The sequence below is a fragment of the Pseudonocardia sp. UM4_GMWB1 genome, from assembly GCF_017312155.1.
Taxonomy (GTDB): domain Bacteria; phylum Actinomycetota; class Actinomycetes; order Mycobacteriales; family Pseudonocardiaceae; genus Pseudonocardia; species Pseudonocardia alni.
Map to the genome: position 1 here is coordinate 5,068,111 of NZ_QJPN01000001.1, position 801,201 is coordinate 5,869,311.

Annotated in this window: 785 protein-coding genes, 14 tRNA genes, 1 other RNA gene and 14 pseudogenes (1 of these 814 only partly in view); 377 read left to right on the plus strand and 437 right to left on the minus strand. The window is 74.1% G+C overall.

All coding sequences use genetic code 11. From position 1 onward, the window contains the following. A protein-coding gene (locus tag DMP15_RS23680) for a DUF5703 family protein (RefSeq protein WP_062400830.1) crosses the window boundary here: on the plus strand, positions 1-218 show its 3' portion. The gene continues 67 nt to the left of window position 1, outside the view; 218 of the gene's 285 nt are visible here — the last part of the coding sequence; the start codon falls outside the window, past its left edge; the stop codon is at positions 216-218. 13 nt (positions 219-231) lie between these two features. On the opposite strand, the gene DMP15_RS23685 is transcribed toward DMP15_RS23680, so the two are convergent. The 3 genes from DMP15_RS23685 to DMP15_RS23695 all read right to left on the minus strand — a co-directional run bounded on the left by DMP15_RS23685 (position 232) and on the right by DMP15_RS23695 (position 2,832). Then, on the minus strand, positions 232-609 hold the full coding sequence (locus tag DMP15_RS23685) for a VOC family protein (RefSeq protein ID WP_073575461.1): 378 nt from the start codon (positions 607-609) through the stop codon (positions 232-234). A 45-nt stretch (positions 610-654) separates the two neighbouring features. Beyond that, positions 655-1,425 carry an SDR family oxidoreductase gene (locus DMP15_RS23690; protein ID WP_073575525.1) on the minus strand — a complete coding sequence of 257 codons (771 nt, stop codon included), beginning with the start codon at positions 1,423-1,425 and terminating at the stop codon, positions 655-657. 75 nt (positions 1,426-1,500) lie between these two features. Continuing rightward, positions 1,501-2,832: a M20/M25/M40 family metallo-hydrolase gene (locus DMP15_RS23695; protein ID WP_161152115.1), complete on the minus strand. Its 1,332-nt coding sequence runs from the start codon at positions 2,830-2,832 to the stop codon at positions 1,501-1,503. A 99-nt stretch (positions 2,833-2,931) separates the two neighbouring features. On the opposite strand from DMP15_RS23695, the gene DMP15_RS23700 reads away from it, so the two are divergent. Beyond that, a tRNA-Leu gene (locus DMP15_RS23700) sits at positions 2,932-3,016 on the plus strand. 175 nt (positions 3,017-3,191) lie between these two features. On the opposite strand, the gene DMP15_RS23705 is transcribed toward DMP15_RS23700, so the two are convergent. After that, positions 3,192-4,385 (minus strand): MFS transporter, encoded by a 1,194-nt coding sequence (locus DMP15_RS23705; protein WP_073575463.1) that lies wholly within the window; start codon positions 4,383-4,385, stop codon positions 3,192-3,194. 125 nt (positions 4,386-4,510) lie between these two features. Here DMP15_RS23705 and DMP15_RS23710 point away from each other — a divergent pair, with 125 nt between their 5' ends. From DMP15_RS23710 to DMP15_RS23720, 3 genes are read left to right on the plus strand one after another with little or no spacing between them, the layout of a single operon-like run. Further along, positions 4,511-5,704, plus strand: a complete 1,194-nt coding sequence (locus tag DMP15_RS23710) for an aminotransferase (protein WP_100879885.1) — start codon at positions 4,511-4,513, stop codon at positions 5,702-5,704. 51 nt (positions 5,705-5,755) lie between these two features. Beyond that, a complete protein-coding gene (locus DMP15_RS23715; protein WP_100879884.1) occupies positions 5,756-7,192 on the plus strand; it encodes an MFS transporter in 1,437 nt (478 codons plus the stop codon). 56 nt (positions 7,193-7,248) lie between these two features. Continuing rightward, entirely contained in the window at positions 7,249-8,376 is a 1,128-nt protein-coding gene (locus tag DMP15_RS23720) for a sensor domain-containing diguanylate cyclase (protein ID WP_157818491.1), read from the plus strand. Between the two features lie 10 nt (positions 8,377-8,386). Here the strand turns inward: DMP15_RS23720 and DMP15_RS23725 are convergent, their stop codons facing one another. Further along, the gene (locus tag DMP15_RS23725; protein WP_100879882.1) at positions 8,387-10,042 is read right to left on the minus strand and encodes an FAD-dependent oxidoreductase; all 1,656 of its coding nucleotides are present in this window, start codon (positions 10,040-10,042) and stop codon (positions 8,387-8,389) included. A 165-nt stretch (positions 10,043-10,207) separates the two neighbouring features. On the opposite strand from DMP15_RS23725, the gene DMP15_RS23730 reads away from it, so the two are divergent. Continuing rightward, positions 10,208-11,362, plus strand: a complete 1,155-nt coding sequence (locus tag DMP15_RS23730) for a DegT/DnrJ/EryC1/StrS family aminotransferase (RefSeq protein ID WP_301549137.1) — start codon at positions 10,208-10,210, stop codon at positions 11,360-11,362. A 25-nt stretch (positions 11,363-11,387) separates the two neighbouring features. Here DMP15_RS23730 and DMP15_RS23735 read toward each other — a convergent pair whose 3' ends face one another. Beyond that, positions 11,388-12,047 carry a hypothetical protein gene (locus DMP15_RS23735; RefSeq protein ID WP_073575527.1) on the minus strand — a complete coding sequence of 220 codons (660 nt, stop codon included), beginning with the start codon at positions 12,045-12,047 and terminating at the stop codon, positions 11,388-11,390. A 124-nt stretch (positions 12,048-12,171) separates the two neighbouring features. Between DMP15_RS23735 and DMP15_RS23740 the strand changes: the two genes are divergently transcribed. The 4 genes from DMP15_RS23740 to DMP15_RS23755 all read left to right on the plus strand — a co-directional run bounded on the left by DMP15_RS23740 (position 12,172) and on the right by DMP15_RS23755 (position 16,327). Next, positions 12,172-12,768: a sigma-70 family RNA polymerase sigma factor gene (locus DMP15_RS23740; RefSeq protein ID WP_217266888.1), complete on the plus strand. Its 597-nt coding sequence runs from the start codon at positions 12,172-12,174 to the stop codon at positions 12,766-12,768. A gap of 340 nt (positions 12,769-13,108) precedes the next feature. Next, complete coding sequence (locus tag DMP15_RS23745) at positions 13,109-13,951, plus strand: DUF5134 domain-containing protein (protein WP_337826463.1); 843 nt, start codon at positions 13,109-13,111, stop codon at positions 13,949-13,951. Continuing rightward, positions 13,948-15,354 (plus strand): PepSY-associated TM helix domain-containing protein, encoded by a 1,407-nt coding sequence (locus DMP15_RS23750; RefSeq protein WP_083658560.1) that lies wholly within the window; start codon positions 13,948-13,950, stop codon positions 15,352-15,354. The genes DMP15_RS23745 and DMP15_RS23750 overlap by 4 nt, the downstream gene beginning before the upstream one ends. A gap of 79 nt (positions 15,355-15,433) precedes the next feature. Beyond that, entirely contained in the window at positions 15,434-16,327 is an 894-nt protein-coding gene (locus tag DMP15_RS23755) for an oxidoreductase (RefSeq protein ID WP_100879880.1), read from the plus strand. Positions 16,328-16,381: 54 nt separating this feature from the next. Here the strand turns inward: DMP15_RS23755 and mftD are convergent, their stop codons facing one another. Beyond that, entirely contained in the window at positions 16,382-17,599 is a 1,218-nt protein-coding gene (gene mftD, locus DMP15_RS23760; protein WP_062400817.1) for a pre-mycofactocin synthase MftD, read from the minus strand. 585 nt (positions 17,600-18,184) lie between these two features. Between mftD and DMP15_RS23765 the strand changes: the two genes are divergently transcribed. The 3 genes from DMP15_RS23765 to DMP15_RS23775 all read left to right on the plus strand — a co-directional run bounded on the left by DMP15_RS23765 (position 18,185) and on the right by DMP15_RS23775 (position 23,361). Then, positions 18,185-19,066, plus strand: a complete 882-nt coding sequence (locus tag DMP15_RS23765; protein WP_208623195.1) for a LytR/AlgR family response regulator transcription factor — start codon at positions 18,185-18,187, stop codon at positions 19,064-19,066. 104 nt (positions 19,067-19,170) lie between these two features. Beyond that, the gene (locus tag DMP15_RS23770; protein WP_246352668.1) at positions 19,171-20,175 is read left to right on the plus strand and encodes a hypothetical protein; all 1,005 of its coding nucleotides are present in this window, start codon (positions 19,171-19,173) and stop codon (positions 20,173-20,175) included. Between the two features lie 1,620 nt (positions 20,176-21,795). Next, positions 21,796-23,361 carry an LCP family protein gene (locus DMP15_RS23775; RefSeq protein WP_157818490.1) on the plus strand — a complete coding sequence of 522 codons (1,566 nt, stop codon included), beginning with the start codon at positions 21,796-21,798 and terminating at the stop codon, positions 23,359-23,361. Between the two features lie 53 nt (positions 23,362-23,414). On the opposite strand, the gene DMP15_RS23780 is transcribed toward DMP15_RS23775, so the two are convergent. Then, positions 23,415-25,055, minus strand: a complete 1,641-nt coding sequence (locus tag DMP15_RS23780) for an asparagine synthase-related protein (protein WP_308292881.1) — start codon at positions 25,053-25,055, stop codon at positions 23,415-23,417. A 253-nt stretch (positions 25,056-25,308) separates the two neighbouring features. On the opposite strand from DMP15_RS23780, the gene DMP15_RS23785 reads away from it, so the two are divergent. The 3 genes from DMP15_RS23785 (at position 25,309) to mihF (ending at position 27,830) form a co-directional block, all read left to right on the plus strand. After that, positions 25,309-26,736 carry an NAD(P)/FAD-dependent oxidoreductase gene (locus tag DMP15_RS23785; protein WP_100879877.1) on the plus strand — a complete coding sequence of 476 codons (1,428 nt, stop codon included), beginning with the start codon at positions 25,309-25,311 and terminating at the stop codon, positions 26,734-26,736. 91 nt (positions 26,737-26,827) lie between these two features. Then, a complete protein-coding gene (locus DMP15_RS23790) occupies positions 26,828-27,271 on the plus strand; it encodes a nuclear transport factor 2 family protein (protein WP_073575472.1) in 444 nt (147 codons plus the stop codon). Positions 27,272-27,518: 247 nt separating this feature from the next. Next, on the plus strand, positions 27,519-27,830 hold the full coding sequence (gene mihF, locus DMP15_RS23795) for an integration host factor, actinobacterial type (RefSeq protein ID WP_020621796.1): 312 nt from the start codon (positions 27,519-27,521) through the stop codon (positions 27,828-27,830). Positions 27,831-27,900: 70 nt separating this feature from the next. Here mihF and DMP15_RS23800 read toward each other — a convergent pair whose 3' ends face one another. The 4 genes from DMP15_RS23800 to DMP15_RS23815 are packed head-to-tail and all read right to left on the minus strand — an operon-like array spanning position 27,901 to position 31,468. After that, positions 27,901-28,887, minus strand: a complete 987-nt coding sequence (locus DMP15_RS23800; RefSeq protein WP_073575473.1) for a glycine betaine ABC transporter substrate-binding protein — start codon at positions 28,885-28,887, stop codon at positions 27,901-27,903. A gap of 1 nt (position 28,888) precedes the next feature. Next, positions 28,889-29,683: an ABC transporter permease gene (locus tag DMP15_RS23805; protein ID WP_073575474.1), complete on the minus strand. Its 795-nt coding sequence runs from the start codon at positions 29,681-29,683 to the stop codon at positions 28,889-28,891. After that, positions 29,680-30,816 carry an ABC transporter ATP-binding protein gene (locus DMP15_RS23810; RefSeq protein WP_100879875.1) on the minus strand — a complete coding sequence of 379 codons (1,137 nt, stop codon included), beginning with the start codon at positions 30,814-30,816 and terminating at the stop codon, positions 29,680-29,682. Before DMP15_RS23810 ends, DMP15_RS23805 begins: the two co-directional genes overlap by 4 nt. Before the next feature lie 4 nt (positions 30,817-30,820). Next, positions 30,821-31,468, minus strand: coding sequence for an ABC transporter permease (locus DMP15_RS23815; RefSeq protein WP_100880874.1), 648 nt, complete (start codon positions 31,466-31,468; stop codon positions 30,821-30,823). Between the two features lie 83 nt (positions 31,469-31,551). Here DMP15_RS23815 and DMP15_RS23820 point away from each other — a divergent pair, with 83 nt between their 5' ends. Further along, positions 31,552-32,544 (plus strand): alpha/beta fold hydrolase, encoded by a 993-nt coding sequence (locus DMP15_RS23820; protein WP_301549135.1) that lies wholly within the window; start codon positions 31,552-31,554, stop codon positions 32,542-32,544. Here DMP15_RS23820 and DMP15_RS23825 read toward each other — a convergent pair. Together DMP15_RS23825 and DMP15_RS23830 are read right to left on the minus strand one after the other, a co-directional pair. Next, positions 32,526-33,224 carry a response regulator gene (locus tag DMP15_RS23825; RefSeq protein ID WP_073575477.1) on the minus strand — a complete coding sequence of 233 codons (699 nt, stop codon included), beginning with the start codon at positions 33,222-33,224 and terminating at the stop codon, positions 32,526-32,528. The two genes, DMP15_RS23820 and DMP15_RS23825, sit on opposite strands and share 19 nt — an antisense overlap. Continuing rightward, positions 33,221-34,849: a sensor histidine kinase gene (locus DMP15_RS23830; RefSeq protein ID WP_073575478.1), complete on the minus strand. Its 1,629-nt coding sequence runs from the start codon at positions 34,847-34,849 to the stop codon at positions 33,221-33,223. The genes DMP15_RS23825 and DMP15_RS23830 overlap by 4 nt, the downstream gene beginning before the upstream one ends. Positions 34,850-35,004: 155 nt before the next feature. Between DMP15_RS23830 and DMP15_RS23835 the strand changes: the two genes are divergently transcribed. The 5 genes from DMP15_RS23835 to DMP15_RS23855 all read left to right on the plus strand — a co-directional run bounded on the left by DMP15_RS23835 (position 35,005) and on the right by DMP15_RS23855 (position 39,795). After that, on the plus strand, positions 35,005-36,039 hold the full coding sequence (locus DMP15_RS23835) for a Bug family tripartite tricarboxylate transporter substrate binding protein (protein ID WP_083658596.1): 1,035 nt from the start codon (positions 35,005-35,007) through the stop codon (positions 36,037-36,039). A 233-nt stretch (positions 36,040-36,272) separates the two neighbouring features. Then, a complete protein-coding gene (locus DMP15_RS23840; RefSeq protein WP_443217672.1) occupies positions 36,273-37,226 on the plus strand; it encodes a Bug family tripartite tricarboxylate transporter substrate binding protein in 954 nt (317 codons plus the stop codon). Further along, positions 37,223-37,756, plus strand: coding sequence for a tripartite tricarboxylate transporter TctB family protein (locus tag DMP15_RS23845; protein ID WP_073575480.1), 534 nt, complete (start codon positions 37,223-37,225; stop codon positions 37,754-37,756). Before DMP15_RS23840 ends, DMP15_RS23845 begins: the two co-directional genes overlap by 4 nt. Beyond that, positions 37,756-39,264 (plus strand): tripartite tricarboxylate transporter permease, encoded by a 1,509-nt coding sequence (locus DMP15_RS23850; RefSeq protein WP_100879871.1) that lies wholly within the window; start codon positions 37,756-37,758, stop codon positions 39,262-39,264. Before DMP15_RS23845 ends, DMP15_RS23850 begins: the two co-directional genes overlap by 1 nt. 156 nt (positions 39,265-39,420) lie before the next feature. Beyond that, on the plus strand, positions 39,421-39,795 hold the full coding sequence (locus DMP15_RS23855) for an HD domain-containing protein (RefSeq protein ID WP_337826464.1): 375 nt from the start codon (positions 39,421-39,423) through the stop codon (positions 39,793-39,795). 241 nt (positions 39,796-40,036) lie between these two features. Here DMP15_RS23855 and DMP15_RS23860 read toward each other — a convergent pair whose 3' ends face one another. Together DMP15_RS23860 and DMP15_RS23865 are read right to left on the minus strand one after the other, a co-directional pair. Further along, entirely contained in the window at positions 40,037-41,623 is a 1,587-nt protein-coding gene (locus DMP15_RS23860) for an AMP-binding protein (RefSeq protein ID WP_337826465.1), read from the minus strand. Further along, entirely contained in the window at positions 41,623-42,774 is a 1,152-nt protein-coding gene (locus DMP15_RS23865) for an acyl-CoA dehydrogenase family protein (protein WP_100879867.1), read from the minus strand. The genes DMP15_RS23860 and DMP15_RS23865 overlap by 1 nt, the downstream gene beginning before the upstream one ends. A 67-nt stretch (positions 42,775-42,841) precedes the next feature. Here DMP15_RS23865 and DMP15_RS23870 point away from each other — a divergent pair, with 67 nt between their 5' ends. The 4 genes from DMP15_RS23870 (at position 42,842) to DMP15_RS23880 (ending at position 46,496) form a co-directional block, all read left to right on the plus strand. Next, entirely contained in the window at positions 42,842-43,456 is a 615-nt protein-coding gene (locus DMP15_RS23870; protein ID WP_073575485.1) for a TetR/AcrR family transcriptional regulator, read from the plus strand. 269 nt (positions 43,457-43,725) lie between these two features. Continuing rightward, the gene (sfnG, locus tag DMP15_RS23875; RefSeq protein WP_217266893.1) at positions 43,726-44,844 is read left to right on the plus strand and encodes a dimethylsulfone monooxygenase SfnG; all 1,119 of its coding nucleotides are present in this window, start codon (positions 43,726-43,728) and stop codon (positions 44,842-44,844) included. 147 nt (positions 44,845-44,991) lie between these two features. Further along, positions 44,992-45,063: a putative leader peptide gene (locus tag DMP15_RS30380; RefSeq protein ID WP_350590274.1), complete on the plus strand. Its 72-nt coding sequence runs from the start codon at positions 44,992-44,994 to the stop codon at positions 45,061-45,063. A gap of 194 nt (positions 45,064-45,257) precedes the next feature. Next, positions 45,258-46,496, plus strand: a complete 1,239-nt coding sequence (locus DMP15_RS23880) for an acyl-CoA dehydrogenase family protein (protein WP_083658572.1) — start codon at positions 45,258-45,260, stop codon at positions 46,494-46,496. A 96-nt stretch (positions 46,497-46,592) separates the two neighbouring features. Here DMP15_RS23880 and DMP15_RS23885 read toward each other — a convergent pair whose 3' ends face one another. Further along, positions 46,593-47,906 carry a TMEM165/GDT1 family protein gene (locus DMP15_RS23885; protein ID WP_073575536.1) on the minus strand — a complete coding sequence of 438 codons (1,314 nt, stop codon included), beginning with the start codon at positions 47,904-47,906 and terminating at the stop codon, positions 46,593-46,595. 316 nt (positions 47,907-48,222) lie between these two features. Between DMP15_RS23885 and DMP15_RS23890 the strand changes: the two genes are divergently transcribed. From DMP15_RS23890 to DMP15_RS23900, 3 genes are all read left to right on the plus strand, one after another. Beyond that, the gene (locus DMP15_RS23890) at positions 48,223-49,392 is read left to right on the plus strand and encodes a thiolase family protein (RefSeq protein ID WP_073575537.1); all 1,170 of its coding nucleotides are present in this window, start codon (positions 48,223-48,225) and stop codon (positions 49,390-49,392) included. Between the two features lie 17 nt (positions 49,393-49,409). Next, complete coding sequence (locus DMP15_RS23895) at positions 49,410-50,153, plus strand: E3 ubiquitin ligase family protein (RefSeq protein WP_337826466.1); 744 nt, start codon at positions 49,410-49,412, stop codon at positions 50,151-50,153. Positions 50,154-50,264: 111 nt separating this feature from the next. Continuing rightward, on the plus strand, positions 50,265-51,788 hold the full coding sequence (locus DMP15_RS23900) for a S1C family serine protease (RefSeq protein WP_073575487.1): 1,524 nt from the start codon (positions 50,265-50,267) through the stop codon (positions 51,786-51,788). A gap of 226 nt (positions 51,789-52,014) precedes the next feature. Here the strand turns inward: DMP15_RS23900 and DMP15_RS23905 are convergent, their stop codons facing one another. The 3 genes from DMP15_RS23905 to DMP15_RS23915 are packed head-to-tail and all read right to left on the minus strand — an operon-like array spanning position 52,015 to position 53,919. Next, entirely contained in the window at positions 52,015-52,671 is a 657-nt protein-coding gene (locus DMP15_RS23905; protein WP_337826467.1) for a DedA family protein, read from the minus strand. Then, complete coding sequence (locus DMP15_RS23910; RefSeq protein ID WP_337826468.1) at positions 52,668-53,468, minus strand: MBL fold metallo-hydrolase; 801 nt, start codon at positions 53,466-53,468, stop codon at positions 52,668-52,670. The genes DMP15_RS23905 and DMP15_RS23910 overlap by 4 nt, the downstream gene beginning before the upstream one ends. A gap of 16 nt (positions 53,469-53,484) precedes the next feature. Next, the gene (locus DMP15_RS23915) at positions 53,485-53,919 is read right to left on the minus strand and encodes a pyridoxamine 5'-phosphate oxidase family protein (protein ID WP_304580113.1); all 435 of its coding nucleotides are present in this window, start codon (positions 53,917-53,919) and stop codon (positions 53,485-53,487) included. 211 nt (positions 53,920-54,130) lie between these two features. Between DMP15_RS23915 and DMP15_RS23920 the strand changes: the two genes are divergently transcribed. Together DMP15_RS23920 and DMP15_RS23925 are read left to right on the plus strand one after the other, a co-directional pair. Beyond that, on the plus strand, positions 54,131-54,826 hold the full coding sequence (locus DMP15_RS23920) for a hypothetical protein (protein WP_337826469.1): 696 nt from the start codon (positions 54,131-54,133) through the stop codon (positions 54,824-54,826). Positions 54,827-54,981: 155 nt separating this feature from the next. Further along, positions 54,982-55,557 (plus strand): class F sortase, encoded by a 576-nt coding sequence (locus tag DMP15_RS23925; protein WP_337826470.1) that lies wholly within the window; start codon positions 54,982-54,984, stop codon positions 55,555-55,557. On the opposite strand, the gene DMP15_RS23930 is transcribed toward DMP15_RS23925, so the two are convergent. After that, complete coding sequence (locus tag DMP15_RS23930; protein ID WP_337826471.1) at positions 55,497-56,744, minus strand: citrate synthase; 1,248 nt, start codon at positions 56,742-56,744, stop codon at positions 55,497-55,499. The two genes, DMP15_RS23925 and DMP15_RS23930, sit on opposite strands and share 61 nt — an antisense overlap. A gap of 69 nt (positions 56,745-56,813) precedes the next feature. On the opposite strand from DMP15_RS23930, the gene DMP15_RS23935 reads away from it, so the two are divergent. The 5 genes from DMP15_RS23935 to DMP15_RS23955 all read left to right on the plus strand — a co-directional run bounded on the left by DMP15_RS23935 (position 56,814) and on the right by DMP15_RS23955 (position 68,623). Next, a complete protein-coding gene (locus DMP15_RS23935; protein WP_337826472.1) occupies positions 56,814-57,986 on the plus strand; it encodes a citrate/2-methylcitrate synthase in 1,173 nt (390 codons plus the stop codon). Positions 57,987-58,088: 102 nt separating this feature from the next. Further along, a complete protein-coding gene (locus DMP15_RS23940) occupies positions 58,089-59,561 on the plus strand; it encodes an MFS transporter (protein WP_337826473.1) in 1,473 nt (490 codons plus the stop codon). A gap of 542 nt (positions 59,562-60,103) precedes the next feature. Beyond that, a complete protein-coding gene (locus DMP15_RS23945) occupies positions 60,104-62,053 on the plus strand; it encodes a 3-oxoacyl-ACP synthase III family protein (protein ID WP_161151215.1) in 1,950 nt (649 codons plus the stop codon). 184 nt (positions 62,054-62,237) lie between these two features. Continuing rightward, entirely contained in the window at positions 62,238-67,859 is a 5,622-nt protein-coding gene (locus tag DMP15_RS23950; RefSeq protein WP_337826474.1) for an ATP-binding protein, read from the plus strand. After that, positions 67,856-68,623: a beta-ketoacyl-ACP reductase gene (locus DMP15_RS23955; protein ID WP_161151213.1), complete on the plus strand. Its 768-nt coding sequence runs from the start codon at positions 67,856-67,858 to the stop codon at positions 68,621-68,623. The genes DMP15_RS23950 and DMP15_RS23955 overlap by 4 nt, the downstream gene beginning before the upstream one ends. 58 nt (positions 68,624-68,681) lie before the next feature. Here the strand turns inward: DMP15_RS23955 and DMP15_RS23960 are convergent, their stop codons facing one another. After that, entirely contained in the window at positions 68,682-69,641 is a 960-nt protein-coding gene (locus DMP15_RS23960; RefSeq protein ID WP_337826475.1) for a helix-turn-helix transcriptional regulator, read from the minus strand. Between the two features lie 66 nt (positions 69,642-69,707). On the opposite strand from DMP15_RS23960, the gene DMP15_RS23965 reads away from it, so the two are divergent. Then, entirely contained in the window at positions 69,708-70,817 is a 1,110-nt protein-coding gene (locus DMP15_RS23965) for an epoxide hydrolase family protein (RefSeq protein WP_337826476.1), read from the plus strand. A 7-nt stretch (positions 70,818-70,824) separates the two neighbouring features. On the opposite strand, the gene DMP15_RS23970 is transcribed toward DMP15_RS23965, so the two are convergent. Then, on the minus strand, positions 70,825-72,006 hold the full coding sequence (locus tag DMP15_RS23970; RefSeq protein ID WP_379672685.1) for a glycoside hydrolase family 3 N-terminal domain-containing protein: 1,182 nt from the start codon (positions 72,004-72,006) through the stop codon (positions 70,825-70,827). A 125-nt stretch (positions 72,007-72,131) separates the two neighbouring features. Next, entirely contained in the window at positions 72,132-73,121 is a 990-nt protein-coding gene (locus DMP15_RS23975; RefSeq protein ID WP_073575496.1) for a glutathione S-transferase family protein, read from the minus strand. A gap of 34 nt (positions 73,122-73,155) precedes the next feature. Between DMP15_RS23975 and DMP15_RS23980 the strand changes: the two genes are divergently transcribed. The 3 genes from DMP15_RS23980 to DMP15_RS23990 all read left to right on the plus strand — a co-directional run bounded on the left by DMP15_RS23980 (position 73,156) and on the right by DMP15_RS23990 (position 76,386). After that, entirely contained in the window at positions 73,156-74,361 is a 1,206-nt protein-coding gene (locus DMP15_RS23980) for an acetyl-CoA hydrolase/transferase C-terminal domain-containing protein (RefSeq protein ID WP_337826478.1), read from the plus strand. A gap of 340 nt (positions 74,362-74,701) precedes the next feature. After that, positions 74,702-75,553, plus strand: a complete 852-nt coding sequence (locus DMP15_RS23985; protein WP_100879853.1) for a glycine/sarcosine N-methyltransferase — start codon at positions 74,702-74,704, stop codon at positions 75,551-75,553. Continuing rightward, the gene (locus tag DMP15_RS23990) at positions 75,550-76,386 is read left to right on the plus strand and encodes a methyltransferase domain-containing protein (RefSeq protein WP_337826479.1); all 837 of its coding nucleotides are present in this window, start codon (positions 75,550-75,552) and stop codon (positions 76,384-76,386) included. The genes DMP15_RS23985 and DMP15_RS23990 overlap by 4 nt, the downstream gene beginning before the upstream one ends. A gap of 47 nt (positions 76,387-76,433) precedes the next feature. Here DMP15_RS23990 and DMP15_RS23995 read toward each other — a convergent pair whose 3' ends face one another. The 6 genes from DMP15_RS23995 to DMP15_RS24020 form a co-directional block, all read right to left on the minus strand. Continuing rightward, positions 76,434-76,658, minus strand: coding sequence for a hypothetical protein (locus DMP15_RS23995; RefSeq protein ID WP_337826480.1), 225 nt, complete (start codon positions 76,656-76,658; stop codon positions 76,434-76,436). A 26-nt stretch (positions 76,659-76,684) separates the two neighbouring features. Next, positions 76,685-77,596, minus strand: coding sequence for an alpha/beta fold hydrolase (locus DMP15_RS24000; RefSeq protein WP_139282799.1), 912 nt, complete (start codon positions 77,594-77,596; stop codon positions 76,685-76,687). Further along, positions 77,560-78,138 (minus strand): GtrA family protein, encoded by a 579-nt coding sequence (locus DMP15_RS24005; RefSeq protein WP_157818489.1) that lies wholly within the window; start codon positions 78,136-78,138, stop codon positions 77,560-77,562. The genes DMP15_RS24000 and DMP15_RS24005 overlap by 37 nt, the downstream gene beginning before the upstream one ends. 128 nt (positions 78,139-78,266) lie before the next feature. Beyond that, complete coding sequence (pcaG, locus tag DMP15_RS24010; protein ID WP_073575500.1) at positions 78,267-78,821, minus strand: protocatechuate 3,4-dioxygenase subunit alpha; 555 nt, start codon at positions 78,819-78,821, stop codon at positions 78,267-78,269. Continuing rightward, entirely contained in the window at positions 78,818-79,516 is a 699-nt protein-coding gene (gene pcaH / locus DMP15_RS24015) for a protocatechuate 3,4-dioxygenase subunit beta (protein WP_062400788.1), read from the minus strand. Before pcaH ends, pcaG begins: the two co-directional genes overlap by 4 nt. Positions 79,517-79,545: 29 nt before the next feature. Beyond that, positions 79,546-80,769 (minus strand): 4-hydroxybenzoate 3-monooxygenase, encoded by a 1,224-nt coding sequence (locus tag DMP15_RS24020; RefSeq protein WP_337826481.1) that lies wholly within the window; start codon positions 80,767-80,769, stop codon positions 79,546-79,548. A 69-nt stretch (positions 80,770-80,838) separates the two neighbouring features. Between DMP15_RS24020 and DMP15_RS24025 the strand changes: the two genes are divergently transcribed. Together DMP15_RS24025 and DMP15_RS24030 are read left to right on the plus strand one after the other, a co-directional pair. Then, positions 80,839-81,597, plus strand: coding sequence for an IclR family transcriptional regulator (locus tag DMP15_RS24025; protein WP_073575502.1), 759 nt, complete (start codon positions 80,839-80,841; stop codon positions 81,595-81,597). A 56-nt stretch (positions 81,598-81,653) separates the two neighbouring features. Further along, complete coding sequence (locus tag DMP15_RS24030; RefSeq protein ID WP_073575503.1) at positions 81,654-82,781, plus strand: epoxide hydrolase family protein; 1,128 nt, start codon at positions 81,654-81,656, stop codon at positions 82,779-82,781. A 4-nt stretch (positions 82,782-82,785) separates the two neighbouring features. On the opposite strand, the gene DMP15_RS24035 is transcribed toward DMP15_RS24030, so the two are convergent. Next, the gene (locus DMP15_RS24035) at positions 82,786-84,015 is read right to left on the minus strand and encodes an FIST signal transduction protein (protein WP_208623052.1); all 1,230 of its coding nucleotides are present in this window, start codon (positions 84,013-84,015) and stop codon (positions 82,786-82,788) included. 96 nt (positions 84,016-84,111) lie between these two features. After that, positions 84,112-84,579, minus strand: coding sequence for a S24 family peptidase (locus tag DMP15_RS24040; protein ID WP_301549128.1), 468 nt, complete (start codon positions 84,577-84,579; stop codon positions 84,112-84,114). Between DMP15_RS24040 and sodN the strand changes: the two genes are divergently transcribed. The 5 genes from sodN to DMP15_RS24065 all read left to right on the plus strand — a co-directional run bounded on the left by sodN (position 84,532) and on the right by DMP15_RS24065 (position 87,448). Then, entirely contained in the window at positions 84,532-84,939 is a 408-nt protein-coding gene (gene sodN, locus DMP15_RS24045) for a superoxide dismutase, Ni (protein ID WP_062400785.1), read from the plus strand. The genes DMP15_RS24040 and sodN overlap by 48 nt on opposite strands. Positions 84,940-85,063: 124 nt before the next feature. Further along, positions 85,064-85,396: an ArsR/SmtB family transcription factor gene (locus DMP15_RS24050; protein ID WP_073575505.1), complete on the plus strand. Its 333-nt coding sequence runs from the start codon at positions 85,064-85,066 to the stop codon at positions 85,394-85,396. Beyond that, positions 85,393-85,869 (plus strand): SRPBCC family protein, encoded by a 477-nt coding sequence (locus DMP15_RS24055; protein WP_073575506.1) that lies wholly within the window; start codon positions 85,393-85,395, stop codon positions 85,867-85,869. The genes DMP15_RS24050 and DMP15_RS24055 overlap by 4 nt, the downstream gene beginning before the upstream one ends. A gap of 169 nt (positions 85,870-86,038) precedes the next feature. After that, on the plus strand, positions 86,039-86,593 hold the full coding sequence (locus DMP15_RS24060) for a DUF1697 domain-containing protein (protein ID WP_073575507.1): 555 nt from the start codon (positions 86,039-86,041) through the stop codon (positions 86,591-86,593). A 255-nt stretch (positions 86,594-86,848) separates the two neighbouring features. After that, positions 86,849-87,448 (plus strand): superoxide dismutase, encoded by a 600-nt coding sequence (locus tag DMP15_RS24065; RefSeq protein WP_073575508.1) that lies wholly within the window; start codon positions 86,849-86,851, stop codon positions 87,446-87,448. 57 nt (positions 87,449-87,505) lie between these two features. Here the strand turns inward: DMP15_RS24065 and DMP15_RS24070 are convergent, their stop codons facing one another. Further along, on the minus strand, positions 87,506-88,798 hold the full coding sequence (locus tag DMP15_RS24070; RefSeq protein ID WP_073575509.1) for a competence/damage-inducible protein A: 1,293 nt from the start codon (positions 88,796-88,798) through the stop codon (positions 87,506-87,508). A 405-nt stretch (positions 88,799-89,203) separates the two neighbouring features. Between DMP15_RS24070 and DMP15_RS24075 the strand changes: the two genes are divergently transcribed. After that, positions 89,204-90,688: a glycosyltransferase family 2 protein gene (locus DMP15_RS24075; RefSeq protein WP_167410035.1), complete on the plus strand. Its 1,485-nt coding sequence runs from the start codon at positions 89,204-89,206 to the stop codon at positions 90,686-90,688. A 43-nt stretch (positions 90,689-90,731) separates the two neighbouring features. Here DMP15_RS24075 and DMP15_RS24080 read toward each other — a convergent pair whose 3' ends face one another. Then, positions 90,732-91,208 carry an acyl-CoA thioesterase gene (locus tag DMP15_RS24080; protein ID WP_073577814.1) on the minus strand — a complete coding sequence of 159 codons (477 nt, stop codon included), beginning with the start codon at positions 91,206-91,208 and terminating at the stop codon, positions 90,732-90,734. A gap of 264 nt (positions 91,209-91,472) precedes the next feature. Between DMP15_RS24080 and DMP15_RS24085 the strand changes: the two genes are divergently transcribed. From DMP15_RS24085 to DMP15_RS24095, 3 genes are all read left to right on the plus strand, one after another. Beyond that, on the plus strand, positions 91,473-91,865 hold the full coding sequence (locus DMP15_RS24085; RefSeq protein ID WP_043280132.1) for an STAS domain-containing protein: 393 nt from the start codon (positions 91,473-91,475) through the stop codon (positions 91,863-91,865). 6 nt (positions 91,866-91,871) lie between these two features. After that, positions 91,872-91,964 (plus strand) — tRNA-Sec (locus DMP15_RS24090). Positions 91,965-92,007: 43 nt separating this feature from the next. Continuing rightward, complete coding sequence (locus tag DMP15_RS24095; RefSeq protein ID WP_073577815.1) at positions 92,008-93,261, plus strand: amidase family protein; 1,254 nt, start codon at positions 92,008-92,010, stop codon at positions 93,259-93,261. Positions 93,262-93,274: 13 nt separating this feature from the next. Here DMP15_RS24095 and DMP15_RS24100 read toward each other — a convergent pair whose 3' ends face one another. Together DMP15_RS24100 and selD are read right to left on the minus strand one after the other, a co-directional pair. Then, positions 93,275-94,321, minus strand: a complete 1,047-nt coding sequence (locus DMP15_RS24100; protein WP_202417774.1) for a PLP-dependent cysteine synthase family protein — start codon at positions 94,319-94,321, stop codon at positions 93,275-93,277. A gap of 71 nt (positions 94,322-94,392) precedes the next feature. After that, entirely contained in the window at positions 94,393-95,427 is a 1,035-nt protein-coding gene (selD, locus tag DMP15_RS24105; RefSeq protein WP_073577816.1) for a selenide, water dikinase SelD, read from the minus strand. Positions 95,428-95,611: 184 nt separating this feature from the next. On the opposite strand from selD, the gene DMP15_RS24110 reads away from it, so the two are divergent. The 5 genes from DMP15_RS24110 to DMP15_RS24130 all read left to right on the plus strand — a co-directional run bounded on the left by DMP15_RS24110 (position 95,612) and on the right by DMP15_RS24130 (position 100,742). Next, positions 95,612-96,469 carry a DivIVA domain-containing protein gene (locus DMP15_RS24110; protein WP_337826482.1) on the plus strand — a complete coding sequence of 286 codons (858 nt, stop codon included), beginning with the start codon at positions 95,612-95,614 and terminating at the stop codon, positions 96,467-96,469. A 69-nt stretch (positions 96,470-96,538) separates the two neighbouring features. Next, positions 96,539-97,870 carry an L-seryl-tRNA(Sec) selenium transferase gene (gene selA, locus DMP15_RS24115; protein ID WP_073577818.1) on the plus strand — a complete coding sequence of 444 codons (1,332 nt, stop codon included), beginning with the start codon at positions 96,539-96,541 and terminating at the stop codon, positions 97,868-97,870. A 3-nt stretch (positions 97,871-97,873) separates the two neighbouring features. After that, positions 97,874-99,694, plus strand: a complete 1,821-nt coding sequence (locus DMP15_RS24120; RefSeq protein WP_337826483.1) for a SelB domain-containing protein — start codon at positions 97,874-97,876, stop codon at positions 99,692-99,694. Positions 99,695-99,742: 48 nt separating this feature from the next. After that, the gene (locus DMP15_RS24125; RefSeq protein WP_062400770.1) at positions 99,743-100,156 is read left to right on the plus strand and encodes an STAS domain-containing protein; all 414 of its coding nucleotides are present in this window, start codon (positions 99,743-99,745) and stop codon (positions 100,154-100,156) included. Positions 100,157-100,415: 259 nt separating this feature from the next. Then, positions 100,416-100,742, plus strand: a complete 327-nt coding sequence (locus DMP15_RS24130; protein WP_060710891.1) for a WhiB family transcriptional regulator — start codon at positions 100,416-100,418, stop codon at positions 100,740-100,742. Positions 100,743-100,837: 95 nt separating this feature from the next. On the opposite strand, the gene DMP15_RS24135 is transcribed toward DMP15_RS24130, so the two are convergent. Then, the gene (locus DMP15_RS24135) at positions 100,838-101,323 is read right to left on the minus strand and encodes a hypothetical protein (protein ID WP_073577820.1); all 486 of its coding nucleotides are present in this window, start codon (positions 101,321-101,323) and stop codon (positions 100,838-100,840) included. 466 nt (positions 101,324-101,789) lie between these two features. Beyond that, entirely contained in the window at positions 101,790-104,087 is a 2,298-nt protein-coding gene (locus DMP15_RS24140) for a GAF domain-containing SpoIIE family protein phosphatase (RefSeq protein WP_139282987.1), read from the minus strand. 215 nt (positions 104,088-104,302) lie between these two features. On the opposite strand from DMP15_RS24140, the gene DMP15_RS24145 reads away from it, so the two are divergent. The 4 genes from DMP15_RS24145 (at position 104,303) to DMP15_RS24160 (ending at position 107,330) form a co-directional block, all read left to right on the plus strand. Then, positions 104,303-104,731, plus strand: coding sequence for an STAS domain-containing protein (locus tag DMP15_RS24145; protein ID WP_202416284.1), 429 nt, complete (start codon positions 104,303-104,305; stop codon positions 104,729-104,731). An 81-nt stretch (positions 104,732-104,812) separates the two neighbouring features. Then, positions 104,813-105,244: an ATP-binding protein gene (locus DMP15_RS24150; protein WP_062400766.1), complete on the plus strand. Its 432-nt coding sequence runs from the start codon at positions 104,813-104,815 to the stop codon at positions 105,242-105,244. A gap of 1 nt (position 105,245) precedes the next feature. After that, positions 105,246-106,022 carry a SigB/SigF/SigG family RNA polymerase sigma factor gene (locus tag DMP15_RS24155; RefSeq protein ID WP_073577821.1) on the plus strand — a complete coding sequence of 259 codons (777 nt, stop codon included), beginning with the start codon at positions 105,246-105,248 and terminating at the stop codon, positions 106,020-106,022. A gap of 90 nt (positions 106,023-106,112) precedes the next feature. Next, positions 106,113-107,330 carry an NAD(P)/FAD-dependent oxidoreductase gene (locus DMP15_RS24160; RefSeq protein ID WP_161151329.1) on the plus strand — a complete coding sequence of 406 codons (1,218 nt, stop codon included), beginning with the start codon at positions 106,113-106,115 and terminating at the stop codon, positions 107,328-107,330. A 53-nt stretch (positions 107,331-107,383) separates the two neighbouring features. Here DMP15_RS24160 and DMP15_RS24165 read toward each other — a convergent pair whose 3' ends face one another. After that, positions 107,384-107,605: a DUF3618 domain-containing protein gene (locus DMP15_RS24165; protein WP_062404273.1), complete on the minus strand. Its 222-nt coding sequence runs from the start codon at positions 107,603-107,605 to the stop codon at positions 107,384-107,386. 276 nt (positions 107,606-107,881) lie between these two features. On the opposite strand from DMP15_RS24165, the gene bcp reads away from it, so the two are divergent. The 3 genes from bcp to DMP15_RS24180 all read left to right on the plus strand — a co-directional run bounded on the left by bcp (position 107,882) and on the right by DMP15_RS24180 (position 109,108). Then, a complete protein-coding gene (bcp, locus tag DMP15_RS24170) occupies positions 107,882-108,349 on the plus strand; it encodes a thioredoxin-dependent thiol peroxidase (RefSeq protein WP_073576290.1) in 468 nt (155 codons plus the stop codon). 35 nt (positions 108,350-108,384) lie between these two features. After that, positions 108,385-109,035 carry an HNH endonuclease gene (locus DMP15_RS24175; RefSeq protein ID WP_073576162.1) on the plus strand — a complete coding sequence of 217 codons (651 nt, stop codon included), beginning with the start codon at positions 108,385-108,387 and terminating at the stop codon, positions 109,033-109,035. After that, positions 109,035-109,108, plus strand: a tRNA-Leu gene (locus DMP15_RS24180). Before DMP15_RS24175 ends, DMP15_RS24180 begins: the two co-directional genes overlap by 1 nt. 18 nt (positions 109,109-109,126) lie before the next feature. Here the strand turns inward: DMP15_RS24180 and DMP15_RS24185 are convergent. Continuing rightward, positions 109,127-109,840: a VTT domain-containing protein gene (locus DMP15_RS24185; protein WP_073576291.1), complete on the minus strand. Its 714-nt coding sequence runs from the start codon at positions 109,838-109,840 to the stop codon at positions 109,127-109,129. 178 nt (positions 109,841-110,018) lie between these two features. Between DMP15_RS24185 and DMP15_RS24190 the strand changes: the two genes are divergently transcribed. Further along, positions 110,019-110,417, plus strand: coding sequence for a carboxymuconolactone decarboxylase family protein (locus tag DMP15_RS24190; RefSeq protein ID WP_073576292.1), 399 nt, complete (start codon positions 110,019-110,021; stop codon positions 110,415-110,417). A gap of 3 nt (positions 110,418-110,420) precedes the next feature. On the opposite strand, the gene DMP15_RS24195 is transcribed toward DMP15_RS24190, so the two are convergent. The 10 genes from DMP15_RS24195 to DMP15_RS24240 form a co-directional block, all read right to left on the minus strand. Continuing rightward, positions 110,421-111,110 (minus strand): non-canonical purine NTP pyrophosphatase, encoded by a 690-nt coding sequence (locus DMP15_RS24195; RefSeq protein ID WP_073576163.1) that lies wholly within the window; start codon positions 111,108-111,110, stop codon positions 110,421-110,423. Beyond that, positions 111,107-111,904, minus strand: coding sequence for a ribonuclease PH (gene rph / locus DMP15_RS24200; protein ID WP_304580142.1), 798 nt, complete (start codon positions 111,902-111,904; stop codon positions 111,107-111,109). The genes DMP15_RS24195 and rph overlap by 4 nt, the downstream gene beginning before the upstream one ends. Before the next feature lie 22 nt (positions 111,905-111,926). After that, positions 111,927-112,712: an MBL fold metallo-hydrolase gene (locus tag DMP15_RS24205; protein ID WP_073576165.1), complete on the minus strand. Its 786-nt coding sequence runs from the start codon at positions 112,710-112,712 to the stop codon at positions 111,927-111,929. 8 nt (positions 112,713-112,720) lie between these two features. Continuing rightward, a complete protein-coding gene (locus DMP15_RS24210) occupies positions 112,721-113,122 on the minus strand; it encodes a hypothetical protein (protein ID WP_073576166.1) in 402 nt (133 codons plus the stop codon). Continuing rightward, entirely contained in the window at positions 113,115-113,489 is a 375-nt protein-coding gene (locus DMP15_RS24215; RefSeq protein WP_073576167.1) for a hypothetical protein, read from the minus strand. The genes DMP15_RS24210 and DMP15_RS24215 overlap by 8 nt, the downstream gene beginning before the upstream one ends. Positions 113,490-113,620: 131 nt before the next feature. Further along, positions 113,621-114,451 (minus strand): glutamate racemase, encoded by an 831-nt coding sequence (gene murI / locus DMP15_RS24220; protein WP_062400757.1) that lies wholly within the window; start codon positions 114,449-114,451, stop codon positions 113,621-113,623. Positions 114,452-114,454: 3 nt separating this feature from the next. Further along, positions 114,455-115,051 (minus strand): rhomboid family intramembrane serine protease, encoded by a 597-nt coding sequence (locus DMP15_RS24225; protein WP_073576168.1) that lies wholly within the window; start codon positions 115,049-115,051, stop codon positions 114,455-114,457. A gap of 59 nt (positions 115,052-115,110) precedes the next feature. After that, a complete protein-coding gene (locus DMP15_RS24230; RefSeq protein ID WP_073576169.1) occupies positions 115,111-116,058 on the minus strand; it encodes a PLP-dependent cysteine synthase family protein in 948 nt (315 codons plus the stop codon). Positions 116,059-116,120: 62 nt separating this feature from the next. Next, on the minus strand, positions 116,121-116,396 hold the full coding sequence (locus DMP15_RS24235; RefSeq protein ID WP_073576170.1) for a MoaD/ThiS family protein: 276 nt from the start codon (positions 116,394-116,396) through the stop codon (positions 116,121-116,123). A 115-nt stretch (positions 116,397-116,511) separates the two neighbouring features. Next, positions 116,512-117,006 carry a Mov34/MPN/PAD-1 family protein gene (locus DMP15_RS24240; protein WP_073576293.1) on the minus strand — a complete coding sequence of 165 codons (495 nt, stop codon included), beginning with the start codon at positions 117,004-117,006 and terminating at the stop codon, positions 116,512-116,514. Positions 117,007-117,140: 134 nt separating this feature from the next. Between DMP15_RS24240 and DMP15_RS24245 the strand changes: the two genes are divergently transcribed. Further along, complete coding sequence (locus DMP15_RS24245) at positions 117,141-118,826, plus strand: 5'-nucleotidase C-terminal domain-containing protein (protein WP_083658728.1); 1,686 nt, start codon at positions 117,141-117,143, stop codon at positions 118,824-118,826. A gap of 16 nt (positions 118,827-118,842) precedes the next feature. On the opposite strand, the gene DMP15_RS24250 is transcribed toward DMP15_RS24245, so the two are convergent. Together DMP15_RS24250 and clpS are read right to left on the minus strand one after the other, a co-directional pair. Next, positions 118,843-119,394, minus strand: coding sequence for a DUF2017 domain-containing protein (locus DMP15_RS24250; RefSeq protein ID WP_073576171.1), 552 nt, complete (start codon positions 119,392-119,394; stop codon positions 118,843-118,845). Between the two features lie 2 nt (positions 119,395-119,396). Then, positions 119,397-119,705, minus strand: coding sequence for an ATP-dependent Clp protease adapter ClpS (gene clpS / locus DMP15_RS24255; RefSeq protein WP_060710877.1), 309 nt, complete (start codon positions 119,703-119,705; stop codon positions 119,397-119,399). Between the two features lie 38 nt (positions 119,706-119,743). On the opposite strand from clpS, the gene DMP15_RS24260 reads away from it, so the two are divergent. Both DMP15_RS24260 and DMP15_RS24265 read left to right on the plus strand, forming a co-directional pair. Then, on the plus strand, positions 119,744-121,030 hold the full coding sequence (locus tag DMP15_RS24260; RefSeq protein ID WP_337826484.1) for a nicotinate phosphoribosyltransferase: 1,287 nt from the start codon (positions 119,744-119,746) through the stop codon (positions 121,028-121,030). A gap of 3 nt (positions 121,031-121,033) precedes the next feature. Continuing rightward, on the plus strand, positions 121,034-121,609 hold the full coding sequence (locus DMP15_RS24265; RefSeq protein WP_179760894.1) for an isochorismatase family protein: 576 nt from the start codon (positions 121,034-121,036) through the stop codon (positions 121,607-121,609). A 61-nt stretch (positions 121,610-121,670) separates the two neighbouring features. On the opposite strand, the pseudogene DMP15_RS24270 reads toward DMP15_RS24265, so the two are convergent. After that, positions 121,671-121,965 (minus strand): annotated as a pseudogene (locus DMP15_RS24270) (BCCT family transporter); the annotation flags it as partial. An 845-nt stretch (positions 121,966-122,810) separates the two neighbouring features. Here DMP15_RS24270 and DMP15_RS24275 point away from each other — a divergent pair. After that, positions 122,811-123,959: an aromatic ring-hydroxylating oxygenase subunit alpha gene (locus DMP15_RS24275; RefSeq protein WP_100879827.1), complete on the plus strand. Its 1,149-nt coding sequence runs from the start codon at positions 122,811-122,813 to the stop codon at positions 123,957-123,959. A gap of 291 nt (positions 123,960-124,250) precedes the next feature. Here DMP15_RS24275 and purU (DMP15_RS24280) read toward each other — a convergent pair whose 3' ends face one another. Beyond that, a complete protein-coding gene (gene purU / locus DMP15_RS24280) occupies positions 124,251-125,099 on the minus strand; it encodes a formyltetrahydrofolate deformylase (RefSeq protein ID WP_100879826.1) in 849 nt (282 codons plus the stop codon). A 138-nt stretch (positions 125,100-125,237) separates the two neighbouring features. Between purU (DMP15_RS24280) and DMP15_RS24285 the strand changes: the two genes are divergently transcribed. Next, a complete protein-coding gene (locus DMP15_RS24285) occupies positions 125,238-125,903 on the plus strand; it encodes a GntR family transcriptional regulator (protein ID WP_100879825.1) in 666 nt (221 codons plus the stop codon). 107 nt (positions 125,904-126,010) lie between these two features. On the opposite strand, the gene DMP15_RS24290 is transcribed toward DMP15_RS24285, so the two are convergent. The 10 genes and pseudogenes from DMP15_RS24290 to DMP15_RS24335 all read right to left on the minus strand — a co-directional run bounded on the left by DMP15_RS24290 (position 126,011) and on the right by DMP15_RS24335 (position 137,137). After that, a complete protein-coding gene (locus DMP15_RS24290) occupies positions 126,011-126,247 on the minus strand; it encodes a cyclodeaminase/cyclohydrolase family protein (RefSeq protein ID WP_337826716.1) in 237 nt (78 codons plus the stop codon). Between the two features lie 64 nt (positions 126,248-126,311). Then, positions 126,312-126,548: pseudogene (locus DMP15_RS24295) on the minus strand (cyclodeaminase/cyclohydrolase family protein); the annotation flags it as partial. Positions 126,549-126,630: 82 nt separating this feature from the next. Next, the gene (locus tag DMP15_RS24300) at positions 126,631-129,102 is read right to left on the minus strand and encodes a GcvT family protein (protein ID WP_100879824.1); all 2,472 of its coding nucleotides are present in this window, start codon (positions 129,100-129,102) and stop codon (positions 126,631-126,633) included. A gap of 32 nt (positions 129,103-129,134) precedes the next feature. Next, positions 129,135-129,791 (minus strand): sarcosine oxidase subunit gamma, encoded by a 657-nt coding sequence (locus tag DMP15_RS24305; protein WP_100879823.1) that lies wholly within the window; start codon positions 129,789-129,791, stop codon positions 129,135-129,137. After that, a complete protein-coding gene (locus DMP15_RS24310; RefSeq protein ID WP_100879822.1) occupies positions 129,781-132,567 on the minus strand; it encodes a 2Fe-2S iron-sulfur cluster-binding protein in 2,787 nt (928 codons plus the stop codon). Before DMP15_RS24310 ends, DMP15_RS24305 begins: the two co-directional genes overlap by 11 nt. After that, positions 132,564-132,854 carry a sarcosine oxidase subunit delta gene (locus tag DMP15_RS24315; RefSeq protein ID WP_100879821.1) on the minus strand — a complete coding sequence of 97 codons (291 nt, stop codon included), beginning with the start codon at positions 132,852-132,854 and terminating at the stop codon, positions 132,564-132,566. The genes DMP15_RS24310 and DMP15_RS24315 overlap by 4 nt, the downstream gene beginning before the upstream one ends. A 17-nt stretch (positions 132,855-132,871) precedes the next feature. Further along, complete coding sequence (locus tag DMP15_RS24320) at positions 132,872-134,143, minus strand: sarcosine oxidase subunit beta family protein (RefSeq protein ID WP_337826485.1); 1,272 nt, start codon at positions 134,141-134,143, stop codon at positions 132,872-132,874. After that, positions 134,140-135,444, minus strand: a complete 1,305-nt coding sequence (gene glyA, locus DMP15_RS24325; protein WP_100879819.1) for a serine hydroxymethyltransferase — start codon at positions 135,442-135,444, stop codon at positions 134,140-134,142. The genes DMP15_RS24320 and glyA overlap by 4 nt, the downstream gene beginning before the upstream one ends. A 170-nt stretch (positions 135,445-135,614) precedes the next feature. Next, positions 135,615-136,784: an NAD(P)/FAD-dependent oxidoreductase gene (locus DMP15_RS24330; protein ID WP_100879818.1), complete on the minus strand. Its 1,170-nt coding sequence runs from the start codon at positions 136,782-136,784 to the stop codon at positions 135,615-135,617. Next, positions 136,784-137,137 carry a bifunctional 3-phenylpropionate/cinnamic acid dioxygenase ferredoxin subunit gene (locus tag DMP15_RS24335; RefSeq protein WP_100879817.1) on the minus strand — a complete coding sequence of 118 codons (354 nt, stop codon included), beginning with the start codon at positions 137,135-137,137 and terminating at the stop codon, positions 136,784-136,786. The genes DMP15_RS24330 and DMP15_RS24335 overlap by 1 nt, the downstream gene beginning before the upstream one ends. 323 nt (positions 137,138-137,460) lie before the next feature. Here DMP15_RS24335 and DMP15_RS24340 point away from each other — a divergent pair, with 323 nt between their 5' ends. From DMP15_RS24340 to DMP15_RS24355, 4 genes are all read left to right on the plus strand, one after another. Then, entirely contained in the window at positions 137,461-138,900 is a 1,440-nt protein-coding gene (locus DMP15_RS24340; protein WP_337826486.1) for an MFS transporter, read from the plus strand. A 97-nt stretch (positions 138,901-138,997) separates the two neighbouring features. Next, positions 138,998-140,371, plus strand: a complete 1,374-nt coding sequence (locus DMP15_RS24345) for an L-serine ammonia-lyase (RefSeq protein ID WP_100879815.1) — start codon at positions 138,998-139,000, stop codon at positions 140,369-140,371. Positions 140,372-140,374: 3 nt separating this feature from the next. After that, positions 140,375-140,923 carry a hypothetical protein gene (locus DMP15_RS24350; RefSeq protein ID WP_100879814.1) on the plus strand — a complete coding sequence of 183 codons (549 nt, stop codon included), beginning with the start codon at positions 140,375-140,377 and terminating at the stop codon, positions 140,921-140,923. Next, positions 140,920-141,591, plus strand: coding sequence for a GntR family transcriptional regulator (locus DMP15_RS24355; RefSeq protein ID WP_073576188.1), 672 nt, complete (start codon positions 140,920-140,922; stop codon positions 141,589-141,591). The genes DMP15_RS24350 and DMP15_RS24355 overlap by 4 nt, the downstream gene beginning before the upstream one ends. Before the next feature lie 88 nt (positions 141,592-141,679). Here the strand turns inward: DMP15_RS24355 and DMP15_RS24360 are convergent, their stop codons facing one another. Further along, positions 141,680-142,570, minus strand: coding sequence for a thioesterase family protein (locus DMP15_RS24360; RefSeq protein WP_139282851.1), 891 nt, complete (start codon positions 142,568-142,570; stop codon positions 141,680-141,682). Positions 142,571-142,724: 154 nt separating this feature from the next. Between DMP15_RS24360 and DMP15_RS24365 the strand changes: the two genes are divergently transcribed. After that, positions 142,725-144,806, plus strand: a complete 2,082-nt coding sequence (locus DMP15_RS24365; RefSeq protein WP_073576295.1) for an ATP-dependent DNA helicase — start codon at positions 142,725-142,727, stop codon at positions 144,804-144,806. 73 nt (positions 144,807-144,879) lie between these two features. Then, positions 144,880-145,296 carry an organic hydroperoxide resistance protein gene (locus DMP15_RS24370; RefSeq protein WP_073576190.1) on the plus strand — a complete coding sequence of 139 codons (417 nt, stop codon included), beginning with the start codon at positions 144,880-144,882 and terminating at the stop codon, positions 145,294-145,296. Positions 145,297-145,313: 17 nt separating this feature from the next. Here the strand turns inward: DMP15_RS24370 and DMP15_RS24375 are convergent, their stop codons facing one another. From DMP15_RS24375 to ctaD, 4 genes are read right to left on the minus strand one after another with little or no spacing between them, the layout of a single operon-like run. Further along, the gene (locus tag DMP15_RS24375) at positions 145,314-145,934 is read right to left on the minus strand and encodes a carboxymuconolactone decarboxylase family protein (RefSeq protein WP_157818486.1); all 621 of its coding nucleotides are present in this window, start codon (positions 145,932-145,934) and stop codon (positions 145,314-145,316) included. A gap of 10 nt (positions 145,935-145,944) precedes the next feature. Beyond that, positions 145,945-146,700: a peptidyl-tRNA hydrolase gene (locus DMP15_RS24380; protein ID WP_073576191.1), complete on the minus strand. Its 756-nt coding sequence runs from the start codon at positions 146,698-146,700 to the stop codon at positions 145,945-145,947. Beyond that, complete coding sequence (gene serB / locus DMP15_RS24385) at positions 146,697-147,920, minus strand: phosphoserine phosphatase SerB (protein ID WP_208623051.1); 1,224 nt, start codon at positions 147,918-147,920, stop codon at positions 146,697-146,699. Before serB ends, DMP15_RS24380 begins: the two co-directional genes overlap by 4 nt. Positions 147,921-147,966: 46 nt before the next feature. Beyond that, entirely contained in the window at positions 147,967-149,721 is a 1,755-nt protein-coding gene (ctaD, locus tag DMP15_RS24390; RefSeq protein ID WP_073576297.1) for an aa3-type cytochrome oxidase subunit I, read from the minus strand. 240 nt (positions 149,722-149,961) lie between these two features. On the opposite strand from ctaD, the gene DMP15_RS24395 reads away from it, so the two are divergent. After that, positions 149,962-151,080, plus strand: a complete 1,119-nt coding sequence (locus DMP15_RS24395) for an acyltransferase family protein (protein WP_337826487.1) — start codon at positions 149,962-149,964, stop codon at positions 151,078-151,080. Here the strand turns inward: DMP15_RS24395 and DMP15_RS24400 are convergent. After that, a complete protein-coding gene (locus DMP15_RS24400) occupies positions 151,073-151,876 on the minus strand; it encodes a PIG-L family deacetylase (protein WP_073576194.1) in 804 nt (267 codons plus the stop codon). The two genes, DMP15_RS24395 and DMP15_RS24400, sit on opposite strands and share 8 nt — an antisense overlap. A gap of 127 nt (positions 151,877-152,003) precedes the next feature. Between DMP15_RS24400 and DMP15_RS24405 the strand changes: the two genes are divergently transcribed. The 5 genes from DMP15_RS24405 to DMP15_RS24425 all read left to right on the plus strand — a co-directional run bounded on the left by DMP15_RS24405 (position 152,004) and on the right by DMP15_RS24425 (position 158,118). Then, positions 152,004-153,671 carry a benzoate-CoA ligase family protein gene (locus tag DMP15_RS24405; RefSeq protein ID WP_100879812.1) on the plus strand — a complete coding sequence of 556 codons (1,668 nt, stop codon included), beginning with the start codon at positions 152,004-152,006 and terminating at the stop codon, positions 153,669-153,671. Positions 153,672-153,767: 96 nt separating this feature from the next. Continuing rightward, positions 153,768-154,211, plus strand: coding sequence for a GNAT family N-acetyltransferase (locus DMP15_RS24410; protein WP_073576195.1), 444 nt, complete (start codon positions 153,768-153,770; stop codon positions 154,209-154,211). 99 nt (positions 154,212-154,310) lie between these two features. Continuing rightward, on the plus strand, positions 154,311-156,023 hold the full coding sequence (gene boxC / locus DMP15_RS24415) for a 2,3-epoxybenzoyl-CoA dihydrolase (RefSeq protein WP_167410034.1): 1,713 nt from the start codon (positions 154,311-154,313) through the stop codon (positions 156,021-156,023). A gap of 3 nt (positions 156,024-156,026) precedes the next feature. Continuing rightward, entirely contained in the window at positions 156,027-157,439 is a 1,413-nt protein-coding gene (gene boxB / locus DMP15_RS24420) for a benzoyl-CoA 2,3-epoxidase subunit BoxB (protein ID WP_073576197.1), read from the plus strand. A gap of 109 nt (positions 157,440-157,548) precedes the next feature. Next, a complete protein-coding gene (locus DMP15_RS24425) occupies positions 157,549-158,118 on the plus strand; it encodes a hypothetical protein (RefSeq protein WP_073576198.1) in 570 nt (189 codons plus the stop codon). Between the two features lie 73 nt (positions 158,119-158,191). Here DMP15_RS24425 and DMP15_RS24430 read toward each other — a convergent pair whose 3' ends face one another. After that, entirely contained in the window at positions 158,192-159,616 is a 1,425-nt protein-coding gene (locus DMP15_RS24430; protein ID WP_208623050.1) for a ferredoxin reductase family protein, read from the minus strand. Positions 159,617-159,759: 143 nt separating this feature from the next. Here DMP15_RS24430 and DMP15_RS24435 point away from each other — a divergent pair, with 143 nt between their 5' ends. Then, complete coding sequence (locus DMP15_RS24435; protein ID WP_083658732.1) at positions 159,760-160,782, plus strand: YdcF family protein; 1,023 nt, start codon at positions 159,760-159,762, stop codon at positions 160,780-160,782. Positions 160,783-160,798: 16 nt separating this feature from the next. Here the strand turns inward: DMP15_RS24435 and DMP15_RS24440 are convergent, their stop codons facing one another. Further along, a complete protein-coding gene (locus DMP15_RS24440) occupies positions 160,799-162,310 on the minus strand; it encodes an alpha/beta hydrolase (protein ID WP_301549125.1) in 1,512 nt (503 codons plus the stop codon). Between the two features lie 129 nt (positions 162,311-162,439). Next, on the minus strand, positions 162,440-163,651 hold the full coding sequence (locus DMP15_RS24445) for a macrolide family glycosyltransferase (protein ID WP_301549124.1): 1,212 nt from the start codon (positions 163,649-163,651) through the stop codon (positions 162,440-162,442). Positions 163,652-163,702: 51 nt separating this feature from the next. On the opposite strand from DMP15_RS24445, the gene DMP15_RS24450 reads away from it, so the two are divergent. Next, on the plus strand, positions 163,703-164,479 hold the full coding sequence (locus DMP15_RS24450) for an alpha/beta hydrolase (protein WP_073576200.1): 777 nt from the start codon (positions 163,703-163,705) through the stop codon (positions 164,477-164,479). Between the two features lie 124 nt (positions 164,480-164,603). On the opposite strand, the gene DMP15_RS24455 is transcribed toward DMP15_RS24450, so the two are convergent. The 3 genes from DMP15_RS24455 to DMP15_RS24465 all read right to left on the minus strand — a co-directional run bounded on the left by DMP15_RS24455 (position 164,604) and on the right by DMP15_RS24465 (position 165,736). After that, the gene (locus DMP15_RS24455; protein ID WP_157818485.1) at positions 164,604-165,026 is read right to left on the minus strand and encodes an META domain-containing protein; all 423 of its coding nucleotides are present in this window, start codon (positions 165,024-165,026) and stop codon (positions 164,604-164,606) included. A 99-nt stretch (positions 165,027-165,125) separates the two neighbouring features. Next, positions 165,126-165,500, minus strand: coding sequence for a cupin domain-containing protein (locus tag DMP15_RS24460; RefSeq protein ID WP_073576201.1), 375 nt, complete (start codon positions 165,498-165,500; stop codon positions 165,126-165,128). 17 nt (positions 165,501-165,517) lie between these two features. Then, positions 165,518-165,736 (minus strand): hypothetical protein, encoded by a 219-nt coding sequence (locus DMP15_RS24465; protein WP_139282853.1) that lies wholly within the window; start codon positions 165,734-165,736, stop codon positions 165,518-165,520. Positions 165,737-165,862: 126 nt separating this feature from the next. On the opposite strand from DMP15_RS24465, the gene DMP15_RS24470 reads away from it, so the two are divergent. Continuing rightward, the gene (locus tag DMP15_RS24470; protein WP_337826488.1) at positions 165,863-167,917 is read left to right on the plus strand and encodes a copper-translocating P-type ATPase; all 2,055 of its coding nucleotides are present in this window, start codon (positions 165,863-165,865) and stop codon (positions 167,915-167,917) included. On the opposite strand, the gene DMP15_RS24475 is transcribed toward DMP15_RS24470, so the two are convergent. Further along, positions 167,910-168,914: a LacI family DNA-binding transcriptional regulator gene (locus DMP15_RS24475; RefSeq protein WP_217266904.1), complete on the minus strand. Its 1,005-nt coding sequence runs from the start codon at positions 168,912-168,914 to the stop codon at positions 167,910-167,912. The two genes, DMP15_RS24470 and DMP15_RS24475, sit on opposite strands and share 8 nt — an antisense overlap. 93 nt (positions 168,915-169,007) lie before the next feature. On the opposite strand from DMP15_RS24475, the gene DMP15_RS24480 reads away from it, so the two are divergent. Continuing rightward, on the plus strand, positions 169,008-170,660 hold the full coding sequence (locus DMP15_RS24480) for a glycoside hydrolase family 13 protein (protein ID WP_337826489.1): 1,653 nt from the start codon (positions 169,008-169,010) through the stop codon (positions 170,658-170,660). An 85-nt stretch (positions 170,661-170,745) separates the two neighbouring features. Here the strand turns inward: DMP15_RS24480 and DMP15_RS24485 are convergent, their stop codons facing one another. Further along, on the minus strand, positions 170,746-171,687 hold the full coding sequence (locus tag DMP15_RS24485) for an SDR family NAD(P)-dependent oxidoreductase (RefSeq protein WP_100879806.1): 942 nt from the start codon (positions 171,685-171,687) through the stop codon (positions 170,746-170,748). Between the two features lie 175 nt (positions 171,688-171,862). Here DMP15_RS24485 and DMP15_RS24490 point away from each other — a divergent pair, with 175 nt between their 5' ends. The 10 genes from DMP15_RS24490 to DMP15_RS24535 all read left to right on the plus strand — a co-directional run bounded on the left by DMP15_RS24490 (position 171,863) and on the right by DMP15_RS24535 (position 181,675). Next, entirely contained in the window at positions 171,863-172,441 is a 579-nt protein-coding gene (locus tag DMP15_RS24490; protein ID WP_073576207.1) for a TetR/AcrR family transcriptional regulator, read from the plus strand. A gap of 88 nt (positions 172,442-172,529) precedes the next feature. Then, on the plus strand, positions 172,530-173,030 hold the full coding sequence (locus DMP15_RS24495; protein WP_073576208.1) for a MarR family winged helix-turn-helix transcriptional regulator: 501 nt from the start codon (positions 172,530-172,532) through the stop codon (positions 173,028-173,030). A gap of 136 nt (positions 173,031-173,166) precedes the next feature. Beyond that, on the plus strand, positions 173,167-174,435 hold the full coding sequence (locus tag DMP15_RS24500; protein WP_073576209.1) for an FAD-dependent monooxygenase: 1,269 nt from the start codon (positions 173,167-173,169) through the stop codon (positions 174,433-174,435). A gap of 12 nt (positions 174,436-174,447) precedes the next feature. Then, on the plus strand, positions 174,448-175,854 hold the full coding sequence (locus DMP15_RS24505; protein ID WP_100879804.1) for an MFS transporter: 1,407 nt from the start codon (positions 174,448-174,450) through the stop codon (positions 175,852-175,854). Beyond that, positions 175,851-176,636 carry an FAD binding domain-containing protein gene (locus DMP15_RS24510; RefSeq protein ID WP_100879803.1) on the plus strand — a complete coding sequence of 262 codons (786 nt, stop codon included), beginning with the start codon at positions 175,851-175,853 and terminating at the stop codon, positions 176,634-176,636. The genes DMP15_RS24505 and DMP15_RS24510 overlap by 4 nt, the downstream gene beginning before the upstream one ends. Beyond that, positions 176,629-178,983, plus strand: a complete 2,355-nt coding sequence (locus DMP15_RS24515) for a xanthine dehydrogenase family protein molybdopterin-binding subunit (RefSeq protein WP_100879802.1) — start codon at positions 176,629-176,631, stop codon at positions 178,981-178,983. Before DMP15_RS24510 ends, DMP15_RS24515 begins: the two co-directional genes overlap by 8 nt. Next, positions 178,980-179,540 (plus strand): (2Fe-2S)-binding protein, encoded by a 561-nt coding sequence (locus DMP15_RS24520; RefSeq protein ID WP_062400706.1) that lies wholly within the window; start codon positions 178,980-178,982, stop codon positions 179,538-179,540. Before DMP15_RS24515 ends, DMP15_RS24520 begins: the two co-directional genes overlap by 4 nt. Beyond that, a complete protein-coding gene (locus DMP15_RS24525; protein WP_337826490.1) occupies positions 179,537-180,190 on the plus strand; it encodes an isochorismatase family protein in 654 nt (217 codons plus the stop codon). The genes DMP15_RS24520 and DMP15_RS24525 overlap by 4 nt, the downstream gene beginning before the upstream one ends. After that, entirely contained in the window at positions 180,187-181,044 is an 858-nt protein-coding gene (locus DMP15_RS24530) for an alpha/beta fold hydrolase (protein ID WP_337826491.1), read from the plus strand. Before DMP15_RS24525 ends, DMP15_RS24530 begins: the two co-directional genes overlap by 4 nt. Positions 181,045-181,189: 145 nt before the next feature. Further along, entirely contained in the window at positions 181,190-181,675 is a 486-nt protein-coding gene (locus tag DMP15_RS24535) for a hypothetical protein (RefSeq protein ID WP_337826492.1), read from the plus strand. 100 nt (positions 181,676-181,775) lie between these two features. Here DMP15_RS24535 and DMP15_RS24540 read toward each other — a convergent pair whose 3' ends face one another. The 7 genes from DMP15_RS24540 to aroQ all read right to left on the minus strand — a co-directional run bounded on the left by DMP15_RS24540 (position 181,776) and on the right by aroQ (position 188,538). Beyond that, positions 181,776-182,693, minus strand: coding sequence for a PfkB family carbohydrate kinase (locus DMP15_RS24540; protein ID WP_337826493.1), 918 nt, complete (start codon positions 182,691-182,693; stop codon positions 181,776-181,778). Beyond that, positions 182,690-184,132 (minus strand): purine-cytosine permease family protein, encoded by a 1,443-nt coding sequence (locus DMP15_RS24545; protein WP_073576217.1) that lies wholly within the window; start codon positions 184,130-184,132, stop codon positions 182,690-182,692. The genes DMP15_RS24540 and DMP15_RS24545 overlap by 4 nt, the downstream gene beginning before the upstream one ends. A gap of 12 nt (positions 184,133-184,144) precedes the next feature. After that, positions 184,145-185,146 carry an ADP-ribosylglycohydrolase family protein gene (locus DMP15_RS24550; RefSeq protein WP_337826494.1) on the minus strand — a complete coding sequence of 334 codons (1,002 nt, stop codon included), beginning with the start codon at positions 185,144-185,146 and terminating at the stop codon, positions 184,145-184,147. Then, positions 185,143-185,847 carry a GntR family transcriptional regulator gene (locus DMP15_RS24555; protein ID WP_073576219.1) on the minus strand — a complete coding sequence of 235 codons (705 nt, stop codon included), beginning with the start codon at positions 185,845-185,847 and terminating at the stop codon, positions 185,143-185,145. Before DMP15_RS24555 ends, DMP15_RS24550 begins: the two co-directional genes overlap by 4 nt. 200 nt (positions 185,848-186,047) lie before the next feature. Next, positions 186,048-186,797: a maleate cis-trans isomerase family protein gene (locus DMP15_RS24560; RefSeq protein ID WP_073576220.1), complete on the minus strand. Its 750-nt coding sequence runs from the start codon at positions 186,795-186,797 to the stop codon at positions 186,048-186,050. Then, complete coding sequence (locus DMP15_RS24565) at positions 186,794-187,840, minus strand: leucyl aminopeptidase (protein ID WP_161152227.1); 1,047 nt, start codon at positions 187,838-187,840, stop codon at positions 186,794-186,796. Before DMP15_RS24565 ends, DMP15_RS24560 begins: the two co-directional genes overlap by 4 nt. Before the next feature lie 98 nt (positions 187,841-187,938). Continuing rightward, positions 187,939-188,538 (minus strand): gamma subclass chorismate mutase AroQ, encoded by a 600-nt coding sequence (aroQ, locus tag DMP15_RS24570; protein WP_161152228.1) that lies wholly within the window; start codon positions 188,536-188,538, stop codon positions 187,939-187,941. A 62-nt stretch (positions 188,539-188,600) separates the two neighbouring features. Here aroQ and DMP15_RS24575 point away from each other — a divergent pair, with 62 nt between their 5' ends. Next, complete coding sequence (locus tag DMP15_RS24575) at positions 188,601-189,488, plus strand: 3-keto-5-aminohexanoate cleavage protein (protein ID WP_337826495.1); 888 nt, start codon at positions 188,601-188,603, stop codon at positions 189,486-189,488. Positions 189,489-189,616: 128 nt separating this feature from the next. On the opposite strand, the gene DMP15_RS24580 is transcribed toward DMP15_RS24575, so the two are convergent. Then, positions 189,617-189,772, minus strand: a complete 156-nt coding sequence (locus DMP15_RS24580) for a hypothetical protein (RefSeq protein ID WP_167410033.1) — start codon at positions 189,770-189,772, stop codon at positions 189,617-189,619. 197 nt (positions 189,773-189,969) lie between these two features. On the opposite strand from DMP15_RS24580, the gene DMP15_RS24585 reads away from it, so the two are divergent. Continuing rightward, on the plus strand, positions 189,970-191,706 hold the full coding sequence (locus DMP15_RS24585) for a pyruvate dehydrogenase (RefSeq protein WP_073576223.1): 1,737 nt from the start codon (positions 189,970-189,972) through the stop codon (positions 191,704-191,706). A 10-nt stretch (positions 191,707-191,716) separates the two neighbouring features. Here the strand turns inward: DMP15_RS24585 and DMP15_RS24590 are convergent, their stop codons facing one another. Further along, on the minus strand, positions 191,717-192,922 hold the full coding sequence (locus DMP15_RS24590) for an ROK family transcriptional regulator (RefSeq protein WP_337826496.1): 1,206 nt from the start codon (positions 192,920-192,922) through the stop codon (positions 191,717-191,719). Positions 192,923-192,967: 45 nt separating this feature from the next. Here DMP15_RS24590 and DMP15_RS24595 point away from each other — a divergent pair, with 45 nt between their 5' ends. Beyond that, complete coding sequence (locus DMP15_RS24595; RefSeq protein WP_337826497.1) at positions 192,968-194,176, plus strand: MFS transporter; 1,209 nt, start codon at positions 192,968-192,970, stop codon at positions 194,174-194,176. Between the two features lie 113 nt (positions 194,177-194,289). Then, a complete protein-coding gene (locus DMP15_RS24600; protein ID WP_337826498.1) occupies positions 194,290-195,876 on the plus strand; it encodes an AMP-binding protein in 1,587 nt (528 codons plus the stop codon). Here the strand turns inward: DMP15_RS24600 and DMP15_RS24605 are convergent. Together DMP15_RS24605 and DMP15_RS24610 are read right to left on the minus strand one after the other, a co-directional pair. Beyond that, positions 195,864-196,652 (minus strand): TrmH family RNA methyltransferase, encoded by a 789-nt coding sequence (locus DMP15_RS24605; protein WP_161152886.1) that lies wholly within the window; start codon positions 196,650-196,652, stop codon positions 195,864-195,866. The genes DMP15_RS24600 and DMP15_RS24605 overlap by 13 nt on opposite strands. A gap of 9 nt (positions 196,653-196,661) precedes the next feature. Next, positions 196,662-197,891, minus strand: a complete 1,230-nt coding sequence (locus tag DMP15_RS24610; protein WP_337826499.1) for an MFS transporter — start codon at positions 197,889-197,891, stop codon at positions 196,662-196,664. A gap of 79 nt (positions 197,892-197,970) precedes the next feature. On the opposite strand from DMP15_RS24610, the gene DMP15_RS24615 reads away from it, so the two are divergent. Next, a complete protein-coding gene (locus DMP15_RS24615; protein ID WP_337826500.1) occupies positions 197,971-198,786 on the plus strand; it encodes a crotonase/enoyl-CoA hydratase family protein in 816 nt (271 codons plus the stop codon). A 6-nt stretch (positions 198,787-198,792) separates the two neighbouring features. Here DMP15_RS24615 and DMP15_RS24620 read toward each other — a convergent pair whose 3' ends face one another. The 7 genes from DMP15_RS24620 to DMP15_RS24650 all read right to left on the minus strand — a co-directional run bounded on the left by DMP15_RS24620 (position 198,793) and on the right by DMP15_RS24650 (position 204,303). After that, the gene (locus DMP15_RS24620; protein ID WP_161151727.1) at positions 198,793-199,626 is read right to left on the minus strand and encodes an SAM-dependent methyltransferase; all 834 of its coding nucleotides are present in this window, start codon (positions 199,624-199,626) and stop codon (positions 198,793-198,795) included. Between the two features lie 5 nt (positions 199,627-199,631). Beyond that, the gene (locus DMP15_RS24625) at positions 199,632-200,480 is read right to left on the minus strand and encodes an energy-coupling factor ABC transporter ATP-binding protein (protein WP_337826501.1); all 849 of its coding nucleotides are present in this window, start codon (positions 200,478-200,480) and stop codon (positions 199,632-199,634) included. Continuing rightward, a complete protein-coding gene (gene cbiQ / locus DMP15_RS24630; RefSeq protein WP_161151313.1) occupies positions 200,477-201,208 on the minus strand; it encodes a cobalt ECF transporter T component CbiQ in 732 nt (243 codons plus the stop codon). The genes DMP15_RS24625 and cbiQ overlap by 4 nt, the downstream gene beginning before the upstream one ends. After that, positions 201,208-201,498, minus strand: a complete 291-nt coding sequence (locus DMP15_RS24635) for an energy-coupling factor ABC transporter substrate-binding protein (RefSeq protein ID WP_073576229.1) — start codon at positions 201,496-201,498, stop codon at positions 201,208-201,210. The genes cbiQ and DMP15_RS24635 overlap by 1 nt, the downstream gene beginning before the upstream one ends. Further along, positions 201,495-202,229 carry an energy-coupling factor ABC transporter permease gene (locus tag DMP15_RS24640; RefSeq protein WP_337826502.1) on the minus strand — a complete coding sequence of 245 codons (735 nt, stop codon included), beginning with the start codon at positions 202,227-202,229 and terminating at the stop codon, positions 201,495-201,497. Before DMP15_RS24640 ends, DMP15_RS24635 begins: the two co-directional genes overlap by 4 nt. A gap of 128 nt (positions 202,230-202,357) precedes the next feature. Beyond that, positions 202,358-203,062: a hypothetical protein gene (locus DMP15_RS24645; RefSeq protein WP_337826503.1), complete on the minus strand. Its 705-nt coding sequence runs from the start codon at positions 203,060-203,062 to the stop codon at positions 202,358-202,360. A 290-nt stretch (positions 203,063-203,352) separates the two neighbouring features. Next, positions 203,353-204,303, minus strand: coding sequence for an RNA polymerase sigma factor SigF (locus DMP15_RS24650; RefSeq protein ID WP_337826504.1), 951 nt, complete (start codon positions 204,301-204,303; stop codon positions 203,353-203,355). A 156-nt stretch (positions 204,304-204,459) separates the two neighbouring features. Between DMP15_RS24650 and DMP15_RS24655 the strand changes: the two genes are divergently transcribed. After that, a complete protein-coding gene (locus DMP15_RS24655) occupies positions 204,460-204,891 on the plus strand; it encodes an ATP-binding protein (RefSeq protein ID WP_161151900.1) in 432 nt (143 codons plus the stop codon). 126 nt (positions 204,892-205,017) lie between these two features. Here DMP15_RS24655 and DMP15_RS24660 read toward each other — a convergent pair whose 3' ends face one another. The 3 genes from DMP15_RS24660 to DMP15_RS24670 all read right to left on the minus strand — a co-directional run bounded on the left by DMP15_RS24660 (position 205,018) and on the right by DMP15_RS24670 (position 208,234). Continuing rightward, positions 205,018-205,167, minus strand: a complete 150-nt coding sequence (locus DMP15_RS24660) for a hypothetical protein (RefSeq protein ID WP_161151901.1) — start codon at positions 205,165-205,167, stop codon at positions 205,018-205,020. Between the two features lie 94 nt (positions 205,168-205,261). Next, positions 205,262-206,671, minus strand: coding sequence for a Re/Si-specific NAD(P)(+) transhydrogenase subunit beta (gene pntB, locus DMP15_RS24665; RefSeq protein ID WP_208819884.1), 1,410 nt, complete (start codon positions 206,669-206,671; stop codon positions 205,262-205,264). A gap of 3 nt (positions 206,672-206,674) precedes the next feature. Further along, positions 206,675-208,234: a Re/Si-specific NAD(P)(+) transhydrogenase subunit alpha gene (locus DMP15_RS24670; RefSeq protein WP_337826505.1), complete on the minus strand. Its 1,560-nt coding sequence runs from the start codon at positions 208,232-208,234 to the stop codon at positions 206,675-206,677. A gap of 279 nt (positions 208,235-208,513) precedes the next feature. Between DMP15_RS24670 and DMP15_RS24675 the strand changes: the two genes are divergently transcribed. Then, positions 208,514-208,669: a hypothetical protein gene (locus DMP15_RS24675; RefSeq protein ID WP_161151902.1), complete on the plus strand. Its 156-nt coding sequence runs from the start codon at positions 208,514-208,516 to the stop codon at positions 208,667-208,669. Positions 208,670-208,753: 84 nt separating this feature from the next. Here DMP15_RS24675 and DMP15_RS24680 read toward each other — a convergent pair. Beyond that, a tRNA-Ala gene (locus DMP15_RS24680) sits at positions 208,754-208,826 on the minus strand. A gap of 86 nt (positions 208,827-208,912) precedes the next feature. On the opposite strand from DMP15_RS24680, the gene DMP15_RS24685 reads away from it, so the two are divergent. Beyond that, on the plus strand, positions 208,913-210,922 hold the full coding sequence (locus DMP15_RS24685; protein WP_337826506.1) for a S9 family peptidase: 2,010 nt from the start codon (positions 208,913-208,915) through the stop codon (positions 210,920-210,922). A gap of 10 nt (positions 210,923-210,932) precedes the next feature. On the opposite strand, the gene DMP15_RS24690 is transcribed toward DMP15_RS24685, so the two are convergent. Both DMP15_RS24690 and DMP15_RS24695 read right to left on the minus strand, forming a co-directional pair. Then, positions 210,933-211,844 (minus strand): TrmB family transcriptional regulator, encoded by a 912-nt coding sequence (locus DMP15_RS24690; protein ID WP_337826507.1) that lies wholly within the window; start codon positions 211,842-211,844, stop codon positions 210,933-210,935. A gap of 138 nt (positions 211,845-211,982) precedes the next feature. Further along, positions 211,983-212,705 carry a FadR/GntR family transcriptional regulator gene (locus DMP15_RS24695; protein WP_161151905.1) on the minus strand — a complete coding sequence of 241 codons (723 nt, stop codon included), beginning with the start codon at positions 212,703-212,705 and terminating at the stop codon, positions 211,983-211,985. A 217-nt stretch (positions 212,706-212,922) separates the two neighbouring features. Here DMP15_RS24695 and DMP15_RS24700 point away from each other — a divergent pair, with 217 nt between their 5' ends. Both DMP15_RS24700 and DMP15_RS24705 read left to right on the plus strand, forming a co-directional pair. Continuing rightward, positions 212,923-213,417 (plus strand): gluconokinase, encoded by a 495-nt coding sequence (locus tag DMP15_RS24700; RefSeq protein WP_161151908.1) that lies wholly within the window; start codon positions 212,923-212,925, stop codon positions 213,415-213,417. Beyond that, positions 213,414-214,916, plus strand: coding sequence for a GntT/GntP/DsdX family permease (locus tag DMP15_RS24705; protein WP_161151906.1), 1,503 nt, complete (start codon positions 213,414-213,416; stop codon positions 214,914-214,916). Before DMP15_RS24700 ends, DMP15_RS24705 begins: the two co-directional genes overlap by 4 nt. A gap of 6 nt (positions 214,917-214,922) precedes the next feature. Here the strand turns inward: DMP15_RS24705 and yczR are convergent, their stop codons facing one another. Then, positions 214,923-216,383 (minus strand): MocR-like transcription factor YczR, encoded by a 1,461-nt coding sequence (yczR, locus tag DMP15_RS24710; protein ID WP_337826509.1) that lies wholly within the window; start codon positions 216,381-216,383, stop codon positions 214,923-214,925. A 100-nt stretch (positions 216,384-216,483) separates the two neighbouring features. Between yczR and yczE the strand changes: the two genes are divergently transcribed. After that, positions 216,484-217,116, plus strand: coding sequence for a membrane protein YczE (yczE, locus tag DMP15_RS24715; protein WP_073578397.1), 633 nt, complete (start codon positions 216,484-216,486; stop codon positions 217,114-217,116). Here the strand turns inward: yczE and DMP15_RS24720 are convergent. The 3 genes from DMP15_RS24720 to DMP15_RS24730 are packed head-to-tail and all read right to left on the minus strand — an operon-like array spanning position 217,067 to position 219,841. Then, entirely contained in the window at positions 217,067-217,804 is a 738-nt protein-coding gene (locus DMP15_RS24720; RefSeq protein ID WP_161151918.1) for a DsbA family protein, read from the minus strand. The two genes, yczE and DMP15_RS24720, sit on opposite strands and share 50 nt — an antisense overlap. Continuing rightward, positions 217,804-218,322 (minus strand): MauE/DoxX family redox-associated membrane protein, encoded by a 519-nt coding sequence (locus tag DMP15_RS24725; protein ID WP_073578371.1) that lies wholly within the window; start codon positions 218,320-218,322, stop codon positions 217,804-217,806. The genes DMP15_RS24720 and DMP15_RS24725 overlap by 1 nt, the downstream gene beginning before the upstream one ends. Positions 218,323-218,350: 28 nt before the next feature. Next, the gene (locus DMP15_RS24730) at positions 218,351-219,841 is read right to left on the minus strand and encodes a cryptochrome/photolyase family protein (RefSeq protein WP_337826510.1); all 1,491 of its coding nucleotides are present in this window, start codon (positions 219,839-219,841) and stop codon (positions 218,351-218,353) included. A gap of 65 nt (positions 219,842-219,906) precedes the next feature. Between DMP15_RS24730 and DMP15_RS24735 the strand changes: the two genes are divergently transcribed. After that, positions 219,907-220,635, plus strand: a complete 729-nt coding sequence (locus DMP15_RS24735) for a VIT1/CCC1 transporter family protein (RefSeq protein ID WP_073578369.1) — start codon at positions 219,907-219,909, stop codon at positions 220,633-220,635. Between the two features lie 3 nt (positions 220,636-220,638). On the opposite strand, the gene DMP15_RS24740 is transcribed toward DMP15_RS24735, so the two are convergent. The 9 genes from DMP15_RS24740 to DMP15_RS24780 all read right to left on the minus strand — a co-directional run bounded on the left by DMP15_RS24740 (position 220,639) and on the right by DMP15_RS24780 (position 227,687). Beyond that, a complete protein-coding gene (locus DMP15_RS24740; protein ID WP_073578396.1) occupies positions 220,639-220,830 on the minus strand; it encodes a ferredoxin in 192 nt (63 codons plus the stop codon). A 5-nt stretch (positions 220,831-220,835) separates the two neighbouring features. Further along, the gene (locus DMP15_RS24745) at positions 220,836-222,059 is read right to left on the minus strand and encodes a cytochrome P450 (RefSeq protein WP_337826511.1); all 1,224 of its coding nucleotides are present in this window, start codon (positions 222,057-222,059) and stop codon (positions 220,836-220,838) included. Between the two features lie 113 nt (positions 222,060-222,172). Further along, positions 222,173-222,554, minus strand: a transfer-messenger RNA (tmRNA) gene (ssrA, locus tag DMP15_RS24750). Positions 222,555-222,667: 113 nt separating this feature from the next. After that, positions 222,668-223,918, minus strand: a complete 1,251-nt coding sequence (locus DMP15_RS24755) for a saccharopine dehydrogenase family protein (protein WP_337826512.1) — start codon at positions 223,916-223,918, stop codon at positions 222,668-222,670. A gap of 2 nt (positions 223,919-223,920) precedes the next feature. After that, the gene (locus DMP15_RS24760) at positions 223,921-224,880 is read right to left on the minus strand and encodes an amidohydrolase family protein (RefSeq protein ID WP_073578367.1); all 960 of its coding nucleotides are present in this window, start codon (positions 224,878-224,880) and stop codon (positions 223,921-223,923) included. A 25-nt stretch (positions 224,881-224,905) separates the two neighbouring features. Next, positions 224,906-225,394 carry an SsrA-binding protein SmpB gene (smpB, locus tag DMP15_RS24765; RefSeq protein ID WP_073578366.1) on the minus strand — a complete coding sequence of 163 codons (489 nt, stop codon included), beginning with the start codon at positions 225,392-225,394 and terminating at the stop codon, positions 224,906-224,908. Between the two features lie 168 nt (positions 225,395-225,562). Continuing rightward, positions 225,563-226,465, minus strand: coding sequence for a permease-like cell division protein FtsX (gene ftsX / locus DMP15_RS24770; protein WP_161151716.1), 903 nt, complete (start codon positions 226,463-226,465; stop codon positions 225,563-225,565). Next, entirely contained in the window at positions 226,466-227,155 is a 690-nt protein-coding gene (gene ftsE / locus DMP15_RS24775; RefSeq protein WP_073578394.1) for a cell division ATP-binding protein FtsE, read from the minus strand. It abuts the gene before it with no gap. A gap of 52 nt (positions 227,156-227,207) precedes the next feature. Next, the gene (locus tag DMP15_RS24780; protein WP_337826513.1) at positions 227,208-227,687 is read right to left on the minus strand and encodes a MarR family winged helix-turn-helix transcriptional regulator; all 480 of its coding nucleotides are present in this window, start codon (positions 227,685-227,687) and stop codon (positions 227,208-227,210) included. 67 nt (positions 227,688-227,754) lie between these two features. On the opposite strand from DMP15_RS24780, the gene DMP15_RS24785 reads away from it, so the two are divergent. Next, positions 227,755-228,975, plus strand: a complete 1,221-nt coding sequence (locus DMP15_RS24785) for a multidrug effflux MFS transporter (RefSeq protein ID WP_073578364.1) — start codon at positions 227,755-227,757, stop codon at positions 228,973-228,975. A gap of 196 nt (positions 228,976-229,171) precedes the next feature. Here DMP15_RS24785 and DMP15_RS24790 read toward each other — a convergent pair whose 3' ends face one another. From DMP15_RS24790 to DMP15_RS24810, 5 genes are all read right to left on the minus strand, one after another. Next, entirely contained in the window at positions 229,172-229,930 is a 759-nt protein-coding gene (locus tag DMP15_RS24790; protein WP_337826514.1) for a hypothetical protein, read from the minus strand. Beyond that, on the minus strand, positions 229,927-231,033 hold the full coding sequence (prfB, locus tag DMP15_RS24795; protein ID WP_073578362.1) for a peptide chain release factor 2: 1,107 nt from the start codon (positions 231,031-231,033) through the stop codon (positions 229,927-229,929). The genes DMP15_RS24790 and prfB overlap by 4 nt, the downstream gene beginning before the upstream one ends. Positions 231,034-231,066: 33 nt before the next feature. After that, positions 231,067-231,576, minus strand: coding sequence for a helix-turn-helix transcriptional regulator (locus tag DMP15_RS24800; RefSeq protein ID WP_020621783.1), 510 nt, complete (start codon positions 231,574-231,576; stop codon positions 231,067-231,069). Positions 231,577-231,677: 101 nt separating this feature from the next. After that, positions 231,678-232,706, minus strand: a complete 1,029-nt coding sequence (locus tag DMP15_RS24805; RefSeq protein ID WP_337826515.1) for an acyl-CoA dehydrogenase family protein — start codon at positions 232,704-232,706, stop codon at positions 231,678-231,680. 13 nt (positions 232,707-232,719) lie between these two features. Further along, a complete protein-coding gene (locus DMP15_RS24810) occupies positions 232,720-233,892 on the minus strand; it encodes an acyl-CoA dehydrogenase family protein (RefSeq protein WP_179760954.1) in 1,173 nt (390 codons plus the stop codon). Between the two features lie 126 nt (positions 233,893-234,018). Here DMP15_RS24810 and DMP15_RS24815 point away from each other — a divergent pair, with 126 nt between their 5' ends. Both DMP15_RS24815 and DMP15_RS24820 read left to right on the plus strand, forming a co-directional pair. Next, entirely contained in the window at positions 234,019-234,261 is a 243-nt protein-coding gene (locus tag DMP15_RS24815; RefSeq protein WP_062400609.1) for a hypothetical protein, read from the plus strand. 7 nt (positions 234,262-234,268) lie between these two features. Further along, a complete protein-coding gene (locus DMP15_RS24820; RefSeq protein WP_073578360.1) occupies positions 234,269-234,661 on the plus strand; it encodes a hypothetical protein in 393 nt (130 codons plus the stop codon). Positions 234,662-234,667: 6 nt separating this feature from the next. On the opposite strand, the gene DMP15_RS24825 is transcribed toward DMP15_RS24820, so the two are convergent. Together DMP15_RS24825 and soxR are read right to left on the minus strand one after the other, a co-directional pair. Further along, positions 234,668-235,426 carry a tyrosine-protein phosphatase gene (locus tag DMP15_RS24825; RefSeq protein ID WP_337826516.1) on the minus strand — a complete coding sequence of 253 codons (759 nt, stop codon included), beginning with the start codon at positions 235,424-235,426 and terminating at the stop codon, positions 234,668-234,670. 52 nt (positions 235,427-235,478) lie between these two features. Further along, on the minus strand, positions 235,479-235,949 hold the full coding sequence (gene soxR / locus DMP15_RS24830; RefSeq protein WP_073578358.1) for a redox-sensitive transcriptional activator SoxR: 471 nt from the start codon (positions 235,947-235,949) through the stop codon (positions 235,479-235,481). A 439-nt stretch (positions 235,950-236,388) separates the two neighbouring features. Here soxR and DMP15_RS24835 point away from each other — a divergent pair, with 439 nt between their 5' ends. Further along, positions 236,389-237,225: a transglycosylase SLT domain-containing protein gene (locus tag DMP15_RS24835; RefSeq protein ID WP_337826517.1), complete on the plus strand. Its 837-nt coding sequence runs from the start codon at positions 236,389-236,391 to the stop codon at positions 237,223-237,225. Positions 237,226-237,348: 123 nt separating this feature from the next. After that, the gene (locus DMP15_RS24840) at positions 237,349-239,403 is read left to right on the plus strand and encodes an acyltransferase family protein (protein WP_337826518.1); all 2,055 of its coding nucleotides are present in this window, start codon (positions 237,349-237,351) and stop codon (positions 239,401-239,403) included. Positions 239,404-239,406: 3 nt separating this feature from the next. Here DMP15_RS24840 and DMP15_RS24845 read toward each other — a convergent pair whose 3' ends face one another. Further along, a complete protein-coding gene (locus DMP15_RS24845; protein ID WP_073578357.1) occupies positions 239,407-239,631 on the minus strand; it encodes an RNA-binding S4 domain-containing protein in 225 nt (74 codons plus the stop codon). A 33-nt stretch (positions 239,632-239,664) separates the two neighbouring features. Here DMP15_RS24845 and DMP15_RS24850 point away from each other — a divergent pair, with 33 nt between their 5' ends. Beyond that, a complete protein-coding gene (locus DMP15_RS24850; protein ID WP_073578356.1) occupies positions 239,665-240,267 on the plus strand; it encodes a class I SAM-dependent methyltransferase in 603 nt (200 codons plus the stop codon). On the opposite strand, the gene DMP15_RS24855 is transcribed toward DMP15_RS24850, so the two are convergent. Then, positions 240,234-240,836 carry a TetR/AcrR family transcriptional regulator gene (locus DMP15_RS24855; protein WP_337826519.1) on the minus strand — a complete coding sequence of 201 codons (603 nt, stop codon included), beginning with the start codon at positions 240,834-240,836 and terminating at the stop codon, positions 240,234-240,236. The genes DMP15_RS24850 and DMP15_RS24855 overlap by 34 nt on opposite strands. 87 nt (positions 240,837-240,923) lie before the next feature. Between DMP15_RS24855 and DMP15_RS24860 the strand changes: the two genes are divergently transcribed. Continuing rightward, a complete protein-coding gene (locus tag DMP15_RS24860) occupies positions 240,924-241,502 on the plus strand; it encodes a dihydrofolate reductase family protein (protein ID WP_337826520.1) in 579 nt (192 codons plus the stop codon). A gap of 43 nt (positions 241,503-241,545) precedes the next feature. On the opposite strand, the gene DMP15_RS24865 is transcribed toward DMP15_RS24860, so the two are convergent. The 3 genes from DMP15_RS24865 to DMP15_RS24875 all read right to left on the minus strand — a co-directional run bounded on the left by DMP15_RS24865 (position 241,546) and on the right by DMP15_RS24875 (position 244,864). After that, positions 241,546-241,622 (minus strand) — tRNA-Met (locus DMP15_RS24865). Between the two features lie 149 nt (positions 241,623-241,771). Then, a tRNA-Met gene (locus DMP15_RS24870) sits at positions 241,772-241,848 on the minus strand. Between the two features lie 94 nt (positions 241,849-241,942). Then, positions 241,943-244,864, minus strand: a complete 2,922-nt coding sequence (locus DMP15_RS24875; protein WP_073578391.1) for a UPF0182 family protein — start codon at positions 244,862-244,864, stop codon at positions 241,943-241,945. A 267-nt stretch (positions 244,865-245,131) separates the two neighbouring features. On the opposite strand from DMP15_RS24875, the gene DMP15_RS24880 reads away from it, so the two are divergent. Continuing rightward, complete coding sequence (locus tag DMP15_RS24880; RefSeq protein WP_083659145.1) at positions 245,132-246,136, plus strand: YlbL family protein; 1,005 nt, start codon at positions 245,132-245,134, stop codon at positions 246,134-246,136. A gap of 97 nt (positions 246,137-246,233) precedes the next feature. Next, positions 246,234-247,823: a zinc-dependent metalloprotease gene (locus DMP15_RS24885; protein ID WP_337826521.1), complete on the plus strand. Its 1,590-nt coding sequence runs from the start codon at positions 246,234-246,236 to the stop codon at positions 247,821-247,823. A gap of 7 nt (positions 247,824-247,830) precedes the next feature. On the opposite strand, the gene DMP15_RS24890 is transcribed toward DMP15_RS24885, so the two are convergent. Next, positions 247,831-248,472 (minus strand): M48 metallopeptidase family protein, encoded by a 642-nt coding sequence (locus DMP15_RS24890; RefSeq protein ID WP_083659144.1) that lies wholly within the window; start codon positions 248,470-248,472, stop codon positions 247,831-247,833. A gap of 91 nt (positions 248,473-248,563) precedes the next feature. On the opposite strand from DMP15_RS24890, the gene DMP15_RS24895 reads away from it, so the two are divergent. Then, a complete protein-coding gene (locus DMP15_RS24895) occupies positions 248,564-249,514 on the plus strand; it encodes a hypothetical protein (protein ID WP_139283037.1) in 951 nt (316 codons plus the stop codon). Beyond that, complete coding sequence (locus DMP15_RS24900) at positions 249,511-250,842, plus strand: ABC1 kinase family protein (protein WP_073578350.1); 1,332 nt, start codon at positions 249,511-249,513, stop codon at positions 250,840-250,842. Before DMP15_RS24895 ends, DMP15_RS24900 begins: the two co-directional genes overlap by 4 nt. A gap of 10 nt (positions 250,843-250,852) precedes the next feature. Here DMP15_RS24900 and DMP15_RS30385 read toward each other — a convergent pair whose 3' ends face one another. Further along, a complete protein-coding gene (locus DMP15_RS30385) occupies positions 250,853-251,641 on the minus strand; it encodes a helix-turn-helix domain-containing protein (protein WP_139283041.1) in 789 nt (262 codons plus the stop codon). Between the two features lie 117 nt (positions 251,642-251,758). On the opposite strand from DMP15_RS30385, the gene DMP15_RS24905 reads away from it, so the two are divergent. Continuing rightward, entirely contained in the window at positions 251,759-252,175 is a 417-nt protein-coding gene (locus tag DMP15_RS24905; RefSeq protein ID WP_073578348.1) for a VOC family protein, read from the plus strand. A 146-nt stretch (positions 252,176-252,321) separates the two neighbouring features. Here the strand turns inward: DMP15_RS24905 and DMP15_RS24910 are convergent, their stop codons facing one another. The 4 genes from DMP15_RS24910 to DMP15_RS24925 form a co-directional block, all read right to left on the minus strand. Next, positions 252,322-252,570 carry a hypothetical protein gene (locus DMP15_RS24910; protein ID WP_073578347.1) on the minus strand — a complete coding sequence of 83 codons (249 nt, stop codon included), beginning with the start codon at positions 252,568-252,570 and terminating at the stop codon, positions 252,322-252,324. Between the two features lie 67 nt (positions 252,571-252,637). Further along, positions 252,638-252,976: a WhiB family transcriptional regulator gene (locus DMP15_RS24915; RefSeq protein ID WP_083474559.1), complete on the minus strand. Its 339-nt coding sequence runs from the start codon at positions 252,974-252,976 to the stop codon at positions 252,638-252,640. 190 nt (positions 252,977-253,166) lie between these two features. Beyond that, complete coding sequence (locus tag DMP15_RS24920) at positions 253,167-253,460, minus strand: hypothetical protein (RefSeq protein WP_073578346.1); 294 nt, start codon at positions 253,458-253,460, stop codon at positions 253,167-253,169. 152 nt (positions 253,461-253,612) lie between these two features. Next, on the minus strand, positions 253,613-255,709 hold the full coding sequence (locus DMP15_RS24925) for a UvrD-helicase domain-containing protein (protein WP_073578390.1): 2,097 nt from the start codon (positions 255,707-255,709) through the stop codon (positions 253,613-253,615). 177 nt (positions 255,710-255,886) lie between these two features. Between DMP15_RS24925 and DMP15_RS24930 the strand changes: the two genes are divergently transcribed. After that, entirely contained in the window at positions 255,887-256,111 is a 225-nt protein-coding gene (locus DMP15_RS24930; protein ID WP_280118320.1) for a glutaredoxin domain-containing protein, read from the plus strand. Between the two features lie 85 nt (positions 256,112-256,196). On the opposite strand, the gene nudC is transcribed toward DMP15_RS24930, so the two are convergent. The 10 genes from nudC to DMP15_RS24980 all read right to left on the minus strand — a co-directional run bounded on the left by nudC (position 256,197) and on the right by DMP15_RS24980 (position 266,870). After that, positions 256,197-257,222, minus strand: coding sequence for an NAD(+) diphosphatase (gene nudC, locus DMP15_RS24935; protein ID WP_073578345.1), 1,026 nt, complete (start codon positions 257,220-257,222; stop codon positions 256,197-256,199). After that, positions 257,219-258,613 carry a M16 family metallopeptidase gene (locus tag DMP15_RS24940; protein ID WP_073578344.1) on the minus strand — a complete coding sequence of 465 codons (1,395 nt, stop codon included), beginning with the start codon at positions 258,611-258,613 and terminating at the stop codon, positions 257,219-257,221. Before DMP15_RS24940 ends, nudC begins: the two co-directional genes overlap by 4 nt. Positions 258,614-258,662: 49 nt before the next feature. Beyond that, entirely contained in the window at positions 258,663-260,003 is a 1,341-nt protein-coding gene (locus tag DMP15_RS24945) for an insulinase family protein (protein ID WP_174565923.1), read from the minus strand. A gap of 39 nt (positions 260,004-260,042) precedes the next feature. Then, the gene (locus DMP15_RS24950; RefSeq protein ID WP_179760967.1) at positions 260,043-261,320 is read right to left on the minus strand and encodes an aldehyde dehydrogenase family protein; all 1,278 of its coding nucleotides are present in this window, start codon (positions 261,318-261,320) and stop codon (positions 260,043-260,045) included. A 58-nt stretch (positions 261,321-261,378) separates the two neighbouring features. After that, the gene (locus DMP15_RS24955) at positions 261,379-262,314 is read right to left on the minus strand and encodes a class F sortase (RefSeq protein ID WP_337826522.1); all 936 of its coding nucleotides are present in this window, start codon (positions 262,312-262,314) and stop codon (positions 261,379-261,381) included. Then, the gene (locus DMP15_RS24960; RefSeq protein ID WP_337826523.1) at positions 262,311-263,216 is read right to left on the minus strand and encodes a DUF4142 domain-containing protein; all 906 of its coding nucleotides are present in this window, start codon (positions 263,214-263,216) and stop codon (positions 262,311-262,313) included. Before DMP15_RS24960 ends, DMP15_RS24955 begins: the two co-directional genes overlap by 4 nt. 105 nt (positions 263,217-263,321) lie before the next feature. After that, positions 263,322-264,185 (minus strand): exodeoxyribonuclease III, encoded by an 864-nt coding sequence (locus tag DMP15_RS24965; protein WP_179760970.1) that lies wholly within the window; start codon positions 264,183-264,185, stop codon positions 263,322-263,324. Positions 264,186-264,194: 9 nt separating this feature from the next. Further along, on the minus strand, positions 264,195-265,136 hold the full coding sequence (locus DMP15_RS24970) for a transketolase family protein (protein ID WP_179760971.1): 942 nt from the start codon (positions 265,134-265,136) through the stop codon (positions 264,195-264,197). Then, entirely contained in the window at positions 265,133-265,825 is a 693-nt protein-coding gene (locus tag DMP15_RS24975) for a transketolase (RefSeq protein ID WP_100879740.1), read from the minus strand. The genes DMP15_RS24970 and DMP15_RS24975 overlap by 4 nt, the downstream gene beginning before the upstream one ends. A gap of 46 nt (positions 265,826-265,871) precedes the next feature. Then, the gene (locus DMP15_RS24980; protein WP_202416755.1) at positions 265,872-266,870 is read right to left on the minus strand and encodes a potassium channel family protein; all 999 of its coding nucleotides are present in this window, start codon (positions 266,868-266,870) and stop codon (positions 265,872-265,874) included. Between the two features lie 117 nt (positions 266,871-266,987). Between DMP15_RS24980 and DMP15_RS24985 the strand changes: the two genes are divergently transcribed. The 6 genes from DMP15_RS24985 to DMP15_RS25010 all read left to right on the plus strand — a co-directional run bounded on the left by DMP15_RS24985 (position 266,988) and on the right by DMP15_RS25010 (position 273,102). Further along, a complete protein-coding gene (locus tag DMP15_RS24985; protein WP_301549119.1) occupies positions 266,988-268,079 on the plus strand; it encodes a sensor histidine kinase in 1,092 nt (363 codons plus the stop codon). 1 nt (position 268,080) lies between these two features. Then, complete coding sequence (locus tag DMP15_RS24990; protein WP_073578339.1) at positions 268,081-268,941, plus strand: LytR/AlgR family response regulator transcription factor; 861 nt, start codon at positions 268,081-268,083, stop codon at positions 268,939-268,941. Next, positions 268,938-269,276 carry a hypothetical protein gene (locus tag DMP15_RS24995; RefSeq protein ID WP_073578338.1) on the plus strand — a complete coding sequence of 113 codons (339 nt, stop codon included), beginning with the start codon at positions 268,938-268,940 and terminating at the stop codon, positions 269,274-269,276. Before DMP15_RS24990 ends, DMP15_RS24995 begins: the two co-directional genes overlap by 4 nt. After that, positions 269,273-270,940 (plus strand): sodium/solute symporter, encoded by a 1,668-nt coding sequence (locus DMP15_RS25000; protein ID WP_073578337.1) that lies wholly within the window; start codon positions 269,273-269,275, stop codon positions 270,938-270,940. The genes DMP15_RS24995 and DMP15_RS25000 overlap by 4 nt, the downstream gene beginning before the upstream one ends. Before the next feature lie 189 nt (positions 270,941-271,129). Continuing rightward, positions 271,130-271,483 (plus strand): DUF485 domain-containing protein, encoded by a 354-nt coding sequence (locus DMP15_RS25005; protein WP_073578336.1) that lies wholly within the window; start codon positions 271,130-271,132, stop codon positions 271,481-271,483. Continuing rightward, a complete protein-coding gene (locus DMP15_RS25010; protein ID WP_073578335.1) occupies positions 271,480-273,102 on the plus strand; it encodes a solute symporter family protein in 1,623 nt (540 codons plus the stop codon). Before DMP15_RS25005 ends, DMP15_RS25010 begins: the two co-directional genes overlap by 4 nt. A 69-nt stretch (positions 273,103-273,171) precedes the next feature. Here DMP15_RS25010 and DMP15_RS25015 read toward each other — a convergent pair whose 3' ends face one another. The 3 genes from DMP15_RS25015 to serS all read right to left on the minus strand — a co-directional run bounded on the left by DMP15_RS25015 (position 273,172) and on the right by serS (position 279,409). Beyond that, positions 273,172-276,552, minus strand: a complete 3,381-nt coding sequence (locus DMP15_RS25015) for an ATP-dependent helicase (protein WP_337826524.1) — start codon at positions 276,550-276,552, stop codon at positions 273,172-273,174. A gap of 72 nt (positions 276,553-276,624) precedes the next feature. After that, positions 276,625-277,635 carry a family 16 glycosylhydrolase gene (locus DMP15_RS25020; RefSeq protein WP_167379128.1) on the minus strand — a complete coding sequence of 337 codons (1,011 nt, stop codon included), beginning with the start codon at positions 277,633-277,635 and terminating at the stop codon, positions 276,625-276,627. 523 nt (positions 277,636-278,158) lie between these two features. Then, a complete protein-coding gene (gene serS / locus DMP15_RS25025) occupies positions 278,159-279,409 on the minus strand; it encodes a serine--tRNA ligase (RefSeq protein ID WP_073578332.1) in 1,251 nt (416 codons plus the stop codon). A gap of 80 nt (positions 279,410-279,489) precedes the next feature. Between serS and DMP15_RS25030 the strand changes: the two genes are divergently transcribed. Next, positions 279,490-280,338 (plus strand): LLM class F420-dependent oxidoreductase, encoded by an 849-nt coding sequence (locus DMP15_RS25030; protein WP_073578331.1) that lies wholly within the window; start codon positions 279,490-279,492, stop codon positions 280,336-280,338. A gap of 296 nt (positions 280,339-280,634) precedes the next feature. On the opposite strand, the gene DMP15_RS25035 is transcribed toward DMP15_RS25030, so the two are convergent. Continuing rightward, on the minus strand, positions 280,635-284,192 hold the full coding sequence (locus tag DMP15_RS25035) for an ATP-dependent helicase (protein ID WP_337826525.1): 3,558 nt from the start codon (positions 284,190-284,192) through the stop codon (positions 280,635-280,637). Between the two features lie 44 nt (positions 284,193-284,236). Here DMP15_RS25035 and DMP15_RS25040 point away from each other — a divergent pair, with 44 nt between their 5' ends. Continuing rightward, positions 284,237-284,518, plus strand: a complete 282-nt coding sequence (locus DMP15_RS25040; protein ID WP_073578330.1) for an MGMT family protein — start codon at positions 284,237-284,239, stop codon at positions 284,516-284,518. Between the two features lie 323 nt (positions 284,519-284,841). Here DMP15_RS25040 and DMP15_RS25045 read toward each other — a convergent pair whose 3' ends face one another. The 13 genes from DMP15_RS25045 to DMP15_RS25105 form a co-directional block, all read right to left on the minus strand. Beyond that, positions 284,842-285,624 (minus strand): putative protein N(5)-glutamine methyltransferase, encoded by a 783-nt coding sequence (locus DMP15_RS25045; protein ID WP_337826526.1) that lies wholly within the window; start codon positions 285,622-285,624, stop codon positions 284,842-284,844. Positions 285,625-285,626: 2 nt separating this feature from the next. Further along, positions 285,627-286,334 carry a sirohydrochlorin chelatase gene (locus DMP15_RS25050; protein WP_253068078.1) on the minus strand — a complete coding sequence of 236 codons (708 nt, stop codon included), beginning with the start codon at positions 286,332-286,334 and terminating at the stop codon, positions 285,627-285,629. Then, entirely contained in the window at positions 286,331-287,521 is a 1,191-nt protein-coding gene (locus DMP15_RS25055) for a uroporphyrinogen-III synthase (protein WP_161151271.1), read from the minus strand. The genes DMP15_RS25050 and DMP15_RS25055 overlap by 4 nt, the downstream gene beginning before the upstream one ends. Positions 287,522-287,627: 106 nt before the next feature. Beyond that, on the minus strand, positions 287,628-288,023 hold the full coding sequence (gene nirD / locus DMP15_RS25060; protein WP_161151270.1) for a nitrite reductase small subunit NirD: 396 nt from the start codon (positions 288,021-288,023) through the stop codon (positions 287,628-287,630). Continuing rightward, positions 288,020-290,563 (minus strand): nitrite reductase large subunit NirB, encoded by a 2,544-nt coding sequence (gene nirB, locus DMP15_RS25065; RefSeq protein WP_161151272.1) that lies wholly within the window; start codon positions 290,561-290,563, stop codon positions 288,020-288,022. Before nirB ends, nirD begins: the two co-directional genes overlap by 4 nt. An 11-nt stretch (positions 290,564-290,574) precedes the next feature. Continuing rightward, a complete protein-coding gene (locus tag DMP15_RS25070) occupies positions 290,575-292,014 on the minus strand; it encodes an FAD-dependent oxidoreductase (protein ID WP_337826527.1) in 1,440 nt (479 codons plus the stop codon). 271 nt (positions 292,015-292,285) lie between these two features. Continuing rightward, positions 292,286-294,433 carry a molybdopterin oxidoreductase family protein gene (locus DMP15_RS25075; RefSeq protein WP_337826528.1) on the minus strand — a complete coding sequence of 716 codons (2,148 nt, stop codon included), beginning with the start codon at positions 294,431-294,433 and terminating at the stop codon, positions 292,286-292,288. Between the two features lie 3 nt (positions 294,434-294,436). After that, positions 294,437-295,810, minus strand: coding sequence for a nitrate/nitrite transporter (locus DMP15_RS25080; protein ID WP_073578324.1), 1,374 nt, complete (start codon positions 295,808-295,810; stop codon positions 294,437-294,439). Positions 295,811-295,941: 131 nt separating this feature from the next. Continuing rightward, positions 295,942-296,751: an NAD-dependent epimerase/dehydratase family protein gene (locus tag DMP15_RS25085; RefSeq protein WP_337826529.1), complete on the minus strand. Its 810-nt coding sequence runs from the start codon at positions 296,749-296,751 to the stop codon at positions 295,942-295,944. A 1-nt stretch (position 296,752) separates the two neighbouring features. Next, positions 296,753-297,580, minus strand: a complete 828-nt coding sequence (locus DMP15_RS25090) for a TIGR02569 family protein (RefSeq protein WP_083474553.1) — start codon at positions 297,578-297,580, stop codon at positions 296,753-296,755. 190 nt (positions 297,581-297,770) lie between these two features. Next, complete coding sequence (locus tag DMP15_RS25095) at positions 297,771-299,945, minus strand: hypothetical protein (protein WP_337826530.1); 2,175 nt, start codon at positions 299,943-299,945, stop codon at positions 297,771-297,773. Positions 299,946-300,174: 229 nt separating this feature from the next. After that, positions 300,175-301,347, minus strand: a complete 1,173-nt coding sequence (gene moeZ / locus DMP15_RS25100) for an adenylyltransferase/sulfurtransferase MoeZ (protein ID WP_073578322.1) — start codon at positions 301,345-301,347, stop codon at positions 300,175-300,177. A 61-nt stretch (positions 301,348-301,408) separates the two neighbouring features. After that, entirely contained in the window at positions 301,409-302,431 is a 1,023-nt protein-coding gene (locus DMP15_RS25105; RefSeq protein WP_073578321.1) for an alpha/beta fold hydrolase, read from the minus strand. A gap of 125 nt (positions 302,432-302,556) precedes the next feature. Here DMP15_RS25105 and DMP15_RS25110 point away from each other — a divergent pair, with 125 nt between their 5' ends. The 3 genes from DMP15_RS25110 to DMP15_RS25120 all read left to right on the plus strand — a co-directional run bounded on the left by DMP15_RS25110 (position 302,557) and on the right by DMP15_RS25120 (position 306,066). Further along, positions 302,557-303,531 carry a hypothetical protein gene (locus DMP15_RS25110; RefSeq protein ID WP_337826531.1) on the plus strand — a complete coding sequence of 325 codons (975 nt, stop codon included), beginning with the start codon at positions 302,557-302,559 and terminating at the stop codon, positions 303,529-303,531. A 6-nt stretch (positions 303,532-303,537) separates the two neighbouring features. Continuing rightward, the gene (locus DMP15_RS25115) at positions 303,538-305,337 is read left to right on the plus strand and encodes an HAD family hydrolase (protein ID WP_073578320.1); all 1,800 of its coding nucleotides are present in this window, start codon (positions 303,538-303,540) and stop codon (positions 305,335-305,337) included. Between the two features lie 102 nt (positions 305,338-305,439). Then, complete coding sequence (locus DMP15_RS25120; RefSeq protein ID WP_062400521.1) at positions 305,440-306,066, plus strand: TetR/AcrR family transcriptional regulator; 627 nt, start codon at positions 305,440-305,442, stop codon at positions 306,064-306,066. 30 nt (positions 306,067-306,096) lie between these two features. Here DMP15_RS25120 and DMP15_RS25125 read toward each other — a convergent pair whose 3' ends face one another. Together DMP15_RS25125 and DMP15_RS25130 are read right to left on the minus strand one after the other, a co-directional pair. After that, complete coding sequence (locus tag DMP15_RS25125) at positions 306,097-307,008, minus strand: alpha/beta fold hydrolase (protein ID WP_073578319.1); 912 nt, start codon at positions 307,006-307,008, stop codon at positions 306,097-306,099. A 14-nt stretch (positions 307,009-307,022) separates the two neighbouring features. Next, positions 307,023-307,937, minus strand: a complete 915-nt coding sequence (locus tag DMP15_RS25130) for an AurF N-oxygenase family protein (RefSeq protein WP_179760983.1) — start codon at positions 307,935-307,937, stop codon at positions 307,023-307,025. Between the two features lie 162 nt (positions 307,938-308,099). Here DMP15_RS25130 and DMP15_RS25135 point away from each other — a divergent pair, with 162 nt between their 5' ends. Together DMP15_RS25135 and DMP15_RS25140 are read left to right on the plus strand one after the other, a co-directional pair. Continuing rightward, positions 308,100-308,729 carry a TetR family transcriptional regulator gene (locus DMP15_RS25135; RefSeq protein WP_083659134.1) on the plus strand — a complete coding sequence of 210 codons (630 nt, stop codon included), beginning with the start codon at positions 308,100-308,102 and terminating at the stop codon, positions 308,727-308,729. Continuing rightward, entirely contained in the window at positions 308,726-309,043 is a 318-nt protein-coding gene (locus tag DMP15_RS25140) for a DUF4873 domain-containing protein (RefSeq protein WP_073578316.1), read from the plus strand. Before DMP15_RS25135 ends, DMP15_RS25140 begins: the two co-directional genes overlap by 4 nt. Positions 309,044-309,121: 78 nt before the next feature. Here DMP15_RS25140 and DMP15_RS25145 read toward each other — a convergent pair whose 3' ends face one another. Together DMP15_RS25145 and DMP15_RS25150 are read right to left on the minus strand one after the other, a co-directional pair. Continuing rightward, positions 309,122-309,352, minus strand: coding sequence for a DUF3107 domain-containing protein (locus tag DMP15_RS25145; protein WP_073578315.1), 231 nt, complete (start codon positions 309,350-309,352; stop codon positions 309,122-309,124). A gap of 105 nt (positions 309,353-309,457) precedes the next feature. Beyond that, entirely contained in the window at positions 309,458-310,114 is a 657-nt protein-coding gene (locus tag DMP15_RS25150) for a ferritin-like fold-containing protein (RefSeq protein WP_020625914.1), read from the minus strand. 455 nt (positions 310,115-310,569) lie between these two features. Here DMP15_RS25150 and DMP15_RS25155 point away from each other — a divergent pair, with 455 nt between their 5' ends. Together DMP15_RS25155 and DMP15_RS25160 are read left to right on the plus strand one after the other, a co-directional pair. Next, positions 310,570-312,234: a DEAD/DEAH box helicase gene (locus DMP15_RS25155; RefSeq protein ID WP_435827712.1), complete on the plus strand. Its 1,665-nt coding sequence runs from the start codon at positions 310,570-310,572 to the stop codon at positions 312,232-312,234. 11 nt (positions 312,235-312,245) lie between these two features. After that, entirely contained in the window at positions 312,246-313,496 is a 1,251-nt protein-coding gene (locus DMP15_RS25160; protein WP_139283031.1) for an Rv3212 family protein, read from the plus strand. 21 nt (positions 313,497-313,517) lie between these two features. On the opposite strand, the gene DMP15_RS25165 is transcribed toward DMP15_RS25160, so the two are convergent. Genes DMP15_RS25165 through DMP15_RS25185 form a run of 5 tightly spaced genes read right to left on the minus strand, consistent with a single transcriptional unit; the run spans position 313,518 to position 316,801 of the window. After that, positions 313,518-314,207 carry a hypothetical protein gene (locus DMP15_RS25165; protein ID WP_179760985.1) on the minus strand — a complete coding sequence of 230 codons (690 nt, stop codon included), beginning with the start codon at positions 314,205-314,207 and terminating at the stop codon, positions 313,518-313,520. Continuing rightward, on the minus strand, positions 314,204-315,085 hold the full coding sequence (locus DMP15_RS25170; protein WP_083659010.1) for a RecB family exonuclease: 882 nt from the start codon (positions 315,083-315,085) through the stop codon (positions 314,204-314,206). The genes DMP15_RS25165 and DMP15_RS25170 overlap by 4 nt, the downstream gene beginning before the upstream one ends. 58 nt (positions 315,086-315,143) lie before the next feature. Continuing rightward, the gene (locus tag DMP15_RS25175; RefSeq protein ID WP_073577764.1) at positions 315,144-316,031 is read right to left on the minus strand and encodes a PHP domain-containing protein; all 888 of its coding nucleotides are present in this window, start codon (positions 316,029-316,031) and stop codon (positions 315,144-315,146) included. Positions 316,032-316,086: 55 nt separating this feature from the next. Further along, the gene (locus DMP15_RS25180; RefSeq protein ID WP_073577763.1) at positions 316,087-316,644 is read right to left on the minus strand and encodes a PH domain-containing protein; all 558 of its coding nucleotides are present in this window, start codon (positions 316,642-316,644) and stop codon (positions 316,087-316,089) included. 4 nt (positions 316,645-316,648) lie between these two features. Continuing rightward, positions 316,649-316,801 carry a hypothetical protein gene (locus DMP15_RS25185; protein WP_167379107.1) on the minus strand — a complete coding sequence of 51 codons (153 nt, stop codon included), beginning with the start codon at positions 316,799-316,801 and terminating at the stop codon, positions 316,649-316,651. Positions 316,802-316,910: 109 nt separating this feature from the next. Here DMP15_RS25185 and DMP15_RS25190 point away from each other — a divergent pair, with 109 nt between their 5' ends. Further along, positions 316,911-317,315 (plus strand): NUDIX hydrolase, encoded by a 405-nt coding sequence (locus DMP15_RS25190; RefSeq protein WP_337826532.1) that lies wholly within the window; start codon positions 316,911-316,913, stop codon positions 317,313-317,315. Between the two features lie 109 nt (positions 317,316-317,424). Here DMP15_RS25190 and DMP15_RS25195 read toward each other — a convergent pair whose 3' ends face one another. Beyond that, positions 317,425-317,928, minus strand: a complete 504-nt coding sequence (locus tag DMP15_RS25195; protein ID WP_020623563.1) for a MaoC family dehydratase — start codon at positions 317,926-317,928, stop codon at positions 317,425-317,427. A gap of 365 nt (positions 317,929-318,293) precedes the next feature. On the opposite strand from DMP15_RS25195, the gene corA reads away from it, so the two are divergent. After that, the gene (corA, locus tag DMP15_RS25200) at positions 318,294-319,400 is read left to right on the plus strand and encodes a magnesium/cobalt transporter CorA (protein ID WP_337826533.1); all 1,107 of its coding nucleotides are present in this window, start codon (positions 318,294-318,296) and stop codon (positions 319,398-319,400) included. A gap of 18 nt (positions 319,401-319,418) precedes the next feature. On the opposite strand, the gene DMP15_RS25205 is transcribed toward corA, so the two are convergent. The 7 genes from DMP15_RS25205 to DMP15_RS25235 form a co-directional block, all read right to left on the minus strand. After that, a complete protein-coding gene (locus DMP15_RS25205) occupies positions 319,419-320,801 on the minus strand; it encodes a methyltransferase domain-containing protein (protein WP_337826534.1) in 1,383 nt (460 codons plus the stop codon). Positions 320,802-320,954: 153 nt separating this feature from the next. Continuing rightward, entirely contained in the window at positions 320,955-321,209 is a 255-nt protein-coding gene (locus tag DMP15_RS25210; protein ID WP_073577759.1) for a YbdD/YjiX family protein, read from the minus strand. Next, positions 321,167-323,413: a carbon starvation CstA family protein gene (locus tag DMP15_RS25215; RefSeq protein ID WP_337826535.1), complete on the minus strand. Its 2,247-nt coding sequence runs from the start codon at positions 323,411-323,413 to the stop codon at positions 321,167-321,169. Before DMP15_RS25215 ends, DMP15_RS25210 begins: the two co-directional genes overlap by 43 nt. A gap of 146 nt (positions 323,414-323,559) precedes the next feature. After that, positions 323,560-324,081, minus strand: a complete 522-nt coding sequence (locus tag DMP15_RS25220) for a general stress protein (protein ID WP_062400497.1) — start codon at positions 324,079-324,081, stop codon at positions 323,560-323,562. 166 nt (positions 324,082-324,247) lie between these two features. After that, positions 324,248-325,441, minus strand: coding sequence for an acyl-CoA dehydrogenase family protein (locus tag DMP15_RS25225; protein ID WP_062400495.1), 1,194 nt, complete (start codon positions 325,439-325,441; stop codon positions 324,248-324,250). Positions 325,442-325,520: 79 nt separating this feature from the next. Then, positions 325,521-326,480: an HpcH/HpaI aldolase/citrate lyase family protein gene (locus tag DMP15_RS25230; RefSeq protein WP_062400493.1), complete on the minus strand. Its 960-nt coding sequence runs from the start codon at positions 326,478-326,480 to the stop codon at positions 325,521-325,523. Positions 326,481-326,645: 165 nt separating this feature from the next. Further along, on the minus strand, positions 326,646-327,572 hold the full coding sequence (locus tag DMP15_RS25235) for a PhzF family phenazine biosynthesis protein (RefSeq protein ID WP_073577757.1): 927 nt from the start codon (positions 327,570-327,572) through the stop codon (positions 326,646-326,648). A 66-nt stretch (positions 327,573-327,638) separates the two neighbouring features. Between DMP15_RS25235 and DMP15_RS25240 the strand changes: the two genes are divergently transcribed. Together DMP15_RS25240 and DMP15_RS25245 are read left to right on the plus strand one after the other, a co-directional pair. Continuing rightward, positions 327,639-328,955 (plus strand): magnesium transporter MgtE N-terminal domain-containing protein, encoded by a 1,317-nt coding sequence (locus DMP15_RS25240; RefSeq protein WP_073577756.1) that lies wholly within the window; start codon positions 327,639-327,641, stop codon positions 328,953-328,955. Continuing rightward, a complete protein-coding gene (locus tag DMP15_RS25245) occupies positions 328,948-329,487 on the plus strand; it encodes a DUF1003 domain-containing protein (RefSeq protein WP_073577755.1) in 540 nt (179 codons plus the stop codon). Before DMP15_RS25240 ends, DMP15_RS25245 begins: the two co-directional genes overlap by 8 nt. A 4-nt stretch (positions 329,488-329,491) precedes the next feature. Here the strand turns inward: DMP15_RS25245 and DMP15_RS25250 are convergent, their stop codons facing one another. Next, the gene (locus tag DMP15_RS25250; protein ID WP_073577754.1) at positions 329,492-329,983 is read right to left on the minus strand and encodes a MarR family winged helix-turn-helix transcriptional regulator; all 492 of its coding nucleotides are present in this window, start codon (positions 329,981-329,983) and stop codon (positions 329,492-329,494) included. 133 nt (positions 329,984-330,116) lie between these two features. On the opposite strand from DMP15_RS25250, the gene DMP15_RS25255 reads away from it, so the two are divergent. Next, positions 330,117-331,265 carry an Mrp/NBP35 family ATP-binding protein gene (locus tag DMP15_RS25255; protein ID WP_062400483.1) on the plus strand — a complete coding sequence of 383 codons (1,149 nt, stop codon included), beginning with the start codon at positions 330,117-330,119 and terminating at the stop codon, positions 331,263-331,265. A 74-nt stretch (positions 331,266-331,339) separates the two neighbouring features. Here the strand turns inward: DMP15_RS25255 and DMP15_RS25260 are convergent, their stop codons facing one another. The 5 genes from DMP15_RS25260 to DMP15_RS25280 form a co-directional block, all read right to left on the minus strand. Next, complete coding sequence (locus tag DMP15_RS25260) at positions 331,340-332,596, minus strand: aspartate aminotransferase family protein (protein WP_073577753.1); 1,257 nt, start codon at positions 332,594-332,596, stop codon at positions 331,340-331,342. A gap of 406 nt (positions 332,597-333,002) precedes the next feature. Continuing rightward, a complete protein-coding gene (locus DMP15_RS25265; protein WP_161151402.1) occupies positions 333,003-333,932 on the minus strand; it encodes an AEC family transporter in 930 nt (309 codons plus the stop codon). A gap of 63 nt (positions 333,933-333,995) precedes the next feature. Further along, positions 333,996-334,667 (minus strand): GntR family transcriptional regulator, encoded by a 672-nt coding sequence (locus DMP15_RS25270; protein WP_202416334.1) that lies wholly within the window; start codon positions 334,665-334,667, stop codon positions 333,996-333,998. A gap of 9 nt (positions 334,668-334,676) precedes the next feature. Then, positions 334,677-335,405: a maleate cis-trans isomerase family protein gene (locus DMP15_RS25275; protein ID WP_073577751.1), complete on the minus strand. Its 729-nt coding sequence runs from the start codon at positions 335,403-335,405 to the stop codon at positions 334,677-334,679. A gap of 40 nt (positions 335,406-335,445) precedes the next feature. Beyond that, positions 335,446-335,943: a DUF3830 family protein gene (locus tag DMP15_RS25280; RefSeq protein ID WP_161151401.1), complete on the minus strand. Its 498-nt coding sequence runs from the start codon at positions 335,941-335,943 to the stop codon at positions 335,446-335,448. Positions 335,944-336,039: 96 nt separating this feature from the next. On the opposite strand from DMP15_RS25280, the gene DMP15_RS25285 reads away from it, so the two are divergent. Together DMP15_RS25285 and DMP15_RS25290 are read left to right on the plus strand one after the other, a co-directional pair. Next, positions 336,040-337,026, plus strand: a complete 987-nt coding sequence (locus DMP15_RS25285) for a D-2-hydroxyacid dehydrogenase (protein ID WP_337826536.1) — start codon at positions 336,040-336,042, stop codon at positions 337,024-337,026. A 5-nt stretch (positions 337,027-337,031) separates the two neighbouring features. Beyond that, complete coding sequence (locus DMP15_RS25290) at positions 337,032-338,435, plus strand: amidase (RefSeq protein ID WP_337826537.1); 1,404 nt, start codon at positions 337,032-337,034, stop codon at positions 338,433-338,435. A 72-nt stretch (positions 338,436-338,507) separates the two neighbouring features. Here the strand turns inward: DMP15_RS25290 and tatB are convergent, their stop codons facing one another. From tatB to sigE, 4 genes are all read right to left on the minus strand, one after another. After that, entirely contained in the window at positions 338,508-338,954 is a 447-nt protein-coding gene (gene tatB / locus DMP15_RS25295) for a Sec-independent protein translocase protein TatB (RefSeq protein ID WP_073577747.1), read from the minus strand. A gap of 18 nt (positions 338,955-338,972) precedes the next feature. Next, complete coding sequence (locus DMP15_RS25300) at positions 338,973-340,550, minus strand: S1C family serine protease (RefSeq protein WP_312888529.1); 1,578 nt, start codon at positions 340,548-340,550, stop codon at positions 338,973-338,975. A 119-nt stretch (positions 340,551-340,669) separates the two neighbouring features. Continuing rightward, positions 340,670-341,320, minus strand: a complete 651-nt coding sequence (locus tag DMP15_RS25305) for an anti-sigma factor family protein (protein ID WP_073577746.1) — start codon at positions 341,318-341,320, stop codon at positions 340,670-340,672. Next, entirely contained in the window at positions 341,317-341,958 is a 642-nt protein-coding gene (gene sigE, locus DMP15_RS25310; protein ID WP_062400471.1) for an RNA polymerase sigma factor SigE, read from the minus strand. Before sigE ends, DMP15_RS25305 begins: the two co-directional genes overlap by 4 nt. A 167-nt stretch (positions 341,959-342,125) precedes the next feature. Between sigE and DMP15_RS25315 the strand changes: the two genes are divergently transcribed. After that, positions 342,126-342,758: an O-methyltransferase gene (locus DMP15_RS25315; protein WP_100879700.1), complete on the plus strand. Its 633-nt coding sequence runs from the start codon at positions 342,126-342,128 to the stop codon at positions 342,756-342,758. A 54-nt stretch (positions 342,759-342,812) separates the two neighbouring features. On the opposite strand, the gene glgC is transcribed toward DMP15_RS25315, so the two are convergent. Next, on the minus strand, positions 342,813-344,048 hold the full coding sequence (gene glgC, locus DMP15_RS25320; protein WP_073577744.1) for a glucose-1-phosphate adenylyltransferase: 1,236 nt from the start codon (positions 344,046-344,048) through the stop codon (positions 342,813-342,815). Positions 344,049-344,185: 137 nt separating this feature from the next. On the opposite strand from glgC, the gene glgA reads away from it, so the two are divergent. Further along, positions 344,186-345,349 carry a glycogen synthase gene (glgA, locus tag DMP15_RS25325; protein ID WP_100879699.1) on the plus strand — a complete coding sequence of 388 codons (1,164 nt, stop codon included), beginning with the start codon at positions 344,186-344,188 and terminating at the stop codon, positions 345,347-345,349. Positions 345,350-345,429: 80 nt separating this feature from the next. Here glgA and DMP15_RS25330 read toward each other — a convergent pair whose 3' ends face one another. The 8 genes from DMP15_RS25330 to dapE all read right to left on the minus strand — a co-directional run bounded on the left by DMP15_RS25330 (position 345,430) and on the right by dapE (position 350,894). Beyond that, entirely contained in the window at positions 345,430-345,597 is a 168-nt protein-coding gene (locus DMP15_RS25330; RefSeq protein ID WP_010241564.1) for a DUF3117 domain-containing protein, read from the minus strand. A 171-nt stretch (positions 345,598-345,768) separates the two neighbouring features. Continuing rightward, positions 345,769-346,395, minus strand: coding sequence for a DNA-3-methyladenine glycosylase I (locus tag DMP15_RS25335; protein WP_073577742.1), 627 nt, complete (start codon positions 346,393-346,395; stop codon positions 345,769-345,771). Next, positions 346,392-346,979, minus strand: a complete 588-nt coding sequence (locus DMP15_RS25340) for an SRPBCC family protein (protein ID WP_443217679.1) — start codon at positions 346,977-346,979, stop codon at positions 346,392-346,394. Before DMP15_RS25340 ends, DMP15_RS25335 begins: the two co-directional genes overlap by 4 nt. Then, positions 346,954-347,316, minus strand: coding sequence for a DivIVA domain-containing protein (locus DMP15_RS25345; protein ID WP_073577741.1), 363 nt, complete (start codon positions 347,314-347,316; stop codon positions 346,954-346,956). Before DMP15_RS25345 ends, DMP15_RS25340 begins: the two co-directional genes overlap by 26 nt. Positions 347,317-347,351: 35 nt before the next feature. Continuing rightward, on the minus strand, positions 347,352-348,362 hold the full coding sequence (locus DMP15_RS25350) for a glucosyl-3-phosphoglycerate synthase (protein ID WP_253068299.1): 1,011 nt from the start codon (positions 348,360-348,362) through the stop codon (positions 347,352-347,354). A gap of 4 nt (positions 348,363-348,366) precedes the next feature. Continuing rightward, on the minus strand, positions 348,367-348,963 hold the full coding sequence (locus DMP15_RS25355) for a TIGR00730 family Rossman fold protein (RefSeq protein ID WP_073577739.1): 597 nt from the start codon (positions 348,961-348,963) through the stop codon (positions 348,367-348,369). Continuing rightward, positions 348,963-349,745, minus strand: coding sequence for a TIGR00730 family Rossman fold protein (locus DMP15_RS25360; RefSeq protein ID WP_100880847.1), 783 nt, complete (start codon positions 349,743-349,745; stop codon positions 348,963-348,965). Before DMP15_RS25360 ends, DMP15_RS25355 begins: the two co-directional genes overlap by 1 nt. Positions 349,746-349,820: 75 nt before the next feature. Beyond that, positions 349,821-350,894 carry a succinyl-diaminopimelate desuccinylase gene (dapE, locus tag DMP15_RS25365; RefSeq protein WP_237453954.1) on the minus strand — a complete coding sequence of 358 codons (1,074 nt, stop codon included), beginning with the start codon at positions 350,892-350,894 and terminating at the stop codon, positions 349,821-349,823. 475 nt (positions 350,895-351,369) lie between these two features. On the opposite strand from dapE, the gene DMP15_RS25370 reads away from it, so the two are divergent. The 3 genes from DMP15_RS25370 to DMP15_RS25380 all read left to right on the plus strand — a co-directional run bounded on the left by DMP15_RS25370 (position 351,370) and on the right by DMP15_RS25380 (position 354,053). Continuing rightward, positions 351,370-352,074: a helix-turn-helix domain-containing protein gene (locus tag DMP15_RS25370; RefSeq protein ID WP_073577737.1), complete on the plus strand. Its 705-nt coding sequence runs from the start codon at positions 351,370-351,372 to the stop codon at positions 352,072-352,074. Between the two features lie 11 nt (positions 352,075-352,085). Beyond that, entirely contained in the window at positions 352,086-353,021 is a 936-nt protein-coding gene (gene dapD, locus DMP15_RS25375) for a 2,3,4,5-tetrahydropyridine-2,6-dicarboxylate N-succinyltransferase (RefSeq protein WP_139282980.1), read from the plus strand. 63 nt (positions 353,022-353,084) lie between these two features. After that, on the plus strand, positions 353,085-354,053 hold the full coding sequence (locus tag DMP15_RS25380) for a CHAD domain-containing protein (RefSeq protein WP_073577735.1): 969 nt from the start codon (positions 353,085-353,087) through the stop codon (positions 354,051-354,053). 12 nt (positions 354,054-354,065) lie between these two features. Here the strand turns inward: DMP15_RS25380 and DMP15_RS25385 are convergent, their stop codons facing one another. The 3 genes from DMP15_RS25385 to fdxA (DMP15_RS25395) all read right to left on the minus strand — a co-directional run bounded on the left by DMP15_RS25385 (position 354,066) and on the right by fdxA (DMP15_RS25395) (position 356,858). Further along, entirely contained in the window at positions 354,066-355,274 is a 1,209-nt protein-coding gene (locus DMP15_RS25385) for an MFS transporter (RefSeq protein ID WP_073577734.1), read from the minus strand. Positions 355,275-355,431: 157 nt separating this feature from the next. Beyond that, positions 355,432-356,535: a succinyldiaminopimelate transaminase gene (gene dapC, locus DMP15_RS25390; protein ID WP_337826538.1), complete on the minus strand. Its 1,104-nt coding sequence runs from the start codon at positions 356,533-356,535 to the stop codon at positions 355,432-355,434. After that, positions 356,532-356,858 carry a ferredoxin gene (gene fdxA, locus DMP15_RS25395; RefSeq protein WP_020626080.1) on the minus strand — a complete coding sequence of 109 codons (327 nt, stop codon included), beginning with the start codon at positions 356,856-356,858 and terminating at the stop codon, positions 356,532-356,534. The genes dapC and fdxA (DMP15_RS25395) overlap by 4 nt, the downstream gene beginning before the upstream one ends. A 128-nt stretch (positions 356,859-356,986) precedes the next feature. On the opposite strand from fdxA (DMP15_RS25395), the gene DMP15_RS25400 reads away from it, so the two are divergent. Further along, on the plus strand, positions 356,987-357,973 hold the full coding sequence (locus DMP15_RS25400) for a GNAT family N-acetyltransferase (protein WP_337826539.1): 987 nt from the start codon (positions 356,987-356,989) through the stop codon (positions 357,971-357,973). A 16-nt stretch (positions 357,974-357,989) separates the two neighbouring features. On the opposite strand, the gene DMP15_RS25405 is transcribed toward DMP15_RS25400, so the two are convergent. The 10 genes from DMP15_RS25405 to typA form a co-directional block, all read right to left on the minus strand. Further along, positions 357,990-358,769 (minus strand): hypothetical protein, encoded by a 780-nt coding sequence (locus DMP15_RS25405; RefSeq protein ID WP_337826540.1) that lies wholly within the window; start codon positions 358,767-358,769, stop codon positions 357,990-357,992. Then, on the minus strand, positions 358,766-359,158 hold the full coding sequence (locus tag DMP15_RS25410) for a hypothetical protein (protein ID WP_337826541.1): 393 nt from the start codon (positions 359,156-359,158) through the stop codon (positions 358,766-358,768). Before DMP15_RS25410 ends, DMP15_RS25405 begins: the two co-directional genes overlap by 4 nt. After that, positions 359,155-360,042 (minus strand): N-acetyl-1-D-myo-inositol-2-amino-2-deoxy-alpha-D-glucopyranoside deacetylase, encoded by an 888-nt coding sequence (gene mshB / locus DMP15_RS25415; protein ID WP_073577731.1) that lies wholly within the window; start codon positions 360,040-360,042, stop codon positions 359,155-359,157. The genes DMP15_RS25410 and mshB overlap by 4 nt, the downstream gene beginning before the upstream one ends. 9 nt (positions 360,043-360,051) lie before the next feature. After that, positions 360,052-361,167 carry a tRNA (adenosine(37)-N6)-threonylcarbamoyltransferase complex transferase subunit TsaD gene (gene tsaD / locus DMP15_RS25420; protein WP_100879687.1) on the minus strand — a complete coding sequence of 372 codons (1,116 nt, stop codon included), beginning with the start codon at positions 361,165-361,167 and terminating at the stop codon, positions 360,052-360,054. Between the two features lie 67 nt (positions 361,168-361,234). Then, positions 361,235-363,301 (minus strand): ABC transporter ATP-binding protein, encoded by a 2,067-nt coding sequence (locus tag DMP15_RS25425; RefSeq protein ID WP_073577729.1) that lies wholly within the window; start codon positions 363,299-363,301, stop codon positions 361,235-361,237. A 1-nt stretch (position 363,302) separates the two neighbouring features. Next, a complete protein-coding gene (locus tag DMP15_RS25430) occupies positions 363,303-364,292 on the minus strand; it encodes an ABC transporter permease (RefSeq protein WP_337826542.1) in 990 nt (329 codons plus the stop codon). Between the two features lie 54 nt (positions 364,293-364,346). Further along, positions 364,347-365,279 carry an ABC transporter permease gene (locus tag DMP15_RS25435; RefSeq protein WP_073577727.1) on the minus strand — a complete coding sequence of 311 codons (933 nt, stop codon included), beginning with the start codon at positions 365,277-365,279 and terminating at the stop codon, positions 364,347-364,349. Positions 365,280-365,358: 79 nt separating this feature from the next. Further along, entirely contained in the window at positions 365,359-367,065 is a 1,707-nt protein-coding gene (locus DMP15_RS25440) for a peptide ABC transporter substrate-binding protein (RefSeq protein ID WP_337826543.1), read from the minus strand. 319 nt (positions 367,066-367,384) lie between these two features. Beyond that, complete coding sequence (locus tag DMP15_RS25445) at positions 367,385-369,244, minus strand: ABC transporter family substrate-binding protein (RefSeq protein ID WP_073577725.1); 1,860 nt, start codon at positions 369,242-369,244, stop codon at positions 367,385-367,387. 152 nt (positions 369,245-369,396) lie between these two features. After that, on the minus strand, positions 369,397-371,292 hold the full coding sequence (typA, locus tag DMP15_RS25450; RefSeq protein WP_073577807.1) for a translational GTPase TypA: 1,896 nt from the start codon (positions 371,290-371,292) through the stop codon (positions 369,397-369,399). 124 nt (positions 371,293-371,416) lie between these two features. Here typA and DMP15_RS25455 point away from each other — a divergent pair, with 124 nt between their 5' ends. Further along, complete coding sequence (locus DMP15_RS25455) at positions 371,417-371,566, plus strand: hypothetical protein (RefSeq protein WP_020626377.1); 150 nt, start codon at positions 371,417-371,419, stop codon at positions 371,564-371,566. A gap of 255 nt (positions 371,567-371,821) precedes the next feature. Here the strand turns inward: DMP15_RS25455 and DMP15_RS25460 are convergent, their stop codons facing one another. Then, complete coding sequence (locus DMP15_RS25460) at positions 371,822-372,814, minus strand: type IV toxin-antitoxin system AbiEi family antitoxin domain-containing protein (protein ID WP_073577724.1); 993 nt, start codon at positions 372,812-372,814, stop codon at positions 371,822-371,824. A gap of 78 nt (positions 372,815-372,892) precedes the next feature. After that, positions 372,893-373,720, minus strand: a complete 828-nt coding sequence (locus tag DMP15_RS25465) for an NUDIX domain-containing protein (protein ID WP_301549114.1) — start codon at positions 373,718-373,720, stop codon at positions 372,893-372,895. Positions 373,721-373,815: 95 nt separating this feature from the next. On the opposite strand from DMP15_RS25465, the gene DMP15_RS25470 reads away from it, so the two are divergent. The 3 genes from DMP15_RS25470 to DMP15_RS25480 all read left to right on the plus strand — a co-directional run bounded on the left by DMP15_RS25470 (position 373,816) and on the right by DMP15_RS25480 (position 376,138). Then, a complete protein-coding gene (locus tag DMP15_RS25470; protein ID WP_379672675.1) occupies positions 373,816-374,811 on the plus strand; it encodes an ABC transporter ATP-binding protein in 996 nt (331 codons plus the stop codon). Continuing rightward, positions 374,808-375,734, plus strand: coding sequence for an ABC transporter permease (locus DMP15_RS25475; protein WP_100879681.1), 927 nt, complete (start codon positions 374,808-374,810; stop codon positions 375,732-375,734). Before DMP15_RS25470 ends, DMP15_RS25475 begins: the two co-directional genes overlap by 4 nt. 104 nt (positions 375,735-375,838) lie before the next feature. Next, positions 375,839-376,138 (plus strand): 4a-hydroxytetrahydrobiopterin dehydratase, encoded by a 300-nt coding sequence (locus tag DMP15_RS25480; RefSeq protein ID WP_062400425.1) that lies wholly within the window; start codon positions 375,839-375,841, stop codon positions 376,136-376,138. 43 nt (positions 376,139-376,181) lie between these two features. Here DMP15_RS25480 and DMP15_RS25485 read toward each other — a convergent pair whose 3' ends face one another. After that, positions 376,182-376,979 (minus strand): carbon-nitrogen hydrolase family protein, encoded by a 798-nt coding sequence (locus tag DMP15_RS25485; RefSeq protein WP_100879680.1) that lies wholly within the window; start codon positions 376,977-376,979, stop codon positions 376,182-376,184. A gap of 200 nt (positions 376,980-377,179) precedes the next feature. On the opposite strand from DMP15_RS25485, the gene DMP15_RS25490 reads away from it, so the two are divergent. After that, a complete protein-coding gene (locus DMP15_RS25490) occupies positions 377,180-378,250 on the plus strand; it encodes a 3-deoxy-7-phosphoheptulonate synthase (protein ID WP_100879679.1) in 1,071 nt (356 codons plus the stop codon). Between the two features lie 12 nt (positions 378,251-378,262). Here DMP15_RS25490 and DMP15_RS25495 read toward each other — a convergent pair whose 3' ends face one another. The 3 genes from DMP15_RS25495 to DMP15_RS25505 are packed head-to-tail and all read right to left on the minus strand — an operon-like array spanning position 378,263 to position 379,703. Next, positions 378,263-378,682, minus strand: a complete 420-nt coding sequence (locus DMP15_RS25495; RefSeq protein ID WP_208623043.1) for a YunG family protein — start codon at positions 378,680-378,682, stop codon at positions 378,263-378,265. Between the two features lie 47 nt (positions 378,683-378,729). Next, on the minus strand, positions 378,730-379,218 hold the full coding sequence (locus DMP15_RS25500) for a GNAT family N-acetyltransferase (protein ID WP_073577718.1): 489 nt from the start codon (positions 379,216-379,218) through the stop codon (positions 378,730-378,732). Further along, positions 379,212-379,703 carry a GNAT family N-acetyltransferase gene (locus DMP15_RS25505; RefSeq protein WP_073577717.1) on the minus strand — a complete coding sequence of 164 codons (492 nt, stop codon included), beginning with the start codon at positions 379,701-379,703 and terminating at the stop codon, positions 379,212-379,214. Before DMP15_RS25505 ends, DMP15_RS25500 begins: the two co-directional genes overlap by 7 nt. Positions 379,704-379,843: 140 nt before the next feature. On the opposite strand from DMP15_RS25505, the gene DMP15_RS25510 reads away from it, so the two are divergent. From DMP15_RS25510 to DMP15_RS25520, 3 genes are all read left to right on the plus strand, one after another. Next, positions 379,844-379,999: a hypothetical protein gene (locus DMP15_RS25510; RefSeq protein WP_157818474.1), complete on the plus strand. Its 156-nt coding sequence runs from the start codon at positions 379,844-379,846 to the stop codon at positions 379,997-379,999. A gap of 48 nt (positions 380,000-380,047) precedes the next feature. Beyond that, on the plus strand, positions 380,048-380,647 hold the full coding sequence (locus tag DMP15_RS25515) for a thermonuclease family protein (protein WP_100879677.1): 600 nt from the start codon (positions 380,048-380,050) through the stop codon (positions 380,645-380,647). 61 nt (positions 380,648-380,708) lie between these two features. Beyond that, positions 380,709-381,266 (plus strand): TetR/AcrR family transcriptional regulator, encoded by a 558-nt coding sequence (locus DMP15_RS25520; protein ID WP_157818473.1) that lies wholly within the window; start codon positions 380,709-380,711, stop codon positions 381,264-381,266. Positions 381,267-381,354: 88 nt separating this feature from the next. On the opposite strand, the gene DMP15_RS25525 is transcribed toward DMP15_RS25520, so the two are convergent. After that, positions 381,355-381,984: a hypothetical protein gene (locus DMP15_RS25525; RefSeq protein ID WP_179761018.1), complete on the minus strand. Its 630-nt coding sequence runs from the start codon at positions 381,982-381,984 to the stop codon at positions 381,355-381,357. 657 nt (positions 381,985-382,641) lie between these two features. Here DMP15_RS25525 and DMP15_RS25530 point away from each other — a divergent pair. The 3 genes from DMP15_RS25530 (at position 382,642) to DMP15_RS25540 (ending at position 384,903) form a co-directional block, all read left to right on the plus strand. Further along, a complete protein-coding gene (locus DMP15_RS25530) occupies positions 382,642-383,100 on the plus strand; it encodes a GNAT family N-acetyltransferase (protein ID WP_337826544.1) in 459 nt (152 codons plus the stop codon). Between the two features lie 22 nt (positions 383,101-383,122). Beyond that, positions 383,123-383,974 (plus strand): RCC1 domain-containing protein, encoded by an 852-nt coding sequence (locus DMP15_RS25535; RefSeq protein ID WP_337826545.1) that lies wholly within the window; start codon positions 383,123-383,125, stop codon positions 383,972-383,974. Between the two features lie 95 nt (positions 383,975-384,069). Further along, positions 384,070-384,903, plus strand: a complete 834-nt coding sequence (locus tag DMP15_RS25540; RefSeq protein ID WP_337826546.1) for an SCO6745 family protein — start codon at positions 384,070-384,072, stop codon at positions 384,901-384,903. A gap of 7 nt (positions 384,904-384,910) precedes the next feature. On the opposite strand, the gene DMP15_RS25545 is transcribed toward DMP15_RS25540, so the two are convergent. Next, positions 384,911-385,471 carry a TetR/AcrR family transcriptional regulator gene (locus DMP15_RS25545; RefSeq protein WP_337826547.1) on the minus strand — a complete coding sequence of 187 codons (561 nt, stop codon included), beginning with the start codon at positions 385,469-385,471 and terminating at the stop codon, positions 384,911-384,913. A 90-nt stretch (positions 385,472-385,561) separates the two neighbouring features. On the opposite strand from DMP15_RS25545, the gene DMP15_RS25550 reads away from it, so the two are divergent. Further along, entirely contained in the window at positions 385,562-386,023 is a 462-nt protein-coding gene (locus DMP15_RS25550) for a nuclear transport factor 2 family protein (protein ID WP_073577711.1), read from the plus strand. Positions 386,024-386,029: 6 nt separating this feature from the next. On the opposite strand, the gene DMP15_RS25555 is transcribed toward DMP15_RS25550, so the two are convergent. Together DMP15_RS25555 and DMP15_RS25560 are read right to left on the minus strand one after the other, a co-directional pair. Then, positions 386,030-386,467: a BLUF domain-containing protein gene (locus DMP15_RS25555; protein ID WP_100879672.1), complete on the minus strand. Its 438-nt coding sequence runs from the start codon at positions 386,465-386,467 to the stop codon at positions 386,030-386,032. 229 nt (positions 386,468-386,696) lie between these two features. After that, positions 386,697-387,131 carry a hypothetical protein gene (locus DMP15_RS25560; RefSeq protein WP_179761020.1) on the minus strand — a complete coding sequence of 145 codons (435 nt, stop codon included), beginning with the start codon at positions 387,129-387,131 and terminating at the stop codon, positions 386,697-386,699. Positions 387,132-387,543: 412 nt separating this feature from the next. On the opposite strand from DMP15_RS25560, the pseudogene DMP15_RS25565 reads away from it, so the two are divergent. Beyond that, positions 387,544-388,060, plus strand: a pseudogene (locus DMP15_RS25565) (transposase); the annotation flags it as partial. Positions 388,061-388,271: 211 nt separating this feature from the next. Here DMP15_RS25565 and DMP15_RS25570 read toward each other — a convergent pair. Further along, positions 388,272-389,612 (minus strand): MFS transporter, encoded by a 1,341-nt coding sequence (locus tag DMP15_RS25570; protein WP_337826548.1) that lies wholly within the window; start codon positions 389,610-389,612, stop codon positions 388,272-388,274. Positions 389,613-389,837: 225 nt separating this feature from the next. Then, positions 389,838-390,746: an FAD-binding oxidoreductase gene (locus DMP15_RS25575; RefSeq protein ID WP_337826549.1), complete on the minus strand. Its 909-nt coding sequence runs from the start codon at positions 390,744-390,746 to the stop codon at positions 389,838-389,840. 127 nt (positions 390,747-390,873) lie between these two features. Here DMP15_RS25575 and DMP15_RS25580 point away from each other — a divergent pair. Then, positions 390,874-391,807, plus strand: a pseudogene (locus DMP15_RS25580) (IS5 family transposase). On the opposite strand, the gene DMP15_RS25585 reads toward DMP15_RS25580, so the two are convergent. From DMP15_RS25585 to DMP15_RS25595, 3 genes are all read right to left on the minus strand, one after another. After that, complete coding sequence (locus DMP15_RS25585) at positions 391,736-392,383, minus strand: FAD-binding oxidoreductase (RefSeq protein ID WP_337826550.1); 648 nt, start codon at positions 392,381-392,383, stop codon at positions 391,736-391,738. The pseudogene DMP15_RS25580 and the gene DMP15_RS25585 sit on opposite strands and share 72 nt — an antisense overlap. Then, on the minus strand, positions 392,376-393,950 hold the full coding sequence (locus DMP15_RS25590) for a long-chain-fatty-acid--CoA ligase (RefSeq protein WP_337826551.1): 1,575 nt from the start codon (positions 393,948-393,950) through the stop codon (positions 392,376-392,378). Before DMP15_RS25590 ends, DMP15_RS25585 begins: the two co-directional genes overlap by 8 nt. Before the next feature lie 84 nt (positions 393,951-394,034). Then, on the minus strand, positions 394,035-395,384 hold the full coding sequence (locus DMP15_RS25595) for a PucR family transcriptional regulator (protein WP_337826552.1): 1,350 nt from the start codon (positions 395,382-395,384) through the stop codon (positions 394,035-394,037). A 321-nt stretch (positions 395,385-395,705) separates the two neighbouring features. Between DMP15_RS25595 and DMP15_RS30390 the strand changes: the two are divergent. Continuing rightward, positions 395,706-396,650 (plus strand): annotated as a pseudogene (locus DMP15_RS30390) (IS481 family transposase); the annotation flags it as partial. 1,167 nt (positions 396,651-397,817) lie between these two features. On the opposite strand, the gene DMP15_RS25605 reads toward DMP15_RS30390, so the two are convergent. Further along, positions 397,818-398,405 carry a TetR/AcrR family transcriptional regulator gene (locus DMP15_RS25605; RefSeq protein WP_337826553.1) on the minus strand — a complete coding sequence of 196 codons (588 nt, stop codon included), beginning with the start codon at positions 398,403-398,405 and terminating at the stop codon, positions 397,818-397,820. A 62-nt stretch (positions 398,406-398,467) separates the two neighbouring features. Here DMP15_RS25605 and DMP15_RS25610 point away from each other — a divergent pair, with 62 nt between their 5' ends. Both DMP15_RS25610 and DMP15_RS25615 read left to right on the plus strand, forming a co-directional pair. Continuing rightward, positions 398,468-399,415 (plus strand): alpha/beta hydrolase, encoded by a 948-nt coding sequence (locus DMP15_RS25610; protein WP_337826554.1) that lies wholly within the window; start codon positions 398,468-398,470, stop codon positions 399,413-399,415. Further along, positions 399,412-400,512, plus strand: coding sequence for a saccharopine dehydrogenase family protein (locus DMP15_RS25615; RefSeq protein WP_337826555.1), 1,101 nt, complete (start codon positions 399,412-399,414; stop codon positions 400,510-400,512). Before DMP15_RS25610 ends, DMP15_RS25615 begins: the two co-directional genes overlap by 4 nt. Before the next feature lie 109 nt (positions 400,513-400,621). Here DMP15_RS25615 and DMP15_RS25620 read toward each other — a convergent pair whose 3' ends face one another. Both DMP15_RS25620 and DMP15_RS25625 read right to left on the minus strand, forming a co-directional pair. Further along, entirely contained in the window at positions 400,622-401,428 is an 807-nt protein-coding gene (locus DMP15_RS25620) for a hypothetical protein (RefSeq protein ID WP_337826556.1), read from the minus strand. Continuing rightward, positions 401,425-402,264: a hypothetical protein gene (locus DMP15_RS25625; RefSeq protein WP_337826557.1), complete on the minus strand. Its 840-nt coding sequence runs from the start codon at positions 402,262-402,264 to the stop codon at positions 401,425-401,427. Before DMP15_RS25625 ends, DMP15_RS25620 begins: the two co-directional genes overlap by 4 nt. A 118-nt stretch (positions 402,265-402,382) precedes the next feature. Between DMP15_RS25625 and DMP15_RS25630 the strand changes: the two genes are divergently transcribed. The 13 genes from DMP15_RS25630 to DMP15_RS25690 all read left to right on the plus strand — a co-directional run bounded on the left by DMP15_RS25630 (position 402,383) and on the right by DMP15_RS25690 (position 410,920). Further along, complete coding sequence (locus tag DMP15_RS25630; protein WP_337826558.1) at positions 402,383-402,787, plus strand: hypothetical protein; 405 nt, start codon at positions 402,383-402,385, stop codon at positions 402,785-402,787. Further along, on the plus strand, positions 402,784-403,044 hold the full coding sequence (locus tag DMP15_RS25635) for a hypothetical protein (protein WP_337826559.1): 261 nt from the start codon (positions 402,784-402,786) through the stop codon (positions 403,042-403,044). Before DMP15_RS25630 ends, DMP15_RS25635 begins: the two co-directional genes overlap by 4 nt. A gap of 270 nt (positions 403,045-403,314) precedes the next feature. Continuing rightward, positions 403,315-403,503, plus strand: coding sequence for a hypothetical protein (locus DMP15_RS25640; RefSeq protein WP_337826560.1), 189 nt, complete (start codon positions 403,315-403,317; stop codon positions 403,501-403,503). Between the two features lie 3 nt (positions 403,504-403,506). Next, a complete protein-coding gene (locus DMP15_RS25645; RefSeq protein WP_337826561.1) occupies positions 403,507-403,848 on the plus strand; it encodes a hypothetical protein in 342 nt (113 codons plus the stop codon). Between the two features lies 1 nt (position 403,849). After that, entirely contained in the window at positions 403,850-404,038 is a 189-nt protein-coding gene (locus DMP15_RS25650) for a hypothetical protein (protein ID WP_161152823.1), read from the plus strand. A gap of 227 nt (positions 404,039-404,265) precedes the next feature. Then, positions 404,266-405,597, plus strand: coding sequence for an FtsK/SpoIIIE domain-containing protein (locus DMP15_RS25655; RefSeq protein WP_337826562.1), 1,332 nt, complete (start codon positions 404,266-404,268; stop codon positions 405,595-405,597). After that, positions 405,597-405,812 carry a hypothetical protein gene (locus tag DMP15_RS25660; RefSeq protein WP_337826563.1) on the plus strand — a complete coding sequence of 72 codons (216 nt, stop codon included), beginning with the start codon at positions 405,597-405,599 and terminating at the stop codon, positions 405,810-405,812. Before DMP15_RS25655 ends, DMP15_RS25660 begins: the two co-directional genes overlap by 1 nt. Then, positions 405,809-406,486 carry a hypothetical protein gene (locus DMP15_RS25665; protein WP_337826564.1) on the plus strand — a complete coding sequence of 226 codons (678 nt, stop codon included), beginning with the start codon at positions 405,809-405,811 and terminating at the stop codon, positions 406,484-406,486. The genes DMP15_RS25660 and DMP15_RS25665 overlap by 4 nt, the downstream gene beginning before the upstream one ends. 99 nt (positions 406,487-406,585) lie before the next feature. After that, a complete protein-coding gene (locus tag DMP15_RS25670) occupies positions 406,586-407,938 on the plus strand; it encodes a replication initiator (protein WP_337826565.1) in 1,353 nt (450 codons plus the stop codon). Next, a complete protein-coding gene (locus DMP15_RS25675; protein ID WP_337826566.1) occupies positions 407,935-408,123 on the plus strand; it encodes a helix-turn-helix transcriptional regulator in 189 nt (62 codons plus the stop codon). The genes DMP15_RS25670 and DMP15_RS25675 overlap by 4 nt, the downstream gene beginning before the upstream one ends. Then, complete coding sequence (locus DMP15_RS25680; RefSeq protein WP_337826567.1) at positions 408,123-409,259, plus strand: tyrosine-type recombinase/integrase; 1,137 nt, start codon at positions 408,123-408,125, stop codon at positions 409,257-409,259. Before DMP15_RS25675 ends, DMP15_RS25680 begins: the two co-directional genes overlap by 1 nt. Positions 409,260-409,755: 496 nt before the next feature. Further along, the gene (locus DMP15_RS25685; RefSeq protein ID WP_337826568.1) at positions 409,756-410,304 is read left to right on the plus strand and encodes a hypothetical protein; all 549 of its coding nucleotides are present in this window, start codon (positions 409,756-409,758) and stop codon (positions 410,302-410,304) included. Between the two features lie 241 nt (positions 410,305-410,545). Then, positions 410,546-410,920, plus strand: a complete 375-nt coding sequence (locus DMP15_RS25690; protein ID WP_337826569.1) for a hypothetical protein — start codon at positions 410,546-410,548, stop codon at positions 410,918-410,920. On the opposite strand, the gene DMP15_RS25695 is transcribed toward DMP15_RS25690, so the two are convergent. From DMP15_RS25695 to DMP15_RS25710, 4 genes and pseudogenes are all read right to left on the minus strand, one after another. Further along, positions 410,921-411,211 carry a phage terminase small subunit gene (locus DMP15_RS25695; protein WP_443217681.1) on the minus strand — a complete coding sequence of 97 codons (291 nt, stop codon included), beginning with the start codon at positions 411,209-411,211 and terminating at the stop codon, positions 410,921-410,923. It abuts the gene before it with no gap. 125 nt (positions 411,212-411,336) lie between these two features. Further along, a pseudogene (locus tag DMP15_RS25700) lies at positions 411,337-412,592 on the minus strand (IS256 family transposase). Positions 412,593-413,146: 554 nt separating this feature from the next. Next, positions 413,147-413,854 carry a hypothetical protein gene (locus DMP15_RS25705; protein WP_179761024.1) on the minus strand — a complete coding sequence of 236 codons (708 nt, stop codon included), beginning with the start codon at positions 413,852-413,854 and terminating at the stop codon, positions 413,147-413,149. Further along, entirely contained in the window at positions 413,851-414,039 is a 189-nt protein-coding gene (locus DMP15_RS25710) for a hypothetical protein (RefSeq protein ID WP_179761025.1), read from the minus strand. Before DMP15_RS25710 ends, DMP15_RS25705 begins: the two co-directional genes overlap by 4 nt. 776 nt (positions 414,040-414,815) lie before the next feature. On the opposite strand from DMP15_RS25710, the gene DMP15_RS25715 reads away from it, so the two are divergent. Beyond that, positions 414,816-414,992, plus strand: a complete 177-nt coding sequence (locus DMP15_RS25715; protein ID WP_179761026.1) for a hypothetical protein — start codon at positions 414,816-414,818, stop codon at positions 414,990-414,992. Positions 414,993-415,011: 19 nt separating this feature from the next. Here the strand turns inward: DMP15_RS25715 and ychF are convergent, their stop codons facing one another. From ychF to DMP15_RS25730, 3 genes are read right to left on the minus strand one after another with little or no spacing between them, the layout of a single operon-like run. Then, positions 415,012-416,085: a redox-regulated ATPase YchF gene (gene ychF / locus DMP15_RS25720; protein ID WP_073577708.1), complete on the minus strand. Its 1,074-nt coding sequence runs from the start codon at positions 416,083-416,085 to the stop codon at positions 415,012-415,014. A 25-nt stretch (positions 416,086-416,110) separates the two neighbouring features. Beyond that, positions 416,111-416,782 (minus strand): response regulator transcription factor, encoded by a 672-nt coding sequence (locus tag DMP15_RS25725; protein ID WP_073577707.1) that lies wholly within the window; start codon positions 416,780-416,782, stop codon positions 416,111-416,113. After that, a complete protein-coding gene (locus DMP15_RS25730; protein WP_100879669.1) occupies positions 416,779-418,263 on the minus strand; it encodes a sensor histidine kinase in 1,485 nt (494 codons plus the stop codon). Before DMP15_RS25730 ends, DMP15_RS25725 begins: the two co-directional genes overlap by 4 nt. A gap of 210 nt (positions 418,264-418,473) precedes the next feature. Here DMP15_RS25730 and DMP15_RS25735 point away from each other — a divergent pair, with 210 nt between their 5' ends. From DMP15_RS25735 to DMP15_RS25745, 3 genes are all read left to right on the plus strand, one after another. Next, the gene (locus DMP15_RS25735; RefSeq protein ID WP_167379105.1) at positions 418,474-418,911 is read left to right on the plus strand and encodes a hypothetical protein; all 438 of its coding nucleotides are present in this window, start codon (positions 418,474-418,476) and stop codon (positions 418,909-418,911) included. 69 nt (positions 418,912-418,980) lie between these two features. After that, positions 418,981-420,474 (plus strand): DNA-3-methyladenine glycosylase 2 family protein, encoded by a 1,494-nt coding sequence (locus DMP15_RS25740; RefSeq protein ID WP_337826570.1) that lies wholly within the window; start codon positions 418,981-418,983, stop codon positions 420,472-420,474. After that, the gene (locus DMP15_RS25745; protein ID WP_073577704.1) at positions 420,471-420,968 is read left to right on the plus strand and encodes a methylated-DNA--[protein]-cysteine S-methyltransferase; all 498 of its coding nucleotides are present in this window, start codon (positions 420,471-420,473) and stop codon (positions 420,966-420,968) included. Before DMP15_RS25740 ends, DMP15_RS25745 begins: the two co-directional genes overlap by 4 nt. Positions 420,969-421,039: 71 nt before the next feature. Here DMP15_RS25745 and DMP15_RS25750 read toward each other — a convergent pair whose 3' ends face one another. Continuing rightward, positions 421,040-421,576, minus strand: coding sequence for a hypothetical protein (locus tag DMP15_RS25750; protein ID WP_073577703.1), 537 nt, complete (start codon positions 421,574-421,576; stop codon positions 421,040-421,042). Between the two features lie 241 nt (positions 421,577-421,817). Here DMP15_RS25750 and DMP15_RS25755 point away from each other — a divergent pair, with 241 nt between their 5' ends. The 3 genes from DMP15_RS25755 to DMP15_RS25765 all read left to right on the plus strand — a co-directional run bounded on the left by DMP15_RS25755 (position 421,818) and on the right by DMP15_RS25765 (position 425,036). Further along, the gene (locus DMP15_RS25755) at positions 421,818-423,413 is read left to right on the plus strand and encodes a DNA recombination protein RmuC (protein WP_073577702.1); all 1,596 of its coding nucleotides are present in this window, start codon (positions 421,818-421,820) and stop codon (positions 423,411-423,413) included. 76 nt (positions 423,414-423,489) lie between these two features. After that, the gene (locus tag DMP15_RS25760) at positions 423,490-424,293 is read left to right on the plus strand and encodes a DUF6542 domain-containing protein (protein ID WP_179761029.1); all 804 of its coding nucleotides are present in this window, start codon (positions 423,490-423,492) and stop codon (positions 424,291-424,293) included. A gap of 194 nt (positions 424,294-424,487) precedes the next feature. Beyond that, entirely contained in the window at positions 424,488-425,036 is a 549-nt protein-coding gene (locus DMP15_RS25765) for a L,D-transpeptidase (protein ID WP_337826571.1), read from the plus strand. 69 nt (positions 425,037-425,105) lie between these two features. On the opposite strand, the gene DMP15_RS25770 is transcribed toward DMP15_RS25765, so the two are convergent. After that, positions 425,106-426,083, minus strand: a complete 978-nt coding sequence (locus tag DMP15_RS25770; RefSeq protein WP_073577699.1) for a 4-hydroxy-3-methylbut-2-enyl diphosphate reductase — start codon at positions 426,081-426,083, stop codon at positions 425,106-425,108. Positions 426,084-426,196: 113 nt separating this feature from the next. Between DMP15_RS25770 and DMP15_RS25775 the strand changes: the two genes are divergently transcribed. The 3 genes from DMP15_RS25775 to DMP15_RS25785 are packed head-to-tail and all read left to right on the plus strand — an operon-like array spanning position 426,197 to position 428,270. Beyond that, positions 426,197-426,811: a lipid droplet-associated protein gene (locus tag DMP15_RS25775; RefSeq protein WP_179761030.1), complete on the plus strand. Its 615-nt coding sequence runs from the start codon at positions 426,197-426,199 to the stop codon at positions 426,809-426,811. Next, the gene (xseA, locus tag DMP15_RS25780) at positions 426,808-428,046 is read left to right on the plus strand and encodes an exodeoxyribonuclease VII large subunit (protein WP_073577697.1); all 1,239 of its coding nucleotides are present in this window, start codon (positions 426,808-426,810) and stop codon (positions 428,044-428,046) included. Before DMP15_RS25775 ends, xseA begins: the two co-directional genes overlap by 4 nt. Continuing rightward, positions 428,046-428,270 (plus strand): exodeoxyribonuclease VII small subunit, encoded by a 225-nt coding sequence (locus DMP15_RS25785; RefSeq protein ID WP_073577696.1) that lies wholly within the window; start codon positions 428,046-428,048, stop codon positions 428,268-428,270. Before xseA ends, DMP15_RS25785 begins: the two co-directional genes overlap by 1 nt. A gap of 93 nt (positions 428,271-428,363) precedes the next feature. On the opposite strand, the gene DMP15_RS25790 is transcribed toward DMP15_RS25785, so the two are convergent. Continuing rightward, complete coding sequence (locus DMP15_RS25790; RefSeq protein ID WP_337826572.1) at positions 428,364-429,200, minus strand: DUF4245 domain-containing protein; 837 nt, start codon at positions 429,198-429,200, stop codon at positions 428,364-428,366. Positions 429,201-429,417: 217 nt separating this feature from the next. Here DMP15_RS25790 and glpX point away from each other — a divergent pair, with 217 nt between their 5' ends. The 4 genes from glpX (at position 429,418) to DMP15_RS25810 (ending at position 434,862) form a co-directional block, all read left to right on the plus strand. Beyond that, positions 429,418-430,404, plus strand: a complete 987-nt coding sequence (gene glpX, locus DMP15_RS25795) for a class II fructose-bisphosphatase (protein WP_174565913.1) — start codon at positions 429,418-429,420, stop codon at positions 430,402-430,404. A 54-nt stretch (positions 430,405-430,458) separates the two neighbouring features. Beyond that, a complete protein-coding gene (locus DMP15_RS25800) occupies positions 430,459-431,859 on the plus strand; it encodes a class II fumarate hydratase (protein ID WP_161152361.1) in 1,401 nt (466 codons plus the stop codon). A 138-nt stretch (positions 431,860-431,997) separates the two neighbouring features. Further along, a complete protein-coding gene (locus DMP15_RS25805) occupies positions 431,998-433,287 on the plus strand; it encodes an EAL domain-containing protein (RefSeq protein ID WP_179761032.1) in 1,290 nt (429 codons plus the stop codon). A 45-nt stretch (positions 433,288-433,332) separates the two neighbouring features. Beyond that, the gene (locus DMP15_RS25810) at positions 433,333-434,862 is read left to right on the plus strand and encodes an ATP-dependent DNA ligase (protein ID WP_337826573.1); all 1,530 of its coding nucleotides are present in this window, start codon (positions 433,333-433,335) and stop codon (positions 434,860-434,862) included. Here DMP15_RS25810 and DMP15_RS25815 read toward each other — a convergent pair. Further along, a complete protein-coding gene (locus DMP15_RS25815; RefSeq protein ID WP_073577690.1) occupies positions 434,793-435,569 on the minus strand; it encodes a UTRA domain-containing protein in 777 nt (258 codons plus the stop codon). The genes DMP15_RS25810 and DMP15_RS25815 overlap by 70 nt on opposite strands. Positions 435,570-435,659: 90 nt before the next feature. Here DMP15_RS25815 and DMP15_RS25820 point away from each other — a divergent pair, with 90 nt between their 5' ends. Beyond that, positions 435,660-437,105 (plus strand): GuaB1 family IMP dehydrogenase-related protein, encoded by a 1,446-nt coding sequence (locus DMP15_RS25820; RefSeq protein ID WP_073577689.1) that lies wholly within the window; start codon positions 435,660-435,662, stop codon positions 437,103-437,105. 43 nt (positions 437,106-437,148) lie between these two features. Then, on the plus strand, positions 437,149-437,976 hold the full coding sequence (locus tag DMP15_RS25825; RefSeq protein ID WP_161151958.1) for a class II aldolase/adducin family protein: 828 nt from the start codon (positions 437,149-437,151) through the stop codon (positions 437,974-437,976). Between the two features lie 48 nt (positions 437,977-438,024). Here the strand turns inward: DMP15_RS25825 and DMP15_RS25830 are convergent, their stop codons facing one another. Continuing rightward, positions 438,025-439,305, minus strand: a complete 1,281-nt coding sequence (locus DMP15_RS25830; protein WP_062400360.1) for a PhoH family protein — start codon at positions 439,303-439,305, stop codon at positions 438,025-438,027. Positions 439,306-439,759: 454 nt separating this feature from the next. Then, positions 439,760-441,013: a DUF885 domain-containing protein gene (locus DMP15_RS25835; RefSeq protein WP_337826574.1), complete on the minus strand. Its 1,254-nt coding sequence runs from the start codon at positions 441,011-441,013 to the stop codon at positions 439,760-439,762. A 309-nt stretch (positions 441,014-441,322) separates the two neighbouring features. Between DMP15_RS25835 and DMP15_RS25840 the strand changes: the two genes are divergently transcribed. Both DMP15_RS25840 and DMP15_RS25845 read left to right on the plus strand, forming a co-directional pair. After that, positions 441,323-441,712 carry a hypothetical protein gene (locus tag DMP15_RS25840; protein ID WP_073577686.1) on the plus strand — a complete coding sequence of 130 codons (390 nt, stop codon included), beginning with the start codon at positions 441,323-441,325 and terminating at the stop codon, positions 441,710-441,712. Positions 441,713-442,846: 1,134 nt separating this feature from the next. Further along, positions 442,847-443,278, plus strand: a complete 432-nt coding sequence (locus DMP15_RS25845; RefSeq protein ID WP_073577685.1) for a hypothetical protein — start codon at positions 442,847-442,849, stop codon at positions 443,276-443,278. A gap of 134 nt (positions 443,279-443,412) precedes the next feature. On the opposite strand, the gene DMP15_RS25850 is transcribed toward DMP15_RS25845, so the two are convergent. Further along, positions 443,413-444,183 (minus strand): isoprenyl transferase, encoded by a 771-nt coding sequence (locus tag DMP15_RS25850; protein WP_073577684.1) that lies wholly within the window; start codon positions 444,181-444,183, stop codon positions 443,413-443,415. 116 nt (positions 444,184-444,299) lie between these two features. On the opposite strand from DMP15_RS25850, the gene trhA reads away from it, so the two are divergent. Next, complete coding sequence (trhA, locus tag DMP15_RS25855) at positions 444,300-444,926, plus strand: PAQR family membrane homeostasis protein TrhA (protein ID WP_073577802.1); 627 nt, start codon at positions 444,300-444,302, stop codon at positions 444,924-444,926. Between the two features lie 25 nt (positions 444,927-444,951). Here trhA and DMP15_RS25860 read toward each other — a convergent pair whose 3' ends face one another. Both DMP15_RS25860 and mca read right to left on the minus strand, forming a co-directional pair. Continuing rightward, entirely contained in the window at positions 444,952-445,263 is a 312-nt protein-coding gene (locus DMP15_RS25860) for a hypothetical protein (RefSeq protein ID WP_083658998.1), read from the minus strand. Between the two features lie 92 nt (positions 445,264-445,355). Beyond that, positions 445,356-446,306, minus strand: coding sequence for a mycothiol conjugate amidase Mca (mca, locus tag DMP15_RS25865; protein ID WP_373324079.1), 951 nt, complete (start codon positions 446,304-446,306; stop codon positions 445,356-445,358). A gap of 473 nt (positions 446,307-446,779) precedes the next feature. On the opposite strand from mca, the gene greA reads away from it, so the two are divergent. Continuing rightward, positions 446,780-447,268, plus strand: a complete 489-nt coding sequence (gene greA, locus DMP15_RS25870) for a transcription elongation factor GreA (RefSeq protein WP_174565910.1) — start codon at positions 446,780-446,782, stop codon at positions 447,266-447,268. Between the two features lie 83 nt (positions 447,269-447,351). Here the strand turns inward: greA and ilvA are convergent, their stop codons facing one another. Beyond that, positions 447,352-448,575, minus strand: a complete 1,224-nt coding sequence (gene ilvA, locus DMP15_RS25875) for a threonine ammonia-lyase (protein ID WP_073577682.1) — start codon at positions 448,573-448,575, stop codon at positions 447,352-447,354. A 91-nt stretch (positions 448,576-448,666) separates the two neighbouring features. Here ilvA and DMP15_RS25880 point away from each other — a divergent pair, with 91 nt between their 5' ends. Further along, positions 448,667-448,894: a hypothetical protein gene (locus DMP15_RS25880; RefSeq protein ID WP_073577681.1), complete on the plus strand. Its 228-nt coding sequence runs from the start codon at positions 448,667-448,669 to the stop codon at positions 448,892-448,894. A 15-nt stretch (positions 448,895-448,909) separates the two neighbouring features. Here DMP15_RS25880 and DMP15_RS25885 read toward each other — a convergent pair whose 3' ends face one another. Genes DMP15_RS25885 through DMP15_RS25895 form a run of 3 tightly spaced genes read right to left on the minus strand, consistent with a single transcriptional unit; the run spans position 448,910 to position 451,945 of the window. Next, positions 448,910-450,055: a cystathionine gamma-synthase gene (locus DMP15_RS25885; RefSeq protein WP_073577680.1), complete on the minus strand. Its 1,146-nt coding sequence runs from the start codon at positions 450,053-450,055 to the stop codon at positions 448,910-448,912. Positions 450,056-450,093: 38 nt separating this feature from the next. Continuing rightward, complete coding sequence (locus DMP15_RS25890) at positions 450,094-451,464, minus strand: cystathionine beta-synthase (RefSeq protein WP_073577679.1); 1,371 nt, start codon at positions 451,462-451,464, stop codon at positions 450,094-450,096. Between the two features lie 19 nt (positions 451,465-451,483). Then, on the minus strand, positions 451,484-451,945 hold the full coding sequence (locus DMP15_RS25895) for a pyridoxamine 5'-phosphate oxidase family protein (RefSeq protein ID WP_073577678.1): 462 nt from the start codon (positions 451,943-451,945) through the stop codon (positions 451,484-451,486). Between the two features lie 112 nt (positions 451,946-452,057). Between DMP15_RS25895 and DMP15_RS25900 the strand changes: the two genes are divergently transcribed. Continuing rightward, complete coding sequence (locus DMP15_RS25900) at positions 452,058-453,278, plus strand: acetyl-CoA C-acetyltransferase (protein WP_073577677.1); 1,221 nt, start codon at positions 452,058-452,060, stop codon at positions 453,276-453,278. A gap of 63 nt (positions 453,279-453,341) precedes the next feature. On the opposite strand, the gene DMP15_RS25905 is transcribed toward DMP15_RS25900, so the two are convergent. The 3 genes from DMP15_RS25905 to DMP15_RS25915 form a co-directional block, all read right to left on the minus strand. Further along, positions 453,342-453,785, minus strand: coding sequence for a hypothetical protein (locus DMP15_RS25905; protein WP_073577676.1), 444 nt, complete (start codon positions 453,783-453,785; stop codon positions 453,342-453,344). 146 nt (positions 453,786-453,931) lie between these two features. After that, the gene (locus tag DMP15_RS25910; protein WP_073577675.1) at positions 453,932-454,753 is read right to left on the minus strand and encodes a Bax inhibitor-1/YccA family protein; all 822 of its coding nucleotides are present in this window, start codon (positions 454,751-454,753) and stop codon (positions 453,932-453,934) included. Positions 454,754-454,909: 156 nt separating this feature from the next. After that, positions 454,910-455,203 carry a hypothetical protein gene (locus tag DMP15_RS25915; RefSeq protein ID WP_100879646.1) on the minus strand — a complete coding sequence of 98 codons (294 nt, stop codon included), beginning with the start codon at positions 455,201-455,203 and terminating at the stop codon, positions 454,910-454,912. A gap of 191 nt (positions 455,204-455,394) precedes the next feature. Here DMP15_RS25915 and DMP15_RS25920 point away from each other — a divergent pair, with 191 nt between their 5' ends. After that, complete coding sequence (locus tag DMP15_RS25920) at positions 455,395-455,619, plus strand: hypothetical protein (protein WP_062400338.1); 225 nt, start codon at positions 455,395-455,397, stop codon at positions 455,617-455,619. 26 nt (positions 455,620-455,645) lie between these two features. On the opposite strand, the gene DMP15_RS25925 is transcribed toward DMP15_RS25920, so the two are convergent. After that, complete coding sequence (locus tag DMP15_RS25925; protein WP_139282976.1) at positions 455,646-455,861, minus strand: hypothetical protein; 216 nt, start codon at positions 455,859-455,861, stop codon at positions 455,646-455,648. Between the two features lie 254 nt (positions 455,862-456,115). On the opposite strand from DMP15_RS25925, the gene DMP15_RS25930 reads away from it, so the two are divergent. Beyond that, positions 456,116-456,361 carry a DUF397 domain-containing protein gene (locus tag DMP15_RS25930; protein WP_179761041.1) on the plus strand — a complete coding sequence of 82 codons (246 nt, stop codon included), beginning with the start codon at positions 456,116-456,118 and terminating at the stop codon, positions 456,359-456,361. Positions 456,362-456,368: 7 nt separating this feature from the next. On the opposite strand, the gene DMP15_RS25935 is transcribed toward DMP15_RS25930, so the two are convergent. Next, positions 456,369-457,418 carry an NAD(P)H-dependent flavin oxidoreductase gene (locus DMP15_RS25935; RefSeq protein WP_337826575.1) on the minus strand — a complete coding sequence of 350 codons (1,050 nt, stop codon included), beginning with the start codon at positions 457,416-457,418 and terminating at the stop codon, positions 456,369-456,371. A gap of 102 nt (positions 457,419-457,520) precedes the next feature. Between DMP15_RS25935 and prcB the strand changes: the two genes are divergently transcribed. Further along, entirely contained in the window at positions 457,521-458,312 is a 792-nt protein-coding gene (gene prcB, locus DMP15_RS25940; protein WP_337826576.1) for a proteasome subunit beta, read from the plus strand. A gap of 9 nt (positions 458,313-458,321) precedes the next feature. Here the strand turns inward: prcB and DMP15_RS25945 are convergent, their stop codons facing one another. Both DMP15_RS25945 and DMP15_RS25950 read right to left on the minus strand, forming a co-directional pair. Then, positions 458,322-458,567, minus strand: coding sequence for a GrpB family protein (locus DMP15_RS25945; protein WP_337826577.1), 246 nt, complete (start codon positions 458,565-458,567; stop codon positions 458,322-458,324). A 142-nt stretch (positions 458,568-458,709) separates the two neighbouring features. Beyond that, positions 458,710-458,916, minus strand: coding sequence for a hypothetical protein (locus tag DMP15_RS25950; RefSeq protein WP_179761045.1), 207 nt, complete (start codon positions 458,914-458,916; stop codon positions 458,710-458,712). A gap of 85 nt (positions 458,917-459,001) precedes the next feature. On the opposite strand from DMP15_RS25950, the gene DMP15_RS25955 reads away from it, so the two are divergent. The 3 genes from DMP15_RS25955 to DMP15_RS25965 all read left to right on the plus strand — a co-directional run bounded on the left by DMP15_RS25955 (position 459,002) and on the right by DMP15_RS25965 (position 460,871). Beyond that, on the plus strand, positions 459,002-459,601 hold the full coding sequence (locus tag DMP15_RS25955; protein ID WP_301549111.1) for a TetR/AcrR family transcriptional regulator: 600 nt from the start codon (positions 459,002-459,004) through the stop codon (positions 459,599-459,601). Positions 459,602-459,609: 8 nt separating this feature from the next. Next, positions 459,610-460,104, plus strand: coding sequence for a DUF1648 domain-containing protein (locus DMP15_RS25960; RefSeq protein WP_337826578.1), 495 nt, complete (start codon positions 459,610-459,612; stop codon positions 460,102-460,104). A gap of 239 nt (positions 460,105-460,343) precedes the next feature. Next, on the plus strand, positions 460,344-460,871 hold the full coding sequence (locus tag DMP15_RS25965) for a putative immunity protein (protein ID WP_337826579.1): 528 nt from the start codon (positions 460,344-460,346) through the stop codon (positions 460,869-460,871). A gap of 123 nt (positions 460,872-460,994) precedes the next feature. On the opposite strand, the gene DMP15_RS25970 is transcribed toward DMP15_RS25965, so the two are convergent. The 6 genes and pseudogenes from DMP15_RS25970 to istA form a co-directional block, all read right to left on the minus strand. Continuing rightward, entirely contained in the window at positions 460,995-461,549 is a 555-nt protein-coding gene (locus DMP15_RS25970) for a dihydrofolate reductase family protein (RefSeq protein ID WP_337826719.1), read from the minus strand. Positions 461,550-461,554: 5 nt separating this feature from the next. Next, on the minus strand, positions 461,555-462,193 hold the full coding sequence (locus DMP15_RS25975; protein ID WP_337826580.1) for a dihydrofolate reductase family protein: 639 nt from the start codon (positions 462,191-462,193) through the stop codon (positions 461,555-461,557). A 469-nt stretch (positions 462,194-462,662) separates the two neighbouring features. Then, positions 462,663-462,920 (minus strand): annotated as a pseudogene (locus DMP15_RS25980) (DUF1905 domain-containing protein); the annotation flags it as partial. A gap of 330 nt (positions 462,921-463,250) precedes the next feature. Continuing rightward, entirely contained in the window at positions 463,251-463,400 is a 150-nt protein-coding gene (locus tag DMP15_RS25985; protein WP_337826581.1) for a hypothetical protein, read from the minus strand. 235 nt (positions 463,401-463,635) lie between these two features. Next, entirely contained in the window at positions 463,636-464,472 is an 837-nt protein-coding gene (gene istB / locus DMP15_RS25990; RefSeq protein WP_245350810.1) for an IS21-like element helper ATPase IstB, read from the minus strand. Further along, positions 464,473-465,744 carry an IS21 family transposase gene (gene istA / locus DMP15_RS25995; protein ID WP_210026967.1) on the minus strand — a complete coding sequence of 424 codons (1,272 nt, stop codon included), beginning with the start codon at positions 465,742-465,744 and terminating at the stop codon, positions 464,473-464,475. It abuts the gene before it with no gap. Between the two features lie 188 nt (positions 465,745-465,932). On the opposite strand from istA, the gene DMP15_RS26000 reads away from it, so the two are divergent. The 3 genes from DMP15_RS26000 (at position 465,933) to DMP15_RS26010 (ending at position 468,990) form a co-directional block, all read left to right on the plus strand. After that, complete coding sequence (locus tag DMP15_RS26000) at positions 465,933-466,685, plus strand: GAF and ANTAR domain-containing protein (protein ID WP_337826582.1); 753 nt, start codon at positions 465,933-465,935, stop codon at positions 466,683-466,685. 117 nt (positions 466,686-466,802) lie between these two features. After that, positions 466,803-467,474 carry a tyrosine-type recombinase/integrase gene (locus DMP15_RS26005; RefSeq protein WP_337826583.1) on the plus strand — a complete coding sequence of 224 codons (672 nt, stop codon included), beginning with the start codon at positions 466,803-466,805 and terminating at the stop codon, positions 467,472-467,474. Positions 467,475-467,733: 259 nt separating this feature from the next. Next, complete coding sequence (locus DMP15_RS26010; RefSeq protein WP_308820250.1) at positions 467,734-468,990, plus strand: IS256 family transposase; 1,257 nt, start codon at positions 467,734-467,736, stop codon at positions 468,988-468,990. Between the two features lie 56 nt (positions 468,991-469,046). On the opposite strand, the gene DMP15_RS26015 is transcribed toward DMP15_RS26010, so the two are convergent. Both DMP15_RS26015 and DMP15_RS26020 read right to left on the minus strand, forming a co-directional pair. Then, positions 469,047-469,117: transfer RNA gene (locus DMP15_RS26015), tRNA-Leu, on the minus strand. Positions 469,118-469,209: 92 nt separating this feature from the next. Continuing rightward, positions 469,210-469,578, minus strand: a complete 369-nt coding sequence (locus DMP15_RS26020; protein ID WP_130288647.1) for a hypothetical protein — start codon at positions 469,576-469,578, stop codon at positions 469,210-469,212. 328 nt (positions 469,579-469,906) lie between these two features. On the opposite strand from DMP15_RS26020, the gene DMP15_RS26025 reads away from it, so the two are divergent. The 3 genes from DMP15_RS26025 to DMP15_RS26035 all read left to right on the plus strand — a co-directional run bounded on the left by DMP15_RS26025 (position 469,907) and on the right by DMP15_RS26035 (position 471,386). Then, positions 469,907-470,392, plus strand: coding sequence for a VOC family protein (locus DMP15_RS26025; protein WP_130288646.1), 486 nt, complete (start codon positions 469,907-469,909; stop codon positions 470,390-470,392). A gap of 50 nt (positions 470,393-470,442) precedes the next feature. Next, positions 470,443-470,748: a hypothetical protein gene (locus DMP15_RS26030; protein ID WP_130288645.1), complete on the plus strand. Its 306-nt coding sequence runs from the start codon at positions 470,443-470,445 to the stop codon at positions 470,746-470,748. A gap of 275 nt (positions 470,749-471,023) precedes the next feature. After that, the gene (locus DMP15_RS26035; RefSeq protein ID WP_161152558.1) at positions 471,024-471,386 is read left to right on the plus strand and encodes a DUF6932 family protein; all 363 of its coding nucleotides are present in this window, start codon (positions 471,024-471,026) and stop codon (positions 471,384-471,386) included. Here DMP15_RS26035 and DMP15_RS26040 read toward each other — a convergent pair whose 3' ends face one another. Further along, entirely contained in the window at positions 471,387-472,184 is a 798-nt protein-coding gene (locus tag DMP15_RS26040; protein ID WP_073574106.1) for an IS5/IS1182 family transposase, read from the minus strand. 467 nt (positions 472,185-472,651) lie between these two features. On the opposite strand from DMP15_RS26040, the gene DMP15_RS26045 reads away from it, so the two are divergent. The 3 genes from DMP15_RS26045 to DMP15_RS26055 all read left to right on the plus strand — a co-directional run bounded on the left by DMP15_RS26045 (position 472,652) and on the right by DMP15_RS26055 (position 474,768). Continuing rightward, positions 472,652-473,707, plus strand: coding sequence for an HPP family protein (locus DMP15_RS26045; RefSeq protein ID WP_337826584.1), 1,056 nt, complete (start codon positions 472,652-472,654; stop codon positions 473,705-473,707). A gap of 333 nt (positions 473,708-474,040) precedes the next feature. Continuing rightward, positions 474,041-474,361 carry a hypothetical protein gene (locus tag DMP15_RS26050; RefSeq protein WP_161152560.1) on the plus strand — a complete coding sequence of 107 codons (321 nt, stop codon included), beginning with the start codon at positions 474,041-474,043 and terminating at the stop codon, positions 474,359-474,361. Between the two features lie 29 nt (positions 474,362-474,390). Next, positions 474,391-474,768: a hypothetical protein gene (locus tag DMP15_RS26055; RefSeq protein ID WP_161152561.1), complete on the plus strand. Its 378-nt coding sequence runs from the start codon at positions 474,391-474,393 to the stop codon at positions 474,766-474,768. 252 nt (positions 474,769-475,020) lie between these two features. Here the strand turns inward: DMP15_RS26055 and DMP15_RS26060 are convergent, their stop codons facing one another. From DMP15_RS26060 to DMP15_RS26065, 3 genes are all read right to left on the minus strand, one after another. After that, entirely contained in the window at positions 475,021-475,614 is a 594-nt protein-coding gene (locus DMP15_RS26060) for a flavodoxin family protein (protein WP_435829223.1), read from the minus strand. 198 nt (positions 475,615-475,812) lie between these two features. Next, positions 475,813-476,151: a divalent-cation tolerance protein CutA gene (gene cutA / locus DMP15_RS30395; RefSeq protein ID WP_130288642.1), complete on the minus strand. Its 339-nt coding sequence runs from the start codon at positions 476,149-476,151 to the stop codon at positions 475,813-475,815. Beyond that, the gene (locus DMP15_RS26065) at positions 476,148-476,768 is read right to left on the minus strand and encodes a helix-turn-helix transcriptional regulator (RefSeq protein WP_202417616.1); all 621 of its coding nucleotides are present in this window, start codon (positions 476,766-476,768) and stop codon (positions 476,148-476,150) included. The genes cutA and DMP15_RS26065 overlap by 4 nt, the downstream gene beginning before the upstream one ends. 151 nt (positions 476,769-476,919) lie before the next feature. Here DMP15_RS26065 and DMP15_RS26070 point away from each other — a divergent pair, with 151 nt between their 5' ends. The 8 genes from DMP15_RS26070 to DMP15_RS26105 all read left to right on the plus strand — a co-directional run bounded on the left by DMP15_RS26070 (position 476,920) and on the right by DMP15_RS26105 (position 483,255). Further along, on the plus strand, positions 476,920-477,342 hold the full coding sequence (locus tag DMP15_RS26070; protein WP_130288641.1) for a plasmid replication, integration and excision activator: 423 nt from the start codon (positions 476,920-476,922) through the stop codon (positions 477,340-477,342). A 120-nt stretch (positions 477,343-477,462) separates the two neighbouring features. Further along, positions 477,463-477,918 (plus strand): hypothetical protein, encoded by a 456-nt coding sequence (locus DMP15_RS26075; protein WP_130288640.1) that lies wholly within the window; start codon positions 477,463-477,465, stop codon positions 477,916-477,918. After that, a complete protein-coding gene (locus DMP15_RS26080; protein WP_130288639.1) occupies positions 477,915-478,259 on the plus strand; it encodes a WhiB family transcriptional regulator in 345 nt (114 codons plus the stop codon). Before DMP15_RS26075 ends, DMP15_RS26080 begins: the two co-directional genes overlap by 4 nt. After that, positions 478,256-478,423 (plus strand): hypothetical protein, encoded by a 168-nt coding sequence (locus DMP15_RS26085; protein ID WP_161152563.1) that lies wholly within the window; start codon positions 478,256-478,258, stop codon positions 478,421-478,423. Before DMP15_RS26080 ends, DMP15_RS26085 begins: the two co-directional genes overlap by 4 nt. Then, positions 478,420-480,048, plus strand: a complete 1,629-nt coding sequence (locus DMP15_RS26090) for an FtsK/SpoIIIE domain-containing protein (RefSeq protein ID WP_423213627.1) — start codon at positions 478,420-478,422, stop codon at positions 480,046-480,048. The genes DMP15_RS26085 and DMP15_RS26090 overlap by 4 nt, the downstream gene beginning before the upstream one ends. 59 nt (positions 480,049-480,107) lie before the next feature. Next, a complete protein-coding gene (locus tag DMP15_RS26095; protein WP_161152567.1) occupies positions 480,108-481,703 on the plus strand; it encodes a replication initiator in 1,596 nt (531 codons plus the stop codon). Further along, complete coding sequence (locus DMP15_RS26100) at positions 481,700-481,888, plus strand: helix-turn-helix transcriptional regulator (RefSeq protein ID WP_130288638.1); 189 nt, start codon at positions 481,700-481,702, stop codon at positions 481,886-481,888. Before DMP15_RS26095 ends, DMP15_RS26100 begins: the two co-directional genes overlap by 4 nt. Next, the gene (locus DMP15_RS26105; RefSeq protein WP_337826585.1) at positions 481,888-483,255 is read left to right on the plus strand and encodes a tyrosine-type recombinase/integrase; all 1,368 of its coding nucleotides are present in this window, start codon (positions 481,888-481,890) and stop codon (positions 483,253-483,255) included. Before DMP15_RS26100 ends, DMP15_RS26105 begins: the two co-directional genes overlap by 1 nt. Before the next feature lie 137 nt (positions 483,256-483,392). On the opposite strand, the gene DMP15_RS26110 is transcribed toward DMP15_RS26105, so the two are convergent. Continuing rightward, positions 483,393-483,465: transfer RNA gene (locus tag DMP15_RS26110), tRNA-Leu, on the minus strand. Between the two features lie 33 nt (positions 483,466-483,498). On the opposite strand from DMP15_RS26110, the gene DMP15_RS26115 reads away from it, so the two are divergent. Further along, on the plus strand, positions 483,499-484,317 hold the full coding sequence (locus DMP15_RS26115; RefSeq protein WP_337826586.1) for a class I SAM-dependent methyltransferase: 819 nt from the start codon (positions 483,499-483,501) through the stop codon (positions 484,315-484,317). A gap of 205 nt (positions 484,318-484,522) precedes the next feature. On the opposite strand, the gene DMP15_RS26120 is transcribed toward DMP15_RS26115, so the two are convergent. Both DMP15_RS26120 and DMP15_RS26125 read right to left on the minus strand, forming a co-directional pair. Then, positions 484,523-485,239 (minus strand): uracil-DNA glycosylase, encoded by a 717-nt coding sequence (locus tag DMP15_RS26120; RefSeq protein ID WP_337826587.1) that lies wholly within the window; start codon positions 485,237-485,239, stop codon positions 484,523-484,525. Continuing rightward, positions 485,236-486,189, minus strand: coding sequence for a Ppx/GppA phosphatase family protein (locus DMP15_RS26125; protein WP_073577800.1), 954 nt, complete (start codon positions 486,187-486,189; stop codon positions 485,236-485,238). Before DMP15_RS26125 ends, DMP15_RS26120 begins: the two co-directional genes overlap by 4 nt. 86 nt (positions 486,190-486,275) lie before the next feature. On the opposite strand from DMP15_RS26125, the gene DMP15_RS26130 reads away from it, so the two are divergent. Further along, on the plus strand, positions 486,276-487,919 hold the full coding sequence (locus DMP15_RS26130; protein ID WP_073577654.1) for an acyl-CoA dehydrogenase family protein: 1,644 nt from the start codon (positions 486,276-486,278) through the stop codon (positions 487,917-487,919). Here DMP15_RS26130 and DMP15_RS26135 read toward each other — a convergent pair. The 3 genes from DMP15_RS26135 to eno all read right to left on the minus strand — a co-directional run bounded on the left by DMP15_RS26135 (position 487,916) and on the right by eno (position 490,510). Next, positions 487,916-488,440: a DUF501 domain-containing protein gene (locus DMP15_RS26135; protein WP_073577653.1), complete on the minus strand. Its 525-nt coding sequence runs from the start codon at positions 488,438-488,440 to the stop codon at positions 487,916-487,918. The genes DMP15_RS26130 and DMP15_RS26135 overlap by 4 nt on opposite strands. A 4-nt stretch (positions 488,441-488,444) precedes the next feature. After that, entirely contained in the window at positions 488,445-489,044 is a 600-nt protein-coding gene (locus DMP15_RS26140; RefSeq protein WP_073577652.1) for an FtsB family cell division protein, read from the minus strand. 170 nt (positions 489,045-489,214) lie between these two features. Further along, positions 489,215-490,510, minus strand: coding sequence for a phosphopyruvate hydratase (gene eno / locus DMP15_RS26145; RefSeq protein WP_337826588.1), 1,296 nt, complete (start codon positions 490,508-490,510; stop codon positions 489,215-489,217). Positions 490,511-490,663: 153 nt separating this feature from the next. Between eno and DMP15_RS26150 the strand changes: the two genes are divergently transcribed. The 4 genes from DMP15_RS26150 to efeB all read left to right on the plus strand — a co-directional run bounded on the left by DMP15_RS26150 (position 490,664) and on the right by efeB (position 494,451). Beyond that, a complete protein-coding gene (locus DMP15_RS26150; protein WP_100879622.1) occupies positions 490,664-491,074 on the plus strand; it encodes a tetratricopeptide repeat protein in 411 nt (136 codons plus the stop codon). 133 nt (positions 491,075-491,207) lie between these two features. Beyond that, positions 491,208-492,032, plus strand: a complete 825-nt coding sequence (efeU, locus tag DMP15_RS26155; protein ID WP_337826589.1) for an iron uptake transporter permease EfeU — start codon at positions 491,208-491,210, stop codon at positions 492,030-492,032. 44 nt (positions 492,033-492,076) lie between these two features. Continuing rightward, positions 492,077-493,225: an iron uptake system protein EfeO gene (efeO, locus tag DMP15_RS26160; RefSeq protein WP_073577648.1), complete on the plus strand. Its 1,149-nt coding sequence runs from the start codon at positions 492,077-492,079 to the stop codon at positions 493,223-493,225. Further along, on the plus strand, positions 493,222-494,451 hold the full coding sequence (gene efeB, locus DMP15_RS26165) for an iron uptake transporter deferrochelatase/peroxidase subunit (protein WP_337826590.1): 1,230 nt from the start codon (positions 493,222-493,224) through the stop codon (positions 494,449-494,451). The genes efeO and efeB overlap by 4 nt, the downstream gene beginning before the upstream one ends. 87 nt (positions 494,452-494,538) lie before the next feature. Here efeB and DMP15_RS26170 read toward each other — a convergent pair whose 3' ends face one another. The 7 genes from DMP15_RS26170 to DMP15_RS26200 all read right to left on the minus strand — a co-directional run bounded on the left by DMP15_RS26170 (position 494,539) and on the right by DMP15_RS26200 (position 506,877). Then, positions 494,539-495,276 (minus strand): lytic transglycosylase domain-containing protein, encoded by a 738-nt coding sequence (locus tag DMP15_RS26170; protein ID WP_337826591.1) that lies wholly within the window; start codon positions 495,274-495,276, stop codon positions 494,539-494,541. Positions 495,277-495,318: 42 nt separating this feature from the next. Continuing rightward, a complete protein-coding gene (locus DMP15_RS26175; RefSeq protein ID WP_337826592.1) occupies positions 495,319-496,245 on the minus strand; it encodes a MazG family protein in 927 nt (308 codons plus the stop codon). Beyond that, positions 496,245-497,168 carry a SurA N-terminal domain-containing protein gene (locus DMP15_RS26180; RefSeq protein WP_337826593.1) on the minus strand — a complete coding sequence of 308 codons (924 nt, stop codon included), beginning with the start codon at positions 497,166-497,168 and terminating at the stop codon, positions 496,245-496,247. Before DMP15_RS26180 ends, DMP15_RS26175 begins: the two co-directional genes overlap by 1 nt. A 13-nt stretch (positions 497,169-497,181) precedes the next feature. Further along, positions 497,182-500,763: a S41 family peptidase gene (locus tag DMP15_RS26185; protein ID WP_337826594.1), complete on the minus strand. Its 3,582-nt coding sequence runs from the start codon at positions 500,761-500,763 to the stop codon at positions 497,182-497,184. Next, entirely contained in the window at positions 500,760-501,947 is a 1,188-nt protein-coding gene (locus tag DMP15_RS26190) for a type III PLP-dependent enzyme (protein ID WP_337826595.1), read from the minus strand. The genes DMP15_RS26185 and DMP15_RS26190 overlap by 4 nt, the downstream gene beginning before the upstream one ends. A 284-nt stretch (positions 501,948-502,231) precedes the next feature. Further along, positions 502,232-505,855, minus strand: coding sequence for a transcription-repair coupling factor (gene mfd, locus DMP15_RS26195; protein WP_337826721.1), 3,624 nt, complete (start codon positions 505,853-505,855; stop codon positions 502,232-502,234). A 197-nt stretch (positions 505,856-506,052) separates the two neighbouring features. Next, complete coding sequence (locus DMP15_RS26200; protein ID WP_337826596.1) at positions 506,053-506,877, minus strand: siderophore-interacting protein; 825 nt, start codon at positions 506,875-506,877, stop codon at positions 506,053-506,055. 189 nt (positions 506,878-507,066) lie between these two features. On the opposite strand from DMP15_RS26200, the gene DMP15_RS26205 reads away from it, so the two are divergent. The 4 genes from DMP15_RS26205 (at position 507,067) to DMP15_RS26220 (ending at position 509,567) form a co-directional block, all read left to right on the plus strand. Next, a complete protein-coding gene (locus DMP15_RS26205; protein WP_062400283.1) occupies positions 507,067-507,948 on the plus strand; it encodes a hypothetical protein in 882 nt (293 codons plus the stop codon). 89 nt (positions 507,949-508,037) lie between these two features. Further along, complete coding sequence (gene nthA, locus DMP15_RS26210; protein WP_073577641.1) at positions 508,038-508,619, plus strand: nitrile hydratase subunit alpha; 582 nt, start codon at positions 508,038-508,040, stop codon at positions 508,617-508,619. Next, positions 508,616-509,275, plus strand: a complete 660-nt coding sequence (gene nthB / locus DMP15_RS26215; protein ID WP_179761071.1) for a nitrile hydratase subunit beta — start codon at positions 508,616-508,618, stop codon at positions 509,273-509,275. Before nthA ends, nthB begins: the two co-directional genes overlap by 4 nt. Further along, the gene (locus DMP15_RS26220; protein WP_073577639.1) at positions 509,262-509,567 is read left to right on the plus strand and encodes a nitrile hydratase accessory protein; all 306 of its coding nucleotides are present in this window, start codon (positions 509,262-509,264) and stop codon (positions 509,565-509,567) included. Before nthB ends, DMP15_RS26220 begins: the two co-directional genes overlap by 14 nt. Here the strand turns inward: DMP15_RS26220 and DMP15_RS26225 are convergent. From DMP15_RS26225 to DMP15_RS26235, 3 genes are read right to left on the minus strand one after another with little or no spacing between them, the layout of a single operon-like run. Beyond that, complete coding sequence (locus tag DMP15_RS26225) at positions 509,564-511,075, minus strand: GntP family permease (RefSeq protein WP_337826597.1); 1,512 nt, start codon at positions 511,073-511,075, stop codon at positions 509,564-509,566. The genes DMP15_RS26220 and DMP15_RS26225 overlap by 4 nt on opposite strands. Continuing rightward, a complete protein-coding gene (locus DMP15_RS26230; protein WP_337826598.1) occupies positions 511,072-512,703 on the minus strand; it encodes an N-acyl-D-amino-acid deacylase family protein in 1,632 nt (543 codons plus the stop codon). The genes DMP15_RS26225 and DMP15_RS26230 overlap by 4 nt, the downstream gene beginning before the upstream one ends. After that, a complete protein-coding gene (locus DMP15_RS26235; RefSeq protein WP_337826599.1) occupies positions 512,703-513,950 on the minus strand; it encodes an amino acid deaminase in 1,248 nt (415 codons plus the stop codon). The genes DMP15_RS26230 and DMP15_RS26235 overlap by 1 nt, the downstream gene beginning before the upstream one ends. Positions 513,951-514,070: 120 nt before the next feature. Here DMP15_RS26235 and DMP15_RS26240 point away from each other — a divergent pair, with 120 nt between their 5' ends. The 3 genes from DMP15_RS26240 to DMP15_RS26250 are packed head-to-tail and all read left to right on the plus strand — an operon-like array spanning position 514,071 to position 516,219. Next, on the plus strand, positions 514,071-515,045 hold the full coding sequence (locus tag DMP15_RS26240) for a sugar kinase (protein WP_337826600.1): 975 nt from the start codon (positions 514,071-514,073) through the stop codon (positions 515,043-515,045). Next, the gene (locus tag DMP15_RS26245; protein ID WP_337826601.1) at positions 515,042-515,806 is read left to right on the plus strand and encodes an IclR family transcriptional regulator; all 765 of its coding nucleotides are present in this window, start codon (positions 515,042-515,044) and stop codon (positions 515,804-515,806) included. Before DMP15_RS26240 ends, DMP15_RS26245 begins: the two co-directional genes overlap by 4 nt. After that, positions 515,803-516,219, plus strand: a complete 417-nt coding sequence (locus tag DMP15_RS26250; protein ID WP_167379109.1) for a RidA family protein — start codon at positions 515,803-515,805, stop codon at positions 516,217-516,219. The genes DMP15_RS26245 and DMP15_RS26250 overlap by 4 nt, the downstream gene beginning before the upstream one ends. Positions 516,220-516,380: 161 nt before the next feature. Here DMP15_RS26250 and DMP15_RS26255 read toward each other — a convergent pair whose 3' ends face one another. From DMP15_RS26255 to DMP15_RS26275, 5 genes are all read right to left on the minus strand, one after another. Further along, positions 516,381-516,650 (minus strand): DUF2277 domain-containing protein, encoded by a 270-nt coding sequence (locus tag DMP15_RS26255; RefSeq protein ID WP_178374489.1) that lies wholly within the window; start codon positions 516,648-516,650, stop codon positions 516,381-516,383. 72 nt (positions 516,651-516,722) lie between these two features. After that, positions 516,723-517,748 carry an NAD-dependent epimerase/dehydratase family protein gene (locus tag DMP15_RS26260; RefSeq protein ID WP_073577633.1) on the minus strand — a complete coding sequence of 342 codons (1,026 nt, stop codon included), beginning with the start codon at positions 517,746-517,748 and terminating at the stop codon, positions 516,723-516,725. Between the two features lie 31 nt (positions 517,749-517,779). After that, entirely contained in the window at positions 517,780-518,454 is a 675-nt protein-coding gene (locus DMP15_RS26265; protein ID WP_073577632.1) for a PIG-L deacetylase family protein, read from the minus strand. Positions 518,455-518,482: 28 nt separating this feature from the next. Beyond that, positions 518,483-519,322, minus strand: a complete 840-nt coding sequence (locus DMP15_RS26270; RefSeq protein WP_073577631.1) for a sugar phosphate nucleotidyltransferase — start codon at positions 519,320-519,322, stop codon at positions 518,483-518,485. A gap of 1 nt (position 519,323) precedes the next feature. Beyond that, positions 519,324-520,598 (minus strand): class I SAM-dependent methyltransferase, encoded by a 1,275-nt coding sequence (locus DMP15_RS26275; protein ID WP_337826602.1) that lies wholly within the window; start codon positions 520,596-520,598, stop codon positions 519,324-519,326. A gap of 162 nt (positions 520,599-520,760) precedes the next feature. Between DMP15_RS26275 and DMP15_RS26280 the strand changes: the two genes are divergently transcribed. Both DMP15_RS26280 and DMP15_RS26285 read left to right on the plus strand, forming a co-directional pair. Next, a tRNA-Gln gene (locus DMP15_RS26280) sits at positions 520,761-520,831 on the plus strand. A 333-nt stretch (positions 520,832-521,164) separates the two neighbouring features. Then, complete coding sequence (locus DMP15_RS26285; RefSeq protein ID WP_337826603.1) at positions 521,165-522,124, plus strand: Dyp-type peroxidase; 960 nt, start codon at positions 521,165-521,167, stop codon at positions 522,122-522,124. A gap of 57 nt (positions 522,125-522,181) precedes the next feature. Here the strand turns inward: DMP15_RS26285 and DMP15_RS26290 are convergent, their stop codons facing one another. Further along, a complete protein-coding gene (locus tag DMP15_RS26290) occupies positions 522,182-522,625 on the minus strand; it encodes an OsmC family peroxiredoxin (protein WP_073577628.1) in 444 nt (147 codons plus the stop codon). 102 nt (positions 522,626-522,727) lie between these two features. After that, on the minus strand, positions 522,728-523,249 hold the full coding sequence (locus DMP15_RS26295; RefSeq protein WP_100879598.1) for a L,D-transpeptidase: 522 nt from the start codon (positions 523,247-523,249) through the stop codon (positions 522,728-522,730). Between the two features lie 341 nt (positions 523,250-523,590). Here DMP15_RS26295 and glmU point away from each other — a divergent pair, with 341 nt between their 5' ends. Next, positions 523,591-525,075, plus strand: a complete 1,485-nt coding sequence (glmU, locus tag DMP15_RS26300) for a bifunctional UDP-N-acetylglucosamine diphosphorylase/glucosamine-1-phosphate N-acetyltransferase GlmU (protein WP_246353145.1) — start codon at positions 523,591-523,593, stop codon at positions 525,073-525,075. Further along, positions 525,072-526,052, plus strand: coding sequence for a ribose-phosphate diphosphokinase (locus DMP15_RS26305; protein WP_073577627.1), 981 nt, complete (start codon positions 525,072-525,074; stop codon positions 526,050-526,052). The genes glmU and DMP15_RS26305 overlap by 4 nt, the downstream gene beginning before the upstream one ends. A gap of 62 nt (positions 526,053-526,114) precedes the next feature. Here the strand turns inward: DMP15_RS26305 and DMP15_RS26310 are convergent, their stop codons facing one another. Then, positions 526,115-526,597 carry a MarR family winged helix-turn-helix transcriptional regulator gene (locus tag DMP15_RS26310; protein ID WP_337826604.1) on the minus strand — a complete coding sequence of 161 codons (483 nt, stop codon included), beginning with the start codon at positions 526,595-526,597 and terminating at the stop codon, positions 526,115-526,117. A gap of 72 nt (positions 526,598-526,669) precedes the next feature. On the opposite strand from DMP15_RS26310, the gene DMP15_RS26315 reads away from it, so the two are divergent. From DMP15_RS26315 to pth, 5 genes are all read left to right on the plus strand, one after another. Continuing rightward, on the plus strand, positions 526,670-527,767 hold the full coding sequence (locus DMP15_RS26315; RefSeq protein WP_337826605.1) for a substrate-binding domain-containing protein: 1,098 nt from the start codon (positions 526,670-526,672) through the stop codon (positions 527,765-527,767). Positions 527,768-527,864: 97 nt separating this feature from the next. Then, entirely contained in the window at positions 527,865-528,149 is a 285-nt protein-coding gene (locus tag DMP15_RS26320; RefSeq protein WP_083658990.1) for a zinc ribbon domain-containing protein, read from the plus strand. A gap of 76 nt (positions 528,150-528,225) precedes the next feature. Then, positions 528,226-529,479, plus strand: coding sequence for a formamidase (gene fmdA, locus DMP15_RS26325; RefSeq protein WP_073577624.1), 1,254 nt, complete (start codon positions 528,226-528,228; stop codon positions 529,477-529,479). Between the two features lie 186 nt (positions 529,480-529,665). Then, entirely contained in the window at positions 529,666-530,364 is a 699-nt protein-coding gene (locus tag DMP15_RS26330) for a 50S ribosomal protein L25/general stress protein Ctc (protein WP_073577623.1), read from the plus strand. Next, complete coding sequence (pth, locus tag DMP15_RS26335; RefSeq protein WP_073577622.1) at positions 530,361-530,954, plus strand: aminoacyl-tRNA hydrolase; 594 nt, start codon at positions 530,361-530,363, stop codon at positions 530,952-530,954. The genes DMP15_RS26330 and pth overlap by 4 nt, the downstream gene beginning before the upstream one ends. A gap of 60 nt (positions 530,955-531,014) precedes the next feature. Here pth and DMP15_RS26340 read toward each other — a convergent pair whose 3' ends face one another. Continuing rightward, positions 531,015-532,697 carry a fatty acyl-AMP ligase gene (locus DMP15_RS26340; RefSeq protein WP_337826606.1) on the minus strand — a complete coding sequence of 561 codons (1,683 nt, stop codon included), beginning with the start codon at positions 532,695-532,697 and terminating at the stop codon, positions 531,015-531,017. A 90-nt stretch (positions 532,698-532,787) separates the two neighbouring features. On the opposite strand from DMP15_RS26340, the gene DMP15_RS26345 reads away from it, so the two are divergent. Further along, positions 532,788-534,155, plus strand: coding sequence for a dipeptidase (locus DMP15_RS26345; protein WP_337826607.1), 1,368 nt, complete (start codon positions 532,788-532,790; stop codon positions 534,153-534,155). Positions 534,156-534,184: 29 nt separating this feature from the next. Next, positions 534,185-535,009, plus strand: a complete 825-nt coding sequence (locus DMP15_RS26350) for an LLM class F420-dependent oxidoreductase (protein ID WP_073577794.1) — start codon at positions 534,185-534,187, stop codon at positions 535,007-535,009. Here DMP15_RS26350 and DMP15_RS26355 read toward each other — a convergent pair. The 8 genes from DMP15_RS26355 to metG form a co-directional block, all read right to left on the minus strand. Then, a complete protein-coding gene (locus DMP15_RS26355; RefSeq protein WP_073577793.1) occupies positions 534,993-535,808 on the minus strand; it encodes an alpha/beta fold hydrolase in 816 nt (271 codons plus the stop codon). The two genes, DMP15_RS26350 and DMP15_RS26355, sit on opposite strands and share 17 nt — an antisense overlap. A 304-nt stretch (positions 535,809-536,112) precedes the next feature. Then, positions 536,113-537,915 carry an ABC-F family ATP-binding cassette domain-containing protein gene (locus DMP15_RS26360; RefSeq protein ID WP_073577620.1) on the minus strand — a complete coding sequence of 601 codons (1,803 nt, stop codon included), beginning with the start codon at positions 537,913-537,915 and terminating at the stop codon, positions 536,113-536,115. 23 nt (positions 537,916-537,938) lie between these two features. After that, positions 537,939-538,928 (minus strand): 4-(cytidine 5'-diphospho)-2-C-methyl-D-erythritol kinase, encoded by a 990-nt coding sequence (locus tag DMP15_RS26365; protein ID WP_337826608.1) that lies wholly within the window; start codon positions 538,926-538,928, stop codon positions 537,939-537,941. A 522-nt stretch (positions 538,929-539,450) separates the two neighbouring features. Further along, the gene (locus DMP15_RS26370; RefSeq protein WP_304580198.1) at positions 539,451-540,971 is read right to left on the minus strand and encodes a DHA2 family efflux MFS transporter permease subunit; all 1,521 of its coding nucleotides are present in this window, start codon (positions 540,969-540,971) and stop codon (positions 539,451-539,453) included. A gap of 34 nt (positions 540,972-541,005) precedes the next feature. Continuing rightward, positions 541,006-541,878 carry a 16S rRNA (adenine(1518)-N(6)/adenine(1519)-N(6))-dimethyltransferase RsmA gene (gene rsmA, locus DMP15_RS26375; RefSeq protein WP_217266935.1) on the minus strand — a complete coding sequence of 291 codons (873 nt, stop codon included), beginning with the start codon at positions 541,876-541,878 and terminating at the stop codon, positions 541,006-541,008. Between the two features lie 127 nt (positions 541,879-542,005). Next, entirely contained in the window at positions 542,006-542,917 is a 912-nt protein-coding gene (locus tag DMP15_RS26380) for a resuscitation-promoting factor (RefSeq protein ID WP_073577617.1), read from the minus strand. 265 nt (positions 542,918-543,182) lie between these two features. Beyond that, on the minus strand, positions 543,183-544,016 hold the full coding sequence (locus DMP15_RS26385; RefSeq protein ID WP_073577616.1) for a TatD family hydrolase: 834 nt from the start codon (positions 544,014-544,016) through the stop codon (positions 543,183-543,185). Next, the gene (gene metG, locus DMP15_RS26390) at positions 544,013-545,803 is read right to left on the minus strand and encodes a methionine--tRNA ligase (protein ID WP_073577615.1); all 1,791 of its coding nucleotides are present in this window, start codon (positions 545,801-545,803) and stop codon (positions 544,013-544,015) included. The genes DMP15_RS26385 and metG overlap by 4 nt, the downstream gene beginning before the upstream one ends. 113 nt (positions 545,804-545,916) lie before the next feature. On the opposite strand from metG, the gene DMP15_RS26395 reads away from it, so the two are divergent. Beyond that, positions 545,917-546,480 (plus strand): TetR/AcrR family transcriptional regulator, encoded by a 564-nt coding sequence (locus DMP15_RS26395; protein WP_073577614.1) that lies wholly within the window; start codon positions 545,917-545,919, stop codon positions 546,478-546,480. Between the two features lie 10 nt (positions 546,481-546,490). Here the strand turns inward: DMP15_RS26395 and DMP15_RS26400 are convergent, their stop codons facing one another. Both DMP15_RS26400 and zwf read right to left on the minus strand, forming a co-directional pair. After that, complete coding sequence (locus tag DMP15_RS26400; protein ID WP_179761087.1) at positions 546,491-548,320, minus strand: glycoside hydrolase family 15 protein; 1,830 nt, start codon at positions 548,318-548,320, stop codon at positions 546,491-546,493. Continuing rightward, positions 548,317-549,726, minus strand: coding sequence for a glucose-6-phosphate dehydrogenase (gene zwf / locus DMP15_RS26405; RefSeq protein WP_179761088.1), 1,410 nt, complete (start codon positions 549,724-549,726; stop codon positions 548,317-548,319). The genes DMP15_RS26400 and zwf overlap by 4 nt, the downstream gene beginning before the upstream one ends. 95 nt (positions 549,727-549,821) lie before the next feature. Here zwf and DMP15_RS26410 point away from each other — a divergent pair, with 95 nt between their 5' ends. Continuing rightward, entirely contained in the window at positions 549,822-550,304 is a 483-nt protein-coding gene (locus DMP15_RS26410) for a cation:proton antiporter regulatory subunit (RefSeq protein WP_073577611.1), read from the plus strand. Positions 550,305-550,320: 16 nt separating this feature from the next. Continuing rightward, positions 550,321-551,496: a cation:proton antiporter domain-containing protein gene (locus DMP15_RS26415; protein WP_161152873.1), complete on the plus strand. Its 1,176-nt coding sequence runs from the start codon at positions 550,321-550,323 to the stop codon at positions 551,494-551,496. Positions 551,497-551,509: 13 nt separating this feature from the next. On the opposite strand, the gene rsmI is transcribed toward DMP15_RS26415, so the two are convergent. After that, positions 551,510-552,385: a 16S rRNA (cytidine(1402)-2'-O)-methyltransferase gene (rsmI, locus tag DMP15_RS26420; protein ID WP_337826609.1), complete on the minus strand. Its 876-nt coding sequence runs from the start codon at positions 552,383-552,385 to the stop codon at positions 551,510-551,512. Between the two features lie 25 nt (positions 552,386-552,410). On the opposite strand from rsmI, the gene DMP15_RS26425 reads away from it, so the two are divergent. The 3 genes from DMP15_RS26425 (at position 552,411) to DMP15_RS26435 (ending at position 555,608) form a co-directional block, all read left to right on the plus strand. After that, positions 552,411-554,006 carry a dolichyl-phosphate-mannose--protein mannosyltransferase gene (locus tag DMP15_RS26425; protein ID WP_083659017.1) on the plus strand — a complete coding sequence of 532 codons (1,596 nt, stop codon included), beginning with the start codon at positions 552,411-552,413 and terminating at the stop codon, positions 554,004-554,006. A gap of 61 nt (positions 554,007-554,067) precedes the next feature. Further along, positions 554,068-554,634: a copper resistance CopC family protein gene (locus tag DMP15_RS26430; protein ID WP_073577606.1), complete on the plus strand. Its 567-nt coding sequence runs from the start codon at positions 554,068-554,070 to the stop codon at positions 554,632-554,634. Continuing rightward, positions 554,565-555,608 carry a CopD family protein gene (locus DMP15_RS26435; RefSeq protein ID WP_073577605.1) on the plus strand — a complete coding sequence of 348 codons (1,044 nt, stop codon included), beginning with the start codon at positions 554,565-554,567 and terminating at the stop codon, positions 555,606-555,608. Before DMP15_RS26430 ends, DMP15_RS26435 begins: the two co-directional genes overlap by 70 nt. Before the next feature lie 107 nt (positions 555,609-555,715). Here DMP15_RS26435 and DMP15_RS26440 read toward each other — a convergent pair whose 3' ends face one another. Beyond that, positions 555,716-556,675, minus strand: a complete 960-nt coding sequence (locus tag DMP15_RS26440; RefSeq protein ID WP_073577604.1) for a helix-turn-helix domain-containing protein — start codon at positions 556,673-556,675, stop codon at positions 555,716-555,718. Between the two features lie 163 nt (positions 556,676-556,838). On the opposite strand from DMP15_RS26440, the gene DMP15_RS26445 reads away from it, so the two are divergent. Next, positions 556,839-557,105, plus strand: coding sequence for a hypothetical protein (locus DMP15_RS26445; RefSeq protein ID WP_337826610.1), 267 nt, complete (start codon positions 556,839-556,841; stop codon positions 557,103-557,105). 4 nt (positions 557,106-557,109) lie between these two features. Here DMP15_RS26445 and DMP15_RS26450 read toward each other — a convergent pair whose 3' ends face one another. The 3 genes from DMP15_RS26450 to DMP15_RS26460 are packed head-to-tail and all read right to left on the minus strand — an operon-like array spanning position 557,110 to position 560,182. Next, a complete protein-coding gene (locus tag DMP15_RS26450) occupies positions 557,110-557,412 on the minus strand; it encodes an AtuA-related protein (RefSeq protein ID WP_073577602.1) in 303 nt (100 codons plus the stop codon). Continuing rightward, positions 557,412-558,746: an acyclic terpene utilization AtuA family protein gene (locus DMP15_RS26455; protein ID WP_073577601.1), complete on the minus strand. Its 1,335-nt coding sequence runs from the start codon at positions 558,744-558,746 to the stop codon at positions 557,412-557,414. Before DMP15_RS26455 ends, DMP15_RS26450 begins: the two co-directional genes overlap by 1 nt. After that, positions 558,743-560,182, minus strand: a complete 1,440-nt coding sequence (locus DMP15_RS26460) for a CitMHS family transporter (RefSeq protein WP_073577600.1) — start codon at positions 560,180-560,182, stop codon at positions 558,743-558,745. The genes DMP15_RS26455 and DMP15_RS26460 overlap by 4 nt, the downstream gene beginning before the upstream one ends. A gap of 83 nt (positions 560,183-560,265) precedes the next feature. Here DMP15_RS26460 and DMP15_RS26465 point away from each other — a divergent pair, with 83 nt between their 5' ends. Then, a complete protein-coding gene (locus tag DMP15_RS26465; RefSeq protein WP_253068819.1) occupies positions 560,266-561,201 on the plus strand; it encodes a LysR family transcriptional regulator in 936 nt (311 codons plus the stop codon). Between the two features lie 62 nt (positions 561,202-561,263). Here the strand turns inward: DMP15_RS26465 and DMP15_RS26470 are convergent. The 5 genes from DMP15_RS26470 to DMP15_RS26490 all read right to left on the minus strand — a co-directional run bounded on the left by DMP15_RS26470 (position 561,264) and on the right by DMP15_RS26490 (position 565,573). After that, a tRNA-Ala gene (locus DMP15_RS26470) sits at positions 561,264-561,339 on the minus strand. A gap of 52 nt (positions 561,340-561,391) precedes the next feature. Continuing rightward, entirely contained in the window at positions 561,392-562,573 is a 1,182-nt protein-coding gene (gene sepX / locus DMP15_RS26475) for a divisome protein SepX/GlpR (RefSeq protein ID WP_357458742.1), read from the minus strand. 203 nt (positions 562,574-562,776) lie between these two features. Then, positions 562,777-563,442, minus strand: coding sequence for a GNAT family N-acetyltransferase (locus DMP15_RS26480; protein WP_301549105.1), 666 nt, complete (start codon positions 563,440-563,442; stop codon positions 562,777-562,779). 5 nt (positions 563,443-563,447) lie between these two features. Next, positions 563,448-564,668: a molybdotransferase-like divisome protein Glp gene (gene glp, locus DMP15_RS26485; protein ID WP_337826612.1), complete on the minus strand. Its 1,221-nt coding sequence runs from the start codon at positions 564,666-564,668 to the stop codon at positions 563,448-563,450. A 2-nt stretch (positions 564,669-564,670) separates the two neighbouring features. Continuing rightward, on the minus strand, positions 564,671-565,573 hold the full coding sequence (locus tag DMP15_RS26490) for a UTP--glucose-1-phosphate uridylyltransferase (protein WP_100879580.1): 903 nt from the start codon (positions 565,571-565,573) through the stop codon (positions 564,671-564,673). Between the two features lie 36 nt (positions 565,574-565,609). On the opposite strand from DMP15_RS26490, the gene DMP15_RS26495 reads away from it, so the two are divergent. Continuing rightward, positions 565,610-566,257 carry a 5-formyltetrahydrofolate cyclo-ligase gene (locus DMP15_RS26495; protein ID WP_337826613.1) on the plus strand — a complete coding sequence of 216 codons (648 nt, stop codon included), beginning with the start codon at positions 565,610-565,612 and terminating at the stop codon, positions 566,255-566,257. A gap of 107 nt (positions 566,258-566,364) precedes the next feature. Further along, positions 566,365-566,505 (plus strand): annotated as a pseudogene (locus tag DMP15_RS30400) (FmdB family zinc ribbon protein); the annotation flags it as partial. 14 nt (positions 566,506-566,519) lie between these two features. Here the strand turns inward: DMP15_RS30400 and DMP15_RS30405 are convergent. Next, complete coding sequence (locus DMP15_RS30405; RefSeq protein ID WP_443217707.1) at positions 566,520-566,735, minus strand: hypothetical protein; 216 nt, start codon at positions 566,733-566,735, stop codon at positions 566,520-566,522. A gap of 89 nt (positions 566,736-566,824) precedes the next feature. Here DMP15_RS30405 and DMP15_RS26505 point away from each other — a divergent pair, with 89 nt between their 5' ends. Then, positions 566,825-567,475 (plus strand): SAF domain-containing protein, encoded by a 651-nt coding sequence (locus tag DMP15_RS26505; RefSeq protein ID WP_073577593.1) that lies wholly within the window; start codon positions 566,825-566,827, stop codon positions 567,473-567,475. Between the two features lie 58 nt (positions 567,476-567,533). On the opposite strand, the gene DMP15_RS26510 is transcribed toward DMP15_RS26505, so the two are convergent. Beyond that, the gene (locus DMP15_RS26510) at positions 567,534-567,701 is read right to left on the minus strand and encodes a hypothetical protein (RefSeq protein WP_167379102.1); all 168 of its coding nucleotides are present in this window, start codon (positions 567,699-567,701) and stop codon (positions 567,534-567,536) included. A gap of 166 nt (positions 567,702-567,867) precedes the next feature. Between DMP15_RS26510 and DMP15_RS26515 the strand changes: the two genes are divergently transcribed. Then, positions 567,868-568,287: an antitoxin gene (locus DMP15_RS26515; RefSeq protein ID WP_073577592.1), complete on the plus strand. Its 420-nt coding sequence runs from the start codon at positions 567,868-567,870 to the stop codon at positions 568,285-568,287. An 86-nt stretch (positions 568,288-568,373) separates the two neighbouring features. On the opposite strand, the gene DMP15_RS26520 is transcribed toward DMP15_RS26515, so the two are convergent. The 5 genes from DMP15_RS26520 to DMP15_RS26540 all read right to left on the minus strand — a co-directional run bounded on the left by DMP15_RS26520 (position 568,374) and on the right by DMP15_RS26540 (position 573,989). Further along, a complete protein-coding gene (locus DMP15_RS26520; RefSeq protein WP_373324192.1) occupies positions 568,374-568,865 on the minus strand; it encodes a MogA/MoaB family molybdenum cofactor biosynthesis protein in 492 nt (163 codons plus the stop codon). Between the two features lie 224 nt (positions 568,866-569,089). Continuing rightward, a complete protein-coding gene (locus tag DMP15_RS26525) occupies positions 569,090-570,850 on the minus strand; it encodes a trypsin-like peptidase domain-containing protein (RefSeq protein ID WP_337826614.1) in 1,761 nt (586 codons plus the stop codon). Between the two features lie 63 nt (positions 570,851-570,913). Then, positions 570,914-572,362: a sensor histidine kinase gene (locus DMP15_RS26530; RefSeq protein ID WP_237453421.1), complete on the minus strand. Its 1,449-nt coding sequence runs from the start codon at positions 572,360-572,362 to the stop codon at positions 570,914-570,916. Positions 572,363-572,367: 5 nt separating this feature from the next. Then, on the minus strand, positions 572,368-573,063 hold the full coding sequence (locus DMP15_RS26535) for a response regulator transcription factor (protein ID WP_337826615.1): 696 nt from the start codon (positions 573,061-573,063) through the stop codon (positions 572,368-572,370). 77 nt (positions 573,064-573,140) lie between these two features. Continuing rightward, a complete protein-coding gene (locus DMP15_RS26540) occupies positions 573,141-573,989 on the minus strand; it encodes an NAD(P)-dependent oxidoreductase (RefSeq protein ID WP_443217702.1) in 849 nt (282 codons plus the stop codon). A gap of 143 nt (positions 573,990-574,132) precedes the next feature. Here DMP15_RS26540 and DMP15_RS26545 point away from each other — a divergent pair, with 143 nt between their 5' ends. Together DMP15_RS26545 and DMP15_RS26550 are read left to right on the plus strand one after the other, a co-directional pair. After that, complete coding sequence (locus DMP15_RS26545) at positions 574,133-574,837, plus strand: mycothiol-dependent nitroreductase Rv2466c family protein (RefSeq protein WP_073577785.1); 705 nt, start codon at positions 574,133-574,135, stop codon at positions 574,835-574,837. Between the two features lie 22 nt (positions 574,838-574,859). Next, positions 574,860-575,546 (plus strand): SGNH/GDSL hydrolase family protein, encoded by a 687-nt coding sequence (locus DMP15_RS26550; protein ID WP_073577589.1) that lies wholly within the window; start codon positions 574,860-574,862, stop codon positions 575,544-575,546. 6 nt (positions 575,547-575,552) lie between these two features. On the opposite strand, the gene DMP15_RS26555 is transcribed toward DMP15_RS26550, so the two are convergent. Then, positions 575,553-576,752, minus strand: coding sequence for an MFS transporter (locus DMP15_RS26555; RefSeq protein ID WP_073577588.1), 1,200 nt, complete (start codon positions 576,750-576,752; stop codon positions 575,553-575,555). A 139-nt stretch (positions 576,753-576,891) separates the two neighbouring features. Here DMP15_RS26555 and ppk2 point away from each other — a divergent pair, with 139 nt between their 5' ends. The 5 genes from ppk2 to DMP15_RS26580 all read left to right on the plus strand — a co-directional run bounded on the left by ppk2 (position 576,892) and on the right by DMP15_RS26580 (position 582,635). Further along, positions 576,892-577,689: a polyphosphate kinase 2 gene (gene ppk2, locus DMP15_RS26560; protein WP_073577784.1), complete on the plus strand. Its 798-nt coding sequence runs from the start codon at positions 576,892-576,894 to the stop codon at positions 577,687-577,689. A gap of 91 nt (positions 577,690-577,780) precedes the next feature. After that, positions 577,781-578,875 (plus strand): SDR family oxidoreductase, encoded by a 1,095-nt coding sequence (locus DMP15_RS26565; protein WP_301549103.1) that lies wholly within the window; start codon positions 577,781-577,783, stop codon positions 578,873-578,875. A 25-nt stretch (positions 578,876-578,900) separates the two neighbouring features. Next, the gene (locus DMP15_RS26570; RefSeq protein ID WP_073577586.1) at positions 578,901-579,458 is read left to right on the plus strand and encodes a TetR/AcrR family transcriptional regulator; all 558 of its coding nucleotides are present in this window, start codon (positions 578,901-578,903) and stop codon (positions 579,456-579,458) included. Positions 579,459-579,502: 44 nt separating this feature from the next. Continuing rightward, positions 579,503-580,255, plus strand: coding sequence for an FkbM family methyltransferase (locus DMP15_RS26575; RefSeq protein WP_073577585.1), 753 nt, complete (start codon positions 579,503-579,505; stop codon positions 580,253-580,255). A gap of 49 nt (positions 580,256-580,304) precedes the next feature. After that, positions 580,305-582,635, plus strand: a complete 2,331-nt coding sequence (locus tag DMP15_RS26580) for a CDP-alcohol phosphatidyltransferase family protein (protein ID WP_337826616.1) — start codon at positions 580,305-580,307, stop codon at positions 582,633-582,635. 4 nt (positions 582,636-582,639) lie between these two features. Here the strand turns inward: DMP15_RS26580 and DMP15_RS26585 are convergent, their stop codons facing one another. Next, positions 582,640-583,308, minus strand: coding sequence for a RibD family protein (locus DMP15_RS26585; RefSeq protein WP_337826617.1), 669 nt, complete (start codon positions 583,306-583,308; stop codon positions 582,640-582,642). 92 nt (positions 583,309-583,400) lie between these two features. On the opposite strand from DMP15_RS26585, the gene DMP15_RS26590 reads away from it, so the two are divergent. Next, positions 583,401-584,381, plus strand: coding sequence for a zinc-dependent alcohol dehydrogenase (locus tag DMP15_RS26590; protein ID WP_073577583.1), 981 nt, complete (start codon positions 583,401-583,403; stop codon positions 584,379-584,381). Here the strand turns inward: DMP15_RS26590 and DMP15_RS26595 are convergent. Continuing rightward, positions 584,375-585,025 carry a GTP cyclohydrolase II gene (locus DMP15_RS26595; RefSeq protein ID WP_100880827.1) on the minus strand — a complete coding sequence of 217 codons (651 nt, stop codon included), beginning with the start codon at positions 585,023-585,025 and terminating at the stop codon, positions 584,375-584,377. The two genes, DMP15_RS26590 and DMP15_RS26595, sit on opposite strands and share 7 nt — an antisense overlap. A gap of 12 nt (positions 585,026-585,037) precedes the next feature. Here DMP15_RS26595 and DMP15_RS26600 point away from each other — a divergent pair, with 12 nt between their 5' ends. Beyond that, the gene (locus DMP15_RS26600; protein WP_337826722.1) at positions 585,038-585,781 is read left to right on the plus strand and encodes a creatininase family protein; all 744 of its coding nucleotides are present in this window, start codon (positions 585,038-585,040) and stop codon (positions 585,779-585,781) included. 60 nt (positions 585,782-585,841) lie between these two features. On the opposite strand, the pseudogene DMP15_RS26605 reads toward DMP15_RS26600, so the two are convergent. From DMP15_RS26605 to DMP15_RS26620, 4 genes and pseudogenes are all read right to left on the minus strand, one after another. Continuing rightward, positions 585,842-586,687, minus strand: a pseudogene (locus tag DMP15_RS26605) (lysylphosphatidylglycerol synthase domain-containing protein); the annotation flags it as partial. Beyond that, entirely contained in the window at positions 586,684-587,508 is an 825-nt protein-coding gene (locus DMP15_RS26610) for an SAM-dependent methyltransferase (protein ID WP_443217703.1), read from the minus strand. The gene DMP15_RS26610 and the pseudogene DMP15_RS26605, both read right to left, overlap by 4 nt. Before the next feature lie 41 nt (positions 587,509-587,549). Next, positions 587,550-588,614, minus strand: a complete 1,065-nt coding sequence (locus tag DMP15_RS26615) for a glycosyltransferase (protein WP_073577582.1) — start codon at positions 588,612-588,614, stop codon at positions 587,550-587,552. Continuing rightward, a complete protein-coding gene (locus DMP15_RS26620; protein ID WP_073577581.1) occupies positions 588,611-589,009 on the minus strand; it encodes a 6-pyruvoyl trahydropterin synthase family protein in 399 nt (132 codons plus the stop codon). The genes DMP15_RS26615 and DMP15_RS26620 overlap by 4 nt, the downstream gene beginning before the upstream one ends. Before the next feature lie 288 nt (positions 589,010-589,297). On the opposite strand from DMP15_RS26620, the gene DMP15_RS26625 reads away from it, so the two are divergent. Continuing rightward, positions 589,298-589,444 (plus strand): hypothetical protein, encoded by a 147-nt coding sequence (locus DMP15_RS26625; protein WP_157818460.1) that lies wholly within the window; start codon positions 589,298-589,300, stop codon positions 589,442-589,444. Here the strand turns inward: DMP15_RS26625 and DMP15_RS26630 are convergent. Further along, positions 589,413-590,660, minus strand: a complete 1,248-nt coding sequence (locus DMP15_RS26630; RefSeq protein ID WP_073577580.1) for a YbfB/YjiJ family MFS transporter — start codon at positions 590,658-590,660, stop codon at positions 589,413-589,415. The two genes, DMP15_RS26625 and DMP15_RS26630, sit on opposite strands and share 32 nt — an antisense overlap. A 115-nt stretch (positions 590,661-590,775) precedes the next feature. On the opposite strand from DMP15_RS26630, the gene DMP15_RS26635 reads away from it, so the two are divergent. Continuing rightward, a complete protein-coding gene (locus tag DMP15_RS26635) occupies positions 590,776-591,345 on the plus strand; it encodes a TetR/AcrR family transcriptional regulator (protein ID WP_073577579.1) in 570 nt (189 codons plus the stop codon). A 4-nt stretch (positions 591,346-591,349) separates the two neighbouring features. Here the strand turns inward: DMP15_RS26635 and DMP15_RS26640 are convergent, their stop codons facing one another. After that, entirely contained in the window at positions 591,350-592,678 is a 1,329-nt protein-coding gene (locus tag DMP15_RS26640) for an MFS transporter (RefSeq protein ID WP_073577578.1), read from the minus strand. Between the two features lie 340 nt (positions 592,679-593,018). Between DMP15_RS26640 and DMP15_RS26645 the strand changes: the two genes are divergently transcribed. The 3 genes from DMP15_RS26645 (at position 593,019) to DMP15_RS26655 (ending at position 594,791) form a co-directional block, all read left to right on the plus strand. Beyond that, a tRNA-Arg gene (locus DMP15_RS26645) sits at positions 593,019-593,091 on the plus strand. Positions 593,092-593,442: 351 nt separating this feature from the next. Next, positions 593,443-594,099, plus strand: coding sequence for a GAF and ANTAR domain-containing protein (locus DMP15_RS26650; RefSeq protein ID WP_161151607.1), 657 nt, complete (start codon positions 593,443-593,445; stop codon positions 594,097-594,099). 308 nt (positions 594,100-594,407) lie between these two features. After that, positions 594,408-594,791, plus strand: a complete 384-nt coding sequence (locus DMP15_RS26655; protein ID WP_073577556.1) for a hypothetical protein — start codon at positions 594,408-594,410, stop codon at positions 594,789-594,791. Positions 594,792-594,879: 88 nt separating this feature from the next. Here the strand turns inward: DMP15_RS26655 and DMP15_RS26660 are convergent, their stop codons facing one another. The 6 genes and pseudogenes from DMP15_RS26660 to DMP15_RS26685 all read right to left on the minus strand — a co-directional run bounded on the left by DMP15_RS26660 (position 594,880) and on the right by DMP15_RS26685 (position 599,666). Beyond that, positions 594,880-595,869, minus strand: a complete 990-nt coding sequence (locus DMP15_RS26660; protein WP_374231837.1) for a ferritin-like domain-containing protein — start codon at positions 595,867-595,869, stop codon at positions 594,880-594,882. 156 nt (positions 595,870-596,025) lie between these two features. Continuing rightward, positions 596,026-596,211 carry a hypothetical protein gene (locus tag DMP15_RS26665; RefSeq protein ID WP_139282967.1) on the minus strand — a complete coding sequence of 62 codons (186 nt, stop codon included), beginning with the start codon at positions 596,209-596,211 and terminating at the stop codon, positions 596,026-596,028. A gap of 570 nt (positions 596,212-596,781) precedes the next feature. Then, positions 596,782-597,252 carry a hypothetical protein gene (locus DMP15_RS26670; RefSeq protein ID WP_073577554.1) on the minus strand — a complete coding sequence of 157 codons (471 nt, stop codon included), beginning with the start codon at positions 597,250-597,252 and terminating at the stop codon, positions 596,782-596,784. A 309-nt stretch (positions 597,253-597,561) separates the two neighbouring features. Then, a pseudogene (locus DMP15_RS26675) lies at positions 597,562-598,178 on the minus strand (response regulator transcription factor). Then, positions 598,165-599,397, minus strand: a complete 1,233-nt coding sequence (locus DMP15_RS26680) for a histidine kinase (RefSeq protein ID WP_161151606.1) — start codon at positions 599,395-599,397, stop codon at positions 598,165-598,167. Before DMP15_RS26680 ends, DMP15_RS26675 begins: the two are co-directional and overlap by 14 nt. Before the next feature lie 23 nt (positions 599,398-599,420). Next, on the minus strand, positions 599,421-599,666 hold the full coding sequence (locus DMP15_RS26685; RefSeq protein ID WP_073577552.1) for a hypothetical protein: 246 nt from the start codon (positions 599,664-599,666) through the stop codon (positions 599,421-599,423). 136 nt (positions 599,667-599,802) lie between these two features. Here DMP15_RS26685 and DMP15_RS26690 point away from each other — a divergent pair, with 136 nt between their 5' ends. Further along, positions 599,803-601,365 carry an alpha/beta hydrolase gene (locus DMP15_RS26690; RefSeq protein ID WP_073577551.1) on the plus strand — a complete coding sequence of 521 codons (1,563 nt, stop codon included), beginning with the start codon at positions 599,803-599,805 and terminating at the stop codon, positions 601,363-601,365. Between the two features lie 322 nt (positions 601,366-601,687). On the opposite strand, the gene DMP15_RS26695 is transcribed toward DMP15_RS26690, so the two are convergent. Beyond that, on the minus strand, positions 601,688-601,990 hold the full coding sequence (locus tag DMP15_RS26695) for a putative quinol monooxygenase (RefSeq protein ID WP_073577549.1): 303 nt from the start codon (positions 601,988-601,990) through the stop codon (positions 601,688-601,690). Positions 601,991-602,207: 217 nt separating this feature from the next. Here DMP15_RS26695 and DMP15_RS26700 point away from each other — a divergent pair, with 217 nt between their 5' ends. The 4 genes from DMP15_RS26700 to DMP15_RS26715 all read left to right on the plus strand — a co-directional run bounded on the left by DMP15_RS26700 (position 602,208) and on the right by DMP15_RS26715 (position 604,123). Next, positions 602,208-602,474 (plus strand): hypothetical protein, encoded by a 267-nt coding sequence (locus DMP15_RS26700; protein WP_073577548.1) that lies wholly within the window; start codon positions 602,208-602,210, stop codon positions 602,472-602,474. 71 nt (positions 602,475-602,545) lie between these two features. After that, entirely contained in the window at positions 602,546-602,938 is a 393-nt protein-coding gene (locus DMP15_RS26705) for an ANTAR domain-containing protein (protein ID WP_073577547.1), read from the plus strand. Continuing rightward, positions 602,935-603,495, plus strand: coding sequence for a type 1 glutamine amidotransferase domain-containing protein (locus tag DMP15_RS26710; RefSeq protein WP_073577546.1), 561 nt, complete (start codon positions 602,935-602,937; stop codon positions 603,493-603,495). The genes DMP15_RS26705 and DMP15_RS26710 overlap by 4 nt, the downstream gene beginning before the upstream one ends. A 193-nt stretch (positions 603,496-603,688) precedes the next feature. Next, the gene (locus tag DMP15_RS26715; RefSeq protein ID WP_073577545.1) at positions 603,689-604,123 is read left to right on the plus strand and encodes a GlcG/HbpS family heme-binding protein; all 435 of its coding nucleotides are present in this window, start codon (positions 603,689-603,691) and stop codon (positions 604,121-604,123) included. Between the two features lie 79 nt (positions 604,124-604,202). Here the strand turns inward: DMP15_RS26715 and DMP15_RS26720 are convergent, their stop codons facing one another. Both DMP15_RS26720 and DMP15_RS26725 read right to left on the minus strand, forming a co-directional pair. After that, entirely contained in the window at positions 604,203-604,946 is a 744-nt protein-coding gene (locus tag DMP15_RS26720; RefSeq protein WP_073577544.1) for a TetR family transcriptional regulator, read from the minus strand. Positions 604,947-605,075: 129 nt separating this feature from the next. Then, on the minus strand, positions 605,076-605,861 hold the full coding sequence (locus DMP15_RS26725; RefSeq protein ID WP_253066884.1) for an IclR family transcriptional regulator: 786 nt from the start codon (positions 605,859-605,861) through the stop codon (positions 605,076-605,078). A gap of 117 nt (positions 605,862-605,978) precedes the next feature. Between DMP15_RS26725 and DMP15_RS26730 the strand changes: the two genes are divergently transcribed. Together DMP15_RS26730 and DMP15_RS26735 are read left to right on the plus strand one after the other, a co-directional pair. Beyond that, the gene (locus DMP15_RS26730; RefSeq protein WP_073577542.1) at positions 605,979-606,764 is read left to right on the plus strand and encodes a maleate cis-trans isomerase family protein; all 786 of its coding nucleotides are present in this window, start codon (positions 605,979-605,981) and stop codon (positions 606,762-606,764) included. Between the two features lie 7 nt (positions 606,765-606,771). Then, the gene (locus DMP15_RS26735; protein ID WP_073577541.1) at positions 606,772-608,112 is read left to right on the plus strand and encodes an SLC13 family permease; all 1,341 of its coding nucleotides are present in this window, start codon (positions 606,772-606,774) and stop codon (positions 608,110-608,112) included. Between the two features lie 79 nt (positions 608,113-608,191). Here DMP15_RS26735 and DMP15_RS26740 read toward each other — a convergent pair whose 3' ends face one another. Genes DMP15_RS26740 through DMP15_RS26750 form a run of 3 tightly spaced genes read right to left on the minus strand, consistent with a single transcriptional unit; the run spans position 608,192 to position 611,271 of the window. After that, the gene (locus DMP15_RS26740) at positions 608,192-609,538 is read right to left on the minus strand and encodes a DUF1932 domain-containing protein (protein WP_337826619.1); all 1,347 of its coding nucleotides are present in this window, start codon (positions 609,536-609,538) and stop codon (positions 608,192-608,194) included. Positions 609,539-609,592: 54 nt separating this feature from the next. Then, positions 609,593-609,880: a hypothetical protein gene (locus DMP15_RS26745; RefSeq protein WP_073577539.1), complete on the minus strand. Its 288-nt coding sequence runs from the start codon at positions 609,878-609,880 to the stop codon at positions 609,593-609,595. Positions 609,881-609,927: 47 nt separating this feature from the next. Further along, positions 609,928-611,271, minus strand: coding sequence for a TRAP transporter large permease subunit (locus tag DMP15_RS26750; protein WP_073577538.1), 1,344 nt, complete (start codon positions 611,269-611,271; stop codon positions 609,928-609,930). A 190-nt stretch (positions 611,272-611,461) separates the two neighbouring features. Here DMP15_RS26750 and DMP15_RS26755 point away from each other — a divergent pair, with 190 nt between their 5' ends. Beyond that, positions 611,462-612,208 (plus strand): IclR family transcriptional regulator, encoded by a 747-nt coding sequence (locus DMP15_RS26755; RefSeq protein WP_179761138.1) that lies wholly within the window; start codon positions 611,462-611,464, stop codon positions 612,206-612,208. A gap of 28 nt (positions 612,209-612,236) precedes the next feature. Here DMP15_RS26755 and DMP15_RS26760 read toward each other — a convergent pair whose 3' ends face one another. The 4 genes and pseudogenes from DMP15_RS26760 to DMP15_RS26775 all read right to left on the minus strand — a co-directional run bounded on the left by DMP15_RS26760 (position 612,237) and on the right by DMP15_RS26775 (position 616,619). Further along, complete coding sequence (locus DMP15_RS26760; protein WP_337826723.1) at positions 612,237-612,746, minus strand: Ldh family oxidoreductase; 510 nt, start codon at positions 612,744-612,746, stop codon at positions 612,237-612,239. Then, positions 612,707-613,345 (minus strand): annotated as a pseudogene (locus DMP15_RS30410) (Ldh family oxidoreductase); the annotation flags it as partial. The pseudogene DMP15_RS30410 and the gene DMP15_RS26760, both read right to left, overlap by 40 nt. A gap of 197 nt (positions 613,346-613,542) precedes the next feature. Next, the gene (locus DMP15_RS26770) at positions 613,543-615,237 is read right to left on the minus strand and encodes an AMP-binding protein (RefSeq protein ID WP_100879538.1); all 1,695 of its coding nucleotides are present in this window, start codon (positions 615,235-615,237) and stop codon (positions 613,543-613,545) included. Between the two features lie 32 nt (positions 615,238-615,269). Further along, positions 615,270-616,619, minus strand: coding sequence for an MFS transporter (locus tag DMP15_RS26775; RefSeq protein WP_100880822.1), 1,350 nt, complete (start codon positions 616,617-616,619; stop codon positions 615,270-615,272). A 313-nt stretch (positions 616,620-616,932) separates the two neighbouring features. On the opposite strand from DMP15_RS26775, the gene DMP15_RS26780 reads away from it, so the two are divergent. From DMP15_RS26780 to DMP15_RS26800, 5 genes are all read left to right on the plus strand, one after another. Next, positions 616,933-617,781, plus strand: coding sequence for a helix-turn-helix transcriptional regulator (locus DMP15_RS26780; protein ID WP_083658980.1), 849 nt, complete (start codon positions 616,933-616,935; stop codon positions 617,779-617,781). 238 nt (positions 617,782-618,019) lie between these two features. Then, complete coding sequence (locus DMP15_RS26785; protein ID WP_073577534.1) at positions 618,020-618,265, plus strand: hypothetical protein; 246 nt, start codon at positions 618,020-618,022, stop codon at positions 618,263-618,265. 176 nt (positions 618,266-618,441) lie between these two features. Further along, on the plus strand, positions 618,442-619,242 hold the full coding sequence (locus tag DMP15_RS26790) for a hypothetical protein (protein WP_073577533.1): 801 nt from the start codon (positions 618,442-618,444) through the stop codon (positions 619,240-619,242). Between the two features lie 105 nt (positions 619,243-619,347). Beyond that, complete coding sequence (locus DMP15_RS26795; protein ID WP_073577532.1) at positions 619,348-620,022, plus strand: class F sortase; 675 nt, start codon at positions 619,348-619,350, stop codon at positions 620,020-620,022. Between the two features lie 114 nt (positions 620,023-620,136). After that, positions 620,137-620,355: a 2-oxoglutarate and iron-dependent oxygenase domain-containing protein gene (locus DMP15_RS26800; RefSeq protein WP_083658979.1), complete on the plus strand. Its 219-nt coding sequence runs from the start codon at positions 620,137-620,139 to the stop codon at positions 620,353-620,355. Between the two features lie 96 nt (positions 620,356-620,451). Here DMP15_RS26800 and DMP15_RS26805 read toward each other — a convergent pair whose 3' ends face one another. Continuing rightward, positions 620,452-620,817, minus strand: a complete 366-nt coding sequence (locus DMP15_RS26805; protein WP_073577771.1) for a hypothetical protein — start codon at positions 620,815-620,817, stop codon at positions 620,452-620,454. Between the two features lie 84 nt (positions 620,818-620,901). Beyond that, a complete protein-coding gene (locus DMP15_RS26810; RefSeq protein WP_337826620.1) occupies positions 620,902-621,864 on the minus strand; it encodes a helix-turn-helix transcriptional regulator in 963 nt (320 codons plus the stop codon). A 91-nt stretch (positions 621,865-621,955) separates the two neighbouring features. Here DMP15_RS26810 and DMP15_RS26815 point away from each other — a divergent pair, with 91 nt between their 5' ends. Together DMP15_RS26815 and DMP15_RS26820 are read left to right on the plus strand one after the other, a co-directional pair. Further along, a complete protein-coding gene (locus tag DMP15_RS26815) occupies positions 621,956-622,537 on the plus strand; it encodes a GyrI-like domain-containing protein (protein ID WP_073577530.1) in 582 nt (193 codons plus the stop codon). A 302-nt stretch (positions 622,538-622,839) separates the two neighbouring features. Further along, positions 622,840-623,118 carry a hypothetical protein gene (locus tag DMP15_RS26820; RefSeq protein ID WP_179761144.1) on the plus strand — a complete coding sequence of 93 codons (279 nt, stop codon included), beginning with the start codon at positions 622,840-622,842 and terminating at the stop codon, positions 623,116-623,118. Between the two features lie 640 nt (positions 623,119-623,758). Here DMP15_RS26820 and DMP15_RS26825 read toward each other — a convergent pair. After that, entirely contained in the window at positions 623,759-624,586 is an 828-nt protein-coding gene (locus DMP15_RS26825) for a MerR family transcriptional regulator (RefSeq protein ID WP_337826621.1), read from the minus strand. Between the two features lie 134 nt (positions 624,587-624,720). Between DMP15_RS26825 and DMP15_RS26830 the strand changes: the two genes are divergently transcribed. Both DMP15_RS26830 and DMP15_RS26835 read left to right on the plus strand, forming a co-directional pair. Next, positions 624,721-625,062 carry a nuclear transport factor 2 family protein gene (locus tag DMP15_RS26830; protein ID WP_337826622.1) on the plus strand — a complete coding sequence of 114 codons (342 nt, stop codon included), beginning with the start codon at positions 624,721-624,723 and terminating at the stop codon, positions 625,060-625,062. Continuing rightward, complete coding sequence (locus DMP15_RS26835; protein ID WP_337826623.1) at positions 625,059-625,898, plus strand: SDR family NAD(P)-dependent oxidoreductase; 840 nt, start codon at positions 625,059-625,061, stop codon at positions 625,896-625,898. The genes DMP15_RS26830 and DMP15_RS26835 overlap by 4 nt, the downstream gene beginning before the upstream one ends. Before the next feature lie 149 nt (positions 625,899-626,047). Here DMP15_RS26835 and DMP15_RS26840 read toward each other — a convergent pair whose 3' ends face one another. Then, positions 626,048-626,509, minus strand: coding sequence for a DUF5994 family protein (locus DMP15_RS26840; protein ID WP_337826624.1), 462 nt, complete (start codon positions 626,507-626,509; stop codon positions 626,048-626,050). Between the two features lie 331 nt (positions 626,510-626,840). Here DMP15_RS26840 and DMP15_RS26845 point away from each other — a divergent pair, with 331 nt between their 5' ends. Both DMP15_RS26845 and DMP15_RS26850 read left to right on the plus strand, forming a co-directional pair. Next, positions 626,841-628,718, plus strand: coding sequence for a helix-turn-helix domain-containing protein (locus tag DMP15_RS26845; protein WP_337826625.1), 1,878 nt, complete (start codon positions 626,841-626,843; stop codon positions 628,716-628,718). Positions 628,719-628,867: 149 nt separating this feature from the next. Beyond that, positions 628,868-629,914 carry an alcohol dehydrogenase catalytic domain-containing protein gene (locus DMP15_RS26850; RefSeq protein WP_337826626.1) on the plus strand — a complete coding sequence of 349 codons (1,047 nt, stop codon included), beginning with the start codon at positions 628,868-628,870 and terminating at the stop codon, positions 629,912-629,914. A gap of 60 nt (positions 629,915-629,974) precedes the next feature. Here DMP15_RS26850 and DMP15_RS26855 read toward each other — a convergent pair whose 3' ends face one another. Further along, a complete protein-coding gene (locus DMP15_RS26855; RefSeq protein WP_174565909.1) occupies positions 629,975-630,517 on the minus strand; it encodes a CGNR zinc finger domain-containing protein in 543 nt (180 codons plus the stop codon). Positions 630,518-630,610: 93 nt separating this feature from the next. On the opposite strand from DMP15_RS26855, the gene DMP15_RS26860 reads away from it, so the two are divergent. From DMP15_RS26860 to DMP15_RS26885, 6 genes are read left to right on the plus strand one after another with little or no spacing between them, the layout of a single operon-like run. Continuing rightward, positions 630,611-631,306 (plus strand): haloacid dehalogenase type II, encoded by a 696-nt coding sequence (locus tag DMP15_RS26860; RefSeq protein WP_083659012.1) that lies wholly within the window; start codon positions 630,611-630,613, stop codon positions 631,304-631,306. Beyond that, positions 631,300-631,884, plus strand: a complete 585-nt coding sequence (locus DMP15_RS26865; RefSeq protein ID WP_073577524.1) for a hypothetical protein — start codon at positions 631,300-631,302, stop codon at positions 631,882-631,884. The genes DMP15_RS26860 and DMP15_RS26865 overlap by 7 nt, the downstream gene beginning before the upstream one ends. 53 nt (positions 631,885-631,937) lie before the next feature. Further along, positions 631,938-632,597: a HEAT repeat domain-containing protein gene (locus DMP15_RS26870; protein ID WP_073577523.1), complete on the plus strand. Its 660-nt coding sequence runs from the start codon at positions 631,938-631,940 to the stop codon at positions 632,595-632,597. Then, positions 632,591-633,670, plus strand: a complete 1,080-nt coding sequence (locus tag DMP15_RS26875) for a MerR family transcriptional regulator (RefSeq protein WP_073577522.1) — start codon at positions 632,591-632,593, stop codon at positions 633,668-633,670. The genes DMP15_RS26870 and DMP15_RS26875 overlap by 7 nt, the downstream gene beginning before the upstream one ends. A 9-nt stretch (positions 633,671-633,679) precedes the next feature. Beyond that, a complete protein-coding gene (locus DMP15_RS26880; protein WP_337826627.1) occupies positions 633,680-634,555 on the plus strand; it encodes a CHASE3 domain-containing protein in 876 nt (291 codons plus the stop codon). A gap of 44 nt (positions 634,556-634,599) precedes the next feature. Further along, complete coding sequence (locus tag DMP15_RS26885) at positions 634,600-635,688, plus strand: alpha/beta hydrolase fold domain-containing protein (protein ID WP_337826628.1); 1,089 nt, start codon at positions 634,600-634,602, stop codon at positions 635,686-635,688. Between the two features lie 10 nt (positions 635,689-635,698). On the opposite strand, the gene DMP15_RS26890 is transcribed toward DMP15_RS26885, so the two are convergent. From DMP15_RS26890 to DMP15_RS26900, 3 genes are all read right to left on the minus strand, one after another. Continuing rightward, on the minus strand, positions 635,699-635,980 hold the full coding sequence (locus DMP15_RS26890) for a hypothetical protein (protein ID WP_337826629.1): 282 nt from the start codon (positions 635,978-635,980) through the stop codon (positions 635,699-635,701). A 122-nt stretch (positions 635,981-636,102) separates the two neighbouring features. Further along, positions 636,103-637,353, minus strand: a complete 1,251-nt coding sequence (locus DMP15_RS26895) for a PQQ-dependent sugar dehydrogenase (protein ID WP_337826630.1) — start codon at positions 637,351-637,353, stop codon at positions 636,103-636,105. Between the two features lie 55 nt (positions 637,354-637,408). Then, positions 637,409-638,608 (minus strand): cytochrome P450 family protein, encoded by a 1,200-nt coding sequence (locus tag DMP15_RS26900; protein WP_337826631.1) that lies wholly within the window; start codon positions 638,606-638,608, stop codon positions 637,409-637,411. Between the two features lie 139 nt (positions 638,609-638,747). Between DMP15_RS26900 and DMP15_RS26905 the strand changes: the two genes are divergently transcribed. The 4 genes from DMP15_RS26905 (at position 638,748) to DMP15_RS26920 (ending at position 641,999) form a co-directional block, all read left to right on the plus strand. Further along, positions 638,748-639,263, plus strand: coding sequence for a hypothetical protein (locus tag DMP15_RS26905; RefSeq protein WP_073577517.1), 516 nt, complete (start codon positions 638,748-638,750; stop codon positions 639,261-639,263). Positions 639,264-639,330: 67 nt separating this feature from the next. After that, positions 639,331-640,176 carry a DUF4097 family beta strand repeat-containing protein gene (locus DMP15_RS26910; RefSeq protein WP_073577516.1) on the plus strand — a complete coding sequence of 282 codons (846 nt, stop codon included), beginning with the start codon at positions 639,331-639,333 and terminating at the stop codon, positions 640,174-640,176. 51 nt (positions 640,177-640,227) lie between these two features. After that, positions 640,228-641,178, plus strand: coding sequence for an ATP-binding cassette domain-containing protein (locus DMP15_RS26915; RefSeq protein WP_337826632.1), 951 nt, complete (start codon positions 640,228-640,230; stop codon positions 641,176-641,178). Next, positions 641,175-641,999, plus strand: a complete 825-nt coding sequence (locus tag DMP15_RS26920) for an ABC transporter permease (RefSeq protein WP_237453603.1) — start codon at positions 641,175-641,177, stop codon at positions 641,997-641,999. The genes DMP15_RS26915 and DMP15_RS26920 overlap by 4 nt, the downstream gene beginning before the upstream one ends. Positions 642,000-642,002: 3 nt before the next feature. Here the strand turns inward: DMP15_RS26920 and DMP15_RS26925 are convergent, their stop codons facing one another. Continuing rightward, positions 642,003-643,283: a cytochrome P450 family protein gene (locus DMP15_RS26925; RefSeq protein WP_073577514.1), complete on the minus strand. Its 1,281-nt coding sequence runs from the start codon at positions 643,281-643,283 to the stop codon at positions 642,003-642,005. Between the two features lie 133 nt (positions 643,284-643,416). On the opposite strand from DMP15_RS26925, the gene DMP15_RS26930 reads away from it, so the two are divergent. Genes DMP15_RS26930 through DMP15_RS26940 form a run of 3 tightly spaced genes read left to right on the plus strand, consistent with a single transcriptional unit; the run spans position 643,417 to position 645,597 of the window. Beyond that, positions 643,417-644,403: a DUF808 domain-containing protein gene (locus DMP15_RS26930; protein WP_073577513.1), complete on the plus strand. Its 987-nt coding sequence runs from the start codon at positions 643,417-643,419 to the stop codon at positions 644,401-644,403. Between the two features lie 14 nt (positions 644,404-644,417). Then, entirely contained in the window at positions 644,418-644,885 is a 468-nt protein-coding gene (locus tag DMP15_RS26935) for a cupin domain-containing protein (protein ID WP_073577512.1), read from the plus strand. Between the two features lie 7 nt (positions 644,886-644,892). Continuing rightward, on the plus strand, positions 644,893-645,597 hold the full coding sequence (locus DMP15_RS26940; RefSeq protein WP_100879512.1) for a YwaF family protein: 705 nt from the start codon (positions 644,893-644,895) through the stop codon (positions 645,595-645,597). Here DMP15_RS26940 and DMP15_RS26945 read toward each other — a convergent pair. Then, positions 645,554-646,492: a LysR family transcriptional regulator gene (locus DMP15_RS26945; protein WP_179761162.1), complete on the minus strand. Its 939-nt coding sequence runs from the start codon at positions 646,490-646,492 to the stop codon at positions 645,554-645,556. The genes DMP15_RS26940 and DMP15_RS26945 overlap by 44 nt on opposite strands. 104 nt (positions 646,493-646,596) lie before the next feature. On the opposite strand from DMP15_RS26945, the gene DMP15_RS26950 reads away from it, so the two are divergent. Further along, positions 646,597-647,670: a tartrate dehydrogenase gene (locus DMP15_RS26950; protein ID WP_337826633.1), complete on the plus strand. Its 1,074-nt coding sequence runs from the start codon at positions 646,597-646,599 to the stop codon at positions 647,668-647,670. Between the two features lie 47 nt (positions 647,671-647,717). Here DMP15_RS26950 and DMP15_RS26955 read toward each other — a convergent pair whose 3' ends face one another. After that, a complete protein-coding gene (locus DMP15_RS26955; RefSeq protein ID WP_337826634.1) occupies positions 647,718-648,134 on the minus strand; it encodes a hypothetical protein in 417 nt (138 codons plus the stop codon). 38 nt (positions 648,135-648,172) lie between these two features. On the opposite strand from DMP15_RS26955, the gene DMP15_RS26960 reads away from it, so the two are divergent. Then, entirely contained in the window at positions 648,173-649,063 is an 891-nt protein-coding gene (locus DMP15_RS26960; RefSeq protein ID WP_337826635.1) for an alpha/beta fold hydrolase, read from the plus strand. Between the two features lie 10 nt (positions 649,064-649,073). On the opposite strand, the gene DMP15_RS26965 is transcribed toward DMP15_RS26960, so the two are convergent. After that, on the minus strand, positions 649,074-650,795 hold the full coding sequence (locus tag DMP15_RS26965; protein WP_337826636.1) for a sigma-54-dependent Fis family transcriptional regulator: 1,722 nt from the start codon (positions 650,793-650,795) through the stop codon (positions 649,074-649,076). 141 nt (positions 650,796-650,936) lie between these two features. Between DMP15_RS26965 and DMP15_RS26970 the strand changes: the two genes are divergently transcribed. Together DMP15_RS26970 and DMP15_RS26975 are read left to right on the plus strand one after the other, a co-directional pair. Then, positions 650,937-652,409 (plus strand): flavin-containing monooxygenase, encoded by a 1,473-nt coding sequence (locus DMP15_RS26970; protein WP_179761167.1) that lies wholly within the window; start codon positions 650,937-650,939, stop codon positions 652,407-652,409. Positions 652,410-652,442: 33 nt separating this feature from the next. After that, on the plus strand, positions 652,443-653,252 hold the full coding sequence (locus DMP15_RS26975; RefSeq protein ID WP_179761168.1) for an alpha/beta fold hydrolase: 810 nt from the start codon (positions 652,443-652,445) through the stop codon (positions 653,250-653,252). A gap of 39 nt (positions 653,253-653,291) precedes the next feature. On the opposite strand, the gene DMP15_RS26980 is transcribed toward DMP15_RS26975, so the two are convergent. The 8 genes from DMP15_RS26980 to DMP15_RS27015 all read right to left on the minus strand — a co-directional run bounded on the left by DMP15_RS26980 (position 653,292) and on the right by DMP15_RS27015 (position 662,429). After that, a complete protein-coding gene (locus tag DMP15_RS26980) occupies positions 653,292-654,227 on the minus strand; it encodes a helix-turn-helix domain-containing protein (protein WP_073577503.1) in 936 nt (311 codons plus the stop codon). A 22-nt stretch (positions 654,228-654,249) separates the two neighbouring features. Further along, the gene (locus DMP15_RS26985) at positions 654,250-654,720 is read right to left on the minus strand and encodes a CBS domain-containing protein (protein WP_073577502.1); all 471 of its coding nucleotides are present in this window, start codon (positions 654,718-654,720) and stop codon (positions 654,250-654,252) included. Continuing rightward, entirely contained in the window at positions 654,717-655,691 is a 975-nt protein-coding gene (locus DMP15_RS26990) for an NAD(P)/FAD-dependent oxidoreductase (protein WP_073577501.1), read from the minus strand. The genes DMP15_RS26985 and DMP15_RS26990 overlap by 4 nt, the downstream gene beginning before the upstream one ends. Then, positions 655,688-656,002, minus strand: a complete 315-nt coding sequence (gene fdxA / locus DMP15_RS26995) for a ferredoxin (RefSeq protein WP_073577500.1) — start codon at positions 656,000-656,002, stop codon at positions 655,688-655,690. The genes DMP15_RS26990 and fdxA (DMP15_RS26995) overlap by 4 nt, the downstream gene beginning before the upstream one ends. Before the next feature lie 85 nt (positions 656,003-656,087). Further along, positions 656,088-658,247 carry a molybdopterin-containing oxidoreductase family protein gene (locus DMP15_RS27000; RefSeq protein WP_073577499.1) on the minus strand — a complete coding sequence of 720 codons (2,160 nt, stop codon included), beginning with the start codon at positions 658,245-658,247 and terminating at the stop codon, positions 656,088-656,090. Between the two features lie 125 nt (positions 658,248-658,372). Continuing rightward, on the minus strand, positions 658,373-659,218 hold the full coding sequence (locus tag DMP15_RS27005) for a 3-hydroxybutyryl-CoA dehydrogenase (protein WP_073577498.1): 846 nt from the start codon (positions 659,216-659,218) through the stop codon (positions 658,373-658,375). 198 nt (positions 659,219-659,416) lie between these two features. Beyond that, positions 659,417-661,186 carry a lipopolysaccharide biosynthesis protein gene (locus DMP15_RS27010; RefSeq protein ID WP_073577497.1) on the minus strand — a complete coding sequence of 590 codons (1,770 nt, stop codon included), beginning with the start codon at positions 661,184-661,186 and terminating at the stop codon, positions 659,417-659,419. Positions 661,187-661,235: 49 nt separating this feature from the next. Continuing rightward, positions 661,236-662,429 (minus strand): hypothetical protein, encoded by a 1,194-nt coding sequence (locus DMP15_RS27015; RefSeq protein WP_073577496.1) that lies wholly within the window; start codon positions 662,427-662,429, stop codon positions 661,236-661,238. Between the two features lie 177 nt (positions 662,430-662,606). Here DMP15_RS27015 and DMP15_RS27020 point away from each other — a divergent pair, with 177 nt between their 5' ends. Next, complete coding sequence (locus DMP15_RS27020; protein WP_073577495.1) at positions 662,607-663,836, plus strand: amidohydrolase; 1,230 nt, start codon at positions 662,607-662,609, stop codon at positions 663,834-663,836. Positions 663,837-663,842: 6 nt separating this feature from the next. Here the strand turns inward: DMP15_RS27020 and DMP15_RS27025 are convergent, their stop codons facing one another. Further along, positions 663,843-664,742, minus strand: a complete 900-nt coding sequence (locus DMP15_RS27025) for a serine hydrolase (RefSeq protein ID WP_073577494.1) — start codon at positions 664,740-664,742, stop codon at positions 663,843-663,845. Continuing rightward, positions 664,739-665,608, minus strand: coding sequence for a LysR family transcriptional regulator (locus tag DMP15_RS27030; RefSeq protein ID WP_073577493.1), 870 nt, complete (start codon positions 665,606-665,608; stop codon positions 664,739-664,741). The genes DMP15_RS27025 and DMP15_RS27030 overlap by 4 nt, the downstream gene beginning before the upstream one ends. Before the next feature lie 83 nt (positions 665,609-665,691). Between DMP15_RS27030 and bla the strand changes: the two genes are divergently transcribed. Then, entirely contained in the window at positions 665,692-666,606 is a 915-nt protein-coding gene (gene bla, locus DMP15_RS27035) for a class A beta-lactamase (protein WP_073577492.1), read from the plus strand. 10 nt (positions 666,607-666,616) lie between these two features. Here the strand turns inward: bla and DMP15_RS27040 are convergent, their stop codons facing one another. Continuing rightward, the gene (locus tag DMP15_RS27040) at positions 666,617-667,423 is read right to left on the minus strand and encodes an SGNH/GDSL hydrolase family protein (protein WP_337826637.1); all 807 of its coding nucleotides are present in this window, start codon (positions 667,421-667,423) and stop codon (positions 666,617-666,619) included. A gap of 342 nt (positions 667,424-667,765) precedes the next feature. Here DMP15_RS27040 and DMP15_RS27045 point away from each other — a divergent pair, with 342 nt between their 5' ends. Then, positions 667,766-668,053: a DUF1540 domain-containing protein gene (locus DMP15_RS27045; protein WP_073577490.1), complete on the plus strand. Its 288-nt coding sequence runs from the start codon at positions 667,766-667,768 to the stop codon at positions 668,051-668,053. On the opposite strand, the gene DMP15_RS27050 is transcribed toward DMP15_RS27045, so the two are convergent. Continuing rightward, positions 668,038-668,454, minus strand: coding sequence for a hypothetical protein (locus tag DMP15_RS27050; RefSeq protein WP_073577489.1), 417 nt, complete (start codon positions 668,452-668,454; stop codon positions 668,038-668,040). The genes DMP15_RS27045 and DMP15_RS27050 overlap by 16 nt on opposite strands. A 49-nt stretch (positions 668,455-668,503) precedes the next feature. Next, a complete protein-coding gene (locus DMP15_RS27055; protein ID WP_073577488.1) occupies positions 668,504-670,042 on the minus strand; it encodes a long-chain-fatty-acid--CoA ligase in 1,539 nt (512 codons plus the stop codon). A gap of 58 nt (positions 670,043-670,100) precedes the next feature. On the opposite strand from DMP15_RS27055, the gene DMP15_RS27060 reads away from it, so the two are divergent. Together DMP15_RS27060 and DMP15_RS27065 are read left to right on the plus strand one after the other, a co-directional pair. Next, a complete protein-coding gene (locus tag DMP15_RS27060; RefSeq protein WP_161152060.1) occupies positions 670,101-670,826 on the plus strand; it encodes a GntR family transcriptional regulator in 726 nt (241 codons plus the stop codon). Next, the gene (locus DMP15_RS27065; protein WP_073577486.1) at positions 670,826-671,971 is read left to right on the plus strand and encodes an acyl-CoA dehydrogenase family protein; all 1,146 of its coding nucleotides are present in this window, start codon (positions 670,826-670,828) and stop codon (positions 671,969-671,971) included. Before DMP15_RS27060 ends, DMP15_RS27065 begins: the two co-directional genes overlap by 1 nt. Positions 671,972-671,975: 4 nt before the next feature. On the opposite strand, the gene DMP15_RS27070 is transcribed toward DMP15_RS27065, so the two are convergent. Then, complete coding sequence (locus DMP15_RS27070; RefSeq protein WP_337826638.1) at positions 671,976-673,367, minus strand: glycosyltransferase; 1,392 nt, start codon at positions 673,365-673,367, stop codon at positions 671,976-671,978. A 207-nt stretch (positions 673,368-673,574) separates the two neighbouring features. Between DMP15_RS27070 and DMP15_RS27075 the strand changes: the two genes are divergently transcribed. Then, on the plus strand, positions 673,575-675,062 hold the full coding sequence (locus DMP15_RS27075) for a SulP family inorganic anion transporter (protein ID WP_174565914.1): 1,488 nt from the start codon (positions 673,575-673,577) through the stop codon (positions 675,060-675,062). 10 nt (positions 675,063-675,072) lie between these two features. Here the strand turns inward: DMP15_RS27075 and DMP15_RS27080 are convergent, their stop codons facing one another. Further along, a complete protein-coding gene (locus DMP15_RS27080; RefSeq protein ID WP_337826639.1) occupies positions 675,073-675,450 on the minus strand; it encodes a winged helix-turn-helix transcriptional regulator in 378 nt (125 codons plus the stop codon). Positions 675,451-675,545: 95 nt separating this feature from the next. Here DMP15_RS27080 and DMP15_RS27085 point away from each other — a divergent pair, with 95 nt between their 5' ends. Beyond that, positions 675,546-676,373, plus strand: a complete 828-nt coding sequence (locus DMP15_RS27085) for an NmrA family NAD(P)-binding protein (protein WP_073577828.1) — start codon at positions 675,546-675,548, stop codon at positions 676,371-676,373. A 74-nt stretch (positions 676,374-676,447) separates the two neighbouring features. After that, positions 676,448-676,804: a tetratricopeptide repeat protein gene (locus DMP15_RS27090; protein ID WP_237453800.1), complete on the plus strand. Its 357-nt coding sequence runs from the start codon at positions 676,448-676,450 to the stop codon at positions 676,802-676,804. On the opposite strand, the gene DMP15_RS27095 is transcribed toward DMP15_RS27090, so the two are convergent. The 4 genes from DMP15_RS27095 to DMP15_RS27110 all read right to left on the minus strand — a co-directional run bounded on the left by DMP15_RS27095 (position 676,791) and on the right by DMP15_RS27110 (position 681,181). After that, entirely contained in the window at positions 676,791-677,651 is an 861-nt protein-coding gene (locus tag DMP15_RS27095; protein WP_337826640.1) for an HTTM domain-containing protein, read from the minus strand. The two genes, DMP15_RS27090 and DMP15_RS27095, sit on opposite strands and share 14 nt — an antisense overlap. After that, positions 677,645-677,974: a hypothetical protein gene (locus DMP15_RS27100; protein WP_157818447.1), complete on the minus strand. Its 330-nt coding sequence runs from the start codon at positions 677,972-677,974 to the stop codon at positions 677,645-677,647. Before DMP15_RS27100 ends, DMP15_RS27095 begins: the two co-directional genes overlap by 7 nt. Before the next feature lie 38 nt (positions 677,975-678,012). Then, positions 678,013-679,659, minus strand: a complete 1,647-nt coding sequence (locus tag DMP15_RS27105; RefSeq protein WP_337826641.1) for a family 16 glycosylhydrolase — start codon at positions 679,657-679,659, stop codon at positions 678,013-678,015. 280 nt (positions 679,660-679,939) lie between these two features. Then, on the minus strand, positions 679,940-681,181 hold the full coding sequence (locus DMP15_RS27110) for an MFS transporter (protein WP_337826642.1): 1,242 nt from the start codon (positions 681,179-681,181) through the stop codon (positions 679,940-679,942). A gap of 114 nt (positions 681,182-681,295) precedes the next feature. Between DMP15_RS27110 and DMP15_RS27115 the strand changes: the two genes are divergently transcribed. Next, positions 681,296-682,495: a class I SAM-dependent methyltransferase gene (locus DMP15_RS27115; RefSeq protein WP_253068962.1), complete on the plus strand. Its 1,200-nt coding sequence runs from the start codon at positions 681,296-681,298 to the stop codon at positions 682,493-682,495. Here the strand turns inward: DMP15_RS27115 and DMP15_RS27120 are convergent. Next, on the minus strand, positions 682,492-682,932 hold the full coding sequence (locus tag DMP15_RS27120) for a VOC family protein (protein WP_337826643.1): 441 nt from the start codon (positions 682,930-682,932) through the stop codon (positions 682,492-682,494). The genes DMP15_RS27115 and DMP15_RS27120 overlap by 4 nt on opposite strands. 193 nt (positions 682,933-683,125) lie before the next feature. On the opposite strand from DMP15_RS27120, the gene DMP15_RS27125 reads away from it, so the two are divergent. Beyond that, a complete protein-coding gene (locus DMP15_RS27125) occupies positions 683,126-684,139 on the plus strand; it encodes an NAD(P)-dependent alcohol dehydrogenase (RefSeq protein ID WP_304580202.1) in 1,014 nt (337 codons plus the stop codon). Continuing rightward, complete coding sequence (locus DMP15_RS27130) at positions 684,136-684,693, plus strand: hypothetical protein (RefSeq protein WP_337826644.1); 558 nt, start codon at positions 684,136-684,138, stop codon at positions 684,691-684,693. The genes DMP15_RS27125 and DMP15_RS27130 overlap by 4 nt, the downstream gene beginning before the upstream one ends. Positions 684,694-684,743: 50 nt before the next feature. On the opposite strand, the gene DMP15_RS27135 is transcribed toward DMP15_RS27130, so the two are convergent. From DMP15_RS27135 to DMP15_RS27145, 3 genes are read right to left on the minus strand one after another with little or no spacing between them, the layout of a single operon-like run. Next, the gene (locus DMP15_RS27135; protein WP_073577833.1) at positions 684,744-685,487 is read right to left on the minus strand and encodes a hypothetical protein; all 744 of its coding nucleotides are present in this window, start codon (positions 685,485-685,487) and stop codon (positions 684,744-684,746) included. Then, positions 685,484-686,389 carry an ABC transporter ATP-binding protein gene (locus DMP15_RS27140; RefSeq protein ID WP_073577834.1) on the minus strand — a complete coding sequence of 302 codons (906 nt, stop codon included), beginning with the start codon at positions 686,387-686,389 and terminating at the stop codon, positions 685,484-685,486. The genes DMP15_RS27135 and DMP15_RS27140 overlap by 4 nt, the downstream gene beginning before the upstream one ends. Beyond that, positions 686,386-686,745 carry a GntR family transcriptional regulator gene (locus DMP15_RS27145; protein WP_062404114.1) on the minus strand — a complete coding sequence of 120 codons (360 nt, stop codon included), beginning with the start codon at positions 686,743-686,745 and terminating at the stop codon, positions 686,386-686,388. Before DMP15_RS27145 ends, DMP15_RS27140 begins: the two co-directional genes overlap by 4 nt. Before the next feature lie 122 nt (positions 686,746-686,867). On the opposite strand from DMP15_RS27145, the gene DMP15_RS27150 reads away from it, so the two are divergent. From DMP15_RS27150 to DMP15_RS27170, 5 genes are all read left to right on the plus strand, one after another. Continuing rightward, positions 686,868-687,194 (plus strand): ArsR/SmtB family transcription factor, encoded by a 327-nt coding sequence (locus DMP15_RS27150; protein WP_073577835.1) that lies wholly within the window; start codon positions 686,868-686,870, stop codon positions 687,192-687,194. Continuing rightward, on the plus strand, positions 687,191-687,694 hold the full coding sequence (locus DMP15_RS27155; RefSeq protein ID WP_083659028.1) for an SRPBCC family protein: 504 nt from the start codon (positions 687,191-687,193) through the stop codon (positions 687,692-687,694). Before DMP15_RS27150 ends, DMP15_RS27155 begins: the two co-directional genes overlap by 4 nt. 42 nt (positions 687,695-687,736) lie before the next feature. Then, positions 687,737-688,684, plus strand: a complete 948-nt coding sequence (locus DMP15_RS27160; RefSeq protein WP_304580203.1) for a DMT family transporter — start codon at positions 687,737-687,739, stop codon at positions 688,682-688,684. A gap of 289 nt (positions 688,685-688,973) precedes the next feature. Then, positions 688,974-689,162: a hypothetical protein gene (locus DMP15_RS27165; protein WP_073577837.1), complete on the plus strand. Its 189-nt coding sequence runs from the start codon at positions 688,974-688,976 to the stop codon at positions 689,160-689,162. Between the two features lie 100 nt (positions 689,163-689,262). After that, complete coding sequence (locus tag DMP15_RS27170) at positions 689,263-689,946, plus strand: TetR/AcrR family transcriptional regulator (protein WP_312888584.1); 684 nt, start codon at positions 689,263-689,265, stop codon at positions 689,944-689,946. Positions 689,947-689,983: 37 nt separating this feature from the next. Here the strand turns inward: DMP15_RS27170 and DMP15_RS27175 are convergent, their stop codons facing one another. From DMP15_RS27175 to DMP15_RS27190, 4 genes are all read right to left on the minus strand, one after another. Continuing rightward, complete coding sequence (locus tag DMP15_RS27175; protein WP_337826645.1) at positions 689,984-690,700, minus strand: hypothetical protein; 717 nt, start codon at positions 690,698-690,700, stop codon at positions 689,984-689,986. Continuing rightward, the gene (locus tag DMP15_RS27180; protein ID WP_073577840.1) at positions 690,697-691,557 is read right to left on the minus strand and encodes an ATP-binding cassette domain-containing protein; all 861 of its coding nucleotides are present in this window, start codon (positions 691,555-691,557) and stop codon (positions 690,697-690,699) included. Before DMP15_RS27180 ends, DMP15_RS27175 begins: the two co-directional genes overlap by 4 nt. 166 nt (positions 691,558-691,723) lie before the next feature. Beyond that, positions 691,724-692,356, minus strand: coding sequence for a DedA family protein (locus DMP15_RS27185; protein WP_253068314.1), 633 nt, complete (start codon positions 692,354-692,356; stop codon positions 691,724-691,726). A gap of 52 nt (positions 692,357-692,408) precedes the next feature. Further along, positions 692,409-692,702 carry a Dabb family protein gene (locus DMP15_RS27190; protein ID WP_073577842.1) on the minus strand — a complete coding sequence of 98 codons (294 nt, stop codon included), beginning with the start codon at positions 692,700-692,702 and terminating at the stop codon, positions 692,409-692,411. A 62-nt stretch (positions 692,703-692,764) separates the two neighbouring features. Here DMP15_RS27190 and DMP15_RS27195 point away from each other — a divergent pair, with 62 nt between their 5' ends. Beyond that, a complete protein-coding gene (locus tag DMP15_RS27195; RefSeq protein ID WP_073577843.1) occupies positions 692,765-693,124 on the plus strand; it encodes a DUF1330 domain-containing protein in 360 nt (119 codons plus the stop codon). 64 nt (positions 693,125-693,188) lie between these two features. On the opposite strand, the gene DMP15_RS27200 is transcribed toward DMP15_RS27195, so the two are convergent. Further along, complete coding sequence (locus DMP15_RS27200; protein WP_337826646.1) at positions 693,189-695,366, minus strand: 3-hydroxyacyl-CoA dehydrogenase NAD-binding domain-containing protein; 2,178 nt, start codon at positions 695,364-695,366, stop codon at positions 693,189-693,191. A 14-nt stretch (positions 695,367-695,380) separates the two neighbouring features. Continuing rightward, on the minus strand, positions 695,381-696,601 hold the full coding sequence (locus DMP15_RS27205) for an acetyl-CoA C-acetyltransferase (RefSeq protein ID WP_202417748.1): 1,221 nt from the start codon (positions 696,599-696,601) through the stop codon (positions 695,381-695,383). A 179-nt stretch (positions 696,602-696,780) separates the two neighbouring features. On the opposite strand from DMP15_RS27205, the gene DMP15_RS27210 reads away from it, so the two are divergent. Together DMP15_RS27210 and DMP15_RS27215 are read left to right on the plus strand one after the other, a co-directional pair. Beyond that, positions 696,781-697,569: a MerR family transcriptional regulator gene (locus tag DMP15_RS27210; protein WP_337826647.1), complete on the plus strand. Its 789-nt coding sequence runs from the start codon at positions 696,781-696,783 to the stop codon at positions 697,567-697,569. 30 nt (positions 697,570-697,599) lie between these two features. Then, positions 697,600-698,037: an acyl-CoA thioesterase gene (locus DMP15_RS27215; protein WP_073577845.1), complete on the plus strand. Its 438-nt coding sequence runs from the start codon at positions 697,600-697,602 to the stop codon at positions 698,035-698,037. 39 nt (positions 698,038-698,076) lie between these two features. Here the strand turns inward: DMP15_RS27215 and DMP15_RS27220 are convergent, their stop codons facing one another. Further along, on the minus strand, positions 698,077-699,252 hold the full coding sequence (locus DMP15_RS27220) for a fumarylacetoacetate hydrolase family protein (protein WP_337826648.1): 1,176 nt from the start codon (positions 699,250-699,252) through the stop codon (positions 698,077-698,079). 149 nt (positions 699,253-699,401) lie between these two features. Here DMP15_RS27220 and DMP15_RS27225 point away from each other — a divergent pair, with 149 nt between their 5' ends. The 4 genes from DMP15_RS27225 to DMP15_RS27240 all read left to right on the plus strand — a co-directional run bounded on the left by DMP15_RS27225 (position 699,402) and on the right by DMP15_RS27240 (position 703,075). Further along, on the plus strand, positions 699,402-699,968 hold the full coding sequence (locus DMP15_RS27225) for a hypothetical protein (RefSeq protein WP_337826649.1): 567 nt from the start codon (positions 699,402-699,404) through the stop codon (positions 699,966-699,968). Positions 699,969-700,131: 163 nt separating this feature from the next. Further along, positions 700,132-701,220, plus strand: a complete 1,089-nt coding sequence (locus DMP15_RS27230) for an S-(hydroxymethyl)mycothiol dehydrogenase (protein WP_073577848.1) — start codon at positions 700,132-700,134, stop codon at positions 701,218-701,220. Continuing rightward, complete coding sequence (locus DMP15_RS27235; protein WP_174565916.1) at positions 701,220-701,846, plus strand: MBL fold metallo-hydrolase; 627 nt, start codon at positions 701,220-701,222, stop codon at positions 701,844-701,846. Before DMP15_RS27230 ends, DMP15_RS27235 begins: the two co-directional genes overlap by 1 nt. 83 nt (positions 701,847-701,929) lie before the next feature. Then, positions 701,930-703,075, plus strand: a complete 1,146-nt coding sequence (locus DMP15_RS27240) for an MFS transporter (RefSeq protein WP_073577850.1) — start codon at positions 701,930-701,932, stop codon at positions 703,073-703,075. A 97-nt stretch (positions 703,076-703,172) separates the two neighbouring features. Here the strand turns inward: DMP15_RS27240 and DMP15_RS27245 are convergent, their stop codons facing one another. The 7 genes from DMP15_RS27245 to DMP15_RS27275 form a co-directional block, all read right to left on the minus strand. Further along, complete coding sequence (locus DMP15_RS27245) at positions 703,173-704,186, minus strand: ABC transporter substrate-binding protein (RefSeq protein ID WP_073577851.1); 1,014 nt, start codon at positions 704,184-704,186, stop codon at positions 703,173-703,175. A gap of 65 nt (positions 704,187-704,251) precedes the next feature. Next, positions 704,252-705,409 (minus strand): amidohydrolase family protein, encoded by a 1,158-nt coding sequence (locus tag DMP15_RS27250; protein ID WP_073577852.1) that lies wholly within the window; start codon positions 705,407-705,409, stop codon positions 704,252-704,254. A gap of 84 nt (positions 705,410-705,493) precedes the next feature. Beyond that, positions 705,494-707,182, minus strand: a complete 1,689-nt coding sequence (gene groL / locus DMP15_RS27255; RefSeq protein ID WP_073577853.1) for a chaperonin GroEL — start codon at positions 707,180-707,182, stop codon at positions 705,494-705,496. 180 nt (positions 707,183-707,362) lie between these two features. Beyond that, positions 707,363-707,719 carry a propane 2-monooxygenase effector subunit MimD gene (gene mimD, locus DMP15_RS27260; protein ID WP_350589363.1) on the minus strand — a complete coding sequence of 119 codons (357 nt, stop codon included), beginning with the start codon at positions 707,717-707,719 and terminating at the stop codon, positions 707,363-707,365. Further along, positions 707,716-708,924 carry a toluene hydroxylase gene (locus DMP15_RS27265; RefSeq protein WP_073577854.1) on the minus strand — a complete coding sequence of 403 codons (1,209 nt, stop codon included), beginning with the start codon at positions 708,922-708,924 and terminating at the stop codon, positions 707,716-707,718. Before DMP15_RS27265 ends, mimD begins: the two co-directional genes overlap by 4 nt. Continuing rightward, positions 708,921-709,976, minus strand: coding sequence for an FAD-binding oxidoreductase (locus tag DMP15_RS27270; protein ID WP_073577855.1), 1,056 nt, complete (start codon positions 709,974-709,976; stop codon positions 708,921-708,923). Before DMP15_RS27270 ends, DMP15_RS27265 begins: the two co-directional genes overlap by 4 nt. Before the next feature lie 206 nt (positions 709,977-710,182). Further along, the gene (locus DMP15_RS27275) at positions 710,183-711,820 is read right to left on the minus strand and encodes a methane monooxygenase (RefSeq protein WP_073577856.1); all 1,638 of its coding nucleotides are present in this window, start codon (positions 711,818-711,820) and stop codon (positions 710,183-710,185) included. 345 nt (positions 711,821-712,165) lie between these two features. On the opposite strand from DMP15_RS27275, the gene DMP15_RS27280 reads away from it, so the two are divergent. From DMP15_RS27280 to DMP15_RS27295, 4 genes are read left to right on the plus strand one after another with little or no spacing between them, the layout of a single operon-like run. Next, a complete protein-coding gene (locus DMP15_RS27280) occupies positions 712,166-714,094 on the plus strand; it encodes a sigma-54-dependent Fis family transcriptional regulator (RefSeq protein WP_337826650.1) in 1,929 nt (642 codons plus the stop codon). A gap of 10 nt (positions 714,095-714,104) precedes the next feature. Further along, positions 714,105-714,353 (plus strand): hypothetical protein, encoded by a 249-nt coding sequence (locus DMP15_RS27285; RefSeq protein WP_073577857.1) that lies wholly within the window; start codon positions 714,105-714,107, stop codon positions 714,351-714,353. A gap of 48 nt (positions 714,354-714,401) precedes the next feature. Then, complete coding sequence (locus DMP15_RS27290; protein ID WP_073577858.1) at positions 714,402-714,629, plus strand: hypothetical protein; 228 nt, start codon at positions 714,402-714,404, stop codon at positions 714,627-714,629. Between the two features lie 30 nt (positions 714,630-714,659). Beyond that, the gene (locus DMP15_RS27295) at positions 714,660-715,760 is read left to right on the plus strand and encodes a gamma-glutamylcyclotransferase family protein (protein ID WP_073577859.1); all 1,101 of its coding nucleotides are present in this window, start codon (positions 714,660-714,662) and stop codon (positions 715,758-715,760) included. Positions 715,761-715,812: 52 nt separating this feature from the next. Here DMP15_RS27295 and DMP15_RS27300 read toward each other — a convergent pair whose 3' ends face one another. Next, positions 715,813-717,138 carry an MFS transporter gene (locus DMP15_RS27300; protein ID WP_301549093.1) on the minus strand — a complete coding sequence of 442 codons (1,326 nt, stop codon included), beginning with the start codon at positions 717,136-717,138 and terminating at the stop codon, positions 715,813-715,815. 227 nt (positions 717,139-717,365) lie between these two features. On the opposite strand from DMP15_RS27300, the gene DMP15_RS27305 reads away from it, so the two are divergent. Together DMP15_RS27305 and DMP15_RS27310 are read left to right on the plus strand one after the other, a co-directional pair. Beyond that, positions 717,366-718,277 carry an ATP-binding cassette domain-containing protein gene (locus DMP15_RS27305; protein WP_073577932.1) on the plus strand — a complete coding sequence of 304 codons (912 nt, stop codon included), beginning with the start codon at positions 717,366-717,368 and terminating at the stop codon, positions 718,275-718,277. Further along, on the plus strand, positions 718,274-719,446 hold the full coding sequence (locus tag DMP15_RS27310; RefSeq protein WP_073577861.1) for an ABC transporter permease: 1,173 nt from the start codon (positions 718,274-718,276) through the stop codon (positions 719,444-719,446). Before DMP15_RS27305 ends, DMP15_RS27310 begins: the two co-directional genes overlap by 4 nt. On the opposite strand, the gene DMP15_RS27315 is transcribed toward DMP15_RS27310, so the two are convergent. The 4 genes from DMP15_RS27315 to pdxH form a co-directional block, all read right to left on the minus strand. After that, the gene (locus DMP15_RS27315) at positions 719,427-720,818 is read right to left on the minus strand and encodes a cryptochrome/photolyase family protein (protein WP_073577862.1); all 1,392 of its coding nucleotides are present in this window, start codon (positions 720,816-720,818) and stop codon (positions 719,427-719,429) included. The genes DMP15_RS27310 and DMP15_RS27315 overlap by 20 nt on opposite strands. A gap of 221 nt (positions 720,819-721,039) precedes the next feature. Continuing rightward, entirely contained in the window at positions 721,040-722,350 is a 1,311-nt protein-coding gene (locus DMP15_RS27320) for a citrate synthase (RefSeq protein WP_100879456.1), read from the minus strand. A gap of 89 nt (positions 722,351-722,439) precedes the next feature. After that, entirely contained in the window at positions 722,440-723,834 is a 1,395-nt protein-coding gene (locus tag DMP15_RS27325) for an MFS transporter (protein ID WP_304580206.1), read from the minus strand. A 50-nt stretch (positions 723,835-723,884) separates the two neighbouring features. Continuing rightward, positions 723,885-724,538 carry a pyridoxamine 5'-phosphate oxidase gene (gene pdxH, locus DMP15_RS27330; RefSeq protein WP_073577864.1) on the minus strand — a complete coding sequence of 218 codons (654 nt, stop codon included), beginning with the start codon at positions 724,536-724,538 and terminating at the stop codon, positions 723,885-723,887. Between the two features lie 200 nt (positions 724,539-724,738). On the opposite strand from pdxH, the gene DMP15_RS27335 reads away from it, so the two are divergent. Then, entirely contained in the window at positions 724,739-725,878 is a 1,140-nt protein-coding gene (locus DMP15_RS27335; RefSeq protein ID WP_073577865.1) for a citrate synthase 2, read from the plus strand. A gap of 46 nt (positions 725,879-725,924) precedes the next feature. On the opposite strand, the gene DMP15_RS27340 is transcribed toward DMP15_RS27335, so the two are convergent. Further along, positions 725,925-727,232, minus strand: a complete 1,308-nt coding sequence (locus tag DMP15_RS27340) for an MFS transporter (protein ID WP_073577866.1) — start codon at positions 727,230-727,232, stop codon at positions 725,925-725,927. A gap of 70 nt (positions 727,233-727,302) precedes the next feature. Between DMP15_RS27340 and DMP15_RS27345 the strand changes: the two genes are divergently transcribed. The 4 genes from DMP15_RS27345 to sepH all read left to right on the plus strand — a co-directional run bounded on the left by DMP15_RS27345 (position 727,303) and on the right by sepH (position 732,346). Further along, the gene (locus tag DMP15_RS27345) at positions 727,303-728,268 is read left to right on the plus strand and encodes a GlxA family transcriptional regulator (protein WP_202417378.1); all 966 of its coding nucleotides are present in this window, start codon (positions 727,303-727,305) and stop codon (positions 728,266-728,268) included. A gap of 63 nt (positions 728,269-728,331) precedes the next feature. After that, positions 728,332-729,465 carry a phosphoserine transaminase gene (gene serC, locus DMP15_RS27350; RefSeq protein WP_073577868.1) on the plus strand — a complete coding sequence of 378 codons (1,134 nt, stop codon included), beginning with the start codon at positions 728,332-728,334 and terminating at the stop codon, positions 729,463-729,465. A gap of 244 nt (positions 729,466-729,709) precedes the next feature. Next, positions 729,710-729,997 carry a hypothetical protein gene (locus DMP15_RS27355; RefSeq protein WP_337826651.1) on the plus strand — a complete coding sequence of 96 codons (288 nt, stop codon included), beginning with the start codon at positions 729,710-729,712 and terminating at the stop codon, positions 729,995-729,997. Between the two features lie 495 nt (positions 729,998-730,492). Beyond that, positions 730,493-732,346 (plus strand): septation protein SepH, encoded by a 1,854-nt coding sequence (sepH, locus tag DMP15_RS27360; RefSeq protein WP_217266937.1) that lies wholly within the window; start codon positions 730,493-730,495, stop codon positions 732,344-732,346. A gap of 87 nt (positions 732,347-732,433) precedes the next feature. On the opposite strand, the gene DMP15_RS27365 is transcribed toward sepH, so the two are convergent. Beyond that, the gene (locus DMP15_RS27365) at positions 732,434-733,243 is read right to left on the minus strand and encodes a TrmH family RNA methyltransferase (RefSeq protein WP_073577870.1); all 810 of its coding nucleotides are present in this window, start codon (positions 733,241-733,243) and stop codon (positions 732,434-732,436) included. A gap of 168 nt (positions 733,244-733,411) precedes the next feature. On the opposite strand from DMP15_RS27365, the gene DMP15_RS27370 reads away from it, so the two are divergent. From DMP15_RS27370 to DMP15_RS27400, 7 genes are all read left to right on the plus strand, one after another. Further along, on the plus strand, positions 733,412-734,899 hold the full coding sequence (locus DMP15_RS27370; protein ID WP_073577871.1) for a glutamate--cysteine ligase: 1,488 nt from the start codon (positions 733,412-733,414) through the stop codon (positions 734,897-734,899). A gap of 144 nt (positions 734,900-735,043) precedes the next feature. After that, positions 735,044-736,213, plus strand: a complete 1,170-nt coding sequence (locus tag DMP15_RS27375) for a hypothetical protein (RefSeq protein WP_073577872.1) — start codon at positions 735,044-735,046, stop codon at positions 736,211-736,213. After that, positions 736,210-736,725: a hypothetical protein gene (locus DMP15_RS27380; protein WP_073577873.1), complete on the plus strand. Its 516-nt coding sequence runs from the start codon at positions 736,210-736,212 to the stop codon at positions 736,723-736,725. Before DMP15_RS27375 ends, DMP15_RS27380 begins: the two co-directional genes overlap by 4 nt. 3 nt (positions 736,726-736,728) lie before the next feature. After that, on the plus strand, positions 736,729-737,868 hold the full coding sequence (locus tag DMP15_RS27385) for a hypothetical protein (protein ID WP_073577874.1): 1,140 nt from the start codon (positions 736,729-736,731) through the stop codon (positions 737,866-737,868). Between the two features lie 4 nt (positions 737,869-737,872). After that, positions 737,873-738,439: a hypothetical protein gene (locus DMP15_RS27390; RefSeq protein ID WP_073577875.1), complete on the plus strand. Its 567-nt coding sequence runs from the start codon at positions 737,873-737,875 to the stop codon at positions 738,437-738,439. A gap of 24 nt (positions 738,440-738,463) precedes the next feature. Continuing rightward, positions 738,464-740,095, plus strand: a complete 1,632-nt coding sequence (locus DMP15_RS27395; RefSeq protein WP_073577876.1) for a glycoside hydrolase family 16 protein — start codon at positions 738,464-738,466, stop codon at positions 740,093-740,095. A gap of 185 nt (positions 740,096-740,280) precedes the next feature. Beyond that, positions 740,281-741,195 (plus strand): glycoside hydrolase family 16 protein, encoded by a 915-nt coding sequence (locus tag DMP15_RS27400; RefSeq protein ID WP_073577877.1) that lies wholly within the window; start codon positions 740,281-740,283, stop codon positions 741,193-741,195. Between the two features lie 160 nt (positions 741,196-741,355). On the opposite strand, the gene DMP15_RS27405 is transcribed toward DMP15_RS27400, so the two are convergent. After that, the gene (locus tag DMP15_RS27405; protein ID WP_073577878.1) at positions 741,356-742,789 is read right to left on the minus strand and encodes an NCS2 family permease; all 1,434 of its coding nucleotides are present in this window, start codon (positions 742,787-742,789) and stop codon (positions 741,356-741,358) included. Between the two features lie 65 nt (positions 742,790-742,854). Between DMP15_RS27405 and DMP15_RS27410 the strand changes: the two genes are divergently transcribed. Together DMP15_RS27410 and DMP15_RS27415 are read left to right on the plus strand one after the other, a co-directional pair. Beyond that, positions 742,855-743,163, plus strand: coding sequence for a DUF2530 domain-containing protein (locus DMP15_RS27410; RefSeq protein WP_083659035.1), 309 nt, complete (start codon positions 742,855-742,857; stop codon positions 743,161-743,163). A 17-nt stretch (positions 743,164-743,180) separates the two neighbouring features. Continuing rightward, a complete protein-coding gene (locus tag DMP15_RS27415) occupies positions 743,181-743,918 on the plus strand; it encodes an SDR family NAD(P)-dependent oxidoreductase (protein WP_073577879.1) in 738 nt (245 codons plus the stop codon). Here DMP15_RS27415 and DMP15_RS27420 read toward each other — a convergent pair. The 3 genes from DMP15_RS27420 to DMP15_RS27430 all read right to left on the minus strand — a co-directional run bounded on the left by DMP15_RS27420 (position 743,915) and on the right by DMP15_RS27430 (position 746,432). Continuing rightward, positions 743,915-744,094: a hypothetical protein gene (locus tag DMP15_RS27420; protein WP_073577880.1), complete on the minus strand. Its 180-nt coding sequence runs from the start codon at positions 744,092-744,094 to the stop codon at positions 743,915-743,917. The genes DMP15_RS27415 and DMP15_RS27420 overlap by 4 nt on opposite strands. A 16-nt stretch (positions 744,095-744,110) precedes the next feature. After that, a complete protein-coding gene (locus DMP15_RS27425; RefSeq protein ID WP_337826652.1) occupies positions 744,111-745,283 on the minus strand; it encodes a L,D-transpeptidase in 1,173 nt (390 codons plus the stop codon). 132 nt (positions 745,284-745,415) lie between these two features. Then, positions 745,416-746,432, minus strand: coding sequence for a UDP-N-acetylmuramate dehydrogenase (locus DMP15_RS27430; RefSeq protein ID WP_202416344.1), 1,017 nt, complete (start codon positions 746,430-746,432; stop codon positions 745,416-745,418). 56 nt (positions 746,433-746,488) lie between these two features. Between DMP15_RS27430 and DMP15_RS27435 the strand changes: the two genes are divergently transcribed. From DMP15_RS27435 to DMP15_RS27445, 3 genes are all read left to right on the plus strand, one after another. Beyond that, positions 746,489-746,986 (plus strand): DUF2505 domain-containing protein, encoded by a 498-nt coding sequence (locus tag DMP15_RS27435; RefSeq protein WP_073577882.1) that lies wholly within the window; start codon positions 746,489-746,491, stop codon positions 746,984-746,986. Then, entirely contained in the window at positions 746,986-747,858 is an 873-nt protein-coding gene (gene purU / locus DMP15_RS27440) for a formyltetrahydrofolate deformylase (protein WP_073577883.1), read from the plus strand. The genes DMP15_RS27435 and purU (DMP15_RS27440) overlap by 1 nt, the downstream gene beginning before the upstream one ends. Positions 747,859-748,057: 199 nt before the next feature. Continuing rightward, a complete protein-coding gene (locus tag DMP15_RS27445) occupies positions 748,058-748,975 on the plus strand; it encodes a DUF559 domain-containing protein (protein WP_083659036.1) in 918 nt (305 codons plus the stop codon). 163 nt (positions 748,976-749,138) lie between these two features. Here DMP15_RS27445 and lon read toward each other — a convergent pair whose 3' ends face one another. Then, positions 749,139-751,481 (minus strand): endopeptidase La, encoded by a 2,343-nt coding sequence (gene lon, locus DMP15_RS27450; RefSeq protein ID WP_202416343.1) that lies wholly within the window; start codon positions 751,479-751,481, stop codon positions 749,139-749,141. A gap of 123 nt (positions 751,482-751,604) precedes the next feature. Here lon and DMP15_RS27455 point away from each other — a divergent pair, with 123 nt between their 5' ends. After that, positions 751,605-752,201 (plus strand): hypothetical protein, encoded by a 597-nt coding sequence (locus DMP15_RS27455; protein ID WP_337826653.1) that lies wholly within the window; start codon positions 751,605-751,607, stop codon positions 752,199-752,201. Here DMP15_RS27455 and DMP15_RS27460 read toward each other — a convergent pair. The 5 genes from DMP15_RS27460 to DMP15_RS27480 all read right to left on the minus strand — a co-directional run bounded on the left by DMP15_RS27460 (position 752,155) and on the right by DMP15_RS27480 (position 756,292). After that, complete coding sequence (locus DMP15_RS27460; protein WP_062404096.1) at positions 752,155-752,409, minus strand: DUF2516 family protein; 255 nt, start codon at positions 752,407-752,409, stop codon at positions 752,155-752,157. The genes DMP15_RS27455 and DMP15_RS27460 overlap by 47 nt on opposite strands. Positions 752,410-752,616: 207 nt before the next feature. Next, entirely contained in the window at positions 752,617-753,345 is a 729-nt protein-coding gene (locus DMP15_RS27465; protein ID WP_073577939.1) for a hypothetical protein, read from the minus strand. Positions 753,346-753,350: 5 nt separating this feature from the next. Beyond that, entirely contained in the window at positions 753,351-753,815 is a 465-nt protein-coding gene (locus DMP15_RS27470; protein ID WP_062399838.1) for a helix-turn-helix domain-containing protein, read from the minus strand. 159 nt (positions 753,816-753,974) lie between these two features. Beyond that, positions 753,975-755,318 carry a DUF445 domain-containing protein gene (locus tag DMP15_RS27475; protein ID WP_139282992.1) on the minus strand — a complete coding sequence of 448 codons (1,344 nt, stop codon included), beginning with the start codon at positions 755,316-755,318 and terminating at the stop codon, positions 753,975-753,977. A 281-nt stretch (positions 755,319-755,599) separates the two neighbouring features. Continuing rightward, positions 755,600-756,292: a bifunctional DNA primase/polymerase gene (locus DMP15_RS27480; RefSeq protein ID WP_337826654.1), complete on the minus strand. Its 693-nt coding sequence runs from the start codon at positions 756,290-756,292 to the stop codon at positions 755,600-755,602. Between the two features lie 153 nt (positions 756,293-756,445). Between DMP15_RS27480 and DMP15_RS27485 the strand changes: the two genes are divergently transcribed. Next, entirely contained in the window at positions 756,446-757,246 is an 801-nt protein-coding gene (locus DMP15_RS27485) for a tryptophan-rich sensory protein (RefSeq protein WP_073577885.1), read from the plus strand. A 78-nt stretch (positions 757,247-757,324) separates the two neighbouring features. Here the strand turns inward: DMP15_RS27485 and DMP15_RS27490 are convergent, their stop codons facing one another. Then, positions 757,325-757,528 carry a cold-shock protein gene (locus DMP15_RS27490; RefSeq protein WP_020627638.1) on the minus strand — a complete coding sequence of 68 codons (204 nt, stop codon included), beginning with the start codon at positions 757,526-757,528 and terminating at the stop codon, positions 757,325-757,327. A gap of 644 nt (positions 757,529-758,172) precedes the next feature. Here DMP15_RS27490 and DMP15_RS27495 point away from each other — a divergent pair. Further along, a complete protein-coding gene (locus DMP15_RS27495; protein WP_083659038.1) occupies positions 758,173-759,150 on the plus strand; it encodes a hypothetical protein in 978 nt (325 codons plus the stop codon). A gap of 61 nt (positions 759,151-759,211) precedes the next feature. Here DMP15_RS27495 and mftR read toward each other — a convergent pair whose 3' ends face one another. Next, positions 759,212-759,850, minus strand: coding sequence for a mycofactocin system transcriptional regulator (mftR, locus tag DMP15_RS27500; protein ID WP_073577887.1), 639 nt, complete (start codon positions 759,848-759,850; stop codon positions 759,212-759,214). Positions 759,851-760,085: 235 nt separating this feature from the next. Between mftR and DMP15_RS27505 the strand changes: the two genes are divergently transcribed. Continuing rightward, positions 760,086-761,126 (plus strand): sigma-70 family RNA polymerase sigma factor, encoded by a 1,041-nt coding sequence (locus tag DMP15_RS27505; protein ID WP_073577888.1) that lies wholly within the window; start codon positions 760,086-760,088, stop codon positions 761,124-761,126. After that, on the plus strand, positions 761,105-761,836 hold the full coding sequence (locus DMP15_RS27510; RefSeq protein WP_083659039.1) for a phosphotransferase enzyme family protein: 732 nt from the start codon (positions 761,105-761,107) through the stop codon (positions 761,834-761,836). The genes DMP15_RS27505 and DMP15_RS27510 overlap by 22 nt, the downstream gene beginning before the upstream one ends. Positions 761,837-761,843: 7 nt before the next feature. Here the strand turns inward: DMP15_RS27510 and DMP15_RS27515 are convergent, their stop codons facing one another. Then, a complete protein-coding gene (locus DMP15_RS27515) occupies positions 761,844-762,494 on the minus strand; it encodes an FMN-dependent NADH-azoreductase (RefSeq protein WP_337826655.1) in 651 nt (216 codons plus the stop codon). A 91-nt stretch (positions 762,495-762,585) separates the two neighbouring features. Between DMP15_RS27515 and DMP15_RS27520 the strand changes: the two genes are divergently transcribed. From DMP15_RS27520 to DMP15_RS27530, 3 genes are all read left to right on the plus strand, one after another. Beyond that, the gene (locus DMP15_RS27520; RefSeq protein ID WP_073577942.1) at positions 762,586-763,068 is read left to right on the plus strand and encodes a MarR family winged helix-turn-helix transcriptional regulator; all 483 of its coding nucleotides are present in this window, start codon (positions 762,586-762,588) and stop codon (positions 763,066-763,068) included. A gap of 62 nt (positions 763,069-763,130) precedes the next feature. After that, a complete protein-coding gene (locus tag DMP15_RS27525) occupies positions 763,131-763,685 on the plus strand; it encodes an ATP-dependent Clp protease proteolytic subunit (RefSeq protein WP_073577890.1) in 555 nt (184 codons plus the stop codon). A 10-nt stretch (positions 763,686-763,695) separates the two neighbouring features. Continuing rightward, the gene (locus DMP15_RS27530; RefSeq protein WP_073577891.1) at positions 763,696-764,322 is read left to right on the plus strand and encodes a MerR family transcriptional regulator; all 627 of its coding nucleotides are present in this window, start codon (positions 763,696-763,698) and stop codon (positions 764,320-764,322) included. Here the strand turns inward: DMP15_RS27530 and DMP15_RS27535 are convergent. Continuing rightward, the gene (locus DMP15_RS27535) at positions 764,304-765,245 is read right to left on the minus strand and encodes an endonuclease/exonuclease/phosphatase family protein (protein ID WP_167379116.1); all 942 of its coding nucleotides are present in this window, start codon (positions 765,243-765,245) and stop codon (positions 764,304-764,306) included. The genes DMP15_RS27530 and DMP15_RS27535 overlap by 19 nt on opposite strands. Before the next feature lie 88 nt (positions 765,246-765,333). Between DMP15_RS27535 and DMP15_RS27540 the strand changes: the two genes are divergently transcribed. After that, positions 765,334-765,873 (plus strand): hypothetical protein, encoded by a 540-nt coding sequence (locus tag DMP15_RS27540; RefSeq protein WP_337826656.1) that lies wholly within the window; start codon positions 765,334-765,336, stop codon positions 765,871-765,873. On the opposite strand, the gene DMP15_RS27545 is transcribed toward DMP15_RS27540, so the two are convergent. The 6 genes from DMP15_RS27545 to DMP15_RS27570 form a co-directional block, all read right to left on the minus strand. After that, the gene (locus tag DMP15_RS27545; protein ID WP_073577894.1) at positions 765,857-766,801 is read right to left on the minus strand and encodes an MBL fold metallo-hydrolase; all 945 of its coding nucleotides are present in this window, start codon (positions 766,799-766,801) and stop codon (positions 765,857-765,859) included. The two genes, DMP15_RS27540 and DMP15_RS27545, sit on opposite strands and share 17 nt — an antisense overlap. Positions 766,802-766,884: 83 nt before the next feature. Then, a tRNA-Phe gene (locus tag DMP15_RS27550) sits at positions 766,885-766,958 on the minus strand. Positions 766,959-766,994: 36 nt separating this feature from the next. After that, positions 766,995-767,068, minus strand: a tRNA-Asp gene (locus tag DMP15_RS27555). A 40-nt stretch (positions 767,069-767,108) separates the two neighbouring features. Further along, positions 767,109-767,181 (minus strand) — tRNA-Glu (locus DMP15_RS27560). Positions 767,182-767,301: 120 nt separating this feature from the next. Further along, entirely contained in the window at positions 767,302-767,520 is a 219-nt protein-coding gene (locus DMP15_RS27565) for a hypothetical protein (RefSeq protein WP_062399816.1), read from the minus strand. Positions 767,521-767,705: 185 nt separating this feature from the next. Further along, positions 767,706-769,001 carry a GDSL-type esterase/lipase family protein gene (locus DMP15_RS27570; RefSeq protein WP_073577895.1) on the minus strand — a complete coding sequence of 432 codons (1,296 nt, stop codon included), beginning with the start codon at positions 768,999-769,001 and terminating at the stop codon, positions 767,706-767,708. Between the two features lie 256 nt (positions 769,002-769,257). Between DMP15_RS27570 and DMP15_RS27575 the strand changes: the two genes are divergently transcribed. From DMP15_RS27575 to DMP15_RS27605, 7 genes are all read left to right on the plus strand, one after another. Continuing rightward, on the plus strand, positions 769,258-771,147 hold the full coding sequence (locus tag DMP15_RS27575; RefSeq protein ID WP_337826657.1) for a propionyl-CoA synthetase: 1,890 nt from the start codon (positions 769,258-769,260) through the stop codon (positions 771,145-771,147). A gap of 148 nt (positions 771,148-771,295) precedes the next feature. Then, entirely contained in the window at positions 771,296-771,553 is a 258-nt protein-coding gene (locus tag DMP15_RS27580) for a hypothetical protein (RefSeq protein ID WP_073577897.1), read from the plus strand. Between the two features lie 95 nt (positions 771,554-771,648). Further along, positions 771,649-771,840 carry a ferredoxin gene (locus tag DMP15_RS27585; RefSeq protein ID WP_062399810.1) on the plus strand — a complete coding sequence of 64 codons (192 nt, stop codon included), beginning with the start codon at positions 771,649-771,651 and terminating at the stop codon, positions 771,838-771,840. A 110-nt stretch (positions 771,841-771,950) separates the two neighbouring features. Beyond that, entirely contained in the window at positions 771,951-773,576 is a 1,626-nt protein-coding gene (locus tag DMP15_RS27590) for an acyl--CoA ligase family protein (protein ID WP_073577898.1), read from the plus strand. 25 nt (positions 773,577-773,601) lie between these two features. Continuing rightward, a complete protein-coding gene (locus DMP15_RS27595; protein ID WP_304580207.1) occupies positions 773,602-774,819 on the plus strand; it encodes an MFS transporter in 1,218 nt (405 codons plus the stop codon). 43 nt (positions 774,820-774,862) lie between these two features. Beyond that, complete coding sequence (locus DMP15_RS27600) at positions 774,863-775,834, plus strand: ATP-binding cassette domain-containing protein (protein ID WP_073577899.1); 972 nt, start codon at positions 774,863-774,865, stop codon at positions 775,832-775,834. Next, the gene (locus DMP15_RS27605; RefSeq protein ID WP_374203828.1) at positions 775,831-776,649 is read left to right on the plus strand and encodes an ABC transporter permease; all 819 of its coding nucleotides are present in this window, start codon (positions 775,831-775,833) and stop codon (positions 776,647-776,649) included. Before DMP15_RS27600 ends, DMP15_RS27605 begins: the two co-directional genes overlap by 4 nt. Before the next feature lie 320 nt (positions 776,650-776,969). Here the strand turns inward: DMP15_RS27605 and DMP15_RS27610 are convergent, their stop codons facing one another. The 3 genes from DMP15_RS27610 to DMP15_RS27620 form a co-directional block, all read right to left on the minus strand. Continuing rightward, positions 776,970-778,106 carry a DUF4190 domain-containing protein gene (locus DMP15_RS27610; RefSeq protein ID WP_073577900.1) on the minus strand — a complete coding sequence of 379 codons (1,137 nt, stop codon included), beginning with the start codon at positions 778,104-778,106 and terminating at the stop codon, positions 776,970-776,972. Between the two features lie 105 nt (positions 778,107-778,211). Then, complete coding sequence (locus DMP15_RS27615) at positions 778,212-779,051, minus strand: DUF72 domain-containing protein (RefSeq protein ID WP_073577901.1); 840 nt, start codon at positions 779,049-779,051, stop codon at positions 778,212-778,214. Continuing rightward, positions 779,048-779,809, minus strand: a complete 762-nt coding sequence (locus tag DMP15_RS27620; RefSeq protein ID WP_253067621.1) for an alpha/beta fold hydrolase — start codon at positions 779,807-779,809, stop codon at positions 779,048-779,050. The genes DMP15_RS27615 and DMP15_RS27620 overlap by 4 nt, the downstream gene beginning before the upstream one ends. Positions 779,810-779,944: 135 nt before the next feature. On the opposite strand from DMP15_RS27620, the gene DMP15_RS27625 reads away from it, so the two are divergent. Then, positions 779,945-780,775, plus strand: a complete 831-nt coding sequence (locus DMP15_RS27625) for a serine hydrolase domain-containing protein (RefSeq protein ID WP_073577902.1) — start codon at positions 779,945-779,947, stop codon at positions 780,773-780,775. A 7-nt stretch (positions 780,776-780,782) separates the two neighbouring features. Here DMP15_RS27625 and DMP15_RS27630 read toward each other — a convergent pair whose 3' ends face one another. From DMP15_RS27630 to DMP15_RS27645, 4 genes are read right to left on the minus strand one after another with little or no spacing between them, the layout of a single operon-like run. After that, positions 780,783-781,031 carry a hypothetical protein gene (locus DMP15_RS27630; RefSeq protein WP_161152510.1) on the minus strand — a complete coding sequence of 83 codons (249 nt, stop codon included), beginning with the start codon at positions 781,029-781,031 and terminating at the stop codon, positions 780,783-780,785. After that, positions 781,028-781,252: a non-oxidative hydroxyarylic acid decarboxylases subunit D gene (locus tag DMP15_RS27635; RefSeq protein WP_073577904.1), complete on the minus strand. Its 225-nt coding sequence runs from the start codon at positions 781,250-781,252 to the stop codon at positions 781,028-781,030. Before DMP15_RS27635 ends, DMP15_RS27630 begins: the two co-directional genes overlap by 4 nt. Beyond that, positions 781,252-782,685 carry a non-oxidative hydroxyarylic acid decarboxylases subunit C gene (locus DMP15_RS27640; RefSeq protein WP_073577905.1) on the minus strand — a complete coding sequence of 478 codons (1,434 nt, stop codon included), beginning with the start codon at positions 782,683-782,685 and terminating at the stop codon, positions 781,252-781,254. The genes DMP15_RS27635 and DMP15_RS27640 overlap by 1 nt, the downstream gene beginning before the upstream one ends. Further along, positions 782,685-783,266 carry a UbiX family flavin prenyltransferase gene (locus DMP15_RS27645; RefSeq protein ID WP_073577906.1) on the minus strand — a complete coding sequence of 194 codons (582 nt, stop codon included), beginning with the start codon at positions 783,264-783,266 and terminating at the stop codon, positions 782,685-782,687. Before DMP15_RS27645 ends, DMP15_RS27640 begins: the two co-directional genes overlap by 1 nt. 59 nt (positions 783,267-783,325) lie before the next feature. On the opposite strand from DMP15_RS27645, the gene DMP15_RS27650 reads away from it, so the two are divergent. From DMP15_RS27650 to DMP15_RS27665, 4 genes are all read left to right on the plus strand, one after another. Next, positions 783,326-783,781: a MarR family winged helix-turn-helix transcriptional regulator gene (locus tag DMP15_RS27650; RefSeq protein ID WP_073577907.1), complete on the plus strand. Its 456-nt coding sequence runs from the start codon at positions 783,326-783,328 to the stop codon at positions 783,779-783,781. Positions 783,782-784,060: 279 nt separating this feature from the next. Then, positions 784,061-788,479, plus strand: a complete 4,419-nt coding sequence (hrpA, locus tag DMP15_RS27655; protein WP_083659043.1) for an ATP-dependent RNA helicase HrpA — start codon at positions 784,061-784,063, stop codon at positions 788,477-788,479. Positions 788,480-788,515: 36 nt separating this feature from the next. Beyond that, on the plus strand, positions 788,516-788,905 hold the full coding sequence (locus DMP15_RS27660) for a VOC family protein (protein ID WP_073577908.1): 390 nt from the start codon (positions 788,516-788,518) through the stop codon (positions 788,903-788,905). Between the two features lie 70 nt (positions 788,906-788,975). Further along, positions 788,976-790,178: an acyl-CoA dehydrogenase family protein gene (locus DMP15_RS27665; protein ID WP_073577909.1), complete on the plus strand. Its 1,203-nt coding sequence runs from the start codon at positions 788,976-788,978 to the stop codon at positions 790,176-790,178. A 15-nt stretch (positions 790,179-790,193) separates the two neighbouring features. Here DMP15_RS27665 and DMP15_RS27670 read toward each other — a convergent pair whose 3' ends face one another. Continuing rightward, positions 790,194-791,429: an oxygenase MpaB family protein gene (locus tag DMP15_RS27670; protein ID WP_337826658.1), complete on the minus strand. Its 1,236-nt coding sequence runs from the start codon at positions 791,427-791,429 to the stop codon at positions 790,194-790,196. 56 nt (positions 791,430-791,485) lie between these two features. On the opposite strand from DMP15_RS27670, the gene DMP15_RS27675 reads away from it, so the two are divergent. After that, positions 791,486-792,142, plus strand: a complete 657-nt coding sequence (locus DMP15_RS27675; RefSeq protein WP_202416194.1) for a TetR/AcrR family transcriptional regulator — start codon at positions 791,486-791,488, stop codon at positions 792,140-792,142. Here the strand turns inward: DMP15_RS27675 and DMP15_RS27680 are convergent. The 10 genes and pseudogenes from DMP15_RS27680 to DMP15_RS27720 all read right to left on the minus strand — a co-directional run. Continuing rightward, positions 792,088-792,522, minus strand: coding sequence for a rhodanese-like domain-containing protein (locus DMP15_RS27680; RefSeq protein WP_073577912.1), 435 nt, complete (start codon positions 792,520-792,522; stop codon positions 792,088-792,090). The two genes, DMP15_RS27675 and DMP15_RS27680, sit on opposite strands and share 55 nt — an antisense overlap. Then, complete coding sequence (locus tag DMP15_RS27685) at positions 792,519-793,082, minus strand: cysteine dioxygenase (RefSeq protein WP_337826659.1); 564 nt, start codon at positions 793,080-793,082, stop codon at positions 792,519-792,521. Before DMP15_RS27685 ends, DMP15_RS27680 begins: the two co-directional genes overlap by 4 nt. A 214-nt stretch (positions 793,083-793,296) precedes the next feature. After that, positions 793,297-796,398: a SpoIIE family protein phosphatase gene (locus tag DMP15_RS27690; protein ID WP_337826660.1), complete on the minus strand. Its 3,102-nt coding sequence runs from the start codon at positions 796,396-796,398 to the stop codon at positions 793,297-793,299. Further along, entirely contained in the window at positions 796,310-796,747 is a 438-nt protein-coding gene (locus DMP15_RS27695) for a PAS domain-containing protein (protein WP_443217705.1), read from the minus strand. Before DMP15_RS27695 ends, DMP15_RS27690 begins: the two co-directional genes overlap by 89 nt. 82 nt (positions 796,748-796,829) lie before the next feature. Beyond that, a pseudogene (locus DMP15_RS30415) lies at positions 796,830-797,012 on the minus strand (response regulator); the annotation flags it as partial. A gap of 316 nt (positions 797,013-797,328) precedes the next feature. Next, positions 797,329-797,613 (minus strand): annotated as a pseudogene (locus DMP15_RS30420) (ATP-binding protein); the annotation flags it as partial. 1,362 nt (positions 797,614-798,975) lie between these two features. Next, positions 798,976-799,257 (minus strand): serine aminopeptidase domain-containing protein, encoded by a 282-nt coding sequence (locus DMP15_RS27705; RefSeq protein ID WP_337826724.1) that lies wholly within the window; start codon positions 799,255-799,257, stop codon positions 798,976-798,978. Positions 799,258-799,384: 127 nt separating this feature from the next. Beyond that, positions 799,385-799,831, minus strand: a pseudogene (locus tag DMP15_RS27710) (alpha/beta fold hydrolase); the annotation flags it as partial. Continuing rightward, positions 799,828-800,913 carry a carboxypeptidase-like regulatory domain-containing protein gene (locus DMP15_RS27715; protein ID WP_337826662.1) on the minus strand — a complete coding sequence of 362 codons (1,086 nt, stop codon included), beginning with the start codon at positions 800,911-800,913 and terminating at the stop codon, positions 799,828-799,830. The gene DMP15_RS27715 and the pseudogene DMP15_RS27710, both read right to left, overlap by 4 nt. Continuing rightward, on the minus strand, positions 800,910-801,201 hold a 292-nt coding region (locus DMP15_RS27720; RefSeq protein ID WP_337826663.1), incomplete at its 5' end, for a hypothetical protein. The genes DMP15_RS27720 and DMP15_RS27715, both read right to left, overlap by 4 nt.

An 801,201-nucleotide genomic window follows, 5' to 3' on the forward strand; every position in this document is an offset into this window, starting at 1 on the left:
ACGGCGACGGCTGGACCGACGACCGGTACGAGTACCGCCCGGTCCGCATCGAGGGGGACGTCTCCCGGCTGACGGCGTCGGTGCGGCTGGCGATCCAGGCCGAGTTCTCCGGCTGGGAGCTGTCCCGGCTGCGCCTCTACCCCGGCGGCGTGCGCAAGATCGTGCTGCGACGACGGCTCGGCGCCCAGCAGGGCCTGCTGCCCGAGCCCACCTTCTGACGGTCCCCGCCCGTCAGCCGCCGTAGGGCACCGTGATGAGCTCCAGGCGGTGCCCGGACGGGTCGTCGAAGTACACGCCCCGGCCGCCGTCGTGGGTGTTGATCTCGCCGGGACGGCTCCCGCCGGGGTCTGCCCAGTACTGCCGGCCGCGGGCGGTGATCCGGGCGAACGCGGCGTCGAACTCGTCGTCGGAGACCAGGAACGCGTAGTGCTGCGGGACGATCGTCGCCGGGTCGGCGTCCATGAAGTCCAGGTCGACGCCGTTGGCGACACGCACGACCCGGAACGGCCCGAACGACGTCGGCTCGGGCAGTCCCAGGATCTCGGCGAGGTACGCCGCCCCGGCGCGCTTGTCACGGGAGTGGACGATGGTGTGGTTCAGCTCGGCCATGCGCCCAGGATGTGACCTGCACCGCGGTTCAGGTCAAGACCCCTCTCAGGCGTCCTGCCAGCCGACGTCCGGCGGCGTGCCCGCCCCGCGCGGGCTGGGCACCCCCCGGAAGCCGTAGGGCGCGGGCTCGCGGCCGGGCTGCACGTACCAGCATTCCCCCGGCTCGCCCCGCTCCAGGATCTGCTCGACGGCCGCGGCGACGTCGTCGGCACCCAGCAGCGGGAAGTCGCCGAACTGGGCGCGGACGTTGCCGATCAGCGGGGTGTCGGCGAACCCGGGACACACGGCGGTGACCCGGATACCCTCCCCCGCCAGCGCCGGGCCCGCGGCCCGGACGTAGCCGACGACGGCGTGCTTGGTCGCGGTGTAGAGCGCGTCGCCGGGCAGGCCGATCAGCCCGGCCAGCGACGCGGTCGCCACCACGTGCCCGCCCCCGGCGCGGCGCAGCGCCGGGACGGCGGCGTTGAGCCCGAACACCACGTGGTCGAGGTTCACGCCGAGGATGCGCCGGTAGCCGTCCAGGTCGAGGTCGGTGACGCCGGACTGGCCCGCCGTGATGCCGGCGTTGAGCAGCACGATGTCGAGCCGCCCGAAACGCTCCTCGGCCGCGGCCACCGCGGCGGCCATCGCCGCGGGGTCGGTGACGTCGGCCGCGTGGGCGAGCCCACCGGCCCTCTCCGCGACGGCCGCGGCGCCGTCGGCGTCCCGGTCGACGACCACGACCTGCGCACCTGCCGCCACCAGCCGGTCGACCGCGGCCGCGCCGATGCCCGACGCGCCTCCGGTGACCAGGGCGACCTTGCCCGAGAGATCCATGCCGCCACCCTGCCACCCGGCGGCCGGTGCCGTCACGGAGCGGGGTGCCGGACCCGGCCGGGCCCGGCGTCCCCGTCACACCGTGCGTAGGAAGCGGTCGAGCACCCGGGTGCCGAACCTCAGCGCGTCCACCGGCACCCGCTCGTCGATGCCGTGGAACAGCGACGCGAAGTCCAGCTCCGGGGGGAGCCGCAGCGGCGCGAAGCCGTAGCACTTCATGCCCAGCGTCGAGAACGCCTTCGCGTCGGTCCCCCCGGACAGCATGTACGGGACGATCTCGGCGGTCGGGTCCTCGGTGCGCAGCGCGGCCTGCATCGCGTCGGTCAGTGCACCCTCGAACGGCGTCTCGACGGCGGGCAGGTCGGTGACCCACTCGCGCTCGACGTCCGGGCCGAGCAGCTCGTCGACCTCGCGCAGGAACGCCTCCTCGCGGCCCGGCAGCACCCGGCAGTCGACGACCGCCTCGGCCGTCGACGGGATGACGTTGGCCTTGTACCCGGCGTCGAGCATCGTCGGGTTCGCGGTGTCCCGGACGGTCGCGCCGATGATCCGCGAGATCGGGCCGAGCTTGGCCAGTGCGCCCTCGAGGTCGTCCTCCGGGTACTCGACGCCGGTCAGCTCGGTCATCCGGTCCAGGAACGCCTGCACCGTGTCGGTGATCGTGAGCGGGAACGTGTGGTTCCCGAGCCGGGCGACGGCCTCGGCCAGGATGGTGACGGCGTTGTCGTCGTGCAGGAACGAGCCGTGGCCGGGCTTGCCCCTGGCCCGCAGCCGCATCCAGGCGATGCCCTTCTCCGCGGCCTCGATCAGGTACGCCCGCTGGTCCTCACCGAGGGTCAGCGAGAACCCGCCGACCTCTCCGACGGCCTCCGTGCACCCCTCGAAGAGATCGGGCCGGTGCTCGACCAGCCACTGCGCGCCCCACTTCCCGCCGGCCTCCTCGTCGGCGACGAAGGCCCACACGATGTCCCGCGGCGGGACGACGCCCTCACGCTTGAAGCGGCGGGCGACCGCCAGCATCATCGCGTCCATGTCCTTCATGTCGACGGCGCCGCGGCCCCAGACGTAGCCGTCCTGCACGGCCCCGGAGAACGGGTGCACCGACCACTCGCGCGCGTCCGCGGGGACGACGTCGAGGTGGCCGTGCATCAGCAGTGCACCGCGGGAGCGGTCGGCGCCCTCGAGCCGGGCGATCACGTTCATCCGCCCGGGCATACCGGACTCGACCAGCTCGACCTCGTAGCCGACCTCGCGCAGCTTGTCCGCGACGTAGTCGGCCGCCTCGGCCTCACCGACGAGGGTCTCCGGGTCGGCGGTGTTGGTCGTGTCGATCCGGATCAGCTCCGAACACAGCTGCACGACCTCGTCCTCGGCGCTGGTCGGGTCGTCGTTCGCTGAAGCGGTCATGGGCGTCGTTCTACCACCGGCGACGCGTGCCGACCCCGCCGCAACCCGGCCGTGGGCCTCGGCTATGCTTCCCTCACGACGCGATCGAGAGATCGCGACGTCCGAGTGGCGGAATGGCAGACGCGCTAGCTTGAGGTGCTAGTCCCCGTATAAGGGGGTGGGGGTTCAAGTCCCCCCTCGGACACACATCCTCCGAAACCGGTCACGGTCCTCCGTGGCCGGTTTCGTGCGTTCCGGGCCCGTCGCCCACCCGTGAGGGTGGATCGGCGCGCCGGGCCCGTCGCCGGGCGGGCGGGACAGACACGGCGCGCCACCACCGGCGGCAGGTCCCGGGGGACGGGCACGGCCCCACAACCGGGTCAGCGCGGATCACGGACCCGGGTGCCGACGGCCAGCACCGCCCCCACCGCCGCGGCCCCGGCGAGCACCGCGAACAACTGCGGGTAGCCCCCGAGCGGCCCGGCCAGCGCCGCGCCGGCCCACGGCGAGACCGCCACCGCCACCGTCGCGGGCGCCGACAGCAGCCCGCCGAGCCGCCCGTAGAACCGCGACGGCCACCGGTCCGACACCGCTGTGGCCTGCAGCAGCGTCGTGATCCCGCGGGCCGCGCCGGTCAGCACCGCCGCGCCGACCAGCAGCCACGCCGGGCCGGGCAGCAGTCCCAGCAGCGCGGTCGACGCGGCCAGCGCCGCCAGGACGAGCACCGCCCGTGCCGGTGGGGCCAGCCGTCCCACGACGCGGGTGTAGAGGGCCCGCCCGGCGACCTGCCCGACCCCGCCGAGCCCGAGCGCCCAGGCCGCCGTCTGTACGTCGAGTCCCCGCTCGATGAGCAGCGGCACCTGGTTCACCGCGACCGCGAACCCGCAGAACGTGCCGAGGAACACCGCGGCCACGGTCAGCAGGAACGGGCGGCTGCGCGCGATCGCGCCCGGGTCGGCGTGCTCGGGCGGGGCGGGGGCCCCCGGCCACGGGCCGCGCAGCCCGAGCAGGTGCGCAGGGACCGTCACAACCAGCAGGACGGCGGCGAGCACCAGGTAGGTGCCGCGCCAGCCGAACCCGCCGAGCAGCGCCGCCGACAGCGGCGCGAACACCGTGCTGGCCAGGCCGCCGGCCAGGGTGAGCCCGGTCAGCGCGCGCACCCGGTCGCTTCCCCACCAGCGGGTCAGCGCCGCGAACGCGGGCGGGTACAGCGTCGCGGACTGCGCGAGCCCCGCGACCAGCCACGCGGCGAGGAACCACGGCCAGGACGGTGCGACGGCGATCCCGACGACGGCGGGCACCCCCAGCAGCGACCCGGCCGTCATCACCCAGCGCGGGCCCCACCGGTCCAACAGCCGTCCGACGACGATCCCGGCCGGCGCGGACACCCCGAGGCCCGCGGAGAACGCGCCGGTCACCGCGCTCACCGACCAGCCGGTGTCCGCCGAGATCGACGGGGCGAGCACCGGGAACGCGTAGTAGAGGACGCCCCAGCTGGTGATCTCGGTGAGGCACAGGACGAGCAGGACCCGGCGGCGGAACCCCGCGCCGGGCGCCGTCCGGACCTCGACCACCGTGCCACCTCGCAACGCCTGCTGCGGCGACCGTATCCCGAGGGTCGCTGGACCGCCCCGGGCCGCGTCGGCGACGATCGGACCGCAGGACCGACGCAGGACGACCCGGAAGGCGGCATCCGACGGTGCGACTCGACCCCACGACGGCGGCCGGCAGCGACTCCCCCATCGGTGCGGCCCTCGCGCTGGCCGGCGAGCGGGACCCGGCACGGAACGCGACGCACCCGTTGCTGGACCTGTCGCAGGCCGCGCCGCCGTACCCGCCGGCACCCGAGGTCGTCGAGCGCGTCGTCGAGGTCGCACGGGACCCCGGCCTGTCCGGCTACGCGCCGGTGCCGGGCATCCCGCCGCTGCGGCGGGCGATCGCCGACGAGCTGGCCCGCGAGCACGGCGGCGACCTCACCCCCGACGACGTCGTGGTCACCGCGGGCTGCAACCAGGCGTTCGCCGTGGTCGCCGACGCGCTCGCCGGTCCGGGCGACGAGGTGATCTCGCCGCTGCCCTACTACTTCAACCACGACATGTGGCTGCGGATGCGCGGCGTCACGCCGGTGTACCTGGAGCCCGACGCCGACCTGGTCCCGCGCGCCGCCGACGCCGAGGCGCTCCTCACCCCGCGCACCCGGGCGATCGTGCTGGTCACGCCGGGGAACCCGAGCGGGGTGACGGTCCCGCCCGAGGAGATCACCGCGTTCGCCGAGCTGGCCCGACGCCACGACATCGCGCTCGTCCTCGACGAGACCTACCGCTCGTTCCGCCCGGACACGACCGAGCCGTCGCACACGCTGTTCGCCGACCCGGCGTGGCGTTCGACCGTGGTCGGTCTGCACTCCTACTCCAAGGACCTGGCGATCCCGGCGTACCGGGTCGGGTCGGTCGTCGCCGGCCCGGAGCTGCGACGCCAGGTGCTCAAGCTGCTCGACTGCATCGCCATCTGCGCACCGCGGACCGGGCAGGAGGCCGCGGTGGCCGGGCTCACCCGCGCCGGGGTGTGGCGGGCCGACCGGGTCGCGGAGATCGCCCGGCGGCGGGAGTGGGTCGGTGCCGCACTCGCCGACCGCCCGGGCGGGTTCGAGGTCGCCGCGCTCGGCGGGTTCTTCGCCTGGGTGCGCCACCCGTTCCCGGACCGCCCGACCCTCGACGTCGTCCGGACGCTGCTGCTCGACCACGACACCCTGACCATCCCGGGCACCGCGTTCCTGCCCGACGACCGGCAGATGCTGCGGCTGTCGGTGGGGCGGGTGGACGAGGCGGGCGCGGCGCTGCTGGCCGAGCGGCTCACCGAGGCCGGGCGGCGGGCGGGGGTGGTCACCGGCTGACCCCGAGGCCCGGCGACGGAAGAGACCAGGACGTCCCGGTGTTCGCCGACCATGGACACCGGACTGCGCACCGGCACCGCGGCCGGCCGTTGGGTCATCACGGCCTGCGTGCTCGGCTCGGGCATGGCGATGCTCGACAACACCGTCGTCACGATCGCCCTGCCCCGCATCGCCGAGGACCTCGGCGCCGGATTCGCCGGTCTCCAGTGGACGGTCAACGGCTACACCCTGACCCTGGCCGGGCTGATCCTGCTCGGCGGCTCGCTGGGCGACCGGTTCGGCAGGCGGCGGATCTTCGTGACCGGGGCGGTCTGGTTCGCGCTGGCCTCACTGCTGTGCGGGCTGGCGCCGAGCGTCGAGGTGCTCGCCGCGGCCCGGGCCCTGCAGGGGGTGGGCGGGGCGTTGCTGACCCCGGGCAGCCTGGCACTGATCTCGGCGTCGTTCCACGGGGCGGACCGGGCGGCGGCCATCGGGGCCTGGTCCGGGCTCGGCGGGGTCGCGGGGGCGCTGGGCCCGTTCGTCGGCGGGACGCTCGTGGAGTGGTCGTGGCGGGCGGTGTTCCTGATCAACCTGCCGCTCGCGGCGGTCGTCGTCGCGGTGGCGGTGCGGCACGTGCCCGAGTCGCGTGACCCCGACGCCGCGCACCGGCTCGACGTCCCGGGCAGCGTGCTCGCGGTCGCCGGGCTGGCGTTGCTGACCTGGGCCGGGACGGCGGCCGGCGCCGGTGCATCGCCCGGACTGCAGGTGTGGGGCGCGGGCCTCGCCGGAGTGGCGGCACTCGTGGCGTTCGCACTGGTCGAACGGCGCAGCCGGTCCCCGCTGGTGCCACCGGAGCTGTTCACCGGCACCGGCGACGCCGGGGACGGGCGCCGGTTCACCGGCGCGAACGTCGTGACCGTCGCCGTCTATGCGGCGCTGGGGCTGCTGTTCGTGCTGCTCGCCGTGCAGCTGCAGATCGTGGCCGGGTTCTCCCCGTTGCTGGCGGGGACCGCGACCCTGCCGGTCACCGTGCTCATGCTGCTGCTGTCGGCCCGCGCCGGGCGGCTCGCGACGCGCACGGGCCCGGCACCGCTGGTCACCGGCGGGCTGCTGCTGGCCGCGGCCGGGATGCTGCTGGCGTCGCGGATCGGGCCCGGCGCGACCTGGCTCACCGACGTGCTCCCGGCGACGGCGCTGGTCGGGCTGGGGCTGTCCGCGGCCGTCGCGCCGCTGACCACGGCGGTGCTCGACGCGGCGGCGGACCGGCACGCGGGCGTCGCGTCGGGGGTCAACAACGCGATCGCGCGGGCCGCGGGCCTGCTCGCGGTCGCGGCCGTACCCGCGATCGCGGGGATCCGCGGGGACGCCCCCGCCGACCCGGCGTCGTTCGGGCCGGGGTTCACGAGCGCCATGTGGATCGGATCATCACTCCTCGTGATCGGTGCGGTACTTGCCGCCGCACTGTTACGGGGAGGGACCGAGACTCGCATCACACAGGCAACCGCTTAACCGTTCACACACGTATAACTCTGTGACAAGCGTTACTGCAAATGAGTGAGGCGTGAGTGATCAGTGCCGGGGACTCCACACTCATGCCCGGCGTCGCGCACCGCCCCTCACGGACCGTCACGAAGCCGCTGCTCGACGCGCTCGCCCTGGCGATCGAGGAGTTCGCCCTCGCCCCGTCCCGGGACCGGCCGATGGCGGTCGTCGGGCTCGTCCAGCGGTCGGAGTACCTCCGGCCGGCACTCGGCGTCTGGGACCGGCTCGCCGCCGTCTGCGGGGACGGCGCCGTCGTCGCCACCGTCGGCGACGCCCCCGACGGGTTCCCCGACGGCCTCGGGCACGTCCGTCTCACCGACGGCGAGGACGCGGCCCGCGAGTGGAGCGTCACCGTCCTGACGCCGCGGTCCGGGGCGACCGTCGTCGCCCACGACCTGGAGGCCGTCGACGGGGCGGCGCGCTCGCTGGAGCGGGGCAGGCTGTTCTCCGCCCGCTGGTCGTTCCGGCACGCCGACGCCCACTCCGAGCTGCTGCGGCTGCGTCACCAGCTCGGCGCGCGGCTCGGCTCGCGGCACACCGGCGGCCTCGACGAGGTGCTCTCCCGGGTCGTCCCCATCCCCGGCACGGCCACCGACCACCGTTACGACGCCGCCGCGGACGCCCTCGCCCGTGAGCTGTCGCTGGAACGCCGCCGCGCCGACGCCGCGCAGACCCGGCTCGACGAGCTCGAACCCGGCGCCGAGCGCGACCCGCGCAGCGGGCTGCCGACCCGGGCGTTCCTGGACCGCTGGCTCGACGGGTCCGCCCCGGGCACCCTGCCCCTGGGCCTGGTGCTGTTGCGGGTGCACGGGCTGGGGTCGATGACCCGGCGACACGGGTTCCGTGCCGAGACCGCGGTGCTCCGCGGGATCGCCCGGCTGCTCACCGGGCAGGTCGGGTCCGCCGGGCGGCCGGTGCGCGTCGGGCGCGAGGAATTCCTCCTCCTGCTGCCCGGCGCCGACGTCCGGTCCCTGGCCGCGGCCGCCCAGCGGCTCTGCGAGACCGTCGCCGGGCTGGCGGCGGTGTTCCCGTTCGTCCCGACGCCGTCGCACGCGGTGATCACCCGGACCCGGCACCGCCCACTTCCCCTCGAGGAGATGTGGGCGGCGCTCGACGACGCCGGGACCGGGGTCACGCTGCTGCGCGGCTGACCGCGCGGGCTCAGCCCCGGACGTCGGCCGCGATCAGCTCCGCGGTCCGGCAGGCCAGCGCGACCAGCGCCAGCGTCGGCCCGACCGCGCCGGCCGACGGGAACACCGCGCTGGAGGCGATGTGCACGTTCGGCGTGCCGTGCACCCGGCACTCCGGGTCCACGACGCCGGTGCGCGGCGACTCCGACATGCGCAGCAGCCCCATCTGGTGGGTGCCGTCGGTCATGTCCATGTCGTGCACGTGCTCCACGTCGGACAGGTCGACGTGGGCGAGCCCGGTCCGCTCCAGCTCCTTGCCGATCAGGGACAGCGACGTCACGATCGCCTCCCGGTCAGCGGCGGAGACCCGGTAGTCGACCCGCAGCCGGTGCTGGCCCAGCGCGTCGCGCTCGCGGTCGAGCGTGACCCGGTTCCCCGGGTCGGGGGTCTGCTCGGCGTCGAACCGCAGCCGGCAGTGCGCGGAGTCCAGCGGCATGAACGACGGCACCCGCCGCTCCCCGGTGATCCGCGGCCGGGCCCACCCACGGGCGAAGCGTGCCACCCGCAGCGGGTCGGCGGCGACGTTGCGCACGTGGTGGCCGATGTCGGTGGTGTGGCTGTACTGGGCGTGCGTCCCGGCGGCCTTGAACCCGGTGCGGAGCTTGCCCAGGCCCCAGTAGGTCAGCGCGAACGTCGACAGCAGCGCGTCGCCGTGCTCGGCGTCCTTCGGGTCGGCGAACCACAGCGCTGCCTTCAGGTTGCCCAGACGGTGGTCGGCCTGGACCTGCGGGGACAGCGAGAGCATCCGGCGGGCGTAGACGCCGTCGTCGGTGGGCAGGTAGCCCAGGCCCAGCGTGCGCCCGGCCGTGGTCAGCCGCAGCCGCCCGACCTCGCCCACCGGGTGGGTCATGTAGTGCCGCCCGACCTGGCCGTACTCGTCGCCGATCCCGGCTCCGGTCCCGGTGCCGCCGTAGCCGTCGGAGGCGAGCAGGATCCGGACCGACTCCAGGCCCCCCGCCGCGACGACGAAGTGCCGCGCCCGGATCCGGATGTCGCATCCCGGCCGCGGGACGACGACGGCCTCGGTCGCGGTGCCCGACACCGGGTCGCGCTCCAGACGGGCGACGGTGGCGTGCAGGAACAGCCGGATCCGCCCCGCCTTCGCCATGTTCTCCACGGTCGGTGCGAACGACGTCGGCGGGCTCCAGCGCCACAGGTCGTCCCAGCGCAGGGTGTCGCTGTGGATCCCGGCTGGGGCAGCCGGGAAGCCCGACTCCGGGGCCGAGTACTCGCAGGCGCCGGCGTCGAGGTGCCGCTGGGCGGCCGGGTACCAGGCGCGCAGCTCCTCGTGCCGGATCGGCCACGCGGCACCGGGCATCCACTCGCGGTCGGAGAAGTCGACGTCGTCGAGCGGGGCGCAGCGCCCGCCCCACACCAGGGAGGTGCCGCCGAGGCGTTTCTGCCGGACGGCGTCGACCGGGTCGTGCTTGCCCCGCCCGGTGATGCCCCGGTAGGTGTCGCGGGCGGTGCGGCTCAGACCCGGGCCGCCACCCTCCAGGACGACGACGCGCAGGCCGCGGTCGGCCAGCTCGGTCGCGGCCGCGGCCCCGGCCGGACCGCTGCCGATCACGCAGACCTCGGCCTCGAAGATGGAGCCGGGGAGCGCGCGCCGGGTGTCGATGAGCATGGAGGGCGGTTCCTTCCGAACGTGGTGCGGTACTGCCACCGATGGTGCCCCGGCTCGGCTGTGAGGACGCTGTGGCTGCTCCCGGCCTCCCGTCGCCGGGGGCGTGCCGACCCGCCCGGTACCGTCGTGTCCGGTTCACACGGTTCGCATCCGGAGGAGCACGGTATGGGACTCGCCGCCATGGCGACGACCGCACGGGGGATGGCCGCGACGGTCCGGGTCCTCGGGCGCGGGGAGCTGGGCCGCTTCACCGGCGGCGACCGCTCGGAGGTCGCACGGTTCGAGTCCGAGCTCGGCGGGTTCCTCGGGACCTCGCACGCACTGGCCGTCAACAGCGGGACCAGCGCCCTGGTCGCGGCACTCGTCGGCGCCGGGGTCGGCCCCGGCGACGAGGTGCTCGTCCCCGCCTACACCTGGGTGTCGACGGCCGCCGCGGCACTCGCCGTCGGCGCCGTGCCGGTCCTGGTCGAGGTCGACGCCTCGCTCACGATGGACCCGGCCGACCTCAAGGACCGGATCACCCCGCGCAGCCGGGCGGTGCTGCCGGTGCACATGCTCAACCATGTCGCCGACATGGACGCGATCATGGACGTCGCGGCCGCCCACGACCTCGTGGTGATCGAGGACGCCTGCCAGGCCATCGGCGTCACGTACCGGGGGCGCCCGGCCGGGTCGATCGGCCACGCCGGCGCCTTCAGCTTCAATCAGCACAAGAACATCCGCTCCGGCGAGGGCGGCGCCCTGGTCACCCGGGACCCGAAGCTGTTCGAGCGGGCGTCGATGTACCACGACGTCGGCAGCTACGAACGCGCCGGATTCGCCGGGGCCGACGCGGACCTGATCGTCGGGGTCAACCTGCGGATGCCCGAGCTGTCCGCGGCGGTGCTGCGTCCGCAGCTGGCCGGCCTGCGTGCGCAGCTCGCCCGGCGCGGGCGGCACCGCGACATCATGCTGTCGGCGCTGTCGGACCGGATCGGGCGCGACCTGGAGCCGGTGCCGCACCACGACCCGGCGCACGCCGCCGGGCTGGCGCTGGCCTTCCCGTCGGCCGAGGCGGCGGCGGAGTTCGGTGCCCGCCGCGGCGTGCACCGGCTCATCGACACCGGCCGGCACGTCTACACGAACTGGCGCTCGCTGCGGGCCCGCAACCCGCTGCACCCCGGGTTCGACCCGTACGCGGCCAACGGCACCGAGATCGACCACGGCCCCGGCGCCTGCCCGCGCACCCTGGAGATTCTGGCCCGGACCTGCGTGGTCGACCTCGCCCCCGAGCTGCCGACGCCGGCGTTCCGGCTGCTCGCCTCCCGCACCGCGGGCTGAGCCGCCCGGCGGGCCCGGCCCGGTCTCAGCCGGCCGGGGCCAGCACGGCCTGCACGTGGCCGTCGCGGGCGACGGTGCCGGTGACCGCGACCGGCACGTCGTGGGCGAACCCCGGCCCGCCGGTGACGAAGGTGTGGAACTCGCCGTTCTCCCCGCACGGGTCGACCCCCGGTGGCAGCGCGGCCAGGAACTCGGCGTCGAACACGGCCCCGGCGAGCCGCGCGGGGACCCGGCCCGGGTCGACGGCGACGACGACCGCCCGCAACCCGGCGTCGAGCATCCCGGCGGCCAGCGCACCGGTCGCCGCGCCCCACAGCGGGAACACCCCGGTGACCCCGGTGCCGACGAGGACCTCCTCGCGGAACGCACGGACGTCGGCCAGCGCCAGGTCGCCGTGCACCAGCCCGGTGACACCGGACGCGGCGGCCGGCGCGAGCGCGGCCCGCAGCCGGGCCCGGTACTCGCCGTCGGGGCACGACGGCGGCAACTCCACCCGGTGCAGCGGCAGGCCCAGCGCGTCGGCCTGGGCGGCGACGAGCGCGGCCCCCACGCCGTGCACCGCGATCTCCGCGCCACCGGGCCCTGCCGTGACGGTGCTGAGCAGCCCGGTCACCCGCGCTCCGGCCCGCCGCGCGGCGGCCAGCGCCGTCGCCGCGTCCTTGCCCCCGGACCAGCTGACCCACATGTCGGACACCCTGCGACGGTAGCGTCCGGACAGCACCGATCCGGTCACACACCGTGCTCCCACCGAGCGGACGGTGACCGGGTCGGGCTTCTGCCCCGCACGGCCGACGGCTACCGTGACCAGCGTGCCCGAACGCCACGACGACGCCACCGTGACGGCGTGGGCGTTGGCCGCGGGTGCCGGTGACACAGCCGCGCTCGCGGAGTTCGTGCGGGCGACCCAGGTCGACGTCCACCGCTTCCTCGTCCACCTCGGCCGCGACGACGCCGAGGACCTCACCCAGGAGACGTTCCTGCGGGCCCTGCGGTCGCTGCCCTCGTTCGCGGGCCGCTCCACCGCGCGCACCTGGCTGCTGTCGGTCGCCCGCCGGGTCGCCGTCGACGCGGTGCGCACCGCGGTCCGCCGGCCCCGCGTGCGGGACCTGGGCGAGGACACCCAGGAGGTGCTGGAGCGCGCGGTGCCCCGCACCGGCGCGCAGGAGGCCGTCCTGCTGCGGACGCTGGTCGACGCGCTGCCCGACGACCGTCGTGAGGCGTTCGTCCTGACCCAGGTCCTGGACCTGGGCTACGCCGAGGCCGCGCAGGTCTGCGGCTGCCCGGTCGGCACCATCCGGTCCCGGGTCGCCCGGGCACGCGAGGACCTGCTGCGCGCGCTCGGCGAGGACGGAACCGGGACCGCCGGGGCGGCCGCGCCCGGCGTCCGGCGCGCCGCCCGCCCCTGAGACCGCGCCGCACCCGACGCGTCCCACCGGGCCGCCGCCCCGACCACAGCGGCATCCGACCACAGCGGCATCCGACCACAGCGGCATCCGACCACAGCGGCATCCGGCCGCATACGCCCCCGGCCGCTGCACCCGACCGCCGCTGCACCCGGGCCGTCGCGGCACCCGACCGTCGCGGCGTCCGGGCCTCCGCGCCACCCGACCACCGCCGTCCGACGATCACGACGGGAGTGACCGGCGTCGCACCCACCGGACCGGTACGGGCGGGAACCGGACAGGCCCCACCGGCGACCACTTCCGGCGTGCGCCCCCGCACCTCCCCCGCCCCCGAGGAGTACCTGTGATCTCGTCGTTGCCGCTGGCCTGGGCCCTGACGGCGGTGTTCGCCGCCACCGGGTTCTACGCGCTGACCCGCTGGGCCACCGCGGTCTCGGAGCGTCGCTCCGCCGCGCACCGCACCGCGGAGCTCGCGCACCTGCTGATGAGCGCGGCGATGGTCGTCATGACCTGGACCTGGTACGGCAGCGCCGGGCTGTGGACCCAGATCGTCCTGTTCTCCGTGCTGGGTGTGTTCTTCCTGGTCACCGCGTCACGCGGGGTGCCCTGCGGACCCTCGGGGCGGGTCGCGGGTGCGGCGCACGCACTGATGGCCGCGGCGATGGTCTGGATGCTCGCCGCGATGCCGCTGATCATGGCCTCACCGGCGGAGGCCGCGGGCGGCGGCGGTGCCCACGCCCACCACGGCGGCGGTGCCGCCATGGACATGTCCGGGACGGCCCGCGCGGCGGGCCCGGCCGGGTGGGCGATCGCGGTGACCGTGACGCTGTGCGCGGTGCTCCTGGCCGCCGCCGGGTACTGGGGTGCCCGCGCGCTGAGCCACGACCGCGACGCCGGGGACCCGCTGACGCCCGACGACGCGTCCACGACCGGTGCCGCGACCGACCCGGCCGCCTGCGACTGCGCCGACCCCGCGGCGGCCCCGCAGGCCCGTTCCGCGCAGCCGGCCCCGGCCGGGACGGCGACCACGGCCGGGACGGCGGGGGCGGCCACGGCGCTCGCCGAGCGGGCCGGGGCCCCTGCGCGGACGGCGGGCCGGCTGGGCGCGCGCTCCGACGCCGCCTGCCACGCAGCCATGAGCGTCGGCATGGTCGTCATGCTCGCGGCGATGGTGGCGGGCTGGTGAGCGCCGGCCTCGACACCCGGCCCGGGGCGCCCGTCCCGCCGCCGGAGCGGCCCCCGCTGTTCCGGGGCCTGAAGGGACTCGTCACCCGGATCCACTTCTACGCGGGCCTGTTCGTCGGCCCGTTCCTGCTGGTCGCGGCGCTGACGGGGCTGCTCTACACGCTGTCGCCACCGATCGAGCGCTGGATGTACGCGGACGCGCTGACCGCCCCGGTCAGTGGCCCGGAGCTCCCGCTGTCCCGGCAGGTCGAGGCGGCCGTCGCGACCCAGCCCGGCCTGCCCGTCACCGAGATCCGGCCGTCGCGCGAGCCCGGCGCGACGACCCGGGTGTCGTTCGACGCCGACCTGCCCGAGAGCTACAGCCGCACCGTGTTCGTCGATCCGTACACCGCGCAGGTGCGGGCCACCCTCGACACCTACGCCGAGTGGCTCCCGGCCCGCGGCGTGATCGACAATCTGCACCGCTCACTGCTGCTGGGCGCCCCCGGACAGGTCTACACCGAGCTCGCGGCGTCCTGGCTGGCCGTGCTCACCCTGTCCGGCCTCGTGGTGCAGGTGACCCGCCGGGTACGACGACGCCGGGAGCGGCTGCTGCCGCGGACCGGCGGGTCGTCGCGGTCGCGACTGCGGTCCTGGCACGGCGCGGTGGGCGTCTGGGCCTCGGTCGGGTTCCTGTTCCTCGCCGCGACCGGCCTGACCTGGTCGCAGTTCGCCGGGGCCAACGTGGGCGCGCTGCGCACCGCCCTGGACTGGACGACGCCGTCGGTCAGCAGCACGCTGCCCGCCGCCGGTGGTGACGCGGCCGCGCCCGTGACGGGTGCCGCGACGGCACCGGTGGCCCCGCGGGCGGTCCCGGCCGTCGCCCAGCGGGTCCTGGACGCCGCGCGCGCCGACGGCCTCTCCGGACCGGTCGAGCTCACCCCGGGCGAGCCCGGCGAGGCCTGGACGGTCCAGCAGACGGTGCGCAGCTGGCCGTCGCAGCAGGACTCGGTCGCCGTGGCCCCGGCGACCGGGACGATCACCGACCGGCTCGCCTTCGCGGACTGGCCGGTCGCGGCGAAGCTCGCCCGCTGGGGTATCGACGCGCACATGGGCCTGCTGTTCGGCACCGTCAACCTGGTCGCGCTCGCCGCACTCGCGTCGGCCGTGGTCGTGCTGGTCGTGTGGGGCTACCGGATGTGGTGGCTGCGCAGGCCGACCCGGCCGGACGGGTCGCGCGGACTCGCCGGGCCGCCCGGGTCCCGGGAACGGCCCTCCCCCGCCGCGGTGGCGCTGGTCGGGCTGGCCGCGGTGGCGGCCGGGCTGGTGCTGCCGGTGCTGGGGGTCTCGCTGATCCTGTTCCTGCTCGTCGACGCCCTGGTCGCGGCCCGGCGGGACCGGCAGACCGGCGAGCCGGCGGGCTGACCCGTCCGGGGCGCGGGCGCGCAAGGCCCCGCGCGAGCGGGTAGACCTGGGGTCCCGTTCCCCGCGAAGGAGTCCTCCCGTGTTCCGGACCTCACCCGCCCCCTGGACGACGGCGGACATCCCGCCCCAGCAGGGCAGGACCGTGATCGTCACCGGCGCCACCAGTGGCCTCGGGCTGGAGACCACCCGGGCCCTGGTGCACGCCGGTGCGCGTGTCGTGCTGGCCGTACGGGACACCCTCCGCGGCGAGGAGATCGCCTCCGAGCTCGGTGGCGCGGTGTCGGTACGCCGGCTCGACCTGGCCGACCTCACCTCGGTCCGCGAGTTCGCCGCCGGGTTCGAGGGCACCGCCGACGTGCTGATCAACAACGCCGGCCTGATGGCGGTGCCGTTCTCCCGCACCGCGGACGGATTCGAGACCCAGCTCGGGGTCAACTTCCTCGGCCACTTCGCGCTGACCGGTCTGCTGGCCGACCGGATCACCGACCGCGTGGTGACGCTGTCCAGCGTGGCCCACCGGATGGGCCGGATCGGCATCGACGACCTGAATTTCGAGCGCCGCCGCTACGAGCGCTGGACTGCCTACGGCCAGTCCAAGCTCGCCTGCCTGATGTTCGCCTACGAGCTGGAACACCGGTTCGTGGCGGCCGGGTCGCGGCTGCGGTCGATGGCCGCGCACCCCGGGTACGCGGCGACGAACCTGCAGTCGCGCACCGAGTCCGTCCAGGACGCGCTGATGGGCGTGCTCAACAAGGTGGTCGCCCAGTCCGCGGCGGCCGGGGCGCTGCCGACGCTGTTCGCCGCAACCGTCCCGGACCTGCCCGGCGGGGCCTACATCGGACCGGACGGCATCGGCGAGGCCCGTGGCAACCCGCGTCCGGTCGGGTCCACGGCGGCCTCGCACGACCGACGGATGCAGCGGGCGCTCTGGGAGCGCGCCGAGGAGCTGACCCGGGTCACGTACCCGCTGTGAGCGGACGGTGGTGCCGGGGCCCGGTCGCGCCGGGCCCCCGCACCACCGGGTGTCTCAGAGCTTCGAGACGCGGGTGAAGTTCTCCGGGACGATCAGGTCGTCGCGGGAGAGCTCGTGGATCGACTTCTTGCCCAGGCCCAGCAGCGCCTCGTCGATCCCCTTGTAGAGGATCGACAGGACGTTGGTGACCCCGCGCTCGCCCTGCGCGGCCATCCCCCACAGATACGCGCGGCCGATCAGGACCGCGCGGGCACCGAGCGCGAGCGCCTTGACGACGTCGGCACCGCGGCGGATGCCGCCGTCCATCACGACCTCGACCTGGTCCCCGACGGCGTCGACGATCGCGGGCAGCGCCCGGATCGCGGCCGGGGTGCCGTCGAGGTTGTTGCCGCCGTGGTTGGACACCGAGACCGCGGTGGCGCCCGCGTCGACGGCGCGACGGGCGTCGTCGGGGTGCATGATGCCCTTGATCATGAACGGGCCGCCCCACTTCTCGCGGAGCCAGGCGATGTCGTCCCAGGTCGGCAGCGGGGTGGTCCACCAGACGCCGTAGGCGCCGAAGAAGGTGGGGGCGTCGCCGCCGCCGGGGGGCGCCATGTTCGGGGCCTTGAGGTCCGGGATCCTCCCGGACTTCGCCCAGTCCAGCACGTAGCGCGGCTTGGTGATCATCTCGGGCGCGAACTGCAGCGCGGCCTTGACGTCGACCTTCTCGGGGATGGGCGGGCTGCCCCAGTCGCGGCGGGTGGCGAAGGTCCAGTCCAGGGTCACGATGAGGCCCTTGGCGCCCGCCCGCTTCGCACGCAGGGCGCGCTCGAGGATGTCCTCCTTCGACCCGGCCCAGTAGACCTGGAAGAAGACCTTGTCGTGGACCGCGCAGACGTCCTCGACCGAGCGGGACGCGAACGACGACAGGCCCATCGCCGTCGACACGGTCTGCTCGGGGTTGAGCGGATTCTGGATGTTGGAGCTGTGCGCGGCGCGCGCGACCGCGACCTCGCCCTCCGGGTCGACGGCCTGCACACCGGTCGGGGAGATCATGACCGGGAAGTCGATGTCGACGCCCATCACCGAGGTCTTCTGCTCCCGCTGCGGCGGCAGCCCCGCGATGTGCGGGCGGAAACCGAGCTCGTCGAAGGCGGCGACGTTGTCCGCCAGCGTGATCCCCTGCTCCGCGCCGGCGACCAGCGCGTAGTAGACCGACTTCGGCAGGCGCTTGCGCGCCCGTCGCTGCGCCTCCGCGACCGTCTCGAACCAGTCCTTCGTGCTCGCCATGCCTGCCCCTTCGCAGTCGGAGGTGTGCGCCCGGCCACCGTCGGTCGCGGCCGGCCCGACACGCCGACCGGGTACGAGACGGTCCCACGTGGCGGGTCTCACGGCACGGTAGCGTTTCGGCACCGAGTGCCACAATGACACCCGCCCGCAGCCCGTCCGATCGGCGGGGGAACGACCCTCCGCCCGACCAGCCACGACGCCGTCCCACGCCCGGAGAACGGACCGCGTCCACGACCGGCTGCCACGACTCGTGACGCTCCGCGGTCAGGCCCACTCCGAAGGCCCACCCCGGATCGTGTGGGACGGGAGGCCGGACCGGCCGTCGGTGACGCTCCGCTGTCTCGATACGGTGTGCCCGCAGTCACCGGTCAGCGGGCGGTGTGCCCGCGGCAAGGAGGAGCCGTGTACAGCCACGCGCGGGGTGGGCACGCTTCGGGCGCGACGCCCGCCGGCCCGGTCGGCCACGTGCTGCAACCCGGGTACGGCGCCGCGAGCAACCACCGGCCCATCGGGGTCCCGGGACAGCTCCGCGCCCCGGAGCCGCCGCAACCACCGCCTGCCGCCCCGGCGGGGACACGGCTCACCGTGCTCGCCGTCGACGACGAGGAACCGGCCCTGCTCGAGCTGGCGCACCTGCTCGGCGAGGACCAGCGGGTCGCGACCGTGCTGACCGCGCCGGACGCCACCGAGGCGCTGCGCATCCTGCACGGCTCGCAGGCCGACGCGAACACCCCGACCGTCGACGTGGTGTTCCTCGACATCCGGATGCCCGGCCTCGACGGCCTGGAGCTCGCCCGGGTGCTGAACGCGATGGCCGACCCGCCGCCGGTGGTGTTCGTGACCGCCCACGACGACCGCGCCGTCGACGCCTACGAGGTCGGCGCCGTCGACTACCTGCTCAAGCCGCTGCGCACCGAGCGCCTGTCCGGCTCGCTGGACCGCACCATGGCGCTGCGCGCGGCCCGCCGGACCGAGAGCGGCCCGCCGCCGGCACCGCCGCGCCACGGCGTCGAGCAGGGCGGCAGGCCCGATCCCGCGGCCGCCCGCCGGGGCGCCCCCGCCGCGACCACCGACGACGAGGTGGTGCCGGTCGAGCTGGCCGGCACCACGAAACTCGTCCCCCGCTCCTCGATCCGGTTCGTCGAGGCCCAGGGCGACTACGCCCGGCTGCACACCAGCGAGGGCAGCCACCTGGTCCGGATCCCGGTCTCGGTGCTGGAGGACCGCTGGGGCGAGGCCGGGTTCGTGCGGATCCACCGCGCCTACCTGGTGTCGCTGCCGCTCATCACCGAGCTGCGCATGTCCGGGTCGGGGTACGTGGTCCGCCTCGGCAACGGGCCGGGTGCGGTCGAGCTGCCCGTCAGCCGGCGACACACCGCGGGCCTCAAGCGGATCCTGCGCGGACGTCCGCCGCGTCCGCACCGCGGGCCGGAGGACGGCCCGGACGGACCCGTCGTCCCGCGCTGACGCGGGGTCGCCGACCGCGGCGGGTCACGGCTCGTCGCGTGGCCGACACGCCCGGTCACCTTCGGTTCTGCCGTGCGCGATCCTGTCGCCTAGCCTGGTGACCGGTGTCCATCTCGGGTGAGTCCTCGCACGTCCTGTCCGTCACCAACCGTCGTCGCCGCGCGCGTCCGCCTGCGCTGCTCGTGGCGCTCCTGACCGCGTGCGCACTGGTCGCGGGCTGCTCCGCGAGCGCCGCCGCCCCCGCCCCGGCTCCGGCCGCCCCGCCGTCCCCCGCGCAACCGGCGCCCACCTCCGCCGCGCCCGCGGTACCGGAGCTTCCCGGGGGTGGCACCGAGGTCTTCCCGGGCCGCCGGATGGCAGCGCTCTACGGCCACCCGGGCACCCCGTCGATGGGTGTCCTCGGCGAGCAGGACCTGCCGCGCTCGATCGCCCGCGCGAAGGACCTCGCCGCCGACTTCCAGCCGCTCGTGCGCGAGCCCGTCGTGCCGGCGTTCGAGATCATCACGACGGTCGCCGACCGCGCCCCCGGCCCGGACGGCGACTACTCGGCGGAGATGAGCGTCGACGAGCTGCGACCGTGGGTCGAGCAGGCCGGGAAGGCCGGCGTCTACGTGGTGCTGGACCTGCAGCCCGGGACCACCGACTTCCTGACCCAGGCCAAGCGCTACGCCGAGCTGCTCGCGCAGCCGCACGTCGGGCTCGCGCTCGACCCCGAGTGGCGGCTGGAGCCGGGCCGGCGCCACGGCGTGCAGGTCGGCTCGGTGACCGCGGCCGAGATCAACCGGACCTCGGAGTGGCTGGCCGGGCTGGTGCGCGAGAAGAAGCTGCCGCAGAAGGTGTTCCTCATCCACCAGTTCCGGGTCTCGATGATCTCCGACCGGCAGACCGTGGTCACCTCCCACCGCGAGCTCGCGACCGTGCTGCACGCCGACGGCTACGGCACCCGCCAGGAGAAGACCGAGACCTGGAACGCACTGCACGCCGCACCCCGTCCGCCGGGTCTGTGGTGGGGCTGGAAGAACTTCATCGACGAGGACGAGCCGACCTTCACCCCGCGCGAGACCTACGCCGTCCGGCCCGAGTCACCCGTCTTCGTGTCGTACCAGTGACGGGTATGTCCGCCCTGCCCGGCGCCACCCACCGGGGTGGGTGGCCGCTCACCGAGATCGTGATCACGGCAAGTACCCTCACCGGGACCCGAGCGTCGTCGTCGCCGCCGGGTGCGCAGGCACGTGCCGCGGCTCCTCCGCGCGGCACGGCCGCCCCGCCCGTGCCGACCAGTGAAGGGGGTGCCCCGGGTGGACGAACGACCGCAGGAGGGCTCCCGCCCGACCGGTCCGGACCGGCCACGACGACCCGGCCCTCCCGAGCGCGCCCGCCGCGACGACCGCCCGCACCTGCGGGACGAGGCCCGGCGCGGCACCCCGCCCCGGGACCTCGGTGAGACCCCGCCGCCGAACGACCGTCGCGACACCCCGCCGCCCGCCCGTGGCGGTGCCACACCACCGCCCGGCCCCGCCGGGCCCCCGGCCCCGCAGTCCGGCAGGCCCGGTGACCGCAGGTCCCCGCAGTCCGGCAGGCCTCCCCAGGAGCAGCCGTCGGGCCCCCGGCGACGACCCGGTCCGCCCGCCCCCGGTACGCCACGGCCGCCCGCCGGTGACCCGCGCCGCGGAACCGGCCCCGCGGCGCGTCCCGGTGGCAGGCCCCCCGGCCCGCCGGACGGTGCCGGGCGGCCCGCCGAGGACGAGTCCTGGCTCCCCCGACGCGAGCGCGAGGCCCGGGCCGCGGCCCGGCGGGCCGCCGCCTGGTCGTCCCGCCCGACCCGGGAGGAGACCCCGGGCCGTGGTGGGCACAGCGACAGCAGGCCCACCGACATCCGTTCCATCCGCGCGACCCGTCGTGGCATCGGTGACACCGTGAAGGTCCCCGGCCGGCCGGACACCGCCGCGGAGCACCGGCGGCACCGCGCCTCCGAGCCCGACGCCCCGCCGGAGGAGCGTGACCGCGCGGCCCGGCTCAGCGGCGAGCTGCCGATCGTCCCGCGCCGGCCCGGTGGCCCGGTCTCCGGTGACGCAGTGCCCGGCGCCGCCGGTGCGTCCGCGCACACGGGTTCGCGTCCGGACGCACCGTCGCGCCCCGGGGGCCCCGCGGTCCCGAGCGGCCCGGGTCGGTCGGGTCCGGGCCAGGCGGGTCCGGGGCCGTTGCCGCCGGGTGGCCCCCGGCGCCCAGGTGAGACCCGTCCAGGTGCCCCCGACCTTCGGTCCGACGGCCGGCCCGACAGCGGCCCGCAGGCCGTACCGGGCCGTTCCACCGCGACCGGGCAGCCCGGCGGCGCCACCGCGCCCCCCTCCGGTGCGCGGTCGTCCGGCACCGCCCGCCCGGACGGCGCCCCCGGTCGGCCCGACACCGGCAGACCGGACGGACCGCAGGGGCGCCCCGCCGACACACGCCCGGCAGGTCCGGGCGGGTCCGCGCCGGAGGCCCCGCGCGACACCTCGCGTTCCGCTCCTCCTCGGCCACCGCACACCGGTCTCGCCGCCGGTGCCGCGGCAGGCACCGCCGCAGCAGGAACCGCCGCAGCAGGCTCGGCGGCGGGAGGCTCCGCGGCGAAGGCCCGGGGCGGCCGCGGTGAGAGGCGCGACGGGAACAGCACGCTGTCCCCGCCCGCCGGCAGGTCGGCCGCACCCGACCCCGCGCGGCGCACCCTCGCCGCCGCGCTCGGACTCACCGTGGCGTCCACCGTGGTGCCCGGCAGCGGACACCTCGCGCTGCGCCGCCGTCGTACCGGTGGGCTGATCCTCGGCACGGTGGTCGCGATCGTCGTCGGGCTGGCGGCGGTGGTGCTCCTGGCCCGGCGCTCGACGCTGCTCCAGAACCTGCTGTCGACGACCACGCTGACCGTCATCGCGGTGGCGCTGGTGGTCGCCGGGATCGCCTGGATCGCCCAGGTCGCGCGGACCTACGCACTGGCCCGGCCGCGCGGGATGCCGCTCGGCCGGAAGATCCTCGGCACCGGGACCGCGGCCCTGCTGTGCCTCACCGTCGCCGTGCCCTTCGGCTACGGCGTCGAGCTGATGAACTCCCAGCGCGGGCTGCTGAACTCGCTGTTCCAGGGCGGCGGGACCTCGGCGGCCGAGGCGCTGGGCAAGCCCCGGCTGAACGTGCTGCTGCTGGGCAGCGACGCCGGCGACGACCGGACCGGTACCCGTACCGACACCATGATGGTCGCCAGCATCGACACCCGTTCCGGCCGGACGACGCTGTTCAGCCTGCCCCGCAACATCCAGCGGGCCGAGTTCCCGCCGGGCAGCCCGGCCGCGGAGGAGTTCCCGGACGGCTTCCACGACCCGTCGCAGCCGTTGTCGGGCGACTACCTGCTCAACGCCGTCTACGCCTATGCCGAGCAGCACCCGGAGATCGCGCCGTCGGGACCGACGTCGTCGCCGGGCATCAACCTGCTCCAGTCCTCGATCGCGTACATGACCGGCCTGCCGCTGGACTACTACCTCGAGGTCAACATGGCCGGGTTCTCCTCGATGATCGACGCCGTCGGCGGAGTCACCGTGAACGTCGGGCCCGAGCCGATCCCGGTCGGTGGCGTCACCGCGTTCGGCAGGCACGTCACCCCGGACCGCTACATCAGCCCCGGGGTGCAGACCCTGGGCGGCGAGGACGCGCTGTGGTTCGCGCGCTCCCGCCGGGACGGCACCGACTACCAGCGGATGGGCCGCCAGCGCTGCCTGATCCAGGCGGTCATCTCGCAGACGACCGCGACCGAGCTGATCTCCCGGTTCCAGAGCATCGCCGCGGTGACCCGGGACAACGTCGCCACCGACATGCCCCAGCAGGTGCTGCCCGCGCTGGCCGTCCTGGCCGACGAGGGGTTCCGGCTGGAGAGCGTCGCGTTCGACCCGTCGCTGCCGGACCCGAACTCCTCGACGGGCTACTTCGTCACCGCCGACCCCGACGTCTCCTACATGCGCGAGGTCGTCCGCAACGCCATCGCCGACCCGGCCCCGGAGCCGGCGCCCGGGACCGCCCCGGCGCTCGCCGCCCCGACGGCGCAGCCGTCCCCGAGCACGGAGTCGTCGCGGTCGTCCTCGGCGAGCGCGTCGCCGACCCCCGACCCGGCCGCGGCGCTGCCGCAGTCGGTCGAGGAGTCCTGCGCGTCGACGGGCGCGGCCGACGTCCCCGCCGGGGGCGAGCCCGGCACGTCGCAGGACCCGTCCGCGACCGGTTCGAGCGGGGTCTCCGGCTCCGATCAGGTCGACGGCCTCCGTCCCGACCAGAACTAGCCCTCCGCGGCCGAGCCCGCCGCACCGGTCGGGCGACCGGGGCAGAGCGCCGCTCAGGCCGTCGCGAACGCCCCGAGCACGTGGTCCGGCCGGATCCCGTCGAAGTGGGAGCGCCAGATCCCGTGGTAGAGGACCTCCTCCTCGCTGCGCAGCGGCCAGGAGTCGGACGGGTGCTCGGGCACCCCGTCGGTGACCCCGGTGTCGGCCGCGGCGGCGGCCTTGCGGGCGGCCAGCTCGGCGAGCACGGTGCCGGCGCCGGAGCCGTCGCCGAACTGCTCCTTGCCGCGCCACAGCAGGTCCTCGGGCAGCCAGCCCTCGAACGCCTCGCGCAGGATCGCCTTCTCGGGGCGGCCGTCCGGGCACTGCTTCCACTCCGGCGGCAGCGCCAGCGCGGCCCGGACCAGGCCGGAGTCCAGGAACGGCTCGCGGGCCTCCAGGCCGAAGTACATGGTGGTGCGGTCGCAGCGCTGCAGGTTGAGGTGGTGCAGCTGCTCCAGCGAGCGGACCAGCTCGGCCTGCAGGGTGTCCGGGTCGGCGTACTCGGGGCCGTGGATGTAGGAGTAACCGGCGAACAGCTCGTCGGCACCTTCCCCGGTGAGCACGACCTTGACCTTCTTCGCCGCCTCGCGGGCGAGGATCAGGTTGGGCACCGCGCTGCGGACCAGGGCCGGGTCGTAGTGCTCGATGACCTCGACGGCGTGGTCGAGGGCCTCGGCGATGTCCTCGGGGGTCACCAGGATCTCGTGGTGGTCCGACCCGATGTGCGCGGCGACCTTGCGGGCCGCGATCAGGTCACCGGACTCGGCGGTCCCGACGGCGAAGGTGGGCAGCTGCTCGCCTCGGGCCCGGGCCTCCTGCGCGGCGATGGCCGCGACCAGCGCCGAGTCCAGGCCACCGGACAGGAACACGCCGACACCGACGTCGGACATCATCCGGCGACGGACCGCGGACACCACGGCCTCGCGCACCCGGGACAGGTCCGCGTCGTCCCAGCCGGGGCGGATCGCGCGGCGTGCCGGGCGGACCTCGACCGGCACGGCGTCGGCGAACCGCACCAGCCCCGACGACGGGCTCCACAGGCAGCCGGGCGGGAACGAGCGCACGTACGGGCGGTCCTCGGGGTCGAACGCGCGGAGCTCGCTGGCGAACAGCACCGTCTCCGACGGGTCCGGCGCGGTGTACGGGACAGCCCCGGACGCACCGCCGCCGCCGTCACGGAGCTCTGCCGGCGGCACCCAGTACAACGGCTTCACGCCGAACGGATCCCGGGCGACGAGCCCGGCGCCGTCGGTGCGCCCCATGGCGACGGCGAACATGCCGTTCAGCGAGGCGACCGCGGCCTGGCCGTCCCACATCACCGCGTGCAGCGCGGCCTCGGTGTCGGACTTGGTGCGCACCGTGCCGTCCGGGAACGCCTTGGCGATGCGCTCGTGGTTGTAGATCTCGCCGTTGCCGACGATCCACGCGGTGCGGGCGGCGTCGGACATCGGCTGGTGCCCGCCGCTGACGTCCATGATCGACAGGCGTTGGTGCCCGAGCCAGGCGTTCCCCACGACCTGCACGCCGGTGTCGTCGGGGCCGCGGTGCGCCACCCGGGCGAGCATCCGCTCGTACTTCCCGGGGTCGGCGGGCTCACCGCCCGGCCACGCCGTGGGTCCACCGAACGCAGCCACGATCCCACACATGGGCTCCATCGTCGCACGGTCGCGCGAACCCGCATCCCGGCTTCCGCTCCCCCACCGTGTGAGTTCGGACTCTGAAAGGCGTTTCCGGAGCGATCCGAATTGCCCCGGCGGCCGTGGGTTCGTACGGTCGGAGACCGGCCAGGACGGCCGCCGTCCACCGCCGACACCAGGACTCAGGGTCCGGAGGCGGGGACCGACACCGGCCATCGAGCAGGTGCGCGGTGATGCCGCGCCAGGACCGACCGACAAGGGGCGGACTCAGGTGAGCACGGCAGAGCACGACGAGCGGCAGGGCCGGCACAAGGTCGTGATCGTCGGCGGAGGGTTCGGTGGTGTGCAGGCCGCCAAGGCGCTCAAGGGCGCCGATGTCGACGTGACGATCGTCGACCGCACGAACCACCACCTCTTCCAGCCGCTGCTCTACCAGGTCGCGACGGGCATCCTGTCCCCCGGCCTGATCGCCCCGGCCCTGCGCCGGGTGCTGAAGAAGCAGAGCAACGTCCGCACCCTGCTCGCCGAGGTCGGCGACATCGACCTCGAGGCCAAGGTCGTCCACGCGGCCGCGCCGGACGGGCAGCGGATCGTGCTGCCCTACGACACCCTCGTCGTCGCCGCGGGCGCCACGCACGCCTACTTCGGGCACCCGGAGTGGGCCGAGCACGCGCCCGGCATGAAGTCGATCGAGGACGCCCGGCTGCTGCGCTCGCGCATCCTGGGTGCCTACGAGCTCGCCGAGGTCGCGACGACCGAGGAGGAGAAGCAGGCGTGGATGACCTTCGTGGTCGTCGGCGCCGGCCCCACCGGCGTCGAGCTCGCCGGTCAGCTCGCCGAGCTGGCGCAGTACGTGCTGCCGCGTGAGTACCGGTCGATCGACACCCGCTCCGCGCGGATCATCCTGCTCGACGCGGCGCCGGCGGTGCTGCCGCCGTTCGCGAAGAAGCTGCAGAACTACACGCGCAAGACCCTGGAGAAGAAGGGCATCGAGGTCCGCCTGAACACCATGGCGACCGGGATGGACGCCGACTCCATCACGGTGAAGGGCCCGAACGGCGAGGAGCGCATCACCGCCCGCACCAAGGTGTGGGCCGCGGGTGTCCAGGCCTCCCCGCTGGGCGAGCTGCTGGCGAAGGCCTCCGGCGGCGAGGTGGACCGCGCGGGCCGTCTCACCGTGGACCCGGACTGCAGCCTGCCGGACCGCCGCGACGTGTTCGCGATCGGCGACATGGTCTCCACCATCGACCGGCTGCCCGGCGTCGCGCAGGTCGCGATGCAGCAGGGCACCTACGTCGGCAAGCTGATCAAGGCACGGGCGAAGGGCGACGACACCACCCCGGCCCCGTTCAAGTACTTCGACAAGGGCTCGATGGCGACCATCGGCGCCCGCGAGGCCGTCGCCGACGTCCGCGGCATCAAGCTCACCGGCTGGCTCGGGTACTTCATCTGGTGCTACGTGCACGTGATGTTCCTGATCGGCTGGGGCAACCGCTTCGGCACGCTCTACAACTGGCTGCGGTCGCTGCGCTACGCCCGCTTCCGCGGGCACCGGCTGATCAGCGTCACCGCGTCCTACGACAAGGCGGTCGACCCGGAGAAGCCGCTGGGCGAGAAGACCGACGAGCGCGCCGAGCTGGACCCGCGGGTCTCGCCCGGCACGCCGCCCGCGCCCGAGCGCCCGGCCGCCACGGGCTGAGCCGGCCACGCACCACGACCGACGCCCGGGGGCACGTGCCCCCGGGCGTCGTCGCGTGCGCGGGTGGGCCGGGGCGTGGCACCGTGATCGGGTGACCCCGGCGATGCAGGTCCTGATGCGCGACATCGCACGGCTCTGGGACACCGCGGCCGACGCGCTCTACGACGCGGGCGACCCCGGCCCGGCGACGGCCGCGCTGGCCACCGACGTGAGCTGGACCGAACTGCCGACCGGCGCCGGGGGCCACGGCCGGGACGCGGTCGTCGCGCACCTGGCCGCCCTCGCCGCGGCCCGGCCGTCCGGGCTGACCCGGACCCGGGTGTCGCGCACCGTCGACGTCCGCCGGGTGGTCGACGAGGTCCGCGTCGGCTTCACCCACGACCGGGAACTGCCGTGGCTGGTGCCCGGGCTCGCCCCCACCGGACGCGCGGCGGAGGTGCTGGCGGTGCAGCTGGTGCGGGTGCGGCAGGGCCGGATCGACGAGGTCCGCACCCTCTGGGACGTCACGGGACTGCGCTCCGTGCTCGACGGGTGAGCCCATCGTCACCGCTTTCGCGCTTTCATGCCGCTGACCTGCGGCAACAGTCCCGCCCCCGCGCCGTGCGACGGGCGGTCGCCCGGGTGCGGTGAGCAGCGCCACGGACGGCGTCGAACAGGGCCGACACGCCCTGAGGAGGGGGTTCCCGCAGGTCGTGGCGATGTCTCTGCCAGTCTGTACCGCGATCGGAGATGGCAGTCCACCCCGGTGAGCGGGGTGCGTGAACCGAGAGGAGTTGTCAGCGATGGCTCTGCCCACCCTGACCCCGGAGCAGCGCGCCGAGGCGCTCAAGAAGGCGGCTGCGGCCCGTACCGCCCGCAAGGAGCTCCGCGACAAGATCGCCAGCGGCGAGGAGACCATCCCCGCGGTGCTGGGTCGCGCGAAGACCGACCAGATCGTCGGGAAGACCAAGGTCGCGGACCTGCTCAAGAGCGTCCCGGGCTGGGGCCCGGCGAAGGTCTCCAAGGTGATGGAGGAGGCCGGCATCGACGTGTCGCGCCGTGCCGCCGGCCTCGGCGACCGTCAGCGCGCCGCGCTGATCGAGAAGGTCGGCTGACCTTCCCCCAGCTCCTCGCGACGGCCCGGTCCGCACACTGTGCGGACCGGGCCGTCGCGCGTTCCGCGGGTCAGGCCCCGATGAGGCCGTGGCCGGCGAGGAACTGCTGGGCGACCGACGTGGCGCTGCGGCCCTCCAGGTCGACGAGCCCGTTGAGCTCGATCATCACCTCGACGGTGAGCAGCTCGCCCAGCGTCGCGGCCAGGGCCCGCAGCGGCGGGTACCGGTCCACGGTCTCCGCCCGGCAGGTCAGCGCGGCCAGCTGGGTGGTGAAGAAGTCCCGGTCATCGGCCAGCACGACGAGGTCGAGCGAGCGGATCCGCGCGTCGGTGGTGAACACCTCCGCGAGGTCGCACGGGCTGGACCGGGCGACGTTGACGAAGTTCAGCGCGAAGTCGTTCTGGTAGGTCTGCGAGGCCGGGAACGTGATGCCGTAGGCGGCCTGCATGTCGGCGAACTCGCGGTCGAGGAACTCCGCGGCCCCGCAGAACGTCGCCCGCGACTCATCGGCGGCGAAGTAGGGCCCCAGGTCGGACAGCGTCCGGACCTGCGCGAGCGGGCCGTCGGCGTCGCCGCGGCGGGCGACGGCGTACTGGTTGCCGAAGCGGGCGGGCCCGAGCCAGGCGACGTCGTTCCGCTCGAGGTCCTGGGCGGCGACAGCGTCGTAGAGCGCCCGCTCACCGGGGATGGTCGTGTCGTTGCCCAGGAACAACGTCCAGCCGGTGCCGGCGTACTCCCAGTAGACGTCGACGTCGCCCTGCTCCAGGGCCGCACGGACGATCGTGGAGCCGGACAGGCCGGTCCGGTCCACGGTGCGGGCCCCGCAGGCCTGCAGCGCCAGCAGGGTGATCGCGCCGAGCACCCGCTGCTCGGTGAACTCCTTCGAGCCGACGGCCAGCTCGGCGCCGGACAGGTCGACGTCGCGGGCCAGGGACCCGCCGCGCAGCTGCTGCGGCGACGGGCCGGCGACGGCGGCCGCGGCGCCGCAGCCCGAGACGAGTGCCGCGACCCCGGCGAGCAGGCCGGGCAGCGCGCGGCGCGGGAAACGGGTGGTCATCTCAGAGCCCCTTCGGATGCAGGACGTCCTCGGCGAGGCCCGCCAGCCAGTCGATGAGCAGCGCGAGCGCCGCGACCAGCACGCTGCCGGTGACCAGGACGAGGGTGCGGTTGGACGCCAGACCGTTGGAGATGATGTCGCCCAGCCCGCCGGCGCCGATGAACGTCGCGAGCGCGACGGTGCCGGTGGTGATCGTCAGCGTGGTCCGGACGCCGGCCAGGATCACCGGGACCGCGAGCGGCAGCTCGACGGAGAACAGCACACCGCGCCGGGTCATCCCCATCCCGCGGGCCGCCTCGATCACCGAGCGGTCGACCTGCTCCAGCCCGGCGATGGTGTTCCGGACGATCGGCAGGATCCCGTGGAGGACGAAGGCGAGCACCGCGATCACGGTGACCGGCAGGGTCAGGAACGCCACCGCGAACAGCACGATGAGACCGATCGACGGGATCGCCTGGCTGATGTTGGCCACGGTCAGCACCGGCCCGGCGAAGCGGCGGGTGGCCTCGCGGGTCAGCAGCACGCCCAGCGGCACCGCGATCACCAGCACCAGCACGGACACGACGGCGGTCAGCCAGACGTGCTGCCAGGTGCGGCTCGCGATGTAGGCGGCGTCGAGGCTGCGGGCCTCGATCGAGTCGAGCTCGCGGGAGGACACGACCAGGTACAGCGTCGTCAGCGCGACGACGACCACGAGCGGCCGGGCGAGCAGCGCCGCCCACCGCCGGGCCGGGCGGGCGGTCCCGTCCGGCCGCGGCCCGGTCGTCGCGCCCGGGCGGGCGGCGGTGACGGTCATCGGGCGACGCTCGGGGTGTCCTGGCCGGCCGGGGCCGCGCCCGCGGGCCGGTGCACGGTCGCCAGGATCGTGTCGAGGTCGAGCACGCCGCGGTGCACCCCGTCCCGGTCGACGACGGCCACGGCGTTCGCGTTCCCGGCGAGCATCGCGTCGAGCGCGGTGTGCAGGGTGTCCTGCGGCCCGATCCGCGTGACGACGGGCAACCCGTGGTCGAGCACGTCGCCCGCGGCGTCGCGGGGCAGCCAGCCCCGGGGGCGGCGCTCGCCGTCGAGCAGCAGCACGAACTCCCGCTCCCCCGCCCGCAGCGCGGCGACGCGCTCGTCGCGGGTGGCGTCGTGCCCGACCGTCGGCCAGTCGGCGAGGCCGACGTCGGCGACGCGGGTGAGGGTGAGCCGCTTGATCGTGGCCCCGGCCCCGACGAAGTCGGCGACGAAGTCGCTGGCGGGCTCGGTGAGCAGCCGTTCGGGGGTGTCGAACTGCTCCACCCCGGAACCGGCGTTGAACACCGCGATCCGGTCGCCCATCTTGACGGCCTCGTCGATGTCGTGGGTGACGAACACGATCGTCGTGCCGAGCTCGGCCTGGATGCGCAGCAGCTCGTTCTGCAGGGTCTCGCGGGTCAGCGGGTCGATCGCGCCGAACGGCTCGTCCATCAGCATCACCTCGGGGCCCGCGCCGAGCGCGCGGGCCACGCCGACGCGCTGCTGCTGGCCACCGGAGAGTTGCTTGGGGAAGCGGCCGCGGAACTCGCCCGGGTCGAGTCCCACCAGGGTGAGCAGCTCGTCGACGCGCTCGGCGATGCGGCGGCGGTCCCAGCCGAGCATCGTCGGCACGGTCGCGACGTTCTCGGCGACGGTGCGGTGCGGGAACAGTCCGGTCTGCTGGATGGCGTAGCCGATCCGGCGCCGCAGCTGGTCCGGGTCGACGGAGGTGACGTCGTCGCCGTCGAGCAGGATCCGGCCCGAGGTCGGCTCGATCAGCCGGTTGATGAGCTTCATCGTGGTCGTCTTGCCGCAGCCCGACGGGCCGAGGAACACGACGAGCTCGCCGCGCGGCACCTCCAGGTCCAGGCGGTCGACGGCGGGTCGCTCCTGCCCCGGGTAGCGCTTGGTGAGCTGTTCCAGCCGGATCATCGGCTCAGGCACGGATCCCCCTCGAGGTGGTCAGGCGGGTGAGCAGGGCGATCGCGGCGTCGAACAGGACCGCCAGCACGACGATCCCGGCGATGCCCTGCACGGTCAGGTAGATCGCGAACGGGGTGCCCGCGCTGGACAGGCCGGAGAGGATCAGGTTGCCCAGCCCCGGCCCGTTGACGGCCGCGGAGATCGCGGCGATGCCCAGCAGCAGCTGCGCGGCGACCCGGACCCCGGCGAGCACCACCGGCCAGGCCAGCGGCAGCTCGATGCCCAGCAGCAGCCGGGTGCGGTCCATCCCGACGCCGCGAGCGGACTCGGTGACCGCCGGGTCGACCGCGCGGAGCCCGACGATCGCGTTGCGGACCACCGGCAGCAGGCCGTAGAGCATCAGCGCGACGACCGCGGGCCCCCACCCGAGCCCGAGCAGCGGGATCAGCAGCCCGAACAGCGCGTAGGACGGCACCGTCATGATCAGCGACGACCCGTTGACGGCGGCCGCCCGGCCGAGGTCGGTCCGGTAGGTGGCGACGGCGAGCGGCACACCCACCACCACCGCGAGTGCCAGCCCCACCACGACGAGCGCGGCGTGCTCGAGGGTGTGACCGAGCACCTCGCCCCAGTTCGTGGAGAGATACTCCCAGAAACCCATGACCGGCATTCTCTACGCACACCGGACCAATCCCCCACCCGGTCGGCGGAGGCGGGTCGTCACCGGTCTGGCAGCCTGCGCATGTGGAGATCGCCGGCACCGTACGCGAGGTCGAGACCGAGCCGGGCGTGACCCTCTGGGTGCAGGACCTGCCCGCACACCGGCCGACGCCGGCGGCGCCGGTGCTGCTGGTGAACGGGGCGGGCTCGGCCGGGTACGGCTGGCCGGACGCGCTGGTCGAGGGGCTGCGCGAGCGGCACCGGGTGGTCCGCTACGACCATCGCGACACCGGCCGCTCGACCCACGCGTTCGAGGACCGGCCCTACGCCGTCGCCGACCTGGCGACCGACGCACTCGCGGTGCTCGACGGCTGCGGGATCGACCGGGCGCACCTGGTCGGGATGTCGCTGGGCGGGACGCTGGTCCAGCTGCTCGCGCTCGACGCGCCGCACCGCATGGTCAGCGCGACGCTGCTGTGCACCGCGGCGCTCGACACCGGCGACGCCGACCTGCCCGGCCCGACCCGGGACGTGCAGCGGATGTGGCAGGAGCTGGGCGACCCGCGCGACGAGGCCGGCGAGCTGGCCTGGCGGGTCGAGTACTGGCGACGCGTCTCCGGCGGGGTGCTGCCGTTCGACACCGCGGAGTTCGCCGCGCGGGAGCGGCGGATCATGGACCACACCGGGCGGGTCGAGCCGTGCACCGCGCACGCCCAGGCCGATCCCGACGGGCTGGACCGCGGCGCCGAGCTGGGCTCGGTCACGGTGCCGACGCTCGTCGTCGAGGCGCCGGAGGACCCGGTGCACCCGCCGCCGCACGCCGACCACCTGGCGGCGCGGATCGGGGCGGCCGCGCAGCTCGTCACGGTGGATGGGATGGGGCACGCCCTGCCGGACCTGCTGTGCGAGCCGATCGCGGCGGTGCTGCTGGAGCACGCGGCCGAGGCCGAGGAGGCGGAGGCCGGCCCAGTGGCACCGCAGGCGGGGGCCGACCCGGTGGCACCGCAGGCGGAGGCCGAGCCGGTGGCGCCGCGGGCGGAGGGGCTGCGGGAGGCCGGTCAGCCGACCCAGCGGTAGCGGCGCTCCGGGCGGCCGGTGCCGCCGTAGCGCAGCCGTACGGTGACCTGCCCGGTCGACACGAAGTGCTCCAGGTAGCGGCGTGCGCTGACCCGGGACAGCCGGGTGGCCTCGGCGCACTCGGTCGCCGACAGGTCCGCCTCCGCGTCGGTCCCCGAGTGCGCGCGCAGGGTGCCCGCGACGAGCTCCGCGGTCGGGGTGGTCAGCCCCTTCGGCATCCGTTCGGGGCCGCCGGGGGTGCGGGCCGGGGCGGCACCGGTGCCGCCGAAGAGCCGGTCGATGTCGGACTGGTCGCGGACCCGGTCCAGGTCGCGCCGGATCCGCGTCGCGCGGTGCACCTGGGCGGCGAGCGCGGCGGAGTCGAACGGCTTGACGAGATAGTGCAGCGCACCGCCGTGCAGGGCGGCGGCGACCGTGTCGGAGTCGTCGGCGGCGGTCACGACCAGCACGAACGGGTCGTCGGCGGCCCCGGTGCGCAGCCGCGTCAGCACCTCCAGGCCGGACATGTCGGGGAGGTAGACGTCGAGCAGCACCAGCTCCGGACGGAGCCGGGCGGCGGCGTCGAGGGCGTCGGCGCCGTTGTGCGCGACGCCGACCACGGTGCAGCCCTCGATCCGCTCCACGTAGCCGGAGTGGACCTTCGCGACCATGAAGTCGTCGTCGACGACCAGGACCCTCACACCCGCACCCCCGTCGGCGCCACCGGCAGCACCGCCTCGAACACCGCACCGACCCGGCCCGCCGGCGCCGGCCGCACCGCGATGGTGCCACCCCGGCGCAGACACGCCTGCCGGGCCAGGGCCAGGCCGAGCCCGCGGCCGCCGATCTCGGCGGCCTTGGTCGAGTAGCCGGCCCGGAACACCTCCTCGGCCAGCTCGGAGGCGATCCCGGGGCCGGAGTCGCGGACCTCGATCCAGACCTCGTCGCCGTCGGTGTCGCCGCCGCCGGCGAGCCCGATCTCGATCCGGCGCGGGCCGTCCCGCCCGGCGGTCGCGTCGATCGCGTTGTCGATCAGGTTGCCGAGCACGGTCACGAGGTCGGCGGACAGGTCAGGGTCGTGGTCGGGATCGGTCGGGTCGAGCCGGGACTCCGGGTCCAGGGCCAGCTCGACGCCGCGCTCGGCGGCCTGGCTGTTCTTCGCGACGAGCAGGGCGGCCGTCGCCGGGTCTCCGACGCTGGCGGTGACCTCGCGGCGCCATCCCTCCGAGGCGGCGACGATCCCGGCGACGAACCGGCGGACCTCGTCGTGCTCGCCGAGCTCGGTGAGCCCGGCGATGGTGTGCAGCCGGTTGGAGAACTCGTGGGCCTGGGCGCGCAGGGTGTCGGTGACGGTGTGCGAGGCGTCGAGCCGGTGCTGCAGGGTGGTGAGCTCGGTGCGGTCCCGCAGGGTGACCACGGCGCCCACGTCGCGGCCGTCGACGCGGATCGGGCGGCGGTTGAGCACCAGGGCCCGGGTGTCGCGCAGCACGAGCTGGTCCTCGCCGTCGGCGGCACCGGTGAGGACCTCGCGGAGCCGGTCGTCGAGGCCGAGGTCGGCGACGGCGTCGCCCTCGCGGGCGCCGGGCAGCTCCAGGAGCTCGCGGGCGACCGGGTTGAGCAGGGTGATCCGGTCGGCGGTGTCGAGCCCGACCACGCCCTCCTTGATACCGAGCAGCATCGCCTCGCGGCGCTGCACCAGCTCGACGATCTCGTCGGGCTCCAGGCCGAGGGTCTGGCGGCGGACCCGCCGGGCGAGCAGCAGCGACCCGAGGAAGCCGACGACCAGGGCCAGCCCCAGCAGCGCGCCGGTCTCCGCGCGGGCTCCGGCGAGGGACTCCCACAGCGACGGGGCGCGGATCCCGGCCGACACCAGTCCGGCGACGGCGCCGCGGTCGTCGATCACCGGCACCTGGGCGACGACGGTGCGCCCGTCGGGGTTGCCGACCCAGGCCCGGCCCTGCGGCGCGGTGCTGGCGCCGGGGTCGAAGCGCTGCCGGACCCGGGACGGGTCCGGCGAGGTGCGCACGACCAGCCCGGCGTCGACGATCTCGATCTCGTCGGCCCCGGACAGGTTCTCCGCGCTGCGGGCGAACGAGGGCAGCAGGTCGTAGCGGCGGGTCTGCAACGCCTCGCGCACGGTCGGTACGGACGCGACGTCCTCGGCGACCGACAGCATCCGGCGTCCCTGGGTCTCGCGGAACGACTCCGAGGACTGCACGGCAGCCAGCGCCGCGACCGCGCCGAGCAGTACGACCACGACCACCAGCTGCCAGACGAGGAACTGGCGGGCCAGCGGCCCACCCGTCCCCCCGGCGCGCCGTCGCATGCGCCCAGCGTAGGACGTGCGACGACGGCAGCGGCCACGCGAGGCGGTGGGGCCACGACGCGTCGCGCGGCTCACGCTGGGTGGACCGGCCCGGCCGCGGACGCGCAGACTCACCGGCGGCGGCACGGCGGCGGCACGGCGACGGGCGGGTGGACATGGCGGGGACGGCGACGCGGCCCGGCGGGGCACCGATCGCCCGCCGCGCCCGCCGGGGTCCGGTCGTCTCGCTGGTCGTGGTGCTCGTGCTGGCTCTCGCCGCGGTCGTCGTCCCGATCGTGCTGACCGACGGGCCGCGGCCGCTGTCCGACCTGCGCATCCTGGTCCCCAATCCACCCGGCGGGGGCTACGACGTCACCGCCCGCAGCGCGGCCAAGGTGCTGTCCGACACCGGGATCGCCGGCCCGGTCGAGGTGTTCAACCTGTCCGGGGCCGGCGGGATCGCCGGGCTCGGCCGGGTCGAGGGCGAGGCGGGCAACGGCAGGCTCCTGATGAGCATGGGGCTCGGGATCGTCGGGGCGACCGCCTCCCGTGACACCCCGCTCTCGCTCGCCGGCACCACTCCGGTCGCGCGGCTGGTCGAGGAGTCGGAGATCGTCGTCGTGCCCGCGGACTCGCCCTACCGCGACGTCCGCGCGCTGCTCGACGCCTGGCGCGCCGCCCCCGGCGGGCTCACCGCCGGCGGCGGCTCGAGCGTCGGTGGACCGGACCACCTCGCCACGATGCTGCTCGCCGAGGGCACCGGCATCGCGCCCGCCCGGGTCCGCTACGTGTCCTACGAGGGCGGGGGTCCGCTGCTCGCGGCGGTGCTGCGCGGCGAGGTGGGTTTCGCGGTGTCGGGGGTGGGCGAGTTCGCCGACCAGATCGGGTCCGGTGACCTGCGGGTGCTCGCGGTGACCGCGGGCGAGCGGGTGCCCGGCCTCGACGTGCCGACGCTGCGCGAGTCGGGGGTGGACGTCGAGTTCAGCAACTGGCGCGGGCTGGTTGCGCCGCCCGGGCTGCCCGACGCCGACCGCGCCGCGCTGGCCGACGCCGTCTCCGCGATGCGCGACACACCCGAGTGGCGGCAGGTGCTGGCCGCGAACGGGTGGCGCGACGCCTGGCTCCCGGGCGCGGACTTCGCCCGGTTCACCGCCGCCGAGAACGAGCGGGTGGAGCACGTCCTGGGCGAGCTGGGGCTGCGGGCACGCTGACCCGCGCACCCGGTCCGCGGTGACCGCAACGACCACAACGACCGTTGTGGCCGTTACGGAGACATCGGACGGGTGACTCCGCACACTGCAACGCGTTCGCTTCGCAACGGTGAGATCGGACGCAGATGCCTCAGACGGCTCCTCCACGAATGCAGGACCGGCCTCCGCCGGACGCCCCCACGCCGCCCGTGCCGCGGCCCCGGGTCGGACCTCTCCTCGGCACGGTGGTGGCCGTGCTGGCCGCCCTGCTCCTCGTCCCGCCCGCGGTCGGCGCGATCGGGGGCGGCGGCGACGGCACCCAGCTCCGCGGGCTGCGGATGTTGGTCCCGAACGCCCCCGGCGGCGGCTACGACGTCACCGCCCGCAGCGCGGCCAAGGCCATGGAGGACGCCGGGCTGACCGGGTCGGTCGAGGTCTTCAACCTGCCCGGTGCGGGCGGCACGGTCGGGCTCGGCCGAACCGTCAACGAGGCCGGCGACGACCGGCTGGTGATGAGCATGGGCCTGGGCGTGGTCGGGAGCGTGTACTCCAACGACTCGCCGGCCACGCTCGAGCAGACCACACCGATCGCGCGGCTCACCGAGGAGACCGAGATCGTCGTCGTCCCCGGTGACTCGCCCTACCGGGACCTCGGCGACCTGCTGGCCGCCTGGCGGGCGGCCCCCGGGAAGACCCCGGTCGGCGGCGGCTCCTCCCCCGGCGGCCCGGACCATCTGGCCCCGATGCTGATGGCCGAGGGCGCCGGCGTGGACCCGCGCACGGTCAACTACGTCTCCTACGACGGCGGCGGCGAGCTGCTCGCCGCCGTCCTCGGCGGCAAGGTCGCGTTCGGGGTGTCCGGGCTCGGCGAGTTCGCCGACCAGATCGCCTCGGGCGACCTGCGGGTGCTCGCGGTGACCGCGGGCGAGCGGATCCCCGGCCTCGACGCGCCGACGCTGCGCGAGTCCGGCATCGACGTCGAGTTCACCAACTGGCGCGGTGTCGTCGCGCCGCCGGGGCTGGACCCCGAGGGCGTCGCCGAGCTGGAGCGCGCCTACGCCGAGCTGCACACGACGCCGGAGTGGCGCGAGGTGCTGGCACGCAACGGCTGGCAGGACGCGTACCTGCCGGGGCCGGAGTTCGGCCGGTTCCTGGCCGACGAGGACGCCCGCGTCGAGCGGGTACTGACCGGGCTGGGGCTGACGTGACGACCATCGGGGACACCGGGGACACCGGGACCGCTCGCTCCTGGTGGACGGAGCACTCGGAGCTGGGTGTGTCGGTGCTGCTGGCCCTCACCGGCCTGCTGGTGCTCGGCGACACCCTCGCCGAGGGCGGCGGCGGCAGCGCGTCCGACCCGCTCGGACCGCGCACCGTCGCGTTCGTGCTCGGCGCGGCGCTGCTGGTGCTGGCGGCGTTGCTGACCGTCGACGTCCTGCGCGGCGGCCGCGGCGAGGCCGAGGGCGGCGAGGACGTCGACCTCGACACCGCCGTGGACCTGCGCACGGTCGGGATGCTGGCCGGGGTGATCGTCGCGACGGCGGCACTCATCCCGCTCGCCGGCTGGCCGATCGCCGGGACCGTCCTGTTCGCCGGCGCCACCTACGCGCTCGGCTCGCGCGCGGTGCTCCGCGACCTCGGCATCGCCGCCGCGGTCTCGCTGCTGACCTGGGTGCTGTTCGACGCCGTGCTCGGCGTCGACCTGCCGGGCGGCCCGCTGATGGGGGTGTTCGGCTGATGGGCACGTTCGACCTGCTCATGAACGGGTTCGCGCACGCGCTGACCCCGCAGAACCTGCTGTTCGCCGCGTTCGGGGTGCTGCTCGGCACCGCGATCGGTGTGCTGCCGGGCATCGGCCCGGCGATGGCGGTGGCACTGCTGCTGCCGGTGACCTACGCGTTCGACCCGACCGGCGCGTTCATCATGTTCGCCGGCATCTACTTCGGGGCGATGTTCGGCGGGTCGACGACGTCGATCCTGCTGAACACCCCCGGCGAGTCCGCCTCGGTGATGGCGGCCATCGAGGGCAACCCGATGGCGAAGTCCGGGCGCGGCGCCCAGGCGCTCGCCACCGCCGCGATCGGGCACTTCATCGGCGGCATCGTCGGCGTGACCGGGCTGGTCCTGGTCGCCCCGCTGATCGCCTCGGTGGCCGTCGACATCGGCGCCCCGGACTACTTCGCGATCATGGTCCTGGCCTTCGTCGCCGTCAGCGGCGTGCTGGGTGCCTCGCGGGTCCGCGGGTTCGCCGCGCTCGCGCTGGGCCTCACGATCGGCCTGGTCGGGCTCGACCCGATCTCCGGGCAGCCGCGGCTCACCTTCGGGGTGCCGCAGCTGGCCGACGGCATCGACGTCATCATCGTCGCGGTCGGGCTGTTCGCGATCGGCGAGGCGCTGTGGGTGGCCGCCCACCTGCGACGACGCACGCAGGAGGTCATCCCGGTCGGCCGTCCGTGGCTGGGCCGCGAGGACCTCAAGCGGACCTGGAAGCCGTGGCTGCGCGGCCCGTTCATCGGGTTCGGCTTCGGTTCGATCCCGGCCGGCGGCGCCGAGATGTCGACCTTCATGGCGTACGTGACCGAGCGGAAGCTCTCGAAGCACCCGGAGCAGTTCGGGAAGGGCGCCATCGAGGGCGTCGCCGGGCCGGAGTCCGCGGCCAGCGCGTCGTCGGCGGGGACGCTGGCGACGATGCTGACCCTCGGCCTGCCGACGACGGCGATCGCCGCCGTCATGCTCGCCGCGTTCCAGCAGTTCGGCATCCAGCCCGGCCCGCTGCTGTTCCAGAAGGAGCCGGACCTGGTCTGGACGCTCATCGCGAGCCTGTTCATCGGCCTGGTCATGCTGCTGGTGCTGAACCTTCCGCTGGCCCCGGCCTGGGCGAAGCTGCTGCGGATCCCGCGGCCGTACCTCTACGCGGGCATCTTGTTCTTCGCCTGCGTCGGCGCCTACGCGGTGTCCGGCCAGCCGGTCGACCTGCTGGTGCTGCTCGCGATCGGCGGCATCGGGTTCCTGATGCGCCGGTTCGGGCTGCCGGTGCTGCCGGCCATCATCGGCGTCATCCTCGGCCCGGACGCGGAGCTGCAGCTGCGCCGCGCCCTGCAGATCGCCGACGGCGACGTCACCACGCTGGTCTCCACCCCGCTCGCGATCGTCGTGTACTCGCTGATCGCGATCCTGCTGGTCGCCCCGGTCGTGCTCCGCGCGGTCCGCGCCCAGCGGGGCGACCGGGAGTCCGAGACGGTCTGACCCGGTCGGTGCCCCGACACGCCCCGCGGCTGCACCGGCCGCGGGGCGTCGTCGTCCGCGCGGTGATCCGTGCGCCGCGCGCGTCCGGACGCACGCGCGGCACGGATCACCGCGCGCAGCGGATCACGTCACGGCGCGGTGGGGCAGGATCGGGTCATGGGGTTCGACGCCGCCCGCGCGCTCGCCGAGACGCTGCTGGCCCACCAGCGCCCGGAGCTGTGGGAGCGCGCGCAGCGGGCGGCGATCGCGGCCCGCGCCGCCGCCGAGGACGGCGGGCACGACCGGGACCTGCTGATGACGGCCGCGGTGCTGCACCCCATCGGGCACTCGCCGGTCGCCCGCCGGACCGGGGACCCGCAGCGCGACGCCGCCCGGTTCCTCGAGGTCCGCGGCTACGACGCGCGGGTCGTCGAGCTCGTCGCCGGGCACGGCCCGCTCGCCGGTGCGCTGCTCGCCTGCACCGACGCGGCCACCCTCACCCCACCGGATACGGACGATCCGCCCGCACGAGCGGCGCAGACCGTGTCGTAGCGCAATCCTGGGCAGGTGGCGATCACCGAGGCCCCGCGGCGGGTCCGCGACCGGGTGGGCTCCTGGCTCCTGCAGGACGCGCACCGCCCGACCGGCAGGGACCGCACGCCCGGCCCGAACCGGAGCACCCGCGCCACGCCCGGTGCAAGGTCACCGGCGTCGGCGAGGTCGCCCCGATCATCCGGGAGATCCTGCGGGAGGCCGGGCCCGACGTGGCCCGGCGCCCCGTGGTGCACGTCGGCTAGGGCGGCCCGTAGTGGCCGGCGTGGGTCTCGCGGACGACGTTCTTGCGGATCTTCCCGGTCGAGGTGCGCGGCAGCTCGTCGGCGACGATCACCGCCTTCGGGACCTTGTAGGGGTCGAGGTGCCCGCGCAGGGCGGCCAGCAGCGCCTCCGGGTCGACCGTCGCGCCGGGCCGGGGCACGACCACCGCGGTGATCGCCTCGCTCCACCGCTCGTGCGGCAGCCCGACCACGACCGCCTCCGCGACGTCCGGTGCGGCCGCGTAGACGGCCCGCTCGACCTCCAGCGAGGCCACGTTCTCGCCTCCCGTCTTGATCACGTCCTTGACCCGGTCGGCGAACCACAGCACGCCGTCCTCGCCGAGCCGGCCGACGTCGCCGGAGTGGAACCAGCCGTGCCGGAACGCCTCGTCGGTCGCGGCGTCGTCGTCGAGGTAGCCGTTCATGGTGGAGGGGCCGCGGTAGACGATCTCGCCCTCCTCCCCCGGGCCGAGCAGGGTCCCGCCGGAGTCCATGACCGCGACCCGGACCCCGGTGATCGGGGTGCCGACCGCACCGATGTGGGTCAGCTGGTGCTCGGGACGGAACAGGGTGGTGCACGGGCTCATCTCGGTCTGCCCGAACAGCAGCGCGAAGTCGCAGCCGAAGCCGTCCAGGCAGGCCCGGATCAGCGGCTCGGGCATCGGCGCCATCGCGTACACGGCGCGCCGCAGCGACGACAGGTCCCGCCCGGCGAACGACGGGTGCTCCAGCGCCGCCCGGTACATCATCGGCAGTCCGAACACCTGGGTGATCCGCTCGCGCTCGACGGTGTCGAGGAACGCGGCGGGCTCGAACCCCCGGGAGAGGTGGATCGTCGCCCCGACCAGCACCGCCGGGGTGCAGAACGCGTTGAGCTGCGCGGTGTGGAACATCGGCATCATCGCCAGGAAGCGGTCCGCCGCCGACCAGCCCGAGTCCAGCGCCGCGGAGAACGACTCCAGGGTGACCGCCAGGTGCGAGGTGACGACGCCCTTGGGGAACGACGTCGTCCCCGAGGTGTACAGATAGGACAGCGGGTCCCGGTCCTCGACCAGCACCTCGACCGGCCCGGCGCCGTCCCCTCCCCCGGCCTCGACGTCGGCCAGCGGGACCCGGGCGCCGGCCGGCCCGCCGGTTCCGGGCGCGACGAACACCTCGGTCACCGCGGGCACCTGCTCCCAGGCCGGCGCGAGCGCCGCGACCAGCTGCGCCTCGACGACGATCCCGCGGGCCCGGGAGTGGCCCAGGACGTAGGCGACCTCGTCCGGGCGCCAGCCCAGGTTCACCGGCACGCAGACCAGGCCGAGGCGGGCGCAGGCGTAGTAGACGGCGAGGAACTCGGCGCTGTTGCCCGAGGCCAGCGCGAGCGCGTCGCCGCGGGTCCAGCCGCGCGCGGCGAGCCCGCGGGCCAGCCGGTCCACCCAGGCGTCCAGCTCGGCGTAGGTCCAGGACCGCTCCCCGTCGACGACGGCGGTCCGCCCCGGCCGGGCAGCGGCGCTGCGGCCGAGCGCGTCGGCGACGTTGACCCGCCCGATCAGGTTCCGGTCGAGCTCGCCGGCACCCATCAGTACGACCTCGGCAGCCCGAGCCCGTGCTGGGCGACGTGGTTGAGGATCATCTCGCGGTTCACCGGCGCGACCTGCATGAGCCGGGCCATCCCCCAGTACGGGATCAGCCCGTACTCGCCGGCCAGACCGTTGCCGCCGTGGGTCTGCATGGCCGCCTCGACGGCGTGCGTCGCCGCCTCGGCCGCCGCGTACTTGGCCATGTTGGACTCCTCGCCCGCGGGCATCCCGCGGTCGTGCAGCCACGCGGCCTTGCGGGTCATCAGCGCCGCGAGCTCGGTCTCGATCCGGGCCCGCGCCAGCGGGTGCGAGACGCCCTGGTGGGCACCGATCGGGGTGTCCCAGACCTGCCGGGTGCGGGCGTAGTCGGCCGCCTTGGCCAGCGCGAACCGGGCGATGCCGACGCCGAGCGCGGCGCCGGTGATCCGCTCGGGGTTGAGGCCGCGGAAGACCTGGCGGAACCCGTCGCCCTCGGCGCCGACCAGGTTGCCCGCCGGGACGCGGACGTCGTCGAAGTGCAGGACGTGCTGCTTGTCCGGGGCGATGAGGTCCACCGGCAGCGGGGTGCGGGTCAGCCCGGGCGAGTCGACCGGCACGACGAACAGGCTCAGGCGCGCCTTCCCGTCCGGCGCCCTCCCGGTCCGCGCGACGACCAGCACGGCCTCGGCGTCGTCGGTGCCGGAGATGTAGTGCTTGGTGCCGGTGAGCACCCAGTCGTCGCCGTCGCGGTCGGCGCGGGTCGCCATCCGGTGGGTGTTGGACCCCGCCTCCGGCTCGGTGATCGCGAAGACCACCTTGGTGGAGCCGTCGGCGAGCCCGGGCAGCCAGCGACGGCGCAGCTCCTCGGAGCCGAACTCCCCGATCACCTCGGCCGAGATCGCCGCGGATACCAGCACCAGCAGCAGCGGGGCGCCCTGCGCCGCGGCCTCCTCGCAGACGATGGACAGCTCCACGAGCCCGCCGCCACCGCCCCCGTGCTCCTCGGCGACGTTGACGCCCAGGAACCCCGCCTGCCCCATCGCCTTCCACAGCTCGTGGGTGTGCCTGCCCTCCCGGGCGCACCGCAGGTAGTACTCGCTGCCGTAGGAGGCCGCGATGGCGGCGACGGCCGCCCGCAGGTCGCGTTCCTCGTCGGTCTCGGTGAAGTCCACGCCGACTCCCTAGTGATCCGTTGTTCACTTGTGGCGGACCGTACCGCGCGGATGCGATGCTGGAAAGATGCCGACGCGAACCAGCTCCGGAACCGCGGGACCCCCGCGGCGGCGCGACCCGGAACGCGGGGAGCGGATCCTCGAGGCGGCGGCCCGGCTCGCGGCCGGTCGCGGCTTCCACGCCGTCGGGATGGCCGAGATCGGCGCCGAGGCCGGCATCGTCGGGTCCGGGATCTACCGGCACTTCGCCTCCAAGGAGGCGGTCCTGCTCGCCCTGCTCGACCGCGGCATGGCCCGGCTGGAGGCCTCCGCGGCGGCGGCGCTGGCCGCGGGCACCCCCGAGCGCGAGACGCTGACCGTGCTGGTGGCCGACCACATCCGGCTGGTGACCGAGAACCGCACCGAGTTCGCCGTCTACTACGGCGAGGTCCACACCCTGCCCGCCGAGGCCCGCCGCGACCTGCGGCGCCGTCAGCGCCACCACGTCGAGGACTGGGTGCACGTGCTCACCCCGCTGCGTCCGGACCTGTCCGACGGCGAGCTGCGCGTGCTGGTGCACGCCTGCGTCGGCGCGATCCAGTCGACGCTGTTCTTCCGCAGCGGCCTGGACCAGCACCGGCTGGTGGGATTGCTCGGCGGGCTGGCGCACGGTCTGCTCGGCGTCGACCCGGTCCACCGGTGAGGACCCGTGGTGATCTCCCCTGCATACGGTTGACAACCACGGGCTCCGCGGGTTCGGTGGGAACGTGACCGGCTTCCTGCTGACCCGACGCCGTCACGTCGACAACCTCGTCGTCGTGAGCCAGGCCTGTCGCTGATCGCGTCACCGCAGGTCCGTTTCCTTCCTCTTCCGTCTCTTTCCGGCGCCGTCGTGTGCCCGTCTGCCGTGCCCGGCACACCCCCGAGGAGTCTCCCGTGTCCGATGCTCTCGCCACCACGCCCAACACCCGGATCCAGGAGCCGCTGAAGTTCGCGTACTGGGTCCCGAACGTCTCCGGCGGGCTGGTCACCAGCACCATCGAACAGCGCACCGACTGGGGCTTCGAGTACAACAAGAAGCTGGCGCAGACCGCCGAGAACAACGGCTTCGAGTACGCGCTGTCCCAGATCCGCTACATGGCCAGCTACGGCGCCGACCACCAGCACGAGGCCACCGCGTTCTCCCTCGCGCTGGGCCTGGCCACCGAGCGGCTCAAGGTGATCGCCGCCGTCCACCCCGGCCTGTGGGAGCCCTCGGTGCTGGCCAAGTGGGTCGCCACCGCCGACCACCTGACGAACGGCCGGATCGCGGTCAACATCGTCTCCGGCTGGCTGAAGGCCGAGTTCACCGCGATGGGCCAGCCGTGGCTCGAGCACGACGAGCGCTACCGCCGCAGCAACGAGTTCATCCGGGTGCTGCGCGAGATCTGGACCTCCGACGGCGGCGCCGAGTTCGCCGGCGACTTCTACCGGATCCGCGATTTCGACCTCAAGCCCCGCCCGGTCGACGTCCCCGGCCGTCCGCACCCCGAGATCTTCCAGGGCGGCAACTCCACCGCGGCCCGCTACAACGGCGGCGCCGTGTCGGACTGGTACTTCTCCAACGGCAAGGACTACGACGGCTTCTCCGAGCAGGTCGAGGAGGTCCTCGGCCACGCGAAGACCGCCGAGCGGCTGCAGCCCGTCCGGTTCGGCCTCAACGGCTTCATGATCGCCCGGGACGGCGAGAAGGAGGCCCGGGACACCCTGCGCGAGATCATCGAGAAGGCCAACCGGCCCGCCGTCGAGGGCTTCCGCGACGCCGTCCAGCAGGCCGGCAACTCCACCGGCGACAAGCGCGGGATGTGGGCGGACTCCTCGTTCGAGGACCTCGTCCAGTACAACGACGGCTTCAAGACCCAGCTGATCGGCACCCCGGAGCAGATCGCCGACCGCGCCATCGAGTACAAGCGGCGCGGCGCGAACCTGCTGCTGCTCGGTTTCCTGCACTTCCAGGAGGAGGTCGAGTACTTCGGCGCGAAGGTGCTGCCGATCATCCGGGAGAAGGAGGCCGAGCTGGCCGCCCGCGAGCCGCAGCTCACCACCGTCTGAGCGACACCGTCCGCACGGGCCCGGCGACCGTCGTCGCCGGGCCCGTCCGCGTTCCCGGGGCCCGTCCTGACCGGACATCCCGCGCCGCGTCCCATTCCCGGGAACGTCTCGTTGACTTCCACCGTGATCTCCCCGAACACTGGGGTCGTGCTGTTCACCGAGCTCACCCGTCGACGCCACGTCGACCTCTCGCGTGTGACCTCGTCGCTCTGTCGCTGACCGGCATCCCCGCGGAGCAGGCTCCCTGACCTGCGCCGCGGCCGGCGACCCCGGTCGCCGGTGACCGCCCCGACAGTTCCCTCCCGTCCGGGCCCACCGTTCCTCCGCCGATCCGGTGCGCATTCCCGCGCGTATCCGCCGAATCGTGCGCCGCCGCGCCCGGACACCTTTCTCCGACGACGAGGAGACACACCGTGACCACGACCGAGAACCGTTTCGAGCCCACCACCGTCGAGTCGCTCGACTGGTCCACCACGCCCACCGACGCCCCGGGCTGGCTGGCCCGGGCCCGCGACGTCCGCCGTGTCCTGGAGCGTGACGCCGCGGCCCGCGACCGGGCGGGCGCCACCCCGCACGACGAGGTCGCCCTGCTCAAGGACTCCGGCCTGGTCACCATCCTGGGGCCGGTCGAGCACGGGGGCGGCGGACAGGAGTGGCCGCTGGCCTACCGGGTGATCCGCGAGGTCGCCGCGGGCGACGGCTCCATCGGCCAGCTGCTCGGCTACCACCTGCTCTGGTTCTGGGCCGCCCGGCTGGTCGGGACGCCCGAGCAGATCGCGGCGGTCGAGGCCGACGCCACCCGCAACCGCTGGTTCTTCGGAGGCGCGGTCAACCCGCGCGACGCCGAGCTGACCATCCGCGACGAGGGCGACGAGCTCGTCTACTCCGGCCGCAAGTCCTTCTCCACCGGCAGCAGGGTCTCCGACGTCACCGTGCTGGAGGGGGTGATCGAGCGGACCGACACCCACGTCTTCGCCATCGTGCCGAGCCACCAGGAGGGCATCGTCTTCGGCGACGACTGGGACAACATCGGCCAGCGCCTCACCGAGTCCGGCAGCGTCACGATCACCGACGTCCGGGTGCCGTGGGCGGCGGCCGCCGGGTTCACCGACAGGGTGTTCACGCCGCGGGTCTACAACACGCTCAACGTGCCGATCATCCAGCTCGTCTTCGTGGAGTTCTACCTCGGGATCGCCCGCGGGGCGCTCGAGACCGCGGCGCGCTTCACCCGCGAGCGGACCCGGCCGTGGCTCCACGGCGGCCACGAGCGCGCCGTCGACGAGCCCTACCAGCTCGACCTCTACGGCGACCTGCACGCGAAGCTGTGGGCGGTGGAGGCGCTGGCCGACGCCGTCGCGCAGGAGCAGCAGGTGATCCACCGTGACGCCGACGGCGTCACCGCCGAGCAGCGCGGCCGGCACGAGGTGCGGGTCGCCGCGGTGAAGGCGCGTGCCACCGACGTCGCGCTGGAGATCACCTCGGGGATCTTCGAGGGCCTCGGGGCCCGCGCGACGACCACGGAGCTGGGCTTCGACCGGTTCTGGCGCAACGTCCGCACGCACACCCTCCACGACCCGGTCGCCTACAAGCGGCGCGAGGTCGGGGCGTGGGTGCTGCGCGACGAGCTGCCCGAGCCGACCTGGTACTCCTGACCCGCCTGCGGACCCCGGTCCCCGCAGACGACACCGCCCGCCCCGGTCGCGCCGGGGCGGACGGTGTCGTCGCCGCGGTGGCTCGCGGCGGGCCGCTCAGCCGACGGTCGTGCGGTCGCCCTCACCCGCGGGGGTGCGGTCGGCGCGGACCCGCGGGAGGAACCGGCCGGTCCGGGCGCGGTACTCGTCGTACTCGGCGCCCAGTGCGCTGCCCAGGCCGGGCTCGTAGACCGCACGGGCCTGGATCTGCACCGCGACCAGGATCAGCACCCCGGCGAGCACGCCGAGCAGGGTCGGGGCCATGAACAGCATCCCGGCGCACCCGACGATCAGGCCGGTCAGCGCGGGGTTGCGGACGCGGCGGTAGATCCCGCCGGTGGCGAGCACCGGGCGTCGCGCGGCGTCCGGGTCACCGGCCGCGGCCGCCCCGGCCTCGGTGGCCGAGCGGCGCCACACCGTGCCGAGCTGCAGCATCGCGACCGCGACGACGGCGAAGCCGAGCAGCAGCAGCCCCGCCCCGACGACGGCGACCGCCGGCCGGGCCAGCACCGAGATCGGCTGCAGCACGTCGAGGGCGACCAGCAGCGGCGCACCGAACCCGAGCACCGCGGCCAGCACGAACAGCGTGCGGGCCCACCAGGCCGGGCTGCCCGGGGTCCGGGCGACGTCGAGCCTGCGCTCCCCGCGGGCGCGATGCGCACGACCGCGGAACCACAGCCCGGCGCCGACGGCGAGGGCCCCCAGCACCAGCGCGGCCCAGCCGAGCCCGTGGTGCCCGGCGACGTCGACCACGCGGCCCCAGGCGTCCTCGCCCCACACCTGCGGGACGGCCTCGTAGAGCAGCCAGGCGCCGAAGACGAAGAACATCACCGCGGCGCCGACCGAGATGGCCCGCTCCGGGAGCCGCTTGCCGAGCTGACGGCCGACGACGATGGCCAGCCCGTCCGCGGCGACCATGCCGACCGTGGACCCGGCCCAGATGCCGATCGACCCGGCGAGGGTGCCGTGCTGGGCGGCCAGGGTGATCGTCGCGAGCATCGTCTTGTCACCGAGCTCGGCGAGGAAGAACGCGACCGACGCGGCGACGACGGCGGACCCGCCCGCCCGCTTGGCCTTCGCCTCCTCGTCCTCGGAGAGGCTGTCGCCGCGCAGTGTCCAGGCCCCGAACGCCAGGAAGGCGACCGCGGCGACCAGTGCGATCCAGCCGGTCGGGATCGACGCGCCCAGGCCGTAGCCGACGGCGACCGACACGAGGTGGGTCACCGAGGTGGCGATCGTGATCCCGATCAGGACCGGGATCGCGTTGAAGCGGGTCGCGAACGTGAGGGCCATGAGCTGCGACTTGTCGCCCAGCTCGGCCACGAAGATGACGCCGAAGCTGATCGCGAACGCGATCAGGAATCCGTCCATGTCCATCCCTCGATCTCGACCGGACCGAGGTTCGGGTGCCCTCGACCCGGTGTATCCGGATCGAAGGTCTCGCTCGCCTGGTGGTGGTCAGGCCGCTGCGCCCGGGTCGGCCGTCGGAGTGCGAGGCGGACCAGTATGTCGAGCGCAGCGTTGGGAGCTACTCCCCTTCGTGTACGACCGAGACGGTACCTCATCGATCCAGAGCGTCTCGACACCTGATGCGCATCCGGCGCTGTGATCGCCCTCTCAGCGCCGACCCCCTCCGATGGCTTAGCGTCGCGAACGAGTCGTGTCACCGGTGACCGAGGAGGACCCCATGCCCGAGGCCGTCGTCTGTGCCGCCGTCCGCACACCGATCGGGAAGCGGAAGGGGTCCCTGGCCGAGGTCCACCCGGTCGATCTGTCCGCCGCCGTGCTGAGCTCCCTGGCCGAGCGGACCGGGATCGACCCCGCCGTCGTCGACGACGTCGTGTGGGGCTGTGTGAACCAGGTCGGCGACCAGGCCGCGCAGATCGGCCGCTACGCGCTGCTCGCCGCGGGCTGGCCGGAGACGGTGCCCGGGGTGACGGTGAACCGCGCGTGCGGATCGAGCCAGTCCTCGTTCGACTTCGCGGCCGGGATGGTGCTGGCCGGGCAGTACGACGTCGTCGTCGCCGGTGGGGTGGAGTCGATGACCCGGGTGCCGCTGGGCGCGGGCCGCGACCTGGGACGCCCCTACGGGCCGCTGGTGCGCGAGCGCTACCGCGCCGACCTGGAGTCCGGGGAGTTCCCGAACGGGGACTTCAACCAGGGCGTCGGCGCCGAGCGGATCGCCCGGGACTGGGGACTGTCGCGGACCCGGCTCGACGAGTACGCGGCACGCAGCCACGAGCTCGCCGCCGCCGCGATCGACGCCGGCGTGTTCGACGACCAGCTCGTCGACGTGCCCGGAGCGCCCGGGTTCACCGCCGACGAGGGCCTGCGCCGGGGCACCACCGCCGACACCCTGGCCGCGCTGAAGCCGTCGTTCTCCGCGGACGGGGTGATCCACGCCGGGAACAGCTCGCAGATCTCCGACGGCGCGTCGGCGGTGCTCGTGACCACCCCGGAGCGGGCCCGCGAGCTCGGCCTGACCCCGATCGTGCGCTACCACTCCGGGGCCGTCTCCGGCGCGGACCCGCTGCGGATGCTGACCGGGCCCGTCCCGGCGACGCAGAAGGTGCTGAAGCGTTCCGGGCTGTCGATCGGCGAGATCGGCGCGTTCGAGGTCAACGAGGCGTTCGCGCCGGTCCCGCTGGCCTGGCAGGCCGAGCTGGGCGCCGACGACGCCGTGCTGAACCCGCTCGGCGGGGCGATCGCCGTCGGGCACCCGCTGGGGGCCTCGGGCACCGTGCTGCTGACCCGCCTGGTGCACCACATGCGCGACCGCGGGATCCGCTACGGGCTGCAGACCATGTGCGAGGGCGGCGGCACCGCCAACGCCACGATCGTGGAGCTGGTCTCCTGACCTGCTAGGTTCCGCCCGTGCTGTGGGTGGGGATCGTCGCGCTGCTGGCCGGGGCGGCCTGCATCTGGGTCGCGGTCCGCACCCAGCGCCGGGTGCACGCGATGATGGCGGCCGAGACGCTGTCGGTGCCCGAGCTGCTCGACCTCGCGGGCGTCGCGGCGGAGCTCGCCGGGCGGCCGGGCACGTTCCGGAAGGTCTGCGAGGTCGTCGGGCAGACCGCGCCCGCCCCGGTCGGGGTGCTGCGCTCCGACCTCGCGGGCGTCGACTGCGTGTGGCACATGCAGCGGGTCGAGCGCCGGTTCGAGCGCCGTGAGCGCGACGACGAGGGCCGCACCCGGACGCAGACCCACACCGAGACCGTGTCCGAGCGGACGTCCCCGCACGGCTGGGCGCTGCTGCGCGACGGGCACACGATCGGCGTCGACCCGGGCGGGCGGCACCCGGACCCGGTGGAACGGGTGCTGGACCGGTTCGATCCGGCCGACCGGGGCCGGGGCGGGGACCGGACCGTCGGCTACCGCAACCAGGAGTGGGTGCTGCGCCCCGGCGTCGCGATGTACGTCCTCGGCGAGGTCGACGACCGGGACGGGCCACTGGTGATCCGGCCGCCGCAGGACGCCGGCGGGACCTTCGTGCTGTCCACCCGCACCGAGGCCGAGCTGACCGACTCCGACCGGCGCGCGCAGCGGCTGTGGGCCCGCGGCGGGGCCGCCCTCGCGGTGCTGGGACTGGTGCTCACGGTGGCCGGCGCGATCTCCTGACCTGCCCGGACCGCCGGCGAGGACCCGCGTGCCGGGCACTCTCACCCGATGCCCGAGCGATTCCCAGCGCGGTCACAGGGTCGTCTCAGGGTCACGGCGCACAGTTGCCCCATGACCGAGAACGGGCCGGGAACGGGCGAGTCGTCCGACGGACGGACCTCCACCGGAGGCGGCGCCACCGACCCCGTCCGGCCCGCGCGGCGTCACGAGGGGGCGGTCCCCGCCCACCCGGCCGGCGACGACGGCACCCACGCACAGGAGGCGACCACCGTGACCGACACCGACCACCGGCAGCAGGGCGGCAGCCAGGGAGGCGACCCGGGCGGCGGCCACGGGACCCAGACTCCGCCGCCGTGGGCGACGACGAGCAACCCCACGATCCCGGCCTACGGCGCGGGGAGCCCGCCCACCTCGGTGTACCCGCCGTTCCCGCAGCAGGGTCCGGCACCGAGGCCGCCGCGCCGGTTCGGTGCGGGCCTGGCCGCCGTCGCGCTGACGGCCGCCCTCGTCGGCGGTGCGGCCGGTGTCGGCGGCGCCTACCTGGTGCTCGACGGTTCCTCCACCCCGGCCACGCTGACCAGCGCCGCCGCCCCCGGCACCCCGGCCACCCCGGCCGACGGCTCGATCGCCGGTGCCGCGGCCGCGATCACCCCGAGCACGGTGGACATCCAGGTCCGCACCGCGCAGAGCGTCGCCGAGGGCTCCGGGGTCATCCTGACCTCCGACGGCCAGATCCTCACCAACAACCACGTGGTCGGCAACGCCACCGACGGCGGCCGGATCACCGTGTCCACCGCCGACGGGAAGCAGTACCCCGCGACCGTCGTCGGCACCTCCCCCAGCTACGACCTCGCCGTCATCAAGTTGCAGGGCGCCACGGACCTGAAGCCCGCCACTCTCGGGGAGTCCTCGAGCGTGCAGGTCGGCGAGCAGGTCGTCGCGAACGGCTCGCCGCAGGGCCTGTCCGGTACCGTCACCGCGGGCATCGTCTCGGCGCTCAACCGGACCGTCACCGCGGGCGGCGACGGCCAGGCCCCGGTCGTCTACAACGGCCTGCAGACCGACGCCCCCATCAACCAGGGCAACTCCGGCGGTCCGCTGGTCAACCTGGCCGGGCAGGTCGTCGGCATCAACTCCGCGATCGCCACCGCCGGGCAGAGCTCCGGCTCGATCGGGCTGGGCTTCGCGATCCCGGTCGACACCGCGAAGCGGGTCGCCCAGGAGCTGATGGACTCCGGCGTCGCGACCAAGCCGCAGCTCGGCGTGCAGGGCTCGGTGTCGGCCTCCGGCGGCGCCCCGAGCGGGACCGCGGGCGCCCAGATCACGACGGTGGAGCCGGACTCGCCGGCGGCCGCCGCGGGCATCACGGCGGGCGACGTCGTCACCAAGGTCAACGAGTACCCGGTGTCGAGCTTCGCGGACCTGATCGCCCGGGTCGGCAACTTCACGCCCGGCCAGCAGGTCACGCTGACCGTCGGCAGCGGGTCCGGTGCCCGCGAGGTGCCGGTCACCCTCGGCAGCGTGCGCGACACCGCGGCCGCGACCGCCCAGAACGGGTCGCGCACCGTGCCCGAGGGCGGCGGTTCGACCGGTGAGCTGCCGTTCGGCATCAACCCCTTCGGCGGCGGCAACTGACCCGCCCCCCCCCCCCCCCCCCCCCCCCGGGGCGACGCCACGCCCCGGGCCCTGCTCCGGCCGGGCGCGACATCCCCCCTCCCGTCGCGCCCGGCCGGTTCCGTGTGGCGCTCCGTCGTGGCGCCCGCCGCCGGCGCGGGCGTCGCGGTCCGGCCGGTGCACTCCGAGGTTCCTCCCGACGCTCCGAGCGCGGCACGGCCGGCGGGCTCGGCCCGACCACGCACCCTCAGCCGGTGGGATGCCGGGCCCGCAGCCGGGTCCGCACCCGCCCGGCCAGCGCCGTGACCAGTGCGACGACGGCGACCAGCCCGACCGCGAGCAGCGCGGCCACCAGCGGGGAGTCGGTGAGGTTGCCGGTCAGCACGCCGAGCACGCCGTAGAGCAGCGTCCACAGCACCGCCCCCGCCGCGACCGCCGGCACCAGCTTCGCCCAGGTCATCCCGGAGACCGCAGCCGCGATCAGGGTCGGCACCCGGCCCGCCGGGGCGACCCGTCCGACCAGCACGACCAGCCAGCCGCGCTCGGCGAACGCGCCGCGCATCCGTTCGATCCGGACCGCGGTGCGCTCGCCGCCGAGCCGCCCGCCCGCGACCGCGGCACGGACCGGGTCCCCGGCCAGCCGGGCGACGGCGAAGGTGACCACGTCACCGAGCAGGGCCGCGGCGAAGGACAGCAGCAGCACGACCGGCAGCGACAGCGCGGAGCTGGTCATCGCCGTCGCGGCGGCGGCGCCGACGATCGCGCCGGTCGGCACGACCGGCAGCACCGACCCGAGCAGCACTCCCCCGGCGACGACGAGGTAGGCGATCCGCCCGGCGTCCGGGCTGAGCTCGGCGTCCAACCACTCCTGCGCGGACGCGGCCAGCAGGTGCGGCGCGCTCACGCCGTCGTTCCGACGGCGGCGCCGGGCGGGAGCACGAGGGTGCGGGTGGGCAGCCCGGCCGCGGCGACGGCGTCGGCGAAGTCGTGCGGCGGGCGTACGAGCAGCTCCCGCATCCGGGACCCGGTCCGCCCCGGGACCGAGCACAGCCCGGCGACGGCGAGGGTCCCCCAGTGCACCGGCAGCGCGACGGCCGGTGCGAGCCGACGGACGGCCTCGGCGGCACCGGCCGGGTCGAGGTGGCCGGGGCCGAGGTTCGGGCCCCACCCCCACACCGGCAGCGCGGCGAGGTCGATCGGGCCCTGGGCGGCGACGTCGTCGAGCCCGGGGAACAGGCCGGTGTCACCGGCGACGTAGACCCGCAGCCCGTCGCCCTCCAGCAGGTGTCCCATCGCGTCGGCCTGCGGGCCGTGGGTGAACCGGGGCCCCCACCGGTGCCCGGAGTGGTCGGCCGGTGTGCCGGTGACGCGCAGCCCGTCGAAGACACGGGTCTGCCCCACGGCGAGCTCGGACACCCGGGCGACGCCGCGGCGGCGGAGCCAGTCGCCGGCGCCCGCGGGCACCACGACCTCCACCGCGCGCGGCAGCCGGCGCAGCGAGGCGAGGTGCAGGTGGTCGGCGTGCAGGTGGGAGATCAGGACCAGGTCGGCTCCGGCGGGCCCCTCCGGGTCGACGGCCGGCGCGGTGCGGCGCAGCGGCCCGACCGAGGGCCCCAGCACCGGGTCGGTCAGGACGGTGCGCCCGCCGATCCGCAGCCGCAGGGTGCTGTGGCCGAGGAAGGTCGTCTCCGGCAGGTCCACACCGTCGAGTATCCCCTCAGGCGTTGCCGAGGACCCGATCGACCGCGATCTGCAGCACCACCCGCGCGGGGTTCTCCCGGGGCTGCTTGTACTCGGCGGCGTAGCGGCGCTCGGCGTCGGCGACGACGTCGGGCTCGTCCCGCACGACGGCGCGGCCCTCCAGCGTGGACCAGGTGCGCCCGTCGACGACGGTGACGCTGACCCGGGCCCCGTCCGGCCCGGCCGCGGCGACGTTGCGCGCCTTCTGCGACCCGCCGCCGCAGATCACCCGGGCGGTGCGCCCGGCCACGTCGACGGTCACCCCCACCGGTACCGCGTGCGGGGTCCCGTCGCGGCGCGGGGTCACCAGGATGCACGGGCGGCGCTGGGACCAGAGCTCGACGAACGCGTCGGAGACACCGTCGTCGAGGGACCGGCGGCGGCGCCGGGGCGGTTCGGGGGTGGTCGTCACGGTCGCCATCCTGGACGTCGTGCCGGGTCCCGCGCGCCCCGGCACGCCGAGGCGCCGGTCACTCCGGGCGACGCCACCCGCCCCGGTGATCCCCGTACGGGCGACTTCCCTGGCCCTGTCGACGGGGTGTCGCTTCACTCTCCGCCATCGGACAGGGCGTCCCGTTCGCCCCACCGGTCACCAGGATCACGTTCGTCACAGGGAGTGGATCATGACCGCACGTTCGCTCGTCCGTCGCACCGGCGCCGTCGCCGCGTCCCTCACCCTCGCCGCTCTCGCCGGGGTCCCGCTGGCCGGAGCGGCGTCGGCCGCGGAACCGGCCGTCACCACGGTGGCGGGCGCCGTCACGGCACCGGCCGCCGTCGCCACCGCGGGCCTGGTCGTGACGGCCCCGGCCCAGGAGGACACCGAGGAGCCGCCCGCCGAGGAGCCCGCGGACGACGCGACGCCGGCCGACGAGGACCCCGAGGCCACCGCCCCGGACGCGACCGGTCCCGAGGAGTCGGCGCCCGCGGAGACCGCCGCGGCCCCGGAGGCGACCACCCCCGCGGCCGGGGCCCCCGCCGCCGGGCGCGGCAGCGACCTGGACTGCGTCGATCTCTCCCGGGCACAGGCCCAGGCCGTGCTCGCCGCCGACCCGTCGGACCCGAACAACCTGGACCGCGACGACGACGGCCGGGCCTGCGAGGGCTCGGACCTCGTCGCGGCCGCCGGTACCGGGCAGGTCCGCGCGGTCCCGGGTGGTGGTGTCGAGGCCGGTGACGGCTCCGGCGGCGCCGGGGTCGACCCCACGGTGTTTTTGCTGTTCGGGACGGGCGCGGTCCTCGCCACCGGGGCGGGCGTCGTCGTGTGGAGCGGGCGTCGCACCGGCCGCGCCGCGCTCCCCCTGACCACCCGCCACTCGTGACCCCCGCCCCCGCTCCGGCGGCCCCGAGGGAACACAGCACGCGCGCCGCTCCGGAGAACGCGCTCCCGATCGGGAACGCGTCCTCCGACCCCGCGCGCGTCCGAGGTCCGCGGGGGCCGCTCGGGCCCCGTGCCGTGCGACGGGTGTGGTGGGGGGTGCTCGTCGTGCTGGCGCTGGCCGTCCCGCTCGGGGCGCCGCCGGTGGCGGTCGGCGGGGCGGTGCCGCCGCTGCCCACCACCACGCTCCGTCCGGCGGCGGCCCCGCTGCCGCCGTCGGAGCCGGTGCGGGTGCGGGCGCCCTCGATCGGGCTCGACAGCGGGCTCGTCCCGCTCGGCCTGACCGGCCGCGGAACCCTCGAGGTGCCGCCCGACGGCGCCGACACCGGCTGGTACACCGGCGCCCCCGCCCCGGGCGCCCGGGGACCGGCGGTGCTCGCGGCGCACGTCGACTGGGACCACGAGCCGGGCCCGTTCCACCGGCTGCACGCACTGGCCCCCGGTGACCTGGTGTCGGTCGACCGCGCCGACGGCACCACCGCGACCTTCGAGGTCCAGGCGGTGCGCCGCTACGCCAAGGACCGCTTCCCCACCGCGGCCGTCTACGGCGACCTGCCCGGCGCGGGCCTGCGGATGATCACCTGCGGTGGGACGTTCGACCGGGGTGTGCGCAGCTACACCGACAACGTCGTGGTGCTCGCCTCGCTGGTCGACCCGGGCCGCGGCCCGGTGTAGACGCCGGTCGGCCGGAACCGCAGACCGGGTTCGGCGTACTCCTCCAGGGCGTGCGCCACCCAGCCGACCGTCCGGGCGCAGGCGAACAGCAGCTCGCCGGCGTCGGGGCGCAGGTCGTGGGCGTGCATCAGCGCGGCGAGCGCGAGGTCGACGTTCGCGGCGGGGCCGTCGCCGCCGCGGTCCATCCCCGCGACGACGGCGTCGACGCAGGCCACGACGTCGTCCGCGGCCGGGTCGGCGCGCAGCCGGTCGAGCAGCACCGTGGCCCGCGGGTCGGTGCCCCGGTAGACCGAGTGGCCGAAGCCCGGGACCCGCTCGCCGGCCCGCAGCCGCTGGGCGAGCGCGCCGGGCGGGTCGTCCAGGGCGTCGGCGAGGAAGCGGTGCGCGAGCCCGCTGACCAGTCCGTGCCGGGGCCCGTCGAGGGCGCCGAGCCCGGCCGAGACGACGGCGTGCACGTCGGCCAGGGTGCTCGCGGCGACCCGGGCCGCGACCGTCGACGACGCCAGGCCGTGGTCGGCGAGCAGGACCAGCGCGGCGCGGACGTGTCCGGCCGTTGCCGGCGCGGGTGCCCGGTCCGGGTCACGGACCAGAGCCGGAAGCAGCCGCTCCGCCAGGCCGGCCCCCGAGACACCCGGCCCGCCCGCGGCTCCCGGGTCCCCGGCGAGCGCGGTCACGACCGTCCCCAGCAGCGACGACGCCGTCGCCACCACCGCTCCCGGCCGCGCGTCGGCGCGCAGCGGGTCGGCCGCGGCCACCGCGGCGACGGCGAGCCGGAACCGGTCGGTCGCCCGGGCCCCGGCGGGTGCGGCGGCGAGCACGGCACGCGCCGGGGCGAGCAGGTCCGGGTCGGCGTCGAACGGCACCCGGCCGGGGACCTCCCACAGCAGCGCCGCGACGTGCTCGAGGTCCTCCGACCCCGCGAGCGCGGGCACCGCCCGCCCGCGGAACCACGGCCCGCCGTCGGCGACGAGTGTGATCCGCGTCCTGATGCGCTCGACCGTCCCGGACGGCTCGCCCGACTCGCGGCCGCGCGCGGCGAGGGCCTCCACCTCGTCCTGGGCGAACCGGCTGCCCCGCCGCTGCGCGCCACGCACGCTGGTCAGCAGCCCGCGGCTGGCGTAGGCGTACACGGTCTCCCGCTTCACCCCGAGGCGTTCCGCGGTCTCGGCGACGGTCAGGTACTCCACGACGTGGACCGTATCAACATTGACTGGATCAATATTGACAATGGTTCCCGACGAGCGGACGGTCCGGTCATGACCAGCACCGACAGCATCGGCGCCGCCGCCGGGCAGGTCCCACCGGGCCTGCGCGGCGTCGCCGTCACCAGCACGCGCATCGGGGACGTCCGCGGCGACGAGGGCTTCTACCACTACAGCCGGTACTCCGCGGTCGACCTCGCGCGCACCCGCACCTTCGACGACGTGTGGTTCCTGTTCGTCCACGGCCGTCTCCCGGACGCGGGCGAGGCCGCGGAGTTCGCCGCCGCCACCGCGGAGCGCCGGGCGCTGCCCGACGCCGTCGCCGCGCAGCTGCCCGCGATCGCCGACGCCTGCGGGCCCGACCTGCTCGCCGGGCTGCGCACCGCGCTGTCGCTGCTCGGCCCGCAGCACGGGATGCGCCCGCTCTGGGACGACCCGGCGGCGGGCACCCGCGACGCCGCCACCGTCTGCGCCGCGACACCGACCGTCCTCGCCGCGCTGCACCGGCTGCGGCACGGCCTCGACCCGGTCGGGCCGCGCACCGACCTGTCCTCCGCCGCGAACTGGCTGTGGATGCTGGACGGGGCCGAGCCCGCGCCGGCGCACGTCCGCGCGCTCGACGCCTACCTCGTCGCGACGGTGGACCACGGCTTCAACGCCTCCACCTTCACCGCCCGGGTGGTCGCCTCCACCGGCGCCGACGTCGCGTCCTGCGTGGTCGCCGCGCTCGGGGCGTTCGCCGGGCCGCTGCACGGCGGCGCCCCCGACCGGGCGCTGGAGAGCCTCGACGCGATCGACCGCGACGCCGGCGGCTCGCCGGAGCGCTGGGTGGCCGACCGGCTCGCCGCGGGGATGCGGATCATGGGGTTCGGCCACGCCGTCTACCGCGGGCCGGACCCGCGCTCGGCGCTGCTGCGCGAGGTCGCCGCGGAGCTGGGCGGGCCGCTGCCCGCGCGGGCCGCCGACGTCGAACGGCGGGTGGCCGCCACCCTCGCGGAGCTGCGCCCGGACCACCCACTGTTCGCGAACGTCGAGTTCCACGCGGGCGTGGTGATGGAGGGCTGCGGGATCCCCCGCAGCATGTTCACACCGACGTTCGCGGTCAGCCGGGTCGTCGGCTGGTGCGCGCACGTGCTGGAGCAGGCCGCGCAGCGACGCCTGATCCGGCCCTCCGCGGTCTACGACGGCCCGCCGGCGCCCGAGCCGGTCCCCGCACGCGGGAGGTGACCCGGCTTGCCGGACGGGTGACCGGCGTGCTCATCTGATGGGTGACTCCCGCTTCAGCGGGGTCGTCCGCCGGCACGATCTGTCACCCACCACGGAGGTCGAGTGTTCCGGGCACGCCGTCCGCACCAGCAGCCCGAGAGCACCCACCCCGAGGGATCCGCACCGGTGCCGCCACGCCCCGGCGTCGCGATCGCCGTCCTGGCCTCCTGCGGGCTGCTCGTCTCGCTGGTCCAGACCATGGTCGTCCCGCTGCTCCCGCGGTTCCCGGAGCTGCTCGACGTCAGCGGGTCGACCGCGTCGTGGCTGATCACCGCCAACCTGGTCGCCGGCGCGGTGTCGGCGCCGGTGCTGGGGCGGCTCGGCGACATGTTCGGCAAGCGGCGGATGCTGCTCGTCGCGCTCGGCCTGGTCGGGGTGGGGTCGCTGCTCGGCGCGCTGGCGCCCGGGATCGGGCTGCTGCTCGTCGCCCGGGTGCTGCAGGGCGCCGCGTTCGGGGTGATCGCGCTCGGGATGAGCCTGATGCGCGACGTCCTGCCCGCCGACCGGGTCGGGTCCGGGGTCGGGCTGATGTCGTCCTCGCTCGGCTTCGGCGGGGCCATCGGGCTGCCGATCACCGGCGTCGTCGCCCAGTTCGCGAGCTGGCGCTGGCTGTTCGCCGGGGCCGCGGTGCTCGGTGTCGTGCAGATCCTGCTGGTCCGGTGGCTGGTGACCGAGTCGCGGCTGCGCACCGGCGGCCGGTTCGACGTGCCCGGGGCGCTCGGCGTCGGCGGGGCCCTGGTGTGCCTGCTGCTGGCGATCTCCAAGGGCAACGACTGGGGCTGGGCCTCCCCGACCGTGCTCGGCCTGTTCGCCGGCACCGTGGTGCTGGTGGCCGTGACCGTCCGGTACGAGCTGCGCGTCGCCGCACCGCTGGTGGACCTGCGGGTCTCGGCACGGCCCGCGGTGCTGCTCACCAACCTGGCCTCGGTGCTGGTGGGCTTCGCGATGTTCGCCGGGTTCGTGCTCGCCACCCAGATCCTCCAGGCGCCGGTCACGACCGGCTACGGGTTCGGGCTCTCGCTCGTCGTCGCCGGGCTGGTGCTGCTGCCGATGGGCGGGTCGATGGTGGTGTTCTCCTCGGCCTCGGCGCGGCTGTCGCGGCTGCGCGGCCCGCGCACCACGCTGGTGATCGGCACGCTCCTGCTGGGGGCGGGCAACCTCGCCTTCGCCGCGATGCCCTCGACGGTGCCGCTGCTGATGGCCGCCTCCACCGTGGCCGCGGTCGGCGCCGCGCTCGCCTACTCGGCGATCCCGCTGACGATCATGCGTGCGGTGCCGGAGTCGGAGACCGCCGCGGCGAACAGCCTCAACACCCTGGCCCGCCAGCTCGGCACGAGCTCGTGCACCGCGGTCGTCGCGGCCGTGACGGCGACGTACGTGCTCGGCGACGGCGGACCCCCCTCGGCGACGGCGTACACGATCTCCTTCGTCGCGGCGGGCGCCGCCGGGCTGCTCGCCACGGTGCTGGTGCTGCTCACGCCCGCACCGGCGGCGGAGACCGTCGCGGCCCCGGCCCCGGCCACCGCCCACGGCTGAACACCGGACCACCCGGGAACGGTGACCCGGAAACGGCGACCGCATTCCGCCGACGCATTCCCTCCCGGATGCCGCCCGCCGGTCCGGCCCGCCCGTCGCGACCCCGTGCGGGATCGTCCACATCGGAGGCTCGACACCGTCCTCCCCCGTTCGGACGATGGTGGACCCCACCAGGTGCGGGTGACGATCGCCGCCCGGACTGTGACGCCGACGACCACGCTCCCGCCTGCATGTGCACGCGTCGGGACCGACCGGCCACGCCCGGTGATCATTCCATTGTGGACGACCTCCGCCCGCCAACCTGCGGATCTGCGGAATTCTTTCGGGGAACCGACGAGTAGAACCGACCGGTAACATTCTCGCCGGTAACAGTCCGAGTTGACCGACCATCCGTGAGAGCGCACACTCGGCGGCCGGATCACATTCCGATCGTGACTGTTCATCGATAGCGTTGCAGGCACCGCAACCGATCCGATCGACCAGGCCGCACCGCGTCCCGCCTGGCGATTCCGCCGGTCGACGCCGCTGCTGGAGGTCGTCACATGAAACCGTTCGTGGTCAACAACCACGACCGACTGGTCTTTCCCGCCAATTTTCTCGGAGAACTCGACTTCTCCGTCATCGACGATATGGAGCAGTTCACCGCCATCGTCGGTCGCGATTTCGAGGCAAAGGCGCCCACCGGCACCGACATCCTCGAGCGGGTCACCAGCGGCGCCTACGAGAGCCGCTTCGCACTGCTGCGCGACATGAGCCAGAACCTGTTCTGGGTCAACCGGTACACGCTCACCATGTTCGAGAAGCGTCCGACCCGCTGGCGTGACCTCCCCCGCCACCGGAGCGACGTCTTCCTCCCGCTGCTCACCCCGTGGCGCGACGGTGACAAGAAGGTCCGGGCCGTCGCCGACGCCTTCGCCGCGCTCCCCAGCACCTGGGACGAGGCGACCGAGCGCCGCATCTTCGACCTCCTCTTCGACGTCTACGGCAACCGTCGCCACCACGCGACCGAGCTGCCGGCCGTCAAGCCGACCGTCGAGCAGTTCCTCACCACACCGGGGGCGCAGACCTTCGTCGTGCCGCAGCACGACCCGGACTACCCGGTCTTCTCCTTCACCGAGATCCTCGACGCCCACGCCGAGCGTCCCGAGCTCGAGGCCCTGACCCGCTGGGCCATGGTGCTGCACAACCAGTACCCCTGGGACCGTGCCGCCACCGAGCTGCGGACCGCCGACGAGATCGGCGACGACGAGTACGTCATCGCCTTCCACCCCCGCAACCGCGACGTCGAGCAGTTCCTGGACCGCGCCACCGGCACCCGTCCGGCGCGCCGGGGCCGGATCTCGACCCAGTCCGACCCGGTCGAGCCCGCCACCCCACTGCCGCCGATCCGGGTCCGTGAGGCGTTCGCGGTGCAGCCGAAGGTCGAGGCGCTCGCCGTCGTCCGGGGCGAACACGTCTGCTCCAACGACGACGTCGTCCGCAACTCCGCGTTCTCCTGGTCGCCGATGAGCGCCGACGAGATCTCCGCCAAGACCGGGATCGACCAGCGCCGCTACACCGAGCTGGACATCGAGGACCTGGCCTGGGCCGCCGCGGTACGCGCGCTGGAGCACTCCGGCCGTGACCGCTCCGAGATCGGCGCCGTACTCGTCGCCACCTGCACCAGCGAGCGGCTCATCCCGTCGCTGTCGACGTGGCTGTCCGGGCGGCTCGGGCTGCTCCAGACGCACTGCTCGGCCGACATCATCGCCGCCTGCGCCGGGCTGCCCTACGGCCTGTCCGAGGCCGTGCGCCAGCTGCAGGAGGTGAACCGGCCGGTCCTGCTGGTCTGCGTCGAGAAGTTCTCCGACAAGATTGGCAACGTCCGCACCTCGCGGATGATCTTCGGCGACGGCGCGGCCGCGATGGTGATCGCCCCGGCCGCCGAGGGCGAGCCCGGCGACATCGACCTGCTGCAGACCTACGCGTCGGGCCCGGACACCCAGGTGAACTCGATCATCTGGCCGAACCCCGAGTTCGACAACGACATCACCGTCTACGGCCCCGAGGTCAAGGCGCTCGTCGCCCGCTACCTGTCGCAGATGATCGGCGAGCTCACCGAGCAGGCCGGCCCCGACGGCGAGGGCTCGATGCTCGACGCCGTCGACCTGATCGTCCCGCACCAGGCCAACAAGACGATGATCCTGCAGCTGGCGGGCAAGGCGGGGCTCTCGGCCGACCAGCTGTACTTCAACATCGAGTCGATGGGGAACGTCTCCGCGGCGTCCATCCCGATCGCGCTGTTCGACTCCGTGGCCGACGGCGTCGTGTCCGGCCGGACCCGGGTCTTCGCGCCCGGCTTCGGGGCCGGAGCGGTGGGCGGCTACGCGGTGCTGGAGGTCGACCCGGCCGTGATGGCACCGGAGGTCCACCTGGACCCGACCGCCGCCGCACTGGCCGAGCCGGCCGTCGCACCGACCTCGGACGACGTCCGCATCGCCTTCGGCGAGTAGCCACGACCGGGTGACACGGGCCACAGTGGGCGGGAAGATCCCTGTCCGAGAGGTGAGCCCGCCCGCATTCCGGCACCGACCGGGCCACCGTCCGCACCGATCCGCCGACCGCACGACGACGATGTCGATGCGGCACACCGCCGCCGTCCCGTCGCAGCACCCGTAGGAGCAGTGAAGCCCAGCCATGTTCTCGCGCATCGCCATCGTCAACCGCGGCGAACCCGCCATGCGGCTGATCAACGCCGTCCGTGAGTGGAACGCCCAGAACGGGCCCGACCGCCGCCTGCGCACGATCGCGCTGCACACTGCCGTCGACCGGCGGGCGATGTACGTCCGTGAGGCCGACGAGGCCGTCCTGATCGGGCCGGACGACCCGGACCACATGGGCACCAGCCCCTACCTCGACCACGCCGAGCTGGAGCGCGCGCTGCGCGCCACCCGCGCCGACGCGGTCTGGCCGGGCTGGGGCTTCGTGTCGGAGAAGGCCGACTTCGCCGAGCTGTGCGAGCGGCTGGGGATCACCTTCGTCGGCCCGTCGGCCGAGGTGATGCGCCGGCTCGGGGACAAGATCGCCTCCAAGCAGCTGGCCGAGTCGGTCGGCGTCCCGATGGCGCCGTGGTCCGGCGGTCCGGTGGCCGACGTCGAGACGGCGCGCAAGGCCGCCGAGACCGTCGGCTACCCGCTGATGGTGAAGGCGACCGCGGGCGGCGGGGGACGCGGCATCCGCTACGTGCCGGGCCCCGAGCAGCTCGACGAGGCCTTCGAGCGGGCCGCGTCGGAGGCGTCGAGGACCGCCGGGGACGCGACCGTGTTCCTGGAGCGCGCGGTGTCGGGCGGACGGCACGTCGAGGTGCAGGTCGTCGCCGACGCCACCGGCGACGTCTGGACCCTCGGGGTACGCGACTGCTCGGTGCAGCGGCGCAACCAGAAGGTCATCGAGGAGTCGGCGTCCACCGCACTCGACGCGGAGCAGGAGGCGCTGCTGCGCAGCTCGGCCGCCGAGCTGGCCCGCGCCGCGGGCTACGTCAACGCCGGCACCGTCGAGTTCCTCTACCAGCCCGAGGAGAAGCTCCTCTCCTTCCTCGAGGTCAACACCCGGCTGCAGGTCGAGCACCCGGTCACCGAGGCGTGCACCGGCGTCGACATCGTGAAGCTGCAGCTGCACGTCGCCGCGGGCGGCACCCTCGCCGAGGTCGCACGCGGGGTCCCGGCGGCCCAGGGCTGGGCGATCGAGGCCCGGCTGACCGCCGAGGACCCGGAGCGCGAGTTCGCGCCCGCCCCGGGGCGCATCGAGCACCTGGCGCTGCCGTCCGGTCCGGGCATCCGGGTCGACACCGGCGTCGCCGCGGGTGACGTCATCCCGCCGCAGTTCGACTCCATGATCGCCAAGGTGATCGCGTGGGGCCGCGACCGCGACGAGGCCCGCGCGCGGCTGTCCCGTGCGCTGCGCCAGACCTCCGCGGTGATCGACGGCGGCTCCACGAACAAGGCGTTCCTGCTGGACCTGCTCGACCGCGACGAGTTCCGCTCGGGCGAGCTGCAGACCACCTGGCTCGACACGATGATGGCCGACGGCTACGCGCCGCCGCGCCGCCTCGACGTCGCGCTGCTCGCCACCGCCGTGCAGAGCCACGACGGCCACGTCGCCCGCCAGCAGGAGCGGCTGTTCCGCTCCGCCGAGGCCGGCCGGCCCGAGGTGGGCTACGAGACCTGGCACCAGACCGACGTCACCGTCGCCGGGCAGTCCTACAAGCTGACGGTCGCCCGCACCCGCGCCGGCCGCTACACCGTCGAGCTGGACGGCGTGTCGGTCGACGTCGACGTCGAGCGCAACGGCGCCTACGAGCGCCGGCTCACCGTCGGCGACCTGTCCTGGACCGTGCTGTCGGTCGCGCAGGAGGCGGACTACCTCGTCGAGGTCGACGGCGCCGTGCACCGCATCTCCGGCGGCGAGGCCGGCATCGTCCGCGCCCCCGCCCCGGCGATGGTCGTCGCGCTGCCGGTCACCGCGGGCCAGACCGTGTCCGAGGGCGACACCCTCGCCATCGTCGAGTCGATGAAGCTGGAGACCTCGCTGCGGGCGCCGTTCGACGGCACCGTCGCCGAGATCCTCGTCCCGGCCAACACCCAGGTCGACGGCGGCACCAAGCTCGTGCGGCTGGAGCCGTCGGCCGACGCGGACGCAGCAGGCCCCAGCGGGGAGCGCGCCGACCTGTCCGCGTTCGCCGCGGCCGGCGCCGACACCGACGCCGCCGCGACCGCGGCCGACGCGCTGTCCGCGCTGCGCTTCCAGGTGCTGGGCTTCGACGTCGACGAGCGCCAGGCCCGCCCGCAGCTGCGCCGCCTCACCGCCGCCCGCGACCAGCTGGCCGCCGACGACCCGGCCGTGCTGGCCGGGGAGACCGCCGTCCTGCAGATCTTCGCCGACCTGTGCCAGCTCTCGCGCAACCGGTCCGAGACCGACGACGAGACCGGCGAGACCGAGCGCAACCCGCAGGAGTACCTCTACGCCTACCTGCGCTCCCGCGACGCCGACGACGAGGGCCTGCCCGAGTCGTTCCAGGCCAAGCTGCGCCGGGCGCTGGCCCACTACGGCGTCACCGAGATCGACGGCGGGACCGGCCGTGCCGACGACCTGGGCCCGGCGCTGTACCGCATGTTCCTGGCCCACCGCCGCGCGCCGCAGCAGGTGCCGGTCGTGCTGGACCTGCTGAACTGGCGGCTGCGCCACCCGGAGTCGGTCGCGAACCTCTCCCCCGCGGCGCGCGAGGACTACCTGCGCACCCTCGACGAGGTCGTCGTCGCCACCCAGCTGCGGCACCCCGTCGTCGGGGACACCGCGCGGCTGGCCCGCTACCGGGCGTTCGACGCCCCGGTCGTCGCCGCCGAGCGGGACCGGGCGCTGGCCGAGGTCCGGGAGAGCCTGGACGTGCTCGCCTCGGACCCGGAGACCGCGGACCGGGCCCGCCGGATCGACACCCTCGTCGGGTCCTCGGAGCCGATCCTGGGCGTGTTCGGGGAGCGGCACGACGCCGTGCTGCTCGAGGTCATGACCCGGCGCTACTACCGGGTGCGGGTGCTGCGCGACCTGGAGCTCGTCGAGCACGCGGGCAAGCCGCTGCTGACCGCCCGCTACCAGCACCTGGGCCGGGACCGCACGGTCTTCGCCTCGGTGATCGACAACAACGACCCGGCCGCCGCGCAGGCCGTGTCCGACGAGCTGCGCCGCCGCGTCGGCGAGCTCGACGGGGACCGCACCGCGCTCGTCGACCTCTACGTCACCTCGACCAAGGCCGACGACGGCGGTGACCCCGACGCCCGCGCCGAGCGCGTCCGCGCCGCACTGGGGAAGGTGCCCGCGCACCTGCACCGGGTCGCCGTCGCCGTCCGCCCGAACCCGCGCGCCGCGGGGACGGCGAGCGAGGAGGCCGAGCCGCCGACCTGGTTCACCTTCCGGCCCGACGAGACCGGCGAGCTGGTCGAGGACCGCACGCTGCGGGGCATGCACCCGCTGGTCGCGGACCGGCTGCGGCTGTGGCGTTTCCGCAACTTCGAGCTGCACCGACTGCCCGCCGCCACCGACGTGCACCTGTTCCGGGCCACCGGCCGCGAGGTCACCGCCGACGACCGGCTGGTCGCGATGGCCGATGTCCGCGAGCTGACCGTGCTGCGCGACGAGGAGACCGGGAAGGTCCGCTCGCTGCCGCAGTTCGAGCGCGCGCTCGACGCCTGCATCAACTCGCTGCGTGCCGCACGCGCCGGGGACCGCACCCTCGCCCGGATGTCGTGGAACCGGATCGCGCTCTACGTGTGGCCGGAGGTCGACGTCCCGCTCGCCGAGCTGGACTCGGTGGTCCGCCGGCTCGCGCCGCGCACGGCCAACCTCGGTCTGGAGCAGGTCCTCGTCGAGTTCCGCACCGCCGACCCGCAGGTCACCGGCGGCCAGGGCGGTCCGCGCTCGATGCTGCTGCGCATGTCGCGCCCGCCCGGCGCGGGGCTCACGGTCAAGCTCGACCAGCCCCCGACCGAGCCGATGCGCGAGCTCGACGCCTACGACCAGAAGGTGCTCAAGGCCCGTCGCCGCGGCGCCGTCTACCCCTACGAGATCGTCCCGCTGCTCACCGCCCCGGTCGACGCCGGCCCGGGCACCTGGCAGGAGTACGACCTCGTCGACCCGGCCGACCCGGCGCTGCCGGTGCCGGTCGACCGCGCCCCCGGCGGCAACAGCGCCAACCTGGTGCTCGGCGTCGTCTCGGTGCCGACCCGGCGCTACCCGGACGGGATGAAGCGGGTCGTGCTGCTCGGCGACCCGACCCGGGCGCTCGGCGCGATCGCCGAGCCGGAGTGCCGCCGCGTGATGGCCGCGATCCACCTGGCCCGCGAGCTGGACGTGCCGATCGAGTGGTTCGCCGTCTCGGCGGGCGCGAAGATCGCGATGGACTCCGGCACCGAGAACATGGACTGGATCTCCCGGGTGCTGCGCGGGATCATCGAGTTCACCCAGGACGGCGGGGAGATCAACGTCGTCGTCACCGGCATCAACGTCGGCGCCCAGCCCTACTGGAACGCCGAGGCGACGATGCTCATGCACACCAGGGGCATCCTGGTGATGACGCCGGACTCGGCCATGGTGCTGACCGGCAAGCACTCGCTGGACTTCTCCGGCGGCGTCTCGGCCGAGGACAACTTCGGCATCGGCGGCTACGACCGGATCATGGGCCCGAACGGGCAGGCGCAGTACTGGGCGCCGGACCTGGGCGGCGCCGTGGGCGTTCTGCTGCAGCACTACGCCCACACCTGGACCCAGCCGGGCGAGCGGTTCCCGCGACCCGCGCCGACCACCGACCCGGTCTCCCGCGACGTCACCACGGCGCCGCACTCCGGGCCGAACTGCGACTTCACCACGCTCGGCGAGATCTGGGCGCCGGAGACCAACCGGGAGCGGAAGAAGCCGTTCGACATCCGCTCGGTGCTGCGCGGCGTCGCCGACGCCGACCACCCGACGTCGGAGCGGTGGGCCGACATGCACGACGCCGACTCGGTCGTCGCGCTCGACGCCCACCTCGGCGGCCAGCCGATCGCGATGATCGGCATCGAGTCGCGGCCGCTGCCGCGGCGCGGGCCGCGCCCGGTCGACGGGCCGTCGCAGTTCACCGCCGGGACGCTGTTCCCGCGCTCGTCGCGCAAGTGCGCGCGGGCCATCAACGCCGCGTCGGGCAACCGGCCGCTGGTCGTCCTGGCGAACCTGTCCGGTTTCGACGGCTCGCCGGAGTCGCTGCGCGGCCTGCAGCTGGAGAACGGCGCCGAGATCGGCCGGGCCATCGTCAACTTCGACGGCCCGATCGTGTTCTGCGTGGTCTCCCGCTACCACGGCGGCGCGTTCGTGGTGTTCTCCGGAACGCTGAACGACAACATGGAGGTCGCCGCGATCACCGGCTCCTACGCCTCCGTGCTCGGCGGGGCGCCCGCCGCGGCCGTCGTGTTCGCCGGCGAGGTCAACGACCGCACCGCCAAGGACGAGCGGGTCACCGACCTGGAGACCCGGATCAAGCAGGCCGTCACCGACGGGGACGAGGCGACGGCGGCACGGCTGCGCGGCGACCTCGCCACACTCCGCCCCGACGTCCGCTCCGAGAAGCTCGGCCAGGTCGCGGACGAGTTCGACACCAAGCACTCCATCGAGCGGGCGCAGTCCGTCGGCTCGGTGCACCGGATCGTCTCCCCCGACCAGCTCCGGCCGTACCTGGCCGACGCGGTCCAGCGGGGCATGAAGCGCACTCTCGACACCCTTGGAGGAAACGCATGACCGCGATCACCGATACCCACCCGGAGCAGCGCGTCGCCATCGTGACCGGGGGTGCGCGCGGGATCGGCGCCGCGATCACCACCGCGCTGGCCCGCACCGGGGTGCACGTCGCCGCGGGGTACTCGTCGAACTCCAAGGCCGCCGACGAGCTGAAGGGCAAGCTGGAGGCCGAGGGCGCGTCGATCTCGGTGCACCGGGGCAACGTCGGCTCGCCCGAGGACTGCCAGCGGGTCGTCACCGAGGTCCTGGAGCAGCGGGGCCGCGTCGACTACCTGATCAACAACGCCGGCATCACCGTCGACAAGACCGTCCGCAAGCTGACCGTCGACGACTGGCACGCCGTGCTGCGGATCAACCTGTCCGGGGCGTTCTACATGACCAAGGCCGTGCTGGAGCACATGACCGGCAACGAGTTCGGCCGGATCGTGAACATCTCCTCGGTGATCGGCCAGACCGGCGCGATGGGCCAGGCCAACTACGCCTCGTCGAAGGCCGGCCTGATCGGCTTCTCGAAGTCGCTGGCCCAGGAGGTCGCCCGCAAGGGCGTCACCGTCAACTGCGTCGCGCCGGGCTTCATCGAGACCGAGATGGTCGCCGCCGTGCCGGAGAAGGCGCTCGAGAAGATCGTCTCGAAGATCCCGGTCGGCCGCCTCGGCCAGGCCGACGAGATCGCCCGCGCCGTGCAGTTCCTCGTCGACGACCGCGCCGGCTACGTGACCGGCTCGGTGATCAGCGTGAACGGCGGGCTGGACATGGCGTCCTGACCGTCGTTCTCCCCGGCCGAGGGCCTCGCACAGTGTCGTGCGGGGCCCTCGTGCGTGCTCAGGGGCCCGTGGTCGCCCGGGTGTAGCGGTCGGCCAGTGCGCGCAGCCGCGCCACCAGCTCCGGTGGCTCGGTGACGTGGAAGTCCAGGTCGAGCAGCCCGATGTACACCGCGACGGTCTCGATGCTGTCCGCCCCCGTCACGAGGACGCAGTGCGTGTCGTCGACCTCCTCGACCGCGCCGACGGCCGGGTTGATCCGGGCGAGCACCGTCGCCGCCGATGCGTCGACGGTGATGCGGACGTGCACCTGCCACCCGGTCGACGCGGCCTCCCGCAGGACCAGGGCCGGGTAGTCCCCGCCGGGCAGCGGGTCCGGGACGAACCGGCGGCCGGTCGCCGTGCGCGGGCGGACCAGGTCGACCCGCCACGTCCGCCACCCGCCGTCGAGCCGCCCGACCAGGTACCAGCGGCCCTGCCAGGAGACCATCCGGTACGGCTCGACCGTGACCGGCCACTCCTGCCCGGGCAGGTCGAGCCGCACGCAGGTGTGGTCGCGGATCGCGGTGGCGAGCTCGGTGAGCACCGCCGGGTCGACCTCCGGATCCAGGTCGACGGTGTCGGTGTTGCGCGGCCCCGCGACGGTGCCGTCGTGGATCGCGGCGACGCGGCGGCGCAGCCGGTCCGGGAGCACCTGGTCGAGCTTGGCCAGGACGCGGTCGCCGCTGTCCCCCAGCCGCCCGCCGCTCGCGCTCACGGTGCGCAGCCCGATCGCCACGGCGACGGCCTCGGCGTCGTCGAGCTGCAGCGGGGGCAGCCGCGCGCCGGGCCCGAGCCGGTAGTGCCCGGCGCCGCCACGGACGGCGTGCACCGGGTAGTCGAGTCCGCGGAGCCGGGCGACGTCGTTGCGGATGGTGCGGGTGCTGACGCCGAGCCGCTCCGCCAGCTCCGGCGCGGTCCACTCCGGCCGGCTCTGCAGCAGCCCGAGGAGCGCGAGCATGCGGGCGGCGGTGTCGGCCACGAGAACCTCCGGATCCGGTCGCGAACAGGAAGGGAACGTGCCTGTTCAACCGGCACCGTAGTACCCATGACGCCGTTCACCGTGCAGATCCCGCAGTCCGACCTCGACGACCTCGCCGACCGTCTGTCCCGCACCCGGCTGCCCCGTCCCGCGCCGGGCGACGACGGGACCTACGGCACCCCGGACGCGTGGCTGGCCGCGACCGTCGCGTACTGGCGCGACGGGTTCGACTGGCGGGCCCAGGAGGCCCGGATGAACGCCCACCCGCAGTACCGCACCGAGATCGACGGCCAGGTCCTGCACTACCTGCACGTCCCCTCGGCCGAGCCCGGCGCGACGCCGGTGCTGCTGCTGCACAGCTGGCCCGGCTCGTTCGCGGAGTTCCTCGACGTGATCGGCCCGTTGACCGACCCGGTCGCGCACGGCGGCCGCGCCGAGGACGCCTGCTCGGTGGTGGTGCCCTCGTTGCCCGGGTTCGGCTTCAGCACCCCGCTCGCCGAGGGCGGCTGGACCACCGCCCGGATCGCCGCGACGCTGGACACCCTGATGCGCCGGCTCGGCTACCCCTCCTACGGGGCGCACGGCAGCGACGCCGGGGCGCTCGTCGCGCGGGAGCTGGGCCTGCTCGACCCGCCCGGGTTCCTCGGGCTGCACGTGCTGCAGCTGTTCTCGTTCCCGTCGGGCGACCCGGCCGAGTTCGAGCGGCTGGGACCGGACGACCACGCCGCGCTGGAGTTCATGCAGTGGTTCTCCTCGGTCGGCGGCTACAACGGGATGAACGCCTCCCGCCCGCAGACGATCGGCGCGGCGCTGGCCGACTCACCGGTCGGGCAGCTGGCCTACTCCGAGCTGTTCGCGTCCTTCGGCAACGGCACCGCGCTGGTGACCCGTGACCAGCTGCTGACCCAGGTGTCGCTGTACTGGCTGACCAACACCGCGGCGACCTCGGCCAGGATCTACTTCGAGGACGCACGCGCCGGCGCGGAGCCGCGGGTGAACCACGCCCGGACCGGGGTGGCCGTGTTCGCCTCGGACTTCCGGACCGTCCGGGTGTTCGCCGAGCGCGACAACAGCCGGATCGAGCACTGGAGCACCTTCGACGAGGGCGGGCACTTCGCCGCCCTGGAGCGGCCGGCCGACGTGGCGGCCGACATCCGGGCGTTCTTCGCCGGTTGAGGGGCGCTCAGCCGCGGCTGCAGAGCCCCTTGGCCGCCAGCACCCGCGCGACGGCGGTGTCGTTGGCCTGCGCCGTGATCCGCCCCTCGGCCAGCGCCTTCTCCGCGGCGTCGAGCAGCGGGGCGACCGGGGTGACGTTGGAGAACAGCGCCATGTCCGCGCCGGCGGTCAGGGCCCGGGTGGTGGCCTCGGCGAGCCCGAAGCGATCGGTGATCGCCTTCATCGCACCGAGGTCGTCGGTCATGGCGAGGCCGTCGAACCGGTAGTCCTCGCGCAGCAGCCGGTAGGCGGCCGGGGCGATGCTGGTGGGCACGTCGGTGGTCAGGCCCGGGACGTCGAGGTGGCCGAGCATGACCCCGACCCGCCCGTCGAGCGGCTTCCCCGGTCCGACGAGGTCGGAGTAGGGCCGGAGGTCACCGGCACGCAGCTGGTCCAGCGGCGGAGTGCTCACCGAGCCCTTGTGCGAGTCACCGGAGCTGTGCCCGTGGCCGGGGAAGTGCTTGAGGACCCCGAACACCCCCCCGGCCTGCTGTCCCTCGGCCCAGGCCGCGGCGTAGCGGGTGACGGTGGCCGGGTCGTCGGAGAACGAGCGGTCCCCGATGACGGCGGTGCGCGGCTGGTCGGAGACGTCGACCGACGGCGCGAGGTTCCAGGTGACACCACGTGCCTTCAGCTGTCCGGCGCGCTCGCGGGCGATCTCGGTGACCTCCTCGGGGCTGCCGGACGCGGCCATCTGCCGGGCGCTGGGGACCTCGCCGTCGAGCTCGTCGATGCGCTGGACACGGCCGCCCTCCTCGTCGACGGCGACGGCGAGCGGCGTGCGGGACGCCTTCTGCAGCGCCGCGAGCCGGTCGTCCTGCAGCAGCGCGGTCGCGTTGCCGCCGAGGAACACCCCGCCGACCTGCGACCCCCGCACGATCGCGGTGGCGCCGGCCGGGTCGGCGGCGTCCACCCCGACCATCAGGCGCTGGGCGAGCCGGTCGCGCGGGGACAGCGCCGCCACCATCGGGGCACAGGTGTCCGGGTCCGGCTGTGCCGCCGGCGCCGCCTGCGGCTGTGCACCCGGCGGGGCGGCGGCGGTGCTGTTCGCGGTGAGCTGCGGCCCGGCGACGGCGACGAGCCCCGCCGTCAGCGCGCCCACGACGGCGGCGGTGAGCAGTCCGGTGCTGCGACGGCGTCGCTGCCGGATCACGGGGTGGGGTCGTCCAGGCACTCGCATCGGGACCATCGTGACAGGCCCGTCCCGGCCCGGCGTCCCCGCCGCGCCGCGGTCACCGGCTCCCCCGGCCCGACCCGCTCCGCCGGGTGCGGGGCTCAGCCGACCGCGGGGACCCGCTCGGACTCCGGCGGCGGGCCGGGCGGGGTGCCGTCGCCGAACGGGCGCCCGCCCAGCTCCTCGCGGCCGTGCGCGGTCGTCCAGCCGGCGGTGTCGGGCCCCTTCGGGACGATCCCGGTCGGGTTCACCGACGCGTGCACGCCGTAGTAGTGCTGCTTGACCTGCTCGAAGTCGATGGTGTCGCCGAAGCCGGGGGTCTGGAACAGGTCCCGGGCGTAGGCCCACAGCACGGGGAGCTCGGTGAGCTTGTGCCGGTTGGCCTTGAAGTGGCCGTGGTAGGCGGCGTCGAAGCGGACCAGGGTCACCCACAGCCGGATGTCGGCCTGGGTGATCGAGTCACCGACCAGGTAGCGGCGCGTCGACAGGTGCTCGGACAGCTCGTCCATCCGCGACCACAGGGCGTCGTAGGCGCGGTCGTAGGCGCGCTGGGACGAGGCGAACCCGCACTTGTAGACGCCGTTGTTGACGTCGTGGAAGATCCCCTCCCCGATCTCGTCGATCGCCTCCGGGTCGGTCCACAGGTCCGGGGCGCCGTCGCGGTGGAGCCCCCGCCACTGGGTCGACAGGTCGCGCTCCAGCAGCGCGTACTCGTTGGTGACGACCTTGCCCGAGGCGACCTCGACCATGGCAGGGACGGTGACACCCTCGTCGTAGCCGGGGACGGCCTTCTCGTAGGCCTCGCGCAGGTACTCGATGCCGAGCACGGGGTCGACGTTCCCCGGATCGAGGTGGAAGCGCCAGCTGCGCTCGTCGTGCAGCGGGCCCGCGATGCCCATCGAGATCGCGTCCTCCAGCCCGAGCAGCCGCCGGGTGATGATCACCCGGTTCGCCCACGGGCAGGCGCGCGCGCCGACGAGGCGGTAGCGGCCCGCCTCGACCGGCCACGGCGACGACCCGTCGGCCGTGATCCGCTCGGCCACCCCGAGCGCCTCCCGTACGAACTCACCGCTGTCCTGGTCGGTCCCCATGCCGCCGACGCTAGCCCTGTGGTCGGATGGGCGCATGGGCGTCGACGGTGACCTCGCACGCGGTCTGTCCGAGCTGGTCGCGCCGGGTTCCCGGGTGGCGCTGGCCGACGGTTGCGGGCTCCCCTACGCGCTCGCCCGCCCGCTCTCGGCGGTCGCGGCCCGTGCCGGGGGTGTGCGGCTCGTGCTGGGCTGGGTGCCCGGCCCGGCCCCGGACCTCGAGCCGGACGCGTTCGCCGACATCCGCACCGTCGTCGGGGGGCCGGGAGCGCGGACGCTGATCGAGTCCGGGCGCGCGCACCGGGTCCCGGCCCGGCTCTCGGCGACGCCGGCGCTGCTGGCCGGTCCGCTGCGCCCGGACCTGCTGCTGGCGACCGTCGTCCGCGACGACCGCGGCGACCTGCGGTTCGGCGCGGAGGCGTCCTGGATGCGCGGCCTGTACGACGCCGGGGTCCCGGTCGCGGCGGTCGTGTCCCGCTCCGCGCCGCACGCCGACGCCGGTCCCCCGCTGGCCGGGGTGGCGGTGCTCGGTGAGGTCGACGGCCCGGACGGCGCGCCGCACACCGTCGCCACCCCCGCGCCGGGCGACGCCGACCGGGCGGTGGCCGCCGCGGTCGCGGGCCTCGTCCCGGCCGGGGCGCGGATCCAGTTCGGCCCCGGGCGGCTGGCCGCGGCACTCGTCGAGGCCCTGCACGTGCCGGTCGCGGTGGACTCCGGGCTGCTCGCCGACGCGGTCGTCGACCTGGACGAGCGCGGGCTGCTGCGCGGGACACCGTCGTCGACGGCGCTCTACGGCAGCCCCCGGCTCTACGACTGGGCCGACCGGCTGGGCCGGGCCGGCCGCGGCACGGTCCGCCCGGTCGAGCACACCCACGACGTGTCCCGGCTCAGCACCGGCCCGGGGCCGCTGGTCGCGCTGAACACCGCGCTGGAGATCGACCGGGACGGCCAGGTCAACGTCGAGGGCGTCGCCGGTTCGGCGGCCGGGATGATCGGCGGGCACCCGGACTTCGCGGCCGCCGCGGTCCGCGGGCCGGGGTTGTCGGTGATCGCGCTGCCCGCGGCGCACCGCGGGCGCCCGACGCTGGTCGAGCGGCTCGGCGGACCGGTGACGACGCCGTCGCACGACGTCGACGTGGTCGTCACCGAACGGGGCACGGCGGACCTGCGGGGGCTCGGCCGCGCCGAGCGGCGACGCGCGCTGAGCGCCCTGTGGGGCGGCGCCGTTACGCCAGACGTGTGAACTCCGATCCACGGTGTGACCGGAACCACAGATCACCCGGGGTGAACGGATCACCGACGTCCCGGCCGCGGGCCACCGCCGGCCGGACGGCAGCGGGACGGCGTCCACTCCGGACCCACGATGTGTGACGACCACATGACGTCACTGGTGGGCCCGCACGCCGCCGGTCACCGCCCGGGTCCGCTCGCCGCCGCCCGGAAAATCCCCGAATGACCGGCCGAGTTGCGCATAGCACAACCCCGGCGGCCGTTCCAGTCTCACCCTGGGTGAGGGGACAGGGGCCGCGGGGACACCTACCGTCAGGGCCGTCCCGCACCCGAGCGCCGAGGAGGCGCGCCCCATGACGGCAGACCACCGCAGCGGGCTCCGGGGGCCCGCCAGCACCGTGCAGGAGTTCGGCGACGCCCCCACGGAGGTCCGCGAGTCCACCCATTACAAGCACGAGTACGTGCAGACGTTCGTCGACAAGTGGGACGAGCTGATCGACTGGCGGGCCCGCTACGCCAGCGAGGGCAGCTTCTTCGTCGAGCAGCTCCGCAGGCGCGGTGTCACCAGTGTGCTCGACGTGGCGACCGGCACCGGCTTCCACTCCGTCCGGCTGCTGGAGGAGGGCTTCGAGACCGTCGTCTCCGCCGACGGCAGCGCCGAGATGCTGGCGAAGGCCTTCGACAACGGGATGAAGTTCGGCGGGCACGTGCTGCGCGTCGTGCAGGCCGACTGGCGTTGGCTCAACCGCGACGTCCACGGCGAGTACGACGCGATCATCTGCCTCGGGAACTCGTTCACACACCTGTTCTCCGAGCGTGACCGCCGCCGGGCGCTCGCCGAGTTCTACGCCATGCTCTCCCACGACGGCGTGCTGATCCTCGACCAGCGCAACTACGACGCGATCCTCGACAACGGCTTCAGCTCGAAGCACCAGTACTACTACTGCGGCGACGACGTCGTGGCCGAGCCGGAGTACGTCGACGACGGCCTCGCCCGGTTCCGCTACCGGTTCCCCGACGGGTCCCAGTACCACCTGAACATGTTCCCGCTGCGCAAGGACTACACCCGCCGCCTCATGCACGAGGTCGGGTTCCAGCGGGTCGAGACCTACGGCGACTTCCAGTCGACCTACGCCGACGACGAGCCCGACTTCTTCGTGCACATCGCCGAGAAGGCCTACCTCGACCAGGAGGACGCCGAGTGACACGGACGACCCAGGACGCCGCCGAGCACACCGCCCGGTCCTACTACGACTCCGACGACGCCGACACCTTCTACTCCCGGGTCTGGGGCGGCGAGGACATCCACGTCGGCATCTACAGCGCACCGGACGAGCTGATCTCGGTCGCCAGCGCCCGCACGGTGACCCGGATGGCCGAGGTCGCCGGGGTCGGCCCCGGCACCCGGGTGCTCGACCTCGGGGCGGGGTACGGCGGCGCGGCCCGCCGGCTGGCGGCCGCACACGGGGCCACGGTGCACTGCCTCAACCTCTCCCCGGTGGAGAACGCCCGCAACGAGCGGATGACCCGGGAGCAGGGTCTGGACGGTCGGGTCGAGGTGACCACCGGCAGCTACGAGGACGTGCCGGTCGAGGACTCCTCGATCGACCTGGTGTGGTCACAGGACGCGTTCCTGCACTCCGGTTCCCGCGAGACCGTGCTGGACGAGATCGCCCGGGTCCTGCGCCCCGGCGGGCAGGTGGTGTTCACCGACCCGATGGCCGTCGACGGGCTCGACCAGTCCTCGATCCAGCCCATCCTCGACCGCATCGCACTGTCCACGATGGCCACGCCCGGCTTCTACACCGACGGGCTGGCGCAGCGTGGCTTCAGCGGCGTCCAATTCCTCGACCACGCCGAGCACCTGCCGACCCACTACCGCCGGGTACGCGAGGAGCTCGTGGCGCACGAGGAGGAGCTCTCGTCGTCGATCTCGGGTCCCTACCTGAGCGCCATGAAGGCGGGCCTGCAGCACTGGGTGGACGGCGGGCGGACCGGGAAGCTCACCTGGGGGATCGTGCACGCGGTCCGGACCTGAGGACGGTGTCCGGCCCGGGCCTCGCGCGGGACCCGGGCCGGACGCGCTCAGCCGTCGTCGGCGTCGTTGCCGCCGTCGTCGCCGTCCTGCCGGCCGTCCTGGTCGTCGTCGCCGTCGCGGTCGTCGTCGTCCGTGCCCTGCTGCTGTTGCTGCTGCTGGGGGGCCGGCTCGGGGGTCGCGGACCCGCCGCCGCAGGACGCGGCGGTGGTGAGGACGAGCGCGAGCGCCGCGAGGGTACCGAGCAGCGCCCGGAGAGGGGTGGTTCGTCGCATACGCACGAGTCTTCCCGATCGCCCGGTCAGCCGCAGAGGAAGGCACGCACCGCCGCGGTGGTGGCGGCGGGCTGCTCGTCGACGAGGAAGTGCCCGGCCCCGGTGACCGCCTCCCCGGTGACCAGACCGGGATCGGCGGCCGCGCGGCGCCAGACCTCCAGCGGGCTCTCGCTGTTGGCGCCCACGACGCCGCGCTCGCCCCACAGCACCAGGGTGGGCGCGGCGATCCGCTCGCCCGCCACGTCGGAGGCGGCGTCGTGCTCCAGGTCGATCGAGGCGCCGGCGCGGTAGTCCTCCAGCATCGCGTGCCGGGCCGCCGGGTCGGCGAACGCGCGTTCGTAGGTGGCCAGTGCCTCGGGCGGGTGCGCGTCCAGTCCGGAGCCCCAGCCGCCGAGCAGCGAGTGCAGGTAGCCGATCGGGTCCCCGGCGATGAGTCGCTCGGGCAGGTCGGCGGGCTGGATGAACAGGAACCAGTGGTAGTACGCCGTCGCCAGCGCCCGGTCGGTGTGGGCGTAGACGTAGGCGGTGGGGAGGATGTCGAGCAGCGCGGCCCGCGCGACGCGCTCGGGGTGGTCCAGCAGCATCCGGTGGGTGACACGGGCGCCGCGGTCGTGGCCGACCACGGCGAAGCTGTCGAACCCGAGCCGCGCCATGACGTCGACCTGGTCGGCGGCCATCGCCCGGAACGAGTAGCCGGCGTGGTTCTCGCCGTCGGTGGGGCGGCCGGACTCGCCGTAGCCGCGCAGGTCGGTGGCGACGACGGTGTGGTCACGTGCCAGGTCCGCCGCGAGCGGCCCCCACATGGCGTGGGTCTGTGGGAAGCCGTGCAGCAGCAGGACGGGCGGACCCTCGCCGCCGCGCACCCCGTGGACGACGACCCGCTCCTCGGGCGGGCCGACGGTCAGGTCGAAGGCGTCGAAGTCGACTGTTCCGGGCACGGGTGCCGTCCTCCCTGGTCGGGTCGCGCGCCGGCGGCGGCCGGCCGCGCCACATCGAACACCCAGAACCGCAGCACCGCGAACCGCAGCAGCCCGCCGGCGAGGCTGGCGACCGCGACGACCGCGGCCTCCTCCCCCGGCGTGGTGGCCCCGGCCAGCTGGTGCAGTGCGAGCAGCACCGCGGAGGTGTAGGTCGCGTAGAACGCGACGGTGCCCGCGTCCTGCACCCACTCGCGCAGCCGGTGCGCGGGGGCGCCGTCGAAGGCGAAACGGCGGCTGGCCTCGGTGCTGATCGCGGTGGTGAGGACCAGCGCGACCAGGTTCGCCGGGACGGCCGGGAGCACCGGGCGGCACAGCAGGAACAGCGCGGCGTTCAGCGCCGTCGCCCCACCGCCGACGGCGGCGTAGCGGGCGAGCTGCACGGCCAGCGGGTACCGCCGCGACAACGCGACGACGGCACCGTTCACGCGCCCGGGGACCCGGGCCGCGGAGGTCGCCGGGTCCCCGAACGGCACGTGTGCCGCCGACTGTGCTGCGTCCACCGGTCCTCCCGCCCCCCGCTGGGTAGATCTTCGCAGGAGTACCCCCGACGGATCACCGGGAATCAACCGGACGCGTCACACCTTCACGGGGTGATGCCCCGGGCGGGTGCGCGCGCGGCCGGGCACCGTCACAGTGCGAGGAACACCGTCTCGCCCTCGCCGCGCAGGCGGATGTCGAACCGGTACCGGCCCGGGCCCTCCGCGACGGCGACGAGCGTGTGCCGGCGCGCCTCCGGGACCGCGGCGAGCAGCGGGTCGGTGGCGTGGGCGTCGGCGTGCTCGGGGAAGTAGATGCGGGTGACGACGCGGTCGAGGAGGCCGCGGGCGAACACCGAGACGTCGATGTGGGGTGCCTCGTCGGGCAGCGCACCCGGCAGCACGGTGCGGATCCGCCACCGGCCCTCGTCGTCGGTGGGGCAGCGGCCGAAGCCGCGGAAGCCCTCCACCGTGGACTTCGCCGCGCCGCGCGGGTCGTCGGGATGGTCGAAGCGGCCGTCCGGATCCGCCTGCCAGGTCTCGACCAGCGCGTCGGGCACGAGCGCGCCGGTGCCGTCGACCACGGTCCCGCCGACGAGGACGGCACCCGGGGTGCCGTCGGGCACGACGTCCGGGCCGTCCGGCCAGGGCAGCCCCAGCGACAGGTACGGGCCGACGGTCTGGGTGGGGGTCAGCGGCAGGCTCATGCGTGGGGCTCCTCGAACGGGGTGGCGCCGCGGCCGCGCAGCACGATGTCGAAGCGGAAGGCCAGCGCCCACTCGGGCCGGGTCGCGTCGAGGTCGAAGGTGGACACCAGCCTCCCCCGGGCCTCCTCCGGCGTCGCGTTGTAGATCGGGTCCTGGCCGAACAGCGGGTCGTCCGGGAAGTACATCTGGGTGACCAGCCGCTGGGTGAAGGCACGCCCGAACAGCGAGAAGTGGATGTGGGCGGGGCGCCAGGCGTTGTGGTGGTTGCCCCACGGGTAGGCGCCGGGCTTGATCGTGGTGAACGAGTAGTTGCCCTGCGCGTCGGTGAGGACCCGGCCGCCGCCGGTGAAGTTCGGGTCGAGCGGGGCGGGCCAGTTGTCCCAGCGGTGGGCGTAGCGCCCCGCGGCGTTGGCCTGCCAGACCTCGACGAGGGTGTCCGGCACGGGGCGGCCGTCGGAGTCGAGCACCCGCCCGGCGACGACGATCCGCTGGCCGAGCGCCTCGCCGCCGGCGCCGACGGTGAGGTCGTCGTCGCCCGGGCGGACCGGGCCGGTGAGCAGCGGGCCGGTGATCTCGGTGAGCCGCTGGGGCAGGATCACCGGCTGCTCGGACGGCGCCCGCAGCGCGGTGCTGCGGTAGTCCGGTGAGAGCAGCGGTGCGTGGGTCCCGGCCGGGACGGGGGCGTAGCCCTGCATCGGCGGTCCTTCCTCGTGGTGGGTGGGATCTAGACGGCGCCGTGCGGGAGGCCGACGTAGTTCTCGGCAAGGCTCGTCGCGGCGGCGCGGGAGGTCACGGTGTAGCGCAGCTGGGAGCGCTGCAGGCCGACGCCGAACGCGTCGCCGCCCTCGGTGGCGGGGTCGAAACGGTGGAGCATCGAGGTCATGAACCAGGAGAAGTGCTCGGCCCGCCAGACCCGGCGCAGGCAGGTGTCGGAGTAGGAGTCGAGGCCGCCGGTGTCGCCGTCGCGCAGCGCGCGGACGACCGCCTCGGCGAGCACCCGGACGTCGGCGATCGCGAGGTTCATGCCCTTCGCCCCGGTGGGCGGGACGATGTGCGCGGCGTCGCCGGCGAGGAACAGCCGTCCGCGGCGCATCGGGGAGGCGACCATGCTGCGCATCGGGGTGACCGAGGGCTTCTCGAGGAACTCGCCCTCGTTCATCGTGAAGCCCTCGCAGGCCAGGCGGGTGTGCAGGGCGTCCCAGATGCGGGCGTCGGACCAGTCGGCCGGCCTGGTGTCGTTCGGGACCTGGACGTAGAGCCGGGTCACCTCGGGGCTGCGCATCGAGTAGAGCGCGAAGCCGTTGTCGTGGTGGGCGTAGACGAGCTCGTCGGTGGTGGGAGCGGCCTTCGCGAGCACCCCGAGCCAGGAGAACGGGTAGACCCGCTCGGCGATGTCCGGTGCCACCAGCGGGCGGGAGACGCCGTGGAAGCCGTCGCAGCCGGCGATCACGTCGCAGCGCACGACGTGCTCGGCGCCGTCGGCGTCGGCGTAGGTGACCGACGGGGCGTCGGTGTCGACGTCGTGCAGGGCGACGCCGGAGACGCCGAACTCGACCGGCAGGCCCGCGTCGTCGACGCGGTCGGCGAGCAGGTCCTTCACGACCTCCTGCTGGCCGTAGACGGTGATCCCGGTGCCGACGAGGTCGGCGAAGTCGATCCGGTGGTCGGCGGCGGGGGCGCCGGGGGCCTCGGCGAAGCGCAGCGAGATGCCGGTGTGCGGCATGCCCTCGCGGTCCAGCCGTCCGGCGACGCCCATCCCGCGCAGCAGCTCGACCGTGGGTGCCTCCAGCACCCCGGCGCGGACCCGGGCCTCGACGTAGGCGCGGTCGCGGGCCTCCAGCACGACCGAGTCGACACCGGCCAGCGCCAGCAGCTTCGCCAGCACGAGCCCGGCGGGGCCCGCCCCGACGATGCCGACCTGGGTCCGGGACTCGCGTCGCTGCGTCATGGGAGTCACCTTCCCGTTCCCGGCACGGCCGTTCGACCGGGCTTCCGCTCTACGGAAGAATGCCCGGCCATGACGACGCGTCCGGTCCGCTCGGGGGTCACCGCGCGGGTGCTGGACGTGCTGGGCGCGTTCAGCGCGCAGGACCCGGTGCTCGGGCTGAGCGACATCTCCCGGCGCACCGGGCTCCCGCTGACGACGGTGCACAGGATCGCCGGTGAGCTCGCCGCGGGCGGGGCGCTGGACCGCGGCGACGACGGCCGCTACCGGATCGGGCTGCGGCTCTGGGAGATCGCGCACCTGGCCCCGGCCAGCCACGGGCTGCGGGAGGCGGCGATGCCGTTCCTGGAGGACCTGCACGAGGTCACCCGGCACAACGTGCAGCTCGCCGTGCTCGACCCGGACGACGCCGGCGAGGTCGTCTACGTCGAGCGACTGTCCAGCCGCGACGCCGTCTCGATCGTCACCCGGACCGGGTCGCGGCTGCCGTCGACGGCGACCGGGGTCGGGCTCGTGCTGCTCGCCCACGCCGACCCGGCCGCGGTCGAGGCCGTGCTGGCCCGCCCGATCCGCCGGTTCACCCCGTTCACGGTGTGCCGCGCCGACGGTGTCCGGGCGCTGCTCGCCCAGGCCCGCACCGGCGGGTTCGTCGTGTCCGACCGGCAGATCGAGGAGGTGTCGATGTCGGTGGCCGCCCCGGTGCGCGGCGGGGACGGTCCGGTGGTCGCCGGGCTGTCGATCGTCGTGCCGGCCGCGACGAACCCGCACACCCTGGTGCCCGCGGTGCGCGCGGCGGCCCGCGGGATCAGCCGGGCGCTCGCCGCATCGTGATCGTTCCGTGCCGTGGCCGGTACGCCCGTCGTGGCGTTCCGTGCCACCGTGACGACGTGCGTGACTTCCGGATCGAGATCCCCGACGCCGAGCTGGACGACCTGCGTGAGCGGCTCGCCCGCACCCGCTGGCCGGATCCGGCGACCGTCGAGGGCTGGTCCCAGGGCGTCCCGCTGGACTACGCCCGCGAGCTGTGCGAGTACTGGCGCACGCGCTACGACTGGCGCCGCGTCGAGGCCGAGATCAACGCGTGGCCGCAGTTCCGCACCGGTCTCGACGGCGGCGGCGACGACTCGGTCGAGATCCACGTGCTGCACGCCCGCTCGAAGCACCCGGACGCGATGCCGCTGCTGCTCACCCACGGCTGGCCGGGCTCGCTGGTCGAGTTCCTCGGCGTGCTGCCCGCGCTGACCGATCCCGAGGACCCCGCCGACGCCTTCCACGTCGTCGTGCCGACGCTGCCCGGGTTCGGGTTCTCCGGCAAGCCCACGACGACCGGGTGGGGGGTCGAGCGGATCGCCGTCGCGTGGGCGCAGCTGATGGACCGGCTCGGCTACGAGCGCTTCGCCGCGCAGGGTGGCGACTGGGGCTCGATGATCACCTCGGCGCTGGGGACCGCGGCCCCGGAGATGCTGTACGGCATCCACCTGACGATGGCGCTGGCGCCCAAGCCCGACGACGCCGCCGGGCTCACCACGCAGGAGAAGGCCGACATCCGCTTCTCCAAGGAGTTCTCCCGCTACGGCTCCGGCTACTCCGCCGAGCAGTCCACCCGTCCGCAGACCATCGGCTACGGGCTCGCCGACTCCCCCGCCGCGCAGTGCACGTGGATCGTGGAGAAGTTCTGGGACTGGACCGACTGCGCGGGTCACCCGGAGAACGTGATCAGCCGGGACCGGCTGCTGGACAACGTCATGCAGTACTGGCTGGGCTCGGCCGGAGCGTCGTCGGCGCGGATCTACTGGGAGAGCTTCGCCCGCCGCCGCCTCGACGACGTCGAGGTCCCGACCGGTGTCGCCCAGTTCCCGCACGAGATGGTGAAGCTCCCCCGGTCCTGGCTGGAGCGCCGCTACACCGACCTGCGCTGGTTCTCGCGTCCCGACGTCGGCGGGCACTTCCCGTCGCTGGAGCAGCCCGAGTCCTTCGTCGACGAGGTGCGGGGGTTCTTCCGCACCCTGCGCTGAGGTCTCAGACCACCAGCACGGACGCGGTGAACGCGTGCAGGTGGTTGCCCGGCCCGACCGGTCCGATCTCCCCGGCGGCGAAGAAGCCGGCCACCCGGGGGCCGGGCGCGTCGCCGGACCCGCCCGCGTGCGGGTCGAGGCCGACGCGCACGGCGTGCACGTCGTGGTCGGCGTCGCCGAACATGCCGGCGCCGCGACCGTTGCAGGAGAACAGCAGCGCGCCCGCGGCCGGCGCGGCGCGGCGCACCGGGGCGAGCAGCTCGTGCAGGTCCTGGGCGGCGCCCGCGGCGTCGCGGACCTGGAAGCGCACGGTGGTGCCGATCTCGACGACGTCGCCCGCGATGACGGCGCCGTCGCCGACGTCGACGGCCAGCACCGCGCGGACCAGGAAGTCCCCACGGTCGTGGGACTCGGCGTACTCGTCGACTGCGACGCCCAGGTGCAGCCCGGTCAGCGCCTGTTGCTGCTCCTCGGGCGGCAGCGCGGTGACGATCTCGCGCAGCCGCTCCGCCGCGGGCCGCCCGGCGAGCTCGGCGATCCGGTTCTGCTCGGCGCGGGTGACGACCATCGGCGGCCCGATCGGGCGGCATCCCTGACTGACGACGACCCGCGCGCCGGACGCGCCGCCGAGCAGCACACCGACCGCGCCACCGTGGTGCACGGTGCCGCCGGCGAACAGCCGGTTGGCCCCGGGGCCGCCGGGGCCGCTCGCCAGGCCGCCGATCACCGGGAAGCCCGGGTTCGTCGACGCGAGCCGGTCCAGCACCCCGCTGACCGGGAACGCGAACGGGTCGGCGAGCAGGACGGCGACGCGGTCGTCCTCGGCGGGCGGGACCAGGCCGCGCACGCCGATCGCGTCGCGGCCGTCCGGTCCGGCGCCGGGCCGGCGCTCGGCGACCGGGAAGATCGCCCGGACCCGGGTGCCGGGCAGCGATGCCGCCCAGACGGCGACGGCGGGCTCGCCCTCGACGCCGCGGCCGTCGGCCATCACGCCGTGCGCGGTGGTCCCGATCGTCGCGCCGGGCGCGGCGAGCTCCATCACCCGCAGCCCCGCGGCCTCGACCTCCTCGACCGGCGCGGCAGCTCCCACACCGGGGCAGACGAAGAACACCACGAGGTCGGGGACGACGCCGAGCGCGGCCAGCGCCTGGCCCGTCGCGACCTCCGCGGCGCCGACGAGATCCGGCCCGACGGCCAGCCCGTCCCCGACCTGCACACCCTCACCGGAACCCACGGACGGTGACGCTACGTCAGCACACGGCTCCCGCACCGGTTCGGGCGTCCCGCACGGGGCCCGGAGCGGTGGGGGACGCCGGGTCCCGTGCGGGGCTCAGTGGCGGGGTCCGGGGACCCGGCCGGGCCGGGGCCAGAGGCGGTGGCGGGCGACGGCGTGGACGGAGGCGGGGCCCAGGGTGGCCGAGTCCGTGGAGCCGAACGGGTTGTCGCCGCGGACGTGCCAGCCGTCGGCGTCGGGGTGCACGGCCCGCTTCACCGACAGCTGTCCGGGGCGGGACGCCCAGGTCACGAGGACGGCGTCGCCGGGCCGGACGGGCGCACCGAACCGGACCAGCACGACGTCGCCGTCGGACAGGGCCGGGGACATCGACGGCCCCCGCACCGTCACCCTCCGCAGACGCATCACGGACTCCCTCCAGAGTGGATCTCTCGTGACGTGGTCGTCCTGCCCGACCACCGCCGCGAGGGTAGGGTCGCCGGTGCCAGAACGATCACCCCACCAGGGAGGACACTCATGCGGCTGTCCCGCATTCTCCGTCCGCGACTGGAGGCCACCGCGCACTGCGACCTCCCCTGCGGCGTGTACGACCCGGCCCAGGCCCGGATCGAGGCCGAGTCGGTCAAGGCGATCCAGGAGAAGTACCAGGGTAACGAGGACGTGGACTTCCGGGCCCGCGCCATCGAGATCAAGGAGCAGCGCTCCGACCTGGTCAAGCACCACCTGTGGGTGCTCTGGACCGACTACTTCAAGCCGCCGCACTTCGAGAAGTACCCGGAGCTGCACGAGCTGTTCAACAAGGCCACCAAGGCCGCCGGCGCGTCGGGCACCAAGGGCTCGAACGACCCGGCCACCGGCCAGGAGCTGCTCGACTACATCGCCCAGATCGACAAGATCTTCTGGGAGACCAAGCAGGCTGCCTGATCACAGGCCCCGAGACGGCGCTGACCAGCGGGGATCTTTCCCCGTGGTCAGCGCCGTCGTCGTTTCCGGGTCGTGGCACGTATATGCCTTGACCGGCATATACCTGTCGTGGCATGTTCAGCGGGTGCGTGACTCCTTCGACGTCCTGGCGGACCCGACGAGACGAGCCATCCTGGACCGGCTGCGGACGCCGCAGGGCTGCGTCGTCGGCGAGCTCGTGACCGCGCTCGAGCTGAACCAGACCGCGGTGTCGAAACACCTGCGCGTGCTGCGTCACATGGGCATGGTCGACGTCGTCGTCGAGTCCCAGCGCCGACGCTACGTCCTCCGGGCGGACGCGCTGGCCGAGATCGAGACCTGGCTCGCGCCGCATCGCGCCTTCTGGGAGGAACGACTCGACGCCCTGGGCGCACACCTCGACTCCCTCGACAGCCCCCACGGAGAGGATCCGTCATGAGCATCCAGGTCACCGTCGATCCCGACGGCCCGGTCCTGCGCTTCGCGCGCCGCTACCCGCATCCGATCGAGAAGGTCTGGGCCGCGCTGACCGAACCCGCCCAGATGAGCCGCTGGTTCCCCTGCGAGGTGCAGGCGGAGATGCGCGTCGGGGGAACGATCACGCTGACCTTCGAGGGCGGCGAGCAGGACCACGCCGAGATCACCGAGCTCGAGCCACCGACGGCGTTCGGGTTCACCTGGGCCGACGAGAAGCTGCGCTGGACCCTCGAACCCGACGGCGACGGCTGCGTGCTGCGTCTCAGCAACACCGTGCTCGACCCCCGCTGGTCGGCGAACACCGCCGCCGGGTGGGACCGCTGCTTCGAGACACTCGCCGCACACCTCGGCGGGAGCGACCTCGTCACCACGACGGGCCCCGACGAGGCCCTCATCGCGCACTACCGTGCAGTGCTCGCCGACCGCCCGTCGTGACCCGCGGGGTCGGACCGGCTCGTCGTCGACCTGCGCGGTGCGGTCGGCCACCATCCGCCGAGCAGCCGGGTGCTGCGCGAGCCGGTGGGCCTCACCGGCGACCGCATCCGCGAGGCCGCCTCGCCCTTCACCCTCCCGGCCGCTGCGTGGACACGGCACCATTCCCGGCGTGCGTACCCACGTCGCGCTGTTGCGCGGGATCAACGTCGGCGGCCACGGCACGGTCCCGATGGCCGACCTGCGTCGGGCACTCGGCGGGCGCGGCTGCGCCGACGTCGTCACCCACATCCAGTCCGGCAACGTCGCCCTGACCAGCCCCGCGGGCGACGACGAGGTCGCCGCGACGGTCGCCGCGGCGCTGGTCGAGGAGTTCGGGGTCGAGCGCCCGGTGGTCGTGTTCGGCCGCGACGACTACCTCGCCGCGGTGGCCGCGAACCCGTACCCGGAGGTCACCGCCCCGAAGCAGCTGCACGCCCTGTTCCGGGCCGGCCCGGTGTCCGACGACGACCGCGAGCGGATCGTGGCCGCGCTGGCGGCCGAGCGGGCGAAGGGCGGACGGGGCGACGCCGTCGCCCGCGGGCGGGTGGTCTGGCTGCACCTGCCCGACGGACTGGGACGCAGCGAGCTCGCCACCCGGCTGGCCGCCCGGACGAGGGCCGGCGACCAGGGCGGGACGATGCGGAACCGGGCGACCGTGGTGAAGCTGGCCGAGCTCCTGGGCTGAGCCGGACACGCGACGGCACCGCGGCCGCGTCCGGTCGGACGTGACGCACGGCGCCGTCGACGGCGGACTCGAGCTGCCAGAACGATCCCCACCGTGTCGCCCGCATTTCTGCAAGTGACTTGCAGAAGAGTACATGTGGCGAATCGCTGCGTCCATGCGTGCGCGTCGCCCGTCGCGGGTAGGCGGCAGTTGCTACATAGTGGCAAATGACCGCGCGTGGCATCCCGCCGCGCATCCCCGACGAGGAGAGGCCCCATGGCCGAGTACACGCTTCCGGACCTGCCCTACGACTACTCCGCTCTCGCCCCGCACATCGCGCCCGAGATCATGGAGCTGCACCACTCCAAGCACCACAACACCTACGTCCAGGGCCTCAACACCACCCTCGACAAGCTCGCCGACGCCCGCGACAAGAACGACTTCGGCGCCATCGTCGGACTCGAGAAGACCCTCGCGTTCAACCTCGGCGGCCACGTCAACCACTCCGCCTTCTGGAACAACCTCTCCCCCGACGGCGGCGACAAGCCCACGGGCGACCTCGCCGCCGCCATCGACGCCGACTTCGGCTCCTTCGACGGCTTCCAGGCCCACTTCACCGCCGCCGCCACCACCATCCAGGGCTCCGGCTGGGCCATCCTCGGCCACGACCGGCTCGGCGACCGCCTGCTCATCCACCAGCTCTACGACCAGCAGTCCCAGCTCCCCGCAGGCCAGACCCCCATCGTCCTGCTCGACATGTGGGAGCACGCCTTCTACCTGCAGTACAAGAACGTCAAGCCCGACTACGTCAAGGCCTGGTGGAACGTCGTCAACTGGGCCGACGCCGCCGAGCGGTTCGCCGCCGCGAAGGGCTGAGCCTTCCCCCACCGCGACCACGCCCCGCCCGGGAACCCCGGGCGGGGCGTCGCACCCTCAGCGGTGCGCGCCCGGCCCGGTGACGCCGGTGGCGCGCAGCAGCAGGTGCATCGCCAGGTCGACCGAACGCTCGCGGACGTCGGCGCGCCCGCCGGGCAGCTGCGGGTCGCGCGCGATGACCTGGCCGTCGGCGGTGGTCACGCAGAAGCAGACGTAGCCGACGGGCTTGGCCTCGGTACCGCCGCCGGGTCCCGCGACGCCGGTGACACCGACGCCGACGTCCGCCCCGAACCGCGCCCGCGCACCGTCCGCCAGTGCCCGCGCGACCTCCGGCGACACGGCCCCGTGCGCCTCGATGAGCGCGGCGGGGACGTCGAGCAGCGCGGTCTTGGCCTCGTTCGAGTACGCGACCACGCCCCCGGCGACGTAGGCCGACGACCCGGCCCGGTCGACGAGCCGCCCGGCCAGCAGCCCGCCGGTGCAGGACTCGCCGGTCGCGACCGTCCAGCCCTTCGTGGCCAGCGCCGCGGCGAGCAGCTCGTCGGTGGTGCTGCCGTCGTCGCTGATGAGTGCGCGGCGGTGGCGGTCGACGATGCGGGCGGCCAGCTCGCGGGCCACGGGCTCGGCGCCGGGCAGCGGGTGCAGGTCGACCTCCAGCTCCGAGCGTCGCAGGCAGGTGGTCACCTCCACCCCGGACATGTCGAGCTCGGCCTCCAGGACACGCAGCGTCTCGGCGATCTCGGACTCCGGCAGCCCGGCGAAGCGCAGGAGCGTGGCCTCCGCACGGGGCACCCGGGTCAGCAGCTCCGCCACGGGCGCCGACTCCAGCGCGGCGGGCCACATCCCCTGCAGCTCGCGCGGGGGCCCCGGCAGCACGACGACCAGCGGCCCGCCCGGCCGCGTCACGGCCAGCCCCGGCGCGGTCCCGACCGGCTCGAGGACGCTCGCGCCGCGCGGCACCCTGGCCTGTTTGGCCGTCGCCGCGTCGAGCGCGGGCCCGGCCCAGCCGGCGCGGCTCGCCCAGCCGGCGACCCGGTCGTGGATCCGGCCCTGCAGCGCGGTGTCGACCTCCATCTCCGCGCCCGCGAACCCGGCGACGACCTCGGCGGTCAGGTCGTCGGCGGTCGGCCCGAGCCCGCCCGAGGTGACGACGAGGTCGTCGGAGGCGACGAACTCCAGCGCCGAGCGCAGGTCCTCCGGGCGGTCCCCCACCAGCAGGACCCGCGATACGGCGAAGCCGAGCTCGCCGAGAGAGCGGGCGACGAAGGGACCGTTGGCGTCGGTGACGTGGCCGGTGAGCAGCTCGCTCCCGGTGACCAGGACCGACGCGGTGGGACGGGACTCGCTCATGATCCGAACCTACCCGTGCCGGGACGTCCGCACCCCGTCGTGCGCGGGGCCACCATCGGTGCAGGTCCGGGGCGTCGGGACGCCGTCCGATGTGGATTCTCCACCCGTTCGGGTGATGATGGTGCACGACACGCCGGGAATCGGATCACTGCGGCGTGTCGTCGCTTCGCGCATGCCGCTCGTCGTGCCCCCGGACGGCCGCGGACAACCGCCCTCCGCGGCCGCCGTCGTCACCCGTACGGCGCACGATCGGACGGCACGGCTCCGACCTGCACCGACGCCGTCCGTCGCACCACATCCGGTGAACTCCGCGACCGCGCACACGCACAGTGTCCGTTGTCCGGCAACCGCGCACTCTCAGTGTGACCACAGCGGGCATACCCGACACTGTGTCCCATGTCAGGGATGTCTGCGCCGAACGACGCCGCGACCTGGGTCGGTGAACTGGACCGGCTCGGCCCGCTGCGTGATCTGCGGGTCGACCCGGCCTTCCGCGCCGCCCGTCTGCTCGTCACCGTCGGTGGCACTCCACAGGGCCAGGTGACCGTGCCCTTGCGTGGCGGTCGCGCCACGATCGCGGAGCTGCGGTCCGCACTGATCACCCTGGGGTCGCCCGAGCGGGTGGCCCCGGCTCCGGTCGCGGGTGACCCGGTGACGGTGGTGATCGCGACCCGCGACCGGCCCGAGTCGCTGGCCCGCTGCCTGCGCGCGGTCCTCGCCTCCGACCACCCGGCGCTGTCGGTCGTGGTCGTCGACAACGACCCGCCGGACGAGCTCACCCGCGATGCCGTCGCCGCCGCCGGGTCCCCGCGGGTCCGCTACGTGCGCGAGCCCCGCCGGGGCGCGTCGGTCGGGCGCAACCGGGGCCTGGCCGAGGCCCGCACCGAGATCGTCGCCTTCACCGACGACGACACCGAGGTCGACCCCGCCTGGGCCTCGCGCATCGCCGGCGCCTTCGCCGCGGACCCCGAGCTCGCCTGCGTCTCCGGCCCGGTACTGGCCGCCCGCCTGGGCAGCCCCGAGGAGCGCGCCGCCGACGTCGCCCTGGCCTGGAACAAGGGCTTCACCCCACGCCGGTTCACCCTCGCCGAGCCCCCCGCGGACTCCCCGATCTTCCCGTTCGCACCCGGCCTGTTCGGCATCGGCGCCAACCTCGCAGTGCGGGCCGGGGCCGCCCGCGCCGTCGGCGGCTTCGACGAGGCCATGGGCCCGGGCACCCCCACCCACGGCGGCGAGGACTGCGAGTTCCTCGTCCGCATGATCCTGGCCGGCAACGTCCTCGGCTACGCCCCCGGCGCCTACCTCTGGCACCACCACCGCCCCGACCAGGCCGCGCTGCGCAAGCAGATGGAGGGCTACGCCGTCGGGCTGGGCAGCTTCCTGGCGAAGGTGGCACTGTCGCCGCAGGGCCGGTCGGTCGCGCTGCGCCGGCTCCCGGCGGCGGTCGCCCGGCTGCGCCACATCTCCGACCGCGAGGCAGGCGCCGGCGTGGCGATGCCCGCCGACGCCGACCAGACGCGCAACCGGGGTCTGCTGAACGGCCCCCGGGCCTACCTCCGGTCGCGCCGCGCGGTGCGGCGGGCCGGCGGAGCGGTGCCGCCGCTGGTCGGGCCAGCGCGGGCCGGGACGACCGCCCCGCACAAGATCCTCGCGACCGGCGGCCACCCGGCCGTCACGCCCGCCCTGCCGCACGTCACCGGCGGGTACCCGGCCGCCGTACCGGCCCGGCCCCAGGGCACCGGGCGCCACCCGACCGTCGCGCCGCCCCGGCCCCAGGGCACCGGGGGCCACCCGGCCGCCGCCCCCGGGCCGCAGGACACCGGGGGGTACCGGGCCGTCCCCGCCCGCACCGGTGGCCCGTACGGCGCCGGCCCCGCCCGGCGCGGCTGAGCCGCCCGCAGGTCCGCGGCGACGACCCTCCGCCACGACCGCGCTAGGACGTGCTGACGTCCGGACCCGGCCCCAGCAGGGCCGGGTCCGACGATGCGGCGACGAGCCTGCCGTGCGGGTCGGCGACCAGCCGTCGCGTCGTGGTGTCGAGGACCCCGAGGGTGCACTCCACCTCGGCCGCGAGATCGTCCGTGCGAGCCCCGTCGGCCGCGGCCACCCGGACGATCCGGTGACTCATCGTGAACGGTTTGCGCGCCGTGAACGCGATCACCGAGTCGATCCGCAGTTCGTCGCCGGCGCGCAGCTCGGCCCGGAAGTGCACCGTCGTCGACAGCAGCACGATCGTCAGACCGTGAGCGCCGAGCGCGTGCTGGGACAGCCCGGCGGCACGGAAGTGCTCCATCCGGGCGTGCTCGCCGTACTGGTGGTAGACGGCATGGTTGACGTGCCCGTTCACGTCCATCTCGTAGCTGCGGACACCGATCCGGACCCCGAACGGCGGAGACTGCTCGACGCTCATGCTCCACACCCTGCCAGCCGGGCCGGACCACCCCGGGCAGCGCGCCCGACCGTGTCCCGGGACGTTTGTGCCACCTGCGACCGCGGTCGTAGGGTGGGTGACCGCGCTGACTAGGCTGGTGCGGAGGCAGCACGAGCGGTACGTCAAGCAACGGCGGCCGGTTGTCACTCACGGTGACGTCGATGGCGCGTCCGGGAACGGACCACGAGCACGTCGACGTCGCCGACGGCGCCGACGGCGACGACTCGCGAGGGAGCACGACACATGAGCAGTGAGACGCCCACCGGGGTGGGGGGAGACCAGGGCCCCGACGTCGGCGAGGTCGTCCGCTTCGAGGTGACCGAGCACGGTGACGGCGCCGTCGTCGTCGGAGTGCACGGCGAGATCGACACGATGACCGCGCCCGTGCTGAGCGAACGACTCGCCGAGCGGATCGGCTCCGCGAGCCTGCTGGTGGTGGACCTGACCCGGGTCACGTTCCTCGGGTCGGCCGGGCTGGCGGCGCTCGTCGAGGGCAAGGAGAAGGCGGAGAACGCCGGCAGCCGGCTGCGGCTGGTCTGTGGCTCGCACGCCGTCACCCGCGCGCTCGAGGCGACCAACCTGATGTCCCTGTTCGACGTGGCCGACGGCGTGCCGGAGGCGCTCCGCACGGCCTGACGACCCGGAGGCGTATGGGTGCCTGGTGGCCCCCGCGGTCTTCAACACCGACGTGGCCGAGCATCTCGGCCAGGCGGGTTCGATTCCCGTCCGCCTCCGCCGACCACCGCCCCCGACGACCGGGAGGACGAGCCCCACCGCGATGAGCATCCTGCACCTGGACGAGCTGTCCCCCACCTCGGGTGACGGCCCATCCGGCGTGCCGGAGCTCGCGGCCGCGGTACGCGAGGGGCGGCTGAGCGCGGCCACCGTCGCCGAGCGGCTCCTCGCCACCTCCGACGAGGCGGTCCCCGTGGGCGCCGGGCTGGTGGTGGACCCCGGGCCGCTGCGCGCGGCCGCCGCGGCGCTCGACCGGCGCACCGACCGGTTCGCCCTGCCGCTGGCAGGGGTCCCGGTGGTCGTCGAGGACGGGATCTCCGTGGCCGGGCGCGGCGACGAGATCGTGCGCAGGCTGCGGGCCGCGGGTGCACTCGTCGCAGGGCGGGCGCGGACCGCCGAGCACGAGGTGGGCCTCGACGCCACCCCGGGTGGCCGAGCCACCGCGACCGTGGTCGCCTCCGGCGTCGTCCCGCTCGGGATCGGTGTCGACGGCGACGGCACGCTGCGCTGCGCCGCCGCCGCACACGGGATCGCCGCGCTCAAGCCGGGCCGCCGGGTGCTCCCGCTGCCCGACGCCGCCGAGCGACGCTGGTCCGGGCTTGCCGAGCCCACTCTGCTCGCCGGGCGCGCGGAGGACCTCACCGCGGTGCTCGACGCGCTCTCCCGCGGCACCGGCGGGCCGCCCGCGCCGTCGTCGGTGCTGCGGCTCACCACCCCCGCCGGTGCCGGCAGCGGGCCGGCCGCGGCGCCCGTCTCCTCGCTGGCCGCCTCGCTGCGCACCGGCCGTACCCGGCTCGCCGGGCCGGACTCGGCGTCCGCGGTGCACGCGGCGATCCGGCTGCTGCAGGACGCCGGGCTGGGCCTCGTCGCAGCCGACCCGCCGTACCGGGCCGTGCTGGTCGTGCACTCGGCCCGCCGCCGTCAGGCCGGGCTCGCCCGCCGGGTGGAGGACCTCGGCCTCGACCCCGCCGAGCTGCCGCGCAGCGCCCGCAGCCTGGTCCGGCGTGGCCGCCGCGTCCGGCGCCTGGGCGGGCTGCGTCCCGCGACGCCCGCGTCGTGGCGGCAGCGGATGGTCGCCTGGCTCGACGACGCCGGCGCCGAGGCCGGTCTGCTGCCCGCCCCGCCCGGGGCGTCCGGGGCCGGGTCCACCGGGGTGGCCGCGTGGAACCTGGCCGGGCTGCCGTCGCTGGTCGCGCCGGTGTACCGGCCCGGGGAGCACGGCTGCGTGCAGCTCGTGGGCCGGCCCGGGTCGGAGCGGCGGCTGCTCGCGACCGCCGCCCTGCTCGCCGGGGAATGATCCCCGGCCAGGCTCAGTCCGCGGGCGGCGACCAGACCCCGGTCGCGACGAACCGGTCGAGGGTCCGGGTGTAGGGCGCCAGGTCCATCCCCTGAGCGGCGACCCAGGCGTCGTCGTAGTAGCTGTGGCGGTAGCGCTCCCCGCCGTCGCACAGCAGGGTCACGACACTGCCCGCGCGTCCGGCGCGCAGCATCTCGGCGACGACCTGGTAGACGCCCCAGAGGTTGGTGCCGGTCGACCCGCCCGCCCACCGGCCGGTGCGGTCGCGCAGGTGCCGGGCGGCGGCGACGCTGGCCGCGTCGGGCACCGGGACCATCCGGTCGATCACCGACGGGACGAAGCTCGGCTCCATCCGGGGCCGCCCGATCCCCTCGATGCGCGACGCCGCCCCGGTCGCGTACGACGGGTCCCCCGCCGTCCACCCGGGCAGGAACGCCGACCCCTCCGGGTCGACGACGGCCAGCCGGGTCGCGAGCCGCCGGTAGCGCAGGTAGCGGCCGATCGTGGCCGAGGTGCCCCCGGTCCCGGCCCCGACGACGATCCACTCCGGCACCGGGTGCGGCTCCTCGGCCAGCTGGGCCAGGATCGACTCGGCGATGTTGTTGTTGCCGCGCCAGTCGGTCGCGCGCTCGGCGTAGGTGAACTGGTCGAGGTAGTGCCCGCCGGTGTCCGCGGCGAGCCGCTCGGCCTCGGCGTAGACCTCGCCGCCGTGGTCGACGAAGTGGCAGCGCCCGCCCTCCCGCTCGATCAGCGCGATCTTCTCCGGACTGGTCGAGCGCGGCATGACCGCCACGAACGGCACCCCGAGCAGCCGGGCGAAGTACGCCTCGGAGACCGCCGTCGAGCCGGAGCTGGCCTCGACGACCGTGGTGCCCTCGGTGATCCAGCCCGACGCGAGCGCGTAGAGGAACAGCGACCGGGCCAGCCGGTGCTTGAGGCTGCCGGTGGGGTGCACCGACTCGTCCTTGAGGTAGACCTGCACGCCCCACTCGGCGGGCAGGTCCAGCACGTGCAGGTGGGTGTCGGCGGAACGGTTCGCGTCGGCCTGGACGCGGCGCATCGCCTCGTCGACCCAGGCGCGGGTACGGGCACAGGAACGGTCGACGGGCTGCACGCCCCCGACCCTAGGCCTCAGAGCCGGACCAGCCCGGTCCCCTCGGTCACGGTGCCGATCCGGGCCGCGTCGTGCCCGCGCCCACGCAGCCACGCGACGGCCGAGTCGCCGCGGCCGGGGGCGGCGCCGAACAGCAGCCCGCCGGAGGTCTGGGCGTCGGACAGGACCAGCAGGTCCTCCTCGCCCGCGGAGCCCGCGACGACCCGGTCGTCGATCCAGGCGCGGTTGCGCAGCGTGCCGCCGGGGACGACGCCGTCGGCGACCAGCTCCCGCACCCCGCCGAGAAGCGGCACCGCAGCGACGTCGACGTGGGCGTCCACCCCCGAGGCGACGGTCATCTTCGTGAGGTGCCCGAGCAGGCCGTAGCCGGTGACGTCGGTGCAGCCGGTGGCGTCCGCCTCGCGGGCGGCCGCCGCGGCGTCGGCGTTCGGAGTGGTCATGACGGCGACGGCGGCGTCGACGTCCGCGGGCACCCCGCGTTTCACCGCGGTGGTGGTCACGCCGATCCCGAGCGGCTTGGTCAGCACCAGCTCGTCACCCGGGCGCAGCCCGGCGTTGGTCAGGACCCGGTCCGGGTGGACCTCCCCCACCACGGCGAGGCCGTACTTCGGCTCCGGGTCGTCGATCGTGTGCCCGCCGACGACGGCGAACCCGCACCGCCGCCCCACCCCGGCGCCGCCCTCCAGAACGGCGGCCAGCACGTCCGGCCCGAGCTGCTCGGACGGCCAGCAGACCAGGTTCAGCGCGAACAGCGGGGTGCCGCCCATGGCGTAGACGTCGGAGACGGCGTTGGTGGCGGCGATCGCGCCCCAGGTCCCCGGGTCGTCGACGATCGGGGTGAAGAAGTCGGTGGTCGCGACCAGCGCACGGTCCTCGGACAGCCGCCAGACCGCGGCGTCGTCGCCGGTGTCGGTGCCGACCAGCAGGTCCGGATGGGACGGGGGCGTGACCGCCGCCAGGACCTCCCCCAGCTGGGCCGGTCCGAGCTTGCAGCCGCAGCCCGCGCCGTGGCTGAACTCGGTGAGACGACGGGCGACACCGGTGTCGGACATGTCCCCATCCTGGCAGCGTCGCTCCGTGGTCGCCCGCGTCACACACCGTCGACCGCCGGACTGCCGCCGTCCGCCGAACGGGGGCTGTCGGGCTGCGCCGGGGACACGGAGACTGACGCACCGTGAACAGCTGCACGGGGGGTACGACGAGGTGACCGACGGTGTCACGGATACCGGCGCCGAGGTGACGGCCGAGGACGTACGCGACGACGAGACGACCCGCTCCGGGGACGCGGTCCCCCCGGCCGGGCCCGTTCCCGACGTCGTGCTCCCTCCGACGACGGCCGCCGGACTGCCGCAGCGCGCCCCGCGCGGCGGCGACGGCGCCCGCAGTGTCGGGCACACCGTCGAGGACCTGGTGGGCCGCCTCGCCGCGGCCGAGCACGCCCGCGACGCCGCCGAGCGCCGGGCCGAGGCACTCGCCGCCGCCCTCGAGGACGCCCGGTCCCGGCCCGCGGAGACCTTCGGCATGCGCGCGGACAAGGTGTTGCGGATGGCCGAGCACGAGGCCGCGATGCGGCGGCGCACCGCCGAGACCGAGGCCGCGCAGCTGGTGGACGCCGCCCGCGACGAGGCCGCCCGGATCGTCGACGACGCCCGCGCGGAGGTCGACCGGCTGCGTGCGGCCGGGGTGGCCGCGCGGCGGGACAGCGAGCTCGTCGCGGACACCGCGGCGTCGATGCACGCCCACGTGTCCGCGCTGCGGTCGTCGGTGCGCGAGGAGATCGCCCGGCTGCACGGGATGCTGGGGTCCGAGCTCGGCAGGCTCGATGCGCCCACCCGGGCCGCGCACGGCGCCGACCAGGGCGAGCGTGTCCGGCGCCCGGTGGGCGGCCCGGCGCACGCCCTGCGGACCGGGGAATCCCCCGGGCCCGGCGAGCTCACGGCCGACGACGCCGCCGCGGTCGTGGACCACGAGGAGGCCGTCGACCTGCCGGCTGTGGTGCTGCCCGAGCAGCGGGAGCCGGAGCCGCCGGCCGATGCGGCCCCGGCGACCGGCACCGCCGCCACCGCCGAGGGCAGCGGGCAGCGGACGTCCTGACCCCGGGCCCCGGAGCGCGACGGCCCGGAGCACGGGACAGCACGGTGTGACGGGGGTTACGGTGCACCGGTGACCACCGCCGAGCCCGACCCGCGCCGGCGCGTCCCCCGGACCGACGTCGTCCTGGCCGACCCGGCGCTGGCCGGGGCCACCGCACGGCTGGGCCGGCCGCGGGTCAAGCGCGCCGTCGTCGCGGCGCAGCAGGACGCGCGGGCGGGCCGGATCGCACCCGAGGAGGTCGCCGCCGTCGCCGGGGCGTCGCTGCCCGCCGCCGCGACCGGGATCCGGGCGGTCCTCAACGCGAGCGGCGTGCTGCTGCACACCAACCTGGGCCGGGCGCCGCTCTCGGCCGCCGCCGTCGACGCGCTGGGGGTGGCCGCGGGCACCTGCGACGTCGAGCTGGACCTGGCCACCGGGCGCCGCGGGCCGCGCGGCACGGACGCGCTGGCCGCGCTGCGCGACGCCGTCCCGGGTGCGGGGGCGGCCTGGGTGGCGAACAACGGCGCCGCCGCCCTCGCGCTGGTCTGCGCCGCCCTCGCCGGCACCGGCCGCGAGGTCGTGGTCTCCCGGGGCCAGCTCGTCGAGATCGGCGACGGCTTCCGCATCCCCGAGCTGATCGAGTCCACCGGGGCCCGGCTCCGCCCGGTCGGCACCACCAACCGCACCCACCTGCGCGACTACGCCGGCGCGATCGGCCCGGACACCGCGTTCCTGCTGGTGGTGCACCCGTCGAACTTCGTGGTGACGGGGTTCGTCTCGGCCGTCGGGGTCCGGGAGCTGGCCGGGCTGGGGCCACCGGTCGTCGTCGACATCGGGTCCGGGCTGCTGACCCCGCACCCGCTGCTGCCCGACGAGCCCGACGCCGCGGGCACCCTCGCCGACGGCGCCGACCTCGTCACCGCCTCCGGGGACAAGCTGCTCGGCGGACCGCAGGCCGGTCTGCTCCTCGGCGGCGGGGGCCGCGGCGCCGCCCTGGTCGAGCGGGTGCGGCGCTTCCCGCTGGCCCGGGCGATGCGCGTCGACAAGCTGACCCTCGCGTCGCTGGAGGCGTCGGTGGCCGGTCCGCCGACGCCCGTCCGGGAGTTCCTCGACGCCGACCAGGCCGCGCTGCGGGCGCGGGCCGACACGCTCGCCGCGGCCCTGGCCGCCGACGGGATCGACGCGACCGCGACGGACACCGTCGCCGGGGTCGGCGGGGGCGGCGCACCCGGGGTGGAGCTGCCCAGCGCCGCGGTCGCGCTGCCCGAGCGGTACGCGGCCGCGTTGCGCGCCGGTGACCCGCCGGTGCTGGGCCGGGTCGGCGACGGGCGCTGCCTGCTCGACCTGCGGGCGCTGCCGCCGTCGGCCGACGCGACGCTGGCCGGGGCCGTGCGCGCGGTGCCCGTGCGTCCGGAGACCTGAGCCGTGCACGTGCTCTGCACCGCGGGCCACGTCGACCACGGCAAGTCCACGCTGGTCCGGGCGCTGACCGGGATGGAGCCCGACCGGTACGCCGAGGAACGCCGACGCGGGATGACCATCGACCTGGGCTTCGCGTGGACCGAGGTGCCGGGGGCGGGCACGGTCGCGTTCGTCGACGTCCCCGGGCACGAACGCTTCGTCGCCACGATGCTCGCCGGGGCCGGTCCGGTCCCGGCGGCGCTGTTCGTCGTCGCCGCGGACGAGGGCTGGATGCCGCAGTCCGGGGAGCACGCCGACGCGCTCGCGGCCGCGGGCGTCACCGACGGACTGCTCGTGGTCACCCGCGCCGACCTGCTCGACCCCGAGCTGGCGCTCGACGACGCCCGCGCCGCGCTCGCCGCCCGTGGGCTCGGCGGCTGGCCCTCGGTCGCCGTCTCCGCCCGCACCGGCACCGGTCTCGACGCGCTGCGCGGCGCGCTGGCCGCGCTCACCGCACGGCTGCCCGCACCCGACCCGGACGGGCCGGTGCGGCTGTGGGTGGACCGGGCGTTCACCGTCCGCGGGGCCGGGACGGTCGTCACCGGCACGCTGCGCAGCGGCACCGTGCGCCCCGGCGACACCCTGGAGCTCGACGGCGACACCGGGCGGGCACCGGTGACCGTGCGCGGGGTGCAGGAGCTCGGCGAGCCGGTCGACGCCGCCGCCGCGGTCGCGCGGGTCGCGCTGAACCTGCGGGGCCTCCCCCGTGACCGGGTCGACCGCGGCGACGCGCTGCTCGGCCCGGGGGCGTGGCCGGTGACCGGGGAGGCCGACGTCGCGCTGCACGGGGTCGGCGGGCCGGTGCCGCTGCCGTCGTCGCCGGTCGGGCTGACCCTGCACGTCGGCTCGGCAGCCGTGCCGGTGCGGGTCCGCCCGCTCGGTCCCGGCCCGGCGGGTGGCGACCCGGTCGTGCGGCTGACCCCGGCACGGCCGCTGCCGCTGCGGATCGGGGACCGGGCGGTGCTGCGTGACCCGGGTGCCGGGCGGATCGTGGCCGGGGTGACGGTGCTGGACCCGGCACCGCCGCCGTTGCGCAGGCGCGGCGCGGCCCGCCGTCGGGCCGACGAGCTCGCGGGGGTCGGTGCCGTCCCCGACGCCGACGCCGAGCTCGCCCGGCGCGGCACCGTCCGGGCCGACGACCTGGTGCGCTGGGGTGTGCCTGCCGGCGAGGTGACCGCGCTCGCGGCCCGGGTCCCCGGCGCGGCGGGCCGGTTGCTGCACCCGGCCACCGCCGCGTCGTCGGCCGCCGCACTGGCCGCCGCCGTCGCCGCGCACGACGCCGAGGACCCCCTCGATCCGGGGCTGCCGCTCGCCGCGGCCCGGCGCGCCGCGGGGCTGCCGGACGTCGCGCTATTGGAGGCCGTGCTGTCCGCCGTCGGCGGGGCCGGTCTCGTCCTGCGCGACGGGCGGGTGCGGGCCGCAGCGGACACCGGCCCGCCGGCGGCCCTGCGCGACGCCGCGGCCCGCGTGCGCGCCGACCTCGACGGGGCCCCGTTCGCCGCGCCGGGGGCTGCCCGGCTCGCGGAGCTGGGGCTCGGGCCGCGGGAGCTGGCGGTGCTCGACCGCGCCGGGGAACTGCTGCGGGTGGCCCCGGAGGTCGTGCTCGGCCCCGACGCGCCGGAGCGGGCGGTCGCCGCGCTCGACGGGCTCGACGGCGCGTTCACCGTCTCCGCCGCACGGGAGGTGCTCGGGAGCAGCCGCCGCGTCGTCGTGCCGCTGCTGGAGCTGCTGGCCCGCAGGGGCCTCACGGTGCGGATGCCCGACGGGACACATCGCCTGCGCTGAGCGGGCTCCGAGTGGCGACGCCGTGCCGCGGTGCCTACCGTCGGCCCAATGACCGACCCCCGTCCGCCCGCCGCCGGCACCACCGACGGCTCGGGCGGGACGTCACCCGATGTCACCGACACCTGCGACGGGCTACGGCTGGAGACCTCCCGGCCCGCGGACGGGACGGTCGTCGTCGCCGTGACCGGTGAGCTGGACATGCTGACCGCCCCGGAGCTGCGGCACGCGGTGGCCGAGCAGATCTCCGCGGCCTCGCTGGTCGTGCTGGACCTCGACGGGGTCCGTTTCCTCGGCACCTCCGGGCTGGCGGCGCTGATCGAGCTGCGGGAGCAGGCCCACCGGGCCGGGGTCGAGCTGCGTCTGGCGTGCACCGAGCGGCGTGTCCTGCGCCCGATCGGCATCGCCGGGCTGCACCATCTGTTCGACATCCACGACGACGTGCAGGCCGCACTCGACTCCTGAGAAAGTGACCTGAGTCACATCCTGGCGTGCCCGGATCCACCCGGCGGCCCGGCACAGCGCGCGGCGCGGAGGTGCGTGGCGGTGTCGTGAACAGGGGCGATGCCCGGTCCGTCCGACCGCGCGGCCGGCCCCGCGCACCTCGCACGGCCCGTCGCTAGCACCGATCCCGACGGCGCGCAGGTTTGATCTCGAACCCCCTCGGGAACCGGGGTGAGGAGCCAACCCGGTCCTCCCGGGCCCCGAGCGACGAGGTGAGCACGTGAGCGACGTTTCCCGGCTTCCCGGCCCGATGGACGACGTGTGGCAGTGGCAGCGACTGGGTGCGTGCCGCGGCATGGACAGCGCCGTGTTCTTCCACCCCGACGGGGAGCGCAACCCCTCCCGGTCGCGTCGCACCGAGCGCGCGAAGCAGGTCTGCCGGGGATGTCCCGTGCTGCAGGAGTGCCGCCGCTTCGCGCTGGCCAGCCGTGAGCCGTTCGGCGTGTGGGGCGGGCTGGGCGAGTCCGAGCGCCGCGCCATCATCGAGCGTCGCGACGCCGAGCGCATCGTCGCCGAGCAGGGCCCCGGCCTCGCCGCCGTCGTCTGACGGACCGCGTACGACGGATCACCGATCCGGCACGGCCCGCCCGGGTTCCGGGCGGGCCGTTCTGCTGCGCGGCCGTTCTGCCCACCCGGCCGGCGTCACACCGCCGAGGGCAGGGCCTCCGGCTCCGTGACGTCCTCCGCGACGGGTCCGGCGGGCCGGTAGGGCAGCACCGGCAGGCCGTAGACCCGGGCGACGCGGCGCACCGCGCGACGGACCACCTCGATCTCCGGGTCGTCCACCGGCCCGACGGCGGCCGGGGCCACGCACCAGGTGTCGTCGTCGGGGTCGAACCCGACCAGCTCCGAGAGCGCCGCGACGAGGTCCGCCTCGTCGCCGTCCTGCACCGCCCAGCGCAGCCCGAGCCGGTGCAGCCGCACCCGCTCGACCGGCAGCGCCTCGACCGGCACGTCCTCGGTGTCGTCCTCGGCCGCCAGCAGCTCCCGCGCCTCGGCCGGTGTGAGCGGGCGCCGGGTGGGGGCCGGGTCGTCCCGCACGACCAGCAGGTCGGTCTCCCCCGCCTCACCGGAGAGCGCCGCGAGCGGGCCCCCCGCACGGGCGGACTCCGCCGCGGTCAGTGCCACCGCGACCAGCCTCCGCGGTCGCGTCGTCCCCTGCCTCACGCTCGCCCCCGTCGATCCCACACGTCGTCGTCCGTCGAGTACAACGCCCGGATCCCCGATTCGGGTGCCGATTACCCACCCGGACGGACGAGTGGAGTCACCCGGTCCACGAGCGGACGACGACCCCGCGCACGGAACCCACGGACGGCGTCGACCGCAACACCACCGTGACCTCGGCCCGACCACCGGTAGCGCGGATGGGCCGGACGGTCGAACGGCGCAGGCCCGCCGCCGGGCGGGGCACCGCCGGTGGGCGGCCGCCCCGGACGGTCGACCCCGGACGCCCGACGCGGCCGGTAGCGGTCGACTCGGCCGGCCGGGACCGCCGACACGGCAGACCGGCCGCCGATCGGGTCGGCCGGTGCGGCCGATCGGGTCGCTCCGCGCAGCCGGGTCCGGGCGGATGACGGTCCGGCCGACCGGACCGTCAGGCCGGGTGGTCCAGACGGATCGCGAGCAGGGCGATGTCGTCGTCGAGCCGGTCCGGCAGGCACACCTCGAGCACCCGCTCCACCACCCGCTCGGGGTCGGCGTCGGACGGCAGCTCCTCCAGCGTGCGCTCGATGAGCTCGGTGCGGGCGTCGGCGTCCTCACCGATGATGTCGGTCAGACCGTCGGTGTAGAACACGAGCAGCGACCCGGCGGCACACGGGACCGTGGCGCCGCCGCGGTGCGCCCCGGCGGCCCGCCCGAACTCCGGCACCGCGCCGAGCATCGGCGAGTGGTGCGCGTCGAGCCGGTGCAGCCGGCCCTGGGGGTCGCGCAGCAGCGGCGCCGGGTGCCCGGCGTTGGCGTAGGTCAGCTCGCGTCCGCCGTCGGGGCCCACCGGCCCGAACCGGGCGTACACAGCGGTCGCCATCGCGGCGATGTCCAGGCCCTGCACCAGCTGGTCGCAGCGGTCGAGCACCGGCCCGGGCGCGTCGCCGCCCCAGGCGTAGGAGCGCAGCACACCGCGCAGCTGCCCCATCGCGGCGGCCGCCGACAGGTCGTGGCCGACGACGTCGCCCACCGCGGCACCGACCGAGCCGTCCGGCATCGGCAGCACGTCGTACCAGTCCCCGCCCACCTGGTTGCCGTCCGCGCCCACCAGGTAGCGGGCCGCGACCCGCATCCCGGGGACCTGCGGCAGCGCCGGGAGCAGGCTGTGCTGCAGGGTGGCCGCCGCAGCCCGCTCCACCTCGTAGAGCCGGGCGTTGTCGACGGCCAGCCCGGCACGGCCCGCGAGGTCCGAGGCCAGGTGCAGGTCGCGCTGGGTCCAGCGACGGCCGTAGGGGAACTGGGTGGACAGCGTCACCAGGCCGAGCACCCGGCCGCGGCCGAGCAGCGGGACGACCATCGCCGAGCGCAACCGCAGCCGCTCGTAGGCGTCGGCCGCCTCCGGGTCGTCGGGGTGGACCTCGCGGCCGTCGTCGGGCAGCTCCTGCACCAGGTACGGCTTGCCGGTCCGCACCGCGGTCTCGGCCTGCTGCTCGATCCGCACGGCCCCCAGTGGACCGGACCGCGACAGCAGCGCCTCGTCGTCGGCGTCGCGGGCGGCGACGGCCATCCGTTCGCGGGTCGCCCCGTCGGGGGTGTCGAGCAGGTCCACCGTGCACAGGTCGGCCAGCTCCGGCACCACGATCCGGGAGAAGCGGCGGCAGGCGTCGGCCACGTCGAGCGCCGTCGTCATCTGGGTGGTCGCCTCGGCGAGCAGCCGCAGCTGGGCCCGCGCGGCCTCGGCGTCGGCGAGCGCCGCCCGCCGCTCCTGCTCGACGACGACCCGCTCGGTGACGTCGCTCTGCACACCGACGAAGTTGACCAGCTCGCCGTCGCCGTCGTGCACCGGCGAGATGGACACCTGGTTCCAGAACGCGGTGCCGTCGCGCCGGTAGTTGAGCAGCACCTCGGTGATCGCCCGCCGTTCCCGCAGCGCCTCGCGCACCCGGCGGACCGCGGACCGGTCGGTGTTGGGGCCCTGCAGGAACCGGCAGTTGCGCCCGGCCACCTCGTCGAGGGGGTACCCGGTCAGCCGTTCGAACGACGGGTTCACCCAGGCCAGCGGGTCGTCCTCACGCTGCGGGTCGGAGATGGTGAACGACATCTCGGTGGCGAGCACCGCACGGTCGCGCAGGAACCCCATCCGGTCGCGGTCCTCGCCCTGGCCGGCCTCGGAGTCCGACAGCGGCAGCAGCACGGCCAGCGCCCGGCCGGGCCCGGTGGCCGAGGACTGCGCGTAGGTGCCCTGCCCCTGGGCTCCGGGGTCGGCCAGCGCGAACCCGGTCACCCAGACCAGGGTGCTGCTGGCCGTGGCCCCCTCCCCCGGGACCGGGACGCCGTCGCGGTCGGGCATCAGCCCCGGCCCGTGCAGCGCGACCGGCTCGCCGGACACCGCCTCGCCGGAGGCGATCCGGGCCAGCGGGGACCCCTCGCCGGTGTACGGACGGCCGTCCAGGTCGGTCAGCCGCGCGGCCTCGCTCCACTCGCGGACCCCGATGGGCAGCCGCACCGGGCGGTCACCGGCCAGCTCCAGCGCGGTGGTGTTGGCGTAGACGATCCGGCGCTCGGAGAGGTCGATCATCAGGACGGCCACCTGCGCCCCGCCGCGCACGTGCGGCATGGCCGGGGTGCTCGGCTGCTCCCCGAAGGATTCCACCGAGGTCGCGACCGCCTGGTCGACGGCCCGGTCCACCGCGTCGCCGGGGGGACCGGCCGGGGCGCCGGGGCCGAGATCGGAGTACCGCGTCACCCGGGCGAGCCTAAGGGCAGGCGCCGTGCCGGGCCCGCCGAGCCCGGCCGGTATCGTCGGGCCCGGTCTCCTGTCGTGGGTGGACCGGACCCGGCGCGGGCCAGGACGGCCCCGCCGCGGCCCCGGTGCGTCGTGCGGCGCGAGAAGACACCTGCCCGTCGAGAGCACGGCGGCGCTCCACAACGCTTCCGCGCCGTCCGGCGCCCGACACGGAGGTGATCACCCTGCCCGGATCCGCGCCGGCGCAACCGTCCCGGGGGGACGGGGACGCCGAGCTGGACGGCACCGACTCCGCCCACCTCGGCGTCGGCTTCTCCTCACCGCGCAGCGGCCTGACCGTGCTCACCGTGCGCGGCGAGGTCGACACCCTGACCGCACCGCGACTCGAGACCGCCCTCGACGAGCTGCTGGACCGCGCCCCCGACGGCGACGGCCGCGACCTCGCCGTGGACCTGGAGGGCGTCACGTTCCTCGCCTCCAGCGGCCTCGGTGTGCTCATCCACACCGCCCGGCGGGCCGCCCGGGACGGACGGCGGCTGTTCGTCGTCGCCACCAACCGGGCCGTGCTCCGGCCGCTCGAGGTCACCGGCTCCGCCCAGCTGTTCACCGTCCTGCCCGACCAGGAGGGCATTCCCGGCGCCTGAGCGGGCACCCGGTCCTGCACACCCCCGCCGGAGGCGACATGATCCGGCCCGACACCCCGTCGCACGAAAGGACTCGTCAGCGTGGCCCAGGAGGACGTGGCAGGCACGGCGCACGGCGCCGGCACCGACAACACCGTCGAGATCAGGGTCGCGGCGCGGCCCGCGCTGATCCCCACGGTCCGTGCGGTGGCCTCCGACCTCGCCGCACGCGCGGACTTCGACCTGGACGCGGTCTCCGATCTGCGGATGGCCGTCGACGAGGCGTGCGCGACGCTGGTCGCGATGGCCGCTCCCGGCTCGCCGCTGCGGTGCACCTTCGCCGTCTCCGACGAGCGGATCGAGGTCACCGCCCGGGTCGAGACCGGCACCGGTGCGCAGCTGCCCACCGACTCCTTCGGCTGGCGGGTCCTGCAGACCCTGGCCGATCACGTCGCGGTCGAGTCCGGTGAGGAGGACGGCGGGCGCCCGGCCCTCACCATCCGCCTGCACAAGCTCGCGGGTCACGGGCTGTGACGTGACGTCGGACCCTCAGTACGCCCACCTCACCCCGCTGCTCGAGCAGTACGCGGGTCTCGACGACGGCGACCCCCGTCGGGAACAGCTGCGCGATCAGCTCGTCACCGGCTACCTGCCCGTCGCCCAGCACATCGCCCGCCGGTTCAACCACCGGGGCGAGCCCCTCGACGACCTCGTGCAGGTCGCGACGGTCGGGCTGATCAACGCCATCGACCGGTTCGACCCGGAGAAGGGCGGTGAGTTCTTCTCCTTCGCCGTGCCCACGATCTCCGGTGAGGTACGCCGGCACTTCCGGGACCAGAGCTGGTCGATGCGGGTGCCGCGGCGGCTCAAGGACATGCACGTGTCGATCAACGGCGCGGTGTCCGAGCTGTCCCAGACCCTCGGTCGCGCGCCCCGGCCCTCGGAGCTCGCCGAGTACCTCGACCTGCCCGTCGCCGAGGTCCTGGAGGGCCTGGAGGCCGCCGAGGCCTACCGCAGCTCCTCGCTCGACGAGATGCTGTCGTCGGAGGACGGCAGCGCCACCGTCGGCGAGCTGGTCGGCGACGCCGACGCGGAGCTGGACCGGGTCGACTACCGCGAGTCACTGCGCCCGCTGCTCGCCGAGCTGGCGCCCCGCGAGCGGACCATCGTGATGCTGCGGTTCTTCGGCAACCGCACCCAGACCCAGATCGCCCAGGAGGTCGGCATCTCCCAGATGCACGTCTCCCGGCTGCTCGCGCAGACGCTGTCCCGGCTGCGCAACCGGCTCGACCCGGAGGACCGCACCTTCTGACGCCCGGGCCGCGCGGCGACGCCGTGCCCCGTCCGCGAGGATCGGGGCGGGACCGGCGCACCGTCCGGGCCCGGAGCAGGGAGGTAGGAGATGAGCGTGCCGGAACACGTGCTGGTGGTCGGCGCAGGGCTGGCCGGACTGCGCACGGTGGAGAACCTGCGCCGGGACGGTTACGAGGGCCGGATCAGCCTGGTGGGGGCCGAGGAGCACCTCCCCTACGACCGCCCGCCGCTGTCCAAGCAGTTCCTGGCCGGTGAGTGGGAGCGCACCAAGGTCGACCTGTGCACCGCCGAGGACCTCGACGAGCTCGGCGTACGCACCCACCTCGGCCGCTCCGCGGTCGCCCTGCGGCCCGCCGAGGTCCCGGCCGACGGCTCCGAGGTCGAGCTCGATGACGGCACCGTCCTGCACGCCGACGCCGTCGTCCTCGCCGTGGGGGTCACCTCCCGGGTGCTCGACGACCAGCCCGACTCCGCGCACCTGCTGCGTGCCGTCGACGAGTCCGAGCAACTGCGCGACGCGCTGGCCTCGGCGTCGTCGCTGCTGGTGGTGGGTGCCGGGTTCATCGGGGCCGAGGTCGCGAGCACCGCCCGGGACCGGGGTGTCACGGTGACCGTGGTCGAGACCGGCAGCGTGCCGATGGCACGGCTGCTGGGCGAGCAGGCCGGTGCGGTCGTGGCCCGGCTGATGGGCGACGCCGGGGTCGACCTGCGTACCGGGGTGTCGGTGTCGGAGCTGACGGACTCGGGCGCCACGCTCTCCGACGGGTCGACGGTGACCGCCGACGAGATCGTCGTCGGCGTCGGCGGCATGCTCGACCTGGGCTGGTTGGAGGCCACCGGCGTCGACGTCGCCGACGGCATCCCCTGCGACCACCGCGGCCGGGTCGACGGGCTGCCCGGAGTGTGGGCGGCGGGCGACGCGGCCGCCTGGACCGACCCGGACACCGGCGAGCGCACCCGGCTGGAGCACTGGACCTCGGCGAGCGACCAGGCCGCCGCGGTCGCCGCGGACATCACCGGCACGACCCCGCCGCCCGCCGCGGTGCCGTTCTTCTGGTCCGACCAGTTCGGTATGAAGATCCAGCTCGTCGGGCGGCCGGACCGCGCGGACTCGCTGCTGCCGCTGCACGGCGAAGGTCTCGACGACGGCCCGGTGAAGGGCACGGTGCTCGGCTACCTGCGCGGCGACGACCTCGTCGCCGTCGCCGGGTTCGGCGCGGCCCGGCTCGTCGCCCGCTACCGCCGCCCGCTGGCCGAGGGTGCCGACCGCGCCGCGACGCTGGAGCTGCGCGACTCGCTGTCCTGACACACGAACGCCCGGCCGGTGCGGGCACCGGCCGGGCGTGGCGTGCAGGCGGTCTAGCGGAAGATCGAGCGGACGATCGCCAGCCCGACCAGCGCGCCGACCGCGATCAGCGAGTACTTGACCTTCGGGTCGGCGAGCCGCTCCGCGAGCTGCTCCTTGCCGCCCTCGATGAGGTTCTTCGGGTTCGCCCGGTCCGCCAGGGCGTCCAGACTCTCGGCCAGCGCGTCCCGGGTCTTCTCGATCTCGCGCTGGATGTTCTCGGGGTCGCGGGCCACCACGTCCACCTCCGGTTCGGCCGGTACGCGTCCGCGCCCGGGACTCCTGCTGCTCGCGCCCGACGCTGCCCCGACACCGACGTCCGGGCACCGCGAGCGGCGTGGCACACACCGTAGCCACCGCATGGTCCGGTCCGCGCGCCCGGCCACCGGCGCGCCGCCGATCGGGTCGGCCCGATGGTCGTCCGCGCCGCATCCCGTCCACAACCGGCCGGTACGTCCACAGGCACCGCACTCGGCTCCGCGGCCCGCCCGGCGGGTGGCACGCTGATCGTCATGAGCACACGGCTGCAGGCGGGCGACACCGCCCCCGACTTCACCCTCGACGACGCCGACGGCACCGCCGTCTCCCTGGCGGACTACCGCGGCCGCAAGGTCGTCGTCTACTTCTACCCGGCGGCGAGCACCCCGGGCTGCACGAAGGAGGCCTGCGACTTCCGCGACAACCTCGCCGAGCTGAACGGCGCGGGCATCGACGTACTGGGCATCTCCCCGGACAAGCCCGCCAAGCTCGCAACGTTCCGCGACAACGAGGAGCTGACCTTCCCGCTGCTGTCCGACCCGGACCGCGAGGTCCTCACCGCCTGGGGCGCCTTCGGTGAGAAGAAGCTCTACGGCAAGACGGTCACCGGGGTCATCCGCTCCACCTTCCTGGTCGGCGAGGACGGCACGATCGTCGACGCGCAGTACAACGTGAAGGCGACCGGGCACGTGGCGAAGCTGCGCCGGGACTGGAAGGTCTGATGCCCGTCCGGCCGGCGGGCGCGGGGTGAGCGGACGTGCCCCGCGCCCGCCGGTGGACCGACGAGGAGCTGGTCGCGGCGGTGGCGGTGTCGCGACGGTTGAGCGAGGTGTGTCACCGGCTGGGCATCCGGCCCGGGCGGTACGACCAGCTGCGAGCCCACATCGTCCGGACCGGCGCGGACGCGAGCCACATCCCGGGCGCGCTCGACCCCGGGCACCGCAACCACCGACGGCGCTACACCGACGGCGAGCTGCGGGCGGCCGTCGCGGCCGAGGTCAGCGTGCACGCCGTGCTCCGGCGGCTCGGGTACGAGCCCAGCGGCGGCATGTTCCGGGCGGTGGTCGCGCATATCCGGACGCCCGAGCTCGACACGACACACTTCACGGGGCGTTCCTGGGCCCGGGGCCGGACCTTCCCGGGGCGGCGGGCACGCCCGCTGGCGGACATCCTGGTCCGCGGGTCGAGCTACCGCAGCAGCGCGACCCTGCGCCGGCGGCTCGTCGCGGAGGAGCTGAAGGCCGCGCGGTGCGAGGGGTGTGGCCTGACCGAGTGGCAGGGACGACCCGTCCCGCTCCAGCTCGACCACGTGAACGGCGACCACACCGACAACCGGCTCGAGAACCTTCGTATCCTGTGCGCGAACTGCCACGCCCTCACCGATACCTGGTGCGGCCGAAAGAACTAGCCGGCGTACTCCAACTGGCAGAGAGACACGGTTTAGGTCCGTGCAAGTGCGGGTTCGAATCCCGCCGCCGGCACGCATCGCGTCGCCCGCCTCACCCGGCGGGCGGCGCGGTCCCGGCCGGCTCCGTCCCCCCGGGCGCGACTCCGCCGGCCTCGTCCGGCAGTGGCCGCCGCGCGGCGAGCAGCACCCCGCCGAGACCGAGCACCGCGCAGATCCCGGAGACCAGCAGCAGGGTCGGCGGTACATGCCCGGTCACGGCGTCGCCGAGCGCGACGACGGCGATGGTGCTCGGCGCCGACCCGATCACGGTGCCGACCAGGTAGGGCCAGAACCGCACCTGGGACAGCCCGGACAGGTAGTTGAGCACCGCGAACGGCACCATCGGGATCAGCCGCAGCGACGTCACCGCGAGCACTCCGTGGTGGTCGAGCCTGCGGCGCACCCACACCGCGCGCGGGTGGCCGGCGTAGCGGGCGACGAGCCGCCCACCGGTGACCCGGACGAGCGCGAACGCCACGACTGCGGACAGCGCGGTCGCGAACAGGGTCAGCGCCGCACCGCCGACGGCGCCGAACAGCACCCCGGCGGACACGGTGAACACCGTCCGGGGGAAGGGCGGGACGTTCAGCGCGACCTGGAGCAGCACGAACACGACCGGGCCCCAGATCCCGGCGGACTCCACGGCCCGGCGCAGCTCACCGAACCGGGGGACGGCGGACAGCCCCAGGGACCGGGCCACGAGTACGACGAGTGCGGCCGCGAGCACCAGCCCGAGGCAGCCCAGCAGAAACCGCCACCACCGCACGGAGATCACGGTACCGAGACCCGTGCCGGTGCCGTCGGCCGCGGTCGTCGCACGTGACCGGGCTCCCCCGTGTGCGCCGCCGGCCGCAGCCGTCCGGCGTGGCCGGGCACCTCCGGACGCGCCACCGGCCGCGGTCGGCGCGCGTGCCGTCGCGGTCGGCCGTGAGAGGCTGCCGACCATGAGCGACTCGGGTATCGACCCCGCCGAACTGGACGCCGACGGGCTGGCCGTGCGCCGCGAGGTCCTCGGCTCGGGCTACGTCGACGCGGCGCTGGGCCGCGTCGACGACACGACCGCGGACTTCCAGAAGCTGATCACCCGCTACGCGTGGAACGAGATCTGGACCCGCCCCGGGCTGGAGCGCCGGATGCGCTCGGCGGTGACGCTGACCGCGCTCGTCGCGCACGGGCACTGGGAGGAGTTCGAGCTGCACGTGCGGGCGGCCCGGCGCAACGGCCTGACCCGCGACGAGATCGTCGAGATCATCCTGCAGACCGCGATCTACTGCGGGGTCCCGGCGGCGAACTCGGCGTTCCGGATCGCGCAGCGCGTCCTGGCCGAGCCCGCTCCCGAGTAGTCCTCAGCCGTCGGCGAGCAGCGCCTGCAGGTGCGGGACGAGCGCGCGCAGCGCGGTCCCCCGGTGCGAGGCGGCGTCCTTCTCCTCGGCACTGAGCTCGGCCGAGGAGCGGCCGTCGCCCTCCGGGGCGAAGATCGGGTCGTAGCCGAAGCCGTTCTCCCCCCGCGGGGCGCGCAGCAGGGTGCCCCGCCACGTCCCGTGCACCACGGTGCGCCCGGGCACGGAGGCCTCCGCGTCGGGGCCATCGGTGCCGACGGTGTCGCCGGAGGCGGGGTCGGTGTCGGGGCCTGCGGTGGCCGCGTCGGGCGTCACCAGCGCGGCGGCGCACACGAACGCGGCGCCGCGGCGCTCGTCGGGGACGTCGGTGGTCTGCCCGAGCAGCAGCTGCAGGTTGGCCTCGTCGTCGCCGTGCCGGCCGGCCCAGCGGGCGGAGAAGATGCCCGGCATGCCGTTCAGGGCGTCGACGGTGATGCCGGAGTCGTCGGCGATCGCGGGCAGCCCGGTCGCGGCGGCGGCGTCGCGGGCCTTGGCGAGCGCGTTCGCGGCGAAGGTCGCGCCGGTCTCGGGGGCCTCCGGGAACTCGGGGACGTCGGCGAGCCCGACGATCTCCACCCCGGAGAGCCCGGCGGCCTCGGTGATCCGGCGCAGCTCGACGAGCTTCTTGGCGTTGCGGGTGGCGAGCAGGATCCTCACGCGTCGCCCTCCCCCGCGGCGTCCGGGGCGTCGGCGGCCTGCGCGGCGATCTTCGGGTGCGGCGCGGCGAGCACCTCGACCTGCAGGCGGGCCAGCTCGGCGATCCCGGCGAGCGCGGAGTCCAGCATGGCGTCGAGGGTCGAGCGGGAGAACGTGGCGCCCTCGCCGGTGCCCTGGACCTCGATGAGGGTGCCGGTCTCGGTGGCGACGACGTTCGTGTCGACCTCGGCCCGCGAGTCCTCGGAGTAGGGCAGGTCGAGCCGGACGCGGCCGTCGACGACGCCGACCGACACCGCGGCGACCTGGCAGGAGATCGGCTTGGGGTCCGACAGCTTGCCCTGCTCGCCGAGCCAGGTGACGGCGTCGCACAGGGCCACGTAGGCGCCGGTGATGGCCGCGGTGCGGGTGCCGCCGTCGGCCTGCAGGACGTCGCAGTCGATCGCGATCGTGTTCTCGCCGAGCGCGCGCAGGTCGATGCAGGCGCGCAGGGACCGGCCGATCAGCCGGGAGATCTCGTGGGTGCGGCCGCCGATCCTGCCCTTCACCGACTCCCGCGACGAGCGGGTGTCGGTGGCCGAGGGCAGCATCGCGTACTCGGCGGTGACCCAGCCGAGGCCGGATCCCTTCCGCCAGCGCGGTACCCCGTCGGTGACGCTGGCGGCGCACAGCACCTTCGTGTCACCGAACTCCACCAGCACCGATCCCGCGGGGTGCTTCTGGAAGCCCCGGGTGATGGTCACCGGCCGCATCTCGTCGTCGGTCCGGCCGTCGGCCCTGCCCTCTGTTCGTGTCACCCGGCCATCGTAGGAAGCCGGCTCAGACCTCGAACACCGCGTCGGGCCGGGCGAGCTCAACGGTCCCGCCGAAGGCCGCCTTGGCCTCGGCGCCGAGGGACTCGCGGTCGAACCAGGCCGGGACGTGGGTGACGACCAGCCGCTGTGCCCCGGCGGCCGCGGCGTGCTCGCCCGCCTCCCGTCCGGACAGGTGCACCCCGGGCGGCCCGGCCTCGGCGTGCGGCCAGCTGGCCTCGCAGAGCAGCAGGTCGGCGTCGCGGGCGGCCTCGACGAGCCCGGGGCAGGCGGCGGTGTCCCCGGAGTAGGTCAGGACCCGGCCGCGGTGCTCGAGGCGCAGCGCGTAGGCGGGGCAGACGTGCACGACCTCGTACGCGGTGACGGTGACGGCGTCCTCACCGGTGCCGACGGTGAACGGCTCCCCCACCACGAGGTCGTGGAAGGAGAAGACGTCGGTGAGATCGGTGCGGGCATAGTCGGACTCGGTGACGGCGTCGGCGCGGGCGAAGCGGGTGTGCGCACCGGCCGGGGCGTGCACGACCAGCTTGTGCGCGGTCGCGTCGAACGGGGGCCGGGGGTGGTAGCGACGGTGCACCACCAGCGACGGGAAGTCCGAGCAGTGGTCGGGGTGCAGATGGCTGAACACCGCGGCGTCGAGGGAGAACGGGTCGGCGTGCCGTTGCAGGGCGCCGAGGGTGCCGTTGCCGAGGTCGAGCGTGAGGCGGGTCGCCCCGGCCTCGACGAGGTAGCCCGATGCCGGGGACTCGGGTCCGGGGCCGCTGCCGGAGCACCCGAGAACGATCAGCCGCATGCGCGACCCTAACCCGTTCGTGAGGTACGCCGCAGCCACCAGAGCCCGACGAACGGCAGCACCAGCGGGACGAAGCCGTAGCCGGCGCCGAAGTGCGACCAGACCGTCTCGCGGGGGAAGTCGGCGGGGACGAACGTGGTGAACGCGCCGACGGCGAGCACGCCGACGAGCTCGAAGACCACGGCGGACCAGGCGAGGCGGCGGAAGCCGGGGCCGGTGCCCGCCAGACCGACGGTGGCCAGGATGTAGACGAAGCCGGCGAGCGCGGACAGCGAGTACGCGAGCGGCGCCTCGCCGAACCGTTCGGCGATCTGCACACCGGCCCGCGCCGAGGCCGAGAGCGCGAAGATGCCGTAGACGGCGATGAGGATGCGGCCGGGGCCGGTGGCGGTGGCGCGGGGCTCAGGCACCGGGCACCCCCGGGATCCACAGGCCCTGCAGGCGCAGCACGGCGACGAGCGTCCCGATCGCGCCGACGGCGATCACGGCGCCGCCCCAGCGGCTCGGCTCGGCGGTGGCGAACTGCAGTGCGATCACCGGGACGCAGACCGCGACGGCGAGGTAGATGAGGAAGGTCGACTGCTCGGGCAGGGTGACCCCGCCGAGCAGGACCCGGTACGCCGCGATCGCCGCCTGCACGACGATGAGCGCCACACAGATCCCGACGGCCACGGTGTGCACCCGGCTCGGGGGCCGGTTCAGCGCCGTCGTGACCAGCCCGAACAGCGCGGTGGCCGAGAGCGCCACGGTGATCACCAGGACGAGCGTTCCGATCACGGCGGGAACGCTACCCCCGCCTCCCCCGACCGCCGCGCCGGACCCGCCCGCGCCCGGTCCGCATCCACACCTGTCGACCGGTTCCCACACCTGCCGCGGCAGGTGCGGGTCCGGGGAAGCGGGTGTGGCTGTCAGGCGGACGGGAGCGCGGCGCCCGCGCGGCCCACGACCGAGCCGATCTCGGGGCCCAGGAACCGGCGGCCGAGCCGTGCGAAGGGTTCCGGGTCGCCGGTGGCGAGGAAGCGGTGCGGCGCGGGCGGAGTCGTGTCGTCGCGCAGCAGGTCGTGCGCGTGCAGGGTCCGGACCAGGGTGCGAGCCGTCTCGTCGGCCGAGGACACCAGCGTCACGTCCGGGCCGAGGACGATCTCCAGCACCCCGGACAGCAGCGGGTAGTGGGTGCAGCCGAGGACGACGGTGTCGACCCCGGCCCGCTGCAGCGGTTCCAGGTACCCCTGGGCGACGCCGAGGACCTGGCGTCCGCTGGTGGTGCCGCGCTCCACGAAGTCGACGAACCGGGGGCAGGCCACCGAGGTGATCTCGGTGTCGCGGGCGGCGTCGAAGGCGTCGGCGTAGGCGCCCGAGGCGATGGTCGCGGCGGTGCCGATGACGCCGATCCGGCCGTTGCGGGTGGTGGCGACGGCGCGGCGCACGGCCGGGCGGACGACCTCGACCACCGGGACCGGGTAGCGCTCGCGGAAGTCGGCGAGACAGGCCGCCGAGGCGGAGTTGCAGGCGATGACCAGCGCCTTGACCCCCGAGTCGACGAGCTCGTCGCCGATGGCGAGCGCGAGGCGCCGGATGTCGGCCAGCGGGCGCGGCCCGTAGGGACTGTGCGCGGTGTCGCCGACGTAGACGATCTGCTCGGCGGGCAGCAGGTCGATGACCGAGCGGGCGACGGTGAGTCCCCCGACTCCGGAGTCGAAGATGCCGATCGGGGCGTCGATACCGGGCGCGTCGCTCACACCCTAGGAGGGTAGGCGGTCGGCCTTGGCCACCCAGTAGGCGGCGACGACGCCGCCGACCGCGCCGAACAGATGACCCTGCCAGGACACCGACGGGTCCGACGGCAGCACGCCCCAGAGGATCGAGCCGTAGAACAGGAAGAGCACGAGGGCGAGCAGGATCTGCCTGCCGTTGCGGGCGTAGAACCCGCGCACGAGCAGGAACAGGAACCAGCCGAAGACGATCCCGGACGCGCCGATCACCGGGGCCGGCGACACGAGCCACACCCCCAGCCCGCTCACCAGCCAGATCGTGGCGGTGACCGCGAACCACTGCACCGGCCCGCCGGACATCGCGAGGAACCCGAAGATCAGGAACGGCAGGCTGTTCGCGGCGAGGTGGGCCCAGTCGTCGTGGACCAGCGGCGCGGTGAGGACACCGGTGAGCCCCTCGGTGCTGCGGGGGTAGATCGCGGCGGCGGACTCGACCATGCCACCGGAGGCCTGGTCGACCGCCTCGAACACGTAGAGCGCGGCGGTGAACACCAGCATGATCACCGCGGCGCGCACCGGTGCCGGCGGCAGCACGCGGGCGGGACGGCCGTCCGGGAGCGCGGTCATGTCACCCACGGTACCGGCCCGGCCGCCCGATTCGCCCGTTACGTACCGGTTCGGCCCGGTCAGGCCCAGAGGTGACCGTCGATGCCCTGCGCGGCCGTGCCCAGGTCGCCGGAGTAGGCCCCGGTGGACAGGTACTTCCAGCCGCCGTCGCACACGATCATGACGACGTCGGCGCGCTGCCCGGCGTCGAGCGCCTTGTTCGCGACGCCGAGCGCGGCGTGCAGGATCGCGCCGGAGGAGATCCCGGCGAAGATGCCCTCCTGCTCGACGAGCTGGCGGGTGCGGCGCAGCGCGTCGTAGGAGCCGACCGAGAACCGGCCGGTCAGCACGGTCTCGTCGTAGAGCTCCGGGACGAAGCCCTCCGAGAGGTTCCGCAGGCCGTAGACGAGCTCGCCGTACCGGGGCTCCGCCGCGACGACCTGCACGTCGGGCTTGTGCTCGCGCAGGTAGCGTCCGGCGCCGACGAGGGTCCCGGTGGTGCCGAGCCCGGCGACGAAGTGGGTGATCGACGGCAGGTCGCGCAGGATCTCGGGGCCGGTTCCGCGGTAGTGCGCGTCGGTGTTGGCCGGGTTGCCGTACTGGTAGAGCATCACCCAGTCCGGGTGCTCGGCCGCCAGCTGCTTGGCGACGGCGACGGCCTGGTTCGAGCCGCCCGCCGCCGGCGAGGAGATGATCTGTGCCCCGTACATCGCCAGCAGCTGGCGACGCTCCTCGGAGGTGTTCTCCGGCATTACGCAGATGATCTCGTAGCCCTTGAGCCTCGCGGCCATCGCGAGCGAGATCCCGGTGTTGCCCGAGGTGGGCTCCAGGATCGTGCAGCCGGGCGTGAGCAGCCCCTGCTTCTCGGCGTCGGTGATCATCGCCAGCGCGGGCCGGTCCTTGATCGAGCCGGTGGGGTTGCGGTCCTCCAGCTTCGCCCACAGCCGCACGTCCTCCGACGGCGACAGGGACGGCAGCCCGACCAGCGGGGTGTCGCCGACGGCGTCCAGCAACGAGTCGTAACGCACGGGTTCTCCTCACACGACGGCACCGGGCGGGGACGCCGCCCGGTGCCGGGGTCCGGTGGGGCTCAGCGACCGCCGGCCACGGCCGGGAGGATCGTGAACGTGGAGGACTCGGAGACCGGGGCCTCCAGGCCGCCGGCGAAACGGATGTCCTCGTCGTCGACGTAGATGTTGACGAAGCGGTGCAGCTTGCCGTCGGTGATCAGACGGTCCTTGATGCCGCTGTGCCGCGACTCCAGGTCGTCGATGACCGCCGAGACGGTGTCGCCCTTCGCCTCGACGGTCTTCTCACCGTCGGTGTGCGTGCGAAGGATGGTGGGGATGGAGACGGAGACGGCCATCTCTGTGATCACTCCTGGTGGGTCGCTCTGGCGTGGATTTCTCACGCGCGACAACGCGGCCGGAGTACGGCGACATTCCCGCGCGACCTCCGGCGCGGGTGCGCGAGAGGGTCGATCAGGCCCGGTCGGGCACGTCGTCGGAGCCGGTGTGGGAGAACATGTAGGACTCCACGACCGCCAGCTCGTCCTCCACGACCTCGCCGTCGGCGAGGTGGTAGGAGCGCACCTCGGGCTCGGCGTCGGCGGTGGGGAGGCCCACGATCAGCCAGTGCTGGTCGGGGGTCCACTCCATCTGGGCGACGTCCTTGGGCGACGGGTAGGCCTCGGGCAGGCCGGTGTGCGCCACCGGGCGCCGCGGCAGCCGCGTGTGGGAGTGGACGACGAGCATGCGGCGCTCACCGGCCGCGTCCAGCTCGCGCTCCAGGCGGATGTCCTCGGCCGGGGCGAAGGCGAAGTCGCTCGCCACCTCGTCGGCGTTGGTCATCGGCACGTAGCGCTCGGGGTGCTCGCCGGTCTCGGGACCGACGAGCTGCCCGCACGACTCGACCGGGAAGTCCCGGCGGGCGTGCGCGACGATCGCATCGACGAGGTCGGACCGGAGGACGAGCACGACCCGAGGATACGCGGCCACGGCCACGGGACCGAACACCCGCCGGGCCGGAACCGCCCGTTCACGCACTCGGCACCACGGTCGGTGATCCCGGCCACGGCCTCGCGTACGGGGGTGCGTCCATACTGCCCTGCGTGCCCTCCTCCGGTCGCCGTGTCGGACTCGTCCTCGCCGCCGTGCTCGTCGTCGTCCTCGCGGTGGGGGTCACCGTCGAGGCGGTGACGCTCTCGGGTCGCCCCGCCGCGGGCGCGCCGGGCTCCGGCACGGTGCGGCTCATCGCGCTCAACGACCTGCACGGCAACCTGGAGCCGCCCTCGGGGTCCTCGGGCCGGGTGACCGACGACGCCGGCGCGCAGGTCGAGGCCGGCGGCACCGCGTTCGTCGCCGCGCACGTCGCGGCGCTGCGGGCGCAGGCCCCGGCGAGCGTGGTGCTGTCCACCGGCGACAACGTCGGCGCGTCCCCGCTGGCGTCGGCGCTGTTCCGCGACGAGCCGACCGTCGAGGTCCTGGAGCGGATCGGCGTCGCCGCGTCCGCCGCGGGGAACCACGAGTTCGACGAGGGCATCACCGAGCTGCGCCGGCTGCAGCGCGGCGGCTGCCACCCGGCCGACGGCTGCCGCTTCACCCCGTCCTACGACGGCGCGTCGTTCCCGATCCTGTCGGCGAACGTGACCGAGGGCGGGAAGCCCGCGCTCGCCGCGTCGACGGTGGTGGAGGCGGGCGGCGCCCGGATCGGCGTCATCGGAGCCACCCTGTCCGAGCTGCCCGACCTGGTCTCCCCCGACGGCATCCGCGGCCTGGAGGTCGGCGACGAGGTCGCCGCGGTCGACGCGGCGTCGCGCGAACTGACCGCGCAGGGGGTGCGGGCACAGGTGCTGCTGCTGCACCAGGGCGACGAGGCGACCGGCGACGGCGGCCCGGACGCCTGTGCGATCGAGCCCGGCGGGCCGGGGTCGCGGATCGCGGCCGCGGTGTCCGCCGACGTCGACGCGGTGTTCTCCGCGCACACCCACCAGCAGTACGTGTGCTCGGCGACCGACCCGGCCGGGAACCCGCGGCCGTTCGTGCAGGGCCTGTCGTCCGGCAGGTTGCTGTCGGTGGTCGAGCTCGCCCTGACCGGCGACGGCGACGTGGACCGCGGCGCGACGACGGCCCGCAACGAGGTCGTCACCCGCGACGTCGCGCCCGACCCGGCCGTCGCCGACATCGTCGACCGTGCGGTCGCGCAGTCGCGGCCGCTGGCCGAACGGCCGGTCGGAACGGTGACCGGGCCGCTGCTGCGTGCGGCCGCGCCGACCGGGCTGTCCCCGCTCGGCACGGTCATCGCCGACGCCCAGCTGGCGGCCTCGCGCGGTGACGGCGCACAGCTCGCGCTGACCAACCCCGGCGGGGTGCGCGCGGACCTGGTGCCCGGCCCGGGCGGGCGGGTCACCTACGGGCAGGCCTACACGGTGCAGCCCTTCGGCAACATCCTGCAGACCATGACGCTCACCGGCGCCCAGCTGCGCGCGGTGCTCGACCAGCAGTTCACCGTCGACGACGGTCCGACGGTCCTGCAGAGCTCGTCGAACCTGCGTTACACGGTGGTGGCCGGGAACCGGGTCGGTGACATCTCCATCGGCGGCGTCAAAGTCACCGACGACGGCCGCTACCGGGTCGCGACGAACAACTTCCTGTCCGCGGGCGGCGACGGCTTCGACACCTTCACCGCCGGGACCGAGCTGGTCGGCGGCCCGGTGGACCTCGACGCGTTCGTCGCCTACCTGGGCGCGAACCCGGGCCTGGCCGCGCCGTCGACCGACCGGATCGTGCGCCGCTGAGGGTCGGCCGGGCGGGTCAGAGCCCGCGGACGCGGACCCGGACCAGGGAGTCCTGCACGTAGGTCAGCCAGTGGTAGACGCCCAGGTGCTGGGCCCGCGGGTCGTCGTCGGACAGCTGCTCGGGCATGTCCTCGTTCACGTCGAGGGCGGTGCCGAGCGCGAGCCGCACGTCGTTGAGGGCGGCCAGCCAGGCGTCGACCTGGGCCTCGGTGAGTTCGAGCCGTCCGCCCGCCTCGGGCAGGGTCTCCAGGACGGTCGCCGCGGCGGTGTCCTTGGCCTCGATCAGCGACGGCTCGTGCAGCGAGCGCATCCCGCCGGCGAGGTCGGAGTCCTCGGTGGTGAAGTCCGGCAGCAGCCGGGCCAGCACCCGGTCGGTCGGCCGCGACGTCGGACCGGTGCGGATGCCGGTGAGTTCGGCGAGCTCGTCGGTGGGCGCGAGCTCGGCACGACCGGCGAGCATCTGGCGGATCTCGACGAACAGCCCCCGCAGGACGACGGCCTCCTCACCGGAGAACCCGGACGTGTAGCGGACGCGGTCGCCCCGGCCGCTGCGCTTCCAGCCGTTCACGCTCAGGCCCGCTGCATGGTGGCCCACAGGCCGGCCGCGTGGAGCTGGGCGACGTGGCCCTCCACGGTGTCCTTGTCCCCCGCCGACACCGCGGCGCGTCCCTTGTGGTGCACGTCGAGCATCAGCGCGGTGGCCTTCGCCTCGGGGTAGTGGAACACCTTCTGCAGCACGTAGGTCACGTACGACATGAGGTTGACCGGGTCGTTCCAGACGATGGCCTGCCACGGCGTGTCGGGGCCGGCGGACTCGTCCAGGTCGGGCGTGACCTGCTCGGTGGGCGCCGGGGACGGCGCTGGGGACGGCGCGGACATGCACCCCATGGTGGCACAGGAGCCGTAGGCTCCCGGCCATGACCGGCACGGCCCTGCTGACCGACCGCTACGAGCTGACGATGGTGGCGGCGGCCCTCGCCGACGGCACCGCGGAACGCCACTGCGTCTTCGAGCTGTTCGCGCGGCGCCTGCCCGACGGGCGCCGCTACGGCGTCGTCGCCGGGACGGGGCGGCTGCTGGAGGCGCTGGAGCGCTTCCGGTTCTCCGCCGCCGACCTTGAGTTCCTCGCCCCGGTCGTCGACGCGGCGACCCTGGAGCGCCTGGGCGACTACCGCTTCTCCGGTGACGTCGACGGCTACCCGGAAGGCGAGCTGTACTTCCCCGGCTCCCCCGTCCTCACCGTGACCGGCACCTTCGCCGACGCGGTGATCCTGGAGACCGTCGCCCTGTCGATCTACAACCACGACTGCGCGATCGCCTCGGCGGCGGCCCGGATGGTGACCGCGGCGGCCGGCAGGCCGCTCATCGAGATGGGCTCGCGGCGCACCCACGAGGAGGCCGCCGTGGCCTCGGCCCGGGCCGCGTACCTGGCGGGCTTCGCGACGACGTCGAACCTCGCCGCGGGCGCCCGGCACGGCATCCCGACCGCGGGCACCGCCGCGCACGCCTGGGTCCTGCTGCACGACGACGAGCCGGCCGCCTTCGCCAGCCAGGTCGCCGCGCTGGGCACCGGCACCACGCTGCTCGTCGACACCTACGACATCCGCCGCGGCATCGAGCACGCCGTGGCGGCCGCCGGGCCCGGGCTGGGTGCGGTCCGCATCGACTCGGGTGACCTCGGCGAGCTGGCCCGCCAGGCCCGCGAGCAGCTCGACGCGCTCGGCGCCACCGGCACCCGGATCGTGCTGTCCGGCGACCTCGACGAGTACGCGATCGCCTCGCTGCGCGCCGAGCCGGTCGACTCCTACGGCGTGGGGACCTCGGTGGTCACCGGGTCGGGCTCGCCGACGGCCGGGATGGTCTACAAGCTCGTCGAGGTCGACGGGCGCCCGGTGGCCAAGCGGTCGAGTGCGAAGGAGTCCCGCGGCGGGCGCAAGGCGGCGCTGCGCCGGTTCAAGCCGACCGGGACCGCGGTCGAGGAGGTCGTGTACCCCTACGGCACCGACCCGGTCCTCGGCCCGCACGACCGGGCGCTTCCGGTGCCGCTGGTGCGGGACGGGAAGGTCGTCGCCGACGACGTCGTCACCGGGCTGGAGGCCGCCCGGGAGCGGCTGCGGACGGCGCTGGTCGCCGTACCGTGGGAGGGGCTGAAGCTGTCCCGCGGCGAGCCTGCGATCCCGACCACCTTCCTCACCGGGAGCTGAGCCATGGCACGAGCGTTGATCGTCGTCGACGTCCAGAACGACTTCTGCGAGGGCGGCGCCCTCGCGGTGGCCGGCGGGGCCGCCGTGGCCGCCGGGATCGGGCCGCTCGCGACCGCCGGCCGCGACGGGCGGGTCTACGAGCACGTCGTCGCCACGAGGGACGTGCACGTGGACCCGGGGCCGCACTTCTCCGACACCCCGGACTTCGTCGACTCCTGGCCGCCCCACTGCCGCGCGGGGACGCCGGGCGCGTCGTTCCACCCGGCGCTGGACGTGGCGCCGATCGAGTGCGTCTTCGACAAGGGCGCCTACACCAGCGCCTACTCCGGGTTCGAGGGCGCCAGCGCGAACGAGTCGGGCACCCCGCTGGGCGACTGGCTGACCGAGCGCGGGGTGACCGAGGTCGACGTCGTCGGCCTGGCGACCGACCATTGCGTCCGGGCGACCGCGCTCGACGCGTCCCGGCTCGGGCTGGCGACGACGGTGCTGCTGCACCACTGCGCGGGGGTGGCCCCGGAGACGACGGAACGGGCGCTCGCCGCGCTGACCGAGGCCGGCGTGGAGCTGCGCACCGCCTGACCCCCGGGGTGCCGCGCTGGGACAGCGTGCCCATGACGATAGACGCGGCGTCGGCGCCGGACACGAACAGCGCCAACGCCCCGGCCAGCACCATGGTGGTGTTGGACAGCAGTTGGATGCCCTGGGCGACGCCGGACACCGCGGAGAGGATGAACGCCGCGGTCAGCACGACGATGATCGTCGCGAGCACGCCGGCCCCCGGCACCCCGTCGACCCCAGCCGGCGGTCTGCATGCCGCCGCCGATCTGGAACGCGCCGAGACCGAGGGACGCGGCCGAGCCGAACAGCGTCGCGACGATCGCGAGGATGTCGATCGCCCTGCCGATCGCCCCGTCGGCGGTCTTCTGCCCGATCAAGCGCCAGCGCGGCCCCGATCCCGAAGACCGTTTGGTCCGTGCGGGGGCGTTCCGGGGGTGCTCCGGGGTCCTCGGTACACGACCGGGGATCGACCGGCGTCATGACGTCTCCACCTCTGTCCGGGCGCGGGGGAAGTGCGGTCCGTACGCCGCTCCGTGAGCCGTGCGGTCCCGCGGCCGGGATCGTCGACGCGACGGGTGGACGGGGAACGGGGCCCGCCGGCCGGCCCCGGGGGGCGGCGGACGTGCGGCGATCGGCCGGGATCGACACCCGGCAGCACCTACTCCCCATCAGATACTCGAATAATATATCTGTGCACGATACTCTGAGGCCGAAGCGGTGATCAAGACCCGATCAGCCGCCCGGAGTCGGACGACACCGGAGTCGCCACCGTGCCGTCAGCAGTTCCGTCGCCCCCACCCGCGGCGACCGGTCCACACCCCGGGCCTGCACGAACACCACCGCCACGGCCCCTTGACACCGACCCGGGGGACGCGCTCCCATCGTGGTGCGCATAGAGCGACTCGTTGCTTGTTACGCAACAGTTTCCGATATTTCTCGTGTGTTTCCGCGGCCCCGATCGGCGCCGTCGTCATCGCGTCGGAATCCCACTGCAGGAGTTGATCCGCTGTGCCGCAACGTTTCCACCGTGACCGCACGCCGGTCGCCTCCGGCGCCCGGCCGTCACGCGGGCCCCCGGTCCCGCGGCACCGGCCCCCGTCACACCCGATGCCGTCGCACCGATCCCGCGCTCGGCCCGCCGGGCACACACCCGTCGACGGCACCCGACCTCGCGTCAGACCCGCAGCCGCACGCCCGACCGTCGCCCACGAGGAGTACCGCCATGACGACCGGCGAGTTGTCGATCCCCGCCACCGAGGGGCAGAGCCTCCCGGACAGCCTGCGAGAGACCCTCGCCGGCCACTACTACACCGACCCCGCGATCTTCCGGGCCGAGCAGGACAACATCTTCCACACGACGTGGTTCTGCGCGGTGCTGGCCACGGACCTGGACAAGCCCGGCGCGTTCGAGACCGTCCGGATCGGACGGGAGAGCGTGATCGTCACGCGGGCCAGGGACTACTCCGTGCGGGCCTACCTCAACGTCTGCCGGCACCGCGGCGCGCGGCTGTGCACGGAGGACAAGGGCGAGGTCAAGCGCTCCTTCCAGTGTCCGTACCACGCCTGGACCTACGGCCTGGACGGCAAGCTCGTCGCGGCGCCGAACCTCAGCTCGATGCCCGACGTCGACAAGGTCGAGTACGGCCTGCACACCGTGCACGTCCGCGAGTGGCTGGGCTACGTCTGGCTGAGCCTGGCCGAGGTGCCGCCCTCGTTCACCGAGACGGTGATCGGTGACGTCACCACCCGGCTCGGCTCGCCGGACGCGATCGTCGGCTACGACGTCGAGAACCTGAAGCTCGGCCGGCGCATCTCCTACGACGTCAAGGCGAACTGGAAGCAGATCGTCGAGAACTTCATGGAGTGCTACCACTGCGCGACGATCCACCCCGAGCTCACCGAGGTGCTGCCCGAGTTCGCCGACGGCCTCGCCGCCCAGTACTTCGTCGGGCACGGCGCCGAGTTCGGCGAGGAGATCAAGGGGTTCACCGTCGACGGCTCGGAGGGGCTCGCCCGCATCCCGGGCGTCGCCCAGGAGCAGGACCGCCGCTACTACGCCATCACCGTGCGGCCGTCGGTGTTCATCAACCTGGTCCCCGACCACGTGGTGTTCCATCGCATGTTCCCGCTGACCGCCGAGCGGACCCTGGTCGTCTGCGACTGGCTCTACCTGCCCGAGGTCGTCGACTCCGGCGCCGACATCGACCGCTCGGTGGAGCTGTTCCACCGGGTCAACGTCCAGGACTTCGACGCCTGCGAGCGCTGTCAGGTCGCGATGGACTCGCGCTCCTACGAGAAGGGCGGCGTGCTCGTGCCCAGCGAGCACCACATCGGCGAGTTCCACGACTGGGTGCGCGACCGGGTGGGCTGACCCCCGCTCCGGCCCGCACCACCACGACCGCCCCGCCCGGCCCGCCGGCGCGGGGCGGTCGCGCACCCCCTTCCCCTTCCCCTTCCCCTTCCCGTCACCGGCACCGGCACCGGCAGGAGCGCACGGACGCCGTGGCACCCCACCAGAACGCGTGGCACCCCACGCACCGGGTGCCGCGAGACGCGCGGCGTCGCCGAGCCGGCCGGCGGCAGGCGAGGCACGACGGAGAGAGCGCGGAACGGCCCCGCCCCCGCGGTGCGGGGACGGGGCCGTGGGCTCGCGGAGCGGGCGCTACCGGAAGACGACCGTGCTGCCGCCGGTCAGCAGCACCCGGCGCTCGCAGTGCCAGCGGACCGCGCGGGACAGGGCGAGCGCCTCGGCGTCGCGGCCGACCATCTGCAGGGCCTTCGGATCGTAGGAGTGGTCGATCCGGATCACCTCCTGCTCGATGATCGGGCCCTCGTCCAGGTCCGGGGTCACGTAGTGCGCCGTGGCGCCGACCTGCTTCACACCGCGCGCGTAGGCCTGGTGGTAGGGACGGGCACCCGTGAAGCCGGGCAGGAACGAGTGGTGGATGTTGATCGCCCGGCCCTCGAGGGCCTTGCAGGTCTCGTCGGAGAGCACCTGCATGTAGCGGGCCAGCACGACCAGCTCGGCGTCGTAGGCGTCGACCAGCGACAGCAGCTGCGCCTCGGCCTCGGGCTTGGTCTCGGCGGTGACCGGGACGTGCACGAACGGCAGGCCGGCGGCCTCGGCCATCGGGCGCAGGTCGGGATGGTTGGACACGACCGCGACGATGTCGGCGCCCAGGCTGCCCGCCCGCCACCGGAAGATCAGGTCGTTGAGGCAGTGGCCCAGCTTGGAGACCATGACCAGGATCCGGGCGGGGGCGCCGTCGTGGAAGGTGAACGTCATCCCGAACTCGGCCGCGACCGCCTCGAAGTCCCGGCTGATCGCGTCGAGGTCCACGTCGTGCTCCGCGCCGACCCGGGTGCGCAGGTGGAGCCGGCCGCGCAGCGGGTCGTCGAACTGCTGGTACTCGCCGATGTCGCAGCCGTGCTCGAACAGGAAGGCGCTGACCGCGCGCACGATGCCGGTGCGGTTCGGGCAGCTCAGGGTCAGGATGAAGGAACGGGACACGGCGGCCTCTCCTCGGTCGGACGCGGTCCGCGGAAACCGCGGCACGGCGTAAACAGTGCATTGATATATCAGTCTTGGTCAAGAGGTGTGGGCACGTCCGCTGACTGTTAGGCACGTCCGTCGCGTTAATATGGGACCGTGACCGCTCTTCCCGACGACGCCGAGCCGGAGTACACGTCCCTCGCCGACAAGGCGTACACGGTGATCCGGGATCGGCTGATCATGCTCGACATCCCGCCGATGACGGCCATCGACGACGTCGCCCTCGCGAAGTCCCTCGAGGTCGGTCGCACCCCCGTCCGGGAGGCGCTCAAGCGGCTCGAGATCGACCGGCTGGTCGTCTCCTACCCGCGCCGAGGGACGTTCGCGACCGGCGTGGACATCACCGACCTCGCCTACATCTCCGAGATCCGTGTGCAGCTCGAGCCGCTCGCCGCGCGCCGTGCCGCCGAGTACTCCGGCCCCGCGATCCGGGCCGACCTCGCCGAGCTGGCCGACACGATCGACCGGATCGACGTGCGCACCCTGGACCGCGACGAGCTGATGCGCTGGGACCTGCACGTCCACCGGACGATCTACTCCGCAGCGGCCAACCCGCACCTCGAGGACACCCTGATCCGCTACGACAACCTGGCGACCCGGATCTTCTGCCTGTTCCTGGACCGGATGACGCACTTCGACCAGCACGTCGGCGAGCACTCGGGCCTGCTGCGGGCCATCGCGGGGCAGCAGGCCGACGAGGCCGCCGACCGGGCCCGGGCGCACGTCATCGGGTTCGAGAAGGCCGTCCGCGAGGTCGTCTGAGCCTCCGCGCGCCCGCTCAGACGTGGGGCGGGTGGGTCATCGGCGGATCTGCTCCCGTACGTCGTCGGTCACCGTGTCGGCCCGGCGCAGCAGGTCGTCGACGCCGGTCAGTGCCGCGGACAGCTCGTCGCGCGCCGGCGGGTCGGTGAGGCCGCCAGGTTGATCTCGACGTCGAGCCGGGCGGTGCCGGCCGCGGCCCGGGCGGCGTCGGCCGCGGCTCCCCCGTCGCTGATCACGTGGGGGTTGCCGATCGGCCGCAGCCGCTCGGCGAGGTCGCCCACCTGCTCCGCGGCGCGGATGACCTGCGCCGGGATCCGTCCCGCCTCGACCAGTGCGGCGGCGATCGCCGCGGTGCGGGCCCGACCCGCCTCCTCGGTGTCGCGCGAGCGTGTAGGCCGCGCCGAACGCGCGGGCGTCGTCCTCGGCGAGTCCGAGGCCGGTGATGCGCAGCGCGTCGGCCCGGTTGCGGATGTCGAGCACGGTGTCGGTGTGCCCGGCGTCTCGCTCGCCGTCGGTGTGGCGGGCGACCATGCCGAGCAGGGCGGCGGCCTGCGCGAGGTGCTGGCCCGCCGTCGCGCCGCCGCCCGGGGCGGGGACGCGGGCGGCCAGGTCCCAGAGGAACCGGTCGAGGGTGTCGGAACGCATGGGGTCCTTCCGTGCGGCGGTGCGACGGGGGTGGCACGTCGGGGCCCGGGGCCCCGGGGGGGCCGGCCCCGGGCCGTGCGGGTCAGCGCCGGATGCGGCTCATCTCCGGGTCGAACAGCGGCTCGGCCGCGACCGAGGCGCGGATCCGCCGGTCGAAGTACTGGATCTCGACCCCTCCCCCGACCGGCAGCCCGGCGGGCAGCCAGGCGTAGGCGACCGGGGTCCCCAGGGTGTAGGCGTACGCCGCGGAGGTGACGTAGCCGGCGGGCTCGCCGTCGACGAACACCGCCTCGTGGCCGAGGACGACGCTGCGGCCGTCGTCGATCGTGAGGCAGGTCAGCCTGCGGGTGACGGCGTCGGGGTCGATCTTCTCGACGGCTGCGCGGCCCACGAAGTCGCCCTTGGTGTGCGGGCGGACCGCGAAACCGAGACCGGCCTCGTACGGGTTGTGCTCGGTGGACATGTCCGCGCCCCAGGAGCGGTAGCCCTTCTCCAGCCGCAGGCTGTTGAACGCCGCGCGCCCGGCCGCGACGACGCCGAGCGGGCGCCCGGCCTCGTACAGCACGTCCCACAGCTTCCGGCCGTACTCGGCGCTGGTGTAGATCTCCCAGCCGAGCTCGCCGACGTAGGACAGCCGCATCGCCGTCACCGGGATGCCGGCGATGTGCGCGGACTTCGCGCGGAAGTACTTCAGCCCCTCGTGGGAGAAGTCGTCGCCCGACAGCGGCTGCACCAGGTCGCGGGCCAGCGGGCCCCAGACGCCGATGCAGCAGGTACCGCCGGTGATGTCGCGGACGACCACCGAGTGGTCGTCGGGCAGCGCACGCCGCAGATGGTCGAGGTCGAGGTGGGAGTTCGCGCCGACCTGGAACAGCTGCTCGCCCAGCCGGGCGACGGTGAGGTCGCTGCGGACGCCGCCGGCCTCGTCGAGCATGAGGGTGTAGGTGACGGCGCCGACGGACTTGTCCATCGTGCCGGTGGTCAGGCCCTCCAGGAACGCGCACGCACCCGGCCCGGACACCTCCAGGCGCTTCAGCGGGGTCATGTCGTACATCGCGACCGCGGTGCGGGTCAGCCACGCCTCGACCGCGACGACCGGCGAGTGGAACATCGCCGACCACGCGTCGCGGGACGGGGCACGCCACTCGGCGGGCAGGTCCTTCGCCAGCACCGCGTTGGCCTCGTACCAGTGCGGACGTTCCCAGGCGTGGGACTCCAGGAAGAACGCCCCGAGCTCGCGCTGGCGGTCCACGAACGGGCTGGTCCGCAGGTCGCGCGGGGACAGCTTCGGCTGCAGCGGGTGCAGCACGTCGTAGATCTCGATGAAGTTCTGCTGCGAGGTCTCGTCGACGTAGGCGTCGGTGGTCTCGACCTCGTCGAAGCGGTGCACGTCGCAGCCGTGCAGGTCGAGCTCGCTGCGGCCCTCGACGAGCAGCTGCGCGACCGAGCGGGCGACGCCGGAGGAGTGGGTGACCCACACGGCCTCGGCGATCCAGAAGCCGGCGACGTCGGCGGACTCGCCGATCAGCGGGCCGCCGTCGGGGGTGAAGGAGAAGACCCCGTTGAAGCCGTGCTCGATCGTGGAACGCTGCAGACCGGGCAGCAGCTGCGTGCTCTGCTCCCACTGCAGCGCGAAGTCGTCGGAGGTGAAGGGCAGCATCGAGGGCTGGGTGCGCTCGCCTACCTCGCCGTCGCCGACCTCGGGCAGGTCGGAGATCGACACCGGCATCGGGCGGTGGGCGTAGGAGCCGATGCCGATGCAGTCGTTGTGCTCGCGGTAGTAGAGGTCGGCGTCCTGGTGGCGCAGGATCGGCAGCCGCGCCTCGATCAGCTCGTCGTTGCGGCCGACGAGCTGCTCGACCTGGGTGGTGCGGGCGTACTGGTGGGCCAGGGGCAGCAGCGGCACCCGCATCCCGACGAGCTTTCCGAGCTCGCGGCCCCAGAACCCGGCGCAGGACACGACGATGTCGGCGGGGACGGTCTCGCCGTCGGCGGTCTCGACGCCGGTGACCCGGCCGCCGGACTGCGCGATGCCGGTGACGCGCACCGAGCCGCGGAAGACCGCACCGCGGGACTCGGCACGCCGGGCCAGCGCGACGACCGCGCGGGCCGCCTTGGCCAGGCCGTCGGTGGGGGTGTGCAGGCCGCCGAGGACCTGGTCGGCGTCGAGCAGCGGGTGCAGCCGCGCGCACTCGGCGGCGTCCACGACCGACGCCGGGACCCCGCGGGAGACCGCCCAGCCCCGCTTGCGGTGCAGGTCGGCGAGCCGCTCCGGGGTGGTCGCGACCTCCAGGCCGCCGACCTGGTTGAAGCACCAGCCGCCGTCGACGTCCAGGCTCTTCAGCTTCTCGACGGTGTAGGTCGCGAACGCGGTCATGGTCTTCGACCCGGTGGTCTGGAAGACCAGGCCGGGGGCGTGCGAGGTGGAACCGCCGGTCAGCGGCAGCGGCCCCTGGTCCAGGACGGTGACGTCGGTCCAGCCGCGGGTGGTGAGCTCGTCGGCCAGGTTCGCCCCGACGATCCCGGCTCCGATGATGACGACACGGGGGGTCATGGTGGTCTCCTTCTGCGTGGTCGTCGGGCGGGTCAGCCGGCGAGGGCCGGCGACGCGGCGGGGTCGGCGGCGGGGTCGTCGCGGAACTCCTGGGCGGCGTCGAGCAGCCAGTCGGCGAGGTGGCCGGCGAACGAGCTGCGGACGTGCACGTCGAGGACCGCTCCCCCGTCGGCGTCGGCGGCGGCGTCACGGGCCAGGAGGAGCACCCCCGCCCCGCCGAGCAGCGTCTGGGCGCTGCGCCCGGCCGGGAACGAGCGCGGGTGCAGGTCCAGCGAGCAGCCGAAGGACAGCAGCTCGCGGGCCAGGCGCCCACCGATCCGCAGCACGACCCGCTGGGCGGAGGTGTCGACGGCGGCGCCGCCTGCCTCCCCGGCGACGAGCGCGCGCAGCGCCGCCTCGGAGACCGCGGCGTTCCCGGAGCGGCTGGTGACCAGCCACTCGTCGGGTCCGAGCCAGACGACCTCGCCGTCACCGGCGGCGACCCAGGTGTTCGCACCTGTCGGCAGCGCGGTGCCGAGCGCGGCGTCGACACCGGCGCGGGCCGGGCCCGCCGGGTCGAGACGCAGGGTCACCGACTGCGCGGTCGGCAGGACCTCGACCGAGAGGCCGCCGTCGGTGTCCCGGGCGAGCCCGGTCAGTGCCGTGGCGTGGGTGTCGAGCGGGTGCGTGGTGGCGAGCTCAGCCGTCACGGCGGGCTCCTTCCGGGTCGACGAGGACGGGTCCGGTGATCTCGACCGGGACCAGCGCCCCCTGGTGCGGGACGTGCACGACGTCGCCGATGCGGTCGCGCCCGCCCTCGAGCAGGGCCAGCGCGAACGGCCGCTCCAGCTCCGCGGACAGGTAGCTGGACGTGACGTGGCCGAGCATCGGGACCGGCGGCGGGGGCAGGGTGCCGTCGGGCGAGAACTCCACGATCTGCGCCCCCTCGGGCAGCCGGGTGCCGCGGTCGGTGGGGAGCAGCCCGACCAGGTGCTTGCGCATCGGGTCGGTGTTGGAGGCGCGGGCGAAGGAGCGCTTGCCGACGAAGTCGACCTTCTTCTTCGACACCGCCCAGCTCATCCCCAGGTCGTGCGGGGAGACGGTGCCGTCGGTGTCCTGCCCGATGATCGGGTAGCCCTTCTCGGCGCGCAGCACGTGCATCGTCTCGGTGCCGTAGGGGGTGATGCCGTACGGCTCGCCGGCCGCGACCAGCCGCTCCCACACGGCCAGGCCGTACCGGGAGTCGACGTTGACCTCGAACGCCAGCTCGCCGGAGAAGGAGATCCGGGCCAGCCGGACCGGCACCCCGTCGAGCTCGGTGTCGCGCCAGGTCATGAACTCGAACGCCGCGGCGGAGGCGTCGACACCGGGGAACACTGCGGAGATCACGTCGCGCGAGCGGGGCCCGACGACCGGGAACACCGCCCAGTGCTCGGTGACCGACGTGAGGTTCACCTTCAGGTGCGGGACCTCGGTCTGGCGCCAGTCCTCCAGGTGGCCGAGCACCGAGGCGGCGCCGCCGGTGGTCGTGGTGAGCAGGAACCGGTCCTCGGCGATGCGGAGCACGGTGCCGTCGTCGGTGACCATGCCGTCGTTGCCGCACATGACGCCGTAGCGGACGCGGCCGACCTTCAGGCTGCTCATCAGGTTCGTGTAGACGAGGTCGAGGAACGTGTCCGCGTCCGGGCCCTGGACGTCGATCTTGCCGAGCGTGGAGCCGTCCATGATCGCGACGTCGCGGCGGGCCGCGGCGCACTCGCGCAGCACCGCGGCATCCATGTCCTCACCGGCCCGCGGGAAGTGGCGGGGCCGCTTCCACTGGCCGACGTCCTCGAACACCGCGCCGTGTGCGACGTGCCACGGGTGCACCGCGGTGGTGCGGACCGGGTCGAACAGGTCCCCACGCTCGCGGCCGGCGAGCGCGGCGAACGACACCGGGGTGTAGGGCGGGCGGAACGTGGTGGTCCCGAGGTCGCCCGCCGGGCGGCCCAGCAGCTCCGAGGTGATCCCGGAGGCGATGGTGCCGGAGGTCTTGCCCTGGTCGTGGGCGGTGCCGATGGTGGTGTAGCGCTTCACGTGCTCCACCGAGCGGAGCCCGGCGCCGACGGCCCGCTCGATGTCGGCGACGGTCGCGTCCCGCTGGACGTCGACGAACTGGCGCGCGGAGTCACCCGCGGTGCGCCACAGCACCAGGCCGGGGGTGCGCGCGGGCTCCGGGGCGCAGCTCGGGGCGTCGCCGCCCGCGCCCTCGGCCAGGCAGCCCGCCAGGTCGAGGATACCGTTCGCGGCGCCGACGACCTCGGTGCCCGCGATCGCGGCGCCGGGCCGGAACGCGCCCAGGCCGGCGTCGAAGACGAGCTGTCCGCGCACGTGGCTGAACAGGTGCGCGGTGGGCGTCCAGCCACCGGAGACCAGCAGCAGGTCGCACGCCAGCACCTCGGTGCCGTCGCCGGTCGCGACGTGCGCGGCGGACACCCGGCCCGCGGCGTCGCCGTCGGAGCCGACGACGGTGGCGCCGGCCGTCACGGTCGCCCCGGCCTCGGTGCACTCCCGCGCGCGCTCGGTGGGCGGCGTGGCGCGGGCGTCGACGAGGGTGACGCGCGCCCCGGCCCCGGCCAGGTCGGCGGCGGCGAGGTAGGCGGCGTCGTCGGTGGTGAACACGACGACCTCGCGTCCGGCGAGCACGCCGTAGCGGTGCAGGTACTCCCGCGCCGCGGACGCGAGCATGACACCCGGCCGGTCGTTGTCGGCGAACACCACGGGGCGCTCGATCGCGCCGGTCGCGACGACGACCCGCCCGGCCCGGATCCGGTGCACCCGCTGGCGGGACCGGTGGGTGGGGGCGGCCGCGCCGAGGTGGTCGGTGCGCCGCTCCAGGGCCAGGACGAACCCGTCGTCGTAGTGGCCGAAGGCGGTGGTGCGCTGCAGGTGGCGCACCTCGGGGTTCTCCGCGAGCTCGGCGACGACGTCGGCGACCCAGCGGTGCGCGGCGCGCCCGTCGATCCGGTCGGTCGGGACGAGCGCGCCACCGGCCTCCGGACGGTCGTCGACGAGCACCACGCGGTCGCCGCGGCGGGCCGCGGTGCGCGCGGCGAGCAGCCCGGCCGGGCCGGCGCCGATCACCAGGGTGTCGCAGTGGGCGTGGCGACGGTCGTAGCGCGCGGTGTCGGGCACCGTCGCGAGCCGGCCCTGACCGTTCAGGCCGCGGGCGACCAGGCCCTCGTGGAGCTCGACGGTGGCGGCCTGCAGCATCGGCTCGGGGAACGGCTCCTCGATCTGCACGAGGCCGACGGGGTCCTCGGTCCAGGCCCCGCCGATGCCGCGCGGGCGGCCGAGCTTGACCGACCCGCCGAGCACGCGCACGCCGTGTGCGAGCAGCGCCGAGGCCAGCGTGTCGCCCGGGTGCCCGGAGTAGTTCTCGCCGTCGAAGACGAAGTTCAGGGTGCGGGTCCGGTCGATGCGACCGTAACCGTCGACGCGGGTCATGCTCGGGCCCCCGGGATCTGCGGCCGGACCCCGCCCATCGGGTAGACGGCGAGGAACCGGTAGGTGTGGGTGTCACGGACGGCGTTGAACCAGCGGCGGCAGCCGGCGGAGTGGCTCCAGCGCTCGGCGTGCGGGCCCTTCGGGTTGTCCCGGAAGAACACGTAGTGCGCCCACTGCTCGTCGTCGAGCTCGGCCGGCGCGGCCGGGTACTCGACGTGGGCCTGGCCGCCGTAGTGGAACTCGACCTCCTCGCGGGGGCCGCACCAGGGGCAGTCGATGAGTTGCACGGTGGTGGCTCCTGGGGTCAGTGGGCGACGCCGGCGGCGCCGTGCTCGTCCACGAGCGCGCCGGTGACGAACCGGTCGAGGGAGAACGGGGCGATGTGCGGGTGCAGCTCGTCGGTGGCGATGGTGTGGGCCAGGCACCAGCCCAGCCCGGGCGTCACCTTGAAGCCGCCGGTCCCCCACCCGGAGTTGACCAGCACGTTGGAGTACGGCGTGCGGCCCACGATCGGCGATGCGTCCGGGGTGACGTCGACGATGCCCGCCCAGCTGCGCAACAGGTGCGCCCGCGCGAACACCGGGAACAGCTCGACGGCGGCGGCCATCTGCCGCTCGATGATGTGGAAGGCGCCGCGCTGCCCGTAGCCGTTGTAGGAGTCGACGCCGGCGCCCATCACGAGCTCGCCCTTGTGCGCCTGGGAGACGTAGACGTGCACCGCGTTCGACATGACGATCGTCGGATGCACCGGCTCGAGCAGCTCGGACACCAGCGCCTGCAGTGGGTGCGACTGCAGCGGGGTGTCCACGCCGAGCCGGTCGAGCAGGGTCGAGGTGTGCCCGGCCGCGCAGAGCGCGACCTGCCCGCACGCGATGTCGCCGCGGCTGGTGCGGATCCCGGTGACCCGGGCGTTCCCGTCCTCGACCGAGCCCTCGGTGACGAAGTCCAGCACCTCGCAGTCCTGGATGAGGTCGACCCCGGCGGAGTCGGCGCGACGGGCGAAACCCCAGGCGACGTAGTCGTGCTTGGCGATGCCGGCCCGGGGCTGGTAGGTCGCGCCGAGCACCGGGTAGCGGATGTCGTGCGAGACGTTGACGATCGGACAGATCTTCGCGACGTCGTCGGGGCCGAGGTACTCGGCGTCGATCCCGTTGAGCCGGTTCGCCTCGACCCGGCGGACCGAGTCGCGCACGTCCTGCTCGGTGTGGGCGAGGTTCAGCACGCCGCGCTGGGAGAACAGGATCGGATAGCCGAGGTCCTCCTCCAGCCCCTCCCACAGCTTCAGGGCGTGCTCGTAGATGAAGGCCGACTCGTCCAGGAGGTAGTTGGAGCGGATCAGCGTGGTGTTGCGGGCCATGTTGCCGCCGGCGAGCCACCCCTTCTCCAGCACCGCCACGTTGGTGATCCCGTGGTTCTTGACCAGGTAGTGGGCGGTGGCCAGCCCGTGCCCGCCGCCGCCGACGATGACCACGTCGTAGGAGCGCTTCGGCTCGGGGTTGCGCCACAGGACGTCGGGGTGCTCGGGCAGGTGCGCCCCGGGAGGCGTGTTCCCGGTGCCGGTCTTCTCGGTGCTCATGCCGTCAGCTCCGGGTAGAGGGGGTGGCGGTCGGCGAGGACGGTGACGCGGGCGGCGAGCTCGTCGAGCTCGGCGTCGCCCGCGTCGGGGCGCAGGGCGCGGGCGATGATGTCGGCGACCTCGGTGAAGTCCTCGGCATCGAAGCCGCGGGCGGCCAGCGCGGGGGTCCCGATCCGGACCCCGGAGCTCACCATCGGCGGGCGCGGGTCGAACGGGACGGCGTTGCGGTTGACGGTGATGCCGACCCGGTGCAGCCGGTCCTCGGCCTGCTTGCCATCGAGCTCGGAGTCGCGCAGGTCGACCAGGACCAGGTGGACGTCGGTGCCGCCGGAGACCACGCCGACGCCGGGCTCGGTCACCAGCCGCTCGGCGACGATCCGAGCGCCGGACAGGGTGCGCTGCTGCCGCTCGGCGAACGCGGGCTCACCGGCGAGCTTGAACGCGACGGCCTTGGCCGCGATCACGTGCTCCAGCGGCCCGCCCTGCTGGCCGGGGAAGACCTGCGAGTTGAGCTTCCTGGCGAGCTCGGCGCGGGCCAGGATGATGCCGCCGCGCGGGCCGCCGAGGGTCTTGTGGGTGGTGCTGGTGACGATGTCGGCGTACGGCACGGGCGACGGGTGCAGCCCGGCCGCGACGAGGCCCGCGAAGTGCGCCATGTCGACCATCAGGTACGCACCGACCGCGTCGGCGATCCGCCGGAACTCGGCGAAGTCGAGCTGCCGCGGGTAGGCCGACCAGCCGGCGATGATCAGCTTCGGGCGGCGCTCGTGGGCCAGGCGCTCCACCTCGGCCATGTCGACGCGGTGGTCCTCGGCGCGGACGTGGTAGGCGGCGACGTCGTAGAGGCGGCCCGAGAAGTTGAGCCGCATGCCGTGGGTGAGGTGCCCGCCGTGGGCCAGGTCGAGGCCCAGGATCGTGTCGCCCGGGTCGAGCAGCGCGGCCATGGCGGCCGCGTTGGCCTGGGCGCCGGAGTGCGGCTGGACGTTCGCGTAGTCGGCGCCGAACAGCGCCGTCACGCGGTCGATGGCGAGCTGCTCGATGACGTCGACGTGCTCGCAGCCGCCGTAGTAGCGGCGGCCGGGGTAGCCCTCGGCGTACTTGTTGGTGAGCACCGAGCCCTGCGCCTGCATGACGGCCAGCGGGGCGAAGTTCTCGCTGGCGATCATCTCCAGGGTGCCGCGCTGGCGACCCAGCTCGGCGGCGACGGCCGCGTGCACCTCCGGGTCGGTCTCGGCGAGCGTCCCGTCGAGGACCCCCGTCGCACCGTTCGACGGACCCCGATCCACGGCGAACGTCGTCATGGGCACCTCCAGATATCTTCTCCAGCAGACTGATATATCAACTGTCTGCGGTTAGCCTCGCACGGCACTCCCGGCAGGTCAAGCGCCTGATCGTGGTGCGCGCGAGCGGGTCCGGACACGCCTGCGGCGCAGGTCCTCGTGAGGACCTGCGCCGCAGGTGACGTGCCGGGTCAGGCGAGCCGTTTCGCCAGCTCCCGGCGCATCCGCCCGAAGGGCCGGGGACGGTCGACGCCGAGCACGCCGACGGCCTCCCCCGCGGCGTCGAGGAACACGGCGAGGAACCCGCCGTCGGCCCCGGGGTCGCCGTCGTCGATCCGGACCGAGCCGTCCGCGACCCGGTGTCCCGCGAACTGGATGCTGTGCCCGTACTGGTCGGACCAGAAGTAGGGCACCGCGTGGTGGGTCGGCAGCGAGTGCTCGGTCCCGAGCAGCGCCGCGGCCGCGACGGACGGCTGCTGCAGCGCGTTGGTCCAGTGCTCCAGGCGCAGCCGGGAGCCGGTGTAGTCGCGATGGGTGCTGGCGCAGTCCCCCACTGCGACGACGCCGGGCAGGGTCGTGCGGCCCGCGACGTCGGTGACGACCCCGTCGTCGAGGTCGAGGCCGGAGCCCTCCAGCCACTCGACGTTCGGGATCGCACCGATCCCGACCACGACCACGTCGGCGGGCAGCGCGCGGCCGTCGGTGAGCTCGACCCCGGTGACCCGGGGCGATCCGACGAGCCGGGCCACGCCCGTGCCGAGGTGCAGCGGCACCCCGGCGGCGGCGTGCAGGCGGCCGCAGGCGGTGCCCATCTCGGGCCCGAGGGCCCGCTGCAACGGCACCGGGGCGGCCTCGACGATCGTGACGTCCAGACCGAGGCCGTGGGCGGTCGAGGCGACCTCGGCCCCGACGAACCCGGCGCCGATCACCACCAGCCGCCGGCCCGGGACGAGGTCGGCGCGCAGGGCGCGGGCGTCGTCGAGGGTGCGCAGGGTGTGCACCCCGCCGGGCAGCTCACCCGGCAGGTTCCGGGCGCGGGCGCCCGTGGCGAGCACGACGGCGTCCGCCGAGAGGGTCGAGCCGTCGTCGAGGGTGACGGTCCGGGTCGGACCGTCGAGGGCGAGTGCGGTGCGGCCGAGGCGCCAGACCACGTCGAGCGCGGCGTCGTCGTCCTCGGTCAGGGCGATGGCGTCCTCGTCGGAGATCCCGGCGAGGAACTCCTTGGACAGCGGAGGGCGGTCGTAGGGGACGTGCTTCTCGTCGCCGACGACCGTGATCGTCCCGGTGAAGCCCTGGGCGCGCAGGGCTCGCGCCGTGGCGAGGCCGGCGAGCGAGGCGCCGACGACCGTGACGTCACGCATCAGGTGCCGACCTGTACGCCCGAGCGGACGCCGGTCGCGGCACCGGAGGCGGGGACCGACTCGACGACGTGGACCACACCGTCGGCGATCACCACCTGGTGTGTGCGGACGGGTGTCTTCGCGGGCGTTCCGCTCGGCATCCCGGTCCGCAGGTCGAAGCAGGCCGCGTGCAGCGGGCACTCCACCGCGCAGTCCTCGAGCCATCCGTCGGACAGCGAGGCGTCCTGGTGGGTGCACGTGTCGTCGATGGCGTAGAGATCGCCGTCGACGTTGAAGACGGCGATGGGCACCGTCCCCTGGACACGAACGGACTCCCCGACGGGGAGGTCGGACAGCTCGCCCACGAAGATCATGCTTCCTCCACTGTTGCCTATCGCGAAACTCGCCATGCCATGCGCAACCGTATGGTGAGGCCGCAGGTCGCAGCCGTCAACGAGCGATTTCTCGGCCGGCCCGGACGAGGCATCGGCGTCACGACGTGGAAATGTGAGCGGCTGTCCCCGGTGACCGGAAAGCCCCGAAAACCGGCACCGGCACACTCCGGGCCGCCCGTCGACGAAAGATATATCACTCGTGGACAGGTGACACCACGGCCGCGAGAATGATGGTGTGGCGATCCTGCATCGCCACGTCGGCGCGGCTGCCGCGGCGCGGCCGATCGATCCGAGGAGACCCCATGCCCGACGGACCGCGCAGGCCCCGACGCCGCGGTCCGGTGGCGGTGGAGGAGGAGCGCACGGTCCGGCGGGCGGCCGCGGCGGCCTCGGTCGGCAACGTCGCCGAGTGGTACGACTTCGGCCTCTTCTCCTTCCTCTCCGCGGTGGTGCTCAACCGGGTCCTCTTCCCGGAGGCCGGCGAGTGGTCGCTGGTGCTGACCCTCGCCACGTTCGCGGCCGCGTTCGTCGTCCGGCCGCTCGGCGGGTTCGTGTTCGGCCCGCTCGGGGACCGGATCGGCCGCACCCGGGTGCTCGCGTTCACGGTCCTGCTGATGACCGTCGCGACGCTCGCGCTGGGTTTCGTGCCCTCCTACGAGACGGCCGGGATCGCCGCGCCGCTGCTGGTGCTGCTCATCCGCATGCTGCAGGGCTTCTCCGCGGGCGGGGAGTACACCGGCGCACTGACCCTGGTCGCGGAGTACGCGCCCGACCGGCGTCGCGGGTTCTTCGGCAGCTGGCTGGAGTTCGGCACGATCACCGGCTACACCCTCGGCGCCGGCGTCTGCGGTGTACTCGTCGCGGTGCTGCCCGAACAGGACCTGCTCGCCTGGGGCTGGCGGATCCCGTTCCTACTCGCCCTCCCCCTCGGGATCGCCGGCATCTACCTGCGGATGCGCCTGGAGGACACCCCGGCGTTCCGGCAGCTCATGGAGCGCTCCCCCGCGCTCGCGACGATGCCCTACCGGCGGGCGATGCAGATCCTGGTCCGCCGCTACCGGGCACCGGCCCTGGTGACCGCGGCGCTGGTGGTCGCCTGGAACGTCACCAACTACGTGCTGACCAACTACATGCCCACCTACCTGACCGGGACGCTCCCCCGGCACGGCCGGCACGGCGCCTCCGGGGCCGCCACCGGCGCCATGCTCGTCGCGGTCATGCTGGTCATGCTGTGCGTGATCACCGCGGTGGGCAGGCTCAGCGACCGGGTGGGCCGCAAGCCGGTCCTGATGGTCACGAGCCTGACGCTGGTGGCCGTCGGGCTGCCCGCGGTCCGGCTGATGCGCGACGGCATGATCGGCCAGTTCGTGGGCCTGCTGCTGATGGCCACGGTGCTGGTCGGCTTCGCCGCGGTGCTGCCGTCGACACTCCCCGCGCAGTTCCCGACGCTGGTCCGCTACGGCGGCCTGGGCGTGGTGTTCAACCTGTCGGTGTCGCTGTTCGCCGGCACCGCGCCGACGCTGATCGAGACCGCCGTGACCGCCACCGGCAACCTCGACTGGCCGGGGTACGTCCTCGTCGCCGCGGGCCTGGTCGGCGTGGTCGGCGTGGTGTTCCTGCCCGAGACCGCGGGCCGCCCGCTGGCCGGGGCCGCCCCGCTGACCTCCAGCGCGGACCTGCCCCCGCCGCCGCTGTCGCCCGAGGGCGTGCCGCTCGAGCAGCCCTACGACCACACGCACTGACCCGCCGCGGACCGACCGTCGCACCCCTCTTGGCATGATTGATATATCAGTCTAACATCGTCGCTATGACCAGAGCCCGGCGTGGATCGGAGCGGCCGTGAGCATCTCCGTGTTCGACATGTTCACGGTCGGGATCGGACCCTCGAGCTCGCACACCGTGGGCCCGATGCGGGCCGCGGCCCGCTTCGTCGCGCGGCTCGCCGACTCGGGCGAGCTGCCCCGTACCGCGTCGGTGCGGGTCGAGCTGTTCGGCTCCCTCGGCGCGACCGGGCACGGCCACGGCAGCGTGAAGGCCGTCGTGCTCGGGCTCGCCGGGCACGAGCCGCACCTCGTCGACCCGGTCGGTGCCGACCCGATGGTCGCCGACGTCCGCGCCGGGGGCCGGATCCGCCTCGGCGGGACCCACGCGATCACCTTCGCCCCCGACGACGACGTGGTCCTGCACCGCAACCGCCGGCTCGACTTCCACTCCAACGGCATGCTGCTGCAGGCCTTCGACGCCGACGGCGCCGTCCTGGACAAGCGCGAGTACTACTCGGTGGGCGGCGGCTTCGTGCTCGACTCCGACGAGGCGGGCCGCCCCGTCCTGGTGGAGGACGCGACCCCGGTCGCGTACCCCTTCACCACCGGCGACGAGCTCCTCGGACTCACCCGCACCCACGGGCTGTCGATCTCCGACATCATGCTGGCCAACGAGCTGTCCCGGCGCACCGAGGACGTGGTACGCAGCGAGCTGCTCCACATCTGGTCGGTGATGCAGGAGTGCGTCGAGCGCGGCGCCCGCACCGGCGGCACGCTGCCCGGCGGCCTGAAGGTCCGGCGCCGGGCGATGGCGCTCCGCGAGCGGCTGGAGGCCGCGACCGGCGAGCCGGACGCGCTGCACGCGATGGAGTGGGTGACGCTCTACGCCCTCGCCGTCAACGAGGAGAACGCGGCCGGCGGGCGCGTCGTCACCGCCCCCACCAACGGCGCCGCCGGGATCGTCCCGGCCGTGCTGCACTACGCCGAGCGCTTCCTGCCCGGCTTCGACGACGACTCCGTCGTCCGGTTCCTGCTCACCGCGGGCGCGGTCGGGGTGCTGTTCAAGGAGAACGCCTCGATCTCCGGCGCCGAGGTCGGCTGCCAGGGCGAGGTCGGGTCGGCCTGCGCGATGGCGGCCGCCGGGCTCGCCGAGATCATGGGCGCCACCCCGGAGCAGGTCGAGAACGCCGCCGAGATCGGCATCGAGCACAATCTCGGGCTGACCTGCGACCCGGTCGGCGGGCTCGTGCAGATCCCGTGCATCGAGCGCAACGCGGTCGCCTCGATCAAGGCCATCACCGCGGCGCGGATGTCGGCGCACGGCGACGGGATGCACCACGTCTCGCTGGACACGGCCATCACGACGATGCGGGAGACGGGCGCGGACATGCAGGACAAGTACAAGGAGACCGCCCGCGGTGGTCTCGCGCTGAACATCGTCGAGTGCTGAGCCGTGTTCTCCGGACAGGACGAGCTGGAGCGGTTCCTGCTGTCGCGCCCGGCCACCGGGCGCCGCAACGGCGCCGCACCCGACGCGCCCCGTGAGCGCACCCGCGAGGTGCTGGCCGGGCTGGGTGACCCGCAGGAGGCCGTGCGGACCGTGCACGTCGCGGGGACGGCGGGCAAGGGGTCGGTGTGCGCGTTCGTCGCGTCGCTGCTGACCCGGCACGGGTTCCGGGTCGGCGTGCAGGTCTCGCCGCACGTCCACGGCATCCGCGAGCGGTTCCGCACCGGTGACCTCCCGGTCCGCGCGGACGTGCTCGACGACCGGCTCGCCGCCGTCGCGCGTTCGGTGGCCGCGCTGGCCGCCACGGTGGCCGAGACCCACCCGGGACGCCCGGTGACCTGGGTACTGGCGCCGGCCCGGGACAAGGACCTGGGCGAGGCAGTCCGGGCGGTCGCCGGGGGTGAACCCGTCGTGGTGACCGGGTCGTTCCGGCTGCCCGGCGCGGTCGCGTCGCGTCTGGACCGCCGGGCCGTTCCCGAGGGGCAGCCCGCATGACGACCACCGAGGACGTGTTCGTGGACTTCGACAGCCCGCGGTCGCTGGCCGACCGGGCCTACGTGGCCATCCGGGACCGGCTGATCATGCTGGAGATCCCGCCGCTGGCCCCGATCGACGACGAGGCGCTGTCGACCCGGCTCGGCCTGGGCCGCACCCCGGTGCGCGAGGCGCTCAAGCGGCTGGAGACCGAGCGCCTGGTCGTGTCCTACCCGCGACGGGGGACGTTCGCGACCGCCGTCGACATCTCCGACCTGCGCGACGTGTGCGAGGTCCGGACCGTGCTGGAACCGACCGCCGCGCGGCGGGCCGCCGTCGTCGCCCCGCGGTGGCGGCGCGACGAGCTGCGTGAGCTGGCCGGGCGGGTGGCGTCGCTGGAGGCGCCGCGGATGGGCCGGATCGAGCTCATGCGGTGGGACGTGACGGTCCACCGGTCGGTGTACCGGGCCGCCGGGAACCCGTACCTGGAGGACACGCTCACCCGCTACTACCACCTGGCCACACGGATCCACTGCCTGTTCCTGGACCGCATGGACCAGGTCGGCCGCCACGTGCACGAGCACGCGGCGCTGCTGACCGCGATCGCCGACGGCGACGCCGACCGCGCCGAGGCTGTCAGCCGCGACCACGTCGTCGGCTTCGAGACCGCCGTCCGCGCGGTCCTCTGAATCGGCCCTCCGTCGCCGAGATGCAGCTCAGCGGGGTGTGGAGATCTATAACTCCCGCTGAGCCGCATCTCGGTGGATCGTGGCGGGGTCAGTCCCGGAAGCGGAACGGGGCGAGCTTCTCCGCGAGGAGGACCGGGTCGCCGTCCTCACCCGGGGCGTGGTGGAAGCCCTCGGCCTCGGCCAGGCCGATGAGCTCGCGGTCGTGGAACAGGCCGCAGACGTAGCGGACGGTGTCTTCGCCGATCTCGGTGACCGCGACGCGCATCTGGTAGATGCCCGGGTAGTGCACCTCGGCGAGGTACTGGACCGACAGCGTCGACGGGGAGAGCCCGTCGAGCGGGCCGCCCTCGGGGTAGCCCAGCACGTCGGAGTGCAGCTCGGCGAGGCCGTCGAGGTACCAGGAGGCCAGCGCGACGTTGTTCACGTGGCGGTTGGTGTCCAGGTCGGTGAAGCGGGTGCGGACGTCCCAGCGGAACGGGTAGTTCTCGCGGACGGTGCGGGCGTCGCCGCGCTCGGGACGGACCGGGGCGGGGGCCTCGATGCGCAGGGTGGTCAGCGCGCCGCGGACCTCGTCGGTCAGCGGGGTCGGGGCGTCGCCGTCGGTGTGCACCGAGGTCGACTCGCCGGTGGCGACGCACTCGTCGCCGGCGAAGACCGCGTACCGGTAGGAGAACGACGTGGTACCGACATGGCTGACGCCGACGCCGATCCGGTAGGACCCGGTGACCCGCAGCGGGGCCAGCACGTCCACCCGGATGGCGGCGAGCAGCAGCCGCACGCGGGACTGCAGGCGGGCGACCAGGTCGGCGCCGAAGGTGTCGCGCTCGACGGCGACGCGGGCGTCCTCGAACCAGCGCACCAGGGCGTCGCGGCCGATCCGGCGGCTCGGGTCGAGGTCGGCGTAGCGGGCCTCGTGCTCGATCAGCACCGGGAACATCCCCGGCTCGGGCACGGTCGGCGTCGTGATGGTTGCTGTCACCCCCCCATCGTGACGCTGTGTCGCCGCTCACCGGCAACCGGCCGTCCGGTATCACACCCGGTGAGCGGTCCGGGTACGCCGGGTGCGCGGTCCCGGGTGCCGGGCGGCACGGTCACGGCCGGACCTGTCGGGGGCGCTCGGTAACCTGCCGGACGTGCCTCCCCCCTCGACGGCCCCCGTGCGGACCCAGGACCTGCCCGGTGTGCACGAGCTGCTCGAGGTGGCCGTCACCTCGGTCGGCGGCTCCCGCCGCGAGGGCCAGGACCGGATGGCCGACGCGGTGCGCCGCTCGCTGTCGTCCGGAGAGCACCTGGCCGTGCAGGCGGGCACCGGCACCGGGAAGTCGCTGGCCTACCTCGTGCCCGCGATCCGGCACGCGATCGCCCGCGACACCACGGTCGTCGTCTCGACGGCGACGATCGCGCTCCAGCGCCAGCTCGTGGACCGGGACCTGCCGCGCGTCGCGAAGAGCCTGAAGAAGGTGCTGGGCCGCGAGCCCACCTTCGCCATCCTCAAGGGGCGGCGGAACTACCTGTGCATGAACAAGCTCCACGGCGACATGGACGACGATCCGGGCGACGAGCAACTGTTCGACGCGTTCGCCATCTCGGCGCTCGGGCGGCAGGTGAAGCGGCTGCACGAGTGGTCGTCGGACACCGGGACCGGGGACCGCGACGAGCTGGTCCCCGGCGTCCCGGACTCCGCGTGGCGGCAGGTGTCGGTGACCGCGCGGGAGTGCCTCGGCGCGAGCCGCTGCCCGGTCGGCGAGGACTGCTTCGCCGAGAAGGCGAAGGCCGAGGCGGGGCGGGCCGACATCGTCGTCACCAACCACGCCCTTCTCGCGATCGACGCCATGGGTGAGGCTCAGGTGCTCCCCGAGCACGACGTCGTGATCGTCGACGAGGCGCACGAGCTCGTCGACCGGGTCACCGGCGCGGCCACCGCCGAGCTGACCGCGGGCACCGTCGCGACCGCGGCCCGGCGCTGCGGAAAGCTCGTCGACCAGGACACCGCGGACCGGCTCGCGGAGGCCGGTGAGGGTCTCGCCGCGGTGCTGGAGGACATGCCCCCCGGGCGCTGGGAGTCGCTGACCACCGCCGCCGCGGGCGCACTGAACGCGATCCTGTCGGCCGGGGCGGGCTGCCGGCAGTCGATGGGCGCGAACAAGCGCAGCGACGACGCCGACCCCGAGGGCGCCGCCGCGCGCAAGCTCGCCCAGGCCGTGCTCGACGAGGTCGTCGACACCGCCGCGCGGCTGCTGGAGACGTTCTCCGAGACCGACGCGGCCACGCGCCGCGACGTCGTCTGGCTGGGTGAGCAGGGTCCCGACGGCTCCCGCCACAAGGTGCTGCGGGTCGCGCCGCTGTCGGTGGGCGGGCTGCTGCGCGAGCGGCTGTTCAACACCCGCACCACCGTGCTGACCTCGGCGACCCTGGCCCTGGGCGGGTCGTTCGACGCGCTGGCCCGTCAGTGGGGCCTGCCGGCCTCGCAGCCCAGGGAGGCCGGGGCCACCCCGCCGTCGAGCGTCGACGAGGGGCACGGCCCGGTCCAGGACCCGGAGGCGCCGCGCTGGCAGGGCCTCGACGTCGGGTCCCCGTTCGCGCACGCCAAGTCCGGGATCCTCTACCTCGCCCGGCGGCTACCCAGCCCCGGCCGCGACGGCCTCGCGCCGGAGACCCTCGACGAGATCGAGGGACTCGTCCGCGCCGCCGGGGGCCGCACGCTGGGTCTGTTCTCCTCGACCCGCGCGGCGAAGCAGGCCACCGAGGCACTGCGCGGCAAGCTCGACACGCCCCTGCTGTGCCAGGGCGACGACTCCACGATGCTGCTGGTCAAGCGGTTCGCCGAGGACCCGGAGACCTCGCTGTTCGGCACGCTGTCGCTGTGGCAGGGCGTCGACGTGCCCGGCCCGTCGCTGTCCTGCGTGATCATCGACCGGATCCCGTTCCCGCGCCCGGACGACCCGCTGATCGCGGCCCGGCAGAAGGCCACCGACGCGCGCGGCGGGAACGGCTTCCTGTCGGTGTCGGCGACGCACGCGGCGCTCCTGCTCGCCCAGGGCGCCGGACGGCTGCTGCGCGCCACCGACGACCGCGGCGTCGTCGCGATCCTGGACCCGCGGATCGCGACCGCGCGCTACGGCGGCTTCCTGCGGGCGAGCCTGCCCCCGTTCTGGGAGACCACCGACCGGGAGAAGGTGCACGGCGCACTGCGCCGGCTGCGCGAGTCCTCGTGACCGGCTCCACACGGCGGACGGGCCCCGACCCGATATAGGTTGTGTGCAACCAATCGAATCCGGAGGCGCACCCGTGGCGAACTACACGACCGAGGCCACCTCGACCGGCGGCGGCCGCGACGGCCACGTCCGCAGCGACGACGGCTTCATCGACCAGGACCTGACGATGCCGCCGGAGCTGGGCGGCCCCGGGGGCGCCACCAACCCCGAGCAGCTGTTCGCCGCGGCCTACGCGGCCTGCTTCCACGGCGCGCTGAGGCTGGCCGCCCGCACGGCGAAGACCACCGTCCCCGACGACACGCAGGTCACCGCCACCATCCAGCTGGCGCCCGACGATGTGAGCTTCCACGTGGCCGCCGACATCACCGCGCACCTGCCGGGTCTGGACCAGGCGGCCGCCGACGAGCTCGTCGAGGCAGCCCACCAGGTGTGCCCGTACTCCAAGGCCACCCGCGGCAACGTCGAGGTCACCCTCACCGCGACCGTCTGACCGCGGGGCCCGGGTGCTCACGGTGCCGGGGGGATCTCCGGCGCCGGGATCTCGAAAGCGTTCAGCAGCGCCGACACCGACAGGTACATGCCGGTGAGGTGCACGGTGTCGAGCACCCCGTCGCGGCCGAGCGCGGCCTCGGCCGCGGCGTAGGTCCCGTCGGACACCCGGTGGGTGCGGACCAGCTCGTCGACGAACCGGTGCACGACGAGCTCGTCGCCGGTCAGCACGTCGGCGGCGGCGCCGTCGTGCAGCGCCCGCACCGCGTCCTCGGTCAGCCCGACCGACCGGGCGACGGCGGTGTGGGCGTACAGCTCGTACGCCGCGCCCCAGGCCGCGCCGACGGTGAGGATCACGACCTCGCGCACGGTGGCCGACAGCGACGAGTCCCGCTGGTCGGTGCCGACCCATCGGTTGAAGGCCTTCCCGGGGCCGGGCCGCAGCACGAAGGCGTTGAACGGGCCGATGAGGCCGCCGTCGTCGTCGGTGGCGGCGAAGCCGGACTCCTCGGCCCACCGGACCGAGCCGGAGTGGAGCCGCTCGGCGGTGGCGCGCTGCTCGTCGTCGAGGTCGAGGGACTCGTTGCGGGGCAGCCGGCCGCCCCAGTCGCGGGCACCGGCGGAGGGGTGTGTGGTCACACCCGGTGGATCACCGCCCGGCGGTCCCGGCAAACGCGGCCCGGGCCAGCGCGAGGCAGGTCATGGTGCCCGGGTCGACCTCCGTGAAGCCGGCGTCCCGTACTCCGACCACGCCGTCGGTGCCGTCGTCGGCGACCGGGCACAGCCGGTCCCAGGCGGCCCGGTCCGCGGTCCGCACCGCGCACACCGGTGCCGCACCGACCGGCCAGCCGAGGGCCGCACCGAGCAGCATCGTGGCGTGCCCGACCTGCGCGGCCGCCTTGCCGACCGTCATCTCCGCGTACGGGGACAGCAGCACCAGCGGGGCGCCCGGATCGGGCGGGCCCGGCTCGTCGACGGGCAGCTCGGTGCCCCCGATCTGCAGCCGCGACACCACCTTCGGCGCTTCGTCGACCGGTCCGGGCAACAGCGCGCGGGCCTCGGCGTCGCCGACCTGCACCGTCACGCCGGGCAGCTCCTGGACCGCACGCCAGTGCGCGCCGCGCGCCCGGCGGGCGATCTTGCGGATGCGCCCGTCCACCCAGGGGGCGACGGCGTCGGACCACTCGCCGCCGGGCTGGGCCCGCGGGTCGGTGCAGACGGCGACCGCGGCCGTCGCGGCGGCCTCCAGCAGCGCGGTGCGTCCGGGGAGCGGGTCGCGCTCGATCCGCAGCACGACCGGCATAGCCCGGACGACGCCGTCGGCCTCCGGCGCGATGTCGCGCTCCCGCGCCCCGGACCCGTAGCGGCCCGCGAGCAGATCCAGGATCGGTGCGGGACCGGTCACGCCAGCGGGACCCGGCGGAGCACACCCTCGGCGGCGTCGGCGGCCTCGACCTCGGTGCGGGTGATGCCCAGGACGAACAGCACGACGTCGAGGTAGGGCACCGACACCGAGGTGTCGGCGATCTCGCGCAGCGCCTGCTTGGCGTTGAACGCCACCCCGAGCCCGGCGGTGGAGAGCATGTCGATGTCGTTCGCGCCGTCGCCGACCGCGACGGTCTGGTCGAGCGGGATGCCGTGGGCCTCGGCGAACCGGCGCAGTGCGACGGCCTTCCCGGCCCGGTCGACGACCTCGCCGACGACCCGCCCGGTGAGCTTCCCCCCGGAGATCTCCAGCTCGTTCGCGGCCACGAAGTCGAGCTTGAGCTCGCGGGCGAGACCGGCGATGACCTGGGTGAACCCACCCGAGACGACGCCGCAGCGGAAGCCGAGCCTGCGCAGCGTGCGGATCGTGGTGCGGGCGCCGGGGGTCAGCTCGATCCCGGCGGCCACCTCGTCGACGACGGAGGCGGGCAGCCCCTCCAGCGCGGCGACGCGGCGGGTCAGCGACTCGGTGAAGTCGAGCCTGCCCGCCATGGCCTCCTCGGTGACCCGCCGGACCTCGGCCTCGACGTCGGCCCCCGCGCGGGCGGCCAGCATCTCGATGACCTCGCCCTGGATCAGGGTGGAGTCGACGTCGAACACGATGAGCCGCTTGCTGCGCCGGGCCAGCCCGGCCCGTGTCACCGCGACGTCGACGCCCGCCTGCCGGGCCACCCGGACCAGCCGCCTGCGCAGCGTGCCGGGCGGGTAGTCGTCGGCGTCGCCCTCGGGGACCGGGGAGACGAGCAGCTCCAGCCCGGTCACCGGGTAGTCGGCGACCCGGCGGATGGAGTCGATGTTGGCGCCGACCGCGGCGAGTTCCGCGGCGATCGCGCCGAACGCGCGGGCCGTGATCGGCCTGCCCAGGACCGTGACGACGTGCGTCGACGGCGTCCGGGCGGCCTGACGGCCGTCACGCTGGATCTCGATGTGCACGGTCATGGCGATGGAGTCCATCGCCGCGCCCACCGTCTCCTGCAGGTCCTCCGGATCCCCTGCCGGCACGACGAGCGCGCCCAGGGTGAGCCGGCCGTTCACCACGACCTGTTCCAGGTCGAGCAGCTCGACGCCGGCCGTGGTGAGCGCGGTGAACAGCACGGAGCTGACACCGGGCCGGTCCGGCCCGGTCACCGTGACAAGCACGGTGGGCCGGGCCGGACCGGGAGGGACGGGGTGAGCCGCCGACACCTCAGGTCGACTTGGGGTCGTCGTCCGGCATGGACTCCTTGCCGACCTGCTGCGCGAGGACCTCGGTCGGGTGCGCCCGGTTGCCGACGTGCGCCTCGGCGCGCGCCTTCTCGACCAGGTGCGGGTAGTGCAGGTCGAACGCCGGGCGCTCGGAGCGGATCCGGGGCAGCTCGGTGAAGTTGTGCCGCGGCGGCGGGGACGAGGTGGCCCACTCCAGCGAGTTGCCGAAGCCCCACGGGTCGTCGACGGTGCAGACCCGGCCGAACCGGTAGCTCTTGAACACGTTGTAGAAGAACGGCAGCGTCGAGGCACCGAGGATGAACGCGCCGATCGAGGAGATCGTGTTCAGCGTGGTGAAGCCGTCCGAGGGCAGGTAGTCCGCGTAGCGACGCGGGTAGCCCTCGTTGCCCAGCCAGTGCTGCACCAGGAAGGTCAGGTGGAACCCGAGGAAGGTCAGCCAGAAGTGGATCTTGCCGAGCTTCTCGTCGAGGAAGCGGCCGGTCATCTTCGGGAACCAGAAGTAGATCCCGCCGAAGGTCGCGAACACGATCGTGCCGTAGAGCACGTAGTGGAAGTGCGCGACGACGAAGTAGGTGTCCGACACGTGGAAGTCCACCGGCGGCATCGCGAGCAGGATGCCGGTCAGGCCGCCGAAGAGGAACGTGACGAGGAAGCCGACCGAGAACAGCATCGGCGTCTCGTAGGTGATCTTGCCCTTCCACAGGGTGCCGATCCAGTTGACGAACTTGACGCCCGTCGGGATGGCGATGAGGAACGTGGTGAAGGCGAAGAACGAGAGCATGATCGCGCCGGTGGCGTACATGTGGTGCGCCCACACCGCGACCGACAGCGCCGCGATGGCGATGGTCGCGAAGACCAGGCCCTTGTAGCCGAAGATCGGCTTGCGGGCGAACACCGGGAAGATCTCCGAGACGATGCCGAAGAACGGCAACGCGACGATGTAGACCTCCGGATGGCCGAAGAACCAGAACAGGTGCTGCCAGAGCACCACACCACCGTTGGCCGGGTTGAAGATTTGCGCACCGAGGTGGCGGTCCGCGGCCAGCGCGAGCAGCGCGGCGGTCAGGATCGGGAACGCGATCAGGATCAGCAGCGCGGTGATGAAGATGTTCCAGGTGAAGATCGGCATCCGGAACATCGTCATGCCGGGCGCGCGCATGCAGACGATGGTCGTCACGAAGTTGACGCCACCCAGGATCGTGCCCAGGCCGGAGACGACCAGCCCCATGATCCAGAGGTCACCGCCCGGCCCCGGCGAACGCACCGCGTCCGACAGCGGGGTGTAGGCGAACCAGCCGAAGTCGGCGGCACCACCGGGGGTCAGGAAGCCGGAGACGACGATGAGGCCGCCGAACAGGTACAGCCAGTACGAGAACGAGTTGAGCCGCGGGAACGCGACGTCGGGGGCACCGATCTGCAGCGGCACGATGTAGTTCGCGAAACCGAAGACGATCGGCGTCGCGAACAGCAGCAGCATGATCGTGCCGTGCATGGTGAACAGCTGGTTGTACTGCTCGGTCGACAGGAACTGCAGTTCCGGCCGCGCGAGCTCGGCGCGGATCAGCAGCGCCATGACCCCGCCGACGGCGAAGAAGCCGAACGACGTCGTCAGATAGAGGATCGCGATGTCCTTCGGGTCCGTCGTCCTCAACATCTTGAGGAACGTGGATCCCTTGCCCTCACGCCGCGCCGGATACGGGCGCGTCGAGATCGGCTTGGGCTCGACGGCTGTCACCTGGGCCTCCATGCACTTGCCTGACCTGAGCACGTCCTCGCGGACGGGCAGACTCTACTTCCCGACCGGCGAGCGGCGCCCGTCCGGTCCGGGAGATCCACTCCGTGGGTCCCGGCTCGTCGCACGGCGCGCGCCGATTGTGCTCTACGGAGAGTAGAACCGACAGCCCCCGACCGCGCACTCAGGGCGCCCTTCACCCGGATCAACAGGTCGCCGGCGGTGTGCGACGGTGGAGATGTGGTGGTTCCGACACCCCCGCCGGGGACCCGTCGCCGGGAGCCCGGCTGGGACGTACTGCGCAGCACCTTCGTGCTGCTGGTCGTGCTCTACCACGCCACGCACCTCGGCCCGGTGCTCCACCCGGAGCTGGCGCCGCGCAGCGTCTCCTTCGACCACCAGGTCGGGGCGAGCCTGCTGCTGGTCGTCTCGGCCTACTTCGCCTGCGCGACGCTCGGCCGCCACTCCCCCGGGCGCTACTGGTGGGGGCGGGTCGCGCGGCTGCTGCCGGCGTTCGTCGTCGCGGTGCCGCTGGCCTGGGTGGCCCTGCGCTTCGTGTCCCCGCCGGACTGGGCGTCGCCGCCGGCACGGGAGATGGTCGTCAACTGGCTGATGCTGGGGAACTGGGACACCGAGCGCTACCCGTGGCTCGACCCGGCGTTCTGGACGTTGCCGCTGCAGCTGATGGCGTTCACCGCCGCCGCGGTGCTGAGCGTGACGCGCTGGGGGTACGGGCCGCGGCTGCGGGTGCTGCTGTGGGCGATGGTGGTCGTCCCGCTGCTGCTGTGGCCGCTGCGGGCGCGGCCGGGCGACGTCGCCGACCCGCCGTGGTGGTACCGGACCGTCGTCGACGGGCTGGGGTTCCACCGGTTGCACCTGTTCGTGGCCGGGATCGCGGTGTGGCTGTGGTCAACCCGGCGGATGCGCACCCCGCACGCGATCGCCCTGCTCGCGGTGTGCGGCCTGGCCCAGTTCGTGCACGGCCTCGAGCCGGGGCCCGACGGCGTCGTGCGGATCGACCTCGACCACCTCGACGCGGTCGCCGCCGCGCTGGTCTGCGCCGGGATCGCGCTCGTCGCCGTGGTGGCCCGGCTGCCCCGGCGGGGCTCGCGGATGCCCGCCCCGCTGGCGACGGCGGCGCGCAGGCTCGCCGGCATCTCCTACGGCGTCTACCTGGTGCACCAGACCGTCGGCTACGTGCTGATGCGCCGGCTGCAGGACCTCGGCGCCGGGCCGCTGCTGCAGTCCGCGGCGATGCTGGCGACGGCGGTGCTGCTCGGCTGGGTGCTGACCCGGCTGGTGGAACGCCCGGCCCACGCCGCGCTGATGCGGGCGTGGGACCGGCGCGCGGGCGTCACCTGAGCGGCTCGAAGACCTCGGTCCAGATCTCGGGCGCGGTGGCCGGGTTGGGCTGCGCGTCGACGATGTAGAACTCGGTGCCCAGCCCCATCGCGAACACCGGGTCCGGCATCGTCAGCATGAAGTGGTCGGGGCCCATCTGGCTGGCGTGCGCCCGCATCGAGGCCCGCTTGGTCTCGGCGTACTCGACGGCCTCGACCCGGTGGGTGATCTCGGACTCGGGCTTGCCGAACGACGGGTCGTCGGGGATGTCGAGGGAGAAGTCGGCGCCGCCGTCGGCGCGCAGCCCCTTCATCCCGCGCAGCAGCCAGTCCCGGTTGGTGGTGTTCTGCGCGACGACCGGCACCCCGGCGAGCTCGCCCGCGCGGGCGCCCACCCGGTGCACCTGGATGTGGTCGGGGTGGCCGTAGCCGCCGTTGTCGTCGTAGGTGGTGAGGACGTCGGCCTCCTCCTCCTCGAGGATCAGCGCGAGCCTCTTGGCCGCATGCTCCACCGGGGCCTGCCAGAAGCAGTAGGGGGCGTCGTTGCTGGGCTCGCCCATCATCCCGGAGTCGACGTAGCCGAGGAACTCCACGCGGGCGACGCCGAGGGCGCGGGCCGAGGCGTGGCACTCCGCGGAGCGGCGGACCGGCAGCTGCTCCCCTTCGGCCAGGACGCCGGGTACCGGCTCCCCCAGCTCGCCACGGGTGGCGAAGACGAGGACGACGCGGTGGCCGAGCGCGGCGGCCTTGGCGAGCGTGCCGGCGGTGCCGATCGACTCGTCGTCGGGATGGGCATGGAAGCTGACGAGGGTCCCCACGGACGGTGAGCCTAGGAGCCGGTCCCGGCCGCCCCGCACCGGCCCGTCGTCGATCTACACACCGTTGACGCGCCGTCCGATGTGTGTAGCATCACAGGTCCCCGAACCGGCACAGGAGCCACCCACCATGGCCGATGTCGTCAGCGTCGACAACGTCGATCCCGCCCACACCACCGTGCCCGTCCCCCGCAGCGCGCAGCAGGCGCCGGCGGCGTTCAACGCCGCCGCGCACCTCACCGCCGCGCGGGTCGAGGCCGGGGACGGACACCGCACCGCCGTCCGGTTCCCCGGTGGCTCGCTCACCTACGCCGCACTGACCGACCGGGTACGGCTCGTCGCCGGGGCCCTGCGCCGGGCCGGCGTGCGGCCCGAGCAGCGCGTGCTGCTCGTGATGCCCGACGACGTCGAGCTGTTCACCGCGATCCTCGCGACCCTGTGGGCCGGCGCGGTCGCCGTGCCGTGTTCGACGATGCTGACCGGACGCGAGCTCGCCGTGCTCGTCCGGGACTCGCGGGCGACCACCGTGATCGGCGGCGAGACGTTCGCCGAGCACCTCACCGAGGCCGTCGCGGGGGCGCCCGACCTGGAGCGCGTCGTACTGACCGGGGCCGACCCGCTGGTCGCCGGGGTCACCTCCCTGACCTGGGACGCCCTGCTCGACGGCGCCGACCCGCTGCCCGAGCCGCACCCGACCTGGGGGGAGTCCCAGGCGCTCTGGCTCTACACCTCGGGCACGACCGGCAAGCCCAAGGGCGCCATGCACCGCCACGACGACATCCGGTTCGTCGCCGACACCTACGGCCGCCAGGTCCTCGGAATCCACCGCGACGACGTCTGCCTGTCGGTCGCGAAGCTGTTCTTCGCCTACGGCATCGGCAACTCGATGTTCTTCCCGCTCTCGGTCGGCGCCTGCACCGTCCTGGAACCGTCCCGGCCGAACCCCGAGCACTACTCCCGCCTCGCCGAGCAGCACGGCGCGACGCTGTTCTTCGCCGTCCCCAGCTTCTGGGGCCCGATGATCGCCGCCGAGCTGCCGCGCGAGCGGTTCGCCACCGTGCGCCGCGGCGCGTCGGCGGGCGAGGCGCTGCCCGCGCGGATGTTCCACGGCGTCCTCGGCCGCTACGGCTTCGAGGTCCTGGACGGGATCGGCTCCACCGAGGCACTGCACATCTTCATCTCCAACCGGCCGGGCGAGGTCGTGCCGGGGAGCTCCGGCTTCCCGGTCCCCGGCTACGAGGTGGAGCTGCGACGGCCGGACGGCAGCGTCATCGACGGCCCCGGCGAGCAGGGCATGCTCTACGTCGCGGGCGACTCGGTGTGCACCGGCTACTGGTGCCGTACGGAGATCAACCGCGCGGTGTTCCAGGGCCGCTGGATGCGCACCGGAGACCAGTACGTCCGCGGCGAGGACGGGTCGTGGACCTGCCTGGGCCGGGCCGACGACGTCCTCAAGGTCGGGGGTATCTGGGTCTCCCCCGGCGAGGTCGAGACCCGCCTGCTGGAGCATCCGGGGCTCGCGGAGGCGGTCGTCGTCGGGATCCCGGACGACGACGGGCTGGACAAGCCGGTCGCGTTCGTCGTGCCCCGCGACCCGGCGGCGGCGCCGTCGGAGGCCGAGCTGGTCGCGTTCTGCCGCGAGGGGCTGGCCTCGTTCAAGCGGCCGCGCGCCGTGGTCACCGTCGACGAGCTGCCCAAGACCCCCACCGGGAAGATCCAGCGCTACCGGCTGCGCGCGCACGCCGCCGCGCTGCCGGGGGCCACGGGGCACCCCGGCGATCCGGAGACGGTGGTCTGAGGACCGTCCGGGGTGTCTCGATGTTGGACGTTCGCTCGACCCGGGCCGCTCCGCCGGGGTTCACTCGGCGGACACACCGACGGCGAGGAGGCCGGCGTGGACACGTGGGACTGGATCCCGGAGACCCCCGCGACCTGGGACGACCGGAAGGGCCGGGTGCTCGACGGTCTCGACCCCGCGCTGTTCGGCCTCGGCCGTCCCGGCGACGGCGACCCGCTCGGCGACGAGTGGTGGCGCGTCGAGGACACCGACGGCACGGCCGTCGCCTACGGCCGGCTCGACGGCAGCTGGGGTGACGCCGAGATCCTGGTCCTCGTCGCCCCCGCGGCCCGGCACTCCGGCGTCGGCTCGTTCGTGCTGGAGCGGTTGGAGGCCGAGGCGGGCCGGCGGCGGCTGAACTACCTCTACAACGTCGTGCCGCACGGCCACCCCGACCCCGAGCCGGTGACCGCCTGGCTCACCGCACGCGGCTTCGCCCGCAACGACGTCGGCGAGCTGCGCAAGCAGGTCCCGGCCGCGCTGGTGCAGAACCAGGGCTGAGCCGGCCGGGCCACACCCCGACACTCCACACTCTTCCGTCGCCACGTCATCTGGTTGTAGTCTTTGATGGCCGCAACGACGCGTGGAGGAGCGGAGTCCATGAGCAGTGCAGACCCGTCCGTCGACCCGGACGACGGAGACGTCCCGCCGGTGGACTTCGACCGCGACCCGTCGGGCTACCGGCACTGGCAGCTCGCGCTCGACCCGCACGACCCCAAGGTCGCGTACGTGAAGCTCGACGTCGACGAGGCGGGCGGCCTCGTCCCCGGCTACGAGCTGAAGATGAACTCCTACGACCTCGGCGTCGACATCGAGCTCTACGACATCACCCAGCGGCTGCGGTTCACCCATCCCCGGGTCAGGGCCGTCGTGTTGACCAGCGCCAAGGACCGCAACTTCTGCGCGGGCGCGAACATCCGGATGCTCGCCGGGTCCTCGCACCCGTGGAAGGTGAACTTCTGCAAGTTCACCAACGAGACCCGCAACGGCATCGAGGACGCGACCGCGTACTCCGGCCAGACCTGGATCGCCGCCGTCAACGGCACGGCCGCCGGCGGCGGCTACGAGATGGCGCTGGCCTGCGAGCGGATCCTGCTGATCGACGACAATTCCTCCACCGTCGCACTGCCCGAGGTCCCGCTGCTCGGCGTGCTGCCCGGCACCGGCGGCCTCACCCGCGTCACCGACAAGCGCCGCGTCCGCAAGGACCGCGCCGACGTGTTCGCCACGAGGTCCGAGGGCTTCGGCGGGAAGCAGGCCGTCGAGTGGAAGCTCGTCGACGAGGTGATCCCCAAGCGCCGCTGGGACGAGACCGTGGCCGAGCGGGCCGTCGAGGCCGCGGCGGCGTCGACGCGGCTGCCCGCGGACGACGGGATCGAGCTGCCCCCGCTGGAGCGCACCGAGACCGCCGACGGCATCACCTACCCGCACGTGCGCGCGGAGTTCGACCGTGACCGGGGCCTGGTGGAGATCACCGTCGACGGGCCGGGGGGCGGTGTCCCGGAGAGCATCGAGCGCGTGCACGCCCTCGGCGCGGACTTCTGGCCGCTGGCCATGACCCGCCAGCTCGACGACCTGATCCTGCGGCTGCGCAGCAACGAACCCGAGCTGGGCACCTGGGTGATCCGCACCCGGGGCGACGTCGAGGACGCGCTGGCCTTCGAGCGCGTCATCGAGCAGCACTCGGGCGACGACTGGCTGGTCAACGAGATCCGGCACTATTTCAAGCGCACGCTCAAGCGCCTGGACGTCACCAGCCGCAGCCTGATCGCGCTGGTCGAGCCGGGCTCCTGCTTCGCCGGTGCGCTGCTGGAGCTGGCCCTGGCGTGTGACCGCCAGTACATGCTCGACGGCACGATCGAGGGCGACGAGCAGGGCGACGAGGCCCAGATCATGCTCACGGCGTCGAACTTCGGCACCTTCCCGATGCCCAACGGGCCGTCCCGGCTCGCGAGCCGCTTCCACGGCGACGACGACCACGTCGCCACGCTCCGCAAGGAGGTGGGGCGCCGCCTCACCGCGGGCGAGGCGCTGGAGCTGGGCCTGGTCACCGACGCCCCGGACGACATCGACTGGGACGACGAGGTCCGCATCATGCTCGAGGAGCGGGCCTCGCTCTCGCCGGACGCGCTGACCGGGATGGAGGCCAACCACCGGTTCGTCGGGCCGGAGACGATGGAGAGCCGCATCTTCGGCCGGCTCACCGCCTGGCAGAACTGGATCTTCGTGCGCCCGAACGCCTCCGGGCCGGAGGGCGCACTGCGCAAGTACGGGACGGGCCGCAGGGCCGACTTCGACCGCAAGCGGGTGTGAGCCATGAGCATCGACTACTCCGAGAAGATCCCCAACAACGTCGACCTCGCCGGGGACCGCAAGCTGCAGCGCGCCCTGGAGTCCTGGCAGCCCAACTTCCTCACCTGGTGGAAGACGATGGGCCCGGCCGTGCCGACCCAGGACGTCTACCTGCGCACCGCCGTCGACGTCGGCAAGGAGGGCTGGGCGCAGTTCGGCCACGTCGCGATGGAGGAGTACCGCTGGGGCGTGTTCCTCGCCGAGCGCTCCGACGACCGCCGGATCGCCTTCGGCGAGAACCGCGGCGAGCCGGTCTGGCAGCAGGTGCCCGGCGAGTACCGCGCCGACCTGCAGCGCCTGATCGTCATCCAGGGCGACACCGAGCCGGCCTCGGTCGAGCAGCAGCGCCGCCTCGGCGAGACCGCCCCCAGCCTCTACGACCTGCGCAACCTCTTCCAGGTCAACGTCGAGGAGGGCCGCCACCTCTGGGCGATGGTGTACCTGCTGCACGCCTACTTCGGCCGCAACGGCCGCGAGGAGGCCGAGGCGCTGCTGCAGCGCAACTCCGGCGACCTCGACAGCCCTCGCATCCTCGGTGCGTTCAACGAGGAGACCCCGGACTGGCTGTCGTTCTTCATGTTCACCTACTTCACCGACCGGGACGGCAAGTACCAGCTCGGCACGTTGAAGGAGTCCGCCTTCGACCCGCTCTCGCGCACCTGCGAGTTCATGTTGAAGGAGGAGGCCCACCACATGTTCGTGGGCACCACCGGTATCGACCGGGTGATCCAGCGGACCTGCGAGCTGATGCGCTCCCACGACACCGCCGACATCGCCCCGCACGGCGGCATCCCGCTGGACGTGATCCAGAAGTACATCAACTTCCACTACTCGGTCAGCCTCGACCTGTTCGGCTCCGAGCAGTCGACGAACGCGGCGAACTACTTCACCGCCGGGCTCAAGGGCCGCTGGCAGGAGGAGCGGCGTCGCGACGACCACGTGCTGACCGAGGACGGCTACGGCATGGAGCAGGTCCGCGACGGCGGCGTCGTCACCGACGAGGTCCCGGCCCTGCTGGCGCTGAACCTGGACCTGCGCAACGAGTACGTGAAGGACTGCCAGTCCGGGCTGAAGCGCTGGAACCGCATCCTGGAGAAGAACGGGTTCGACGACCGCGTCTACCTCCCGCACGTCGGGTTCAACCGGCAGGTCGGGCTGTTCTCCTCCCACGAGCTCACCCCGAAGGGCGACCTGATCTCCGCCGATGTGTGGGCGTCCCGGCAGGACGACTGGCTGCCGTCGGAGGCGGACCGGACGTTCGTGCAGAACCTGATGCGCCCGGTCTACGAGCCCGGGAAGATCGCGGGCTGGATCGCGCCGCCGTCGAACGGGATCAACGGCAAGCCCTTCGAGTACGAGTACGTCCACCTCGCCTGATCGTCCACAGCGGACCGTTCACCGAGAGTGGTCACCGTTCGCCGAACGGGTGACCGTTCGCCGCCCGTCGCGCTCGCGCGCCCCCGGATCGGGCCCGTTGACTGAGCCCGTGATCACAGGACGGGGTGCGGCGGGCACACAACGCGACGGCGACACCGCCGACCGGGTCGACGACCGGGTCGGCGGCGCAGGTGTGGCCGCCCGGTTCGGCCGCGACGCCGCCGACGACGCGTCGCCCCCGGTGTTCGGCACCGCCCCGTGGGGCTACCGGCGGGCCGGGGTCGACGCCTGGGCGAGCTGGGTCGCCCGCCTCGTGGAACAGGGCCGCCGGGAGACCGTCCGGGCGGACAGCGCGGAGGCCACCCTGCAGGCGACCCTGCAACGCCTCGACGAGCTGGAACGACGGCACGACCCGGCCCCTGCGTCCCCGATCCCTCCGTCCCCGGAGGCCGCGTCCCCGGAGGCCGCGTTCCCCGAGGTCGCGGGTACGGGTTCACCGGACACGGGATCGAACGCTCCGGGCACCTCGGGCACCGGCGCCCCGGCCGCGCTGCCCCGGCGTCGTCCCGGTGCGGCGGGCGCCCCCGCGGCGCCCGGCGGCGAGGAGGGGCAGCGCCTGCGGGTGGTCGAGACGACCCTCGGCGAGGTCATGGCCCTGCTGCAGCGCCTGGCGCCCTGACCCGTCCGCCCCGCCCGACCGGACGCAGACCGCGCGCCCTGCGGGCCTCCCGACCCGGGCTCCCGACGCGTCGTCAGCCGAAGTTCTCGACGTGCACGCGCCGCTCCGGCACCCCGGCGTCGAGCACGGTGCGCCGGACCATCGCGGTCCACCGGCCGGGCCCGCACACGTACACCTCGCGCACCGCGATGTCCGGGATCCGGGTCCGCAGCGCGGCGAGGTCGTCGGCCCGGCCCGCGTCGGCGCCCCACCACGACCCCGCCCCCCGGCGACGCCCGGGCGAGGCCACCACGTGCAGGTTCCGCTCCCGGGCGAGGCGGGTGAACTCCCGTGCGAACAGCGGCTCGCGGGTGAAGCGGTGCACCACCACGACGTCGGCGGACTCGTTGAGGAACTTCTCCGCCAGCGCCCGCAACGGGGTCATCCCGACGCCCGCGCCGATCAGCGCGACCCGCGGGCTGGTCCGGGTGCGCGGGGTGAGCCTGCCGTAGGGGCCCTCGATGTAGACCCGGGTGCCCTGCCGCAGGTTCGGGACGGCGGCGCTGCCGTCGCCGAGCTGCTTGACGGTGATCCGCAGCGAGCGGGCCGTCGGCGGTGCCGACAGCGAGTACGGGTTGCCCGCGGGCCAGCCACGCCCGGACCGGAACCGCCAGACGAAGAACTGCCCGGCCGAGGCGCCGAGCTCGCGCAGCCGGTCGCCGGTCATGTGCACCGACACGCTGCCGTCGCCCTCGGGCAGCACCGCGGCGACGGTGATCCGGTGGCGGCGCGACCGGAGCACCGGGACCGCGACCCGCCAGACCACGACGGCGAGCACCGCGGCGGACCACAGCCCCCACCAGAACACCGTCCGCGACGGCGAGGTGGTGAACTCCCGCCCCGCCCACAGCTGGTGCGGCAGCGCGAGGAACACCCCGGCGTAGCCCCACAGGTGCAGCAGGTGCCACCACTCGTAGCGCAGCCGGGTGCGGATCCACCGCGCGCTGGTCACGACGACGAGCACCACCAGGACGGTGCCGAGCGAGGCCGCGACCATCCCGGGCCGGGTCCACGTCAGCTGCCAGAACCCGGCGGGGACGCGGCCCGCGCCGGCGGGGCCGTGCGCCCAGCTCGCGCAGCCGACGTGCGCCAGCATCCCGGCGAACGAGGCGATCCCGGTACCGCGGTGCAGTGCGATGAGATGCCGCTGGCCGAACGCGTGCTCCAGCAGTGGGATCCGGGCGGCGAGCAGCACCTGCCCGAGCAGCAGCAGCGACGCCAGCAGCCCGCAGAGCCGTCCGGTCTCGGCGACCGCGCGGGTGCCGCCCTCCAGCAGCCCGGCGGGGCCGCCGCCGTCGACCCACCAGGCGAGGACGAGCAGCACCGCCAGGGCGGCGAGCACCCCCGTCGCGCGGCGGACCCGGCGGTCGGCGCGGGCGACGTCGCGCGCGGGGACCGGTGGGTCCGGCTTGAAACGGCCACCGGGCACGCGCACGGTGGGGGCGAAGAGGGACGACACAGTGCCGTCATCCTCCCCGACGCCGGGCGTCGCCGTCGCCGGACCCGGTCCGGCGCACCGGGCCGACCGCCGGCCGCCACGACCGGGTGGCCGCCCGGGCCGTCCGGGGCCGGTCCGTGGGGCGGGGAGAAGGATCGTCGTCGATGTCCGACTCGTTCCTCACCCTGCTCGTGACCGTCCTCGCGGTCGTGCTGCCCGTCGTGCTCGCGGTCGTCGTCACCGTGTTCACCGTGCGGCGGATCCGGCGCGACCCCCGACGGCTGGGCAACGCCTACTGGCTGCTCGCCGCGGCGGTGAGCCTCGGGTGGGTGCTCGCGCTCGCCGGGTCGGGCGGCAACCCCGTGTTCGGTGCGCTCGTGCTCGCCGTGGTGCTGTCGCCGCTGATCACGGTGGTGTTCGCGGTGTTCTGCGTCCTCAACGGCGCGGTGATGCTGCGCCGGGAGCGTTTCTCACTCGGCAACTCGCTGTCGCTGCTCACCGGCCTGGCGATCATCGGGCTGCTCGTCGCGGTCTGGCCGGTGCTGGCGCTGCACTCGCTCGTGCTGCGCGCGCTGTGGCTGGCCTGCCTGGCGGCGGCGGCGTTCCTGGCGTTCCAGTTCGCCGCCTTCCTCGGCTACGCGCGGCTCTACCGGTGGCTGGTGCGCGACCGGCCCGCGGACTGGGTGGTCGTGCTCGGCTCCGGGCTGCACGGCAGCGAGGTGCCGCCGCTGCTGGCGTCGCGGATCGCGACCGGGATGGACGAGCTGACCCGGCGTGGGGCCGGACGGCTGGTGCTGTCCGGCGGGAAGGGCGACGACGAGCGGCTCGCCGAGGGCGAGGCGATGGCGCGCTGGGCCGCGGCGCACGGCGCCGACCCGGCGGTGCTGACCGCGGAGACCGACTCGCGGACCACCGAGGAGAACCTGCGGTTCAGCTCGGCGCTGGTCGGCGACGGCCCCGGGGTCATCGTGACCAGCAACTACCACGCGTTCCGGGCCGCGCTGCTGGCCCGGCGGCTCGGCGTCGACGCCCAGGCCGTGGGGGCGCCGACCGCCGGCTACTACTGGCCCAGCGCGGTGCTGCGCGAGTTCGTCGCGGTGCTGCGGGAGTACCGGGTGGCGAACGCGGTGCTGCTGGCCCTCGTCGCCGTCCCGGTGCCGCTGGTGCTCGTGCTCGTCGGCAGCTGAGCCGGCTGAGCCCGGCTCACCCGCCCGCGGCCGCCGGGGACGGCGGCGGCAGCGGCGGGCACTGCCGGTCCGACCGGTCCCCGCCGGTGCGCTTCGGCAGCGCGCCGGTGAGCAGGTAGTCGGCGACCGTGTCGTCGGTGCACGCGATCCCCGACAGCGACGACGAGTGGGTGTGCCCGCCGACGCCCTCGACCAGCGACGAGCCGGGGAAGGTCCGCCGGGCCTGGAGTGCGCCCTCGTAGGGGGTGGCGCCGTCGTAGGTCTCGGAGATCAGCAGCGGGCCGGTCCGCAGCGTCCCGGCGACCTTCGGTGCGGGCCCGGGCTTCACCGGCCAGTCCCGGCACGGCGCGTTGTACCAGGCGTTGCCCCAGGTCTCGAACGGCGCCTTCCGGTCGGTGGCCGTGTTGTCGCGCTTCCAGGTGGCCCAGTCGTGCGGGAACGGGGCGTCGGTGCACTGGGTGGCGAGGTAGACGGCGTAGTTGTTGTCGTCGGTGGGCGAGCCCGCCTGGTCGTAGGCGGCCTTGAGCGCGGCCGCGTCCTTCTTCGTGCCGGCGACGAACGCGTCGGCGACGGAGGTGTACTCCCCCACGTTGTAGCCGGCGCGCAGGAAGATGTCGGTCCACTCCGAGGACCCGATCCGCCCGCCCAGCGGGGCCTTCCGGAACTCCGCGGCGAGGTCGTAGAAGCGCTTCTCGACGGCGTCGCCGGTGGTGCCGAGGTGATAGGTGGCGTCGTTCTTGGCGACCCAGTCGAAGAAGGTCTCGATGTTGCGCTGGAACGCGACGTCCTGCTTCAGGTTGGCCCGGTACCACCAGTCACGGGGGTCGACGACGCCGTCGAGAACCATCCGGCGGACCTTGTCCGGGAACATCGTGGCGTAGACCTGGCCGAGCATCGTGCCGTAGGAGAAGCCGTAGTAGTTGATCTGCGGTGCGCCCAGGGCCCGGCGGATCAGGTCCATGTCGCGGACGGTGTCCTCGGTGCGCAGGTGCGCGAGCAGGTCGCCGCCGGCCTTGCCGCACGCCCGGGCGTAGGCCTCGGCCTTCGGCAGCCACGCCTTCTCGGCGCCGTTCTCCGGCCGGTAGTCGGGGCGGGCGTAGCCGCCGTAGTCGGCGTCGCAGGTCAGGGCGGGACGGCTCATGCCCACCCCGCGCGGGTCGAAGCCGATCCAGTCGTAGGCGGCGCCGGCGTTCTTCGGGACGGCGCCGCCGAGCCGGGACAGGCCCAGCCCGGGGCCGCCCGGGCCACCGGGGTTCACCAGCACGACGCCCTGGTACTGCGCCTGCGGCACGGTGTGCCGGATCCGCGACACCGCGATCTCGATCTTCTTGCCGGCGGGCTGCGCGTGGTCCAGCGGGACCTTCAGGAAGCCGCACTCGGCCTTGGCCTGCTGCAGCGACGGGCTCGTGCACGGACCCCACGTGATGCCCTGCCCCGGCGGCGGCGGCGCGGGCGCGGCCAGGGCCGGCCCGGCCGTCCCGAGCGTCACCCCGACGGCGACGAGCAGCGTGATGATCGTCCTGCGCACCGGCTCCACCTCTCCGGGCGCACGCGCCCGCCCCCCGACCGAGAGGCAGACGTTGCCATTGGCAACGCTGTGTCCACAATCGCCACGCCCGACGGTGCCCCGAACGGACCAGCGCGGGTCGGGACGGGCTCAGCGGCGTCCCCCGCAGCCACCGACGAGAGCGCACGCCGCACACAGCGCGGACGGCACCAGACCCTCGACGACGTCCGCGGCGGCCGCGGCCCCGCCGGCCGCGCGGGCGGTCGCCTTCTCCTCGGCGCAGCGGCGCGCGACCTCCTCCGACGAGGACACCCGCAGCACCGCCTCGCGCAGCGTCTCCGGGGTGACCGCGTCGGCGGGCAGGTGCTCGCCCACGCCGAGCGCGGCGATCCGGTCGGCGTTGCCGAACTGGTCCACCGCCTGCGGGACCGCGACCATCGGGACGCCGTGCCACAGCCCCTCGGTGCAGCCGCCCATCCCGGCGTGGGTGACGAACGCCGACGCGTGCGCCAGCACCGCCAGCTGCGGCACCCACTCCCGGACGGTGACGTCGTCGGGGACCGCGCCGAGGTCGGCCGGGGCGACGTGCGGGCCGGTGGCGAGCACGGTCTGCCAGCCGGTGCCGGTCATCGCCTCGACGGCGGCCCGCCAGAACTGCGGCCGGTCGGTGTAGGCCGAGCCGAGCGACACCAGCAGCAGCGGGGCCTTCGGCTTGGGCCACAGCCCCTGGTGCGAGCGGTCGCCGATGACCGGGCCGACGAAGGTGTAGCGGTCGCGGTCGACCCGGTCGAGCTCGGGCTGCATCGCCTCGGGGATCAGCGCCACCGAGCGGTCGGGGCGGCCGAGGAACTCCCGGTTCCCGACGCCGGCGCCGACCTCGTCCAGCCAGGCGTCCAGCTCGCCGCGCCAGGCGAGCCCCTCGGGGGTCTCCAGGAACGCGAAGGCCTCGGCCATGTCGGTCTCGAAGCCGTCCCAGGCCACCATGTGCGGGGACAGCTCCACCCGCGGGATGCCCCGGACCCGGGAGAACGCGTGCCCGGCCCAGCCGCTGCCGTCATAGCAGACGACGTCGGGGTGCTCGTACTGCAGCGCGTCGGCGATCTGGTCGTAGGCGGAGCGGGCCTCGGCGGAGAACAGCCGCATGGCCTCGATCCCGCCGTCGGGCCACTGCTCGCCCTTCGCCGGGTCGGGCAGGTCGGTGCGGATCCGCAGCGGCGTCGCCCCGGTCGCGGCGACGGCCTCGGCGAACCGCTCCGGGACCGGGTAGGTGACGCGGTGGCCGCGGGCGACCAGCTCGGCCATCACCGGCAGGTTCGGGTGGACGTGGCCGTGCGCGGCGGTGGTCGACATGAGGACGTGCACGACCCGAGTGTGCCTTGACCGGCCGGTCGCGCGCCGACGAGGATCACCGGAATGGCCCGGCTGCGCTGCGACGTCGTCGCCGACTCCCTCGGACTGGCCACCTCGGTCACGGTGCTGCTGCCCCAGCCGTCGCGGACCCGGATCGGCGCCGGGGTGCGCGACCTCGACGCCCCGCCACCGGTGCTCTACCTGCTGCACGGCCTGTCCGACGACGACACCGCCTGGACCCGCTACACCGCCGTCGAGCGGTACGCCGACGAGCTGGGGCTCGCCGTCGTCATGCCGCAGGTGCACCGCAGCTTCTACACCGACCAGGCCTACGGCGGCCGCTACCGCACCTGGGTGACCGAGGAGCTCCCGGCGCTGGTGGCGCGGTTCTTCCGGGTGTCGGCCGACCCGGCGGAGACGTTCGTGGCGGGGCTGTCGATGGGCGGCTACGGCGCGCTGTCCTGGGCGCTGGCCGAGCCCGGCCGGTTCGCGGCCGCGGCGTCGCTGTCCGGGGCGCTCGACCTCGCCGCGCTGGCCGCGGGCCCGCCCCGCGAGGAGGACCCCCGGATCTGGGAACGGATCCTCGACGGCGCCCCGGTGGCCGGCACCGAGGCCGACCTGTCCACCCTGCTCGCCCGGCTCGACCCGGCCGCGGCGCCCGCGCTGTACGTGTGCGCCGGCACCGAGGACCCGCTGCACCCGCAGTCGGTGCGCTTCGCCGAGCTGGCCCGGGCCGCCGGGGTGTCCGTGAGCACCGCGTTCGGCCCCGGCGAGCACGAGTGGGGCTACTGGGACGCCCGGATCCGCGACGTCCTGGACTGGCTGCCGCTGCCCCGCTGACCCGTCCCGGACCGGGCGCTGCGCTCCCGTGGTCGGCGGCACGGTTCCGCGACGCTCGACGACCGGCACCCGCGTCGAGGAGCACGTTCGCGCCCTCCGCGGGGCGGGAACGTGCGCCTCGGTGTCAGCGGGGTGCGCGCACCAGGCGCACGGGCTCGCCCGTCGCGGGGTGCAGGAGCAGGGCGTCGCCCTCGGTCTCGACGTGGACGGCCTCGGAGACCCAGCGCGCGACGGGCACGTTCTCGCAGCCGATCATCGTGCTGAGGCCCGCCGTCGCCCGCAGGGCACCGCCGTCGCCGAGGGTCCACTCACCGCTCTGGCCGTTGCAGCCGTCCGAGCCGGTCCAGGTGCCGTCCGGGGCGAACTCGGCGAACGCCCGGCCCTGCGCGGTGCCGTCGGCGGGCAGCCAGCGGACGCCGGTGAGGTCGGCGGCCGTGGCCGCGTGCGGACCGGTGGTGCCCGCACCGGCGGCCGTGGCGCCGCCGGTGCCGCATCCGGCCAGCAGGAGCGCGGCGAGGGCGGTGAGGGCAACCGTCCGGATCGTCACGCCCCAGGTGTACCGGATCGGAGCTCCCGGCCGCTCCCGCGGCGCGGCACCAGGCGCCGTCGTCGACCGCCGGGCCCCGGGCGGCGGCACGGGACCGGATCAGCTCCCGGGCTCGTCGTCACGGTGCGCGGCACCGATCTCGAAGGCGGGCAGGCAGACGGCCACGTACTCCGCGCCGTCGGGGCCGGGTGAGCTGTAGCGCACCCACTCCCCCGGCGCGGTGTGCACGGCCTGCCCGGCGGCGACGTCGAGCTCCCCGCCGTCGAACTCGACCCGCAGTGCGCCGCGCAGGACCAGGGTGTACTCGTCGAACTGCGGGGTCTGGCCGGGCTCGGCCCAGCCCGACGGGCTGCGCATGTGGGCGACCGAGACCCGGCCGTCGCCGGAGTTCACCCGCCCGACGTACTCGTCGATGGTCTTCGGCGGGGTCCCGGCGGCGGTGACCCGGCTGGCGTTCTCGATCAGCTTCGGCACGACACCATCCTGCCGCCTCAGCGCGCGGCGGGCGGCCGGGGTGCGGGCAGCGCCGGTGCGGGGCGCCCGTCCACCGGCTCGGCGGGGAACGGTCCGCCGTGCGCGGACAGGTCGATGCACACCGACCGGGCGGGCGGCAGGACGAGCATCGTCTGGTCGGCACCGGGCCGCATCGGGTGCCGGTGGTGCGCGGCGACCCAGCTGCGGTTGCGCCAGTGCCCCTCGACCCGGACCACGCCGACCACCTCCCGCGGTGTCCCCGCGGGACGACCACGACGGTACCTCGCGCGACCCGGCCGCCGGGAATACCCTGGGGGGGTATAATCGCTGCAGCCGGTGTCCACGACGTCGGGAGGTAGACGATGCACGGCGAGCCACGGGCGGCCTCCGCCCCGCAGGAGCACGGGACGCACCCCGGCGGCGGCCCCGGGGCCCACGGCAGCCACGCGGGACACGGGCACGCGGACCACGCGGCGGTGTTCCGGGACCGGTTCGTCGTCGCGCTGGTGCTCGCCGTCCCCGTCGTCGGGTTCAGCGCGATGACCGGGATGCTGCTCGGGTACTCGCCCCCGGCGTGGTCGGCGTGGATCCCCCCGGTGCTCGGCACCGTGATCCTCTTCTGGCCGGGGTGGCCGTTCCTGTCCGGCGCCGTCGCCGAGATCCGGGCGCACCGGCCCGGGATGATGCTGCTCATCGGCATGGCCGTGGGCGTCGCGTGGGTGGCGAGCCTGCTGAGCTCGCTCGGTGTCGGCGGGCTGGACTTCTGGTGGGAACTGGCGCTGCTGGTCGTGATCATGCTGCTCGGGCACTGGCTCGAGATGCGTGCGCTCGGGCAGGCGTCCGGGGCCCTCGACGCGCTGGCCGCGCTGCTGCCCGACTCCGCCGAGCGGGTCGGCGCCGACGGCACGGTCGGTACGGTCGCACCGGCCGACCTGACCGTCGGCGACGTCGTGCTGGTCCGGTCGGGCGCCCGGGTGCCCGCCGACGGCACGGTCGTCGACGGTGCCGCCGAGGTGGACGAGTCGATGATCACCGGTGAGTCCCGGCCGGTCCCGCGCGGCACCGGCGACCGGGTGGTGGCGGGCACCGTCGCCACCGACTCGGCGCTGCGGGTCCGGGTCGACGCCGTCGGCGAGGACACGGCGCTGTCGGGCATCCGTCGCCTGGTGGAGAACGCGCAGGGTTCGCGCTCCCGGGCCCAGGCACTCGCCGACCGCGCGGCGGCGCTGCTGTTCTGGTTCGCCGCGGGTGCCGGGGTGGCGACCTTCGCCGTGTGGACGCTGCTCGGCGACACCGCGCAGGCGGTCACCCGCACCGTCACCGTGCTCGTGATCGCCTGCCCGCACGCGCTCGGGCTGGCGATCCCGCTGGTCATCGCGATCTCCACGGCCCGCGCGGCACGCTCCGGGGTGCTGGTCACCGACCGGCTCGCGCTGGAGCGCACCCGCACCGTCGACACCGTGCTGTTCGACAAGACCGGCACGCTCACCACCGGCAGCCCGCGGGTCGTCGGGACCGCGGGCGCTGCGGACACCCTGGCCCTGGCCGCCGCCGTCGAGGCCGACAGCGAGCACCCGCTCGCCCGCGCCGTCGTCGCCGCGGCGGACGGGCGTGCCGTCCCGGCCGCACACGGGTTCCGCTCACACACCGGACGCGGGGTGTCCGCCACCGTCGACGGGCGGCCGGTCGCCGTCGGGGGTCCGGCGCTGCTGCGCGAGCGCGGTCTCGACGTGCCCGCCGAGCTGACCGGCGACGTGCACCGGTGGGGCGACGACGGTGCCACCGTGCTGTACGTGGTGGCCGGTGCGGACCCCGGCGAGGTGGTGGGCGCGCTCGCCCTCGCCGACGCGGTCCGCCCGGAGTCCCGGGCCGCGGTCGACGCCCTGCACGCCCGCGGCGTACGGGTCGTGATGCTCACCGGTGACGCGCGCCCGGTGGCCGAGGCGGTCGCCCGCGACCTGGGGGTCGACGAGGTGGTGGCCGAGGTGCTGCCCGAGGGCAAGGACGAGGCGGTGGCCCGGCTCCAGGACCGCGGCGCGGTCGTCGCGATGGTCGGCGACGGCGTGAACGACGCCCCGGCGCTGGCCCGGGCCGACGTCGGGATCGCGATCGGGGCCGGCACCGACGTCGCCGTCGCCTCGGCCGGGGTGGTCCTCGCCTCCTCCGACCCGCGCGGGGTGCTGTCGGTGATCGCACTGTCCCGCGCCGGGTACCGGAAGATGCTGCAGAACCTGTGGTGGGCGGCCGGCTACAACCTGGTCTCGGTGCCGCTCGCGGCCGGGGTGCTCGCCCCGGTCGGGTTCGTGCTCCCGCCCTCGGTCGGCGCGCTGCTGATGAGCTTGTCCACGGTCGTCGTCGCACTCAACGCGCAGCTGCTGCGCCGGGTGGAGCTGCGCCCGGACCGGTTGGTCAGCTGACCCGGGGTGGCGCCGTCGTCGCCCGGACCACCAGCCGGGTCGGGACCTCGACGTCGCCGGGGTGCTCGCCGTCCAGCGCGGCGAGCAGTGCCCGGGCGGCGAGCTCGCCCTGGCGGCGGACCGGCTGGGCGACCGTGGTGAGCTCGGCGACGGCGGCCGAGTCGTGGTCGTCGAACCCGACCACCGACACCTGGCCCGGCACCGCCACGCCGGCACGGCGCAGGGTGCGCAGCACGCCGACGGCGAGCTCGTCGGACATCGCGAACACCGCGGTCGGCATCACCGGGAGGGAGAGCAGCTCGGCGGCCGCGGCGTCGCCGTCGGCCACCCCGGCCCCGGTGGCGACGACCGGGCCGCGGGGCCGCCCGGCCTCGGCGTGCGCGTCGGCCCAGCCGTCGCGCCGGTCGGTCGTCGTGGCGCGGCCGTTGGCCTCGTCGGGGTCGAACGACACCAGCGCGACGCCGCGGTGGCCGAGCCCGAGCAGGTGCCGGACGGCGGTGCGGGCTCCGGCGCGGTCGTCGATGCCGATCCGCGGCCGTCCGGGCATGTCCCCGCCGAGCACGACGACCGGGATGCCCAGCGCGTCCAGCGCCGCGGCCTCGGTGGTGTCGATCGCCGAGGCGACGACGATCAGCCCGTCGGCGCGCCCGCGCACCGGCAGCGTCGCGAAGAAGTGCGCCCGCGCGTCCGGGTCGCCGAGGTTGTGGAGCTGGGTGACGTGCCCGGCCGCGGACAGCACGCCCTCCACCCCGGCGACGGCCTCGGCGAAGAACCAGCGGGTCGGGAAGCGGGCGAGCACGGCGACCGTCAGCGGCCGGACGGGGACGGAGTAGCCGAGGGAGGCCGCCGCCCGGCGGACGCGTTCGCGGGTGTCGTGCGAGACGGGGGTGCCCTCGCGCAGGGCGCGCGACACCGTCGCCGGGGAGACCCCGGCGAGCTCGGCGACCCGCCGGACACCCACCCGGCGTACGACCTCGCGCACCGGCTCGTCCGTCACGGGGGTCATCGTGCCCGCGCCTCGACAGCGGTTGCAACCGGATGAAACACTCTGCAACACCGCCCCGCCCCACGATCCGTACCCGGGAGCATCATGTCCGTGCACGAGCAGGACTGGTGGCGCAACGCCGTCGTCTACCAGGTCTACATCCGCAGCTTCGCCGACGGGAACGGCGACGGGACCGGTGATCTCGCCGGTCTGCGCAGCAGGCTCGACCATCTCGCCCGCCTGGGCGTCGACGCGATCTGGATCAATCCCTGGTACCCGTCGCCGCTGGCCGACGGCGGCTACGACGTGGCCGACTACCGCGCGATCAACCCGATGTTCGGCGACACCGCCCAGGCCGAGGCCCTGATCGCCGAGGCCCACGCGCGCGACATCCGGGTGCTGCTCGACATCGTCCCGAACCACCACTCCGACGAGCACCTGTGGTTCCGGCAGGCGCTGGCCGCGGGCCCCGGCTCGCCCGAGCGCGAGCGCTACCTCTTCCGCGACGGCCGCGGCGAGAACGGTGAGCTCCCGCCGAACAACTGGGAGTCGATGTTCGGCGGGCCCGCGTGGGAGCGGGTCGTGGCCCCCGACGGGACGCCGGAGCAGTGGTACCTGCACCTGTTCGACATCCGTCAGCCGGACGTGAACTGGGAGCACCCGGAGGTCCGCGCCGACTTCGAGGAGACCCTGCGCTTCTGGTTCGACCGGGGCGTGGACGGGTTCCGCGTCGACGTCGCGAACTCGATGGTGAAGGAGCCCGGGCTGCCCGACGTCGTCGAGGGCGTGAACGACGCCCAGGACGGCGGCCACCCCTACCTCGACCGCGACGGCGTCCACGACATCTTCCGGTCGTGGCGCCGGATCGGCGACGCCTACGACCCGCCGCGGGTGTTCGTCGCCGAGGCCTGGGTGCCGGACCCGCAGCGCCTGGCCCGCTACCTGCGCCCGGACGAGCTGCAGACCGCGTTCAGCTTCAACTTCCTGACCGCCGCCTGGCTGGCCGAGGACCTGCGCTACAACATCGACGACGCGATCGCCGAGAACACCCGGGTCGGCGCGCCGGCGACCTGGGTGCTGTCCAACCACGACGTCTGCCGGCACCCGAGCCGGCTGGCCCGCAAGCCTGAGGCCGGGCGCGGCTGGAACCTCGACGACGTGATCGCCCTGCCCGCCGACCCCGAGCTCGGCCTGCGCCGGGCCCGCGCGGCGACGCTGCTCATGCTCGCGCTGCCCGGCACCGCGTACCTCTACCAGGGCGAGGAGCTCGGACTGCCCGAGGTCGAGGACATCCCGACCGACCGGCTCGACGACCCGACCTGGGAGCTGTCCGGCCACACGCTGCGCGGCCGCGACGGCTGCCGCGTCCCGCTGCCCTGGGCCGCGGGCGAGCCCGGCTTCGGGTTCGGCCCGTCCGGGACACCGTGGCTGCCGCAGCCGGAGGTGTTCGCCCGGCACGCGGCCGACGTGCAGGAGGCCGACCCGGAATCGGTGCTGCACCTCTACCGGGACGCCCTGGCGATCCGCCGCGCGCACCCCGCACTCGGCGGCGGCGCGCTGACCTGGCAGGAGTCGCCGGAGGGCACGCTGGCCCTGGCCCGCACCTCGGACTCCGGCGACGGCGGCTTCACCTGCCTGGTGAACGTCTCCTCGGCGCCGGTGTCGCTGCCCGAGGACGCCGAGGTGATGCTGTCCAGCGGCCCGCTCACCGCCCGCGGCGAGGTCCCCGCCGACACCGCGGTGTGGCTGCGCCACTGACCGGCGCGCCCGTCCCGGACGCCCCCAGGGGGACTCTCGTGGCTTTGAGCGCTACGAGGGTTCCCCTCGGGGCAGCCCCCCGGGGTCAGGCCACGATCGGCAGCCCGGCGAACCAGACCTCGCGCAGCGTGCGCTCGGTCCAGCGCCAGACCCGCCGCGCGGCGACCGGGTCCAGTGCGTGCGTGGCGACCCCGCCCGCCACGCCCGGCCCGGCCGGTCCCGCCTCCGCGAGCCCGGCGAAGTAGCGCCCGCTGATCCCCCCGACCAGCGGCGACGCCGCTGCCAGCACGACCGTGGCGGCCCCCCGCTCGGGGTCGGTCCCCGCCGGGCCGGGGTCGGCGGCGTTCACCGCGATCCCGTCGCCCGACCAGCGACGCGCGGCCTCGACCGCGTGCAGCAGCGCCGCGCTGCGGGAACGGGCGTGGGCGAGGTGGCCGTCGTAGCGCTCGTCGGAGAAGTGCGGGTCCTCCGGGTCGAACGCCGCGTCCCGGTGGGCGGCGGAGGTCACGGTGACCACCCGCGCGCCATCGACCGCCGTGAGCGCCCAGTGCAGTCCCGAGGTGAGCGACGCCGGCCCGAGGTGGTTGACGGCCAGGTGCAGCTCCCAGTCGTCGACGGTGCGGGTCAGCGGGGCGCCGGTGACGGCCGCGGCGTGCACGAGCATGTGCAGCGGTCCGTCCCACAGGCGCACGAAGCGGGCGATGGAGCGCTGGTCGGAGAGGTCGAGCTCGCCGACGGCGACGCGCTCGTTGCCGGTGTCGGCGACGATGCCGTCACGGGCGGCGGCACCGGCCTCGGCGTCGCGGACGGCGAGGGTGACCTCGGCCCCGGCGGCGGCCAGTGCGCGGGCGGCCGCGAGGCCGACCCCGGTGGTCGCACCGGTGACGACGGCGCGCCGGCCGGTGAGGTCGACGCCGGCGAGCACGTCGGAGGCGGTGGTCCCGGCCGGTGCGGCCGGCAGGATGACACGGGAGGTGGCGGTGGTGGACAGCGGACGGGATCGGTCGGTCGTGGAGCGGAACAGCATGGCGTGATCCCTTCTGAGCACCGGGTACGCGGTCGGTGACGTCGTCGTTGCGTCGCCGTGTCCCGGGGACAAGTAAACGGAGGATCCTCCGTATGACTCGGGACTCTATCCGGAGCATCCTCCGGATCGCAAGACGTATCGTGGGATCGTCAGTCCCACCCGAGGAGGCACCGTCATGGGCACCAGCACACGTTCCGGCCTGCGTGCGGACGCCGCGCGCAACCGTGAGCTGCTGCTGGCCGCGGCCGTGCGCGCGTTCACCGCGGAGAGCCGTGGCGGCCCCGCCACGACCCTCGACGGCATCGCGAAGGACGCCGGCGTCGGCATCGGCACGCTCTACCGGCACTTCCCGAACCGGGACTCCCTGGTCGAGGCCGTGTACCGCAACGAGCTCGACCGGCTCTGCGCCGCCGCCGAACAGCTGCGCACCGAGCTGCCCGCGGACCGGGCACTGCGGGCCTGGATGGACCGCTTCGTCGACTACGTGATCACCAAGAAGCACCTCGCGGACTCGCTGCACGCACTCGTGGCCTGCGGGCACAACCCGTTCGCGCAGAGCCGCGAGCGGATGGTCGAGGCGGTCCGCCTGCTCCAGAAGGCAGGCATCGCCGACGGCACCCTGCGTGCCGACGTCGACGCCGCGGACGTGCTCGTCGGCACCAGCGGGATCTGCATGGCCGTCGCCGACCCGCAGGGCCGCGAGCAGGCCGGACGCCTGCTGGACCTGCTCGTCGACGGCCTGCGCCCGCGCTGAGCCCCGGCCCGGCCACCCCGCGTGATCGTCCGGACACGTAGGATCTCCCGCGGACGAGGGCCCCGGCCCGGACGAGCACGGAGGCATGATGGGTGAGCTGTTGCGCGGCGGAACAGGCGTCGCACCCGCTCCCCCGGCCGACCTCGTCGCCGCCCCCGGCTACGGGGCGCGCCGGATGTACCAGGCCTACCTCGCCGCCTGGAGCCGTCACGTCGACCCGGTGCTGACCGGCCCGCAGTTCGCGGTGCTCTCGGCGATCCGTGCCTACCCGGAGTCCGACCAGAGCTCGTTGGCCGGCGCCGTCGCCCTCGACACCTCGACGATGGCCGACGTCTGCCGCCGGATGGAGCGCCGCGGACTGATCGAGCGCACCGAGTCCCCCCGCGACGCCCGGCGCAAGATCCTCTCCCTCACCGACGACGGCGCAGCCGCCCTCGTCGAGGTCACCCGCCGGACCCGGCGCCTGGACGCGGAGCTACTGGCCGCGGTGCCCGACGACCGGCGCTCGGAGATCGCCGGTCTGCTCAACACCCTCGGCGCCCACTGGGAGGCGGTCGCGGAGCGGACGTCGTTGCCCGGCAACGACTGAGCCCGGCCGCCCGGGTTACGTCCCGGTTTCCCTTCCGGGTCGTTCGCACGAAAACCTTGCGTATCCGGATAGTACGTGCTCGGATTACTTCTCGTGCGGGCCACGTCACAGGCCCGACGGACGCGAGGAGGTAGTCGTGGCACCCAGCCAGTCCCTGGAGATCACCATCACGGGCGGCGGTCTCGGCGGGCTGACCGCCGCACTGGCCCTGCGCCGTCAGGGCTTCCGGGCCACCGTGCTGGAGGCCGCGCCGCAGCTCGGCGAGGTCGGTGCCGGCATCCAGACCGCCCCCAACGCCAGCCGGATCCTGTTCGGCCTGGGGCTGCGCCGGTCGCTGGAGCGGATCCACACCGCCCCGCAGGACCAGGTGCGGCGCCGCTGGGCCGACGGCTCGATCATCGCCCAGCTCCCGCTCGGGCAGCAGGTCGTCGACACCTACGGCGCCCCGTACTGGCACTACCACCGCGCCGACCTGCACCGGATCCTGCTCGAGGCCTGCCTCGACCCGGACGGCCCCGGCCCCGCGGTCACCGTGCACACCGACGCGAAGGTCGTCGAGCTCGACCGCACCGACCCGGACCGCCCGGTCGCCGTCACCGCGCGCGGGCTGCGCGTCGCGGGCGACGTGCTGGTCGGCGCGGACGGCATCCGGTCCGGTGTCCGCGACCTCGCCGGGTTCGACGACACCCTCGTCTTCTCCGGCGAGATGGCCTACCGCGCCCTGATCCCCGGCGAGCTGATCGCCGCGGACCCGGCGACCCGGTTCCTGCTCGACCGCTACCACTCCACGATCTGGTACGGCCCCGGCAAGCACCTGGTGCACTACATGATCCGCCACGGCGAGTACCTCAACGTCGTCGCGATCGTGCCCTGCACCGAGCAGGTCGAGCGCGACTGGAGCGCCCCGGCGACCGCCGAGGACCTCGTCGCCGACTTCGCCGACTGGGACGACCGCGTCCCGGCGATGCTGTCCAAGGCCAAGGACGACGTCTCGGTGTGGGCGCTCCACCGCCGCCGCCGCGATCCGGTCTGGATCGACGGCCGGGTCGCCCTGCTCGGCGACGCCTGCCACGCCATGCTCCCCTACCAGGCCCAGGGCGCCTCCCAGGCGATGGAGGACGCCGCCGTGCTGGCCGAGGAGCTCGGCGCGGTCGGCCGCGGCGGGATCGACACCGCGCTCGCCCGCTACGTGCAGCGCCGCGCCAAGCACGCGGGCGTCGTGCAGGACGCCTCGCTGCAGAACATGGACTTCTACCACCTGCCCGACGGCCCCGAGCAGCGCGAACGCGACGAGAAGCTGCGCCGCTTCCAGGGCGAGTCCGACGTGTCGTACGACTGGCTGTGGCGGGGCTCCCCGCTGAACGACCCGGACGACGAGTCCGTCACCTACCCCTTCGCCCGATAGAGGAGCACCGACATGCGTACCGGAGACCAGGTCGTCCAGGACCTGCCCTGGCGCTGGGGCGTCCAGGGGAAGATCTTCCTCATCGGCGGCCTCGGCTACATGTTCGACGCCTGGGACGTCGCCCTCAACGGCTTCCTCACCCCGCTGCTCGGCGTCGAGTTCGACCTCTCGACCGGCCAGCGCGGCCTCGTCGCGACGGCCAACCTCATCGGCATGGCCGTCGGCGCCGTCGCGTTCGGCACGATCGCCGACCGGATGGGCCGCAAGCGGGTCTTCAGCATCACCCTGCTGATCTTCGCCCTGTTCTCGGTGCTCGGCGCCTTCTCCCCCAGCTGGGAGATCTTCCTGGCGCTGCGCTTCCTGGCCGGCATCGGGCTCGGCGGCTGCATCCCGGTCGACTACGCGATCGTCAGCGAGTTCTCACCCCGGCGCTACCGGGGCAAGGTGCTCGCCGCGATGGACGGCTGGTGGCCGGTCGGCACCACCCTCGCCGGGCTCTCGGCGACGCTGCTCGTGCCGGTCGAGGGCAACTGGCGCTGGATGCTCGCGCTGATGGTGCTGCCCGCGCTGCTGCTGTTCTGGATCCGCCGCGGTGTCCCGGAGTCCCCGATCTACCTGGCCCGGACCGGCCGCGAGGCCGAGGCCCGCACCGTCATCGACGACATGGTCCGCCGCACCGGCGCCCCGGTGGAGCAGTACGCGATCACCGCCGCCGCACCGGAACCGACCACCTCGCGGCGCCGCGGTCTCGGCGCGCTGGGCGAGCAGCTGAGAATGGTGTGGGCGTTCAACCCGCGCATCACCGGCGTCGCGTGGTCGCTGTTCATCACCGTCATGGTCGTCTACTACGCCGCGCTGTCCTGGATGCCGTCGATCCTGCGCGCCCAGGGCATGGGCGAGGTCGCCGCGTTCGCCTCCACCACCGTCATGAACGCGGTCGGCATCCTCGGTGTCATCACCTCGGTGCTGCTGGTCGAGGTCGTCGGCCGCAAGTGGGTCATCGGCGTCGCCGGTCCGTGCGCCGCGCTGTCGCTGGTCGTGTTCTCGCTGGTCATGGGCTCGCCGACGGCGGCGGTCGCGATGATCGCGGTGTTCGGGTTCTTCGCCCTGGTCGTCATCCCGGTGATGTACGCCTACGTCTCCGAGCTCTACCCGACCGAGCTGCGGGCCTCGGGCTTCGGCTGGGCGTCGTCGTCGAGCCGGGCGGTCACCGGGTTCGTCCCGCTGATCTTCGGCAGCCTGCTGTGGCCGGTGCTCGGCCTGCCGCTGACCTTCACCCTGATGGCGCTGCTCGTGTTCGCCGCCGTGACGTTCATGGCCCTCGGCGCCCCCGAGACCCGCGGCCGCGAGCTGGACCGCATCACCGGCGACGAGCAGACCCTCGACGCACCGGCCGTGGAGCGGGTGGAGAAGGCGTGAAGCCCGCCGCGTTCACCTACCACCGGGCGTCGTCGGTGCGCGGGGCGGTCGACCTGCTGACCGAGCTGGCCGACGACGAGCCCAAGCTGCTCGCCGGCGGGCAGAGCCTGGTCGCGATGATGAACTACCGGATGGCCCGGCCCGGGCACCTGATCGACCTCACCCACGTGCCGGGCCTGGCCGGCATCCACCACGCCGACGGGGCACTCCGGATCGGCGCGCTCACCACCCACCGGGCCGTCGAGCGGGCCGACCTCGGGCCGGACTTCGCGGTCCTGTCGGCCGCGATGCGCTGGGTCGGGCACCTGCCCATCCGCACCCGCGGCACCGTCGGCGGGTCGATCGCGCACGGCGACGCCACCGCCGAGTGGTGCCTGCTGGCCGTGCTGCTCGACGCCGTCGTCGTCGCCGAGGGGCCGGGCGGGCGCCGGGAGGTCCGGGCGCGGGAGTTCTTCCTCGGCCCGTTCACCACCGCCCTGGACCCCGACGAGGTGATCGTGGAGATCGTCTTCCCCCGTCCCGCGCCACGCGCGGCGCTCACCGAGTACGCCGACCGCCGTGGCGACTTCGCCGTCGTCGCGGCGGGGGTGGACCTGGGCACCGGGGAGGTCGTGCTCGGCGGGGTCGGCGCCGTCCCGGTGCGGGTGCCCGACGCCGGCACGCCGGCCGAGGTCGCCGACGGTCTGGAGCTGCGCGACGAGGCCGGGATCCCCGCGGAGTACCGCCGCGGGCTGGTCCGCACCCTCGTCGCCCGGGCCCGCGAGGAGGCCGCCCGTGGCTGAGCCCGGATTCCGCCGCGACGGCAGCTGGGTCGGCGCGTCCGTCCCGCGCCGGGAGGACCCGCGGCTGCTCACCGGCCGCGGCCGCTTCGTCGACGACATCACCCTGCCCCGGATGTTGCACGCGGCGTTCGTGCGCAGCTCCGAGGCGCACGCCCGGGTGGTCGACGTCGACCTGTCCGAGGTCCGGCAGGTGCCCGGCGTCGTCGCCGCGTTCGACGCCGCCGATCTCGCCCTGGGCGACATCACCGCACTCCTCGACCGGCCGCTCGAGGAGTTCGTCCCCACCTCGATGCCCGTGCTGGCCGGCGACAAGGTCCGCTACGTCGGCGAGCCCCTGGCCGTCGTGATCGCCACCGACCCCTACGCCGCCGAGGACGGGGTGGAGGCCGCCGTCGTCGAGCTCGACCCGCTCGACCCGGTGGTGACCGAGGCCGCCGCGCTGGCCGCGGCCGGTCCCCCGGTGCACGACGAGGCCCCCGGCAACGTGCTCGTCGACGTGTCGCTGTTCGCCACCGAGGGTATCGACGGCATCTTCGACGAGGCGCACACGGTGGTCACCGTGGAGGCCCGCACCGGGCGGCAGAACGCGCTGCCGCTGGAGACCCGCGGCGTCGTCGCCGACTGGGACGACCGCGACGAGCAGCTGGTGGTGCGCACCTGCACCCAGGTCCCGCACCAGGTGCGCACGGTCCTGGCCCGCTGCGCCGGGCTCGACGAGAAGCAGGTCCGGGTCGTCGTGCCGGACATGGGCGGCGGGTTCGGGCAGAAGTGCGTCGTCGGCCGGGAGGAGATCGCCGCCGCGGCCGCCGCGCGGCGCCTCCGCCGTCCGGTGAAGTGGATCGAGGACCGGCGCGAGGCGCTGACCGCGAGCTTCCTGGCCCGCGAGCAGCACTACACCGCCCGCGCCGCATTCACCGCCGACGGGGAGATCCTCGCCCTGGAGTCCGACGTCGTCTGCGACATGGGCGCCTACTCCTGCTACCCGTTCACGGCCGGGATCGAGCCGCTGATGGCCTCGGCGGAGATGCCCGGCGTCTACCGGGTCCCCGCCTACCGGGTGCGCGGGCGCGCGGTCACCACGAACAAGGCGCCGACCGCGCCGTACCGCGGGGTGTCCCGGCCGCAGTACGTGATGGTGATGGAGCGGCTGATGGAGCGCGCCGCCCGCGAGCTCGGGCTCGACGCGCTGGAGGTCCGCCGGCGCAACCTGATCACCGAGTTCCCCTACCGCGGGGTCAACGCCATCACCTACGACCCGGGCTCCTACCGGGAGTCCCTCGACCTGTGCGAGCAGGTGCTGCGCGACGAGGGCTGGCCCGGGCGCACCCTGCCCGACGGCCGGGTGCTGGGCATCGGCTACTCCTGCTTCTCGGAGCGCACCGGCTACGGCTCCGGCGCGTTCGCGGCGCGGAGGATGCAGGTCGTCCCCGGGTTCGACCTGTCCCAGATCACGATGGACCTCGACGGCACGGTCACCGTCACCACCGGCACGCTGTCGCACGGCCAGAGCCACGAGACGACCTTCGCCCAGATCGTCGCCGACCGGCTCGGCCTGCCCTACGACAAGGTCAAGATCGTCCAGGGCGACACCGACCGGATCACCTACGGCTGGGGCTCGTTCGCGTCCCGCTCGGTGACGATCGGCGGGTCCGCGGCGGCCGCGGCGGCGGTGAAGCTGGGCGACCAGCTGCGTGCGCTGGCCGCCCACCTGGCCGACGCCGACGTGGACTCGGCCGAGCTCGACGGTCGCGGCGGGGTGCGCGCCGGAGACCGCACGTTCTCCTACGCGGAGCTGGCCGACGTCGCCTACCTGCGCGCGCACCTGCTGCCCAAGGAGGTGGGGCCGGGCCTGACGGCGACGGCGAGCTTCGACGTCGGCGGCGACGGCACGTTCTCCAACGCCACCCACGGCTGCGTCGTCGCGCTCGACCCGGGCACCGGCGGCGTGGAGATCCTGCGCTACGTCTGCGTCGAGGACTGCGGCGTCGCCATCCACCCGCGCGTCGTCGAGGGGCAGGCCCGCGGCGGCATCGCCCAGGGCATCGCCGGGGCGCTGTTCGAGCAGGTCGTCTACGACGAGCTCGGCCAGCCGCTCGCGCCGAGCTTCATGGAGTACAAGGTCCCGACCGCCGCCGAGATCCCCGACGTGCGGATCGAGCACCTCGAGACGCCGTGCGCGTTCACCGCCGACGGCGCGAAGGGTGCGGGTGAGGGCGGCACCATCGGCGCGCCCGCGGCCGTGCTCAACGCCGTCAACGACGCGCTGCGCCCCACCGGCGTCGAGCTGGACTCCACCCCACTGTCGCGCGCGGACCTGTTCGCCGCGCTGAACCGGGAGGCACCGTGACCGACATCCAGCTGGTCGAGCTGACCGTCAACGGGGAGCGTCACGAGCTGGCGATCCCGCCGCGTCGCACGCTGGCCGACGTGCTCCGCCACGACCTGGGGCTGACCGGCACCCACGTCGGCTGCGAGCACGGCATCTGCGGGGCGTGCACCGTGCTCGTCGACGACGCGCCCGCCCGCGCCTGCCTGCTGTTCGCCGTGCAGGTGGAGAACGCCGCGATCCGCACGGTCGAGTCGCTGTCCGGGCCCGACGGCGGGCTGTCGGACCTGCAGCAGTGCTTCGGTGAGCACCACGGGCTGCAGTGCGGGTTCTGCACGCCAGGGTTCCTGATGCTGGCCGAGGGCTACCTCGCCGAGGAGCCCGACGCGAGCCGCGAGGAGATCCGCGAGGTCGTGGCGTCGAACCTGTGCCGGTGCACCGGCTACCAGACCATCGTCGACGCCGTGGAGGACTGCGCGGGCCGCCGCCGCGCCGCGCTGCAGTCCGCACTGGACTCCGCCCCGCAGCACGCGACACAGTCCGCACCGCAGTCCGCACTGGACGGAGCATCCGCATGAGCCCGAACTCCACCGGTCTGCACGGGGCCGGTACCGACGCGACCTACGCGACCGCCGGGTTCGGCGCCGCCGCCCGGCGCGGGACCCGGCCCGCGGTCGTCGTCGTGGACCTGACGGTCGGGTTCACCGACCCCGCGCTGCCCACCGGCAGCGAACTGTCCGAGGTCGTCGCCGCGACCTCGACGCTGGTCGAGGCGGCCCGCACGCTCGGCGCGCCGGTGGTGTGGACGACGATCGCCTACACCCCCGCCGAGCTCGACACCCTGCCCTGGCTGGTGAAGGCGCCCGGGATGCGCTCGCTGGTCGAGGGCTCGGCCGCCGTCGGCTTCGACCCCCGGCTCGACGTCCGCGGCACCGACCACACGCTCACCAAGAAGGGCGCGTCGGCGTTCTTCGACACCGGGCTCGCGACCCTGCTCCGGTCGTCCGGTGTGGACACCGTGCTCGTGTGCGGGGCCACCACCTCGGGCTGCGTCCGCGCGAGCGCCGTCGACGCCGTCCAGTCCGGGTTCGGTGTGCTGGTGCCGCGGGACTGCGTCGGCGACCGCGCGGCCGGGCCGCACGAGGCGAACCTGTTCGACATCCACGCGAAGTACGGCGACGTGGTCGGTCTCGACGACGCGCTCGCCTATCTGAAGGGACTCCTGTGACCGTCACGTCCACCCTGGTCCGGCAGGTCCGCCAGGACGCGCTCGCCGACCTCGCCGACGTCCCAGCCGTGTCCCGCTGGGCCCGGCACGGCGACGTCGCGCTGCACGCCCTCGACTACGGCGGCGACGGCGTCCCCGTCCTGGTCCTGCCCGGCATCACCAGCCCGGCGGTGACGATGGACTTCGTCGCCCGCGAGCTCGTCGACCTGTGCCGCCCGGTGGTGCTCGACGTCCGCGGCCGCGGGCTGTCCGACAGTGGCACCTCGTGGACCCTCGACGACTACGCCGCCGATGTCCTGGCCGTGCTCGACGCGCTGGAGCTCGGCCCCGACACCATCCTGTTCGGGCACTCGATGGGCGCCCGGATCGCCGCCGTCGCCGCGACGCGACGGCCGGTCGGCGGCGCCGTGCTCGTCGACCCGCCGCTGTCCGGCCCCGGCCGCGCGCCGTACCCGACGACGCTGGAGGCGTTCCTGGGCCAGCTGCACGAGGCACAGCGCGGCACCGACGCCGACGGGGTGGCCCGGTCCTGGCCGCGCTGGCCACGCCGCGAGCAGGAGCTGCGCGCGCGCTGGCTGTCCTCCTGCGACGAGGCCGCGATCGCCGCGACGCACGCCGGATTCGAGTCCGAGGACTTCTTCGACGCGTGGCCGCACGTCCCGGCGCCGGTGACCCTGCTCCACGGCGCGGACTCCCCCGTCGTGCCCGCGTCCGGGGTCGCCGAGATCGCCGCCGCCCGGCCCGACGCCCGGCTCGTCGCCGTCCCGGACGCCGGGCACATGGTGTTCTGGGACAACCCGGCCGAGGCGCTGGAGCTGCTGCGCACGATGCTCACCGGGCTCCTCAGGGGCTGACCCCGCCCTGCCCGCCCCGCACCGGCTCCCGGGATCGGTCCCGCCCGGCCGGGGCCGGCCCCCCTCCTCCGGCGCCCGACCGGTCCCGCCCAGCCGGGGCCGGGCCGGCGCGGCACGATGATCGGCGCGGGCCTAACGTCTCGGTGTGCAACCGTGCCCGCGCCCGACCACGTCCCTGCTGCGGGCGGCCACCCTGCTGGTGGCCGCCCTGCTCCTCGTCGGCTGCTCCGCCGGCCGCCCCGCCGCCTCGTCGGCGCAGGACACCGCGCCCTGGCCGGGACAGACCGCCTCGGAGCGCGTCGGCGCCCCGGGGCTGGAGGCGCTGCGGACCAAGTTCCGCTTCTACGCCCAGGACCCCTGCTGGTCGAGCGACCCGGCGACGGTCTTCCCGCGCTGCGGCCGGTTCACCACCGAGATCCGCAACGCCCTGCCCCAGGTCCGCCAGGACGCACCGGCCGCGGCCGCGCAGGCCGACCTCGTCGGGAAGGCGCTCGACGACTTCGCCGCGAAGGGCTGCCAGGCCGACCCGGGCACCCTCGCCGAGGGCGACGCCGCCGTCTGCGGCCCGGCCTTCCACGCGGTCCAGGAGACCGCCCAGGGCATGGCGACGGCCGCCGGCGCCGGGACCTGAGGACCCTGCCCGTCCATGATCACCGGTTGTGGAGTCCGGAGTGCACTCGACGACCTCTGCGCTCCACAACCGGTGATCATGAACCGGTGGAGTCGCAGCGTCACCCCGCGGCGGCCCCGGCGAGGAACGCGTCGAGCTCCGCCCGGGTCGGCGCGGTGGCCGGCCCGTACCGGGTGACCGCGAGCGCCGCGGCCGCACCGGCCCGCGCGACCGCCTCGGACCATGCGGTGCCGCGCAGCAGCTCCGCGGCCAGGACCCCGCAGTGGGCGTCCCCGGCCCCGTTGGTGTCGACGGCGTCGACCACCGGCGCCGGGACGGCCTCCACCGCCCCGTCGCGGACGACCACGCAGCCCGCGGCACCGTCGCGGACGACCACGGCCGCGTCGTCGCGCAACCGCCGGGCCAGGGCCCCGGCGGCACGCGCCGCGGTCGGCTCCCCGGTGAGCAGCCGCGCCTCCCGCGCGTTGGTGCTCAGCACCCCGGTGGCGGCGAGCATCCGCTCCCACAGCGCGTCCGGCACGTCCGTGACCAGGGGCCCCGGATCGAGCAGGACCGTCGCCGAGGACTCCTCGGCCGCGGCGACCAGCGACGCGGCCTTGTCCGGGACGAGCAGGCTGTAGCCGGAGACGTAGAGCACGTCGTCGGCGGTGGTCGCCGGGAGCCCGGCGGGCGGCGCGGTCTCGACCCCGCTGCCGGTCACGAAGGTCCGTTCCCCGGACGGGTCGACCAGGGTCACGCAGACGCCGGTGTCGCCGCCGGGATCGGGCGGCGCGGTCGCCGTGACGCCCTCCGCGGCCAGCGCGGCCCGCACGAGGTCACCGTGCGGACCGGTGCCGTGCCCGCCGGCGTAGAGGACCTCGGCCCCGGCCCGGGCGGCCGCGGCGACGACGTTGAACCCGCCGCCGGGCAGCATCGTGGTGGCGGTGGCGAGCACGTCGCCGCCGGGCGGGGGCAGCGCGGGCACCCGCATGACCAGGTCGACCAGGACCTGTCCGGAGTGGACGAGCCTGCCGGTCACCGCTGCTCCCGGGCCCCGCCCAGCGCGGCGTACACCCCGGCGGCGACGACGAAGGTGATCACCCAGGCCAGCCCGTTCTCGCCGAACCAGGTGCCGGCGAGCGGCCCGGTGAACCACGGCTCGGCCGACGGCCCGACGGTGGCGAACAGGTAGCCGACGACGATCGCCAGCGCCCAGGCCGCCGTCGCCCGCGGCTCGATCCCGCCGCGGTACCAGTAGCCGCTGCCGCGCGAGGTGTCCATCAGGGCCACCGGGTCGTAGTGGCGGCGACGCAGCATGTCGACGGCGAACACCCCGACCCACGCGGTGATCGGGACCGCGAGGGCGCTGATGAAGGCGATGAACGGCGGGTAGAAGCCGTCGGCGATCAGCATGAAGTAGATCGCACCGGCGAAGGTCACCAGCACGTCGACGACGACGGCGTACACCCGCGGCAGCCGCACGCCCAGGGTCAGCGTGGTCAGCCCGGCCGAGTAGACCGACAGGTGGTTGGACAGCAGCAGCCCGCCGAACGCGGCGACCAGGTACGGGATCGCCATCCAGGCCGGGAGCAGGTCGCGGATCGCGGCGACCGGGTCGTCGGCCGTCGCCAGGGTCGGGTCCCCGGCGGCGAGCAGGCTGCCCAGCGAGATGAGCAGGACCAGCGGGATGCCCGCACCGGCCGCGGCCGAGGCGACCAGGGAACCGGCCCGCACCGACGGGGACTGGTAGCGGGACATGTCGGCCGACGCGTTGGCCCAGCCGATCCCGGTGCCGGCGGCGATCACCCCGACCGCGGCGACGACCGCACCCGACGGGGCGGGGGCGGCCGCGGCGACCGCGGCCCAGTCGACGGTGGCGACCAGGAACCCGCCGACGACGATGTTCAGCGCACCGAACACCCAGGTCGCCCAGCGCTGCACCGCCACGAGCACCGCGTGCCCCAGCCCGGCGACGAGCACCGTGCACAGCACGAACACCGCGATGCAGACGATCGTGATCACCGGGTGGTCCTTCGCCGACGGGCTGGTGCCCGCGACGATCGTGACCAGCGACAGCAACGCGAACGCGGCCGTGGTGGTGTTCACCGTCTCCCAGCCCAGCCGCGACAGCAGCGACACCAGGGTCGGTCCGATGTTGCCGCGGGCGCCGAACACCGCGCGCGACAGGGTCAGGCCGGGTGCCCCGCCACGCCGACCGGCGATCGACACCGCGCCGACGATCGCGAACGACCCGACGCTGCCGAGCACCGCGGCGAGCACGGCCTGGGTGATGTTGAGCCCGGACGCGACCAGCGTCGCGCCCAGCGGGAGGCCGAGGATGGAGATGTTGGCGGCGAACCAGACCCAGAAGAGCTGGCCCGGGCGGCCGTGCCGCTCGGCGACCGGGACGGGCTCGATGCCCCGGGTCTCGAGCGTCCCGTTCCCGGCGGTGCCGGTGTCGGTCGTACTGGTGGCCATGGCGGCCTCCTGTCAGGAGGGAAGGCGGAGGCGGAGCAGCCCCTCGACCACGTCGTCGAGGGGGTCGAGCAGGGGCGCGTTGACCCGGCGGACGGTGCCGACGAGGTCGGCGGGCAGTGCGGCGGCGCCGTGCACCGCCCCGAGGACCGCGCCGCAGATCGCGGCGACGGTGTCGGTGTCGCCGCCGAGGGACACGGCGGTGACCAGCGCGGCCCGCGGGTCGTCGCCGAGGGCGGCGGCGAGACCGAGGGCGGCGACGACGGACTCGGTCGCGGTGACCGAGGTGCCGACGACGTCGGTGACGGTGTCGGCGAGCGCGGCCCGGTCGAGACCGGGCAGGACCCGGAACGCGATGTCGAGGCGGGCGGCGACGTCGGCGCCGGCCGCCCAGCCGCCGCGTCGCGCACCGGCCCGGGCGGCGTCGAGCGCGGCGTCCAGCGCGGCAGGGAGCCCCGCGCCGGACACCCCGGCCGACACCGCGGTGGCCACCGCGGCGGCGGCCGCGATCCCGGGCGCGGTGTGGTGGGTGACGACCGCCGACTCGACGACGGCGTCGAGGAGCCGCGGGCCGGTGTGCGCGATGCCGACCGGCGCGACACGCATCGCGGCGCCGTTGGTGACGCCGTCGCGGCCGGCGAGCTCGGGGGGTTCGCCGTCCGCGAGCCGGGTCAGGGCCCGGCGGGTGGAGGGGCCGAGCAGATCCAGCGACCCGCGCCGGATCATGTCCTGCTCCCACGTCTCCAGGGCACCGGCGAACACCCGGGCCGGGACGTGGCCGTCGTGGTCGAGCAGGATGCGGGCGAGCAGCAGCGCCTGCTCGGTGTCGTCGGTGACGGTGCCCGCCGGGAGCTTCGGGGCGATCGGCTGGTCGTCGGCGCCGTCGAGGAGCCGGTCGACGACGCCGTAGCGCTCCGCGATCGCGGACCGGGACAGCGACTGGGTGGGCATGCCGAGCGCGTCGCCGACGGCGAGGCCGAGCAGCGCGCCCAGTGCGCGGTCGTGCGGGTCGCTCACCGGGTCTCCCCGAACGCGAGGTGGAACCGGAAGCGCTGCGGGTCCAGCAGGCTGACGACGTGCTCGACGAGCCCGCCGCGGGCGTCGCGGGTGACCCGGACGGCGTGCAGGAACAGCTCGCCGGGCTCGCGTTCGAGGGTGACGGCGTCGGCCGTGTCGAGCGGGGCCACCGCGATCCACTGCTCCCCCGCGATGCCGAGCAGGCCCGCCGCGGCGAGGGTGGCGGTGATCGAGCCGTCGACGAGCCCGGTCTCCGGGAGCCGCGCGAGGTGACCGGTGGCGGGCAGCGAGGCGGTCTCCAGCGAGACCGGGACGGCCCCGGCGCGCCGCAGCCGGCGCACGGTGACCAGTGGCCCCTCGTACCCGGTGGGACCGGGGTCGCCGCCCGCGGTGATGCCGAGCAGCTCGGTGCCGACGGCCGCGCCGGACGCGGCGAAGGCCTGCGCCCAGCCGAGCCGCTGGTCCAGGGGCGACCCGTCGAAGGTGACGAACGAGCCGACGCCGGTCTCGGTGGTGATGAGGTCGCGCCGGGCGAGCTCGGCCAGCGCGCTGCGGACCGTGCCGCGGGAGACGGCGTAGGTGCGGGCGAGCTGGTTCTCCCCCGGGAGCTGCTCACCGTTCGGCAACCGGCCGGAGCGGATCCGCCCGGCGAGGTCCTCGACGAGGCGCGCCCTCTTGGAACGCCCACCCTGTTCAGACATGTACAAACATGTACAGCACGGGGCAGGCCGCGTCCACCCCCTCCACCGGCCCGCCGACACCGGTGATCCTTCTCCGTGGAGCCGGGAGTGCTCTCCGGGGACGTCGACACTCCCCGGAGAAGGACCATGTGGGCATCCGGCCCGCGGACACGACGAGGACCCGCGTGCCGGCGCGGCACGCGGGTCCCGGTCGTACGGCCTCAGCCGGCGAGCAGCGCCCCCGCCCCGGGCACCCGTGGCTCCAGCCCGAGCCCGGTGAGGATGCGGTGCGTGGTCGCGGTGGCGGCGGACAGCACCGGGATGCCGGCCTCGTCCTGCACCGCCTCGATCGACGGCAGCGACGGCATCTGCACGCATGCGCTGAGCACCAGCGCGTCGGCGCCGGTCAGATCCAGCCTGCGCCAGTGCTCGCGCAGGTCGGCCGGATCGAGCCGGGCGACGGCGAGGTTGTCGGGAACCTGCAGCGACAGCGAGTCGACGACCTCGACCCCTGCGTCCTCGAGGTAGTCCACGACCGCCTTCGTCAGCGGCTCCATGTACGGGGTGATGATCGCGACCCGGGTCGCACCGAGCGCGGCGATCCCCGACAGCAGCGCTCCGGCGCTGGAGACGACGGGGGCGTCGGAGCCCTCCGCCCGCAGTGCGGCGGTGATGTCGTCCTCGGCGGTGCAGTGGTAGCCGGGGCCCTGCGCCATGATCGCGACCAGGCAGGCCGTCGCGACGACGTCCGGCCGGGCGTCGGCCAGCTCGGCCGCGGCCCGCTGGGCCTGGGCGTTCATCGCGCGCAGCTGCTCGGGGGTCACGTGCTGCATCCGGGCCCGCGCCGCGTGGAAGACGAACCGGTCGTCGGGCAGCACGTCCTCCCGGGCGCGCAGCATCCGCGGCAGCTCGGTCTCCATCGTCAGGTTCGAGGACGGGACGATCATGCCGATGTGGTGGTCGCGCGTCATCGGCGCGCCACCGGCTTCATCTCCGGCACGGTCAGCTCACCGGCGTCGACGATCAGCTCGTCGTCGAGGAACAGGGAGTTGCCGCGCATCGGGATGTCGAAGTGGCAGGCGGTGTCGTTCGGGCCGCCGAGCTCGTTGTTCGGGCCGATCGAGAACATGACGTTGCCGTAGAAGCTGCGCAGCTCCATGCCCATGCCGCCGCCGAACTGGGTCAGGCCGTGCCAGTGGGCGCGCTCGTCGAGACCCCAGCCGACGTGGCTCATGCCGTAGCCGCGCGGGTCGTCGAAGGACTCGATGTAGGAGCGGAGCAGGTCCGCGTCGAGACCGGAGGAGCCGGCGCCGCCGCGGATGTCGCGGATGAAGCCCTGCTCGATGGTGATCTCCACCGGGGTCTGCACGTAGGTGTTGAACGGCAGCAGCACGTCCCCGGGGGCGAGGACGATCTTCCCGTCGACGCCGTCGTCGGAGCCGCCGGTGAACACGAACGCCGCGGGCCAGTGGTCCCAGCGACCGGGGGTGTCGGTGTAGCCGTACTCGCTCAGCGTCGGGTACATGCCGAGCTGGTAGGTCACGTCGGTGCCGTGCGGGCTGGTGATCCGCATGGTCGAGGCCTTGGCCAGCAGCTCCGCGCCGGTCTCGACGCGTTCGCGCAGCTCGGTGGTCGGCATCAGCCGGGCGAGCAGCTCGGGCGGCTCGACGGCGGTGAGGATCCGGGTGCCGGCGTCCTGGATCGCGAACTGCTCCTTGCTGAACAGCAGGAACGTGCAGTCCACGACCATGTCCGCGGCCTTGAGGGCCTCCACGGCCAGGGGGATGTTCCCCAGGCCGGAGTCGCCGACCGCCCAGGCACCGCCCGCGCTCGCCGGCGACGGCAGCCGCATGTGATAGCCGGTCGCGCCCAGCTTCTGGATCGCCCAGAGGAACGCGTCGGCGTACTCGGTCCGTTCCGCGCCCCGGGTGAGCACGACGACCGTCTCCCCCTCGTGCACGCCCGACAGCGTCAGCTGCTGCAGGCAGATGTCGTTGAACAGGTTCTGGTCCATCGCGCACCTCCGTGTCTCGTCCTATTAATCCGAGCACGTACTATCCGGATACGCAAGACCTTCGGACGGGCGGAAACGGCACCGTCACACGGGGCGGATCAGCCGGGGGCGCCGTCGCAGACGGACTTCAGCGACCGCCCGAGGGCGTTGCGGTGGACCTCGTCGAGCCCCTGCGCCTGCTCGACCGCGGCCTGGGCCAGGGTCGACGGGCACTCCTCGTTCGCCCGGGCCGGTCCGGCCAGCTTCAGGGCGGCCACGAGCTCGTCGCCGATCCGGTCGAGCTGCGGCCGCACCCGGGCCAGCTCGGGCCGCTGCGCCGGAAGCGTGTCGGGCCGGTCGGTCCACTGCCGGATCAGGTCGTTCTGCACCTGGGTGCTCGCCGCGATCTGGTCGGCGACGACCCGGGCCGTCCAGTCGGGGTCGACGCCGTCGCGGGCCGCGTCCGCCCGCGCCTGCGCGACGACGGCCGCCTCCCGCACCGGGTCGGTGACGGCCGCCCCGGTGCCGAACTTCGCCGCGGCGACCTGGTCGGAGACCTGGGCGCGCTGCGCGGACAGCTGCACGACCCGGACGAGCCCGTCGGCCGGGGACGCGCCGGGCGGCCCCTCGGTCAGCGGGAGGGGCTGGTCGCCGCACCCGGCCAGCAGGCCCAGGACCAGGAGCGCCCCGGCCAGTGCGGTACCGCGTGTGCCGATCACAGCGGCGAGCCTACGACCGCAGCGGTCGCGCCCCACCGCCGCCTGCGGCGATGCTGGCGGGCGTGGACACCGCGGTCATCCTGGAAGTGGCGCTGAACGGCACGACGACGCGGGAGCGCAACCCGCACGTGCCCCGCACCCCGGCGGAGGTGGCCGAGCAGGCCGCCGACGTCCTCGACGCGGGCGCGGCGATCGTGCACCACCACAACGACGAGCCGATGTTCACCGTCGACGGAGTGCACGCCGTCGAGCCGTACCTGGCGGCCTGGGACCCGGTCGTGGCCGCGCACCCCGACGCGCTGCTCTACCCGACGATGGCGGCCGGGGCCCGGGACATCCCGGTGACCCGGCGGTGGGCGCACGTCGAGGAGCTGGGCCGGCGCGGACACATGACACTGGTCGACCCCGGCTCGGTCAACGTCGGCCTGCTCGACGACGGCACCTGCCCGGACGCGGCGGCGCCGGAGCCGTACCAGAACTCCGTCGCCGACACCGAGTACATGTTCGCCCGCACCGCCGAGCTGGGCGCCGCCCCGAGCATCTCGATCTTCGAGCCGGGGTTCCTGCGCACCACGCTGACCCTGCACCGGCATGGGCGGGTCCCGCCGGGCGCGATCGTGAAGCTGTACTTCGCCGACCGGCTGCAGTTCGGGCTGCCGCCGACGCCCGCCGCACTGGAGGCCTACCTGGAGCTGCTGGAGCCCTCGGGCCTGCCGTGGTCGGTGGCCGTGCTGGGCGGTGACGTCGTCGCCTCCGGGCTGGCCGAGCTGGCGGTGCGCCGCGGCGGGCACCTGCGGGTCGGCCTGGAGGACTTCGACGACGGCCGGGGCACGGCGCCGTCCAACCGGGAGCTGCTCGACGGTGCCCTGCGCGTGCTGGACCGGGTGGGCGCGACACCCGCCTCCCCCGCGGCCGCCCGCGACATTCTCGGAATCCGGCCGCACGGGTGATCCTTTCACCGTGACACACCGCGGGGGTGTGTTTCCGGTCGACCCGGACACACATCCCCGCGGGGAATTCGGCGACGCCGACCGTCAGCCGGTCCGCGGATTCCCGCGGCCGGCTCCGGCCGGCCCGGTCAGAACCAGGCTTTCCGCCCACCCACCGGACGTCCGATCGCTCCGAGGATCAACAGGACCACACCGACGATCACCAGCAGACCGCCGATGTAGTAGAGGAGCTGGATGCCGGCGAAATACCCCACCAGCAACAGGATCAGACCAAGAATGATCATTTCGTGTCCCCTCCCAGGAATGTGAGGGGAAAGTACTCACATACGGGTTCCCGTGCAGTGCGGGAATCGATTCCGATGCGCGTGTCGTGACCTGCGGTGCGCCGGACGGTGCGCGAGCGCCGTCACACGACGGAACGGTTCGGGCCGGTGCCGGACCGGGAACACGGCCCTCGCACCCCAGCGCGAGGAGGTACGACATGAGCCGCACCGTGGCCGACCAGATGATCGAGCTGCTGCACCAGGCCGGCGTCGAACGCATCTACGGGCTGGTGGGTGACAGTCTCAACCCGATCGCGGACGCGATCCGCCGCGACGGCCGCATCCGGTGGGTGCACGTCCACAACGAGGAGGCCGCCGCGCTCGCGGCCGCGGCGGAGGCCCAGCTCACCGGGCGGCTCGCGGTCTGCGCCGGCAGCTGCGGCCCGGGCAACACGCACCTGATCCAGGGCCTGATGGACGCCCACCGCACCGGTGCGCCGGTGCTGGCGATCGCCTCGCACATCCCGTCGACCCAGATCGGCACCGGCTACTTCCAGGAGACGCACCCGGAGCGGCTGTTCACCGAGTGCTCGGCGTACTGCGAGCTGATCTCGCGGCCCGAGCAGATGCCCCGGATGCAGCGGATCGCCATGCAGACCGCGCTCGCCGAGTCCGACGTGGCGGTGCTGGTCCTGCCCGGCGACGTCAGCGCGCTCGACGCGCCGAACGACACCGGCACCTCGCACCTGGCCCCGCCCACCGGCGTCGTGCGGCCGTCCGAGGAGCAGGTGGCCGAGCTGGCCCGGCTCGTCGACGCCGCGGACACCGTGACGCTGTTCGTCGGCGCCGGGATCGAGCACGCCCGCGAGCAGGTGCTCGCCCTCGCCGAGAAGGTGAAGGCGCCGATCGGCCACTCGCTGCGCGGCAAGGAGTGGATCCAGTACGACAACGCCCACGACGTCGGCATGTCCGGGCTGCTCGGCTACGGCGCCTGCTACGAAGCGACCCACGAGGCCGACCTGCTGGTCCTGATCGGCACCGACTTCCCCTACGACTCGTTCCTGCCGCAGGCCCGCACCGTGCAGATCGACACCGACCCCGCGCGCCTCGGCCGGCGCACATTGCTGGAGCTGGGTGTGCACGGCGACGCCGCGTCCACCCTGGACGCGCTGCTGCCGCGGATCGCGGAGAAGACCGACCGCTCCTTCCTCGACCGGATGCTGCGCCGCCACGCCGAGGCGCTGGAGAAGGTGGTCGGCGCCTACACCCACAAGGTCTCCGACCTGCGCCCGATCCACCCCGAGCACGTCGCGGCGGTCCTCGACGAGGAGATGGCCGACGACGCGATCGCCACCGTCGACACCGGGATGTGCAACGTGTGGGCGGCGCGCTACCTGTCCCCCAACGGCCGGCGCCGGATCATCGGCTCCTACCGGCACGGGACGATGGCCAACGCCCTGCCGCACGCGATCGGCGCCCAGCTCGCCCACCCGGACCGGCAGGTGGTGTCGCTGTCCGGCGACGGCGGGCTGACCATGCTGCTCGGCGAGCTGCTGACCGCGGCCGAGCACGACCTGCCGCTGACCGTCGTCGCGTTCAACAACGGATCGCTGGGCATGATCCGGCTGGAGATGATGGTGGCGGGCTACCCGTCCTTCCAGACCGACCACGGCCCGGCCGACCTGGCCGGGATCGCCCGCGCCGCCGGCCTGTACGCCGAGGCCGTCGACGACCCGTCCGACGTGCGCGCGGCGCTGCGCCGGGCGCTGGACCACCGCGGTCCGGCGCTGGTCGACGTGCGCACCGACCCGAATGCGCTGTCCATCCCGCCGCACATCACCGCGGCGCAGGTCCGCGGGTTCGCACTCGCCGCGACCCGCACGGTGCTCGACGGCGGCGTCGGGAAGATGGTCGAGCTGGCGCGCAGCAACCTGCGGTCGATCCCCCGCCCCTGAGCAGGGCGCCTCAGCCGGCGCGGGCGGCGAGCCCGGGAGCCGAGACCGCGTGGTCCAGCGCGATCGCGGCGGCCCCCCGGAGCACGCCGTCCTCGCCGTGCGCGTCGTCGTGCACCGGCGGCGCGAGGGCGCGGCGGAAGGCCATCAGACCGTCGTCATAGGCGACGGCGAACGCCTCCGGCGCCGCGGCGCGCAGGGCGGGCCCGAGCCCGGCCAGCACGACGACCTCCGGGTCGTGCGCGTTGACCAGGCCGGCGACGCCGCGGGCCAGCGCCGCCGACGCGCTCGTCACCGCCGCCGACGGGCCGGGCTCACCGGCCGAGGCGCGGTCGAGCACGGTGCGTGCGTAGCTGTACGGAGCGTCCGGCTCGGGCTCGCCCAGCATCCGGGCGAGCGCCCGGCCGTCGACGCCGGTGGTCCAGCAGCCGCGGGCACCGCAGGCACAGCGGGCGGCCGGGTCACCGAAGGGCAGGTGCCCCAGCTCCCCCGCCGCGCCCCGGGCACCGGCCTGGGCACGCCCGTCGAGCAGCAGCGCGCCGCCGATGCCCACCTCGACGGTGAGGAACAACGCCGTGCCCGCACCGGCCGCGGCACCGTCGCGGACCTCGGCGACACCGGCCAGGTTCGCGTCGTTGCCGACCAGCACGGGCAGGCCCAGCCCGGCGCCGATCCGGCGCACGTCGAGCGGGCTCCAGCCCTGCCCGCCGCCCGTCTCGGCCAGGTACTCGTCGACGACGGTCGCCGCGACCCCGATCCCGACCGCCACGACCGCTCCGGGCGCGTCCGCGACCAGCTCGCCGACCACCCCGGCCAGCTCCGCGGCGACGGCGTCGGGGTCGCGACGGCGGTGCCGCCCCGAGCGCACCGCGACCGGGGTCCCGTCGAGTCCGGCGAACCCGGCCCGCCAGCCCTCGAACCGCACGTCGACGGCGACGACGCCCGGCCCGTCCGGGTTGGGCGTCAGGGTCGTGGTCGGTCGCCCGCGCCCGCCGCAGGGGGCGCGCTCCTCGGTGACCCAGCCGAGGTCGCGCAGCCGGGCCGCGATCTCGGTGGCCGAGCCGCTGGCCAGGCGCAGGCGCCGGGCGAGCTCGACGCGGGTGAGGCCGGGTTCGCGGCGGACCTCGTCCAGGACCTCGGCGGTGGCGCGCCAGCGGTCGGTCTCGGCGCGCCCGGGCGCATCCGTGCCGGAACGTGAACCGGCCGACATCGACGTCATCCGGTTTGACACCTCCGGCCTCCCGAGATTTATCCTCGTGTCACGATGAAAAAGGCTCTCACCTCGTCCCAGTCTTCCACCCCCGGGCCCGCGCTCGCCGCGATGGCCCTCGGCGGTCTGGCCATCGGCACCACCGAGTTCGCCTCGATGGGTCTACTGCCGGCCTTCGCCGCCGACCTCGGTGCCACCGTGCCGCAGGCAGGCACGGCCATCAGCGCCTACGCGCTCGGCGTCGTCGTCGGCGCGCCGGTGCTCGCCGTGCTCGGCGCGCGGTGGCCCCGCAAGCACCTCGTCCTGGCCCTGGCGGGCGCGCTGGCGGTGACCAACGTGCTGTCGGCGTTCGCCCCGACGTTCGGCACCTTCGTCGCCACCCGGTTCCTGGCCGGGCTGCCGCACGGCGCCTACTTCGGCACCGCATCGGTGCTCGCCGCCTCCCTGGTCCCCCGCGAGCGGCGGCCACGGGCGATCGCGACGGTGATGAGCGGGCTGATGATCGCCAACATCGTCGGCGTCCCGGGCGCGACCTGGCTCGGGCAGAACGCGGGCTGGCCGGCGGCCTACCTGACCGTCGGCGCCGTCGCGGCGCTCACGATGCTGGCCGTCTGGCGACTGGTCCCCGACGTCCGCGACGAGCGCCGCGGCTCGGTGCTGGGCGAGCTGTCGGCACTGCGCCGCGGCCAGGTCTGGATCACGATGGCGGTCATCGCGACCGGGTTCGGCGGCTCGTTCGCCGTGTACAGCTACATCACCCCGGTGCTCACCGAGGTGTCCGGGCTCGCCACCGCGGCCGTGCCGCTCGCACTGGCCGTGTTCGGGCTCGGTATGACGCTGGGCAACCAGGTCGGCGGCCGGCTCGCCGAGGCTGCGCCGGTCCGCACGATCGCCTCGGGGCTCGCCGCCGCCGCGGTGTCGATGGCCCTGTTCGCACTCACCGCGTCCTCGCCGGTGTTCGCGCTGATCACGCTGTTCGCACTGGCGTTCACCACCACCGCGACCACCCCGGCCCTGGCGACCCGACTGATGGACGCCGGTCGCGAGGGTCCGACCCTGGGCGCGGCACTGCACCACGCCGCGTTCAACGTGTCCAACGCACTCGGGGCCGCGCTGGGCGCCCTGGTGCTGGCCGCCGGATGGGGCTGGACCGCGCCCGCCGCGGTCGCCACCGTGCTGCCGCTGCTGGGGCTGGCCGCGTTGGGTGTGGCGGTCCGGATGGAGCGCTCCGAGCGGCGCGAGGAGCTCGCCCTGGCCGCCTGAGGATCGCCTGGTAGGTCACACAAGCGAGAGGTGTCGATCAGATCACCTCCGGGAAGCCTGCCCTCGAGTTGATCGTTGCGTAAGACAACGATCCCGTCGAGAGGAGCCCGGACATGTCCGCCGATCTGGACAGCGCCACCGCGCCGCGCAACGGTGCCGCCACGCAGAGCGGGGCCGCGCTGCACAGCGACGTCGAGGAGCTCCTCGACGCCCTCGCCGCCGACCGCGGCCGCGAGGCCCTGGTGCACCGCGACCGCAGGATCACCGCGGGCGAGCTCGTGGACTCCGTGCACCGGCTCGCCCACGTCCTCGACGGCCGGGTCGAGCCGGGCCGGGTCGTGGCGCTGCTGGCCGGCAACACGCCCGAGGCGGTCGTCGCGCGGCTCGCGGTGACACTGCTCGGGGCGGGCATCGCCCAGCCGCACGAGGGCCTGTCCGCCGCCGCGCAGGCCCGCATCGTCGACGACGTCGAGGCGCCGCTCGTCCTCGCCGACGCCGACGCCGCGGCGGCCGCCGAGCCCGTCCTCGCGCTGGTCCCCGGCGTCGACGTGCTCTGGCTCGGCCCGCACGGCACCGATACCGACGTGACGGCCGAGGCCGCGACGGCGTCCACCGAGCCGGTCCGGGGCCGCGCCCGGCCGGACGCCATCGAGCAGATCCGGCACACCGGCGGCACCACCGGCCACCCGAAGGGCATCACCTACACCTTCGACCACCACCGTCGCGGTGCCGCGATGCGCCGCGGGACAGGCGGGTTCGGCAGCGGCGACGCCGGCGCGCGCCTGCTCGTCGCCACGCCGGTCGCCCACGTCGGCGGGTCGCTCGCCGACCGCACCCTCACCGACGGCGGCACCGTCGTCCTGCAGGACGGTTTCGAGCCCGGCGCCTACCTCGCCGCCGTCGAGCGGGAGCGCATCACCCACGGCTTCCTGCTGCCGCCGCTGATCTACCGCCTGCTCGACCACCCCGACCTGGACCGGACCGACCTGTCGTCGCTGCGGTCGCTGGTCTACGGCGGTGCCCCCGCCAACCCGCGGCGCATCGCCGAGGCGCTGCGCCGGATCGGCCCGGTGTTCACCCAGTTCTACGGCCAGACCGAGGCCGGCGGGATCAGCGTGCTCACCGCCGAGGAGCACCGGAACCCCGACCTGCTCGGCACCGTCGGGCGGCCGATCCCCACCACCACGATCGCGATCACCGACGCCGACGGCCGCCCCGTCGCCCCGGGCAGGCGCGGTGAGCTGTGGGTGCACACCGGCATGGAGATGGACGGCTACTGGAAGCAGCCGGAGCTGACCGCCGCCACCGTCGTCGACGGGTGGGTGCGGACCGGCGACGTCGCCCGCCAGGACGCCGACGGCTACCTGCACCTGCTCGACCGGGTCAAGGACATGATCGTCGTCGTGGGCGGGCACGTGTACACCTCCGAGCTGGAGGACCTGCTCATGGAGCACCCGGCCGTCCGGCACGCCGCGGTCTTCGGGGTGCCCGACGACGACGGCACCGAGACCGTGCACGCCGCCGTCGTCACCGACTCCCCGGCGCCGAGCCCGGACGAGCTGACCGGCCTGGTCGCCGACCGCGCCGGCGCGATGTACGTGCCGGACACCGTGGAGTTCGTCGAGCGGATCCCGCTGACCGGGATCGGCAAGACCGACAAGAAGCGGCTGCGCGCCGAGCTCGTCGGTCAGCCGCGCTGACGGACCGCCTCGTAGAGCACCACGGCCGCGGCGATCGAGGCGTTGAGCGAGTTGACCCGCCCGCGCATCGGGATGACCACCGTGGCGTCGGCCCGGTCGAGCCACGCGTCGGTCACCCCGGTGGCCTCGGTCCCGATGACCAGCGCGGTCGGCCCGGTCAGGTCGGTGCCGGCGAGCCCGGTCGTCCCGGCCGGGGTGGTGACGAGGGTGGCGATGCCGCGCCGGTCGAGCCAGTCGAGGACCTCGGCGGTGGACGCGGACGCGACCGGCACCGCGAACACCGTCCCCTTCGACGCCCGCACCACGTTGGGGTTGGCGAAGTCGGTGCCACCGCGCTCCGGGGTCGCGATCACCACCGCGTCCACCCCGCACGCCTCGGCGGTGCGCAGCATCGCCCCGACGTTGCCGGGCTTCTCGACACCCTCGGCGACGAGCACGAGCGGGTCCGGGCCGAGGTCCAGCTCGTCGAGCGGGCGGCCGGGGGCCGGGGCCACGGCGAGCCAGCCGTCCGGGGACTCGCGGTAGGCGATCCGGGCGAACACCTCGCGGGTCACCGAGAACACCCGCGCCGACGGCATCCGGGCCAGCAGCGCGTCCGACCGCACGAGGTCCGGCGCCCAGTACACCTCGGTCGGCTCGACGCCGGCGTCGAGCGCGAGCGCCAGCTCGTCGTGCCCCTCGATCACGGTGACGGCCGCCGCGTCGCGGTGGCGGCGGGTGCGCAGCCGGACCAGGTTCTTGACACGCGGGTTGGCGGTACTGGTCAGGTCGGGCACCCGACGAGCCTAGGATGGCGGGGTGTCCGGGGACCGGCCGGGACCGGGTGCCCCGTCCGGGTCTCCGGAGCGGACCGCGAGCCACCCGGCGGTGACCGCGGCCGCGGCGGCGAGCACCGCCAGCGGGGCGGCGAGCGCCGTCGTCGCGACGAATGCGGTGGCCAGCCACGGCGCGGCGAACCCGGAGTAGGCGGCGGTGTAGAACAGCCCGTTCACCGCGCCCCGCCCGGACGCCGGCGCCAGCCGGCCGACGCGGGTGAGCCCGGCGTTGAGGCAGAGCCCGCCGCCCGCGCCGAACAGCACCCCGGCCACCGCGACACCCGCGACCGCGGCCGGTCCGGGCGGCGCGAGCAGCGCGGTGACCGTCGCGGCGGCGGCCCCGAGGGCGCCCAGCCCGGCCCCGGCGGGCCCGGTGCGGCGGCCGAGGCGGTGCGCGAAGGGCTGCACCAGCGTCCCGGTGCCCAGGGTCAGCGCGGCGAGCAGCCCGGTGAACGCGACCGCGCCGGAGATCCCGGGCAGCAGCAGCGGCAGCACGGTCACCGCGACCGACGGGAACGCGTACACGCACACCGCGGTCGGCACGACCACCCGCACGAACACCCGCCGCGCGGCCGGGGTCAGGCCCGGCCGGGGCAGCAGGCCGCGGGACGGCGGCCCGGCCGGGCGGGTCCCCGTCCCGACGGTGGCGAGCACCGCGGCGACCGCCACCACCACCAGGGCCACGTGCACGAGGTAGGGCAGGGCGAGCGGCAGCGGCCCGGAGGTCGCGAGCAGCCCGGAGGTCAGCGGCCCGAGGCAGAAGCCGGCGGTCTGGGCGACCGACGCCGCCCGCGCGGCCCGCGGCGCGCCGTCCGGCCCGGCGAGGTCCTGCAGCCAGGCGCTGCCCACCGAGAACACCGCACCCGACGCCAGCCCCTGCAGGAACCGGGCCGCGAACAGCAGCCACAGCGCCGACGCCCCGCCGAGGAACAGCAGCGACGCCCCGGCGACCCCGGCGGCGACCGGCAGCAGCACCCGCACCCGCCCGAACCGGTCCGACGCCGGCCCGCCCAGCAGCAGCGACGGCGCCAGCCCGAGCGCGTACACCCCGAAGATCGCGGCGAGCGTGCTCGCCGACAGATCGAGCTCGTCCCGGTAGACCAGCAGCAGCGGGGTCGGGACGTTCGTGCCGAAGGCCGTCGCGAACAGCAGCCCGCAGGCCGCGAGCCACGTCCGGTCCCCCCGGCCTCCCTGCCGCACCGTCGCATCCTGCCAGCCGGGGGTTACCTACCGGTAGCCTCCGCAGCGAGGACCGGCGACGAGGACGGAGTGACGCGACATGGGTGAACCGACGGGGATCGCGGTCGAGGTGGCGGACGGGGTCGCGCGGCTGCGCCTGGACCGCCCGAAGGCGGCGAACGCGCTGCACGAGCCGATGTGGTTCGGGCTGCGCGACGCGGTGCGCGAGCTGGACGCCGACCCCGCCGTGCGGGTCGTGGTGATCAGCGGCAACGGGCGGCACTTCTGCTCGGGCATCGACGTGTCGATGCTGGGCGGTCTGCGCGAGACCGCGTCGGACGACTCGGTGGGGCACGGCGCCGACGCGCTGCGCCGCACCATCCTCGACCTGCAGGACTGCCTCACCGCGATCGAGCGCTGCCGGAAGCCGGTCGTCGCCGCGATCCAGGGCGTCTGCCTCGGGGCAGGCCTGGACCTGGCCGTCGCCTGCGACCTGCGCTACGCGACCGCCGACGCGTCGTTCGTGCTGAAGGAGGTCGACATGGGCCTGGCCGCCGACGTCGGCGTGCTGCAGCGGCTGCCGCGGATCGTCGGCGAGGGTGTGGCCCGCGAGATGGCCTACACCTGCCGGCCGGTGTCGGGCACCGAGGCGAAGGAGCTGCGCCTGGTCAACGGCGTGTACGCCGACGCCGAGGCGCTGGAGGCGGGCGTCGCCGAGCTGGCCGCGTCGCTGGCCGCGAAGTCGCCGCTGGCCCTGCGCGGCACCAAGCACGCGATCACCTACGCCCGCGACCACTCGGTCGCGGACGGGCTCGACCAGATCGCCACCTGGAACGGCGGCCAGCTGGTCTCGGCCGACCTGACCGAGGCCGTCAGCGCGTTCATGGAGAAGCGCCAGGGCGTCTACCGGGACTGACCCGCCCTACCGTCGCCCGACGACCTCCCCGACGACCGCGTACATCCCTGCGGGTGGCTGCCCGTCCTCGGCCCGCCAGTCGCTGACGTCGACCAGGCCCGGTTCCAGCAGCTCCAGCCGGTGCCCGGGCCGGTCGACGAACAGCCGGCGCAGCAGGGCGCGGTCGCGGGAGCGCGCCGGCTGCGCGGTGTCCCGGGTGAACCGCTCGATGGTGCGCATCCGCTCGGCGGTGTGCGGGTCGTCGACGTCGGTGCTGCCGTGCGACACGACGAGCATGCTGCCGGGCCCGAACGCCGTCACGTAGCGGTCGAACAGGGCGCCGAGCAGGTCGTCGTCGCGGACGAAGTGCAGCACCGACACCGCGAGCACGGCGACCGGCTCGGCCGGGTCGAGCAGGCCCGCGACACCCGGCGCGGCGAGCACGGCCCCGGCGTCGGTGAGGTCGGCGGCGGTGATCGAGGCACCGTCCACACCGGTCAGGATCTGGCGGCTCATCGCGACCGACACCGGCTCGACGTCGACGTAGGCCACGCGCGCCGCGGGGTCGGCGCGGTGGGCGATCTCGTGTACCGGCTCGGCGGTCGGGATGCCGGACCCGAGGTCGAGGAACTGGCGCACCCCGCGGTCCAGGCAGGCCCGCACGGCCCGGCCGAGGAAGGCCCGGTTGGCGAGCGCGACCTCCCGGGTGTCGGGCAGGGCGGCGAGCACACGCTCGGCGAACTCCCGGTCGGTGGCGAAGTTGTGGGCGCCGCCGAGCATGTAGTCGTAGACGCGGGCCGGGTTGGGGAGCGTCAGGTCGATCTCGTCCACCGGGTCGGGCACGGGCTCCGGGACGGTCATGGGCGTCACCCTCTCGCCGGTGTCTCCCGGGTCGCAAGTCCCGACAGGACATCGTGCAGCTCCGCCGCGGTGCCGGCGGCGACGCCGGGGTGGCCCGCCAGCGCGAGCAGCCGCGCGACCGCGGGCGCCCAGGCCGGACCGAGCCGGGCGTCGGAGAGCAGCGCGGCGTCGCCGAGGACCTCCGCGGCCGGGCCGCGCCGGACGCGCCCGCGCGCGACGACGGCGACGTCGTCGGCCCAGCGGTGGGCGAGGTCGACGTCGTGTGTGGACAGCACGACCGCGGTCCCGGCGCGCTGCAGGTCCGCCAGCACGACGACGAGCTCCTCCACCCCGGCCGGGTCCAGGCCCGCGGTCGGCTCGTCGAGCACCAGCACCCGGGGCCGGACGGCGAGTGCCCCGGCGATCGCGACCCGCTTGCGCTGCCCGAACGACAGCCGGTGCGTCGGCCGGTCGGCGAGGTCGGCGATGCCGACGGCGGACAGCGCGTCGTGCACCCGGGCGTCGACCTCGGTCTCGTCGAGACCGAGGTTGAGCGGGCCGAACGACACGTCCTGCGCGACGTCGGCAGAGAACAGCTGGTCGTCGGGGTCCTGCAGGACGAGCTGGGCGGACTCGCGCAGCCGCACCAGCCCGCGGCGGGTGCGGCGGACCGGCTCGCCGTCGAGCAGGACCTGCCCGGCCGACGGGGCGAGCAGCCCGAGCAGCAGCCGGAACAGGGTGGTCTTGCCGCCGCCGTTGGGGCCGAGCACCGCGAGCCTGCGCCCCGGGTCGACGACGAGGTCCGCCCCGTCGAGCACGACCGGGCCGTCCGGGTAGGCGAAGACCAGCCCGCGGGCCTCCAGGACCGCGGTCACGGGACGACCACCAGGGCCAGTATGGGCACGGCGACGAGCAGCACCGTGCTCGCCGCTACGAAGGCGGGCGAGACGGTGCGGGCGGGTACCCGGACGCGCAGCGAGCCGTCGTAGCCGCGGGAGGCGAGGCCGGCCTCGAGGCGGCGGGCACGGTCGAAGGCGCGGACGAACACGGCAACGCCCTGCCCGGCCAGCGACCGGAAGGTGGTCCGCCGCGTCCGGAATCCCATCCGGAGGGACTGGGCCTCCCGGACCGCGGTCAGCGAGTCCAGCAACAGGAACAGCATCCGGTAGACGAGCAGGGTGATCTCCAGGACGGCCGGCGGCACCCACCGCAGCCGGGGCAGGGTGTCGGCGAGCGGCGTCGTCGCGGCGAAGAGGATCAGGCAGGTCACCGTCGCCAGCGAGCGTCCGACGAGAGCGGCCGCCCGGGCCGGCCCGCCCGGCGCGAGCGCGAGCCACGGATCCCCGCCGACGGTCACCAGCAGGGGCAGCGCCCCCACGATCACGAACCCGAGGGGCAGCGCGAGCAGCCGCAGCGCGGTCCGCCACGGCACCCGGGCCCCGCCCAGCAGCAGCGCCAGCGCCGCGGTACCGGTCAGCACGGCCCCCGGCCACGGTGGGAGCGCGACGGCGAGCAGCAGCAGCCCCAGGGCGAGGAACGCCTTCTCCCCGGGGTGCCGGGATCGCCAGCGGTTGGCGTGGGCGGTCTCGTCGATCAGCAGCATCAGCTCTGCCGCGCGGCCTTCTCCCGGCTGCGGGTGCGGGCGACGCCGATGCAGTAACCGAGCACGCCCGCGCCGGCCGCGGCCTGCATCGCGAAGATGCCGGACTCGATCTCGCCCGACGGCGGCTCCCACACCGGGCTGAACCACGGCCGGTAGCCGGTGGCCTCGATGGCCTCGCCCGCCTGGCCGTCGGACCCGGCGTACTCGCCGGGCACGAACAGCACCGGCACCGCGAACAACGCGACGACGGCGACGACCAGCAGGATGTTCACGACGGTCGAGCGGCTCACGCCGACGCCTCCTTCTCCGGGCCCTGTGCGGTCGCGGCCGGGGCGGGGCCGCCGGTGTCGGTTCCCGCGGCCGGGCGCAGCACGCCGAGGCGGCGCAGCTCGTCCGGGGTGATGCGCACGAGCAGCCGCACGACGAGCACGGTCAGCAGCCCCTCGGCCACGGCCAGCGGGATCTGCGTGATCGAGAAGATCGATGCGAAGGTGACGAACGCTCCGCCGAACCCGGAGGTGGGGTCGGGGAACGCGAGCGCGAGCTGCGCGCTGGTGATCGTGTAGGTACCGAGGTCACCGAGGAAGGCCGCGGCGAACACCGCGGGCCCCAGCGAGCCCCCGATCCTGCGGACCACGATGTAGGCGCCGTAGGCGATCCACGGCCCGGCGATCGCCATCGAGAAGGCGTTGGCGCCGAGCGTGGTGAGCCCGCCGTGGGCGAGCAGGACGGCCTGGAAGAACAGCACCACCGTCCCGAGCAGGGCCATCACCGGTGGTCGGAACAGCACCGCGCCCAGCCCGGTTCCGGTCGGGTGCGACGACGACCCGGTCACCGACGGGATCTTGAGCGCCGAGAGAACGAAGGTGAACGCGCCCGCCGCGGCGAGCAGCAGCTTGGTGTCCGGGTCCTCCCGCACGCGGCGCACCACGGCGCGGGCGCCGTGCACGACGAACGGCGCGGCGACGACGGTCCAGGCCGCCGCGTGCAGCGGCGGCAGATACCCCTCGGCGATGTGCACGGGCGAACGCTACGGCCACGTCGTTCGATCGTGCAAGCCTGAACATCCGGTCAGGTGTGCAGGCTCTGACACACGGCGGCGCCCGGACCCGGCCGGGTCCGGGCGTCGCCGGTGGCTGCGGTGTGCCGTCAGAGGCGCAGGCCGTTGGTGTGGTGCACCTCGGCGGGGCGCTCGGCGGTGGCCTTGTGCTCGGCCGCGGCGGCCAGGCGGCCCGCCTCCTGCTCGGCCTCGCGACGTCGGTTCTCCCGCTCGGCGGGCGTGGTCTCGGGCGTACCGACCCCGCTGCCCGGCCGGCCGGCGACGACCTGCTCCTTCGCCAGCCTGCGGGCCTTCTTCTCCGCCTTCGCGGCGGCGTCGCGCTTGGCGACCTTCTCCAGCCGCGCGGCCTTGGCCTTCCGGGCGGCCTTCTTCTCCGCGGCCGCGGCCTTCTCCTGCTCGGCCCGCTCGGCCTTCGCCTGCTTGCGGGCCTTCTTCTCGGCCTTCTCGGCGGCGCGGACGGCCTTCTCGGCGTCCTTCTCCTCCTTGCGGCGGGCCTTCTTCGTGTCGGCCTTCGCGGCCTCGACGGCCTTCCGGCCGCTCTTCCCGTCCTTCTTGCCCTTCTTCGCGTCGGCCTTCTTCCCGGCCTTCGCGTCCTTCGCCGACGGGCCCGACGTCCCGGCCTCCCGGGCCGAGCCGGCGGCACCGGCCGCGGTCAGCGCGGCCTGCTGCGCTGTCGCGGCGGCCCGCTCCGCCCTGGCGGCCGCCACCTCGGCGCGCCCGGCGGCCGCGGCCGCCGAGCGCTCCGCCTGCTTGCCGTCACGCTCGGTGGCGAACGTCTTCTCCTGCACGGCCATGCCCGGTTCCTCTCCTGTCGTCCCGACCGGCGGCACGGCGCGGGACCGGTCGGTGGGAGCACCGACCGGCCGTGGAAACGCGGGTGACGGGTCGCGGGACGACGGTCTCGCTGATGTCTCGGTATGCGCCACACCGTGGCCCGGTGGACGGACGACGGCGTGCGCGGAACACGACAGGGTGCCCCGGAAGACCGGTGGGGAAACGCGCAGGTGACGGCGAGGTGATCCGGCCCGGTCCGGTTGCCCCGGTCGGACCACCACGGCCACCCGGTCGTCGTAGCGGGCGGGCGTCAGCCGGCCTCGGGGACCCCGTCGTGGTGGGTCTGCTCGTCGGCGAGGTGCCCGCGCAGGGTCACCAGGGTCCGGGCGAGCAGCCGCGACACGTGCATCTGCGAGAGCCCGACCTGGGCGGCGATCTGCGTCTGGGTCTGGTTGCCGAAGAACCGCAGCATGAGGATGGTCCGCTCCCGCTCGGGGAGCTTGCGCAGCGCGGGACGCAGCGACTCGCGGGCCTCGACCGCGTCCATCCCGGCGTCGATGCCCCCGACGATCTCGCCGAGCGGGTTGTCGGTGTCGCCGACGAGCTGGTCGAGCGAGTCCGACCGGTAGGAGTCCTGGGCCTGCAGCCCCTCGATGACCTCCTCGCGGCTGATGCCGAGGTGCTCGGCGAGCTCGGAGACCCGGGGGGCACGGCCGTGCCGCGAGGCCAGCTCCTCCTGGGCGCGGGTCATGCGGCTCTGGATGTCCTTGAGCCGCCGCGGCACGCGCATCGACCAGGTGCGGTCGCGGAAGTACCGGCGGATCTCCCCGGTGATCGTGGGGACGGCGTAGGCCAGGAACGGGGTGCCCTGGCCCGGGTCGAACCGGTCCAGCGCGTTGATCAGCCCGATCGTGCCGACCTGCTCCAGGTCCTCGACGGGCTCGCCGCGGTGCCGGTAGCGCCCGGCGATGTGCCGGACCACCGGGTGGAAGCCCCTCGCCAGCTCCGAGCGCAGCCGCTCCCGCTCCGGGTCGTCGGGTCCGGCGGCGGCGAAGGCGTGCAGGGGCGCGAGGAGGTGGGCGTACTCGTCGGGACGGGCGTCCACGGTCTCGTGGGCGTTCCCGGCGGCCTCGTCCACGGGGTGCCCGGGACCGGTGTGCACGGTCCCGACGTGCCCGCTCGTGCCGTCCACCGGGTCCCCCACCGTGTCGTCGGCCCGCGACGCCTCGGCTCCCGCGGCGTCCGTGCTCGGCTCAGCCATGCCGTCTCCGCGGCCGGCGATGATCGACTGTCATCACCGACCGACGGTAGGCCGGGTGGCGCGGGCCCGCATGTCGAACGTCGCGTGACCTGGTCAACTGTCGATCGACGGTCACTCCGATGAGTTTCACGGCGACGTGGTGGGTACTGCTCTCCCATGTCCCCGACTCTGCGTGTCGAGCTGCCCGTCGAACCCGGGTCGGCAGGCCGCTCCCGCCGGGAGACCGGGAGGTGGCTCGCGTCGCTGTGCGGGACCGACGAACAGTGCCCGACCGTGCAGGATCTCGTCCTCGCGGTGAACGAGGCCGTCTCCAACTGCATCGAGCACGCCTACGGGACCACCGGCCCGGGCGGGGACGCGACGGTCCTGCTGCGCGGTGACGCCGAGGGGTACCGGGTGCGGATGGAGGTCAGCGACCGCGGGCGCTGGCGCGACCCGCCCACCGACCCCGGCCACCGCGGACGGGGCATCGGGATGATCGAGGCGGTCGCGGAGGACGTACGGGTGGTGCCGGGTCCCGACGGGACCACCGTCTCGTTCCAGGGGCGGATCGGCCGCTGTCCGGGGCTCTGCGTCCCGGCGTCCTGACCCGTCCCCGCTCCCGGGGACCCCTGCAACGACAGGGTCGCCGCACCCCACGCCCGAGGGCGGGTGACGGCGACCGGTTCTCATCGGGCCCGATCCGGCTGCGGACCGGGCGTGGTGGTGCGGTGGTCAGTCCCGCATGGAGGCGGACGGGTCGTCGGACCGGTGTCCGCGGTGTCCCGCGCGGGCGACGGGGGTGTAGCGCCCGTCGTGGCGGGCCTGCTCGCTCTCGGGGTGGGGCCAGGTCGTGTTCGCGTGCTGCGTGCTGCTCTCACTCATGGACACAGAGTGCCCACCGGACGTTCCGGGCAAGCGGAGCGCAGGAGTCGGCTCGGTAACACCTGCGCCCCGCCCGGGTGAAGTCGCCCGCCGGTCAGCCCGTCTTCGTGAGGCTCTTGATCGAGGACAGGATGTCCTGCACGCGCTCCTTGGCGTCGCCGAACAGCATCTGGGTGTTGTCGCGGAAGAACAGGGGGTTCTGCACTCCCGCGTAGCCGGTGGCCATCGACCGCTTGAACACGATCACGTCCTTGGCGTCCCACACCCGCAGTACCGGCATCCCGGCGATCGGTGAGCCCGGGTCCTCCGACGCGGCCGGGTTGACCGTGTCGTTGGCGCCGATCACCAGCACGACGTCGGTCTCGGCGAGATCGTCGTTGATCTCGTCCATCTCCAGGACGATGTCGTAGGGCACCTGGGCCTCGGCGAGGAGCACGTTCATGTGCCCGGGGAGCCGCCCCGCGACCGGGTGGACGCCGAAGCGCACGTTCACGCCGGCGTCGCGCAGTGAGCGGGTCAGCTCCGCCACCGGGTACTGGGCCTGGGCGACCGCCATCCCGTAGCCGGGGGTGATCACGACGCTCTCGGCGTTCGCGAGCAGCTCGGCGACGCCGTCGGCGTCGACCTCGCGGTGCTCACCCTCCACCGCGGCGGCCGCCGAGGAGGTGGCGCCGAAGCCACCGGCGATGACCGAGACGAACGACCGGTTCATCGCCTTGCACATGATGTAGGACAGGTAGGCACCGGAGGACCCGACGAGCGCGCCGGTGATGATCAGCAGGTCGTTGCCGAGGAGGAAGCCCGCCGCCGCGGCGGCCCAGCCGGAGTACGAGTTCAGCATCGACACCACGACCGGCATGTCACCGCCGCCGATCGAGGCGACCAGGTGCAGGCCGAGCAGCAGCGCCAGCACCGTGAGCACGGCCAGGATCCACATCTGCGGCGAGAGGACGAAGACGACCGTCAGCACCGCGAACGCCACGAGCGCGCCGAGGTTGAGGACGTTCTTGCCGGGCAGCATCAGCGGCGCCGACTTGATCTTCGCCGACAGCTTCAGGTAGGCGACCACCGAGCCGGTGAAGGTCACCGCGCCGATGAAGACGCCGACGGCGACCTCGGCGTGGTGGATGCCCAGCAGCGAGCCCTCGAGCTGCAGGTGACCGGACTCGACCTCGAGGAAGCCGTTCCAGCCGACCAGCACCGCGGCGAGGCCGACGAAGCTGTGCATGAGCGCGATGAGCTCGGGCATCCCCGTCATCTCGACGACGCGGGCCCGCCAGAGCCCGATCGCCCCGCCGACGACGACGGCGACCAGCAGCAGGGCGACGCCCAGCCCGGACGCCTGGCCGAGCGCGACGACGGCCGTGGCGACCAGCGCGATCGTCATGCCGGCGATGCCGAACAGCACACCGGAGCGCGATGTCTCGTGCCTCGACAGCCCCGCGAGGCTGATCACGAACAGGATCGCGGCGATCAGGTACGCCGCAGTGGTCCACGTCTGCACGGCTCAGCTCCTCGTGAACATCTGCAGCATGCGGCGGGTCACCGCGAAGCCACCGACGATGTTGATGGCGGCGAGCAGCACCGCGACCGCGGCGAGCCCGATGACCAGGGCGTCGCCGCCCGTGCCGATCTGCAGGATCGCGCCGACGACGATGATCCCGGAGATCGCGTTCGTGACCGACATCAGCGGCGTGTGCAGCGCGTGGTGCACGTTGCCGATGACGTAGAAGCCGATGACGATCGCCAGCACGAACACCGTGAGGTGCCCGGCGAGCTCGGCCGGGGCCAGAGCCGTGACCGCGAACAGCGCCAGCGCGCCGACGATCCCGGCGGCGAGACCCGCGTACGGGGAACGCGGCTTCTCCGGCTCCTTCTCCTTCGGCTCCTCGGCCGGCTGGGCGGCGGGCGCCGCGCTCACCGTGACCTCGGGCGGCGGCCAGAGCGTCTCCCCCGCGTGCGCGGTGGTGATGCCGCGGACCACGGTGTCGTCGAGGTCGAGCGCGAGCCGCCCGTCCTTCTCCGGGGTCATGAGCTTGAGCAGGTTGAGCACGTTCGTGCCGTAGAGCTGCGAGGCCTGCGCGGGCAGCCGGGCGGCCAGGTCGGTGTAGCCGACGACCGTCACGCCGTGGTCGGTCACGACGACCTCGCCGGCCACCGAGCCCTCGACGTTGCCGCCCTGCGAGGCCGCCATGTCGACGACCACGCTGCCCGGGCGCATGGACGCCACGTCCGCGGCGGTGATCAGCTTCGGCGCGGGGCGCCCCGGGATCAGCGCGGTGGTGATGATGATGTCGCAGTCCGCGGCCTGCTCGGAGTAGATCTCGGCCGCGCGCTTGTCGTAGTCCGCCGAGGTGGCCTTGGCGTAGCCGTCGGTGGAGGCCTCCTGCTCGACCTCGACCGCCAGGTACTCGCCGCCGAGCGACCGCACCTGGTCGGCGACCTCGGAGCGCGGGTCGGTGGCCCGCACGACCGCGCCCAGGCTGTTGGCCGCGGCGATGGCGGCGAGCCCGGCGACGCCCGCCCCGGCCACGAGCACCTTCGCCGGCGGGACCTTGCCCGCCGCGGTGACCTGACCGGTGAAGAACCGGCCGAACACGTGGGCCGCCTCGATCACCGCCCGGTAGCCCGCGATGTTGGCCATCGACGACAGCACGTCCATCGACTGGGCCCGCGAGATCCGCGGCACCGCGTCCATCGACAGGGCGGTGACGCCCTGGGCGGTGAGCGCCTCGGTCCGCTCGGCCTCGAAGCGCGGCGCGAGCATGGCGATCAGCACGGCCCCCTCGCGCAGCTTGCCGATCTCGTCGGGCTCCGGGGCGTTGATCCGCACCACGATGTCGGTGTCCCAGACGGGACCGTCGACGACGTCGGCACCGGCCTCGGCGTACGCCTCGTCGGTGAACCCGGCACGGGCACCCGCCCCGGACTCGACCGTGACGGCGTAACCGAGGCCGACGACCTTCGCGACCGTCTCGGGGCTCATCGCCACGCGGGTCTCGGGCTCCGCCTCCGCGGCCACACCGATCCGCATCGCCGGTCCCGACGGGTCAGGGCTGTCGCTCATGCACTCTCCTCGATCTCGCGCGCGCTCCGTCGCTCACGCTGGTCGCGGGCCTTTCGGAAGGTAATGCCGGAACCGGGCGTGTGCAGTCACGACTGCGTCACAGGCCGGGATTCCACCCCTTCGACCGGGCAGGCGGTGCCGGGCGGGAGCGTATCGCGACGATCGGGCGTGCGGACCCGTCGTCGGGGGAGGTGGCGGGCCCGCCCCTGATCAGGATGGTCCTCCGGAGCGGAGCCCAGAGCCGCTCCCCGACACGACGCCGACCGATGCGGCCACGTCGTGGTGTTCGCCTGGCTGGTCCCGCTGCTGCCGTCCGCGACGACGCATCCGGCGCCGGTTATGCCGCCGTTCGTCCTGGGCCACGTCGTGGCGCAGGCCGTGGTCGCGGTCGTGCCCACCGTCCGGGACCACCGGGTACGACCGAGCGGGATGTGAGGGGCGTCGATGCCCTCGAGGCAGTACGGTCCCCTTCGGACCGACAAAAAAGCCAGGACCGGAGTCCTGGCTTTTCGTATCGGGTGGAGCTGAGGGGATTCGAACCCCTGACCCCTTGACTGCCAGTCAAGTGCGCTACCAGCTGCGCCACAGCCCCTTGCGACATGAAGAACACTACACGGGCCGGTCTCCGGCCCGGAAAGGGGGGTGCCCCTCCCGGAGCCGACACCTACCGTCGGCCCCGTGCAGCCCTCTGACATCGGACGACTCGTCACCCTCGGCGCCCCCGCGGTGTCCCCGGACGGCACGGTCGTCGCCGTCGCGGTCCGCCGCGTCGACCTCGGCGCCAACCGGTACCGCACTGCGATCTGGCTCACCCCGACCGACGGGAGCAGCCCACCGCGCCGGCTGACCGGCTCCGAGCACGGCGACTCCTCCCCCGCCTGGTCGCCGGACGGGACGAGGCTGGCCGTCGTCACCGGGCGGGAGGGCGGCGGCGCGCAGCTGCGGGTGCTGCCGATCGGCGTCCCGGGCGAGCCGGTGGTGGTCTGCGAGCGTCCGGAGCCGGTGTCCGAGCCGGTGTGGTCGCCGGACGGCACGCGGATCGCGTTCGTGTCCCGGGAGCGGGCGGCCCGCTGGGCCACCGGCGACGACGACCGGGCCCGTGAGCCGCGCCGGATCGACCGGCTGTTCAGCCGGCTGGACGGGGAGGGCTGGATCATCGACCGCCCGTCGACGGTGTTCGTCGTCGACGCCGGGGGCGGCGACCCGGTGGCCGTCGCGGGCGGGCCGTACGAGCACTCGTCGCCCGCCTGGTCGCCGGACGGGCGGACGCTGGCCGTCGTCGCGGACCGCGAGCCGGACTGGGACCTGGACGAGACCGCGCGGATCTACCTGGTCGACGCCACGGGTGGCGGGGGCGGGCCGCGGCGGCTCACCCGCACCGGGCGCCACCACACGCACCCGTCCTGGTCGCCGGACGGCACCCGGCTGGCCACCCTGGCCTCCGACGACCACCTGGCGTCCCCGGCGCACGCGTCGCCGGCGGTGGTCGACGTCGCGACCGGGCGGGAGGACGTCCTCGCGACCGGTGTCGACCGCACCTGGCGGCCGTTCCCCGGCGCCCGCGCCCCGATCTGGGACGACGGGCACCTGCTCGTGTCCTGCGAGGACCGTGGCGGGGTCCACCTGTACCGGGTCGCGGCCGACGGCGCCGGAGCGGGCACCGCGCAGGCGCTGCTGACCGGCGATCGGGCGGTGACCGCCTACGACCGCGCGGGCGGGACCACCGTCGTCCTGGTCACCGACCACGACCACCTCGGCGAGCTGCACGTCACCGACGACGGGTCGCTGCGCCGGCTCACCTCGCTGACCGAGCCCTTCCACGACGCCGTGCCGCGCGGGCGGACCCCGGTGCGGCTGGCCGTGCCGTCCCCGGCCGGGGACGGCGACGTCGACACCTGGGTGCTGCTGCCGGACGAGCCCGCCACCGGCGACGGCGGGCGGATCCCGGTGCTGCTGTCGATCCACGGCGGCCCGATGACCCAGTACGCCGACGCCTGGTTCGACGAGTTCCGGCTGTGGGCGGGCGCCGGCTACGCGGTCGTCTGGTGCAACCCGCACGGCTCGACCGGCTACACCCAGGACCGGGTCCGGTCGATCCGCAGCCCGCTGGCGCAGACCGCGCCCGGGACCGGCTGGGGCGGGATCGACGCCGACGACGTGCTCGCCGCGCTCGACGGCGCCCTTGCCGCCTTCGACCGGCTCGACCGGGACCGGGTGGGCGTCCTCGGCGGGTCCTACGGCGGCTACCTCACCTCGTGGCTGGCCGCCCACCACTCCGCCCGGTTCGCCGCCGCGTGCAGCGAGCGGGCGGTGAACAACCTGGAGTCGCTGGACTGGAGCTCCGACGCCGCCGGGTGGTTCGGCCACGAGCTGGGCCGCTCGCTGCTGGACGCGCCGGAGGAGTACCGGCGGATGTCCCCGCTGCACCACGTCCGCGGCATCGACGTGCCGATGCTGATCCTGCACTCCGAGGACGACCTGCGGTGCCCGGTCGAGCAGGCCGACGCGCTGTTCGTCGCGCTGCGGCTGCTCGGGCGGCCGGTGGAGTACTGGCGGTTCCCGGAGGAGGGCCACGGGATGTCGCGCGACGGGTCGCCGCGCCACCGCGTCCAGCGGGCGCAGATCGTCCTCGACTTCTTCGGCCGGCACCTGGGCGGGCGCAGGCCGGAGGAGGTCCCCGCCGGCTGAGCTGCGACGCTCAGCCGGCCCGGCTGCGCCCGTCCTCGTCGTCGCCCAGGTCCTCGATGTCGACACCCTGGTCGTCGGTCTCCGGGCCGACGGACCGCGGCGCGCCGTCGACGGCCCGGACCGGCTCGCCGACGGGCTCACGCAGCCGTCGCAGGGCGGGGTCGCCGGCCCAGAACTCGTCGAACCCGTGCTCGGCGAACCGGTCGGCGACGCGGTGGATCGCGATGTCGTGACGCACGTAGAGGTGCGCGAGCAGCACCGCGGCCGGGTCGTCGGTGTAGAGGCCCCAGGTGCGGTCGGCGGTGAGCCCCCCGATCACGGCCTGGTCCCGGTCCGCGACGACGATGAGCATCCGCCGGCCGAGGTTGTCCTCGACCGCCGACGGGGCCGAGTAGCGGTGCTCGGTGTGCCAGCCGACCGGGTCGTCGTCGGCGCCGAAGACGACCGTGGCCACGTCGACGCCGTGCTCCTCGGCCCGGCGGATCGTGGGCTTGAGCGCCTCGACGTCCTCCGGCCAGCCGAGCACGTACAGCTCCGAGCGGGCCGCGGCGGCGACGTCCTCGGCCCGTTCGAGAAGCATCCGGCGCTCGGTCAGCGAGTGCACCAGCCGCACCTGCGGTGGCGCGGTCAGCCGCGGGATCTCGTTCTGCAGGATGCCCAGCGTGCGGTCGAAGTCGCGGCGCATCCGCTCCAGCAGCGTCGCGGGCGGCAACGGGACGTAGCCGGTGCCGTCGGCGGCCCGCACCTCGAACGCCGCGCCGCGGCCGACGAGCTTGCCCAGCGTCTCGTAGACGGTGCTGCGCGGCACCCCCGACCGCTTCGCCACCTCGTAGCCGTTCACCGCCTCGCCGGCACCGACCAGGGCGACATAGGCCTTCGCCTCGTACCCCGACATGCCCAGCCGTTGCAGTTCTTCCGTCACCCGCCGCACGGACATTGCGAGATCATCTCACTCATTCGGCACCGTCCCGCGACGTGGTGCCGCGGCCCCGTCGCACACGACGGTCTCCCTATGATCGGTTGCGGACGACGGATTGATACGTCCGGATCCGCACCATCATCACAATCGAGGACCCGGAGCGCGCGCCACACCGGCCCGCATCGCCGCGTCCGCCTCACGCAGGATCTCGCGCATCGCCGCTCCGGCACCCGCCGGGTCACCGGACCGGACGGCGTCGGCGACGTCGCGGTGCAGACGGATCGCGTCGGGCTCCGGCCGGCTGGGCATCAGGTGGTGCCGGGTGCGCCCGGCCAGCACCTCGGCGACGACGTCGCCCAGCGCGGCCACCATCTCGTTGCCCGAGGCCGCGAGCAGCGTGCGGTGGAACACGACATCGGCCTCCAGGTAGGCCAGCAGGTCTCCGGACCGCCCGTGCACGGCCATGTCCATCACCGCGCCGACGAGCACACCGCACTGCTCGGGAGTGGCCCGGTCGGCGGCCAGCTCCGCGGCCAGCGGCTCCACCCCGCAGCGCAGCTCGGACAGCGACCGCAGCTGCTCGTCGCGGCCGGGACCGTCCAGCCGCCAGCGGATCACCCGCGGGTCGTGCACGTTCCACTGCTCCCGCGGGGCGACCGTCGTGCCGACCCGGCGCCTGCTGCGCACCAGGCCCATCGACTCCAGTACGCGCACGGCCTCCCGGACGACGGTGCGTGACACGCCGTAGCGCGCGACCAGCTCCTCGGCCCGCAGGACCTCGCCCGCCCCGATGGTCCCCGCGGCGATCGCAGTACCGAGCCGGTCCAGGACGTCCCCGTGCAGACCCTCCGGTGCGCCACCCACGCCCCGAATCGTGCCACTGCATGGGCCCGGCGACACGATACGACCATACCTGAACCGATTCGGTGTTGAAAAAGTACTACTAATAACCGACGCTGGTCCCACCACGGTCCGGGTAGTCCCGGTCCGCGTGCCGATGCCGCCACACCCGTGAGGAGCCGATGCAGTGACGCACCAGCCGGCGACACAGCAGCCACCACCCCACCCGCTCGTCGTCGTGATGGGGGTGTCCGGCTCCGGGAAGTCCACCGTCGGCGCCGCCCTCGCCGACGCCCTCGGTGTCCCCTTCACCGACTCCGACGGCCTGCACCCGGCCGCGAACGTCGCGAAGATGGCCCAGGGGATCCCGCTCACCGACGCCGACCGCGAGCCCTGGCTCGACGCCGTCGGCGCCCGGCTGGCCGAGCACACCGGCACCGGGCTCGTCGTCGCCTGCTCGGCGCTGCGCCGCGCCTACCGCGACCGGCTGCGCTCGCACGCGCCGTCGACGGTGTTCGTGCACCTGTCCGGCGACGCCGCCGTGCTCGCCGAGCGCATGGGCGGGCGCTCCGGGCACTTCATGCCGACCGCGCTGCTCGACTCCCAGCTGGCCACCCTGGAGCCGCCGGCCGCCGACGAGGCCGCGACGACGCTGGACATCCGCCGGCCGGTCGACGAGATCGTCGCGGGCGCCGTCGCCGTCGCCGTCACCGGGCCGGAGGTGGCCCCGCGATGACACTGCACCCCGCACTCGTCCTGGCCGCGGAGCAGGCCCAGCCGGTCGCCTCCGCCGGTCGCCTGGTGACCGCCGCGCTGGTGGGCATCGTCGCGCTGGTCCTGCTGATCACGCAGTTCTCGCTGCACCCGTTCCTCGCACTGACCATCGGCTCGCTGCTCGTCGCGGGCGTGGCGGGTATGTCGATGGGCGACGCCGTGGAGGCCTTCTCCGACGGCTTCGGCTCCACCGCCGCGAGCGTCGGCACGCTGATCGCGCTGGGCGCGATGTTCGGCAAGCTGCTCGCCGACTCCGGCGGCGCCGACCGGCTGGTCGACACGATCGTCTCCCGCTCCGGCCCGCGGACGCTGCCGTGGTCGATGGCCGCCGTCGGCGCACTGATCGGCCTGCCGATGTTCTTCGAGATCGGCCTGGTCATCCTGATGCCGGTCATCTTCCTGGTCGCGCGCCGCGCCCAGGTCTCGCTGATCGCCGTCGGCATCCCGGCACTGGCCGGGCTCTCCGCCATGCACGGCCTGGTCCCGCCGCACCCCGGCCCGCTCGCCGCGATCGGCATCCTCGACGCCGACCTGGGCATCACCCTGGCCCTCGGCGTGCTCGTGTCGATCCCGGTCGTCGTCCTGGCCGGACCACTGTTCGCGAAGGTCGCGGCCCGCTGGGTCGACGTGTCCCCGCCGGCGCTCTTCGAATCCCGGGTCGCGGCCGGGACCAGCACCCCGTCCGGCGGATCGGCCGGTGCCACCACCGGCACCGACCCGGACACCGGCTCCGGCAGCGGCTCGGGCGGCGACGCCGTCGTCGATCGCGACGCCCCGGACGGCGGGCCCACCCGGCGCCCCGGGTTCGCCGCCACCCTGCTCACCGTGCTGCTGCCGGTCGTGCTGATGATGGGCAAGGCCGTCGGCGACATCGCCGCACCCGAGGGCAACCCGGTACGCGCCGCGCTGGACTTCGTCGGTACCCCGCTGGTCGCGCTGCTGCTCTCGGTGCTGGTCGCGATGGTCACCCTCGGCACCGGATCCGGCATGAACCGTGCCGGGATCATGGGCTCGCTGGAGCGGTCGCTGCCCGCCATCGCCGGGATCGTGCTGATCGTCGCCGCGGGCGGCGGGTTCAAGCAGACCCTGGTCGACACCGGGATCGGCGCGATGATCGCCGGCTGGGCCACCGGCGCCGGCATCTCCGCGCTGCTGCTGGGCTGGCTGGTCGCGGTGGCGATCCGGCTCGCGACCGGGTCGGCGACGGTGGCGACGGTGACCGCCGCGGGCATCCTCGTCCCGCTGCTGCCGACGCTCGACCCGACCCAGACCTCGCTGCTGGTACTGGCGATCGGCGCGGGCTCGCTGTTCTTCTCCCACGTCAACGACGCCGGGTTCTGGCTGGTCAAGGAGTACTTCGGGCTCACCGTCGGCCAGAACATCAGAACCTGGTCGATCATGGAGACCGTCATCTCGGTCTCCGGCCTGGTCCTGGTGCTGGTGATCGACCTGGTGATCTGACCCCGCTCAGACGACGACGCCGGCCCGGGTCGCCGGGTCGGCGCCGGTCGTCCGGCCCGGCCCGGCGACGTCACGGGCGGTGCGGGCCAGGCGCCGTACCGCCTCGGCCGCCACCGGACCGGGGTGGGTGAAGGGCACCCGCAACCGGTCGGTGAACGCGTGCCCGGCCCCGAACCGCGGGCCGGGCGCCAGCACCAGGCCGTGTCGCGGGGCGGCAGCGGTCAGCGCCGTCGAGACGTGCGCACCGAGGTCGCACCACAGCGCCAGCCCGCCGTCGGGGACGGTGAAGCGCCAGTCCGGCAGGGCCGCGGCGAGCTCGGCGACCAGCAGGTCGCGCCGGGTGCGCAGCACCCCGACCCGTTCGGCCCGCAGCACGTCGAGCCGCTCCAGCACCTCGACGGCGACGAGCTGCTCCAGTACCGGCAGCGCCAGCTGGGCGCGGGCCAGCCGTCGTCGCATCCGGGCGGCCCGCTCGCGGCCGGCCCGGATCCAGCCGATCCGCAGCCCGCCCCAGGCGATCTTGCTCAGCCCTCCGACGGTGACGACGTCGTCGGGACCGGCGGCGTGCGCGGCGCACGGCAGCGGCCCCGTGGCGCCCTCGCGCAGGTCCAGCTCGGCGAAGGTCTCGTCGACCAGGGCGACCGTGCCCTGGCGGGCGAGGCGCTGCACGAGCCGGGCGCGGGCGCCGTCGTCGAGGAGGCGGCCGGTGGGGTTCTGGAAGTCCGCCATCAGGTACGCGACCCGCGCCGCGGTCTGCCGGGCGGCCCGCGGCAGCACGGTCTGCGGGGTCGCGTCGGCGCCGTCCCCCGACACCGGGACGGCGACCGCCCCCGCGTCGGAGACGACGTCGAGCGCCGACGGGTAGGTGGGGTGCTCGACGAGCACCCGGTCGCCGGGCCCGGCCAGCTCGGCGACGACGATCCCGATCGCCTGCAGCGCCCCGCCCGTCACGACGACCTGCTCCGGCCCGGTCGGGAGCCCCCGGGCGGTGAACCGGTCGGCGATCGCGGCCCGCAGCGCGGGCAGGCCGTCCGGGCCGTAGCCGTGTCCGGCCAGCTCCGCGGCGCCCCGTTCGACGGCGCGGGCGACCAGGTCGGGCAGCACCGCGGGCGCGGCGGGCGCGGCGTGGGCGAGGTCGATCGTGCCGCAGTCCACCGGCCCGGGCGCCCAGACCCCGTCGACGCCCCCGGTGCGGTCCGGGAGCCGCACCCAGGTGCCCGCCCCGTGCCGGGCGTCGGCCCAGCCGTCGTCGCGCAGGTCGCGGTAGGCGCGGGCGACGGTGACCCGGCTGACCCCCAGCGCCTCGGCCAGCGCCCGCTCCGCCGGCAGCCGGGTGCCCGACGGCAGCTTGCCGTCGCCGGTCAGCACCCGCACCGCGTCGGCCAGCACCCGGTACGCCGGGCCGCGCCCGCCGTGGACGTCACCGCACAGCGCGGCGAGGCGCTCCGCCCCGACCCCCTGCGTCATTCCCGATCCACTTTCGCTCGAGTGGCACGGTGACGACAGGCCACCGATCGAGGCAGCATGCCATCTCGTGACGATCGACAGCTCCCGCTGGTCGCTGCGGATGCCGCGGCGCACCCGGCGGCTCACCCAGCTCGTGGCCGGCCTGGTCGCCTACGCGGTCTCGATGGCGCTGATGATGCGCGCGGCCCTCGGCTCGATGCCGTGGGACGTGTTCCACCAGGGCGTCGCCGGTCGTACGGCCCTGTCGGTGGGCGCGGTGACCGTGGTCGTCGCGGTCGGGGTGCTGCTGCTGTGGATCCCGCTGCGGGAACGACCGGGGCTGGGGACGGTGGCGAACGTCGTCGTCATCGGGGCCACGGTGGACACCGCGCTCGCGGTGCTGCCCGCCCCGGAGGCGCTGTGGCTGCGGATGGCGTACGCCGTCGCCGGGATCGTGCTGAACGCGGCGGCGACGGCGGCCTACATCGGGGTCGGGCTGGGGCCGGGCCCGCGGGACGGGCTGATGACCGGGCTCGCGGCCCGCACCGGCCTGTCGGTGCGGCTGGTGCGGACCGCGATCGAGGTGACGGTCGTGCTCGTCGGGTGGGCGCTCGGCGGTGTCTTCGGCCCGGTGACGGTGGTCTACGCACTCGCCGTCGGGCCGCTGGTGCAGTGGTTCCTGCCGCGCTTCACCGTGGGTGCGGTCAGCCCGTCACCCTCGACAGCCAGTCCCCGTTGCTCAGATCCATCTTGACCCCGTTCACCATCACCGTCGGGGTCCCGAAGCGGCCGCCGGGCGCCACCGCCGGGTCGGCGACGGCCGCCTCGGTCGCGTCGGCGATCGCCTGGGTGTTCGCCTGGCGGGTGACGCAGCCCGCGAAGTCCCCCGTGGCCCCCAGCTCGGTGCCGAGCGCGGTCAGCTCCTGCACCGTCTTGCCGGCACTGCCCTCGGCGGGCTGGTCGGCGTACAGGCGGGAGTGGTAGGCGGGGAAGATCCCGGCGTCGGCGGCGCACAGCGCGGCGTTGCCGGCGCGGGTCGAGTAACCGGGCGGGGTCGAGCGCTCGTCGAGGATCACGATGTGGTGGTAGTTGATCTTCGCCTTGCCCTCGTTCACCGCGGTGGTGAGCTGGTTCCCGACACCGCTCTCCAGCTGTCTGCAGGCTGGGCAGAGGTAGTCCTCGTAGAGGTCGACGGTCACCGGGGCCGCCTGGTTCCCGGCCTTCACGACGACGCCGTCGCGGGTCACCGGGTAGGTCGCGACGGTCGCCTTCTGGTAGTTCTGGTACAGCACGTAGACGCCCGTGGCCAGGGCGATGACCAGCACGAGCGCGCCGATCCCGAGGTTGCGACCGAGCCCGCTCGAGGTGCGTGCGGTGCTGATCCCCGCCGCCTGCAGCCGGGCCTGCGCGGCCTGCCGGCGCTCGCGCTCGCTCTGTCCCATCAGTGCTCCTTCGTCGCGTCCGCCGGCGCCCGCCGGTCGTGGTCGTGTGCCGCGGCCCGGTCCCCGCGCCCGTCGAGGGAGAACAGCGTCCGCGGGCGCACCACCAGGTACACCGCGGCCGTGAGGAAGGCGAGGTCGCGCAGCAGGGCCAGGCCGTAGCCGGTGTCGTCGGGGTCGACCGGCCCGCCACCGCCGAAGCAGCCGCAGTCGATCGCCAGCCCGCGCGCCCACGCCTGCACCAGCCCCGCGACGAACGCGAGCAGCAGCACGGTGCCCACCACCGCGGCGAGCCGGGTGGCGAGGCCCGCGAGCAGCAGCAGGCCGAGTGCGATCTCCAGCGGCGGCAGCAGGGTCGCGACCGGCACGACGAGCGCGTCCGGCAGCACCCGGTAGGCGGCGACGGCGACGGCCGTGGTGAACGGCTCGGACAGCTTCACCGCCCCCGACACCAGCCAGACCGCGGCCAGCCCCAGCCGCAGCACGGTGCCCAGCACGTCGAGCGGGCGGCCTGCGGTCACGACCGGGGAGCCTAGCGATCCCGCCGGTTCAGAACTCCTCGCGGGCGGACTCCTGCTCCAGCAGCGCGTCGAGATCGGTCAGCCGCTTCATCGTGGCGACGGCGCGGGCGGTGCGGTTGTTGCCCGCCAGCATCTCCTCGTGGCGGTGCACGAACTGCCAGTAGCCCGCGGTGAAGGGGCAGGCCTTCTCCCCCACCCGCACCTTCGGGTCGAACGCGCAGCCCGAGCACAGGTCGGTCATCCGGTCGATGTAGGCGCCGCCGGAGGCGTAGGGCTTGGTGGCCATCCGGCCGCCGTCGGCGTGCTGGCTCATCCCGATCACGTTGGCGGGCATCACCCAGGCGAACCCGTCGACGAACGCCGTCGCGAACCAGTCGTTGAGCTCCGCCGGCCGGTAGCCACGCTGCATGGCGTGGTTGCCGAGGATCATCAGGCGCGGGATGTGGTGGGTCCAGCCGCGGTCGCGGACCCCGCCCAGGGCGTGCGACAGGCAGTTCGCGGTGACGGCGTCGGCGTCCAGGTCGGTCCACCAGTCCGGCAGCGGGGTGCGGGCCCGCAGGTGGTTGCGACGCGTGTAGCCACGCCCGAAGCGCCAGTACAGCTGCCAGACGTACTCCCGCCAGCCGAGGATCTGCCGGACGAACCCCTCGACGCTGGACAGCCGGGCGTCCCCGTCGTGGTAGGCCTGCTCGGCGGCGTGCACCGCCTCCAGCGGGTGCAGCGCGCCCAGGTTCATCGGCACCGACAGCAGCGAGTGCGCCATGGCCCAGTCCTGCTCCAGCACCGCGTCCTCGTACGGGCCGAAGGTGTCGAGGCGGTGCCGGACGAAGTGCCGCAGCGCCCGGGTGGCCTCCTCGTGGGTGACGGCGAAGCGGCGCGGCCCGTCGTTACCGACCGTGGGGTACCCGGCCGCGTCGAGGTCGGCGCGGACCTGCTCGTCGATCCCGTCCTCGCGGGGTTTCCAGGGCGCCTTCACCTCCAGGCGCTCGGCGCCCTTCGGCGGGGACTCGCGGTTGTCGTGGTCGTAGTTCCACTTCCCGCCGACGGGCTTCTCACCGTCCATGAGCACGGAGAACCGCTCGCGCTGGGCGCGGTAGAACTCCTCCATCCGGAAGGACTCGCGGTCACCGGCCCAGTAGTCGAACTCGTCCTTGCCCAGCGCGAAGGTCGGGGTGGGCCGGACCTCGGTGACCAGACCCTCCTTCACGAAACGGCGCACCATGTCCGAGGCCGGGAACGACGTCGGCTGGTGCACCACCACCGGGCGGCCGACCTGCTCCAGCGCCTCGCGGTAGGTGTCGGTGCGCAGGTAGGTGGCCCGGTCGCCGAGCTGCTCGGCGAGGTGACGCATCCCGGACAGCACCAGGTGCAGCTTCTGGCGGTGGTGGCGCCGCCGGCCCAGCGCCCGGGTGGACTCGACGATCACGATCTCGCGGCCGGCGAACTCCTCGGTGTCCCACACGTGGGGGCCGAGCTGGTCGGCGAACAGCCAGAGCGGAGCCGTGTCATCGGACGACATCGACCCAGTGTCGGGGTGGTCGCACAGCGCCGCGCGGCGAGCGCGGTCGTCCTATCGTTGCAGACGTGAACGATCCGGAGCTGGAGGCGGAGCTCGCCGACCACAGCCACGACCACTCCCACCGTGACGTCTCCGGCGGCTGGCTGCGCGCGGCCACCTTCGGTGCGATGGACGGCCTGGTCACCACGATCGCACTGATCGCGGGCGTCGGGGGCGGCGGGGCGGGCCGTGACGTCATCGTGCTCAGCGGGCTCGCGGGTGTCGTCGCGGGGGCGTTCTCGATGGCGCTCGGCGAGTTCGCCTCGGTCGGCACCCAGAACGACGCGCTCGACGCCGAGGCGGCCGTCGAGCGCCGTGAGCTGGCCCAGCACCCCCGCGCCGAGCAGCACGAGCTGGCCGCCCGGTTCCGGGAGATGGGCCTGTCCGAGCAGACCGCCGACGCCGTGTCCCGGGAGGTGCACCGCGACCCCGAGCTGGCGCTGCGGATGCACATCAGCCAGGAGCTGGGGGTCAGCCTGGACGACAAGCCGTCGCCGTGGGTGGCGGCGGTGTCGTCGTTCGCCGCGTTCGCGGTCGGCGGGCTGATCCCGCTGATCACGTTCCTGCTCGGCTACGGCTCGCTCGCGCTCGGCCTCGCCGTCGGCGGCGTCGGCCTGCTCGCCGCGGGGGCGCTGACCTCGCGGTTCACCTCCCGGTCGTGGTGGTCGGCGGCGCTGCGCCAGCTGGCGTTCGGCGCCATCGCCGCCGGCGCCACGTACCTGGTCGGCATGCTGATCGGCGTCAGCGCCGCCTGAGGGTCAGTCCTCCACACTGATCACCCGGGCCGGGCACACGTGCTCGGCCTCCTTCACCGCGTCCCGGTCGCCCTCGGCGGGCGAGTCGGTCAGCAGCTCGACGATCCCGTCGTCGTCCTGGTCGAAGACGTCGGGCGCGGTCACGACACACTGGCCGGCCCCGATGCACAGTTCCTTGTCCACGATCACGCGCATGGCCATCAGAATGCCACCGGCAGCGCGTGCACGCCGTAGACGGCCATGTCGTCGCGGAACGGGATCTCCGAGTCCGGCACGGTGACCCGCAGTCCCGGGAAGCGCCGCAGCAGCGCCGGGTAGGCGATCTGCAGCTCGAGGCGGGCCAGTGGCTGCCCCAGGCACTGGTGCACCCCGAACCCGAACGCGACGTGCCGGTTCGTCCCGCGGGTCACGTCGACCTCGTCGGGGTGCGGCCACTGGCGGGGGTCGCGGTTGGCGGCCTCGGCGGCGAGCACGACGCCCTCCCCCGCGCGGATCGTGACCCCGCCGATCTCCAAATCCTCGGTCGCGACCCGGCGGCGGCCGACGTGGGTCACGGTCAGGACCCGCAGCAGCTCCTCGACCGCGGCGCGGACCTGCGCGGCGTCGCCGTCGCGGACGACGGCGAGCTGGTCGGGGTGGTGCAGCAGGGTCAGCGTGCCGAGCGCGATCATGTTCGCCGTCGTCTCGTGCCCGGCGACGAGCAGCAGCAGCGCCGAGGCACTCGCCTCGTCGACGGTGAGGTCCCCGGCCGCGACCCGGGCGGCCATCCCGCCGAGCACGTCGTCGCGCGGCTCGTCCAGCCGCTCCCGGACGAGGCCGGCGAGGTAGTCCTGCAGCGCGTCCGACGCCGCGGCCGACGCCTCCGCGCCCGAGGTCAGGTCGACCATGATCCGGCTCTGCGCCTCGAAGAACGCGTGGTCGGCGTAGGGGACCCCGAGCAGGTGGCAGATCACCAGCGACGGCAGCGGCAGCGCGAACGCCTGCACCAGGTCGGTCGGGTTCTCCCCCGCTTCCATGGCGTCCAGCAGCGCGGTGACGGTCTGCTCGACCAGCGGCCGGAGGCGCTCGATACGGCGCACGGTGAACTCACCGATGAGCATCCGCCGGTGCCGGGCGTGCTCGGGGCCGTCCATCATGATGAAGCTGCGCCGGCGCCCCCGGGAGCGCACGCGGCGCGACCGCGACGCGGCCGGGTAGCCGTCGCGGTCGGCATCGGCGGACAGCCGCTCGTCGGCGAGCGCGGCGCGGACGTCGTCGTAGCGGGTGACGAGCCACGGCGTACTGCCGTCCCAGATCCTGACCCGGGCGACCCCCGGCTCGGCGGGGCACTCGTCGTCCCGGATGCGGGCGAGCTCGGCGGGCGGATCGAAGGGGCACCCGCGCGTCATCGGGTAGGTGGGCACGGGGTCGGTCACGGCGGTCATCGGCATCACTCCCGCCGAGAATGTTAGCAATGCTCAGTTTCATTGCGCAACGATCTGTGCAGAGAGCAGAGACAGGAACGGCCCCGTCCCGGGATCGGGACGGGGCCGCTGGGCGGTGGAGGTGCCGGGAATCGAACCCGGGTCCTCCGTCGGTTCACGAGGGCTTCTCCGTGCGCAGTCCGCTCTGTCTCTACTCGGATCCACCGGTCACGCGAACAAGCCGGTGTGACGATCCCAGCCACTGTTGGATGTTCCCTGCGATTCCGCGGCCGAACCGCAGGGTGAGTCCCCTGAATGATGTCGGGAACCGGAGCGGGGACGCCTCCGGCCCGACAGCCCCTACCTGGTGATCAGGCAGCGAGCGCGTAAGCGCTCTGGGCAGTGCGACTGTTGTCGGCACTTATTTTTTTGCGACGCATGGTTAACGAGATCATCGTCGCCTTCCTCGGCACGCTTCACCTCGATCAACGATCGGAGTCGAAACCGTTCACCCCCTGGTCGGGTCCCGGAGGACCCGCAGTCCACCTGCACTCCGCACGGACGTACCCGGGCGGACGCACAGCATAACGCCCCACGCCCGCCCGATCATCCCGGTTCCCGGTGGCGTGTCATCCCGCCGCGACGTCGTAGGTGTGCCCCGCGGCCCGCAGCCGGTCGACCAGCACGTCACCCAGCGCGGTGGCCGGGGTGAGGCAGCCCGCACGGTCGGGCAGCGCGGACCCGCCCAGGGCCAGTGCGAGGCCCGCCTCGCCGAACATGACCGCGGTGGCCCCGTAGCCGGGGTCGCCGGGGCCGGAGACCCGCACCCGGTAGCGACGTCCGGACTCGGTCTCGGCACGCACGTCCATCCGGAACCAGCCGCGCTCGCGGGTCCGCTCCGACGGCCCGGTCCCGGGCGCGGGCAGCACCCGGTCGAGCAGCGGGCGGATCGGCGGCACCATGAACGCACCGACCAGCGCGCCGAGCCCGCCGGTGACCACACCCGCGGTGACCGCCCCGGACACCCCGCGACCACAGCCCTGGAGCTCGCCGTAGCGCAGTCCGCGGCCGTAGGCGTGGTCGAGCAGCGCGTTGGAACGGCGCACGATCCGGGTGTTGTAGGACGCCATCACGAACGGCGCGGTCCAGGTGCCGTCCGGGAGCCGGGCGGGCGGTCCCGCGTCACCCGGCTGCGACGGCGTCGGCTCGGCCGACGGGTCGGGGCTCAGCGAGTGCGGGCGGGCGGCCAGGCGCCGGGCGTCGCGGTCGGTGCGGACGGTGTCGAGCTGCCCGCGCAACGAGTCCACCGTGCCGCCGGAGACCCCGCCGCGCATCGTCGCGACCGTGCGGACCTCGGTGAGCCCACCCGCGCCGTCGGCCTGTGCGGCCCGGTGCGCGAGGAACACCCCCAGGTCGGAGGGGACGGAGTCGTAGCCGCAGGAGTGCACGATCCGCGCGCCGCTCGCGCGGGCGGTGTCGTGGAAGCGGTCGATCGCCTCGCGGACGAACAGCACCTCGCCGGTGAGGTCGGCGTAGTGGGTGCCGGCCCTCGCGCACGACCCGACCAGTCCCAGTCCGTACTTCGCGTACGGGCCGACCGTGCTCAGCACGACGCGTGCGCCCGCGGCGAGCCGGTCGGTCGCGGCCGGGTCGGCGGCGTCGGCGACGATCAGCGGCCAGTCCCGCGCCGACGCGGGCAGCCCCGCCCGGGTCGCGGCGAGCTTCGCCTCGGAGCGGCCGGCCAGCGCGATGCGCACCCCGGGCGGGGCGTGCTCGGCGAGGTGACGGGCGATGAGGCCGCCGACGAAGCCGGTCGCGCCGTAGAGGGCGATGTCGACCGGGGCGGCCGCGCCGTTCCCGTCGTTCTGCGGGCTGACCATGTCTAGGAGCTCCTCGGGGTCTCGGCCGCGGGGCCGGGGGCGGCGTGTCGGACGGGGTCGACGCCCAGCAGCGCGGCCGGGGCGTCGTACAGGACCGAGCGCAGGAACGCCGCGCCGAGGCGGGGCTCGGCGGCGGCCCAGCCGGCGATCGCGGCGAGCTGCTCGGCGTAGGCGTAGGGGATGTTGGGGAAGTCGGTGCCGAGCACGATCCGCCCCGGGTGCTCGGCCAGGCGTGCCGGCCAGTCCGGCGGCAGCGGCGCGATCCGCTGGGAGAACGCGGTGCCGACCATCGTCGTGTCGAGCACCAGGTTCGGGAACCGGTCCAGCAGCTCCAGCGCGCCCCGGAAGTCCGGCATGCCCGCGTGCGCCAGCACGATCCGCAGATCAGGGTGCGCCGCCAGCACCTCGGCGAAGATCCCGAGCCCCGTGTGCTCGCCGGGGATCGGGCCGTCGCCGCAGTGGACGACGGCGGGCACGCCCGCGTCGGCCAGCAGGCCCCAGGCGTCGCGCAGCAGGGGGTCGCGCGGGTCGAACCCGCCGACCTGGACGTGCACCTTGACCATCCGCGCCCCGTCGGAGACGGCACGGCCGAGGTAGTCCACCACGGACGGTTCCGGGTAGAGCGTCGCGGTGCGCACCGCGCGCGGGTGGGCGTCGGCGAACCCGCCGGCCCAGCCGGTGAGCCACTCCCCCATGCCCGGCTTGTGCGGGTAGGTCAGGGGCGCGAACGCGAGCACTCCGAGGCGTTCGAGGATCGCGTAGCGCTCCTCCTCGGGTAGCCGGTACTGCACCGGCCACGGGGTGCCGTAGTGGGTCTCGGCGTCGTCGAAGTAGGCCCAGACCTTGTCGAGCATCCGCTGGGGCAGGAAGTGCACGTGCACGTCGACCAGGCCGGGCAGGTCCAGCTCGGCGGTCCAGCGGGGCACGTCGGCGTCGTCGACCGGTGGCAGGGGGAGATCCACGGCCCCACCCTAGGCGGGCCGTGGCTCAGCCGCGCAGGTCCCGGGCCCGCCCCTTGGCCGCGCGGCCGACGGCGCGCGCGATCTCCTTCTGCGCGTCCTTCTTGGCCAGGTCGCGGCGCTTGTCGTAGTCCTTCTTGCCCTTGGCGAGCGCGAGCTCGCACTTGACCTTGCCGTCGTTGAAGTACAGCGACAGCGGCACCAGGGTGAGCCCGCCCTCGCGGGTCTTGCCCATCAGTCGGTCGATCTCCCCGCGGTGCAGCAGCAGCTTGCGGGTGCGGCGCGGCTCGTGGTTGGTCCAGCTGCCGCGCACGTACTCCGGGATGTGCAGGTTGCGCAGGAAGATCTCGCCGTCGTCGATGGTGGCGAAGGCGTCGACCAGCGACGCCCGCCCCAGACGCAGGCTCTTCACCTCGGTCCCCTTGAGCGCGACCCCGGCCTCGAACTCCTCCAGGATCGCGTAGTCGTGCCGGGCCCGACGGTTCTGCGCGATCACCTTCCGGCCCTGTTCCTTCACACGACCAGCCTACCCGCGTACCGCCACCGGTATCCGACCACGGCGGCCCCGGAGCAGTGCCCGTGCACGTCGGCGCCACCTCGTGCAGATTCAGCGCAAGAGCAATGCTCGCGTATCAGACCGATGATCACAGAAGCGGACGTGACGACGACGGCGCGGGGTGAGCGCTCAGACCTTCACGTAGGCGCGCAGGGTCACGTAGCCGGTGATCCCGGCGACGAGGGCCCCGGTGGGCACGAGCAGCGCCGAGACCACCAGCACGTCGGTGATCCGGACCGGCGGGATCACGCCGGCCTGACCCATCGCGGCGAACAGGTCGTCGACGACCGCGTACTTGGCGGCGACCAGGCCGATCCCGGCGAGCGCCCCGCCGACGGCCCCGGCGATGGCGGCCTCGACCAGGAACGGCAGCTGGGTGGTCCAGCGCGTCGCCCCGACCAGGCGCATCACGCCGACCTCGGTGCGCCTCATGAACGCCGAGACCTGCACCGTGTTGGAGATCAGCAGGACCGCCGCGAGCGCCTGCACGACGGCGAGCGCGAACGCCACGTTGCGCACGCCGTTGAGGAAGTCGAACAGGGTCCCGACGACGTCGCGCTGGTCGATCACCCCGCGCACCCCCGGCCGGCCCTCGACGGCGGCCCGGGCGGCCGCGGCACCCGCCTGCTGGTCGGTCAGGGTGACCCGCAGCGTGGCGGGCAGCGACTGCGGCCGGGCGACGTCGGCGACCGACTGCCCGGCGAACAGCTCGCGGAAGCGGGTCCAGGCCTGTTGCTGGGACTCGAACGAGACCGAGCCGACGCCCGGGGCGGCCTCCAGCGCGCTCCGCACCGACGCGCACGTCGGCCCGCTGCAGTCCGGGTCGGTCTCCGAGACGTCCGGGGTGAGCGCCACCTGGATCTCGAGCCGGTTCGTGTAGAGCGCGGAGATGTCGTCGATGGTGCGCAGCACGAGCAGGCCCGCACCGACCGACATGAGGGTGACCGCGGTGGTCAGCACCATCGCGACGGTCATCGTGACGTTGCGGCGCAGGCCGGAGGAGACCTCGCGGGTGAGCAGGGCGGGGCGCATCTACCGGCCCGCCCCGTACACCGCGCGGGCCTCGTCGCGCAGCACGCCACCGTCGGCCAGCTCGATCACCCGGCGGCGCATCGCATCCACGATGGACGAGTCGTGGGTGGCCATCAGCACCGTGGTGCCCGCGCGGTTGATGCGCTCCAGGACCTGCATGATCTCCCGTCCGGTCTCGGGGTCGAGGTTGCCGGTCGGCTCGTCGGCGAGCAGCAGCGGTGGGCGGTTCACCGACGCCCTGGCGATCGCGACGCGCTGCTGCTCGCCGCCGGACAGCTCGTGCGGCAGCCGCTCCGCCTTGCCCTGCAGCCCCACCATCTCCAGCAGCTCGGGCACCGCGATCCGGATCTCCGAGGGCGTGCGGCCCAGGACCTCCAGCGCGAACGCGACGTTGCCGGCGACGGTGCGCTTGGGCAGCAGCCGGAAGTCCTGGAAGACGCAGCCGATCCGCTGGCGCAGCTTCGGCACCTTGCGCCGGGGCAGCCCGGCGACGTCGAGGCCGTCGATGAGGATGGATCCCGAGGTGGGGACGTCCTCGCGCAGCAGCAGCCGCAGCAGCGTCGACTTGCCCGACCCGGACGGCCCGATCAGGAACACGAACTCGCCCGCACCGACCGTCGCGGAGACCCGGTCCAGCGCCGGGCGCCCGGACGCCGGGTAGCGCTTGGAGACGTCCCGCAGCTCGATCACGGAGCGGGACGGTACCGCCGCCCGGAGTACACGGGCCGTGACGACACGCCCGTCAGGCCGGTCCGGCGGCGACCGGGTCCCGCGACGGGTCGAGCGCACCGGCGAGCCGGTCCAGGACGGGGACCGCCGCACGCAGCGCGACCGCGTCGGCACCGTCCAGGTCGCCGAGCGCGCGCCGGATCTGCCGCGTCCAGGCGGCGTCGAGGAGCTCGCGGTGCCGGACCGCCCGGGCCGTGGGGTACAGCAGCGCACGACGGCCGTCGGCCGGGTCGGCACGGCGCTCGACGAGGTCGCGCTCGACCAGCGACCGGACGGTGGCGCTGACGTTGCTGGGCTGCAGCCCGAGACCGCGGGCCACCGCCGACACCGGATGCCCGGGCCGCGCCGAGACCCACCGGAGCACCTCGTGCTCGGATCCGGTGATCGCGTCCAGGCCGACCGCGCGTTCGCCCGACGACCGCAGCACCCGCGACAGGTCGTGGACGGCGGCCACCAGCGCCGCCCAGTCCTCGCGCTCCTTGATCTCCGTCACAGACGCGATACTACTCGACCATTCATATATATTTTCATAACTGATCGCCCGTGGGAGAGAGGACGCCATGACCGTGGGTACCGAGCAGGCCGCACCGAGGACCGCGCGCGGCCGCACCGTGCCGGACGGCGTGTGGATCGGCGTTCTCGCGCTGCTGACGGCGGTGGCGCCGCTGGCCACCGACATGTACCTGCCCGTGCTGCCGACCGTGGCGACCGAACTGGGGGCGTCGGCGTCGGCGGCGCAGCTGACCCTGACCGCGTTCCTGGTGGGGCTGGCGGTCGGGCAGCTGGTGATCGGCCCGCTCTCGGACAGCTGGGGGCGGCGACGCCTGGTCCTCGCGGGCACGGTCCTGCTGTTCGTCGCCTGCCTGGCGAGCGCGGTCGCGCCGTCGGTCGCGGTGCTCGTCGTCGCCCGGTTCCTACAGGGCTTCGGCGGGGCGGCCGGCCTGGTACTGAGCCGCGCGATGATCTCCGACCGCACCGCCGGCGCGCGGACCGCGCAGCTGTTCTCGCTGATGATGGCGATCAACGGGATCGCGCCGGTGATCGCGCCGGTGATCGGCAGCTCGCTCGGCGGGGTCGTCGGCTGGCGGGGCATCTTCGTCGTGCTCGCCGGGCTGGCGCTGCTCATGCTGGTGTCGTCGCTGCTCGCGGTGCACGAGACGCTCCCGGCCCCGGCCCGTACCTCCGGCGGTGTGCGCCGGACCTTCGCCGACGTCGGCGCGCTTCTGCGCCGCCGTCGTTACGTCGGCTACGTGCTCGCGTTCGCCACGTCGTTCTCGATGATGTTCGCCTACATCTCCGGATCGCCGTTCGTGCTGCAGCAGACACTCGGCCTCTCCACGACGCAGTACGCCCTGGCCTTCGGGACGAACGCGGCCGGGCTGGTGCTGGGCAACATCGTCAGCAGCCGGCTCGCCGCGCGGGTCGCCCCGCGCCGCCAGCTCGTCGTCGCCGTCGGGGGGCTGGTCGTGCTGTGCGCGGCTCTGCTCGTCGTGGTGCTGCTCGGCGCCGCCCGCTGGCCCGTCCTCGTGCTGCTGTTCGCGACCCTGGCCACGCTCGGGTTCGTGATGGGCAACAGCGCGGCGCTGGCGACCGGCGAGGTCCGCGACCGCGCCGGGACGGGCTCGGCCCTGCTGGGGGCCACCCAGTTCGGCCTCGGCGCCCTGGTCTCGCCGCTGGTCGGGTCGAGCGCGACGGCGATGGCCGTGACCATGCTGACCGCGGCCACGCTCTCCGCCGTGTCGCTCACCGCCCTGACCCGCGGCGCGACCGCGCCGCGCTGAGCCGGCACCGCCGTCCCGCCCGCCCGGCTCGCGACGCCGAGATGCACCTCAGCGGGAGTTGTCGATCTCCGCGGCCCGCTGAGCTGCATCTCGACGCACCGCGGCCGGGTCGGTGCGAGGCGTGACCCGCGAGGCACGACCCGCGCCCTGAGAGCCGCGAGCCGCGAGGCGCGAGCGCGAAATGCGGGGGCCGTCGTCAGGGGGCGGTGATCTCCACCGGTAGCCCGGGGTCGCCGAAGGAGACGGTCACCGCACCCGGGACCGCGGCGCCGGCGTTCTGCATCCCGGCGGCCGGGGCCTGCGGCTCCAGGCGCAGCCGGAGCAGCCGTCCGCGGTCGGCGGGGGCGGCGTCGGGGGCACCGAGCCAGGCGGTGAACCGCGGGGTCGGCGAGACCAGCCCGGCGAGCTCGTCGAGCCGGGCCCCGACCGCGGGGTCCGGGGCGCCGGCCCGTGCGGCGGCGAGATCCACCGACCCGGTGTAGGTCGTCGCGGCGACGCCGTCGACGTCGGCTGCCCCCGGCGCGGCGACGACGTCGCGCAGCCCGGGCGCGGCGTGCAGCATCCCGCCGACGGCACCGACCGGGAGGAGCCCCGTGGACAGCGGCTGCCAGCGGTCGCTGCCGCCGAACCGGGCCCAGGCACGGTCGTCGAGCACCCTGACCTGGGCACCACGGGTGCCGACGGCGACGGTGAGGTCCGCGGCGAACGGGGTGAAGCGGGCGGGGCCGGAGGCGCGCACCGGGCCGGTGACCGAGTCCAGCTCGACGTCGACCCGCGCCGACCCGGCGCCGGCGAGCGCGGTGCCCGCGGCGGCCACGGTGTCCTGCGCCGACGGCGCGGTGGACGCGGCCGGAGCCCCGTCGGCGGCCGGCTCCGGGGACCCCGTCGTGCATCCGGCCAGGGCGAGGACGAGGAGGGCGCCGCAGACGGCGGACGCCCGGCGACCCCGGCTCACGAGGCCGATTCGGTCTGCTTGCGCCAGCGGATGCCGGCCTCGATGAACTCGTCGATCTGGCCGTCGAGCACCTGCGAGGGGTTGCCCTCCTCGTGCTCGGTGCGCAGGTCCTTCACCAGCTGGTACGGGTGCAGCACGTAGTTGCGCATCTGGTTGCCCCAGGAGGACCCGGCCTCCTTGAACGAGTCGCGCAGCTCGCGCTCCTCCTGCCGGCGCCGCTCCAGCAGCTTCGCCTGCAGCACGGCCATCGCCGACGCCTTGTTCTGCAGCTGGGAGCGCTCGTTCTGGCAGGCGACGACGATCCCGGACGGGATGTGGGTCAGCCGGACCGCCGAGTCGGTCGTGTTGACGCCCTGGCCGCCGGGCCCGGACGCGCGGAACACGTCGACCCGCAGGTCCTTCTCGTCGATCTCGATGTGGTCGGAGGTCTCGACGACCGGGGCCACCTCGACACCGGCGAACGACGTCTGGCGCCGCCCCTGGTTGTCGAACGGCGAGATCCGCACCAGGCGGTGGGTGCCGGCCTCGACCGACAGCGTCCCGAACGCGTACGGCGCGTGGACGGCGAAGGTGGCCGACTTGATGCCGGCCTCCTCGGCGTAGGACGTCTCGTAGACGTCGGTGCCGTAGCCGTGGCGCTCGGCCCAGCGCAGGTACATGCGCAGCAGCATCTCGGCGAAGTCGGCGGCGTCGATGCCCCCGGCCTCGGACCGGATGGTCACCAGGGCCTCGCGCTCGTCGTACTCGCCCGAGAGCAGGGTGCGGACCTCCAGCGAGGAGATCTCGCTGCGGAGCTTCGCGCGCTCGGCGTCGGCGTCCGCGACGGCGGACTCGTCGCCCTCGTCCTCGGCGAGCTCGTAGAGCACCGGCACGTCGTCGAGGCGGCGGCGCAGGTCGTCGAGGCGGCGCAGGTCGCCCTGGGCGTAGGCCAGCCGGCTGGTGATCTGCTGGGCGGCGTCGACGTCGTCCCAGAGGTCCGGCCGGCCCGCCTGCTCGGACAGTTCCTCGATCTCCTGGCGCAGCCGGGGCACGTCGGCGACGGCCTCGATGCTGGACAGCGTGGTGTCGAGGTCCTTCAGGTCGGCCTGGACGTCGGAGTTCACAACGGTCGAGGGTACGCGGGGGTGGGACCCGGTTCAGTCCTGGGGGATCGCGTCGATCAGCTTGATCATCGCCCGGGTGTGGGCGACGGCGAAGTCCGCGACCGGACGGCCGTAGGGGTCGTCGGTCGCACGGGCGGCGGCGCGGGCCACCGCGAGCCGCTCGGCGTAGGCCTCGCGGGCAGCCGCGACGAGCTCGGTGCGCTGCTTGACCGTCAGCGTCCCCGCGTGCAGCAGCCGCAGCACCAGCGGGCTGCGGACGGCGTCGGCGTCGCCGCCGGTGGCGAGCCAGTGCTTGAACGACCGCTTGCCGGCGGCGGTGATCACGTACTGCTGGCTGGCCCGCGGGCCCTGCTTGCCCAGGCGCAGCAACGCCTCCTCGGTCAGCGCGGGCAGCTCGCGGTAGACCTGGCTGCGGGTGACCGAGAAGAACAGCCCGAACCGCTCACCGGCCGCCGCCACCAGCTGCCCACCGGTCATCGGCCCGCCGTGGAGCAGACCGAGGAGGGCGGCGGCGGTGGCGTTGACCGGTGTGACGGGTGCCATCGTCCGACGGTCCCACGTCCGCGCCGGGCGCGCGAGTCCACAGCGCACATCCTCCCTGAGCAGACGGGGTGCACTGTGGCCTCACGCGGCCCACGGAGGGGTCAGGCCCCGATGGTCAGGGAGGCGATCCGCTCGCGGGAGACGGCGACGTCGCCGTACTGGCCGGCGAGCCGCTTGGCGCGCTTGTAGAAGAAGTGCGCCTCGTGCTCCCAGGTGTAACCGATGCCGCCGTGGAACTGGATCATCGCCGCGGTCGCCTGGAGCGCCACGTCGCTGCTCTTGGCCTTGGCGACGGCGACGGCGAGCTCGACACCGTCGAGCCCGGCGTCCACCGCGTGCGCGGCGTAGAGCGCCGCGTGCTCGGCCATCGTGACCCCGACGTGCAGGTCGGCCAGCGCGTGCTTGAGCGCCTGGAACGACCCGACGGGCACACCGAACTGGGTGCGCTCGCGGTCGTAGGCGACGGTGCGGGTCAACGCCTCGCGGGCGATGCCGACCAGGTCCGCGGCGACCAGCACGGTCGCCCGGTCGGTCAGCTGCTTCTGCAGCTCGACGGTGGTGCCGGGCAGCGCCTCGGCGGTCCCGCCGTCCAGCGACGCGAGCCGGGTGGTGCCGTCGTAGCTGCCGACCGGCGACGCCGTGGCGCCGGTGATCAGCGCCAGCCCGGGCAGGCCGTCCTCGGCCGGGGCGACGACGACGTCGGCGAGCGCGCCGTACTCCACCACCGACAGACCGGTCGCGGCGCTGCCCCGGGTGGTGAACGCACCGACCGCCTCGCCCGCGGCGAGCTTCGGCAGCCAGGCCGCCTTCTGCTCGTCGGAGCCGGCGAGCCGGATCGCGTCGGCGGCCAGCACGGTGCCGCGCCACGGGCCGGGGGCGACACCCGCCCCGAGCGCCCGGGCGATCACCTGGGCCTCGACCAGGCCGAGACCGAGGCCGTCGTGCTCCTCGTCGACGGTGACCGCGGTCCACCCCTGCTCGCCCGCGGCGCGCCACAACGACGCCGGGTTGCCGTCGTCGGACGGGTTCTCGACGACCGTCCGCACGGCGGCGAGGTCGAAGCGCTCGGCCAGGTAGTCGCGCACCGCGGCGCCGAACTCCTGCTGGTCGGAGGTGAGTGCGAAGAACATGTGTCCGCTCCCCTTACCGCGGCAGGCCGAGCACGCGCTCGGCGGTGACGTTGCGCTGCACCTGCGACGAGCCGCCCCAGATGGTGACCGAGCGCGACCACATGGCCTGGGCGTGCAGCGGGCGCAGGTCGGTGCCGTCGGGCAGCGCGTCGAGCGTGGCGTCCTCGCCGAGGATCCGGTCGTAGACCTCCCAGAGGTCCTGGAACGCCTCGGACCACTGGAGCTTGGTCATCGACGCCTCGAAGCCGAGATCGCGGCCCTGCTCGACCTGGGTGAGCACGTGCATCGAGTGCAGCTTCAGGCACTCCAGCTCGATCAGCACGCGGGCCAGGTCGTCGCGGATCACCGGGTCGGTGTCGCGGCCGAGCCGCCGGGCGACGGCGGCGATCTCGTCGTACTGACGACGGAACTCGGTGTACTGGGAGATGCCGGACGCGCCGCGCTCGAACGAGAGCAGCAGCATCGCGGTGCGCCAGCCGTCGCCGATCTCGCCGAGGCAGTCGGCGGCCGGGACGCGGGCGTCGTCGAAGAAGACCTCGCCGAACTCGCTCGCCCCGCTCATCTGGCGCAACGGGCGCGCGGTGACGCCGGGCTGGTCCATGTCGATGAGCAGCATCGAGATGCCACGGTGCTTCTCCGACCCGGCCTCGGTGCGGACCAGGGTGAAGATCTTGTCGCCGTGCACGGCGTTGGTGGTCCAGACCTTCTGGCCGTTGACGACGAAGTCGTCACCGTCGCGAACGCCCTTGGTGGACAGCGCCGCGAGGTCGGAGCCGGCGCCGGGCTCGGAGAAGCCCTGGCACCACACGACCTCGTTGCGCAGCAGCGGGCCGATGATCTCCTTCTTCTGCGCGTCGGTGCCGATCGCCATGACCGTCGGCGCGAGGAAGGTCAGCCCGAGCGGGTTGACCGTACGGGGCGCCTGGGCGCGGACGGTCTCCTCGTCGTAGATGGCCTTCATGCCGGGTGTGCCGCCGCGGCCGCCGTACTCGACGGGCCACTGGATGCCGGCGAACCCGGCGTCGGCCTTGTCCCGCTCCCAGTCGCGCCGCAGCCGGAAGCTCTCGGAGTCCTCGAGGGACTCCCAGAACCCGGGGCGGGTCCACTCCTGCGGGATGTGGGCGCCGAGCCAGGAGCGCAGTTCCGCGCGGAACTCCTCCTCGGCCGGAGTGAAGGTGAGGTCCATGGATGAGCACCCGTTCTTCGTGTGAGGTCGGCACTGTCCCGCCCCGGAGCCTTCCATACCCGCCGGTAACCTGCTTCCCGCGGCGTGTCCGTGGCCCGGGCGGTATGCAGGGAGTAGCCTTTCGGTATGCGCAGCGAGCGGGTGACGGTCACGCTGCCGGCGGAGCTGGTGGCCGAGGCGAGGGACGCGGTGTCCCGCGGATCGGCGTCGAGCCTGTCCGCCTACGTGGCGGAGGCCGTGCAGGCACGACAGGACCGGGACCGTTCCCTGGCCACCCTGGCCGACCTCTACGGCGGTCCCCCGCCGGCCGACGAGCTGGATGCCGCGCGCCGTTCGCTGCGCCCGGTCCCGCCCGTGGCCGTCGGCTGAGCCCGCGATGATCGGCGGACGCGTACTCGACTCCTCGGCTCTGGCGGCCTTCGCGACCGGTCGCCCCGTCTACATGCGTGCCCTGGTCTGGGCCGCGGTGGAGGAGAACATCGTGCTCGCGGTGCCCAGCGCCGCCCTCGGTCGCGCCTGGTCGATGGTCGACGCCGAGCACCACGCCGCACTGCAGGTTCTGCTGGGTCTGCCGAACACCGTGATCCACGAGCTGTCCCCGGAGAGCGCCCAGGAGGCCGGACTGCTGCTGGCCTCCCAGGGGCTCGACGACATCGTGACCGGCCAGGTCGTCACCGCCGCCCGGCGGCGGGGCTGGCCCGCGGTCACCGGGGACCCGGGGGCGCTGCGCAAGCTCGACCCGATGGTGCCGATCGAGGAGCTGCCCTGAGCGTGCTCAGGCGCTCCCGTCGCGCAGCCGGGTCCGGAGACGCGCCAGCTCGTCGTCGGTGAGGCCGTTCTCGCGCAGCCAGCCGACCGGACCGCCGTGGCGCTCGTCGAGCAGCCGCAGGAACTCGGCCATGACCTCGGCCCGCGGGCGGTGCCGGTCCAGCTCGTCGACACCGGGCATCGGCTCGCCCGAGGCGGTCGTCCACTTCCGGAACAGGGCGTCGATCCGGGTCGCGGACAGCGCGTAGTCGGCGGTGATCTCCTCCCGCGGTACCCCGACCGCGGCGCACACCAGCGCGACGAGCACCCCGGTCCGGTCCTTGCCCGCGGCGCAGTGCACGACGGTCGTCCCGGAGTCCAGGGTCGCGATCCGGCGGACCCCGTCGACGACGTACTCGCCGCGTCCCTCCAGGTAGGCGAGGTAGTGGCCGAGCATCGGATGGGAGTCGCCGAGGTCGACCTCGGGCAGCGCGATCCCGGTCTCGGGGATGAAGCTGAGCCGGTGCACCGGCACCCCGGCTGCGGCGAGCGCACCGAGGCCGTAGGTCGTGCGTTCGTGGTCAGTGCGCAGGTCCAGCACCTGCGCGACACCCAGCTCGTCGGTGAGGTACGCGACGGCGGCCAGCCCCAGCCCCTCCAGGGACTCGGTGCGCAGCAGGACGCCGGTGCGGACGCGGCCCCCGCCGTCGAGCGGGAGGCCGCCGACGTCACGAGCGTTGGCGAGGCCGTCGACGGTCAACCAGCGGTCCGGTACGAGATCGGTCACGACCCCAGGTTAGGCAGCCCGGGGCGCCACGGCAGCGGTCGCAGGGCAGGGTTCACCGGCCGTGCACCGGCGGGCGGCGCAGCGCGGCGGGCAGCACCCGGGCACCGTCGCCGTACGCGGCGGCGGCGTCGTCGGGGTTGACCAGCCGGCAGGTCGTCATCGACAGGCAGCCGCAGCCGATGCAGCCGTCGAGTCCGTCGCGGAGGGCGGTCAGCGCGTCGATCTGCTCGTCGAGCCTGCCGCGCCAGGACCGCGACAGCCGGGCCCAGTCCGACCGGGTCGGCGTCCGGTCCGCGGGCAGCGCGTCGAGGGCGGAGCGGACCTCCTCCAGCCCGACCCCGATGGACCGGGCCGCCCGGACGAAGGCGAGCCGGCGCAGCACGCTGCGCCGGTAGCGGCGCTGGTTGCCCGAGGTCCGGGTCGCGGAGATCAGCCCCTCGCGCTCGTAGTAGCGCAACGCCGAGTGCGGGAACCCGCTGCGCTCGACGATCTCCCCGATGGTCAGCAGGTCGCCCGCGTCCATGCCCGTCCCCGTCCTGTCACCCCGCCGCGGCCGCCCCCACACGCCGGTCCGCGCATCGGGACGGCCCGTGCAAACCTCGAGCCGACTCCAGTATTGCGCCGTTCGTCGCGAGCCCGCCACCTGCGGGGACCGCCGTCCGTCGGCCGAGGCGCACCGTCCACCGGGTTGCGCCCCGCACGCCATCAAGATCACGGAACCGGTGAACGGTGTCTGTCGCGCGGCGACCGACGACCCCGGGGCTGGACCCCCGCGGCGGGGCCCTCTACGGTCGTCCCCAGTCATCACGGCCCGATCACGAGCGGGCTGGAGCCGGACTCCCCGACCGGCTCACCCGGGACCCCCGACCCGGCCGTTCGTGCGCGGCGCCGTCCGTGATCTGAAAGGCGTTTCCTTGCCCGGACACCGCTCCCCCGGTGGCCACCACGGGTTCCCCCGACCCGTGGCGACCACACCTGCAGCGACGGCCGCTGCACCGTCCCTCGGTTCCTCGCGGCACGGCGGCCCCGCGCACGCCGCGCGTCGTGCGGGCACCCGCACGGCCGCCACCGGCGCCGCGTTCGGCGTGCTCGCCTCCGGTGCGTTCGCCGCGATCGTCCCGACCACTCTGGACGGGACCTCGACGCAGGCCGACGCCGAGGAGGGCGGCACCACCGCCGCCACGACGCTGGCCGCGTACTCCGCGAACATCCCCTCGGCCACGAAGGCCACGGACGGATCGACCTCCGGCTTCTTCAGCCCGGTCTCCTTCGCCCAGCCGTCCGCCGCGTCGGGCGCGCTGCAGGCCGCCGCCCCCGCCCAGGACGCCGACCTCGCGTCCATGGGCAAGGCGCACGAGATCGCGACGAAGATCGCCGCCGAGCACGCCAAGGCCGCCGCTGCCGAGAAGGCACGCCAGGCCGAGAAGGCACGGATCGACGCGATCGTCGCCCAGGGCGGGCTGGACGGCTGGATCGCCGAGGCCCTGGACCACATGGGACTGTCCCAGGCCTACGCGAGCGGGCTCAAGCGGATCATCCTCAAGGAGTCCAACGGGAACCCGCACGCCATCAACAACTGGGACTCCAACGCCGCGGCCGGCAACCCGTCCGAGGGCCTCATGCAGGTCATCCCCTCGACGTTCGCGGCCTACGTGCACCCGGACTTCGCGGACCGGTCGATCACCGACCCGATCGCGAACATCACCGCGGGCGTCCGCTACATGATCGACCGCTACGGCATCGACACCCTCGACGCGGGCGGCCGGGTCGGCAGCCACGGCGGATACATCGGATACTGAGCGAGACCCTGACCCCACGAGCGGCGGTCACCGGGGGAACCCGGTGACCGCCGTCGTCGTTGTAGGGGTCGAATCGTAAACTTTCCTTTACCCGATCGTGCCCGCAACGAGGAGCTGCCACTCGTGTCGTCCCCCGGTGGAGCCCCCGCCAGCCGCACCACGACGACGGCCGGGGGCGTCGCGCGCTCCCGGTTCCGTCCGGAGCTGCAGGGTCTGCGCGCCCTGGCGGTGGTGCTGGTGGTCGTCTACCACGTCTGGGTCGGCCGGGTCTCCGGCGGCGTCGACGTGTTCTTCCTGATCACCGGCTTCCTCATCACCGGTGGTCTCCACCGGGCGGCGGCGCGGGGCGGGGTCGACGTACTCGCCACGTGGCGCCGCCAGTTCTCCCGGCTGCTACCGGCGGTCACGGTCGTCCTCGTCGCGGGCGTGGTGGCCGGGTTCTGGCTGCTGCCGGAGAACCGCTGGATGCCGACCGTCCGGGAGACGGTCGCGTCGCTGCTGTTCCTGCAGAACTGGGAACTGGCACACAACTCGGTCGACTACGCGGCCCGCGACAACGCGGCCAGCATCGTCCAGCACTTCTGGTCGCTGTCCATCCAGGGTCAGTTCTACCTGCTCGCGCCGCTGGTCGTGGCCGGTGTCGCGATCGCGACCCGGCGCGACGGGGCCGACCTGCACCGGCGGCTCACCGGCACGCTGCTCGCCGTCGGCGCGGCCTCGTTCGCGTACTCGGTGTACCTGACGCTGGTGAACCAGCCGCTCGCCTACTTCCACTCCGCGACGCGGATCTGGGAGTTCGCGCTCGGCGGGCTGCTCGCGCTGTGGATCTCCCGGATCGAGGACCGGCCGGAGCTGACCCCCGGCACCCGCGCGGTGCTCGGCTGGGGCGGTGTGGCCGCGCTGGTCTCCTGCGGGATCCTGCTCCAGGTCGACCGCGCGTTCCCCGGCTGGGCGGCGCTCTGGCCGACGCTGGCCGCGGCGATGGTGCTGGTCGCCGGGCGGTCCGGGCACCGGTTCGGCGTCGACCGCCTGCTGTCGGGACGGGTGCTGCGCACGATCGGCGACATCTCGTTCCCGCTGTATCTGTGGCACTGGCCGATCCTGACGCTCACGCTGGTGCGCACCGGGCAGGACCGGCTGGACCTCGAGCAGGGCGCCGCCGTGATCGCGGTGTCGTTCGTGCTGGCCTGGCTGACCCACCGGTTCGTCGAGCAGCGGATCGCCGAGCTCGACGTGCGCCACGCGCTGCGGACCGGCGGGGTGCTCGCGCTGACCGTGCTCGTCGCGGCGGGCTCCTGGTACGGGCTGGCCGCCGCGCGGGCGTCGACGCCGGTACTGGCGGGCTCGCCGTCGCACCCGGGCGCGGTGGCGCTGTCCCCGCAGTTCGACCTCGCCTCGCTCGACCCGGCCGACGCCGAGCTGACCCCGTCGCTGGTGCAGGCGCCCGACGACTGGAGCTACCGCGGCACCCACTGGGACTGCGGGCCCTCCGAGCACGGCGCGGAGCTCGAGGTCTGCACCGTGCCCGCGCCGGACCCGGAGACCTCGGAGCGGACGGTCGCCGTGGTCGGCGACTCGCACGCCCAGCAGTACGCCGCCTCGCTCGCGGTGATCGCCGAGCAGCGCAACTGGTCGATGGTGGGCATGTTCCGCGGGGCCTGCCCGATGTCGGTGCGCTCGGAGACCGTCGCCGACGACCAGGGCTGCACCGACTGGAACGCCGCGGTGCACGACCAGCTGGTCGCGATGCACCCCGACGCGGTCCTGACACTGGCCAGCCGCGACGTGCGGCCCGGGCTGCACGAGCAGACCCCCGAGGGGTTCGTCCAGGCCTGGCAGCGGCTCGACGCGGCCGGGATCCCGGTCGTCGCCGTTCGCGACAACCCGCGCTTCGACTTCAACGTGGTCGACTGCGTCGCCACGCAGGGCCGGGGCGCACCGGCCTGCGAGATCGACCGGCACACGCTGTACCAGCCGTACCCGCCGTGGTCGGCGGTCCCGGGCGTCCCGCCGAACGTGGTGTTCGCCGACATGGCCGACGGCATCTGCGATCCGGCGGTCTGCCGCAGCGAGGTGGGCAACGTGCTCGTCTACATGGACGACAACCACCTGACCGCGACCTACGCCGAGACCCTCGCCCCGACGCTCGCGACGGCGTTCGACCACCTCGGCTGGTGAGCCTCAGACCGGGCGGACGCTCCGCCCGGCCACCGAGACGACGTCGCCGCGACGGAGCTGGGCGCCCCGGCGGTGCTCCGGTGCCCCGTTGACCGTGACCTCGCCCGCCTCGAGGATCTCGCGGGCGTGCACGCCGTCCTCGGCGAGCCCGGCGAGCTTCAGGAACTGACCGACCCGGATCGGCTCCTCGCGGATGGGCACGTCCTGCGGGGGCTGTGGCGTCCTCATGTCCCCAGTGTCCCCGCCGTAGCATCACCCGGCGTGGGTGACCACTACTTCAGCGCCACGCCGTCCGTCGCGAGCCACCGCGGGTCGGTCCGCCTGCACACGTCCGACGTGGACCTGTCGCTGGTGACCGACACCGGGGTCTTCTCGCACAGCCGCCTCGACCGCGGGACGAGGGTGCTGCTCGACACCGCACCCATGCCGCCGGTCCGCGGCCCGCTGCTCGACGTCGGCTGCGGCTACGGCCCGATCGCGCTCACCCTGGCCAGCCGGCGCCGCCGGCTTCCGGTGTGGGCGGTGGACCTCAACGAGCGCGCGCTGGGCCTCACCCGGGAGAACGCCGACGCGGCCGGGCTGGGCAACGTGACCGCCTGCCGTCCCGAGGAGGTCCCCGACGACGTCACCTTCGCCGGGATCTACTCCAACCCGCCGATCCGCTCCGGCAAGACCGCGCTGCACGAGCTGCTGCTGCGCTGGCTCCCGCGGCTCCTCCCGGACGGGCGGGCATACCTGGTGGTGGCCAAGAACCTGGGTTCGGACTCGCTGCAACGGTGGCTGAGCGACGAGCAGGGCTTCCCGACGACCCGCCTGGCCTCCGAGCGCGGCTACCGGGTGCTGGAGGTCGCACCGGCGCCCTGAGCGGGCGGGAGCAGCCCGTCGACGAGTGCGTCGACGACGGTGTCGGCCGGGGTGTCCGGGTCGATGGACAGGGTCAGCCGGTCCAGGAGCAGGCCGTCGACCGCGTAGTGGAACAGCGCGATCTCCGCGGGCCCGCCGGGCAGTCCCGCGGCCCGGTTGTAGGCGACGTCGGCGGCGAACCCGGTGCGCAGCCACTCCCCCATGACCTCGGCGACCTCCGGGCGCCGGGCGGCCTCCAGGCGGAGCTCGAACAGCGCCAGCGTCACCTCCCGCTCCGCACCGAGCCGGCGCACGATGTCGCGGACGTGGTCGGCGAACATCGCGGGCCCCGCCTCCCCCGTACGCAGCCCGGCGACGGTGTCCGGGTCCGGCGCCAGCCGCTGCCCGATCCGGTCGGCCAGCGCACGGACGAGCTCGGCACGGGTCCGGAAGTAGTTCGACGCCGTGCCGGTCGGGACGCCGGCCTCCCGGTCCAGCGCGCGGTGGGTCAGCCCCCGGGCGCCCTCGCGGGCCAGGACGGCCAGCCCCGCGTCGGCCAGCCGCTGCCTGCGGTCGTCGTTGCGTGCCATGCGGGCACCCTAGACGAACCACGACGCCTGTTGTACTTTCGACGACCACGACACCCGTCGTGGTTGTCTCGACCCGGAGGTCTGCGCATGCGCGAGCTCGTCTACTACGTCGCGGTCTCGCTCGACGGCCGCGTCGCGGCCCCCGACGACACCTTCGACGCCTTCCCGCAGACCGGCGACCACATCGACATGATCCTGCGGGAGTGGACCGACACGGTCCCGGCCGTCGGGCTGGAGGTGCTCGGGCTGACCGCGGACAACAGCCGGTTCGACACCGTGCTGATGGGCTGGAACACCTACGCCGCGGGCCTGGCGGTCACCGCCGACCCGTACCCGCACCTGGAGCAGTACGTCCTGTCGCGCAGCCGTCCCGCCGACGCGGTGCCCGCCGGGATCACCCTGACCGGGCGCGACCCGGTGGAGCTCGTCCGGGAGCTGAAGCAACGCACCGGCGCCGGCATCTGGCTCTGCGGGGGCGGGCGGCTCGCGGCCGCGCTGGCGGGCGAGATCGACCGGCTGGTGCTCAAGGTGAACCCGGTCGTGCTCGGGGCGGGCAAGCCCCTGTTCGACGACGGCGGCGGGTACCGGCCGCAGTCGTGGGACCTGGTGCGGTCGACGCCGTACCGCTCCGGAGTGATCGTCGCCGAGTACGCGCGGGTCCCCTGACAGGACGAAGGCCCCCGGGGTGCTCCCCGGGGGCCTTCGTGAGTGGTAGCGGGGGCAGGATTCGAACCTGCGACCTCTGGGTTATGAGCCCAGCGAGCTACCGAGCTGCTCCACCCCGCGCCGTCCGGGACCGCGTGCGATCCCGTCTGTGTTGTGTCACCACCGTACACCGGCCGTTCACCGGACCTCCGAGGGGGGTCGCTCCCGGCGACGGGGCCGGACCCCACGAAGAACGAAGGCCCCCAGGAGATCCTGGGGGCCTTCGTGGGTGGTAGCGGGGGCAGGATTCGAACCTGCGACCTCTGGGTTATGAGCCCAGCGAGCTACCGAGCTGCTCCACCCCGCGCCGAACGGAACCACGTGCGTTCCGTCTGTGTTGTAAGAGCAACCCTACACGCCGGGCCGGACCCCACCCGCAGGGGGGTCCGGCCCGACGATGATCAGCCGCCGGCGCCCTGGAACGCCGCGACCGCACGGTCCAGTTCGGCCAGCGCCTCGCCCTGCCTGGCGAAGTCACCGGACTGCTGGGCCGCCTTGAGCTCGTTCAGCGCCGCGCGGATCTGCTGCGCCGCGGTCGCCTGCGCCGCGTTGGGCGCCGCCGGGGTCTGGGCGCCCTGTCCGTTCGGCGTGGCCGGCGTCGTGGGCGTCGTCGGCTGGGCGGGCTGCCCGGTCGTCGGAGCGGCACCGCCCGCGGCGGCACCGGCTCCGGCGCCGAACACCTCGTCGAGGGCCCGGGACAGGCTCGCGTCGTAGCCGAGCCGGTCGCCGTAGAACACCAGGACGCGGGCCAGCTGCGGATAGGTCGAGTTGTCCTGACCGCCCGCCCGCTCGATGTACACCGGCTCGACGTAGAGCAGACCACCGGCCACCGGCAGCGTCAGCAGGTTGCCGTAGTCGATCGTGGTCTGGTTCTGCCGCAGCAGGTTCAGCTCGGAGGAGACCTCGGGCGAGCCGAGGAACCGGGCCTGGACCTGCTGCGGGCCGAGCGTCTGGGTCTCGTTCGGCAGCTGCAGCACGGTCAGCTTCCCGTAGGTGTCCGGGTCCGAGCTGGCCGAGACGTACGAGGCGAGGAACTGCCGCCGCAGGCTCACCAGCGCGCTGGTGAGCTGGAACGACGCGCCCTCCTGCCCCGGAAGACCCGCGTAGATGTAGTACGGCGGCTGCGCGTCCTGGCTGCCGCCGTTGCCGCCCTGCACGGTCGGGTCGGACGGGACGTCCCAGAACGACACGGTGGAGAAGAACTCGTTCGGGTCGTCGACGTGGTAGCGGGTCAGCAGCTCACGCTGGACCTTGAACTGGTCCTCCGGGTAGCGCAGGTGGGCCTGCAGGTCCGGGGTGATCGCCGAGCGCGGCTCGACCGTGCCCGGGAACGCCTTCTCCCAGGTCTGCAGCACCGGGTCGGACTCGTCGAAGGCGAAGAGCTTCACGGTGCCGTCGTAGGCGTCGACCGTGGCCTTCACCGAGTTGCGCAGGTAGCTGATCGTGTCGTTCGGCAGCTGCTGGCCATTGGGCCCGAGCCGGGAGTCCGACGTGGCGTCGCCCAGCTGCACGCGCTCGGCGTAGGGGAAGTTCTGCAGCGTGGTGTAACCGTCGACGATCCACTGCACCCGCCCGTCGACGACGGCCGGGTACGGGTCGTTGTCCAGCGTCAGCCACGGGGCCACCGCCTGCACGCGGTCCCGCGGGTTCCGGACGTACATGATCCTCGAGTCGGCGTTGATGGAGTTGTTGAACAGGATGTTCCGCTCGCCGTAGGCCAGCGCGAACACCGAGCGGTTGAACAGCCCGCCGATCGGGACGCCGCCGGCGCCGGTGTAGGTGTACTGCGCCTCGTCGGAGTCGTACTCCCGCGGCGCGGTACCCGGCTCGGCACCGACGATCGAGTACTGGTTGTCGAGCAGCTCGCCGTAGTAGATGCGGGGCTGCTGGACGGGCACGAAGCCCTGCTGCTGGGTGTCGGAGACCTGGAAGTTCGGCAGGCCGCCGGAGCCGCCCGCATCCTCCAGGGCCTCGTTCACCTGGTTCGCCGGAGCGGCCACGATCCCGTTGCCGTGGGTGTAGACCAGGTGCCGGTTGATCCAGTCCTGCTGGTTGTTCACCAGGCCGTTGGCGTTCATCTCGCGCGCCGCGACGACGTAGTCACGGGTCTCGCCGTCGACGGTGTAGCGGTCGATGTCGAGGTTGGGCGAGAACCCGTAGAAGTTCCGTCGCTGTTGGAGCTGGGTGAACGTGCGATTGAGCTTGCCCGGGTCGAGCAGCCGGATGTTGGGGATGGTGTCGGTGTCGGCCCGGACCTGGGCCGGTGTCGCCTCCGACGTGCCCGCGTAGGGCGCGATGTCGACCTTGTCCGGCCCGATGCCGAAGGCGTCCCGGGTCGCCGCGATGTTGCGTTCGATCGACGGGGCCTCGTTGACGTTCGCGTTGGGCGCGACGACGAACTGCTGCAGCACCAGCGGGAACGCCGTGCCGACCAGGATCGAGGAGACGACCAGCATGACCACGGCGACCGCCGGGATCTGCAGGTTCTGGCGGAACGCGGCGACGAAGAACGCGAGCGCGCAGATCACCGCGATGACCAGCAGGATCAGCTTGGCCGGCAGGACCGCGTTGAGGTCGGTGTAGGTGGCGCCGTAGAACGTCTGCGCATTGCGGTTGGACCACAGCAGGTCGTAGCGGTCGAACCAGTACGCAACGGCCTTGAGCAGCACGAACACCCCGGCGAGCACGGCGAGCTGGGCACGCGCGGCGGTGGAGACGAAGCCGGAGCGGCCGGACAGCCGGATGCCCCCGAAGATGTAGTGGGTCACCAGCGCGAGCACGAAGCAGATCGCGACGGCGACGAACAGCCAGTTCAGGCTCATCCGCAGGAACGGCAGGGTGAAGGCGTAGAACCCGATGTCGTTGCCGAACTCGGGATCGGCGCGGCCGAACGGGGTGCCGTGCAGGAACATCTGCACGGTCTGCCACTGCGTCGGCGCCGCGAGCCCGGCGATCAGACCGATCACGACCGGAACGCCGACGGCGAACAGGCGCAGGCGCTGGATGATCGTGGTCCGGTAGCGCGCGACCGGGTCCTCGGGTCCGGACACCGGCACGAAGACCGGGCGGTAGCGGTAGGCCAGCCACAGCGTCAGCGCGACCAGGCCGCCCACCACCAGGGCCACGACCCCGAAGAGCACGATCTGGGTGAACAGCCGGGTGAGCTGGACGCTCCGGAAACCGACCTCGCCGAACCACAGGTAGTCGACATAGAAGTTCAGCAGCCGCGAGCCACCGAGCAGAAGCACTACGAGGACGCCCGCGGCGACCAGCAGGATCCGGGTTCGGCGGGTCAGCGACGGCGCTCCCACAGGGGGCCGCATGGACGACACGGGCACACTCCACAGTTCGGGTACGACTCGTGGAGAGCGCGGCCGGCTGGGGCGACGGCACGGTTCTCCGAGGGCAACTGTACGGAGGTTCGGTGAAGTCGCGGTCGGGTCCCGGTGTGTCGGGACGAAAACGACACATCGGGCGGCACCCACCGGGCTCTCCGACCGCATCGTCGCAGGACGGGCCGGGGTCGGGCGCGCCGTCGTCGTCGCACGATCGTAGGGTTCCCTCCCGTGGGCGTTCGATCTTCGACGTGGGTGACCGCGGTCCTCGTACTGCTGGCCCTCACGGCGGTCGGGACCGTGGTCCCCGCGCCGGTCGTCGCCCTCGGGCCGGGGCCGACCTTCGACACCCTCGGTGAGGTCGAGGGCACGCCTGTCGTGTCCGCGGAGGGCCTGCCGACCTACCCGACGACCGGGCACCTGAACATGACCACCGTCGGCGTCACCGACGGGATCTCGACGCTGCGGGCGCTGGGCATGTGGGCCTCGGGCACCTACCGGCTCGCGCCGCGCTGGTCGCTGTACCCGCCCGGCGAGTCCACCGAACAGGTCACCCAGGCCAACCAGCAGGAGTTCGACGGCTCGATCGCGAACGCCGAGGCCGCGGCGCTGACCCACCTGCGCCTGCCGACCCGGGTCACGGTCGGCGCGCTGACCGACGGCTCGCCGTCGGCGGGGGTGCTGGAACCCGGCGACGAGATCCGCGCCGTCGGCGCCACCCCGGTGACCTCGGTCCAGGGCCTGCTCGACGCCATGGGGACCGCCCGCCCCAGGCAGCCGGTCACTCTCACCGTCCGCCGCGGGGACGCCGCGCCGCGCCAGGTCGCCGTCACCCCGGCCGCCCACCCGGACGACCCGGCGCGGGCCTTCCTGGGCATCACCCCGGCCACCTCCCCAGCCGAGGGACAGAAGCTGACCATCACCCTGGGCGACGTCGGCGGCCCCTCGGCCGGGCTGATGTTCAGCCTGGCGCTGGTCGACAAGCTGACCCCGGGTCCGCTGACCGGCGGCCGGTTCGTCGCCGGCACCGGCACCATCGACGCCGAGGGCCGGGTCGGGCCGATCAGCGGCATCCGGTTCAAGATGCTGAAGGCCCGCGAGGTCGGTGCGCAGACGTTCCTGGTGCCCGCCGCGAACTGCACCGAGGCCGCCGAGGACGCGCCCGACGGGCTCCGGCTCGTGCGGGTCGGGACCCTCGACGAGGCGGTCGGGGCGCTGACCACCCTCGACACCGGCGGTACGCCGGCCGGCTGCTCGTAGTTCCCCGGTCCGCTCCCGGCGAACACCGCCCCACCAGGCCCGATCCACCGGCTGTCGGGGCGGCGACCACCCCCCGGGCCCGCGTACGGTGGACGCCATGAGCGACGTCCCCTTCGGCTTCGGCCCCGCCGACCGTGACCGCGACCGCGAGCCCGGCGACCAGCCCGACTCGGGTTCCGGCGACGCCTCCGGCAAGGACGGGGGCACGTCGGGCAAGGACGGGAAGGGCGAGCCCGAGGGCCCGAAGGACCCGTTCGGCTTCGGGTCGCACCCCCAGTCCGACGACCCGTCGGGCGCGTCCGGCGGCGCGGGCCAGAACCCGTTCGCGGCGTTCGGCATGGGCGGGATCCCCGGCATGCCGGGTATGCCCGGCGGGGGCCAGTTCGACATGAGCCAGCTCGGGCAGATGCTGTCCCAGCTCGGCCAGATGCTCTCCAGCAGCGGCTCCTCCGACGACGGCCCCGTCGACTACGACCTCGCCGCCCGGATCGCCACCCAGCAGCTCGCGCAGTCGACGTCGTCGCTCACCGACGCCCAGCGCACCGGGGTCGCCGAGGCCGTGAAGCTCGCGGAGCTGTGGCTCGACCCGGCGACGTCGTTCCCCTCCTCCGGCGGCGAGGTGAAGGCCTGGACGCCGTCGGACTGGGTGCGGGCCGGCATGCCGACCTGGAAGCGGCTCTGCGACCCGGTCGCGACGCGGCTGTCGTCGGCCTGGGTCGAGGGTCTGCCCGAGGAGGTCCGCGGCGCGGCGGGCCCGATGCTGGGGATGCTCGGCAAGATGGGCGGGATGGCGTTCGGCAGCCAGCTCGGCCAGGGCCTGGCGCAGCTCGGCAAGGAGGTGCTGACCTCCACCGAGCTCGGCATCCCGGTCGGCCCGGAGCGCACCTCCGCACTGCTGCCCGAAGCCGTCGCCCGGTTCACCGAGGGCCTGGACCGCCCGGCCGGTGAGGTCACGCTGTTCCTCGCCGCGCGCGAGGCCGCCCACCAGCGGCTGTTCACCCACGTGCACTGGCTGCGCGAGCGGCTGCTCGGCGCCGTCGAGGAGTACGCCCGCGGCATCACCGTGGACACCTCGCGGATCGAGGAGCTCGCCCGCGGGATCGACCCGTCGAACCCGGAGTCGATCCAGGAGGCCATGCAGTCCGGCATGTTCGAGCCGGAGGACACACCGCAGCAGAAGGCGGCGCTGGCCCGGCTGGAGACCCTCCTCGCCCTGATCGAGGGCTGGGTGGACACCGTCGTCGCCGAGGCGCTGACCGAGCGGCTGCCCGGGGCCGAGGCGATGCGCGAGACGATGCGCCGCCGCCGTGCCTCGGGCGGGCCCGCGGAGCAGGCGTTCGCGACGATCGTCGGGCTGGAGCTGCGGCCGCGGAAGCTGCGGGCCGCTGCGGACCTCTGGAAGCTGCTGGGCGCCGAGCGCGGCGTCGAGGGCCGCGACGCGGTCTGGGCGCACCCGGACCTGATCCCGTCGGCCGACGACCTGGACGACCCGGCCGCCTTCGTGCGCGGCGGTGCGACCGGCGGGGCGGTCCCGGACGACCCGATCGCCGAGCTGGAGCGCCAGATGGCGGCCGACGCGGAGAAGGGGAAGACCGAGGCGTCCGGGACCCCGGAGGAGCCCGGGACGGAGAAGTCCTCCGCGGAGGACACCGACGGCGAGGACGGGACGGACCGGAAGGACTCCTGAGCCCGGCTCAGGTCCCGGTCGCGCGGACCGGCTCCATCCCGGGGCCGGTCCCGCCGAACCCGCCGACCTCACCGTCGGCGTCGGCGACCCCGTCGGGCTCGTCGGCGGTGGCCGGGTCGCCGTCGACACCGGTGATGCCGAGCTCCGCGGCCGCGTTGAGGCCCTCCAGGTAGCCGATGGCCCGCTCCGTGCGCGGGTAGCGGCGCACCCAGGACCAGAAGACGTCGTCGTGCGCGGCGGACAGCAGGTGGGCCAGCTCGTGCACCAGCACGTAGTCGACGACCCAGCCCGGCGCGTCCCGCAGGCGCTCGCTGATCCGGATCGTGGCGTCGTCGGGGGTGCAGGACGCCCAGCGGGTGCGCATCGTCGGCACCCACCGGATCGACGACGGCCGCGCGCGCCCCTCCAACCATCGCTTCGACAGCTCCAGGCCGCGGCGCGCCAGGGCCTCGTCGTTGTTGCGGCCCGGTGAGCGGCGGCGGGCCTCGCTCGCCTCGACGCGCCGCACCATCTCCGCGACCCAATCGCGTTCCTGTTCGGCGGACATCCAGCCCGGGATGAACACGACGAGCCGTTCCCCCTCCCGCCGGGCACTGACCATGCGCTTCCGGCGGGCGCTGCGTCGGACCTCTACCGGGGGACTCGCCATGGCTCCAGGGTAGGCCGCCCCGGTTCGCGGATGCGAACGGCGCGGACGTGTTCCGGCCCCGTCGCCGCACGGAGCGGGCACCGTGGCACCGGTGACCGGACTGCCCGCACGGCTCGCGCTCGCCGCCCACCTCGCCGTCCTCCCGGCCGGGCCACGAGCCCGCCGGATCGGGTCCGGCCCACCCCGGGCCCGGCTGCTGGAGGAGCTGTCCCCCGCCGCCGTCGACGCACTGGACCGGCTCGCCGACGGCCCGTGCCCGACCGGTGCGCTCACCCGGGGCGACGACGAGGTCGCGGTGCTGCTCGCCGTCCTGTGGCGGGCGGGGCTGCTCGCCGACCCGGACGTCGTGGACCGGGTCCGGCGGCGCCGGGAGGGCACGCTGGTCGAGGTCCGCGGCAACGGCGCGCTCGCCGTGGCGGTCGTCGCCGGACTGGCCCGGGCCGGGATCGGACAGCTGTACCCGCAGGTCGGCGGGGTGACGGGCGCCGACGACGTGCTGGCCGGGCTGCCGGTGGGGCCGGGCCGGGACCGCGGGGAGGAGCTGCGCACGTTCCTGCGCGACGCCGGTGTCGACACCGATCCGCCCCGGCGGGTGCCCGCGGACCTGGTGGTGCTCGCCGACGACGGGCCGATGCCGCCGGAGGCTCCGTCGGAGCACCTGTTCGTGGCCCTGCGCGACGGCCGCGGCGTGGTGGGGCCGCTCGTCCTGCCGGGTCGGGGGCCGTGTCCCGGTTGCGCGGGGGCGCCCGGTGCGGCCGGCGGACCGTCGTCGGCGGCACCGCACGTGCTGGTCGCGACGGCGGCGGTGGCGGTCGGCCAGGTGCTCGCCGCCGTCGACGGGCCGGTGCGTGGCGGCCGGCCGCCCGCGTCGTGGGGAGCGGTGCTGGAGGTCGACGCGGACGCGGCGACGGTCGTCACCCGTCCGGGGTTCCGACGACCCGGTTGTTCCTGCGGCACAGCGGCTGCGGCGGTACCGGACAGCGCACCGGGGCCCACCGCGCCGTGCGGGAATCCCCCGGCCGGGTGGACAATCACCGTGTGAGCGACATTCCCCGAAGAACCGCCTCGCGCACCGCCAAGCTCGCCGGCCTCCCGCTCGGCGTCGCCGGACGTGCCGCAGCAGGGTTCGGGCGCCGTCTCACGGGTGGTGACCGCGACGAGATCGCGGCCCAGCTCGCGACCAAGAGCGCCGAGCAGCTGTTCGAGGTGCTCGGCGAGCTCAAGGGCGGCGCGATGAAGTTCGGGCAGGCGCTCAGCGTGTTCGAGGCGGCCGTGCCCGACGAGTACGCCGAGCCCTACCGCGAGGCGCTCACCAAGCTGCAGTCCGCGGCGCCGCCGATGCCCATGGCAGACGTCGACTACATGCTCACCCAGCAGTTCGGGCGGTCCTGGCGGTCCCGGTTCGCCGACTTCGACGAGACGCCCGCCGCCTCGGCCAGCATCGGCCAGGTGCACCGCGCGGTCTGGAAGCGCGACGGCCGCGAGGTCGCGGTCAAGGTGCAGTACCCCGGCGCCGAGGAGGCGCTGCGCTCGGACCTGCGTCAGCTCGGGCGGATGAGCCGCATCCTGCAGCCGCTGGTCCCCGGTATGGAGATCAAGCCGCTGGTCGCGGAGCTCAAGGACCGCATGGAGGAGGAGCTCGACTACCGCGACGAGGCCGCGTACCAGCGCGAGTTCGCCGCGTTCTACGAGGACGACCCGGACGTGAAGATCCCCCGCGTGGTCGGTTCGGCCCCCAAGGCCGTCATCACGGAGTGGGTACAGGGCCGCCCGCTGGCCTCGATCATCCGCGACGGCACCCGCGAGGAGCGCGACCACGCGGGCAACCAGCTGGCCCGCTTCCACTACTCTGCGCCGGACCGCGCGCACCTGCTGCACGCCGACCCGCACCCCGGCAACTTCGGGATCCTCGACGACGGCCGTCTGCTCGTCCTCGACTTCGGTGCGGTCGCCCGGATGCCCGACGGCATGCCCCCCGAGCTGGTCACGATGACCAAGTACGCGCTCGAGGGGCGCAGCGGCGACCTGATGGCCCTGATGCGCTCGGCCGGGTTCGTCCGCGACGGCGCCCGGATCGAGTCCGAGCAGATCCTCGGCTACCTCGCACCCTTCACCGAGCCGCTGGGGTCCGAGGAGTTCCACTTCAGCCGCCGATGGATCCAGAAGCAGGCCGAGCGGGTCGGTGATCTCCGTAGCCCGGAGGCGGCGATCGGCCGGTCGCTGAACCTGCCCCCGCGGTTCCTGCTGGTGCACCGGGTGACGATGGGGACCGTCGGCATCCTGTGCCAGCTCGACTCCCACGTGCGGCTGCGGGAGATCGTCGCCGAGTGGCAGCCGGAGATGTTCGAGCCGGACGCCCCGACCGGCTGACCTCCCTTCGCTACTCCGGTCCTGCGGGACGGGGGTGTCCTGTCGTCGCTTTGCTCTGCTCACCGATACGCAGCAGCGCAGGTCGGCGCCACTGGCGGGGTCTTCGGGGGCGTCGTGGGGTCAGGGGCGGACGCGGAGCCCGTCGAGTACCCGGTCGAGCGCGGCCCGCGCCGCGCCCCGGTCGCCCGCGCTCCCCGGTCCGGTCGTCCTCCCGCCACCCCGTCGTGGGTCCGACCCGCCGGTCGGCGGTTCCGCGCCGGCCCCGGGTCGCTGGCACCGGGCCGCTCCCGGTCGGCGCCGGCTCCGGGTCTCGCTCCCCATGGGCCGTGCCGGGCTCCGCGAGCCACATGGCGTGCTCGTTCATGGCTCCCGACAGCAGTCGGGCCAGCGGCTCGACCGGCTGCGCACCGGCGCCCCGCGCTCGCCGGGATCGGCCGGCGCCTCGACAAGGTGCCGTCCCGACGACTCGGCGCCCAGCTCGCGCCGGCGCGCCCCAGCCCAGCAGGCCGGGCCCGTCGACGAGCATGATCCGCGCCGCAGACGGCTCCGTGCGGCGCCGAGGAACACCCGGCACCCGGCGACGAGCCGCCCCCACGGGTCGGGGACCGCCTCCCCGCGTCGACCACCCGATCCGCCACCCGGTCCGCCACCGCTCCAGGACCGCGGCGAACAGCGCCGCGCTGCCGTCGAACTGATGGGAGGGCGAGCCCGTCGTCACCCCGGCCCCGGCGACGACGGTCGGCAGCCCGACCGCGCCGTACCCGTTGTGGGCGAACAGGCACTCCGCCTCGTCCAGCAGCGCCTACCGGGTCCGCTCGCGCTGTCCGGACCGAACGCCATGCCCCCTCCCCGATTGACGTACCGAAGGTACGTCACTAGATTTCACATACCGTATGTATGCGAATGGGAGGGTGCCGTGCTCCGCAGCTGCTACCCGGTCCTCGCGACGGCCGATGTCCCGGCCGCCCGCGCGTTCTGGACCGGTCCGATGGGATTCGAGGTCGTCTTCGACACCGACTGGTACGTCAGCCTCCGTCGCGGACGCTTCGAGCTCGCCGTCCTCGACCGGGACCATCCGACGATCCCGGCGGCGTACCGCGGCCGGTCCGCCGCCGGGACGCTGGTGAACCTCGAGGTCGACGACGTCGACGCCGAGTGGGACCGTCTCGTCGTCCGCGGTGGGCTGGAGGCGCTGCTAACGGTACGCGACGAGGACTTCGGGCAGCGGCACTTCGTCGTCGCCGGGCCGGACGGGGTACTGGTCGACGTGATCACCGAGATCGTCCCGTCGGCGGAGTTCGCCGACGCCTTCACGGAGTCGCCAGCGCCCTGAACTGGGGTGTTGCGTATCGGTGAGCAGAGCAAAGCGACGAGGAGGCACCCTCTCCCACCGGCGGACCGGCAGGCCCCGGACACGACGGTGCCCCGCCCGGACGTCGGGTCCGGACGGGGCACCGATCGCATCGGTCGGCGGCGGGATCAGCCGGCGCGCAGCCGCGCCCGCTCGGCGCGGGAGGCGGCCCAGGCCGCGATCCGGGACCAGCCGCGGCCCGCGGTGAGCCGGCGTGCGAGCCGGTGCTCGGCCGCCGCCCGTTGTGCCTCCTGCTGATGGGATCTCGCCAGCGCTTCCTGGATGAGCGTCATCACGTTCTCCTGGTTCACGAGGTGGGACGAACGGTCGGTGCGGGGAATCGGTCGCACGGCCGGTGCCGGCTTCAGGTCGTTCATGTCTCGGTCTCCTCGGGTCTGGTGGGTCGGCGGCGCCGCGGTGCGCGTCGCGCCCGTGCAGCTGTGGTCAGCGGCTCGCGGCCAGGGCCAGGGCCCGGTCGCGCTCCAGGTCGGCCTTGCGGGGACGCCCCCTCGGGCGCTTGCGTGGGATCACCCGACCGTGGTCGAAGATCTCGCCTCCCCACACACCCCACGGCTCGGCGCGCTCCAGCGCACCGTCCAGGCAGGCCTGCCGGAGCGGGCAGCCGCCGCAGCGGGACTTCGCCTCCTCCAGCTCGGCCGGGGCCTCGGCGAACCACAGGTCGGCGTCGCCGTTGCGGCAGGGCAGGGCTGAGCCCACGCTCGGCACGGACCGCAGCCGCACCTCGTCGGGTCCGGCGCCGCCGCCGGACTGCTCGGTGATCATTCCGCCGTCACACGGAACGGATCGCACGTACACGATCGACCTCCTCGATCGAACTTCTCTGTAACTGGTCAGACCGGCCTGGTCGGGATCTGTCATCTCTCGGGACGGAATCGGGGACAAAAAAATCGGGGCCGCGGAACCCGTGTGCGTGGGTTCCGCGGCCCCGATGGGACTCGCTGGGTGCTGAGGGTCAGGTACCCCCTCGGCGCCCGGGAACGAACGCAGCTGTGCACTTGTCATCGAAGATCGGGCCGGTGACCGCGACCGGCATGCCGCCCAGCGGGTACACCTCACCCGTGGCGCGGAGCGTCGACGGCGCGAGCAGCGCCACCCCCTGGTGGCGACGACGGACGCCGGACTCCCCGGTGACCGCGATGCCCGCGTGAGCGACGTCGTGCGCGACGACGGTCTGCTCCGGGACGCACACCGGGGCCGGGACGGACAGGGTCATGCCGATCAGGTCGGTCGTGTCGATCGTGCCCATCTCGTCACCTCCTCCGGTTCCGTCCGCGGTCTCCCGCGCGACGCGTCTGTGTCGGGAGCATGGCGCTCCACCTGGTGCCGACGACAGTAGAAGTGCTGCGCACGGCACGGCAACCGATTATTCGAAGTCTCGCCGGAAGTTCACGCCGATCCCTACCGAAGAGGGGGTCGTGAACCCTCCGCCGCGTGCTCGGCGAGCACCCGCAGCACGTCGTCGCCGTAGCGGTCCAGCTTGGCCGCGCCGATCCCCGGGATGCCCACCAGCGCCGACGGTCCGGCGGGCCGCTGCTCCGCGATCGCGGTGAGCGTCGCGTCGGTGAGCACGACGAAGCCGGGCACGTCCTGCGCCTTCGCCGCCGCCGACCGCCACTGCTTGAGGCGGTCCAGCAATTCCAGGTCCACATCGGACGGGCAGTCGTCGCAGCGCAAGAGCTTGGTGGCGGTGGTCCCGAACAGCGGGGTCCCGCAGACGCGGCACTTGGGCCGGGCACCCCCGGGCCGGCGCTCGCCGGCCACCCGGGACGCCGGGTGCGAGTCCGGGATCAGTCCGTACAGGAACCGCGAGCGGCGTCGCTTCGGACCGCGCCCGGAGGCCCGGGTCAGCGACCACGACATCGACAGCACCCGCCGGGCGCGGGTGACGCCGACGTAGAACAGCCGGCGTTCCTCCTCGACGGCGGCCTCGTCGTCCCCGGCGTGACCGATGGGGAGGGTGCCGTCGGCGAGTCCGACGAGGAACACCGCATCCCACTCCAGGCCCTTCGCTGCGTGCAACGACGCCAGCGTGACGCCGTTGACGACGGGCGCCTGCGCGTGGTCGGCGCGGGTCTCCAGCTCCCCGCACAACCGGCGCAGGTCGGCCTGCGGCTCGACCGCGGCCAGCTCCTCGGCGACGCCGACCAGCGCCAGCAGCGACTCCCACTGCGCGCGCAGCGTCGCGCCCTTCGGCGGCTCGTCGGTCAGCCCGGCGCGGGCGGTGAGCACCGCGCGGGTGACGTCGACGAGATCGGTGCCCGGCCGCTGGTCCGGCGCTGCGGTGCGCAGCGCGAGCATCGCCCGGCGGATCTCGGGCCGGTTGAAGAACCGCTCCCCGCCGCGGATCTGGTAGGGCACGCCGGCGTCGGACAGGGCCTGCTCGAACGCCTCGGACTGGGCGTTGATCCGGAACAGCACCGCGATCTCCGACGGCTCGGTGCCGTCGTTGATCAGGGTCAGGATCCGGCCCGCGACGGCGGCGGCCTCCCCGGCCTCGTCGTCGTGCTCGGAGAAGTCCGGGTCGGGGCCGGGCGGGAGCTGCCCGATGAGCTGCAGCCGGGACCCGGCGGGCCGGTTGCGGGCGGCGCCGATCAGCTGGTTCGCGCAGCCGACGATCTGCGGGGTGGAGCGGTAGTCGCGCTGCAGGCGCACGACCGCGGCGTCGGGGAAACGGCGCGGGAACTCCAGCAGGTACCGGGGGGAGGCGCCGGCGAAAGTGTAGATCGTCTGGTTGGCGTCGCCGACGACGGTGAGGTCGTCGCGGTCGCCGAGCCAGGCGTCGAGCAGGCGCTGCTGCAACGGGGTGACGTCCTGGTACTCGTCGACGACGAAGCACCGGTAACGGGACCGGAACTCCTCGGCGACGCCGCCGTGCTCCTCCAGCGCGATCGCGGTGTGCAGGAGCAGGTCGTCGAAGTCGAGCTGCTCGCTCGCGTTCTTCAGCTCCTCGTACGCGGCGTAGACGGCGGCCACCTGCTCGGCCGGGCCGGGGGTGTCGCGGCGACGGCGGGCGACCTCGCCCGCGTAGTCCGACGGGGCGACCAGGGTCGACTTCGCCCACTCGATCTCGGAGGCGAGGTCGCGCAGCGCGTCGGAGTCGGTGCCGGCCCGGGCGCGGGCGGCCGCCTGGCCGACGAGCCGCAGCTTGCCGTCGAGCAGCGGCCACGGGCTGCCGCCGACCATCTGTGGCCAGAAGTAGCGCAGCTGACGCAGCGCCGCGGCGTGGAAGGTGCGGGCCTGCACCCCGGAGGCGTCGAGGGCGCGCAGCCGGGTGCGCAGCTCCCCCGCGGCGCGGGCGGTGAAGGTGACGGCGAGGACCTGGGTGGCGGCGACGTGGCCCGAGGTCACCAGGTGGGCGATCCGCCGGGTGATCGTGCGGGTCTTACCGGTGCCCGCCCCCGCGAGGACGCAGACCGGGCCGCGCGGCGCGTGCACCGCGGCCCGTTGCTCGGGGTCCAGACCGTCCGCGCCGATCGGGGCCGCCGGGTCCGGCACGGCGCGGGTCGCACGGGCGGGGCGGGTGGTGGATCGGGACGGCACCCACCCATCCTGACACCCACCCCCGACGGTCACGGGTCGCCCGTCCCGCCCGTCCGGGTGCCGGGCAGGTCACAGCGGGGCGGGAAGAATCCCGCGAGCGGGCCCGTTGTACCCGGTATGGCGGACCTGACGATGTACACGACCAGCTGGTGCGGCTTCTGCCGTCGTCTCAAGCTGCAGCTCGACCAGGCCGGCATCGGCTACCGCGAGATCGACATCGAGCGTGAGCCGGACGCCGTGGCGTTCGTCGAGAAGGCCAACGGCGGCAACCGCACGGTGCCGACCGTCGTCTTCCCGGACGAGTCGGTCGCGACGAACCCCAGCTTCTCCGAGGTGAAGACCCGGCTCGGGGTCTGACACCTCCCTCTGATCTCCCACCACGGAGCGCGGCGGCCCGCCACCGGTACCTCACCGGGGGCGGGCCGCCGCTTCGTCTGCGGGGTCAGCCCCCGGCGGCGGCCCAGGACTCCAGCATGGTGCGTGCGATCGAAACCTTCCCCGGCAGCATGACCACCGGTCCGTCGGTGGGTTCGGGCTCGTCCCGGGTGCCCCAGTCGCCGCGGGCCAGTGCCGCCCGCAGCGTGTCCCGGGTGATCCACAGGGCGTCGGCGATCTCGCCGTCCTGCGGCGTCAGCGGGACCTCCGGGTCCCCGATCGCGTGGAAGCCGACCATCAGCGACCGCGGGAACGGCCACGCCTGGCTGCCGAGGTACCGCACGTCGGACACGGCGATGCCGACCTCCTCGGAGATCTCGCGGTGCACACACGCCTCCAGCGACTCGCCGGACTCGACGAACCCGGCGAGCACCGAGTAGCGCCCGGCCGGCCACACCGGCTGGCGGGCGAGCAGGACGCGGTCCGCACCGTCGTGCACCAGGCAGATGATCGCCGGGTCGGTGCGCGGGTACTCCTCGTGGCCGTTGTCGCAGACCCGGGCCCAGCCCGCGTTGTGCGGGCGGGTGCGGGTGCCGTCGATCGCGCAGAACCGGGCCCGGTCGTGCCAGTTCAGCGTGGCGACCGCGCCGGTGAGCAGCCCGGACCCGAGCGGGTCGAGGAACGCGCCCGCGGCGCGCAGGTCCGCCCACTCCCCCTCGCCGGTGAAGATGTCGCTGTCGGCGGTGCGTTCGGTCCCGACGCGCACCGCCCAGTACGGGACGCCCTCGCGCTCGCCGAGCAGCACGGCCTCGGCCGGCGGCTCCGCGGCGACGTCGGTGCCCGCGCGGGTCCGGACGTGCCCGCCACGGCCCGCCGCGTCGTCCCAGGCGGCGGCGTCGACCTCGCGGAACTCGCGGCCCGGTTCGACCTCCCAGTCCACCGGGGTGCGTCCGGACTCGTCGACGACGACCACGCGCGCCGTCGCCCACGTGTCGCGCACGTAGGCCGGGTCCAGGCGCCGGTTCTCGTCGCGGGAGAGCGCGTTGCGCGACAGCACCGGCTCCTCGGTCAGGGAGAAGTCCCCGGGGCTCATCGCCCGCCTCCGCGGACCACGCCGCCGAGCGCGGCGAGCGGTGGCCCGACCACGTCGGCGTCCCCGACGACCACCCCGGTGAACCGGGTCGGCGCGAACAGCGCGGTGGCGGCCGCGGCGACCTCGTCGACGGTGACCGCCTCCAGCCGGCGCGGCCGGTCCCGGAGCCAGTCGACGTCGAGCCCGGCGGCGTGCAGCGCGGACAGGGTGCCGGCCAGCGCGGACTGGCTGTCCAGCGAGATCAGCAGCGAGCCGATCGCGTAGCGACGGGCCGAGGTGACCTCCTGCTCGGTCGGCGGGACCGCGACCATGCGGCCGAGCTCGTAGCGGGTCTCGAGCAGGGCGGCGGCCGTGACGTCGGAGGCGACGTCGGCGTCGAGACCGAGCACCGCGCCACCGGGCACGAACTCCTGCCCGGAGTGCGCGCCGTACGTGTAGCCCTTGTCCTCGCGGATGTTCTCCATCCAGCGCGAGGAGAAGTAACCGCCGAACACGAGGTTCGCGAGCTGGAACGCGGTGTAGCGCTCGTCGGTGCGGTCCAGGCCGGGCGCGGTGAGACGCAGCTGGGACTGCACGGAGCCGGGCCGGTGGACCAGCTCCAGGTCGCCCGCCTGCGGCACCGGCGGGGCGGACAGCCACCGGGCGGGGTGGTCTCCGGTCCACCCCCCGAGCCGGCGGGCGACCTCGGCGATCGCGGCCTCGGGGTCGATGTCCCCGACGAGGACCAGGCTCGCCCCGTCCGGGACGACGACGTCGGCGTGCAGCTCCCGCACGCGCTCGGGGGTGACCGCGGCGACGGCCTCGGCGGTCGGCATCTCCGAGACGATGGGGTGGTCGCCGAAGCGGCGGCGCATCAGCGCCTCGCGGGCGACGGTGCGCGGCTGCGCGCGGGCGACGGCGATCCGCTCGGCCAGCCGGGACCGCTCGCGGGCGACCTCGACGTCGGAGTGGGTGGCGGCGGTGAGGACGTCGGCGAGGACGTCGAGGACCGTCGGCAGACCGGTGGCCAGCGCGGAGCCGCCCGCCTGCAGGTACTCCGGGTCGACGGCGACGCCGAGTTCCCCGCCGACCGAGGCGAGCGCGTCGTCGATGCCGATCCGGTCGCGGCCCGCGGTGCCGGTCAGGATGGTCTCGGCGAGCACCTCGGTGCCCGCGGTGCGGGCGGCGTCGGCGACCGGCTCCGGCGAGGCGGCCGGGATACGCAGGACGGTCTCGACGAGCGGGACCCCGGGGCGGCGCGCGGCCAGGACGGTCAGCCCGTTCGGCAGGGTCTCGGTGAGCACGTCCGGCAGCGGCACCTCCTTGGTGCGGCCGAGCGCGGGCAACGGGCGGGGGCCGCGCTCGGTGCGGCCGATCTCCTCCGCGCTGCGGTGTGTGCGGGCGGCGCTCACGCGGAGCCCCCTTCGGTGTGGTTCACGGTGCCGGGACGGGTCGGAGCGCTCACGCGTCGCCGTCCCCGGACGGTTCGGCGGCCGGCTCGACCAGCAGGACGGCCCGCCCGGAGGAACGCAGCCGGGCGGCCGCGGCGGCGACGTCGGCACCGGTCAGGGCGGCCAGCCTGCCGGGGAGCTCCACGGCGAGCTCGGCGCGGCCGTAGAGCAGTTCGCGGGCGCCGAGCCCGAGCATCCGGTACATGACACGGTCGTCCTCGCGGTGCAGCGCGGCGACCCAGCGGGCGGTCTGGCGCTCCAGCTCCTCGGTGCCGGGGCCCTGCTCGGCGAGGCGGTCCAGCTCCTCGTCGACCGCGGCGGTGACCCGGTCCGCGGACACCTCGGTCGGGTGCACGGCGGTGATCGTGAAGGTGTCGGGGTCGCGGGCGTCGAACGGGCCGCCCATCAGGCCGTTGGACGCCGAGACGTCGGTGACCAGGCCGGCTCCGTCGGCGCCGCCGTGGACCAGGCGGCGCTGCAGCCGCGAGGCCTCGCCGTCGGCCAGGACGGTGGCGAGCATGGCGTGGGCCAGGTAGGCGTCGGGCTCCGCGGCCGGGTCGGGGACGCGGTAGCCGAGCGCCAGGGCGGGCAGCGGGGCGTGGGCGTCGGCCACGGTCTGCCGCCGCTCCGCGCCGGGAGCGGGCTCGGCGAACGACGGCCGCTGCGGGACGGGCCGGGCGGGGATGTCCCCGAAGTGCCGCTCGACCAGGGCGAGGGTGCCGTCGACGCCGTGCTCGGACAGGTCACCGTGCACGGTGACCAGCGCGTTGCCCGGCGCGTAGAAGGTGTCGAAGAACGCGGCCGCGTCGTCCAGGCTCGCCTGCTCCAGCTCGGAGAAGTCGCCGTAGCCGTTGTGCGCGTTCGGGAAGGTGTCGTAGAGGACCGGCGGCAGCAGGATCCACGGGAACCCGCCGTAGGGGCGGTTGTGGACGTTGAGCCGGATCTCCTCCTTCACGACGTCCACCTGGTTGCGCAGGTTCTCGACGGTGAGCTTCGGGGCGCGCAGCCGGTCGGACTCCAGGAACAGCGCCCGCTCCAGCGCCGCACCGGGCAGCACCTGGAAGTAGTCGGTGTAGTCCTGGTGGGTCGAGCCGTTGAAGATCCCGCCCGCGGACTGGACCTGCCGGAAGTGCTCCAGCTTCTCCAGGCTCTCGCTGCCCTGGAACATCAGGTGCTCGAACAGGTGCGCGAAGCCGGTGCGGCCCTCCGGCTCGGAACGGAAGCCCACGTCGACGTGCACCGAGACCCCGACCACCGGGGTGGCCGGGTCCGGGACGACGAGCACGCGCAGCCCGTTGGCCAGCGTGGCCCGGTGCAGCTCGAGAGCGGATTTGTCGGCGATCACGGACACGGGAGCGAGGCTATCCCCCACCCCCGACAACCTGCCCGGTCAGGCGTGCTCGGGCGGCAGGATCACGAACTGGCGCAGCCCGAGGTCGCGGTAGGTGACCGGGCCGCGGGGGCCGGGGGTGTGGTCGACGTTGATGCCGGTCTCGGGCAGGCCCAGCAGCTTGTAGCCGTCGAGCAGCCGCGACGGCGCGTTCCAGAACACCCCGGTGCCGGTGTAGCGGTCGATGAAACGGTGCGCGACCTGCTCGTCGGCGGCGCAGATCGTCGCGGCCAGGCCGGAGGTCTCCCGGGCGGCGGTGTCGGCGGCGTCGTCGGGGCCGTCGACGACGGCGACCGTCACGTGCGCCTCGGCGCCGGAGTCCAGCGCCCACTCGTGACCGAGCGGGTGGTCGTGCGGGGGCAGCGACAGCGCGATGCCGCGGGCGTCGAGGGCGGCCTTCGCGACCGGCAGCAGGGTGTCGTAGACGGGCCGGTCGACGAGCAGCAGGTTGAGCCGGTTGCAGACGCCGAGCCGGTCGGTCGAGTCGGTGACCAGGCGCGTGACGTCGGCCTCGGTGGCGCTGGCGTCGAGGTAGAGGACGCCGCCGCCGTCGGCGTGGGCGAGCACCCGGGTGCCCGCGGTCGCGCCGAGCACGGACAGCTTGCGGGTGACGTCCCCGGACCCGCGGACGACGACCAGCGGCACCAGGTCGGGCAACCCGACGAGGGCCTCGGCGCCGGCGTGGCCGGGCAGCGGGACGAGCTGCACGGCGGCCTCGGGGAGCCCGGCGTCGGCCAGTGCGGGGCGCAGCACCTGCTCGACGAGCGCGGTGGCACTGCCGAGCGCGGCGGACCCGGTGCGCAGGACGGCGGCGCTGCGGGCCTTGAGGACCTGCGAGGCGACGTCGACGGTCACGTTCGGCCGGGCCTCGAACACCGCGCCGATGACGCCGACCGGGATGCGCCGTTCGAACACCCGCTCGCCGGTCTCCAGCGTGCGGACCGGCCACTCGGTGGGCGGCTCGGGGGTCGCGGCGAGCACCTCGAGCTGGGTGGCGATGCCGGCGAGCCGCTCGGGGTCCAGCCGCAGCCGGTCGAGCAGGCCCGCCGCCATGCCGTTCCGCTCGGCGGCGGCGACGTCGGCGGCGTTGACGTCGAGCAGCTCGTGTGCCCGGTCCCGGATCAGCGAGGCGGCGGCGCGCAGGGCGTCGTCGATCCGGCCCTCGCCCGCGGCGCGGACGGCCGGGGCGGCGGCCCGGGCGCGCTGCGCGGCCTCACGGACGGCGGCGAACTCCGGCGCCTCGGTCGTCTCCTGCGGGGTGGTCACGGTGCTGCTCACGCAGGTCAGGTTAGGCGGTCGCCGTCGCGGGCCCGACCGGGTATCCGGTGAGGACGGCTCAGGGCGCAGCGGCCGGCACGGCGTAGACGACGATGTTCGACTCGTAGCTCCCCGCCGCCGGGTCGAACACCCCGCCGCAGGTGACGAGGACGAGCTGCGGGTCGCCGTCGCGGCGGAACACCTCGCGGGGCAGGTCGTGCTTGCCGTACTCGCGACGCGCGACGACCCGGTAGGCCGCGGTGCGGCCGTCGCCGCCACGGACGACGACCGGCTCGCCCGCGACGAGCTGCGGCAGCACCGACAGGAACCCGATGCCCTGCGTGCGCGAGTCGACGTGACCGGCGATCACGGCGCTCCCGGACGCGCCGCCCGGGAGGACACCGGGGGCCCACCAGCCGACCGTGCGCACCTGGTCGGGGACGACCATCCCGCCGTTCGGGGCGGTGCCGACCGCGTCGACGGGGGCGGACAGGCCGCGGGCGGGGAGCTCCAGGACGGACGGGACGACCGGCGGCGACGCGGCGCCGGGCTCGGCCACGGGCAGCGGGTAGACCGCCGAGACGGTCCACGGCTCGCGCGGCGCGATCGGCGCCGGGCCGGTGGAGCGGGGTGGGGGGCCGGTGCGGTCGCCGGGGCCGGGGAGCGGGCCCGCCGGGAGCCCGGCGGACGCGGGCGGGGGCGGGGGCGGGACCGAGGGTGCGGGCGGGCCGGAAGGACCGGGAACAGCCGCCCCCGGCAGCGCCGCGGCGTCGGGCGCCCCGACCACCGGAGCCGGGTCCGGCGGCGCCAGGACCGGCAACGCCCGGGCCACCGGCACCGCACGCGTCGCGGCGGGGGCCGTTCCCGCGGGCACGGCGCCGAGGTCGCTCGCCTCGACGCGGGCGTCGTCACCGAGTGCGAGACCGGCGCCGGCGCCCAGCAGGGCGGCGCCGAGGAGCAGCAGCGCGGCCGCTCCCCGTACGCCCCCGGCCGGGCGCCGGCGCCGCGGTGTCACGCGCGGGCGCGACGCAGCCGGACGGCGCCGGCGACGAGCAGCAGCAGCCCGGCACCGCCGAGCGCGACGGGCAGCGCGGCGTCGGACGCCGACGCGGCCTGACCGCCGGTGCCGGCGTCGACGGCGGGCGCGCCGGAGCCGCCCCGGCCCGCGGCGTCACCGGAACCGGAGGCCGAGCCGTTGCCGGTACCGTTGCCGGTGCCCGCACCGGGCGCGGTCCCGTCGCCGGACCCGGCGGCGTTCCCGTCGGTGCCGTTCCCGTCGGTGCCGTTCCCGTCGGTGCCGTTCCCGGGGTTGTCCGAGCCGGAGCCCGGGGTCGTGGCCCCGGCCTCGGCCGCGGCCTGGTCCAGCTTGGTCTTCAGCTCACCCAGGTTCGTGAGCTGCGCGCGGGCCTGATCGAGCTGCTCCGGCGGCAGGCCGGGGACGTTCAGCAGCTGCTGGGCCTGGTCGCTGAGCTGTCCGACCTGCTCCTGCGCGGCCTGCAGCCAGCCCTGGTCGAACTGCTCACCGGTGCGGGCCTTGAGGTCGTCGACCTGGGACTGGATCTCCGGGGAGACCTGGTCGGGCAGCGAGACGCCGATCGACGACGCCAGCCCCCGCAGCTTGTCGTTGATCTGCTGGCCCTCGCCCTGCACCTGCGGCGCGAGCTCCTTGACCTTGTCCCCGACGCCCTGCTCCAGGCCGATGCCGCCGAGCGCGGCGAGGCCGAGCGCCTTCTGGTGCGCGTCGCCGAACGCCTGGCGCGGGTCGCCGACGCCCGGGACCTGCGGGAGGTTGTCGGGCAGGTTCGGCACCTGCGGCGTCTCGCCACCGCAGGCGGTCAGCCCCACGAGTGCGGCCGCGGCGACGGCGGCACCGACGGTGCGGCTGATCCGGCGCGGGTGGTTCGTGGTCGTCGTCATGCGAGTCATCCCCCGGAGGTAGCGGTGTACGCCTGATGGGCTATCGGCTTACTCCGGACGTTGCAACTCGAACCACACGACAGGTCCCACGCGGGCGGCGAGTGGTTATCGCCGACGGCTGAGCGGTGCCGGGGCCGAGGGCGGCGGGACGACCGGGCCGACGTCGCCGTCGGGCGCCTCGTCGAGGTCCAGGACGACCGGGGCGTGGTCGCTGGGGAGCTTCCCCTTGCGTGCCTTGCGGTCCACCCACACCGCCGCGCGACGGTCGGCCGGGCCCGACCCGGCCAGCACCAGGTCGATCCGCATCCCCTGGTCCTGGTGGAACCGGCCGGCCCGGTAGTCCCAGTAGCTGAACACGCGCTCGTCGGGCCAGCGCTCGCGCAGGACGTCGCGCAGCCCGGTCCCGAGCAGCGCGGCGAGCGCGGCCCGCTCGTCGGGGGTGACGTGGGTGGCGCCGTCGAACAGGGAACGGTCCCAGACGTCGTCGTCGGTGGGGGCGATGTTCACGTCCCCGGCCACCACGGTCGACGCGGGGTCGCCCGTCGCGACCAGCTCGCGCAGTGCACCGAGCCAGCGCAGCTTGTAGGCGTAGTGCGGGTCCTCGGGGCTGCGGCCGTTCGGCACGTACACCGAGGTGACCCGCAGCCCGCCGCAGGTGGCGGTGACGGCGCGCGCGTCCGGGACCTCCAGCCCGCCCTCGGTGAAGACGGGCTCGTCGGGCAGGCCGCGCACGACGTCGTCCAGACCCACCCGCGACAGCAGGGCGACGCCGTTCCACCGGCCCTGGCCGTGGTGCGCGCTCGCGTAGCCGCGCTCGGCCAGTGCCTCGTCGAAGGCCGCGGCGAAGTCGTCGTCGGAGAGCTTGGTCTCCTGGAGGCAGACGACGTCGGGTTCCCGCTCGTCGAGCCACGGCAGCAGCCGCGGCAGCCGGGACTTCGCGGAGTTCACGTTCCAGGTGGCCAGACGCACGCCCCGACCCTACGAGAGGAAGCGCGTCACCGACCGGCGGATGCCCGCGACGTCCAGGCCGTGCGCGGCGTCGTGGTCCTCCGGGCTGCCGTAGCGACGCAGCTCGGCGGCGCCGACCCCGAGCCCGAGGACCCGGTGCCGCAGGTCGGCGAGCGCGTCGGAGACGTGCCGCACCGAGGTCCCGGCGAGGTAGGGCTCCACGAGCACGACGTCCGGCTCGGACAGCGTGGCGCGCAGGCCGGCCGCGTCGAACGGGCGGACGGTCCCGGCGTACAGGACGGTCACGTCCAGGTCGGCGACGGCGGCGAGCGTCCGGTCCGCCAGGGGCCCCACCGCGACGACCGTCCCCCGGCGCCCCCGCCGCAGCACCGTCATCGACGGGCCCGCCCCGTACGGCCGCGCGTTGGACGCGCCCGAGAGCCGGACGTAGACCCGGTCGTCGCCGGGCAGGGCGGCCCACAGCTGCGCCTCCGCCTCGTCGGCGTGCCCGGGCACGTGGACGGTCCAACCGTCGAGGGTGTCGAGCAGCGGCACGTCGCGCGGGCCGAAGTGGGTCTCCCCCGCGCCCGCCATGTCGTAGGACCCGCCGGCCGACACCAGCAGCGCCCCGACGCCCTGGTGCCCGAGGTCGAGCTTGAGCTGCTCGTAGGGCCGTTCGACGAGGAACGGCGCGAAGGTGTGCACGACCGGGCGCATCCCGGTCAGCGCGAGCCCACCGGCGGTGGAGACGAGCAGCTGCTCGCGGATGCCGACGTTGATCACGCGGTCGGCGAGGTCGGGCGGGACGTCGACGTAGCCGGCCCCGATGTCGGCCAGCAGCGCGACGGCCCGCGGGTCGGACGCGATCAGCTCCGGCAGCAGCGCATAGAAGCGTTCCCGCAGGTCGGGCGGGGTCACGGGGTCGGAGGGAGTGGGCTGCTGCGTATCGGTGAGCAGAGCAAAGCCGGTCATCGGTGGCTCCCCTTCGGTTCGACGTGCGCGACGACGGCGAGCGGTCGGTCGGGGTGTGCGGTGCGGAAGGCGCGTTCCAGGTCGTCGTGGTCGCGGCCGTCGGCGTCGACGGCGACCCAGCCCTCCGCGGTGAAGCGGCCGGCGATCCCGCCGGGCCAGCCGTGCGAGGCCGAGCTGTTGTCGACGACGACGGCGCTCAGCCCGGACAGCCCGGCACGGCCCGCGTACTGGATCGCCTCGAAGTTGGAGCCCTCGTCGAGCTCGGCATCGCCGACGAGGACGACGGTGCGCGCGTCGCGGCCCTGCAGCAGCAGCCCCGACGCGGTGCCGACGGCCAGTCCGAGCCCGTGGCCGAGCGAGCCGGAGGAGATCTCCACCCCGGGCACGAGCGTGCGGTCGGGGTGGTGCCCGAGGGTCGAGTCGTACCCGGCGAACCGGTCGAGCAGGTGGTCGTCGAGGAACCCGCGGGCGACGAGGACGGCGTAGAGCGCCATCGGGCCGTGCCCCTTGGAGACCAGGAAGCGGTCGCGGTCGGGGTCGTCGGGGTGCTGCGGGTCGACGCGCAGGATGCGGTCGTAGAGGACCCACAGGACGTCGAGGGTGGAGGTCGCGGCGGGTTCGTGCTTCTCGTCGCCGGTCATCCGGGTCATCAGCCCGGCGAGGTCGGCGTAGCCGGTCGGTGATCGCATGCGACCACTCTGTGACCTGAAGCCGACTTCAGGTCAAGGGGCCGAGCTACTCCTCGTCCGGCGGGGTCGCCTTGCGGACGTAGAGCAGCTGGTCACCCCGCTCCAGCGCGTCGACGGCGGCCGAGTCGACCCGGTGGAGCTGCTCGCCACGCACCACGCCGAGCACGATGTCGGGCAGGTGCCGCGGGGAGCCGCCGACCTCGGTCGGCTCGACCTGGCGCTGGGAGATCGCGAAGCCGGCGTCCGGGGTGAGCAGGTCCTCCACCACCTCGACGACGGCGGGCGAGCGGGTCGCGACGCCCAGCAGCCGCCCGGCCGTCTCGTCGGACACGATCACCGAGCTGGCGCCGGACTGGCGGAGCAGGTGGACGTTCTCCGCCTCGCGCACCGCGGCGACGATCGAGATCGACTTGGACAGCTCGCGGGCGGTCAGGGTGACCAGCACCGCGGTGTCGTCGCGGTCCAGGGCGACGACCAGCGTCGTCGCCAGCTGCACCCCGGCGATGCGGAGCACCGCGGAGCGGGTCGCGTTGCCGGACACGGTGACCAGGCCCAGCCCGGAGGCCACGTCCAGCCGCGCCCGGTCGGTGTCGACGACGACGATCTTCCCGGGGTCCACGTCGTCGCCGAGCAGCGTCTCCACCGCCGCGCGCCCCTTGGTGCCGTAGCCGACGACGACGATGTGCTCGCGCACGCGCGACCTCCAGCGCTGGATCCGGAACGACTGCCGCGAGCGCTCGGTGAGCAGCTCGACGGTCGTACCGACGAGGACGATCAGGAACAGCACCCGCAACGGGGTGATCACCGCGATGTTGATGGAGCGGGCCATCGGGCTGACCGGCACGATGTCGCCGTAGCCGGTCGTCGACAGCGACACCGTCGCGTAGTAGAGGGCGTCGAGCAGCGAGATCTCGCCCGTACCGTTGTTGTCGAGGTAGCCGTCGCGCCCGAAGAAGACGATCAACGTCGTCGCGCCGAGCGCGAACACCGCGATCGCCAGGCGGGTCACCAGCGAGCGCACCGGGCCCGACCGCGGGTCCGGCATCCGCAGCGCACCCTCGACCTGGGGATCGAGTTCGCTGAGCCGGGTGGAGCCGATCACGTGCGAAGGCTAGCGCCCAGGTCGCGCCGCACCGACCGCCCGGGCCCTATCCTCACTCAGGTGTCGGCCGAGGGGGACCACGAACGTGTGACGCCTGCTGCGCGCACGTCGCTGCGGCCGCGGCTGAGCGCGCGCCGGTTCCGCGGCGGTGCCGCACCCGGACCGGACCCGACCGAGGCCCTCGAGACGGGCGTCGCCGTGGCCGCGGGCCTGCGCGAGCCCGCCGGGTCCGCCGCCGCGACCGAGGCGCTGCGCCGGCTCGCCGGGCTCTGCGGCGCCGAGGCGGCGGGCCTGGTCCGGCCCGGCCTGCCCGACTCGTGGTGGGGCCCCGGCCGCGCCGACGGCGTCGCGCTCGCCGGGCGGGCCCGCGGGCGACGGCTCACCGAGGCCGGCCGCACCGCGCTGCCCGTCGGCGACGGGCCGGTGCTCGTCCTGGCCGGTGGGGTCGGGTCGGCCGCCGCCCGCCGGACCGCCGCGTTCGTCGCCGACGCCCTCGAACGCGCCCGCCTGACCGACGGCGAGGCCGAGGCCGAGGCCGCCCGGCTGCGCGCGCTGCGGGCCCAGATCTCGCCGCACTTCGTCTACAACGCGCTCACCACGATCGCCTCGTTCGTCCGCTCGGACCCGGCGCGCGCCCGCGACCTGCTGGAGACCTTCGCCGAGTTCATCCGGCACTCGCTCGCCGCACGCGGCGACTACGTGCCGCTGGCCGGGGAGTTCCGCTCGGTCGAGGCCTACCTGACCCTCGCCCGCGCCGTCCTCGGCGAGCGGCTGCGGGTGCAGGTGCGGGTGGCGCCGGAGGTGCTGCCGGTGCCGGTCCCGGTGCTGGCGCTGCAGCCGCTGGTGGAGAACGCGGTGCAGCACGGCGTCGAGCGCTCCCCCGACGGCGGGCTGGTACAGGTCAGCGGCGAGGCCGAGGGGGACGTCTGCGTGATCACCGTCGACGACGACGGGCCGGGCATGAGCCCCGAGCACGCCCGCGCCGTACTGGCCGGCACCGCCGAGGGCGCCGGGCTGGCGCTGGTGAACGTCGACCGCAGGCTGCGCGCGGTCTACGGCCCCGATCACGGCCTGGTCATCGAGACCGCGCCCGGCGCGGGCACCCGGATCGTGCTGCGGATCCCGCGGTTCCAGCCCGGGGTGGTGATCTGAGGTGACACCCCCCGCCGAGCCACTGCGCGTACTGGCCGTCGACGACGTCGCCCCCGCCCTCGACGAGATCTGCGCGCTGCTGGCCGACGCGCCCGACGTCGGCGAGGTCGCACGGGCCGGCGGCGCGGTGGAGGCGCTGCGCGCGATCCCCACCGGCCGGTTCGACGCCGTCTTCCTCGACATCACCATGCCCGGGATGGACGGCCTGGAGCTCGGCGGTGTGCTGGCCGCGATGGCCACGCCCCCGGAGATCGTCTTCGTGACGGCGTTCGAGGAGCACGCCGTCGCCGCGTACGGCCTCGGCGCCGTCGACTACCTGCTCAAACCGGTCGGCGCGGACCGGCTCGCCGACGCGCTCGGCCGGGTGCACCGGGCCCGGGCGGGCCGCTCGGCCGCCGGGCCGGGCACCGCGGGGGGGACCGCACCGGAACCGGCCGGGCCCGCGCTCCCCCGCGTCGACGAGCTCGCCGTGCTGCCGGTGGAGGCCGCCGGGCGCACCCGCTACGTCCGCCGCGAGGACGTCCGCTTCGTCGAGGCCCACGGCGACTACGTGCGGCTGCACCTGCCCGGGGGCTCACACCTCGTGCGGATCCCGCTGTCCCGGCTGGAGGAGCACTGGGACCCGCACCGCTTCGTCCGCGTGCACCGCAGCTTCCTGCTGCACCTCCCCGCGGTCCGCGAGCTGCGCAGCGACGCCGGCGGCGGCCTGCTCGCCCACACCGATGCCGGTGACGTGCCGGTCAGTCGTCGCCACGCCCGGGACCTGCGCGACCAGCTGCTCGCCGCGGCCACCGCCGGGGCGCTCGACGGCCACCGCGCCCCCGACGGCGACGGCCCGGGAAGCGGCCGGGGGCGGCCGTGACCGCCCGCCCGCGCCGGGTCGCGGTCAGCGCACCGCCCGAGCGGGGTACCGCCGTACCGCGCCCACAGCCGGCCGCGGCGCTCGACCCGGGGCTGACCGAGCGGGCCCGCGGGCTGCGCCGGGCCCAGCTGCGGCGCGCCGTGGTCACCCTGGCCTGCGCCGCGGTGCTGCTGTTCGGGCTGCCGGTGCTGCTGCGGCTCGCGCCGGATCTGGCCCAGTGGCGGGTCGGGGGGCTCCCGCTGGGCTGGATCGCGGTCGCCTGGCTCCCGTACCCGCTGCTCGGCGGGCTGGCGTGGTGGCATCTGCGCCGGGCCGAACGCGCGGAACGCCCGTGACGGCCGCCGCGGTCGTCGCCCTGCTGCTGGTCACGGTGCTGATCGGGGCACGTGGCGTCGCGGCGATGCGCACCACCTCGGACTTCCTCGTCGCGTCCCGGCGGACCTCGCCGATGCTCAACGCAGCCGCGGTCTCCGGGGAGTACCTGTCGGCGGCGTCGTTCCTCGGCGTCGCCGGGCTGGTGATCAAGGAGGGCACGGGGGCGCTCTGGTACCCGGTCGGGTTCGCCGCGGGCTACCTGCTGATGCTCGCGCTGGTCGCCGCGCCGATGCGCCGCTCCGGGGCACTGACCGTGCCCGGGTTCGCCGAGGCCCGCCTCGGGTCGCGGTCGCTGCGCCGGTTCTGCGCGGTGGTCGTCGTGGTGATCGCGGTGCTCTACCTGGTGCCGCAGATCGTCGCGGCCGGGCAGCTGCTCACGCTGGTGTCGGGCGTCGACTACTGGGTCGGGGTCGTGGTGTCCGGGCTCGCCGTCGGCCTGACCCTGGCGCTGGGCGGGATGCGCGCCGCCACCTACGTGCAGGCGTTCCAGTTCGCGCTCAAGCTCCTGCTGTTCGCCGGGCCCGCGATCTGGCTGCTGCTGCTCGCCGGGCCGCAGCTGCGCGCCGACATGGTCGCCCCGCCGGAGTTCACCCGGTTCACCGCCGAGACCCCGGTGGACTTCCGGCTCGACACCGAGCTCGTGCTGACCGAGCCGACCGTCGTGGTCGTCGACGGGATGCCGGTCCCGCTCACCCCCGGCCCGCACCACGCCGCCGCCGACGCCGTCTGGGTCTTCCCCGACGGTGCCGCCGTGCCCGAGCTGGGCGGCGACGGGGCGTCGCTGCCGGTGCCCGGCGGCGCCGAGTGGGCACTGCCGCTGCTCGGCACCGCCGACACCTCGCCGCTGCTGACGACCTGGTCGGTGCTGGTCGCGACAGCGCTGGGGACGATGGGGCTGCCGCACATCATCGTGCGCTTCCACACCAGTCCGGACGGGCGCGGCGCCCGGCGCACCGCGGCGATCACCGTCGCGATGCTCGGCGCGTTCTACCTGTTCCCGATCGTCTACGGGCTGCTCGGGACGGTGCTCACCCCCGAGCTGTACCTGTCGCAGGGCACCGACACCGCGATCGTCACGCTGCCCGGCCGGGTCACCGGCGGCGGCACCGCGGCGGCCCTGACCGCGATGCTCACCGCGGGGGCGTTCGCCGCGTTCCTGGCCACCTCGCTCGGGCTGCTGCTCGCGCTGTCCGGGGCGCTCGCCCACGACCTCATGCCCTCGGGGCTGCGCCGGCTGCGGCTGACCGCGCTGGCCGCGTCGGCGGCCGTCGTACCGGCGGCGCTGCTGATGGTGCGCGTCGACGTCAGCGCGGCGGTGACCTCGGCGTTCACCGTCGCGGCGTCGACGTTCTGCCCGCTGCTGGTGCTCGGCCTGTGGTGGAAGGGGCTGACCGCGCGCGGCGCGTACGCAGGGATGGTCACCGGGCTGCTCGCGACGGTCGGGTCGATGGCGCTGGGCGCCGCGCTCGGGCTCGGCGGGACGGCGGGCATGCTGCTCGCCCAGCCCGCGCTGTGGTCGGTGCCCTGCGCGTTCCTCGTCATGATCGCCGTGTCACTGGGCGATCACGTTCCGTCGGACGCGGAAGCTACGATGCTGCGGCTCCATCTGGCCGATCGGGAGTGAGCGCTTTAGCGTAGCGGCGACATCGGAGTCAAGACCGCTCGTCGTTCGGTGCCGCGCTCGATCGTCCGGTCGTCGGCCGCTTGCATCTTGGGCCGCCCGGAGCGTGCGTGTGGGGTTCCGCACACGGCCCGAAGGCCCTTTCCTGGGTCCGGTCCCGTGGCCGTGCGTGGCTTGTGCAAGGAGGCATACGTGAGTACGACCGAGTCCGACGAGCAGCCCGGCGGTCCGACGCCGGGAACTCCCGACTGGGCCGCCGCACAGGCGAGCCCCGACTTCCAGGAGCTGCGCAGGCGTCTGCGTGGGTTCGTCTTCCCGGTCACCGCCGGGTTCCTGGCCTGGTACCTGCTGTACGTGCTGCTCGCGACGTTCGCGACGGACTTCATGGCGATCCCGGTGCTGGGCAACATCAACCTGGGTCTGGTCCTCGGGTTGCTGCAGTTCGTGTCCACCTTCGCGATCACCGTGGTCTACATCCGCTTCGCCGGCCGTGTGCTCGACCCGCTGTCGTCGAAGCTCCGCGGAGAGATCGAGGGAACCCGATGAGCCCGACCGTCCTGGCGGCGACCGCGGACAGCAACCCGGCGCTGAACATCTCCATCTTCCTGGCGTTCGTGATCGTGACGCTGGGGATCGTCTTCTACGTCAACAGTCGGCAGGCGAGGAAGACCGCCGCCGACTTCTACACCGCGGGCGGGGGTTTCTCCGGCACCCAGAACGGGTTCGCGATCGCCGGTGACTACCTCTCGGCGGCGTCGTTCCTGGGCATCGCCGGCGCCATCGCGATCAACGGCTACGACGGCTTCCTCTACTCGATCGGCTTCCTGGTCGCGTGGCTGGTCGCGCTGCTGCTGGTCGCGGAGCTGCTGCGCAACACCGGCCGTTTCACCATGGGCGACGTCCTGGCGTTCCGGATGAAGCAGCGCCCGATCCGCGCCGCGGCGGCCACCTCCACCCTGGCGGTGTCGTTCTTCTACCTGCTCGCGCAGATGGCCGGTGCCGGTGCACTGGTCTCGCTGCTGCTCGGCATCTCGGGCGGGTTCGCCCAGGGCGTCGTGATCGCCGTCGTCGGCGTCGTGATGATCGCCTACGTCCTCATCGGCGGCATGCGCGGCACCACCTGGGTCCAGATGATCAAGGCGGTGCTGCTCATCGTGGGCGCGCTGGTCATGACGATCTGGGCACTGGCGCTGTTCGGCTTCAACTTCTCGTCGATCATGCAGGCCGCCGCGGACGGCTCCCCCAAGGGCGAGGGCCTGTTCGCCCCCGGCCAGCAGTACGGCGCGTCGCTGACCTCGAAGATCGACTTCATCTCGCTCGGCATCGCCCTGGTGCTCGGCACCGCGGGCCTGCCGCACGTGCTGATGCGCTTCTACACCGTGCCCACGGCCAAGGAGGCCCGCCGCTCGGTCGAGGTCGCGATCTGGCTGATCGGCCTGTTCTACCTGTTCACGCTGGTCATCGGCTTCGCGGCCGGTGCGCTGGTCGGGCCGGAGGCGATCCAGGCCGCGCCGGGCAAGGTGAACTCGGCCGCGCCGCTGCTCGCCGCAGCCCTCGGCGGACCGGTGCTGCTCGGCATCATCGCCGCGATCGCGTTCGCGACGATCCTGGCGGTCGTCGCCGGGCTGACGATCACCGCGTCGGCGTCGTTCGCGCACGACGTCTACATCAACGTGATCAAGCGGGGCGAGGTCGAGGACACCGAGGCCACCCAGGTCCGGGTCGCCCGGCGGACCGCGATCGTGATCGGCGTGGTCGCGATCGTCGGTGGCATCCTCGCGAAGGACCAGAACGTCGCGTTCCTCGTGGCGCTGGCCTTCGCGGTGGCGGCGTCGGCGAACCTGCCGACGATCCTGTACTCGCTGTTCTGGAAGCGGTTCAACACCACCGGCGGCCTGTTCTCGATCTACGGCGGTCTGATCAGCACCCTGGTGCTGATCGTCTTCTCGCCGGTGGTGTCGGGCGCCGAGACGTCGATCTTCTCGGGTGTGGACTTCGCCTGGTTCCCGCTGGCCAACCCCGGCCTGGTCTCGATCCCGCTGTCGTTCCTGCTCGGCGTGGTCGGGACCTACATCGGGCAGAAGCGCCACGACGGCAGCAAGTACGCCGAGATGGAGGTCCGGTCCCTGACCGGTGCCGGCATCGCCAAGGCCGAGGCGCACTGACCGCAGGCCACCCCACGCGGAGAGCCCGCGTCCCCGTCCCCGGGGGCGCGGGCTCTCCGCGTCCTGCGGCTACACCTCGGCGGCGGAGACGGTCGGCACCCCGGCGACGAGGTCGTGCAGCGCGCGGGCGTCGAGCAGGTCCGCCGGGCGCAGGGTGACGCCGTCGCGGACGTAGTGGAACGCCGCCCGCACCCGGTCCGGCTCGACGCCCTGCAGTGCCGCCCATGCCAGCCGGTACGCGGCGAGCTGCACCCCGACCGCCTGCCTGCGGTCCTCGGCGGGCAGGCGACCGGTCTTCCAGTCCACGACCGTCCAGCCGCCGTCGGGGTCGGCGAACACCGCGTCCATCCGGCCGCGCACGGCGACCCCGGCCAGCACCGTCTCGAACGACACCTCGACGTCGACGGGCCGCCGGTCCGCCCACTCCGACGCCTCGAACGCGGCCTGCAGCTCGGCGAGCTCGGTCGCATCGGCCTCCGAGGAGACCGACTCGTCGGCGGCGCCGGGCAGCTCGTCGATGTCCAGCAGGCGTTCCGCGCCGAAGCGCTGTTCCAGCCAGGCGTGGAACGCGGTGCCGCGGCGGGCGTGCTGGTCGGGCGGCATCGGCACCGGACGGCGCAGCCGCACGGCGAGCGCGTCCGGGTCGTCGGCGAGCTCGACGAGCCGGCTCACCGACAGCCGCCCGGGCAGCGACACCGTGGGCCGCTGCGCGGCGGCGGCCCGCTCCGCGAGCAGGACGTCGACGTCGGCGGCCCAGCCCTCGGGATCACCCTCGGCGTCGACCACGCCGGCCCCGGGCTCCGCGTCGGGAGCCGCCGGCAGCTCCAGTGCGAGCTGGTCGGCGGGCGCGGCGCGGCGCGGCCGCTTCGGGCGCCGGGCCCGCAGCGCGGTACGGACCAGGTCGGCCCCGGAGCGCACGTCGTCGGCGCGGTCGCCGAACGGGTCCGGCGGCCACTGCGCGGTCCGTTCGACGCCCAGCGCCGGGTTGCCGGTGTCCAGCTCGGGCGGCGGTGCCCACTGCTCCAGCACACCGACCTCGGAGCCGCCGGGGCCCTCCAGGATCTCGGCGAGCTCGGTCAGGAACACCGACGGTTCCTTCGGCTTCTCCCCCGTCGCGGGCCAGCGGTGCCCGGACACCAGCAGCACCCGTTCGGACCGGGTGAGCGCGACGTAGAACAGCCGGCGTTCCTCGGCGAGGCGGCGCTCGTCGAGGGCGTCGTCGTGGTCGTCGAGCGCGGTCTCGACCTGTTTGCGGTCGGCGCCGGGCGGGGGCAGGTGCAGGCCGGGCAGGTCGTCGGCGTCGCCGCGCAGCGGGACCGGCAGCGCGGCCGGGTCCTTCAGCCAGGAGCCGGACATCTTGCGGCCGGGGAAGACCTGCGCGACCAGGTGCGGGACGGCGACGACCTCCCACTCCAGCCCCTTCGCCGCGTGCACGGTGAGGATCTGCACCCGGTCCGGCGCGACCTCCACCTCGCCGGGGGTCAGCCCCTCCTCGGCCTGCTCGGCGGTCTCCAGATAGTCGAGCAGACCCGGTAGCGACGGCACGTCCGCACCGGCGGCGAAGTCCGCGACGACGTCGGCGAACGCGTCGAGGTGCGCCCGGCCGGTGGGGCCGGGGCGGGCCATCGTCTCGACGTCGAGGAGCAAGGTCCGCTCGACGTCGGCCACCAGGTCGGTCAGCGGGGCCGCGGTGCGGGCGCGCAGCTGGGCGAGCTCACGGCCGATCCGCCGGATCCGGTCGAACCCGGCCGGGGAGTAGCGCTCCGGGCCACCCGGGTCGTCGAGGGCGTCGACGAGACCGGCCTGCTCGGCCTGCTCGCCGGGCAGTGCACCGAGGGCCAGGTCGGCGGCCGACAGCGGCCCGGGGCGGGCCGGGCGGTGCGGGACGAGCTCGCGGGCGCGCTGCCACAGCGCGGCCAGGTCGGCGATCCCGAGCCGCCACCGCGGCCCGGTCAGCAGCCGGACGGCGGCCGGCCCGGCGAGCGGGTCGGACACCACCCGCAGCGCGGAGACGAGGTCGCGGACCTCGGGGGTGGACAGCAACCCACCGAGTCCGACCACCTCCACCGGGACCCGCCGGTCGCGCAGCGCGGCGGCGAGCGCGTCCATGTCGGAGCGGCGCCGGACCAGCACCGCCGCGGTGGGCGGGGTGCCCTCGTCGTGGCCGGCGTGCCAGCGCTCGGCGATGCCGTCGGCGGTCCAGGCCACCTCGGCCGCGACGTCGGGCAGCAGGGCGGCCCGGACGTCGCCGGGGCCGGCGCCGTCGAGCGGGCGCAGCTCCCCCACCCGCACGGTGCCGGGCGCGGTCCGCAGCGGCTCGGAGACCCGGTTGGCCAGGACGAGCACCTCGGCCGGGTTCCGGAAGCTGGTGAGCAGCCCGTGCACGGGCGCGGGGTCACCGCCCGCGGCGGGGAAGTCGGTGCGGAAGCGCGCCAGGTTCCCGGCGCTCGCGCCCCGCCAGCCGTAGATCGACTGGCAGGGGTCGCCGACCGCGGTGACCGAGCGGTGGTCCGGGCCGTCGTCCGGCTCCGGGGCGAGCCCGGGCGGCACGCCGAACAGGGCGCGGAGCAGCACCCGCTGGGCGTGCCCGGTGTCCTGATACTCGTCGAGCAGCACGGCCCGGTACTGGGAACGCTCGATCCGCCCGACCTCCGGGTCGGCCTCGGCGATCCGGGCCGCGAGGGCCATCTGGTCGGCGAAGTCCATGGCCTGCTCGGCCTGCTTGCGTCGGGCGAACTCCTCGACCAGCGGCAGCAGCTCGCAGCGCATCCGCTGCCCGGCGATGCGGGCCTTGTACCCGGCCGAGGGCTCGGCGCGCTGCCGCTTGCCGGGCGGGGCGTGCTCCAGCACCGGCAGCATCCGCTCGGCGAGGCGCCGCACCTGGTCCGGTTCGACGAGGTGCTCCCCCAGCTCCCCGGCCAGGGAGAGCAGGTAGCCGGTGACGGTCGCGGGGACCCGGTCGATCTCCAGGTCCGCGGCCCAGGTGGAGACGACCCGGTGGGCCAGCTGCCAGGCCGCCGTCGGGCCGAGCAGCCGGGCGGCGGGCTCGGCGGGCAGCCGCAGCGCGTGCTCACCGACCAGGCGACCGGCGTAGGCGTGGTAGGTCGCGACGGTGGGCTCGCCGGCCAGCAGCGCGGCGCGCCGGGCACCCGACGGGTCCAGGTCGTCGAGCAGCCGGGCCCCGGCGAGGCGGCGCAGCCGGGACCGGACGCGGGTGCCGAGCTGCTGGGCGGCCTTGCGGGTGAAGGTGAGCCCGAGGACCTGCTCGGGCAGCACCCGGCCGGTCGCGACCAGCCAGACGACGCGGGCCGCCATCGTCTCGGTCTTGCCGGCCCCCGCCCCGGCGACGACGAGCGCCGGCCCGGTGGGCGCGGCGATGACCGCGGCCTGTTCCGCGGTCGGCGGGTGCAGACCGAGCGCGTGTGCCAGCTCGGCGGGGGTGGGGTCCACGCGGACCGTTCTACCCGGCGTCACCGACAGGTCCGCCACCCGGCGCAGTCCCGGCCCGGCCCCGGCGGCGGATCAGCGGCCGGCGTCGTCGACCGGTGCGTAGACGCGGGCCCAGTCGACCTGCAGGCGTACCTCGTCGGGGGTGGTCGCGTCCGGGCCGGGGATCCACCCCGACGCCGGGCCCTGGTCGAGCTGTATGGCCAGGTGCATCGGGGTGGTGGGGATCGCGCGGCGGTCGGTGACCTCCCACTTCTTCACCCCGTCGACGTACCAGGTGATCCGGTCCGGCAGCCACTCCAGGGCGAAGGTGTGCCACTGGGTGAAGTCGCCGGGGGTGTCGGTGGACAGGATGTGGTTCTGCGCGCCGTAGTGGACGAAGGCGGTGGCCGCATGCCGGTCGCCGAACGGGATCTCCATCATGTCGAGCTCCCCGTCGTCGGGGAACCGCTCGGAGTCCGGCCAGAGCAGGATCGCGGGGCTGTAGCCGTTGCCGACGTCGGTGCGGGCGCGGAACTCCCAGCGGCCGTAGAGCTGACCGTCGTGCATCGCGACACCGCCGGAGACGCCCCCGCCCGTGGCCCGGGGGCGCGCGGTCACGGTGAGCAGGCCGTCGCCGACGCCGACCGCGGACGGGCGGCGCAGGCCGTTGCCGAACCCGCCGGGCGAGTTGTAGACGCTCCAGGTGGAGCGGTCGACGCGGGAGCCGTCGAACTCGTCGCCACCGACCTGGCGCCACTGCTGCGGCGGGGGCGGGGGCGGCGGGGGCGGCAGCTGGTTGTCCAGTGCGGAGGTCGCCGGGTCGGCGGCGACGGCCGTGCCGTCCGGCGGGACGAGCACGGTCCAGGTCAGCCCGGCGACGGCGACGAGCACCAGCGCCATCGCGCCGGTGCCGTGCGCGATGCGGCGGCGCAGGCCGGTGACGGCGCGGTCCGGGCGCTCACGACGTTCGGTCCGCCCGGCACGGTCCGCCCGTCCGGCACCGTCCGGGATCTCGGCCCGGACGACCGTGGCACGGGCTCCGCGGTCGGTGGGGCGGATACGGGAGGTCGCGGCGACCGGCTCCGGCGTCGTGGAGACACGCACCACGGGGGTCCTCGCCACCGGGGGCCGGACCGCGGGTGCCTGCGCTGCCGCCGGAGGCCGGGGCGCTCGGCGTGGGCCGGGGACGGGGTCCGGGGCGGTACGCGTCCCCGGGGCGGTACGCGTCCCCGGGGCGGCGTGCGACGGCGCGGGCACCCCGCGTACGGAGCGGCGGGACTCCGGGACTCGGTCGACGGGGGCGCGGTCCGCGGCGGGCAGGGCGACGGTCGACGCCACGATGTCCTCGGGGCGGGCGACGGGTCCGCGGGCGGCACGACGCCCGTCGACGGGCGGCTCGGGCGAGCGGTGCCGACCGGAGTCCGCGGTGTCCGGCCGGTCCTCGGAACGGTGGGAGCCGGGACGGCGGGCGTCGGACCCGGCGGGGGCGGCGTGGCGCGACGGGTCCGGGCGCTCCCCGGCCCGCGACACACCACTCCCCGATTTCTCCACGCAAGCAGGACGCGCGGGCCCCCGTTCGGTTGCCCCGTCAGGAGGTCGCGCGCGTCACCCCGCCTGCGACCCGGGATCAGGCCGGCGGGTTCCCGACGGTCGCGGGGGCACCGTAGGACCGCAGGACCTCCGGCACCGTGACCGTCCCGTTCGCGTCCTGGAAGTTCTCCATGATCGCGAGCATGGCGCGGGCGGTGGCGCCGGTCCCGTTGAGCGTGTGCACGTTCTCGGTCGGCGCTCCGGCCTCGCGACGGAACCGGACGTTCAGGCGTCGTGCCTGGTAGTCGGTGGTGTTGGAGCACGAGGTGATCTCGCGGTAGCGCTCCTGGACCGGGAACCAGGCCTCGATGTCGTACTTCTTCGCCGCCGGGTTGCCGAGGTCGCCGACGGCGATGTTCTGCACCCGGTAGGGCAGCCCCAGCTCCTGCACGATCGACTCCTCGTGGGCGAGCAGCTCCTCGTGCACGTCCTGGGAGTTCTCCGGCAGGCAGTAGACGAACATCTCGACCTTGTCGAACTGGTGCACCCGGAACATGCCCTTGGTGTCCTTGCCGGCCGCGCCGGCCTCGCGGCGGAAGTTCGTGGAGAACGCGACGTAGCGCGCGGGCAGCGTGTCGAGCTCGACGATCTCGTCCATGTGGATCCCGGCGAGCGCGACCTCGGAGGTGCCGGTGAGGTAGAGGCCGTCCTTTTCCAGCTCGTAGAGGTTCGACGCCTCGGTGGGCAGGAAGCCGGTGCCGTACATCGCCCGCTCGTTCGCCAGGACCGGGCCGAGCACCGGGACGAAGCCCTCGCCGGCGAGCTTGTCCATGACGTAACGGAACAGGGCCATCTCGAGCCGCGCGACGTCGCCGAAGCGGTAGGCGAACCGCGACCCGGACAGCCGCGCGCCGCGGGCCATGTCGACCCGGCCCGTCGACGACGCCAGATCCAGGTGGTCGCGCGGGGTGAAGTCGAAGACCGGCGGCTCGCCCCAGGTGCGGACGGTGACCGCGTCCTCCTCGGCCATGCCGTCGGCGGCGGTCGGGTCGGGCAGGTTCGGGATGCGGGCGAGGAGCTCGGAGCGCTCGACGTCGGCGGCGGCGAGGGAGTCCTCGGCGGCGCGCAGCTCCTCCTTCTCCTGCTTGAACTGCTCGACCTGCTCGGGGGTGGGCTTGCCCTTGGGCCGCTGCTTGGCCGCGGCGCGCAGGCTGCCGACGCGGTCGGTGGCCTCCCGCCAGCGGGCGTCGACCTCCAGCAGGGCGTCGAAGTCCGCGGACGCGCCGCGACGGGACAGCGCCGTGCGGAAGGTGTCCGGGTCCTGTCGGGCCGCCTTGAGGTCGATCACTGCTGTTCCAGCCTCTCGCGTAGTGGAGGGGCCATCGTAGGACCGGGAATGATCGGGCCCGCGCGGTGGTACTCACCACCATGAGTGTTTCCCTCGGCAGGTACGGCGTCTGGCGGCACGAGACCGGGTTGTCCCCCGATCTCGCCGTGGAGATCGAGAAGCTCGGGTTCGGTGCGGTGTGGGTCGGCGGCTCCCCGCCCGGGGACCTCGCGCTGACCGAGTCGCTGCTCGACGCGACGACGTCGCTGGCCGTGGCCACCGGCATCGTGAACATCTGGGCCACCCCTGCCGACGAGGTCGCGGAGTCCTTCCACCGCATCGAGGCGCGGCACCCGGGCCGGTTCCTGCTGGGGATCGGCGTCGGGCACCCCGAGGCCACCAGCGACTACACCCGCCCGTACGCAGCGCTCGTCGCCTACGTGAACCGGCTCGACGAGCTCGGCGTCCCCACCGAGGGGCGTGCCCTCGCGGCGCTGGGCCCGAAGATGCTCGACCTGGCCCGTGAGCGGTCCGCCGGGACGCACCCGTACCTGACCACGCCCGAGCACACCCGTTCGACGCGCGAGCGCTACGGCGCCGGAGCGCTGATCGCGCCGGAGCACAAGGTCGTGCTCGACGACGACCCGGCCGCCGCCCGCGCCCTGGGCCGCCCGGCCGTCGAGAAGCCCTACCTGGGCCTGGTCAACTACCGGAACAACCTGAAGCGGCTCGGCTGGGCCGAGTCCGATCTCGACGACGGCGGCAGCGACGCCCTGATCGACGCGCTCGTCGCGCACGGCACCCCCGAGCAGGTCGCGGCCCGGCTCGAGGAGCACCTCGACGCCGGCGCCGACCACGTCTGTGCCCAGGTCATCACGCGCGGGATGGCCGAGCCGGAGGGCGACCTGCGGCGGCTGGCGAGCGCGCTGGGGCTCGGCAGCGCGGGCTAGCCCGGGCCGGGTGCGCCCCACCCCCGACGACCCGTCCCTGCTGGGACCGTTGCGACGGTCGGCGCCACTGATCGTGGCGGCGGCCGTCGCCGTCGTCGCGGTCCTGGCCTGGGCCTACCGCGGCGATGCGACCGCCGGGGCGGAGCGACCGGGGCGCCGACCGCCGGGTCCGGCCCCTCCGCACCACCTGACCGGGGCCCGGCACCGCGGGTGTGGGGCCCGGGCCGGCTGCACGACCTGACCGCGGGTCCGCACGGCCGGGTGTGCGGCCCGTCCGGGTACGGGACCGGACCCGCTCACCCGTCCACCACCGTCCGGCCGGTCTCGACCGCGGGGCAGCTGGTGCGGACCGGGCACCGGTCGCAGTCCGGCCCGGCGCGGGCGACGAACACCGCACCCGCCGAGTCCTCGGCGCAGGTCATCAGCACGTCGCGCCAGTGCCCCATCTCCTCCGGGCGCAGCGCCGCCTGCTGCGGCTCCTTCGCCTCCCCGTTGGCCTTGCGGTCGGCCAGGAACAGCAGCCGCGCCCCGCCCGGCTCCACCCCACCCCCGACGAGCTGGTCGAACGCGCCGAGCGAGGCCGCGAGCTGGTAGACGGCCAGCTGGTGGTGCTCGGCGGTGGCCCGGGCCGAGGTGGCCGTCTTCCCGGTCTTGACGTCGACGACGACCGGGCGCCCCTGGTCATCGCGTTCGAGCCGGTCGACCCGGCCGCGGAGCCGGACCCGCCGGGCCGCCCGCGCGGCCCCGCCGCCGCGCCCGGCCGCGCCGTCGCCGTCGGTGTCGACCGGCAGGAGCGCGGCCCCCGCCGGGTCGTCGTCGCCCGCACCGATGCCGCCGAGGGGCAGGCCCGGGTCGTCGCCCTCGCTGTCGCCCTCGCCGTCGTCCTCGCCGTCCAGGTCCAGCTGCACCGGCTGCTCGACGGCCACCAGCTCCAGCCCCTCGGTACGGCTGCGGCGGACCCAGTCGTCGAAGGCGGCGAGCATCTCCCGCACCCGGACCAGCTCGCGGCGCCCGAACCACGGCGCCCCGGAGTCCAGCCGCCGCCACGCCGAGCGCAGCGCCTCCTCCAGCTCCACCGGGTCGGCCCCGGCGGCGCGGGCCTGCACCAGCGCGTGCACCAGGGACCCGGTGACCGCCGACAGCGCGCCGGTCTCGTCGCCGCCGTGCCGGGACAGCACCCAGCGCAGCGGGCAGCCGGCGATCGTCTCGACGTCGGAGGGCGAGATCGGGACGAGCTCGCCCTCGGCGCGCAGCGGGGCGCCGTCGGACAGGTCGGCGACGCCGTACCAGTCGTCGGGGTGGGCTCCGGGGACGCCGTCCGCGGCGAGCCGGGCCAGCTGGGTCGCCGCCCGGTGACGACGTGCGGCCCGTCCCGGGTCGCCGTGGTCGGGCTCGGTGACGGCGCGCCGCAGCTCCCCGACCAGCTCGGCCGTCACCAGGGAGCGCTCGGGCCGGTGCACCGGGCGGGCCTCGGCGGCGTCGGCGGGGCGGGGGTCGAGCTCGTCGAGGAACCGGGAGGGCTGCTCGTCCTCCCCCTGCACGGCGCTGACCAGCAGCGTCGTCCGGGCACGGGTGCAGGCGACGTAGAACAGCCGCCGCTCCTCGGCGAGCAGTGGCGCCGTGCGGGAGACCGCGTCGTCGGGGGCGGCGACCCCGCCGACGAGGTCGACGAGCCGTTCGTGGCCGAGCAGGCTGCCGCGCAGCCGTACGTCGGGCCACAGCCCCTCCTGCACCCCGGGCACCGCGACGACCGTCCACTCCCGGCCGCGGGCGCCGTGTGCGGTGAGCAGCTCGACCGCGCCGCCCCGGGGCGCCTGCGGGGCCAGCGTCTCCCCCGGCAGCTGCTGGTCGAGCAGGTACTCCAGGAACCCGCCGACGTCGGCGCCGGGCAGCCGGTCGGTGTAGCGGGCGGCCGCGTCGAACAGGGCCAGGACCGCGTCGAGGTCCCGGTCGGCGGCCGCTCCGCCGGGGCCGCCGCGGGCGCTGGCCTCGCTCCAGCGCTTCGCCAGGCCGGTGCGCCGCCACACCTTCCACAACGTCTCCTCGACCTGCTCGCCCGCGCCGATCGAGCGGGCGGCGGTGTCGAGGAGGCGGCCCACGTCGCGCATCGGGGCGGCCTCGGCGGGCGAGAGCATCGGCAGCGGGTCGGGCCGGCCCGCGACGGCGTCGCGCAGCATCCCGACCAGCAACGGGTCGCTGCTCGCCGCGGCCGGGTCGACCTCACCCGCCTCGACGCGCTCGTCGTCGGCGAAGGTCCGCACGTCGTGCCCCGCGGCGGCGTGCATCCGCAGCAGGCCGCGGCGCAGCCGCCGCATCCGCATCGGGTCGCCGCCGCCCAGCGGTGAGGTGAGCAGGGAGGTCGCGAGGTCGGCGTCGACCGCGGACGGCCGCCATGCCGCGCGCAGCACCAGGAGCAGCGGCACGACGGCGGGCTGGCGCGGCAGCGGCACCTCGTCCGGTGGTGCGGCCAGCGGGACCCCGGCCGCGGCCAGCGCCCGGCGCAGCGCGGGCAGGGTGCGCCGCGCGGACCGGGACAGCACCGCCATGTCCGACCACGGCACCCCGTCGACGAGGTGTGCGCGCCGCAGCCGGTCGGCGATCCAGCCGGCCTCCGCGGAGGGCGACCCGAACACCCGGACCTGCAGGGACTCCCCCACCCCGGCGCCCGCCGCATCCGGCACGGCGTCGGGCACCGGTTCCGGTACCGCGTCCGGGATCGGGTCCGGCACCGCGTGGTCCCCCGGGGCGGGCCCGGGACCGCGACGGGTGCGGGTCACCCCGGCACCGGGCAGCTTCTCGGCCACCCGCAGCCCGGCCGCGCGGACCCCCGGCTGCTGGCGGTGGTCGACGGTGAGGACCTCGGTGGGCGCGTCGAGCACCGTCAGGCCCTGCGGGTCCGCACCACGGAAGGTCAGGACCGCCTGGTCGGGGTCGCCCGCGAGCAGCGTGGACCCCGCGTGCTCGGCCAGCGCCGCGACCAGCTCCATCTGCTGCGGGTCGAGGTCCTGCGCGTCGTCCACCAGGAGGTGACGGACCCGGCGCCGCTCCTGCTCCCGCAGGTCCGGGTCCGCGGCCAGGGTGTCCAGCGCGGCGGCGACCAGCTCGGCGGAGTCCAGCGCCGGGGCCGTCGCCTGTGGCGCGCCCCGCCCCGCCGCCCCGCGGAGCAGCGTGACCTCCTCGTAGGTGCGGAAGAACCGGGCCGCGGCGACCCACTCCTCGCGCCCGTGCTCGCGCCCCAGCTCGGCCAGCTCGCGTGGCCCCAGTCCGCGCTCGGCCGCCCGCAGGAGCAGCTCCCGCAGCTCCGCGGCGAACCCGGGCAGCCCGAGGGCCGGGTCGAGCCGCTCCGGCCAGCCCGAGCCGGGGACGGTGCCGCCCCAGCCGTCGATCTCCCCGGCGAGCAGCTCGCGGACCACCACGTCCTGCTCGGCCGAGGCCAGCAGCCGCGGGGGCGGGTCCTCGTAGCGCGCGGCGTGCAGCCGCAACACCCCGAACGCGTAGGAGTGCACCGTCCGCACCAGCAGCTCGCGGGTGGTGCGCACCCCGAAGTCCCCGGCGAGCTCACCCCCTCCCGCGGTCAGCAGCGACGTGAGCCGGCCACGCAGCTCCTCCGCGGCCCGGCGGCTGCCCACCAGCAGCAGCACCGACCCCGGCGGCTCCCCGGCCCGGATGCGGCGGACGACCGCGTCGAGCAGCAGGCTCGTCTTGCCCGTGCCCGGGCCGCCCAGCACCCGCAGCGCGCCGCGCTCGTGCGCGAGCACCCGCGAGGCGGCACCGGTCCACTCCCGCACGGGAGCGGGCCGGGGGTCCGCACGCACCAGGCGCGGCGACGCCTGCTCGGGGGCTGTTCGGCTCATGGGGCGATGAGACCACGGGGCACCGACAGCGTCAGACTGCAGGCGTGGACTCCGAGACCCTGGAACGGGTGCGCGAGGTCGTCCGGTCGATCCCGCCCGGGCAGACCCTCAGCTACGGCGAGGTGGCCGAGCTGGCCGGGATCCGCTCGGCGCGCCTGGTCGGCCGGATCCTCGCCGAGGACGGCCACGACCTGCCGTGGCACCGGGTGCTGCGCTCCGACGGGCGCTCGGCCCCGCACATCGCCGCCGAGCAGGCGGCCCGGCTGCGGGCCGAGGGGATCCTGATGGTCGACGGCCGGCTGCCCCGCGAGCACCGCAGACGCTGAGCCGGTCCTCGGCCTCGCGGAGCTGCCGCGCCTGCTCGACGCCGTCGCGACCGAGGGCTCCGGATCCCGCTGCGGGTGGCGGAGCTGGGCGACGTGGAGCGGGCCTGGACCGCGGACGCTCCCGGACGTCTGGTGGTCACGACAGCCTGAGCGCTCTGCTCACCATGACGCAGCACGTGGCCCGCCGCCCGATCGAGGCGCACGTTCTCGCCCTCGCCGGGGCGGGAACGTGTATCTCGATGCGCCGGGCCGAGCGACGTCATGAGGCTCGACGGGGCGTCGGGGGCTGCTGCGTATCGGTGAGCAGAGCAAAGGGCGGCCGATCAGGGCGCCGCGCGACCTTCCACCCAGGTCGCGTCGCGGTCCTGGTCGTGCCCGATGTGCGCGACGAGACCGTGCCCGCCGAACACCTCCGCCAGCACCGGAGCCTGGGCCGTGCCCGTCTCGATCAGCAGCGCCCCGCCCGGCGCGAGCCACTCCCCCGCCCCCGCGGCCACCCGGCGGGCCGGGTCGAGGCCGTCGCGGCCGCCGTCGAGTGCGGTACGGGGCTCGTGGTCGCGGGCCTCCGGGGGCATCGAGCCGATCGCGCCGCTGGGCACGTAGGGGGTGTTCGCGACGAGCACGTCGACGCGTCCCCGCAGCCCGGTGGGCAGCGCGGCGAACAGATCACCGGTGTGCACCGTCCCCACCCCGGCCAGGTTCTCCGCGGCACAGACGGTCGCGACCGGGTCGGCGTCGGCGGCGTGGAGGTCGACGGCGGCCCGGCGCGCGACGGCGAGCCCGAGCGCCCCGCAGCCGCAGCACAGGTCGACCACGAGCGGGCGCCCGGGATGCGCGGATCCCGGCAGCGCGGCGACGGCCGCGTGCACCAGCGCCTCGCTGCGACGGCGCGGCACGAACACCCCCGGGGTGACCCGCACGGTCAGCCCGTCGAAGTCCACCCGGCCGAGGACGTGCTCGAGCGGCTCCCCGGCGATGCGGCGGCGGACCAGCACCTCCAGCTCCGGCCCGTCGGCCGCCGCGGCGAGCAGCGCGGCCTCGTCCTCGGCGAACACACAGCCCGCCGCCCGGAGCCGGGCGACCAGGTCCGGGTCGGGCCGGGGCACGGTCAGGCGGCGAGCACCGCGGCGGCCCCGGCGGCGTAGCGCTTGAGGACGGCGGTCACCACGTCGTCGTGCACTCCCAGCGGGTCGGCGACGACGTCGCCCCCCGATCCGAGCAGCCGCGTCTGGAAGACCCCGGGGGCCAGGAGCCAGGACGCGACCGCGACCCGCCGCTCCCCGGCGTCGTGCAGCCGGGCGACCAGCTCGGTCACCGACGGGCTGCCGGTGGCGGCGAACCCGACCGGGACCGGACGGCCGACCCGGCGGGCGAGCATTCCGGCGCTCGCGTGCACCTGGGCGACCGCGGACGGGTCCGACGAGCCGGCCGCCGCGAGGACGACGGCGTCGCCGTCGCGGTAGCCGGCCGTGCGCAGCCGGTCCAGGGCCGCGGCGGCGAGCAGCGGGTCGGGACCCATGGAGCGGGTGACCGGGAACCGGGCCGGGTCGGCGCCGACCTCGGCGAGCTGGGCGGGCAGGTCGGTGCGCACGTGGTAGCCGGCGGCGAGGAACGCGGGGACGACGACGGCACCGTCGTGGCCGCGGTCCCGCAGCCCGATCACGGCGTCGACGACCGTGGGACCGCGGACGTCGACGTAGCAGACCTCGACCTGCGGGCCGCGTGCGGCGACGGCCGCGGCGAGCGACCGGATCACCGCGTCGGCGGCGTCGGAGCGCGACCCGTGCGCGACGAGGAGCAGCGGGAGCCCGGTCACCGGGTCACCTCCGGGTCCTCGGCGCAGTGCGCGCCGTGCTCGGGTTCGAGTGCGAGCCGGTAGCCGCGGCGCACCACGGTCTGCACCAGGCCGGGGACACCGAGCGCCGCGCGGAGCCTGCCGATCGCGTTCTCGACGGCGTGCTCGTCGCCCGCCCCACCGGGCTGCGCGGCGAGCAGCTCGGCGCGGGACACGACACGGCCGGGACGTTTGGCGAGCAGCCGCAGCAGCGCCATGGGCGTCGGCGGCAACGGGCACAGCGTGCCGTCGACGAGCACCGCGTGTCCGCGCAGCTCCAGCTGGTGGCCGCCGACCGGGAGCCTGCGGGCGCGGGCCGGGGCGACGGACTCGCAGGTCCGCACCATCGCGCCGAGCCGGGAGCGCTGCGGCTGCACGGTCGGCACGTCGAGCGCCTCCAGCGGCGCCGCGGTGACCGGGCCGACGCACAGCGCCAGCACGGGGCCGCGCAGCGCGGTGAGCAGGTCCTCGCGGAGCCCACGCTCCCCGGCGCGGGCGAGGATCCCGGCCGCGGCGGGAGCGCTGGTGAACGACAGGACGTCGATCCCGCCGGCCAGGGTGGTGTCGATCAGCCGGTCCAGCGGGCCGAGGTCCAGCGGCGGCGCCCACCGGTAGACCGGCACCGTGACGACCTCGGCGCCCGCCATCTCCAGGGCGTCGACGACGTCGGGCAGCGGCTCGCCGTGCAGCTGCACCGCGATGCGGCTGCCCTCGACGCCGCGGTCGAGCAGGTGTTCCAGCACCTCGGCGGTGGACTCCGACTCGGGGGACCAGGCGTCGACCAGGCCCGACGCGCGGATAGCGCCACGCGCCTTGGGGCCGCGGGCGAGCATCTCCGAGCGGCCGAGCGCGGCGAGCAGGTCCTCGCCCAGCCCCCAGCCGTCGGCGGCCTCGATCCAGCCGCGGTAGCCGATCCCGGTGGTCGCGACGGTGATGTCCGGTGGTGCCGCGACGAGCTCGCGGGTGCGGGTCTCGAGGTCGGCGTCGTCGGCGAGGGCCACGATGCGCAGCGCGGGCCCGTGCTGGATGGTTGCCCCGCGGCGCTCCAGCATCGTGGCGAGCTCCTCGGCGCGCCGGGCGGCGGTGATGCCGACGGTGAACCCGGCCAGCGGTGGCACCGCGGCCGCGTCGGGCGCGGCGGCGGTGTCTCGTGCGGCGGATCGGGTCACCGGTTCTCCGTTCCTCCGATACCCCGGCCGGCCGGCGCGGAGGACGCGCGGAGGTCGCCGGGAGCGTCGCGGGTGGTGGTGGGCACGACGGCGTGGGAAGGCCCGTTCACCGTAGCCCGACCTGCAGCGCGTCGCCCATGACCCGCACCGCGAACGCGGGCAGGCTCACAGCGTCGCCGTCGGCACCGTCGAGGCAGCGGCCGTCGCGCAGGGCGAAGACCTGCTTGTGGAGCGGCGAGGCAATGGTCGGTTCGCCGCCGCGGTCGCCGACGATGCCGCGCGAGACGACCGCGGCCCCGGTGAACGGGTCGATGTTGCCCAGGGCGTACACCGAGCCGTCGGCGAGACGGAACAACGCGACCTGGGTGTCGCCGACGAGTGCGGCGGCCCCCCGGCCGGGCTGCAGCCGGTCCACCGGGCAGACGGTGAGCCAGCCGGTGGGCTCGGTCCCGGCCGGGGCGGGCGCGGCGGTCGTGGTGGTCGCGTCGAGCCGGGTGGTCATCGGGAGGACACCTCCGGGAGGCCGATCAGGACGGGCTCGTCGGGACGGCCGGGTGCCGGGACGTTCTGTCCCCGCTCCTCGACGAACCGGACGGTGGGGTCGGGGGTGTCGGGCGCGTTGACGAAGGAGACGAACCGCTCCAGCTTCTGCGGGTCGGCCAGGACGCCGGCCCACTCGTCGGCGTAGGAGTCGACGTGACGGGCCATCGCGGCGTCGAGCTCGCCGCAGATACCGAGCGAGTCCTCGACGATCACGGCGCGCAGGTGGTCCAGCCCGCCCTCCATCGCCTCGATCCACGGCGCGGTGCGCTGCAGCCGCTCGGCGGTGCGGACGTAGAACATCAGGAACCGGTCGATCGTCCGGACCAGCGTCGCGGTGTCCACGTCGGACACGAGCAGCTCGGCGTGGCGCGGGGTGAAGCCGCCGTTGCCGCCGACGTAGAGGTTCCAGCCGTGCTCGGTGGCGATCACGCCGAAGTCCTTGGACCGGGCCTCGGCGCACTCGCGCGCGCAGCCGGAGACGCCGGACTTGAGCTTGTGCGGGCTGCGCAGCCCGCGGTAGCGCAGCTCCAGCTCGACGGCGAGGCCGACCGAGTCCTGCACGCCGTAGCGGCACCAGGTCGTGCCGACGCAGGACTTCACGGTGCGCAGCGACTTGCCGTACGCGTGGCCGGACTCGAACCCGGCGTCGACCAGGCGGCGCCAGATCGCCGGCAGGTCCTCGACGCGGGCGCCGAACATGTCGATCCGCTGTCCACCAGTGATCTTGGTGTAGAGCCCGTAGTCGCGGGCGACCTCGCCGATGACGATCAGGCCCTCGGGGGTCACCTCGCCGCCGGCGATCCGCGGCACCACCGAGTAGGTGCCGTTGCGCTGCATGTTCGCGAGGAAGTGGTCGTTGGTGTCCTGCAGGGTCGCCCGCTCGCCGTCGAGGACGTGCTCGTTGTAGAGCGTCGCGAGGATCGACCCGACGACCGGCTTACAGATGTCGCAGCCCGACCCGCGGCCGTACCGGGAGATCAGCGCGGAGAACGAGGTGATGCCCGCCCCGGCGACGATCTCGAAGAGCTCGGCGCGGGAGTGGTCGAAGTGCTCGCACAGGGCCTTCGAGACCTCGACGCCCTGCTGGGCCAGGATCCGGGCGAGCGCCGGGACGCACGAGCCGCAGGTGGTACCGGCGCGGGTGCACGCCTTCAGCTCCGGCACGGTGTGCGCACCGTCGGCGATCGCCGCGCACAGCGTGCCCTTGGTGACGGCGTTGCACGAGCAGATCTGGGCCGAGTCCGGCAGCGCGGACGCGTCGGGCTCGGCGCCGCCCTTGGAGATGAGGGTGACCGGGTCGTCGGGCAGCCGGGACCCGACCAGCGGGCGCAGCGCGCCGTAGCGCGACGCGTCGCCGACCAGGACACCGCCGAGCAGGGTGGACGCGTCGTCGGACACGACCAGCTTGGAGTAGGTCCCCTCGACCGGGTCGTTGACGACGATCTCCAGCGCGCCCTCGGTGACCGCGTGCGCGTCGCCGAAGCTGGCGACGTCGACGCCGAGCAGCTTGAGCTGGGTGGACATGTCCAGCTCCTCGGGCGTCATCCGGGCCTCACCGCCGAGCAGCCGGTCCGCGACGACCTCGGCCATCGCGTAGCCGGGTGCGACCAGGCCGTAGGTGCGGCCCTCCAGCGCGGCGCACTCGCCGATCGCCCAGACGGCGTCGTCACGGGTGCGGCAGCGGTCGTCGACCCAGACGCCGCCGCGCTCGCCGACCGGCAGGCCGCAGTCGCGGGCGAGCTGGTCGGAGGCCCGGATGCCGGCGGAGAACACGACCAGGTCGGCGTCGAGCTCGACGCCGTCGGACAGCGTCCCGACCAGCCTGCCGCGGTCGGTGGACACCGCGGCCAGCGACACCCCGGTCCGCACGGCGATGCCCTGCGCGGTGACCAGTCGCTCGAGCAGCGCACCGCCGCCCGCGTCGACCTGCACCGGCATCAGCCGCGGCGCGATCTCGACGACCTGCGGGGACAGCCCGAGCAGCCGCATCGCGCGCGCCGCCTCCAGGCCCAGCAGCCCGCCGCCGACGACGATCGCCGACGGCCGCCCCTTGCGGGCCGGGTCGTCGGCGGCGGCCGCGGCGGCGGCCTTGATCGCGTCGAGGTCGTCGAGGGTGCGGTAGACGAAGCAGCCGGGAAGGTCCTTGCCGGGGACCGGCGGGACGAACGGGTACGAGCCGGTGGCGAGCACCAGCGCGTCGTAGGTCAGGGTGCGGCCGGACGCAGTGGTGACCCGGCGGGCGTCGCGGTCGATCGAGGCGACGGCGTCGCCGAGGTGGTAGGTGACCAGCGGGTCGCCGCGCAGGTCGTCGTCGTCGAGGCGCAGCTCCTCCTCGGAGCGTCCGTCCACGTAGGACGACAGGGCGACCCGGTCGTAGGCACGGCGGGTCTCCTCGCCGAGGACGGTGATCTCCCAGTCCCCGGCGGTGTCCCGGTCCCGCATCGCGGCGACGAGGCGGTGGCCCACCATGCCGTTCCCGACGACGACCAGACGGCTCATGCTCTGCTCCTTCATGCCGCGCTCTCCTGCGGCGGGTCGATGTCGGCCAGCCAGTCCCGGATCCCGCAGACGACGTCGCGGCAGCTCCCGCAGCCGGTGGCGGCCCGGGTGCGCCGCGACAGCGCGTCGACGTCGTGGGCGCCCGCGCGCCACGCGGTGACCAGCGCGTTCTTGGTGACGCTGTTGCAGCGGCAGACCACGGCACTTCCCGGCATCCGGACCGGGTCGGTGGCGGGCGACGTCTCGCCGGGCAGGGCGCGGCCGAGCAGCAGCGCGAGCCGGTCGGAGGGAGCGGGGGCGCCGGAGTCGTACAGCTCGGTGATCATGGCTGCGGCGTCGGGGAGTCCCATGAGGACGGCCCCGACGACGCGGTCGTCGCGCAGCGCGAGCACGCCGTAGCGGCCGCGGCGGGGGTCGGAGACGCGCAGCTCCTCGTCGCCCGCGGTGGGGTCGCCGAGGGCGGCGAGGTCGATGCCGCGGGCCTTGAGCCGGGTGACCGGGCGGGTGCCGCGGTAGCGCGCGGCCGGGTCGGTGCCGGTCAGCAGGTCGGCGAGGACGGCGGCCTGCTCCCAGCCGGACTGCACGAGCCCGCCCGGGGCGCCGGCGTGCTGCGCGCAGTCGCCGAGGGCGTGCACCCGGCCGTCGTCGGTGGCGAGGCGGTCGTCGACCAGGATCCCCCGGTCGACCGCGAGCCCGGCGTCGGCGGCCAGCCCGGTGTTCGCACGCACCCCGGCGGCGACGACGACGTGGTCCGCGGCGATCCGGGAACCGTCGTCGCAGTCCAGGCCGGCCTCGGGGTCCCAGGCCTTGGCGCCGACACCGCAGCGGACGTCGACCCCGAGCCCGCGCAGCGCGGTCGCGAGCACCTCGCCGGCGCCCGCGTCGAGCTGGCGCTCCATCAGGTGGGTGCGCGGGTGCACGAGCGTGACGGCGACACCGCGTCCGGCGAGCCCGCGGGCGGCCTCGACCCCTAGCAGCCCGCCCCCGACGACGGCGATCCGCGCGCCCGGCGCGGCCGCGGCGAGGATGCGCCCGCAGTCGTCGAGGTCGCGGAACAGGCTCACGCCGCGGGCCGGGACCTCCGGGGCCCCGGGGTCGGCGAGACCGTCGGCCGGCGGCAGCCAGGCGCGGCAGCCGGTGGCGAGAACCAGCTCGTCGTAGGGGTGGACGGTGCCGTCGTCGGCGTGGACGACGCGCGCGGTCCGGTCGAGCGCCGTCGCCGCGACGCCGGTCTGCAGGTCGACGCCGTCGACGGCGGGCAGCGCGACCATGGCGGGCCGCAGCCCGCCGGCGAGCACGGTGGACAGCAGCACCCGGTTGTACGCGGGGCGGGACTCCGCGCCGAGGACGGTGAGCGTCACCCGCTCGCCGTCCGGGTCGCGCCGGCGGACCTCCTCCACGAAACGGGCACCGACCATGCCGTGCCCGATCACCACCACGCGCCTGCTCATGACACCGACGGTAGGAACGGGGGGTTACGGGCAGAACGCCGGCCGTTGCACGGGCGTTACGAGGTCCTCATTCTCGGCGGGCGGCGTCCGTGAGCCGGGACCTCGCAGCGGTTCCTCCCACCTCGCAGCCTCTGCAGGGTGTGCGAGGTGGGGCGGGACCGTGCGAGGTGCGCCTGTCGCAGCGGGGGCGGCGCCCACCGCCCGCGCGGTGATCCGCAGAGCGCGCGGTGATCCGCTGCTCGCGCGTGTCCCGACGCGCGCGAGCAGCGGATCAGCGCGCGGACCGACCCGCGCCGGTGGGGCTCAGCTCGGCGGCGGTGCCGGTCCCGGATCCGTCGGACGGGTTCCGGCCCGGCGAGGCGGGTTCCAGCCGCACCGCGGCCACCTTGAACTCCGGCATCCGGCTCACCGGGTCCAGGGCCGGGTTGGTGACGTTGTTCGCCGCCCCCGCCCCACCGAAGTGGAAGGGCAGGAACACCGTGTCCGGGCGCAGCGAGGCGACGCAGCGGACGCGCGCCGTCGTCGTCCCGCGACGGGACACGACGTCGGCCAGGTCGCCGTCGGCGAGACCGTGCCGGGCGGCGGTGTCCGGGTGCACCTCGACGAACACCTCGGGCACGACGTCCGCCAGCTCGGCGACCCGCCGGGTCTGCGCGCCGGACTGGTAGTGCACCAGCACCCGCCCGGTCGTCACGGTCAGCGGGAAGCCGCCGCCCGTGCCCTCGTCCGGCTCGGCGTGGTCGACCGGCAGCATCCGGGCACGTCCGTCGGGGTGGCCGAAGCGCTCGGTGAACAGCCGCGGGGTCCCGGGGTGGTCGTCGGCGGGGACCGGCCAGTGCAGGGCCTCGCCCGCGTCGAGCCGGTCGTAGGACACGCCCGCGTAGTCGGCGATCCCACCGGCCGAGGCGCGCCGCAGCTCGTCGAACACGGTCCGCGGGTCGGCGGGGAACTCCCCCGGCGCGTCGAGGGCCGCGGCCAGTGCGGCGATCACCTCGAGGTCGGTGCGCACCCCGGGCGGCGGGGCGAGCGCGCGACGGCGGCGCAGGACCCGTCCCTCCAGGTTCGTCATGGTCCCCTCCTCCTCCGCCCACTGGGCGACGGGGAGCAGGACGTCGGCGCGCAGCGCGGTCTCGCCGGGCAGCACGTCGGCGACGACGAGCAGATCCAGTGCGTCGAGCCGCTCGGCGACGGCGCGGGCGTCGGGCGCGGAGACGAGCACGTTCGAGCCGAACACCAGCAGCGCACGCGGACCGCCGGGGCGGCCGAGGGCGTCGAGGAGCTCGACCGCGCTGCGGCCGGGCCCGGGGATCGAGGGCTCCGGCACCCCCCACACCCGTGCGACGTGCGCGCGGGCGGCCGGGTCGGCGATGTGCCGGTAGCCGGGGAGCTGGTCGGACTTCTGTCCGTGCTCGCGCCCGCCCTGGCCGTTGCCCTGCCCGGTGATCGTCCCGAACCCGGAGCCGGGGCGGCCGGGCAGGCCGAGCGCCAGCGACAGGTTGATCCACGCCGTCACGGTGTCGACGCCGTGCGCGTGCTGCTCGGCACCGCGCGCGGTGAGCACGTAGCGCCGCGTGGACTCCGCGAGCCAGCGCACGACGGTGCGCATGTCGGTGGCGGCGACGCCGCAGACCCGCTCCGCGCGCTCGGGCCACCACTGCGAGGCGATCGCCCAGACGTCGTCGAAACCGGTCGTCCGGTCGTCCACGTAGGACAGGTCGAGGTGCCCGTCGACGACGGCGGCGTGCAGCATCCCCAGCGCCAGTACCAGGTCGGTGCCCGGGCGCGGCGCCAGGTGCAGCCCGCCGGAGGCGAGCGCACGCTCCGCGGTCGGGGTGCGCCGCGGGTCGACGACGACCAGGCGCGCGCCGGTCAGGTGCGACATCAGGGGCGGCATGGTCTCGGCGACGTTCGCGCCGGCGAGGACGACCAGCTCGGCGTCGTCGAGGTCGGTGACGGGGAACGGCAGCCCGCGGTCGACGCCGAAGGCCCGGTTGCCCGCGGCGGCCGCCGAGGACATGCAGAACCGTCCGTTGTAGTCGATCTGGCTGGTGCCCAGCGCGACCCGGGCGAACTTCCCGAGTAGGTAGGCCTTCTCGTTGGTCAGCCCGCCCGCGCCGAACACCGCGACCGAGTCTGGTCCGTACTCGGCACGCAGGGCGGCGAGCCGAGCGGCGACGCCGGTGAGCGCGTCGTCCCAGCCGGTCTCGACGAAACCGGCCGTCCGCGAGGTCCTGACCAGCGGCGACGTCAGGCGTTGCGGATGGGTGAGCAGAGCGCCGGAGGTCCAGCCCTTCTGACACATGCCCCCGGCGTTGGTCGGGAAGTCACGGGCGTCGACCTCGCCGGACGGGCCGACCCACTGCCCGCACTGCAGGGCGCAGTACGGGCAGTGGGTGGCGGTCCGGTCCTCCGGACCCACGGCTCAGACCCGGGCCATCGCGGCGGCCTCGGTGCTCCCGGCCAGTGCCGGGCGCGGCCGCAGGTACACGGCCCAGGTGACACCGATGCAGAGGACGTAGAAGGCCAGGAAGCCCCAGAACGCGGGCGTGCCGGACTGCACCGTCATGAACGACTGACGGAAGGCGAGGTTGATGAACAGCCCGCCCAGCGCGCCGACCGCACCGGCGATGCCGATGACGGCGCCGGACAGCCGTCGCGCGGTGTCGAACGAGGTCCCGCGGTCCGCGCCCCCGGCGATCGCGACGCGCGCCCGCCCGGTGAAGATCGCCGGGATCATCTTGTAGGTCGACCCGTTGCCGACGCCGGACAGCGTGAACAGGGCGATGAAGCCGATCGTGAACAGCGTCAGCGACTCGATCCCCGACGCGAAGATGATCACCAGCGTGGCGACGGCCATGCCGACGAAGTTCCACAGGGTGACCATCGCGCCGCCGAACCGGTCGGCGAGCTTGCCGCCGTAGGGGCGGATCAGCGACCCGATGAGCGGGCCGATGAAGGTGACCGCGGCGGCCTGCAGCGGCGTCCGGTCGAACTGGTTCTGCAGGACCAGGCCGAAGGCGAACGAGTAGCCGATGAACGATCCGAACGTCCCGATGTAGAGGAACGACATGATCCACGTCTGGCGGTCGCGGCAGGCCTCGGTGAAGGCGCCGGTGTCGTTGGACATCGCGGCGATGTTGTCCATCCGCTTCCACGCCAGGAACGCCGAGATCGCGATGAACGGTAGGTAGACCGCCAGCAGCACCCGCGGGGAGCCCGCGCCGAGGGTGGCGATGACGAGCAGGCCGAGCAGCTGTGCGACCGGCACGCCGAGGTTGCCGCCGCCGGCGTTGAGCCCCAGCGCCCAGCCCTTCTCCTTCTCCGGGAAGAACGCGTTGATGTTCGCCATCGACGACGCGAAGTTGCCGCCGCCGACCCCGGCGACCGCGGCGACGACCAGCAGCGTCGTGTACGACACGCCCGGCTCCAGCACGACCATCGCCAGGATCGTGGGCACGATCAGCAACGACGCCGCGAAGATCGTCCAGTTGCGGCCGCCGAAGCGGGCGACGGCGAAGGTGTAGGGCAGCCGCAGGATCGACCCGACCAGCGTGGGTACGGCGACCAGGAAGAACTTCTGCGCCGCGGTGAACCCGTACTCGGGCCCCATGAACAGCACCAGGACCGACCAGATGGTCCAGATCGAGAAGCCGATGTGCTCGGAGAAGATCGACTGCCACAGGTTGCGACGGGCGATCGCCGAGCCTGTGCGCTGCCAGAACCCCTCGTCCTCGGGGTCCCAGTGGTCGATCCAGCGGCCGCCGATGCGGCGCCCCGGGGCAGAGGTGGTGGTCACGGATCGGTCTCCTGATCGCCGGCGGTCACGTCGACGACGACGCTAGGGAGCCCCAGTTTCCGACGGGTGGCCCCGTGTGACACCCCCGCAACGCTTATCTCACACGGGTGTCGCGACGGCTGTGAGCCGCCTCAGCGCATCGGGACGCCGAGCGGGGCGTCGCAGAACGCGCCGCCCACCCGGTGGTGCACCGGGTCGGCCGGGTCCGGCTCCGCGCCGTCGAGGAGCTCCTCGGCGAAGACCTCGGCGTCATCGCGCGGGTGGAAGCCGATCGCGGCGCCCTCCGCCGGCGACCACCAGCGACGGGTGTTGGCCGACACGCCCCACACGACGTGGTGGCCGCGGGTGCCGGGGGCGACGGCCGCCTCGACCAGGCGGGCGGCGTCGTCCGGGGACAGCCAGGTCGCGAGCATCCGGGCGTTCGACGGCCGCGCGAAGCAGCTGCCGATCCGCGCGGAGACCACGGTCAGGCCGAACCGCTCGTGGTAGAGCCTGCCCAGCCCCTCCATCGCATGCTTGGACCAGCCGTAGTAGGTGTCCGGGGCGGGCCCGACGGTCGCCGGCAGCGGGACGCCGTCGTCGCGGGTGCGGAAGCCCGCGGCGTGGTTGCTGGAGGCGAGCACGACGGTCCGCACCCCGGCGGCGACCGCCGCGTCGAGCACGGTGCGGGTCCCCTCGACGTTGACGGCGAGGATGTCGTCCCAGCCCGCCTCACCGCTGATCCCGGCGAGGTGGACGACGGCGTCGGCACCGGCCGTCGCGGCGGCGACCGCGTCCGGGTCGGTCACCGAGCCGGTGCGGACCTGCTCGCCGGGACGGGCCTGCAGCTCCGCGGTGTCGAGCAGGCGCAGGATCCGGCCGTCGCGGGCCAGCCGGGGACGTAACAACGTCCCCATGTTCCCCGCGGCGCCGGTGAGCAGCAGCGTGCTGGGAACGGCCACGTCAGAGCCGGCGGCTGACCAGGCTCGCGACCCGCTCGATCCCGGTGAGCGACTCGGTCGTCGCGTCCGGGTGCTGGGCGTGCAGGGCCAGCCGGTAGAGCACCGCCCGCAGCAGCGACTGCGGCCACTCGGGCAGCTCCGACCAGCGCTCGATCAGCTCCTCGTCGGCACCGCCCCAGGCGACCGCGTCGACGACGACGACCGCCGCCGCCCACTCCGCGGGCCGCCAGAACGGCACGAGGTCGAGCACCGCGGGCCGCCCCGTCGGGTCGAACAGCATGGCGCCGAACAGCTCGCCGTGCACGACCTGCGGGGTGAGCCGGATCGTGCGGCGGTGCGCGGCGAGCTCGGCGAACAGCCGGCCGCCGGTCTCGGGGTGCAGGTCCAGGCGGCGCTCGCCGAACGCAGCGGCCGCGGACCGGGACAGCAGGTCGTCGCGGTCGTCGAGCAGGCGCGGGCGCAGCACGGTCGCGGTGGCGGCGTGCAGCCGCAGCGACGCGGCGACGACCTCGTCGTGCCGCGGCTCGGGGACGCCGGGCACGTGCCGGGACGCGGCCCAGCCGCCCACGACCCACCGGCCGTCCGAGCTGCGGACGGGGCGGGCGAGGCGGACGCCGTCGACCTCGAGGTTCTCCAGGACCGTCGCCGACCAGGCGGCGACGACGTGGTCGGACACCGGCCGCAGCAGCACGTCGCCGCACTGCCAGGCCCGCTGGCCCGCCCACACGACGGGACGGGGGGACGTCTCGCGCACGCCGAAGGCGGTGCGGACGTGCTCGGGCAGGACGCTCGCGGCCGGCGCGGTGGCGAGCGTGCGGGCAGCGGTCACAGCGGGAACGGTACCCGCGTCATCGGCCCGCGATCGTCGCGCCACGCCCGAACCGCGCGACGCGCCACGACCGATCGGGTGAACGGTGGACCGATCGGGGCCGGTGGAGCGGCCACCGGGCCGCGCGCGGGGGCGCTCCCCACGGCCTCCAGGTGGACGGCTCCGTACGAGCCGGCCGCGGGCGGCCCCGTCAGTACCAGGAGCTGCCGCCGCCCTGGTCCGAGTCCGACCCCGACGACCCCGACGACCGCGAGCCGGAGTCCGAGGACGAGGAGCGGGAGCCGTCCGAGCTGCTGCTCCGCGACGACCCCGAGTCCGACGACCCCGAATCCGACGACCCCGAGTCCGAGGAGGACGAGGAGCCCGAGCCGGACGACCGGGACGACGACGAGCCCGAGTCCGACGACCGGGCGGACGAACCGGAGTCCGAGGACCGGGACGACCGCGACCCCGAGGACCCGGAGTCGGAGTCCGATCCGGAGGAGCGGGACCCGGAGGACCGTGAGTCCGATCCCGAGCCGTCGGAGGAGCCGGACGAGCCGCCGGACCGGGCCCCGGAGGACCCGCTGCGCTCGGCCATCTGCTCCGCCGCCTGCCGGTCGGCCTCCGCCAGCACCGGCGCCGCCGCCTCCCGCCCCATGGCGGACTCGACGTAGGACCCGGCCACGGCGCTGACGATGCCGCCGGAGCCGCGGCTCCCGCCGGACCCCTGCGCTCCCGAGCCGGAGCGCTCCGTGCCGGAGCTCTCCGACGGTGCGGTCGACGCGGGCGGGCTCGCAGCGGACGCGGCCGCGCGCGGCGAGGGCTCCTCCCGCGGCGCGGGGTCCTTCCGCGGCGCGGGGGCGGACCGGGCAGGGGCCTCGTCGGACGGACCGGAGGAGCCGGAGGACCCGGCGTCCGAGCCGCCGGAACCCGAGCCGGACTTCTTCCCGGTCAGCCCGCCCGCGACGTCGTCGACGCCCCGGCCCAGCGATTCGGCGGTGTCCCCGACGCCCTGCGCGGCCTCGCCGACGCCGTTTCCGACCTTCTTGACCGGCCCCTCGGACGACGCCGGTACGACCTCGGGCCGATCGGCCTTCTTCGCGGCGCCCGAACCCGCACCCGGACCCGCACCGGAGCCCGCGCCGTCCCCGGGGCCCGGCTCGCCACCGGTCAGGCCGGCGACGCCGTCGGCGGCACCGGACACGGCACCACCCAGCTTCTCCCCCGGGCCTGCGTCACGGCCGGGCGTGCTGCCCGGGCCGCGGGCCGAGGCGCCCTCCGGCCCCTCGGCCCGCGGCCGGGTCTCGTCCAGCGGGCCCCGCGGGTCCGGCGGGCCACTGGTGCCGACGTCGTCGCGCTCGCGGTCCCCGGCGGTCTCCCGGCCCCCGGCCAGTACCTCGGGGTTGCGGCGCACCCCGGACGGCTCCGGGGTGGCGGGGTCCTCGCCGCGGGCGAGGGCCAGCACGTCGTCGGAGACCTTCTCGGTCTCGTCGCCGTCGCCGGGCAGCGGGGCGGTGCGGGCCCGGTCGATGCCGTCGTCGATGGCGGCCAGCCGCTCCGCGCAGGCGTCACGGTTGCGGGCGCGCAGGTCGCGCTGCTCCTCCAGCGACGCGGCCGCGGCCATCTGGTCGGGAGTCCGGCGGGTGGCCGGCGGCAGGTCGGCGACGATCTGGTCCATCTCGGCGAGCTGCTGCTCGGCGGCGGCCAGCGCGTCCACGGCGTCCTGCCGGGACGTGTAGACCTGCAGCTGCGACTGCAGGGCGGCACGCTGCTGGAGCAGGGTGTCGCGCTGCTGCTGCAGCTTCGCGACCGCGGCCGGGGTGCGGTCCGACTCGTGCGCGGACGCCTGCCAGGTCCGTTCGCTCGCGTTGAGCGTCCCGAGCTCGTCGTCGAGCGCCGCCAGCGCGATGCGGGCCTGCCCGGCCCACTGGTCGGCGGTGCGGTCCTGCGGCGCCGGGACCCCGGTCACCGCCGGCGAGGTCGTCAGGGCGTACCCGCCGAGGAGCACGGCCGTCGCCCCGATCAGGGCCAGCGTGCGCCGGTGCCGCAGCGGGCTGCGCGGGGCACGCAGCGGTCCGGGTCGGTCCGGGCCCGCCGACGCGACCGGCCGCGCCACGACGGGACGGCGGGTCGCCGTCCCCCGCCGGGCGGGCTCCACGCGCTCGTCGGCCTCGACGGCCTCGGGCTCACGCAGCCACGGCAGCGTGTCGGCGAGCCGCTGGTCCCCCGCCGCCTGTGCCGCGGCCCGGCGGACCTGGCGGGCCGCCAGCCGGTGGGCGGCGGAGCAGTAGCGCCGCTGTGGACGGTCGCCGGACACGTCCCCCGTGGGCTCCAACGGTGCGTCGCACCCCTGCAGGGCGCATGTGCGCAGCGAGTCCTCCACCGAGCGTCCTCCCGACCTAGTGATCGCGTGCATCCCCATGTCGCGGCGATCGGTCGACATGTTTCGCCCAACGGGCGAAATGCAGGGCTGAACGGACGATGTTCACTCGGACAGTCGCGTGCGATCGATGAGCGGTCACGCTGTGCCACACCAGGAACGGCGACGGCCGCCGTCCCGGGTGTACCGGTGACGGCGGCCGTCGGTGTAGGGCGGAGCGGGTCGGCCCCGGTCAGTAGGTGGGCTGCGACGGGTCGATCTGCTTGACCCAGGACAGCACCCCGCCGCCGACGTGGACGGCGTCGCGGAACCCGGCCTTGTGCAGCGCGGCGAGGGCCTCGGCGGACCGGCCGCCGGACTTGCAGTGCAGCACGACCGGCTTGTCCTGGGCGATCTCCGACAGCGCGGCACCGGACAGGATCCGGTCCTTCGGGATCAGGACCGAGCCCGGGATCCTCACGATCTCGTACTCGTGCGGCTCGCGGACGTCGATGAGCTGGAAGTCCTTGCCCGCGTCGATCATCTGCTTGAGCTCGCCGACGGTGATCGTGCTGCCGGCGGCCGCGTCCTGCGCCTCCTGCGTCACGGTGCCGCAGAACGCCTCGTAGTCGATCAGCTCGGTGATCTTCGGCGTCTCCGGGTCCTTGCGGATCTTCACCTGCCGCCAGGTGGTCTCCAGCGCGTCGTAGATCACCAGGCGGCCGAGCAGCGGTTCACCGATCCCGGTGAGCAGCTTGATCGCCTCGTTGACCATGATCGAGCCGATCGACGCGCAGAGCACGCCCAGCACGCCGCCCTCGGCGCAGGACGGGACCATCCCGGGCGGCGGCGGCTCGGGGTAGAGGTCGCGGTAGTTGAGGCCCTGCCCGTTCGGGGCGTCCTCCCAGAAGACCGACGCCTGGCCCTCGAACCGGAAGATCGAGCCCCAGACGTAGGGCTTGCCGAGCAGCACCGCCGCGTCGTTCACCAGGTAGCGGGTGGCGAAGTTGTCGGTGCCGTCCAGGATCAGGTCGTAGTCCCGGAAGACGTCCAGCACGTTCTCGCTGGTGAGGCGCTCGTTGTGCAGGCGGACGTCGACGAAGGGGTTGACCTCGCGGATCGAGTCGCGGGCCGACTCGGCCTTCGGGCGGCCCACGTCGGACTGCCCGTGGATGACCTGACGCTGCAGGTTCGACTCGTCGACGACGTCGAACTCGACGATGCCCAGGGTGCCGACGCCCGCGGCGGCCAGGTACAGCAGGGCGGGCGAGCCGAGGCCGCCCGCGCCGACGACCAGCACCTTCGCGTTCTTCAGGCGCTTCTGCCCGTCCATCCCGACGTCGGGGATGATGAGGTGGCGGCTGTACCGCTCCACCTCGTCCTTGGTGAGCTCGGCTGCCGGCTCCACCAGTGGCGGTAGCGCCATCTCGTCCACTCCTCGCGGGTTGCGTGCGGGTCTCAGGGCGTCTCAACGCGCCACGTGCGCGTCATCTTCCCGCACCCGCTCCGACCGGCACCGTGTCCCACAGCGCGGCGACGGCGTCGGCCACCGCCGCGGGCCGCTCGATCTGCGCGACGTGCCCGGCCCGGGGCAGCACCAGCAGCCGCGCCCCGGGCAGTGTGGCCGCGGTCCGCGCGGCCAGCCGCGGGGACACGATGCGGTCCTGCTCGCCCCACACCACCAGCGACGGCACCCGCACCCGGGCCATCCGGCGCCAGATCTCGCGCCCGGCCCACAGCCCGAGCAGACCGCGGGTGGCGCCGTCGGTGGCCGCGCCGGCCCAGGGCAGCGTCGCGCGGTGCTCGTGCTCGGAGATCAGCTCCTCGAGCCGGCGGGCGGAGCCGCGCTGCGGGTCGGCGAAGCAGACCTTCACGATCCGCTCGGCGCGGGTCCGCAGCGGCTCCTCGGCCAGCGCCCGCCGCGCGCCGCGCCCGAGCAGCGGCACCATGGCCAGCGCCATCCGCGGGTCCGACAGACGTCGCGGGTCGGGGCGCCGGTCCGGCACCGCGGGCGAGACCAGGGTGAGGCTGCGGACGAGCTCGGGACGGCGGGCCGCCACCGTCGTCGCGATCACGCCGCCGAGGGAGTTGCCGACCAGGTGCACCGGGCGGTCGCGCCCGGCCAGCCAGCACAGCAGCGCGTCCGCCATGCCGTCCGGGCCGAAGTCGGCGACGGCGGTCGGCTCGGACAGCCCGAACCCGGGCAGGTCGACGGACAGGCCGGCCGCCCGTGGGGCGAGGAGCCCGGCGAGGTCGGTCCAGTTCGTGGCCGACCCGGCGAGCCCGTGGACGTAGACGGCGTCGGCGTCGCCGGAGCCGGGGGTCTCGCGCACGTGCAGGGTGACCCCGCCGGAGGTGACCGCGCGGCCCGGCCACGGCGGGCGCTCCGCCGCGGCCCGTTCCGCGTCCGCCGGTCCCGCGGTGCCCGGGGACGTCGCGGCACCCGGCGCCGTCACCGGGGCGGGCACGGTGACGGGCGGGTGAACGGACATCGACGGGGCGGCGACCATCCGACCAGCATGACGTGTCGTGCGCGTCACCCGCCGCGCCGGGTGATCCCCGTCTCGCTGTGATCACCGTCCGCATCCGGCACTCCACGGAGCGCAACGAGATCGCGCCCCGGACGTTGTACCCCGTGGACGACGCGACGGAGGAGGTGGGCATGGGGCGGATCGCGGGATCGGCCGCGGCCCGGCTTGCCGGTTTCGGCGCCGCGTCGGTGCTGGTGTTCACCGCGGCCTGGACGGCGGGCGGTGCGGTGGGCACCCTCTCGGCGACCCCGGCCGCCGACGCGCGGGCCGGCGGCGACCCCGGCGACGAGCGCGGCGACGACGGCGTCCTCGCGGCCGGCCTGGCCACCGGCGACGCGACGACCGGCGCGGGCGGCGTGCTCACCACCGCGGCCGGCTACACCCTGACCCCGGTCGGGACCGTCCACCCCTGGCGCGAGCCCACCGAGGTCGCGTTCACCGTGACCGGTTCCGACGGCGCCCCGGTGACCCGGTTCGACGCCCCCGCCGACGGCTCCGGGGTCATGGACGTCGCCGTGCTGCGACGCGACGTCGCCGGCTACATGCGGCTGCGCGCCACCCAGGGCCCCGACGGCGTGTGGCGGGCACCGGTCCGGTTCCCCGGCCAGGGCGTGTGGCGGCTGTACGCCGGGTTCACCCCGACCGGCGGCCCGCACCTGGACCTCGGGACCGACCTGCACGTCCCCGGCACCTACGGTGCCTTCACCTTCCCGGCCGAGAACCGGGCGGGGCTCTGCGGGGGCAGTGACCAGCAGGTCCGTCTCGACGGCGCCCTGGTCCCCGGCGGGGAGTCCCGGCTGTTCGCGACGGTCGGGCGCGACGGCACCCCGGTCACCGACCTCGAGCCCGTCGACGGCGGCGCGTTCGGCCGGATGACCGCGGTCCGCCAGGGCGACCTGGCCCGGTTCCCGGTCCGTCCCGAGATCACCGGCGCGGCCCCGACCGACCGGTCCGGCCCCGGGGTGGCGTTCGCGGTGTCGCTCCCCGCCCCGGGCAGCTACCGGCTGTTCCTCGACTACCGCTCCGGCGGTGTGCTGCGGTCGTGCGAGTTCACGCTCCCGACCGCCCCGGGGAGCTGACGGCGGTTGCGTCCGGTCCTGCGGGCCGTCGCCCCGCCGGTGGCGGCCCTGTTCGCCCTGCTGCTGCCGCTCGCCGGCCCGGCACTCGCCGGCGCGGCGTGGGCCCCGCCCGGCGCGGCGGCGGCCCTGCTGGTCGCCCTCGCCGTCGTCGCGACGACGGGGCGCCCCGGTCTGCGCGTCGCCGGGCGTGGCCTGCGGGAGGGCACGGTGACCGCCGAGACCGGCGTCGCGGCGGCCGTGCTCGCCGCGCTGGGGTGGTCGGCCGCGGTGCTGGCCGTCGCGGCGGTCTCGCCCGCGGGTCCGCACGCGGTACCGGCGGACCCGCTCGCCGGGCCCGTACTGCTGCCCGGCGTCGCCGCGGTGCTGACCGTCGTCGCGGCCGCGGTGCAGCGCACCGGGCGCCCGGCCGACGGGGACCCCGACCAGGTCCGCGCGGGCCTGCGCACCGTCGCGGACCGGTGGAGCGCCCTGCTCACCCCGCCCGCGGCGCTGGCCGCGGTCGCGGTGACCGCGTTCGCGGCGGGCACCGGCACCCCGTGGCCCGTCGCGGTCCCGGCCGGGATCGCGGTGCTGGTCGGGGCCTGCCCGGTACCGCTGCTGGCCGCGTTGCCGGCGGCGCTGCGGGCCGCGGACCGGGCGGGCGGGGACACGGTGCGGCTGCCGTCGCCACTGCCCGGGCGTCGCGAGCCGGTGGGCTGGACCGGGCCCGCGGGCGGCCCGGGACTCGTGGGCCGGGTGGACACCGTCGCGCTGGCCGGGCCGGACGTGCTGACCGGCACCGGCCCCGGGACGGTCACCGTGCACGCGGGCCGGGGCGAGGACCCGGCGCTGGTGCTGCGGCTGGCCGCGTCGGTCGCGGCGGGCGCGCGACCCGGGTCGGACCTGCGCGTCGCGGAGCGGGCGCTGGCCGGCGCCGTCGACGGCCCGGTGCCCGACGTCGCCGAGGCCGACGAGCAGCCCGGCCTCGGGGTGTCCGGCCTGGTGGCCGAGCTGCGGGAGCCCGGCCCGGGCGACGGCGGCGCCACGGCCACCGTCGTCGCGCACGCGGTCCTGCTCGGCGGCCCGGACTGGTTGGCCGAGCACGGGATCCGGGTGCCCCCTCCGCTGTCGGTGGAGCGGGAGCGGGCGGTGGCCGAGGGCCGCGCCGTGCTCGTCGTCGCCTGGGACGGGTGCGCGCGCGCCGTGCTCGCGCTACCGCGTGCACCGCACCCCGCGGCCCGACCGGGGGTGGCGGAACTGGCCGCGGCCGGGGTCGCGCCGGTCCTGCTCACTCCCGACGACGACGGCGCCGCCCGCGCCCTCGCCGCGGCGTCCGGTCTCGACCCGGCCGACCCCGACGCCGTACGCCCGGGGCTGGACGCGGCGGCGCGGGCCGCGGCCGTCGCCGGGCTGCGGGTACGCGGCCGCACGGTCGCGGTGGCGGCCGACCCGGCCACCGACGAGGCCGCCCTGGCCGCCGCCGACCTGGCCGTGGAGCTGGTCCCCTGGCCCGCCGCCGACGGGGCCGGACCCGGGTCCGCGGACGGCCCGGACGACGTTCCGGACGCGCGGCCGGACCCGGTCGTGGTGCCCGCACCCGGATCGGAGAGGATCTGCGCCCGTGGCGGCCCCGCGGAGGTGGCCGCCGCCCTGCTGATCGCCCGCCGTGCGCGGGCTCAGGTCCGCTCGTACGTCCGTGCGGCCGTGGTGCTCGCCGTGGCCGGCGTGGTCCTCGCCGTACTGGGGACGCCCGCGGTCGTGGTGGCCGCCGTGCCGGTCCTGGGTGCGCTCGGGCTCGCCGCCCGGGGCCCGCACCGCCGATCGTGAGAGGTTGTCACCCTTCTGCGGAGAAGCCCGTTCACGGATCGTTCGTCAACGCGGTTACCTGCTAGTAGGGTATTCCCACGACGGGTGAGAGGTAGGGGGCCCATGACCGGAACCGCCACGCCACGGGGCGCACGACTGTCCCGCGGTGCGCGGCGCGCCCAGCTGCTGCTGGCCGCCCGCGACGTGTTCGCCGACCAGGGCTACCACGCCGCCGCGATGGACGACATCGCCGAGCGGGCAGGCGTCTCCAAGCCCGTGCTGTACCAGCACTTCCCCGGGAAACTGGAGCTGTACCAGGCGCTGCTCACGACCTACGCCGAGGAGCTCGTCGAGCGGGTCTCCAACGCCATCGAGCGGACCGAGCACAACAAGGAGCGCGTGCAGGCCGCCGTCGCGGCGTACTTCGACTTCGTCGCCGGCGAGGGCAAGGCCTACCGCCTGGTGTTCGAGTCCGACCTGCGGGGCGACCCGGAGGCCGCGGCGCTGGTGGAGAGCGCGCTGGACCGCTGCATCGACGCGGTCGCCGGCGCGGTCACCACCGACGCCGGCCTGGACCAGGACCGTGCGCGGCTGCTCGCCGTCGGTCTCGTCGGGCTGAGCCAGGTCGGCGCCCAGTTCTGGCTGGACTCCGACCAGCGGGTCCCGCGCGACGAGGCCGTGGCGCTGATGGCCTCGCTGGCCTGGCGGGGCATCGCCGGGTTCCCGAAGCAGGGCCTCGACCAGATCTGACGACCCGGCCCCGGCGGCGGGGCGAGCGGCTCAGGCCGCCTGCTCCGCCCCGGCGCGGCGCACCAGCGCGGCGATCCGGCCGGTGACCCCGCCGACCCGCTCCACCGGGAGCATGTGCCCGGCGCCGGGGAACACGGTCAGCTCGGCGCGCGGCAGGCTGCGATGGATCCGCCGGGCGAACCGCGGCGGTGTGAGCCGGTCCCGGGTCCCCACGAGGATCTCCACCGGCAGCGACGAGAACGCCGCCAGCGCCTCGTCGCGCTCGTGGCTGGTGAGGGTCGGGGTGAACCCGGAGACCGTCGTCGGGCGGCAGTCGGCAATCGCCTCGCAGGTCGCGCGGACGGCGAGCCGGTCCGGCCGGGTGCCGAGCAGCAACGGCTGCAGCCCGGCCCGCAGCAGCGTGGGGTGGGTCGACAGCGACCGGCGCCCGGTCCACAGCGGGCTGACGGTCACCTTGTCCTTGCCGGCCAGGAACATCTTCGCGGGCCGCCCGGTCATCCCGAGCGTCGCCGCCGCCCCGAGGCCGCCGCTGGCGGTCGCGACGAGCGCGACACCGGTGACCCGGGACGCGACGAGGTCGGGGTGGCGCTGGGCCAGCGCCATCGCCGTCATCCCGCCCATCGAGTGCCCGGCGATCACCAGCGGCCCGGTCGGGGCGAGCCGGGTGATCACCTCGGCCATGTCGTCGGCGAGGACGTCGAGGGTCTTGAGCTCGTCGGGGGTGTCGTCGGAGCGGCCGTGCGCGCGGTGGTCGTAGCGGATCACCCGCGGCGCGGGGCCGCCGCCGGGCGCACCGACGGCGAGGGCGTCGGCGACCGGGGCCCAGCAGCGCTCGTCGAGGGTCCAGCCGTGCGCCAGCAGCACCGTGACCGGCGCCGACTCCGGGCCCGAGACCCGGGCGAACAGGCCGGTCCCGTCACGGGTGACGATCCGTGTACTCATCGCGGGATGCCTCCTCAGATCAGGTGGGCGCGCTTCCACAGGGTCTCCGTCGGGCCGCCGACGATCCCCTGCTCGCGCAGGAACGGCACGAGCTTGCGCGAGGACCAGCGCAGCATCTCGTGGTGGTGCGGGTTGGCCAGCGCCGCCTTCCGCCCGACGGCCGGATCGATCCCGACGCTGCGGTACACCTCGGGGTGGACGAGGTTGCGGGCGACGACGAACGCGATCCGCGCGGTGAGGTAGCGGGCCCAGGCGCGCTCGGCGCGGTTGGTCCTCGGCATGATCCGCTGCAGCTCCTCCCGGGCGTAGCGGACGTGCCGCGCCTCCTCGGTGACGTGAATCTTGTTGATCATGCGGGACAGCGGCTGGACGCGCTCGTCGCGCATGCCCTCCCGCTGGAGCTGGTCGAGGATCTCCTCGACGTAGAGGGTGCCGGCGAACATCGCCGGGCCGGTGCCGATGGTCTTCATCAGCCGGCCCTGCTCGTGGGTGAGCCGGCGCGGGGCGTAGTCCGGCACGCCGTAGCGCTCGGTCGCCTTGGCGAACATCATCGAGTGCCGGCACTCGTCGGCGATCTCGACCAGCGCGTACTGGATGTGTGCGCGACGCGGGTCGCGGTCGTAGGCGTAGCGCAGCAGCATCTGCATGAGGATCATCTCGAACCACAGCCCGATCCGGGCGACGCTGCAGAACTCGTGCACCGACAGCGTGATCCGCTGCTCCTCGGTCAGGCCGTCCCACAGCGGCGTGCCGTAGAGCGACACGCGCTCGGGGACGATGCCGTACCTGCCCTCGACCAGCGGGGCGTCCCAGTCGATGTCGATCGACGGGTCGTAGGAGGTCGTGACCGAGCTCTTGAGCAGCCGTCGGGCGGTGTCCTCGCGGTCGGCGAGGTTGGTCTTGCTGCCGGTGCGGGCGGGAGCGCTCATCGGTCGCGCCTTCCTGCTGGGAGGGGCCTGCGGTGGCGGGTTCCACACCCGGAACCCTTGCTGTTACCGCCGGTAACGGTTACCACTGGTAACGTGCCCCAGGACACGAGGGATGTCAAGCCGGACGCGCGCAGCCGCCGACGGGAGGAACGGCGGACCGAGATGGTCTCCGCCGCAGTCGAGGCGATCCGCGAGCACGGCCCGGGGGTCTCGGTCGCCCAGATCGCGGCCGCGGCCGGCATCACCAAGCCGGTGCTCTACCGGCACTTCGCCGATCGCGCCGACCTGCAGCGGGCCGTCAGCGAGCACGCCGCGGACATGCTGATGCAGCGGATCTACCCGGTGCTGGCGATCGATGCCGAGCCGATCGAGCACGTCGCCGCCGTCATCGACGCCTACCTCGGGATGATCGAGGACGAGCCCCAGCTGTACCGGTTCGTCGTCGCGAACCCGGCCGAGCCGGTGCCGGGCGCCGAGATCGCGCAGGACGTCCGCGGCCAGATCGGCGCCCTGCTCACCACCCTGTTCGGGGAGCGGCTGCGCGCCGAGGGCCGCGACTCCGGCGGCGCCGAGGCGTGGGCGCACGGGATCATCGGGATGGTCCAGACCGCGGGCGAGTGGTGGCTGGAGCGCCGGACGATGAGCCGTGACGCGCTCACCAACTACCTGTCCGCGCTGATCTGGGGCGGGATCGCCGGCGTCGCCGGGATCGACTCCCCCACCGCGAACGCCGACATCCTGCGGCTGGTCCCCGAGCCGCAGGTGCACGACGCCTCGGGGCGCGACCGGTGAGCGGCGATCACGACGAGGGCTACCGCGGGCCCGCCACCCTGGTGCTCGGCGGGGAGACCGTCGACGTCGAGGTGCTCCTCGACGCCCGGCACGAGCCCTTCGACGGCAGGCTCCACTGGTCCGGCCGGGTCGCCGCGCACCCCCGGCTCACCGCGCTGCTCGGCAGCCGCGGCGGCACCGCCGAGGTCCGGACGCCCGGGCACGCCGCCGTCGGCACGCTGTCCGAGCCGGACGTGTGGGACCGGTTCCGGATCACCGGCACCGGCAGGCCGCCGTTCGCGCTGGACGGGCCGCCCCCGCCGGAGACCGACTGACCCGCGCACACCGGCTCCGGACACGCGTCGGGCCCGGTCCCGCGGACGGGTACCGGGCCCGGACGACTCCGTGTGCGTTCAGCCGCTGAGGCCGAACCCGACCCGGCGCTCCTCGGTCGGGCCGATCTCCACGTACGAGATGCGGGCGACCGGGACGACGTAGCGACGGCCCTCGTCGTCGGTGAGGTCCAGCAGCCCGTCGTCGGACTTCATCGCCCCGCTCACGAGCTGGGCCACCTCGTCCGGCGTGCGGTCGCTGGACACCACGAGCTCCCGCGGGGTCTCCGCGATGCCGATCTTGACCTTCACCGGTGGTCCTCCCGATCCGTCACTTCTGATCACCTTGCCCTCGCCAGGCTAGTCCAGATCGGGCCGGAGCATCGGCGAGCCGGGAGCGGACCGCCGGGCCGGGGCTCAGGAGAGTCCGAGCCTGCCCATCCGGCGGCCGTGCGCGGTCTGCACCGTCCGGATGAGCCCGGCCACACCGCCCTTCTCCCCCGAGCCGAGCACGATGAACTCGGCCAGCTCGTCGCGCTCGGCGACGACCCGCTGGGCGTGGGTGACGGCCTCGCCGAGCAGCCGCCTGCCCCACAGGGCCAGCCGGTCGCGCTGCGCCGGGTTGGCGGCGCAGGCGGCCTGCACCTCGCGCTCGGCGAAGGCGGAGTGCCCGGTGTCGGCGAGCACCCGCTGCACCAGGTCGCCGGTGCCGGGGTCCACCCAGCCCGCGACCTCACGGTAGAAGTCGGCGCCGAGACCGTCGCCGAGGTAGGCCTTGACCAGCGATTCCAACCAGCTCCGCGGGGCGGTCGAGGCGTGGTAGCTGTCGATCAGCGCGACGAACGGCGCCATCGCGTCGGCGACGGCGATCCCGCTGCGACCCAGGTGGTCCTCGATGAGGCGGAAGTGGCCGATCTCGGCGGCCGCCATCGTCGACAGCTGCGCGCGGCCGGCCAGCGTCGGCGCGGCCCGGGCATCCTCGGCGAGCCGGTCGAACGCCGACAGCTCGCCGTAGGCCAGCACGCCGAGCAGCTCCACGGTCGCGGCCGTCGGCGCGTCGCCTCCAGTGGTCATGACCGTCACCCTAACCGGGCCGTACGGGCCCGCCGGGCGGCCCGCGGCGGCCGCCCGGGCCACGGGGCGAGACAACTCACCACACCCGGCGACGCCCGCGCCGTCGTGTTCGCGCGCCGCGACGGGTACCATGCGGGCAGCGCGTCACCGGATTTCGGGCTCATGGAACTCCATGCGGACGCGCCCACCGCGCGGGGACCGGGTAACGGGACGAGCGGCCGACACGGCCGAGCACGTCTCACCGGGACCCGCACCCGAACTGGTGCGCGCAGCGCCTCGGCGGCTCTCCCGCCCGGACCGTCCCCGACGGCCCGGGGCCGGTCGACGAGCCACGCCACGGCTCCTGTGCGCGGAGAGAGGCGATCACACTGTCCCGAGTCGACAGCACCGACACCCCCGAGGCCGACCCGGGCTTCCTGCCCACCGGCATCACCCCCAGCGAGACCCCGCTCGGCGTGACCAACCCCGGCGGCGAGAAGCTCCCCCCGACCTTCGCCGAGCTCGGCGTCCGGCCCGAGATCGTCTCCGCGCTCGCGGAGAACGACATCGTGCGCACGTTCGCGATCCAGGAGCTCACCCTCCCGCTGGCGCTCGCCGGGGAGGACGTCATCGGCCAGGCCCGCACCGGCACCGGCAAGACGCTGGGCTTCGGCGTCCCGCTGCTGCAGCGGATCACCCCGCCCGGTGAGCGTGCCGCGGCCACCGCCGAGGGCGAGGCCGCCGACCGCACCAAGGACGTCCCGCAGGCGCTCGTCGTCGTCCCGACCCGCGAGCTGTGCGTGCAGGTCGCCCGGGACATCGCCGCCGCGGGCAAGAACCTGGGCGTGCGCGTCGTCGCCATCTACGGCGGCCGTGCCTACGAGCCGCAGCTGGAGGCCCTGCGCAAGGGCGTCGACGTCATCGTCGGCACCCCGGGCCGGCTGCTCGACCTCGCCGAGCAGCGCCACCTGGTCCTCGGCCGGGTCAAGGCGCTCGTCCTCGACGAGGCCGACGAGATGCTGGACCTGGGCTTCCTGCCCGACGTCGAGCGGATCCTGCGCATGCTCCCCGAGGAGCGGCACACGATGCTGTTCTCGGCCACCATGCCGGGCCCGATCGTGCAGCTCTCGCGCGCCTTCCTGACCCGCCCGACGCACATCCGCGCGGAGGAGGCCGACCAGGGCTCCATCCACGAGCGGACCAAGCAGCTCGTCTACCGCGCGCACGCGATGGACAAGGTCGAGCTGGTCACCCGGGCCCTGCAGGCCAGGGACCGCGGCCTGACAATGATCTTCACCCGGACCAAGCGGACCGCCCAGCGGGTCGCCGACGACCTCGCCGAGCGCGGCTTCGCCGCCGCCGCGGTGCACGGTGACCTCGGCCAGGGCGCCCGTGAGCAGGCGCTGCGCGCGTTCCGCGCGGAGAAGGTCGACGTGCTGGTCGCGACCGACGTCGCGGCCCGCGGCATCGACGTCACCGGCGTCACGCACGTCATCAACTACCAGTGCCCCGAGGACGCCAAGACCTACGTGCACCGGATCGGCCGCACCGGCCGCGCCGGGCGCGAGGGCGTCGCGGTCACGCTGGTGGACTGGGACGAGACCCCCCGCTGGAAGATGATCTCCGACGACCTGTCGCTGGGCATCGACGAGCCGGTCGAGACCTACTCGACCTCGGACCACCTGTTCACCGACCTCGACATCCCGACGACGGCGTCCGGGCGGCTCCCGCTGTCCGCGCGCACCCGCGCCGGGCTCGACGCCGAGTACATCGACTCCGAGGGCGACCACCAGGGCGCCCGCAAGCCGCGCGGCAGCCGTCGTGACGGCGCCGGGCGCGACGGCGGCGGCCGCGAGGGCAGCCGCGACGGCGACGGCGACGAGGGCGGTCGCCGCCCGCGGCGCAACCGGTCCCGTTCCCGGACCCGCGGCGGGGTCGCGGTCGAGGCGGGTGCCTCGGCCCCCGCCGAGGGTGCCGCCTCCGCGGGCTCCGCCGAGGGCGCCCCGCAGAACGGGCCGGACGCCGGCGCGTCGGCCGAGGGCGGGGCGGCCAAGCCGCGCCGCCGTCGTCGCCGCGGCGGGTCGCGGCGCGGACCCGGCGGCGGCGAGTCCGCCGACGGGGCCGACGCGGCCGCCAGCTGACACCACGCGTGGTGCGCGGCCGACCCCTGCGGGACCGGCTCCCGCTCCCGGGCGTCCCCGCCGAACGACGACACCGCGGCGACCGACTGGTCGCCGCGGTGCTCGTGCTGCTGCTGGCCGGGGTCGCGGTGCTCTACGCCGTGCAGAGCCCGGCCGCACACACTGAGTCGGTGACGGCAGCGACCGCGCCCACCCCACCGCCGCCGGTCGGCCCGGTCCCGGCCGGGTTCACCGAGCTGTGGCGGGCGGCCAGCCCGGACACCCCGGTGCCGCTGGCGGTCGGGGACGGCGTCGTCGTCGCCGCGGGGTCGCGGGTCTCCGGGCACGACGCCCGCACGGGCGCCGAGCGCTGGAGCTACTCCCGTGACCTGCCGCTGTGCACCACCGGGTTCGCCGACGGCCGCGTGCTCGCGCTCTACCGCAACGACGAGTACTGCTCCGAGCTGTCCACGCTCCAGCCCGACTCCGGGGCCCGTGGACCGGCCCGGACCCTCGACGCCCGGCCCGGCACCCGGCTGATCGGCCAGGACCCGGTGGTCGCGACCGGCCAGGACTACGTCGAGACCTTCCGCTCCGACCTGGTCCGCACCGCCGAGTACGGCACGGTGCGCGCGCTGGAGGAGCCCGACTCGCAGCCGCGGTCGGGGTGCACGTTCCGCTCCTTCGCCGCCGCCGAGGACCGCGCCGCGATCCTGGAGCGCTGCCCCGGCGAGCCGTCCGAGCGGCTGACGGTGCTGCGCCCCAGCGGGACCGAGGGTGACCGGCCCGCGTTCGACTCGTCGTCGGTCACCGGTACCGACGGCGCCCAGGTGGTCGCCGCGTCGTCCGAGCGCGTCGCCGTCCTGCTCCCGGGCGCACCCCGCCTGGCCCTCTACGACCGGTCCGGGCGCAGCATCGGCGAGTTCCCGGTCGACGCGGGCGCGACGGTCGCCGCCCCCGCCGACGGCGTCGCCCGCACCACGGCCGACGACCGGCACCGCTACTGGTGGACCGGCGGCGCGACGGTCGCGCTGGAGACCCGCAGCCTCCAGCCGCGCTGGAGCCTGACCGGCACGCTGGGCCCCGGGACCCGCTACGGCGACCGGCTGCTCGTGCCCGTCCCCGGCGGGATCGCCGACGTCGACCCGGCCACGGGTGTCGTCGCCCGGACCCTGCCGGTGGACCGCGGCCCGGTCACCGCGCCGGTCCTGCTCGCCACCCAGGGCACCCTGCTGGTCGAGCTGCGCGGCGACGAACTCGTCGTGCTGGGGCCCGCCGGCTGAGCCGGCGTCGGCTCCGCGCGGCTACAGGAACCAGCCGAACCCCAGCACCAGCGACGCCGTCACGACCACCCCGAGCGCGGCGAGCAACCCGGTGCGGTCCCGCCGCCGGTCCGCGACGACCTGGCCGACGACGGCGACGACCGCCGCCCCGACGTGCGCGACGATCGCGCCGGATCCGGGACCGGGGACCCCGCTGTTCCCGGCCGCCCACTCCACGGCGACCAGCCCGAGGGCGAGCACGACCAGCCCGCCGGCGAGCACGCCGGCCAGGCCGCGCACCAGCCGGGCCCCGGCGCCGTCGACGTCGGGTCCGGGTGTGCGGCGCCGCGCCCGCCGCTGGCCCTCCTCGGCGCGGCGGCGGTCGGCCCGTCGGCCGGGCGCGCGGGCGGCGGGGTGCTCGTCGGCGCGCGGTGGCTCGCCCGCGCCGGAGGACAGCCCGCGGCGGGACCCGGCGTCGCCGCGGCGCGGTGCGCGGCGGGACCCGGGCAGGGCCTCGGTGGGGTGCGGACCGGCCGGAGGCCCGACGCCGCCGCGCCGCCCGGGCGGGCCGGACGGCAGGGCCGGCGGGCGGGGGCCGTAGCCGTCGGGGCCGGGGTGCGGGCGTCCGTGCGACGGCCCGGCGCGGTACGGGGCGGGCGGGCCCGGCGGGCGGGGCGGGAGCGGGGGGCGGCCGCGGGGCGGCGGGCCGGGGAACTGCGGGTCGGCGGTCACGGTGCGAGCAGGTCCCACGGTCGCGGCTCCGGGACGGCGGCGCGGCCCGGGGCGCAGTTCCGGCGGACCGCGCAGGTCCCGCAGTGCGCGCCGGTGCGGGCCGGGAAGAGCGCGGCGGCATCGCCGCCGTCGGCCAGCGCGGTCGTCGCCCCGGCGGCGGCGTCGGCGGACTCCGCGGCCGCGGCGACGTGCCGGTCGAGGGAGGCCTGGTCGTGGGTGTGCGCGGCGACGGTCCCGGTCGGCACGTGGTGCAGCTCGACCGTGCGGCAGGGGCGGCGGAACACCGCGGCGGTGGCGACGGCGTAGAGCGCGAGCTGCCGGGAGTCCGCGGCGTCGGCCGCGGTCGGCACCCGGCGCCCGGTCTTGAAGTCGACGACGACGGCCTCGCCGTCGCGCGCGTCGATCCGGTCGACCCGGCCCTCGACCAGCAGCGGCCCGGCGGGGGCCCGCACCCACCGTTCGACGGCGAGCGGCTCGTCCCGCCCGGCCGGGCCGTCGACGGCGGCGGCCAGCCAGTCCCGGGCGCGCTCGCGGTACCGGGCGGCCTGGGCGTCGTCGGCGAACCCCTCGCCGGTCCAGTGCCGGTCCACCAGGGACGCGGCCTGCTCCGGGGTGCGCCGCTCGGCGGGCAGGGCCGCCAGCGACCGCAGCGCCAGGTGCACGACCGCACCGATCGTGGTGTGGGCGAACCCGCCGCCGCGCGGCGGGGCCGGGCGGTCGACGTGCAACATCCGGTAGCGGCGCGGGCAGGCGTCCCAGGTGTCGAGCCGGGCCGGGGTGACCCGGTGCAGCGCGGTCGCACCGAAGCCGGGGTCGAGCAGGTCCAGGCCGAGCTGACCGTCCGGGGTCCCGGTGGCGGGAGCGGTGGTCCGGGCCATGGGCGCCACGGTACTCCGGGACGGTCACCGACCGTCGATCACTCCCGGCGACGCACCGTCACGCGGTGCCGCCGGATCCGCCGTGCAGCACGGGGACGCCGGTGGCCCGTTCGGTCAGTGCCGCGTAGACCTCCGGGTCGGTCGTCTCCTCGGCGAGCGGGGTCGTCTTGTTCGTGCCGTGGTAGTCGCTGGAGCCGGTCGTGAGCAGGCCGTGCTCGACGGTGATCCCGCGCAGCAGCTCGCGGTCGGCCGGGGCGTGGTTCGGGTGGTCGACCTCGATCCCGCCCAGCCCCCAGCCGACGAGGTCGACGAGCACCGACGGCTCCACGACCACACCGCGCTTGCGGGCCAGTGGGTGCGCGAACACCGCGACCCCGCCCGCCGCGACGATCATCTCGACGGCCGTCTCGACCCGGGTGTCGGCCCGCGGCACGTAGTAGGGGCTGTCGTTGTGCAGCAGCTCGGAGAAGGCCTCGTCGACCGACCCGACGACGCCGGCCGCGACGAGCGCCCGGGCCAGGTGCGGCCGGCCCGCGCTGCCGCCCTCGGGCAGGTGTGCGAACACGGTGTCGACGTCGACCGGGTACCCGTCGGCGGCCATCCGCCCGATCATCGTCTCCAGTCGCTGCACGCGCTCGGACCGCAGCCGCTCCTGCTCCGCGACGATCGCGGCGTGCTCCGGGTCGAACAGGTAGCCGAGCAGGTGTACCGAGCAGCGCGGCTCGCCCGTGCGGCCGGTCGGGCTCAGGCAGGAGAACTCCGCGCCGCGCACCAGCGCGAGACCGGCCGGCAGCGCGGCCCCCGCCTCGGCCCACCCGGCGGTGGTGTCGTGGTCGGTGATCGCGACGACGTCGAGCCCCGCGGCGCCGGCCGCCCGGACCAGCCCGGCCGGGGAGTCGGTGCCGTCGGACGCGGTGGAGTGGGCGTGCAGATCGATGACGGACACGTGACCGACACTAGCGCCGCGCGGCGCGCGCGCATCCCGCGACGGGACACACGGGTCAGCGCCGCCAGCGCGGTTTGGCGAGCATGCCGGTCGCGCGGGTCTTGCCCTTCTCCCCGAAGACCAGCTCGGAGAGCGCCTCGTAGATCTCCTCGGGGCGCGGCATGTAGTCGATGCGGTTCAGCGCCTGGATCTGGCCCGCGGACTCGACGACCATCGTCCCGTAGCCGAGCATGCGCCCGGACAGCGAACGCTGGAACGTCAGGTCGGTGACCTTGCCCAGGGGCATCATGCCGACGTTGTGCACGATGATCCCCTGGGCGATCATCACCCGCTTGTCGGTGATCACGATCCGCTCGATCCACCAGAGGATCGACAGCGCCGTGTAGCGCAGGACCGCGACGACGACCAGGTAGAACGCCAGGTTGTCGACCACGACGTCCAGCACCGGGTCGACCCCGGGCCGGTCGAGCAGCTGCTCGACACCGATCACCACGAGGATGAACAGCGCCGTCTGCCAGATGTGTTTGACCATCACCGCCCAGTGCTGGCGCACACGGATGACGCGCCGCTCCGTGGGGAGCAGGTACTCGTCGATCTCCCGGGGCGCGAGCACGGGCTCAGATCAGGTTGGTGACGAAGGTCGAGACGGACTGCGCCGCGTCGTAGAGGATGTTGCCCACGTTCGAGACCGAACCGGCCGCACCATTGGGATTGGTGATCACCAGGAAGATCCCCAGCGCCACCGCTACCAGGATCAGGATCTTCTTCACGTTCCCTGCCCACCCGTTTCTCGGTGTGTCGGACACACAGACATGTCATTGGTACCGGAGGGCCGACTGGCCCCGGTACCGGCACCCGAGCAGCGTACCGTCGTTCCGGATGACCGACAGTAGCCGACACGTCGCCTGCGTGGGTGGAATCGTGTTCGACCCGGACGGACGATTGCTGCTCGTCCGCAGGGCGAACGAGCCTGGTCGGGGGCTCTGGTCGGTCCCCGGCGGCCGGGTCGAGGCGGGCGAGAGCGAGCACGAGGCCGTGGTCCGCGAGCTCGCCGAGGAGACCGGTCTGACGGTCGTCCCCGGGCGCCTGGCCGGGGTGGTCCTCCGCGGCCAGTACCGGATCGCCGACTACCTCTGCACCCTCGCGACCGGCGACGGCATCCCGCGGGCCGGCGACGACGCCACCGACGCCCGGTTCGTCGACCGGGCGGACTACGCGACGCTGGCCGTCGTCGAGGGCCTGACCGAGACCCTCGGCGGCTGGGACTGCCTGCCCCGGACCTGACCGCCACGGCGGGTGCCCGTCCGGCCCCGCGGTATGCGTGTGGGTGACACACGACGGCCCCCGCTCCGGGACGGAGTCGGGGGCCGGTGCCGGCGTGGTGTGCCGCGGGTCAGACCTGCGGCGTGGGGCGGCCGGGTTGCTCCCCGCCGCGGCTGTCGCCGTAGGACCGCTTGGGCACCATGACCTTGCGGCGGAAGGTGCACACGACGGTGCCGTCCTGCTTGTAGCCGCGGGTCTCGACGTACACGACGCCGCGGTCGTCCTTCGACTTCGACGGGGTCTTGTCGAGGACCTCGGTCTCGCCGTAGATCGTGTCGCCGTGGAAGGTCGGCTTCGTGTGCTTGAGCGACTCGACCTCGAGGTTCGCGATCGCCTTGCCCGACACGTCCGGCACGGACATGCCCAGCAGCAGCGAGTAGATGTAGTTGCCGACCACGACGTTCTTGCCGAAGTCGGTCGTCTCCTCCGCGTAGTGCGCATCCATGTGCAGCGGGTGGTGGTTCATGGTGAGGAGGCAGAACAGGTGGTCGTCGTACTCGGTGACCGTCTTGCCGGGCCAGTGCTTGTAGACCGCACCGACCTCGAACTCCTCGTAGTAGCGCCCGAACTGCACCGTTCACGCTCCCATCACGCTGTCGATTCGTTGCGGGAGTAATCTATCCGGTGGCCCGCACGAGGAAGGGCGGTCCGGCTCACACGTGCACGGTCGGGGATGTCACATCACAGTGACATCCGCCGGCGCACGGACGAGACACAGGACGTCCACCGGAACAGCTAGGGAGGTGAGTGCGGTGTCCGCGTCCCAGACACCGGCGAGCAGTAGGTGCCGCCTCCCGCTGCACACGGCCCCGGAGTACGTCACGGGCTGATCCCGGCGGGAGGCGAGTTCCGGCCCGGCGGCCGCCCTGCGCGGTCGCACCGTTCCCCGGTGCCGCTCGCCCCCGAGCCGCACCGGCACGCCCGGAGGTGGTCCTCGTGATGCCCTCGCTCTCCCAGCTCCGCCCCACCATCCGCCCGTCCCGCCGCGCCGAGCGCGCCGCGGCGCGGGCCGCCGCGAGCCCGCCCGTCCGGCTGCGTGTCCCGCTGTCCGCCTACGTCGTCGACTGCGCCGTCTACGTCGACGGCCGCCGGCTCCCCGGCCGCTGGACCCACGACGAGGCGATCGCCGAGGTCCGCGAGCGCGGCGAGGGCTTCGTCTGGATCGGGCTGCACGAGCCGGACTCCGAGCAGATCGCCGGCGTCGCCGAGACCTACGGGCTGCACGAGCTCGCCGTCGAGGACGCGGTGCACGCGCACAACCGCCCCAAGCTCGAGCGCTACGACGACACGCTGTTCATGGTGCTCAAGACCGTCCGCTACGTCGGGCACGCCGACCCGACGACGTCGAACGAGATCGTCGAGACCGGTGAGGTCATGGCCTTCCTCGGGCGCGACTTCGTCGTGACCGTCCGGCACGGCCGCCACACCGGCCTGCGGGAGGTACGGCGGCGGCTCGAGGACGACCCGGCGCAGCTGTCCCTCGGCCCGGCGGCGGTGCTGCACGCCATCGCCGACCACGTCGTCGACTCCTACATCGAGGTCTGCGGGCAGATCGAGGACGACATCGACGCCGTCGAGGCCGAGGTGTTCTCGCCGCGCTCGACGATGAACCCCGAGCAGATCTACGTCATGAAGCGCGAGATCCTCGACCTGCGTCGTGCGGTGATGCCGCTGGTCGGGCCGATGCGCAAGCTCGCCGAGGGCTACAGCGCGCTGGTCCCGCACGACGTGCGGTCCTACTTCCGCGACGTCGACGACCACCTCGGCGGCGTCGCCGAGCAGGTGGCCGGTTTCAACGAGCTGCTGACCACCCTGGTCGACGCGGTCCTCGCGAAGATCAGCATGCGGCAGAACAACGACATGCGGAAGATCACCGCATACGCGGGCCTGATCTCCGTGCCGACGATGATCGCCGGCGTCTACGGCATGAACTTCGACTCGATGCCCGAGCTGCACTGGGACTTCGGGTACCCGATGGTCCTGATCGTCATCGCGACGCTGTGCGGGCTGCTGTACCGCAACTTCCGCCGCAACGGCTGGCTGTAGGCCCGGGACGCCCGCCGGTCAGACCCGGCGGGTGCCCGTCGGCGGGGTCGGCGGCTCGTCGTCCCCGGCGGGCGGGAGCGCGTCCCCGGGGCGTGGCCGCGGGGGGCCGGGGCGCCGGAGCCCGACCGGGCGGCGCGGACGGGGGCCGGGTGTGGGGCGCCGGGGGCCCGTGGTGCCGGGTCCGGCAGGTCCGGGCTCGGCAGCGCCGCGGTCGGGTCCGGCGGCACCGGGGTCGGACTCGGCGGCACCGGACTCGGATTCGGCGGCACCGGGGCCGGGTTCCGCGGCACCGGGGTCGGAGGGCTCGGGACGGTCGGAGGGCTCGGGACGGGGGTCCGGCAGCCCGTACCGCAGCGCCCGGGCCACGGCGTGCCCGCGCGGGCGGGTGTCCGGGTCGTCGTCCTCGGTGGGGGCGGGGTCGTCCGCCGCACCGGACGGGGCCGGGTCCGCGGCGCCGTCGGCGTCACCCTCCCCCACCTCCACCCCGTCGTCCTCGAGCACCTGCTCCGGGAGTGTCTCGGCGTAGCCGGGGTCCTCGGGGCCGCCCTCGTCGACGGGTTCGGTCGTGTCCCCGGGAGCCGGGGCGGGCTCGTCCCGGAGGGGCCGCCACCCCGCGGCGGCGATGGCCGAGCGGCGGGCGCGGCGTTCCTGGCGCTCCCCCACCACGTCGGGCTCGTCGGGGCGCCGTCCCAGGAACGTGTGCACGAGGTGCTGCTGGACCCCGCCGACGGTCTGGACGCGGACGTCGTCGAACCCGGCCCGTTCCATCCGGTGCACCATCTGCTCGGGCCCGCCGGCCGTCGCGATGCGCCTGGCCCGGTAGCGGGCGAGGTCCGCGGCCCCCCAGCGCAGCGAGGCCATCGGGAGCATCCAGGTCCAGTTCGCCGTCGTCCAGCGCATCCGGCTCCGGCCGCCGACGGCGTAGTCGTGCACCGCCAGCGGGGCGCCGGGCGCGAGCAGGCTCAGCAGCCGGCGCAGGCCGTGCTCGGCGTCGGGCAGGTTGGACACCAGGAAGGACGCGAGGATCCCGTCGAACGGGCCCTCGATGCCGGCCTCGGCGAGGGTCTCCAGCCGGGAGTGCACGAACGTCACCCGGGGCGACCAGTTCTTCTTCCGGGCGACGGCGAGCATCTCCGCGGACGCGTCGACCGCGACCACCTCGGCACCTCCGACGCTGGTCAGCAGCGCCTCGGTGGACACCCCGGTGCCGCAGCCGACGTCGAGCAGACGCAGACCGTGGCCGTCGCCCAGGCCCATCCGCGACGCCGACACCCGCAGGTGGGTGCGGTAGCCGGGCAGGGTCGCGACGAAGGCGTCGAAGCCCGCGGCACCCCGCCCGTAGGCACGGTGCACCGTGGCCGGGCGGATCTGGTCGCTCTCCTGCCACGCCTCGCCGCTCACGGGGCCTGATCCTGCCCGCAGCAGCCCGTGTCCGGAACCCGACGCGCCCTCCCCGGTGGGGTGTGACACCCGCCCGGGAGGGCGCGCTGGGCCGAACGTGGAGCTCCGGCCACCCGTGCGGCCCAGCGGGTCGGCCGGAGACGGGGTGCCGCCTCAGCAGCAGCGGCCCTGCGGGTTGCTCTCCTGGTACGCGGTGCGGGCCCGCCAGTACTCCCGCTCGGTCATCGGCGGGTGGTCGTGCCCGCTGCGACGGTGGTGGTCGAGGTAGCGGTCGTACAGGTCCGCCCCGATCACCCCGCGCCACCAGCCGTGCAGCGCCCGCAGCCGGGCCAGCGTCGCGGCCGCCACGGTCGGTCCCGCCACGGTCAGTGCCCCGACCGGGCCGGGGTGCCGGCCGTCTCGGTCCACTCCTTCTCCAGCTCCTTCTCCGCCGGGGTCGCGACCAGGCCGGCCGGGGCGTAGAGCCGCGAGGGAACCGGCTCCTCCTCGTGGTCCGGGCGGCCGCCCGTCGAGATCGACGTCCAGGCGGCCAGGACCGCGGCGACGATCACGACGAGCGCGAGCGTCACGAACAGGATCGACAGCGTGCCCTGGACGAAGGTGTTGCGGACGACGGCCGCCATCGCCTGCGGGGTGCCCGCGGTGCCGAAGCTCGTCTCCCCGGACGCGATGGCCTCCCGGAAGGCGAAGTGCTGCGCCCAGTACCCGATCTTCGGGTTCGAGGAGAAGATCTTGTACATCGATGCCGTGACCGTCACGACGGCGGCGAACGCCAGCGGCACGACGATGATCCACAGGTAACGCACGTGCCCGCGCCGGGCCGCGATCGCCAGGCAGACCGCGAGCGCGATCGCCGCCAGCAGCTGGTTCGCGATGCCGAACAGCGGGAAGAGCGTGTTGATCCCGCCCAGCGGGTCGGTCACGCCCATCAGCAGGATCGCGCCCCAGGCACCGACCATCAGCCCGGTGCAGATCCAGGCGGCCGGCCGCCACGAGGTGTCCTTGAACCTCGGGGCCACGGTGCCGATCGCGTCCTGCAGCATGAAGCGCGCCACCCGGGTGCCGGCGTCGACGGCGGTGAGGATGAACAGCGCCTCGAACATGATCGCGAAGTGGTACCAGAAGCTCATCATCCCGGGCCCGCCGATGAACTGCTGCATGATGTTCGCCAGGCCGACCGCCAGCGTCGGCGCACCCCCGGTGCGGGAGACGATCGACTCCTCGCCGACCAGTGCCGCGGTCGTCGCCAGCTGGTCGGGGGTGACGTTGACGTTCATCAGGCCGAGCGAGTTCACGAACGCGGCCGCGCCCTCGACGGTGCCCTCGGTCAGCGACGCGGGCACGTTCATCGCGAAGTAGAGCCCGCGGTCGATCGACAGCGCCGCGACCAGCGCCATGATCGCCACGAAGGACTCCATGAGCATGCCGCCGTAGCCGATGAAGCGGGTCTGGCGCTCCTTCTCGACCAGCTTGGGCGTGGTGCCCGAGGAGATCAGGGCGTGGAAGCCGGACAGCGCGCCGCAGGCGATCGTCACGAACAGGAACGGGAACAGCGACCCGGCGACGACGGGGCCGTCGTCGCGGCCGGCGAACTCGCTGAACGCAGGTGCCGTGATCTCGGGGCGGACGACGATGATCGCCACCGCGAGCAGCACGATCGTGCCGATCTTCATGAACGTCGACAGGTAGTCGCGCGGGGCGAGCAGCAGCCAGACCGGGAGCACCGCGGCCACGAAGCCGTAGACGATCACGCCCCAGGCGATGGTGGTCCGATCCAGGGTGAACAGCGCCTGGCCCCAGCCGGTCTCGGAGACCCAGCCGCCGGCGACGATCGCGCCGATCAGCAGCACGAAGCCGATCCAGGAGACCTCGGAGACCTTCCCGGGCCGCAGGTACCGCAGGTAGACGCCCATGAACAGGGCGATCGGGATGGTCAGCGCCACCGAGAAGACGCCCCACGGGCTCTCCCCGAGCGCGTTCACCACGACCAGCGTGAGCACCGCGATCAGGATGATCATGATGGCGAGGGTCGCGATGATCGCCGCGATCCCGCCGACCCGGCCGAGCTCCTCGCGGGCCATCTGGCCCAGCGAGCGCCCGCCGCGGCGCATCGAGAAGAACAGCACCAGGTAGTCCTGGACCGCGCCGGCGACGATGACGCCGACGATGATCCAGATCGTGCCGGGCAGGTACCCCATCTGCGCGGCCAGGACCGGTCCGACCAGCGGACCGGCACCGGCGATCGCGGCGAAGTGGTGGCCGTAGAGGACCCGCCGGTCGGTCGGCAGGAAGTCCTGGGCGTTCTCCTTGTACTCGGCCGGGGTGGCGCGCCGGTCGTCCGGACGCAGCAGCTTGTTCTCGATGTAGCGGGAGTAGAACCGGTACGCGATCGCGTAGGTGCTCACCGCGGCGAACACGAACCAGATCGCGTTGACCGTCTCCCCGCGCACCAGCGCGAGCATCACCCACGCCAGCCCGCCCAGCAGGGCGATCCCCGCCCACACCGCGATCTTCCACGGTGTCCACGCCCGCTGTTCGGCGAGGAGCACCTCCTCGTCCACCGCCGCCGGCGGGAGCTCGCGCCCCGCCGGTCCGCCCGACACCTGTGTCATCGCGCCCCTCCGATATGTCCGACGCGCGAACTATAGGAGGCGGTGTGCCCGGTGGGAACCGATGTCCGCTTGCCGGCGCACGACGGCCGCCGCCACCCGGTCGGGTGACGACGGCCGCGGGGTCGTGCGGGCGGGGCGGGGGCCGGTCAGAAGCCCCCGCCGGGGCCGCCCATCGCCAGCTTGGCCAGCATCTCGCGGGCCCGCTCGGCGTTGCGCGGCTCGCACAGGACGTCGTAGCGGCCCGCCACCATCTGGCTGGCGGACTGGAAGTCCCGGCGGCCCTTGCTCGCGCTGTAGCTGACCGCGGCGAAGGCCATGAAGAACACCGCCCCGGACACCAGTCCGACGACGATGGGCAGGAAGTTGCCGTCCGGGGAGAACACGAACAGCAGGACACCGACGAACAGACCCAGCCAGGCACCCTGCGCCGCGCCGGAGGCGAGCACACGGCCCCAGGTCAGGCGGGCGATGACCCGCTCGACGAGCATCAGGTCGACGCCGACGATCGTCACGTCGGCGACCGGGAAGTCGGAGTCGGCGAGGTGGTCGACGGCCCGCTGCGCCTCCTCGTAGGTGGCGTAGGAGCCCACCGGCCACCCGGTCGGCGGAGTGGGCAGCTGCGGCAGGCCCGGAGCCGGACGAGTCTGGCCGCCGAAGGGGTTGGTCATGGCGCGCTCCTCGTGGAAGATGTCCTGTCTCGTCGTCGGTGCAACGTTCGACCCGACCGCGACGTGCCCCGAACACTAGTCGCGGAGCCGCAGGTCACACCCCACCGACCGGACGACACGGCCCCGCACCCCGGGACGGGGTACGGGGCCGTCGACGCGGGCGCGGTCAGCGCAGCTTGTAGTCGCGCAGCAGACCCCGGGAGATGATCGTCTTCTGGATCTCCGAGGTGCCCTCGCCGATGAGCAGGAACGGCGCCTCGCGCATGAGGCGCTCGATCTCGTACTCCTTGGAGTAGCCGTAACCGCCGTGGATGCGGAACGCCTCCTCGGTGACCTCCTTGCAGTACTCCGAGGCGAGCATCTTGGCCATGCCGGCCTCGACGTCGTTGCGCTCGCCGCGGTCCTTGAGGCGCGCGGCGTTGACCATCATCAGGTGCGCGGCCTCGACCTTGGTCGCCATCTCGGCGATCTTGAACGCGATCGCCTGGTGCTGGACGATCGGCTTGCCGAAGGTCGAGCGCTGCTGGGCGTACTCGACGCCCAGCTCGAACGCCCGGATCGCGATGCCGCAGGCACGGGCGGCGACGTTCACGCGGCCGACCTCGACGCCGTCCATCATGTGCGCGAAGCCCTTGCCACGCTCCCCGCCGAGGATCTGCTCGCCGGAGATCCGGTGGTCCTTGAACACCAGCTCGGTGGTGTCGACCCCCTTGTAGCCCATCTTGTCGATCTTGCCCGGGACGATCAGGCCGGGGGCGACCTCTCCGTAGCCGGTGGGCTTCTCCACCAGGAACGTGGTGAGGTTCTGGTGCGGACGCTCGGCGCCCTCGTCGGTCTTCACCAGCACCGCGGTCAGGTTCGACGTGCCACCGTTGGTCAGCCACATCTTGGCGCCGTCGATGACGTAGTCGTCGCCGTCCTGCTTCGCGCGGGTCTTGATCGCCGCGACGTCCGAGCCGAGGTCGGGCTCGGACATCGAGAACGAGCCACGGGTCTCGCCCGTGGCCATCCTCGGCAGGTACTTCTCCTTCTGCGCCTGTGTGCCGTGCTGGCGGAGCATGTACGCCACGATGAAGTGGGTGTTGATGACGCCGGAGACGCTCATCCAGCCGCGGGCGATCTCCTCGACCACCAGGGCGTAGGTGAGCAGCGACTCGCCGAGGCCGCCGTACTCCTCCGGGATCATGAGGCCGAACAGCCCCATCTCCTTCATCCCGTCGACGATGTCCTGCGGGTAGGTGTCCGCGTGCTCCAGCGCCGTCGCGTGCGGGATGATCTCCTTGTCCACGAACGAGCGGACGGTGGACAGGATCTCGGTCTGGATGTCGGTCAGACCGGCGGTCTGGGCGAGCCGGGCCATGCTGGTTACTCCTCGGTGAGCGTCGTCGGTCGGCGGGCGGTCGGGGCCTCAGCGCTGAGGTTCGGTGCGCGAGCTGCGCTCACGCCTCCGGCGGGGTCCACTTGTCGGTGCGGGTCATGCCCGCCGCGCGGCCCTTGCCCGAGATCACCAGCGCCATCTTGCGGCTGGCCTCGTCGATCATCTCGTCGCCGATCATCGCCGCGCCGCGCTTGCCACCGGCCTCGGAGGTGAAGTACTCGTAGGCGTCGAGGATGTTCTCGGCGTGGTCGTAGTCGCTCTGCGCCGGGGAGAAGGTCTCGTTGGCGGCGTCGATCTGGCCGGGGTGCAGCACCCACTTGCCGTCGAAGCCCAGTGCCGCGGACCGGCCGGCGACCCGGCGGAACCCGTCGACGTCCTTGATCTGCAGGTACGGGCCGTCGATGGCCTGCTTGTCGTGCGCGCGGGCCGCCATCAGGATCGACATGAGGATGTGGTGGTAGGCGTCTCCCACGTCGTAGCCGGGGGGCTGCTCGCCGACGACCAGCGACTTCATGTTGATCGAGGCCATGAAGTCGGCCGGGCCGAAGATGATCGTCTCGACCCGCGGCGACGCGGTGGCGATGGCGTTGACGTTGGTCAGGCCCAGCGCGTTCTCGATCTGCGCCTCGATGCCGATCCTCCCGACCTCGAGACCGTTGGTCTTCTCGATCTGGGTCAGCAGCAGGTCCAGCGCGACGACCTGCTCGGGGGTCTGCACCTTCGGCAGCATGATCGCGTCGAGGTTGGCGCCGGCGCCCTCGACGACCTCGACGACGTCGCGGTAGGTCCACTCGGTGGTCCAGTCGTTGACCCGGACGACGCGGATCTTCTCGCCCCAGCCGCCCTCGTTGAGGGCCTCGACGATCGTCGTCCGCGCACCGGGCTTGGCCAGCGGGGCGCAGGCGTCCTCCAGGTCCAGGAAGACCTGGTCGGAGTTCAGCGTGCGAGCCTTGTCGATGAACTTCTGGCTCGATCCGGGCACGGCCAGGCAGGACCGGCGGGCGCGGAGGGTGGTGCTCACAGGCGGGCTCCTCGTCGAGATCGTCCTCGCCCGCGTCGCGGCGACGACGTCGTCACGACACGGGCGCTCGGGCTGGGGACTGATGCTGGCACGACGACGGCCGCGGCGCCCCGTCCAGGTGATTGGTTTCTCACCCGCCGGTGGTCAGGTGGGGTTACCCGTCGGTCACCCCTGTTCGGGAGGTGGGGTCAGGGAGCCCCTGGCCACCGCGACGACGGTCCCGCCGACCCAGCTCCCGACGGCCCGGCCGCCCTCGGTGCGCACGCCGGCGTACAACGTGGACGGACGGCCCATCTCCACTCCCTGGGTCACGACGAAGGAGTGCTCGCCGTCGTCGGTGACCAGGCCGCGGTCGGCGAGGAAGATCCCGAGCGCGACGGCGGCCGAGCCCGTCGCCGGATCCTCGGGAACCCCGATCCCGATGCCGAACATGCGGGCGTGGACCCGCTCGGCGGTGGCGTCGACGGCGGCGACGAGCAGCCCGGTCGCGCCGCTGTCGGCGACCGCGGCGGCCAGCGCCGCGGGGTCGGGCACCGCGCGGGCGACCGCACCGGCGACGACGAGCAGGATGGCGAAGTCGGTCCCGGCACCGGCCACACCCGGCACGGCGGCGCCGTCGACGTCGTCGGGGCCGAGGCCGAGCGCGGCGGCGAGGCGGACGGCGTTCAGCTCGGTGCCGACCGACGGGGCGCCGCCCCACACCCGGGCGCCGGTGTCGTCGACCCGCACGGGCAGCAGCCCGGCCCCGCACTCCTGCACGCGGTCGCCCTCGCCGATGACGCCGTCGCGGGCCAGCACCCAGGCCGTGCCGACGCTGGGGTGCCCGGCGAAGGGCAGCTCGGCGAGCGGGGTGAAGATCCGCACCCGGTAGTCGGCGCCGCTCTCGCCGTCGCCGGTCGGGGCCAGCGGGAACGTCGTCTCCGACAGGTTGAACTCCCGCGCGATCGCCTGCATCCGGGCCGTGGACAGCGCCTCGGCGCCGTGCACGACGGCCAGCGGGTTACCGGCGTACGGACGGTCGGTGAACACGTCGACGATGTCGTAGCGGAGGGGTTCGGGGCCCTGGCCGGGATCGTGCTGCGGCTCGTTCACGGCGGGCGAGCCTAGTCACACGTCCGGGGCGGTCGCGGTACCGCCGGGGGTTCTAGTCTCGGCGCCATGGCCTCGGTACGGGTGTTCGTCGCGCGGATGGCCGGCCTGGCCGTCTACGGCCCGGACGGTGAGCGGATCGGCAAGGTCCGCGACGTCGTGGTGTCACTGCGCGTGGACAGTCATCCACCGCGGGTGCTGGGCCTGGTCGTGGACCTGTCCGCACGCCGCAGCATCTTCGTGCCGATGCTGCGGGTCGCCGACATCGCGCCGACCGCGGTGACGCTGGCCAGCGGCTCGGTGAACCTGCGCTCGTTCGACCAGCGCCCCAACGAGACCCTCGTGCTCGGGCAGCTACTGAACTCCCCCGCGACGGTGCGCGAGGCCGGGACCGAGGGCTCGGTCGTCGACGTCGCGGTCGAGCCGAGCCGGACCCGGGACTGGGTGATCACCAAGGTGGCGCTGCGGTTCCGGCGGACGCGGCTGGCGCGCAGGCCGCGGGTCGAGGTGTACGGCTGGGAGGCCGTGTCCGGGCTCGACGTCGCCGCCGCGCAGGGCGCGGACCGGCTGCTCGCGGTGTTCGACTCGATGCGCCCGGCCGACGTCGCCGCGGCGCTGTCGCGGCTGCCCGACGACCGGCAGCGCCACGTCGTCGACGCCCTGGACGACGAGCGGCTCGCCGACGTGTTCGAGGAGTTGTCCGAGTCCGATCAGCGCGAGCTGCTCGGCTACCTCGACGACGACCGTGCCGCCGATGTGCTGGAGGCGATGAGCCCGGACGACGCGGCGGACCTGCTCGGCGAGCTCGACGACGACGAGGCGGGCCGGCTGCTGGAACTCATGGAGCCCGACGAGTCCGAGCCCGTGCGCCGCCTGCTGCGCTACGAGTGGGACACCGCGGGCGGCCTGATGACCCCGGAGCCGATCACGCTGGGGCCGGACGTGACCGTCGCCGAGGCACTCGCCCGGGTGCGCAACCCGGAGGTGCCCCCGGCGCTGGCGTCGATGGTGTTCGTCGTCCGCCCGCCGACCGCGACCCCGACCGGGCGCTACCTGGGCTGTGTGCACGCCCAGCAGCTGCTGCGGGCGGCACCGTTCGAGCTGGTCGCGGGCATGGTCGACGCCGACCTGCCGCAGCTGGGGCCCGAGGCCGGGCTCGGCGAGGTGACCCGCTACTTCGCCAGCTACAACCTGGTGGCGGGCCCGGTCGTCGACGCCGAGCACCACCTGCTGGGCGCGGTCACCGTCGACGACGTGCTGGACCACCTGCTGCCGCAGGGCTGGCGCGACCGCGACCTCGCCCCGGGCGAGGTGCACGGCGGCGCGGTGCGGGCCGCGAACGGCGCCGGCGACCGTACGCACGACGGGGAGGTGCACGGTGCCTGAGTCCGGGATCGGACGGCGGCTGGACCAGCCGCGCGTCGGGCGTCGGCGGTTCGAGGTGGACCCGGACGGCTTCGCCCGCTTCTCCGAGCGGATCGCCCGGTTCCTCGGGACGGGCCGCTTCCTCGCGATCCAGTCGGTGATCGTCGTCGTGTGGATCGCGCTGAACCTGGTCGCCTGGTCGATCCAGTGGGACCCGTACCCGTTCATCCTGCTCAACCTGGCGTTCTCCACCCAGGCCGCGTACGCCGCACCGCTGATCCTGCTGGCCCAGAACCGGCAGGACGACCGGGACCGGATCGCGCTGGACGAGGACCGGCGGCGCGCCGAGCGGACGAAGGCCGACACCGAGTTCCTCGCCCGGGAGCTGGCGGCGCTGCGCCTGGCCGTCGGGGAGACCGCGAGCCGGGACTACCTGCGCGGCGAGCTGGAGAAGCTGGGTGACCGGCTCGACGACGCCGTGGCCCGCAGCCGCGGCGAGGAGCTCCCGGTCGAGCCGGGTGCCCGGAAGAAGATGCGTAAGAAGGAACGCTGATCGCTCAGGAGCGGTCGGGGACCAGGCGGCGCATGATGCGCTCGAGCGCCGCGAGGTCGTCGGCGTCGAGCCGCTCCACGAAGTGCGCGCGGACCCCGCGCAGATGGGTGAGCGCGGCGGTGCGCAGGCGGTCGTAGCCGGTGTCGGTGAGCCGGGCGGTGACCCCGCGGCCGTCGTCGGCGACCTTGGCCCGGGCGACGAGCCCGACCCGTTCCAGCCGGTCGACGAGCCGGGTGACCCCGGAGCGGGAGAGCAGCACGGCGTCGGCCAGCTCGGTCATCCGCAGCCGGTGGTCGGGCGCCTCGGACAGCTGGACCAGCACGTCGTAGGCGGCCAGGGACAGCTGCTGCTCGCCCTCCAGCTCGGTCTCGAGCTGTTTGGTGATGCCCGCGTGCGCGCGCAGGAAGCTGCGCCACGACGCGAGCTCGGCCGGGGTCGGGACCACGCGGCGGCGCGCCGGGTGCTCGCGCGTCGGGGCGCCGCTCGTGTCGTCCATCGCAGGGATGCTAGAGACACCCGCACCACCTCGTCAGCGCGGACGTGCCGCGCGACACCGCCGGTGACCCGGAGACCTCGGAACCACCCACGTAGCATGGGGTGACGCGAGAGGAAAGAGGTCGTAGGAGCCCATGTCCGTCACCGGCAGCACCAGCACCGTCGTCGAGGCCGTGCGCGCAGCCCTCGGCACCGTCGAGGACCCGGAGATCCACAAGCCGATCACCGAGCTGGGGATGGTCAAGAGCGTCGACGTCTCCGCCGACGGCCTCGCCCACGTCGGGGTCTACCTGACCGTCGCGGGCTGCCCGATGCGCGAGACGATCACCTCTCGCGTCACCGAGGCGGTCTCGAAGGTCCCCGGCGTCGAGCGGGTCGAGGTCGAGCTCGACGTGATGAGCGACGAGCAGCGCACCGAGCTGCGCCGTTCGCTGCGCGGCGACGCCGACGAGCCCGTCATCCCCTTCGCCCAGCCCGGCTCGCTGACCCGCGTGTTCTGTGTGGCGTCCGGCAAGGGCGGCGTCGGCAAGTCCTCGGTCACCGTCAACCTGGCCGCGGCCATGGCCCGGCGCGGGATGAAGGTCGGCGTGGTCGACGCCGACATCTACGGCCACTCGGTCCCGCGCATGATCGGTGCCGCGGACCGGCCCACCAAGATCGAGAACATGATCATGCCGCCGCAGTCGCACGGCGTGAAGGTCATCTCGATCGGCATGTTCACCGACGGCAACACCCCGGTCGTCTGGCGTGGCCCGATGCTGCACCGCGCGCTGCAGCAGTTCCTCGCCGACGTGTTCTGGGGCGACCTGGACGTGCTGCTGCTCGACCTGCCCCCGGGTACCGGCGACGTCGCCATCTCCACCGCCCAGCTCGTGCCGAACGCCGAGCTGCTGGTCGTGACCACCCCGCAGCAGGCCGCCGCCGAGGTCGCCGAGCGGGCCGGGTCGATCTCCACCCAGACCCGCCAGCGCCTGGCCGGGGTCGTGGAGAACATGTCCTGGATGGAGATGCCCGACGGCTCGCGCAACGAGATCTTCGGCTCCGGTGGCGGGCAGATCGTCGCGGACTCGCTGAGCCGCACGGTCGGCACCACGGTGCCGCTGCTGGGCCAGATCCCGCTCGACGTCGCGCTGCGCGAGGGCGGCGACGCCGGCACCCCGATCGTGCTCGGCAAGCCCGAGTCGGCCGCGGCGCAGGCCCTCGACGCCATCGCGGAGAAGCTGACCGTGAAGGCCCGCGGTCTGGCCGGGATGAGCCTGAACATCTCTCCCGTCGGGCGCTGACCCGCACCTCCGACGACGAGGCCCCGCACACCGGCAGGTGTGCGGGGCCTCGTCCGTTCCCCCGGGGGCGGGTCTCAGGACAGCGCGTCGTTCAGCGCCTTGGTCCAGAGCGCCAGGCCCTCGTCGACCTGCTCGGCGGTCACGACGAGCGCCGGGATCATCCGGACGACGTTGCCGTAGACACCGCAGGTCAGCAGGAGCAGGCCCTGCGCGGCGGCCGCGGCGTGCACCTTGGCTGCGGTGGCGCCGTCGGGCTTGCCGTCGGCGTCGACGAACTCGATGCCGACCATCAGCCCCCGTCCGCGGACGTCGCCGATGGCGGCGATGCCCTGCGCGGCGTCCCGGACGCCGGCCAGGAGCTTCTCGCCCTGCACGCGGGCGTTCTCGACGAGGCCCTCGCCCTGTACGACCTCGAGCGTGGCGAGCGCGGCGGCACAGGCGACGGCGTTGCCGCCGTAGGTGCCGCCCTGCGAGCCGGGCCACGCCTTCTCCATGAGGGCCCTCGGCGCGGCGATGGCCGAGAGCGGGAAGCCGGACGCGAGCCCCTTGGCGGTGACGATGATGTCCGGGGTGAGGCCCTCGGCGTGCTGGTGGCCCCAGAACTTCCCGGTGCGGCCGTAGCCGGTCTGGACCTCGTCGGCGATCAGCAGGATGCCGTGCCGGTCGGCGCGCTCGCGCAGGCCGTGCAGGAACGCGGGCGGGGTCGGGACGTAGCCGCCCTCGCCCAGCACCGGCTCGACGATGAACGCGGCGACGTCGGACGCCGGCGCGGTGCTCGCCAGCTGCCGGTCGAGCTCGGACAGGGCGAACGCGACGGCCTGCTCCTCGGACCAGCCGTAGCGGTAGGCGTAGGGGAAGGGCGCGAACGCGACCCCGCCCATCATCGGGGCGATCCCGGCCCGGATCTTCGCCCCGGAGGTGGTGAGCGCCGCGGCACCCATGGTGCGGCCGTGGAAGCCGCCGTCGAACGCGATGATCAGCTGCCGGCCGGTGGCCTGGCGGGCCAGCCGCACCGACGCCTCGACGGCCTCGGAGCCGGAGTTGGTGAAGAACACCGAGTCGATGCCCTCGGGCAGCACGTCGCCCATCCGCTCGACCAGCGTCAGCAACGGCTGGTGCATCACGGTCGTGTACTGGCCGTGGATCAGCGTGGCCACCTGCTCCTGTGCGGCCGCGACGACCGTCGGGTGGCAGTGCCCGGTGGAGGTGACACCGATGCCGGCGGTGAAGTCGAGGTGGCGGCGCCCGTCGGTGTCGTACAGGTAGACGCCCTCACCGCGGGCGGCCTGGACCGGGGTGGCCTGCTTGAGCAGCGGGGACAGCTGTGCCATGGGTTCGCAGCTCCTGATGCGTCGAGGGTGGTGCGTCTCGGGTTGTCGAGTTGTCGACAATCCCAGGGAAGCACGGCCGGGTGGGTCCGGGCAAGGGTCGGTCGGGCCCGCCTTTGCTCTGCTCACAGATACGCAGCACGCGCCCGGAGTGCCCTGGCGCAGCGGCCCCGGACGGGCCCGCGTTGCCGGGCGGACAGCCCTCGGCGGCGTCGAGATGCAGCTCAGCGGGAGTTGTCGATCTCCACCGCCCGCTGGGCTGCATCTCGGCGCACGCGCGACGCGGGTGGCCGGCCCGCCGTGCGGCCGCCCAGCGCCCGCGCGGGGCCGTTGCTGCGTATCGGTGAGCAGAGCAAAGGGACGAGCGAAAAGCCCCCCATCCCGGACGTGGCGACGAGGAAGGTCCTGGTCAGGTCAGTAGCGCGGCGATCACCAGCAGCACCGGGACGGCGACGACGGTCGAGGCCAGTGCCACGTCGCGGGCCAGCGGGACGGCGCGGTCGTAGCGCACGGCGTAACCGAACACGTTCTGCGCGGTGGGCAGGGCGGCCAGTACCACCGCGGCGAGCAGCGCCGGGCCGGTCAGGCCGAGCACGCCCGCGGCGAAGGCCCAGGCGATCAGCGGGTGCAGCACGTTCTTGATCAGGACGGCGGTCCACACCGAGCCCGCGGTCTCCCCCGCCCCGGGGCGGCGGGCGCCGTGCAGGGAGATGCCGAACGCGAGCAGCATGGCGGGCACCGCGAGGTCGGCGAGCAGCTCGACCGGGGCGGTCACCGGCTCCGGCAGCACGACGCCCGTCGCGGAGACGGTCAGCCCGGCGGCGGTGGCGATCGCGATCGGGTTGCGCAGCGGGGCGAGGGCGACCCGGCCCCACCCGGGGCGTTCGCCGCGGCCGTCGCCGGGCAGGACGTCCATCAGGGTCGTGAACAGCGGGGTCAGGATCGCGAGCTGGAACAGCAGCACCGGGGCGACGGCGGCGGAGTCGCCGAGCACGTAGGCCGCAATCGGGATACCGAGATTGCCCGCGTTGACGTAGCCGGACGCCATCGACCCGACGACGACCTCGCCTGCCGGGCGGCGGCGCAGCAGCGCGACGGGCACGAACAGCAGGCAGGCCAGGGTGCTGGTCAGCGCGGTGACGACCAGCCCCGAGGACAGGACGGCGCCGACGTCCGAACGGCTGAGCGTGGTGAACAGCAGCGCGGGTGTCGCGACGAAGAAGGCGGTGCGGGCGAGGACCTTCGAGCCCTGGTCTCCGAGCAGGCCTCCGCGGCCGAGGACGTACCCGACGACCACGACGACGCCGATGACCAGGAAACCTTCGAGGACGCCCACCACGTGCCGACATGTTACGTATGCGAACTAGTCCCCGGGGTGTCCGGCGGTTCGGTTCACAGGCGTTCAGGCCGCCCCGGGCATCGCGGCGAGGATGCGGGTGACGGCGTCGTCCATGTGGGCGGCCAGCCGGTCCAGCAGCAGCTCGGTGCGGCCGTCGCGCAGGGCATCGCGCAGCCGTTCGTGCTCGGCGAGCAGCGCCCGGGCGGGCGGGGCGGTCTGCTGGAACGCGGCGAGACACATCCGGGTCTCGACGAGCAGACCCTCGGTCATCCGGCGCAGCCGCGGGCTCCCCGACGCGGCGACGAGCGCGGCGTGGAAGTCGTGGTCGGCGTCGGCGAGGGCCACGGCGTCGCCCGCCTCGGCCGCGGCGGCCATCACCCCGAGCGGGATCTCCAGCGCGACGACGGCCGCCGCGCGGTCACCCTCCAGCACCTTGAGCGCCGCGGCCCGCTCCACCGCGGTGCGGGCCAGGTAGACGTCACGGACGTCGTCGGGACCGAGCTCGCGCACGAACAGGCCGCGGTGGCGTTCGCTGCGCAGCAACCCCTCGGCGACGAGGCGCTGCATCGCCTCGCGCAGCGGGCCGCGGCTCACCCCCAGCCGGTTCGCGAGGTCCACCTCGCCGAGCTGGGTGCCCGGCGCGAACGTGCCGCGCATGATCGCCGCACGGATCCGGTCGGCGACGATCTCCGCGGTGGAGCGCCGGCTCACCGGCTCGAGCTCCGAGACGTCCAGGCCCACGAGTCACCCTCTCCGGAACAGTGTCCCCAGGCCGGGACGGTCGACGTCGGCCCCGGCCACACGCAGGCCCTGCCAGATGCTCACCTGGTTCGCTGTCAGCACCGGCCTGCCCACGCGTGCGTCCAGCGCGTCGAGCACATCCACGGTGTGCAGCGCGGTGTCGGGCAGCAGCACCGCGTCGGCGCCGGGCGCGTCCGAGGCCACCGCGGCGGCGAACTCCAGCACGGTCTCCGGCGGCAACGTCCCGACCTCGGCGGCGGTGATGATGTCGCGGGCGGACAGCGTGTGCACGGAGATGTCGTGGTGGGTCAGGAAGTGCACGAAGGCGCCGGCGACGTCCGGCGGATAGGTCGCCCCGACCGCCACCGAGCGGATCCCGAGCCGCCGGCAGGCGTCGACGAAGGCGAACGACGTGCTCGACGTCGGCACCCCCGACACCCGTTCCAGCGCCGCGACCTGCCGGGCGGCGCCCTCGGGACCGAAGATGAACGACCCCGAGGTGCAGGCCCAGACGATCGCGTCCAGCGGGCCCGCCTCCGCGGCGACCCGGCGCGCGCCGTCGGCGAGGACCTCGTCGCCGCCGATGGCGAGCAGCGCGTCCTCGCGGTGGGCGTCCTCGGGCATCTCGGTGTGGACGAGGGCGAGCCGACTGCCGTCGGTCAGCAGCTTCTCGGCGCGCGGGTAGTCGTCCTCGGCGGAGAAGCCCGGGTAGAGGAATCCGACCGTGCTCATGTTGTCGACAATCCTACAGAGACCGGGGTCATCGCAAGGGTCACGACGCCCGCGAGTAGACCAGCCGCTCCCCCACACTGCCCGCGCGCCACACGTCGTGGCAGGCGGTCGCCATCCCCTCGAGCCCGTCGACGATGGTGGCGAACACGTTGCCCGGCACCCAGCCGACATCCCCGTTGAGCAGCAGGTTGTTGCGCCCGTAGAAGATCGCGAGGTCGATCCCGCCCTCGGCGGCGTCGATGCCCTGGTCGTCCTTGAACGCGCTGTCGAGCATCCCGCCGTGGAAGTCGAAGTAACAGACGTCGCCCGGGATGGGCGTGACCGTCGGGTTCTCCTGCCCGATCCGCGGGCCGAACCGCGGGACGATCGTGTAGACCTCGTTGCGGGCGTACTTGGCGTGCTGCGCGTCGCCACCCTGCGGGCCGTCGGCCAGCGCCTCCCAGACCGCCGCGGCGGTGCGCGGCGCCTCGGCCTCCAGCAGCCTCGCGGTGCACGCGACGCCACGCTTCGCGAGCTCGATCCTGATCAGCTTCGTCATCCGATCCCCCTGTCCGATACGCGGATTGTTGACAATCGTAGGTGCGCTTCCTAGCGTGTCAACGCCGCCCGACCTCCCTACCGACAGGATCTCCCGTTGCCGGTTTCCGCTGGTCAGGACCCCATCACCGTCACCGTGCTGCACGGCGGGGAGGCCCCGCCCGGGCTCGAGCGGCACGCCGGTGACGCACGTCTCCGCTTCGCCGCCGACGCCGGCGAGCTCGCCGCCGTACTGCCCGGCAGCGACGTGCTGCTCACCTGGGACTTCACCTCCGACGCCGTCAAGGACGTCTGGGAGGCCACCGACACCGCGGCGCTGCGCTGGGTGCACACCGCCAGCGCCGGCGTCGACCGGGTCGCGTTCCCCGCCCTGCTCGCCTCGGGTGCGACGCTGACGAACTCGCGCGGGGTGTTCGACCGCCCGATCGCCGAGTTCGTGCTCGGCGCGGTGATCGCGTTCGCCAAGGACACCGCCCGCTCGCTCGCGCTGCAGCGGGAGCGGACCTGGCGCCACCGCGAGACCGAGACCGTCGCCGGGAAGGTCGCGACGGTCGTCGGGAGCGGGCCGATCGGACGCGCCGTCGCCGACCTGCTGGGCGCGGTCGGGATGCGGGTGCGACTGGTCGGCCGGCGCGCCGCGGACGGCGTGCACGCCTTCGACGAGCTGCCCGGCCTGCTGCCCGACACCGACCACCTGGTGCTCGCCGCCCCGCTGACCGAGGCGACCCGCGGGATGCTGCACGCCGGGACGATCGCCCTGCTGCCCGAGCGGGCGCGGGTCGTCAACGTCGGCCGGGGCGCGCTCGTCGTGCAGGACGACCTGACCGACGCGCTCGCGACCGGGCGGCTCGCCGGCGCCGCCCTGGACGTGTTCGAGGCCGAGCCGCTGCCCGCGACCTCGCCGCTGTGGGCGATGGAGCACGTGCTCCTCTCCCCGCACATGTCCGGTGACGTCGTCGGATGGAAGGACATGCTCGTCGAGCTGTTCGCCGACAACCTCGCGCGCTTCCGGGACGGCCGGGAGCTGCGCAACGTGGTGGACCCCGAACGCGGGTACGTGAGCTCATCCGCAGGAAAGGTGTGACTGCTGTGACGACTGCAGACCTCAGCGCGACCGAGCTGCTGGCGGGCTACCGCAGCGGCGAGATCTCGCCGGTGCAGGCCACCCGCGACGCGCTGGACCGGATCGAGGCGCACGACGGCGCGGTGAACGCATTCTGCCTGGTCGACGCCGACTCGGCGCTGTCGCAGGCGAAGGACTCCGAGGCGCGCTGGCAGGCCGGGGAGCCGGTCGGGCCGCTGGACGGCGTCCCCACCTCGATCAAGGACATGCTCCTGACGATCGGCTGGCCGACCCGCCGCGGCTCGACGACGACGTCCCCGGACGGCCCGTTCGAGGTCGACGGTCCGCCGGTCGCCCGGGTCCGCGCCGCCGGGGCGGTGCTGATCGGGAAGAACACCACCCCCGAGCTGGCCTGGAAGGGCGTGACCGACTCGCCCCTGACGGGGGTCACCACCAACCCGTGGGACCCGACGAGGACGGCCGGCGGCTCGTCCGGCGGATCCGCATCCGCGGTGGGGCTGGGCATGGGCCCCCTGTCGCTGGGCACCGACGCAGGCGGCTCGGTCCGCATCCCGGCCGCGTTCACCGGCACCGTCGCGCACAAGCCGACCTACGGCCGGATCGCCCACTACCCCGGTTCGGCGTTCGGGACGCTCGCCCACGTCGGCCCGATGACCCGCACCGTCGCCGACGCCGCGCTGCTGCACGACGTCGTCGCGCAGCCCGACACCCGCGACCCGTGGGTGTTCGACGTGCCCCGCGAGTCCGCCGTCGAGCGGCTCGCCGGGGGCGCGCAGGGCCTGCGCATCGCGTTCTCCCCCACCCTGGGGTTCGTCGACGTCGACCCGGAGGTGGCGGCGCTGGTCGCCGAGGCGGCCGCGGTGTTCGCCCGTGAGCTCGGCGCGACCGTCGAGAATGCCGACCCCGGTTTCGCCGACCCGATCGAGCCGTTCCACACGCTCTGGTTCGCCGCGGCCGCGAAGTCCCTGGAGCCGGTCGGCGCCGAGGCCAGGAAGGCCATGGATCCGGCGCTGGTGGAGATCGCCGCGCAGGGCGCCGGGGTCTCGGCGCTGGACTACCTGGGCGCGATGGCCGTGCGCAACGAGCTGGGGACGCTGATGGGCGCCTTCCACTCCGAGTACGACCTGCTGCTCACCCCGACACTGCCGATCACCGCGTTCGAGGGCGGCCGGGAGGTCCCCGAGGGCTGGCACGACCCACGCTGGACGTCGTGGACGCCGTTCACGTACCCGTTCAACATGACCCAGCAGCCCGCGACGTCGGTGCCGTGCGGCTTCACCTCCGCCGGCCTGCCGGTGGGGCTGCAGGTCGTCGGGCCGCGGCACGCCGACGCCACGGTGCTGGCCGCCGCGCACGCCTACCAGCAGGCGACGACGCACCACCTGCGCAGGCCCCCGCTGCTGGGCTGACCCCGTCCCGCACGACGCCGGCGCCGCACCCCGGGATCGGGTACGGCGCCGGGGGCGTCGGAACGGGTGGGCTCAGGTGGCGTCCCAGTCGACCGGGGGCTTCTCGCCCGAGGTGAGCGGGGGCTGCGGCTCTCGGACGGGCGGCGGGGTGCTCGCGGCGGCCGCGCCCCCGGCCGCCGCCACGCCACCGGCCGCCGCGGCGGTCCCGGCGCCGGGGGCGAAGCCGTTCGGCTTGACCGGGCCGGCGAACCCGTCGTCGGAGAACAGGCTGCGGGTGATCGCGGTGCGCGGGTTGAGCGAGCGCAGGCTGCGCAGGTCGTTGAGCGGCTGCTGGATCTGGTCGAACTCCGGGCCCAGCTCCTTCTTCAGGTGGTCCTGGGCGCCGGTGGCGAACTCCTTGACCTTGCGCACGGCGCGGCCCAGCCACGCCGCCGCCTCGGGCAGCCGCTCCGGGCCGAGGATGAAGAGCCCCGCCACGACCAGGACGAGGATCTCCGGCATGCCGATGTTCTCGAACACAGCGCCAGCGTACGGGTACTAGCGCTGCCCGAGCGTGACGGTCACGGTGAGCGGTCGTCCCTGGCGGACGAGACCGACCGGGACCTGCTCGCCGGGGGCGTGTTCGCGGACGGCGACGACCAGCTCGTCGGCACTGGCGATGGGGCGCCCGGCGACGTCGACGACGACGTCGCCGTCGGCGATCCCGGCCGCGGCCGCCGGTCCCCCGGCGACGACGTTCTGCACCTGGGCGCCGTCGGTGGCGCCGTCGGTGACCGAGCGGGCGTTGACACCGAGGTCGGCGTGCGCCACGCGGCCGGTGCGGATGAGCTCCTCGGCGATGGCGCGGGCGTCGTCGATCGGGATGGCGAAGCCCAGGCCGATCGAGCCGCCCTGTGCCCCGGACTCGGCGCTGCCCGCGCTGCGGATCGCGGTGTTGATGCCGACGACGGCGCCGGTCGCGTCCACCAGTGGGCCGCCGGAGTTGCCGGGGTTGATCGCGGCGTCGGTCTGCACGGCGTCGATCACCGCGTCGCCCGCACTTCCCTCGGGGTCGAGCCGCACCGGGCGGTCGACGGCCGACACGATCCCCGTCGTCACCGTGCCCGCCAGGCCGAACGGCGACCCGATCGCGATCACCGCGTCACCGACGGCGAGCTCGCCGGAGCGGCCGATCGCGGCGACCGTCGGGTTCGCGACGGGCACCTTGACCACCGCGAGGTCGGTCATCGGGTCCGCACCGACCACGGTGGCCGGGACGCGGGAGCCGTCGGAGAACAGGGCCTCGATGGTTCCCTGGCCGGGTCCGGTCGCCGGCGCGACGACGTGGTCGTTGGTGAGCACGTAGCCAGCGGGGTCGATCACGACGCCGGAGCCGTTGCCCGCCTGGTTGCCGACGGTCACCTCCAGCGAGACGACCGCGGGCAGCACCCGCGAGGCGACCTCCGACACCGAGCCGGGCGGCCGTTCCCGGGCGGGCTCGGTCGCGCTCAGCACGGCTCCGGGGCTGGTCAGTGCGCTCGCAGCGGCGGCGGTCCAGTGCCCGACCAGGCCGCCCGCCGCACCGACGACGAGGGCGAGTACGCCGAGCAGCGCCAGCGCGCGCGGCTGCACCCGCTTGCCGAACAGGACCTCGCGGACGCTGAGCCGGGGGCCGTCGGGCCGGGGACCCTCACCGGGCGCGTCGCCGTCGCCGGGCGGTGGCGCGGCGACGACCGGCGTGCCCGGGTCGCGCCAGGGGTCGCCGGTCGAGCCGCCGGGCCAGAACGGGTCCTGCTCGGCGCTCTGCTCACCACCGCGCAGCGCGTCGCCCGACGCACCGGGCGGACGCTGCAGACCACCGGCGGGGCCGCCGTCCGGTGCGCGGTCCGGGCGGCCGAACGCGCGGGCGACCGCGGCGGTCGGTGGGGGCACCGTCGGCAGCGACCCGTTCGACCCGAGGTGCGACGACGGCGGCGCGAACGAGCTGCCGACGCCGTCCGGGCGGCCGAAAGCGGCCTGCTCGCCGGGGTCGGTCGCGGGACGGTCCAGCGGGCGGGGGCGCAGCCGCGGCGGGGCGGAGCCGTGGGCCTCCGGGTCGGCCGCGCCGTCCGGGCGGGCGCCGCGGTCGTCGCTCACCGGGTCACCCCGGAGCCCGGGGAGACTGCTCCCGACGATCGATCAGCCGGCACGGCGTCCACCCAGTACACCCACTCAGCCTGCCCGGCGGGCGGTGAAGTCGGTGTATCGGTGACGCGTCAGCGCGTCGGCGAGATGTCGGCGTCACCGGTCGGCGTGGCCGAGGTCGTCGGCGACAGCGGCGCACCGGTCGAGTCCACCGTGGTGGCGGCCGGGACGGCCGTCCGCCGCGACGAGGCGGGCACCGGGGTGGCCGCGAACCGGGCGACGGCCGCGGCACCCGGGCCGGGGACGGCCGGCCCGGTCGGGGTGGCGGTCGTGGCGGCGGGCAGGCCGAACGCGAGCGCGCCGAGCGCCAGCCCGGACACGGCGGCACCGGTGCCCAGACGCACCCGTCGCGACCGGCCGGCACGACGGCCGTGGTCGCCCTCGACCGGCGCCGGGCGCAGCACCGACACGAGCTGGCCGTCCGGGGTGAGCGACAGGCCCGCCGGCGGCGGGGGCAGCTCGGTGTCCTGCGGGATCGCGCGCAGCGTCGACATCAGCGACGGCGGCAGCGTGGGGGCGTCGGCACCGCGCAGCGCGGTGCGGGCCCGCCGCTGCTCGGCGACCTCCACCGCGCAGTCGGGGCAGCGCTCGAGGTGGCGGGTGGCGCGGTCGTGCGGGCCGGCGGCCAGCTCGTCGTCCACGAAGGCGACGACCGCCTCGAGCGTCAGGTGGGTCGTCCCCCAGTCCGGGGGGACGACCTGGAAACGCCGTCGCTCGGTCACGGGACCAACTCTGCCACCGGACCGCGGTCGGATGCCACCGCCTGCTCCTCCGCCGCGGCCGCGCGGTGCCGCTCCAGCGACGCCCGCAGCGCGGTCCGGCCCCGGTGGATGCGGCTGCGGACGGTGCCGAGCTTCACCCCGAGGGTGGCGCCGATCTCCTCGTAGGACAGGCCCTCGACGTCGCACAGGACGACGGCGACCCGGAAGTCCGGGGGCAGCTCGTCCAGCGCGGCCTGCAGGTGCGGGTCGAGGTGGTTGATCGCGAACACGGTCTCGGGCTCGGGGCCACCGCCCGGGAGCCGGTCGGTGTCCTCGGGCAGTCCCTCCATCCGCAGCCGGGCGCGGCGGCGGACCATGTCGAGGAACAGGTTCGTGGTGATGCGGTGCAGCCAGCCCTCGAAGGTGCCCGGCTTGTAGGACGCCAGGGACCGGAACACCCGGATGAAGGTCTCCTGGGTGAGGTCCTCCGCGTCGTGCTGGTTGCCGGACAGGCGGTAGGCGAGTCGGTAGACGCGGTCGGCGTGCTCCCGGACGACCTCGTCCCAGGTGGGCGGGGTCCAGTCGGCACCCTCACCGGGGCGGGTACCGGCGGCGGCGTCCCGGAACGGGGCGTCGTCGGTTGCGCGAGGGGCGGACATCGGGGCGGGGCACCTCCGTGGAGTCGCGACCGTGTCGTGGTGTCGATCGGCCGCGAGGCTTCGTTCGTTGCACCACAGACTGCCCGCCACCCATGAGGAGGATGTGAAACCCGTCTGAGAGAAGTCTGTGAAACCGACGACGGATCATGCGGCGATAATCTTGCGCCATGAGCACACCCGCGGGGGCGGCCGCGTACGCCGAGGGCTACCTCGCCGAGGACGATGCGTGCGGCGAGGCCCGCGCACTGGGCACGGCGGCGGGCGCGCACCCCATCTCCGCGGCGGGCGGGGCGGCGCTGTCGGTGCTGGCCGCGACGGTCTCCGCTCGGGCCGTCGTCGAGATCGGGACCGGAGCCGGGGTGAGCGGGCTGTACCTCCTGCGCGGCATGGCCGGCGACGGGACGCTGACCACCATCGACGTCGACCCGGAGCTGCAGCGTTCGGCCCGGCGCACCTTCCTCGCCGCCGGGTACGGGCCCGGGCGCGCGCGGCTGATCAACGGGATGGCACTGGAGGTGCTGCCGCGACTGACCGACGGCGGCTACGACCTCGTCGTCGCCGACGCCGTCCCCGCCGAGTACCCCGGCTACCTGGCCGAGGCGATCCGGCTGCTGCGCCCCGGCGGGGTGCTGGTGCTGGAGGGTGTGCTCGACGGTGGCCGGGTCGCCGAGCCCGGTGCCGTGCACGGTCCGGGTACGGCCGCACTGCGCGAGACCGCCGCGCTGGTCCGCGACGACGAGCGCCTGCTGTCGGCGCTGCTGCCGGTCGCGGACGGGATGCTCTGCGCCGTCCGCAGGTGAGCGGAGCGAACGCGGCATCGACACCGCAGGTGAGCGCGGAGCCGCAGGTCGGCGCTACTGCGCCGTGACGCCCTTGCCGAGGACGACGACGCCGCCGTTGGAGACGGTGTAGCGGCTGCGGTCGAGGTTCAGGTCGACGCCGATCAGCGCGCCGTCGGGGACGACGACGTTCTTGTCGAGGATCGCACGGCGCACGACCGCGCCCCGGCCGATCCGGGCGCCCGGCAGCACGACCGAGTCCGAGACCTCCGCGCCGCCCGACACCGACACGTTCGGGCTGATGACCGACCGGCGCACGATCGCCCCGGAGATGATCGTGCCCGCGCCGACGATCGAGTCCTGCGCGATGCCGCCCTCGACGAACTTCGCCGGCGGCAGCGCGGGCATCGCGGTGCGGATGGGCCAGCGCTGGTTGTAGAGGTTGAAGATCGGGTGCACCGAGACGAGGTCGGTGTGCGCGTCGTAGTACGCGTCGATGGTCCCGACGTCGCGCCAGTAGCCGGCGTCGCGCTCGGTGGCGCCGGGGACGACGTTGTCGGCGAAGTCGTAGACGTGCGCGTCACCCTTGGCGACGAGCGCCGGGATGATGTCCCCGCCCATGTCGTGATCGGAGTCGGCGTTCGCAGCGTCGGCCTTCAGCGCGTCGAGCAGTGCCTCGGTGGTGAACACGTAGTTGCCCATCGAAGCGAAGGTCACCTCGGGGTCGTCCGGCACGTGCGGCGGGTCGGACGGCTTCTCGAGGAACTCGGTGATGCGGCCGGTCTCGTCGGAGGCGATGCAGCCGAACGCCTTGGCCTCGGCCCGCGGCACCCGGATCCCCGCGACGGTGACGCCCGCGCCGGACTCGGCGTGCTGGGCGATCATCTGCGCCGGGTCCATCCGGTAGACGTGGTCGGCGCCGAACACGGCGATGTACTCGGGCTGGTCGTCGTAGACCAGGTTGAGGCTCTGGAAGATCGCGTCCGCCGAGCCGGTGTACCAGCGCCTGCCGAGCCGCTGCTGGGCCGGGACGGTGGTGATGTACTGGTCGAGCACCGACGACAGCCGCCACGTCGTCGAGATGTGCCGGTCCAACGAGTGCGACTTGTACTGGGTCAGCACGCACAGCCGGTCCATCCCGCAGTTCACGAGGTTGGACAGCACGAAGTCGATGAGCCGGTAGTTGCCACCGAACGGGACGGCGGGCTTGGCACGGTCCGCGGTGAGCGGCCAGAGCCGCTTCCCCTCGCCACCGGCCAGCACGATGCCGAGAACCCTTCCGGGAAGACGTCCGGACGCGGTCGGTCGCATGGCGTGAACACTAGTGGGCGCCCGGTGGCGGGGCCATACGTCCGGCCCCGCCGGGCAGGGTCGGACCGGATCGGACGCAGCGATCGCCCGGCGGACTCCTCGCGCCGCGTCCGCCCGCCCCGGTAGCGTCCCGGCCCGTGCGCGTCGGCCTTCTCACCCGTGAATACCCGCCCGCCGTCTACGGCGGCGCCGGAGTCCACGTGGGACATCTCGTCCCCGCCCTGCGGGAGCTCGTCGACGTCGACGTGCACTGCTTCGCCGAACCGGGCAGCAACGCCCCGGCCGACGCGCGCGCACACTCCGCGCCGCCGCTGCCGGACGGGGCGAACGCGGCGCTGACCACGCTCGGGGTGGACCTGTCGATGGCCGCCGAGCTGGAGCGCTGCGACGTACTGCACTCCCACACCTGGTACGCCAACATGGCGGGCCACATCGGCGGTCTGCTGCACGGGCGCCCGCACGTGGTCACGGCCCACTCGCTGGAGCCGCTGCGGCCGTGGAAGGCCGAGCAGCTCGGCGGCGGGTACCGGCTGTCGTCGTGGGTGGAGCGGACCGCCTACGAGGCGGCGGACGCCGTCATCGCGGTCTCCCACGGCATGCGCCGCGACGTGCTGAACGCCTACCCCGCGATCGACCCGGACCTGGTGCACGTGGTGCACAACGGCATCGACACGCAGTTCTACGCGCCCGACCCGGCCCGCGACGCGCTGCTCGCCCACGGCGTCGACCCGGACCGGCCGCTCGTGGTGTTCGTCGGCCGGATCACCCGACAGAAGGGCCTCGGGCACCTGGTCGCGGCGGCACACCGGTTCGACCCGTCGGCGCAGGTCGTGCTCTGCGCGGGCGCCCCGGACACGAAGGAGATCGCGGCCGAGACCGAGCGGGCGGTGGCGGAGCTGTCCGCCTCGCGCGACGGCGTCGTGTGGATCCAGCGGATGCTCGCCACCGCCGAGGTCCGCCAGCTGCTGTCGGCGGCGACGGTGTTCGTGTGCCCCTCGGTCTACGAGCCGCTGGGCATCGTGAACCTGGAGGCGATGGCCTGCGGTACGGCCGTGGTCGCCTCCGACGTCGGCGGGATCCCGGAGGTCGTCGACGACGGCGCGACCGGCCTCCTCGCGCACTACGACCCGGCCGACACCGCCGCGTTCGAAGCGGCACTGGCCGAGGCGGTCAACGCGCTGGTCGCGGACCCGCGGCGGGCCGCGACGATGGGTGAGCGGGGCCGGGAGCGCGCGGTCGCCGAGTTCGCCTGGGCCGAGATGGCCCGGCGGACGCTGGAGGTCTACGAGTCGGTGGCCTGAGGCCCGTCACCGGGCCCCGGGTACGACGACGGCGGGACCGGTTCCCCGGCCCCGCCGCGTCGTGTCCGTTCCGTCGGCCGTCAGCCGACGGTCGACTTCAGCGCCTCACTGAGGTCGGTGGCCTCGTCCGGGGTCATCTCGACGACGAGACGCCCGCCGCCCTCGAGCGGGACGCGCATCACGATGCCCCGGCCCTCCTTGGTGACTTCCATGGGCCCGTCGCCGGTGCGGGGCTTCATCGCGGCCATTCGTCCGTCCTCCGTCAACATCCACAACTGTCGTTCCCCGGTGCGCGCTCGGGGCACGCGCCGACCGTGGGACCACATTGTCCCCCATCACCGGCGCCGAGGTGCAACCGAGGCGATCACGGCTCGGCAGCGATACCCGCGGCGTTCACGCAGCGCAACGGCCCGGCGACGCTACGGCGACCCCGGTCCGGTCCGCCGCGGGCCCTCCGGGGCGGCCCCGGCACGCCAGCAGTACGCGACGTGGTCGTCGACCAGACCGGTCGCCTGCATGAGTGCGTAGCAGGTGGTGGGACCGACGAACCGGAAGCCGCGCTTCTTGAGCGCCGTCGACAACGCCGTCGATGCGGGCGTGGAGCCGGGGACGTCGGACAGCCGTGCCGGGCGCGGGTGGTCGGCCGGGTCGGGTGCGTAGGAAGCGAGGAACGCGCCGAGGTCGTCACCGGCGTCGAGGAGGTCGAGCACGGCGCGGGCGTTGGAGATCGTGGCCTCGATCTTCATCCGGTTGCGCACGATCCGGGCGTCGCCGAGGAGGCGGGTCACGTCGTCGTCGCCGAAGCGGGCGACCGTGTCCGGGTCGAAGTCGGCGAAGACCTCGCGGAACGCCGGGCGCTTGCGCAGCACGACGATCCAGGACAGCCCGGACTGGAACGCCTCCAGGCTCATGCGCTCGAACCAGGCCGCGGTGCCGTGGACGGGGCGGCCCCACTCGTCGTCGTGGTAGGCGACGTAGTCCGGTGCCGAGAGCGCCCAGTCGCAGCGGGGGCGGTCGTCGTGGGCCGCGGGGTCGGGCGATGTCACCGGCCGGCCCGGTAGCGGTCCTCGGTCCGCTCGGCCATCCCGCGCAGCGAGTGCGCGACCCCGGCACGGAACGCGGGGCGCACCAGCGGCCAGCCGAACCGGCCGAGCGCACCGAGCGGCAGGTCGAGCAGCTCGGTCCACAGGAACCGCGACCGCGCCGGGCCCAGCTCCACGACGACGAACACGCCGTCGCCGCGGATCACGGTGCCGGTGTGGGTGACGACGATCCGCCGCTCCCCCGTCGCACCGGCGGGCGGTTCGGTCCACTCGGTGACCCGCATCGAGTCGGCGACGCCGAGCGGCCCGACCCCGGTGACCGCGCGCAGCTCGGTGCCGACCGAGCGGCCGTCGCCCGCGGTGATCTCGACGGTCGTGCCGAGCATCCAGTCCGACTGGCCCTCGAGGTCGGAGACGACCTCCCACAGGACGTCGGCGGGCACGTTGACGTCGACCGGGACCGTCAGCTCCACCCGGCCGTCGCCGGCCGGGCGCACGCCCGGGGTGCGGTCGCCGACCCCGCCGTCGCGGCCGTCCCCGCTCCTGCCTGCGGTACCGCCGTCACCACTGCCGTCGTTGCTCGTCACCCGGGTCCTCCTCGGCGCGCATCCGCGCGATCGTCGCCTCCAACCGGGCCACCCGGTCGGCCAGCTCGTGCCGGTCGGTCCGGACCCGGTCCAGCTCGCCGGCCAACCGGTCGAGTGCCCAGTCCACCTCAGCCATCCGGTATCCGCGCAGCACCTGCTGGAAACGCAGGTCGCGGACGTCGGTTCCGGAAACCTCGCGGGCGGGCAGCCGGGTGGGTGTCGCGTCCGGGGCGAGCGGGGCGAGCTCCTCCCCGCGGCCGAAGACCGCGGCCGCCAACACGAACACCAGCGCGGCGACGCCGGCCAGCACGAGCACGTACGCGAGGGCGGTCCCCATGCCGCCATCTCATCACGCCGGTCCGACGACGGGTCTCACCCCACGCGGGCGGCGGGTGCGACCACCGGCTCGGCGGACCCTCCGTCGCGCACCCGGCCCGGTGGGGGCCGGTCCACCTGGCGCAACGGACGGGTCTCGGTGCGCCATTCCGTCTCCGCGCCGTGGCCGGTGTGCACGTGGCCGGGGAGGACGTCGTCGGGGAGGAACGCGGTGAGTCCGGCGCCGGAGTCCTCGACCCCGCAGCGGGCCAGGGCCGTGGCGAGGACCTCGCGGGAGGTGCGGCCGAGCTCGTGCAGCGGGCGGTTGCGGTGCCGGCGCACGCCGAGGTCGGCCTGCGCGATGGCCGCGGTCCCGCCGACGACGGTGTCGGCGTCGGTGTCGAGCAGCAGGCCGATGTCGACGCCGTAGCCGGTCGCGAACGGGAGCCGGTCGAGCAGCTCGCGGGTGGCGGCGTACTCACCCCCGATGGGCTGGCGGACGTGCCGCAGCCCGGGGCGGAGCGCGGCGAGCAGGGGGCGGGCGAGCAGCTCGGTGACGCGGCCGCCCTCGTGCCCGCTCGCGTCGTCGGGGCCGCAGGCACCACCGGGGCCGCCGGGGCCGGTGAGCGGACGCCGGTGGTAGCCCTTGACCAGCGCGGTCCCGGGCCGGGTGAGCAGCGGCGCGAGGAGCCGTTCGACGAGCTCGGGGTGCGGGTCGACGAGGTCGGCGTCGATGAAGCAGACCAGGTCGGCCGGGCGCGGCCCGTTCCCCAGGGCGACGACGGCGCGCCACATCGCCTCGCCCTTGCCCGGCAGCACGTGGACGCCGGGCACCGCCCGCTCGCGGCCGAGCACCCGTGCCCCGGCCGCCGCGGCGTACTCCGCGGTGCGGTCGGTGCTCCCGGAGTCGAGGACGACAAGGTCGTCGACCAGCGGGACCGGGCCCTCGCACAGCCGGGTCAGCCCGGCGACGAGCGCACCGACCGTCGCCTCCTCGTCCAGGGCGGGCAGGACGACGGCGATGCGACGGCCGTCCTTGCGGGCGGCGAGCCGGGCGGAGAGGGTCACGGGCTCAGGTGAGCGGACGGGCGCACTCGTCGAGCGCCGCGCCGGCCAGCCCGGCGGGGTCGGCCGGAGCGGAGTCGCCGCCGCGGACCTGCCGCAGCCGCTCGATCGGGGCCCGTGAGGCGAACCCGCGGTCGGCGAGGCCGGCGACCCAGTCGACGAGGCCGTCCCAGTGGCCGTCGGGGTCGAGCAGCACGACCGGCTTGCCGTGGAGGCCGAGCGACCCGGCCGTCCAGACCTCGAAGAGCTCTTCACAGGTCCCGATGCCGCCGGGCAGCGCGAGGAACGCGTCGGCACGATCCTCCATCTGCTGCTTGCGCTCGCGCATGCTCTCGACGACGAGCAGCTCGTCGCTGTCGTGGTCGGCCCACTCGCGCTCGACCATGGACCGCGGGATGACCCCGACGGTGCGGCCGCCTGCCTCCCGGGCGCCGGCCGCGACCGCACCCATCATCGATTTGCGGCCCCCGCCGGACACGAGCGTCCAGCCGCGGGCGGCGACGGCACGGCCGACCTCCCGGGCGAGGTCGAGGTAGTGCGGGGCGACGCCGTCGGAGCTGGCGCAGTAGACGCAGACGGCGAACCCGGGCTCCGGACCGGCCATCAGTGCGTCTCCTCCCAGGCGTGGTAGGCCTCGTTGACCACGTCGACGGCGTCGTCGATGTCGTCGGTGACGTGCAGCAGGTCGAGGTCCTTCTCACCGATCTTGCCGTCGGCGAGGACGGTCTTGGCGATCCAGTCGTAGAGGCCGCCCCAGTAGTCGCTGCCGAGCAGGACGACCGGGAACTTCGTGACCTTCTTGGTCTGCACGAGGACGAGCGCCTCGAACAGCTCGTCGAGCGTGCCGAACCCGCCGGGCAGGCAGACGAACGCCTGCGAGTACTTCACGAACATCGTCTTGCGGGCGAAGAAGTAGCGGAAGTTGATCCCGAGGTCGACCCACGGGTTCAGGCCCTGCTCGAACGGCAGCTCGATGCCGAGCCCGACCGAGAGCCCGCCCGCCTCGGAGGCACCGCGGTTCGCGGCCTCCATCGCGCCCGGGCCGCCCCCGGTGATGACGGCGAACCCGGCTCCGGCGAGCCGCGCCCCGAGCTCGCGGCCCAGCTCGTACTCCGGGGAGCCGGCCTGCGTGCGGGCCGAGCCGAACACGGTCGCCGCGCGCGGGAGTTCGGCGAGCATCCCGAACCCCTCGACGAATTCGGCCTGGATCCGCAGCACCCGCCACGGGTCGGTGTGCACCCAGTCGGCCGGGCCCCGGGAGTCGAGCAGCCGCTGGTCGGTGGTGGTCGGCTCGATGCTGCGTTCGCCGCGCAGCACCACCGGGCCACGCTGCTTCTCGGGCTGCTTCTCGTGCAGCGTCCGGGGATCGGCGTTCTCGTCGGCCATGACGATCACGGTATTCGGGCGGCGACGACCCGGCCCCGCCGGTGGGGTCGTCGCCGCGGGCCCGGCCGGCTCCGGTCAGGCGGGGTGGCCCGCGAGGTAGCGGCGCAGCACCGCGGTGCAGGCGGTGATCGCGTCCTCGGCGACGTGCTCCTCGCGGGTGTGGGCGAGGTTCGGGTCGCCGGGCCCGTAGTTGACCGCCGGGATGCCCAGCGCGGCGAAACGGGAGACGTCGGTCCAGCCGTACTTCGCCCGCGGTACCGCCCCGGTCGCGGCGACGAACTCCGCGGCAGCCGGCGCGGACAGGCCCGGCAGCGCTCCCGGCGAGAGGTCGGTGACGACGAGGGGGAACCCGTCGAACACCTCTCGGACGTGCTCGACGGCCTGCTCGGCGGACCGGTCCGGGGCGAACCGGAAGTTCACGGTGACGACGCACTCGTCGGGGACGACGTTGCCCGCGACCCCGCCGCCGATCCGCACGGCCTGCAGACCCTCGCGGTACTCGCAGCCGTCGATGTCCACCCACCGAGGCCGGTACGCCGCCAGCCGCGAGAGGATCTCCCCGGCCCGGTGGATCGCGTTGTCCCCCAGCCAGGACCGCGCCGAGTGCGAGCGTCGTCCCGAGGCCCGCAGCTCGACGCGGAGGGTGCCCTGGCAGCCGGCCTCGAGGGTGCCGTCGGTGGGCTCGCCGAGGATCGCGAGGTCGGCGTCGAGCCAGTCCCGGTGCTCGCGCTCGATGCGGCCGAGCCCGTTGCGTTCCGCCTCGATCTCTTCGCAGTCGTAGAAGACCAGGGTGAGGTCGTGCCTCGGCTCGGCCAGCGTGGTCGCGAGGTGCGCGAAGACGGCATCGCCGGACTTCATGTCCGAGGTGCCGCAGCCGTGCACGATCCCGTCGGCGCGGCGCGACGGCACGTTGTCCGCGATCGGCACGGTGTCGATGTGCCCGGCCAGCAGCACGCGGTGCGGACGCCCCAGATCGGTGCGCGCGAGCACCGCGTCACCGGACCGCAGCACCTCCAGGTGCGGTGCCTGGGTCCGCAGCGCGGCCTCGAGCGCGTCGGCGAGTCGCCGCTCGTCACCGGACACACTGGCGATGTCGACCATTGCGGCCGTCAGGGTCACCGGGTCGGACGTGAGGTCCAGCGCGGGCAGCGTCGTCGTCACCGGCCCGACGCTACCGACCCGCCCGGGCGCCCCTCCCCCGCGACCCGGCCGTGCCCGGGCACTCCGGACCGACCGCCGCGGCGCCGGATCGACGCCCCGGCCCCGTGCCGCGTCGCCGGGGGGTGGGCTCCTTGGTCGTGGCTTTGCTCTGCTCACCGATACGCAGCACGGGCCCACGGGCGCCTCTCGCGCCCCTCCCGTCGGACCCGGATCGGGGCAGGGTCGGGGGCGTGAACGGTCTCCGTCCGCCTCCTGGGGGCCGTCCCCAGCCTGCCCGCTGCGTATCGGTGAGCAGAGCAAAGCGACGCACGGACGGCCACCTCCGGACGACCGATCGGGCCGCGGCCCGCCGCGTCGATCATCGCCGGCACCGGCGACGGCCCGGCTGTCCACAAGTGCGCGAGTTGTCCACAGGTTCGCAGGTCGCCGGCGCATTCCCGGCTCGCGGACGCAGGGTCGGTGCATGGACATCATCGAGGGCGACCGGCTGCCCGCGGAGCCGCCGACGGCGCCGGTCGACATCGTCGTCCCGGATCTGTCCGGCCTGGTCCGGCGGGTGCGGCGCAGCGCGGACCTGTCGCAGCGGGAGCTCGCGGAGCGGACGGGGCTGGCGCCGTCGACGATCGCCCGGATCGAGAGCCGGTCGCTCGCGCCGGCGCTGGACACGCTGGCCGCGATCCTGTCGGTCGCGGGGCTGCGGCTGGTCGTCGTCGACGCGGAGAACCGGCGGGTGCCACCGATGGAGGACCCGCCGGGTGACCTGCGGGACGGGGCGGGGCGCAGGTTCCCGTCGCATCTGGACGTGATCCTCGACCCGCTGCCCGGTGAGTGGTGGGGCGACCGGTACGGCTGCGCCCGACCGCCGGAGACGTTCCACCGGGACCGGCCGCTGCGCGATGCGATGCGGCGGCGCAGCGTGTGGGAGGTGCGGGTCGCGCAGTTCCGCACCGTGCCGCCACCGCCGACCATCGAGCACTGGATGATGATGCAGGCCCGTTGCCGGGCGTGCGGGCGGCTGCCCGACCCGCCACCGCCGCCGTTCGCGCCGACCGCGGTGCTCCGCTATCTGCAGGCCGCGGCCCTGCTGCTCTCGGCACGGGCAGCCGATCATGAGGACGTGTCCCGGCGCACCCACCGCGGCGTGCCGTGGGCGACGGCGGGACGGTAGGTTCGGGGCCCGTGAGCACCGAGTACCGCCGCGAAGGCGCTTCCGGAACCGGCCTGGCCACGGTCACGACCGACGGCACCGTCCTCGACGTCTGGTACCCGGCGCCGGTGCTGGCCGGGGGCTCGTCCGACGACGCCGTCGACCTGGCGCACCTCGTCGGGACCGACGAGCTGCGTGGAGTCCGCACCGAGGTCGTGCGCACCGAGATCGCCTCGCTGGCCGACGCGCCCGCCGATGCCGCCGACGTCTACCTGCGGCTGCACCTGCTCAGCCACCGCCTCGTCCAGCCGCACCAGGTGAACCTCGAGGGCCAGTTCGGGCTGCTCACCAACGTCGTCTGGACCAACCACGGCCCGTGCCCGGTGCCCGGGTTCGAGCTCACCCGGGCGACGCTGCGCGGCCGCGGCCCGGTGACCGTCACCCATGTCGACAAGTTCCCGCGGATGGTCGACTACGTGATCCCTGCCGGCGTCCGCATCGGTGACGCCGACCGCGTCCGGCTCGGCGCGCACCTCGCCGAGGGCACGACCGTCATGCACGAGGGCTTCGTCAACTTCAACGCCGGCACTCTCGGCGCGTCGATGGTCGAGGGCCGGATCTCCGCCGGTGTCGTCGTCGGGGACGGCTCGGACGTCGGCGGCGGTGCCTCGATCATGGGGACGCTGTCCGGTGGCGGCAAGGAGGTCATCTCGATCGGCCGCCGCTGTCTGCTCGGCGCGAACGCGGGCCTGGGCATCTCCCTCGGCGACGACTGCGTGGTCGAGGCCGGTCTCTACCTCACGGCGGGCACCAAGGTCACGCTGCCCGACGGCAGCACCACCGCGGCGCGCGAGCTGTCCGGTCAGAACGGGCTGCTGCTGCGCCGCAACTCGGTGTCCGGCGCGGTCGAGGCGCTGGCCCGTACCGGCGACGGCATCGCCCTCAACGCAGCGCTGCACGCCAACTGACGGCCCGGCAGCGGTTCGCGGCGGAACGACCCACAGAAGCAGGACGGCAGGGACATGGTGGGTATGGACGGGGCTGCACAGCCTCCGGGGAACCTCTACGGCGCTGCGGACCTCGGTGAGCCGCTGACCGCGGGACCGCAGGACCCGCCGGTGGCGCACGTCCGCGCGCTGCTGGACAAGCGGCTGCGCGCGATGCTGCGGCACGAGCCCGGTGTGCGCGACGGATCCGAGATCGAGGACCTGCACCAGATGCGGGTCTCCGTGCGGCGGATGCGGGCGGCGCTCAAGGCTGCCCGCCCCCTGCTCGAGCACACCTGGGCGGACCTGCTGCGCGCCGAGCTCGGCCGGCTCGGCCGGGCGCTCGGCCCGGTGCGCGACCTCGACGTGATGATCGCCCGCCTCCGCGGTGAGGTGGCCACGCTGCCGTCGGCCGAACTGGCCGCCGGTGAGCGACTGATCGCGGTGCTGGAGGCCGAGCGGGTCGGTGCGCGGGCCGAGATGCTCGACGAGCTCGACTCCGACCGGCACGCGGCACTGCGTCGCTCGCTGGTCGAGGCCGTCTCCGCTCCGCTGCCGGAGCCGCCGGACGAGGTCGCCCGCCCCGAACTGATCGAGCTGGTCCGGGCCGAGACCCGCAAGCTCGTCAAGGCGGTGCGCCGGGCCGGGCCGAACCCGCCGGACATGACCCTGCACGACCTGCGGATCCGCACCAAGCGGCTGCGCTACACCGGTGAACTCGTCGAACCGGCGATGCGCGACGCGGACGGGTCCCGCACCGACGACGCCCGTCAGGTCCGCCGGATGTTGAAGGCCGCCGCCGGACTGCAGGAGGTCCTGGGGGACCACCAGGACGCCTGCGTCGCCGAGCACCGCATCCGCGCCCTGCTCGACGAGCTGGGCCCCGGCCCCGACGCCCACGAGGTCTTCGTCGGCGGCCGATTGGTCGAGCGGGAGCGGGCCCGTGCCGAGGCGCTGCGCGAGCAGTGGTGGGCCGCGTGGGAACGTCTGGCCGAGCAGGCCGAGGCGCTCTGAGACGGCGCCCGCTCAGCGCGGACGGTCCCCGATCCTGACCACCGCGCCGCCCTGCAGCGCGGCGCCGATCAGAAGCAACGCGATCGCGGCCGGGAACCCGGCGGAGTCGATGACCAGGCCCATCACCAGCGGTCCCACCCCGGCGGAGAGGTAGCCGATACCGAGGCCGAAGCCGCTGACGGCGGCGCTGCGGGCAGGGGTCGGCGTCCGCCAGGCGATCACGGTCAGTCCCAGCGGGAACCCGGCGCCGACCCCGATCCCGATCAGGATCGCCCACAGCCACGGCAGTGGCGTCCCTTGCGCGGGGGCGAGCAGCACCCCCAGCGTCCCGGCGGCCGAGCTGAGTACGGACAGCGCCGCCCAGAACCGCCACCGGCGTCGTCGCTCGGCCGCGGCCGGGAACAGCAGCGCGGACGGGATCTGAGCAATGCTCCACACGGCGAGGAGGAGCCCGGCCCCCTGGGGCGACCAGCCCTGCGACTCGTAGAACGGCGACAGCCAGGTCAGCCAGCCGTAGAAGATCGTCGACGTCCCGGCCAGGTAGCAGGCGACACGGCGGGCGAACGGGTCGTGCCGGACCCGGACCTCCTCGGCGAGCGAGGGGCCGTCGCCGGTCGCCTCCGGGGCGCCCACGGGCTCCCGCCGGGCGTGACCGATCCGGCTCGCGACCGGGATCCACACCGCGACGGCGAGCACCGCGGGCACCGCCCACACCGCGAGCGACCACGACCAGCCGCCGAGCGCGACGGCCAGCGGCACCGCGACCGCGGACGCGACCGTCGCACCGATCATCATCGAGACGACGTAGGCACCGGTCACCGCACCCGCACGCTCGGCCAGATGCTCCTTGACAACCCCGGTGAGCAGCACCCCGGACACCCCGATGCCGAGCCCGACCAGCACCGAGCCACCGACCAGCGCGGACAGCGCCATCACCGACCGCAGCAGACTGCCCACCGCGATCGTCGCCACGGCGACGCCGAGCAGCCGCTCACGGCCGACCCGGACGGCGACGGCGGCGGCGCCGAACGAGCCCACCGACATCATCAACACCGCGCCGGCCTGCACCAGACCGGCCGCGCCCGCCCCGATCCCGAGGTCGGCCCGCGCGGTCTCCAGCAGCGGCGGGTACCCGGCGAGCCCGGCCCGCAGGTTGACCGCGAGCGCCAGCACCCCGAGCAGGACCAGGGCGGGCCGGATGACCGGCCGGGACCGGGCCACGGGGGCGCCAGGCCCGGCGCCCCCGGGTAGGTTCCGACCACCGGGACGCGGTGCCTGCATTCGACGGCTCCTTCGCCTGCCGGCTCGCTGCACCGGCCTCGTCGCTACCGGGGCGATCCTCTCCCGGGATCCTTGCCTATCGCAACGACGGCGACGGTCAGGCCGCGCCGAGCCGCTCGACCGCGGCGTCGATCCGCTCGTCCGGCGCGGTCAGCCCGACCCGGACGTGCTGGGCACCGGCGGGTCCGTAGAACTCACCGGGTGCGACGAGGATCCCCAGGCCGGCGAGCCGGTCCACGGTCTCGCGGCACGGCTCGTCCGCGCTCGCCCACAGGTAGAGACCGGCCTGCGAGTGCTCGACCGTCAGCCCGGCCTTCTCCAGCCCGGCCCGCAGGCGGGTACGACGGGCGTCGTAGCGGGCGGCCTGCTCAGCGACGTGCGCGTCGTCGGAGACGGCCGCCTCCAGCGCGGCCTGCACCGGACGCGGCACGATCATGCCCGCGTGCTTGCGGACCTCCAGCAGCCCCGACACCAGCGTCGGGTCCCCCGCGACGAACCCGGCGCGGTACCCGGCGAGGTTCGACACCTTCGACAGCGAGTGGACGGCCAGCAGCCCGGTGGTGTCGCCGTCGCAGACGTCGGGGTGCAGCACCGACCGCGGGGCGGGGTCGGAGTCGCCGGGCAGTCCGAGGTAGCACTCGTCGGAGGCGACGACCGCGCCCCGCTCCCGTGCCCAGGTCACGACCTTGCGCAGGTGCTCGACCGGCAGGACCCGGCCGGTGGGGTTCGACGGCGAGTTGAGCCACACCAGCCGGACCCGGGCCGGACCCGCGGCGGTGAGGCCGTCGGAACGGACGTGCCCGGCCCCCGCCAGCCGCGCCCCGACCTCGTAGGTCGGGTACGCGAGCTCCGGGATGACGACGGTGTCGCCCGCGCCGAGGCCCAGCAGCGTCGGCAGCCACGCGACCAGCTCCTTGGAGCCGATCGTGGGCACCACCGCGGCCGGGTCGACCCCGGACACCCCGAAGCGCCGCTGCAGGGAGGCGACGACCGCCTCGCGCAGCGACGCCGGGCCGTGCGTCGTCGGGTAACCGGGCTCGGAGGCGGCCGGCCCGGCCACCGCGTCGCGCAGCACCCCGGGAACCGGGTCCACCGGGGTGCCGACCGACAGGTCGACGATGCCGTCCGGGTGCGCCGCCGCGCGCTCACGCGCACCGGTCAGCGAGTCCCAGGGGAAATCGGGGAGGTCGAGCCTGCTCACTCGTCGTGTTCCTGCGGGGGCAGGCTCTTCGCCGGCTCCACGTCACGGTCGACCTTGCCGAGCTTCGAGGCGCCGCCGGGCGAGCCCAGCTCGTCGAAGAAGTCCACATTGGCCTTGGTGTAGGCGGCCCACTGGTCGGGGACGTCATCCTCGTAGTAGATGGCCTCGACGGGGCAGACCGGCTCGCAGGCCCCGCAGTCGACGCACTCGTCGGGGTGGATGTAGAGCATCCGTCCACCCTCGTAGATGCAGTCCACCGGGCATTCCTCGATACACGCCTTGTCGAGCAGGTCGACGCAGGGTTCGGCGATCACGTAGGTCACTTCGGTGGTCCTCCACTCGGAGCAGCGGGCACCCGGAGATCATGTGGTGGAAGGGTGCCCGGTCAAACTGGGACGCCCGCAGGTTAACCCGCGCCCCCGGGCGGGGCAGGAGTGAGGTGGTCGGGTTCATGCTGGACGAGCTGGCCGGGCGGAGGGTGGCGCTGCGCCACCGCATCGCGCCCGAGGGCGCACCGGGGCCCCGGCTGACCGACGCGGTCGGCGAGCTGACGCCCGACGGGCCGGACGCGGTCGTCGTGCACACCCGGTCGGGACCGGTGCGGATCGCCCGCGACGCCGTCGTCGCCGTCCGCGAGGTGCCGCCCGCCCCGGCCCGGCGCGCGTCCCGGGCGGCGGTGGACCGGCTGGAACGCGTACGGGCGGCGGCCTGGCCGGCGCCGGTCGCCGAAGAGCTGGGCGGCTGGCTGCTGCGCGCGGCCGGCGGCTGGACGCGGCGGGCGAACTCCGCGCTCGCGCTCGGCGACCCGGGGATGCCGGTCGAACGAGCCCTGGAACGCGTGCGGGAGTTCGCCGGGCGGCACGACATCGCCCCGACGGTGCAGGCCCCGGTGGACGCGCCCTGGTCGAACCGGGTGGCCGAGGCGGGCTGGGTGCGGGCCGAGGACCCCGGGACCTGCACCGTGCTCGTCACCCGCGCCGCGTCCGAGGGCCCGGCGCCGCAGTGGCCCGCGACGCCCGGACCGGACTGGTGGGCCGCGCAGGGCGAGCCGGAGCCCGGGCCCGGCGCGCCCGCGTGGGCGGTGCTGACCGGGGTGCTGCGTCCCGGTGAGCAGAGCGGAGCGACGGACACGGACCGCGTCGAGGTCGGGTTCGGCACGCTCGCCGACGCCGCCGGGACGCCGCTCGCGTCGGTGCGGGCCGCCGTCGTCGACTCCCACGTCTACGTGTCACGGCTGTGGGTCGTCCCGGCCGCGCGGCGCGGCGGTCTCGCGGCCCGGCTCACCGGACAGGCGCTGTCCTGGGGCGCGGCGCACGGGGCGCGGCACGGGATGCTCGACGTCGCCGACGACAACACCGCCGCGCTCGCCCTCTACCGCGCCACCGGCTGGACCGACCACCACCGCTACCACTACCTGGTCCCCCCGGATCCGGCCTGACCGGAGGGTCAGGGGCTCAGGCGAACCCGCGGCGGAGCAGCCAGGCGCGGGCCTGCTTGGCGGCGCGCTTGAGCCCCGACCACTCCCCCAGGTACTTCCCGACGACGCCGACGACCGGCAGCAGCCCGAGCCACTGGTGGTAGAAGCGGCCGTGCGGGCGCTTGCCGAGCTCGTCCTCGACGCCCCACAGGGCCCGTCCGAGACGCCACACGGCGCTGCCTACGCGCTTGAGCGTGGCCCGCTTGCCGTCGCCGGCGAGATCACCGGTGAGCTCCTCGGCGCGGGCGTCGGCATCGGCGTCCTCGGCCGCGGTGAGCTCCCGGGCGGCGAGGTCGAGCTCGCGCTGGAACAGCACCGACGCCAGCAGCTCGACGAGCCGGTCCTCCGAGCGGACGCCGTGCTCGCCCGCGATCGCGACGAGCAGCAGCCCCTCGCCCGCCGCGCCGACGGCGTCGGACACCGGCAGGGTGCGGGCCAGTGCCCCGCCCAGGCCGGGGATCGCGGCGATCAGCGTGGTGAACCGGCCGACCCGGTAGACCCACCAGTCGGTGCGGGCGGGGACGTCCATCGCCGCCCAGGCCGAGGTGCCGGGGACCTTCACCGACGCCAGCGCGTCGAGGATCTTGTCGGCGAGCGAGCGTTCCTCGTCGGTCGCGTCCTCCGGACGGTCCGAGCCGGGCGCCACCCGGGCCCGCAGGCCGAACGGGTCGGACTCGCGCAGCCCGTCGAGCACCGGCCGGGTGGCCCGCACGAACGGGCGCAGGACCTGCACCAGGTCGTCGTCGGAGATCGTCATCGGGTCACCCTTCGGTCGTTGCAGCCGTCCGCCAGCCGGTCGAGCACCCTGCGGAACGACACGACGCCGGTCACGGCGCCTGCGACGAGCAGCAGCAGCGACTCCCAGTTCACCGGGAGCAGGAGATCCCCGCCCGGGCCGAAGAAGCCGAGCACGAGCACCGCCGCGAACCAGACGACCAGCGGGGCCGCCGCACCCGCCGGGGTCGGGAGGATCTCGGTGGCCGTGGTGTGGATCAGCCACGGCAGCGAGACGACCACGATCACCGTGCCCAGCGGCACCGGGACCGGGCCGATGTAGAGCATCTGGAACATCAGCTCGAAGGCCACCAGCAGCAGCGAGATCACCAGCAGCACCAGCGCGAGCGGGAGCCTCGTCACGTCGCTCACCCGTCGACCCCCTCGAACAGATCCGTCTCCGTCGTGCCGGGCGGCGCGCCGGCGAGCACGTACTCCTCGACCCCCAGCAGCGGCTGGACGATGCCGTTGCTCATCGCGAACGCGACCCAGCCGTCGCCGCTGCGGACGTCGATCTGGGTGGCGTGCGCCCGCATCGCCGCGACCCGCTCGTCGTCATGGGCGTCGACGTCGACCCGGGTGGTGACGGCGGCGGCGTCGTGGCCGGGGTGCTCGTCGGGCGCCGGCCAGCGCAGCCCGGTGCGGTCCGGGTCCCCGCCGAGCGCGGAGTGCAGCTCGGTGAGCCCGTCGTCGAGCAGCGCGCTCGACCGCACCGCGAAGTACAGCTTGGCGACGACGTCCGGGCGCGCCCCCGCCGCGGCGACGACCAGCTCGTGCGCCCGGACGTGGTCGGGATGGCCGTAGCTGCCGTCGGAGGCGTAGGAGACCAGCACCTGCGGGCGGACCTCGTCGATGATCTCCAGCAGCTGGGCGAGCTGGGTGCCGAACGGCTCCGGGGCGGCGAACGCCCGCGGGTGCAGCTCCGGCGGGAGCGCGGCGCGGGTGCCGTGCCCGGCCAGCACCATGCCGGAGTCGCGCCAGCGCCCGGGGCCGCCGAGCCAGCGGTGCCGGGGCCCGCCGAGGGCGGCCAGCGCGGCGTCGAGCTCGCGGATGCGGTAGCCGCCGAGCTGGTCACCGCGGTCCGGGGCGAGCTCGGCCAGCTCCGGACCGATCACCTCGCCCTCCTCCCCGAGGGTGCAGGTCACCACGGTGACCTCGCAGTCGGGGTCGGCGGTGTAGCGGGCGATGGTTCCGCCGGTGGTCAGGGTCTCGTCGTCCGGGTGGGCGTGGACGAGCAGGAGGCGACGAGCAGGCACGCCGGGAGCCTACGGGGCGATGATCGACCCCGCCGCGGCGTGGGGGACGACGGGCAGCGGGAACTCCGCCGCCTCCCCCGTCGCCGGGGGGAACGTGATCGTCGCGCCGGTCAGCGGCACGGTCGGGACAGCGGTCCCGCCCAGCCCCGCGGGTTCGACGCCGTCGCGGACCAGGAGGTCGCCCAGGGCTGCGATCATCGCGCCGTTGTCGGTGCACAGCCGGGGCACGGGCACCCGCAGGGTGATCCCGGCGCCCGCGCAGGCGCGCTCCATCTCGGTGCGCAGTACCCGGTTCGCCGCGACCCCGCCGACCATGAGCAGGGTGTCCGCGCCGCGCTCGGCACACGCCCGCAGGGCCTTGCGGACCAGGACGTCGACGACGGCCATCTGGAACGACGCGGCGACGTCCGGGACCGGGACGGCGCGGCCCGCGTCCTGGGCGGCCTCGACGTGCCGGGCCACGGCGGTCTTGAGCCCGGAGAAGGAGAAGCCGAACGCGGCGTCGCGTGGACCGGTCATCGGGCGCGGGAACGCGATCGCGGCCGGGTCGCCGTCGAGTGCGGCCCTCGAGACCGACGGGCCGCCCGGGTACGGCAGGCCCAGCAGCCGGGCGACCTTGTCGAAGGCCTCCCCCGCCGCGTCGTCGACGGTGTCGCCGAGGTGCTCGACGGGGTCGCGGGCCAGGTCGCCCAGCGCCAGCAGCGAGGTGTGCCCGCCGGAGACGATCAGGCAGACGCAGCGGTCGGGCAGCGGGCCGTGCTCCAGGACGTCGACGGCGGCGTGCCCGGCCAGGTGGTGCACCCCGTAGAGCGGCACCTCCAGCGCCGCCGCGTACGCCTTGGCCGCCGCGACGCCGACGTGCAGCGCGGGCGAGAGCCCCGGCCCCGCGGTGACGGCGACGGCGTCGATGTCGGACAGCGACACCCCGGCCGCCTCGACCGCCGCGCGCACCATCGGCGTCACCGCGCTCACGTGGGCGCGGGCCGCGACCTCCGGGACCACACCACCGAAACGGGCGTGCTCGTCCGCCGACGACGCCAGCCCCTCGCCGAGCAGCACCCCGTCCCGGACGAGACCGGCACCGGTCTCGTCGCACGACGTCTCGATCCCCAGAACCAGCGACACGCCACCCAGTTTCGCACCGGGTGGCGTGTCGTGGCCGTGGGGTCCTGCTCGGACGGGTCGTGCTCGGTCAGGTCCGCAGGAGCGCGCGCTCCTCGGCGAAGTGACAGGCCACCCGGTGCCCCGGGCCGGACGCGATCTCCAGGACCGGCTTCTCGTCGATGCAGCGCGCCTTGTCGGCGTCGGACAGCTCCAGGTGCTTCCAGCACCGGGTGCGGAACCGGCAGCCCGACGGCGGGTCGGCCGGGTTGGGCACGTCCCCGGTCAGCACGATCCGCTCCCGCACCCGCTCGACCGCCGGGTCCGGGACGGGCACCGCCGAGATCAGCGCCTGGGTGTAGGGGTGCTGCGGCCGGTCGAACAGGTCGTCGCGGTCGGCGACCTCGACGACGTTGCCCAGGTACATCACCGCGACGCGGTCGGAGATGTGGCGCACCACCGACAGGTCGTGGGCGATGAACAGGTAGGTCAGCCCGAAGTCGCGCTGCAGCTGCTCGAGCAGGTTGAGCACCTGGGCCTGGATGGACACGTCCAGGGCCGAGACGGGCTCGTCGAGCACCACGAACTTCGGGTTGAGCGCGATCGCCCGTGCGATGCCGACGCGCTGGCGCTGCCCGCCGGAGAACTCGTGCGGGTAGCGCTCGGCGTACTCGGCCGAGAGCCCCACGGTCTCGAGCAGCTCCGGGATCGTGGAGTCGGTGAGCTCGCCGCCGAGCAGCTCGTACTTCTCCGACAGGATCGATCGGACCGTCATGCGTGGGTTCAGCGACGCGTACGGGTCCTGGAAGACGATCTGCATGTCCTCCCGGGCCGAGCGCAGCTCGGACTGCCCGAGCGCGGTCACGTCGCGGCCGTTGATGTGCACGCTGCCGGCGGTGGGCTCGTGCAGCCTCAGGATCGCCCGGGCCGCGGTCGACTTGCCGCAGCCGGACTCGCCGACCAGCGACAGCGTCTGCCCCTCGGGGATCTCCAGGTCGATGCCGTCGACGGCCTGCACCACACCGACGGTGCGCTGGAACAGCACACCGGAGCGGATCGGGAACGACTTGGTCAGCCCCGCGGTGCGCAGCATCGGCTCGCCGGTCGCCGTCTCCGCGACGTGTGCCTCGGACACCGGCACGACCGGCTCGCGCGGCGTGGCGGCGGCCTCGCCGACCTCGTCGGAGTGCAGGCAGGCGTGCAGGTGACCGGGCCGGTCGGTGAGCTGGACCAGCTCCGGGGTCTTCTCCGCGCAGGACGACGTGGCGAACCGGCAGCGCGGGTGGAACGCGCAGCCCGACGGGACGTGCGCGAGGTTCGGCGGCTGCCCGGGGATCGGCTCCAGCTTCTCCGGCCGGGCCTGGTCCATCCGCGCCAGCGACGACAGCAGCCCGTAGGTGTAGGCGTGCCGCGGCTCGGCGAAGATCTCGTCGTTGGTCCCGGTCTCGACGACCCTGCCCGCGTACATGACCATGATCCGGTCGGCGTGCGCCGCGACCAGGCCCAGGTCGTGGGTGATCAGGACGATCGCCGTCTCGCGCTGCTCCTGGAGCTTCTCGAGCAGGTTCATGATCTGGGCCTGCACCGTGACGTCGAGCGCGGTGGTCGGCTCGTCGGCCAGCAGCACCTTCGGGTCGTTCGCGAGCGCCATCGCGATCATCGCGCGCTGGCGCATCCCGCCGGAGAACTCGTGCGGGTACTGCGACGCCCGCGCGGCCGGGTTCGGGATGCCGACCTCGCCGAGCAGGTCGACGGCGCGGCGGCGGGCGGTGACCTTGCCGGCCTGCCGGTCGTGCGCCCGGATCATCTCGGCGATCTGGTCGCCCACCCTGTAGACCGGGTTCAGCGCGGTCAGCGGGTCCTGGAAGATCATCGCGATGTCCTTGCCGCGCAGCTTGCGCTGCTCGGACTCCGACATCGTCAGCAGCGAGCGGCCCTCCAGCAGCACCTCGCCGCTGGGGAACGTCGCCGGCGGGGTCGGGACGAGGCCCATCAGGCTCATCGCCGACACCGACTTGCCGGAGCCGGACTCGCCGACGATCGCCAGGGTCTCGCCCCGGTCGACGTGCCAGCTGACGCCGTCGACGGCCTTGACCACACCGGCGTCGGTGGCGAAGTGCACCCGCAGGTCGCGGACCTCGAGCATGTGCTCGGTCATCTCAGTTCCCCCCGCGCAGCTTCGGGTCGAGCGCGTCGCGGAGACCGTCGCCCACGAACGCGAACCCGAGCGTCGTCAACATGATCGCCAGGGACGGGAACAGCCACAGGTGCGTGACGCCGTCCGCGGACAGGTAGCGCGCGGCCGAGCTGATCAGCCGGCCCCACTCGGGCACGTCCGGTGGCACCCCCACCCCGAGGTAGGACAGCGACGCCATCGCGACGACCACCACACCGATGCTGGTGAGCGAGTAGACGAGCACCGGGGCCACCGCGTTGGGCAGGATGTGACGGCGCAGGATGCGGCCGGTCCCGGCCCCGATGGAGCGGGCGGCCTCCACATACTCGGCCTCGCGCAGCGCGAGAACCTGGCCGCGCATCAGGCGCGCGGTGGTCATCCAGCCGAGAGCGACCAGCGCGATGATCACCGGGACGATGCCGTTGCCGGTCGCCCGCACGATCACGATCGCACCGACCAGCGCCGGGAAGGCCAGGAAAATGTCGATGACCCGGCCGATGACCGAGTCCCAGGCGCCACCCTTGAAACCGGCCAGCGCGCCGAGCGAGAGCCCCAGCAGCAGGGAGAACAGGACGGTGGAGATACCGACGATCATCGCCAGCCGCGTGCCGTAGATGACACCGGAGTAGAGGTCGCGTCCGAGCACGTCGGTGCCGAAGAAGTGCGACCCCGATGGCGACTGCAAGGTGTTGAGCAGGTTCTGCTCGAACGGGTCGTACGGCGTCGAGAACGGCGAGATGATCGCGACGACGACCAGGAAGGCCACGATGACAAGGCCGACCATGGCCAGCCGGTTACGGCGGAAACGCCGCCAGATCTCGGCGAACTGGCCGGGGCCCTGGGGCCGGCCGACGGGCCCCGCGGACGGGACGGTCGGTAGCGCAGCGGCCGGGCCGGCGTCGCCGGTGTTCGGGGCGCCCCCGGGCGAGGACGAGGTGGTGGCCGCGCCGGAGGTGGGAGGTGGAGGGTTCATGAGGGTTCGCCTCGCGAGGTGTCGGGACGTGGGCCGGGACGAGCGCGGTGCGCGTCAGTTCAGCCGGATCCGCGGGTCGAGGTAGGCGTAGAGGACGTCGACGACCATGCTCAGCAGCACGTAGGCGACAACCGTGTAGATGACCACGGCCGTGATGATCGGCGCGTTGTTCGTCGTGATCGCCCGGGAGAGCAGGTAGCCGACGCCGTTGTACTGGAAGACGGTCTCGGTGATGATGGCGCCGCCGACGTAGGACCCGAGTGTGAGGCCGACGAAGGTGACTACGGGCAGCAGTGAGTTGCGCACCGCGTGGCGGCCGATGACCGTCCGTTCGGGCAGCCCCTTGGCGCGTGCGGTCCGGACGTAGTCCGCGCGCAGCACCTCCAGCATCGATCCGCGCATCAGCCGTGCGACGAACGCCGCCTCGATCACGGCAAGCGTGAACGCGGGCAGCAGCACGTCGAAGTACCAGGGCACCTCGACGGTGAAGCTACGCGGCACCGGCGGGAACGGTCCTACGCCGGACACGTTCGCGACGAGGAAGATCGCCAGCACGAAAACCGGGATGCCGATCATGACCGTGGTGAGGACGGTGACGAAGGCGTCCCAGAACGAGTAGCGGCGGACGGCGGCGAGGATGCCCGCGCTGACCCCGAACAGGATCAGGAAGAGCACCGCGACCAGGCCGAGCACGATCGTGTTCGGCAGGACGTCGAGGATCAGCTCGCTGACCGGCCGTCGCTGGTCGAAGTCGACGCCCATGTCGCCGATCGCGAGGTTGCCGAGGTAGTTGACGAACTGGATCAGCAGCGGCTGGTCCATCCCGAACTTCGCACGATTGAGGGCGGCGATCTCGGGCGGGACCGCCTTCTCCCCGGAAGAGGCGAACGGGTCGCCGAGCGCGAAAGTGGCCAGGAAGATCAGGAATGCGGCGACGACGACGACCAGGAGTCCCTGGAGTACGCGCCGCAGGATGAAGCGGCCCATGTGGTGGCTTTCCCGTCGGGTGCGGACCGCGTCCGCGCACCCGCTCCCGGGTCACGGGAGCAGGTGCGCGGACGGGCGGTCACTTCAGGGTGATGGTGTCCAGCGTCGGGTTCTCGAAGAAGTCCATGCCGACGTTGCCGAACCGGTCGGTCGCCGCCAGCCGGTACTGCTGGCGCTGGAACATCGGAATGATGGCCAGGTCGCGACCGATCGCGATCTGCTCGGCCTGCTTGTACAGGTCGTCGCGCTGGGCCTCGTCCTTGGTGGCCGCGGCACGGGCGAGCAGCTGGTCGAACTCCGGGTTGGAGTAGCGGCCGCGGTTGTTGCCCAATGCAGGTTCGGTCGGCGATGCCGCACCGATGGACGTGGTGTCGAGCAGCGGCCCGAGGAAGTTGGCCGGCGTCGGGTAGTCCGCGCCCCAGGCCGACCGGTAGATGCCTGTCGCGTCCGGCGCCTGCTGGTTGTCCAGCAGGTCGCGGAACGGCACGCCCGAGTAGTTGACCTTGATGCCGAGGTTCTGCTCGATCTGCTGGCGGACCGCCGCGGTCCACTCCTCGTGGCCGCCACCGGTGTTGAACTGGAAGTTCAGCTCGGTACCGGGCTGGAAGCCGGCCTCCTGGGCGAGGCGCTTGGCCTCGTCCGGGTTGAAGGTGCACGCGTCGCAGACACCCTCCTGGTAGGCCTGCGGGAACGACGGCGGCACGATCGCGGTGGCCGGGGCCTGCCCGCCCTGGAAGACGCCTGCGGTGATCGCGGCGCGGTCGATGGCCATCGAGACCGCCTTGCGCGCAGCGACCGAGTTCATCGGCGGCTTGGTGACCTGGACCGACAGGTAGTTGATGCCCGCGGTCTTCTTGGAGATCCACTTGCCCTGCGGGTCGAACTCGTCACGGGCCTGTGACTGGACCGGGGTGGGCATCCGGGCCCAGTCGAACTGGCCGTTACGGAAGCCGTTGTACTCGGCGTCGGCACCGGTGTCGGCCGGGGTGATGGTGATCTCGACGGCGTCGAGGTTCGCTTTCGGGCCCGCCGTGTAGTTGTCGTTGCGGACCAGCTTGATGCCGCGGTCGTGCTGCCACGGGCCGTCCATCCGGAACGGGCCGTTGCCCAGCGGCAGGTCGTTGTAGGTGGTGTTGTCCGCCGCACCGGCCGAGGCCGGGACCGGAGACAGCGCCGGGTGTGCTGTCCGCAGCTCGAACTCGCAGTTCGGCTCGGACAGCGCGACGGCCAACGTGTTCGGGTTCGTGGCGTTCACCCCGGACAGGGTGGTCGCCGTCCCCGCCTGCATCTGCTCGTAGCCCTGCACCTGGTTCAGGTGGTAGGCCACCTCCGATGCGGAGGCCTTCGCCGTGGTCCGCTCCCAGCCGCGCTTGAAGTCAGCGGAGGTCAGCGGGGTGCCGTCGGAGAACTTCTGGCCCGGCTTGAGATTGAACGTCCACTGCGTGCAGTTGTCGTTCGAGGTCCAGGTATCGGCGACACCGGGGTACTCGTCACCGTTGGGCCGGACCTGGACCAGACCGGTGAAGAGCTGCTTGGCGACCAGGGCACCCTCGGACTCCTGGACGTTGTACGGGTCGATCGCCGTCGGCTCGGTGAGCCCCATGCGGAACACCCCGCCGGGCTTGCCCGGGACCTGTTCCGGGTCCGGCGTCTCCGGGAACCCCTGCCCGGCCTGGGCCGCACCCCCCGAGGCCCCCGTGTTGCTCTGCTGGCTGCAGCCGGTGAGGACGAGCCCCACGACCGCGGTCAGGGCGATGGCCGAGGCGGCCGCCCTTCTTCCCCTCATCTGCCGTGCCTCTCGAGATGTCGTGGGTGCACGCCGTTGTCGCACCCGTCCGGGACGCGACGGACCACCGGATGTGTGCCGGGGCCCGTCGGGAGGCACGCTAGGAATCGCGGCTCTCCAGCAGCGAGGTCCGACGCCGGTCGTGGCGAAACGGTGACCAGTGAACGGCGTAACGGGCTCGCAGCCGAACCGGACAGTAACAACGGGACCGTTGCGTCGCACAGCCCTCGATGCATGCCGAAACACAGTTGGTACTTACGTACCACTCGCCGTCACCGTGCAGCAGCGGAGTGCGTCCGAACGGACGCGTCCGACGGTGTCAGTTCGGGTCGTCGTCGCCGGTCGGGCGCTCGCCCGAGCCCTCCGGCTCGGCCCAGGTCCGGGCGCCCGACATCGGGCCGGTCGCGATCGGGCCGGGCGTGACCCGGGTGGCCGCGTCGGTCTGCGGGTTGCTGATGACCAGACCCTGCGCCTGGTACAGCGGCAGCGCGGGCAGCTGGCGCCACAGCACCCGCTCGGCCTCGGCGACGACGGCCGGGTCCGGGCTCTCGGCGACCAGCAGCTCGTCGAGCAGCGGCTGCAGCGCGGGGAAGCAGGCCACGCCCGGCAGCTCGCCGGGCACCGCGTCCGCGGGGCAGCCGTAGTCGGAGTCCAGTCGCGGCCCGACCGCGCCGTAGGCGGCACGGGGTGCGACGAGCACGTCGACGGCGACCGGGGTCCCGGAGTCGGGGGAACCGGACGTCGTCGGGGCGGCGGTCGTCGTGGTCGGGGCCGCCGGGGGCGTAGTGACCGGTGCGGCGCTGCCGCCGGGCACCGGGCCCGCAGCCGGGGCGGGAGTGGTGGTCGGGGTCGGCGTCGTCGGGGCGACGCTCGGCTCGGTCAGCAGGTCCGGTGCCGACGGGGCGACGATCGTGGCGCCGATGCCGCCGGCCTTGAGCTGCTCGGCCACGACGCGGGCGACGTCCACGTCCTCGGTCCGCTCGGCCCCGGCGCCGATGACCACGCCGAGCGGGCGCCCGCCGAGGGTCCACCGGCCGTCCTGACCACGGACGTAGCCCGCCTCGGTGAACGCGGCCGCGGCGGCCGCCGCATCGGGTCGGCCGGGGGCGCCGGCGGGAGCGGTCGGCGCGTAACCGGGGTCCGACGGGGCGGCGCCGAAGGCGTTCACGGCTACGGCGTCGGGGTTGACGCGCTCGCGGATCGCGTCGCGGTCCAGCAGCGCCGCGATGCCCTCGCGGACCCGGGGGTCGGCCAGGGGGCCGTCGGTGGTGCGGAACTCCAGCTGCTCGACGGCCGGGCGCGGCCCGCTCTGCACCGTCGGCGGCTCGGGGCTCCGGGCCAGGACGTCGAGGGCCTGGGTGATCTCCGGCCGGGCGTCGGGCAGGGCGAGGTCGACGCCCTGGCTCTCCAGCGCCGTCGGCAGGGTGTTCGCCGGGATGCGGCGCAGGATGATCTCGTCGACCACCGCGGCGGTCGCCCAGTACGGGTCGTTGCGGGCGAGCAGGACCTCGCCGCGGAGGCGGTCGACCTGCATCAGCCGGAACGGGCCGCCCGAGGCGGGCACCCCACCCGCGAACGGGGCGGTCCAGCCGCCCGGCGCATCCTTGAGCAGGTGCGCGGGCAGCAGGTTGCCGAACAGCTCCCGCCAGTGCGGGTAGGGCTCGCGGAACACGACGTCGACGGCCTTGCCCGCGGCACGCGAGCGCACGTCGGTGATCTCGCGGTAGCCCGCGGCACCGATCGTGTTGGGCCGGCTGCGCATCTGCTGCCAGAGGTAGACGAAGTCCTCGGCGGCGATCGGGGCGCCGGTGGACCACCCGGCGTCGCGGTTGAGCTCGTAGCTGACGGTGAACGGGCTCTGCGAGGTGACCGTCGCGGACGTGGCGACGGTCGTGTCGAGCTGCGGCACACCGCGGTCGTCGGGCCGGAACACCGACGGCAGCGTCATCGACGCGATCGCCGTGGTGACTGCCGACTGGTCCGACCGCAGGTGCGGGTTGAACCCGGGCCCGAGGTCGTCGACGCCGACCACCACCCGGGTGGGGGCGGTGACCGGCTCGGTCGGGCGGTTCGTCTCCGGCGGGGGCGCCGGCTGCGGGTCCGCCGCGCAGCCCGTCAGCGCCAGCAGGGCGACCAGCAGGAGCGCCGGGAGCGCCCGGAAGCGTCGACGTGCTCTCACGTCCGCAGTATCCCCACCGGGGCGGGCACGCCCGCCGGACGGGGTCCGGCGGGCGCCTCCGCTCTGCTCACCGATACGCAGCGGGGCCGGATGTCGGTGAGGCCGTGCTCTGCTCACCGATGCGCACCACCGCAGCGCACGGGCCGTGCGGGTCACTTCGTGGCGTTGGCCGCGGCCTTCGCGCGGGACCGGGCGCGGGCCCGCAGGTTCGGGTCCAGCTCGATCTTGCGGATCCGGACGTTCTCCGGGGTGATCTCGACACACTCGTCGGTCGCGCAGAACTCCAGCGACTGCTCGAGGCTCAGGATCGTCGGCGGGATCAGCTTGACCAGCACGTCGGAGGTCGACGAGCGGATGTTGGTCAGCTTCTTCTCGCGGGTGATGTTGACCTCGAGGTCCTCGTTGCGGGTGTACTCCCCGACGACCATCCCGCCGTAGACCAGCGTGGTCGGCCCGACGAACAGCGTGCCGCGGTCGGCGAGCTGGTCGATCGCGTACGGGGTGACCGGCCCGGAACGGTCCGAGATCAGCGAGCCCTTGTTCCGGGTCCGGATCTCGCCGACCCAGGGGCCGTAGCCGTCGAAGACGTGGCTGGCGATGCCCGCGCCGCGGGTGATCGTCAGGAACTCGGTGCGGAAGCCGATCAGGCCGCGGGACGGGACGCGGAACTCCATCCGGACCCGGCCCTCGCCGTGCACCATGTCGCCCATCTCGCCCTTGCGGGCGGCAAGCAGCTGGGTGACGGCACCGAGGCTGTCCTCGGGCACGTCCACCGACAGCTGCTCGAACGGCTCGTGCAGCGTGCCGTCGACGGTCCTGGTGACCACCTGCGGGCGGCCGACGGTGAGCTCGAAGCCCTCGCGGCGCATGGTCTCGACCAGGATCGCCAGCGCGAGCTCACCGCGGCCCTGGACCTCCCAGGCGTCGGGGCGCTCGGTCGGCAGCACGCGGATGGACACGTTGCCGACCAGCTCGGCGTCGAGCCGGCCCTTCACCAGGCGGGCGGTCAGCTTCTTGCCCGGGTGCGGGTCGCGGCCGGCAAGCGGCGAGGTGTTGGTGCCGATCGTCATCGAGATGGCGGGCTCGTCGACGTGGATGCGCGGCAGCGCGACCGGGGACTCCGGGTCGGCGAGGGTGTCGCCGATGGTGACCTCGGCGATGCCCGCGACGGCGACCAGGTCACCGGCGCGCGCCTCGTCGGCGGGGACGCGGGTCAGCGCCTCGGTACGCAGCAGCTCGGTGATCTTCACCCGCGGCGTGGTCCCGTCCTCGCGGCACCAGGCGACCTGCTGGCCGCGGCGCAGCACGCCGGCACGGACCCGGCACAGCGCGATACGGCCCAGGAAGCTGGACGCGTCGAGGTTCGTGACGTGCGCCTGCAGCGGGGCGTCGACGTCGTCGGCGGGCGGCGGGACGACGTCGAGCAGGGTCTCGATGAGCGGCTCGAGGTCGTCGGAGTCCGGGAGCTCACCGTCGGCCGGACGGATCCGCGAGGCCTTGCCGGCGCGGCCGGACGCGTAGACGACCGGGAGGTCGAGCAGGTGGGCGGTGACCGACTCGTCGAGCTCCAGCTCGTCGGCCAGCTCGAGCAGCAGCTCGAGGGACTCGTCGACGACCTCGGCGATCCGGGCGTCGCCGCGGTCGGTCTTGTTGACCACGAGCATGACGGGCAGGCCGGCGGTCAGGGTCTTGCGGAGCACGAAGCGGGTCTGCGGCAGCGGGCCCTCGGAGGCGTCGACGAGCAGCACCACGCCGTCGACCATGGACAGGCCGCGCTCGACCTCGCCGCCGAAGTCGGCGTGGCCGGGGGTGTCGACGACGTTGATCGTCGTGCCGTGCCAGTTCACCGCCGTGTGCTTGGCGAGGATCGTGATGCCCTTCTCGCGCTCCAGGTCGTTGGAGTCCATGACCCGGTCGACGAGCTCGGCGCGCTCGGCGAAGGCACCGGACTGGCGGAGCATCGCGTCGACGAGCGTGGTCTTGCCGTGGTCGACGTGCGCGACGATCGCGACGTTGCGCAGCTCGGGTCGGCCGGCCCGATCGGGCACGGCGTCGCTCTCGAGCGAGGAACGAGCGTCGAGGGCCGAGGCGGAACGAGGGATGGTCACACCTCAACGGTATCCGCTGCAAGCCCTTCACCCTGCCCCGGGCGCAGGTTAGCCTGACCTCATCATGGGCAAGGTCAAGAAGAAGTGCTGCCGGTCCAAGCCGAAGCGGTGCAAGAGCTGTCCGGTCGTCGCACTGCGGCTGCGCAAGGCGGGTGCGGACGATCTGAGCGGCAAGGCACTCACCCGCGCGATCAAGATCGCGCGCATCTACTGAACGGACGTATGACCCGCTGACCTGCGACGACGTCGCGCTTCGGGTTGCGTGCGCACCGCCTGTCCGGTAGGGCGGCGGCAGGCCGGTCGACGTCGTCCGGCAGGTCCGGGTCGTCGTGCGCCCGGACCCCGGACCGGCCTTCATGATCACCCCGTGCGCTGCGACGACGCGTCCGGTGCGCGGTGCCGGCATGGCCGGAATCACAGTCGTCCGAGTGGTCCGGTGACACCGTGTGTGGTGGCGTTCGCCGATCGTTCACCCCGCGGCCCGCCCCGCGGTACCGCCGGGCCCCGCCGGGTGCCCGGTCACGGCTTCGCGGAGGCGGTCCAGGAGCTCGTCGGGGCACCGGAGCTCCGCCGGTTCGACGACGAGCGTCCGCCATCCGTGCCGACGCAGCACCGCCCGCCGCCACGCGGGGCCGCAGCCGTCGGCGCCGGTCCCGGAGTCGACCGGGTCGTGCACCTCGACCGCCAGCCGGGCCGCGGGGAACGCGAGGTCGAGCAGCACCCCGGCCACGGTGACGTCGGTGCGCCAGGCCCGCACCCCCCTCCGGGCGAGCAGCGCCCGCAGCCCGTGCCGGGCCCGGACGGCGACCCGGCGCGACGCCCCGGCCAGCATCCGGCCGACCGGGGCCGACCCGTGCGCACCGAGGCTGCGGGCGTGTGCCTCGACCAGTTCGGCCGCGCCGACGGAGCCCGTGGTGAGCACGTGGTCGAGCAGCGCCTCCCCGGGTACCGACGGGTCGGCCGCGGCCTCCAGCACCGCCGCCGCGGGCCGGGCGACGACCGCACCGTCGTGGGTGACGACGTCGCGCAGGTCCAGGTCCCGGCGCCGGACGAGGACCCCCGCCCGCGACCGCGGAGCCCGCCGGCGCGGCACGGTGACCGTGACGACCGCGGGTGCGGACGGGAGCAGCCCCCACCACCAGGCCGCGGCGGCCCCGGTCAGCACGGCGTCCTCCCCCGCCCAGAGTGCGGCGGCGCGGACCCGGGACCGCTCGCTCGGCGGGTGGGCGGTGTGCCGGTACACGCGGGGGTGCACGGGGATCCAGCGCCGTGCGGCGAGCCTGCGGTCGACCTGGTCGGTGGACAGGCCGTGGGCCAGCGCCTGAGCCCGGGTGACCAGGCCGTCCTGCGCGGCGACGAGCCGGGCGAGCGGGTCGGTGCCGCGCGACGTGCGGCGGCGGGCCGCCCCGTGCGCGGCGGCCGGGAGGACGGACGGGACGGAGGCGGTGGTGTTCCGGTTCATGCGGCTTGGACGACGCCCGGCCCGGATCGGTTCCGCCGACCCGGCGGTGATCGTCGTTCCGGCACCGGGGACCGCGCGTCAGGTCCGCAGCAGATCCACCAGCTCGGCGACGACGGCCCGGTCGGCGTCGAGCCAGCCCAGGGCCGCCACCTCGTGCGGCCCCACCCAGCGCAGCGCCCGGTGCTCGCGGGCCTCCGGCTCCGGGGAGCCGGCCGCCGCCCGGGCGGTGTGGATCCGCAGCACGCGTCGCCCGATCGGCAGGTCGGTGCCCAGCCGCTCCCCGACCACCACCCGGGCGCCCAGCTCCTCGGCGCACTCCCGGACCAGCGCCTGCTGCTCGCTCTCGCCGTCCTCGACGCCGCCGCCGGGCAGCTCCCAGCGTCCCGCCAGCTCGGCCGGGTAGGAGCGCTGGGCGACGAGCAGCCTGCCGTCGCGGACGATCGCCGCTCCCACGACCACCCCGGCCCGGCCCAGCTCCGCGACCCGCTCGGCGAGCACGTCACGGCGGGCCCGGAGCAGCCGCGCCCCGTAGTGGCGCAGCACCGGGTCGGAGAGGCGGCCGAGCGCACCGAGGGGCGGCTCCCAGGTGAGCTCGTCGTGGACATGACTGCAGCCGCCGTCCGCGGGCGTGACCCGGGTCGAGTGCCGCAGCACCGCCGCCGGACCCGCCGCCAGCTCCGACCACAACCCGTCGGCCCCGGCGCGGGTGATCCGGGTCCGGCAGGCCGGGAACCCGCCGGGCAGCGCGACCCGGATCTCGTCCCCGGCCACGAGCAGCGCCGACGGTGCGGTGAACCGGGCGCCCACCCGCGCGACCGCGCGGGCCGAGGGGGCGGATTCACGCAGCACCCCCGCGACGAGTCGGGGCGGTCCGTCCACATGATGGTCCAGGCTCAGCACCGGCACACCGCTGATCCTCGCAGCCGTACCCGCACCCGGCCGGGCCGACCGATCTCGCCGAAACGGCCCGCTCGCGGCGCTGCACGGTCACGCTGGATCCCGTGTACCGGACGTCCGCCCCCGCCGACTCCCCCGAGCCGACCGCCGCGCCCCGCCCACCGGCCGTGCGCGCGATCGGCCTGTCCCGCGGTTTCGGCGCGGTGCGCGCGGTCGACGGGGTGGACCTCGACGTGCCGATGGGCGCAGTCCTCGGGCTGCTCGGCCCCAACGGCGCGGGCAAGACGACGCTCATGCGGATGCTGCTCGGGCTGCTCGCCCCCACCGACGGCGACGTCGAGCTGCTCGGACGGCGGCTGCCGTACCGCGCGTCGGAGGTGCTGCCGCACGTCGGAGCCCTGGTCGACGCGCCCGCATTGCACCCGCACCGCACCGGCCGGCAGAACCTCCTGCGGGCCGCGGCCGCCGAACCGCTGCTGGACTCGGCACGGATCCCGGCCGCCGTCGACGCCGTGCTGCGCCGGGTCGGGCTCGCCGAGGCGGCCGACCGCCGTGCCGGTGAGTACTCCTCGGGGATGCGGCGGCGCCTCGGTCTGGCCGTGCCGCTGCTGACCCGGCGACGTCTGGTCGTGCTCGACGAGCCGACCGACGGGCTGGACCCGGCGGGGACCCGCGAGGTGCGCAGGCTGATCGCTGAGATGAACGCCGCGGGCGCGACGGTGATCGTCAGCTCGCACCTGCTCGGGGAGATCGAGGCGACCTGCAGCCACGTCGCGGTGCTCCGGGCCGGGCGCCTGCTGTGCGCCGGCCCGCTCGACGAGCTCGTCGACTCCGGCCCGTCGGCGCTGGTGGTGACGACGCCGGACGGCGAGCGCGCCGTCGCGGCCCTGCTGGCCCGGGGCATCGACGCCGAGCCGGGAGCCCGGGACCGGGTGTTCGTGCCGGCCGGGCCCGCCGCGCCGGACGTCGTCGCGACGCTGGTGCACGCGGGTGTCGCCGTGCACGGGGTGACCCGGCCCGCCGCCCGGCTGGAGGAATTCTTCGCCCGGCTCACCGGGGAACCGGCCCCGGCGGGTGCCGGGTACGGAGCGGGACGGTGAGCGCGGGCGTGCGTCCCGAGCACACCCGGGGCACCGCGGCTCCCCGGCCCGACGACGACTGGGCCGCCGCCCCCCTCCCCCGGACCGGGCCGTCTCCCTCGGAGGCACCGGCGCGGGTGCGGTCCGCGGGCTCCACCCGCCCGCGCTCCGGCCCGACGGCACGCCGCCCCACCTCGGCGCCCTTCGGCCGGCTGCTCCGCTCGGAGCTGGAGCTGGCGCTGCTGCGTCCGCGCACCGCGGTCGTCCTCGCGGCGGTCGCACTGGTGCCGCTGCTGGCGACGATCGCGCTCGCCACCGACGCCGGCCGCCTGTCCTTCGCACTCGGGACCCTGACGGTCGCGCTGTCCGAACCCGCGGCGTTCGCGCTCGGGATGCCCGTGGTGCTCGTGGCGGCCGACGCGTTCGCCGCGGAGCGTGCCCGCGGCACCCTCGACGCGTTGCGGTTGTCCCCCGTCGGCCCGGGACGGCTGCTCGGGCTCAAGGCCGCCGCGGTCGCGGTGACCTCGCTGCTCGCCGCGGCGACGACGGTCGTCTCCGCCCTGGTCTGCGGCGGCCTCGCCCTGGGTGCCGGCCCGTTCGGGGTGGGCGCCACCGTGGCCCGGGCCCTGGTGCTCACCGGCTGGGCCGCGGTGCAGCTGTGCGGGCTCGGGATGCTGCTGCTGGCGATGTCGGCGCTGGTCCGGCGACCCGCCGGGGTGGTCGCGACCGGTCTGGCCGCGCTGACCGTCGCGCCGCTGGCGACCGTGCTGTGGGAGCCGATCGCTCCGGTCCTGCCGTCCGGGCACTGGCACGAGGTCCTGGCCGGGATCCTCGCGGTGCCCGCCGACCCGTCGGCCCTGTGGGCGACCACGGCGCGGGCGGCCGGCTTCGCCGTCGCCGGGGCGGGTGCCGTGGTCTTCGCCCTGACCCGCCGCGACGGATGAGCGCTCCCGGCCGGTCGCCGCTCCACCGGAGCGGGCTGCTCCACCGGGAGGATTCGGACACCCTCCACCGCGACGGGGTGCGCCGTCTGCGCCACGATGGGGCGATGCCCACCCCGACGCTCACCGACGCCGAGATCGCCGACGCCCTGCAGAAGCTGCCCGGTTGGGACCGCGACGGCGACTCCATCGTCCGCACCGCCACCCTGCCCGACTTCGAGGCCGCGATCGCGGTGGTGGACCGGGTCGCCGAGGACGCCGAGGCCGCCGACCACCACCCGGACATCGACATCCGCTACGCCACGCTGACGTTCCGGCTGTCCACGCACTCCGAGGGCGGACTGACCGCGAAGGACGTCGACCTCGCCGCGCAGATCTCCGACCGGCTCAGCACCGCGGGCGGCTGAGCCGCCCCGGGCGGCCGCCGCTCCGGGAACGGGCGGACGCCGCTCAGAACCGCCGGTTGGCCAGCACCGGGATCTGCTCGCGCACGGTCGTGGCCGCCGCCGGGTCCACGTCGACCACGAGCAGCCCGGGCTCGGCGCCGAGTGCGTCGACGACCTCGCCGCGCGGGCCGGCGACCAGGCTGTACCCGATCCCGGTCGGCGCCTTGCCGTGCTCGCGGCCGACCGTCGTCGGGTCGGCCTGGTCGCACGCGACGACGAACGAGCCGGTGTCGAGCGCACGGGCCCGCACCAGCAGCTCCCACTGCTCGCGCTTGCCCGGGCCCGCGCCCCAGGAGGCGGGTACCAGCAGCACGGTGGCGCCGCTGTCGGCGAGGCGCTGGTACAGACCGGGGAAGCGCACGTCGTAGCAGGTGGACAGGCCGACCGTGACCGGCTCGTCACCGCCCACCCCGACCACGACCGGCTCGGTGCCGGGCTCGACGGTGTCGGACTCGGCGAAGCCGAACGCGTCGAACATGTGGATCTTGTCGTAGTGGGTGTCCACACCGCCGCCGGTGGCGAGCAGAGTGTTGCGGACCCGGCCGTCCCCGGACGGGGTGAACATCCCCGCGACGACGGTGGTCCCGGCCGCCGCGGCGACCTCGCGGACCCGCGTCGCCCACGGTCCGTCCAGCGGCTGCGCGACCGGGCCGAGCGCGACCCCGAAGCAGCACATGGTGGCCTCGGGGAACAGCACGAGCTGCGCGCCTGCGTCGGCGGCCGCGCGGGTGCGGCGCTCCACCTCGGCGAGGTTCTCCTCGGGATCCGGGGTGGACACGATCTGGGCGAGGGCGATCCGCATGTGCCGGTGGTACCACGCCTGCCGCCGGCGTGGGGTACGGTCGGTGCGTGCTGAACGCGTACTACTGGTTTCGCCGGCCGGCCCGGGATGGGCTGGCAGGTGCCGTAGCGCGCTGACCTCCATCCCCTCGAGCCGGCATTCCAGACCGGCTCGGTCGAGGTGATCCGGGGCGGTCCGCCGGGTAAGGACCACCGTCTCCGATGAGTGCGAGCACCACCCCCCTGCAGGTCGCCCCGACCGACGACCGCCGCATCGAGCGGATCAGCCCGCTGATCTCGCCCGCACTGCTGCGGCACGACCTGCCCTGCGACCCCCGGGTCGCCGAGACCGTCACCCGCGGCCGCGCCGCGGTCACCGACATCCTCGACGGCGACGACGACCGCCTGCTCGTCGTCGTCGGGCCGTGCTCGGTGCACGACCCGGACGCCGCCCTGGACTACGCCCACCGCCTCGCCGCCCGGGCCGAGGAGCTGTCCGGTGAGCTGTGCGTGGTCATGCGTACCTACTTCGAGAAGCCGCGCACGACCGTCGGCTGGAAGGGCCTGATCAACGACCCGGGCCTGGACGGCACCTTCGACGTGAACCGCGGACTGCGCACCGCGCGCACGCTGCTGCTCGACATCTCCGCGCTCGGGCTGCCGGTCGGCTGCGAGTTCCTCGACCCGATCACCCCGCAGTACATCGCCGACGTGGTCACCTGGGGCTCGATCGGCGCCCGCACCGCGGAGAGCCAGGTGCACCGCCAGCTGGTCAGCGGCCTGTCGATGCCGGTCGGGATCAAGAACGCCACCGACGGCGACATCCGCGCCGCGATCGACGGGATGCGCGCGGCCGCGGCGTCGCACGTGTTCATGGGGGTGAACGCCGACGGGCTCGCCGGCCTGGTCACCACCACCGGCAACCCGGACACCCACGTCATCCTGCGCGGCGGGGCCACCCCCAACTACTCGGCCGCCGACGTCGCCGCGACCGCCGACGGGCTGCGTGCGGCGGGCCTGCCGGAGCGGGTCGTCGTCGACGCCAGCCACGGCAACAGCGGCAAGGACCACGTGCGGCAGGCCGGCGTCGTCGCGGAGCTGGCCGAGCGGATCGCGACCGGCGAGCGGGCCGTCACCGGGCTGATGATGGAGAGCTTCCTGGAGGCGGGACGCCAGGAGCTGGGCCCGGACATGGTCCGCGGCCGCTCGGTGACCGACGCCTGCATGTCCTGGGGCACCACCGACGAGCTCCTGGGCACGCTCGCCGACGCCGTGCGCCGCGGCCGCCGCTGAGCCCCGGGCCGCTCACCCCGGGCCGTCCAGCCGATCGAGGACCCGCCGGCGCAGCAGCTCGTACTGCGCGCGGCAGCGCCGCGGCGGGCCCTCCGGGCGCACGACCACCCGGGGCGGGTGGACCGTCTCCCCCGTGGCGAACTGGTCCCGGGTGAGGTCCACCTCGGCGCCGCCGGGCAGCCGGTTCCACCAGTGGTAGCCCTGCAGGCGGCCGTCGGCCTGCCACACCTCGGCCAGCAGCAGGTCACCGCCGAACAGGTCGTGCAGGACCAGTGCCGTCGCCCCGCACTGGCCCCGCGACGGACGGTCCGGGGTCCAGTCGGTGACGTCCGCGACGTCGCAGGTGTCGCGGCTCCAGGAGGCGCGCAGCGCGGCCGCCACCCGGGCCGGGACGGGTGGCGAGGCCGGGGGCGACGGCAGGGCGCTGGTCATGGCTCCGACGCTACGACCGACCCCCGACAGTTCCGCGCCGCCGCAGGTCAGCCGACCGGCGGAGCGAGGTGCCTGGCCATCAGGACGTCGTCGACGGCGACCCCGTCGATCACGAACTCGGCGCGCAGCACCCCCTCCTCGACGAAGCCGCAGCGGCGGTACAGCTCCCGGGCCCGGGTGTTCGGGCCGAGGACCCGCAGCGTGACCTTGCGGCCGCCGCTCTCGCGGGCGCGGGCCACCGCGGCGTCGACCAGCGCGCGGCCGACGCCGCGGCCGGTGTGCCCGGGGTGCACCGCCAGACCTCCGATGCAGCGGACGTGGTCGTGCGCCGTGACCGCGGGCGGAGCGGCCCCGACGATCACATACCCGGCCACGGCGCCGTCGTCGTCGGCGACGAGAACGTCCCCGACCGCTGTCCGGTCGAGGAACGGCTCGGGCCGCGGCGGGGCCGGGCTGACCTCCGCGGTCCAGGTCAGGGCGTCGATCCGGGTCAGCCCGGGGTCGTCCGAGGGTGTGGCGGGCCGGACGGTCAGCACCGCGGGGCCGGACGGCCGACGGGCCGGTCCATCCGCGTCTCGCTGATGCCGTCGGGCCGCTCGACGACGCCGCGGTCGACGAACCCGAGCCGCCGGTAGAACGCCGCGGCGCGGTCGTTGCCGATCACCACGTGCAGTGCCAGCGTCCGCGCGCCCCACCCGGCGGCGCGGTCGAGGACCGCGTCGACGAGTGCGGTCGCGGCGCCGTCCCCGCGTGCGTGCGGGGCGACCCACAGGGCGATGAGGTCGGCGACGCCGTCGCCGTCCGGCGGGACGGCCACGACCTGACCGGCGGGGCGGCCGCCGACCTCGACCACCAGGTACCGGCCGGGCGCGGCCAGCCGGTCACGCCACTCCCGCTCCCCCGCGCCGAGCCAGTCGGTGAGCCGGCTGTGGAACGCGTCGGGCGCCTCGGCCAGGGCGGCGAGGCGCAGGTCGCGCCAGGTCTCCCAGTCGTCGGGCCCCAGCTCCCGGACGGTGATCACGCATGGCCTCCCGGACGGACGGAGGCGCCGAACCTAGCAGCGTCCCGGAGCGGTCCCGCCGCGTGTCCGGCGATCGACAATCCTGATGAGGTTGGTCCGGACGGCGCAACATCGGCCCGCTGTCCGGCGAGACGACCGGCATGACCGCGCCGCGCCGCCGCACCCGCCCCACCGGACCCCGTCTGCTGCTGGCCGGCGCCGTCCTCGCGCTCGCCCTGTCCGGGACCGGGGTCGCCGGGCCCGCCTCCGCGGGCACCGGCTGTTCCGCGGCCTGGACCGCGGCCGGATGTCCCTGATCCCGCCCGGCAGGCAACCGGACGCCCGATTCGGTACGAACTCCAGTCATGCTGCCCGAACCGCGCCACCGCGCCCGGACGCTCCTGTCCGCCTGGTCCACCGGCCCACGCCGCATGATCGCGATGCTGGCCGTGCTGGTACTGGTCGCCCTCGGCATCGTCGGGGGGCTGACGATCGGCCGGATGTCCGACAGCCCGGCCCTGGCCGGCGAGCCGGGGACGGCCGCGCTCGGCCCGCTCACCGGCCCGCCGACGTTGTACGGGCGGGTGCAGCGGGTCGTGGACCCGGCGACGGTCGTGGTGGACGTCGGGGGCCGTCCGGTGACGGTGTCGGTGATCGGCGTGGACACCGCGTCGACGCCGCCGTGCGCGCGGGCCGACGCGCAGCGGTTCGCCCAGGATTTCCTCGACGGTCAGGAGGTCACGCTGGTGCCGGACCCGACGCTGCCCGCTCCGGCGGCGGACGCCCCGACGTGGCCCGCGTACCTCGTGATCGGGACACAGCAGTCCTACACCGACGCTGCGCTCGTCGCGGGCTGGGTGGACCCGGGGCAGGGCCGCTACCGGCCGGGCTTCGAGGCCGGGCAGCGCATCGCGCAGGACCGGCGGGCCGGCATGTGGGGGCCGCCGTGCAACCGGACGTCCTGACCGCACGGCGACGCGGTGGGCCCTCGCAACCGGGTGTCACCCGTTCGGCAGAATGGTGAGCGTGGATCCCCGGGCGGTGCGCACACGACGGCGTCTCCAGGACGCGCTGCTCGCGCTGGCCAGGGAGCGCGCCCTCGAGGCGATCACGATCGCCGACGTCGCGGAGCACGCGTCGGTGAACCGCAGCAGCTTCTACCAGCACTACACCGACAAGGAGATGCTGCTGGCCGACGCGCTCGCCAACCGGGCGGCGGACGCCGGAGCGGACCTGTCGGACCTGTCGATGGACGACATCGGGCCCGAGCCGCCCGCGGCGCTGCTGCGCTGGTTCATCCATCTGGCCGAGCACGCCCCGCTGTACCGGCAGGCGCTCGGCGGTGCCGCGGCGCCGGACGCAGCGGCCGGGATGCGCCGCCGGATGCAGTCGGTCGTCGCCGACACGACGGTGCGGCTGGGTGTCTCCGAGGACGCGTTCGGCATGCCGCTGGACGTGTTCGCCGCCGGCCTGACCTGGACGCTGCTCGGGGTCGCGGCCAGCTGGCTGGAACGGGACCCGCTGCCCCCACCCGACGTCGCGGCCGGGTGGGCGTGGCGGATGCTGGTCCGCCGGGACTTCTGAGCTCCGCTCGGAGGGGCCGGTCGGCCGTACCGCCCGGGCCGGGTCAAGCGGCCCGGGCGGTACGCGCCTCGCGGGTGTCCCGCGGAGCTCAGCCCTGGACGATGCCGGAGTTGCCCTGGTCGACCGTGGTGGTGGACTGCGACACCGGGCCGCTGGACAGCAGGCCGCCGATGTTGATCGACGGGTTGACGGTGGCCGCGACGTCGACCAGGCCGCCACGCTGCGAGGCGTGCCCGCCACCGCCGTGCTTGCCGCCGGACTGCAGGATCCCGCTGTTGGAGTCGTCGACGGTGGTGGTCGACTGCTGCACCGGGCCGGAGTTCAGGATGCCGCCGACGTTGGCCGACGGGCTGACGTCCAGGCCCAGCCCGACCAGGTCGTCGACCTGCACGGCGTCGCCCGCGCCGCAGCCGCTCTGCACGATGCCGGAGTTGGACCGGTCGAGCGTGGTGGTGTCCTGGGAGACCGCACCCTGGTTCAGGATGCCGCCGATGTTCAGCTGCGGGTCGACGGCCGCGTCGAGGCCGAGCAGTCCACCCTTCTGCGAGGCGGACGACGGCGCGCAGTCGCCGCCCTTGTCGTGGTGCTTGCCGCCGTCGCCGTAGTCACCGGCGAAGGCCATTCCGGCCGAGCCCAGGACCAGCGGGACGGACAGGACGCCGGCGGTGGCGATCCGCCGGGCGTTACGACGGGCGGGGGTCGTCTCGGGGGCGTTCATGGCACTCCTTCTGTGGCGATGTGATCCGGCCGTCGTACTGACACTCCGTCACTGGCCGGTGCCGCAGAACGTACGGACGCCCATCACCGAAGCGAGAGCACCCCCTCGTTCGGGCGGCGTTATGCCCGTTTCGGTGCGCCCGAACCGACCGTTCGCCGCTGATCAACTACACACAGTGCTATCCGTCAGGTGTCGTTTAGCTACTCTCCGTGGAAGATCTACAGCTCGCCGATCGTTACAGAAAGGCGCCGAGAAGTGGGGTGGATCACAGCAGCGCAACGACGGGACGGAACGGGCGTCTCTAGCTCCCGGAGTCACCACCGGACCCGCCCGGTAGTTCTCCGACACCCGCCGCCACCTGCGGGAATGGGCCGTCCGGCGCGACGGGACTCGACCGTTCGTCGCGCGGGGTGCGGCCGTCGGGTGTGTATCGATCGCCGAACGGCGGCACCACACGGGACTGGACAGCCTTTCGCACCAGACTGTCGCACGCCGGCGCGGTCGCTCACGATGGTCAACGACGTGGTCCGTCCGGAGTAACGCTGTCGATGCAGATCACTCCTCCGCCGGGTCGACCTGCCGCAGCGCGGGCCACGACGGTGTCCGCGGGCCGCAAACCCGGTGACGCACCGGACGGATGACCGCGATCCTGGGCGGGTGCACATCGGACTGCGACGCCTCGACGAGCCCCTGCTGGCGGCGTTGTGCGACACGGCGGCCGCCGGGGCGGACCCGCTCGAGGTGATGCCGCCGGTGCCCGGCCCACCCGGCTGGACGACGCCGCGGCGCGCGGCGTTCGTCGCGTTCCACCGGGAGCGGTCGGTCGCGGCGCAGGTGCCGGTGGAGCGGACCTGGGCCGTCGTCGTCGACGGGGAGGTGGCCGGGGCGGCGCGGCTGGAACCGGTCGAGGGCGGCGAGGAGGCCGGGATCTGGCTGGCCCGGCCGTGGCGTGCTCGCGGGGTCGGCGGGGCGGTGCTCCGGATGCTCGTGGCACGCGCCGACGGCCCGGTCGTCGCGGAGACGAGCCCGGCCAACGCCGCGGCGGTCGCGGTGCTGCGCGGGCTGGGGGCGGACGTGACCGTCGACGACGACGCCGTGCACGGCCGGCTGGACTGAACCGGCCGTGGATCATGGCGACATGGGCGTCCTCGCCGCCGGCCGGCGGCACTCGGCCGGGCTACGGGCGGACGGGACCGTCGTCGCGGTCGGGGACGGCCGCGCCGGGGAGTGCGCCGTCGACGGCTGGACCGGCGTCGTCGCCGTCGCGGTGGGGAACGTCCACACCGCCCGCAACACCGGCCGCGCGCACACCGTCGGGCTGCACGCCGACGGCACGGTCCTGGCCACCGGTCGCGACGACGACGGCGAGTGCGCCGTCGCCGGCTGGCACGGGGTCGTCGCGGTCGCCGCGGGGTGGCGCCGCACGCTGGGGCTGCGCGCCGACGGCACCGTGCTCGCCGCGGGGCGCGCCGCCGAGGGCGCGTGCGCGGTCGACGGGTGGCGCGGGGTCCGGGCTCTGAGCTGCGGCGACTGGCACTCCGTCGGGCTGTGCGACGACGGCACCGCGGTCGCCACCGGCAACGACCGGTACGGCCAGTGCGCGGTCGGCGGATGGCGCGACCTGGTCGCGGTGTCCGCCGGATACCTGCACACCGTGGGGCTGCGGGCCGACGGCACGGTCGTGACCACCGGGCGGGGCGGCGGCGACGTCGCGGGATGGCACGACGTCGTCGCGGTGTCCGCGGGCAGCGGTCACACGGTGGGGCTGCGTGCGGACGGGACGGCCGTGGCCGCCGGGGACGACGACCTCGGACAGTGCGCCGTCGGGACCTGGCGGGACGTGGTGGCCGTCGCCGCCGGGTCGGCGCACACGATCGGGCTGCGGGCCGACGGGACCGTCGTCGCCGCGGGCGAGGGCTCCGGCGGCCGCTGCGATGTCGACGGCTGGACCCTTGCCGTCACCGCACCGGGCGGATCCTCGGGTGCGTGATCAGCCCGTCGCGGGAGGTGAGGTCGGCCGGCCGGTGTCCACCACCCGGCCCGGGTGACCGATCACTTCCGGACGCCCTCCCGGTCGTACCGGTCATGCCCTCCGCACACACCGCACGCCGCATGTTCGGGCTGACCGAGCCGATCTGCCTGGCCACCTACCTCGCCGACGAGCCGAACGAGGAGCTGGCCGCGCTCGGCCACCGCACCTACTGGGACGGCTACTTCGCGAGCCGGGCCGCGCCGCTCGGCCGGGTCCCGGCCGAGGTCGTGCACGCGGCGTTCTACAGCTTCGCCGACGGCGAGGCCGCCCGGCACATCCCGAGCGCCTGGGCGACGGTCCCGCCGGAGGAGTCCTTCGCCGCGTGGCGACGGGGCAGCGTCGCGGCGCTGCGCCGGATCCTCGGCGCCGAGCTGTCCGGTTCGCCCGGCGTGGCCCGGGCCGCCGACCTGCTCACCACCGCCGCGACGAGCGCCCCCACCGAGGGCCGGGTGATGTACGCGGGGATGCGCACCCTGGAGGTCCCCGGCGACCCGCTGACCCGGCTGTGGCAGTCCGCGACGACGCTGCGCGAGCACCGCGGCGACGGGCACGTCACCGCCCTGCTCACCGAGCGGATCGGTGGCACCGAGGCCCACCTGTTGTCCGCGCTGGACATGGGCGTCCACCCGCCGGAGACGTTCGGGCGCGTGCACCACCTGCCGGCGGCCCGGCTGGCCGATGTCATGTCCGGTCTGCGGCGACGCGGCCTGGTCGACGACGACGGGTGGCTCACCGACGCGGGCCGGGAGGTCACGGCGCGCGTGGAGGCGCTGACCGACGAGCTCGCCGCGCCGCCGTACGCGGCCCTGTCCGACGCGGAGCTCGACGAGCTGGTCGCGGAGCTGGAGCCGCTGTCCACGATGATGACGGCGGCCTGGTCGCAGTGACCGCCGGTCAGGGCAGCAGCACCGCCACCGCCGCCCGCGCCTGCCGCGCCGGATCCGGGCTCCCGCCGATCGCCGCGGTCACCATCGCCCCCTCCGCGAGCAGGCAGACCGGCTCGACGGGATCCACGCCGGCCGCCGACGCCCACTCCCCGAGCTGCCGGTGGAACAGCTCCTTGTGGCTGCGCACCTCGCGCAGCACCGGCTCCGAGGTGCTGCCGAGCTCGCCGTAGGCGTTGATCCACGCGCAGCCGCGGAACCCGGGCCGGGTGAACCACTCCCCCAGCCAGTCGAAGACGGCGAGCAGCCGCTGCCGCGGGCCCCCGACCCGGGTCACGTACGCCGCCAGGTCGCCTCGCCAGCGCTCGTCGCGCCGACGGAGCACCGCGACGACGAGGTCCTCCTTGGACGGGAAGTCCCGGTAGATCCGCGTGAGCGGGAGCCCCGACGCCGACCTGACCTGGTCCATCCCGACGGCCCGGATGCCGCGCTCGTAGAACAGCAGCTCCGCTGCGTCCAGCAGGGCGTCCCGGTCGAGACGGGCCTGCTCCTCGGTGATGGCCGCGGGCACCGATGACCTCCTTGACATCGAGAACGATCGTTCCCTACCTTACCGGAGCAGATCGAGAACGCTCGTTCTCGACTGACCGAGGAGACAGTCGTGACCGATGGCCGTCCGCCCTACCCGCCGTTCACCGCGGAGACCGCGCGCCAGAAGGTGCAGGCCGCCGAGGACGCCTGGAACACCCGGGACCCCGAGCGCGTCGCGGGCGCGTACACACCGGACTCGGTGTGGCGCAACCGCGACACCTTCGCCACCGGCCGGCAGGAGATCGTCGAGCTGCTGACGGCGAAGTGGCAGCGCGAGCAGGACTACGCGCTGCGCAAGAGCCTGTGGGCGTTCGACGACAACCGCATCGCCGTCCGATTCCAGTACGAGTCCCGCGACGCCGACGGCCGATGGTGGCGCAGCTACGGAAACGAGCTGTGGGAGTTCGACGAGCTGGGACTCATGCGGCGGCGCGAGGCCAGCATCAACGACGTCCCGATCACCGAGGCGGAGCGGCGGATCCACGGCCCGCGCCCCGAGTCCGAGCGGGGTGTCGACATCCCGCTGCGGTGAGCGGGGTCAGACGAAGTCGGCGCCGATGGTGTTCCGCATCCGGGTGAGCAGGTCCTGCTGCTCCCGCCCGGGCTGGTCCGGCGCGGCGGGCCGGATGCGGCCCTCGACGTCGTGCAGCGGGATGTCCGAGCGCCCGATCGGGGAGATGCGGGCCATCGACCAGCGGGAGAACACCCGGTCCTCCACCGTCGCCGACTCGACGACCGACACATCGGTGTGCCGGTCGTCCTCCCGGATCTTCTCGAAGAGCTCGGTGACGACCGTCTCGTCGCCCTCCAGGGTCTGGACGAACCAGTTGTCGGAGATCAGCAGCGCCCCGGTGACACCGGCCTTCTTGTTCTTCGACCGGGCCACGTCGAAGATCTCGGCGAGAACCTCGTCGCGGCGCTCGCGCGGCACCGTGCTGTGACTGCGGTAGATCAACCGGTGGACCTGCTCGGCCATGTGGGTTCCCCCGTGTCGGTCGGGCCGCGTCACCGGGTCGGGCGCGGAACCGTCACGAGCCCGGACCCGGGTGATCGTCACGGCGGATCCGACGGTAGTGGCGTGGGACACACTGCGGTGTCGCGATATGAGACAGCGCGTCGGGAGATCGGGCGGCAGCGGGCCCCGTCGAACCGGACCGGCAGCGGAGCGCCCCCGTCGGTGACGTCGCGCCGGGCGCCGCGACGGGTCAGCAGTCGCTCCGGGGCACCAGACCCCGCTCGCACAGGTACTGCATCTGGGTCTCGCCGCTGGTCGGCGCCCGGCCCGCGGACGTGCCCGGGTCGAGATACCCCTGGTATGCCGAGCACGACGGGTCGAACCGCCCGGCGGCCATCGCCCGTGCCGCGCAGTCGTCACCGGACGTCCTCGCCCGGCTCTCCTCCGCCGCCCGCGCCTCGGCGGCCGCAGCCCGGTCCATCGCCCGGCGGGCCGCGACGATCGCGCCGTCCACCGCCGCACCCGGCTCGGCCCGGGACAGCACACCGGCGGCGGGCGCGAACGGGACGGACACCGAAGCGGCCGCGGACTCCGGGGTGGTGACCCGCTCGGCGCCGGACGCGGCGGCGCACGCGCTGGTGGCGAACACGGCGGCGACGACGGCCGCCACGGCGAAGCGGCCCATGCCCATCGTCGTTCCCCCAGCCGGTCACACCGGCCCCGCCCCGGGGCCGGCCCACAGTGTCGTGGGTGGCGCGACGACGGTCAGCGTGTACGCCGGATCGTCACCCCTTCTGATGAGGGATGACGGGCGGGACCGCCGCGGGTCAGACGTTGAACCGGAACGAATCAGCACGATCCACGGACCTGCGGTGTTCGCGATCGCATACGGCGTGACCTGCGTGAACGTGGGTTAACACCTGTCGCTGCCTATCGCCCGTAGTGAATCTGCTGACGAACAACTGACGAACGCCCTCCGGCTCTGCCCGCCCACCGCAGAAGGCGCCTGGTGCCATCCCGTCGACAGTGGCCCCACCCGACCTTGCTGTGCCGTGGGGGCAACCGGCGCTGGTCTCAAGCCCCGTGGCCCGCTGCACGATCCCGGCGCCGCCGTGGTTCTGGCGTTGCGCCGCTTGGCCGTGCGCTACCAGCACCTCACCGATGAGATCCGCGACGCCGACCGCGACCTGCACGGGCTCGTCACCGACGCCGCGCCTGCTCGCGCTGGTGGGGGTCGGCACCGAAGTCGCCGGCCAGTTGCTCACCACCGCCGGGGCCAACCCGCAGCGGATGCGCTCGGAGGCCGCGTTCGCCCATCTTTGCGGCGTCGCTCCGATCCCGGCCAGCAGCGGCAAGACCATCCGCCACCGGCTGAACCGCGGCGGTGACCGCGGCGCGAACAACGCGCTCCACGCCGTGGTGCTGTCCCGGATGCGCTGTGATCCACGCACTCGCGCCTACTTCGACCGGCGCACCGCGGAGGGCCTGTCCAAGAACGACATCATCCGGTGCCTCAAGCGCTACCTGGCGCGAGTTCTACCAGGCGCTGCTCACACCTACCCGTCCTCGTCGTCCCAGCTCACCCAGTGGGGCAGGTGGGCGGGTCAACCCTGAAACGCCGCAGGCGCGCGCAGCGGGGTTGAAGCGCCTGCCTGCCCCACGGACCATCCCAGCGGACGAAGGACACCCCGGTCATCGTTTCTTGACAGGACAAGTCAGGAGCATCCTGCCCGCCCGGCGAGGGCATGCTCGGCTTTAGGTGAACTGAGACCGCCAGGACTGATGCGCGACTGGCGGGCATCCGTACCCCTTCAAACCACCCGAATTACGTGCTTCGACCGACTGATCCCAAACTGCCGAGCGGAAGCCTGGCGGTCTCGGGGATCAAGCTGACGGCGACGAGTGACACGACACCGGCCGCAATGAGTATCAGTGCCGGAGCGACGTCGATACCGGTGATCGCGACTAGCCAAACCGAAATCATGGGCGTTGTGCCCCCGAATAGTGCAATCGATATATTGTAACCGATTGAGAACGCCGTGTAACGGACGCGCGTGGCGAACAGCTCAATCATCGCCGCGAAAGGCGCGCCGGAGAACGTGCCGAAAAGAAGACCCAGCAGTACCTGGGACAAGATCACGCTTCCGGTGTCGCCCGACGACATCAGCACGAAGATCGGGTAGGCAAGAAGAATATAGCCGATACACGCTGCGGCGACGACCGGCCGCCGGCCGATCCGGTCGGACAGCGAGGCTGTGATCGGGATGACGGCGATCGCGATTCCGAGGGCAATCATCATCATGACCAGCGCGCTGCCGCGTTCGAAATTGTGGACCGTCGCCAGATAGGTGGGAATGTATGTCAGGACCATGTAGAAGCCTGCCGCATGCATCGTAGTGAGGGCGAGACAAAGAGTGATGCCACGAACGTTCCCCTTCACAGTCTCGCGCAACGGGGAGCCGGTGTGCTCACCGGCGGCGACCAAGGCCCGGAACTCGGGAGTGTCTTCAACCTTCAGGCGCAGGTAGAGACCGATGAGCCCGAGCGGGAGCGCGAGTAGGAACGGCACGCGCCATCCCCAAGTGACCATCTCCTCCTGCGACAGTGTCGCGCTCAGTACGGTGACGAAGACTGCCCCGGCGAACGCACCAGGCAGTGCCGACATGTTCACCCATCCGACTTGAAACCCGCGGCGGTGCGCCGGGGCGTACTCGGCGAGGAAGACCACCGCACCGCCGACCTCTCCACCGGCTGAGAGGCCCTGGATGATCCGAAGGAGCACCAGAAGGACGGGCGCCGCGACGCCGATGCTCGCGTAGCCGGGTAGAAGTCCGGTCACGAAGGTTGCTACGGAGATCAGTATGACGACCGCGGCCAACGTCTTCTGCCTGCCGATCCGGTCGCCGATGCTGCCAAAGACTATGCCTCCGATCGGTCTGACGATGAAGGCCAGGGCGAATGCGGCGAACGAGGCGAGTATTGACGCAGTCGGGTCGGTAGACGGAAAAAAGATCACTCCGAGTGTCGCCGCGAGGTATCCGTATACCGTGTAGTCGTACCATTCTACGGCGTTCCCGATGGATGCCGCGACTATCGCTCGGCGGCGGGTCGAGGCGGTTACGGGGGCCGGAGCCGCCTCGGCGCTGCCGTTCTCGTAGAGCTCCATTTCTCGGTCCTCCCGGGAAAATGGGGTGATTGACGTGTGGCCGCACGAATGGCCCGAAACTGGGAGTGAACTGGCCAAGGCTCGGACCGTGTAGAAGCAACGGGCTCGTCCATGGCGGGCACCGCTGACGATGTGTTCTCGGTACCGCAACTGACGCGGACACGTGCATCGCGAGCCGGGCGGCCCGTAGCCGCCCGTGCCCCGACTCCTGATCGTCAGGTCGCCTCAGCTGGCGGGCTGCAACAGCACTCCCGGGTTGAGGACACCGGCTGGGTCGAGCGCTCGTTTGGCGCCGGCGAGTGCGCTCGCGAACAGCTCCGGCCGCTGCCGGTCGTACCAGGGTCGATGATCGCGACCGACGGCGTGGTGGTGGGTGATCGTCGCGTGGTGCTTGACGAGAACCTCCGATACTGCCGACTTGATCTCGTCCCATTGGGACAAGACGCTCCCCCATTTGCCAGGGGCGTAGACGCCGTAGTAGGGCGCCGGGCCGTCCGGGTACACATGCGTGAACCGGCAGGTGAGCAGGCCTGAGCCCGTGACGTCTGCGAACGCGTGCTGCGCTGCCTCGGTGACGGCAGCGTGCAACGCGGGGAAGGCATCCCACGTGCAGGAGGTCTCAAAGGTCTCGAGGATCATCGATCGCCTCGCCAGCGCATCCCGGTGGTAGGGCATGCGCAGGAACGACGTCCGCCACGCCTGTGCGGGGCTAGCGCTCCGGTTCTCCACGGGGTCGTGGACCGTGCCGCCGTGCTGTCGGCACAGCTCGGTAGCTCGGGCCAGATGGGTGTCGACCGGGTGATCTGCGGACTCGAACCCGAGCACGAGCACCCCGCCCCCCGTCGTGATCCCGGCGTTGAGCGCGCTTTCAACCGTGTCGAGCAAGCGGCAGTTGGCAGGGTCTAGGCCGCTCTGCGCGACGGCTCGGGTAGCCTCCACAGCTTCCTCGAACGAGTCGAAAATCACCGACGCTCCGGCGCGGTGTACCGGTCGTTCCTGCAGCCGCATCCAGGCCTCGGTGATTAATCCGAGAGTGCCCTCCGATCCAAGGAACATCCGGTCGGGTGATGGGCCGGCGCCCGAGCCGGGTAGCCGCCACGACTCGCCGACCCCGGTCGGGCTGACCACGCGCATGGACTCGACCATGTCATCGATATGGGTCAGCCGGGTCGCATAGTGTCCACCAGCCCTGGTCGCCAGCCAGCCGCCGAGCGTCGAAAACTCGAAGGACTGAGACCGTGTTTGAGAAGGGTCGGCGTGTCTGCGCCGCGCGGGCCGCGCTCTGGTCCATCGTGGACGGGTGGCTCGGCGTCAGCGGCGGTATCCCTCGGACACCAGCGATGAGCAGTGGGCGTTGATCGAACCGCTGTTGCCCGAGGCCGGGGCGGGTGGGCGTCCGGAGAAGCACCCGCGCCGGGACGTGGTCGACGCGATCCTCTACGTCGTGCGGGCGGGGTGCGCTTGGCGGGCTCTACCAGCGGACTTCCCGCCCTGGCAGACCGTCTACTGGTATTTCAACCGGTGGGAACAGCAGAAGGTCACCGAGAAGATCCTCCCGGTCGTGCGCCGTCAGCTACGTGCCGACGAGGGGCGGGACCCGGAACCGAGCGCGGGGATCATCGACTCGCAGTCGGTGAAGGGTGCCGACACCGTCGGGCAGGACTCGCGCGGCTTCGACGCAGGGAAGAAGATCAACGGCCGGAAGCGGTTCATCGTGACCGACACCCTGGGCCTGCTGTTGACCACGGTGGTGTGCTCGGCGTCGGTGCAGGACCGCGACGGGGCGAAGTCGATCCTGCTCGACCTGTACCTGCGCACCAGGGTGCGGTTCGTCTACGCCGACGCCGGGTTCGCCGGACGCCTGCTGGAGTGGGCGAACACGATCCTGCGCACCAGCGTCGAGGTCGTGCGCAAACCGCCTGAGCAGCGCGGGTTCGCCGTCCTCCCGCGCCGCTGGGTGGTCGAGCGGACACTGGCCTGGCTGACCGCACACCGCCGTCTGGCCCGCGACTACGAACGCCACCCCGCCGTCTCCGAGGCCATGATCCGCTGGGCCGCGATCAACACCATCACCCGCCGCATCGCCCGCGGCAAGCCGGCCGCCCGCCAACAGAAATACGTCTTCACACCCGCGACTTGATCTTCTCAAACACGCTCTGAGGAAAGTGGCGCAAAGAGAGTCCGTGGGGGCGTAGCGCATTCTCCAGATCGGGGCCCAGGACGCCGGCCTGGATCCGGGCCGCCCTGCTGGTGTGGTCGATCTCGAGGACCTGATTGAGCCTCCCGAGATCCAGCGTGACCGTAGCCGGGAAATCGGTGAACCGGGGCTCGACGCCCCCGACAACCGAGCTACCGCCACCGTAGGGAATCACGGCGTGGCGGTTCTCGGTGCACCAGTCGAGCACGTCGATGATGTCCTGCTCGTTCTGTGGTCGAATCACAAGGTCCGGTGCGTGGGACATGTCTCCCTGCAGGTTCCGGGCCACGTCGCGAAATCCTTTGCCGTGCGCATGCGATGCACGGTCAAGCAGGTCGTCCGAGCACAAGGAGGCCAGAGAGGAAGGCGGCGTCGCACGTGCCGCTGGAAGGTTCAGCGCCGTGACCTCGGGCGGTTGGTGGTCGGTCAGGTCGGCGTTAGGCAGCAGTGCGGTGATCCGCGCCAGCAAGGCCTCGAGTTCTGGCCCGGTGGCTGCATCTTCGATGGTGCCCCATCCCCACCAGGAACGCGTCCGCGCGGTCTCCGTGGTCGCGTCGTTTCCGCTTTCACGCATGCGTTGTCTCCTTCGTTAGTTCGCGCTTGAGGATCTTTCCGGTGGCCGTCATAGGCAGCGTGTCGCGAAACTCGACGAACCTTGGGTACTTGTAGGCCGCCAGGTTATCCTTGCACCACGCAATCAATTCGTCCTCGCCTATCTCGGCGCCGGATTCGCAAATGACATACGCCTTAACCTCCTCGCCGTATTGCTCGTCGCGCACCCCCACTACGGCCGCGAGGCTCACAGCCGGATGAGTCACGAGCACTTCCTCGACCTCTCTCGGGTACACGTTGAAGCCGCCGCGGATGATCATCTCTTTGCTGCGGTCGACAATATAGACGCAGCCGGCCGCGTCCTGCTTGCCGATGTCCCCGGTCCGAAACCAGCCGTGGGCATCGATGGCATCAGCCGTGGATTGAGGGCGGTTCAAGTAACCCTTGGTCACGTTGTGGCCACGGATACACACCTCTCCGAGTTCTTCGGGGGCCGCCTGGCTCCCGTCCGCTGAACGGATTCTCACCTCCACACCCCATACCGGCCGCCCGACCGATCCGGGACAGCGTGGCTCGTCGAGCCGATTGAATGTGGAAATCGGGCTGGTCTCCGACAGGCCGTACCCTTCGAGGATTGGCACGCCGAAAGTCCGCTCAAGACCAGTAAGCACTTCGATCGGGAGCGGAGCGCCACCAGCGAGGCATACCCGCAACGCATGGTCAACGTCTGACGGGGCGAGTCGTTCCCGCGCGTGCTTAAGCAATTGCCAGAACATGGTCGGCACGCCGGCGAATACCGTAATCTTCTCACGACGCATGATTTGGAATGCTTCGGCGGCGTCGAAGCGCGGCTGGAGGACGATCGTCGCGCCGTTCGCGAAGCCCGCGTTCATCTGGACCGTCTGACCGAACGAGTGGAAGAGCGGCAGCGAGGCCAAGTGTACGTCGTGCGAGTGGCGACCGACCACCCGATCAACGAGAAGCGCATTAAGCACCAGGTTGCTGTGAGTCATCTCCGCGCCTTTTGGCTTTCCGGTTGTTCCGCTCGTATAGAGAACCACCGCCGTGTCAGTTTCGCAAATGGGTGGGGTTGCAGACTCCTGCACTCCCCAGCGCCGCAGGTCGTCGAGCGTCGACACCTCAGTGTGTTCCAGCTGACGGGGCGCACTTGCCCGAATAAGTACGAAATGCACGCAGCCCGCTGCGGACTGGAACGCCGACCACCCGCTCCTTCCAGACGGGAGGTCAGCGGTGCCTTCATAACACAGGTACGTCTTCGCTCCCGAGTCCTCGAGGTGGAAAGCAATCTCGCGCGCGGTCAGCAGCACGTTCAATGGGACGACAACCGCTCCGGCCTTCAGAACGCCGTAGTAGGCGACCGGAAAGGCGGGCACGTTCGGACACGTCAATGCGACGCGGTCACCCGGTCGAACGCCACGAGCCAGCAGCCCTCGCGCCACTTCGTCCGTAGCTCGGTCGAGCTGGGCGTAGCTCAGGCGCTCGTCACCGAGCACCACCGCATCACGATCGGGGAACTCACGCGCGGCATGTTCGAGCAGGACAGCGAGATTGAACATCCGGATCTCCACGGCTCTGTGGGTGAGACACCACACCGTGGCCCGGTGCGGCCGGACACGGATAGTGGCCGGACCACAAGGCTGGCTGAGATCGAGTCACAAGCTGTCGGGTGAGATCCTCTCGGGACGTCGCCCCAACAACAGGCGAATGGCGATCAGCAACTCTTGTATGTCTGCGAGCTTGCGCATGTCTCGTCCGGTACGCGCAGCGATTCGATCGAGTCTGTAGTAAGCAGTGTTGACGTGTACGTGCAGCCGCTCGGCAGCGACCTTGGCGTTGAGGTCGCTAGCGGCGTACTCCAGGAGTGTGGCCACCATATAGCCACCGGCGGACTGATCCTCCTCGACGAATCGTCGCAGTTCAGGGTGGATCAGCCGACGCGCGGTCCCGTCGTCTCGCAGCATCAGGTAGTCCAGGCTTGACAGCATCGGCAAGGCGAGAACCCCGGTCCGCCCGTTGAGGCCATCGCGGGCAACGCATGCCTCGGCGTACGCCTCCGGCGCCTCGGCGAGACCGGAGTACACCGTGCTGACACCTATGGACAGCCGGATGCCCTGCCGCTCAAGCTGCTCCACTGTGCGCTCGTGAACGTCGACCAACGGTCGCACCCCACGGGTCGGTACCGGTGCAATTCCGACGATCTCGTCATGCCGGACGACGGTCAGTCCTTGGAAGCCGGGGCCGGCGGCGAGCTGGACCGCAGCCACCACGTCGCCCAGCGTGCGTTCCCCCGGTAGCTGCTGCACGGGCGCAGCCGACAGGGCTATCAGTCGGGTCGACGGGCCGAGACCGGATGCCCGCAGAATTGACTGGCGTACGCCTGACGAACAGTCTCGCCGTGCGAGCAAGTCTTCGAGCAGGTCGCGGCGGACCCGGTCGTACTCGGCCAGCTGGTACTGCTGCGCAGCGAGATAGGCTTCCGCAGCCACCGAGCTGCCCACCTCGATCACCTGCATGACGTGCGCAACGAGCGACAACGCCGTGTCGCCGGACCCCGGGCGCTGCTTCGAGACCGCCAACAGACCCTGCCAAAGGTTCAGTTGCCCGATCCGGAACGCTTGGAGGAAATCCGACAGCGACACGCCCTGCCCGACACGCCTCCGTGCCTGCTCTGCGCTCGGCGCGAAGTCCGGACGGGACGCCGGACGCCCCTCTGAGATCGTAGCCAGTACCGTACGAAACACCGACCCTACGTGGGCCGTGACATTGTCGCGCAGCTCGCCGTCGTCGCTTCCTGCGTATGCGGGGACCTGCCGCCAGATGTCGTCCACAGCACGGCGAACGACATCGTCGAGCGACGGCTCTAGGGCGACAGCTAGCGACTCGGCACCGATCTCGAGCGCCAAGTCATAGTTTCCGTCCGGCCTGTCGACCATTCGATCACCTGCAAGGAGCGAGAACTGAAGGAAGCGACTGAGGCTACCGCCGCCGCGCAGGTCGGGCACAAGTCGCCGCAACCGCCGGTGGACTAGCTGCGCGCACCGCAGCACGTAGTAGCGCTCTTGCTCGGCGCGCGGCGCTGGGGACCGGCCGAAGGCCGCATGCCCCAGCGCCGCGCGCCGAGCCTGACCACAGCCCGGGACAGCGGCGCGGAGCGCCGCCTTGATAACGAGAGGAAGGTCTAAACACAGCGGGCGACAGGGCGGTGTCGGGTTCCGCTTGATGGGTAACACGCTGGCTCCAGATGAGGGGTAACGCTCCGCTCCTGGTCTCTGCTGTGCACGACGGTCGTCGTGCGGGAGGGGCCAGGACTGATGCTCGTGGAGTTGAGCGTCGTGGAGCAGCGCTATCACGCGGTGATGGAGGTGGTCTCGGCCCGCGCCCCGGTGGTCGAGGTCGCCGCCCGCTACGGGGTCTCGCGCAAGACGGTGCACGCCTGGGTGCGCCGCTACCGCGAAGAGGGCCTGGCCGGGCTGGCCGATCGTTCCCATCGTCCGCACCGCCACCCGTGGCAGCTCGACGAGCAGGTCGAGGCCCTGATCTGCGAGATGCGCCGCAACCACCCCCGGTGGGGCCCACGCCGGCTGGGCCACGAACTCGCCCGCACCGGCCTGACCCCACCGTCACGGTCGTCGATCTACCGGACCCTGGTGCGCAACAATCTGATCGTCCCCACATCGCGGCGCCGGGCACGGGGCGACTACCAGCGCTGGGAACGACCTGAGCCGATGCAGCTCTGGCAGCTCGACATCATGGGCTCGGTCTGGATCACCGACCCCACCGCGCACGGTGGGGCCCGGGAGGTCAAGCTCGTCACCGGCATCGACGACCACTCCCGCTTCGTCGTGATCGCCGCCGTGGTCGAACGCGCCACCTCCCGCGCGGTCTGCCGCGCGTTCTGCGACGCCATGACCCGCTACGGCACCCCCGAGCAGGTTCTGACCGACAACGGACGCCAGTTCACCGGCCGCTTCGCCCGACCCCGCCGGGTCGAGGTGCTCTTCGACCGGATCTGCCGCCGCAACGGCATCGACCACCTACTGACCAAGGTCCGGTCCCCGACCACCACCGGCAAGATCGAACGCTGGCACCACAGCATCCAGGCCGAACTCCTCGACGACCACGGCCCGTTCGACTCCCTCGACGCCGCCCAGGCCGCGATCGAGCACTGGGTCGCCGACTACAACCACCACCGCCCCCACCAGGCCCGGGCCATGACCAGCCCGGCCACCCACTTCCCCACGGCCCAGCAGCGCCCGGACCCCGCACCCCGGATCTGGAGCCCGCCCGAACTCACCGGCCTGCCCGAACCCGACGACCACGACCCGCTCCCGGACGACCCGGACGATCTGTCCGAGACCGCCGCCCCAGTCCCACCCGCCGAACAGCCGGCCCCCGTCCCGGCCCCGGTCCGGTCACCGCCGCCGGCCCTTCCCGTCTCCACGGCCGCGGTCGAGATCGAACGCGTCGTCCCCGCCTCGGGCAACCTCGGAGTCTGCGGTCAACAGTTCTGGCTGGGCACCGCCCTGACCGGGCGGATCGCCACCCTCTGGATCGACACCACCACCGTCCATCTCAGCTTCGACGGCGTCCACCACAAGACCGTGCCCTCGCGAATGACCACCACCCACCTGGCCCGCCTGCGCACCGAGGGCGCCCGCCCTGCCGGACCGGCCCCGGTCCTGCCCGCCGCCGACCGCACCCATCCCGGCCCGCTGCAGATCCACCGCACCGCGAACTACACCGGCGGTGTCTCGGTCGCCGGGACCCACCTCAACGTCGGCGCCCAACACGCCGGCCGCCGCGTCACCATCCACCTCGAACACGGGCTGGCCCACGTCATCGTCGACGGCGTCCGCACCCGCACCACCACCCTGGAACTCACCCCGGCCCAGCGGCGCAAACTCCGCGGCGCTCATGCCGCCGGCCCACTACCGGCCGCCGACGACCGCCCCGCCCGCACCCAACGCCGGGTCTCCTCCCAGGGCGCCACCCAGGTCATCAACCAGCGCGTCCTGGTCGGCCAGCGCTACGCCGGACAGCTCGTCACCATCGAGATCGGCGAGACCACCCTGACCGTCTACGACGAACACGCCCAGCACGTGATCACCCAGATCCCCCGCACCAGCACCCGGCCCCTGACCCGCTTCAAGGCCTACGGTGTCCGAGACCGAACAACTGGCTAGGAGCAGTTACCGATCATCTGAAGCCAACCCGTCCCGCATCATCTGAACCCAGACACGGGCGACAGGGCGGCTGGGCGGATGCCAGGGTTGTCGGGCGCTGGATCGACACGGACGGAGCCCAGACACCGGACCAGGGGAGACGGCGTGAGTTGTCGCCAGCCACGGATCCTCACGCCTACTGCCGTGCACGGGTGATCGCCGTTGACATCCGCGGATACCTCGCAATCCGCCGGGCAGGCGATGGACATCGCGCTACCGCGGGGCTTGCAGGACACCGTCCAGGACGAGGTTCACGAGATGCTGGGCGATGTCGTCGTCGAGTGGGCGGCGCCGGGCGAGGATGCGGAAATGCATGGTCCCGATCAGTGCTTCGTACACAAGTGGCGCAACTGCGGGATCCGGTATCTCGCCGCGCTGGGCGGCGCGGTCGAAGATGACCTGGGCACGCTCGAAGCGATCGGCCCAGAAGGTGTCGCGCAGAACTCGTGAGGTCTCGTCCTCCGAGGTGGCCCCGAGGTAGGCGAGTGCGTAGCCGGCCGGCGTGCGGAGGAACTCCGCGACCGTCCCGATCACGGCTACGAGGTCGCCGCGCAGAGATCCGGTGTCGGGCGCGACGAGCTGTTCCCCGGACAGCGTCATCAGCACGTCGGCCAGCAGTGCCTCCTTGGTGCCCCACTTGCGGTAGACGGTCGTCTCGTTGACGCCGGCACGGGTGGCGATCTGGCCGACGGTGAGGTCGCCGGGAGCTACCTCCAGTAGCAGCGTCGACGCGGCATCGAGGACGGCGGCGCGCGTACGGGCGGTCCGGCCACCCGGTCGCTGCTTCGGGCTCGTGTTCACTACCTCACTATAAACGCAAGTACCACTTGCGTTAAGACGTGGGGGTGTCCATAGTCGGCGACATGACCTACGCGGAGCAGCCGGCCTGGCGGCAGATCCAGGAGTTCCTGCCCGAGTCCTTCCGCCTGACCGAGGCGACCGTCCCGGCCGAGGAGTGGTGGGACCACCACCTCGGCCACCGGATCCATCTCGACACCTACCGCAACGCGGACGCCCCGGTGAAAGTGATCCTCTTCCACGGCGTCGGCACCAACGGCCGTCAGATGTCCACGATCCTCGGCCGCCCCCTCGCCGCGCGCGGCTACGAGACGATCGCCGTGGATATGCCGACCTACGGGGTGACCGAGGTCGCACCCGGCGCCCTCGTGACCTACGACGACTGGGTGCAGATCGGGTCGGACCTCGTTGACGCCGAGCTGGCCAAGGACGACCGCCCGATCGTCCTCTACGGTCTCTCGGCCGGCGGCATGGAGACCTACCACGTCGCCGCGGTGAACAAGAAGGTCGCCGGCATCGTCGGCATGACCTTCCTCGACCAGCGTTCCCTGCGGGTCCGCGTCGAGACCTCCTTCGATCCGATCAGTGGCCTCGTCGGCGCCGGGGTGATGAGGCTCCTGTCCGCCACCCCGCTACGGACGCTGCGTCTGCCCATGCGGCTGGTGAGCAAGATGCGAGCGCTGGTCAACGACCGCGCAGCCGCCCGGGTCTTCTACGCCGACCCGACTTCGGCCGGGAACAAGGCCACCACGACGTTCCTGTCGAGCTACCTCAATTACCAGCCCGCCGTCGAACCGCGTGACTTCGATGTCTGCCCGGTGCTGCTCACCCAGCCCGCCGCCGACCGGTGGACGCCGCTGCACCTGTCCGAACCGTTCCTCGCTCAGATCACCGGGGTTCCGGTCACCACGGTCATGCTCGACAACGGCGGCCACTACCCCATCGAGCAACCCGCACTCGACCAGATGGTCGAGGCGATCGACGCCTTCGTCGCGAAGAGCGCCCGGCCGTGAGCGGCACGATCGTCGTCCTCGGCGCCACCGGATACACCGGCCGGCTCGCCGTCGAGGCACTGCTACGGCGAGGGGTCCGGCCCGTCCTCGCCGGCCGCCGCGCCGACGAGCTCGCCCGGCTCGCCGACGACCTCGGCGGGCTGCAGTGGGCCACCGCCGATGTGACCGACCCGGAGAGCGTGCGAACCCTCGTCGGTCCGGGTGACACCCTGTTGACCACGGTCGGCCCGTTCGAGCGCTTCGGGTACCTCGTCGCCGAGGCCGCAGCGTCCGTCGGCGCCCACTACGTCGACTCCACCGGCGAGGTCGGCTTCGTACGCGAGATCCACCGACGGTACGACGACGTGGCTCGCCGACACGGTGCGACGATGCTGCCCGCGTTCGGATACGACTACGTACCCGGCACCCTGGCCGGCGCCCTCGCCCTCGCCGAGGCACCAACCGCGCAGCGCCTGGAGATCGGCTACTTCGCCACCGGCTCACTGCGCAACGGGCTCAGCCACGGCACCCGCACGACGATGGCTGACGGCCTCACCCTCCCCACGACGGTCTGGCGCGACAAACATCTCACCGACGTCCGCACAGCGAGTGCCGTGAGCACGTTCCGGGTCCGAGGTCGCCGGCGTACGGGCTTCCTCGTGTCCGGGACCGAGGTCCTCGTCCTGCCCGCCGCCCATCCCTCTCTCACATCCGTCGAGGTCTACAACGGCTGGTTTCCCGCTCTGAGCCGGGCCATCACCGTCACCTCCGCGCTCGCCAACCAGCTCACCCGCCGACCTGCCGGTGCCCGACTCGTCGACCGGATCAGCACACTCGCAACCGGGCCCGCCGGCGGCCCGGACGAGGCCGAACGCGCCCGCACCCTCACCCACGCGGTCGCACGAGCCACCGACAGCGCCGACAACACACTCAGCGAGATCCACCTCGAAGGGCCCAGCATCTACTCCCTCACCGGCGAGCTGCTCGCCCTCGCAGCACAGCTCCTCGACACAGGGGCCGCGCACCTGCCGGGCGTCGTCGGACCGATCGAGGCCTTCGACCTGAGCGTGATCGAGAACGAATGCGCCCAGATCGGGCTGCGCCGAACGACCACCTGAACACTCAGAAGCGTCCGACCTTCTAGTCACGGCAAGTTTCTGGGGCGACAACCAGGTCATGCACCTCACCGCGGGCGGGCCGGCTCAAGACCAGGTCGATGTCGGGCGGTCAGCGGGTGTCGGGATGCCAGGTAGCGACGGTCTTGTCGTCATGGCGCTTGGCCCTGGGGAGGTCCCGGCCATCCGGGTCTCGCTCAGCTTCCCAACGGTGTAGGCCGCGAAGGAGGCCGAGTATCTCGTCATCGCTCTTGGCAGCGATGACGGACCAGGCCATGTGTAGGTGGTCGATGGTGCGCTGGGCGCCGTCGGTGGCGAGCACGGCCCAGTGGAGTTCGTCGGCGTCGATGTGGTGGACGGTGGCGTGATGGCCCGCCTCATGGGTGGCTTCGGCGATCCAGTAGCCGTCGTCGGAGTTCCGAGCGCGACGCTCGATGACCTGGAGATCGGCCAGGAGCTGCCGGTGGGTCTCGTCATAGCCACTCCCCCGCCGCAGCCGCTCGCGATAGCTCTGACGCTGAACGGGCGCGACGGACTCCAGCCTCTCGTCACAGAGCCGGACCTCGTGGCCACCGCGGCAGCCCAGGATGATCGTGCTGTCGCCTAGCACAGCAGCGTCGACACCGTGGTCAGTCCACCGCAGCAGAGCGACCGTTGAGGACGGGCCGTCGCCCGGGGTCAGGTCGAGCTCGGAAGACACGCAGTCGATGGCATCGGCGATGACCGTCCGCAGGTCCGACGTGGAGCTGAGGCCCGTACGGAGGGCGTCGAGCAGGGCCCCGACGTACTGCTCTGCTGGCGGGACGCCGGGGGCGATGGCCGTCGCGCCGTCGAGCACGATCAGCCCGTTCGGGGTGGCTGCCCAGCGGTCCTGTCCGGGGCCCGTTGCCCCGGGTAGCGATGCGCCGTGGGTGCTCATCGGGGCCATCGTCGCGGAGGGGCGAGCACTTTCAGCGTGGTGGGGGTCAGCTCGTCAAACTCACCGCTGAGGACCATGCTGAACGACTCCTCCCCCAGCTCCGCCCACAGGTCCACGACGTGCTCGGTGAGGTAGTGCGCGGCCCCCACAGACCCCAAGGCGTGCAGCCCGGCGATGTGGACGACGACCGCACCGGTGGGCATCACGTGGCGCGCGAGGTAGGCGATGTCGGCCCGGCGCGGCTCGGGATCGTCCATCGGGGACACCAGGCGCTCGCCGGTCTCGTCGTCGACGATCCCCCAGCGTGCGCCGTCGCCGATCGTCATCCTGAAGAAGGGATCGCGCTCCATCAGCGCGTTGCCCACGTGTGCGGACGCCGGACCGCAGACCACGACAGCGTCGCCAGTGGGTTCCCACTCCTGTAGCGGGTCGATGATGCGGCGCTCGACGGTGAACATCAGGCGCTCGGCCTCGTCGGTGAGGTGCACGCCGGTGGCGTCGTCCTCGCTGGCAATCACGAGATCGTCGCGGTTGAGCAGTCGGCGCCCGGGCAGCGCCAGTTCCAGGGGGCCGACGCCGAAGAACGCCCGGTGCGCTGGTGGGGCGCTGCTGCGGATCTGAGTGATGCGGCCCTTGGTCAGACCGAATGCCCGGGCAACCTCGGTATAGCTGCCGCCGAGCTGGTCGCGGGCCTCCTCGACCGCGGCGCGGCGGATGCGCGCGAGTTCGACCGAACGCTGCTGGTAGGTCGCCAGCAGGTCGGTTGCACGCCGCCCCCGCCGGACCGGGTCCGGCTCCAGGCGAAGCGCATGGAACTCATCGTCAACAGCAGCCACACCCCGAGTTTAGGCCCCTTGACAAGTTGGGCGAGCGTGCGCATCCTGGTTTAGCCCCCTGAACACGCACTCACTCGATAGCTAAGTTTAGGGGTATCAACGTACGAGAGGTGGAGTCATGAGGGATCTTCCGGTGGTGCTCGACGGCTTCAAGCTCACGGTGGTGGAGCCGCCCGCACCCAAGACACGCCAGGACGCCAACGGCGCCGATGTACCGGTGACCGATCGGGATGGGGTGGCGCAGTTTGTGGTGTCGTTGTTCGCGAAGTTGCAGGTTCAGGCGGGGCAGCGGGCGCCGAAGGGTGAGGAGATCAAGGTGACGCTGACTGCTGATCCTGGGGAGGGGTTCGGGGAGGACACGCGGGTGCAGCTGATCGACGCGAAGATCAACCCGTACTCGATCGAGTCCCCGGACGGGCGGACGGTGTCGGGGATCGCGTTCAAGGCGATGGGGATCAAGCACTCCGCCCCGGCGCCGATGCCGATGCGGCGGGGCAAGGACGGCGGGGAGGGTGAGTCGTGAGCCGCCCGGACTTTTTGCCGTCGTCCACGGTCTCGGTCGGGATCCACGTCTACGCCACCACTGAGTTCGTGACCCGTACCTATCCGGACGAGGACCGGGTCACGATCGACGCGACCGGCTCCGGCGGGTCGGTGACGGTGTTCCTCGACCGTCGCGACATCGCCCGCCTGCGCACCGTGCTGGAGCAGGCCGAGCACGACCTGACAAGCAGACAGCACGACAACGGGGCCCGTTCGATCAGCGGGCCGGCCGCCTGATGTAGCGGCCCACTTCTTTCGGCCGGACCTGATTTTCGGCACTTCCATGCAATTCCGAGACGGGGACACCTGTGTCCCGGATCAGGGGTGATCGCCAGTGGTGTGTGACGACTGCGCCGGTAGCCGCGCCTGCGATGTGTGTGACGGCTACGGCGACTCAATCTCAGGGGTCGAGTGCACGGCCTGTGGCGGTTCCGGGGCCTGCCCGGGCTGCCTCGGAGACGGCGAGACCAGCGGCCCCGCGTCGCTGGCGGAGACGGAGGCACGGCAATGAACGCGACCACGAACAATCGACCCCGGACAACAACGGGTGTCGGGCGGCTGGTGCGGCGGCTGGAGATCGAGCGGCGTCGTTGGTCCCGCAACGACTACCCGGTGGTGCCCACCGAGCAGGCGTGGCGGGCCGGAGTCGCCGAAGGCCTGCGCCTGGCCCAGCTCGCCATCCGCAAGGGCGTGTGAGCGGTGGCGCTCAACCTGGGCCCGCGGGACCGGCTGACGACGCTGCCGAAGGTCAACCGGCGCGCGCTGCGCAAGTACGGCGAGTTCTGGCGGGCCCTGCAGCTGGTCGGCGACGCCCTGGCCGAGGCGGAGAAGGTCGCCGCCAAGTCCACCGACGGCACCAGGTCCAAGCGCGGCGGGAAGGGCGTCTCGGCGAAGGCCGGCGGCGAAGGGCAGCACTGGTCGGTCGCCTCGCCGGATGAGATCTCGGCGTCGGCGAAGAAGGCGCATGGCTCGCTGAAGGTGATGGCCAGTTCGGCGAAGAGGTGGGAGGCCGAGCTGGTCTCCCGGGAGTGGAGGAAGTGACATGTCCAAGGCCGTCGACCGGACCGTGGAAGAGCTGGACGCGGCGATGCGTGAACTCAGGCGCTCGCTGCACGGGATCCCGTATCGGACCGGTGGGTTCAAGAACACCCACGACAACCTCGCCCGCGACGTCGCGCACCTGACCGTCCATCTGGACTCGGCACGCGGCGCATTGCGCGAGCAGAAATGACCACCCGTGGTGGTGGGGTCGCCCGCCGAACTGATTCTTGGCGGAAACACACGGCGGGCGCCCCTGCTACCCGACATCTCGTCTCGTGAGGACTGGTAGCAATGAGCAAGCGTAGTAGCTCGGCAACTCGTATCAACGGTCCGGCCCGCAGCCACGCGGGGCGTGCCACCCGGCCTCCGGGACGGGAGTTCCAGGCTCTCGCGTGGACTGCGCGCCACCCGGGGTTCGTGGCCGTCCCCCTCGTGGTGCTCGGCCTGGCCCTGATCCTCGGCCCGCTGGTCACGACGGCCGCCCTCGGTGGCCTGGTCGTCGGCGCGCTGGTGTGGGGCCGGGCCCACCCGGGGAGTTTCGACCGGTTCGCCGCACCTGCCCTGCGGGCTACGTGGCGGCGCTGGACGGTCTACCGCGGCCACCGCTGGGCACAGCTCATGTCGGACACCGGGCTGACCCGCGAGCACCGCCACACCGGCGCCCACCTCGTCCCCCGCGTACTGCGGGTCCGGTCGTCGTCGGCGTCGATCGACACCGTCTACGTCCACATGGTCCGCGGGCAGGACGTCGCCTACTGGCAGGAACGCGCGTCGGTGCTCTGGGAGGCGTTGATCGCGCACCGGGTCGCGATCACCCGCCACCGCCCCGGCGTGGTCGCCGTGGTGATCGAGTGGGAGCTGCCGTTCACCCGCACCATCCCCGCCCCCGACATCCCCGAACAGACCGACGACGTCGACCTCGGCGCGGTCGAAATCGGCGACAACGAACACGGCGAACCCTTCACCGCCCCCATCACCGGCGGACACCGCCTCGTCGCCGGCGCCTCCGGAGCCGGCAAGGGCTCGATCCTCTGGTCCACGCTGCGCGGGATCGGACCCTGCATCCGCGACGGCATCGTCCGGGTCTGGATGCTCGACCTCAAGGGCGGCGTGGAGACCGAGCAGGGCGCCCCGCTGTTCCACCGCTACGCCACCACCATGGCCCAGGCGCTGGAGCTGCTGACCGAGTTCCGCGACAGCATGCGCGACCGGCAGGACGACATGCGCGAGCAGAACATCCGCGCCGCCACCCCCTCAACCGGAACCCCGGTGGAGCTGCTGGTCATCGACGAGATGGCCATGCTCACCGCCTACGGCGACCGCACCTCAGTCCGCGACGCACTCCGGCTGCTCGCCGAAGTGATGACCCAGGGCCGGGCGTCGCTGTTCGCCGTGCACGGCTACCTGCAGGAGCCCTCCAAAGACGTCCTCGACGTCCGCGAACTGTTCACCCAGCGGATCTGCCTCGGCGTCACCGCCGCGTCCCACGTCGACATGGTCCTCGGCGACGGCGCCCGGGAGCGGGGAGCACTCGCGGATGAGATTCCCGGCGACGCCCGGCACGCCGGGATCGGGTTCGTGATCGACCGCGGGTCCCGGCTGCCGGTCCGGTTCCGGGCCGCCTACGTGTCCGACGACGACATCACCGAGCTCGTCACCCGCTGCGCACCGCCGGTGGCTGAGGTCATCGACCTTCCCCACGACAACACCGACGAGGCCGATGACGGTGACGAGCGGGGGGCGGCGTGATGGGCACGACGACTATCTGGGCGCTGCGCACCTGGGCCAAGCTCACCGTGCTGTTCCTGCTGGTCATCGGCGGCACCTGGCTCTATCTGGGCACCGGTTCGGGCTGGTTCTGGGTCGTGGTCGGCGGCGCGGTCGTGGCCGAGTACTACGTGATTCGCCAGCTCGCCCGTGAGTGGTCCTGGGAGGCCCGCGCCACCTGGTGGTGGTCGGCATGACCGCCCAGATCGGCACGGCACAGGCCGGCACGGTGCAGGGGGCGTTGTTCGGGGACCCGGCGCTGATCGAGTCCCCCGCCGACGACCGCACGGCGGCGACGCAGGATCCGCGGGAGGTCGCCCGGATCGTCGCGCTGGCCCAGGACCCGGGGCTCCTGCTGATCGAGCGGACCGGGCTGGTCCTGCGCTCCGATCCCGCTCGGCCCGGCTGCGCCGACGCCGTCGCCCGCCACGACGGCGACACCGTGGCCCAGCTGCTCGACACCGGCCACTTCAAGCTCGGCGGCGTCCACCACGTCCACCACAACGGTTCCGAGGGCCCGGCCCGCTCGATCCTGGTCCCCCGCGCCACCCGGGACATGGCCACCCGCTGGCAACACCTCCGCCCCATCCCCCAGAGACGGGCCGCGCCGAAGCAGGCGCCGCAGCGCACGACCGGGGTAATCGGCGTCGACGTCGTCGAGCCCGGCAAGGCCCTCGTCACCCTCGGGGGCATCGGCCACGGCGGGACCGTGCTGCGCGACGGCACCCGCTACCGCGTCGAGAACGACCACGGCACCCACATCGGCCACGCCAGCTCCTACCGGGCCGCCGCCCGCCTGCTCGCCCGCTACCACGGCTACACGCCGGGCCCGGTCGAGATCGAGCACGAACACCGCACCTACCGCCGCTGACCCGGTCCGGTGTCTCCGGCCCGGTCCCGCCGCCGTCCGAGTCCAGCTCCCGGCGGGACCGGAGCCACCCACAACCACGCTCCCGGGAGGGATGCCGCCATGACGGCTGCCACCACCCAGCACGAACACGACCTCTCGCACCTGCTGCGCTCACCGGACTTCCAGGACTGGCGCCGTGAGGTCACCGCCCTCGGCGGCTGCGCCGCCCCCATCCATCTGACCGGCTCCTCCCGGATCCAGGACCGCGCCACCGGCGCTGTGCTGGCCGAGCGCGACGGCGAGATCCTCGCCCCCTGCGGCAACCGCAGGGCGAGCGTGTGCCCGGCCTGCTCGGACCGCTACGCCTCCGACGCCTACCACCTCATCCGCTCCGGAATTGCCGGAGGCAAAGGCGTCCCCGACACCGCCGCGCAGCATCCGCGGGTCTTCATTACCCTCACAGCGCCGTCGTTCGGGCCCGTCCACACCCGCCGGGTCACCACCCGCGGCCTGGTCGCCCCGTGCGGCTGCGGCGACAAGCACCACCCCGACGACCCGCGCATCGGCTGTGCGCTCGACCCCGACACCCACGACTACATCGGCGCGGTCCTGTGGCAGGCCCACGCAGGGAAGCTGTGGAACCGCTTCGCCATCCGCCTGCGCCGCATCATCGCGCACATGCTCGGGGTCAAGGTCCGCGAGTTCCGCGACCACGCCCGCCTGTCCTACGCCAAGGTCGCCGAGTACCAACGCCGCGGCCTCGTGCACTTCCACGCCGTCGTCCGTCTCGACGGCCCGGACGGACCGACCACCCCGGCACCGGCCGGGATCACCGCCGAGGCCCTGCACGCCGCGATCCAGGACGCGGCCCGCTCGGTGTCGCTGCTCGTCGACCGCCCGGACGGGACACCACTGCCGCTGGGCTGGGGCCGGCAGGTCGACATCCGCCCGATCACCTCCACCACGGCCGCCGCGCTCGAGGAGGACGACGGCGAGATCACAGACTCGGCACTGGCTGCCTACGTCGCCAAGTACGCCACCAAGGGCACCGGCAAGAGCGAAGCCACCGACCGCCCGATCCGCGACATCGCCCACCTGCGCCACCTCGACCTCACCCCGCACCACCGCCGCCTGATCGAGACCGCGTGGGAGCTCGGCGGCCATGAGCAGTACGAGGAGCTGAACCTGCGCCGCTGGGCCCACATGCTCGGGTTCCGCGGGCACTTCCTCACCAAGTCCCGCAACTACTCGACCACCTTCGGAGCCATCCGCGGCGAACGTCGCACCTACCGCCTCGGCGAAACCCTCGCCGCCCTCGACACCCCCGCCGAACCCGGCTCGGTGCTGGTGGTCAACGACTGGCACGTCGTCCAGTTCGGACACCGCAACGAAGCCGAACGAGAGATCGCCCTCGGCATCGCAGAACGGCGACGCGAGCAACGCCGCACCCGTACCGAGAGGAACGCCCGATGAGCAGTGCTGAGCGGTTGTGGACGATCCAGGACGTCGCGCACTACCTCGGGGTGCCGGTGCAGACCCTCTACCAGTGGCGCAGTCGCGGCTACGGCCCGAGGGGCGTCCGGATCGGCCGGCACGTCCGGTACCGCTCGGACGACGTCCGGCGCTGGGTCGCCGACCAGGTCAAGGCGAGCGCCTGATGGCCAGCGTACGGAAACTGCCCGATGGTCGGTGGCAGGCGCAGTACCGGCCGTTCCCGGGCGGGAAGCAGATCACCCGGACCACCCGGAAGAAGTCGGACGCGCAGCGGTGGTTGGACGAGCAGACCACGTCGCTGGTCAGCGGCAACTACGTCGATCCCCACGCCGGGCGGGTCACCTTCGGGGCCTACTTCGAACGCTGGTCCGCCCGTCAGATCTGGGTGCCGGGGACGGCGCGGGCGATGACCCTGGCTGCTCGCTCGGTGCCGTTCTGGGATGTCCCGCTACAGCGGTTACTGCGGTCGCACATCGAGCTGTGGATCAAGGAGATGCAGACGGCCAATCGCGGCCCTGACCGCGCCGCCGGGCTCGCGCCGGGAACCATCCGGACGCGGGTGAACAACGTCCGGGCCGTTCTACGCGGGGCGGTCAAGGATCGGGTCCTGGCGACCGATCCGAGCGAGGGCGTCAAGCTCCCCCGTGCCCGTCGCACCGACGTGGCGATGGAGCTACCGACCTCGGACGACGTCCGGGTGCTGCTGGAGATGGCCGACCGACGGTTCGTGTGCTTCATCGCGCTGTGTGCCTTCGCCGGGCTGCGGCTCGGGGAGGCTGCCGCGGTCCAGGTCGGTGACTTCGATCTGGCGGCCCGGAGGCTCGTGGTCCGGCGGCAGGTGCAGCGGGCGAACAACCAGGCCGTCGAGATCCGGGCACCCAAGTACGGGAGCGAGCGGACGGTCCACCTCGCCGACGGCCTGGTGGACATCGTGCGGGTGCACCTGGCCGGGCTCTCGGGCCGTGGGTCGGAGCGGTGGCTGTTCCGGGGCGAGAACGGCAACCCGCCGCACCAGAACACAGTCGGCTACTGGTGGCGCAAGACCCGGCGCGACGCCGGGCACCCGACGATCCGCCTGCACGATCTGCGGCACTTCTTCGCCTCGGGGCTGATCGCGGCCGGCTGCGACGTGGTGACCGTGCAGCGGGCGCTCGGGCACTCCAGTGCGACCGTCACCCTGAGCACCTACGCGCACCTGTGGCCGACCGCGGAGGACCGCACACGAGCCGCTGCGGACTCGATGCTGACGGCCGTCCTCGGCGCTACTGACGAACCGGTGACGAATACGCCGGAGCCCTAACGTGCTGACCAGCGGAAACGGGACCCGATTAGACGTTGAAGCGGAACGTCTACGGGCGTTCCGTGTCGTTCCCCTACCCGCGCCCGACCACGTGGCTCTCGTTCGCGTGCGATGCCGACCGCGACCGCCTGGACGACCCGCACCCTCTCACCGGGGACGAGACTCGGGAGCTGGAGTGGCGGGCCGAGCAGGAACGGCGGGGGCGCGCCGGGCTGCCCTACGACCGTCCCGCCCCAAAGCGCGGTGGTCATCGGCGGTAGAGCCGCTCCGCCGGGCTCGGGCGAACTCGTCAGAAGTGATGACCTGGGCGCAAACGCCGCAACGTCGTCCACCAGTTGCACGACAACGAGGCGTGACTACCCACCGGAACCAGCCTCCGCCCTTCCCGCCGCCCCAGCCGTGGGGTCCGCCGCCCTACTGGCAGCCCACCCCGCCCCCGCCACCACCGAAGCGGACCTTGTCGGTGTGGGCGCTGGTACTCGCCTCTCTGGCCGTCGTGCTCGGCCTGCTGCTCGGCTTCAACCCCGTCACCGTCACCCTGTGGCTTGTCGCGCTCGTCGTCGGCGTCATCGCGATGCGGCGCGTGCACACCGGGCGGAGTGCCGGGCAGGTCTTCGCCGTGCTGTCGGTCGTGTTCGTCGGCGTCGCCTTCCTGGGGATGATCATCGGATCGGCCGCCACCAGTACCGGCACGTCGGCCGTCGCCGCGCCGGCCGTGACGCCCCAACCCGCTCGCTCCATCACCGACCGCGAGTGGCAGCAGATCGCCCGTGATCCGGAGGCCCACCGCGGCGAGAGGATCGTGGTGCACGGGGAGGTGTTCCAGGCCGACTCCATGACCGGTACCGAGGCGATCATGGCCGACATCTCCGGGCAGCCGAGCGAGTACCCGGACAGCACCGCGATGGTCACCGGCTCGGTGTCCGAACTCGTCGAGGGGGACAAGTTCACCGCCGAGGTTCAGGTGGCGGGGTCATTCGACTACACGAACCTGATGGGCGGCACTGTCAGCGCTCCCGAGTTGACGCTGATCAGGCTCCGCTAGCCCGACTACCACCCGGTCCCGCCCGGCCGGGCCACTCGGGTAGTCACGCACACGATCCCGGCCGGGCACATCGCGGCCCCGTTCGGACTCCGGTCCGAACGGGGCCGTTGCCGTCCCAGCACACCCGCAAGAGAACCCGGGCGCGCTGTCAGTCGGGCGAACCGTGCGGCGGTCTCGTCAGAACTAATGAGGTAGCGCCGAACGGTGCAACAACCACCACTGACCGGCCGACGTGCCGAGCATGACCGCCCCGCAGCACCACACGCACCGACCCGGCTCGTTCGCTCGCACCACACTGGCAGTCGCCATCGTGGCCGTGATCGGCGCCGGAGCGCTGGCCGGATGCGGAACGAGCGAGACTGATCGACTGGACTACGTCGCCGAGGTCACCGCCGAGTGGACGACAGCCGCCGAGCGAGCCATGGCGGGAACGGGCGTTGACCCGACGTCACTCGGCCCGGACGCACTCGGGTGGACGCCGGATCGTCTCGTGGCGGCCGGGGATCAGGTCTGTGTTGGCACGACATCGGCCGATCTGCTGGCACCCGTCGGAGTGGATCTCGGCCAGACCAGTGCCGACATCATCGTGACCGCGGCGCACCGCCACCTCTGTTGATCACGCTCCCGAGGTCGGCCGCCGATCGCTGATGGACGCCACCGCGGCCAGGCGCGCGCCGTCTACCGGCTCGGGTCGGGCCAGCTCCATGCGCAGGCGTCGGCGCTCCCCCGCGGTGGCCAGCAGCTCCCGGCACCCGGTGAGGAACGCCGCCATGGCGTTGCCGCCGATGGGCTGACGCTCGTACACCAGGTGCCGGGACAGGTCCTCGGCGAGGATCACGGCCAGGGGTCGGTTCGTGGTCGCCTCGCGCGCATCCGCAACCGCACTGTGATGCGCCTCGTGAACCACTCATCACGCAACCATTGATGCTGAGCGCTGACCAACACACGGCGTGAGCTGCTGATACCAACCGCATGATATGGTCAAGTCCGCTGGCGTGGTGTGTGACGACTGCCGCGTGATCTTCTGTTCTGTCAGGCGCTGAGCGCCGGGATCGTGTGGGTGGGGGTCACCTCCTCGGTGCCGGTCGGGGTGTCGGGGACGGGTGTGACGCGGGCGCGGGCCAGGACGTCGAGGCCGAGGTAGCGGCGTCCTTCGGCCCATTCGTCGTGCTGTTCGGCCAGAACGGCGCCGACCAGGCGGATCAGGGAGTCGCGGTCGGGGAAGATCCCGACGACGTCGGTGCGGCGACGGATCTCGCGGTTGAGTCGCTCGCTGGGGTTGTTCGACCAGATCTGGCGCCAGACCTCCTTCGGGAAGCTGGTGAAGGCCAGGACGTCGGCACGCGCGGTGTCGAGGTGCTCGGAGACCTTCGGCAGCTTCTCGCAGAGTGCGTCGAGGACCCGGTCGAACTGTGCGTGGACGCTCGCGGCGTCGGGCTGGTCGTAGACCGAGTGCAGCAGCGCCCGCACCCACGGCCAGGAGGACTTCGGGGTCGCGGCCATCAGGTCGCCGCGTAGTGGGTCCTGCAGCGCTGCCAGGCCGCGCCGGGCAACGTCGCCCCGATCGCGGCGACAAGGCCCTGGTGGGCGTCGCTGGTGACGAGCTTGACCCCGGACATACCGCGGGCGGTCAGGTCGCGGAAGAACCCCAGCCAGCCGGCGCCGTCCTCGGCGGAGGTGACCTGCAGGCCGAGGATCTCCCGGTGCCCGTCACCGTTGACCCCGGTGGCGAGCAGGGCGTGGAGGTTGACCACCCGCCCGTCCTCGCGCACCTTCACGACCAGGGCGTCAGCGGCGACGAAGGTGTAGGGGCCCTGGTCGAGCGGGCGGGTCCGGAACTGCTCGACCTGGTCGTCGAGGTCGGCGGCCATGATCGAGACCTGGGACTTCGACAGCCGGGTGATGCCCAGGGACTCGACGAGCTTCTCCATGCGCCGGGTCGAGACCCCGAGCAGGTAGCAGGTCGCGACCACCGTCGTGAGCGCTCGCTCGGCGCGGCGGCGGCGTTCCAGTAACCAGTCGGGGAAGTAGGAGCCGTTGCGCAGCTTCGGGATTGCCACGTCGATGGTGCCGGCGCGGGTGTCGAAGTCGCGGTGGCGGTAGCCGTTGCGGGTGTTCGTCCGCTGCTCGGAGCGCTGGCCCCAGGCGGCTCCGCACACCGAGTCGGCATCGGCGGACATGAGGGTGTTGATGAACGTGGTCAACATCTGGCGCAGCAGGTCGGGACTCGCCTGGGACAGCTGCTCGTGCAGGAACTCGGTGGGGTCGATACTGGAGGGCGCGGTCATCGCGTGATCCATCTCCTGTTGGCTGTGAGAGGCGTTCAGAAGATCACGCGGTGGCCGCCCTACACGATGCCTCGCCCGTCACCGAGCCGGTCGCACACCACCTTGGTGGACGCCACTCATGATATGGACCCCCCAAAGCGCACATCCGCACGCTGGACGGCACCCGGACAGCAGCACGGAATTACTCAATTAGTTCAGCGCGTGGAACTAATCAAGCAATTCGATCGCTGGTCAACACACATTGTGCGTCCATCATCGAACGCTCGATAGGCTGTCAACCAACACGACATTGACCACACGACAGCCGGCCAGGATCGCCCCGCTCGTGGAGCGAGGGCCAGGTGGTGCCCAGCGGTAGCCCAGGGGCGCGTGGTGGTGCTGGCCAGGTGCCCGAAACAGTTCGAGATAGTTCCCGGCTCCGGGAGGCGCTGAGAACCGCCGTGCCGTGTTCTGCGGCCCCGCACAGCGCCTCGCACGTGCCGACGCGCTGACGTCTCAGGCGCTCGGAACCACCTTCCCGTGCCGGGGTTCGGACACACCGCCAGGGTCGACGGTCACCAGCTCTGGAGCTTCTCCGCGTTCGGCAACTTGGGGCCGTCAGCGGGGGCAGTGATCGCGTAGCCCAGGTCGGTCAGCACGCGGACAGCCTCGTCGGGCGCGTCGCGCACAAGCGTGGCGATCTGGCGTCGGCGCCACCGCTCCCGACCCTCGCGGATAACGTCGTCCGCACCGGAGCAGCGATCCACCTTGAACTCGTTCAGCACAAACGCCAGGAAGTCCTCCAATCCTGGACGCATCCGCGCGCCGCCGACAGGGAAGTGGAGCTTGGAGAATTCCCCAGAGTGCGACGGATTACCGAGCGCAAGCAGACGGGACGCGCTACCACGCTCAGCGTGGACGTTCCAGTGCGACGCCGGGACCTTGTAGGCATCGCGGATGTAGTCCAGCCGGGCGATGGGCGTGCGGTCGCCGAGTTCGCGTAGCTCGAAATCCGAGCGAACGATGGCGAGGTACTGGCCAGGTGTGTCGAGCGTGCACTGAAAGGTGATCCGCAGCTTCGCCACGGGCGCCCCGTCCTTGACCAGGGTGATCAGCCCGTTGGGCGCTGCAACCTGGACCTGGAAGTGGCCGGTACCGGCGACGCTCCCCACGATCACCTGTCGGCGGTCCGGAGCCTCGCCGCCTGCGTACGGCAGAACTCCGTCGAGCAGGCCCTGGAGTTCGTTACCGAACCCCAGGACCGCGGTGGACAGGTCTGTCACGCACCGTGCCCCAGCAGGAAGTCGATGCCCTCCAGCTCCAGCAGCAGGTCTCGTTCCTCGGGCGTGACGGTGCCCTGCTCGGCCCGGTAGCGAACCGTGCGCTCGTCAGGATCCATCCGTCGTACAAGCTCGGCCCGACGGTGTTCTAGATCGGTCCGCTCGTGCCAGACCAACTTGGCGTTCATGTGTCCTCCCCGGGGTTCACGAACGCAGGAAGTGCAGCACCTACCCCTGACATTCTCGGCTGTCGCTCGCACCTGACACTAGCTAGGTCCCCCGAACGACGCCTAAATCGGCCGGGAGGGCCAGCGCGGGGTCGGAGTCCGCTCGGGCACGGCCGAGTGCGCGGCGCACCGGTCGGTGCCCAGCACGAGGAATCCGGCGCAGTGCGCGCCGTCCGGGTGCGTGAACGAGCACCGACCGCCCCGGCCCCGGTGCACGGACGCCGGGGAGACACGGCGCGGCACGGTCCGAGCGGCTCGGTGGGCCGCGTCGCAGGGCGAGCACCGTCCGTCGATCCGGTACGTGCCGTCGCGACCGCAGTCGGCGGACATGGTCATGGACGCCGAGGGCTCCGGCTCGGGCGAGGCAGCCGGTACGGGGGCGATCAACTTCCGGAACGTGTCCGCGCCGAGGCGGGCCGGAACGTCGCGGGCGTCCTCCCCCGGCTCGCCCAGCACGGGGTCGAAGTAAAGATACGCCCGCCCAAGTATGGGTCCGAGCGCACGGTGTACCTGCCCGACGACCTGGTGACCCTGTTGTCCCAGCACGTCGCCGAGCCGGCCGACGGCGGCACCGACCGGGGGCTGTTCCCCGGTGCGGACGGTATCCGGCCTCTGCACCAGAACTCGGCCGGGTACCACTGGCGCCGTGCCCGCGACGCTGCCGGAGTGCCGAGCCTGCGGTTCCACGACCTCCGGCGTTTCTACGCCTCCGGGCTGATCGCCGAGGGGCCGACGTCGTGGCCGTCCAGCGCGCGCTCGGACACGGCTCGGCCACGGTCACGCTCAACACCTACGCGCACCTGTGGCCGACGGCCGAGGACCGCACCCGCAACGCGGCGGCCAAGCTCATGGCCTCCGGCCTGAACCCTCCCGCGGGCATCTCGCGGGCAAACGAGAGGAAGATGGCCCCATGACCAGGGCAAACGCCCCCGGCTACACGTTGAAGCGGAACTCGACCACGTCGCCGTCGTGCATGACGTAGTCCTTCCCCTCCATCCGCACCTTGCCCGCGGACTTCGCGGCGTTCATCGACCCTGCGGCGACCAGGTCGTCGAACGACACGATCTCGGCCTTGATGAAACCCCGCTCGAAGTCGGTGTGGATGACCCCGGCCGCCTGCGGCGCGGTGGCGCCCTGGGGGATGGTCCAGGCGCGCGACTCCTTGGGCCCGGCGGTCAGGTAGGTCTGCAGCCCGAGGGTGGAGAACCCGGCCCGTGCGAGCTGGGCCAGGCCCGGCTCGTCCTGCCCGATGGACTCCAGCAGCTCGGCGGCCGAGGAGTCGTCGAGCTCCAGCAGCTCGGCCTCGACCTTGGCGTCGAGGAACACCGCCTGGGCGGGGGCGACGAGCTCGGTGAGCTCCGTGCGCCGGGCGTCGTCGGTGAGGACGGCCTCGTCGGCGTTGAAGACGTAGAGGAACGGCTTCGTGGTGAGCAGGGTCAGCTCGCGCAGCAGCTCGGTGTCGGCCTTCGCCTGGAACAGCGTCCGGCCCTCGTTGAGGATCGCGACGGCGGCGTTCGCGGCGTCCAGGACCGGCTTGCGGTCCTTCTGGGTGCGGGCCTCCTTCTCCAGCCGCGGGATCGCCTTCTCCAGCGTCTGCAGGTCGGCCAGGACCAGCTCGGTCGCGATCGTCTCGATGTCGCTCGCGGCGTCGATGCGGCCGTCGACGTGCACCACGTCCGGGTCGTCGAAGACACGCACGACCTGGCAGATCGCGTCGGACTCACGGATGTTCGCGAGGAACTTGTTGCCCAGGCCCGCGCCCTCGGACGCGCCCTTGACGATGCCGGCGATGTCGACGAAGGACACCGACGCCGGGATGATCTTCTCCGACGAGAAGATCTCGGCCAGCGTCCCCAGGCGCGCGTCGGGGAGCGGGACGACGCCGACGTTGGGCTCGATCGTCGCGAACGGGTAGTTCGCGGCCAGCACGTCGTTGCGGGTCAGCGCGTTGAACAGGGTCGACTTGCCGACGTTGGGCAGGCCGACGATGCCGAGGGTGAGGGACACGGACGACCAGGGTAGTCGGGTCCGCTCAGCCCGGTTCGAGCCGGTAGCCCGCGCCGCGCACGGTCGCGATCCAGCCGGCGCCGAGCTTGCGGCGCAGGTAGCGGACGTAGACGTCCACGACGTTGGACGACGCCCCCGACTCGGCGGGCCCCCACACCAGCCGGAGCAGCTGGTCGCGGGACAGCACCTGGCCCGGGTGACGCAGGAACGTCTCGGCCAGCGCGCACTCGCGCGCCGACAGCTCGACGGTGCGGCCGTGCACGCTCACGTGCCGGGTACGGGGGTCGAGCTCGAGCCCGTGGAAGGTCAGCACGTCCGGGTCCGGGACGGGACGGGCGCGCTCCAGCCGCAGCCGGATCCGGGCCACCAGCTCCTCGAACCGGAACGGCTTGGCCATGTAGTCGTCGGCGCCGCCGGTCAGCCCGGCGACGGTGTCGTGCACGCTGTCGCGCGCGGTCAGGATGATCACCGGGACGGCGCTGCCCGCCGCCCGCAGCCGGCGCAGGACCTCGAAGCCGTCCATCCCCGGCAACCCGATGTCGAGCACCAGCAGGTCGAACCCACCGGTCACGGCGTGGTCGTGCACACCGGCCCCGTCGGCGACGACCGTGACCTCGAACCCGGCCCCGACCAGGCCCTTCTTCACGAACGACGCGATGCGCGGCTCGTCCTCGGCCACCAGGATCCGGCTGCTCACGTCTCGCTCCTCGGCAGGTCCAGCGTGAAGGTCGCCCCGTGCCCGGGTGTGCTCTCGAGCAGCACGCGGCCGCCGTGTGTCGTCGCGATGGCCTCGACGATGGACAGCCCGAGACCGGCGCCGTCGGAGCGGGGCGCGTCGTCGCCGCGCGCGAAGCGCCGGAACACCCGGTGCCGGTCCTCCGGTGCGACGCCCGGTCCGGAGTCGGCCACCCAGATCCGCACCCGCCCGTCGACCGCCTCCGAGCCGAGCGCGATCCGGTCGCCGTCACCGGTGAACCGGGTCGCGTTGTCGGCCAGCGCGACGACGGCCTGGGTGATCCGCTGCGGGTCCAGCCGGCACCGCACCGCGGCCACCGACTCCAGCCGCCAGTCCCGGTCGGCGAGGCCGGTCAGCTTCTCGAACAGCTCCCGGGTCAGCACGCCGACGTCGACGGTCTCGGTCCGCAGCAGCGACGGCTGCTCGGCCCGGGTCAGCGCGAGCATCTCCGACACCAGCCGGTTCATGCGCTCCAGCTCGTCGTCGACCAGGGCGACGGTCTCGGCGACGTCGTCGGGGTCGCGCGGGTCGAGCACCCCGAGGTGCCCCCGGACGATGGTGATCGGGGTGCGCAGCTCGTGCCCGGCGTCGTCGACGAACCGCCGCTGGGACACCATCCCGCTCTGCACCCGGTCGAGCATCGCGTTCAGCGTGGTGGCCAGCTCGGCGATCTCGTCGCGGGCCCGGGCCCGCTGCGGCACCCTGCGCGACAGGTCCCGCCCGGTGATGGTGCGGGCCGTCGCGGCGACGTCGCGCAGCGGCCGCAGGATGCGCCCGGCCACCAGCCACGCCCCGACCGCCGACAGCAGCGCCGTCCCGAACCCGACCAGCCCCATCAGCCGCGCGGCCTCGTGGGCGAAGCCGTGCTCGCGCTCGGTGAAGTAGCCGATCACGATGACGCCGCGCTGTGGGTCGCCGGCGAGCCCGACCGGCAGTGCCGACCAGCGCACCTCGCCCGCCGAGCTGAGGTAGGAGCCGCGGGTGGGACGGCGGACGTCCGCGACCAGCGCGGCGAACGCCGGGTCCTCGCGCAGCAGCACCCGCGGGCTGGTCCGCCGGGACTCCCAGCGGAAGCGCCCGTCGAGGTAGCCGAGGAACTTCTCGTTCGGCCGCGCGACGTTGGCGGCGATCACCGACCGCAGGATCTCGTCGACCGAGGAGTACGGCTGGCCGGTCGTCGGGTTGACGCCGGTCTCGGTGACGCGGGCGAACTCGGCGATCTCGGAGTTCAGCGCGTCGTCGATCCGGCGGTCGGTCTCGTCGATCAGCAGCATCCAGGTCAGCAGCGTGACGACGCCCAGCGACGCCAGCACGAGCAGCAGGACCCACCCGACGATGCGGGTGCGGGCCGCGGTCGCCCGCCCGGCGCGACGGGGCCCGGGGCCGGTCTCGACGGCCTCGGTCGCGATGATCGCCTCCAGTTCGTCCGTGCCGACGACCATGATCCCGTACCCACCCCGGGACCAGGACACGACACCCACCAGGAACGATCACCCTCAGTCTCCGTCACTGCTCCGATGGGCGTAAGGCATACTCCGTCGCACGACGCACAGGTGACGTACAGCCATCGTCGAACGGCTCCCATCACCCGGACGGCCGCGCACCACATCCGTCCGGGCCGAGCTTCGACGACCGAGACCGAGGGGGACGTCGTGCGCCTGCCCGGAATGCACGCCCTGCTGACCGCGGGGATCGCGGTCCTGACCACCGCCGGGACCGTGTCCGCGGTGTCGCTGACCGCGGCCGGCCGGGAGGAGCCCGCACTGCCCCCGGCACCACCGGTCGCGCCCGCCCCGCCGGCACCCGCTCCCCCGCCGCTCGCCCCGGCCCCGGCACCGGCCCCGTCGCGCGGGAGCGCACCCGTCGTGCGCGACGACACCGGCGGCGTCACCCGGGAGCGGGAGACGGCCGCCCCCGAGCCGGTCGAACCCGCCCCAGTCGCGACCCCGGCCCCGGCCGACCCGCCGCGCACCACCCCGGAGCGGATCCGCGAGCGCCCGTCGGGGGTCCCCGACCGGGACGCCTCGCGCGAGGAGGAGGTCCGCTTCGCCTGCGAGCAGGGGTGGGTGTCGGGCGCGCTCTGCCCGTAGACCGGACCCCGGACACCGGTGACCGATTCCCGCCAGTGACGGCGGTCGCGGAGTGGCATCGTCGGTGCCGTGCTGCTCGACCACGACGCCTGTTACCGCGCCGTCGCCGCCAAGGACGCGCGGTTCGACGGCCAGTTCGTCACGGCCGTGCGCACCACCGGCATCTACTGCCGCCCGTCCTGCCCGGTACCGCCTCCGCGCTCGCGCAACGTCGAGTTCCTGCGCACCGCGGCCGCCGCGCAGACCGCGGGCTACCGGGCCTGCCGGCGGTGCCTGCCCGACGCCGTCCCCGGCTCGCCGGAGTGGAACCTGCGCGCGGACGCCGCCGGGCGGGCCATGCGACTGATCGCCGACGGCGTCGTCGAGCGCGACGGGGTCCCCGGGCTCGCGTCGCGGCTGGGCTACTCGCCCCGCCAGCTCGGCCGGATCCTCACCTCCGAGGTGGGCGCCGGGCCCCTAGCCCTGGCCCGCGCGCAGCGCGCGCACACCGCCCGCATCCTGGTCGAGACCACCCCGCTCGGGCTGGCCGACGTCGCGTTCGCCGCCGGGTTCGGCAGCGTCCGCCAGTTCAACGACACCGTCCGCACCGTCTACGGCGTCCCGCCCTCGCAGCTGCGCGCCGAGGCCGCCCGCCGGTCGCGGACCCGTGAGCCCGGTCCGCCGGGAGCGCTGGTCCTGCGCCTGCCCTACCGATCCCCGTTCGACCCGCACGGCCTGCTCGACCACCTCGCGGCCCGCGCCGTCGACGGCGTCGAGGCCGTCACCGGCGGCACATACCGGCGCACGCTGCGGCTGCCGCACGGACCGGCCGTCGTCGCGCTGGACCTGACCGCGCGGGCCGGGGCCGTGGTCGCGACGCTGCGGGCGTCCGACCCGCGGGACATCGGGCCCGCGGTGTCCCGGCTGCGCCGGCTGCTCGACCTCGACGCCGACCCGCTCGCCGTCGACGCCGTGCTGGGTGCCGACGCCGCACTCGCCCCGCTGGTCGCCGCGACGCCCGGGATCCGGCTGGCGGGCACCGTCGACCCGGCCGAGACGGCGGTGCGCACGGTGCTGGGCCAGCAGGTGTCGGTCGCCGCCGCCCGCACCGCCGCGGCTCGTCTCGCGGCCGTGCACGGGACGCCGCTGCCCGCCGAGCTGCGCGACGACGACGGGCCGCACCTGCTGTTCCCCGGGCCGGGGGCCCTCGCCGACGCCGACATCGCGGGGCCGGCGCGGCGGGCGTCGTCGCTGCGGGGGCTGTGTGCCGCGCTCGCCGACGGCACCCTCGCCCTCGACCCCGGACGCGCCCCGGACGGGCTGCGCGCCGAGCTGTGCGCGCTGCCCGGGATCGGTCCGTGGAGCGCCGGCTACCTGGCCATGCGCGTCCTGGGCGATCCCGACGAGCTGCTCGCCTCCGACCTCGCGGTGCGCCGCGGGGCCGAGGCGCTCGGACTGCCCGGCGACGAGGCGGCGCTCACCGCGCGCGCCCACGCCTGGGCCCCCTGGCGGTCCTACGCCGCCACCCATCTCTGGCGGGCCGCGACGTCCGCCGCCACCACCACTCCTCGGAGGAGCGCATGAGCACAGCGACGTGGTCCACACGGGACACCCCGGCCGGGCCGTTCACCGCCGTCGTCGACGACGACGGACACGTCCTCGCCTCCGGCTGGACCGCCTCGGTCGACGAGCTGCTCGCCCTGGTGCACCGCTCGCTGTCCCCGGCGACCGTGGTCGAGGGCGACCTCGGTGCGGTCGGCGAGGCGGTCGACCGCTACCACGGCGGCGACCTGTCGGTGATCGACGACGTGCCCGTCCGCCAGCGGTCCGGCCCCTACCGGGAGCTGGCGTGGGACGTGCTGCGGACCGTCCCCGCGGGGGCACCGGTCACCTACACCGGCTACGCCGAGAAGACCGGCCGCCCCGCGGCGGTGCGGGCCGCGGCGGGTGCCTGCGCGTTCAATGCGGCGGCGCTGTTCGTCCCGTGCCACCGGGTGCTGCGCACCGACGGGAGCCTGGGCGGGTTCCGCTACGGCCTGGCCGTGAAGCGGTGGCTGCTGGAGCACGAGGCGGTCTGACACCGCCGCGGCGGCCGCGGATCGCGCACCGCGGCCGCCGCGTGACCGGTGGTCCCGGGCGGCGCCCCGGGTCAGCGCTCGGTGACCGGGCCGACCTGGATGCCGGCGTCGACGCCGATCGGTCCCCGGGCCAGGAAGCCGCCCGGGACGTCACCCCCGGGACCGTGCAGCGAGAACTCCAGCTCGTTCGCCCGGGCGGGTCCGGCGGAGCTGCGGACCTGCACGTCGAACTGCACGGGCTCACCCGGCCCGAACTCGACGGCGCGGGTCTGATCGCCGTAGGGCACCGCGACCTCGGAGGCGCGCGGCGAGCCGTTCAGGCTGAACACCAGGTCCGACGGCGATCCGGACAGCAGGCACGGCGACGTGCCCGGGGCCGCGCTGAGCACGACCGTGTAGTGACGGTGGCCGGCGCTGCCCGGGGCCGGGTGGATGGTCGCCTGCTGGTTCGCCGGGCGGCAGGCACTGGGCGCCGGGTCCCCCGCCGGCGTCGCGGGTGCGGCCGAGGCGACCCCGGCCGGGACGAGCACGGCCGCGGCGGCGACCGCCAGGGCGGCGGTGGTCGTGGCGGCCCCACGGCCGATGGTGCGGGCGAGTCGGGTGGTCATCACAGGTACCTCTCTCACTCTCGCGGTGCGCCCGGGCCCCCCGGCCCGGACCGTCGGCCCCCCGAAGGTCCGACACCGGGAAAGACGTGTGCATCGCGAACCGGTTCGCCCGGCGTGGCATCCGCCTCGCCGGGGCAACCCGGCCGGCCGCCGGCCGTCCCCGTGCGAAACATCCGGCTCCGGACACGCCACTGAGCTGCGGCGACACGGAACTGTCGGGGGTGCGGTGCACGCTGCGGGGGTGGACGTCCTCAGCCTGCTCCTCGGATCGCTGCTCGGTGCGGCGGTCGCCGCCGCCGTGGTCTGGTCGGTGGCCGCCGCCCGGTTCCGGGCCGAGGCGGCCGAGGCGGCCCGGGCGGCCGCGAACACCGCCGCCACCACCCGGGCCGACGCGGCGGGCCTGCGCGCCGAGCGCGCCGCGCTGCTCGAACGGGTCGAGGAGCTGCACGAGTCCCTCGACGACGCGACGATCCGCGCCCGGCGGGCCGAGTCCGACGCCGCGGGAGCCACCGCCGCGCTGCGCGCCGAGCGGGAGGCCCGGGCCGGGGCCGAGGCCGCGACGGTGCGCCGCGAGGCCGAGCTGAAGGACTCCTTCGCCGCGCTGTCGCAGGACGCGCTGGCCCGCAACAACGAGGCGTTCGTGGCGCTGGCGGAGAGCAGGCTCAAGGAGGCGACCGCCGCGCTCGCGGCGAAGGCCGACGGCGACCAGGCCGCCCGCGCGAAGGCCGTCGAGCAGCTGCTCGACCCGGTCTCGGCGGCGCTGGGCCGGGTCGAGGGGCAGCTGCGGACGGTGGAGAAGGAGCGCGAGTCCGCCTACGCCGGGCTCCGCGAGCAGGTCAGGGCGATGGCGGCGAGCTCGGACAAGCTCGGTACCGAGACGAAGGCGCTGGTCAACGCGCTGCGGGCGCCGCAGGTACGGGGCCGGTGGGGCGAGATGCAGCTGCAGCGGGTCGCGGAGATGGCCGGCATGCTCGAGCACTGCGACTTCTCCACCCAGGTGTCCGCCGCCGGGGAGGACGGCGGGGTCCGCCCGGACATGCTGGTCCGGCTCGCGGGCGGCAAGCAGGTCGTCGTCGACGCGAAGGTGCCGTTCGCGGCCTACCTGCAGGCGGTCGAGGCCTCGGACCCGGACGTGCACACCGAACGGCTCGCGGCGCACGCCCGGCAGCTGCGCACGCACGTGGACCAGCTCTCGGCCAAGGCCTACTGGGAGTCGTTCGAGCCGACACCGGAGTTCGTGGTGCTGTTCGTGCCGGGCGACCCGTTCCTGGAGGCGGCGCTGCGCTCGGACCCGGGGCTCCTGGAGTACGCCTTCGGCCGCAACGTCGTGCTCTCGACGCCGACCACCCTGGTCGCGCTGCTGCGCACCGTCGCCTACGGCTGGAAGCAGGAGGCCCTGGCCCGCAACGCCGCCCAGGTGCACCGGCTCGGGCGCGAGCTGCACGGGCGCCTCGCGACGATGGGCACGCACGTCGCGAAGCTCGGCCGCAGCCTGGACGCGGTGGTGGACAGCTACAACCGGACCGTCTCCTCGCTGGAGGCGCGGGTCCTGGTGAGCGCCCGGAAGTTCACCGAGCTGCAGGTGTCCGACACCGAGCTGGGGACGCCCGCGACGGTCGACCGGACCCCGCGCGGCGTCTCCGCGCCCGAGCTGGTCGCCTCCGCCGGGGACTCGCTGGTGTCCCTCGAGGACCTCGGGCGGCCCGACCACAACCGGTCGGACGGCACCCGATCCGGCGGTGGCCGACCCGACGGCGCACATCCGGGCACGTTCGGCGACGGCGACACGGCACGCGACGAGGCGACCGGGACACCGTGGCGGGAGGGGTTAGGCTGACCGGGTGACCACGGCCCGATCGAGCTCGGCCCGCCGGCCCGGCCGGGGCCCAGCCCCCGCGCGCGGTGGCTGGCCGGTGCGTGAGCGGTCCCTGCTCCCCCCGGTCCTCGGTGTCCCGCCGCTCGCGGCCACCGGTCTGGCCGTCGGTACCACCGCCCTCGGGGTCCTGGTGGACCTGCTACGGATCGGCACCGTCGGCCGGGTGTTCGAGGTCTGCTACCTGCTCGGCTGCGTGCTCGCGGTGTCCTGGGTCCGCCGGCGCGGGCTGTTCCTGCCGGCCGTGCAGCCGCCGCTGCTGCTCGCCGTCGTCGTGCCGCTGGTCGCGGTGCTGATCGGCGCCCCGTCCGGCGGCGGCACGGCGCAGAGCCTGCTCATGGCGGGCGCCCCGCTGATCAACGCGTTCCCGGCGATGGCGGTGACCACGCTGGTCGTGCTGCTCGTCGCCGGTCTGCGTGTGCTGCGCCAGCGCCTCGGCCCGGACGACGCCGTCGGCCGGCTGCGGCAGCGCCTGGGCCGCGACCCGGGCGGGTACGACCCCGACGGCCCCGGTGGGCGGTCCCGGGCTCCGCGCGGCGCGGGCGGCGCGACCACGGGGACCGCGTCCCGGTCCCGCACGACGGGCACCGCCCGCGCCGGGTCGGCCACCGGGTCGGCACCGACCGGTTCCGCGCGCCGCGACACGGCCCGCACCGGGTCCACCGGCCGTACCGGGTCCACCGGCACCGGGGTCTCACGCACCGGATCCGTCGCACGGTCGGCCGGGGCCGCGCGGCCCGGCTCCTCGCGCGCCGGGTCCTCACGCACCGACCCGTCCCGCTCCGAGCCCTCCCGCGGATCGACACGCGGCGCGACCGGCCGGACACGCCGCGACACCCGCTGACGGCCGTCCGGCGCAGCCACGGTCGTCCGGACGCATCCGCCCAGGTGGACGGCCGGAACGTACCCCGCAGACCGCCCGGGTGGCGACGGATCGGACAATGGGAGCAACCCACTGCACTCCCGAGCGTCTTCCCATCGGGGGGCACGGCGTGACCCCGCCGCTCCCCGACGCACGACGGAACCACTGGAGAGCCATTGTCGACCACCCGCAGCCCCCGCAGGACGCGACCCGCGATCGTCGTCGCGCTGGTCGCCGCGACCGTCGCGCTGATCGGCGTCGGCACCGCGGTCGCCGGGACCCCGGCCGCGCAGGCCTTCCGGGACCAGCCGCTCGTCGCGGGCACCCCGTGCACCGTCACGGCCCGGGCCTGCGTCGATCTCGACACCCAGCGCTCCTGGCTGTTCACCGACGGGAAGATCACCCACGGGCCCGTCCCGGTCGCCATCGGCGGCCCGGGCAAGGAGACCCCGGTCGGCCACTCCTTGCGGGTCTACCGCAAGGAGCAGCTGCACAAGAGCGGCGAGTACACGATGACCAACGGCGAGCCCGCCCCGATGCCGTGGGCGGTGTTCTTCCAGGACGGCGGCATCGCCTTCCACGAGGGCCGCACCGACACCCCGTCGGCGGGCTGCGTCCGGCTCACCCCGGAGAACGCGAAGCTCTGGTTCGACACCCTGCAGGTCGGCGACCAGGTGCAGGTCGTGTCGGCGAAGCAGGTCCAGGCGGACCGCGCCGCGGGCTGACCCCCCGCCCCGTACACACGTGAGGCCCCGGACCGAGTCGGTCCGGGGCCTCCGTCGTGTGTGCCGCGGTCAGTTCACCGGGGTCAGGCCCAGCGACCGGCCGCGCGGCGGGCGCAGCTCGCGGGGCAGCGAGAAGGTCAGCGTCTCCTCGGCGGTGTCGACCTCCTCGACCGAGCCGAAGCCGCGCTCGGCGAGGTACTCGACGACACCCTGCACCAGGATCTCCGGGACCGACGCACCGCTGGTGATCCCGACCGTCGTGACGCCGTCGAGCCAGGACTCGTCGATCTCGCGGGCGTAGTCGATCAGGTACGAGGCACCGGCCCCGGCGCCCAGTGCGACCTCGACCAGACGCACCGAGTTCGACGAGTTCCGCGACCCGACGACCAGCACCAGGTCGCAGCGCGGCGCCATCGTCTTCACCGCGACCTGGCGGTTCTGCGTGGCGTAGCAGATGTCGTCCGACGGCGGGTTCTGCAGCTTCGGGAACCGCTCGCGCAGCGCACGGACGGTGTCCATCGTCTCGTCGACGCTCAGCGTGGTCTGCGACAGCCACACGACCCGCTCCGGGTCGCGGACGGTCACGGAGTCGACGTCGGCGGCGGACTCGACGAGCTGGATGTGCTCGGGCGCCTCACCGGAGGTCCCCTCGACCTCCTCGTGCCCGGCGTGCCCGACGAGCAGGATGTCGTAGTCCTCGCGGGCGAACCGCTTCGCCTCCTGGTGGACCTTGGTCACCAGCGGGCAGGTCGCGTCGATGGTCTGCAGGCTCCGGCCCGCGGCCTCGTCGCGGACCGCGGGCGAGACGCCGTGCGCGGAGAACACCACGTGCGCGCCCTCCGGAACCTCCGACGCCTCGTCGACGAAGATCGCACCGCGCTCGCGCAGCGTCTCCACCACGTGCTTGTTGTGCACGATCTCCTTGCGGACGTACACGGGGGCGCCGTACTGGTCGAGCGCCTGCTCCACCGCCTCGACGGCACGGTCGACGCCCGCGCAGTAGCCGCGGGGCTTGGCGAGCAGGACCTGCTTGGCAGAACCGGACATGGCTCCCAGGGTACGGACCGGCCCGGGAGCGGGCAGCCGTACGTGACCGGCCCGACCGGCGCCCGGTGCGCCCGGCGCGACAGGCGGCCACGGATCAGGGGACAATGGCGTGCATGTCTCCGCTGCCGTTCCCCGTGCGGATCGCCGCCGGCCTCGTCGTGACCGCCGTCGAGCAGGCCCGAGAGCTGCCGCGGCACGCCGTCGAGCTGCCGGTGACCGCGGTCAGCCAGGCGCTGCAGGTGTCCATGCGGCTCCAGCAGCGGATCACCGAGCTGGCCATCAAGGGCGACCGCGCGCTGGGCACCCTGCGTCCCGCCGACGACATCCCCAGCTGGGCGACCTTCGACGACGATCTGGCCGACGGCGCCGACCTGTCGCTGCCCGACCCGGAGCCGATCGCCCCGCCGCTGCCGCCCGCCGCTCCCCCGGCCGGGCGCAACGGCACCGTGTCGTCGCTGCGGCCCGCCCGCACCGGCATCCCGATCGACCGGTCGCCCGCGTCGCCGCGTCCGGCGTCGGCGTCGAACCGGGCCGAGGCGCGTGCGACCGCGCCCGCCGTGCTGCCCGAGTACCCGACGATGACCGTGCCCCAGCTGCGCGGCAAGCTCCGCACGCTGAGCCTCGACGACCTCGCGGACCTCCTCGCCTGGGAGACCGCGCACGAGAACCGGCCGCCGTACGTCACGATGCTGACGAACCGGATCGCGACGGTGTCCGAGAACCGTTGAGCGCCACGACCTCCGAAGAGGACCCGTGGCCGGTCCGCACGGTCGCCCGCAAGATCGCCGAGTGGGTCGACCGGCTCGGCGCGGTGTGGGTCGAGGGCCAGCTCGCCCAGGTCAACGCCCGCTCCGGGACCGCGTTCCTGACCCTGCGTGACCCGGCCGCGGACATCTCCCTGCAGCTGACGGCGCCGTCGTCGCTGGTGCGCGACGCCGGCGGCGCCGTGACCGAGGGCAGCCGGGTGATCGTGCACGGCAAGCCGTCGTTCTACCTGGGGCGCGGCACGCTGTCGCTGCGCGTCGACCGGATCCGCGCGGTCGGGCTCGGCGAGCTGCTGGCCCGCATCGAGCGGCTGCGCAGGCTGCTCGCCGCCGAGGGGCTGTTCGACCCGGCCCTCAAGCGGCGCCCGCCGCTGCTCCCGCACACCATCGGCCTGGTCACCGGGCGCGACTCGGCGGCCGAGCACGACGTCGTCCGCAACGCGACCTCACGCTGGCCCGCGGTGCGGTTCCGGATCGAGAACGTCGCGGTGCAGGGCGGGCTCGCCGTCGAGCAGGTCGTCGGCGCGCTGCGGGCCCTCGACCGGGACCCGGACGTCGAGGTCATCGTGCTCGCCCGCGGTGGCGGCAGCGTCGAGGACCTGCTGCCCTTCTCCGACGAGACGCTGTGCCGCGCCGTCGCCACCTGCCGGACCCCGGTCGTGTCGGCCATCGGGCACGAGCCGGACACCCCGCTGGTCGACCACGTCGCCGACGTGCGCTGTTCCACCCCCACCGAGGCCGGACGCAGTCTGGTGCCCGACCTCGCCGAGGAGACCGCGCGGATCTCCGGGCTGCGCGACCGGGCCCGCCGCGCGCTGCACGGCTGGGTCGACCGCGAGCAGCACCGCCTCGACGACCTGCGACGACGGCCCGTGCTGGCAGACCCGCTGCGCATCGTCACCTCCCGGGAGGGCGAGATCGCCGACGCCCGCACCGCCGCCCACCGCGCGGTGCTGCGCCGGCTGGACCGGTCGTCGTCGGAGCTGGAGCACCTGGGTGCCCGGCTCGCCGCGCTCGGCCCGACCGCGACCCTTGCCCGCGGCTACGCGATCGTGCAGCTCGCCGACCGCACCGACGACGACGTGCCCCCGCTGCTGCGGTCGGTCGCCGACGCGCCCGCCGGCACCGGCCTGCGGATCCGGGTCGCCGACGGCGCCGTCGCCGCCACCGTGACCACCACCCCCGACCCGGAGACCTGATGAGCGACCGTCCGGCAGTGGAGACCCTGGGCTACGAGAAGGCCCGCGACGAGCTCGTGGAGGTCGTGCGCGCGCTGGAGGTCGGCGGCCTCGGCCTGGACGAGTCCGTCGCGCTGTGGGAGCGCGGCGAGGCCCTGGCCAAGCGCTGCGACGCCCAGCTCGCCGGCGCCCGCACCCGCATCGAGGAGAAGCTGGCCGAGGCGGAAGGCGACCAGGACTCCTGACGCCGTCCTCGGCCGCCGAGACAGGCGGCCCCGGTCACCGCCGGACCCGCTGCGGCGCGTCCACCGTGGCCGCGGCGGCGTCAGCGGGACGGGTCAGGATCCTCCCGGCGCGACTGGAGGCGCCGCCACGAGGGCCTCGGCGAGGGTGCGGAACTGCTCGTCCGACGCCGAACCCGTCACGAGTACGCGGACCTCCGGCCGGCCGGGAAGCGTCGCGATCCGGAAGGGCTCGCCGCCCTCGGCGCCGTAGACCTCCCAGGTCAGGCCGCCCGCCTGCACGGTGCCGCGCATCGTCGGCGGGCCGTCGCCGCGTCCCGCGGAACCGGACTCGGTGGCGAGGACACCCTCGACCGAGCCGTCGGTCTGGACCAGGCTCAGGAAGTCCGCGTCGGGGGTGACGAAGCCGATGCGCACGGCGGTGCCGCCGCCCTCCACCGGGCCGCGGTCGGTGGAGTTGACCCGGAACGGGACGTCCGGAAGCCGCAGCGGGAAGGTCGAGCCACGGGCGTACTCGGCGATCCGGGCCGGGGCGTCGACGGTGGGGGCCGACGCGGCGTCCTCGGCCGGGGTGCCGGGCGAGAACGAGCAGGACCCGCTGACCGAGAAGATCAGCAGGGCGACCGGGACGAGGATCAGGCACGCCCAGATCAGGTCGCGCACCGACGCGTCGCCGCGGGCGGGCTTGTGCATCGCCTGCGGACCCGCCTCGGGGATCCGGCGGGTCACCGGCGGCGGCTGCGGCCTCCCGGACCCGGCCGCACCCGCGGGCGCGGCGGCCGGGTCCGCAGCCGGAACCGGCCCCGGGCCGGTGCCACCGGCCGTGGCCCGGTCGGCGGTACCGGAGGTGTCGGCCGGGTCCGGGACAGCCGGGGGCCCGGCGGGCTCCGAGGAGTCCGGCGACGGCGTTCCCGGGTCAGGTCGTGCGCTCACGTGTCCATCGTCCCAGGCATGGCGTCGGTCGCTCATCGCTGCTCCCCCGACGTCGGGCGTGCGAGGATCGCCGGGCGCCTCCCCGTACGCCCGTGGGAACCCGGACGAGGGGACGTCGCCGACGAGCACGCCGCCCGTGAATGGAGACGTATCCGTGAGCCAGCCCGCCAGCCCCGCCACCCCCCGCCGTCGTGAGGCGCCCGACCGCAACCTGGCGATGGAGCTGGTCCGGGTCACCGAGGCCGCCGCGATGGCCGCGGGCCGCTGGGTCGGCAAGGGCGACAAGAACGGCGGGGACGGTGCCGCCGTCGACGCCATGCGCCAGCTCATCTCCTCGGTGTCGATGCGCGGCGTCGTCGTCATCGGCGAGGGTGAGAAGGACGAGGCCCCGATGCTGTTCAACGGCGAGGAGGTCGGGAACGGCGAGGGCCCGTTCTGCGACGTCGCCGTCGACCCCATCGACGGCACCACGCTGATGGCCAAGGGCATGCCCAACGCCCTCGCGGTGCTCGCCGTCGCCGAGCGGGACGCCATGTTCGACCCGTCCGCCGTCTTCTACATGGAGAAGATCGCGGTCGGGCCGGAGGCCGCGGACGCCATCGACATCACCGCACCGGTCGCGGAGAACATCCGCCGCGTCGCCCGGGCCAAGGAGATCGACGTCGCCGACGTCACGGTCTGCGTGCTCGACCGCCCGCGCCACGAGCAGATCGTCACCGAGATCCGCGCGGCCGGGGCCCGGATCGCGTTCATCTCCGACGGCGACGTCGCCGGTGCCATCGCCGCCGCGCGTCCCACCTCGGGCGTGGACATGCTCTACGGCGTCGGCGGGACCCCGGAGGGGATCATCACCGCGGCCGCGCTGAAGTGCATGGGCGGCGAGATCCAGGGCCGGCTGTGGCCCAAGGACGACACCGAGCGCGAGAAGGCCCTCGCCGCGGGCCACGACCTCGACAAGGTCCTGACCACCGCCGAGCTCGTGCGCGGCGAGAACGTCTTCTTCTGCGCCACCGGCATCACCGACGGCCCGCTGCTGCGCGGCGTCCACTACCGGGGTGGCGGGGCGACCACCCAGTCGATCGTGATGCGGTCCAAGTCCGGCACCGTCCGGCTGATCGACGGCTACCACCGTCTCACCAAGCTGCGCGAGTTCTCCTCCGTCGACTTCGACGGCGTCGAGGGCGAGGCCCCGCCGCTGCCGTGAGGTCAGGCTCACGTAACACTGCGGGACGGGTCGCGGAGGAGTAGACCTCAGCCCATGAGCGAGGACTTCCGCATCGAGCACGACACCATGGGCGAGGTCCGGGTCCCCGCCGACGCGTTGTGGCGGGCGCAGACCCAGCGCGCGGTGGAGAACTTCCCGATCTCCGGCCGCGGCCTGGAGCGCGCCCAGATCCGCGCGCTCGGCCTGGTCAAGGCGGCCGCGGCCCGGGTGAACGGCGAGCTGGGCGTACTGGACGACGACCGGGCCCGCGCGATCGCCGCGGCCGCCGACGAGGTGGCGGCGGGCGGGCACGACGACCACTTCCCGGTCGACGTCTTCCAGACGGGCTCGGGCACGTCGTCGAACATGAACGCCAACGAGGTGATCGCCTCGCTGGCCGCCCACGCCGGCACCGACGTGCACCCGAACGACCACGTCAACGCCTCGCAGTCGTCGAACGACGTCTTCCCGACGACCATCCACCTCGCCGCCACCGAGGCGCTGGCGACCGAGGTCGTCCCGGCGCTGCAGCACCTCGAGGCCGCGCTGCGCCGCCGCGCGGCGGACTGGTCGGAGGTCGTGAAGGCCGGCCGCACCCACCTCATGGACGCCGTACCGATCACCCTCGGCCAGGAGGCCGGTGGCTGGGCCAGCCAGGCCGGCTACGGCGCCGCCCGCGTCCGCGACGCGCTCCCCCGCCTCGCCGTCCTGCCGATCGGCGGGACCGCGGTCGGCACCGGGCTCAACGCTCCGGACGGGTTCGGCGCCGCCGTGGTCGCGAAGCTGCGCGAGGCGACCGGCCTGGAGCAGCTCGCCGAGGCCACCGACCACATCGAGGCCCAGGGCTCCCGCGACGGCCTGGTCGAGGCCTCCGGCGCGCTGCGCACCGTCGCCGTGTCGCTCTACAAGATCGCCAACGATCTGCGCTGGCTGTCGTCCGGGCCGCGTACCGGGCTGGCCGAGATCCACCTGCCGGACCTGCAGCCGGGCAGCTCCATCATGCCGGGCAAGGTCAACCCGGTGATCTGCGAGGCCACGATGATGGTGTGCGCGCAGGTCATGGGCAACGACGCGACGGTCGGCTTCTCGGGCAGCCAGGGCAACCTGGAACTGAACGTGATGATGCCGGTGATGGCGCGCAACGTCCTGGAGTCCGCCCGGCTGATCGCGAACGCCGCTCGGCTGCTCGCCGACAAGGTCGTCGACGGCATGGAGGCCGACCTCGAGCGCACCCGCGAGTACGCCGAGTCCTCCCCGTCGATCGTCACCCCGCTGAACTCGAGGATCGGCTACGAGGAGGCGGCGGCCGTCGCGAAGCAGGCGCTGAAGGAGCGGAGGACGATCCGCGAGGTCGTGATCGAGCGCGGCCACGTCGCGAACGGCACCCTCACCGAGGACGAGCTGGACCGTGCCCTGGACGTGCTGGCGATGACCCGCGGCGAGAAGCGCTCCTGATCCCGGCTGCACCCGGTCACCGGCCGGGCGCACCGGGTCAGTCCATCCGCTGTTCACCTCCGCGTCCCCGTTCGGTCCACATCGACGTGACACCGTGTGTGCGTCAGTCGATCACCGTCACCCGAACGGACCTCCACGATGCCCGACCAGCGCTTCGCGTACATCCCTGTGCACGATCTGCGCTCCGGTCGCTGCACCGGGGTCGAGGTCGTGCCGCGCCTGCACCACGACGCGGTGGCCGTCGCGGCCCGCGACCGCGGCTGGGACGCCCGCCGGATCGCCGAGCTCGACGCGGGCACCGCGGTCTCCGCGGTCGCGTCCGCCCGGTCCTGGGGTGCCGCCGTCCCGGTGCAGGTCGACGTCGCCGCGGACACCGTCCTCCACGCCCGCGGCCGGCTGCGCGCCATGCTCGGCGGCACCTCCGACCCGGTCGCTCCCCTGCTGGAGGTCGGCCCGCCGATCGCCGCGGCCGCACCGGCGGAGCACCTCGTCCTGGCACTGGCCGAGCTGCGGCGCTGGGGGTTCCGCATCGGTCTCGACGGGGCCGGGCGCGCGTTCGGTCCGGAGCTCGTGGCCGCCGTTCGGCCGGACGTGGTGAAGCTCGAGCCGGACCTCTGCGACGGAATGCTCGACACGGGGACCGGTGCCGCCGTCCGTGCCGTGGTCGAGGTGTCGCGCGCGGTCGGGGCGCCGGTCGCCGCGACCGGGGTCCGCGACGCGGCCCGGCTGACGGGGCTGTTCGCGATCGGGATCGCGTTCGCCCAGGGCCCGTTGCTGGGTGGGACGCGCGCCGCCCCCGAGGCCGACCCGGCGACCCGCGCGGAGCTGCTCGGCCTGCTGAGCGCGATGCCACAGCCCGCCGCCGGCCGGGCCGCCGCCGTCCGTCCCGTCCCGGGGCGTCCCGGGCCCGGCCACCCGGCGCCGGAGCGCGGCGGGACGCCGGAGCCGGCCGCCACCCCGGTGCCCGTTCCGGCCGGTCCCCCGGTGCGCGGGCTCGCCGTGCCGGCCGTGACCCTGCCCGACGACGCCGTCGGCGACACCGCCCGCGAGGCGTTGCGCGCCCGTCCCGACTCGGGCGGGATCGTCCTGGTCGACCGTGCGCACCGGCCGGTCGGCTACCTCGACCGCAGCCGCGTCCTGCTCCAGCTGGCCGGCAGGTTCGGGCACGCGCTGTGGGCCGAGAAGCCGGCGGCCGAGCTGGCGGACCCGCCGCGGACCGTCGACGAGCGGACCCCGCTGCACCGCGCGATGGAGATCGGTCTGTCCGGCGACCCGGCCCGCGGCTACGACGACCTGGTCGTCGTCGCACCGGACGGCACCTGCCGCGGGGTCGTCCCGGTCGCCGAGCTGTGGCGCCGCGCGATCCTGCCGCCCGCCGCGTCCGGCCCGCGCCCCGTCCCGGTACCGCAGGCGGCGCGCACCGCCTGATCCGACGACGCGCGAACTGTCGGGGGTCGCTGCTTCACTGACCCGGTGCTGTTCACCGACGTCGTCACCACCTCGGCCGCGGTCGGGGCGACCCGCGCGCGCAAGGAGAAGACCGCCGCGCTCGCCGGGCTGCTGCGCACCGCCGCGCCGGCCGAGGTCGTGCCGGTCGTCGCCTGGCTGTCCGGGGTGCCCCGGCAGGGCCGGATCGGGACCGGCTGGCGGACGTTGTCGGGCGTCGACGTGCCGGCCGGGGCGGAGCCTTCGCTGACGGTGGAGCAGGTCGACGCACTGCTCGACGAGCTGGCCGGTACCGCGGGGACCGGCTCGGCGGCCCGGCGCCGCGAGCTGCTCACCGAGCTGTACGGCGCCGCGACCACCGAGGAGCAGCGCTTCCTGCACCGTCTGCTCACCGGCGAGCTGCGCCAGGGCGCACTGGAGGGGCTGATGGTGGACGCCGTCGCCGCCGCCTCCGGGGTGGCCGCGCCCGCGGTGCGCCGCGCGTTCATGCTGTCCGGCCGGCTGCCTGAGACCGCGGCCACCGCGCTGACCGGCGGACAGGACGCGCTCGCCGCGGTCGGGCTGCAGGTGGGCAGGCCGGTCCGGCCGATGCTCGCCGCCCCCGGCGACTCGCTCGACGCCGCGCTGGTCGCGCTCGGCACCGACGTCACCGTCGAACACAAGCTCGACGGCGCCCGCATCCAGGTGCACCGCCGCGGCGACGAGGTGCGGGTGTGGACACGCACCCTGCGCGAGATCACCGACGGCGTGCCCGAGCTGGTCGAGCTGGTGCGCGGACTGCCCTGCGACACCGCGGTGCTCGACGGCGAGACCCTCGCCCTCGACGACGACGGTCGCCCCCGCCCGTTCCAGGACACGATGAGCCGGTTCGGGACCGAGGAGTCCGGCGGCGAGGTGATGCTGTCGCCGTTCTTCTTCGACCTGCTCCACCTCGACGGCCGCGACCTCGTCGACGAGCCCACCGAGACCCGGCTCGACGCGCTCGCCGGGCTGCTCGCCGCGGACACTCACGCCGCGCTGCGGATGCCGGGGGCCCGGCGGCCGTCGCCGGAGCAGGCCGCCGAGGTGCTGGAGGAGGCGCTGTCGGCGGGGCACGAGGGCGTCGTGGTGAAGGACCTGGCCGCGCCGTATGCGGCCGGGCGGCGCGGCAGGGCCTGGCAGAAGGTGAAGCCGGTGCACACCCTGGACCTGGTGGTGCTGGGCGCCGAGTGGGGCTACGGGCGGCGGACCGGGTCGCTGTCGAACATCCACCTCGGCGCCCGCGACCCGGACGGCGGGGAGCCGGTGATGGTCGGCAAGACGTTCAAGGGGATGACCGACGAGCTGCTGGCCTGGCAGACCGCGACCTTCCCGGAGTACGAGACGGCGCGCGAGCCGGGCGTGGTGCACCTGCGGCCCGAGCTCGTCGTCGAGATCGCGCTCGACGGCGCGCAACGCAGCACCCGCTACCCGGGCGGGGTCGCGCTGCGCTTCGCCCGGGTGCTGCGCTACCGCCCGGACAAGACCCCGGCCGAGGCCGACTCGCTCGACGCGGTGCGGGCGCTGCTGTCGGGCTGAGCGGCCGCGGCGCCGTCGCGGGCCACCGGGACCGAGCCCGCCGGGTCGGCGCGCAGCACACTGACGGCGAGGACCCGGCCGTCGTCGCCGGTCAGGGTGCGTTCGGCCCCCAGCAGCGGGGCACCGGCGGCGACGCCGAGCAGGGCCGCCGAGTCGGGGTCGGCGGGCACCGGGCCGGATCGTGTCCCGGCCCGCGCGGGACGCAGCCCGGCGTCGGCGAGCTGCCGGTCGAACGGGCCGGTCCCGGGCACCGCGAGCAGCAGCGCCGCGGCCTCGGTGGCCAGGTAGTGGGTCTCCAGCACCGCGCCGCCACCGGCCGTCTCCGAGACGCACTCGGTGCGCAGGCATGGTGTGCCGACGGGAACGCCGAGCCAGTCGGCGAGCACGTCGGGCGCGGCGATCCCGGTGCGTTCGAGCCAGCGCGGGACCCGGGTGCCCGTGCCCGTGACGGCGGTCCGGCCGGGGTAGTGCGGGCGGGCGACGATCCGGTGCGCGGTCGGCCCGGGCCGCAGCAGCCCCTCCTCGCGGAGCAGCCCCAGCGCGGCACGGACGGCGCTGCGCGGTACACCGTGGCCGACCATCAGCTCGTCCTCGCCGGGAAGCAGGTCCCCGGTCCGTGCGCGCCCGGCGACCGCGATGCGCAGCAGGTCCCGTACCCGGCGCGCGTCGGACGCCCGCACGTGGTGGGACGGCGACGGCACCGGCATGTACCCGACGGTAGGCACGCGGGGTTGCCCGGCGGTTCCCCTCACATGACGGACGCGTGACAACGCCCCGGGGCGTAGCATCCCGACATCGTGCGCTTCCTCGACGACCGCCGGCCCGAGCACGACCTGACCTACGACGACGTCTTCCTCGTCCCGCGCCGTTCCACGGTGACGTCCCGGTTCGACGTGGACCTCACCGCCCCGGACCGCTCCGGGGCCACGGTGCCGGTCGTCGCGGCGAACATGACCGCCGTCGCCGGCCGCCGGATGGCCGAGACCCTCGCCCGCCGCGGCGCCCTGACGGTGCTGCCGCAGGACGTGGCGACCGACGCCGTCGCCGGGATCGTGTCCTGGATCAAGTCCCGGCACCCGGTGTGGGACACCCCGCTGGTGCTGCGCACCTCCGACGCGGTGGCCGACGCGCTGAACCTGCTGCCCAAGCGGGCCCACGACGCCGTCGTGGTCGTCGACGACGGCGGCCGCCCGGTCGGGACCGTGTCCGAGGCGCACTGCGTGGGGGTGGACCGCTTCACCCGGCTCGCCGACGTCCTCGACCCGGACCCCCTGGCGCTGCCGCTGGGCACCGAGCCGCGGGAGGTGTTCGAGCGGCTCGACGCCGGTCGGAAGGCGGTGGCGCTCGGCCTCGACGGCGACGGCCGCCTCGCGGGCCTGCTCACCCCGCTCGGCGCGATCCGGGCCGGGATCTACTCCCCCGCCCTCGACGGCGCGGGCCGGCTGCGCACCGCGGCCGCGATCGGTATCAACGGCGACGTCGCGGTGAAGGCGAAGGCCCTGCTCGACGCCGGTGTGGACGTGCTCGTCGTCGACACCGCGCACGGCCACCAGGAGAAGATGCTCGACGCGCTCGGCGCGGTCCGCCGTGTCGTCGACCAGGCCGGGGCCGCGGTCCCGGTCGCCGCCGGCAACGTGGTCACCGCCGAGGGCGTCGCCGACCTGGTCGACGCGGGCGCCGACATCGTCAAGGTCGGCGTCGGCCCCGGCGCCATGTGCACGACCCGGATGATGACCGGCGTCGGGCGCCCGCAGTTCTCCGCGGTCGCCGAGTGCGCCGCCGCAGCCCGCGAGCGCGGCGCCGTCGTCTGGGCCGACGGCGGGGTGCGCCACCCGCGCGACGTGGCCCTCGCCCTCGCCGCGGGCGCGGCCTCGGTGATGATCGGCTCCTGGCTGGCGGGCACCTACGAGTCCCCCGGCGACCTGCTGCGCGACGAGCACGGCCGGGCGTACAAAGAGTCGTTCGGGATGGCGTCCAAGCGCGCGGTCAGCGCCCGCACCCGCGGGGACAACGCGTTCGACCGTGCCCGCAAGTCGCTGTTCGAGGAGGGCATCTCGTCCTCGCGCCAGCGGCTGGACCCGGACCGGCCGGGCGTGGAGGACGTGCTCGACGAGATCTGCTCGGGCGTCCGCTCCGCGTGCACCTACGCGGGCGCGCGCTCGGTCGACGAGCTGCACGAGCGCTCCGTCGTCGGCGTGCAGACCACCGCCGGGTTCACCGAGGGCACCCCGCACGGCCTCTGACCCACCGCTTGACCCGGTGTGTGATCCGGCGCACGGTCGGGTCATGGCCGCCCCCACGCAGGACACCACCACCAGCAGCAGCTCCGGTACCGCCGCTCTCGGCGGCGGCGGTACCGGCGGTCTGCCCACGCCACCGACGTTCGCCACCTCGGCCGAGGAGCGGCTGCACCGCAAGCAGCAGCTCGCCGGCGCGTTCCGGATCTTCGGCCGGTTCGGCTTCGGCGAGGGCATCGCCGGCCACATCACCGTGCGCGACCCGGAGGACCCGGAGATGTTCTGGGTCAACCCGTTCGGCATGAGCTTCCGGCACATCCGGGTCTCGGACCTGATCATGGTCGACCACCACGGCACGGTCCGGCACGGGAACCGCCCGGTGAACCAGGCCGGATTCGTCATCCACTCGGCCGTGCACGCCGAGCACCCGCACGTCGTCGCGGCCGCCCACGCCCACTCGGTGCACGGCAAGGCGTGGTCGTCGCTGGGCCGCCCGCTGGACCCCATCACCCAGGACGCCTGCGCCCTCTACGAGAACCACGGCGTCGTCCACGAGGGGGCAGGCGCGGTCGTGCTCGACCCGGAGGCGGGCCGGGCGCTGGCCCGCGGCCTGACCGGCCGGAAGATGGTGTTCCACCAGAACCACGGGATCTTCTCCGTCGGCGAGACCGTCGCCGAGGCCGCCTGGTGGTTCATCTCGACCGAGCGCAACTGCCAGGCACAGCTCCTCGCCGAGGCCGCGGGGACGCCGACGCTCGTCGACCACGCCAACGCGCGGTTCACCGCCGAGCAGACCGGTACCCCCTACGCCGGCTGGTTCTCCTACCAGCCGCTGTGGGACGAGGTCGTCCGTACCGACCCGGACCTGTTCGACTGAGCACACGGCCCCCGTCCGCGGCTGCGGACGGGGGCCGGGCCCGGCACCTCAGGAGTTCGGTCCCTCCAGCATCTCCGTGACCAGCGCGGCGATCGGCGAGCGCTCGCTGCGGGTCAGCGTGACGTGCGCGAACAGCGGGTGGCCCTTGAGCTTCTCGATGACGGCGTTGACACCGTCGTGCCGCCCGACGCGCAGGTTGTCGCGCTGCGCGACGTCGTGGGTGAGCACGACGCGCGACGCCGTCCCGAGCCGGGACAGCACGGTGAGCAGCACGTTGCGCTCCAGCGACTGCGCCTCGTCGACGATCACGAAGGTGTCGTGCAGCGACCGGCCGCGGATGTGGGTCAGCGGCAGGACCTCCAGCAGCCCGCGGGCGATGACCTCGTCGATGACGTCCTGGCTGACCATCGCGCCCAGGGTGTCGAAGACGGCCTGCGCCCAGGGCTGCATCTTCTCGACCTCGCTGCCGGGCAGGTAGCCGAGGTCCTGCCCGCCGACGGCGTAGAGCGGCCGGAAGACGACGATCTTGCGGTGCTGGCGCCGTTCCAGCACCGCCTCCAGGCCGGCGCACAGCGCGAGCGCCGACTTGCCCGTCCCGGCGCGGCCGCCGAGGGAGACGATCCCGACCTCGTTGTCCAGCAGGAGGTCCAGCGCGATCCGCTGCTCGGCGGAACGGCCGTGCAGCCCGAACGCCTCCCGGTCCCCGCGCACCAGCTTGACCCGCTTGTCCGCGGTGACCCGTCCGAGCGCGTTCGACGCTCCCACCAGCCGCAACCCCGTGTTGCAGGGCAGGTCGCGGGCCTCGTCGTGGTCGATGACGCCGTCGCGGAACAACGCGTCGACGTCCTCGGGGGTCACCTCCAGGTCGGTCATGCCGGTCCAGCCCGAGAACAGCACGTCCTGGCCGTGGTACTCGTCGGCGTCCAGACCGACCGCGGCGGCCTTGACCCGCAACGGCATGTCCTTGGTGACCAGCGTGACGTCCGCCGGCGCGGCCGGGTCCGCCTTGAGGTTCAGCGCACAGGCCAGGATCCGCGAGTCGTTCGAATCGGTGCGGAACCCGGCCGGCAGGACCGTGGGATCGGAGTGGTTCAGCTCGACGTGCAACGTGCCACCGGACTCGCCGATCGGCACGGGTGCGTCGAGACGGCCGTGCTTGACGCGCAGCTCGTCGAGCTGGCGCAGCGCGGTCCGGGCGAACCAGCCCAGTTCGGGGTGGTGACGCTTGGCCTCCAGCTCACTGATGACGACGAGCGGCAGGACGACCTGGTGCTCGTCGAAGCGCTGCAGCGACCAGGGGTCGGACAGCAGCACGGACGTGTCGAGCACATAGCAGCGGGTGGTACCTGCCGGTGCGTCCCCGACGGACCCCTGCGGTGCGGAGGTCGGGTCGGTGAGGGCGGGACGACGATCGGTCACGGGTGCTCCCTCGCAGGCGCGGCACCGCGCCTGCTCTGCGTCGGGCCGGCCGGCCCCGGTGCGGGCCGCGACGACGCGGAGGGACCATGGCGGTCCTCCGGCCGGCACGCCCGCAAGGGCCGGGTGCCGGCCCTCTCGGGTGCGTGTGACACCACTCCAGGGCCTCCCGAACGGGCCGCATCGGGTACAGCCCGTCGTCATGGACGCTACTAGTGGTCACCCTCGTGCGGTCAATAGCAACTCTCCGTCGGATCCCTACGTTGACCCCTGATGGAATAGTCGTAACGTGCCGTTCATCGTGTGATCGGTACCGTCCGGCGTCGGATCGGGTAACAGCACCTCGTTCGGTGGCGAGCCGTTCGGCTCAGCCGAGGCGCGGCGGACGGAGTACTCCGACCGGAGCGGGAGCCGGTCCCCCGCGTTCCGGACCGTGCGCGGCGCCACCGTCGGTGACCAGATCCGACGGCAGGACCGGGGTGTCGAGCAGCGTCGCCAGCGCGGCGGCCGGGCCCTCCGGGGCGGTGGCGAGCCGGGCGCGCACGAGCGGGCCGCCCTCGGCGTAGGTGACCGGGTAGGTGCGCCACTGGGGATGGTCGAGGAAGTCGAGCATGCGCCGCGCCCGGTCGTCGTCGACCAGCAGCCAGCGTGCGAGGTGGGCGAGCACCGCGTCGGGGCCTGCGCCGTCGACGTGACGCATGAGGGCGGCGTCGAGCCGGACCCGGCCCAGCAGGTCCAGCTCCCGTTCGATCCGCTCGGCCGCCGGGCCGTCGAGGTGCACGCCCGCGCCCGCGAGGACGCGTTCGGCGACCGCGCCCCAGCCGGGGCCGGGCACGACGGCGACGGCGGCCTCCGCCGCCCCTTCCGCGACCAGCCCCTGCGGGCTGTGGACCAGCCGCAGGGCCAGCTCCGGGTACCGCTCCGACGCGACCTCGGCCCGGCAGTACTGCAGGTGGTGGCCGGGATAGACCTCGTGGGCGAGCAGCGGCAGCAGCGACCCGGCCCGCACCCTGCCCGTCGTCGCGACCGAGATCCGACTGCGCAGGCCGCCGCGGTAGCGGGTGAACGCCGTCCAGGGCCGGGCGCCGACGAGGTCGACGTCGGCGCGCTCGCCGTCCGGGAGTCCCAGCATGTCGTGGGTGCGGCGGCGCAGCTCGGCGACGACGGCGGTGACCGCACCGGCCAGCCGTTCCACCGGGACGACGTCGGCGGCCCGGTGGTCCCGCATCCGGGCGGCCAGCGGACCGCGCCCGGGCAGCACCGCCGCCAGCCTGCGGTGCGCCTGGTACAGCTCGTCCGGCTCGCTGCGGCGCGGGAGCACCCCGAACAGGTCGCGGACCTGCTCGACGTAGCCGACGTCCTCACCGGCGAGCAGCCGGGCCCGGCAGCGCAGCGCGACCAGGAGCGCGTCCAGGTGCCGGCGACGACTGTCCGGGAGTCCCGCCGCTGCGACCTCCGCACGCAGCCTCCCTGCTGTGCCGACCAGCGCCACCGGGTCCTGGACCGGCTCCGCGGCCACCCGCCGGGCGATCGACGGGTACGGCGGCGGCCCGTCCAGCACACCCGGCCGCAGCCGGTCCACCCGCGACGCGAGCTCCGCCGTCGCGTGCAGCAGGTCCATCCCCGGAGCGTAGGCGGGCCCGGTGCGGAACGACGGTAAGGGCCGCCGGTGACGCGTCCGTTCGGACGTATCCGACCACGCAGAGTGCACGATCCGTGTCGGTGACAGCTCGGTCGCACGGGACCGGAACAACCTATCTGGGGAGTATCGGAACCGTCAGTGAAAGTGTACCCCGATAGGGTCACGAGATTTGTTTCGCCGGAATAACAGCGGTAGCTTTCTTGCAGTCGGTACGGGCTCCCCCTCGTCAGCGTGCCGGCACGCGTGAGACCGGCTTCGGGCGGACTCGAGACTCAACAGGAGAAAACTGTGCTGAAGAAGGCTGGAATCGTGGTTGCGGCCTCCGCCGCGTCCCTGCTCGCCCTGTCCCCGCTCGCCTTCGCCGGCGACAAGGACGGCGACCACGGCCACAAGGGCGGCCACCACCACGGTGCCGAGAACGTCATCGACAAGGACGCCAAGGGCCTCATCGCCGGCCTGAACGGCAACAACGTCAACGTGCCGGTCCAGGCCTGCAACAACAACGTTCCGGTCAACGTGCTGGGCGTGCAGGTCCCGGTCGAGGACGCCTCTGCCCTCAACGGCCTCACCGGCGCCCTGGGCATCCTGGGCGACGCCAAGGCCAAGTCCGGCGACTCGGTCACCGACCAGTCCGACAACTGCGGCCAGGAGGCCGGCGCCGGCGACTCGATCGGCTGATCTCCTCGCAGATCTGAGAATGCCCCGGAGCTTCCGCTCCGGGGCATTCTTGCGTTCCGATCCGGGCCCACTCCCGGGTGATCGGGAATCCGTCGGGTCACCGTTTTCCGGACCATCGGGGACGTGTTCACCCCGTCGTGTCGACACCGCCGGACGGCACTCCGATCCCTTGAGCGCATGACCACGCTCCGTACACGTAGCTCACCTCCCCTCGTGCCCGGCCGTCCTCGCACCCGCGGCCGTGCTGCGGCTCGGCGACACCCGCGCCCGGCGCGTCTCCTGCCGCCCGACCGCTGTCACGCCCGGCCGGCGTGAGGCCGCTCGACTTCCCAGCGCCCCCGCACGCGCCTGCCGTCCAGCTGCCTCGCGGCCCTCGGTCACAACGTGCCCGTCGCCCGACTTCCCAGCGGCCTCGCACCCGGCTGCCTCCGGTCACCCAGCGGCCCTCGTGGCCGACCGCCCCCGTGCCGACCGCCGACACCCCGGCCGTGCACGCCACGTCCGGCGCTCACGACCTCGCGCGAGATGCCGGACGCCGCCGTGATCACCGGTTGTGGAGCGGAACATCCGCGTCGCGGACGCTCGACTCCACAACCGGTGATCATGTGAGCCCCCACCGCCCGGACCGGGGCCGAACCGGGTCGCCCGCACCGGTCCGGCACCTACGGCACCCCCGGCCGGCCCGCCGACCTCCGCCCCGCACCGGCACGGCCCATCCCCGAGTTCCGCTCCCGAGGCCCGCCCGGTTCGACCGTCCCGGCCGGCGCGGGCCTCGTCGGGGCCCCGGCCGTCGGGGGTGGCCACCCGAGCGGCGGGCCGCACAGCAGGATCCCGGTGCCGCCGACACCAGTCGGACGTCTCCCCCGGACGGCTCCCACCCCGCTGCCCCGTCCGCCGCAGCGCCGACACGCCCGCACGCCACGCCGACCGCGCTGCGATTGCGGCGACGAATCCCCAGGTACACGAATGGTTCGCCGACTCCGCCGAAGAATTACGTAGGGTCAGATTGTCGAGCGCGAAAGCGTCCGTTAGATTGACACGCAGTCGATGCGGGCTCCCCGGTTCGAGCGTCGACAGGTACTGAGAGTTGCGCACCTTGGTCGGGCGCGCTCTCCGACTAACAGGAGACGGACTGTGCTGAAGAAGGCTGGAATCGTTGCCGCGGCCGGCGCCGCGTCGCTCGTCGCGCTGAGCCCGCTCGCGTTCGCGGGTGAGCACGGTGGCGACACCCACATCAAGGACAGCGGTAACACCAAGTCCCACGAGAGCTACTTCAGCGGCAACAAGGCCAAGGCCTCGACCGTCGAGGACTCCGAGGGTGTCGCGCAGAAGAACAGCGCCGGCCTGGTGAACCTGTCCAACAACAACATCAACGTCTCGCCGCAGGCCTGCGGGACCGCCCTCAACGGCAACAGCCTGGTCCAGGGTGCCCTGGGCGGTCTGTTCAGCGAGGCGTACAACAAGTCGGGCGTCGAGTCGGACAACAGCGTCGACTGCACCAACGCCGCCGACAACGGCGACAAGGTCGACATCGACGGTGGCAAGCACCACGGCGGTGGCAAGTAAGACCTCGCGTCACCGACGCGCGGAAGGCCCCGGGAGTCCGCTCCCGGGGCCTTTCCCGTTTCCGGGGATCGCGATCCTTGTTTCTGGGGCTCCTATAACGAGTGAGCCGGCCGGAAGTTACGGTCGATCTGAATTCATCCGCCGAAACGTCGGTGCCGTGCGCCGAAGTCGCGCAACGCCCGTAGGAAATCGACGCGGCGGAACTCGGGCCAGTAGGCCTCGCAGAACCAGAACTCCGAATGGGCCGACTGCCACAGCAGGAACCCCGACAGCCGTTGCTCGCCGCTGGTCCGGATGACGAGGTCCGGGTCGGGCTGTCCGGAGGTGTAGAGGTGCTCCGCGATGTGGTCGACGTCGAGCGATTCCGCGAGCTCCTCGATCGTCCGTCCCGCCTCCGCCTGGGTCAGCAGCATCTTGCGGACGGCGTCGGCGATCTCCTGGCGGCCGCCGTAGCCGACGGCGACGTTCAGCTGGATGCCCCCGCGGTCGCCGGTACGGGCGACCGCCGCGGTCAGCCGGTCGGCCAGGCTGCTCGGCAGCAACTCCATCGCGCCGACGACCCGCAGCCGCCATGGGGTGTCCGGGCCGGAGAGGTCGTCGACGACCCCGGCGATGATCTCCAGGAGGTCCTTGAGCTCCTCCGGGGAGCGGGTGTCCAGGTTGTCGGTGGACAGCAGGAACACCGTGACGACCTCGACGCCGGCCTCGGAGCACCAGCCGAGCATCTCGGCGATCTTCGCTGCGCCGGCACGGTGCCCCTCCGCGGGGTCGGCCAGACCCGCCTCCCGCGCCCAGCGGCGGTTGCCGTCGAGGATGAGCGCCACGTGCCTGGGCTGCTCGGCCCCCGCGATCTGACGCAGGATCCTGCGCTCGTACACCGTGTAGAGCAGGTCTCGGAGGGCCACGTACAGGGAGCCTAGTCCCGGGTGTGGTGTTCGTCCGCCGGACGGGACCCCTGCCGTCGCGACCCGTAACGTCGGGGTGCGTGAGCATCGCCCCGTCCGCCCCGCTCAAGCCCCGTATGCGGGGCTGGCTGCACCTGTGGAGCCTCGTCGGTTCCGTCTTCGCGTGCGCCGCGCTCGTCAGTGTCGCGGGGGCGCTCGTCGGGGCCTCTGCGGCCGCGGCCGCGGCCGTCTACACGCTGACCACGTTCGGCCTGTTCGGGATCAGTGCGCTGTACCACCGGCGCACCTGGGTCGACCCGGCCCGGCGACGACTGATGAAGCGCCTCGACCACTCGATGATCTTCCTGTTCATCGCGGGCACCTACACGCCGGTCTCGGTGCTGGCGCTCCCCGCGGCGACGGCCACCTGGGTGCTCGCCGTCGTCTGGGGCGGGGCGCTCGCCGGGGTCGCGCTCAAGCTCGCCTGGCCGACCGCGCCGGCCTGGGTCGGGGTGCCGATCTATGTCGCGCTCGGCTGGGTCGCGGTGTTCGTGCTGCCCGGACTGCTGGCCGGCGGTGGCGTGGCCGCGCTCGTGCTGCTGCTCGCCGGCGGGGCCCTCTACACCATCGGCGCGGTCATGTACGCGCTACGACGGCCCGACCCGTGGCCCGCGACATTCGGCTACCACGAGTTCTTCCACGCCGCGACGGTGTTGGCCTGGGCCTGCCACCACGTCGCGATCTGGCTGGTCCTGCTGCGCTGAACCGGCGCTTCCACGGGTCGGCGACTCAGGAGCGGGCCGGTCCCGGCTCACCGCGGTCGGTCGCGGTCCCGGATGCGGTGCCGGCCGGGTCGGATCCGCCCTCCGCGGTGTCCTCACCGTCGAAGGACTCCGGGAGCCGGGTGATCCGCTTGCTCATGTTGCGGATGAGGAAGACCGTCGCGAGCAGCAGGAGCAGCACGATCGCCAGCCCGGCGGGGGCCGCGTTGCCGAACTCGGGCAGCTGCCCGGGGGGCGGGGGCCGGTCCTGCATCGGGACGAGCAGGCCCGTCACGACCTGGTTCACCACAGCCGTCACGTTCTCGACCTGCACCGCCACGCGCCTCCGTACTCCGGTTCCCGGATCACCGGCACCACCCCGCAGCTGCGGGAGGGGCCGGTGACCAGGCTACCCGCGGAGCCCGCGTGCCCTCATCCGGCGCGACGGCGCTCCCCGCCGACCTCGACGGGGATGCCGGCGAACAGGTCGTCCTCCGGGACCTCGGTGTCGACCAGGGACTGGACCAGCTCGTAGTCCTCGGTGGGCCACACCCGGGCCTGCACCTCGAGCGGGGTGAAGAAGAATCTGCTGTCCGGGTCGATCTGAGTGGCGTGTGCACGCAGCGCGTCGTCGCGCCGGCCGAACCAGTCCGAGCACGGGACCTTGGTGGTCACCCGGGTGCCGGGGTCGGGCCGGTCGCTCTTCCAGTTCTCCAGCCACTCCGCGTACGGCGACTCCTGGCCGGACTCGACGATCGCGTTGTGGAAGGCCTCCAGCCGGGCCTTGGAGAAGCCGTGGCCGTAGTAGAGCTTCATCGGCTGCCACGGAGCCCCGGCCTCCGGGAAGCGTGCCGGGTCGCCCGCGGCCTCCCAGGCCGCCATCGAGATGACGTGGGTGCGGATGTGGTCCGGGTGCGGGTAACCACCGTTCTCGTCGTAGGTGACGATCACGTGCGGGCGGAACTCGCGGATGACCTTCACCAGGGCCGCGGTCTGCTCCTCGACGTCCCCCAGGGCGAAGCAGCCCTCGGGCAGCGGGGGCTTCGGGTCGCCCTCGGGCAGGCCGGAGTCGACGAAGCCCAGCCAGACGTGCTGCACGCCGAGGATCTCGGCGGCGCGGGCCATCTCGGCGTTGCGGACCGCGGTCATGTTCTCCAGGACGTCCGGCCGGTCCATCGCGGGGTTCAGGATGCTGCCCCGCTCACCACCGGTGCAGGTCACGACCATGACCTCGTGACCCTCGTCGACGTACCGGGCGGTGGTCGCCGCGCCCTTCGACGACTCGTCGTCGGGGTGGGCGTGCACCGTCATCAACCGGGGACGCTCGCCGGGCGCCGGCGGCTGGACCGGGCGCGGGGCGGACGGGGTGTACTGCGTAGCCATCGGGGCGGGTTCCTCCACGGTCACCGGACTCGGGTCCCGCACCGGTCGGCTGCCGGCGGCGGGCGGCGAGGTCGTGCTCAGGGACGATCCTGGCAGAGGGGACCGACAGGAACCGCGCCGAGCACGGGCTCCGGCATCGGCAACGCCGTCACCCGCACCATCTGTTCCCGCCGCGGCACCCGTCTGCGACGGACGGTTGACGCCGACGCGACCGGGGCGGCGGCGCGGCTGCCGACAACCCCGTTACCTGCGAATATTCCTCGACAGGGAACTATCCGGTACGCGCGCCCGTTCACCGAAAGGCTGCGATGAGCGGCACGCTCCGTGGTAAGGTGAGCCCTACACGACCCGCAGGCGGGTCGTGTTTTTCCTTACTCGGGGCGTGCCGCTCGGAGCCGCCACCCCCGTGTGCCCGCCGGGCGCCAGGCGTCCCGGCGGTGACACGTCCTGTTTTCCTGGAGGAGTTGATGACGGTGACGGACACCCAGGCCACCTGGCTGACCCAGGACGCCTACGACCGGCTGAAGGCCGAGCTGGACGGGTTGATCGAGAACCGGCCCGTCATCGCCGCGGAGATCAACGCCCGCCGCGAGGAGGGCGACCTGAAGGAGAACGGCGGCTACCACGCGGCACGCGAGGAGCAGGGTCAGCAGGAGGCCCGGATCCGTCAGCTGCAGGAGCTGCTGCGCACCGCCCAGGTCGGCACCGCGCCGTCCAGCTCTGACGAGGCCTCCCCCGGCACCGTCCTCGAGATCCGCTACGAGGACGACGACGAGGCCGAGAAGGTCCTGCTCGGCTCCCGCGAGGAGGGCAGCCACGGCGACCTGCAGGTCATCTCCCCGAACTCCCCGCTCGGCGCGGCGCTGCTCGGCGCGAAGCCGGGTGACACCCGCGAGTACCAGCTGCCCGACGGCGGAACCATGAAGGTGACGCTGGTGTCGGTGGAGGCCTTCACCGGCTGACCCACGACCACCCGCGGAACGGGCCCGGCCGGTGGGCCGGGCCCGTTCGCGTGTCGGGGCCGGTCGGAGCGTGTCGGAACGGGTCAGGGCGTGGCGACGGCGTGCCCGGCCTCGCGCAGGTCGGCGACGATGGCGTCGCGGTGCTCGGGCCCCCGCGTCTCGACGCTGAGCTCGACGTCGACCTCCCCCACCGCGAGCGCGCCCCTGATCCGCGAGTGCGCGACGTCGGTGACGTTGGCCCCGAGCCGACCGACCCGGGCCAGGAGCTCGGCGAGCGCGCCGGGGCGGTCGGGCATCCGCAGGTGCAGCGTGAGGTAGCGGGACGAGGCGACCAGCCCGTGCCGGATGACCTGCAGCAGCACGAGGGGGTCGACGTTGCCGCCGGACAACACGCACACGACCGGCCCCGGCCAGCGGTCGGGCTGCTCCATCAGCGCGGCGACGGACGCGGCACCGGCCGGCTCGACGAGCATCTTCGCCCGTTCCAGGCAGTGCAGCAGTGCCGCGGACAATGCGTCCTCCGACACCGTGACCATCTCGTCGATCAGGCTGCTGACCTGGGCGAACGTGACATCGCCCGGGCGGCCGACGGCGATCCCGTCCGCCATCGTGCGCATCCCGCCGACCGGCATCGGCTCGCCGGCCGCCAACGACGACGGCCAGGCCGCGGCACCCGCGGCCTGCACCCCGACGATCCGGACGTCCGGGCGGGCGGCGCGCAGGACCGCGGCGGTCCCGCCGAGCAGGCCACCACCGCCCGCGGAGATCAGCACGGTGCCGGCGTCGGGGACCTGATCGAGGATCTCGCAGCCGACGGTGCCCTGCCCGGCGATGATGTCGGGGTGGTCGAAGGGGTGCACGAACACCGCACCCGACCGTTCGGCGGCCGCGGTGGCGGCCGTGACGGCCTCGTCGACGGTGCGGCCGGTGAGCACGACCTCGGCGCCGTAGCCGCGGGTCGCGTCGACCTTGGGCAGGGCCGCCCGCTCGGGCATGTACACGGTGGCGCGCACGCCCAGCAGCCGTGCGGCGAGCGCGACGCCCTGGGCGTGGTTGCCCGCCGACGCCGCGACGACGCCACCTGCACGTTCGTCGTCGGAGAGGCGGGCGATGCGGGTGTAGGCACCGCGGATCTTGAACGAGCCCGTGCGCTGCAGGTTCTCGCACTTCAGACCGACCCGGGAGCCGGTCAGGTCGGACAGGGCGCGGGCACCGGCGACGGGCGTGGTGCGCACGACGCCGGAGAGCAGTTCGCGGGCGCAGAGCACGTCGTCGGCGGTGACCGGGGGGATGACGGGGGCGGCCATCCCGGCAGTCTCGCACCGCCCCGGGTAACCTCGCCGATGTCTCACCGGGCGTGACGTCTCCTGCGCGCCCGGTGTCGGGAGGGACTCGCGAATGACGCGTCTGCGCACGACAGCACCGCTGCTGCTGGCCGCCGGACTGGCCGCGCTCGCGGTGGCGACCGTGCACGACGCGGGCTGTGCCGACCCGGGCCGCTACGAGGCCCGCGGCGACGGCACGTGGTCGCTGGTCGGCGGCTGCGTGGACCCGGGTGACCTGGTCATCCCACCGCCGCCGGTGGTCCAGCCCCCCGCGCCGTCGCCGGAGCAGTCGCGCAGCTGAGCCCGCCCGGCGGCGCTACCGGACCGCGTCCAGCGCGGCCCGCAGGTCGTCGAGAAGGTCGTCGGCGTCCTCGATGCCGACCGACAGCCGGACCAGCGATTCCGGCACCTCGAGCATCGATCCCGCGGTCGAGGCGTGGGTCATCTCGCCCGGGTGCTCGATCAGCGACTCGACCCCGCCGAGGGACTCGGCGAGGGTGAACAGCCGGGTGCCCGCGCAGATCCGCAGGGCCGCGTCGCGCCCGCCCGCGGCGAGGAACGACACCATCCCGCCGAACCGGCGCATCTGCTTGGCCGCGACCTCGTGGCCGGGGTGCCCGGGCAGGCCCGGGTAGAGCACCGAGGCCACCGCGGGGTGCGCGGAGAGCATCTCGGCGACGCGCTCGGCGTTGTCGCAGTGGCGCTCCATGCGCACCGCGAGGGTCTTCGCGCCGCGCAGGGTCAGCCATGCGTCGAACGGGCCGGGCACCGAGCCGGTGGAGTTCTGGACGAACGCGATCTGCTCGGACAGTGCGTCGTCGTCGGTGACCAGTGCACCGCCGACGACGTCGGAGTGGCCGCCGACGTACTTGGTGGTGGAGTGCACGACGACGTCGGCGCCCAGCGCCAGCGGCGTCTGCAGGTACGGGGAGGCGAAGGTGTTGTCGACGACGAGCCGCGCGCCCGCCTCGTGCGCCACCCCGGCCAGCACCGCGATGTCGGCGATGCCGAGCAGCGGGTTGGTCGGGGTCTCGCACCACACGACCCTGGTCGTGGGCCGCAGCGCCGCGCGCAGGGCGTCGTGGTCGGCGAGGTCGACCGGGGTGTGCTCGACGCCGAACCCGGACAGCACCTTGTCCACCAGCCGGAACGTGCCGCCGTAGGCGTCGTGCGGGATGACCAGGTGGTCACCGGGCTTGAGCAGGATCCGCAGCAGCGTGTCCGTCGCCCCCATCCCGGAGCCGAACGCGTGCGCGTGCCGGCCGCCCTCCAGGGCGGCGAGCTGGTCCTGCAGCACGGTCCGGGTCGGGTTGGCGCTGCGGGAGTACTCGTACCCCCCGCGGGTCCCGCCGACGCCGTCCTGGGCGTAGGTCGAGCTGGTGTGGATCGACGTCGTGACCGCGCCGGTCGTCGGGTCCGGGACCTGGCCGGCGTGGATCGCGCGCGTGGAGAAGCCCTGCATGGACGCCGAGGCTACTCCCGGCGCCCGTGCGGGCCGGATCAGGCGTTGCCGCCGAGGAAGGCGATCACGTCGGACCGGGTGACGACGCCCGCGGGCTTGCCGTCCTCCAGCACCAGCGCGGCGTCGGCCTTGGCGAAGGCCTCCATCGCGTCCTGCACCGACTCGCCGGCGCCGAGGGTCGGCAGCGGCTCGGACATGTGGTCCTCGAGCCGGTCCGAGAGCTTGGCCTGCCCGGTGAACAGCGCGTCGAGCAGGTCGCGCTCGCTGACCGACCCGGCGACCTCGGCCGCCATGACCGGCGGCTCCGCCTTGACCACCGGCATCTGGGAGACACCGAACTCGCGCAGGTAGAGCGCGGCGTCGGCGACGGTCTCGTTGGGGTGGGCGTGCACCAGCGCGGGCAGCGCGCCGTCCTTGCGCCGCAGCACGTCGCCGATGGTCGCGCCCTGCGACGGCGGGAGGAAGCCGTAGCTGGCCATCCAGCGGTCGTTGAAGACCTTGCCGAGGTAGCCGCGGCCACCGTCGGGCAGCAGCACGACGACCACCGCGTCCGCGGGCAGCGTCGCGGCCACCCGCAGGGCGGCGACGGTCGCCATCCCACAGGAACCGCCGACGAGCAGCGCCTCCTCGCGGGCGAGGCGGCGGGTCATCTCGAAGGAGTCGGCGTCGGAGACGGCGACGATCTCGTCGCAGATGTCGCGGTCGTAGGTGGTCGGCCAGAAGTCCTCGCCGACGCCCTCGACCAGGTAGGGACGCCCGGTGCCGCCGGAGTAGACCGAGCCCTCCGGGTCGGCGCCGATGATCCGCACGGCGCCGTTCGACTTCTCCTTGAGGTACCGCCCGATGCCCGAGATGGTGCCGCCGGTGCCGATCCCCGCCACGAAGTGGGTGATCCGGCCCTCGGTCTGCTGCCAGATCTCCGGGCCGGTCGAGTGGTAGTGCGACTCGGGGTTGGCCGGGTTCGCGTACTGGTTGGGCTTCCAGGCGCCCTCGATCTCGCGGACCAGCCGGTCGGAGGTCTGGTAGTAGGAGTCGGGGTGCTCGGGGTCGACCGCCGTCGGGCACACCACGACCTCGGCGCCGTAGGCCTTGAGGACGTTGCGCTTGTCCTCCCCGACCTTGTCCGGGCACACGAACACGCACTGGTAGCCCTTGCGCTGGGCGACCATCGCCAGCCCGACCCCGGTGTTGCCCGAGGTCGGCTCGACGATCGTGCCGCCCGGGCGCAGCTCACCGGAGGCCTCGGCGGCCTCGACCATCCGCAGGGCGATGCGGTCCTTCACCGATCCACCGGGGTTCAGGTACTCGACCTTGGCCAGGACCGGCGGGGCGATGCCCTCGGCCGTCGCTCCCAGCCGGACGAGGGGCGTGTTCCCGACCAGATCGACGACGTGCTCGACGTAGCGCATGCACGCATCCTCCCACCGCTCACTCGCGCAAGACCTCGTGCATCCCGCCACCGGGGGTCCACCAGCGCACCACGAGACGGTTCCGCTCGTCGTTGAGCCCGGTCCAGACGACCTCGGTGAGATCGACGCGGAACGCGTCCCCGGTGACCGGCCCGGACAGCGGGCCCTGCAGCACCGCCCGGCCCGACACCTTCAGGTCGCCGTCCCCGAGGTCCCCGCCGGACTGGTCGGCCGGTGCGGCGTGCAGCGCGAACCGCGGGTCCCGCCGCAGGTCGGAGCCCTTCCGGGCGCCCGGCATCGACCCGAAGGAGAGCTCGGTGTCACCGCCGGCGTCGTCCAGCACCACCTCGATCCCGGACACGCGCGGTGCGCCGTCGGCGCGCAGCGTCGCGATCACGAGCGCGATCCCCCGCCGCAGGATCCGCTCGGACAGATCGGCGAACGCGGGCTCGGCCCGCCGGAAGTCTCCCCACGACGTCATGGATCAGAGCATGCCGCGGACCCCTGACGGTTTCGTCACGCCGTCTCCCGAACATCGGTTACCGACAAGTACGGTCTGGTCGAGAGGTACCTGCGATGGAGGAGGACGTCCCATGCCCGAAGCCGTGATCGTCGCCGCGGCCCGGTCCCCGATCGGCCGCGCCAACAAGGGCTCCCTGGCCGGGATGCGCCCGGACGACCTGACCGTGCAGATGGTCCGCGCCGCCCTGGGCCAGGTCCCGCAGCTGGACCCGGCCGAGATCGACGACCTGATGCTCGGCTGCGGCCTGCCCGGTGGGGAGCAGGGCAACAACCTGGCCCGGATCGTCGCGATCCAGCTCGGCTACGACTCGCTACCCGGCACCACCATCACCCGGTACTGCTCGTCGTCGCTGCAGACGACCCGGATGGCGCTGCACGCGATCAAGGCCGGTGAGGGCGACGTGTTCGTCTCCGCCGGTGTCGAGACCGTCTCCCGCTTCTCCCGCGGCACGTCGGACTCCTGGCCGGACACGCACAACCCGCTGTTCGCCGACGCCGAGGCCCGCACCGCCGAGACCGCGGAGAAGGGCGCCGAGACCTGGACCGACCCGCGCGACCAGAGCCTCCTGCCGGACGCCTACATCTCCATGGGACAGACCGCGGAGAACCTGGCGCGGTACAAGGACGTGTCCCGCGACGACATGGACCGCTTCGCGGTGCAGTCGCAGAACCGTGCGGAGAAGGCCATCGCCGACGGCTTCTTCGCGCGCGAGATCACCCCGGTGACGCTGCCCGACGGCACGGTCGTCGACACCGACGACGGCCCCCGCCCCGGCACCACCTACGACAAGATCTCGCAGCTCAAGCCCGTCTTCCGCCCGGACGGCCGGATCACCGCCGGCAACGCGTGCCCGCTCAACGACGGCGCCGCCGCCCTGGTGATCATGTCCGACACGAAGGCCGAGCAGCTCGGCGTCACGCCGCTGGCCCGGGTCGTCTCGACCGGTGTCACCGGGCTGTCGCCGGAGATCATGGGCTACGGCCCGGTCGAGGCCTCCCAGCAGGCGCTGCACCGCGCCGGGCTCACCATCGACGACATCGACCTGGTCGAGATCAACGAGGCCTTCGCCGCGCAGGTGCTGCCCAGCGCCCGCGACCTGGGCATCGACGAGGCCAAGCTGAACGTGCACGGCGGCGCGATCGCGCTGGGCCACCCGTTCGGCATGACCGGCGCCCGCATCACGACGACCCTGATGAACGGCCTGCGCAGCACCGGCGGCCGCTACGGGCTCGAGACGATGTGCGTCGGCGGCGGCCAGGGCATGGCGCTGGTGATCGAGAACCTCGCCTGACCCCACGGCGCCCACGAACGGGCCGGTCCGCCTCGCGCGGGCCGGCCCGTCGGCGTCACGGGGTCAGGCGGCGTGGCCGGGCGGGTCGATGCGCACGCCGGTGGCCTCGATCTCGGCCTCGGTCCGCAGCCGGGCGAACTCCCGGTCCGCGTCGAGCGCGCCCTGGGTCCCGCCCGCCTCGACGTGGGCGCGCAGCGGCGGGTCCTCGACGCCGACGGCCCGGCAGACGTCGAGCAGGACGTCGTCGTAGGCGGCCAGCAGCGCCAGGCGCCGGACCCGGGTGGCCGGCTGCGGCCCGCGGCGCAGCCGGTCGAGGCGGCGCAGATCGGCGACGAGCCGTTCCAGCGGCGGTCCGATCGGGCGCGCCGGAGCCGGGCGGCGGTGCCGCGCGGCGACCCGGCGCACCAGGCGGGGCAGGCGCACCAGCAGCCCCACCAGCACCGCGGGCCCGAACGCGATCCCCAGGAGGATGGCGATCCCGGTGACGACCGGGTCGTTCCCGGGCACGACACCGACGCTACGACTCCCGGCCCCGCCGGGCCACCCCCGGACACGACGACGCCGCGGACACCTGAGGTGTCCGCGGCGCGCGCGACCGGAGGGGGCGATTCCGGCCGCACCCGGCCCTCACGGGCCGGGTCGTGGGTGGCCGGTCAGTCCTGGCGCAGGTAGCTGAGCAGGCGCAGGATCTCGATGTAGAGCCAGACGATCGTGGTCATCAGGCCGAACGCGAGGTACCAGGAGTACTTCGCCGGAACACCGGCCTTGACCGCGTTGTCCGCGGCGTCGAAGTCGAGCAGCAGGCTGAACGCCGCCACGCCGATCACGACGATGCTGAACAGGATGGCCAGCGGGCCGCCGTCACGGAGGCCGAAGCCACCCTCGGTGAAGAAGCTCGCGACCAGGTTCGCCAGCATCAGGACGACGACGCCGATCAGGGCGCCCATCATCCACTTGGTGAACCGCGGGGTGACCCGGACGGCGCCGGTCTTGTAGACGACCAGCATCCCGAAGAAGACACCGGCGGTGCCGATCACGGCCTGGACGCCGATGCCCCGGAGGTTCGGGTCCATCTGCATGAACCCGGTGATGCCGCCGAGCGCGACACCCATCGAGCCGGAGTAGAGCAGCGTCAGGACGGCGCTGGGCTTCTGCCTGAAGATGACGATCAGGGACACGACGAGCCCGACGATGAACGCGGGCAACGCCAGGATGTAGAGACCCGACAGCACGGTCAGGGTGCCCGCGACCAGAGCCAGGGCAGCGCTGATGGCGGTCTTCTGGACGACGTCGTCGACCGTGATCGGCCGGCCCGTGTCCTGCGTGGCCTGGGTCGGGTCGACGTAGGACGACTGGGAGCCGGCCATGGCGGCGCCCCCGCCCATCATGCCGCCACCCGAGCGGTCGAACGTGGCGTAGCCGCCCTGCTTCTGTGTGGGCAGGTTGCGGAACGCCGGGTTGCTCGTGGAGCGCACCTGGATCCTCCTCGACGGACGTGTGCGGGGCCCACCTCTGGCAGGCCCTCACACGTGTGCAACGCCGAGGGAGCGCCGGGGGTTCCCGCTGGTAAAAGAAAATTTACCGCGTCCGGGGCGTCCGGCGTCAGCCCCGTCTCCCACACCGGGCGATGATCACCCTCCCGGGCGTCTCACCTGCGGGAACGTGGACGTCGGCGGCAGCGGTTCGGCACGCACCGCCGGCATCTCGGGCGTGGTGTCGACGCGACGATCGTCGGCGGTGTCGGCGCGACCGTCGGACAGCGGCGCGTCACCGCGCATCTCCGCGCGGATCAGCGCGGGCCAGCGTCCGACCGAGCCGAGCGCGGCCACCGCGGCACGGCGACCCGCGGGACTGGCCAGGGCGGCGACGACGACGAGCAGCGCGACGGCGACGACCACCACGCTGCCGGAACCCGGAGCGAACACGGGCGTACCTCCTCGCAGAAGCGGGCGCCCGGCCGGGGGCAGCCGGACCCACCCTCGCGTCGTACAACGATCCCGTGGCAGGTCGGTCACGGGCCGTCACCTCGCAGCGGGCGCACCCGGGCGGGCCGCACTACTGTCGGCGCCTCCGGCGACGACACCTCCGTCGCCCCCAGTGAAAGGACGGTCCGGACATGTGGGCCCTGCTCTCCCGGCACCTGCGCGTATGGCTGCTCCTGGCGGTCGGTGCACCGCTGCTGGCCTGGCTCCTGGGCAAGATCGGCGACGCCGTCGAGCGCCGCCGCGGCCCCAACACCCTCAGCAAGCTGACCCGCTCGGGCCGCCGCTACCTGGAGCGGCGCACCCGGGGACCGCTGCGCCGCCACGAGCAGACCGACCCGGAGCGGCTCGCCCGCTGACGGGTCCCGCTCCGATACCGGACGACTCAGGCCGGCAGTACCCGGCGCAGGCCCCAGCCGCGCCGGCGGGCGGGGCGCCGCGACGTCACCTCCGCCGGTGGCGTCGGGTCGAGCTGCACGCAGCGGCCGCACGGGGTCCCGGCGACGTCGATCAGCGGGGCCGGGGACACCAGGTGGCCACACAGGGCCGCATACCGGCCGGTCCGCATCGAGTGCGGTGCGCAGAGTTCCGAGTCGGTCACCTTGTGTGCACGACCGTCGAGAACGGACGTCACCGTGAGGACATCGGGTCCGCCGGCCTCGTTCATCCGTCCGGCGGTCACGACGACAGCCACCCGGCGGCAGATCCGTGCGTCGACCGGCGCATTCACGGGCCCCCTCAGCGTGTCGGAGGCTCCATCGTCACGGATGACACGTGCGGATGCAAGATCGCTTGCACAGTCTTTCGACACTCTCCGCAGTCAAACGGACGCAGCGGACACACCCGGAGGTCCCCATGCCCCACCCGAACGGCACGCGCGCAGCGGATCTCGGCCCCGTGACGTGGCGCCGCCCGGCCCGCGGGACCGCCGACGGGCAGAACGTGGAGTTCGCCGTCCTGGACGACGGCCAGGTCGCGGTCCGCAACGCCCGCGACCCCGAGGGCCCGGTGCTCGTCTACACCCCGGCCGAGATCTCCGCGTTCGTCGACGGTGCCAAGAAGGGCGAGTTCGACGACATGGTCGACCCCTTCCGCGACTGAGCCGGGCTCACGGCAGCAGCGGGTCCGCCTCGCGCCACAGCCGGGCGACGACCTCGGCCGCCGGGTCGGTCGTCGCACGTCCGGCGGCCTGCCCGGCCCAGTGGTTGACCCGGTCGACCGCGCCGGGCTCGCCCGCGCGGTAGCGGGCCACCAGGCGTCGCTGATGGGGGTAGGGCGCCGGGGCCGGGGCGCCCGGCACGGTCCAGGCACGGACGTAGTCGGTGGCGATGCCGCGGGCCAGCCGGCCGGTGTAGGCACGGGTCGTCGTCGTGCCGGTGGGGTCGAGGCCGTCGAGCCGGGCGGACCAGCCGTCGTCGATCCCGGCCTCGGGGCAGCGCAGCAGCGCCGTCCCCACCTGCACCGCGCTCGCGCCGAGCGTGAGCGCGGCGGCCAGGGCCCGGCCGTCCCCGATCGCACCGGCGGCGACCACCGGGACACCGACGGCGTCGGCCACCCACGGGACGAGCGCGAGCAGCCCGACCGAGACGGCCTCGGCGTCGGCGGGGTCGGTGGTCCCGCGGTGCCCGCCGGCCTCCATGCCCTGCACGACGACGGCGTCGGCCCCCGCCCGCTCCGCCGCGATGGCCTCGGTGCGGGTCGTGACCGTCGCGAACCAGGCGCAGCCCGCACCGTGCACCGCGGCGACCTGCTCGGCCGTGAACAGCCCCATGATCGTCGAGACGACCGCGGGCCGGGCGGCCAGGACGGCGACGAGCTGGTCGGAGAACGACGGTCCGGGGCCGCCGGCCGGTGCGGGTGTGCCGCCCAGGCTGTCGAGGTAAGCGGTCTGCAGGCCCACGTCGTCGTCGGCGGGCGGGTCGGGGATCCACAGGTTGAGCTGGAACGGCGCGGTCCCGGCGAGCGCGCGGAAGCGGGCGGCCCAGTCGGCGATCGCCTCCGGGGTGTCGTTCACGACGCCCGCGGCACCCATGCCGCCCGCCGCGGCGACCGCGGCCGCCAGCTCCGGTGGGCAGGCCCCGGCCATCGGGGCCTCCAGGACGGGCACCCGCAGTCCGTGGCGTGTGCAGAAGGACTCGGCCCGGCTCCGTGCGCTCACCGCCCTGAGTGTGCCATTCCACCGCGGGTGGACCGGGACGCCGCGGACGGGAAGGATCGGCCCCGTCCCCGCCCCGCAGTGCGAAGGAGCCCGCTCCCCCTCATGACCGGACCCTCGTTCCTCGAGCAGCTGCGTGCGCACGCCCCCGAGTTGCTGCCCTCGCACCTCCCGCGCGACCCCGCACAGCGGGTCCCCGCCGACCTGGACGTCCCGCACGGCACCACGATCATCGCCCTGACCTGGGCCGACGGCGTGCTGCTCGCCGGTGACCGGCGTGCCACGTCCGGCAACCTGATCGCGCAGAAGGACCTGGTGAAGGTCGTCGGCATCGACGACACCTCCGCCGCCGGGTTCGCCGGGTCGGTCGGGCACGCGTTGCAGATGCTGACGATGTTCGCGGCCGAGGTGGAGCAGTACGAGAAGGTCGAGGGCGCGCCGATCAGCCAGGACGGCAAGGTCCGCAGGCTGTCGAGCATCGTGCGGGAGAACCTGGGCGCGGCGATGCAGGGCTTCGTCGCGCTGCCGCTGTTCGTCGGCTACGACCCGACCGACCCCGACCCGGTCCGCATCGTCACCTACGACCCGACCGGCAGCATCAAGCGCGCCCGGTCCGGCTATGTCGGCATCGGATCCGGCTCGCAGTTCGCCGAGGCGTCGCTGAAGAAGCGGCACGATCCGGGCGTCGACCGGGCCGGCGCGATCGCACTTGCGGTCAACGCGCTGTGGGACGCCGCCGACGACGACACCGCTACCGCGGGCCCCGACCTCACCCGGGCGATCTTCCCGAACCTGATCACGGTGACCGCCGACGGCGTCGAGGAGATCGGTGTCGACGAGGTCCGGGCGGCGACCGAGCGGATGCTCGCCGAGCGGGCGGGGCGTCCCGGCGGCTGAGCCGGCGGGTCAGGGCCGGGGCGGGCCGCCGGCCCGGCCGATGACTTCCTCGACGACCGGACCCTCGGCGTCGGCGTAGAGGTTCATGTCGGCCCACTCCCGTCCGGTGAGGCCGCGCTTGTGCCCCTCGTAGCGCGCCCGCTCGTCGTCGTGGGCGCGGAGCCGGTCGCGGAACACCAGGTAGCGCGTGATCTCAGGACTGCCCTGCGCGTAGCGGTGCAGGTTCACCGGCAGGTCCCCGACGGCGCCGAGCATGCGGGCAGACTGCCTCGGTGTCCACGTCGCGCTCGGTCGCCCCGGTCTTCGCCACCGCCGCTCCCGACCGGTGGCTGGACCACTACCGGGCGCTCGGGTTCACCGTCGAGCGCTACGGCTCGCCGCGGCGGGACTGACCGGGTCAGCCCGCCTTCTCCCGCCGGTCGGCCACCACGACCACGACCGCGGTGACCACGAGCAGGACCGCGGGGTAGGCCCACGGCAGTGCCGGCGCGTCGCCGACCACGAAGGACCACAGGCCGATCCGGCCGGTGACCAGGTACTGCAGCAGCGGGATCACGCCGAGGACCACCCCGAGGAACCCGGCGACGTTCTGTGCCGTCTTCACATGCCCTCCCCAGATTGCAATGCACTCGCATTGCAACAGTGGTCGGCACGAGTTGTCAATGCGACCGCATTGCTACGGTGGCGTCGTGCCCCGCTCCGTCGACCACGACACCCGCCGCTCCGAGATCGCCGACGCCGTGCTCGCGCTCGTCGCACGGTCGGGCACCGAGGCGGTCTCGCTGCGCTCGGTCGCAGCCGAGGCCGGCATCTCGATGGGCCGTGTCCAGCACTACTTCGCCAGCAAGGACGCACTGCTGCTGCACGCCCTGGACCGGTCGCACCGGCAGATGGAGGAGCGGATCGAGACCAGGGCCCGGGCTGTCGGCGGCGGCGACCGGACCGTCCTCGCGACGATCCTCGACGAGCTGCTCGGGGAGCACCCGCGGACCCGTGACGCGCTGCGCATCCACGCCGCCTTCGCCACCCGCGAGGTCGACGAGCGCGCGCGGGCGATCCTCACCGACGGCGACGACGAGATCCGCGCCCTCGCCGTCCGGGTCGTCGGCGACGCCGGGTCGGCCGACCCCGACACCGACGCGCACGCCCTGCTCGCCCTGACCGCGGGGCTCAGCACGGAGGTCGCGCTGCACGGCGCCCCCGTCGACCGCGCCCGGCGGACCCTGACCGCGATGCTCGACCGGCTCGCTCCCGCCACGGCGCGCGGACCGGCCGGCGACCCGGAATGATCCGGGCGGTGCGCCCCTGGTTCCCGCTCCTCGCCGGCTCGGTGTTCTACGCGTTCGCCCTGGTGTGGGCGGCCGGTGAGCTCCCCGAGGACCGGGTGCCGCTGCACTTCGACCCCACGGGCGTGCCGACCGCGTTCGGCAGCCGCGCCTGGTTCCTGACGGTCGGCACGCTGTTCGGGCTGCTCGTCGCCGGGATCGGCGCCGGGCTCTACCGCCTGGTCGCGACCGGCTCGCTGGCACGGGTGTCGGTGCCGCACCGCGACTACTGGACGGCGCCGCAGCGGATCGGGCGGCTGCGCCACATGCTCGCCGAGGACATGGGCCGGACCTTCGGCGCGACCCTGTTCCTGCTCACCGTGGTCCCGGTGACGGCGGTGTACGCCACCCGCACCGATCCGCCGAGGCTGCCGGTCGGACCGGTCTGGGTGGTGCTGGCGCTGCTGGTCGCCGGGATCGTCGGGTACTGCGTCTACCTGGCGCGCTACCGGTACCGCCCGGCCTGAGCGCCCGTGATCACCGGGTGTGGAGGGCAGCGACCGCCCCGCGAACGCTCCGCTCCACGACCGGTGATCACGCGTCGGCGACGGGCCGGCGCAGGATGGTGCGCAGCGTCTCCGGGCGGTCCGGCGGGGGCCGCCGAGGCAGCTCTCGTGGTGGCGGCCGGTCATGCGCAGCCCGTTTCCACCGTCGTCGGCACGCGCCCGTCCTGGCGGAGGTGCGCGCGGCACGGGAAGGTGCTGCGATGGCACGACCGGGGGACGTCACCCTCACCATGGCCGACCTGCGGGTCGTGACCCGGTTCGCCGCGGAGTGCGCCGCCGTGGCCCTCCCCCTGTTCGACGCGCCCGACGACGGCCGCCCCCGCGCGGCGCTCGCCGCGGCGTGGGCCTTCGCCGACGGCGCCGAGCGGTCGCGGCTGCAGCGGGTGACCGCCGTCGACGCGGCGCGGGCGGCGAAGGACGCCCACACCCCGGCCGGCAGGCACGCCGCACTGGCCGCCGCCGACGCCGCCGCGTCCGCCTACCTGCACCCACTGGCGAAGGCCACCCAGGTCGGGCACATCCTGCGCGCGGCAGCCCACGCCGCCCACGCCGTCGAGCTGGCCGACGGCGACGCGCCCCGCAGCGGCGACGCGCAGCTCGACCGTGCCCGGCGGCGCGCGACACCGGAGCTGGTCGACGTCCTGTGCCGCTACCCGCGCGCGGCGGCCGGCCGCAGCCGCGTCGCCGCGCTGACCACCGCACTGGACGACGCGCTGCGCGACCGATGAGTGCGGGGCCGCGCGGCGGTGCAGATCGGCGTACCACCCGATGCTCCGCCCGCCGAGCAGGACGGCTACCGCAGGGGCGTCCTCACCGAGCGCCTCTCCCCTGCCTGACGTGTCCGGCGCGGGTCAGCGGACGCGCTGGTAGCGCAGGTGCACGGTCCCGCCGTCGAACACGCGCTGCTCGACCAGGCGCAGCCGCAGGTCCGCCCCGAGCGGCAGGTACCGCTTCCCGCCGCCGAGGACGACCGGCACCACCCGCGGGCGGAACTCGTCGATCAGGTCCAGCAGCGACGCGGCCAGCCCGGGCCCGCCCACGGCCAGCTCGCCGTCGGTCTCCTCCTTCAGCCGGGCCACCTCCTCCGGGGCGTCGGCGCGGCGGACGAGACGGCACCCGGGCGCGACGGAGGTCAGCGAGTCGGAGAACACCACCCGGGGGATCGCGGTGTAGAGGTGCGCGAACTCCGCCTCCACCGGGTGGCCGTCCGCCCGCTCGGGGGCGGTCCAGAAGTCCTCCATGATGTCGTAGAGGTTGCGGCCGAACAGGAACACCGATGTCGCCCGGGTCTGGTCGTTGGACAGGCGGTGCACCTCCTCGTCGGGGTCGCCGAAGGCGATGCTGCCGGTGGGGTCCTCGACGAAGCCGTCGAGGGACATGCTCATGGAGTAGCTGAGGAAACCCACGGGCGTCAGACCTTCCGGTTCCAGAACTGGTGGATGCGCCCACTCGGCGAGGCGACCGACTCGACCGTGAACCGGTCCTCGACTCCGTTCAGCCCCTCCCACGGGGACAGCCCACGCCCCAGCACGATCGGCAGGATCACCACGTGCATGACGTCGACCAGGTCGGCGTCGAGGAACTGCCGGATCGTCGAGGGTCCCCCACCGAGTCGCACGTCCAGGTCGCCCGCGGCCTTCTGCGCGACCGTCAGCACCTCCTGCGCCGACCCGTCGACGAAGTGGAAGCTCGTCCCGTTCGCGAACTCGATCGGCGGCCGCGGGTGGTGGGTCATGACGAACACCGGGGTGTGGAACGGGGGCTCGTCGTCCCACCAGCCCTGCCAGCCGTCGTCGGTCCAGGGGCCGGTCTGCGGGCCGAACTTGCGCCGCCCCATGATCTCGGCGCCGATGCCCTGGGCCCACGTGCTGGTCAGGGCGCGGTCCAGGGTGACGGGGGCGTCCACCCCGCCGATCCCGTGGATGAACCGCCCGTCGAACCCGGCGAAGAGCCGTCCGGCGTCGCCGATCGGGGCGTCGAGGGTCACGTGGTCGCCGGCGGCGTAGCCGTCGAGCGAGATGAACAGGTTGTGCACCCGGGTGCGGGGCATGGGGCCTCCTCGGTGAACGCGCGGACCGCGTCGCGACGGTGGACCGCCGGGGGCGGCGGAACTCATCGGTCGACGCGGGTCCGGCTGCTGGCCGGCGTCGTCCGGGACCGGCTCGTCGTCGAGGCGGGGCGTGGTCCGGCACGGGCCGACGCTCGGATGACCGAGACGGAGAGCATCGTGGACACCGTCGTGGCCGGACCGGCCGGGCAGCACCGCGTCCTCGGACGAGCGGCTCACCCCGTTGACGCCGGACCGGTGGGGCCGGCCGGTCCCGGACCGTCGCGAGTGCAGGCATCGACGAGCCCGCGCAGAGCCCGTGACCCTGCCGGTTGCTCAGGAGCCGATCGCGACGATCCGGGTGACGACGAGCGTCACGAGCCGGTCCCCGGGGTGGATCGCGGCCGGTACGGCTCCGACGGTGGCGCGTACGGAGGTCACCGACGGCCCGGACGCTCGTCGAGGTGGCGGCGTCCCCGGCCTGCTTGCCGATCGTCGTCCGCACCGCCGCGGTCACGGGCAGCTTGTGCCTCCCGTCGCCGAGCGCCATGAAGGAGTTCCGGAACGGATGGCCGTCCATCGCGCCCCGGACCTTGACCGGGCCGCGGGTGGCGAAGAACTCGGCCGACCAGTCGGTGTGCAGGTAGACCCACCCGCCCGGCGCATCGCTCTTCTCGAGCGTGGCGGTGAACGTGTGGTCGAGGGCGTGGGAGGCGACGGGATCGCTCATCGGGTCTCCTTGTCGGGTGGCTGTCCGCGGGTCTGCCCGACCTGGACGACAGCACCACCGCCGCCCGGGATCGTGCGTGTGCCCCTGGCGACCGCAAGCACGGACAGCGTGTTGCGCTCCTCCGCGACATGGTGGGGCGGTTCACGGGTCGCGATGCTCGCCGTTGCTTCTCCTCGCACAGCAGAAGGCCGAGCAGCCGGTTCGCTCCGAGAGCCTGCGGCTCCGGATCCGCGGATCGTGCACCCGTGATCGCGGCTGGACTTCGAACCCGGGAGGTACCGCCGCACCGGTCAGGACCGGCTACGACCGGACGACATCGTCTCGGTTCCGTCAGGAGTCAGCGCTGGCCAGAGGGGTAGTCGGGATCACCGCACAGACGACGTCGAAGGGGCCGATCGTCGAGTAGCCGTGTCTCGTCACAACGGCCGAGACGACGACGATGAGCGGGCCGAGTCCCGCGTCCGCGTCGGTGCGCTGCACCGACGGGGGTGTCTCCCCCACACGCCCGGCCTCCTGGTGATCTCCTCGCGGCGCGGGTCCCCCCTGCCAGGCTCGGCGCGCCGTGAGGAGGTCACTGCCGCACTCCCTTGATCTCCGAGCGGTGTCGGGTCCGGGCGGAGCCCGGGGGCCTTGTCGTACAAGCCCTTGTCAACGGCGGGTTAGAAGTGACCCCCTGGCGACGGTTTGGGATTGACCCCTGTGTGCCCGGTTCGTGCTAGTTGTCGCGGTCTTTGGCGAGGAGTTCGCGGCGGGCGCGTGTGCGGTAGGAGTCGCCGGAGAGGGTGAGGACCTCGGCGTGGTGGACGAGGCGGTCGATCATCGCGGCGGCGACGATCTCGTCGCCGAAGACCTCGCCCCAGCGTCCGAAGGGCAGGTTGCTGGTGACCATGACCGAGCCCTGTTCGTAGCGAGAGGCGATGAGCTGGAAGAACAGGTTCGCCGCGTCGTGGTCGAAGGGGATGTAGCCGACCTCGTCGATGATGATCAGCTTGTAGCGGCGGATCTTGCGTAGCTCGGCCTCCAGCTGCCCGGCCTGGTGCGCGGCAGCGAGGCGGGTGATCCAGTTGCCGGCGGTGTTGAAGAGCACCGAGTGCCCGGACTGGGTGGCTTTGACCCCGATCCCGATCGCGAGGTGGGTCTTCCCGATCCCGGGCGGTCCGAGCAGGATCACGTTCTCGGCCTTGGCCACGAACGTGCCGGTCGCCAGATGGGCGAGCAGGTCTCGGCGCAGAGAGGGCAGATGGTCGAGGTTGAACTCCTCCAGCGTTTTCACGGCCGGGAAGTGGGCGGTGCGGATGCGCATGGTGGTGCCGGCGGACTCACGGTCGGCGACCTGGCGCTCCAGGACCGCGGTCAGGTACTCCTCGTGCGACCAGTTCAGGTCGCGGGCCTGGGCGGCGAGGTCGTCCCAGACGCGGGCGATCGTGGGCGTCTTCAACACGCGAGTCAGGTAGGCCAGCTTCGAGCCGAGCTCGGTGCTCACGCCACCGGTCTTCGTGGCTTCCGTGGCTGCTGTCGTGCTGGTCGTCGCGGTCGTCTTCGGGGTGGTCATCTACTGCCCTTCAGCGGTGGCGGTCGGGTCGGGTGCGGGGTCGAAGTTCACGCCGTAGAGCGCGTCGTAATCCGGCAGCGCGCGCAGGGCCACGACGTGCCCATCGGTGTGGGAGCGCGTGTCATGGCGGGCGCGGTCACGGGCGGCGGTGAACGCAGTGCGCAGGGCGCGGGCGGTGGCCCGGTGCTCGGGATCGGTCACCGTGGCGCCGCTGGCCCAGACCCGCTCGTGGGTGGCCGCGATCTGCCCGGCGCAGGTGACCGCGACCAGGGCGGGAGTGGCGATCCAGTCGACGAACCGGCCGATCGCGGCCGGGTTGACCGAGTAGTCGTTGCCGTCGACGCGCACGTAGTAGTCACGCGCCAGCCGAACCCGCCCGGTCAGCCCGACCTGCGGCGCCACCGGCGGCAGGGCGACCATCGCGGCCCGGTCGATCGGCCACCGCGTGGCGGGGGTGGTCCCAATCGAGCGCAGGTGCCGGGCGCCCGCCACCTCGGTCAACCAAGTCTCGATCTGGGCGTTGAAGTCGAACGGCGAGACGAAGCTGCGTCCGGGCAGAAAGGAGGTCTCGAAGTAGCCGTTGCGCCGCTCCACCAGTCCCTTCGACTCCGGGTCCCGTGCCGGGGTGAGCTTGATCCGCACCCCGAGCGTCCCGGCGAACGCAGCTGCCTCGACGCCGGGTCGCCCGGTGCCGCCGATCGCGGCCTCGCGGTCCCAGACCAGCGTGCGGGGACAGCGGCCCCACCCTGCGATGATCTCCCACATCCCGGCCAGGATGTCGCCGGCCTTGCGGGACGGGATCATCACAGCGTCCGTCACCCGGGAGAAGCCGCAGGTCATCGCCAACACCGGCAGGACCCGCGCCCCGCTGGCACCGACCGGGATCGGGACCGGCGGGAACCACAGGTCGCACTGCGCGAGCTCACCGGGGGCGTACTCGATCCGGTCCGCCGGGTCGGGAGGGGCGAACAACGGCCGCAGCTCACGCACCCGGTCCTTGAGGATGGTCAACGAGTGTGTCCAGCCGATCCGCTCGGCGATCACCGTCGCCGGCATCCTCGGATACTCGGCCAGCAGGGCCCGGACCTGCGGCTCCACCTTGTCCACCAACGACCCGCGCGGTCCACGCTCCCGCGAGGGCGGCGCGTCGGCCCGCAACGCCGCCCGCACCGTATTTCGCGCCAGTCCCAGCCGGCGGACGATCTCCTTGATCGGCACGCCCTCGGCGCGGTGCAGACGACGGACCTCAGCCCACTCTTCCAACGTGATCACCCCTCCAGCCTCGATGGAGGGGTCAGTCCCAACCCGTCGCTAGAGGGTCAGTCTCAGCGCGTCGTCGACAGCCCTCGAAGGTGTCTGACCAGCGCCGGGAGACTGACTCTCCAAGCTCCGTTATGGCACGGTTTATCAGGCCAGAGTGAGTCCGACGGTTCGCGAGCAGCGAGGAGGCACTGATCTTCGTGGAGACACAAGAACTGCACTCGGTCCTTCAGGAGCAAGCGGAGCGGCTCCTCAGCGAGCCGGGGGCTGACCAGGACACAGACCAGCAGTACACCCGGATCTGCGATGACCTGGTGCGAGCGGTACCCCACGCCAAATGGGCTGCGCTGACCACTCAGGACCGGTCGGGGTTGCACTGCCTCGCAGCCACCGACAAGCGCATCCCGGAGTTGGCCCGGGTCATGGTGGACTGCGGACACGGGCCGTGCATCGATGCCATCGCGGCCGGTTCCCTGAATGAGGTCGTCATCGACGACTTCACGGAGGCCGGCGATCGGTGGCCGGTCTTCGCCCCAGCCGCCGCCAGTGCGGGGATGCGCAGCGTCCTGTGCCACGCCATGGCCCCTGAGGAACATCCGATCGGTGCGATGACGGTGTGGTCGGACGAGGTCGGGGCGTTCAGCGACGACCGCTCGCGCACCATCATGGCCGCGTTCGTCACACAAGCCGCGGTAGCGGTGTACGGCGCGCAGCGCGCCGAGCACCTCGTGAAGGCTTTGACGAACCGCGACGTCATCGGGCGGGCCAAGGGAATCCTGATCGAGCGGTTTCGCTTGACCGATGACAGCGCTTTCCGACTGCTGGTGCGGTCCTCGCAGGACGTCAACATGAAGCTCTGCGACGTGGCCGAGGTTCTCTGTCGTGAGGCGGAAGCACGGGCGATGACGGTGCCGCAGGCGCGATCGGGATCTGGCTCCGACTTGGCACGGTAGCGGGGCCGGCGCTGCCGGCCCCGCGCCGCCGCCGGGCGGCGCCGTGACGAGTGTCGTCTCCTGACCCGGAACCCGGTCACGGCGATCGCATGGACGATCCCGCGCACGGTGAAATCGGTGGACAAGCGGGTCGTCGTCAACGCTGCGCCGGCCCGGGCGCTGCTCTCGGCTGCCGGAACCCAGAGGCCCAGTGGTCCCGGGCTCGTCGCCTTCCCCGGCCTGCTCTACCACGCCGCGCTGCGGCCGGGTGAGGCCGTGACGTTGCGGGCGGCTGACCTACGGCTGCCCGACGATGGCTGGGGCGAGCTGTTGCTGACCGGCTCCACCCCGGAGGCCGGCGCTTCGTGGACCGACAACGGCCGACGTCGTGAGGAGCGGGAGTTGATGCACCGGGCACGCGGTGAGACCCGTTCGGCCCCCTGTCCCCCACCGCTCACGGTCCTGCTGCGGGCGCACCTCGCTGAGCACGGCACGACGCCGGATGGCCGGCTGTTCCGCGGTGTCCGCGGCGGCGATCTCCCGGAGGGCACGTACTGCCGCGTCTGGCGGAAGGCTCGCGCAAGCGCTCTGACCCCCGAGGACGCCGCCTCACCCCTCGCCCGACGCCCCTACGACCTCCGCCACGCCGCGGTCTCGACGTGGCTCAACGCCGGTGTGCCGTCGACCCAGGTCGCCGAGTGGGCCGGGCACAGTGTCGCCGTCCTGCACCAGATCCACGCGAAATGCATCGTCGGCCAGGAGGACGCCGCCCGGCAGCGGATCGCCGACGCCCTTGGAGCCACCCCGTGAGCGACGAAACTTCGGTACGTATCCGGTACAGCCACCCGCCGAGCACCGGTCAGGGCCGGGCACGACCGGACAACATCATCTCGGCTTCGTCGGGCGTAATCGCTGGTCAGAGGGGTATCCTCGACGTGGAAGCGGAGTGCCCAGTGGCGTCCACCAAGGTGGTGTGCGACCGGCTCGGTGACGGGCGAGGCATCGTGTAGGGCGGCCACCGCGTGATCTTCTGAACGCCTCTCACAGCCAACAGGAGATGGATCACGCGATGACCGCGCCCTCCAGTATCGACCCCACCGAGTTCCTGCACGAGCAGCTGTCCCAGGCGAGTCCCGACCTGCTGCGCCAGATGTTGACCACGTTCATCAACACCCTCATGTCCGCCGATGCCGACTCGGTGTGCGGAGCCGCCTGGGGCCAGCGCTCCGAGCAGCGGACGAACACCCGCAACGGCTACCGCCACCGCGACTTCGACACCCGCGCCGGCACCATCGACGTGGCAATCCCGAAGCTGCGCAACGGCTCCTACTTCCCCGACTGGTTACTGGAACGCCGCCGCCGCGCCGAGCGAGCGCTCACGACGGTGGTCGCGACCTGCTACCTGCTCGGGGTCTCGACCCGGCGCATGGAGAAGCTCGTCGAGTCCCTGGGCATCACCCGGCTGTCGAAGTCCCAGGTCTCGATCATGGCCGCCGACCTCGACGACCAGGTCGAGCAGTTCCGGACCCGCCCGCTCGACCAGGGCCCCTACACCTTCGTCGCCGCTGACGCCCTGGTCGTGAAGGTGCGCGAGGACGGGCGGGTGGTCAACCTCCACGCCCTGCTCGCCACCGGGGTCAACGGTGACGGGCACCGGGAGATCCTCGGCCTGCAGGTCACCTCCGCCGAGGACGGCGCCGGCTGGCTGGGGTTCTTCCGCGACCTGACCGCCCGCGGTATGTCCGGGGTCAAGCTCGTCACCAGCGACGCCCACCAGGGCCTTGTCGCCGCGATCGGGGCGACGTTGCCCGGCGCGGCCTGGCAGCGCTGCAGGACCCACTACGCGGCGAACCTGATGGCCGCGACCCCGAAGTCCTCCTGGCCGTGGGTGCGGGCGCTGCTGCACTCGGTCTACGACCAGCCCGACGCCGCGAGCGTCCACGCACAGTTCGACCGGGTCCTCGACGCACTCTGCGAGAAGCTGCCGAAGGTCTCCGAGCACCTCGACACCGCGCGTGCCGACGTCCTGGCCTTCACCAGCTTCCCGAAGGAGGTCTGGCGCCAGATCTGGTCGAACAACCCCAGCGAGCGACTCAACCGCGAGATCCGTCGCCGCACCGACGTCGTCGGGATCTTCCCCGACCGCGACTCCCTGATCCGCCTGGTCGGCGCCGTTCTGGCCGAACAGCACGACGAATGGGCCGAAGGACGCCGCTACCTCGGCCTCGACGTCCTGGCCCGCGCCCGCGTCACACCCGTCCCCGACACCCCGACCGGCACCGAGGAGGTGACCCCCACCCACACGATCCCGGCGCTCAGCGCCTGACAGAACAGAAGATCACGCGGCAGTCGTCACACACCACGCCAGCGGACTTGACCGAGTGCCCCCGGTCGGACTCGAACCGACACTGGGACCCTTTTAAGGGGAGGCCCTGCGCACCCTGTTCGATGGCCCTGACCTGCAATAGTTCCGTCGCCCGGTCGGTCCGGTCACAAACTTCAGCACGTATTCGGCACGGGGATCGACGAACGGTGCGGGTGACGGCTACGCCGTGTCGGCGAGTTGTTTTGCCTTGGCGAGGCGCTCGGACACAGTGGTATCGCCTCGACCAGGTGGACACGCTCGGAGGTATCGCTCGAGAATCGCGACCTCTGCGAGGTGGTCGCGTTGGCGCCGGTAGATGACGGCGGCTCGCTTCGTGTACCCAGGCGGAGGGTCCATGGTCTTAATCGCGGCGGCCCGTTCAGCGGCAGCGATGATCTCCAGCAGCAGAGTCAGTGACTCGTCGTCTCGTCGCTGCTTCCGCAGCTCGTCAAGGTGTGGGACCCACTCGGTGAAGTGTCGTCCACGAACCTGTCCCGCGGCTTCGACAGCAGCATTGATCTTCTTAAAGTCGGGCAGATCTGGTGCCATCGACGCCAAGCTAGCGGGTGGTCGCGCGGGGTTCGCTACCCCACTCCCCTGCCTGGTGGTGATCTCCTCGCGGCGCGGGCTTGCCCCTGCCGGGCCGAGGGGCGGGGTGCAAGGTACTCAGTCCCGCCTTGTGCCCCGCCCCTCGGGCTGGCTGCCGTCTCGGCGCGCCGTGAGGAGATCACCACCCACGCCACACTCCCCCTGATCTCCGAAGCGGTGTCGGGTGTGGGCAGCGCCCACCATCTCTTCGAGGGCGACAATCTTGTGAGGCCGTGCCGGATATGCCCGTCTGCCCGCTACGCTCGGCGGACTCGTGAAGGGGGCCGACATGACCAACGTGTCGCAGGAGACCACGGTGACGTGCGGGTGTTGCGGCGCTCCGAAGCCTCCGGACGAGGTGGCGCGGCTGAGCCATCACCCCGAGATCGCGGTGTGTGGCGGCTGTGTGCACGGCATGGCCGGTCGGCTGGCGAACCGCCCATCGATCACGCCGATCTTCCCGGTGCACGACATGCCGGCAGCCCGGGAGTTCTGGACCCGTGCGGGCCTACAGGTCGAGGAGTACAGCCCGGAGTACGCGTTCGTCATGTTCGGCGACGCGGAGGTGCTGCATCTGGATCTGCGGGCCGAGCTCGACCCGGAGCACAACGCCGCGGCGGTCTACATCCACATTCCCGATCCCCACGACTGGCACGCCCGCCTGAAGGCGCAGGGCCTGCCGGTTAGCGACGTCGTGGTCGAACCGTGGGGAATGATCGAGTTCAGTGTGAAGGACCCGAGCGGGAACCTGATCCGGATGGGCCGCAACGATTGAACCGCTGCTGGCCCGGGAGTGTCGCTACCCGCGCCGGGCACCATGTAGAGATGCGCGTTGAGCTTCTGGTCGTGACGGACTGCCCGAACGAGCGCCCGACCTTCGAGCGTCTGCGCCAGGCCCTCGACGACGCCGGACATGAGGACACTCCGATCGCGGTCCGCATCGTCACCGAGGACACGGTGGGCTCGATCCCGGCGTTCGCGGGTTCCCCGACGGTCGTGATCGATGGCGCCGATCCGTTCGCCGAGCAGGTCTCGCCCGGAGCGGGTCTGTCGTGCCGGGTCTACCGATCCGCAGCTGGGATGGCTGGAGCACCGTCGCTGGACGACCTGAGCCGTGCTGTGGCTCGCTGAATGCCTCCGGGATAGGCGTTCGTCCCGTGGCAGTGGGGCCGGGTAGCCGGACCCGACGCCGCGAACGGGCCGGAGGTGTAGTGAGCGAAGCGGCGGGGCCGGCGTGGCCGGCCCCGCGCCGCCGGAGGCGGCGCCTTGATCCCCTAGAGGCGGATTCGGCACGTCCGGTGAGGTGCGTCACTACTGGGCACGGAGAACCCGATCGCTGCCCGTGGCTAACAAGACACCGCTCGTGCACGACTCCATATCCGTGGACGTGTTGGAAAGGCGCGGGCGTGCTGCCTGAGCTGGTCGTGAGCGAAGACGACGAGCAGCAGTTCGTCCTGCCGTGGTCCGAGGAGCCGTGGCCAGCGACCTGGCAGGAAGTCGAACGCACGTTCGGGACGACAGATCATCGACGGTCGCTACTGAGTCTCGCCTCGTCTCGCCTGTTTGAGCTCCAGGCAGCAGGCATACCGATCTACGCGGCGTGGATCAACGGCTCCTTCGTGACCGCCCGGGAGCACCCGAACGACATCGACGTCGTTGTCCTGATCGACGGTGATCGTTCCGCCGCCAGCCGCGAGGCCACCGGCCTGAGCCCAGCAGCGTGGCTGGACGCAACCCACGTTCTTCGGAATGAGCCTTTGCCAACCTGATCATCCGTTGGCGATCATGAGGGTCTGAACTGCGGCGACGAGCTCGGCGGCCCGGGCCGGGCAGGATCTGATCTTGCGCAGAACCTTCCAGTTCTTCAGCTCGGCGTTGACCCGCTCACCCGGCCCGCGTCGGCGGGCGTGTGCGGCGTTGACCTCCCTCTGGTTGCGCGACAGGCGCCGGTAGCGCCCGGTGTCCGGGTCGATGCGCCGACGCCGCTGCGGCACGGCCACCATCGGACCGGCGCCTTGGTAGGCGGTGTCGGCGACCGCGGGGATCTCATGCGCGGTCAGCGCCTCGATGATCCCGTGGTCGCGGGCGGCTCCCATGTCGTGCCGCGCGCCAGGCAGCGGCGGGGAGATCCACACCAGCCTGCCGACCGGGTCGGCGATGACCTGCACGTTCAGCCCGTGGGCCTTGTGCTTGCCGCTGTAGTAGGGGCGGTCTCGGCCGGACGCCATGCCGACCCGGTCGATCCGCAGCAGGCTGCCGTCGACGATCACGAACGCCTTGCGTGAGGCGACCTCGATCGCCTGCTCCAGCGTCGGGGCCATCGCCGCGAGCAGGGCGAGCGCTTCGCGCACGTAGCGGTAGACCGTTGACGTGCCGATCTCGAACCCGCAGGCCAGGTCGGCATAGGTCTCGCCCTTGCGCAGATAGGCCACCACCAGCAGGGCCTGGCGGCCGGCGGAGAGCTTGCGCCAGCGTGTAGCCCGCTGGTTGCGGTGCGCGCGCAGCGCGTCGGCGAGCAGGCCGAGCGCGCGGCTGGACACGGTCATCCCGGACGGGTAAGACAACACTCTGAAGCTCCTGGTCAGGCGGATTGATCTAGGCAATCGCCCGCCTACCAGGAGCTTCACCCTTTCGAGGTCACGCCACGCCGCACGCCAGCTGACCTGCTCGTCCATCAGGTTGGCAAAGGCTCAATGGTGCCGGGTCATTGGCGAAGCAGTCGTGGGCGGCATGATGACCGCCCGCATCTGAACCGTTCAGCTGCCGGCTCGAGTGGACACTGGTTGGGCGATCGGAACGCGGCCTGACGGGTAGGCGGCAACGTGGAGCCGACTCCCGTCGGAGATCGTCAGCCTGCATCGCCGCTCACGATCCTGCCTGGTCAGACGGTCATGCCCTGCCTGCCTGGAGAGGCCACTCCTGCCCAGCCCTTGGACGAGGTACGGGATGACTTGGAACGACATCTGCCCGTAACGTCCCGACCGGCGCCACGAGCTGCCGGAATCGACGGGTCGAGAGTTCCTGGAGGACGCGCGTGGCGGCTCTCTCGCGCCGACTCCCGCAGTTCCGCCCGATCCTCGCCGGTGCCCGGTTGTCCGACCGGCTGTTCGCCTGTGCCGGGGCGCTCGCGGCCATCTCGGTCGCCGGTGCCATCGGGGCGCTCGTCGTCGGGCCGGGCGCGGCGTTGCCGTTCATCGTCGCACCGGTCGGGGCGTCGGCGGTCCTGGTGTTCGCGGTGCCGTCGAGCCCGCTCGCGCAGCCCTGGCCGGTCATCGCGGGCAACGTCGTCTCGACACTCATCGGGGTCGGGGCGCGGCTGGTCGTACCCGACGTCCTCGCCCAGGCGGGGCTGGCCGTCGCCGTGGCGATCGCGACGATGTCGCTGTTGCGCTGCCTGCACCCACCCGGAGGGGCCGCAGCCCTGACGGCCGTCATCGGCGGCAGCGTGATCACCGGAGCGGGCCCGCTGTTCGCCCTGTTCCCGGTCGGGGTGAACTCGGTCGTCCTGGTCGCGATGGGGTGGCTGTTCCACCGCCTGTCGCGGCACCCCTACCCACACCGGACGGCGCCGTCCGACCGGGCCGATCGCCGCAGCTGCTTCCGGGCCGACGACGTGGACCGGGCGCTGGCCGAGATCGGCGAGACGTTCGACATCGACCGCGACGACATCGGTCTGCTGCTGCGCGAGGTCGAGACCCAGGCGCTCGTCCGGCAGCACGGCGACCTCGTCGCCGCGGACGTGATGTCGCGCGACACCGTCTCGGTCCGGTCGGGCGACGATCCGACGACGGCGCGGGACCTGTTGCTCGAGCACGACGTCCGGACGGTGCCGGTGCTCGACGACGACGGCGCCGTCGTCGGCACTCTCGGGCTCCGCGAGCTCGCGCACCCCGCGGGCACCGTCGGCTCGATGGCCTCACTACCGTCGACGGCCTCGGCGGACACGCCCCTCGCAGCGCTGAGCCGCATCCTGACCGACGGACGCACGCACGCCGTCGTCATCGTCGACGAGCGGAACCGCCTGCGCGGCATGGTCACCCAGACCGACCTGCTCATCGCGCTGTGCCGCATCCTGGCCGATTCGGCGTGACAAGCCTCGAGATGCGCGGCGTCCGCGCACATCGGCGGCTCGCCACTCGTTCGGTAAGTGCGAAGCAGGTTTCCGCCTGATGTGGGGCGGTCGCGACCCGGCATCCAGCCCGTCTTCACGTGTCATCACTGCGCATCCCCGAGCGCCACAGTCCCAGATGCGGCGCGAGACGCCGAGCCGTTGTGGTACCGCCGCGTCTCGATCAGATAGCCGTCACGGAGTGCGACGGTCGAGGGGCTGCAGCCCTGCAGGACGACCGCGCAGGTGTCCTTCTCGGTGCCGCGGCTGCGCAGGATGCCCTCAGCTTGTGGTGGTAGCGCTACGATGTCTCCTGTGAGCGAGGCGTTCGAAGTGTCGCCCGACGATCCGGATGGGGTCGCGGCCGCGATCGAGCGTGCGTCGAAAGGTTCACGAGTTCGCGTCGTCCGTCAGGGCCACGCCGTCGCCGACATCGTTCCGATCGCCGCGGCCGGGCCGGGAGAGCTGCGTCCTGAGCGGCGCGACTCTCGCCACGACCAGGTCGTGCGCGACCACGCCACCCGGTTCGGCGCTCCGACCTTGGAGCATTACCGGCGCATCTACGCCACCGCCGGCCGTGAGTGGCCGGGCGAGGATCACATCCGAGCGCATTACCCCGTGGCGGACGTGTCCTGAGCACTCAACCTGCGCTTACCGCGAACACTGTGAGCGGGAAGGTCCTCGACGCGAGCGCGCTCGACGCCTACGCCAACGGGCATCTGGGCATGGCTACCTGGTACGCCCTGGCCTGGGAACTGGGGCTCACGTTCGTCGTTCCGCGTTTCGCTCGTGACGAGGCCCTCTGTCTGCGGCCGGGCCTCGTCGCCGAGGTTGACCTGCTGCTCGCCGCGCCCTATGTCGTCCTGACCGACTCCCCCGCCGAGGCAGCCCGTCTGCTCGACGAGACCTCCGCAGCCTCGGTGTACGACCCGCTGGCAGCGTCCGTAGCCGCCTTGTGCCGGGAGCGGGGATGGCCGGCGCTGTCCACGGACCCAGAGCGACTGCGTCGCGTCGACCCGTCGCTCGAGGTAGACCTGCTCTGAGACGGGAACGGCCAGCGTCACTGACCCTGGCCCTGTGCATCACGCCGACCGCCAGGCCGACCCTCAGATCAACTGGCCGCTACTGCACAGCGCCCATCCAGTCGCGGCGGGCCCGCCGGTAGGCCGTGCACGGCGCTGTGCTGCAGGCTGTTCACCGCGCGGTAGTAGCGCATCGTCGTGCCCTGCCGCTGACGCCCCGGCCCGGCAACTACCGCGCAGCGCAAACTGGACATCCCTGAAGGGGGCTCGGTCTCAGGAGGCCGGGTACTGCTGGGCGCCGAGCACCCGGGCCAGGTGGGCGGCGTTGCGGCCCAGCGTCGCGGTCGTCGCCGCGACCGGTTCCGGGGTCTGGTCGAGATCCTTGTAGTCGACCGGGTTCATCGCTTCGGAGTTCCAGTAGGTCGCTCCGCCTGCGGGGATGGTGAACCCCATGTCGTTGAGTGCCTGGAACGAGTCGGCGACGATCTTGTGTGCGCCGTCCTCGTTGCCGACCACAGCGACGACCGCGACCTTGCCGAACAGTTCGGGTCGCCCCTGGTCGTCGGTTTCGGACAGCTCCGCGTCGAGCCGCTCCAGGACCCGCTGTGCCACGCTCGACGGGTGCCCGACCCAGGTCGGGGTCGCGAACACCAGGATGTCCGCGTCATAGATCCGGCTGCGGATCTGCGGCCACTGGTCACCCTCGCCCATGTCGGCCGCGGTGCCGGGCTTCACGTCGTAGTCGGCGACCCGCAGCGTGTCGCCGGCGACACCGTGATCGGCCATGGCGTCGAGCACCTGTCGGGCCATCACCTCGCTGCTTGAGGCCTGCGGGCCGGGCTTGAGGCTGCACACTAGTAGTTGCAGCGCGTTTTGCGGTACACGAGAAGGTCGCACGAGGAAGTTCAATGGCGACAAAACGGGCTTACACTCTCGAGGAGATCGAGGTCAAGGGAGAGCAAGGCGACCTGCGGGATGAGGAGTAGCTCGCAACCGGTCGGAGTCAAGCAAGAGCTGCAAGAACGTCTCTCCGCCGACTCCGTTTTAGAGGAGAGAAGGATCTGATCAGCCCTGCCGGGTCTCCGCCGCAATCCACTCAAGATAACGCGGGTTACCGTCATAAATGGGACGAGCACTCACGCTCGGCACCATATAAGGGTGATCTTTCTCGGCGCGCTCTACTATCCTCGCAACAAGCGACCGTCTCGTATGCAGCGCCACACGCCCCTCGGTGCGTTCGCGCAACTCACCGTCCCACCGGTACGCAGATCGCACTGGCTCAAAATTGTGTGCATTAGATGCCAGTCGATCAGCCACGAGAGATCTGGCGAATTCGTACAGCCATTCCGGGTCAGGCGCGGTGACAACGACTTCGCACAACTCAATCTGCCCGCCGGTGATCATGCGATGCCGCCTCGCACTGCCACAAGCTCAGACATCGCCCGCTCAGAATCTTTAGCAGTCTTACCCATGGTTGCCCAACCGGTCATAATATTGTCGTCGTAGCCGAGCCCCACCCATCGACCGGTAAACTCGATTCCGTGAGGGTGCATGGCCAGAAACATCGTGCCCTTCGACCGAACAGCCCCGTCAGCCGCCGCGTACCAGCCGGTGAGAATCTGGTTGTCCCAGAGGCGCAGCTCGCCTGACCACAAATAGCCACCCTCTGCCTGACTGAGTCCACGCTGAGTTGCGGCAATGTGCACGAGGTCGCCCTCCTGACGCATGCGCACAGGCTGCGTGGCGACCTTCTCGACGCCGTCGCGGGTCGTCTGCCATGACGCCCACCAGTCTCCACTCAGCGAGACGCGCCCGGGCGCGCGGCCGGCCAGCTCGCTCACCGACACCCCGAGGGCGTCGGCGATGGTCAACGCGACCGACAGCAGCGGCTGCTGCTCCCCCGCCTCGTAGCGACGAATCTGCCGGGTGTCGATGCCGGCCACCCGCGCCAGGTCGGCCTGCGACATGCCGAGATCCGCTCGACGCCTCCGGATCACTTCGCCCATTTCCACGCACCCCATCGTCGTAGGACTTCCTAGTCCTTGACAACCGGACTAGTTCGCCTCACTGTAGGACTTGTTAGTCCGCAACAGGGGCGGGCAAGTCCGCTCCGTCGGTCTGACCTCGGCACACCCGACCGTGTCGCCGAGCAACCCGAGGAGGGCGCCAGTCATGGCGATCAAGAACAAGTTCCCCGTCGCGATGGGCGACGTGTTCCCCCACGGCGCGTTCGTGGTGTCCGAGGTCGAGCCGGTCCGGGACTTCGACAAGTCCTCCCCCGGCCGCCCGGTCCAGCAGACCGACAAGGAGACCGGGCTGCCGGTGTGGTCGGTCTCGGTCCTCGACGCCGACCCCGAGGCCCGCCGCACCGACAAGACGGTCACGGTGAAGATCGCGGCACCGCACCAGCCGGTCCCGCCCGAGGCCGCCGCAGGGCTGCCGTTCCGCCCGGTCGAGTTCGACGGCCTCACCGTCACCCCGTACGTGCAGGAGACCGGAGGCCGGCCCCGCGTCGCCTACAGCTTCCGCGCCGCCGGGATGCGCGCCCCCGGCCACCAGCGCCCGGCCCCGGGCAAGAACCAGGACGCGGCCTGAGCTGCCACTCACCCACCGCGTCAGGTGGAGGGAAGCCCGTCCGTAGCGGGCTCCCCTCCGATCTTCCTCGCCCCTCGTAGCCCTGCCAGGCACTAAGACTCGGAAGGACACCGAGCGTAGATGCACACCTCCCTACCCCGTCATGCCCACACCACGACCGACCCCACCGACGCCCAGGTCGTGCCGGTGGCCCGTCTCGTCGAAGCCGGCCTCCGCCGCACCAGCCGCGCGATCCGCGACACCGCCCGACCCTCGGCCGGGGACCTGCTCGCCCACGCCGCCCGGGCCCGTCGGCTCGCCGAGCTCCACACCCGCCGGGCCCGCTGGTGGGCCATTCTGCAGCGCGACACGGCCACCAACTACGCGCCGGTCGTCTACGTCCAGGCCGTCGTCACCGCGGTCATGGAGAACGAGCGCCAGGCCCGCTACTGGACCGACACCGCCGACGACTGGCAGGCCCTCGCCGACGGCCGACCCACCTCCGACGTCGCCGGGGCCATGTCCAACTGGGCCGACCTCGGCCTCACCGACCCCGCCGCCCCCGGGCTCCCGGACACCTCGGCGGTGGCCCGATGAGCGCCCCGAGCCAGGGCCGGCCGGTGCTGCGGCTGGTCCCGATCACCGACCCCACCGCCGCAACGACCGATGTCCGCTGGCGGGATGACGCCGCGTGCGCCGGGCTGGACACCGAGCTGTTCTTCCCCGTCGACGACCGCGCGGCCTCGGTCGAGACACCACGTCGGGTGTGCCGGGGCTGCCCGGTCCGCGCCGCCTGCCTCGCCGACGCGCTCGCCACGGAGGACCCGGCCCGGCGCTACGGCATCACCGGCGGTACCACCCCCGGCGAGCGCCGGACTCTGCACCGCGCCGGGCTCACCATCACCACCACCCCGGCCGCCGGAGGTGACGTCGCATGAACGCCACCAAGCCGACCCGCCCGACCCGGTGCGAGGTCTGCCGGACACCGCTCCACGAGCGCCCCGACCCACGTCGCCGCCGGTGCGCCGATCACCTCGACCAGCTCGCACTGGTCCCGCTGTCCACCGTCCGCACCGCCCGTGGCAAGGGAGGCCGAAAGTGATCACCGCTGCTGCCTCACCGGCCGATGTGCCGCTGTCGGTCAACCAGATCCTCACCGTCGGCGGCGCCCTGGCCGCGGTCACCGTCTACCTGCTCTACAAGATCGGCCATTACCTCGCGAAGGTCCTGGAAGCCCTCGCCACCGCCGCGGTCGTGTTCCTCGCCCTCTGGTTCGCCGCCAAGGGCCTCGTCCTCGCGGTCGTGTGGGCGGTCCGGCACTGGCGCACCACTACGACAGTTGCCGTGGTATCGGCGTGGTGCTGGTGGTGGGGCTGGCTGTCGCTGCTACTCACCCTCACCGCCGTGACGGTCGTGCTCGGGGTGTGGCGGGTCACGTCGCTGCCCTCGTTCGACCACTGGGCCGGACGTCACCTGCGCTCCTGGTGGCAGCGCTGGCTCGTCTACGCACCCCGGATGCCGCGCTGGCTGCGCTCGGTCGGCCTCACGGTCCCCGACCGCGGCGGGGCCACGGTCATCCAGGTCAACCCGCTGCGCCGCACCGCCACCGCCCCCCGGGAGCGACCGCGCCGCGACCAGCTCCCCCGCATCCTCTCGGTCCGCTCCGGACCCTCGTGGGACGAGGTCAAGGTCCGTCTGGTCGCCGGGCAGACCCCGGAGGACTTCGACACTGCCGCCCGCGCCCTCGCGGTGGCTCGCGGGGTGAACCGCTGCCAGGTCCGCGAACTGAGCCCGAACGTGGTGTCGATCGACTACCAGCGCCGCAACCTCCTCGACGCCGTCGTCACCGCACCCGACCTCGACGCCATGGCCGGCCTCCCCGGGGACGCGATCGACCTGGACCGGGTGCTGTCCGGAGCTACCGAGTACGGCACACCGTGGCGGCAGTCGATCCGCGGTAGCCACACCCTGATCGGCGGCGCCACCGGGGCAGGCAAGGGCTCCCTGATGTGGACGCCCCTGCTGTCGATCGCCCCGGCCATCCGCGACGGCCTGGTCCGGGTCAATGGCATCGACCCGAAGGGCATGGAACTGGCCTACGGCCGCGACGTGTTCCACCGCTACGCCGTCACCAGCAAGGACGCCCTGGCCCTGCTCGACGACCTGGTCGAGCAGATGGAAGCGCGCAAGCGCGAGCACGCCGGAACCACCCGCCTCGTCCCGATCACGACCGAGACTCCGTTGGAGATCGTGGAGTTCGACGAGATCGGCGCCCTGCTCCGCTACGTCGGCGACCGCAAGACCCGCGAGGCCATCACCGAACGCATCGCGCTGCTGACCACCCAGGGCCGGGCGCTGGGGTTCACCGTCCGCGGTTACGTGCAGGAGCCGACCAAGGACACTGTCCCGGTGCGGGAGTTGTTCCCGCGCCGCATCTGCCTTCGCGTGGCCTCCAAGAGCCACGTCGGGATGGTCCTGGGCGATCAGGCGTACGACCGGGGTGCGTGGGCGAACCGCATCGGCGAGTCCGAACCCGGTGTCGGCTACCTGTTCGGGGAAGGCGTCCGCGAGCCCCTGCGCGTGCGCGCCGCGTGGGTTCCGGATGACGCGATCAAGGCCCTAGAACGGTTCGTCACCGCCCCCTCGCCCGACCCGGCCCGCCGCCCCGCGCCGGTGCTGCCGTTCCGCCCCGGCACACCCGCACTACCCGCCGGAGGTGCCGCGTGAACGCCGCGACCGGCACCGAGCCGATCGACCAGGAGAAGCTCACCCGCGCACAGAAGGCCATGCTCGCGCTCTCGAACGAGGTCGCGACGCAGCTCGCCGAGGACCACGGCGTCTGCATCCGGCCGCTGGCCATGCGCCGCATCGACCAGAGCAGCGGGCGGGTCGACGTCGTCCCCGTCCCGTGCGGGTCCACGCGGGAGGACCAGTGCCGCCCCTGCGCGGAGAAGGCCCGACGCCTGCGCATGGTCCAGTGCCGCGAGGGCTGGCACCTCGAAGACGAACCCATCGTCAAACCCGCCGACCCCACCGCCGCGCAGAAAGAGCTGATGACGGTCCGGGCGGACCTGCACGCCGCCTACACCGACGCCCGCGCCAAGGGCGACGACGCCGAGTGCGAGGAGATCCGCGAGACCGTCGCCGAGGTCGACCAGGAGCTGCGCGCACTCGGGGTCCGCGGCCGCCTGGCCCCGCTCGACCCGACACCCCAGACCGTGCGCCGCTCCACCCGCCGACGGCAGGACGCACCGAACCTGCCCCGCCGCCCGGTCGAGAACCGCACCCTCGGACGGGTGTTCGGAGGGAAGTACCGCCCCTCCACGTTCCTCACCCTGACCCTCGACACGTATGGGCGGGTGGACAAGCACGGCGCCGCGCTCGACCCGGACACCTACGACTACCGCCGCGCCGCCCGCGACGCGATCCACTTCCCGAAGCTGCTGGACCGGTTCTGGCAGAACACCCGCCGGTGTGTGGGCTGGGACGTGCAGTACTTCGGGACCGTCGAGCCGCAGAAGCGCGGGGCACCGCACTTCCACGCCGCCATCCGCGGCACCATCCCCCGCACCGAGCTGCGGGCGATCACGGCTGCGACCTACCACCAGGTGTGGTGGCCGCACCACGACGAGATCGTCTACAGCGGGGACCGGCTCCCGCGCTGGGACCACCACCACAAGGCGTTCGTCGACCCCGAGACTCGCGAGCCGCTGCCCACCTGGGACGAGGCCACCGACCCGGACGCGCTCGCGGCTCCGGCACACACAGTGGTGTTCGGGCCGCAGGTCCACGTCAAGGGCATCCTCGGCGGTTCTGAGGAGGCTGGACGGCACATCGGCTACCTGACCAAGTACCTCACCAAGTCCGTCGGGCAGGCCGCCGGCCTCGACGAGTCCGCGACGTCTCGCCAGCGGGAGCACGCCCGCCGCCTGGCCGCCGAGCTGGCCATCACGCCGTGCTCGCCGCGCTGCCCGATCTGGCTGCTCTATGGCATCGAGCCCAAGGGCGCCCGACCCGGGACGACGCCAGGGCAGTGCAAGGGCAAAGCGCACAAGCCCGAGCACCTCGGCATCGCCGGACGCCGGGTACTGGTCTCACGGAAGTGGTCCAACAAGTCGCTCTCGGACCACCGCGCGGAGCGGACGGCGTTCGTTCGGCAACTGCTCGACCGGGCAGGGGTGCAGCCCGCCTACGCCGTCGACGACGGCCCGTTCACCTGGGAGACGACCAAGCCCGGGGACTCGGACGTGCCTCCTCGCACGGTGCTGCTGCTCCATGCGATCAACCAACGGAGCCGATGGCGCGCGGACTACGACGCCGCCGTCCTGGCGACAAGCGACGCCCCACCCGACCGTTCGGCAACTGAGGGAGCAGCGGCATGACGAAGACGACGGAGCGGCTGACGGTCATGCAGGTGTGCGCAGAACTCAGGATCTCGCGGTCAACGTTCTACGAGTGGCGGGCGAAGAACCGGGCCCCGCGGTGCATCAAGCTCCCCAACGGTGACCTGCGGGTCCGTCGTGCGGAGTTGGAGCGCTGGCTCGATGCGCACGAGGAGGCAGCCTGATGGAGACCTCCTACGACGTGCGGATCTGGAAGGTCGAGGTGTACTCGGGCGCACGGACCACGACGCACACAGTGAAGTGGTCGGTTGCTGGGCGACGCTGGCGAGTCCCGTACAAGACCGCGGCTCTGGCTGATGCTTTCCGGTCCGAGCTGCTGGTTGCTGCGCGGCGTGGCGAGGCGTTCTCACTGGACACCGGCCGTCCGATGTCGATGGATCGCTCCGAACGGCGCGTCGGGTGGCTCGCGTTCGCCCGGGACTACGCAGCGATGAAGTGGCCGCACCTGGCTCCGAACTCGCGGCGCAACACGGCGCGGGCGCTCACCAACGCCACTTTCGCGCTGATCACGAGTGAGCGAGGCCGGCCGGACGACGCCACGTTGCGCAAGGCTTTGACCGCGTGGGCGTTCAACGTCCGGGCCAGCACGAATGCCGCGCCGCCAGAGCCGATTGCGCGTGCGTTGGCATGGCTGGAACGGAACACCCGTGAGGTGGGTGACCTGGCCGAACCGGCCGTCGTACGCGCTGTCCTGGACGCATTGACGGTGCGTGGCGACGGCGGCCGTGCAGCCCCGGCCTCGATCGCTCGGCAACGTGGCGTCGTGGTCAACCTCGGCGAGTACGCGGTGGAGCGTCGGCTCCTGACCCGCAACCCGGTGACCGCGATTGCGTGGAAGATCCCGCGCACGGTGAAGACGGTGGACAAGCGAGCCGTCGTCAACACCGTTCAGGCCCGCGCCCTGCTGTCCGCCGTGGGCAGTCAGAAGCCGAGCGGCCCGGGCCTGGTCGCCTTCTTCGGCCTGCTCTACTACGCCGCCCTCAGGCCGGGCGAGGCTGTGACACTCCGCGCCGCTGACCTCCAACTTCCAGCTGAAGGCTGGGGCGAGCTGCTGCTGACCGGCTCTACCCCGGAGGCCGGCGCTTCCTGGACCGACAACGGCCGGCGCCGCGAGGAGCGGGAGTTGAAGCACCGGGCCCGCGGTGAGACCCGCTCGGTCCCGTCTCCCCCTCCGCTCACCGCTCTGCTGCGGGCGCATCTCGCCGAGCACGGCACGACGCCGGATGGCCGGCTGTTCCGCGGTGTCCGCGGTGGTGATCTCCCGGCGGGCACCTACTGCCGGGTATGGCGGAAAGCTCGCGCGAGCGCTCTCACCGAGTCGGAGGCCGCTTCGCCGCTCGCCCGACGCCCCTACGACCTCCGCCACGCCGCGGTGTCGACATGGCTCAACGCGGGCGTGCCCTCGACCCAGGTCGCCGAGTGGGCCGGGCACAGCGTCGCCGTCCTGCACCAGATCTACGCGAAGTGCATCGTCGGCCAGGAGGACGCCGCCCGGCAGCGGATCGCCGACGCCCTTGGGGCTACCCCGTGAGCGACGGAACTTCGGTACGTATTCGGTACAGCCACCCGCCGAGCACCGGTCAGGGCCGGGTACGACCGGACAACATCATCTCGGCTTCGTCGGGTGTAATCGCTGGTCAGAGGGGTATTCTCGACGTGGAAGGGGGGTGCCCCCGGTCGGACTCGAACCGACACTGGGACCCTTTTAAGGGGCCTGCCTCTGCCGTTGGGCTACGGGGGCGCCGCGACAGCGTAGCCAGGGCGGGAAGGACTCATGCCGAGCACCGAGAAGGTCGACCTCCGGGGCGCCGCGGCGACCCTGCTGATGACCCTCTACATGCGACGCCTGGACGCCCGGTCCCGCCGCCCGATCCTGGGCGACCCGTGGGCGGAGCCCGTCTGGGACCGCATCGAGCACGATGTCCACGGCCTGTGGCAGTTCACCGGCGACGTCTCGACCATCGTGTGCCGCGCCGCGATCCTCGACGGCTGGACACGGGAGTTCCTCTCCACCGAGCCCGCCGGGCAGGTCCTGCACCTGGGCTGCGGGCTGGACAGCAGGCCGTTGCGGGTCGGGGTGCCGTCGACGTGCCGCTGGGTCGACGTCGACCAGCCCGAGGTGATGGAGGTCCGACGCCGGCTCTACGACCTCCCCGACAGCATCGAGCAGGTCCCCGGCTCCGTCACCGACGACGACTGGTGGTCCGCCGTCGACCCGACGCTGCCGACACTCGTCGTCGCCGAGGGGCTCTTCATGTACGTCCCGGCCGATGCCGTGCACGCCACCGTCGACCGGGTCGTGTCCGGAACCCCCACGGCGACGCTGGCGTTCGACGCCGTCGCCCCGTGGACGGTGCGTGCCTCGCGCTGGACGCCGACGTTCCGCGCCGTCGGTACCGAGTTCCGGTGGTCGTGGAATCCGGCGGAGTTCGCGCACCGGCACCCGTCGCTGACCGAGCGCGACGACATCTCGATCTACGACGAGGTGTCCCTGCGTGAGCCGCGGGTGTGGCTGCGCCCGCTGTTGTCGGCGGCCGGGCACGTCCCCGCCATGCAGGACGCGATGCGCCTGCACCGCTTCACCACCGGCTGAGCCGCGGGACCGGGACGTCGCCGAGATGCAGCTCAGCGGGCGACGACCCGTACCGGAACCCCGCTGAGCTGCATCTCGGCGACGTCTGCGGCGCGGGGGACGCGAGGCGACCGGACAGGCGGGGGCGTCGCGGCGGAGGGTGTTGCGTGGAGGTGAGCAGAGCACAGCCACCCCGGAAGAGCCCCCCGAGCAGCGGCGAGGATGTTCATCGTCGGATCGGCGACAATCCCGCGGCGCGCGCGGTATCCGCCAGGACCTGCTCGACCATGGCCGGGGTCAGCCGTCCGGTGAAGGTGTTCTGCTGGCTCACGTGGTAGCAGCCGAACAGCTCCAGCGGCTCCCGGTCGGGCCGGGCCGGGGCCAGCGTCACCGACGCCCCGTGCCCGAACTTCGGGGCCGGCCGCGGGACCGTCCACCCCGCCCCGGCGAGCACCGGCAGCAGCGCCTGCCACCCGAAGCCGCCGAGCACCATGACCCCGCGGACCGTCGGCGCGAGCAGGTCGAGCTCCTGCTCCAGCCAGTTCCGGCAGGCGTCGCGCTCGGCCGGGGTCGGCTTGTTCGCCGGCGGCGCGCAGTGCACGGGCGCGGTGATCCGGACCCCGTGGAGCTCCAGGCCGTCGCCGATGTGCGAGGCGGTCGGCTGCGAGGCCAGTCCGACGGCGTACAGCGCGGCGTAGAGCACGTCGCCGCTGCGGTCGCCGGTGAACATGCGCCCGGTCCGGTTGGCGCCGTGCGCGGCGGGAGCCAGCCCGACGATCAGCATCCTCGCGTCGGGTGGACCGAAGCCGGGCACCGGGCGTCCCCAGTAGGTCTCGTCGCGGAACGCGGCCCGCTTCTCCCGGGCCACCTTTTCGCGCCACTCGACCAGCCGCGGACAGGCCCGGCACTCGGAGATCCGCTGGTCCAGGACCGCCAGGTTCATGCGATCGATCGCGCGATCCCGTCGAGGATGTCGTGCTCGGAGACGACGACCCGGTCGATCCCGGCGCGCGCATGCAGCTCGTCGGCCAGGGCCTGCACGACCAGCGCCCCGGCACCGATGACGTCGACGCGGCCCGGGTGCAGCGAACCGTGCTTCTCCCGCTCCGACCGCGACGACCGGATCAGCAGGTCCGCGACCCGGTGCAGGTCCTCGCGGGTCAGCGTCGAGCCGTGCACCTGCTCGCGGTCGTAGGCGGGCAGCTCCTGGGCGATCCCGGACAGCGAGGTGATCGTCCCGGCCACCCCGACCCAGGTCGTCGCGGTCTCGACCGGCACCGATGCGAACGCCTCGGCCAGCACCTCGGCGGCGACCGCACGCGCGGAGTCGATCTCGGCGTCCGACGGCGGGTCCGAGGGCAGGCAGCGCTCGGTCAGCCGCACCGACCCCATGTCGACCGACTTCGCCGCGGTCACCACGGCGGCCCCGTCGCGCAGCTCCCCCACGACGACCTCGGTGGACCCGCCGCCGACGTCGGTCACCACGAACGGGCCGTCGTCGGGGTCGAGGTCGCCGACGGCGCCGACGAACGACAGCCGCGCCTCCTCGTCGCCGGAGATGATCTCCGCCTCGACGCCCAGGGTGTCGCGGACCATCGCGAAGAAGTCCTCGCGGTTCGACGCGTCCCGGGTCGCCGACGTCGCGACCATCCGGATCCGCTCGGCTCCCTTACGGCGGGCGGCGACGGCGTAGTCGACCAGCGCCACCCGGGTCCGCTCCAGCGCCTCCGGGTCGAGCCGGCCGGTCGCGTCGACGCCCTTGCCCAGCCGCACGATCCGCATCTCGCGGTGCAGGTCACGCAGCCCCTTCTGCCCGTCGAACGCCTCGGTGACGTCGGCGACCAGCAGCCGGATCGAATTAGTTCCGCAGTCGATGGCGGCGACCCGCGACATCGGCACTCCCTGCTCTCGGCGACCGTCGGGCCTCACCGTAGTCGGGATCGGCCGGTGGAGCCGCCCGTCCGGGTTACCCTCCGGTAATGGCGACGACGCACACCCCGGCCCCGGTGTCCGACCTCGGCACCCACGAGGTCCTCAACCAGGTCCCGCCGCGCTCGGACGGCGACCTGCTCTCCGCGGACCCGGCCGTCGTCGAGGCGCTCGCGCGGGAGGGCGGGGACGCGGCGGCGCTGGAGTCGGTGGCCGCGGCCGTCGGGACCGCGGAGCACCGCGAGCACGCCCGCTCCGCGAACGCCTGCGAGCCGGAGCTGCGCACGCACGACCGCACAGGGCACCGCGTCGACGAGGTCACGTTCCACCCGTCCTGGCACGAGCTGATGCGCACCAGCGTCGGACACGGCCTCGCCGCCGCTCCGTGGGCGGAGGAGCCCGGAACCGGCGCGCACGTCACCCGCGCGGCGGGCTTCTACCTCACCTCGCAGGTCGAGCAGGGTCACCTGTGCCCGATCTCGATGACCTACGCGTCGGTACCCGCACTGCGGCACGCGCCCGAGCTCGCCGCCGCCTACGAGCCCGGCCTGACCGCCCGCCGCTACATGCCCGGCCTCGCCGTCCCGGCCGGCAAGGACGGCCTCCTCGCGGGCATGTCGATGACCGAGAAGCAGGGCGGCTCCGACGTCCGCGCCGGCACCACCGTCGCCACCCCTCAGCCCGACGGCAGCTACCGCCTCACCGGCCACAAGTGGTTCACCAGCGCCCCGATGAACGACCTGTTCCTCACCCTCGCCCAGGCCCCCGGCGGGCTGACCTGCCTGGTCCTGCCCCGGGTGCTGCCCGACGGCACGCGCAACGCGATCCGGCTGCAGCGGCTCAAGGACAAGCTCGGCAACCGGTCCAACGCGTCGTCGGAGATCGAGTACGCGGGCGCGGTCGGCTGGCGGGTCGGCGACGAGGGCCGCGGCGTCCGGACGATCATCGAGATGGTCTCGATGACCCGGCTCGACTGTGTGCTGGGCTCCGCGGCGACTGCGCGGGCCGCGGTCACCGAGGCGGCGCACCACGTCGCCCATCGGTCGGCGTTCGGGGCGCGGCTGGCCGACCAGCCACTGATGCGCGAGGTCCTCGCCGAGCTCGCCGTCGAGACCGAGGCCGCGACCGTCCTGGCGCTGCGGCTGGCCGGTGCGGTCGACCGGGGTGAGACGGCGCTGCTGCGCCTGGCCCTGCCGGTGTCGAAGTACCTGGTGTGCAAGCGGACCTCGACCGTCGTCGCCGAGGCGCTGGAGTGCCTGGGCGGCAACGGCTACGTCGAGGAGTCCGACCTGCCCCGGCTCTACCGGGAGGCGCCGCTGAACTCGATCTGGGAGGGCTCGGGCAACGTCACCGCGCTCGACGCGCTGCGCGCCATCGCCCGCGAGCCGCACGCCGTCGAGGCACTTCTCGGCGAGATCGACCTCGCGGCGGGAGCCGACCCGCGGCTGGACGCGACGGTCACCGCGCTGCGCGCCGAGCTGGCCGCACCGGAGGAGCGCCGGGCCCGCCGTCTCGCGGAGCTGGCCGCGCTGGCACTGCAGGGGTCGCTGGTGGTCCGCCACGCCCCGACGGCCGTCGCGGACGTCTTCCTCGCGACCCGGCTCGACGCCGACGGGCCGCTGCGCACGGCCGGGACGCGGCCGGGCAAGGACAGCGTCGGGGTGCTGCTGGAGCGGGCGACGCCGGGGATCTAGAGGCAGGGCGGCCCGGACCGCCACCACTCCCCGATCTCGTCGAGGGCCTCGTCGCCGAACGGGTTCACCCCGGACCCGGCGGCGAGGGCGTGCGCGACGTGCACGTGCAGGCACTTGACCCGGTCCGGCATCCCCCCGGCCGTGACGTCGGGGTGCGTGGCGAGCGGCTCGATGGCGTCGCGCTCGGCGAGATAGGTCTCGTGGGCGCGGCGGTAGGCGCCGGCCAGCTCGTCGTCGACGGCCAGCCGCTCCTCCATCTCCCGCATCCGGCCCTCGGCCTCGAGGGTCCCGATCCGCGACGCCAGCCGGGCGCAGGTCAGGTAGTACAGCGTCGGGAACGGGGTGCCGTCGGGCAGCCGCGGCGCGGTCTGCACGACCGCCGGGTGCCCGGACGGGCAACGGTAGGCGACCGCGAGGACCCCGCGCGGGGCGCGACCGAGCTGGTCGGCGACGGCGTCGAGGTCGGCCTGGGCGACCGGGCCCGGCTCCAGACCGGGCGGACGGGAACGAGTGCTGCTCACACCGTCATCGTCGCGGGTCGCCCGTGACGTCGTTCCACAGGGTGTGGAACCAGGGCACGCCGGGCTCGGCCTGGCCGTCCTCGACGACCGGCGCCGGCGGGGCCGGGAACTGCACGACGTAGGGGGTCTCCCCCGGCTGGACCATCCCGAGCCGGGACCGGGCCTGCGCCTCGACCTCGGCCGGATCCGAGAGCCGGGCGCGGTCGGAGGACAGCCGCGCGACGTCGGCCTCCAGCGCCTGCTGCCGGTCGGAGACGTCGGCCAGCTCCTGGCGCTGGGCGACGAAGTTGTGCAGCGGCACCGCGACGGTCAGTGCGAGCGCGCAGACCACGATGGCCAGGATCGCGGCCCGCTTCGTCGACGACAGGCCCAGCAGCCCGGTGGTGCGGGCGACGACCTCGCCGGCGCGGGACCGGGCGCGGGTCAGACGGGGCCGGGCGCCCTGCGGTCCGGCCGGCCGCGACCGCGCGCCGGAGCCGCCCGTCGACGCGGGGGCGCGCGCCGAGCGTGCGGTCGTGGTCCGCGGCTTGGCCGCGGCACGGCCACGCCCGGTGCCGGTCGTGCGCGCACGAGCGTCCCGTCCACGTCCCCGACGGTCCGCCATGCACCCTCCCGTCCGTCCCGGGTTCCCTCACCCGTCAGTGCCGCCCGTACCGCTCCGTGGCGACCCGTCCAGCATGCCGCCCGATCGGGCGCCGGTGGGGGCGCCGCGCCGGACCGTCCGCAGACGATCCGGGCGGCACCGGTGTCACCGACGGGTGAACGCCCGGAGCGTCAGCCCTGGCCGGGTACCTGATACCGCGGGAACGCCAGCTCGCCGTTGTAGCGGGCGGCGTCACCGAGCAGCTCCTCGATGCGCAGCAGCTGGTTGTACTTCGCCACCCGCTCGGACCGCGCCGGGGCGCCGGTCTTGATCTGGCCGCAGCCGGTCGCGACGGCGAGGTCCGCGATGGTGACGTCCTCGGTCTCCCCGGAACGGTGGCTCATCATGCAGCGGTACCCCGCGTTGTGCGCCATCGTCACCGCGTCGAGGGTCTCGGACAGGGTGCCGATCTGGTTGACCTTCACCAGCAGCGCGTTCGCGGCGCCACGGGCGATGCCGTCCTCGAGCCGCTCCGGGTTGGTGACGAACAGGTCGTCGCCGACGAGCTGCACCTTGTCGCCGATGGCCTCGGTGAGGCCGACCCAGCCGTCCCAGTCGTTCTCGTCCAGCGGGTCCTCGATGGACACCAGCGGGTAGGAGTCGACCAGCTCGGCCCACACCTCGGACAGCTTGTCCGCGGTGATCTTCTTGCCCTCGAAGGAGTACTTGCCTGCCTCGTGGAACTCGGTCGCCGCGACGTCGAGCGCCAGCACGACGTCGGCGCCCAGGGTGTAGCCGGCCCGCTGCACGGCGGCGGCGATCAGGTCGAGCGCCCCGCGGGTGCCGCCCTTGACGTCGGGGGCGAAACCGCCCTCGTCGCCGAGGCCGGTCGACAGGCCCTTGTCCTTCAGCTCCGCCTTCAGCGCGTGGTAGACCTCCGCGCCCCAGCGCAGCGCCTCGCGGAAGGTCTCCGCACCGATCGGGGCGACCATGAACTCCTGCACGTCGACGGAGGTGTCGGCGTGCGCACCACCGTTGAGGATGTTCATCATCGGGACCGGCAGGACGTGCGCGTTGGAGCCGCCGACGTAGCGGAACAGCTCCAGGCCCGAGGACTCCGCCCCGGCCTTCGCGACGGCCAGCGACACGCCCAGCAGGGCGTTCGCGCCGAACTTCGACTTGTCCGGGGTGCCGTCCAGGTCGACGAGGCGCTGGTCGACCAGTCGCTGGTCCACCGCCTCGACGCCGACGAGCTCCGGCCCGATCTCGTCGAGGACGGCCGCGACGGCCTTCTCGACGCCCTTGCCGCCGTAGCGGTTCTTGTCGCCGTCCCGCAGCTCGACGGCCTCGTGTTCGCCGGTCGAGGCGCCCGACGGGACCGCGGCACGCGCCAGCGTGCCGTCGTCCAGCGCGACCTCGACCTCCACCGTGGGGTTGCCCCGGGAATCGAGGATCTCGCGTGCCCCGACCTGCTCGATGACCGCCACCGTGACTCCTGTTCTGATCGCGGGTGTCGTCCGGTGCGTCAGCGTAGTCACCGGTCGGCCCCCGGCGGGGGACGCTTGCGTCACCCTGCTCCGCACCGGCGGTCTGTCAAGACCTCGCGTCCCGCCCGGATCGCACCTAACGTAAGGGTGACCATGAGCAGTCCCCGTGCGAACCACCAGGACCCGGTCGCGGCGTTCCGCCGTGCCGACCGACTGCTCTCCCGGCACCGCCCGCTCGAGGCACTCGACGCGCTCCGCCCCGTCCTCGACGCCCACGGTCCGGACGAGCCCGGCGACGCCTCGGTGCACCTGCTCGCCGGCCGCGCCTATCTCGACTCGGCACAGCTGCGGAAGGCCGAGGCGTCGTTCGTCCGGGTCGTCGAGATGGATCCGGCCGACCACTACGCGCGCTTCGCGCTCGGCAAGACGCTGCAGCGCCAGGGCAGGCTCGGCGAGGCCGAGACGCAGCTGAAGATCGCCTCGGCGATGGATCCGCGCCCGGAGTACCAGGAGGCGCTGGGCGAGGTGCGGGCCCGCATCGCGCTCGCACCCGACCGTCCCTGAACTGCGAAAACGGATCTTCCGGGGCGAATGCCGCGCGAGCCTTCCCCGCTCGATCGGGTGAGGTTAGCCTTCCCGCCCGGCAGCACACCCTCACCTGGTGACTGCTCGTAGTGGTCACGCTGCAGGAGGTCGCATGCTGGGGAACGCGCTCATCGGGCTGCGCGAAGGACTCGAGGCCGCGCTGGTCGTGGCGATCCTGGTCGCGTTCCTGGTCCGCACCGGACGTCGCTCCGAGCTGCCCAGGGTGTGGGCGGGCGTCGCGCTCGCCGTCGCCGTCAGCGTCGGCGTCACGCTCGGGCTGACCCTGACCCAGCAGGCACTGACCTTCTCCGCGCAGGAGGCGCTCGGCGGCTCGCTCTCGATCATCGCGGTCGGCTTCGTCACCTGGATGATCTTCTGGATGCGCTCGCACGGCCGGACCCTGTCCCGGGAGCTGGAGGGCGCCGTGGACCGGGCCGTGTCGATGGGGCCGTGGGCCGTCGTCGTGATGGCGGCGCTCGCCGTCGGCCGCGAGGGCCTGGAGACCGCGATCTTCTTCTTCGCCGCCGCGCAGGCCGCGGGCGAGACGGCCGGGCCGCTGGTCGGGTTCCTGATCGGCATCGCGATCGCCGTCGCGCTGGCGTACGCGATCTACCGTGGCGCGCTGACGATCGACCTGGGCCGGTTCTTCACCGTCACCGGCTTCCTGCTGATCTTCGTCGCCGCCGGGATCCTCGCCTACGGCGTGCACGACCTGCAGGAGGCCGGGATCCTGCCGGGGCTGACCACGTTGGCCTTCGACGTCAGCGACGTGATCCCCGCCGACTCCTGGTACGGCACGCTCCTCAAGGGGATCTTCAACTTCTCACCGCGGACGACCGTGCTCGAGGCCGTCGTCTGGTCGCTCTACGTCGTGGTGGTCCTGGCGCTGTTCCTGCGCCCCGCCCGCCGGCGCGCCCCCGCCACCACCGACGCCTGAACCCCGCACCGTCCACGGTGTCGATCCCTCTAGGAGAACGCACGATGTCCCCCGTCACGCGCACGGCCGCCGGCCTGGCGTCACTCACCGTCGCCGCCGCGCTGCTGGCCGGCTGCACCTCGACCGCTCCCACCGCGCAGGGGGCGGGCGACGGCGGCCCGATCACCGTGAACGCCACCGACACCGCCTGCGAGATCTCGACCGCGCAGGCCCCGGCCGGCACCCTCACCTTCCGGATCACCAACGCCGGCAGCAAGGTCACCGAGTTCTACCTCTACGCCACCGGTGACCGGATCATGGGCGAGGTCGAGAACATCGGCCCCGGGCTGTCCCGCGACCTAATCGTCGAGGTCCCCGACGGCGGCACCTACACCACCGCCTGCAAGCCCGGCATGTCCGGCGACGGCATCCGCGCCCCGTTCAGCGTCACCGGCTCGGCGCAACGCGCCACCGACGCGAACGCCCAGCTGGCCGCGGCCACCGCCGGCTACAAGCGCTACGTCGACTCCCAGGTCGGCGCCCTCGTCCCGAAGACCCAGGAGTTCGCCGACGCGGTCAAGGCCGGCGAGGTCGAGAAGGCCAAGGCGCTGTTCCCGGTCGCGCGCACCTACTGGGAGCGCATCGAGCCCGTCGCCGAGTCCTTCGGCGACATCGACCCGAGGATCGACGGCCGGGAGGACGACGAGCGTGACCCGGGCGTCGGGTTCACCGGGTACCACCGGCTGGAGAAGGACCTGTGGGTCACCGGCCTGCAGCCCGACTCGGCCGCGATCGCCGACCGGCTCACCGCCGACATCACCGACCTGGCCGCGCGCACCCGGACCGTCGAGCTGACCCCGGTCCAGCTCGCGAACGGCGCGAAGGAGCTCCTCGACGAGGTCGCCACCGGAAAGATCACCGGCGAGGAGGACCGCTACTCCCACACCGACCTGTGGGACTTCGCCGCGAACGTCGAGGGCTCCCGCGCCGCGGTCGCCGCACTCCGCCCGACGATCGACGCCAACGACCCCGCGCTCGGCCCGGTGCTCGACCAGCGGTTCGAGGCCGTCGAGACGCTGCTGCAGGGCTACCGGGTCGGCGACGGCTACCGGCTGTACACCCAGCTGACGCCGGAGGACACCCGCGCGATGACCGCGGCCGTCGACGCGCTGTCCGAGCCGGTCAGCAAGGTCGCGGGCACCGTGACGGCATGAGCCCATGGCACCTGTCCCGGCGACGGCTGTTCGGCCTGGCCGGCGCCGGAGCGGCGCTGGCCGGGGCGGGCGCGGCCGCGGGCTACAGGCTGTCCGGCGCGCCCGCCGCCGACGGCGTCGTCGCCTTCCGCGGCGAGCACCAGGCCGGGATCGTCACCCCGACCCAGGACCGGCTGCACTTCGTCGCGCTCGACCTCACCTCGACCGACCGCGCCGCCGTCGCCGACCTGCTGCGCCGCTGGACCGCCGCGGCCGAGCGCATGACGACCGGCCGGGAGACCGCCGAGGGCGGCGCGATCCCGGCCAACCGCTACGCCGCCCCGGCCGACACCGGCGAGGCGCTCGGGCTCCCGGCCGCGTCGCTGACGCTGACCTTCGGCGTGGGCCCGGGGTTCTTCGACAAGCTCGGGATCGCCGACCGCCGCCCGCCCCGACTCGCCGGGCTCCCCCGGTTCCAGGGCGACCGGCTCGACCCGGCCCGCTCCGGTGGGGACCTGTGCATCCAGGCCTGCGCCGACGACCCGCAGGTGGCCGTGCACGCGGTCCGCAACCTGGTCCGCGACGGCTTCGGCGTCACCGAGGTGCGCTGGTCGCAGCTGGGGTTCGGGCGGACGTCGTCGACCTCGACCGGGCAGGCGACCCCGCGCAACCTGTTCGGGTTCAAGGACGGCACCAACAACCTCAAGGCCGAGGAGCCCGATCTGCTCGCGCAGCACGTGTGGGTCGGCGACGAGGGCCCGGACTGGCTGCGCGGCGGCTCCTACCTGGTCGCCCGCCGGATCCGGATGCACATCGAGACCTGGGACCGCTCCGGGCTCGACGAGCAGGAGCAGATCATCGGCCGGGACAAGGGTGAGGGCGCTCCGTTGACCGGCACGGCCGAGTTCGACCTCGCCGACCTGACCGCCACCGGTCCGTCGGGGCCGGTCATCCCGGACGACAGCCACATCCGGCTCGCCTCCGCCGAGGCCAACGGCGGCGCGCGGATGCTGCGGCGCGGCTACAACTTCGTCGACGGCACCGACGGCCGCGGCCACCTCGACGCCGGGCTGTTCTTCGTCGCGTTCGTGCGCGACCCGCTGACGCAGTACGTGCCGATGCAGCGCAGGCTGGCCCGGTCCGATGCGCTCAGCGAGTACCTGGAGCACAACGGCTCGGCGGTGTTCGCGGTCCCACCCGGCCTCGCCGAGGGCGACGACCACTGGGGACGCGCGCTCCTCGCCTGACCCGCACGCCGCGTCCCACCGGCACGGCCGCGCCCGCCGGGGTGCGGGCCGGATCAGGGTGCGGGCGGGGTCAGGGTGCGGGCCGGATCAGGGTGCGGGCGGCGCCGGGACGGCGGTGCGCTGCGCGTAGTCGGCGGCGGCTGCCCACACGTCGCGGGCGTAGTCGCCGGAGGCGTTGTAGGCGAGCACCCCGCGCCACCAGTCCCCGGCGACGGCGACGTCGCGACCGTTCGCGCACAGGTAGCCGGCCGCGGCGAGGGCGGCGTCGTCGACCTGCTGGGGGTCGGCGACGCCGTCGCCGTTGCCGTCGGCGCCGTAGCGCGCCCAGGTCCCGGGCAGGAACTGCATCGGCCCGACCGCGCGGTCCAGCGCCGGGTCGCCGTCGAGGCGGCCGCCGTCGGTGTCGGCCACCCGGCGGGTGCCGCCGGTGCCGTCGAGCGGGATCCCGATGATCGGCGGGTCGACGCGGCCGTCCGGGCCGGGCTCGGCTCCGCGGAAGGTCGCGTGCCGGGACTCGATCCGCCCGACCCCGGCCAGCGTCGCCCAGCTCAGCCGGCAGTCCGGGGTGCGCTCGCGCTGGCGCAGTTCGGCGGTGGCGTAGGCCTGCAGGGTCCGCTCGGGGATGTCGGCCTCGGTCGCGGTCGCCCGGGCCCACGCGACGACGTCGGTGCCCGCGGGCAGCGGCGCGGACGCGGGCGGGGCGGACTGCCGGTCGACCGGGGTCCGGGGCAGCGACGGCCCGAAGTCCGGGCCGGTCGCCAGCGCGACGAGCACGATCAGGGCCAGGATGCCGCCGATGGCCGCGAGCAGCGACTGGGTGCGCACGCTCCCACGTTACCGACGGGTATCACCCGATCGGGGTGCGGGTCAGGGACCGTCCCAGTAGCGGCGCCAGTCCTCGGCGGTCAGCGCGTGCGGGTCCAGCCCGTCGGCGGCGGCGGCCTTCTCCGCCGACCGCACCCGCGCCTCGAACTCCCGGGCGGCCGTCCGCAGCGCGGCCTCCGGGTCACCGCCGCGGAGCTGTGCGGCCGCGGCCAGCCGGAACAGCGCCGCGCCGGCACCGTCGTCGGCGGGCAGCAGGTCCGCGGGCAGCCCCGCCTTCGCGGTGCGGGAGGTCAGCTTCGCGGCGAGCGCGACGGCCGGCTGGACCGTCGCGATGCCGTCGACACTGGACTCGCGCTGCTTCTCGGCGCGCTTGAGCTCGTCCCAGCGGCGGTCCTGGTCGGCGGCCGTGGCGACCTGCTCCCCCGCGGCGAACACGTGCGGGTGGCGGCCGACGAGCTTGTCGACCAGCCCGGTCGCGACCTCGTCGATCCCGAACGGGGCGCCGTCGTGCTCGGTGGCGACGCGGGCGTGGAACAGCACCTGCAGCAGCACGTCGCCGAGCTCCTCGCGCAGCTCGGTGCGGTCACCATCCTCGATGGACTGGTAGAGCTCGTAGCACTCCTCGACGAGGTAGCGCAGCAGCGAGGTGTGGGTCTGCTCGGCGTCCCACGGGCAGCCGCCGGGCGAGCGCAGCCGGTCCATCACCGCGACGGCGTCGAGCACCGCGTGCCCGGTGGGCGGCGGCACCGCACCGGGGTGCGCGGCGGCAGGGTGGCCCGCCGGGACCAGCAGCACCGTGCCGTCGGCGAGCCCGGCGGGGTCGGTGCCGGTCCAGTCGGCGGCACCGGCGGCGGCGCCCGCGTCGAGACCGGGCACGGCGAGCACGTCGGTCGCGGAGCGCAGCAGCGGCAGTGCCGCGGCCGGGAGTGCGGCCCCGCGCCGGGGGCAGACGACGACCGTCGCGGCCATCAGGGAGCGGGCGGGGTCGGGTTGCCCGCGGCGACCGGGAACACCACGGAGGCGTCCTCGGCGGTCGGTACGGCGAGCATCTGGATCGGGTCCCACTCGCCGTAGCGGGGGTTGAGCTGCACGCCGGTGCGCAGCGCGGTGGGGGTCAGCATGCGGATCCCGGCCTCGGACAGCGAGCGCTGGTCCAGCTGGCCGACCGCGTCGCCCGGGGCGGGGGCGCCGAGGTCGCGGTCGGTCACCCGGACCACGACCCAGCCCTGGCCGCTGCCCAGCGGGAACGCCGCGACCCAGCCGGCCGGGATCCCGATCAGCGGGGTGAGCGCGGCCTGCGGGGTCTCGGCCGGGCGGATCGCGAGCCCGCGCTGGGTGGTGCCGGCACCGGCCAGCGCCGCCTCGGCCCGCTGCCCGCCGGCGGCGACCTCACGGGCCAGCGTGCTGGCCTGTGCCCGGTCCTGGGCGACCGCGACGTCCGCGGTCACCGACAGCCGCGGCAGCTCGCGGCGGGCGAGCTCGGACAGGGTCAGCTCGTCCCGGGTGGCGGCCTGCGCACCGCCGACCGCCAGCGACGACTCCTGCACCGCCTGCTCGCCGCCCTGCCGGGCGATCGCCGCGGCGACCTGCTGGTCGGACACGGTGACGCCCTGCTCCGGGGCGGTCAGGCCGATCAGGTCGCGGATCACCAGCTGGGACACCACGGCCCGCCCGATGTCGGCCTCGGACCCGCCCTGGGCCTTGAGACCGTCGACCAGCCCGGGCCGGGTGAGCACCGAGGTGATCGCGGGCTGCACGGTGGCGAGCGGGATCGACGTCTCGCCGACGATCGCGGCTGCGTCGACCCGGCTCGGTCCGGTGCCGCAGCCGGCCCCGGTGACAGCGACGGCCCCGACGATCAGCAGGGCGGCGGTGATCCTGCGAGTGCGCACGGCGGTCAGCCTCTCACGCGATGTGGTGCCGATCTCCCCCGCCCGGCCGACCCGGTAGTGCGGGCCGGGCCGCCGACGGCCGCCCCGCGAGGTCCGGCGGCCGCGCGGGCGGGTGCTCGTCGAGCCGGGCCAGGGCGATCGCGATCGCCCGGTCCAGCTGCGGGTCCCGTCCCGACGCCCGGTCCTGCGGGGTCACCACCACCTCCACGTCGGGGTCGACGCCGTGGTTCTCCATCGTCCAGCCGACGTCGTCGAACCAGGTGGCGTAGCGGGGCTGGGTCACCAGGGTGCCGTCGACGAGCCGGTAGCGGCTGTCGATCCCGATCACCCCGCCCCAGGTGCGGGTCCCGACGACCGGGCCGACCCCGAGCCGCTTGATGGCGGCGGTGACGATGTCGCCGTCGGAGCCGGAGCGCTCGTCGGCCAGGGTCACCACCGGCCCGCGCGGCGCCTGCTCGGGGTAGGTGGCGGGTGCGCCGTGCCGGGGCAGGTCCCACCCGATGACGCGGCGGGCGAGCTTCTCCACCACCAGCTGCGAGGTGTGCCCGCCGCGGTTGCCGCGCACGTCGAGCAGCAGGCCGTCCTTCGCGGTCTCGCGGGCGAGGTCGCGGTGCAGCTGGGCCCAGCCGTAGCCCATCATGTCCGGCACGTGCAGGTAGCCCAGCCGGCCGCCGGAACGCTCGGCGACCTCGGCGCGCAGCCGGGCCACCCGGTCCTGGTAGCGCAGCTCGTCCTCGGAGTGCAGCGGGCGCACCGCGACGCGGCGGACGGTGCCCGCGTCGGGCCGGTCGGGGCCGGAGCGGACGGTGAGCTCCACGGTGCTCCCGGCCGTCGCGACGAGCAGTGGCGCGACCCCCCAGTGCGGGTCCAGCGGGCGCCCGTTCACCTCCAGCAGCACGTCCCCGGCCCGCACGTCGACGCCCGGCCCGGACAGCGGGCTGCGCGCGGCGGGCGCGGAGGTCTCCGGCGGCAGGACGCGCCGGACCCGCCACCCCGGTCCGCCTGCGGGGTCGGGTTCCAGGTCCGCCCCGAGCAGGCCGGGGCGCCCGGTCGGGTCGCCGCCGGCGCGGCCGCTCATGACGTAGGCGTGCGAGGTCCCCAGCTCGCCGTGCAGCTCCCACAACACGTCGAGCAGGTCGTCGTGGCTCCCGGCCCGGTCGACCAGCGGCCGGTACCGGGCGGTCTCGGCGACCCAGTCGACGCCGGCCATGTCCTCGACCCAGAAGTGGTCGCGCATGAGACGTGCGGTCTCGTCGAACATCTGCTGCCACTCCGCGACCGGGTCGACGGTGACCACGAGCCGGCGGGTGTCGATCGTGAACTCGTCGCCGCCCGCGTCGTCCTCGGGTGCCGCGGAGCCGCCCCGGTCGGCGCGCAGCAGCCGCACCGTGCCCCGGTCGCGGACGACGAGCCGGGTTCCGTCGCCGCTCACGGCGAACGACGACGCCGGATCGGCGACCACGGTGACCGTGCGCCGGGCCAGGTCGAACCGCTCCAGCACGGCGCGGTCGGGCTCGGCGTCGTCGTCGGGGAGGCTGTCGCCGAGCACGCCGGTGCCGCCGGGCAGCCGCAGCCACACCAGGCCGCCCCGGACCGCGGCGAGCCGGGTGTAGCGGGCGGCCTCGACCGGCACGCCGACGACCCGGTCGGCCAGGCCCTCGACGTCGACGACGACCTCCGGCGGTACCTCGTCGGCGTCGCGCCCGGACCGGCGACGGCCGCGGCGCTCCCCGCTCCGGGCCTGCGTCCCGGCCCCGTTCGCCGCGGCCACCGCGCGGCCCGCACCGTCGGCGGCTCCGCCGGCGACACCGTCACCGGGCGGTTCGGGCTCGTCGCCGGGCTCCGGCGGGGCCGGGGGCGTCGGCGGGGTGGCGGGCGGGTCGTCCGGGCCTTCGTCGGCCGGGTCCACCGGGCGGCCGTCCGGCCCCGCCCCGAACGGCGACGGCGTCCGCGCGGCCAGCGGCACCAGGAACGGCTTCCAGCCGGTGCCGAAGGTCAGGTCGAAGGAGTGCTCGTCGTAGCTGGGGTCGAACACCCGCCGGGACAGGAACGCCAGGTGCCTGCCGTCGGCGGTGAAGACCGGGTCGCTGTCGTGGAAGCGGGCCGGGGTGACCTCGGCGTGCTCGCCGTCGGCGACCCGGGTGAGCACGATCCGCGACAGCCCCTCGGGGGCCGGGTCGCACCAGGCCAGCCAGGCCGAGTCCGGTGACCAGGACACGTCGGAGGGCTCGCCCGCGGTGCCGCGGTGCAGCTCGCGCAGCTCCCCCACCGCCCGGGCCGGGACGGCCTCGTCGACCACGCCGTCGTCGGGCCGGTCGTCGGGGCCGGGTGCCGGGTCCGGTGCGGGATCGGCGCCGGTGTGCAGCACCAGCAGCCTGCCGTCGTGCGTGGTGAGCGCGACGGCGGACCCGTCCGGTGCCGGGGCCAGCTCCAGGACCCGTCCGATGCCGCCCGCGGCGTACCGCGCCCGCTCCGGGGCGTCCGGGACGTGCGGGTCGAGCGGGGCCACGACCACGGCGTCCTCACCGGTCGCGTCGTCCACCCACACGGCGCGGTGCGTGCCGAGCGGGTGCGCGAGCCGGGCCCGCACACCGGGCTCGGCGAGCAGTGCGCGGGCGGGGCCGTCGCGGTGGGTGAGCCGGTGCACGGTCCCGCGCACCGACACGATGCTCGTGCGGCCGGTGCGGTCGGGCCGGACCGGGCCGAGGTCGGCGGGCAGCGACGCGCGGAACGGCTCGCGGGCGCGCCGCGGCCCGCCGGGTCGGACGTCGATCCGGCGCGGCTGCGAGGCGGCGGACAGGTCGTCCAGCAGGAAGATCTCCCCGGCCGACTCGTAGACCACCCGGCGCCCGTCGGTGCTCGCGTGCCGGGCGTAGAAGTCGGTGCCGCCGCCGGACCCGTGGTCGGTGTGCCGGCGCAGGTCGGTGCCGGGGTCGGCGAGCGGGACGGAGTAGACGTTCCCCCAGCCCTCGTGGTCGGAGACGAACGCCAGCCGCGGGCCCGACCCGTCGTCGACGACCATGGGGCACTCCAGCTGCCCGGCCAGGGCGGCGAGGACCCGGGTGAACTCCCCCGTCCCGGCGGTGTCGAGCCACAGCCGGCCGGCGCGCCCACCGCGGTAGCGCTTCCAGTGTGCCGCGTCGCGCCCGCCCTCGACCTGGGTGAGCACGGCGGGTCCGCCGGGCTGGTGGGCGAGCGCGGAGAGCGTGCCGTACGGCAGCAGCCGCGGTGCCCCGCCGGTCGCCGGGACCGCGTACGCCCACAGCCGGGAGGTCGCGTCGCCGTGCGCGGACAGCGCGACCACCGCGCCGTCGGGGGTCCAGCCCGCGGCGCGGGTCGGCGCCTCGCCCCACCAGGTCAGCCGGGTGGGCGTGCCACCCTCGGCGTCGACGCGGTACACCTCGGGCGCGCCGTCGCGCCGGGACGCGAACGCGACGGACCCGCCGTCGGGCGAGAAGCGCGGTGCGGTGACGGGCACCCCGTCCGCGGTCAGGCGGTGGGCCCGCCCGCCCTCGACCGGAGCCGTCCACAGGTCGTCCTCCGCGACCAGGACGAGCGTGTCACCCGACAGATGGGGATGGCGCAGGAAGCTCACACGGCGACGTTAGCCGCACGCACCGACATTCCGGACCCGCCCGCGGCGGGGTCCCCGGTGCAGACGCAGCGCAGCGGGGCGAAGCCGTTGAAGCCCACCGAGGAGTAGCTGGCGGTGTAGGCGCCGGTGTGCAGCAGCCGGACCACGTCACCGGCGCACAGGTCGTCGGGGAGCAGGTAGGGGTGCCTGCGGTAGAGCACGTCGGCGCTGTCGCAGGTCGGCCCGGCCAGCACGACCGGGGAGCGGGGGCCGTCGTCGTGCGCGGTGCGGATCGGGTAGCGGACCAGCTCGCCCTCGGTCTCGGCGAGCCCGCCGAAGCGGCCGACGTCGAGGTAGACCCAGCGCGGACCGGCGTCACCGTCCCGGTCGGACACGAGCACGACCTCGCTGTGGAGCGTCCCCGCGTCGGCGACGAGGCCCCGGCCCGGTTCGATCATCAGCTCCGGCCGGTCGTCGCCGAACTCCGCGGCGACCGCCTCGCGGATCGCGTCGCCGTAGTCCGACAGCGGGCGGACCTGCGCGTCGTAGTGCGCGGGGAAGCCGCCGCCGAGGTCGAGCAGGTCGGGTCGCAGCCCGCGGGCGCGGACCCGGCGGAACACCTCCGCGGCGTCGGCGATCCCGGCCCGCCACGCCCCCGGGTCGAGCTGCTGGGAGCCGACGTGGAACGACACGCCCGCGGCGCGCAGCCCGGCCGCGTCGGCGTCGAGGAGCAGCGACGCGGCCGCGGCCGTCGAGCACCCGAACTTGCGGTCCAGCGGGAAGCAGGAGCCCGCGCCGGTGCAGGTGACCCGGACGAACACCTCCGCTCCCGGCGCGCAACGCGCGATCTTGGCCAGCTCGGCGGCCGAGTCGACGGCGAACCGGCGGACCCCGCTGCGGTGCGCGAACGCGATGTCGCGTTCCTTCTTCACGGTGCTGCCGTAGGAGATGTCCGCGGGCCGCGCGCCGGCTGCGAGGCACAGTTCCAGCTCCGGCCGGCTGGCGACGTCGAATCGCGCGCCGAGACCGACCAGGAATGCGACGAGCCGCGGGGCCGGATTCGCCTTGACCGCATAGAACAGTTCCGCGCCGGGAAGTGCACGTCCGAATTCGGCGTACCGTTCCCGGACGGCGTCCAGGTCCAGCACCAGGTACGGAGTGCAGATTTCGACGGATTCGGTGGAGACGGGCCGGCGATCGGACATCGGACACACCTCTTTCCCGGACACGGGGAGTTCACGACGGAAACGGCGCTCTGATCTGCCGTTGATCCGATCGTAAACAGTGTGGATCACGCCCGTGTGGTGCCGTGGATCACCGGAGGAAACGGGAACCCACGTCGTGCGATTGATCCCGACAACTCCGGCGAGCGGTTCGGCGGTGTCCGTCCCGTTCCGTCCCGGAAACGGCACGGGCGCCGACACCCGATGTTCTTCGGTGCAGCACCCGGTGTTCATCAACGCGGCGTCAACGCCGCGTCGGGGCCGCGTCAGGACGAGGCGGAGCTGTGCACCGGGGTGGAGGTCGGCACGATCTGCAGCAGGAGCTCCGCGCACCAGCCGAGCAGCTCGACGTCGCGCATGGCGGCACCGCCGATCCGGTTGCCCTGCACCGGCTTGGGCACCGTGACGACCTGCGCGGCCGCCTTGTACTGCGCCTTGGGGTAGAGCCGGCGCAGCCGCAGCTGGGCGGAGTCGGGCAGCTGCATCGGACCGATCCGCAGCTGGGTGCCCGCCGAGGCGACCTCGCGGATGCCGAGGCGGCGGCAGAGCTGGCGGAACCGGGCGACCTCCAGCAGGTTGCGCACCGGGGTCGGGGGCTCGCCGTAGCGGTCGGTCAGCTCCTCGACGATCGCGGTGAGCGCGGCGTCGTCCGGCGCCTCGGCGATCTTGCGGTAGACCTCCAGGCGCAGCCGCTCGCCGTCGACGTAGTCGTGCGGGACGTGCGCGTCGACCGGCAGGTCGACCCGGACCTCCTGCAGCTCCTCCGGCTCGGCCCCGATCTCTCCGCCCGCCTGCCTGCGGAACGCAGCGACGGCCTCCCCGACCAGGCGGATGTAGAGGTCGAACCCGACGCCGGCGATGTGGCCGGACTGCTCGGCACCGAGGATGTTGCCCGCGCCGCGGATCTCCAGGTCCTTCATCGCGACGGCCGCACCGGAGCCGAGCTCGGAGTGCTGGGCGATGGTGGCGAGCCGGTCGTGTGCGGTCTCGGTGAGCGGATGCTCCGCCGGGAACAGGAAGTAGGCGTAGCCGCGGTCGCGGCCACGCCCGACCCGGCCGCGCAGCTGGTGGAGCTGGGACAGGCCGAGGGTGTCGGAGCGTTCGACGATCAGGGTGTTGGCGTTGGAGATGTCCAGGCCGTTCTCGACGATCGTGGTGCAGACCAGCACGTCGAACTCGCGGTGCCAGAACGCGCTGACGGTCCGCTCCAGCAGGTCCTCGTTCATCTGCCCGTGCGCGACGGCGACCCGCGCCTCGGGGACGAGGTCCTGGATCTTCTTGGCCGCCCGGTCGATCGAGCTGACCCGGTTGTGCACGTAGAACACCTGGCCGTCGCGCAGCAGCTCGCGGCGCAGGGCGGCGGCGACCTGCTTGTCGTCGTAGGCGCCGACGTAGGTCAGGGTCGGGTGCCGTTCCTCGGGCGGGGTGGTGATCGCCGACATCTCGCGGATGCCGGCGAGGCTCATCTCCAGGGTCCGCGGGATCGGGGTCGCGGACAGGGTGAGCACGTCGACGGCGGCGCGCAGCGCGGTGATGTGCTCCTTGTGCTCGACGCCGAAGCGCTGCTCCTCGTCGACGATCACCAGGCCGAGGTCCTTGTAGCGGATGCCGGTCTGGAGCAGCCGGTGTGTCCCGACGACGACGTCGACGGTGCCGTCGGCGAGCTTCTCGATCGTCTCGCGCGCCTCGGCCGGGTCGGTGAACCGCGACAGCCCGCGCACGGTCACCGGGAACTGGCGCATCCGCTCGGAGAACGTCGACAGGTGCTGGGTGGCGAGCAGCGTCGTCGGGACGAGGACCGCGACCTGCTTGCCGTCCTGCACGGCCTTGAACGCCGCCCGCACCGCGATCTCGGTCTTGCCGAACCCGACGTCGCCGGAGATGACGCGGTCCATCGGGACCGGACGCTCCATGTCCCGCTTGACCTCGTCGATCGCGGAGAGCTGGTCGGGGGTCTCGGTGTAGGGGAAGGCGTCCTCGAGCTCGCGCTGCCACGGGGTGTCCGCGCCGAACGCGTGTCCCGGCGAGGCCTGGCGCGCCGCGTAGAGCTGCACCAGACCGGCCGCGATGTCCTTGACCGCCTTGCGGGCCCGGCTCTTGGTCTTGGCCCAGTCCCCGCCGCCGAGCTTGTTGACGGCGGGCTGCTCGCCGCCCACGTAGCGGCTGATCTCGTCGAGGGCGTCGGTCGGCACGAACAGCCGGTCGGCGGGCTGGCCGCGCTTGGAGCTGGCGTACTCCAGCACCAGGTACTCGCGGGTGGCGCCCTGGACGGTGCGCTCCTTCATCTCGATGAAGCGTCCGATGCCGTGCTGGTTGTGGACGACGAAGTCGCCGGGCTGCAGCACGGCCAGGTCGACGGCGTTGCGCTTGCGGGGGGTGGTCTTGCGCGGCGCGGTGTCGAGCCCGGCGCGGCTGCCGGTCAGGTCGGCCTCGGAGACGACGACCAGCCCGACCTCCGGCGCGGTGAACCCGTTCAGCACGCGCCCGCAGGTGACGGTGACGATCCCCTTCTCCGGGGCGTCGGCGAGCACCGGGACGGCGGAGGCGGGGACCTCGGCCTCGCGCAGCTGCTCCAGCGAGCGGTCGGCGGTGCCCTGCCCGGCCAGCACGAGCACCGCGGCGCCGCCGGTGGCGACGTGCGCGCGCAGGTCGGTCAGCGCGCGGTCGGTGTCGCCCCGGTAGGGCTCGATCTCGTGCACGCCCGCCACGACGACGTCGTCGGAGCCCGACAGCAGCGGCGACAGCGAGACCACCGGGCGGCCGGTCGCCGTCGCGTGGTCCAGCGTGACGCGCAGGTCGCGGTAGGCCGACCCGGAGACGTCGATCGGGGCCTCGCCGCCGGAGCCGGACGCCAGCCAGGACGCCTCCAGGAACTCCTGCCCGGTGCGCACGAGGTCCGCACAGCGGGTGCGGATGCGCTCGGGGTCGGCGAGCAGCACCCGCGTCCCGTCCGGGAGCAGGTCGGTGAGCGTCTGCATCTCCCCGCCGACCAGCGCCGGGATCAGCGACTCCATGCCCTCACCGGGGATGCCCTCGGACAGCTTCTCCAGCAGCTCGCGCAGCGGGTTGCGGTTGAGGCCCGCGGTCTCGGGCTGCTCCAGGGCCAGCTCGCCGGCCCGCTCGCGCACCGGGGTGGTGAGCAGCAGCTCGCGGCACGGCGGCACGTCGATCCGCGTGACCTCGCCGACCGAGCGCTGGTCCGCGACGGAGAACGACCGCACCTCGGAGACCTCGTCGCCCCAGAACTCGACGCGCACCGGGTGCTCGGCGGTCGGCGGGAAGATGTCGAGGATGCCGCCGCGCACGGCGAACTCGCCGCGGGTGGTGACCATCTCGGCGCGGCTGTAGGCCAGCTCGACCAGCCGCACCAGCAGCTGCTCGAAGTCGTACTCCTCGCCGACGGCCAGCGTCACCGGGGCGAGCGTGCCCAGCCCGGGCGCGACCGGCTGGATCAGGCTGCGCGCCGCGGTCACGACCACCCGAGGGGCGGTCTCCGCCGAGGAGAGCCGGTGGAAGATCGTCAGCCGGCGGGCGACGGTGTCCGGGCGCGGGGACAGCTTCTCGTGCGGCAGCGTCTCCCAGCTCGGCAGTACGACGACCGGCGCGCCCGCGCAGTCGTGCACCGTGTCGGCGGCGGCGCCCGGCGCCTCGCCGTGGCCGAGCAGGTCCGACACCGCGGCCGCGAGGTCCTCGGCCTCCCGGTCGGTGGCGGTCACGGCGAGCACCGTGGAGGTCTCGGCGAGCCCGGCGGCGAGCAGCGGGCGCACCGCGGAGGGACCCTCGACCTGCACGGCAGGGGTCTCACCGGCGCGGGTGTCCGCGGCACGGGCGGCGTCGACGGCGGCGCGGAGACCGGCGTCGGACAGGGCGGAGGTGAGCAGACCGGACAGGATGGCCACGACGGCGCTGGCTCCTCGGTGGAGGTGGGCTGGCGGTGCGCGCGACGACGGGGGCCGGCCGCGGGCAGGACAGACCCCTGCCCGGGTCGCGGTAGGGCTCCCGACCCGGTCGGGGTGCCGGCCTCCGAGTTTACGCCTGGCCCACGCGGGCGCCGACCGAGGCGTCGGTGTCCCGCGGCACGTCCCGCTCAGAGCAGCCCGTCGCGCTCCAGGGTCGCCTCGTAGAGGTCGAGCATCCGCTCGTCGTCGCCCCCGGCGGCGACGGCCGCGTCGGCGTAGGCCTTCTCGAAGCGCTCCTGGTTGGCCTGCCAGGTGCGACGGAAGGTGTCGGCGTCACGACGCCAGTAGCCGAGCACGCCGTAGGCGCCGGGCGGCAGGCCGCGCTCGTGGCGCAGGTGCTTGCGGGCGGCGCGGGTCGCGGACGCCTCACCGCCGACGTAGACGTAACCGGGCCCGTCCGGCAGCGCCAGCCCGGCGACGATCTCCGCCAGCCGGCTGCCGGTCTCGCTCGCGGGCTCGCGGCGGACCCGCGCCCGCGCGGGGAAGTCGGCCGGGACCTCGTCGATCTCCAGGACGACCTCGGTGTCGATGCCCTCGGGTGTCTCGGTGACGATCCGGGCGAGCGCCGGGAGCGCGGCCGCGTCGCCGACGAGGATCTGCCAGCCGACGCCGGCCGGGCGCTTGAACCAGCTGTTCGAGTGCGAGACCTCGATCTCGTCACCGACGCAGGCCCGCCGGGCCCAGCCGGCGCCGACCCCGCCGGGGTGACAGACCAGGTCGATGGACGCCCGGGTGCGGCAGGGGCTGACCTCGCGCAGGGTGTACCAGCGACCGTGGTCGTCGCGGCCGCCCTCGGGCAGCGGGAAGTGGAAGACGCAGGCCTCGTCGGGGACGCCCGGCAGGCCGAGACCGGCGAGCCCCTCCCCCTCGAGCTCGGCCCGGACGAAGACGTCCGAGACCCGCTGCAGACCCACCACACGGACCGCCGCCCGATCCTCGGTCACGACCGACATCGCCGCCTCCTCCATAGGTGAGGCTCAGCTAACCATGACGGAGCGGACCACACCAAACGGATCTTCCGGACACGGTGTCGCACAGCGCGACTACTACGTTGCATCGTAAATGCTCACCCGATCGTGTGCGCTAGCGTCGACAGACGTCAGGCGGGTTTCCGACCCCGAGCCAGCACGGAGGAGCAAGCGGTGATCACGGTCTACCTCAACCGCCGGATCGACGACGACGCGCGCCGCGAGTCCCTGTTCCGGGGCGACTTCCACCTCTACAGCGGGATCGGCGGCGCGAACGCCCTCGCCGACCACGCCAAGGACCTGATCGGTCAGGCCTTCGAGGGCCTGGACCCGGAGCGCGCCCAGTACGAGATGGACGTCGACGAGTTCGTCCGCCGCGTCGAGCCGCTCAAGCGCGAGTTCACCAACGGCGACCGGACCAAGGCGCTCTGCCAGCAGTTCGCCGTCGACTTCGGCGTCGACCCCGAGCGCACCTACTTCGACATCCCGCGGCTGCGCGTGATCCCGGCCGACCAGTTCCTCACCGCCGGTGTGTCCTACAACTACAAGGCTCACCGCGACATGTGGTACGGCCACCCGCAACAGCTCGTGAACTACTGGACCCCGGTGTTCGACGTCGTCGGCGACAACGTCATGAGCATGTACACCGACTACTTCGACCGCCCGGTGAAGAACGGCTCGAACCAGTACGACTACGACGAGTGGGTCGCCAAGCACCGCACCGCGGCCGCCGGCGAGAAGACCACCGACACCCGTCCGCACCCGCTCCCGCTGGAGGACTTCGAGTCCCGCGGCGAGATCCGGATCGCCGGGCAGTCCGGTGACGTGTTCATGTTCTCGTCGAACCACCTGCACGCGTCGGCGCCGAACACCTCCGACGTCACCCGGTTCTCCTACGACCTGCGCACGATCAACCTCGACGACGTCCGGGCCGGCCGCGGCCCGCGCAACGTCGACTCGGGCGCGACCGGCACCACGCTGGGCGACTTCCTGCGGGTCTCCGACCTCGCCCCGCTGAAGGCCGAGGAGTTCGAGGACGCACTCACGCACGCCTGAGCCCACCGCCCTCCCGACGGCCCGGTACCGCGAGGTGCCGGGCCGTCGTGCTCTCGACGCCCCGGCCCCGCCTGGCTAACGTCGTCCCGATGAGCGGTGAGCTGCGACCGGTGGACGCCCGCGTGCGGGCACTCGAGTCGATCCTGGTCGAGAAGGGCTACGTCGACCCGGCCGCACTCGACGAGATCATCGAGACCTACCAGCACCGGGTCGGCCCGCGGAACGGCGCGCACGTCGTCGCCCGGTCCTGGACCGACCCGGACTTCGCGGCCCGGCTCGCCGACGACGCGACCGCGGCGGTCGCCGAGCTCGGCTACGGTGGTCGCGGCGGCGAGCACCTCGCCGCGGTGTTCAACTCACCGGGCGAGCACCACCTCGTCGTCTGCACCCTGTGCTCCTGCTACCCGTGGCCGGTCCTGGGTCTGCCCCCGGTCTGGTACAAATCGCCGGCCTACCGGTCGCGGGCGGTGCTGGACCCGCGCGGCGTGCTCGCCGACTTCGGGACCGTGCTCGACGACGACGTCGCCATCCGGGTGCACGACTCCACCTCCGAGCTGCGCTACCTGGTCGTCCCGCAGCGTCCGGCCGGCACGGACGGGTGGTCCGCGGACGAGCTCGCCGCGATCGTCTCCCGCGACGCCATGATCGGCACCCGGCTGGTGTCGGCGTGAACGGCGCGCACGACCTCGGCGGCGCGATGGGCTTCGGGCCGGTGGAGCCCGAGCCGGAGGACGTCCGGTTCCACGCGGGCTGGGAGCCGCTGGTGCTGGCGCTGACCCTCGCCGCGGCCCGCCCGGGCGGCTGGTCGATCGACGAGTCCCGGCACGCCCGCGAGTCGCTCCCGCCGCCGGTCTACCTGACCCTGACCTACTACGAGATCTGGCTCGCGGCGACCGAGAAGCTCCTGGTCACCCACGGCCTGGTCGGCGCCGACGAGCTCGACGCCGGGCGCCCCCTGCGCCCGCGCGCCGACGCCCCGGCCGCGCTGGACGCCGACGCCGCCGCCCGGGTGCTGGCCACCGGCGCCCCCACCGAGCGCGACGACACCGGCCCGCCCCGGTTCGCCCCCGGCGACCGCGTGCGGGCCCGGGTGATGCACCCGCGCGGGCACACCCGGCTCCCCCGCTACGTCCGCGGTCGCTGCGGGACCGTCGAGACGCGCCGCGGGACCCACGTGCTGCCCGACGCCCGCGCGCACGGCCACGGCGAGTGCCCGGAGCCGCTCTACACCGTGGTGTTCACCGGCCCCGAGCTGTGGGGCCCGGACGCCGACCCGACCACGACCGTCTCCGTCGACGCCTGGGAGTCCTACCTTGAGCCCGCCTGACGGCCCGGTCTTCGACGAGCCGTGGCAGGCGAGCGCGTTCGCGCTGGCCGTGGCCCTGCAGGACACCGGGACGCTGGACCGGCAGGAGTTCGCCGAGACCCTGGGCGGCGAGCTGGACACCGGCCTGGACTACTGGGACGCCTGGCTCGCCGCGCTGGAGCACCTGCTCGACGGGCTCGGCGTCGCCGACCGCGGCTCGGTCGAGGAGCGGACCGGCGCCTGGCTGCGTGCCGCCGTCGCGACCCCGCACGGCGCGCCGGTCACGCTCGACGCCGACCCGCTGCGCTCCTAGACGACGGCCCACACCAGCGCGGCCGCGGCGAACCCGACGACCGACAGGATCGTCTCCAGCACCGTCCAGGTCATCAGGGTCTGCTTCACCGTCATGTTGAAGTACTTGGCGACGATCCAGAACCCGCCGTCGTTGACGTGGCTGGCGATGATCGACCCGGCCGACACGGCGACGACGATCAGCGCGAGCTGCGGCTGGCTGTAGCCGCCCGCGGCGACGGTCGGGCCGATGATGCCCGCCGTCGTCACGATGGCGACGGTCGCCGAACCCTGGGCGATCCGCAGCGCCGCGCTGATCAGGTACGCCGAGGCGATCACCGGCAGCCCGATCGCGGTCATCGAGCCGGCCAGTGCGTCGCCGACGCCGGTGGTCTGCAGGACCTTGCCGAAGAACGCCCCCGCCCCGACGACGAGCAGGATCATCCCGACCGGGCGCAGCGACTCGCCGGAGATCCGGCCGAGCTCGGCCATCGACGTCCCGCGCCGGATGCCGAGCAGGTACAGCGCGAGCAGCACCGACAGCGTCAGCGCGATGGCCGGGGTGCCGAGCAGCACGAGGACGTCGCGGAGCACCGTGCCCTCGGGGAGCGTCACCCCCGCGACGGTCGCGGCGAGGATGAGCACCAGCGGGACCGCGATGATCGAGGAGATGAGCGCGACCGACGGGGGCGCGGCCACCGCGACCGCGGTCTGCGGGCCGGCCGTCTCCGCGGTGCGGACACCACCCGTCCCGCCGCCCGGGTCACCGTCACCGTTGCTGTCGCCGGCGTCGCGCGCGGAACCGGCCGGGCCGGGGGCGGCGGCCGGGGCGGCCCCACCGGGCAGGTCCTCGGGCACGCCGACCTGGATCCGCCGTCCGATGAACGAGCCCCACCAGACGCCGCTGACCAGCCAGGCGGGAATGCCGCAGAGCAGGCCCATCGCGATCACCCAGCCCATCCCGACGCCGAGCAGCCCGCCCGCGGTGACCGGTCCGGGGTGCGGCGGCAGGAACGCGTGGGTCATCGACAGCCCGGCGAGCATCGGCATCGCATAGAGGACCAGCGAGCGGCCGCCGCGGCGCGCGGCCACGTAGACCAGCGGCGCGAGCACGAAGATGCCGATGTCGAAGAACACCGGGATGCCGAGCACCAGCCCGGTGACACCCATCGCGAGCGGTGCGCCCTTCGGCCCGAACAGCCGCAGCAGCCGTTCGGTCAGGGCGTCCGCGCCACCGGAGCGCTCCATGATCGCGCCGAGCACGGTGCCCAGCCCGATGATCGGGGCGATGTGGCCGAGGATCCCGGCGAAGCCGGTCTCGAACAGCGAGTCCGACGCCTTGATCGGGGTGCCGACGAGGTCGGTGACCGACACGCCCGCGACGAGCGCGACCAGCACGCCGGTGACGATGAGCGCGATGAACGGCTCCAGCCGTAGTCGCATGATCATGATCAGCAGCAGCGCGACGCTGACGGCGGCGAGGGTGAGCAGGCCGGCCGTGTCGTTCTGCAGCCAGTCGAGGAAGGTCATCGTCGTCCTCCGGTGGGGTGGGTGCCCGGTGCGGTGCGGCCGTCGGCCCGGCGGCGCAGCGCGCGACCGGCGAGCGCGTCGGTGCGCTCCCCGCCGTCGATCGCGAAGGCTCCGTTGACCAGGACGTACGGGATGCCGGCCGCCTGCTGGGCGGGCTCGGCGAAGGTGGCGGTGTCGGTGACGGTGTCCGGGTCGAACACGACCAGGTCGGCGGCCAGGCCCGGCAGGACGCGACCGCGGTCGGCCAGGCGGAGCCGGCCGGCGGCGCGTCCGGTGAGGTGGTGGACGCACTCCTCCAGGGAGAACAGCCCGAGCTCGCGGCAGTAGTGGCCGAGGTAGCGGGGGAAGGTCCCCCAGGCCCGCGGGTGCGGCTTCGCGCCGACGAGCAGGCCGTCGCTGCCGCCGGTGTGCCGCGGATGGCGCATGATCGCGCGGACGTTCTCCTCGTGCCCGACGTGCTGCAGGATGCCGGTCCCGAAGTCGTCGCGGAGCAGGATGTCCACGCAGGTGTCGAACGGATCCGCTCCGGTCGCGCCCGCGATGTCGGCGACCGTGCGCCCGACCGTCCCGGCGAGCTCGGGGTTCGTGACCCCGCTGATCTCGATCGTCTCCCACTCGGCGACGACGCCGTGGCAGCCGTCGGAGCCGTGGACCTCCAGGTCCTCGCGGATCCGGGCGAGGGCGGCCGGGTCGCGCAGCCGCTCGCGGGCCGCGTCGAGGCCGCCGGACTGGCACCAGCTGGGCAGGATCGCCGACAGCGTCGTCGCACCCGGCAGGTACGGGTAGGTGTCGAGGGTGATGTCGACGCCGCGGGCGACGGCCGCGTCGAGCAGCGTGATCAGCTCCCCGGCCCGGCCCTTGTTGGGGCCGAAGTTGAGCGTGGCGTGGGCCAGGTGCAGCGCGCACCCGGACCGCTCGGCGACGCCGACCATTTCGGCGTAGGCCTCCAGCGCGCCCGCGCCGTAGCTGCGGTGGTGCGGGGAGAAGAAGCCGCCACGCTCCCCCACCGCGGCGCACAGCGCGGCGAGCTCGGCGCCGTCGGCGTACATGCCGGGGGTGTAGGTGAGCCCGGCCGAGAGGCCGACCGCGCCCTGGTCCATGCCGGTGCGGACGACGTCGGCCATCCGGGCGATCTCCGCCTGGGTGGCGGGGCGGTCGTCCCAGCCGCAGACCAGCGCGCGGACGGTGCCGTGCGGGACGAGGTAGGCGGCGTTGCCGGCGATGCCCTCGTCGAGCCGGTCCAGGTACTCCGCGACGGTGCGCCAGGTGAAGAAGTCCGCGCCGGGGTCGCCGTTCCAGCCGGCGATCGCGCGGCGCAGCACGGGCAGCACGGCGTCGTCGACGGGGGCGTAGGACAGCCCGTCCTGGCCGATGACCTCGGTCGTCACGCCCTGGGAGACCTTCGCGAGGTGCGCGGGCTCGGTGAGCAGGCGCAGGTCGGAGTGGGCGTGCATGTCGACGAACCCGGGGGCGACGACCATCCCGTCCACGTCGACGACCCGCTCGGCCCGTCCGGCCGCGTCCGGCCCGACCGCGGCGATCCGGTCGCCCTCGACGAGCACGTCCGCGGTGTACCGGGGCCCGCCGGTCCCGTCGACGACGGTGCCGCCGCGCAGCAGCGTGCCCATCAGAAGAACGTCCGGACGAGCTCGACGACCTGCGGGTCGGGGTCGGTGCCGTCCAGCACCGGGATCCAGCGCCACTTGTCGAACGCGGTGCACGGGTGCGAGAGCCCGAGCCGGACGACCTGCCCGATCCGGACCTGCTCCTCGGTGCGCAGGAACGCGTGCTGGTCGTTGACGGCGGTGACGGTGCCGGTCAGCGGCCGCGAGGGCGACCCGAGGTCGTCGGCGATCCGCTGCGGCTCGGGCAGCCCCTCGTCGAACGGGACGTCGCGCTTGCCCGCGTCGAGCAGCGCCAGGCCTGGCTCGGGGGTCGACACCACCCGGGCGGTCACGTGCATGGCCGAGCGGAACGGGCGCTGCTCGTCGTCGCGGGCCAGCGGGGAGATGCCGCGGTAGAAGCCGTCGTCGTGGACGAGGTAGGCGCCCGAGCGCAGCACGACGCGGGTGCGCGCGTCGGCGAGCCCGGCCAGCGCGGCGACGACCTGGTCGAAGTAGGCGCTGCCGCCCGCGGTGACCACGACCTCGTCGGTCCCGTAGGACGGGGCGAGCCGGCGGTGCAGCTCGGCGAGGTCGTCGAGGTAGGCGCGGACGGTCGCCAGTGACGCCTCCGACGGGTCGTGCGCGAGGGCCCCCTCGTAGCCGCCGACCCCGGCCAGCGCCAGCACCGGGCTGGCCACGACGGCCGACGCCACCCGCTCGGCCTCGGCCAGGGTGCGCGCGCCGGTCCGGCCGCCGGGCGCCCCCAGCTCGACGACGACGGCGAGCGGCCGTGCCGGGGACCCCGCGGCGGTGGTCATCGCGGTGACGGCGTCGACCGAGTCGACCCAGCTCAGCACCTCCAGGTCCGGGTCGGCGTCACGCGCGGCGGCGACGGCCCGCACGCCTGCCGGGTCGACGAGCGCGTTCGCCAGCAGCACCCGTCGCACGCCGGCGTCGATCGCGATCCGCGCCTGCCACGGCGTCGCGACGGTGATCCCCCAGGCACCGTGGCGCAGCTGCAGGTCCCACAGCGCGGGGGCCATCGTCGTCTTGCCGTGCGGGGCGAGGTCGACGCCGTGCGCGGCACACCAGCCGGCCATCCGCTCGGCGTTGGCGTGCAGGGCCGCCCGGTCGAGGGTGAGGACGGGCGTGGCCAGGTCCGACAGCCGCGGCCCGCCGGCGAGCCACTCGTCGACCGTACCGGGCAGCGGCGGGACCGACTTGGCGTACGGGCCGGGCCGTTCGGCGCCGAGCGACGCGTACCGGAGCATCCCGTTCTCCCCTCTGAGCAGGTACGTTGCGTATTCTGCAGCGCTAGTTGCGTATTTCGGTGCGGCTGTTCTAGCATCGCCGCGACAGATCGGTCAACGACGGCGGAGGAGAACCCAGCAGTGGAAACCCCGGGCCGCAGCGCCGTGGTGTGCTTCGGCGAGGCCCTCGCCCTGGTCCCCGACGCGGCCGCCGTCGACGACCCGCGGGCCCCCGCGCACGCCGCGGGTGCCGAGGTGAACGTCGCGCTCGATCTGGCCGCGGCCGGCGTCGCGGTGGCGTGGGTCGGGCGTCTCGGCGACGACCGGCACGGCGCCCTCGTGCAGCACACGCTCGCCGCCGCCGGGGTCGACACCGGTGGGATCGGCGTCGACCCGGACCTCCCGACCGGCCGTTACGCCAAGTACCCGGCGCCCGACGGCGGCACCGTCATGACCTACCGGCGGTCCGGATCGGCGGCCTCGGCGGCCGGGCCCGAACTGCTGGAGCTGCCCGCGGTACGCGACCGGATCGCCGACGCGGACTGGGTGCACGTCAGCGGGATCACCGCGGCCGTGTCGACGTCCTGCGCGGCCGCGCTGGCCGCGCTGCTGGCCCGCCCCCGCCGGTACCGGGTCGTGTTCGACGTGAACTGGCGCGAGCAGATGTGGCCCGACGGCGACCCGGCCCCGGTGGCCGCGCTGGCCGATCGGGCCGACGTCGTACTCGTCGGGGCGGACGAGGCGCGGCGGGTGTTCGGCACCGACGACCCGGCCCGGCTGCGCACGCTGCTGCCCGGCCCGGAGCTGGTCGTGGTCAAGGACGGCGCCCGGCGCGCACTGGCCGTGCACCGCGACGGTGCGGTCACCGAGCGCGCGGCGCTGGTCGTCGACGTCGTCGAGCCGGTCGGGGCGGGCGACGCGTTCGCCGCCGGGCTGCTCACCGGCCTGGTCCGCGGCGAGGACGTGGGCCGCTGCCTGCGCCGGGGCCACCTCGGTGCCGCCGCGGTGCTCGTCGTTCCCGGCGACTCCGCCGCGCCGCTGCCCGAGCACCTGCTCGACCTCGACGACGACGCCTGGGCGACCCTGCGCGTGAGCGCCGACCGGGAGGCCGTGTGAGCACCAGCCTGACCAAGGCGCTGCGGATCCTGGTGGTCCTCGGGGAGGGCCCGGCGTCGCTCGACGAGCTCGCCACGGCGCTCGAGGTGCACAAGACGACCGTCCTGCGGCTGTTGCGCACCCTGGCCGACGAGCACTTCGTGCACCGCGACGACCACCACCGCTACCGGCTCGGCTCGCGGCTGTTCGAGCTGTCCTCGCGCGGGCTGGACCAGCGCGAGGTGCGCACGGTCGCCGCGCCGCACCTGCACGCGTTCAACCGGGCCCACGGCCACACCGTGCACCTGTCCGAGCGCGACGACGGCGAGATCGTCTACATCGACAAGCTGGAGTCGCTCGACACCGTGCGCATGGCGTCGCGGGTCGGGCTGCGCGGACCCGTGCACTCCACCGCCGCCGGGAAGGTGCTGCTCGCCGACCTGCCCGCGGCGGAGCGGAACCGGGTGCTCGACGACGTCGACTTCCCCGCCCGCACCCCGCACACGATCACCGACCGCGACGCCTACCTGGCCGAGCTCGCCCGGGTGCGCGAGCAGGGCTGGGCCCAGGACCGCGAGGAGAACGAGGCCTCGATCAACTGCATCGGGGCGCCGGTCCGCGGACCGGCCGGAACCGCCGTCGCGGCGGTGTCGGTGTCCGTGCCGACCATCGTCGCCGGCTACGACCAGCTGATGGAGCTGGTCCCGTCACTGCTGGCCGTCACCGGGACGATCTCCCGCGACCTCGGCTGGCGCCCGACCCGAGAGGATCCCCCCGCATGACCACCGCCGCCAACGGCACCGTGACCACCACCGACGCACCCGCCCCCGCGCACACCTTCAGCCAGGGCGTGCGCAAGGGCGGCCTGCTGCAGGTCTCCGGGCAGGGCCCGATGGACCCGGCGACGAAGCAGTACATCGCGCCGGGCGACGTGCACGCCCAGACGCTGCGGACCCTGGAGAACGTCCGCGCGATCCTGGAGGCGGGCGGCGCCTCGGTCGGCGACGTCCTGATGTTCCGCGTCTACCTCACCGAGCGGGAGCACTTCTCCGCGATGAACGACGCCTACGGCGAGTTCGTGTCCCGGCACGTCCCCGACGGTGCCGCGCTCCCCGCACGCACCACCGTGTTCGTGGGCCTCCCCCACGCCGAGATGCTGGTGGAGATCGACGCCCTGGCCGCCCCGGCCGCCTAGCAACTCGCCGAGATGCACGTTCCCGCCCCCACCGGGGCGACAACGTGCGTCTCGACAGGGCGACGTCGATCGGGCGTTGCGGAACCGTGCTCCCGGCCACGGCAACGCGACGCTCGGAAGGCGTCGGCCGAAACCGGACTGCTGCTCGACCTACGGCTCCCTCAGCGGGCGTAGCGCAGCTCCGCCCGCGCCCGGGCCTTCGCCGCCTCCACCTCACGGTCCTTCGGCGGGGCGGTCGTGGTCAGCCCGTCGAGCAGCTCCCGGGTCGCCTCGGCGACGGCGGCGACCGCCCGTTCGAACACCTCGGCGTTGGCCTGCGACGGCTTCGCCGCCCCGGCGATCTTGCGGACGTACTGCAGCGCCGCGGCGTCCACCTCGTCGGTCGTGGCCGGCGGCTCGAAGTTGTGCAGCGTCCGGATGTTGCGGCACATGGGCACCCCCTGGATACGACGACGGCCCGCCCCGCGACCGTAGCGCGGGACGGGCCGTCGACCGAGTGCGAACTACTGGACGACGTGCATCGACCCGTCGAGCTCCCCCGCCGCCTGGCGCCGGTTCAGCACCGCGAGGCGGGTGAAGGAGTGGTCGAACGCGTCCTGGGTGAGACCGCGGTTCCGGTACTCGGTGGCGAGCTGCTCGGCGCCGGCCGGGATCGTCCAGGACGCCTCGAAGCCGAGCTCCTTGCGGGCCCGGGCGAAGTCGACCCGGTAGGAGCGCGGGTCGTTGCCGGCCTCACCGGTGATGTTCAGCGTCGAGCCGGGGACGGCGTCGATCACGGCCTGCGCGATCTCGGCGACGGTCCGGTTGTTCGTCTCGGTTCCCACGTTGTAGGCCCGGGCCCGGACGACGTCCGCCGGGGCGCCCAGCGCCGCGACGACCGCACCGGCGATGTCCTCGGCGTGCGCGAGCGGACGCCACGGGGTGCCGTCGGACAGCACGGTGACCTCGCCCGTGAGGACCGCCCGGCCGACCAGGTTGTTCAGCACGATGTCGGCGCGCAGCCGCGGCGAGAACCCGAACGCGGTCGCGTTGCGCATCGAGACCGGCACGAAGTCGGCGTCGGCGAGCTCGGCGAGGTCGTCCTCGACGCGGACCTTCGAGATCGCGTAGGGGGTGACCGGCTTGAGCGGGGCGTCCTCGTCGACGAGGTCGTCGCCGGACTGGGCGCCGTACACCGAGCAGGTGGAGGCGTAGACGAAGCGGCCGACACCGGCTTCCTTCGACAGCCGGGCCAGCCGGGTCGACGCGTGGTGGTTGATGTCGTAGGTGATCTCCGGGGCCAGCGAGCCCAGCGGGTCGTTCGACAGCGCCGCCATGTGGACGACGGCGTCGAACCCGGCCAGCTGGTCGACGGTGACGTCCCGCAGGTCGGTCGACATCCCGTCGACGTCCGGGGTGTCCAGCGAACCCAGCACGCAGTCCGCGAACAGCCCGGAGTCCAGGCCGATGACCTCGTGACCGGCGGCGGCGAGCAGCGGCGCCATCACGGTCCCGAGGTAGCCCTGGTGCCCGGTGAGCAGTACGCGCATGAATATCCCTTTCTCGGCGGTGTGTGCGGGGTCAGAAACCGCTCGGCTCGGAACCGACCATCGGCGCTGCGGACAGCGTCAGCTTCTGGACGTGGAAGCCCTCGGCGTAGCGGGCGTGGCACTGCACCCCGCGCACGCGGGCCAGGCCGCGGAAGGTCTCGTCGTCGAACCAGGTCCGGTCGCGCTGGCTGCCGTAGTGCTCGTTGAGCTTGGCGATCTTCTCCGTGAGCACCGGCTCGGACAGCGGCAGGAAGACCGTCGGCTGGGCGAGGTCGCCCTCCCACTTGAGGATCTCGTAGCCGAGCGTCAGGTGGTCGCGGAACGCGGTCGGGATCATCTGCGACAGCGTCCGGTGGTCCTGGTGGGCGTCGTGCGGCGACGGGCCGATCACCAGGTCCGGCTCGCTGCGGCTGCGCAGGTCCTCCAGCGCCATCTTCGCCCGCTCCCAGTGCTGCGGGACGCGGCCGTCGGGCAGGTCCATGACGACGACGTCGAGGTGCGCGCCGGGGGTGAACGCGGCCAGTGCGGCCCGCTCCTCCTCCTCGCGCAGCGACCCCGCCCCGGTCAGGACCAGCGCGGTTACCTGCACCCCCGGATAGGCGCGGCACAGCTCCAGGAGCATCCCGCCGGCCCCGATCGGGATGTCGTCACAGTGGGCGCCGAGCAGCAGGATGCGGTCCAGCCGCTCGGGCAACAGGTTCAGCACGGTCTCTCGTTCCCCCCGGAATCGCGGCCTAGTCGCGCTGGTGGCTGCTGCGGTGCATCTCGGCGATCGCGGCCTGCAGCGGGTCCTGGTCGGTCTCGTGGGACTCCCAGAGCATCCACGGTCGCGCGCCGCTCTGGTAGGCCGCCTCCAGCGCGTTGCGCTCCTTGACGGTGTCCGCAGGCTGCCAGAAACCGCGGTGCCGGTAGGCGGACATGCGGCCCTTGCGCGCCAGCGGGGCGGCGGCGTCGGCGATCAGGTCGCAGTCCTTCTCGAGGAAGTCGAAGATCTCCGGCCGGAACATGAGGTAGCCGCCGTTCTCCCAGATCGGCATCTCCTGCAGCGTGGTGATCGACTCGAGCCTGCCGTTGTCGTCGACGTCGACGCAGTGGAACGCCGACTGCGGCGGCACCGCCATCAGCTGCCCGACGGCGTCGGTGCCGGCGAACTGCTCGACCATCCTGTCCAGCGGGGCGTCGGTGAGGACGTCGGCGTAGTTCGCGTGGAACATCTCCTCGTCCTTGACCAGCGCCTTCACCCGGCGCAGACGCTCACCGATCGGCGAGTCCAGACCGGTGTGGACGAACGTGATGTTCCAGTCCTTGATGTCGCTGCCCATGAGCTCGACCTCGCCCTGGTGCAGCACGAAGTCGTTGGACTCGGTCTCGTCGTAGTCGAGGAAGTAGTTCTTGATGTGGTGCGCGCCGTAGCCCAGGCACAGGACGAAGTCCTTGTGGCCGAAGTGGGCGTAGTAGCGCATCACGTGCCAGATCAGCGGGCGCGGCCCCACCGGGTGCATCGGCTTCGGGAGGTCGGACGCGCCATCGCGCATCCGCATGCCGTAACCACCGCAGAACAGGACGACCTTCACGTCAGACCACCTCGAGCGACGGGATCGGGAAGACCAGCGTGCCGCCCCACTCGCGGACGTAGGACAGCTGCTCGGTCAGCTCGGTGCGCAGGTTCCAGGGCAGGATCAACACGTGGTCGGGGCGGTCCTGCGCGATCCGCTCCGGAGCGAAGATCGGGATTCGGGTGCCCGGCGTTAGCCGCCCGTGCTTGTACGGGTTCCGGTCCACCGTGTACTCGAGCAGGTCGGGCCGGATGCCGCAGTAGTTGAGCAGCGTGTTCCCCTTGCCCGGGGCGCCGTAGCCGACCACGCGCTTCCCCTGCCGGCGGGCGTCGATGAGGAACGACACCAGGTCGTCGCGGATGGTGGAGACGGCCTCGGCGAACCCGTCGTGCCCCTCCGGCGTGTGCAGCCCGGCGGCCGCCTCGGCGTCCAGGACCTCGCGGACCTTCGCGCTCGGCTCACCGGCGACATCGGCCGGGCGCGCCCACATGCGGATCGAGCCGCCGTGGGTGTCGAGCAGCTCGACGTCGACCAGGGTCAGCCCGCCCGCGGCGAGCGCCCGCTGCCCGGTGAGCAGCGTGTAGTACTGGAAGTGCTCGTGGTAGATCGTGTCGAACTGCTTGCGCTCGACGAGCGTGAGCAGGTGCTGGACCTCGATGGAGACCCAGCCGTCGTCGGCGACCATGGCGCGCAGTCCCTGCGCGAAGCCGACGACGTCGGGGATGTGGGCGAACACGTTGTTGCCGCAGACCAGGTCCGCCGGGCCGTGCTCGGCACGGACCCGGGCGCCGGTCTCCGGGGTGAGGAACGCGGTGAGCGTCGGGACACCCTTCTCCCGGGCGGCCTCACCGACGTTCACGCTCGGCTCGACGCCCAGACAGCGGATCCCCTTCGCGACGACGTGCTGGAGCAGGTAGCCGTCGTTCGAGGCGACCTCGACGACGAACGAGCCCGTGTCCAGCCCGGCGCGCTCCTGCGCCGAGTCGACGAAACGGCGCGCGTGGTCCACCCAGGACGAGCTGAACGAGGAGAAGTAGGCGTACTCCTCGAACGTCTCCTCCGGGCTGATCTCCGGCGGCAGCTGGGCGAGCAGACACGAGTTGCACACCCGCACGTGCAGCGGGAAGGTCTGCTCGGGCTGCTGTGCCGTCTGCTCGGTGAGGAACAGTTCGCAGGGCGGTGTGGCGCCCAGGTCGCAGAAGCTGCGCAGGTCGGTCGTGCCACAGAGACGGCACGTCAACGCGGTTCCGGACCCGATCGACGACGTCGTCCCGGAAGCATCCGTGTTCAGCACGCACGGAAGTGTGTCAACCCGACGGGTGTCCGCCGCGCCCGGGGTGCGGGTCACCCTTTCGTGGGTGTTTGTCCGTGTTCCCGCTCATCTCCGGCCGGCGCGGAGGGCGGGTGCGCTGCAGGGACGGCGTCGCCGACGTGTCACGATGACGAGGCCCCACGATCCGCCGTGGTGTAACGGCAGCACCTCGGATTTTGGTTCCGATGGTCCAGGTTCGAATCCTGGCGGCGGAGCAAGCCGCCGATGTGCGACACGGCCCCAGGGCCAGGACAGCGCGGTCGACGGCGAGACGGCGGCGACGTTCGCGGCCCCGACGACGGAGGCCACCTGCCTGCGCCCGAACTGCGGGATCAGCTCGGGGACCGGCCCGGCCTCGAACCCGCGGCGCTCGGCCGCGGTGGCGTGGTACATCAGGACCACCTCCGAGCCGATCCGGCCCGCCTCCTCGAAGCTCGTGTCCAGCTCGTTCGTGGTCGCGCCGTCGGTCGACGACGAACCCGAGCTGGGCGAGCAGCTGCGCGCGGCTCGGACGCGGTGTCACCACGGGGTCGCTACGCTCCGGCGGTGTGACCCACGCGACCGAACGCGCAGTCCCACCACCGGAGCCCCAGGACGTCACCGCCCCGCTCACCGCCGCGGCTGCCTTCCTCGTCCTGCGGGTGGTCGACGGGCCGGACTCCGACGCCAGGGTCCGGTCGACGCTCGCCGCGACCTCCGACCTCGTCAAGAACGTCCGCATCGGCGCCGACGGCGCGGCGTTCCACTGCACCGTCGGGATCGGGCACCGGGTGTGGGAACGGGTCGTCGGCGGGCCGCCGCCGCGCGAGCTCGCACCGTTCCGCGAGATCACCGGCGCGAGCCACACCGCCGTCGCCACCGAGGGGGACCTGCTCTACCACCTGCGGGCGGACAGCACGGACCTGATCGTCCGCTTCGAGATGATGCTGCTGGACTCCTTCGGCGACACCGTCACCACCGTGGACGAGACCACCGGCTTCCGCTACCGGCACGGCCGGGACCTGCTCGACTTCGCCGACGGGACGGCCAACCCGGACGGGGCGGGCCTCCCGGCCGCGACCCTGGTCGGCGACGAGGACCCGGCATACGCCGGCGGCAGCTACGTCGTCGTGCAGAGGTACCTGCACGACATGGCCGCCTGGCGCGGGCAGGACGTGGCCACCCAGGAGGAGATCGTCGGGCGGACCAAGTTCGACGGGGTGGAGCTGCCGGACGCCGAGGAGGGCCAGAAGTCGCACAAGACGCTGTGCACGATCACCGACGACGACGGCGTCGAGCACGACATCCTGCGGGACAACATGCCGTTCGCGTCGCCGGGGCGCGGTGAGTACGGCACCTACTTCATCGGCTACTCCCGGCGCCTGTGGGTCGTGGAGACGATGCTGCGCCGGATGTTCGTCGGCGACCCGCCGCCGCTGCACGACCGCATCCTCGACTACTCGACCCCGACGACCGGGTGCACGTTCTTCGTCCCCGCCCGGCCCGTCCTCGACGGCCTGGACGACTGACCCGGACACGACGACGCCCCCGTCCGGATCCGGACGGGGGCGTCGCAGGTGTCGTTCTCAGCTCTCCAGCGCGGCGTCCAGCGTGATCTCGACGCCGGTCAGCGCCTTCGACACGGGGCAGCCGGCCTTGGCGGCCTCCGCGGCCTTGGCGAAGCCGTCGGCGTCGAGTCCGGTGACCTCACCGCGCACCTTCAGCGTGATGCCGGTCAGCTTGAAGCCGCCGTTGTCCTTGTCCGGGCCGAGCGAGACGTCGGCCGAGACGTCGAGGGACTCGGGGGTCCCGCCCGCCTCGGCGATGTTCGCCGAGAGCTGCATCGCGTAGCAGGCGGAGTGCGCCGCGGCGATGAGCTCCTCGGGGCTGGTGGTACCACCGGCGTCGTCCGCGGCGCGCTTGGGGAAGCTGACCTCGTAGGTACCGACCTTGGAGCTGGACAGCTCGACCTGGCCGGAGCCCTGCTCCAGGGAGCCGTTCCATGCGGTGCGGGCGCTGCGCGTGGGCATCGTTACCTCCGTGTCGTGGGGACCGATTTTGCACAACCGATCACTCGGCAGTCTTCTCCGCCCCAGCCGTTCCCGCCACCCCGGACCGCGAAACGCCTCCGGTCACTGCGGGATGTTGGTGACCTCGACCCGGTCGCCGACCTGCAGCGAGTTGAACCAGCGCTCGGCGTTCGCGCGGGACAGCCGGACACAGCCCGCGGACTCGGTCTCGGTGTTGCCCTCGTGGAAGGCGATGCCGCCGGGGGCGAAGAAGACCGCGAACGGCATCGGCGCGTTGTTGAACTCCGCGCTGCGGTGGTCCTTGTTCTTCCACTGGACCTGGAAGACGCCGGCCGGGGTGCGCTGGCCCTTCTTCCCGAACGACGCCGGGACCGGCCCGGCCTCGATCTTCCCGTCGCGGATCAGCCACGCCGTGCTGTTCGCGAGGTCGACGCAGGCGCGCGCGGCCGCCGAGCAGGGCGTCCCCTCGGCGCGGCCCGGACCACCCCGGTCGGACGCCGTCGGCGCCGCGGACGCGGTCCCGATCATCCCGGCGGTCAGCCCGGCCAGCACCAGGGCCGCCACCGTGGCCAGGACCGTCATCACCCGGGGCCGCCGGCGGCGTCCCTCGACCTCGCGCGTCATCGCACTCCGCTCATCATCGCGGACGGTGACCGGTCGGTCACCGCCGTCTGAACGGTGGAACGAGACCGGTACCCGACCGGTTACCACCCGAAGGGTTGATCTTGTGTTTACGGCGGCATCCCCGCGGGCGTGACGGGCCCGCCGGGTCACCCGGGGCCGTCCCCGTACGATGCCGTACCGGCACGGCGCGCCCCGCGTCCTCCGCCCGGCACGGGCGGCGAGTCCGGCAGGAGGAACCGAACATGCCCGAACCCGACCGGGCCGGCACCGGTGACCGACCGGCACCCGGAACGGCGACGGTCGCAGCCGGCATCGTCCTCGCGGCGGGCGCGGGCTCGCGGATGCGGTCGTCGACACCGAAGGTGCTCCACGAGCTGGGCGGGCGCAGCATGCTCGGCCACGCGGTGCACGCACTGGCCGGTACCGCGCCCGAGCACCTCGTGGTCGTCGTCGGACACGAGCGCGAGCGGGTGGAGCAGGCCGTCGACGGCATCTCCGCCGCCCTCGGGCGCACCGCCACCACCGCCGTCCAGGAGCAGCGCCTCGGCACCGGCGACGCGGTCCGCAGCGGCCTCACCCCGCTCCCCGCGGACCTGACCGGCACCGTCCTGGTCACCTACGGCGACGTCCCGCTGCTCGACACCGCGACCCTGTCCGCGCTGGTCACCGAGCACGCCGGCCGCCGCGCCGCGGTCACCCTGCTGACCTGCGAGGTCGCCGACCCCACCGGCTACGGCCGGATCGTGCGCACCGCCGACGGAGCCGTCACCGGGATCGTCGAGCAGACCGACGCGACACCGGAGCAGCGGGCCATCGCGGAGGTCAACTCGGGCGTCTACGCCTTCGACGCCGCGTTCCTGCGCGCGGGCATCGCGGGCCTGGCCGCGCACAACGCGCAGCAGGAGCTCTATCTCACCGACCTGGTCGCCGCCGCCGTCGCCGCGGACCGGACGGTGCACGCCGTCCGCTGCGACGACGAGTGGCGCGTGCGCGGCGTGAACGACCGCGTCCAGCTCGCCGAGCTCGGCGCGGAACTGAACCGCCGCGTGCTGCGGGAGTGGATGCTGGCCGGGGTCACCGTGGTCGACCCCGCCACCACCCGTGTCGACGTCGACGTGCGGCTCGCGCGCGACGTCGTCCTGCACCCGGGCACCCAGCTGCACGGCGCGTGCGAGGTCGACGAGGCCGCGGTCATCGGGCCCGACACCACGCTGACCGACACCGTCGTCGGGGCCGGCGCGAGCGTCGTCCGCACCCACGGGTCGGGGTCCCGGATCGGGCCCGGCGCCGCGGTCGGGCCGTTCGCCTACCTGCGCCCGGGCGCCGTACTCGGCGAGCGCGGCAAGATCGGCACGTTCGTCGAGGTCAAGAACTCCGACATCGGCGCGGGCACCAAGGTCCCGCACCTGACCTACGTCGGGGACGCGACGATCGGCGAGATGAGCAACATCGGCGCCTCGTCGGTGTTCGTCAACTACGACGGCGTCCGCAAGCAGCGGACCGTCATCGGATCCCACGTGAAGACCGGGTCGGACACCATGTTCATCGCACCGGTCACGGTCGGGGACGGCGCCTACACCGGCGCCGGGACCGTGCTCCGCGACGACGTCCCGCCGGGGGCGCTCGCGGTGTCGGGTGGAGCACAGCGCACCATCGAGGGGTGGGTGCCGCGCAAGCGGCCCGGAACCCCCGCCGCCGAGGCGGCACAGCGGGCGGGCAGCGACCCGTCCACGAACGGCACGACCAGCAACGACGGCGCAGGTCACACCACCTCCGCCGGTACGACAGACCCGAGAGACCTCAGCCGAGGAGGCACCGCACGGTGAGCGCGATCGCAGGCACTCCCAAGAAGAACATGATGCTGTTCTCGGGGAGGGCGCACCCGGAGCTCGCCGAGCACGTGGCGAAGGAGCTCGACGTCACGGTCACCCCGCAGTCGGCCTACTCCTTCGCGAACGGCGAGATCTTCTGCCGCTTCGAGGAGTCGGTCCGCGGGTCCGACGCGTTCGTGATCCAGGCGCACTCCGCCCCGATCAACGACGCCATCATGGAACAGCTGATCATGGTCGACGCGCTCAAGCGCGGGTCGGCCAAGCGGATCACCGCGGTCATGCCGTTCTGGGGCTACGCCCGCCAGGACAAGAAGCACCGCGGCCGCGAGCCCATCTCGGCCCGCCTCGTCGCGGACATGTTCAAGACCGCGGGCGCCGACCGGATCCTGACCCTGGACCTGCACACCTCGCAGATCCAGGGCTTCTTCGACGGCCCCGTCGACCACCTGTTCGCGCTGCCGGTGCTCGCCCAGCACATCAAGAGCACCCGGCCGACCGACAACTTCGCGGTCGTCTCCCCCGACTCCGGCCGGGTACGCCTGGCCGAGCGCTGGGCCGAGACCCTCGGCGGGACCCCGCTGGCGTTCATCCACAAGACCCGGGACCCGCTCAAGCCGAACGAGGCCGTCGCGAACCGGGTGGTCGGTGAGATCGAGGGCCGCTGCTGCGTGGTCATCGACGACATGATCGACACCGGTGGCACCGTCGCGAAGGCGGTCGAGGTGCTGCTCAAGGAGGGCGCCTCGGACGTGATCGTGGCCGCCACCCACGGCGTGCTGTCCGGTCCGGCCACCGAGCGCCTGGCGAACTGCGGCGCGTCGGAGGTCATCTTCACCGACTCGCTGCCGATCCCGGCCGAGAAGCGGTTCGACAGCATGACCGTGCTGCCGATCGCCCCGCTGCTGGCCGAGGCGATCCACCAGGTGTTCGAGGACGGCTCGGTCACGAGCCTGTTCGACGGCAACGCCTGAGCACTCCGCACGTCCGCCGACGGCGCCCCACCCGCGGGTGGGGCGCCGTCGGTCGTTCCGCCTCAGCCCTCGGTGGCCAGCCCTGCCAGACCCGGCACCCCGGCCCGGCCGGTGGCGTCCTGCAGCCGCCGCAGCACGTCGTCGAACAGGGCCGCGTCGGAACCCAGCAGGTGCCGGTAGCGGTCCAGCACCCCGGCCGCCGCGGCGTCCCACTCCGCGAGTGCCGCGCGGCCCCGCTCGGTGGCGACGACGAGCACCCGGCGCCGGTCGACGACGTCGGGCCTGCGGTGCACGAGGTTCGCCGCGGTCATCCGGTCCACGAGCTTGGTCGCCCGCGGCGCCAGCAGCAGCGCGTGCTCGGCGACCACGCTCATCGTGCAGCCGCCGCGCGAGGCGAGCAGGCCGAGCACCCGCCACTGGTCGACGTCGGCCCCGCAGCCGCGCAGGGCCTCGTCGAGCTCCTGGTCCAGGGTCCGGCCCACCGCGCAGAGCAGGCGCAGCGACTCGTCCCCGGACGGCCGCACGTGTTCCGCGGGCTCCGACATGAGCGCATCGTAACCGGACGTTTTCCGACGAGGCGCTAGGTGGGCGACGCCACGATGGATAGCGTGACCTGCATGACTCCGTTCCCGGACCCCGGGCGCGCGACGGCGGTGCCGGCGCGCGGGAGCGAGGTGCTCAACGTGGCGCTGGTCGTCCCGCTGCAGGGTCCGGCGGGCATCTTCGGCCCGTCCTGCGAGACCTGCGCGACGCTGGCCGCCGAGGAGGTCAACGCCGCGGGCGGGGTGCTCGGCCGGGAGCTGAACCTGGTGCCGGTCGACGGCGGCGCGCCACCCGCCGTCGTCGCCGCGGAGCTCGACGCGCTGGTCAGTGCCGGCACCGTGGACGCGGTCACCGGCTGGCACATCTCGGCGGTCCGCGAGGCCGTCGCGCCCCGGATCCGCGGGCGGGTGCCCTACGCCTACACCGCCCTGTACGAGGGTGGCGAGCAGCGACCGGGGCTGTTCCTGACCGGGGAGACCCCGGACCTGCAGCTGGGCCCGTCGCTGAGCTGGTTCGCCGAGGCCGCCGGGGTGCGCCGCTGGACGATCGTCGGCGACGACTACGTGTGGCCGCGCCGGTCCGCGCAGGTCGCGACCGAGCACCTGCGCCGGATCGGCGGGACGGTCTGCGACGAGATGTACGTCCCGCTGGGCACCGAGGACTTCTCGCGCGTGCTGCTCCGGGTCGAGGCGAGCGGCTGCGACGCCGTCCTGATGCTGCTGATCGGCAACGACGCCGTCGAGTTCAACCGGGCGTTCTGCGCCGTCGGGCTGGACCGGGAGATCCTGCGGTTCAGCTCGCTGATCGAGGAGAACGTGCTGCTCGCCTCGGGCCCGGAGAACACCCGCGGCCTGCTCACCTCGGCCGGCTACTTCGAGGACCTGGCGACGGCGTCCGGGCTGGACTTCGCGGCCGCGCACGCCCACCGCTTCGGCCCGGACGCGCCGGTGCTCAACAGCCTCGGCGAGTCCTGCTACGAGGGCGTCCGGCTGCTGACCGAGCTCATGCGCCGGGCCGGGTCGCCGGAGGTCCCGGCGATGACCGCGGTCGCCGAGGGGCTGGCCTACGAGAGCCCGCGCGGAACCGTCGAGGTGCACGGGCGGCACCTGCGCCAGCAGGTGTTCCTCGCCGTCGCCGACGGGGTCGCCTGGAACGTCGTCCAGCAACTCTGACGGGTCCGTTGACACCCCGGCCCGTCGGTCGTACTTTCCCAGGAAAATATTTCCTCAGATGCATGTCGGGTCGCCCGGCGTGCCGGGAGGTACGACCGTGGCGCTCTACGTCTACCGGTGCGGGGCCGACGGCCCCGTCGAGGAACGGCACCCGATCGGCAGCGCCCCCGCGACGGCGCGCTGCCCCACCTGTGGGGAGCAGTCCCCGCGCGTCATCACCGCACCGATGCTCGGCCTCGCCGACCGCGGCCGGGTGGCCCTGATCGACCGCACCACGGCCACCGCCCACGAACCGCAGGTCGTCTCCGCCCCACCCCCGCGCCCGCTACGCCCCGGCGGGCCGCCGCTGCACCCCGCCACCCGCGGTCTGCCGCGGCCCTGACCGCGTCGACCTGCGCCGCGCCGACCGCCTCACCCCTCCGCCCCGCCCGCGTCCGCACCGACCCCGGGAGTGTCCGATGCCCAGGAACGTCTTCCCCCTCGACAGCACCAGGACCTTCACCGACCAGCAGCTGACCGGCCACAACCGGTGGCACCCCGACATCCCGGCGCAGGTCCACGTCAAGCCCGGGGACACGTTCCGGGTCGACTGCCGCGAGTGGTTCGACGGCGCCATCCACAACGACGACTCCGCCGACGACATCCTGAACGCGCCGCTGGCCGGGGTGCACGTGCTGTCCGGGCCGATCGCCGTCGACGGGGCGCAGCCGGGTGACCTGCTGATCGTCGACATCCTCGACGTCGGGCCGATCCCGCAGGAGGACTCCGGGCCGCTGGCCGGGCAGGGCTGGGGCTACACCGGCGTGTTCGCCACCCGCAACGGCGGCGGCTTCCTCACCGAGCAGTTCCCCGACGCCTACAAGGTCATCTGGGACTTCCAGGGCGGGACGGCCACCTCCCGGCACGTCCCGGGGGTGTCGTTCACCGGGATCGTCCACCCCGGGCTGATGGGGACGGCGCCGTCGCCCGAGCTGCTCGGCCGCTGGAACGCCCGCGAGCAGGCGCTGATCGACACCGACCCGGAGCGGGTGCCGCCGCTGGCCCTGCCACCGAATCCGGACTCGGCCATCCTCGGCGCGCTGACCGGCGCCGACTTCGACCGGGCCGCCGCGGAGGCCGCGCGCACCGCGCCACCCCGGGAGAACGGCGGCAACCAGGACATCAAGAACCTCACCAAGGGCAGCCGGGTGTTCTACCCGGTGTTCGTCGACGGGGCGAACCTGTCGATGGGCGACCTGCACTTCTCCCAGGGCGACGGCGAGATCACCTTCTGCGGTGCGATCGAGATGGGCGGGTTCATCGACCTGCACGTCGACGTCATCAAGGGCGGCATGGCGACCTACGGCGTGTCCGAGAACGCGATCTTCGTGCCGGGCAACACCGACCCGCAGTACAGCGAGTGGATCGCGTTCTCCGGCACCTCGGTCACCCTCGACGGCGAGCAGCGCTACCTCGACTCGCACCTGTCTTACCAGCGGGCCTGCCTGCACGCGATCGACTACCTGACGAACTTCGGCTACTCCCCGATCCAGGCCTACATGATCCTCGGGGCGGCGCCGATCGAGGGCAGGCTGTCCGGGGTCGTGGACATCCCGAACTCGTGCTCGACGGTCTACCTGCCGACCGGGATCTTCGACTTCGACGTCAAGCCCGGCAAGAACGGCCCCCACCGCATCGACCCGGGCCCCGGCGTGCCCCACTCTGTGGCCTGAGCAGCCGGTTCCGTGGTCGTCCCGGGGGGCTGGCCCCAGGACGACCACGGGCCTGGCGTAGGCTTCTCGGCATCTCCGCGGCGAGGGCGGGTGCACTCTTGACCCGCCGTGATCGACGTGGGCCGATCCCGGTCGGCTCCTCGCCGCGCGCGCCTTCCACCGCAGACAGTTCGAGGAGCAGTTCCCGTGGCCCAGACCCGCATCCCCGCCGAGACCCGGACCGAGTTCGGTAAGGGCGCCGCCCGTCGCACCCGTCGCGCCGGCAAGATCCCCGCCGTCCTCTACGGCCACGGGACCGACCCCGTCCACCTGTCGCTGCCGTCGCTGCAGTTCGCCGCGGTCGTCCGCGAGCAGGGCCGCAACGCCGTGCTGGAGCTCGACGTCGACGGCAGCAGCCCGCAGCTCGCGCTGACCAAGACCGTGGTCGTGCACCCGCTGCGCCCCTACATCGAGCACGTCGACCTGCTCGTCATCAAGCGTGGTGAGAAGGTCGAGGTCGAGCTCGACGTCGTCGTCACCGGCGAGGCCGCCCCCGGCTCGCTGGTCACCCAGGACCTCAACACCGTCCTGGTCGAGGCCGACGTGCTGAACATCCCGGAGAACATCGAGATCTCCGTGGAGGACGCCGAGATCGGCACCCAGTACTTCGCCAAGGACCTGAAGCTTCCCGGTGGCGTCGAGCTGCGCACCGACGAGGAGTACCTCGTCGTGCAGGTCGTCCCGGCCCCGACCGAGGAGGACCTCGAGGCCGAGGTCGACGCCGAGGGCGCCGGTGTGGTCGAGGAGCCGTCCGACGAGGAGCAGGCCGCCGAGGCCGAGACCGAGGGCGACTCCGCCGAGGGTTCCGCGGACTCCGAGGGCGACTCCGAGTCCTCCGACAAGTGAGCCCCGTGCCGGGGCCGGCTCTCGTCGTCGGACTCGGGAACCCGGGTCCGGACTACGAGGGCACCCGGCACAACGTCGGTACCCGCGTCGCCGCACTGCTGGCGACGCGGGCCGGCGCCGGCCGGTTCTCCGCGCACAAGCGGTCGAACTCCGACATCGCGCAGGGCCGGCTCGCCGGTCGCCCGGTGACCCTGGCCGTCCCCCGTACGTACATGAACCTCTCGGGTGGCCCGGTCGCCGGGCTCGTGCAGTACTTCTCGATCCCGCCGACCGAGGTGATCGTCGTCCACGACGAGCTGGACCTCGACTTCGGCGTGGTCCGCCTCAAGCGCGGTGGTGGCGAGGGCGGGCACAACGGCCTGCGCTCGATCAGCAAGGCGCTCGGCACGAAGGACTACCTGCGCGTGCGGTTCGGCATCGGCCGGCCGCCGGGTCGCCAGGATCCGGCGGACTACGTGCTCAAGCGGTTCTCCGGCGTGGAGAACAAGGAGCTCGACCTCGGTCTGGACCTCGCCGCGGACGCCGCCGAGGCCCTGCTGTCCGAGGGCCTGGAGCCGGCGCAGAACCGGTTCCACCCGCTGTCGGGCTGAGCCCCGCCCTCCACGGAAGCCCCGGTCCCTCGCAGGGACCGGGGCTCCCGTGTGTCCGGGTCAGCGGCGGGCGGTGAGCAGGTCCGCCGTCGCGGCGCGGCGCAGCTTCCCCGACGGCGTCTTCGGCAGGCTCCCCGGCGCCAGCACGGCGACCTCGGCCGGCCGCACCCCCACCGCGGAGACGACGCGGCGGATCACGTCGTCGCGGATGGCACGCACCGCCTCGGGGCCGTCGGCCCCCTTCGCCTCGACGGCGACGGCGAACGACTCCCGGTGCCGCCCGTCACCTGCTGGGATCCGGACCGCGACGACGTTGCCCGCGCGCACGCCCTCGACCGCACCGGCGGCCCGCTCGATGTCGGTCGGGTAGATGTTGCGCCCACCCATGATGATCACGTCCTTGGTGCGGCCGCACACGACGACGGCGCCGTCGGGGGTCAGGTAGCCCTCGTCGCCGGTGTCGAACCAGCCGTCGCGGTCCTGGGTGGACAGCGGGCCGTCGACGGTGAGGTAGCCGGGCGTCACGGCGTCGCCGCGCAGGTGCAGCACCCCGACCTCCCGGGGGCCCAGCACGCGACCGCCGCTGCCGACGACCTTCACCTCGATCCCGGGCAGCGGCGGTCCGAGCTCGGGGAACTCCCGCACCGGACCGGTGCCCGCGGGCTCGGCGCGCCGGTGCGTCTCCAGGGACTCGGCGTCGACCCGGTCCACCGTCAGCCCGGTGTGGACGGGCGCGAAGGACACCCCGAGCGCGGTCTCCGCCATCCCGTAGGCACACAGCACCGACTCCGGTCGCAGCCCGAAGCGGGCACCGGCGTCGGTGAACGCCGCGACGGCCGCCGGGTCCACCGGCTCGGCGCCGTTGAGCGCCAGCCGCAGCGAGGAGAGGTCGAGCGCGCCGTCGTCGACCCGGGCGAGCTGGCGGGCCAGCACGGCGTAGGCGAAGTTCGGGGCCGCGGTGACGGTGCCGCCGTAGGACGAGATCAGCTCGGCCCACAGCCGCGGGCGGCCCAGGAAGTCCGCGGGGGTGACGGTGACCAGGTCCAGCCCGACCGTCATGGGGACGGTCAGGAACCCGACCATCCCCATGTCGTGGAACAGCGGCAGCCACGACACCATCCGGTCGGTCGCGACGTCCAGAGCGGACGCGGTCACCATGGCGCCGATGTTGGCGTGCAGGTTCGCGTGGGTGATCCGCACGGCCTTCGGGGCGGCGGTGGAACCGCTCGTGAGCTGCAGCAGCGCGGTGTCGTCCTCGTCGGCGACGGCGGCGTCCGCGACGAACGCGGCGGGGTCGCCGGTCAGCGAGTCGAGCATCCGGAACGGGACGCCCCGCTCGGTCAGCACCGGCGCGAGCGCGTCGAAGGGCGGGCCGAGCAGCACCATCGCGGCGTCGACCATGCCCAGGGTGGTCACGGTGTCGGCGGCCCACTCGGCGAGGTCGGTGCGCGGGGTCGGCTGGTGCAGCATCGTCACGCTGCCGCCGCACAGCCACACCGCCTGCGCGGCGGGGGCGATCGCCGCGGGCTCGCCGGCCAGCACCCCGACGGCGCCGCCGAAGGGCAGGGCAGGGCCGCCGTCCTCGCCGGGGCGTCGCAGGGCGTCCGCGATCCCGCGGGCCGTCTCGTGCACCTCCGCCCAGGAACGCCGCACGGGCTCGCGCGGCTCCCCCGTCGTCATCCCACGGGCGAGCCCGCCGGGAACGGTCGCGGACTCCAGCAACGTCGCCAGGAATCGGGACATGGGCCCGAATGTAGCGACGAACCGCCCGTGCGGGGCGGCACGATCGACGACCGGCCGTACGCGACGCGCCGCGGCGTAGCATCCGGGCGCATGGCCGAGCCGCACACCGACCCCGCTCCCGCCGACCTCTCCGCCGCCGTCGACGCCGTCCTCCCGGGCGCGCGCACGGACCTCGAGGCGCTGGTCCGCATCCCGAGCATCTGGGCCGACCCGGCACACGCCGAGGACACCCGCCGCTCCGCGGACGCCGTCGCGACGCTGGCCCGCGACGCGGGCGCCGCCTCGGTCGAGATCCTCTCCGCCGACGGCGGGGCCCCGGCCGTCGTCGCGCACTGGCCCGCACCCGAGGGCATGCCGACGGTCATGCTCTACGCCCACCACGACGTCCAGCCCACCGGCGGCGACGACGACTGGAGCAGCCCGCCGTTCGAGCCGACCGAGCGCGACGGGCGGCTCTACGGCCGTGGCGCCGCCGACGACAAGGCCGGCGTCATGACCCACCTCGCCGTGCTCCGCGCCTACGAGGGACGGCCGCCGGTCGGGGTCGTGCTGTTCATCGAGGGCGAGGAGGAGTCCGGTTCCCCCACGCTGACCGCGCTCCTGGCCGAGCACCGCGAGAAGCTCTCCGCCGACGTCATCGTGATCGCCGACGCCGCCAACCCGGCCGTCGACGTCCCGGCGCTGACCACCAGCCTGCGCGGCCTGGTCGACGTCGTCGTCGAGGTGTCGATGCTGGAGCGTCCGGTGCACTCCGGGGTCTACGGCGGCCCGATCGGGGACGCGCTGACCGCGCTGTGCCGCACCCTGGCCACCCTGCACGACGACAAGGGCGAGGTCGCCGTCCCCGGCCTGGTGCGCGGCAGCTCCGACGCGCCCGACCCGGACGACGCCACCTACCGCTCCGACGCGGGCCTGCTCGACGGCGTCGAACTGCTCGGCACCGGCTCGATCCCGGACCGCGTCAACCACGCGCCCGCCGTCGCCGTGCTGGGGATCGACGCGCCCAAGGTCGCCGAGGCCTCGAACGTGCTGCTCCCCCGCGCCCGCGCGATGGTCAGCATGCGGCTGGCCCCCGGGCAGGACGCCCGCGAGGCCCAGCGCGCTCTGGCGGAGCACCTGGAGGGCAGCGTCCCGTGGGGAGCGCACGTGTCGGTGACGCCCGGCCACGGCGTCGCCGAGCCGTTCAGCCTGTCCTCGACCGGCGAGGTCTACGACCACGCCCGCGCCGCGTTCTCCGCCGCCTACGGCAACGACGCCGTCGAGACCGGCATCGGCGGGTCCATCCCGTTCATCGCCGAGTTCGCCCGGACGTTCCCGGGCGCGGCGGTGCTGGTCACCGGCGTCGGGGACCCGGCCAGCCGCTGGCACGGCATCGACGAGAGCCTGCACCTGGGCATGTTCGGGCGCGGGGTGCTGGCGGAGGCCCTGCTGCTGGACCGGTTGGCCGGGGGGGCGTGACCGCCCGGCCCGACGGGTACCCGGGGGTCATGAAGTTCGGTATCGCAACGTTCGTGACCGACGAGGGCATCCGTCCCGGGCCGCTGGGCCGGGCGCTGGAGGAACGCGGTTTCGACTCGGTGTTCCTCGCCGAGCACTCGCACATCCCCACCAGCAGGGAGTCGCCCTACCCCGGCGGGGGCGACCTGCCGCGGGTGTACTACCGCACCCTCGACCCGTTCGTCGCGCTCACCGCGATGGCGGGGACGACCACCGACCTGCTCCTGGGCACCGGGATCGCGCTCCTGCCGCAGCGCGACATCATCCACACCGCCAAGCAGACCGCCAGCCTCGACCTGGTGTCCGGCGGACGGCTGCTGTTCGGCGTCGGCGCGGGGTGGAACCGCGAGGAGATGCGCAACCACGGCGTCGACCCGAGGACCCGGGGACCACTGATGACCGAGCAGCTGCACGCGTTGCGGGCGCTGTGGACCGAGGACGAGGCCGAGTTCCACGGCGACCACCTCGACGTCGAGCGGTCCTTCTCCTGGCCCAAGCCGGTGCGCACCCCGCCGATCTACCTGGGCGGGGAGAGCGAGGCCGCGCTGAACCGGCTCGCCGAGGTCGGCGACGGCTGGCTCCCGCGCGGGCACACCTCCTTCGACGAGATCCGCCGCGTCCGTGACGACCTCGCCGAGCGGGGCAAGCCGGACGTGCCGACCACGGTGTTCGGCGGGGAGCCGGACCCGGATGTCGTCGCGGGGTACGCCGAGGCGGGCGTCGAGCGGGTCACTTTCCTGCTCCCGACACTGCCCGAGTCCGAGACCCTCGCGAAGCTCGACGAGCTGGCGAAGGTGGTCACGGCGTCCGGCTGAGTGCCCCCAGCACCAGCGCGGTGAGCGCCTCCGGGGCGTCGAGCTGGATCAGGTGCCCTGCCCCGGGCACCAGGTGCAGCTCGGCCCCCGGTACCGCTGCGGTCAACCGGTGCGCGCGGTCGACCGGTATCCAGGTGTCCTCGGTGCCCCACACCACCCGCACCGGCAGGTCCAGCTCGCCGTAGCGCGGCTCGACCTCGTCGGTGAAGCGCTGGTCGGCCTGCGCGATCTGGCGGTAGAACGCGGCCGCACCCCGCTCGCCCAACCACGGCCCGACCAGCGCGTCCTCGTCGGCGGGCCGCAGGGGCCGGTGCGCGGCACCCCGCACGTAGGCCCGGACGAGGGCCTCGTGCAGCGGCCCCGGCAGCGCCGCGAACACCTCGGCGTTCTCCCGCACCAGCCGGAAGAACGGCGAACCCCACGGGGCGAGCGCGACGACGTCGACCAGCGTCAGCGACCGGTAGGCCGCGCCGTGCAGCAGGTGCGCACGCAGGGCGACGGCGCCGCCGTAGTCGTGGGCGACGACGTGCGGCGGCTCGGGCAGGTCCCACTGCTCGAGCAGCCCGGCCAACACCCGGCCCTGTACGCCGAGCGAGACGTCCGCGCTGTGCCCGGACGCCCCGTAGCCCGGCATGTCCCACAGCAGGACCCGGTGCGACCCGGCCACCGCCGCGGCGATCGGCGCCCACAGCCACGACGACCAGGGGGTGCCGTGGCAGAACACCACCGGCGGTCCCGAGCCCCGTGCGGTCCAGCGCACCCGGTGACCGTCCACGACGAACTCGTCATCCAGTTCCACGGTCCCACCGTGCCACGACACCCCGACATCGTTCCGGGGCACAATGACCATGATGTCGATCCGGCTGCTCGGCCCGCATCGCGGTGACAGCCGCGGGCGGCGGACTCACCGCCACGAGCCCGGTCCCGTCGCCACCCCCCGACTGTGGCGACGGAACCGGCCCGTCTCTCCCCCCGCGCCCCGGCGAGGCTCCCCAGCCCGCCGTGACGCGAGTACGACGGTATCCGCGCACCCGGGGGCCGCGGATCGGTCGAACTACTGATTTCTTACCCGGGGTCCCTCCTACCTGGGTAGGAGAGACCCCTCATCCCTCGGCGCGCTCGGCGGCCTCGAACCACTCCAGCTCGACGCTCTCGCGCTCGGCGACGACGGCCTTCAGCTCCCGGTCCAGCTCCATCAGCCGGCCGGGCTCGGTGGCGGCCTCGGCGAGCCGGGCGTGCAGCTTCTCCTCCTGCGCGGTGAGCTGCCCCATCCGTCGTTCCAGGCGCTGGGCGTCCTTGCGGGCGGCCCGCTGCTCCGCGGCGCTCGCCTTCGGCCCGGCCGCCTGTGCGACGGGCGCACCGGCCGGTACCGGCGCGGTCGGTGCGGCCCCGGCAGGGCCGTGGCCGGTGGCGGCACGGCGGGTCAGGTACTCGCCGATCCCGCCGGGCAGGTGGGTGAGGTGTCCGTCGCCGAACAGGGCGACGACCTGGTCGCAGACCCGCTCGGTGAGGTAACGGTCGTGGCTGACGACCACCAGGGTGCCCGGCCAGCCGTCGAGGAGGTCCTCCAGCCCGGCGAGGGTGTCGACGTCCAGGTCGTTGGTGGGCTCGTCGAGCAGCAGGACGTTGGGCTCGTCCATCAGCAGCCGGGTCAGCTGCAACCGCCGTCGCTCGCCACCGGACAGGCGTCCGACCGGGGTCCATTGGCGGGCCGCGGGGAACCCGAGCCGCTCCAGTACCTGCGACGCGGTCATCTCCTGCTTGCCGAACCGCACGTACTTGGCGACGGCCTCGGTGGCCTCCAGCACGCGCATCTCGGCGGGCAGGTCGACGAGCTCCTGCGACAGCTGCGCCATCTTCACGGTGCTGCCCTGGACACGCCGGCCCGAGTCGAGCGCGCGTTCCCCGGACAGGGCACGCAGCAGCGTCGTCTTGCCGGAGCCGTTGACCCCGACGATGCCCACCCGGTCGCCCGGGCCGAGCCGCCAGGTCACGTCGTCGAGCAGGATGCGCCCGGCGACGGAGACGGTCGCGTCCTCCAGCTCCAGCACGGTGCGCCCGAGCCGGTTGGTCGCGAACGCCATCAGCTCGACGGTGTCGCGCGGCGCGGGCACGTCGGCGATCAGGGCCTCCGCGGCCTCGATCCGGTAGCGGGGCTTCGAGGTCCGGGCGGGCGGGCCGCGGCGCAGCCAGGCCAGCTCCTTGCGGGCCAGGTTGCGGCGGCGCTGCTCGGCGGCGTCGGCCTGCCTGCCGCGCTCGGCGCGGGCGTAGACCCAGTCGGCGTAGCCACCGGTGTAGGACTCGACGCGCCCGTTCGCGACCTCCCAGGTCCGGGTGCAGACGGTGTCGAGGAACCAGCGGTCGTGGGTGACGACGACGAGTGCGATCCGCCGCGCCGTCAGGTGCGTCGCGAGCCAGCCGATGCCCTCGACGTCGAGGTGGTTGGTGGGCTCGTCGAGGACGACGAGGTCGAGCTCCCCGATCAGCGCCGCGGCGAGCGCGACCCGGCGCTTCTCGCCGCCGGACAGGCCGTCGGTGGGCCGCTCGATGTCGGAGATGGCGAGCCCGTCGAGGACGTCGCGAACCCGGGCGTCGGCGGCCCACTCGTGGTCGGCGCCGTACTCGGCGAGGACTATGTCGCGCACCGTCGACCCGGCCGGGAAGCGGTCGTGCTGCACCAGGTGCGCCATCCGCAGGCCCCCGAGGCGGCTGACCCGGCCGCCCTCGACTGGCCGATCGCCGGTGATCACGTCGAGCAGGGTCGACTTCCCGCCGCCGTTGAGGCCGACGACGCCGATCCGGTCGCCGCGCTCGACACCGAGCGAGACGCCGTCGAGCAGGACACGGCTGGCGTCACCGGGCACGTGCGCGGTGACGTTCTCCAGGTTGAGCAGGTTCTCGGGCAACTACGTCTCCACCGTCGGGAAGGTCAGGCACGGACCGGGGGCCACGAGCCGGAGCTCGAGGGACCGCCGCGGTCGGGGGGGTGGTCGCCGCCGGTCTCGGAGGTGTCGACGATGCGGGCGCCGCCGGCCGGGCCGTGGGCGACCCGCACCGTCCGGCACACCCCCATGCCGGCGAGCTCGGTCGCGACCTCGACGGCCGAGTCGGCGTCGGAGCACAGGAACGCGCAGGTCGGCCCGGACCCGGACACCAGCCCGGCGAGCGCGCCGGAGTTGACCCCGGCCCGCAGGGTGCGGCGCAGGTCCGGGGCCATCGAGACGGCGGCCACCTGCAGGTCGTTGCCCAGGTTGAGCGCGAGCCGCCGCGGGTCCCCGGAGGACAGTGCCTCCAGGACGGGCTCGACCGGCCGCTCGGCGATCGGGCCGTCGCCGCGCAGCCGGTCCAGCTCGGAGAACACCGCCGGTGTGGACAGCCCGCCGCGGGCAAGCGCGATCACCCAGTGCAGCCGGTGCCGGGCGAGCACGGGGATGATCTTCTCGCCGCGGCCGGTGCCGAGCGCGGTGCCGCCGTGCAGGCCGAACGTGACGTCCGATCCGAGCTCGGCGGCCAGCTCGGCCAGCTCGTCGCGGCCCAGCTCCAGCCGCCACAGCGACGACAGCGCGACGAGTGTGCCCGCCGCGTCCGCGGAGCCGCCCGCCATGCCGCCCGCGACCGGAATGCCCTTGCGCAGGGTCACCCGCACGTCCGGGGCGCGCCCGGCCTTCTCCGCGAGCAGCTCGACCGCTCGCCAGGCCAGGTTGGTGGCGTCCAGCGGCACCTCGGCGACGCCGTCGCCGTGCACCTCCAGCGCGGGCTCCTGCGCCTGCTCGACCGAGATCTCGTCGAACAGGCTGACGGCGTGGAACACCGTGACGAGGTCGTGGAAGCCGTCCGGCCGCACCCCGCCCACGGCGAGGTGCAGGTTGATCTTCGCGGGAACCCGGACGGTGACCGGTCGCGGCACGGCGGACAGCACCGCTCAACCCTACGGGCAGCACGGGACGGGCCGCCGCCGCCCGGCATCCGGGGTGGCCGGGCTCACCGGTCCGGCCGGGCCGGCCGCACTGCCCGGTCCGGCCGGCCGGGCCCCGGCGGACCGACCTCGGCCGATCCGACCCCGGTGGCGCGGCACCGGGTGACGCGGCAGGTCGATCAGCCCGGTCGCGGGCACCCGTCCCCTTCCGAGTTCGCTTACCCGGTAAGCGAACTCGGAGAACCGGCACCCGCGCGATCCGACGGGCAGGACAGCGCCGCCGGTGGGACGGCCAACGCCCGCCCCACCCGACACCGCCCCCCCTACCCACCGCCGCCCGATCTCCCACCGTCGACACCGGGATCGTCCCCACCGATACCGTCTCTCCGGCGAATTCGCTTACCGGGTAAGCGAATTCGCACACCAGGCATCCGCGACCGCCCGGTGCGGACCGCCGCCTGACCGATCAGCCGGCCCACCGCCGACGCCCGCTCCCGGAGGAGGCGTCCGCTCCCGGAGGAGGAGCTACCGGGTGAGTGACTCCGCGGAGCCGGTGCGCTCCGCGGCCGCGCGGCGTTCGACCAGGTGGCGCGGCGTCGCGAAGCAGGCGACGGCCACGAACCCGATCACCAGCACGACCGCGGGCAGCAGCATCGACTGGGCCATCGCCGTCGCGAAGGGGTCGCGGAGCACCTCGGGCAGCGGGCCGCCGGTCGCGGCGACCTCCGGGGAGCCGCCGATCGCCGACGCGCCCGGGACGAGCGCGGCGATCCGCGACTCCATGAGCACCGCGATGCCCGCACTGCCGAGCACCGCGCCGACCTGACGGGTCGTGTTGTAGACACCCGACCCGGATCCGGCCTGGTCCATCGGCAGGTTACGGGTGGCGCTGGTGGAGATCGGCGCCCAGACGCAGGAGTTGGAGATGCCGAGCAGGGTGAGCGGCAGCAGCAGCTGCCAGACCGGGGTGTCCGGGCCCATCACCCACGCCAGCCAGGCCAGCGCGATGACGAACGTCGACATCCCGAAGCCGCCGATCAGCCGCGGGTGGACGCGGTCGGTCAGCCGACCGGTGTACGGCGCGAGCGCGCCGGAGAAGATCGCCAGTGGCGCGAGCAGCAGCGCGGCCTGGGTCGGGGTGAAGCCGCGCACGCTCTGCGCGTAGATCATCAGCGGGAAGCCCTGCGCGGTGATCGCGAAGCCGACGGTGCAGATCGCGATGTTGGCCAGCGAGAAGTTGCGGTCCCGGAACAGGCGCAGCGTGACCAGCGGCTCGCTGGTGGTGACCCGCTGCCACCACACGAACGCGACCAGCACGACGACGCCGCTGCCGATCAGCGCCCAGATCCCCGCACTCCAGCCGAACTTCTGGCCCTCCTGGATACCGAAGACCAGCAGGAACATGCCCGCGGCGGACAGCACCACACCGACGACGTCGAACCGGCGGCGCGAGGTCTCGAGCGAGGGCACCAGCCGCCAGGCGGCGACGAAGGCGATCACCCCGACCGGGACGTTCACGAAGAAGATCCACTCCCAGCCGAGGCCGCCGACGAGGAGCCCGCCGACGATCGGCCCGGTGAGCGTCGCGACGCCGGCGACGGCGCCCCACAGGCTCATCGCGCGACCGCGCTGGGCCGCCGGGAAGGTCCGGGTGATGACGGCCATGGTCTGCGGCGTCATCATCGCGGCGCCGAAACCCTGGGCGACCCGCGCGACGATCAGGGCGCCGACGGTCGTCGTGAGCCCGCACCACAGCGAGGCCAGGGTGAACACCGCGAGCCCGCACAGGTAGACGCGCTTGGGCCCGAACCGGTCCCCCAGCCGCCCGGTGACCAGCAGCGGGACGACGTAGGCGAGCAGATAGGCGCTGGTCACCCAGACCACGGAGTTGACGTCGGCGTCCAGCGCGGTCAGGAGCGCGGGCGTCGCGACGGTGACGATGGTGGCGTCGACCAGGATCATGAAGAACCCGATCACCAGCGCCCACAGCGCGGGCCACGGGTTCGTCCCGTCGGCGCTGACCACCTGTTCCCTCGACCGCGTCACCACGCCATCATGCGCTGCCCCCGGCACGGTCCGGTCAGGCGGGAGGGTGCCCAGCGGGGCGGTTCCGGGCGATCCGGGCGAAGTCGGACACCGCCAGGGTCTCGGCGCGGGCAGTGGGGTCGACCCCCGCGGCGCGCAGGGCCTGTTCGGCCGCCGCGGCCGAGCCGGCCCAGCCCGACAGCGCTCCCCGCAGCACCTTGCGGCGCTGGGCGAAGGCCGCGTCGACGACCGCGAAGGTCGCCGCCCGGTCGGCGTCGGCGGGCGGGTCGTGCCGGGTGAAGGCCAGCAGCCCGGAGTCGACGCCGGGGACCGGCCAGAACACCGCGCGCGGCACCGGCCCGGCCCGGCGGGCGGCGGCGTACCAGGCGAGCTTGGCGCTGGGGGCGCCGTACTCGCGCGAGCCGGGTCCGGCGGCGAGCCGGTCGGCGACCTCGGCCTGCACCATGACCAGCCCGGTCCGCAGCGACGGCAGCTCGGCGAGCAGATGCAGGATCACCGGCACCGCGACGTTGTAGGGCAGGTTCGCGACGATCGCGGTGGGCGGCGCCGCACCGGGCCCGGCGTCGGCCGCGAGCCGGTCCGCGCCGACCCGCATGGCGTCGGCCCCGGTCACGGTGAGGCGACCGGCCAGCTCGGGGGCGCGCTCGGCGACGGTGTCGGGGAGCAGCCCGGCCAGCACCGGGTCGATCTCGACGACGTGCACCCGGGCCGCGACCGGCAGCAGCGCCAGGGTGAGCGAGCCGAGACCGGGGCCGACCTCGAGGACGACGTCGTCGCCGTCGACGCCGGCCGACTTCACGATCCGGCGGACGGTGTTGGCGTCGTGGACGAAGTTCTGGCCGAGCTTCTTGGTGGGGCGCAGACCGAGCCGCTCGGCCAGCACCCGGACGTCGGCCGGGCCCAGCAGGCGGGCGGTGGCGGTGGTCCGGCTCCGGTCGCCGTCGGCGTCGATGCTCCGGCTCCGGCCGCCGTCGGTCCCGTGGTCGCTCACGGCACCATTCTCGCCGGGCACCCCGGGCGGGGTGCGTGCGGGATCAGCTCAGGCCGAGCTTGGAGGAGCAGGACGGCCAGGCGCTGTAGCCGCCGCGGTCGTCCTTGACCTTCTCCGCGACCGCGATCTGCTCCTCGCGGGAGGCCTGGTCCGCGGTCGGGGCGTACTGCCCGCCGCCGTAGGCCTGCCAGGTCTGCTTGTTGAACTGCAGCCCGCCCTGGTAGCCGTTGCCGGTGTTGATCGCCCAGTTGCCGCCGGACTCGCACTTGGCCAGCTTGTCCCAGGTCCCGCCGTTCGAGACCGCGGGCGCCGAGGACTTCGCCTTCGCGGCGGCCTTCTCGACGGTCTCCTCGACCTTCTTCTTGGTGCCGACCTTGACCACGCGCGGCATGGCAGGGGTGTCCTGACCGGCGCCGACGCGCTCGCGGGCGATCTCGCGGCCCTGGTCGTAGGTGACCCGCCAGATGATGCTGCGGGCGCCCTCACGGCCCGGGTCGACGACGGTTCGGGTGCCCTCGTCGAGCGACGGGTCCTGCACCTCCTGCTCCGGCGCCGGGAGCTTCTGCGACTCGACGATCTGGGCGTTCACGATGTCCGAGCCGGTGGTCGGGGCGGCGACCGGGGCGAACGACGCGGGCGAGGAGGGCCGGTCGAGGTTCATCGACGCCGTGCCGAGGTCGGTGGCGTTCGCGGCGAGCCCGGCCTGGAGCTCCTGGGCGGGCTGCTCGGCCGGGGCGGTGAGCACCGCGGCGGCGAGGCCGCCGGTCGGGACCGAGAACAGCGCGGCCGCAGCGGCCGTCCGGACCCCGGCCCGGGAGCGGGCACCGGCGGTGCGGTGACGGCCCTCGTAGGTGACGTACCCGGCCTCGTCGCCGGCGAGACCGGCGGGCGCGATGACGGGGAGCGGTCGCGTGAGCTCGTCGTCGGCGAGCGGTGCGGCGTGACGCGAAGACATGACTTCCCGGGGGCTCGGCTGTCCGGGGAGGGGCCATGACCTGCGGGAACGACGACCGGCGCGGTGCCGGGGAGCGGAACCGTCGCTGGGGAGCGGACCGGTCGTCGTCCCGCGGGTCGGGGGAGCGACCCCGTCCCGGCGGGTACGACGAGGGACGTTAGCGGACCGTGACCCGGCGCAGCGTTTCCGACGCGCGCGTGGCGACGAGCGGACTGTGATCGACGGTGAGTGACGACTACCCCGCCATTCGTCACGGCGGACGGCGTCAATCGGTTGTGCGCAGCCGGAAGATCCGTTCGGCGTTGCGGCGGGCCGTCTCGGCGACCAGGGCCTCGGACTCCCCGCGGGTCGCGGCGATCCCCCGCACGGTCCACGGCAGCACGTAGGGCTCGTTGGCCCGGCCGCGGTGCGGGTGCGGGGTGAGGAACGGCGCGTCGGTCTCCACGAGGTACTGCCCGGCGGGCACCAGTGCCGCGGCGGCCCGCAGCTCGTGGTTGTTCTTGAAGGTGACGGGCCCGGCGAAGGACAGGACGTACCCGGCGTCGGCGCACTCCCGGGCCATCGCGGCGTCGCCGGAGAAGCAGTGGAAGACCACGGTGTCCGGGGCGCCCTCCTCGCGGAGGATGCGCAGGACGTCGTCGTGGGCGTCCCGGTCGTGGATCATCAGCGGCTTGCCGGTGCGCTTGGCCAGCCCGATGTGCCAGCGGAACGCATCCTGCTGCGCGGCGGGCGGGCTGTGGTCCCAGTAGTAGTCCAGGCCGGTCTCGCCGATCGACACGACGCGGTCGTCGACGGCCAGCCGCTCGATCTCGGCGAGGTCGGCGGCCGGTACCCGTGCCGTCCGGGTGGGGTGCAGCGCGACGGCCGCCCACACCCGGTCGTCGGCGTGCGCGGCGCGGACGGCGAACCGCGCGCCGTCGAGGTCGTCGGCGATGGTGACCGCGCCGACGACGCCGACCGCCGCCGCCCGGTCCATCGCGGCGACGACGTCGGCGTCGGTCTCGCAGCCGCACGCGTCGAGGTGGGTGTGGCTGTCGATCGTCGGCGCGGCGAGCGGCTCCGGCGGCTCGGGACGCGGCCGGCGGCCGTGTCCGCTCACTTCCGGACCGGGGCCCACTCCGGCCCGGTCTCCCCCAGCTCGGGCGCGAGCTTGGCGATGATCGGCGACGGCTTGGCCAGCGGGCGCCCCACCTCGATCGGCGTCGACCCCCAGTGGGCCTGCTCGGCGGCGTAGTCGCCGGTGAGGACCGGGTAGGCGGGGCCGTCGCCGAGGTCGTCGACGGTCGTCTTCTCCGGCTGCGCGGCCCACACCCCGGTGCCGCCGAGCGCCTCGTGCACCTTCTGCGCGGCGTGCGGCAGGAACGGGGTCAGCAGGGTGTTGGCGTCCTGCACGACCTGCAGCGCGGTGTGCAGGATCGTGTCCCGGCGCTCCGGGTCGTCCTTGCGCTTCCACGGCTCCTGGTCGGACAGGTACCGGTTCGCGGCGGTGACCACGCGCATCGCCTCACCCGCGGCCTGCTTGAACCGGTTCCGCGCGAGCAGCCCGCCGACGGTGTCGAACCCGGCCCGCGAGTACGCGAGCAGCTCGGCGTCGGCCTGCTGCGGCGCCGTCGGCGTGGGGACCGCGCCCACGTTCTTGTGGGCCATCGAGATGGACCGGTTGACCAGGTTGCCCCACTCGTTGGCCAGCTCGAAGTTCACCCGGCGGACGAACTCGTCCCAGGTGAAGTCGACGTCCTGGTTCTCCGGCCCGGCGACGGCGATGTGGTAGCGCAGCGCGTCCGGCCCGAACTCGCGCAGGAAGTCGCCGACGTAGATGACGGTGCCGCGGCTGGTCGAGAACTTCGACCCGCTCATGGTCAGGTACTCCGAGGACACGACCTCGCTGGGCAGGTCGAGCGTCCCGTACGGCCCGGGCTCGCCGCCGCGGTCGCCCGCGCCGTTCTGCCCGAGCAGGATCGCCGGCCACATCACCGAGTGGAAGGTGATGTTGTCCTTGCCCATGAAGTAGAAGGCCTCGGCGGCCGGGTCGGTCCACCACTGCTTCCACGCGTCCGGGTCCGGGCCGCGGCGGGCCCACTCCACCGAGGCGGACAGGTAGCCGATGACGGCGTCGAACCAGACGTAGATCTTCTTGAGCGGGTTGTCCGACCAGACGTCGAGCGGGACGGGCACGCCCCACTCCAGGTCGCGGGTGATGGCGCGCGGCTTGAGGTTCTCCACCAGGTTGGCGGAGAACTTGAGCACGTTGGGGCGCCAGTCGGTGCGGGTCGACAGCCAGCTGCCGAGCGCCTCGGAGAAGGCGGGCAGGTCGAGGAAGAAGTGCTCGGTCTCGACGAACTTTGGCGTCTCCCCGTTGATCCGCGAGCGCGGGTTCTTGAGGTCGGCCGGGTCGAGCTGGTTGCCGCAGTTGTCGCACTGGTCGCCGCGGGCGCCGTCGTAGCCGCAGATCGGGCAGGTGCCCTCGATGTAGCGGTCGGGCAGGGTGCGGCCGGTGGACGGGCTGATCGCGCCCAGCTGCGTCTTCGGGACGACGTAGCCGTTCTTGTACAGCGCGGTGAACATGTCCTGCACGACGCGGTAGTGGTTCGACGTCGTGGTCCGGGTGAACAGGTCGTAGCTCAGCCCGAGACCCTGCAGGTCGTCGGTGATCACGCCGTTGTACTTGTCGGCGAGCTGGCGCGGGGTCAGCCCCTCGGCGTCGGCCTGGACCTGGATCGGGGTGCCGTGCTCGTCGGTGCCGGACACCATCAGCACCCGGTCCCCCGCCATCCGCCGGTACCGGGCGAACACGTCGGAGGGCACACCGAAGCCGGACACGTGGCCGATGTGCCGGGGGCCGTTGGCGTAGGGCCACGCCACGGCGGTCAGCACGGCTTTGCTCATGCCCTCCAGCGTATTCACCGTCGCCATCACGTTCCGCGGCGGCACATCACCAAAGATGGGGATAGCTCCCGGAGATGGGTGTCGTTCCCCCTAGAGGTGCCATAGTGGCGCGCATGGACCGGGGTGAACGGGACCGCGAGGCCCTCCTCGACGCGGCCCTGCAGCAGTGGGCCGACGGCGGCTGGTCCGCCGTCGACCCCCGTTCGGCCGCGGAACAGGCCGGGCTGCCCGCCTCCGCCGCGGCGGAGTTCGCCTCGGGCGTGGAGCTCGGGTGCGCGGTGTTCGACCACGTCGTCGACGAGCGTGCCGCCGCCACGATGGCCGCGGTGCAGTCGGCGGCCCCGAACCCGGCCGCCCAGATCAGGGCCGCCCTCACCGCGTGGTTCGACGACGTCGACCGCGACCCGCGCCGGGTCGTGGCGCTGGTCGACGCGGTCGGCTGTCCTGCGCTGCTCGCGCGCCGGCGCAGCGCCAACCGCGGCTTCGCCGAGCTCATGGTCGGTAGCGCCGCCGACTCCCGGATCGAGCCCGACGACCTGCGCGTCGCCGGGCACTTCTGTCTCGGCGGGATGGGTGAGATCGTGCTGGCCTGGCTGGACCCGGAGAGCCCCGTCACCCGGGAGCAGGCCCTGGAGCACGGGGTCCGGCTCTACGAGTCCTGCCTGTTCACCCACTGAGCGGCCCCCCTCATCCCAGCGCCCGGTCCAGGTTGATCGCGGAGCTGATCAGCGACAGGTGGGTGAAGGCCTGCGGGAAGTTGCCCAGCTGCTCCCCGGTCAGGCCGATCTCCTCGGCGTAGAGGCCCAGGTGGTTGCCGTAGGAGAACATCTTCTCCAGCGCGATCCGGGCCTGTTCCAGGCGTCCGGCCCTGGTCATCGCCTCGACGTTCCAGAACGAGCACATCGAGAACGTGCCCTCCTCGCCGTCGAGACCGTCCGGCGAGTCCTCGACGTCGTAGCGGAACACCAGGGTGTCGACGACGAGGTCGTCGTTGATCGCGTCCAGGGTCGCCAGGAACCGCGGCTCGGTGGGCGCGCAGAACTTCACCATCGGCATGAGCAGCACCGAGGCGTCCAGCGTGGTCGCGCCGTAGCGCTGCACGAACGACCCGCGCGGCCCCACGTCGGGGTTCCAGCCGCGGTCCATGATCTGGTGGTAGATCTCGTCGCGGGTGGTGGTCCAGGCCCCGACGTCGCCGGGCAGGCCGCGCCGGCGCGCCATCCGGATCATCCGCTCGACCGCGACCCAGCACATGAGCCGGGAGAACACGTGGTCCTGGCGGCCCGCACGGGTCTCCCAGATGCCCTCGTCCGGGGAGTCCCAGTGCTCGCGCAGCCAGTCGAGGATCGTGCAGAGGTTCGTCCAGTCCTCGTGGCCGACGCCGTCGCCGTACTTGTCGTACAGGTAGACCGAGTCGATGATCTCGCCGTAGATGTCGAGCTGGAGCTGCGCCGACGCCCCGTTCCCGGCCAGCACCGGGCGCGAGCCGCGGTAGCCGTCGAGGTGGTCGAGCTCGACCTCGTCGGGGGTCTCGTCGCCGTCGATCGTGTACATGACGCGCAGCGGGCCCTGGTCCCCGTCGCGGGTGCTCCCGAACCGGCCCGACAGCCAGCCGATGAACGCGCCCGCCTCCTCGGTGAACCCGAGCCGCAGCAGCGCGTAGAGGGTGAACGCGGCGTCGCGCATCCAGACGTAGCGGTAGTCCCAGTTCCGCTCGCCGCCCAGCTGCTCGGGCAGCCCCATCGTCGGCGACGCGATCACCGCGCCGGTCGGCTCGTGGGTGAGCAGCTTGAGGGTGAGCGCAGAGCGGTGCACACGCTCACGCCACCGCCCGGTGTACGACGAGTGCGCCAGCCAGTCCTTCCAGAACGAGACGGTCCCGGTGAACAGGGCCTCCGCGGCGTCGTCGCAGGCGGTCGGCTCCCCGGTCGCGTCCACCTCCAGCACGAACACCTCGGTGCGCCCCTCGGCGGTGCGGAACTCCGCGCCCGCGGCGTGGTCGGTGATCTCCAGCTCCACCGACGACGTCAGGTCCAGGGTGACGCCGCTGCCGGTGAAGCGGATGCCGGCGCCCGCGCTCTCGACCTTCGGGGTCTCCCGGGCGTAGTCGGGTCGCGGGACCACCTCGACGGTCATCGGCACCGACCCGCGGACCCCGGTCACCCGGCGGACGAGCCGCTGGCGGTGGTCGGGGTCGTGCGGGCGCAGCACCACCATGAGGTCCTGCACCTCGACGATGCCGTCGGCGGTGAGGAATCGGGTGATGAGGATGTTGGAGTCGGGGTAGTAGAACTGCTGCTGGCTGGCGAGCTCGGTCTCGTCGACGCACGGCGCGAGCCGCCAGTGCCCGCCGCGGTCGGTGTCGAGCAGCGAGGCGAACACGCTGGGCGCGTCGAACCGGCCCGGGCAGAACCAGTCGACGGTGCCGTCGGTGCCGACGAGCGCCGCGGAGCGCAGGTCGCCGATGATCCCGTGCTCGGCGATCGGGAGGTAGCGCTCGCTGCGCGAGGGGCTCACTCCGGCACCCGCCAGCCGCGCGGGCCGGGCAGGTCGAGCGCGTCCTGCGGGCCCCAGGACCCGTCGGAGTAGGTCTGCGTCCGCGGCGGGTCGGCGAGCACCGGGTCGCACAGCTCCCAGAGCCGCTCGACCTCCTCGGTCGTGGTGAACAGCGTGCGGTCCCCCTTCATGACGTCCAGGAGCAGCCGCTCGTAGGCCTCCAGCGCGTCGTCGGGGTCACCGACACTGTCGAGGTCCAGCCGCATCCGGCCGCGGCCGACCCTCAGCTCCGGGCCGGGGACCTTCGCCCGGACGTCGAGCTCGGCCGACACCTGGTCGGCCAGCTCGATCACGAGCTCGGTGGGCGGCCCGTCGTGGGCATCGCCCGTGAACGACCCGCCCGGGAACATGGTCAGCGCCGGCTCGTCGAAGCCGATCGTCACGGTGCGCCGGGTCGCGCCCATCGCCTTGCCGGTGCGCAGGAAGAACGGGACGCCGAACCAGCGCCAGTTGTCGACGTAGGTCTCCAGCGCGACGAACGTCTCGGACTCCGAGTCGTCGGCGACGCCCTCCTCGTCGCGGTAGGAGGCGTACTGGCCGAACACCACCCGCGACGGGTCGAGCGGGCGGATCGATCCGAACACCTTCGCCTTCTCCGCGTGCAGCGCGTCCGGCGCGATCTCGTACGGCGGCTCCAGCGCGACGAACCCGAGGATCTGGAACAGGTGGGTGGAGATCATGTCGCGGAACGTGCCGGTGGACTCCATGAACGACGCCCGGCCCTCGATCCCGATCTCCTCGGGGACGTCGATCTGCACGTAGCGGATGTTCTGCCGGTTCCACACCGGCTCGAACAGGCCGTTGGCGAAGCGCAGCGCGAGGATGTTCTGCACCGACTCCTTGCCGAGGAAGTGGTCGATGCGGAAGATGTCGGCCTCGTCGTAGACGTCCTTCAGGCCCGCGTTCAGCTCCTTCGCGGACTCCAGGTCGGTGCCGAACGGCTTCTCCAGCACCAGCCGGGAGCGCTCGGCGATGCCGGTCTCCCCCAGCATCGCGACCATCGGGGTCATCGCGGTCGGCGGCACGGAGAGGTAGACGAGCCGGCGCACGTCGCCGGAGCCGAGGTCCTTCTCCGCGCGCTGCACCGCGTCGGCGAGGTCGGCGCCGTCGTCGGCGTCGGAGACGACGAAGCTCAGGCGCGGCGCGAAGTCGTCCCAGCCGGTGTCGTCGGACAGCGCCTCGCGGATGCGGTCGCGGAACTCCTCGTCGGAGCCGGGCGAGTGCCGGCCGGACCCGATCACCCGGAAGTCCTCGGGGAGCAGCCCCTCGTTCTGCAGGTGGAGCAGCCCCGGGAAGAGCTTGCGCTTCGCCAGGTCGCCGGTGGCGCCGAACAGCACGATCACGTGCGGGGGCAGGTCCGAAGGCATGACTCCCGGCTACCCCCGGGCGGCCCCGGTCATTCGGCGGCGCCGGTCACGAGCGTGTTTCCGACGGCCGGTGTGCGCGGCGTACCGTTGCGGGGGTGAACGTCGACGTGACGCCGCTGCCCGGGATCGGGGTGCGGAAGGAGATCGAGCTGCGCAGCGGCCGCCGGGTCGGGGTCATCGCGCACCGCGACGGGAAGATCGACCTGATCCTCTCCCGTGCCGACGACCCGGACGCCTGCGTCGCGGAGCTGCCGCTGACCACCGAGGAGGCGGGCGCCCTGGCGAACCTGCTCGGCGCCCCGCAGCTGGTCAACCAGCTGAAGGACGAGCACGCGGACCTCCCGGGCATCACCACCCGCAAGATGCCGATCAAGCTCAACAGCCCGTTCGACGGCCGCCCGCTCGGCGACACCGCGCTGCGCACCCGCACCCAGGTGTCGGTGGTCGCGATCATGCGCGCGGGCCAGGTGATCCCGTCACCGACGCCGGACCACGTGCTGGCCGCGGGGGACATCGTGATCGCCGTCGGGACGGCCGAGAAGCTGGAGCAGGCCGCCGACATCCTCGCGCGCGGCTGAGGCCGCCCCGGTAGTCGTGGACCACACCGCACTCGAACTGCTCGAACTCGGCGCCGTCTTCTTCGGGCTCGGCCTGCTCGGCAGGCTCGCCCAGCGGATCGGCCTGTCCCCCATCCCGCTCTACCTGCTCGGCGGCCTCGCATTCGGCGCGGGCGGCGTCATCCCGCTGGGCGACATCGGCGACTTCACCTCGCTGGCCGGCGAGGTCGGCGTCGTCCTGCTGCTCCTGCTGCTCGGGCTCGAGTACTCCGCGGTCGAGCTCGTCACCGGCCTGAAACGGTCGTGGACCGCCGGGATCGTCGACATCGTGCTCAACGCCGCGCCCGGCGTCGCCGTCGCGCTGATCCTGGGCTGGGGCACGGTCGGGGCGATGGTGCTGGGCGGGGTCACCTACATCTCCTCCTCCGGGATCGTCGCGAAGGTGCTGTCGGACCTGGGCCGGCTCGGCAACCGGGAGACGCCGGTGGTGCTGTCGGTGCTGGTCTTCGAGGACCTGGTGATGGCGCTCTACCTGCCGATCCTCACGGCGCTGCTGCTCGGCGTGACGCTGTGGGGCGGGATCAGTGCGGTCGCGGTGTCGCTCGCGGTGATCTCGGTGGTGCTGGTCGTGGCCCTGCGCTACGGCCGCTACGTCTCGGCCGTCGTCGACTCCGACGACCGCGAGGTGTTCCTGCTCAAGGTGCTCGGCGCCGCGCTGCTGGTCGCCGGGTTCGCCCAGGCCATGCAGGTGTCCGCCGCGGTGGGCGCGTTCCTGCTGGGCATCGCGATCTCCGGCTCGACCGCGGAGAACGCGACGAAGCTGCTGGAGCCGCTGCGGGACCTGTTCGCCGCGGTGTTCTTCGTGGTGTTCGGCCTCTCGACCGACCCGCGGGCCATCCCGCCGGTGCTCGGCTGGGCGCTCGTGCTCGCCGTGTCGACGGCCGCGACCAAGTACGCGACGGGCTGGTGGGCGGCGAAGCGCGCACGGATCGGGCGGATGGGCCGGGCCCGCGCCGGGGCCGCGCTGATCGCCCGCGGGGAGTTCTCGATCGTCATCGCCGGGCTGGCCGTCGGCTACGCCGCCGTGCCCGCCGAGCTGTCCGCGCTGGCCACGGCCTACGTGCTGATCATGGCGGTGCTCGGCCCGATCGCCGCCCGCTACGTCGAGCCCGTCATGCGGGCGATCCCGACCCGCACCCCCGCGACGGCCTGACCCGCCCGCCGAGTCAGTCCCGGGCGGCGAGGGTCGCGTTGTAGAGGTCCCGCTTCGGCACGCCCGCGGCCTCGGCGACGGCGGCGACGGCGTCCTTGAGACGCTCGCCGTCGTCGGTGCGCTCCCGGACGGCGTCGACCAGCGACTCCACCGGCGGCGCCTCCCGGACCTCGGCGCCGGCCAGCACCACGGTCACCTCGCCGAGCACGTCGCCGGAGGTGGCCCAGGTGTGCAGCTCGGCCAGGGTGCCGCGCACGACCTGCTCGTGGGTCTTGGTCAGCTCCCGGCACACCGCGGCACGGCGGGACTCCCCCAGCACCGCGACGGCGTCGGCGAGGGTGTCCGCGGTCCGGCGCGGCGACTCGAAGAACACCACGGCGCGGCGCTCGTCGCGCAGGGTCCCCAGCCACCGGCGGCGCTCGCCGGAGCGGCGCGGCGGGAAGCCGTCGAAGCAGAACCGCTCGCACGGCAGGCCGGACAGGACCAGCGCCGTGGTCACCGCGGACGGGCCGGGCGCGCAGGTGACCGGGAGGTCCTCCGCGGCGGCCGCGGCGACGAGCCGGTAGCCCGGGTCGGACACCGCGGGCATCCCGGCGTCGGAGACGACCAGCACGGTCGCGCCGTCGCGGACCGCGGCCAGCAGGCCGGGGAGCCGCTCGGCCTCGACCGCGTCGTAGTGGCTGACGATCCGGCCCGTGTACGTGACCGGCAGCGCCGCGGCGAGGGTGCGGAACCGGCGGGTGTCCTCGGCGGCGATCACGTCGGCGGTGGCGATGAGCTCCCGCAGTCGCGGCGAGGCGTCCCGCGGGTCGCCCAGCGGGGTCGCGGCCAGCACCAGGCGTCCGGTGGACCGGGCCGTGTCGGGCGTGGAGTCGGGGGCGGGAGTCACACGGACCAGCCTACGATCGGCGGCGATGGCCTCCACGACCGCCGACGCCGGGAGCCGGGTCGCCGGGGCGGCCCCGGAACCCGGGCTGACCCCGCGCGGCACCCCGCCCCCGCTGCGCCGCGCCGATCCCGGCCCGGCCGCCCGGCTCGGGGCGCCGCCGCCGTCGGACCGGCTGCGCGGGTGGCTGGTGACCGCGGGCGTCGTGCTCGTCGCGGCGCTGCTGCGGTTCTACGACCTGGGCGAGCCGACCGACCGCGGCACGCCGGTCTTCGACGAGAAGCACTACGTCCCCCAGGCCTGGGACATGGTCCGCAACGGCGGGGTGGAGTCCAACCCCGGCTACGAGAAGATCGTCCACCCGCCGCTGGCGAAACAGCTGATCGCGCTGGGCCAGATGGTGTTCGGCTACGACGGTGTCGGCTGGCGGGTCTCGGCCGCGCTGGCCGGGGTGCTCACGGTGCTGCTGGTGGTGCGGGCCGGGCGTCGGCTGACCCGCTCGACCGCACTGGGCGGGCTGGCGGGGCTGCTGCTGTGCGCGGACGGGCTGTCGCACGTGCAGTCTCGGATGGGGATGCTCGACGTCTTCTCCGCGCTGTTCGTGGTGGCCGCGTTCGCCGCGCTGCTCGCCGACCGCGACGACGTCCGCTCCCGGATGGCACGGGTCGTCGCGCAGGGGCGGGTCGGCGACACCGTCTGGGGCCCGCGGTGGGGGGTGCGCTGGTGGCGCCTCGCCGCGGGCGTCTCACTCGGCCTGGCCGGCGCGGTGAAGTGGAACGGCGCCTACTACGTCGCCGCGTTCGGGGTGCTCTGCGTGCTGTGGGACGTGTCGGTGCGCCGCCGCGCCGGCGTCACCCGGCCGTGGGTGGGCACGATGGTCCGCGACGTCGCCCCCGCGCTGTGGGCGCTCGCGCTGGTCCCGGTGCTGACCTACGTCGGGTCCTGGTGGGCGTGGTTCGGCAGCGAGACCGGCATCGACCGGCACCAGGTCGGCCGGGAGATCGGCACCGGCGGCGCGTTCGCCTGGCTGCCCGACGCACTGCGCTCGCTCTGGTACTACCACGGCCAGGCCCTCGCCTTCCACGAGAACCTGACGACCCAGTCGGCGGGCGCGCACCCGTGGGAGTCCAAGCCCTGGACCTGGCCGATGGGGCTGCGGCCGATGCTCTACCGCTACGCCGACGACGCCACCGGCTGCGGAGAGACCGAGTGCGTCTCGGCGGTCATGCTCATCGGAACGCCCGCGCTGTGGTGGCCGGCGATCCCGGTGCTGCTCTGGGGTCTGTGGCGGGCCGTGACCCGGGTGGACTGGCGCTGGACGGCGGTGCTCATCGGCTACGGCGCGGGCTTCCTGCCGTGGTTCCTCAACCTCGACCGGCAGATGTACTTCTTCTACATGATGCCGGTGGTGCCGTTCCTCGTGCTGGGCGTCGTGCTGGCGATGGGGCAGATGCTGGGCCACTCCCGGATGAGCGCGCGACGGCGACGGAACGGGTTGCTCGTGGTCGCGACGTGGGTGGCGCTGATCGGGGTCAACTTCGTCTGGCTGTGGCCGATCCTGGTCGGCGACCCGATCACCACGGCGCACTGGCAGGCCGAGCTGTGGCTGCCGTCGTGGCGCTGAGACGTTGCTCCGTCCGGGTGAGGCACGGAACCGCGGAGGCAGCGGCGACGACGACTCCGGCGTGAGCCCCGTTCTCCGCCGCCTCGCGGTCGCCCTCCCCGCCGTACTGCTCGCCCTGGTCGCCGGGGCCGCCCCGGCCTGGGCGCACACCGAGCTCGAGTCCAGCTCGCCCGCCGCGAACTCGCAGGTGGGCACCGCGCCGACGTCGGTGTCGCTGACCTTCTCCGAAGAGATCGCGGCCGCCGACGCGACGGTCTCGGTGACCGGCCCGGACGGCACCGACCACGCGGCGGGCTCCGCCACCGGCGAGGGCGCCACCCTCACCGTCCCGCTGCGCCCGCTCGGCGCGGCTGGTACGTACACGGTCACCTACCGGGTGGTCTCCGACGACGGCCACCCCGTCTCGGGCACGGTGCCGTTCACCCTGACCTCCCCCGGCCCCGGCGCGGCCGCTACGACCCCCGCACCCGCCGCCGCAGCCCCGACGGCCGCCGCGCCGGAGACCGCGCCGCAGACCATCCCCGCCGCAGCCGACGACGGCGGCGCCCCGGTCTGGCCGTGGGTGGTGCTCGCCGTCGTCGTGATCGGGGCCGGGGCCGTGTTCGCGCTGCGCCGGTCGCGGGCCTGACCATCGACGGGACCTCCCCCGGCGGCGGCGTCCTCCGCGACCCGGTCCGCGAGCCCGCGCCCGCGGTCGCCGGGTGGGTCGCCGTGCTGGTGGGGGCCGCGGTCGTCGTCGCCGGGGTCACCGGTGGCATCGGGCCGGACGGCGTCGCGCTCGACCTGGCCCGGACGGTCGTGCGGGCCGCGGCGGACCTGGCCGCGGTGGTCGCGGCGGGTGCGGCGCTGGTCGCGCTGCTCGCACCCGACCGGGTTCCCGGCGCCGACCGGGTCCTGACGACCGTCGCGCCGCTCTGGCTCGGGGTGCTGCTGGTCGAGACGTTCGTCCGGGGCGCGGTCGTGTCCGGGCGCGGGCTCGCCGACGTGCGCGGCCCGGACCTGCTGGGTTTCCTGGCCGGTCCGCGTGCCGGGACCGGCCAGCTGGTGGCGCTGGCCGCGGTGCTCGCGCTGATCGGCGTCGCCGGGTCGCGGCCGGCCCGGCCGGGCGCCGGTCCGGGGCCCGCGGTGCTGGCGCTGATGGTGGTCGTCGTCGCGGCGGCGGCGCCCGCGGCGACCGGGCACACCGCGGCGTCGACGGTCGCGGCGTACGCGGTGCCGGCGGTCGTCGCCCACGTCGCGGCGGCGCTGCTGTGGGTGGGCGGGCTCGGCGCGCTGCTGGTCACCGCCCGCGACGCCGACGTGCGCACCGTCGCGGTGCCCCGGTTCTCCCGGCTCGCGCTCGCCGCCGTCGTCGTGCTGGGGGTGACCGGGCTGCTCGCCGCCACCGCGCGGCTGACCTCACCCACCGACCTGGTCACGACGGCCTACGGCGCGGTCGTCCTCACCAAGGTCGTGCTGCTGGCCTGCGCCGCCGCGCTGGGCGGCGCGACGCGGGCCCGGCTGCGCGCCGGGCGGCTGCCGGTGCTGGTGTGGGCGGCGGTGGAGGTCCTCGTGCTGGTCGCGGCGACCGGGGTCGCCGCGACCCTGACCCACACCGCCTGATCGACGCCGTCATCTGCTGCTCGGTCGCGCCGTTGGCGAACAGCACGTCGCGGTCGAGCAGGTCCAGCCGCTCCTCGCTCACGTCGCCGGAGTGCTCCTGCGTGGCATCAGCCGCAGGCCGGGAGTCCGAGACCACCACGGGACCCCGGCTCCAGGTACACCTCCGAGAGGTAGCCGGAGCGCCCGTCCGGCCAGGTCACGCGGTACCAGAGCGCGGACTCGACCCGGTGCGGGTTGTGCGCGGCGGGCGAGTCGAGGTTGTGGTTCCACATCCGCTCACCGACGACCGTGCAGGTGGCGGGCAGCATCGCCCCGCTGACGACGTCGGTGCCGACCTCCTTGCAGCCCCGGGAACCGCAGAACGCGATCGCCCGTGACGAGAGGTAGGCGGGCCCGGAGTCCTCGACGAGGTCCTCCGCGCCGAGCGCGACCTTGTTCTGCACCGTGACGACGGCCGTCCCCGCCGACGCCGCGGCCGGCGCTCCGAGGGTCCGGGCGGCGAGCCAGCCGGCGCCGCCCGCGACCAGGGCCGTGGCCAGGACGGCGACGACCACCGCCCGCGCCGTACGTCTCGCGTCCTCCGTGCCCATCGGTTCCGTCCCCCCGGCAGCCACGCTCGTCGGTTCCGTCCCCCCGGCGGCCACGCTCGTCGGTTCCGTTCCCCCGGCGGCCGCGGGAGGCACCGCCCCGCCCGTTCCCGGGGTCTCCGTCGCAGCCCGGGCCGCATGTGCCCCCATCGCCGGTGCTGCGACGTCCGCGGAGCCGGTCGCCGAGAGCCTCGCCGGAGCCGTGGTGGGCGACGCGGGGGCCGCGGCCAGCGCCGCGTGCCGGCGCGCCCACTCCCGCACCTCCGGCGCGGGTACTCCCACGGCGGCGAGCACCGTCGTCACCAGGTCGCCGCGGGGCAGGCGGGGTCCCGTGCGGGCGTTGCCGATCGCACTCTTGCTCCAGTTCGAGCGTTCGGCGGCCTCACGGACGGACACGCCGCGGGCGTCGAGCACCGCGGCGAAGTCACTGCAGAACAGGTCCGGGGAGTCGGGGCGACGACCGTCGGAGGTTTCGGTCACCCGGCGATTATCGGATCGGCGATCACGATGGGCCACAGACGACGGGCGGCACCGCACGAACATCGTCACGATTGACGAGAATCTTTGCGATATCCCGGCACATCCGCAGCGACCACAACCCGTGGCGGCGGCCGCGTCCGCAGCGCCCGCGATCGTGGCCCACGTGGCCGCCGCACTGCTGTGGGTCGGCGGACTCCGGGCTGATCGCCGCGACCGCTCGGCTCGGGTCACCGTCGGGGTGGTGACGACCGCCTACGGCGGCCTGGTGCCGGCGAAGACGGTGCTGCCGGCCGGGGCCGCCGCGCTGGGCGGGGCCACCCGGGCCCGGCTGCGGGCGGGCCGGGTGCCGGTCCTGGGCCGGGCGACGGTGGAGGTGCTGCTGCCGGCCGCCGCGACCGGGACGGCCGCCACGCTGACCCACACCGCCTGACCCCTCACCCGAGCTCGGCCCCGGCCAGGTGCGAGGACAGGGTCTTGCCGTGGCCGTCGAGGGTCAGCGACCCGGTGACGCCCCCGGCCAGCACGCCGGGGACCCGGAAGACCAGTGCGGGCAGACCGGGGACCTCGTGCCGGTCCACCGGGCCGGTCACCGCGGGGCCGAACCGGGCGCGGACGACGTCGGCGGTCAGCCGCGAGCGCAGCACCTCCCAGGCGGCGTCGTCGCGCGGCACGACGACCAGCATGAGCGTGTCACCCTTGTCGCCGGCCCGGACGTCGGCCAGGTCGTCGACGCGCATCAGCGCACCTCCTCGACGTCGACACGGGGCCGCACGAGGTCCCGGTCGAGCAGGCAGGACCGCACGACGACCTGTTCGGTCACCGCGGACCGTGCTCCTCCGCCGGCCGCGGGCCCGTTGGTGTAGAGCGACTCGACCTCCCACCCGACGAGCCCCGCCCTCTCCCGGTCGGGCGCACGGGCCGCGACGCGCAGCCGCACCTCCACCGGGTCGCCGGGCCCCGCGAGCCCGCGGTGCGCGGCGCCCGCCCCGAGGTACTCGACCTCCACGTCGCCGTCGTCGAATCCGTGCACCTCGCGCAGGCGTTCCCGCACGACGTCACCGGCCAGCCGGGCCCGGTCCAGGCACCGCGGACCGGCATAGCTGATCTGGCCATCGCCCACCCAGCCGCCGCGGTAGCCGAGCGTCACCTTCAGCCGGTCCGGCCGGGCCCGCCCGGACGCCCCCGACACCCGTACCCGGTCCGGGCCGGTCTCGTCGAACACGACCCCGGAGAAGTCCGCGACGACGTCCGGGGTGACGTAGGACGACGGGTCGTCGACCTCGTAGAGCAGCTGCTCGGTGCAGGTGCGCCGGTCGAGCCGGCCACCGTCGCGGGGGAGCTTCCCCAGCACGACCCCGCCGTCGCGGCCGACGTCGGCGAAGGGGAACCCCAGCCGCGCCAGGCCCGGCACCGGCTTGGTCGGCGGGTCGGCGAAGTAGCCGCCGGTGAGCTGCCCGGCGCACTCCAGCAGGTGGCCGACCACGGTGCCGGTGGCGGTGGCGGCGGGGTCGCCGGCATCCCAGCCGAGGCTGTGGCGCAGCGTCCCCAGGTAGAGCGAGGGGTCGGCCACCCGCCCGGTCACGACGAGGTCCGCCCCCGCCCCGAGCGCCTCGGTGACCGGCTCGGCGCCGAGGTAGGCGTGCGCGGAGACCGGCACGGGCCCGTCCGAAACCGGCCGCCCGGTGCCGTCGACGAACGGGTCCGCCGCGAGCACCGCGTCCAGCACGTCGTCGCCGGTCACGACGCCGACCCGCACCGGCCCGCAGCCGGTCCGCCGGACGACACCGGCGGCGACGCGGGCGGCCGCCACCGGGTGCGCGGCACCGGAGTTGGTGACGATCCCGGTCCCCCGCGAGCGGGCGGCGGGCAGGACCGCGTGCAGCCGCGCGGCCAGCAGCGGGTCGTACCCGCTGTCCGGGTCGGTCAGGCGGCGCAGCGTGCCCGCGGCGACCGTCCGCTCGCCGAGGCACTCGAAGACGATGTGGTCGAGGTCCCCGTGCTCGACCAGGCGCACCGCGGGGTCGATGCGGTCCCCGGCGAAGCCCGCGCCGGCGCCGATCCGCGTCCTCATGCGAGCGCCACCGCCCCGGTCAGCAGAGCGACCGCGAGCATGACGAGGCTGATCAGCCACGCCCAGCCGAACAGCGCGCGGATGTGCCGGCCGATGTCGACCCCCGCCAGGCCGACGAGCAGGTAGAACGAGCCCGTCATCGGGCTGATCGGGAAGCCCACGGTCTCCTGCCCGACGATGGACGCGCGGGCGAGGTCCGCGGCCGCGACGCCGAACTCGGCGCCGACCCCGGTCAGGACCGGGAGCACGCCGAAGTAGTAGGCGTCCGGGCCGAACAGCAGGCTCAGCGGAACCCCGAGGACGCCGACGACCAGCGGGAGCGCGCCACCGAGCCCGGTGGGCACGGCGCCCGCGACGGCCGCGGCCATGCCGTCGATCATGCCGGTTCCCTCCAGGACGCCCAGGAACGCCCCGGCCGCCAGCAGGGTGGAGGCCATCAGCATGGCGCCGCGGGCCTGGGCGTTGATCCGCTCGGTCTGCTCCTCCAGCCCCGGGAAGTTGACCACCAGGGCGAGGATCGCCGCGCACAGGAACACCGCCTCGGGCGGGGCGAGCCCGCTCACCAGGGCCGCCACCGTGAGCACGGTCAGCGCGACGTTCACCGCCGTCCGGACCGGCCCGACCGGCGCGGCCGGGGCCTCACCCGCCGGGCCGGGCCGCCCGGCGGAGTCCGGGTCACCAGCCGTGTGACCGGCCGTGTCACCCGTGGCATCGCCCCCGGCGTCCCCGGTCCCGGCGCCGCCCGGCCCCGCCTCCGGGCCGATGGCGGTCGCGGCGGGGACCCGCTCCGCCACGACGGCCGCACCGACCGCCTCACGCACCGGCTCGCGACGACCCTCGCGGCGGCCGAGGAACCAGGCGATCAGCAGCGCGGCCACCATCCCGGCGAGCTGGGCCGGGATCAGCGGGACCCACAGCGCGTTGGCGTCCACGCCCGCCGTCGTCGCGGCGCGTGCCGTCGGGCCGCCCCACGGCAGCAGGTTCATCACCCCGGCGCCCATGCCGACGCACACGGTCAGCGTCACCCGGCTCATCCCGAGCCGGTCGAACAGCGGCAGCATCGCCGGGATAGTGATGAGGAAGGTCGTGGCACCGGCCCCGTCGAGGTGGGCGGCCATCGCGAGCGCGGTGGTCGCCAGGCACACCGTCGTCGGGGCGTTGCCGGCCAGGGCCACGAGCCGGCGGACGACCGGGTCGAACAGACCGGCGTCGCGCATGACGCCGAAGAACACGATCGCGAAGACGAACATCGTGGTCACCCCGACGACGCCGGAGAGTCCGTCGGAGACGAACGACCCGATGTCGGCGGGGCCGAAACCGCCGATCAGAGCGGTCACCACCGGAACCCCGGCGAGCGCCACCACCGCCGACACCCGTCGGGTCAGCAGCAGGGTCAGGATGAGCCCGATCGTCACGAAGCCCAGGACAGTCACCATCGTCGGTCCTCTCTGGCGGAGCCGGGCCACTGTGACGGGCGCGACACCTGACTGTCCAACATCGATTCGCGATACATTGATGCGTGGCACGCATCGATCTGGACATCCGGCAGCTCCGCGCCGTGCTCGCCGTCGCCGACGCCGGGGGCTTCTCGGGAGCGGCGGCACGGGCAGGGGTCGCCCAGTCCTCGCTGTCCCGCACGGTGCAGGAGGTGGAACGGAGGGTCGGTGTGGCCCTGTTCCGGCGGACCACCCGGGAGGTGGCGGCGACGGTGGAGGGCCGGGCCTTCGTCGAGCTCGCGCGGCACGTCGTCGGCACCCACGACACGGCCATGGCCCACTTGGCCGGCTACGTCGCCGGGGTCCAGGGGCACGTGTCGGTGGCCGCGCTGCCCTCGCTGGCCGCCGGACTGCTGCCCGCCGCGCTCGCGCGCTACCGCCGGACCCGGCCGGAGGTGTCGGTCGAGGTCCTCGACGGGCTGTCCGAGGAGGTCCGCGGCCGGGTCGGCGACGGCAGCGTCGACCTCGGCCTGACCGTGGGGCGGGAGCTGCCGGCGGGTCTGCACGCGACCCCGCTGGTCCACGACACGTTCCACCTCGTCGTCCCGGTCACCGACCCGCTCGCCCGCGAGGACGCGGTGCCCTGGACGGCGCTGGAGGGCCGGCCGTTCGTCGTCTTCGACCCGAGCAGCAGCATCCGCGCCGACACCGACCGGGTGCTGGCCGCGGTGGGGGTCCGGACCGGACCGGTGGTGCAGGCCCGCAACATCCTGGCCGTCGGCGGGCTGGTCGCGGCCGGTCTCGGCGTGACCGCCGTCCCCGCGCTGGTGCTGCCCCTGATCGCCTTCGCCGGGCTGGCCGGTGTCCCCCTGCGGGCACCGCGGGTGCAGCGCGACATCTGCATGATCCACGACCCGCGTCGCCCGCTGTCCCCCGCGGCGCGGGGGCTGGTCGAGCTGCTGACCGACGGCGGGGAACTCGACCTCCCGCCGGGCGCCGAGCGAGCCGGTGACGGCTGACCGCGGCGCCGACACCCGCCACGCCCGGCACGTCGCCGGACCCGTCGGGTCCGGCCGTGTGGTGGTGGAGCTGAGGGGAATCGAACCCCTGACCTTCTCGATGCGAACGAGACGCGCTACCAACTGCGCTACAGCCCCAGGTGTCTCAGGCCCGCCCTCGCGGGCTGACCTGAAGAACCCTAACAGACCCCTATTCGCCCACCGCACGCCGGTGGGGGGTGCCCGTGTCGAACTCGTCGGGCTCCTCCTCGGCGTCCACGTCGACCAGCGACGTCCCGGCCGGGACCGGCGGCGGCGGGGCCGCGGCGAGACGCGGGAGCGACGACTCGTGCTCGGTCCCGACGGGCCCCTCGACGGTGCGTCCGCGGGCCGGGAGCACACCCAGCGGCTCGCCGGTGCCGCGGACCCGGGTGGGCTCGCCGTCGTCGGCGGTCCAGTCGTCGTCCTCGTCGGTGCCCGTGGTGACGGTGGCGGCGGTCGCGCGGATCTCGTCGTCGGCCCGCTCCTCGGCGGAGGCGTCGCGGCCGCGGTGGGCCCACTCGTCGAGCTCGGGGTCGTCGGCGGCCGGGGACTGCCGGGTGCCGGCCAGGCGTGCGGCGCGGCGGGCCCGGATGCCCTCCTCGATGCGGACCTGGCGGCGCAGATAGGTCAGGTAGCCGACCAGGCCGGCGCCGACGACACCGGTGACCCACCAGAACACCGTCGAGACCAGCAGCGCGGCCGCGCCGGCGGCGAGCAGCAGGACCAGCAGACCGAGCACGACGCGCTGGCGGAACGCGTACTTGGCGTGCGCGGCCGCGGCGGCGGCCTCGGGGTCGAAGCCCCCGCGGCCGGGGCGGTAGCGGGCCGGCGGGCGGGACCAGCCCTCCTCGTCGAGGCCGTCGACCTCGTCGAGGCCGTCGGCGCCGGTCCCGTGCTCGTCGTCGGCGTCGACGGGCCCGGCGGGCTCATGGTCGTCGTCGGGCCGGGGGTCGCGCTCCCGGTCCGACCGGACCCGCTCGTCGGGATCGGCGTCGTCGTGGCCGACGAGGTGGTCGTCGTGGTCGTCGCCTCCGGGGCCGCGGACGCGGCCCTCGTCGTCGATCTCGGTGTCCTCGACGTCGTCGTAGGCGTACTGGTCGGCCTCGTCGGAGCGCTCACGGGGAGCGGGGACGTCGTCCCGCGCCTCCGCCAGCTCGCCGACCGTGGTCGGACCGGATCGCTGTGTCACAAGAACCTCCGGGTGTCGATGCCGCGCGGGACGTTCCAGCACCCGCCCGGACAGCAGCGCCGGGCTGAGCCGGGCCACTTCCTGCTGGCGCCGGGCGACGGTCGGAACGAGGATCAGCAGCCAGAGCACGACCAGACCCACGAAGATCAGAGAGCTGGGCACGGCTGCCTCCTCCCCCGACCGGCGCAGTCCACCCGGTGGAACGGCCCCGATCCGCGCCACCACCGATCACCGTAATCGGGCGGACCTCCGCACCCGGGTCGCGACGCGCCGTGGTCCCTCGGACGGAGGGTGCGAAACCAGGGACGTGCGGTACACGTGTGACTCCGGTGAGTGATCAGGCGAGGTATGGGCGCTGCGCAGGGTCAGGCCCGCGAGGCGCGTCCGTCCCGCACCAGCCGGGCCGCGAAACCACCCGGCGGGACCTCCTCGGCGGTCACCGCGTAGGCGTAGTGGTCGCGCCAGGCGCCGTCGACGTCGAGGTAGCGCTGCAGCAGTCCCTCGCGGCGCAGCCCGAGCCGGGCGAGCACCGCGATGCTGGCCACGTTCTCCGGGCGGACCGTGGCCTCGACGCGGTGCAGCCGCACCGGGCCGAAACAGTGGTCGAGGACGAGAGCGACGGCCGCGGTGGTGATCCCGCGCCCGCCCAGGGTCGAGTCGAGCCAGTAGCCGACGTAGCCCGACAGCAGCGGCTCCCGCACGACGTTGCCGACCATGACGTGGCCGGCCATCGCCCCGTCGACGGTGATCGCGAACGGCAGCGACAGCCCGCGCCGGGCGGCCCCGCGCAGCAGCCACCAGCGGCCGGGCCACTCCACCCCGGAGTTGCGGCGGGACCACCCGCCGTGGGTCGTCGGCTCCCAGGGACGCAGGAAGTGCTCGTCGCGCACCCGGATCCGGGCCCAGTCACCGCCGTCGCGCAGCCGCACCGGGCGCAGCCCCACCTCGTGCCCGCGCACCCGCAGCGGTCCGAGGACGGCGGGCCAGCCGGGGTGACCGCCGGGCGGTTCGGGGACGGCGGACGGCGGCACGCGGCTCAGTTCCGCCCGCGGGGAACCAGCTCGACGTGCTCACCGACGGTCATCTCGGTCACGTCCTCGTCGATGACCGCCAGCGCGTTGACCTCGGACAGCACCGCCAGCAGGTGGGTGCCCGACACACCGAGCGGCTGGGCGAGCAGCTCGCCGCCGTCGTCGGAGCGCAGCAGCCGCGCCGGGATGTAGGACCGGCGCCCGGCCGGGGAGACGATCGGGGAGGTCAGCCGGGCGGTCCAGGTGCGCCGCATCGGCTCCTGGCCCAGCGCCAGCCGGATCAGCGGCCGGACGAACACCTCGAACAGCACCAGCGCGGTCGCCGGGTGCGACGGGAACAGGAACACCGGCACGGCGTCCGGGCCGAGCCGGCCGTAGCCCTGCGCGGAACCGGGGTGCATCGCGACGCGGGTGTCGTCGATGCCACCGAGGTCGGCCAGCCCGCTCTTGGCCTCGGCCGCGGTCGTCCCGCCGCCCGCACCGCAGACCACGACGATCTCGGACGCCGGCAGCAGGTCCTCGACGGCGCCACGGATCTCCGCGGCGCTGCCGCCGACGGTGCGGGGCCGGTTGGTCTCCGCGCCCGCCTCGCGGGCGGCGGCGACCACGGCGTGCGAGCAGACGTCGGCGACCTGCCCGGACGACGCCGAGCGGCTCACCTCCACCAGCTCGTCGCCGACCGAGACGACCGAGACCCGCGGCCGCGGGTGCACCAGCAGCTTGTCCCGGCCCGCGGCGGCGAGCATCGCGACCTGGGCCGAGCCGACGACGTCGCCCTCGCGGACGGCGACGTCACCGGACTGGACGTCCTCCCCCACCCGGCGCACGAAGCCGGCCGACGGCACGCCGCGGCGGATGGTGAGGCGCGCGGTGCCGCCGTCGGTCCACCCGAGCGGTGCGACGGCGTCGGCGAGGGTCGGCAGCGGCGCTCCCGCCGCGACGCGGACGGCCTGGCCGGGCTGCAGCCGCAGCGGCTGACGCGATCCGGCGGCGATCTCGCCCACCACCGGGACGGTGACCGGGGAGACGTCGGTGGCCCCGGCCACGTCGACGCTGCGCACCGCATAGCCGTCGATCGCGGCCTGGTCGAAGACCGGCAGCGGACGCGCCGCGACGACCTCCTCGGCGCTGCGCAGCCCCTGCGCGTCGGTGATCGCGACGCGCACCGGGGCCGGGCGCACCGCCACGTCCAGGATCCGGGACAGGTGATCGGTGACCGTGCGCACTCTCAGTCCTTCAGTCGCTCGTTCAGCCAGGTCCGCAGGTCCTCGCCGTACTCCGGGTGCTGCAGCATGAAGTCGACGTAGGCCCGCGCGTACCCGGCGGGGTTGCCCAGGTCGTGGCGGCCGCCGCGGTGCACGACGACGTGTACCGGGTGCCCCTCGGAGATCAGCAGCGCGACGGCGTCGGTCAGCTGCAGCTCACCGCCCGCGCCGGGGGTGATCCGGTCCAGCGCGTCGAAGATCGCACGGTCGAGCAGGTAGCGACCGGCCGCGGCGAAGGTCGACGGAGCCTCGTCCGGGGCGGGCTTCTCGACCATCCCGTGGACCTGCTTGACGTCGTCGTCGCCGGTGTCGGAGACCTCGAAGACGCCGTAGGCCGAGATCTGCTCGCGCGGCACGTCGAAGGCGCAGAGGACGCTGCCGCCGTGCTCCTCGCGGACCTGCGCCATGCGGGCGAGGACCCCGGTCGGGAGGACCAGGTCGTCGGGCAGCAGGACGGCGACGGCCTGCTCGTCGTCGGCCAGTGCCGGGCCGGCCTGGGCGACGGCGTGGCCGAGGCCCTTGGGCTCGTACTGGTACACCGAGTCGACCTCGAGCAGGCCGGGAGCGCGGCGGACCTTGTCGGCCAGCTCGCCCTTGCCGCGGCTCTCCAGGGTCTTCACCAGCTCGTCGTCGGTGCGGAAGTAGGCCGCGACCGAGTCCTTGCCGGGGGAGGTCACGATCAGCAGCCGCTGTGCGCCGGCCTCGGCGGCCTCCGCGGCGACCAGCTCGATCCCGGGCGTGTCGACGACGGGGAGCAGCTCCTTCGGCACGGCCTTGGTCGTCGGCAGGAACCGGGTGCCCAGACCCGCCGCCGGGACGACGGCGGTGCGGAAGGCCCCGGTGCCGCTGGACGTCTGCACGCTCATGGTCGGCGAGCCTAGCCACAGCTCTAGCCTGGAGCCGTGACGGCTCGCGCGGAGGACAGGGGTGGATCGTCGCCTGATCAGGGTGGGCGAGCCGCTGACGCCAAGCGGTCACTGCGGCGCACGCTGCTGGCGGCGCGTCGCGGGCGCCCGGTCGCCGACCGGCTGGCGACGACCGCCGCGCTGTCCGCGCACCTGTGCGCGCTCGCCGCCGCGACACCCGGCCCGGTGGCCTGCTACCTGCCGATCGGCACCGAACCCGGCGGTGCGGGACCGGGCGTGCCGTCGCTGCCCGACGCGCTGGTCGCCGCCGGTCACGATGTCCTCGCCCCGGTGGTCCCGGACGCGCCGGGCCCGCTGGACTGGACCGTCTACCGCGGCCCGGACGATCTGGCCCCCGGGCCGCTCGGGGTCGTCGAGCCGACCGGTCCCCGGCTCGGGCCCGCCGCGCTCGCGTCGGCCGGCCTGGTGGTGGTGCCCGCACTGGCCGTCGACCGGCGCGGGCGGCGCCTGGGCCGCGGCGGCGGCTTCTACGACCGGACGCTCGCGCTCGCCGCGCCCGGCGCCCTGCTGGTCGTCCCGCTGCACGACGGCGAGCTGCTCGACGACGTCCCGGCCGAGGACCACGACGTCGCGGTGGGGGCCGCAGTCCTGGCTCGGGACGGGGTGGTGCATCTCTCGCCCTGACCGTGTGGACGGGTCGGAGCGACCGTTGCCTCGGAGTATGCTGGCACTCGTTCTCGCCGAGTGCCAGCCCGCGGGCGGGCACCGCCCCAGTTCGTCCGGAGGATGTTGTGCCGACCTACCAGTACGCATGCACCGCGTGTGACCACCGCTTCGAGGCGGTGCAGTCGTTCTCCGACGACGCCCTCAGCACCTGCCCGAACTGCGGCGGGAAGCTGCGCAAGGTCTTCTCCTCGGTGGGCATCGTGTTCAAGGGCAGCGGCTTCTACCGCACCGACTCCCGCTCGGGCTCGGTGAGCAGCGGGTCCGGGGCCTCGTCCGAGTCGGCGAAGTCCGACAGCTCATCGTCGAGCTCGTCGTCCTCGGACTCCTCGTCCTCGTCGAGCTCCTCGTCCTCCTCGGCCTCCTCGTCGTCGAGCTCCTCGTCGAGCTCGGCCGGCGCGTCGTCCTCGAAGGCCGCCGCTTCCTGATCCGTCCACAACCGGCCGGGTTGTCCACAGGCCGGTGGATCGGCCCGCCACCGGCCGAGTCCCGCCCTAGCGTCGGAACGACGACGGCGGAGGGGCGGCCATGGCGGAGCAGACACAGCGGGCGGACCGCCCGTGGGACCGGCTGCTGCGGCGGCCCTCCTGGTCACGGGCGTTGCTGGCCCGCCGGGTGCTGGCCGCCGCCCTCGCGGTCGCGGCCGTGGTCGTGGCACTGCTCCCCGCCGCAGGTGACGAGCGGGTCCCGGTACTGGTCGCGGCCCGTGACCTCGCCCCCGGCACGGCACTGGGCCCGGCCGACGTCGTCGTGGCCTCCTGGCCGCCCGCTCTCGTCCCCGCCGGCGCCCTGACCGCGCCCGACGCCGTGGCCGGACGGCTGCTCGCCGGACCGGTGACCGCGGGCGAGCCGATCGGCGAGCTGCGGCTGGTCGGGTCCGCGCTCGCCGTCGTCACCGGTGGGCCAGGGGCCTCGGCGGTGCCGCTGCGCCCGGCCGATCCGGCGGTGGCCGCGCTGCTGTCCCCCGGTTCCCGGGTGGACGTCGTGGCGGGCGACCCGGACGGCGCCCGTGTGCTGGCCGCGCGGGCCGGGGTGGTGGCGGTGCTGCCACCCGCCCCCGGGGCCGCCGGGGCGCGGGCGGACCCGGGACCGCTGGTGCTGGTCGCGCTGCCCGAGGCGGAGGCGACCGCGGTGGCCGCCGCGACGCTGGCCGGCGAGGTCACGGTCACCCTGCGCTGAGCCCCGCGCCGTCCCCGCGGTGCGGGCCGCCCTCGGTCTCCGAACGCGCTCCGGCCGGTCAGCCGCCGTGGTGCGGGGGACGGTTCTCGGTGAACCAGCGGTCGGGGTCCGCGGTGTCGCGCTCGTCGGCGGCGCCGTAGTCGGCCCGCTCGTCGGCGGTGGTCGAGGGGTCGTCGCCGAAGATCTCCTCGATCCGTCGGCGCATCCGGTCCGCGGGCTCGCTCATGGCCCCATGGTGCCGTGCGCGGGCGGCGCGGGTGGACACCGATCCCGCGTCACCGTGCCGTGCCGTACTCGCGCCGCCCCACGACGACGCGTCCGGGTGACACCATGGGGTCAGCCGTACGCATCCGCCCGGGCGACCGGGCGACGACAGGAGAGGTGGACCACTCATGGGGTTCCTGGACAAGGCACGCGAGGCGGCCGAGAACGCGATCGAGAAGGCGAAGCCGCACCTGGACAAGGCGATGGAGCAGGCCGGCCCGCACCTGGACAAGGCCAAGGAGAAGGCGGGCCCGCTCGTCGAGAAGGCCGCCGAGAAGGTCGACCAGGCCACCGGCGGCAAGTACTCCGAGCAGATCGGCGGGGTGAAGGGCAAGGTCGAGGGTGCACTCGGGCACACCGGCCCGGCCGCTCCGGGCGCCGGCACGCACGGCGACGCCGTCCCGCCGGTGCCGCCCGCCCCGCCCGGGGGCGACGCATTGGCGCCGCAGGGCAACCCGGCCGCGTCGCAGCAGCCGCCGGCCGTCCCGCCGGTGCCGCCGGAGCGCAAGGACGACGGCGGCGTCCCGCCGGTGCCCCCGGCGAACTGACCCCGATCACGACGAACGGGCCCCGGCTTCCGCCGGGGCCCGTTCCCGTCGCGTGACCGGTCGTGCGACCGAGCCGGCGGGGCCGGTCAGTCGTCGAGGCCGGACAGCTCCGAGATGACGTGCGGGACGAGCGGGGTCAGCGTCGCCATGCCGTCGCGGACGGCGGCGCGGGACGCCGCCAGGTTGACCACCAGCGTGCTGCCCGAGACGCCGACGACCCCACGGGACACCCCGGCGTCGACCGCACCGGCGGCGAGGCCGGAGGCGCGGATGGCCTCGGCGATCCCCGGCACCGGCCGGTCGAGGACACCGGTGGTGGCGTCCGGGGTGACGTCACGGGGCGACACGCCCGTGCCGCCGACGGTCACCACCAGGTCGACGCCGCCGATCACGGCGGTGTTCAGCGCGCTGCGGATGGCCACCACGTCGCCGGGGGCCGAGACCACGCCGTCGACGAGGAAGTGGGCCTCCTCCAGCAGCTCGGTGACCAGCGGCCCGGTGCCGTCGGACCGCTCACCCGCACTGACCCGGTCGTCGACGATCACCACGAGGGCACGGCCGATCTGCGGACCCGACATCTCCATGGCGGTCACCCTAGCGTCGGCCGGGACGCGGCCCGGGGGAGGCCGTGCCGGTGCGGGGAGGGGGGACCGGCACCGACACGACGCTCCGGGCGTATTCGGTGGGGCACCACCGAATACGGGGACACCCCATCACGCCGGTTGTTCACCCGTCAACGACGTGCGGTGCGCGCCACCCACCCGGCCCCGTCCGGTCGGACGGACTGCACCCGGGCAGGCCCTCACTGCTCGCCCAGTGTCACCTCGGCGGTCCGGGTCGCCCCGCCGGCGTCGACGACCTCCAGCTGGACGACGCTGCCCGGCGGCTGCGACCGCACCGCGGCCTGCAGATCGGTGCCGGTGGTGATCCGCTGGTCGCCGAGCCGGGCGACGATCTCCTGCAGGCGCAGTCCGGCCTTCGCGGCCGCGCCGTCCGGGGTGACCTCCTGGATCACCGCGCCGCGCAGCTGGGGGTCGTTGCCGACGGTCACGCCGAGCACGGCGTGCGTGGCCTTGCCGCCGCCGCGCAGCTGGTCGGCGATCCGGCGGGCCTGGTTGATCGGGATGGAGAAGCCGACGCCGATCGAGCCGCCGCCCGGCCCGGCCGTCGCGATGGCGGAGTTGATGCCGACGACCCGGCCGTCGGAGTCCACCAGCGGGCCCCCGGAGTTGCCGGGGTTGATCGCGGCGTCGGTCTGGATCGCGTTCAGCACGGTGTCGCTCGCCCCGGGCGCGCCCGACTCGGCGGGGATGCCGACGGCCCGGTCGACGGCCGAGACGATCCCGGTGGTGACCGACCCGCCGAGCCCGAGCGGCGACCCGAACGCGGTGACCTGCTGACCGACCCGGACGCGGTCGGAGTCGCCGAGCTCGACCGCGCTCAGGCCCGGCAGGTCCGTGCGCACGAGCGCGATGTCGGACTGCGGGTCCTGCCCGACGATCGTCCCGATGGCGGTCCGGCCGTCCTGCAGGACCACGCGCAGCGTGCCGCCCTGGGCGGCCGGGGCGACGACGTGGTTGTTGGTGAGGATCAGACCGTCGTTGCCGACGATCATGCCGGAGCCCTCGCCGCGGTCACCGACGTTGCCCGCGCCGCCGTCGACGCGGATCTGCACGACGGCGGGCAGTACCTTCTCGGCGACGGCCTCGACCGAGCCGGACGGCGCCGTGCCTCCCGACCCGCCTGCGAGGCGCGCGCCGATCAGGCCGCCGAGGGCACCCGCGACCAGCGCGACGAGCAGCCCGGCCGCGAGCAGGACGACACCCCGGCGGCCGCGGCCGGGCGGGCGCCGCGGTGCGGGCGGCGCACCGACCGCCCACGGGGGCGGGGCGGGCTCGCCGGGGGCGGCCGCGCCGGTCGCGTCCGGGTGCGCCGGGAGCTCCCGGGTCCCGTCCGCCGGCACCGGCGTCGTGTCGGTCGAGGTGTCCGAGGCGGCCGCGTCGGGCGTGGCACCGTCGGAGCCCGTGACGGGCGCGTCTGCGGCCGTGGAGCCGGGGCGGGCCCACGGGTTGGCGGGCACGGCCCAGCGGTCGGTGGGCGGATCCTGGGTGGAGACGGCCTCGGTGTCGGGGCCGTGGTCGTGGTGCGGGGTGGCGTCCTCGTCCGCCGGGGTGGCGGCCGACGCTCCGGCCGCGGTCGTCGCGGCGGTCGTGCCGGACCGGGTGGACGCGTCGTCGTCGGCGGTCGCGGGCGTCGTCGCGGACTCCCCGCCCGCGCCGGTCGCGGCGGTGTCCCCGGCCGGGCCGGCCTCGGCGCCGTCCCCGGCGCCCGGCGAGCCGGTGGCCGGAGCGTCGGTGACCCCGTCCGACGCGGACCCGTCGGTGGAGGACCCCGACGAGGACGACCGTGGCCCGTCCTCCTCCGGGGCGGCGTCGCCGGAGGACCCTGCCGGTCCCGCGGTGGCGGCGGGCCCGCCCTCGCGGCCGGCCGCGTCCCCGGAGGCCCCACCGGACGTCCCCGCTCCGGTGCGGGTCGGCTCGTCGGGCGGGTTGTCCTGGGTCATGCGTCCACCGTCCGTCGTCTCCGTCCGTCGTGTCACCGCTGTGTCACGTCGTGTCACACCAGGCTATGGGCTTTCCGGCTCCGCCACGTACCGGCCCGGCAGGGCCATCGAGAGCAGCGCACCGCCCTCCGGGGCGCGCCCGGCCCGCACCTCTCCCCCGTGCCGTGCCGCCGCCTGCGCGACGATCGACAGCCCCAGCCCGGAGCCGGGCATGGTCCGCGAGGTGTCGGCCCGGTAGAAGCGGTCGAACACGTGCGGCAGGTCTTCCGCGGCGATCCCCTCACCCGCGTCCGCCACCTCGATGACCAGCCACTCCGGCGAGATCGGCACCATCGACAGCCGCACCGTGCCGCCGGGCGGGCTCCACTTCACGGCGTTGTCGAGCAGGTTGAGCACGGCCCGTTCGAGGGCGCTGGCGTCGCCGTCGAGGATCCACGGGGTGCGGTGGACGTCGAACTCGACCTCCCCCGCGCGTCGCTTCACCCGGTCCAGGGCGCGGTCGACGATCTCGGTGAGCTCCAGTGCCTCGCTGGTCATGGTCGGGGCGTCGTCGCGGGCGAGCTCGACGAGGTCCCCGACGAGGTGGGACAGCTCCTCGACCTGGGCGCGGACGTCGTCGAGCAGCTCGGTGCGGTCCTGAGCGGGCAGGTCGGGGGTGTCCGGCCGGTCGGCGGAGGCGAGCAGCTCCAGGTTGGTGCGCAGCGAGGTCAGCGGGGTGCGCAGCTCGTGCCCGGCGTCGGCGACGAGCCGGCGCTGCTGTTCCCGCGACGCGGCCAGCGCGCCGAGCATCGTGTTGAACGACTGGGTGAGCCGGGCGAGCTCGTCGGACCCCGAGATGGGGATCGGGCGCAGGTCACCGGTCTTGGCCACGCGTTCGGTCGCCGCGGTCAGCCGCAGCACCGGCCGCAGCCCGGTCCGGGCGACGGCGACCCCGGCGAGCGCGGCCAGCACGACGCCACCCAGCCCGACGATCGGCAGCGCGGTGCCCATCCGGGTCACCACCCGGGTCATCGTGTCGAGCCGCTGGGCCAGCACCAGCGCGCGGCCGTCCCCTGCCCGGACCGCGACGATCCGGTACGGCACGCCGTCGAGCTCGGCGGTGCGGCCCGGCTGGGTCGGCCCGCCCTGGGCGACCTCGATCTCCGGCTCCCCCAGCGGCGGCCGCGACGACTCGTCCGCCGAGGTCGCCACGCCCGAGGAGTAGACGAGCGCGATGTGCAGGTCGGCCGCGCCGAGCACGTCGGGCGGGAGCGCGGCGAGCAGCCGCGGGTCGATCAGGTCGCTCTGCGCCGCGGCGTAGGCGCGCTGGCGCAGCGTCTCGTCCAGCGAGCTGGTGAGGTTCTGGCGCACGACGAGGAACGCGGCGGCGGACACGAGCAGCACCATCGCGGCGGCGACGAGTGCGGCGAGCACCCCGATCCGGGCGCGCAGCGTGAACCGCTCACGGTCCGGCTCGGCCGCGGGCCCGCGGCGCCACCAGCGCTCGGCCCGCTCCTCGTCGGGCGGGAGCAGCTGGGTCACGGCGGGGTGTCCCGCAGGACGTAGCCGACACCGCGCACGGTGTGGATCAGCCGGGGCTCGCCCTCGGCCTCGGTCTTGCGGCGCAGGTAGCCGACGTAGACCTCCAGGGCGTTGCCGCTGGTCGGGAAGTCATAGCCCCACACCTGCTCGAGGATCTGGGCGCGGGTCAGGACCCGGCGCGGGTGCGCGAGCAGCAGCTCCAGCAGGGAGAATTCGGTGCGGGTGAGGCTGATCGGCCGTCCGCCCCGGGACACCTCGCGGGTGTCGGGGTCCAGCGACAGGTCGCCGAAGGTGAGCGCGGGGCTGGTGCCCGCGTCGTCGTCGGTGTCGGGGGTGCGGCGGCGCAGCAGCGCGCGCAGCCGGGCGAGCAGCTCCTCCAGCGCGAACGGCTTGGGCAGGTAGTCGTCGGCGCCGGCGTCGAGCCCGGCGACCCGGTCCGACACCGCGTCGCGGGCGGTGAGCACGAGGATCGGGAGCGCGTCACCGGCGCTGCGCAGCCGCCGGCACACCTCCAGCCCGTCGACGCGCGGCATCATCACGTCCAGGACGAGCGCGTCGGGCCGGTCGGTGAGCATCTTGTCCAGCGCGACCTGGCCGTCCTCGGCGAGGTCGACCTGGTAGCCGTTGAAGGCCAGCGAACGACGCAGCGAGTCACGGACCGCCTTGTCGTCGTCGACCACCAGAATGCGCATGGGCGCCAGTCTCGCCGACGGCTCTGAGAGGAACCTGAGCAGGCCCTGATCAGCGAATGGTGATCAGGGCCCGGTGATCAGGACGCCTTGTAGGCGGCGGCCATGTCGTCGCCGCCGTGCCCGCGCTCCGACGCCCGCCGCAGCCGCTCCCGCACCGCGGACGCGACGTCGAGCCGGGTGCCCGAGGCCTCCGCCGCGGCGACGATCAGGCCCGCGTCCTTGGCCGCGTTGTCGACGGTGAAGCTGGGCGTGAAGTCGTCGTCGAGGATCGCCTTCGCCTTGTTCTGCAGGTAGGGCAGGTCCAGCGGACCGCCGGCGACGGCGTCGAGGAAGGCCTGCGGGTCCACGCCGAGTCCCTGGGCCAGCGCGACCGACTCCCCCGTCGCCGCGGTGATCGCCAGCACCCAGCTGTTGGCGACGAGCTTGAGCCGGCTCGCCTGGGCGGTCGTGTTGTCCTCGGCGACCCAGACGGTCTGCCTCCCGACGGCGTCGAGCACCGGGTCGACGACCGGACGCGCCGCGGGGTCGCCGGCGACGAACACGACGAGCTGCCCGGACTCGGCGGGCGCGCGGGTGCCGAGCACCGGCGCGTCGAGCAGGGTCAGGCCGTGGCGCCCGGCGATCGCGCGGAGCCCGTCGAACGGCTCGACGCCGACGGTGGTCGTCTGCAGCCACACCTGGCCCGGCGCGAGACCGCCGGCGGCCTGCTCCAGGACGGCGGTGACGTCGTCGGCGTCCCCCAGCATCGTCACGACCACGTCGGCGCCGCGCACGGCGTCGGCCGGATCGGTGTGCAGGGCCGCGCCCGCGTCCGCGAGCGGCTGCGCCTTCGCCGCGGTCCGGTTCCAGACCCGCAGGTCCAGCCCGGCCGCGAGGATGTTGTGCCCCATCCCGGCGCCCATGATCCCGGTTCCCAGCAGTGCCACGGTCGTCATGGACCCACCGTAGGTCGATCTCCGTGGGAGCGCCGACGCTCGCCGGGTCGTCGGGTCCGGAGCGGCCCGTCGCGGGTCGGGCCCCGTCGCGCCTGCGCGGCACTGCCGGCACCCCGACCGGGTACCCGGGTGGGATGAGCGACGAACTCGAGTTCTTCTTCGACCCGATCTGCCCGTTCTGCTGGGTCACGTCCCGCTGGGTGGTGGAGGTGGGCCGCCTTCGCGAGCTGGCGGTGCACTGGCGCCCGTTGCCGCTGGCGATGCTGAACGAGGGCATCTCCTACGAGGAGCGGCGGAAGGTCTCGGAGTCCTACCCGGACTCCCACCTCCGCGGCCTGGAGATGCTGCGGGTGATCGCCGCGGCCGAGGCGGTGGCGGGTCCCGAGGTCGTCGGGGACCTCTACACCCGGTTCGGCGAGCTGGTGTGGGACTCCCCCGCACCCGACGGCGAGGGCTTCGACCCGGTCATGCGCGTCATGGCGCAGCAGCGGGACCTGCGTCCGGTGCTGGAGGGCCTCGGCCTGGACCCCGCCCTGGCCGACGCCGCGACGGGCACCGACCTCGACGAGGGCCTCGCCGCGAACGTGGCGGAGGCCCGGCGGCGGTGCGGCGACGACGTCGGCACCCCGATCCTGTCGTTCTCCCCGCCGGACGGGCCGGCCCTGTTCGGGCCGGTGATCGACTCCGTGCCGTTCGGCGAGGACGCGCTGCGGCTGTGGGAGGCGACGTACACCCTCGCCACCTGGCCCGGGTTCGCCGAGCTCAAGCGGAGCCTGCGGTCGTTCCCCGACACCCCGCTGACCTCGCGGATCGCGCACGGGGAGACGACGGTGCGGTGACGATCTCTGCTTCACTGGAGACGTGACCGACGCGGGCGATCTCGGCTTCTCCAACCGGACCGGGCGCCCGCCGGGCCGGGTGATCACCGCGGTGTCCCGGTTCGTGCCCGCGATCCGCCGGGTGCAGCAGCAGATCGAGCCCTACGCCGCGTACTGGGAGCAGCGCAACCGCACCGAGCTCGCCCGGACCGGGCCGGTGTGCGTCGCGCTGGGCGACTCGATGGCCCAGGGCGTCGGCGCGTCGGCCCCGGAGCGCGGCTGGTTCGGGCAGCTGATCCCGCTGCTGCCGGGCTGGCGCACGGTCAACCTGTCCCAGTACGGCGCCCGCGTCGACGACGTCCTCGACGCGCAGCTCCCGGCGGCGCTGCGGCTGCACCCGGACCTGCTGCTGTGCCTGATCGGGTCGAACGACCTGATGCAGCCCAAGCACCAGGAGGGCGTCGGGAGCCGGTACGCGGCCCTGCTCGACCGGCTCCCGCGCGGCACGGTCGTCGGCAACCAGCCGGGCACCTTCGCCGCGGCGGTGCAGGTCAACGGCCTGATCGACGACGCCGTGCGGCGCCGCGGGCTGGTACTGGCCGAGCTGCGGGACCCGCGGACGCGGCACTGGCGCGGCAAGCTCGCCTCCGACCGGTTCCACCCCAACGACCGCGGCTACGCCGCCATCACCGAGGTGTTCGGGGAGGCGCTGCGTCGCGCCGGGTACTGAACCCCGTCACACCGCCGCGGCGGCCGCGCGCGCCCGGGACGCCGCCGTCCGGTCCCCACGCCCGGCCGGCACCGCGACGACCAGCCCGACCACGGCCAGCCCGGCCGCGACGACGTTCGGCGAGGCGTAGCCGTAGCCGGCCGCGATCACCGTGCCGCCCAGGGCGGCCCCGATCGCGTTGGCGACGTTGAACGCGGCCTGGTTGGCCGCCGAGGCCAGGTTCGGCGCGTCACCGGCGCCGCTGATGATCCGCAGCTGCACCGCCGGGACCAGCGCGAACGTCGTCACGGCGAAGGTGAACAGGGCGACGACCGCGGTCGCCTGGTTCTGCAGGGCCGGCACGAACAGCAGCGCGACGACGGCGTCGGCGACGAGTGCGCCGTAGATCGTCGGCATGGTCGCGATGTCGGCCAGGCGGGCGCCGACCAGGTTCCCGACGGTCATGCCGACGCCGAACAACGCGAGCAGCAGCGTGACCTCGGTCGGGGTGAACCCGGCGACCTCGACCAGCATCGGGGTGATGTAGCTGTAGGTGCTGAACAGCGCGGCCCCGCCGACCGTCGCGATCAGCAGCGCCGTCCACACCGGACGGTGGGTGAGGGCGCGCAGCTCGGCGCGCAGGCGCACCGGGGTGGCGTCGCGGACGTCGGGGACGCAGGTGGCGACGGCCAGCGCGGCGACCGCGGCGATCACCCCGACGACGCCGAACACCGGCCGCCACCCGAGCTGCTGGCCGAGCAGGGTCCCGACCGGGACGCCCGCGACGTTGGCCAGGGTCAGCCCGGCGAACATCATCGCCATCGCGCGGGCCCGGCGGTCGGCGCTCACGAGCCCGCCCGCGACGACGGCGCCGATCCCGAAGAAGGCGCCGTGCGGCAGCCCGGCGAGGAACCGGGCGGCGAGTACCGGCAGGTAGCCGGGCACGACGGCGGACAGCACGTTGAACGCGGCGTAGCCGGCCATGAGGCCGATGAGGACGCGCTTGCGCGGGAACCGGTTCGCCGCCGCGACCAGCAGCGGGGCCCCCACGACGACGCCGACCGCGTACGCCGAGATCAGCCGGCCCGCGCCGGGGATGTCGACGGCGAGCCCGCCGGCGACGTCGGGCAGCAGGCCCATGATCACGAACTCGCCGGTGCCGATGGCGAAGGCGCCGACGGCGAGTGCGGCGAGCGCGAAGGCGGGACGGGTGGTGACGGCACGCATCGGGTGCCTCCTCCGGGACGTGGCGGGACAGGGAGGCGGCGTCGTCGTCGCGAATAAACACGCTAGACGAGTAAATGAGCGACGCGCCAGCCCACCGCGCTGTCCGCCACGTCACCCCGCCTTCTGGTTGGCTGTGCCGGTGAGCACCCCGAAGCTGCCGCGCAAGGTCTACGACGCCGAGCTGCTCCGCCTGCAGGGCGAGCTGCTGCAGATGCAGGAGTGGGTCCGGGCGTCGGGCGCACGGGTGGTCGTGGTCTTCGAGGGACGCGACGCCGCGGGCAAGGGCGGGGCGATCCAGCGGGTCACCCAGTACCTCAACCCGCGGTTCACCCGGATCGTCGCACTGCCCGCGCCGACCGAGCGCCAGAAGGGGCAGTGGTACTTCCAGCGCTACATCGAGCAACTGCCCGCGGCCGGCGAGATCGTGCTGATGGACCGGTCCTGGTACAACCGCGCCGGCGTCGAGCGGGTGATGGGGTTCTGCACCGAGACCGAGTACCGCCGCTTCCTGCGCCAGGCGCCGGTGTTCGAGAACATGCTCGTCGAGGACGGCATCCACCTGCGCAAGTACTGGTTCTCGGTCAGCGCCGAGGAGCAGGCGCGGCGGTTCGCCGAGCGGCTGGAGAACCCGCTCAAGCAGTGGAAGCTCTCGCCGATGGACCTCGAGTCGATGACCCGCTGGGACGACTACTCCCGCGCGCGCGACGACATGCTGATCCACACCGACACCGAGCACGCGCCGTGGTGGATCGTCGAGGCCGAACAGAAGCGCAACGCGCGGATCAACATGATCCACCACCTGCTCGGGTCGATCCCCTGGGAGCCGGTGGCGCGACAGGTGCTGACGCTGCCGGACCGGAAGCCGTCGACGGGCTACGAGCGCCCGCCGCGCGAGGTGCAGCGCGACGTGCCCGACCACGCGTCGACGCTGATCTAGGTCACACCCACCCGGGCGGTACGGCCGGTACCGGATAGCGTCCCGACGAGCGACGATGCGGCACGGACGCCGCGCGAGAGGCGGTGCACCCGTGGGTGTCGTGCTGTTCACCGGGTTCCCGGGGTTCCTCGGGTCGGCCCTGCTGCCGCGGACGCTGCGCCGAGCACCCGACGCGCGCGCGGTCGCACTGGTGCAGGCGAAGTTCCTCGACCAGGCCCGCACGACGCTGGCCAGGATCGAGCGCGAGGCGCCGGAGATCGCCGGGCGCACCGACCTCGTGGTCGGGGACATCACCGTCGACGGACTGGGACTGGAACGGGCCGAGCGCGAGCGCCTGCTCGGCGGACCGCTGGAGATCTTCCACCTGGCCGCGGTCTACGACCTCTCGGTGCCGGCGGACGTCGCCTGGCGGGTGAACGTCGAGGGCACCCGGCACGTCGTGCGGTTCGCCGAGGCCGCGTCGCAGCTGGCCCGGCTGCAGTACGTGTCGACCTGCTACGTCTCGGGCCGCTACGACGGCATCTTCTCCGAGACCGACCTGGAGCTCGGCCAGCCCTTCGCCAACCACTACGACCACACCAAGCACGAGGCCGAGCGCGTCGTGGCGAAGGCCCGCGACGCCGGCCTGCCGGTGTCGGTCTACCGGCCCTCGGTCGTCGTCGGGGACTCGGTGACCGGTGCGACGCAGAAGTTCGACGGCCCCTACTACCTGCTCCAGCTGCTGGCCCGGCAGGGCCGGACGGCGTTCGCGCCGCTCCCCCGCGCCGCGTCGCGGACCCGGTTCAACCTGGTGCCCTCGGACTACGTCGTCGACGGGATCGCCGCGCTGGCCGGGCACGGCCCGGCGGTGAACCGGACGTTCGCGCTGGCCCAGCCGGCCCCGCCGACGGTGACCGAGATGTGCGAGGTCTTCGCCGACCGGCTCGGCAAGCAGCTGCGCGTGGTGCCGATGCCGGTCGGGCTCGCCGCGTTCTCCATCGACCACGTACCCGGCGTCGGACGGCTGTTCCAGGTCCCGTCGAGCACGCTGGAGTACCTGACCCACCCGTCGCACTACGACACCGACGCGACGACGGCGATGCTCGGCGGGCTCGGCGTCCACTGCCCGTCGTTCGCCGGGCACGTCGACGCGATGGTCCGCTTCTTCAGCGCGAATCCGCAGGTCGGAACGGCTGCGATGGTCTGACGCCGAGAGGTCTACCGTCTCCGGCGTGGCCATCGAGCGGAACGACGTGCTCCTCGCGGCCGCGACCGTGCTCGTGCAGAACCCGGCCGCGTCGATGTCGGAGATCGCGACCGGCGCCGGCATCAGCCGGGCGACCCTGCACCGGCTCGTCGACGGCCGGGAGGCCCTGCTCTCCGAGCTCAGCGAGATGGGCGTGGAGCGCGGGATCGCCGCGATCCGGGAGGCCCGGACCGACGAGGGCGACCCGATCGAGGCGGTGCGCCGGGTCATCGTCGGCCTGCTGCCCTCGGTGGACCTGTGGGTGCTCGCCGAGCGCATCCAGTCCAGCGACGAGGTCCTGGCCCGCTACGCCGAGATGGACACCCTGCTCGTCGAGCTGTTCCGGCGCGGCCAGCGGAGCGGGGCCTTCTGCGTGACCCAGTCCGCGACGTGGATGACCGAGGCGCTCTACGCCCTGCTGACCCGGGCGGTGCTCGCCGCGCACGACGGCAGGCTCGGCCGGCAGGAGATCGCCGGGGTCACCGAGCGGACGCTGCTGGCCGGGGTCGTGGAGACCGCCGGCCGCAGCCCGGACACCCCCTGACCGTCGAGTCCGTTTCCTCCTCGTTCGTCCACTACGCTCGGGGCGTGCTCACCCGTGCCTCCGGCATCGCCCGCTCGCTCGCGACCTACCACGGGATCCCGGGCCGGCAGCGCCGGATGCGCCGCTTCTACTCCGCGTTCCTGCGTCCCGGCGACCTCGCCTTCGACGTCGGCGCGCACGCCGGCAACCGGGTGCGTGCCTGGCGGGCCCTGGGGGCGCGGGTGGTCGCCGTCGAGCCGCAGCCGGACTTCACCCGACTGCTGCGCCTGTTCTTCGGCCGCGACGACGCCGTGACCGTCCTGCCCCTCGCGCTCGGCGCCGCGGCGGGCACCGCCCGCCTCGGGGTCTCCCGCGCCACCCCCACCGTCTCGACGCTGTCGCAGCGCTGGCGCGACACCGTCGCCGACGACGCCGGGTTCAGCCGGGTGACCTGGGACTCCTCGATCGAGGTGCCGGTCAGCACGCTCGACGCGCTCATCGCTGAGCACGGCGTCCCGGCCTTCTGCAAGATCGACGTCGAGGGCTTCGAGGCCGACGTCCTCGACGGGCTGTCGCGCCCGCTGCCCGCGCTGTCGGTGGAGTACCTGCCCGCCGCACACGACGCGACCCTGGAGTCGCTCGCCCGCATCGAGGCCCTGGGCCGCTACGTCTACCGCTACTCCCCCGTCGAGACGATGACCTGGGACACCTCGGCCGGCGACCGCTGGGTGGACGCCGCCGAGCTCCGCTCCCTGCTCGACCGGCGCCGCCCGCTGGGCCGCTCGGGCGACGTCTACGCCCGCCACGTGCCCGCCTGACCGCACCGCCGGGTCGATCACCGGACAAGTCGGGCATGCTGGACACCTGATGCTCCGGAAGACCAGCGGTACCGCCCCCGTCGCCCTCCAGGTCGCGGCGGGCGCGGCGCTGCTCGCGGCCGTCCTCGCCGTGCTCGTGCCGACGGCCGGGGCCGGTGCCCTGCGGGTCACCGGCGCGGCCGTCGTCGGCGTCGTCGCCGCGGCGCTGCTGCTGCGGGCCGCGCGCCGCGCCGGGGAGCGCACGCTCGGCCCGGCCGGGGTGGTCACGGTGGCCCGGGGGGCGCTCGCCGTGGCGGTCGTCGCGCTGGTCGGGCTGGACGGCGCCGGGACCGTGGCGCTCGTGGCGCTCGTCGGCGTCGCGCTCGCCCTCGACGGCGTCGACGGCCCGGTCGCGCGCCGCACCGGCACGGAGACCGCGCTGGGCGCCCGGTTCGACATGGAGACCGACGCCTTCCTGCTGATGGTGCTGTCGGCGCACGTCGCGGCGACGACCGGGCAGTGGTGGGTCACCGCGCTGGGCCTGCTGCGCTACGCCTTCGTCGCCGCCGGGCGGGTCGCCCCGTGGCTGCGCGGCGAGCTCCCGCCGCGCTACTCGGCCAAGGTCGTCGCCGCCCTGCAGGGGATCGTGCTCGTGGTGACCGCGGCCGGGGTGTTGCCCGACGCCGTCGCGCTCACCGCGGTCGGGACGGCGCTGGCTGCGCTGGTGTGGTCGTTCGGCGTGTCGGTGGTGCAGCTGTGGCGGGCCGCCGACCGGCACCCGTTCCACGCCCGACGGGCCGGGGCCGCGCTGCTCACCACGCTCTGTCTCGCGCTCGTCGGCGGGATCCTGGTGCTGCCCGCCGACCCGGTCGCCCTCGACCCGGCCGGGCTGCTGCGGCTGCCGATCGAGGCGGTCCTCGGGGCCGCGGTGCTCGCGCTGCTGCCCGGGCGGGCCCGGTGGGTCGCCGCCGCCCTGGCCGGGGCGCTGCTCGCCGCGCTCGGGCTGCTCAAGCTGGCCGACATCGGGTTCCTCACCTTCCAGGGCCGCCGGTTCGACGCCGTGTCCGACTGGTCGCTGCTGGGCAACGCGCACGACTTCCTGCAGGGCACCGCCGGCGCCGCCGGGACGGCGGTCGTGGTGCTCGCCGCCGTCGTCGCGGTGGGCCTGGTCGTGGCGACGGCCGCCGCGGCCGTCCGGCTCGGACGGCTCGCGGCCCGGCACCGGCGGGCCACCGTCGGCGTCGCCGCGCTGCTGGCCGCGGCCTGGCTGGTCGTGGGCACGGTCGCCGACGCCCGCCTGGTCCCCGGGGTGCCGGTGGCCGCCGCCGACGGCGTCGCCGAGGTCGCGCACCGTGCCCAGCAGGTCCCCGAGACGCTGCGGGAGCGCCGCGAGCTCACCGAGAGCCTGGCCCGCGACGGCTGGGACGACGCCCAGCCCGACGCGCTGCTGTCCGCGCTGCGCGGCAAGGACGTCGTGATCACCTTCGTGGAGAGCTACGGCCGCAATGCCCAGAACGCCCCCGCGATGGCGCCCCGGATCCGGCCGGTCCTCGCCGAGGCCGACGCCCGCCTCACCGCGGCCGGGTACGGCGCGCGCAGCGGCGTGCTCACCGCACCGATCAACGGCGGCGGCAGCTGGCTCGCCCACGCGACGCTGTTCTCCGGGCTCTCCATCGCCGACCAGGGCGCGCACGACCGGCTCACCGCGTCCGACCGGCTGACGCTGCCCCGCGCGTTCCGCGACGCCGGGTGGGAGACCACCGTGATCACCCCGGCGACGACGCGGGAGTGGCCCGAGGCAGCGTTCTTCGGCCACCAGCGGGTGTACGCCGGCGACGACCTCGGCTACGCCGGCCCGCCGTTCAGCTGGTCCCCGATGCCCGACCAGTACACCCTCGACGCGTTCTCCCGGCTCGAGCTCGACCGCCCCGACCGGGGCCCGGTGCTCGGCACCGTGGTGCTGACCTCCAGCCACGCGCCGTGGTCGCCGGTGCCGCCGCTGCTGGACCCGGCCGGGATCGGCGACGGCGCCGTCTACGGGCCGTACGCCGGCGGCCAGCAGTCCTACGACACGATCTTCTCCCTGGACCGGGAGACGCTGCGCGGGGACTACCTGACCTCGCTGGAGTACGCGCTGCGCAGCGCCACCGGCTGGGTCGCCGACCGCCCGGAGGGCGACCGGGACCTCGTCGTCCTGATGCTGGGCGACCACGAGCCCGGCGCGACGGTGTCCGGGCCCGGCGCGGGCTCCGACGTCCCCGTCTCGGTCATCACCCGCGACACCGACGTGCTGGACCGGATCGACGACTGGGGCTGGACGCCCGGGCTGCTCCCGCCGCCGGACGCGCCGCCGTGGCTGATGGCCGAGTTCCGGGACCGCTTCCTGGCCGCGTTCTCGTGACCGGTCAGGACGCGCGGTAGCGCAGCAGCACCAGGTCGCCCATCGGGCGTGCCTCCACCAGGGACATGCCGCGCTGCGGGCACTGCGGGAACCGGCCGTCCTGCACGAAGCGGGGGGCGCGGGCGTCGCCGACGAAGAACGGCGCGACGACCACGTGCAGCTCGTCGACCAGCCCGGCGGTGAGGAACGCGGTGTGCACGCCGCCCCCGCCCTCGACCAGCAGCCGTCGCACGCCGCGGGCGGCCAGGTCGTCGAGCACCGCGCACGGGTCCGGCGGGTCCCCCGCGGCGACGACCTCGGCGGCGTCGCCGAGCAGGTCCCGCAGTGCGGGGGCCGCGTGGCCCGCGGTGAACACCAGCGGCGCGTCCCCGCCCGCGAACACCCGCGCCGCCGGGTCCAGCGAGGACCCGGTGGTCAGCACGACCCGCCGCGGCGACGGCGGGCGGCCGTCGGCGACCCGCCCGGCCCGGCGCTCCGCGCAGCGCACCAGCAGCCGCGGGTCGTCGGCGCGCACGGTCCCCGCGCCGACCAGGATCGCGTCCACCCCGGCGCGTACGGCGTCGACGCGGTCGAGGTCGCCCGCGTCGGAGAGCACCAGCGTGTCGGGACCGGCGTCGTCGATGTAGCCGTCCAGCGACATCGCGACCGACGCCAGCACGTGCGGCCGGTCCATCAGATCACCTCCGTGTACCGGGCAGGCGCCCGATACGTCCGGATACTGTCGGGGCCGTCGGCGCGCCGCGCGCCGGGATCGGGGACGGTGGAGTGGGGCACGAGGCACGGGCGTTCTGGCTGGCCGCACCGGGGCACGGCGAGATCCGGACGGTGCCGGTGCCCGACCCCGGGCCCGACGAGGTGCTCGTGCGCACCCGGTACACCGCGGTCAGCCGCGGCACCGAGACCCTGGTGTTCCGCGGCGAGGTCCCGGAGTCCGAGCACGAGCGGATGCGCGCGCCGTTCCAGGACGGCGACTTCCCCGCCCCGGTGAAGTACGGCTATCTCGCGGTGGGCGAGGTCGAGCAGGGCCCGCCGGAGCTCGCCGGGCGGACCGTGTTCTGCCTGTACCCGCACCAGAGCCGGTTCGTGGTGCCCGCCGACGCGGTCACCGTCGTCCCCGACGACGTGCCCGCCGCGCGCGCGGTGCTCGCCGGCACCGTCGAGACCGCCGTGAACGCGGTGTGGGACGCCGCCCCGCTGGTCGGCGACCGGATCGCCGTCGTCGGGGCGGGGATGGTCGGGGCGTCGGTGGCCGCGGTCCTGGCCGGGCTGCCCGGCGCGCGGGTGCAGCTCGTCGACCCCGACCCGGACCGGGCCGCCGTCGCCGCGGCGCTCGGCGTCGGGTTCGCCTCTCCCGACGACGCCGAGGGCGACCGGGACCTCGTCGTGCACGCCAGCGCCACCCCGGCCGGCCTGGCCCGCTCGCTGGAGCTGCTCGCACCGGAGGGCGAGGTGGTCGAGCTCAGCTGGTACGGGACCCGCTCGGTGCCGCTGCCGCTGGGCGGGGCGTTCCACAGCCGCCGGCTCACCATCCGCGCCAGCCAGGTCGGCACGGTGTCCCCGCGCCGGGCGCGCCGCGGCTACGGCGACCGGATGGCGCTGGCGCTGCGGCTGCTCGCCGACCCCCGGTTCGACGCCCTGGTCGGCGGCGACTGCACGCTCGACCAGCTGCCCACCGTGCTCGCCACGATGGCGGCGGACGGGCCGCCGTCGCTGTGCCTTCGGGTGTCGCACCACGGGGGTCAGTAGCCGGTCGCGGTGTGGCCGCGCGGCGCGTCCGGCGCGGCGTCGACCTGCGGCAGGACGTGCCCGAGCCGGTCGCGCTTGGCGGTCAGGTACCGCACGTTGTGCTCGTCGGCGGGCTCCAGCACCGGCACCAGCTCGGTGACGACGATGCCGTACCCGGTCAGCGCCTCGACCTTCGCCGGGCTGTTGGACAACAGCCGCACCCGGCCGATCCCGAGGTGGCGCAGCACGACCGCGGCGGCCCCGAAGTCGCGCACGTCCACCGGCAGGCCCAGCGCGACGGCCGAGTCGATGGTGTCCAGGCCGTCCTCGTCCTGCAGCACGTGTGTGCGGATCTTCGCGAGCAGGCCGATGCCGCGGCCCTCGTGCCCGCGCAGGTAGACGATCACGCCGCGGCCCGCGCGGACGACGGCGTCGATCGCGATCGACAGCTGCGCCCCGCACTCGCAGCGCCGCGCGCCGAAGACGTCACCGGTGAGGCACTCGGAGTGCATCCGCACCAGCGGCGCCTCCACGTCCGCGGGGTCGCCGTGCACCAGCGCGAGGTGCTCGGGACCGCCCTCGTACTCGCGGAAGGCGATCGCACGGAACTCCCCGTGCCGCGTGGTCAACCGGGACTCGGCGAACTCGTGTCGGTCGTCGTGCACCGTTGCTCCTCCATGATCGGGCAGGGCCGTGAGAGCCTCGCCTGCGTGAATCCCCTCCCGGTCGACACCACCGAGGACGTCCGGGAGCGAGGTGCCTCCGTGGCCCTGCTCCCGGTCGGGAGCCTCGAGCAGCACGGACCGCACCTGCCCCTGACCACCGACACCCTCGTGGCGTCCGCGGTGGCCGCCCGGATCGCGCAGGCCCACCCCGTGCGCGTCCTGCCACCACTGACGATCTCCTGCTCCCACGAGCACGCCGCGTGGGCGGGCACCGTGAGCATCTCCGCGGCGACGCTCGGCGCGGTCGTCTCCGACGTCGCCGCCTCGCTGCGCGCTTCCGGCACCACCGCACTCGTCCTGGTCAACGCGCACGGTGGGAACCACGTCCTGCGCAACGTCGTCCAGGAGGCCTCGGTCGGGCCGCTGCCCATGGCCCTGTTCCCCGTCTCCGAGGACTGGACCGCCGCCCGCCGGGCCGCCGGGTGCGCCACCTCGAACACCGCCGACATGCACGCCGGGGAGCTGGAGACCTCGATCCTGCTGCACACCGTCCCCGACCAGGTCCGGCCGTCGTACCGCGCCGCCGACCACGTCGCCGACGAGCGGCCGTACCTGCTCACCACCGGGCTCGCGGCCTACTCCGCCGGCGGTGTGGTGGGACGGCCGTCGCTCGCCACCGCCGACAAGGGCCGGGGCCTGCTCGACGCGCTCGTGGTCGCCTTCGAGGGGCACCTGCGGGCGCTCGCCGGGCGCTGACGGCGCGGTCCCCCGGGCCGCCCGGCGGCGCCGCAGCACCACGAGCGCGCCCGGTGCGACCCCGACGAGCGCCAGCACCCCGTAGGCGACGGCGGCGGCGAGCCCCTCGGCCGCGGACAGTCCGACCGCGGCGAACCCGGCCGCTGCGGCCGCCTCGCGCGGCCCCCACCCGCCGACGGTCAGCGGGATCGTCATCGCCAGCAACGCGACCAGCAGCAGCGGCAGCAGGACGGTGAGCGGGGCGGTCGCCCCGGCCGCCCGCGCGGCCAGCACGAACAGCGTGAGGTGGCAGGCCAGTGCCCCGGCCGAGGTCAGCACCACCCCGGCCGCGGTGCGCGGGCGCAGCACGGTGCGCGCGTCGGCCCACACGCGGCCGAGCCGGGCGCGCAGCAGCCACCCGACCCCGGCGAGCGCGGCCACGACGACGACCGCGGGCAGCACCGCGCCGCCCGGGACCGCCCCGGCCGCGGCCCGCAGCAGGTCCGGCTGCAGCGCCAGGACGAGGGCGACGGCCGCCACCGCGACCAGGTGCCCCGCGACCCGTTCGAACACCACGGCCCGGACCCCGGCACCGAGGTTCCCCTCGCTGCGCCCGTGGCTGACCGCGCGGTGGACGTCGCCGAGGACCCCGGCGGGCAGCAGCGAGTTGAGGAAGGTGGCGCCGTAGCAGTCGGCCACGGCGCGTCGCGCAGTCAGGCCGAGCCCGATCGAGCGGGCGACCATCCGCCACCGCCAGGCGCTGAGCACGGTCGCGACCGCGCCGAGCAGCAGCGCGGCGACGACCGCCGCCGGCCCCACGCCGCGCAGCCGCTCCAGCACCGGCCCGACACCGACCTGCACGACCAGCGCGGCCAGCAACCCGGCCCCGGCAAGCAGCCGCAGGGCCGGACCCACCCGGCGTCTCATGGCCGCTCCCCCGGGACCACCAGCAGGTCGATGTGCCCGACCGACACGGTGAGCTTCCCCGCGTCGAGGGCGCGCTCGCGCCGGTCACGGTAGGCGCCTGCGTGTGCGGCGAGGCCGGGACGCTGCGCGCACGCCGCGTCGAGCCGTCCGGCCAGCCACTCGCGGAGCAGCGCGGGCCGGTCGGGGCCGAGCCGCCACGGCGAGTCGGCGGTGCGGACCCGCGCGCCGTGCCGGGCGAACGCGGCCGCCGCGGCGGCGGGGGCGTCCGGCCCGAGCATCCGCCGGCCGTTCTCGTCGCGGCGCTGGTGGTCGTCGAAGGCGGCGCCGATCTCGGCGTCGAGCGGGTCCTCGGGGTGCAGCCGGACCCGGCCGGACACGGTCAGGGTGAACAGCACGGGGCAGCCGGCGGCCGTGCAGACAGCGGCCAGGGCGTCCATCTCGTCCGCGGTGAGCAGGTCGAGCAGCGCGGAGGCGGTGATCAGCGACGTCCCGGCCAGCAGGTCGGCGCCGAACCCGGTGAGGTCGCCGGGCCCGGCTCCACCGGTCACCCCGCCGGGGAGCGACGCGACGGCGTGGGAGAGCACGACGGGGTCGCGATCGTGCAGGACCCAGTGCTGGCCACCGGGCCGGGCGAGGTGCGGGGCGAGCCAGCGGCCCATCGACCCGGTGCCGCAGCCGAGGTCGCGCACCAGCAGCGGACCCGGCGGCAGGAGGTCGCGGACGGCGTCGGCGAGCGCGGTCGAGCGGGCGTCGGCGTCGGCGGGCTCGCGCAGGGCGAGCCACTCCGGCGGGCAGACCGGGTTGCCCGCCGCACCCTGGATCGGGACGGCGGTGTGGTCGATGCCGCGGTCGGCGGCGGCGCTCACGGCAGCACCGCGCCGAGGGCGCGGGCGGTGTCGGCCCAGCCGTCGAGCCGGTCCCTGCGTTCCCGGGCGGCGGCGCGCAGGTCCGCCCGCATCCCCGGGTCGGTCAGCCAGGACCGCAGCGCGCCGGCCAGCGCGTCCCGGTCGCCGGGGTCGACGAGCAGCCCACCGTCGCCGAGCGCCTCGGGCACCCCGCCGACCGCAGCGGCGATCACCGGGACGGCCCGGGCCAGCCCCTCGGTGACGACCATCCCGTAGCTCTCGGTGCGCGAGGGCAGCACGAGCAGGTCCGCGGAGGCGTAGGCGGCGTCGAGGGCGGGGCCGGTCAGCGGGCCGGTGAGGGTGATCCGCCCGGCCAGACCGTGCCGGTCCACCGCCGCGCGCACGGCCACGGCGTGCGCGGGGTCGCGGTCGAGCGGCCCGGCCAGGCGCAACGTCCACTCCTGATCGGCGACGCGGGCGAGGGCCTCGACCAGCAAGTCGTGGCCCTTGGTCGGGGTGAGCGCCCCGACCGCGAGCAGCCGGGTACCGGCCGGGTGCGCGGACGTCATCGGGGCAGGGTCCACCCCCGGCGACGCGACGTGCACGCGGGCGAGGGGCAGCTGGTGCAGACGGACCACCCGCCGTGCCGTCCATCGGCTGGTGGTGACGACGGCGGCTGCCGCGTGCAGCGCCGCGCGCTCCCGGGCCCGGCGGTCCGCGACGACCGCCGCGGCGAGCCCGTGCTCGTCGCCCAGCGGCAGGTGCACCAGGACGACCACGCGTACCCGGCCGGTGTGACGGGCGAGGACCCCCGGCGCGGCACAGGCGACGAGCCCGTCGAGCAGCACCGACCCGCCGTCCGGGACGCCCGTGAGCGCCGCGTCGAGCCGCTCGAGGGCGGCCCGGTCCGGGTCCGGCCAGCCGCCCACGACGGCGATCTCCCGCACGGGACGGTCGAACGCGGCGCAGACACCGCGGTCGTAGCGGTTCCCGCCGCTCGGCGAACGCGGGTCGTCGATCCCGGCGGGGACGACGACGTGCACCGCACGCCCCGTGGTGCGGGGCGGTGCGGGAGCCGTCACAGGTCCCGCTCGTAGCTCGCCCACGCGACGTGCGACTCGTGCAGCGTCACCGTCACGCCGGTCAGCCCGCCGGCGTTGCCGCCGAGCTTCCCCGCGCCGATGCGGTCGGCGAGCCGGTCCGCGATCGCCCGGGCCAGGAACTCGGTGGTCGTGTTGACGCCCGCGAACTCGGGGTGGTCGTCGAGGTCGCGGTGGTTGAGGTCGGCGAGCGTCTCCGCGAGCTGCGCGGTGGCCAGCCCGATGTCGACAACGATCCCGTCCGGGTCCAGCTCAGGGCGCCGGAAGGTGGCGTCGACGAGGAAGGTCGCGCCGTGTCGCTGCTGCGCCGGTCCGAAGACCTCGCCGCGCAGGCTGTGCGCCACCATGACGTGGTCCCGGACGGTGATGCTGAACAATCGGTCCTCCTGCGTGCGGCGCCCCCTGAACCGGATGTCCAGATCAAAAGCGGGCAATGTTCATGAAACCACCATGCGGGCGACGCGGCGACCGAGCCGCGTCACGGGGTGGCCCGCGCTGGTCACGCGTATGCGCCCGGCTGCTGCGACCTGTCACCGGTGCTGCTCCGAGCGGATGAGGCGTGACACACCATCGTCACCTTTGAGGCAACTGTGTCTCAAGGGCTACTCTCGTGGCGCGATGCGGACACAGCAGCGTCCGAGTCGACCACTACGAGGAGGTAGCCGATGACCACCCACGAGACCCCGATGCCGTCCTGGTCCGAGACCCTGCGGGACGCCGGCCGGCGCACCGGGAACGTGCTCCGCGCGATCTGGGTGGGCATCGACACCTGGAGCGCCGTCACGCACGGCCGCGCCCCGGCCCGTCGCTGACGCCCGTCCCCCGGTGCGGCACGTCCGCGCCGGGGGACGCCGTCGTCCAGGACCGGTCCGCGTCCGGCGGCGCCAGCCGCGGGTGCAGCTGAGCCCAGGCCAGCAGCCCCAGCGCGGCGGCGACGGCGAACGTCCCCGCCGTCCCGATCCGGCCGGCCAGCCCCCCGGCGAGCGGTGAGCCCACCGTCTGGCCGACGCCCAGGGCGAGGCACGCCCACGTGACCGCGCGTGCGGGAGCGCCCGGGAGGATGTGTGCGGCCCACAGGATGCACAGCCCGGTCAGCCCGATGTAGCCGGCACCGAACAGGCCCGCCGAGACGACCGCACCGGCCAGGCCCGGCTCCGGCAGGGCGAGCAGGGCGATCCCGGCCGAGAACAGGGTCCAGACGACGAGCCCGACCGTTCGCAGCCCGTACCGCTGCGCCGCCCGTCCCACCGCGCCGCCGACCACACCGACCACACCGATCGCACACCAGGCGACGGTGCCGACGACCGGCCCGGCGCCGAGCTCGTCGAGCCGCGCGGTCGAGAAGGTCCAGTACGGCGCGCTGACCAGCCCCAGCAGCCCGGCGACGGCCAGCAGCGGCAGCACCCGGTCGTGCCCGCGCTGCGCGGGCGCCGCCTCGGGGACCCCCCGCGGCAGCGACCACGCGGCGGCAGCAGTGACGACGACCGCGACCAGACCGAACCCGAGCCAGACGGCCCGCCAGTCCCCCGGCAGCAGCGGCGTGAACGCGGTCAGCGCGAGCCCCGCCCCGGTGCCGGTGTTCGCCCAGGCCTGTGCCCGGGTGCGCGCGGCCGCACCGACCGTCTCGACGACGAGCTGCGCCACCCCGGGCGTCGCGATGCCGGCCCCGGCCCCCGCCACCACGATCGCGGCACCGAACACCACCACGCCGGGTGCGAGGGCCATGAGCAGCAGCCCCACCGTCGCGGAGACGGCGGCCGCGATCGTGGCGCCGCGCGCCGACCGCGCCGACAGCGCCGGAGCGGCGAGCAGCCCGAGGACGTAGCCGGCCGTGGAGAGCCCGCCGAGCACGCCGACCGCGGCCGGGGTCAGGCCGAACGTCTCGGTGAATCGAGGCACGAACAGTCCGTAGGCGTAGCGGGCGACGCCGTAGCAGAGCGCGATCACCCCGGCGCCGAGCAGCGCGGTGGTCCACCAGGGCCGGTCGGTGGCGGGTGCAGGTCCGGGCCGTTCACAGGTCGCCGTCATGCCGCTAGTGAACAGACCGGTATGTTTTTTTGCAACTCGCGCCGATTGACGGTGTTGTTTCTGCTGCTAAAGTCGGTCAACAGAACAGACCGTTCGGTTTGGTACAGGAGGATGTATGGCACGCACACGGCGCGGCGACGCCGGGGCGAAGGTGCTCGACGCCGCGTCCCGGCTCTTCTACCGGGACGGCATCAACGCGGTCGGGGTGGACACCGTCGCCGCCGAGGCGGGCGTCACCAAGACGGCCCTGTACACGAACTTCGGCTCGAAGGACCGGCTCGTCGTCGCCTACCTGCGGGACCGCGACCGCCGGTGGCAGTCCGACATCGACCGGATCACCGCCGACCACGCGTCGCCGCGGGACCGGATCCTCGCCGTGTTCGACGCCTACGAGACCTGGCAGTCCCGGGAGGGCTTCCGCGGCTGCGCGTTCCTCAACGCGGCCTCCGAGCTGCCGCGCCTCGACCACCCGGCCCGCGAGGTCGTCCGGCACCACAAGACCGCGTTGCGCAGCTACCTGCAGGCCCAGGTCGAGCGGCTGGGGACGGCCGAGCCGGCCCCGGCGCTCGCCGGGGCCCTGATGATCCTTCTGGAGGGGGCTGCTGCGATGGCGGTGGTCGAGCGCGGGACGGGGCCGATCCGCGCGGCCCGGGAGGTCGCCGACGGACTGCTCCCGGCGCCCTGAACGGTCACACCGGGACGGGTCCGTGCGGGTGCTGGTCGTCGACGACGAGCCGGTGCGCGTGGGTCCACCCGTGCACCGACGGGCTGGCGGTGACGACATGGGCGTGGTCGGCGTCGTGGTCGTGGCGGTGCCGCACGAGGTCGGCGCCGGCCGTCGGCCAGACCGTGACCGCCACCCCGAGCGCGACGACGGCGAGCGCGGCGAGGACCGACCAGGTGACCGTCCAGCCGGCCGAGACCGCCAGCCAGCCGGTGAGCGGGTAGGTGACCAGCCAGCAGGCGTGCGAGAGCGAGAACTGCGCGCTGAACAGGGCCGGCCGCTGACCGGGCCCGGCCGAGGTGCGCAGCAGGCGACCGGTGTTGACCATGATCCACCCCGGGCCGAAGCCGACCAGCGCCCACGCGAGTGCCGCGGTCGTCCACGACGGTGCGGCCGCCAGCAGCAGGGTCGCGCCGGCCGCCAGGCAGGAGACCGCCGCGCCGGCCAGCATCACCGTCCGGACCGGAAGCCGCCGGGCGGCCCACGGGGAGGCCAGCGCCGCCACGGCCGTCCCCGCGCCGGACACCGCGAGCAGCAGCCCGACATCGGCTTCGGTGCCCCCGAGGAGGTCGCGGACGACGTTCACCGTCGTCACCAGCGACACCACCCCCACCGCGGCGACGACGGCGTCCAGCGCCAGCAGCCCCCGCAGCTGCGGGACCGCCCGGAACAGCCGGACCCCGAGCAGCAGCCGGGTCGCGAAGCCGCCCTGCGCGCGGCCCGCGACCGGCGGGACGGCCGTCGACGCCACGAGGACCGCGGAGAACACGAACCCGGCACAGGTGCCGACGAACAGCGTCGAGTAGCTCATCACCGCGACGGCCGCCGCGGCCAGCAGCGGGCTCAGCACCGTCTCCGCGCTGCTCGCGAGCTGCGAGGCCGACAGCGCCCCGGCGTAGTCCCGCTCGTCGGGCACGACGTCGGGGACGACCGACTGGAACACGGGGGTGAACGTCGCCGAGGCGACCTGGAGCACCGCGACCAGGACGAACACCTGCCAGATCCCGGTCACCCAGGGCAGGACGAGCACGACCGTCGCGCGGACGGCGTCCGCACCGACCATCAGCATCCGTCGCGGGACCCGGTCGGCGACCGCGCCGACGACCGGCCCGACGACGACATAGGCCACCATCTTGATCGTCAGCGCCGAGCCGAGGACGAGCGCGGCCCGCTCGCCGGCCAGGTCGTAGGCGAGCAGCCCGAGCGCGACCGTCGTGAGACCGGTCCCGGCCAGGGCGACGACCTGGGCCGTGAACAGACGGCGGAACCGCGTGTTCCGGAACAGCGATCGCACTGGCCCTCCCCTGTCGACTGCGGGGACCGTAGAACGATTTCCCGATCGCCCCAACGGATCAGTTGCCAGACGGGAGCAGCAGCCTGCCGGCGTGAACTGCGAGGTGGCGGCGGCATCGTCCCCGTTCCACGAATCCGCAGGTCAACGCGGCCCGTGGCACCGTTCCGGCTGCGAGGAGGTCGCTGTCGCCGTGCACTCGCAGAAGCCTTCCGGTGTCGTAGTGGGCGACGTCACGGCGACGATTCCCGGATTCCGTGCGGAACGGCGGATCCGCCGTTCCGCGGCGCGGCGGGCGGCACCGGCGGTCCGGCGGGGAGGCGTCCGGGTAGGCTCCCCTCAGGCCCTCGTAGCTCAGGGGATAGAGCACCGCTCTCCTAAAGCGGGTGCCGCAGGTTCGAATCCTGCCGGGGGCACGCAGGTCAGAGGCACAACGACGATCCTCCGACCGATGCCGACAGGTCTTCACGACGACCGACCAGCGGTCGAGCAGCCGGCATCGACCGACCACTGCACAGCGGACGTCCCTCCTCGACCACGAGGTCGGCTTCTGCCACGCCCCATGCCGCAGGCGGGCATGCCTGGTCGCGGGACCGCCGCGAAAGACTCAGGCTTGGCCAGGGCCTGACATCGAGGCGGGGTCGCCCTCCGGGATTGGGCGAGCAGTCTCCGAGTGCGCAGCGAGAACCGGACCAGCGTGAGCTTTCGAACACTGTCCGATGGACAACTCAGCAGACGTCGGAGCCGCCGTACTCAGGCTTGTCGCGATGAACGACGCCGATCCCGGTCCTGTTCTCACCGACCTCGTGGAGTCCGTCCATCGCATCTCCGGGCTGCCGGCGGGAGCAGCACTGCTGTCGGACGGGGCCGTGCGTGGCGTCGTGCGGTCCGGCCCCGCCCAGCCCCTCGAAGCCTTGTCCGCAGGCTTCGGCCAGGGACCTGGCGGCGAGTGCGCCCGTACAGGTCGCCCCGTCCTCTGTCCGGACCTGAGGCGCGAGCGGCCCCGGTGGCTCGTGTTCGCCACGAAGGCGATCGCCGCCGGGGTCGGCGCTGCCTGGGCCCTGCCCATCCGCCACGGGGACGACACCCTCGGTGCACTGCTGATCCTCGGGTCCGGGACGGGAGACGCGGACCTGCGTGTGGCCGAGGTGCTGGTCGAGGCGGCGGCCGTCTCGCTGCTTCGAGCCGCGGCGGCCGAACGGATCGCGCTGGAGTCGAGCCAGCTCCGGGCCGCCCTGGCGAGCCGGGTCGTCGTCGAGCAGGCGAAGGGGATGCTCGCCGCCCACGGCACCGTCGATGTCGGCACCGCGTTCGCCTGCATGCGCAGCCATGCGCGTCGCAGCGGGAAGCCACTTCGCGACCTGGCAGCGGCCATCGTCCGCGGGGACGTCAATCCCGCGATCATTCTGCACGTCGACAGATGACGATCATCAAGCAGCGTCGGCACACTATTCGCAACGGGACACATGGCAGTTTTCACTCCATTGAGTGACATCAGATCTGTGCGAACCGCAACGTATAGCAGGATCCACATAGAGTCGGCCTGTCTTGCATATTCGCAGTTCACAGCCCCGCGCAGGTCGACGCTTCGCAGACCGAGACCACTTCGTTCATCTCATTACGGCGATTTTCACCACCCACCCCCGGCGCTCCGAACAGCGACTGCCCTATAGCGTCGTAATCAGCACTTCGGTCTACCCCGTTTGTGCATCACATTCAGAGGAGAGCATTCATGCGTAAGTCCGTGCGTACCCTCGTCGCCTCCGCGATGGCCGTTCCGATGACCGTCGGGGTGGCCGGCATGGCGTTCGCCGACGAGGGCGACTCCACCCGCGAGCAGTCCCAGACCACCGAGGGCACCGTGGCGGGCGAGCAGGGGTCCACCACCGAGCAGAGCAGCTCCAGCTTCGCCCCGGTGACCCAGCTCAACCCCGCCTTCAACGTCTCCGACGTGCTGGGCTTGAGCGACTTCGCCAACGAGGACTCCGAGGGCGGCAGCAGCCAGTCCGTCGTCCAGGACAACTCGATCGACTCGACCAACGAGCAGGGCAACAGCGCCTCGACCGAGCAGGCCCAGAAGAGCGTCCTCGACCAGGTCACCGGTCTCGGGGGCTGAGAACGGCCACCCACAGAGAGAAGGGCCGGTTCACCACGGTGTGGTGAACCGGCCCTTTTCCGTGTCAGGGCGACCTGGTCTCGCGGGGTCAGCCGTTCGCGTCGCTGGTGTCCACCGTCCCGTTGACGCCCTCCGGGAAGAACCCTCCCGACGTGACGGCCTCGGGGTTCAGGTAGACGATGTTGAGAACCTGACCCGGGGTCCGGGAGAACGCGATCGAGTTCTCGTCGGCCGGGACGATGTTGGCGTTGCCGTTGCCGTCGACGATTCCCTGGTCCAGATCGGACGGCCCGTCCAGCGAGTCCCGGGCGTCGGAGATCTTCCCGACCACGTCGGCCGCACCGCCCTGGAGCAGCAGGGTCCGCACCAGACCTGCGTGGTAGGCCTCGACGGCGAGGATGCCGGCGGCCGCCTCCAGGAAGGTCTTGTTCGACACCAACGGCGCCGCGCCCTTGTAAGCGGTGACGCCGACGTCCTCGAAGATGAAGGCGCCGAGCAGGAAGCTCGTCTCGTCCTTGAACGGGTCGAACGTCTCGTTCTTGCCGATCACCCCGGCAGCCTGCGCGGCTGCGGTGAAGGCCTCCTGCAGGTTGATCTCCGGACGCGCCACGCGGGCCTCGCCCAGGGCGGAGCGCAGGAAGTCGACGTGCGCCCGCTCGTCCTGCGCGATCTCCTCGGCGTACTGGCGGCCGATCTTCGTCTCGAATCGGACCTTGTAGCCGCCGGTGACGCCGCCCAGGTCTCCCTTGCCGTCGATCTGGGAGTCCTTCAGACCTTCGCCGGTGACCGCGCGCAAGTAGAACTCGGCCTCCAGGTACTCGAGGTTGAGCGCGAAGTTCAGGACGGCGGCGTCGGAGACTCCGCCGTCCTCGCTGCCGCCGCCGCTGTCACCGAGACCGAGCCCGCCCAGCAGGCCGCCCTCGCTTGCGGACGCGATGCCGCTGCCGAGAACACCGAGACCGGCAACCCCCGCACCGGTGAGCCCGGCCGCGCGCAGGAAGCGACGACGGTCCATCGCGTTGTCGGTGCTGCGCTCGATCGAGTCGTTCAGGAACTTCTTCGTGAAACCGTGAAACACGAGGTCTCCTCGTGTCGGCCCGACGGGGCGACCGGGTCCGGGGCCGCATCTCCGAGGTCGGGATTCGTGGGGCGCCACTCCGGAGCCCCTGCCCTGAACAACGACACGCCCGCCATGGCAGTAATCCCCCAAATGGGGGATGCAGACGGTGGGACCTCAGAGCCTGGCTCGGGCAGCGCTCTCGATCGCCACCCTCGCCTGCAGCAACAGCCTGGCCCGTGACACGACGTCCTGCGCCTCCGACGAGGTCAGAACTCCCGCGGCGACCACGGTCGCGATGCGGTGAGGAAGCTCCTCGACCAGGGCGATGTGGGCTTCCAGCGAGATCTCGTCTTCCGCCAAGGACACACTCTCTGCCGATAGCGCACCACCAGCGCGCTCGACGTCCGCGGGCACAGGGTCCGGGCGACCACGGCAGTCGGATGAGCCCCCGAAGCTACGTCATAGCGCGCAACCGAGCCCCAAGCCACCGGGCGTGGAGCCATTCGTGGCGCGAACTCGCGCCCACTCACCCCCGTGGAGCCATTGACGCCCGGCCCTCTGCCACTGAAATCCCTGTTCACCGGCTATCGAAACAGATAGGTGAAAGCTCCTAAAGCGGGTTCCGCAGGTTCGAATCCTGCCGGGGGCACTACACCGTGACTAGCGGAAACGCTGGTCACGATCGCAAACGACTTCGTGCCGTGGAACGAAACCCGCTGCGGCCGGGCCACGCTCGGGGTCCCGCACGAGTTCGCCGAGGGCACACCTCACGGCAAGCACGGGTAAGCATGCGTCACCTGCCTGCCGCCCGGGGCCTGCGACACCGGCGGCCGGTCCCTCGGGAGCGGACCGGCATGGTCGCTCGCCGGCTACACCCCGTCCCCGATGGCGGACACCGGCGACGACATCTGCTCGGCGTGATCGAGGAGGTCAGTCCCTCTCGTGCGGTCGCGCGGCGTGGCCCGGGCGCCCGCGCGTGCGGCGCTGCTCCTTCATCTCAGCCTCCATCAGATGCCGCCGCCCACCGACCAACGCGTCGCGCACCGCTCGGTCCAGGTCCAGCGTGGTGCGGTAGTAGCCGTCGTCGTACTCCTCCACGACCTGGAAGCTCCACCGCCCCGCGACGACGTTGAGCCCGATCAGCTCGGTGGTGATCCGGTCCGCCAGATCGTCGCGACCCATCTCCCGCAGGCCGCCGACGACCTCGTCGAGCATCTCGTCGGCGTACCCGGTCATCTGGTGGAAGGCGTAGAGGTGCCCGCGGGCCCGTTCGATCGTCTCGACGGCCTCGGCCAACTTGCCCACCGTGGTCACCGCCTCGTCCGACACACCGTCCGGTCGGCGGTGCTCTGGGGCCGGTCGGTCGTCGTCGCGGCGGTCCTGCCGACAGCTCTCGGACATGCGGGGGTCTTCCCGGTTCCGGCGGCCAGGAACCGTCCTGCCGTACTCCCGCCCTCGGCGCCGTCCGCGACGGCACCGAACGGAGCAGTGAGCGCAGCGCGCGACCGAAGCCCACCGTGGCCGACAATCGGTGCGCACCGTGTCCGGCGCCGTTCATCGACGCTGCCGCGGTGTTCGGTGATCGTCAGCGGAGCGCGACCGAGAAGTGAACTCGACGCAGTAGGCATCGGGATGGATGCCGGAGTCGAGCACACGACCCGGGGACGGGCCGACGCCGGTGCGGGGCCGTGGTCCGGCGTCCAGCCGACGTCAGAGCCAGCCGCGTTCGTGCGCGTGGCGCGCGGCGTCGTGGCGGGTGGCGGTGCCGGTCTTCTGCATCGCGCTGGACAGGTAGTTGCGGACCGTCCCGTGGGCGAGGTGCAGCCGGCGGGCGATGTGTGCCACGGAGTAGCCCTCGCGGGTCTCGGCGAGGGCGTCGATCTCGCGGTCGGTGAGCGGGCAGTCGTCGATCACGGATGCTCGAGGACCTCGTGGGCGATCCACCGACGCCCGGCCCGCAGCTCGTGGACGACCGCGACGATGTCCTCGGGGTCGGCGCTCTTGCTCATGAACCCCTGCACCCCGAGCTTGAGCGCCCGGCGCAGGACACCCGGGCGGGCGTGCCGGGTGAGCATGAGCACCGCCTGCTCGGGGTGGTGTTCCCGGATCCGCGCGACGGCGTCGAGGCCGTTGGCCCCGGGCATCTCCAGGTCGACGACGAGCACGTCGGGACGGTGCTCGAGGGTCTCCCGAACGGCCCCGTCGCCGTCCTCGGCCTGGGCGACGACGACGATCGTCCCGTCCTGGGGCAGCAGCGCCGCCATCGCGGTCCGCAGCAGCTTCTCGTCGTCGGCCAGCACGATGCGGACGGGCTCAGCGCCGGCCATGGCCCCCACCTCCCGTGGGTCGGGCCGTGCCGGTACCGCGCGTGCCCGCCCCGGGGCTCGCGAGCCGGGCCGCCACGGTGAACGTCGTCGGGGTGGTGGTCACGTCCAGGTCGCCGCCGGCCGCGGCCAGGCGGTCCCGCAGGCGGGCGAGGCCCCGCAGCTCCGGTCCGGCGTCCGCGGCGGGGGCGACCCCGTCGTTGGTGATCTCGACCCGGGTCGCCGACGTGGTGATGCGCACGGTGCTCGGGCGGGCGTGGCGGAGCAGGTTGGTCGTGGCCTCGCGCAGCACCTGGGCGAGCAGCGGGTGGGCGGGGGCGGCGCCGGGGTCGTGGTGGACCTCGACCGTGATCCCGGCGGCCTCGCCCAGCCGACGGGTGTTCTCCAGCTCGGCGGTCAGGTTGAGCTGGTGGCGCGCGTGGGCGAGCTCGCGGGTCCGGGTGAGGGCGTCGTCGACGAGTCCCCGGATCTCACCGAGCTCGGCGACGGCCGTCGCGGTGGCGTCCTCGCCGCCGCCGCGGACGAGGCCCTGGGCGTAGGCGGCCTTGAGCTTGATGACGTGCAGCGAGTGCCCGTGGATGTCGTGCAGGTCGCCCGCGAACCGCATCCGCTCGTGGGCGACCGCCAGCTCGCGCTCGGCCTCGCGGGCCCGTTCCAGACGACGCACGACGACCCACGCGTACTCGGAGACGACGATGACGCCGGCGACGAACAGGGTGCCGAGCAGAGGCAGGAGCACGTACTGGCCGGCGAGGGTCACGGTGGGCGGCCGGGGCAGGAGCGCCGCGGCACCGGACGCCGCGACGACCACGGCGAGCGCACCGACCCACACCCGCCGGTGACGCGGGCGGGCGGACACCAGCAGCGACCCGATGAGCGCGAAGGGCACGAAGGTGATCGGGCTCGCGGCGCTCAGGGCCGCGACGAGCCAGTTCACCCCGGTGAAGGCCAGGGTGAACACGGCGCCGCGCGAGTAGCCGTCCAGGCTCCACTGCCGCAGCACCCCGAGGGCCAGGACCAGACCCACGGCGACGATCAGGCCCTCCCACCAGCTGTGCGCCGTGAGCACGACACCGACCACGCACAGCGGGGCGATGGCGGCGAGGGCGGTGAGCATCGCGGCCCGGCGCGCCCGGGCGGCCGCGGTCCCCGCGGCCGCACCGGTGTCGGCGCCATCGCTCACGACGACATCGGTCACGGCGGCGGCATCGGAGTCGGTCACGGGGCTCCCGGTGGGGCGGTCGGTCACGACCGCGTCGGCTGCGGGCGGCGCTGCTTCAGCGTGCGCCCGACCAGAGTCTTGCCGATCAGCCCCACGACGAGCACGGCGAGCGCCACCCACTGCAGGGATCCGTTCCGCAGGAAGAACGCGGTGACCGGCTCGGGCAGGACGGTGAACAGCCCGGTGTCGTAGGCGAGTCCGACGTAGGCGATGACCACGGTCACGGAGAGGACGGTGACGGCGGTGAGGACCAGGTCCAGCAGCTTCATGGTCGTCAACGGTCCGGCACGCTCCTCGGCGACGGTAGTGACACGGCGTCATGTGCTGCGGTGACCTCACGCCACTGTGCCACCGGTGCGTGCGCGGGTGCGATGGGACACGACCCGATCGACCCGAGGAGACGACATGTTCCGCTCACACCTGCTCCGGCTCGCCGTGGGAGTGGTGTCGCTGACCGCCGTCGCCGCCTGCGGCGCCCCCGCCCCACCCGGAGCAGCCGCCGCGGCCGCGACCACACCGCCACCACAGCTCGCCGCCGTCCACGACCAGCAGATCACCTGGCAGCCCTGCGACGGGTTCGCCACCTCGGCGGCCGACCGGGCCCTCTACGCGAACGACCGCTTCGACTGCGCACGCGTCCAGGTCCCGCTGGACTACGCCGACCCCGACGGCCCCCGCGGGCAGGTCGCCCTGCTCCGGGCGAAGGCACGCGGCGAGAAGATCGGTTCGCTGCTGGTCGACCCCGGCGGTCCGGGTGGGTCCGGAGCGAGCTTCGTGGCCTCCCTGGGCCCGGTCTGGGACAACGTCCCGGTCGGGGAACGCTTCGACGTCATCGGGTTCGACCCGCGCGGAGTCGGCGCATCGACACCTCGGGTGGACTGCTTCACCGACGCCGAGACCGATCGCAACGCACTGCCCTCGACCTACCTGTTCGATGTCGCCGACACCGACCGGGCCCGCGACATCGCCCGCCGCTGCACCGACGCGACCGGCGGAGTCGAGGCGCTGACCAGCGTCGGGAGCGACAACGTCGTGCAGGACATGGACGTCCTGCGCGCCGCCCTGGGCGAGGAGAAGCTCACCTACCTCGGCTACAGCTACGGCAGCGAGCTCGGTGCGATGTACGCCCAGACGTTCCCGCAGAACCTGCGCGCCATGGTCGTCGACGGCGCCGTCGACCCCGACATCTCCGAGGCACAGCTCCGTCTGTCGCAGTTCGCGGCCTGGCAGAAGGCCTTCGACGGCCTCGCCGCCACCTGCGCCACCGAGCCGGACTGCCCGCTGGGCACCGACCCGGCCCGCGCGACCGAGGTCTTCCAGGACCTCACCCGCCCCCTGCTCGACCACCCCGCCCCCACCACCGACGGCCGCACACTCACCTACACCGACATGGTCCCGGCCGTCTACAGCTCGTTGTTCTCCCCCGCCCAGCGCCCCCAGCTCCTCCAGGGCCTCCGTGACCTGGCCGCAGGACGCGGCGACACGCTGCTCGCCCTGCGCGACGCGGCCCTCGGACGCGGCCCCGACGGCCACTACGGCGGCTCCACCCACATCGACGCCAACCTCGCCACCCGCTGCATGGACAACCCTCGCCGCACCCCCGCCGAACAGGCCGAACTGCGTGACCGGGCCCGGCGAGCCGCCCCGTTCCTCGACCCCGGCCGCCCCGGCGGACCCACCCACTACGAGTGCGAGGGGTGGCCCGAGCCCCCCAGCCGGACCCTCCCCTGGAGCACCGACACGGCCGGGCTGCCACCCACCCTGACCCTCTCGCTGACCGACGACCCGGGAACCCCCTACCAGGGCGGTGTCCACCTCGCCCGAGCTCTGGGCGGCAGCCTGCTGACCGTCGAGGCGGCCCAGCACGGCATCGCCCTCTACGGCGGCAACGCCTGCGTCGACCGGGCCGTCACCGACTACCTCGTCGACCTCGTGACGCCGCCGCCGGGCGCGCGGTGCGGCGGCTGACCGGCCTCGGGAGCCCGGCCCCACGCACGATCAGCGGTGCCGTGCTCCCGGTGGACCGGGACAGCGCCGTGCGGCGGTTCTCGCCGCCGGTCACCCGCCGTGCCCGACAGCCGTACCACCGGCTTCCCGGGAGGGACACCATGACCGCGCTCCGCCGGACGACCGGCATCCTGCGCTCGGACCCACGGGGGCTGACACACGTGGCGTCGCGCGCCTGGCGGGTCCTCGGCGGCGCGGGTGCGGCCCGGGAGCGCCCCCGTCCTCCGGGCGCGGTCCCGGGCCGCTGATCCACCGCACCCGTTCCCGCCCGGGAGTGCCCCGGTCAGGGCAGCTTCGACGCCACGACGTCGAGCCGCACGATGTCGGGCGCCGTCGCGAACAGCTCGTCGGCCCGCTCACCCAGCGCCTGGCCGACCCGGCCCTGCAGGTGGGCGGTGCGGCCGTCGTCGTCGGGGAAGAAGTCGACGATCGCGTACGTCGTCGGACCGAGCCTGACGGCGAACCAGGCCACGGTGGCCGGCTCCTCACCGACCAGTGAGCGCCCCGCCTGCAGGAACTCCTCGACGTCGCTCTCCTTGCCCGGCCGCGCCTCCAGTGTCACGAGCAGTCCCACTCCGACCGACATGTGTTCTCCCCTCGACGGTGGTCCGATCCGGCTGCCCGGGTCCGGCCGAGATCAGGATGGGAGGCGCGGAGGGCCGCGGCCTCGGCCCGCCGGGTCCGACCTCGGCGGTGTGGCTGGACGTGCCGGGCCGGGTCACGGCACCGAAGCGCGACCCCGCTCCCCCCGCTGCCGCCGGGTCGTACCGGGCGGTGACCACGCACCATGTCCGTTCGGTGTAGTGCAGGTCCAGATCCTGCCCGGCCTCGCCCGCCGGTGCGGTGACAGGGCCGCGCCGGTCACCCCCGACCGCGTCCTGAGCGTCGCCGAGCTCGAGGCCCGCAACCGGGCCCGGGTGATCTCCCGGGCACGGACACACGGCCTGCTCCGACCGCCGGTGCCGGCCTGCCCCGGCCGGGGCGGCCACGGCCCGCCGGGCCGGACCTCGACGGTGTCGCTGGCCATGTCGGGCCCGATCGCGGTGCCCCGGGGCTCTCTAGCGTCGTGACCGCGCCACAAGGACCCGCCGGGCCCGGCGCACCAGCTCACCGCAGCCACCGGAAGGGGAGCACACCCCTGATGTCGCCACAGCTCGCCACCGACCACCCGGGACGGGAACGGCCCCGCACGGCCACCGGACCCGACCAGGACCCGACCACCGTGCTCCAGCGGCGGGTGGACAACCTCGCCCGAGCCTTCCACACCCGGGACGCGATCGGTCAGGCCAAGGGCATCCTGGTCGCCCACTACGGCATCGAGGCCGACGAGGCGTTCGCCCTGCTGACCCGCATCTCCCAGCACACCAACACCAAGCTCGCCGACCTCGCCCTCACCCTGGTCACCCGGGTCCGCGAGCGCAGACCGGCACTCCCGCAGCACTGCCGCGTCGTCACCGAGGTCGTCCAGGGCCTGCTCGAGCGGCCCGGGCACCCCGGCGCCGGCCGGCCCGTCCGGGACGGGGTCGACCGGTGACGGCCGGGGACCTGCACGGCCGGACGGTCGCGATCCTCGCCGCCGACGGCGTGGAACGCGTCGAGCTCGACCTCCCCCGCGGCGCGCTCTACGGCGCCGGGGCCCGGGTCGAGGTGCTGTCCATCCACACCGGATCGCTGTGGACCCGGGAGTGGGACAAGGACCCCGCGGGCACCGTCACCGTCGACCGGGAGGTCGCCGAGGCCTCGGTCGACGACTACGACGCCCTGCTGCTGCCCGGGGGCACGGTCAACCCCGACCAGCTGCGCACCCACCCGGTCGCGGTCGAGTTCGTTCGGAACTTCGTGGCCACCGGCAGGCCGGTCGCGGCGGTGTGCCACGGCCCGTGGACCCTCGTCGAGGCCGACGTGGTCCGGGGGCGCCGGCTCACCTCGTGGGCGAGCATCCGCACCGACCTGCGCAACGCCGGCGCCGAGGTCGTCGACGAGGAGGTCTGCGTCGACGGCCAGTTCGTCACCAGCCGGTCCCCGTTCGACCTCCCCGCCTTCTGCGCCGCGATCGTCACCCGGTTCGCCGCCGTGCCCGCCCGGGCCTGACCGACGCACCGAGCACGGGGCGGACAGCACACGGACCCGTCTGCGGGAGGACCCGCCACCCGATGCCCTCCGCCATCGCCACCGCCCGCGTGGACGGCCGGACCGAGGTCGTCCGCACCCCCTCCGGAACCGGCTGCCCGAGCAGACCGGCCGGACCGCCGCACCCGGCGGCCGGCCCCGAAAGGACACGACGATGCGACAGATCGAGACAGTGACCCTCGAGGAGGCCCGCCGGGTGATCGCCGCGGGCGAGCGGAAAGCCCACGAGATCGGCTCTCCGAGCAACGTGGCGGTGGTCGACGCGGGCGGGAACCTGGTGGCCCACATCCGGATGGACGACGCCTGGATGGGCAGCATCGACATCTCGATCAACAAGGCCTTCACCGCACGGGCCTTCGACATCCCGACCGGCGACCTCGCGACGAGCTCCCAGCCCGGCGAGCAGTTCTTCGGCATCAACGGCTCCAACCACGGCCGAGTGATGATCTTCGCCGGTGGGGTGCCGCTGCACGGGAGCGACGGGAACGTCGTCGGCGCGGTCGGGGTCTCGGGAGGCAGCGGGGAGCAGGACCGGGTCGTCGCCGAGGCCGCCGAGGCCGCGTTCCGGCCCGTCCCGGCCCCGGCCTGACCACCGGCCCGAGTGACCGGAGCCCTCGTGGCGGCGCTCCTCGGGGCCCGCGCGTCCGTCCCGGCCCCGGCGGGTCCGATCAGCCCGCGGTGAGGAAGGGCTGCAGGAGGACGTCCGCGACCTCCGTCGCGATCTGATCCAGGGACAGCGGGCCGTCGGGGCGGTACCAGGAGTGCAGGTTGCCCAGGGCCCCCAGCGCCGGCAGCACGGCGATGCTCGCCCGTCGGGGCGGGACGCCGTGCTGCTCGGCGACCTCACGCGCGAGGGACCGGAAGACCTGTCCGTGCTCGCGGCGCAGCTCCGCGAGCCGGGAGGCGATCGCCGGGACCGGCACCGACATCAGGAAGAGCGAGGCGAACGCACGGAAGTCGCGGAACTCGATGATCGCCTGCTCCACGAACAGCAGCCGCAGCCGCTCCCCCGCGGGCAGGTCGCGCGCCGCGATCGCCCGGAGCCGGTCGAGCACCTCGGCGTGCCCGTTCTCCACGGTGCGGAGGAACAGCTCCTCCTGGGAGGAGTAGGAGTGGTGGAGGCTGGGGCCCCGCAGGTCCAGCCGGGCGCCGATCTCGTCGAATCCCGCACCCTCGTAGCCGCGCTCCGCGACGACGTCGGCGGCGGTGTGCTCGACGAGCGGCGACGGGCGGCCCGCTTGCGGGCCACCCGGTTCTCCCCGGCGTCGTGAACCCCTGATCGCGCCCCTGCAGTGTCTCCAGCAGGCGATCGAGGACAGCGCGGTCACGAGCTCGTGCAGGTCACCGGGGTCGAGGGGCGCGCACCCGGGGTCGACGTCACGACCGCTGCGGGACCGCCCGGCCAGGTCCACCGCGCGGTCGATGAGTCGTCGACGTGATCCCGAACGAACACGGGACGGCGCAGGGCGATGCACCGACCTCCCATCCTCGGAACTACCAGCGGCCCGGACGCATCCCGTCCAGGACGGGACGCCCCGCACTCAGCCCCGGTCGGCGGGCGGACGGCCTCCCAGCTCGTGGGTCGCGTCGCGGGCGGCCGTGACGACCGGGCCGACGAGCCGTTCGACGTCGGCCGGACCGATACGGGAGGTCGGGAACCCCACGCCGAGGACCACGGCGAGATCCCCGGTGTGGTCGCGGACCGGGGCGGCGACCGAGCCGACGTCGGGATGCCGCTCCCCGAACGCCACCGCGACACCGGCGGCGCGCACCTCGTCGAGCTGCCGGTCCAGCTCCACGGTCGAGGCCGGGGTGCGGTCGGTGAACCGTTCGAGCGTGGCCTCCCCCAGCTCGCTCCGGGCGCCCGGATCGAAGGCGAGGAACACCTTGCCGGGCGCGCCGGCGTGGATCGGCATGACCATGCCGACCCGGAACGGCCGCATCACGACGTGCCGGGTCTCGGCGGCGGCGACGATCGTCCGGAAGGTGCCGTCACGGACGTAGAGGCAGGCGCTCTCGCCGGTCTGGTCGCGCAGGTCCGCCAGGAGCGGCCGGAGCAGCCGGACCGCGTCGAGCCCGAGTGCCCCCGGCGCGGCCCAGCGCACCAACGCGATCCCGATCCGGTAGCGGTCGCCGTCCCGGTCGAGATAGCCCTCGGCCACCAGGTCCTGCACGAGGCGCTGACACGTGCTCGACGGCAGCCCGGTCGCTTTCGCCAGGTCCCGCAGCGTGGGCTCGGGGGACTCCAGGGTGAAGCTGTCGAGGATCGAGCTGATCTTGCGCAACACCAGCGTGCCACCGCGCCCGTCCCCCTTGCTCCCCGTCACGAGATCACCCTCCGGCCGTCGGTCGCCTGTTGACATCGCAGCCTACAGCCCGGATTCTGGGTTGGCCACCCACTATGTGGGTTCAGATCACGGCACAACGGAGTGAGGTCCCCGCACATGACCGGTTTCACGCAGTCCGGAGCCCCCGGAGCGTCGCCCCCTCGGCCGACCCGCGTCGGCCTGATCGTCCCGAGCTCGAACACGACGATGGAGACCGAGCTCCCCGAGCTGTTCGCCCGTCAGACCGCGGCCACCGGGCACCGGTACACGTTCCACTCCGCACGCGCGGCACTGAAGAACGTGACGCGCGAGGAGCTGCTCGCGATGGTCGGGAAGGCCGCCGAGTGCGCGGTGGCCGTGTCCGACGCCGACGTCGACGTCATCGCCTACGCCTGCCTCGTGGCCGTCATGGCCCAGGGCCCGGGCGCGCACGCGGAGTCCGAGCGGCTGATCGCCGAGGCGGCCGCCGGCAACGGCCACCCCGCCGAGGTCGTCAGCAGCGCCGGAGCCCTGGTCCGCACGCTGACCGGGATGGGCGTCGGCCGCGTCGCGATGATCACGCCCTACATGCGGCCGCTCACCCGGATGGTCTCCGACTACGTCGAGGGCTCGGGGATCGAAGTGCTGGACGCGACGAGCCTGGAGGTCGACGACAACCTCGCCGTCGGCTGCCTCGACCCCGGTGCGCTGCCCGGGATCGCCCGCAGGCTCCGGCTCGAGGGGGCAGAGGCCGTCGTCCTGTCCGCGTGCGTGCAGATGCCGTCGCTGCCCGCCGTCCAGGCCGTGGAGGACGAGCTCGGGCTGCCGGTGGTGACCGCGGCCACCGCGACCACCCACGAGGTGCTCCGGGCGCTCGGACACACCCCCGCGATCAGCGGCGCCGGCCGCCTGCTGGCGGGATGAGGGCGTCATGACACTCTCCGTCCTCGCCTTCCTCGTGCTCGTCGCCGCGTTCGTCATCGGTTCGCTGACCAGCATCAGCGCAGGCCTGCTCGCGCTCGTCGCGGCGTTCGGGGTCGGTTCACTGGCCGCCGGCCTGCCGCTTTCCGACGTCATCGGCGAGTTCCCCGCCGGGCTGTTCCTCATCCTGGTCGGGGCGACGCTGCTGTTCGGCATCGTCCGGGAGACCGGGACCATCGACCTGATGGCCTACTGGGCCGAGCGGCTCGCGGGCGGCCGCCGGCTGCTGGTCCCCGTCCTCATGTTCGCCCTGGCCGCGCTGCTGGCCGCCGCCGGCGCGTTCACCCCGGCGGCGATCGCCATCGTCGCGCCCGTCGCCCTGGCCCTGGGATCCCGGTTCGGGATCAGCTCGCTCGCGATGGGGCTGGTCGTCATCCAGGGCGCGAACGCGGGCGCGTTCTCCCCGGTCAACCCGTTCGGCGTCATCGCCAACGACATGCTCGACCAGGCCGGGGCCGGTGGCGACGCGACCCTGCGGCTGTTCCTGTCGGTGTTCGCGTTCAACGCGGTGCTGGCCGTCGTCGCCTACGCGGTCGTGCAGTCCGCCGTCGGATGGCTCGACCGGCGGTCGTCCGCCGCGAACCCGGCGGGCGACACCGACAGCCCGGCGGCCGGGCGGGAGCCCGGTCCGGGCGGCGGCGCGGCCACCGCGGTGGCCGAACGCACGGCCGTCTCCGGGATCACCCGGGTCCGGGCCACCCCGATGCGGATCCTGACCCTCATCGGGATGGGCTCGCTGCTCGTCCTCACCACCGTGCTCGGGATCGACGTCGGGGTGGCGACGCTGGTCATCGCCCTGGTCCTCATCATCGTGCGCCCCTCGGTGCAGAAGCCCGTCATCGACGCCATGCCCTGGTCGGCCATCCTGCTGGTGACCGGCATCGTCACCTACGTCGGCATGCTGGAGACCATCGGCGCCCTCGACGATCTCCAGGAGGGCATCGCCGGGCTCGGCAACGCGTCGCTCGCCGCGCTGGCGGTCAGCTACGTCGTGGGGCTGGTCTCGGCGTTCGCCTCGACGACCGGCACCCTGACGGTGATCGGCCCCGTCGTCGCCCCCATCGCGGCGGACCCGACCCTGTCGGTGGTCGGCGTCGTCACGGCGGTCGGCATCAGCTCGTCGGTGGTGGACACCAGTCCCATGTCGACCAGCGGCGCGCTGCTGATGGCGAGCGCGCCGCCCCGGCTGGAGCGGATGTTCTTCCGCGCCCTGCTCCTCTGGGCGATCGCCATGATCGCGATCGTGCCGGTGGTCGCCTGGCTGCTGTTCGTGCAGCTCGGCATCGGCTGAGGTCGCCGACGCCGACCGGGCGCCCAGGGCCGGGCCATGGCGCCCGGCGGGGCCCCGGCATCCCCGGGGCCACGCGGGGTCAGGCCGCTCCGGCGCGGATCGCGGTACGGCGTCGCTCCTCGTCCGCGGTCACCTCCTGGGCGCGGACCGCGGTCGCGGCGGCGCGGGCCGCGGGGACCACGATGACGCCGTCGTCGTCGGCGGCGACGACATCGCCGGGCTGCACCACCACCCCGCCGACGGCGACCGGCTCGTCGATCCGTCCGGGCCCGTGCTTGAACGGCCCGGCCGGCGTGGTCGCCCGCGCCCACACCGGGAAACCGATCCTCTCCAGCTCGACGACGTCGCGAGCCGCCCCGTCGATCACCATGCCGGTCACGCCGCGGGCCAGTGCCCGCTCCGCGATGAGCTCCCCGATCAGGGCCCGCGTGGTGTCGCCGTGCCCGTTGACCACGATCAGGTCACCGCGCCGGACGTTCTGCAGCGCCCGGTGGATCGCCGCGTTGTCCCCGCTGCGGACCCACACGGTGCGGGCCCGGCCGACCGCGCGGGCACCCTTGTAGAGGGCGTGGATGCCGCCGTCCATCATGCCCATGCGGTCCTGGGCGTCGCCGATCGTCGCCACCGCGAGCCCGCGGTAGGTGTCCAGGAGGGCCTCCTGGTCGACGAGCTGTTCGTCGGCGAGGGTGTGGTGCAGCTGCGCCGTCGCGCGGGTCATGCCCGGTGCCACCCCCAGCTGGTCGAGCAGGTGGACGGCCGCATCGGACTCGCCGGCGCGGCGCGCCGCGTGCTTGGCCGTGCCGATGTGGAGGCGCTCCCGGGTCGCCGTGCCGTCGGCCAGCTCCCCGTCGATCTGCCGGGCGACCCACTCCTCGGCACCCGCGGCCCGCCCGGCCCGCAGCGCCTCGGTGATGAGCGCTCCGAGCCCCTTCATCCACGTCGTGCGCAGCAGCTTGCGCGCCGATGCGTCACCGGGGGCTCCCCCGATGTCGTCGACGTCGGCACCGAAGGAGCGGAACCGTCCGGCCGCGGCCGTGGCCCCGGCCCCGCTGATCACCACGCTCGTCGCGATGCCGTGGCGCGGCACCGGCCCGATCACCGAGACGTCGGCGAAGCGGCCCGCCCCGACGGCGTCGGCGATCAGGATCTTGGCCGCCGGGTCCCCGGCGTTCATGTCGGCGTAGACGGCCGACTCGTCGAGGTGTGGTGCGACGGCCTCGGCGGCCGACTGCGCGTGGCGCCCACCGACGAGGCTGAGCACCAGGTCGGCGCCGCGGACGGCGTCGGCGGGACCGGCCTCCCGCCGCACCCCCACGGGCGTGGGGACCGACGCCGGGTCGTAGCCGGTGACGGTCCATCCGTGAGCCGCGAGACCGGAGGCGTAGACGGCGCCGGCCTCGCCGAGTCCCAGAACGGTGGCGTGCATGAGAGAGCCTTTCTCGAGATGGAGCGGGTGTTCGGGCGGCGGGATCGCCCGGTGTCAGTCCCCGGTCGACGCGTCCTCGGCGGGCTCGCGGTCCTCCAGGTAGCCACCGGCGAAGGCGATGAGCCCGAAGACGACCGCGGCGCCGATGGCCGGGACCAGCAGCACGTCCGAGGCCCCCGAGACGAGTGCGGGTCGCATCAGGACGACACCGAGGGCCTGGAGCACGACGAGGGCGGCGCCGATGAGGACGAACACCGCCATCGCCGTGAGGAACAGGATCCTGGCGACGGACCGGGCGCGGTCGCGTACGCCGACGGGACTGGTGCGTGTGGTGGTGGACATCGGCTCGTCTCCTCGGGGCCGGGCGGGATGCGGGCGGGGTGCGTCGTTCACAGCGACACCGGCAGGACGCCCCACGCGATCAGGCATCCGATCAGCAGGACGGGGAGCATGAAGTAGACGATCAGCGGGACGAAGGTCTTCTCCGGCTTCGCACCGGTGAGTCCGGCTGCGACGAAGATGGATCCGGAGGCCGGAGGCGACGAACCCTCGGTCGAGGCGAACACGAGGATGGCCGTCACGGCGAGCACGGGGTCCACGCCGACGGCGACGAGCGCGAGCAGGGACACCTGACCGACCGCTGTCAGGGTCGCGGTCGAGGACAGCGGCCCGGCCACCACGGCCACCAGCACCGCGACGAGCAGGACCATCACGTACTGGTTGATGGCCAGACCGCCGAGGATGCGGTCGACGTCGTCGGCGAGCCCGAGGCCGTTGAGGACCTCGCTCGCCGCGACGGCGAAGAACAGCAGCGAGCCGATGACCGCGAGGCGGGGCATGGCGCCGGTGGTGAAGTCGAACCAGCCCGCGCGGGTGCTCGGCAGCTGCTTGCGTCCGACGACCAGTGCGATCGCCGTGATCAGCACCGGGATCCAGATCAGGATCGAGATGTCGCCGAGGGAGTCACCGAGAGGAGTGTCCGTCCCGAGGAGATCCGACAGCGGGCCGACGGTGAGCAGGATCGGCACGAACGCGCCGACCATGATCAGCGGGGCGGCTCCCGCCGCACGGACGCTGGCGCGCAGCGGGGTGATCGCCTCGTCGTCGACCCGGGTGATGCCGTCGCGGCGGACGAACCAGAAGATCAGCAGGAACCGCCACACGATCTGGTAGATCCCGGCCATGAGCAGGGCGAGATAGATCTGACCGGTGGTCACCATGGAGCCGGCGAAGCCGATCATGATGACCATGGAGGCGCTCGGCGGGAGCGCCGCGCCCATGCCGCCGTTCCCGGCGAGCATCGTGGCACTGCGTGTCGGGCTCCAGCCGCTGCGGACCATCCACGGCCCCGTGAAGGAGCCCGTGGCGGCGGTGTTGCCGGAGTTGGACCCCGACAACGCCCCCATGACCGCCGACCCCGCGGTGTCCACGAGTGCGGGGCCGCCGCGCAGTCGCCCGAACACCGAGTTGAGGATCGCCAGCAGCCGCTGGATGAGCCCGAGGCGGTCGATCACGTACGCCATCAGCACGAACGCCATCGCGGCGAAGAGGACCTCGTGCTCCAGTGCGCCGACCATGCCGTCGAGCAGGGCCCGGGGCGCTCCGGTACCGGCGAACAGCGCCGTGACCAGCAGGCCGATCAGCATGGCCTCGCCCATGTTCCGGCGCAGGACCACGTTCCAGGTCACGATGACGGCGATGAACGCACAGAGCGCTAGGAGCGCGATCGGCATGTGGACCAGTCCCGACGTCGATGTTGGACTCTGGTGAGAAGATGTCTCACAGAATGGAAGTCTTGCTCGCGGAATGAGTGTGGGTCGTGGTTCCGGGCCTGTCAAGGGCGTCGTCGCGCCCGCCTGGCGAGGCGATCTACCACTGTGTGAGAAGGTGGGCGTGCGTGGTCGGCGACGGAAGTGGGGCGGCATGGACAAGAGCTCGACGATGCGGTCCCTGGAACGGGCCATCGACGTCCTCGAGGTGCTCGACGAGGCGCGTCAACCGCTGCGGCTCACCGAGATCGCGCGGCGCGCAGGACTGCCGGTGCCCACCGCGCAGCGCATCCTGGCGGTGCTCGAGTCGCGGGACCGGGTCGAGCGCAGCGGCGCCGGCTACCGTCCCGGCGTCGCCCTCACCTTCGGTGCGCACGCCTACCTGACGACCAACCCGCTACTGCTCGTCGCGAGTCCGGTCCTCATCGACCTGGCGGTCGAGACGGGGCTGACCGCGTCGCTGTTCCGGGAGTACCACGACACCCGCGTCGTCCTGACCCGGGCGCACGCGCAGCGCAGGCTCCGGTACGAACTGCCGGTCGGGGCCCGGCTGCCGTTGCACCTCGGCGCCGGCAAGGCGCTGCTGGCCCAGCGGAGTGCGGAGGACGCCCGCGCGCTGCTGGAGAGCCTCGGCGAGACCGCCGAGTACCCGGCACCCGACGTCGAGGCGGTGCTGGCCGACCTCGCCCGCACCCGCGAACTCGGCTACTCGGTGGCCTACAACGAGCGGGCCCCCGGGGTCGCCAGCGTCGCCGCGGCGATCCCGCTGCACGGCGACGTCCGGGCCGCCGTCCAGGTGGCGGGCTACACCGAGGACGTCCCCGAGGCCCGCACGGCCGCGCTCGGCCTCGAGGTGCAGCGCGCCGCGTTGGCCATCGGCCGTGCGGTCCCCGCCGGCTGAGACTCCGCCCGGGCGGCGGTGCCGCCGGTCACGAGGTGGTGGTGCCCCCGTCCGCCGAGCGGGAGGCGTCGAGCAGGAAGGGGACCCGGGCCCGCTCGCAGACGGCCTCGAGCTTCCGGAGCAGGCTGCCGGGCAGGGGAACGCCGTGTTCGGCCCGTTCCTCGCGGTGCCGACGTTCGGGATCGCCGGCGACCACGACGGGCGCCTCGGCATCCACGGGCGGCGTCTCGCGCAGGGTGTCGAGCAGCTCGTCGACGTCGTCGAGGTATCCCCCGTCGGGGCGTAGGACGGACGGGTCGAGAGCGAGGAGGAAGTGCCCGATGTCCTCCGGGGCCCCGGGCGGCCGACGCGCGGCGAGATCGGCGCCCGACAGCGCGGCGCTGAGGATCTGGACCATGACCGCCAGGCCGTACCCCTTGTGGCCGCCGGTCGCACCGTCGCCCCCAACGGGGTGAGCCCGCCGTACAGGTGCTCGTGGAGGTAGGCCATCGCGGCCGCCGGATCGGTGACCGGGTCCCCCGCCTCGTCCGTCACCCAGCCCTGCGGCACCGGCCGGCCGAGCAGGTCGAAGACCTTGACCTTGTTCGCGGCGACCGTGCTGGTCGACATGTCCAGTACGAACGGCGGATTGCGCCGCGCGGGCGCGGCGAACGCGATCGGGTTGGTGGTCAGGCGCGGGAGCGCACCACCGGTCGGTACGACGCTCACCACCTTCGCCGACGTCGTGACCAGGCCGATCAGCCCGGCCTCGGCCGCCATCGCGGCGTAGTAGCCGGCCGCGCCGAAGTGGTGGGAGTTGCGCACCGACACCACCCCGACACCGGCCGCGCGGGCCATCCCGATCGCCAGCTCCATCGCGGCGACGGCGGCCGGATGACCGAGTCCCCCCTGCGCGTCGACCAACGCCATCGCGGCGGTCCGGCGGACGACCTCCGGCTGCGCGTCGAGCCGCAGCCGTCCCGAGCGCCACAGCTCCTCGTAGGACATCAGCATCGATATCCCGTGCGAATCGATCCCGGACAGGTCGGTGTGGGTCATCACCGCGGCCGTGGTCACGACCTGCTCCGGTGCCATCCCCCACGCCGTCAGCACGCCGGCGATCTGGGCCCTGATGGTGTCCGCAGGGAAACGGAGCATGTCCACGGGAGTCCTCACCTCGGTCGAGCGCGCCGGTCGTCGCGACACGAACCCGACTTTCTCCCGCTGGACGGTAGCAGCTTCCACGAAGTGAGAGAGACGGTCGGCCCGTCCCCGGCTCACTGCCGGGACGGACCGACCGTCCGGTCCGAGGCGGCTCGGCGGACACCGCCCCAAAGCGTTCCCGGGGAGGGCGGTCAGCCCTTCAGCTCCGGGAAGTCCTCGTAGCGCCACTCCCCGCCCGCGGCCGCCCCGGCCTCGTCGCGCTCGCGGGCCCGCAGCTCCACCCGCCGGATCTTGCCCGAGATCGTCTTCGGCAGCTCGGAGAACTCGATGCGCCGCACCCGGAGGTAGGGCGCCAGGTGGTCCCGGGTGTGGGCGAAGATCGCGGCCGCGGTCTCCCGGGTCGGCTCGTGGCCGGGGGCCAGCGCGACGTAGGCCTTCGGCACGGCGAGCCGGACCGGGTCGGGCTGGGGCACCACGGCCGCCTCCAGCACCGCCGGGTGCTCGACGAGCACGCTCTCCAGCTCGAACGGCGAGATCTTGTAGTCGCTGGCCTTGAACACGTCGTCGGTGCGGCCGACGTAGAACAGGTAGCCGTCCTCGTCGCGGGTTGCGGTGTCACCGGTGTGGTAGAAGCCGCCCGCCATGGCGTCGGCGGTCTTCTCCGGCATGTCCAGGTACCCGGCCATCAGGCTGGTGGGCCGCCGGGACAGGTCGATGCAGATCTCGCCCTCGGTCCCGGAGACCTCGCCGGTGAGCTCGTCGACCAGCACCACCGGGACGCCGGGCAGCGGACGCCCCATCGACCCGGGCTTCACCGCGGAGCCGGGCGTGTTGCCCACCGACGCCGTCGTCTCGGTCTGGCCGAACCCGTCGCGCAGGGTCAGACCCCACTGCGCCCGGACCTGCTCGATGATCTCCGGGTTGAGCGGCTCGCCCGCCGCGATGACCTCGCGCAGCGAGCCGGGTCCGCCGGACAGGTCGGCCTTGATCAGCATCCGCCAGACCGTCGGCGGAGCGCAGAACGTGGTGACGCCCTTGTCCCGGATCTGGCCGAGCAGCGACGCCGCGTCGAAGCGGGTGTAGTTGTAGAGGAAGATCGTCGCCCCGGCGATCCACGGCGCGAAGAAGCAGCTCCACGCGTGCTTGGCCCAGCCCGGCGAGCTGATGTTGAGGTGCACGTCGCCCGGGGTGATGCCCAGCCAGTACATGGTGGACAGGTGCCCGACCGGGTACGACGTCTGGGTGTGCTCGACCAGCTTCGGCCGGCTGGTGGTGCCGGAGGTGAAGTACAGCAGGAGCCGGTCGTCGGCGGTGGTGCCCGGGTGCTCGACCGGGGCGTCGTCGACGTCGCGGGAGTCGGCGAGGTCCAGCCAGCCCTCGGCGGACCCGCCGACCGAGACCGCGGTGAGCCCGTCGAGCAGGCCGTCGAACTTGCCCGTGCAGGACGCGTCGGCGATCACGAACCGCGCTCCCCCGCGCTCCAGCCGGTCCGGCAGGTCGACGGCGCCGAGCGCGGTGGTCGTCGGCATGATCACCGCGCCGAGCTTCATCACCGCGAGCATCGACTCCCACAGCTCGACGCGGTTGCCGAGCATGACCAGCACGCTGTCCCCGCGCCCGACGCCGTGCGAGGCGAGCCAGCGGGCCACCTGGTTGGAGCGGCGGCGCAGCTCGTCGAAGGTCCAGGCACCCTCGGCACCGTCCTCCTCGACGATGCGCAGCGCGGTCCGCGACTCGCCGTCGGCGATCACGTCGAACCAGTCGTGCGCCCACTGGAACGCGCCGTCGAACTGCGGCCAGGTGAAGTCGGCGACGGCCTTCTCGTGCTCGCCGTGCAGCGCGACGAGCCGGTCACGGGCGTCGCGGTAGATGTCGTGGTTGGCCATGGGGCGGACGACCTCCGGGTCGGTGGTGCGGGTCAGACCGTCGTCGGGGCGGTCGCGGGGCGCTCGTGCTCGAGCGCGACGTTGCGGGTCTCGTGCAGCAGCGACACGCAGACCAGGGAGATCACGCCGATCAGCGAGAGCATCACGCCGATCGCGATCGAGCCGTACGCCGCGGCCAGACCGGGCGCGACCAGCGGCGGGATCGCCCCGCCGAGGACGCCGGCGAGGTTGTAGCCGAGCCCGGCGCCGGTGTAGCGGTGCCGGGCCGAGAACAGCTCGGGCAGGTAGGAGCCCGCCGGGCCGTAGGCGACCGCGAAGATCACCAAGGTCCCGCAGAGGCCGATCGCGAACGCGGTGGCACTGCCGGTGTCGAGCAGCGGGAACAGCGCCAGCGCCCAGACGATCCCGGCGACGCAGGACGTCCGGATGACCGCGCGACGCCCGAACCGGTCCGACAGCATCCCGGCGACGACGATCGCGAGCCCGAACACGACGGCCGCGGCGATGCCGATGCCCAGCACCACCGGGCGGTCCAGGGCCGCACCCTGCGGGTTCGTGCCGTAGGCGGTCAGGTAGGCCGTGCCCATGTAGAAGAACGCGAACAGCATCGACAGCGCACCGGCCGACAGCAGGACCTCACGCGGCTGCGCCCGGACGGCCTCCAGGAAGGGCAGCCGCTTCGAGCGGTCGAGCGCGGCCGCCTCCGCAGCCGCGCGCCGCCTGGCCTCGGCGAACGCGGGGGTCTCCTCGATCGAGAGCCGCACCCACAGCCCGACGCCGACGAGCAGGATCGACAGCAGGAACGGGATCCGCCAGCCGTAGGTCAGGAACGCGTCGTCGGTGTCACCCATGACCAGACCGGTGACCAGGAAGGTGCCCGAGGACAGAGCGAACGCGATGGCCGGGCCGAGCTGGGGGAACACCCCGTACAGGCCGCGCTTCTCCTTCGGCGCGTACTCCGCGGTCAGCAGGGTCGCACCCGCCCACTCGCCGCCGACGGCGAAGCCCTGGCAGAACCGCAGGAAGACCAGGATCAGCGGGGCCGCGACGCCGATCGTCTCCGCTCCCGGGAGCAGTCCGATCAGGACGGTCGCGATGCCCATCAGCAGCAGCGTCGAGATCAGGGTCTTCTTCCGGCCGATCCGGTCGCCGTAGTGGCCGAACACGATCGCGCCGACCGGGCGGGCGAAGAACGCCACCGCGAACGTCGCGAAGGAGGCGACGGTGCCCGCGGTGGAGCCCAGGGCCGGGAAGAAGACCTTCGGGAACACCAGCGCCGCGGCCGTCCCGTAGATGAAGAAGTCGTAGAACTCGATGGTGGTGCCCGCGCAGCTGGCCGCGGCCACCCTTCTCAGGGGGACCGGTGCGGGGGTGGTGGTCATGCATGGCTCCTCGTCGAGCGCGGCCTGGTGGAAGCACCGAGACTCGCCGCAGCGGACCACCACCCGCTACCAACCGAAGTCAGTGTTCGGATCCACGGATCGGGCCCCACGGCCCGGTCGACGTGCCTGCCGCCGGTGAGGCAGGCACAGCTGATCTGCCCCGGCACTCGGGCAGGTGACAGGCTGGAACCGACCGGGCCGATTGACGTGCCGGGGCGTGTCTGGCACAACAACCCCGCCGGGCATGACTCGTTGCACGTGACGAGGTCGTCCGGAGCCGGCGACGACGCCGCCAGGACGGGGAGGAGCACTCGTGCAGGACGACGACGCAGTCGCGCGGGCCCTGGACCGGGTCATGCCCCGGCGTCTGCACGAACTCAGCGCGACGACCGGCCTGCCCGTCGTCTTCGGAGGGACCACCCGGACGGTGGGCGACGAACAGCAGCTCTCGATCAACCAGCTGATCGGCACCTTCGGCGACTCGCTGCGGCTGCTCAGCGTCCTGACCGGACGCGGACTCGGCGGTGCCGCGATGGCCCGCCGGATCCCGTGCCGGGTGAGCGACTACGCCTCGACCCCCGGGATCACCCACGACTACGACCACGTCGTCGTGGAGCACGAGCGGCTCGCGTCGATCCTGGCGTACCCGATCGTCGTCCGCGGCGCGGTCCGCGGGGTGATGTACGGGGCGATGCGCGAGCACCGGCCGATCGGCGACGTCGCGGTCCGCAACGCCGGCATCGTGGCCGCCACCATCGCCCGGGACGCCACGACCCTGCTCGACCAGCACGCTCCCCCGGCCGTTGCGTTCCCGGCCGCGGCGGACGCCGGGAGCCGGACCGACGCACTGCTCGAGCTCGCTGCGCTGATCGAGAGCACCGGTGACCCGGAGCTGCGCGAGCGGCTGCGCCGGATCCACGCCGGCCTCGCCGGGGTGCGCCCGACCGCGGGCCGGACGGTCGGGGAGACGCCCGCCCTCTCCCCGCGGGAGATCGAGGCGCTGCGGCACGTCGCGGTGGGCGCGACCAACGCCGAGATCGCCGCGCAGCTCGGGATCACCGTGGGAACGGTCAAGGCCTACCTGCACAGCGCGATGCGCAAGCTCGACACCCAGAACCGGGCGCGGGCGGTCATCGCGGCCCGCGCGGCGGGCCTGATCTGACCCGCGGCACGCGGCCGGTTCCGTGACCGTTCGTGGCCGGTGGTTCCGCCGCGCTGCCACCGCAGCGGGTCCTCCCCCGGCGCGGCGTGGCCCCACCGGACGGACGCCGGGGATCCCGACAACGTGCCGCCACCGGTCCCCCGGGGGACTGCCGTCGCCGTGGCCCGCTGGGTCCGCCGCCGGACCGGGGTGAACCCCTCGCGCCCCGCGCACGAATCCAGGGGTGGAGGTGAGGCGGATGCTCCTGACCCGCGACGAGTCACGGGCCCTGGAACTGCTCGACGCGCGCGAGGTGGACGTCGACCTGCTGCGCCCGGCGGTGGCCCGGCACCTGCTCGCCCTCGGCCTGATCGACGCCGACGGGAGCGTCACCGCGGCCGGTGCGGCCGCCGTCGAGGAGGTCTACGCGACGCGGTTCGCCGACGGCGTCGCCGAGATGAAGGCCCGCATCCGGCACCACGGGCTCGGCCGCCCCGGGGGCTGAGCTCCGCCGCACACGCTCCGCTGCCCGGGGTCCGGAACACGTCACCCGCGGTGATATCCGGGCCCCGGGGCATTCTTTCCCGCATTTCTCCGAACCTCCGCGCTCCGGCCGTCGAATACAGGAGCAGAGGTCGCCGGGAATCGCCCGTCGGTCGGTGTGATCCGAGGAGAACCACCATGGCGAATTCCGTACGACGTGTGATCGGTCTGGCCACGATCGGCCTGGTCACCGCCGCGACGACCGCGCTGGGCGCCGGGGTCGCCTCCGCGCAGGAGACCCCTCCCCCGGTCGCGATGATCTCCAACCTGACCGGCAAGAGCACCTCGGTCGCGCTGGACAAGGGCTTCACCGACGCGCTGACCTCGCTCGACGTCACCCCCGGCCCGTTCGGGTCCGCCTCGATCACGGACGGCTCCGCGTCGTTCCCGATCACCGGTGGCAACGTGACCGTCTACAAGCCGGACGAGGTCCTGCCCTACGTGCAGGGCAGGATCGAGCACATGGGCAGCGGGCTCACCCTCACCAAGGGTGGCACCGAGGTCACGCTCGACAACTTCGTGATCGACCCGGGCGACCCCGCCGTGCTGACCGGCCGGGTCCGCGCGGGCGGCCAGACCGTCGCCGAGTCGACCACCCTGTTCGATCTCAACGGCTCGACCCTGAAGCCCATCACGATCGACCAGTCGGCGGGCACCGCGACGCTGACCGGCACGACCGTCACCCTGAACGCCGGGGCCGCCGAGGCCCTGAACGGCGCCTTCGAGACCGACGCCCTCAAGGGCGGCACCACCATCGGCATCGCGACGATCGTCGTCAACACGACGAGCGGGACCATGCCGATGCCGCAGGGTGGCGTCGAGACCGGTGGTGGCAGCACCTCCGGCACCGACACGGCGCTGGTCGTGACCGGTGTCGCGCTGCTCGCCGGCTCCGCGCTGGTGCTCGTCGTCCGCCGGCGCGGCGTCCGCGGGCACTGATCCACTCCGGGTGTGCCGTCCGCACAGGCGGGCGGCACACCCGGCTCCGGTCGTGGTGGACCACCACGACCGCTTCCCCGATCGGCACCAGGACCGGAGCACCCGATGACCGCACCACACCCGACCCGCGTCCGGCGGCCGCTCGCTCCGCTGGGCGCGCTGCTGCTGGCCGTCGCGGGTGTGGTCGTACTGGTGTCGGCGCTGACCGCGGGCGGTCCCCCGGAGCCGGTGGCCGCGGCCGCCGGCCCGGTGGGACCGGCCGTGGTGGGCACCGCGCCCGCGGGGGCCCGGCCGGTGGGGGAGGTGCTCCCGCCCTCCCCGCCCCGGTCGATCTCGATCCCGTCGATCGGGGTCGAGTCGGTCGTCGACCAGTCCGGTCTCGCGCCGGACGGCACCCTCGAGGTTCCGGCCCCGGGCCCCGGCTACGACCGGGCGTCCTGGTACCGCGGGTCGTCGGCACCGGGCTTCCGCGGCCCGTCGGTCATCCTCGGCCACGTCGACTCGGCCGCCGAGGGACCGTCGGTGTTCTACGACCTCGGCCGGATGCGTCCGGGCGAGGACGTCACCGTGACACGGGCCGACGGAATCGCTGCGACGTTCCGCGTCGACGAGGTCCGATCATTTCCCAAGAACGAATTCCCGACCGAGTCCGTCTACGGCGACGTCGACCGGGCGGAACTGCGCCTGATCACCTGTGGCGGATCTTTCGACTCGAGCGCACGAAGTTATCGGGACAACACCGTGGTGTTCGCCCATCTCGTCGGCAGCAACCGCGGCTGATCACGACGGTCGGTCCGCGGCCGGCGCCGTGACGCCCTCTCCGACGGCCGGGTCGTCTCCTACGCCCGGCGCACCACATCCGAGGTGCCCGTCCGCCACCCCGTCGGAGGCGCCGTGCCGCCCCCCGCCACCGACCGGCTCCCGGTCGTCGACCTGTCCCGCTTCCGCGCCGGTCCGGATGAGCGGGCGGCCTTCCTCGCGGAACTGCGTCGCGCCGCGCGCGAAGTCGGGTTCTTCTCCGTCACCGGTCACGGCGTCCCCGACGACGTCCTGACCGGTACGGACGCGCTCGCCCGCCGCTTCTTCTCGCGCGCTACGGGGAGAACGCGCTGACCGGCTGGCTGCGCTCGCACCCCCGGGTCGCGCAGCGGCACTGGTCCGACGTGCCGGCGCGACGCGTCTGACCCGGCGCCGCCGTGGGACGCACCGTCACCCGGCCCCCTCGGCGACCGCGCGCCGCAGTCCGCCCCCGATGCGCTCCATCGTGGCGCCGTAGGCCTCGGGGAGGTCGACGTCGAGCCGGTCGGCGAGCACGAACAGCCACCACAGGCACTCGGCGAGCTTGTGCCGCAGCTCGGCGTCGGTGTCCCCGTCGATGTCCCAGGTGCGCTCGGCCGCGAGCACCAGCCGTCCGACGTAGGCGGCGTCGTGGGTGAACCCGAGCGCCAGCTCCGGGAGGGTCCAGGTGCGCCCCAGCAGCCGGCCCTCGAGCTGCTCGTAGAGCGCGCGCACCTCGCGGGCGCGGCTGCGTGCGTCGGCCAGCCCGTCGTCGGCCGGCCCGGTGTCGTCGGTCATGGTCACGCCCCTCGTCTCGTGTGACCACGACGCTAGGTCCGGTTCCGGACCGCTCCTGTCCGGAACCGGCGACGGTGGCCCGCGTCACGGGTTGTGCTGCAGCGCCAGCAGCTCCTCCAGCCGGGCCACGACGTGCTCGCGGACCTCGTCGGGTCCGAGTACCCGGAACGGAACCCCGAGCCGGAGCAGGAACTCCGCGATCCACCGTGCGTCGAGGCCGCCGACCGTGCTCAGGGTCCGGTCCGGGCCGTCGGCGCGGTGCCGCGCGATGGTCGCCGGGAGCAGTGCTCGGGTCTCGTCGAGGGAGCGGTGGATCTCGACCTCGGCGTAGGTCGTGTAGGGCGTGGTGGTGATCGCCTCCTCGACCAGCGCCGTCGCGTCGACCTCCCTGCGGCGCGGGTCCGCCGGGCCGGTGACGGCGACGGCCGCGACGCGGTCGACCCGGAACACCCGCCAGTCCCGGCGGTCGAGATCCCAGGCGACGAGGTACCACCGGTGGGCGGTGCGGACGACCTGCTCCGGCTCCACCGCGCGGGTGCTCTCCGCCCCGTGGCGGTCGCGGTAGCGGAACCGGACCCGGTCGCGGGTCCGGGAGGCGCCGGCGAGCGCGGTCAGGGTCTCCGGGTCCACCTCGCCATGGGCGTCCGGCCGCACCCCGGCCTCGGCGATCGCGAGGTCGAACCGGCCCAGTGCCTCGGCGGCCCGGGACGGCAGGGACCGGCGCAGCTTGAGCAGGGCCGTCGGCGCCGCGCGTCCCTCGCTGTCGGGGTGGCTCCACGCGAGCCGCCGCAGCGCGATCGCGGTGGCCAGCGCCTCGTCGTCGTCGAGGCTCAGCGGGGGCGTCCGTGGACCGGCGACGAGCCGGTACCCGCCGAACGGTCCGGTCGACGTCTCGACGCCGTACCCGAGCTCACGCAGCTTGACGACGTCGCGGCGGACGGTCCGCTCGTGCACGCCCAGCCGGTCCGCCAGCTCGGCACCCGACCACTCCGGGCGCGTCGACAGGACCGTGAGGAGCTGGAGGAGCCGGTGCGAGGCGCTGAGCACCGTCGCAGGATAGGTCCGGGTTCCGGACGGGAACGGTCCACAACCGCTTCTACCGTCAGCGGTACCGCGACTCCCCACCGGAAGGACCCCGATGACCACCGACGCCGTGCCCACGACCCCGCACCTGGCCGCCGCCGACGAGCCGGAGCTGGTCGTGGCGCCCGCCACGACCTTCGTCTCGCTGCGCGGCAGCGGGCGCCCCGGCACCGAGGCGTTCTACCGGGCGAAGCGGACCGTGCGCACGGTGGAGCGCGCGCTGCCTCCCGCCCGGCGGGTGCCCGGCGCCGGTGACGTCGTGGAGATCCTCTACCGGTACCCCGAGGGCTCGGCCCCGGTCGGGATCGCGGACTTCTACTGGGTCAACCCGGTCGACGACCTGGAGTACCGGGTGCTCGCACAGGTCGACCCGGCGACGACCGACGAGGAGCTCGCCGCCGCGGCGGACGGGGCGGACGTCGAGCTGCACACGCTGCCCGGACGCCTGGTCGTACAGGTCCTGCACCGCGGCCCGTTCGCCGACGAGCGGCGGACCCTCGCCGACCTGGGCTCGCTCGCCGCGGGCCACGGATTGCGCCGGGTCGGCGACCACCACGAGATCCACCTCGACCCGTTCACCGCGAGCACGCCGCAGGACCACCTGCGGACGATCCTGCGCGACCCCGTGGGCCGGTGAGGGTCCGATGTCCCGCAGGGCCACGTTCTCGGTGTCGTGCCCGGTCGTGCCCGGTCGCGCCGCGGGCGTGGCGGAGCAGCCCGGTACACGGCGGGGGCGCTGCCCGCGGCCATCACCCCGGGCCTCGACGGATCATGCGGCCCGCGGGACACGGCGGTAGCGTTCGCACCACGGTCTCCCGACCGTACGAGAAGCGCATCCGCCGCCCCTGACCCCGGCGACGTTCCGACGGTGATGGGGCAGGCGTGGGTCACGAAGGCGACAGGCGGACTCCGGCGGAGCTGCGACGGGATCCCGACGGTGTGGTCCCCGGCGCGCGGGAGCTCGCAGGGCTGCTGCGCGGGATCCGCGGCGGGGATCTGGACGCGCTGCGCCGGTTGTACGACGCCACCGGGGCGCTGGTCTTCGGGATGCTGTTCACCGCGTTGCAGGACCAGGACCGGGCCGCGGAGGCGACGGAGCGCTGCTTCCTGTGGGTGTGGCGCACGGCGCCGTCGGTCGACTCCGGCCACCCCTGCGCGCTCACGTTCCTGTGGCGCGCGGTGCGACGGGAGCTGGCGGACCCGCCGCCGGAGCCCTGATCGTGATCGCGGCCGGGGGCCTGCTCCAGCGGTCCCGCGCCGTCGTGTTCCCACTGAGCGTGACGGTGCTCGGCCAGGACGCGGAAAGCCTGCACGGGTGAGGCGGTGGGATCCTCGGTCAGGACCTGGATGCCGAGGTGATCAGCGCCGGCGGTGAGATGGTCGTCGACCCGAGCGTTGATCATCTCCGGGGAACCGTGAGCGACCAGGGCGTCGATGAGTGCGTCTCTGCCCGACCCGTCGATATCGGCGTCGGTGAACCCGCGCCGCAGCAGGTTGTCGGTGTAGTTGCGCAGGCCGAGGTAGGGGTTCTGCACCGCAGGCCGGCCCGTCCTCCGCCCCCGATCGGCGTCCTGGCTCAGTACGACCTTGTGTTCGGGAGCCAGGAAGGCGTTGGCGCCCGGCATTTACCGGGCAGGGCGGGTGTGTGCGGGGACGATGATCGCGCTCTCGGTAGCGGCGACCATCTGCTCGATCAGGACCAGGTCACCGTCCGGGGCCGCCCCGATTCCCACCCAGATCGTCCGATATCCCAGGCCTCGAGTCGAGGCGCGTAGTCGATACGAGGGGCATCACCCGGTGCAGGGTTGAGCCATGCCCCACGGGTGCCGAATCGGTCGTGCACGTCAGTGGCCTCCTGTCATGCCGACGAGGCGGCGGTACCGAAAATCGGCCAACAGATCTCGGTGGCGGTGAACCGGGCCGGATCTGTGGGAGTGCCGCCGAAGTAGTGTTCGCGAATGGGCCCCTGACTGCTGATCAGATGCTCGTTGACATAGATCCCCAGGGCCGCGTAACTGCGGTCGATGCCATCGTGGCCGCCCGGATGGAGGAGCACCGCGAACTCGGTCCTGGGGAGGACCTCGGCCCGGACACCAGCCGGCGGATCGACCGATGGTGGTGCGGGGACGAACAGGGTTGCGCGGCCCTGCTGTTCGAGGAACAGCGCTCTCTCGTAGAGGCCGCCCGGCACCACAGCGTCGGGCGCGCCTGCGGCCGTGGCGACAGCCCGGTGCAGTGTCCGCAATGCGGCTGCGAACCAGTCGTCGATCTCGGAGACGTCGATGGTGGCGCTGACGGACCACACGGCGAGCGCCGGCTCGTGGCGCAACGTGACGTCGGCGGGAGGGCTCGCCGGGGTGAGCAGTTCACGCAACGCCCCCACGGTCTCACGGGTCTGCGCGAGCGCAGCCTCCATCTGCTCGAGATGGGTGGTGATGATCTCGGTGCGGGCCCCGGCGTCGTCGGTGCTCAGGAGCGCCTTGATGTCGGGGATGGACATGCCCAGGGAGCGGAACCGGCGGATGATGTGCGCATGGTCGACCTGGCCGGTGTCGTAGAAGCGGTAGCCGGTGCCGGGGTCGATATGGGCCGGTTCGAGAATGCCGATGTCGTGATAATGGCGTAGTGCCTTACGGCTCAGACCGGTCATCAGCGCGAAGTCACCGATCGAGACCTGGGCCCCCATGGCGTCCTCCTCCACGTCGCGTCGCCTGTCGGACGAGGCGATCCTGAAGCCTCCCCCCAGGGCAAGGTCAACATCGCGGGTTGCTCGCGACCACGGGTTGACCTTCCCCTCACGGGAAGCTCCATCGTGGGGCCATGTCCACAGCAGAATGGGAAGCACTCCCGGAAACCGTGAAGACGTTCATGACCGCACTCGACTCCCGGGAGTTCGATCGGGCGCTCGCCACCTTCACCTCCGATGCCGTGGTGACCGATGACGGGCGCGGCCACGCGGGCACCGAGGAGATCGAGGCCTGGCTGGCGACCGCGGTCACCGGGTACACCTACACCGCCGAGTTCACCGGTGCGTACACAACCGACCGAGGCGTCGACGTAGGGAAGCATCTGGAGGGCGACTTCCCGGGCGGGGTCGTCGACCTGAACTACCGTTTCACCCTCGATGGTGCAGTGATCAGTCGGCTGGTGATCGAGCCGTGACACGGCGATGGTTCATCACCGGTGGCACGCCCGGCAACTTCGGGATGGCCTTCGCCGAGGCGGCGCTCGACACCGGTGACCGCGTGGTGGTGACCTCCCGCCGCCCGCAGGAGTTGGCGACGTGGGCGGACCAGTACGGTGACCGCGTTCTCGTCGTACCACTGGAACTCACCGACGCGACACAGGTGCAGCGCGCGGTACGAGCAGCCGAGGAGCACTTCGGCGGTATCGACGTGCTGGTCAACAACGCCGGCCGCGGCTGGTACGGATCCATCGAGGCGATGGACGAGTCCGCGATGCGGTCGATGTTCGAGCTGAACTTCTTCGCCGTGCTCTCCGTGACCCGCGCGGTGCTGCCGGGGATGCGCGCCCGCGGCGACGGGTGGATCGTCAACGTGTCCTCGGTGGCCGGGCTCGTCTCGGCGCCCGGATTCGGCTACTACAGCGCGACGAAGTTCGCCGTCGAAGCCGTCACCGACGCGCTGCGCGACGAGGTCGCCGCACAGGGCATCTCGGTGTTGACCGTCGAACCGGGAGCGTTCCGCACCAACGCCTACGCCGGATTCGCCGACGACGCCGTCGAGGAGGCGATCCCGGTGTACCACGAGATGCTGGAGCAGGTCCGGGCCGTCTTCGTCGGGATGGACGGTCTGCAGCCCGGCGACCCCCACCGCGGTGCACGTGCGGTGATCACGGCGATGTCCCAAGATCCGCCGCCCCGCCGGCTGGTCCTGGGCAACAGCGGATACGACGCCGTGACCGATGCGCTGGAGAAGGACCTGGCCGACCTGCGGGTGAACGAAGACCTGTCCCGCAGCGCGGATTTCCCCGCCTAGCCGTGCTCCCCGAGAGGCTGCCCGGGACCGGTGGGTGTGGCTGCCTGACGACGACGGCTTCCCCCGCTCCGGTGGTGACGGGGAGGGGGGAGCCGCCTTCCGACCGGCAGAGGATCTCGAGAGCCGGCCCTCCGGATCTCACGACACGCTCAGGCGGTCGCGCGGGTCCCGACTCCGGCCAGCAGCGTCGCGACGTCGTCGTCGTTCCCGGCGGCCGACGCCCGGTCGAGGCAGCGCCGCGCGTCGGCGTCCGAGGTCTCCGGCGGCACGACGAGCAGGCACAGCCGGCCGTGCGCCCCGAACACGTCGACGACGTCGGGCGGGGTGCTGGCGAAGCCGCCGAGGCGGATCAGGTGCCCGTCGGTCGTCGTCCGGCGCGGCACCGACGACCAGGTCCACAGGCTGTACCCGACCCGGGTCACCGGGCCGAGCCGGTCGCCGACCCCCGCGCCGAGCTCACGCAGCTCGTCGACCAGGACGCGCGAGCGCGGCCACCACGCCCCGTCGACCTCCCCGACCGGCCTCGGGTCCTCCTTCAGCGCGACACGCGCCGCGGACGGGCGCGGCGGGGCGGCGGGGCGGGTGGGTGACGGGGTACGGGAATCGCTCACGGTGTGGCTCCGTTCGGCCGCCGCGGGCCGGCGGGCGGCGCCCTGCAGGGCGGCCGTCCGGCGGGACACGGGCGTGGTCACGGCGGAGCAGGACGCGTCGCCGTGTGGACCCGGGAACCCCGGCGGATCCTCCGGTTCGTGCGTGCCCCGGACTGCGGGGCGTCCGGCTGTCCAGCAGCACAGGGCCGTGGCCTCGACGGTACGCCGATCGGGCCGGCCGCGCGGGTCCGTCGCCACGCCCCCGGGCCGAGGTCGTCACCGTGCTCCCCGCGGGGCGGGCGGGTGTCAACGATCCTCGCGGGGCGGGGCGCCGGCTGGCTACGCTCGGCCCGTGGATACCGGCGCCGGGGTCGAGGCGGCCGCGCGGCGGGTGCGGCACGCCCGGCACGTCGGTGACGTGGGCGCCCACGTCCGCCCGGTCGTCGCGGAGTCCTGGCAGCGGTCGGTCGACCTGGGCGTCGACCTCGCCCGGTCCGCGACCTACGTCGGCCACGAACCCGGGCCCGCCGCGGTCGCCGAGGCCGAGGAGGTGTTCGACCGCTTCCTCGACGGCGCCGCCCGCCTGGACTGCGCGGTGCTGCTCGTCGACGGTGACGGGATCGTCCGCGTCCGCCGCGACGCCTGCCCGGACCTCGCCGCGCTGCTCGACGCCGTCCTCGTCGCACCGGGCTTCCGGATCGCCGAGCAGGACGTGGCGACGACGGCGTCCGCGCTCGTGCGGGTCACCGGTCGCGCCGCCCGGGTCGACGGTCCCGAGCACCTGCACCCCGACCTCGCCTGCCTCACCGAGGCCGCCGCGCCGGTACCGTCCGACACCGACGCGGCACCGCAGACGGTGGTGGTCGTGGCGCACCTGTCGGCGCCGGGCGGCGCGTCGGCGTTGCGCGCTGCCGTCGCCGCCGAGCTGGCCCGCCAGGTCGGCGAGCGCGTCCGGGACCGCGAGCACCGGTCCGGGCGGATGCTGCACGCCCGCTTCGACGACGTCTGCGCACGCTCCGGCGCGGAGTGGGTCGTCGCGACCGACGGCCGGGCGACCCTGTGCAGCCCCGGGTTCCGGGCCCTGCCCCGCGAGGACCGGGACCACCTGCTCGACCGGGCGCTCGCCGACGCCGCTCTCGCGGACCCGCCACCCGCCGGGTCCACGGCCGAGCTCCCGTCGGGCCGCCGCGACGACGTCGTCACCTCCGTGGTCCGCGACGGCGCCGCCGTCGTGGGCCACGTCAGCTCCGGACGACGCAGCCTTCCCGTACCGGCCGGGTCCCGCACGACGGACGCGATGCGCCGCCAGGGGTCGCACGTCGCACCGACCGCCCGCCGCGACTTCGCGGCCGACTTCCGGGACGCGCACGCCGACGGCGCCGCCGCCGAGGTGCGGCGCCGCGCGAACCGCGAGCTGCTCAGCCCCTACCTGCGCGCCCGCCGCGACGTCGCGGCCGCGGTCGCCGCCCGGACCAGGCACCTGCTCCTCGTCGGCGAGCCGGGGGTCGGGAAGCAGACCCTGGCCGTCGAGCAGTTCCGCCGCAGCCACCCGTCCGGGACGGTGCAGGTGCTCGACTGCGCGCGGATCGCGGAGTCCGGCGGCCCCCTCCTGCCGACGGTCCGCGGCACCGACGGGGACCGGCCGCGGCTGCTCGTCCTGCGCCGGCTCCCGCTGCTCGGGTCGGTCGCCGCGCGGCGCCTCGACGAGTCGCTGCGGGTGCTGGTGGCCACACCCGCGGCACCGACGGTCGTCGGGTGCATCGACACCCCTTCGGTCGACGCCACCCGGCCCTACGGGCTGCTGCTGCGCCACTTCCACGACACGGTCCGGGTGCCCGCGCTCCGGTACCGGGCCGACGAGCTCGGCGACCTCGCGCGGTCGGTGCTGCACTCGCTGTCCGGCGGCCGGTCGCTGAGCCTGAGCATGCAGGTGCTGCGGGTCCTGGAGGGCTACGCCTGGCCGGGGAACCTGCGCGAGCTGGAGGACGTGCTGCGCTACGTCATCGCCCGCAAGCCGGTCGGCGTGGTGCAGGCACCGGACCTGCCGTCGTCGTGCTTCACCGGTGGCGCACCGCGGATGTCGATGCTCGAGGCGGCGCAGTGCGACGTGATCATCCAGGCCCTCTACGAGGCGCGCGGCAACCGCTACCAGGCCGCCGAGCTGCTGGGGATCGCCCGGTCCTCGCTCTACCGCAAGATCGACGCGTTCGGGATCAGCTACATCGGCTGAGGTGTCCCGGGACCGGGACACACCGTCGTCGCCGGTGGTCGCGCCGCCCGCGGAGTCGTCCCAGAACGGGACAGTCACATGCGCACTCCCACATTAGCGTCGGGCCCGCCGACGCTCTCGGCACCCCCTGCGACCAACGGAGTGAGCAGATGAAGGCACTCGTCTACCACGGACCGGACGCCAAGGCCTGGGAGGAGGTCCCGGACCCGACGATCCAGGACCCCACCGACGTGGTCGTCAAGGTCGACACCACCACGATCTGCGGAACCGACCTGCACATCCTGCAGGGCGACGTCCCGGCCGTCACCGACGGCCGCATCCTCGGCCACGAGGCCGTCGGCACGATCACCGCCGTCGGCGACGCCGTGTCCGGCTTCGCCGTCGGCGACCGCGTCCTCGTCCCGGCGATCACCAAGTGCGGCCGCTGCGACTACTGCCAGCGCGGTATGCCGTCGCACTGCCAGACCGTCGGCGGGATCGGCTGGATCTTCGGCCACCTCATCGACGGCACCCAGGCCGAGTACGTCCGGGTCCCCTACGCCGACACCTCGCTCTACGCCGTGCCGGAGTCGGTCACCGACGAGCAGGCGATCTTCCTCGCCGACTCGCTGCCGACCGGCTACGAGGTCGGTGTGCTCGCCGGGAACGTACGGCCGGGCGACACCGTCGCCGTCGTCGGCGCGGGTGCGGTCGGCCTCTCCGCGATCCTCACGACCGGCCTGTGGGGCGCGTCGAAGGTCATCGCGATCGACTCCAACAAGTTCCGGCTGGAGAAGGCCGTCGAGTTCGGCGCGACCGACAGCGTCGAGGTCGGGCCGGGCACCGTCGCCGACGTGACCGCGCTGACCGACGGGCTCGGCGTGGACGTCGCGATCGAGGCCGTCGGCTACCCGGAGACGCTGCTGACGGCGGCGTCGCTGGTGCGCCCGGGCGGCACGATCGCCAACGTGGGCGTCCACGGCACCCCGGTGGAGCTGCCGATGCAGGACATGTGGATCTCCAACGTCACGCTGACGATGGGCCTGGTCGACACCGTGTCCATCCCGACGCTGCTCAAGATGGTCGCGGGCGGACGGATCCCGGCGGAGAAGATGGGCACCCACTCGTTCACCTTCGACCAGATGGACGAGGCCTACGACGTGTTCAAGAACGCCGCGGCGAACCAGGCGCTCAAGGTGGTCATCACGCCGGCGTGACGTCCGCTCCCGGGGCCCCGCCCGCGCCGGGGCCCCCGTGCGGGCCGTCAGGAGAACGACTCAGCCGGTGATCGTCCTCCTGCGAGCGCGGTAGGCGGCCGCCTTCACCCGGTTCCCGCACTCGTCCATGCCGCACCAGGTGCGCCGCGCGCCACGGGAGCGGTCGAGATAGAGCCGGGTGCAGCCGGGGCGGCCGCACTCCTTCAGCGGGGTGTCCACGTCGGCGAGGACGGCGACGGCGTCGCGCGCCAGCTCCGCGAGGACGGCGTCGGCGTCGCCGGTACGGCGGGTGCCGTGGTCGTCGAGCTGCACGGTCATGCCGGGACCGCGGGCCGTGCCGTTGACGACGGCCAACGCAGCGGGGTCGAACGCCCGCCCGGCCAGCCGGTCGGTCGCGAGCCGGTGGACCGCCTCCCGCAGGTCCCGCGCGCGCCCGAGGACCTCCGGGGTCACGGTCACGCCGTCCGGGAGGTCGGCGCAGGCGTCGATCCAGCGAGCGAGGTCGGCGGGCCCGGTGAGCAGCTCGGTCGGGTCGGTGCGCCGCCAGGTGACGGTGCCGACCAGGTCGAGCGCGGCACTGCCGCTCACGAACACGAAACCCACGTCACCATCTTGACCGGTGACGCATCGACGCCGCAAACTGCGTCACCAGTCGAACCGGTGACGCCGTCGCCGGACGATCCCGGGGAGCCGCTGATGACGATCGACGTCGTCGTGTTCGACGTGCTGGGCACGCTGGTCGACGAGCCGTCCGGCCTGCGCGACGCGATCGCCGCGGCCGTGCCCGGCACCGACCGCGACACCGCCACGGACCTGACCGGCGTGTGGCAGGCGCACGTCGCGGGCGAGCAGCGGCGCATCGTCGCGGGCGGGCGGGCGTTCGTGCCCGGCCACGTGCTGGACGCCGAGGCCGCGGCGGCCGTCGCGCGGCGGGCGGGTGTCGGCGCCCCGCAGGTCGTCGCGGCGCTGGCCGGCGCCGGGGCGCGGCATCCGGCGTGGCCGGACTCGTCCGACGGGATCACCCGGCTCGCCGGCCGGTTCCCGGTGGTGGGGCTGTCGAACGCGAGCCGCTCCACCCTGCTGCGGCTGGCCGCGGGGGCGGGGCTGCGCTGGCACCTCGCTCTGTCGGCGGAGGGCGCCGCGTCGTACAAGCCCGCCCCGGAGGTCTACCGGCTCGCGGTCGAGGCCGCGGCGGTCCCGCCCGATCGGCTCCTGATGGTTGCGGCCCACGCGTGGGACCTCCGGGGTGCGGCGGCCGCCGGGATGCGCACCGCATACGTCGACCGGCCCGGTGGCGACCCGCCGGGCGCACACGACCGGTTCGACCTGCACGCCACGGACCTGACCGACCTCGCCGACCAGCTCACCCGAACGGGAGTACGACCGTGCTGATCACCTTCTCCTTCACCCGTCTCGCCGTCCAGGTCCGGCGCTGGTTCGAGATCGGTGCCGACGCCACCATGGAGCGCGGCGCCCGGGTGGAGCTGCTGCTGCTCGACCCGCAGCCGCACCGGGGCAGCGAGTCCGCGGGGCAGCGGCTCGTCGTGGACCGGCCGTTCTGGCGGGCGGACCTGTTCGACCGCATGGACCGACCGGGCGAGTGGGCGGCCGCGCACGTCCACCCGTCGTTCGACGGCGTCGAGCCCGGCGACCGGGTGTTCTCCGAAGCCCTCACCGCGGACCCCTGGGGCTGGCTGGAGGAACAGCTGCGTCGCCCGGCCGACCGGATGCGCGAGGCCGGGCTGGACCCGGCCGATGCCGACGGCGACCTCGAGGACCTGCGCGCCGCGGTCGGGCTGATCGTGGAGGCGGCCCGCCGGTTCGGCCCGGAGCAGTCCCTGACCCGCGACGACGACGCCCGACTGACCCGCGACGCCGCCGAGCGCGTGCGGCGGCTGGTCGCGCTGATCCCGGCGGAGGTCCCCTACGACCGTGAGTACCTGCGGCCGTGGCTGGAGGCGCGGCCCTGAACCTGCACGCGGGGCTTGACCTTCACACCGTGACAGGGTCTGGGGTGGTGCCCATGACGACACCGCAGGACCTCCGTGCGGCCCTGGCCGCCGACGACGCCTCGACCCGGCTGCGGGCGGCGCTCACCGCCGGGTCGGCCCCCGACCCCGCACTCGCCGGTGTCCTGGTCGAGCGGTGCGCGGCCGAGCCGGACCCGTTCGTCCGCGACATGCTGTCCTGGGCGCTGACCCGGCTCTCGGCCGCCGACGTGCTGCCCCGCCTGCGCGTCGAGCTCGGCTCGCCGCGGCCCCGGGCGCGGGCGCAGGCGCTGCACACGCTGTCGAAGATCGCCGCCCCGTCGACGTGGCCGTGGGTCACACGCGACCTGCTCCGCGACCCCGACGACGAGGTTGCCCGCACCGCGTGGCGCACCGCCGTCGTGCTCGCCCCCGCGGAGGAGCGCGCCGCGCTGGCCGGGGAGCTGGCCGGGCTGCTCGGCCGCGGCGACCGCGACGTCCGGCTCAGCCTGAGCCGGGCCCTGGTCGCCCTCGGCGACACCGCCGGCGCGGCGCTCGCGCGGGCCTCGGAGGGCCCCGACCCGGCGGTCGCCGCGCACGCGCGTGCCACCGTCGCGCTGCGCGCGGACCCGGACACCGGGTTCGACGCCGCCGTCGCAGAGGCGCGGCGGGTGGTGGCGCTGGGCCCCGGCCGCGGGACCATGGCCGGGTGCTGATCGGGGAGGTGGCGCGGCGCAGCGGGCTCAGCGCCCGGATGCTGCGCCACTACGACGCCGTCGGGCTGGTCCGGCCGACCGGGCGCACCGTCGGCGGCTACCGCGAGTACTCGCCCGCCGACGTCCGCAGGCTCCTCCATGTGGAGGGCCTGCGGACGCTCGGGCTGTCGCTGGCCCAGGTGGGGCGGGCGCTGGCGGACCCGGCGTTCACGCCGTCGGAGCTGGTCGCGGACCTGGTCCGGGCGACCGAGGACCGGTTGACGCGCGACCGGGAGCTGCTCGCGCGGCTGCGCACCGTCGACGCCGCGGAGCCGGGGAGCTGGGACGAGGTGCTCGACGTCGTCGGGCTGCTGCGGGCGCTGGCCTCCCCCGCGGCCGGGCGCCGTCAGCAGGCGGCGCTGGCCGCGACGGCCGACGCCCCGCTGCCCGCGGAGCTGCTGGCCCGGACCGCGCTGGCCGAGCCCGATCCGCACGTCGCGGGGGCACTGCGGTGGGCCCTGGCCCGTTCCGGCGACCCGGACGGCACCGCGGCGGCGACGCTCGCCGCGGGCCTGCGGTCCGCCGACGTCGCGGTCCGGCGGCGCGCGGTGGCCGCGCTCGCCGAGACCGGCACGGCACCGGAGGCGACCGCGGCGCTCGTCGACGCCGTCGAGGACCCGGACCCGGAGGTGCACCGGCGCGCCGTGCTGGCCGCGGGCCGGCGCGGGGTCACCGCGACCGTGCCCGCCCTGGTCGCGCTGGTCGTCGCGGGGGTGGACGACGTCGCCGCCGCGGAGGTGCTGGCGTCGCTGTCGGACGACGACCCCGCCACGTCGGAGCGGGTGCTCGGCGCGCTCGACGGCGCGCTCGACGGCGCCGACCCGGCCGCACGGATCCGGCTGGCCCAGGCGCTGGTCGAGCAGCCCGGGTCCGGGGCGCGGGAGGCGCTGCTCCGGCTCACCCGCGACGACGACCGGGCCGTCGCCCTGGTCGCGACGGCGTTCGCGGGGCGTACGGGCCGAGCGGCACCGCCGCCACGGCCGGGCCGGTCCACCCGGTCGCTCGGACAGGCCCCACCCCGGGCCCGTCCGTAGACTCCCGCCGTGGCCAGGCGCCTTCGCGACACCCTGAGCGCTCCGGCGCGACCCGTCCTGCGGTACTGGAACGACCTGCCCATGCGCGTGCAGGGGCGCATCACGATCGGGCTGCCGCTCGTCGCGGTGCTGATCTCGGCCGGGCTGGCCCTGACCGGGAACCTGCAGCGGGTCGACATCGAGACCGACATCCAGCGCAAGTTCGAGATGACCGGATCGCTCGGCGAGCTCACCACGCTCATGGTCGACGCCGAGACCGGGATGCGCGGCTACCAGCTCACCGGGCGCACGGAGTACCTGGAGCCGTTCACCGACGCGTCGGCGGAGCTCCCGGCGGTGCTGGGACGGCTGGAGACGCTGGCCGCGGCGGAGCCCGGGGAGAAGCCGCGCACGGACAAGCTGGCCCGGATCGCCGAGCTGCGGGACCTGACGTCGAAGCAGATGACCGACCTGGCCCGGCAGCGCGACGTCGTCGCCGCGGGCGGGGACACCGACGGCGAGATCCGGCAGGACCTCGCCTACGGCAAGAACCTCATGGACGGCATCCGCAGTCGCGTCGACCAGATGCGGACCGGTGAGCGGGAGCTGCTCGACGACCGGATCGAGGAGATCAACCAGATCCGCCTCCGCGACTACCTGTCGGTCGGCATCGCGCTCGCGGTCGCCGTGCTGACCCGGTTCCTGGCCTGGTTCCTGCACCGCAACGGCATCCTGCGCCGGGTGGACCGGCTCGCCGACACCGTGCGCGTCATCCGCGAGGGCGGCACGGTGCCCGAGCCGCCGCCGGTGAAGCGGGACCGGATGGGCGAGCTCGAACGGGAGGTCCACCTGCTCGAACCGGCCGCTCCGGCGCGGCGCGACGACGCCGTTGACGGACGAGTGTGACGCGGGACACGATCAGGCGGCCACCCACTGTCCGAGGAGCCCGCATGAGCACCGACGCCTCCGTACCCACCCGCGCACCCGGCAGGCTCGGGGACCCGGCGACGACGATCGGCGACGACCCGCGGGCCGACCCGCGGATGGTCGCGGTGCTGGAGGGATTCGGCCTGACCGGGCACGCCGACGACGCCCCGATGGACCGCACCGCGGGCCGCCCGGCCCTGCTCGGGTTCGTGGACGCCGCCGAGGAGGGCTTCGAGGGCCTGTTCGCCGCGCTCGCCACCGGCTGGACCCCACCGGCCGGGGTCGACCGCACGACGCGGACCGTTCCCGGCGCCGACGGGCACCCGATCACCCTGTACGTCCACCGCCCCACCGGCGTCGACGGGCCGCTGCCGGTGATCTACCAGGTCCACGGCGGCGGGATGGTCATGCTGGCCGCCCAGGGGCCGCTCTACGCGCGCTGGCGCGACGAGCTGGCCGCCGAGGGCGCCGTCGTCGTGGGGGTCGAGTACCGCAACGGGGGTGGGCGGCTCGGGCCGCACCCGTTCCCGGCGGGTCTGGACGACTGCGTCACCGGCCTGCACTGGGTGCACGAACACCTCGCGGAGCTGGGCGGCACGCACGTCGTCGTCACCGGGGACTCCGGCGGGGCGAACCTCGCGCTCGGGCTGGCGGTCCGGGCCGGTCGCGACGGCTGGTCCGGGCGGATCGCCGGGGTCTACGCCCAGTGCCCCTACGTGCTGGGGTCCTGGGACCGGCCGCCCGCGGACCTGGCGTCGCTGTGGGAGAACGACCGCTACTGGCTCAACCGGGAGCTGTTCCCGCTGCTCGCCGAGGTCTACGACCCCGGCTCCGCGCACGCCGGCGACCCGACCTGCTGGGCCGCGGCCGCAGGCCCCGAGGACCTGCAGGGGCTCCCGCCGCACGTGATCGCGTGCGCGGAGCTGGACCCGCTGCGCGACGAGGGACTCGCCCACCACCGTCGGCTGCTCGCGGCGGGGGTGCCGTCGGTCGGGCTCGTGTACCCGGGGCTCTGCCACGTCGGGATGATCCTGTTCCGCGACGCGATGCCCGACGTCTACGCGCACGCCGTGCGCGATGTCGTCGGCTTCGCCCGGTCGGTGCGCGGCTGAGCCCGCCGGGTCAGGACACGGCGGGCGGGACGGCGGGCGGGGCCGGGGCGTCACCGGTGTCCGGGCGCACCCGACGGCGGCACCCCAGCACGACCAGGTGTGCGTCGAGCACCCGGGCGAGCAGGACCCGGTCGGCCCGGGCACCCGCGGCCGGGTCGGTCAGCATGACGGCGACGTCGTGCTCGCTGCCGGTGCCGCCGAGACCCGCGTAGCGGGCCCAGACATCGTAGGCGGACAACCCGGACAGCGCCGCCCCGGCCGGGAGCGACACCGTCACGGGTTCCTCGGGCACGACCATCCGCGCCGTCTACCCGGCTCCGGGCGGTTCAGACCCCCGGGCACCCTTTCCGTCTGTCCTGCCGGACCCCCTGGGCCCGGTGCGCGTCCTGGTGGTCGAGGACGACGACCCCGGGATCAGCTCGGGTCGATCCGCAGGATCCGGTCGTCGTCGCCGTTCGAGGTCGTGACCAGCAGCGGACCGCCGGGCACGGCGTACACCCCGCGCAGCCGGCCGGGGTCCCCGTCGAGCGCCGCCGGGATCTCGACGTCGGAGACCGCGCCGTCGGTGCCCTCCGGGCCGACCCGCATCAGCAGCAGCTTCTGCCCGCGCAGCGCGGCGACGGCGAGCATCCCGTTCCGCTGCCCCCACGCGTCGCCGTCGAGGAACGCGGCGCCGGCCGGCGCCTCGGGCGGGCTGCCGGAGGCCCACACGGCGGGGACGGCGTCGGGGAAGCGGTCCCGGTCGGTCATCGGGACCGACTCGTCGTAGGTGGTCACCGTGCCGCCCTGCGAGGGGTCCCAGCCGTAGTTGCCGCCCGGGCGCAGCAGGTTCACCTCGTCGTCGCGGGTGGGGCCGTGCTCGGCGGTGAAGACCCGCCCGGTGCCCGGCTCGACCGCGACGCCCTGCACGTTGCGGTGCCCGGAGGTGTACACGAGCCGCTGGGCCGGGTCGGCGGCGTCGGCGAAGGGGTTTCCGGCCGCGGGCCCGCCGGTGGCCGGGTCGACCCGCAGCGTCTTGCCGCCGAGCGAGGTGAGGTCCTGCGGGGTGGCGGGCATCGCCGCGTCGCCGGTCCCGACGACGAGCGCCCCGGTGTCGTCGACGGCGATCCGGCAGCCCGAGTGCCGTCCGCCCGAGGCGATCGGCAGGCCGCCGACCAGCGGGTCCGCGACCCGGGTCGCGGTGGCCCCGTCCGCGGACAGCGTCCAGGTGACCAGCCGGACGTCGACCGGGCTCCCGTTCTCGGCATGGGTCTGGCAGGTGGTGAACCGGTTCGACGTCGCGAAGTCGGCGTGCACGGCCAGGCCCATCAGCCCGCCCTCGCCGCGGGCGAACACGTCGCCCAGGTCGGCGGCGACCGGGGTGACCGCGGTGCCCGGGTCGAGCGAGGCGAGCAGCGACAGGCGCCCGTCCCGCTCGGTGACCAGCGCCCGCCCGTCGGGCAGCACGCCGACGCTCCAGACGTGGGAGAGCCCGTCCGCGACGACGACCGGCGCCAGGTCCCCGGCCGCCGCCGGGGCGTCGGTGGTCGGCCGCGCGGGCGCCGGCTCGGCGGGCGCGGGTGCGGCGGCGCCGCAGCCGGCGGCGACCATCAGGGCGACGGCCGCGGCCGCCGTCCCGGCGCGACGGAGACGGGCGGGGTGCGGGTCACGGGTCACACCGGTCATCCTGGCCGGAACCGGGCACGACGGCAGCACGGGTGTGGTCGCGCAACACCGGCGGTCACGGCGCGTCGATCCGCACCTCGAGCGACCCGAGGCGCTCGAACCCGAGGTCCGACGGACCGTCGGCCGGTGTGGCGAGCCGCAGCGCGGGGAACCGCCCGACCAGCGCGTGCAGCGCCACCTCGATCTCCTGACGGGCCAGCGCGGCCCCCAGGCAGTAGTGGGCGCCCTGGCCGAACCCGAGGTGCCCCTCGCCGCGGCCCGGGTCCCGGGTCACGTCGAGCTCGTCGGGCCGGTCGTGCCGACGCGGGTCGAAGTTCGCGGTGACCAGCCCGGCCGTCACCGACTCCCCCGCCGCGATCCGGGTGTCGCCGACGACGACGTCGGTGCTCGCGTACCGGGGCGTGCTCACCGGGACCGCGCCGCAGGTCCGCACGATCTCGTGCACCGCGGTGGGCCACCGCCACGGCTCGGCGCGCAGCGTCGCGAGCCGGTCGGGACGGGTCAGCAGGGCGAGCATGCCCCGTGACAGCACGTGCGCGGTCGTCTCGAACCCGGCGACGACCAGGTCGAAGAGCAGGACGTCCAGCTCGTCGGCGGTGAGCCGGTCGCCGTCGTCGTGCACCGCGACGAGCACGTCGACCAGGTCGTCGCGCGGGTCGGCCCGCCGGGCCGCGACGAGCTCGTGGATCTGTGCGACGACGGCGCGCGCCACGTCGGGCATCCGCTCCGGGTCGGGCGCGACGAGCAGCGCGCCCAGCTCCCGCCAGAGCCCGCGCTGCTCCACCGGGACGCCGACGAGCTCGCAGATCACCGCGATCGGCAGCTCCCGGAACACCGTGGGCAGCAGGTCGACCGGGCTGCCGTCGGCACCGGCGGCCGCGACGTCGTCGAGCAGCTCGGCGGTGAGCTGCTCCACGCGGGGGCGCAGCGCGGCGACCCGGCGCACGGTGAACGCCCGGGAGACGAGCCGGCGCAGCCGGGCGTGGTCGGCGCCGTCGCGGACGAGCAGGCCCCGGCCGAGGTGGTCGAGCTCCGGCGGCAGCCCGAGCCCCGTCAAGAGCGTGCCCATGACGTCCCCGGCGCCGGGCACCCCGGCGGGGTCGTTGCGGAACCGCGGGTCCAGGAGCAGGGCGTGCACGTCGTCGTGCCGGGTGACGAGCGACGCGGCGCCCATCGGCGACTCCGGCATCGCGACGACGGGCCCCTGTTCGCGCAGGCGCCCGAAGGCGGCGACCGGGCAGGTGGTGCGGTCCACGACGTACTCCCTCGACGGCGTCAGCAGGTCCGGTCCATCGGACACCGTGCCGTCGCGGCAGGGTCAAGCCCGCAACGCCGACCGACCTCCGTGACGCCACACAATTGACGATGGCGCCATCCTGCGCCATAGTTGCGCCATGGAGTTGGACGGATATGTCGATCGCCTGCGCACCGAGTTCGCCGCACTGGGCGAGGCCGCGGGCGAGGACACGCGGGTGGCCGCGGAACGGCTGCTCACGCCCCTGACGTCGACGACCCGCTTGGTCCTGCTCGAGGCGCTGGCCGCGGCGGCCGACGAGATCACCCTCGAGCTCGCACCGGGGTCGGTGCACGTGCGGCTGCGCGGCAGCGACCCCGAGTTCGTCGTCACCGCAGGGTCGGCCCCGCCGTCGGCACCCCCGGCGACGACGGAGGCGCCACCCGTGGCGCCATCGCCACCGGCGGGCGCCGACGGCGAGTCCGGGCCGGTCGCCCGGATCAACTTCCGGCCGCCGGAGACGCTCAAGACCCGGATCGAGGAGGCCGCCGGGCGGGACGGCCTCAGCGTGAACACCTGGCTGACCCGTGTGGCCGCGGCCGCGCTGGACCGCCCCGCCACCGCGCCCGACCGCCCCGACGCCGCCCGCCGCGGCCGCGTCGGCTGGTTCGGCTGAGCCACACGACCTCTGCCACCCACCCCTGACTCACGGCGTCCCCGCGACGCCGAGGAGGCGATGCCCCGTGCCCACCTACGACACCCCCGAGCCCGTCACCGCGATCGTCGACCTCGCCATCGGCGAGCTACGGGTGACCGCGTCGGACCGCACCGACACCGTCGTCGAGGTCCGCAGCTCCGACGCCGACCGCGCCCACGCCGACCGGGTCCGGGTCGAGCTGACCGGGCGGGAGCTGCGCGTCACCGGCCCGCAGCTCGGGCTGCTGCAGAAGCTCACCCCGCGCACCCCCGGCCGCTCGATCGAGGTCGGGATCGCCCTGCCCGCCGGGTCGGCGCTGACCGCCGCCACCACCTACGGCGGGATCGTCGTCGAGGGCCCGCTCGGGGCCTGCGAGGCCCGCACCCGCTTCGGCGACGTCCGCGTCGACGACGCCGCCTCCGCCGACCTGAGCACCGGCTTCGGTCACGTCCGGATCGGCGGAACCGTCACCGGGGACGCCACGGTCCGCTCCGACCACGGCGGCATGCAGATCCACCGCATCGGCGGCACCGCGACGCTGAGCAGCAAGCACGGCGGCATCCGTGCCGACGAGCTGACCGGCGACGCCGAGCTGACCGGCACGCACGGCCCCGTCGACGTCGACGAGCTCGGCGCGGGCGCCCGTGTGCGCACCGCCTACGGCGACGTCCGGCTCGGCCGCGTCCACCGCGGCGAGGTGTCGCTGACCAGCACGCACGGCCGGCTGGAGATCGGCGTCGCGCAGGGCAGCGCCGCCTGGCTCGACCTCGACACCTCCGGCCGGGTCGGCAACGACCTCGCACCGCGCGAGGCCCCGGACGGCGACGCCGTCGACACCGTCGCCGTGCACGCCCGGTCCCGCGAGGGCGACATCGTCGTCCGCCGCGCCTGACCCCCGCCGGCCGCGATCCCACCCACGAACCCGTCCACGAGAGGAACCACCGTGCCCACACCTCCGCCCGCGATCGCCGTCGCCGCCGTGCACAAGTCCTACGGCGACCACGCCGTGCTCCGCGGCATCGACCTCGACGTCCCCGCCGGGATGGTGCTCGCGCTGCTCGGCCCGAACGGCGCCGGCAAGACGACGCTGGTCCGGATCCTGTCCACGCTGCTGCCACCGGACTCCGGACGCATCCGCATCGCCGGGCGCGATCCGGCGACCGACCCCGACGGCGTCCGCGCCGCGATCGGGGTGACCGGCCAGTTCTCGGCCGTCGACGGCCTGCTCACCGGTGCGGAGAACCTGCGGCTGATGGCCGACCTGCACCACCTGCCCCGCGACGCCGGCCGCGCCCGCACCCGGGAGCTGCTCGACCGCTTCGGCCTCGCCGACGCCGCGGACCGGCGCGCCGGGACGTACTCCGGCGGGATGCGCCGCCGCCTCGACCTGGCCATGACCCTCGTCGCCGACCCCGCCGTGCTGTTCCTCGACGAGCCGACCACCGGGCTGGACCCACGCAGCCGCCGCGACCTGTGGGACGCCGTACGCGACCTCGTCGGCCGCGGCGTGACCGTGCTGCTGACCACCCAGTACCTGGAGGAGGCCGACCAGCTCGCCGACGACGTCGCCGTCCTGGACGGGGGCCGGCTCGTCGCCCGCGGCACCCCGGCGCAGCTCAAGGCCCGGGTCCCCGGCGGGCACGTGCGCCTGCGCTTCGCCGACGACGACGCCCTCGCCGCCGCCCGCACCGTGCTGCCCGCCGCCGTCGCCGACACCGCCGCCGTGACGCTGCAGCTGCCCGCCGCCGGGGCCTGCGACCTGCGGGACCTGCTGGACCGCCTCGCCGGGACCGGGGTGGAACCCGAGGAGCTGACCACCCACACGCCCGACCTCGACGACGTCTTCCTGGCCCTCACCGGCCACCCGAGCACCCCGGAGGTGGCCGCGTCATGAGCGCCGCCGTCATGGACACCACCGCCCTCGACCGTCCCCGCCTGCTCACCGACTCGGTGACGATGCTGCGCCGCCGCATCCGGCACCTGCGCCGCTACCCGTCGCTGACGATCATGCTGATCGCCCAGCCGCTGGTGTTCCTGCTGCTGTTCGTGGTCGTCCTGGGCGGCACGATGGGCGCCGGGCTGGGCGGTGACCGCAGCGACTACCTGGCCTTCGTCACCCCCGCGGTGCTGCTGCTGACCGTTGCGAGCGTCGCGATGGGCACCGCCATCGGGGTCGCCACCGACATGACCGAGGGCGTCGTCGCCCGCTTCCGGACGATGGCGATCGCCCGGTCCAGCGTCCTCACCGGGCACGTCGTCGGCGCGTTCGTACAGACCGCGGTCGGTCTGGTCGTCGTGCTCGGGGTGGCGCTGGCGCTCGGCTTCCGCAGCGGTGCCGGGCCGCTCGCCTGGCTGGGCGTCGCCGGGATGTTGGCGCTGCTCACGGTCGCCCTCACCTGGCTGACCGTGGCCCTCGGGCTCGCCGCCGCCAGTGTGGAGACGGCCAGCAACACCCCGATGTTCCTGATGCTGCTGCCGTTCCTGGGCAGCGGGTTCGTGCCGGTGGACTCGATGCCGGCCGGGCTGCGCTGGTTCGCCGCGTACCAGCCGTTCACCCCGGTCATCGACACCCTGCGCGGGCTGCTCGGTGCCGGGTCCGGCAGCGGGGCCGGGCCCGGCACCGACGCCGCGCTCGCCGTCGGCTGGTGCGTGGTGATCACCGTCGGGAGCCTGCTGTGGTCGCGCCGGCTCTACGAGACCCGCGCGGCGCGCTGAGCGTCAGCCTTCCGGCGGGCGGTCGACGTGGACGGGCAGGGCGGGCAGCCGCTCGAACCCCAGCCGCGACGGGCCGTCCGCCGGTTCGGCGAGCCGGAGCCCCGGGAAGCGCGTGACCAGCGCCGACAGCACGACCTCGACCTCCTGGCGGGCCAGCGCGGCGCCGAGGCAGTAGTGCGCGCCGTGCCCGAACCCGAGGTGCCCCTCGCCGCGTCCGGGGTCGCGGCGCACGTCCAGCTCGTCGGGCCGGTCGACGACGCGTGGGTCGAAGTTCGCCGGCAGCAGGCCGGGCAGCACCGCGGTCCCGGCGGGCACCGGTGTCCCGGCGATCTCGGTGTCCTCGGCCGCGTAGCGCGGGGCCCCGGCCGGGATCGGGCCGCAGGTGCGGACCAGCTCGTGCACCGCCGTCGGCCACAGCTGCGGATCGGCCCGCAGCGCGGCGAGCTCGTCCGGGCGGCTGAGCAGGGCGAGTGTGCCCTTGGCCAGCACGTGCGCGGTGGTCTCGAACCCGGCGACGGTGAGGTTCACCGTCATGTCGACGAGCTCCTGCTCCGAGAGCCGGTCGCCGTCCTCGTCGTGCGCCGCGACCAGCCCGGACAGCAGGTCGTCGGCCGGCTCCCGGCGACGGGCCTCGATCAGGTCCCGGACGTGGGCGACCATCCCCCGGGCGACGTCGGGCATCCGCTCCGGGTCGGGCTGGATCAGCAGCCGGGCGAACTCCCGCCAGCGGTCCCGGTCGCCCTCCGGCACGCCGACGAGCTCGCAGATGACCGCGATCGGCACCGGGTAGGCCAGCGCCTCCACCAGGTCGACCGGGGTGCCGTCGGCACCGGCCGCGGCGACGTCGTCGAGCAGGCCGTCGACGATCGCCCCGACGCGGGGGCGCAGCCCGTTCACCCGGCGCACCGTGAACGCCCGCGACACGAGCCGGCGCAGCCGCGCGTGGTCCTCGCCGTCCCGGCCCAGCATCGGACGGCGGAGCAGGTCGAGGTCCTCGGGCAGCCCGATCAGCCCGGTCTGGGCGTTGCGCAGGTAGTTCTCCGCCTCCGGTACCGCGGCCGCGTCGTGCCGGAAGCGGTCGTCGGTGAGCATCGCGCGGACCTCGGCGTGCCGGGTCACCATCAGGCCCTGCTGCGTGGGCCGTCCGGGGATCTCCAGCGGGATCTCCACGACCGCCGCGACCTCGCGCAGCGCGGAGAAGCCGGCGACCGGGTCCGACGGGTCCACGGTGTCCGGGCCTGCGGTCGGCGCGGTCGGCGCGGTGGTGGTCGTGTCCTCTGCCATGGGCCCAGTCGACACCGTGCCGCCGCGGCACGGTCAAGCCCCGCGATCGGGCGGGTTCGGTCCCGTTCGTCCCGCCCGCACCGTAGGCTCCGCGCGTGCGCACGGATTCGGCCATGCAACGGACGGTGACCCGATGAGCGGACTGTTCGCCCTGCTCGACGACGTCGCGGCGCTGGTGCGCCTGACGACGGCCTCCCTCGACGACGTCGCCGGGGCCGCCGGGCGCGCCGGGGCGAAGGCCGCAGGGGTGGTCGTCGACGACGCCGCGGTCACCCCCCGCTACGTGCAGGGGCTCAAGCCCGAGCGCGAGCTGTCGATCATCTGGCGGATCGCCAGGGGCTCGCTGATCAACAAGATCGTGTTCATCCTGCCGGTCGCGCTGATCCTGTCCCAGTTCGCGCCGTGGCTGCTGACCCCGATCCTGATGGTCGGCGGCTGCTACCTGGCCTACGAGGGCGCGGAGAAGCTCTGGGAGTACTTCTCCGGGCACTCCGAGCACCCCGAGGAGCGCGACGAGAAGGTCGCGGCGGACCCGGCGGAGAACGAGCGCCGGGTCGTCTCCGGCGCCGTGCGCACCGACTTCATCCTCTCGGCCGAGATCATGGTCATCGCGCTGAACGAGGTGGCGTCCGAGGGAATCGTGTCCCGGGCGATCATCCTGGCCGTCGTCGCCGTCGCGATCACCGCGCTCGTCTACGGCGCGGTCGCGCTCATCGTGAAGATGGACGACGCCGGCCTGGCCCTGGCGAAGCGCGGCTCCGGCCCCGTCGCGTCGTTCGGGCGCGGGCTGGTGAAGGCCATGCCGATCGTGCTGACGACGCTGTCGGTCGTCGGCGTCGCGGCGATGCTGTGGGTCGGCGGGCACATCCTGCTGGTCGGGATGGACGAGCTGGGCTTCTCCCCGATCTACGACCTGGTGCACCATCTGGAGGTGGCCGTCGCCGACGCGACCGGTGCGCTGGGCGGGTTCCTGGGCTGGCTCACCAACACCGTCGGCTCGGCGATCCTCGGGGTCGTGGTCGGCGCGGTGATCGTCGCCGTGGCGCACCTGGTGCCGAAGCGGAAGAAGAAGAACGACACCGACGACGACGCCGAGGCCGCCGGGACCGCCGGCGCCTGAGCCGGGAGGCCGCCGTGAGCCGCATCGAGATGCCGTCCGGCGAGACGATCGACGTGCTGCACAGCGGCGCCCCGGCCTTCGAGTTCGAGGCCGTCGTACCGCCCGGGGTGGCCGGTCCCCCGCCGCACCGGCACCGGGGCGCCACCGAGTCGTTCACCGTGCTCGAGGGCGTCCTGCGGGTACGGGTCGGGGGCTGGACGAGCCTGCTGCACCCCGGCGACGGGATTGTGGTGCCGCCCGGCGTCACACACTCGTTCGGCAACGGGGGCGACGGCCCGGTGCGTGTGCGCACCGTCGAGACCCCCGCCGGGCCCCTGGAGGAGCAGTTCCGGATCCTGGCGTCGGCCGGGCGGCTGCCGCCGCTGCGCCGCCTCGCGCGACTCAACGTCGCCCACGACCTGGACTTCTCCCTCGCCGGGATCCCCGACGCGGTGCAGCGCCCGCTGTGGCGGTTGCTCGCGGCGCTGCCCGGTCCGTCATGATCGGGCGATGGGAGACACCGGCGTCTTCGTGCCCTACGGCGCGACCCACTGGGCCGCGCTGACCGTCGGGGTCCTCGGCGCCGTCGCGCTGGTGGCCCTGGGACGACGGCTGCGCGGCACCCCTGCCGAGCCGGGCGTCTCGCGGGCGTTCGCCGTCGTGGTCGTCGTGCTGCTGGTGCCGCTGCAGCTGCGGCTGCTGACCCCGCAGACCTTCGACGTGCACATCTCGCTGCCGCTGCAGCTCTCGGACCTGTCCTGGGTCACCGCCGCGGTCGCCCTGTGGACACGGCGCTGGTGGGCGTGCGCGCCGCTGTACTACTGGGGTCTCACGCTGACCCCGCAGGCGCTGCTCACCCCGGCCACCGACTCCCCCGACTTCCCGCACGTCGCATTCCTGCACTTCTGGGCGCTGCACCTGCTGGTGACCTGGGCCGCGGTGTACCTGACCTGGGGCGCCGGGGTGCGGCCGACCTGGCGCGGGATGGCCGTGACGCTGGCGGCCACGATCGCCTGGGCGGCGGTGGTGCTGCCGTTCAACCTCGCCGCGGGCACCAACTACGGCTTCCTCGCCCACAAGCCGACCAACGCGTCCGCGCTGGACCTGCTGGGCCCGTGGCCGGTCTACCTGGTCGTCGAGTTCGTGCTGGTCGCGGTGGGGTGGGCGGTGATCACGTGGCCGTGGACGCGGCGGCGGGAACGGGAACCGGCCTGACCGGCAGCCGCTCCGCCAGCCCGTCGACGAGGTGGTCGAGCACCGCGCGCACCCGCCGGGGCGGGTCCGCCCCGTGCACCGCCAGCAGGTCCGCCGACGGGGTCGGGATGTCCGCCAGCACCTGCACCAGCTCCCCCGACGCGAGCAGTGGCGCGACCTGCCACAGCGAGCGCATCACCAGACCGCGGCCGGCCCGGCACCACGCCGTCGCGACCTCGCCGTCGTTGCAGGTCATCGCGCCCGTCACGCGGACCCCGGCGGCGTCGGCGTCGGTCCCGAAACGCCAGTGGGCGTAGGCGGTGTCGTTCTCCCGGATCACGATGCAGTCGTGTCCGGCCAGGTCGGCGGGGGTGCGCGGGGCGCCGCGGCGGCCCACGTACGACGGCGCCGCGCACACCACGCGCCGGTTGCGGTGCAGAACCCGGGCGTGCAGCCGCGAGTCGGGCAGCGGTCCGACGCGCACCGCGAAGTCGTAGCCGGAGCCGCCGACGGCGACCGGCAGGTGCGACAGCTCCAGGTCGATGCGCAGGTCCGGGTTGGCCGCCTCGAACGTGCCGAGCAGCGGCGCGACGTGCGCCCGGCCGAACCCCATCGACGAGTGCACCGCGATCCGCCCGTGCAGCCCCGAGCGACGCCGGCCGATCTCGTCCTCCAGGTCGTCGATCCGGCCCAGCACGTCGCGGGCGCCCTCGGCATAGCGGCGGCCCTCGTCGGTCAGGGTGAGACGCCGGGTGGACCGGTTGACCAGGCGCACGCCCAGACGTCGTTCCAGGCGGGCGAGCCGCTTGCTGACCGCCGACACCGACACACCCCACTGGCGCGCCACCTCGGTCAGCGTGCCCGCGGCGGCGACCCCGGCGAAGAAGCGCAGGTCGTCGAACTCGGGCAGTTCCACACCCGCTCCTTTCCCCAGCGGAAAGACTGTCCGGCCCGGACGACGGTTCACCGCGTCCGGTTCGCCGATCAGGATAGAAGCAACCGAGTCGAGGAGGGCACGTCATGACCGCGCACCGCATCGCCGTCATCCCGGGCGACGGGATCGGCAAGGAGGTCGTCCCGGAGGGCGTCCGCGTGCTGACCGCGGCCGCGGAGCGGTTCGGGATCGGGCTGGAGTTCACCGAGTTCGGCTTCGCCAGCGCCGACCACTGGCTCGAGCACGGCACGATGCTGCCCGAGGACTGGTTCGAGCAGCTGCGCGGCTTCGACGCGCTGTTCTTCGGCGCCGTCGGGTGGCCCGACGTGCTGCCCGACCACGTGTCGCTGTGGGGCAGCCTGCTGCAGTTCCGCCGCCGCTTCGACCAGTACGTCAACCTGCGCCCGGCCCGGCTGCTGCCCGGCGTCGCGTCGCCGCTGGCCGGCCGGTCCCCCGGCGACGTCGACATGCTGATCGTCCGGGAGAACACCGAGGGCGAGTACTCGTCGGTGGGCGGGCGGATGTTCTCCGGCACCGACCGCGAGATCGTGATCCAGGAGACCGTCATGACGCGCACCGGCGTCGACCGGATCCTGCGCTACGCCTTCGAGCTCGCGCGGCGCCACCCGAACCGGCACCTGACCTCGGCGACGAAGTCCAACGGCATCGCGATCACCATGCCGTACTGGGACGAGCGGGTCGCGGCGATGGCGGCGCAGTACCCCGACGTCGACGTCGACTCCTCCCACATCGACATCCTGGCGGCGCGGTTCGTGATGAGCCCGGAGCGGTTCGACGTCGTGGTCGCCAGCAACCTGTTCGGCGACATCCTGTCCGACCTCGGGCCGGCCTGCACCGGGACGATCGGCATCGCGCCGAGCGCGAACATCAACCCGGAGCGGGAGTTCCCGAGCCTGTTCGAGCCGGTGCACGGGTCCGCACCGGACATCGCCGGGAAGGGCGTCGCGAACCCGGTCGGCCAGATCTGGTGCGGGTCGATGATGCTGGAGCACCTCGGCGAGCACGAGGCCGCGGCGGCCGTGCTGGCCGCGGTCGAGGACGTCGTCGGGCGGGGCGGCGCGACCGTCACCCCGGACCTGGGCGGCACCGCGACGACCGCCGAGCTGGGCGCGGCGATCGCCGAGGTCGTGCGGGGATGAGCCCGTCCGGCCCCGGCCGGCGCGCCCCGGCGGCCGGGTGTCGCGGCTCAGCCCGCGAGGAGCGCGACCAGGCGACGGGCCGCGTCGGGCGGCAGCCTGCGACGGCCGCGCAGGTGCCGGAACACCGGCGCGAGCACCGGGTCGGCCAGCAGCTCGGCCCGCGGCACCGGCCGTCCGACCGGCACGACGACGCCCGCAGCGTGCCGTCCGCCGGGGTGCGGCTCGGCGGGACCGGTGAACGCGAACAGCGCGGCGACGCCCCCGCCCGGCCCGGTGCGGTAGACCACGGCCCGGTCGCCCGGCGCGGTCCCGGCCAGGCAGCAGGGCTCCGGAGGCGGGTCGGCGACCTCGTCGGCGTCCCAGAGCAGGACGGTGTCCGGCAGCGCGGCACCGGGTCGTACGGGGTCGGTCGGCACGGGGTCGGTCGGCACGGGGTCGGTCGGCACGGGGCCCGGCAGCAGCATGCCGCCCGTCCTACCCCAGCCCCCGGGGGGCCGGCGCGATGAGCCCGCGGACCCTGCTGCCCGCCCCGTTCACCGCCCGCACGGTCGACGCGGCGGGGACGGCGGTGCACACCGTGATCGGCGGATCCGGGCCGCCGCTGCTGCTCCTGCACGGCTACCCGCAGACCCACGCGATCTGGCACCGGGTCGCGCCGTTGCTCGCCGAGCGGTTCACCGTCGTCGCGACCGACCTGCGCGGCTACGGCGACAGCGCCAAGCCGCCCCCGGGCCCGGACGACGCCGCCTACGCCAAGCGTGCCATGGCCGCCGACCAGCTCATCGTGATGCGGGAGCTCGGGTTCGACCGGTTCGCCGTCGCCGGGCACGACCGCGGCGGCCGGGTCGCGCACCGGCTGGCCCTCGACGCACCGGACGCGGTGTCGGCGCTGGCGGTGCTCGACATCGTCCCGACCCGGCACGCGTTCGACACCGCCGACGCCGGCTTCGGGCTGGGCTACTGGCACTGGTTCTTCCTCACGGCCCCGGCCGGGATCCCGGAGCGCCTCATCGGGGGCGACCCGGAGTTCTGGATCACCGCCCGGATGCGGTCGCGCCACCACGGCGGTACCCCGTTCGACGACCGCGCCGTCGCCGAGTACGTCCGCTGCTTCGCCGACCCGGCCGCGATCGCCGCGTCGTGCGCCGACTACCGCGCCGCGGCCGGGATCGACCGCGTCCACGACGGCGCGGACGCCGGCCGACGGGTGACCGCGCCGCTGCTGGCGCTGTGGGGCGCGCACTCCTTCGTCGGGCGGTCCTACGACGTCCCCGCGGTGTGGGCCGGCTACGCCGCGGACGTGCACGGGACGGCCCTGGACGCCGACCACTATCTGCCCGAGGAGCGCCCCGAGGAGGTGGCGCGGGAGCTGACCGCGTTCCTGACGAGGTGATGCGGCCCGCTCAGCCCGTGATCCGGTACTGCGCGATCTTCCGGTAGAGCGTCGACCGGGCCACCCCCAGCGCCGCGGCCGCGGCGGCCCGGTTCCCGTCGGTGTCGCGCAGCGCGGCGACGATCGCGTCCCGCTCGGCCCGGTCCACCGCCCGCAGCGTCCCGGACGGCGCGCTCTGACAGGACTCGGGCAGGTCGGTCGCCTCGATCACACCCACCGGCCGCCGGCCCAGGGCCGCGGTCAGCGCGTCGCGCAGCTCGCTCACGTTCCCCGGCCACGGGTGCCTGCTCACCGTCCGCAGCGCCCCGGCGGACAGCCGCACGTCGCGGCCGGGGGCGAGCTCGGCGAGCAGCGCGGCGACCAGGCCGGGGAGGTCGCCGGGGCGGCCGCGCAGCGGCGGGACCGGCACCGACACCCGGAACCGGGCCAGGACGGCGTCGCGGACGGGGTCGGGGACGGCGGTGTCGGCGCGGGTGCCGGCCGTCGGCAGATCCCCGCGCGCGACGGCGGGCGGCACCCCGGCGTCGCGCCGGTCGAGGTCGCGCAGCAGCACCAGCGCCCGCTGCCCGGCCCGCCGGACGCGGTCGTCGAGGTCGGCGCCGTCGTCGTCCGGACCGACCTCGACGGCCGGGCCGGGCCAGGAGTCCGTGACCAGCCGCGCCCGGCCGGAGCCGGGCTCGCCGGTGACCAGCAGCGGTTCCCCCGCCCCCAGCGCCCCGGCGACGGCGGCCCGCGCCGCCCGCCAGGCCGGGCTCACCCCGTCGGCGTCGGACCGCGGGGTCGCCGCGACCGGTCCGGCGGAGCCGCCGACGTCGGGCTCGCGCAGCAGCGTCACCACCGCCACCAGGCCGGCGACCGACCCGCCGACCGGGACGACCGCGCCGCGCAGCCGCGCCCGTGTCCCCGACGGCAGGTCCACCCGGTCGTCGACGCCGGGGCCGCGGAGCAGCAGGAACCGGGCGTGGTCGGTGAGCGCGGCGTGGTCGCCCGCGTCGAGCAGGGTCTGCATCGCGGTGTTCGCCAGCACCGTGCGGCGCCCGACGGCGAGCACCGCCCGCCGGGTGCGGGACTCGGTGCGGGCGTAGGCGTCGAACAGGGCCTGCTGGGCGGGGTCGCGGTCGTGGAGCAGGGCGTCGGAGATGCGCGCGGCCGCGGAGCGCACCAGCGACAGCAGCAGCGGCGAGGAGTGCTCGGCGCGGCAGGACAGGTCGAGTACCGCCTCGATCCGCCCGGTCGCCGGGTCGCGCACCGGGGCGCCGGCGCAGGCGTAGTCGTGGAGCTGCTCGACGAAGTGCTCGGCGCCGACGATGTGCACCGGCCGGCCGGACTCCAGCACGGTCCCGACCCCGTTGGTGCCCACCGCACCCTCGGCGTAGCCGAACCCGGCGGCGAACGCGTTGACGTCCGCGGACCGGGCGATCACCGCGTCGGTGTCCAGCCGCACCAGCAGCCGGGCCCGGTGGTCGGTGAGCGCGACGCACACGCCGATCCCGGCGACCTGCTCGACCAGCTGCTCCATCACCGGGCGCGCGCAGCGGACCAGCCGGGAGCCGGTGTCGAGGTCGGGGTGGAACCGGTTGACGATCATCGCCGGGTCCACCCCGCCCGCGATGCTGCGCCGCCACGACGCGACGACGTGGCCGGGCACGCCGGGCAGCGCGACGTCGGGCCGGTCGAGCAGCTCGGCCCGCGCGGACACGAGCTCGCGACGGCGTGCGAGCAGATCCCCCATCGACGCACCTCTCTGTGCTCGTCGTCACATGATGCGTCACCGGTCAACACCTGTCGCTGTCCGAAGTTCGGACACCCGCGGGACGCCCGGTCCGACCTAGCGTCGGGTGACCGTCGTCACCCCTGTACCGGGAGGACCCCCATGGCCACCACGACCACCGAGCACGTCGACGTCCTGATCGTCGGGGCCGGGGTGTCCGGCATCGGCGCCGCGCACCGGCTGCGGGAGGAGTTCCCGGAGCGGAGCTTCGTGCTGCTGGAGGCCCAGGACGCCCCCGGTGGGACCTGGTGGACACACCGCTTCCCCGGTGCCCGCTCGGACAGCGACCTGTTCACCTACGGCTACCGGCACAAGCCGTGGAAGGGACCGTCGATCGCAGCGGGCGGGGAGATCCTGTCCTACCTCCACGAGGTCATCGACGAGGACGACCTCGCCGGGCACATCCGCTACCACCACCGCGTCACCGCGCTGAGCTGGTCCTCGGAGGAGAACCTCTGGACCGCGGACGTCACGCGCACCGACACCGGCGAGACCCTGCGGATGACCGCGTCGTTCCTGTGGATGTGCCAGGGCTACTACAACCACGACGAGCCCTACACCCCGGAGTGGCCGGGCACCGAGCGCTTCGCCGGGACGGTCGTGCACCCGCAGTCCTGGCCGTCGGACCTCGACGTCACGGGGAAGAAGGTGCTGGTCATCGGATCCGGCGCGACCGCGGCGACGGTCGTCCCGGCGACGGCCGCGACCGCCGAACACGTGACGATGCTGCAGCGCTCGCCGTCGTACTGGTTCCCGGCGCCGACCGTGCACGAGCTCGCGACGATGCTGGAGCCGCTCGACCTGCCCGGCGAGTGGACCCACGAGATCCTGCGCCGCACCTACGTCCAGCAGCTCGACTGGCTGGCGACCACCGGCCGCGACGACCCGGACGCGCTGCACGAGTTCCTGGTCGAGACCATCCGGCCGCTGCTGCCCGAGGGCACCGACGTCGAGAAGCACTTCGTCCCCCGCTACCGGCCGTGGCAGCAGCGCATCGCGTTCGTGCCCGACGGCGACTTCTTCGCCGCGATGCGCGCGGGGAAGGCCTCGGTCGTCACCGACACCATCTCCGAGTTCACCGAGAAGGGCGTGCAGGTCTCCTCCGGCGAGGTGATCGAGGCCGACGTCGTCGTCACCGCGACGGGCTTCGACCTGGCGGTGTTCGGCGACATCCCCTTCACCGTCGACGGCGAGCCGGTCGACTTCACCCGGCACGTCACCTGGCGCGGTCTGATGATCAGCGACATCCCGAACATGGCCTACGCCTTCGGGTACTTCCGGCACAGCTGGACGCTGCGGATCGACCTGGTCAACGACCTGATCGGCCGCATCCTGGCGCGCATGGACGAGCGGGGGGACCGGGTCGTCGTGCCCACGCTGCGGGCGCAGGACGCCGACATGCCACGGCTGCCGTGGGTCTCGGAGGACAACTTCAACCCCGGCTACATCGGACGCTCCCAGCACCGCATGTTCGGGCAGGGCGACCGTGAGCCCTGGACCCACATGCACGAGCACGACGTCGACAGGGTCGAGCTGCCGAAGGCCGACCTCGACGACGGCCTGCAGTACCGCTGACCCGACCGACCGCACACCCCGAGGAGACCCACCGTGCCCCGCATCCCCGTGTCCACCGGCGTCGAGCTCAACTACGAGACCGCAGGCGACGGCGACCCCCTGCTCATGATCATGGGCACGTCCGGCGCGATCCCGCTGTGGGGCGAGCTCGCGTCCCGGCTCGCCGAGACCCATCGTGTGATCACCTTCGACAACCGGGGCCTGGGCGGCAGCGACCGCGGCTCCGGGCCGATCACGGTCGGTTCGATGGCCGCCGACACCTCCGCGCTGCTCGACGCCCTGGAGATCCCGCGCGCGCACCTGCTCGGCTGGTCGCTGGGCTCGGCCGTCGCACAGGAGATGGCGCTGGCCCGCCCCGAGCAGGTCGCCTCGCAGGTCCTCTACGGCACCTGGGGCCGCACCGACGGCTTCCAGCGCGCGGTGCTCACCGCGCTGCGCCTGCCCTACGTGCACCGTGACATGGAGTCCGCACTGGCCGCGTCAGGGCTCGCGTTCTCCCCGCAGGCCCTCGACGACCCGAATGTGGGCGCCCTGCTGGAGGCGCTGCTGCCGGCGTTCCCACAGGACGAGGCGCAGATGCAGGTGACCGTCGAGCAGTGGGACGCCGACCTCGTGCACGACACCCTCGACCGGCTGGACGCGATCACGGCACCGACGCTGGTCGTGGTCGGCGAGCAGGACCTGCTGACCCCGCACTGGCAGTCCCGCGCGGTGGCCGAGCGCATCCCGGGCGCCCGGTTCGAGCTGGTCACCGGGCCGGGGTCCAGCCACTGCATGCACCTGGAGCGGCCCGAGGACCTGACGAAGCTGGTCACCGGGTTCCTCGGCGAACAGCGGATCTGAACGGAGCGGCCGGGCGGACCCTCCCCGCCCGGCCGGCCCTCAGGACTCGCGGTGCGCCTTGGGGGACCGCCCGAACCGGGTCCGGAAGGCCCGGCTGAACGCCGCCGGGTCCGGCATGCCCCATCGCGCGCCGATCGCGCCTACCCCGACGTGGGCGGACTCCGGCCGGCGCAGGTCGGTCCAGGCGCCCTGGAGCCGCTCCTCGCGGATGGCCCCGGCCACCGTGGTGCCCTCCTCGGCGAACAGCTTGTGGAGGTAGCTCACCGAGATCGCGCAGGCCGCGGCGATCCCGGCGGGGTCCAGGTCGCGGTCGGCGATGCGCTCGCGGATGACACCGCGGGCCCGGGCGACGTGCAGGTTCTCCGGGGCGGTCGCCGGCACGGTGCTCCGCACCAGCGCGACGAACATGTCCCCGATGGTGCGGGCGACGGCCTCCTGCGCGGCCACGGGGACGTCGTCGCCGATCGCCCGGTCCAGCGAGGACAGCAGCGGCGGCAGCATCGCGCCGACGCCGCGACGGCCGTCGAGGGCGACCGCGGTGGCCTCGGCCATCTCCGCCCGGGACAGCGGCAGCGCGCTCTTGGGATGCAGGCAGACCTGGTACTCGAAGCTGTCGGTGGTGACGAAGGTGAACGGCCTGCTGCTGTCGTAGATCACGAACTCGCCGGGGCCGATCACCGCCTCCCGTCCGTCCTGAGCGACGAGTGTGCGGCCACGGCGGGCCAGCGCGATCTGCAGGTAGTCCTCGTCGGCCGCCCGCACCTGGCGCGGTGTGCGCTCGAAGCGGTGCGGCACCGAGGAGATCCGCCGCAGGTGGGTACCGGCCACCGAGGAGGCGGTGACCCGTCCGGAGACCAGACCGGTGGTGGACGGTGTCACGTCCAGCGCGACGAACTGGTCGCAGACCGTGGCGCGCCAGAAGTCCAGCCGGTCGGTCTCGGCCACGGTGGTGGTGTCGATCGTGACCAATGCCATACCCGAGCATCGCACGTGGACGTCACGAACGTGTTGCTCCGATGTGAGGACGTCGTCGCGCGGCACGTTCGGCCGCCCTGGTCCGTACCCCCTCGTCGGTGCAGAAGCCGGCCCCGGACCGCTTGAGGCAGAGCAGACCGAGTAACCGGCCGTGCCCGTCGACGACGGCGAGCCGCCTGCGCCCCTCGGCCCGCATCCGGTCGCGCGTCGCGGTCGCCGGCGCGGTGGGGGCGACGGTGCGCCCGGCCAGGGTGCCGAGCCAGCGGACCGGCGCCGCGGCGGGACGGCCGTCGAGGTCGCCGCGCTCCACCACGGCCAGCAGCACACCCCGGTCGACGACGAGCAGCGCGTGCACGTGGTCGTCGCGGAACACCTCCCGGGCCTGGTGCACCGTGGTGGTGCGCCCGCACGTCCGCGGGTGCGCGATCATCGCCTCGCCGGTGCTGCCGGGGGCCCACCCCGTCCCGGGACGCTCCGGCGCCGGGCCGATCATGCCGCGTCGCTCGAGTGGCCGGGCACCACCGGGAGGTCGGGGCGCACCAGCGGGACGAGGTTGTTGACCGCCAGGGCGGCCTCGCCGAACCCGACCGAGATCAGCCGGACCTTGCCGTCGAAGTCGGTGATGTCCCCGGCCGCGAACACCCGGGGCAGCGTCGTGCGCATCGACCGGTCGACGGCGATGTGCCGGCGGTTCATCCCGATCCCCCAGTTCGACAGCGCCGCGAGGTCGGCCTTGAACCCCAGCGCGGCGACGATCTCGTCGACCCGCAGGGTCTCGACGCCGTCCGGACCGGACACGTCGACCTCGGAGACGTGGCCGCCGCCGCGGACGTCGTGCACCTCGTAGGGGGTCAGGATCCGCACCGACGAGGCGCGCAGCTCGGTCACGCTGCGCTCGTGCGCGCGGAAGGCGTCGCGGCGGTGCACCAGGGTGACCGACGCGGCCAGCGGCTCCAGGCACAGCGCCCAGTCCACAGCCGAGTCCCCGCCGCCGACGATCAGCACGTCCTTGCCGGTCAGCTCGGCCGGGCGGGGCACCGCGTAACGCAGCCCGCGTCCGGCGTAGTCGCCGCCGGCGGGCAGCGGCCGCGGGGTGAACCGGCCCATGCCACCGGTGACCAGCAGCGCCCCGGCCCGGATCCGCACGCCGCGGTCGGTGGTGACGGCGACACCGTCGTCGAACTGCTCCAGCTCCACGGCGTCGTGCCCGAGCAGGTAGGTCGGCTCGGCCAGGGCGGCCTGCTCGACCAGGGAGTCGACCAGGTCCTGCGCCCGGACCCGGGGGAAGCCCGCGACGTCGAACACCGGCTTCTCCGGGTAGAGCACCGACATCTGCCCGCCCAGCTGGTCGAGCGCGTCGACGACGACCACGGACAGCCCGCGGAAGCCCGCGTAGTACGTGGCGTAGAGCCCGGTCGGCCCGGCGCCGACGACGACCAGGTCGGCGGTGAGCTCGCCGCTCACCGGGGCCTCCGCTGCGCGACGATCGGGTGGTCGCCGTCGGCCGGATCGGCGTCCTCGCCGCCGCCGGAGAAGCCCTGCTCGCGCACGAACAGCGCGTTGGCCTCGACGAAGTCCTGGTGCTCCGGGGGCATCCTGTGCTCCCAGTGGATGGCCTCGCTGGGGCACGCGGGCATGCACTTGCCGCAGTCGACGCACTCGTCGGGGTGGATGTACATCATCCGCTCGCCGGGGTAGATGCAGTCGACCGGGCACTCCTCCATGCAGGCGCGGTCCTGCACGTCGATGCAGGCTTCGGTGACGACGTAGGCCACGGGGTATTTCCTCCGATGTGGACGGTGACAGCACGTGGGTACGCGGCTCGGCCGGAGCAAGGGGTCTCCGGCCGAGCCGCGTGGCTCAGGCGGTCTCGACCTCGACGAGGGTGTCGGAGAACGTGGGCGCGTTGCCCAGGTCGCCGAACACGGTCGGGTTGACCGCGGCCAGGGTGGTGCCGGCCTTGGAGTTCTTGCGCCAGCCGCCCATCGGGCTCACCACGACCCCGCGGGACACGGTGTCCTGCAGCGACGCGACGACGGTGAACTCGCCCCGGTCGTTGAACACGCGCACCGGCGCCCCCTCGGCGATGCCGCGGGCAGCGGCGTCGTCCGGGTGGATGATCAGGGTGTGCTCGTTCGCGACGCGGCGGTGGAACTCGTGGCTGGCGAAGCTCGAGTTCAGGAACGCGTGCGACTTGGGCGTGAGCAGGTTGAGCGGGTAGCGGGCGGCGAGCTCGGGGTCCGCGGCGGCGGACTCGCGCGGCGGGATGTAGTGCGGCAGCGGGTCGACCGGCTGGCCGGGCTGGTGGTCGTTGGAGCCCTGCCGGAACAGCGGGACGACGAAGTTGCCGCCCGCCGCGGCGGCGGAGACGAACTCGGCCTTGCCCGACGGCGTCGGGAAGTTCCCCTCGGCGTGCGGGGCGTAGGCCTCCGGCGGGGCCACGTTGAGCCGCTGCCAGCCCTGCTCCTTCAGCGACTCGACGGTGATCCCCTCCATGTGCGGGTGGGACCAGTCGAACGCCTCGGCGATCATCTCGGAGTCGGTGCGCCGGAAGACCGGGTCGTCGAAGCCCATCGCGGCAGCGAGCCTGCGGAACATCTCGGTGTTCGGGACGGCCTCGCCCAGCGGCTCGATGGACCGGTGGTTGTAGGTCACGAAGAGGTGACCCCAGGAGAACATGATGTCGTCCTGCTCGAGCTGCGTCGTGGCCGGCAGGACGATGTCGGCGTACTCCGCGGTGTCGGTCATGAACTGCTCCGACACGACGGTGAACAGGTCTTCGCTCTCCAGACCCTTGATCAGCCGGTCCTGGTCGGGCGTGGTGACGACCGGGTTGGAGTTGTAGACCATCAGGCCCTTGATCGGCGGGCCGGCGGGCAGGTCACCGGCGAGCGCGGCACCGAGCCGGTACTGGTTGATGACCCGGGTGCCGGGGGTGAGCATCTCCGGGTGCATGAAGGCGCCCCAGTTGACGGGGAACGCCCACAGCGGCAGCTGCAGGATTCCGCCGCCGGGCCTGCGCCAGGCGCCGACGAGGCCGGGCAGACAGGACAGGGCGCGCACGGTCTGGCCGCCGCCGGCGTGCCGCTCGACGGCGACGCCGATCCGGATGACCGACGGCTGGGCGCCGGCGTACTCGCGGGCGAGCACCCGGATGGTCTCGGCGGGCACGCCGGTCTCGGTCTCGGCCCACTCGGGGGTGTAGCGGGAGACGCGCTCGGCGAACTCGTCGTAGCCGACGGTGTGGTTCGCGATGTAGTCGTCGTCGGTGAGGCCCTCGGCGATGATCACGTGCGCCATGGCCAGGGCGAGTGCGCCGTCGGTGCCGGGGCGGATCGGGATGTGCTGGTCGGCGGCGGCCGCGGTGCGGGTGCGGACCGGGTCGACGACCACGACCTTGGCGCCGTTCTTCCTCGCCTTCGCGATGTAGGGCCAGAGGTGCAGGTTGGTGCTCATGATGTTGCAGGCCCACACCAGGATGAACGTGGAGTGCACGAGGCTCTCCGGGTCCACCCCGGCGGTGTCGCCGATGGTCATGGCGTAGGCGGTGCAGGAGCCGGAGTCGCAGTAGGTGCGCTCGGCGACGGTGGCGCCCAGCTTCGCGAAGAAGGGGTCACCGACGTTGAGGCCGTTCAGGATGCCCTGGGTGCCCAGGTAGCTGACCGGCATGATCGCCTCGGGGCCGTGCTCGGCGGCGATGGCCCTGAAGCGGGTGGCGATCTCGGTGACGGCGTCGTCCCAGGTGATCCGCTCGAAGCGGCCGCTGCCCTTGGGCCCGGTCCGGCGCATCGGGAACAGCACACGGCCCGGGTCGTACACGCGGTCGAGGTAGTTGTTGACCTTCACGCAGAGGCCGCCGTTGGTGTACGGGTGGTCCGGGTCGCCGACGACCGAGGTCGCCGTCCCCGAGCCGTCGACCGTCACCAGCATCGCGCAGGTGTCCGGGCAGTCCTGGGGACAGGCGGCCTTGACCACCTTCTCGGTCAGCGGCGTGGCCGGGGCCTCGTGCGTCGCGGTCATGGGTGCTCCTCGCCTCGTGGTGGGATGGCGTCGCCCACGAGACTGGTCGCCCGCCGCGCGCCGGTCTTGGCACCGGGAGCACTGACGTTGTCCCGGGGAGCACAATCGCCCCCCGGGACGCCCGGTCAGGCGTAGGTGTGGAAGCCCCGCCCGGTCTTCTTGCCGAGCAGGCCGGCGTCGACCATGCGGGCCAGGAGCGGCGGCGGCGCGTACAGCGGCTCCTTGAACTCCGCGTACATCGACTCCGCGACGGCCTGCACGGTGTCCAGGCCGATCAGGTCGGACAGCGCGAGCGGGCCCTGCGGGTGCGCACAGCCGCGGACCAGTCCCTCGTCGATGTCCTCGGCGGTGGCGAAGCCGGACTCCATCATCCGGATCGCCGACAGCAGGAACGGCACCAGCAGCGCGTTGACGACGAAGCCGGCGCGGTCCTGGCAGTCGATCGCCTTCTTGCCCAGACCCTCCTCGACGAAGCTCCGCGCCCGGACCAGGGTGTCCTCGGAGGTCATCAGGCTCGGGACGAGCTCGACCAGCGACAGCACCGGCACCGGGTTGAAGAAGTGGATGCCGACGACCTGCTCGGGACGCTTCGTCGCCACCGCGAGCTTCATGATCGGGATGGACGACGTGTTCGACGCCAGCACCGCGCCGGTGTCGGTGACGAGCCGGTCCAGCTCCCGGAAGACGCCGGTCTTGAGCGCCTCGTCCTCGGCGATCGCCTCGACGACGAGCTCCCGGTCGGCCAGCGCGTCCAGCCCCTCGACGACCTCGAGGCGGGACAGAACCTCCTCGGCGGAGTCGATCCGGCCGCGCTTCTCCGCCCGGGCCAGCGACGACTCCAGGCGGGCCCGGCCCGCCTCCACCGCGGCGGCGGAGGTCTCGACGACCCGCACCCCGTACCCGGCCCGTGCCGCGACCTCCGCGATCCCGGATCCCATCTGACCGCAGCCGACGACGCCTACGCGCTCCATGAGCACCTCAGTTCCCTCTGCGCGTCCCGGGATCTCCGGGACGCGGTCGAACCGTCGAGACTTCCGTCGGCGGGGGGCGGGGCACAACCCGGCGCGACGACGGGTGCCCGGCCTCACTCGGCCGGTGCGGCCGGTGCGGCGGACGTGCACGTGTGCGGCGGTCCCGGACGCCGTCCCGCTCCGGCGCAGGCCGCCGGCTCAGCGACGGTCGGCCGGGTTCCCCACGGGGCGGGGCGCATCCCCGCGACCGACGGCGGGCAGCTGCACGGTGGCGTCGTCGGGGAGGCGGCGATGGCCCCCGGGCGCCGCCGGGCCGGCGTCGGACGCGGAGACGGTCGGGGCGGCGGGGCCGGCCGGGGCCGGCCGGTCCGGCCTCGGCCCGCGCGGCGCGCCGCCCCCACGCAGGCTCCGCACCACGGACAGCTCGGCGGCGAAGCGGCCGCGCAGCACGACCAGCGTGCCGACCGACGCGATCCCGCCGGCCAGGGCCGCGGCGGCCAGGGTCACCAGGTCGATCCCGAGCGGGCGGACCAGCACCGCCACGCCCCAGGTCGCGGCCACGGTCAGCACCAGCGCCGGGACGTGCTTGACGTACATCCGCAGCACCGCCCCCATCAGGCCGGGCGAGACGCGTGCGGAGAACTGCAGCATCACCAGGAAGTGGACGACGATCGCCAGCGACGCCCCGGCCGCGACGCCGGCCAGGCCCCACAGCAGCCCGCCGGTCACGGTGAGCACGACGACGTAGCCGGCGTAGAGCCACTGCCGCCAGGCCGCCCGGTAGACGGCGCCGGTGGCCCGGGTCAGCGAGGTGCTGATCTTGTACGAGGTGCGCGGCAGCAGGACCAGCGCGAACAGCTGCACCAGCGGCACGACGGCGTCCCACTGCGCCCCGAGCAGCACCCGGACGACCTCGGGGGCGAGCACGCAGAGCAGCACCGCGGCCGGGGCGGTGACCAGCGCGACCAGGCTCGCGCTGCGCACGTAGGCGGCGCGCAGGCGGGGACCGTCGTCGCGGACCCGGGCCATCGCCGGGAACAGTGCCTTGTCGGCGGCACCGCCGATGATGTTCGCGGGTTCGGAGAGCAGGTTGTAGGCGCGGCCGTAGACACCGAGCGGGCCGGTGCCCAGCGCGTTGGCGACGACGAGCTTGTCGGCGTTGAGCGCGAACCAGTTGCCGAGCTGGGCGATGGAGAACCCGGCGCCGTAGCCGAGCAGCGGCCGCAGCCGGCCCCAGCTCGCGGTGGGCCCCTCGGGGCGGAACCGCGGCCGGGTCAGCGCGAGGTAGCCCGCGCACTTGGCGACGGCGGCGGCGATCTCGCCGAACGCGAGCGCGGAGGCGCCGAACCCGGCCGCGGCCAGGACGACGCTGACCCCGATCAGCGCCGGGCCCGCCGCGAGCAGGTCGACCGTCGCCATCGAACGGAACCGCAGGTCGCGCTGGAGCAGGCCGAGCGGGGTCGCCGAGGCCCCCGCGAACAGCAGCGCGATCGACAGCAGCGGCAGCAGCGCGGAGTCGGCCGGGAGCCCGACGAGCGGGCTGATCACCGGCGAGCCGAGGGCCAGCACCGCGGCGAACGCCGCCGCGACCAGCACCGAGAACCAGAACGCCGCCGTCACGTCGCGGTCGTCGAGGTCCTCGCGGTGCACCAGGGAGGCGGCGACGCCGAGCTGGGTGACCAGCTGGGTCAGCCCGACGATCAGCAACGCGGCCGCGGCCGCACCGAACTCCTCCGGGGTGAGCAGCCGGGCCAGCGCGACGGTGGCGCCGATCTGCAGCACCGCCTGTCCGACGGTGCCGGTGAATGCCCACGCGAACCCGCGCGCGGTCCGCGCGGTCAGCGACGACCCGGACGATGACGACGGACCCGACCCACCCGGCGGGCCGGGGGCCGGCGCGGGCTCCGGGGGCACGGGCCGCAGCGGCCGGGTCGGGTCGTCGGGCAGGTCGCCACCGGGTCCGGTCACGCGGGTCCTCCGGTCGTCGGGGCGGGTCGGCGCGCCGGGGGGCGCGCCGTCAGTGCCGCTTCCCGCGGAGTGCGGGATGCAACCGCCCGACGGTACCGAGGGCGCTGAACCAGGCGAGCTGGGTGGCCCCGCTGTGCGCGGCCTCGCCCCGGCGCGGCTCGGCGAGCAGCCGGGCGCGGCGCATCCCGGAGATCGCCGGGTGGAACACCGAGTTGCCGACGCCACGGGTCAGCACCAGGTCGGGCAGCCCCTCGACCGAGGCGCGGTAGGCCGGCGGCACGCCGCGCAGGCTCCAGCAGTCCGACCACGCCGGCGGCTCGCCCGGGTACTCGAGGACGAACTCCAGGTCGAGGACCTTCAGTCCCGCCCGCTCGTCCCACACGAGGTTGTGCGGGGACAGGTCGAGCACGAAGCGGCCGCGCTCGTGCAGGTCGCGGCAGAACCTCAGCAGCGTCCGCACGACCTCCGGGCGCAGCTGGGCGAGCTCGCCGGGCAACCGGCGCACGATGTGCCGGCCGGTGTCGCCGTAGAACGGGGTGAGCAGCCAGTTCGGGCCGTGCTCGAGCAGCTCCGGAACCTCGGGCAGGTCGCCGAGGTCGAGGCGGGCCCGCAGCTCGCGGCCGTAGGCCTCGTGCGCCCCGGGCCGGAACACCTTGCACACCGACGGCCCGTGCACCGGGTGGTGGACCAGCGCGACGCGGGCGCGGAACCCGGGCGAGGTGCCGCCGAGCATCCGCACGACCGGGAAGGGCATCGCGCACCGGCGGCCGAGGTCCTCGACCGGTCCGGCGATGCGGTGCAGGATCCCCGGATCGCCGAGCGCGTCGAGCAGGGCGAGGGCGTGCTCCGGCGACGACGACGCCTGCACCGGCAGGTAGTGCTCCCGCGGCGGGACGCGGCGCAGGACCCGCTTGTCGGTGTAGTCCAGGACGGCGGCGACCCGGTCGGCGACCGCCCGCACGCCCGACGTCCCGACCGGGGCGACCACGTCGCAGGCGACGATCAGGGCGTACGGCGCACCGGACGGGACCGGGCGCGACGCCGGCGCAGGCAGGGTGCCGCGGACCCGGGCGACCTGGGCGTCGTCCAGGACGACGACCTCGAGGATCTCCAGCCCGCGTGCGACACCGGCGACGGCCTCGTCGAGCAGGGGCGCCGCCGCCGACCGCACGACGAACACGGCCAGACCGCGCCAGCGATCGGCCGCGGCAGGTGCGCCGCGCCGTGTCTCCTCGAGGGTCACCGGCTCGTCCCGAAAGGTTGCGCCATGGGCGAATGATAAGGCCCCCTTGAACTAGGGGTTAACTCGACCGGTCCTGCGGTTGTCCCCTGGATGGCGGGTTCACCGGTCCGTGTGACGGCGTCGGAGGGACCTCGTCCGGCCCAGCCGCCTCCGCACCTGCCGCCTAGGTTCACGCGTGTGAGCAGCGCCGAACTCGCCGACCTGTACCGCGACCTGCACCGTCACCCCGAGCTGTCCTTCGCCGAGACCCGTACCGCGGGCATCGCCGCGGCCTGGTTGCGCGACGCCGGCTACGACGTCGCCGAGGGGGTCGGACGCACCGGTGTGGTCGGGGTCCTTCGCAACGGCGACGGCCCCACCGCGCTGCTGCGGGCCGACATGGACGCGCTGCCGGTCGCCGAGGACACCGGCCTGGACTACGCCAGCACCGTCGTCGCCATCGGCCGCGACGGGGAGGAGACGGCCGTCGCCCACGCCTGCGGGCACGACATGCACGTCACCTGTCTGGTGGGCGCCGCCGCCGAGCTGGCCGCCGCCCGCGACAGCTGGCGGGGCACGCTGCTAGTGGTGTTCCAGCCCGCCGAGGAGTTCGGCGCCGGCGCCGACGCGATGCTCGACGACGGTCTGTTCACCCGCTTCGGTACCCCGGACGTCGTGCTGGGCCAGCACGTCGCGCCGCTGCCCGCGGGGCTGCTGGCCCTCGCCGCCGGCCCGGCGTTCGCGGGCAGCGACACCGTGCGGGTGATCCTGCACGGCTCGGGCGGGCACGGCTCGCGCCCGGAGACGACGGTCGACCCGGTGCTGCTCGCCGCCGCGACGGTGCTGCGCCTGCACACCGTCGTGCCGCGGGAGGTGGCCGCGACCGAGACCGCTGTGCTCAGCGTCGGCATGCTGCGGGCGGGCACGAAGGAGAACGTCATCCCCGACTCCGCCGAGCTGGGCCTGACCGTGCGGTCCTACACCCCCGGCGTCCGGGACCGGGTGCTCGCCGGGATCGAGCGCACCGTGCGTGGCGAGGCCGCGGCCTCGGGGGCGCCGATCGACCCCGAGATCCGGCTGCTGGAGTCCTTCCCGCCGGTCGTCAACGACGCCGACGCCGCCGAGCGCACCCGGGCCGCACTGGCCGCGGTCACCCCGCTCCCGGTCGTCGACCCGGGGCCGGTCACCGGCAGCGAGGACGTGGGCCGGTTCGCCGTCGCCGCCGGGGTGCCGTGCGTGTACTGGCTGCTCGGCGGCGCCGACCCGGCCGCGTTCGAGGGCGCGGGCACCGTCGCGGAGATCCGGGAGCGGACCGCGTCGCTGCCGTCGAACCACTCCCCCCGCTACGCGCCGGTGGTCGAGCCGACGCTGTCGGTCGGCGTCGCGGCGCTGGTCGCGGCGGCGCGGGAGTGGCTGCCGGTCGGCTGACCGGGGTCAGAGGGCGGGGGCGCGCAGCGCGTGCACCGCGACCCGCGCGGCGGCCCCGATCGCCGCGTCCGCCCGCGGGACGGCGGCATCGCTGCGCGCGGCGTGGGTGTAGACGGCGACGGCGACCGGGTGCTCCCCCGGGTAGGTCACCACGCCGACGTCGTTGCGGACCGCGCCGACCGTCCCGGTCTTGCCCGCCACCCGCGCGGCCGCGGGGAACCCGGCGCGCAGCCGGTGCGGCCAGATCTGGGCGCCCAGCACCCGGCGGGCGAAGGCGGTGGACCCGTCCGAGGCGAGCTCGCCGCGCCAGAGCATGCCGAGCAGCGCGGTGGTGTCCGCGGCCGTGGTGGAGGAGCCGTAGACCGGGCTGAGCGCCCGGGTCTCGACGGGGACGTCGTTGTCGGCGAGCACCCCGAAGGCCGCGGCGACGTCGTCGGTGCCGGTGTCGGCGAGCAGGTCGGCGAACACGTCGTCGGTGCCGCCCCGGATCCGGGTGCCGCCCAGCCCCAGCTCGGCGGGCAGCGCGGACACGCGGTCGCGCCCCACCCGGGTGTGGACGACGTCGGCCGCGGCGTTGTCCGAGGCCGTCACCATCGAGGTGACCAGGTCCCGCCAGCTCATCGTCACCGGGTCGGCCAGCGCGGAGATCCCGGTGATCCCGGGCGTGCGCCGCACCGGGACGACGACGGGCTCCCGCGGGTCGATCGTGCCGGCGTCGACCGCCCGGCAGTACGCGACCAGCACGAACACCTTGTAGACCGAGGCCATCACGACCGGCACGTGCGCGCCGACGCCGACCTCGCGCGCCGTCGGGCGCGTCCCGTCGCCGGTGACCGGGCGGGCGTGCAGCCAGCCGCGCACCCCGGCGTCGCGGAACACCGCGCGGACCTCGGCGGCCGGGGTCACGCGCCCTCCCGCAGCGCGTCGGCGAGCGCCCCGACCAGGCCGTCCGGGACGCCGTCGCGGTGCACCACCCGGACCCGGTAGGGCACCGGTTCCCCCGCCACCGGCCTGCGGACCACGCCGTCGCCGGCGAGGCCGGGGTCGGCGGTGAGGAGGAACGCGGCGCCGGTCGCGACCAGCGCCAGCGCCTCCGCCGGGGACGCCGCGTCGGCCGGGCCGGCCGGGCACCCGCGGGCGTCGAGGGTGTCGAGCAGCAGGTCGTGGGCGGCCGGGGCGTGCGCCCGCGGCGCCGTGGCCGTCGCCGTCCCGCGCAGGGTGCGCAGCACCACCGGCCCCGGCCCGGCCGCGGCGGGGTGGCCGGCGGACAGCAGGACCTCGGTCGGCAGCGCGACGACCGGCCCGGCCCGCGCCGACTCCAGCACCGTCGGGTGCGCGACGACGGCGACGTCCACCGTCCCGTCCGACACCGCGTCGACCAGTGCGACGGTGGTCGCCACGGTGGGCGCGACCCGCAGGCCGGTCGCGGCGGCGGCGCGGACCGCCAGCCGGGCGGTGGCGGCCGGGCCGAGGTCGGCGACGACGCCGAGCCGCAGCACCCGGGCCGCCTCCGCGTGCCGGGCGGCGGCGCGGCCGAGCGCCGCGGCGTCCTCGATCAGGGCACGGGCGCGGGGCAGCAGGTCGCGACCGGCCGCCGTCGGGGAGACGCCGCCGGGTCCGCGGTCGAACAGCGAGGTGCCGAGCCGGGCCTCCAGCCGTCGCAGGCCCTGGGACAGCGGCGGCTGCGTCATCCCGAGCCGGGCGGCGGCCCGCCCGAAGTGCCGCTCCTCGGCGACGGCGACGAAGAACGTCAGGTGCCGCAGCAGGTCCACCGGCTCGCTCCATATCGATCGGCTATCACACGCGAAGCACGATCGTATTCGCGCTATCGGTCCGGATGCGACACGGTGCGCCCATGACGATCACCCGCCGTTCCCTGCTCCTGGCCGGTGCCGCACTGGGCGGCGCCGCGCTGACCGGCTGCGCACCGGCGGCTCCGCCCGCACCCGCGACACCCGCCCCGGCGGACCCGGGCGCCGGGAGCGCACCGATCCCCGCGCTGGCCGACGTCGAACGCGAGTACGCCCGCACGATCGGGGTGCACGTGCTCGACACCGGCACCGGCGCGGCGGCCGGGCACCGCGACGGCGACCGCTTCCTGATGTGCTCGGTGGTCAAGGCGCTGATGGCCGGGTTCGTGCTGCACCGCTCGCTGTCCGAGCCCGGCCTGCTCGACCGCCCGGTCCGCTACGGGCGCGCCGACCTGCTGGAGTACGCGCCCGTCACGACCCGGAACCTGGCCGCGGGGATGACCGTGGCACAGCTGTGCGAGGCCGCCGTCACCGTCTCGGACAACACCGCGCACAACCTGCTGCTGCGCGAGGTCGGCTCCCCCGCCGAGCTGACCGCGTGGCTGCGCACGACCGGGGACACCGTCACCCGTTCCGACCGGGCCGAGACCGCGCTGAACGACCGCGACGGCGAGCGCGACACCTCGACCCCGGCCGCGCTGGCCGCCACGCTGCGCACCCTGGTCCTCGGCGACGCCCTGCCGCCCGCGCAGCGCGACCGGCTGACCGGCTGGCTGCGGGCGAACACCACCGGCGACCGGCAGATCCGCGCGGCGGTCCCGGCCGGCTGGACCGTCGGCGACAAGACCGGCTCCGGGCCGCTCGGGGAGCGCAACGATTCCGGGGTGCTGTACCCGCCGGACGGCGCACCGCTGGTCCTGACGGTCTTCACCGTCCCGGCCGACCCGGCCGACACGGCGCGCGGGGAGGCCGCGGTCGCCGCGGCGGCCCGGGCCGCGATCGCCGCGCTGCGCGGCTGAGCGCGCCGGGTCAGATCCGGGCCAGCACCGCCCGCAGGATCGCGACCTGCCCGATCGGGCTGGGATGCAGGCCGTCGTCCTCCCAGAAGTCGGGCCGGATCGGCATCCGGGACAGGTCGATCGCGTCCGGGTCGACCTCCCGGACCGTCGCGACGAGCCCGGGGACGTCGGCCGGGTCCCACCACTCGCCGGTGAGCTCGCGGGTGGCGGCCACCCGTCCGGGGTCGACCGGCGGCGGGACGACGAACCGCACCCGGGCGCCGCTCTCGGTCTCCAGCAGCAGGCGCAGCGCCCGCAGGTTCCGAGCCGTCTCGCTGATCGACACCATCCGGATCCCGGTGGTCGCGCCCTCCCGGCGGATGTCGTTGGTGCCCAGCATGACCAGCACCCGGGTCGGCACCCGCGAGACCAGGACCGGGCCGAGCGCGAGTGCCTCGGAGCTGGTCCGCCCGGACAGCGCGAGCACCTCGACCGACGCCTCCGGTTCGACCATCGGGATCAGCTCGGCGAACAGCCGTGCCCAGCTCAGCCGGTCGGCGGACAGGGAGTCGCCGACGACCACGATCCGCTCGCCCGGACGCAGCGCCATCCGGTGCAGGCCGTCCGCGACCGGCGGCTCGGTCCGCAGAGCCCGCGCCGCGGCGCGGACCCGCCCGGCGAGCCCGGCCCGCACCCCGGCGACGGCCGACGGGTCCAGCCCGGCGGTCGTCGCGAGCAGCCGGTCGATCGACTCCTCCTGCACCCCGAACGCCGCGAACGCCGGCCAGGCGGTCAGGTCGGCGAACCGGATCAGCCGGCCCATCAGGTCCTCGTCCACGTCGCCTCCCTCTCCGGCCCGGTCCACCGGGTCCGGCGGGGGGATCATCGCCCACCGCCGGTCGGCGGCCCGGCACGGCCCGTCGCATCGGGCGGGCCCGCGCGACGGGCGGCCGTCGCGACCGGACGACCGCACGGACGGGTGTCGTCGCCGGCCGGCCACCTCCGCGACCGCCACAGATCACCCGTCCGGCGGGCACGCAATGTGATTCGCGACACATACATACCGCGTTTGCCGGACCGAACTCCCAGGTGGAGGGCGCAAATCAGGCGGTCCGCACTGCCGGTCAGGCGAGCCTCTGTTGCCTGGCGCGCACCGGGCGACCCCGACAACCTGGGCGCCATGACCACGGCCCAGGACATGCCCCAGGTTCAGCAGTGCTCCGCCACCAGCTGCTCCTACAACTCCGACTCCAGCTGCGGCGCGGGGGCGATCACGATCTCCGGTGACCACGCCCACTGCGGCACCTTCGTCGAGATCTCGTTCCGCGGCGGCAGCGGCAACGGTCTCGTCGGCGCCTGCCACCGTTCGGACTGCCGGTTCAACGAGAAGCTCGAGTGCACCGCGGCGTCGGTGAACATCGGCGCGGGCGCCGACGCCGCCGACTGCCTCACCTACGAGGCCAAGTAGGCCAGCTCCTCCACCCGGACCTCGCCACGCTCGTCGACGCGCAGTGCGCCGTCGGCCACGGCGAGGGCCGCGACGGGGTCGATGTCGTCGACGAGGACGGCGACCCCGTCCGCAGCGACCGCCCGCAGCGCGGACAGCACCGTGCTGCGGTCGTGTGCGTCGAGACCGTCGGTCAGGCGGTCGGCGAGGACCATCGCGGTGGGGTCCCGGCGGGCCGCGTCGACGGTGGCCAGCCGGTCCGCCGCCGTCTCGGTCGCGCGGGCGCCCAGCCTGCGGACCACGGCATCGTGCCCGTCGGCGCACCGGCCGCTCGCGTCGTCCAACCGGTTCATCATGCGGCGGCGCTGCACCGACGGCCCGAGCAGCACCGTGATGCTGCCGGTCGGCAGACGCAGAGACATGGAAGCCCTCCCTCACCGGTACTGAGGCGAGGCTAACCGACGATTGCGGTCAGGTGAAGGCCCTGCGGTAGGTCTCACGCAGCTCGCGCTTGAGGATCTTGCCGCTCGGGTTGCGCGGGAGCGCCTCCACGACGTCGACCGAGCGGGGCCGCTTGAAGCCCGCGATCCGCGGCCGGACCCACTCGACGAGGGCATCCGGATCGATCGTCGTCCCCGGCCGCGGCACGACGACGGCCTTCACCGCCTCGCCCCAGCGCTCGTCGGGCACCCCGATCACCGCGACGTCCGCGACGTCCGGGTGCTCGGACAGCACGCTCTCCACCTCGATCGGATACACGTTCTCCGCCCCGGTCACGATCATGTCCTTGATCCGGTCGGTGAGGAACAGGTAGCCCTCGGCGTCGAGGTAGCCGCCGTCGCCGGTGCGCAGCGTGGCGTCGTCGCCGAGCGCCGCCGCGGTGTCCTCGGGCCGGTTCCAGTAGCCGGCCGTGACCTGGTCGGAGTGGATCCGGACCTCCCCCACCTCGCCGGCCGGCAGCTCCCGGCCGGTCGCCGGGTCCACGATCGTCAGCCGCACCCACGGGTACGCCCGCCCGGCCGAGCGCATGAGGTGCGCCCGGGGGCCGTCCGGATCGTGGTCGCCCGGGTCGAGCTGGGTGATCGCACCGGTGGTCTCGGTCGCGCCGTAGACCTGGAACAGCGGCGCGCGGAAGGTCTCGACGACCGCCCGCAGCGCGCCGACGGTGATCGGCGAGGCGCCGTAGGCGATCGACCGCAGCGCGGACCAGTCGCGGTCGGCGGCACCGGGCACCGCGGAGAGCATCTGCAGCACGGCCGGCACGAGGAAGGCGTTCGTGACGCGCTCGTCGGACATCGTGTCGAGCAGCGGCCCGGGGACGATGTCGGCGACGAGCACGCACCGCGCCCCGGCGGCCAGGCAGACCAGCGCGTAGCCGACGCCGCCGATGTGGAACAGCGGCATCGCGACCAGCGCGGTCGAGGTGGGGTCGATCGACCAGTGCCCGGCGGCCAGCAGCAGCGCCGAGAACTGCCGGTGCGCGAGCAGCACGCCCTTGGGCAGCCCCGTGGTGCCGGAGGTGTAGAGCTGCAGCACGGTGTCGTCCGGGGTGGATCCGGCAGGCGACGACGGCGGCAGCACGTCCGCGGCCGCGTCACGCCAGTCCGCGTGGTCCTCTCCCACCACGACGACCCGGCGCCCGTCGAGCGCACCGCGCAGCCCCGCGAAGTCCGGCCCCAGCACGACGAGACCGGCCCGGGCGTCGGCGACGAGCGCCAGCAGGTCGGCCTCGGTGAGCCGGGTGTTGAGCGGGACCGACACCGCGCCGATCCGCGGCGCGGCGAAGAGCAGCTCCAGGAACTCCGGCCGGTTCCTCCCGATCCACACGACGCGGTCCCCGGCCCCGAGGCCGAGGTCGCGCAGGGCCGCCGCGGTGCGCCCGGCGCGCTGTTCGAGCTCGCCGTAGGTGGTCGTCGCGCCGTCGAACGACAGCGCGACGAGGTCGGCGCGGTCGGGATCGGCGAGGATGTCGGTCAGGCGGAAATCCTCGGCAGGGCTCTGACCCGGCACGTTCTTCTCCCTCGGTCGTCGCGACGCAGGTTCGGCAGAATCGTATATGATAGTCGCCGTGTCCACGGCCGACTTCGTGCGTGAGCTCCCGCCGGGCCGCGCCCCGCAGCTGCCCGACCGCATCGCGCTCGTCCTGCGGGACCGCATCCTCTCCGGTGAGCTGCGCCCGGGCACCTTCCTGCGGATGGACCGGATCGCCGCGGACCTGGGCGTCAGCCACACCCCGGTCCGTGAGGCCCTGCAGTCGCTGCGCGCGGAGGACATGGTCCACGCGGTGCCGCGGCGCGGGTTCGTCGTCGCCGAGCTGACCCGCGACGACGTCGCGGACCTGTTCGAGGTGCAGGCCGACCTGACCGGGACGCTGGCCGCGCGCGCGGCGCAGCGACTGTCCCCCGCCGACCTCGCACCGCTGCGGGAGCTCGCCGACCGGATCGCCGCACTGTGCGAGCGCACCCCGGAGACCCACGACCCGGCCGAGCTGGACCCGCTCGTGTCCGCCGAGCACCGGCTGCACGCCGAGGTCAACCGGCTGGCCGGCTCGCGCAAGCTCGCCTGGCTGGTGGGGCGCTCGTCGCACTACCTGCCGGCGCACTTCTACACCGGCTCGCCCGAGTGGCGGGCCGGCGCGGTCGACGCCCACCTCGTCCTGCTCGACGCGCTCGGCGCCGCCGATCCCGGCGCCGCGCGGGCGGCGATGCGTCGCCACGTGCTCGACGGCCGCGACCTGCTGCTCACCCACCTGGACCGCACCGGAATGTGGTCCGACGACCGAGGAGACCCCTGATGCCCGTCACCCTGACCGAGGACCAGACCGACCTGGCGAAGGCGATCGGCGACTTCTGCCGTCGCGAGATCGGCAGCAAGGAGCGCCGCGACGAGCTGACCGGCGGCGGGCGGCACGCCCACTCCGACGAGATCTACCGCAAGATGGCCGACCTCGGCTGGCTCGGCATCGCCACCCCCGAGGAGTACGGCGGCGCCGGCCAGGGCATGCGTGACCTGCTGGTCTTCCTGGAGGAGTCCGCGTACGGCCAGGCCCCGATCGCCGGGTTCGGCACGACCACCATCACCGCCGCGGCGATCGAGAAGTTCGGCACCGAGGCCCAGAAGCAGGAGCTGCTGGGCGGGATGTGCCGCGGCGACGTGCTGTCGATCTCGATGTCCGAGCCGGAGGCCGGGTCCGACGTCGGCGGACTGAAGTGCAAGGCCACGAAGACGGAGACCGGCTGGCGGATCGACGGCCAGAAGACCTGGTGCTCGAACGCGCACATCGCGTCGCACATCCTGCTGGTCGCCCGGACCTCCACCGAGGGCGGCAAGCACGACGGCCTGACCATGTTCGTCGTGCCCGCCGACGCGGCAGGCCTGTCGATCCACGGCATCGAGACGATGGGCGGCAAGGAGGTCAACGACCTCTACTTCGACGGGTGCGAGCTGCCCGCCGACGCCGTCGTCGGCGTCGAGGGCCAGGGCTGGCGCCAGCTCATGGCCGGGCTGAACCTGGAGCGGATGATCCTGGCCGGACTCATGCTCGGACTGGCGCGGCGCGCCTTCGACGACACCGTCGCCTATGTCACGGAGCGCAAGCAGTTCGGCCGCCCCGTCGGGAGCTTCCAGGCGATGCGCCACCGCATCGCCGACAACGCCACCGAGCTGGCGGCCACGCGACTGCTGGTGCACGACACCGCACGGGTGATCGACGAGGCCCCCGCAGGTGCGCTGTTCCCGCGCGAGGCGTCGATGGCCAAGCTCAAGGCCACCGAACTCGCCAAGCACCTGTCCCTGGAGGGGATGCAGATGCTCGGCGGCTACGGCTACGCCACCGAGTACGGCATGGAGCGGCTGCTCCGCCAGAGCGTCGTCTCGACGGTGTACGGCGGGACCAGCGAGATCCAGCGCGACATCATCGGGAAGTCCTACGGGCTGTAGCGGCTCAGGCCGCGGAGTTCCGGGCGAGCTCCGCGGCCCCGCGGTCGTCGCCGGCCTCGGCCTCGGCCTGCCGGTCGGGACGCGGAGCCGGGACGGCCGTCGGGCCGACGTGGGCGCCGGCCCCGGTACGGACCCGCGCGGCCTCGGCGGCGCGGCGGATGTGCGCCGGGACGAGCGCCGAGCGCGCGGGCAGCAGCATCGGCGGGACCGCGCCACCGTTGCGCCGCACCTCGCGGGACCGCTGCAGGTAGGCCCAGCCGCCGCGGGCGATCCGGCCGCCGCGCTCCAGCAGCCCGCTGTCGGGCATCGCGTCGCCGGCGCCTGCCTCGCGGTCGGAGATGTGGCGCAGCCGGGCGACCGCCGCCGGCAGCCGGCGCAGCGCGACCGACCGGCCCTGCGGCGACAGCGCCACCTTCGCCAGGAAGCTGCCCAACCCGATCGCGTAGCCCTCGAGCTGGGTGTTCAGCGCGGCCCGGTCGGGGCGGTGGTGGTGCCAGAGGTAGGCGCCCGGGGCGTAGCCGAGGACGTTGCCGGCCAGGATCATGCGGACCAGGAACTCGCAGTCCTCGCCGCCGTGGGTGGGGGTGCCCGGGCCCATGGCCTCGTCGAAGCCGCCGACGGCGCGGGCGGCCCCGGACCGCACGGCGAGGTTGGCGCCGATGCCGAACAGGCCGGGTGCGAACGGGAAGATCGGGGAGTCCGCGGGGGGCTCGGCGAGGGTGAACCGGCGCGGGGTGAAGCCCTTGTTCCAGGCCAGGGCGACGTCGGCGGCGCGCTCCTCGGGGCTGCCCAGGCGGGCGGCCAGTACCGGGCCGGAGACGCAGGCGAGCTCGGGGTCCGCGGCGAAGGCGCCGGCGATGCGCGAGGCCCAGGCGGGGTCGACCTCGGTGTCGTCGTCGGTGAAGGCGACGATCTCGGTGCGGGCCTCGGCCAGACCCCGGTTGCGCCCGATGGACGCACCGCGCCGCGGCTCGCGGACGTAGCGGACGCGATCGGAACCCGCGGCCCGCACGGCCAGCTCGGTCCGCTCGTCGTCCGGGTCGTTGTCGACGACGACGACCGACAGCGCCGGGTGGTCGGAGGCGAGGACCGCGCGCAGGCAGCGGGCCAGCGACTCGGGCCGGTTGCGGGTCGCGACGACCACGGTGACCGGGTCGGCCGCGGACGGCGCGACGGCGACGGTGCCGGCCGCGGGCAGTGCGGCGACGGCGAGCGAGAGCTCCGCGGCGGTCGCGCGCCCGGCGCGCAGCGGCACGGTGACCTGACCCTGCGGGGTGCCACCGACGGTGACCAGCAGCCGTGCGGCGGCGAACCGCCGGTCGACCTCGAGGTCGCGGGCCGGGGCGAGCCGGTCGAGCTCACCCACCCAGGTCGGTACGTCGGGAGTCATCGCCATGGACCCCATCGTGCTCACCGTCGCTGTGACGACGCTGAGATCGGCCTGTGGGACAACGGAGTGTGGGGCGCGCCACCCCGGACGAGTTCCGGGCCCCGCACCGCAGACCCTCCCCTCACGTGAGAGTACGGTCGGGCTGTTCGCGCGCTCCCGCCGTCGTGGCCCGCGGCCCCGCCCCTCCCCCGACGTGAAAGCGACCGTCGTATCGTGCCCCGCTCCGCCCTGCCCGACCTCGCCACGCTGCGTGCGCGCTGGACACCCCGCCTGGTGCGCACCGAGGTGCTCGCCGGACTCGTCGTCGCGCTCGCCCTGATTCCCGAGGCCATCGCGTTCTCGATCATCGCCGGGGTGGACCCCCGGGTCGGCCTGTACGCCTCGTTCACCATGGCCGTGGTCATCGCGGTCTGCGGCGGGCGACCGGCGATGATCTCGGCCGCCACCGGCGCGATCGCGCTGGTCGTGGCCCCGCTGTCGCGGGAGTACGGCGTCGAGTACCTGTTCGCCGCGGTCGTGCTCGGCGGGGTGCTGCAGATCGCGCTGGCCGCCGCGGGCGTCGCGCGACTGATGCGCTTCCTGCCACGCAGCGTGATGGTGGGCTTCGTCAACGCACTCGCGATCCTGATCTTCACCTCACAGGTGCCCCAGCTGGTCGGCGTGCCCTGGGCGGTCTACCCACTGGTCGCCGTCGGCCTGGCGGTCATCGTCGGGCTGCCGCGGCTGACCCGCGTCGTCCCGGCACCGCTGGTCGCCATCGTCGGGCTGACCGTGGTCACGGTGACGGTCGCGGTCGCCGTGCCGACCGTCGGCGACCAGGGCGCGCTGCCGGACACGGTGCCGCTCCCGCACCTCCCCGCGGTGCCGCTGACGTGGGAGACGCTGCGGATCGTCGCGCCGTACGCGCTCGGCGTCGCGCTGGTCGGGCTGATCGAGTCGCTGATGACCGCGCGCCTGGTCGACGACATCACGCAAACCGGCTCGGACAAGACCCGCGAGTCGTGGGGCCAGGGGGTCGCGAACATCGTCACCGGTTTCACCGGCGGCATGGGCGGCTGCGCGATGATCGGCCAGACGATGATCAACGTGAAGGCGTCCGGGGCCAGGACGCGGCTGTCCACGTTCCTGGCGGGGGTGTTCCTGCTGGTCCTCGTGGTCGCACTCGGCGACGTCGTCGCGCTGATCCCGATGGCCGCCCTGGTCGCGGTGATGGTCATGGTGTCGGTCGGGACGTTCGACTGGCACTGCATCCGTCCGGCGACACTGCGCCGGATGCCGCGCAGCGAGACGGCGGTGATGCTGACGACCGTCGTGGTCACCGTCGGCACCGACAACCTCGCCTTCGGCGTGGGCGCCGGCGTGCTCGTCGCCTCGGTGCTGTTCGCGAACCGGGTGTCACGGCTGGTCGGGGTGGACCGCACCGTCGACGACGGCGGGGCGGTCGTCTACCGCGTCACCGGCCAGCTGTTCTTCGCCTCCAGCAGCGAGCTGAGCACCGCGTTCGCCCCCGAGGGCGACCCCGACGAGGTGACCGTCGACCTGTCCGGCGCGCACGTGTGGGACGCCTCGACCGTCGCTGTCCTCGACGACCTGCGGCGCCGCTACGCGCGGTCCGGCCGCACGCTCGTCGTCACCGGGATGAACGACGACAGCCGCGACCGCCACGAGCGGCTCGCCGGGCACCTGGGCGGCGGGCACTGACCACCGGGACCTAGGCCCGCCCGCGCGCCGCCAGCACCTCGGGGATCCGGTCCTCGATCCAGCCGACGAGACCGGTGAGGTGGCCGGTCACGCCGTGGCCGAGCCCGGTGAGGCCGTAGCTGACCTGCGGCGGGGTGGTCGCGACGACCTCGCGGTGCACGAAGCCGTCGCCCTCCAGGGTGCGCAGGGTCTGGGCCAGCATCTTCTCGCTGATCCCGCCGACGGCGCGGCGGAGCGCGGAGAACCGGTGGTCCTCGCGGGACAGGACCACGAGCACGAGGACCGCCCACTTCGACGTCACGTGGTCGAGGACCGACCGCGACGGGCAGCTGCTGTCGAACGCGTCACCCGAGAACAGGCCCGTGGGCCGCTCCACCTGCGTGCTCACCGTTCACCCACCTACTTACCAGGAGGTACGTACTTACCGGACGTAAGCCTATCCGGCAGTGTCGGCACCGTCCACGACGAGATGAGGAGACAGCGATGATCATCGTGACCGGGGCGAGCGGGAAGCTGGGCGGCGCGGCCGTGCGGGCGCTGCTGGAGACCGTGCCGGCGGAGCAGGTGGGCGTCCTCGCCCGGTCCGCGGAGAAGGTGGCCGACCTGGCCGCGGCCGGGGTCCGGGTGCACGTCGGCGACTACGAGGACCCGGCCTCGCTGACGGCGGCGTTCGCCGGCGCCGACGGGCTGCTGTTCGTGTCCGGCTCCGACGTGACCCCCGGGGTGCGCGAGCGCCAGCACGGCAACGTGGTCCGCGCCGCGGCCGACGCGGGCGTCGGCCATGTCGTCTACACCAGCGCGATCGGCGCGGACCGGCCCGGCGCGCCCGCGTTCCTCGCCGACCACACCCTCACCGAGGAACTGCTGCGCGGCTCCGGACTGCCGGTGACGCCGCTGCGCAACACCTTCTACTCGGACATGTTCGTCAACCCGGGCGTGGTCGCCACCGCGCTGGAGGCCGGGGAGACGGTCGCCGCGGACGGCGGCCGGGCGCTCAACACCGCCACGATCGCGGACCTCGCGCGGGCCGCCGCCGTCGTCGTGGCCGGCGGGCCGCAGGAGCACGCCGGGCGCGCCTACGAGCTGCGCGGACCGCTGTGGACCTACGACGAGCTGGCCGCGACGATCGCCGCGGAGTCCGGCCGGCCGGTGTCGCACCGCCGGGTACCGCTCGACCAGGCCCCGGCCCCCGCCTTCATCGGCGAGTTCGTCTCGTCGGGAATGTTCGCCGAGCCGTCGGAGGACCTCGCGACGCTGCTCGGCCGCCCGGCGACCGGGATGCCCGAGCTGGTCCGCGCCGCCCTGGCCTGAGCCGGGAACAGAACACCCGGCGCCGCGGTTGTGGTTGACGTATCAACCGAACGGGCCGGAAGGAGGCCGCACCGATGAGGATCGACGCGCTGTCCTGGATGACCGGGACGGAAGCAGGACCTGCCGATCGGTGGGAGCACGCCGGGTACCTGTTCGACTCCGGCGACCCCGCGGGGGCCGCGACGGTGCTCGCCGAGCTCGTCGCCGAGCAGCCCGGGGCCGCCGCGGTCCGGCTGCTGCTGGCCCGCGCGTACTACCACTCCGCGCAGCTCGGCCGGGCCGAGACCGAGCTCCGCGAGCTGGTGCGCCGCGAGCCGGCCGACGGGTACGCCCACCTGCTCCTCGGGCGCACCCTGCAGCGCCGTTCGCGCCACGACGAGGCCGCGCCGCACCTGCGGCTGGCCGAGGCGATGGGCGTCAGCGCCGGGTGACCGTGCTCGGCAGCGCCGGTTCCGACCGGCGCTGCCGGGGCACCACCACCGCGCCGGGGAGCCCGCCGACGACCGGGACGCGGTCCGCGAACAGCAGGTAGCCACCGCAGGTGAGGGTGGCGAACAGCCCCAGCTCGATCGCGGCGTGCAGCCCGTCGGAGAGCATCGCGATCATGCCGAGGTGCAGCCCGGTCCCGGCGACGACGGCGACCGGCCGCAGCCGCGGCGACCACAGCCCGAACGCGACGAACAGCTCGGTGAGTACCGCGCCGAACGCCATCGGCACCAGGAACACCGGCGTCAGCATCGCCGCCGGGACCAGCACCGAGTCCCACGTCCAGGACGCCAGACCGTTGCCGGACAGGAAGTCCGGACGGATCTTCGAGATCGCGGCGTAGAAGTAGACGATCGTGATCTGCGCCCGCAGCACCAGCACCGGCGCCGCCCACACCCGGTCGGCGCCGTGTCCGCGCCGGGACCGGAGTGACCAGGCCGCGTCGCAGTCGGAGAACGACAGCAGCACCGCCGCGGTGAACAGCAGGTAGGTGTGGTTGGAGTAGTAGCCCGCACCCCAGACGAAGCCGGCGGTGCACAGCCCGACCAGCAGGGCCGCCGCCCGCGCGTTCCACCCCACGACGACGGCCAGCGCCGCCAGCCCCATCACCGCGCCGAGCGCGAGCCAGACCGGGGCGGGCAGCGTCGGGCCGACCCCGAACAGCGGCCCGGCCCGGGTCCCGAGCAGCGGGCTCGCGCCGAGCTCGACGGCCTTCAGCCCGGCGACGAGCCCGACCAGGATCCGGTACCCGGCCAGCGGGCGGGCGGGGAGCGTGTCGGGGAGCCTCAGCACGACTGCTCCCACTCCGGGGCGCCGTCCCGGGTCCGCGACACCGAGACGAGGTCCGGGGCCGCCGCGCACAGCAGCCCCGGGACCGTGGCTCCGTAGTGGACGGTCCGCTGCGGCCACGGCAGGCCCCCGGTGTCGAGGGCGCGGGACGCGCCGTCGGCGGTCCGTCCGGTGTAGGCGTACTCCGTCGACGACGCGACGAACATGCTCCAGGAGTAGCGGCGCGGCGGCTCGGTGGTGGCCAGGCCGACCGCGGGGATCGCGACCTCCAGGGCCACGACGCCCGCGAGCAGCCACCCCGCGGTCCTGCGTGTGAGAAGCGGCACGTCCACTCATCGCCCCGCAACGGTCCGGTGTTAGCCGGTCACTTCCCGTCGAGGGAGTAGATCCGGACCCAGTCCACCTCGTACGTCGCCGGCTGCATGTTGCCGCCGAAGAAGTTGTCGAGCTGGATCGTCAGGTGCCCGCTGGGCATGTCCTGGATGTTCTTGCGGCCGGGCCGGGCACCGCCGGAGAAGGAGAACCACTCCTTGCCGTCGATGAAGCCCTTCACGTGGTCGGGCGTCCACTCGACGGCGACGTTGTGCCACTCGCTCAGCGGTGCACCGCAGTTCTTCTCCTTGGCGTACTCCTGCTGGACCGCGCCGCGGCCGTGCGGGTAGTGGATGAACGCCTCGGCGCACTGCTCGCCGGGCGCGCCGTTCTCGAGGAAGTCGTACTCGCCGTCCTGGGGCCAGCGGTCCGACTGCGGCCAGATGATCAGCAGCGGGTGGTACTGCCTGCCGTTGTCCGGGCCGGTGGCCTCGGAGCGGACGCGGGCCTCCCAGCGGCCGTATCGCTGGTTGAACTTCGACGAGATCCACGCCGAGTCGCCGTTCCGCAGCCCGGTCTGGATCAGCTTGCCGTCCTTCACCGTGGACCGGCTGGCACAGCGGCCGCCGTTGCCCGCGTGACCGGGCCAGCACTCGCCCGCCTGGTTCCACTTCGCCGGGTCGGGCGGTCCGGTGTAGCCGAACTCGTCCGACGCCGGCAGCGGCGCGCCCCAGCCGTAGCGTTCGGCAGCGCTGGTGGCGCCGGGTCGGGGCGCACTCTGGTCGGCCGGTCGGGCCGAGGGGTCGGCGGGCGTGGCCGCGGGGTCGGTCGGCGTCTCGGCGGGCTCGTCCGCGGGGTCGACGGGTTTCTCCTCCGGGTCGGTGGGCTTCTCGGGGGCGGCGGGCTCCGTCCCCGTGCCGGCGGGCTCCGTCCCGGCGTCGGCGGGTGCGGGCGCCGGGTCGGCCGGCGTCTCCCCAGTATCCGCCGGCTTCTCGGCCGGCCCACCCGGTGTCTCCGCGGGAGCGGCGGGCTCGCCCGCGGGAGCGGCGGGGCCTCCTGCGGGATCGGCGGGCTTCTCCACGGGAGCGGCCGGTCCGGCCGCGGGACCGCTGGGCTCGTCCACGGGCGGCGCCGGGTCGGCTGCGGGGCCGGCGGGCTTCTCGGCGGGGGCGACCGGTGTCGTGGGTCCGTCCGCGGGGCCGGACGGCACGTCGGCGGGCGCGTCGGCAGGCTTCGCCGCATCGGCAGGCTTCGCGGCGTCCGCAGGCTTCGCGGCGTCCGCAGGCTTCGCTGGGTCGGCAGGCTTCGCTGGGTCAGCAGGCTTCGCTGCGTCGGCGGACTCCGGCGCGGACGGCGAGACCGGGCCCGCGGAACCGGACGACCCGGTCGCGGCCGGGCGGGCCGGTCCGGCGTCACCGGAGCCCTCGGCCCCGCGGACGGCGTCCGTCCCCGTCTCCGCGGATCGGGCAGCCGTCGCGGCACCGGAGCCCCCGGCGGCCTCCGACGACGACCGCAGAGCGGAGTCGGTCGGGAACGCCGCGGCGCCCGACGGAGTGGTCGCCGGCCCGGCGAGCACGCTCGGTGCCTCCGGGGCCGCGGCCTGCGCGACGGCGCCGGGGACCGTGGGTGCCGCGGCCGCGGACACGGCCGCACCGTCGGTGAGAGCCAGGACCCCTCCGGTGAACATGACAGCACTCACCGTCACCACCGCCGCCGCGCTCATCACCGTACGTCGTGCCAGTCCGCGCCTCATGGCTTCGTTCCCGTCCCCATCCGTGTCCGGCTTGTCCGATATCCACGACGCTAGAAGCACCCTGTGCACACCAGCCACACCCGCCACCCGTCGGTGGGGTGAGGTCACCCCGGAGGAGGTCACCCGAACCGGCGGCCCGCCATAACGGGTGGGATCCGGGTGACGATCGGGACCAGCGGGACGGAGCGACCGGCCCTCGTGTCACCCCGGCGGGCGGCGCCCCAGGTCAGGACCGGGACGGGAGGGTCTCCGGCGCCCGCCACCAGACGAGCGCCGCGACCAGTGACAGCACCCCGGTCACGGCGAACGCCGGCCCGTACCCCCAGACCTCGGCGAGCGCACCGGCCACGAGCGGCCCGGCGATGGCACCGAGATCGGCCGCCATCTGGAAGCCCGCCAGCACCGAGCCGCCGCGGGCGCGCTCCCCGATGACGTCGGCGACGGCCGCGTTGAGCGGCGGGTTCACCAGTCCGCTGCCGAGCCCCGCGACGAGCGAGAGCGCCAGGAACGCCCAGGGGTCGAGCACCCAGCCGAGGACGGCCGTCGACGCGCCCGACACCGCGAGGCCGGCGATCAGCGGGGGCCTGCGACCGGAGCGGTCGGCGAGACGTCCGGCCAGCAGCAGGGTCGCCGCGTTCCCGGCCGCGAACACCGACAACGCGATGCCGCCGAACGCGTCCTCGCGCCCCAGCGCCTCGACCACCACCAGCGGGACCAGCGCGATGCGGACGCCGAACACCGCCCAGCCGTTCGCGAAGTTCCCCACCAGCGACGCCCGGTAGGCACAGTGGCGCACGGCGTCGCGGAACCGGGTGCGCGGCGGGGGCGCCTCGTCGACCGGGCCCTCCGGCCGGCGCAGCAGCGGCCCGCCCACGACGATCACCAGCACCAGCAGCGCCGCGTAGATCAGGAACGGGGCGCGTACGTCGATCGCGGCGAGGGTGCCGCCGAGCAGCGGCCCGGCGATGTTGCCGAGCAGGAACCCGGTCGCCCACAGGCTCGTCGCGCGGCCCCGCAGGTGCGGCGGGGACAGCCGCACGAGCAGCGACACCGCCGAGATCGTGAACATCGTCGATCCGACGCCCGCGACCAGGCGCAGCGCGATCAGCTGCCAGTACGCCGTCGCGAAGGCCAGACCGGCCGTCGTCACGGCGACGACGGCGAGCCCGGCGACGAACACCCGCAGCTCGCCGAACCGGCCGACGACCGTGCCGGACAGCGGGGCGAACACCAGCCGGGAGAAAGCGAACACGCTGATCACGGCGGCGGCCGCGGTCACCCCGACGTCGAACGAGCGCGCGAACGCCGGCAGCACCGGCGCGACCAGCCCGAACCCGATGGCGATCGCGAACGCCGACCCGACCAGCACGCCGATCTCGCGGGGCAGCGCCGTCGCACCCCGCACCGTGGGGGGCGCGGGCACCGGTGCGCCGGGTACGGCGGGGTCGCGGCCGTCGTGCTCGACCACGTGGCCCTCCGCTCCGCTGTCCCGGCCGACGACCGTACGCCCGCCGGTCCGCGGCGGCCGACGCCGGTGCGGGCACACGACGGTGCCGGGGACGGCGCCGTGGACACTGTCGTCGTGGACGACGATCCGATCGCCCGGCTGGAGCGGCTCGCCGGGCCGGAGGGGACGGCGCTGCTGGAGCGGCTCGCCGTCGCCGACCGGGACGGTGACGCCGCGCTCCGGCTGGGGACCGCGCTGCGCCGTGAGCACGACGCCGGGCTGGTCGCCGACGCGATGGCCCAGGCCGGGCTGCGGGACCGGGCCGCCCGCAAGTTCGCACGGGCCGCGCGGATGTGGTTCACGCGCGACGGGCTGGAGCAGGCGTCGTCGGAGGTGATCGCGCGACACCGGGCCGCCCGATTCGCCGGGCGCGCGGTCGTCGACCTGTGCTGCGGGATCGGCGGCGACCTGGTCTCGCTGGTCGCGGCGGGCCACGAGGTCACCGGCGTCGACCTGGATCCGGTGCACCTGTGGATGGCCGACCGCAACGCGGCCGTGCACGGCGGCTCGGCCCGGACGGTGCGGCGCGACGTGCGTGACGCCGACCTGTCCGGCACCGACGGCGTGTTCGTCGACCCGGCCCGGCGCACCGGCGGTGGCCGGATGCGGACCGGCGAGTCCGAGCCGCCGTTGGGCTGGTGCCTGGAGCTGGAGCGGCGAGCCGGCGCGGTCGGGATCAAGGCGGCACCGGGGATCGACCACGACACCGTCCCGCCGGACTGGGAGATCGAGTTCCTCGCGCTCGGACGCGAGCTGAAGGAGGCCTGCGCCTGGTCCCCCGCGCTGGCCCGCGCCCGCACGCGCGCCACCGTCGTCGACGACGACGGCGTGCACGAACTGCAGGGCGAGCCGGACCCGCCGGACGGGGACACCGGGATCGCGGTCGGCGAACCGGGCGTCTGGCTGCTCGACCCGAACCCGGCCGTCACCCGGGCCGGACTGGTCTCCGCGCTGGCCCGGGCCACCGGCACCGCCCGGATCGACCCGCGGATCGCCTTTCTCACAGGCGACGACGAGCCCCCGGCCACGCCGTTCGCGCGGCCGCTGCGGGTGCTCGACTCCCGTCCGTGGGACCAGAAGCGGCTGCCCCGGCTGCTGCGCGAGCTCGACGTCGGCGCGGTCGACGTGCGGCGCCGCGGCCTGGCCGGTGACGTCGAGGCGATCGCCCGGAAGCTGCGCGGCCGCGGGTCGCGGCACGCCACCGTGGTGATGACCCGGGTCGACGACCGGCCGTGGGGCCTGGTCTGTGTGGACCCCCGCCGGGGCAGCTCCTAACCGCGGCCGGGGAAGTGGATGAACTCCAGCGCGATGCCGTCCGGGTCGCGGAACTCCAGCGTCGCGTAGCCGGTCGGGTCGGTCCGGTCGACGACGCCGCCGTGCGGCACGGTGAGGCTGTCCAGCCAGGCGGCCCAGGCGTCGAGGGTCGCGCGGTCGGCGACGCCGAACGCCAGGTGGTCGAGCGCGCCGCGGGGGCCGCCGCCGTCGCCGTCGGCCGGGGCGTGCAGCTCGATCATCACTCCGGTCACGACGTCGAGGAGCAGCGCCGCCGTCTCCGACGAGCCGTCGGCGGCGTCGTGGTGCGGGAAGGTCATCGGCAGCCGTTGCAGCCCGAGGACGCGCTGGTACCAGAGTGCACTGGACTCCACGTCGGTCACGGCCGCCGCCACGTGGTGGAAGCCGGTGACCGCCGGTCGTTCGATGGCCGAGCCCATGGGCGTCCTTCTCGTCGCCGGCCACCCGCGGGGCGGCCGGTCCTCCCTCTCGTCGCGGAGCAGTACACCACCGGCGGACCTCCCGGGGGCGGACGACGTCCGCCGGAATGATCGACCGTGCGCGCACCGGTACGTCCGGCGCGGTCGGCGCACCGCGTTGCCCGGCCCGCCCGTGCGTGCCACCGTCGTGCCCGTGACGACGATCGCCGAGGTGCCGGAGTCGATGCGGTGCAGCGTGCTGCGTGCCGCCGGTGAGCTGGAGGTGCAGCGGCGACCGGTCCCCCGGCCCGGTCCGCGGGAGGTGCTGGTGCGGGTGGCGGCGGTCGGCACCTGCGGCTCCGACGTGCACTACTTCCGGCACGGCCGGATCGGCGACTTCGTGCTGCGCGAGCCGATGGTGCTCGGGCACGAGCCGTCCGGGCTGATCGTGGGTGTCGGGGAGGGCGTCGACGCGCGGCGGATCGGCGAGCGCGTCTCGCTGGAGCCGGGTGTGCCCTGCCGTCGCTGCCGGTACTGCCACACCGGCGCCTACAACCTGTGCCCGGACATGGTGTTCTTCGCGACCCCGCCGGTCGACGGCGCGTTCGCCGAGTACGTGACGATCGCCGACGACTTCGCCCACCCCGTCCCCGAGCACGTCTCCGACGACGTCGCCGCGCTGCTCGAACCGCTGTCGGTCGCGCTGTGGGCGAACCACAGGGCGGGCACCGGGGTCGGGTCGCGGGTGCTCGTCGCCGGGGCGGGGCCGATCGGGCTGCTCGTCGCGCAGGTGGCGGCGGTGCAGGGCGCCGCCGAGGTCGTCGTCAGCGACCCGGACCCGGCGCGCGCCGCGCTGGCCCGCGACTTCGGCGCGACCGACGTCGTCGCGCCGGGTGCCGACGTGTCCGGTGTGGACGCCTTCGTCGACTGCTCCGGGGTGCCGGCCGCGGTGCTGGGCGGGCTGCCCGCGGTCCGGCCGGGAGGCGCCGCGGTGCTGGTCGGGATGGGTGCTGACGAGATGACGCTGCCGGTGTCGATGCTGCAGTCGCGCGAGATCACCCTGACCGGCACCTTCCGGTACGCCAACACCTGGCCGACGGCGGTGCGCATGGCCGCGTCGGGCGCGGTGGACCTGGGCCGGCTGGTGACCGGGCACGTCGACCTCGACCACGTCGGCGACGCCCTGTCCCCCGACGCGTCGCAGGTCAAGGTGGTCGTCCGGCCGTGAGGGCGGTCGCGGACCGGGGCTGGACCGACACGGTCGCCCGGCTCGTGCACGCCGCCCCCGCCGGGCCCGCCGGGAACCGGCTGGTCACCGTGGACGGGTTCTCCGGGGCCGGGAAGTCCACGCGGGCCCGCGAGCTCGCCGACCGGCTCGGGGCCCCGCTGCTCGAGATCGAGGACCTGTGCCCCGGCTGGGACGGGCTGCCCCGGGTCCCGGCGCTGGCCCGGCGCGGGATCGGTGACCCGCTGGCGGCCGGTACGACGCTGCGCTGGACGTCGTGGGACTGGGTGCGCGACCGGCCGGGACCGGAACGCACGCTGGAGCCGGCGGCCGTCGTCGTGCTGGAGGGGTGCGGGAGCGGCGCGGCCAAGCTGGCGCCGGTGACCTCGCTGGCGATCTGGGTGGAGGCGTCGGCGGACGAGCGGGAGCGGCGGCTGCGCGGGCGGGCGGACTGGCCGGGCTACGCCCCGTACCGCGACGGCTGGCGGCGCGCCGAACAGGAGCTGGCCCGTTCCGGTGGCGCACCGGAACGGGCCGATCTCGTGCTGGCCGGCTGAGGGCCCGGCACCACCCCCCACGAGGGTGCCGGGCCCCGCCGGGTCCTCCGTCAGGGAGTCGCGCGGCGCAGCACCAGGTACCCGGCCCCCGCCGCGACCGCGGCGAGGATCAGCGGATAGCCGGCGAGCAGCGCCCACGTCGGCGTCTCGACGAAGAACCGGCCGAACGCCCCCCAGGCGTTCTGCCAGGTCAGGAGCACGATCCCGGCGGCGACCACCAGCACGGGCACCAGGGCCGCGCCCCAGACCCCGAGCTGTCCCCAGCGCCGGAATACCGCACCGAGCAGCACGAACACCAGTCCGATCGTCAGCAGCGGCACCCAGTACACGAGCACCTGGGTGACCGGGTTCGACTGCCCCATGAAGCCCATCTCGAAGAACTGGACCCGCAGACCCCAGCCGTCGGTGGCCCGTTCGACGGCCAGCAGCACGCTGAGCCCGACCGCGCTGACCAGGGTCTCCGCCGCCACCAGCAGGACGGTGCCGAGGTAGAAGTGCCGTCGCGTGATGCCCAGGCTCAGCGCGAACGGCATCACCTGGGTCATCAGCGCGAGATAGGTGCTGCCGAGGATGAAGAAGAACGACGTCAGCGCGCCGATGTACCCGGCCTCCACATCTCCGCCGTTGCTCCTCACGACCCACCAGATGGTCTGGTGCAGCACGAAGACGACGGCCAGGATCAGCCACGCCACCCCGAACCGGCGGCCCCAGTTGACCGTGCCCATCCGGATCGCGGCACGCACCCGGGCGGATGTGCTCTCGACCGGGCTGCGGTCGGCGGTGACGGCGGTCATGACAGGACCTCCTGGGCGACGCCGGTGCCCGGCGCCGCGCTGTGCTGGGTCGTACGGACGACGAGCTGCTGCAGCGAGACCGGCTCGAACTGCAGGTTCGGCTCGGCGGGGCCGGTGCGGGTCGGCGCGACCCCGGAGAGGGTGACGCGGAGGAAGCCGCCGAGGCGCTCCCGGTGCAGCTCGGTGTGGCCGCGGGCGAACCGCTCGACCGACTCGGCGGGCCCGGAGACGGTGACGGCCCGGCCGCGCAGCGCCTCGGCCTCCTCGTCGATGAGCACGCGGCCCCGGTCGATCAGGACGACGTGCTCGATGAGGTCGGAGACCTCGTCGATCAGGTGCGTCGAGAGCACGACGGTGCGCGGGTGTTCGGCGAAGTCGGCGAGCAGGTGGTCGTAGAACATCTGCCGGGCGACGGCATCGAGGCCCAGGTAGGGCTCGTCGAAGAAGGTCAGCGGGGCCCGCGAGGCCAGTCCGATGATCACCCCGACCGCGGACTGCTGGCCGCGCGAGAGCTTCTTGCAGAGCCGGGTGAGCGGGAGCCCGAACTCCCCGACGAGCCGGTCGGCGAAGGCCTGGTCCCACTGCGGGTACACGCTCGCGGCGGCCCGGAGCGCGTGGTGGACCCGGTACTCGTCCGGGTACTTCAGCGACTCGCGGATGAAGCAGGTGCGGGCGAGCACCCGGGCGTTCTCGTAGGGCTGCTCGCCGAAGATCTCGGCGCGCCCGGAGGTCGCGAAGTTCTGCGCGGTGAGGATCTGCATCGCGGTGGTCTTGCCTGCGCCGTTGCGGCCGAGCAGCCCGTGGATGCGGTTCTCCTCCAGCGTGAACGTCACGTCGTCGAGCGCGGTCACGTCGCTGTAGCGCTTCGTGACGCCGTGCATGGCGATCACGTCGGTGCTCATCGGTCGTCCCCCCAGACGTCGATCATCTTCTTGAGCTGCTCGGGGTCGATGCCGAGCTTGCGGGCCTCGGTGACCAGCGGAGCGATGTACTGCCGGGCGAAGTCCTCGCGGCGGCTCTCCAGCAGCCGGGACCGTGCCCCCTCGGCGACGAACATGCCGATCCCCCGTCTCTTGTAGAGCACGCCCTGCGTGACCAGCTGGTTGAGACCCTTCGCCGCGGTGGCCGGGTTGATCCGGTGGAAGGCGGCGAGCTCGTTGCTGGACGGCACCTGGGTCTCCTCCGGATAGGTCCCGTCCACCACGGCGGACGCGATGTCCTCCGCGATCTGCGCGAACAGCGGGCGTCCGTCGTCGATCACGGCGACCTCCCGGTGCCGTAGTGCAGTGGTTCATTAGTCATGTAATGAACCATAGCGGCGAGGCGTCGATCCGTCCAGCGGGCTACTATTTCCGTTCAGAGTTATATAAACTCGGAGTTGTGAAAGCGTTCGACGTGCTGGGCGACCCCGTCCGGCGGCGCATCCTGGAACTCCTTGCCGGGGGCGAGCGGACGGCAGGGCGGGTGACCGAGGTCGTCCGCGCCGAGTTCGGGATATCGCAGCCGGCCGTCTCCCGACACCTGCGCGTGCTGCGGGACAACGGGTTCGCCACCGTCCGGGCGGAGGGGACCCGGAGGCTCTACGCGGTCGACCCGTCCGGGCCTGCCGCGGCCGAGCAGTGGCTGGCCGGGCTGCGCGGCTTCTGGACGCAGCGGCTCGACGCGCTCGACACCGAACTGGCCCGTGGATCGAGGAGGAACCCGTGACCGATACCGGAAGCCGTGCCGGGGAGGTGGTCCGCGGCACCGACGGGCGTGCCGTGCTGCGGTTCCGCCGCGTCCACGACGAACCCGTCGCCGACGTCTGGTCGGCGGTCACCGACCCGGACCGCTGCGCGCGGTGGTTCGGGCGGTGGAGCGGCGACGGGCGGCCCGGCGGCACCGTCGAGCTCGTCCTGACCAGCGACGAGGACGGCGGCGGCGCCCCGTCCACCGTGCTCGTCCGGGACTGCGAGCCCCCGCACCGGCTGGTCGTCGACATCCGGGAGGGTGACGGCGAGCCGTGGGAGCTGTCGGTGACGCTCACCCCGGACGGCGGGGGCGCCGTGCTCGTGTTCGAGCAGGTGCTGCCCGACGGGTTCTCCCCGGCCGACGCCGGCCCGGGCTGGCACTGGTACCTCGACCGGCTCGCCGCAGTCCTGGCCGGGGCACCGATGCCGGACTGGGAGGCGACCCTCGCGGCGACGGCACCGTACTACCGGGGCTGAATTCGGTGCAGGCCGAAACGTCCGGCGCCTAGCGTCGTCGCCGTGACGGGAACAGGGATGCGGGTCGCCGCGGCGGCCGGGGTGACCGTGCTGGCGTGGGCGTCGGCGTTCGTGGCGATCCGGGCCGTGGGGCCGGCGTTCGGCGCCGGTGCGCTCGCGCTCGGACGACTGGCGGTCGGCGGGGCCGCGCTCACGCTCGCCGTGCTGGCATCGCGGTCCTGGGTGCGGCCGACCGCGCGGGAGTGGCTGCTGATGGTGGTGTGCGGGGTGAGCTGGTTCGCCGTGTACAACGTCGCGCTGAACGCGGCCGAGGAACGCCTCGACGCCGGGACCGCAGCGATGCTGGTGAACGTCGGACCGATCCTCATCGCGCTCTCCGCCGGCGTCGTGCTGCGGGAGGGCTTCCCGCGCCCGCTGCTGACGGGCGCCGGGATCGGGTTCGCGGGGGCCGTGCTGATCGGGTTCGCCACCTCGGGCGACGGCCCGGCCGGTGCCGGGGGCCCGGTGGGCGCGCTGCTGTGCCTGCTGGCCGCCGCGACCTGGACGATCGGGGTGCTCGCCCAGAAGCCCGTGCTCCGGCGCCTGCCCGCGGTGCAGGTCACCCAGGTCGCCTGCGTGGTCGGAGCGGTCGTCACGCTGCCGTGGGCCGGCGACCTGGCCGACGGTCTCGGCACGGCGTCCGGGCCGGAGATCGCCGGGATGGTCTACCTCGGGCTCGTCCCGACGGCGCTCGCGTTCGGGACCTGGGCGTACGCGCTGTCGCGGACCGACGCGGGACAGCTCGGCGTCACCACCTACCTCGTCCCGACGCTGGTGGTGCTCATGGCGTGGCCGGTACTCGGGGAGCTGCCGCCGCCGCTGGCGCTGCTCGGCGGCGTGCTCGCACTGACGGGGGTGGCGCTGTCCCGCTACCGGGGGCGGACGGCGCGGGAGAGCCGGGTCGCGGCGGGCGGGGTGCCGGGGCCCGGCGGGGACCGGGGCCCGCGGTGACCGGCGGTCCCGGCACGGACGGCGTCCGCGGCTCGGGGGGCCCGATCGACCCGGCCGCCCTCGCCGCCCCGCAGCCCCGACGCTGCGGGCCTCGCGCGCCGCAGCCAGGCTCGCCTCCGCCCGGACCTGCTACGACCACCTTGCGGGCGCCCTGGGTGTCGCGCTCTTCGACGGGCTCGTCGCCGACGACCTGCTCGCGACCGGGGACGGTCTCGCCCTCACCCCCGCCGGCCGGCTGTGGTTCGCCGGGCTCGCCGGGCCGGACGCGCTCGCCCGCCGCGGCCGCCCGGTGGTGCGGGCGTGCCTGGACTGGACCGAGCGCCGCCACCACCTCGCGGGCACGGCGGGCGCGGTGCTGTGCCGGACCCTGTTCGACCGCGGCTGGGTCGAGCGCGGCCGCGACCGGCGGTCCGTGCGCCTCACGGCGTCCGGTCGCAGCGCCCTGCCGGCGCTGGTCGGGGTGGCGCTGCCGGACTGACGGTCGCGGAGACCGACCGGGACGACGTCGACAGAACGAGATCACCGCTCGTGGATCAGCACAGCGCTCGGGGAACAGACCGATGCTCTACCGTGGCCAGGTGAACGCCTCCCGCACCGCCCGCGAGCGGGCCCGCGCCGAGCTCGTCGCCGAGATCACCGCGGCGGCCCGGCGGCAGCTGGCCGAGACCGGCGCGGCCGCGCTGTCCATGCGCGCGGTGTCCCGCGAGATCGGGATGGTGTCCTCGGCGCTGCACCGCTACTTCCCCACCCGCGACGACCTGCTCACCGCCCTGATCGTGCAGAGCTACGACGGGCTCGCCGACGCCCTCGCCGCGGCCGACCCCGGCACCGGCCCGGCGGAGCACTGGCGGGGCATCGCGCAGGCCCTGCGCGGCTGGGCGCTGGCCCATCCGCACGAGTACGCGTTGATCTACGGCTCCCCCGTACCGGGCTACCGTGCGCCGACCGGCACCGTCCCCGTCGCGGCCCGGGTCCTGGAACCGCTCGCCCGCGCGCTCACCGCCGCGCACGCCGCGGGCACGCTCCCCGCGGCTCCCGACCCGGATCCCGCACTCGCCGGCGACGCCGTCCGCATCCGGGCCACGCTGGGTCTCCCGGACCTGCCCGACGGGGCCGTGCTCGCTGCCCTCACCGCCTGGACCGGGCTGTTCGGGCACCTGTCCTTCGAGCTGTTCGGCCAGTTCGAGAACGCAGTCGACGCCCGCGACGCCCTGTTCGCGGGCACCGTCGAACGCCTCGGTCAGGTCGCGGGCCTGATCTGAGGACGGGCCCGGGGCGGTGCCGGGTCGAGCAGCGGGGTCAGCGGCGCAGACGGCCGACGTGCCGGCCGAGACGTGCACCCAGTTCGCGCAGCCCGCCGCCCTGCTCGACCCGGACCACCAGTGCCGTCGCCGCCACCGCCACCAGCAGCGCGACGACCAGGTCGCCGAACGGGCCCACCCCGAGCCGCCCGCTCCCCAGGGCCGCGGCCGCGGTCCCGACCGGCGGCAGCCACGACTGCGTGCCCGTGACCACGAGCACGACCAGCGCACCGATCAGCGCGACACCCTCGTTGCGGACCACCGGCCGGGAGAACACCGAGCCCACCGCGGCGCCGGTGATCCCGCAGGCCAGGTGCGCGAGCAGCCCGTCGAGCAGGCTCCCGGTCGTCGCCGTGCCCCAGGCCGCGACCACGCCCCACACCACGGCGAGCAGCCCGAGCAGCGCCACGCCCGCCGTGGCGGCGATCAGCACGCCGGCCGCGACCGGCCAGGGGCCGCCCGCGGCGGACAGGGTGACGGTGCGGGCGTCGTCGTCCTCGGACTCGGCCAGCGCGTGCGCCAGCCAGGCCCCGACCGGGTAGAGCAGCAGCGCGCTGGCCGCCCACGGCGCGGGCAGCGGGCCGGGCGCGCCGCCGAACAGCACGGCGAGAGCGCCGGCGTAGAGCACCAGCGGCGCGACGAAGCGTTCGGTGCGGCCGACGTCCTCGCCCAGCAGCATCGCCACGGCGAACGCCGAGCGCACCCGCCTCCTCACCGGCCGCCCTCCCGGGGAGCCGGGCGGACCGGCCGCACCGAGCGGACCGCGCAGCCCGCGGCGAGCGCGGCCGCCAGCCAGGCGTCGCTCTCGGGGGCGGGGACCCGCACGGTGAACCGGCCCGGCGCCGCACCCTCGACACGGGCGGGCGGCAGCACCCGTTCCAGCAGCGGGCGGGGGTCTCCCGCACAGGCCATGTCCAGGCGCATCATCGCCCCGGGCGGCGGCGCGGTCGGCAACGGCACGGAGTCCGGGTCGGAGGCGGTCGCGATCCGGCCCTCGCGCAGCCGGTGCAGGCGGGCGCCGGGCAGACCGGCCGCGGTACCGGTGTGGTCGGTCAGCAGGGTCGGGGCGGCGCGGGCGGTGAGCAGCCGGGTCAGGGCGTCCGCGGCGTCGTCGTCGAGACCGTTCCAGGGTTCGTCGAGCACGAGCACGCCGGGCTCGCAGGCCAGCGCCTGCACCAGCCCGACCTTGCGGGCGTTGCCGGTGGACAGGTCGGCCATCGGCTCGTCGTCGTCGCCGTCGTACCCGAGCTCGGTCAGCAGCACCTCGGCGCGGTCGGCGGCGTCGTCGACGTCGACGCCGCGCACCCGGGCGATGTGGTCGAGCCAGCGTCGCGGGGTCAGCTTGCGGGCGGCCGGGAACCGGTCGGGCAGGTAGCCGACGACCTCGGGGACGTCCTCGACCTCGCCCGCGGTCGGGGCGAGTGCACCGGCGGCGATCCGCAGCAGCGTGGACTTGCCCGCCCCGTTGCCTCCCCGCACGACGGTCGGCACGGCAGGGTCGACGTCGAGGTCGGCACCGCGCAGGGCGACCGCCCCCGACGGGTGGGTGTGGTGGATCCCGACCAGGCGCACCCGACCACCTCCACCGCTCGTCGCCGCCCGTGCGTGACGATCAGGTTCGCACAGCGGCGCGGGCGCGAGGCCCGGCGGTGGCCCGGCGGTACGGCCCGTGGCGGGACCGGTACGCAGGGCTGTCGTGATCACCCGTCCGGCGCAGCCGGACGTCGGCTCGGCGCGTTCAGCCGGTCCCGGTCGACACCCCGGCGTCGCGGTGGCGGCGCTGCCGGAGCTTCCGCACGACCAGCCACACGATCGCCGCCGCGCCGAGCACGGCGACGACCTTGCTGATCGGCGACATGTAGACCTCGATGACCTCCCAGCGCTCGCCGAGCACGAACCCGAGGTAGACGAACAGCGCGTTCCACACACCACTGCCGAGCGCGGACAGCGCGGTGAACCGCAGCAGCGGCATCCGGGCGATCCCGGCCGGGATCGAGATCAGGCTGCGCACGATCGGGATGCAGCGCCCACCGAGGACGAACCAGTTCCCCCACCGCTCGAACAGCGCGAGCCCCTTCTCCAGGTCCTTCTGGCTGGAGACGACGAACCAGCGACGACCGCAGAGCCGGTGCACCCGCTCGTACCCGAGCCAGTGGCCCAGCGCGTAGAGGACCAGCGCCCCGGCGACGGCTCCCATCGTGGCCGCCGCCCAGACCGCGACCGGGTCCATCGCGCCGGTCGAGGCGCGGAAGCCACCCAGCGGGAGGATCACCTCCGACGGGATCGGTGGGACCACGTTCTCCAGGAAGATCAGCAACCCGATGCCGGCGGCACCGAGCCGGTCCACGATGTCGAACACCCACTGCGTCACGCACACCATGGTGCCCGAGGATCAGGTCATCCGGTTGGTCCGCTTCGACCGGTCAGGACAGGCGGAACTGGATCCGCTCGATCGACGAGCAGAGCGGGGCGAACAGCTCGCGGCGGATCCGGTTGTGCTCGTCGTCGGCGTCGTAGACGCGGTAGGACTCCTCGTCGGGCAGGTCGAGGGTGAGCACGAAATGCGCGTTGCCCTCGCGCAGCCCCAGGTCCGGGCCGGCCCTCAGGTCGAGGTCGAGGCCCTCGATGCGCAGGTCGCGCAGGGACTGGAGGCCCTTCTCGATCTCGGCCGGGTCCACGCCGTCCTTCAGCCGGCCGACCACCACGTTGCGGATCATGTCCCGGGCTCCTTCCGTCGTCGTCGGGTTCCGCCCCCGGAGATCGACCGTAGACTCGGCCGATGGCAGTGAACCCGTCCGGCGCGGACATGAAGGCCTTCCTCGCCGAGGACCCCGACCAGCCGATCGTGATGCTGAATCTGCTGCGCTTCGCCGAGGGCGGCGAGGCCCGCTACGACGACTACGTCACCCACTTCCGGGCCACCGCCGCCCGGTTCGGCGCCGAGGTCGTCTACTTCGGGCGCGGGCTGGCACCGGTCGTCGCCGAGCCGGGCCAGGAGTGGGACGCGGTGCTCCTGGTGTCCTACCCGAGCCGGCGGGCCTTCTCCGAGATGGTCCGCGACCCCGGCTACCAGGAGGGGACCCACATCCGGACCGAGGCGCTGGTCGAGGCGACGCTGCAGCCCACCGTGCCCCGCTGAGCGGGCCCGGAACGCACGGACCCCCGCCGGCAGAGACGCCGGCGGGGGGCCGTGACGGGCGGGATCAGGCGGCCGCGGTGGCCGACTCCCCCTTCGCCGCGCGGTCACGCAGCGACTGCGGGACCTCGAAGCGCTCGCCGTACTTCGCCTTCAGCTCGTCGGCGCGGGCCACGAAGCCGGCCGGGCCACCGGGGTAGCCCTCGATGTACTGCAGCACGCCGCCGGTCCAGGCCGGGAAGCCGATACCGAAGATCGAGCCGATGTTGGCGTCGGCGACGGTGGTCAGCACGCCCTCGTCGACGCACTTCACGGTCTCGATCGACTCGATGATGAGCATCCGCTCGGACAGCTCGTGCAGGTCGACGTCGTGGTTCGTCGCGCCGAAGTGCTCGCGCAGACCGGGCCAGAGGCCGGTGCGCTTGCCGTCGGAGTACTCGTAGAACCCGGCGCCGGTGCTCTTGCCCTTGCGGTCGAACTCGTCGACCAGCCGGTCGATCACCGGGTCGGACGGGTGCGGGGTCCAGGTGCCGCCGGCGGCCTCGACGCCCTTCTTCGTCTCCTCGCGGATCTTGCGCGGCAGCGTGAGGGTCAGCTCGTCCATCAGCTGCAGCACCGGGGCCGGGTACCCGGCCTGCGACGACGCCTGCTCGATCGTCTGCGGGTCGACGCCCTCGGCGATCATCGCGACGCCCTCGTTGATGAAGGTGCCGATCACGCGGCTGGTGAAGAAGCCGCGGGAGTCGTTGACGACGATCGGGGTCTTCCTGATCCCCAGCGTCAGGTCGAACGCCTTGGCCAGGGCCTCGTCGTTCGTGCGCTCACCCTTGATGATCTCGACCAGCGGCATCTTGTCGACCGGCGAGAAGAAGTGCAGACCGATGAAGTCGTCCGGGCGGTCGACGCCCTTGGCCAGCTCGGTGATGGGCAGCGTCGAGGTGTTCGAGCACAGGAGCGCGTCGGAGTTGATGTACTTCGCGGCCTCGCGGAACACCTCCTGCTTCAGCTCGACGGACTCGAAGACGGCCTCGATGACGACGTCGCAGCCGGCGAGATCGGCGTAGTCGTCGGTCGGCAGGATGCGGCCGAGCAGCGCGTCGCCCTTCTCCTGCGTGGTCTTCCCGCGCTTGACGCCCTTCTCGACGAGACCCTGCGAGTAGGCCTTGCCCTTCTCGGCGGCCTCCCTGGAGACGTCCTTGAGGACGACGTCCCAGCCGGCGAGGGAGCAGACGTAGGCGATGCCCGCGCCCATCATCCCGGCGCCGAGCACGGCGACCTTGGTCGGCTGCCACTTCGCGGGGCCGTCCGGGCGGGACTTGCCGCCGTTGATGGCGTTGAGGTCGAAGAAGAACGCCTTGGTCATGTTCTTCGAGACCTGGCCGGTCACGAGCTCCGCGAAGTAGCGGCCCTCGATCCTCTGCGCGGTCTCGAAGTCGACCTGGCTGCCCTCGACGGCAGCCGCGAGGATGTTGCGCGGGGCCGGCATCGGCGCACCCTTGAGCTGCTTGCGCAGGTTCGCCGGGAACGCCGGGAGGATCGAGGCCAGCGAGGGGCTCGACGGCGTGCCGCCCGGGATCCGGTACTTCGGCTGGTCCCAGGGCTGGGTGGTGTGCTCGGGGTTGGCGAGCACCCACGCGCGGGCCTTGTCGAAGGCCTCCTCGCGGGTGGCCGCGAGCTCGTCGATCAGGCCGAGCTCCAGCGCCTTGGCCGGCTTGTGCCGCTGGCCCTGCGCGAGGACGTTCATGAAGCCGTTCGCGATGCCCAGCATGCGGGTGACGCGGGTGACGCCACCGCCACCGGGCAGCAGGCCCAGGCTCACCTCGGGCAGGCCGTAGACGACGCCCTTCGCGTCGACGCCGACCCGGTGGTGGGTCGCCAGCGCGATCTCCAGGCCACCGCCCAGGGCGGTGCCGACGAGCGCGGACGCGACCGGGCGGCCGAAGGTCTCCAGTTTGCGCAGCTGGGCCTTGACCTCGGTCACCAGCTCGAAGATCTTCTCGGCGTCGTCGGGACCGGCCGCGCTGAGCTGCTCGAGGTTCCCGCCGGCGAAGAAGGTCTTCTTGGCCGAGGTGACGACGACACCGACGATGTCGTCCTTGTGCTTCTCCAGGTCGTCGACGACCTCCCGCATGGCCTCGCGGTAGGCGTCGTTCATGGTGTTGGCGCTGCTGGCCGGGTCGTCGAGGGTGACGACGGCGACGCCGTCGGCGTCGGACTCCCAGCGGACGGCCTTCTGCTCAGTCACTGATCCAGTCCCTTTCAGACGCGCTCGACGATGGTGGCGATGCCCATGCCGCCGCCCACGCACAGCGTGGCCAGGCCGCGGCGCAGGTCACGGCGCTCCAGCTCGTCGACGAGGGTGCCGAGGATCATCGCGCCGGTGGCCCCCAGCGGGTGGCCCATCGCGATGGCCCCACCGTTGACGTTGGTGATCTCGTGCGAGATGTCCATGTCGCGCATGAAGCGCAGGGCCACGGCCGCGAACGCCTCGTTGATCTCGAAGAGGTCGATGTCGCCGACCGACAGCCCGGCCTTGGCCAGCGCCTTGCGCGCGGCGGGCGCCGGACCGGTCAGCATGATCGTCGGGTCGGCGCCGGACAGCGCGGTGGCGACGATGCGCGCACGCGGGGTCAGGCCGTTGGCCTTCCCGGCGGCCTCGGTGCCGATGAGGGTGAGCGCCGCACCGTCGACGATGCCGGAGCTGTTGCCCGCGTGGTGGACGTGGTCGATCTTCTCGACCCAGTGGTACTTCTGCAGCGCCACGGCGTCGAACCCGCCGTCGCGGCCCATCATCTCGAAGGACGGCTTGAGCCCGCCCAGCGCCTCGACGGTCGCGCCGGCGCGGATGTGCTCGTCGCGGTCGAGGATCGTCAGGCCGTTGCGGTCCTTCACCGGGATGATCGAGTTCGCGAAGCGACCGTCGGCCCACGCCTTCGCGGCCCGCGTCTGCGACTCCACGGCGAAGGTGTCGACGTCGGTGCGGCTGTAGCCCTCGAGCGTCGCGATGAGGTCGGCGCCGATGCCCTGCGGCACGAAGCCGGTCTCGTAGGCGGTGTCGGGGTCCATCGCCCAGGCGCCGCCGTCCGAGCCCATCGGGACGCGGCTCATGCCCTCGACGCCACCGGCGAGGACGAGCTCCTCCATGCCGGAGCGGACCTTCTGGGTCGCGGTGTTCACGGCCTCCAGGCCGGACGCGCAGAAGCGGTTGAGCTGCACACCGGCGACGGTGTCGGGCAGGCCCGCGGCGATGGCGGCGGTCTTGGCGATGTCGCCGCCCTGGTCGCCGACGGGCGAGACGACGCCGAGCACCAGGTCGTCGATCGTGTTCGTGTCGAGCTGCGGGTTGCGCTCGCGGATCGCGTCGATCAGCCCGGTCACCAGGGAGATCGGCTTGACCTCGTGCAGCGAACCGGAGGCCTTGCCCCGTCCGCGCGGTGTACGGATCGCGTCGTAGATGTAGGCCTCGGGAATCTCGCTCATCCGAACCTCTCGTGGGGTGGTCGGCACGGGGGCGGTACAGGCGGCACTGCCCCTACTTACTGGTAGCTTTTGTTACAGCAGCACTGTCACATGGGTCAAGACGGACCAGGGTTCATGTGACACGGATGATGTCACACCAGCACTGTCATATCGAGCGGCCGCCCCGTAACCTGCTCGCCATGTCCGCCGCCATCGACGGCTCCGCGATGAGCCCGACCCCCGACGACGGGGATCTCCTCACCGTCGACCAGCTCGCCGAGCGGACCGGGATGTCGGTGCGCACCATCCGCTTCTACGCGAGCAAGGGACTCATCCCCGCGCCCCGGCTGCGCGGCCGCACGGGTCTCTACGACGCCGCGCACCGCGCCCGGCTGGAGCTGATCGGCGAGCTCACCGGGCTGGGCTTCACCCTCGCCGCGATCGAACGGCAGCTGGAACGGGTACCGCTGGAGACCGCGCCGGAGGAGCTGGCCCTGCAGCGCGCGCTGCTCACGCCCTGGCTGCCCGAGGTCGACGAGGAGCTGGACCGGGCCGGGCTCGACCGGCGCGCGGGTCGCCGTCTGTCCGACGACGACGTCACCACCCTCGAACGGCTCGGCGCGCTGACCCGGCTGCCCGGCGACGGCTCGGCGACCGTCCGGCTGCACGGCGCGGTCGCGCTCGGCTCCGCGCTGGAGGCTCTGGACTCCGGCCTGCCCCCCGAGCTGTGGAAGCGTTCGCACGACCTCATCGAGCGGCACACCGCCGCGCTCGCCGAGGACCTGATGACGCTGTTCCAGGACGAGGTCCTGCAGCCCTACCGGGACCGCGGCCGACCCGCCGACGAGCGGCGACGGCTCGCCGCCGCCTTCTCCCGACTCAAGCCGATCACCCTGCAGGGCGTCGTCGCAGCGTTCGGGCGGGCGGTCAACCGGGCCATCCGGGAGCGCGTCGACTCCTCCGGGGGCTCCGACCGGCACGAGGGGTGAGCCCGGCCGGGTGAGTCGTAACATCGGCCCATGGCGAGCTTCGAGTTCCCGGTCCGGGTGCGCTACCACGAGGTCGACGCCCAGGGGGTCGTCTTCAACGCCTGGTACCTGGCCTGGTTCGACGAGGCGATGACCGAGTTCCTCGAGTCCCGCGGCCTCACCTACCGGGCGATGCTCGACGCCGGTTACGACGTCCAGCTCGTCCACACCGAGCTCGACTGGCGAGCCGGGGTCGGGTGGGGCGAGGACGTCGTCGTCGCGGTGTCGACGGCGCGGATCGGCCGGACCAGCTTCGCGCTCGACTTCCAGGTCCGCGCCCTCGACGACGCGGGCGAGCGCATCGTCACCTGCGACTGCCGCACCGTCTACGTGGTCATCGCCGTCGACGGCAGCGGCAAGCAGGAGGTGCCGGCGCTGATCCTGAACGCGCTCGGCGACCCCGAGCCGCTGATGCCGCTGCGCCCCTGAGCACCCCCGGCCGAGGGTCTCCCCCGCCGGCTGCGGCGGTCAGGCGCCGCGGATCCGGCCGCGGACCTCGCCGAGGGCGACGCGGCCGCCGTCGCGGGCGGGCGCGGTCGCGGTCATCACGACCTCGTCGCCGTCCTCCAGCCAGGTGCGCGAGGCGCCACCGGCGAGCACGACCGGGTCGCGGCCGTTCCAGGACAACTCCAGCATCGAGCCGAACCCGCTGCGCTCCGGGCCGGAGACGGTGCCCGAACCGAGCAGGTCGCCGGCGCGCAGCCCGGCGCCGCCCGAGGTGAGGTGGGCCACCATCTGCTCCGGGGACCAGTACAGGTCCCTCGCGGGCGGGGACGCGACCAGCTCGCCGTTGACGTGCACCGCGAGGTCGAGGTCCAGGCCCAGCGCGGGCTCGCCCGGTGTGAGGTAGGGCAGCGGCGCGGGGTCGTGCGCGGGCAGCGGGACCCGGGCCGCGGACAGCTCGTCGAGCGGTGTCACCCACGCCGAGATCGACGTCGCGAAGGACTTGCCCAGGTGCGGGCCGAGCGGGCGGGACTCGAAGAACTGGATGTCGCGGGCGGACCAGTCGTTGAGCAGCACGACGCCGAAGACGTGGTCGGCGGCGTCGTCGATTCCGACCGGCCCCGGGACCGGCCCGCCGAGGACGAAGCCGAGCTCGGCCTCGAAGTCGAGCTTGGCACAGGGACCGAAGTCCTCGGGCCCGCGCTGCCCCGACGGGCGCGCGACCGGGGTGCCGGTGACCCGGACCGTGCCGGAACGGCCGTGGTACCCGACCGGCATCCGCCGCCAGTTCGGGGTGAGCGGGTCCTCGGCGTCCGGGCGGAAGATCAGTCCGGCGTTCCGTGCGTGCTGCTCGCAGGCGTAGAAGTCGACGTAGTCGGCGACGGCGAACGGCAGCACCGGGACCAGTCCCTCGTCGGGCAGGCGGTATGCGGCGGCCCGCTCGTGGTCCTCGCGCCAGCCGCGCAGCCACTGGACGACCTCGCGCCAGGCCGGGGCACCGGCGTCGAGCAGCCGGGTCAGGTCGGGCGCGGCCAGCAGGTCCGGGTACGGGCCGCGCTGTGCAGTGGCCAGCGAGCCGACGTCGAGCAGGCCACCGTCGGGCAGCGGGCAGGCGATGCGCGAGCTCCCGGGGCGCCCCTTCCCGGCGACGGCGCCGAGCGCGAGGGCGGGGACGGTCGTCGGCGGCGGCGCAGTCGTCACGGTCCCCGACCGTAGGCGATCCGGCGACGGCGTGGGTGGGAACTCGCCACGGTTGTCACGCGTTCGACCGGTGTGCCCGTTCCGTCCGGATCGGACACGTACCGACACACCACCGGGAACTCACCCGGAACGCAGGAGGACACCCGCAGATGGGTCTGCTCGACAAGCTCAAGGAACGCCTCACCGGAGGCGCGCAGGCACAGCCGCAGCAGGGCTTCGGGGGCGCGCCCCACCAGGGCTCCGGCCGGGCGCAGCAGCAGGATCCCGACCAGCAGGCGATCGAGCGCTACCGCTACATGCTCCGCACCGCCCCGCCGGAGCAGGTGGAGCAGGCGCACGCGGAGGCCTTCGCGAAACTCACCCCCGAGCAGCGGCAGGCGGTGCTGAACGACGTCGGCGCGCAGGTCCCCGAGACCGAGCGGGCGCGGTCGACCGACCCGCAGGAGCTGGCGCGGATGGCGACCCGCGCCGAGATGCGCAACCCCGGCACGATGGAGCGCTCGCTCGGCGGCGGCCGTGGTCCGGGCATGGGCGGGATGATCGCCGGGTCGCTGCTCGCGGGGGTCGCGGGTGCGTTCATCGGCACGGCGATCGCCGGCGCGATGTTCGACGACGCCGGTGCCGGTGAGGACGTGGCCGCGGCCGAGGAGCCCCCGGCCGAGGACCCCGGCTTCGACGACGGCGGCATGGACATGGGTGGTGACTTCGACTTCTGAGGTCGCCCGGCCCCGGCCCGCGTCCCGCGGGCCGGGGCCTTTTCGGTACAACACCTGTTGCAGGGCCGGATCCGACCTGGCACCGTCCGGTCACCCATGCCAGAGTCGCCATCCGAGCATCCGTCCCGAGCGGGCGGCATCGAGGACGAGTGGAGTACGAGCAATGGCACAGCAGGTACGTGGCGTCGTGGCCCGCGCCAAGGGTGAGCCGGTCACCGTCGAGACGATCAATGTCCCCGATCCCGGTCCCGGTGAGGCCGTGGTGAAGATCCAGGCCTGCGGGGTCTGCCACACCGACCTGCACTACAAGCTCGGTGGCATCAACGACGAGTTCCCGTTCCTGCTCGGCCACGAGGCCGCCGGGATCGTCGAGTCCGTCGGCGAGGGCGTCACCGACGTCGAGCCCGGCGACTACGTCGTCCTGAACTGGCGCGCCGTCTGCGGTAACTGCCGGGCCTGCAAGAAGGGCAAGCCCCAGTACTGCTTCGACACCCACAACGCCACGCAGAAGATGACCCTCGAGGACGGCACCGAGCTGTCCCCCGCGCTCGGGATCGGCGCGTTCGTCGAGAAGACCCTGGTCCACTCCGGACAGTGCACGAAGGTGAACCCCGAGGCGCCCGCCAAGGTCGCGGGCCTGCTCGGCTGCGGTGTCATGGCCGGGCTGGGTGCCGCGGTCAACACCGGGCAGGTCGGACGCGGCGACTCCATCGCCGTCATCGGCTGCGGCGGCGTCGGTGACGCCGCCATCGCCGGGGCGAAGCTCGCCGGTGCGACGACGATCATCGCCGTCGACACCGACCCGCGGAAGCTGAAGTGGGCCGAGGAGTTCGGCGCGACCCACACCGTCAACGCCAAGGAGACCGACCCGGTCGAGTTCATCCAGAGCGTGACCGACGGCAACGGCGCCGACGTCGTCATCGAGGCCGTCGGGCGCCCCGAGACCTACAAGCAGGCCTTCTACGCCCGCGACCTCGCCGGCACCGTGGTCCTGGTCGGCGTCCCCACCCCCGACCTCAACGCCCCCGAGATCCCGCTCATCGACTACTTCGGCCGCGGCGGCGCCCTCAAGTCCTCCTGGTACGGCGACTGCCTGCCCAGCCGCGACTTCCCGACCTACGTCGACCTGTTCCTGCAGGGACGCTTCCCGCTCGACAAGTTCGTCACCGAGGAGATCGGGATCGACGACATCGAGTCCGCCTTCGACAAGATGCACGCCGGTGAGGTCCTCCGCTCGGTGGTGGTCCTCTGATGGCCCCGATCGACCACGTCGTCACCTCCGGCACCTTCAACCTCGACGGCGGCTCCTTCGACGTCGACAACAACGTGTGGATCGTCGGCGACGACCGTGAGGTGTTCGTCATCGACGCCGCCCACGACGCCGACGCCATCGCCGCCGCCGTCGGCGACCGGCGCGTCAAGGCCGTCGTGTGCACCCACGCCCACGACGACCACGTCAACCAGGCCCCCGCCCTCGCCGACCGCTTCTCCGCGCCGATCCTGCTCAACCCCGCCGAGATGGTCCTCTGGGACATGACCTGGCCCGACCGCAAGCCCGACCGCGAACTCGCCGACGGGCAGGTCCTGACCGCCGGCGGGATCGACCTGACCGTGCTGCAGACCCCCGGCCACTCACCGGGCTCGTCCTGCCTCTACGCCCCCGAACTCGGCATCGTGTTCACCGGCGACACCCTGTTCCAGGGCGGACCCGGCGCCACCGGACGGTCCTACTCCAGCTTCGACACGATCATCGAGTCGATCCGGACCACCCTGCTGCCCCTGCCCGCCGACACCCGGGTCCGCACCGGACACGGCGACTCCACCCGCATCGGTGACGAAGCACCCCACCTGGAGGAATGGATCCGCAACGGATCTTGACCCCGTCACCGTCCACGCCGCGCCCGGCCCCTCACCCCCGAGGGACCGGGCGCGGCGCGACGGCGTGTCTGACACGGTGGGGCGTGCCCCGCTCGCTGTCGTCGCTCCCGTTCCGCCTGCTCCTCGCCGCGACCGCGCTGGCGTTCGGCGGGTACGCCCTGCTCCTGCCGGTCGTGCCGCTGTGGGTGTCCCGGGGCGGCTCCGGTGAGTTCGGCGCGGGGCTGAGCACCGGCGTGCTGATGGCGGCCACCGTGGCCACCCAGCTCCTGGTGCCCGCGATGCTGCGCCGGGTCGGCCACCGTCCGGTGCTGGTCGTGGGGTCGCTGCTGCTCGGCCTCCCGACGCCGTTGCTCGCGCTGACCGCCGACCTCGGGCCCGTGCTGGCGGTCTCCACGGTCCGCGGGATCGGGTTCGGGCTGGCGACGGTCGCCGGGAGCGCGCTCGTCGCGGAGCTGGTCGAGCCCTCCGCACACGGTCGCGCGTCGGCGCGCTACGGCTACGCCGTCGGCCTGCCCCAGCTGTTGTTCCTGCCGGCAGGTGTCGCGGTCGTCGACGCGCTGGGGTTCACCGGGGTGTTCCTGCTGGCGGGGATCACCCCGGTCGCCGGAGCCCTGGTGGTGGCGTTCGTGCGGGGCCCCCGGCGGGCCCCGGCACCCCGCCGCGACGATGTCGTCCCACACCCCCGCGAGACCCGCAGGCGGCTCCCCGCCGCGCCGGTCCTGGCCATGCTGGGCTGCTCCACCGCGCAGGGCGGCGTGATCACCTTCGCCCCGCTCGTCGCCCCCGGGGCGACGGTCGCGGTGCCTGCCGCGCTGTTCGCCACCGCACTCGGCGCGCTGCTCGGCCGCGGCGTCGCGGGCACCCTCACCGACCGCAGCGGACGTCCCGGGACACTGCTCCCGGTCGGGACGGCGTGCGCCACGGTCGGGCTGCTCGGGGTGCTCGCCGCGCCGTACGCGTCGGTCCTGCTGGTGGTGGGGGCGGCCGTCGTCGGCGCCGGGTTCGGGCTGGTGCAGAACGACGCGATGGTCGCCCTGTTCGCCGCCGCCGGGCCGCTGCACTACGGCGCGGCCAGCGCCGCCTGGAACATCGCCTACGACGCCGGGACGGGCCTGGGGGCGACCGGGCTCGGCGCGATCGCCGAGCCTTTCGGGTTCGCCGCCGCCTTCGGCACGACGGCCGCGGTGCTGCTCCTGCTCACCCCGGCCGTCCGGCGTCGTCGTGCCTGACCACCGCGACGGCAACCCCGGAGCGGCGGTCGGGCAGGAGCGTCGCGTGGCAGGGCGGGGCCCCGGGGTCGGGGCGCCCCTCCCCGACGGCGGCGGCTCAGGTCTTCGGAATCGCCCGCTGCAGCTGGGGGACGACCGCGTCGAGCACGGACGGAAGGCTGAGCACGGTCTGCCAGGCGAAGGCCAGCTCGGTGGCCCCCTCCAGGAACACGGTGCGCCCGTCGCGCATCGCGGGCAACCGCGACAGCAGCGGGTCCCCGACGACCGTCGCCTTCCCGCCGGGGGTGAACGACAGCTGATCCCAGACGATGAGGTCGTGGTCGAGCTCGCTCGCCTGCTCGAAGCTGAACTCGGTGTAGAACTTGCCTGCGGCCAGCTGGTCGATCCGGGGCGGCACCGTGAACCCCAGCTGGGTGAAGAACCGTGAGCGGGGGTCCTGCGAGGAGAACACGCTGATCTTGTCCGCGCTGCGGCTCGCGACGACGACCGAGCGCCCCTTCCACTGCGGGTCGGCGTCGCGGGCGGCGACGAACCTGGCCTCCAGATCGGTGACCAGCTTCTCGGCCTCGGCCTCCTTGCCCAGCGCCCGTCCGGTCTCGCGGGTGTACTCCTGCCACGGTGCGCCGTAGTCGTCGAACCCCCGGGGCGGTCCGACGGTCGGCGCGACGGCGCTCACCACCGGATAGCTCTGGGCGTCGAGGTCGGAGTAGAGGCCGATCACCAGGTCGGGGCGCTGTGCTGCGATCTTCTCCGGCTCGACGGAGGACATGTTCAGCACCGCCGGTGCCGCGCCCACTGCCTGCGCGGCCGCCTGGGCCCACGGCTGCACGACGACCTCCTCGTCGCCGTACCAGTAGCGGGCCGCCACCGGCGCCACCCCGAGCGCGAGGATCGCGTCGTGGTCGGTGTAGCCCACGGACACCACCCGCTGCGGGGCCTGCGGGATCGTCGCCGCACCGAGCTTGCCCTCGATCGTCACCGGGAACCCGGCACTCCCCGTCGCGGCACCGGTGCCGGTCTCCGACCTGCCGCCCCCGCCACACCCGGCCAGTACGGCGCCACCGGCCGCAGCCAGCGTCGTGAGAAGCATCTGCCGTCGGGTGAGTCCCATGTCCGTTCCCCTTCGCTCGTCCGGCGGAAGGATAGGACACGTTATGAGGGTTGCCTCTCCTGCATTCAGGTGGGGCTCAACACTCCTCGGCGGCGGGGACGGACGGTGGCGCAGGCCAGGTCGAACCCGTGGACCCGTGCCGCGGTGCCGCCGAGCAGGGCGGCGCGGACGTCGTCGTCGAGCTCGGGGAACCGTCCGCGCAGCTCGTCGGGGTAGCGGAAGGTCATGAGGTCGCGGATCAGGCGCGCCGGGCGCACCAGCGGGTAGCCGCTGCCGAACATCAGCCGGTCCGGGCCGTAGGCGGCCAGCAGCTCGCCGAGCGCCTCGGCGGCGGGCACCCGGTGCCGGCGCAACGCGATCAGCAGGTCGGTGAGCAGCACGTAGACGTTGGGCAGGCGGGCCAACCGGACCAGCGACGCGGTCGGGGCGCAGGCGGCGCCGACCACGAACCGGATCTTGGGCAGGGCCGTGGCCAGCGCGGCGACGTCGGTGACGTCGACGGCACCGGCCGGCAGCGGCCCGGCGCTGCGCACCCGGACCGGGAGTGCGGACCCGGCGCGGACCGGCTCGGCCCACTCCGGCCACCGGGGCCGCGGAACGGCGTCGCCCTCGGCGACGACGCCCGCGTGCGCCCACTCCGGTGCCGCGCGCGACGGTCGCGCGGTCGGCGCGATCCCGATGTGGACCACCCCGGCGCCGGCCTGCTCGGCCCGGATCAGGGTGCGGCGCAGCCACGGCGCCCGCAGCGACAGCGCGGTCTCCGGACGACGGGCGGGCAGCACGGTCAGCGCGCGCAGACCGTCGCGGCCGACCCGGGCCCCGATGCCGCGGGCGCGGGCCCGGTCGGCGGGGTCGAGCTCCCCCGCCAGCACGAGCCGCCCGGGGTGCTCGGCGGCGAGCTCGGCGTGCCAGGCCGGTGCGGCGAACCCCAGCACGAACAGGTCCTCGAAACTGGCCGGGACGAGCACCGCGCGGTCCACCGCGGAGAGCACGTGCGCAGCCAGTGCCTGCGGCGTGACCAGCTCGAACGCGTCCGCGGACAGCGGGCGCGGCGACGGGTCGACCATCCGGTGGCGGTGCAGCAGATCGGCGACGAACTGCTCCCCCGCCGGGCCCGCCTGGTTGTGCGGCCGGCCGTCCCAGCCGTGCACCTGGGCGTCGACGACCGCCGGGAGACCACCACGCCCCCGGGGCGCTCCGCAGCACCGGTCCACGACGACCACCTCTCCACTGTCGCGGAGCGGCCCGGCACGCGCAGCGCGTGCCGGGCCGCTCCCCACTGTTCCTGTGACCGGACGGGCCGGTACCTACCCGACCGACGGGCCGAGCCCCATCGACTGGGGCGTGCTCGAGTCCGGGCTGGGCTGCGGGATGCCCTCGTCGAGCTGGCCGAACTCGGTCATGAGTGCCTTGTTCCAGGGCGTGACCTCCTCGGCCACCAGCGAGTTGGTGGTGAGGATCAGCCCGGCGACCGAGGCGCCGTTCTGCAGGGCGGAGCGCACGACCCGCAGCGGGTCGATGATGCCCATCTCGACCATGTCCCCGAAGCGGCCCTCCAGGGCGTCGAAGCCCTCGTCGACGCCCATGGTCGTGACCTGCTTGACCACCTCGTCGCCGTCGTAGCCGGCGTTGGAGGCGATGAGGTGCACGGGCTCGGTGAGCGCGTGCCGGACGATCTCGACGCCGATCCGGTAGTCCCCGGTCACGTCCAGCTCGTCGAGGGCGGGCTCGGCGTGCAGCAGCGCCGCGCCGCCACCGGCGACGATGCCCTCGGCCACCGCGGCCCGGGTCGCCTGCAGCGAGTCGTCCACACGGTGCCGGATCTCGCGGGCCTCGGCGTTGGTCGGTGCCCCGACCGAGATGATCGCGGCCTTCCCGGACAGCCGGGCGATGCGGTCGGAGAAGAAGTCCTCGTCGGTGCCGATCGTCGCGCGGGCCAGCTCGGCGCGCAGCTGCGACAGCCGGTACTCCAGCTTCTGCCTGTCCCCGCCGCCGCCGATGATCGTGGTGCCCTCGCTGGTGACCTGCACCTGCACGGCGCGCCCCAGGTGCTCGACGTCGATCTGCTCGAGCGAGAACGAGGAGCTCTTGGAGTGCACCTGCCCGCCGCAGAGCGCGGCCATGTCCTCCAGCAGGTGGATGCGCTTCTCGCCGAAGCCCGGCGCCTTGATCGCGACGGCCTGGAAGTGCCCGTTGACGTGGTTGTGGACCAGCATCTGCAGGGCGGTGCCCTCGACGGTCTCCGCGACGATGACGAGCGGGCGCCGGTCGTTGCGCATGATCCGGTCCAGCACCGGCATGATCTGCTGGACGTCCTTGATCTTGTGCGCGGTGAAGAGGATGTAGGGGTCGTCGACGATCGCCTCGAGCGTGCCGGGGTTGGTCACCATGTACGGCGAGACGTACCCGTTGTCGAACTCGAAGTCCTCGACGAAGTCCACCGAGACGCCCGGCAGCGGGGTGTCGTCGACGGTGACGACGCCGTCGTCGCCCACGGTGTGCAGCGCCTTCGCGACGACGCGGCCGATCGTGTAGTCGTCGTTGGCCGAGATGGACGCGACGCGGGCGTAGTCCTCCTCCGTGCTGACCGTGTGCGACACCGTCTGCAGACGGTCGACGAGCGCGTTGACCGCGATGTCGATGCCCCGCTTGACCAGCACCGGGTTGCCGCCGCGCTCGATGGCGCTCATGCCCTCACGGACGATGGCCTGGGCGATGACGGTCGCGGTGGTGGTCCCGTCGCCGACCGTGTCGTTGGTCTTGACCGCCGCTTCCTTGACCAGCTGGGCGCCCATGTTCTCGAAGGGGTCGCGCAGGTGGATCTCGCGGGCGATCGTGACGCCGTCGTTCGTGACCTCGGGCGAGCCGGTGATCTTCTCCAGGATGACGTTGCGGCCCTTCGGACCGAGCGTGCTCTTGACGGCTTCGGCCAGCTGGTCGACGCCGGCCTGCAACAGATGACGGCCCTCGGCGCCGAAGCGGAGTTCCTTGGCCATGGTGGGTCCTCCCGGAGAAAGAGTCGGTCCAGGTGCGCGGGTGCGGATCAACGTGCGCAGCCGTGGCGCCGTGCGGGCGCGCTGCGCGGGTGGAGCGCACCGCCCGGGCCGTCGCCGGCCGTGGTGGGCCGGGGACGGGTCGTCGTCCCGGGCGGTGCGATCCGGGTGAGGAGCGGGTCCTTACACCGGCTTCAGGTCGAAGTCGATGTACTCGGCGGCGTCCTCGGGATTGGCGAACATGATCGTCTTGTCGTCCAGGTGGACCATCCGCCCGTAGTGGGTGGACATGTTCTCCTCGAACTGGGCGGCGTCGAACCAGCCCTCCTCCTGGCCGGCCTCCTCGTCCATCGCGACGTAGTCCAGCTCGAACTTGCCCGTGCCGTCGACGCGGATCATCGAGGGCAGGTGCTGCACGGTCACGTTGTCCTGACGGTCCAGAACGGTCGCGATGACCGCGCCGATCTGGTTGTTCATCAGCGTGAAGCCACACATGTTCGACGCGGTGCTGTCCTGCTTGAACGGGCTGGTGCTGGTCACTGCTTCAGCTCCTCGGGGACGTCGAGGCCGAGATCGCTGCAGATCCCGGCGAACCGGTTCTTGGCGCGGTCGAGGGAGTCCTCGAACGTGGGGGGCTTCGAGTCCGACTGGGACCACATCGGCTGCATGGTCCGGGCGGCCTCCAGCGCCTGCGGGACGTAGGTCCGCAGCCAGCCGCCCATCAGCGAGCGGTTGTGCTCGGCGAACTCGCGGTCCTGGGTGAGCGGCGCGAAACAGGCGATCGACCAGCGCAGGTCGCGCTGGGCGTAGTCGTACTCGCCGGCACCCATGACCGTCGGGGTCACGTAGTCGCCGTTGGTGGCGGCGGACTGCATGACCAGGTTCGAGCGGAACAGCTCACCGACCAGCGGCTCGAAGACGCAGTTGGCCGCGAAGATGGCCTCGCCCCAGTCGTCCTGGACCGCGGTGAGGGCCTCGGTGAACTTGCGGGCGCCCTGCCACTCCGGCGCGTTGTCCCACGCGTCGAGGTGGGCTGCGCCGTCGAACCCGTCGATCTCCTCCGACAGCGTCAGGTTGTAGAGCGCCAGGTCCTGGGCGAAGCGGATCTTACGGGTGGAGTTCGCCGCGAGCGCCGTGTTGTGCATGTTGGTCGGCGCGGACCGCTCGTTGGACGCGAAGACGTAGAGGCCGAGGATGTGCTCGATGTGCATCCAGGCGCCGACGTTGCGCTCGACGAACCGGATCCAGTTCGAGTTCCACAGCTCGAACGCCTTCGCGTTGCGGGCGTTCTCGATGTTCTGGGTGAGCTGCCGGACGACGTTCGCGTTGTACCGGTAGAGGCTCTGCTCCCACTCCTCGTTCGGGTCGCGGAACTCGTGCCAGCCGTGGGCCGGCCAGTTCTTCACGTGCATACCGCCGGTGCCGATGCCGCGCTGCGGCTCGGGCTCGTCGACGCCCCAGGCCTTCAGCTTGGTCCAGTGCAGCGGGTAGCCGCCCTCGCCGTTGGCGAAGCCGTAGATCCAGCCCTGCGCGAGGTAGTGCCGCGGGTCCGGCTGGACCTCGACGGTGGTGTCCTCGTACAGCGTCTGCTTCCGCTTGGCCGGGGTGTAGTAGTTGTAGTGGCGTGCGCTCGAGCTCGAGTCCGGGAACTCCCGCGCTCCGGCCTCCGCGTCGGTGAAGACGGGCTTGGGAACGCTGCGCTGCGAACCGGACGACGTGTCCTGTGTGGTGGGGGACTGAGTCATTGCTGTCCGTCCTCGCCTTCTTGCTCACCGGTCGTGGTGAACTTGTCGTAGAAGATGTTGGTCTCACTCACACCCAGCTGGGTCAGCGTCGCGATCGCCGCGTCGACCATCGGCGGGGGACCGCAGACGTAGGCATCCGCTCCCTTCAGATCGGATTCGTTGCGCCTGACCACCTCGGTGATCAGACCGGTCTCGCCGGCCCAGTCCCCGCCGTCGCCGTCGGACAGGGCGGGGACGTACCGGAAGCCGTTGAGCTGGGGCGCCAGTTCGGCGATCTCCTTCTCGAAGCAGAGATCGGCCGCGGTGCGCGCGCCGTAGTAGAAGGTGGCCCGTCGTTCGACGCCGCCATCGGCCATCGCCCGCAGCAGGCCCAGTACCGGCGCCATGCCGGCGCCACCGCCGACGAAGACGATCGGCGAGCTGCGGTTCTGACGGAGGGTGAAGGTGCCGAAGGGCGCCTCGACATCGAGCCGGTCACCGGGAGCGGCCTTCTCGTCGAGCCAGGTCCCGAACAACCCACCCGGGTAGACCTTGATGACGAACTCGTAGGTGCCGTCCCGGTTGGGGGTGTTGGCCATGGAGAACGAACGGCTCTCCTCGGTCCCGGGGCAGACGAGGTCCATGTACTGCCCGGGGAAGAACTTGATCTCCGACGGCTCGACCAGCTTGACGGTCAGATGCCGCATGTCGTGGGTGACGGCCTCGACCGACACGACCTCGACCACGCCCTTGGTGAGGGGCAGGCCGGACCGGATGATCTCCTCGTCGTAGTTGGTCAGCTCGATGACCAGGTCCTCGTAGGCATGCGCCCGGCACAGGAGGGTGTGGCCCTCCTCCTTCTCGTAGTCCGGGAGCGCGAAGGTCGAGTAGCTGTCGTACTCGATGTCCTCGCCCTCGAGCACGAAGGACTTGCAGGCCGAGCACTGGCCCTCCTTGCAACCGTGCATGAGCTGGACGCCCTGCTCGGCCGCGGCGCGGAGGATGTTCTGGTCCTCGTCGACCTCGATCTCGATGCCGACGGGCTCGAACCGCACGACGTGTTTGTCGCCCACGAGCGCAGACCACCTCTCTTGGCGTGACGAATGGCGTGAGAAAAAAGACCAATCGGACAGACGTGGGCAGGCGTCGCCCCGGGCCCCGCCCGGCGGACGGGAGTCCCGGGGTGACCCGGCCGGGGAAGACGACCCCCCGGCCGGGCCGCGGGGAGAGGGACCCGTCATGGCATGACGGGGACCCCCTCCCCTCGCCTGACCCGCGCTCAGGCGTCGGTGGGCGCGGGCCGGCCTCCCGGCCCCTGGCGGTTGTAGTCCGCCACGAACGCCTCGCGCTCGGCGTCGCTCATCTCGTTGAGGATGACGTTGGGGCTGGCCAGGTGCGGCATGCGCCGCATGTGGTCCAGCGTCCACATCTTCTTCGGGTCGAGATCGAGGTGCGGCTGAGCGGTCAGCGTCTTGCCGTCGTCACGGACGAAGCCCATGTCCTGGACGACGTCGGCCCAGTTCCAGCCGTGGTAGAGCGTCTCCCACTCGCGGTGACCCACGAGCTTGCCCATGTTCGGGGTCTCGCGACCCTGGTACACGGGCCGGAAGGCCTCGGCGTCGGTCCAGCGGCAGACCTCGTGGCAGTACGTGCGCCACTGGCCGTCCACCTTGTCGACGACCATGTCCTCACGCACCAGACACGGGACCATGCAGGTCCAGCAGCGGTGCGGGTACACGTAGTCGACGTCCTCGGCCACGATGGCGTGGTGACCGTTCGGCTTGGCGAGGCGGTTGTAGTTCTCCCACCACTTGCCGTACCGGTCGTACCAGCCCGGGTACTTGTACTCGAACCACTCGAAGTCGGTGTCGGTCATGCCGTCGATACGCCAGTAGTTGGCGCACCAGCCGGTGGCGAAGAACTGCGCGACCTCGTGGACGTAGCCCTTGTTCCAGATCTGGTTCCAGGACTCCTCGACCAGGTCGTGCGGGATCACCAGGCCGTACTTCTCGAGCGGCAGCAGGTAGCTGCGGTAGTAGTCGTCGTAGATCCAGCGGCGCCACATCTCCGCGTAGGACTCGCGGTCCTTGCGGCGGTCCTTCGTGCCGTACTCGATGAAGGTACCGATGGCGGCGTCGACGACGCGGTGGTTGTTCCACCACGCGTAGCGCAGGTCGCGCTCGAGCAACTGGCGGTTGTCCTCGTCCGACAGCGCCATCAGGAGCGTGGCGTAGCCGTTGGAGATGTGCCGCGACTCGTCGGACTGCACCGAGTGGAACACCGTCGGCAGCAGGTAGTCGCCGTTGGCGGCGGCCTCCGCCGGCATCGCCACGAACAGGGTGTTCGTGAACGCGGTCTCCGCGACGATGGTCAGGTAGATCGACGCGGCGGTGATGGCGTCACCGGTGATGAACCCCTCGGCGAACTGACGGCCGATCGTGCCGGCGTAGTCCGACTGGAAGTTCCGCAGCGAGTTGTTGAACCCCGCCGGGTCGATGTAGTTGTTCATGTACAGGCGCTTCAGGTTCTGCTGGATCGTCGAGTGCCGAACCTCGTCGATCATCTGGATCGCCTGGCCGTTGTGCAGCTCCGGGTTCGGCACCACGTGGAACAGCATCGGCATCGAGCGCGCCGCGGAGATCTCCGGCAACGGGATGATCGACAGGAAGAGCTTCTGCCACTCCAGCCAGCGCTCCTGCACCTGCCGGAACATGTTGCCGCGGATGGCACCGTCCTGGGCGCCGTAGACGCGGTGGTCCTTCTCCTCCTCCATCGGGAAGTACGAGCGCAGGACCTGCTTGAGCGGGTCCTTCTTGGCCGCCTTCTTGAAGGTGTAGTCGGTTCCGTACTTCATGTACGGCTCGTGGTACTGCGGCTCCCAGGACAGCTCCTGGATCTTCTGGTGAGCCTTCGCCAAACTCTGCCGACTCACGTCGTCTCCTCACGGTGGTGGGTTAGTGGTCGGATCAGCGGGCGAGCGCGGGTAGCCCGATGTCGTGGTCGTGCACGGAGCTCGGACGACCCGGTGACGTGGGTGGATCCCGCGGCGCCGGTGCCGTCTGCCTTCCGTGCTGCGAATCACACATGGTCCAGCAGGCATTCGAGGTCTCAATATGAGACTCTTCCGCCCCGCTACCTGTGGTGATCTTGCTCTCACGGCGCGTACCGTCGCCGTGACCACGGGATCCGGGCAGGTCACCGCTGTTGCACGCGGGTCCTCGGTGGTCGTGTCCCGAGCTCGACACAGGCGAGGAGGCCGTGTGTGAGACCCCTGCCCGACGGCGCGCAGGGCGCCACCCGGGCGGGCCGGCCGACGCCGCGCCCGCGACACCCCGGGGACGGACATGACTCCCCCGTCACCGGCTCGGCGCCCACACCCGCCACCAGGACCAGCACCAGCGCCGCGGCCGAACGCATCGCGGCGGCCCGCGACGCGTTCCTGCACCGCGAGCAGATGCGTGAGGACTCGGTCCGCCCGCCGATCCTGGCGTCCTGGATCCGGTCGCGGGACAGCGACGTCGCGCCCGACTCCATCGACCTGCCCGAGATCGGCCGCGAGACCGACAGCCCGCTGGTGCGGGCGGCCACGCCGATCGTCTCCGAGCTGTGCGACCAGTTCGCCACCGAGCCGGTCAGCCTCATCCTCTGCGACGGCGACGGTGTCGTCCTCGACCGCCGGACCGGTGACTCCGCGCTGCGTCAGCACCTGGACCGGGTGTGGCTCGTCCCCGGTTTCTCCTACGCCGAGCAGCACGTCGGCACCAACGGCATCGGCACCGCACTGGAGGGCAGGCGCCCGACCGAGGTGTTCGGGCACGAGCACTTCGTCGAGCACCTGGAGGACCTGGCCTGTGCCGGCGCCCCGATCCGGCACCCGGTGACCGGCAAGATCCTCGGCGTCGTCGACCTGACCTGCTGGCGGAGCGAGGCCAACGCGCTGATGGTCGCCACCGCCGCGACGACGGCCCGCCGCATCGAGGAGGCGCTGCTCGCCGCGTCCGGGCGGCACGAGCTGACGCTGCTGCACGACTACCTGACCGCGGTCCAGCGCGGGGGCGACTCCGCGGTGCTCGCCGTCGGCGACGACCTCGTGATGATGAACGACCGCGCCCGCGAGCTCATCGCACCCGGTGACCAGGTCCCGCTGCTCGCCGGGGCGACCGACGCGCTGCGGGCCGGACGCAACCGCCAGCTCGTCGTCGACCTGCCGAGCGGGGCGACCGCGCGCGTGCAGTGCCGGCCGAGCTGGAACGAGGCGGGCTCGGCGGGCGGCATCCTGCAGGTGAGCCTGACCCACCGCGAGACCGTCGGCCGCGGCTCCGCGACCCCGACGATCACCACCGCGCTGCCGACCGCCGTCGGCTCGGGAGCGCTGTGGACCAAGTGCGCCCAGGCGGTGGACCGGCACTTCCGCACCAACGAGTGGCTGGTGCTGCAGGGCGAGCACGGCTCCGGCCGGACCACGCTGGCCCGCGCCACCCACCACCTCCACTCCCCCGCCGGGCACGTGCGTGTGCTCGACGCCGGCGACGTGGGCCCGCGCTGGCTCTCCGAGGTGTCCGACGAGCTCGACGGCGGCGGCGGGACGTTGGTGCTGCGCGAGGTCGACCGGCTCCCCCCGGCCGCCGCGGCGGCGCTCGCCGACGTGCTCGAGCCGCACCGCGAGTCGACCGACCCGGAGCGGGCCTGGGTCATCGCGACCCGCGGCAGCTCCCGGACGACCGACTCACCCGAGCTCGCGTCGCTGCTGGACTGCTTCCCGCGCACCATCGAGGTCCCGCCGCTGCGCCACCACGTGGAGGACGTCGCCGAGCTGGTGCCGTACCTGCTCGCCCGGCTGACGCGCGGCGCCGACCTGACCTGTGCGCCGGAGGCCTTGCGGGTGCTCATGCGGCACCGGTGGCCGGGCAACGTCGAGCAGCTCTACCAGGTGCTGCGCAAGGTCGTGAGCCGTCGCCGGACCGGGGTGATCCGGCTGGAGGACCTGCCGCCGGAGACGCGGGTGCTGGCCCGGCGGGTGCTGACCCCGCTGGAGTCGATCGAGTGCGACGCCATCGTCGACGCCCTGCTCGACGCCGACGGCAACAAGGCCGAGGCCGCGCGCCGGCTCGGGATGAGCCGGGCCACGATCTACCGCAAGATCCGCGGCTACGGCATCGCGACGCCGGAGGGGGCGGGGATGTCCCGGTAGCCTGCGCGGCGTGGGTCGCCGCAGCCGGATCGTCCGCGCGTTCTCCTTCCCGGAGGGCACGCCGCCCCCGCTGCTGGTGATGATCCTGCTGAGCAGCTCGATGGCCGGGGTGTTCGTCATCGCGATGCTGCTGCCGGACCCGGCGCCGCTGTGGCTGCGGGTGGTCATGTCCGCGCTCGCGGTGCTGGGACTGATGCTGCTGACCGCGGCGCTGCTGCGCCGGGCCGCGACGCAGGGCAGGCGCCGACACGAGGGGTGACGGCCCGTACGGACTGCGACGCCCCCGGACGGCCCCTACCGTCGGACCATGGCCCTGCTCCGACGGTTGTTCCTGATCCCCGACGGCGTCCCGGCCCCGCTGCGCGGCGCCGTCGCCGCGCTGATCGTGCTGGTCGCCGTGCTCTGGCCCCTCACGCTGCTGCCCGCCGGCACCTCGACGGCGGTGCTCGTCGTGGTGTCCGTGCTGTCGGTCCTGGCGCTGTTCGCCCTGGCGGCGGCGCTGCTGCGACGGCGCTACCCGGGCGCGCACCGCTGAGCCCCGGTCGTTGATCTACGGTCCGTGCCCATGACGGGAACGGACATCCCTGCACCGTGGCCGGACTCGGCGTTCCCCGCCGACCCCTACCCGGGCGCCCGGCCGCCGTGCTCGTTCCTGCACACCGACGGCCGCACCCACCCGCTGACGGCCGACCCGTCGGCGCCCTCGGGATGGCGGGCCGGCGGCCGCTGCCTCGACGACGTGCTCACCGGCCTGGGCGCACCGCGGCTGGCCGGGCGGGTGCCGCTGCTGGCCTACGGCTCGAACGCCTGCCCGTCGAAGATCACCTGGATGCGCGACGCGCGCGGGCTGGGCGGGCCGGTGGTCGTGCTGCGGGTGCGCACCACGGGCCTGGCGGCGGTGTGGGCGGCCGGTCGCCGCGTCGTCGACGACCAGCGTCCGGCCACCCTGGCCGCCCTCGACGGTGCGGTGGAGGAGCACACCGTGTGGCTGGCCGCACCGGAGCAGTTCGCCGCGCTCGACACCGTCGAGGGCCGCGACGCCGACCCGCCCCGCTACCGGCTCGCCCGGGTCGCGACCGGGCGCGTGACCCTCCTCGACGGCGTCGGGGTGCTGGACCGGCCGTGGGCCTACGTCGCACCGCAGACCCCGACCGGGGACGACCGCACCGACCGCCGGCCGCTCGTGCTCGACGGCGCCGCGGTGACCTGCACCGCCCTCGACCAGGCCGGGGCCGCCGCGCAGGCCGGGACGCCCGGCCCGGACGGGCTCGACGCCGACACCGCCGAGGGGGTGCCCGTGCCGGAACACTGGCCGTCCCGGGTGTTCGTCTACGGCTCGCTGATGCCGGGTCAGCGCGCGTTCGGGCTGCTGCGCGCGCACGCCTCGGCGACGCTGCCGCAGCCGGCGGTGCTGCCGGTCGGCGGGATCGCCGACACCGGGCACGACTACCCGGCCCTCACCCTCGACACCGGCGACGGCGTGCCCGGCTGGGTCGTCGAGCTGGCCGACCCGGTGTCCGCGCTGGCGATCCTGGACGCCTACGAGGGGCCGGAGTACGCCCGTATCCGGGTGGTCGTCGAGGACGGCACCGTCTGCTGGGCCTGGGTGTGGGCGGCGGCGCGGGTCGGGCACGTGCCGCTGGCCCGGGGGTGGGCGGGGCGCTGAACGCGGACCGGGCCCGTCCCCGGTGGGGACGGGCCCGGTCGGGCGGTACGCGTCAGGAGCCGGTCTTCGCGGCCTGGCGTGCGCGGTGCTCGGCGAGCCCCGGGACGTCCCGGCCGGCGATCGACACACCCTTCGTCTCGATGACGAAGTAGAGCGCGATCATGCCGACCACGCAGGCGCCCATCATGTAGTAGGCCGGGAACAGGACGTCGCCCGTGCCTTCGATGGCCGCCTCGTTGATCAGCGGCGCGGTGCCGCCGAACGCCGCCGTCGCCACGTTGTAGGAGATCGCCATGCCGGCGAACCGGACGTGGGTCGGGAACATCGCCGGGAACGTCGCGGAGATCGTCCCGAGCTGCAGCAGGTAGATCAGGCCGAGCACGGTGAACCCGAGGATCGCCAGCGGCAGGCTCTGCGCCATCAGCATGTACATCGGGATCGCCAGCACGAAGATGCCGACCAGTGAGATCCACCAGCACGGTTTGCGGCCGATGCGGTCCGACAGCGCACCGGCGAACGGGATCAGCAGCATCATCACGACCTGGCCGATCACGGCGACGGTGTCGGCACTCGCCGAGTCCATCGACAGCGTCGTCTGCAGGTAGGTCGGCATGTAGGTCAGCAGGGTGTAGTTGATGACGTTCAGCGCGATGACCAGTCCGAACAGCGCCAGGATCGGCTGCCAGTAGCGTACGAGGAGGTCCTTGAGCGCTCCGGTCGCGGCGGACTCGGACTCGCCGGCGGCCTCCAGGTCCCGGAACACCGGGGTGTCCTCGAGCTTGGTCCGGATGTAGAGACCGATCATGGCCAGCGGCAGGGCGATCATGAACGGGATGCGCCAGCCGTAGTCGAGCATGGCCTGCTCGCCGATCGCGGTCTCCAGGCCGAAGACGACCAGCACCGCGAGCGTGAAGCCGGCCAGGGTGCCGAACTCCAGGAAGCTGCCCCAGAAGCCGCGCTTGCGGTCCGGCGCGTACTCCGCCATGAACGTGGCGGCGCCGCCGTACTCACCGCCGGTGGAGAAGCCCTGGATGATCCGCAGCAGGAACAGGAGTGCCGGGGCGGCCCAGCCGATCGTCTCGTACGACGGGATGACGCCGATCAGGAACGTCGCGACACCCATCAGGATGATCGTCATCGACAGGACCTTCTGCCTGCCGATGCGGTCACCGAGCGGACCCCACACGAAGCCGCCGAGCGGCCGCAGGACGAACGAGATCGCGAACCCGAGCAGGGTCCCGAGATATCCCAGCTCACCCGGGAAGAACGCGTTCGTCAGTTCGACCGTCAGGTAGGCGTAGATGCCGTAGTCGAACCATTCCGTGGCGTTTCCGATCGCCGACGCGGCGACCGCCCTCCGCAGGACGGAGGGCTCCACGTCGTCCTGATCACCCTGCTGACCAGCGTCTGCCGGAGTCGATGACATTCGATAATCCCCCCACTGTCGAAATGCCGGACCGCAAGCGGAGCCGCATTTCGTTACGCGATCGACATGGTGAGCGTCTTTGCGGTGTGCGGAGCTTACAGAGCGAAAAGGGGGGCTGCCACCCACGGGTGGAGATCGATCCCCGGCCCTTCGCGACGGCCCCGTGTAGCGTCGCGACCGTGCTGGCGATCGACGGCCTGGCCAAGCGGTTCGGCCCCGCCGTCGCGCTGGACGGGGTGAGCTTCACCGTCGCCCCGGGCGAGGTGTTCGGCTTCGTCGGCGGGAACGGCGCGGGCAAGACGACGACGATGCGGATCGTGCTCGGCGTCCTCGACGCCGACGCCGGTGCGGTCACCTGGAAGGGCGGCCCGCTCGGTCCCGCGGACCGGCGCCGGATCGGCTACCTGCCCGAGGAACGCGGTCTGTACCCACGGATGCGGGTCGCCGAGCAGCTCGTCTACCTGGCCCGGCTGCACGGGCTGTCCCGGTCGGCCGCGCTCGCCGCCACCGAGACCTGGACCGACCGGGTCGGGCTCGCCGACCGCCGCGGCGACGAGGTGCAGAAGCTGTCGCTGGGGAACCAGCAGCGGGTGCAGCTGTGCGCCGCGCTGGTGCACGACCCCGACCTGCTGGTCCTCGACGAACCGTTCTCCGGGCTGGACCCGGCGGCCGTCGACACCCTGGGGGCGGTGCTGCGCGAGCGCGCCGCGGCCGGGGTGCCCGTTGTCTTCTCCTCCCACCAGCTGGAGCTGGTGGAGCGGCTGTGCGACCGGGTCGGGATCATCTCGGCGGGCCGGATGGCCGCGGTCGGGACGGTCGACGGACTGCGGGCCGGGGCCGCCGACCGTTACGACGTGACGGGCCCGCCGCCCGGCTGGGCCGACACCGTCGCCGGGGTACGGGTCGTCGGCACCGAGGGCGACCGCACCCGCGTCGAGCTGGCGCCGGGCACCGACGACCAGGCGCTGCTCGCCGCGGCGCTCGCCGCCGGACCGGTACACGCGTTCGGTCCGTACCGGCCGCCGCTGACCGAGCTGTACCGCGACGCCGTGCGCGACCGCGCCGTCCCGTCGACCGACGGTGCCCGATGAGGACGGTGCTGCTCGTCGCGCGGCGGGAGATCACCACCCAGCTGCGGTCGCGGACGTTCGTCGTCGGGATCCTGCTGATGCTGCTGGTGTTCGGCGGCTACGGCGCGGTGATCGTGTTCGCCGGGTCGCAGAACTCGTCGTCGTCGCTGGTGCTCGACGGGCCGGCCCGCGAGCTGCGCGGCGAGCTGCAGGGCACCGCGGACCGGCTGGGCACCGCGCTGCGGCTGACCGAGGCCGGGAACCGGGCCACCGCCGAGTCGATGGTCCGCACCGGCGAGGCCGACGCGATGCTCACCGGGGCACCGGGGACCTACCAGCTCGTGGGCCTCGACGACGTCGCGCCGGGGCTGCGGTCGCTGGTCGCCGACGTCGTCGAGCAGCAGGCCGTGCGCGAGTCGCTGCTCGCCGCCGGCGCCGACCCGGAGCGGGTCAGCACGCTGTCCGGGGTGGGCGTGCGCACCCTCGAACCGGTCGACACCGAGCTGGGCCAGCGGGTGGGGACCGCGTTCGTCGTGACGTTCCTGCTGTTCTTCTCGGTCACCGCCTACGGCGCGGCGGTCGCGCAGGGGGTGGTCGAGGAGAAGTCCGGACGCGTGGTGGAGCTGCTGCTCGCGACGATCCCGGCCCGGCAGCTGCTCGCCGGGAAGGTGCTCGGCCTCGGTCTGGTCGGGCTGCTGCAGCTGCTGATCCTCGGCGCGGTGGGCGCGGCCGTCGCGGTGGGCACGGGCGCGCTGGCCGTCCCGGCGCTGCTGCTGCCGACGCTGGTGTCGGCGCTGGCCTGGTACCTGGTCGGGTTCTTCCTGTTCGCGACGCTCTACGCGGCGGCGGGGGCGCTCGTGTCCCGCCAGGAGGAACTCCAGTCGGTGACCGCGCCGATCGCCGTCGTGCTGCTCGTGCCGTTCCTGCTCGCCGTCGCCGTGCTGCCCGTGGACCCGCGCAACCCCGTCACCACGGTCCTGTCGTTCGTGCCGTACCTGTCGCAGACACTGATGCCGGCCCGGACCGCGCTGGGCGTCACCGACTGGTGGGAGCCGGTGCTCGCCTACGCGCTCGCGCTGCTCGCGCTGGCCGGGATGGTGGTGCTGTCGGCCCGCGTCTACCGCAACTCGGTGCTGCGCACCGGGGCCCGGGTCCGCTGGCGGGACGCCCTCAGGACCGGGCGGCCTTGACCTGGTCGTAGCGGGCGAGCGCGTCCTGCCGCTCGGCCTTGTGGTCGACCATCGGCTCCGGATACCCCTCCGGGATGCCGCCCTTCAGCTTCCACGGCTGGTGCACGGCCTTGCCCTCGACGTCGGCGAGCTCGGGCACCCAGCGGCGCACGTAGTCGCCGTCGGGGTCGAACCGTTCGCCCTGGGTGATCGGGTTGAAGATGCGGAAGTACGGCGAGGCGTCCGTCCCCGACCCGGCCGTCCACTGCCAGCCGTGCTGGTTGGAGGCCAGGTCGCCGTCGACGAGCAGCGCCATGAAGTGCCGCGCGCCGCGCCACCACGGGATGTGCAGGTCCTTGACCAGGAACGACGCGACGATCATCCGCACCCGGTTGTGCATCCACGCCTCGCCGCGCAGCTGGCGCATCCCGGCGTCGACGATCGGGTAGCCGGTGCGGCCCTCGCACCAGCGCTCGAAGTCGGCGTCGGCCGCCTTCCCGGTGCGCAGCGGCAGATGGTCGAAACCCTTGTCGTAGTTCTCGCGCGCCGAGTCCGGGCGCCGGTGGAGCACGTCGGCGTAGAACTCGCGCCAGGCGATCTCGGTGCGGTAGGCCTTGACCGAGTCGCCCCGGTGCTGCGCGAGGTCGGCGAGCAGCGTGCGCGGGTGCACGCAGCCGTACTTGAGGTACGGCGACATCCCCGAGGTGCCCTTCTTCGCCGGCAGGTCGCGGTCGGACTCGTAGTCCAGGACGCCCTCGTCGAGGAAGTCGCGCCAGCGCGCCAGCCCGGCGGACTCCCCCGGCTCGGGCAGCTCGGCCTCGACCGGCTCGTCGCCGGGGACCTTCACCGCGCGCGGACCGCCGTCCTTGTCCGAGGGGTCCATCCAGGTGCACGTCGACGCGTCGGTGCCCGCCGGGGGGCGCCAGCCGTGGTCGGCCCACGCGCGGCTGAACGGGGTGAACACCTTGAACGGCCCGCCGCCGCCCTTCTCCACCCGGCCCGGCGCGACGGCGTACGGCGAACCGGTGCGGACGAGCTCGACGCCGCCGTCGGACAACGCCTTCTCGACGTTCTCGTCACGTTCGCGGCCGTAGGGGCCGTAGTCCGCGGCGACGTGCACGGTCTGCGCGCCGACGGCCCGCGCGACCCGCGGGACGACGTCGGCCGGGTCGCCCCTCACCACGAGCAGCTTCCCGCCGAGGGCGTCGTCGAGCTCGCGCAGGCAGCCGTAGAGGAAGTTCGCCCGCGCGGCACCCGAGGGCTTCAGCAGGGCCGGGTCCAGCACGAACAGCGCGAGCGCACGGTCGGCGGCGTCGGCCGCGGCGAGGAACGTGGGCTGGTCGGCGACCCGGAGGTCGCGCCGGAACCAGACGACGGCAGTGCTGGGCGCCATGCCGGTCGACGCTAGCGGCGCCGCCGCCGCGCCGCCCGCCGAGCCGTCGCACCCCTCCGCTGTGCCCCCAGGGGAACTCTCGTGGCGTAGAGCGCTACGAGGGTTCCCCTGGGAGCGCCGGGACGGCGGTGCGCGAGGCGGGGCGGCGGCTCCCCGGAACGAGCGAGCGGGCCGGTCGTGGGACCGGCCCGCTCGGGAGGTGAGGCGGTGGGGCTACGCGGTCAGCGCTGGCCGACCGGGACGTAGAGGCGCTCCGCGGAACCGGTGTAGAGCTGGCGCGGACGCCCGATCTTGTTCTGCGGGTCGTTCATCATCTCGCGCCAGTGCGCGATCCAGCCCGGGAGCCGGCCGAGCGCGAAGAGCACGGTGAACATCTTCACCGGGAAGCCCATCGCCCGGTAGATGACGCCGGTGTAGAAGTCGACGTTCGGGTAGAGCTTGCGCTCGACGAAGTAGTCGTCGGCCAGCGCCTTCTCCTCGAGCGTCATGGCGATGTCGAGCAGCGGGTCGTTGACGCCGAGCTTCTTCAGGATCGTCTCCGCCTGCTCCTTGACGATCTTCGCGCGCGGGTCGTAGTTCTTGTAGACCCGGTGCCCGAAGCCCATCAGCTTCGCGCCCTGCTCCTTGTTCTTGACCCGGTTCACGAAGTCGTCGACGTTGCCGCCCTCGACGTCCTTGATGCGGGTCAGCATCTCCAGGACCGCCTGGTTGGCGCCGCCGTGCAGCGGGCCGAACAGCGCGTTGACGCCGGCGGAGATGGAGGCGAACAGGTTCGCCTGGCTGGAGCCGACCAGCCGCACCGTCGACGTGGAGCAGTTCTGCTCGTGGTCGGCGTGCAGGATCAGCAGCGTGTCGAGAGCGCGGACCATGTCCGGGTCCAGCTCGTAGGGCTCGGCAGGGAACCCGAAGGTCATCCGCAGGAAGTTCTCGACGAGGCCGAGGGAGTTGTCCGGGTACAGGAACGGCTGCCCGACGGACTTCTTGTACGCGTAGGCGGCGATCGTGAAGACCTTCGCCATGAGCCGCACGGTGGAGAGCTCGACGGCCTCCTCGTCGTGCGGGTCCAGCGAGTCCTGGTAGAAGGTCGACAGCGCGCTGACCGCCGACGACAGCACCGGCATCGGGTGCGCGTCCCGCGGGAAGCCCTCGAAGAAGCGCTTGAGGTCCTCGTGCAGCAGGGTGTGCCGGCTGATCCGGTTGGTGAAGGCGTCGAGCTGCTGCTGGCTCGGCAGCTCACCGTAGATCAGCAGGTAGCTGACCTCGAGGAACGTGGAGTTCCCGGCCAGCTGGTCGATCGGGTAGCCGCGGTAGCGGAGGATGCCGGCGTCACCGTCGATGTAGGTGATCGCGGACGAGCAGGCAGCGGTGCTGGTGAAGCCCGGGTCGAAGGTGACCAGGCCGGTCTTGCCGAGCAGCTTGCTGACGTCGACGGCCTGCGACCCCTCCGTCGGGGTGTGCACCGCGGTCTCGAACTCGCCGCCCGAGTACCGGAGTACGGCGGTGTCGGACTTGGCGGCGGTCTCGTCGGACATGTGGAGGTTCCCTCTCACAGCGGGGATCAATCGGGTCTCGGGCACACGCTAGCCCGCCGGGGCGATTACGCAGAACGCGGCGACGATTCTCACCCTCCGTCGCGGGGTGCCCGATATCGGAGGAACTCCGGGAAGCGCCACACGCACAGCAGCACGCCCACGATCACGGCGAGGCCGCCGAGCGTCGCGGTGGGGCCGGGCCCGACGAGCGAGGCCACCGACCCGTGCCACATGTCGGCGAGCCGGGGCCCGCCCGCGACGACGACGATGAACACGCCCTGCATCCGGCCGCGCATCTCGTCGGTGGCGACGGTCTGCAGCATCGACGACCGGTAGACCGAGCTGACCAGGTCCCCGGCACCGGCGACGGCGAGCGCGAGCACCGCGAGGAACAGCGAGCCGGTGAGCCCGAACACGAGCACGCCGCCGCCCCACACGCACACCGCGACGACGACCGCGACGCCCTGGCGCTGCACCTTCTGCAGCCAGCCCGAGAGCACGCCGCCGGCGACCATCCCGATCGGGATCGCGGCGTACAGCAGGCCCTGCTGGATGCCGCCGTCGGCCGACCCGCCGAAGGTGTCCACCGCCATCTGCGGGAACAGCACCCGGGGCATGCCCAGGCCCATCGCGATCACGTCGACCAGGAACGAGACGAGCAGGATGCGCTGCGTCCCGACGTAGCGGAAGCCGTCGACGACCGAGCGCAGCCCCACCTTCGGGCGGGCGCCGTCGACCCGTTGCGCGGAGCTGGGCAGCGCGGGCAGCCGCCAGGTCGCCCACAGCGTCGCCAGCAGGAAGATCGCATCGATCAGGTAGAGCGTCGACAACCCGATGAACGGGATCAGCACCCCGGCCAGCAGCGGCCCGAGCACCGCGCCGACCTGCACGACGGTCATGTTCAGCGCGTTCGCCGCGGGCAGCTGCTCGGCGGGCAGCAGCCGCGGGATGACCGCGCTGCGGGTGGGCTGGTTCATCGCGAGCATCGCCGACTGGAACGCGAACAGCACCAGCACGACCCACACGTTCCCGGCGCCGCTGGCCGAGACCACCCACAGCGCCAGCGAGCTCAGCGCGATGCCGGAGCCCGTGAACAGCAGCATGACCCGGCGGTCGACGGCGTCGGCGATCGCGCCGCCCCAGAGCCCGAACACCACGAGCGGGACCAGCCCGAACAGGCCGGTCAGGCCCACGTAGGCCGACGACCCGGTCAGCTGGAAGACCTGGATCGGCACGGCGACGACCGACAGCTGGGCGCCGATCACCGTGACGATCCCGGCGGTCCACAGCCGCCGGTACGCGGGCGTGCGCAGCGGGGTGGTGTCGGCGAAGGTCGACCGCAGCAGGCCGGTGACCCGACCGGCGCGGGTCCGGGTGGTCGGGCCGTCGCCCGTTGCGGACGGGACCGGCCGGGTCGGGGAGTCCCGTTCCGCGCCGGGCACGGGCTCGGTCGGCCCGTCCCCCGGATCGTTGCGACTGCTCACGACGTCAAGGTGTACACGGGCCCCCCGACGGTGCACCTCCGGGTTCCCTCCTAGGGGGCGAGCCTGCGGACCGACCAGGCGTCGTCGCGGCCGGCCTCGAAACGCAGCCGGTCGTGCATGCGGTCGGCGCGGCCCTGCCAGAACTCGACCTGCCACGGCACGATCCGCCAGCCGCCCCAGTGCGGGGGCCGCGGGATCTCCTCGACGCCGTCGAAGCGGCGGGTGACCCCGGCGAGCGCCTGGTCGAGGACGGTGCGCCCGGCGACGATCGTCGACTGCGCCGACGCCCAGGCACCCAGCTGCGAGCCGCGCGGGCGCAGCGCCCAGTAGGCGTCGGACTGGGCGTCCGAGCAGCGCTCCACCCGGCCGGAGAGCTGCACCTGCCGCGCCAGGTCGTACCAGGGGAAGGTCACCGAGGCGACGCGCGTGCGGTTCAGGTCGTGGCTCTTGGCCGAGGTGTAGTTCGTGTAGAAGACGATCCCGCCGGCGTCGAGGCCCTTGCACAGGACGGTGCGCGACGACGGCAGCCCGTCCGGGTCCGAGGTCGCCAGCACCATCGCGTTCGGCTCGGTCAGCCCGGCTTCACGGGCCTGCTCCAGCCACGCGGTGAGCTGTTCGTGCCAGGTCGGGGCCAGGTCGTCGACGTCGAGCGGGCGGCTCGAGTAGTCCGTCCGCATCCTCTCGAGCGCGGGCGCGTCGGTCATCGGTTCCCCTTCCGGCCAGGTGCGTGCGTCTCGCACGGTAAGCGCGCCGGAGCCGCGTGTGCACCCGCCGATCGGAGTGGTCGCGACCGGTGTTCGCGGACGGGAGCCCGGTTCGTGATCGACGCCACCGGTCGGTCGCGTTGCCCTGCTGACCCGTTCGGAGCAGGGTGACGGCGACGATCCGAGCCGAAGGAGACCCGGTGACCGAGACGACCGCGCACGAGGTGCCCCCGCCGCCGCCCGGCTTCACGTCCGGGCTGGAGGGCCACGTCGCGTTCCGCACCGAGATCGCCGAACCCGACAAGGACGGCGGCTCGCTGCGCTACCGCGGCGTCGACCTCGAGGACCTCGCCGGCACCGTGACCTTCGGCGACGTCTGGGCCCTGCTGGTCGACGGCCGGTTCGGGCAGAGCCTGCCGCCCGCCGAGCCGTTCCCGATCCCGGTGCACACCGGCGACGTCCGGGTCGACGTGCAGGCGGCGCTGGCCATGCTCGCCCCGTACTGGGGCTACCGCCCGCTGCTCGACATCGACGACACCGAGGCCCGCGACAACCTGGCCCGCGCCTCGGTGATGGCGCTGTCCTACGTCGCCCAGTCCGCCCGCGGCATCGGTGTGCCCGCGGTGCCGCAGTCGCGCATCGACGAGTGCTCCACCATCACCGAGCGCTTCATGACCCGCTGGCGCGGCGAGCCCGACCCGCGCCACGTCGCCGCCGTCGACGCCTACTGGGTGTCCGCCGCCGAGCACGGCATGAACGCCTCGACCTTCACCGCCCGGGTGATCGCCTCCACCGGCGCCGACGCCGCCGCGTCGCTGTCCGGCGCGATCGGCGCCATGTCCGGCCCGCTGCACGGCGGCGCCCCGGCCCGGGTGCTCCCGATGATCGACGAGGTGGAGCGCACGGGCGACGCCGAGGCGCTGGTCAAGGGCCTGCTGGACCGCAAGGAGAAGCTCATGGGCTTCGGGCACCGGGTCTACCGGGCCGAGGACCCGCGGGCCCGCGTGCTGCGCCGCACCTGCCAGGAGCTGAACGCCCCGCGCTACGAGGTGGCCGCCGAGCTGGAGCGCACGGCGCTGGCGATCCTGCGCGAGCGGCGCCCGGACCGTCCGATCGAGACGAACGTCGAGTTCTGGGCGGCGGTGATCCTCGACTTCGCCGAGGTCCCGCCGCACATGATGCCCGCGATGTTCACCTCGGCCCGGACCGCGGGCTGGTCGGCGCACGTGATGGAGCAGAAGCGCGAGGGCAAGCTCGTGCGTCCGAGCGCGCAGTACATCGGCCCGGGCCCGCGCCGTCCGCAGGAGGTCGAGGGCTGGGACTCGGTCGTCGCCCGCTGACCGCGCCCTCGGTGTGCCCCCAGGGGAACTCTCGTGGCGTAGAGCGCTACGAGGGTTCCCCTGGGAGCGGCCCGGCGGGCAGCGGCGCGGGGACCCGCCGGCGCCGGATCGCCAGCGACAGCCCGGCCGCGACGACACAGAGGACGGCGCCGCCGTACCAGGCCGCGTCGTAGCTGCCCAGCGCGTCGCGGACCAGCCCCGCGACGAGGGCGGCGAACGCCGCCCCGATCTGGTGCGAGGCGAAGATCCAGCCGAACACCACCGCCGAGCGGGCGCCGAACGCCTCGCGGGCCAGCGCCATCGTCGGTGGGACGGTCGCGACCCAGTCCAGGCCGTAGAACACGACGAACGCGAGCATGCTCGCGTTCAGGTCGGTCCCGAACAGCGGTGGGAGCAGGAACAGCGACAGCCCACGCAGCGCGTAGTAGGCGCCCAGCAGGAGCCGCGGGTCGACCCGGTCGGTCAGCCAGCCGGAGAAGATCGTCCCGAGCAGGTCGAAGATGCCGACCAGGGCGAGCAGGGAGGCAGCCGTCGTCGCGGGCATGCCGTGGTCGTGCGCGGCCGGGACGAAGTGGGACTGGACCAGCCCGGCCGTCGTCGCGCCGCAGATGAAGAACCCGCCGACGAGCAGCCAGAACGTACCGGTGCGCGAGGCGTCGGCCAGGGCCCGCAGCGCCAGCCGCGCGGCACCCGTGCGCTGCGGCGGGACGACGTCGGCCTCGGTGCCGCCGTAGGGCAGGACCCCGGCGTCGGCGGGGCGGTCCTTCAGGAACAGCAGCACGACCGGCACCACGGCCAGCGCCGCGCCCGCGGTGATCAGCGCCGCGGGCCGCCACCCGCCCGACTCGACGACGGCCGCGACGAGCGGCAGGAACACCAGCTGCCCGGTAGCGGTGGCGGCGGTGAGAACGCCGGAGACGAGGCCGCGGCGGGCGACGAACCAGCGGTTCACGACGGTCGCGACCAGCGCCATCGCCATCGACCCGGTACCCAGCCCGACGACGACGCCCCACAGGAGCACCAGCTGCCAGACCGCCGTCATGAACACGGTCGTGCCCGCGCCGACCGCCACCATGACCAGCGCGGTCGCGACCACGCGGCGCACGCCGAAGCGCTCCATCAGCGCCGCCGCGAACGGCGCGGTCACCCCGAACAGGGCGAGGTTCACCGCGAGTGCGAAGGAGATGGACCCGATGCCCCAACCGAACTCGGCGTGCAGCGGCTCCACCAGCACGCCCGGCGTGGAGCGGAACCCGGCCGCGCCGAGCAGGGCGAGGAACGTCGCCCCGGCCGCCCACCAGGCCGGGTGCACCCGGCGCCGCTGCGTGTCCGCCGTCGCGGGCGCTGTCGTCATGGCTCCATCGTGCGGTGGCGCTGCGACGCGCAACAGTGGCCGTTCGGACGACATGTGTAAGAATTCGGCCATGCACCGGGTCGGAGTGCTCGCCGTCGACGGGGTGATCGCCTTCGAGCTGAGCATCCCCGAGCGGATCCTCGGAACCACGACCACGGCGGACGGCACCCCCCTCTACGACGTGCGGGTCGCCACCGTCGACGGCGGCCCGGTCCGCACCAGTGCCGGGTACCGGGTGCTGCCCGAGCACGGGATCGAGGTGCTGGAGCGCGCGGACACCCTGGTCGTGCCGGCCGTGCGCGGCCCGAACACCGGCGCCCCGGGCGCGGCCGTCCTCGGCCTGGTGCGCCGGGCCGTGGACCGCGGCGCGCGGGTGGTCGCGATCTGCACCGGCGCGTTCACCCTCGCCGCCGCCGGGGTGCTCGACGGCCGCCGCGCCACCACCCACTGGGCGCACGTGGACGACTTCCGCGCGCTGTACCCGCACGTCGAGCTCGACCCCGACGTGCTGTTCGTCGACGACGGCGACGTCCTCACCTCGGCGGGCGTCGCCGCGGGCATCGACCTCTGCCTGCACCTGGTGCGCCGCGACCACGGTGCCGGGACCGCCGCGGCGACGGCCCGGCGCAACGTCGTCGCGCCGTGGCGGGAGGGCGGGCAGGCGCAGTTCGTGGAGTCCCACGTCCCCGACCCCGGCGGCGGCCCCGACACCCGCGCCGTGCGCGAGTGGGCATTGCAGCACCTCGACCGGCCGCTCGCGGTCGAGGAGCTGGCGGAACGGGCGTCCATGAGCGTGCGGACCTTCACCCGCCGCTTCCGCGCCGAGACCGGCACCAGCCCGGGGCGCTGGCTGTCCGCGCGCCGCCTCGACCTCGTGCGGCGCCTGCTGGAGACCACCGACCTCCCCGTCGAGCAGGTCGCGGCCCGCTCCGGCTTCGGCACCACCGCCGCGCTGCGCCAGCGGCTGCACGCCGACATCGGGATGGCCCCGCTCGCCTACCGGCGCTCGCACCGCGCCCCCGCCGTCACCCGGTGACGCCGGCGGGTGGCGCGCAGCACTCGTCGCACGTCACGCCGGTCCGGCTGCGACACTGGTGGAGTGACCTCCCCTGCCGATCTGAAGATCCCCGGCGATCTCCTTCCGCAGGACGGCCGCTTCGGATGCGGTCCGTCCAAGGTGCGCCCCGAGCAGCTGTCCGCCCTCGCCGCGACCGGTGACTCCCTGATGGGCACCTCGCACCGGCAGAAGCCGGTGAAGGAGCTCGTCGGACGGGTGCGGTCCGGGCTGGCCGAGCTGTTCTCATTGCCGGACGGCTACGAGGTCGTCCTCGGCAACGGCGGCTCCACCGCTTTCTGGGACGCAGCCGCGTTCGGCCTGGTCCGTCAGCGCTCGCTGCACCTGACCTACGGCGAGTTCTCCCAGAAGTTCGCCGACACCACCACCGGCGCGCCGTTCCTGGCCGACCCGGTGATCGTCAAGGCCGACCCGGGCAGCGCGCCGGAGCCGGTGAGCGACCCGTCGGTCGACGTCATCGCGTGGGCGCACAACGAGACCTCGACCGGCGTCGCGGTGCCCGTCAACCGGCCCGCGGGCACCACCGACGACCAGCTCGTACTGATCGACGCCACCTCGGGCGCCGGCGGGCTGCCGGTCGACATCACCCAGTCCGACGTCTACTACTTCGCCCCGCAGAAGGGCTTCGCCTCCGACGGCGGCCTGTTCCTCGCGATCATGAGCCCGAAGGCCCTGGAGCGGGTCGCCGAGCTGGCCGCGTCGGACCGCTGGATCCCGCCGTTCCTGTCGCTGGCCACCGCCGTCGACAACTCCGGTAAGGACCAGACCTACAACACGCCGTCGCTGGCGACCCTGTTCCTGCTCGAGGACCAGGTCCGCTGGATGAACGCGCTGGGCGGGCTCGACGGTTGCGTCGCACGGACCCGCGACTCCTCCGACCGGCTCTACACCTGGGCCGACAAGAGCAGCTTCGCGTCGCCGTTCGTCACCGACCCGGCGCACCGCAGCCTGGTGGTCGGCACGATCGACTTCGACGACGCCGTCGACGCGACCGCGGTGGCGAAGGCGCTGCGCGCGAACGGGATCGTGGACACCGAGCCGTACCGGAAGCTGGGCCGCAACCAGCTGCGGATCGGGATGTTCCCGGCCGTGGAGCCGTCGGACGTCTCGGCGCTGACCGCGTGCGTCGACTGGGTCGTGGAGCGGCTGGGTTCCTGACCATGTCCCGGGAGGGCATCCCCTCCCGGGTGAACGAGGACCGTCCACCGAGGTGGGTCGACCGGCTGCGGTCGGCCCACCCGGCGGTGGCCCTCGCCGTGGCGGTCGTGTTCGTCGGCACCCCGACCGTCCTGACCGCCGTCACCAGGGTGCTGCTGACGGACACGCCCCGGCCGCCCGCGGCCGCTCTCCCGCTCCTCGCCGTCGCGCCCGGTGACGCGAATCCGGCCTCGAGCGGATCACCGTGCTCTTCGCCATGGTCCGCGGCATCGCTCTCGCCTGCTCGGCCCGGGCCGCCGCGTCGTTCGTGGCGGCCGAGGGTCTTCTCCACGTACTCGTGCTCCTGACGTCCGCGGTCGGACCGGCCACCCTCGCCACCCGGATGATCCGGCCCAGCGCCGCCGTCGAGCCGTTGTCCGAGCCGGCCACGGTCCGAGCGGGCGGGGGACCACCCGCGCCGGTGACGAATGTCCGCGTCGGCAGGGGCAACGGGCGGCGGGCAGCGGGCGCCGACGTGCGCATCGGTCGGTGATCCACATGGCGCGCGCAGTTCCGTCGTTCGCGCGCGTCCGGACGCGCGCGGGCCGCGGATCACCGCGCGGACTGCGGATGACCGGGCGGGCGGTCACCGCGACGGGAGCGCGCCCGCAGGTACCTCGCGTCCACCCTCCACGACGGCCCCGGCGCCGTTCCCCGTCCTGACACCGCGCCGGGGGAGATACGTCCCGGCCGTCCCGTTCCGCATCGGGGGTGGCCACGGCACCGCGCCTGCCGGGTTGCGTCGCGGCGCGGCGTCGTTGCGTGATCGATAGCAACTCGTTGTAGTCACACGCGTATCAATCGCCCCAATTACCTCGTGAGTCACGACCTGTGCGACGCTGCGCACGGTGAGTGAGAACGGCTCGGCGGTCCCCCGGGCGAGTAGGTGTTGTCGACCAGGCAGAACTCGCCCGGCGCGCCTCACCCGGCACGGACCTCTCGCCCTCTACCGTCACCCGGACGGGGACGACAGCAGGAGGTCAGGTCGATGCGCGCGTTGCGGGTCGTGGGGGTGACCGGGGACGGCTCGGTCGTCCTCGAGGACCCGGGGCGTCGCGAGCGCTACACGGTGCCGGCCGACGAGCAGCTGCGGGCCGCGGCACGGGGTGACGTGACCCGGCTCGGCCAGATCGCGATCGAGTTGGAGAGCCAGTTGCGCCCACGGGAGATCCAGGCCCGAATCCGGGGTGGCGCGTCGGTCGACGAGGTCGCAGCCGCGGCCGGCGTCCCGACCCAGAAGATCGAACGCTTCGCCTATCCCGTCCTGCTCGAACGGTCGCGGACCGCCGAGCTGGCCCAGGGTGCCCACCCGCAGCGCACCGACGGACCCGACTCGCGCACGCTCGGTGAGACCGTCGCGCACACCTTCGGCCTGCGCGGACAGGACTACGGCGGAGCCGGCTGGGACTCCTGGAAGGGCGAGGACGGCAAGTGGGTCGTCGTCCTGACGTGGCAGACCGGCCGCTCGGACAACGCCGCGCACTGGGCGTTCCAGCCCGGCGCGCACGGCGGCACCGTCGTCGCACTGGACGAGCACGCCTCCGACCTCGTCGAGGGCCTGCCCGCACGCCCGCTGCGTCCGCTCGGCGCGGTGGTCGACATGGCCCGCGACGAGGACCACACCCCCCAGGCCCCGACGCCCGCCGCTCCGGCGCGCGCCGTCGCGGCCGCCGGTGGGCAGCAGCCCGAGGCCTGGGCCGGGCGCGGGATCGCGCCCGAGCAGCGTCGGGCGAGCCCGCCGTCCCGGACCCGCGTCGAGACGCCCGGTCGCACCGTGGGCGCCCGCCCGGACGACACCCGGGCCCCGGCCGCCGCGGCGCCCGTGGTCCCCCAGCGCGCCGAGCAGGTCGAGGACGCCGGATCGTCCGCTGCGGCCGACTCCACGCAGGCCGACTCCACGCAGGCCGACTCCACGCAGGCCGACTCCACGCAGGCCGACTCCACGCACACCGACGGCACGGTTGCCTCGACCGCCACTGCGGACGCTCCCGGCGCCGACACGGCCGCGGCGGTCGGCACGGGTACGACCGGCGCAGCCCCGAGCGGCTCCGCCTCGACCGACACCTCGCCGAACGGTGCCTCTTCGAACGGCGCCTCCTCGAAGGGCTCGGCCCCGGCCGCCGCGGCACCGGTCGGTGCGGGCCCGACCGGCCGGGAGTCGACGGCCTCGGACACCGCGGCGGACCCGGCCACCCCGGTGCCGGCAGGCACCGGCTCCACCGCCCCCCACGGGGCCGGCACGGACGCAGGGGCCTCGGCCGTCCCGGCCCCGGCCGCCACGGACGCGGGCGTCACGACCGCGTCCGGTGCGGAGACGTCCGCCACCGACTCCGGGTCCGGGTCCACGGGCGACGCGACGAGCCCGGCCGCGTCGTCGGCGACGACCTCGTCGGACGCAGCCACGGCCGCCTCCGCGCCGGACGCCGCCGCACCGACCACCACGACCCCGACGACCCCGGGCTCGACCACGGCGGCCCCGGTACAGGACGGCGGGACCGCCGCGTCGACCACCCCGGCGCCGACCGCCGCGGCGTCCGCGGGCACCACCGCGGGCTCCACGAGCACCTCCGCCGACCACGGCGAGGCCTCCCCGACCGCGTCGGGCGACGCCCCCGGCGAGGGGGCCGACGCACCCACCGGGGCTGCCGCGGCCACCAGCGGGGCACCGGGCACGTCGTCGTCGGACGGCTCGGGCCAGGAGACGGACCCCGCTCCGGCACAGGACACCGAGAGCGCGGCGCCGCGTCGCCCGTCCACCGCGGGATCGCGGCGGACGAAGAAGGGCAAGCCGGTCATGCCGTCGTGGGACGAGGTCCTGCTCGGCGTCCGCGGCCAGCGCTGACACGTTCCCGCAGGGGTTCCGTCCTCCCGCACCGGATCCGGTCCCGTGTGGGAGCACGGATCCGGTGTGGGACCGCACCGCCCGCGGTCAGCCCCCGCCGGTGACGGCGTGGAAGGCGACGGCGGCGGCCGTTGCGACGTTGAGCGAGTCCACGCCGCTCGCCATCGGGATCCGGACCCGGCGGTCGGCGGCGGCCAGTGCCTCGTCGGTGAGACCGGGACCCTCCGCACCCAGCAGCAGGGCGACCTTCCGGCCGCACAGGCCCGCCGAGGCGAGGGGCTCGGCGTCGGCGGAGGGAGTGAGGGCGGCGACGGTGAACCCCGCCTCCCGCAGCCGGTCCACCGAGGCGGGCCACGCGCCGTCGAGGGTCGTGAACGGGACCCTCAGCACGTGCCCCATCGAGACGCGGACGCTGCGCCGGTACAGCGGGTCCGAGCAGCCGGGGCCGAGCAGGATCGCGTCGACGCCGAGGGCGGCGGCGTTGCGGAACAACGACCCCAGGTTCTCGTGGTCCCCCACCCCCTCGCAGACGGCCAGCGTGCGGGCGCGGGCCAGGACGTCGTCGAGGGACGGCGCGGGAGCCCGGTCGGCGACGGCGAGCACCCCCCGGTTCAGGTGGAACCCGACCGCCCGGGCCATGGTGTCGGCGTCGGTCGCGTAGGCCGGGACGTCGACGCCGGCGAGATCGTCGGAGAGCTCGTCGAGGCGACGCGGGACCCCCAGCAGGGAGCGCACCGGATACGGCGAGTCGAGCAGCCGGCGTACGACGACGACACCCTCCGCGATCACCAGCCCACGCCCACCGGGCCGATCGGGGCGCCGATCGGCGGTCGTGAGGTCGCGGTAGTCGTCGATTCGGGGGTCGTCGGAGTGCTCGACCGTGGTGAGTATGGCCACGACGCCCGATCGTCCCACGTCACGGACCGTTCGCCGCGCCTGGTCGCCCGGTCAGCCGGTACCGCCCGGTCCGGCGATATGACACGGTGTAATGCCGCCTCCTCCGACAACGGTCCTCCGCCGTGTGAGTGAGAAGGCGCTCCCCGTTCGATGGAGGTCGGTTCGCGCATGGGTCAGGTGGTCGACCGGACGACGTTCAGCCGGCGCGACCGCCAGCGGTACCGGATCAAGGTGCAGCGCTGTCTGGACACTCTCGGTGACCTGCTCAGCAGCTACCCGTTCTCCGACACGGAGCCGATGACCGGCGTCGAGATCGAGTTCAACCTGGTGGATCCGGAGCTGGCGCCGTCGCTCAACGGGAGCGACGTGCTGGACACGATCAACTCGGGCGAGTGGCAGACCGAGCTCGGCCGCTGGAACCTCGAGCTGAACCTGCCGCCCCGGCCGCTGCCCGGCGACCAGTGGCGCCAGCTGGAGCACGAGCTGCTCGACCTGCTCGCGGGCGCCGGGGCGAAGGCCGGTGACCTGCGCACCCAGCTCGTCATGATCGGGATCCTGCCGACGCTCGACCCGGGGCACATGACCGCCGAGGCGATCTCCCCCGAGGACCGCTACGAGGCGCTCAACGACCAGATGCTCAACGCCCGGGGCGAGCCGATCCGGATCGACATCGCCGGCTGCTCGCCGGAGGAGCGGGTCAACGCCGACTTCGACACGATCATTCCCGAGGCGGCCTGCACGTCGATGCAGCTGCACCTGCAGGTGTCCCCCGCCAACTTCGGGCGCTACTGGAACGCCGCGCAGTGCCTGGCCGGTGTCCAGCTGGGGCTCGGGTCGAACTCGCCGTTCCTGCTCGGGTCACAGCTGTGGTCGGAGACCCGGATCCCGCTGTTCGAGCAGTCCTGCGACGTCCGGACCCCCGAGTTCCACAACCAGGGGGTACGTCCGCGGGTCTGGTTCGGTGAGCGCTGGATCGACTCGGTACTGGACCTGTTCTCCGAGAACGCCCGCTACTTCCCCGCGCTGATGCCGCTGACGTCCGATGTGGACCCGGCGACGCAGATGCGCGACAAGGGCTTCCCGGACCTGCCCGAGCTGACCCTGCACAACGGCACGATCTGGCGCTGGAACCGGCCGATCTACGACAGTACCGGCGACACCCCGCACGTCCGACTCGAGAACCGGGTGCTCCCCGCGGGGCCGACGACCGTCGACATGGTCGCCAACGCGCTGTTCTTCTACGGCCTGCTGCGCACCCTGGTCGAGGCCGACCAGCAGCTGTGGCGGTCGGTGTCGTTCGAGGCGGCGCGGGAGAACTTCCAGACGGCGGCCAAGCACGGCATGCACGCTCCCCTGTACTGGCCCGGCACCGGCTGGGTGCTCCCCGACGAGCTCGCCCTGCGCAAGCTGCTCCCCCTGGCCCACGAGGGTCTCGCCCGCTGGGGCGTCTCCGGCGCGGTCTGCGACCGGTACCTGACGGTGCTGGAGCGGCGCTGCGTCACGCGTCAGACCGGGTCGTCGTGGCAGATCGACACCGTCGCCGCGCTGGAGGCGCGGGGCGCGGACCGGATGAGCGCGCTGCGCGGCATGCTCGAGCGCTACCTGGCGCACTCGACCGCCAACCAGCCCGTCCACACCTGGGAGATCCCCGGCTGATCGGCTTCGCCATCGCGAAGCATTCTCCGCGACCGGGCCCGCTCACCGCCCGCACGTTCCTACCGTTCCTCTCCGCACACCCGCCCCGGGTGCGCGTACGGGACGGAGGGACATGTCCATCCAGCACCACCCAGACCGGCGTCGATGACCCGGGCGACGACGATGTCCCCGTTCCGGCTGTTCGGCCGCACCGCCCGCGACGAGCGCCCCCTCGACGGCGGCCCCGACCCCTGGCTCGACGACCCGGCGCCCGACCCGGCTCCGCGGCCCGCCGCGCCCCGGGCCCGGGAGGCCGCCCCGGCTCCGTCGTCCCGTGGGACGCCCGCGGCTCCGGTGGCGGAGGGCCCCGCGACCGCGGCGGCGCGGCCGGCGGTCTGGACGCCGCGGCGGCCGCCACAGGAACCGGTCGCGGAGCCGGAGCCGGTCACCGATCCCTTCGGCTTCCCGCCGGTGCCGCCGGCCGGGCCGCCCCCTGCCGCCGACCCGGCCCCCGCCACCGCCACCGCCCCCGTCTCCGACGAGGTCGCCGCGGCCTGGGCGGCGTGGGCGCCTGCCGCGACGACGCGGGCCGACGGCACCCACGGCGGCGCGGATACCGGTGTGCCGCCGTCCGTGTCCGACACCGCGGCCGCTGCGTCCGGTCCGGCACCCGCTGACCCGGACCCGTCCGGCTCCGCAGCGCCGTCCGGACGGGCGACACCCGCTGTGCCCTCCGGCCCGGCGTCCTCCGGATCGGCGCCCACCACACAGGCGCCGTCCGGCCCGGCTCTGTCCGATCACGGTCCGGCCGCCCGCTCGTCCGGAGCGCCGGTCGGGACCCCCTCGCCGATCGTCGACCCCGCCGAGGCGTCCGCACTGGCCGGGGCCTTCGCCGCGGACCTGCTGTCCTGGGACGAGGACGACGTCGCCCGCCGCGGCCGCGTCCTCTCCGCCTACCTGCCCACGACCGCGGCCGACGGGCTGCTCGGCTGGACCGGGACCGGACGCCAGCGGGCCGACCTCGTGCTGCCGGGCCGCGTCAGCACCGACGGCGACCGCGCCGTCGTCGACGTCCGGGTGCGGGTCGTGCCCTACCGCCGCGTCGACGCCCGCGGGACGGCCGCGCCGGAACCCGGACCCGACGACCCGATCGGGGCACCCGCCGGTGCCCCGGCCCCGGCCGCGCGCGGCTGGCGCGGGCTGGCCGCGCGATGGGTCCGGCTGGAGGTGGGCGTGGTCCTCACCGGCGACGGGCTCGTCGTCGACGCGGGGCCCGAGGCCGAGCCGCCCCGGCGACCGTCGCCGGTCGACCTCGCCCGGGGCGGTGCGCGGTGAGCGGGCGGGTCCCGGTCGTCGGGGGTCTGGCCGGCGGGGTCGGGACGACGACCGTCGCCCGGGCCCTGCACGGCCGTGACCTGGGGCGGGTGTGCGGGCCGGACCTCCTGCCCGACGTCGTCGTCACCCGGGACACCGTGGCCGGGCTGGCCGCCGCCGCCCTCGTCGCCCCGGCCCCCGGGCCGGGCGCGCCGGTCCTCGTCCTGCACCCCGGCACCGCCGACCCCGACGGCATCGACGCCGACGCCGCAGGTCCCGGCTGGGCGGCCGTCGTCGCGCTGCCCGCGGTGCCGGGCTGGGCCCGCTCGGCCGACCCGTGGTCGGATGCGGCCGGGGTGCTCACCCGGCCCGGGCCCTCGGCCGCGGTCCGCCGCTACGCCGACGCGATCGGCCGGATCGTCACCGCGCTGACGACGTCCGGCCGGCTCGACCGGCCGCTCACCCCGGCCGGCGTCGGTGGGCTGCGACCCCTGCGCGGGGTGCTGGCGGTCCCGACCGGGCCGGTCCGGTGAGCCGTGCGAGCGCTGCTGATCGTGCCGGTCGTCGTCGCACTCCTGCTGGGGGCGGCGGGGCAGGTCCTGGCCGCACCGGCCGCGGAACCGGCCACCTCGGGCGTCGACGCGGCTCGCGTGCCGGAGGCGGCGCGGCCGTACCTCGACCTGGTCACGGAGCTGACCTCGCAGGGCTGCCCGGAGCTGCCACCGGCCTGGGTGGTCGCCCAGGTGCAGGCGGAGTCGGGCTGGGATCCGGAGCTGCGCACCGGCACCGCCGCCGGGCTGCTGCAGGTCTCGGAACGGACCTGGGTCGCGGCCGGGGGCGCGCCGTGGCCGGACGCGGCGCTGACCGAGCCGGAGGGGCACCTGCGCGTCGTCGTGCCGTGGCTCTGCTCGACGCTGCGCGCCGCCGCCGGGTACCTGGCGACGACCCCGAAGGACGTGCCGGTGCTCGACGCGATGCTGGTCTGCCACATCGCGGGGTGCAGCCGGGTCACCGGCTCGGCGTCAGGGGTCCCGACGGGCGGGGAGGCGGACTGCTCGCAGGCGTGCGCGTCGGCGATCCGGCGCTACCTCGACGCGGTGCACGGCTTCGTCGCAGACTACTCCGGCACAACGGCCGTCGACGACCGCGAGTCGTCCCCGCCACCGCCGCAGAAGGCCGCCCCGGCGAAGGCACCGGCGGCGAAGGACGCCGCGTCGGCACCGGCACCCGCCTGGACCGGCGGCGCGACGGGCTGCCACGAACCCGATCCGGTGCGCTCCGGCGGCTGCCTGACCGGCGCGACGAAGCACGGTCTCGACGCGGTCCGGGCGGTCTTCGGCCCGACCATCGAGACGGTCGGCTGCTGGGACGAGCACCTGCAGAACCCGCGGTCGGACCATCCGAAGGGCAGGGCCTGCGACGTGTTCACCGGGAAGGCCGGGGCGTTCGCGAAGGGCGCCGACCTCGACGAGGGCTGGGCGATCGCGCGCTGGCTGGCACGCAACGCGGCCCCGCTGAAGGTCGAGTACCTGATCTGGCAGGGCCGCTACTGGGACCCCTCGGTGCGCGCCGACGGCTCCGGCTGGGGCCGTCGCTACACCGGCGGCGGGGTCTACGACACCTCCGACGCGACCGGCGGCCACTACGACCATGTCCACATCAGCTTCGCGGAGTGACCCCGTGCGACGTCCCCTGCCGCTGCTCGTGCTCGCCGCGGTACTCGCGGTTCCCCTGGCCCTGCTGGTGCCGGCCCTGCTGCCCGGACCGCCGTCGCAGGCCGTGCTGACCTCGGCCGACCGGGACGCCCTCGGTGATCCCGGTCCTGTCCGCGGAGCGGAGCCACCCGTGCCGGCGACGCGGCCGTCGTCGCCCGGGGCGGTGGCACGCGCCTACCTCGTCGCCGCGCACGGCACCCGGGCCGGCACGGCCGCGGGCACCACCCTCGACGGCGCCCCGTACGCACTGCCCGGCAGCCCGGCCGCCGCCGGAGCGCCCGTCCTCGACCCGCCGCCGCCCGGCGCGGGACGGACCGCCGAGGTCGAGGACCTCGACGAGGGCGCCACCGACTGGGCCCGCGGGCGCACCGCGCTCGTCGCGACCGTCCGCACGACGACGGCCGGGCCCGGCGCGGCCCCCGAGGTCCGGCGCTGGCGCACCCGCGTGGTCCTGCAGTTCGACGCGGCAGGCCACTGGCTGGTCACCGCCGATACCCCCATCACCACCGACACCCCCGACGTGGACGACTGACGTGACCGAACCTTGGAGTGGGCGATGACCGCCGACGAGCTCGAGCAGCTGCTCACGTCCCTGCTGGCCAAGGGGGTCACGGTCGTCCTGCTGGCGCTGGGCCCTGCCGGGGAGCTGGTGGGGGTGGAACCCGGGGGGGCCGCGACGCCGTCGGTGAGCTCCGGGCAGGACGCCGCCGGTGCGCCGCGTCCGGACCTGGAGCTGGGGGCCGACGGCGAGGTGTGCGCCGGGTCGGGCGGGTCCTCCGGGGCCGGGGCCGGGACGGGCTCCGGCGGGTCCGGGTCGGGCTCCGACAGCTCGGTAGGCGGGGATCGCGAGCGCGACGGCCGCGACGGGGCCGGGGCCGGGGCCGGGGCCGACGAGTCCACCGCCGGGTCAGGGTCCACCGGGGCCGGCGGCGACTCGTCCAGCGGGTCGGAGGACGGTCGCGACGGCGGGTCCGGCAGCTCCGACAACTCCGACGGGTCGGGCGACTCCGACGACCGGCGCCGATCCGGCGGGTCGGACGACTCCGGGAGCAGCGGCGGATCGGACGACAGCGACTCCGGGGAAAGCGACTCCGGGAACAGCGGTTCCGGGGGCACCGGGTCCGGCGGCAGCGGCTCCGGAGGCTCCGGTTCGGACGACAGCAGCCCCGGCGACAGCGACGCGGGCGGCAGCGGCTCGGGCAGCGGCGGCTCGGGCAGCGGCGGCTCGGGCAGCGGCGGCTCGGGCAGCGGCGGCACCGCCTCGGGCGCCCCCGACGAGTCCGGTGCCACCGCCTACGGCACCAGCGACGACGCCGCCGCGGGCCTCCTCACCGGCGGCACCGGAGGCCGGACCACCCCCGCCCCCTGCCCCACCGGCTCGGGTGGCGCGGCCGATCCCGCGCCCGCCACCGGGAGCACCCCGGAGGCGGGCGGTGCGACCACCGACGGTGCGACGGCTGCCGAGGGCACCACCGCGGCGGCGAAGCTGGGCTGGGGCCGGCCGGTCCGCGCCGACGAGTTCGACAACGGCACGGACGGCTGGAGCATCTACGACGGCGCCGGGCACGCGGGCAACGGCCGTCGCACCCCGGACGCGGCCGCGGTGGCCGACGGCGTCCTGACGATCACCGGCGACAGCCAGGGCAACACCGCGGGCATGGCGTGGAAGGAGGGCTCCCAGCAGTACGGACGCTGGGAGGGGCGGGTGCGCGCGCCGGTCGGGGACCCGTCGTACAACGCCCTGCTTCTGCTCTGGCCCACCGCGGAGAACTGGCCCGAGGGCGGCGAGCTCGACTTCATGGAGATGATGGACCCCGAGCGGCAGAAGACCAACGCGTTCTTCCACTACGGCGCGGACAACTCCCAGGTCGAGGGCTCGGTCGAGATCGACGCGACGCAGTGGCACAACTGGGCCCTGGAGTGGACGCCGGACCGGATCACCGCCTACGTCGACGGCGAGAAGTGGTTCGAGACCACCGAACAGAAGGTGCAGCCGCCGGGGCCGATGCACCTGTGCATCCAGCTCGACTGGTTCCCCAAGGGCGGGTCGGGGAAGGAGACGCAGATGCAGGTCGACTGGGTCCGCCAGTACACCCTCGACGGGGGCGCCGCCGGCGGAGCGAACGGCGGAGCTGCGGACGGCGGCAGCGCCACCGGCAGCGGGGGGACCACGGGCTCGACCGGTTGAGTCCGACCATGATCACCGGTTGTGGAGTACGGAGGTACGCGAAGCGCACCCTGCGCTCCACAACCGTCGATCATGGAGCACCCGGCCGACCCCGCCGCGGGAGGTGGCCCGGACTTCTCAGCTCCCCCACAGCCGTCCCCTCCTAGGCTGCCGCCGACCCACCGTCGACGAGTGAGGAGGGGGTCGTGCCGGAACAGACGGAGCAGGAGCCCGAGCACGACCCCGAGGCACCGTCGCGACGCCGCTGGCCCGCCGTCGTCGGCATCGTGGCGGGTCTGGCCGTGCTGGCCGGTGTCGTCACCGTCGCCACCGACCCGTCGCTGCTCACCGGCTCCTCGACCCCGACGCCCGCACCGTCGGCCCCGGCGACGCCGCCGGGCCGGATGCACGACCAGGAACGCCCGAGCGAGGTCGGCGAGCTCGACCCCGCGTCGCGCTCGGACACCGAGGCGGCGGTGCGCAACGGCTGGCGTCTCACCGACCACGACGAGTTCGACGGCGCCGCGCTCGACCGCACGCGCTGGAGCCCGTACACCGGGGAGACCACCGGCGGCAACGGTCGGCACCTCGCGGAGAACATCTCCGTACGCAACGGTCAGCTCGTCCTGACCAGCCGGGGGCGCACGTCCGCCGGTCTGGCCTGGCGCGGCGGCCAGCAGTACGGCCGCTGGGAGATCCGGGCGAAGACCAACCCCGCCGTCGGCTACGGCGACGTGGCGCTGCTCTGGCCGGACGCCGAGGACTGGCCCGAGGGCGGCGAGCTCAACTTCATGGAGATCCCGAAGCCGCAGCGCAACGAGACGCACACGATCGTCCACTACGGCGAGGACAACAGCCAGGTCGGCAAGACCGTCCGCGGCGACTTCACGCAGTGGCACACCTACGCCGTCGAGTGGCTGCCCGACCGGGTCGTGTTCTACATCGACGGCGCCGAGGTCTTCCGCACCACCGATCCGGAGCAGATCCCGCCGCGGTCGATGCACCTGGCGATGCAGCAGGACATCGGCCCCTACGGCGACGACTGGATCCCCGCGCCGGACGCGACCACGCCGGACTCGCTCGACTTCCAGGTCGACTGGGTCCGCATCTACGCGCCCTGACCCGCTCGGCGGCGGATCGGGTGTGACTGGGGAAAGAAGGAGGCCCCGGACCCTGTGGGGTCCGGGGCCTTCTCCTGTCCCGAACTGACGCGCCGCTCCCACCACGAAGCGACGAGATTGAGGTTAGCCTAACCTTCGTCGCGGGCGCAAGCGCGGGTTCTCAGCCGAGCAGTTCCCGCAACGGTCCCACGCCGAAGTACCCCACGAACAGCACCGCCACGACCCACATCAGCGGGTGGACCTGCCGCGCGCGACCGGTGGCCGCGGCGAGCGCGACGTAGCTGATGAAACCGGCGCCGATGCCGTTCGCGATCGAGTAGGTGAACGGCATGACCGTGATCGTCAGGAACACCGGGATCGCGGTGCGCAGGTCGTCGAGCGAGACCGAGGTGATCTGGCGGAACATCAGCGCGCCGACGACGACCAGCGCCGGGGCCGCGGCCTCCACCGGGACGATCGCGTACAGCGGCGTGAAGAACATCGCCAGCAGGAACAGGACACCGGTCAGCACGTTGGCCAGACCGGTCCGTGCGCCCTCGGCGATGCCGGCCGCGGACTCCACGAAGATCGTGTTCGACGACGCCGACCCCACACCACCGGCGACCGCGCCCGCGCCCTCGACGACCAGCGCCTTCCCGACGTCCGGGAGCTTGTCGTCGGAGTCGGTCAGGCCCGCCTGGCGGCCGAGACCGGTGAGCGTGCCCATCGCGTCGAAGAAGTTCGCCAGCACCAGGGTGAAGATCAGCAGGACGACGGTGATGACGTCGAGCCGGGAGAACGCCCCGAGCGAGACCTGCCCGACCAGCGACAGGTCCGGCAGCCCGACGATCCGGTCCGGGATGGCGGGCACGGCCAGCGACCAGCCGCCGGGGTTGGTCGGGCCGCCGGGGCCGACCCGGACGATCGCCTCGACGACGATCGCGATGATCGTGTTCACCACGACGCCGATGAGGATGCCCGCACGGACACCGCGGGCGACGAGCACACCGACGATGATCAGTCCGACGACGAAGACGAACGTCGGCCAGGAGGCGATGGAGCCGCCGGTGCCCAGTCCGACCGGGACCGTGGTGTTGGCCGCGTCGGGCAGCCGGCGCACGAAGCCGGAGTCGACCAGGCCGATCAGCGCGATGAACGCGCCGATGCCGACCGCGATCGCCGTCTTGAGCTCGGTGGGGACGGCGTTGAACACCGCCGTCCGGAAGCCGGTCAGGGCGAGGATCACGATGATGACGCCGTTGATGACGACCAGGCCCATCGCCTCGGGCCAGGTCATCAGCGGCGCGATGGTCACCGCCAGCAGGGTGTTGATCCCCAGGCCGGTGGCGATCGCGAACGGGTAGTTCGCGACGACGCCGAAGATGATGGTCATCACGCCCGCGACCAGGGCGGTCACCGCGGCGACCTGCGCGACCGGGAGGATCCCGCCCAGCGCGTCGGCCTTGGCCGACGGGTCGCCCGGCGTGACGCTGCCGAGGATCAGCGGGTTCAGGACGATGATGTAGGCCATCGCCATGAACGTGACGAGACCCCCGCGTAGCTCGCGGGAGACGGTGGAGCCGCGCTCGGACACGCGGAACAGGCGCTCGATCACGGCGACACACTAGACGCGGTGCAACACTGCGGGTTCCGTCCGTGCACCGTTTAGGCTACGGCCCCGTGACGGCCCACGACAGCGAGCGCGCGAGCGACCCCCCGCCCCCGCCGCCGTTGCCGGCGCGCTTCTACGAGTCCCCGCCGGTGATCCTCGGCGGGATGCTGCTGTGGGCGGTCGGCGCGGGCGTCGCCGCCGCGGTCGTGATGGTCACCGGTTCCGGCTTCGGTCCCGCGGACGGCGCGGGGGCGTGGTTCTGGACCTGCATCGCCGGTGTCGGCGTCGGCCTGTTCGGCGCCGCGGTGTTCTCGGCGCAGCGGGCCGCCGCCCGCCGCGGGGACCGGTCGGCGCAGCGCGGCGTCGAGCCGAGGTAGGTCATAGGCTCATCGGCATGACCGCGAACGACCGTCCGACCGCCGTCGTCACCGGGGCCTCCTCCGGGATCGGCGCCGCCACCGCCCGTGCGCTCGGCGCCGCCGGCTTCCACGTCGTGCTGGGGGCCCGCCGGGTGGAGCGCTGCGAGGAGATCGCGAAGGAGATCGACGGCACCGCACTGTCCCTCGACGTCACCGACCGGGGGTCCGTCCGCGCGTTCGCCGACGCCGTGCCCGAGGCGAAGCTGCTGGTCAACAACGCCGGCGGCGCGAAGGGCCTGGAGCCCGTCGCCGACGCCGACGAGGACGACTGGCGCTGGATGTGGGAGACCAACGTCGCCGGCACGCTGCGTCTGACGCAGGCGTTCCTACCGAAGCTGCGGGCGTCGGGCGACGGGCACATCGTCACGGTGACCTCGATCGCCGCGCTGGACTTCTACGACAACGGCGCCGGCTACACCGGTGCCAAGCACGCCCAGGCGATGCTGCACCGCACCCTGCGCGGAGAGCTGCTCGGCGAGCCGATCCGGATCACCGAGATCTGCCCCGGCATGGTGGAGACCGAGTTCTCCGAGGTGCGGCTGGGCGACGCCGAGAAGGCGGCCAAGGTCTACGAGGGCCTGACCCCGCTGACCGCCGACGACGTCGCCGACACGATCGTCTTCGCCGCGACCCGGCCGTCGCACGTCAACCTGGACCAGCTCGTGCTCAAGCCGCGTGACCAGGCGTCGGGCACGCGGCGGCACCGGCGCTAGAGGGTCTCCTCCGACCGGCGGTTCTGGTCGGCGTCGTCACCGGGGCTCTCGCTCCGGGCGGCGCCGGCGATGCGCTCCTCGGACTCGCGCAGGATCTGCTCGGCACCGGGTTCGGTGCCCTCCTCCTCCGGGAGCGGGGTGGCACGGCTGGCGGCGCGGTCGTCGGGGACGCTCATGGCGGGCGGGTACCCGCTAGGACAGCGCCGACAACCCCTTCCACTTCTCCCAGGACAGCGTCCAGTCCCACAGGTCGCCGTCGCGGGCGGAGAGCTGCACGGGGGTGCCGGTGACCTCGACCGGGTCGCCGTAGAGGACGGAGTCGTAGTACGCCTTGGCGTTCTCGACCGACAGGTTCACGCAGCCGTGGGTGACGTTCGCGGCCCCCTGCGCGGCGGCCGACACCGGGTTGGCGTGGATGAACTCGCCGTTGTTGCTCATCCGGACGGCCCACTTCTCGACGACGTCGTAGCCGTACTGCTGCGAGACCATCCGCTTGTCGGTGAACTTCTCGGTGACGACGTGGATGCCCGAGCGCGTGTTGCGGTTCGGGTCGTCGGCCAGGCCGTAGGACGCCGGGTAGTCCGCGATCTGCTTGCCGTCCCGGATCACGATCATCCGGAACGATCGGGCGTCGGCCTCGACGATCTGGGCGCGGCCGATCGCGAACGACGCGGTCAGGTCCTCGGCGCCGTAGCTGCCGCCGCCGTAGTCGACGCCCTTGAGCGGCGCGTCCACCGTCACCTTCGTGCCCGACGGCCAGTACTCCTTCGGCCGCCAGTGCACGCGCGAGCCGCCGTTCTCGTCGGGCAGCCAGCCCCACGCGCCCTCGACCTCCTTCGAGGTCGTGACCTCCAGGACCTTCTCGATCGCGGCGCGGTCCTCGACGTGCCGGTCGAACTGGATCTCGATCGGCGCCGCGATGCCGACGGTGCGGTCGTCGCCGATGTTCAGGGTGCCGCGCACGGTGTGGACGGGCTCCAGCGTCGCGACGGTGCCCTGCACAGGGGTCGCCGTGCCGTCCGGTGCGACGGCGCGCCCGTGCCAGGTGTAGGTGGAGGCGAAGTCCAGATCACCGCTGCTGGTCCAGGTGGTGCGGTCCGGGGACAGCGCGCCGTCGACGGCGTCGCCGTCCGGGTCGGTCAGCGACACCCCGTCCAGCGTGCCGCCCGCCGCGCGGACCGAGACCGGCTGTGCCGGGTTCGCCGACGACGCCGACGCGGCCGGCTGGTAGCTCACCTGTGGCCCGGCCGGGGCCGGGGCGGCCTGCGGCACCGCCGGGTCCTGCGGCGAGGCCGCGAGGGCCACCGCCCCGACGACGCCCAGCGCGCCGATCAGCACCACCACGACGATCAGTACCCGTCGCAACCGTTCCCCCGCGTACTCGATCTCCTGCGTTGCGCACCGACCGTACGCCGGGATCCGGTCCACGTGATCGGCAGGAGGACGGTGCTCCCCCGTGCGGCGCAACGCGAACCGGACGTCGATGTACAGAGGGTGTCAGACGGTGCAGTCCACCAGCACCGGTTCGGGATGCAGGGTGACGCCGAACCGCTCGGCGACGCCGCCCTGCACCTCACGGGCCAGGGCCAGCAGGTCGGCCGTCGTCCCGTCGCCGCGGTGGGTCAGGGCCAGGACGTGCCGCGTCGACAGCGACACCCGGCCGCCGGGGCCGGCGTGCCCGCGGCCGAACCCGGCGTTCTGGATCAGCCCGGCGGCGCTGAGCTTGACCCGGCCCTCTCCCGCGGGCCACGCGGCCAGGCCGTCGACCTGCGGCGCCCGGTCCGTGGGCAGGATCGGGTTGGTGAAGAACGAGCCGGCCGACCAGGTGTCGTGGTCCTCGGCGTCGAGGACCATGCCCTTGCCACGGCGCAGCCCGAGCACCGCCTCACGGACGGCGGCCGGATCGGTCCGCGTCTCCGGGTCGACGCCGAGGGTGCGGGCGAGCTCGCCGTAGCGGATCGGGGCGGAGCGGCCGTCGGCGTGCAGCGCGAAGCGCACCCGCAGGACGATCGCGTCGTCGCTGCCCTTGAGGACGCTCGTGCGGTAGGCGAGCCCCAGTTCGGAGGCGGGCACGTGCTCGCGGACGGTGCCGGTGCGCCGGTCGTAGAGGTCGACGTCGACGAGCTGGTCGGCGACCTCGACGCCGTAGGCGCCCACGTTCTGCACCGGGGTCGCGCCGGTCCGCCCGGGGATACCGGACAGGCACTCCAGCCCGCCGAGCCCGTCGGCGACGGTCGCGGCGACGACGTCGTCCCAGTCCTCACCGGCCTCGACGGTCAGCAGCACCCGGTCGCCGTCGCGCTCGTGGCCGATCCCGCGCCCCGCCAGCAGCACGGCGGTCCCGTCGAACCCGGCGTCGGCGACGACGAGGTTCGACCCGCCGCCCACCAGCAGCACCCGTTCCCCGGCCCGGTCGGCCGCGGCGACGGCGTCGACCACCTCGGCCGCGCCCTCGGCGCGCACGATGCGGGAGGCCGGTCCGCCGAGGCGCAGTGTGGTGTGCGCACTGAGCATCGGGTCGACCGTTGTCGGAGCGGGGGAACTCACGACCGCAACGGTAGCCTTCGCCCATGCCGCGCTCGATCGACTACCGCGCAACGTCCGCGCACCCGGCCTCGAAGGTCTACGCGGCGATGGTCGACCGCGATCTCCTGGAGGAGCAGCTGCGTCACATCGGCGGCCCCGGGGCCGGGGTGACCGCGTACGAGACCACCGCCGACGGCGTCCGCTACACGCTGCGGCACGGGATCCCGGGCGAGCACCTGCCGTCGATCGTGTCGTCGTTCGTACCCGGCGGGGACCTGCAGATCGACCGCAGCGAGCAGTGGCGGGCCGGCAGCGAGGGCGTCTACGACGGCACCGGCTCCGTGAAGGTCATCGGCACCCCCGCCACCGCACGGTCGGTGATGCGGATCGCCGACGTCGACGGCGGCAGCGAGGTCCGGATCCGGGCCGAGGTCACGGTCAAGGTCCCGCTGGTGGGTGCGAAGATCGAGCAGGCGGTCGCCGGGCAGATCGAGCAGCTGCTCGCCGCCGAGACCCAGTTCACCCTCTCCCGGATCTCCTGATGTCCCACTACGTGATCACCCTGTCCTGCCCGGACCGCACCGGCATCGTCGCGCGGATCAGCACGTTCCTCGCCGACCTCGGCGCCTCGATCACCGAGGCCGCGTACCACGCCGACGTCGAGGCCGGGGTGTTCTGCACCCGCCAGGTCGTCGACGCCGCGTCGGTCCCCTTCGACGTCGACGAGCTCCGCGCCCGGTTCGCCCCGGTCGCCGCCGAGCTGGGCGGTGAGCACCGCATCTCCGACACCGGCGTCCGCAAGCGCGCCGTGCTGCTGGTGACCCGCGACCAGCACTGCCTGCACGACATCCTCGGCCGGGTGTGGGCGGGCGAGCTGCCGGTGGAGATCACCCGCGTGATCGGCAACCACACGTCGCTGGAGCCGGTCGTCGCCGCGCACGGGGTGCCGTTCCACCACGTACCCTTCCCCGCGCCCGGCGACCCGGCCCGCGAGCAGGGCAAGGTCACCGCGTTCGAGGAGATCCGCAAGCTCGTCGACGACGACTCCCCCGACGCGATCGTCCTCGCCCGCTTCATGCAGGTCCTGCCCGCGCACCTGTGCGAGGCCTGGGCCGGGCGGGCGATCAACATCCACCACAGCTTCCTGCCGTCCTTCGCCGGGGCGCGGCCCTACCACCAGGCCCACCGGCGCGGGGTCAAGCTGATCGGCGCGACCTGCCACTACGCGACCGCCGACCTCGACGCGGGCCCGATCATCGAGCAGGACGTCGCCCGCGTCGACCACGGGGACACCGCGACCGACATGGTGCGACGGGGACGCGACATCGAGCGTCTGGTGCTGGCCCGGGGGCTGCGGTGGCACCTGGAGGACCGGGTGCTGATCCAGGGCAACCGGACCGTCGTCTTCCGCTGAGCCCGCAGCCCTGCCGCCCGGCCCGGCCGGGTCGGGTCGGGTCGCGCGCAGCGGAATGTCGCCGAGATGCATCTCAGCGGGAATTGTGGATCTCCGTGGCCCGCTGAGCTGCATCTCGGCGTACGTCCTTCGTTCGCGATGGCGACGGAGTCCGGCCGATCCGGTCCGACGGCCGGGGCAGCCGGCGCACGATCAGCACGTGACGATCCCCGGATGGCCCGAGGTGTTCCGCGGGACCGCGGCCGTGGCGGCGGGTCTCGTCACCCCCGACCTCCTGCGCGGGCCCCGCTACCGCCGGCTGCTCCCGGACACCTACGCGCCGGCCGACCTGCGCCCCGACCTACGGCTCCGCTCGCTCGCGGCGCACTGCTGGGCCGGGCCGGACGCCGTGCTCAGCGGGTACTCGGCCGCCGAGCTGCTCGGCGCGTCGTGCGCCCCGTGGGCTGCACCGGCCGAGGTGACCGTCGGCGCGGCGCACCCCGGAGCCCGCTCCCGTGAGGGTGTGCTCGTCCGTCGCGACGTCCTGCCCCCGGACGAGGTGACCGAGGTCCGCGGCGTACGGGTCACCACGCGTGTCCGCACCGCGTTCGACCTGGCGCGGCGTCTGTCACCGACCGAGGGTGTCGTCGCCGTCGACGCGCTGTCCCGCGGATCGTTCGCCCCGGACGTGCTGCTGAACCTCGCGGTCCGGCACGCCCACGCCCGGGGTGTCCGGCGGGTCGTCGACGCGTCGGTGTGGGCCGACCCGCGCGCCGGATCCCCGCCCGAGACCCGGCTCCGGCTGGTCCTCGTCCGGGGTGGCCTCCCGCGGCCGGTGCCCCAGCACCCGGTCCTCGACGACGTCCGGCGCACGGCGCTGTGGCTGGACCTGGCCTACCCGGACCACCACCTCGGCGTCGAGTACGACGGCGGCGGCCACTTCGCGACGCCCGAGGCGGCCCGCGCCGACGCACAACGGCACACCCGGCTCGTCGCGGCGGGGTGGCGGGTGCTGCGCTACACCGCCCCGGACATGCACCGACGGCCCGACGAGATCGTCGCCGAGGTGGGCCAGGCCCTCGACCGCACTCGCCGAGATGCAGCTCAGCGGGCCGTGGAGATCGACAGTTCCCGCTGAGCTGCATCTCGGCGAACTTCCCGTAGGAACAGCTGCGCGAGGACGGGCGCTCGCGACGCGCGGAGCGGGGCGTACCGGCGGGGCGCGCACACGACGGCGCCCGCCCCGCGTGCTGCGGAACGGGCGCCGGATCGTACGGCTCACGCCGTGGGTCGGACGGAGATCAGGCCGCGGACTGCTCGGCCGTCGCCGCGTCGTGGGCGGGCTCCAGGGCGATCGCCAGGACCTCGGAGACGTCGGCGACCGGGTGCACCCGCAGCTCCTCGCGGACCGCGGCCGGGACGTCGTCCAGGTCCGGCTCGTTGCGCTTCGGGATGATCACGTCGGTCAGCCCGGCCCGGTGCGCGGCGAGCAGCTTCTGCTTCACCCCGCCGATGGGCAGGACCTTGCCCTGCAGCGTCACCTCGCCGGTCATGCCGACCGAGCTCCGGACGGAACGCCCGGAGGCCAGCGACGCCAGCGCCGTCGTCATCGTGACGCCGGCGGACGGGCCGTCCTTCGGGACCGCACCGGCCGGGACGTGCACGTGCAGCTTGCGCGACGCGAGGTCACCGGCCAGCCCGCGCGAGCGCAGGTAGGACAGCGCGATCGAGACGGACTCGGTCATCACCTCGCCCAGCTGCCCGGTGATCTGCAGGCCCGGCTCGCCGTCCATCGAGGTGGCCTCGATGAACAGCACGTCACCACCGGCACCGGTCACCGCCAGCCCGGTCGCGACGCCCGGCACCGAGGTCCGCTCGGCGGACTCCGGCGTGAACCGCGGACGGCCGAGGTAGGTGACGAGCGCGTCGGCGTCGACGTGCACCGGGCGCTCGGTCTCCGACGCGTCCAGCTGGACGGCCACCTTCCGCAGCACCTTCGCCAGGCCCCGCTCCAGCTGCCGGACCCCGGCCTCCCGGGTGTACTCGGCGGCGATCATCGACAGCGCGACGTCGGTGAACTCGACGTCGCCGTCGTCGAGACCGGCCTTGGCGACCTGGCGCGGCAGCAGGTGGTCACGGGCGATCGCGACCTTCTCCGGCTCGGTGTAGCCGTCGAGCGTCACGATCTCCATGCGGTCGGCCAGCGGGCCGGGGATCCCGGAGCCGTCGTTCGCCGTCGCCAGGAACAGGACGTTCGACAGGTCGAGGTCGACCTCCAGGTAGTGGTCGCGGAACGTGTGGTTCTGCGCCGGGTCGAGGACCTCCAGCAGCGCCGCGGTCGGGTCACCGCGGAAGTCGCTGCCGACCTTGTCGATCTCGTCGAGCAGCACGACGGGATTCATCGAGCCGGCCTCGCGGATGGCGCGGACGATCCGGCCGGGCAGCGCGCCGACGTAGGTGCGCCGGTGACCGCGGATCTCCGCCTCGTCCCGGACGCCGCCGAGCGCGACGCGGACGAAGTTCCGGCCGAGCGCGCGGGCGACCGACTCCCCCAACGACGTCTTGCCGACGCCGGGCGGGCCGACCAGCGAGAGCACCGCGCCCGAGCCGCGGCCGCCGACGGTGTCGAGGCCCTTGCGCTCGCGGCGGGCGCGCACGGCGAGGAACTCGACGAGGCGCTCCTTCACGTCGTCGAGACCGGCGTGGTCGGCGTCGAGGATGCGACGGGCCTCCACGAGGTCCGACGAGTCGGTGGTCGCGGTGCTCCACGGGATGTCGAGGACGGTGTCGAGCCAGGTCCGGATCCAGCCGGACTCCGGGCTCTGGTCCGAGGAACGTTCCAGCTTGCCGACCTCGGTCAGCGCGGCCTTGCGGACCTCGTCGGGCAGGTCGGCGGCCTCCACGCGGGCGCGGTAGTCGTCGGAGCCCTCCGGGTCGTCCTCACCGAGCTCCTTGCGGATCGCGGCGAGCTGCTGGCGGAGCAGGAACTCGCGCTGCTGCTTCTCCATGCCCTCGCGGACGTCGTTCGAGATCTTCTCGGTGACCTCCTGCTCGGCGACGTGCTCCTTGGTCCAGCCCAGGAGCTTCTCCAGCCGGGCGTCGAGGTCGGTCTCGGCGAGCAGCTCGGCCTTGTGCGCGACGTCCAGCCACGACGCCCACCCGGCGAGGTCGGCGAGCGCGCCCGGGTCGTCGGTCTGCTGCACGGAGTCGATGACCTGCCAGGCCCCCCGCTGCTGCAGGATCCCGACCACCAGAGCCTTGTACTCGCGGGCGAGCTCGTGGGTGCGGCCGGTGGGCTCGCCGGCGTCGACCGGCTCGGCCTCGACCCAGAGCGCCGCGCCGGGGCCGGAGACCCCCGACCCGATGCGGGCGCGCCGCTCACCCCGCACGACGGCAGCCCGGTCCCCGTTGGGGAGCCTGCCGATCTGCTCGAGCACGGCGACGACGCCGATGGCGCCGTAGCGGCCGTCGATGCGGGGCACGACGAGCACCCGTCTCCCGTCGTCGCGGTCCTGGGCCGCGGCGGTGGCCGCGTCCACCGCGGCACGGGTGTCGGAGTCGTCGAGGCGGACGGGGACGACCATGCCGGGCAGGACCACGGCGTCGTCGAGAGGCAGGACCGGGAGCGTCAGCACGTCACTCATGTCCTGCCCAACCACACGGAGGGCCCTCCGCTTCCCGGAGTTGAGTCGTGTCCGCTCAGGGCGAACGCGGACACCGGAGCACGTGACGGCGACCGTGGGCACACCGAGTACCGCGGGGCACCGGTGCGTGACCGGGTGGCGCTCGGGACCGCGGGTGCGGAGCTGTTCATGAAGGTCTCGCAGCTGCGCGGACTCCCCCTGTGCGCAGCGGTCCTGGCGCTGCTCGCGGCGGCGCGGCTCGCCCGCGGGGCCCGCCCGGTCCCGGTGACGACCGCGGTCACCGAGTGGGGTGTGTCCTTCGTGCTGCTCGGCGTCGGGCCGGTCTGCGCGGTCGCCGGGCCGGACGCCGGCTACCGCTACGACCGCCTCGAGCTCGTCGTACGGTCCGGCAGCCAGTTCCTGCTGCTGTCCGCGGGCTGGACCTCGACCGACGGGTCCGCCGGCTTCCCGGCCCGCGCCCCGCTCCTGACGACGACGGCGTCGGCCCCGGCGACCCCCGGGCGACAGCCGGAGCGGCCGGTCGGCGGGGCGGCGTCGGCCAGGTCCGGGGCGATCTCGGCGACGGCGACCCGGCCCGCGTCGAGCCCCGCGAGTGCGACGGCGACGGGCTCCGCGGGCAGGCCGGGCCGGTCCAGCGCCGGGACGACCGTGAGCGTCCCGAGGACCGGGTGGTTCACCAGCGCGGTCCGCCGCCCTGCACCTCCATCACCGCGGGCTTGACGTCGACCAGGTAGACCAGCGTCGCGACGGTGGCGGCCAGCCAGAACATGGCACCGCCGAACATCGGGCCGTTCGTGATGATCAGAAGCAGCAGCGCGACGCCGGTGATGCCCAGCCAGGCGTTCTTGGTGAGCTTGCCCGCCGCGGTGAAGGCGTCCGCACGTTGCATCAGTGCGTGCCCGAACGAGAACCCGCCGACCACCACCATGATCCACTTGATCACGAAGATGATCAGTTCATCGGGGGCACCTGGCAGTGACAACACCCGGCCAGAGTACGGACAACCCGGGCGCCGGTCACGTCCGGCGCCGGATCCGGGCGGGACGATCCGCATCCGCACACGACGGCGCCCCCGGCCGATCGGGATCGGCCGGGGGCGCGGGTCGTACTCACCGGGCACGGGGCCCGGCGGGTGTCACTTCTTGGCCGACGCCGTCGAGGTGCCGCGGCGGGTGGTCGGCTTGCGAGCCGGGACCTTCGCGCCGGTGGCGGTCTTCGGGTCGGTCTTGGCGGCGGTGCGGCGCGCGGTCGAACGCGTGGTCGACGCGACCTCGTCGCCGGCCTCCTCGATCGCCTCGGCGGCCTCCTTCGAGACCTCGGTGACGGCCTCGGCGGCCTCGCTCGCGGCGGTCTGGGCGCGGCGGGCGACCTTCTCACCGACCGAGCGGGTCTGCGTGGTGACCGTACCCAGGGTCTTGACGGCGACGTCGTGGGTCTCGTCCACGAACTCGTCGACGCGGGTGTCGAACTTCTCGGTCAGACCCTCGACGGTCGCGATGGCCTGCTTGACCTGCGGCTGCTTGCGGATCCGGCCCCAGGCCTTCTCACCGCGCTGGGCGAACCCGACGTAGACGCCCTCGACCTCGGAGCGGAACTCCTCGACCTGCTTGCGGATGTTGTCCGAGGACAGCTTGCCGCGGAGCTCCTTGAGCTCGTCGGGGAGCTCCTGGACACGGGTCTGCACCTCCTCGGCGCGCTTGGTGGCGGTGGAGCGGGCGTCGGTGACGGCCTTGCTCACGGTGGTGACGGCGAAGTCGCCGGCGCCGAGCACGGCGAGCAGCGGGGTGCGGACGACCTCGGCCTGCTCGGCGGTCTGCTCGCGCAGCTTCTGCACGTCGGCGCTGGTGGGGAGGTTCACGGCCATGGTGATCACTTCCTCGTATCGGTGGGGGTGTCGGTGGTGCCGGCAGAGAGGCCGTTCTCCCTGCGAAAGGACTCGTAGACGTCGAGCAGCACACGTTTCTGCCGCTCGTTGAGAGTCGGATCGGTGAGCACCGCGTCGGTCACCTGACCGGCGGGCCGCTCCTCGAGGATCCCGGCGCGGACGTACAGCGCCTCGGCGGAGATCCGCAGCCCCTTGGCGATCTGCTGCAGTATCTCGGCGGACGGCTTGCGCAGTCCGCGCTCGACCTGGCTGAGATACGGGTTGCTGACGCCCGCGGTGCGGGCCAGCTGCCGCATGGAGACCTGGGCGGCCTCGCGCTGGGCGCGGATGTAGGACCCGATGTCCTCCACCGCGTGCCCCACGGTCTGACCGACGCTCTCGACGGCCTGCGCGACGCGCTCGACGGGTTCGACGGACTCACGCTCTCCGTGCTTGCGCTCGGTGGCCATCCGTCTCACCTCCGTCTCGATCCGTTCCTCACTGACGGAACCGACCGTACGCGGCACTGCTAGCTCCTGCAAGCACAGTGCTAGCGCTGGTCACGTGGCGTGCGCCACGTCGGTGACGGTCCGGTGACAGTGCGATGTCATCCGGGGACACCCGACCGATCACCCGATGACGAGCTCCCCCACGGCGTGGATGACCAGGCCGGCGAGCGCCCCCACGACGGTGCCGTTGATCCGGATCCACTGCAGGTCGCGGCCCACCTGGAGCTCGATCTTGCGCGAGGTCTCCTCCGCGTCCCAGCGGGCGACGGTCTCGGTGATCAAGGTGGTGATCTGGTGCCGGTAGTGCCGCACGACGTACGACGCAGCGTCCGCCAGCCAGCCGTCGAGCTTCGCGCGCAGCTCGGCGTCGCGGCCCAGTCTCCGCCCGAAGGCCATGAGGCCGTCGCGCACGCGCAGGCGCAGCTCGTTCGACGGGTCGTCGGCGGCGTCGAGGACCATGGACTTCACGACCGTCCAGGCGCGGCCGATGAAGTGCTGCACCTCCGGATGCTCGACGACCTGGCGCTTGACCTGCTCGGCGCGCTCCATCGTCGTCTCGTCGTGCTGCAGGTCGCGGGCGAACTCCGCGAGGTAGCGGTCGACGGCGTGCCGCAGCGGGTGCTCCGGGTCGGTCTTGACGGCCCAGGCGTAGCCGCGGATCTCGGCGAACAGCTTGTCGGCCACGAGGTCGTCGACGAAGCGCGGGGTCCAGGACGGCGCGCGGTCGTGCACCACCCGCAGGACCATCTCCTGGTTGTCGGCGACCCAGTCGTAGGCGCGGTCGCAGACGAGGTCGACCAGCCTGCGGTGGGCGCCGTCGGCCAGGACGCCCTCCAGCGCCTTGCCCATCGGCGGACCGACCGGAATCTCCATCAGCTTGCGGACCGCGACGGTCTCGATGACGTTCTGCACGTCCTCGTCGCGCAGCACGGTCACGAGGGCCCGCGCGGCGGTGACCAGCTCGGTGGTGATCCGGTCGGCGTTCTGCTGCTCGGCGATCCACCGCCCGACCGACTCGCTGACCCCGATCCGCTCGAGCTTGTCGCGGACGACGGACTCGGACAGGAAGTTCTCCCCGACGAAGTCGCCGAGGCTGTCACCGATCATGTCCTTCTTGCGCGGGATGATCGCGGTGTGCGGGATCGGGATCCGCAACGGGTGCCGGAACAGCGCGGTCACCGCGAACCAGTCGGCGAGCGCACCGACCATGCCGGCCTCGGCGGCGGCCCGGACATAGTCCGCCCCGGGGACACCGCGGACGACCTCGAAGTACTTCGCGACGAAGAACACGACCGTCGCGCCGAGGAGGAACCCGGTGGCGACGGCCTTCATGCGCCGCAGGTCGCGCCGCTTCTGTTCGTCACCGGGGCCGAAGCCGCCGAGGGGGACGTCAGGAACGGACCCGATGGTGCGGTCCCGCTGCGGGACGGGGGTCGGGCGCTCCGGCGCGCGGGAGGTCTGCACACACCCATAGTGCCCGGGGACACCGACAACGGGCGCCGGGGGCGCGCGGTACGGGTCCCCGGCCGGGTCCGGGGGATGTCCCGCCGGACCCGGCCGTGGCCGGTGGAGCGGCTGCGCGGCGAGGGAGAAGTGCCCCCTCGGGCGCCGCTTCCGGTGCGCACCGCCCGGCCGCTCCCGGCGTCCCGCGGAGACCTGCGGAGACGACATCGGGACGGATTCGGGCGGGCGGTACGCGGTCGCGCGGGCCGGATCCTCGGTTCCGTCCGGGCCGCGCGGGAGGGTCAGCGCCGCAGGGCGCTCGGGACGCCGGGCTGCTCGGCCCGCGCCTCCTGCTCGTCGGGCAGGGACTGCTCACTGCCGCGACGGCGAACCGCGTCGCAGACCGCTTCGACGACGACCGCGGCCTCGGGCACCCGGTAGCCGACCCGCGCCGGGGCCACGCGCCACTGCACCCAGCCCTCGGGACGCTCGGTCGGCGGGGCGACGACGCCGATGCCGTCGGTGTGCAGCACGACGTCGGTGTGCAGGCTCAGCTCGGCCGGGAGCGCGTGCCGCGGGCTCATCGGGAACCACCAGGTGCCCTCGGGCGTCGCGGCGACCGGCACGACCTCGCCGGCCTCACGCAGCGTCCGGCAGACCTGCCGACCGATGGCCGCCGGGACCTCGACCACGTCGAGCACGTCGCCCGTCGCGAGCATGACCTCCGCGCCCGGCCCCGGCACGAGCGGCCAACCGTGGTCGGCGTACTCGCGAGCAGCCGCTCGCAGCTCCGCGCCGTAGACGGCTCGGTAGCTGTCCCACCAGGACATGGAGGTCACTTCCTTCCGCTTGCGCGACAACCCCTGTGGTGCCGCTTTCCCTGTGAAGTACACCACCAGGATCGGGCTCCGTGCACGAGTTCGCGAGGGGTGCGCGGCGAGGGTGCGCAGCGGCGAGACGAGCGGGGAACGCCGACCGCACGGCGTCGCGGCCACCGGTGAACGGCGGGTGACCGGGCCCAGCGGACCGACGACCGGTGGCAACCCCGCCGCCGTCCGGCGCAACGCCGGTCGTCGTACCGCTCGACATGCCTCGTGCGTCGATTGTCTTTATCATCGAGATGGTTGCGACGATCGGAAGGACTGGACATGGCGTCGACGACGGCGAGGGCGGGCCGCACGGCAGGCCCGGCCACCGGGATGGACACGGCACGCACCTGGGCGGTGCTCGCCGCGGCGGTACTGCAGGCGGTGGCGGGCTCGCTCGGCGGCAGCGGGACGTTCGGGGAGTCGCAGCGGGTGCTCAGCGACCGCTACCCCTCACTGGTCACCCCGGCGACGGTGGCGTTCTCCGTGTGGGGCCTCATCTACCTGGCCCTGCTCGTGTACGCGGTGTACCAGTCGCTGCCCGGGCAGCGGTCGCGCCCGGTGCACCGGGCGACCGGCTGGCTGTTCGTGGCGACGGCGGCGCTCAACGCGGGCTGGATCGTCGTGTTCTCCCAGGAGCTCCTGGGCACCGCGCAGCTGCTGATCGTGGCACTGCTGGTGACCCTGGCCGTGGTGCTGCACCGGCTCGCCGCGTTCCCCGCCGAGGGAGTGGCCGACCGGGCACTCCTGCACGGCCCGCTGGCCTTCTACACGGGCTGGGTGTCACTCGCGACCGTGGCCGGGTTCTCGGTGACGCTGACCTACTGGGGCGCGCCGCTCGGCCCGGTGACGGCCGCGGCGCTCCTCGGTGCCGGCGTGCTGGCCGCGGGCGTCGCGACCCGGCGGACGACGGCGACGCTGCCCTACGCGGCGACGGCCGCCTGGGCGCTGGTCTGGATCGCGGTCGAGTCCGCGACGACCGGGACGGTGCCGGTGACCGTGGTCGCGGCGATCGGCGTCGTGGCGGTGGTCGTCGCGGCGGCGCTGCGGGCGAGGGAGGGGCTGCGGGCGGCCTTCGGCTGACCCCGGGGACGACGACGGCGCCGGTCCCCGAGGGGAGCCGGCGCCGTCGCGGTGCGCGGGTCGTGCCCGCGCAGAAGCTCAGATCACGCGGACCGAGTCGGCCTGCGGGCCCTTCTTGCCCTGGCTGGCCTGGAAGTCGACGCGCTGGTTCTCCTCCAGCGTGCGGAATCCGTTCGACTCGATGGCGGAGTAGTGGACGAAGACGTCCGGTCCCTCGTCGTCGGTGGCGATGAAGCCGAAGCCCTTCTCGGCGTTGAACCACTTGACGGTGCCCTGCGGCATAGCGTGTGTCCTTCTCAGATGGAGCGGTTCCGGCCCTCACAGCAAGAGCCGGAGGTCGCGTGGACACCGTCGTGGCACCTCAGCACCGATCGACGACGCCCACCGTCACAACTTCACACGGACGCTTCGCGGCGATCGGAGAAGAACGACTGCAACCGACGCGGACGCTACCACGGCTCTCCGGCACGTCGACCGTCCTCACTCGACGCCCCCGCACGGGCCCGTTCCGCGGCGCCGACCGCCCGTCGGGCTCCTCCGGCGCGATCACGGAATGTGAGATCCGGGCCGTCGATCGGCAACGGGTGGTCACCGCCGTCCCGAAAGGGTGAGCGCGGGACGAGTTCCACGCCGTCGGGTGAGCGCCGGGCGCACGTCCTCCCCGGTTCGGGTGGCGACGGCGGCCCGGGCCCGCCCGGCGGCCCCGCACAGCCCCGGACGGGGTCGCCCGTTCCGGGTGCGTTGCGGTGCGATCTGCTCACAGCGTGACCGGTGGGGCCCTTGTGGCTCGTGTGGCCACGATCGGGTCACTGGTGGACGACGCCCGGTGACCGCAAGCTCAGCGCCGTCCGTCACCCCGTGCAGCAGCACCGCGAACTGGAGAGACCGTGCGATCCCGAGTCACCACTTCCGTCGCCCTGACCCTCATGATCGGCACCCTGGGTGTGTACGGCGCCGGCGTGGCCGGCGCGGCCGAGCCCGTTCGTGCCTCCACCCCGGTCGCCCCGGCCACGACCGTCACCCACGCGCCCGCCGCGGTGTCCGACGGCCCGCTGGACCGGTTGTTCGACACGCTCTTCGGGAACGGCGCGGCGACCGCCCCGGCGACGCCCGCCGACACCACCGTCCCCGTCCAGGACGTGCCTACCCCGGGCGTCCCCGCGGCTCCGGGCGCCCCGGCCGTCCCGGCAGCTCCGGCCGTCCCCGGCGCGCCGGCCGCGCCGCAGGTCCCCGCCGCGCCGGCTGTTCCGGGTGCGCCGGCGGCCCCGGCCCCGGCCCCGGCCGCGCCCGCCGTTCCGGCTGCGCCCGCCGCTCCGGCCGTGCCCGCGGCCCCCGCCGCTCCCGCGGTGCCGGCCACCCCCGCCGTCCCGGGCACGCCCACCGCTCCGGAGGCCCCGGCCGTTCCGGGCGCTCCGGCCGCTCCGGTGGCGCAGGTCGCCCCCGCGGCGGCGGCCACCTCGGCGACCCCGGCCGTCGCCGTCACCTCGGACACCGCGGGCCGGCAGGCCCCCGAGCCCCCGGCCGTCCCGGGCGCTCCCGGTGTTCCGCAGCCGCCGGCCGCCCCGCAGGCCCCGGCGGCCCCCCAGACCCCGGCCATCCCCCAGGCGCCGGCGGTACCCGCCGTCCCGGGTGCGCCCACCGCTCCGGAGGCCCCGGCCGTCCCGGGCGCTCCGGCCGCTCCGGGTGCCCCCGCCGCTCCGGGTGCCCCCGCCGCTCCGGGTGCCCCGGCCGCTCCCGCCGTGCCCGCGGCCCCGGCAGCACCGGGCGCCCCGGCCGTCGCCACCACCCCGGACGGCACCGCCGCTCCGCAGGCCCCGGCCGACGCCCGGACCCAGGACGCGCCGGAGCGCACCGCCCCGACCCGCCCCAGCCTGTGGGAGCGACTCTTCGGCACCACCCGCTGACCTGCGACGCAGGCACCGCCACGCGACGGCGTCCCGCACCGGGGCGCCGTCGCGGCGCGTCTCAGGGGAGCTCGGTCGCCCAGCCCCGCTGCAGCGCCCGCAGCACCTCGTCGAGCAGGTCGGCGAGCTCGGAGCCGTCGTCGGCCAGCCAACGCTCGTAGGCCGCGATGCACACGCCCAGGCATGCGTGCCCGACGCTCTGCGGGACGAGCTCCGAGGAGTCCTCGCCACGACGCTCGGCCACGTAGTCGGCCACGACCTCCCGCCACGAGGCGTAGCGCAGCGTCGAGTGCGCCTGCAGCGCCGGGGTCCGAAGGATCAGCCGCAGCCGGCGCCTGTGCCAGGGCTGCTCGTCCGGCTCGACGTGGTTGAACTCCAGCACCGCCCGCCGGACCCCCTCCAGCGTCGGCAGGTCCGACGGCTGGGCCGCGAGCACCGCGCGCATCCGCACCAGCTGCTCGTCGAAGGCGCCCCAGGCGATGTCGTTCTTGGAGGCGAAGTACCGGAAGAACGTGCGACGCCCGATCCCCGCGGCGTGCGCGACGTCGTCGACGGTCGTGTGCTCGAACCCCTGGTCGCTGAACATCTCCAGCGCGATGTGCTCGATCTCCGAGCGGGAGGTGACCGGTCGACGACCGGCGCGGCGCGCCCCGCCCCCGCCGGCACTTCCGGTCCCGTCGTTCTCGGTCACCGCTGACATCGTCGCCCCGCCGTGCTCCCCGACTCCTCCGTCGTGCCTGCGACCGGCGGACCGGGAGGGTCGAGCGGAACGCCGTCGGCCCCGATCATCCCACGTCGCGGTCGACCCGTCGGCGCACGTCGCCCCGGTTCGGCGGCCGTTCGTCGCGTGGGCTCTCCACTTTGTCGGTGTGGCGCGGCACACTCGCGGCCAGACGGACCGGGACCCACCCGGACGGGTACGTCGAGGGGGAACCATGAGCGCACCCGCACGGGCCGCCGACACCACCGTGGACGAGCGGCCACCCGAGGAACGCCTCGAGGACCACCGGCGCGAGCTGACCGGCTACTGCTACCGGATGCTCGGCTCGGCGTTCGAGGCCGAGGACGCGGTGCAGGACACGATGGTCCGGGCCTGGAGGGGCGTCGCGAAGTTCGACGGCCGCTCCTCGCTGCGGTCCTGGCTGTACCGCATCGCCACCAACGTCTGCATCGACGCGTTGAACGGGCGCAAGCGCCGCGCCGTGCCGATGGACATCGGAGGCCCCGGCGCACCCGTCGCCGAGTCGCTGCGCGAGCCGCTGCCCGACGCCGAGTGGCTCGAACCGATGCCCGACGCCCGGGTGTCGACGCCGGCCGGGGACCCGGCGGACAAGGCCGTCGCGAAGGAGACGATCCGGCTCGCGTTCATCGCGGCGCTGCAGCACCTGCCGGCCCGCCAGCGCGCCGTGCTGATCCTGCGCGAGGTCCTGTGCTGGAAGGCCGCCGAGGTCGCCGAGCTGCTGGACACGTCCGTCGCGTCGGTCAACAGCGCCCTGCAGCGCGCCCGCGCCACCCTGGGCGAACAGGGCATCTCCGAGGCGGCGCCGCAGACCTCCCCGGCGATGGACCCGGCGCAGACCGCGCTGCTGATGCGCTACATGGCGGCGTTCGAGGCCTTCGACATGGAGGCGCTGACGGCGCTGCTCCACGAGGACGTCGAGCAGAACATGCCTCCGCTGGAGCTCTGGTTCCGCGGCCGGGACGACGTCATCGCCTGGATGGCGACCGGCCCCGGGCAGGGCTGCCGCGGGTCGCGGGTGGCTCCGGTGGAGATCAACGGGACGGTCGGCTTCGCCCAGTGGAAGCCGTCCGGGCCGAACGGCGAGTTCGAGGCCTGGGGCATCACGGCCCTGCGGATCGAGGACGGGGTCGTCACCGGGCTGAGCATCTTCCTCAACACCGAGCTGTTCGGCTACTTCGGGCTGCCGCTGAAGCTGGCCGACCGGCCGGAGCTGTGGGAACCGAAGGCCGGCTGAGGCCGCCCGGGCTCGCCGCCTGGCCGGGGCTGCGCATCACGGCCCGGCTCGGCGGCGGGCACCGCGGCGCGGTCTGGGCGGCGACGGACGGGAGCCGACGGCTGGTGGTCCACCGGAGTGGGCGGACGCCCGCGGCGCTGGACTGGGAGCTCGACCTGACCGGCGAGCTGCGGGCCCACGGTTTCCGCGTACCCGACGTCGTCCCGACCGGTGACGGACGGCGGCGGTGCGGGGCGGTCGTCGTCCGGACCTGGCTCGACGGCGACCCACCCGGGCCGGGCGACGAGGCGGCCATCGCCGCCGAGCTGCGCCGGCTGCACGCCCTCACCTCGGGGCGGAGCCAGCGGCCGGGGTTCGTGGGCACGACCGAGCTGCTCGCGGGCGCCGACCGGGGTGGGGACGTGGACCTGACCGCAATGCCGTCCGATGTCGTCGCGGAGTGCCGGGCCGCGTGGGCCGTGGTGGACGGTCCGGTCGCCGTCGTCCACGGCGACCCCGGCCCGGGCAACATCCGGGTCCTGGACGGACGTCCGGGCCTGCTCGACTGGGACGAGTGCCGGGTGGACCGGACGGCGCTCGACCTCGACGGTGGGCCCGGGGCTGCCCGCGAGGCCCGCCGCGCCGTCGACGCGTGGGAGGTCGCCGTCTGCTGGACCGTCGAGCCCGGTTACGCCCGGGAGCGGCTCGCCGCGCTGCGCGCCGCCCCCTGACCGGGCCTCACGCCGCCGGCGTCACCGCGGCGACCCGCTCCCCCGCCGTCCGGGCGTCGACGCGGGCGCGCTCGCGCTTCTCCGCGGCCAGCGGGCGCAGCTCGCTCATCGCGGGCACCACGTCGGCCAGGGTCAGCTCCGTCTCCACGACGGTCACGTCGGCACCCCACACGTCACGCAGGATGCGGGTGATCCAGCCGGAGCCGTGGTCCCACCCCTCGCGCGGGGTGCCCGGCCCGTAGCCGCCTCCCCGGGAGACCACGAGCACGACCGGACGGCCGGCGAGGGGCGTGCTCCCCGGCGCGAACCGGGGGTCGGTGATCAGTGCGTCGACCCAGGTCTTCAGGTGCGCGGCGATGCCGAAGTTGTAGAGCGGCGATCCGACGACGACGGCGTCCGCGGCCAGCACCTCGTCAGCCAACTCCGCGATGCGCGCGAGGGCCCCGCGCTGCTCCGGGGTGCGGTCGGCCTCGGCCACGTATCCGGCCGCGACCGCGGTGGTCCACAGGTCGGCGGGCAGCGGGGCGGTGCCCAGTTCACGGCGGACGACCTCGGCGCCCGGTCGCGCGTCGAGGTAGGCGCGCTCGACCTCGTCGGCGATCTCGCGGCTGACGGAGCCCTCGGTGCGGATGCTCGCGTCGAGTCGGAACAGGGACACGGTGACCTCCCGGTCGATCTGGAGTGAAGATGTTCTGCTGAACAGAGTATCTGCACGAGAGAAGACCTTGGCAAGCACGTATCCTGTGACGATGTCCGGTCCGTCCGCCCCGCAGAGCGTCGAGTGCGACCTGGCGTGGGCGTTGACCCGGGTGGCGCGCGACCACGCCACGGCGGTGCAGTGCGTCGTCGGCACGCTGCCCGGCGGTCAGCGCGGTTTCCAGGTGCTCGCCGCCGCGGCCGGGGACGATCCGCCCACCCAGCTCGCGCTCGCCCGCAAGCTCGGCGTGGACCGCACCGTGATGACCTACCTGCTGGACAAGGTCCAGGAGGCGGGACTGATCGAGCGGCGGCCCGACCCGAACGACCGGCGGGCCCGCCGGATCGTGCTCACCACGGCCGGCCGGGCGCTGCTCTGCGAGACCGAGACCCGGCTGCGCGCCGCCGAGGCCCACATCCTGGCGCCGCTCTCCCCGGACGAGCAGGGCGCGCTCCGGACGCTGCTGCGCCGGGTCGCGACCGCGGGCACCGACCCGACCTCCGCCGAGGGCGAACCCCGTCCGCCGTCGGCGTAACCGCAGGTCAGGTGGCCCACCCCGGCCCTAGTGTCGGGCGGCACCCGAGGAGCGGAGATCCGATGCCCGTCCTGTCCACCCCGTCCGACCCCGCCGACCGCCTGCTCGGCGAGCGGATCGTGCTGCTCGCCCGCGAGCTCGACGACGACGTCGCCGCCGAGACCTGCGCGCGCCTGCTGCTGCTGGCCGCGGAGGACGCGCGCCGCGACATCACCCTGCACGTCCTGGCGCCCGGCGGCTCCCCGGTCGCCGCGATGGCGGTGCACGACACGATCCGCACGCTCGGCGTCGACGTCACGACCGTCGCCGTGGGATCACTCGCGGGCCCGGTGCCGTTCCTCGTCGCGTCGGGGACGCCGGGCAAGCGGCTCGCTCGCGCGCACGCCGCGTTCCTGCCCACCGCGGACGGGCCGGTCCGCGGCTCGCACCCCGGCGACGTGCGGGTCCGGGCCGACCACCTCGCCGGACGCCGCCGCGAGATCGAGTCGCTGACCGCGGCGTACTGCGGCGCCCCACTGCCCGACGACGCCCGGGACCGCTGGCTGTCGGCGGCGGAGGCGGTGACGTTCGGCATCGTCGACGGACTGTCGGAACCCTGGACCGAAACGGATAGCTAGAGTCTCCGATGTGCGAGTCTCGGATCTGTCCCGGTCGTCCGGTGTCCCCGTCGCGACGATCAAGTACTACCTGCGCGAGGGCCTGCTGCCCCGCGGCGAGACGACGTCACCGAACCAGGCCCGCTACGACGACGCGCACATCCGACGGCTGCGCCTGATCCGGGCGCTCGTCGAGGTCGGCGGGCTGCCGATCGCGACCGTCCGCGAGGTGCTGTCGGCCGTCGACGACCCCGCGGTCGGCCTGCACGACATGCTCGGCCGGACGGTCTACGCGATCACCGGCGACGTCGGCGCGTCCGGCTCGCTCGACGAGGCGGAGGCCGACCTGGCCGGAGCCATGGCCCACGTGGGCTGGCAGGTCGAGAAGGACGCGCCCGCGCTGGCCGGGGCCCGGTCGGTGCTGGCCCGGATGCACGAGCTGGGCTGGGGCCCCGGCGAGGAGACCCTGCGGGCGTGGGCCGAGGCCGCCGACCGCGCCGCGGAGGGCGACCTGGCCGCGATCGGACGGACCACCGACCGCGAGGAAGCCGCGGAGACCGCATTGGTCGGCACCGTCCTCGGCGACGCCCTGCTCGCGGCCCTGCGCCGGATCGCCCAGGAGAGCCGCTCCGCGCAGCGCTACCGCGCCGGACCCTGAGTCCCGGGCAGCCGCACCGTCACCAGCACCGCGCGGTGGTCGCTGCCCGGGGTCTCGAGGACGACGTGGCGGCGGGTCACCGACCCGCGGGGCACGAGCACGTGGTCGATGCGGATCCCGGCCCAGCGCGGCAGCGACGACGGGAAGGTCCCCACGAGCCCCCGCCCGGTGCCGTCGGTGGCGTCGACGCAGTCGCCGGACGCGTCGCGCAGCCGCCGGTGGTCGACGACGGCGTTGAGGTCCCCGGCCACGACCGGCGCCGGTCGGGTGCGGGTCCACTCCCCGATCAGCGCGAGCTCACCGGTCCACAGCTCGGTCCACCGCGGGTTCGTCGGGGCGGAGGTGTGCACCGCGTACAGCGTCCGGGCACCGAGCAGCCCACCGGTGACCTCCAGGTACGGCAGCCGCATCCCCTGCCCGGGCCGGACGTCGACCTCCCCGGCCCGCGGCGCGACCAGTACTACCGTGCCGCGCTGGTCCGGGACGCCGGGCGGGACCGAGGACCAGCCGCGGTAGCCGCCGAGCAGGGGCAGGAGCCGGTCGAGGTAGGCGACGCCCGCCTCGGGCAGCACGACGACGTCCGGCCGCTCCCGGGTCACCGTCGCGGCGAGCGCGCCGGTGTCGGCCCGCCCCAGCAGCACGTTCGCGACGAGCACGGTCAGCTCGGGCCCGTCCGGCAGCGGGCCGTCCGGGCGCGGCAGCACCCGTCGCAGCGCGGGAGCGGCGGCCGCGGCGCCGGCCAGGCCCACCGCCGTCGCGGTGCGGCGCAGCCCGGTGAGCCGCAGGAGACCCGCGACCCCCAGTCCTGCGACGCCGAGGTGCGGACGCAGTGCGGTCAGGCCGACCAGGGCGGAGCGCCGGTCGGTCCGCCACCGCCGCGGCAACACGGTGACGGCGGTACGCAGGGCTCGGTCGACGATCACGGACACGGGTGGACAACGGACGCGGGCCGCGCACGGTTCCACGGGAGCTATATGGACAGCTTAGCTATCCGATAGTTACAGTATCCACATGCGGACATCCTCGCGTGGCACCGTCCGTCTCGACTTCGCCCGCACGGTCGCGATCCGCGCCGGGGCGGTGCTCGCGCTGGCCGGGATGGCGCTCGGCTTCCTGATGACGTCACCGACTAAGGACCAGCTCGCCGACCTCCGCGGGATCGCCGGGGCGCACACCGTCGGCGTCCCCGACGGCGGCCCGGGCCTGCCGCTGATCGGGTGGAGCACGCTGGGCGGTGACCTGCGCGTCCCGCACTTCGTCGGGATGTACGCGCTGCAGCTGCTGCCACTGCTGCTGATCGTGTTCGAGCTGGCCGCAGGGCGGGTGGCCCGGCCGGCCGACCCACGGGTGCGTCGCGACCTGATGACGACGGCCGCCGACGGCTACACCGGCCTGCTCGCCCTGCTGACCTGGCAGGCCCTGCGCGGACAGCCGCTCGTCGCCCCGGACGCGCTCACCGTCGCCGCGGCCGGGGCGCTGACGGTCCTGGTGGTGGCCGGTGCCGTCGTCGCGCTGCGGGAGCGGCGACCGGTGCTCACGCCAGGCAGGTGAGCGGGCGCCCGCCGTTGTACTCGACCATCTCGGCGAGCGCGGCGATGGTGTCGATCGGGGCGCCGCGCTCGGCGCCGTCGAGCTCGGCGTAGGCGCGGTGCAGGTTCCCGACGATGCGCTCGACGTCCGGCCAGTCGCCGAACCGGCCGAGGTCGGTGTCGCGGGCGGCCTCCAGCGGGCGGACACCGGCGTCGCGGGCGCGCTCGGCCAGGTCGAGGACGAACCGCAGGTAGTCGATCGTGTCCCGGACCGGCCCGTCGCCCTGGAACACCGGCCCGTGGCCGGGCACCGTCGTCGCGACCCCGAGCGGGAGCACCACCTGCTCCAGGACGTCGATCGCGCCGGTCACCGAGCCCATCAGCAGGAACGGCGTGCCGCCGTGGAAGACCAGGTCCCCGCAGTAGAGGACCGACCGGTCGGGTACGTGCACGAGGACGTCGTTGGTGGTGTGGGCGGGCGTCCCGACGTGGAGGACGTCGGCCCTCAGGTCCCCCAGGTGCAGCGCGACGCGGTCGGTGAAGGTGAGGAACGGCGGGTCCAGCGGGAGCGAGCCCCAGTCGCCGTGGTCCCAGAACGGCAGGTCCCGGGGCGGGCCGAAGGCGATCATCTCCGCGCGTGCCCGCTCGTGTGCGACGACCGTCGCGCCGGAGAACAGGGCGTTGCCCCACGTGTGGTCGCCGTGGTGGTGGGTGTTGACCAGCGTGCGGACCGGCCGGTCGGTGACCTCGCCGATCGCGGCCGCGAAGGCCCGGGTCCGGCGCTCGGTGGAGCAGGAGTCGACGGCGACGGCCCCCTGCGGCCCGACGAGCAGGCCCGCGTTGTTGATCCACCAGGTGCCGTCCGGCTGGACGTAGGCGAAGAGCCCGTCGGAGATCTCCTCCAGCCGGGGCGGGCCGGGGACGGTGATGTCGTGCGGGTGGGAGCTCATCGGCCGATCGTGACCGAACCGACCCCGAAACGCACGAGAGCCGGTCGGTGGCTACCGACCGGCTCTGCGGGGGATCAGGACTGTGGCCAGGGGCGGGGTCGAACCGCCGACCTTCCGCTTTTCAGGCGGACGCTCGTACCAACTGAGCTACCTGGCCCCGGCCTCCGGTGAACCGGAGATCCAGAGAGTGGAGCGACCCAGACGGGACTCGAACCCGCGACCTTCGCCGTGACAGGGCGACGCGCTAACCAACTGCGCCACTGGGCCTTGCTCTCGCGAAACGCATCGTATCCGATGTGTCTCGCGGTACCCCCAACGGGATTCGAACCCGCGCTGCCGCCTTGAAAGGGCGGAGTCCTAGGCCGCTAGACGATGGGGGCTGGGACCAGGCCCGAGGGCCTCGACCTTCCCTCAACGGCTGTCCGTTGGGAGTGAGTAAACCTTACGACACCGCTCCGAGGGGCCCTGCAACCACCCCCCGTTTCCGGCGTCGCCGCAGGTCAGCGAGCCACGGGTGGCGGCTGTTCCGGGTTGCCGGAGATCAGCCCCAGCATGTCGAGCAGCTCCCGCAGATCCTCGGAGTCGTCCGAGTTCCGGGCGACGACGAGCCGGGCGCGCTGCACCTGGTCGTCGGAGACCTTGAAGGCGTCGGCCGCGTTCCGCGGCGCCGGAATGGAACTGGTGTCGTCGTCGATGCCGCGCTTCGCGCCGATGGTCACGAGGCCTCCCCGTAGGCCGCCAGGACCTGCTCCGGGCCCGTCCGTGGGACGCGCCGCGTGCCGGTGTCCGTCGGTACCGCCACGTGCTGTGGCCGTGACCAAGACGTTACCCATCGTGCGGGGACCCCGCACGCCCCTTCCCGGGTGACGGCCGATCACCCAGCGCTGTGCGGGACGGGTGCGGCTCAGCGATCCGGCGAGACCCGGCAGGGGCTGCCGGACAGCTCCCCGACCGGCACGGATGCCGCCAGCGCCCGGTACCCGGCGGGCGACGGGTGGAGCCCGTCGCCGGAGTCCAGATCCGGACGGAGCCGGTGCGGGTCACCCGGGTCGCCCAGTGCGGCGGCCGCGTCGATCACCCCGTCGGCCCAGCGACGACCGTCCGAACGGAGCCAGCCGTTCACCTCGTCCCGGGCCGCGACGGCCGTCGGGGTGGCGCGGCCGCCGCTGGCCGACGGCGGGATGGTGGTGAGGAACACGCGCAGCCCCGCGGCGCGGGCCCGCTGGGCGAAGCCCTGCAGCCCGGCGACGAGGTCACCGGCGGCCGCGCCGGCGGCGAGGTCGTTGGTGCCGACGAGCAGCACCACGTCGCGCACGCCGGGAACGGCGGCCACGTCGTCGTCCCAGCGGGTCGACGGCGCGTCACCGCCGGCCGGCGGATCGTCCTGCAGCAGCTGGTTGCGCGACAGTCCCGCGTTCAGCACGGTCATCGGCCGGTCGCCGCCCGCCGCGGACAGCCGGGCGGCGAGCTGATCGGGGAAGCGGTCGTCGCCGCCGGGGGTGGAGCCCACGCCGTCGACGAGGGAGTCCCCGATCACGAGGACGGCGCCGTCCGGGCGGGCCGCCAGGACCTCCAGACCGGTCAGCACCGGCCAGGACTGCAGGGTCGTGTCGAAGCCCGCCGCGTCCGGGGCCGCGGTGCGGTCCCCCGGCCCGGACAGCCACGCGGTGCGCATCGCGACCGGGTGCGAGCCGATCGTGCGCGGCACCTCGGCCAGGAACAGGCTCACCGTCAGCGGCGCGCCCACCGCGGCGGCGACCGGTGCGGGATCGGTCAGCGTCTCGGCACCCGCCGGGATGTCGGCCACGGGGGCCCCGCCGACGGTCAGCGGGACCGGCCGGGTCACCGCGGCGCCCGGGCCGGTGGTGCCGACGGTCATCGCCGCGATCCGCAGCGGCCCGTCGCCGTGCCGGTTGGACAGCCGCAACCGCAGCTCCTCCCCCGCCGCGCCGGGCCGCACCACCATCCGCAGTGTCCGGCCGGCGAGGCTGTCGCCGGGGACGGCCTGCTGCGCGGCGTGCCAGGCGGCCGTCCAGCCGGGGGTGCACGTCGTCGCCGCGGCCGCCGCCGGGACGACCGACGGGACCGGGGCACAGCCCGCGGCCACGAGCCCGGCGAGCAGCGTCCCGAGCACCGCCGCACCGGCGACACCCCGCCTGCCACGCCACCGGACCGCACCGTCGTCGGGCCGCACCGGCACCGCCTCTCGTCCGTGGGCCCGCCCGCGGATCGGACGGGTCCCCCACGCGCTGTGTCGGGCCGTCACCCGATCACGTTACGGATCCGCCCGGTCACACTGCGACGATCGGCACATCGTCGTCGACGAACGGCCCGTCCCTCCGGAGCGGTCCGCCCACGGGAGGGCTGCGCACTGTCGGTGTCACCTCCTAGGGTCGTCGGCGACACGAGGGGCGGCCACCGTGGGCCGCCGGGATCGCCAGGGGAAGAGGACGACGGTGACCACCTACGAGGAGATCTTCCGTTCCAGTGTGGACGACCGTGAGGGCTTCTGGCTCCGCGCGGCCGACGGGATCGACTGGGACGTCGCCCCGACCCGCGCGCTCGACGAGTCGAGCCCGCCGTTCTACCGCTGGTTCCCCGACGGCGAGCTGAACGTCGCGTACAACGCGCTCGACCGGCACGTCGACGCCGGGAACGGCGACCGCACGGCCCTGGTGTACGACTCGCCGGTCACCGGCTCGCGGCGCTCCTACACCTATGCGGAGCTGCGCGACGAGGTCGCGCTGTTCGCGGGCGTGCTGCGCGACCAGGGCGTCGGCCACGGCGACCGGGTCGTCGTCTACATGCCGATGGTCCCCGAGGCCGCGATCGCGATGCTCGCCTGCGCCCGCCTCGGCGCCGTCCACTCGGTGGTCTTCGGCGGGTTCGCCGCCAAGGAGCTCGCCGTCCGGATCGACGACGCCGGGCCCACGGTCGTCGTCTCGGCGTCCTGCGGCATCGAGGGCACGCGCGTCATCGAGTACAAGCCGCTGCTCGACCGGGCGATCGAGCTGTCGGACCGCAAGCCCACGTCCACGGTGATCCTGCAGCGCGAGCAGGCCACCGCGCAGCTGGGCCCGACCGACGTCGACTGGGCCGAGGCCGTCGCCCACGCCACGCCCGCCGACCCGGTCCCGGTGAAGGCCACCGACCCGCTCTACGTGCTCTACACCTCCGGCACCACCGGCAAGCCGAAGGGTGTGGTGCGCGACTCGGGCGGTTACGCCGTCGCCCTGGCCTGGTCGATGCCCAACATCTACGACGTCGGCCCCGGCGAGACGATCTTCACCGCGTCCGACGTCGGCTGGGTCGTCGGCCACTCCTACATCGTCTACGCGCCGCTGCTGGCCGGAGCGACGACCGTGCTCTACGAGGGCAAGCCCGTCGGCACGCCGGACGCCGGGCAGTTCTGGCGGGTCGTCCAGGAGAACGGGGTGAAGTCGGTCTTCACCGCGCCCACGGCGTTCCGGGCGATCAAGAAGGAGGACCCGGAGGGCACGTTCCTCGGGCAGTACGACGTGTCCTCCCTGAAGTACCTCTTCCTCGCCGGCGAGCGCCTCGACCCCGAGACCCACCGCTGGGCCTCGGCTTTGCTCGGCATCCCCGTCATCGACCACTGGTGGCAGACCGAGACCGGCTGGCCGATCGCGGCCAACCCGGCGGGCATCGAGCTGCTGGAGGTCAAGCCCGGCTCACCGACCCGTGCCATGCCCGGCTGGGACGTCCAGGTCCTCGACGAGCGGGGCCACCCGGCCGAGCCCGGTGTCGACGGCGCGATCGTGGCGAAGCTGCCGCTGCCGCCCGGTGCGTTCCCGACGCTGTGGAACGACGACGAGCGCTACGTCAGCTCCTACATGTCGGCGTTCGAGGGCTACTACCTCACCGGCGACGGCGGGCACCTCGACGCCGACGGCTACGTCTTCGTCATGGGCCGCACCGACGACGTCATCAACGTCGCGGGCCACCGTCTGTCCACCGGCGGGATGGAGGAGGTCCTGGCCTCGCACCCGGACGTCGCGGAGTGCGCGGTGATCGGCGTCGCGGACACCATGAAGGGGCAGGTCCCGCGCGGGTTCGTGGTGCTGAAGGCCGGTGTCGACAGCAACGCCGAGGGCTACGAGGACGGGCTGCGCGCCGAGCTCGTGCAGATGGTGCGCGACCAGATCGGCGCGGTCGCCTCCCTCAAGGACGTCGCAATCGTCCCGGCCCTGCCCAAGACCCGTTCCGGCAAGATCCTCCGTAAGACGATGCGCGGGATCGCCGACGGCGCCGAGGAGCCGGTGCCCTCCACCATCGACGACGCGTCGGTGCTGGACACGCTGCGTCCGGTTCTGCGCAGGGAATGAGCACCCTCCATCGGGTGGTCCGGATGCGCCCCGCTTGACCCGGATCACCCGATGGCGGTAACGGCGGACGGCCGCGACCCGATGGTGGGTCGACGGCCGCTGCCGCTCCCCGGCATCCCCCGCGCGGTCGTCGACGTGGAGGTGTGCCGTGGACCCGGCGCGACTGCGACTCGCGGCACTGGCCGCCCCGGTGGCGCTCGGCGCCCTGCTCGGCGTGGCCGCGATGCTCGAACCCGACGAGGCACGCCTGCCCTCGGTCGGCAGCATCCCGGTGACCACCCGGGCGACGACCGCGCTCCTCACCGGGGTGCCGCACACCACCCCGCCGCCGGCGCCCGCGCAGGCCCGCGCGAACCTCGCGCCGCAGCCGTTGCCGACCGCCGCCCAGACCCGCGACAGCCGCTGACCTGCGGCCTTCCCGAACGGGAAAGGGAAGCATAACCGCAGGTCAGGGAGCCCTCAGTCCTGCGGCATCGTCCCGGCCGGGGCACCATGGGTGCCATGAAGGTCATCGTGGATTTCGACCGCTGCGAGAGCAACGCGGTCTGCATGGGTGTCGCGCCGGAGGTCTTCGAGGTGCGCGACGACGACTACCTCTACATCCTCGACGAGAACCCGGCCGAGTCGCTGCGGCCGAAGGTCGAGGAGGCGGCACGGAGCTGCCCCAAGGCCGCCATCACGATCGAGGGCTGAGCCCCGGCGGCCGGGGAGGCGCCGGGAGCTCGGCCGGCGCGGGTTGCCGGGTACTCCTCGCGGCGAGCAGGATCGCGGCGACGAGTGCACCGCCTGCGAAGGAGCCGACCGTGACACAGGGCGCGACGACCGACGTCTGGACCACCCCGCTCACCCCGCTGGCCTTCCTGGGCCGCTCGGCCGAGGTGTTCGCGGAGTCCACGGCGATCGTCTACGGCGACCGCAGGCACACCTACGCCGAGTTCGCGGCGGAGGCGACCCGGGTGGCGAACGCCCTCGCCGCGTCGGGCGTCGAGCCCGGTGACCGGGTCGCCTACCTGCTGCCGAACGTCCCGGAGATGCTCGTCGCGCACTTCGCGGTGCCGCTCGCGGGCGCGGTCCTGGTCGCGATCAACACCCGGCTGTCGACCGAGGAGGTCCGCTACATCCTGGACCACTCGGCGGCCACGGTGCTGGTCGTCGACGCCGTCCTGTACGAGACGGTCCGCCCGGTCGCCGACGAGCTGGCCACGGTCCGCGAGATCGTCACCGTCGTCGACCCGGCGGCGCCCGGCGACGGCGTCGGCTCCGGGACGAGCTACGCCGACCTGCTCGCCCGCGGCTCCGATGCCCCGCTGCCCTGGACCGTCGACGACGAGCGCGGCACCATCACGATCAACTACACCTCGGGGACGACCGGCAACCCGAAGGGCGTCGAGTACCACCACCGGGGTGCCTACCTGAACTCCTTCGGCGAGATCGTCCACTCCGGGCACACCGCGGACAGCGTCTACCTGTGGACGCTGCCGATGTTCCACTGCAACGGCTGGTGCACCCCGTGGGCCGTGACCGCGATCGGCGGCACCCACGTCTGCCTGCGCGAGGTCCGCGGCGACCGGATCTGGCAGCTGATAGGCGAGCACGGCGTCACCCATCTCAACGGCGCCCCGACCGTCGTCACGACGATCATGAACGCGCCCGAGGCCGTCACCCTGGACTACCGGCTGACGATCACGACGGCCGGCGCGCCGCCGTCGCCGACGACCATCCTGCAGATGGAGCGGATGGGGTTCCGCATCGTGCACGTGTACGGCCTCACCGAGACCTACGGGCCGTATGCGGTGAACCAGTACCAGCACGCCTGGGACGACCTCGACGGCGAGGAACGCGCCCGGCTCCAGGCCCGCCAGGGGGTCGGCATGGTGTGCGCGGACCGGGTCCGGGTGGTCGACGAGCAGATGGCCGACGTCCCCCGCGACGGCGCCACGATGGGCGAGATCGTGATGCGCGGCAACAACGTCATGAAGGGCTACCACCGCGACGAGGAGAAGACCGCCGAGGCGTTCCGCGGCGGCTGGTTCCACTCCGGCGACCTGGGCGTCGTACACCCCGACGGCTACGTCGAGCTGCGCGACCGCGCGAAGGACGTGGTCATCTCCGGCGGCGAGAACATCTCCACCGTCGAGGTCGAGCAGGCGATCGTCTCGCACGACGCGGTGCTGGAGGCCGCCGTCGTCGGGGTGCCGGACGAGAAGTGGGGCGAGGTCTGCAAGGCCTTCGCCGTGCTCAAGCCGGGCCGCTCCGCCGAGCCGCAGGAGCTGATCGACCACGTGAAGACGAGGATCGCCCGGTACAAGGCGCCCAAGTACGTCGAGCTGGTCGACGAGCTGCCCAAGACCTCCACCGGCAAGGTCCAGAAGTTCGAGCTGCGCGAGAAGGAGTGGGCCGGCCGCGGGGACTCACGCATCCAGGGTTGACGCATATCGGTTAGCGTTGCTGAACGTGAGCATCGCAACCGAATCGGGCACGACGGACACCACCGCGCCGTCCGCCTTCCGCGTCGCGACCGGCGCGGTGGTCGTGACGACGGCGTCGGTGCTCCCGGTGTTCCTCACCGGTGCCCTGTCGGTGCAGCTCTCGCGCGACCTGGCCTTCGACCCGTCCGGGCTGGGGCTGGTCGTCGCGCTGTACTTCGGGGTCAGCGCGCTGTGCTCGCTGCCGGTCGGCATGGTCGTCGAGCGGGTCGGATCACGGGTGACCAGCCGGATCGCCGTGGTCGGGGCGTCGGTGCTGATGGCGGCCCTGGCGCTGGGCGCGCGGTCCTACGTCGCGCTCGTCGTCCTGCTGCTCTGCGGCGCCTGGTGCAACGTGATGGGCCAGCTGTCGTCGAACCTGACGCTCGCGCGCTCGGTGCCCGCGCACCGGATGGGGCTGTCGTTCGGGGTGAAGCAGGCCGCGATCCCGGCGGCGACGCTGCTCGCCGGGCTGGCCGTCCCCGCGGTGGCGCTGACCGTGGGCTGGCGCTGGGCGTACGGGATCGGCGCGCTGCTGGCGCTGGGCGCACTGTTTGCGTGCCCGCGCACCGACGCCCGCCCGGCGGGTCGCACGGGGTCCGGCGACCGGGCGACGGCCGCGCTCGCGGTGATCGGCGCGGCCTCCGGGCTCGCGGCCGGGACCGCGACCGCGCTCGGCATCTTCCTGGTCGCCTCGGCGGTGGACCGCGGGATCGACCCCGGTCTGGCCGGGCTGATGCTGACCCTCGGCAGCGTGGTGGGGCTGTCGGTGCGGATGCTGCACGGATGGCTCGCGGACATGCGCTCGGGCGGCCACGTCGCCGTCGTCGCGGCGAGTCTCGCCGCGGGCGCCGGCGGGTTCGGGCTGCTCGCCGTGCCCGGGACGCCCGCGCTGGTCGTCGGGGTGGTGCTGGCGTTCGGGCTGGGCTGGGCGTGGCCGGGTCTGCTGCAGTTCGCCGTGGTGCGGCTCAACCCGTCCGCCCCGGCAGCGGCGACGTCGATCGTGCAGGTCGGTGTCTACGCCGGTGGTTTCGCCGGACCGATCGTCTTCGGTTCGCTCGCCACCCACGCGGGCTTCCCGACCGCGTGGACGGTCAACGCCGTCGTGATGCTGGTGTCGGCGGCGTTGATGCTGGTCGGGCGCCGGATGCTGCTCGCCCACGCGCGCCGCCGGGCCGAATCAGGACGCAGGCTGTCAGGGTCGTAGGGCACAGTGGCCCCCGCTCGCACCTTCCGAGGGGGACAACACGATGCCGGACGCGATCCGCGCCACGGGACTGGTCAAGACCTACGGGTCGCTGCGGGCACTCGACGGGGTCGACCTGTCGGTGCCGGAAGGGACGGTGCTCGGCCTGCTGGGACCGAACGGTGCCGGGAAGACCACGGTCGTCCGGGTGCTGACCACACTGCTGACACCGGACGCGGGAGAGGCCACCGTGGCCGGCGTGGACGTGCTGGCCGACCCCGCCGCTGTGCGCAGCCGGATCGGCCTGTCCGGGCAGTACGCGGCGGTCGACGAGTACCTGACCGGGTTCGAGAACCTGGAGATGGTCGGGCGGCTCTACCACCTGGGGCGCCGCCGGGCCCGGGACCGGGCCCGTGAGCTGCTGGCCGACTTCGGCCTGACCGACGCCGCGGACCGTCCGGCCCGGACCTACTCCGGCGGGATGCGCCGGCGGCTCGACCTGGCCGGGGCGCTCGTCGCCGACCCGCCGGTGCTGCTGCTCGACGAGCCGACCACCGGGCTGGACCCGCGCAGCCGCAACGATCTGTGGGACGTGATCCGCGGGCTCGTGGCGCGCGGGACGACGCTGCTGCTCACCACCCAGTACCTGGAGGAGGCCGACGCGCTGGCCGACGAGATCGTGGTCATCGATCACGGCCGGGTCATCGCCCGCGGCACCGCGGACGAGCTCAAGTCGCAGGTCGGCGGGGAGCGCCTGGAGGTCACGACCAGCCTGGCCGACGACCTGGAGCCCACCGCCGCGCTGCTCGCACCGCTCGGCGTGGGTGAGGCCGTGCTGGACCGGCACCGCCGCTCCCTGACGATGCCGGTCAGCGGCGGGGTCGAGGTGCTGCGCGCCGCGCTGGACCGGCTCGCCGAGGCCGGCACCAAGGTCGACGACGCGGGGCTGCGCCGCCCGACGCTCGACGACGTCTTCCTCACCCTGACCGGGCGCCCCGCCGACGAGGCGGACCAGGCCGAGGAGCCGACCCCGTGAACGCCGCCGCCACCATGCTCGCCGACGCCTCCGTCGTCGCGAAGCGCAATCTGATCAAGATCAAGCGGGTCCCGGACCTGCTGGTCTTCACCACCCTGTCCCCGATCATGTTCGTGCTGCTGTTCGCCTACGTCTTCGGCGGCGCGATCGACCCGACCGGCGGCGGGGCCGGGTACCGCGAGTTCCTGATGGCCGGGATCTTCGCCCAGACCGTCATCTTCGGGGCCACGAACACCGGCGCCGGGCTCGCCGAGGACGTCAAGAAGGGCATCATCGAGCGATTCCGCTCGCTGCCGATGTCGTCGTCGGCGGTGCTGACCGGCCGGACCCTGTCCGACGTGGTGAACAACCTGATCGTGCTGGTCGTGATGTCGCTGACCGGGCTGCTGGTCGGCTGGCGCATCCACACCTCGGTCGGCGAGGCGCTCGCCGGGTTCGCGGTGCTGATCGTGTTCGCCTACGCGTTCTCCTGGGTGATGGCGTTCGTCGGGCTGCTGGTGCCGAGCCCGGAGGTCGTGAACAACGCGTCGTTCATCGTGATCTTCCCGGTGACGTTCCTGGCGAACACCTTCGTGCCGCTGAACTCGCTGCCCGGCCCGCTTCGGGTGTTCGCCGAGTGGAATCCGGTCTCGGCGGTCACGGCAGCCGCACGGACCCTGTTCGGCAACGACGGCGCGATCCCGGCCTCGGCGTCCGCCTCGGACGCCTGGCCGTTGCAGCACCCGGTGCTCTACGTGCTGATCTGGTCGGTCGTGATCGTCGCGGTGTTCGCGCCGCTGGCGAGCCGGCAGTACCGGCGGGCCGCGAGCCGCTGACCCCGCTGCCACCGACCCCACTACGGCCCCCCTGCGGCGGATCGGTTCCGCCGCGGAGGGGGCCGTCGTGATCGTCGCCGGGCTGGTGCTGTAGTTGTCGGACCCGTCGAAGCGGCGGCCGGCGTCGATCCAGCTGGGGCCGCCGCTGCTGGGCGTGCCGGCTCTCGCGGCGGGGCCGGCGGCCTGACCCCGGACGTGGGGAGGCCCTCCCCGGTGTCCCCGGGGAGGGCCTCGTCGTTCGTCGGGACGCTCGTCGTGCGTGACCACTCCAGCGACTGCGGGGGCGCGTCGCTGTCGGGCGTCCCGGCGTCCGTCCGGGGTCAGCCGACCTGGTTGAGCCAGGCTCCGCGGCCGTTGGAGAAGTCCATCGGGTCGTAGAGCAGGACGTACTGCCCGGTCGCGCCGCTCGGCCGGTCGAAGCAGACGCTGCCGGTCGTGGTGCCGCCGGGCGCCAGCCGGCCGGCGGAGAGCAGCGAGTCGGAACCGAGCAACGTGGTCATCAGCGCCGCGCCGTTCGGGTCCTGGAGCTTCCAGTCGAAGCCCCCGTTGAAGGACTCCGTACCGGATCCGGTGTTGGTGTAGGTGACGTCCGAGCACAGGGTCTGCCCGATGGTCGAGTCGCCCGGTTTCAGCGGGGTGGCCGCGATCTGCAGGTTCCCGACGGTCAGCGTCTCACCTGCATCGGTGACCACGTCGTCGGCGGTCGCACCCGGGAAGGCACCCGACGCGTCGCCGGAGGCTGCCGACCCGGCCGCGGCCGGAGTCGCCGTCGAGGGGGTCGTCGGCAGACCCGACACCGCGGCGGCGAACACCGACGCGTAGAGGACGCAGACCACGAGCCCGATCGCCGAGAGTACGGTGCCCGCGATCGCGACCCCGCGGTTGTCCGCCCGGCCCCTGCTCGCCCGGACGACACCGAGCACACCGAACAGCAGGCCCAGCAGTACCAGCGGCCAGGCGATCATCCCGATGATCGGGATGAAGGAGAACAGCAGGCCCAGGATCCCGAGCACCAGCGCGGTGACGCCGAACCCGTTGCGCGGGGCGACAGCGGGGACGGCCGGGGCCGCGGTGCGCTGCTGCGGGACACCGCCGCGCCGGGCCGCACTCGGCCACGGCTGGGCGCCGGTGGCGGCCGGGGCCTGCTGCTGCGGGCTGCGGGCCTGCTGCGGGACCCCGCCCGGGTTGGTGCGGCCGAAGGGCGGCCCGCCGAAGGGGACCTCGGGGTGGCCGTCGTAGTAGGGGTTCGGGTTGCCGCCGGAGTGCTGCGGCCGGGGCTGGTGGTGCGGCGCCCAGCCCTGCGGCGCGGCACCGCGCGGGTCCTGCGCGTACTGCTGCTGGTGGCGTCCGGGGCCCTGGGGCCCCCGGTACTGCTGCGGGACACGGTGCGGGCCGGACTGCTGCTGCGGCGGGCCGGAGAGGTCCGGGGCGCCGTGGCGGTTCTGCGGAGTGGTCACGCCACGGCTGTCGCGGCGACGGCGGCCCGCGTATCAGCCGGCCCGCCCTTATCAACAAATGTGAGGACAGGTCCGTTCAGCCGTGCCGGTAGTCGGCCGAACAGGTCAGCCGAGGCGGTCGATCAGGGCCAGCGCGTCGGTCGGTGCGTGGACCTTCGCGTCGTTGTCGAAGTAGCAGACGACGTCGTGCCCGGCGTCGCGCCAGCCGCGGACGCGCTCCGCCCAGCCGTCGAGGGCCTCGGCGGTGTAGCCGCCGCTGTAGAGCTCCCCCTGGCCGTGCAGGCGCAGGTAGACGAGGTCGGCGGTCACCTCGTCGAACACCGGCCAGGTGCCCGCGGAGTCGGACAGCACCAGCGCGACCCCGTGCTCCCGCAGCAGCGCGGTGAACGCCGGGTCCCGGAACGACGGGTGCCGCGGCTCGACCGCGTGCCGCAGCGGGCGGTCGGCGTCGGTCTCGACCAGCGCCCGGCCGTCGAGCCGCTCGTCGTGCCCGGTCGCGGCCCGGGCGGCGGCCGTGGTGCTCGCCGGCAGCAGCTCCAGGAAGCGGGCCAGCCGGTCGGCGTCGAACCGCATCCGGGGCGGCAGCTGCCACAGCACCGGGCCCAGCGCCGGCCCCAGGCCGAGCACGCCGGAAGCGAGGAAGTTCGCGACCGGCACCGCGACGTCGCGCAGCTGCTTGAGGTGCGTCACGAACCGCGGGCCCTTCACCGCGAACACGAACCCGGCCGGGACCTGCTCGGCCCAGGCCCGGTAGTTCTCCGGGCGCTGCAGGGAGTAGAACGACCCGTTGATCTCGATCGAGGTGACCTGCCGGGACAGGTACTCCAGCTCGCGGCGCTGCACCAGTCCGGGCGGGTAGAACGTGCCGCGCCACGGCCGGTAGCGCCACCCCGACGTCCCCACCAGGGCCCGTCCGGGCCGGGTGGCGGATCCGGGGCGCGTCACGTGCCGCCGACCAGCCCGCGCAGCGCGGCCGCCCCGGCGACCGGGTGCGTGACGGGCCCGTCGTGGCCGCCGGGCAGCTCGACGAGCCCGCGGCCGAGCCGGGACGCGAGTACCTCGGCGCAGCGGTGCTCCCAGCGCCCGCGCGACTCGACCCCGCCGGTCGGGACGACCCGGACCCCGCTCGCAGTGATGTCGTCGGGGTCGATGCGGACGGCCCGTACCGCGGGGACGTCGTGGCGCAGGAACCGGCGCAGTGCGGGCTCCGGGTCCCCGGACGGCGGTTCCGGCCGGTAGCCGGGCTCGACGGGGTCGTCGCCCGAGGTCAGCGCGGCCATCAGCCGCAGCGCCCCGCCGAGGTCGTCGCGTGCGGCGAGCGCCTCGACCCGGTCCAGGGCCGCCTCGCGGTCGGCATCGCGGACGAGGCCGGGCAGCGGCGGCTCGTGCGCCACCAGCGTCGTGACCAGGTCCGGGTGGCGCACCGCGAGCAGCAGGCCGATCACCGCCCCGATGCTCACCCCCACGACGGCGGACGGTCCGGTGTCGGCCAGCAGCGCGGCGGCGTCGTCGGCGTGCGCGTTCAGCCCGACCGGGTCCGGCCCGGCCGGGCTGCGACCGACGCCGCGCCGGTCGTAGGTGCGGACCCGGTGGGTGACGGCGAGCTCGTCGACGAGCATCCGGGCCGCGCCGGCCTCGGCCACGCCGCCCTGGACCAGCAGCAGCGGCGGTCCCGATCCGGCCGTCTCGTGGTGCAGTGGCACGGTGCCCTCCCTCGCGGTGCGCGGCCGGATGCGGGACCCGGCGGACGCGGTACGGGCCCGATCATCGCCCGGGCGGCTGCGGTCCCGCCCGTTTGCCAGGATGGACGGCATGCGCACCCGACCGCACCTCCCGTCGTGACCGAGCTCGCCCCGGCGGTGCGCCGGGTCCTGGACTGGCCGGTCGACCACGTGGGCGCGGCCGTCGTCGCCGCCGACGGCACCGTGCTCGCCACCGCGGGCGCCACCGACCGCGAGTTCGGGCTGGCCTCGGTGACCAAGCTGCTCTCGGCCTACGCCGCCCTGGTCGCCGTGGAGGAGGGCGCCGTCGACTGGGACGACGCGGCCGGCCCGGAGGGCGCGACCGTGCGCCACCTGATCGCGCACACCTCGGGTCTGGCGTTCGACACCGACGACGTCCGTGCCGCCCCGGGTGAGCAGCGGATCTACTCGAACACCGGGTTCGCGGTGCTCGCCGGCGCCATCGCCGAGGCGACCGGCATCGGGTTCGCCGAGTACCTGCACGAGGCCGTCTGCGCCCCGCTCGGGATGACGCACACCCGGCTGGAGGGCTCGGCGGGCGCGGGCGCGGTGTCCACCGTCGACGACCTGGCCCGCTTCGCCGCCGAGCTGCAGGCCCCGCAGCTGCTGGACCCGCGCACCGTCGCCGAGGCGACGACCGTCGCCTACCCCGGGCTCGACGGCCTGCTCCCCGGCTACGGACGGCAGAAGCCGAACGACTGGGGCCTGGGCATGGAGATCCGCGACGGCAAGTCCCCGCACTGGACCGGGGAGCACTCGTCACCGCGGACCTTCGGCCACTTCGGGCAGTCCGGCACGTTCCTGTGGGTCGACCCGGACGTGCGCGCCGCCGCCGTCGTGCTGACCGACCGCGACTTCGGGCCGTGGGCGGTCCAGGCGTGGACGCCGTGGACGGACGGGGTGCTCGCGGCGCTCGCGACCGGCTGAGGACCGGTCAGGGGCCGACCCGGTCGAAGCCCCAGGAGTGCGGCGGCCGGGCCAGCAGCTCGCCGGGCGGCTCGGGCAGCGTCGTCCCGGCCGGCACCCCGACCGCGATGACGACGACCCGCCCGCCGTCGGCGACGAACAGCTCGTGGCGCTCGGCGCCGGCCAGCGCGACGACCGCCTGCTCGCGCACGTGGGCGAGGAGCTCGTCGCGCCGGCCGTCGGCGGCGCGGGCCTCCCACATCAGCGTCGGGGTCACGTCCGGCGCTCCGGGACGGTCGGCACGTCGACCGCGGCGGCCACGTCCTGCGCGGTGACCCGGAACCGGGCCGGGTAGTGCGCGGCGTCGCGGACGGCGGGCGGCTCGGTGTCGCGCCAGACGAACCCGCACGCGCCGCAGCGGTGCACGGTCCACACCCCGGGGACCGGGGAGGTCGCGAGCACGGCGGCGCCGTCGGTGGAGCAGCGGGGGCAGGTCATCAGCGGTTCTCCTTCCGGTCGCCGGCGACGAGCCGGCCGAGTCGCTCGACCCAGGCCGCGGTGTCGTCGGGCGGCACCACGCCCTGGGAGTAGTGCCCGCGGTCGTCCGGGGCGGTCGGGGTGGTGGCGTCGATGATCAGCTTGTGGGTGATCCCGGCCGGGTCGGACCCGGGGTCCAGCGGCAGCACCGGCATGTCGGGCAGGGTCACCAGGTCGTGCGCGGGGTGCATCTTGGTCGACAACGCCCACATGACCTGGGGCAGGTCGAACGGGTCCACGGTGTCGTCGACGCAGATCACGACCTTGCAGTAGCCGAGGCCGTGCGGGGTGGTCATGGTCCGCATCCCGACGGCCTTGGCGAAGCCCCCGTAGCGGTTGCGGACCGACACGATCGCGAGCAGCCCGTGGGTGTACATGGCGTTGACCGCGCGCACCTCGGGGAACTCGGCCTGCAGCTGCTTGAGCAGCGGGACGCAGGTGTTCGGCCCGATGAGGTAGTCGCACTCGGTCCACGGCATGCCGATGTAGAGGTGCTCGAAGTAGGGCGTGGTCCGGTAGGACACCCGGTCGATGCGGATCTGCGGCATCCGGCGGCCGCCCGAGTAGTGCCCGGTGAACTCGCCGAACGGGCCCTCGAAGTGCCGCTCGCGGCCCAGGACGACGCCCTCCAGCAGGATCTCGCAGCCCCACGGGACGTCGAGCCCGGTCTCCGGACCGGTGGCGATCGGGCAGGGCGAGCCGCGCAGGGCGCCCGCCATCTCGTACTCGCTGTCGGTGTAGGCGATCGGCATGCCCGCCACCAGCGGGATCGTCGGCTCGTTGCCGAGCGCGATCGCGACCGGCAGGTCCTCGCCGCGCTCCTCGGCGCGGCGCAGCTGCAGCGCGATGTCGTGCTGCGGGACGGGCTGCAGACCCAGCGTGCGCGGCCCCTGGACCTCCATCCGGTAGATGCCCAGGTTCTGCTTGCCGAAGGACTCCGGGTCGTCGGGGTCGCGGCTGACGACGGCGGCCTTGTCGATGTAGAAGCCGCCGTCGCCGGAGTTGATGCGGAACAGCGGCAGCAGCGCGAACAGGTCGACCGCCTCCGCGGCGACGGTGTTCTCCGCGAACGGCGGGTCGGCGCGCCGCTCGACCGGCACCGGGAAGGCGTCCCAGCGACGGCCGAACTCCTCGACCTGCTCGCGCACCGGGGTCTCCGGCGGCAGCCCGAGCGCGATCGCGTGGTTGGCCCAGGAGCCGTGCGCGTTGAGCACGATGTTCGGGTCGCGGAACCCGGCGACGTCGGTGAACAGCAGCGCGGGGGCGCGGTCGCCGAGCTTCGGGGCGGCGGCACCGGCGGCGCCGAGGTCGGGCTCGGCCTTCACCTCGTCGTCGATGCGCAGGAGCTGGCCGTGCCCCTCGAGCTCGGCCAGGTAGTCGCGGAAGGTGTCCATCAGGCGCTCCTCCTCTGACGCGCGGACCCGCCGGTCCAGCGGCGGGCCCGCGGGGCGGGCAGGTCGAACTGGTCGCAGATGCGGGCGACGACGTGGTCCACGACGTCGTCCACCGCGGCCGGGTGGTTGTAGAAGGCGGGCATCGGCGGGACGATCCGCACCCCGGCGCGGCGCAGGGCCAGCATGTTCTCGAGGTGGATCTCCGACAGCGGGGTCTCCCGCGGCACGAGGACCAGCCTCCGGTCCTCCTTGATCGTGACGTCCGCGGCGCGGGCGACGAGCCCGTCGGCGATGCCGTGCCGGATCTGCGCGAGGGTCTTCATCGAGCAGGGGACGACGACCATCCCGTCCGTCCGGAACGAGCCGGAGGAGATCGACGCGGCCTGGTCCCCGAACGGGTGGGCGGTCCCGGCCAGCGCCTCGACCTCGGGCACCGTCCAGCCGGTCTCCTCGACGATCGTCGCCCGCGCCCACTTCGAGAGCACGAGGTGCGTGTCGACCTCGGCGTCGCGCAGCGCCTCCAGCAGGCGGATCCCGAGGATCGCGCCGGTCGCGCCGGTGATTCCCACGACGAGTCGCACCGGACCACCTCCCAACTAGTTCGTATACTAACTGTTTGCATACGCACTATACTCGCGGCATGACCGATCGCAACCCGGGTGCCGACGAGGCGGTCGTCCACCTGCTCCGCCGGGTCCTGCAGTCCCACACCGCGACCTGGCAGCAGCGCGTCCCGCAGCTGACCAAGCCGCAGTACGCGATGCTCGACGCACTGCGCCGCCGTCCCGGGATCGACCAGGTCACGCTCGGATCGCTCGCCGCGACCGACAAGGGCACCACCACCGAGCTGCTGCGCCGGATGGAGCGCCACGGCTGGCTGAGTCGCACCCGCTCCGAGACCGACCAGCGACGACGGCTGGTCCACCTCACCGACGAGGGGGAACGCCTGGCCGCCGGGGCCGCGACCGAGGCCCGTGCGCTGGCCGCCGAGTTCCTCGCCCCGCTCGACGAGACCGAGCGGGCCCGGTTGCGCGACCTGCTGGCCCGGCTCGCCGAGACGGGGTCCGACGCCGTTCCCGAGAGGGACGGGAACTGAGCCGGAAACCGTCGCGTGGGGCGGGAATGATCCGGGACCCCCGCCCGTTGGAACGACTGTCCGAGCCGGGCGAACCGAGTCCCCGGGCCGCAATAGATAACCGCCGCCGTGGAATTCCGTTCGGCTGGAGCCGCGGTGCGCCACTCGCCGCGAGGCGACCGGCGTCCGGTTCGGACCCCATACCGCCGATTCCCGAAACCCATTCGACGACGCCTGCGAGGCCGGTCACCATGGTCGGCGCACGCCCGGTCCCGGGCGACCAGGCAGACTGAACGAACGATGTCCAGCGAACCCGTCCCGTCCTCGACCTCCGCGCAGCCGTCGTCGCACGACCGTCCGCGCCGCCCCCGCCGCCGTTCCGGTACCCGGGGCGACCACCGGCAGCGCGGCGGGACCTCCGGCACCCCGCAGGACACCGCCACCCAGCAGGACACCGTCATCCACCAGGACCAGACTCCATCGGACCTCGCCGCAGCGCAGGCCGCCCCCGGGACGGAGGGCGCCGCGCGCGGCGTCCCGGCCCGCGAGCAGCAGCGCCGCCGCACGTCGACGCAGCGCCGCCGCGGGCCGCGGGGCCGGCGCGCTGCCGTCACGGCGCCCGGCCCCGACCAGCCCGGCCGCCGCGGCCCCGACCGCGACGGCCCGGAACAGGCGGGCTCCGCCCCGGACAGGAAGACCGACGCCGGCCGCCCGCGCCGTCGCGCCGCCGGCGACGGCCGCGACTCCGCCGAGCCGCCGCTCCCCCCGCTCGACGACGCCGAACTCACCGCCCTGCGCGAGCGCCTCGCCGCGCTCGGACCGACCGAGGCCGAGCGGCTGCGCGGCCGGCTGGACCGGGCCCGCGACGGGCGCGCCCAGCGGCGGGTCGCCGACGCCGTCGCGAAGGCCGAGCACCGCGTGGAACGCCGCCGCGCCGCGCTGCCGCGGATCTCCTACCCCGCGACACTGCCGGTCTCCGCGCGCCGCGAGGAGATCGCCGACGCGATCCGCGACAACCAGGTCGTGATCGTCGCCGGGGAGACCGGATCCGGGAAGACGACGCAGCTGCCGAAGATCTGCCTCGAGCTGGGCCGCGGTGTGCACGGGATGATCGGGCACACCCAGCCGCGGCGGCTCGCCGCGCGCACCGTCGCCACCCGGATCGCCGAGGAGCTGGGCGTCGAGCTCGGCGGGGCGGTCGGCTGGAAGGTCCGGTTCACCGACGCCGTCGGCGACTCGACCATGGTCAAGCTGATGACCGACGGCATCCTGCTGGCCGAGCTGGCCGGCGACAAGGACCTGCTGGCCTACGACACGCTGATCATCGACGAGGCGCACGAGCGCAGCCTCAACATCGACTTCATCCTCGGGTACCTGACCCGGCTGCTCCCCCGCCGTCCGGACCTGAAGGTCGTCATCACCTCGGCGACGATCGACCCGGAGCGCTTCGCCCGGCACTTCGGCACGGCCACCGAGGGCAGCGACCCGACCCCGGCCCCGATCGTCGAGGTCTCCGGGCGCACGTTCCCGGTCGAGGTGCGCTACCGCCCCGTCGTCGACCCGGACGACCCGGACGCCGATCCCGACCGGCAGCTGGACGACGCGATCGGCGACGCCGTCGTCGAGCTCCAGCGCGAGGGACCGGGCGACGTGCTGGTGTTCCTGCCCGGTGAGCGCGAGATCCGCGAGGCCACCGAGGCCCTGGAGCGGCGCAACCTGCGGAACACCGAGATCCTGCCGCTCTACGCCCGACTGTCGACGGCCGAGCAGCAGCGTGTCTGGGCGCCGCACGCGGGCAACCGGGTCGTGCTGGCCACCAACGTCGCCGAGACCTCGCTGACCGTGCCCGGCGTCCGCTACGTCGTGGACACCGGCACCGCGCGCATCTCGCGCTACTCGCGCCGCCTCAAGGTGCAGCGGCTGCCGATCGAGAAGATCTCCCAGGCCTCGGCGAACCAGCGCTCCGGTCGCTGCGGCCGCACCTCGGACGGCATCGCGATCCGGCTGTACGCCGAGGACGACTTCGACGCCCGCCCCGAGTTCACCGACCCGGAGATCCTGCGGACCAACCTGGCCTCGGTCGTGCTGCAGATGATCGCGCTGGACCTGGGGGAGATCTCGGAGTTCCCGTTCGTCGAGCCGCCGGACCGGCGCGCCGTCGCCGACGGCCTGGACCTGCTGCACGAGCTCGGCGCGCTGCGCCCGGACCGGCGCTCGCTGACCGCGGTCGGACAGTCGCTGGCGCGGCTGCCGGTGGACCCGCGGCTGGGCCGGATGCTCGTGGAGGCGCACCGCAACGGCTGTCTGCGCGAGGTGCTGGTCATCGCCGCCGCGCTGAGCGTGCAGGACCCGCGCGAGCGGCCCACCGAGCAGCGCCAGGCCGCCGACGACAAACACCGCCGCTTCGGTGAGGACGGCTCGGACTTCCTGGCCTACCTGCGGCTGTGGGACCACCTGAACGCCCGCCGCGACGAGCTGTCGGGCAGCCGGTTCCGCCGCGAGCTGCGTGAGGACTTCCTGCACTACCTGCGGGTGCGCGAGTGGTGGGACCTGCACGGCCAGCTCCGCCAGGCCGCCCGCAGCTCCGGCATGGATCTGAACGACCACGACCCCGAGTGGCCGCGGCACGCCGACCGGATCCACCAGTCCGTCCTCGCCGGTCTGCTGTCGCAGATCGGCATGCAGGACCCGCTCGCCGAGAAGGGCACCGGGAAGGGCGCCGGGAAGGAGCGGAAAGGCCCGAAGGACTACCTCGGTGCCCGCGGCGCGAAGTTCGCGATCTGGCCCGGCTCGGGCCTGGCGCGCAAGCCCCCGCGCTGGGTGATGGCCGCCGAACTCGTCGAGACGACGAGATTGTGGGCGCGGACCGTCGCACCGGTCCAGCCGGACTGGATCGAGCCCCTCGCCGGACATCTCGTCAAGAAGACATACTCGGAACCGCGCTGGTCACGTACGCGCGCGTCCGCCGTCGCGACCGAACGGGTCACCCTGCACGGGCTGCCGCTGGTGGCCGACCGCAGCGTCGCCTACGGCCGGATCGACGCCGAGGTGAGCCGCGACCTGTTCCTGCGGCACGCCCTCGTCGAGGGCGACTGGGAGACCCGGCACCCGTTCTTCCATGCCAACCGGGAGCTGCTCGACAGCGTCGAGGAGCTGGAGCACCGGGCCCGGCGCCGCGATCTGGTCGTCGACGAGGACACCCTGTTCGCCTTCTACGACGAGCGGGTCCCCGCCGACGTCGTCTCCGGAGCGCACTTCGACCGGTGGTGGAAGAAGGAGTCGAGGCAGGCCCCGGACCGGCTGACCTACACCGAGGAGATGCTCGCGACCGAGGCCGCGAAGCAGGTCGACCGCGCCCATTACCCCGACCACGTCGAGGCGGGCGGGCTGACGCTGCCGCTGTCCTACGCGTTCGAGCCCGGCCATCACGAGGACGGCGTGACCGTCGACGTGCCGGTGGCGGCACTGAACCAGGTAGACCCGACGCCGTTCACCTGGCAGGTGCCCGGGCTGCGCGAGGAGCTCGTCACCGCGCTGATCCGGACGCTGCCGCGGAACCTGCGGCGCAACTTCTCCCCCGCCCCGGACCACGCGAAGGCGGTGCTGGCCCGGCTGCGCGGCGAGACCGGCCGGCGGCCGCTGCTCGACGTCCTGGAGGACGAGCTCGGCCGGATGCGCGACGTGGAGATCCGGCGCGAGGACTGGGAGCTGGAGCGGCTGCCCGAGCACCTCACGGTGACCTTCCGGGTGCTCGACGAGTCCGGTGCCGAGCTGGCCCGCGACACCGACCTGGACAGGCTGCGCCGCGCCCTCGCCCCGAAGGTGCGGGAGGAGCTGGCCGCCGCGGGCAGCGACGTCGAGGCGACCGGGCTGACGTCGTGGACGATCGGCGAGCTCCCCCGCGAGCTGCCGATCCGGCGTGGCGCGCACACGGTCACCGGCTACCCGGGCCTGCGCGACCGCGGCACGAGCGCCGACGTCCGGGTGTACGCGACGGCGCCCGAGCGCGACCCCGCCCACCACCGCGGGGCCCGGCGGCTCCTGCTCCTCAACACCACCCACCCGGGGAAGCAGGTGCAGCGCGGCCTGGACAACCGGGCGCGGCTGGCCCTGTCGCGCAACCCGCACGGCTCGCTCGACGCCCTGCTCGACGACTGCACCACCGCCGCGGCCGATCACCTGATGGCCCGGGGCGGCGGCGACCCGTTCGACGGGGCGCAGTACGCACGACTCGCGGAGCTGCTGCGGATGCGGCTGCCGTCGACGACGTTGCAGGTCCTCGACGCCGTACGCGGCGTGCTGGAGGTCTGGCACCGGGTCGGTGCGGCGCTGGCGGACCTGCGCGGTCCCGCCACCCGCGACGGCGTCGCCGACGTGACGGCGGTCGTGGGCCGGCTGACCGCGCCGGGCTTCGTCACCGCCGCCGGGGCGACCCGGCTCGGCGACGTGAAGCGCTACCTGCAGGGCTGCGAGCTGCGGCTGGAGAAGCTGCGCGCCGACCCCGCCCGCGACGCCCGGTGGACCGCCGAGATCGCGCCGGTCGAGGCGGAGTACCGCGGGCTGCTGGCCGCCCTGCCCGAGCACACGCCGCCGTCGCCCGCGCTGCGCGAGATCGGGTGGATGCTCGAGGAGCTGCGCATCTCGCTGTACGCGCACCCGATGAAGACCCGCCATCCGGTGTCGGTGCAGCGGATCGAGCGGGCGATCGACGCGCTCTGAGGCGTGACCGTCGGGGGTCGCAGGCACACTGCCGCCATGACCGATGCACCCGTTGCCAGGTTCGCACTGTTCGCGCTCGACTGCCCGGACCCGCTGGAGCTCGCCCGGTTCTACTCGGCGATCACCGGCTGGCCGGTCCAGGGGCCGACCGACACCGACCCCGACTGGGTCGAGCTCGACCCGGGCGGCGCGGGCGCGACCCTGGCGTTCCAGCAGATCTCCGAGGGAGAGTTCACCCCGCCGGAGTGGCCCGGGCAGGTGCGGCCGCAGCGCGGGCACGTCGACTTCGACGTGCCCGACCTGGACGCCGGGGAGGCCGCGGTGCTGGCGCTCGGCGCCACCCGGCACGAGGTCCAGCCCGCGCCGGACAGCTTCCGGGTCTTCCTCGACCCGATCGGGCACCCGTTCTGCCTGGTGCGGGCCTGAGTTCCGCCCGGCGGAACCCCGGTGATTCTGTGAGGATCAGGTCTCCGTCGACGGCGAGGGGCCCGCGATCATGACCGCACCGACCACTCCGTACACCGAGCTGGGCGAGGCTCTGGGCACCGACTTCTTCTCGGTGCGCGACCAGTTCACCGACGAGCAGTGGCAGCGCTTCGCCGACACCCGCACGTTCGTCGACGCCGAGGTCCTCCCCGGCATCAACGACTACTGGGAGCGCGCCGAGCTGCCCTGGCACCTGTTCCGGCGCCTCCCCGAGCTCGGGATCGTCGGCGAGGACATCCGGGGCTACGGGGCGGCCGGGATGAGCCCGCTCGCGCTCGGCCTCGTGCACATGGAGCTGCACCGCGGGGACGGCTCGCTCGGCACGTTCCTCGGGGTGCACGCGGGCCTGGCGATGAAGGCGATCGCGATGTGCGGCTCGGAGGAGCAGAAGCAACGCTGGCTGCCGTCGATGTCCACCATGGACAAGTTGGGCGCGTTCGCGCTGACCGAGCCGATGCACGGTTCGGACTCGGTCGCGCTGGAGACCACCGCGACCCGCGACGGGGACCACTGGGTGCTGCGCGGGTCGAAGCGCTGGATCGGTAACGGCAGCGTCGCGGACCTGGTGGTCGTGTGGGCGCGCGACACCGACTCCGGCGAGGTGCTCGGGTTCGTCGTCGAGACCCCGGCGGAGGGCTACGAGGCCACCGTCATCCCGGGCAAGGTGTCGCTGCGGGCACTCTGGCAGGCCGACATCGAGCTGGACGGGGTCCGGGTGCCGGAGGAGAACCGGCTGACCGAGGCGCGGACGTTCGCCGACTGCGCCGCGGTGCTGGCCACCACCCGGGGCACCTGCGCCTGGATGGCACTGGGCCACGCGACCGCCGGCTACGACGCCGCCCTGCGCTACGCGCTGGAGCGCGAGCAGTTCGGCAAGCCGCTGGCGAGCTTCCAGATCGTGCAGCAGCGGCTCGTCGCGATGCTCGCCGACCTGACCGGCATGCAGCTCTACTGCATGCAGTCCGCCCGGCTCGCCGAGGTGGGCAAGCTGTCGCCGACCGTCGCGGGGCTGGCGAAGATGCACAACACCCGGACCGCCCGCAAGATCCTCTCCGAGGCGCGGGACCTGCTCGGCGGCAACGGGATCCTGCTGGAGCACCACGTCGTGCGGCACTGGGCCGACATCGAGGCCATCCACACCTTCGAGGGCACCGAGACGATCCAGACCCTCATCGTGGGCCGGGACGTGACCGGGATCAGCGCGTTCACCTGATCCCGGCGGGCGGGGTCAGGCTGCCAGGTCGCGGGGGCCGGGCGTCTCCCGGCCGAAGCGACGGGCCAGGTCGGCCTCGACGCGGCGGTCCGAGCGGCGCTCCAGCCACCGCCGCCCCCGTGCGGTCCGCGCGACGAGCAGCGACTCGACCAGGTTGCGCAGCACCTGCGACGGCCACATCCACGCCGCGGTCACCGGCAGGTCCAGGTCGCGCAGGCCCTCGGCGCGCAGGAACACCCGCAGCAGCGACAGCAGCCGTCGTCGCTCCCAGGCGCCGCGGAACCGGTCGGCGGGGCCACCGGTCCGCTCGCTGCGCAGCCCCTCGACGAGCGCGCCCGCGAGCAGCGGGCCTGCCGGGGTGACGTCGCCCTGGGCCAGCACGACGTGGTGGTTGAACGCGTTCTGGGCGCGCTCGGTGTCGAACAGCCAGTCGTCGTCGACCCCCATCAGCCACCCGACGTAGCGCCACAGGTGCATGATCGCGTCGCCGTCGGCGCGCGGGACGTGGCGTCCGAGCAGGCGGCAGCCGAGGATCGCGGTGCTGTTGAACAGCCCGAGCGTGGCCGCGGCGTCGGCCTGGTTGATCGGCAGCCCGTGGCCGGCGACGTCGTAGCGGTCGCCCCGCTCGAACCGCTCAGCGACGAGGGCGTGCATGGCGCGCACGTGCAGCGTCGCCGCCCAGCCCGCACCACCGGGCACCATCCCGCCGGGACGGCTCACGGCGAACGCCCACGCCTGGGTCTCGCCGAGGCGGCGCATCGCGCCGGCGCCGGTGAGCCCACCGGTGCGGACGAGCAGCTCGGTGGGGCCGCCGTAGCGGTAGCCGCCGATCAGCGAGAGTCCCAGCAGCACGTCGTCGCGGCTGCGGCCGAGCCTGCGGTAGGCGCGGGCGCCGCGCTCGAGCAGGTCCCGGTCCAGCCAGTCCGGGTCCGGGGTGACCGCGGCGAGGAAGTCCCGCAGCGCGGGCGGGGCGTCGGCCGGCGCGGCGCCCGCGGCCAGCGCGGTGTGCAACGCCCGCATGGTCACACGGCCGGTCCCGGCGCGGCCGGCCTCGTCGCGGTCGCGTCCCATCGCGCGGGCCAGCGCGGCGCCGGTCTCGTCGCGGGTGAGCATCCGGCGGCCGATCTCGGCGAGCAGCGCGGGATCGTGGTCGCGGACCCCGGCGACCAGGCCGAGCGGACGGGCGATGCGCGCCGCACGCTCGGGCGCACTGCGGAAGCGTCGCGGGGCGACGGGCGGCTCTGCCAGCATGGACCGATGCTGACACGAGCGAATGCTCGCCTTCAACGCGCGTTCCGGGGCGCCCGGTGAGCGGGCGCGGGGCCCGGCGGCGCGAGCCGCGCCAGGAGCGGTCCCGGGCGATGGTGGAGCGGATCGTCGCGGCGGGCCGGGACGTGCTGGTCACCCGTGGATACGACGGCGCGTCGACGAACCGGATCGCGGCCGCCGCCGGGGTGTCGCCCGGGTCGCTCTACCAGTACTTCCCGGACAAGGACGCGGTGCTGACCGAGGTGCTGGACCGCTACCTCGACGCGATGGAGGCTCGCGTCTCGCGCGCGTTCCTCGACTCGGTCGCCGCGGCCGGGCCGGGGGCGGGCACCGCTCCGGCGGTGCGCGCGACCCTGGAGGCGCTGCTCGACACCTTCGGCGAGGAGCCGGACCTGCTACGGGTGATCGTCGAGCAGCTGCCGCGCTCCCCCGGCGGGCGCCGGGCCGCGTTCGCCGGCCGGATCGACGACCTGGTCACCACGGTGCTGCTCACCCGCGGCGCCGGGGACACCGACGCGGCGCGGGCCGCGGCGTGGACGGTCGTGCGGACCGTCGAGCACCTGACCACCGGGTTCGTGCTGGAGCGGCCCGGGTTCGCGCGGGCGGTCGTCGTCGACGAGCTGACCGCGCTGGTCGCGGGCTACCTCGACGCGCGCCTGTCCGGCGGACGGGTGGCGTCGGACGGGCCGTCCTGACCGGCCTCGACCGGGAGCCCGGCCGCGGCCCAGGCGCGGAAGCCGCCGTCGAGGTCGGTGGCCCGGTGCAGCCCGATGTCCTGCAGCGACGCGGCGGCCAGGCTGGAGCTGTAGCCCTCCGAGCAGAACAGCACCCAGGCGACGTCGTGGTCGACGGCCTCGGGGACCCGGGCGTCGGAGGTCGGGTCGAGGCGCCACTCCAGGTGGTTGCGCTCGATCACCAGCGCGCCCGGGATCTGCCCCTCCTCGCGGCGCTGCCACCCCGGCCGGGTGTCGACCAGGTGCGCCCCGGCGGCGGTGAGCTCCGCGGCACGCCGCGGGCCGGGCCGGTCGAGCCGGGCGCGGGCGGCGGCGAGCAGATCGGCGACGGTGCGGCTCATCCGACACCCCGGCCGGGTTCGACGAGCTCGGTGCGGGTGCGGCGCAGCCGCTGGTGGCCGGTGGTGCCCGCGACGTCCTCGACGTCGTAGTAGGACATCGCCGACAGCGGCGGGGAGTAGGCGTGCACGCTCACCGCGGGGTCGTCGGCGGTGTTGGCGACGTCGTGCACGTGGCCCAGCGGGAAGCCGGCGCCGCGGCCGTGACGCAGTGTACGGGTGCGCAGCCCGGACGGCCCGCTCCAGCGGCGCTCGGTCAGCGAGCCCGACACCACGGTGAGGGCACCGAGGGAGCCCGCGTGGTCGTGCAGATCCGCGATCTGCTCGGTGGACCAGCTGATCAGCCAGACGTCGACGAAGCCGTCGCTGCGCAGCAGCCGGTACCAGCGGCGCTCCCGGTCGACGACGACCTCGTGCCGTCCGGAGCGCACCTCGGCGGCGGTCTCACGGGTCAGCTCCTGCAGGTCCGCGAGGCCGTACGGGGTGGGCGCGGTGACGGGTCGTGCGTGCGGGACGCGCAGGCGGGCGGGGCGGGACGCGGGCGGGGAGGCAGGCGCGGACACGGTGGTGCTCCAGGGGACGATCGGGCGAGCGTGGTCGGGGGACTCAGCTCGGGCGACAGCCCTGGTCGAAGTGGTCGGCGCGACGGGTACCCCACAGGGGTCCGAGGGTCGCTGCCTGACTCATGCCGGAGATGGCAACACAGCGGTGGGCACGGTTTCAACCCGCCGTCCGGCCCGCGGGAGGACCCCGCGCGTGTCCGGACAGGTCGGCGGGTCAGGCACCGTCGTCGTCGGACATGCCGATGACGGTGTCGAGCCCCGACAGCACCAGCGAGCGGCGGGCCTGGCTGCCCGCGGGTGCGACGAGGGTGAGCGCCGCGCCGTTGGTCCGCATCCGGCGCGCGACCTCCGACAGCAGGGCCATCCCGGCGCTGCTGACGAACGCCTCCCCCGGCAGGTTCAGGGTGATCGGCAGCCCGCGGTCGACGTGCTCCATCAGCGGGGCCCGGATCGCCGAGACCCCACCGAGGTCGAGGTCGCCGACGATCCCGATCCGCACACCGTGCGCGTCCGGGACGGCACGCAGCCGGGCCCGGACGGTGCCGTCGTCGCCGTCACCGGACGGGGTGTCGATCCGGTCGCGGTCCGGTTCGGGTTCCCCGGCGACGAACTCCACCGGCGGTCCCGCGCCCGGGGTGCCCACCTCGACCGGGATCGCGGGCAGCAGGAACCGCACGGTGGTGCCGGAGTCCGACGGATCGATGTGCACGTCCCCGGCGAGCTCGCGGATGAGCGCGATGCCGCGGCCGCGGTAGCCGGGGTCGGGCGGCGGGGGCCGCCAGCGTCCGCCGTCGGTGACGCGCACCGCGACCGAGCCGTCCGCGGTCAGCGCCAGGTCGAGGTCGACCCCGGCGCGCCCGTCGGTGTCCTCGGGCAGGTAGGCGTGCTCGATGGAGTTGGTGGCGGCCTCGCCGACGGTCAGCTGCAGGTCGCTGACCGCGTCCGGGCCCATCCCGCACTGCGCGGCCCAGGCGGCCACCGCGCGACGCAGCGGGGCGAGCCGTTTCGGGTCGGCCTCGATCGCGATCCGCAGCGGCGGCGGCATGAGCCGCGCGACGACGACGACCGTGTCGTCGGGGATGACCGTCCCCTCGGACATGCGGTGCAGCAGCGTGTCCGCCATGTCGCGGGGCTGGGCGGCGGACAGCTCGTCGAACGCGGCGGACAGCCGGGCCAGGCCGTCGTCGATGACCTCGTTGCGGCGTTCGAACAGGCCGTCCGAGCAGAGCAGGATCGTCTCGCCGGGCTCCATCCGGTCCACGGCCTCGGGGAACGGGGGCCGCCCGGAGATCCCCAGCGGCACGCCGCGGCCCTCGGACAGGGTCCGCACCCCCTCCGGGCCCGCGACCAGCGGCGGCGGGTGGCCGGCGCTGGCGTAGCGCATCTCGCCGGTGCCGGTGTCGATCGTCGCGATGGCCACGGTACTGGCCATCGCGCCGCGCACCCGCAGCGCGTACTGGTCGAGCTGCTCCAGCGCCCGCGCCGGGGGCTGGCCGTTGACCAGGTTCGACGCGACCGCGGACCGCAGCTGACCCATCACCGCGGCCGCCGCCGGGCCGCGGCCGACGACGTCGCCGACGACGAGTGCCACCAGGTCGTCGCCGAGGTCCAGGACGTCGAACCAGTCCCCCCCGGCCTCGGTGCCCTGGGTGCCGGGGCGGTAGCGGGTGGCCAGCGACAGCCGTTCGATGTCGGGCAGGCGCTGGGGCAGCAGGCTGCGCTGCAGGGTGACCGCGACCTCGTGCTCGGCCTGGTGCAGCTGGGCGCGGACGATCGCCTGCGCGCACTGGTTGGCCAGGGTCAGCACGAAGCTGCGCTGCTCGGGGGTGAACACCGGTTCGGTCTCGAAACGCAGCCCGATGACGCCGATCGGGCGGGCCGCGACCATCAGCGGTACCGCGGTATGGACCGGGTAGCGCAGCACCTCGCCGTCGGCGGGCCCGCCGGCGTTCCAGATCGGCTCGCCACTGCTCACCGCGCGGCTCAGCGGGTGCGCGCGGCCGGGGGTGCGCATCGGCGGGCCGTCGGCGGGCCAGCCGGTCTCGCGGAGCAGCGAGAGCGCGCCGCCCTCGTCGACGACGAGCACCGCGACCGCGTCGGCCCCGACCGAGATCCGGCCGTGCTCGACGACGACCTCGGCGACCGACTCCAGGTCGGTGGCCCGGGCCAGCCCGGTCGCGACCGCGCCGAGGCGTTCGGCCAGCCGGCGGGCTTCGGTCTCGGCTTCCAGCATCGAAGCCCGGTCCAGCGCCTGTGCGGCGAGCTCGGCGACGGCGACGGCCGCCTCCTTGTCCGCGTCGGACAGTCGTCGCTCGGTCAGCATGGCGACGGCGAGGACCCCCAGCGAGCGCCCGCCGGCGACGAGCGGCAGGTAGCCGATGGTCTGGGCGTGGTCCGGTTCGATGCCGATGGCCGCGGGGTAGCGCGTCGCCCACTCGTGCGCGGTGGTGAACCACATCGGCTCGTGCCCGGACAGCACCTCGGTGAACGCCAGCGGCGCGTCGACCCGGATCCGCGCGGCGCGCTGCCACATGTCGCGGTCCCACCCGTGGCCGGTGAGCGCCTGCAGCCACTCCCCGCGGATCTCCCAGAGCCCGGCGTGGTCGGCGTCGAGCAGGTCGACGATGTGGTCCGCGGCGATCGCGGCGACCTCGCCGGGGGTCGCCGCGGCCGACATCTTGGCGGTGGCGCGGTGCAGCAGGCCCAGGCGCTGGGCCGAGGCTCGTTCCTGCTCCAGCAGGCGGGCGTTGTCGACGGCCAGCCCGGCCCGGCGCCCGATCTCGGACAGGAGGTCCAGGTCGTCGTCGGTGTAGGGGTCGCCCGACTCGGTGCGGACGACGGTCAGCACGGCGCTGGTGCGTCCGCGGGCGGGCAGCGGCACGACCATCGCCGAGGTCATGCGCAGCCGGGTCCAGGCCCGGCGCTGGGTGGGCGCGAGCCGGCTCAGGACCTCGTCGAGGTGGGCGGCGTCGAGGATCTCGGGGCGGCCGTCGTCGTCGGCGGGGACCAGCGGGGCGAGCCGCCACAGCGAGGGCTCCAGCGCCGAGCGCTCCGCGGAGACGGCGAGGGTGCCGATGCCGGTGACCGCGTCGGCGTCGTGGACGACGGCGATGTCGGCGAGCCGGTCCTCGACGACGGCGCGGACGAGCTGGTCGGTGCGCCCGGTGCGGGTGATCTCCCGTTCCAGGGACTCGGCGACCTCGGAGTAGATACGGTGCCTGCGCTGCTCACGGTGCTGGACGTCGATGTCGAGGCATCCGCCGACGTAGCCCGCGGAGCGTTCGCCGTCGCGGACGGGGGCGCCGCGGTCGAGCACCCAGCGGTAGCGGGCCCGCCCGGTCCAGCAGCCGGTACTCGACCTCGAACGGCGCGTGCGCGCGGGCGGCGGCGGAGGTCACCGAGCGGTAGCGCTCGCGGTCGTCGGGGTGGATGCGGCGGCGCCAGTCGTGGCCCAGCTCCTGCGCCGCGTCCTCGACGCCGGTGAAGTCCAGCCAGCCCCGGTTGACGAACAACCGGTGCCCGCCCGGGTCGTCGACCCAGATCAGCGCCGGGGTGGAGTCGGCCATGGCCCGGAACTGCAGCTCGGCGGCCCGGCGGACACGGCCGAGCTGCAGGTGGTTCGCGACCCGGGCGAGCAGCTCGCGGGCGGAGAACGGGCGGACCAGGTAGTCGTCGGCGCCGGCGGCGAAAGCCCTCGACGGCGGCCTCCTCCCCGGCCCGCGACGACAGCAGCACGACCGGCACCCCGACCGTGCGGGGGTCCGACCGCAGCGCCCGCAGGAGCTCGATGCCGCCGTTGCCGGGCAGCGCCGCGTCGACGACGACCAGGTCCGGCGGGTCGGTGCGGGCGGACTCCAGTGCGGCCGCACCATCCGCGACGACCCGGACGGTCCAGCGTTCGACGAGCAGGTCGCGCAGGTAGCCGCGCATCTCGCGGTCGTCGTCGACGACGAGCACCCGGTCGCGGTGGTCGACCTCCAGCCCGTCGACGACCGACCCGTCCACCGAGCGGCCGCGGGCGAGGACCGGTGGGGCGCCCGCGGGCTCGGGGGCGTCGGGCAGCCAGCGCAGCGCCTCCGCCACGTAGGGCGCGGCGAGCTGCGGGGCGGTGCGGGACCCGACCCGGGCCCGGACGAGGCGTTCGGGGGGCAGGTGGCGAAGCCCAGCGGGCAGCCGCACGGTGAACGTGCTGCCCGCGCCGGGCTCGCTGGTCACCCCCGATGGTGCCGCCGTGCAGACGGACCAGCTGGCGGATCAGCGGCAGGCCGAGGCCGCTGCCGTCGCCGCTGCGGCCGTGCCGCCGGGAGGGACGGTGGAAGCGGTCGAACACCGCGTCGAGCTCGCCGTCGACGATGCCGGCGCCGGTGTCGGAGACCCGCAGCACGACCTGCTCGCCGTCCTGGGCGAGGTCGACCGGCGGATCGTGCCCTCGCGGGTGTACTTGACCGCGTTGCTGAGCAGGTTGAGGACGACCCTTCTCCCAGGCGTCGCGGTCCACCCAGACCGGCCGGGCCTGCGGAGGGCAGGACACCGACAGCTCCAGCCCGGCCCGGGCGACGACGGGTGCGAACGCCTCGACCAGGGCGGGTGGTGGTCTTCCCGATCTCGGTCGGGGCGAACAGGCCGTCGTGCTTGCCGGTCTGCCAGCGCGGAGACGTCCAGCAGCCCGTCGACGAGCTTGAGCATCCGCTGCGCGTTGCGCTGCGCGAGCTCCACCTGGGCGCGGACGGCGGCGTCGTCGTGGTCGCGCAGCCGCTCCAGCGGTCCGAGGACGAGGTCAGCGGGTCGCGGAACTCGTCGCCGAGGCCGGCGTAGTACTCGGCGCGGGCCTGCTCGATCAGCCCGGCGTCGTCGCGCCGGTCGCGCTCGCGGTCGCGGGCGAGCGCGGCGGTCAGCAGGCCGCCGACGGTGCCCGCGATCAGCCGCAGGAACGAGCGGTGGTCCTCGTCGAGCGGCAGCAACGGCGGCGCCCCGATGACGACGGCGATGCCGGCCGACCCGTCGGGGGTGCGCACCGTCGCCCGGACGACGTCGGTGACCGGGACGCCGTCATCGCCGTGGACCGCGACCGGGTCGACGGCGAGGAACTCGACGTCGGTGGCGTGGTCGGGGTCGAGGTCGTCGCGGAGCCAGCCCGCGGGCGGCGCGTCGATGCGGACGGTGGCCAGCGGGCCGGGGTCGGCGCCGACCGTCGTCACCACGGCGCAGCCGACGTCGTCGGGCAGGTCGGTCAGGACCGTGGTGAGCCGTTCGACCGCGATGTCCAGCGTCGGTGCGTCCCGGGCCACCTCGCCGAGCGCGGCCAGGAGCGCCATCCGCCGGCCTCCGACGACCTGCGGGGTGGTCTCGGCCGTGAAGACGATCAGGCCGAGTACGCCGCCGTCGGGACCGCGGACCGGGGTGGCGGAGTAGGTCCACCATGTGACCTCCGGGGTGTCCCAGCGCCACAGCACGATCCGGTGGTCGCTGCGGTAGATGCCCTCGCGGTCCCCGGAGAGCAGCTCGTGGAGACGGCTCCCGAGATGCGCGGTGATCTCCGGCCAGCCCTCCCTCAGGGGCATGCCGAAGGACCCGGGGTGGCGCAGCCCGCAGTGCCCGGCGAACTCGTCGTTGTAGAACAGGACGAGCTCGGGTCCCCACCACGCGACGAGCGGCTGGCGGCTCTCCAGGATGAACCGGATGGTGTCCTCGAGCTCGCGGTCCCAGGTGTCGCGCACGCCGAGCGGGGTCGCCGACCAGTCGATCGTCGCCAGCAGGTCGCGGACGGGGACGTACTCGTCCTCCGTCCGCCGGTCGATCCGCTCCACCGTGCGAGCCACCCCTGTTCCGCCGTACCGGCCCCAGGATCGCACCACCGGGCGGGTCCGGCGCGGTGAGGCGGGGATCGGTCGGGTCAGGTCACCGGGCGGGCCGCGTCGCGGTGCCGGTCGAGCCAGTCGCGCAGGTCCGCGAGCGGGGTCGCCCGGCCCGGTTCGTGATAGATCTCGTGCCAGAAGCCGTCGTACCAGAGCACGGTGGTGTCGGCGGACCCGGAGCGCTCGTCGAGCAACCGGGTGCCCGCCGGGTCGGTCAGCCGGTCCGCGGTCCCGTGCTGCACGAGCAGCGGGACCCGCAGCTCGGCGGCCCGGACGGGCAGCTCGGCCATCTGCCGGTAGATCTCCGCGCCGAGGGCCAGGGTGGGCGGCCGTGGTGCACGAGCGGGTCGGCGTCGTAGTCGGCGACGACAGCCGGGTCCGAGCTGATCGCGGAGGTGTCGATCCCGACGGGCGGACCGTGGGCAGGACCTTCGCGACGACCGACAGCAGCGGCACGAGCGCGGCCGGGACGGCGTCGGAGGCCAGTGCGGGCGCGGACAGGACGAGCCCGTCGAGGCGGTTCTGGTGGCGCAGCGCGTAGGCGAGCGCGATCTGGCCGCCGAGGCTGTGCCCGAGCAGGAACACCGGGACGCCGGGGTGGCGGGCGATCGTCTCGCGGCGGAACGTCTCGAAGTCGGTGAGCAGGTCGTCGTAGCGGCGGACGTGCACCCGGGTGCCGCCGGAGCGGCCGTGGCCGCGGTGGTCGAGGCCGTACACGGCCCAGCCGTCCGGGACCAGCGTGTCGACGACGGCGTCGTAGCGGCCGGAGTGCTCACCGATGCCGTGGCTGACCAGCAGGACGCCGCTCGGGTCGCCCCGGGGAGGCGGCCCTGCCAGAAAGCTCGACACCGCGACGCCGGGGAGCCGGCCGTGGACCTCCGTGGTGCCGGTCACGAGCCCGCCAGGTCCCGCCGCTCGTCGGCGCCGGGGACGAGGTCGACCTCCACGCCCGGGCCGTCGCCCGCGGCCAGCAGGTGGCGACCGGGGTCGAGGTCGGCGAGGCGGTAGGTCCCGTCCGCCGCGGCGGTCGTCGAGGCGACCGGTTCGCCGTCCTGCGAGAGCACGACGCCGGTGCCCGCGGGCGCCGAGCCGTGGACGGCGGCGGCAGCGGCCAGGCGCAGGGTGGTGTCGGCGGCGTCGTCGCCGACGGTGCAGGTGGCGACGCCGGGCAGGTATCCGTCGGCGCGGGCGACGACGACGAACGCCCCGGCGCCCGGCGCCGTGACGTGCGCCGTGCCGTCGGCGTCGGTGGTGGCGGAGCCCATCGGCCCGCCGGAGCGGTCGCGCAGCGCGACCTCGACGCCGGGCAGCGGGGCGTCGGTGGCGTCGACGACGCGGACCTCGATCTCCTGTGGTGCCGTGTCGGGCACGATCGCCGACGGCGCGGGCCCGGTCCGGAGCACGGACAGGGAGACGTCCTCGGCGCGGTCGGGGCGGGTGGCGGTGGTCGGGCCGGCGTGCACGGGTGTCTCCTCGGCCTCCGGCGCGGTGGTGGCCCTCCGGGGTGGTGGGGTCCGGGACGTCGTCCGTCGTGGCCTCGTCCGACGTGGCGTCGTCGGTCGTCTCGGCTCCGGCCGCACCCCGGTCGGGGCCTCGCGCTCGCCGGTGTCCGGCACGGAGGCGTCGGTGTGCCCGGCCGGACCACGGACGTCGACGGCGTCGACCGCACCGGCGGTGCGGTCGGTGGTCACCGTGCCGCCGGAGCCCGTCGGAGAACCGGCGTCCCCGGTCCTGCCGGACCCGACGGTGTCCTCGGGAGAAGCGGTGTCCTCGGGGGAAGCGGTGTCCTCGTGGGGCCCGCTGTCGCTCCCGGACGTCCCGCGCAGCGGCGGGGCGAGGTGCCGCGGTCCGCTCCCGGGATGCGCCGACCGCAGGACCCGCGGGGCGGGACGGGGCGGCGGCTCGGGGTTGTCACCGGTCTCGCGGGCGGCTCGGGCGCCGGTGGCGGCGAGCCCGATCGACGGGATCCGGCTCACCGGCGGGGTGTCGCCGGCCGTCTCGGGGGGCCGGCCTGCTCGGGGACGCGGCCCGCCCAGGTGTGCGGGGTCGAGATGCGGTCCCGGGCCTCGCGGAACTCCCGCTCGGTGTCCGGGTCGGCCGGGGCGCGGACCGACGTGCGCTCCGACGGCAGCGCCGTGACCCGCCGGACCAGGTCCGGGTCGAAGGGCGCGCGGGAGTGGGTCGTGGCGGCGGGCGGGGCCTCGTCGACCGACTCGTCCGCCTCCTCCCGGCGGAGGCGGTGTCCCCGGCGGAGGCGGTGTCCC

Excerpts from the sequence above, each read along its gene's own strand:
- DMP15_RS26065 (WP_202417616.1), bottom strand. The coding sequence starts at position 476,768 with ATGGGGTGCGTGGAAATGGGCGAAGTGATCCGGAGGCGTCGAGCGGAT.
- DMP15_RS26030 (WP_130288645.1), top strand. The coding sequence starts at position 470,443 with ATGCGCGTTGAGCTTCTGGTCGTGACGGACTGCCCGAACGAGCGCCCG.
- DMP15_RS23945 (WP_161151215.1), top strand. The coding sequence starts at position 60,104 with ATGAAACCGTTCGTGGTCAACAACCACGACCGACTGGTCTTTCCCGCC.
- DMP15_RS25945 (WP_337826577.1), bottom strand. The coding sequence starts at position 458,567 with ATGCTCGGCGCCGTCGGGGACCTGCCGGTGAACCTGCACCGCTACGCG.
- DMP15_RS25460 (WP_073577724.1), bottom strand. The coding sequence starts at position 372,814 with ATGAACCGGAACACCACCGCCTCCGTCCCGTCCGTCCTCCCGGCCGCC.
- DMP15_RS27520 (WP_073577942.1), top strand. The coding sequence starts at position 762,586 with ATGTCCGGTCCGTCCGCCCCGCAGAGCGTCGAGTGCGACCTGGCGTGG.
- DMP15_RS23985 (WP_100879853.1), top strand. The coding sequence starts at position 74,702 with ATGACGGCAGACCACCGCAGCGGGCTCCGGGGGCCCGCCAGCACCGTG.
- DMP15_RS27230 (WP_073577848.1), top strand. The coding sequence starts at position 700,132 with ATGGCACAGCAGGTACGTGGCGTCGTGGCCCGCGCCAAGGGTGAGCCG.
- DMP15_RS25330 (WP_010241564.1), bottom strand. The coding sequence starts at position 345,597 with ATGGCCGCGATGAAGCCCCGCACCGGCGACGGGCCCATGGAAGTCACC.
- DMP15_RS24590 (WP_337826496.1), bottom strand. The coding sequence starts at position 192,922 with ATGACGTCGATGTCGGCCGGTTCACGTTCCGGCACGGATGCGCCCGGG.
- DMP15_RS25835 (WP_337826574.1), bottom strand. The coding sequence starts at position 441,013 with ATGGACCTGCTGCACGCGACGGCGGAGCTCGCGTCGCGGGTGGACCGG.
- DMP15_RS25675 (WP_337826566.1), top strand. The coding sequence starts at position 407,935 with ATGAGCAGTGCTGAGCGGTTGTGGACGATCCAGGACGTCGCGCACTAC.
- DMP15_RS27085 (WP_073577828.1), top strand. The coding sequence starts at position 675,546 with ATGATCATCGTGACCGGGGCGAGCGGGAAGCTGGGCGGCGCGGCCGTG.
- DMP15_RS24860 (WP_337826520.1), top strand. The coding sequence starts at position 240,924 with ATGCGCGAGCTCGTCTACTACGTCGCGGTCTCGCTCGACGGCCGCGTC.
- DMP15_RS24785 (WP_073578364.1), top strand. The coding sequence starts at position 227,755 with ATGACCGTGGGTACCGAGCAGGCCGCACCGAGGACCGCGCGCGGCCGC.
- DMP15_RS26960 (WP_337826635.1), top strand. The coding sequence starts at position 648,173 with ATGAGCCCGCGGACCCTGCTGCCCGCCCCGTTCACCGCCCGCACGGTC.
- DMP15_RS24470 (WP_337826488.1), top strand. The coding sequence starts at position 165,863 with ATGCACGGCGAGCCACGGGCGGCCTCCGCCCCGCAGGAGCACGGGACG.
- nudC (WP_073578345.1), bottom strand. The coding sequence starts at position 257,222 with ATGAGCCCCGGGGACTTCTCCCTGACCGAGGAGCCGGTGCTGTCGCGC.
- DMP15_RS26535 (WP_337826615.1), bottom strand. The coding sequence starts at position 573,063 with ATGCGCATTCTGGTGGTCGACGACGACAAGGCGGTCCGTGACTCGCTG.
- DMP15_RS25575 (WP_337826549.1), bottom strand. The coding sequence starts at position 390,746 with ATGCGCGTGGTCAGCCCGACCGGGGTCGGCGAGTCGTGGCGGCTACCC.
- DMP15_RS23735 (WP_073575527.1), bottom strand. The coding sequence starts at position 12,047 with ATGTGGGTCAGCTGGTCCGGGGGCAAGGACGCGGCGACGGCGCTGGCC.
- DMP15_RS24340 (WP_337826486.1), top strand. The coding sequence starts at position 137,461 with ATGCCCGACGGACCGCGCAGGCCCCGACGCCGCGGTCCGGTGGCGGTG.
- DMP15_RS25585 (WP_337826550.1), bottom strand. The coding sequence starts at position 392,383 with ATGCGTGAAAGCGGAAACGACGCGACCACGGAGACCGCGCGGACGCGT.
- DMP15_RS26650 (WP_161151607.1), top strand. The coding sequence starts at position 593,443 with ATGAACGACGCCGATCCCGGTCCTGTTCTCACCGACCTCGTGGAGTCC.
- DMP15_RS27415 (WP_073577879.1), top strand. The coding sequence starts at position 743,181 with ATGACCGCGAACGACCGTCCGACCGCCGTCGTCACCGGGGCCTCCTCC.
- fmdA (WP_073577624.1), top strand. The coding sequence starts at position 528,226 with ATGCCCAGGAACGTCTTCCCCCTCGACAGCACCAGGACCTTCACCGAC.
- DMP15_RS25275 (WP_073577751.1), bottom strand. The coding sequence starts at position 335,405 with ATGAGCACGGTCGGATTCCTCTACCCGGGCTTCTCCGCCGAGGACGAC.
- DMP15_RS24845 (WP_073578357.1), bottom strand. The coding sequence starts at position 239,631 with ATGAGGACGCCACAGCCCCCGCAGGACGTGCCCATCCGCGAGGAGCCG.
- DMP15_RS23815 (WP_100880874.1), bottom strand. The coding sequence starts at position 31,468 with ATGGGTTTCTGGGAGTATCTCTCCACGAACTGGGGCGAGGTGCTCGGT.
- DMP15_RS26715 (WP_073577545.1), top strand. The coding sequence starts at position 603,689 with ATGCGACAGATCGAGACAGTGACCCTCGAGGAGGCCCGCCGGGTGATC.
- DMP15_RS27525 (WP_073577890.1), top strand. The coding sequence starts at position 763,131 with ATGCCCGTCCTGTCCACCCCGTCCGACCCCGCCGACCGCCTGCTCGGC.
- DMP15_RS24235 (WP_073576170.1), bottom strand. The coding sequence starts at position 116,396 with ATGGCCGTCTCCGTCTCCATCCCCACCATCCTTCGCACGCACACCGAC.
- DMP15_RS26235 (WP_337826599.1), bottom strand. The coding sequence starts at position 513,950 with ATGCTCCGGTACGCGTCGCTCGGCGCCGAACGGCCCGGCCCGTACGCC.
- DMP15_RS25425 (WP_073577729.1), bottom strand. The coding sequence starts at position 363,301 with ATGACCGAGCACATGCTCGAGGTCCGCGACCTGCGGGTGCACTTCGCC.
- trhA (WP_073577802.1), top strand. The coding sequence starts at position 444,300 with ATGCGGGGCTGGCTGCACCTGTGGAGCCTCGTCGGTTCCGTCTTCGCG.
- DMP15_RS26775 (WP_100880822.1), bottom strand. The coding sequence starts at position 616,619 with ATGACCACCACCCCCGCACCGGTCCCCCTGAGAAGGGTGGCCGCGGCC.
- DMP15_RS26250 (WP_167379109.1), top strand. The coding sequence starts at position 515,803 with ATGACCACCGCCGCCAACGGCACCGTGACCACCACCGACGCACCCGCC.
- DMP15_RS24070 (WP_073575509.1), bottom strand. The coding sequence starts at position 88,798 with ATGAGCGAGTCCCGTCCCACCGCGTCGGTCCTGGTCACCGGGAGCGAG.
- DMP15_RS25455 (WP_020626377.1), top strand. The coding sequence starts at position 371,417 with ATGGGCAAGGTCAAGAAGAAGTGCTGCCGGTCCAAGCCGAAGCGGTGC.
- DMP15_RS27005 (WP_073577498.1), bottom strand. The coding sequence starts at position 659,218 with ATGGAGCGCGTAGGCGTCGTCGGCTGCGGTCAGATGGGATCCGGGATC.
- DMP15_RS26450 (WP_073577602.1), bottom strand. The coding sequence starts at position 557,412 with ATGCGCGTCGACGACCTGGCCGACGTCCGGGCCGGCGACAAGGGTGAC.
- DMP15_RS26955 (WP_337826634.1), bottom strand. The coding sequence starts at position 648,134 with ATGCTGCTGCCGGGCCCCGTGCCGACCGACCCCGTGCCGACCGACCCC.
- DMP15_RS24335 (WP_100879817.1), bottom strand. The coding sequence starts at position 137,137 with ATGATCTTCGTGGGCGAGCTGTCCGACCTCCCCGTCGGGGAGTCCGTT.
- DMP15_RS27235 (WP_174565916.1), top strand. The coding sequence starts at position 701,220 with ATGGCCCCGATCGACCACGTCGTCACCTCCGGCACCTTCAACCTCGAC.
- glmU (WP_246353145.1), top strand. The coding sequence starts at position 523,591 with ATGCGGTCGTCGACACCGAAGGTGCTCCACGAGCTGGGCGGGCGCAGC.
- DMP15_RS26985 (WP_073577502.1), bottom strand. The coding sequence starts at position 654,720 with ATGATCGGCCCGGCGCCGGAGCGTCCCGGGACGGGGTGGGCCCCCGGC.
- DMP15_RS25250 (WP_073577754.1), bottom strand. The coding sequence starts at position 329,983 with ATGGACGACACGAGCGGCGCCCCGACGCGCGAGCACCCGGCGCGCCGC.
- DMP15_RS23835 (WP_083658596.1), top strand. The coding sequence starts at position 35,005 with ATGGCGGGGACGGCGACGCGGCCCGGCGGGGCACCGATCGCCCGCCGC.
- DMP15_RS26790 (WP_073577533.1), top strand. The coding sequence starts at position 618,442 with ATGGCGAATTCCGTACGACGTGTGATCGGTCTGGCCACGATCGGCCTG.
- DMP15_RS25815 (WP_073577690.1), bottom strand. The coding sequence starts at position 435,569 with ATGCCGGTGCCGTCGCCGTCCCACCACGTGCGGGCGTCCGACGCGCGC.
- DMP15_RS27265 (WP_073577854.1), bottom strand. The coding sequence starts at position 708,924 with ATGACTCAGTCCCCCACCACACAGGACACGTCGTCCGGTTCGCAGCGC.
- bla (WP_073577492.1), top strand. The coding sequence starts at position 665,692 with ATGACGATCACCCGCCGTTCCCTGCTCCTGGCCGGTGCCGCACTGGGC.
- DMP15_RS26705 (WP_073577547.1), top strand. The coding sequence starts at position 602,546 with ATGTCGCCACAGCTCGCCACCGACCACCCGGGACGGGAACGGCCCCGC.
- DMP15_RS25620 (WP_337826556.1), bottom strand. The coding sequence starts at position 401,428 with ATGAGCACCCACGGCGCATCGCTACCCGGGGCAACGGGCCCCGGACAG.
- DMP15_RS24080 (WP_073577814.1), bottom strand. The coding sequence starts at position 91,208 with ATGAGCGTCGAGCAGTCTCCGCCGTTCGGGGTCCGGATCGGTGTCCGC.
- DMP15_RS26075 (WP_130288640.1), top strand. The coding sequence starts at position 477,463 with ATGCACACCTCCCTACCCCGTCATGCCCACACCACGACCGACCCCACC.
- DMP15_RS26635 (WP_073577579.1), top strand. The coding sequence starts at position 590,776 with ATGGCACGCACACGGCGCGGCGACGCCGGGGCGAAGGTGCTCGACGCC.
- DMP15_RS27420 (WP_073577880.1), bottom strand. The coding sequence starts at position 744,094 with ATGAGCGTCCCCGACGACCGCGCCGCCAGCCGTGCCACCCCGCTCCCG.
- DMP15_RS26545 (WP_073577785.1), top strand. The coding sequence starts at position 574,133 with ATGAGCGACGAACTCGAGTTCTTCTTCGACCCGATCTGCCCGTTCTGC.
- DMP15_RS25890 (WP_073577679.1), bottom strand. The coding sequence starts at position 451,464 with ATGCGCTACGTCGAGCACGTCGTCGATCTGGTCGGGAACACGCCCCTC.
- DMP15_RS23780 (WP_308292881.1), bottom strand. The coding sequence starts at position 25,055 with ATGGAGCCCATGTGTGGGATCGTGGCTGCGTTCGGTGGACCCACGGCG.
- sepH (WP_217266937.1), top strand. The coding sequence starts at position 730,493 with ATGCGCGCGTTGCGGGTCGTGGGGGTGACCGGGGACGGCTCGGTCGTC.
- DMP15_RS26735 (WP_073577541.1), top strand. The coding sequence starts at position 606,772 with ATGACACTCTCCGTCCTCGCCTTCCTCGTGCTCGTCGCCGCGTTCGTC.
- DMP15_RS26600 (WP_337826722.1), top strand. The coding sequence starts at position 585,038 with ATGATCGGGCAGGGCCGTGAGAGCCTCGCCTGCGTGAATCCCCTCCCG.
- DMP15_RS26310 (WP_337826604.1), bottom strand. The coding sequence starts at position 526,597 with ATGTCGGAGCCCGCGGAACACGTGCGGCCGTCCGGGGACGAGTCGCTG.
- DMP15_RS24970 (WP_179760971.1), bottom strand. The coding sequence starts at position 265,136 with ATGACCGGCTTTGCTCTGCTCACCGATACGCAGCAGCCCACTCCCTCC.
- DMP15_RS23850 (WP_100879871.1), top strand. The coding sequence starts at position 37,756 with ATGGGCACGTTCGACCTGCTCATGAACGGGTTCGCGCACGCGCTGACC.
- DMP15_RS24160 (WP_161151329.1), top strand. The coding sequence starts at position 106,113 with ATGAGCGTGCCGGAACACGTGCTGGTGGTCGGCGCAGGGCTGGCCGGA.
- DMP15_RS26850 (WP_337826626.1), top strand. The coding sequence starts at position 628,868 with ATGAAGGCACTCGTCTACCACGGACCGGACGCCAAGGCCTGGGAGGAG.
- cutA (WP_130288642.1), bottom strand. The coding sequence starts at position 476,151 with ATGATCACCGGCGGGCAGATTGAGTTGTGCGAAGTCGTTGTCACCGCG.
- DMP15_RS26020 (WP_130288647.1), bottom strand. The coding sequence starts at position 469,578 with ATGGCACCAGATCTGCCCGACTTTAAGAAGATCAATGCTGCTGTCGAA.
- DMP15_RS26115 (WP_337826586.1), top strand. The coding sequence starts at position 483,499 with ATGCCGAGCACCGAGAAGGTCGACCTCCGGGGCGCCGCGGCGACCCTG.
- DMP15_RS25120 (WP_062400521.1), top strand. The coding sequence starts at position 305,440 with ATGACCGGAACCGCCACGCCACGGGGCGCACGACTGTCCCGCGGTGCG.
- glpX (WP_174565913.1), top strand. The coding sequence starts at position 429,418 with ATGGAGCTGGTCCGGGTCACCGAGGCCGCCGCGATGGCCGCGGGCCGC.
- DMP15_RS24800 (WP_020621783.1), bottom strand. The coding sequence starts at position 231,576 with ATGGCACCCGTCACACCGGTCAACGCCACCGCCGCCGCCCTCCTCGGT.
- DMP15_RS27545 (WP_073577894.1), bottom strand. The coding sequence starts at position 766,801 with ATGAGCTCCCACCCGCACGACATCACCGTCCCCGGCCCGCCCCGGCTG.
- DMP15_RS27000 (WP_073577499.1), bottom strand. The coding sequence starts at position 658,247 with ATGACCGCGACGCACGAGGCCCCGGCCACGCCGCTGACCGAGAAGGTG.
- DMP15_RS23685 (WP_073575461.1), bottom strand. The coding sequence starts at position 609 with ATGGCCGAGCTGAACCACACCATCGTCCACTCCCGTGACAAGCGCGCC.
- DMP15_RS27225 (WP_337826649.1), top strand. The coding sequence starts at position 699,402 with ATGGGTCTGCTCGACAAGCTCAAGGAACGCCTCACCGGAGGCGCGCAG.
- DMP15_RS24910 (WP_073578347.1), bottom strand. The coding sequence starts at position 252,570 with ATGAACGACCTGAAGCCGGCACCGGCCGTGCGACCGATTCCCCGCACC.
- DMP15_RS23695 (WP_161152115.1), bottom strand. The coding sequence starts at position 2,832 with ATGACCGCTTCAGCGAACGACGACCCGACCAGCGCCGAGGACGAGGTC.
- DMP15_RS26140 (WP_073577652.1), bottom strand. The coding sequence starts at position 489,044 with ATGGCGGACCGTCGGGGACGTGGACGGGACGCTCGTGCGCGCACGACC.
- DMP15_RS27320 (WP_100879456.1), bottom strand. The coding sequence starts at position 722,350 with ATGTCCGACGAGACCGCCGCCAAGTCCGACACCGCCGTACTCCGGTAC.
- DMP15_RS26795 (WP_073577532.1), top strand. The coding sequence starts at position 619,348 with ATGACCGCACCACACCCGACCCGCGTCCGGCGGCCGCTCGCTCCGCTG.
- DMP15_RS26100 (WP_130288638.1), top strand. The coding sequence starts at position 481,700 with ATGACGAAGACGACGGAGCGGCTGACGGTCATGCAGGTGTGCGCAGAA.
- DMP15_RS26225 (WP_337826597.1), bottom strand. The coding sequence starts at position 511,075 with ATGACCTTCCTCGACTGGCTGCAGAACGACACGGCCGGCCTGCTCACC.
- DMP15_RS26585 (WP_337826617.1), bottom strand. The coding sequence starts at position 583,308 with ATGGACCGGCCGCACGTGCTGGCGTCGGTCGCGATGTCGCTGGACGGC.
- DMP15_RS27370 (WP_073577871.1), top strand. The coding sequence starts at position 733,412 with ATGGGTCAGGTGGTCGACCGGACGACGTTCAGCCGGCGCGACCGCCAG.
- DMP15_RS23830 (WP_073575478.1), bottom strand. The coding sequence starts at position 34,849 with ATGCGACGGCGCGCCGGGGGGACGGGTGGGCCGCTGGCCCGCCAGTTC.
- DMP15_RS24560 (WP_073576220.1), bottom strand. The coding sequence starts at position 186,797 with ATGACGCGCGACCACCACATCGGCATGATCGTCCCGTCCTCGAACCTG.
- selD (WP_073577816.1), bottom strand. The coding sequence starts at position 95,427 with ATGTCCGACACCGGTGTCGCCCGTCGTCTCACCGAGTTCAGCCACGGC.
- DMP15_RS23890 (WP_073575537.1), top strand. The coding sequence starts at position 48,223 with ATGCCCGAGGCCGTCGTCTGTGCCGCCGTCCGCACACCGATCGGGAAG.
- DMP15_RS23805 (WP_073575474.1), bottom strand. The coding sequence starts at position 29,683 with ATGACCGTCACCGCCGCCCGCCCGGGCGCGACGACCGGGCCGCGGCCG.
- DMP15_RS27540 (WP_337826656.1), top strand. The coding sequence starts at position 765,334 with ATGCGGACATCCTCGCGTGGCACCGTCCGTCTCGACTTCGCCCGCACG.
- metG (WP_073577615.1), bottom strand. The coding sequence starts at position 545,803 with ATGAGCAAAGCCGTGCTGACCGCCGTGGCGTGGCCCTACGCCAACGGC.
- mftD (WP_062400817.1), bottom strand. The coding sequence starts at position 17,599 with ATGGCGAGCACGAAGGACTGGTTCGAGACGGTCGCGGAGGCGCAGCGA.
- DMP15_RS26200 (WP_337826596.1), bottom strand. The coding sequence starts at position 506,877 with ATGTCGGTCGTGACCGAGGATCGGGCGGCGGTCCGTGTGGTGGGTCTG.
- DMP15_RS24525 (WP_337826490.1), top strand. The coding sequence starts at position 179,537 with ATGAGCCCGAACTCCACCGGTCTGCACGGGGCCGGTACCGACGCGACC.
- DMP15_RS24815 (WP_062400609.1), top strand. The coding sequence starts at position 234,019 with ATGCGCAGCGAGCGGGTGACGGTCACGCTGCCGGCGGAGCTGGTGGCC.
- DMP15_RS25440 (WP_337826543.1), bottom strand. The coding sequence starts at position 367,065 with ATGAGGGGAAGAAGGGCGGCCGCCTCGGCCATCGCCCTGACCGCGGTC.
- DMP15_RS24585 (WP_073576223.1), top strand. The coding sequence starts at position 189,970 with ATGAGCCGCACCGTGGCCGACCAGATGATCGAGCTGCTGCACCAGGCC.
- DMP15_RS25255 (WP_062400483.1), top strand. The coding sequence starts at position 330,117 with ATGTCCGTCACCGGCAGCACCAGCACCGTCGTCGAGGCCGTGCGCGCA.
- DMP15_RS26580 (WP_337826616.1), top strand. The coding sequence starts at position 580,305 with ATGCTCCGGAAGACCAGCGGTACCGCCCCCGTCGCCCTCCAGGTCGCG.
- DMP15_RS24020 (WP_337826481.1), bottom strand. The coding sequence starts at position 80,769 with ATGACGCAGCGACGCGAGTCCCGGACCCAGGTCGGCATCGTCGGGGCG.
- DMP15_RS25070 (WP_337826527.1), bottom strand. The coding sequence starts at position 292,014 with ATGAGCAGGCGCGTGGTGGTGATCGGGCACGGCATGGTCGGTGCCCGT.
- DMP15_RS24125 (WP_062400770.1), top strand. The coding sequence starts at position 99,743 with ATGACCGACCCCCGTCCGCCCGCCGCCGGCACCACCGACGGCTCGGGC.
- DMP15_RS23955 (WP_161151213.1), top strand. The coding sequence starts at position 67,856 with ATGACCGCGATCACCGATACCCACCCGGAGCAGCGCGTCGCCATCGTG.
- hrpA (WP_083659043.1), top strand. The coding sequence starts at position 784,061 with ATGTCCAGCGAACCCGTCCCGTCCTCGACCTCCGCGCAGCCGTCGTCG.
- DMP15_RS24755 (WP_337826512.1), bottom strand. The coding sequence starts at position 223,918 with ATGGTCAGCCCGCAGAACGACGGGAACGGCGCGGCCGCCCCGGTCGAC.
- DMP15_RS27205 (WP_202417748.1), bottom strand. The coding sequence starts at position 696,601 with ATGAGCGAGATTCCCGAGGCCTACATCTACGACGCGATCCGTACACCG.
- DMP15_RS25525 (WP_179761018.1), bottom strand. The coding sequence starts at position 381,984 with ATGAACGCCCCCGAGACGACCCCCGCCCGTCGTAACGCCCGGCGGATC.
- DMP15_RS26230 (WP_337826598.1), bottom strand. The coding sequence starts at position 512,703 with ATGGGCACGCTGCTGCGCGGCGGCACCGTCGTCGACGGGACCGGCGGG.
- DMP15_RS23980 (WP_337826478.1), top strand. The coding sequence starts at position 73,156 with ATGGGCGTCGACGGTGACCTCGCACGCGGTCTGTCCGAGCTGGTCGCG.
- DMP15_RS26905 (WP_073577517.1), top strand. The coding sequence starts at position 638,748 with ATGGAGTTGGACGGATATGTCGATCGCCTGCGCACCGAGTTCGCCGCA.
- DMP15_RS24490 (WP_073576207.1), top strand. The coding sequence starts at position 171,863 with ATGGGCACCAGCACACGTTCCGGCCTGCGTGCGGACGCCGCGCGCAAC.
- pcaG (WP_073575500.1), bottom strand. The coding sequence starts at position 78,821 with ATGAGCCTGCCGCTGACCCCCACCCAGACCGTCGGCCCGTACCTGTCG.
- DMP15_RS25345 (WP_073577741.1), bottom strand. The coding sequence starts at position 347,316 with ATGGGGACCGCCCTCGCGTACGTGCTCGTGCTGGCCGGCGTCGCCGCG.
- DMP15_RS23965 (WP_337826476.1), top strand. The coding sequence starts at position 69,708 with ATGACGCCGTTCACCGTGCAGATCCCGCAGTCCGACCTCGACGACCTC.
- DMP15_RS26010 (WP_308820250.1), top strand. The coding sequence starts at position 467,734 with ATGACCGCGCCCTCCAGTATCGACCCCACCGAGTTCCTGCACGAGCAG.
- DMP15_RS25360 (WP_100880847.1), bottom strand. The coding sequence starts at position 349,745 with ATGGCCGACGAGAACGCCGATCCCCGGACGCTGCACGAGAAGCAGCCC.
- DMP15_RS26120 (WP_337826587.1), bottom strand. The coding sequence starts at position 485,239 with ATGAACCTGGCGGTCCTGGACCAGCGGATCTCCGAGTGCCGGGCCTGT.
- DMP15_RS24960 (WP_337826523.1), bottom strand. The coding sequence starts at position 263,216 with ATGACGACGACCACGAACCACCCGCGCCGGATCAGCCGCACCGTCGGT.
- DMP15_RS27670 (WP_337826658.1), bottom strand. The coding sequence starts at position 791,429 with ATGCTGGCAGAGCCGCCCGTCGCCCCGCGACGCTTCCGCAGTGCGCCC.
- DMP15_RS25670 (WP_337826565.1), top strand. The coding sequence starts at position 406,586 with ATGACGGCTGCCACCACCCAGCACGAACACGACCTCTCGCACCTGCTG.
- DMP15_RS26625 (WP_157818460.1), top strand. The coding sequence starts at position 589,298 with ATGACCACCCACGAGACCCCGATGCCGTCCTGGTCCGAGACCCTGCGG.
- mca (WP_373324079.1), bottom strand. The coding sequence starts at position 446,306 with ATGGCTACGCAGTACACCCCGTCCGCCCCGCGCCCGGTCCAGCCGCCG.
- groL (WP_073577853.1), bottom strand. The coding sequence starts at position 707,182 with ATGGCCAAGGAACTCCGCTTCGGCGCCGAGGGCCGTCATCTGTTGCAG.
- DMP15_RS24875 (WP_073578391.1), bottom strand. The coding sequence starts at position 244,864 with ATGCGGCCCCCTGTGGGAGCGCCGTCGCTGACCCGCCGAACCCGGATC.
- DMP15_RS24700 (WP_161151908.1), top strand. The coding sequence starts at position 212,923 with ATGGGGGTGTCCGGCTCCGGGAAGTCCACCGTCGGCGCCGCCCTCGCC.
- lon (WP_202416343.1), bottom strand. The coding sequence starts at position 751,481 with ATGAGTGACGTGCTGACGCTCCCGGTCCTGCCTCTCGACGACGCCGTG.
- DMP15_RS26755 (WP_179761138.1), top strand. The coding sequence starts at position 611,462 with ATGGACAAGAGCTCGACGATGCGGTCCCTGGAACGGGCCATCGACGTC.
- DMP15_RS23715 (WP_100879884.1), top strand. The coding sequence starts at position 5,756 with ATGGACACCGGACTGCGCACCGGCACCGCGGCCGGCCGTTGGGTCATC.
- DMP15_RS25895 (WP_073577678.1), bottom strand. The coding sequence starts at position 451,945 with ATGACGTCGTGGGGAGACTTCCGGCGGGCCGAGCCCGCGTTCGCCGAT.
- DMP15_RS24810 (WP_179760954.1), bottom strand. The coding sequence starts at position 233,892 with ATGGACCTCACCTTCACTCCGGCCGAGGAGGAGTTCCGCGCGGAACTG.
- DMP15_RS24820 (WP_073578360.1), top strand. The coding sequence starts at position 234,269 with ATGATCGGCGGACGCGTACTCGACTCCTCGGCTCTGGCGGCCTTCGCG.
- DMP15_RS25030 (WP_073578331.1), top strand. The coding sequence starts at position 279,490 with ATGAGTGTTTCCCTCGGCAGGTACGGCGTCTGGCGGCACGAGACCGGG.
- corA (WP_337826533.1), top strand. The coding sequence starts at position 318,294 with ATGCCCTCGCTCTCCCAGCTCCGCCCCACCATCCGCCCGTCCCGCCGC.
- DMP15_RS26085 (WP_161152563.1), top strand. The coding sequence starts at position 478,256 with ATGAACGCCACCAAGCCGACCCGCCCGACCCGGTGCGAGGTCTGCCGG.
- DMP15_RS26255 (WP_178374489.1), bottom strand. The coding sequence starts at position 516,650 with ATGTGCCGCAACATCCGGACGCTGCACAACTTCGAGCCGCCGGCCACG.
- DMP15_RS26870 (WP_073577523.1), top strand. The coding sequence starts at position 631,938 with ATGACGACACCGCAGGACCTCCGTGCGGCCCTGGCCGCCGACGACGCC.
- DMP15_RS27650 (WP_073577907.1), top strand. The coding sequence starts at position 783,326 with ATGACCGATCGCAACCCGGGTGCCGACGAGGCGGTCGTCCACCTGCTC.
- purU (WP_073577883.1), top strand. The coding sequence starts at position 746,986 with ATGTCCCACTACGTGATCACCCTGTCCTGCCCGGACCGCACCGGCATC.
- DMP15_RS23800 (WP_073575473.1), bottom strand. The coding sequence starts at position 28,887 with ATGACCACCCGTTTCCCGCGCCGCGCGCTGCCCGGCCTGCTCGCCGGG.
- DMP15_RS25495 (WP_208623043.1), bottom strand. The coding sequence starts at position 378,682 with ATGACCAGCGCCCTGCCGTCGCCCCCGGCCTCGCCACCCGTCCCGGCC.
- DMP15_RS25105 (WP_073578321.1), bottom strand. The coding sequence starts at position 302,431 with ATGGTCGCCGCCCCGTCGATGTCCGTTCACCCGCCCGTCACCGTGCCC.
- DMP15_RS24580 (WP_167410033.1), bottom strand. The coding sequence starts at position 189,772 with ATGATCATTCTTGGTCTGATCCTGTTGCTGGTGGGGTATTTCGCCGGC.
- nthA (WP_073577641.1), top strand. The coding sequence starts at position 508,038 with ATGAGCGGTGAGCTGCGACCGGTGGACGCCCGCGTGCGGGCACTCGAG.
- DMP15_RS27295 (WP_073577859.1), top strand. The coding sequence starts at position 714,660 with ATGACGGGAACGGACATCCCTGCACCGTGGCCGGACTCGGCGTTCCCC.
- DMP15_RS26670 (WP_073577554.1), bottom strand. The coding sequence starts at position 597,252 with ATGTCCGAGAGCTGTCGGCAGGACCGCCGCGACGACGACCGACCGGCC.
- DMP15_RS25610 (WP_337826554.1), top strand. The coding sequence starts at position 398,468 with ATGACCTACGCGGAGCAGCCGGCCTGGCGGCAGATCCAGGAGTTCCTG.
- pcaH (WP_062400788.1), bottom strand. The coding sequence starts at position 79,516 with ATGCAGGGCTACGCCCCCGTCCCGGCCGGGACCCACGCACCGCTGCTC.
- DMP15_RS27310 (WP_073577861.1), top strand. The coding sequence starts at position 718,274 with ATGAGGACGGTGCTGCTCGTCGCGCGGCGGGAGATCACCACCCAGCTG.
- DMP15_RS23885 (WP_073575536.1), bottom strand. The coding sequence starts at position 47,906 with ATGGACGGATTCCTGATCGCGTTCGCGATCAGCTTCGGCGTCATCTTC.
- boxC (WP_167410034.1), top strand. The coding sequence starts at position 154,311 with ATGAGCAGTGCAGACCCGTCCGTCGACCCGGACGACGGAGACGTCCCG.
- DMP15_RS27090 (WP_237453800.1), top strand. The coding sequence starts at position 676,448 with ATGAGGATCGACGCGCTGTCCTGGATGACCGGGACGGAAGCAGGACCT.
- prcB (WP_337826576.1), top strand. The coding sequence starts at position 457,521 with ATGACCGGACCCTCGTTCCTCGAGCAGCTGCGTGCGCACGCCCCCGAG.
- yczR (WP_337826509.1), bottom strand. The coding sequence starts at position 216,383 with ATGACGCAGGGGGTCGGGGCGGAGCGCCTCGCCGCGCTGTGCGGTGAC.
- sigE (WP_062400471.1), bottom strand. The coding sequence starts at position 341,958 with ATGTCCGCCCCTCGCGCAACCGACGACGCCCCGTTCCGGGACGCCGCC.
- nirB (WP_161151272.1), bottom strand. The coding sequence starts at position 290,563 with ATGAGCCGTCTGGTCGTCGTCGGGAACGGCATGGTGGGCCACCGCCTC.
- DMP15_RS26695 (WP_073577549.1), bottom strand. The coding sequence starts at position 601,990 with ATGTCGGTCGGAGTGGGACTGCTCGTGACACTGGAGGCGCGGCCGGGC.
- DMP15_RS26630 (WP_073577580.1), bottom strand. The coding sequence starts at position 590,660 with ATGACGGCGACCTGTGAACGGCCCGGACCTGCACCCGCCACCGACCGG.
- soxR (WP_073578358.1), bottom strand. The coding sequence starts at position 235,949 with ATGGACGCGGGCGACCTGCTGACCATCGGGGAGATCGTCGAGCGCAGC.
- DMP15_RS27430 (WP_202416344.1), bottom strand. The coding sequence starts at position 746,432 with ATGCTCAGTGCGCACACCACACTGCGCCTCGGCGGACCGGCCTCCCGC.
- DMP15_RS24025 (WP_073575502.1), top strand. The coding sequence starts at position 80,839 with ATGACGACGCGTCCGGTCCGCTCGGGGGTCACCGCGCGGGTGCTGGAC.
- DMP15_RS26095 (WP_161152567.1), top strand. The coding sequence starts at position 480,108 with ATGCTCGCGCTCTCGAACGAGGTCGCGACGCAGCTCGCCGAGGACCAC.
- DMP15_RS25220 (WP_062400497.1), bottom strand. The coding sequence starts at position 324,081 with ATGACCAACCCCTTCGGCGGCCAGACTCGTCCGGCTCCGGGCCTGCCG.
- DMP15_RS26520 (WP_373324192.1), bottom strand. The coding sequence starts at position 568,865 with ATGTCGGGTCCGCAGATCGGCCGTGCCCTCGTGGTGATCGTCGACGAC.
- DMP15_RS24450 (WP_073576200.1), top strand. The coding sequence starts at position 163,703 with ATGGCCCGGCTGCGCTGCGACGTCGTCGCCGACTCCCTCGGACTGGCC.
- DMP15_RS25650 (WP_161152823.1), top strand. The coding sequence starts at position 403,850 with ATGTCCAAGGCCGTCGACCGGACCGTGGAAGAGCTGGACGCGGCGATG.
- DMP15_RS25535 (WP_337826545.1), top strand. The coding sequence starts at position 383,123 with ATGGGCGTCCTCGCCGCCGGCCGGCGGCACTCGGCCGGGCTACGGGCG.
- DMP15_RS24405 (WP_100879812.1), top strand. The coding sequence starts at position 152,004 with ATGGCCGATGTCGTCAGCGTCGACAACGTCGATCCCGCCCACACCACC.
- DMP15_RS26525 (WP_337826614.1), bottom strand. The coding sequence starts at position 570,850 with ATGACCCAGGACAACCCGCCCGACGAGCCGACCCGCACCGGAGCGGGG.
- DMP15_RS24600 (WP_337826498.1), top strand. The coding sequence starts at position 194,290 with ATGTCCGCCGATCTGGACAGCGCCACCGCGCCGCGCAACGGTGCCGCC.
- DMP15_RS25770 (WP_073577699.1), bottom strand. The coding sequence starts at position 426,083 with ATGTCCGGTTCTGCCAAGCAGGTCCTGCTCGCCAAGCCCCGCGGCTAC.
- DMP15_RS24885 (WP_337826521.1), top strand. The coding sequence starts at position 246,234 with ATGAGCGACGTCCCCTTCGGCTTCGGCCCCGCCGACCGTGACCGCGAC.
- DMP15_RS27680 (WP_073577912.1), bottom strand. The coding sequence starts at position 792,522 with ATGAGCCGCACCGTCGCCGATCTGCTCGCCGCCGCCCGCGCCCGGCTC.
- DMP15_RS23995 (WP_337826480.1), bottom strand. The coding sequence starts at position 76,658 with ATGCGACGAACCACCCCTCTCCGGGCGCTGCTCGGTACCCTCGCGGCG.
- DMP15_RS25730 (WP_100879669.1), bottom strand. The coding sequence starts at position 418,263 with ATGGTCGTCGGCACGGACGAACTGGAGGCGATCATCGCGACCGAGGCC.
- DMP15_RS26655 (WP_073577556.1), top strand. The coding sequence starts at position 594,408 with ATGCGTAAGTCCGTGCGTACCCTCGTCGCCTCCGCGATGGCCGTTCCG.
- DMP15_RS25630 (WP_337826558.1), top strand. The coding sequence starts at position 402,383 with ATGAGGGATCTTCCGGTGGTGCTCGACGGCTTCAAGCTCACGGTGGTG.
- DMP15_RS27395 (WP_073577876.1), top strand. The coding sequence starts at position 738,464 with ATGACCGCCGACGAGCTCGAGCAGCTGCTCACGTCCCTGCTGGCCAAG.
- DMP15_RS26350 (WP_073577794.1), top strand. The coding sequence starts at position 534,185 with ATGAAGTTCGGTATCGCAACGTTCGTGACCGACGAGGGCATCCGTCCC.
- DMP15_RS24670 (WP_337826505.1), bottom strand. The coding sequence starts at position 208,234 with ATGAGCGACAGCCCTGACCCGTCGGGACCGGCGATGCGGATCGGTGTG.
- DMP15_RS23860 (WP_337826465.1), bottom strand. The coding sequence starts at position 41,623 with ATGGGTGCCGGCGAGCTCGACCGGAACCTGATCGGGCGGGTCAACGTC.
- DMP15_RS25805 (WP_179761032.1), top strand. The coding sequence starts at position 431,998 with ATGCCCGACCAGCGCTTCGCGTACATCCCTGTGCACGATCTGCGCTCC.
- DMP15_RS26685 (WP_073577552.1), bottom strand. The coding sequence starts at position 599,666 with ATGAAGCTGCTGGACCTGGTCCTCACCGCCGTCACCGTCCTCTCCGTG.
- DMP15_RS25900 (WP_073577677.1), top strand. The coding sequence starts at position 452,058 with ATGCCCGAAGCCGTGATCGTCGCCGCGGCCCGGTCCCCGATCGGCCGC.
- DMP15_RS24615 (WP_337826500.1), top strand. The coding sequence starts at position 197,971 with ATGGGTGAACCGACGGGGATCGCGGTCGAGGTGGCGGACGGGGTCGCG.
- DMP15_RS24720 (WP_161151918.1), bottom strand. The coding sequence starts at position 217,804 with ATGGGACAGAGCGAGCGCGAGCGCCGGCAGGCCGCGCAGGCCCGGCTG.
- DMP15_RS24275 (WP_100879827.1), top strand. The coding sequence starts at position 122,811 with ATGACGACCGGCGAGTTGTCGATCCCCGCCACCGAGGGGCAGAGCCTC.
- clpS (WP_060710877.1), bottom strand. The coding sequence starts at position 119,705 with ATGTCCGCGCCGTCCCCAGCGCCGTCCCCGGCGCCCACCGAGCAGGTC.
- DMP15_RS26750 (WP_073577538.1), bottom strand. The coding sequence starts at position 611,271 with ATGCCGATCGCGCTCCTAGCGCTCTGTGCGTTCATCGCCGTCATCGTG.
- DMP15_RS26260 (WP_073577633.1), bottom strand. The coding sequence starts at position 517,748 with ATGCGCGTACTGCTCACCGGGCACCAGGGCTACCTCGGGACCGTGATG.
- efeU (WP_337826589.1), top strand. The coding sequence starts at position 491,208 with ATGCTGGGGAACGCGCTCATCGGGCTGCGCGAAGGACTCGAGGCCGCG.
- DMP15_RS24095 (WP_073577815.1), top strand. The coding sequence starts at position 92,008 with ATGAGCATCCTGCACCTGGACGAGCTGTCCCCCACCTCGGGTGACGGC.
- DMP15_RS24300 (WP_100879824.1), bottom strand. The coding sequence starts at position 129,102 with ATGACCCCCCGTGTCGTCATCATCGGAGCCGGGATCGTCGGGGCGAAC.
- DMP15_RS25315 (WP_100879700.1), top strand. The coding sequence starts at position 342,126 with ATGAGCACACCCGCGGGGGCGGCCGCGTACGCCGAGGGCTACCTCGCC.
- DMP15_RS25480 (WP_062400425.1), top strand. The coding sequence starts at position 375,839 with ATGCCCACCCCGACGCTCACCGACGCCGAGATCGCCGACGCCCTGCAG.
- DMP15_RS25400 (WP_337826539.1), top strand. The coding sequence starts at position 356,987 with ATGCTGGACGAGCTGGCCGGGCGGAGGGTGGCGCTGCGCCACCGCATC.
- DMP15_RS25380 (WP_073577735.1), top strand. The coding sequence starts at position 353,085 with ATGGACGGGGCTGCACAGCCTCCGGGGAACCTCTACGGCGCTGCGGAC.
- DMP15_RS24085 (WP_043280132.1), top strand. The coding sequence starts at position 91,473 with ATGAGCAGTGAGACGCCCACCGGGGTGGGGGGAGACCAGGGCCCCGAC.
- DMP15_RS24975 (WP_100879740.1), bottom strand. The coding sequence starts at position 265,825 with ATGCGATCACCGACCGGCTACGCCGACCTCGCCGGGCTGATGACCCGG.
- DMP15_RS24890 (WP_083659144.1), bottom strand. The coding sequence starts at position 248,472 with ATGGCGAGTCCCCCGGTAGAGGTCCGACGCAGCGCCCGCCGGAAGCGC.
- DMP15_RS25170 (WP_083659010.1), bottom strand. The coding sequence starts at position 315,085 with ATGGCCCGGACCACCGCTCCCGCCACCGGGACCCCGGACGGTCAGCTC.
- DMP15_RS24330 (WP_100879818.1), bottom strand. The coding sequence starts at position 136,784 with ATGCGTGACGTCACGGTCGTCGGCGCCTCGCTCGCCGGCCTCGCCACG.
- DMP15_RS27585 (WP_062399810.1), top strand. The coding sequence starts at position 771,649 with ATGAAGGTCATCGTGGATTTCGACCGCTGCGAGAGCAACGCGGTCTGC.
- DMP15_RS24565 (WP_161152227.1), bottom strand. The coding sequence starts at position 187,840 with ATGGACCAGAACCTGTTCAACGACATCTGCCTGCAGCAGCTGACGCTG.
- DMP15_RS25750 (WP_073577703.1), bottom strand. The coding sequence starts at position 421,576 with ATGACCACCCGACTCGCCCGCACCATCGGCCGTGGGGCCGCCACGACC.
- DMP15_RS24920 (WP_073578346.1), bottom strand. The coding sequence starts at position 253,460 with ATGGGCACGATCGACACGACCGACCTGATCGGCATGACCCTGTCCGTC.
- DMP15_RS27485 (WP_073577885.1), top strand. The coding sequence starts at position 756,446 with ATGGCGTCGACGACGGCGAGGGCGGGCCGCACGGCAGGCCCGGCCACC.
- DMP15_RS27070 (WP_337826638.1), bottom strand. The coding sequence starts at position 673,367 with ATGGCGATGACTCCCGACGTACCGACCTGGGTGGGTGAGCTCGACCGG.
- DMP15_RS26070 (WP_130288641.1), top strand. The coding sequence starts at position 476,920 with ATGGCGATCAAGAACAAGTTCCCCGTCGCGATGGGCGACGTGTTCCCC.
- DMP15_RS27340 (WP_073577866.1), bottom strand. The coding sequence starts at position 727,232 with ATGACGACAGCGCCCGCGACGGCGGACACGCAGCGGCGCCGGGTGCAC.
- DMP15_RS25430 (WP_337826542.1), bottom strand. The coding sequence starts at position 364,292 with ATGAACCCTCCACCTCCCACCTCCGGCGCGGCCACCACCTCGTCCTCG.
- DMP15_RS26130 (WP_073577654.1), top strand. The coding sequence starts at position 486,276 with ATGGCGACGACGCACACCCCGGCCCCGGTGTCCGACCTCGGCACCCAC.
- DMP15_RS23810 (WP_100879875.1), bottom strand. The coding sequence starts at position 30,816 with ATGATCCGGCTGGAACAGCTCACCAAGCGCTACCCGGGGCAGGAGCGA.
- DMP15_RS24660 (WP_161151901.1), bottom strand. The coding sequence starts at position 205,167 with ATGAGTGAGAGCAGCACGCAGCACGCGAACACGACCTGGCCCCACCCC.
- DMP15_RS23855 (WP_337826464.1), top strand. The coding sequence starts at position 39,421 with ATGGGGTTCGACGCCGCCCGCGCGCTCGCCGAGACGCTGCTGGCCCAC.
- DMP15_RS27245 (WP_073577851.1), bottom strand. The coding sequence starts at position 704,186 with ATGGGACTCACCCGACGGCAGATGCTTCTCACGACGCTGGCTGCGGCC.
- DMP15_RS26105 (WP_337826585.1), top strand. The coding sequence starts at position 481,888 with ATGGAGACCTCCTACGACGTGCGGATCTGGAAGGTCGAGGTGTACTCG.
- DMP15_RS26025 (WP_130288646.1), top strand. The coding sequence starts at position 469,907 with ATGACCAACGTGTCGCAGGAGACCACGGTGACGTGCGGGTGTTGCGGC.
- pdxH (WP_073577864.1), bottom strand. The coding sequence starts at position 724,538 with ATGACCGACGCGCCCGCGCTCGAGAGGATGCGGACGGACTACTCGAGC.
- efeO (WP_073577648.1), top strand. The coding sequence starts at position 492,077 with ATGTCCCCCGTCACGCGCACGGCCGCCGGCCTGGCGTCACTCACCGTC.
- DMP15_RS27045 (WP_073577490.1), top strand. The coding sequence starts at position 667,766 with ATGACCACGGCCCAGGACATGCCCCAGGTTCAGCAGTGCTCCGCCACC.
- DMP15_RS27640 (WP_073577905.1), bottom strand. The coding sequence starts at position 782,685 with ATGGACACCTTCCGCGACTACCTGGCCGAGCTCGAGGGGCACGGCCAG.
- DMP15_RS26970 (WP_179761167.1), top strand. The coding sequence starts at position 650,937 with ATGGCCACCACGACCACCGAGCACGTCGACGTCCTGATCGTCGGGGCC.
- DMP15_RS25775 (WP_179761030.1), top strand. The coding sequence starts at position 426,197 with ATGTCTCCGCTGCCGTTCCCCGTGCGGATCGCCGCCGGCCTCGTCGTG.
- DMP15_RS24855 (WP_337826519.1), bottom strand. The coding sequence starts at position 240,836 with ATGGCACGCAACGACGACCGCAGGCAGCGGCTGGCCGACGCGGGGCTG.
- cbiQ (WP_161151313.1), bottom strand. The coding sequence starts at position 201,208 with ATGCTGCTGATCGACGAGACCGCCCACGCCAACCGCTGGCGATCCCGG.
- DMP15_RS25225 (WP_062400495.1), bottom strand. The coding sequence starts at position 325,441 with ATGGCCCGGCTCGCCCAGACCGCCGGTCTGACCGACATCCAGACCGAG.
- DMP15_RS25800 (WP_161152361.1), top strand. The coding sequence starts at position 430,459 with ATGAGCGAGGACTTCCGCATCGAGCACGACACCATGGGCGAGGTCCGG.
- DMP15_RS24100 (WP_202417774.1), bottom strand. The coding sequence starts at position 94,321 with ATGCGCCGCGTCCAGGCCGACGCGAACCGTTCCGCCGACACCCACCTG.
- DMP15_RS23935 (WP_337826472.1), top strand. The coding sequence starts at position 56,814 with ATGACCAGCACCGACAGCATCGGCGCCGCCGCCGGGCAGGTCCCACCG.
- DMP15_RS25035 (WP_337826525.1), bottom strand. The coding sequence starts at position 284,192 with ATGAGCCGAACAGCCCCCGAGCAGGCGTCGCCGCGCCTGGTGCGTGCG.
- DMP15_RS27190 (WP_073577842.1), bottom strand. The coding sequence starts at position 692,702 with ATGATCCGCAACGTGGTGGTCGGCCGGCTGAAGGACGGCGTGGACCCG.
- DMP15_RS26395 (WP_073577614.1), top strand. The coding sequence starts at position 545,917 with ATGGACCGGGGTGAACGGGACCGCGAGGCCCTCCTCGACGCGGCCCTG.
- DMP15_RS25150 (WP_020625914.1), bottom strand. The coding sequence starts at position 310,114 with ATGACCACTGGAGGCGACGCGCCGACGGCCGCGACCGTGGAGCTGCTC.
- DMP15_RS26490 (WP_100879580.1), bottom strand. The coding sequence starts at position 565,573 with ATGAGCGTGCAGACGTCCAGCGGCACCGGGGCCTTCCGCACCGCCGTC.
- bcp (WP_073576290.1), top strand. The coding sequence starts at position 107,882 with ATGAGCACACGGCTGCAGGCGGGCGACACCGCCCCCGACTTCACCCTC.
- DMP15_RS25490 (WP_100879679.1), top strand. The coding sequence starts at position 377,180 with ATGAGTGCGAGCACCACCCCCCTGCAGGTCGCCCCGACCGACGACCGC.
- DMP15_RS24205 (WP_073576165.1), bottom strand. The coding sequence starts at position 112,712 with ATGCGGCTGATCGTTCTCGGGTGCTCCGGCAGCGGCCCCGGACCCGAG.
- DMP15_RS25280 (WP_161151401.1), bottom strand. The coding sequence starts at position 335,943 with ATGACGAAGCTGATCAGGATCGAGCTCGCGAAGCGTGGCGTCGCGTGC.
- DMP15_RS26425 (WP_083659017.1), top strand. The coding sequence starts at position 552,411 with ATGGCCTCCACGACCGCCGACGCCGGGAGCCGGGTCGCCGGGGCGGCC.
- DMP15_RS25920 (WP_062400338.1), top strand. The coding sequence starts at position 455,395 with ATGTGGGCCCTGCTCTCCCGGCACCTGCGCGTATGGCTGCTCCTGGCG.
- DMP15_RS26785 (WP_073577534.1), top strand. The coding sequence starts at position 618,020 with ATGCTCCTGACCCGCGACGAGTCACGGGCCCTGGAACTGCTCGACGCG.
- DMP15_RS27465 (WP_073577939.1), bottom strand. The coding sequence starts at position 753,345 with ATGGCCGTGAACCTCCCCACCAGCGCCGACGTGCAGAAGCTGCGCGAG.
- DMP15_RS26455 (WP_073577601.1), bottom strand. The coding sequence starts at position 558,746 with ATGAGGACGCGGATCGGCGCCGGCGCGGGCTTCGCCGGGGACCGCATC.
- DMP15_RS24055 (WP_073575506.1), top strand. The coding sequence starts at position 85,393 with ATGAGCATCCAGGTCACCGTCGATCCCGACGGCCCGGTCCTGCGCTTC.
- mftR (WP_073577887.1), bottom strand. The coding sequence starts at position 759,850 with ATGTCAGCGGTGACCGAGAACGACGGGACCGGAAGTGCCGGCGGGGGC.
- DMP15_RS25665 (WP_337826564.1), top strand. The coding sequence starts at position 405,809 with ATGACCGCCCAGATCGGCACGGCACAGGCCGGCACGGTGCAGGGGGCG.
- DMP15_RS24260 (WP_337826484.1), top strand. The coding sequence starts at position 119,744 with ATGACCGGCACGGCCCTGCTGACCGACCGCTACGAGCTGACGATGGTG.
- DMP15_RS25240 (WP_073577756.1), top strand. The coding sequence starts at position 327,639 with ATGGCCTCGGTACGGGTGTTCGTCGCGCGGATGGCCGGCCTGGCCGTC.
- DMP15_RS25010 (WP_073578335.1), top strand. The coding sequence starts at position 271,480 with ATGAGCCCGACCGTCCTGGCGGCGACCGCGGACAGCAACCCGGCGCTG.
- DMP15_RS25660 (WP_337826563.1), top strand. The coding sequence starts at position 405,597 with ATGGGCACGACGACTATCTGGGCGCTGCGCACCTGGGCCAAGCTCACC.
- DMP15_RS26295 (WP_100879598.1), bottom strand. The coding sequence starts at position 523,249 with ATGACGCGCGAGGTCGAGGGACGCCGCCGGCGGCCCCGGGTGATGACG.
- DMP15_RS24655 (WP_161151900.1), top strand. The coding sequence starts at position 204,460 with ATGTCCCCGACTCTGCGTGTCGAGCTGCCCGTCGAACCCGGGTCGGCA.
- DMP15_RS25370 (WP_073577737.1), top strand. The coding sequence starts at position 351,370 with ATGGACATCATCGAGGGCGACCGGCTGCCCGCGGAGCCGCCGACGGCG.
- DMP15_RS27210 (WP_337826647.1), top strand. The coding sequence starts at position 696,781 with ATGTCCGCCGCCATCGACGGCTCCGCGATGAGCCCGACCCCCGACGAC.
- DMP15_RS27635 (WP_073577904.1), bottom strand. The coding sequence starts at position 781,252 with ATGACCTGCCCCCGCTGCTCCACCGACGGCGCCGCCGTGCTCGCGACC.
- DMP15_RS26965 (WP_337826636.1), bottom strand. The coding sequence starts at position 650,795 with ATGGGGGATCTGCTCGCACGCCGTCGCGAGCTCGTGTCCGCGCGGGCC.
- DMP15_RS27315 (WP_073577862.1), bottom strand. The coding sequence starts at position 720,818 with ATGGCGCCCAGCACTGCCGTCGTCTGGTTCCGGCGCGACCTCCGGGTC.
- DMP15_RS24355 (WP_073576188.1), top strand. The coding sequence starts at position 140,920 with ATGACGACCACCGAGGACGTGTTCGTGGACTTCGACAGCCCGCGGTCG.
- DMP15_RS24650 (WP_337826504.1), bottom strand. The coding sequence starts at position 204,303 with ATGGCTGAGCCGAGCACGGACGCCGCGGGAGCCGAGGCGTCGCGGGCC.
- DMP15_RS23900 (WP_073575487.1), top strand. The coding sequence starts at position 50,265 with ATGACCGAGAACGGGCCGGGAACGGGCGAGTCGTCCGACGGACGGACC.
- DMP15_RS27490 (WP_020627638.1), bottom strand. The coding sequence starts at position 757,528 with ATGCCGCAGGGCACCGTCAAGTGGTTCAACGCCGAGAAGGGCTTCGGC.
- DMP15_RS24645 (WP_337826503.1), bottom strand. The coding sequence starts at position 203,062 with ATGGCCGTGCAGGAGAAGACGTTCGCCACCGAGCGTGACGGCAAGCAG.
- DMP15_RS27215 (WP_073577845.1), top strand. The coding sequence starts at position 697,600 with ATGGCGAGCTTCGAGTTCCCGGTCCGGGTGCGCTACCACGAGGTCGAC.
- yczE (WP_073578397.1), top strand. The coding sequence starts at position 216,484 with ATGCCGCGGCGCACCCGGCGGCTCACCCAGCTCGTGGCCGGCCTGGTC.
- DMP15_RS24505 (WP_100879804.1), top strand. The coding sequence starts at position 174,448 with ATGCGTACCGGAGACCAGGTCGTCCAGGACCTGCCCTGGCGCTGGGGC.
- DMP15_RS26555 (WP_073577588.1), bottom strand. The coding sequence starts at position 576,752 with ATGCGTGCCGTCACCACCCGTCCCGCCTTCGCGCTCGCCGCACTCGCC.
- DMP15_RS25515 (WP_100879677.1), top strand. The coding sequence starts at position 380,048 with ATGCTGCCCGAACCGCGCCACCGCGCCCGGACGCTCCTGTCCGCCTGG.
- DMP15_RS26080 (WP_130288639.1), top strand. The coding sequence starts at position 477,915 with ATGAGCGCCCCGAGCCAGGGCCGGCCGGTGCTGCGGCTGGTCCCGATC.
- DMP15_RS27375 (WP_073577872.1), top strand. The coding sequence starts at position 735,044 with ATGACCCGGGCGACGACGATGTCCCCGTTCCGGCTGTTCGGCCGCACC.
- DMP15_RS26740 (WP_337826619.1), bottom strand. The coding sequence starts at position 609,538 with ATGCACGCCACCGTTCTGGGACTCGGCGAGGCCGGCGCCGTCTACGCC.
- DMP15_RS27135 (WP_073577833.1), bottom strand. The coding sequence starts at position 685,487 with ATGACCGCCGTCACCGCCGACCGCAGCCCGGTCGAGAGCACATCCGCC.
- DMP15_RS25355 (WP_073577739.1), bottom strand. The coding sequence starts at position 348,963 with ATGGCCGGTCCGGAGCCCGGGTTCGCCGTCTGCGTCTACTGCGCCAGC.
- nirD (WP_161151270.1), bottom strand. The coding sequence starts at position 288,023 with ATGACCACCCGGCTCGACGCGACCACCACGACCGCCGCGCCCGCCCCG.
- DMP15_RS25130 (WP_179760983.1), bottom strand. The coding sequence starts at position 307,937 with ATGAGCGCTCCCGCCCGCACCGGCAGCAAGACCAACCTCGCCGACCGC.
- DMP15_RS25680 (WP_337826567.1), top strand. The coding sequence starts at position 408,123 with ATGGCCAGCGTACGGAAACTGCCCGATGGTCGGTGGCAGGCGCAGTAC.
- DMP15_RS24320 (WP_337826485.1), bottom strand. The coding sequence starts at position 134,143 with ATGAGCACCGAGAAGACCGGCACCGGGAACACGCCTCCCGGGGCGCAC.
- DMP15_RS26920 (WP_237453603.1), top strand. The coding sequence starts at position 641,175 with ATGAGCGCCGCCGTCATGGACACCACCGCCCTCGACCGTCCCCGCCTG.
- DMP15_RS25135 (WP_083659134.1), top strand. The coding sequence starts at position 308,100 with ATGGTCTCCGCCGCAGTCGAGGCGATCCGCGAGCACGGCCCGGGGGTC.
- DMP15_RS26380 (WP_073577617.1), bottom strand. The coding sequence starts at position 542,917 with ATGTCTTCGCGTCACGCCGCACCGCTCGCCGACGACGAGCTCACGCGA.
- DMP15_RS25745 (WP_073577704.1), top strand. The coding sequence starts at position 420,471 with ATGAGCACAGCGACGTGGTCCACACGGGACACCCCGGCCGGGCCGTTC.
- DMP15_RS27665 (WP_073577909.1), top strand. The coding sequence starts at position 788,976 with ATGACCGCACCGACCACTCCGTACACCGAGCTGGGCGAGGCTCTGGGC.
- DMP15_RS26515 (WP_073577592.1), top strand. The coding sequence starts at position 567,868 with ATGGGGTTCCTGGACAAGGCACGCGAGGCGGCCGAGAACGCGATCGAG.
- DMP15_RS26745 (WP_073577539.1), bottom strand. The coding sequence starts at position 609,880 with ATGTCCACCACCACACGCACCAGTCCCGTCGGCGTACGCGACCGCGCC.
- DMP15_RS26830 (WP_337826622.1), top strand. The coding sequence starts at position 624,721 with ATGTCCACAGCAGAATGGGAAGCACTCCCGGAAACCGTGAAGACGTTC.
- DMP15_RS27290 (WP_073577858.1), top strand. The coding sequence starts at position 714,402 with ATGGCCCTGCTCCGACGGTTGTTCCTGATCCCCGACGGCGTCCCGGCC.
- glyA (WP_100879819.1), bottom strand. The coding sequence starts at position 135,444 with ATGACGACGTTCGCCGTGGATCGGGGTCCGTCGAACGGTGCGACGGGG.
- boxB (WP_073576197.1), top strand. The coding sequence starts at position 156,027 with ATGAGCATCGACTACTCCGAGAAGATCCCCAACAACGTCGACCTCGCC.
- DMP15_RS24265 (WP_179760894.1), top strand. The coding sequence starts at position 121,034 with ATGGCACGAGCGTTGATCGTCGTCGACGTCCAGAACGACTTCTGCGAG.
- DMP15_RS24555 (WP_073576219.1), bottom strand. The coding sequence starts at position 185,847 with ATGTCTGAACAGGGTGGGCGTTCCAAGAGGGCGCGCCTCGTCGAGGAC.
- DMP15_RS23920 (WP_337826469.1), top strand. The coding sequence starts at position 54,131 with ATGACCGCACGTTCGCTCGTCCGTCGCACCGGCGCCGTCGCCGCGTCC.
- DMP15_RS24740 (WP_073578396.1), bottom strand. The coding sequence starts at position 220,830 with ATGCGCGTGATCGTGGACAAGGAACTGTGCATCGGGGCCGGCCAGTGT.
- DMP15_RS26125 (WP_073577800.1), bottom strand. The coding sequence starts at position 486,189 with ATGTCGCGGGTCGCCGCCATCGACTGCGGAACTAATTCGATCCGGCTG.
- DMP15_RS24065 (WP_073575508.1), top strand. The coding sequence starts at position 86,849 with ATGGCCGAGTACACGCTTCCGGACCTGCCCTACGACTACTCCGCTCTC.
- DMP15_RS23975 (WP_073575496.1), bottom strand. The coding sequence starts at position 73,121 with ATGGGGACCGACCAGGACAGCGGTGAGTTCGTACGGGAGGCGCTCGGG.
- DMP15_RS25435 (WP_073577727.1), bottom strand. The coding sequence starts at position 365,279 with ATGGGCCGCTTCATCCTGCGGCGCGTACTCCAGGGACTCCTGGTCGTC.
- DMP15_RS25640 (WP_337826560.1), top strand. The coding sequence starts at position 403,315 with ATGAACGCGACCACGAACAATCGACCCCGGACAACAACGGGTGTCGGG.
- DMP15_RS24620 (WP_161151727.1), bottom strand. The coding sequence starts at position 199,626 with ATGACCGTCCCGGAGCCCGTGCCCGACCCGGTGGACGAGATCGACCTG.
- DMP15_RS27195 (WP_073577843.1), top strand. The coding sequence starts at position 692,765 with ATGGCAGTGAACCCGTCCGGCGCGGACATGAAGGCCTTCCTCGCCGAG.
- DMP15_RS24310 (WP_100879822.1), bottom strand. The coding sequence starts at position 132,567 with ATGACCCGCGTCGACGGTTACGGTCGCATCGACCGGACCCGCACCCTG.
- DMP15_RS24730 (WP_337826510.1), bottom strand. The coding sequence starts at position 219,841 with ATGTCGTCCGATGACACGGCTCCGCTCTGGCTGTTCGCCGACCAGCTC.
- glgC (WP_073577744.1), bottom strand. The coding sequence starts at position 344,048 with ATGCGACCGACCGCGTCCGGACGTCTTCCCGGAAGGGTTCTCGGCATC.
- DMP15_RS25190 (WP_337826532.1), top strand. The coding sequence starts at position 316,911 with ATGACCGACAGTAGCCGACACGTCGCCTGCGTGGGTGGAATCGTGTTC.
- DMP15_RS27470 (WP_062399838.1), bottom strand. The coding sequence starts at position 753,815 with ATGGCCACCGAGCGCAAGCACGGAGAGCGTGAGTCCGTCGAACCCGTC.
- DMP15_RS26460 (WP_073577600.1), bottom strand. The coding sequence starts at position 560,182 with ATGGTGACTGTCCTGGGCTTCGTGACGATCGGGCTCATCCTGACCCTG.
- DMP15_RS26950 (WP_337826633.1), top strand. The coding sequence starts at position 646,597 with ATGACCGCGCACCGCATCGCCGTCATCCCGGGCGACGGGATCGGCAAG.
- mihF (WP_020621796.1), top strand. The coding sequence starts at position 27,519 with ATGGCTCTGCCCACCCTGACCCCGGAGCAGCGCGCCGAGGCGCTCAAG.
- ilvA (WP_073577682.1), bottom strand. The coding sequence starts at position 448,575 with ATGGCCGCCCCCGTCATCCCCCCGGTCACCGCCGACGACGTGCTCTGC.
- DMP15_RS26505 (WP_073577593.1), top strand. The coding sequence starts at position 566,825 with ATGGCGGAGCAGACACAGCGGGCGGACCGCCCGTGGGACCGGCTGCTG.
- DMP15_RS27600 (WP_073577899.1), top strand. The coding sequence starts at position 774,863 with ATGCCGGACGCGATCCGCGCCACGGGACTGGTCAAGACCTACGGGTCG.
- DMP15_RS27460 (WP_062404096.1), bottom strand. The coding sequence starts at position 752,409 with ATGGTGGTGGTCGGCGGGTTCTCGTTCGGGCACGCACTGATGCAACGT.
- DMP15_RS24595 (WP_337826497.1), top strand. The coding sequence starts at position 192,968 with ATGAAAAAGGCTCTCACCTCGTCCCAGTCTTCCACCCCCGGGCCCGCG.
- istB (WP_245350810.1), bottom strand. The coding sequence starts at position 464,472 with ATGACCACCCCGAAGACGACCGCGACGACCAGCACGACAGCAGCCACG.
- efeB (WP_337826590.1), top strand. The coding sequence starts at position 493,222 with ATGAGCCCATGGCACCTGTCCCGGCGACGGCTGTTCGGCCTGGCCGGC.
- DMP15_RS25825 (WP_161151958.1), top strand. The coding sequence starts at position 437,149 with ATGGCCGCCCCCACGCAGGACACCACCACCAGCAGCAGCTCCGGTACC.
- DMP15_RS23950 (WP_337826474.1), top strand. The coding sequence starts at position 62,238 with ATGTTCTCGCGCATCGCCATCGTCAACCGCGGCGAACCCGCCATGCGG.
- DMP15_RS27495 (WP_083659038.1), top strand. The coding sequence starts at position 758,173 with ATGATCGGCACCCTGGGTGTGTACGGCGCCGGCGTGGCCGGCGCGGCC.
- DMP15_RS25885 (WP_073577680.1), bottom strand. The coding sequence starts at position 450,055 with ATGCAGGGCTTCTCCACGCGCGCGATCCACGCCGGCCAGGTCCCGGAC.
- DMP15_RS26315 (WP_337826605.1), top strand. The coding sequence starts at position 526,670 with ATGACTCCGTTCCCGGACCCCGGGCGCGCGACGGCGGTGCCGGCGCGC.
- DMP15_RS27065 (WP_073577486.1), top strand. The coding sequence starts at position 670,826 with ATGCCCGTCACCCTGACCGAGGACCAGACCGACCTGGCGAAGGCGATC.
- DMP15_RS27140 (WP_073577834.1), bottom strand. The coding sequence starts at position 686,389 with ATGAGCACCGACGTGATCGCCATGCACGGCGTCACGAAGCGCTACAGC.
- moeZ (WP_073578322.1), bottom strand. The coding sequence starts at position 301,347 with ATGGCGCTACCGCCACTGGTGGAGCCGGCAGCCGAGCTCACCAAGGAC.
- DMP15_RS24190 (WP_073576292.1), top strand. The coding sequence starts at position 110,019 with ATGAGCGACTCGGGTATCGACCCCGCCGAACTGGACGCCGACGGGCTG.
- zwf (WP_179761088.1), bottom strand. The coding sequence starts at position 549,726 with ATGCCTTCGGACCTGCCCCCGCACGTGATCGTGCTGTTCGGCGCCACC.
- DMP15_RS26340 (WP_337826606.1), bottom strand. The coding sequence starts at position 532,697 with ATGTCCCGATTCCTGGCGACGTTGCTGGAGTCCGCGACCGTTCCCGGC.
- DMP15_RS24745 (WP_337826511.1), bottom strand. The coding sequence starts at position 222,059 with ATGACCGCCGTGACCGACCCCGTGCCCACCTACCCGATGACGCGCGGG.
- DMP15_RS26175 (WP_337826592.1), bottom strand. The coding sequence starts at position 496,245 with ATGGCCGCGACGGTCGTCGTCTGCCCCCGGCGCGGGGCCGCACTCCCG.
- DMP15_RS26510 (WP_167379102.1), bottom strand. The coding sequence starts at position 567,701 with ATGAGCGAGCCCGCGGACCGGATGCGCCGACGGATCGAGGAGATCTTC.
- DMP15_RS25930 (WP_179761041.1), top strand. The coding sequence starts at position 456,116 with ATGCCCCACCCGAACGGCACGCGCGCAGCGGATCTCGGCCCCGTGACG.
- DMP15_RS24480 (WP_337826489.1), top strand. The coding sequence starts at position 169,008 with ATGTCCGTGCACGAGCAGGACTGGTGGCGCAACGCCGTCGTCTACCAG.
- DMP15_RS26690 (WP_073577551.1), top strand. The coding sequence starts at position 599,803 with ATGTTCCGCTCACACCTGCTCCGGCTCGCCGTGGGAGTGGTGTCGCTG.
- DMP15_RS24545 (WP_073576217.1), bottom strand. The coding sequence starts at position 184,132 with ATGGCCACCAGTACGACCGACACCGGCACCGCCGGGAACGGGACGCTC.
- DMP15_RS27050 (WP_073577489.1), bottom strand. The coding sequence starts at position 668,454 with ATGTCTCTGCGTCTGCCGACCGGCAGCATCACGGTGCTGCTCGGGCCG.
- DMP15_RS24495 (WP_073576208.1), top strand. The coding sequence starts at position 172,530 with ATGGGTGAGCTGTTGCGCGGCGGAACAGGCGTCGCACCCGCTCCCCCG.
- DMP15_RS24075 (WP_167410035.1), top strand. The coding sequence starts at position 89,204 with ATGTCTGCGCCGAACGACGCCGCGACCTGGGTCGGTGAACTGGACCGG.
- DMP15_RS25965 (WP_337826579.1), top strand. The coding sequence starts at position 460,344 with ATGGCACGACCGGGGGACGTCACCCTCACCATGGCCGACCTGCGGGTC.
- DMP15_RS26805 (WP_073577771.1), bottom strand. The coding sequence starts at position 620,817 with ATGACCGACGACACCGGGCCGGCCGACGACGGGCTGGCCGACGCACGC.
- DMP15_RS23730 (WP_301549137.1), top strand. The coding sequence starts at position 10,208 with ATGGGACTCGCCGCCATGGCGACGACCGCACGGGGGATGGCCGCGACG.
- DMP15_RS26895 (WP_337826630.1), bottom strand. The coding sequence starts at position 637,353 with ATGACCGGTGTGACCCGTGACCCGCACCCCGCCCGTCTCCGTCGCGCC.
- DMP15_RS26930 (WP_073577513.1), top strand. The coding sequence starts at position 643,417 with ATGAGCGGACTGTTCGCCCTGCTCGACGACGTCGCGGCGCTGGTGCGC.
- ftsX (WP_161151716.1), bottom strand. The coding sequence starts at position 226,465 with ATGCGCCCCGCCCTGCTCACCCGCGAGGTCTCCTCCGGCCTGCGCCGC.
- DMP15_RS27345 (WP_202417378.1), top strand. The coding sequence starts at position 727,303 with ATGCACCGGGTCGGAGTGCTCGCCGTCGACGGGGTGATCGCCTTCGAG.
- DMP15_RS26345 (WP_337826607.1), top strand. The coding sequence starts at position 532,788 with ATGGCCGAGCCGCACACCGACCCCGCTCCCGCCGACCTCTCCGCCGCC.
- DMP15_RS23725 (WP_100879882.1), bottom strand. The coding sequence starts at position 10,042 with ATGCTCATCGACACCCGGCGCGCGCTCCCCGGCTCCATCTTCGAGGCC.
- DMP15_RS24930 (WP_280118320.1), top strand. The coding sequence starts at position 255,887 with ATGTACACGACCAGCTGGTGCGGCTTCTGCCGTCGTCTCAAGCTGCAG.
- DMP15_RS25570 (WP_337826548.1), bottom strand. The coding sequence starts at position 389,612 with ATGGAGCTCTACGAGAACGGCAGCGCCGAGGCGGCTCCGGCCCCCGTA.
- DMP15_RS25690 (WP_337826569.1), top strand. The coding sequence starts at position 410,546 with ATGACCGCCCCGCAGCACCACACGCACCGACCCGGCTCGTTCGCTCGC.
- DMP15_RS24485 (WP_100879806.1), bottom strand. The coding sequence starts at position 171,687 with ATGCTGTTCCGCTCCACGACCGACCGATCCCGTCCGCTGTCCACCACC.
- DMP15_RS24980 (WP_202416755.1), bottom strand. The coding sequence starts at position 266,870 with ATGCCGGACCCGCGGTCGGGCCCGGTGCGCTCGCTGGTGACCCGCCTG.
- DMP15_RS26885 (WP_337826628.1), top strand. The coding sequence starts at position 634,600 with ATGAGCACCGACGCCTCCGTACCCACCCGCGCACCCGGCAGGCTCGGG.
- DMP15_RS23690 (WP_073575525.1), bottom strand. The coding sequence starts at position 1,425 with ATGGATCTCTCGGGCAAGGTCGCCCTGGTCACCGGAGGCGCGTCGGGC.
- DMP15_RS26290 (WP_073577628.1), bottom strand. The coding sequence starts at position 522,625 with ATGCCCACGCGCAGCGCCCGCACCGCATGGAACGGCTCCCTGGAGCAG.
- DMP15_RS27660 (WP_073577908.1), top strand. The coding sequence starts at position 788,516 with ATGACCGATGCACCCGTTGCCAGGTTCGCACTGTTCGCGCTCGACTGC.
- DMP15_RS25485 (WP_100879680.1), bottom strand. The coding sequence starts at position 376,979 with ATGCGGATCGCCCTCGCCCAGATCGTGTCCACCCCGGATCCCGAGGAG.
- DMP15_RS27435 (WP_073577882.1), top strand. The coding sequence starts at position 746,489 with ATGCCGCGCTCGATCGACTACCGCGCAACGTCCGCGCACCCGGCCTCG.
- DMP15_RS26940 (WP_100879512.1), top strand. The coding sequence starts at position 644,893 with ATGGGAGACACCGGCGTCTTCGTGCCCTACGGCGCGACCCACTGGGCC.
- DMP15_RS26150 (WP_100879622.1), top strand. The coding sequence starts at position 490,664 with ATGAGCAGTCCCCGTGCGAACCACCAGGACCCGGTCGCGGCGTTCCGC.
- DMP15_RS24705 (WP_161151906.1), top strand. The coding sequence starts at position 213,414 with ATGACACTGCACCCCGCACTCGTCCTGGCCGCGGAGCAGGCCCAGCCG.
- DMP15_RS25540 (WP_337826546.1), top strand. The coding sequence starts at position 384,070 with ATGCCCTCCGCACACACCGCACGCCGCATGTTCGGGCTGACCGAGCCG.
- DMP15_RS26980 (WP_073577503.1), bottom strand. The coding sequence starts at position 654,227 with ATGGCATTGGTCACGATCGACACCACCACCGTGGCCGAGACCGACCGG.
- DMP15_RS25260 (WP_073577753.1), bottom strand. The coding sequence starts at position 332,596 with ATGGCACAGCTGTCCCCGCTGCTCAAGCAGGCCACCCCGGTCCAGGCC.
- DMP15_RS23870 (WP_073575485.1), top strand. The coding sequence starts at position 42,842 with ATGCCGACGCGAACCAGCTCCGGAACCGCGGGACCCCCGCGGCGGCGC.
- DMP15_RS26730 (WP_073577542.1), top strand. The coding sequence starts at position 605,979 with ATGACCGGTTTCACGCAGTCCGGAGCCCCCGGAGCGTCGCCCCCTCGG.
- DMP15_RS24915 (WP_083474559.1), bottom strand. The coding sequence starts at position 252,976 with ATGATCACCGAGCAGTCCGGCGGCGGCGCCGGACCCGACGAGGTGCGG.
- DMP15_RS25975 (WP_337826580.1), bottom strand. The coding sequence starts at position 462,193 with ATGCCCCGCACCCGGGTGCACAACCTGTTCATCTCGCTCGACGGCTAC.
- DMP15_RS25785 (WP_073577696.1), top strand. The coding sequence starts at position 428,046 with ATGAGCGACCGTCCGGCAGTGGAGACCCTGGGCTACGAGAAGGCCCGC.
- DMP15_RS26925 (WP_073577514.1), bottom strand. The coding sequence starts at position 643,283 with ATGGCAGAGGACACGACCACCACCGCGCCGACCGCGCCGACCGCAGGC.
- DMP15_RS25405 (WP_337826540.1), bottom strand. The coding sequence starts at position 358,769 with ATGACGATCTCCGACGACGACCTGGTGCAGGTCCTGCGCCCGTTCGTG.
- DMP15_RS26825 (WP_337826621.1), bottom strand. The coding sequence starts at position 624,586 with ATGGGGGCCCAGGTCTCGATCGGTGACTTCGCGCTGATGACCGGTCTG.
- DMP15_RS27505 (WP_073577888.1), top strand. The coding sequence starts at position 760,086 with ATGAGCGCACCCGCACGGGCCGCCGACACCACCGTGGACGAGCGGCCA.
- DMP15_RS25560 (WP_179761020.1), bottom strand. The coding sequence starts at position 387,131 with ATGGGCCGCTTCGCCGTGGCGGCCGTCGTCGCCGCCGTGTTCGCCACC.
- DMP15_RS25510 (WP_157818474.1), top strand. The coding sequence starts at position 379,844 with ATGACCGCGCCGCGCCGCCGCACCCGCCCCACCGGACCCCGTCTGCTG.
- DMP15_RS24225 (WP_073576168.1), bottom strand. The coding sequence starts at position 115,051 with ATGACCGCGCTCCCGGACGGCCGTCCCGCCCGCGTGCTGCCGCCGGCA.
- DMP15_RS26815 (WP_073577530.1), top strand. The coding sequence starts at position 621,956 with ATGACCACCGACGCCGTGCCCACGACCCCGCACCTGGCCGCCGCCGAC.
- DMP15_RS26860 (WP_083659012.1), top strand. The coding sequence starts at position 630,611 with ATGACGATCGACGTCGTCGTGTTCGACGTGCTGGGCACGCTGGTCGAC.
- DMP15_RS24435 (WP_083658732.1), top strand. The coding sequence starts at position 159,760 with ATGTCCGACTCGTTCCTCACCCTGCTCGTGACCGTCCTCGCGGTCGTG.
- DMP15_RS25125 (WP_073578319.1), bottom strand. The coding sequence starts at position 307,008 with ATGAGTACACGGATCGTCACCCGTGACGGGACCGGCCTGTTCGCCCGG.
- DMP15_RS24805 (WP_337826515.1), bottom strand. The coding sequence starts at position 232,706 with ATGTTCTTCGCACTCACCTCCGACCAGCAGGAGTTCGGCGCCGCGGTG.
- DMP15_RS25880 (WP_073577681.1), top strand. The coding sequence starts at position 448,667 with ATGACGCGTCTGCGCACGACAGCACCGCTGCTGCTGGCCGCCGGACTG.
- DMP15_RS25555 (WP_100879672.1), bottom strand. The coding sequence starts at position 386,467 with ATGGCCGAGCAGGTCCACCGGTTGATCTACCGCAGTCACAGCACGGTG.
- DMP15_RS26190 (WP_337826595.1), bottom strand. The coding sequence starts at position 501,947 with ATGTCCGATCGCCGGCCCGTCTCCACCGAATCCGTCGAAATCTGCACT.
- DMP15_RS25215 (WP_337826535.1), bottom strand. The coding sequence starts at position 323,413 with ATGACACAGGTGTCGGGCGGACCGGCGGGGCGCGAGCTCCCGCCGGCG.
- DMP15_RS26770 (WP_100879538.1), bottom strand. The coding sequence starts at position 615,237 with ATGGCCAACCACGACATCTACCGCGACGCCCGTGACCGGCTCGTCGCG.
- DMP15_RS25710 (WP_179761025.1), bottom strand. The coding sequence starts at position 414,039 with ATGAACGCCAAGTTGGTCTGGCACGAGCGGACCGATCTAGAACACCGT.
- DMP15_RS27120 (WP_337826643.1), bottom strand. The coding sequence starts at position 682,932 with ATGGGCTCGGCCATCGAACGACCGGCGGTCACCGGCTTCCACCACGTG.
- sodN (WP_062400785.1), top strand. The coding sequence starts at position 84,532 with ATGCGGCTGTCCCGCATTCTCCGTCCGCGACTGGAGGCCACCGCGCAC.